This window comes from Vibrio sp. Isolate33, assembly GCF_022397895.1.
GTDB classification, from domain to species: domain Bacteria; phylum Pseudomonadota; class Gammaproteobacteria; order Enterobacterales; family Vibrionaceae; genus Vibrio; species Vibrio pomeroyi.
The window spans coordinates 1-750,696 of record NZ_JAKEUP010000002.1 but is presented as its reverse complement, the minus strand read 5'-3'; the positions used below and the strand labels follow the sequence as shown (position 1 = coordinate 750,696).

At 44.9% G+C, this 750,696-nt stretch carries 645 protein-coding genes, 24 tRNA genes, 2 other RNA genes, 5 pseudogenes, 2 riboswitches and 2 other annotated features; of the genes and pseudogenes, 382 read left to right on the top strand and 294 right to left on the bottom strand.

Translation table 11 applies throughout. The features are described 5' to 3' along the window. The first annotated feature begins 40 nt into the window (after positions 1 to 40). From L1D37_RS06695 to L1D37_RS06680, 4 genes are all read left to right on the top strand, one after another. A protein-coding gene (locus L1D37_RS06695; RefSeq protein ID WP_239847317.1) for an IS3 family transposase occupies positions 41 to 1,278 on the top strand; the annotation gives its coding sequence in 2 pieces (ribosomal slippage) (positions 41 to 413 and positions 413 to 1,278; 1,239 coding nt in all). Between the two features lie 437 nt (positions 1,279 to 1,715). After that, on the top strand, positions 1,716 to 3,413 hold the full coding sequence (locus tag L1D37_RS06690; protein ID WP_239847316.1) for a chitinase: 1,698 nt from the start codon (positions 1,716 to 1,718) through the stop codon (positions 3,411 to 3,413). 273 nt (positions 3,414 to 3,686) lie between these two features. Then, entirely contained in the window at positions 3,687 to 5,237 is a 1,551-nt protein-coding gene (locus L1D37_RS06685) for a Na+/H+ antiporter NhaC family protein (protein WP_239847315.1), read from the top strand. A gap of 1,018 nt (positions 5,238 to 6,255) precedes the next feature. Next, positions 6,256 to 6,849 (top strand): GPR1/FUN34/YaaH family transporter, encoded by a 594-nt coding sequence (locus L1D37_RS06680; protein ID WP_017106470.1) that lies wholly within the window; start codon positions 6,256 to 6,258, stop codon positions 6,847 to 6,849. Positions 6,850 to 6,974: 125 nt separating this feature from the next. On the opposite strand, the gene L1D37_RS06675 is transcribed toward L1D37_RS06680, so the two are convergent. From L1D37_RS06675 to L1D37_RS06660, 4 genes are all read right to left on the bottom strand, one after another. Then, positions 6,975 to 8,522 carry an alanine/glycine:cation symporter family protein gene (locus L1D37_RS06675; protein WP_239847314.1) on the bottom strand — a complete coding sequence of 516 codons (1,548 nt, stop codon included), beginning with the start codon at positions 8,520 to 8,522 and terminating at the stop codon, positions 6,975 to 6,977. Between the two features lie 458 nt (positions 8,523 to 8,980). After that, the gene (locus L1D37_RS06670) at positions 8,981 to 10,321 is read right to left on the bottom strand and encodes an MBL fold metallo-hydrolase (RefSeq protein ID WP_239847313.1); all 1,341 of its coding nucleotides are present in this window, start codon (positions 10,319 to 10,321) and stop codon (positions 8,981 to 8,983) included. Positions 10,322 to 10,463: 142 nt separating this feature from the next. Then, positions 10,464 to 11,231: a 1-acylglycerol-3-phosphate O-acyltransferase gene (locus L1D37_RS06665; protein WP_176681907.1), complete on the bottom strand. Its 768-nt coding sequence runs from the start codon at positions 11,229 to 11,231 to the stop codon at positions 10,464 to 10,466. A gap of 190 nt (positions 11,232 to 11,421) precedes the next feature. Further along, positions 11,422 to 12,366, bottom strand: a complete 945-nt coding sequence (locus tag L1D37_RS06660) for a hypothetical protein (protein WP_239847312.1) — start codon at positions 12,364 to 12,366, stop codon at positions 11,422 to 11,424. 244 nt (positions 12,367 to 12,610) lie between these two features. On the opposite strand from L1D37_RS06660, the gene L1D37_RS06655 reads away from it, so the two are divergent. The 4 genes from L1D37_RS06655 (at position 12,611) to L1D37_RS06640 (ending at position 18,177) form a co-directional block, all read left to right on the top strand. After that, a complete protein-coding gene (locus L1D37_RS06655) occupies positions 12,611 to 14,323 on the top strand; it encodes a class I SAM-dependent methyltransferase (RefSeq protein ID WP_239847311.1) in 1,713 nt (570 codons plus the stop codon). A gap of 51 nt (positions 14,324 to 14,374) precedes the next feature. Next, positions 14,375 to 15,103: a DUF429 domain-containing protein gene (locus L1D37_RS06650; protein ID WP_239847310.1), complete on the top strand. Its 729-nt coding sequence runs from the start codon at positions 14,375 to 14,377 to the stop codon at positions 15,101 to 15,103. A gap of 78 nt (positions 15,104 to 15,181) precedes the next feature. Further along, the gene (locus L1D37_RS06645; RefSeq protein WP_239847309.1) at positions 15,182 to 15,991 is read left to right on the top strand and encodes a M15 family metallopeptidase; all 810 of its coding nucleotides are present in this window, start codon (positions 15,182 to 15,184) and stop codon (positions 15,989 to 15,991) included. Positions 15,992 to 16,296: 305 nt separating this feature from the next. After that, positions 16,297 to 18,177 carry a RimK/LysX family protein gene (locus tag L1D37_RS06640; RefSeq protein ID WP_239847308.1) on the top strand — a complete coding sequence of 627 codons (1,881 nt, stop codon included), beginning with the start codon at positions 16,297 to 16,299 and terminating at the stop codon, positions 18,175 to 18,177. Between the two features lie 210 nt (positions 18,178 to 18,387). Here L1D37_RS06640 and ssrA read toward each other — a convergent pair. Together ssrA and smpB are read right to left on the bottom strand one after the other, a co-directional pair. Next, positions 18,388 to 18,754: a transfer-messenger RNA gene (gene ssrA, locus L1D37_RS06635) on the bottom strand. A gap of 66 nt (positions 18,755 to 18,820) precedes the next feature. Further along, the gene (gene smpB / locus L1D37_RS06630; RefSeq protein ID WP_004735156.1) at positions 18,821 to 19,306 is read right to left on the bottom strand and encodes an SsrA-binding protein SmpB; all 486 of its coding nucleotides are present in this window, start codon (positions 19,304 to 19,306) and stop codon (positions 18,821 to 18,823) included. 119 nt (positions 19,307 to 19,425) lie between these two features. On the opposite strand from smpB, the gene L1D37_RS06625 reads away from it, so the two are divergent. Next, on the top strand, positions 19,426 to 19,854 hold the full coding sequence (locus L1D37_RS06625) for an SRPBCC family protein (RefSeq protein ID WP_016767156.1): 429 nt from the start codon (positions 19,426 to 19,428) through the stop codon (positions 19,852 to 19,854). Between the two features lie 3 nt (positions 19,855 to 19,857). Beyond that, complete coding sequence (locus tag L1D37_RS06620) at positions 19,858 to 20,166, top strand: RnfH family protein (RefSeq protein WP_004737569.1); 309 nt, start codon at positions 19,858 to 19,860, stop codon at positions 20,164 to 20,166. 183 nt (positions 20,167 to 20,349) lie between these two features. On the opposite strand, the gene bamE is transcribed toward L1D37_RS06620, so the two are convergent. The 3 genes from bamE to nadK form a co-directional block, all read right to left on the bottom strand. After that, entirely contained in the window at positions 20,350 to 20,709 is a 360-nt protein-coding gene (bamE, locus tag L1D37_RS06615; RefSeq protein WP_009848326.1) for an outer membrane protein assembly factor BamE, read from the bottom strand. A gap of 167 nt (positions 20,710 to 20,876) precedes the next feature. Next, positions 20,877 to 22,541: a DNA repair protein RecN gene (recN, locus tag L1D37_RS06610; protein ID WP_239847307.1), complete on the bottom strand. Its 1,665-nt coding sequence runs from the start codon at positions 22,539 to 22,541 to the stop codon at positions 20,877 to 20,879. Positions 22,542 to 22,833: 292 nt separating this feature from the next. After that, positions 22,834 to 23,718 carry an NAD(+) kinase gene (nadK, locus tag L1D37_RS06605; protein WP_017066747.1) on the bottom strand — a complete coding sequence of 295 codons (885 nt, stop codon included), beginning with the start codon at positions 23,716 to 23,718 and terminating at the stop codon, positions 22,834 to 22,836. A gap of 143 nt (positions 23,719 to 23,861) precedes the next feature. Between nadK and grpE the strand changes: the two genes are divergently transcribed. The 5 genes from grpE (at position 23,862) to dnaJ (ending at position 31,130) form a co-directional block, all read left to right on the top strand. Beyond that, complete coding sequence (gene grpE / locus L1D37_RS06600; protein ID WP_017629405.1) at positions 23,862 to 24,443, top strand: nucleotide exchange factor GrpE; 582 nt, start codon at positions 23,862 to 23,864, stop codon at positions 24,441 to 24,443. Between the two features lie 381 nt (positions 24,444 to 24,824). Next, positions 24,825 to 26,099, top strand: a complete 1,275-nt coding sequence (locus L1D37_RS06595; RefSeq protein ID WP_239847306.1) for a dicarboxylate/amino acid:cation symporter — start codon at positions 24,825 to 24,827, stop codon at positions 26,097 to 26,099. 261 nt (positions 26,100 to 26,360) lie between these two features. Beyond that, positions 26,361 to 27,398, top strand: a complete 1,038-nt coding sequence (locus L1D37_RS06590) for a polysaccharide lyase family 7 protein (RefSeq protein ID WP_239847305.1) — start codon at positions 26,361 to 26,363, stop codon at positions 27,396 to 27,398. A 385-nt stretch (positions 27,399 to 27,783) separates the two neighbouring features. Then, positions 27,784 to 29,697, top strand: coding sequence for a molecular chaperone DnaK (gene dnaK / locus L1D37_RS06585; RefSeq protein WP_017631959.1), 1,914 nt, complete (start codon positions 27,784 to 27,786; stop codon positions 29,695 to 29,697). A gap of 284 nt (positions 29,698 to 29,981) precedes the next feature. Then, positions 29,982 to 31,130, top strand: coding sequence for a molecular chaperone DnaJ (gene dnaJ, locus L1D37_RS06580; protein WP_176681898.1), 1,149 nt, complete (start codon positions 29,982 to 29,984; stop codon positions 31,128 to 31,130). 197 nt (positions 31,131 to 31,327) lie between these two features. On the opposite strand, the gene L1D37_RS06575 is transcribed toward dnaJ, so the two are convergent. Continuing rightward, positions 31,328 to 31,810 (bottom strand): type IV pilin protein, encoded by a 483-nt coding sequence (locus L1D37_RS06575; RefSeq protein WP_239847304.1) that lies wholly within the window; start codon positions 31,808 to 31,810, stop codon positions 31,328 to 31,330. 51 nt (positions 31,811 to 31,861) lie between these two features. Between L1D37_RS06575 and L1D37_RS06570 the strand changes: the two genes are divergently transcribed. The 7 genes from L1D37_RS06570 (at position 31,862) to tadA (ending at position 38,849) form a co-directional block, all read left to right on the top strand. Beyond that, complete coding sequence (locus tag L1D37_RS06570; protein WP_239847303.1) at positions 31,862 to 32,407, top strand: GspH/FimT family pseudopilin; 546 nt, start codon at positions 31,862 to 31,864, stop codon at positions 32,405 to 32,407. Next, a complete protein-coding gene (locus tag L1D37_RS06565) occupies positions 32,394 to 33,029 on the top strand; it encodes a pilus assembly protein PilW (RefSeq protein ID WP_239847302.1) in 636 nt (211 codons plus the stop codon). The genes L1D37_RS06570 and L1D37_RS06565 overlap by 14 nt, the downstream gene beginning before the upstream one ends. After that, entirely contained in the window at positions 33,026 to 34,363 is a 1,338-nt protein-coding gene (locus L1D37_RS06560) for a hypothetical protein (RefSeq protein ID WP_239847301.1), read from the top strand. Before L1D37_RS06565 ends, L1D37_RS06560 begins: the two co-directional genes overlap by 4 nt. Beyond that, entirely contained in the window at positions 34,353 to 34,802 is a 450-nt protein-coding gene (locus L1D37_RS06555; protein WP_239847300.1) for a prepilin-type N-terminal cleavage/methylation domain-containing protein, read from the top strand. The genes L1D37_RS06560 and L1D37_RS06555 overlap by 11 nt, the downstream gene beginning before the upstream one ends. Before the next feature lie 298 nt (positions 34,803 to 35,100). Then, positions 35,101 to 36,663, top strand: a complete 1,563-nt coding sequence (locus L1D37_RS06550) for an AbgT family transporter (protein ID WP_048663708.1) — start codon at positions 35,101 to 35,103, stop codon at positions 36,661 to 36,663. A gap of 201 nt (positions 36,664 to 36,864) precedes the next feature. Beyond that, positions 36,865 to 38,154 (top strand): hemolysin family protein, encoded by a 1,290-nt coding sequence (locus L1D37_RS06545; RefSeq protein ID WP_239847299.1) that lies wholly within the window; start codon positions 36,865 to 36,867, stop codon positions 38,152 to 38,154. A gap of 128 nt (positions 38,155 to 38,282) precedes the next feature. Then, a complete protein-coding gene (gene tadA, locus L1D37_RS06540) occupies positions 38,283 to 38,849 on the top strand; it encodes a tRNA adenosine(34) deaminase TadA (protein WP_239847298.1) in 567 nt (188 codons plus the stop codon). A 56-nt stretch (positions 38,850 to 38,905) separates the two neighbouring features. On the opposite strand, the gene L1D37_RS24005 is transcribed toward tadA, so the two are convergent. Together L1D37_RS24005 and mltF are read right to left on the bottom strand one after the other, a co-directional pair. After that, the gene (locus tag L1D37_RS24005; protein ID WP_017059878.1) at positions 38,906 to 39,037 is read right to left on the bottom strand and encodes a hypothetical protein; all 132 of its coding nucleotides are present in this window, start codon (positions 39,035 to 39,037) and stop codon (positions 38,906 to 38,908) included. A gap of 301 nt (positions 39,038 to 39,338) precedes the next feature. Beyond that, positions 39,339 to 40,907, bottom strand: coding sequence for a membrane-bound lytic murein transglycosylase MltF (mltF, locus tag L1D37_RS06535; RefSeq protein WP_239847297.1), 1,569 nt, complete (start codon positions 40,905 to 40,907; stop codon positions 39,339 to 39,341). Positions 40,908 to 41,236: 329 nt separating this feature from the next. Between mltF and purL the strand changes: the two genes are divergently transcribed. After that, entirely contained in the window at positions 41,237 to 45,133 is a 3,897-nt protein-coding gene (gene purL / locus L1D37_RS06530) for a phosphoribosylformylglycinamidine synthase (RefSeq protein ID WP_239847296.1), read from the top strand. A gap of 264 nt (positions 45,134 to 45,397) precedes the next feature. After that, a complete protein-coding gene (locus tag L1D37_RS06525) occupies positions 45,398 to 45,931 on the top strand; it encodes a DUF3332 domain-containing protein (RefSeq protein ID WP_008223831.1) in 534 nt (177 codons plus the stop codon). A gap of 97 nt (positions 45,932 to 46,028) precedes the next feature. Here L1D37_RS06525 and dapD read toward each other — a convergent pair whose 3' ends face one another. The 6 genes from dapD to L1D37_RS06495 form a co-directional block, all read right to left on the bottom strand. Continuing rightward, complete coding sequence (gene dapD / locus L1D37_RS06520; protein WP_239847295.1) at positions 46,029 to 47,060, bottom strand: 2,3,4,5-tetrahydropyridine-2,6-dicarboxylate N-succinyltransferase; 1,032 nt, start codon at positions 47,058 to 47,060, stop codon at positions 46,029 to 46,031. 258 nt (positions 47,061 to 47,318) lie between these two features. Next, positions 47,319 to 47,960, bottom strand: a complete 642-nt coding sequence (locus L1D37_RS06515; protein ID WP_239847294.1) for a MarC family protein — start codon at positions 47,958 to 47,960, stop codon at positions 47,319 to 47,321. Positions 47,961 to 48,199: 239 nt separating this feature from the next. Further along, positions 48,200 to 49,189, bottom strand: a complete 990-nt coding sequence (locus L1D37_RS06510) for a GGGtGRT protein (protein WP_239847293.1) — start codon at positions 49,187 to 49,189, stop codon at positions 48,200 to 48,202. A gap of 23 nt (positions 49,190 to 49,212) precedes the next feature. Continuing rightward, on the bottom strand, positions 49,213 to 49,905 hold the full coding sequence (locus L1D37_RS06505) for an iron-sulfur cluster assembly scaffold protein (RefSeq protein WP_017068533.1): 693 nt from the start codon (positions 49,903 to 49,905) through the stop codon (positions 49,213 to 49,215). Between the two features lie 194 nt (positions 49,906 to 50,099). Then, positions 50,100 to 50,184: riboswitch (Fluoride riboswitch) on the bottom strand. Positions 50,185 to 50,339: 155 nt separating this feature from the next. Continuing rightward, positions 50,340 to 50,633 carry a YebG family protein gene (locus L1D37_RS06500; protein WP_008223840.1) on the bottom strand — a complete coding sequence of 98 codons (294 nt, stop codon included), beginning with the start codon at positions 50,631 to 50,633 and terminating at the stop codon, positions 50,340 to 50,342. A gap of 88 nt (positions 50,634 to 50,721) precedes the next feature. Further along, a complete protein-coding gene (locus L1D37_RS06495; RefSeq protein ID WP_239847292.1) occupies positions 50,722 to 51,618 on the bottom strand; it encodes a LysR family transcriptional regulator in 897 nt (298 codons plus the stop codon). A gap of 205 nt (positions 51,619 to 51,823) precedes the next feature. Here L1D37_RS06495 and L1D37_RS06490 point away from each other — a divergent pair, with 205 nt between their 5' ends. From L1D37_RS06490 to recD, 5 genes are all read left to right on the top strand, one after another. Then, on the top strand, positions 51,824 to 52,774 hold the full coding sequence (locus tag L1D37_RS06490) for a TDT family transporter (RefSeq protein WP_210445493.1): 951 nt from the start codon (positions 51,824 to 51,826) through the stop codon (positions 52,772 to 52,774). Between the two features lie 127 nt (positions 52,775 to 52,901). Continuing rightward, positions 52,902 to 56,378 carry an exodeoxyribonuclease V subunit gamma gene (recC, locus tag L1D37_RS06485; protein ID WP_239847291.1) on the top strand — a complete coding sequence of 1,159 codons (3,477 nt, stop codon included), beginning with the start codon at positions 52,902 to 52,904 and terminating at the stop codon, positions 56,376 to 56,378. A 6-nt stretch (positions 56,379 to 56,384) separates the two neighbouring features. Continuing rightward, the gene (locus L1D37_RS06480) at positions 56,385 to 56,546 is read left to right on the top strand and encodes a hypothetical protein (protein ID WP_239847325.1); all 162 of its coding nucleotides are present in this window, start codon (positions 56,385 to 56,387) and stop codon (positions 56,544 to 56,546) included. Between the two features lie 240 nt (positions 56,547 to 56,786). After that, positions 56,787 to 60,461 carry an exodeoxyribonuclease V subunit beta gene (recB, locus tag L1D37_RS06475; RefSeq protein WP_239847290.1) on the top strand — a complete coding sequence of 1,225 codons (3,675 nt, stop codon included), beginning with the start codon at positions 56,787 to 56,789 and terminating at the stop codon, positions 60,459 to 60,461. After that, the gene (gene recD / locus L1D37_RS06470; protein WP_239847289.1) at positions 60,461 to 62,653 is read left to right on the top strand and encodes an exodeoxyribonuclease V subunit alpha; all 2,193 of its coding nucleotides are present in this window, start codon (positions 60,461 to 60,463) and stop codon (positions 62,651 to 62,653) included. The genes recB and recD overlap by 1 nt, the downstream gene beginning before the upstream one ends. Before the next feature lie 52 nt (positions 62,654 to 62,705). Here recD and L1D37_RS06465 read toward each other — a convergent pair whose 3' ends face one another. After that, a complete protein-coding gene (locus tag L1D37_RS06465; RefSeq protein ID WP_008223046.1) occupies positions 62,706 to 62,897 on the bottom strand; it encodes a hypothetical protein in 192 nt (63 codons plus the stop codon). A 282-nt stretch (positions 62,898 to 63,179) separates the two neighbouring features. Continuing rightward, entirely contained in the window at positions 63,180 to 64,517 is a 1,338-nt protein-coding gene (argA, locus tag L1D37_RS06460) for an amino-acid N-acetyltransferase (RefSeq protein WP_017631938.1), read from the bottom strand. Between the two features lie 161 nt (positions 64,518 to 64,678). Between argA and L1D37_RS06455 the strand changes: the two genes are divergently transcribed. The 4 genes from L1D37_RS06455 to csdE all read left to right on the top strand — a co-directional run bounded on the left by L1D37_RS06455 (position 64,679) and on the right by csdE (position 67,739). Beyond that, on the top strand, positions 64,679 to 65,152 hold the full coding sequence (locus L1D37_RS06455) for a DUF2850 domain-containing protein (protein ID WP_239847324.1): 474 nt from the start codon (positions 64,679 to 64,681) through the stop codon (positions 65,150 to 65,152). A gap of 81 nt (positions 65,153 to 65,233) precedes the next feature. Then, positions 65,234 to 66,346, top strand: coding sequence for a murein transglycosylase A (gene mltA, locus L1D37_RS06450; protein WP_239847288.1), 1,113 nt, complete (start codon positions 65,234 to 65,236; stop codon positions 66,344 to 66,346). Positions 66,347 to 66,459: 113 nt separating this feature from the next. Continuing rightward, positions 66,460 to 67,269 carry a tRNA cyclic N6-threonylcarbamoyladenosine(37) synthase TcdA gene (gene tcdA / locus L1D37_RS06445; RefSeq protein ID WP_008223054.1) on the top strand — a complete coding sequence of 270 codons (810 nt, stop codon included), beginning with the start codon at positions 66,460 to 66,462 and terminating at the stop codon, positions 67,267 to 67,269. Positions 67,270 to 67,310: 41 nt separating this feature from the next. Continuing rightward, a complete protein-coding gene (gene csdE, locus L1D37_RS06440) occupies positions 67,311 to 67,739 on the top strand; it encodes a cysteine desulfurase sulfur acceptor subunit CsdE (protein WP_239847287.1) in 429 nt (142 codons plus the stop codon). A gap of 151 nt (positions 67,740 to 67,890) precedes the next feature. Here csdE and L1D37_RS06435 read toward each other — a convergent pair whose 3' ends face one another. The 4 genes from L1D37_RS06435 to L1D37_RS06420 form a co-directional block, all read right to left on the bottom strand. Beyond that, entirely contained in the window at positions 67,891 to 68,370 is a 480-nt protein-coding gene (locus L1D37_RS06435; RefSeq protein ID WP_017631933.1) for a porin, read from the bottom strand. Positions 68,371 to 68,729: 359 nt separating this feature from the next. Next, the gene (gene csdA / locus L1D37_RS06430) at positions 68,730 to 69,941 is read right to left on the bottom strand and encodes a cysteine desulfurase CsdA (RefSeq protein WP_239847286.1); all 1,212 of its coding nucleotides are present in this window, start codon (positions 69,939 to 69,941) and stop codon (positions 68,730 to 68,732) included. Between the two features lie 86 nt (positions 69,942 to 70,027). Next, complete coding sequence (panE, locus tag L1D37_RS06425) at positions 70,028 to 70,921, bottom strand: 2-dehydropantoate 2-reductase (RefSeq protein WP_239847285.1); 894 nt, start codon at positions 70,919 to 70,921, stop codon at positions 70,028 to 70,030. Between the two features lie 111 nt (positions 70,922 to 71,032). Then, on the bottom strand, positions 71,033 to 71,854 hold the full coding sequence (locus L1D37_RS06420; RefSeq protein ID WP_239847284.1) for an outer membrane protein OmpK: 822 nt from the start codon (positions 71,852 to 71,854) through the stop codon (positions 71,033 to 71,035). 588 nt (positions 71,855 to 72,442) lie between these two features. Here L1D37_RS06420 and L1D37_RS06415 point away from each other — a divergent pair. Next, positions 72,443 to 73,789 carry a DUF4397 domain-containing protein gene (locus L1D37_RS06415; RefSeq protein ID WP_239847283.1) on the top strand — a complete coding sequence of 449 codons (1,347 nt, stop codon included), beginning with the start codon at positions 72,443 to 72,445 and terminating at the stop codon, positions 73,787 to 73,789. Positions 73,790 to 73,867: 78 nt separating this feature from the next. On the opposite strand, the gene L1D37_RS06410 is transcribed toward L1D37_RS06415, so the two are convergent. The 4 genes from L1D37_RS06410 to L1D37_RS06395 form a co-directional block, all read right to left on the bottom strand. Continuing rightward, positions 73,868 to 75,226: an MFS transporter gene (locus tag L1D37_RS06410; protein ID WP_048657901.1), complete on the bottom strand. Its 1,359-nt coding sequence runs from the start codon at positions 75,224 to 75,226 to the stop codon at positions 73,868 to 73,870. A 53-nt stretch (positions 75,227 to 75,279) separates the two neighbouring features. Then, positions 75,280 to 75,828: a peptidylprolyl isomerase gene (locus tag L1D37_RS06405; RefSeq protein ID WP_017068517.1), complete on the bottom strand. Its 549-nt coding sequence runs from the start codon at positions 75,826 to 75,828 to the stop codon at positions 75,280 to 75,282. Further along, positions 75,828 to 76,397: a YajG family lipoprotein gene (locus tag L1D37_RS06400; RefSeq protein ID WP_239847282.1), complete on the bottom strand. Its 570-nt coding sequence runs from the start codon at positions 76,395 to 76,397 to the stop codon at positions 75,828 to 75,830. Before L1D37_RS06400 ends, L1D37_RS06405 begins: the two co-directional genes overlap by 1 nt. 66 nt (positions 76,398 to 76,463) lie before the next feature. Next, positions 76,464 to 77,615: a methyltransferase gene (locus L1D37_RS06395; protein ID WP_239847281.1), complete on the bottom strand. Its 1,152-nt coding sequence runs from the start codon at positions 77,613 to 77,615 to the stop codon at positions 76,464 to 76,466. A 174-nt stretch (positions 77,616 to 77,789) separates the two neighbouring features. Here L1D37_RS06395 and bolA point away from each other — a divergent pair, with 174 nt between their 5' ends. From bolA to nqrM, 9 genes are all read left to right on the top strand, one after another. Next, on the top strand, positions 77,790 to 78,098 hold the full coding sequence (gene bolA / locus L1D37_RS06390; protein WP_017064186.1) for a transcriptional regulator BolA: 309 nt from the start codon (positions 77,790 to 77,792) through the stop codon (positions 78,096 to 78,098). Positions 78,099 to 78,619: 521 nt separating this feature from the next. Beyond that, the gene (locus L1D37_RS06385) at positions 78,620 to 79,960 is read left to right on the top strand and encodes a Na(+)-translocating NADH-quinone reductase subunit A (RefSeq protein WP_128644399.1); all 1,341 of its coding nucleotides are present in this window, start codon (positions 78,620 to 78,622) and stop codon (positions 79,958 to 79,960) included. 5 nt (positions 79,961 to 79,965) lie between these two features. Further along, a complete protein-coding gene (locus tag L1D37_RS06380; protein WP_048669180.1) occupies positions 79,966 to 81,210 on the top strand; it encodes an NADH:ubiquinone reductase (Na(+)-transporting) subunit B in 1,245 nt (414 codons plus the stop codon). Then, positions 81,200 to 81,967, top strand: a complete 768-nt coding sequence (locus L1D37_RS06375; protein ID WP_176681879.1) for a Na(+)-translocating NADH-quinone reductase subunit C — start codon at positions 81,200 to 81,202, stop codon at positions 81,965 to 81,967. Before L1D37_RS06380 ends, L1D37_RS06375 begins: the two co-directional genes overlap by 11 nt. Then, the gene (locus L1D37_RS06370) at positions 81,967 to 82,599 is read left to right on the top strand and encodes an NADH:ubiquinone reductase (Na(+)-transporting) subunit D (protein ID WP_008223083.1); all 633 of its coding nucleotides are present in this window, start codon (positions 81,967 to 81,969) and stop codon (positions 82,597 to 82,599) included. The genes L1D37_RS06375 and L1D37_RS06370 overlap by 1 nt, the downstream gene beginning before the upstream one ends. A gap of 7 nt (positions 82,600 to 82,606) precedes the next feature. Next, positions 82,607 to 83,203 (top strand): NADH:ubiquinone reductase (Na(+)-transporting) subunit E, encoded by a 597-nt coding sequence (gene nqrE / locus L1D37_RS06365; RefSeq protein WP_009848375.1) that lies wholly within the window; start codon positions 82,607 to 82,609, stop codon positions 83,201 to 83,203. Positions 83,204 to 83,232: 29 nt separating this feature from the next. Beyond that, positions 83,233 to 84,459 (top strand): NADH:ubiquinone reductase (Na(+)-transporting) subunit F, encoded by a 1,227-nt coding sequence (nqrF, locus tag L1D37_RS06360; protein WP_017631923.1) that lies wholly within the window; start codon positions 83,233 to 83,235, stop codon positions 84,457 to 84,459. A 174-nt stretch (positions 84,460 to 84,633) separates the two neighbouring features. Continuing rightward, a complete protein-coding gene (locus L1D37_RS06355) occupies positions 84,634 to 85,638 on the top strand; it encodes an FAD:protein FMN transferase (protein WP_239847280.1) in 1,005 nt (334 codons plus the stop codon). A gap of 16 nt (positions 85,639 to 85,654) precedes the next feature. Beyond that, positions 85,655 to 85,909: a (Na+)-NQR maturation NqrM gene (gene nqrM, locus L1D37_RS06350; RefSeq protein WP_004737624.1), complete on the top strand. Its 255-nt coding sequence runs from the start codon at positions 85,655 to 85,657 to the stop codon at positions 85,907 to 85,909. A gap of 135 nt (positions 85,910 to 86,044) precedes the next feature. On the opposite strand, the gene L1D37_RS06345 is transcribed toward nqrM, so the two are convergent. After that, positions 86,045 to 87,286 (bottom strand): diguanylate cyclase, encoded by a 1,242-nt coding sequence (locus L1D37_RS06345; protein WP_239847279.1) that lies wholly within the window; start codon positions 87,284 to 87,286, stop codon positions 86,045 to 86,047. Between the two features lie 162 nt (positions 87,287 to 87,448). On the opposite strand from L1D37_RS06345, the gene dinB reads away from it, so the two are divergent. Continuing rightward, positions 87,449 to 88,525 carry a DNA polymerase IV gene (gene dinB, locus L1D37_RS06340; RefSeq protein WP_239847278.1) on the top strand — a complete coding sequence of 359 codons (1,077 nt, stop codon included), beginning with the start codon at positions 87,449 to 87,451 and terminating at the stop codon, positions 88,523 to 88,525. A gap of 64 nt (positions 88,526 to 88,589) precedes the next feature. Here the strand turns inward: dinB and L1D37_RS06335 are convergent, their stop codons facing one another. After that, the gene (locus L1D37_RS06335; RefSeq protein WP_239847277.1) at positions 88,590 to 90,524 is read right to left on the bottom strand and encodes a RecQ family ATP-dependent DNA helicase; all 1,935 of its coding nucleotides are present in this window, start codon (positions 90,522 to 90,524) and stop codon (positions 88,590 to 88,592) included. Between the two features lie 145 nt (positions 90,525 to 90,669). Here L1D37_RS06335 and L1D37_RS06330 point away from each other — a divergent pair, with 145 nt between their 5' ends. The 3 genes from L1D37_RS06330 to L1D37_RS06320 all read left to right on the top strand — a co-directional run bounded on the left by L1D37_RS06330 (position 90,670) and on the right by L1D37_RS06320 (position 93,647). After that, entirely contained in the window at positions 90,670 to 91,143 is a 474-nt protein-coding gene (locus L1D37_RS06330; protein WP_239847276.1) for a GreA/GreB family elongation factor, read from the top strand. Between the two features lie 88 nt (positions 91,144 to 91,231). Then, on the top strand, positions 91,232 to 92,008 hold the full coding sequence (locus L1D37_RS06325) for a YggN family protein (protein WP_239847275.1): 777 nt from the start codon (positions 91,232 to 91,234) through the stop codon (positions 92,006 to 92,008). A gap of 277 nt (positions 92,009 to 92,285) precedes the next feature. Next, a complete protein-coding gene (locus L1D37_RS06320) occupies positions 92,286 to 93,647 on the top strand; it encodes a sodium-dependent transporter (RefSeq protein ID WP_176681872.1) in 1,362 nt (453 codons plus the stop codon). 148 nt (positions 93,648 to 93,795) lie between these two features. On the opposite strand, the gene lipA is transcribed toward L1D37_RS06320, so the two are convergent. From lipA to leuS, 12 genes are all read right to left on the bottom strand, one after another. Continuing rightward, positions 93,796 to 94,761, bottom strand: coding sequence for a lipoyl synthase (gene lipA, locus L1D37_RS06315; RefSeq protein ID WP_017059920.1), 966 nt, complete (start codon positions 94,759 to 94,761; stop codon positions 93,796 to 93,798). 4 nt (positions 94,762 to 94,765) lie between these two features. After that, a complete protein-coding gene (gene lipB / locus L1D37_RS06310) occupies positions 94,766 to 95,425 on the bottom strand; it encodes a lipoyl(octanoyl) transferase LipB (protein WP_004737632.1) in 660 nt (219 codons plus the stop codon). A gap of 195 nt (positions 95,426 to 95,620) precedes the next feature. Then, positions 95,621 to 95,899, bottom strand: coding sequence for a DUF493 family protein YbeD (gene ybeD, locus L1D37_RS06305; protein ID WP_026084358.1), 279 nt, complete (start codon positions 95,897 to 95,899; stop codon positions 95,621 to 95,623). Between the two features lie 231 nt (positions 95,900 to 96,130). Further along, the gene (locus tag L1D37_RS06300; RefSeq protein ID WP_017068508.1) at positions 96,131 to 97,312 is read right to left on the bottom strand and encodes a serine hydrolase; all 1,182 of its coding nucleotides are present in this window, start codon (positions 97,310 to 97,312) and stop codon (positions 96,131 to 96,133) included. Positions 97,313 to 97,405: 93 nt separating this feature from the next. Beyond that, positions 97,406 to 98,245, bottom strand: a complete 840-nt coding sequence (locus tag L1D37_RS06295) for a septal ring lytic transglycosylase RlpA family protein (protein ID WP_239847274.1) — start codon at positions 98,243 to 98,245, stop codon at positions 97,406 to 97,408. Positions 98,246 to 98,248: 3 nt separating this feature from the next. Continuing rightward, the gene (rodA, locus tag L1D37_RS06290; RefSeq protein ID WP_017631913.1) at positions 98,249 to 99,370 is read right to left on the bottom strand and encodes a rod shape-determining protein RodA; all 1,122 of its coding nucleotides are present in this window, start codon (positions 99,368 to 99,370) and stop codon (positions 98,249 to 98,251) included. After that, the gene (gene mrdA / locus L1D37_RS06285; protein WP_239847273.1) at positions 99,370 to 101,262 is read right to left on the bottom strand and encodes a penicillin-binding protein 2; all 1,893 of its coding nucleotides are present in this window, start codon (positions 101,260 to 101,262) and stop codon (positions 99,370 to 99,372) included. The genes rodA and mrdA overlap by 1 nt, the downstream gene beginning before the upstream one ends. A 6-nt stretch (positions 101,263 to 101,268) precedes the next feature. Then, positions 101,269 to 101,739 (bottom strand): 23S rRNA (pseudouridine(1915)-N(3))-methyltransferase RlmH, encoded by a 471-nt coding sequence (rlmH, locus tag L1D37_RS06280; protein ID WP_017068506.1) that lies wholly within the window; start codon positions 101,737 to 101,739, stop codon positions 101,269 to 101,271. Between the two features lie 3 nt (positions 101,740 to 101,742). Then, a complete protein-coding gene (rsfS, locus tag L1D37_RS06275) occupies positions 101,743 to 102,060 on the bottom strand; it encodes a ribosome silencing factor (protein WP_004735247.1) in 318 nt (105 codons plus the stop codon). Positions 102,061 to 102,126: 66 nt separating this feature from the next. Beyond that, positions 102,127 to 103,152, bottom strand: coding sequence for a DNA polymerase III subunit delta (holA, locus tag L1D37_RS06270; protein WP_239847272.1), 1,026 nt, complete (start codon positions 103,150 to 103,152; stop codon positions 102,127 to 102,129). A gap of 12 nt (positions 103,153 to 103,164) precedes the next feature. Then, entirely contained in the window at positions 103,165 to 103,818 is a 654-nt protein-coding gene (lptE, locus tag L1D37_RS06265) for an LPS assembly lipoprotein LptE (protein ID WP_239847270.1), read from the bottom strand. Between the two features lie 208 nt (positions 103,819 to 104,026). Further along, positions 104,027 to 106,603, bottom strand: a complete 2,577-nt coding sequence (leuS, locus tag L1D37_RS06260) for a leucine--tRNA ligase (RefSeq protein WP_239847269.1) — start codon at positions 106,601 to 106,603, stop codon at positions 104,027 to 104,029. 263 nt (positions 106,604 to 106,866) lie between these two features. Here leuS and L1D37_RS06255 point away from each other — a divergent pair, with 263 nt between their 5' ends. Further along, complete coding sequence (locus L1D37_RS06255) at positions 106,867 to 107,337, top strand: zinc ribbon-containing protein (protein WP_017631908.1); 471 nt, start codon at positions 106,867 to 106,869, stop codon at positions 107,335 to 107,337. A gap of 91 nt (positions 107,338 to 107,428) precedes the next feature. On the opposite strand, the gene lnt is transcribed toward L1D37_RS06255, so the two are convergent. The 5 genes from lnt to miaB all read right to left on the bottom strand — a co-directional run bounded on the left by lnt (position 107,429) and on the right by miaB (position 113,156). Beyond that, entirely contained in the window at positions 107,429 to 108,943 is a 1,515-nt protein-coding gene (gene lnt, locus L1D37_RS06250) for an apolipoprotein N-acyltransferase (RefSeq protein WP_239847267.1), read from the bottom strand. Positions 108,944 to 108,975: 32 nt separating this feature from the next. Continuing rightward, positions 108,976 to 109,866, bottom strand: coding sequence for a CNNM family magnesium/cobalt transport protein CorC (gene corC / locus L1D37_RS06245; protein ID WP_017631907.1), 891 nt, complete (start codon positions 109,864 to 109,866; stop codon positions 108,976 to 108,978). 118 nt (positions 109,867 to 109,984) lie between these two features. Continuing rightward, positions 109,985 to 110,446, bottom strand: a complete 462-nt coding sequence (ybeY, locus tag L1D37_RS06240) for an rRNA maturation RNase YbeY (RefSeq protein WP_239847265.1) — start codon at positions 110,444 to 110,446, stop codon at positions 109,985 to 109,987. Beyond that, complete coding sequence (locus L1D37_RS06235; protein WP_017631905.1) at positions 110,447 to 111,568, bottom strand: PhoH family protein; 1,122 nt, start codon at positions 111,566 to 111,568, stop codon at positions 110,447 to 110,449. Between the two features lie 163 nt (positions 111,569 to 111,731). Further along, positions 111,732 to 113,156: a tRNA (N6-isopentenyl adenosine(37)-C2)-methylthiotransferase MiaB gene (miaB, locus tag L1D37_RS06230; RefSeq protein WP_176681864.1), complete on the bottom strand. Its 1,425-nt coding sequence runs from the start codon at positions 113,154 to 113,156 to the stop codon at positions 111,732 to 111,734. Between the two features lie 307 nt (positions 113,157 to 113,463). Between miaB and L1D37_RS06225 the strand changes: the two genes are divergently transcribed. Then, complete coding sequence (locus L1D37_RS06225; RefSeq protein WP_239847263.1) at positions 113,464 to 114,639, top strand: 2-octaprenyl-3-methyl-6-methoxy-1,4-benzoquinol hydroxylase; 1,176 nt, start codon at positions 113,464 to 113,466, stop codon at positions 114,637 to 114,639. Between the two features lie 68 nt (positions 114,640 to 114,707). On the opposite strand, the gene L1D37_RS06220 is transcribed toward L1D37_RS06225, so the two are convergent. The 21 genes from L1D37_RS06220 to lolB all read right to left on the bottom strand — a co-directional run bounded on the left by L1D37_RS06220 (position 114,708) and on the right by lolB (position 122,584). Further along, on the bottom strand, positions 114,708 to 115,754 hold the full coding sequence (locus L1D37_RS06220; protein WP_239847261.1) for a lactonase family protein: 1,047 nt from the start codon (positions 115,752 to 115,754) through the stop codon (positions 114,708 to 114,710). Between the two features lie 157 nt (positions 115,755 to 115,911). Further along, positions 115,912 to 115,996 (bottom strand) — tRNA-Leu (locus L1D37_RS06215). Between the two features lie 55 nt (positions 115,997 to 116,051). Next, positions 116,052 to 116,126, bottom strand: a tRNA-Gln gene (locus L1D37_RS06210). A gap of 42 nt (positions 116,127 to 116,168) precedes the next feature. Further along, a tRNA-Leu gene (locus tag L1D37_RS06205) sits at positions 116,169 to 116,253 on the bottom strand. 58 nt (positions 116,254 to 116,311) lie between these two features. Then, a tRNA-Leu gene (locus L1D37_RS06200) sits at positions 116,312 to 116,396 on the bottom strand. A 69-nt stretch (positions 116,397 to 116,465) separates the two neighbouring features. Continuing rightward, positions 116,466 to 116,540: transfer RNA gene (locus L1D37_RS06195), tRNA-Gln, on the bottom strand. Between the two features lie 42 nt (positions 116,541 to 116,582). After that, positions 116,583 to 116,667: transfer RNA gene (locus tag L1D37_RS06190), tRNA-Leu, on the bottom strand. Positions 116,668 to 116,722: 55 nt separating this feature from the next. After that, a tRNA-Met gene (locus L1D37_RS06185) sits at positions 116,723 to 116,799 on the bottom strand. A gap of 51 nt (positions 116,800 to 116,850) precedes the next feature. After that, positions 116,851 to 116,935 (bottom strand) — tRNA-Leu (locus tag L1D37_RS06180). A gap of 65 nt (positions 116,936 to 117,000) precedes the next feature. Further along, positions 117,001 to 117,085, bottom strand: a tRNA-Leu gene (locus L1D37_RS06175). A gap of 69 nt (positions 117,086 to 117,154) precedes the next feature. Further along, positions 117,155 to 117,229: transfer RNA gene (locus L1D37_RS06170), tRNA-Gln, on the bottom strand. A gap of 42 nt (positions 117,230 to 117,271) precedes the next feature. After that, positions 117,272 to 117,356: transfer RNA gene (locus L1D37_RS06165), tRNA-Leu, on the bottom strand. Positions 117,357 to 117,427: 71 nt separating this feature from the next. After that, positions 117,428 to 117,504, bottom strand: a tRNA-Met gene (locus L1D37_RS06160). Between the two features lie 77 nt (positions 117,505 to 117,581). Next, positions 117,582 to 117,656, bottom strand: a tRNA-Gln gene (locus tag L1D37_RS06155). Positions 117,657 to 117,684: 28 nt separating this feature from the next. Continuing rightward, positions 117,685 to 117,769: transfer RNA gene (locus L1D37_RS06150), tRNA-Leu, on the bottom strand. 65 nt (positions 117,770 to 117,834) lie between these two features. After that, positions 117,835 to 117,911: transfer RNA gene (locus tag L1D37_RS06145), tRNA-Met, on the bottom strand. A 280-nt stretch (positions 117,912 to 118,191) separates the two neighbouring features. Further along, positions 118,192 to 119,283 (bottom strand): redox-regulated ATPase YchF, encoded by a 1,092-nt coding sequence (gene ychF / locus L1D37_RS06140; protein ID WP_017632894.1) that lies wholly within the window; start codon positions 119,281 to 119,283, stop codon positions 118,192 to 118,194. Between the two features lie 10 nt (positions 119,284 to 119,293). Next, the gene (gene pth, locus L1D37_RS06135) at positions 119,294 to 119,884 is read right to left on the bottom strand and encodes an aminoacyl-tRNA hydrolase (protein ID WP_004739815.1); all 591 of its coding nucleotides are present in this window, start codon (positions 119,882 to 119,884) and stop codon (positions 119,294 to 119,296) included. Between the two features lie 208 nt (positions 119,885 to 120,092). Next, positions 120,093 to 121,037, bottom strand: a complete 945-nt coding sequence (locus tag L1D37_RS06130) for a ribose-phosphate pyrophosphokinase (protein ID WP_004739814.1) — start codon at positions 121,035 to 121,037, stop codon at positions 120,093 to 120,095. Positions 121,038 to 121,064: 27 nt separating this feature from the next. Continuing rightward, positions 121,065 to 121,940: a 4-(cytidine 5'-diphospho)-2-C-methyl-D-erythritol kinase gene (ispE, locus tag L1D37_RS06125; protein WP_239847259.1), complete on the bottom strand. Its 876-nt coding sequence runs from the start codon at positions 121,938 to 121,940 to the stop codon at positions 121,065 to 121,067. Then, the gene (gene lolB / locus L1D37_RS06120) at positions 121,937 to 122,584 is read right to left on the bottom strand and encodes a lipoprotein insertase outer membrane protein LolB (RefSeq protein WP_239847257.1); all 648 of its coding nucleotides are present in this window, start codon (positions 122,582 to 122,584) and stop codon (positions 121,937 to 121,939) included. The genes ispE and lolB overlap by 4 nt, the downstream gene beginning before the upstream one ends. A gap of 160 nt (positions 122,585 to 122,744) precedes the next feature. Between lolB and hemA the strand changes: the two genes are divergently transcribed. The 8 genes from hemA to ybaK all read left to right on the top strand — a co-directional run bounded on the left by hemA (position 122,745) and on the right by ybaK (position 131,033). Then, entirely contained in the window at positions 122,745 to 124,004 is a 1,260-nt protein-coding gene (hemA, locus tag L1D37_RS06115) for a glutamyl-tRNA reductase (RefSeq protein WP_017062312.1), read from the top strand. Between the two features lie 28 nt (positions 124,005 to 124,032). Beyond that, positions 124,033 to 125,121 (top strand): peptide chain release factor 1, encoded by a 1,089-nt coding sequence (prfA, locus tag L1D37_RS06110; RefSeq protein ID WP_017632898.1) that lies wholly within the window; start codon positions 124,033 to 124,035, stop codon positions 125,119 to 125,121. 4 nt (positions 125,122 to 125,125) lie between these two features. Next, positions 125,126 to 125,998 carry a peptide chain release factor N(5)-glutamine methyltransferase gene (gene prmC / locus L1D37_RS06105; protein ID WP_239847255.1) on the top strand — a complete coding sequence of 291 codons (873 nt, stop codon included), beginning with the start codon at positions 125,126 to 125,128 and terminating at the stop codon, positions 125,996 to 125,998. A 225-nt stretch (positions 125,999 to 126,223) separates the two neighbouring features. Then, positions 126,224 to 126,607 (top strand): SirB2 family protein, encoded by a 384-nt coding sequence (locus L1D37_RS06100; protein ID WP_009848726.1) that lies wholly within the window; start codon positions 126,224 to 126,226, stop codon positions 126,605 to 126,607. 28 nt (positions 126,608 to 126,635) lie between these two features. After that, a complete protein-coding gene (locus L1D37_RS06095; protein WP_017632900.1) occupies positions 126,636 to 127,445 on the top strand; it encodes a SirB1 family protein in 810 nt (269 codons plus the stop codon). Positions 127,446 to 127,467: 22 nt separating this feature from the next. Beyond that, positions 127,468 to 128,322, top strand: coding sequence for a 3-deoxy-8-phosphooctulonate synthase (kdsA, locus tag L1D37_RS06090; RefSeq protein WP_174571129.1), 855 nt, complete (start codon positions 127,468 to 127,470; stop codon positions 128,320 to 128,322). Positions 128,323 to 128,779: 457 nt separating this feature from the next. Beyond that, complete coding sequence (gene ushA / locus L1D37_RS06085; protein ID WP_176681856.1) at positions 128,780 to 130,441, top strand: bifunctional UDP-sugar hydrolase/5'-nucleotidase UshA; 1,662 nt, start codon at positions 128,780 to 128,782, stop codon at positions 130,439 to 130,441. 118 nt (positions 130,442 to 130,559) lie between these two features. Beyond that, positions 130,560 to 131,033, top strand: a complete 474-nt coding sequence (ybaK, locus tag L1D37_RS06080) for a Cys-tRNA(Pro) deacylase (RefSeq protein ID WP_239847254.1) — start codon at positions 130,560 to 130,562, stop codon at positions 131,031 to 131,033. A 132-nt stretch (positions 131,034 to 131,165) separates the two neighbouring features. Here ybaK and rluF read toward each other — a convergent pair whose 3' ends face one another. From rluF to L1D37_RS06065, 3 genes are all read right to left on the bottom strand, one after another. Then, a complete protein-coding gene (gene rluF / locus L1D37_RS06075; protein WP_239847253.1) occupies positions 131,166 to 132,299 on the bottom strand; it encodes a 23S rRNA pseudouridine(2604) synthase RluF in 1,134 nt (377 codons plus the stop codon). A 192-nt stretch (positions 132,300 to 132,491) separates the two neighbouring features. Then, positions 132,492 to 133,073, bottom strand: a complete 582-nt coding sequence (gene smrA, locus L1D37_RS06070; RefSeq protein WP_026084095.1) for a DNA endonuclease SmrA — start codon at positions 133,071 to 133,073, stop codon at positions 132,492 to 132,494. Between the two features lie 171 nt (positions 133,074 to 133,244). Beyond that, positions 133,245 to 133,385: a DUF3149 domain-containing protein gene (locus L1D37_RS06065; RefSeq protein ID WP_004739790.1), complete on the bottom strand. Its 141-nt coding sequence runs from the start codon at positions 133,383 to 133,385 to the stop codon at positions 133,245 to 133,247. A 255-nt stretch (positions 133,386 to 133,640) separates the two neighbouring features. Here L1D37_RS06065 and L1D37_RS06060 point away from each other — a divergent pair. Further along, positions 133,641 to 133,717: transfer RNA gene (locus tag L1D37_RS06060), tRNA-Pro, on the top strand. 349 nt (positions 133,718 to 134,066) lie between these two features. On the opposite strand, the gene L1D37_RS06055 is transcribed toward L1D37_RS06060, so the two are convergent. The 3 genes from L1D37_RS06055 to L1D37_RS06045 all read right to left on the bottom strand — a co-directional run bounded on the left by L1D37_RS06055 (position 134,067) and on the right by L1D37_RS06045 (position 136,781). Further along, positions 134,067 to 134,735, bottom strand: a complete 669-nt coding sequence (locus L1D37_RS06055) for a LuxR C-terminal-related transcriptional regulator (RefSeq protein ID WP_239847252.1) — start codon at positions 134,733 to 134,735, stop codon at positions 134,067 to 134,069. A 493-nt stretch (positions 134,736 to 135,228) separates the two neighbouring features. Beyond that, positions 135,229 to 136,086: a curlin gene (locus L1D37_RS06050; protein ID WP_239847251.1), complete on the bottom strand. Its 858-nt coding sequence runs from the start codon at positions 136,084 to 136,086 to the stop codon at positions 135,229 to 135,231. A gap of 83 nt (positions 136,087 to 136,169) precedes the next feature. Beyond that, a complete protein-coding gene (locus L1D37_RS06045; protein WP_239847250.1) occupies positions 136,170 to 136,781 on the bottom strand; it encodes a curlin subunit CsgB in 612 nt (203 codons plus the stop codon). 314 nt (positions 136,782 to 137,095) lie between these two features. Between L1D37_RS06045 and L1D37_RS06040 the strand changes: the two genes are divergently transcribed. Genes L1D37_RS06040 through L1D37_RS06030 form a run of 3 tightly spaced genes read left to right on the top strand, consistent with a single transcriptional unit; the run spans position 137,096 to position 138,847 of the window. Then, on the top strand, positions 137,096 to 137,572 hold the full coding sequence (locus tag L1D37_RS06040) for a curli production assembly/transport protein CsgE (RefSeq protein WP_239847249.1): 477 nt from the start codon (positions 137,096 to 137,098) through the stop codon (positions 137,570 to 137,572). Positions 137,573 to 137,582: 10 nt separating this feature from the next. Beyond that, positions 137,583 to 137,993 (top strand): curli assembly protein CsgF, encoded by a 411-nt coding sequence (locus L1D37_RS06035; RefSeq protein ID WP_176681849.1) that lies wholly within the window; start codon positions 137,583 to 137,585, stop codon positions 137,991 to 137,993. 17 nt (positions 137,994 to 138,010) lie between these two features. Further along, positions 138,011 to 138,847 (top strand): CsgG/HfaB family protein, encoded by an 837-nt coding sequence (locus tag L1D37_RS06030; RefSeq protein ID WP_176681848.1) that lies wholly within the window; start codon positions 138,011 to 138,013, stop codon positions 138,845 to 138,847. Between the two features lie 76 nt (positions 138,848 to 138,923). On the opposite strand, the gene L1D37_RS06025 is transcribed toward L1D37_RS06030, so the two are convergent. Continuing rightward, complete coding sequence (locus tag L1D37_RS06025) at positions 138,924 to 139,346, bottom strand: hypothetical protein (RefSeq protein WP_239847248.1); 423 nt, start codon at positions 139,344 to 139,346, stop codon at positions 138,924 to 138,926. Positions 139,347 to 139,465: 119 nt separating this feature from the next. Then, the gene (locus tag L1D37_RS06020) at positions 139,466 to 140,353 is read right to left on the bottom strand and encodes a TraB/GumN family protein (RefSeq protein WP_239847247.1); all 888 of its coding nucleotides are present in this window, start codon (positions 140,351 to 140,353) and stop codon (positions 139,466 to 139,468) included. Positions 140,354 to 140,760: 407 nt separating this feature from the next. Between L1D37_RS06020 and L1D37_RS06015 the strand changes: the two genes are divergently transcribed. After that, positions 140,761 to 143,412, top strand: a complete 2,652-nt coding sequence (locus L1D37_RS06015) for a beta-N-acetylhexosaminidase (protein WP_239847245.1) — start codon at positions 140,761 to 140,763, stop codon at positions 143,410 to 143,412. A 536-nt stretch (positions 143,413 to 143,948) separates the two neighbouring features. Further along, positions 143,949 to 144,641 carry an oligogalacturonate-specific porin KdgM family protein gene (locus L1D37_RS06010; protein WP_239847243.1) on the top strand — a complete coding sequence of 231 codons (693 nt, stop codon included), beginning with the start codon at positions 143,949 to 143,951 and terminating at the stop codon, positions 144,639 to 144,641. Between the two features lie 239 nt (positions 144,642 to 144,880). Here the strand turns inward: L1D37_RS06010 and L1D37_RS06005 are convergent, their stop codons facing one another. Further along, positions 144,881 to 145,321 (bottom strand): DUF411 domain-containing protein, encoded by a 441-nt coding sequence (locus L1D37_RS06005; RefSeq protein ID WP_017631063.1) that lies wholly within the window; start codon positions 145,319 to 145,321, stop codon positions 144,881 to 144,883. After that, positions 145,311 to 148,124 carry a heavy metal translocating P-type ATPase gene (locus L1D37_RS06000; RefSeq protein ID WP_239847241.1) on the bottom strand — a complete coding sequence of 938 codons (2,814 nt, stop codon included), beginning with the start codon at positions 148,122 to 148,124 and terminating at the stop codon, positions 145,311 to 145,313. Before L1D37_RS06000 ends, L1D37_RS06005 begins: the two co-directional genes overlap by 11 nt. Positions 148,125 to 148,425: 301 nt before the next feature. On the opposite strand from L1D37_RS06000, the gene gltX reads away from it, so the two are divergent. Beyond that, a complete protein-coding gene (gltX, locus tag L1D37_RS05995; protein ID WP_017069020.1) occupies positions 148,426 to 149,853 on the top strand; it encodes a glutamate--tRNA ligase in 1,428 nt (475 codons plus the stop codon). 89 nt (positions 149,854 to 149,942) lie between these two features. Here the strand turns inward: gltX and L1D37_RS05990 are convergent, their stop codons facing one another. The 18 genes from L1D37_RS05990 to L1D37_RS05905 form a co-directional block, all read right to left on the bottom strand. After that, positions 149,943 to 150,407: an Sbal_3080 family lipoprotein gene (locus L1D37_RS05990; protein ID WP_239847240.1), complete on the bottom strand. Its 465-nt coding sequence runs from the start codon at positions 150,405 to 150,407 to the stop codon at positions 149,943 to 149,945. Between the two features lie 8 nt (positions 150,408 to 150,415). Then, a complete protein-coding gene (locus L1D37_RS05985) occupies positions 150,416 to 151,639 on the bottom strand; it encodes a beta-ketoacyl-ACP synthase (RefSeq protein WP_239847238.1) in 1,224 nt (407 codons plus the stop codon). Further along, on the bottom strand, positions 151,636 to 152,361 hold the full coding sequence (locus L1D37_RS05980; RefSeq protein ID WP_132743460.1) for a 3-ketoacyl-ACP reductase FabG2: 726 nt from the start codon (positions 152,359 to 152,361) through the stop codon (positions 151,636 to 151,638). The genes L1D37_RS05985 and L1D37_RS05980 overlap by 4 nt, the downstream gene beginning before the upstream one ends. Beyond that, positions 152,358 to 152,822, bottom strand: coding sequence for a hotdog family protein (locus L1D37_RS05975; protein ID WP_048611285.1), 465 nt, complete (start codon positions 152,820 to 152,822; stop codon positions 152,358 to 152,360). The genes L1D37_RS05980 and L1D37_RS05975 overlap by 4 nt, the downstream gene beginning before the upstream one ends. Further along, positions 152,815 to 154,014 carry a beta-ketoacyl-[acyl-carrier-protein] synthase family protein gene (locus L1D37_RS05970; protein ID WP_239847237.1) on the bottom strand — a complete coding sequence of 400 codons (1,200 nt, stop codon included), beginning with the start codon at positions 154,012 to 154,014 and terminating at the stop codon, positions 152,815 to 152,817. The genes L1D37_RS05975 and L1D37_RS05970 overlap by 8 nt, the downstream gene beginning before the upstream one ends. Before the next feature lie 5 nt (positions 154,015 to 154,019). Beyond that, the gene (locus tag L1D37_RS05965; protein ID WP_239847235.1) at positions 154,020 to 154,643 is read right to left on the bottom strand and encodes a DUF3261 domain-containing protein; all 624 of its coding nucleotides are present in this window, start codon (positions 154,641 to 154,643) and stop codon (positions 154,020 to 154,022) included. Further along, positions 154,640 to 157,012, bottom strand: coding sequence for an MMPL family transporter (locus L1D37_RS05960; protein WP_239847233.1), 2,373 nt, complete (start codon positions 157,010 to 157,012; stop codon positions 154,640 to 154,642). The genes L1D37_RS05965 and L1D37_RS05960 overlap by 4 nt, the downstream gene beginning before the upstream one ends. Further along, positions 156,984 to 157,670 carry an outer membrane lipoprotein carrier protein LolA gene (locus tag L1D37_RS05955; protein ID WP_239847231.1) on the bottom strand — a complete coding sequence of 229 codons (687 nt, stop codon included), beginning with the start codon at positions 157,668 to 157,670 and terminating at the stop codon, positions 156,984 to 156,986. Before L1D37_RS05955 ends, L1D37_RS05960 begins: the two co-directional genes overlap by 29 nt. After that, the gene (locus tag L1D37_RS05950) at positions 157,657 to 158,160 is read right to left on the bottom strand and encodes an acyl-CoA thioesterase (RefSeq protein WP_239847230.1); all 504 of its coding nucleotides are present in this window, start codon (positions 158,158 to 158,160) and stop codon (positions 157,657 to 157,659) included. The genes L1D37_RS05955 and L1D37_RS05950 overlap by 14 nt, the downstream gene beginning before the upstream one ends. A 72-nt stretch (positions 158,161 to 158,232) precedes the next feature. Then, a complete protein-coding gene (locus tag L1D37_RS05945; RefSeq protein ID WP_060467269.1) occupies positions 158,233 to 159,777 on the bottom strand; it encodes an aromatic amino acid ammonia-lyase in 1,545 nt (514 codons plus the stop codon). Next, entirely contained in the window at positions 159,755 to 161,554 is a 1,800-nt protein-coding gene (locus tag L1D37_RS05940; protein WP_239847229.1) for a glycosyltransferase family 2 protein, read from the bottom strand. Before L1D37_RS05940 ends, L1D37_RS05945 begins: the two co-directional genes overlap by 23 nt. Then, positions 161,547 to 161,909: a 3-hydroxyacyl-ACP dehydratase gene (locus L1D37_RS05935; protein ID WP_239847228.1), complete on the bottom strand. Its 363-nt coding sequence runs from the start codon at positions 161,907 to 161,909 to the stop codon at positions 161,547 to 161,549. Before L1D37_RS05935 ends, L1D37_RS05940 begins: the two co-directional genes overlap by 8 nt. Before the next feature lie 88 nt (positions 161,910 to 161,997). Beyond that, a complete protein-coding gene (locus L1D37_RS05930; protein WP_239847227.1) occupies positions 161,998 to 163,386 on the bottom strand; it encodes an AMP-binding protein in 1,389 nt (462 codons plus the stop codon). 6 nt (positions 163,387 to 163,392) lie between these two features. Continuing rightward, entirely contained in the window at positions 163,393 to 163,950 is a 558-nt protein-coding gene (locus tag L1D37_RS05925) for a septation protein IspZ (protein ID WP_239847226.1), read from the bottom strand. Next, on the bottom strand, positions 163,950 to 164,207 hold the full coding sequence (locus L1D37_RS05920) for an acyl carrier protein (protein WP_004739745.1): 258 nt from the start codon (positions 164,205 to 164,207) through the stop codon (positions 163,950 to 163,952). Before L1D37_RS05920 ends, L1D37_RS05925 begins: the two co-directional genes overlap by 1 nt. A gap of 10 nt (positions 164,208 to 164,217) precedes the next feature. Then, positions 164,218 to 164,478: a phosphopantetheine-binding protein gene (locus L1D37_RS05915; protein ID WP_004736154.1), complete on the bottom strand. Its 261-nt coding sequence runs from the start codon at positions 164,476 to 164,478 to the stop codon at positions 164,218 to 164,220. Between the two features lie 105 nt (positions 164,479 to 164,583). After that, positions 164,584 to 165,354: a lysophospholipid acyltransferase family protein gene (locus L1D37_RS05910; RefSeq protein WP_239847225.1), complete on the bottom strand. Its 771-nt coding sequence runs from the start codon at positions 165,352 to 165,354 to the stop codon at positions 164,584 to 164,586. Continuing rightward, positions 165,355 to 166,137 carry a beta-ketoacyl synthase chain length factor gene (locus L1D37_RS05905; RefSeq protein ID WP_239847224.1) on the bottom strand — a complete coding sequence of 261 codons (783 nt, stop codon included), beginning with the start codon at positions 166,135 to 166,137 and terminating at the stop codon, positions 165,355 to 165,357. 72 nt (positions 166,138 to 166,209) lie between these two features. Between L1D37_RS05905 and L1D37_RS05900 the strand changes: the two genes are divergently transcribed. The 3 genes from L1D37_RS05900 to L1D37_RS05890 are packed head-to-tail and all read left to right on the top strand — an operon-like array spanning position 166,210 to position 168,969. Then, positions 166,210 to 166,599, top strand: coding sequence for a hypothetical protein (locus tag L1D37_RS05900; protein ID WP_019824137.1), 390 nt, complete (start codon positions 166,210 to 166,212; stop codon positions 166,597 to 166,599). A 29-nt stretch (positions 166,600 to 166,628) separates the two neighbouring features. Then, the gene (locus tag L1D37_RS05895; protein ID WP_239847223.1) at positions 166,629 to 167,702 is read left to right on the top strand and encodes a methyltransferase; all 1,074 of its coding nucleotides are present in this window, start codon (positions 166,629 to 166,631) and stop codon (positions 167,700 to 167,702) included. A gap of 25 nt (positions 167,703 to 167,727) precedes the next feature. Next, positions 167,728 to 168,969 (top strand): NAD(P)/FAD-dependent oxidoreductase, encoded by a 1,242-nt coding sequence (locus L1D37_RS05890; RefSeq protein ID WP_239847221.1) that lies wholly within the window; start codon positions 167,728 to 167,730, stop codon positions 168,967 to 168,969. Positions 168,970 to 169,094: 125 nt separating this feature from the next. Here L1D37_RS05890 and L1D37_RS05885 read toward each other — a convergent pair whose 3' ends face one another. Continuing rightward, on the bottom strand, positions 169,095 to 169,601 hold the full coding sequence (locus L1D37_RS05885; RefSeq protein WP_016791308.1) for a hypothetical protein: 507 nt from the start codon (positions 169,599 to 169,601) through the stop codon (positions 169,095 to 169,097). A gap of 139 nt (positions 169,602 to 169,740) precedes the next feature. Further along, positions 169,741 to 170,874: a flagellar assembly protein FlgT gene (locus L1D37_RS05880; RefSeq protein WP_176681822.1), complete on the bottom strand. Its 1,134-nt coding sequence runs from the start codon at positions 170,872 to 170,874 to the stop codon at positions 169,741 to 169,743. A gap of 192 nt (positions 170,875 to 171,066) precedes the next feature. On the opposite strand from L1D37_RS05880, the gene L1D37_RS05875 reads away from it, so the two are divergent. Both L1D37_RS05875 and flgP read left to right on the top strand, forming a co-directional pair. After that, a complete protein-coding gene (locus L1D37_RS05875) occupies positions 171,067 to 171,702 on the top strand; it encodes a FlgO family outer membrane protein (protein ID WP_016791310.1) in 636 nt (211 codons plus the stop codon). Positions 171,703 to 171,711: 9 nt separating this feature from the next. Then, positions 171,712 to 172,143, top strand: coding sequence for a flagellar assembly lipoprotein FlgP (gene flgP / locus L1D37_RS05870; RefSeq protein ID WP_016791311.1), 432 nt, complete (start codon positions 171,712 to 171,714; stop codon positions 172,141 to 172,143). Between the two features lie 270 nt (positions 172,144 to 172,413). On the opposite strand, the gene flgN is transcribed toward flgP, so the two are convergent. From flgN to flgA, 3 genes are all read right to left on the bottom strand, one after another. Then, positions 172,414 to 172,839 carry a flagellar export chaperone FlgN gene (gene flgN / locus L1D37_RS05865; protein WP_239847220.1) on the bottom strand — a complete coding sequence of 142 codons (426 nt, stop codon included), beginning with the start codon at positions 172,837 to 172,839 and terminating at the stop codon, positions 172,414 to 172,416. 62 nt (positions 172,840 to 172,901) lie between these two features. Then, positions 172,902 to 173,219: a flagellar biosynthesis anti-sigma factor FlgM gene (flgM, locus tag L1D37_RS05860; RefSeq protein ID WP_017631743.1), complete on the bottom strand. Its 318-nt coding sequence runs from the start codon at positions 173,217 to 173,219 to the stop codon at positions 172,902 to 172,904. A gap of 178 nt (positions 173,220 to 173,397) precedes the next feature. Further along, on the bottom strand, positions 173,398 to 174,144 hold the full coding sequence (gene flgA, locus L1D37_RS05855; RefSeq protein ID WP_026084342.1) for a flagellar basal body P-ring formation chaperone FlgA: 747 nt from the start codon (positions 174,142 to 174,144) through the stop codon (positions 173,398 to 173,400). Positions 174,145 to 174,221: 77 nt separating this feature from the next. Here flgA and L1D37_RS05850 point away from each other — a divergent pair, with 77 nt between their 5' ends. From L1D37_RS05850 to L1D37_RS05555, 60 genes and pseudogenes are all read left to right on the top strand, one after another. Then, positions 174,222 to 175,148, top strand: a complete 927-nt coding sequence (locus L1D37_RS05850; RefSeq protein ID WP_017631741.1) for a chemotaxis protein CheV — start codon at positions 174,222 to 174,224, stop codon at positions 175,146 to 175,148. Between the two features lie 11 nt (positions 175,149 to 175,159). After that, a complete protein-coding gene (locus L1D37_RS05845) occupies positions 175,160 to 175,987 on the top strand; it encodes a protein-glutamate O-methyltransferase (protein WP_017631740.1) in 828 nt (275 codons plus the stop codon). 255 nt (positions 175,988 to 176,242) lie between these two features. Beyond that, on the top strand, positions 176,243 to 176,638 hold the full coding sequence (gene flgB / locus L1D37_RS05840) for a flagellar basal body rod protein FlgB (RefSeq protein WP_004736175.1): 396 nt from the start codon (positions 176,243 to 176,245) through the stop codon (positions 176,636 to 176,638). A 4-nt stretch (positions 176,639 to 176,642) separates the two neighbouring features. Then, positions 176,643 to 177,056, top strand: coding sequence for a flagellar basal body rod protein FlgC (gene flgC, locus L1D37_RS05835; RefSeq protein WP_017631739.1), 414 nt, complete (start codon positions 176,643 to 176,645; stop codon positions 177,054 to 177,056). Positions 177,057 to 177,073: 17 nt separating this feature from the next. Then, on the top strand, positions 177,074 to 177,787 hold the full coding sequence (flgD, locus tag L1D37_RS05830) for a flagellar hook assembly protein FlgD (RefSeq protein WP_010439286.1): 714 nt from the start codon (positions 177,074 to 177,076) through the stop codon (positions 177,785 to 177,787). A gap of 49 nt (positions 177,788 to 177,836) precedes the next feature. Then, entirely contained in the window at positions 177,837 to 179,141 is a 1,305-nt protein-coding gene (flgE, locus tag L1D37_RS05825; RefSeq protein WP_176681820.1) for a flagellar hook protein FlgE, read from the top strand. A 252-nt stretch (positions 179,142 to 179,393) separates the two neighbouring features. Further along, positions 179,394 to 180,143, top strand: coding sequence for a flagellar basal-body rod protein FlgF (gene flgF, locus L1D37_RS05820; RefSeq protein ID WP_017056855.1), 750 nt, complete (start codon positions 179,394 to 179,396; stop codon positions 180,141 to 180,143). Positions 180,144 to 180,164: 21 nt separating this feature from the next. Further along, positions 180,165 to 180,953 carry a flagellar basal-body rod protein FlgG gene (flgG, locus tag L1D37_RS05815; RefSeq protein ID WP_004739713.1) on the top strand — a complete coding sequence of 263 codons (789 nt, stop codon included), beginning with the start codon at positions 180,165 to 180,167 and terminating at the stop codon, positions 180,951 to 180,953. Between the two features lie 88 nt (positions 180,954 to 181,041). Then, positions 181,042 to 181,818, top strand: coding sequence for a flagellar basal body L-ring protein FlgH (gene flgH / locus L1D37_RS05810; protein WP_176681819.1), 777 nt, complete (start codon positions 181,042 to 181,044; stop codon positions 181,816 to 181,818). A gap of 93 nt (positions 181,819 to 181,911) precedes the next feature. Then, positions 181,912 to 183,003 carry a flagellar basal body P-ring protein FlgI gene (locus L1D37_RS05805; protein ID WP_008218243.1) on the top strand — a complete coding sequence of 364 codons (1,092 nt, stop codon included), beginning with the start codon at positions 181,912 to 181,914 and terminating at the stop codon, positions 183,001 to 183,003. Positions 183,004 to 183,013: 10 nt separating this feature from the next. After that, positions 183,014 to 183,931, top strand: a complete 918-nt coding sequence (flgJ, locus tag L1D37_RS05800; protein ID WP_239847218.1) for a flagellar assembly peptidoglycan hydrolase FlgJ — start codon at positions 183,014 to 183,016, stop codon at positions 183,929 to 183,931. Positions 183,932 to 184,142: 211 nt separating this feature from the next. Further along, positions 184,143 to 186,023: a flagellar hook-associated protein FlgK gene (gene flgK / locus L1D37_RS05795; protein WP_239847216.1), complete on the top strand. Its 1,881-nt coding sequence runs from the start codon at positions 184,143 to 184,145 to the stop codon at positions 186,021 to 186,023. Positions 186,024 to 186,032: 9 nt separating this feature from the next. Next, entirely contained in the window at positions 186,033 to 187,223 is a 1,191-nt protein-coding gene (gene flgL, locus L1D37_RS05790; protein ID WP_048661936.1) for a flagellar hook-associated protein FlgL, read from the top strand. A 410-nt stretch (positions 187,224 to 187,633) separates the two neighbouring features. Next, entirely contained in the window at positions 187,634 to 188,770 is a 1,137-nt protein-coding gene (locus L1D37_RS05785; RefSeq protein WP_076651682.1) for a flagellin, read from the top strand. Positions 188,771 to 189,430: 660 nt separating this feature from the next. Then, positions 189,431 to 190,564, top strand: a complete 1,134-nt coding sequence (locus tag L1D37_RS05780; protein WP_102300543.1) for a flagellin — start codon at positions 189,431 to 189,433, stop codon at positions 190,562 to 190,564. 597 nt (positions 190,565 to 191,161) lie between these two features. Then, on the top strand, positions 191,162 to 192,292 hold the full coding sequence (locus L1D37_RS05775) for a flagellin (protein WP_239847215.1): 1,131 nt from the start codon (positions 191,162 to 191,164) through the stop codon (positions 192,290 to 192,292). Between the two features lie 81 nt (positions 192,293 to 192,373). Next, complete coding sequence (flaG, locus tag L1D37_RS05770; protein ID WP_239847213.1) at positions 192,374 to 192,799, top strand: flagellar protein FlaG; 426 nt, start codon at positions 192,374 to 192,376, stop codon at positions 192,797 to 192,799. Positions 192,800 to 192,821: 22 nt separating this feature from the next. Then, complete coding sequence (gene fliD / locus L1D37_RS05765; RefSeq protein WP_239847212.1) at positions 192,822 to 194,849, top strand: flagellar filament capping protein FliD; 2,028 nt, start codon at positions 192,822 to 192,824, stop codon at positions 194,847 to 194,849. Between the two features lie 3 nt (positions 194,850 to 194,852). Next, positions 194,853 to 195,158, top strand: a complete 306-nt coding sequence (locus L1D37_RS05760; protein ID WP_132762574.1) for a flagellar protein FliT — start codon at positions 194,853 to 194,855, stop codon at positions 195,156 to 195,158. A 12-nt stretch (positions 195,159 to 195,170) separates the two neighbouring features. Further along, positions 195,171 to 195,581: a flagellar export chaperone FliS gene (gene fliS, locus L1D37_RS05755; RefSeq protein ID WP_004736194.1), complete on the top strand. Its 411-nt coding sequence runs from the start codon at positions 195,171 to 195,173 to the stop codon at positions 195,579 to 195,581. Between the two features lie 229 nt (positions 195,582 to 195,810). Continuing rightward, positions 195,811 to 197,277: a sigma-54 dependent transcriptional regulator gene (locus tag L1D37_RS05750; RefSeq protein WP_017631778.1), complete on the top strand. Its 1,467-nt coding sequence runs from the start codon at positions 195,811 to 195,813 to the stop codon at positions 197,275 to 197,277. A 183-nt stretch (positions 197,278 to 197,460) separates the two neighbouring features. Continuing rightward, positions 197,461 to 198,501 carry an ATP-binding protein gene (locus tag L1D37_RS05745; protein WP_239847211.1) on the top strand — a complete coding sequence of 347 codons (1,041 nt, stop codon included), beginning with the start codon at positions 197,461 to 197,463 and terminating at the stop codon, positions 198,499 to 198,501. Positions 198,502 to 198,534: 33 nt separating this feature from the next. Next, positions 198,535 to 199,944 (top strand): sigma-54 dependent transcriptional regulator, encoded by a 1,410-nt coding sequence (locus L1D37_RS05740; RefSeq protein ID WP_239847209.1) that lies wholly within the window; start codon positions 198,535 to 198,537, stop codon positions 199,942 to 199,944. A gap of 132 nt (positions 199,945 to 200,076) precedes the next feature. Then, the gene (fliE, locus tag L1D37_RS05735) at positions 200,077 to 200,388 is read left to right on the top strand and encodes a flagellar hook-basal body complex protein FliE (RefSeq protein ID WP_017060684.1); all 312 of its coding nucleotides are present in this window, start codon (positions 200,077 to 200,079) and stop codon (positions 200,386 to 200,388) included. 16 nt (positions 200,389 to 200,404) lie between these two features. Continuing rightward, complete coding sequence (gene fliF, locus L1D37_RS05730; RefSeq protein ID WP_239847207.1) at positions 200,405 to 202,147, top strand: flagellar basal-body MS-ring/collar protein FliF; 1,743 nt, start codon at positions 200,405 to 200,407, stop codon at positions 202,145 to 202,147. Continuing rightward, positions 202,140 to 203,201, top strand: coding sequence for a flagellar motor switch protein FliG (gene fliG, locus L1D37_RS05725; RefSeq protein ID WP_176681812.1), 1,062 nt, complete (start codon positions 202,140 to 202,142; stop codon positions 203,199 to 203,201). Before fliF ends, fliG begins: the two co-directional genes overlap by 8 nt. A 124-nt stretch (positions 203,202 to 203,325) precedes the next feature. Further along, positions 203,326 to 204,126, top strand: a complete 801-nt coding sequence (gene fliH, locus L1D37_RS05720; protein ID WP_239847205.1) for a flagellar assembly protein FliH — start codon at positions 203,326 to 203,328, stop codon at positions 204,124 to 204,126. Next, positions 204,126 to 205,445, top strand: coding sequence for a flagellar protein export ATPase FliI (gene fliI / locus L1D37_RS05715; RefSeq protein ID WP_176681810.1), 1,320 nt, complete (start codon positions 204,126 to 204,128; stop codon positions 205,443 to 205,445). Before fliH ends, fliI begins: the two co-directional genes overlap by 1 nt. An 18-nt stretch (positions 205,446 to 205,463) precedes the next feature. Further along, positions 205,464 to 205,901 carry a flagellar export protein FliJ gene (fliJ, locus tag L1D37_RS05710; RefSeq protein ID WP_239828448.1) on the top strand — a complete coding sequence of 146 codons (438 nt, stop codon included), beginning with the start codon at positions 205,464 to 205,466 and terminating at the stop codon, positions 205,899 to 205,901. 182 nt (positions 205,902 to 206,083) lie between these two features. Beyond that, positions 206,084 to 208,222, top strand: a complete 2,139-nt coding sequence (locus L1D37_RS05705; protein WP_239847203.1) for a flagellar hook-length control protein FliK — start codon at positions 206,084 to 206,086, stop codon at positions 208,220 to 208,222. Between the two features lie 53 nt (positions 208,223 to 208,275). After that, positions 208,276 to 208,764 carry a flagellar basal body-associated protein FliL gene (gene fliL, locus L1D37_RS05700; RefSeq protein ID WP_239847202.1) on the top strand — a complete coding sequence of 163 codons (489 nt, stop codon included), beginning with the start codon at positions 208,276 to 208,278 and terminating at the stop codon, positions 208,762 to 208,764. 7 nt (positions 208,765 to 208,771) lie between these two features. Continuing rightward, on the top strand, positions 208,772 to 209,815 hold the full coding sequence (gene fliM / locus L1D37_RS05695; protein ID WP_017631770.1) for a flagellar motor switch protein FliM: 1,044 nt from the start codon (positions 208,772 to 208,774) through the stop codon (positions 209,813 to 209,815). Positions 209,816 to 209,844: 29 nt separating this feature from the next. Beyond that, the gene (gene fliN / locus L1D37_RS05690; protein ID WP_004739851.1) at positions 209,845 to 210,255 is read left to right on the top strand and encodes a flagellar motor switch protein FliN; all 411 of its coding nucleotides are present in this window, start codon (positions 209,845 to 209,847) and stop codon (positions 210,253 to 210,255) included. After that, positions 210,255 to 210,695 (top strand): flagellar biosynthetic protein FliO, encoded by a 441-nt coding sequence (gene fliO / locus L1D37_RS05685; protein WP_176681806.1) that lies wholly within the window; start codon positions 210,255 to 210,257, stop codon positions 210,693 to 210,695. The genes fliN and fliO overlap by 1 nt, the downstream gene beginning before the upstream one ends. Then, complete coding sequence (fliP, locus tag L1D37_RS05680; protein ID WP_239828445.1) at positions 210,682 to 211,611, top strand: flagellar type III secretion system pore protein FliP; 930 nt, start codon at positions 210,682 to 210,684, stop codon at positions 211,609 to 211,611. The genes fliO and fliP overlap by 14 nt, the downstream gene beginning before the upstream one ends. A 12-nt stretch (positions 211,612 to 211,623) precedes the next feature. Continuing rightward, complete coding sequence (fliQ, locus tag L1D37_RS05675) at positions 211,624 to 211,893, top strand: flagellar biosynthesis protein FliQ (protein WP_004739854.1); 270 nt, start codon at positions 211,624 to 211,626, stop codon at positions 211,891 to 211,893. 6 nt (positions 211,894 to 211,899) lie between these two features. Then, complete coding sequence (gene fliR, locus L1D37_RS05670) at positions 211,900 to 212,682, top strand: flagellar biosynthetic protein FliR (RefSeq protein WP_176681804.1); 783 nt, start codon at positions 211,900 to 211,902, stop codon at positions 212,680 to 212,682. 9 nt (positions 212,683 to 212,691) lie between these two features. Beyond that, entirely contained in the window at positions 212,692 to 213,822 is a 1,131-nt protein-coding gene (flhB, locus tag L1D37_RS05665) for a flagellar biosynthesis protein FlhB (RefSeq protein WP_017631767.1), read from the top strand. 256 nt (positions 213,823 to 214,078) lie between these two features. Further along, complete coding sequence (gene flhA, locus L1D37_RS05660) at positions 214,079 to 216,178, top strand: flagellar biosynthesis protein FlhA (protein ID WP_176681803.1); 2,100 nt, start codon at positions 214,079 to 214,081, stop codon at positions 216,176 to 216,178. A 27-nt stretch (positions 216,179 to 216,205) separates the two neighbouring features. Then, positions 216,206 to 217,717 carry a flagellar biosynthesis protein FlhF gene (gene flhF, locus L1D37_RS05655; RefSeq protein WP_239847201.1) on the top strand — a complete coding sequence of 504 codons (1,512 nt, stop codon included), beginning with the start codon at positions 216,206 to 216,208 and terminating at the stop codon, positions 217,715 to 217,717. Between the two features lie 13 nt (positions 217,718 to 217,730). Continuing rightward, positions 217,731 to 218,618: a MinD/ParA family protein gene (locus L1D37_RS05650; RefSeq protein ID WP_017631764.1), complete on the top strand. Its 888-nt coding sequence runs from the start codon at positions 217,731 to 217,733 to the stop codon at positions 218,616 to 218,618. Next, positions 218,611 to 219,345, top strand: a complete 735-nt coding sequence (locus L1D37_RS05645) for an RNA polymerase sigma factor FliA (RefSeq protein WP_017631763.1) — start codon at positions 218,611 to 218,613, stop codon at positions 219,343 to 219,345. The genes L1D37_RS05650 and L1D37_RS05645 overlap by 8 nt, the downstream gene beginning before the upstream one ends. Positions 219,346 to 219,387: 42 nt before the next feature. Continuing rightward, entirely contained in the window at positions 219,388 to 219,756 is a 369-nt protein-coding gene (gene cheY, locus L1D37_RS05640; RefSeq protein ID WP_008218307.1) for a chemotaxis response regulator CheY, read from the top strand. Positions 219,757 to 219,869: 113 nt separating this feature from the next. Further along, complete coding sequence (locus L1D37_RS05635) at positions 219,870 to 220,601, top strand: protein phosphatase CheZ (protein WP_176681801.1); 732 nt, start codon at positions 219,870 to 219,872, stop codon at positions 220,599 to 220,601. Between the two features lie 9 nt (positions 220,602 to 220,610). After that, positions 220,611 to 222,791 (top strand): chemotaxis protein CheA, encoded by a 2,181-nt coding sequence (locus tag L1D37_RS05630; protein WP_239847200.1) that lies wholly within the window; start codon positions 220,611 to 220,613, stop codon positions 222,789 to 222,791. 13 nt (positions 222,792 to 222,804) lie between these two features. Further along, entirely contained in the window at positions 222,805 to 223,935 is a 1,131-nt protein-coding gene (locus L1D37_RS05625) for a chemotaxis response regulator protein-glutamate methylesterase (protein WP_239847199.1), read from the top strand. A gap of 10 nt (positions 223,936 to 223,945) precedes the next feature. Beyond that, positions 223,946 to 224,728 carry a ParA family protein gene (locus L1D37_RS05620; RefSeq protein WP_239847198.1) on the top strand — a complete coding sequence of 261 codons (783 nt, stop codon included), beginning with the start codon at positions 223,946 to 223,948 and terminating at the stop codon, positions 224,726 to 224,728. Further along, positions 224,715 to 225,879: pseudogene (locus L1D37_RS05615) on the top strand (chemotaxis protein CheW). Before L1D37_RS05620 ends, L1D37_RS05615 begins: the two are co-directional and overlap by 14 nt. Before the next feature lie 70 nt (positions 225,880 to 225,949). After that, positions 225,950 to 226,444 carry a chemotaxis protein CheW gene (locus L1D37_RS05610; protein WP_004739873.1) on the top strand — a complete coding sequence of 165 codons (495 nt, stop codon included), beginning with the start codon at positions 225,950 to 225,952 and terminating at the stop codon, positions 226,442 to 226,444. Next, complete coding sequence (locus tag L1D37_RS05605) at positions 226,444 to 226,956, top strand: DUF2802 domain-containing protein (RefSeq protein ID WP_239847197.1); 513 nt, start codon at positions 226,444 to 226,446, stop codon at positions 226,954 to 226,956. The genes L1D37_RS05610 and L1D37_RS05605 overlap by 1 nt, the downstream gene beginning before the upstream one ends. A gap of 278 nt (positions 226,957 to 227,234) precedes the next feature. Beyond that, positions 227,235 to 227,852 carry a cytochrome c biogenesis heme-transporting ATPase CcmA gene (ccmA, locus tag L1D37_RS05600; protein ID WP_176681795.1) on the top strand — a complete coding sequence of 206 codons (618 nt, stop codon included), beginning with the start codon at positions 227,235 to 227,237 and terminating at the stop codon, positions 227,850 to 227,852. Between the two features lies 1 nt (position 227,853). Next, positions 227,854 to 228,522, top strand: coding sequence for a heme exporter protein CcmB (ccmB, locus tag L1D37_RS05595; RefSeq protein WP_004736228.1), 669 nt, complete (start codon positions 227,854 to 227,856; stop codon positions 228,520 to 228,522). Positions 228,523 to 228,669: 147 nt separating this feature from the next. Continuing rightward, positions 228,670 to 229,410 (top strand): heme ABC transporter permease, encoded by a 741-nt coding sequence (locus tag L1D37_RS05590; protein ID WP_176681794.1) that lies wholly within the window; start codon positions 228,670 to 228,672, stop codon positions 229,408 to 229,410. A 14-nt stretch (positions 229,411 to 229,424) separates the two neighbouring features. Then, positions 229,425 to 229,631 carry a heme exporter protein CcmD gene (gene ccmD, locus L1D37_RS05585; protein ID WP_009848525.1) on the top strand — a complete coding sequence of 69 codons (207 nt, stop codon included), beginning with the start codon at positions 229,425 to 229,427 and terminating at the stop codon, positions 229,629 to 229,631. Next, positions 229,628 to 230,110 (top strand): cytochrome c maturation protein CcmE, encoded by a 483-nt coding sequence (ccmE, locus tag L1D37_RS05580; protein ID WP_017060655.1) that lies wholly within the window; start codon positions 229,628 to 229,630, stop codon positions 230,108 to 230,110. The genes ccmD and ccmE overlap by 4 nt, the downstream gene beginning before the upstream one ends. Beyond that, the gene (locus tag L1D37_RS05575) at positions 230,107 to 232,077 is read left to right on the top strand and encodes a heme lyase CcmF/NrfE family subunit (protein ID WP_017631755.1); all 1,971 of its coding nucleotides are present in this window, start codon (positions 230,107 to 230,109) and stop codon (positions 232,075 to 232,077) included. The genes ccmE and L1D37_RS05575 overlap by 4 nt, the downstream gene beginning before the upstream one ends. 5 nt (positions 232,078 to 232,082) lie before the next feature. Continuing rightward, positions 232,083 to 232,634, top strand: coding sequence for a DsbE family thiol:disulfide interchange protein (locus tag L1D37_RS05570; RefSeq protein WP_017631754.1), 552 nt, complete (start codon positions 232,083 to 232,085; stop codon positions 232,632 to 232,634). Then, entirely contained in the window at positions 232,631 to 233,122 is a 492-nt protein-coding gene (locus tag L1D37_RS05565) for a cytochrome c-type biogenesis protein (RefSeq protein ID WP_239847196.1), read from the top strand. The genes L1D37_RS05570 and L1D37_RS05565 overlap by 4 nt, the downstream gene beginning before the upstream one ends. Beyond that, positions 233,122 to 234,342: a c-type cytochrome biogenesis protein CcmI gene (ccmI, locus tag L1D37_RS05560; protein ID WP_176681793.1), complete on the top strand. Its 1,221-nt coding sequence runs from the start codon at positions 233,122 to 233,124 to the stop codon at positions 234,340 to 234,342. Before L1D37_RS05565 ends, ccmI begins: the two co-directional genes overlap by 1 nt. A 124-nt stretch (positions 234,343 to 234,466) precedes the next feature. Further along, the gene (locus L1D37_RS05555) at positions 234,467 to 235,252 is read left to right on the top strand and encodes a VacJ family lipoprotein (RefSeq protein ID WP_239847195.1); all 786 of its coding nucleotides are present in this window, start codon (positions 234,467 to 234,469) and stop codon (positions 235,250 to 235,252) included. 97 nt (positions 235,253 to 235,349) lie between these two features. Here L1D37_RS05555 and L1D37_RS05550 read toward each other — a convergent pair whose 3' ends face one another. The 4 genes from L1D37_RS05550 to L1D37_RS05535 form a co-directional block, all read right to left on the bottom strand. Continuing rightward, complete coding sequence (locus tag L1D37_RS05550) at positions 235,350 to 236,645, bottom strand: outer membrane protein transport protein (protein WP_239847193.1); 1,296 nt, start codon at positions 236,643 to 236,645, stop codon at positions 235,350 to 235,352. A gap of 297 nt (positions 236,646 to 236,942) precedes the next feature. Then, positions 236,943 to 238,205: an outer membrane protein transport protein gene (locus L1D37_RS05545; RefSeq protein ID WP_102320197.1), complete on the bottom strand. Its 1,263-nt coding sequence runs from the start codon at positions 238,203 to 238,205 to the stop codon at positions 236,943 to 236,945. A 297-nt stretch (positions 238,206 to 238,502) separates the two neighbouring features. Beyond that, positions 238,503 to 239,231: a DUF3379 domain-containing protein gene (locus L1D37_RS05540; protein WP_239847191.1), complete on the bottom strand. Its 729-nt coding sequence runs from the start codon at positions 239,229 to 239,231 to the stop codon at positions 238,503 to 238,505. Then, positions 239,224 to 239,772, bottom strand: a complete 549-nt coding sequence (locus L1D37_RS05535; RefSeq protein ID WP_186443280.1) for a sigma-70 family RNA polymerase sigma factor — start codon at positions 239,770 to 239,772, stop codon at positions 239,224 to 239,226. The genes L1D37_RS05540 and L1D37_RS05535 overlap by 8 nt, the downstream gene beginning before the upstream one ends. Positions 239,773 to 240,334: 562 nt before the next feature. Here L1D37_RS05535 and fadI point away from each other — a divergent pair. Together fadI and fadJ are read left to right on the top strand one after the other, a co-directional pair. After that, positions 240,335 to 241,642, top strand: coding sequence for an acetyl-CoA C-acyltransferase FadI (gene fadI, locus L1D37_RS05530; RefSeq protein WP_239847189.1), 1,308 nt, complete (start codon positions 240,335 to 240,337; stop codon positions 241,640 to 241,642). After that, positions 241,642 to 243,858 (top strand): fatty acid oxidation complex subunit alpha FadJ, encoded by a 2,217-nt coding sequence (fadJ, locus tag L1D37_RS05525; RefSeq protein ID WP_239847187.1) that lies wholly within the window; start codon positions 241,642 to 241,644, stop codon positions 243,856 to 243,858. Before fadI ends, fadJ begins: the two co-directional genes overlap by 1 nt. A gap of 466 nt (positions 243,859 to 244,324) precedes the next feature. Here fadJ and L1D37_RS05520 read toward each other — a convergent pair whose 3' ends face one another. Next, the gene (locus L1D37_RS05520) at positions 244,325 to 247,102 is read right to left on the bottom strand and encodes an insulinase family protein (protein ID WP_239847186.1); all 2,778 of its coding nucleotides are present in this window, start codon (positions 247,100 to 247,102) and stop codon (positions 244,325 to 244,327) included. Positions 247,103 to 247,407: 305 nt separating this feature from the next. Between L1D37_RS05520 and sixA the strand changes: the two genes are divergently transcribed. Next, a complete protein-coding gene (sixA, locus tag L1D37_RS05515; RefSeq protein ID WP_017633129.1) occupies positions 247,408 to 247,872 on the top strand; it encodes a phosphohistidine phosphatase SixA in 465 nt (154 codons plus the stop codon). Between the two features lie 107 nt (positions 247,873 to 247,979). Here sixA and smrB read toward each other — a convergent pair whose 3' ends face one another. Further along, complete coding sequence (gene smrB / locus L1D37_RS05510) at positions 247,980 to 248,510, bottom strand: endonuclease SmrB (protein ID WP_048664280.1); 531 nt, start codon at positions 248,508 to 248,510, stop codon at positions 247,980 to 247,982. A 62-nt stretch (positions 248,511 to 248,572) separates the two neighbouring features. Here smrB and prmB point away from each other — a divergent pair, with 62 nt between their 5' ends. From prmB to hflX, 10 genes are all read left to right on the top strand, one after another. Beyond that, positions 248,573 to 249,505: a 50S ribosomal protein L3 N(5)-glutamine methyltransferase gene (prmB, locus tag L1D37_RS05505; RefSeq protein ID WP_017633131.1), complete on the top strand. Its 933-nt coding sequence runs from the start codon at positions 248,573 to 248,575 to the stop codon at positions 249,503 to 249,505. A 226-nt stretch (positions 249,506 to 249,731) separates the two neighbouring features. Next, the gene (locus L1D37_RS05500; RefSeq protein WP_239847185.1) at positions 249,732 to 250,373 is read left to right on the top strand and encodes a LysE family translocator; all 642 of its coding nucleotides are present in this window, start codon (positions 249,732 to 249,734) and stop codon (positions 250,371 to 250,373) included. Positions 250,374 to 250,890: 517 nt separating this feature from the next. Then, entirely contained in the window at positions 250,891 to 252,348 is a 1,458-nt protein-coding gene (locus L1D37_RS05495; RefSeq protein WP_239847183.1) for a protein adenylyltransferase SelO, read from the top strand. A gap of 151 nt (positions 252,349 to 252,499) precedes the next feature. Next, on the top strand, positions 252,500 to 253,228 hold the full coding sequence (locus L1D37_RS05490; protein ID WP_060468185.1) for a response regulator transcription factor: 729 nt from the start codon (positions 252,500 to 252,502) through the stop codon (positions 253,226 to 253,228). A gap of 13 nt (positions 253,229 to 253,241) precedes the next feature. After that, positions 253,242 to 254,687 (top strand): ATP-binding protein, encoded by a 1,446-nt coding sequence (locus L1D37_RS05485; RefSeq protein ID WP_239847182.1) that lies wholly within the window; start codon positions 253,242 to 253,244, stop codon positions 254,685 to 254,687. 110 nt (positions 254,688 to 254,797) lie between these two features. Continuing rightward, entirely contained in the window at positions 254,798 to 256,045 is a 1,248-nt protein-coding gene (locus L1D37_RS05480; protein ID WP_239847180.1) for an ABC transporter substrate-binding protein, read from the top strand. A gap of 144 nt (positions 256,046 to 256,189) precedes the next feature. Next, positions 256,190 to 257,128, top strand: coding sequence for a sugar ABC transporter permease (locus L1D37_RS05475; protein ID WP_239847179.1), 939 nt, complete (start codon positions 256,190 to 256,192; stop codon positions 257,126 to 257,128). Continuing rightward, positions 257,125 to 257,982, top strand: coding sequence for a carbohydrate ABC transporter permease (locus L1D37_RS05470; RefSeq protein WP_048661487.1), 858 nt, complete (start codon positions 257,125 to 257,127; stop codon positions 257,980 to 257,982). Before L1D37_RS05475 ends, L1D37_RS05470 begins: the two co-directional genes overlap by 4 nt. 6 nt (positions 257,983 to 257,988) lie before the next feature. Beyond that, entirely contained in the window at positions 257,989 to 259,101 is a 1,113-nt protein-coding gene (ugpC, locus tag L1D37_RS05465; protein ID WP_239847178.1) for a sn-glycerol-3-phosphate ABC transporter ATP-binding protein UgpC, read from the top strand. Positions 259,102 to 259,370: 269 nt separating this feature from the next. Then, positions 259,371 to 260,738 (top strand): GTPase HflX, encoded by a 1,368-nt coding sequence (hflX, locus tag L1D37_RS05460; protein ID WP_239847177.1) that lies wholly within the window; start codon positions 259,371 to 259,373, stop codon positions 260,736 to 260,738. A 104-nt stretch (positions 260,739 to 260,842) separates the two neighbouring features. Here hflX and pfaD read toward each other — a convergent pair whose 3' ends face one another. The 4 genes from pfaD to L1D37_RS05440 are packed head-to-tail and all read right to left on the bottom strand — an operon-like array spanning position 260,843 to position 278,383. Beyond that, the gene (gene pfaD, locus L1D37_RS05455; protein WP_239847176.1) at positions 260,843 to 262,480 is read right to left on the bottom strand and encodes an eicosapentaenoate synthase subunit PfaD; all 1,638 of its coding nucleotides are present in this window, start codon (positions 262,478 to 262,480) and stop codon (positions 260,843 to 260,845) included. A gap of 38 nt (positions 262,481 to 262,518) precedes the next feature. Beyond that, positions 262,519 to 268,482 carry a beta-ketoacyl synthase N-terminal-like domain-containing protein gene (locus L1D37_RS05450; RefSeq protein WP_239847175.1) on the bottom strand — a complete coding sequence of 1,988 codons (5,964 nt, stop codon included), beginning with the start codon at positions 268,480 to 268,482 and terminating at the stop codon, positions 262,519 to 262,521. Then, a complete protein-coding gene (locus tag L1D37_RS05445) occupies positions 268,479 to 270,527 on the bottom strand; it encodes a PfaB family protein (RefSeq protein ID WP_176681778.1) in 2,049 nt (682 codons plus the stop codon). Before L1D37_RS05445 ends, L1D37_RS05450 begins: the two co-directional genes overlap by 4 nt. Further along, positions 270,527 to 278,383, bottom strand: coding sequence for a type I polyketide synthase (locus tag L1D37_RS05440; protein WP_239847174.1), 7,857 nt, complete (start codon positions 278,381 to 278,383; stop codon positions 270,527 to 270,529). Before L1D37_RS05440 ends, L1D37_RS05445 begins: the two co-directional genes overlap by 1 nt. Positions 278,384 to 279,104: 721 nt before the next feature. Between L1D37_RS05440 and L1D37_RS05435 the strand changes: the two genes are divergently transcribed. After that, positions 279,105 to 279,917, top strand: a complete 813-nt coding sequence (locus L1D37_RS05435) for a 4'-phosphopantetheinyl transferase superfamily protein (protein ID WP_239847173.1) — start codon at positions 279,105 to 279,107, stop codon at positions 279,915 to 279,917. An 89-nt stretch (positions 279,918 to 280,006) separates the two neighbouring features. On the opposite strand, the gene L1D37_RS05430 is transcribed toward L1D37_RS05435, so the two are convergent. Beyond that, on the bottom strand, positions 280,007 to 280,414 hold the full coding sequence (locus L1D37_RS05430) for a thioesterase family protein (protein WP_239847171.1): 408 nt from the start codon (positions 280,412 to 280,414) through the stop codon (positions 280,007 to 280,009). 345 nt (positions 280,415 to 280,759) lie between these two features. Between L1D37_RS05430 and L1D37_RS05425 the strand changes: the two genes are divergently transcribed. The 3 genes from L1D37_RS05425 (at position 280,760) to L1D37_RS05415 (ending at position 283,941) form a co-directional block, all read left to right on the top strand. After that, a complete protein-coding gene (locus tag L1D37_RS05425; RefSeq protein ID WP_010439482.1) occupies positions 280,760 to 281,755 on the top strand; it encodes a TRAP transporter substrate-binding protein in 996 nt (331 codons plus the stop codon). Between the two features lie 66 nt (positions 281,756 to 281,821). Beyond that, positions 281,822 to 282,577, top strand: coding sequence for a TRAP transporter small permease (locus tag L1D37_RS05420; protein WP_239847169.1), 756 nt, complete (start codon positions 281,822 to 281,824; stop codon positions 282,575 to 282,577). 2 nt (positions 282,578 to 282,579) lie between these two features. Further along, entirely contained in the window at positions 282,580 to 283,941 is a 1,362-nt protein-coding gene (locus L1D37_RS05415) for a TRAP transporter large permease (RefSeq protein ID WP_239847168.1), read from the top strand. A gap of 98 nt (positions 283,942 to 284,039) precedes the next feature. Here the strand turns inward: L1D37_RS05415 and L1D37_RS05410 are convergent, their stop codons facing one another. From L1D37_RS05410 to L1D37_RS05400, 3 genes are all read right to left on the bottom strand, one after another. After that, positions 284,040 to 284,213, bottom strand: a complete 174-nt coding sequence (locus L1D37_RS05410) for a hypothetical protein (RefSeq protein WP_017631412.1) — start codon at positions 284,211 to 284,213, stop codon at positions 284,040 to 284,042. Between the two features lie 78 nt (positions 284,214 to 284,291). Beyond that, the gene (locus L1D37_RS05405) at positions 284,292 to 285,641 is read right to left on the bottom strand and encodes a sigma-54 dependent transcriptional regulator (RefSeq protein ID WP_239847167.1); all 1,350 of its coding nucleotides are present in this window, start codon (positions 285,639 to 285,641) and stop codon (positions 284,292 to 284,294) included. Positions 285,642 to 285,791: 150 nt separating this feature from the next. Then, positions 285,792 to 287,585, bottom strand: coding sequence for an ATP-binding protein (locus tag L1D37_RS05400; protein WP_239847165.1), 1,794 nt, complete (start codon positions 287,583 to 287,585; stop codon positions 285,792 to 285,794). 162 nt (positions 287,586 to 287,747) lie between these two features. Between L1D37_RS05400 and L1D37_RS24055 the strand changes: the two are divergent. From L1D37_RS24055 to L1D37_RS05365, 8 genes and pseudogenes are all read left to right on the top strand, one after another. After that, positions 287,748 to 287,930, top strand: a pseudogene (locus L1D37_RS24055) (hypothetical protein); the annotation flags it as partial. 294 nt (positions 287,931 to 288,224) lie between these two features. After that, positions 288,225 to 289,523 (top strand): trigger factor, encoded by a 1,299-nt coding sequence (gene tig / locus L1D37_RS05395; protein WP_239847163.1) that lies wholly within the window; start codon positions 288,225 to 288,227, stop codon positions 289,521 to 289,523. Between the two features lie 105 nt (positions 289,524 to 289,628). Continuing rightward, positions 289,629 to 290,255, top strand: coding sequence for an ATP-dependent Clp endopeptidase proteolytic subunit ClpP (gene clpP, locus L1D37_RS05390; RefSeq protein WP_004736080.1), 627 nt, complete (start codon positions 289,629 to 289,631; stop codon positions 290,253 to 290,255). An 81-nt stretch (positions 290,256 to 290,336) separates the two neighbouring features. Beyond that, the gene (clpX, locus tag L1D37_RS05385; protein WP_009847283.1) at positions 290,337 to 291,617 is read left to right on the top strand and encodes an ATP-dependent protease ATP-binding subunit ClpX; all 1,281 of its coding nucleotides are present in this window, start codon (positions 290,337 to 290,339) and stop codon (positions 291,615 to 291,617) included. 132 nt (positions 291,618 to 291,749) lie between these two features. After that, on the top strand, positions 291,750 to 294,101 hold the full coding sequence (gene lon / locus L1D37_RS05380; RefSeq protein WP_017060619.1) for an endopeptidase La: 2,352 nt from the start codon (positions 291,750 to 291,752) through the stop codon (positions 294,099 to 294,101). A gap of 170 nt (positions 294,102 to 294,271) precedes the next feature. Beyond that, positions 294,272 to 294,565, top strand: coding sequence for an HU family DNA-binding protein (locus tag L1D37_RS05375; protein WP_012604504.1), 294 nt, complete (start codon positions 294,272 to 294,274; stop codon positions 294,563 to 294,565). A 219-nt stretch (positions 294,566 to 294,784) separates the two neighbouring features. Continuing rightward, on the top strand, positions 294,785 to 296,650 hold the full coding sequence (ppiD, locus tag L1D37_RS05370) for a peptidylprolyl isomerase (protein WP_239847161.1): 1,866 nt from the start codon (positions 294,785 to 294,787) through the stop codon (positions 296,648 to 296,650). A 225-nt stretch (positions 296,651 to 296,875) separates the two neighbouring features. Continuing rightward, positions 296,876 to 297,175, top strand: coding sequence for a ComEA family DNA-binding protein (locus L1D37_RS05365; protein WP_017110083.1), 300 nt, complete (start codon positions 296,876 to 296,878; stop codon positions 297,173 to 297,175). Here the strand turns inward: L1D37_RS05365 and rrtA are convergent. Beyond that, positions 297,166 to 297,714: a rhombosortase gene (gene rrtA, locus L1D37_RS05360; protein WP_239847160.1), complete on the bottom strand. Its 549-nt coding sequence runs from the start codon at positions 297,712 to 297,714 to the stop codon at positions 297,166 to 297,168. The two genes, L1D37_RS05365 and rrtA, sit on opposite strands and share 10 nt — an antisense overlap. Positions 297,715 to 297,723: 9 nt before the next feature. On the opposite strand from rrtA, the gene L1D37_RS05355 reads away from it, so the two are divergent. Next, positions 297,724 to 298,323, top strand: coding sequence for a DTW domain-containing protein (locus L1D37_RS05355; protein WP_239847159.1), 600 nt, complete (start codon positions 297,724 to 297,726; stop codon positions 298,321 to 298,323). A gap of 26 nt (positions 298,324 to 298,349) precedes the next feature. On the opposite strand, the gene L1D37_RS05350 is transcribed toward L1D37_RS05355, so the two are convergent. The 3 genes from L1D37_RS05350 to L1D37_RS05340 all read right to left on the bottom strand — a co-directional run bounded on the left by L1D37_RS05350 (position 298,350) and on the right by L1D37_RS05340 (position 301,737). Continuing rightward, complete coding sequence (locus L1D37_RS05350; protein WP_239847157.1) at positions 298,350 to 299,693, bottom strand: anti-phage deoxyguanosine triphosphatase; 1,344 nt, start codon at positions 299,691 to 299,693, stop codon at positions 298,350 to 298,352. Positions 299,694 to 299,748: 55 nt separating this feature from the next. After that, positions 299,749 to 300,333: a 5'-deoxynucleotidase gene (gene yfbR, locus L1D37_RS05345; RefSeq protein ID WP_239847156.1), complete on the bottom strand. Its 585-nt coding sequence runs from the start codon at positions 300,331 to 300,333 to the stop codon at positions 299,749 to 299,751. Between the two features lie 168 nt (positions 300,334 to 300,501). Next, on the bottom strand, positions 300,502 to 301,737 hold the full coding sequence (locus tag L1D37_RS05340; protein ID WP_107899290.1) for a pyridoxal phosphate-dependent aminotransferase: 1,236 nt from the start codon (positions 301,735 to 301,737) through the stop codon (positions 300,502 to 300,504). A gap of 296 nt (positions 301,738 to 302,033) precedes the next feature. On the opposite strand from L1D37_RS05340, the gene L1D37_RS05335 reads away from it, so the two are divergent. The 7 genes from L1D37_RS05335 to L1D37_RS05305 all read left to right on the top strand — a co-directional run bounded on the left by L1D37_RS05335 (position 302,034) and on the right by L1D37_RS05305 (position 309,724). After that, positions 302,034 to 303,341 carry an isochorismate synthase MenF gene (locus tag L1D37_RS05335; RefSeq protein WP_239847155.1) on the top strand — a complete coding sequence of 436 codons (1,308 nt, stop codon included), beginning with the start codon at positions 302,034 to 302,036 and terminating at the stop codon, positions 303,339 to 303,341. Next, positions 303,338 to 305,062: a 2-succinyl-5-enolpyruvyl-6-hydroxy-3-cyclohexene-1-carboxylic-acid synthase gene (menD, locus tag L1D37_RS05330; protein WP_239847154.1), complete on the top strand. Its 1,725-nt coding sequence runs from the start codon at positions 303,338 to 303,340 to the stop codon at positions 305,060 to 305,062. Before L1D37_RS05335 ends, menD begins: the two co-directional genes overlap by 4 nt. A gap of 9 nt (positions 305,063 to 305,071) precedes the next feature. Continuing rightward, the gene (gene menH / locus L1D37_RS05325) at positions 305,072 to 305,872 is read left to right on the top strand and encodes a 2-succinyl-6-hydroxy-2,4-cyclohexadiene-1-carboxylate synthase (protein ID WP_176681762.1); all 801 of its coding nucleotides are present in this window, start codon (positions 305,072 to 305,074) and stop codon (positions 305,870 to 305,872) included. 102 nt (positions 305,873 to 305,974) lie between these two features. Continuing rightward, entirely contained in the window at positions 305,975 to 306,841 is an 867-nt protein-coding gene (menB, locus tag L1D37_RS05320) for a 1,4-dihydroxy-2-naphthoyl-CoA synthase (RefSeq protein ID WP_010439547.1), read from the top strand. 74 nt (positions 306,842 to 306,915) lie between these two features. Beyond that, the gene (menC, locus tag L1D37_RS05315) at positions 306,916 to 307,923 is read left to right on the top strand and encodes an o-succinylbenzoate synthase (RefSeq protein ID WP_239847153.1); all 1,008 of its coding nucleotides are present in this window, start codon (positions 306,916 to 306,918) and stop codon (positions 307,921 to 307,923) included. 52 nt (positions 307,924 to 307,975) lie between these two features. Beyond that, positions 307,976 to 309,409 carry an o-succinylbenzoate--CoA ligase gene (gene menE, locus L1D37_RS05310; RefSeq protein WP_239847152.1) on the top strand — a complete coding sequence of 478 codons (1,434 nt, stop codon included), beginning with the start codon at positions 307,976 to 307,978 and terminating at the stop codon, positions 309,407 to 309,409. A 150-nt stretch (positions 309,410 to 309,559) separates the two neighbouring features. Then, entirely contained in the window at positions 309,560 to 309,724 is a 165-nt protein-coding gene (locus tag L1D37_RS05305) for a hypothetical protein (RefSeq protein WP_008220662.1), read from the top strand. Between the two features lie 106 nt (positions 309,725 to 309,830). On the opposite strand, the gene L1D37_RS05300 is transcribed toward L1D37_RS05305, so the two are convergent. The 3 genes from L1D37_RS05300 to L1D37_RS05290 all read right to left on the bottom strand — a co-directional run bounded on the left by L1D37_RS05300 (position 309,831) and on the right by L1D37_RS05290 (position 313,391). Continuing rightward, on the bottom strand, positions 309,831 to 310,751 hold the full coding sequence (locus tag L1D37_RS05300; protein WP_239847151.1) for a putative sulfate exporter family transporter: 921 nt from the start codon (positions 310,749 to 310,751) through the stop codon (positions 309,831 to 309,833). Between the two features lie 157 nt (positions 310,752 to 310,908). After that, positions 310,909 to 312,783, bottom strand: a complete 1,875-nt coding sequence (locus L1D37_RS05295; protein ID WP_239847149.1) for an MFS transporter — start codon at positions 312,781 to 312,783, stop codon at positions 310,909 to 310,911. Positions 312,784 to 312,800: 17 nt separating this feature from the next. Further along, complete coding sequence (locus L1D37_RS05290; RefSeq protein WP_210473111.1) at positions 312,801 to 313,391, bottom strand: TetR-like C-terminal domain-containing protein; 591 nt, start codon at positions 313,389 to 313,391, stop codon at positions 312,801 to 312,803. Between the two features lie 197 nt (positions 313,392 to 313,588). Between L1D37_RS05290 and L1D37_RS05285 the strand changes: the two genes are divergently transcribed. Then, on the top strand, positions 313,589 to 314,500 hold the full coding sequence (locus L1D37_RS05285) for a TIM44-like domain-containing protein (RefSeq protein ID WP_108020797.1): 912 nt from the start codon (positions 313,589 to 313,591) through the stop codon (positions 314,498 to 314,500). Between the two features lie 639 nt (positions 314,501 to 315,139). Here the strand turns inward: L1D37_RS05285 and L1D37_RS05280 are convergent. From L1D37_RS05280 to L1D37_RS05270, 3 genes are all read right to left on the bottom strand, one after another. Further along, positions 315,140 to 315,224: transfer RNA gene (locus L1D37_RS05280), tRNA-Tyr, on the bottom strand. Positions 315,225 to 315,326: 102 nt separating this feature from the next. Then, a tRNA-Tyr gene (locus tag L1D37_RS05275) sits at positions 315,327 to 315,411 on the bottom strand. Between the two features lie 103 nt (positions 315,412 to 315,514). Beyond that, positions 315,515 to 315,599, bottom strand: a tRNA-Tyr gene (locus L1D37_RS05270). Positions 315,600 to 315,988: 389 nt separating this feature from the next. Between L1D37_RS05270 and L1D37_RS05265 the strand changes: the two genes are divergently transcribed. Together L1D37_RS05265 and vexH are read left to right on the top strand one after the other, a co-directional pair. After that, positions 315,989 to 317,086, top strand: coding sequence for an efflux RND transporter periplasmic adaptor subunit (locus L1D37_RS05265; RefSeq protein ID WP_239847147.1), 1,098 nt, complete (start codon positions 315,989 to 315,991; stop codon positions 317,084 to 317,086). Next, positions 317,086 to 320,199 (top strand): vibriobactin export RND transporter permease subunit VexH, encoded by a 3,114-nt coding sequence (gene vexH / locus L1D37_RS05260; RefSeq protein WP_239847146.1) that lies wholly within the window; start codon positions 317,086 to 317,088, stop codon positions 320,197 to 320,199. Before L1D37_RS05265 ends, vexH begins: the two co-directional genes overlap by 1 nt. A 208-nt stretch (positions 320,200 to 320,407) precedes the next feature. Here vexH and L1D37_RS05255 read toward each other — a convergent pair whose 3' ends face one another. Continuing rightward, positions 320,408 to 320,731 (bottom strand): DUF1244 domain-containing protein, encoded by a 324-nt coding sequence (locus L1D37_RS05255; RefSeq protein ID WP_017094028.1) that lies wholly within the window; start codon positions 320,729 to 320,731, stop codon positions 320,408 to 320,410. 235 nt (positions 320,732 to 320,966) lie between these two features. Here L1D37_RS05255 and L1D37_RS05250 point away from each other — a divergent pair, with 235 nt between their 5' ends. The 8 genes from L1D37_RS05250 to L1D37_RS05215 all read left to right on the top strand — a co-directional run bounded on the left by L1D37_RS05250 (position 320,967) and on the right by L1D37_RS05215 (position 326,435). Then, positions 320,967 to 321,461 (top strand): hypothetical protein, encoded by a 495-nt coding sequence (locus L1D37_RS05250; protein WP_048614791.1) that lies wholly within the window; start codon positions 320,967 to 320,969, stop codon positions 321,459 to 321,461. A gap of 448 nt (positions 321,462 to 321,909) precedes the next feature. Then, positions 321,910 to 322,575, top strand: a complete 666-nt coding sequence (locus tag L1D37_RS05245; protein WP_050634818.1) for an NAD(P)H-binding protein — start codon at positions 321,910 to 321,912, stop codon at positions 322,573 to 322,575. Between the two features lie 61 nt (positions 322,576 to 322,636). After that, a complete protein-coding gene (locus tag L1D37_RS05240) occupies positions 322,637 to 323,143 on the top strand; it encodes a chalcone isomerase family protein (protein WP_239847144.1) in 507 nt (168 codons plus the stop codon). Between the two features lie 79 nt (positions 323,144 to 323,222). Further along, the gene (locus L1D37_RS05235; RefSeq protein ID WP_239847142.1) at positions 323,223 to 323,720 is read left to right on the top strand and encodes a hypothetical protein; all 498 of its coding nucleotides are present in this window, start codon (positions 323,223 to 323,225) and stop codon (positions 323,718 to 323,720) included. A gap of 53 nt (positions 323,721 to 323,773) precedes the next feature. Continuing rightward, complete coding sequence (locus tag L1D37_RS05230) at positions 323,774 to 324,640, top strand: DUF302 domain-containing protein (protein WP_239847141.1); 867 nt, start codon at positions 323,774 to 323,776, stop codon at positions 324,638 to 324,640. Between the two features lie 172 nt (positions 324,641 to 324,812). After that, the gene (locus L1D37_RS05225; RefSeq protein ID WP_176681747.1) at positions 324,813 to 325,514 is read left to right on the top strand and encodes a hypothetical protein; all 702 of its coding nucleotides are present in this window, start codon (positions 324,813 to 324,815) and stop codon (positions 325,512 to 325,514) included. A 16-nt stretch (positions 325,515 to 325,530) separates the two neighbouring features. Beyond that, positions 325,531 to 326,079 carry a DUF3332 family protein gene (locus tag L1D37_RS05220; protein WP_176681746.1) on the top strand — a complete coding sequence of 183 codons (549 nt, stop codon included), beginning with the start codon at positions 325,531 to 325,533 and terminating at the stop codon, positions 326,077 to 326,079. An 83-nt stretch (positions 326,080 to 326,162) separates the two neighbouring features. Beyond that, positions 326,163 to 326,435 (top strand): hypothetical protein, encoded by a 273-nt coding sequence (locus L1D37_RS05215; protein ID WP_048609268.1) that lies wholly within the window; start codon positions 326,163 to 326,165, stop codon positions 326,433 to 326,435. A gap of 98 nt (positions 326,436 to 326,533) precedes the next feature. On the opposite strand, the gene L1D37_RS05210 is transcribed toward L1D37_RS05215, so the two are convergent. Continuing rightward, positions 326,534 to 327,601, bottom strand: a complete 1,068-nt coding sequence (locus L1D37_RS05210) for a PLP-dependent cysteine synthase family protein (protein ID WP_017631053.1) — start codon at positions 327,599 to 327,601, stop codon at positions 326,534 to 326,536. A gap of 129 nt (positions 327,602 to 327,730) precedes the next feature. Between L1D37_RS05210 and L1D37_RS05205 the strand changes: the two genes are divergently transcribed. Together L1D37_RS05205 and L1D37_RS05200 are read left to right on the top strand one after the other, a co-directional pair. Next, complete coding sequence (locus L1D37_RS05205; protein WP_017631052.1) at positions 327,731 to 328,204, top strand: Lrp/AsnC family transcriptional regulator; 474 nt, start codon at positions 327,731 to 327,733, stop codon at positions 328,202 to 328,204. 71 nt (positions 328,205 to 328,275) lie between these two features. After that, entirely contained in the window at positions 328,276 to 328,941 is a 666-nt protein-coding gene (locus L1D37_RS05200; protein WP_048658196.1) for a hypothetical protein, read from the top strand. A gap of 103 nt (positions 328,942 to 329,044) precedes the next feature. On the opposite strand, the gene tesB is transcribed toward L1D37_RS05200, so the two are convergent. Next, positions 329,045 to 329,905 carry an acyl-CoA thioesterase II gene (gene tesB, locus L1D37_RS05195; RefSeq protein WP_026084268.1) on the bottom strand — a complete coding sequence of 287 codons (861 nt, stop codon included), beginning with the start codon at positions 329,903 to 329,905 and terminating at the stop codon, positions 329,045 to 329,047. Between the two features lie 168 nt (positions 329,906 to 330,073). On the opposite strand from tesB, the gene L1D37_RS05190 reads away from it, so the two are divergent. Beyond that, complete coding sequence (locus L1D37_RS05190; RefSeq protein ID WP_239847140.1) at positions 330,074 to 330,514, top strand: YbaY family lipoprotein; 441 nt, start codon at positions 330,074 to 330,076, stop codon at positions 330,512 to 330,514. A 59-nt stretch (positions 330,515 to 330,573) separates the two neighbouring features. Here L1D37_RS05190 and L1D37_RS05185 read toward each other — a convergent pair whose 3' ends face one another. After that, a complete protein-coding gene (locus tag L1D37_RS05185) occupies positions 330,574 to 330,876 on the bottom strand; it encodes an MGMT family protein (RefSeq protein ID WP_239847139.1) in 303 nt (100 codons plus the stop codon). 51 nt (positions 330,877 to 330,927) lie between these two features. Here L1D37_RS05185 and L1D37_RS05180 point away from each other — a divergent pair, with 51 nt between their 5' ends. After that, positions 330,928 to 331,671: a hypothetical protein gene (locus tag L1D37_RS05180; RefSeq protein WP_017631047.1), complete on the top strand. Its 744-nt coding sequence runs from the start codon at positions 330,928 to 330,930 to the stop codon at positions 331,669 to 331,671. Positions 331,672 to 331,917: 246 nt separating this feature from the next. Next, positions 331,918 to 332,014: signal recognition particle sRNA small type (gene ffs, locus L1D37_RS05175), an RNA gene on the top strand. A gap of 109 nt (positions 332,015 to 332,123) precedes the next feature. On the opposite strand, the gene L1D37_RS05170 is transcribed toward ffs, so the two are convergent. Beyond that, a complete protein-coding gene (locus tag L1D37_RS05170) occupies positions 332,124 to 333,164 on the bottom strand; it encodes a methylated-DNA--[protein]-cysteine S-methyltransferase (protein ID WP_239847138.1) in 1,041 nt (346 codons plus the stop codon). 241 nt (positions 333,165 to 333,405) lie between these two features. Between L1D37_RS05170 and L1D37_RS05165 the strand changes: the two genes are divergently transcribed. From L1D37_RS05165 to L1D37_RS05145, 5 genes are all read left to right on the top strand, one after another. Further along, on the top strand, positions 333,406 to 334,329 hold the full coding sequence (locus L1D37_RS05165; protein WP_239847137.1) for a DMT family transporter: 924 nt from the start codon (positions 333,406 to 333,408) through the stop codon (positions 334,327 to 334,329). A 240-nt stretch (positions 334,330 to 334,569) separates the two neighbouring features. Continuing rightward, on the top strand, positions 334,570 to 335,619 hold the full coding sequence (locus L1D37_RS05160; protein WP_239847136.1) for an HlyD family secretion protein: 1,050 nt from the start codon (positions 334,570 to 334,572) through the stop codon (positions 335,617 to 335,619). Between the two features lie 72 nt (positions 335,620 to 335,691). Further along, entirely contained in the window at positions 335,692 to 336,705 is a 1,014-nt protein-coding gene (locus tag L1D37_RS05155; protein ID WP_239847135.1) for a DUF2955 domain-containing protein, read from the top strand. Then, on the top strand, positions 336,668 to 337,135 hold the full coding sequence (locus L1D37_RS05150) for a MarR family winged helix-turn-helix transcriptional regulator (RefSeq protein ID WP_239847134.1): 468 nt from the start codon (positions 336,668 to 336,670) through the stop codon (positions 337,133 to 337,135). The genes L1D37_RS05155 and L1D37_RS05150 overlap by 38 nt, the downstream gene beginning before the upstream one ends. 51 nt (positions 337,136 to 337,186) lie before the next feature. After that, the gene (locus L1D37_RS05145) at positions 337,187 to 337,726 is read left to right on the top strand and encodes a lipocalin family protein (RefSeq protein WP_239847133.1); all 540 of its coding nucleotides are present in this window, start codon (positions 337,187 to 337,189) and stop codon (positions 337,724 to 337,726) included. 64 nt (positions 337,727 to 337,790) lie between these two features. Here the strand turns inward: L1D37_RS05145 and L1D37_RS05140 are convergent, their stop codons facing one another. Next, a complete protein-coding gene (locus tag L1D37_RS05140; RefSeq protein ID WP_017631023.1) occupies positions 337,791 to 338,129 on the bottom strand; it encodes a hypothetical protein in 339 nt (112 codons plus the stop codon). A 247-nt stretch (positions 338,130 to 338,376) separates the two neighbouring features. Between L1D37_RS05140 and L1D37_RS05135 the strand changes: the two genes are divergently transcribed. The 5 genes from L1D37_RS05135 (at position 338,377) to L1D37_RS05115 (ending at position 341,593) form a co-directional block, all read left to right on the top strand. Continuing rightward, the gene (locus tag L1D37_RS05135; protein WP_239847132.1) at positions 338,377 to 339,210 is read left to right on the top strand and encodes an AraC family transcriptional regulator; all 834 of its coding nucleotides are present in this window, start codon (positions 338,377 to 338,379) and stop codon (positions 339,208 to 339,210) included. Positions 339,211 to 339,314: 104 nt separating this feature from the next. Then, entirely contained in the window at positions 339,315 to 340,043 is a 729-nt protein-coding gene (locus L1D37_RS05130) for an AzlC family ABC transporter permease (RefSeq protein ID WP_239847131.1), read from the top strand. 2 nt (positions 340,044 to 340,045) lie between these two features. Continuing rightward, positions 340,046 to 340,375, top strand: a complete 330-nt coding sequence (locus L1D37_RS05125; protein ID WP_050644634.1) for an AzlD domain-containing protein — start codon at positions 340,046 to 340,048, stop codon at positions 340,373 to 340,375. A gap of 48 nt (positions 340,376 to 340,423) precedes the next feature. Next, positions 340,424 to 340,729: an NIPSNAP family protein gene (locus L1D37_RS05120; RefSeq protein ID WP_239847129.1), complete on the top strand. Its 306-nt coding sequence runs from the start codon at positions 340,424 to 340,426 to the stop codon at positions 340,727 to 340,729. Between the two features lie 81 nt (positions 340,730 to 340,810). Beyond that, positions 340,811 to 341,593, top strand: a complete 783-nt coding sequence (locus L1D37_RS05115) for a ribonuclease H family protein (protein WP_239847128.1) — start codon at positions 340,811 to 340,813, stop codon at positions 341,591 to 341,593. A 107-nt stretch (positions 341,594 to 341,700) separates the two neighbouring features. On the opposite strand, the gene L1D37_RS05110 is transcribed toward L1D37_RS05115, so the two are convergent. Next, entirely contained in the window at positions 341,701 to 342,846 is a 1,146-nt protein-coding gene (locus tag L1D37_RS05110; protein ID WP_239847126.1) for a glycosyltransferase, read from the bottom strand. A 326-nt stretch (positions 342,847 to 343,172) separates the two neighbouring features. On the opposite strand from L1D37_RS05110, the gene L1D37_RS05105 reads away from it, so the two are divergent. The 7 genes and pseudogenes from L1D37_RS05105 to L1D37_RS05075 all read left to right on the top strand — a co-directional run bounded on the left by L1D37_RS05105 (position 343,173) and on the right by L1D37_RS05075 (position 348,968). Further along, complete coding sequence (locus L1D37_RS05105) at positions 343,173 to 344,099, top strand: glycosyltransferase (protein ID WP_239847124.1); 927 nt, start codon at positions 343,173 to 343,175, stop codon at positions 344,097 to 344,099. Between the two features lie 16 nt (positions 344,100 to 344,115). After that, entirely contained in the window at positions 344,116 to 345,552 is a 1,437-nt protein-coding gene (locus L1D37_RS05100; protein ID WP_239847123.1) for an oligosaccharide flippase family protein, read from the top strand. A 75-nt stretch (positions 345,553 to 345,627) separates the two neighbouring features. Then, a complete protein-coding gene (locus L1D37_RS05095; protein ID WP_239847122.1) occupies positions 345,628 to 345,945 on the top strand; it encodes a hypothetical protein in 318 nt (105 codons plus the stop codon). A gap of 129 nt (positions 345,946 to 346,074) precedes the next feature. Next, positions 346,075 to 346,689, top strand: coding sequence for a LysE family translocator (locus L1D37_RS05090; RefSeq protein ID WP_239847121.1), 615 nt, complete (start codon positions 346,075 to 346,077; stop codon positions 346,687 to 346,689). 21 nt (positions 346,690 to 346,710) lie between these two features. Continuing rightward, positions 346,711 to 347,691: a phosphotransferase gene (locus L1D37_RS05085; protein WP_239847120.1), complete on the top strand. Its 981-nt coding sequence runs from the start codon at positions 346,711 to 346,713 to the stop codon at positions 347,689 to 347,691. 36 nt (positions 347,692 to 347,727) lie between these two features. Next, positions 347,728 to 348,494: pseudogene (locus L1D37_RS05080) on the top strand (phosphotransferase). A gap of 39 nt (positions 348,495 to 348,533) precedes the next feature. Next, a complete protein-coding gene (locus tag L1D37_RS05075; RefSeq protein WP_239847118.1) occupies positions 348,534 to 348,968 on the top strand; it encodes an N-acetyltransferase in 435 nt (144 codons plus the stop codon). 74 nt (positions 348,969 to 349,042) lie between these two features. On the opposite strand, the gene L1D37_RS05070 is transcribed toward L1D37_RS05075, so the two are convergent. From L1D37_RS05070 to L1D37_RS05055, 4 genes are all read right to left on the bottom strand, one after another. Beyond that, positions 349,043 to 349,510, bottom strand: a complete 468-nt coding sequence (locus L1D37_RS05070) for a DUF3429 domain-containing protein (RefSeq protein WP_239847116.1) — start codon at positions 349,508 to 349,510, stop codon at positions 349,043 to 349,045. Further along, complete coding sequence (locus L1D37_RS05065) at positions 349,507 to 350,052, bottom strand: glutathione peroxidase (RefSeq protein WP_239847115.1); 546 nt, start codon at positions 350,050 to 350,052, stop codon at positions 349,507 to 349,509. Before L1D37_RS05065 ends, L1D37_RS05070 begins: the two co-directional genes overlap by 4 nt. A gap of 69 nt (positions 350,053 to 350,121) precedes the next feature. Further along, complete coding sequence (locus tag L1D37_RS05060) at positions 350,122 to 351,480, bottom strand: AarF/ABC1/UbiB kinase family protein (RefSeq protein WP_239847114.1); 1,359 nt, start codon at positions 351,478 to 351,480, stop codon at positions 350,122 to 350,124. Positions 351,481 to 351,701: 221 nt separating this feature from the next. After that, positions 351,702 to 352,088: a DUF393 domain-containing protein gene (locus L1D37_RS05055; protein WP_239847113.1), complete on the bottom strand. Its 387-nt coding sequence runs from the start codon at positions 352,086 to 352,088 to the stop codon at positions 351,702 to 351,704. A gap of 162 nt (positions 352,089 to 352,250) precedes the next feature. Between L1D37_RS05055 and L1D37_RS05050 the strand changes: the two genes are divergently transcribed. The 4 genes from L1D37_RS05050 (at position 352,251) to L1D37_RS05035 (ending at position 356,206) form a co-directional block, all read left to right on the top strand. After that, positions 352,251 to 352,808, top strand: a complete 558-nt coding sequence (locus tag L1D37_RS05050) for a DUF1439 domain-containing protein (RefSeq protein ID WP_176681713.1) — start codon at positions 352,251 to 352,253, stop codon at positions 352,806 to 352,808. 224 nt (positions 352,809 to 353,032) lie between these two features. Further along, positions 353,033 to 354,595 (top strand): glutamate synthase-related protein, encoded by a 1,563-nt coding sequence (locus L1D37_RS05045; protein WP_239847112.1) that lies wholly within the window; start codon positions 353,033 to 353,035, stop codon positions 354,593 to 354,595. 275 nt (positions 354,596 to 354,870) lie between these two features. Next, on the top strand, positions 354,871 to 355,662 hold the full coding sequence (locus L1D37_RS05040) for an arylamine N-acetyltransferase (RefSeq protein ID WP_239847111.1): 792 nt from the start codon (positions 354,871 to 354,873) through the stop codon (positions 355,660 to 355,662). A gap of 19 nt (positions 355,663 to 355,681) precedes the next feature. Continuing rightward, positions 355,682 to 356,206, top strand: a complete 525-nt coding sequence (locus tag L1D37_RS05035) for an NAD(P)H-dependent oxidoreductase (protein WP_239847110.1) — start codon at positions 355,682 to 355,684, stop codon at positions 356,204 to 356,206. A gap of 99 nt (positions 356,207 to 356,305) precedes the next feature. Here L1D37_RS05035 and L1D37_RS05030 read toward each other — a convergent pair whose 3' ends face one another. Continuing rightward, positions 356,306 to 357,118 (bottom strand): enoyl-CoA hydratase/isomerase family protein, encoded by an 813-nt coding sequence (locus L1D37_RS05030; RefSeq protein WP_239847109.1) that lies wholly within the window; start codon positions 357,116 to 357,118, stop codon positions 356,306 to 356,308. A gap of 130 nt (positions 357,119 to 357,248) precedes the next feature. Here L1D37_RS05030 and L1D37_RS05025 point away from each other — a divergent pair, with 130 nt between their 5' ends. Both L1D37_RS05025 and soxR read left to right on the top strand, forming a co-directional pair. Then, positions 357,249 to 358,208, top strand: coding sequence for a LysR family transcriptional regulator (locus L1D37_RS05025; protein ID WP_239847108.1), 960 nt, complete (start codon positions 357,249 to 357,251; stop codon positions 358,206 to 358,208). A gap of 180 nt (positions 358,209 to 358,388) precedes the next feature. Continuing rightward, the gene (gene soxR / locus L1D37_RS05020; protein ID WP_008220909.1) at positions 358,389 to 358,829 is read left to right on the top strand and encodes a redox-sensitive transcriptional activator SoxR; all 441 of its coding nucleotides are present in this window, start codon (positions 358,389 to 358,391) and stop codon (positions 358,827 to 358,829) included. An 18-nt stretch (positions 358,830 to 358,847) separates the two neighbouring features. Here soxR and L1D37_RS05015 read toward each other — a convergent pair whose 3' ends face one another. Both L1D37_RS05015 and L1D37_RS05010 read right to left on the bottom strand, forming a co-directional pair. After that, a complete protein-coding gene (locus L1D37_RS05015) occupies positions 358,848 to 359,609 on the bottom strand; it encodes a carbohydrate deacetylase (protein ID WP_239847107.1) in 762 nt (253 codons plus the stop codon). Positions 359,610 to 359,684: 75 nt separating this feature from the next. Continuing rightward, the gene (locus tag L1D37_RS05010) at positions 359,685 to 361,025 is read right to left on the bottom strand and encodes a 6-phospho-beta-glucosidase (protein WP_239847106.1); all 1,341 of its coding nucleotides are present in this window, start codon (positions 361,023 to 361,025) and stop codon (positions 359,685 to 359,687) included. Positions 361,026 to 361,128: 103 nt separating this feature from the next. Between L1D37_RS05010 and L1D37_RS05005 the strand changes: the two genes are divergently transcribed. From L1D37_RS05005 to L1D37_RS04995, 3 genes are all read left to right on the top strand, one after another. Beyond that, positions 361,129 to 362,013 (top strand): LysR substrate-binding domain-containing protein, encoded by an 885-nt coding sequence (locus L1D37_RS05005; protein WP_239847105.1) that lies wholly within the window; start codon positions 361,129 to 361,131, stop codon positions 362,011 to 362,013. A 74-nt stretch (positions 362,014 to 362,087) separates the two neighbouring features. Beyond that, positions 362,088 to 362,468 carry a VOC family protein gene (locus L1D37_RS05000; protein WP_239847104.1) on the top strand — a complete coding sequence of 127 codons (381 nt, stop codon included), beginning with the start codon at positions 362,088 to 362,090 and terminating at the stop codon, positions 362,466 to 362,468. A gap of 131 nt (positions 362,469 to 362,599) precedes the next feature. Next, complete coding sequence (locus L1D37_RS04995; RefSeq protein WP_017631184.1) at positions 362,600 to 363,004, top strand: globin; 405 nt, start codon at positions 362,600 to 362,602, stop codon at positions 363,002 to 363,004. Between the two features lie 46 nt (positions 363,005 to 363,050). On the opposite strand, the gene L1D37_RS04990 is transcribed toward L1D37_RS04995, so the two are convergent. Both L1D37_RS04990 and L1D37_RS04985 read right to left on the bottom strand, forming a co-directional pair. After that, complete coding sequence (locus tag L1D37_RS04990) at positions 363,051 to 363,617, bottom strand: outer membrane beta-barrel protein (RefSeq protein ID WP_239847103.1); 567 nt, start codon at positions 363,615 to 363,617, stop codon at positions 363,051 to 363,053. Positions 363,618 to 363,981: 364 nt separating this feature from the next. Further along, the gene (locus tag L1D37_RS04985) at positions 363,982 to 364,749 is read right to left on the bottom strand and encodes a hypothetical protein (RefSeq protein WP_239847102.1); all 768 of its coding nucleotides are present in this window, start codon (positions 364,747 to 364,749) and stop codon (positions 363,982 to 363,984) included. A 139-nt stretch (positions 364,750 to 364,888) separates the two neighbouring features. Between L1D37_RS04985 and L1D37_RS04980 the strand changes: the two genes are divergently transcribed. Together L1D37_RS04980 and L1D37_RS04975 are read left to right on the top strand one after the other, a co-directional pair. Then, positions 364,889 to 365,278 carry a DUF4345 domain-containing protein gene (locus tag L1D37_RS04980; protein WP_017631181.1) on the top strand — a complete coding sequence of 130 codons (390 nt, stop codon included), beginning with the start codon at positions 364,889 to 364,891 and terminating at the stop codon, positions 365,276 to 365,278. 9 nt (positions 365,279 to 365,287) lie between these two features. After that, positions 365,288 to 366,790 (top strand): arylsulfatase, encoded by a 1,503-nt coding sequence (locus tag L1D37_RS04975; protein ID WP_239847101.1) that lies wholly within the window; start codon positions 365,288 to 365,290, stop codon positions 366,788 to 366,790. 68 nt (positions 366,791 to 366,858) lie between these two features. Here L1D37_RS04975 and L1D37_RS04970 read toward each other — a convergent pair whose 3' ends face one another. From L1D37_RS04970 to L1D37_RS04955, 4 genes are all read right to left on the bottom strand, one after another. Beyond that, entirely contained in the window at positions 366,859 to 367,884 is a 1,026-nt protein-coding gene (locus tag L1D37_RS04970; protein ID WP_239847099.1) for a LacI family DNA-binding transcriptional regulator, read from the bottom strand. 232 nt (positions 367,885 to 368,116) lie between these two features. Then, positions 368,117 to 369,193 carry a porin gene (locus L1D37_RS04965; RefSeq protein ID WP_239847097.1) on the bottom strand — a complete coding sequence of 359 codons (1,077 nt, stop codon included), beginning with the start codon at positions 369,191 to 369,193 and terminating at the stop codon, positions 368,117 to 368,119. A gap of 199 nt (positions 369,194 to 369,392) precedes the next feature. Continuing rightward, positions 369,393 to 370,409: a nuclear transport factor 2 family protein gene (locus tag L1D37_RS04960; RefSeq protein WP_017629761.1), complete on the bottom strand. Its 1,017-nt coding sequence runs from the start codon at positions 370,407 to 370,409 to the stop codon at positions 369,393 to 369,395. Positions 370,410 to 370,552: 143 nt separating this feature from the next. Next, positions 370,553 to 371,848: an MFS transporter gene (locus tag L1D37_RS04955; RefSeq protein ID WP_017629762.1), complete on the bottom strand. Its 1,296-nt coding sequence runs from the start codon at positions 371,846 to 371,848 to the stop codon at positions 370,553 to 370,555. Positions 371,849 to 372,196: 348 nt separating this feature from the next. Here L1D37_RS04955 and L1D37_RS04950 point away from each other — a divergent pair, with 348 nt between their 5' ends. Then, the gene (locus L1D37_RS04950) at positions 372,197 to 373,738 is read left to right on the top strand and encodes a sodium/solute symporter (protein WP_239847095.1); all 1,542 of its coding nucleotides are present in this window, start codon (positions 372,197 to 372,199) and stop codon (positions 373,736 to 373,738) included. Between the two features lie 26 nt (positions 373,739 to 373,764). After that, positions 373,765 to 375,135, top strand: coding sequence for an L-serine ammonia-lyase (locus L1D37_RS04945; RefSeq protein WP_239847093.1), 1,371 nt, complete (start codon positions 373,765 to 373,767; stop codon positions 375,133 to 375,135). Positions 375,136 to 375,247: 112 nt separating this feature from the next. Here L1D37_RS04945 and L1D37_RS04940 read toward each other — a convergent pair whose 3' ends face one another. After that, the gene (locus L1D37_RS04940; RefSeq protein ID WP_019825927.1) at positions 375,248 to 375,733 is read right to left on the bottom strand and encodes an Lrp/AsnC family transcriptional regulator; all 486 of its coding nucleotides are present in this window, start codon (positions 375,731 to 375,733) and stop codon (positions 375,248 to 375,250) included. Positions 375,734 to 375,855: 122 nt separating this feature from the next. Here L1D37_RS04940 and L1D37_RS04935 point away from each other — a divergent pair, with 122 nt between their 5' ends. Then, positions 375,856 to 376,455 (top strand): LysE family translocator, encoded by a 600-nt coding sequence (locus L1D37_RS04935; RefSeq protein ID WP_017629766.1) that lies wholly within the window; start codon positions 375,856 to 375,858, stop codon positions 376,453 to 376,455. Positions 376,456 to 376,597: 142 nt separating this feature from the next. On the opposite strand, the gene ahpF is transcribed toward L1D37_RS04935, so the two are convergent. Both ahpF and ahpC read right to left on the bottom strand, forming a co-directional pair. Beyond that, positions 376,598 to 378,190: an alkyl hydroperoxide reductase subunit F gene (gene ahpF / locus L1D37_RS04930; protein WP_048658237.1), complete on the bottom strand. Its 1,593-nt coding sequence runs from the start codon at positions 378,188 to 378,190 to the stop codon at positions 376,598 to 376,600. A 199-nt stretch (positions 378,191 to 378,389) separates the two neighbouring features. Then, the gene (gene ahpC, locus L1D37_RS04925) at positions 378,390 to 378,947 is read right to left on the bottom strand and encodes an alkyl hydroperoxide reductase subunit C (RefSeq protein ID WP_017629768.1); all 558 of its coding nucleotides are present in this window, start codon (positions 378,945 to 378,947) and stop codon (positions 378,390 to 378,392) included. A 489-nt stretch (positions 378,948 to 379,436) separates the two neighbouring features. On the opposite strand from ahpC, the gene L1D37_RS04920 reads away from it, so the two are divergent. The 4 genes from L1D37_RS04920 (at position 379,437) to L1D37_RS04905 (ending at position 384,472) form a co-directional block, all read left to right on the top strand. Then, positions 379,437 to 379,928 (top strand): VOC family protein, encoded by a 492-nt coding sequence (locus L1D37_RS04920; RefSeq protein ID WP_008220945.1) that lies wholly within the window; start codon positions 379,437 to 379,439, stop codon positions 379,926 to 379,928. 306 nt (positions 379,929 to 380,234) lie between these two features. Then, positions 380,235 to 381,611 (top strand): nucleobase:cation symporter-2 family protein, encoded by a 1,377-nt coding sequence (locus tag L1D37_RS04915; RefSeq protein ID WP_239847092.1) that lies wholly within the window; start codon positions 380,235 to 380,237, stop codon positions 381,609 to 381,611. Between the two features lie 216 nt (positions 381,612 to 381,827). Beyond that, positions 381,828 to 383,732, top strand: coding sequence for a 5'-nucleotidase C-terminal domain-containing protein (locus tag L1D37_RS04910; RefSeq protein WP_239847091.1), 1,905 nt, complete (start codon positions 381,828 to 381,830; stop codon positions 383,730 to 383,732). A gap of 248 nt (positions 383,733 to 383,980) precedes the next feature. Further along, a complete protein-coding gene (locus tag L1D37_RS04905) occupies positions 383,981 to 384,472 on the top strand; it encodes a VOC family protein (RefSeq protein WP_239847090.1) in 492 nt (163 codons plus the stop codon). Positions 384,473 to 384,678: 206 nt separating this feature from the next. On the opposite strand, the gene nagE is transcribed toward L1D37_RS04905, so the two are convergent. Next, on the bottom strand, positions 384,679 to 386,046 hold the full coding sequence (gene nagE, locus L1D37_RS04900; RefSeq protein WP_239847089.1) for an N-acetylglucosamine-specific PTS transporter subunit IIBC: 1,368 nt from the start codon (positions 386,044 to 386,046) through the stop codon (positions 384,679 to 384,681). A 98-nt stretch (positions 386,047 to 386,144) separates the two neighbouring features. Here nagE and L1D37_RS04895 point away from each other — a divergent pair, with 98 nt between their 5' ends. The 6 genes from L1D37_RS04895 to L1D37_RS04870 all read left to right on the top strand — a co-directional run bounded on the left by L1D37_RS04895 (position 386,145) and on the right by L1D37_RS04870 (position 393,069). After that, a complete protein-coding gene (locus L1D37_RS04895; protein WP_239847088.1) occupies positions 386,145 to 387,032 on the top strand; it encodes a LysR family transcriptional regulator in 888 nt (295 codons plus the stop codon). Positions 387,033 to 387,451: 419 nt separating this feature from the next. Further along, on the top strand, positions 387,452 to 387,904 hold the full coding sequence (locus L1D37_RS04890; RefSeq protein WP_239847087.1) for a septal ring lytic transglycosylase RlpA family protein: 453 nt from the start codon (positions 387,452 to 387,454) through the stop codon (positions 387,902 to 387,904). Positions 387,905 to 388,276: 372 nt separating this feature from the next. Then, the gene (locus tag L1D37_RS04885) at positions 388,277 to 389,716 is read left to right on the top strand and encodes a hypothetical protein (RefSeq protein WP_239847085.1); all 1,440 of its coding nucleotides are present in this window, start codon (positions 388,277 to 388,279) and stop codon (positions 389,714 to 389,716) included. Between the two features lie 391 nt (positions 389,717 to 390,107). Next, positions 390,108 to 391,121: a manganese-dependent inorganic pyrophosphatase gene (locus L1D37_RS04880; protein ID WP_239847083.1), complete on the top strand. Its 1,014-nt coding sequence runs from the start codon at positions 390,108 to 390,110 to the stop codon at positions 391,119 to 391,121. A gap of 223 nt (positions 391,122 to 391,344) precedes the next feature. Then, complete coding sequence (locus tag L1D37_RS04875; protein ID WP_239847081.1) at positions 391,345 to 391,647, top strand: hypothetical protein; 303 nt, start codon at positions 391,345 to 391,347, stop codon at positions 391,645 to 391,647. Continuing rightward, positions 391,648 to 393,069, top strand: a complete 1,422-nt coding sequence (locus tag L1D37_RS04870) for a DUF4041 domain-containing protein (protein WP_239847079.1) — start codon at positions 391,648 to 391,650, stop codon at positions 393,067 to 393,069. 115 nt (positions 393,070 to 393,184) lie between these two features. Here L1D37_RS04870 and L1D37_RS04865 read toward each other — a convergent pair whose 3' ends face one another. The 9 genes from L1D37_RS04865 to L1D37_RS04825 form a co-directional block, all read right to left on the bottom strand. Then, on the bottom strand, positions 393,185 to 393,691 hold the full coding sequence (locus tag L1D37_RS04865; protein ID WP_102344704.1) for a GNAT family N-acetyltransferase: 507 nt from the start codon (positions 393,689 to 393,691) through the stop codon (positions 393,185 to 393,187). A gap of 100 nt (positions 393,692 to 393,791) precedes the next feature. Next, the gene (locus L1D37_RS04860; protein ID WP_239847078.1) at positions 393,792 to 394,358 is read right to left on the bottom strand and encodes a TetR/AcrR family transcriptional regulator; all 567 of its coding nucleotides are present in this window, start codon (positions 394,356 to 394,358) and stop codon (positions 393,792 to 393,794) included. Between the two features lie 256 nt (positions 394,359 to 394,614). Beyond that, a complete protein-coding gene (locus tag L1D37_RS04855) occupies positions 394,615 to 395,073 on the bottom strand; it encodes a pentapeptide repeat-containing protein (protein ID WP_239847076.1) in 459 nt (152 codons plus the stop codon). Between the two features lie 106 nt (positions 395,074 to 395,179). Then, positions 395,180 to 395,572 (bottom strand): metalloregulator ArsR/SmtB family transcription factor, encoded by a 393-nt coding sequence (locus L1D37_RS04850; protein WP_008221742.1) that lies wholly within the window; start codon positions 395,570 to 395,572, stop codon positions 395,180 to 395,182. A gap of 76 nt (positions 395,573 to 395,648) precedes the next feature. Continuing rightward, positions 395,649 to 396,584, bottom strand: a complete 936-nt coding sequence (locus L1D37_RS04845; RefSeq protein WP_239847074.1) for a permease — start codon at positions 396,582 to 396,584, stop codon at positions 395,649 to 395,651. A 428-nt stretch (positions 396,585 to 397,012) separates the two neighbouring features. Continuing rightward, complete coding sequence (locus L1D37_RS04840; RefSeq protein WP_239847073.1) at positions 397,013 to 397,438, bottom strand: rhodanese-like domain-containing protein; 426 nt, start codon at positions 397,436 to 397,438, stop codon at positions 397,013 to 397,015. Positions 397,439 to 397,506: 68 nt separating this feature from the next. Then, positions 397,507 to 398,955 carry an FAD-dependent oxidoreductase gene (locus L1D37_RS04835; protein WP_239847072.1) on the bottom strand — a complete coding sequence of 483 codons (1,449 nt, stop codon included), beginning with the start codon at positions 398,953 to 398,955 and terminating at the stop codon, positions 397,507 to 397,509. 80 nt (positions 398,956 to 399,035) lie between these two features. Then, positions 399,036 to 400,445, bottom strand: a complete 1,410-nt coding sequence (locus tag L1D37_RS04830; protein ID WP_239847071.1) for a cation:dicarboxylase symporter family transporter — start codon at positions 400,443 to 400,445, stop codon at positions 399,036 to 399,038. Positions 400,446 to 400,906: 461 nt separating this feature from the next. Then, positions 400,907 to 402,169 (bottom strand): amidohydrolase family protein, encoded by a 1,263-nt coding sequence (locus L1D37_RS04825; RefSeq protein ID WP_239847070.1) that lies wholly within the window; start codon positions 402,167 to 402,169, stop codon positions 400,907 to 400,909. A gap of 302 nt (positions 402,170 to 402,471) precedes the next feature. On the opposite strand from L1D37_RS04825, the gene L1D37_RS04820 reads away from it, so the two are divergent. Beyond that, positions 402,472 to 402,951: a hypothetical protein gene (locus L1D37_RS04820; protein WP_239847068.1), complete on the top strand. Its 480-nt coding sequence runs from the start codon at positions 402,472 to 402,474 to the stop codon at positions 402,949 to 402,951. A gap of 116 nt (positions 402,952 to 403,067) precedes the next feature. On the opposite strand, the gene L1D37_RS04815 is transcribed toward L1D37_RS04820, so the two are convergent. Together L1D37_RS04815 and L1D37_RS04810 are read right to left on the bottom strand one after the other, a co-directional pair. Then, positions 403,068 to 404,798: an amidohydrolase gene (locus L1D37_RS04815; RefSeq protein ID WP_239847066.1), complete on the bottom strand. Its 1,731-nt coding sequence runs from the start codon at positions 404,796 to 404,798 to the stop codon at positions 403,068 to 403,070. 125 nt (positions 404,799 to 404,923) lie between these two features. Then, on the bottom strand, positions 404,924 to 405,100 hold the full coding sequence (locus L1D37_RS04810) for a hypothetical protein (protein ID WP_239847064.1): 177 nt from the start codon (positions 405,098 to 405,100) through the stop codon (positions 404,924 to 404,926). Positions 405,101 to 405,152: 52 nt separating this feature from the next. Between L1D37_RS04810 and L1D37_RS04805 the strand changes: the two genes are divergently transcribed. From L1D37_RS04805 to L1D37_RS04795, 3 genes are all read left to right on the top strand, one after another. Continuing rightward, a complete protein-coding gene (locus tag L1D37_RS04805; protein WP_239847063.1) occupies positions 405,153 to 406,115 on the top strand; it encodes an AraC family transcriptional regulator in 963 nt (320 codons plus the stop codon). Positions 406,116 to 406,264: 149 nt separating this feature from the next. Continuing rightward, positions 406,265 to 406,783, top strand: coding sequence for a lipocalin family protein (locus tag L1D37_RS04800; RefSeq protein ID WP_026084473.1), 519 nt, complete (start codon positions 406,265 to 406,267; stop codon positions 406,781 to 406,783). Between the two features lie 109 nt (positions 406,784 to 406,892). Further along, complete coding sequence (locus L1D37_RS04795) at positions 406,893 to 407,435, top strand: cytochrome b (protein WP_239847062.1); 543 nt, start codon at positions 406,893 to 406,895, stop codon at positions 407,433 to 407,435. Between the two features lie 128 nt (positions 407,436 to 407,563). On the opposite strand, the gene L1D37_RS04790 is transcribed toward L1D37_RS04795, so the two are convergent. Beyond that, positions 407,564 to 407,938 carry a hypothetical protein gene (locus L1D37_RS04790; protein WP_017633098.1) on the bottom strand — a complete coding sequence of 125 codons (375 nt, stop codon included), beginning with the start codon at positions 407,936 to 407,938 and terminating at the stop codon, positions 407,564 to 407,566. Between the two features lie 48 nt (positions 407,939 to 407,986). After that, complete coding sequence (locus L1D37_RS04785; RefSeq protein ID WP_176681680.1) at positions 407,987 to 408,292, bottom strand: monooxygenase; 306 nt, start codon at positions 408,290 to 408,292, stop codon at positions 407,987 to 407,989. A gap of 180 nt (positions 408,293 to 408,472) precedes the next feature. Between L1D37_RS04785 and L1D37_RS04780 the strand changes: the two genes are divergently transcribed. After that, positions 408,473 to 409,369 (top strand): LysR family transcriptional regulator, encoded by an 897-nt coding sequence (locus tag L1D37_RS04780; RefSeq protein WP_239847061.1) that lies wholly within the window; start codon positions 408,473 to 408,475, stop codon positions 409,367 to 409,369. A 42-nt stretch (positions 409,370 to 409,411) separates the two neighbouring features. Here L1D37_RS04780 and L1D37_RS04775 read toward each other — a convergent pair whose 3' ends face one another. Then, positions 409,412 to 410,026 carry a TetR/AcrR family transcriptional regulator gene (locus L1D37_RS04775; protein ID WP_102432624.1) on the bottom strand — a complete coding sequence of 205 codons (615 nt, stop codon included), beginning with the start codon at positions 410,024 to 410,026 and terminating at the stop codon, positions 409,412 to 409,414. A gap of 204 nt (positions 410,027 to 410,230) precedes the next feature. Between L1D37_RS04775 and L1D37_RS04770 the strand changes: the two genes are divergently transcribed. The 7 genes from L1D37_RS04770 (at position 410,231) to cyoE (ending at position 419,964) form a co-directional block, all read left to right on the top strand. Further along, on the top strand, positions 410,231 to 411,346 hold the full coding sequence (locus L1D37_RS04770; RefSeq protein ID WP_239847060.1) for an efflux RND transporter periplasmic adaptor subunit: 1,116 nt from the start codon (positions 410,231 to 410,233) through the stop codon (positions 411,344 to 411,346). Positions 411,347 to 411,354: 8 nt separating this feature from the next. Beyond that, a complete protein-coding gene (locus L1D37_RS04765) occupies positions 411,355 to 414,453 on the top strand; it encodes an efflux RND transporter permease subunit (RefSeq protein ID WP_239847059.1) in 3,099 nt (1,032 codons plus the stop codon). Positions 414,454 to 415,184: 731 nt separating this feature from the next. Beyond that, positions 415,185 to 416,081, top strand: coding sequence for a ubiquinol oxidase subunit II (gene cyoA, locus L1D37_RS04760; protein ID WP_080968015.1), 897 nt, complete (start codon positions 415,185 to 415,187; stop codon positions 416,079 to 416,081). Positions 416,082 to 416,086: 5 nt separating this feature from the next. Further along, entirely contained in the window at positions 416,087 to 418,168 is a 2,082-nt protein-coding gene (cyoB, locus tag L1D37_RS04755; RefSeq protein ID WP_239847058.1) for a cytochrome o ubiquinol oxidase subunit I, read from the top strand. Beyond that, positions 418,158 to 418,775 carry a cytochrome o ubiquinol oxidase subunit III gene (gene cyoC / locus L1D37_RS04750; protein WP_016786087.1) on the top strand — a complete coding sequence of 206 codons (618 nt, stop codon included), beginning with the start codon at positions 418,158 to 418,160 and terminating at the stop codon, positions 418,773 to 418,775. The genes cyoB and cyoC overlap by 11 nt, the downstream gene beginning before the upstream one ends. Next, positions 418,775 to 419,086: a cytochrome o ubiquinol oxidase subunit IV gene (cyoD, locus tag L1D37_RS04745; RefSeq protein WP_016786088.1), complete on the top strand. Its 312-nt coding sequence runs from the start codon at positions 418,775 to 418,777 to the stop codon at positions 419,084 to 419,086. The genes cyoC and cyoD overlap by 1 nt, the downstream gene beginning before the upstream one ends. An 8-nt stretch (positions 419,087 to 419,094) precedes the next feature. Next, positions 419,095 to 419,964: a heme o synthase gene (gene cyoE / locus L1D37_RS04740; protein ID WP_239847057.1), complete on the top strand. Its 870-nt coding sequence runs from the start codon at positions 419,095 to 419,097 to the stop codon at positions 419,962 to 419,964. A gap of 117 nt (positions 419,965 to 420,081) precedes the next feature. On the opposite strand, the gene lepB is transcribed toward cyoE, so the two are convergent. The 4 genes from lepB to L1D37_RS04720 all read right to left on the bottom strand — a co-directional run bounded on the left by lepB (position 420,082) and on the right by L1D37_RS04720 (position 424,488). Next, positions 420,082 to 420,729 carry a signal peptidase I gene (gene lepB, locus L1D37_RS04735; RefSeq protein WP_345779421.1) on the bottom strand — a complete coding sequence of 216 codons (648 nt, stop codon included), beginning with the start codon at positions 420,727 to 420,729 and terminating at the stop codon, positions 420,082 to 420,084. A gap of 624 nt (positions 420,730 to 421,353) precedes the next feature. Continuing rightward, complete coding sequence (locus L1D37_RS04730) at positions 421,354 to 422,427, bottom strand: WYL domain-containing protein (protein ID WP_239847055.1); 1,074 nt, start codon at positions 422,425 to 422,427, stop codon at positions 421,354 to 421,356. A gap of 466 nt (positions 422,428 to 422,893) precedes the next feature. Then, positions 422,894 to 423,883, bottom strand: coding sequence for a biotin/lipoyl-binding protein (locus L1D37_RS04725; protein WP_017633086.1), 990 nt, complete (start codon positions 423,881 to 423,883; stop codon positions 422,894 to 422,896). Further along, positions 423,883 to 424,488 (bottom strand): magnesium transporter, encoded by a 606-nt coding sequence (locus L1D37_RS04720; protein WP_239847053.1) that lies wholly within the window; start codon positions 424,486 to 424,488, stop codon positions 423,883 to 423,885. The genes L1D37_RS04725 and L1D37_RS04720 overlap by 1 nt, the downstream gene beginning before the upstream one ends. 774 nt (positions 424,489 to 425,262) lie before the next feature. On the opposite strand from L1D37_RS04720, the gene L1D37_RS04715 reads away from it, so the two are divergent. From L1D37_RS04715 to L1D37_RS04700, 4 genes are all read left to right on the top strand, one after another. Continuing rightward, entirely contained in the window at positions 425,263 to 426,198 is a 936-nt protein-coding gene (locus L1D37_RS04715) for a LysR family transcriptional regulator (RefSeq protein WP_123923869.1), read from the top strand. A gap of 204 nt (positions 426,199 to 426,402) precedes the next feature. After that, positions 426,403 to 426,780, top strand: a complete 378-nt coding sequence (gene gloA / locus L1D37_RS04710; RefSeq protein WP_239847051.1) for a lactoylglutathione lyase — start codon at positions 426,403 to 426,405, stop codon at positions 426,778 to 426,780. 14 nt (positions 426,781 to 426,794) lie between these two features. Then, complete coding sequence (locus L1D37_RS04705) at positions 426,795 to 427,892, top strand: alkene reductase (RefSeq protein ID WP_239847049.1); 1,098 nt, start codon at positions 426,795 to 426,797, stop codon at positions 427,890 to 427,892. Between the two features lie 110 nt (positions 427,893 to 428,002). Continuing rightward, on the top strand, positions 428,003 to 428,869 hold the full coding sequence (locus L1D37_RS04700) for a DMT family transporter (protein ID WP_239847047.1): 867 nt from the start codon (positions 428,003 to 428,005) through the stop codon (positions 428,867 to 428,869). A 112-nt stretch (positions 428,870 to 428,981) separates the two neighbouring features. Here the strand turns inward: L1D37_RS04700 and L1D37_RS04695 are convergent, their stop codons facing one another. Together L1D37_RS04695 and L1D37_RS04690 are read right to left on the bottom strand one after the other, a co-directional pair. Further along, positions 428,982 to 429,410: a MarR family transcriptional regulator gene (locus L1D37_RS04695; protein WP_017633082.1), complete on the bottom strand. Its 429-nt coding sequence runs from the start codon at positions 429,408 to 429,410 to the stop codon at positions 428,982 to 428,984. 17 nt (positions 429,411 to 429,427) lie between these two features. Then, a complete protein-coding gene (locus L1D37_RS04690; protein ID WP_239847045.1) occupies positions 429,428 to 430,069 on the bottom strand; it encodes a cytochrome b/b6 domain-containing protein in 642 nt (213 codons plus the stop codon). A 152-nt stretch (positions 430,070 to 430,221) separates the two neighbouring features. On the opposite strand from L1D37_RS04690, the gene L1D37_RS04685 reads away from it, so the two are divergent. Continuing rightward, positions 430,222 to 430,644 carry a cytochrome c gene (locus tag L1D37_RS04685; RefSeq protein WP_239847043.1) on the top strand — a complete coding sequence of 141 codons (423 nt, stop codon included), beginning with the start codon at positions 430,222 to 430,224 and terminating at the stop codon, positions 430,642 to 430,644. A 114-nt stretch (positions 430,645 to 430,758) separates the two neighbouring features. Here the strand turns inward: L1D37_RS04685 and L1D37_RS04680 are convergent, their stop codons facing one another. From L1D37_RS04680 to L1D37_RS04670, 3 genes are all read right to left on the bottom strand, one after another. Beyond that, positions 430,759 to 431,901: a BamA/TamA family outer membrane protein gene (locus tag L1D37_RS04680; protein WP_239847042.1), complete on the bottom strand. Its 1,143-nt coding sequence runs from the start codon at positions 431,899 to 431,901 to the stop codon at positions 430,759 to 430,761. A 237-nt stretch (positions 431,902 to 432,138) separates the two neighbouring features. Further along, on the bottom strand, positions 432,139 to 432,633 hold the full coding sequence (locus L1D37_RS04675; protein WP_239847040.1) for a peptidylprolyl isomerase: 495 nt from the start codon (positions 432,631 to 432,633) through the stop codon (positions 432,139 to 432,141). 123 nt (positions 432,634 to 432,756) lie between these two features. Continuing rightward, positions 432,757 to 433,365 carry a TetR/AcrR family transcriptional regulator gene (locus L1D37_RS04670; protein WP_239847038.1) on the bottom strand — a complete coding sequence of 203 codons (609 nt, stop codon included), beginning with the start codon at positions 433,363 to 433,365 and terminating at the stop codon, positions 432,757 to 432,759. Between the two features lie 238 nt (positions 433,366 to 433,603). Here L1D37_RS04670 and L1D37_RS04665 point away from each other — a divergent pair, with 238 nt between their 5' ends. Next, entirely contained in the window at positions 433,604 to 434,560 is a 957-nt protein-coding gene (locus L1D37_RS04665) for a glycosyl transferase family protein (RefSeq protein ID WP_239847037.1), read from the top strand. A gap of 163 nt (positions 434,561 to 434,723) precedes the next feature. On the opposite strand, the gene L1D37_RS04660 is transcribed toward L1D37_RS04665, so the two are convergent. Both L1D37_RS04660 and L1D37_RS04655 read right to left on the bottom strand, forming a co-directional pair. After that, on the bottom strand, positions 434,724 to 435,020 hold the full coding sequence (locus L1D37_RS04660; RefSeq protein WP_239847036.1) for a hypothetical protein: 297 nt from the start codon (positions 435,018 to 435,020) through the stop codon (positions 434,724 to 434,726). 194 nt (positions 435,021 to 435,214) lie between these two features. Beyond that, positions 435,215 to 435,448, bottom strand: a complete 234-nt coding sequence (locus L1D37_RS04655) for a hypothetical protein (RefSeq protein ID WP_239847035.1) — start codon at positions 435,446 to 435,448, stop codon at positions 435,215 to 435,217. Between the two features lie 304 nt (positions 435,449 to 435,752). On the opposite strand from L1D37_RS04655, the gene L1D37_RS04650 reads away from it, so the two are divergent. From L1D37_RS04650 to udp, 4 genes are all read left to right on the top strand, one after another. Continuing rightward, complete coding sequence (locus L1D37_RS04650; protein ID WP_017632179.1) at positions 435,753 to 436,169, top strand: CBS domain-containing protein; 417 nt, start codon at positions 435,753 to 435,755, stop codon at positions 436,167 to 436,169. Between the two features lie 151 nt (positions 436,170 to 436,320). After that, entirely contained in the window at positions 436,321 to 437,784 is a 1,464-nt protein-coding gene (locus tag L1D37_RS04645) for an MATE family efflux transporter (RefSeq protein ID WP_239847034.1), read from the top strand. A 165-nt stretch (positions 437,785 to 437,949) separates the two neighbouring features. Continuing rightward, complete coding sequence (locus tag L1D37_RS04640; RefSeq protein ID WP_239847032.1) at positions 437,950 to 440,304, top strand: zinc/cadmium/mercury/lead-transporting ATPase; 2,355 nt, start codon at positions 437,950 to 437,952, stop codon at positions 440,302 to 440,304. Positions 440,305 to 440,587: 283 nt separating this feature from the next. Beyond that, a complete protein-coding gene (udp, locus tag L1D37_RS04635) occupies positions 440,588 to 441,346 on the top strand; it encodes a uridine phosphorylase (RefSeq protein WP_017632176.1) in 759 nt (252 codons plus the stop codon). A 210-nt stretch (positions 441,347 to 441,556) separates the two neighbouring features. On the opposite strand, the gene L1D37_RS04630 is transcribed toward udp, so the two are convergent. Continuing rightward, complete coding sequence (locus L1D37_RS04630; RefSeq protein WP_017632175.1) at positions 441,557 to 442,723, bottom strand: DUF1887 family protein; 1,167 nt, start codon at positions 442,721 to 442,723, stop codon at positions 441,557 to 441,559. 197 nt (positions 442,724 to 442,920) lie between these two features. Next, positions 442,921 to 444,912, bottom strand: coding sequence for a methyl-accepting chemotaxis protein (locus tag L1D37_RS04625; RefSeq protein ID WP_239847030.1), 1,992 nt, complete (start codon positions 444,910 to 444,912; stop codon positions 442,921 to 442,923). A gap of 276 nt (positions 444,913 to 445,188) precedes the next feature. On the opposite strand from L1D37_RS04625, the gene hinT reads away from it, so the two are divergent. The 7 genes from hinT to L1D37_RS04590 all read left to right on the top strand — a co-directional run bounded on the left by hinT (position 445,189) and on the right by L1D37_RS04590 (position 451,802). Then, entirely contained in the window at positions 445,189 to 445,539 is a 351-nt protein-coding gene (gene hinT / locus L1D37_RS04620) for a purine nucleoside phosphoramidase (protein ID WP_004736268.1), read from the top strand. A 254-nt stretch (positions 445,540 to 445,793) separates the two neighbouring features. Continuing rightward, positions 445,794 to 447,185, top strand: coding sequence for a hypothetical protein (locus L1D37_RS04615; RefSeq protein WP_239847028.1), 1,392 nt, complete (start codon positions 445,794 to 445,796; stop codon positions 447,183 to 447,185). Continuing rightward, complete coding sequence (locus L1D37_RS04610) at positions 447,185 to 447,568, top strand: YcfL family protein (RefSeq protein WP_017632173.1); 384 nt, start codon at positions 447,185 to 447,187, stop codon at positions 447,566 to 447,568. Before L1D37_RS04615 ends, L1D37_RS04610 begins: the two co-directional genes overlap by 1 nt. A gap of 138 nt (positions 447,569 to 447,706) precedes the next feature. After that, a complete protein-coding gene (gene lpoB, locus L1D37_RS04605) occupies positions 447,707 to 448,297 on the top strand; it encodes a penicillin-binding protein activator LpoB (RefSeq protein WP_017107631.1) in 591 nt (196 codons plus the stop codon). Positions 448,298 to 448,500: 203 nt separating this feature from the next. Further along, positions 448,501 to 449,355: a phosphotransferase gene (locus L1D37_RS04600; RefSeq protein ID WP_239847026.1), complete on the top strand. Its 855-nt coding sequence runs from the start codon at positions 448,501 to 448,503 to the stop codon at positions 449,353 to 449,355. 108 nt (positions 449,356 to 449,463) lie between these two features. Then, positions 449,464 to 450,003 carry an alpha/beta hydrolase YcfP gene (gene ycfP / locus L1D37_RS04595; RefSeq protein ID WP_017632171.1) on the top strand — a complete coding sequence of 180 codons (540 nt, stop codon included), beginning with the start codon at positions 449,464 to 449,466 and terminating at the stop codon, positions 450,001 to 450,003. Between the two features lie 509 nt (positions 450,004 to 450,512). Then, positions 450,513 to 451,802 (top strand): NAD(P)/FAD-dependent oxidoreductase, encoded by a 1,290-nt coding sequence (locus L1D37_RS04590; protein WP_017632170.1) that lies wholly within the window; start codon positions 450,513 to 450,515, stop codon positions 451,800 to 451,802. Between the two features lie 131 nt (positions 451,803 to 451,933). Here L1D37_RS04590 and L1D37_RS04585 read toward each other — a convergent pair whose 3' ends face one another. The 4 genes from L1D37_RS04585 to L1D37_RS04570 form a co-directional block, all read right to left on the bottom strand. After that, positions 451,934 to 452,479 (bottom strand): GNAT family protein, encoded by a 546-nt coding sequence (locus L1D37_RS04585; protein WP_239847024.1) that lies wholly within the window; start codon positions 452,477 to 452,479, stop codon positions 451,934 to 451,936. Between the two features lie 147 nt (positions 452,480 to 452,626). Further along, positions 452,627 to 453,394, bottom strand: coding sequence for a peptidoglycan binding protein CsiV (locus tag L1D37_RS04580; protein ID WP_019822453.1), 768 nt, complete (start codon positions 453,392 to 453,394; stop codon positions 452,627 to 452,629). Between the two features lie 63 nt (positions 453,395 to 453,457). Next, a complete protein-coding gene (gene mfd / locus L1D37_RS04575; RefSeq protein ID WP_239847022.1) occupies positions 453,458 to 456,919 on the bottom strand; it encodes a transcription-repair coupling factor in 3,462 nt (1,153 codons plus the stop codon). A gap of 6 nt (positions 456,920 to 456,925) precedes the next feature. Next, entirely contained in the window at positions 456,926 to 457,495 is a 570-nt protein-coding gene (locus L1D37_RS04570) for a hypothetical protein (RefSeq protein ID WP_048669044.1), read from the bottom strand. Between the two features lie 227 nt (positions 457,496 to 457,722). Between L1D37_RS04570 and lolC the strand changes: the two genes are divergently transcribed. From lolC to lolE, 3 genes are read left to right on the top strand one after another with little or no spacing between them, the layout of a single operon-like run. Beyond that, complete coding sequence (gene lolC, locus L1D37_RS04565; protein WP_239847020.1) at positions 457,723 to 458,931, top strand: lipoprotein-releasing ABC transporter permease subunit LolC; 1,209 nt, start codon at positions 457,723 to 457,725, stop codon at positions 458,929 to 458,931. After that, positions 458,924 to 459,616 (top strand): lipoprotein-releasing ABC transporter ATP-binding protein LolD, encoded by a 693-nt coding sequence (gene lolD / locus L1D37_RS04560; RefSeq protein ID WP_215403239.1) that lies wholly within the window; start codon positions 458,924 to 458,926, stop codon positions 459,614 to 459,616. Before lolC ends, lolD begins: the two co-directional genes overlap by 8 nt. After that, positions 459,617 to 460,861 (top strand): lipoprotein-releasing ABC transporter permease subunit LolE, encoded by a 1,245-nt coding sequence (gene lolE / locus L1D37_RS04555; protein WP_239847018.1) that lies wholly within the window; start codon positions 459,617 to 459,619, stop codon positions 460,859 to 460,861. It abuts the gene before it with no gap. 225 nt (positions 460,862 to 461,086) lie between these two features. Here the strand turns inward: lolE and L1D37_RS04550 are convergent, their stop codons facing one another. Next, the gene (locus tag L1D37_RS04550) at positions 461,087 to 461,599 is read right to left on the bottom strand and encodes a DUF2062 domain-containing protein (RefSeq protein WP_017631697.1); all 513 of its coding nucleotides are present in this window, start codon (positions 461,597 to 461,599) and stop codon (positions 461,087 to 461,089) included. 215 nt (positions 461,600 to 461,814) lie between these two features. Between L1D37_RS04550 and L1D37_RS04545 the strand changes: the two genes are divergently transcribed. From L1D37_RS04545 to pyrF, 11 genes are all read left to right on the top strand, one after another. After that, positions 461,815 to 463,938, top strand: coding sequence for a DNA internalization-related competence protein ComEC/Rec2 (locus L1D37_RS04545; protein ID WP_239847322.1), 2,124 nt, complete (start codon positions 461,815 to 461,817; stop codon positions 463,936 to 463,938). Positions 463,939 to 463,969: 31 nt separating this feature from the next. Further along, positions 463,970 to 465,718, top strand: coding sequence for a lipid A ABC transporter ATP-binding protein/permease MsbA (gene msbA, locus L1D37_RS04540; RefSeq protein WP_239847016.1), 1,749 nt, complete (start codon positions 463,970 to 463,972; stop codon positions 465,716 to 465,718). Positions 465,719 to 465,733: 15 nt separating this feature from the next. Further along, entirely contained in the window at positions 465,734 to 466,741 is a 1,008-nt protein-coding gene (gene lpxK / locus L1D37_RS04535; RefSeq protein WP_239847015.1) for a tetraacyldisaccharide 4'-kinase, read from the top strand. After that, positions 466,722 to 466,901 carry a Trm112 family protein gene (locus L1D37_RS04530; RefSeq protein WP_176681649.1) on the top strand — a complete coding sequence of 60 codons (180 nt, stop codon included), beginning with the start codon at positions 466,722 to 466,724 and terminating at the stop codon, positions 466,899 to 466,901. The genes lpxK and L1D37_RS04530 overlap by 20 nt, the downstream gene beginning before the upstream one ends. Further along, entirely contained in the window at positions 466,901 to 467,647 is a 747-nt protein-coding gene (kdsB, locus tag L1D37_RS04525) for a 3-deoxy-manno-octulosonate cytidylyltransferase (RefSeq protein ID WP_017086094.1), read from the top strand. The genes L1D37_RS04530 and kdsB overlap by 1 nt, the downstream gene beginning before the upstream one ends. A 276-nt stretch (positions 467,648 to 467,923) precedes the next feature. Next, the gene (gene cmk / locus L1D37_RS04520) at positions 467,924 to 468,604 is read left to right on the top strand and encodes a (d)CMP kinase (protein WP_017060237.1); all 681 of its coding nucleotides are present in this window, start codon (positions 467,924 to 467,926) and stop codon (positions 468,602 to 468,604) included. A 106-nt stretch (positions 468,605 to 468,710) separates the two neighbouring features. Beyond that, complete coding sequence (gene rpsA / locus L1D37_RS04515) at positions 468,711 to 470,381, top strand: 30S ribosomal protein S1 (RefSeq protein ID WP_061031784.1); 1,671 nt, start codon at positions 468,711 to 468,713, stop codon at positions 470,379 to 470,381. Between the two features lie 121 nt (positions 470,382 to 470,502). Next, the gene (gene ihfB, locus L1D37_RS04510) at positions 470,503 to 470,787 is read left to right on the top strand and encodes an integration host factor subunit beta (RefSeq protein ID WP_017060238.1); all 285 of its coding nucleotides are present in this window, start codon (positions 470,503 to 470,505) and stop codon (positions 470,785 to 470,787) included. Positions 470,788 to 470,916: 129 nt separating this feature from the next. Continuing rightward, complete coding sequence (locus L1D37_RS04505) at positions 470,917 to 471,189, top strand: lipopolysaccharide assembly protein LapA domain-containing protein (RefSeq protein ID WP_010439925.1); 273 nt, start codon at positions 470,917 to 470,919, stop codon at positions 471,187 to 471,189. Between the two features lie 12 nt (positions 471,190 to 471,201). Then, positions 471,202 to 472,377 (top strand): lipopolysaccharide assembly protein LapB, encoded by a 1,176-nt coding sequence (lapB, locus tag L1D37_RS04500; protein ID WP_239847013.1) that lies wholly within the window; start codon positions 471,202 to 471,204, stop codon positions 472,375 to 472,377. 130 nt (positions 472,378 to 472,507) lie between these two features. Beyond that, positions 472,508 to 473,203 (top strand): orotidine-5'-phosphate decarboxylase, encoded by a 696-nt coding sequence (pyrF, locus tag L1D37_RS04495; RefSeq protein ID WP_239847011.1) that lies wholly within the window; start codon positions 472,508 to 472,510, stop codon positions 473,201 to 473,203. Between the two features lie 103 nt (positions 473,204 to 473,306). Here pyrF and miaE read toward each other — a convergent pair whose 3' ends face one another. Both miaE and L1D37_RS04485 read right to left on the bottom strand, forming a co-directional pair. Then, entirely contained in the window at positions 473,307 to 474,101 is a 795-nt protein-coding gene (gene miaE, locus L1D37_RS04490; RefSeq protein WP_345779420.1) for a tRNA isopentenyl-2-thiomethyl-A-37 hydroxylase MiaE, read from the bottom strand. Positions 474,102 to 474,204: 103 nt separating this feature from the next. Beyond that, positions 474,205 to 474,969 carry a hypothetical protein gene (locus L1D37_RS04485; RefSeq protein WP_017629879.1) on the bottom strand — a complete coding sequence of 255 codons (765 nt, stop codon included), beginning with the start codon at positions 474,967 to 474,969 and terminating at the stop codon, positions 474,205 to 474,207. Positions 474,970 to 475,291: 322 nt separating this feature from the next. Between L1D37_RS04485 and cysB the strand changes: the two genes are divergently transcribed. Then, on the top strand, positions 475,292 to 476,266 hold the full coding sequence (gene cysB / locus L1D37_RS04480; protein ID WP_004741986.1) for an HTH-type transcriptional regulator CysB: 975 nt from the start codon (positions 475,292 to 475,294) through the stop codon (positions 476,264 to 476,266). 149 nt (positions 476,267 to 476,415) lie between these two features. After that, positions 476,416 to 477,618, top strand: coding sequence for a methyltransferase (locus tag L1D37_RS04475; protein ID WP_239847009.1), 1,203 nt, complete (start codon positions 476,416 to 476,418; stop codon positions 477,616 to 477,618). Between the two features lie 161 nt (positions 477,619 to 477,779). Here L1D37_RS04475 and ald read toward each other — a convergent pair whose 3' ends face one another. Next, positions 477,780 to 478,904, bottom strand: coding sequence for an alanine dehydrogenase (gene ald, locus L1D37_RS04470; protein ID WP_017630266.1), 1,125 nt, complete (start codon positions 478,902 to 478,904; stop codon positions 477,780 to 477,782). Between the two features lie 156 nt (positions 478,905 to 479,060). Here ald and lrp point away from each other — a divergent pair, with 156 nt between their 5' ends. The 5 genes from lrp (at position 479,061) to serS (ending at position 486,409) form a co-directional block, all read left to right on the top strand. After that, positions 479,061 to 479,555: a leucine-responsive transcriptional regulator Lrp gene (gene lrp / locus L1D37_RS04465; RefSeq protein WP_004734558.1), complete on the top strand. Its 495-nt coding sequence runs from the start codon at positions 479,061 to 479,063 to the stop codon at positions 479,553 to 479,555. Between the two features lie 163 nt (positions 479,556 to 479,718). Then, on the top strand, positions 479,719 to 482,868 hold the full coding sequence (locus L1D37_RS04460; protein WP_239847008.1) for a DNA translocase FtsK 4TM domain-containing protein: 3,150 nt from the start codon (positions 479,719 to 479,721) through the stop codon (positions 482,866 to 482,868). A gap of 75 nt (positions 482,869 to 482,943) precedes the next feature. Then, positions 482,944 to 483,540, top strand: coding sequence for an outer membrane lipoprotein chaperone LolA (gene lolA / locus L1D37_RS04455; protein WP_017630264.1), 597 nt, complete (start codon positions 482,944 to 482,946; stop codon positions 483,538 to 483,540). A 63-nt stretch (positions 483,541 to 483,603) separates the two neighbouring features. Continuing rightward, positions 483,604 to 484,959 (top strand): replication-associated recombination protein A, encoded by a 1,356-nt coding sequence (locus L1D37_RS04450; protein ID WP_239847007.1) that lies wholly within the window; start codon positions 483,604 to 483,606, stop codon positions 484,957 to 484,959. A 142-nt stretch (positions 484,960 to 485,101) separates the two neighbouring features. Then, positions 485,102 to 486,409 (top strand): serine--tRNA ligase, encoded by a 1,308-nt coding sequence (gene serS, locus L1D37_RS04445; protein ID WP_019822476.1) that lies wholly within the window; start codon positions 485,102 to 485,104, stop codon positions 486,407 to 486,409. Between the two features lie 128 nt (positions 486,410 to 486,537). Here the strand turns inward: serS and L1D37_RS04440 are convergent, their stop codons facing one another. The 4 genes from L1D37_RS04440 to bioA form a co-directional block, all read right to left on the bottom strand. Further along, positions 486,538 to 488,184 (bottom strand): response regulator, encoded by a 1,647-nt coding sequence (locus L1D37_RS04440; RefSeq protein WP_239847006.1) that lies wholly within the window; start codon positions 488,182 to 488,184, stop codon positions 486,538 to 486,540. 2 nt (positions 488,185 to 488,186) lie between these two features. Beyond that, positions 488,187 to 489,338 carry an EAL domain-containing protein gene (locus L1D37_RS04435; protein WP_239847004.1) on the bottom strand — a complete coding sequence of 384 codons (1,152 nt, stop codon included), beginning with the start codon at positions 489,336 to 489,338 and terminating at the stop codon, positions 488,187 to 488,189. Beyond that, the gene (locus tag L1D37_RS04430) at positions 489,335 to 492,787 is read right to left on the bottom strand and encodes a transporter substrate-binding domain-containing protein (RefSeq protein WP_239847003.1); all 3,453 of its coding nucleotides are present in this window, start codon (positions 492,785 to 492,787) and stop codon (positions 489,335 to 489,337) included. Before L1D37_RS04430 ends, L1D37_RS04435 begins: the two co-directional genes overlap by 4 nt. Before the next feature lie 356 nt (positions 492,788 to 493,143). Continuing rightward, positions 493,144 to 494,427: an adenosylmethionine--8-amino-7-oxononanoate transaminase gene (gene bioA, locus L1D37_RS04425; protein ID WP_239847001.1), complete on the bottom strand. Its 1,284-nt coding sequence runs from the start codon at positions 494,425 to 494,427 to the stop codon at positions 493,144 to 493,146. 158 nt (positions 494,428 to 494,585) lie between these two features. Between bioA and bioB the strand changes: the two genes are divergently transcribed. The 4 genes from bioB to bioD are packed head-to-tail and all read left to right on the top strand — an operon-like array spanning position 494,586 to position 498,329. Next, positions 494,586 to 495,638 (top strand): biotin synthase BioB, encoded by a 1,053-nt coding sequence (gene bioB, locus L1D37_RS04420; protein ID WP_048609384.1) that lies wholly within the window; start codon positions 494,586 to 494,588, stop codon positions 495,636 to 495,638. Next, positions 495,625 to 496,845 (top strand): 8-amino-7-oxononanoate synthase, encoded by a 1,221-nt coding sequence (bioF, locus tag L1D37_RS04415; protein ID WP_239846999.1) that lies wholly within the window; start codon positions 495,625 to 495,627, stop codon positions 496,843 to 496,845. The genes bioB and bioF overlap by 14 nt, the downstream gene beginning before the upstream one ends. After that, positions 496,846 to 497,649, top strand: coding sequence for a malonyl-ACP O-methyltransferase BioC (gene bioC, locus L1D37_RS04410; protein WP_239846998.1), 804 nt, complete (start codon positions 496,846 to 496,848; stop codon positions 497,647 to 497,649). Beyond that, positions 497,646 to 498,329: a dethiobiotin synthase gene (gene bioD, locus L1D37_RS04405; RefSeq protein WP_239846996.1), complete on the top strand. Its 684-nt coding sequence runs from the start codon at positions 497,646 to 497,648 to the stop codon at positions 498,327 to 498,329. The genes bioC and bioD overlap by 4 nt, the downstream gene beginning before the upstream one ends. Before the next feature lie 84 nt (positions 498,330 to 498,413). On the opposite strand, the gene L1D37_RS04400 is transcribed toward bioD, so the two are convergent. Then, positions 498,414 to 498,581 (bottom strand): hypothetical protein, encoded by a 168-nt coding sequence (locus tag L1D37_RS04400; protein ID WP_017057057.1) that lies wholly within the window; start codon positions 498,579 to 498,581, stop codon positions 498,414 to 498,416. 275 nt (positions 498,582 to 498,856) lie between these two features. Between L1D37_RS04400 and htpX the strand changes: the two genes are divergently transcribed. After that, positions 498,857 to 499,720, top strand: a complete 864-nt coding sequence (gene htpX / locus L1D37_RS04395; RefSeq protein ID WP_102344686.1) for a protease HtpX — start codon at positions 498,857 to 498,859, stop codon at positions 499,718 to 499,720. A 293-nt stretch (positions 499,721 to 500,013) separates the two neighbouring features. Here the strand turns inward: htpX and purB are convergent, their stop codons facing one another. The 3 genes from purB to mnmA all read right to left on the bottom strand — a co-directional run bounded on the left by purB (position 500,014) and on the right by mnmA (position 503,325). Further along, complete coding sequence (gene purB / locus L1D37_RS04390) at positions 500,014 to 501,384, bottom strand: adenylosuccinate lyase (RefSeq protein WP_239846994.1); 1,371 nt, start codon at positions 501,382 to 501,384, stop codon at positions 500,014 to 500,016. 143 nt (positions 501,385 to 501,527) lie between these two features. Continuing rightward, positions 501,528 to 502,145 (bottom strand): high frequency lysogenization protein HflD, encoded by a 618-nt coding sequence (gene hflD / locus L1D37_RS04385; RefSeq protein WP_146491851.1) that lies wholly within the window; start codon positions 502,143 to 502,145, stop codon positions 501,528 to 501,530. 43 nt (positions 502,146 to 502,188) lie between these two features. After that, positions 502,189 to 503,325, bottom strand: a complete 1,137-nt coding sequence (gene mnmA / locus L1D37_RS04380; protein WP_017631376.1) for a tRNA 2-thiouridine(34) synthase MnmA — start codon at positions 503,323 to 503,325, stop codon at positions 502,189 to 502,191. Positions 503,326 to 503,529: 204 nt separating this feature from the next. Here mnmA and L1D37_RS04375 point away from each other — a divergent pair, with 204 nt between their 5' ends. Both L1D37_RS04375 and L1D37_RS04370 read left to right on the top strand, forming a co-directional pair. Then, positions 503,530 to 503,799: a hypothetical protein gene (locus L1D37_RS04375; protein WP_010439986.1), complete on the top strand. Its 270-nt coding sequence runs from the start codon at positions 503,530 to 503,532 to the stop codon at positions 503,797 to 503,799. A 102-nt stretch (positions 503,800 to 503,901) separates the two neighbouring features. Beyond that, positions 503,902 to 505,206, top strand: coding sequence for an inosine/guanosine kinase (locus L1D37_RS04370; RefSeq protein WP_017631378.1), 1,305 nt, complete (start codon positions 503,902 to 503,904; stop codon positions 505,204 to 505,206). Positions 505,207 to 505,421: 215 nt separating this feature from the next. On the opposite strand, the gene L1D37_RS04365 is transcribed toward L1D37_RS04370, so the two are convergent. Beyond that, positions 505,422 to 505,832 carry an H-NS family nucleoid-associated regulatory protein gene (locus L1D37_RS04365; RefSeq protein ID WP_017060262.1) on the bottom strand — a complete coding sequence of 137 codons (411 nt, stop codon included), beginning with the start codon at positions 505,830 to 505,832 and terminating at the stop codon, positions 505,422 to 505,424. 364 nt (positions 505,833 to 506,196) lie between these two features. Continuing rightward, positions 506,197 to 506,374, top strand: a riboswitch (Lysine riboswitch). A gap of 112 nt (positions 506,375 to 506,486) precedes the next feature. Between L1D37_RS04365 and L1D37_RS04360 the strand changes: the two genes are divergently transcribed. The 9 genes from L1D37_RS04360 to hisIE all read left to right on the top strand — a co-directional run bounded on the left by L1D37_RS04360 (position 506,487) and on the right by hisIE (position 515,749). Further along, complete coding sequence (locus L1D37_RS04360) at positions 506,487 to 508,079, top strand: Na+/H+ antiporter NhaC family protein (RefSeq protein WP_026084180.1); 1,593 nt, start codon at positions 506,487 to 506,489, stop codon at positions 508,077 to 508,079. A gap of 190 nt (positions 508,080 to 508,269) precedes the next feature. Continuing rightward, positions 508,270 to 508,405: a sequence feature (His leader region), on the top strand. A 53-nt stretch (positions 508,406 to 508,458) separates the two neighbouring features. Continuing rightward, positions 508,459 to 509,355: an ATP phosphoribosyltransferase gene (hisG, locus tag L1D37_RS04355; RefSeq protein WP_017060264.1), complete on the top strand. Its 897-nt coding sequence runs from the start codon at positions 508,459 to 508,461 to the stop codon at positions 509,353 to 509,355. Beyond that, the gene (gene hisD, locus L1D37_RS04350; RefSeq protein ID WP_048668719.1) at positions 509,355 to 510,656 is read left to right on the top strand and encodes a histidinol dehydrogenase; all 1,302 of its coding nucleotides are present in this window, start codon (positions 509,355 to 509,357) and stop codon (positions 510,654 to 510,656) included. The genes hisG and hisD overlap by 1 nt, the downstream gene beginning before the upstream one ends. Positions 510,657 to 510,665: 9 nt before the next feature. After that, positions 510,666 to 511,706, top strand: a complete 1,041-nt coding sequence (gene hisC / locus L1D37_RS04345; RefSeq protein ID WP_239846993.1) for a histidinol-phosphate transaminase — start codon at positions 510,666 to 510,668, stop codon at positions 511,704 to 511,706. A gap of 132 nt (positions 511,707 to 511,838) precedes the next feature. Beyond that, positions 511,839 to 512,927 (top strand): bifunctional histidinol-phosphatase/imidazoleglycerol-phosphate dehydratase HisB, encoded by a 1,089-nt coding sequence (gene hisB / locus L1D37_RS04340; protein WP_239846991.1) that lies wholly within the window; start codon positions 511,839 to 511,841, stop codon positions 512,925 to 512,927. A gap of 24 nt (positions 512,928 to 512,951) precedes the next feature. After that, the gene (gene hisH, locus L1D37_RS04335) at positions 512,952 to 513,566 is read left to right on the top strand and encodes an imidazole glycerol phosphate synthase subunit HisH (protein ID WP_017630681.1); all 615 of its coding nucleotides are present in this window, start codon (positions 512,952 to 512,954) and stop codon (positions 513,564 to 513,566) included. A gap of 43 nt (positions 513,567 to 513,609) precedes the next feature. Then, positions 513,610 to 514,347, top strand: a complete 738-nt coding sequence (gene hisA / locus L1D37_RS04330) for a 1-(5-phosphoribosyl)-5-[(5-phosphoribosylamino)methylideneamino]imidazole-4-carboxamide isomerase (protein ID WP_012604374.1) — start codon at positions 513,610 to 513,612, stop codon at positions 514,345 to 514,347. Further along, on the top strand, positions 514,329 to 515,102 hold the full coding sequence (gene hisF / locus L1D37_RS04325; protein ID WP_017630683.1) for an imidazole glycerol phosphate synthase subunit HisF: 774 nt from the start codon (positions 514,329 to 514,331) through the stop codon (positions 515,100 to 515,102). Before hisA ends, hisF begins: the two co-directional genes overlap by 19 nt. Further along, positions 515,099 to 515,749 carry a bifunctional phosphoribosyl-AMP cyclohydrolase/phosphoribosyl-ATP diphosphatase HisIE gene (hisIE, locus tag L1D37_RS04320; RefSeq protein ID WP_017630684.1) on the top strand — a complete coding sequence of 217 codons (651 nt, stop codon included), beginning with the start codon at positions 515,099 to 515,101 and terminating at the stop codon, positions 515,747 to 515,749. Before hisF ends, hisIE begins: the two co-directional genes overlap by 4 nt. Positions 515,750 to 515,932: 183 nt before the next feature. On the opposite strand, the gene L1D37_RS04315 is transcribed toward hisIE, so the two are convergent. The 4 genes from L1D37_RS04315 to L1D37_RS04300 all read right to left on the bottom strand — a co-directional run bounded on the left by L1D37_RS04315 (position 515,933) and on the right by L1D37_RS04300 (position 519,496). Beyond that, a complete protein-coding gene (locus L1D37_RS04315; protein WP_239846990.1) occupies positions 515,933 to 516,457 on the bottom strand; it encodes a YchJ family protein in 525 nt (174 codons plus the stop codon). 118 nt (positions 516,458 to 516,575) lie between these two features. Next, positions 516,576 to 517,793 carry an EAL domain-containing protein gene (locus L1D37_RS04310; protein WP_026084228.1) on the bottom strand — a complete coding sequence of 406 codons (1,218 nt, stop codon included), beginning with the start codon at positions 517,791 to 517,793 and terminating at the stop codon, positions 516,576 to 516,578. Positions 517,794 to 517,904: 111 nt separating this feature from the next. Continuing rightward, positions 517,905 to 518,651 (bottom strand): UDP-2,3-diacylglucosamine diphosphatase, encoded by a 747-nt coding sequence (gene lpxH, locus L1D37_RS04305; protein WP_122082428.1) that lies wholly within the window; start codon positions 518,649 to 518,651, stop codon positions 517,905 to 517,907. 350 nt (positions 518,652 to 519,001) lie between these two features. Further along, a complete protein-coding gene (locus L1D37_RS04300) occupies positions 519,002 to 519,496 on the bottom strand; it encodes a peptidylprolyl isomerase (RefSeq protein ID WP_017060275.1) in 495 nt (164 codons plus the stop codon). A gap of 190 nt (positions 519,497 to 519,686) precedes the next feature. Here L1D37_RS04300 and cysS point away from each other — a divergent pair, with 190 nt between their 5' ends. Then, positions 519,687 to 521,072, top strand: coding sequence for a cysteine--tRNA ligase (cysS, locus tag L1D37_RS04295; RefSeq protein WP_123283052.1), 1,386 nt, complete (start codon positions 519,687 to 519,689; stop codon positions 521,070 to 521,072). 96 nt (positions 521,073 to 521,168) lie between these two features. Beyond that, the gene (locus L1D37_RS04290) at positions 521,169 to 521,747 is read left to right on the top strand and encodes a thymidine kinase (protein ID WP_048658319.1); all 579 of its coding nucleotides are present in this window, start codon (positions 521,169 to 521,171) and stop codon (positions 521,745 to 521,747) included. Between the two features lie 102 nt (positions 521,748 to 521,849). Here the strand turns inward: L1D37_RS04290 and L1D37_RS04285 are convergent, their stop codons facing one another. The 3 genes from L1D37_RS04285 to L1D37_RS04275 all read right to left on the bottom strand — a co-directional run bounded on the left by L1D37_RS04285 (position 521,850) and on the right by L1D37_RS04275 (position 523,707). After that, positions 521,850 to 522,515, bottom strand: coding sequence for a YdcF family protein (locus L1D37_RS04285; RefSeq protein ID WP_239846988.1), 666 nt, complete (start codon positions 522,513 to 522,515; stop codon positions 521,850 to 521,852). Further along, positions 522,508 to 523,362 carry an NAD(P)H-binding protein gene (locus tag L1D37_RS04280; RefSeq protein WP_239846987.1) on the bottom strand — a complete coding sequence of 285 codons (855 nt, stop codon included), beginning with the start codon at positions 523,360 to 523,362 and terminating at the stop codon, positions 522,508 to 522,510. Before L1D37_RS04280 ends, L1D37_RS04285 begins: the two co-directional genes overlap by 8 nt. A gap of 114 nt (positions 523,363 to 523,476) precedes the next feature. Continuing rightward, positions 523,477 to 523,707: a TIGR02647 family protein gene (locus L1D37_RS04275; RefSeq protein ID WP_017630468.1), complete on the bottom strand. Its 231-nt coding sequence runs from the start codon at positions 523,705 to 523,707 to the stop codon at positions 523,477 to 523,479. A gap of 260 nt (positions 523,708 to 523,967) precedes the next feature. Here L1D37_RS04275 and L1D37_RS04270 point away from each other — a divergent pair, with 260 nt between their 5' ends. Together L1D37_RS04270 and focA are read left to right on the top strand one after the other, a co-directional pair. Further along, on the top strand, positions 523,968 to 525,272 hold the full coding sequence (locus L1D37_RS04270) for an ATPase (protein ID WP_239846986.1): 1,305 nt from the start codon (positions 523,968 to 523,970) through the stop codon (positions 525,270 to 525,272). 362 nt (positions 525,273 to 525,634) lie between these two features. Next, positions 525,635 to 526,477: a formate transporter FocA gene (focA, locus tag L1D37_RS04265; protein WP_048614492.1), complete on the top strand. Its 843-nt coding sequence runs from the start codon at positions 525,635 to 525,637 to the stop codon at positions 526,475 to 526,477. 354 nt (positions 526,478 to 526,831) lie between these two features. Here the strand turns inward: focA and L1D37_RS04260 are convergent, their stop codons facing one another. Further along, positions 526,832 to 527,626: an ABC transporter permease gene (locus tag L1D37_RS04260; RefSeq protein WP_239846985.1), complete on the bottom strand. Its 795-nt coding sequence runs from the start codon at positions 527,624 to 527,626 to the stop codon at positions 526,832 to 526,834. Between the two features lie 437 nt (positions 527,627 to 528,063). Between L1D37_RS04260 and torE the strand changes: the two genes are divergently transcribed. From torE to torA, 3 genes are read left to right on the top strand one after another with little or no spacing between them, the layout of a single operon-like run. Then, positions 528,064 to 528,246 (top strand): trimethylamine N-oxide reductase system protein TorE, encoded by a 183-nt coding sequence (gene torE, locus L1D37_RS04255; RefSeq protein WP_010440051.1) that lies wholly within the window; start codon positions 528,064 to 528,066, stop codon positions 528,244 to 528,246. Positions 528,247 to 528,295: 49 nt separating this feature from the next. Further along, positions 528,296 to 529,477, top strand: a complete 1,182-nt coding sequence (gene torC, locus L1D37_RS04250) for a pentaheme c-type cytochrome TorC (RefSeq protein WP_239846984.1) — start codon at positions 528,296 to 528,298, stop codon at positions 529,475 to 529,477. 24 nt (positions 529,478 to 529,501) lie between these two features. Continuing rightward, positions 529,502 to 531,964: a trimethylamine-N-oxide reductase TorA gene (gene torA / locus L1D37_RS04245; RefSeq protein WP_017630463.1), complete on the top strand. Its 2,463-nt coding sequence runs from the start codon at positions 529,502 to 529,504 to the stop codon at positions 531,962 to 531,964. 346 nt (positions 531,965 to 532,310) lie between these two features. Here torA and L1D37_RS04240 read toward each other — a convergent pair whose 3' ends face one another. Further along, positions 532,311 to 533,525, bottom strand: coding sequence for a putative manganese transporter (locus tag L1D37_RS04240; protein WP_239846983.1), 1,215 nt, complete (start codon positions 533,523 to 533,525; stop codon positions 532,311 to 532,313). A gap of 200 nt (positions 533,526 to 533,725) precedes the next feature. Between L1D37_RS04240 and L1D37_RS04235 the strand changes: the two genes are divergently transcribed. Both L1D37_RS04235 and L1D37_RS04230 read left to right on the top strand, forming a co-directional pair. Beyond that, positions 533,726 to 534,631: a manganese-dependent inorganic pyrophosphatase gene (locus L1D37_RS04235; RefSeq protein ID WP_017630461.1), complete on the top strand. Its 906-nt coding sequence runs from the start codon at positions 533,726 to 533,728 to the stop codon at positions 534,629 to 534,631. Positions 534,632 to 534,772: 141 nt separating this feature from the next. Further along, positions 534,773 to 535,162, top strand: coding sequence for a DUF2750 domain-containing protein (locus L1D37_RS04230; protein ID WP_004734596.1), 390 nt, complete (start codon positions 534,773 to 534,775; stop codon positions 535,160 to 535,162). Between the two features lie 127 nt (positions 535,163 to 535,289). Here L1D37_RS04230 and L1D37_RS04225 read toward each other — a convergent pair whose 3' ends face one another. The 7 genes from L1D37_RS04225 to pspF all read right to left on the bottom strand — a co-directional run bounded on the left by L1D37_RS04225 (position 535,290) and on the right by pspF (position 542,473). After that, on the bottom strand, positions 535,290 to 536,069 hold the full coding sequence (locus L1D37_RS04225; RefSeq protein ID WP_239846982.1) for a DUF2927 domain-containing protein: 780 nt from the start codon (positions 536,067 to 536,069) through the stop codon (positions 535,290 to 535,292). A 40-nt stretch (positions 536,070 to 536,109) separates the two neighbouring features. Beyond that, entirely contained in the window at positions 536,110 to 536,892 is a 783-nt protein-coding gene (locus L1D37_RS04220; RefSeq protein WP_017060304.1) for an ATP-binding cassette domain-containing protein, read from the bottom strand. Beyond that, positions 536,889 to 537,890 carry an oligopeptide/dipeptide ABC transporter ATP-binding protein gene (locus L1D37_RS04215; protein WP_017630458.1) on the bottom strand — a complete coding sequence of 334 codons (1,002 nt, stop codon included), beginning with the start codon at positions 537,888 to 537,890 and terminating at the stop codon, positions 536,889 to 536,891. The genes L1D37_RS04220 and L1D37_RS04215 overlap by 4 nt, the downstream gene beginning before the upstream one ends. After that, positions 537,890 to 538,777, bottom strand: a complete 888-nt coding sequence (locus L1D37_RS04210) for an ABC transporter permease subunit (RefSeq protein WP_176681617.1) — start codon at positions 538,775 to 538,777, stop codon at positions 537,890 to 537,892. The genes L1D37_RS04215 and L1D37_RS04210 overlap by 1 nt, the downstream gene beginning before the upstream one ends. Beyond that, complete coding sequence (locus tag L1D37_RS04205; protein WP_017630456.1) at positions 538,764 to 539,726, bottom strand: ABC transporter permease subunit; 963 nt, start codon at positions 539,724 to 539,726, stop codon at positions 538,764 to 538,766. The genes L1D37_RS04210 and L1D37_RS04205 overlap by 14 nt, the downstream gene beginning before the upstream one ends. Then, the gene (gene sapA, locus L1D37_RS04200; protein ID WP_176681615.1) at positions 539,726 to 541,348 is read right to left on the bottom strand and encodes an ABC transporter substrate-binding protein SapA; all 1,623 of its coding nucleotides are present in this window, start codon (positions 541,346 to 541,348) and stop codon (positions 539,726 to 539,728) included. Before sapA ends, L1D37_RS04205 begins: the two co-directional genes overlap by 1 nt. Positions 541,349 to 541,450: 102 nt before the next feature. After that, positions 541,451 to 542,473 (bottom strand): phage shock protein operon transcriptional activator, encoded by a 1,023-nt coding sequence (gene pspF / locus L1D37_RS04195; RefSeq protein ID WP_239846980.1) that lies wholly within the window; start codon positions 542,471 to 542,473, stop codon positions 541,451 to 541,453. A 272-nt stretch (positions 542,474 to 542,745) separates the two neighbouring features. On the opposite strand from pspF, the gene pspA reads away from it, so the two are divergent. From pspA to L1D37_RS04150, 9 genes are all read left to right on the top strand, one after another. Continuing rightward, a complete protein-coding gene (pspA, locus tag L1D37_RS04190; RefSeq protein WP_239846979.1) occupies positions 542,746 to 543,417 on the top strand; it encodes a phage shock protein PspA in 672 nt (223 codons plus the stop codon). A gap of 14 nt (positions 543,418 to 543,431) precedes the next feature. After that, complete coding sequence (gene pspB / locus L1D37_RS04185) at positions 543,432 to 543,665, top strand: envelope stress response membrane protein PspB (RefSeq protein ID WP_004734605.1); 234 nt, start codon at positions 543,432 to 543,434, stop codon at positions 543,663 to 543,665. Continuing rightward, a complete protein-coding gene (gene pspC, locus L1D37_RS04180; protein ID WP_026084203.1) occupies positions 543,658 to 544,044 on the top strand; it encodes an envelope stress response membrane protein PspC in 387 nt (128 codons plus the stop codon). The genes pspB and pspC overlap by 8 nt, the downstream gene beginning before the upstream one ends. A 157-nt stretch (positions 544,045 to 544,201) precedes the next feature. After that, on the top strand, positions 544,202 to 545,236 hold the full coding sequence (locus tag L1D37_RS04175) for an efflux RND transporter periplasmic adaptor subunit (protein ID WP_239846977.1): 1,035 nt from the start codon (positions 544,202 to 544,204) through the stop codon (positions 545,234 to 545,236). Position 545,237: 1 nt separating this feature from the next. Then, complete coding sequence (locus L1D37_RS04170; protein ID WP_239846976.1) at positions 545,238 to 546,323, top strand: efflux RND transporter periplasmic adaptor subunit; 1,086 nt, start codon at positions 545,238 to 545,240, stop codon at positions 546,321 to 546,323. Continuing rightward, positions 546,316 to 549,426 carry an efflux RND transporter permease subunit gene (locus L1D37_RS04165; protein ID WP_176681612.1) on the top strand — a complete coding sequence of 1,037 codons (3,111 nt, stop codon included), beginning with the start codon at positions 546,316 to 546,318 and terminating at the stop codon, positions 549,424 to 549,426. The genes L1D37_RS04170 and L1D37_RS04165 overlap by 8 nt, the downstream gene beginning before the upstream one ends. A gap of 77 nt (positions 549,427 to 549,503) precedes the next feature. Then, positions 549,504 to 550,070 carry a DNA-3-methyladenine glycosylase I gene (locus L1D37_RS04160; protein WP_239846975.1) on the top strand — a complete coding sequence of 189 codons (567 nt, stop codon included), beginning with the start codon at positions 549,504 to 549,506 and terminating at the stop codon, positions 550,068 to 550,070. Positions 550,071 to 550,179: 109 nt separating this feature from the next. After that, a complete protein-coding gene (locus L1D37_RS04155; RefSeq protein ID WP_239846974.1) occupies positions 550,180 to 551,118 on the top strand; it encodes a winged helix-turn-helix domain-containing protein in 939 nt (312 codons plus the stop codon). Further along, positions 551,109 to 551,579: a hypothetical protein gene (locus tag L1D37_RS04150; protein WP_239846973.1), complete on the top strand. Its 471-nt coding sequence runs from the start codon at positions 551,109 to 551,111 to the stop codon at positions 551,577 to 551,579. Before L1D37_RS04155 ends, L1D37_RS04150 begins: the two co-directional genes overlap by 10 nt. Positions 551,580 to 551,676: 97 nt before the next feature. Here L1D37_RS04150 and L1D37_RS04145 read toward each other — a convergent pair whose 3' ends face one another. Together L1D37_RS04145 and cls are read right to left on the bottom strand one after the other, a co-directional pair. Further along, the gene (locus tag L1D37_RS04145) at positions 551,677 to 552,861 is read right to left on the bottom strand and encodes a cystathionine beta-lyase (RefSeq protein WP_239846972.1); all 1,185 of its coding nucleotides are present in this window, start codon (positions 552,859 to 552,861) and stop codon (positions 551,677 to 551,679) included. Positions 552,862 to 553,042: 181 nt separating this feature from the next. Then, positions 553,043 to 554,497 carry a cardiolipin synthase gene (gene cls / locus L1D37_RS04140; RefSeq protein WP_123310100.1) on the bottom strand — a complete coding sequence of 485 codons (1,455 nt, stop codon included), beginning with the start codon at positions 554,495 to 554,497 and terminating at the stop codon, positions 553,043 to 553,045. Between the two features lie 366 nt (positions 554,498 to 554,863). Here cls and L1D37_RS04135 point away from each other — a divergent pair, with 366 nt between their 5' ends. The 4 genes from L1D37_RS04135 to L1D37_RS04120 all read left to right on the top strand — a co-directional run bounded on the left by L1D37_RS04135 (position 554,864) and on the right by L1D37_RS04120 (position 559,939). Next, entirely contained in the window at positions 554,864 to 556,297 is a 1,434-nt protein-coding gene (locus tag L1D37_RS04135) for a sodium-dependent transporter (RefSeq protein WP_081090249.1), read from the top strand. Between the two features lie 178 nt (positions 556,298 to 556,475). Further along, on the top strand, positions 556,476 to 558,092 hold the full coding sequence (locus tag L1D37_RS04130; protein WP_239846971.1) for a methyl-accepting chemotaxis protein: 1,617 nt from the start codon (positions 556,476 to 556,478) through the stop codon (positions 558,090 to 558,092). 186 nt (positions 558,093 to 558,278) lie between these two features. Further along, a complete protein-coding gene (locus tag L1D37_RS04125) occupies positions 558,279 to 558,977 on the top strand; it encodes a TIGR01621 family pseudouridine synthase (RefSeq protein WP_239846970.1) in 699 nt (232 codons plus the stop codon). An 8-nt stretch (positions 558,978 to 558,985) separates the two neighbouring features. Then, entirely contained in the window at positions 558,986 to 559,939 is a 954-nt protein-coding gene (locus L1D37_RS04120; RefSeq protein WP_239846969.1) for a class I SAM-dependent methyltransferase, read from the top strand. Positions 559,940 to 560,016: 77 nt separating this feature from the next. Here L1D37_RS04120 and L1D37_RS04115 read toward each other — a convergent pair whose 3' ends face one another. From L1D37_RS04115 to L1D37_RS04095, 5 genes are all read right to left on the bottom strand, one after another. Further along, a complete protein-coding gene (locus L1D37_RS04115; protein WP_239846967.1) occupies positions 560,017 to 560,637 on the bottom strand; it encodes a CDP-alcohol phosphatidyltransferase family protein in 621 nt (206 codons plus the stop codon). Further along, entirely contained in the window at positions 560,627 to 561,277 is a 651-nt protein-coding gene (locus L1D37_RS04110) for an ATP-binding cassette domain-containing protein (RefSeq protein ID WP_239846966.1), read from the bottom strand. Before L1D37_RS04110 ends, L1D37_RS04115 begins: the two co-directional genes overlap by 11 nt. Then, positions 561,243 to 562,943: a thiamine ABC transporter permease gene (locus tag L1D37_RS04105; protein ID WP_239846964.1), complete on the bottom strand. Its 1,701-nt coding sequence runs from the start codon at positions 562,941 to 562,943 to the stop codon at positions 561,243 to 561,245. Before L1D37_RS04105 ends, L1D37_RS04110 begins: the two co-directional genes overlap by 35 nt. A gap of 5 nt (positions 562,944 to 562,948) precedes the next feature. After that, entirely contained in the window at positions 562,949 to 564,115 is a 1,167-nt protein-coding gene (locus L1D37_RS04100; RefSeq protein ID WP_132935844.1) for an ABC transporter substrate-binding protein, read from the bottom strand. 357 nt (positions 564,116 to 564,472) lie between these two features. Beyond that, positions 564,473 to 564,919, bottom strand: coding sequence for an META domain-containing protein (locus tag L1D37_RS04095; RefSeq protein ID WP_017630066.1), 447 nt, complete (start codon positions 564,917 to 564,919; stop codon positions 564,473 to 564,475). A gap of 190 nt (positions 564,920 to 565,109) precedes the next feature. Here L1D37_RS04095 and L1D37_RS04090 point away from each other — a divergent pair, with 190 nt between their 5' ends. Further along, positions 565,110 to 565,370: a DUF1289 domain-containing protein gene (locus tag L1D37_RS04090; RefSeq protein WP_132935845.1), complete on the top strand. Its 261-nt coding sequence runs from the start codon at positions 565,110 to 565,112 to the stop codon at positions 565,368 to 565,370. 109 nt (positions 565,371 to 565,479) lie between these two features. After that, the gene (locus L1D37_RS04085) at positions 565,480 to 565,647 is read left to right on the top strand and encodes a hypothetical protein (RefSeq protein WP_017630068.1); all 168 of its coding nucleotides are present in this window, start codon (positions 565,480 to 565,482) and stop codon (positions 565,645 to 565,647) included. 41 nt (positions 565,648 to 565,688) lie between these two features. Here the strand turns inward: L1D37_RS04085 and L1D37_RS04080 are convergent, their stop codons facing one another. From L1D37_RS04080 to L1D37_RS04070, 3 genes are all read right to left on the bottom strand, one after another. Beyond that, positions 565,689 to 565,991, bottom strand: a complete 303-nt coding sequence (locus L1D37_RS04080; RefSeq protein ID WP_017065764.1) for a thiamine-binding protein — start codon at positions 565,989 to 565,991, stop codon at positions 565,689 to 565,691. A 144-nt stretch (positions 565,992 to 566,135) separates the two neighbouring features. Next, positions 566,136 to 566,357 (bottom strand): hypothetical protein, encoded by a 222-nt coding sequence (locus L1D37_RS04075; RefSeq protein WP_048658349.1) that lies wholly within the window; start codon positions 566,355 to 566,357, stop codon positions 566,136 to 566,138. A gap of 253 nt (positions 566,358 to 566,610) precedes the next feature. Beyond that, on the bottom strand, positions 566,611 to 567,849 hold the full coding sequence (locus L1D37_RS04070) for a DEAD/DEAH box helicase (RefSeq protein WP_239846963.1): 1,239 nt from the start codon (positions 567,847 to 567,849) through the stop codon (positions 566,611 to 566,613). A 211-nt stretch (positions 567,850 to 568,060) separates the two neighbouring features. On the opposite strand from L1D37_RS04070, the gene L1D37_RS04065 reads away from it, so the two are divergent. Together L1D37_RS04065 and L1D37_RS04060 are read left to right on the top strand one after the other, a co-directional pair. Next, entirely contained in the window at positions 568,061 to 568,687 is a 627-nt protein-coding gene (locus L1D37_RS04065) for a LysE family translocator (protein WP_239846962.1), read from the top strand. 249 nt (positions 568,688 to 568,936) lie between these two features. Further along, positions 568,937 to 569,293 carry a hypothetical protein gene (locus L1D37_RS04060; protein WP_017630073.1) on the top strand — a complete coding sequence of 119 codons (357 nt, stop codon included), beginning with the start codon at positions 568,937 to 568,939 and terminating at the stop codon, positions 569,291 to 569,293. A 153-nt stretch (positions 569,294 to 569,446) separates the two neighbouring features. Here L1D37_RS04060 and L1D37_RS04055 read toward each other — a convergent pair whose 3' ends face one another. Together L1D37_RS04055 and L1D37_RS04050 are read right to left on the bottom strand one after the other, a co-directional pair. Beyond that, on the bottom strand, positions 569,447 to 570,571 hold the full coding sequence (locus L1D37_RS04055) for a M14-type cytosolic carboxypeptidase (protein ID WP_239846961.1): 1,125 nt from the start codon (positions 570,569 to 570,571) through the stop codon (positions 569,447 to 569,449). 138 nt (positions 570,572 to 570,709) lie between these two features. After that, the gene (locus tag L1D37_RS04050) at positions 570,710 to 570,985 is read right to left on the bottom strand and encodes a nitrogenase-stabilizing/protective protein NifW (protein WP_060467990.1); all 276 of its coding nucleotides are present in this window, start codon (positions 570,983 to 570,985) and stop codon (positions 570,710 to 570,712) included. A 306-nt stretch (positions 570,986 to 571,291) separates the two neighbouring features. On the opposite strand from L1D37_RS04050, the gene L1D37_RS04045 reads away from it, so the two are divergent. From L1D37_RS04045 to L1D37_RS04035, 3 genes are all read left to right on the top strand, one after another. Continuing rightward, complete coding sequence (locus L1D37_RS04045; protein WP_176681597.1) at positions 571,292 to 572,386, top strand: NapC/NirT family cytochrome c; 1,095 nt, start codon at positions 571,292 to 571,294, stop codon at positions 572,384 to 572,386. A gap of 16 nt (positions 572,387 to 572,402) precedes the next feature. Further along, positions 572,403 to 574,856, top strand: coding sequence for a molybdopterin guanine dinucleotide-containing S/N-oxide reductase (locus L1D37_RS04040; protein WP_176681596.1), 2,454 nt, complete (start codon positions 572,403 to 572,405; stop codon positions 574,854 to 574,856). 143 nt (positions 574,857 to 574,999) lie between these two features. Beyond that, on the top strand, positions 575,000 to 575,212 hold the full coding sequence (locus L1D37_RS04035) for a TIGR02450 family Trp-rich protein (protein WP_026084164.1): 213 nt from the start codon (positions 575,000 to 575,002) through the stop codon (positions 575,210 to 575,212). 49 nt (positions 575,213 to 575,261) lie between these two features. Here the strand turns inward: L1D37_RS04035 and L1D37_RS04030 are convergent, their stop codons facing one another. Beyond that, entirely contained in the window at positions 575,262 to 575,999 is a 738-nt protein-coding gene (locus L1D37_RS04030) for an HAD-IIB family hydrolase (RefSeq protein WP_017630079.1), read from the bottom strand. A gap of 663 nt (positions 576,000 to 576,662) precedes the next feature. On the opposite strand from L1D37_RS04030, the gene proV reads away from it, so the two are divergent. From proV to proX, 3 genes are read left to right on the top strand one after another with little or no spacing between them, the layout of a single operon-like run. Further along, entirely contained in the window at positions 576,663 to 577,850 is a 1,188-nt protein-coding gene (proV, locus tag L1D37_RS04025; RefSeq protein WP_019824229.1) for a glycine betaine/L-proline ABC transporter ATP-binding protein ProV, read from the top strand. Between the two features lie 3 nt (positions 577,851 to 577,853). Next, a complete protein-coding gene (proW, locus tag L1D37_RS04020; RefSeq protein WP_019824227.1) occupies positions 577,854 to 578,948 on the top strand; it encodes a glycine betaine/L-proline ABC transporter permease ProW in 1,095 nt (364 codons plus the stop codon). Next, complete coding sequence (proX, locus tag L1D37_RS04015) at positions 578,941 to 579,948, top strand: glycine betaine/L-proline ABC transporter substrate-binding protein ProX (RefSeq protein WP_239846960.1); 1,008 nt, start codon at positions 578,941 to 578,943, stop codon at positions 579,946 to 579,948. Before proW ends, proX begins: the two co-directional genes overlap by 8 nt. A gap of 188 nt (positions 579,949 to 580,136) precedes the next feature. On the opposite strand, the gene L1D37_RS04010 is transcribed toward proX, so the two are convergent. Beyond that, on the bottom strand, positions 580,137 to 580,511 hold the full coding sequence (locus tag L1D37_RS04010; RefSeq protein WP_239846959.1) for a nuclear transport factor 2 family protein: 375 nt from the start codon (positions 580,509 to 580,511) through the stop codon (positions 580,137 to 580,139). Between the two features lie 142 nt (positions 580,512 to 580,653). Here L1D37_RS04010 and L1D37_RS04005 point away from each other — a divergent pair, with 142 nt between their 5' ends. The 6 genes from L1D37_RS04005 (at position 580,654) to L1D37_RS03980 (ending at position 587,121) form a co-directional block, all read left to right on the top strand. After that, positions 580,654 to 581,526 carry a LysR family transcriptional regulator gene (locus tag L1D37_RS04005; protein WP_239846958.1) on the top strand — a complete coding sequence of 291 codons (873 nt, stop codon included), beginning with the start codon at positions 580,654 to 580,656 and terminating at the stop codon, positions 581,524 to 581,526. Positions 581,527 to 581,801: 275 nt separating this feature from the next. Continuing rightward, a complete protein-coding gene (locus L1D37_RS04000; protein ID WP_239846956.1) occupies positions 581,802 to 583,166 on the top strand; it encodes a polysaccharide lyase family 7 protein in 1,365 nt (454 codons plus the stop codon). 197 nt (positions 583,167 to 583,363) lie between these two features. Then, complete coding sequence (locus L1D37_RS03995; RefSeq protein WP_176681591.1) at positions 583,364 to 584,611, top strand: paraquat-inducible protein A; 1,248 nt, start codon at positions 583,364 to 583,366, stop codon at positions 584,609 to 584,611. 24 nt (positions 584,612 to 584,635) lie between these two features. After that, positions 584,636 to 586,261 carry an intermembrane transport protein PqiB gene (gene pqiB, locus L1D37_RS03990; RefSeq protein ID WP_239846955.1) on the top strand — a complete coding sequence of 542 codons (1,626 nt, stop codon included), beginning with the start codon at positions 584,636 to 584,638 and terminating at the stop codon, positions 586,259 to 586,261. Beyond that, positions 586,261 to 586,764 carry an ABC-type transport auxiliary lipoprotein family protein gene (locus tag L1D37_RS03985; protein WP_239846953.1) on the top strand — a complete coding sequence of 168 codons (504 nt, stop codon included), beginning with the start codon at positions 586,261 to 586,263 and terminating at the stop codon, positions 586,762 to 586,764. Before pqiB ends, L1D37_RS03985 begins: the two co-directional genes overlap by 1 nt. A gap of 120 nt (positions 586,765 to 586,884) precedes the next feature. Then, positions 586,885 to 587,121, top strand: coding sequence for a hypothetical protein (locus L1D37_RS03980; protein ID WP_176681588.1), 237 nt, complete (start codon positions 586,885 to 586,887; stop codon positions 587,119 to 587,121). Between the two features lie 170 nt (positions 587,122 to 587,291). Here L1D37_RS03980 and L1D37_RS03975 read toward each other — a convergent pair whose 3' ends face one another. After that, positions 587,292 to 587,915, bottom strand: a complete 624-nt coding sequence (locus tag L1D37_RS03975) for an HD domain-containing phosphohydrolase (RefSeq protein ID WP_239846952.1) — start codon at positions 587,913 to 587,915, stop codon at positions 587,292 to 587,294. Between the two features lie 223 nt (positions 587,916 to 588,138). On the opposite strand from L1D37_RS03975, the gene L1D37_RS03970 reads away from it, so the two are divergent. Further along, positions 588,139 to 590,532, top strand: a complete 2,394-nt coding sequence (locus L1D37_RS03970; RefSeq protein WP_239846951.1) for a hypothetical protein — start codon at positions 588,139 to 588,141, stop codon at positions 590,530 to 590,532. A gap of 8 nt (positions 590,533 to 590,540) precedes the next feature. Further along, positions 590,541 to 592,862 (top strand): hypothetical protein, encoded by a 2,322-nt coding sequence (locus L1D37_RS03965; protein WP_239846950.1) that lies wholly within the window; start codon positions 590,541 to 590,543, stop codon positions 592,860 to 592,862. A gap of 96 nt (positions 592,863 to 592,958) precedes the next feature. Here the strand turns inward: L1D37_RS03965 and L1D37_RS03960 are convergent, their stop codons facing one another. Further along, on the bottom strand, positions 592,959 to 594,821 hold the full coding sequence (locus tag L1D37_RS03960) for a helix-turn-helix transcriptional regulator (RefSeq protein ID WP_239846949.1): 1,863 nt from the start codon (positions 594,819 to 594,821) through the stop codon (positions 592,959 to 592,961). Between the two features lie 309 nt (positions 594,822 to 595,130). Here L1D37_RS03960 and L1D37_RS03955 point away from each other — a divergent pair, with 309 nt between their 5' ends. The 3 genes from L1D37_RS03955 (at position 595,131) to L1D37_RS03945 (ending at position 610,134) form a co-directional block, all read left to right on the top strand. Then, the gene (locus L1D37_RS03955) at positions 595,131 to 605,522 is read left to right on the top strand and encodes a DUF11 domain-containing protein (RefSeq protein WP_239847320.1); all 10,392 of its coding nucleotides are present in this window, start codon (positions 595,131 to 595,133) and stop codon (positions 605,520 to 605,522) included. Between the two features lie 27 nt (positions 605,523 to 605,549). Further along, complete coding sequence (locus L1D37_RS03950) at positions 605,550 to 609,065, top strand: hypothetical protein (RefSeq protein ID WP_239846948.1); 3,516 nt, start codon at positions 605,550 to 605,552, stop codon at positions 609,063 to 609,065. Positions 609,066 to 609,138: 73 nt separating this feature from the next. Further along, positions 609,139 to 610,134, top strand: coding sequence for an OmpA family protein (locus L1D37_RS03945; protein ID WP_239846947.1), 996 nt, complete (start codon positions 609,139 to 609,141; stop codon positions 610,132 to 610,134). A gap of 270 nt (positions 610,135 to 610,404) precedes the next feature. Here L1D37_RS03945 and L1D37_RS03940 read toward each other — a convergent pair. The 4 genes and pseudogenes from L1D37_RS03940 to speA all read right to left on the bottom strand — a co-directional run. Continuing rightward, positions 610,405 to 610,692 (bottom strand): annotated as a pseudogene (locus L1D37_RS03940) (transposase); the annotation flags it as partial. A gap of 159 nt (positions 610,693 to 610,851) precedes the next feature. Further along, positions 610,852 to 611,097, bottom strand: a pseudogene (locus tag L1D37_RS03935) (IS110 family transposase); the annotation flags it as partial. A gap of 278 nt (positions 611,098 to 611,375) precedes the next feature. After that, complete coding sequence (speB, locus tag L1D37_RS03930; RefSeq protein WP_239846946.1) at positions 611,376 to 612,305, bottom strand: agmatinase; 930 nt, start codon at positions 612,303 to 612,305, stop codon at positions 611,376 to 611,378. Continuing rightward, positions 612,305 to 614,212, bottom strand: a complete 1,908-nt coding sequence (speA, locus tag L1D37_RS03925) for an arginine decarboxylase (protein WP_275665449.1) — start codon at positions 614,210 to 614,212, stop codon at positions 612,305 to 612,307. Before speA ends, speB begins: the two co-directional genes overlap by 1 nt. Before the next feature lie 424 nt (positions 614,213 to 614,636). On the opposite strand from speA, the gene L1D37_RS03920 reads away from it, so the two are divergent. The 5 genes from L1D37_RS03920 (at position 614,637) to L1D37_RS03900 (ending at position 621,004) form a co-directional block, all read left to right on the top strand. Continuing rightward, positions 614,637 to 615,341 (top strand): methyltransferase domain-containing protein, encoded by a 705-nt coding sequence (locus L1D37_RS03920; protein ID WP_239846944.1) that lies wholly within the window; start codon positions 614,637 to 614,639, stop codon positions 615,339 to 615,341. Between the two features lie 233 nt (positions 615,342 to 615,574). Further along, positions 615,575 to 617,011: a coniferyl aldehyde dehydrogenase gene (locus tag L1D37_RS03915; RefSeq protein ID WP_239846943.1), complete on the top strand. Its 1,437-nt coding sequence runs from the start codon at positions 615,575 to 615,577 to the stop codon at positions 617,009 to 617,011. Beyond that, positions 617,008 to 617,586: a TetR/AcrR family transcriptional regulator gene (locus L1D37_RS03910; RefSeq protein WP_239846941.1), complete on the top strand. Its 579-nt coding sequence runs from the start codon at positions 617,008 to 617,010 to the stop codon at positions 617,584 to 617,586. The genes L1D37_RS03915 and L1D37_RS03910 overlap by 4 nt, the downstream gene beginning before the upstream one ends. A 489-nt stretch (positions 617,587 to 618,075) precedes the next feature. Further along, entirely contained in the window at positions 618,076 to 619,650 is a 1,575-nt protein-coding gene (locus L1D37_RS03905) for an ATP-binding cassette domain-containing protein (protein WP_239846940.1), read from the top strand. 115 nt (positions 619,651 to 619,765) lie between these two features. Beyond that, positions 619,766 to 621,004, top strand: a complete 1,239-nt coding sequence (locus L1D37_RS03900) for a leucine-rich repeat-containing protein kinase family protein (protein ID WP_239846939.1) — start codon at positions 619,766 to 619,768, stop codon at positions 621,002 to 621,004. Positions 621,005 to 621,107: 103 nt separating this feature from the next. Here L1D37_RS03900 and L1D37_RS03895 read toward each other — a convergent pair whose 3' ends face one another. From L1D37_RS03895 to thrS, 6 genes are all read right to left on the bottom strand, one after another. Continuing rightward, the gene (locus L1D37_RS03895) at positions 621,108 to 621,545 is read right to left on the bottom strand and encodes a hypothetical protein (RefSeq protein ID WP_239846938.1); all 438 of its coding nucleotides are present in this window, start codon (positions 621,543 to 621,545) and stop codon (positions 621,108 to 621,110) included. 40 nt (positions 621,546 to 621,585) lie between these two features. Continuing rightward, positions 621,586 to 621,903 carry a N(4)-acetylcytidine aminohydrolase gene (yqfB, locus tag L1D37_RS03890; RefSeq protein ID WP_239846937.1) on the bottom strand — a complete coding sequence of 106 codons (318 nt, stop codon included), beginning with the start codon at positions 621,901 to 621,903 and terminating at the stop codon, positions 621,586 to 621,588. Between the two features lie 203 nt (positions 621,904 to 622,106). Next, on the bottom strand, positions 622,107 to 622,460 hold the full coding sequence (gene rplT / locus L1D37_RS03885) for a 50S ribosomal protein L20 (protein ID WP_004733517.1): 354 nt from the start codon (positions 622,458 to 622,460) through the stop codon (positions 622,107 to 622,109). A 42-nt stretch (positions 622,461 to 622,502) separates the two neighbouring features. Next, a complete protein-coding gene (gene rpmI / locus L1D37_RS03880; RefSeq protein ID WP_004738430.1) occupies positions 622,503 to 622,697 on the bottom strand; it encodes a 50S ribosomal protein L35 in 195 nt (64 codons plus the stop codon). Between the two features lie 104 nt (positions 622,698 to 622,801). Beyond that, positions 622,802 to 623,353, bottom strand: coding sequence for a translation initiation factor IF-3 (infC, locus tag L1D37_RS03875; protein WP_080566530.1), 552 nt, complete (start codon positions 623,351 to 623,353; stop codon positions 622,802 to 622,804). Positions 623,354 to 623,355: 2 nt separating this feature from the next. Continuing rightward, on the bottom strand, positions 623,356 to 625,284 hold the full coding sequence (thrS, locus tag L1D37_RS03870; protein ID WP_176681003.1) for a threonine--tRNA ligase: 1,929 nt from the start codon (positions 625,282 to 625,284) through the stop codon (positions 623,356 to 623,358). 362 nt (positions 625,285 to 625,646) lie between these two features. On the opposite strand from thrS, the gene L1D37_RS03865 reads away from it, so the two are divergent. Continuing rightward, positions 625,647 to 626,630, top strand: a complete 984-nt coding sequence (locus L1D37_RS03865) for a DUF3187 family protein (protein ID WP_239846936.1) — start codon at positions 625,647 to 625,649, stop codon at positions 626,628 to 626,630. 109 nt (positions 626,631 to 626,739) lie between these two features. Here L1D37_RS03865 and L1D37_RS03860 read toward each other — a convergent pair whose 3' ends face one another. Beyond that, on the bottom strand, positions 626,740 to 627,483 hold the full coding sequence (locus L1D37_RS03860; protein ID WP_239846935.1) for a sporulation protein: 744 nt from the start codon (positions 627,481 to 627,483) through the stop codon (positions 626,740 to 626,742). Positions 627,484 to 627,664: 181 nt separating this feature from the next. Between L1D37_RS03860 and hutC the strand changes: the two genes are divergently transcribed. The 6 genes from hutC to L1D37_RS03830 all read left to right on the top strand — a co-directional run bounded on the left by hutC (position 627,665) and on the right by L1D37_RS03830 (position 634,986). Continuing rightward, the gene (gene hutC, locus L1D37_RS03855; protein WP_176681000.1) at positions 627,665 to 628,378 is read left to right on the top strand and encodes a histidine utilization repressor; all 714 of its coding nucleotides are present in this window, start codon (positions 627,665 to 627,667) and stop codon (positions 628,376 to 628,378) included. Positions 628,379 to 628,491: 113 nt separating this feature from the next. Further along, complete coding sequence (gene hutI, locus L1D37_RS03850) at positions 628,492 to 629,742, top strand: imidazolonepropionase (RefSeq protein WP_239846934.1); 1,251 nt, start codon at positions 628,492 to 628,494, stop codon at positions 629,740 to 629,742. Then, entirely contained in the window at positions 629,729 to 630,757 is a 1,029-nt protein-coding gene (gene hutG, locus L1D37_RS03845) for a formimidoylglutamase (protein WP_239846933.1), read from the top strand. The genes hutI and hutG overlap by 14 nt, the downstream gene beginning before the upstream one ends. A 50-nt stretch (positions 630,758 to 630,807) precedes the next feature. Next, a complete protein-coding gene (gene hutU / locus L1D37_RS03840) occupies positions 630,808 to 632,502 on the top strand; it encodes a urocanate hydratase (RefSeq protein WP_048615115.1) in 1,695 nt (564 codons plus the stop codon). A gap of 14 nt (positions 632,503 to 632,516) precedes the next feature. Then, entirely contained in the window at positions 632,517 to 634,049 is a 1,533-nt protein-coding gene (gene hutH, locus L1D37_RS03835; RefSeq protein WP_239846932.1) for a histidine ammonia-lyase, read from the top strand. Between the two features lie 211 nt (positions 634,050 to 634,260). Next, the gene (locus L1D37_RS03830; protein ID WP_010438254.1) at positions 634,261 to 634,986 is read left to right on the top strand and encodes a DUF3581 domain-containing protein; all 726 of its coding nucleotides are present in this window, start codon (positions 634,261 to 634,263) and stop codon (positions 634,984 to 634,986) included. A 141-nt stretch (positions 634,987 to 635,127) separates the two neighbouring features. Here L1D37_RS03830 and L1D37_RS03825 read toward each other — a convergent pair whose 3' ends face one another. Further along, positions 635,128 to 635,589 (bottom strand): isoprenylcysteine carboxylmethyltransferase family protein, encoded by a 462-nt coding sequence (locus L1D37_RS03825; RefSeq protein ID WP_239846931.1) that lies wholly within the window; start codon positions 635,587 to 635,589, stop codon positions 635,128 to 635,130. 67 nt (positions 635,590 to 635,656) lie between these two features. Next, positions 635,657 to 638,692, bottom strand: coding sequence for an FAD-binding and (Fe-S)-binding domain-containing protein (locus tag L1D37_RS03820; RefSeq protein WP_239846930.1), 3,036 nt, complete (start codon positions 638,690 to 638,692; stop codon positions 635,657 to 635,659). A 222-nt stretch (positions 638,693 to 638,914) separates the two neighbouring features. Here L1D37_RS03820 and L1D37_RS03815 point away from each other — a divergent pair, with 222 nt between their 5' ends. The 7 genes from L1D37_RS03815 (at position 638,915) to L1D37_RS03785 (ending at position 645,063) form a co-directional block, all read left to right on the top strand. Beyond that, positions 638,915 to 639,598, top strand: a complete 684-nt coding sequence (locus L1D37_RS03815) for a DUF3334 family protein (protein ID WP_132763326.1) — start codon at positions 638,915 to 638,917, stop codon at positions 639,596 to 639,598. Positions 639,599 to 639,807: 209 nt separating this feature from the next. After that, positions 639,808 to 640,497 carry a DUF2786 domain-containing protein gene (locus L1D37_RS03810; protein ID WP_132763329.1) on the top strand — a complete coding sequence of 230 codons (690 nt, stop codon included), beginning with the start codon at positions 639,808 to 639,810 and terminating at the stop codon, positions 640,495 to 640,497. Between the two features lie 113 nt (positions 640,498 to 640,610). After that, positions 640,611 to 641,276 carry an OmpA family protein gene (locus tag L1D37_RS03805; protein ID WP_048607125.1) on the top strand — a complete coding sequence of 222 codons (666 nt, stop codon included), beginning with the start codon at positions 640,611 to 640,613 and terminating at the stop codon, positions 641,274 to 641,276. A gap of 157 nt (positions 641,277 to 641,433) precedes the next feature. Beyond that, a complete protein-coding gene (locus tag L1D37_RS03800) occupies positions 641,434 to 642,534 on the top strand; it encodes a J domain-containing protein (protein WP_239846929.1) in 1,101 nt (366 codons plus the stop codon). 165 nt (positions 642,535 to 642,699) lie between these two features. Then, positions 642,700 to 642,888: a hypothetical protein gene (locus L1D37_RS03795; protein ID WP_004733419.1), complete on the top strand. Its 189-nt coding sequence runs from the start codon at positions 642,700 to 642,702 to the stop codon at positions 642,886 to 642,888. A 369-nt stretch (positions 642,889 to 643,257) separates the two neighbouring features. Continuing rightward, positions 643,258 to 643,665 carry a SulA-like leucine-rich domain-containing protein gene (locus L1D37_RS03790; RefSeq protein ID WP_239846928.1) on the top strand — a complete coding sequence of 136 codons (408 nt, stop codon included), beginning with the start codon at positions 643,258 to 643,260 and terminating at the stop codon, positions 643,663 to 643,665. Positions 643,666 to 643,959: 294 nt separating this feature from the next. After that, positions 643,960 to 645,063, top strand: coding sequence for a phosphoribosylaminoimidazolesuccinocarboxamide synthase (locus tag L1D37_RS03785; protein ID WP_239846927.1), 1,104 nt, complete (start codon positions 643,960 to 643,962; stop codon positions 645,061 to 645,063). Between the two features lie 140 nt (positions 645,064 to 645,203). On the opposite strand, the gene L1D37_RS03780 is transcribed toward L1D37_RS03785, so the two are convergent. Further along, positions 645,204 to 645,581, bottom strand: coding sequence for a transporter (locus L1D37_RS03780; protein ID WP_176680991.1), 378 nt, complete (start codon positions 645,579 to 645,581; stop codon positions 645,204 to 645,206). 203 nt (positions 645,582 to 645,784) lie between these two features. Beyond that, positions 645,785 to 648,184 (bottom strand): helicase-related protein, encoded by a 2,400-nt coding sequence (locus L1D37_RS03775; RefSeq protein WP_239846926.1) that lies wholly within the window; start codon positions 648,182 to 648,184, stop codon positions 645,785 to 645,787. Positions 648,185 to 648,368: 184 nt separating this feature from the next. Here L1D37_RS03775 and L1D37_RS03770 point away from each other — a divergent pair, with 184 nt between their 5' ends. The 3 genes from L1D37_RS03770 to L1D37_RS03760 all read left to right on the top strand — a co-directional run bounded on the left by L1D37_RS03770 (position 648,369) and on the right by L1D37_RS03760 (position 652,585). Then, complete coding sequence (locus L1D37_RS03770; protein ID WP_009846476.1) at positions 648,369 to 650,057, top strand: NAD-dependent malic enzyme; 1,689 nt, start codon at positions 648,369 to 648,371, stop codon at positions 650,055 to 650,057. Between the two features lie 160 nt (positions 650,058 to 650,217). Further along, a complete protein-coding gene (locus L1D37_RS03765; protein WP_239846925.1) occupies positions 650,218 to 651,018 on the top strand; it encodes an ElyC/SanA/YdcF family protein in 801 nt (266 codons plus the stop codon). 196 nt (positions 651,019 to 651,214) lie between these two features. Then, positions 651,215 to 652,585, top strand: a complete 1,371-nt coding sequence (locus L1D37_RS03760) for a DASS family sodium-coupled anion symporter (protein WP_017631290.1) — start codon at positions 651,215 to 651,217, stop codon at positions 652,583 to 652,585. 259 nt (positions 652,586 to 652,844) lie between these two features. Here the strand turns inward: L1D37_RS03760 and L1D37_RS03755 are convergent, their stop codons facing one another. Then, complete coding sequence (locus tag L1D37_RS03755; protein ID WP_017631289.1) at positions 652,845 to 653,195, bottom strand: GlpM family protein; 351 nt, start codon at positions 653,193 to 653,195, stop codon at positions 652,845 to 652,847. 124 nt (positions 653,196 to 653,319) lie between these two features. Beyond that, positions 653,320 to 654,615 carry a GGDEF domain-containing protein gene (locus L1D37_RS03750; RefSeq protein ID WP_239846924.1) on the bottom strand — a complete coding sequence of 432 codons (1,296 nt, stop codon included), beginning with the start codon at positions 654,613 to 654,615 and terminating at the stop codon, positions 653,320 to 653,322. 303 nt (positions 654,616 to 654,918) lie between these two features. On the opposite strand from L1D37_RS03750, the gene L1D37_RS03745 reads away from it, so the two are divergent. Continuing rightward, positions 654,919 to 655,743 carry a DUF2797 domain-containing protein gene (locus L1D37_RS03745; RefSeq protein ID WP_029235797.1) on the top strand — a complete coding sequence of 275 codons (825 nt, stop codon included), beginning with the start codon at positions 654,919 to 654,921 and terminating at the stop codon, positions 655,741 to 655,743. A gap of 125 nt (positions 655,744 to 655,868) precedes the next feature. Here the strand turns inward: L1D37_RS03745 and L1D37_RS03740 are convergent, their stop codons facing one another. Beyond that, positions 655,869 to 657,161 (bottom strand): sensor domain-containing diguanylate cyclase, encoded by a 1,293-nt coding sequence (locus tag L1D37_RS03740; protein WP_239846923.1) that lies wholly within the window; start codon positions 657,159 to 657,161, stop codon positions 655,869 to 655,871. 325 nt (positions 657,162 to 657,486) lie between these two features. Beyond that, positions 657,487 to 658,371 carry a LysR family transcriptional regulator gene (locus L1D37_RS03735; protein ID WP_239846922.1) on the bottom strand — a complete coding sequence of 295 codons (885 nt, stop codon included), beginning with the start codon at positions 658,369 to 658,371 and terminating at the stop codon, positions 657,487 to 657,489. A gap of 227 nt (positions 658,372 to 658,598) precedes the next feature. Between L1D37_RS03735 and L1D37_RS03730 the strand changes: the two genes are divergently transcribed. Next, a complete protein-coding gene (locus L1D37_RS03730) occupies positions 658,599 to 659,270 on the top strand; it encodes a type 1 glutamine amidotransferase domain-containing protein (protein WP_239846921.1) in 672 nt (223 codons plus the stop codon). A gap of 155 nt (positions 659,271 to 659,425) precedes the next feature. On the opposite strand, the gene L1D37_RS03725 is transcribed toward L1D37_RS03730, so the two are convergent. Both L1D37_RS03725 and L1D37_RS03720 read right to left on the bottom strand, forming a co-directional pair. Next, positions 659,426 to 660,661, bottom strand: a complete 1,236-nt coding sequence (locus L1D37_RS03725) for a cysteine desulfurase-like protein (protein WP_239846920.1) — start codon at positions 660,659 to 660,661, stop codon at positions 659,426 to 659,428. Then, on the bottom strand, positions 660,645 to 661,301 hold the full coding sequence (locus L1D37_RS03720; protein WP_029405418.1) for a 2OG-Fe dioxygenase family protein: 657 nt from the start codon (positions 661,299 to 661,301) through the stop codon (positions 660,645 to 660,647). Before L1D37_RS03720 ends, L1D37_RS03725 begins: the two co-directional genes overlap by 17 nt. A gap of 748 nt (positions 661,302 to 662,049) precedes the next feature. On the opposite strand from L1D37_RS03720, the gene L1D37_RS03715 reads away from it, so the two are divergent. From L1D37_RS03715 to cydC, 5 genes are all read left to right on the top strand, one after another. Then, positions 662,050 to 662,949, top strand: coding sequence for a hypothetical protein (locus L1D37_RS03715; protein WP_239846919.1), 900 nt, complete (start codon positions 662,050 to 662,052; stop codon positions 662,947 to 662,949). Further along, positions 662,946 to 663,329, top strand: coding sequence for a hypothetical protein (locus tag L1D37_RS03710; RefSeq protein ID WP_019821826.1), 384 nt, complete (start codon positions 662,946 to 662,948; stop codon positions 663,327 to 663,329). Before L1D37_RS03715 ends, L1D37_RS03710 begins: the two co-directional genes overlap by 4 nt. A 508-nt stretch (positions 663,330 to 663,837) precedes the next feature. Further along, positions 663,838 to 664,797 carry a thioredoxin-disulfide reductase gene (gene trxB / locus L1D37_RS03705; protein ID WP_004733400.1) on the top strand — a complete coding sequence of 320 codons (960 nt, stop codon included), beginning with the start codon at positions 663,838 to 663,840 and terminating at the stop codon, positions 664,795 to 664,797. 161 nt (positions 664,798 to 664,958) lie between these two features. Continuing rightward, on the top strand, positions 664,959 to 666,743 hold the full coding sequence (gene cydD, locus L1D37_RS03700) for a cysteine/glutathione ABC transporter permease/ATP-binding protein CydD (protein WP_123961911.1): 1,785 nt from the start codon (positions 664,959 to 664,961) through the stop codon (positions 666,741 to 666,743). Next, complete coding sequence (gene cydC / locus L1D37_RS03695) at positions 666,736 to 668,457, top strand: cysteine/glutathione ABC transporter ATP-binding protein/permease CydC (protein ID WP_239846918.1); 1,722 nt, start codon at positions 666,736 to 666,738, stop codon at positions 668,455 to 668,457. The genes cydD and cydC overlap by 8 nt, the downstream gene beginning before the upstream one ends. Positions 668,458 to 669,231: 774 nt before the next feature. Here the strand turns inward: cydC and L1D37_RS03690 are convergent. Continuing rightward, positions 669,232 to 670,083: an EAL domain-containing protein gene (locus tag L1D37_RS03690; RefSeq protein ID WP_239846917.1), complete on the bottom strand. Its 852-nt coding sequence runs from the start codon at positions 670,081 to 670,083 to the stop codon at positions 669,232 to 669,234. Between the two features lie 547 nt (positions 670,084 to 670,630). Between L1D37_RS03690 and L1D37_RS03685 the strand changes: the two genes are divergently transcribed. Further along, entirely contained in the window at positions 670,631 to 671,278 is a 648-nt protein-coding gene (locus tag L1D37_RS03685; protein WP_239846916.1) for a winged helix-turn-helix domain-containing protein, read from the top strand. Between the two features lie 191 nt (positions 671,279 to 671,469). Here the strand turns inward: L1D37_RS03685 and L1D37_RS03680 are convergent, their stop codons facing one another. The 9 genes from L1D37_RS03680 to L1D37_RS03640 form a co-directional block, all read right to left on the bottom strand. Continuing rightward, a complete protein-coding gene (locus tag L1D37_RS03680) occupies positions 671,470 to 673,353 on the bottom strand; it encodes a methyl-accepting chemotaxis protein (RefSeq protein ID WP_239846915.1) in 1,884 nt (627 codons plus the stop codon). A 334-nt stretch (positions 673,354 to 673,687) separates the two neighbouring features. Next, positions 673,688 to 675,259, bottom strand: a complete 1,572-nt coding sequence (locus L1D37_RS03675; protein WP_176680969.1) for a BCCT family transporter — start codon at positions 675,257 to 675,259, stop codon at positions 673,688 to 673,690. A gap of 272 nt (positions 675,260 to 675,531) precedes the next feature. Beyond that, a complete protein-coding gene (locus tag L1D37_RS03670) occupies positions 675,532 to 677,130 on the bottom strand; it encodes a BCCT family transporter (RefSeq protein ID WP_239846914.1) in 1,599 nt (532 codons plus the stop codon). A gap of 169 nt (positions 677,131 to 677,299) precedes the next feature. Further along, a complete protein-coding gene (locus tag L1D37_RS03665; protein WP_176680967.1) occupies positions 677,300 to 677,938 on the bottom strand; it encodes a response regulator transcription factor in 639 nt (212 codons plus the stop codon). Then, positions 677,931 to 679,286, bottom strand: coding sequence for a cache domain-containing protein (locus tag L1D37_RS03660; RefSeq protein WP_048659562.1), 1,356 nt, complete (start codon positions 679,284 to 679,286; stop codon positions 677,931 to 677,933). The genes L1D37_RS03665 and L1D37_RS03660 overlap by 8 nt, the downstream gene beginning before the upstream one ends. Positions 679,287 to 679,390: 104 nt before the next feature. Beyond that, positions 679,391 to 680,674 (bottom strand): TRAP transporter large permease subunit, encoded by a 1,284-nt coding sequence (locus tag L1D37_RS03655; RefSeq protein WP_048669258.1) that lies wholly within the window; start codon positions 680,672 to 680,674, stop codon positions 679,391 to 679,393. A 9-nt stretch (positions 680,675 to 680,683) separates the two neighbouring features. Continuing rightward, positions 680,684 to 681,229, bottom strand: coding sequence for a TRAP transporter small permease subunit (locus tag L1D37_RS03650; protein WP_239846913.1), 546 nt, complete (start codon positions 681,227 to 681,229; stop codon positions 680,684 to 680,686). A gap of 197 nt (positions 681,230 to 681,426) precedes the next feature. Further along, on the bottom strand, positions 681,427 to 682,521 hold the full coding sequence (locus L1D37_RS03645) for a TRAP transporter substrate-binding protein (protein WP_017060957.1): 1,095 nt from the start codon (positions 682,519 to 682,521) through the stop codon (positions 681,427 to 681,429). Positions 682,522 to 683,059: 538 nt separating this feature from the next. Next, positions 683,060 to 683,452: a hypothetical protein gene (locus L1D37_RS03640; protein WP_048664741.1), complete on the bottom strand. Its 393-nt coding sequence runs from the start codon at positions 683,450 to 683,452 to the stop codon at positions 683,060 to 683,062. A gap of 220 nt (positions 683,453 to 683,672) precedes the next feature. Between L1D37_RS03640 and L1D37_RS03635 the strand changes: the two genes are divergently transcribed. Next, positions 683,673 to 684,473 carry a DUF2982 domain-containing protein gene (locus tag L1D37_RS03635; RefSeq protein WP_239846912.1) on the top strand — a complete coding sequence of 267 codons (801 nt, stop codon included), beginning with the start codon at positions 683,673 to 683,675 and terminating at the stop codon, positions 684,471 to 684,473. 103 nt (positions 684,474 to 684,576) lie between these two features. Here L1D37_RS03635 and L1D37_RS03630 read toward each other — a convergent pair whose 3' ends face one another. From L1D37_RS03630 to nrfB, 15 genes are all read right to left on the bottom strand, one after another. Next, positions 684,577 to 685,230 (bottom strand): MBL fold metallo-hydrolase, encoded by a 654-nt coding sequence (locus tag L1D37_RS03630; RefSeq protein WP_132935726.1) that lies wholly within the window; start codon positions 685,228 to 685,230, stop codon positions 684,577 to 684,579. Between the two features lie 100 nt (positions 685,231 to 685,330). Further along, entirely contained in the window at positions 685,331 to 685,879 is a 549-nt protein-coding gene (locus L1D37_RS03625; protein WP_048607178.1) for a YcbK family protein, read from the bottom strand. Positions 685,880 to 686,077: 198 nt separating this feature from the next. After that, entirely contained in the window at positions 686,078 to 687,616 is a 1,539-nt protein-coding gene (locus L1D37_RS03620; RefSeq protein ID WP_239846911.1) for a L,D-transpeptidase family protein, read from the bottom strand. Positions 687,617 to 687,697: 81 nt separating this feature from the next. After that, complete coding sequence (locus L1D37_RS03615) at positions 687,698 to 688,786, bottom strand: DUF1513 domain-containing protein (protein WP_239846910.1); 1,089 nt, start codon at positions 688,784 to 688,786, stop codon at positions 687,698 to 687,700. Then, a complete protein-coding gene (locus L1D37_RS03610) occupies positions 688,776 to 689,837 on the bottom strand; it encodes an imelysin family protein (protein ID WP_239846909.1) in 1,062 nt (353 codons plus the stop codon). Before L1D37_RS03610 ends, L1D37_RS03615 begins: the two co-directional genes overlap by 11 nt. Positions 689,838 to 689,996: 159 nt before the next feature. Continuing rightward, on the bottom strand, positions 689,997 to 691,385 hold the full coding sequence (locus L1D37_RS03605) for a di-heme oxidoredictase family protein (protein WP_239846908.1): 1,389 nt from the start codon (positions 691,383 to 691,385) through the stop codon (positions 689,997 to 689,999). 112 nt (positions 691,386 to 691,497) lie between these two features. Next, positions 691,498 to 692,757, bottom strand: a complete 1,260-nt coding sequence (locus L1D37_RS03600) for an imelysin family protein (RefSeq protein ID WP_176680959.1) — start codon at positions 692,755 to 692,757, stop codon at positions 691,498 to 691,500. 177 nt (positions 692,758 to 692,934) lie between these two features. Next, positions 692,935 to 693,531 (bottom strand): GTP cyclohydrolase II, encoded by a 597-nt coding sequence (gene ribA, locus L1D37_RS03595; protein WP_032500341.1) that lies wholly within the window; start codon positions 693,529 to 693,531, stop codon positions 692,935 to 692,937. Positions 693,532 to 693,779: 248 nt separating this feature from the next. Beyond that, positions 693,780 to 693,956 (bottom strand): hypothetical protein, encoded by a 177-nt coding sequence (locus L1D37_RS03590; RefSeq protein WP_176680958.1) that lies wholly within the window; start codon positions 693,954 to 693,956, stop codon positions 693,780 to 693,782. An 89-nt stretch (positions 693,957 to 694,045) separates the two neighbouring features. Beyond that, positions 694,046 to 694,486 (bottom strand): heme lyase NrfEFG subunit NrfF, encoded by a 441-nt coding sequence (gene nrfF / locus L1D37_RS03585; RefSeq protein WP_239846907.1) that lies wholly within the window; start codon positions 694,484 to 694,486, stop codon positions 694,046 to 694,048. Next, positions 694,483 to 695,037 (bottom strand): DsbE family thiol:disulfide interchange protein, encoded by a 555-nt coding sequence (locus L1D37_RS03580; protein WP_239846906.1) that lies wholly within the window; start codon positions 695,035 to 695,037, stop codon positions 694,483 to 694,485. Before L1D37_RS03580 ends, nrfF begins: the two co-directional genes overlap by 4 nt. Continuing rightward, complete coding sequence (locus tag L1D37_RS03575) at positions 695,018 to 696,934, bottom strand: heme lyase CcmF/NrfE family subunit (RefSeq protein ID WP_239846905.1); 1,917 nt, start codon at positions 696,932 to 696,934, stop codon at positions 695,018 to 695,020. The genes L1D37_RS03580 and L1D37_RS03575 overlap by 20 nt, the downstream gene beginning before the upstream one ends. Positions 696,935 to 697,057: 123 nt before the next feature. After that, on the bottom strand, positions 697,058 to 698,032 hold the full coding sequence (gene nrfD / locus L1D37_RS03570; protein ID WP_239846904.1) for a cytochrome c nitrite reductase subunit NrfD: 975 nt from the start codon (positions 698,030 to 698,032) through the stop codon (positions 697,058 to 697,060). 2 nt (positions 698,033 to 698,034) lie between these two features. Further along, on the bottom strand, positions 698,035 to 698,721 hold the full coding sequence (gene nrfC, locus L1D37_RS03565; RefSeq protein ID WP_017632059.1) for a cytochrome c nitrite reductase Fe-S protein: 687 nt from the start codon (positions 698,719 to 698,721) through the stop codon (positions 698,035 to 698,037). A gap of 3 nt (positions 698,722 to 698,724) precedes the next feature. Further along, on the bottom strand, positions 698,725 to 699,309 hold the full coding sequence (gene nrfB, locus L1D37_RS03560) for a cytochrome c nitrite reductase pentaheme subunit (protein ID WP_123301150.1): 585 nt from the start codon (positions 699,307 to 699,309) through the stop codon (positions 698,725 to 698,727). Between the two features lie 482 nt (positions 699,310 to 699,791). Here nrfB and nrfA point away from each other — a divergent pair, with 482 nt between their 5' ends. Both nrfA and L1D37_RS03550 read left to right on the top strand, forming a co-directional pair. Further along, entirely contained in the window at positions 699,792 to 701,222 is a 1,431-nt protein-coding gene (gene nrfA, locus L1D37_RS03555; protein WP_239830862.1) for an ammonia-forming nitrite reductase cytochrome c552 subunit, read from the top strand. Positions 701,223 to 701,405: 183 nt separating this feature from the next. Then, entirely contained in the window at positions 701,406 to 701,750 is a 345-nt protein-coding gene (locus L1D37_RS03550; protein ID WP_239846903.1) for a rhodanese-like domain-containing protein, read from the top strand. 39 nt (positions 701,751 to 701,789) lie between these two features. Here L1D37_RS03550 and L1D37_RS03545 read toward each other — a convergent pair whose 3' ends face one another. Then, complete coding sequence (locus tag L1D37_RS03545) at positions 701,790 to 702,419, bottom strand: tetratricopeptide repeat protein (RefSeq protein ID WP_239846902.1); 630 nt, start codon at positions 702,417 to 702,419, stop codon at positions 701,790 to 701,792. Positions 702,420 to 702,593: 174 nt separating this feature from the next. Continuing rightward, positions 702,594 to 705,263 carry a DNA topoisomerase (ATP-hydrolyzing) subunit A gene (gene gyrA, locus L1D37_RS03540; protein ID WP_239846901.1) on the bottom strand — a complete coding sequence of 890 codons (2,670 nt, stop codon included), beginning with the start codon at positions 705,261 to 705,263 and terminating at the stop codon, positions 702,594 to 702,596. A 258-nt stretch (positions 705,264 to 705,521) separates the two neighbouring features. On the opposite strand from gyrA, the gene ubiG reads away from it, so the two are divergent. The 4 genes from ubiG to yfaE all read left to right on the top strand — a co-directional run bounded on the left by ubiG (position 705,522) and on the right by yfaE (position 710,583). After that, entirely contained in the window at positions 705,522 to 706,268 is a 747-nt protein-coding gene (gene ubiG, locus L1D37_RS03535; RefSeq protein ID WP_239846900.1) for a bifunctional 2-polyprenyl-6-hydroxyphenol methylase/3-demethylubiquinol 3-O-methyltransferase UbiG, read from the top strand. 517 nt (positions 706,269 to 706,785) lie between these two features. Next, the gene (gene nrdA / locus L1D37_RS03530) at positions 706,786 to 709,068 is read left to right on the top strand and encodes a class 1a ribonucleoside-diphosphate reductase subunit alpha (RefSeq protein WP_017632066.1); all 2,283 of its coding nucleotides are present in this window, start codon (positions 706,786 to 706,788) and stop codon (positions 709,066 to 709,068) included. A gap of 103 nt (positions 709,069 to 709,171) precedes the next feature. Continuing rightward, on the top strand, positions 709,172 to 710,305 hold the full coding sequence (gene nrdB / locus L1D37_RS03525) for a class Ia ribonucleoside-diphosphate reductase subunit beta (protein ID WP_017632067.1): 1,134 nt from the start codon (positions 709,172 to 709,174) through the stop codon (positions 710,303 to 710,305). Continuing rightward, positions 710,305 to 710,583 (top strand): class I ribonucleotide reductase maintenance protein YfaE, encoded by a 279-nt coding sequence (gene yfaE, locus L1D37_RS03520; protein ID WP_017632068.1) that lies wholly within the window; start codon positions 710,305 to 710,307, stop codon positions 710,581 to 710,583. Before nrdB ends, yfaE begins: the two co-directional genes overlap by 1 nt. 177 nt (positions 710,584 to 710,760) lie before the next feature. Here the strand turns inward: yfaE and napF are convergent, their stop codons facing one another. Together napF and L1D37_RS03510 are read right to left on the bottom strand one after the other, a co-directional pair. After that, complete coding sequence (gene napF, locus L1D37_RS03515) at positions 710,761 to 711,276, bottom strand: ferredoxin-type protein NapF (protein ID WP_239846899.1); 516 nt, start codon at positions 711,274 to 711,276, stop codon at positions 710,761 to 710,763. Then, on the bottom strand, positions 711,276 to 711,842 hold the full coding sequence (locus L1D37_RS03510) for a molecular chaperone TorD family protein (RefSeq protein ID WP_239846898.1): 567 nt from the start codon (positions 711,840 to 711,842) through the stop codon (positions 711,276 to 711,278). The genes napF and L1D37_RS03510 overlap by 1 nt, the downstream gene beginning before the upstream one ends. A 198-nt stretch (positions 711,843 to 712,040) precedes the next feature. Here L1D37_RS03510 and L1D37_RS03505 point away from each other — a divergent pair, with 198 nt between their 5' ends. Genes L1D37_RS03505 through L1D37_RS03495 form a run of 3 tightly spaced genes read left to right on the top strand, consistent with a single transcriptional unit; the run spans position 712,041 to position 715,958 of the window. After that, positions 712,041 to 714,479: a DmsA/YnfE/YnfF family dimethyl sulfoxide reductase gene (locus L1D37_RS03505; protein WP_239846897.1), complete on the top strand. Its 2,439-nt coding sequence runs from the start codon at positions 712,041 to 712,043 to the stop codon at positions 714,477 to 714,479. 11 nt (positions 714,480 to 714,490) lie between these two features. Continuing rightward, a complete protein-coding gene (locus tag L1D37_RS03500; protein ID WP_239846896.1) occupies positions 714,491 to 715,111 on the top strand; it encodes a DMSO/selenate family reductase complex B subunit in 621 nt (206 codons plus the stop codon). 1 nt (position 715,112) lies between these two features. Then, on the top strand, positions 715,113 to 715,958 hold the full coding sequence (locus L1D37_RS03495) for a DmsC/YnfH family molybdoenzyme membrane anchor subunit (protein WP_239846895.1): 846 nt from the start codon (positions 715,113 to 715,115) through the stop codon (positions 715,956 to 715,958). Positions 715,959 to 716,137: 179 nt separating this feature from the next. Here L1D37_RS03495 and L1D37_RS03490 read toward each other — a convergent pair whose 3' ends face one another. Next, positions 716,138 to 717,376: a CinA family nicotinamide mononucleotide deamidase-related protein gene (locus L1D37_RS03490; protein ID WP_017632073.1), complete on the bottom strand. Its 1,239-nt coding sequence runs from the start codon at positions 717,374 to 717,376 to the stop codon at positions 716,138 to 716,140. Positions 717,377 to 717,585: 209 nt separating this feature from the next. On the opposite strand from L1D37_RS03490, the gene L1D37_RS03485 reads away from it, so the two are divergent. Together L1D37_RS03485 and L1D37_RS03480 are read left to right on the top strand one after the other, a co-directional pair. Beyond that, positions 717,586 to 718,494 (top strand): DUF3943 domain-containing protein, encoded by a 909-nt coding sequence (locus tag L1D37_RS03485; protein ID WP_017632074.1) that lies wholly within the window; start codon positions 717,586 to 717,588, stop codon positions 718,492 to 718,494. Between the two features lie 233 nt (positions 718,495 to 718,727). After that, positions 718,728 to 719,240 (top strand): ACT domain-containing protein, encoded by a 513-nt coding sequence (locus L1D37_RS03480; RefSeq protein ID WP_017632075.1) that lies wholly within the window; start codon positions 718,728 to 718,730, stop codon positions 719,238 to 719,240. Between the two features lie 95 nt (positions 719,241 to 719,335). On the opposite strand, the gene nspC is transcribed toward L1D37_RS03480, so the two are convergent. From nspC to uvrY, 11 genes are all read right to left on the bottom strand, one after another. Then, positions 719,336 to 720,469 (bottom strand): carboxynorspermidine decarboxylase, encoded by a 1,134-nt coding sequence (gene nspC, locus L1D37_RS03475; protein ID WP_239846894.1) that lies wholly within the window; start codon positions 720,467 to 720,469, stop codon positions 719,336 to 719,338. A gap of 462 nt (positions 720,470 to 720,931) precedes the next feature. Next, positions 720,932 to 722,182 carry a carboxynorspermidine synthase gene (locus L1D37_RS03470; protein ID WP_239846893.1) on the bottom strand — a complete coding sequence of 417 codons (1,251 nt, stop codon included), beginning with the start codon at positions 722,180 to 722,182 and terminating at the stop codon, positions 720,932 to 720,934. Between the two features lie 8 nt (positions 722,183 to 722,190). Continuing rightward, positions 722,191 to 725,130 carry a pyridoxal phosphate-dependent class III aminotransferase gene (locus tag L1D37_RS03465; RefSeq protein ID WP_239846892.1) on the bottom strand — a complete coding sequence of 980 codons (2,940 nt, stop codon included), beginning with the start codon at positions 725,128 to 725,130 and terminating at the stop codon, positions 722,191 to 722,193. Positions 725,131 to 726,294: 1,164 nt separating this feature from the next. Further along, positions 726,295 to 726,370: transfer RNA gene (locus L1D37_RS03460), tRNA-Gly, on the bottom strand. A gap of 32 nt (positions 726,371 to 726,402) precedes the next feature. Beyond that, positions 726,403 to 726,489, bottom strand: a tRNA-Leu gene (locus L1D37_RS03455). A gap of 80 nt (positions 726,490 to 726,569) precedes the next feature. Beyond that, a tRNA-Gly gene (locus tag L1D37_RS03450) sits at positions 726,570 to 726,645 on the bottom strand. A gap of 37 nt (positions 726,646 to 726,682) precedes the next feature. Then, positions 726,683 to 726,756 (bottom strand) — tRNA-Cys (locus L1D37_RS03445). Between the two features lie 76 nt (positions 726,757 to 726,832). Further along, positions 726,833 to 726,906: transfer RNA gene (locus L1D37_RS03440), tRNA-Cys, on the bottom strand. A gap of 266 nt (positions 726,907 to 727,172) precedes the next feature. Continuing rightward, complete coding sequence (gene pgsA / locus L1D37_RS03435) at positions 727,173 to 727,730, bottom strand: CDP-diacylglycerol--glycerol-3-phosphate 3-phosphatidyltransferase (RefSeq protein ID WP_017061490.1); 558 nt, start codon at positions 727,728 to 727,730, stop codon at positions 727,173 to 727,175. A gap of 46 nt (positions 727,731 to 727,776) precedes the next feature. After that, positions 727,777 to 729,609: an excinuclease ABC subunit UvrC gene (gene uvrC / locus L1D37_RS03430; RefSeq protein WP_102432892.1), complete on the bottom strand. Its 1,833-nt coding sequence runs from the start codon at positions 729,607 to 729,609 to the stop codon at positions 727,777 to 727,779. Between the two features lie 15 nt (positions 729,610 to 729,624). Continuing rightward, positions 729,625 to 730,269 carry a UvrY/SirA/GacA family response regulator transcription factor gene (gene uvrY / locus L1D37_RS03425; protein ID WP_026084475.1) on the bottom strand — a complete coding sequence of 215 codons (645 nt, stop codon included), beginning with the start codon at positions 730,267 to 730,269 and terminating at the stop codon, positions 729,625 to 729,627. Between the two features lie 426 nt (positions 730,270 to 730,695). Between uvrY and L1D37_RS03420 the strand changes: the two genes are divergently transcribed. Beyond that, complete coding sequence (locus L1D37_RS03420; protein ID WP_239846891.1) at positions 730,696 to 733,059, top strand: DNA polymerase II; 2,364 nt, start codon at positions 730,696 to 730,698, stop codon at positions 733,057 to 733,059. An 85-nt stretch (positions 733,060 to 733,144) separates the two neighbouring features. Here L1D37_RS03420 and L1D37_RS03415 read toward each other — a convergent pair whose 3' ends face one another. After that, entirely contained in the window at positions 733,145 to 733,912 is a 768-nt protein-coding gene (locus L1D37_RS03415; RefSeq protein WP_239846890.1) for a nucleotidyltransferase domain-containing protein, read from the bottom strand. Between the two features lie 137 nt (positions 733,913 to 734,049). Between L1D37_RS03415 and yeiP the strand changes: the two genes are divergently transcribed. The 3 genes from yeiP to L1D37_RS03400 all read left to right on the top strand — a co-directional run bounded on the left by yeiP (position 734,050) and on the right by L1D37_RS03400 (position 735,589). Next, entirely contained in the window at positions 734,050 to 734,619 is a 570-nt protein-coding gene (gene yeiP, locus L1D37_RS03410; RefSeq protein WP_017055115.1) for an elongation factor P-like protein YeiP, read from the top strand. Positions 734,620 to 734,629: 10 nt separating this feature from the next. Further along, positions 734,630 to 734,959 carry an HI1450 family dsDNA-mimic protein gene (locus tag L1D37_RS03405; RefSeq protein ID WP_017055114.1) on the top strand — a complete coding sequence of 110 codons (330 nt, stop codon included), beginning with the start codon at positions 734,630 to 734,632 and terminating at the stop codon, positions 734,957 to 734,959. Between the two features lie 147 nt (positions 734,960 to 735,106). After that, complete coding sequence (locus L1D37_RS03400; protein WP_239846889.1) at positions 735,107 to 735,589, top strand: RNA methyltransferase; 483 nt, start codon at positions 735,107 to 735,109, stop codon at positions 735,587 to 735,589. Positions 735,590 to 735,815: 226 nt separating this feature from the next. Here the strand turns inward: L1D37_RS03400 and rluB are convergent, their stop codons facing one another. The 3 genes from rluB to L1D37_RS03385 form a co-directional block, all read right to left on the bottom strand. Then, a complete protein-coding gene (rluB, locus tag L1D37_RS03395) occupies positions 735,816 to 736,847 on the bottom strand; it encodes a 23S rRNA pseudouridine(2605) synthase RluB (protein ID WP_017631784.1) in 1,032 nt (343 codons plus the stop codon). A gap of 160 nt (positions 736,848 to 737,007) precedes the next feature. Next, entirely contained in the window at positions 737,008 to 737,628 is a 621-nt protein-coding gene (locus tag L1D37_RS03390) for an L-threonylcarbamoyladenylate synthase (protein ID WP_060467459.1), read from the bottom strand. Positions 737,629 to 737,690: 62 nt separating this feature from the next. Then, the gene (locus tag L1D37_RS03385; RefSeq protein ID WP_017631786.1) at positions 737,691 to 738,545 is read right to left on the bottom strand and encodes a PHP domain-containing protein; all 855 of its coding nucleotides are present in this window, start codon (positions 738,543 to 738,545) and stop codon (positions 737,691 to 737,693) included. Positions 738,546 to 738,665: 120 nt separating this feature from the next. Between L1D37_RS03385 and L1D37_RS03380 the strand changes: the two genes are divergently transcribed. From L1D37_RS03380 to trpA, 7 genes are all read left to right on the top strand, one after another. Then, positions 738,666 to 738,791, top strand: coding sequence for a trp operon leader peptide (locus L1D37_RS03380; RefSeq protein ID WP_009848753.1), 126 nt, complete (start codon positions 738,666 to 738,668; stop codon positions 738,789 to 738,791). Continuing rightward, positions 738,738 to 738,852, top strand: a sequence feature (Trp leader region). Its footprint overlaps the gene before it by 54 nt. Before the next feature lie 125 nt (positions 738,853 to 738,977). Beyond that, complete coding sequence (locus L1D37_RS03375; RefSeq protein WP_239846888.1) at positions 738,978 to 740,567, top strand: anthranilate synthase component 1; 1,590 nt, start codon at positions 738,978 to 738,980, stop codon at positions 740,565 to 740,567. A 2-nt stretch (positions 740,568 to 740,569) separates the two neighbouring features. After that, positions 740,570 to 741,196, top strand: a complete 627-nt coding sequence (locus L1D37_RS03370; RefSeq protein WP_076654689.1) for an aminodeoxychorismate/anthranilate synthase component II — start codon at positions 740,570 to 740,572, stop codon at positions 741,194 to 741,196. 9 nt (positions 741,197 to 741,205) lie between these two features. Continuing rightward, positions 741,206 to 742,201, top strand: coding sequence for an anthranilate phosphoribosyltransferase (gene trpD, locus L1D37_RS03365; protein ID WP_239846887.1), 996 nt, complete (start codon positions 741,206 to 741,208; stop codon positions 742,199 to 742,201). Between the two features lie 25 nt (positions 742,202 to 742,226). Then, a complete protein-coding gene (trpCF, locus tag L1D37_RS03360; RefSeq protein WP_239846886.1) occupies positions 742,227 to 743,666 on the top strand; it encodes a bifunctional indole-3-glycerol-phosphate synthase TrpC/phosphoribosylanthranilate isomerase TrpF in 1,440 nt (479 codons plus the stop codon). 115 nt (positions 743,667 to 743,781) lie between these two features. Then, on the top strand, positions 743,782 to 744,972 hold the full coding sequence (trpB, locus tag L1D37_RS03355) for a tryptophan synthase subunit beta (RefSeq protein ID WP_017631791.1): 1,191 nt from the start codon (positions 743,782 to 743,784) through the stop codon (positions 744,970 to 744,972). After that, positions 744,972 to 745,778 (top strand): tryptophan synthase subunit alpha, encoded by an 807-nt coding sequence (gene trpA, locus L1D37_RS03350; RefSeq protein WP_239846885.1) that lies wholly within the window; start codon positions 744,972 to 744,974, stop codon positions 745,776 to 745,778. Before trpB ends, trpA begins: the two co-directional genes overlap by 1 nt. An 84-nt stretch (positions 745,779 to 745,862) precedes the next feature. On the opposite strand, the gene L1D37_RS03345 is transcribed toward trpA, so the two are convergent. Both L1D37_RS03345 and L1D37_RS03340 read right to left on the bottom strand, forming a co-directional pair. Next, entirely contained in the window at positions 745,863 to 746,660 is a 798-nt protein-coding gene (locus L1D37_RS03345; RefSeq protein WP_048659607.1) for a slipin family protein, read from the bottom strand. A 95-nt stretch (positions 746,661 to 746,755) separates the two neighbouring features. Continuing rightward, positions 746,756 to 748,162: a nodulation protein NfeD gene (locus tag L1D37_RS03340; RefSeq protein ID WP_239846884.1), complete on the bottom strand. Its 1,407-nt coding sequence runs from the start codon at positions 748,160 to 748,162 to the stop codon at positions 746,756 to 746,758. A 471-nt stretch (positions 748,163 to 748,633) separates the two neighbouring features. Between L1D37_RS03340 and L1D37_RS03335 the strand changes: the two genes are divergently transcribed. Next, positions 748,634 to 749,893 carry a dicarboxylate/amino acid:cation symporter gene (locus tag L1D37_RS03335; RefSeq protein ID WP_086713639.1) on the top strand — a complete coding sequence of 420 codons (1,260 nt, stop codon included), beginning with the start codon at positions 748,634 to 748,636 and terminating at the stop codon, positions 749,891 to 749,893. A gap of 242 nt (positions 749,894 to 750,135) precedes the next feature. Here L1D37_RS03335 and tnpA read toward each other — a convergent pair whose 3' ends face one another. Continuing rightward, positions 750,136 to 750,573, bottom strand: a complete 438-nt coding sequence (gene tnpA / locus L1D37_RS03330) for an IS200/IS605 family transposase (protein WP_239847318.1) — start codon at positions 750,571 to 750,573, stop codon at positions 750,136 to 750,138. Between the last annotated feature and the right edge of the window lie 123 nt (positions 750,574 to 750,696).

The following is a 750,696-nucleotide window of genomic DNA, read 5'->3' as shown; positions in this document are numbered from 1 at the left end:
TGTCCCGTCCTGAAATGTGTTTACACATTGAGGACGAATTATGACTACTTCAAATAATACCTACGTTAAGCGCACTCAGCGTGATTACACACTAGGCTTTAAATTACAGGTCGTCGCCGCTGTAGAAAGAGGCGATATGACATATAAACAAGCCCAAACCATTTATGGTATCCAAGGCCGCTCAACTGTTTTAACTTGGCTTCGAAAGCACGGTAAGATGAATTGGGCGCAAACTCCAAGGATGAACACCATGCACCAATCAACTAATCCTAAAGAGTCACCAGCACAAAAAATAAAACGCCTTGAAAAAGAGTTAGAAGACGAAAAAATAAAGAATCTCTTTTTAAATAGAGTGGTTGATATTCTTGATGCTGAACACGGAACTAGCCTCAGAAAAAAGTATCTCGCCAAGGAGCAAGAAGCCTTCAAAAACAGGAAGGTATAAGTTTAGTTCGAGTATGTAAGTTATGCGGGATAACGAGACAAAGCGTTTATCAACAAGAAAAACGAGCTGTTCATCGCCAGTTGGAACTTAGACCCATCAAAAAAATGGTGTTAGATCTTAGACGTTATATGCCTCGGGTTGGTACTAGAAAACTCTACTTTTTGCTTAAACCAAAGTTGCAAGCACAAGGTATCAAGCTAGGTCGAGATGCTCTTTTCAACTACTTACGTGATGAACAATTATTGATCAGACCTAAACGTAGTTTTACAAAAACGACAAACAGTAAGCATTGGATGAAAAAACATCCGAACTTATTAAAGAACTACAAACCATGCAATCCAGAAGGTGTGTTAGTCAGTGACATTACCTATATCCATTCAGATGAAGGGGTTCACTATCTCTCATTGGTAACGGATGCGTTTAGTCGGAAGATTATGGGCTACGAGCTGAGCAACGACATGAAGTCGACGGATGTTGTCAAAGCGCTAGATATGGCTATCAAGGGACGTCAATATCATCGTTCGTGTATCCATCACTCTGATCGTGGTCTCCAGTATTGCTCAGGTGTTTATCAAGATAAGTTGAAAAGTAGCAACATAATCCCCTCGATGACAGACGGTTATGACTGCTACCAAAATGCATTAGCAGAGAGAGTAAATGGAATACTGAAACAAGAGTTCTTGCTTGATAAATGTAAAAACCTCAGAGAGCTTAAACAACTAGTAAAAGAGTCTATAAGTACCTATAACAATATGAGGCCGCACCTTAGTCTCAGGATGAAAACTCCAAATGAGGTGCATGAAAAAAGCCAACAGCTGACGCTGTTGGCTTAGTAGAAATACTGTCAACGTATTTTAGGACGAGACANCTAGTAAAAGAGTCTATAAGTACCTATAACAATATGAGGCCGCACCTTAGTCTCAGGATGAAAACTCCAAATGAGGTGCATGAAAAAAGCCAACAGCTGACGCTGTTGGCTTAGTAGAAATACTGTCAACGTATTTTAGGACGAGACACGATTCATTATATTGATCCATTGCATTAAAGGCCTGTGAGCAATACCTAGAAAGTAAACGAACAATGCCTAGAAACCGAATCAGTTGGAAACTAGATATCAGCTCAAGAAAGTATGAGACGTGTTGTTACGTCTAACTATACATAAAACTATCACTCGCACTTTTTATAAATTCATACCACAACAGCTAGGCTATTTCCCACGTGCCACATACTCTTTGATGGACTTAATTAAGGACAGATAAGAGAATCCATCATGTTAAAAATCAAATATTTGGCGACAGTACTGGGCTGCACCTTGGCAGCACAAAGTCATGCGTCTTTGAACATTCAACCTGATCCGCAAAACCCGAATGGCTACCTTGTTGAAAAGTCGGCACTACAAGCCGCTGAACAAGCAAAAACCTCGGATCCTATGTACGCGATCTGGTCACAAGCATTACAAACTCGTTCGAACACCATTGTTGAAGCGATTGAGCCCGGTTCATCTACCAATCCTGAAAACGTAAAACGGGTTGAGCGTGTATTCCCTCAGTCTGAATGGGATTTCCTTACTCAGATGGCGGCACCAGAATACACTTACACTCGTTTCTTGCGTGCGATTGGTAAATTCCCTGCGTTCTGTGGAGAGTACACCGACGGCCGTGATTCTGATGCCATCTGTAAGAAATCCATCATCACCGCTTTTGCTCACTTCTCTCAAGAGACAGGCGGTCACATCGCGATAGACAACACCTCTGATAACCCATTAGCTCTCGAAGAGTGGCAGCAAGCGTTGGTGCATGTTCGTGAAATGGGGTGGTCTGAAGGTCAAGAAGGCTACACCACTGGTTGTGGCCAGAACGATTGGCAAAATGCACGCTGGCCATGTGCCGCGGGGCAGGGCTACTTCGGGCGTGGCGCTAAACAGCTTTCTTACCATTTTAACTACGGTGCCTTCTCTGAGGTGATGTTCGATGGTGATGCGACGGTACTACTGAATAATCCGGGCTTAGTGGCTGACTCATGGTTGAACTTAGCTTCAGCTATCTGGTTCTTCTTAACTCCACAAGCGCCTAAGCCTGCAATGTTGCATGTTATCGACCGTACATGGACGCCATCTCAACGTGAATTGGATGCGGGGATTAGTTATGGTTTTGGTACCACAATCAACGTGATCAACGGTGGTATTGAGTGTGGTGAACAGAATAAAGACAAAGGCCAGCCAGTTAACCGCATTCGTTACTGGGAAGGACTCGCGGCGCACTATGAAATTCCTGTAGAGGCAGATGAAGCGAATACCTGTTGGCAGCAAACGCCTTATGGAAGCTTGAACCTCAACGGTGCTACTGACGTGCTGTACACCAACTGGGATGGTAACTGGAAATACTACGCAGATCGCCCAGAAGGCTATTCATTTGAATGTGAGCTTGTTGGCTTCCAAACCGCTTATTCAGCGTTGGTCGCTGGAGATTACGAGAAGTGTGTGACCAACTTCTATGGCTCTCATGCGAGTTGGCCGGAAGTGAAGGTAGTCGACAAGCTTGATCCGGTAGACCCAGGAACCGATCCTGGTGGCAATGGTTGGAGTGTGACTAAGGTTTACAACGCTGGCGATCAAGTGACTTACAATGGCGCAACTTATGAAGCTAAATGGTGGACGCAAGGGGATGACCCTGCCAATGGCGGCCCTTGGAAATTAGTGGCAGGTGAGCCAACACCACCTGTCGTGACTGACCCAGCTCCTGTTGATCCTGCTCCGGTAGACCCAACACCAGTTGATCCGCCAGTAACTGAGCCACCTGTCGTTGTTGACCCATCGGTGTTTATTACATGGGAGGAGGGAGTTAGCCAAGTAAGTAACGGTGACAAAGTGACACATAACGGCAAGTGCTTCGTGGCTAAAAATGGTCCGGGTGTTTGGGAAAGCCCAGTTCAGTCGAATTGGTTCTGGGATGAAATCAGTTGTAATTGATAGTCTGAATATCGGAACCGTGGTTTAAACGACGAGTTCAGTATTACGCTGTAGCGATATAAATAATCAAAAGCCGAAAGTTTCTACTTTCGGCTTTTTTTCGTTTCGAACTTGGCTACCTAAGAAGGTCGATTGGTCTATTAGGCTATGTTAAAGCGTATTTAAAGACTAATTATCCGGTTAGAGAATAAAGTCCTGTACAAATTGTGGCTGTGAATTTATATTCAAATTTAATTTATATTTATTCTTTATTTTTAGGGTTAAGGTGTACCTATGGAACAGACAGATATCACGTCACTCATCCCCATTGTGATTACTTTGGTGTTGTCGTTGGCGACAAGGAATGTGGTGATAGGCCTTTTTGCTGGCGTGCTAAGTGGCGTTGCGATGCTAACTGGCATGTTTAGCGAACTCAATCCGCTTGATACGTTTGGTACCATGGTTAAAGGTTACCTAGTCCCTCAACTTACTGATAGCTACAACGCTGGCGTGATTATGCTGTTGGTGTTCATCGGAGGCTTTGTTGCCTTGATGGAGAAATCGGGCGGTGGCGTTGCGTTTGCCAAGCGTGTGACTGAGTGGGTAAGCAATAAGTGCCAAGCTCAATTGTCTGCATGGTTTGGAGGAATCGTGATATTTTTCTCTGACTTAGGTACTCCGTTAATTGTTGGTCCTGTCTTTCGTCCCCTTTTCGATAAACTGAAACTTTCTAGACAGAAGCTAGCATTCATCATCGACTCAACATCATCACCTGTCGCGATTCTTATCCCTTTTATCGGGTGGGGCGTTTACATCATGAGTCTGATTCAAAAAGAGTTTACCGCCTTGAATGTCAACATGTCTGACTGGGATGCCTTTATCGGTGCGATTCCTTTCCAGTTCTACGCATTCTTAGCGATTTTCATTGTTCCTTTAGTTTCAGTTAAAGGTTTAGACTTTGGGCCAATGGCAAAAGCCGAGCGTGATTGCCAAGTGGGAATCAACTCTGGCGTGAATAGCGAATCACTTAATCCTTTCTCGCATAAAAATGCAAAGGCATCTTTTGTTTGGGCACCACTGTTAGTGATGTTGGTGGTGTTGTGTGCCATGTTAGTCCCACAAGGCTTCCCATTCCAAAAGGTTGCAGGTTCTTCATTCAGAGCGGCTTTATCATCGGCTTATTTCTTTGCCGCGATTACCTTGATCTCGTTGATGGCTTACTACGGCGTGAGAAAACTGTCGGATGGCGTTTCTGTATACCTAAAAGGCATGGGTAACATGATGCCTGTTGCGATTATCTTGGTACTGGCGTGGGCGTTAAGCACCATTGGTAAAGAGTTAGGTGCGGCCGCATATATTGCAGAGCAAGCGCAGAGCGGTTTCCCTTACTGGTTAGTGCCTGCCGTTGCCTTCTTGTTGTCGGCTATCATCTCATTTGCAACGGGCTCTTCATGGGGAACCTTCGCGATAATGATGCCATTGGTTATCCCAACAGCGCTCGCGATTGATGCGCCGCTTCTGGTTGCGATTGGCGCTGTACTTTCTGGCGGCTTGTTTGGTGATCACTGCTCACCGATCTCTGAAACCACCATTCTTTCTTCAACAGGGGCTGGTTGTGATCAGTTTGAGCACTTTAAGACTCAACTGCCTTACGCATTGATGAACGGCTCAATTGCTCTAGTGAGCTTTATCGTGGCAGGCTTTACTGGCAGTTCGTTGGTTGTGTTAGGTGCGCTTGTCGCTCAGTTGGTTGTTGTGACACTACTAGCCAAGCGTGATGCGAGTAAAAACGCGTCTTCAGAAGTGCCATCTCAAGTGTCTGAATCTAAAGCTCAACAAGCGTAATTTAAGATGGAAAATGAGGGATGAGATTCCAGATATCTCGTCCCTCGATTCTGGAATGACGATTCGATGAATGGATACGGGATGCGAGTAATCGAGTAACGAAAAGCTCGCTCTCTTGTTCTTAATCTCACTTACTCGCACCTAAGCAAGCCTCCGTCATTCCCTACAGTGAGGGACGAACGTGATAGGGAATCTCTTTAGTGCCCTCGGTGTTTATATCGAAGAGGAGATTTCAGATACCTCGTCCCTCGATTCTGGAATGACGATTCAAATAAATAGATACGGGATGCGGGTAAACGAGTAACGAAAAGCTCGCTCTCTGTTGTTCTTCATCTCACTTACTCGCACCTAAGCAAGCCTCCGTCATTCCCAATAGTGAGGCACGAGCGTAGTAGGGAATCTCTCTAGTGTGTCCAAAGTGCTTATATCTAAGAGGAGATTCCAGATACCTCGTTCCTCGATTCTGGAATGACGACTGAGAGCTAGGTACGGGATGTGAGTAGTCGAGTAACGAAAAGATCGTCCTATTATTACTCGTGTTTGCTATTTAGTTTCTCGCTTACTCAATCTGAACGCGCTGTTCGCATCCCGCATCTCGTTACCCACATCTACATAAACCTCCGTCATTCCCTACAGTGAGGAACGAACGTGATAGGGAATCTCTTGTTTGCCATAAGTGCTTCTATCGAAGATGATATTCCAGATACCTCGTTCCTCGGTTCTGGAATGACGCTTCAATCGAGACCTGTTCCTCTTATCCCGCTTACTCGAATCTACAGACTCTTTTCGCATCCCATATCTCGTTACTCGAATCTTTTTATAGCGTGATAGGGAATCTGCTTATTGATAGTTTCTATGAATCAATACGGCTTGTTATGAAACTAATTTTCCATGTGATCATTTCAACAACCTTAGTTTTCGATAACTGGATTATCCCAAAAGCAATTTATCAATTAAAATTTTCTTACAAATTTTATCGATTTTTTTTAATCAACCACTTTAATAAGGTAAATTCGCAATGTCGACCAAACTAGCTAACCCAGCGCCACTAGGCTTAATGGGTTTCGGTATGACCACTATTCTTCTTAATATCCACAACGCAGGTTTCTTCCCAATGGATTCAATGATCCTTGCGATGGGTATTTTTTACGGTGGTTTGAGCCAAGTTATCGTGGGCACTATGTGTTTCAAACGTGGTGACACGTTCGGTACAACTGCGTTTACTTCTTACGGCCTATTCTGGTTGTCTTTGGTTGGTTTGATTGTAATGCCTTACATGGGCCTACCAGCAAGCCCTGCGGCATTCATGGGTTGGTACCTACTTCTATGGGGCATCTTCACAGGCTTCATGTTCATCGGCTCTCTATGCTACCCAGTAGCGAAGCAAGTAGTATTCGGTTCACTAACTATCTTGTTCTTCCTACTTGCAGCTCATAACTTCACAGGCAGCTCACTGATCGGCACTATCGCTGGTTTTGAAGGCATCTTCTGTGGCGCTTCTGCTATTTACTTTGCAATGGCACAAGTAATCAACAACGAATACGGCCGCACAGTACTGCCAGTGGGTGAGAAGAAAGCACCTCAAATGGCAACACAAGAAATCGCTGCTTAATTTAGCGCTTCTTAGAAATATAAAAAAAGGGTTAGCCATGGCTAACCCTTTTTTGCATCTTGCTTCAAAGAAAACAGAATCTAAAGTATCGTTATCGTTTAAAGCAATATCACTGTTTGAACGTTTTACGCTGAAGGCTGCTCTACAGGCTTGCTGTCTGTCGCTTCGGCTTCTGGCGATTTACCCGTTTTGCGCTTGTACTTCTCTTCCCAGTAAGTAGCACCTTTAATGCCTAGTTTTACAGGGTTGAACGTGTACTCAGTTACGCCTTGCTTCTGTTGCTCTTCGTAATCAGCCAGTGCTTTAAGTGCAGGCTTAGACATGAAGAAGATAATCAGAATACCTACGATGTTTAACCATGCCATCAAGCCAACACCAACATCACCCATTGCCCATGCAAGGTTCGCTGTTTTAACTGTGCCATAGAAAACTGCAGTGATAAGAACAAGCTTAAGTACGAACATCATGCCAGGGATCTTGATGGTACGACGTAGGTAAGCAATATTCGTTTCTGCGATGTAGTAGTAAGCAAGAATCGTTGTAAATGCGAAGAAGAACAGAGCAAATGCGATGAATGGCTTACCAATGCCTGGTAGTGCACTTTCAATAGCAAGCTGTGTAAATACAGGACCATTCGCACCAATGTTTGCTGCTAGGTTCTGAACAAGGAACACGCCTTCAGCGCCGCCGTGAACGTTGTAAGCACCAGTGATGATGATCATGAACGCTGTCGCAGAACATACTAGAAGTGTATCGATGTAGATAGAGAACGCTTGTACCAAACCTTGTTGAGCAGGGTGATCAACACTTGCAGCCGCTGCCGCGTGAGGACCAGTACCTTGACCCGCTTCGTTTGAGTAAACACCACGCTTAACACCCCAACCAATTGCAGCACCGAAGCCTGCCATAGGTGTGAATGCATCACCAACAATCATTGCGAAAACAGTTGGCACTTGGCTGATGTTTAGCAAAATGATAACGAACGCGATGATGATGTAAGCCAATGCCATGAAAGGTACAACGATCTGTGTGAAGTTCGCAATACGTTTAACACCACCAAAGATGATGAAAGCAAGGATGATAGCGACAACAGTACCAGTGAAAATTTTAGCAAAACTGAATGTACCAACAGCTGTTTCGATCATATCACCTGAACCAAATGCAGCTTCTACAGCGTTACCGATACTGTTTGACTGAACACCTGGAAGTAAAATACCACAAGCAAAAATAGTAGCGATTGCGAAGATCCATGCGTACCACTTCTGACCCATCGCTTTTTCGATGTAGTAAGCCGGACCACCACGGAACTGGCCTTCGTCTTCTTCTTTGTAGATTTGCGCTAGCGTTGATTCTGCATAAGCTGTCGCAGCACCAAAGAAGGCTACAACCCACATCCAGAATACTGCACCTGGGCCACCGAAACCGATAGCGGCAGCAACACCTGCAATGTTACCTGTACCTACACGGCCAGATAGCGAAACGGCTAGAGCTTGGAAAGACGAGATGCCTTTTGACGAGCTTTTACCCGAAAGTAACAAGCGCCACATTTCAAAGAAGTGACGGATTTGTACAAATCGAGTCATGACGGAGTAGAACAAACCTGCACCTAAACATAGGTAGATAAGCACTGGGCTCCAGATAATTCCATTCAAAAAATCAACGAATGACTGCATGAGTATTTTCCCTGTTAGTTTTACTTGTGATTGTTTTTCGAACAACACAATACTTCACTTGTAACCTGAGTGTTAAATTATTTAACTACGCATTGGGATTACTGTGACATAAAGCATGTTACAGGGGCTAATTGTTAACGCTTAGTGCTATTTCGGAAATCGTTCCATTTAAACGTAAGTGCAACTAGTTGCTTTATTTCTGGTTTTGCAAAGTGAATAAATAGTGATTAATACAAACAAGTAACTTTCGCGATCGATAACTAAGAAAGGGTGGCGATAAAATAGACGAATTGACCATTTAGCATGAACGGCTGTTAGAGTACGTTTGTTTCGGGAAAGTTAGAATATATCACTTGCTCAGAATAGGTAGGCAGTTTTAGAGCGCTATCATTTTTTGAGGGGATAAAATGATAGTTTTTATCTTTACGGTAGGAAAAGTGCCTAATTAGACACTTGTTTCAAACGACCTTGAATCCCTGTTTTCGCAACTCTTGAGCGAATTCAGACTGAGTATTTGGTTCGCCATGTATCAAATGCAGCTCTTTTGGTTTAACAGGAATGCCAGTAATAAATCGATTGAGATCCTCTTTATCGGCGTGAGCCGAGTAGCCAGACATGCCATGAATCTGAGCATTCACTTCCACTTGTTTGTTGTCGATTGAAACCTGCGTTTCACCTTGTTGAAGCTCTCTTCCAAGGGTTCCATGAGCTTGGTATCCTGCCAGAGTCACATCGGTTCGTTTATCTGGAAGTAAGGCGGATAAGTAGTTCATTATCCTGCCACCCTGACACATTCCAGATGCCGCGACCACAATCGCGGGTTCACCTGTCGACTTAAGGCGATTAACGATTTTCTTATGCATTCTATGTCCATCAACAGTAATACATTGCTCAAATACCAGTGGGTGACGTTTCAGTTCTAGGCGTTGCTTTGCTTCTTGTCCCCAGAGTTCTTTAAAGCGTCGATAGGAACGTGTCACTTTCTCTGCCATAGGAGAATCGAGGATGATAGGAATATCGGCGCTGAGTTGATGCTCAAAGATCAGGTGTTCGATATCAAATAACAGCTCTTGTGTTCGACCGATACTGAACGCCGGAATTAGGATGACACCGCCATCGAGTAGTGAACGATCAATGATTGCTTTAAGACGCTCTGCTCGTGTTGCAATATCATCATGTGTACTTGTGCCATAAGTGGATTCGATAAACAGATAGTCGGCTTGTTGTGGCGGCATAGGGTCAGGAAGCAAGGGTGTGTTGCTTGGCCCTAAGTCCCCAGAAAACACCACTACTTCTTGATTAGATAACTTTATCTCGATATAGGCAGAACCTAAGATATGTCCAGCAGGTTGAAAACGAGCATAAATAGTATTTGGCCTATAATGATCCTTTCCGTTGTTTTGCGGTTTAGAGATGATAGGAAACCAATCTCCATAAGGCTTGGGCGCAATTAACGAATGAATCTTTTTAAGGATGAGTTTGGATTGTTTATGACTGAGCCCTTGCAGCTTTAGTCCGTCTTCAATCATTAAAGGGGCAAGTTCAGCGGTCGCTTGAGTGCAATAAATCGGTTGATTAAAGCCACTGGCGAGCAACCAAGGCAGTCGCCCGATATGGTCAATGTGAGTATGAGTTAGCAGTAGAGCATTGAGGTGGGATGTTTCAAAATCGATATCAAGAGGGCGTGCGTCCGAACCTTGAAAGAGGCCACAATCGATGAGCACCGATTGGCCTGAATCTCTTAACTCGTGACAAGATCCTGTGACCGTATGTTTACCGCCATGGTGAATTACTTCCATCGTTTACTCCCATTGCTCTATGCCGTTTCCCGCGTTTTATTCTGCGGATAAGTGTCAGCAAGTAAAACAAGAACAATGAGAGTTGCGATCGTTGAGTATCTTTTTAAGTAACTGAGCGATGACTCAGTGTGTTCGTTGCGAGTTAGTTAGTAGAAGAACGGTCTGAATCGAGCTCTGGGTTTTGTTGTGATTCCAATCTAGCGACTTCAGCATCAAGCTCTGCAATCTTCTCAGCCATTAGCGCATGGCAGTGATTGGCCAGCTCTCTAGCGTCACTCAGTTTGTATCCAGACACATCAATAGGTTCAAGCATCTCGGTAATCACAATGCCGTTGTTTAATCGGTTAAAGTCGATTTTGTTGTGAGTGGTGCTCGTGCACATAGGGGTGATAGGCACACCCGCCTCAATCGCCATTCGGAAAGCGCCCGTTTTGAAAGGCAATAGCCCGCGGCCTTTACTACGAGTTCCTTCAGGGTAAACCCACACAGATAGATCTCGTTGATGAATCGCTTCTGCCACTTGTTTAATGGTATCGCGCGCTTTCGACTTGTCTTCACGGTTGATCAAAATGTTCCCCGTGATCCAATACAGAAGCCCAAAAAACGGCACCACCAACAAATCGCGCTTTCCTAAAGAAACGGTGCGTGGTCTTAGCATTCCAGGGTCGGTGACAAAATCCAATATGCTTTGGTGGTTAGAGATATACACGCTTTTTTCTGGTGTTGGCGCATTCTCTAGGCCGCGCTGAACCAGTTTTACACCAACTATCTTTTGTAGTTGATTGAACCAACGACAGAAAACGTACACATGCTTAGGGTTCTTGGGGCTAAACAAGCAGTAAACAAAAGCACATAAAGTGGTGAAAATAATAAACACCGTAGCTAAGATAATACGAAGAACAGCAAGCACAACTCACTCCTTATTCACTGCAAGGATGCAGCGATTAAATAGTTTTAGATAGTTGAAGTTTTCACTCTATTTAACCGAATTGCAACAATTAACTGTGCTAGAGGCCTTTTTTATATCTTTATATAAAACAATGACTAACAATCGGTATTAGACGTGCAGATCGAGCTTACACGTGTTCACCAGTAATGGTTCATGATAACCAATATTGTTTATTTGGGTCGGCTTTTGCTGCCCATTCAGGATCTTGGCGCGCCTCTAAATAGAGTTGAAGGCCGTTGTAAGACATGAAAGCCGCGGGGCCACCAAGGTGTTCAAAATAATCAAAATAATCATCTTCAAGCGCACATAGGTGAGCTAAATCTTCCACCTTGTTTGCGATTGCCCATTGAATCGCAAACACTGGAGCTGTTGAACCTGCAACCGAGACTTCTTCGATATTTGGGTTAAACATCGCATTAGCCTGTTCTAGCAAAATCTCTTGTTGTTCAGATTCTTGTAGCAGCACCTCGTCGATGATCGCCAAGCGCTTGGTATTCGAGACATTCTTATTCAGCTTCGCAATTCTCAGTGCGTAGCTAAATCTTTCTGATGAAACAATATTGACCAGCTCAGACAGCAGTTCTTTGTCTACGCCTGCAGCCTTGGTGAAATAGTCGATACAAGAATGAATTGAAGCATAACGAGTGCCTTCAAATTCAAAGCCACTAGTTTCGTCGTAGGCCTCAATCGCGGTGTTATCAACCGACAAAGGCCAGCCTTGATACTCGACTCGCTGCTTGGCGATTTGATACATCTTCCAAGCGCTGCGCCCAAAACCGCCAAGTGTCGAGCCTGTAAACTCGCTGTCTATCAGCTCTTGCTCAGTCCAGTTCTCACCAATGCCTAAGTGCTTGGCATACTTATCTATGAGTGCATGCTTTATCTGGTCGCGCACCGACCAAATCGAAGTCAGGTCTTTCGCGTACTTAACACTCGCGCACTCTTTACACGCTGGTAGCGCTATCGGCACATGACCAACCTTGGCAAAAAGCTGAGCAGTTTTAGGAAACTCAACGCTGTGATCAGAAGGCTCACCACAAAACCAACAGGTGTGGCGCAGGTTGAATGGGATGTCTATGTATGAGTATTGGGTCATTGAACTTCTATCGGCTAGGGATTGAGGTTAGGGGTATTGTTGTAAAAGTAATTATCTCTGTTCGAGTGTCACCTTGCACCTGGTTTATTTCACTTTTCTTTGGATTAGTTCGATAGGGATATGTTGATATAAAACAGCCACTAATGATGAATGTTGACGGATGTTGCTGAACCTACATGTGCCGCTAGTAATCCTATTAGGCCACCATTACTATGGGACTAGTCTCCTTACTCCAATAGTGTATATGTCCTCATCGATTCCTTTTTACGATAAAAATGCTCATGCACTTTGTCAGCAGTACAACTCCGTGGCTTTCGAAGTGGTACATAAAAGCTGGCAAGCTTACAGGCCTTTAGAGGGCGATAAGGTGTTAGATGTCGGTGCGGGCTGTGGCCGTGATGCGTTATGGATGCAAAAGGCTGGCGCTGAAGTCATCGCGATAGAACCTAGTGCGTCATTACGCGAGCAAGGCTCTGAACATACTGGGCCAAGTGTTACATGGGTAGATGATTCACTGCCATCATTGAGCCGCACTGAAAACCTCGGAATGCGTTTTGACTTGATACTAGTGAGTGCGGTTTGGATGCACCTTGCACCATCATATCGAGAGCGAGCATTCAGAAAGTTATCTAACTTACTCGCTCCAAATGGCAAGTTGGTGATTACGCTACGTCACGGAGAGTTTCATGACGACCGAGAGGGCTATGAGGTCTCTGTTGAAGAGCTTGAGCGTTTATCGAAGAACAGTGCTTTGTTGGTGCGTCATGTCGATAACAGCCAAGACACCTTGAAGCGCAGTGAGGTTTGGTGGCAAACCGTAGTTATGACGCTGCCAGATGATGGCTCGGGTGATTTAAACAAGGTGCGCCACATTATTGTGAATGACAATAAGTCGGCTACATACAAATTGGCATTGTTAAGAACCTTGCTGAGAATCGCAGATGCCCATTCAGGTGCCGTGCTTGATCGAACGGATGGCAAAATATCTCTACCGGTGGGTTTGGTTGCTCTGTATTGGGTTAGGCAGTTTAAGCGTCTAATTGATATCGATATAGAAGGCATTGGGATTCAGCAAAACAGCAACACGAGTAAAGGCCTAGGTTTTGTAAAAGACGATGGTTGGAACAAGCTCAAGCACCTCAGTGCCGATGATTTAGCGATTGGTACCATGTTTTTGGGCGAGGAAGCCAAAGCATTGCAGAAGTTGTTTGCACAGACGATCAGCACTATTAAATCGGGCCCAGTGACCTTTATTTATCAAGGTTCTAAAGAGAATAAGTTGTTTGAAATACTCCCTCCTCAGCAGCGACGTAAGAGTCGAGAATCTCTGGTTATCGACAGCGAGTTCTTAGCAAGCTTTGGTTACTTCACGCTGGATGAAAGCTTATGGGAATGTTTCAGAATCTATCATTCTTGGATTGAGCCGCTAGTAGTGAATCAATGGGTGATGGAGATGCAGCGTTTTGAGTTAAATCGACAGCGCAACATTTCACTACAGACCTATCACGACTGCTTAGTATGGATTGACCGAAACCACGATACTCGTGACGTACGCAAGAGAGTTGAACAGCTTAGATCGGATCACGTAGACATTGTCAGCGTCTGGAGTGGAAAGTCATTAAAAAACGAGTATCACGTTGATCACTGTCTGCCTTTTGCTTACTGGCCGAATAACGACAAGTGGAACCTCTTTCCAACCACAAGCAAAGAGAATCTAAGTAAAAGTGACAAAGTTCCTACCGCTGAAAAACTTCGAGCGTCTAAGCCTCGTATTCTTGAATGGTGGCAATTGGCGTGGAGTGATTCGACTCATTTTGAACAGCAATTCTTTTCTGAAGCGGCCCTTTCTTTACCCAATATTCCACCACAGTGTCGAGATTTTGAAGAGGTGTTTGACGCAATGGGTCTGCAGGTACGTGGTGTGAAAAGTCGATTGCTGATCAATGAGTGGCATTGATCGCCACGTTTACCCGCAAATTTAATCCTTTAAACAACGGTAGAGATAACAATGAAATACATCGGTATTGATGGCTGCAAGGCGGGTTGGATCGCTTGGATTGTCTCTGATAATCAGGCCCCTGTGTTCAAAGTGGTAAAGGCGCTCGATGAGCTGGCGAGTGATCTTATTGGTTCAACGGCGCTTATCGACATGCCGATTGGTTTTAGTGACGCACAAACTCCAGATCGCTTGTGCGATAAAGCTGCAAGGCGTTTTCTAACCAGCAAACGTGGTTCTTCAGTATTTCCTGTGCCGTGTCGTGAGGCGGTTTACCAAACCGATTATATTGCGGCGTGTAATGCCAATGTGCAGCAGCTTGGTAAGAAGTTCTCTAAGCAAACTTGGGGTATTGTTCCTAAAATCCGAGAGTTGGATAAACTCATCGACGATCACCCAAACTTATCGATCAGAGAGTCTCACCCTGAGGTGGTGTTCGCTGCTTTGAAAGGGGAACCGCTTACCTTTTCTAAGCGGACTCAAGAGGGCAAAGAGGAAAGGCTTTCGATTATTCAGCAACTCGCCCCACAATGGTGTGAGGGTGTGGCGTTAGCAATCTCAAACACCAAGCGTAAAGATGTCGCGATAGATGATATTTATGACGCATTCATATTGATGTTGATTGCGTATCACGCTCCAACATTGTCGTGCTTGCCTGAACTTTCTGATATTGGCGGAAAGGCGGATAAAGATCAGAATGGTCGAGTTCGCGAAATCGTTTATTGGAAGAAAACGCTCTAGCAAATTCTGCACTCTGTTAGGCTGAGTGTGTTATTTTCCACTTCCTGTCTTTTTACTCTTACTGTTTTGAGCCTTGATATGAAACGTTTAATTGTTGGTTTGCTGGCAACCTTGCTCAGTGCGGCGAGTTACGCCCAAGTTACGCCTGTCTCTCAATGGCAGTGTGACATGATGAAAAAGAACAAGGTATTGAATAGCGGAGCGCCTGTTGGTTGTGATCGTCTATCCAAAGTGGACTTTGATTTCGTCAACTTTAAGGGTGAAACGCAGCAGGGGAACATGATTGTGCTTGATGTTATCGCCCCTTCTGTTGAACAAATCTTTTTAGCGCTCAAACAGCGTAATTTCCCGCTGCATTCTGCGCGCCTAATGCGTGAGTTTAACGGTGATGATAACGCCTCGATGGAAGCGAACAACAGCAGTGCGTTTAATGCTCGGCCTATCACAGGCGGAGGAGGTTGGTCGAAGCATGCATACGGTGTGGCAATCGACATCAACCCAGTTCAAAACCCCTTCTTAGCGTTCGATAGCAACGGAACCATCACGGTAAAGCCATCGCAATCGGCAACCAGCTATGTAAACAGAACGCGCTTTCGTGCACGCAATGACATTGAACGCCGAGGCATGGCGGAAGATGTGGTCGAGCTGTTTGCACATCATGGTTTTATGATCTGGGGAGGGGACTGGAATACCCCAATCGATACTCAGCATTTCGAGGTCGGATCAAGAAAATTCGTCAATCAATTGCTCTCTAAACCACAACCTGAAGCTAAAGTGCTATTTGAGCGATACGTCGAATCTTACCGTCAATGTTTTAATAAAAATAAAGGCGAGGGCGCAGAAAAAGCTCGCGCTGTCTGTGCAAAGAAAACAGTCGGGACTTTTTAGTGCTATGTTTATCTAGAACCGTTTGTGTTTTAGCAAGTTAAGCTCGCTTCAAGGGTACTTTGAATCGCTAAGGTCAACGCGCGTCGTTGGCCTTTTTTGTATTCGTTTCTCCAATAGAATACCGAGCAATCAAAAGGTTATTGGGTATCTGTTAGTCAATAATTGATGAAGTAATACGGCGCAAAGTCATCGGTTTGTCATTGAAAAAGTCATAGCGTAAACGTTATGTGAGAACCATTGCTGGTGGGGGAACTTATTGCCTTTTCGCCAGTATTATTAGTGAACTGATCACAACGGACCAACTAATGAAAAAGATACCTTTGGCTCTAACTCTTTTAAGCACCTTACTTTTTTCACAATATTCTTTGGCTACAGACACTTCACACACTACACAAAACCCGACTTACGAACTCGATGGTAAGGCGGTATTAGGCCGTACTGAGAATGTGTATCTCTCTAGCGTTCAAGGGCTTAAAGATGTTCCTTTCATTGGCAAAATCGACACTGGTGCCGAAACCACCTCCATGCATGCAGAAGACATTCATGTAAAAAGTACACATGCCGATTATAAGAACCTCAAAGACAAAGAGTTGATGTCGGCATTAACTGAAGATGTGCTGAACAATAGTGACGTTGATTACGACGATTGGGATGGCAGCACCTTTGCGAAATATGAAGCTGTGGTCTCTTTCAAGGTTCAAAACCCACGTACTGGTGAGATGGTATTGGTTGAGGCGCCGCTAGAGCGTGTCAGCATGATTCGCAGCCGTACCAGCAGCACGCCTTTGCTTCGCCCGACCATTAAAATGTCTCTGACTATCGCAGACCAAGAGCTAAAAACCGATGTTAACTTGACTGACAGAAGCCACTTCTCTGCGCCAGTATTGATAGGTAAGACCTTCCTAGCGGATAACGCACTGGTGTTTGCAGGTTACGACTATTTACAAGAGCAAGAGAACGCAACCGTGGTTGGCCGCAAAGAGGTCGTGTCTATCTCGGGAATGGATATGAATGCGACTTTCTCATTAAAGAACCGCTACAGTATTTTGCATGCAAAAGACATCGATATAGACAAAGAGAACAAACAAGTGACGTTTGATATGTTCGACAAAGACGGTAAGCAAAAAGAGATGACATTGCCGTTGGTTCGTATGTTAAGCGTGAGCGGTAAGAAGAGACCTTTAGTCTATGTGCCAGTTCAACTTGATGAGAACACCACTAAAGATGTGCTTGTGTACCTACGCGAGCGTTCGAGTAGTGAGTCGCAGCTAAGATTTGGAACCAGTACCGCTAGCGAACTCTTCATGATAGACACCAGTGCTGAAAACATTTTATCAGAAGGTTCAGAGAGTTTTAGTGATGTAGCGGAGTCTGGTGAGCCTATGATTATCTCACCGGAAGAGGACATCACACTGGATGATTTCCCTCTCAAGGCAGTGGCTTCGTTTACTGTAAACACGCCTCTGTTGAAGGTGGACAGCTTTGAGATTGTCGGTAAGGGCAAAGATGAATCGGTTGAGTTTTACCTAACTGACGCGAATGGCGAACAGCAGAAGGTCACAAAGCCAATCATTAAAAAGCTCAAAGTCGGGGATGATAGTCGTCCAGTTGTAAGTGGTGAGTTCTCGGCTTCTGGCAAGGTTCGCACACAAGAGTTTGCTATCGATGTGCTAAACAGCAATGAAAAAGAAGCCTACTTCATTCTCGGTAAGAAGATGGCGAAAGAGGGCGTTTACGTAAACACGCGCTCAGACTACCTATTGAAAGCAGAGCCTCTGTTTAAAGTAGGGCACATTGAGGTAGTAGAAGTGAACGGCATGACATTCCCTGCCAAGCTAGACACAGGTGCTGATGTGAGCTCAATGAACGCAGTGAACATCAAGCGATTTAAGAAAGATGGCCAAGACATGGTGACCTTTACTTATCAGAACAACCAAGGCGATAAGCAAGAGTTCACCAAGCCAGTTATTGATGTGATGCGCATTAAGGCGAAGAAAGGCGAGAAGGTTAACATTCGCCCTGTCGTAGAAATGAAAGTGAAGCTAGGCGACCTAGAAAAAGAGGTGAGAGTGAACCTTCAAGACCGCTCTCGCTTCGAATACAGCATGATTCTAGGTAAGAACTTCCTGAAGTACGGCGCGGTAGTAAGTAGCGATGAAGATTACGTTCTAGGGAAAATGGAGTAACGCCTTAACTTACTAAAAGCGAAATAGAGCAGTTCTAAAAAGCCACACATTTCAGTAATGGAATGTGTGGCTTTTTTATTGAACGTCTGTTTTTGACATTTACGGTTAGAGTTATAAGTGTTTGTTCTTTTGAATATTTTACCTACTAGTACATAACCTTTAGACAAACAAAAAGGGCCAACTCTTTCGAGTTGGCCCTTTCCAAACGTTTGGTGGAGCTGGCGGGAGTTGAACCCGCGTCCAAAAATCATTCATCATTGGTACTACATGCTTAGTCGATCTTTAATTTCACCAGCAACCTGCGAACCGACACGCTAGTTAAAGGCTAACCTGAATTATAATTCGCGCTTTTCCTCTCAGGTGGGAGAAGCCACGCTAGCTAGTTTGGGTTTGATCTCTTATTGGTCCCCGTCTTACGAGCGGAAGCTAGGGTAAGAGAGCTCTGAGCAGGTTATTAAGCTGCTAGTGCGTAGTTTTCGTCGTTTGCGACTATTTTTTTGCGGCTTTTTACGTGGCCAACCGCCCCACGGCATGCACCTCAGACTTCAAAATTCCTGTCGAATCCTAAATCAGCCCCAAGTGTTATTTGCATAGTACCAGAAAAGCTTAACCTGTCTAGCACTGTGCGTTTAAGTGCTTAAAATTAACGCAAATTACTCTTCATAATTCGTGCTTTATCTCTCGCCCAATCTTTTTCTTTCATATCGGTACGTTTATCGTGCAGCTTTTTACCTTTCGCTACGCCAACTTTTATCTTCGCCCAAGAGCGAGACCAGTAAAGTGCGGTTGCGACAAGTGTCATGCCTTCACGGTTAATACGACCGATAAGGTTGTCGAGTTCTTTTCTCGACATAAGGAGTTTACGGATACGTGTTGGGTTCGCCACGATATGAGTACTCGCTTGAGTAAGCGGAGTGATCGTCATACCACTGATGAATGCTTCGCCATCTCGGATGTAAACGTAGCTTTCTGCGATATTGGTTTTGCCTTCACGTAGGGATTTTACTTCCCAGCCTTGTAGCTCAAGCCCCGCTTCTATCTCATCGTCGATGAAATATTCGTGGCGAGCTTTCTTATTAAGCGCAATGGTATTACTACCGGCTTTTGATTTTGATTTATTCTTTGCCATAATGGCCTCATTATACGGATTGCGCCCTAGTTGGGGAATCCTTTTTATTTGCGCTCTGGCCCAATACAATTAAAATTGCAGTTTGTGTTAATGTAACGCTGTCTTTAACAGGAGTCTATATGCCAAAGGTTACTCGTTCAGCATTAGTGTCGTTTAGTGCCGACCAGATGTTCAGCTTGGTCAATGATGTTGCTCGTTATCACGAGTTTTTGCCAGGGTGTTCTGGTTCACGTGTGATCGAATCTTCAGATTCAACTATGGTGGCTTCGGTTGATGTCTCTAAAGCCGGTATCAGCAAAACATTTACTACGTCTAACCGCTTAGCGGAAGGCGCTGAGATTTTGATGGAGCTGGTGGACGGCCCATTCAAGAAGCTGCAAGGCGGTTGGTATTTTACTCCATTGGATGATCAGGCCTGTAAGGTCGAGCTTAAGTTAGAGTTTGAATTCTCTAGCCGAATGATTGAAATGGCTTTTGGTAAGATTTTCAATGAGCTGACGAGCAATATGGTCAGTGCTTTTACTCAACGCGCGAAACAGGTTTACTAAGCCATGACTATTGAATCAGATATGATCCACGTAGAAGTTGTGTTTGCGCTTCCGCATGAGCAGCGTGTGTTTACCTTAGTCGTGAATAAGAACGCGACTGTTGAAGAGATTATTGCACAGTCTGGTGTATTGGAGCTGTATCCAGAGATCGACTTGGCGAAGAACAAGGTTGGTGTATTTAGCCGTAACGTTAAGTTAGATGCGACGGTTCGTGATAAAGACCGTATCGAAATCTATCGTGCATTATTGGCTGATCCAAAAGAGATTCGCCGTAAGCGTGCCGAACAAGCGAAAGCCGCTGCTGCCAAGTAGTGTTGTAAAACCGATTTGATTAAGAAGAGCTCGCTATATTGGCGAGCTTTTTTGTGCCCGCTGGTTGGACACGGTGAGTTAATTTGTTAGCGAATATTAAAAAGCCTGCTCATGAGCAGGCTTTTGCGATCTATTTTTGTCTACTAGTAGCTTTGTCAGCTGAGAGCTTTGTCGACTGGAAAGCTAGCGAAGGCTTTCGAAGAACTCATCACTGGCTTCAAAATCACCATTGATCGTTACTAGAGTGCCAGTAGCATCAAAGTTCACGACAAGGTTTTTCTGAATAGGGTCGTTGTGACCTTTCTGATGGTGGTAGATGTAGTACCACGTATCTGGGTAGCCATTTTCGATAAGCATAGGTGAGCCCATAACGTAACGAACTTGTGTTTTTGTCATGCCAAACTTGAGCTGGTCGACAGCTTCTTGTTCAACATAGTTACCCTGATTGATGTCAATTCGATAAACCAACTTCTCTAGTAGAGAGCAACCGGTCAACATTGTTAGTGCAAGTGGAACTGCAACTAACCACTTTTTAATTCGCATAGTTTGAGATCTTTCTTCGCTAAAATACTGCCTGATAATAAACAAGCTCCAGCAAGAAGTAAAAAGCTCCTTGCGCTTTGAGCTTGTTATGACTGGCAATTTTGAATTTAGTTGCAAAATTGCCAAGAATTTTCGGTAAATTATCAGAAAGTTGCTGAATATTTGACCTAAGCTGCGATTAATAACTCTTTTGCGTTGGCAAGGGTCGATTCTGTAATTTGGCTGCCACCAAGCAGGCGAGCCAGCTCTGAAACGCGTTGTTGCTCATCAAGCGTGTGCATTTGCGTTTCTGTTTTACCCGACTTGGTACTCTTCGCCACGAACAGTTGTTGGTGACCATAGCCTGCAACTTGAGGTAAATGAGTCACACACATAACTTGTGTTGATTCACCTAGCGTACGTAACATTTTTCCGACAACCGCAGCGGTTGGTCCACTGATACCCACATCGACTTCATCGAAAATCAGACTTGGTGTGTCGACTTTCTGTGCCGTGATGACCTGAATCGCGAGTGAGATTCGTGATAGTTCACCACCAGACGCTACTTTAGCAATTGGCTGCATCGGTTGACCTGGGTTCGTTGACACAATAAAGGTCACGTTATCCATACCTAGTGGCGATGGGTGTGTATTGGTGTTGTTCACTTCAATAGCAAACTGCGCCTTTTCCATGCTGAGTTCGTGCATGCTTTGCGTGATCAGTTTGTTCAGCTCTTTTGCGTAACGAGTGCGTGACTTATGAAGCTTCTCTGATTTAGCCACGAACGATTGGTATTGGTTCTCAACTTCGTTGGCTAATTCATCCAGCTTTTCATCAGAGCAATCCAGTGCTTCGACTTGTTGTAGCAAGTCTTGATGGTGCTTATAAAGTTCTTCTGGCAACACATGGTGCTTACGCGACATCGACATCACTTTAGAGAAACGTTCTTCCACGTAAGCCATGCGAGCAGGGTCGACATCAATGCTATCTAGGTAACTTCTTAGCTCGCTATTGGTCTCTTCAATCTGAATGATGGCTTCAGATAGCAGGTTTGGTAGCTCAGCTAGTCTTTCATCTAAATCAGCAAGTTGAATTAGGGAGTGATTGGCCGATTGCAAAATACCAAGCGCATTAACTTCTTCACCTTCGTAAATAAGTTCGATAGCTTGCTGGCAGGTTGAGGCCAATTCTCCGCTATTGGAGAGGCGCTTATGCTCTTGTTCGAGCTCTTCATATTCTTCCTCCCCAATAGATAACTCGTTTAGCTCTTTGATTTGATATTCAAGAAGCTGTTTTTGAGCTTGATTTTGTTGGCTGTTTTCACGTAACTCTTTTAGATGGTTATCCGCTTGTCGCCATGCTTGGTAAGCGTTACGTGTCGATTTCAATAGGTTCAAGTGGCCGGCGTATTGATCAAGCATGGCCATTTGGTAGTCGCTCTTCATTAACTGATGGTGCGCGTGTTGACCATGAATGTTGATCAACAGTTGTCCTAGTGATTTCAGTTGCGAAAGAGGAACCGGACTGCCGTTGATGAATGCGCGGGAACGACCTTCTTTAGAGATGGTTCTGCGTAGAATGCACTCACCGCCATCAAGCAGTTCGTTGTCTTCTAACCAGCGAGTTGCATGCAGATTGTTCTCAAGTAAAAAAGCGGCACTGACTTCGGTTTTCTCTTCACCTTGTCTAACCATTCCTGCATCTGATCTTCCTCCAAGACATAAGCCTAAAGCATCGATAGCGATAGATTTACCCGCACCCGTTTCCCCGGTGATTGTTGTCATGCCTTTAGAGAGTTCTAGCTGTAAAGACTTAACAATAGCGAAATTATTAACACTTAAATTAGCCAGCATTTTTATTTACCTGTATAACTGAACAATACTGTATATAAGCTCAGTATATACTGTTTCTTTATACAGTAAAGTCGACAGATGAAAATTTTTTGCGATAGCTCTCAGAATTGAACTTGTCTGTAGATCACTGAAAGCACTATAGATTCCCAACTCAGTCGTTCCTCCCTTTTGGGAATGACGGTATAAGAAAATTAACGAGAAGCCAGAGCCAGCGGGCTTTCTATGGGCAATAAAAAAGGCTGACGAGTGTCGTCAGCCTTTGAAATTTTCGGTTATTGCTAGAGCCGTTTAGCTAAAACAACTTACTCGACCAGCCCAATTTGTTACGTAGGACATGATAGTAGTTGTAGTCTTTCGGGTGGATCAGCTTGAGCACATTTGGGCTTTGGTAAATGTGGATCTCGTCACCAGGAGAAACGGGTAGTGAGATTTGACCATCGCAGCTGACTTCTTGAGTGCCGCGGTTATCAGGCGATACGATCAGCTTGATGCGGCGTTTGCCATCGACCACCAGTGGGCGGCTTGAAAGCGTATGCGGGAACATTGGTACCAATGAGATCGCATTCAAACTTGATGACAAAATAGGACCGCCACCAGAAAGCGAGTAGGCAGTAGAGCCTGTCGGAGTGGAAACGATCAAACCATCGGAACGTTGAGAGAAAGCAAAGCTGTCATCGATGTACACTTCAAACTCGATCATGTGGGCAACTTGACCGGGGTGAAGTACTGCTTCATTGAGTGCGGCGTTGTGGCTTTTTATTTGGCCGTGGCGATGAATTTCCGTTTCAAGTAAGAAGCGCTCTTCTTCCATGAACTCGCCTTTAAGCACATCCGTCAGCGCGCTCTGGAAGTTTTCAGGGTTAAGATCGGTTAGGAAACCAAGGTTGCCTCGGTTAACACCGATCACTGAAATATCGAAACGTGACAAGATTCGAGCGGCACCCAGCATATTTCCGTCACCACCGACCACAATTGCGAGATCGGCGCGTTTACCTAATTCAATCAGGCTAGAAAAATGTTCTTTTGGGATATCGTCTAAAATTGTGGCGAGTCTGTCATCAACAAACACTTGATAACCCTCAGCACTTAACCACTGATAGAGCTCTCTATGAGTCTGAATTGCTTGCTGATCTCGAGGTTTACCGATAATGGCAATGACTTCAAATGGCTTTTTCATAACGTTTCCAAACGAATTAGGCTTGAATCAAAATTCTTCATCCCCATAATAAAGGCAAGTTGAACGTCTATGCGAGTGTTTTATATCAATTTGGGGTGCAAACACGCCTGTCACTTGCATTGAAAACGAATTCTGGAGATATCATGAGCAACGAAGAAAACAAAGTAACCGAAGAAGAGCTAGATCAGATCATTGCCGAAGCAGAAAAAGTGGAAGCTGCTGAGCTGAGCGAAGACGCTGCTGATGAGCAGGAAGCAAAAATCGCTCAACTAGAAGCTGCACTGCTATCTAGCGAATCTAAAGTGAAAGAGCAGCAAGATTCTGTTCTTCGCGCGAAAGCTGAAGTTGAAAACATGCGTCGTCGTAGCGAGCAAGAAATTGATAAAGCGCGTAAATTCGCTTTGAACAAGTTTGCTGAAGGTCTACTTCCTGTAATCGACAACCTAGAGCGTGCAATGCAAGCGGCAGATGCTGAAAACGAAGTGGTTAAGCCTTTGTTTGAAGGTGTTGAGCTAACGCACAAAACGTTTGTAGACACAGTGGCTAAGTTTGGTCTTAAAGAGATCAACCCTGAAGGTGAAGTGTTCAACCCTGAATTCCACCAAGCAATGTCTATCCAAGAAAGCCCAGATCACGAATCAAACACGGTTATGTTCGTGATGCAAAAAGGCTACGAACTAAACGGTCGTGTAGTTCGTCCTGCAATGGTTATGGTTGCTAAGTAATTAAGTCGCCAAGTGATTGTCTGGCACACTTACTGAATAAGTAGGGGTTGCAACATAATTCACTGGCTACCGTAAAATGAAAAGAGAGGCATAGGTCTCTCTTTTTTTGTGCCTGTCACTTGAGAATCCACGTAAATAGTCATCAAAACCGCATTAAGAATGTCGTTCTTTTTATTTTATCCATATCAACGGTTTAGAGTTTTATATTATGAAACTGGTTGTTAATGAAGAAATGTTTTGATGTCACATTTGTAATGTTTTTGTAAATAAATACTTTTAATTGTTATCTTTGTATGTAAAATCCACTGCCATATAGCGATTTTAGTCGCATATATAACTATAAAAGTACAAATTTCAAACACAACAGACTGGAGAAGGACGATGGATAAATCGCTCTCAAGTAAGATTTTTGTAGGCTTGTTTGCCGGCCTACTTATTGGTACTGCTATTCAGTACCTATTCAACGGTATTGCTATTTTTGACACTTACCTACTTGGTGCTGCGGAAGGCGCTGGTGGTATGTTCGTATCACTTATCAAGTTGCTGGTAGTGCCTCTTGTATACGTATCTATTGTTTGCGGTATCGTTGAACTTAAAGATATCCGTTCATTTGGTCGCCTTGGTGGTAAAACCTTTGGTCTTTACATTATTAACACCATCATCGCGATTTCAGCAGCGCTAACGATTGGTCTTATTTTCCAACCTGGTGCTGGTGCAAACCTAGCTGGTACGGTTTCTGAGACAATTGCGCTTACAACAACTGAAACACCAGACATCTTCTCTCTTGTTGTTAACATCGTTCCTAGCAACCCTGTAGAAGCGTTCGCAAGCGGCGATATGCTACAAATCATCTTCATGGCTATTTTGACAGGTCTTGCTATTCAAGCGCTTGATTCTCGTGGTGGTCCAGCTATCAAGACATTCAAGATGGCTAACGAAATCATGATGAAGCTTATCGGTCTAGTAATGAGCTTGGCGCCTTACGGTGTATTTGCTCTGATGATTCAGCTGGGCGCAACACTAGATGCAGACACGCTAATGTCAGTTGCTGGCTATGTGGCGCTTGTGGTTGCAATGCTTGTGTTCTGGATTTTCTTCTTCTACCCGATGATGGTTGGTTCATTCACTGGCATTTCTCCAAAGCAGTTCCTACGTGCAACTCGTGAGCAAGTTCTATTCTCACTATCTACAGCAAGTTCGAATGCAACAATCCCAGTAACAATGCGTACTCTAACTGACAAACTAAACGTATCTAAGTCAGTAGCAGGTTTCGGTGTACCACTAGGTGCAACAATGAACATGTCTGGTGTATCTATCTACATCGCACTAGCGACAATGTTCGTTGCGAACGCATTCGGTCAACCAATCAATACAGCTGATATCTTCACTCTAGGTCTAACTATCCTGCTACTGTCTATCGGTGCTGGTGGTGTTCCAGGTGGCGGTGTTGTGATGGTAGGTGTTCTATTGCACCAACTAGGTTTGCCACCAGAAGGTCTAGCGATTGTTGCTGCTGTTGACCGTATCTGTGACATGTTCTGTACTTCATCTAACGTAGTGGGTGACACAGCGGTTAACACTATCGTTGCTAAGTCTGAAGGCGAAATCGGCGTTGAAAAAAACGAAGAAGCTGAACTACAGAAAGCAGAAGCTTAATTCTTAATTAAGACTCGATAACTGGAAGCCCCGCTCAATGAGAGCGGGGCTTTTTTGTTGCTGCTAATAAGTGCTCGGTGTTGCTTGGCTAGTTAGTAGGTTAAAGAGGATCTCTGGTTGGTGCTAAGTCTCATTTTTTATTTTTATAGACACCTTATCGGTCATCAGTTTTCAATATTTAATGTAGATCACATATAATAATACAATATTATTTTATTGTTCTGGCAACCTACATTCTGACGACATAAAGGAAACCAAATAATGAAGTTGTCCTACCTTAGCCTACTGACTGCTGGTCTTTTAGCGGCGCCTGCTCTTGCTTCTAATCACGATGTTGGTCAACAGTTTGACCTTGATCCGGCAAAAGCACCGGCACAGAACTTCGATTTATCTAAATGGAAAATTAACTTACCTGAGCTGACAACTGAGGGAGACCGTAAAGGCAAAACTCTGGAGATTGGTAAGAAGGAATTGTCGAATGTAGAAACGCCTTATGTTCACCCTAAATGGTTCTACACTGATGCGGAATCTGGCGCGATGGTGTTTGTGGCTCCAAATACCGCGCCAACCACACCAAACAGTAAAAATACACGTAGTGAACTAAGAGCAATGCTGGCAGACAGCTACTCGGCTCCAAATAATAACTTCGCGATTTCAAGCCATGACAATGCGCAAGAGTTTGGTTCTATCGGCGGTCAAATGACGGCAACGCTTTCTGTCGATCAAGTCAGTACCAGCGGCAACTACAAAAAGACAGGCGCATTCTCTGTGGTGATTGGTCAAATCCATGGCTCGGATAATGAGCCTCTGAAGATCGTTTATCGTAAATTGCCAGAGCATGAGCACGGTTCTTTAACGTGGAACTATGAACTGAATCCGCCGACAGAAATGAAAGATGCGAAGGACGAGAACGGCAAGAAACTTCGTAAAGACATTCGCCATGATGTGTTCGGCCAATACAACTTGAAGAAGGGCAGTGCTGATCCAGCCGATGGCATTAAGTTAGGTGAGGTGTTCTCATACGATGTGAATATCAAAGACAACATCATGCACTTAACCTTTACTAAGAATCCAAACTCATCTGACCCAGTCGTGAAGACATACGATGTTGATTTGGCAAAGGGTAAATATCAAGGGCACGATATCGACCTTGGTTACGGTCAAGATTGGATGTACTTCAAAGCGGGTGCTTACAACCAGTGCAACACGAAGAAGTCGAGTTCTGCTTGTGAATGGCGTGGTATGGAGGCGGGTGACTACACTCAAGCAAGCTTCTACCAGTTAGTGCTCAATCAATAATTATTCGAGTGATATCGATGTTGGCTAATACCCATATCGATTAATATCTATTTTAAAAGACCTTCCAAGTGAAGGTCTTTTTTTATGTGAAAAAGAATATGGCGAATATTTTCTTTGCATAGCAAACACGCGAATATCTCTACTTTCGAGCCATAAGGGGTAAGGGATAGGCCACTTTTTATATTTATGTAAAAAGATGCACGAAAAAATAGATTTTTTTCACTTATTCCCTTGAAAACCAGTTTGCAGCCCTTATCTATGGTGCATACGAAAGCAAATTACATTTGCACTTTAATTTTGTGTATTAGGGTTGATTCTCTAATTACCACCCCCACATATGTGGGTATAGCAAAAACTTAATAGAATATATTTCGGAGATGGCCTGATGGGTAAAATCATTGGTATTGATTTAGGTACTACTAACTCTTGTGTTGCTGTTCTTGACGGCGACAAACCACGCGTAATTGAAAATGCTGAAGGCGAACGCACAACAGCATCAGTAATCGCATACACAGAAGGCGAAACGCTAGTTGGTCAACCTGCAAAACGTCAAGCTGTTACTAACCCTCAAAACACACTGTTCGCTATCAAGCGTCTAATCGGTCGTCGTTTTGAAGATGAAGAAGTTCAACGCGATATCGAAATCATGCCTTTCAACATTGTTAAGGCTGACAACGGTGATGCATGGGTTGAAGCGCAAGGCCAAAAAATGGCTGCTCCTCAAGTATCTGCTGAAGTTCTTAAGAAAATGAAGAAAACAGCTGAAGACTTCCTAGGCGAAGAAGTAACTGGCGCAGTAGTAACTGTTCCTGCTTACTTTAACGATGCTCAACGTCAAGCAACTAAAGATGCTGGCCGTATCGCTGGTCTAGATGTTAAACGTATCATCAACGAACCAACTGCTGCTGCTCTAGCTTACGGTCTAGACAAGCAAGGTGGTGATCGCACTATCGCTGTATACGACCTTGGTGGTGGTACATTCGATATCTCTATCATCGAAATCGATGAAGTAGAAGGCGAGAAGACTTTCGAAGTTCTTTCAACTAACGGTGACACTCACCTTGGTGGTGAAGATTTCGATAACCGCATGATCAACTACCTAGTAGATGAGTTCAAGAAAGAGCAAGGTATCGACCTTAAAGCTGATCCACTAGCAATGCAGCGTGTTAAAGAAGCAGCAGAAAAAGCGAAAATTGAGCTTTCTTCTACTACTCAAACTGACGTAAACCTACCTTACGTTACTGCTGATGCGACTGGTCCTAAGCACATGAACATCAAAGTGACTCGTGCGAAGCTTGAGTCTCTAGTTGAAGACCTAGTTCAACGTTCTCTTGAGCCACTAAAAGTAGCTCTAGCAGATGCTGACCTATCTGTAGGCGAAATCACTGACGTTATCCTAGTTGGTGGTCAGACTCGTATGCCTATGGTTCAAGCTAAAGTAACTGAATTCTTCGGTAAAGAGCCACGTAAAGACGTGAACCCTGACGAAGCTGTTGCAATGGGTGCTGCTGTTCAAGGTGGTGTACTAGCTGGTGACGTTAAAGACGTTCTACTACTAGACGTTACTCCTCTATCTTTCGGTATCGAAACGATGGGCGGCGTGATGACTAAGCTTATCGAGAAAAACACAACTATCCCTACTAAAGCGGATCAAGTGTTCTCTACAGCTGAAGACAACCAAAACGCAGTAACTATCCACGTTCTTCAAGGTGAGCGTAAGCAAGCGACTTACAACAAGTCTCTTGGTCAGTTCAACCTAGAAGGTATCCAACCAGCACCACGTGGCATGCCACAAATCGAAGTAACATTCGACCTAGATGCTGATGGTATCCTGAACGTATCTGCTAAAGATAAAGCGACTGGTAAAGAGCAGAAGATCACTATCCAAGCATCAGGCGGTCTGTCTGAGGAAGAGATCGAAGCAATGGTACAAGAAGCAGAAGCTAACAAAGAAGCGGACAAAAAGTTCGAAGAGCTAGTAACTGCACGTAACCAAGCTGACCAAATGATTCACGGTACTCGTAAGCAAGTAGAAGAAGCTGGTGAAGCTCTACCTGCAGAAGAGAAAGAGAAGATCGAAGCAGCTATCACGGCACTAGAAGAAGTTAAGTCTGGTAACGACAAAGAAGCTATCGACGCTAAAGTTCAAGAACTTATGCAAGCAGCTCAGAAGCTAATGGAAATCGCTCAACAACAAGCTCAAGCACAGCAAGCTGGCGCAGAAGCGGGTGAGCAACCTAAGCAAGACGACGATGTGGTAGACGCAGAGTTTGAAGAAGTTAAAGACGACAAAAAATAATTTCGTCGCAGAGTAGCCTGATTTCGTTGTCGGAAGTGCTCACCTACTAGCGTAGGCTCCGCGCTTCCTCCTAGAACTCAAGCTATCTGCTTAGAAATTTGTCTCGAAGACTTATTAATACGGGCGTCAGAGGTAACTCTCACGCCCGTAAATTTGTATTTAGACTTGTCGATCTAGATAATAGCTTTATTCGGCGTTTCAGCCGGCAGAACTTTTATCTAGATTGATACACAGACTACTGAAGTGATCATTCGGTAGTAGCAATTATTTTGGTGACCTAGAACATGTCAAAACGTGATTTTTACGAAGTATTAGGCGTAAGCCGCGATGCATCAGAGCGCGATATTAAAAAAGCGTACAAACGCTTAGCGATGAAATTCCACCCGGACCGTAACCAGGGTGACGACACCGCAGCAGATAAGTTTAAAGAAGTAAAAGTAGCGTACGAGATCCTAACCGATCCTCAAAAGAAAGCAGCTTACGACCAATACGGCCACGCAGCTTTTGAACAAGGCGGCATGGGCGGCGGCGGCGGTTTCGGCGGCGGTGGCCAAGGTGACTTCGGCGATATCTTCGGTGACGTATTTGGCGACATCTTCGGCGGCGGTCGTCGTGGTGGCGGTCAAGCGCGTGCACAACGTGGTTCTGATTTACGTTACAACATGGAGCTTTCTCTAGAAGAAGCGGTTCGTGGTGTTTCTAAAGAAATTGAAGTTCCAACACTTGTTGAGTGTGATACCTGTGACGGAAGCGGCGCGAAGAAAGGTTCTTCGGCGCAAACTTGTGGCACTTGTCATGGCCACGGCCAAGTACAAATGCGTCAAGGTTTCTTCGCGGTTCAACAGACTTGTCCTACTTGTAATGGTAAAGGCAAGATCATCAAAGACCCATGTAACTCTTGTCACGGTCAAGGCCGTAAGCAGAAGACCAAAACACTTAATGTTAAGATCCCTGCAGGTGTTGATACTGGCGATCGTATTCGTCTATCTGGTGAAGGCGAAGCAGGAGAGCAAGGCGCTCCAGCTGGCGACCTGTACGTACAAGTACACGTAAAAGAGCACAACATCTTTGAGCGTGACGGCAACAACCTTTACTGCGAAGTGCCAGTAAGCTTCTCTATGGCTGCTCTAGGTGGTGAAGTTGAAGTTCCAACACTGGATGGTCGTGTGAACCTTAAAGTGCCAGAAGAAACACAAACGGGCCGTATGTTCCGTATGCGTGGCAAAGGCGTGAAAGGTGTTCGTGGCGGCGGTGTGGGTGACCTAATCGTTAAGCTAGTGGTAGAAACACCAGTTAAGCTAAGCTCTCGTCAGAAAGAACTACTACGTGAATTCGAAGAAACATGTTGTGGTGAAGCGGCAAGTAAGCACAAGCCAAAGTCTGAAGGTTTCTTCAGCGGCGTTAAAAACTTCTTCGATGACCTAACTAAGTAATCCTTTACTTAGCAACTTAGGTTGTTGATACCTTAAGTTATTGATGCTTTAAATTGTTGATAATTTGAGTTTTGATAACAGTAGAAAAGCCTGCTCATGTAGCAGGCTTTTTTGTGTCTCTAGGTTAGAGAGAAGATGCTCATAAGGGAAAGAACTGAGTTGTACGGGTAAGTTCTAGTTCTTGCTGTGTTATCTTGCTATTTCCAACACGCTTCTGGTTCTGAGATACCTGAGTGGTGCAATTCCAAAATATCGGTCGTTGAATCTAAGCAATCATCGTTCGTTTGTGTTGAAAGAGGTTCAGCCTGAATCGAATAGGTGGTGCTGCTAGCCGAAACTGCTAGCGTGTAGCGGTTGGTATCCGTATCGCAAAACAAACACGTCCCTCCAGAAATAATACTCTCTGCTGCTGACGCGTAGTTTCCCGTGTACAGCGTTTCTATCTCCAATTGTATCTTTGTCATGTCAGCCATCGCCGTGACTCGATGCGCCTTGATTACATGGTTTGTATAACTTGGATAGGCAATAGCGCCGAGTATCCCCACGATGGCGACAGCGAGCAATAATTCGATCAATGTCATTCCTTTAATGCTTAAGTTGTTGTTGTTGCATATATTTCTTCGAATCATCGCGAGTAGTTTCCTTTCATAACTCTGTCTATTTTTCTCCGGTGGTAGCATCGGCGCAAGATTAAATACGGTTACGCATCAGATTACATAGGAATTTGGGAAATGACTCGCGGGTTTACTTTATTAGAGCTGTTAATAACGGTATCGGTTTTGTCGATACTGATAGCGACGGCTGCCCCTAGTTTTAGTTCGGTGCTAGCTTCAACGAAAATCAAGAGGCTTGCACCCGAGGTCCATGGCTTCTTAATTGCAGCGAGGTCAGAAGCCATAACTCGGAACCAAGACGTGTATTTGTTCTTTTTAGTGCCCGGCAACTCTGGGGCTGTTAATAACTCTGAAGGTGATTGGGATTTGGTTTTAAGTAGTTCTGCATCTTATGATCCTACAAATGTTCTTATGCTGTTGGATGGTTCTCCTTATCAGGATATAGAGGTGTCCTTTAATTTTTTCAATCAAAATTCAATATCGATCGAGGGTGTCAGAGGCCGCTTTAGCAATGGCAATATTTCGATAGCATCTACAAGTAAATTAACGGAGGTGTTGTCAATAAAGGCATCGAATGTTTCGGGGAGGATTAGGATTTGTAGTAGCGATCCCAATGAAAATGGACGTAACAGTATAGGTCACCACGGTTATGAGATCTGTTAACTCGTATATTAAGGGCAGTACACTAGTCGAAATGATGGTGGCTTCAGTTATTGGAATCATCGCAATTGGGACTATAGGTTCGATATTCATTACTAATCAACGAATCTCTTCAGAAAATAGCTTAGAGCTTTTGTTATCACAAAACTTATTCTCCGCCGCTCAAATGATGAAGGAGGAAATTTGGCGCGCTGGTTATGATTCAGATTCGGGGAAATCGATTAAGTTATCGGGAGCTACAAATACAATTTATGTTAATCAGGTAAGCGTTGATGAGGCGTATATTGGTTTTGCTTATTTGCAGGATGGTGCATCGTCGGCGTATCAAAACATTGTCTATCAGTTCAAAGAAAACAAGCTCAAGTACTGCTTGGGAGAATCCGTTGGGCTCTTGGCAATTAATGAAAAACCACTTGGGACGGCTAGTGGCGCAGTTTCAATGAAGTGTGAAAGCATGTTCTTTGATCGTCAAATTCAAGTTGATGCTTTATTTGTTGAGGCTAAAGAGCTTTCTACAGGAGCTTCGGTTTCTCAAAAAGTAGACATCGAGTTAAAGGCCTCTTTAGTAAATGCCGATGTCAGTCATAAAGTGAGAACTTCCGTTGTTCAGAGGAACTGGCAATGAAACGATGTAAGCAGGGAGGTTTTATCACTCTGTTGTTGGTTAGTGTTCTTCTTGTCGGAGCACTAATCGCTTCTTTCGGGAATTTTAAGGTTCTTTTCTATCAAATCAAGCGAGCACAAAATGAAGTTCAGGCACGCAAAGCCCACTGGCGATCGGAAGGTGGCTTGGAGTGCACATACTCTTATCTACTCGAGTTAAATAAAACCATTCCTGACATCAAAGATTCGAGTACTCGCCCCGCTGATTTTGCCGATTGGTGCTCCCCTTATACAGACCAACCTCAAGTCGAGATCTCTGATAGTGTGAGTTCTAGTGCTTATATTGTGACGTCATCAATGGATACACATTCGCTCTATAAGACAATAAAGGAAAGCTCCTTGCTAGGCAGTGGGGCGATTCAATCAACAGGGCCGATTGAGCTCATCGGTACACTGAGTCTTAAACCGACAGCGAAAGAAGATCCTATTGATGGTAATGAATATGAGTGTGTCAGTGTTACCTTTGCTGATCTGTTCACCTATCAATATGATGCAACCCATAGTAATTCAGGGCAGGCATTGGGATTAGAGGTGCTTGATCCTAGTGCTGATGGCCCATTTTCTGGCTTCGATGGTATTTGCCATAGCGACTATAAAACAGCGATCCCTAAAGGTACCTCCGGCAGCTCTCATTTGATTTATGCTCCTGATTACTATGAAAAAGCGAACCCACCTCCGTTCCAGAAAGACTTTAACCCTGACCCAAATATGAATCCGTTTTACACCTTCTTTGGTGTTGCTAAAACCGACCAAAATATTGTCGACTTGTCACAAGATGCTGATTTGTTTAAGCATGTTCAGCTATTGAATGCGACTGACTGCGGTACTGAGATCATGGACCACTTTACCGCAGGGCAAAGCAAGGGGCTGTGGATTGAAGGCAACTGCCATATCAACGCTGCGGTGGCGGCCACAATCAATCCATCGCAGCTTCTGGTTGTGCAAGATGGTGTATTCGCATTGAATGGAGCCATGGCTTACAACGGAGTGATTTATCATTTGGTTGATTATCAAAAGAGCCATGTGAAAACTCGCGTCGATGACTTTTGGAAGGGGCTTGTGGCGAACAACGTATTTGCTCCTTTTATCAAAGACATCGATGACGTCAACGTCATTAAAAAAAGTGTCGGGATTCAGTTTGCGTCGGGTCTTCCTTCTGGTGGTCTTATCTTTGATTCCCCACTTGGTGTGACGACCATTGTGGGTGACATGGACTTAGATTTTCGTGCTGAATCTAACCCAAGTGATCCGCCTTCGATTTACCAATGGAAGCGAGGATCATGGAATGACTTCTAAACAACAAGGTTTCAGTCTTATCGAGGTGCTTATCTCTTTTATGCTCATTGGTGTTGCTTCGCTAGGCCTGGTTAAATTGCAGGTGTATGCGGAACAAAAATCAGAGTTTGCACTCCACAGTGTCGAAGCGCTGCATTTTGCAGAAAGGCAGATGGAATATTATCGAACTCGCGTGTCGGATGTGAGTGGGGCGGTTGGGCTCATTCCTTTCTCGGAACTAAGTGAGGCGAAGCATTGTCTCAACATAGCAAGTTCAGATCCCTTATCCGGTTTATCGGGTTCTGCGTATGCGATGACCTGTGATGTAGCCGATGCTAATGGTGCTTTGTCTGGCGCATTAAAAAACATTACTGTCACAATTGCATGGCAAGATCGTATGAACCGCGCACAAAGCATTTATCTAGAAACTATGCTCTCCAAATACAGTGAGTTTGATTGACCCTCAAGCAAACGTTTACTGCATGCCAAGGCTTACGCGACTCCTTTTACTGATAGTTTTCACTCCTCGGACATTGTTTGCGTACTAGTTAAATGACTGTATATGGAATGGTGTTTTTTGTGTTTTTATATTGTTGCTGTTGTATGGTATTTTTGCAAAATATGTCTCCATTTATGGAAAATGAGGTGGAATCTTGTGCTTTTTAATGGCGATTTAAATAGAATATGTGCTGTACCAATAGGCCGTGGTCAAAACTTATATTAGGCCTAAACAAAACAACATCACATATGGAGTTACAATGAGTAACCAAGCCGTAAAAAAAGCACCATCGACTGAGAAAATCAGTGGAATGGACCGCTTTCTAAACTTCATTGAACGCGCCGGCAACAAAATTCCAGACCCAGCAATCCTGTTCTTCTGGGCTCTAGTTATCGTATGGGTAGCATCTGCACTTTTGTCGAACCTTTCATTCGACCTAATCAACCCTCAAACGGGTGCTGCTCTAGAAGTTAACAACCTACTGACTGGTGAAGCACTTGCTAGCTTCCTAGCGAATATGGTTACCACGTTCACAGGCTTCGCACCGCTAGGCATCGTACTTGTTGCAATGCTAGGTGTTGGCGTTGCAGATTCTTCAGGCTTCATTACGACTGGCCTTAAGAAGATGCTTAACTTCACGCCAGCTAAGCTACTAACGCCAATGCTAATCCTTGTTGCTATCGTGTCTCACACAGCAGCAGATGCAGGTTACGTTCTAGTAATCCCTCTTGGTGGTATCATCTTCCACGCAGCGGGTCGTCACCCTCTAGCGGGTATTGCAGCAGCGTTTGCTGGTGTATCAGGTGGTTTCTCAGCGAACTTCATTCCTTCAGGTATTGACCCGCTACTCGCTGGTTTCACTCAAACAGCGGCAAACGTTCTTGACCCTGAATACGTGATTAACCCTCTAGCGAACATCTTCTTTACTGGACTATCTTCAGTTCTTATTGTTGCTATCGGTTGGTACGTAACTGAGAAGATCATCGAGCCTCGCCTTGCTAACACGCCAGTTGATGAAGATGCAGAAGCAGCACCAGACCTTGGTACATTCACTGCAATCGAATCTAAAGCATTCAAGTTTGCAGGTTGGGCTATGGTTGCAGGTATTGGTCTGCTTATCGCGGCTCTTATTCCTGAAAACTCAGCGCTTCGTTCGCCTGAAGGTGAGCTAACAGCATTCTCTGCACCAGTAATGAAGTCTATCGTTCCTCTGATCTTCATCCTGTTCATCATTCCAGGTATCGTCTACGGCCGTGTAGCGGGTACTTTCAAGAACAGTAATGACGTAATCAAAGCAATGTCTGAGACGATGGCAACGATGGGCGCATACATTGTAATGTCGTTCTTCTGTGCACAGTTCCTGTCTGCATTCGGTCAATCAAACATCGGTACTATGCTTGCGCTTTACGGTGCTGAAGGCCTGAAAGCGATGGACCTTCCTGGTGAAGCAACGGTTGTTGGTATGATTCTACTAACAGCTTCAGTTAACCTTCTTGTAGGTTCGGCTTCAGCTAAGTGGGCTCTTATCGGTCCAATCCTAGTTCCAATGCTAATGGTTGTGGGTATCTCTCCTGAGCTATCTCAAGCGGCTTACCGTGTAGGTGACTCAGTGTCTAACATCATCTCTCCACTAATGGTGTTCTTCCCACTGGTTGTTGTTTACTGTCAACGCTACGTTAAGTCGACAGGTATCGGCACTCTAGCTTCTCTAATGATGCCATTCTCGATCGCTATGCTAATCGGTTGGTCTATCTTCTTGCTAGCTTACTGGGCTCTTGGTATCCCACTAGGTATTCAAGCACCTTACACTTACACAATGTAAGATTGAACTAAGCAAAATTAAGCTTTATTCATTGCTAAGCCCGCACCGAAATGTGCGGGCTTTTTTTCGCTATTTTTTCTTATTTGTTCATCTCAAAGACTTTTTATATCCAAAACTTTTTATATTCAAAATAACGGCACTCAGCTTATACTCCGGATTACGGCTAATTGTTGGCCGGTAAATTTAGGAAATCCAAACCACATGAAGATTCTGCTTTTAGTAGGGTTAATTGTTTTAAATGGTCTGTTTGCCATGTCAGAGATTGCATTGGTAGCAGCAAAGAATAGTCGGCTGAAACGCTTAGCCGAAAAACACCGTTCCGCTCAGGTTGCACTTGAGCTTAAAGAAAACCCAACCCGCTTCCTTTCAACCATTCAAATCGGTATCACTGTAATCGGCCTACTCAGCGGTATTGTGGGTGAGGCGACGCTATCGGCTCCATTGGCCGTTCAACTTGAACTGTGGGGATTAGACTCAACACAAGCGAACATCTTGTCTACCGCGGTTGTGGTGGTGGGTATTACATACTTCGCGATAGTTGTCGGTGAACTAGTACCAAAACGTTTCGCTCAATCTCAAGCTGAAAACATCGCTGTGTTAGTGGCACTACCTATCTTCTGGTTATCTAAAATCGCTACGCCGTTTGTGTTTGCGCTATCGGCTTCAACCGAAGGCATTCTTAAGCTGATGGGACGTGGCGGCGAAGAAGACAGCGTGACTGAAGATGATATTCATGCGCTCGTGAAAGAAGGCTCTGAATCTGGTGTGATAGAGCGTGGTGAGCAAGAGATGATTCGCAATATCTTGCAGCTTGATGACCGCCTTGTAAGCTCATTGATGACTCCCCGTAGAGACATCGATTTTCTGGATATCGACCAACCTGTCGAGAACATCTTTAAGCAATTGCGTTCATCAAAGCACAGTGTGTTTCCATTGTGCCAAGATCACCTGAATAAAGTGGTCGGTACGGTGTCAGCCAAAGCCTTGTTAAATCAGGCGGGCAACTTAAGTATTCAAGTGATCATGGGTTTATCTAAATCTCCGATCTACGTGCCTGAATCGATGAAGGCATTGCGTCTACTTGGTTACTTTAAAGAGTCAGGCACTGAGATGGCATTCATTGTCGATGAGTATGGCGATGTGCAAGGCCTAGTGACTCACTACGATATTCTTGAGGCGATTGCCGGAGAGTTATCGAACAACCCGAAAGACCTTTGGACAGAGCAAGTCGAGGATGGATTGCTGGTGGATGGATTAATCCCTCTTAGTGAGCTGAAAAACCGCTTAGAGCTTTCGGATCTAGAAGGTGAAAACGAGGGCTTCCAAACACTGAATGGCCTAATTACATGGCTACTAGGCCGCTTACCGGAAACAGGTGAGTTCGTTGAGTGTCAGCAGTGGCAGTTTGAAATCATCTCGGTCGAGAACAACCGTATTGTGAGTGTTAAAGCGACGCAAATCGTTAATGATGTTGTTGAAGCTGCAAGCTGAATAGAGAGTTAATCATCTAGATGTTGGCTATTGTTCATTATCTCTTTGTTGTTCATAGCCACCAAGATTAGGTATGCTTCACCGCATACCTTTTTTTGTTTCTATCGTTTGTTTTTCTGGAGCTCCCTTTGTCAGACTATCAATTCACCCCTCAAGATGAAATCTTCATGCGACGCGCCATTGAGGTAGCCAAGCAAGCTGAGAGTGAGGGAGAGGTCCCCGTGGGTGCCGTATTGGTAAAAGATGGTGAGATTATCTCTGAAGGGTGGAACCGTTCGATTGGTAACCACGATGCCACGGCACACGCAGAAATCGAAACCTTGCGTAAAGCAGGGCAAGCTCTGGAAAATTACCGACTGCTCGATACCACTTTATACGTCACGCTAGAGCCGTGCCCTATGTGTGCCGGTGCTTTGTTACATAGCCGAGTCAAACGCATTGTCTTTGGTGCGCCTGATCTAAAAGCGGGTGCGGCGGGTACGGTTTTGAACCTGTTTGAAAGCCAAGCCTCGTACCACTATGCAGATGTTGAACACGGCCTATTAGAAGAAGAGTGTCGTGAGCAGTTGCAAGCGTTTTTCAAGCGCCGTAGAAAAGAGATAAAAGAGAAGCGAAAGCAAGAACGTCTGTTGGAAGAGCAGCGTCTAGAAGCTGATAAGGTAAGTAACGACAAAAAGGTCAGTAATAAGAAATAGCAGCGAGCTTTAGGCACTCTCAATCTCAAGAGTGCCAAATGACTTGGTTATCGTATTTACTCAGCAATCATCTGCATGAAAGCACGGTTGCGCCAAATGATCTTCTTCTTGTTATTTGAAAGCATACGCTTACGACGGTTTGCAGCAACGGTCTTATCAAGGCGCTTCGATTTCAGTTTCTTCATCATTTCAATGATTTCCTATTTGTCGTCTGACTTTGTAGTTTGGACTAACGATTTAATTATAGTGTTATTCGTTTATTTGGCCTGTCGCGCGCTTGGCTTACCCAGAAGAGCAGTTCTAGCGAAACTCAGCACTGAAGTGCAACAGAACGTAATTTTGATTATGGTGTGCCGTTATAAAGTTCGATTGTTACTGCAATATGACACATCGAGTTTCACGACCTTTTGTCGAGCTTATTCTTTTGCGCGTAGTTACAAAAAGCACAATAAAAAAGAGCAATGCTTAATGGCATTGCTCTTTTAGTATCTATTGCGAAGACTCTGAACTGATTACTGTCGATTCGGCAGCACTAATGCTTGATTCGGCACCAGAAGTCTCTAGAGGTGGGATGACGATCAACCCTTCAAGACTCTCTTCTTGTTCTTTATTACGCTTATTTACATGGCCGATGATGCTTTGGTAATAACGGCGAATGTTCTCAACGTAATTTCTAGCTTCATCACCACGGGCATAGCCGTAACGAGTTTGGCTGTAGTACTTCTTCTGTCTTAACAGCGGCAGTCTGTCTTTCACATCGCCCCAAGCATCAGGATCGCCACCTTGTGCCTTCGTGAGGCGACGCGCGTCCATCATATGCCCGTAACCGACATTGTATGAAGCAAGAGCAAACCAGATCTTTTCATGTTGTGTGATTGAATCTGGCACTCGGTTCACGATGCGACGTAGGTATTCAACACCGCCTTGTACCGACTGTTTTGGGTCGAGACGGTTGGTCACACCAACGCTCTTCGCAGTAGGCAATGTCAGCATCATCATGCCACGTACACCCGTTGGCGAGCGTGCGACAGGGTTCCAGTGTGACTCTTGGTATGCCAATGCAGCAATCAAGCGCCAATCAAATTCTTGCGAGTACTTCTGAAACAGCGGTGACCATTTTGGTAACTTGCTGTCCAGTGCGCGGATAAAGGCACGAGTATCAACGTAATCAAAGGTGCCGATGTGGCCAATGTATTTCTCTTCCAGTGAAGCCAGTTCACCTGATTGTTTTAGGTTACCGAAGAACTCAATCAGCAAAGCGTACAGGCTTTCATCTTCAGACCTATTTAGGTACCAAGAGATAGGTTGGTCTTCTGTCAGCTCAAAAGCCAAGGCAACGTCTGGATACAAACGCTGCGCCAGTGATAGCTCGATAGAGTCGGCCACTGTGAATAAACGTTCGCCTGTTGATACTTCTTTTAGCAGGTCATTGATGTCTGCATTGCCAACCGCATCGTAGATGAAGTCATCGTGTGTTTTCTGTAGCAGTTTGAGTGTTGGTTCAAAGTGTGAGTCTTTCACCACTACCAAAGAGGGCGATAGCGTGTCACTTGATGCCGCAGCTTCTGATTCAGCTTGTGCTTTTACAAACTCAGCCTGACGATCATTCTCAAAATTGATCAATTGCTCAAGGTTTCTTGGGCGCCATTGTCCCTTTTTGTACACGACCTGTTGGCTTACATAGTAATAAGCAGGCGCGGCGCGATAAGCGCGTGTCAGTTTGTTATTTTGCGTTAAGCCTGTCGCGATAAGGTCGATTTCGCCTTTCTTCAACGCAGGGAATAAGCCAGATAGACGGTAAGCGGGTTTAACCTCAAGCTTTACACCAAGCTCCTGCGCAAACTCACGAGCTAACTCGTAATCTAAGCCTGCTGGACCATCAGGACCAATGTAATAAGAGAGTTGGTTGTTAAGGGTGCCGACACGAAGAACGCCGCGATCTCGTATCTGCTCAAGGACACTTTTAGGTTCAGATTCAATCTGGCATCCCGCTAGCCCAATCAGAGCGATAACGAGCAGAATGAATTTAGACGAAAAGATGAGCGTAAATTTAGGCATCAAAATGAAATCTCGAAAAGTGGAAGCCCCTTTATACCAAACCCCGCAAGGCTGGCAAAGCAGGTTTAATTAAACAGATGTAAAAGTGGTGATAAATGCAGCAAAAATACCATTTACGCAGAAAGATAAAAAAAATAACGCAAACGGTTGCTTTTGGTGTTACGTCACAAAAAGAAATGCTTTATAATGCGCTCGCATTGAAGAGGTGGAATCGGCATAGGTTTGGCAACCTTCGGGAATAGCTTCGAAGAAAACAGTTAGGTTGTTCCTATAACCCACTGAATTTATTCCAATACTACCTTAATCAACTGCATAAGAGACCTAAGCACATGAGAATTTTGCGTGGCTCCCCAGCTCTATCTGAGTTTCGTGTTAACAAGCTTTTAGAGCTTTGTCGTGAATTAAGCTTACCTGTAACAGGTATTTACGCTGAGTTTGCCCACTTTGCTGATTTAACGGCAGACCTAGATGAGTCTGAAGTTGAGAAGCTAGAAAAGCTACTAACTTACGGTCCAACGATTGAAGAGCATGAACCTGAAGGTTTATTGCTGCTTGCAACGCCACGCCCAGGCACTATCTCGCCTTGGTCTTCAAAATCAACAGATATCGCACACAACTGCGGACTGGCTAAAGTGTCACGTCTAGAGCGCGGTACTGCTTTCTACATTGAAACTTCTTCTGAACTTTCTGAGCTTCAACTTGTTGAACTGAAAGCGATTCTGCACGATCGTATGATGGAAGTGGTTTTCACTGACTTCGAATCGGCAGCGGCACTATTCAAAGTTGCTGAGCCTGCTCCTTATGCGGAAGTTGACCTATTAACTGGCGGACGTAAAGCGCTTGAAGAAGCAAACGTTACCCTAGGTCTTGCACTTGCAGAAGATGAGATTGATTACCTTCTTGAAAGCTTCACTGAAAAGCTAGGTCGTAACCCGACTGACATCGAGCTAATGATGTTTGCACAAGCGAACTCAGAGCACTGTCGTCACAAGATCTTTAACGCTGATTGGACTATCGATGGCGTTAAGCAAGAAAAATCATTGTTCAAGATGATTAAGAACACCTTTGAAACGACACCAGAACACGTTCTGTCTGCTTATAAAGATAACGCAGCGGTAATGACTGGTTCTGAAGTCGGTCGTTTTTTCCCAGATCCAAAAACTCGTCAGTACAACTACCACCAAGAGAAAACACACATCTTGATGAAGGTTGAGACGCACAACCACCCTACGGCAATCTCTCCGTGGCCGGGCGCATCTACAGGTTCAGGCGGTGAAATCCGTGATGAAGGCGCGACTGGTATTGGTGGTAAGCCGAAAGCAGGTCTGGTTGCGTTCTCTGTATCTAACCTTAAGATCCCGAACTTCGTTCAACCTTGGGAAACTGATTTTGGTAAGCCAAGCCGTATCGTTACTGCTCTGGATATCATGCTTGAAGGTCCTCTTGGTGGCGCGGCATTCAACAACGAATTTGGTCGTCCAAACCTACTAGGTTACTTCCGTACTTACGAAGAGAAAGTAAACTCTCACGCAGGTGAAGAAGTACGTGGTTACCACAAACCAATCATGCTAGCTGGTGGTCTTGGTAACATCCGTGATGATCATGTTCAGAAGAAAGAGATCCCAGTAGGTGCAAGCCTAATCGTTCTTGGTGGTCCTGCAATGAATATCGGCCTTGGTGGCGGTGCAGCGTCTTCAATGGATTCTGGTTCTTCTTCTGAAGATCTAGATTTCGCTTCGGTACAACGTGAAAACCCAGAAATGGAACGTCGTTGTCAGGAAGTGATCGACCGTTGTTGGCAGCTTGGTGATGCGAACCCAATCGCTTTCATCCACGATGTGGGCGCGGGCGGTATCTCTAATGCTCTTCCTGAGCTAGTAGACGATGGCGAGCGTGGCGGTATCTTCAACCTACGTGACGTGCCAAACGATGAGCCGGGCATGAGCCCACTTGAGATCTGGTGTAACGAATCTCAAGAGCGTTACGTAATGGCGGTTGCTGATAAAGACATGGCAACATTCGACGCAATTTGTAAGCGTGAACGCGCACCATACGCAGTGGTTGGTAAAGCAACGGAAGAGCGTGAACTTAAACTTGAAGATTCACACTTCGACAACACGCCAATCGACATGCCAATGGACATCCTATTAGGTAAAACACCTAAGATGCACCGTGACGCGAAAACGCTAAAAGCAAATAACCCAGCGATTGACCGCTCTGGTATCGAAATGAACGAAGCGGTTGACCGTGTTCTTCGCCTACCAACAGTCGCAGAGAAAACATTCCTTATCACTATCGGTGACCGCTCGGTAACAGGCCTTGTGGCTCGTGACCAAATGGTTGGCCCATGGCAGGTTCCTGTTGCTAACTGTGCTGTAACGGCTGCAAGTTACGATTCTTACCACGGTGAGGCGATGTCTCTTGGTGAGCGTACGCCAGTAGCACTACTAGACTTCGGCGCATCGGCTCGTCTAGCGGTTGGTGAAGCAATCACTAACATCGCAGCGACGAACATCGGCGATATCAAACATATTAAACTGTCGGCTAACTGGATGTCTCCAGCGGGTCACCCAGGTGAAGATGCAGGTCTTTACGAAGCGGTGAAAGCAGTTGGTGAAGAACTATGTCCAGCACTGGGTCTAACTATCCCTGTGGGTAAAGACTCAATGTCTATGAAGACCAAGTGGGAAGAGAACGGCGAGCAGAAAGAAGTCACTTCTCCGCTATCTCTTGTTATCACTGCATTTGCTCGTGTTGAAGATGTTCGTAAGACAATTACGCCTCAGCTTCGCACTGACAAAGGTGACACATCACTAGTTCTTATCGACCTAGGTAACGGCAAAAACCGTCTAGGTGCAACGGCACTGGCACAGGTTTACAAGCAACTTGGTGACAAACCAGCTGACGTAGACAACGCAGCACAGCTAAAAGGTTTCTACGAAGGCGTTCAAGCTCTTGTGGCTAACGACCAAGTTGTGGCTTACCACGATAAAGGCGACGGTGGTCTATTCGTTACTCTAGCTGAAATGGCGTTCGCAGGTCACTGTGGTGTTAATGCAAACATTGAAGCGCTAGGTGAAGACACACTAGCAGCACTATTCAACGAAGAGTTAGGTGCGGTAATCCAAGTTCGCAACGATGACCTAGACGCGGTTCTTTCTACACTTGCAGCAAACGGCCTAGAAGCGTGTTCACACGTAATCGGCAGCGTTGAAGCATCTGATGAGCTAGTGATTAAGTCTGGCGAGTCTGTAGTCATCGAACGTAACCGTACTGAACTACGTACTATCTGGGCAGAGACGACGCATAAAATGCAAGGTCTACGTGATAACCCAGCATGTGCTGACCAAGAGCACGAAGCGAAGAAAGACAACTCAGATCCTGGTCTAAACGTAAAACTAAGCTTCGATGTAAACGAAGACATTGCAGCGCCTTACATTGCTAAAGGTGCTAAGCCTAAAATGGCAATTCTTCGTGAGCAGGGGGTTAACTCTCACGTTGAAATGGCAGCAGCATTCGACCGTGCGGGCTTCGAAGCAACTGATATTCACATGAGCGACATCCTAACGGGTCAAGCGGTACTAGAAGAGTACAACGGTCTTGTGGCTTGTGGTGGTTTCTCTTACGGTGACGTACTAGGCGCTGGTGAAGGTTGGGCTAAGTCGGTTCTGTTTAACGACTCTACTCGTGACCAGTTTGAAAACTTCTTCAAGCGTGAAGATACCTTCTCGCTAGGTGTGTGTAACGGTTGTCAGATGTTGTCTAACTTGCGTGACTTAATCCCAGGAGCAGAAAACTGGCCACGTTTCGTTCGCAATGAATCTGAGCGTTTCGAAGCACGTTTCAGCCTAGTTGAAGTTCAGAAGTCTGATTCTGTATTCTTCAATGGTATGGAAGGATCTCGTATGCCAATCGCTGTATCTCACGGTGAAGGGCGCGTAGAAGTACGTGATAACGACCACCTAAACGCGATTGAAAATTCTGGCACGGTTGCTCTACGTTACGTTGATAATAATGGTAACCAAACTCAACAATACCCGAACAACCCAAATGGTTCACCAAACGCTATTACAGGTCTAACAACGACGGATGGCCGAGTGACTATCATGATGCCTCACCCAGAGCGTGTATTCCGCACAGTTGCTAACTCTTGGTCTCCAGAAGGTTGGGGCGAGAATGGTGCTTGGATGCGTATGTTCCAAAACGCACGTAAGAATGTTGGCTAATCACTTTCTTACAGGTCGCATTAATCTAGGCTAGGTTAATCAAAAATGAAAAGCGCAGATCGAAAGGTCTGCGCTTTTTTATTTCCTAAGATTTAGGAACCAGTGCGAAACAATTGAGGTTTGCAGTTTGCTGTTCTAAAAATCTCCACTACGCTAAATGTTATGGAATCAATTTGTTAGGCTAATAATTCTTGCACTCGAGCAAGGGAAGTTTCGTTCGGCTATGCAAAAACTGAATCAATCATCGTGGCATAAGAGGGATCTATGAAAACAACAATTACAAAAGCCGTTGCAGTGGCAGCGATTGTCATGTCGTTAGCTGGGTGTGTAGGTAGTAACGCGGTTACTGGGAAATTAATGAAGTTCAACGTCGAGGTGGTGGATAACCGTTACGCTCGTGCGGGCGTCAACTTCTTGCTTGCTCCGGTTTACGCACTAACTACCGCAGCTGATTACATTGTCTTTAACTCAATCGAATTCTGGGCGGGTAAAAACCCACTCACAGGAGCACCTCACATCTTTGATAGCAAAGTCGATACCATGATTGATGTGAACGACAGCCTTGATGATTCACTAAAAGAAGCCCCACTTGGTTTCAATAATCGTCAGATCGAATGGGGTGAGATGCAGCAAATTGATGAGAACACGATTCGTATGGACATCACTTACAACGATGGTCAGAAAGCCGTTCTGACAGGTGTTCGTGATGGCGACAAGGTCAGCTACTACATGGATGGCACGCTAGTATCAGAAACTTCTATTCAAGCGCTTGAGCAGCTAGCCGCAGAGAAAGCGTAACCCTTTTAGTTTGATACCAATAAAAGAAAAGCCGCTGGATTTAACCCCAGCGGCTTCGTATTTCCTAGCATCTAGCATCTAGCATCTAGCGCTTAGATTAGTTGTTGCTGTGTAGCTCGCTGTTTAGTTCAACAGCAGACTTGTTCGCTAGACATTCAATTTGACCAGTGATCGAGTTGCGACGGAACAGAAGATCAGAAACGCCAGCTAGGTCGCGAGCTTTGATGATTTCTACTTCGTTGCCTTCTTTATCTAGCATGCGAACCTTAGTACCAGCGGTCACGTAAAGGCCAGACTCAACAGTACAACGGTCGCCCATTGGGAAGCCAAGACCCGCGTTTGCGCCTAGTAGGCAGTTTTCGCCGATAGAGATAACCATAGTACCGCCACCAGATAGTGTACCCATGATAGAAGCGCCGCCGCCGATGTCTGAACCGTTACCTACAACAACACCAGCAGAAATACGACCTTCAACCATGCTTACGCCAGTAGTACCTGCGTTGAAGTTGATGAAACCTTCGTGCATAACCGTTGTGCCTTCACCCACATGTGCGCCAAGACGAACACGAGAAGTGTCAGCAATACGAATACCTGTTGGTACCACGTAATCCACCATTTTAGGGAACTTGTCTACGCAATCTACAGATAGAGCGCGACCAGCTAGGCGAGCTTCGATTTGACGCTCAGCCAGTTCAGGAAGATCGATTGGGCCTTCGTTAGTCCATGCGATGTTGTGCAGTAGACCGAAGATACCGTCTAGTGCTGTACCGTGTGGTTGAACTAGGCGGTTAGAGATTAGTTGTAGCTTAAGGAAGCCTTCAGCAACTGATGCTGGCTTCTCGTCAGTCGCAAGAACAACAAGAACAAGTGGCTGCTCAGATGCTGCTGCTTTTTCTGCGAAAGATGCGTTTGCTGTATCGTCGTTTGCTGCGAATGCTTTCGCTAGTTCTGCGCTTTGTGCTGCAGAGATTTCGATAGCTTGGTTGCCTTCAGTGTAACCTGCAACTTCACCAACAGCCGCAACAAGAGCGTCGCTTGGGTTTAGAAGTGGGTTAGGGAAGAACGCTTCAATGATTTTATTGTCGCGGTTTTTGGTTGCCGTACCGAACGCTAGTGAAAAGTAAGCCATGTTGAATCTCCATGTGTTGAGTCTTGATTTTGCTATTTCATAACAGCGGTTCGAATAACAAGCGCTGCCGTTAGCAAAGTTAATTTAATTGCGTTCATCATAAAGAGAGCGCCCTCGTTATGAAAGGGCGCATCGGGATAAAGTCTGTAAAATGATATTGCTTGTCTTTTGAGAGATATTTTTCTGCAATGAGAAAACACTGCAGATCAACACAAATTGATTGGTGCGTTAGCCAACGTTCTTCTGTGAATCGCCTCTTTAGACAAACAGCGCCTTATAAGCCTGTTCAATCCCTTCAATCAACATCTGCATACCGATCACTGCGAGTATCAAACCCATCATTCGAGTAATCACGTTCAGTGCACTTGGCCCTACAGCTTTCACGAAGCGTTCGCCGAATACAAATAATACGTAGGTTAAGGTACACAGTAGACCAAACGCGACGATGGTGATTATAGTCTCGTAAATGCCTTCAGTGCTGGCGAAGTTCATTGCAGTGGCTATGGTGCCGGGGCCTGCCAGTATCGGCATAGCTAAAGGTGATACTGCGATGCTTAGCGCTGCATCTCGTTGAGCGTCTGAGTTTACTTTCTCTTTTGCTTTTGAATGTGTTGAATCACCTTGCAGCATGTGAAAGCCAATCAAAAAGACCAGAATGCCGCCCGTTATTCGCAGCGCGTATAGCGTGATACCAAAGAGGTCAAAGATCAGTTTACCAGAGAGTGCAAAAGTACTGACGATGACGAATGCGATAAACACTGAACGGAAGGCGATGGATTTGACCGTTTCCTTATCGTTATCACCGGTGAGTCCAAGAAAGATTGGCGTATTAGCGATTGGGTTCATGATGGCAAAAAAGCCCATGAACACGGTAATGGTATGAATGATGAGCTCTTTCATATTATTCCTTTGAAAAGATGCAGTTAAATACCAATGGTTGGTGTATTTAATCTTAGATACAAATAATTATTAGAAATAGATAGTAGAGCAAGTGTGAATAAAAAACAGCCAGCATAAGGCTGGCTGTTTGGTTTTAGTGATAGGTGTAGAGTTTTGGTCGTGCGTTATTGCGAGTTTCTCAATTAAAGAGCTCTACAAAAGGCTCTATATGACAGGCGACTATAGAGCTCGTTTTGTCGTTATGCGTTTTGAGATTCACTCACTGCAACAGCCAATGCAACCGTAGCACCTACCATAGGGTTGTTACCCATACCAATGAAGCCCATCATTGCTACGTGAGCAGGAACAGAAGAGCTACCAGCGAACTGAGCGTCAGCATGCATTCTGCCCATGGTATCTGTCATGCCGTAAGACGCAGGGCCAGCGGCTACGTTGTCTGGGTGTAATGTACGGCCTGTACCGCCGCCTGAAGCGACTGAGAAGTAAGGTAAGCTTTGGCGAGTACGCTCTGCTTTGTAGATACCCGCAACAGGGTGTTGGAAGCGTGTTGGGTTGGTTGAGTTACCCGTAATACTTACATCCACTTCTTCTCTGTGCATGATCGCTACGCCTTCACGTACATCATCAGCGCCGTAACACAAGATCTCTCCACGAGGACCTTGTGAGAAGCGGCGACGTTCTGTTTCAACTAGCTCACCCGTTTGGTAATCAAATTGAGTGCGAACATAGGTAAAGCCATTGATGCGAGAGATTAAGTAAGCGGCATCTTTACCTAAACCATTTAAGATAACTTTCAATGGTGTTTTGCGTGATTTGTTTACGTTCAGCGCAATCTTGATTGCTCCCTCTGCAGCAGCAAAAGACTCATGACCTGCAAGGAAAGCAAAGCAGTGACTCTCTTCATTTAATAGACGTGCAGCCAGTGCGCCATGGCCGATACCGACTTGACGTTGCTCCGCAACACTGCCGGGTTTTGTGAATGCTTGAAGGCCTTCGCCAATGATATTCGCCGCTTGTTCTGCGTTGTTCGCTTTACGGAACAGAGCCAATGCAGCACCAAGAGTGTAAGCGTCAGCTGCGCTTTCAAATGCGATAGGTTGAGTGTCCATCACTAATGCTTTTGGGTCGACATTGTGTGACAAACAGTATTGGTTAGCTTGCTCTAAAGAGTCGAAGTTCATTTCTGCCAATACGCGAGTTACTGATTCATTAAATTGAGTGTTCATCATATCTTTCCTCTTAATTGGCAAAATTATTGTTGGCGTGGGTTAATCGTGGTCACGGCTTCGTCGAAGCGACCATAAGTCCCTGTCGCAAGGTCAGCAGCTTCGTTCGCTGGTACACCTTGGTTAATCGCCTTCATCATTTTGCCTAGGTTAAGATATTCGTAGCCAATCACTTCGCTGTGGTCGTCAAGTGCAAGCTTGGTCACGTAACCTTCTGCAAGCTCTAGGTAACGAACGCCTTTCGCTGAGGTTGAATAGCTGGTGCCGACTTGGCTGCGTTGTGTTTGACCTAAGTCTTCCAATGCTGCACCGATTTCTAGGCCACCTTCAGAGAAAGCAGACTGAGTTCGACCGTACACAAACTGCAGGAAGATTTCGCGCATCGCTACGTTGATAGCGTCACATACTAAGTCAGTATTGAGCGCTTCTAGAATGGTTTTCCCGGTGAGGATTTCAGCAGCCATCGCGGCAGATTGCGTCATGCCTGAACAACCAATGGTTTCGATTAATGCTTCTTCGATGATGCCGTTTTTTACGTTAAGAGTCAGTTTTGCAGCACCTTGTTGTGGTGCACAAGTGCCTACGCCATGGCTTAAGCCAGAAATAGCGATGACATCTTTTGGGCTAACCATTGCGCCTTCAACTGGAATTGGAGCCGAGTTGTGAAGATCACCCCTTTGAATAGGGCACATTGATTGAATTTCTGAAGAGTAGTGCATAATGTTTTCTCACTTATAGAGCCATTTAAGACCTAGGGCGTTGAGAAAACAGGACGTGTTGGAAGAGGTGCGGCTAATTCACTACAGATCTTGAGTATCGATAATCCAAAGGTGTCATGAAGCTTGGTCTTAATAGACTAAGTCCATTTCAAAATGGAGGAATAGCGATACGTCCAACAGTATTACCTGTTTTCGATTCTGTAGGAGTCATTAGCACTGTTCGGAAAGAACGGGCGGTTGAAGCAAAAGCTTAGGTGGAACCCCATCACCTGATGGCTATAGATTAGATCTTTATCACACTTTCATGCAAGTGAATGTTTAGAGCAATTTCGACTATAAACAAGCTTCATTATATTTCGATAAGTATAAAAAAACGCCAATAACGAACTCTGATTAGAGGCGTCATTGACGTTTTTTAGAAAGCGATCAGCTAGTTATGCTGCATCTTCTTCTGCGTCTTCAACAGCTTCAAGCTTCTTAGCTTTTTTCGGAGCTGGCTTACGCTTAGCACCTAATGCGTAAAGAACTTCTTCTTTGTTCTTCGCTAGGTACATTGCAAGTTCTTCTTGCTTGCCTTCATCTTCAACTAAATCGCTTTTGCCTAACAGTTCAAAAAGCTCATCAGCCATATCCAGCATTTTGTCGTATGCGTCAGCTTCGGCTTTAGAGGTAAAAGTCATTTTCTCTTCTCCGTTGCGTTCCACCACGTACTTGACGATAACAGCCATGGTTAATCCTCTAAGTTTGATAAATTTTACTGGCTTTTTATACAGTTTCTGATGCGAAAAGTCCAGTTGGAGCCCGAACTATGCGGCCTCAATCTTGATGTGTAGCCCAGTCTTCACAATAACCCATGAAAGATTTCAGCAGTGGGCTTTGATATTTGTCTTTATGGACCAGCATCCAGAATCGGCGTTTCATGTCGAGTGGTACATCAAGCGCTTTCACTCGGCCTGAATCAATCGCGCGCTGTGCAGCTAAACGGGATAAACACGCAAAGCCTAGACCTGCAGAAACAGAGTTGATGATCGCTTCGGTGGTATTTAGCTCAAATGATTCGTACCAGTGCTCAATACGCGGTGCAACGGCACGCAAGAAAAACTCACGTGTACCTGAGCCTGACTCTCGTAGTATCCAATGGCTGTCTTCTAAATCATGCAGAGCAACTTTGTCTTGTGAAACGAGAGGGTGTTGATTACTAACGATAATACACATCTCATCACTACTGAACTGGCTTGATATCAACTCTGGGTGGAGTGTTTTTCCTTCAATTAGCGCGATATCCAGTTCATAATCCACCAACTTTTGGCAGATCAGCGCACTGTTCGAAATGAACAAGCTCTGGTCTTGATGCTGAGTTCGTTTGCGAAAGCCAGACAGAATAAAGGGTGCGACCTGATTACCAATCGTGTCACTCGCGCCAACCTTGAGATTGCCACTTAATGGTTGGTCATCGCGGAACAAAACATCGATACCCGCAGCTCGGTGAAGTATCTCATCAGCCAAAGGAAGTAACTTTTGTCCCTCCTGATTGAGAATTAATCGGTTGTTAACCCGGTCAAATAGAGAGTGACCTAACTGTTTCTCCATTTCGCCTAATGCCATGCTGACCGCGGCTTTAGACAAAAACAGCGCTTCTGATGCGGCGGTAAGCGTCGAATGCTGAGTAATGGTGACAAACACTTTGAGTTGTTTGATTGAGATATTAGCCATCAGGTTCCTAGTTTTACGCTGCTGGTGGAAAGAGTTGTTCAGTATTGGTGAACACTTGTTATATATAATTGGATATTGTTTAACGAAGCGCAAGCGTATTATGGCTTCAACAAGCTGATGAGTTCACAAGTTTAGTGAATTAAGTTTAAGAGAGGCTGACATGATTCAACGTATTAAATATAGATTAACAGGAGCTCCAACACCCATGGCAGGGTTAGCACTAGCAATCGCAAGCTTAGGCTGGTGCTGGGATGGCGTTTTAGTTGCACAAGGTATTCTACACACTCCTGGCTTAGTGCAGTGGATCAGTGCAGGTATTGCAGCGGTATTGCTTCTTGTTTTAGCTGTGAAATTTTTGATTCATGGCCACCTATTGCGTGAAGATCTTGCTCACCCTGTTGTCGGCAGTGTGGTACCTACATTTGCAATGGGGTGCATGGTGGTATCAGCGTCTTTGGCGCCAATTTCTCAATTTTTACAAGAAGCGATGTGGTTGGCTTCTGTGGCTTTACACGTTGTGTTTCTAGTGAGCTTTTTGTACCACAGAGCTAAAAACTTTGAGATTCACCACATGGTACCAAGCTGGTTTGTACCACCGATTGGTATTATTGTGGCTGACGTGTCTTTCTCTGGTAATCCAGTTTTAGAGCCAGTAGCGAACGCAACTTTGGTATTCGGTTTATTGGTTTACGCTGTGATGCTACCACTGATGGTTTACCGTTTGATCTTCTCTCACGAAGTGCCTGATGCTGCAAAACCAACAATTGCGATTATGGCTGCACCAGCAAGCCTATCTTTGGCGGGTTACTTAACCGTTACTGCTAGTCCTTCACCAGTGATCATTGGTTTACTATTTGGTATCGCAGTGCTGATGACGTTTATTATCTACATCGCGTTTTTCAAACTACTTCGTCTTCCATTCAGCCCAGGCTATGCAGCGTTTACTTTCCCAATCGTGATTGGTGCAACAGCGTTATTTAAATTGGCGGCTTGGATGCAAGTACAAGGTGTTGAAGCGCACTACATCAGCCAAGTGTTCAATCTAGCGTACCTAGAACTGATTGTGGCAACCTTCGTCGTCGGTTATGTCGCGATTCGTTACTACATGAACTACAAACCTCATCGTGTTTTAAGTGCGGTAGCGGGCAGATTGTAAAGAGCAATAGTTCAAAAGATAAACGGACCTTAAGCTTTCGGTATTTCATAAGCTTATATTCCTCATCCAAACTCAGCACTTATGCTAATCTGGCAGTATATTGTGGCAAGATTAGCGTGAGTGCACTTTGTTTACTGTTTACCATTCCAATAAAGTTGATACTTTAAAAATTCTTCTCGTTCACTTGATCAAAAGTGACCCTTTAGCCAATCCTTTCGAAAAAGAGCAAATTCTGGTTCAGAGCCCAGGTATGTCTCAATGGCTTAAGATGGAACTCGCCAAAGAGTTTGGTGTAGCAGCAAATATCGATTTTCCTCTTCCAGCAACCTTCATTTGGGATATGTTTACCCAAGTGCTTCCTGATGTACCTAAACGCAGTGCTTTTAACAAAGAAGCGATGACGTGGAAGCTGATGAGTTTGCTACCCGCGAAACTTGACCACCCTGATTTCTTACCCCTACAGCGCTATCTTGAAAACGACGAAGATGATTCAAAGCTGTATCAATTAGCCGAGAAAATTGCCGATATCTTCGATGGTTACTTAGTATATCGTCCAGAGTGGATGGCGATGTGGGAAGCGGGCGAGCCCGTTGCAGAATTGATTGATAGTGAAGGACAACAAGAGCACCCTTGGCAGCCAATTTTGTGGAAGGCGCTTTATGATCAGACCCTCTCTCAAGGTCAATCAAAGTATCACCGTGGTAACTTATATCACGACTTCATTGAAGCGCTAGCCAACCAACAAGGGCAGCTACAACACCTGCCGAAACGTCTGTTTGTATTTGGTATTTCGTCGCTGCCTCCTCGCTATATGGATGCCTTGAAAGCGCTGGGAGAGCAGATTGATGTTCACCTGATGTTTACTAATCCTTGTCAACATTATTGGGGCGATATCCGCGACCGTAAATACTTGGCAAGAGTGGAAGCGCAACGTCGTAAGCAGTTTGCTCTGGTTGATGGCTTACCTCAGCTAGAAGGCGAAGTATCGCCATTGAAAGGTGGTATTGAAGCCAATGTCGAAGATGAGTTGCATACTAGCCAAGCAGTCGGCAATAGCTTACTCGCGTCTATGGGTAAGCTAGGCAGAGACAATTTGTTCTTGCTATCTCAATCAGACAGTGAAGAGCATGAATTCTTTATTGATGTCGAGAGAGACAGCCTGCTGCATCAACTGCAAGCCGATATTCTTGAGTTAGAAGAACACCAAGACGATCACATCTTAGACTCCAGCAACCACAAACAAGTGGTTGAGCTGGGCGATCGTTCGTTGACGGTACATGCTTGTCACAGCCCAATGCGTGAGGTTGAAGTTCTTCATGATCAGCTGTTAGCAATGTTTGACGCTGACCCAACATTAAAGCCACGCGACATCATCGTGATGGTGGCAGACATCAATGCTTACAGCCCTGCGATTCAGGCGGTATTTGGTAATGCTCCGGGTGAGCGTTATATCCCTTACTCGATCTCAGATCGAACGGCAGACCAAGAGAGCCCGATTCTGACCGCGTTCATGCAGTTGGTCGCGCTACCGAATACGCGTTGTTTAGCGTCTGAGTTGTTAGAGCTACTAGAAATACCAGCGATGATGGCACGCTTTGGCATTGATGAATTTCAATTTGAGCAAGCTAAGCAGTGGGTTGAAGAAGCGGGTATCCGTTGGGGTGTCGATTCTTCTACCGCAACCGAGTTTGATTTGCCTGCCACGGAGCAAAATACCTGGCTGTTTGGTATCCAGCGCATGCTACTGGGCTACGCGATGTCGGATTCTGCAGGTTTGTTTGAAACTGAACACTCTCCAATTGCGGCTTATAACGAAGTTCAGGGTATTAACGCCGAACTTGCAGGTAAGTTAGCGCACTTTATTGACCGTATCGCTCACTACCGTCAACGCCTTGCTGAGACGCAATCCATCGATATGTGGCGTGAAACCTTGCTGCAAATGATTGATGACTTCTTTGCTGTTGAGCTAGAAGGCGAGGTAGTGCTTAAGTCGATTCGCGATGCACTTTCTCAATTGAATGAACAGCTTGATGATGCCTTGTACGAACAAGAGTTATCGCCAAGCATCATCTATCAGTACTTAAACAATAAACTGTCGGGCGCGCGTATTAGTCAGCGTTTCTTAGCAGGGCAAGTTAACTTCTGTACCTTGATGCCGATGCGTTCTATCCCGTTCAAAACTGTTTGTCTATTAGGCATGAATGACGGTGTTTACCCTCGCTCAATGCCGCCAGAAGGTTTTGATTTGATGAACGGGCGCACGCGACCCGGTGACCGTTCTCGTCGTGATGATGACCGCTACCTATTCTTAGAGGCGATGTTGTCGGCGCAAGAATGTTTGTATATAAGCTATGTCGGCCGTTCGATTCAAGATAATACTGAGCGAGTGCCGTCGGTATTGGTTTCAGAGTTGGTTGAGTACTGTCAGCAGAACTACTGTCTAAGTGAAGACCAAGCCTTACCAAGTGATGACTCAGGCATCAATCTGACTCAAGCGATCAGCTTTGAGCACACTATGACACCATTTAGCCCAGCAGCCTTTACACAGGGTGAAGCAAGCCATGTGCTGAGCTACGCCAAAGAATGGCTTCCTGCGGCTAACCGTTCTGGTGAACGCAGTGGTGAATTCAATCGTGCGTTGGATGACTATTTGCTTGGTGCGACTTATCCATTGGAGCTGGATCTGGTTGAGCTACAGCGTTTCTGGCGCTTGCCGGTGCAATACTTTTTTAATCGCCGTCTAAAAGTGGTGTTTGAGCCACCGCTTCCGGTTATGGAAGATGATGAGCCGTTCGTGCTTAATGGCTTAGAAAGCTTCCAACTTAAAGATGCTCTGCTGCAAGTATTACTCGATCACCCAGAAGGGGCAGATGAAGCGGTTCGCTTGTTTGTCTCTGAGCAAAAAGCCCAAGGTCGATTACCGGTTGGCGCTTTTGGTGACATCGAGTTTGAAACCAACCGTGTTCAAGCGGAAGACTTAGCCAAAGAGATTCGATTTGTAAGTGGGCAGCCACAGCAAGATCTAGAGGTAAATATTGAGTTTGACGTACTAGGCGAGGGGAAACCGGTTCGTTTGGTGGGTTGGCTTACTCAAAACTATCAATCGGGCTTAGTGCGCTTCCGTAGCGGTAAAATTCGTTCGCAAGATTACTTGGCCGCGTGGATCGATCACTTGTGTTGCGCAGTGATGGGGCATGGCAAAACGACTCATATTATTGGCTATGACAGAAAAGAGGGTGTGGTTCACCAAACACTACAACCTATCGGCGATGCACTGCAGGCGAAGGGTTTATTGGCTGAGTTAGTACGACTGTTTTATCAAGGTATGACTGCACCGCTTCCGTATTTCCCGAAAACCGCATTGGCTGGTGTTGAAGCGGGCTTTAGCCGTGGTAAATGGGTCGATGATGAAGAGAAGTCGCTCAAGAAAATGGCCGATACTTTTAATGACAGCTTCGCTTTCACGGGCGAGGGCCGCGATACCTACATCTCGCGTATTTGGCCTAAGTGGGACGAGGAGCTGGCGGCTGAGTCGCGTATGTATTCAACGCTTGTATTACAGGCGGCAAGGTTGGCGGCTGCCGATCTGGAAGATCAGGAGTAAGCGGCTGTGATCGACACGATCAATGGCGTGTGCGCTGAGTTAATGAAAGACGAAAGAGAGTCGCAGGTAAGCATTTGGGGTACTTGCTTTCAATATGAATGGAATCAAGCTGAAGAGAAGCAAGGTACAGGAAATAAAGTGGCCGCCAGTAAATCATTATTAGTGTAGGGCGTTCGCTGTACGGCCACAGGTCAGAGGGACCATTATTCTGTGGTTCTAAGTAGGCAATAAGTATAAAACTCGAATCGCGCTCCTGAACTCGTGGGCGCATAGTAGCGAGGCGATCCGAATTGATCCGTGAGAGAGATCGCACTAACTATTAACAAATCAGCGTAGGACGTAAATTGAATGACGTTTTCCACGCTAGGTCACATTTGTAACAACATATTTATCAGAAGGCAGTAAGGCATGACGACCACAAGCAGTGTTCAGGTAATTGCTCCACAGACACTCAATACCATGACGTTTCCACTTCATGGCGCGCGTTTAATTGAAGCATCGGCGGGTACGGGTAAAACATTTACCATCGCCGGCCTGTACTTACGCCTACTGCTCGGGCACGGCACGGCAGCACCACAAGGTGAGCTTACAGAAGCTACCCGACACCATGAGCCACTGACCGTAGATCAAATCCTGGTAGTGACCTTTACTGAAGCGGCAACCGCAGAGCTACGTGATCGTATTCGTGCTCGAATCCATGATGCACGCATCGCGTTTGCTCGCGGACAAAGTGACGACCCAGTGATTGCTCCTTTGTTACAAGCCATCGAAGATCATGCTGGTGCGGCGAAAACTCTACTCAATGCCGAAAGACAAATGGATGAAGCCGCGGTATACACCATTCACGGCTTCTGTCAGCGTATGTTGACTCAAAATGCCTTCGAGTCTGGCAGCCGATTTGATAATGAATTTGTGACCGATGAAAGCCACTTGAAAGCACAAGTGGTAGCTGACTATTGGCGTAAGCAGTTTTACCCGCTACCTATTCAACTGGCTGGTGAGGTTCGTAATATTTGGGGTTCACCTGCTGCATTATTAGCAGACGTCAATCGTTATCTGACAGGATCGTCGCTGAAATTGACGGTAGATGCGATGTCGGGTGACTTGCAAACTCTACACAATCAGAACCTAGATAAAGTAAAGCAGCTCAAAGCGCTGTGGTGTGAGTCTGAAGCGGACTTTTTGGCTTTGATCTCAGGTTCTGATGTGAACAAACGTAGCTACACCAAGAAGTCGCTGCCGGCATGGTTAGAGGCGGTTACAGCGTGGGCACAAAGTGATACGCACGATTATCAATATCCAGACAAGTTAGAGAAGTTCTCTCAAGCCACTCTAATCGAGAAAACACCGAAAGGCACTGCGCCTCAGCATGCCGTTTTTGAAGCGATTGAAGACTTCTTAAATAACCCAGCCGACTTGAAAGCCCCGTTATTGGCGCATGCGATTACTCATTGTCGAACTATGTTAGCCAAGGCTAAACAGCAAAAGCAGTGGCTATCATTCGATGACTTGTTGACTCAATTATCCGCCTCGATTGATGTCGATGAGCAATCCTTGCTGGTGGAAAGAATTCGCACACTCTACCCGGTAGCGATGATCGATGAATTCCAAGATACCGATCCGCTGCAATACAGTATTTTTAGCCGAATCTATCTCGATAACCCGCAGTGCGGCTTGTTTATGATCGGTGACCCGAAGCAGGCGATTTATGGCTTCCGTGGCGCAGATATCTTTACCTATATCAAGGCGAGAAACCAAGTTAGTGCTCACTACACCTTAGGCACCAACTGGCGTTCGAGTGCTGATATGGTCAGTGCAGTAAACCAAGTGTTTATGAATTCAGACAGTCCGTTTATCTATGACCAAGACATTCCATTTTTGCCTGTTGCAGCCAGTCCATCGGCCGACAAACGCCAATGGGTGATGAACGGAGAAACTCAGCACGCACTTACCTTTTGGCTGCAAGAGGCTGAAGACAAGCCGTTACCAAAGGGCGAATATCACAAGGCGATGGCAGAGGCGACGGCGAGTCAAATTCAAACCATTCTGACCGCTTCTCAAAACCAGCAAGCCTATTTTGATAACGGCAAGAAACAACATGCCGTGAATGCGGGCGATATTGCTGTCTTGGTTCGAACCGGCAGTGAAGGTCGTCTGATCAAGAACGCGCTGTCTGAACAAGGCATTGCGAGTGTGTATCTGTCGAACCGAGACAGTGTATTTACTAGCTTGGTTGCGCAAGATATTCAACGCTTGCTACAAGCGGTGCTGACGCCAGAAAATGATCGTGCATTACGTGCGAGCTTGGCCTCCGAGTTGTTTGCTCTGGATGCGGCTTCATTGGATGAGCTCAATAACGATGAAGTGGTGTGGGAAAACGTCGTTAACGAGTTTCGTGAGTATCGTAAGTTGTGGCTACAGCGTGGTGTGTTGCCAATGCTGCGTAGCGTGATCAGTAAACGACATCTCGCGGAACGCTTATTGGAAGAAGAAAATGGTGAGCGCTCACTTACCGATTTAATGCACATTGGCGAATTGCTGCAACAGGCAAGACAAGAGCTCGATAGTGATTATGGTTTGCTGCGCTGGCTAGCAGAAACGATATCAGATGCTCAAAATGGTTTAGGCGGCAGTGAAGATGACATTCAGCGTCTTGAATCTGAAATAAACTTGGTTCAAATCGTTACCATTCACAAATCGAAAGGTTTGGAATATGACTTAGTATTCCTGCCATTTGTGGCGAGTTATCGAGAAGCGAGTGAAGGCAAATTCTACGACCATGATTCAGACACCACTGTGCTGGATATTACCGGTAGTGACAGTGCCTTAGCCCAAGCCGATAAAGAGCGACTAGCGGAAGACTTGCGTTTGATTTATGTAGCGCTGACTCGTGCGGTTTATGGCTGTTTCATTGGCATGGCGCCACTGCGTAAAGGGCGTTCAACCAAAGAACCGACCGGCGTGCATTTGAGTGCGATGGGCTATTTGGTTCAAAACGGTCAAGAGCAAGGTATTGCCGAATTGCATCAAGCTCTAGCGGCAATTGAAGGCAAAAATTCAAGTGTGGCGTTAGCCGAAACACCAACCGCTCACGAGCAAGTGTTTGTACAAACAGAGCAAGTGAGTGAAGACTTACATGCTAATGAACTCAAGGCTTCAATCGACCGAGCTTGGCGAATCACCAGTTACTCGGGGCTTGTAAAGCAAGGCAGCCATGGTGCTAGTCATGACGCGACCATTGAGGTGTCTGGCTTCGATATTGATTCGGCGGATGAGCAGGATGAGTCTGAGTTGATTGAACCTGAACGCTCTATCTTTACGTTCCCACGTGGTGCTCGCCCGGGTACTTTCTTGCACACCTTGTTTGAGGAGGTTGAATTTACCGAGCCAGCAGCCAGCGAACATAACACGCAAGTAATCACTCACTTATTAGAGTCTGAACAATACGAATTAGAGTGGCTACCTGTGCTTCAGCAACTGGTCGATACCGTCCTTAACACAGCGTTGGATGGTAAAAGCTTAAAGCTAAGCGAGAAAGATTCGACGCAACGTTTAGTTGAGATGGAATTCTTACTACCGATCGAAGTATTGGCCGCATCGGAACTGAATCAAACCATTCAATATCATGATCCATTATCGGCCAAAGCGGGCGACCTAGGTTTTCAAACTGTGCAAGGTATGTTGAAAGGCTTCATCGATTTGGTGTTCGAACATCAAGGTAAATACTATGTACTCGACTGGAAATCGAATCATTTAGGTGATGATGTTGCCGTCTACCATGGTGAGGCATTGAAATCGGCGATGGCCGACCACCGCTATGATCTGCAATACCAAATCTATGCATTGGCGCTGCACCGCTTTTTACGTAGTCGTGTTGCTAATTACAGCTATGAACAACATTTTGGTGGAGTTTATTACTTGTTCTTGCGAGGCATGGACGGCCAATCTCAGCAAGGTATTTTCTCGGCGAAACCAACATTGGCGTTACTTGATGAAATGGATCAATTGATTGACGGTAAAGTGATAGACAGACGTTCAGCACAATTGAATGATGATGAAACTGGACAGATGGGGCTTTTATAATGACAACAACGACCACTAATACCAACATAGAAGCTGTGAGCACAGTAAAGCCAGTTTCACTTATTCCTGAGCAACTTATGGATGTACTCAAGTTTCTTGCGGATAAGGGGTCGATCCGTCAGTTGGATTATCAATTTGCCCGTTTTATTGCTCAGCAAGCCACGAGTCACTCTCAAGAAATCGGTTTTCTCGCTGGGGTCGTGAGCCATGAGTTGGGCAAAGGGCACATCTGTACTCAGCTTATACAAGCTCAAACAGCAGACCTTGCCCAGTTACTCGGTTTGTACGGTGAAACTGCCCTGCAATTGAACCAAAAACTGTTAGGCATTGACTGGGTGACGGTACTTAAATCGTCAAACCTAGTAGGTATAACCAATGACTGTGTTAAGCCGCTGATGTTTGATGGGCAGCGTGTCTACTTACAACGCTATTGGAACTATGAAGTTGTGTTAGCTGAAACGTTAAATAGTTTAAGCAAGCCTGTAGAATTCAACATTGAACAGAAAAAGGCACTGACGGAAACGCTCAATCAGCTCTTTGCTCGCAGTTATCATTTTCTGTTTAACGCTTTAGCGAAGGCTGAAGTAAATCAGCAGATGTCTCAGGTACTGCGCCAACAGCTGGTGTGTGATCATCTTGATATCGTCGATGAGCAATCTCTGAATTGGGGGGCGATCGACCAAGCGATTGTGCAAGCTAAGCAAGTAACAGACCTAGATGTTCTAGATGGCTTGGTACCGTTATCGGCATGTTTGAACTGGCAAAAAGTGGCAGCAGCAGTAGCTCTGAGTCGTCGCTTTGCGGTGATTTCTGGTGGACCGGGTACCGGTAAAACAACCACGGTAACTAAGTTGCTTTCGGCGATGGTCGAGCAATCACTCAGCCAAGGTAAAACACCGACGATCAAGCTGGTGGCACCGACAGGTAAAGCGGCAGCTCGTTTAACCGAGTCGATTGGTAAAGCGATTGAGCAACTGCCTTTAGCGCCTGAAGTAAAAGCCAACATACCCACGGAATCGAGTACTTTGCACCGATTGCTTGGCGCGATTCCTAACCGAGCGGAATTTAGACACAACCGACGTAATCCACTGCACCTTGATATCTTGGTGGTGGATGAAGCCTCGATGATCGACTTATCCATGATGTATAAGCTGGTGGATGCACTCCCTGAACACGCAAGGTTGATTCTGCTTGGCGATAAAGATCAGCTGGCTTCCGTTGAAGCTGGCGCAGTGTTAGGTGATATCTGTTCATTCAACTCTGCTGGTTATAGTAGTGCGCAAGGCAACTTGATTGCGGAGATGACAGGTTTTGATGCGATAGCCAATACACAGCAAGCAAAAGCAGGAGCCGTTAATCCTCCGGCGATTGCAGATAGTCTGTGTATGCTGCAGAAGAGTTATCGTTTCGACGCGCGTTCTGGTATCGGGCAGTTAGCAAAAGCAATCAATAACGGTTCTGCGAATCAAGTAGACCAAGTGTTTGCTAAAGGATTTGGCGATATTGAGAACCATCCTCTATCGAGTGACAGCTACAACTTGATGCTGCGTACCTTAGTTAATGAGTATGGTGCGTACCTCAACCGAATGAATGTGCCATTGGAAAAGTTAGAAACTCAAGAAGCGAGAGCCAAATCGGTACTCGATTTGTTCAGCCAATGCCGACTGTTGTGTTCTATTCGTGAAGGTGATTTTGGTGTTAAAGGCCTCAACCATCGTATTGAGAGGGCGCTTGCCGCAAGACGTTTAGTGAATCCACACAACGATGAACTTTGGTATCACGGGCGACCAGTAATGGTAACGCGTAACGATCATGGCTTGGGGTTATACAATGGTGATATTGGTATCTGTATGCTCGAGGCGGATTCAAACCAGTCAGACTCCACCCCTCGCTTGAAGGTTTATTTTGAGTTACCCGATGGCAGCGTGAAAGCGGTGCTACCAAGCCGAGTGCCTGATCATGAAACGGCTTATGCGATGACGATTCACAAATCTCAAGGCAGTGAATTTGATTTGACCTTAATGATCCTTCCGCCAGATTTCAGCCCCATCTTGACGCGAGAGCTTATCTACACAGGTATTACGCGTGCGAAGAAACGACTGATGATGTTCAGTGATACTAATGTATTAAAGCGTGGGATTAAGGTGAAAACAGAGCGAGTGAGTGGTTTAGGGAGTCGCTTAACCAACTAAAGATGATGTCGATGTACGTACAAAGCAACCATCCCTGGTTGCTTTGAGCGTGCTAGGAATCAGTGCCTAAAAACGCTCGAGTAAACGATATGTGGTTTATCTTGTATTTTGCTTGGCAATTCAAAATAAACTCTTTTAGATTCTCGCTCACAGGGAACACGCAGTGTACGTCTAGCCCTTCTAAGAATTGGTTATCAGCCATATCCCAAAAACTTTGCAGCGAGTTACAAACAATGGTTCTCATATCAATGTTGCTCTTTTTGCTGTTTATACTAACGGCAGAGCTACTGCTAGCGTGCTGACCGTTAACGGGTATAGCAATCCGTGCAGTTACCACCTCAATAAGTTCGATGTGACTATCGAGATGGTAATTCCTATAAAAACATTTGTTAATATTATTAAAGCGCTTAAATTCTATACAATAATTCGTGTGAGTGAAAGTGCATACTTAATAAATCTCATATAGAAAACGATTACATTTGCAATTATTTTTCTTTTGAACTGAGATTCTAGTCCAAAACTTTATTTACACGTTTAACGCTAAGATCTTTGAGTTGCGTTGATAGTTGTATAACCCTTGTTTTTCCATCGGCAACTCATCCACACCGATCTCGTAAAACCCTTGTTCACGGAACCAATGCAGGCTATGTGTCGTTAAGACAAAGATCTGGTCGATATCGCGAGATTTCGACTGGTGACGCATGTAATCCAGCAATAACTGCCCACGGTTACCATCACGATAATCAGGGTGGATAGCCACGCACGCCATCTCTGCCATGTGATCTTCTGGGTACGCGTAGAGCGCAGCACAGCCGATGATCAGCCCGTCCTTCTCGATAATGGTAAAGCGGTGGATCTCTTGTTCTAGTTGCTCTCTTGAGCGGCGCACGAGAATGCCTTGTTCTTCAAGTGGACGAATAAGGTCAAAGATGCCGCCAATATCATCAATCTGAGCTTGTCTTACTTGCTCGGCACTCGCCATAACCACTTGGGTTCCAATACCATCGAAAGAGAAAAGCTCTTGGATCAGTGCACCATCGACTTTGTAGCTGATTAAGTGACAGCGAGGTACGCCTGCACGACACGCTGAGATAGCACCTTTTAGGAATCGCAGTGTGCCAGTGCTCATGTCTTCGGCTGGGTTTTGAGATTGAGTTAAGCGCTCTAGGATGAGTTTGGCGTCTTTCGGAAAAAGCTCGGCGAGTACATTACCGTTTTGATCCGTGACCCCTTGCTCCGAGCAAAAGCCAATGAGTTTGTCAGCTTTTAAGCGAATGGCTACTTGAGTCGCGACCTCTTCAGAAAGTAGGTTAAAGCTTTCGCCTGTTACAGAACTGGCGATTGGACCAAGCAATACAATAGAACCTTGGTCGAGTGTGCGATTAATCCCTTCAATATCGATTCGACGAATACGCCCGCTATGGCAATAGTCGGTGCCATCATCGACACCCAAAGGTTGAGCTGTAATAAAGTTGCCACTCATCACGTTGAGTTGAGTGCCTGCCATAGGTGTGTTGTTTAAGCTCATAGAAAGACGAGCTGTGATGGCAAGTTGTAATTGCCCAGCAGCCTGCATAGCAACACCTAGAGAATATTCATCGGTGACTCTAATATTCTTGTGATAAGGCGTATGACAATCTTGTTTTGCTAACAGTTGGTTGATCTGCGGTCTTGCGCCATGAACAAGCACAATCTTGACTCCAAGGCTGTGGAGTAGGGCAATATCACTAATAATGTTGCCAAAGTTTCTATCGGCAACGGCTTCGCCTCCCAGCATAATTACCATGGTCTTGCCACGGTGAGCATTTACGTAAGGGGTTGATTGTCTGAAACCTTTTACTAGCGCTGTACTTCTTAATTTCACAGAACAAGTCCATTTTGTTTATTTATTCGATAATTTAGCATTTAAATTCAAATTTAAACAACACCTTTTTGGAATAAAGCGCAAACTATGCTCATCTAAGGTTCATTATATAAACGGTCTCAGTGTAGAATGCGCATAGCATCTTTATGAGTAGTTACCGAATGCAACAAGCTCCAGCAACAAAGAACAAAATCGACGAGATAACCACAGGTCTCTACAGTGAGGCAGAACAACGCAACCAATCTAAGTTTAAGCGTAAGATCATCGAGCGCTGTCTCATGGTTTTGGCTCTGGTCGGTTCGTTCGCAGTGGTGTCACTTTTTGGTGATGTGATCACTCGATTGCAAGATGCAGCAACGCCAAATCACTTGCTTTATGGTACTTGGATTGAACAAGATGTTGCGCATTACGCGACGGATGAGTTTGTGTTGAATGTAAATGGTGTATCAGTGGCGGGCTCTATTGTTGCGACTAACTTTGAGTTTGATGGTAACTACTTCGAGTATAAGACGGGCGATCAAACGTATCGTTTCCGCATGACCAATTCCGACAACACCGAAATGATGCTTGATTCGGACAGTCACTACAATCCAGTATTTCGTCTTAAAGGCCATATCGACCACTCAGTCCGATAGGTTATCTTATTGTAAACTCTTACAATCTAAGATTGTGTTATCTGACTGTTTTTGTCATCCTCGATGCATAGAATTTTTAGGATGACTCTTGTGATTAAAAAATGGCTTCCCCTTGTTGCCGCCTCTTTACTATTTGGCTGTGCTCAACCCACCGATCTTGCTCAACAACATCTTGATGATGAATTTCCTCGCACCTTAAATAAGGTCGAACAGGTTGAATCCAATAAACCAAGAGACTACACCGCATTCGCAGAACAAGCTGAGATGGTGGTATCCAAATCCCCTTCGATGGCGAAAATCTATGAGCCGCTTTATCAGCAACTCAATGAGTGGGCGCTGCAAAGCGGTGATCCAAGCCAACTAGCAAACTTTGGCGTTCAGACTGCTCAACTTGGTGGTGGCGATAAGCAAGGCAATGTTTTGTTCACGGGCTACTTCTCTCCTGTGATGGAATTGCGCCATGAAGCCAATGAAGAGTATCGATTCCCTGTTTATGGGCTTCCTGACTGCGATAAAAACTGCCCAACTCGCGAAGAGATCTACAACGGCGCTCTAGAAGGTCAAGGTCTTGAACTTGGCTACGCTGCTAACCGAATCGACCCATTTATGATGGAAGTGCAAGGCAGTGGCTTTGTGCATTTTGGAGATGATGACACGCTGCAGTATTTCGCTTACGCGGGTAAGAACAATAAGGCGTATGTGAGTATTGGCCGTGTGCTGATCGAACGAGGTTTAGTTCCGCGTGAGAAGATGTCGCTGAAAGCAATTAAAGAGTGGGTATTGGCGAACGAGCCTGAAGTGGTGAAAGAGCTGCTTGAGCAAAACCCTTCTTTCGTATTCTTTAGTGCGAGAGATGACTTATCGGTAATGGGTAGCGCTGGCATTCCACTGTTACCAATGGCCGCAGTTGCGGGCGATCGCTCTATCTTACCAATGGGAACGCCGATTCTGGCTGAAGTACCACTATTAAATGCCGATGGTACTTGGAGTGGCGCACACCAACTAAGACTGTTACTGGTTTTGGATACGGGCGGTGCGGTTAAGCAGAACCACTTAGACCTTTACCATGGCATGGGCCCACGAGCAGGTACTGAAGCGGGTCATTACAAGCATTTTGGTCGAGTGTGGAAACTTGGCTTAGATGGCAGTGCGACTGAAGCGCCTTGGGCTTTACCACCTGAAAAGGTCGAGTAAGCGGCAATAAAATAGGGCATTGAAAGCGAATCGCTAATCCCCTAGACTTTTTATTCAAGAGTGCGTATAAAACGCACTCTTTTCTTTTTCTCAGAAACAAATTGGCGGCAACAATGCGTGAATTGACCACTCCAGCTTCAGAAAACTATGACCAACGATTCGGTGGCACTCGTCGCCTATATGGTAATAGTGAAGTCGACATACTTAGAGCGGCACATGTGTGTGTGATCGGTATTGGTGGTGTCGGTTCATGGGCGGTTGAAGCGCTTGCTCGCACGGGTTTAGGTGAGCTAACGCTGATCGATATGGACGACGTGTGCGTGACTAACATCAACCGTCAGATCCACGCAATGTCGGGCACGGTCGGTAAGAGCAAAATCGAAGTGATGGCCGAGCGCGTTAAACTGATTAACCCTGAGTGTAAAGTTAACCTGATTGACGATTTTATCGGCCCTGACAATCAGGCGGAATACCTTTCAAAAGAGTTCGACTTTGTTCTCGATGCGATTGATAGCATGAAAGCTAAGGCTTCGCTGTTGGCGTATTGCCGCAGTAACAAAATCAAAGTGATCACCACTGGTGGCGCCGGTGGTCAAGTCGACCCGACTCAAATCAAAGTGGCTGATCTGACTAAGACGATTCAAGATCCGCTAGCGAAGAAACTGAAAGACACGTTGCGTCGTCACCACAACTTCCCTACTAATCCTGCGCGTAAGTTTGGTATCGACTGTGTGTTCTCGACAGAACAGCTGAAATACCCGCAAGCTGACGGCAGTGTATGTGCTGCGAAAGCGACAGCCGAAGGTCCAAAACGAATGGATTGTGCGACAGGTTTTGGCGCAGCAACGGTAGTAACCGCGACTTTTGGTTTTGTTGCTGTTTCACGTATCGTAGAAAAGATCATTCAAAAGCACAGTAAGTAACTCATTACTTTACGCTTACTAAGAATTTACTGGACATAAAAATGACGTCATTCCCAAGTTCTCCATTCGGCCAAGAAATTACTAGTGATGGTATTGTCGCAAAAATGCAAACTCTCAGCGGTTGGGAAGACCGTTATCGTCAAGTGATTCAATGGGGAAAGAAACTGCCAGCAATGCCTGAGGAACTGAAAAGTGAGCAGGTTGTGGTCTCTGGTTGTGAGAGCCAAGTGTGGCTATTTTCGCAGAAGATCGACGGTGTTTGGTACTTTTGCGCCGATTCAGACGCACGTATTGTGCGTGGCCTTATTGCGTTAGTGATGGCGGCATATGATGGTAAAACATCCGAGCAGATCCAAGCGTTCGACATCGATGGCTATTTCGAAGAGATTGGCTTAATTACGCATTTGAGCCCTTCTAGAGGAAACGGACTTAAAGCGATTGTTGAGCAGATCAAGACCCTCTCCGCTTAAGCGTCTATCTGTTTGAGAACTCTTTTCTGTTTGAGAGCCTCTTCGTTTAAGAATCTCTCCGTACAGATAAGCAAGTGAAAGTATTAAAAAGAAACGGTGCCCAGTGGCACCGTTTTTGTTTTAGCGGCTAACGGAATAAGTCGATAGAAAATTAGAAGTGGAATTCAGCGCTTACCGCGTAGCCATTCTCGATAACTTTTGCTTCGTACATTGTGTATTCAAGAGCAACACGAGCAGGGCCAATCATTACACCCGCCCCCACACCATAGTAAACATCGTTGCTATCACCAAGGTTGCTTTCAAAGTGCCCAATACCCGCACGGCCATAAATATCAAAGATAGTGATTGGCAAAGAAACTTTTGCGCTAGTTAGCCATGCATTCGAGTAAACGTGCTCAAAATCTTTGTGCGTATCGACAAAGTCAGCGTAGCCAGCTTCGATAGAAAGCAGGTCGTTGAATGCGTAACCCAAGTACAAGTTGTATCCGCTATTCTCATCTGTCATATCGATGTTTTCGTTCTCTACTTGGTACTCAGAATACAAGTAGCTTGCACCTATGTATGGGTCTGCTGAAGCTTGTTGAGCGGCAGTTAGCATTACTAGAGGAAGAACGATTGTTTTAAGTTTCATTGTGTTGTCTCTATCTAAAAAGTTTGTATTTAAAGTGCTATTCCGTCAGCTCTGGGTCACCCATGATAAATGGCGGTTCTTGTTATTAATGGCGATAGTCAGTTTGTTATCTGCGGTTAACGAGAACGGGGTGCATTGTGTCTTTTTTTAGAAATGACTCATCAATGAAGTCTTAGAAATCGATAAAAACGAATAATAGGGATATCAAGAAAATATAAAGTCACTTAATATCAGTGTTTTATGTTGAAAGTCTTGGGGCTGAAAAGAGAGCAGTATTTATTGGGGAAGTGGAACTATTCTAGAGGAGGGGATGTCTGGCTCGAATAATTGAACCAGACATTAATACCCTTGGTGGTTTTTTAGAGCATATCGACGGCTTTTTCAATGGCTGCAATGAGCTTTTCGACATCATCCATATTGTTGTAAATACCAAAAGAGATTCGCACGGTTCCTTTTACGTTGAACGCATCCATTAATGGGTGTGCACAGTGGTGACCAGCACGAATGGCAATACCTTGTTGATCCAATAACGTCGCAATGTCTTGATGGTGAACGCCATCTATTACAAACGTAATCACACTAGAATTTGGCTTGTAACCAAGGATCTGGATGTCATCTAACTGATTGAGTGCTTGATAGGTTTTCTGTTGTAGCTGGTGGATATGCTGTTCGACATCTTGTTGGTCAAACTGATGTAACCACTCTATTGCTGTACTCAAAGCAATAGCCCCTGCGACATTAGGTGTACCCGCTTCAAATTTGCCCGGTAGTTCAGAAAACGTCGTGCCAGAAAAAGAGACACGCTCAACCATTTTGCCACCACCATGCCAAGGTGGCATCGCCTCGAGCAATTCAAGTTTGCCGTAAAGCACACCAATACCTGTAGGAGCATAGAGTTTGTGCCCAGAGAATACGTAGAAATCCGCACCTAAAGTAGCGATATCCACTGACTCATGAACAACGCCTTGCGCGCCATCGACCACAACAATGGCATCCATCTTATGGGCTTTATCGATCACTTGCTCAATCGGTTGGCGAGTGCCCGTGACATTGGTTATCTGAGCCAGAGCAACAATTTTAGTTCGTTCAGTTAATAGAGCATCGAAGGCATCAAGGTCGAATTCGCAGTCTGGTGTCATTGGCACCTTGATGACTTTAGCACCGGTTTGTTCAGCCACAATTTGCCAAGGCACGATGTTGGCGTGGTGTTCCATTTCACTGACTAAGATCTCATCGCCAGGTTGAAGAGTACTTCTTGCGTACGTTTGAGCAATTAGGTTAAGTGCTTCGGTGGCACCGCGAGTCCAGATAATTTCCTTTGAAGACGTAGCGCCAATAAACTGAGCGACTTTGTCTCTTGCTGCTTCAAATTGACTGGTGGCTTGCGCGGTTAAGCTATGGCTACCACGGTGAACATTGGCATTTTGTTTAGAGTAATATTGGCTAATGGCATCAATAACCACCTGAGGTTTTTGTGTGGTTGCCGCGCTGTCTAAGTAAACCAACGGTTGTTGGTTGATGGTTTGTGATAGCGCAGGAAACTGCTCTCGGATGTGATTGATATCAAGCATCTATTCTTACCTAAATCGTGGAAATTGGTGCCAGCATTACGCTGAGCGGTATCGTTATTTTATCGTGACTTGTTAAGCGTTGCTGACTATTCTTGGTGATTCCAGCTATTTTCTCGTTCTTTAACCATTGCGAACAGCTTTTGGTTCGTGGGCACTTCTATTTGATGCTTGAGTGCAGTCTTTATAAGGTGTCCGGTAATGAAATCGATCTCAGTCTTTCTTTGATAGAACATATCTTGCTTCATTGAAGAGTTATTCTGTGCTGTGGCGTGAATAACCTTGTTGACGCTTGCTTCTAACTCATCAAATGAACAAGCAATACTTTCTGCCTGCATTACTTGCGTGAGTTCGTGAACGATGGAATTTAACGTTTCGCTGAAGCGTTGATCGGCCAGTTCCCCATTCTTGACCTGTTCCAATCCTGTCAGTGGGTTGATAGCACAATTGATGGCGAGCTTAGTCCAAAGCGCAGTTTTTATCTCAGGATTCCAATTCACGGTCGGTAGGGCGTGTTCCAACACGTCAATCAAAAAAGTGCATTGCTGACCTTTGAGGTTAAAAGCCCCCAGTTGAGTTTGGCCTAACCCTGTGTGAGAGACTCTGTTACGGTCAGGTTTAAAGGCTGCTTGGGTGGTAGTCGCTAATACTACCGGATGAGCATCAATCTGAGAGGCTATCTCGTCAACCGCGCCCATTCCGTTGTGCATGAACATTAGAATGGTATCAGGCTCGAGATATTGAAGTAACGGAGTGGTGGCTTCTTTTACTTGCCAGGCCTTGACCGTGACGATCACTAAGTCACTCGCAGATAGCTTGTCGATATTGTTGTTACTGAAGGAGAGTGAAGTTTGTTCATCAAGTGATAGGTCTATAGAGGTGTCAGAAGAGCGACTCCACAAAGAGACATTATGACCAGCTTGAAGTAGTTTTATGGCCCACAAAGAACCAATCGCTCCGGGTCCAACAATCGTGATGTTCACAGCAATACCGAGATGAGAAAGTGATGCAGCAAGGATAGCGAGGCATTAAATGAAAGCAATAAAAAATGGCACCCGAGGGTGCCATTTAGGAAACTTTTCTTAGAAGTTCGATTAGAACTTGTAAGTTACTGCTAGGTAGTGACCTACACCAGAAGAGTCAACAGTTTGAGTCCATGGTAGTGCTTCACCATCTTCAAAGCCGTAGATATCTTTGTATAGTTTCAAACCGTAACCAACAGCAAATTGGTCTGAGTGCCAGTAAATACCGTTAAACATAGCACCGCCGTTTGACGTGTTAGTGTTGAACTTGTTACCAGCTTTATCTTCCATACCAAATTGGTAATCGATGTAACCTTGGTAAGAGATGAATGAACCGTTCTCGAAGAAGTAGAAAGGTTTGAACCAGTTAGTCGAGATTTGGAAGCCATTCCAATCTTTGTCATTACCGTAGTAAGAACCGTATAGGTTTAGGCCAACTTTACCGAACCATGGCACCATGATGTCAGAACCAAGACCGATCTTCTGGTTGTTTACGCCAGAGTTACCACCCCATTCCATAAGAGATGCAACGTAAAGTTCTTGAACTGGACCGAAAGAAAGATCTTTACCAGTTAGTCCGTCAAGAGACATACGAGGTGCGAATTTCATGAAGATTTTTTCTGCACCAGCTTTGTCGCTGCCTGGATCTGAAGTTAGGTTGAATACGTCAACATAACCATAAAGATCGAAGATTCCAGAGCGGCCGCCAAATTCCATCTCCAAGTAATCGTGAGTTGATTCTGGACCAGCGCCTTTCTCATCGATTGCAGCCATAAGGTTGAACTGCATCCACTTGTAATCGTTTTTGTGGATGTCGCCGTCAGAATAATCTGCTGCCATTACTGGAGCAGAAGTTGCTGCAAGTAGGCCAAGAGTTAAAAGTGATTTACGCATAATGGAACTCTCTATGTTTGAAATAAGTAACCCGCTAATCCGTGCGTGTTTATATGTCCGAATGCCGAGCATCATAGCGATTTTGTTCTCAAATAAAAGTGAGACGGAGTGAAAATTGCAATTATTATAGTGAGGTTGATCACACTAACGATCTAAATGATGGAACTTTAAGGTGGCAATGCATCTTGATGCACCCTGAGTTCTATTGATTTTGTGAAATCTGATTATTTTGTAGATAAATTGGTGAATTGCTGCTCTAAGCAAACGATTATACTAAATAGAGTGATATGCATATCAAAATCAACAGTATTCTTTTCTATGTAGTTTATCCCCAGAAAACGACTAAATCTCTCCTCAGTTAGATCCTCTCTTTGATCTATTTTTAATCAACTCCGTAATGGTGGTGGAATCAATTGATGAACAACTCATGTGATGAGTAATTTGGAATGTGAGCCTTATTACTTTTCCCATCACAGATATTATTGAGACAGTTCACTGCACTAAATACTGAGAGAGAGTATTTGAAGATTTTTTACTGAGCTTATCTTTTGTGTGACGAACTGGTCTAACTTTTTGGAGAGAAGACCGATGAAATATTCACCATTACTAGCGGTAGCAATATCAGCGCTGTTCATTGTTGGGTGTGATGATGACGATGAACCTACTACACAACTTCAAGCTGTTCATGCATCACCCGATGCTCCTTTAGCTAATGTTATCGTCAACAGTCAGGCTCGTTGGACTGGCGTCGATTATGCTCAAGCGTCTGGGTACGCGTCAGTAACAGAAGGGCAGACTTCAGTGCAAGTTGATGTTCAGCTTCCCGGAGAGGCTGTCGCAACCGTCATACCTCAAAGCCAATTTAATCTGAGCCAAGACCTCGATTATACGGTGATGGTGGTGGGCGATGCAGATGGTTCCAATAACCCTGTAGAAGCTCTAGTTGTTACTCGCCCTGCTGCGGGCACGGCGACGAGTTCAAGTTTAGATGTGCAAGTAGTCCATGCGGCAACAGGTGTCGGCGATGTAAACTTGTATGTCACAGGTCCTAGTGACCCATTGGGTGCACCGTTGGGGACGTTGGCTTATAAAGATTTTACCGATGTGCTAAATATTCCTGCTGGTCAATATCGTGTGAGGCTTGAAACAGTAAGCGGCAGTGCTATTGCGTTTGATTCAGGAGAGATCACTCTCCCTGCAGGTAGCGAGTTGACCATTGCAGCCGTACCAAGAGCAGATTCTAATAGTGCTTCACCTGTTAAATTGATGGTAATGGACGGTTCTGGCTCATCTTTAATCTACGATATGGTAGAAACGGCAGAAGTCAGAGTTGGACATTTAGTTGATGGTGCCCCCGATGTAGACCCATTTGTAAATGGTTCGGCTTTTGCGCCTTTAGCTGATTTGATGTTCAAGGAAATCCGAGGATTTATCGATTTGGCTGTCGGAAGCTACGATATTGATATCTTTGCAGATGGTACTACAACTAATGCACTGATTGATGCAGATGGTGTCGCGGTATTTGCTGGTATGGATTACAGCATCTATGCGGTAGGGACAGTGAGTCCTCTGAATCTGGAAGCTTTGGTTGTTCCAGAAAACCGTCGCCCGGTTGCGACCAGTGCAGTATTGAATATTACGCACGCGGCGGCTAATCCAATTGCGGCTTCGGTTGATATTTACTTGACCGAGAATACGGGTATTGCTGGCAGCACTCCTGCGCTGAGTGATGTGAAATTTAAAGATTATGTGAATGGTATTTATGTTGCAGCGGGAACCTATTATGTAACGATTACCGTTGCAGGTGACCCATCAACAATAGCGGTTAATTCAGCACAGGCGATATTAGCTGATGGCGTGGTATATCAAGTTGTGGCGATCGACGATTCGGCGGGCACAGGCTTCAATCTTATTGTGAGTGATACAACAGACTAGCGTTTACTAAATCATTAGTGACAAAGTAAAAGAGGGTAGCGTGAAGCTACCCTCTTTCTATTCTGTCTTCTTTTTCTCTTATTCGTGGTTGGTTTTCGCTTTTTCTAGTAAATCTGTGAAAAAGTGGCGTAACGAATAGAGCATGATCAAACTTGGTATCACCATAAGCGCAGTAAGTATAAAGAAGGTTGACCAGTCATTGAGGTAATCAACCAACTCACCACTGAAGGAAGCCAGTGTGGTACGACCAAAGTTACCTAAGGATGCGAGTAAGGCGTATTGTGTTGCTGAAAACGCTTGGCCTGTTAATAACGTTAGGAAAGAGACAAACGCAACGGTAGAAAAGGCTGTTGTGAAGTTGTCGACAATGATGGTTGCCAAGAACAAGGTTTCACTCGGGCCAGTCTGAGCGATCCACGCAAACATTAGATTACTTGCCGCCATTGCCACACCGCCGATCATCAGCCCGCGTACAATACCGAATTTCACATTGAAGACACTGCCTACCAAAGTAAAGAATATGGTCGCTCCCCAGCCAATTAACTTGGAGTAGTGACCGATCTGTTCGTTACTGAAGCCTATCTCTTTATAGAAGGTGATCGACATGCGACCTAAGAAGGCTTCACCTATCTTAAATAGGAATACAAACAGCAATAGAGTAATGGCAACTTGAACGCCGTTTCTTTTGAAGAAATCATAAAACGGTTCAATTACCGTTACACTGAACCAAGCGACAAGCTTTGAGCCGACCACTTTATTGTGTCGTTGCTGTGCTTGCTCTTGTAGGGCTTCGCGTTGTGTATTTGGCTCTCCGACAAAAAGAGTAAACAGCATTAATACAACAACGACACCTGCCATCCCGTAATACACGCCATTCCAACCGATTGAATCTGCATTAATAAAGGCAAGGTAGCCTGGTAGAGAATACCCTGTCCACCAACCAATTACCGCCATTGCAGAAGCTTGCGGCAGTTTTGATGCTTCGGATTTTGGGAAGGTATCAATACGAAATGCATCAATCGCGATATCTTGCGTAGCTGAGGCAATGGCAATAGCGAGCGCCAACATTGAGGTAAACGCCAAATTCTCTGCGGGATTGACGCCTGCGATGAATAAGGTGCCGATTAAAACAATGGTTTGGCAGAAAAAGATCCAACTGCGGCGCTGGCCGAGTATTGCGTGAAGCACCGGTAGCTTTACACGGTCTACCAATGGTGCCCATAAAAAGTTAATCGCATAGACGGCAAACACACTACCAAAGTAGCCAATGGCTGCTCGTGTTAAACCTGCATCTTTTAGCCAACCAGACATGTTGGATCCAATAAGAACCCATGGGAAGCCGCTCGAACAACCGAGCATAAACACCCAAAGTAGGCGTTTATCAAGGTAGCTGCGGAAAGTCTGCATCCAAGAAAGAGAGGGAGTGCCTGATGACATGGGGCGTCCTTGTATAGAAAAACGCCCTTAAGAAATAAGGGCGTTACATTGGATTACTTAAGAAGGGTCACTTTAGTGATGACGATTGGGTCGACTGGGATGTCTGACATGCGGCCCATTCGCTTGGTTGGAATCGTTGCCATCTTTTGAACAACATCAAAACCTTCAGTTACTTTGCCGAATACTGCGTAACCTGGGTTACCGCCTTTTGCGTTCAAGAAATCATTATCAGAGAAGTTAATGAAGAACTGGCGAGTCGCAGAATCTGGCGCATTAGTACGAGCCATAGCGATTGTTGCTGTATCGTTCTTCAAGCCATTGCTGCCTTCATTCTTGATAGGAGCATAAGTCGCTTGTTGATTCATATCTTGATCGAAACCGCCACCTTGCGCCATGAAACCAGGAATAACACGGTGGAAGATAGTGCCTTCATAGCTGCCGTCAGCAACGTACTTTAGAAAGTTCTCAGCACTCACTGGTGCTTGCTCTTGGTTTAGCTCGATAGTGAAGTCGCCTAGTGTTGTCTCTACGTTCACTTTAGGACCAGCCCAAACGCTCACGCTCACCAGCATTAATGCAATAGAAGATAGAATGCGACCCATTAGAAACGTTCCTTCATGTAAGTTTGTAGCTCTTGGTCATTGGCAATCTCTTTCAATACCAAGTTGATTACATCATTAAGCACCATCGCGATATCATCGTTTGAAGCGCTTAGTGCGCCTTTGCGAGTTGCAGTACCGTTGAATGTTTTAACGAGCTTACCTTCCGGTGTCTCAGCCGTTACTTCAAGCGTTACTTTACCGTCCATTTGGTTTTCCATAATGGTGTGTTCTACGGTAACAAGCGCTTCTTGAATCTCTAAAACAATCGAGTTTTCGCTATTTACGCTTGCACGGTAACCTTGAGACTCTAACTGTTGTGCTACAGCGTTCTCTAGAGAAATACGCATGTTCTGCTTAGCGTGAATTGGCTGAATATTTGAACGGCCACTATCAACCAGTGCAACGTATTGAGCGGCACGAACATCTTTACTTGTTAGTGTGTATGTTTTGCCTTGTACTAGGTTGCTTGAGCTTAGTGAAGCTTCTGGCATTACATTGATCTGTTCTTGCTGAGGGGCTGAACATGCTGTCAAAGCCATAATAGAAGCAGCCAAAATCAGTTTTTTCATTCCTTTATCCTTTCTAAATTCACACCAGAAGCTCGGTATCTTAAATTCTTGTGAAGTCGTTTCTGCTTATTTATTAAAATTCGCAGGTTCTCTTGTTGCTTGTAATATCTCAAATTTTTGGTTTAGTTCAAGCGTTTCAACGTTAGCTTCACCAAATAGTCTTGCTAGTTTGACATCGTATCCGAGGTGTCGGTTGCCAATAACAATTAATTTGCCTCCATTGCTTAGAACATGCTTTGCATCACAGAACATTTGCCATGCAATGTGATCAGTAATCGCTTGTTGCTGATGGAACGGAGGATTACACATTACTAAGTAAGTGCTGTTTTTCTTGAAGCCATCTAAACAGTTGTTGGCGATGAATTGGAAATTGCCTTCTTCGCCAAGGTTATCCTTGACGTTTTGGCGTGCCGATTCCACCGCCATGAAGCTCTCATCAACACAAGTGATACGAGCCTGAGGGTTCAATTGTCCTGCTTTAACACTCAATACACCGTTACCACAGCCTAGGTCGATGATATGACGTAGCTCTGGATCTTGAGGGATGTGCTCTAGCATATAGCGAGCGCCTTGATCGAGTGCTTCGCCTGAGTAAACATTTGGTAAATTTTTCAAGCGGATATCTTCACCGTCTACATCCCATTCCACAAACGGCTCAACGGTTTGGATCGGCTGGCAATTTGGAGAAGAGAAAACCAAGCGGTGCTTTTTCTTCGCTAGTGAGGTTTTGGTCTCGCCTAGGTACTTCTCGAAAAGGTTAAGTGTAGAGGTGTGGATCTCTTTGACTTTGTTGACACCGATCACTTGGCAGCCTTCAGGCAGTGCTTGGCGTAACTGACTTAACTGCCATACAAGGTGGCGGTTGGTCTTTGGTAGTTGCATGATCACAAGGTCGATACCGTGCGGGATATCATCCATGGTGTTTAAAAAGTTGACTCGATTACATTGATTACGCTGTAAGTTTTTTAGCGCACCGCGATGAGAAATAAATGAGTCGCTCATCATGGTGACATCATGATCTTTTGAGAACCAAGCGGATAGGGCACCAAAGCTGTCGTTCATGATCAGGATGTGTTTGCCAGGTTCAAGATTCATCTCTTCAACATGACTGATCAGGTATTCGTCGCCCGCATCCCAAGCTTGAAGGGTTTCATTTGAACGTTTAGGGAAACGATGTAAGGTCAAAGTTCTATCGTGAAGGGTAAGTTCGGTTTTCATTGCTTGAGATACTTATGTAAGGAATAACAAGGATATTGTCTCAAATGCAGGCGGAACAAGATAGAAAAAACTCAAGCAAACCTACGCCATTCGCTATCAAATACTCAGACAGTCGACCGCTTAGGGTTTATACTCACCCCACGGATAATGCCAATACGTTATTAAGGAATCACAATGATCCAAGAAGTTATCGAAACAAAATTGCACAATGAGTTTTCACCAAGTCATTTAAACGTGGTCAATGAGAGCTATATGCACAATGTTCCGGCCGGTTCTGAGAGTCATTTTAAAGTGATTGTTGTCAGTGATGTGTTTGAAGGTTTACGTCTTATTGCTCGTCATCGAGCGGTAAATAAAGCACTTTCAGAAGAGTTAGCGAATAATATTCACGCACTGTCCATTCACACTTATACAAAAGATGAATGGATGAAGCAGCTCGATAACGTGCCAGACAGCCCTATGTGTATGGGTGGTGGCAAGTAACACAACGAGCATATTGAGAAAAGGCGGCGATGCCGCCTTTTTTGTCGCCAAACCTATGTGTTTTTCGTTGTTATATCATTCAAACTGATGGCAATTTGAACGACTAAAAATACCTACAATGAGTAATGTTTTTATTAACAGTGTTTCAACATAACTCGTAAAATATTAGTTTGTGACAGAGTATTAATCTCTTGTTTAAAACACGTTTCAAAAGCCATTTTATCTGTGCGGCTCGTCAAATTTATACATATTTGAGAGTCCATATGCTTCAAATCTCACCAAATAAAGGCGGTATTCAAGTTATTGGTCATGGCATCAAGTTGTCAAAAAATGCTAGAATACGGCACCTGATAAATCTCACATGTTTTGTGTGATGAGTTTATTAAGATAATGTTGCGATTTTGGTATCTCAAATTTACCAAAACCGGACACTGTAATGTCGTGTCTAAGGGCGATTTTAAAACGTCCTGAATTTACGCAATTAAAAGAATCTTTTTCCCGATAAAGTAGTGCAAGTGCGTATGATTACAATAAAGAAGGGTTTGGATCTTCCTATCGCAGGAACTCCATCCCAGGTGATTAATGATGGTAAGTCCATCACTAAAGTCGCCTTGCTTGGCGAAGAGTACGTTGGTATGCGTCCTACGATGCATGCTCGCGTTGGTGATGAAGTGAAGAAAGGCCAAGTTCTTTTTGCAGATAAAAAGAACCCAGGTGTTGTATTTACTTCTCCAGCAAGCGGTAAAGTTATTGAAGTGAACCGTGGTGCTAAGCGTGTTCTTCAATCAGTAGTGATTGAAGTAGCAGGCAATGAGCAAATCACGTTCAATAGCTATGAAGCTAACCAACTAGCAGGTCTTGACCGTGAAACGGTTAAAACTCAGTTAGTTGAGTCTGGCGCATGGACCGCTTTGCGAACTCGTCCGTTCAGCAAGGTTCCAGCAGTTGATTCTGAAACTCAGGCTATTTTCGTTACTGCTATGGATACTAATCCGCTAGCAGCTGAGCCAGAATTAATCATTAACGAGCAGTCTGATGCTTTCGTTGCTGGTTTAGATCTTCTTTCAACTCTGACTAACGGTAAAGTGTACGTTTGTAAAAAAGGTACTAGCTTACCTCGTTCAGCTCAGTCTAACGTTGAAGAACATGTTTTTGATGGCCCACACCCTGCAGGTCTTGCAGGCACGCATATGCATTACCTATACCCGGTAAATGCACAAAATGTAGCGTGGAGCATTAACTACCAAGATGTTATCGCATTCGGTAAGCTTTTCCTTACTGGTGAGATTTACTCTGAGCGTGTTGTTTCTCTGGCTGGTCCAGTGGTAAACAACCCACGTCTAGTTCGTACTCAAATTGGTGCTAGCCTTGAAGAGTTGACTGACAGCGAGTTAATGCCAGGCGAAGTTCGTGTGATTTCTGGTTCTGTACTTACGGGTACTGAAGCAACAGGTCCACATGCTTTCCTTGGTCGTTACCATCAGCAAGTTTCTGTTCTACGTGAAGGTCGTGATAAAGAGCTATTCGGCTGGGCTATGCCTGGTAAGAACAAGTTCTCTGTTACTCGTTCATTCCTTGGTCACCTGTTTAAAGGTCAGTTGTTCAACATGACAACGACGACAAACGGTAGTGACCGCTCAATGGTTCCAATCGGTAACTACGAGCGCGTAATGCCTCTAGATATGGAACCTACATTGCTGCTTCGTGATCTATGTGCAGGCGACGTTGATAGTGCTCAAGCACTAGGTGCGCTAGAGCTAGACGAAGAAGATGTAGCATTGTGTACCTTTGTATGTCCAGGTAAGTACGAGTACGGTCAACTACTTCGTGAATGCCTAGATACGATTGAGAAGGAAGGGTAATTTTCATGGGCCTTAAAAAGTTTCTTGAAGACATCGAGCATCATTTTGAGCCAGGTGGTAAACACGAGAAGTGGTTTGCGCTTTACGAAGCAGCAGCGACAGTGTTCTACACGCCAGGTCTTATTACAAAGAAAAGCTCGCACGTTCGTGATAGCGTTGATTTAAAACGTATCATGATCATGGTTTGGTTCGCGGTATTCCCAGCAATGTTCTGGGGTATGTACAACGCGGGTGGCCAAGCTATCGCAGCACTTAACCATATGTACGCAGGCGCTGAACTAGCATCTGTTATCGATGGTAACTGGCACTACTGGCTAACCGAAATGCTTGGCGCCTCCTTAGGAGCCGATGCAGGTGTTGGCAGTAAGATGCTACTTGGTGCGACATACTTCCTACCTATCTACGCAACGGTATTCATCGTTGGTGGCTTCTGGGAAGTTCTGTTCTGTATGGTGCGTAAGCACGAAGTAAACGAAGGTTTCTTTGTTACTTCTATCTTATTCGCGCTTATCGTTCCGCCAACACTTCCTCTATGGCAAGCAGCACTAGGTATTACCTTCGGTGTTGTTGTAGCGAAAGAGATCTTCGGTGGTACGGGTCGTAACTTCCTGAACCCTGCACTTGCTGGCCGTGCGTTCCTATTCTTTGCATACCCTGCACAGATTTCAGGTGACGTAGTTTGGACTGCTGCAGACGGTTTCTCTGGTGCAACTGCTCTTAGCCAATGGGCTCAAGGCGGCGGTAGTGCACTAATGAACGTGACATCTGGTGAAGCAATCACTTGGATGGACGCATTCATTGGTAACATCCCAGGTTCTATCGGTGAAGTATCGACTCTAGCACTTATGATTGGTGCAGCGATGATCGTTTACATGCGTATCGCTTCATGGCGTATCATTGCTGGTGTAATGATCGGTATGATTGCTGTGTCTACGCTGTTTAACGTGATCGGTTCTGATACTAACGCAATGTTCAGCATGCCTTGGCACTGGCACCTAGTTCTAGGTGGCTTCGCATTCGGTATGTTCTTCATGGCGACAGACCCAGTATCAGCTTCATTTACCAACAAAGGTAAGTGGTGGTACGGCATCCTAATCGGCGCAATGTGTGTAATGATCCGTGTAGTTAACCCTGCATATCCAGAAGGCATGATGCTTGCGATTCTATTCGCAAACCTATTTGCTCCTCTGTTTGACCACGTTGTAATCGAGAAGAACATTAAGCGGAGACTAGCGCGCTATGGCAAGTAATAACGATAGCATTAAAAAGACGCTGTTTGTTGTTATCGCATTGAGCCTAGTGTGCTCAATCATCGTTTCAACAGCTGCAGTTGTTCTTAAACCTAAGCAACAAGCTAACGCAGTTCTGGATCAGCAAACTAAGATCCTTGAAGTTGCGGGCATTGACCTTGCAGGTGATATTCCAGCGTTGTACGCAGAGAACATCGAACCTCGTCTAGTTGATTTCGCTACTGGCGATTTCGTTGACGGCGATGCTGCTGCATACGACCAACGTAAAGCGGCAAAAGATCCAGCTCAGTCAATCAAGCTTTCAGCTGAAGAAGACATTGCTAAGATCCTTCGTCGTGCTAACACAGGTACTGTATATCTTGTGAAAGATGGCGCTGAAACTTCTAAAGTTATCATCCCTGTTCACGGTAACGGCCTATGGTCAATGATGTACGCATTCGTTGCGGTAGAAACTGATGGCAACACAGTTTCTGGTATCACTTACTACGAGCAAGGTGAAACTCCTGGACTTGGTGGTGAGGTTGAGAACCCAACTTGGCGCGCTCAATTCGTTGGTAAGAAATTATTCGACGAAAACCACAAACCTGCTATCCAGGTTGTTAAAGGTGGCGCTCCTCAAGGTTCAGAGCACGGTGTAGATGGCCTTTCTGGTGCAACACTGACTAGCGTTGGTGTTCAACATACATTTGACTTCTGGTTAGGTGATATGGGCTTTGGTCCGTTCCTAGCAAAAGTTCGTGACGGAGGTCTGAACTAATGTCTAGTGCAAAAGAAATTAAAAAGAGCATCTTAGCGCCGGTGTTGGACAACAACCCAATCGCGCTACAGGTTCTTGGTGTGTGTTCTGCTCTTGCGGTAACCACTAAGCTAGAAACAGCATTTGTTATGACTATCGCGGTAATGTTCGTTACTGCTCTGTCTAACTTCTTCGTTTCTTTGATCCGTAACCACATTCCTAACAGTGTGCGTATCATCGTTCAGATGGCAATTATCGCATCACTAGTAATCGTGGTAGACCAAGTGCTAAAAGCATACCTATACGATATCTCTAAGCAGCTATCTGTATTCGTAGGCCTAATCATTACTAACTGTATTGTAATGGGTCGTGCTGAAGCATTCGCAATGAAGTCTGCGCCAATCCCATCTCTAATCGATGGTCTTGGTAACGGTCTTGGTTACGGTTTCGTTCTTATCACTGTTGGTTTCTTCCGTGAGCTTCTAGGCTCTGGCAAACTATTTGGTATGGAAGTACTACCTCTAGTGAGCAACGGTGGTTGGTATCAGCCAAACGGCTTGATGCTTCTAGCACCTTCTGCATTCTTCCTAATTGGTTTCTTGATTTGGGCGATTCGTGTGTTCAAACCAGAACAAGTAGAAGCGAAGGGGTAAGGTAGTCATGGAACATTATATTAGTCTGCTAGTTAAATCGATTTTCATCGAAAACATGGCGCTTTCTTTCTTCCTAGGTATGTGTACATTCCTAGCGGTATCTAAGAAAGTTAAAACTTCTTTTGGTCTTGGTGTTGCGGTAGTTGTAGTACTTACAATCGCTGTTCCTGTAAACAACCTTGTTTACACACACATCCTAAAAGAAAACGCGCTTGTTGAAGGTGTCGATTTAAGTTTCCTTAACTTCATCGCATTCATCGGTGTTATCGCGGCACTTGTACAAATCCTAGAGATGGTCCTAGACCGTTTCTTCCCACCTTTGTACAACGCACTAGGTATCTTCCTTCCACTGATCACAGTTAACTGTGCAATCTTTGGTGGTGTATCTTTCATGGTAACTCGTGACTACAACTTTGCTGAATCTGTTGTTTACGGCTTCGGTTCTGGTGTGGGTTGGATGTTAGCTATCGTTGCTCTTGCGGGTATCCGTGAGAAGATGAAGTACTCTGACGTTCCTCCGGGTCTTCGTGGCCTTGGTATCACGTTCATTACTGTTGGTCTGATGGCGTTAGGCTTTATGTCTTTCTCTGGTGTTCAACTGTAGGGTAAGCACCCAGTAATAAGGAATAACAAATGCAAAGCATTATTCTTGGCGTAGCGATGTTTACCATTATTGTATTGGCTCTAGTACTAGTGATTCTTTTCGCTAAATCTAAGCTGGTACCATCAGGTGACATCACTATTGCTGTAAACGGCGACCCTGAAAAGGCGATCGTTACTCAACCTGGTAGCAAGCTACTTGGTGCCCTAGCTGGCGCTGGTATCTTCGTATCTTCTGCTTGTGGTGGCGGTGGCTCTTGTGGTCAGTGTCGTGTAAAAGTTAAGTCTGGTGGTGGCGACATCCTTCCAACTGAACTTGATCACATCACAAAAGGCGAAGCTCGCGAAGGCGAACGTCTTGCATGTCAAGTTGCTATGAAAACTGACATGGAGATTGAACTAGACGAAGATATCTTTGGTGTTAAAAAGTGGGAATGTACTGTTATCTCGAATAACAACGAAGCTACTTTCATCAAAGAACTTGCACTAGCTATCCCTGAAGGCGAAGAAGTTCCGTTCCGCGCGGGTGGTTACATTCAGATTGAAGCTGAACCACATCACGTGAAATACGCAGATTACGATATTCCTGAGGAATACCGTGGTGACTGGGATAAGTTCAACTTGTTCCGTTACGAGTCTATCGTTAAAGAGCATTCGATCCGTGCTTACTCTATGGCTTCATACCCAGAAGAGAAAGGCATCATCAAGCTTAACGTGCGTATCGCAACTCCGCCGCCAAACAACCCTGACGTAGCTCCTGGTGTGATGTCTTCATACATCTGGTCTCTTAAAGAAGGCGACAAATGTACTATTTCTGGTCCATTTGGTGAGTTCTTTGCTAAAGACACAGACAATGAAATGGTATTCATTGGTGGTGGTGCAGGTATGGCGCCAATGCGTTCACATATCTTCGACCAACTTAAGCGTCTTAACTCTACTCGTAAGATGTCTTACTGGTACGGTGCGCGTTCTAAGCGTGAGATGTTCTACATTGAAGACTTCGACGGCCTAGCTGCTGCAAACGAGAACTTCGTGTGGCACTGTGCACTGTCTGATCCTCAACCAGAGGACAACTGGGACGGTTACACTGGTTTCATCCACAACGTATTGTACGAAAACTACCTGAAGGATCACGAAGCTCCTGAAGACTGTGAGTACTACATGTGTGGTCCACCAATGATGAACGCTGCTGTTATCGGCATGCTGAAAGATCTTGGTGTAGAAGATGAAAACATCCTACTAGATGACTTCGGTGGTTAATCCACTTAAGTGATTGATATTATGGCTGACTCCTGCGAGTCAGCCATTTGTTTTTCTAAGACTGATTTTGACAACATACTGACTTATATAAGAAAGAGTAAGGTATTCGAAAGACCTATTTTTTACTCTTATTTTTCCTTATATAAATCCTCAACATTAGACAGGAGTAAGCAAGTGAGAATTTGGCTTGTTGCATTAACTTCTTTGATTTTTCTTGCGGGCTGTGAACAGCCAAGAGAGCAAGTGCATTTTAGTGGCCCAACTATGGGTACCAGTTACAATATTAAATACATCAACGGTGATGAATTTCCTGAGTCTAATGAAGTTCATACCGAAATCGATCGTCTACTTGAAGAAGTGAACGACCAGATGTCGACCTACCGTGAAGACTCTGAACTAAGCCGCTTTAACCAACACAAAGGCGCGGATGCTTTCGAAGTATCGGAACAAACTGCAACAGTTGTGAAAGAAGCGATTCGTTTGAACGGTCTTACTGAAGGTGCATTGGATGTGACGGTTGGTCCATTAGTCAACCTTTGGGGTTTTGGTCCTGAAGCGCGTCCTGAAGTGGTGCCAACAGATGAAGAACTGGCAGCTCGTAAAGCAAAAGTAGGTATTCACCACCTAAGTGTTGAAGGCAATAAGCTGACTAAAGATTTGCCGAACCTGTATGTTGACCTTTCAACCATCGCAAAAGGTTGGGGTGTGGATGTGGTAGCTGACTACCTTGATTCAATCGGCATTCATAACTACATGGTTGAAGTCGGTGGTGAAATCCGTCTAAAAGGCCTAAACCGCGAAAGTGTGGGCTGGCGTATTGCTATCGAGAAGCCAAGTGTTGATGAACGCAACATTCAAGAGATCATCGAACCGGGTGATATGGCAATCGCAACGTCGGGTGATTACCGTAACTATTTTGAACGTGATGGTGTTCGTTACTCACACATCATCAACCCAGAAACAGGAAAGCCTCTTCATCATAAAGTGGTTTCTGTGACTGTTTTAAACCCGTCTTCAATGACTGCGGACGGCTTATCTACTGGCCTTATGGTCTTAGGTGAGGAGAAAGGAATGGAAGTCGCAAACCAACATAACATCCCTGTGTTCATGGTGGTAAAAACAGCAGATGGCTTTAAAGAGATTGCTTCTGAAGCATTTAAGCCATACTTAGGTAAATAAGGTAAGCGAGATAATTATGAATACATTTCTGATTACATTTGGTGTTTTTCTAGCAGTGATCACAGCAATGTCGATTGGCTACATTATCCAAAAGAAAGTTGTGAAAGGCAGCTGTGGTGGCTTGGGTGCAGTTGGCATTGATAAGGTATGTAACTGTCCAGAACCTTGTGATGCACGTAAAAAGCGTGAAGCACGTGAAGCATACCGTGAAGAGAAGCTTGCGGAGCGTCAGCAAAAAGAAGCGGCTTGGAACAAAGATCGTATCGCTTAACTGGCGATGCTGACTAGGGGCTAATTCAGCTCTCTAAAAAGCAAAGAGCCCAAGGTTAACGCCTTGGGCTCTTTTCGTTTCTACGCTTTCTTAGTGCTACACAATACTCTGTATTAAATTCCTCGAGTATTGGAGCTACTCGTTAGCGAGTTGAAGATTATTACGAGCACATACTAACTGGTTTCGGCCTTGCTCTTTTGCGGTATAAAGCAGCTCGTCAGCGGCTTTGATTTGTTCATCTAAGCTACCAACCAAGTCAGTGACGCCGATACTCATAGTGACTTTGATAAGCTGTGAATCATGCACGACGTCTTGGTTTTGTATCGCCACTCGCATCGACTCTAAGGTTTCGACAAAGTCCTCAAATGGACCGCATGATTGAATACAAAACTCTTCACCACCGAAACGAACCGTAACATCATCTTTAAAGTGGTCTTTGATAATCTTGCCGACTTCCACCAGTACTGCGTCACCACCATCGTGACCGTAGGTGTCGTTCACTTTCTTGAAGAAGTCGATATCCATCATGGCGATACTGCGCTGCTCACAACCTTTACAGGTTTGATTGAACAGGTAACGACGGTTCCATAATCCGGTGAGGGCGTCCTCGTTGGCATGACGAAACAGTTCATTGGTGGCTTCTTTCATATCCAATAGTTGGTGGATGCGGCAGAAAAACTCTTCTTGGTTGAAAGGCTTATATAGGAAGTCGTTAGCGCCAGCTTTGAGGAAGCGTGCTGTCATGGTGCGATCATCGCTACCAGACAGTCCAAGAATCGCGAGTTGATTACGGTCGTGATGGACTCGAATATCGCGGGTCATCGAAATGCCATCTTTATTCGGCATATCATGGTCGGTCACAACAAAAGTGATATCAGGATCGTTTTGGAGAAGCGTGAGTGCTTGCTCACCGTCTTCTGCTTGAACGGTTTGAATATATTGATGTTCGAGAAGCTGGACGACATATCGGCGAACCACAGCAGAATCATCTACGACCAGAGCTTTGTGGTGGCGATTATTGGAGATTCGATTAACCAGAGGAAGCAAGTAACTGACTGATGACATGCTGTCTTTGAGGATGTAATCAAGCACACCTTTGGCAAGCACTTGCTCTCGAAGTGTGTTGTTGAACATGCCAGTTAGCACGATGATCTTTTGCTGGTAGCCGAGTACCAGATCAATGATCTCGCCGTCTTGGCCGTCAGGTAAACAGTAGTCGAGGACTGCACACAAGAAATCCGTTTCTTGCTCTAAGATCGCTTTGGCTTCTTCTACAGATTCCGCCAGCGCAACTTCATAGCCATCGTTCTTAAATTGCTGGTAAAGATAGTTTCTGAATGCTCGACTATCCTCTACCACTAGTATTTTTTCACTCAAAAGCTATCCCTACTTATAGACTAAATACTCCTAACAATACTATCAGAATAGTGGGCGGCGAATGAAGTGAAACCTGTTGAGCTGGACTCCAGATCATTTTAAATCTGAGAATAATTGATTATACTGTTCATAGATACAGTTGTAAGGTTGAGTTATTTCTAAATGTGCAGTTCGGACCAAGAGAAAGTCAGAAAAATAATCCATGTCGATATGGATTGTTTTTACGCAGCTGTAGAAATGCGAGACAACCCATCTTACCGAAATCGACCGCTCGCAGTGGGTGGGCATGAAAAGCAGCGCGGTGTGCTGAGCACGTGCAACTACGAAGCGCGTAAGTTTGGTGTTCGTTCTGCTATGCCTACTGGTAAAGCGCTGCAACTTTGCCCTAATTTGTTGGTTGTGCCGGGAAGAATGTCAGTCTATGTAGAGATATCTAAGAAGATCCGCGAAATCTTTTCTCGATATACCTCAGTGATTGAGCCGCTTTCTTTGGATGAAGCGTTTCTTGATGTGACTGATTCAAAGCAATGTCATGGTTCGGCGACGCTCATTGCAGAATCGATTCGTCGTGATATCTGGAATGAACTCAATCTAACAGCGTCTGCTGGTATTGCTCCGATAAAGTTTTTGGCGAAAGTCGCCTCGGATATGAACAAGCCTAATGGGCAATTTGTGATCCCTCCTCAAGATGTCCAAGCGGTGATCGATGAATTACCACTCGAAAAAATTCCTGGTGTCGGCAAAGTGAGCATTGAAAAGCTGCATCAAGCGGGTTTATTTACTTGTAAGGATATCAAAGAGTCTGACTATCGCGACCTGCTGCTCAAGTTTGGCCGCCAAGGTGCGTCACTTTGGAAGCGTAGCCACGGCATTGATGACCGAGAAGTGATCATTGAGCGTGAAAGAAAGTCGGTAGGCGTAGAGCGAACTTTTACTCAAAACATATCGACCTACGCAGAATGCTGGCAGGTGATAGAAGATAAGCTGTTTCCTGAACTCGAAACTCGCTTAGAAAAGGCCAGCCCGAGTAAAGCGATCATAAAGCAGGGAATCAAACTCAAGTTTGCCGACTTTCAGCAAACCACTATCGAACACATACACGCTTCACTCGATCGTGAACATTTTAAAGAGCTCTTGAGTGAAATATTGAAAAGACAACAAGGACGAGAGATACGCTTACTAGGTCTAAGTGTGATGTTACAACCCAAAGATCAGATGCGTCAGCTGAGCTTCTTTTAAAGATAATGAGTTAGATGACAACCGACAAAGCTTGATAGCTTAGTCGGTTTTTTATAGGTGAGAGTTACCTAGGAAGGTGCTTCACTCGCGCTAAGGTATCACTGAATGGTTGTTGCTCTAATTTTCCGTAGCCGACCATTTTGCTGGCTTTAAGCTTGGTTGAAAGTGGGGTGGCGATTCCACAGAGAAAACGAGTAATTGCTTCATCGGTAATTAGCTGTTGGCTCGCTGAAATGAACTCATGGATCCATGTCATTACCGTTTCATCATCAACTGGCTCAACATCAACGGTTGGTAGGGTTGCTACTTGACCGCGGCATACAGAACAGTGACCACACTTGGTTGGTGCTTTGTCATCGGCAAAGTAACTTGCAAGGCGTGAGCTTAGACAGGTGTCGGCTTCAAAGAAGCTCAGCATCTGATTAAGACGATTGATTTCACTGTTCTCTTTTGCCTTAAACAACTCAGTTAATCGCTCAGATAATTGCATCATATCTTCAGAGGTATTGTGAATCGCGTAGACATCTGTGATTTGTTTGCTTTCTAGCTCAATCCAGCTCTGTTCATTAAAATAATCAATAGCGGCAATCACACGTTGGCGATCCGCTTGGAAGTGAGTCCAAAGCGCATCGAAATCAACTTGGCACCAGACTCTCGCTTGTGGTGAGCATTGAAAAATCGCTTCAACAAAGTTACGACGTTCGCCTTGGAACTGCTCGCAGATCTGCTGCTTAGGGCGAATGAACTTAAATTTGTAATCCGCGAAGTAGCTGTACTTCGGCTCAATTACTCCTTCAATTTCGAGGTAAACCAGCAGTGTTTTAAGCGGCAGCTGACGAATGTTGGACTCACGCGATAGCTGATTAAGCATGATCTCCCATTGATTCGAACCCGAAGCATTAGTGTTTTGGTTTTCGTAGATCTCTTTTAATACTGCCTGGATCGATATGTTGTCTGGCGTATCGCCAAATACAAAGTTCTCTAATGTGCTCAAGCCGTGTTTATTCGCGAGCAAGATACACTCAGAAGCTTGTCCATCACGGCCAGCTCTTCCTATCTCTTGTGAGTAGTTCTCTATTGATTTTGGTAAGTCAAAGTGAATCACTCGGCGAATATTCGACTTGTCGACACCCATACCAAATGCAATGGTTGCCACGATACAGTTGACGTCATCACTCATGAATTGATGTTGGATGGCGTCTCTGTTTTCTGGCTTAAGACCGGCATGATAAGCCACGGCATTTACGCCAGCATTACGAAGTTGCTGAGCGACCATCTCTGCTGTTTGTTGAAGAGTGACATACACAATAGTCGGAGCGAGAGAAGCTTGGTTAACAACATTACACAAGGTTTCTAGTTTGTTGGCTTGTTCGCAAGGTTGAATTGAAAGGTCTAGGTTCTGACGATAGAAGCCAGTAACCACAACACGTTCTTCATCGATATCAAACTTAGACTTCATATCTTGGATAACAGAGGTCGTTGCGGTTGCCGTGAGCAATAGCACTTGAGGAATATTCAGCTGCTTTTTGTATTGAGGAAGCTTTAGGTAATCAGGTCTGAAGTTGTGACCCCATTCCGAGATACAGTGCGCCTCATCGACTACAAGTAACGAGATAGGCACTTGGGAGATAAACTGACGAAAGCGTTCGTTCTTCAGGCGCTCAACCGAGATCATTAGGATTTTTGTGTCACCGTTACGTACGGACTGCATAACCTGTTGTGTGGTTTGTCTGTCTTGGCTTGATTCGATGGCAGCCGCGCTGATGCCTTTACTGTGTAAGAAGCTGAGTTGGTCTTTCATTAAGGCTAACAGTGGCGATATCACCAAGGTTAAATGAGGAAGCTCTAATGCGGGTAATTGGTAGCAAAGCGACTTGCCTGATCCCGTCGGGAATATCGCGGCTGTCGAGTGACCAGATAGAACATTATCAATGACTTGCTTTTGTCCGTTTCGTAGTGAATCGAATCCGAATACTTGTTTTAGCTTCTGCTCAATCATTTATGTTCTACCTGATTTAATAAGTGTCGTATTGATGCTAAAGCGGGCGTCTATTCATGATAGCGTCGCTTGTTGAATCAAATGTCTTGCACCTGATTGTACCTAATTCTATTCTGTAGCTCCTATAGAAAAGCACCCCAATAGTATGAATAAGTCTGAGCTTCGACAAATAATCATTGAGCAACTCGAAACCCGATTAAGTATCGCGCAGTCCGCTACCCAGCGTGCCATTGACGCCGCGACCGATGAAGAGACAGTGCCAGAGCACAAGTACGACACCTTAGCTCTAGAAGCCTCGTATCTTGCCCACGGACAAGCGGTGAGAGTGCAAGAGTGTGAAGATGATATTCAGTGTTACCGAAACCTGGTATTGCGTGACAGTGAAAAAATTACGGTGAATAGCTATGTGGTGGTGATTGACGAGCATGACCAATATAAACACTTTTTCATGGGGCCGAGGGTTGGCGGGCTTTCTGTTACGTGGAATGATAATGAAGTTGCCATCGTGACCGCGAATGCGCCGTTTGGTCAGGCTTTAATGGGTAAAGAAGTTGGCGATGAGATTGAGTTTAAGGTCGCTGATAAACAGTTTTGCTACGAAGTTATATCTATCGACTAACTAACTGGCTAATAGATATAAAACGTTTCTCTGACAAAGAAGCATAAACCCAAGGTATAGTAATTTGTCAGATTGATGAGAGGATGTTATGAAAAGCAATGTATTTATGAAAAATAGTGTATTAATTGCATCACTAACAGCGGTAATCTCTGTTGTGAGTCTGCCAACGTTTGCAGCGCAGTGTCGAGTTGATTTGAAGAATGAATTACGAATCGATGACCAAAAAGTCGAAATCCATCAGGTGAATGGCGATACTGCGGTCTTCGATGAAAACAATGACCTCTATATCCATGGTGAGAAAGTTGAGCTCGATACTGACCAACAAGCTGCGATAGAGAAGTATCGTGACAGCATGAGTGAGTATTTACCTCGTGCAAAGCAAATGGCTAACGAGAGCTTAGCATTAGCCAATGATGTTATTGATGATATTGCCGCTAGCCTAGATTCGCCTGAGTCGTTTGATAATGTAAAAGAGTCAATGAAGACGTATTTTGCTGAACTTGAGGCGCGTTACTACAAAGATGGTGAGCTAGTATTACCAGCAGACAGTTTCGACTCGATGGCCAATGGCTGGTCTGAAGATTTCGAGAAGGCTAAGGAGATCTTTAACCAAGAGTTTATCTCGAGTGCTTTCAATGCGATGTCTGAAAAGATGAAGCAAGAGGGTGGACTAAACCTGACTGAACTGGCTGACAGCATGGCGGATCTCAAGCTTAAAGTTGAAGAGCGAATGAAAGAACATGCTCAGCAAATGCAAGAAGAAGGCACCGAGTTCTGTGATTCACTTGATGAGATGGCAGAACAAGAGCAAGAGTTGCATGAAATCATTCCGAACTTAAAAGATTACCAAGTATTCACGATTTAATTTTAATCTAGTGATGAATAGTAAGAGCACCGGTTGGTGCTCTTTTTGTTTGTATTGTTCGCTTAGTGATAAGTATTAATCTAGTGAATGGGCTTTATTGATGATCTTTTTTTATCTGGCATTGAAAAACTATCAGACGGGATTGTTGTTAATTTTTTGGTTCTAAATAGCGTATTGATTGTAAAAATCAGAGAATTGTTCATTTATTGGTTGTGTCTATCATTGCTTTTGATTACCGTACTTCTCAACTAGTTCACTGATTTTTTTTGCGGGCAATATGGACCAACAATCTTCCTCTTCAAGAGAGCTATTTAGCTCTCGTTTGGGTTTTATTTTAGCAGCGGCTGGTGCAGCGGTTGGCTTGGGTAATATTTGGGGTTTCCCAACTCAAGTTGCGAGCAATGGCGGTGGTGCTTTTCTGCTTGTTTACCTAATCATGATCTTCGTGGTTGCTTTCCCTATGCTGGTGGTAGAAATGGCTATCGGCCGTCACGGCCAAGCGAACCCTGTCGATAGTATGCGCTCATTAACGGCTAATCCGCTAGGCAAGAAAGTCGGTGAATTTGTTGGTTGGATTGGTCTCAGTGTTCCAAGCGCAGTATTAGCATTTTATAGCATTGTCGGCGGTTGGTTGATCTGTTTCCTAATCGGCGCTGTTGCTGATCTCATTGGCCTAGAGGCGATTGCGGATTGGTTTAAAGGCTTCAGCGTTGAGCGTAATGTCTTTGGTACAGTTGCGTTCTACGTACTGACCATTTTGATTGTGCAGGGCGGTGTTAAGCAAGGTATCGAGAAGTGGTCGACGCGTTTAATGCCGGCATTGTTTGTATTGTTCGGCCTATTGTTTGTCTACATCATGACGCAATCTGGCGCGATGGAAGGCTTAAAACATTACCTAGTTCCAGACTTTGAGAAAGTGTGGGATAGAAAACTGATCCTAGCGGCGATGGGACAAGGCTTCTTCTCGCTAACCATTGGTGGCTGTTCAATGTTGGTTTATGGCTCCTACTTAAGTAAGAAAGAGAACCTGCCAAAAATGGCGATGAACGTAACCTTGGTTGATACTGCTGTTGCCTTTATTGCGGGCTTAGTCGTTATGCCTGCGATGTTTGTTGCGATGCAAAAAGGTGTTCAAATCTACGCGGAAGATGGCTCGCTGTTAAGCTCAGACACGCTAGTGTTCACGGTTCTACCTCTGATGTTTGATAGCTTAGGTGTGCTTGGCCAGATCTTCGCGATTGTTTTCTTCCTACTGCTAACGATTGCTGCCCTTACTTCTTCAATTTCGATGTTAGAAGGCCCGGTAGCGCTAGTGAGTGAGCGTTTCAATACCAGAAGAACGCCAACAAGTTGGGTGATTGGTGGTGCAATCGCACTGTTCAGTGTGGTAATTGTTTACAACTTTGCTGCGATGTTTGGCATGGTGGCGATGATAGCCACTCAATACCTTCAACCGATCGCCGCATTGATGTTCTGTCTGTTTGGTGGCTGGGTGTGGAGTCGAGCGTCAAAAGTGAAAGAGCTTGAGCAAGGTTGCCCTGATTTTCAGCTGGGTTGGTTTGGTAAGGTTTGGCCAATGTATGTCAAGTTCGTGTGCCCAATCTTAGTCGCAACGGTAATCTGGGCTTCTTTCGGATAGTGACCAGCTAACGGCTACACCATTATATTTGCTATTCAAGGCCACTCTTAATGAGTGGCTTTGTTGTTTTTAGCGGCACTAAGAAGATAGAAAAAAGGCGCTGAACATAATATTCAGCGCCTTTGTATTTTTAGTTAAGCAATCGTGATTACTTAATTTCCATACCTTGAGCTTGTAGATCTGCGTGGTAAGAAGAACGTACAAACGGACCACATGCAGCGTGTGTGAAACCAAGTTCAAGAGCGATCTCTTTCAGCTCGTCGAACTCTGAAGGCGGCACGTAGCGCTCTACTGGTAAGTGGTGACGGCTTGGTGCTAGGTATTGACCTAGTGTCAGCATAGTTACACCGTGTTCGCGAAGATCTTTCAGTACTTGAACGATCTCTTCTTTCGTCTCACCAAGGCCCATCATTACACCAGACTTTGTTGGGATGTCTGGGTGTTGTTCTTTGAACTTCTTCAGTAGATCAAGAGACCATTTGTAGTTCGCACCTGGACGCGCTTTGCGGTATAAGCGTGGCGCTGTCTCTAGGTTGTGGTTGAAAACATCTGGCGGGTTGTCTTTCATTAGGTCAAGCGCAACGTCCATACGACCACGGAAGTCTGGAACCAGTGTTTCGATACGAATATTTGGGTTTAGTTCGCGAATCTCACGGTTACAGTCAGCAAAGTGCTGAGCACCGCCATCACGCAAGTCATCGCGGTCAACTGAAGTGATTACAACGTACTTCAGTTTCATGTCTTTAATTGTTTTAGCTAGCTTCTTCGGCTCTTCCGCTTCAGGAGCAACTGGACGACCATGGGCAACATCACAGAACGGGCAGCGACGTGTACAGATAGCGCCAAGAATCATAAACGTTGCCGTACCGTGGTTGAAACACTCGGCTAGGTTAGGGCAAGACGCTTCTTCACAAACTGAGTGCAGGTTGTTTTTGCGCATTGCTGATTTGATTTCTTGGATACGATGGCTGTCTGAAGGAAGTTTAATCTTCATCCATTCTGGCTTACGTAGCACTTCTTTCTGTTCAGCAGGCATATTCTTTACGGGAATTAATGCCATTTTGTCAGCGTCACGATATTTAACGCCTTTTTCCATTTGGATTGGTTTGCTCATGATTTTATGCTTCTGCTGTAATGTTACTGGTGGCTTGAATGTCTACTTGGTCATAGCCGAGTAGCTCTACGAGCTCTTGTATTAACTGTTGCTCAACGTTTTCTAGTTCACTTGGTCCGCCAAGTTGGCTGACCTGTGCCATTTCCATACCTTGATAACCACATGGGTTAATACGTAGAAACGGAGACAGGTCCATATCGACGTTCAGTGCTAGCCCGTGGAACGAGCAGCCACGTCGAATACGTAATCCGAGTGAACAGATTTTCTTGCCATCGACATAAACACCAGGAGCGTCAGGTCGGGCAGCTGAATCTATATTGTAAGCTTTCAGAGTATTGATTACGAGGTTCTCGATATGAGTAACCAAATCGCGCACTCCGAATTTCTTGCGGCGGATGTTAATCAGAAAGTAAGCAACTAACTGACCTGGGCCGTGATAAGTCACTTGGCCACCGCGATCGCTTTGTATCACAGGGATATCACCGGCATTTAATACATGCTCAGCTTTGCCTGCTTGTCCTTGAGTGAAGACAGGGTTGTGTTCAACCAACCAAACTTGGTCTACGTCTTCTTCCGTGCGTTCGTCTGTGAACTTATGCATGGCTTTCCATACAGGTTCATAATCCTGACGGCCTAATTTTTTTACGATTAGCTTATTTTGCAAAGCGGCACTCCCTCAAGGATTAATAAAGTGAACGCATTATAAACGCGAAACATGATTCTAACTACAGACGGACTGCAAGGTTTTTCAACTTTCTTTGTATTTATTTAAAATTAAGTTGAATGAATTTGGTGTCGATACTGTGCTTTAAACAAAAACAGCGGCAATAAGCCGCTGTTTTTCATGCGTAATCAAAGATTACAGAACCATACGAACGATTTCGATCTCGCCCAGTTCTTTGTATAGGGTTTCTACCTGCTCAATTGACGTCGCTGTAATATTGATAGAAACAGAGTGGTAGTTACCTTTCGCACTCGGTTTTAGCGTTGGGCTGTAGTCACCAGGAGCATGACGCTGGATCACTTCTAGCACTAGCTCAGTCAGTTCTGGCTTAGCGTGGCCCATGACTTTGTAAGTGAATGAACAAGGGAACTCTAAGAGGTCTTTTAGTTTTGCATCAGAATTGATGTTCATGATTAGCTCCAAAAGGCTAGACTCTCGCAAATTGGCGATAGTCGATAAAAAGCGTGTTCGGTCTACAGACACGAGTAATAAGGCGGAATATTACGTGTAAATATCACCGAACTCAAGATCAACAAAAGCCGCACATGGCGGCTTTTGTTTCATTAATGAGTAAATAATGAACTTACTCATTAGGTTAGCTTTTCAATAAGCTTAGGTTTTGTTGAGCACAAACCTTTTACTTACTTAGAATAGGCCTTTGAACAGCAGTACTAGGTAGTCCCACAGACGGCTAAATAGGCTGCCTTGGTCTACGTCTTCAAGTGCTAGTAGTGGGTATTCAGCAACATCTTCACCATCAACTTGGTAGAATAGTTTACCAACCACATCGCCTTTGCTGATTGGCGCCTCTAGCTCTTTCTCAAGTACAAAGCTTGCTTTTAGGTTTTTAGCTTGGCCACGAGGTAGAGTCACGAAAGTATCTTCGTCGACACCTAGCGCAACGGTGTCCTTGCTACCCATCCAGATTTTCTCTTCCACGAAGGTCTCACCAGCTGTGTGCGGTGCTACTGTTTCGAAGAAACGGAAACCGTAGCTAAGAAGCTTTTTGCTTTCTGTTTTACGAGCGTTCGCATTCTTAGTACCCATTACAACCGCAACTAGGCGCATTTTACCTTCTGTTGCTGAGCTTACTAGGCTGTAACCTGCGTTGCTTGTATGGCCAGTTTTGATGCCGTCAACGTTCATGCTCTTATCCCATAACAGACCGTTACGGTTGTATTGGGTGATGCCGTTGTAAGTGAATTTTTTCTCTGAGTAGATACGGTACTCATCAGGAACATCGCGAATTAGCGCCTGACCAAGTAGCGCCATATCGTAAGGCGTTGAGTATAGGTTCGGGTTGTCTAGACCGTGCACGTTAGCAAAGTGCGTGTCTTTCATGCCGATAGAGCTTGCCCAAGCGTTCATTAGGTCAACGAATGCATCTTCAGAGCCAGCAATATGTTCAGCCATTGCAACACAAGCATCGTTACCTGATTGAATGATGATACCGCGGTTCAGCTCTTCAACTTTTACCGTTGTGCCAACTTCAACGAACATCTTAGATGAATCTGGGAAGTTTTTAGCCCAAGCATTTTCACTGATTACAACATCGTCGTTTAGGTTGATGTTGCCACGATCAAGCTCTTGGCCGATCACGTAGCTCGTCATCATCTTGGTTAAACTTGCTGGAGAAAGTTGAGTATTCATCTCTTTCTCTGCTAGTACTTTGCCTGAATGGTAATCCATCAGAACAAAACCTTTAGCGGCGATTTGAGGTGCATCAGGAACAACAATAGGAGCGGCGAATGACGATGTAGCTATCGTTGCAGAAAGCGCAACAGAAGTAGCAAAAATCGATTTAACAAGTTTATTAGATTTAATCATTTTGAATGCAATTATTTGGTGAACTATTCATATATTAACAGAATCACTCTGTCACACCAGAGCGCTGATTACCAGAAGTAACTGTTAGATTAATTAGCGAGTTAGGGTGTGTTTTTTTATATAAGCTGACGGGTAACCCATTAGCTTAACTTGTTCTAATTTCTCTTGAGTCAGAGCATAGTCATGAAATGGCCCAAGCATCAGACGGTAGTTGCCATCATTTGGCTGCAAGAACGTTGCTACTTCTAGCTTTTCGCTTAGATCTTTGGCCAACTTTTCTGTTCTATCTTCATGCGGAGATGTGGCAACTTGAATAATAAATTGCGGCAAAGCGGCCTTTTTCTTAGCGTCGGTTGGCATAGCTACAGTAATGACTTCTATCTCAACATTTGCAGTGCCGGTTCTTAATACATCGAGCTTGTAAGCGGCCGCATAACTAAGGTCAATGATTCGGCCTTCATGGAATGGGCCGCGGTCATTGATACGAACAATCGTGGTTTTGTCGTTGTCAGTATTAGTCACTTTTACATAGCTTGGAATTGGTAATGTTTTGTGCGCTGCAGACATCGAATACATGTCGTAAATCTCGCCATTTGAGGTTAAATGGCCATGAAATTTCTTACCGTACCAAGACGCTTTTCCTTTCTCGGTAAATCCTTCCGTCTCTTTGACGATTTTGTAGTCTTCACCGCGCAGTGTGTAGTTATTGTTACCACCTAAACTGTAGGGTTCATACTGAGGATGAGCATCCTCTAAATGCTCTACCGAGATAGGCGCGTCTGGCGCAATATCGGAATCAATATCGTAGCGACCTGTTGGTTTCTGTGAAGAACAGCCATTGATTAAAATTGCTAGCCCAACAATAGAGAGGATTTTTTTAATTGGCAGCTCATCAACCAAGGATGCTTTTTTTGAATACGTTGTAATAGACATCGATTAGGTCGCCTTTGAGAATGCTTTTCTGTGTGTGTGGATCGACATTAAAATACCAAAACCAGCCATAAGGGTAACCATTGAAGTGCCGCCATAACTGACCAGAGGAAGAGGTACACCTACAACCGGTAGGATGCCGCTTACCATGCCAATGTTTACAAAAATATAGACGAAGAAGCTCAGTACGATACTGCCGCCCATCATTCGACCAAAGGCCGTTTGAGCTTGGCTAGCCAGTACTAAACCACGTCCAATAATGAACAGGTAGATAGCAAGCAAAAACAAAATACCGATCATGCCCCATTCTTCGGCAATAACCGCAAAAATGAAGTCAGTGTGACGCTCTGGGATGAACTCCAGTTGAGATTGAGTACCTTGCAGCCAGCCTTTTCCTGATATACCACCAGAACCTATCGCAATCTTACTCTGAATGATGTGGTAGCCCGCACCTAATGGATCTGATTCAGGATCAAAAAGGGTTCTTACACGTACTTTTTGATATTCACGCATCAAGAAGAACCACAGAATTGGTATGAACGCCCCAAGTGCTATCGCAGCACTGGCGATTATCTTCCAGCTAATACCTGCTAGGAATATTACGAAGATACCGGACGCTGCGATAAGAATAGAAGTACCTAAATCGGGTTGCTTCGCGATTAAAATCGTCGGTACAAATACCATCACTAGCGAGATCGCGAGCGTTTGGAAAGTTGGTGGTAGTGAGCGCTTACCGATAAATCGTGCCAGCATCAAAGGTACCGCCAGCTTCAATAACTCAGAGGGCTGGAATCGAATAAAGCCGAAGTTTAACCAACGTTGAGCACCCTTAGAGGCCTCACCAAAGAACAATACGCCTAATAGCAAGATGACACCGCCAGCAAACAGCAGCGGAGCTAAGGTTTCGTAGGTACGTGGTGAGATTTGCGCTAAAAAGATCATTACACCCAAAGACAGAGCCATACGCATCGCTTGGCGGTCCATCATCGCAAGGCTTTGTCCGCTTGCGCTGTACATGATCAATAAGGCAAAGCCCATTAAAACCAGAATGCCGAGCAATAATGGCAGGTCGATATGTAGCCTTTCGAATAAGGCTCTATTTCGTCCAGTTGAGGGATCAAGTTTCATTATTTAATTGGCTCACTTTGATAATCTTCTGCAAGGATAATATGGTCTAAAATCCTTCTTACTACTGGGCCGCCGTTAGAAGAACCGCCACCGGCATTCTCTAGAACGATAGTCACGACGGCTTCTGGATCTTCAAAAGGCGCATAGCCAGTAAAGAGGGCGTGATCGCGCAAGTGCTCGGCGATTTCGTCCGCGTTGTACTCTTCATCTTCTTTAAGGCCGAATACTTGCGCAGTACCCGATTTACCAGCGGTTTGGTAAGACATCTTTTGGAATGAACGTCTTGCCGTACCTTTCTTACCGTGGTTAGCCAGCCTCATGCCTTCCTGAGCGATATCCCAATACTTCTTCTTAACCCCGGTTAGCGGTGGGTAAGTTTCAATGTCGGACATGATTTGTTCATCGAATGGACGGCCATTATCAATGGTTGAACGCAGTAGATGAGGTGCTGTCACTTCACCTTCATTGACTAATACAGAGGTCGCTTTCGCAATCTGCATTGGTGTTGCAGTCCAGTAGCCTTGGCCAATGCCAACAGGGATGGTGTCACCTTGATACCAAGGCACACGGTGTCTGGCCATCTTCCAATCACGAGTTGGCATATTGGCTTTGCTTTCTTCGTAGATATCGATGCCAGTATAATCACCAAAGCCGAACATCATCATCCATTTAGATATGCGATCAATCCCGAGGTCATAAGCAATTTGGTAAAAGAAGGTATCCACCGACTCTTCAATCGCTTTCTCTATATCCACGACACCGTGTCCCCAACGTAACCAGTCACGGAATGGTCTCGTTTTTGAATTTGGTATCTTCCAATAGCCTGGGTCATTGCGCGTAGTGTTTGGTGTAATAACCCCTTCTTGCAGAGCAGCAACAGCAATGAAGGGCTTGATCGTCGATGCTGGTGGATAAATACCTAGCGTGGCACGGTTAACCAAAGGGCGGTTTTTGTCTTGAAGTAGCGCGTTATAGCCTTTAGACGAGATACCATGCACGAATGCGTTTGGGTCGTAGCTTGGGCTCGATACCATGGCTAACACGCCATTGTCTTTCGGGTCGAGAACGATAGCTGAACCACGGCGGCCATCAAGTAACTTATGTACGTATAGCTGTAGCTTGATATCTAAGTTAAGTACGATATCTTTGCCCGGAACCGAAGGTACAAATTTGAGGGTACGGATCACTCGTCCGCGGCTGTTAACTTCGACTTCTTGGTAGCCTGCTGTACCGTGCAACATGTCTTCGTAATAACGCTCAATACCCAACTTACCGATATCACGAGTAGCTTGGTAATTGGCGTCCTTTTCTTCTCGCATCAGGCGCTGCATATCACGATCATTGATGCGCGATACATAGCCAATTACGTGAGTGAGCACATCGCCATACGGGTAGAAACGCTTCAACGTCCCCGTAACCTCAACGCCTGGGAATTTATGTTGGTTTACAGAGAAGACGGCAACTTGTTCTTCAGACAGTTGATTAAGAATCGGTACCGATTTAAAGCGTCGTGAATTACGACGATCACGATTAAAGCGCTCGATACGCTCTGGCGGGATCTCAATTAATGCTTGCAGACGAGCAAGCGTGTCATCCATATCTTTGATTTTTTCGGGTATGATTTCTAGATTGAAAACAGGACGGTTTTCGGCAAGAAGTACACCGTTGCGATCGTAAATCAAACCACGGTTAGGGGCGATCGGAACGACCTTGATACGGTTGTCGTTAGAACGAGTTTTATAATCTTGGTATTGATTGACCTGAATGTTGTACAGGTTAACAACCAACATCGACATCATGACTATGATCCCCGCAAACGCAACAAAAGCACGGCTAGTAAATAGTCGTGCTTCTGCTTTGTAATCACGGATTTGGCTACGTTTACGTAACATTAACGCTTATTCTCGATGATAAGGGTGGTTAGCAGTGATGCTCCAAGCTCGATACAAGCTTTCAGCCATGATAACGCGTACTAATGGGTGAGGGAGAGTAAGCGCAGACAGAGACCAACTTTGGTCCGCGGCCGCTTTACATGCAGGTGCTAGTCCTTCAGGCCCGCCAATCAGGATAGAAACATCACGTCCATCCAGCTTCCAACTTTCTAATTGCTCAGCAAGTTGAGGGGTATCCCACTTTCTACCTGGGATATCGAGCGTGACAATACGGTTGCCTTTTGGAACTGCAGCCAGCATCGCTTCGCCTTCTTTTTGAAGAATGCGTGCAATGTCAGCATTTTTACCGCGCTTTCCTGCAGTAATTTCAATGAGCTCTAATGGCATATCGTGAGGGAAGCGGCGTTTGTATTCTTGAAACCCTTCTTCAACCCACTTTGGCATTTTTGTGCCAACTGCGATTAACTGGATCTTCAAAGCTTAGCCCCAAAGTTTTTCTAGTTGGTACAGCTCACGATGCTCTTCTTGCATAACGTGAAGCATGCTTGTGCCCATATCTAGAACAACCCATTCACCTTCTTGCTGACCGTCCATACCTAGAGGTTGCATACCCGCTTTACGTACTTCATCAGCAACATGTTGTGCAATAGAAGCAACATGGCGTTTAGAGGTACCAGTACAAACAATCATGTAATCAGTCACACTTGATTTGCCTTCTACATCGATAGTTACAATCGATTCTGCTTTCATGTCGTCGGCTTTGTCTGCAAGAAAATCTTTTAGTTCTTCACGTAACACTGGGTGTTCCTTTAATCTGAATTTAGCTTTGTTTAGGGCTTGTTGGCCCTAGAATATAACACGCTTTTATGCGTGGAATGGTATTGAAGCTGAAGGGATACAAAACTCTACGCTTAATTGATGAATTAGTGGCCATGGCGACTGCTCATATTGAGTTTTTGTCATCAATTCAGCTTGAGTGAGCAACGCGAACAAAGAGTGTAATCGAGAAATCGAAACTCTTGTTAGCGCGGCGTTATAAAGCGGCTTTTTCGATTGCCAGATGCGGTGTTTATCGAAGACCTGGCCAATCGGCATCTGTTTCATTTGTTGCTGCATCTGCAATAGCAGGGCAAGCTCACGTTGTATGCTACGCAGCAGAATAACAGGTTCAACCCCTTCCGCTTCTAGCTGCCTTAGAATTCGTTGAGCTCGATTGCCTTTACCTGCCAGTAATGCATCACTCCAATGGAACGGTGTAAAATGGTTGTGGCGACTCAGCGATTCTTCTAAGCGTACTAAAGTGAGCTTTCCATCTGGGTATTGTAGCGCCAGTTTCTCTAGGCTCTGAGTCAATGCAAAAAGGTTGCCTTCGTGCCATTGCGCCAGCATTTGAATCGCTTCAGGATCTGGTGATAAACCGATTTGGCGACAGCGTGCTTGGACAAATTGAGGCAATCGGCTGACATCTGGAGTTAAACAGCTGACCCAATGCCCTTGGCTCGAAAGTGCCTTGAACCATTTAGCGTTTTCTTGAGCTTTGGTCAGTTTAGTGCCAACAAGAATTAGCAAGATATCGCTGTGGATGTGCTCAGATATGGCAAGCAATTCTTTTGCTATCGCCGCATTCACACCCGACTCCGGAAGCTCAAGTTCAATGACTTGACGGCTAGAGAATAGACTGAGTGCTTGAGTGCAATCGTAAACTTCATTCCAATCGAGACTGTTATCGATCGCAAAGCGGTGACGTTCTTCGAAACCTTGTTGCTTAGCCGCTTTCAGGAGCGCTTCTCGGCTTTCTTGTAACAGCAGGGGTTCGTTACCAAAAATCAGATAAACATTGTTCAGCTGTTTAGACAGTTGCTCCGATAGACGATCGGCAAAAATACGCATCAAATAAACCTATTATTCAGCAGATTCGCTGAGCTCTGGCTGTTCTTCTGAGCCTGGAGCAACTTCAACGTCTTCAACTTCAATATTTTTGATGTTGTACTGTTTCTCGAGCTCTTTTACTTGAACATTCTCTAAAGCTTCTAGGTCCATACTACCTGCCGCAATAGTCGCTTTAAGGCGAGCCATCTGACGAAGGATCTGACTTGTTGCTAGCTTACGCATCTCATCTTCGATCATGTCGCGCTCAACCGATTTCGCAAGTGCAGTCAACGGGTTATCTAGGTAGCTACGGGTAACGCTAGTCGAGAACGTTTTTGAACCAATTTCAGGAATAGTCACGCGATAAGAAGAGCGGAATGTTAGTTCTTTTTCTGCTGCACGAGTATTTTGATAAAGAGACAGAGTTCGCTCGCCTACGCTTTCGCTAATGATATGCAGGTTAGGAGTGTTCTGCGCAGGTGGCACAATCTCTACATCGTTCATGCGCAGCTGGCCTTTCATCATACGTGTAAACGTGCTGTATTGGTCGTAACTGGTCACAGAGATCTTGTTAAGTTCTTCTGGCACTGAGTAATCACCACGCAAGTGAAAACCACAGGCACTCAATAGGCTAACGGTTAGAACAACAATAGTAACTTTCAATGAAGATAGTGAAATCAGGCGCATTATTTGATGGCTCTCATGAAGGTAGAATACTTATTTAAATACTTTAGTTTGTTGGCGTGGGGTTAGTCACTGAAAGTAAAGCGTTTAAATAAGTAGACAGGGCAATTTAATTACCCTGTCTAGAGACTGCTAAAAACGAAATAAGTTCGTTACAACAGTTATATGTGCAGACTAAGACCAATTAGTCAGTTTTAGCCTGCAGCTAATGTTAGTTAGCTACGATGTTTAGAAGCTTGCCAGGTACGAAGATAACCTTACGGATCGTTAGGCCATCTAGGAACTTCTTAGCGTTCTCATCGTTTAGACCAAGTTCACGAACTTGCTCTTCGGTCGCATCAGCAGCAACAGTCAGTTTCGCACGTAGCTTACCGTTGATCATTACAACGATAGTCTTCTCGTCTTCAACTAGCGCTTTCTCATCGAAAGTTGGCCATGTTGCTGAGTCTACGTTTGATTCACCCAGTGCAATCCACATTTCGTAAGAGATGTGTGGAGTCATTGGGTAAAGCATGCGAACAACAGCTTTTAGTGCTTCATCAAGGATTGCACGATCTTGTACAGACTCTTGAGGTGCTTTCGCTAGTTTGTTCATCAGTTCCATGATTGCAGCGATTGCGGTGTTGAACGTTTGGCGACGGCCGATATCGTCCGTCACTTTCGCGATAGTCTTGTGGATATCACGACGAAGTGCTTTTTGGTCACCAGACAGAGCAGAAGCATCAACAGATTCAGCAGCACCCTTAGAAGAGTGAGCGTGAACCAGTTTCCAAACACGCTTAAGGAAGCGGTTTGCGCCTTCAACGCCAGATTCTTGCCACTCAAGTGTCATGTCTGCAGGAGAAGCAAACATCATGAATAGACGTACTGTGTCAGCACCGTACTTGTCTACCATCTCTTGTGGGTCGATACCGTTATTTTTCGACTTAGACATCTTGATCATGCCTGAGTGTTCAACTTCGCGGCCTTGGTTGTCGACAGCTTTTTCGATACGGCCTTTACCGTCACGATCGATAGTCACGTCAGTAGGAGCAATCCACTCTTTCGTGCCTTTTTCATTCGTGTGGAAGAACGCGTCAGCTAGAACCATACCTTGACATAGTAGTTGCTTGAATGGTTCGTCAGACGTTACGTAACCTGCATCACGTAGCAATTTATGGAAGAAACGAGAGTACAATAGGTGCATACAAGCGTGCTCGATACCACCGATGTACTGGTCTACTGGTAGCCAGTAGTTTGCTTTTTCTGGATCTAGGATATCGTCAGCTTGTGGTGAACAGTAACGAGCGTAGTACCAAGAAGATTCCATGAACGTATCGAATGTATCTGTCTCACGTAGAGCAGGTTCGCCGTTGAATGTTGTCTCAGCCCAAGACTTGTCTGCCTTGATTGGGCTAGTCACACCATCCATTACCACGTCTTCTGGAAGAATTACTGGTAGCTGGTCTGCTGGTACTGGGTGAACTTCACCGTCTTCAGTGGTTACCATTGGGATTGGTGCACCCCAGTAACGTTGACGAGAAACGCCCCAGTCACGTAGACGGAAGTTTACTGTTTTCTTACCTTTGCCTTCAGATTCAAGTTTCGCCGCGATTGCATCGAATGCTTCTTGGAAAGCAAGACCATCGAATTCACCAGAATCGAACAATACACCTTTCTCTGTGTAAGCCGCTTCAGAAACGTCTAGCTCAGAACCGTCTTCTGGCTTGATTACTGGGATAATGTCGATGCCGTACTTAGTTGCGAATTCGTAGTCACGTTGATCGTGAGCAGGAACCGCCATTACCGCACCTGTGCCGTAATCCATAAGAACGAAGTTTGCTACGTATACAGGAACAACACGACCGTTAAGAGGGTGGATAGCCGTTAGACCAGTATCCATACCTTTCTTTTCCATCGTCGCTAATTCAGCTTCAGCAACTTTAGTGTTACGACACTCTTCAACGAACGCAGCAAGCTCAGGATTGTTTTGAGATGCTTTCTCTGCAAGTGGGTGACCTGCAGCGATACCAACGTAAGAAACACCCATTAGCGTGTCTGGACGAGTTGTGTAAACTTCCAGTGGCGCTTCTTCACCGTTAACAGCGAAAGATAGCTCAACACCTTCAGAGCGGCCGATCCAGTTGCGCTGCATGGTCTTAACCATTTCAGGCCAGCCTTCAAGGTTGTCTAGATCGTCTAGTAGCTCTTGAGCGTACTCAGTGATCTTAATGAACCACTGTGGGATTTTCTTTTGTTCTACTGGAGTGTCACAACGCCAGCAGCAACCGTCTTCTACTTGCTCGTTTGCAAGTACAGTTTGGTCGTTCGGACACCAGTTAACAGAAGAAGTCTTCTTGTAAACTAGGCCTTTTTCGTAAAGCTTAGTGAAGAACTCTTGCTCCCAACGGTAGTACTCAGGCGTACACGTTGCGAATTCACGGTTCCAGTCGTAACCAAAGCCTAAAAGCTTAAGCTGGTTTTTCATGTACTCGATGTTTTCGTAAGTCCATGGTGCAGGCGCTGTGTTGTTCTTAACAGCTGCGTTTTCTGCAGGTAGGCCGAATGCATCCCAACCGATTGGCTGCATTACGTTTTTGCCTTGTAGACGTTGGAAACGAGATACCACATCACCGATGGTGTAGTTACGCACGTGACCCATGTGCAGTCGGCCACTTGGGTACGGGAACATAGAAAGACAGTAGAATTTTTCTTTGTTTGGGTCTTCACTTACAACGAAAGTCTCGCTGTCATCCCAGTGTTGTTGAACCTTTTGTTCAATCTCTTGCGGGTTATATTGTTCTTGCATCGATGGTATCCGGTTATCTTGGAATTTGTGAGTTCGGTTAGAACAGAATCTTACAGATCGTCATAGAATACCTAAAGGAGCCTAGTACAACAATAGTTATACCCTTCATACTTGCAGTTGCTGCCTAGTAGATGGCGTAATTTTCACTGAATTTCGCAGGGCAACTATACTTAAGAGTATGAATTGCATTTGTTTGTGAGCGGGAGTGTATTGTGGCACATTCGTTTGCACGCGTAAAAGTTGGTTATCTTAAGGAGGTTGTTATGCCGAAGAAAAAAGCACTCTATGAAGAAGTGGTTGAAGAGGTCATTGAAACGCTGAAGCATAGTCCTGAAGAGCTCAACAACAAAATCGAAACGTCAGGTAAGTTTGCGAAAGCTGCCAATGACATGACCAAAGACGAACTATCGCTGATTTCAGCTTATGTGAAATCGGACTTAAAAGAATTCTCTGAAAGTTATGAAGAGAGTAAAAGCGGCCCGTTCTACTTGATGATTGCTGATTCTATTTGGCAGGGGCTTTTGGATATTACTGATCGCACCAAAGTGGAGTGGGTTGAGCTGTTCCAAGATTTAGAGCATCAGGGGTTGTATCAAGCGGATGAGGTTATTGGGTTGGGTACCCTGGTCTGTGATGAGTGTGGCCATCAAACTGAGTACAACCACCCAACTACGATCATTCCGTGTATTAAATGTGGTTCGAAAGGATTTAGCCGCAAAGCGTTGAAGCCTTAGAATACCGACTTATAGCGTCACCAATTCAAAATCGTAGCAATAAAAAAGGGTTGACCGTAATTGGTCAACCCTCAAACACTTATTCTCGAATCTAGTCTTTTCTTCTTACCAGCCAACCAATCACTAAGCTCAACAAAGCCCAGATATACAGCGGCCAAGTACCGACCACGTGATAAGGGGTTTGACCATCTGTGGAAACAAGCTCAGCTTTCAATACCGCGGTTTCAAATTGCGGGATTTGCTTGATGATCTTGCCTTTATGATCCGTTACTGCCGTTACGCCATTGTTGGTCGAGCGAATAACTGGCTTACCGAGCTCCAGAGCACGCATTTGTGCGATTTCCATATGTTGCAATGGCCCAATTGAACGGCCGAACCATGCATCGTTAGAGAGCGTTAAGATAAAGTCCGTTTCATCGGTGACATTCTGTCTAACTTGATCATTAAAGATGATCTCATAGCAAAGCGCTGGTGCAAGGTGACGACCATTAGCAACGATGTTTGGTTGAACGTAATCGCCACGGCTAAACGATGACATTGGCAAGTTAAAGAACGGTGCTAACGGGCGCAGGATCTCTTCGAACGGTACAAACTCACCAAATGGCAATAGGTGGTGTTTGTGGTAGCGTTCGTTTGGATCGTAGCTGTACTCGCCGTATGGATTTACTCCAAGTGATAAAATGCTGTTGTAGTACTTCTTATCTTCAGACTGATTCAATACACCCGTGATGATCGAGCTGTTGTTCATCTTGGCTGCGCTGTCTAAGTTACGTAGAAAAGAAGGGATCTCTACCTCAAATGCAGGAATAGCCGCTTCAGGCCAGATGATGATATCCGCATCCCAGTTTTCTCTGCTCAGATCGGTGTATTTCATCATAGTCGGCCAGCGATGACTTGGTAGCCATTTACTGTCTTGGTCGACGTTGCCTTGAATTAATACCACTGACGTTGTTTTGTCAGGGTTCGGCGTCACCCAGTCGATATTGCGAAGGCCAAAACCGGTGCTAAATACAACAGCAGGGATGACAGCGACACTCCATGCTTTGTTGATGATCGTATAAGCGAGCGCAGAAGCTGAGACGATAATTGCAAGAGTCACTAGCTCTACACCACCAATCGGTGCGAAAGAGCCAAACGGAGAGTCGATTTGGCTGTAACCTAGCCATAACCACGGGAATCCCGTCATTACCCAGCCACGTAACCAATCACAGATGAGCCACAACGCGGGTGCTGCTAGGAAAAAACGACTTAGGTTGTTAGCAGGGAAGAACTTGTTCAAACTCCAAGTAAAAAGCCCTGAGTAAACGGCTAGATAGCCCACAAGTAGTGCCATCAAGAATAAGTTGGCTGCCAGTGGCATTCCACCAAAGCCATCAATACTGACGTATACCCAACTAATCCCCGTTGTGAATTGGCCTAAACCCCATGCGTAACCTATCCAAAGTGCACTTTTAGGAGAGCGATTATGGATCAGTAGCAGCAACAAAGCTGGGCTGAGAATAGCAAGAGGCCATATTGAGTATGGAGCGAATGAAAGGGTTGTTATAGCGCCAACAAAAACGGCCGCAAGCGGCCGTAATAGGCGATGAATAAAAGTCTTAGTCATCTAATTTCTGTCATCTCTTTAGAGAGAAGTTGTTATTCTTCGATAGTCGGAAGAGGCTGTTCATCAGGAATGGTTACCTGTAGCTGAATCACACGACGGTTATCTGCAGACGTAATTTTGAAATGGTAGTTTTCGATTTCTACAATTTCGCCACGAACTGGCAGGTGACCGAGTGCTGTCATCACCATACCGCCCACTGTATCTACTTCATCATCACTAAAGGCCGTGTTAAACGTGTCGTTGAACTCTTCAATAGTAGTTAAAGCTTTAACAGAGAAAGTATGCTTACTCAGCTTACGAATATCTAACTCTTCTTCATCGTCGAACTCGTCTTCAATTTCACCAACGATTTCTTCGAGGATATCTTCAATGGTTACTAGGCCAGAGACACCGCCAAACTCATCGACAACGATAGACATGTGGTAACGCTCTTCTTGGAATTCCTTGAGTAGGCGATCAACACGCTTACTTTCAGGAACAACAACTACAGGGCGAATCACTTGTTCGATGTCAAATGGAGCACTGTCTGAACCCAAGTACTTAAGTAGGTCCTTCGCTAATAGAATGCCTTCAACATGGTCTTTATCTTCACTGATCACTGGGTAGCGAGAGTGTTGAGCATCAGTAATAAGCGCAATCAATGTATCTAAGTCATCGGTGCGTTCAACTGTAACCATTTGAGAGCGAGGCAGCATGATATCGCGTACTCGCATCTCTGAAATTTCCATAACACCTTCGAGCATGTCGCGTGTGTCGTGGTCAATTAGGTCATTAATTTCTGAGTCGCGGATTACATCTACGAGCTCTTGGCGGTCTTTTACCTCGCCTTGAAATAGTTGGCCTAGGCGTTCAAAGAAGGACTTTCTACTCGGACCTTCAGATTTTTTACTTCCCTCAGAAGTGGGGGGGTTACCTTCGTTCATGATTTCTCAAAAAATAACGCTATCAGAAGTGTGATAGCACACATCACAACTCAGATTCCTGAAAATAGCAGGTTCGATGAGTCGTTGTTTCTCTGCAAACTACTTACCTAGAATCAATTTACTTTTCTAGAATATAAGGGTCTTCAAACCCCATAGCTTGCATGATTTCTGTCTCGAGTGACTCCATCTCTTCAGCTTCATCATCTTCGATATGATCATAACCTAGCAGATGCAGACTGCCATGTACAACCATATGAGCCCAGTGTGCTAGCAGAGGCTTATTTTGCTCTACTGCTTCTTTTTCGACAACTTGGCGGCAAATAATGAGGTCGCCCAGAAGATCTAATTCGATCCCTGGAGGAGCTTCGAATGGAAAAGACAGCACGTTAGTTGGCTTATCTTTACCACGGTATTCATGATTGAGCTGGTGGCTTTCTTCCGTATCAACGATACGAACCGTCAACTCGGCGTTCTCTTGAAACTGAGGAATTGTCTTGTCTAACCAAAGCTGAATATCTTGCTCGGTTGGAAGACCTTGCTCATTTTCGACCGCAATTTGCAGGTCTAGTTCAATAGACATCTATTTATCACCTTGTTCTGTAATCTCAGAACTATTTTGTGTTGCTAATTGTGTCGTAACTGTTTGCTGAGCCTCAAGAAGTTTGGCTTCGCGTTCTTCACGTTTACGCTTCTCAAACTCTTTACGCTCTTTCTGGTCTTTTGCTTCCCATTTCTCGTAGGCGTTAACGATACGAGCAACAACAGGGTGACGAACGACGTCTTCAGACATGAAGAAGTTAAAGCTGATGTCATCGACTTCACTCAGCACTTCAGTTGCATGACGTAGACCAGACTTCGCGCCACGAGGTAAATCGATTTGTGTAATGTCACCTGTGATAACTGCACGTGAGTTAAAACCGATACGGGTTAAGAACATTTTCATCTGTTCTACCGTGGTGTTTTGGCTCTCATCCAGAATGATAAATGCATCATTCAGAGTACGGCCACGCATGTAAGCCAGTGGAGCGACTTCAATCACGTTACGCTCAATCAGCTTTTCAACACGTTCAAAACCGAGCATCTCAAAAAGTGCATCGTAAAGTGGACGTAAATATGGGTCGACTTTCTGGCTCAAATCACCAGGAAGGAAACCTAACTTCTCACCCGCTTCAACAGCAGGACGAGTCAGTAGAATACGGCGAACCTCTTGGCGTTCGAGTGCATCGACAGCCGCCGCAACCGCTAGGTACGTTTTACCTGTACCTGCAGGGCCAATACCAAAAGTGATGTCATGGGTGACCATGTTCATTAGGTATTGTGCTTGGTTCGGAGTACGTGGCTTAATCACGCCTTTTTTAGTCTTAATTGTGACTTCTTTGCCGTAGTCAATTTCAGACTCGACGTGTTGCTCCAAAATACCAGACTCAGTGACCGCTAAGTGCACTTGCTCTGGTTCAATATCGATAATGTTGCCTTTAACTGGAGCCGTTTCAACATAGAGGTGTTTGATGATGTCTAAAGCAGCGGCTGTTGTGTGAGGCTTACCAACGATAGTGAAGAAGTTGCTTCGGTAATTTATCTCAACGCCAAGACGACGCTCAAGGTGCTTGATGTTGTCGTCGAATGGTCCGCATAAGCTCGCCAAGCGCTTATTGTCGGCTGGCTCTAGATTTATCTCTAAGGTAACGATTTTATTGCTCAAATTAGCCTCTCATTTTGTGCCACTCGCTCTTAAATAAAACAAAGAGCAAAAAGCCCGATTTAGACCGGGCTTCTGATGGTGATATCCCTATTTCTAAGATGGTCACTTAGTTAGGTAATTTCAAGCTTTGTGTTTGCGCTTTGTGCTCAAACAGTTGTATTGCCTATGGCGTAAATGTCGCTACACCTAGCTCGTCTTCGCGTTTTGTATTCGCCATCATTTGAGTCGGCGAGATCACGCTGCGAAGATCCATGTCTTTCTCAGTACGTACTACTTCACCACGGAGTGAGTTAGCAAATACTTCTGTGATTTTCACATCTACGAACTGGCCGATAAGGTCAGCAGAACCTTCAAAGTTCACTACGCGGCTGTTTTCAGTACGAGCACGAAGTTCCATTAGGTTCTTCTTCGATGGACCTTCAACCAATACGCGTTGCTCTGTACCAAGCATTAGGCGAGAGTAGCGCATTGCTTGTGTGTTCACGGTTTGCTGTAGTTCGTATAGACGATCTTTCTTCTCTTGCTCTGGCACGTCACATGGGTAATCCGCAGCAGGCGTACCCGGGCGAGGAGAGAAGATAAAGCTGAAGCTCATATCGAAATCAACGTCTTTGATCAGTTTCATCGTGTCTTGGAAATCTTGGTTCGATTCGCCAGGGAAACCAACGATAAAGTCAGAGCTGATTTGAATGTCTGGACGCGCTTTACGTAGCTTACGAATAATCGACTTGTACTCGATTGCTGTGTGAGGACGCTTCATCATAGTAAGAATACGGTCACTACCACTTTGTACTGGCAGGTGAAGGAAGCTCACTAGCTCTGGTGTGTCTTCGTAAACTGCGATGATGTCATCACCAAACTCAAGCGGGTGGCTTGTTGTGAAACGAATACGGTCGATACCATCGATAGAAGCCACAAGGCGAAGCAGTTCTGCGAATGAACAGATATCACCTTCGTGAGTTGGACCACGGTACGCGTTTACGTTTTGACCCAGCAGGTTAACTTCACGTACACCTTGCTCTGCAAGTTGAGCTACTTCGAACAGTACATCGTCCATTGGGCGGCTAACTTCTTCACCACGCGTGTAAGGTACAACGCAGTAAGTACAGTATTTAGAACAGCCTTCCATGATAGAAACGAATGCCGTTGCACCTTCAGCGCGTGGTTCAGGCAGGCTATCGAACTTTTCGATCTCAGGGAAAGAGATGTCCATCACTGGCGCGTCATTAGATAGAGAAGATTTAATCATCTCAGGAAGACGGTGCAGTGTTTGAGGGCCAAAGATAACGTCTACGTATGGTGCACGTTGACGAATGTGATCGCCTTCTTGAGTCGCTACACAGCCACCCACACCGATCACCACGCCTTCTTTCTTATCTTTTAGCGTTTTCCAACGACCAAGCTGGTGGAATACTTTCTCTTGCGCTTTTTCGCGGATAGAACAAGTATTCAGTAGTAGTACATCTGCTTCCTCAGGTACTTCAGTTAGCTCATAGCCATTAGCAGCGTTAAGCAGGTCGGCCATTTTTGATGAATCGTATTCGTTCATCTGACAGCCCCAAGTTTTAATTAGCAGTTTCTTACTCATTTTTTGTTCGCTCGATCGTTAGTTTAATTTAAGGGAGCAAATCGCCCAGTATTCATCTGCGAGAACCATTTGTCACAAATAGGTATTCATTTTATGACTGGCTCTAGCAGCAAGCGGCGTATTGTACTGGTTTCAAAACCGACTGACTAGTAGTCTGATAAAATCTCTTATGTAGTGGTTTTTATTATCGTTAACGCTAGACACAGCAAGGGATAACCCTTTTTTCAAATAAGGTTTTTGGTTACAAGTTAGTTATGAAAAAGTACAATCAAAATCAGTCAAAGAATCAAACTGATAAGTACAAAATATGAACAGTTACGATATTGTGGTCGTCGGCGGCGGCATGGTTGGTGCGGCAACAGCGATTGGTTTTGCAAAGCAAGGTCTGAGTGTTGCCGTGATCGAAGGGTTTGCGCCTCAAGCTTTTGATGAGTCGCAAACGATGGATATTCGTGTTTCCGCTATTTCTCAAACATCGGTCGATTTACTTGAAGATCTTGGCGCATGGCAACACATAGAAGCGATGCGAGTATGCTCTTATAAGCGCTTAGAGACGTGGGAACACCCAGAATGTCGTACTCGGTTTGATGCCGCGTCACTAGATTTGCCTCGTTTAGGCTACATTGTTGAAAACCGACTCATTCAATTGGGTTTATGGTCTCAGTTTGATGCTTATGACAATTTAGAACTGTTGTGCCCTGAAAAATTGGATTCTATTGAGTTTGGCGAAACTAATATCGTTAAGCTTCAATCTGGTGCTGAGTTATCGGCTAAATGGGTGATTGGTGCTGATGGCGCTAACTCCGCGGTTAGACAGCAAGCTGGCATTGGTATTACGGCTTGGGATTACCGACAGCACTGCATGCTTATCAATGTGGAAACTGAGCTCCCTCAACAAGATATTACTTGGCAACAATTTCTACCAAGTGGCCCGCGTTCGTTTCTTCCTCTGTGTTCTGTCGTTTCAGAAGGGAAAGAAGTCGGGCAGGGTTCATTGGTTTGGTATGACTCGCCATCTCGCATCAAGCAACTGTCGGCAATGAGCCCAGACAAGCTACGCAATGAAGTACTTGCTAACTTTCCTGCGGAACTGGGAGGCATCAAAGTCCTCAACTCTGGTTCGTTCCCCCTTACTCGACGTCATGCGCAATCTTACGCTAAGAACAACTGCATTCTGGTTGGCGACTCGGCCCACACGATCAACCCATTAGCAGGGCAGGGCGTAAACTTGGGTTTTAAAGATGTTGCCGCTTTATTGGATGTGACCAAAGAGAAAGGTGAGCTGAATCAATCTGTCGCAAGGCGTTATGAGGTGATGAGAAGAGGTGACAACCTAGTGATGCAAAGCGGTATGGATTTCTTCTATAAAACATTCAGTAATGATATTGGCCCACTGAAATTTGTGCGTAATGCTGCGCTTAAGCTTGCAGAGAACTCAGGGCCGATTAAAACTCAAGTATTGAAATACGCCTTGGGTCTTTAATTGAGCGTTTCAGGCTGCTTATAAAGAGAAGGAGAGCGAATGCTCTCCTTTTTTGTACCCGATGATCACTATCGCTGTTGCGTCACACAAACAGGCGCATCTAGCTCCAACGAGTAGCCTGTGTAGACCAGAGAACCATCCTCAATATTTCGTTTGAATGACGTGATGTTATTGGAGTGCTGGTTTGCGGCGATAAGCCATTGCCCGCAGTCGGTAATATGAAAATCACGAGGAAAATTACCTTCAGTACTATAGCTATCAATAAAAATAGGCATTTTGGTGGTCGGTTCGATTTTGAAGCTACTGATCCTTGATTGGTGTCTACAAGACACATAAAGGAATTGTTCATCCGGTGATAGTTTGATTGCTGCCGTTGCTTCGCCTTTCTCAGTATTGGGAAGAGTATCCATTTCCTCCACAATGCTCCAGACACCTAAAACCTTTTCTAACATAAGTATCGTTTCAGATAACTCACAGATCACATAGGCCTTATCTTCTGCCTTATTGAAGATTAAATGACGAGGTCCATTACCAACTGGAGCTTTTATGGATTGCATTGGTTCGTCTAGAAACTCTTCCTGTTCTTCATCAAAGCAGTAAAAGTTGATTCTATCGGCGCCAAGATCGACGGTGACAAATTGTGGTGAGTTTTGTAAGAACAGACACTGATGAGCATGTGGCCCTGTTTGTCGTTCTTTGTTTGGACCAGAACCGACCATTTTGATTGTTTTGAGTCGTTTATCGATATTGCCGTTGATACTTAAACTAAAGATATCGAATGTGCCTGATGAGTATTGCGACGTAATAGCAAACTTATGGCTAGGATCTATGGTGATATGACAAGGATGATCGCCAGAGATAGCCCCTGAGTTACTAGCGGTCTTTGAGCTAGCATTCGCGATATGAATCAACTGTGGCTGTTTGGGTTGGTCAACTTCAGAAGCCGTGTAGATGCCGAGTTGTGTCGCTACGACAAAAGATGGATTGGTACATTCAGCAACGAGTTCTAACGGTGATAGCTTTCCGTTATCTAAATCTAATTGAGTCTGATACACGCCTTGGCTTTTACTGGGAGTATCTGTGTAGCAACCAATCGTTAAAGGCAGGGTTTTCATAGGGCAGTCATACTCAATTAGAAAATGGAGCAGATATTGTCTTATAAAAAAGTTATGAAGTGATTAGGTAAGAGAAAATACTTGGTGACCTAGATAGCAGATTTACATATTCCAGATAAAACAAAACCCAGCTAAAAAGCTGGGTTTCATTCAATGATGGTGCGGTCGGAGAGACTTGAACTCTCACACCTCTCGGCGCCAGAACCTAAATCTGGTGCGTCTACCAATTCCGCCACGACCGCAGCAAATCTTTATAGTCATACTGAATATTGGTGATTCAATATAACGTTGTAATAGTGGCTGGGCTACCTGGATTCGAACCAGGGAATGCCGGCATCAAAAGCCGGTGCCTTACCGCTTGGCGATAGCCCAACAATGAATGGTCATCTACTAAAAGAAACGCATTCTAAATAATGGTGCGGTCGGAGAGACTTGAACTCTCACACCTCTCGGCGCCAGAACCTAAATCTGGTGCGTCTACCAATTCCGCCACGACCGCAGCAAATCTTTATAGTCATATCGAATATNCTATTTGTTCTCTAATGAAAGAGAAATAATGGTGCGGTCGGAGAGACTTGAACTCTCACACCTCTCGGCGCCAGAACCTAAATCTGGTGCGTCTACCAATTCCGCCACGACCGCAGCAAAGCTTTTACTCTAGCGAAGAGTATAGTTAAGAAGACTTATGGTTTGTCTAAGTAACGTTGTATGTGGCTGGGCTACCTGGATTCGAACCAGGGAATGCCGGCATCAAAAGCCGGTGCCTTACCGCTTGGCGATAGCCCAACAATGAATGGTCATCTAMTRAAAGAAACGCATTCTAAATAATGGTGCGGTCGGAGAGACTTGAACTCTCACACCTCTCGGCGCCAGAACCTAAATCTGGTGCGTCTACCAATTCCGCCACGACCGCAGCAAATCTTTATAGTCATATCGAATATTGGTGATTCAATAAGACGYTGTATAARTGGTGGCTACTGCGGGATTTGAACCTGCGACCCCATCATTATGAGTGATGTGCTCTAACCAACTGAGCTAAGTAGCCRATAATAAATCTAATAGATTCACTATTTGTTCTCTAATGAAAGAGAAATAATGGTGCGGTCGGAGAGACTTGAACTCTCACACCTCTCGGCGCCAGAACCTAAATCTGGTGCGTCTACCAATTCCGCCACGACCGCAGCAAAGCTTTTACTCTAGCGAAGAGTATAGTTAANCTATTTGTTCTCTAATGAAAGAGAAATAATGGTGCGGTCGGAGAGACTTGAACTCTCACACCTCTCGGCGCCAGAACCTAAATCTGGTGCGTCTACCAATTCCGCCACGACCGCAGCAAAGCTTTTACTCTAGCGAAGAGTATAGTTAARAAGACTTATGGTTTGTCTAAGTAACGTTGTATGTGGCTGGGCTACCTGGATTCGAACCAGGGAATGCCGGCATCAAAAGCCGGTGCCTTACCGCTTGGCGATAGCCCAACAATGAATGGTCATCTACTAAAAGAAACACATTCTAAATAATGGTGCGGTCGGAGAGACTTGAACTCTCACACCTCTCGGCGCCAGAACCTAAATCTGGTGCGTCTACCAATTCCGCCACGACCGCAGCAAATCTTTTGGTCATACTGAATATTGGTGATTCAATACAACGTTGTCTTTTCTTTCTCGAAGAAAGAATGGTGGCTACTGCGGGATTTGAACCTGCGACCCCATCATTATGAGTGATGTGCTCTAACCAACTGAGCTAAGTAGCCATCTGAGAGCGAGACAATATAATATAATCTTGCTTTCAATGCCATTATCTTTTTAAAGATAATTACACTTTAAATTGTGGCTGGGCTACCTGGATTCGAACCAGGGAATGCCGGCATCAAAAGCCGGTGCCTTACCGCTTGGCGATAGCCCAACAATGATGTCTTAAAGACATCTCAATATGGTGCGGTCGGAGAGACTTGAACTCTCACACCTCTCGGCGCCAGAACCTAAATCTGGTGCGTCTACCAATTCCGCCACGACCGCGTTATTTCCTAAAAACTCTTTGTTACTAAAGACAAACTTTAATATCAAATAGAGTGCTTAGGAAATGGTGGCTACTGCGGGATTTGAACCTGCGACCCCATCATTATGAGTGATGTGCTCTAACCAACTGAGCTAAGTAGCCATTTCCATATTGTCGCTCATTTTGAAACGTTGCCGCTTCGCTGTGAACGGGGCGCATTATGCGGAGTTGAGTGAAACCCGTCAACTTTTTTTTTGAATAAATCGCGAATAAACATCTGTTCGGTTTCTTTTTAGGCAAAGAGGCGTATTTGTCGGCAAAAAACAGGTCAAAAAGGCGATATATATAGGAAGTTAACTTTCTGATGCAGGACTATTTCGAAAGGGTAAAAACAAAAAGGCCAGTGAATTCACTGGCCTTTTATTTGATGTTAAATCAACAATTATACGTTGAAACGGAAGTGAACAACGTCGCCATCTTTTACGATGTATTCTTTGCCTTCAAGACGCCATTTACCTGCATCTTTTGCGCCACTCTCACCGTTAAATTCGATGAAGTGATCAAAACCAACAACTTCAGCTCGGATGAAGCCTTTTTCGAAGTCAGTATGGATCTTACCAGCAGCTTGTGGCGCTGTTGCACCTACAGGAATTGTCCATGCGCGAACTTCTTTAACGCCAGCTGTGAAGTAAGTTTGAAGAGTCAGTAGTTCGTATCCAGAGCGGATCACTCGGTTAAGACCTGGTTCTTCGATACCCATGTCTGCTAGGAACTCTTCGCGATCTTCGTCATCAAGCTCAGAAAGCTCAGATTCGATAGCCGCACAAACAGCAACAACAACGTTGTTTTCTTTTTCTGCGTATTCACGAACAGCGTCTAGGTAAGGGTTGTTTTCAAAACCATCTTCAGCAACGTTTGCGATGTACATCGTTGGTTTCAGCGTTAGGAAGTTTAGGTAGCCGATTGCTGCCGCTTCTTCTTTGCCTAGTTCAACAGTACGCGCCATACCGCCTTCAGTAAGAACTGGTAGTAGCTTTTCTAGTACTGTGATTTCGAACTTAGCGTCTTTGTCGCCGCCTTTTGCTTTCTTAGCGTTACGTTGAATTGCACGTTCACAGCTGTCTAAGTCAGCCAGCGCAAGTTCAAGGTTGATCACTTCGATATCTTCGATTGGAGATACTTTGCCAGAAACGTGAACGATGTTTTCATTTTCAAAGCAGCGTACAACGTGACCGATAGCGTCAGTTTCACGGATGTTAGCTAGGAATTTGTTACCAAGACCTTCACCTTTAGATGCGCCAGCAACTAGGCCTGCGATATCTACGAATTCCATTGTTGTTGGAAGGATCTTCTGTGGATTAACAATTTTTGCTAATGCATCTAAGCGTAGATCTGGAACCGGAACGATACCTGTGTTTGGTTCGATCGTACAAAATGGAAAGTTTGCTGCTTCGATGCCTGCTTTAGTCAGTGCGTTAAACAGAGTTGACTTACCAACGTTTGGTAGACCAACGATGCCACATTTAAAACCCATGATATAAACCTTATTCTGCTTTGAACGTATGTAAGCGATTTTGTGCTTTTGGTAGGCCATCTTTTAATAAGATGTCTAGGCTGCGAACCGATTCGTCAACGACGGCCTCGATACACTCTTGCTCTTTTTGTGGAGCTTTGCCTAATACATAACCTGCAACTTTATCTTTGTGTCCTGGATGGCCAATGCCTAATCTAAGACGATAGAATTCTTTATTGTTACCCTGTTTGCTGATGATGTCTTTCAGACCGTTGTGTCCGCCGTGACCACCACCTTTTTTAAACTTTCCAATACCAGGAGGTAGGTCTAACTCATCGTGAGCGACCATGATCTCTTCTGGTTTAATTTGGTAGAACTTTGCCAGGGCTGCAACTGCTTTGCCTGATAAGTTCATAAAAGTCGTTGGGATCAGCAAACGAAGATCTTCACCATGAACCATGATACGACCCGTAAGGCCAAAGAACTTTGGTTCGTTCTTTAGTGTCACGTTGTGTACACGTGCTAATTCTTCAACTACCCAAGCACCCGCATTGTGGCGAGTTTTGGCGTATTCTGGACCTGGATTAGCCAGTCCAACGAGAAGTTTTATTTGTTGGCTCAAGGTATGGATCTCTCTTGGGATTTCAAAAAGCGCCGTATGATATCACAGTTTATGAAAAAGGTGCGAGCTAGCTGATAGCAACACGATTATTCCTGATTGCGATAAATAGCAGTGCGATATCACTCAGACATAAAAAAAGCACTTCATTGAATGAAGTGCTTAATGTCTTTCCCTAACGTGTTTCTAAAACAAAGCTATGAAGCGTTGATTAGTTGAACATCGCTGAGATTGATTCTTCGTTGCTGATACGACGAATCGCTTCAGCAAGCATGCGAGAAAGGCTAAGTGTTGTTACTTTACCTGTCGCAGCCATCTCTGGAGATAGAGAGATAGAATCCGTTACGATAACTTGGTCAAGAACTGAGTTCTTGATGTTGTTCGCAGCAGTACCAGAGAAAACAGCGTGAGTTGCGTAAGCGAATACACGCTTAGCACCGCGCTCTTTAAGCGCTTCAGCTGCTTTACATAGTGTGCCACCCGTATCGATCATGTCATCAACGATAACACAGTCACGGCCTTCAACATCACCGATTAGGTTCATTACTTCAGAAACGTTAGCACGTGGACGACGCTTATCAACGATAGCGATGTCTACATCACCTAGCGCTTTAGCAGTAGCACGAGCACGTACAACACCGCCAAGGTCTGGAGAAACCACAACTGGGTTTTCTAGACCACGGTTCGCCATGTCTTCTAGAAGAACTGGAGTGCCGAAGATGTTATCAACAGGTACATCGAAGAAGCCTTGGATTTGCTCTGCGTGTAGGTCGATAGTAAGAACGCGGTCAACGCCAACGTTAGAAAGGAAATCTGCAACAACTTTTGCAGTAATTGGCACACGAGCAGAACGTACACGACGATCTTGACGGGCATAACCGAAGTAAGGGATTACAGCAGTAATACGGCCAGCAGAAGCACGGCGCATTGCGTCAATCATTACCACCAATTCCATTAGGTTGTCATTGGTTGGTGCACAAGTTGATTGAATCAGGAATACATCGCTACCACGAACGTTTTCATTGATTTGAACAGCGACTTCGCCATCAGAAAAACGGTCTACAGTAGCATCGCCAAGAGAGATGTATAGACGATCAGCAATACGTTGGGCTAGTTCAGGTGTTGCGTTACCAGCAAATAGCTTCATATCAGGCACGGTGGAAACCTCGGGTTGCGTCCAGTTTTAAATAGATTGTGGGTGGGCTGAGTGGTATTCAGCCAAAGTTTCTTTTAAAGGAGAAATGTTTCGTCCTTTCGCTACAAAAGCGGAAACTGTGTCAGGCAGTTGTTCCAACACCAATTCGGCTTCTTTTTTGCTGCTAAATTCAGCAAAAACGCATGAACCAGTGCCAGTCAATCTCGACGGCGCGTATTGTAGCAGCCATGAAAGTTGCTTATCAACCTCTGGGTACAGCATTCGCACAATTTTTTCGCAATCGTTTACGTATTCTTGCTCTAGAAGCGTTGATAGCGCTCGCTTCGGCGTATTTCGAGTTAATTCTGAATGTGTGAATATGTCTACAGTTGCTATGCTCACTTGAGGCTTAACAACGAGATACCATTTTTCATCCGGATTAGCGGGTTGAAGCTGTTCTCCAACGCCTTCTGCAAAGGCGGCATGGCCTCGAACGAACACAGGAACGTCAGCGCCAAGTTTCAATCCGATCTCTGCGAGCTGATCATCCGATAGCTTGAGTTGCCATAGATAGTTCAGTGCGACCAACACGGTTGCGGCATTTGAAGAACCTCCACCAATACCACCTCCCATTGGAAGGACTTTCTTAAGCTTAATATCGGCACCGAAAGAGGTCGATGTATATTGTTGAAGGGCGGTCGCGGCTTTCCAAATCAGGTTGTCTTCGGTCGCAACGCCTGGGATTTCCGGTGTGATGGTTATTGAGTTCGTTTCTGAGTTTGCGGTAACCGTTAGTTCATCGCCAAAATCAACAAACTGAAACAAAGTTTGAAGCTCGTGATAGCCGTTGTCACGTCGACCTGTGATGTAAAGAAATAGATTCAGTTTAGCCGGAGAAGGCCAATGCGTTGGCGTTGTTATCATTTTTTCAGTGTCCACTTCGAAACTACAATGTTGATTTTGTTATCGTCTTGCTTGAATGACAATCGAGTAGGGAGGGGGATGCTTTCTACATTTGTGTTGTCTTCATCTGATAGCTGCTTACTAGGCATCTCTGTATTTCGATAATTAGCGAAGTTCAGTGTCCATAGCTGGCTGCTGACTTGTTTGGTTAGAGACTCAAGCGTGTTGGATGTATTTAGTTGGTAGCTGTCAGCTTGGTCTGGAATGCCAAGGAACCATTGGGGCAGGTGATCAATAGGGATCTGCAAACCTGTCAGTTGCTCAACCAATACAGAGGCACTTGCGTGAGTAAATACTTGGTCGTCATAGGTCACCACTTTGGCACCCGACGGATCTATAGTCAGGTTTAATGCGGTTTGACCGAGAAACGTAGTGAGCCTCAATTGACTTTGATTTGGTGAATGCTTCCAAATGAAATTTAGGCTTTGGCGCTGCTCTGGAGAAATGTAGGCGAGCTTGCCCGAGGCTTGGTAGTTTTCTATCTGTAGAAGTCGGTTTTGGTGACTTTGCCACTCAACACTGGTCGGTTGTTCAGGCATAGACGAGCAACCCACCATAATTATGGTCATAAAAATAAGAGACGTGATTCTACGAAGTTTGCTCATATTTGCTCACAACTTGTTCAAATTTATCTAAAAAACGCTTCAACTATAGCATTGAATTCACGAACTCAGGAAAACAAATCCCGCTTGCTCTTTAAATAGAGCCATGCATCAAGTAAAATTCGCCCCTTGTTTCCATTCCCTGATCGAGAACTTCTGATACATGTCTTTGCTTGCCGTAGGTATCAATCACAATACAGCGTCGGTTGAATTGCGAGAAAAAGTCGCTTTTGGTCCAGATAAATTATCTGAGGCACTCAAGCAACTTAACGCGAATGCACACGTGAATGGAAGTGTCATACTTTCTACCTGTAATCGAACTGAAGTGTATTGCGACGTTAAAGGCGTGGCTAAAAACAAACTCATTGATTGGTTGTCGGTTTTCCATCAAGTTAGCCCAGAAGAACTAAAGCCAAGCCTTTATATCCATGAAGAGCAAGCCGCGATTAAACACTTAATGCGCGTTGCTTGTGGTTTGGACTCCTTAGTCTTGGGTGAACCGCAGATCTTAGGTCAGGTGAAGCAAGCGTATACGGACTCGCGAGAGAACAAATCCGTTGACGCTTCAATGGAAAAGCTATTCCAGAAATCATTTTCTGTTGCGAAGCGTGTTCGAACTGAAACTGAAATTGGCGGAAGCGCGGTTTCTGTTGCTTACGCAGCCTGTACCTTAGCCAAGCATATTTTTGAATCCATAGCAGATTCAACCGTGTTACTGGTGGGCGCGGGTGAAACCATTGAACTGGTGGCCAAGCACCTTTCGGCGAATGGCTGTACAAAAATGATTGTGGCGAACCGAACTCGAGAGCGTGCTTTAGGGCTGGCTGAAGAGTTTGGTGCTGAAGTGATCAGTTTGAATGAGATCCCTGATCATCTTCATCGAGCGGATATCGTGATCAGCTCAACCGCAAGCCCGTTGCCTATTATCGGTAAGGGTATGGTTGAGACTGCACTGAAAACAAGAAAGCATCAGCCTATGCTATTGGTTGATATTGCCGTTCCTCGTGATGTTGAATCACAGGTTGGCGATCTGAACGATGCCTACCTTTATTCGGTTGATGACTTGCAGTCGATTGTTGATGGCAATATCGAACAACGCAAAGTAGAAGCGATTCAAGCTGAAGCGATCGTCAGTGAAGAAAGTGCCGCGTTCATGAGTTGGATGCGCTCACTGCAAGCGGTAGACAGTATTCGAGATTACCGTAAATCGGCTAACGAAATCCGCGAAGAATTATTAAGTAAAAGTTTACAATCACTTGCCGCTGGCGGTGACCCTGAAAAAGTTTTACTCGAGCTCAGCAATAAGCTCACAAACAAATTGATCCATGCTCCAACGCGCGCACTTCAAAGTGCAGCTGAGCAAGGAGAACCTGCAAAATTAATGGTCATTAGACAGAGTTTGGGCTTAGAAAACCCTCAATAATATTAGACCTCCAACAAGATAAGACATTATGAAAGCCTCGATTCTAGTAAAGCTTGAAACACTTGTTGAACGCTATGAAGAAGTTCAACATCTACTTGGTGATCCAGATGTAATCGGGAATCAAGACAAATTCCGTGCACTTTCAAAAGAGTACTCTCAACTTGAAGAAGTGACAGCTTGCTTCCAGTCATACCAGCAAGCGAAAGAAGATCTAGAAGCTGCTGAAGAGATGGCAAACGAAGACGACGCAGAAATGCGTGAAATGGCTCAAGATGAAATCAAAGATGCGAAAGCAGCGATTGAGCGTCTGACTGATGAGTTACAGATTCTTCTTATTCCAAAAGATCCAAACGATGAGCGTAACTGTTTCCTAGAAATCCGCGCAGGCGCGGGTGGTGATGAAGCAGGTATCTTTGCTGGTAACCTTTTCCGTATGTACTCTAAGTTTGCAGAGAAGAAAGGCTGGCGCGTTGAAGTAATGAGCAGCAATGACTCAGAACAAGGCGGCTACAAAGAGATGATCGCTAAGATCAGTGGCGACAGTGTTTATGGCACAATGAAGTTTGAATCAGGTGGTCACCGTGTTCAACGTGTACCTGAGACAGAATCTCAAGGCCGTGTTCACACATCTGCATGTACTGTTGCTGTTATGCCTGAGATCCCAGAAGCCGATCTTCCAGAAATCAAAGCAGGCGATCTTAAGATTGATACCTTCCGTGCATCAGGCGCGGGTGGTCAGCACGTTAACACCACGGATTCAGCAATCCGTATTACTCACTTACCAACAGGTACAGTAGTAGAGTGTCAAGACGAGCGTTCTCAGCATAAAAACAAAGCGAAAGCGATGGCAGTTCTTGCGGCTCGTATCGTTCAAGCTGAAGAAGAGCGTCGTGCGGCAGCAATCTCTGACACACGTCGCAACCTACTAGGTTCTGGTGACCGTAGTGACCGTATCCGTACCTACAACTACCCACAAGGCCGTGTTTCTGACCACCGCATCAACTTAACTATTTACCGTCTGAACGAAGTTCTGGAAGGTGATATGCAAAGTCTGCTTGATCCCGTTCTACAAGAACACCAAGCTGACCAACTTGCAGCATTGGCAGAAAATAACTAACGATATGCAGTCTGCTTATACGGTTGAAAGTGCATTAAAAGCAGCAATCGTGCAGCTCCAAGAGGGCGATAACACATCGCCCTCGATTGATGCTGCGGTACTGCTATGTCACGCCTTAGACAAACCAAGATCTTACCTACTTACTTGGCCTGAGAAGCATCTCACCTCAGAACAAGAATCTGAATTCAATATCCTACTAAAACGTCGTTTAACCGGTGAGCCAGTGGCTTACATTGTTGGTGAGCGTGAGTTTTGGTCATTGCCGCTAAAAGTTTCGCCTTCTACTTTAATCCCTCGTCCAGACACTGAACGTTTGGTTGAAGTGGCTTTGGATAAAACCTATGGCAAACAAGGTGCGATTCTAGATTTAGGTACTGGCACTGGTGCGATCGCATTAGCGTTTGCGTCTGAAATGCCAAACCGCCCTGTGACGGGTATTGATCTGCGTCCTGAAGCTCAAGAGCTTGCGACAGAAAATGCGAAGCGCTTAAACATCACCAACGCTACGTTTTTACATGGCAGTTGGTTTGATCCTTTAAGCGAGCTAGCTTCTGATGGCAACGATACCAAGTTCTCTTTAATTGTCTCTAACCCACCTTATATTGAGAAAGATGACCCTCACTTATCTCAAGGGGATGTGCGTTTTGAGCCAATTACTGCATTGGTTGCGGAAGAGAAAGGACTGGCTGACATTCGTTACATTTCTGAAAATGCACGTGCCTTTTTGGAAAATGAAGGCTGGTTGGCATTTGAACACGGCTACGACCAAGGTTTGGCGGTACGTGAGATCATGCAGGCGCTCGGTTATCTCGATGTTGTCACAGAGAAAGATTACGGTGGTAATGACCGAGTGACATTGGGTCGTTACTGTTCATAGGTAGTAACTGTTCATAGATACTAGCTGTCCATCGGCTGCGGTTAATCATCTTGTGAGCAATAGATGATGAACTTGCTAAATTTATACCTTTAACTCGACAATACATTTCACTCGATAATGCAATTAACGTAGAAATACAGAGAATTAACGCAGAAATACAGAGCATTAACGGGTATTGTGTGGCTCGTGTTAACGAAAGCACATATAAAAATATAAAGGAATACCATGTACGAAGGTTTAAAACATTTTCACTTACTAACGATTGCGATAAGCGCACTGCTGCTTTCGATTCGTTTCGCTCTTATGATGGCTAACTCTCCGAAGCTTAAGCATCCTTTCTTGCAGCGTTTTCCTCATATCAATGACTCGTTGCTACTGCTATCGGGTATTGGTTTGATTTTTATCACTGGCTTTATTCCATTTACACCTGCAGCACCATGGTTAACCGAAAAACTAACCTGTGTTATGGCTTACATCGCATTGGGTTTCTTTGCGCTTAAGTTAGGTAAGAACAAGCTATTGAGAGTTTTCTCTTTCTTCGGTGCGCTTGGCTGGTTAGCAATGGCAGGCAAAATCGCAATGACGAAGACACCAACATTTTTCGGTTAATTATCTCCTTATTTTCGGTTAACTATCTATGTACGAATTTTTTGATGAAGACTTTGACCAGCTAGAATTAGCTGAAGGTGCATTGATCTTAAATAAAGCGATTAACCCAGAAACTCAAGACAGTTGGGCTGAGCAAGAGCTGGCAAGATTGTTTAAAGAAGCTGAATTTGCTTTGGTTCATGAAACCGACGAACAGCAGAAGTTTGAGTCCTTTATTCGACTATTCTTCTATGAGTGGGGCTTCGCTGGCGATAAAGATGCGTACTTCTCTTCAGAAAACGCATTCATTGATAAAGTGCTTGAGAGAAAGAAAGGCATTCCAGTAAGCCTTGGCGCGATCTTTCTTTTTCTCGGTCGCAAGCTAGGCTTTCCTGTAGAAGGTGTCTCTTTCCCGACTCAGTTCTTGCTTAAAGTGAGTTGGTACGGTCAAGCTGCTGTCTATATCAACCCTTACAACGGCGAGTATGTTGGCGAGCAAACCTTGCGTGCATGGCTGATTGGACATGATGGTCCATTAGCTAAGCTTAAAGCGGAGCATTTAGAAGTGGCCGACCACCCAACCATTATTGGTAAGTGGCTAGCATTGCTTAAGAGCGCACTGCTAAGAGAAGAGCGTTATACGCTTGCGTTGAAATGTACTGACCTTGCATTAACGTTTGTACCGGATGACCCGTATGAAATCCGCGATCGTGGCTTTATCTATCAACAGCTAGATTGCCACCAAGTAGCAGCAACGGATTATCAATACTTTATCGACCAATGCCCAGATGACCCTGCATCTGAGTTACTGAAATCTCAAGTGAACGTCATGAACGAAAAGACAGTGGTCGTTCACTAATTAATAATTATTTAGAGAGAATATGATGGAACAGAAAACAGTTCATATTGGCGACATGCCAATTGCTAACGACAAGCCATTTACGCTATTTGCAGGCATGAACGTTCTTGAATCTCGCGATCTAGCAATGCAGATCTGTGAGCACTACGTAAAAGTAACAGAAAAGCTGGGTATCCCTTATGTATTTAAGGCGTCTTTCGATAAAGCGAACCGCAGCTCTGTTCACTCGTACCGTGGTCCAGGTATGGAAGAAGGTCTTAAAATCTTCCAAGAGCTAAAAGACACATTCGGCGTGAAGATCATCACTGATGTTCACACTGAAGCACAAGCTCAGCCAGTTGCAGATGTCGTTGATGTTATCCAGCTTCCAGCATTTCTAGCTCGTCAAACTGACCTAGTTGAAGCGATGGCGAAGACTGGCGCTGTAATCAACGTGAAGAAGCCTCAGTTCATGAGCCCGAACCAAGTTGGCAACATCGTTGATAAGTTTGCTGAGTGTGGCAACGACAAGATCATCCTATGTGAGCGTGGCGCTTGTATGGGATACGACAACCTTGTTGTGGACATGCTTGGCTTTGGCGTGATGAAGAAATCTTCAAACGGTAGCCCAATCATTTTCGACGTGACGCACTCTCTACAAATGCGCGACCCTTCAGGTGCTGCATCTGGCGGTCGTCGTGAGCAAACGGTTGAACTTGCGAAAGCGGGTCTTGCAACTGGTATTGCGGGTCTGTTTATCGAAGCTCACCCGAACCCTGACCAAGCTCGTTGTGACGGTCCATCTGCACTGCCTCTAGATAAACTAGAGCCGTTCTTGAAGCAGATGAAAGCACTTGATGACCTTATCAAAGGCTTCGAGCACATCGATATCAAATAATCGAATTACACAGAATGAAAAGCCGGCATAAGTGCCGGCTTTTTTGTACCTATTACGAAGTAAGTTACCGTTGTTTCGACATGTTCAAACCAAGCTAATGCATATTTTGAAATGTTATAACGTATCATTTAAGGCTTTGAATAATAAAATAAATTTAACGAGGATCACTTAATTACGGCGTTGGATTGAGTAAATCACAAATAATCTAAAAAATTATGAAAACGTTTGCCTGTGATCACTTATTTGCTCAAATGCAACTTTGCCGCTTTGTTACACACTCGATAGCGGATTAAGGTGATCTATCCTACATAAATATGAAATCACTCTGTTAGGTTTACTGTCTTAATTTAAACTACTTCAAGTTTTACCATTCTCTAACGATGTTTCTTAAGTAGACATTGGCTAAATGAGAGAGGTTGAAGCAGTGGATTCCCCTAAAAAGTTCAAAGGTATGACAATGAAGCAACGCCTTATTCTAAAGACAGCACTAAGTGCTGCAATCCTAGCTACTTTAGCTGGTTGTGCGTCTCAATCGACCCATGATTGGAACCAAGACGAAACTTACAAGCTAACTATTCTTCACACTAACGACAACCATGGTCGTTTCTGGCAGAACAAATACGGCGAATACGGCATGTCTGCGCGTAAAACGCTCATTGATCAACTTCGTGCGGAAGTTGAAGCAGAAGGCGGTAGCGTGTTGCTTCTATCTGGCGGTGACATCAACACAGGTGTGCCAGAGTCAGATCTTCAGGATGCTGAACCTGATTTCAAAGGTATGAATAAGATTGGTTACGATGCCATGGCATTGGGTAACCATGAGTTTGATAACTCACTAGACGTATTACAAAAGCAGATCGACTGGGCTAACTTCCCAATGCTGTCTGCGAACATCTACGATAAAGCGACAGGCGAACGCAAGTTCCAAGCTTACGAGATGTTCGAAAAGCAAGGCATCAAGATTGCGGTTATTGGTTTAACAACTGAAGATACTCAAAAGATTGGTAACCCTGAGTTCATCGCTGGTATCGACTTCCGTGACCCTAAAGAAGAAGCGAAGCAACTGATCGCTGAACTTCAAGAAACAGAAAAACCAGATCTTATCTTCGCAGTGACTCACATGGGCCACTACGAAAATGGTCAGCGTGGCGTTAACGCACCGGGTGATGTGGCATTAGCACGTTACCTAGATGAAGGTGACCTAGACATGATCGTTGGTGGTCACTCGCAAGAGCCTGTATGTATGGAAGGCCCTAACGTTGCGAAGAAAAACTTCAAGCCGGGTGATGAGTGTAAGCCTGATCTTCAAAACGGTACTTACATCGTTCAAGCTCACGAGTGGGGCAAATATGTAGGCCGTGCTGACTACGAATTCCGTAATGGCGAGCTAGAGATGGTGAGCTACAATCTTGTTCCAGTTAACCTTAAGAAAAAAGTTAAGATTGACGGCAAGAAACAGCGTGTCTTTATTCAAGATGAAATCGCACAAGACCCAGAACTACTTGAGTTCCTACGTCCTTTCCAAGAGCAAGGCCAAGCACAGCTAGAAGTTCAAATTGCTGAAACTAATGGCAAGCTTGAAGGTGACCGTAACGTTGTTCGTTTCCAACAGACTAACCTAGGTCGTTTAATTGCGACTTCTCACATGGAGCGCGCAAAAGCAGACTTCGCTGTGATGAACTCGGGTGGTGTACGTGATTCAATTGAAGCCGGTGATGTAACCTACAAAGACGTACTAACAGTACAACCTTTTGCAAACATCCTGACTTACACCGACATGACGGGTAAAGAAGTTCTAGATTACCTAAATGTAGTTGCAACTAAACCAATCGATTCTGGTGCTTACGCACAATTCGCTGGTATCTCAATGACAGTAGCGAACGGTGAAGTATCTAACGTATTCATCGGTGGCAAGCAACTTCGTTTAGACGAAACATACCGCTTCACAGTACCAAGCTTCAACGCTGCTGGTGGTGACGGTTACCCTAAACTGTCTGACCACCCTGGTTACGTAAACACTGGCTTTGTTGATGCAGAAGTACTGAAAGAGTACCTAGAAGCAAACAGCCCAGTAGACGTGAACAAGTACGCACCTTCTGGTCAAATGGTGTACAAGTAATTGAACCCAATAAATTTAATCACTAGGTGCTGAATTAGATTGACTCTAGCACCATGATAAATTTAACTAAAGCGACGCCTCGGCGTCGCTTTTTGTTTATCTATCGTTTGGATTTGTTATGACCCCAGCAATCAATCTCGCCAAGAAAAAGAAAATCGCTCATAGCGTTCATCAGTATCATCACGATGCCAACAATACGAATTATGGTTTGGAAGCAGTTGAAGCGCTTGGTCAGGATCCTAAACGTGTGTTCAAAACGCTTTTGTTCTGTTTGAACGGTGTAGCTAAAGACTTGGCTGTGGCGGTTATCCCTGTGGACCAAAAGCTAAACCTAAAGCTTGCAGCAAAAGCGGCGAAAGGCAAAAAAGCGGAGATGGCTAACCCTGATATCGCACAGAAAACCACGGGTTATGTTGTTGGTGGAATCAGTCCGCTTGGTCAAAAGAAAGCATTGCCTACCTTTGTACATTCCACTGCGAAGGATTTTGAAACGATATGTGTGAGTGCAGGAAAGAGGGGCTTGGAAATCGAGCTAGCTCCAAAGGACTTAGCCTTGCTTACCCGAGCTCAATTTACTGATTTGTGTTTGTAACAGACGGGCGATAATAAAAGCCATTAATCTGTCGAGCTAAATACCGTCTTCGTACCTAGTTTTGACTTAGCCAACAACAAAAAACGCCCACTAAGATAACCTAGCGGGCGTTTCTGTATTAGAGAGTAAATATTACTTCTTAAGACCTAAGGTACCACCAACGCGCTTAGGTGCTGGTTTGTTTGGTCTGTTTGAGTCTTGGCTACGGTTTGCTGGTTTACCGCTTCTACGATCGTTATTGTCGCGATTTGTACGATTACGATCCGAGCTGTTTCTATCTGAATTAGAACGCTCTGAGCGAGAGTTCGATTTCCAGTTCTCGGTATTGCCGCCGCTTTCATTATTCGATGAGTTACGACCACGCTTTGAATTAGGCGCATGACGGAATTCATCGGCATTGTTACCGCGGTAGGTGCGAGTACGGTTCTCTTTTTGGTTACGGCGAGCTGTTGAAGTTTGGTTCTCTTCACGGCTATCAAAAAGTTTAGCGTCCGTCGCTTTGCGAATACGTTGGCCTTTCGCGTTCATTTTTGACGCATCTTCAGTACTTACTGAACCTTCACACATCGCTAAGATTTCAGTGATCTCTTCGTCGCTCAGGTAGCGCCATTTACCATTTGGAATACCATCTAAAGATATGTTCATGATACGTACACGGCGAAGTTTGAATACTTCATAACCAAGTGCTTCACACATACGACGGATTTGGCGGTTAAGGCCTTGCGTTAGTGTGATTCGGAAAGAGAACTTGGTCTCTTTCTCTACTTTACATGGCAAAGTCACCGTATCCAGAATAGGAACACCCGCTGCCATTTTCTGTAAGAACTCACCCGTAATCGGCTTGTCGACACGAACCACGTACTCTTTTTCGTGGTTGTTACCCGCACGAAGAATCTTGTTTACGATGTCGCCATCATTGGTCAGGAAGATAAGACCGTCAGACGGTTTATCAAGGCGGCCAATTGGGAAAATACGCTTGTGGTGACCAATAAAGTCAACGATGTTGCCAGGAATATCTCGCTCAGTGGTACAAGTAATACCGGTCGGCTTATTCAGGGCGATGTAGATAGGCTTTTCTTTCGAACGAACGGGCTTGTTGTCGATCTCAACGTCATCACCTGGCATTACTTTCGTACCCATCTCTGGGATTTTACCATTGATAGTAACTCGGCCAGCATCAATGAGTTTGTCGGCTTCGCGGCGTGAGCAAAAACCAGTTTCACTGATGTACTTATTAAGGCGTTTAGCTTGGGATTCTTGTGACATGATATTCTCTTAGCGTTTCACAACGGAAATTTAGATAAACAAAAAGCAACTACAGGGCAGTTGCTTTTACGTTTGAATTCGTTAACTGACGACAATTTTAGCACCTAGTGTCTACTTCGGCACTAAATATCTATTGTCCAGTAAATTGAAGTGACAATGAGCGTGTCGTCGAGGCTATCAATACAACTTGTACTAACTTGATCGCTTCTGGTGTCGCTCTCTGTTTTCGAGTTTTTTGTCATTACTCTTTCTCAACATGACGTAGACTGCGCCGGTTCCACCATGAAATTGCTGCGCCGAATGCACACACTGGACATCGTTAATTTGAGTCAACCAGTTGGCGACATAGCTTTTCATCATCGCTGGTGGATTCGAACGTTCACCTTTGCCATGAACAATGATGACGGTACGAACATCCATCCTTAGACATTGACGCAAAAATGAAAGCACTTCATTACGTGCGTCTTTGAGTGTTTTTCTATGCAGATCCAGCTTGGCTTGAATAGGGTACTTACCTAGACGTAGCTTTTTGTATACGCCTTCCTGAACGCCATCTTTCTTATAGGCGATAACATCATCTGGCTTCACCATCGGAGAGTAGTCGAGCGAGAGGTAATCTTTCTCGTCATCAGACAGCCACATTGCGGCTTCACGTTTGGCTAGGTGAGATTCCGTTACGCGGTGTACTTTCTGGTGTTCAGCGGTGTCATGGTCGATACGTTTCACATCGCCCATCATTTCTTGGAATAGGTCTAAATCGTCATCATGAGACATAGTGTGCATCTCAAGTTAGAGAAGGATAGGTCAAGTATACCTAAGTTGGGGCTGGGTTTAAAAATGAAAAAACCGGAGGAGACAAGAGAAGTCAGCTCCGGTGCAAAGCGTTTTAACGTTTACTGATCAAGTAAATGATACTTAACAGTAAATGATTTAGGCTGAGCGACTCTAGTGAGGAGATTTGTCAGTCATAACTTTGTAGATGAAGAAGCCTCCATAAAACATCATGAGACCCAGAGCCCCGAAGATTACTATCATTGAAGATAGTCCCACCGCATTACCAAATAGGAGATCTAGCCAAAAGTCCATGTGTATACCTCAAAGTTATATGACAGGGGTTAGTGTATTAACAAGCGTTATCAATTCACTGATCTGGATCAATCCTGTTTCATAAGTTAAATACTTGTTGGTAACTGTGTGTTTTTCGTCACATCATGCTCGTTGTTGTATGTCTTTTGTTCGAACGATTCAAAATCGCAATAAATATGAGAAAAAGCCCTTGCGGATAAATTCAGAACCCGTATTATACGCTCCATCGACAGGCAATGAGCCAGTTAGATATCTCGGTGAATAGCGCAGCTTGGTAGCGCATCTGGTTTGGGACCAGAGGGTCGGGGGTTCGAATCCCTCTTCACCGACCACATTAAAGAAAGCCTGCTCAATGAGCAGGCTTTCGTCGTTTTGAGCTATTGTAAATGGGATTCGAACTAGACTAGGGTTCGCTTGATGTTCGAAATAAGCTCTTCACCAACCACATTAAAGAAAGCTGTAGCACTCTTTGTAATAGAAGGGGCTACGGCTTTTTTGCATTTGAACCTTTTGTTTCGTTTTGGTTTGGAACTCAATTGGGGTTCGCCTGATGTTCTAAATAACCTCTTTACCGACCGCATTAAAGAAAGCCGTAGCACTCTTTGCAATAGAAGGGGCTACGGCTTTTTATATTCTGGGGTTACATCGGCCTATTTATCGTCAGTGAGTCTAAGCTTACTCTTATTGAACAAACTCACTCGTTGCAATGTTGTTCTTCACCCAAATCAGAGCCTGTAAGCGATTCTTCACCTTGATTTTTTTAAACGTGTTGTGAAGGTGTGCTTTGACCGTATTCTCACTGACATAGAGGGTATCTGCTATCTGAGTGTTAGATGCTCCATCACCGAGTAACTTAATGATCTGCTGCTCGCGTTTGGTCAGCTTGAGGTAATGAGGGCTGGTTTTGGCGCATTGTCTGTCTCTATAAAAACGAATGTATTTATAGATCAGTTTTCTGCTCATCCACATCTCACCTTGCAAAATGCAGTTAAAACCGGTCACTAGCTTATCAAGCGTGTCAGACGAATAAAAAATACCAACGAGATACTGCCATTTGAGCATTTCTGAATGTGGAAAGTCGTCTGGTGTATTGAGTAACACTTCATGAACGTTACTTGCGACGTCATCCCTGATCTCTTGATATTTTTCAATGTACTGTTTACTCATTATCGGAAAATCAATAATAACTAGATCTAAGCCTTGATTCTGTAGGGACTTAATACTTAACCGTTCTGGTGATATGAGCCTTATGTTCAGGTTAACTTTTTGTTCTATAGACTCTTTAAGTAATATTGATTGTAAATTGTTCTCCGCAAGTAAAATGGCGTTATGAGCTTCCAGCTTAGCCATGTGGAACTCCTTGTCTTAACTCATTACTTGAACTTTAGGTGTTTTAGTTTAAAGCACGTATTGTTATTTTGCTAACTTTTAAGGTTAATTATTCATCAAATTTATGAAATAAATTTAATAGTATTGTCGAAGGTAAAATAATACTTAAGTAGAAAGAGGGAATTACCGAGATTTATGGTTTATTTTATTGATTGTACAGTCTTCATGAATTTTCCAGATCCCCTTGTTTGGGTGAAGTTTTATAGTGACTGGAAACTGATTTATATTAAGAATCAACGTCGTAACACCACTTTCTGTATTCTGATTGAAAATAGAATAGGTGTTCGTACTTAATGTTAATGAAGATGCCACACTGTTATTTACGGTCAGAATAAGATTTTTATTTTTTATCAGGCACTGTACTGAATTTAAATCATAAGCAAATCCATTTAAATGGTAAGAAATAAATAAAACGGCGACCAGCGCCGTTTTAATATATGCATTAGAGGTCATATTAATTTTGGTTTATTAGACCAACATTGCCGTATGCACCGTTACCTGAAACATACGCAGCATCATACGAAGTTTGATGAATTAGGAATTCATTAGCGCTACTGCTCTGTAGGTTAACCATGGCAGTTGATTCTCGTCCAATTTGTTCCGTGAAAACTCGGTTGCCATCACCTGAAATTTCGATGTCGACCAAATTGTCTCTAGCGGGACCAATGTTACGAGTATCAACGATACTTTGGACGTAGTTGCTATCACCAGTAACATTAATATCAACATCATTATAATCAGCATCTCGGTCGCTGAACTCAGTATATGTTACATTTGAATGACCATTGACTTGCACATCTGCTTCATTGAAGTCAGCACCGCCAAGAGCTTTAACTACAGAGATATTATCGTCGCCCATTTGGGTGACACGCAGATCATTGTTTTGCCCCCAACGTTCAACTTTTATTTTAGCTTGGTTTCGCAATCCATCTTGTTTAACCCAAGCATCGTTATGTTTGTAACGTAGCTCAACCTCTGCCTCATTTAGATTACCACTCTGTTGAACAACTACGTCTGAATTATAACTGGCATGTGTATCGACAAGCGCGACATGACCATTAGTAACACCTGATGTGTTTTGAATAATGGTTACATTAGCCATATCGCCACTCCCCATTTGCCACACCGCTGTATTGTCCATAGCTAAAGGCTGAATTGCATCAACTTTACTCTTGATACCAAGGTCTGCTACTCCCTCAATGACTCCCGTTGCTGGCTCAGATGCAGGAAATGGAGCTGGCAAATCATCTGCGTGAGCTACGTTTAAGCCAATAACGGCACCGACTATAATTCCAAGTTTTGTAAGTTTCATAAGTTGTATCCTTATACATTTCCATGTCGACGTTGTTGCTGCTTCATATAGAAGCAACTCGAATCAAGCGTCCATACTGCGCGCTAATTTGCTTGATTGATGTATATTCTCATTGAGCTCGACGCGTTTACGATTGCAAAATCATGCCCATTTTGAGAAATTCCCGAATTGTCCCCTCCAGCACCAGCCATAAATGCAGTATTGTTATTTCCTTGTTGATCGATACTCAGTTTGCTGCTGCTTCCAGAGAAATTAGCTTGTCCAATAACTGCTAAATTGTTGTTTCCGTCTTGGGAAATTAGCGCTTCAGAATTGACTCCGATCTGACCAATCGCTGCATAGTTATTTGAACCATTTTGATCAACCAAGGCAGTATTGTTTCGCCCTACTTGACCTATAAAGGCGGAATTAGAACTTCCGCGTTGCGTTATCTTTGCTCTGTTGTTCGCGGTAATACCAGGACTGCGTTGTTTAATTATTGCTGTTGAATCAGAAGCATTAGATATATTAATTTCTGAATAATTATCTAAATCTCCAGAAGGATAGTTTTCCAAGTCGTTATAATCATTAATGATATCCTGACTAACATTATGTAAAAAATCGCCCTCTATATCTGATGCGATAGCATTATTAAAACCTCCTGATAAAAAATATAAACAAGTTAAGCTGATAAGTGATGCTTGCCCAATTACCATCATCTTTGCCTTAAAGTGTTCGTGATTATGATCCCTACTAAAATAAATTTCGTAGGGAGGTGAGTGAACCTATTTCTTATCGAAATCCTAGGCTTTGAATTTACGAACAGCTATAAACTTAAAGTTGAAAATATTTTGGTTTAGATATGAAATTTAATTAGTATTCAGCTGCCGCCTGCCAACCTAAGTTAACCAATTCCCTTCAGCAATTAATCCCAAAGTTTATATATGCCACTGTAAGCATGAATTACGCTTTATTCAGATTCGACGAATCACATTCTCATTTTGTAAATGGACTTTGAATGGGAGCACTCATGAAAATCAAGCTGCTTACAATAACTCTGCTTTCTTTTGCTATTCACGCAGAAGAAAAGAGTCATGGTCTTGAAAATGCTGCTCCTTTAGAAAACGGACAAAAATTTGAGGATTCGACAAACAAACTTAAGGAAAAATTCAACGACTTTAGTGAAGTTGATGGAATCATAGTGGACAGAACCATCACGCGGCTCGGAGAGGATTTCTATTTTTTCTTCTCGCAATCGCTCAATGATAGTTATCCCGACCTTAAGGAAAATTTGACGGTAAAAGAAAGGCCAACGGCGTTATCTGGAAGCATCATAGAGGTTCAACACTCTAGGAAACCGATCTTTCGTACGGCGTTGTCCCCTGGTCGTAGACAAGCAAAAGAACGTGCTGCCGATGCAACAAGAGTGGTTGGAAATTACATCATCAGATGGCAAGCAGAACGGATCTTTCAGGACACTTACGATCTAGACCATGATGAATTCTAAGGAGCCAAGGATGTCGATATTTTTCAGAAAGGCTGCGCTCATTGCGCTGCTCGTTTCGCCTTCAGTTTATGCAAGCGAGTTAGTTTATACGCCCGTAAACCCAAGTTTTGGCGGAAACGCTTTAAACAGTTCTCACCTTTTTAATCACGCCAATGCCATCAATGATTTCGAAGACCCTAGCGCTCGAGACATTTTTGATGAACAAGAATCTGCGTTAGATCGATTAGCATCGAGTTTAGAGTCTCGTTTGATTAGCCAATTGCTTGCGGATGTCGGTAATGGCAACACAGGACAACTAGAAACCGATGATTTTTTCCTGAACATTGTGGATGACTCAGGGACTTTGTTGGTTCAAATCGTCGATAAAGCGACAGGAGAATCAACCGAAATCAGCGTATCAGGACTCAACCCAGACCTCTAATTCACAAGGATTGTGCTATGAAATCGATCATCATCGTCTTCCTGGCTTTTGTGTTGGGAGGATGCACTTACTCTATGCAAATTCCGGAGACTTCTGAAACGCCCAAGCTGATGCCTAGAGGATCAACCTATACAGACCTGATCTCATTGCCTCAGCCTCGCGGTAAAATTCTAGTGTCCGTGTATGACTTTAGAGATCAGACAGGACAGTATAAACCCCAACCCAACAGTAACTTTTCAACAGCAGTACCACAGGGAGGTACATCTTTGCTGACCACAGCACTGATAGATTCACAATGGTTTGTTCCTCTAGAGCGTGAAGGCCTCCAGAATTTGTTGACCGAACGTAAGATCATTCGTGCTGCTCAAAAGAAGGATAAAGTCGTCAATAACCATGGGGCTGATTTGTCATCCTTGAGCTCGGCAAACATTGTCATTGAAGGTGGTATTGTGGCTTACGACTCCAATATTGTAACGGGCGGGGCAGGTGCTAAGTACTTGGGTATAGGAGGTTCAGGGCAATATCGAACTGATCAAGTGACCGTGAACTTAAGAGCTGTGGATGTAAGAACGGGGCAAGTTTTATTGAGTGTTACCACATCCAAAACCATTTCTTCACATGAGATTGGCTTCGGTGCTTTTCGATTTGTCGATTACAAAGAACTACTCGAAGTTGAAATGGGCTATAGCCACAATGAACCGGTTAATATAGCGGTAATGTCGGCCATAGATGCGGCGGTGATCCATCTAATCGTTAAAGGAATGAAGCGTGGAATGTGGTCGCCAGGTGACCCGAACGCAATCAGACATCCAATTATCGCACGCTACTTAGCGGCAGACACGGACATCCTTTAACAAACCGAGTAAGCAGCAAAATAGGGCTATGCGGAAAACGGATTTTTCCCTTAGCCCTGTTTTTTTCGTTCACTGATCAGTTCACATCGCAAGTGATGTCTTTGATTGGCGTCTCTGAGGTAACAAAACAAACATAAGCTTCAACAGGGTTATTTGGACCAATTCGAATGTAACCTGCCTGTACTTCATCTTCGTTAAAAGTCACCGAGTGAGAATTACCCGTCTGACCATCGTAGAAGCTTGCTTCAAAATTACTATTCATTTGGCTTGCGATACGGTTACGTGTCGTTGATGTCGTGAACGTAATATTCGCGCATCGCATTGGTGGCTTTTCAGTAATCAGAAACTGTCCGCTTTCTTTATCTAATACACCGCCTTTGGTGTCTGGCTGGATGTCTATCGGCTGGAATTGTTCGATCGTACAAGTTTCTTTGGCAGACGTTAATGTGGGCATCAGGATCGCTAGAACTAAAGGGAAAGCAAAAAATACTGGTTTCATGAGAACAACACCGTATGTAAAAAGAGCGAAAGATAATAGCACCGCTATGGTGCTATTAAATGTAAAGATTCTGTTATTAAGGACATGCTTTTATAATGAAAAGGTCATGCCTTCACTAACTAGCTGTCTTTGTTAGCTTCGAACTGACACTGAGCTTGTTGGCTTTGCGATTGTTGAATGACATTGAAACCTTTATCTTCTAACAACTGTAAAAGGTTACCATCTCCAATCAGGTGTAAAGTACCGACGACCAGCACGTAGTGTCCATTTGAGTCGAGTTTCCAATCTTTGGCAGATAGCTTGTTTGCCCAATCAACGTTGCGATCCGTTAGGAATGCTTTCTCAAGCTCTATTGGCATTTCAGACAGCTTTGCAAAGTCTTCAAGTTTGGTGATATCACCCGTTTTCCAGCTTTCAATTAGGCAATGAACCACACGGTCTGTTTGGTCAAATTCTTCAATGCTTGTTACTAGCCATTCTTTTCCGGAATCTTTTTGCCCTGCGATGAGGTCTATTTGAAATTGTAGTGGCTCTAAGCTGATCAATGGAACGTCTTGTATCGTCGCTTTATAGGCGAGTGTTGCGTCTACACCGCCCGCTGAGCCGTAACCAAGGTTCTTTAACTGCTGCATTTGTATCGACAGAGATGTCGCCCAAGGCGGGGAGCTCAGTAGTTGTTGTGTCGACATACCCAAAGATTTGGAAATGCTTGTTAATAACTGTTGTTGATCTTCGCTTAATACATCGGCTGTAGTGACCGTGGTGGTAGGGTATACCACGCCTTCTGTCTTTCTTACATCCGTCTCGACAATTAATCCGTCGCTCTCTTTTAACGTGTCAGTGATTTGCGTGGGAAGCGGGTACATGCTCTCGTCTCCAACATGCACAGAACCTAAGATGGTGAGGGTCAGATCATCCTTTTTGGCCTGAAAATAAAGTGGTTCGGCGACAGCTTGCTTTGCTGAAAAGGCAAATGTGAGTAGCGTAAGGTACAAGAATGTGCGCAAAGAAAGCTCCTTTAGAAAGACATAAGCTCGTTAAAAAAGATTTTGACGGAGTTTTTTAACGGTTTTTTTTGAGAACGATGTCACGTTGTTTATACGAAAAGTATAACAATACGAGCAAACTCTAAAACTTTTCTCTCCAAGAACGACACGATTTTATGAAATCCTATGAAAAGATTGTGATTTAATTCTCAGTTATTACGTCAAAATAAAAGTGACGGAAGTGTCGTTAAGTATAACCTTATGATTTTATTAAAATTAAATTTATCAGTATTTTTGAGATTTGAAGCCGATCACTGAATTGGCCTGATTTAATTCACGCCAAAAAATAAGGCCATATAGTTTATCTAACTTTCAGAAGCGCTCCACTTTGCTTCTTACTCAATTTTTTAAATTTATGGGTGAATACGATGTTGAAGAGAAACTTACTATCTGTAGCGGTATTGGCTGGCCTGACGGGTTGTGCAGTAACACAAGCACCAGAACAACAGGTTGTTAATGCACTGGCTGATAACCTTGATGTGCAATATGAAATTCTAACCAATCACGGTGCGAATGAAGGTATGGCTTGTCAGGACCTCGGCGCTGAATGGGCATCATGTAACAAAGTGAACATGACCTTGACCAATGACGGTGAAGCGATTGATTCGAAAGATTGGACCATCTACTTCCACAGTATTCGCCTTATCTTAGATGTTGATAATGAACAATTTAAAATCACTCGTGTCACGGGTGACCTACACAAACTAGAACCTACAGATAAGTTCGATGGCTTTGCGGCGGGTGAAGAAGTGATTCTTCCGCTGACGAGTGAATACTGGCAACTGTTTGAAACCGACTTCATGCCGGGTGCATTCGTAACGGCGCCAAACGCAGAACCAAAGATGATTGCTTCATTGAATACAGAAGACGTCGCGTCATTCGTAACCGGTCTAGAGGGTAACAACCTAAAACGTACACCTGATGACAATAACGTAATGGCTACAGCAGTGACGCGTTTCGAAAAGAATGCTGATCTGACAACTCAAGATGTATCAACAACGCTACTACCAACGCCAATGTCGGTAGAAGCGGGCGAAGGATCTGTGAGCATTGCTGGTGGTATTGCCCTACCAAAAGACGCATTCGATGCTGATCAGTTCGCTGCAATTGAAGAACGTGCAGATGTGGTAAACGTAGATGTGAGTGGTGACCTTCCAGTAAGTGTTACCGTTGTTCCTACTCAGTTTACGGGTGATTTAGCAAAATCTGGCGCTTATGAACTAAGCATCTCGGAAGAGGGGATTGCGATTAAAGCGTTTGATAAAACAGGTGCTTTCTACGCAGTTCAGTCTATTTTTGGCCTAATAGACAGTCAGAACGCTGAATCATTACCACAACTGTCGATCAAAGATGCGCCACGTTTCGATTACCGTGGTGTGATGGTGGATGTTGCTCGAAACTTCCACTCAAAAGATGCCATCCTAGCCACGCTAGATCAAATGGCGGCATACAAGATGAATAAACTGCACCTTCACTTAACAGATGATGAAGGTTGGCGTTTAGAAATCCCAGGTTTACCAGAGCTAACGGATGTAGGGTCTAATCGTTGTTTTGATTTGGAAGAGCAAAGCTGTTTACTGCCTCAGCTAGGTTCAGGTCCAACAACAGACAACTTTGGCTCTGGTTTCTTTAGTAAAGCGGATTACGTCGAGATCTTAAGCTACGCAAAAGCGCGCAGCATCGAAGTAATCCCTGAAATTGATATGCCAGCACACGCTCGTTCTGCTGTGGTATCAATGGAAGCGCGTTACACTCGCCTAATGGCGGAAGGTAAAGAAGCGGAAGCAAATGAATACCGCTTGATGGATCCACAAGATACGTCGAACGTAACCACGGTTCAGTTCTACGATAAACAAAGCTTCATTAACCCATGTATGGAGTCTTCAACTCACTTTGTTGATAAAGTGATCTCTGAAGTGGCGGCAATGCACCAAGAAGCGGGTGTTCCACTAACGACTTGGCACTTCGGCGGCGATGAAGCGAAAAACATCAAGTTAGGCGCTGGCTTACAAGATATTAATGCAGAAGATAAAGTAGCTTGGAAAGGCAACATCGATTTGTCTAAGCAAGATAAGCCATTCCAACAGTCTCCACAGTGTCAGTCTTTGATCGCAGATGGCACAGTAAGCGACTTCGGTCATTTGCCAAGTCACTTTGCGGAGCAAGTATCTAAGATTGTTGCTGACAAAGGCATTCCTCACTTCCAAGCATGGCAAGATGGCCTGAAATACAGCGGAGGCGAGAAAGCATTTGCAACCGAAAGCACTCGCGTGAACTTCTGGGACGTTCTTTACTGGGGCGGCACTTCATCAGTGTACGATTGGTCTGCGAAAGGGTATGACGTGATTGTCTCTAACCCAGACTACGTATACATGGATATGCCATACGAAGTTGATGCAGCAGAGCGCGGTTACTACTGGGCAACGCGTGCAACCGATACTCGCAAGATGTTTGGCTTCGCACCAGAAAACATGCCACAAAACGCAGAAACATCATTAGACCGTGACGGTAATGGCTTCTCTGGTAAAGGTGAAATTGAAGCGGAACCTTTCTATGGTTTGTCTGCACAACTTTGGTCTGAAACAGTTCGTACGGACGAGCAATATGAATACATGGTGTTCCCTCGCGTATTGGCAGCAGCAGAGCGCGCATGGCACAGAGCTGAGTGGGAAAACGACTACAAAGTGGGCGTTGAGTACTCTCAAGAAACTAACCTAGTGAACAAGCAGGCTCTAAACAGCGACTTTAATCGCTTCGCGAATATTGTTGGTCAACGTGAACTGGCTAAGCTTGAAAAAGCGGGTATTGATTACCGTCTACCAGTTCCAGGCGCTCAAGTTGTTGATGGTAAGCTGGCGATGAACGTTCAATTCCCTGGCGTAGAGCTGCAATACTCTGCTGATGGTGAAAACTGGCTAACGTATGATGAGCAGCAACGTCCATCGGTTTCTGGTGAAACGTACATCCGTTCTATCTCTGAAAGTGGCGAGAAAGTAAGTCGAGTAACGTCAGTTAAATAATCGATAAGCAACATTAATAGAAGAGCTCCCTAGCTATTACCTTACTTAAGGTTAAAAGTGGGAGCTCTTTTTGTTTGTTGCGAATTAGGCTCTCATCCAAAACGGGAACATATAGAAACCGTCTTTGTTTATAACGTCAACAATGCACATAAGGTGAGGTTCATCGCAAAAGTGACGCGCTTCTCATTATTCTCTTCAAAAAATAAGTCCCTCATAAAAAACTCTAAATCAGGTGTGATTCAATTAACTGAATCTAATTTCGCACCGTAAAATAATGTGATCCCGATCTGTACATTTTTCCATCTTTAGTTTTTTATCAATTTTTATATTTTTAAGTGTTTGATTTTAAGTCATTAAATAACTTGTTCTTTTTTGATAGTGAGAGAGATCACTCTGTCTGCTCTTTTATTTTGAAACGCAAATTAATTCGAGCAACATAGATTTCATGCCAGGGAGGCGACCAACTACTCAAGCGGTGAAGGTGAATGATGTACCGAAGATATGCCGCTGAAAAAATCAAACTAAGGCAGTTTACTATGAAAAAAATTATCGCTATAAGTGCTCTTTCTCTTGCTTTCGCTTCTAGTGCTTTTGCTGGTTCTTCTTACGTAACAGGTAACATCCAAATTCACGATGACGGCCGTATCCACGGTTCTGACATGACTTCTACGCTAGAAGCGGGTCACACGTTTGACAACTCTCTAGGCGGCTTCACGGTTTACTCTGAGTTTGATGGTATCCAACTGGGTAAACTTGAATCTGAAAATGGCGGTGCAGGTAATACTACTCCTGGTATCACTGTAGGTGGTGAGCAATCTTTCAATATCACTGACAACCTATGGGTTGCTGCTGGTTACCAACACCTATTCTCTGCGGGTGAAAGCATTCAGTTCCGTCCATTAGTTAAGATCGGTTACAACTTCGATAACGGTATCTCTATTAGTAACCGTACTCGTGCACACATCGATGATACTTCTGCTGATGCTGACACAGACTACCGCATGGATAACCGCATTGCTTACACAGTGAATGCTGACCTAGCACTTAGCTACAACAACGTATACATGATTGATGCAGAAGCGATGGACCACGAGTTACGTGCAACATGGACTCGTCAAGGCGTTCAACCTTACTTTGAGTTCCGAAGCCAAGCTAACGGCGTAGACTTCGCAAACGGCGATTCTAAGCAGAACAACGCATTCGTATTCGGTGCTTCTTACGGCTTCTAAGCGGATTTATTTGGCGGTTTAGTCAATGAGACTATTTCGCGAAATAGCTTTTTTGCCAAAGCACTTCCTTCGTGAATGAGCGAGGGGATTAAGCGGCACTAACAGCCCGGTTAGTGTCGCGACAAGATTTGCTTTACTGTCCAAAAGCAAAGAGCCTAGTAAGTAAACCACAGTCTTGGGTTTGCTTGATACTAGGCTCTATTTTTATGCTTTCATTTCTAGCTTAGTGTTCGTGTACTTTAGTTACCTTTGTAGTGACGGTACTCAAACACCTGACCTTTATCATTAAACGCGTACACAGAGTACTCGTCTTTCTTATCGCCATACTCCATGCCCGGTGAGCCCATTGGCATACCCGGAACCGCCAAACCAATCGCATTACGTGGTGGGTTTTCTAAAAAGGCTTTTACGTCTTCCGCTGGAATGTGACCTTCAAACACATAACCGTCGATCTCTGCGGTGTGGCAAGAAGCCAGCTCTTGCGTTACGCCTAACTTTTGTTTGATAGGGTTCATATCATCGTGGAGCTTCTCTGTTACATCGAACCCGGCATCACGCATATGCTCTGTCCATTCTGTGCAGCAGCCGCAGTATGGAGATTTGTGGTTTAGAACATCAGTAGCCAAAGCCTGTCCTGAAATTGCAGCGAGTGCAGTAAGAGTCATAACTTTACGAATCATGGTTAACCTCATGAATATGGTTTTTATTAATATTAGAATGAGTTGGTTTGAACAATCTCAGCCTGTTGGCATTGCTTACTACAGTAATTGACGACATCGCCATAGCTGCTCCTGCAACTACTGGGCTAAGCAGAAATCCAAAAAACGGGTAGAGCACGCCGGCCGCAATAGGAATGCCAAGCGAGTTGTAGATAAAGGCACCAAATAGGTTTTGCTTCATGTTTCTCACTGTCGCTTGGGACAGTTCTATCGCGTTACTTACAGAAAGTGGTGACGAGTTGAGAAGTGTCATTTGTGCACTTTCAATCGCGACATCACTACCACTGCCCATCGCGATACCGATATCAGCCTGAGCAAGCGCTGGTGCATCGTTAATGCCATCTCCAACCATAGCCACACTCTTATATTGTTGTTGAAGCTGAACAATATGCTGAGCTTTCTGCTCTGGTAGTACTTCCGAGATAACCTCATCGATACCGACACTTTGACCAATCGCTTGAGCGACAGAGTCGTTGTCGCCTGTTAATAGCACAGTGTGAATTCCGGCGGATTTTAGTTGAGCAATGGCTTGTTTGCTATCTATTTTTAATGCATCTGAAATGCCTAATATGCCTTCCAGTTTTTGATCGATGACTACGAAGATTGGCGTCCATGCTTGTGTGCGGCAAAGTTCGATAAAGTCACTGCCCATTTTAGTATCAATACCAAGTTGGGTTAGGTATTTAAGAGAGCCGACTTGAACGTGTTTGCCGTTAATGTTGGCTTGTATTCCAAGGCCTCGGCGGTTTTCAAAGTCGCTGTGTGGGAGTGCTGAAACTTCTAAGTTTTCGGCATACTGGCAAACGGCTTTCGCAAGTGGGTGTTCTGAACCGACTTCAACGGAATAGGCGTAAGCCAGCAGTTCTTGTTCTGATAGGTTGTGATAAAACGCTTGCTGAACGCTTGGCTTACCTTGGGTTAGGGTGCCTGTTTTATCAAATACGACCGCGTCAATCTTGCTGGCTGACTGCAACACATCAGCGTCTTTGATTAGAACACCAAACTCAGCGGCTTTACCTACGCCGACAGTAATAGAGAGTGGAGTCGCTAGGCCTAAGGCACACGGACAAGCGATGATCAGCACGGTAGTCGATACCACAAGCATGTAACTGGCACTTGGTTGTGGGCCAACAAAAAACCAAACTAGGGCGGCAACAGCTGCGATTGCGACCACAACGGGTACGAACACGGCAGAAATAGAGTCGGCAAGCTTCGCTATCGCAGGTTTGCTGCTTTGTGCTTGGCGAACCATCTGAATGATTCGAGCTAACATGGTGCTTGAGCCTATCCCTGTCGCTTCAATAACTAAGCTGCCATCGCCATTAATCGTACCTGCAGAAACACCATCACTCACCGATTTAACGTTGGGAAGTGGTTCACCGGTAAGCATGGATTCATCGATATAAGATTCGCCAGATACCACAACACCATCAACTGGCACTTTTTCACCGGGTTTTACTCGTACTTGCATACCGACTTGGATAGCTTCTACAGCAATGGTTTGTTCTTTGCCATCGACGATAACTACCGCTTTTTGAGGTTGTAAGTTAATCAATGCTTGTAGTGATTTTGTGGTGCGAGCTTTGGCTTTGGCTTCAATGTAGTGGCCCAAGGAAATAAGACCAACGATCATCGCGCTCGCCTCAAAGTAGACATGGCGAGAGGCTTCAGGGAACCATGATGGAATCAGTACGACCAGCATTGAGTAGAACCATGCTGCACCTGTACCCAAAGCAACTAACGTATCCATGGTCGCGCGCTTGTGCATCAGTGATTGCCAAGCGTTAGTGAAAAAGCTACGACCTGAAGTGGCCAGCAGTACCAAACAGACCACACCGATTAATCCCCAAGCCAGTTGGTCATTAAATGTAGTAATGGTCATGCTGCCGCCGAACACACCCCAAGCCATCAGCGGAGCCCCAAGCAGTAGCGCGCTTACTGAGTTTTTCAGGAAGGCTTGTTGAGTGCGAAGTTGTTGTTCTTGCTGCTTTTGTTGTTGTGTTGCTGCATCATCAACAAACTCGGCGCCATAACCTGCGGCTTTCACCGATTGGATGAGTTCGTTTTCGATCAGGTCACGTGTTTTAGAGGTGAAAACCAAGGCCGTTTGCTCGGCAAGGTTGATCTGAGCTTGGTCGACGAACTCGTTCTTTTTCAGTGCTTTTTCGACTGAAGAAACACAGCTTGCACACGTCATTCCCTCAAGAACAAGGTGATAAGTATATTGACTCGCAACGGGTTCAATTGACGTTGTTTTTGTAAGTGCCGATTTTTTATCTTCTTCTAAATCGGAACTTGGTGAGAGGTCATTAGATTCAGCATACGGGGCTGCGTGATAACCCACGCTTTCGACCAACTCAATCACCTCGGATTCAGAAAGCAGAGTATTCAGTGATAATTCCTGTTTGCTGACTTCTAGGTTTGATGCTTGCTCGGTTTGTTCAAGCGCTTGAGTCAGTTTGTTCACGCACTTACCGCAGTTAAGGCCGGATAGCGAAAGGTGCAGCTTGTTACCCATGCTGTAGCCAAGTGTCGCTAACTGTTCGTTGAGTTGAACATAACTAAATGGAGTCGAAATATCGATGTAGGTCGGCGATATATCATTGATCGTCGTGTTGTCGAGATCAGCAAACAGTGTGCGGACTTTCTTCGCACAACCCATGCAATTTAGGCCGTTGAGCGCGGTTGTGTAGTGGTTCATATCGATACTCCAATTCTCATCTACGCCTAACATAAACCTTCCCGTAAGGGTAAGGTCAAACATAAATTCAAGAATTTGATCTTAGTGGTGCATTGGCTGGTGGATTCAATTTTGGAATGGGAGAGGGTAATAAAGGATCTGTGGCTATAATCTACTGGTTAAGACAATAGTTTTGCTACTTTGAAGGCGGAATTCGGCTTTCTATAATCGCTTTCGTACAACAACAGCACATTAATCATTCACTACTGATTGTAGATTTAAGCGGTGGTGATAAAATAGCGCCCAAAATTTAGTGATATTTGGTCATTACAGGCTTTGTAATCGGCTCCACTAAAAGAATCACCTACATAATCAAGGTATTTAAATGACGGTTAAAACTCGTTTTGCTCCTAGCCCAACTGGCTATCTTCACGTTGGTGGTGCACGTACTGCACTTTACTCTTGGCTATTCGCTAAAAACCAAGGCGGTGAATTCGTTCTACGTATCGAAGACACAGACCTTGAGCGTAACTCTCAAGAAGCGGTTGATGCAATTCTAGAAGGCATGCAATGGATGGGTATGGAATGGGACGAAGGTCCTTACTACCAATCTAAGCGTTTTGACCGTTACAACGAAATGGTTGATAAGCTACTTGCTGAAGACAAAGCATTCAAATGCTACGCGTCTAAAGAACTGCTTGATGAAATTCGTGCAGAGCAAGAAGAAAATAAAGAAATGGCTCGCTACGATGCTAACCACCCTAAAATTGTTGCAGCAAACGAAGCAGCAAAAGAAGGCGATGCATGCGTTATCCGTTTCCGTAACCCTAAAGAAGGCAGCGTAGTATTTGATGACCAAATCCGTGGTCGCATCGAAATCGCTAACAGCCAACTTGATGACCTAATCATTCGTCGTACAGACGGCGCTCCTACTTACAACTTCGTAGTGGTAGTGGATGACTGGGATATGGGTATTACACACGTTGTTCGTGGTGAAGACCACATCAACAACACACCTCGTCAAATCAACATCTATGAAGCACTAGGCGCGCCAGTTCCTACGTTCGCTCACTGTGCAATGATTCTTGGTGATGACGGTGCGAAACTTTCTAAGCGTCACGGTGCTGTTTCTGTAATGCAATACCGCGATGAAGGTTACCTACCAAATGCACTAAACAACTACCTAGTTCGTTTAGGTTGGTCTCACGGTGACCAAGAGATCTTCTCTCAAGAAGAGATGATTGAGTTCTTCAGCCTAAACGCAATCAGCAAGTCTGCATCTGCATTCAACACTGACAAGCTACTTTGGTTGAACAACCACTACATCAAGACTTCTGAGCCTGAGTACGTTGCAAAATACCTGCAATGGCACCTAGACGCACAGAAGATTGATACAACAAACGGTCCAGCTATCACTGAAGTGATCAAGCTAGTTGGCGAGCGTTGTAACACGCTTATCGAACTTGCTGAGCAATCTCGTTACTTCTACGAAGATTTCTCTGAGTTTGAAGCTGGCGCAGCGAAGAAACACCTACGCGGCGTTGCTAAAGGCCCACTAGAGCTTGCTCTTGCTAAGGTTGAAGCACTTGAAGATTTCACTACTGCAAACATCAAAGATGGTGTGATTGCAGCAGTATGTGAAGAGCTAGAGATCGGCATGGGTAAAATCGGTATGCCACTTCGCGTAGCAGTAACAGGCGGCGGTCAGTCTCCTTCTGTTGATGCTGTGATGGAGCTTGTTGGTAAAGAGCGCGTAATCGCTCGCATCAAGATGGCTCTTGAGTTCATTGCTGAGCGTGAAGCTAACGCTTAATTGAGTGATTGCTAGAATCAAAAAAGGGTCAGTAACGTGGTTACTGACCCTTTTTATTTGTCTCGAGCTTTATTATCTAAACAACTTCGTTATAGCTGGTCTTCGGCAATCATTTGAGTCGCTTGCGCGGCTGTTTTCTTATCGAATAAGATGTCCATCATCGCTTTGATGCGCTCCATATCGTCACCAAATTTCGAAAAGTTGCCGCTATTCGGCGCTTTAAAATCAACGTTGCCTACGCGCTGCTGATCTTGATAAGCCGAGATCTTTGCGTCTGCCACAAAGGTTCTGAAATCCCAACTCCAACGAGACACGTAATCTAGCGTAATCTCTTCTGGATTGTGTTCTGAACCGTCTGCAACAACTTTACATTTGACTTGATTATTCAGACACCAGTCGAGCATCGAATCTAGGAAAACCGCGCGAGTTTTCTCGTCCTCAACGATCGTAACTTGTTCGATTTTATTTGCCTCAGGCAGTGCGTTCCCTGAATACTTAGGGGCACTACAACCTGCGAGTAAAACGACAACAGCAGCAACTAACCAATTTTTCATTATCTATCCTAGATTTTTTTGAAGATGATTGAGGTGTTGATTCCGCCAAAAGCAAAGTTGTTGCTCATCAGATATTCAACCTCCAATTCGCGACCAGAGCCTGTGATGTAATCGAGCTTGCCGCACTGTTCATCGACATTCTCAAGGTTTAGGGTTGGGCTGAACCAACCGCTGTGCATCATCTCAAGGCTGAGCCAAGCTTCAATTGCACCACACGCGCCAAGCGTATGACCAAAGTAACTCTTAAGAGAGCTAATAGGCACTTCACCAAAGATATTCGCTGTTGCGTTACTCTCTGCAATATCGCCTTTTTCAGTTGCAGTGCCGTGTGCAGAAACATAGCCAATCTTCTCGGCTGGAAGCTGTGCATCCCTCAATGCTTTCTCCATACAAACTTGCATGGTTTCCATCTGAGGTTGGGTCACATGAGCCGCATCGCAGTTGCTGGCAAAGCCAATGATCTCAGCATAGATCTTCGCGCCGCGAGCAACAGCATGTTCATACTCTTCAAGAACAAGCGTACCGGCACCTTCACCGATAACCAAGCCATCACGCTCGCTGTCGTATGGGCTAGGTGATTTCTTGGGTGTGTCGTTTTTTAAACTGGTAGCAAAAAGGGTATCGAAAACGGCAGACTCAGTTGGGCATAGCTCTTCACCACCACCGGCAACCATCACGGTTTGGTAACCATGCTTGATGGCTTCATAGGCGTAACCAATCGCTTGGCTTCCAGAAGTACAGGCGCTGCTGGTAGGAATCACACGGCCTCGTAGACCAAAGAACAGACCTACGTTTACCGCGGCTGTGTGCGGCATCATTTGAACGTAAGTGGTTGCTGTGATGGCTCGTGTTGATTTCTCGTTCAGCATCACACCGAACGCGCCAACGGCATCAGTACTGCCAGTAGAAGAACCGTAAGCGATACCAGTCTCACCATTGGTCAAAATGTCGTGGCCAATCAGCCCTGCTTGCTCCAATGCATTTTCTGTCGCAACGGTGGCTAGACGCGATACACGGCCCATGCCACGCACTTGCTTACGCTTGTAGTGTTTAGGCAGTTGGAAATCGTCAATAGGCGCGGCAAGTTTGGTGTTGAGACCATCATATTGCTCAAAGCTTGGCATATATTGGGTCGCATTTTCACAAGCCTTGAGCTTTGGCTCGATGTGCTGCCAGTCGTTACCAAAAGCAGTAACGCCAGACATACCAGTTACAACAACGCGGCGGGTCATACTAAGCCTCCATTCACTGAAATTACTTGGCGAGTTACGTAGCCTGCAATATCAGACATTAGGTAGCTGACTAGGCCTGCTACTTCTTCTGGTTCACCCATGCGGCGCAGTGGCACCTGAGGAAGCGCATGATCTTTCACGTGTTCGTCAACCATACCCGTGTCAATTAGGCCAGGAGCCACACAGTTTACGGTGATCTTTCGTTTTGCGAGTTCTAGAGCAAGAGACTTAGTCGCGCCAATGACACCAGCTTTTGCCGCTGCATAGTTGGTTTGACCGCGGTTACCCATGATGCCTGATACAGACGCCAGAGTGACGATGCGGCCGCCTTTACGCTTTTGAACCATAGGCATCACGCAAGGATGAAGTACGTTGTAGAAGCTGTCTAGGTTGGTATGGATCACGCCATCCCACTCTTCTTCCGTCATCGCTGGGAATGCGGTGTCACGAGTAATACCCGCGTTGTTTACCACACCGTAGTAAGCGCCATGTTCTGCAATATCAGACTCAAGCTTTTCGCGACACTCGCTGCGGTTGCTGATATCAAATTGAATAAGACGCCCAGCACCACCTTGTTTGGTGATCGATTGTAGAGTCTCTTCAGCGCCTTGCTTGTCACCCATGTAATGAACGGCGATTTCAAATCCGTCTTTCGCGAGTTGAATAGCGATCGCTTTACCAATGCCTTTACTGGCACCAGTGACTAAAACCTGACGGGTCATGATGGGCTCCTAGTTTTCATTTCTTGTAATTTTTGTTCGGTCGGCACGTAGACGTTGAGTTGGCATTGAGCCACCAACTCGCCTTGGTCTTCGACTCTTGCGGTAAACACGGCCATACCGCTGTCTTCCATAAGCTGTTCGGCGTAGATATCAAGGGTCTGACCTTGAGTAAACTCGTCACACAGTGATTTATAACGACGAGAGCCGAGTAAGAATCCGATTGGAGGAGTTGTGCCGTTTTTCAGTGCATGGTATCCAGACCATGCTGCAACAGACTGCGCCATAAACTCGATACCAACATAAGCTGGGACCGTTTGAGATTCGGCGTCAAAGAACAGATTGTGGTCACCAATATCAACCTGACAGTGGATCGACAACGCCTCTACGCTGATAGCACGATCGATTAATATCATCGGATCATCGTGAGGGAGGAGTTGGTCTACAGAAGGGATATCAGTCATTTACTATACCAAAAATCAGGCTAATGTTGTTGCCACCAAAAGCGAATGAGTTGCTTAAGATGTTCTTTACTTTAAGTTTCTGCGCACAGTTTACCAAATCAATCTCAATATCTTCAGCTTTATCCTGACATTTTTGTAAGGGAAGCGGTAAGTCATATTTCAAAATATGCCACGCAATTGCAGCCTCAATCGCACTTGCTGCTCCTAGAGTATGCCCGGTGAGCGGCTTGGTTGAGCTAACGGGAACCTTGTTTGCAAAAATACGGTGAATAGCTTTGCTTTCCATTGAATCATTGAGTGGTGTCGCAGTGCCGTGAGCATTAATGTAACCGATGTCTTCGGCTTGTAAGTTGGCAGAATTTAAAGCTTTTCTCATGGCTTGCTCAGCGCCATTCCCTTCAGGATGAGGCGCTGAAATGTGGTGTGCATCAGAGCTATCACCACAGCCTAATAAGGCAATGTTTGGCGTTTTTTGGGCTGAATCACTGAGCGTTAGCTTTGTTTTACTGAGCAACATAAACGCTGCTGCTTCACCAATGTTGATGCCATCTCGAGATTGGCTAAATGGCTTACAATGTGTGGTCGAGAGGGCTTCAAGACCATGAAAACCATTGAGCGTCAGCTTACACAGCGTATCAACACCGCCAACCAACACAGCATCAGCCATTCCTGAATCTAATAAACGTTGGGCAGTGAGAAATACACGGCCACTCGATGAGCAGGCGGTCGAGATCGCGTAGCTTGGTCCGGCTAATGATAAATGCTGGCTAACGAATTCAGAGGTATTGCCTAACTCTTGTTTCGAATAGTGGTAATGCTCAGGAAATTCACCGTGTGCCAGTTTATGTTTGAATGCTGCCTCACCGTCCGAAATTCCCGAAGTACTGGTGCCAATTACCACAGCAATTCTATCTGCGCCAAATTGTGACTTTGCTTTCTCAATAGAGTCTTTGATTTGATTGAGAGCCGACAGTGCTAGCTGATTGTTGCGAGTAGCGTATTCCGCTTGAGCTGGTGGTGTCTCTGGTAGCGCACTTGCGATTTTGCCAACGACAGTGTGTTTGCCATCGTTAAGCATATCGTTCACTTCAACCATGTTTGATTCACGTTCGTCTTTAAGACATCCATGAATGTCAGCAATACTTGAGCCTAACGCTGAGTGGAAACCACAGTCTTGGATATAAATAGGCATAGTGTTTAGCTCTTACTTGGGTTATCGACAATCGTTGAGTTCAACGTTTGTATGGTGATGGTGTAGCCTTGGGTCAAATGTTTGAAGACAATATTACCTTTGGTTTTGTGTGTACCAGGAGCTGCTTGGTAATCAATTCGAATGATTGCCTGCTGGTTGTCATCAAACACGGTGCGGCTGTTGTCTGTGTCGACCAAGTGCCAGCCGATACTTTGCAGAGGCTGAGCCCATGCTTCTGCAGGCCACAAGGTAAGCATTAAATTAAACAGTACCTGTTCGGGTTGAGGCAGTGTAGCCCCAAGACCAGATAGCACTTGTGTTTCAATAGCTTGGTTTTGGTATTGCAGCGATAAGATACGCGTACCCCAAGAAGAGAAGCCCGCTAAAACGACCTTTTCGGGAGTGACTTCAACTTGAACAGGTAACTGCTGGGTGTCGTCTTGCCAAGTTGCGCTGATCAGCTGGCTTGCCGTCAATGAATATCCCAGCTCCGTAGGCTGCGGCAAGGCTAGCTCGGTGTCTTTGTCGATTGCGACACTTGCACCTGTCGGTTGTTGAGAAACCATTGAACAGGCGTTGAGAAGTAACCCTAGCACGACGGCGAGTGCTATCTTGATTGTGTTGTTCATCTAAAGGCCTCGCGAGGTTTACTTTTTTCTGTGGTTTGTTCGCTGTTGATTGCGAGTGGTGAAAGTAACCATGCTACGAAAATACCTGTTAGCACGGTAATACCGAAGCTATGAATGGCATGAGTCTGACTCAGTGACAGAAGGCCAAATGAAAGCAGCGTTGTGAGACCAGACAAGGTGATCGCCAGTAAGGTACTCAGTGACTTTTTCTGCTCAGCAAAGAACAGGGTGTAGTCGATACCAATCCCTAAAATCAGAATCAGCCCAAGCAGGTTAAATAGGTTTAGTGTCGAGCCTAAAATGCCTGTGACCGCTAAACCGGCCACACCGGCAATCAATGACGGCAGCAGCATCAATAGACTTTGTCTCACGCCGTAGCGCCAAGCTAACACCATGCCAATAGCCGCTAATGCTATCAGTAACAGCTCGGTAATCTTAACGCGGTACTCAGCGAACAGAGATGAGATCTCATCTGCTTTATTGAGGTATTTCACGCCTTGTTGTTGAGCAAAGTTTGAATCTAACCAATTTGAGAATAACTCAGAATCAGTAACCTCTTTGATCATGATGACCGATGCCGCTTGGTTATCGATTGGTTGCAACCAAAGTGGGCGAATCGGCTCAGATACCGGAGACGCCAAAAACTCATCCAGTGTGATCGGTTGGTATTTTGGTAGCTCTGGGAAGCTCGACCAACCGAGTGTGGTTTGTAAGGTCGCGCTTTGGTTAGCGTAGAGTTTTTTAACCAACTGATAGTTGTCGTGTTGCTCTTGCTCACTTGGCAGATGCTGATTGACGCTGCGATAGCCTGAGATAACTTGCTGATCGACCAACGAATCTAATTCCGAGCTGATCAACGCTAATTTGTTCAGTAACGCCTGATTGCTGTTCGCCGTCACTAACAGCATGTTTTGAGCGCTACCTAGGCCAGAGATTTCTGAGATGGCTTGCTCTTGTTGTTTGAGTTGTTCAGGCATCGCTTGAAGTTGGCGGATATCGTCGTCGTAACGAACCTGAGTGATTGAAGCCAAGCTCACCAAGGTTACTGCCAATGGTAAGCCGATCCTAAATTTGGGATTGCTCCACAAGTTTAGCCATGTGCACCAAAGGTTAGTTAACGGAAGCGCTCGTTCTTGACTTGGTTTGAATGCCAATACTGGGTACCAACACACCACACTGGCATACGCGGCAATAAGCCCGATGGATGAGAACAGAGCGAGTTGCTGTAAGCCTGGGAAGGGTGCAACCAGCAGCCCTAGGTATCCTATTAAGCTGGTGATTAAGCCGAGAGTGATTGCGATGAAGATATGCTTTAGGCCTTTGTCACTCTGCCACTGGCTTCCTGCTGCCAAACGGTCAGTGAGGTAGTGAAAAGAGTAATCGATGGATACGCCAATTAAGCTTGCGCCAAACACCAAGCTGAATAGGTGGACTTTACCGAAGATGGCGACGGTGCTCGCCAGTGCGACCAATAATCCCGTGCTGATTGAGAGCAAAGACAAGGCAAGCGGCAGTGCGCTACGAAACGTCAACCACACTAATAGAATCACGCCCGCCAATGAGCCTAAGCCAATGGTACTGATTTCAGATTTTGCACTTTGGGTGCCGTAATTTGCGTAGAAAACCACACCAGTGTGCTGAACTTTGACGTCAAACTGCTTCTCGATTTTTCGTTCTAAAGCGTCTAATGCAGGAAGTTGTTCTTGAATCGCTAGGCTATAAGGAGAGCCAGCTAACGTCGCGGTAACAAGAATGTGTGATTGATCTTGTGATTGTGCGGTTAGATAACCTTCTTTAATCCCAAAGTTACTCGAACGGGTGCCAACCTCGCTTATATAGTCACGAAATAACAGGAACGGGTCTAAGGTTAACTCAGTCGCTGTCACACCTGAAAAAGGGTTGTACAAGGATTGAACCACATATTGAGCACGCGATTCTGGTGCATGAGTTAATGTTCCTTTCTGTAGTTCGGTCAGCAGTTGAGCGCGATGACGAAAATAGAAGTCACTCCATTGGCTTTGTGTGCTGGCATTGATCTTGCCTTGAACATGTTTGAAGAGAACTGAACTGTCAGAAAATGCGTCTTGATTGAGCGATTTCTCAAAGGCTTGGGTTGCTGCCATGGTGCTCTTGATATCAGAGCCACTCAAGATGAACACTACTTGCTCACTCATCGAGTTGGAAATCTGCTGAAAAGCTTGTTCAACCATAGGATCTTGCTGATTCTCAGGTAGCAATTTCATGATGTTGCTTTCGATGGGCATTGAAGAAGAAAAAGCGAACTGTTTGATCAACAGTCCGCTAAAAAGCACCACGATAACTAGCCAAACAAGGGCAAGCTTAGAGTTGAAATTGTTGCGCTTCGGCATCTGACAATACTTCCGGTTGATGGCTTAACTGGCTGAACTCGATCACCGTGCTGTCCCCACGAATCTCTTTTAGCTCGATTCGCTCAATATCACTGTTGCCTTGTAGCGTGATGGCTTCAAATACTGCATTCATTGGCGCATTTTTGGGCGTTAGGATAAGTGTCCATGAATTGTTGCCTGTATTCTCGTCTGGGCTTTGTATCGCTGCAGGCTCGAACGACAGAGAGAATTGTTCTTGAAGCTTTTGCGTATCACCGTGGAACACCGATAGGAAAATATGACTGAAGTAAAACGCCATTGGGTTTTCTTTGTCAGTGATGATCTTAGCGGGTTGATCAGCAAATCTTTGGCTCAGTTTGTTATCGGTAAGCACTAAGTTCACCGGAAACGGTGTGGTTTGCGTCCAGAGTAAACCACTTGATTTGTCTAATAGGAATGTACCTTGCGACGTCAAAGGTTGGGCAAACATTTCCATATTGCGTGTTTGAGTAAACTCGCCACGAACAATACTATTTTCACTCAACACCATTTGAAGTTCTGAAATAGAACCGACGGCAGCTGTGTTCTGATTAGCAGTAGCAAGGCTACTTGCCATCATCGCAGCGAGTCCTAACAGCAAGACGCTAATGTGTTTACGACTGCGTTTAAACAGACTCATGATTCACCTGTTGTGGGTTAGAGGCTTGAGATTGATGTTCAGCAGCTAGAGGTAAGCAACCGAACTGGTGCCAGTGCTCGACTTTATCGGTAAACACTTTCGGAGAAGCGAAACACATCTCTTGTTCTTCAATGGTCACGGCAACCTGCATGGTGTGTGCTCGTGTCATTCGAGCGCCGGTTAGAGCATCATGAATTTCATAATCGACACGAAGGCGGTTTTCCCACTCGGTGAGTTTCGCTGTGACCTTAATCTTGTGATTAAACGGTATCGCCTTAATGTATTTCACGCGGGTATCGATGATAGGCCACATGTAGCCAGAATCCTTCATCTCATGATAGTTGTACTCAATCTTATCCATCATGATACGTCTTACTTCCTCAAAAAAACGGAAGTAGTTGCCGTGATAAATCACGCCCATTGGGTCGGCATCTTGGAATGAGGTGATAAGCGCCACCTCAGATTGTAATGGATGAAGGATTTCAGACATAAATCGCTCTCAACAATATTGTGTAAAGGGTAGCTACTTTATGAGGTTAACTACTCTATGAGTAAAGTTCTTTTAATAAAGTGACCAGTGCTGACTTTGAATACGAGAAATAAAGTGGCGTAGATCGCCTTCCAGCGGGCGGTCCTCGACTATAAACTCAAACTCTTTCAGTACTTCGTCGCGAATGTGCTTGAGGTTCTCACTCATGTGGTGCTCATCAAGCTCATTGTGGCGTTTACGAAGCTCAAGCGCTTGCGTACCAGCCAGAAGAGAAGCTGCCGCTACTTGTTCGGTTAGCTCTAGAACGCGTAAACAGTCACGGGCTGCAATAGTACCCATGCTCACTTTGTCTTGGTTGTGACACTCAGTTGAGCGAGAGAATACGCTTGCAGGCATCGTATGTTTTAATGCTTCTGCTGTCCAAGCTGACACGCCGATTTGTACCGCTTTGAAGCCGTGGTTGATTGGCTTGCGCTCGCCTTCAGCACCCGTTAGGTTAAATGGCAGACCGTTGTTGAACTTGTAATCCATCAGCTGCGCCATTTGGCGATCAAGCAGGTCTGCAAGGTTCGCTACTGCGGTTTTTAGCGTATCCATCGCCATTGCGATATGACCACCGTAGAAGTGTCCGCCGTGCAGTACGCGCTCGTTATCACCATCGATAATCGGGTTGTCGTTGGCACTGTTTAGTTCGTTCTCAATCATCTGGCGAAGCCAAGGTAGAGAGTCTTGAACCACACCGATAACATGTGGAGCACAACGCAGAGAGTATCGATCTTGTAGGCGATCACTGTTACGTGGCGGGCGATCCGCTTGCAAATCATCACGTAACCACGCCGCAACTTGTTGTTGACCTGGATGAGGTTTCACTGCGAACAGCGCTTCATCGAAGTGGAAGTCATTGCCATGCATACCGACAGATACCATAGCGGTGATCTTGGTCGATAGCTGAGCTAGATATTCCGCGCGCTTGTAAGCGATACAAGCTAGTGCCGTCATCACAGACGTACCATTCATCAACGCCAAGCCTTCTTTTGGCTTAAGCTTGATAGGGCTGATGCCTAGCTCTTTGTAGACGTCACTGGTTGGGCGCACTTCACCTTTGTAGATGACATCACGCTCACCAATCAGTGCGGCTGCTAAGTAAGACAGAGGTGTTAAATCGCCACTGGCACCCACTGATCCTTCTTGAGGAATACGCGGTGAGATGTCTTGGTTGATTAGGGTAACGATCTGGTTAAGCAGATCGTGAGTCACACCAGAGACGCCTTGTGATAGCGAACAAAGACGAGTTGCAAGAACTGCTCGAGCTTGCTCGTGAGACAGTATTTCACCCAAGCCACAGCCGTGGAAGCGTGTTAGGTGAAGAGGCAGTTCATCGACAAGGCTTGGCGGAATCGCAACCGTACAAGAGTCACCGTAACCCGTTGTTACGCCGTAAATCACGCCTTCTTCTTTAAGTAGGCGTTCTAAGAAAGCGACACCACGGTCGATCTTAGATGTGAATGCTTCACTTGAGTTCATCGAGGCTTTAGCGCCTTGTGAGATAGCGACAACGTCCTCAATCGTGAGGCGTTCGGCACCAAAGGTGATGCTATTTGGATTCTTTTTCGTCATGGTGCTTGCTCAATGTCCAAAAATTAAAAAAGTTGTACCACTGAAGCGGTGCTTTCAGTGTGTAGTGCTGAAGTCGGTCTGCGTATTGTTGAACGACTTGCTTTAAAGATTGTTCGCGTGTCTTTCTAGGTAGCTCGATTTTGTCGCTAAAATGCTCAAAATAGACATTAAAGTGCGGTTTTTCTTGCGAATCGTCACGTAACCCAAACAGCAAAAATACGGGTGCTTTGAGTACAGAGGCTAACATAAATGGCCCTTGAGGGAACGGGGCTTCCTTACCTAAGAACTCAGCCCATACCGAGCGGCTCTCTTTGCTGGTGGAAGTTCTATCACCGACAATCACGATCCATTCGCCTTGCTCTAACTTCTGTTGTAAAAGGATAGCGGTATCAGGCCCCATAGAAGTCACTTGAATCAAGTTTAAGTCAGACTGCGGGTTCACGGCTTTCATCACAGAGTTAAAACGCTCAGCGTGCTCTGTAAAAACCAAAGCATTGATTTTGATGTTCGAGTGTCTGCGACCCAAAGCTCGACACAATTCTATGTTGCCTAGGTGTGAGCCTAAAATCAGCACACCTTGCTGGTTTGCTACCATGTTTTCGAATTGGTCTTGGCCATGAATAGTGAGATTCTCCGCTGAGAAATCGCCTTTCCATGCCGCAAGCTTGTCGAGCATCGTATGCCCAAACGAAAGCAGGTGGTTATAGCTAGTTAGCTCTGCAGGTAATTCTATGTTCTGTTGCTCTGCGTACGCCTTTAGTTGAAACAAGTATTGCTCAGAAGCGTTTCGCGCTCGCTTGCCCGTTAAGTGGTAGTAACGCATCACACCACGCAGAATGAGGTTGAACACACCGCGACCTAACAAGGTATAGATGGTCAATAACAGCTTGATGCCTAATACTGTGCCGCGTTCTTGAGTGCGAGACCAGTGGGGTTGTTCAGAAGCTTGTGGTTCTGAATCCGTCGATAAACTTTGGTTATTATCAGCTGAATCGGATTTGAAATGGCGAGCAATCAGTTTTGGTGCTCTTGGCAGCATGCCGAGGAAAAGACGCGTATGCATCCAACTGATTTTGACGTTATCCCACAATGCATCGAAATGGGAAATGCCGTTTTCAGGATAGATGACTCGAGTTTCAACGAAGTCTATGTCGCAACCTTCCCAATACAGGCGAACTAGAATTTCGATATCGAAGTCCATTCTCGAACCAACATCGTACTTGCTCAGTACCGTTTGTGTTTGGTTGATTGGGTACGCTCTAAAGCCACACATGCTGTCTTTAATTGATAAAGAAAGGGTTTCTATCCATACCCAAATGTGTGTCGCATAACGCCCGTAGAGCCTTGCTTTAGGCACACTCTCGTCGTAGACAGGCTGGCCTGATATTAGACGTTGTGGCTTAGCTTGTGATGCCTCAATCAATACTGGTAAGGATTCAAGGTCGTGTTGTCCGTCAGCATCAATCTGAATGGCATGGCTAAAGCCGAGTTGTTGTGCTTTTTTGATTCCGGCTTTTACTGCGCCGCCTTTGCCTTGGTTCTGTTCAAGCGTGACCAAGGTTACGTTTGAATTCTCTGCTAGGGGAGCCAGAAACTGTTTTGTGGTGAGTTCACTGCCATCGTCGACGATGATGATCGGCAACTCAAAGTGATGGAGCGACGAGACCACAGCAGGCATGGTTGCGCCATGGTTAAAGCATGGGATAAGGAAGCAAGCCTTGTAGCTGCTTTCTTTTGTTTGGTCTTGAGAAGTAGCCTCGACGGGAGCGCTATTCACTTTTCTCTCCCAGCTTCATTTTGCCTGAAGAGTGGGTCTGTTCACCGTTGTTTGAGGTGTAACTGAAGCTCAGCTTGTCTTTGTCAGCATCCCATTTGAGTGATAACTGGATTGTAGCATCAGGCAGGATAGGCTCTTGGAACTTGATGACTTCCATACCTTTAAAGAAACCAGGGACGTTTAGCTCTTGGACAGCGTAGTGAAGTGCCCAATCGATTTGTGTGACGCCCGGTAGAATAGGGAAGCTCTTGAAGTGCCCCTTAAAATCGGTGATATCTGCGCTAACATGGAGTGTCAGGGTCGATTCATTATCTAGCGTGTCTACAGCAATGATGTTTGGTTTTCTTTTATCCATAGGGCGTGCTTAGAATCCTTGGGCAAATATTGGTTCTTTGACAAAAATATAAAAAGATAGTCTCAGTGTAAAATACGATCAGCGGTTTCTATGATTTTATTAGCTGTTCTATGTGAGATGTTAATCGCTTGCCTTGGCTGTTGAGAGGAATCTCATCAACAATACGGTACTTTCTTGGGATAGCGATTGGCTCTAACCACTTTCTGAGTTCTGTACGTAGCATCAACCAGAATTTACCTTTACTCATGGTCGATAATCTCGCTTGGCCTTCATCTGATAATACCAAAACAGAGGCCAAGATTAATCGCTCAGGTTCCTCAAATGGAATCACTACACACTCGCTTATCCAAGGCAGTTGCTCCAGTCGTTTCTCCACTTCAACCAGTGATACTCGTTTCTCTTCGATCTTGATCACTCGGTCGGTTCGACCCTTCAATATGAATTGACTATCTGAGACCATTTCGCACTCGTCGGCGGTTTGATACCAGTTGTTTTTATCGATATATGGCGACAATAACTTAATGCAATTCTCACTGTTGAGACTAGCCTCAATACAATCAAAAAGCTGCCAAGGAGTTTGAGCGCTCTCTTGCTGACGAAATGCGATGCCACCGGTCTCTGTGCTGCCAAACACCTCGATAGGTAAATGACCAAGTAGATCTCGTGACTGGTGAGCCGACTCGTTAGGCAATGGACCGCCCGAAGAGAAGATTCCTGCAAGTTGTACCTTGTTGGTCTCGTGCTTTAGTCGCTTGAGTAGCGCAGGGCTGCTGATGAGCACACAGTTTTTATTGGCATGAGACAGAATTTGTTCAGGGTATTCTAGGTTGTTTCGAGCAAATGGAACACCAGAGCAGAGTGGCCATAAGATTCTAAATAGTAAACCATAGATATGTTGATGAGAAACGGTGCTTTGGATTCGGTTTCCCTTGAGTAATTTGCCCCAGTTTTTATTTAACTGAGCGGTTTCAATATCTAGGTGTTCTAACGTTTTATCTATCGCTTTTGGCGTGCCACTTGAACCTGAAGTAAAAAGAGTTAATGGGACAGTTGCCAAATCAATGGTCGTAAGATCATCGGTTAGAGGCTTTTGTACTTCGGTGCTTGAGTCCAATAAGGTTTGGATATTGCGAACGTCACTCACCTCAACTTCGCCAATCGAGTCATCAACTAGCAGGCAATCAAACTGTTCATTTAACTCTGCAAGCGCACAAGGCTGGTAGTTGCCCGGTAAGATGATGTGTTTACTGGCTGCTGCACACGCCAGAAATGCCACCGAAAATAGGTAGCTATCTTGGGTACAAATCGCAACTCGTTGAAAAGGGGATGAAGGTAAAAGGTGCACGAGTTGAGATAAGTCGTCGTTAAATGTTTGCCACGTAATCTCACTATTGTCGTCAAAGCAGACAATAGATTCAGGGGCTCTATTCTGGCTGAGAAGTTCAGACAACGAGGTGTAAAATACGGTTTGGGTCATAACAATTTAACTCTGACGAATGCGCTGTCTTACTACCCACTCACCTGCAAAGAGTAACCCAGCAAACAGATAGCTGAGTAAGCCATTGTATAGGGTCCATATTTCAAGAGGTTGGAAGCAGGTGTAAAGGGCGATAGAGCCATTGATAACAAAGAACAAGCACCAAACTTTGGTGACTTTTCGCGTGTAATCAACGCCACTTTGCGGAAGTTCAGGCTCTTGAAGACGAGCAAGGCGCTCGATAATCGTTTGTGGTTGCCATAGGCTTGAAGCGAATACGACCAGCATACAAACATTAACGATAACGGGATAATAGGTTAGCCAGCCATGTTGCTTAAAGGCTAAGCCTAAGGCCAGCAGAACAATACCGGCAGTTCCACTGATCCAAGCTAGGTGTTTTAGCTCTTTGATTTTAGCCTGACCGCCAGTAAAAATGCGGACAGCAAAGATAGCGGCCAAGGCGATACCCACGGTTTGTAGGCCAAACTTGTTGAGTCCAAAGTAAACCGCTATTGGATAAGTGAAAAGTATGATTGCCGACAGTAAAGTCAGCAGAGGACGCATTATGCGTCCTTCAATAGTTCAACCACAGACTCTACAACGTCATTAACGGTGCGTACTGCTTTGAACTCTTCAGGCTTGATCTTCTTACCTGTTACGTTCTGTAGATGAACGACCAAATCAACCGCATCAATGCTGTCTAGGTCTAGATCAAGATAAAGATGAGCTTCAGGCGTGATATCTTCAGCGTCAAGCTCGAACAGCTCGATAAGCGCATCTTTAACCTGGTTGTATACTTCTTGTTGGTTCGCTTGTGTCATAAAGATCTGTCTAGTTGTTCGTTTGAGATGAGATGTAGTTCGCTAGGTTTTCAACCGATGCAAAATGCTGGCGAGTGTTTGAGTCGTCGGCATCGATAACAATGTTGTACTTTTTCTTGATAGCAAGACCAAGCTCTAGCGCATCGATAGAATCTAACCCAAGTCCATCACCAAATAGTGGAGCTTCCGTTTCAATCTCATCGATGCTCATATCTTCAAGGTTCAATGCGTCGATGATCAGTTGTTTCAGTTCGTTGTGTAATGTTTCCACTTTGGCCTACTTAATGCTTTATCTAAATGCTGCTTTAAGGGGGCGATTCTACATTATGCGAGGTATTTTCGAAATGCCGATATCGCCTGCTGTTATATTGAGGAACTAAATGTTTTCTTCGGAAGGGAAAATAGTGTGTGCAAGATGATGATTAAGGCGTCTTGCTGCCGAAGTTAAATTATTCGAATTCTCAATAAATGGTGCGACTTCTATTTTACCTTTCACCGCGACATGAAAAAAGGGTTTCGTAGCAGGAACTTGATACCATTTTTTTTCTTTCGTTAAGAATGTCGGAGAAACTGTAATATGAATCACGCGTAAATCGGTTTGTGTTCGAGTCGCGATTTGTGCCGCCCCACGTTGTAAGGATGGTTCAATTCCGGGTGTTGTGCGAGTTCCTTCGGGAAAAACAAGCAGTACGTTTCCACGAGAAAAGCGTTCTTCACAGCGTTCTAAAAGATCGTCAGGTGTTTGGTTGGGAATATATCCAGCGGCTTTGACGATCCTCTTCATAAATGGGTTTTTCCAAATGGCTGCTTTAACGAGGCAATCACATTGAGGAAGTTGAGAGGCGATCAGTACATAGTCAATCAAGCTTGGGTGATTGGCGACGATGATGCAGTTGCGATCTTCTCGCAGTAGTTCCGCGCCATCAATTCGGTAATCAATCGCGCCGGTGAATTTCATGATCTGGCAGAACGCATTGAATGAAAAACGAATCAATCGTTGAGCCTTAAGCTCTCGTTGAATGGTGTCTGAAGTAATGAGAGCGATCGATGGCAAGATCAAGAAGCTAAGCACTAAGCCTCCTAATCCGAAGATGGTAAAGCAGAGGCCTGTCGCGAATACTCGCCAATATTGGTCGACCTTGCTCATTTATACTGCTCCGGCTTTTGCGTTATTTACCCAAGTCCAATCTTGGTGTTTGCCTGCTACTGTCCAGCTCTGTGAGTTCTGAAGGATATTCTGTAGCGCTTGCAGGCCTTGAGGCAATTCAGCTACTGAGTTTTCGCTAGCTACGGCTTTTGATAATGATACGTTTCTTGATATCGATGTGGCTCTTGATACCGAGTAGTCATCGCCAGAGGTGAGCACTAACCCCAGCGCATAGTCGGCATAGCTTTGAGTTTCGAACTCTTGGTAGAGCTCAGGCAGAGGCTGGTCGAAATCGATAACTAACACACGATGCGATGGGTATTGGTGAAGGTAAAGATAGGCTTCAATCAGAGCGTTATGGAAAGTATCTTGCCCAGCTGCAATAGAGGTCAATGGAATCGGCGCTTTTGCGGCAATGGTGGTTAGCCCGGCTGCGGTATTGTGTACCGACTGTGAGAACGCCATTGGTGAGGCATCGTCACCTTCCAATATCGACTGAATCAATGTGGCGGTTCGGTGCAGTTCACCGTGTCGGCTGGCAAAAACCAGATAATCAATCGAGGTGTCTTTTAATAGCGTTAATGCGGTTTGGACGGCAAGCTTACTTTGTAGGCTCATTCGGCGGCGCATCATAGGAGGGATCGCTTTGAATTCCGTTGAGCCGTCTTGTGGCCAATCTAAATGAGTGCTCCACGCTTGCCATTCGGCATCGGAATTGAGACCGGCAGAATTTGCAGACCATTTCTCAATATTGAACGACATTAATTGGGACTGATTTGACATAGAGTATTGATTTGCTTTGGGTCTAACTAAATACTATGCGTGCTTATAAATAAACACAGATAAGGAATTTAAATGAAATTACTAAAAATAGCCGTTTCAATGTTATTCATATTCGTTCTTGCAGGGTGTGGACGTGTCCAACCTGTAATGAATGTTGAGGATACTCCAGTTGCACTTAATCTTCAAAGTAAACAGGTGAAATCAGCTATTTATGAATCGGCTGAGAATCGAGGCTGGTTGGTTTCAGAAATAAAACCTGGCTTGATCCGTGCAGAACTGTATGTTCGCTCACACCATGCTGTGGTTGAAATTCCTTATAGCGACAAGTTTTACTCTATTCTTTACGTTGAATCAGAGAATTTGAAGTATGACGATGGTGAAATACACCGTAATTACAACCGCTGGGTTAATAACTTAAACGTTGATATTAAACGTAAGCTTGCACAAATGGCTGCAGAGTAACCCTCTATTATTTTAAAGTTAGGTTTTTCGTGTCGGAATATAAATTAGATCCATTCAATGCATTAGAAGCAAAAACAGAAGCTCAAAAATTGTCTTTCGCTCCTATTGTTTTTCACACTGCTCGTACACTTCGTGATTTAGGTATTTTAAAAGCCTTAGATGATGCGGGTAGTGATGGTTTACCAGCAGAGACGCTTTCTGAATTAACCGGAGTATCCGAGTACGGCGTGAAAGTTCTACTTGATATGGCGTTGAGTGCTCATATTGTGACTTGGGAAAAGCCTAACTATAAAATGGCTAACCTTGGCTTCTACCTTCTGCACGATGGCATGACGAACGCAAACATGGATTTCACTGCTGATGTTTGTTACGCCGCGATGATGCATTTAACGGAAGCGATTGAAGAAGGTACACCTGCAGGCTTAAAAGAGCTGGGTGATTGGGAAACTATTTACCAAGGCTTGTCTCAATTGCCAGAAAAAGCAAAAGAGAGCTGGTTCAAGTTTGATCACTTCTATTCCGATCGTTCATTCCCTGTACTGCTCGAGAAGGTCTTTAGCAAGGAACCTAAAACGCTGGTGGATATTGGCGGTAACACGGGTAAATGGGCAATGCAGTGCTGCAATCACGATGCAGACGTTGAAGTCACCATTGTCGATCTTCCGCAGCAGCTAGAAATGGCAATGGCAAACGCTAAGCAACATGGTCACCAAGATAGAGTAACGCCATTCCCTGCCAACATGCTCGACAAACAGCAAGCGTTGCCGACAGGCGCGGATGTGTGGTGGATGAGCCAATTTCTTGATTGCTTCTCGCCAATGGAGATTCTGAGCATATTAAAGCGTGTTCGCTCTCATATGTCAGAAGAGGCGACGGTCTATATCCTTGAACTGTTCTGGGATGCACAGAAATACGATGCGGCTTCTTATAGTTTAAATGCGACTTCGCTGTACTTTACGTGCTTGGCCAATGGCAACAGCCGTTTTTACCGCAGTGAAGATTTCTTAGAGATCGTTGAAGAAGCTGGCTTTGAAGTGGTGACCCGTACCGACTATATCGGTCTTGGTCATACACTGCTTGAATTGAAAGCTGGCGCGCAATAAAAAATAACAAACATGGCTTAAATTAATGAAAAAACTGTCAACTCAAGTAGTGATCATCGGAGCTGGGCCATCAGGGTCTATTGCTGCGTCTTTGCTTCATCAAAAAGGCATCGATGTTCGAGTGATTGAAAAAAGCGTATTTCCGCGCTTTTCTATTGGCGAAAGCTTGTTACCCGCTTGCATGGAAGTGATTGAACAGGCTGGGATGACTGACGCAGTAATCAACGCCAACTTCCAATACAAAGATGGCGCAGCCTTTCGCAAAAATGGCGTTTATACCGCGTTTAATTTTGAAGATAAGTTCTCTGCTGGGCCGGGAACTACCTTTCAGGTTCAGCGCGGCGCCTTTGATAAGGTGTTAGCAGACACTGCCGAGGAGCAGGGGGTCGCTATTGATTACCAACATGAGTTGATGGGCATTAATTTCACCGACAACAGTACCATTTTAGAGGTTCAAGTTCTTGATGGAGAGCGCTATCAGCTAGAAGCGCAGTACGTGCTGGATGGCAGTGGCTTTGGTCGAGTACTACCGAAAATGCTTGATTTGGAAGAGCCGTCATCGCTTCCTCCTCGCAAAGCTATTTTCACGCACATCAACGATCATATTGCAGAAGTGGATACCGACCTTGAATATGACCGAAATAAAATTCTGATCTCGGTGCACCCAACCAACCCTGATGTTTGGTATTGGTTGATACCGTTTAGCAACGGAGTGTCTTCATTTGGTGTGGTAGGGGAGCCTAAGTTCTTTGAATCCTACCCACAAGATAAGATTGCCGCGATTAAGCAATTGGCAATGGAAGAACCGGGTTTGGCTGAGATACTGGCAAGCGCTGAGTACCCAAATCCTGCAGGTGAAATCGGTGGCTATTCAGCTAACGTGAAGCATCTTGCGACAGACAAATACGCATTGCTCGGTAATGCGGGTGAGTTCCTTGATCCTGTGTTTTCATCGGGAGTAACGATTGCGATGAAGTCGGCTCAGTTTGCGGTTGAGTGTGTGGAAAAGCAGCTTAACGGTGAGAAGGTTGATTGGGAACGCGATTATGCCGATCCATTGATGGTTGGTGTAAACACCTTTAGAACCTATGTCGAAGGGTGGTACTCAGGTACCTTGCAGGATGTGATTTTCTATCAAGATCCAAACCCGAAGATTAAACAAATGGTGTGCTCTATTTTGGCGGGCTACGCGTGGGATCAAACCAATCCTTATGTGAAAGACTCACAGCGTCGATTGACGACATTAGCAGAGATCTGCCGAAGCTAGGTGGTCGATTCAGTGTGATTGAATATCTTCAATCACTAGGGTGACTAACCTAAAAATAAAAACAGCCGCAAATGCGGCTGTTTTTGTATCTGAAAATATGGGAAGTCAATTCAATTGAGCGAAGGTTACTTCAAGTCGATGCTGTTCAATCGACCCATAAAAACGAGCAGATCAATCACATCTTTGTGAGCATCAAGCAGTGCGCGTTTGGTTTGGCTATACGCGGCAAGTCGACCGTGCTTTCTGATTGAGCACACCTTAGTTTTGTATTTGTAATCACCATTCTCAGAGAACACGCGCCATTTGGCTATATAGCACTCATCACGATGCTCGGGGTCACTCTGTGTTGGGTTGGGTTTGAATACAATCTTAGGCTCTAAACTATGAGGTAGGCGCGTCATCAAGTAGGGCTCTTTGAGGACTTTAGGCCAAAACTTACCCCAAAGCTCTCTGCCCAGTTCATCTCTTAACTTAATGGTTTTCTTCAGTGCCTTGTCTTCACCCATACGAACAAAGCCGACAGATCTGTGTAGCACAGTGTCTTCGGGTGTATGAATGTGGATCTTAAAAGCGGTTTTACCTTTCGAGATAAAGCGGTAACCGGTAGCACCAATTAGATTATTCTGGCTCATAGTTTGCTAAATGATGATTATGTTATTAATAAGGTTACGACAAATACGTTAAAACCGAAACTAATCATCATGAAAAAAATAAAGCCTTAACAAAACTGCTAAGGCTTTATTAGAAACTCTGAGACGAGCGTGTCGCTAACTACATGATTTTCTGCATCACATCACCAATTTGTATGCTTCCCGCAAGGCTTGGCTGATCAATCGTCAGTTCCGCTTCGTTTTCGTAAACGCGAGAAACTGTTAGCGTGATGTCACTTTGAGAAACCTTGTTGCGTGGCAAACCGCGTTGGTCGATAAACGAACCTGTGTGCCATAACTGAAGCTTGTCACCTTGCTGAACACCATGCATTCGGCCTAAATCGATGGTCACTGTATTGCCGTAGACCGCCGCAACCTCTGGAAGAGTGATCTTACACGATACTTCTGATTCCAAGTCCAACATGATATTACGGCTGACGCGAAGCATCATGCTGCCATAAGTGGATGCCCAGAAGCGTGCGCTGCGTGTATCGACCTCACTGGTCTTAGCAAATGGCCATTTAGCCACTTCACGATAGCTACGATTGTAAACTTGGTGACCTGTTTTACCGTCGAACACTTGCATCTCGAGTGCGAACTGACGGTTGATAACATCGTCTTTCAAAAGCTTAGATTCGATGGTCGCCGTTAAGTCGGTAATGTCGCCGCCAATGATGTACTGCGCGCCTGTATCTTGAGCGATCATTTTGATCACTTCAGGTCGACGCTTGTCGATGTCATAGTTGGTTGTGCCGACAGATACAAAACTGCGAGATTCTTGCGCTAGCTGTCTGTCAACCACATGGCTGAAATCATCGCCGATGTTATAGATTCTTCCCATCACGGCTTGTTGAGGCGATGCCACATCAATATTGCCGACTAAAAATGTTTTCTTATATTGGCTCTCATGGCAAGCATTTGCCGAAGGATAGATGTCGATCCTTGCGGTGATCATTAAATTGCCACCGCGTGTTCTCTCTTTATCAACCAAGATGTAGCGTACTTCGTGGTTGGTAAACTGGAACTCTTTCTTGCTCGAATCTAGATAGGGCGTGAGGTTGGAGATACTGCCAATATCAGCGCCTGAGAACTGAACAGCCTTGTAAACCGCGTCTTCCAGCGCGTGGACTCTTGCACTTTCTTCTGTCGATACGATCGCTGCTGTACCGGTAACTTCATACCAAGAGGCATGAGCACTGAAGCTTATGGTTATCAGTGAACTTATTGAAAATAAGTAAGAAATTATTTTTTTCATCTATTCGTTACCAGTTGGGTATAAATATTGCTTAACAAATAACTATAAGCTTGAAGCTGACTTAAGTGCGTTTTTCTTAATCTGAACCATTAATGAAAAGCAAAGACTGTTCCAACATTGTAATCCATTGAAAAGAATAATGGTGAGAACATATTGGAACAGGTAGCACTAAAACTATCTGGAGATAAGAGAATGAAAAAATGGCTCGTAGTAGTGAGTGTCATGTTATTGACCTCATGCGCTTATTCGCCAATCTACAACGGCAAGTCTGAGTATTCAGGCAGTCAGTTTATGTTGATGGACAGCCCTCGTCATACCATGGATTTTTTCGTTGAAAGCATGACCGAAGATTTGATCGTGTCGAACACGAGTATTTCAGCAAGAACACCGATTGCGATTACCTCGTTTGTTGACCTACAACACATGGACACAACAAACTGGCTCGGTAACTCAGTATCAGAAGGTTTCATTCATCAGTTTCAGCGTCGCGGCTTCAAGGTTGTTGATTTTAAAACCACGGGTTCTATCCAAGTGACTCACCAAGGTGACTTTGCGTTAAGCCGTGATTGGAAAGACTTGGCTCAAGAGCAAGACGTTCAATACGTGCTGACAGGCACTATGCTTCGCCAAGAAGGCGGTGTTCTAGTGAATGCTCGTGTGGTTGGCATGCAAACACGTATTGTGGTGGCTTCTGCACAAGGCTTCTTGCCTGCTGACCGTATTGGTCGTGACCTCGATACTCTGAACAGTATTCGAACTCAAGATGGCGTGATCATTCGTTCTGACCCAACGATCAGCCAACCTTATACTGTTATTCTTCGCCCTTAGGAGTTCGAGATGAAGAAGTTAATGTTTGTTGTTGCCGCTTTATTGCTTGTCGGTTGTCAGCCATTGCAAAGCATGAGACCTGATGATTTCTTAGTAGCTGTTGGCTACGCGAGTATCAGTGAGCAGAAAGGTCGTAACGACGAAGAGAGACGTATCCGTGCGATGAGAGCCTCTAAGATCGATGCTTATCGTGAGCTGGCTGAACAGGTTTACGGCATGCGAGTAAGCGGTCGTGCTGAACTTGAAGATCAACGCCTTGGCACTGAACGTACGTCCGGTGCGGTTGATGGTGTTATCCGTGGTGCTGAGGTCGTGCGCAGTTACCCTGTGGGTGATAGCTACGTGACCGAGCTTCAGTTAGACATCCGTAAGATGGATCAGCTCCGTAACTACGGTGAAGTTCAGGCAGTACCTGAGAAGAGACAACAAACGCTGTTCTAGTTTCGGTGTTTGAATCGAATATTCTATTCAAAGATATTGGCTGTCACTCGCTTTCCAGATGGCGTGTCGGCAACCAATAACTAATATGAATGTAAAAGCGGCAAGTATGAAAATACTTGCCGCTTTTTTGTTTATCGATTTTTTGAGAGCGTTCAAAGGCTGATTCGGAATTTTGATAAAGGATAACGACAGGAATAGTCTGAGATACAGATACAGATACAGATACAGGCAGAAGGTTAATAAGGGGTATTACTGAAAAGGGCGACTTAACTAGGCTTTTACGTTGGTTCCCAGCGTAGAGATAGTATGCGTTTGTCCACCGGCATTGTAGGTCATGCCAATTTTACCGTGGCTTTGCTGCATCATATTGCTGAGTTTTTTGAAGCTAAGGTGTGCTCGATTCAAGGCTTCGCCATTAACCAGGTTCGCTTGATGGCAATCGTGCACTATGGACTTGATGGTTGAGACTAACTGAGCCAGTTCAGGATTCTCGGTCAGTTCTGAGATATTGGTATGGGCTTCGATGCGTTGATCGGTTGATCTTAGCTGTTCGACAAGAACCACTTTTTCTTTGGCGATTCGCTCAATATCATTGGATTGTCGGCTCGTGATCGCGGTTTTCTCTGAACTTAATAATTCAGATAAGGCTTTGGCATTTTGAAGTTGAAAATTAACTAAATCTGCTAGTGCCGCCATAACGTAAACCTATCAATAACCTCGTGTGCTTTAAGTTAACCACTTAATCTAAGGGTTAGTGCTTAAAGACCTTTTAATTCGTTTTCGAACTTGATCATATTGTCAGCCAGTTTTTCTGGATCAACCGTGTATGAACCGTTCGCAATTGCTTCTTTGATCGCTGCTACTTTTACGGAATCAAAGCTTGGCTGTGCTGCCATGTCTTGATGGAGTTGACCAATCGCTTTGCCTTGTTGGCTTAGAGAAACCGCATCTTTGCTTGCTGGTGATTTAGTTGACACATCAGAACGTGATGCCTCAGAACTAGAATCAGAGCGTACTGCTGATCGGTTGGTGGTCGTTAGGGTTTGCCCTGAACGAATATTATCAATGCCTGCCATAGTTAAGCCTTTTTCTTCAAAAATGGGAACCTGTACAGTCAATATCGACCAAGGGTTCGAATACTTTAGCAATTTTTAGCTTAATAGTCGAAAAGGGACCAAACACACCCGCTGTGATTTTCAGCGTTAGAGTTGAGAGCGAAATTACTAACGATACCGTCAATTTAGAAGTAAAGAGTTAAAAGTAAACCGTGACTTCAGACATGCTGGTAACAATTCCTTCAATTATACGCTGTGATTTATCATTTTTCACTCTTACTTGATCGCCCATCGAACCATCGGTAAGTGCTGTGCCCTTGGTAGTAATGGTCATGCCACCTTTTACAGCCTGTATGATAACCTTCTCGTTTCGACATACGACACAAATATCACCTCTTTCGACAACGTCACCCGGTCTTAGGTTCTTTTTAACCTTGGCACCGACGACTTGCTCTGGAGCGGTGAAACCTTGGCGACGAAACTTGTTAAGAGAAATCATCGCGGTGGTCACATCGTATTGACCAACAATTTCGCCTCTCGCGAGTGCTCTGGTTGTCGTCACAAGCGGAACTGACATCGAAAGACGCACCGGCACATAAACTCGCCACTCATCAGGAACACATTGCACTAAAACCGTAATACTGCTGCGGGTATTAGTGGTGGTTGAGGCACTTGTCTCGAGAGGGATTGGGCAGTCTGTTGCTTTGATTCTTGAGTCAACATTTGCTGAATTAACAAAGAGTTCGCCGCCTCGTGGCTGTTCTACCGTATCAAGGATGTGTTGCTCCGCCGCAGACTGAATCATCTCAATTTGTTCTGGGGTCGCAGCTTGCACAAAAAAACTAAACAATATTGATAAAATGCCGATAAACTTAGCGACAGTTTTAAAAGTAGCTCTACACATTGCTATGGAAAGAGGTGGCAAATTTGTTTTATAATACGTCATTCCGTTTCTCTGGTGGTTCGTAGCCTGCAGTAGACTAACACTTTTTATACAAAAAAGTTTGATATGGAGATGAGCTCATGACGGGTATTCTTGATTCGGTGAATCAGCGTACGCAACTCGTCGGTCAAAACCGATTAGAATTACTAACCTTTCGCCTAATGGGGCGTCAGCGTTACGGCATTAATGTTTTTAAAGTAAAAGAAGTGCTTCAGTGCCCTAAGCTGACGAAGATGCCAAACTTGAACCCACTGGTTAAAGGTGTCGCACACATTCGTGGCCAAACGATCTCTGTGATCGACTTGAGCTTAGCGATTGGTGGCCGTCCTACAACGGATGTTGAAAAGTGTTTTGTGGTTATCTCTGAGTTTAACCGAACTATTCAAGGTTTCTTGGTAAGTTCAGTTGAGCGCATTATTAACATGCACTGGGAATCGATTCTTCCGCCGCCAGATGGCGCAGGTAAAGCCAACTACCTGACAGCGGTAACCAACATCGATAATGAATTAGTCGAAATTCTAGATGTTGAAAAGATTCTTGCTGAGATTTCACCTGTTGATGAAACAATGGACAGCAAAATTGCTGAAGAAATCGCAGAAGTAGAACAAGAAAAAGAATTGGTTCGCCGTATCTTGATTGCTGATGATTCGACGGTTGCTCGTAAGCAGGTTCAACGCGCTATCGAGTCAATTGGTTTTGAAGTTATCTCAGTGAAAGATGGTAAAGAAGCCTACGAGAAGTTGATGCAGATGTCAGCCGAGGGCAGCATTTACGACCAGATTTCATTGGTGATTTCAGATATCGAAATGCCAGAAATGGATGGATACACGCTGACTGCTGAGATTCGTCGTCACGCAGAATTGAAAGATTTATACGTAATTTTACACTCATCATTGAGTGGTGTATTTAACCAAGCCATGGTTGAGCGCGTAGGGGCTAACTCCTTCATCGCGAAATTCAACCCTGATGAGCTTGGTGCAGCGGTTAAAGCTGCGTTAACTAACTAAAAGAGACATTAATGACTGCTATAACAATAAGTGATCAAGAGTATCGCGATTTCAGCCGTTTCTTAGAATCTCAATGTGGCATTGTATTAGGTGACAGCAAACAGTACTTAGTGCGCAGCCGTCTAAGCCCATTAGTAACGAAGTTCAATGTAGCGTCGTTATCTGATTTGCTGAGAGATGTAGTGACAGGTCGAAACCGTGAGTTGAGAGTGGCAGCAGTGGATGCTATGACGACGAACGAGACACTTTGGTTCCGAGATACTTACCCGTTTGCTGTGCTTGCGGATAAACTTCTACCGGAAATAGCGGCAAATAAACGTCCTATTAAGATTTGGTCTGCGGCAAGTTCTTCAGGCCAAGAACCATACTCAATGGCAATGACGGTGCTTGAGACTCAAGCGCGTAAGCCGGGTATGCTGCCAAATGTATCGATTACCGCAACTGACATCTCAGCAAGTATGTTGGATATGTGCCGCACGGGCGCGTACGACAACCTAGCTTTGGGACGCGGACTTTCTCCAGAGCGTCGTCGTACCTTCTTTGAAGATGCGGGCGATGGTCGTATGAAAGTGAAAGACAACGTGAAGCGCATGGTGAACTTCCGTCCTCAAAACTTGATGGACAGCTATGCACTGTTAGGCAAGTTCGACATCATTTTCTGTCGTAACGTGCTGATTTACTTCTCACCTGATATGAAGTCAAAGGTACTTAACCAGATGGCGAATAGCCTCAACCCTGGTGGTTACCTGCTATTAGGTGCGTCGGAATCACTAACAGGCTTAACGGATCGTTTTGAAATGGTTCGCTGTAATCCAGGCATCATCTACAAATTAAAGTAATGGTTGGCACCAGAATCAGGTGCGGCGTTACTGTCTAATTTTAAAACCCAGCCAAGTGCTGGGTTTTCTTTTTCCTGCTTAACCTATATCTTTAAGTCAGAGTGACATTCCAATTTACTCTATTTTTTGGCTTGTATATTGCAAGTTTACCCACGAGTAACCTGTAAAAGTATTGATAGACCGCTTTGTTTTAAAAGTTGGTATATATATTGCTTTGGTTATTTCATAACAGTCAGTTCTTGAGTTGAGGTTTACATGGCTATTTCTTTTGACAATGCTTTAGGCATTCACCAACACACAGTTGGTGTACGTGAGCGTAACGCTGAGGTGCTTTCCACCAATATCGCGCAAGCGAACACGCCTGGGTATAAGGCAAAGGGATTAGACTTTAAGAAATCGCTGCAAGCGGCAAGTTCTGGGGCAAGCATTGGTCTTAGCCGCACAGATGGTCGGCACATTTCTGCCTCAACAACGGTGAACGGGGAAACGAAGTATCGAATTCCTACACAACCTGATACAGGAGATGGCAACACGGTTGATTTGGATTTGGAAAGAAACCTTTTCATGCAAAACCAAATTAGGCATCAAGCCTCTCTCGACTTCCTAGGAAGTAAGTTCAAGAATTTAACTAAAGCGATTAAAGGGGAATAATTAGATGAGCTTATTTAATGTATTCAATGTGACTGGTTCTGCGATGAGTGCTGAATCTGTTCGTCTAAATACGACCTCGAGCAACCTTGCGAACGCGGACAGTGTAAGTAGTTCTGCTGAAGAAACTTACAAGGCTCGCCACGCAGTGTTCGGCGCTGAGTTAAATCGAGCACGCAACAGTGACCACACTGTACCTGTGAAAGTATTAGGTATTGTTGAAAGCGATAAGCCGCTAAGCGCGGAGTACAACCCTGATCACCCATTAGCGAATAACGAAGGCTACATCTACAAGCCGAACGTGAACGTTATGGAAGAGATGGCAAACATGATTTCGGCATCACGTGCGTACCAAACGAACGTACAGGTTGCTGACTCGAGTAAACAAATGCTGCTGCGTACGCTGCAGATGGGTCAATAAGGATAAGGAGGTAGCACATGGCTGGAATCAACAACAATGTTGGTCAAAGCGGCTTGTCCTATGTTGACCAGCTGAAGAGTCTTCAAGATGGCGCTAAGAAGCCCGACGAAACAACAGGTAAGCAGGATCTTAAGCAAGAAGATTTCTTATCTTTGTTGACTAAGCAATTAGCACAGCAAGACCCTTTCAAGCCGGTTAGCAATGACCAGATGATTGCGCAAATGGCTTCATTTGCGACCGTAGATGGCATTGGCAAAATGAATACACAGTTTGAAAGCTTGAATTCATCAATGACCTCTAACCAAGCACTGCAGGCATCCTCTTTGGTTGGCCGTGATGTATTGGTTCCTGGTGCGGCAGGTGTGAAACCCGGTGATGGCGGTATGGCGGCAATGGTTAAGCTTCCTCAGGCAATGGACAATGTAATGGTCCGTGTTGAGAACGAAGTTGGCCAATTGGTTCGCACATTTGATATCGGTTCTAAACCTTCTGGTGACACACGTGTTGAATGGGACGGAAAAGACGAAGACGGTAACCCATTGCCGGCCGGTAAATACAACGTGAAAGCGTCGGGTTTGCTGGATGGCGAGAACACAGAGTTCCAAGTTTCCAGTTATGCGAACGTGAACAGTGTGCTTCTTGGTAAGGGTGATGGCAACGTACTACTCAATCTGGCTGGTTTCACATCGCCAGTACGACTTGCTGAAGTACTAGAAGTTGGTAAAGCGTAGCTCTTTATTGAGTGACTATGCTAGCTAGATAGATTAGGAGAATATTGGAATGTCATATGTAGCTTTAAGCGGCCTATCCGCTGCACAATTAGACCTGAATACAACCAGTAACAACATTGCGAACGCAAACACATTTGGCTTTAAAGAGTCTCGTGCCGAGTTTGGTGATGTTTACTCAAGCTCGTTGTTCACTAACGCAAAAACGACTGCTGGTGGCGGTGCGCAAGCTAGCCAAGTAGCGCAGCAGTTCCACGAAGGTTCGAGTATTTATACGAACAACCCAATGGACTTACGTGTCAGTGGTACAGGTTTCTTTGCTGTATCGAAAGATCGCATGGTGCCAGAGATTAATGAACTAACGCGTAATGGTGCATTTCACCTAAACAAAGATAACTACATGGTTACAGCTAACGATGAGTTTCTTTTAGGTTACGATGTTGATCCAAATTCGGGTGAAGTTCTTTCTTACGCGCCAAAGCCTCTCGACATTCCTGCTGAGTTTGGTAAGCCAAAACAGACAGAAAACATTGAAGTAGGGGTTAACCTGCCTGCAAACGGTGATCTTAAAGACCCAGCTGCATTTAACTACCAAGATGCTGATACTTATAACCGTGCAACGTCTTCGACGGTATACGATTCTATGGGTCAATCTTACAAGTTAACGACTTACTACCTCAAAGATCAGACTCAACCAAACACTTGGCAAACGTACTACACCATGTCAGATGAGAATGGCGAAAAGCCAATCAACATCACTGGTGGTGATGCGACGAATGCACAAGGCCATGTTGGTCACACAATGAAGTTCAACAATGACGGTACGTTAGCGAGCCTGAACAATGGTCAGCCGATTAACTCGGAACCACTAGGTGCTGGCGCGAACCCAATTGATTTGAATGGTGCGGATCCAACACAAGTGCTTAAGTTTGGTCTAGATTCTTCAACTCAGTTTGCTGCTCCGTTTGAATTGACTAAGTTTGATGAAGATGGCGCGACAACAGGTTTCTTAACCAAAATTGATTTCGATGAGTACGGCAGTGTTCTAGGTACATACTCAAACGGTGAAAACGTGATGCTTGGCCGTGTAGGCTTGGTTCGTGTACCAAATGAGCAAGGTCTAGACAAGAAAGGCGGCACTCAATGGGATTCTACTAACGACTCAGGTGACAAAATCTGGGGTGAATCGAACAAAGGTTCATTTGGTAGCATCAACAACGGCTCTCTAGAGCAATCGAATATCGATATGACTCAAGAACTGGTTGATTTGATTTCTGCTCAACGTAACTTCCAAGCGAACTCGCGTTCTCTAGAAGTACACAACCAGCTACAACAGAATATTCTTCAGATTCGTTAATCGTTTTAAAGCGTTTGAATCATCTGCGAATACCCAATTCAATGTTATTGAATTGGGTATTGTTGTTTGTCTTTTTATTTGCCGCCCCTATTGCCGCACGGTAATGCCACTGGCAACAATTCTTCCTGAATGATCCTTTGATGATCACCTTTCTTGTTCGTTTTCTATTTAAATTATTGATAAATAACAGTTAAAAATATTGGCACAGTGTTTGCTTTATTAGCCCCAGAAGATGATTTTTGGAGCAAAATTATGGATCGCGCACTGTTTCTTGCCATGAGTGGCGCTAAGCAAAATATGCAAGCTTTGCAGCTACGTGCAAACAACCTTGCCAACGTAAGTACAACGGGTTTCCGTGCTGATTTAGCACAGGCACGTTCAATGCAAGCGTATGGTGAAGGCATGCCTACTCGTGTTTTCAGCATGACAGAGCGTCCGGGTCATAATTTCGCTCAGGGTAGTGTGGTTACTACTGGCCGAGATCTAGACGTCACCATTCAAGGTGATGGTTGGATTTCAGTGATGGACAACACTGGTCGTGAAGGTTTAACACGTAACGGTAACCTAAGGGTTGACCAAAACGGTTTACTAACCAACGCAAGTGGCCACTTAGTGCTTGGTGAAAACGACGCACCAATCACGCTCCCAATCCCAATAAGTAAAGTAGAAATTGGTACAGACGGTACGATCTCAGTCATTCCTCAAGGCGCTCCAGCTGAAGAATTGGCCGTAGTTGATCGTATTAAGCTTGTACGTCCAGACAACCAAAGTTTGTTTAAAGATACGAATGGTCTATTCCGTTCGAAAAACCCAGATCAGGCATACGAAGCAGATGCAGCGGTAACGTTGCTAAAAGGTGCTATCGAAGGCAGTAACGTAAATGCCGTAGGTGAAATGACCAGCTTAATTGACTTACAACGTCAGTTTGAAATGCAGGTCAAGATGATGAGCACAGCAGAGGAAATGGACAAGTCGTCTGATTCACTGCTTCGTATGAGCTAATAGAATTTAAAGGAAATTGCTATGCATCCAGCATTATGGGTAAGTAAAACAGGTTTAGACGCCCAACAAACCAATATCTCAACGATTTCGAACAACCTTGCCAACGCCTCGACCATTGGTTTTAAAAAGAGCCGCGCGGTATTTGAAGACTTGTTCTACCAAAACATCAACCAACCGGGTGGCCAATCGTCTCAGAACACTGAACTGCCAAGTGGTTTGATGTTGGGTGCTGGTTCTAAAGTAGTGGCTACTCAAAAGGTTCACACGCACGGTAACGCACAAACAACATCGAACAGCCTAGATATGATGATTGAAGGCGACGGCTTCTTCCAAGTTGAGATGCCAGATGGTGAAACAGGTTACAGCCGTAATGGTCAGTTTACTCTGAACGGTGACGGCGCAATCGTAACATCGGGTCAAGGTTACCCTCTGCAACCTGAAATCGTTATCCCTGAAGATGCGATCTCGGTAACGGTTGGCAACGACGGTGAAGTGTCGGTTCGTCTTCGTGGTGAGCAAAACAACGTCGTAGTTGGCCAAATCACGATTACAGACTTCGTAAACCCAGGCGGTTTAGAACCAGTTGGTCAAAACCTTTACTTGCCGACAGGTGCGAGTGGTGACCCACAAGAAGGTGTTCCGGGCTTTGATGGCCTAGGTAACATCCGCCAGTCGATGCTAGAAACATCGAACGTAAACGTAACCGAAGAGCTAGTGAATATGATCGAAGCTCAACGTGTTTACGAAATGAACTCGAAAGTTATCTCGTCGGTAGACAAGATGATGAGCTTTGTTAACCAACAGCTGTAATTGGTTTATCGCCGCTTACTTGTTTCGCATTAATCGACGTGTTTGCCACTGTCTACTATTTACAACGACTTGTTGAGAGTATATCGCCATGAAACGTATTTTTTGTTTAGCCCTGTTTTTGTCTATGACTGGCTGTTCTGTATTGGAGCCAATTGAAACGCCAGCGCAAGAGAACGCGACTACAGTGGTTGATGCGGTAGAAGGCGATAAGTCGGCAGAAGAAAGCTCAGGCATTATCGACACGCTTCGTGGCAGAACCGATCCTATCGCTGGTGATCCAGCTTGGGCGCCAATCAATCCAAAAGAAAAACCAGAACATTACGCAGCGGCAACAGGCTCACTGTTTAATATTAATCATATTGGTAGCATGTATGATGACTCAAAACCGCGTGGTATTGGTGACATCATTACTGTGGCGCTGGATGAGAACACCCGAGCGACCAAAAAAGCCAATGCTGACATGTCTAAGTCGAACGATGCATCGATGGAACCTCTGGCTGTGGGCGGCCAAGAGCTGACGATCGACAAGTACAACTTCTCTTATGACCTGAGCAACACCAATACCTTTGCAGGTGATGCGTCAGCCAACCAAAGTAACAGCATCAGCGGTTACATTACCGTTGAAGTCATCGAAGTATTAGCTAATGGCAACCTAGTGGTTCGTGGCGAAAAGTGGATGACACTGAATACGGGTGATGAGTATATCCGCCTAAGCGGCACCATCCGTCCTGATGACATTGATTTCGAAAACACCATCGCTTCAAACCGTGTGTCTAACGCACGAATTCAATACTCTGGCACTGGCGTGCAAAAAGATATGCAAGAGCCTGGATTCTTGGCACGATTCTTTAATGTATCTCTGTAGAGCTTGAGAGAGTGTCGGCTTACTGACTCTCTCGTAATTATCTAATTTCAAGCTAACTCATTATAAATTAAAGCAATACAGACAGGTTACTCAATGAAAAAACTGACACTCGTACTATTCGGCATGCTATTTCTTGCCACCAGTGCTCATGCTGCGCGTATTAAAGACGTGGCAAAAGTGGCGGGTGTTCGTAGTAACCAACTTGTCGGTTATGGTTTGGTCACGGGCTTGCCGGGTACTGGTGAGACAACTCCCTTTACCGATCAAACATTTAACGCAATGCTGCAAAATTTTGGCATCCAATTGCCGCCCGGCACTAAGCCAAAAACCAAAAACGTCGCGGCTGTTATTGTGACTGCTGAACTGCCAGCCTTCTCTAAGCAAGGTCAGGAAGTTGACGTAACCGTATCTTCTATCGGTTCGGCAAAAAGCCTACGTGGCGGCACGCTACTACAAACCTTCCTAAAAGGTCTTGATGGCCAAGTGTATGCGGTAGCGCAAGGTAACTTGGTAGTAAGTGGCTTTAGCGCGCAGGGTAACGATGGTTCTAAGATTGTCGGTAACAACCCTAACGTTGGCATCATCTCTAGCGGTGCAACGGTTGAACAAGAGATCCCAACGCCATTCGGTCGTGGTGACTACATCACCTTCAACCTAATCCAATCAGATTTCACAACGGCTCAGCGTATGGCTGATGCGGTTAATAATTTCCTAGGCCCACAAATGGCTTCAGCGGTAGACGCAACTTCAGTAAAAGTTCGTGCTCCGCGTGAAATCAGCCAGCGTGTGGCGTTCCTATCGGCTATCGAAAACATCGAGTTCGACCCTGCTGAAGGCTCTGCAAAAATCATCGTCAACTCTCGAACAGGTACGATTGTGGTTGGTAAGCACGTTCGCCTAAAAGCGGCAGCGGTAACGCACGGTGGTATGACGGTTGCTATCAAAGAAAACCTAAACGTAAGCCAACCGAATGCATTTTCTGGTGGTCAAACGGTAGTTGTTCCTGATTCAGATATCGAAGTAACTGAAGCTGATGGCAAGATGTTCAAGTTTGAACCGGGCTTAACGCTGGATGATTTGGTTCGCGCAGTCAACGAAGTAGGCGCAGCGCCTTCTGATTTAATGGCAATCCTTCAAGCACTGAAACAAGCGGGTGCGATTGAAGGCCAATTGATCATTATCTAAGGAATAAAGCATGATTAAGAATAACAATGACATCGGCTTTATTCACGATATCGGCAGTCTCGACCGTCTTCGTCAACAAGCGGTAAATGGCGAAGAGGGCAGCGAAAAAGAAGCACTGACGGCTGCAGCAAAACAGTTTGAATCGATTTTTACTTCGATGTTGTTTAAGTCGATGCGCGATGCGAACTCTAGCTTCAAGTCGGACATGTTGAACAGCCAGAACGAACAGTTCTATCGTCAGATGCAAGATGACCAAATGGCGAGTGAGCTGAGTGCTTCAGGTTCGTTAGGTCTTGCGGATATGATTGTGGCGCAGTTAAGTGCGGGACAAGCAAGCGACGCGACAGAAGATAAGGTTCGTAATGAAGGCTTTGATACTTCACTGCAAATACCTCAGTACTCAGGCCGCTCAGAAGATAGAGCATCTGAAGTGCAATCTGCGTCAGCGGTAAAACAACCCGTTTCTTTCGATTCCCCAGAGTCATTTGTTACTTCAATGAAGCCTTACGCAGAAAAAGCAGCAAGCGCGCTTGGTGTAGATTCATCTCTACTATTGGCACAAGCGGCACTTGAGACAGGTTGGGGTTCTAAAATGGTTAAGAACTCACTAGGTAACAGTAATAACCTATTTAACATCAAGGCGGACAGAAGCTGGAAGGGCGATAAGGTTGCGACTCAAACTCTTGAGTTCCACGGTAAAACAGCCGTTAAAGAGTCGGCATCTTTCCGTTCTTACTCAAACTTTGAAGATAGCTTTAATGACTATGTGAAGTTCTTGAACGAAAACCCAAGATACGAAACGGCACTTCAGCATCAAGGTAATTCAGAGAACTTCATCAAAGGTATCCACCAAGCTGGCTACGCAACTGACCCTAACTATGCTGATAAGGTATTGCGCGTTAAAGCCAAGATTGATGAGATGAACTAATCAACCTTTAATGAACATTGAGAGCTTGCCCTTGGCAGGCTCTTTTCTTATCCGCTACCTCAAGTTTTGCTGCGTTATCCAAAGCTATCTCCTTACACTTCAATAAATTATTGTCCTTTAATTCTTATCTATCTCTATTGGCACATATATTGCTTTTTAAACTGGTAGTTAATCAGTTCATCCTGATTTTGTTAAGTTTTTTGGGGGCATTATGGCGTCGGATCTTCTGAATGTAGGGGCACAAAGTGTTCTTACCGCTCAGAGACAGCTAAACACCACAGGTCATAACATTTCTAACGCCAACACAGAGGGCTATAGCCGCCAATCTGTGATTCAAGGTGTGAATGACCCGCGCCAGTACGGTGGTCAAACCTACGGTATGGGTGTGCATGTGGAAAATGTTCGCCGCTCTTGGGACCAATTTGCCGTCAATGAACTTAACCTATCGACAACCAATGCCGCTAACAAAGGTGATACCGAAGCGAACCTAGATATGCTGTCGAGCATGTTGTCATCGGTGGCTTCGAAGAAGATCCCTGAAAACCTCAACGAGTGGTTTGACTCGGTGAAAACATTAGCCGATACACCGAATGATGTTGGTGCGCGAAAGGTTGTATTAGAAAAGGCTGGGCTATTAAGTAAAACGTTGAATGAGTTTCATGAAACGGTTCGCCAACAGTCTGATTCTACGAACAAAAAATTAGACATGGGTATCGAGCGAGTTAACCAACTGGCTTACGAGATCCGTGACGTACAACGCTTAATGATGCGAACTCCTGGGCCACATAACGACCTGCGAGATCAGCACGAAAAGTTGATTAATGAGCTTTCTGGCTACACCAAAGTAACGGTAACGCCGCGCTCAAACGCTGAAGGGTTTAACGTCCATATCGGTAATGGTCACACCTTGGTTTCAGGTAGTGAAGCAAGCCAACTGAAAATGGTTGATGGTTTGCCCGATGCGCATCAGCGTCGCTTGGCGATTGTTGAAGGAAAGTCTTTAAAACCGATCACCAGCAGTGATATCGATGGGAAAATCGGTGCCATGTTAGACATGCGAGACGAGCATATTCCAGCAATTATGGATGAGCTTGGTCGTTTGGCGACGGCGTTTTCGTACAAGGTAAATAGTCTTCAAGAACAAGGTTTGGATCTCGACGGCAACGTGGGTAAGGACCTGTTTACCGATGTGAACTCAGAGCTAGTGGCAAAATCTCGTGTCACGGCTAGTGGGCAGTCAAAAGCCGATGTTGCGGTATATATCGATGATACCTCTGCCTTAAAAGGTGGTGAATACGGTCTTAAGTATGACGGCAGTGATTATGTCGTGACTAAGCCGAATGGCGAAACCGTTAAGATGACGACTGACTCGAGTGGCAACGCTTTTTATCTTGATGGTATGCGAGTGGAAGTGCGTAATCCTCCTGAACTTGGCGAGAAGCTATTACTGCGCCCAACGCGTAACTTTGCCGCTCAAATTCAGATGGAAACCAAAGATCCAAAAGACATCGCTGCACAAAGTTATGAAGCTTCGACCACTTTTGCGAAAGGTACGGCTGGATTCAAAATTCTAGAGGCAGGGCAGCTACGTGAGTTTGAAGTGATTGTGTCACCAAAGGGTGAGCAGTTTGCGGTGACGGATCCCAAGGGCAACATTTTAATGCAGCCGCAACCGTATCCGCCACAAGGGCCTGTGACCATTAATGGCACGACCTTTGAGCTAACAGCCGGTGCGGTGGCAAACGACAAATTTACGGCAAACCTTGTCCCATCAGAAGGTGACAACGGAAACCTACGTAAACTACAAGATCTTCAAACAGGTAAGATCTTGAATGATGGCGAGTCTACGATCTTAGACCTTTACCACAACTTGAATACCAATACGGGCTTGAAGTCTTCAACGGCAAATCGTTTGAGTGATATCGCGACGCTAGAAAAGCAGTCAGCTCAAGAACGTATTGCTTCGATCTCGGGGGTTAACCTCGACGAAGAAGCGGCAAATATGATGAAATTTCAGCAAGCGTACATGGCTTCTTCACGCATCATGCAAGCAGCCAATGACACGTTTAATACTATTTTGGCTCTGAGGTAGGAAGCATAAATGTTGAATCGTATTTCTAGCTTCCACAACTATCAGTCAGTACAAAATGACTTGCGCCGCCAAGAGAACAAGGTGCATCACAACCAAGCGCAACTCGCTTCTGGTAAGAAGCTGCAGTCGCCGAGTGATGACCCGTTAGCGACGCACTATTTGCAAAACATCGGTCAACAATCAGAGCAGCTAAAACAATATGTTGATGCGATTACTTTGGTCAGAAACCGCCTTGAGCATCATGAGGTATTGGTTTCTAACACTGAAGGTTTTGCTGATGAAGCAAAACGAACCGTAATGGAAATGATCAACGGTGCACTTTCCCCTGAAGACCGTTTAGCGAAAAAGCGTGAGATCCAAGAGTTAGCGAATAACTTCCTGCACTTGGCCAACTCTCAAGATGAGTCGGGTAACTACACATTTGCAGGCACTAAGCCGAAAAATCAGCCTTTCTTTCGAGATAACGAAGGGAATGTGACTTATCAAGGTGATGACTACCAACGCAAGATGCGTGTGGCAAGTAGCTTTGAAATGGCGATGAATGATCCTGGCAGCAAAATGTTTATGGAAATAGACAACCCGTTCGGTGATTACGAGCCTCAATATGAGCTTGAACCTGCGTCTGAGTTATTGCTCGGGCGCGCGACCAACAGCGATGAAGATGGGTCTACTTATAAAGTGACTTTTGTTGACATGCAGACGGGTAATTTCGCTTATCAGCTTGAAAAAGACGGTGCAGTGGTTGCAGCAGAAGATTTTGATCCTTCGACAGGCATTGTTTACGAAGGGCTGAATATTCAAGTCAAAGGCCAGATCACTAAGGGTGATTCCATCACCTTAGAGCCGAGAGAGACATTCTCTATCTTTGATACGTTCAAAGAGGCGGCAGAACAGGCAGAAAACCCAGTGTCGGATGCATCGGCAACGGCGAAATTGCACCAAGTAACAGAAGAGTTCCATGCTGCGTTTATCCATTTAACTAAGGCGAGAACCGATGTCGGTGCACGCTTGAGTACTTTGGATATTCAAGAACAACAACATGAAGATTTTAAGTTGTCTTTGGCGAAAGCGAAAAGCAACTTTGAAGACTTGGATTATTCGAAAGCCATCATTGAGTTCAATGAAAACTCTCGAGCGCTCCAAGCTTCACAACAAGCGTTTGGCAAAACTAAAGACTTGACCTTGTTTAACTATATTTAACGATCTAATGGTGAACTGATGTTCATCACGGAGTCGATTCTTTGCCTTATGTGCTATGCCATACGTGCGAATGACTCCAATGCTTGCCGCTTTTTTGTACGAAACATTTTGTTTTTTAAGATAGCGGCAAAAAACGGCAATCAGGAGGGTATACGTTGTTTCCCCCTCAAAGAACAAACAATTATAATCGCGTTTAATTTTGTGTAAGTTTTTGATTTTTATTTAATTAAAAAATTATTTATACAAAATTAAACTTGGCATACAACTTGTATCTGTGTTGGTTATAAATGATTAATACAGATCTTAAATCCTGTACAGGGTTTATCGAGTAATACACGGTCAGTGCTTATCCATATGAGAGTAAAGCTGGCCGCTTCGCAGAAAGTTTGCGAACTCATAAGGAGAGCAAAATGGCTATCAATGTAAGCACTAACGTATCAGCTATGACAGCACAACGTTACCTGAATAAAGCGTCTAATGACTTAGCGACTTCTATGGAGCGTTTGTCATCTGGTCACAAGATCAACAGCGCGAAAGACGATGCAGCGGGTCTGCAAATCTCGAACCGCTTAACAGCGCAATCGCGTGGTCTTGATGTAGCAATGCGTAATGCTAACGACGGTATTTCGATTGCTCAAACCGCTGAAGGCGCGATGAACGAATCGACCAACGTACTACAACGTATGCGTGATCTAGCGATTCAATCGTCAAACGGTACTAACTCTCCAGCAGAGCGTACAGCACTGAACGAAGAGTCAATGGCACTTCAAGATGAGCTTAACCGTATCGCGGAAACAACCTCTTTTGGTGGCCGTCGTCTACTGAATGGTTCATTTGGTGAAGCCTCGTTCCAGATTGGTTCTAACTCTGGTGAAGCGATGATCATGGCGTTGACTAGCATTCGTGCCGATGATTTCCGCATGGGTGGTACTACGTTTGATTCAGAAAATGCGAAAGATAAAGATTGGCAAGTGCCGCCAACCGCAAGCGATCTTAAATTCGAATTTAAGACTAAAGCGGGCGAAGACATCATTCTAGATATCAACACCAAAGCGGGTGACGATATTGAAGAACTGGCGACTTACATTAATGGTCAATCTGATCTAGTGAATGCATCGGTTACCGATGAAGGCCGTTTACAGTTATTCGTTGCTGAACCTGATCTTGAGGGCTCAATGTCGATCTCTGGTGGACTAGCATCTGAGTTAGGTATTAAGAGTGAAGGCCGTGCTACATCAGTTCAAGATATCAGCCTAACAAGCGTTGCAGGCTCACAGAACGCAATCAGTGTGATTGATTCTGCAATGAAGTACGTAGATTCACAGCGTGCTGATTTGGGTGCGAAACAGAACCGTCTAAGCCACAGTATTAATAACTTGGCAAACGTACAAGAGAACGTAGACGCTTCTAACAGCCGAATCAAAGATACGGACTTTGCGAAAGAGACGACGCAAATGACCAAATCACAAATTCTGCAACAAGCAGGTACTTCGATACTTGCTCAAGCAAAACAGTTGCCTAACTCTGCAATGACATTATTGCAATAGTTATTGGTTGAACTTGCTGCTCGTGTTCAGACGTGAGCCATGCAGCAAGGGAAACTGGCAAGCATACTTACTATTGAGTGTTTAGCTCTCTCATCTCTCACCTGCTATCCATTTTTACGGTAAGAATGCAACGGCAAGTCGGAAATGTGTTCATTTCTCGATGATCTCCACACAGGCTCTGACGCGCCAACTAGCCCCGGTTCTCTCAAAGGAAAAGGGGCTTTTTCCTTTCTGACGTCTACCTTTCTGTTTCTTCGCTATCTACTTAGTTTGCCTAACCGCTTGTCACTCCAGTTCTCAACCTTGAATTAACTTCACCTGCTACCGCGGAAAATATCCCACCTCAATGTATTAAATCTGTTCGCATAGAGGATCTTTGATGATCGCTAATTTCTATACGTTGACCAATTTCTACGGCGATCAGTCTGTTTTTTAAACAGTTCGAGATCTTGTACCAATTGAAGTCTTCAGTTGTTATAGAAGAATGTAATCTTTAAGTATCTGAAAAATATCAATTTAATAATTTTTTTGTGGTTTTTTAAAAGTTTTTCTAAAGCTTCTGCTTTTCGCGCCGTTATTAAAAGTAACTTTGAGAGAACTACTTTGGTTTTCCGAGACGTCGGAAACCGCTATACCGGAAAATCAATTGGAGAAATCACCATGGCAGTGAATGTAAATACAAACGTTTCAGCGATGACAGCGCAACGTTACCTAAACAACGCAAACAGCGCACAACAAACATCAATGGAGCGTCTAGCTTCAGGTTCTAAAATCAACAGCGCAAAAGATGACGCTGCAGGCCTACAAATCTCGAACCGTTTGAACGTTCAGAGTCGTGGTCTTGATGTTGCTGTACGTAACGCGAACGACGGTATCTCTATTGCACAAACGGCTGAAGGTGCAATGAACGAGACAACGAACATCCTGCAACGTATGCGTGATTTGTCTCTACAATCTTCAAACGGCTCAAACTCAAAATCTGAGCGTGTAGCGATTCAAGAAGAAGTAACAGCGCTGAACGACGAGCTAAACCGTATCGCGGAAACGACGTCTTTTGGTGGTAACAAACTGCTTAACGGTACTCACGGTACTAAATCATTCCAAATCGGTGCAGACAACGGTGAGGCAGTAATGCTTCAACTGAAAGATATGCGCTCTGATAACGCTCAGATGGGTGGTAAGAGCTACCAAACTGAGAACGCGAAAGACAAAGATTGGAACGTTCAAGCGGGCTCTAACGACCTAAAACTGTCGTTCACTGACAACTTTGGTCAAGCACAAGAAATCGACATCAGCGCAAAAGCGGGTGACGACATCGAAGAGCTAGCGACTTACATCAACGGTCAACAAGATTCTGTTAAAGCGTCTGTTACTGAAGACGGCAAGCTACAAATGTTCACAGGCAACAACAAAGTGAGCGGCGATGTGTCTTTCTCTGGCGGCCTTGCGGGTGAGCTAGGTATTCAAGCAGCTAAAGACGTAACGGTTGATACTATCGACGTAACATCTGTTGGCGGCGCACAAGAGTCTGTAGCAGTAATCGATGCGGCGCTTAAGTACGTAGACAGCCACCGTGCTGAACTGGGTGCTTTCCAAAACCGTTTCGACCACGCTATCAGCAACTTAGACAACATTAACGAGAACGTTAACGCATCTAAGAGCCGTATTAAAGATACCGACTTCGCGAAAGAAACGACTCAGATGACTAAGTCTCAGATTCTTTCTCAAGCTTCAAGCTCGATTCTTGCTCAAGCGAAGCAGGCACCGAACTCGGCACTTAGCCTACTAGGTTAATCGATTAAAAGGCCACGTTGACCAAAAGTGTCAACGTAAGGCTTCCACAAATTAGCTCGTGGTGAGAGATGAGCGCTAAACAGACCCAGCTTCGGCTGGGTTTTTTATTGCCTGAAATTTGGTGACGGTGTATTTGGAAAAGTGCAATGTTGGTTAAGAGAAGAAAAAGCGAGATTCCCTACCACGTTCGTTCCTCACTGTAGGGAATGACGGGAATTGGCAAATGATGATTTCCTCGCTCACTACATCGAAGCAGTCTTTCGTCATCCCAGAATCGAGTAGAACGAGATATCAGGGATCTGTTTTGGTTTTTATGTGCAAGGCGACACTTATAAATGAGCAAAGGTAGGATACTTTAGCGAATGTCGCCCTATTAATTGAAGCCCGATCACACTTTCCTTTGTTGTTGAAAAGAATATGAAAAAAAGCGCATTTTTTATTAAAGCTTCTAATTAAGGGGCCGTTAAAGGGATTGAGAGAAATGATATGTACCAATGTAAGGTGAGAGAGACACTGGTGCATAAACAAAATTGACATGTATTTGTGTGAGGTGAGAGTCACATAAGTACATTAAAAAATGCCTAAAGGAGATCAACTATGGCGATTAATGTAAGCACAAATGTGTCTGCAATGACGGCTCAGCGCTACCTAAATAGCGCGGCTGAAGGTACTCAAAAATCAATGGAGCGTTTGTCTTCTGGCTATAAAATCAATAGCGCAAAAGATGATGCTGCAGGCCTACAAATCTCTAACCGCTTAACGTCGCAAAGCCGTGGCCTAGATATGGCTGTGAAAAACGCGAATGACGGTATCTCTATTGCACAGACAGCTGAAGGTGCAATGAATGAGTCAACCAACATTCTGCAACGTATGCGTGACCTTTCTCTTCAATCTTCAAACGGTTCGAACAGCAAATCTGAACGTGTTGCGATCCAAGAAGAAGTCTCTGCTCTAAACACAGAACTTAACCGTATCGCTGAAACGACCTCTTTTGGTGGTAACAAGCTTCTTAACGGTACTTACGGTAGCCAATCTTTCCAAATCGGTGCAGATTCTGGTGAAGCAGTAATGCTATCTATGAGCAACATGCGTACTGACACTCAAGACATGGGTGGTAAGAGCTACGGTGTTACTGAAGGTAAAGATGCATCTTGGCGTGTAGGTGCTGGCGCTGACTTAACGATCAAATACAACGATAAGTTCGGTGAAGCGCAAGAGCTATCTATCTCTGCTAAAGAAGGCAACGATATCGAAGAGCTAGCAACTTACATCAACGGTCAAAGCCAAGACGTTAAGGCGTCTGTAGGCGAAGGCGGCAAACTGCAACTTTTTGCTTCAAGCCAAAAAGTTGAAGGTGAAGTTGAGTTCGGTGGCAGCCTTGCTGGTGAACTCGGTATCGGTGCTGGTAAAGACGTTACTGTTAACGACATCGACGTAACATCGGTTGCGGGTGCAAACGAAGCAGTATCTATCATTGATGGCGCTCTAAAATCAGTAGATAGCCAACGTGCTTCTCTTGGTGCTTTCCAAAACCGTTTTGATCATGCAATCAGCAACTTAGACAACATCAACGAAAACGTTAATGCATCTAAGAGCCGTATCAAAGATACCGATTACGCGAAAGAAACAACGGCAATGACGAAGTCTCAAATCCTACAACAGGCGAGTACTTCTATCCTAGCTCAAGCAAAACAGTCACCATCAGCAGCTCTAAGCTTATTGGGCTAAACTTACTTCGGTAAGTAGCGGTAAACTCTACTCTGGGTAGAGTTTTACTGTATGGCTCATAAAGGAGGGAGGGAGAGTGTTATGGAAATATCATCCAACGCATCGAACATCCAGCCTTATGGCTCACCTAATGGCATTAAATTTGCAAGCGATGAAGGTAGTAGTGCGTCGAGCACTTCACGACTGAAAGAAGCAACACCTTATGACAAGGTAGAGAAATCGAAAGAGGAAGCTACCGAAGCGGCGATTCAATTAGCTCAACATAGACAAGAGCTGAATGATGAAGAGCGAGTCAAGATGGTGGAGAAGGTAAACGAGTTTATCTCCTCTCTCAATAAGGGTGTTGCCTTTAAGGTTGATGAAGAGTCAGGTAGGGATGTGGTGACCATTTATGAGACCACAACCGGTGATATTATTCGCCAAATACCTGATGAAGAAATGCTTGAAATTCTAAGACGCCTAGCAGCCCAAAACTCGAATAGTCGAATATTTGAGGTGAAGGTTTAAGTCGTATTATTGAGGTGGTTTAATGAGTTTTGGCCCAATGGGGATTTCGTCTGGCATGGATATTAATTCCATGGTCAGCAAAATTGTTGATTCGGAGCGTGTACCTAAACAGCAACGAATCGACAATGAACGAACGCGAATCGATACCAGCATTAGTGCCTATGGAAGACTCAGAGAATCCCTTGATTCGATGAAAAACCTGATGACAAACTTTCGTCAGGAAAAAGCTTTTGCTGTGCGAACAGTGGAAAGTACCGATGAAGCGCTTGTCTCTGCAACGGCGACTACCGAAGCGATCGCTGGCAAATATGCCATCGATGTGTTGCAGCTTGCCCAAAGCCATAAAGTGGCTTCTGATGTGCTATCAGAAGACATGAAATTTGGTCCAGGTAAGCTGCAGGTTTCGCTTGGTGATGACAGATTTGATGTACAAGTTGGCGATAGATCGAAACTGATCGATATCGTTCGAAGCATAAACGGTGCAGATAGCAACCCAGGCGTTCGCGCATCTGTTATTAATGATGTTGAAGGTCCGCGACTTATTGTTGCCTCGAACCAGTCCGGTTCCGATCAGCAGATCAGTATCAACGTCGAATCTGATGCTGCCAATCCTCTCAAAAAACTCGAATACAAAACCCTAGAAGAGCGTGTTAAAGCGCTAGAGAAAGCGCGCCTTGCCGCTCAAGACGTTCTTGCTCTGACACCCGCAGGAAAAGCCGCACAACTTGTTGATGACGCGACTTCGAACGATGATCCTAATGCGAGTGAAACACTCGATGAAGGCGGCAATGTTATCCCTGCATCCCAAACCGATTCTACCTCCGTTGCTGACGAAGATTCTCAAAGTCTTAGCTACGGCGAACAAGCCGCTGCCGACGGTCAAGCTGCCCTTGATGCAGCTAAAGCGGCAAAATCTGTCATGCCTGAAGACAATATTCCAGGTTGGACCGAAACTGCTTCTGGTACGCTTCTTGATTCTTACTACACGCCAGAATTAGAGCTTGATGAAAAAGCGATAGAGAAAGCACCCGATGTTCCGGGGTGGTCAAATGCTGCCTCAGGTACGTTGACAGATTCCTACGTGACGCCAAAAGAAGCCCAGCAAAAGCTTGAGGCTGAACAAGCGCGTATCGAAGAAAAGATCTCACAAGAAAAAGCAGAGCTGGCAGAGAAAGTTCAAAAAGGCGAGTTGACTGCTGAACAAGCCAAAAAGATTGAACGTGCCAAACTCGATCCGGAAGAGCGTGAGCAATTAGAGAAGGTCGATAAAGCACAAGCTGACCTTGCTCAGGCTCAAGAGTCTTTCGATACCTACAGTGGTATGACGGAAGTTCAAGCCGGACAAGATTCAATGGTTGTCTTGGATGGCGTAGCTCAGCTCTCAAGTAACAACAATGTGATTGAAGATGCGGTGGAAGGCATCGATATTACAGTAAAAGGAAAAACACCCAAAGATAAGCCGCCGGCAGAGATTGGTGTGGAGTACGACCGTAATAGTGTTCGCCAAGACATTGAAGCTTTCGTTAATTCTTACAATCAGTTTTACCAGGTGTCTAAAAACTTGGCGGGCGTTGACCCAACGACCGGCCAAAAAGGGCCGTTGTCTGGCGACAGTACCGTGCGTAACGCTGACTCACGATTAAAAGGTGTGTTCTCATCAAGCATTGAAGGCGCGCCTGATAACCTAAAATCTTTGACCGAGTTTGGTATCACGACCACAAGACAAGGTTCGTTAGAGATCAACTACGACATGCTTGACCGCCAACTGAACAACAATTTCGATAAGTTGGGAGAGTTCTTCGGTGGCAACAACGGTTTTGCTAAAAAAGTCGAAGACGCGATTCAAGGTATCACAGGTATCACGGGCTCGATTCGTACACGAGAAAAGAGCTTAGTCGAGCAAAACTACCGCTTAGCGGATGACCAAAGCGCACTTGATCGCCGCATGGATAGCTTGGAGAGCCGTACTCACTCTAAGTTTACAGCGATGCAAGACGCGACCAGTAAGATGCAATCTCAGCTGGGCAGTATGATGAATGCGTTGGGCTAATCGATGAATAGCCAGCTTCAAGAGCTTTGTGAACTAGATCAACTAATTATCTCTAAGCTCGAATTTAGTGAAATTAATGCTGAAGAAATAACGCAGCTTGTCGATAACAGAGAACAGTTATTGCAAAACGTGCTTCAATTAATCGACTCACACCCCGACGTTAAGCAAAGTTCTGAATGGTTTGAAGCCATTACCAGAACCAGAAAATTGGTCGAATTGATGCAGTCTGAGACGAGTCGAGTAGGTAAAACCCTACACAAATACCGTCACGGCGCTAAATCAGTTCAACAATACAAAAAGTTTTTATAGAAGAGGTTTACTATGCGCGGTTCTTTACAGGCATATAAAAAGGTATCAGTGGATAGTCAGCTAACAGCTGCCTCACCGCATAAAATTGTACAAATGCTAATGGCAGGTGCTATCGAGCGTCTGATTCAAGGCAAAGCGGCAATGCAAGCTGGCAACATCCCAGTGAAAGGTGAGCGACTTGGTAAGGCTCTAGATATCATTATTAGCCTACGTAGTTGCCTGTCTATGGACGATGGCGGCGACATTGCGAAAAACCTAGATCAACTTTATGAGTTCATGATCACGCAAATTTCTGCGGCAAATCACAAAAATGACCCACAGCCTATTGATGATGTTATCGATATTATCCGCGAAATTAAGAGCGCTTGGGACCAAATTCCGAATGAATATCACAACTTGACGTCTGCTGACGTAGGTATTTAAAGAAAAATTGCAGTTTTAACCAATCTCATATCCCTTAATTGGTTGGTTGCCTTATTTTTTTAATCAAATAAAATAGAAGCCATTAGATAGCCTAATGGCTTTTTTTCGTTGCTGATTTCCTAAATTTGTCCACGTAAAACATAATCATTGATACATGTCTCTGTTTTATAGATTACGTCGCTCACCGTTTTTCCGCATCGCACCAAAATAAAGGCAATAATTCCTACTTATGCAAGGTTTGGCAAAACTGCTTGTCGTCGACGATAACGCTCAAGATCGTCACAATTTAAGCACAATATTAGAGTTTGTAGGAGAGAGCTGCGAAGTAATCAGCTCTGAACAAGCGCGCAAGGTTGACTGGTCACAACAGTGGGCCGGCTGCATCATTGGCTCAATTAAAGGTAAAGGCTTCAACGCATTACTGAATGAAAAGCTTGTTCACGCTAATCACATCCCACTATTAGTGATTGGCAAAAATAATCACCCGGTTGACGAGCTCACTAACTTTGTTGGTGAACTCGAACTTCCTCTTAACTACCCGCAATTAAGTGATGCATTAAGACACTGTAAAGACTTCTTAGGCCGTAAGGGTGTTCAAGTTGTCTCTTCGGCACGTAAGAACACACTGTTTCGTAGCTTAGTCGGTCAAAGTGCTGGCATTCAAGAAGTACGTCACTTAATTGAACAAGTCTCTTCGACAGAAGCGAATGTACTGATTCTTGGTGAATCAGGTACAGGCAAAGAAGTCGTAGCACGTAATATTCATTATCATTCTAAGCGTCGTTCTGGGCCTTTCGTGCCAGTGAACTGTGGTGCAATTCCGCCAGACTTATTGGAAAGCGAACTGTTCGGCCATGAGAAGGGCGCATTTACTGGTGCTATTACTGCACGTAAGGGCCGCTTTGAATTGGCTGAAGGTGGCACACTGTTTCTTGATGAGATTGGCGATATGCCAATGGCGATGCAGGTTAAGCTGCTACGCGTCTTACAAGAACGATGCTTTGAGCGCGTAGGCGGTAACAGTACAATTCAAGCTGATGTTCGCGTGATTGCGGCAACACACCGCAACCTTGAAGACATGATCGATGATGACTCGTTCCGTGAAGATCTTTACTACCGCTTGAATGTATTCCCGATTGAAATGCCGGCGCTGCAAGATCGCAAAGAAGACATTCCACTGTTACTTCAAGAGCTAATGACACGAATGGAAGCGGAAGGCAGCATGCCAATCTGTTTTACACCTCGCGCGATTAACTCTTTGATGGAGCACTACTGGCCGGGTAACGTTCGTGAATTAGCGAACCTAGTTGAGCGCATGGTTATCCTCTATCCAAATAGCTTGGTTGATGTAAACCATCTACCAACTAAGTATCGATACAGCGATATTCCTGAGTTCCAGCCTGAGTTTAATAGCTTCGTGTCCGAAGAAGAACAAGAGCGTGATGCACTGGCTGACTTGTTCTCAGAAGATTTCAGCTTTGATCAGCAAGATGATATCGCTGACAACGCAAATGCACCTCAAGAGTTACCACCAGAAGGGGTAAATCTGAAAGAGCTGCTTGCGGATATGGAAGTGAATATGATCAACCAAGCTTTAGAAGCGCAGGGCGGTATTGTTGCTCGTGCGGCTGACATGCTTGGAATGCGCAGAACCACTTTGGTTGAAAAAATGCGTAAATATAACTTGCAGCGTTAGTGTCCAGTTTTATACGAAAGTGAAAACTAGCACGCACATTTTAGCTATTTCGTAACGCTAGCTAAGTGAACAGATAAACCATAGTCGAGTTGTTGCTTGCTTAACTATGTGATAAATATAGCAAATAGCCTGATTCGTGTTTTACGTGTCAGGCTGTTTTAGTATTTGAGGCAAATTTTTGACATGCACGCATCTAACGAACCAGAAAATCAATCGCACCTAGATTCTGTTGAGCAGCAGGTAGAGCGCTATAAGCAAGTGCTTGATGTGATGCCAGCAGGGGTCATCTTGTTAGATACACATGGCGAAGTGAGAGAAGCCAACCCAGAAGCGCACCGCATTCTTGGGGTTGAGCTCGTTGGTGAGAAGTGGTTTTCGGTCATTCAAAGTGCCTTCGACCCTAAAGACGATGATGGTCATGAGATCTCATTGAAAAACGGACGAAAAGTACGTTTGGCGATTTCAGCTTCTACCACGGGTCAACTTATCTTGATTACCGATCTGACAGAAACTCGTCTTCTACAGTCTCGTGTGAGTGATCTTCAACGCTTGTCGTCATTAGGCAGAATGGTAGCTTCGCTTGCCCATCAGGTTCGTACGCCGCTTTCTAGTGCGATGTTGTATGCATCCAACCTTGCCGCGCCAAACCTGCCACCGGCAACAAAGACACGTTTTCAATCTAAGCTTATGGATAGATTGCATGACTTAGAGAAACAAGTGAACGACATGCTGTTGTTTGCCAAAGGCGGCGACAACAAGGTGGTTAAGCCATTTACTGTCGCTGAATTGATAACAGAATTTCACCCTATGGTGGAAGCGGCACTGAAATCCAACCAGATTGACTATTGTCAGGAAGTTGAAGGCGAAGAGACTCAAATGTTTGGTAACGCCAACGCCATCGCATCAGCATTAAGTAATCTGGTTTTGAATGCGGTTCAAATTGCTGGCAAGGAATCGCAGATTGATGTGTTTTTTAGACCAGTAAACGGCGAGCTTAAGATATCAGTACAAGACAGTGGCCCCGGCGTACCGAAAGAGCTTCAAGGTAAAATTATGGAACCATTCTTTACCACTCGTTCTCAAGGTACAGGTTTAGGCTTAGCGGTTGTACAAATGGTATGTCGAGCGCATGAAGGCCGACTGGAATTGATCTCAGAAGAAGGTGATGGCGCATGCTTTACTATGTGCTTGCCGCTAGAAAGAAGCGCTTCTACTGAAGACTAATAAGTTTTAACTGAATTTACACTGGAGAATCCTATGGCTCAAAGCAAAGTGTTAATCGTCGAAGATGATGAAGGTCTACGCGAAGCCCTTGTCGACACTCTCGCGCTGGCTGGCTATGAATGGCTGGAAGCGGATAGTGCGGAAGATGCTCTGGTCAAATTAAAATCCAACTCCGTTGATATTGTTGTGTCTGACGTTCAAATGGCAGGCATGGGCGGTTTGGCGCTACTGAGAAACATCAAGCAGCACTGGCCAAACTTACCAGTGTTGCTGATGACAGCTTACGCCAACATCGAAGATGCCGTTGCAGCAATGAAAGAGGGCGCGATCGATTACATGGCGAAGCCATTTGCGCCTGAAGTATTGTTAAACATGGTGAGCCGTTATGCTCCCGTAAAATCGGACGACAATGGTGATGCCATCGTTGCCGATGAAAAAAGCATCAAGCTAATGATGCTGGCTGATAAAGTTGCGAAAACAGACGCCAATGTCATGGTGCTTGGACCTAGTGGTTCAGGTAAAGAGGTGATGTCTCGTTACATTCACAACGCATCTAGTCGTAAAGATGGTCCGTTTGTCGCGATCAACTGTGCAGCCATCCCTGACAATATGTTAGAAGCAACCCTGTTTGGTTACGAAAAAGGCGCATTTACTGGCGCTATTCAAGCTTGCCCGGGGAAGTTCGAACAAGCGCAAGGCGGCACGATTTTGTTGGATGAGATCAGTGAAATGGATCTTAGCCTTCAAGCCAAACTACTTCGTGTATTGCAAGAGCGCGAGGTTGAGCGTTTAGGTAGCCGTAAGAGCATTAAGTTAGATGTTCGTGTGTTAGCGACCAGTAACCGAGATCTTAAACAGTATGTTTCTGAGGGGAATTTCCGTGAAGATTTATACTACCGACTGAATGTGTTCCCAATTTCTTGGCCACCACTGTGTGAGCGTAAAGGCGATATTGAGCCTTTAGCCAAACACTTAGTTGAGCGTCACTGCACCAAACTTGGTATGCCAGTGCCAGTGATGTCAGCGCAAGCGATCAGTAAACTCGTCAATTATCCGTGGCCGGGTAATGTGCGTGAATTAGACAATGTGGTACAGCGTGCGTTAATCTTAAGCGAACAAGAGAATATCTCTGGTGAGCACATTCTGCTTGAAGGTGTCGATTGGCAAGATGCAAGCAGCCTACAACAAATCGTTGAAGGTAATGACGTTGCGGCGCCAGACATTAAGCCGATTGCTGAAGCTAATCCAATCAGTAAAGTGACGGCTAGTAGCGAAGGGCTCGGTAATGAGCTTAGAGATCAAGAGTATGCGATCATTCTTGAAACCTTGATCGCGTGCAATGGCCGACGCAAAGATATGGCGGAAAAGCTCGGTATTAGCCCTCGTACATTGCGTTATAAGTTGGCGAAAATGCGCGATGCTGGAATAGATATCCCAAACTGAGGATAGATTAGTAGTGTCAGCTTTCTGACTAGTGTAATACGATATCTAGTCAATTTAATGTGTGGCACGCTAATTGCTCTGTCAATAATACAGCTAAATAGATAGTCATAATTTTGACTCCTGAGGTAGTAGATGAGAATAGATGGTTTACAAGGCGAAATGCAGGCAATGATGGTCGAAGCTGCCAGCGCGCGTCCCGCAGCAACGGGGCAAGCGGTCGGTGCAGATTTTGGCAACATGCTGACTAATGCCATCAATAATGTGAACTCATTACAGAAGACCTCAGGTGATCTTCAAGCTCGTTTTGATAGTGGTGACCAAAGCGTGTCTCTATCAGACGTGATGATTGCTCGTAATAAATCTAGTGTGGCTTTTGAGGCGACGATCCAAATTAGAAATAAATTGGTCGAATCGTACAAAGAGCTGATGAACATGCCGGTATAAGTTAGGTAGTTAAATAGTGGCAGATAATAGTCAAACAACAGATTTAACCGTGAGCGATAGCAACGACCACGCACTTATTGCAGGCTCAGAGCTAGACGGCGAAGGGCAGAATCCCGATCTAGGTGAACGCAGTTCATCGAAGTTCGATATGGCCGTAGGTGACCTCGATTTACTTCGTCAGGTCGTCTTAGTGCTTTCTATCTCTATCTGTGTAGCGCTGATTGTGATGCTATTTTTCTGGGTTAAAGAGCCAGAAATGCGTCCATTAGGGGCCTACGAAACAGAAGAATTAATCCCAGTTCTTGATTACTTAGATCTACAAAAGATCGAGTACTCTCTTGAAGGTAATACCATCTCTGTTCCTGCTAGCGAGTACAACTCGTTGAAGCTGAATATGGTACGAGCTGGTTTGAATCAAGAACGAAACGCGGGTGATGACATCCTCATGCAAGACATGGGCTTCGGTGTATCACAGCGTTTAGAGCAAGAGCGTCTTAAGTTAAGCCGAGAAAGACAGCTTGCGAAAGCCATTGAGCAGATGAAACAAGTGCGTAAAGCGCAGGTTTTGTTAGCCTTGCCGAAGCAAAGCGTTTTCGTGCGTCATAACCAAGAAGCCTCTGCTTCTGTATTCCTAACTCTAAAAACAGGTACTAACCTCAAGCAGCAAGAAGTTGATTCTGTTGTGGATATGGTGGCGAGTGCCGTTCCAGGAATGAAAACTTCCCGCATTACTGTAACCGATCAACACGGCCGACTGCTAAGTTCAGGTTCTCAAGACCCGATGTCAGCGGCGCGTCGTAAAGAACATGAGTTAGAGCGTAACCAAGAGCAAGCGCTGCGTGAGAAAATTGACTCTATCCTGATTCCGATTCTTGGGTTTGGTAACTATACCGCTCAGGTTGATATTCAGCTCGATTTCAGTGCTGTGGAGCAAACGAGAAAACGTTTTGATCCGAACACACCAGCAACACGCAGCGAATATACGTTAGAAGATTATAACAACGGCAATACTGTGGCAGGCATTCCGGGTGCCTTAAGTAATCAGCCTCCTGCTGATGCTTCAATCCCGCAAGACGTTGCTCAGATGAAAGACGGCGCGTTGACCGGCCAAGGTTCGGTTCATAAAGAAGCGACCCGAAACTTCGAGCTAGACACAACCATCAGTCACGAGCGTAAACAGACCGGTACAGTGAACCGTCAGACAGTTTCTGTCGCGATTAAAGATCGCCAATCATTGAACCCAGATACCGGTGAAGTGGTTCATACGCCGATTCCAGCGAGCGAAATCAACGCGATTCGCCAAGTGCTGATTGGTACGGTGGGCTTTGACGAAACTCGTGGTGATTTGCTCAACGTATTAAGCATGCAGTTTGCACCTCAAGTCACTGACGTTGTCGCTGATGTGCCTATTTGGGAGCATCCAAACTTCAATGATTGGGTTCGTTGGTTTGCGAGTGCGCTGGTTATTATTGTGGTGGTATTAGTCCTTGTTCGCCCTGCAATGAAGAAACTGCTTAACCCAGCAGCTGATAACGACGATCAAATGTACGGCCCTGATGGTATGCCAATTGGTGCCGACGGCGAAACCAGCCTAATTGGCGGTGATATTGAAGGTGGTGAGCTGTTTGAATTTGGTTCAAGCATCGACTTACCTAACCTGCACAAAGACGAGGACGTGCTCAAAGCAGTACGTGCACTTGTAGCGAATGAACCAGAGCTAGCAGCTCAAGTAGTTAAGAATTGGATGACAGATGGCTAACGAAATTGTTCCACAACAAGCTGAAGGCGGTGATGTGCTTGATGTCGCGAGTGTGGATATCGCCTCAATCTCAGGTGATGAGCGCGCTGCGATCTTGTTATTGAGTCTCAATGAAGAAGACGCGGCCGGTATTATTCGTCACTTAGAGCCTAAGCAGGTACAACGTGTGGGTAGTGCGATGGCGCGTGCAACAGACTTGTCACAAGAGAAAGTAGGCGCAGTGCATCGTGCTTTCTTGGATGATATTCAGAAGTACACCAACATTGGTATGGGCAGCGAAGACTTCATGCGTAATGCGCTGGTGGCTGCTCTGGGTGAAGACAAGGCGAATAACCTTGTTGATCAAATCCTTCTGGGAACCGGCTCTAAAGGTTTGGATTCTCTTAAGTGGATGGATCCTCGTCAGGTGGCGAGCATCATCATCAACGAGCACCCGCAGATTCAAACGATTGTATTGTCGTATCTCGATGCTGATCAGTCGGCAGAGATACTGTCTCAGTTCCCAGAGCGTGTTCGTCTGGATCTGATGATGCGTATTGCTAACCTTGAAGAAGTTCAACCTTCAGCACTTGCTGAACTGAACGAAATCATGGAGAAACAGTTCGCGGGTCAAGCGGGTGCTCAAGCAGCCAAAATTGGTGGCCTGAAAGCGGCGGCTGAGATCATGAACTACATGGACAACAACGTCGAAGGTGTCTTGATGGATCAAATCCGCGATCAAGACGAAGACATGGCAACTCAGATTCAAGATCTTATGTTTGTCTTTGAAAACCTTATTGAAGTTGACGACCAAGGCGTTCAACGACTGCTGCGTGATGTTCCACAAGACATCCTACAGAAAGCACTTAAAGGTGCTGATGAAGGTCTGCGTGAGAAGATCTTCAAGAACATGTCTAAACGTGCTGCCGATATGATGAGAGACGATATTGAGGCGATGCCGCCAGTGAAAGTCTCTGATGTAGAAGCGGCTCAGAAAGAGATTTTGGGTATTGCGAGGAAGATGGCCGACAGTGGCGAGATTATGCTGTCTGGTGGCGCCGACGAGTTCCTTTAATACAGAAACCTCAAAAGCCCCACACCGTTGGGGCTTTTTTTATCTAATCTCGAACCACAGATTAACTAAGTTTAACTGCTTGAATTTACAATGCAGTTTGACTCACTCATAGATAGGTACTGATATGTCAGGTGATAGAAAACGCGGCTTCCTTCGCCCTGAAGAAGATAATACGGTTGCCCAACCTCAGAAATGGGGGTTGCCTGACTACACCTCTGATGTGAGTAAACAAGCCAAAGAAACGGCGTTTAACTACGATCCGGGTTGGATGCCTACGGTAGAAGAAGCCATTGAAGATGAAGAGCTTGTTCTGACCGAAGAGCAAATCGAACTGATTAAGCAAGGTGCTTATCAAGAAGGTCTTCATCAAGGCCAAGAAGCAGGCTTCAAGCAGGGCTACGAAAAGGGCAAAGAAGAAGGTTTTGTCGCAGGCCATGCTGAAGGTAATGAAGCCGGCAAGCTTGAGGGCGTGACTGCTGGTCAAGAATATATCCAACAGCAAGTCGCCATCTTTATGGGGCTCGCGAACCAGTTTGCTCAACCTTTGGAGCTAATGAATGCTCAGGTTGAGAAGCAACTTGTCGACATGGTGTTAACCATGGTTAAAGAAGTGGTTCATGTTGAAGTGCAAACCAACCCACAAATCATACTAGATACCGTTAAAGAATCGGTAGAGTCACTGCCAATCTCTGGTCACGCGATCACCTTGAAGCTTAACCCTGAAGACGTTGCAATTATTCGCTCTGCGTATGGTGAAACCGAATTGGACTACCGTAATTGGACGTTAGTTGCCGAGCCTGCACTCAACCGTGGTGATGTCCAAATCGAAGCGGGTGAATCGAGCGTGAATTATCGAATGGAAGAGCGCGTGAAGAACGTGATTCAAAGCTTCTGCGGCGCTAATCGTCATCAAGGCCATGTGTAATGCTTGAGTTAGCTAATCGTCTCAGCCAATACAAAATCGAAGGGCTAAAGTCTCGACCCGTTGCCTCCGGTAAATTGGTACGTGTTGTCGGCTTAACCCTTGAAGCAACAGGCTGTAAAGCGCCTATTGGTAGCTTGTGCTTAGTTGAAACCATGTCTGGTCAGATGGAAGCCGAAGTGGTTGGCTTCTCTGGCGATAATCTATTTTTGATGCCGAGTGAACAAATCACAGGGATCTTACCCGGTGCTCGCGTTACACCAATGACCTCTGAAAGTGGCATTCCTGTCGGGATGGAACTACTTGGTCGTGTCATTGACGGTGTCGGTAATCCTCTGGATGGACTTGGCCCAATCTATACCGAGCAACGCGCTTCGTTTAATGCAGAGCCTATTAACCCGTTAGCACGTAAACCAATCTCCGAGCCACTCGATGTTGGTTTGAAAGCGATTAACGGTTTGCTGACGGTAGGTAAAGGGCAACGTATTGGTCTATTTGCCGGTTCTGGTGTCGGTAAATCCGTAACACTAGGCATGATGACCAGAGGTACAACCGCGCAAGTGGTTGTAGTTGGTCTAATCGGTGAACGTGGACGTGAAGTAAAAGAATTTATCGAAGAGATTCTCGGTGAAGACGGCCGTAAACGGTCGGTGGTCGTTGCGGCGCCTGCAGATTCATCGCCATTGATGCGATTGAAAGGCTGTCAAACGGCACTGACGGTGGCGGAATATTTCCGTGATCAAGGTTTAGATGTTCTGTTATTGATGGATTCACTGACGCGTTTTGCACAGGCTCAGCGTGAAATTGCCCTGTCTGTTGGCGAGCCGCCTGCAACCAAAGGTTATCCGCCTTCTGTATTTGCTAAGCTTCCAGCGCTGGTGGAGCGTGCAGGTAACGGCAACGATGAACAAGGTTCAATCACTGCTTTCTTTACCGTGTTAACCGAAGGTGATGACTTACAAGATCCGATTGCCGATGCATCGCGAGCTATTCTTGATGGTCACGTTGTGTTGTCACGTGAGATGGCAGATGCGGGTCATTACCCTGCGATTGACGTTGAGAAATCTGTCAGCCGTGTAATGCCTCAAATCACCACCGAAGAACATGTGTTGATGTCGAAAGCGGTAAGGCAAGTACTGTCTATTTGCCGTAAAAACCAAGATTTGGTATCGATTGGAGCTTACAAGCCGGGTACTGACCCTGCGATTGATAGCGCCTTCACCTTGAAGCCGAAACTGGACGAGTACCTACAGCAGAAGATGAAAGAAACGGTTCCTTACGACATGTGCGTCAACATGTTGAAGCATGTGTTGGGTGGCTAACGATGAATAAGGTTAGTCATGGATAACGCATTAGAGTTTCTTCTCGATCAAGCCAAAGACCAAGAAAACCAAGCCGTATTAGCGCTGAATAAAGCCAATGCGGAGCTGCAAGGTTACTACGAACAGGTCGCGCAGATCGAAAAGTATCGACTGGATTACTGTCAGCAGTTGGTTGACCGTGGCAAGGCTGGGTTAACCGCCAGTCAATATGGTCACTTGAATCGCTTCTTAACCCAATTGGATGAAACGCTTTCTAAACAGAGGGAAGCAGAGCATCACTTTAAAAATCAGGTCGATAACTGCCAGAATTACTGGATGGAATTGCGTAAAAAACGCAAATCTTACGAGTGGTTGATGGAGAAAAAGCAGAAAGAGAAAGCCAGATTGCAAGATCAAAGAGAACAAAAACAGATGGATGAGTTCTCAACGTTATTGTACAGCCGAAAGAAGATGTGATCCTAAGCCACGAATGACATCGGTGATATTCGCTAGATTGTAGTATCGAAACTTATAGGCATGTTTCTTGCTCCGTTTTATATAAATTTGCGCCTTTTGCCTGCCAAAGGTATGAAAAGCGCCCGACTTTCTTTTTGTTGCCGATTTTTTGGCAGCAAAGCTAGTAGATAGAGCTTGTATATATGAATGTTAGTCCTTCCTCAAATTCAGCGACCAACAAAACGTCATCGTTGTTGGAAACCGGTTCTGCCGCTTCAAAGGTAGAAGAAACCGGCGATTCAAAAGGTTTTTTTGAGTCGTTTAAAGAAGCGCTCGGCTTTGAAGAAAGTGACAGCAAGGGCGCAGTAAAAGACGCAGAAAGTGCCTCAAAATCTGAAGATAAACAAACCTCGGCTGAAGGTGATGTGTCTTCTGAAAAGGCTAACAACGAGTCGACGGGGAAAACGCAAGGCGATGTAGCTGAATCAAAGAGCACAGATGCGACTAGCGAGGCTCAAGCCAAACAAGCTGGTACAACGGTAGGCGCTGAAAAGGCGTCTGTTGAAGATGCAACGACCAATAAGTCAGGTGTTGAACAAACGGCTGAGTTAGATTCGCAGTCGAAAGACAAAACCTCATCGAACATGGAGGGTGATGACACCTCTACTGAGAAAACTCAATCTCAAGGTGAACAACTTCAAGTTGCTTCTGCTGGTCAACATTCAAAAGATCAAACTGCAGAGTTACAAGCCAAAGATGCTTCTCAAGCCAATGCAGCGATGAGCGAAGGCAATAAATTACTTGGTCAGTTGGATGAGGCGAACAAAACGCTCAATAATACACCGAACGGCAAAGGCTTGCCTCAACAAGCTCAAACAGGCCAAGTTCAAGGCAATAGCGCGGGTGCTCCTATTGCAGGTGCCTCCGTTACGGGTCAGGCGACACAACAAAATAATACGGCAAACACAGAAAGCGCTCTTGAAGTGGACTCTGAAATTGCGGTGCTTACTGGCGGTAAGGGTGTTTCTCAGCTGACTGATGATGAAATCCGACAGCTAATGGACAAGGGTGTGACCCCTGAGCAGATCGAAGCAAGTATGAGCCGAGAGCTGAACCAGAAAAATTCGGCTAGCGCAGTTGTTACCGATCAAAGCCAAGCACTTTCACCAGCTGAACTCGAGCTAGCGAAACAGGTTGATGCTCATACCAAAGCGTTGAACCAATTGAATGCTCAGATTGAATCAGAGCAGTCTGTAGTGGATGGTTTGCTACAAAAGCAACAAAGCGGTGCTAAGTTGACGGTCGACGAGCAAGCTGCCTTAGCTAAAGCTACCTCTAATATAGAAGTGTTGAATCAACAAGTCGCCAACGTTCAACAGCAAGCTACTGCTTTATTAAGCCAAGCCCCGAACGCGAGTGACACCTCAGGTAACCCAACCGCGATTGATTGGGATAATGCAGATTCGAATGAAGCTAAGGCCTTAGCGGCAGTAGCATCGACAGCAGCTGTCGCGACCGCTGCTCAGCAAGCGACATCACAGGCCTCGTCTCAAGCTGCAGCCAATGCTGTTTCAGACAAGGCGACAATGTTACACGCCAATAATGCGCACGCGGCTCAACAAGCTAACCTTGCTTCACCTCAACAACAAGCTGCGTTAGACCCTGCTTTAACTGCGCAAGGGGTGGCGATGAATGCAGCACCTACCGCGACCAAAGCTGGCTCAACGGACATGTTACTTAAAGCTGGATCAGGTGCAGCGGCACTGTCTGGTCTTGGAAAAGCGGGTGCTAAAGAAGATTCTAAAGATTCGACACTTGCTCAACAGATTGCTTCTGCAGCGGGTGTTCAAGGCGCTGCAACTGCGGGTTCTGCGCCAACCCGAGCTGAGATTCAAGCTGCTCAACAAGCACCTTTGCAGCTGACTAAAGAACTCGCGAATGAGCAGGTGGCGGAAAAAGTGCAAATGATGATGTCTAAGAATCTTAAGAACTTAGATATCCGCCTCGACCCACCAGAGTTGGGGCAAATGAAGATTCGAATGACCATGAATAATGATGTGGCAAGCGTTCATTTCACCGTGAACAGCCAACAGGCGAGGGATGTGATAGAGCAAACCTTACCTCGTTTAAGAGAGATGCTTGCCCAACAAGGTATGCAGCTCGCTGATTCGTCTGTTCAACAACAGAATTCAGGCCAAGGGCAAGATAGATACAACAATGGTGAGCAACAATCCGGCTCTAACCGCACAAATGATGCTCAAGGTGATGAAAACCTTGATAGTGGCAGCAATCTTGAATTGAATGTCGCATCAAAGCGTGATGGAATTAGTTATTATGCCTAATATCAGGCCTATAGCAGCTCGTTAGTGGAAGTAACAGGAAGTTAAAGAACAGTATGAACGCAGAACTAGATCCAGCTAAAAAGAAAAGTAAGCTCCTCATCATTATAATCGCGGTAGTCGTTTTACTGCTTGGCGTTGGTGGTGCACTGTTCTTTTTCCTAGGCTCAGATGATGGTGCTTCTGAATCTCAGTCTCAACCCGCAACTGCTGTGGTCGCTGCTGAGCCTGTTATGTATGTTAATATTCCTCAGCCTTTCTTGTTCAATGTGACCGGTGATAAAAAAGATCGCCTAGTCCAGATAAAAGCACAGCTGATGGTACGCGGCAGTAAGAATGAAGATCTCGCGCGTTACCACTCTCCACTTGTCGAAAGTACTCTGCTAGCAACGTTCGCTTCGGCAACGGTTGACCAACTGCGTTCCCCAACAGGGCGAGTTGAACTGCGTGACAAGGCGACTGAAGATATTAAAGCCAGTCTGTCTCAAGCTGTTGGCCAGCCTGTGATTGAAAAAGTGCTATTCACTGACTTCGTAATTCAATAGGTAATTTGTGACCGATTTATTAAGCCAAGACGAAATTGATGCGCTGTTACACGGCGTTGATGATGTTGAAGAAGTTGAAGATGTCTTAGAAACCGAAAATGACAACGCGGTCAATTTCGACTTCTCATCTCAAGATCGAATCGTCCGTGGTCGAATGCCGACCCTTGAACTTATTAACGAGCGCTTCGCACGTCATATGCGTATCAGCTTGTTTAATATGTTACGTAAAACGGCTGAAGTGTCGATCAACGGCGTACAGATGATGAAGTTTGGTGAGTACCAAAACACATTGTATGTACCCACCAGTTTAAACATGGTGCGCTTCCGTCCGTTAAAAGGTACGGCGCTGATCACCATGGAAGCACGTCTTGTTTTCATTCTCGTAGAGAACTTTTTTGGTGGTGATGGTCGCTTCCACGCCAAGATTGAAGGTCGTGAATTTACGCCGACTGAAAGACGTATTATCCAGCTGCTGCTGAAAATTGTTTTTGAAGATTACAAAGAAGCTTGGTCTCCAGTGATGGGGGTTGAGTTTGAATACCTGGATTCTGAAGTGAACCCAAGTATGGCGAACATTGTGAGCCCAACCGAAGTGATCGTCGTGAGTTCGTTCCACATCGAGGTAGATGGCGGTGGTGGTGACTTCCACGTTGTGATGCCTTATTCAATGGTAGAACCGATCCGTGAGTTGCTGGATGCGGGTGTTCAATCAGACAAAATGGAAACCGACGTTCGTTGGAGCACAGCACTGCGTGATGAAATCATGGACGTGCCTGTTAACTTCCGAGTCAACCTTCTAGAGCAAGACATCTCGCTGCGCGATTTAATGGAGTTGCGCCCTGGTGATGTGATTCCAATGAATATGCCTGAACACGCGACCATGTTTGTTGAAGAGCTGCCGACGTACCGTGTGAAAATGGGTCGTTCGGGTGAAAAGCTCGCGGTGCAGATTTCTGAAAAAATTCAAAGACCACATGTGGTCAAAACTGATCTCGCCTTTCTAGGTAAAGACTTAATGTCCGAGCTAGAAAATAGCGATGATGACGAATAGCAAAATAGATAAAAGTATAGGAATTGGTAATGGAACCTAGTGAAGATCAAAAGCTAGCAGACGAATGGGCTGCAGCACTTGGTGAAGACCCTTCAGCGCCGTCAATTGATGTTGATGATGTGCTCGCGGCACCACTTGATGAGCTAACCGATTCATCGTCTCCGATTTCTGAAGATGAGCGTCGTAAGCTGGATACCATTATGGATATCCCAGTGACCATTTCGATGGAAGTGGGTCGCTCTCAGATCAGTATTCGTAACCTACTTCAATTGAACCAAGGTTCGGTTGTTGAGCTTGATCGAATTGCCGGTGAGTCACTGGATGTGATGGTAAACGGTACCTTGATTGCTCACGGTGAAGTGGTTGTAGTAAATGACAAGTTTGGTATCCGTTTGACTGACGTAATTAGCCAAACAGAACGAATTAAGAAGCTGCGTTAATGAGCCTTTTGTCTCAAAGACTAGCGGGCTCTTCTCTCGGAATGACAGGGTTGTTACGAGGAACCTTGGGAGTAGGGCTATTAACTGCTCCTTCCATCGCTTTTGCTGCAACGCCGCCTTCTCTTGATTTAGCGACCACCTTTGGGTCGCTAATTTTCGTTATAGCCTTCATCTTATTTATTGCTTGGCTACTGAAACGAATGCAAGTGCCAGCGATGTCCAATCAGCAAGGTTTGGCTATTGTTAGGCAAATCCCAGTGGGCACAAAAGAGCGCATCGCTATCGTGCAAGCGGGTGATGAGCAGTTCTTAGTGGGCATTACCACACAATCTATTCAGCTGATCTCTAAGCTTGATAAACCTCTTACTCAGGAGATGCTGGAAAAAAGTACATTCTCAAGTCAGCTTTCCCAGCTCATGAAAAAAGATGCAAACAAATAACGGACTTTTGAACTCATCTTACTTTTGCCAAGCCGGATTTTTCCGCGCGGTGAAAGTGCTGCTGGTTCAGCTTACTCTTCTCTGTACCCTGGTATTCAGTGTGTCGGTATTCGCACAGGCTGAAGACGGCACTGTAATCCCTGCCAACACCGCGGGTTCAGAGTCGGTCACCATCAGCACGATGGAACAAGACCAAGCCAAATCGACCACCATGACCACTGGCAGCTTGACGGGTAATGGGGGCGGCATTCCTGCTTTCACCATGACAACCAACGCCAATGGCGGCGAAGACTACTCGATCAACCTGCAAATTCTGGCGTTAATGACCATGCTCGGCTTCTTGCCTGCAATGGTGATATTGATGACCTCGTTCACCCGTATTGTGGTGGTGATGTCTATCTTGCGTCAGGCGATGGGTTTGCAACAAACGCCTTCCAACCAAGTGATTATTGGTATCGCGATATTCTTGACCTTTTTCATCATGTCACCCGTGATCAATCAGGTTAACGAGCAAGCGGTTCAACCCTATTTGAATGAACAGATATCGGCGCGACAGGCATTTGATGTTGCCCAAGGCCCGATTAAGTCCTTCATGCTGAAACAGACCCGAATTAAAGATCTAGAGACCTTTGTTGAGATCTCTGGTGCGGAAGTGACCAACCCTGAAGATGTTTCGATGGCCGTTCTGATCCCAGCGTTTATCACATCGGAATTGAAAACGGCTTTCCAGATAGGCTTTATGCTGTTCTTGCCGTTTCTGATCATCGACTTGGTGGTAGCGTCGGTATTGATGGCGATGGGTATGATGATGTTGTCACCGATGATTGTATCATTGCCGTTTAAGTTGATGCTGTTCGTTCTTGTTGATGGTTGGAACTTGATACTCTCCACACTCGCCGGCAGTTTTGCCTTGTAGCTGGGGGAAATCATGAATCCTGAAATATTCGTAGAGTTGTTCCGAGACGCACTTTGGATGGTATTAATCATGGTCTGCGCCATTATTATTCCTAGCCTGCTGATCGGTTTGGTCGTGGCTATCTTCCAAGCGGCGACCTCTATCAACGAACAAACATTGAGTTTCCTGCCGCGTTTAATCGTGACCTTATTGGCCTTGATGCTGTTTGCACACTGGATGACTCAGATGATGATGGAGTTCTTTTTTGAACTCATCGAACGCTTGCCTCAAGTTCTGTATTAAATCGATATGGAATACCCAACGAGCCTTGTACTAGAGTGGTTAGCCAATTATTTTTGGCCCTACACTCGCATCTCAGCCATGCTGATGGTGATGACGGTCACCGGCGCACGCTTTGTGTCGCCGCGTATTCGTCTGTATTTAGGTTTGGCGATTACCTTCGCAGTGATGCCTGCGATTCCCGCTGTTCCGAAAGAGATTGAGCTGCTCTCTTTCCGAGGTTTCCTAACCGTCTTTGAGCAAATCGTGATTGGCGTGGCGATGGGCTTTGTGACTCAGTTCATGATTCAAACCTTCGTTATGCTCGGCCAGATACTCGGTATGCAATCGAGCTTGGGCTTCGCCTCTATGGTCGACCCTGCAAACGGTCAGAACACGCCAGTACTTGGACAGCTCTTTATGCTACTTGCGACCATGTTCTTCTTGGCGACCGATGGTCACTTGAAGATGTTGCAGCTAGTGGTATTCAGTTTTAAAACTTTACCGATTGGCAGTGGTTCTCTGACCTCTGTTGATTTTAGAGAACTCGCATTGTGGCTCGGCATCATGTTCAAAACGGCATTGGCTATGTCACTGTCGGGAATTATTGCGCTGCTGACGATTAACTTGTCGTTTGGTGTAATGACGCGTGCAGCACCTCAGCTAAACATCTTTTCTTTGGGTTTTGCATTTGCGCTACTCGTGGGTCTGTTACTTTGTTGGTACATCCTTGGCGGCTTGTATAGTCACTATGAGCTGTTCTGGATGCAAGGCGAGCAACAGATATGTCGTCTAATCCGGTTAGATTGCTAGGAGACTGAAATGGCAGAGTCAGACGGTCAAGAACGCACAGAAGACGCCACGCCCAGACGCTTGCAACAGGCCAAAGAGAAAGGGCAGGTTGCAAGGTCAAAAGAGCTAGCGTCAGCGTCGGTACTTATTGTCGGTGCGATTGCATTGATGTGGTTTGGCGAATCAATGGCGAAGGCTTTGTTCGAGGCCATGCAGCGTCTGTTCTCTTTAAGTCGCGACGAAATCTTTGACACCAATAAGCTGCTGGAAATCGCTGGTGGCGCACTGGTGAACTTGTTGTTTCCGCTGTTCTTAATTCTCATCACCTTGTTTGTTGCGGCTGTTATTGGCGCTGCAGGTGTAGGCGGGATTAACTTTTCGATGCAAGCTGCGATGCCCAAGGCGTCTAAGCTCAATCCTCTGAGTGGTATCAAGCGTATGTTTGGCCTACAAAGCTGGGTTGAACTGCTCAAATCTATTTTGAAAGTAGCCCTTGTGTCGGGCATGGCGATTTATCTAATTCAAGCTTCTCAACATGACTTAATGCAGCTGAGTATGGATGTGTATCCGCAGAACATTTTCCATGCCTTGGATATCTTGCTTAACTTCATTCTGTTGATCAGTTGTTCTCTGCTGATTGTGGTGGCTATCGATATCCCATTCCAGATCTGGCAACACGCCGATCAGTTGAAGATGACAAAGCAAGAAGTGAAAGACGAATTTAAAGACACTGAAGGTAAACCTGAGGTGAAAGGTCGAATTCGTATGTTGCAAAGGGAAGCGGCTCAGCGTCGAATGATGGCTGATGTACCTCAAGCGGACGTGATCGTCACTAACCCGGAGCACTTCTCGGTGGCTTTACGCTATAAGCAGAACCAAGATAAGGCGCCAATTGTGGTCGCCAAAGGTGTGGACCACATGGCGATGAAGATTCGTGAAATTGCCCGTGAAAATGACATCTATATTGTTCCAGCACCGCCATTGGCGAGGGCGCTTTATCACACCACAGAGCTCGAACAACAAATTCCTGACGGTCTGTTTACTGCAGTAGCCCAAGTACTCGCTTATGTTTTTCAACTGAAACAGTATCGAAAACGCGGGGGAGAGAGACCAAAACTGCAAGATTCTAATATGCCGATCCCACCTGATTTACGTCATTAGATCAATTGCTTGAGCTCAGCGTGATGAACCCTGATAATAGAGGAATAGTTATTGCTCTTTTCTAAGAGGCGATGGCGATAATTTGACGTAAGATGTTGGTACAGTGTTTGCTATATCAATTCCGAACATAATAACTGGTTCATAATAATCCCGTGTATTATCAACCTGTGTATTATTAAACATAGCAACATAGCTTAGACCTGAGCTTCAATACGCTTGGTGAGATAGCTACAACATAGCGAACCTGTCTAGATTTATGAAATTCACCCTGCCTTTTGCGGACAAGCTACCGAAAATCCCTAACCGTGCCATGCCTGCGATTGGTGCACCTGTTATGGTACTTGCAACGCTTGCTATGGTGGTGTTGCCCATTCCTGCGTTCTTGCTGGATATGTTCTTCACCTTCAACATTGCACTGTCTATGGTTGTGTTACTGGTTTCGGTTTATACCCGCAGACCTTTGGATTTCGCCGCTTTCCCGACAGTCCTTCTGATTGCGACACTACTTCGATTAGCGTTGAACGTTGCTTCGACACGTGTGGTTCTACTGCATGGTCACGAAGGTGGCGATGCGGCTGGTAACGTAATTGAAGCCTTCGGTAACGTGGTTATCGGTGGTAACTACGCGGTCGGTTTAGTGGTGTTCTTGATTCTGATGATCATTAACTTCATGGTTGTAACCAAAGGTGCAGGCCGTATCTCGGAAGTAAGTGCGCGTTTCACCTTGGATGCGTTACCGGGTAAACAGATGGCAATCGATGCCGATTTGAACGCGGGGTTGATCGACCAAGATCAAGCACGTCTGCGACGTTTTGAAGTAACCAAAGAAGCTGATTTCTACGGTTCAATGGACGGTGCTTCTAAGTTTGTAAAAGGTGATGCGATCGCTGGTATCCTTATCTTATTCATCAACATCATTGGTGGCTTGAGCATTGGTATGGCTCAGTTTGACCTTGGTTTTGGCGAAGCAATCGAAATCTATACGCTACTGACTATCGGTGATGGTCTGGTTGCACAAATTCCATCGCTATTACTTTCTATCGCTGCCGCGATGATGGTAACGCGTCAAAATACCGATGAAGACATGGGGCAGCAGCTTGTCTTCCAAATGTTCGACAACCCAAAAGCCCTGATGATCACTGCCGCTATCCTTGGCATCATGGGTATTGTTCCTGGCATGCCGCACTTCTCATTCTTGAGCCTGGCTATTGTCGCGGGCGCGGGTGCGTATTACATCGATAAGAAACATAAGAAGAAGGCTCTGGAGCCAAATCTTCCCGCGGCAGTTGAAGCCAGCGGAGAAACTGGCTCGCAGAAAGAGCTTTCTTGGGATGATGTTCAGCCTGTTGATATCATTGGCCTAGAAGTAGGTTACCGCTTGATTCCACTGGTAGACAGAGACCAAGGCGGTGAACTACTAGAACGCGTTAAAGGCGTACGTAAGAAGCTGTCTCAAGACTTTGGCTTCTTGATTCCTGCGGTACATATCCGAGATAACCTAGAGCTGACGCCAAATAGCTATCGAATCACCTTGATGGGGGTTGCGGTAGGTGAGGCTGAGATTAAGCCAGATATGGAGCTCGCGATTAACCCGGGCCAAGTATATGGAATGATCGATGGCGAGCCGACGATCGACCCAGCATTTGGGTTAGAAGCGGTATGGATTCGTGAAGAGCAACGTGAACACGCACAAGCCCTCGGCTACACAGTTGTAGATTCATCGACCGTGTTAGCAACACACTTAAGTCAATTGCTCACCAACAACGCATCGCAGTTGATTGGTCACGAAGAAGTTCAGAACCTGCTTGAGATGCTTAGCCGTTCAACACCTAAATTGGTGGAAGGCTTTGTACCGGATCAGTTACCACTGGGTGTGGTTGTGAAAGTTCTGCAGAACCTACTCAATGAAGCCATTCCAATTCGTGATATTCGAACGATAGTCCAAACTTTGTCGGAGTATTCAGGTAAGAGTCAAGAACCTGACATACTAACCGCGGCTGTTCGTATCTCATTGAAACGACTAATTGTTCAGGAAATCAATGGTATAGAGCCAGAATTGCCGGTTATAACCTTGATTCCTGAGCTGGAACAAATCTTGCATCAAACCATGCAGGCATCCGGCGGAGAATCTGCTGGTATTGAACCTGGTTTAGCCGAACGTTTACAGACCTCCCTCAGCCATGCCACACAAGAGCAAGAGCTGAAAGGTGAGCCAGCGGTGTTACTGACCTCTGGGGTATTGCGTTCTACTCTGGCTAAGTTCGTGAAAAACACGATCCCAAGCTTGAGAGTGTTATCTTACCAAGAGATACCGGACGAAAAGCAGATACGCATAGTACAAGCTGTTGGTAATTAAGCCGCCTAATTAGAACGGACGATCGAATTGAAAATTAAACGATTTTTTGCAAAAGATATGCGAACTGCGCTGCTCCAAGTGAAAGAAGAACTTGGTTCGGAAGCGGTGATCATGTCTAACAAAAAGGTCGCAGGTGGCGTGGAAATTGTTGCCGCTATTGATGGCGAATCCAGCCCATCAACAGCGCCTCAGAGACTCAATAAACCTCAGCAGCCTGCACCAAACCAATATACGCAGATGGCCGCTCCTGCAGCATCATCAGGGCGTCGTCAGCTAGACGACGACAAGGTTAGCCTTCAGTCGAATGCTGAAGGTGGTCGCTCAATGACTAAACGCTTTGCCAACATGCTTAAGCAGTACAGTCATGGTGCAGACGACGAGCCACAACATCGCGCTGAAAACGAAGATTCGTTGTCAGCCCTACTGAATCGCCAATCAGGCAACAGTCACTTGTCGCAAAATAATCAGCAATCGAGCGGTAACCTCGATTCTGCATTTGCTCGCGAAACGGGTTTATCCAAGCTGATTGCAGAAGACCGTCGAGTTGAGCGCCCAGCTCCTCGTCTGGATCCTACTCGCTATGATCGTGGTCGTGATAATACTCAGTCCAAAGGTTCAGATACTGAAATGGAAACGATGCGCGAAGAGATGACCTCGATTCGCCGTCTTTTGGAACATCAAGTGTCTGGATTAATGTGGCAAGAAGTTGAGCGTCGTGAACCCCTCAGAGCCATGCTTATCAAACGCCTCGAACGTATGGGTGTGTCGGCTGAACTTGCGGATCAAATGGCTTGCTACATTCCGGAAGATACCAAACCAGCCCGAGCTTGGAAGGCGTTGTTAGCTCTGGTTGCTGACCAAATCTCTGTGACACAAAAAGATATTTTAAAACGCGGCGGTATTGTGGCTCTGCTTGGCCCTACCGGCGTAGGTAAAACAACGACGGTTGCAAAGCTTGCTGCACGCGCTGCCATGGAATATGGCGCCGACAATGTGGCACTAGTGACAACGGACACATATCGCATAGGTGCACATGAGCAGTTATCGATTTATGGTCGAATTATGGGTTGTCCTGTAAGAGTTGCTAAAGATTCTAGTGAATTGGCCGATGTAATATATCAGTTACGTAATCGTCGCCTAATTCTGGTCGATACTGCAGGCATGGGACAACGAGATGTTCGCCTATCTGAGCAGTTAGACACACTGATGCAAGAGAGTGGTTCCGTTATTAATAGTTACCTTGTGCTGCCAGCAACTGCGCAACGCAAAGTGCTACAAGAAACAATTGAACACTTTAGAAGAATCCCGTTGTCGGGGTGCATCATGACTAAGCTGGATGAATCCCTAAGTCTAGGTGAATTCATCAGTGTCGTAATACAAAATGCATTACCAGTTGCTTACATAGCAAATGGTCAACGAGTTCCTGAAGATATCGTTATAGCTCAGCCAAAGTACATGATTGCTAAGGCCAATGAGTTGTTAGAAAAATCTACAGAGAATGAACCTCATTACTGGAACAGCGATTCTGAAGGGCTCTAGGCGGCGGATAAATATGAACGAAAATATGATACATGATCAAGCTAGCGGCCTCCGTCGCTTAACCAAGCCTTCACTCACAAAAGTTATTGCTGTAACGGGTGGTAAAGGCGGCGTTGGTAAATCTAACGTGACCTTAGGCATGGCTATTTGTATGGCTCGCCAAGGTAAAAAAGTCATGGTACTGGATGCCGATTTAGGCCTTGCGAACGTCGACATCATGCTGGGAATTCGTTCTAAACGAAACCTTGGACATGTGTTGGCAGGTGAATGTGAACTTAAGGATGCGATTGTCGAAGGTCCGCACGGAATTAAAATTATTCCAGCGACTTCTGGCACACAGAGCATGACTGAGCTATCACATGCACAACACGCGGGTTTGATTCGAGCATTTGGTTCGCTTGAAGACGAGATGGACATCTTGTTAGTTGATACCGCTGCGGGTATCTCGGACATGGTGATTAGCTTCTCAAGAGCAGCGCAAGATGTAGTGGTTGTGGTTTGTGATGAACCAACCTCAATCACTGATGCATATGCACTAATTAAGCTTTTGAGCAGAGAACATCAGGTTCAGCGATTCAAAGTTGTTGCAAATATGGTCAGAAGCTACCGCGAAGGCCGAGAATTATTTGCAAAGTTGACTTTGGTCACAGAGCGCTTCTTGAATGTGAGCCTCGAACTCGTAGCATGTATTCCTTTAGATGATAAAGTACGTCAATCAGTCAAGAGACAGAAGATCGTAGTCGATGCGTTCCCTCGCTCTCCAGCTGCATTGGCAATCAGCTCTTTGGCTAACAAAGCATTGACCTGGCCAATACCAAAAACACCAAGCGGACACTTGGAGTTCTTTGTTGAAAGGCTGCTGAATCGTACTGAATTTGTAGAGGAACCATTTGGTGAATAAAGCGCTTACTTACGACCAACACGCTAATCACAATAGCCAACAGGCTTTTTTTGAGAAGTATTCTGTGTTGGTTAAACGTATCGCTCATCACTTGTTGGGGCGATTACCGCCTAATGTATTGGTTGATGACTTGATTCAAGCTGGCATGATCGGCTTGATTGAAGCGCAACAAAACTATGATGGTACCAAAGGCGCAAGCTTTGAGACGTATGCTGGTATTCGAATTCGCGGAGCAATGTTAGATGACATTCGCCGAGGGGATTGGGTACCGAGATCGGTTCATAAAAACAATCGAGAAATCAGTAGTGCAATCGCGGAATTAGAGGGAACACTCAACCGCGACCCAAGCGATGCCGAAGTGGCAAAGCACATGGGGCTCAGTTTAGAGCAGTACCACAGTGCTTTAACTGACATTAATTGCTCAAGACTGGTTGGGATCGAAGATTTAGGCGTTTCAGATGATGTAATATCTCCGAACGAAGACTCTCAAGATAATGCGCCTTTTCAAGGGGTTGCTGATGAGTCATTCCGCCAAGCTTTGATCGATTCGATAAAACAGCTTCCGGAAAGGGAAGGCCTTGTGCTTTCGCTTTACTACGACGAAGAACTCAATTTAAAAGAGATTGGGGAAGTACTAGGTGTCAGCGAATCTCGTGTCAGCCAAATACTGAGCCAATCTATGCAGCGTTTACGCACTAAGTTAAGTGCTTGGACACAGAACGACTAACAACACTGATTTTATTCAGTGGAGGCTAATTTGAACAAAAACATGAAAATTCTCATTGTTGATGATTTTTCAACGATGCGCCGAATTGTTAAAAACCTACTTCGCGACTTAGGTTTCAACAACACTCAAGAAGCAGATGATGGCTTGACCGCGTTACCTATGCTGAAAAAAGGCGAATTTGATTTCGTGGTAACTGACTGGAACATGCCGGGCATGCAAGGTATTGACCTGCTTAAACACATTCGCGCAGACGCAGAACTTAAGCACCTTCCAGTGCTTATGATCACAGCTGAAGCGAAGCGTGAGCAGATCATCGAAGCAGCGCAAGCGGGTGTTAATGGTTACATTGTGAAGCCTTTCACTGCCGCAACTCTGAAAGAGAAACTAGATAAGATTTTTGAGCGCTTATAAGCACTCATAATAACCTGTTTTAGGCGCTTCTAGAGGGACATTAACTTTTCAGTTTCCCGTTTATCTCTATAGCTGAAGCGTGACAAAATATGCGGAGTAAGGCCGAACTCAGGATGATTTCATTAGAACAAGCAAAAAAATTAGTAGAGCTGCTTGAGAACGATGAGCAGCAAGGTGCTGATTCTCTTGTTAGAAGCATTTATGAAGATACTTTTAGTCTTCAAGACAATCCAATGCTTCAAGAAATAGGTAGTCTGACTCGCGACCTCCATGACTCTTTGACACAATTCAACTTTGACGAGCGCATCAGCGTTATCGCAAATGATGAAATCCCTGACGCTAGGGATCGCCTTCAGTATGTCATTGATAAAACGGAAGTTGCGGCGAACAAAACGATGGACGCTGTCGATCGCTGTATGCCAATTGCAGACAACCTACACGAGTGTTTACTTCAAGTAAGGCCTCAATGGAATGAACTGATGCATGGCCGCATTGAGCTGGCACAATTTAAAGCTTTATGTCACCGCATTGATGGATTACTTGTCCAAGTAGAAGGCGATAGTACTGAACTACGTGGACAACTGACTGAAATCTTGATGGCTCAGGATTTCCAAGATTTAACTGGGCAGATAATTAGCAAAGTTATTACCTTGGTAAATGAGGTTGAAGGACGTTTGGTAGAGATTCTCACCGTATTCGGAGCGAATCAAATAGAACCAACGCCTGAAAAAGAGAAGAAAGCATCTATTGCTCCTGAGGGTCCAATCATGAACCCAGAAGCGCGCGAAGACGCTGTTGCATCTCAAGATGAAGTCGACGATTTGTTATCCAGTCTTGGATTTTAAAGGTAACGTATGAGCTACGATTTAGACGAAGATATTCTTCAGGACTTTTTAGTCGAAGCAGGAGAGATCCTTGAACTCCTATCAGAGCAACTGGTAGAGCTTGAGAATAACCCTGACGACAAAGACCTATTAAATGCTATTTTCCGTGGTTTCCATACAGTTAAAGGTGGTGCTGGTTTCCTAGCATTGACTGAGCTGGTGGATACTTGTCATGGTGCTGAGAATGTGTTCGACATTCTAAGAAACGGCCAACGCAGCGTAACATCAGGCTTGATGGATACCATGCTGCAGGCGCTAGATACAGTTAATGTACAGTTTCGAGCCGTGCAAGATCAGGAACCTCTAGTACCAGCTGACCAATCTCTATTGGATGAGCTTCATCGTCTCTGCAAACCAGAGTCTGCTGATGAAGTTGCACCAGTAGAAGCACCAGCACCTGTAATCCCTGGACCTATTGTTGCAGAGCCTGAGCCTGTTGTTGAAAGCGCAAGCATCAGCGCGTCTTCTGTTGATGATATCTCTGAAGACGAGTTTGAACGCCTACTTGATGAACTTCATGGTAAAGGTGGTTCACCAACATCGGCTTCTGCACCAACACCGCCGCCGGCTCCAGCTGCACCTCAGCCTGTCGCAGACAGCGGTGATATTACTGACGACGAATTTGAAAAGTTATTAGATGAATTGCACGGTGCGGGTAAGAGCCCGACAGCGGCAAGTTCAACGCCTCCACCACCGCCAGCGCCTCCTGCAGCACTTGTTTCGGCGATGTCTGAAGGCGATGATCTGATGACGGACGAAGAGTTCGAGAAGTTACTAGACCAACTGCATGGTTCAGGTAACGGGCCTTCAATTGAAGAGCTTGATGCAGCGACTAAGCCTGCAGAAGTGAAGCCTGCGCCAGTTGCACCACAAGCTGCGCCTAAGCCTGCTGCTCCAGTTGCGGTTAAAGCAGAGCCGAAACCTAGCGCACCAGCAAAAGCTGAAGTGAAAGCGCCAGCGAAGAAGCAACAAGCTGAAGCAACCGTTCGTGTCGATACATCAACACTCGATACCATTATGAACATGGTGGGTGAATTGGTATTGGTTCGTAACCGACTTGTCAGCCTTGGTTTAAACAGCAACGACGAAGAAATGTCGAAAGCTGTGTCTAACTTAGATGTTGTTACTGCAGACCTACAAGGTGCGGTAATGAAGACTCGTATGCAGCCGATCAAGAAAGTATTTGGTCGCTTCCCACGAGTTGTCCGTGACCTTGCTCGTAGCTTGAAGAAAGACATTGTTCTTGAGATGCGCGGTGAAGAGACGGACCTTGATAAAAACCTAGTTGAAGCACTTGCTGATCCCCTGATTCACTTGGTGAGAAACTCTGTCGACCACGGTATTGAAATGCCGGAAGATCGTGTTGCCGCAGGTAAATCGAGAACGGGTAAAGTGATTCTGTCTGCCTCTCAAGAAGGCGATCACATTGAACTTGCTATCGTTGATGACGGTGGCGGTATGGACCCAGATAAGCTTCGCGCTATTGCGGTTAAACGTGGTCTGATGGACGAAGACGCTGCGTCTCGCTTATCAAACAAAGAATGTTTCAACCTAATCTTTGCTCCTGGCTTCTCAAGCAAAGAGCAGATCTCAGATATCTCTGGTCGTGGTGTAGGTATGGACGTTGTGAAAACAGCGATCAACACACTGAATGGCTCAATTGATATCGATTCAGAGATGGGACAGGGCACTAAGATCACGATCAAGGTTCCACTGACACTAGCGATTCTACCTACCTTGATGGTTGGTGTTGCGGGTCACCCATTCGCATTGCCATTGGCATCTGTAAACGAGATCTTCCACCTAGATTTAAGCCGCACTAACGTGGTTGATGGTCAACTGACTATCATCGTTCGTGATAAGTCTATTCCGTTGTTCTACTTGCAAAACTGGCTTGCGCCTAAAGCGGGTATTGTTGAACTACGCAAAGGACACGGCCATGTTGTTATCGTACAACTGGGCAGCCAACGTGTTGGTTTTGTTGTCGATACACTGATCGGTCAAGAAGAAGTAGTCATCAAGCCACTTGATAAACTACTGCAAGGCACGCCAGGAATGGCAGGCGCGACAATCACAAGTGACGGGCACATTGCATTGATTCTAGATGTGCCGGACTTGTTGAAGCAGTACGCAGCTGCGTCAAGAATTTAATTTAAGGATAAATATGGCGATTAAAGTATTAGTCGTTGATGATTCGAGCTTTTTCCGTCGTCGCGTTAGCGAGATCATCAACTCAGAGGCTCGCCTAGAAGTCATCGATGTAGCAGTAAACGGCAAAGAAGCGGTCGAGAAAACAAAGAAGCTAAGACCAGACGTGATTACAATGGACATCGAAATGCCTGTTATGGACGGCATCACAGCCGTTCGTGAAATTATGGCTGCGTCTCCAACGCCTATTTTGATGTTTTCATCGTTAACGCATGACGGTGCGAAAGCAACGTTAGATGCGTTAGACGCCGGTGCTCTGGATTTCTTACCTAAGAAGTTTGAAGACATCGCTCGTAACCGTGATGACGCAGTCGCATTGCTTCAACAGCGTGTGATTCAGATTGCCGCTAAGCGTGCATTCATGCGTCGTACACCTGTTGCCCCGCGAGCTACTGCAACGACTTCAACATCAGCGCCTTTACGCCAACCGATGTCATCAACGACTTCGGCTGCTACTTCATCTGCGAAGCCTGCAGTTGCATCAGCAGCTAAATTTAGAGCTTCGGGTAAGAAGTATCAGCTAACCGCGATTGGCACGTCGACTGGAGGTCCAGTTGCACTACAGAAGATTTTGACCCGAATCCCTGCCAACTACCCACATCCGATTGTGTTAGTGCAGCATATGCCTGCAACCTTCACTGCTGCTTTTGCTAGCCGATTGAATACCTTGTGTAAGATTGAAGTGCGTGAAGCTCAAGATGGTGACGTGTTGAAGCCTGGTGTGGCTTATCTTGCGCCGGGTGGTAAACAGATGATGGTTGATGGACGCCCTGGTTCTGCTCGCTTAAGAATTATCGATGGCGGCGACCGCATGAACTACAAACCATGTGTGGATGTTACTTTTGGCTCTGCTGCGAAGATCTACGGCGACAAAGTATTGTCTATGATCCTGACTGGTATGGGCGCAGATGGTCGAGAAGGTTCGCGTATGTTGAAGGCTGCGGGCTCGACAATTTGGGCACAAGACGAAGATAGCTGTGTTGTATATGGTATGCCTCAAGCTGTAGCAAAAGCTGGCATTTCTACTGAAGACCTACCTCTAGACCGCATCGCGGAAAGGATCTTGGTTGAAGTTGGGTTAGCTTAGGTAAATCGAGATGATTGTTTGGAGTGTTGCAAACCAAAAAGGTGGTGTTGGTAAAACAACCACGACAGTGACTTTAGCAGGCTTGCTTGCCTTAAAAGGGCATCGTGTTCTGTTGGTTGATACTGACCCACATGCATCACTGACCACCTATCTGGGTTACGACTCAGATACGGTGGAGTCGAGCTTGTTCGATCTGTTTCAGCTTCGTGAGTTTTCTGCGCAAACGGTAAGACCGCTGACGTTGCAAACCGACGTTGAAGGCATCGATATCATTCCTGCACACATGTCATTGGCAACACTTGACCGTGTGATGGGGAATCGAAGCGGGATGGGGTTAATCTTGAAGCGTGCATTAGCGGCGTTGAAAGATGATTACGACTACGTGCTGATCGACTGTCCACCAATTCTTGGTGTGATGATGGTGAATGCATTGGCGGCGAGTGACCGTATTTTGATTCCGGTACAGACGGAGTTTCTGGCAATGAAAGGTTTGGAGCGCATGATTCGCACTCTAACCATTATGCAGAAGTCTCGCAAGACACCGTTTAAGGTGACGATTGTCCCGACGATGTACGACAAGCGAACCAAGGCTTCACTGCAAACATTAACGCAGCTCAAAGAGGATTATCCGAACCAAGTTTGGACGTCTGCTGTGCCGATTGATACCAAGTTTAGAGACGCGAGCCTGAAGCGCTTGCCAGCCTCTCATTTTGCATCGGGTAGTCGTGGTGTATTTGCTTACAAACAACTGCTTATTTATCTCGAAAGGTTGGCGATAAATGAGCGCGAATAAAGAATCAACAATGGCGCGACCAAGTCTATCGAGTGAACAAGCACTTGATGACTATTTTACCGCGCTGTTAGGCGATGAAAGCTTTGAATCAGATGATTTTTTTGTTGACGAGTCTAACGACGAATCACAATCTGAAGAGCCAGAGCCAGAGCCAGAGCCAGAGAGAGCCAGAGCCAGAGCCAGAGCCAGAGCCAGAGCCAGAGCCAGAGCCAGAGCCAGAGCCAGAGCGTCAATTAGCGAGTCATCATTCAAGCTACGCGGAAATTCGCGCAGCTGAGTTTGAAGTGCCTAATCTTGAGGATGTTCAAAAGCTACTGAGTCGCTTAGAAGCAACCAATGTGGTTGATGAACTGAATCTTGATGAGTTGATGGATCAGAACACTCAGAAAATCGCTCAGCAAACAGACATGCAAATGTTTGATGCTGCGGTCGAATCTGTTCAAGTGTTTGAAGAACCAGAAATTCAAGATTGGAATCTTCCAGAAACCGATTTATCAATTGCTGTGGAGCCTTTGGCTGAATCACCGTCAATTGAAGAGCAACAAATTGAAGTTGAGTTCGCCGCTCAATCTGAGTTAGTAAAAACTGAACAAGCTGAAGTGATAGAACCTGAGCTTGAAGCTCCTTCTATCGAGCCAGTTGTTGAGCTTGAAACTCAAGCTGGAGGCGCTGACCAATTTACTTCTTGGGAAAGCCAAACTCGAACAGAAGATTTTCAAGTACTGTATTTTGATGTGAATGGTGTGACCTTTGCGGTGCCGCTTGATGAACTCGGTGGTATCCATCGCCTAGAAGAGGTCAATCACATTATTGGTAAACCGACTTGGTATTTGGGGTTGCAAACCAATCGTGATAGTCAGCTAGATGTGGTCGATACCGCAAAATGGGTGATGTCTGAGAAACTATCAGGTGACGAATACAAAGAAAACTATCAATATATAGTGATGCTTGGAGAAAGCTTGTGGGGCCTTGCGGGCACTGAGCTCAAAGGCACCGAGTTGCTGAATACAGATAAAGTACGCTGGCGAGAAACGGCGGGAAAACGCCCTTGGCTCGCTGGTATGGTAAAAGAAAAAATGTGTGCTTTGATCCATGTCGAAGCATTAATCGCCATGCTAAATGCAGGGCTAGATGTAAAAGCATTGAGCTAGTACTACGATTGGTACAACAAAAGCATCAAGTTAATAATAGTGGTCGGTAACGACGGCAAGAGGATTATCTATGTCTCAAATGAGTGAAGTTGAAGTAAGAAAAGATCAAACTAATGACGAAGTACTTCAATGGGTAACATTCCAGCTAGAAGAAGAAACTTACGGCATCAATGTAATGCAAGTACGTGAAGTACTGCGTTACAGCGAAATTGCTCCGGTACCGGGTGCTCCAGACTACGTGCTAGGTATTATTAACCTGCGTGGTAATGTTGTTACTGTTATCGACACTCGTTCTCGCTTTGGCTTGATGCAAGGTGAGATTACAGACAACACTCGTATCATCGTTATTGAATCTGAGCGTCAAGTGATTGGTATCCTAGTAGATAGCGTTGCTGAAGTGGTTTACCTACGTTCTTCTGAAATCGACACAACACCAAGTGTTGGTACTGATGAAAGCGCGAAGTTCATCCAAGGTGTAAGCAACCGTGATGGCAAGCTGCTTATCTTAGTAGATCTAAACAAACTACTAAGCGAAGACGAATGGGATGAGATGGCTCACCTGTAATGTTTGAAGCGCTTCCTTTAACCCCTGTTGCTCTGATTGCCGGAGTCGGGGTTTTTACGTTATTCATCCTGATTTTGATTAGCAAAGTAAAACGTGCGATTCAAAAGCAGCTTGATCAGTCACGCCTTCAAGTTCGTAACTTGGACAAAGAGCTTCAGAAATCGAGTAAGCAATTACTTGAAGTTCGCTCTGTTGTGGTTGGCCTTGGTCAGAAAGTGACTGAGCAGCAAGATCTGATCAAGCACTTGAACGAACGTATTGTTGAGTTGGAACATGCGGATACCGATGGACGTTTGTACACGCGTGCAACGAAAATGGTTCAGCTTGGAGCTGGGATTAACGAACTGATCGAAGAATGCGAATTGCCAAAAGCGGAAGCTGAACTAATGATGTCTCTGCAAAATAAGCTTGCTGGCAAAGAGAAAATTCCTTCGCTAAGAAGCAATCCTTCATCATTTGATGAACAACCTGCGTCTTCGCGTGATCGCAGAGACCCACCTCGACGTCGATAAATTGAGCGCTTATTGCGTATCGAGCACTTGATGTTTATCACGTATTCCTCTTAAAAGAAGCTTCGGCTTCTTTTTTTATGCCTGTCTGTTGTATATAGAACGATGTTTATAAGTGCTTGTATCTACGACAATATCTTGTTTGTTGATTAAAATGTGTAAATTGTGATGCGGTGGTAACAGTTTCTTACGGAGTTTGTTCTATCGAAAACGCCTAGTCCTGTTTTGTCACCATGTTGGTGTGCTACTATAGCCCTCTCATTACTCGACTAAATTTTCCTATGCTAGAAGTCTCAAATCTAACTGCTATTCGTGACGACAGGGTTCTGTTTGAATCGTTGTCTTTTCAATTAAAACCAGGTGAGCTGGTTCAGGTTGAAGGTCGTAACGGTACTGGGAAAACGACACTCCTTAGGATTATCACTGGTCTGGGTGATCGCGATGACGGCACTATCTCTTGGGATGGTGAGCCCATCGAATCGAGTCGAGATGTTTATCATCAAAATTTGCTTTTTCTTGGTCACCAAACGGGCGTGAAGCGCGAGCTTAGTGCCTATGAGAACCTGAGTTTCTACCAGTCGATTCACAGTGGTGGTTCGAGCAAAGAAGACCTTTACCATGCTCTGGCTCAAGTAGGTCTTGCAGGTAGAGAAGATGTCCCTGCTGGGCAGCTTTCTGCAGGTCAGCAGCGCCGAGTGGCGTTGGCTCGTCTTTGGTTGAGCAAACAAATGTTGTGGATTCTCGATGAACCGCTGACTGCGATTGATAAGCAGGGCGTGAAAGTTCTCGAATCTCTTTTTTCTCAGCATGCAGACAACGGTGGCATCGTGTTATTAACCACACACCAAGATATGTTTGCTGATAGCCCGAAACTAAGAAAAATAAAGTTGGGTGAGTAATATGATCTCTTCTATGACCACGATTATCCGACGTGAGTTGCTTATCGCATTCCGACGCCAAGCGGATATCTTTAACCCTCTGTGGTTTTTCATCATTGTTATTACGCTTTTCCCTTTAAGTATCGGCCCTGAGCCCAACCTACTTGCGCGCATTGCTGCGGGTATTGTTTGGGTGGCTGCTTTACTTTCTGCATTGCTCTCTTTAGAGCGCCTTTTCCGCGATGATTTTCAAGATGGCGCCCTCGAACAGATGATGCTCATGCCCATCCCGTTGCAGTTGGTAGTATTGTCCAAGGTCATAGCACACTGGTTGTTGACCGGGTTACCATTGATTCTAATCAGCCCATTGTTGGCTGTTTTGTTGTCATTAGATTTTGATACATGGCTCTCAGTTGTGTTGACCTTGCTGGTAGGTACACCCGCATTGAGCTTTATTGGTGCGATTGGTGTTGCGTTGACCGTTGGGTTACAGAAGGGCGGAGTCCTGTTAAGCCTGCTAATTCTGCCGCTTTACATCCCCATTTTGATTTTCGCGACGTCAGCGATTGACGCTGCGGCATTGGGCGTTGCGTACAATGGGCAGTTGGCTGTGCTTGGGGCGATGTTAATGGGTGCGATGACTCTGACACCTTTTGCGATCAGTGCCGCACTTAGAGTGAGTGTGAACTGATAAGGGTTCCGTTATCGTATAGCTAATGTGAACCAAATGTGTCGATTGGACTCATAGAGTCAGCAAAACTGAAAGCAAGACAAATAAATTATTATAATTATAGCTTTAATAGCTGTAAGCAATATGAAGTAAGAGTGAGATTACAACATGTGGAAATGGCTCCATCCCTATGCCAAAGCAGAAACCTCATATCAGCTTGCTGGTAAACTTCTGCCATGGTTTTCGATCCTAGCGCTATTGTGCCTATCCGTCGGTACCGTGTGGGGGCTTGCATTTGCGCCTTCAGATTACCAACAAGGTAATAGTTTCCGAATCATCTACATCCATGTTCCGTCTGCAATCTGGTCTATGGGCGTTTACATGTCTATGGCGATTGCTGCATTTATCGGTTTGGTATGGCAGGTAAGACTATCTGATATGGCTGCACTGGCTATGGCACCGATTGGTGCTGTATTTACCTTCATTGCACTATTAACGGGTGCGGTTTGGGGTAAACCAATGTGGGGTGCTTGGTGGGTTTGGGATGCACGTTTAACCTCAGAGCTGATTCTTCTATTCCTATACTTGGGTGTGATTGCACTTCATCACGCGTTTGATGACCAAAAAACAGCCGCTAAAGCAGCGGGCATTTTGGCAATTGTTGGTGTTATCAACCTACCTATCATTCACTTTTCAGTAGAGTGGTGGAATACACTTCACCAAGGCGCGACGATCACTAAATTCGACAAGCCTTCTATTTCAAGTGACATGCTATGGCCGCTTCTTCTTAACATCTTCGGCTTCGCCTTTTTCTTTGGTGCTGTGACTATGGTTCGTTTCCGTAACGAAATCATCAGTAAAGAGAGTCACCGTCCATGGGTCCGCAAGCTTGCGGCCGAAAAAGCGTAGTAGGGTAGGTAATTATGTATTTTGAATCTTTGAGTGATTTCTTTGCCATGGGGGGCTACGCCTCATATGTATGGAGTGCATTTGGAATCACATTCCTCGCGATGATCATCTTACTGGTGGTAAGCGTTCGTCGTGGTAAGCAATTACTAAATGAAGTACAAGCTAAGATTGATCGTCAAGCTCGTATCGATGCAGCAAAAAATATGGAGAACACTCTATGAACCCAAGACGCAAAAAGAGGCTGGGCATTGTCTTAGCGATCTTTTTTGGTATCAGTGCGACTGTTGGATTGATGGTTTACGCACTTAACCAGAACATGGATCTGTTCTACACGCCAACTGAGCTGGTAAACGGCAAAGACGGTAAAAAACCTGAAGTTGGTCAACGCCTACGTATTGGTGGCATGGTCGTAGTCGGCTCTGTAAGCCGTGATAATGAATCACTACGTGTAAGCTTCGATTTAGCGGATGTAGGCCCTAAAGTAACAATTCTATACGATGGTATCCTTCCTGATCTTTTCCGCGAAGGCCAAGGTATTGTTGCTCAGGGTGTCCTTAAAAATGCAACGACAATCGAAGCGTTTGAGGTGTTGGCAAAGCACGATGAAGAGTACATGCCTTCTGAAGTTGCGGAAGCAATGAAGAAAACCCATGAGCCTTTGCAATACACGACTGAACAAAAAGAAGGAAATGCTCAATGATAGCCGAGATCGGCCATTTTGCGATGATCCTATCCTTGGGATTAGCATTGCTGCTCAGCGTGCTCCCACTGTATGGAGCCGCTCGAAATAACACATTATTGATGAACAGCGCACGACCGTTGTCGTGGGGTATGTTCGGATTCTTAGCGATTTCGTTCTTTATCTTGTGTTACGCGTTTTACACAAATGATTTTACGATTCAATACGTAGCAAGTAACTCGAATAGCCAATTGCCTTGGTACTACCGAATTACTGCGGTTTGGGGCGCTCACGAAGGTTCATTGCTGCTTTGGGTTCTAATCCAAGCGGGTTGGACGGTTGCTGTTGCTACATTTAGCCGTGGTATGCCTCAAGAGTCTGTGGCTCGCGTATTGGCTATCATGGGTTTGATTACTGTCGGCTTCTTGCTGTTCATTATCGTAACGTCTAACCCGTTCCTACGTACACTGCCTTTCTTCCCTGTTGATGGCCGTGACTTGAACCCTCTATTGCAAGATCCGGGCTTGATCATTCACCCGCCAATGCTTTACATGGGTTATGTAGGTTTCTCGGTAGCGTTCTCTTTTGCGATCGCTTCTCTAATGAGCGGTCGTTTAGATACGGCATGGGCTCGTTGGTCTCGTCCATGGACAATCGCTGCTTGGTTATTCCTAACTGTAGGTATCGCACTAGGCTCTTGGTGGGCTTACTACGAACTTGGCTGGGGTGGCTGGTGGTTCTGGGATCCAGTAGAAAACGCTTCATTCATGCCTTGGTTGGCAGGTACTGCATTAATGCACTCACTTGCGGTAACCGAAAAGCGTGGCACATTTAAAGCTTGGACAGTATTGCTGGCTATCTCTGCATTCTCGCTAAGTTTACTAGGTACATTCTTAGTTCGTTCGGGCATCTTGGTATCGGTTCACGCGTTTGCGTCGGATCCTGCTCGCGGTATGTTTATCCTTGGCTTCCTAGTCTTCGTTATCGGTGGCTCACTGCTGTTGTTTGCTGTGAAAGGCGCTTCGGTTCGTGTCCGTGGTAATTTCGATCTGGTTTCTCGTGAAAACGCGCTGCTTGGTAACAACATCTTATTGATCGCAGCCCTAGTGGTTGTGTTAGTAGGTACGTTACTGCCTCTAGTTCACAAACAGTTAGGCTTGGGCTCTGTATCTATCGGTGCTCCATTCTTTGACATGTTGTTCTTCTGGTTGATGATTCCGTTCTCGTTCCTGCTTGGTATCGGTCCTCTGATCCGCTGGAAACGCGACAACCTGTCTAAGCTGGTTAAACCAATGCTGATTTCAGGTGCATTCTCACTTGGCTTGAGTGCGCTGATGGTTGCTCTATTGGCTGACCGCTTCAGTGGTACTGCATTTGCGGGTTGGGTAATGGCATTCTGGATCATTTTCATGCACGGCTTTGAACTGCATGAGCGTGCGACTCACCGTCATACGTTTATGAAAGGTCTAACTAAGTTGCCTCGTAGCCACTGGGCGATGGTATGTGGTCACATCGGTTTAGCTGTAACAGTGATTGGTATCGCAATGGTGCAAAACTACAGCATCGAACGTGATGTTCGTCTGGCACCTGGCGAAAGCTACCAGCTTGAAGAGTACAGCTTCCTGTTCACAGGCGTTCGTGACAAAGATGGTCCAAACTATGATGGCTACATTGCTGACTTTGAAATTACTAAAGAAGGTAAGTACATCAACACGCTTCACGCGGAAAAACGTTTCTACACTACTGCTAAGTCTATGATGACAGAAGCGGCGATTGACCGTGGCGTGACACGTGACCTGTACATCGCAATGGGTGAGCGTTTAGACGACAACAAATCTTGGGCTGTGCGTATCTACTACAAACCGTTTGTACGTTGGATCTGGGCTGGTTCTTTGATCATGTCGATTGGTGGCGCTATTGCTATCAGTGACCGCCGTTACCGTTTCCGTAAGCCAACCAAAAAGTCGGCTCAAGAGCAGGAGGCTTAATTAGAATGAACAAGAAGATTTTATTCATTCCTTTGATTGCGTTCATGGTTCTAGCTGGAATCTTTGCAACGCAATTGATGCGCAACCAGTCGGGTGATGACCCGACTAAGCTTGAATCCGTATTGATTGGTAAGCCTGTTCCTGAGTTTGACCTAGAAGATCTAGAGCAACCAGGTAAGCTACATGACCAAGCAATCTTTAAAGGTGAGCCGCTGCTTCTTAATGTGTGGGCGACTTGGTGTCCTACTTGTTATGCAGAGCACTCTTACCTGAACAAGCTCGCTGATCAAGGCGTTAAGATTATTGGTCTTAACTACAAAGATGATCGCAACAAAGCGGTTGGTTGGTTAAACGAGCTAGGTAATCCATATCTAATCAGTCTTTTTGATGGTAACGGTATGCTAGGTCTAGACCTTGGTGTGTATGGCGCCCCAGAGACTTTCCTAATTGATGCTAACGGCGTAGTTCGTTACCGTCATGTGGGTGACGTGAATCCAACCAACTGGGCATCGACGCTTGAGCCGATGTATCAAGACTTGTTGGAGGAAGCGAAATGATTAAGAAGGCACTGATTACTCTATTTGCTATGTTTGCGATTTCAGCGACAGTTTCTGCTGCACCTATCGAGTTCCATGAATTTGATAACGTTGATCAGGAGCAGCAGTTCAAAGAGTTGAGCAACACGCTTCGTTGTCCTAAATGTCAGAACAACACCATTGGTGATTCGAACGCTGAACTGGCGGTCGATCTACGCCAAAAAGTGTACGAGATGACAAAGGACGGTAAGTCGAAGCAAGACATCATTGATTACATGATTGCTCGCTACGGTAACTTCGTGACTTACAATCCACCGCTGACATTAGCAACTTCAATCCTTTGGGTTGGTCCATTTGCTGTGGTTGTGTTTGGATTTGGTTTGATCATCCTACGCAGCAGAAAGTCAAAATCGAAAGCGGCAGTAGAGTCAGATAAAGACTGGGATGCAGACAAAGAAGCACGTTTAAAAGCGTTACTCGATGAAGAGAACGACGGAGACAAACAGTAATGACTCTATTTTGGATTTCTACAATTATCCTTTCGCTAGCGGCAATTTTCTTAATTGTTCTGCCCTTCATTAATAAGAAGGCGAACAACGATGAAATGCTTCGCGACGAGTTGAACAAAGCATTCTATAAAGATCGTCTAGTTGAGCTAGAAGTAGAAGCAGAAGAAGGCCTTGTTGATAACCAGCAAGAGCTGATCGCTGATTTGAAACAATCTCTGCTTGATGATGTTCCTACGCAAGAAGAGATGAAGAAGACTCACATCTCAACAGTTGGTGTAGTTGTACCGTCGATCATTCTTGTCGTTGTTGTGACTTATGGTATGTATTTTAAGTTCGGTGCATTGGACAAAGTTCAACACTGGCAAGAAGTGAGCTCGAACCTGCCTGAATTGTCTAAAAAGCTAATGTCATCAGAAGGTGGCGCGCTAACGGATGATGAACTTGAAGATTTGACGCTAGCACTTCGAACTCGTCTGCATTATCAACCGGAAGATTCGACGGGTTGGTTACTATTAGGCCGTATTGCTCTGGCTAACCGCGACGCTGAAACAGCAAAAGATTCCATGGAACGAGCGTACAAGCTTGAGCCTAAGAATGAAGATGTTCAGTTAGGTTTCGCACAGGCACTGATGCTTTCTCCTGACGAAGCAGACCAAAACCAAGCTCGTCTGCTTCTGAGCCGTTTGATTCAAAACGATTACGTTGACCTTCGTGTGTTCTCATTACTAGCGTTCGACGCATTTGAGCGTCAAGATTACCCAGGTGCTGTGAAGTACTGGAGCATCATGCAACAGATGATTGGTCCACAAGACAGTCGTTACGAAATGCTTTCACGCAGTATTGAAAGTGCTCAGCAAAAAATGGGCAATGCCATGGGTGTTGACCAAGGCAAGACTGTTGCAGTAACGCTTGAGTTATCTGGTGATGTGAACGCGGATCCAAACTCAGTGTTGGTTGTTTCAGTACACAGAGCTGATGGCTCTCCAATGCCTGTTGCCGCTGCTCGTTACCCATTAGGTACTTTCCCTCGTACCGTTGTGCTTGATGATGGCAACAGCATGATGGAAGGTCAGAAGCTGTCTAGCCTTGAAACTCTGATGGTTAGAGCTAGGCTTGATACAGATGGTAACGTTTCAACTCGCGACGGTGATTGGTACGGTGAAAGTGAAGTGGTGGAATTGGGTGCCCCAGTGACCATTGATATCAATAAGCAATATTAATCATCACTTTGCATAGGTGTTAGCTATTCCGATTTGTTGATAAACGGTATAGACTTAGCCAAACAATTGAGGCCAGCGATTGCTGGCCTTTTTTATTATTTGAATTCCTTATGGAAAAGGTGATATGTCTATCAGTGTTTTAAGACTCTCGAGTTTACTCTTTATCGCAAGCTTGACGGTGGGCTGCTCTAGCGCACCAGATGAGAGCGTTAATGATGAAAATCTCGAAACCTCTGAATACGTCGAAGAGTCCCACCCAAATGATCCTTTTGAAGGTTTCAACCGAGCGATGTGGGATATCAACTACGAATATCTAGACCCTTACTTGGTTCGCCCTGTTTCTCTCGCTTATGTTGACTACACCCCAGTACCGGTTCGTTCTGGTATCTCCAATTTTCTAGCCAACTTAGACGAGCCATCAAGCATGGTGAATAATCTCATTATGGGCAATGGTGAGAAAGCACTCGACCACTTTAACCGCTTTTGGATTAACTCGACTTTTGGTCTGTTAGGCTTGATCGATATTGCCAGCGAAGCAGGGATCACCAAATACGATGACAAGTCATTCTCTGATGCGATTGGTCATTATGGAGTAGGGAACGGACCGTACTTCATGGTGCCGGGTTATGGCCCACTAACCACGCGTGAAGTAACTGAAACCGTCGATGGTTTGTATGTACCTTTGTCCTTCTTGAACTTCTGGGCGAGCCTAGGCAAGTGGGCATTTGAGGGAATGGAAACTCGAGCTCAGCTAGTATCGCAAGAAGCCTTGTTAGATGATTCTCCGGATCCATACGCTTTAACGCGTGATGTTTATATTCAACGTCGTGACTTTAAAGCGGAGATTGAGCCTGAAGAGGTTGATCTTGATGAAGAAGACTTCATTGATGGCTATTTAGAAGATTACTAAATAGAAGTCCCCTGAATAACAGGTAAAAGAAAGGCTCGATGTTGGAAATAACATCGAGCCTTTTTAATGCTTATGACTTTAAATTAAGTCAAACAGATTAGAAGCGGTAGTTAGCTTGGATACCTACTAGCCAGATGCTACCTGTCACTTCACCTTCGAAGCTGCCACCAAAGTAGTCAGCACCTGGCTCAAATGGCTGTAGTGTACCAAGGTCTGACTCTTGCATTCTCGCGTCTTTTGCTAGAATGTAGGTGAAGCCTGCATCTAGTGTAAGTTGCTCAGACCACTGGTAACCAGCACCGATACTTAACCAAGTGCGGTCAGTCTCAGGAATAGTTGCCGTGCGGTGCTTTTCGCTTACTGCTGAGGTGTCGTAAGCAATACCAGAACGTAGAGCCAGTTTAGGTGTCATTTGGTAAGTGGTACCAAGTGCAAAACGGTAGTTATCTTCCCAGTTTTCTTCCTTAATACCTACGCTTTTTTCCCCCGGAAAGTCTGCAACAAGTTCTTTGAAGCTGCTCCAGTTTGTCCAGTTAATGCTCGCATGCACTGCAACTTTATCAGTAAGTTGGTGGAAACTAGCAAGTTCTGCTGTTGCTGGAAGAGCAAGATCCATTGATCCGCCCTTGTGAGCCGCAGGATTTGTCGAGTTAAAACCGATGCCTTTAGCATAGCCTTCTAAAGTCAGGTCTACTTCCGATTTGTAGGTAAAGCCTAGGCGGTTATTTTCATTGATCTGCCAAGCTGTACCGACTTGCCATCCCCATGCAGTATCGTCACCTTCCATGTACTTTAGAGTGGTACCAGCTAATGGAGATTGAGGGCTAGCAACAGCACCAAAGCTACCTTCAGCCATGATATAGCGAACACCACCACCAATAGATACGCTTTCAAGTACTTGGTAAGCTGCGTTTAGGTTCAGCTCCATCGTAGTAACACTTGCTTCGTTACCGTGGTTAGAGCCACCAAAGTCTTTGCTTAGATCTGTTTCCATGCCGTAGTTAGTACCTGCAGCAAAACCTAGAGCAAATTTGTCGTTGTACTTATGAGAAATATAGAAGTTTGGGATCACTGCGCTGTGAGCGAAATCACTTGAATTTGATGGCGTCGTTGAAGCACCACCAACTGAAGTAGATGTGCCGTCGATATCAATGTTTGGGTCAACATAGATAGCACCAACAGAAACTTGAGTGCCTTCTAGGTAAGTTAGCATTGCAGGGTTACGCCATTGTGCGTCAGCACCGTCAGCCATTGCTGCTTCACCTGCGTATGCACGGCCAAGACCTGTTGCTGAGTATTCTGCTAGCTGAAAACCTGCCGCTTGAGTTACGGTAGAAGTCGAAAGTAGTCCAACTGCCACTGCAGCAGATAGAAGAGTCTTATTCATTTTCATTATTATGTTCGCTGAATCATAAGTATTTAGTGGCGTGATTCTACTTTTAGAGTCATTACTTTAAAAACGAAATTCGAATAAAACAGTGTTTTAGGGATTTAATGAGCAATTGTGACCAATTATTAGGTAAATAGTCTGAATGTTTCGTCTGTGTTGCGAAATTTGAGCGTACACTTGTAGCTATATATTGACCTTGCAGGCTACAGCTGTAAGCTTAAATTGATGTGGGTCAGTGGTTTAGCCAATAAAAAAGGGTCGCATAAAGCGACCCTTTGGATATTTATAACCTAGCTAATATTAGAAGCTACGGCTGTACTGTAGACCCATTAAGATAGCATCTGCACGAGTTGTTGCTGAAATTGACGAAACAACAGAAGTTGATTCATTAACTTTAACATCGTCGCCCATTAGGTAAGTGAAACCGAAGTCTACGTTTGACGCTTCGTTGATGTGGTATGTGAAACCAGCTGAGAACCATTGGCGATCTGAATCTGGAACTGAAACTGAAGTGACTTCATCTTGTGCACTTGTGTCATACATGTAGCCGGCACGAAGTGTCCAATCGCGATTCATGTAATATGTACCACCTAGAGAGTAGTGCATACCATTTTGCCATTCGTAATTGTTTAGAACACCCGCTTTGTCTGCTTCTAGCTTGTCAAATGAGCTCCAACCAATCCATTGCACTGAGTAATGAACTGCGAATTTAGTATCTTCAATCTTGTGGAAACCAGAGAACTCAACCATATCAGGTAGAGGCATATGAAGGGTATCATCTTTATATTCAGTGCCTTGGTAGCTGATATCGCCTTCAGCTTCAAGCTTCGGAGAGTAGTGGTAAGCCAAACCAAAACGGTTATTTTCATTTAACTCGAAAACAGTACCAAGGTTAAAGCCAACAGCCCAACCATCCGCTTCAGCATCAAGAACTGTTTGACCTGCTTGTGGCAAGCCTGGGATTGGCGGAGTATTAACTTCCGAGCTCATTGTTCGTTTCAGTTCACCTTTACCGTAAATAAGGTCAAGGCCTGCACCAAAGCTCCACTGTTTGTTTAGACGGTATGAACCAGCTAAACCAAAGTTAACACTTTTTACATCTGTTAGGCCGCCGTATTCACCACCCACATAGCTATCGCTGAATTCAGTTTTTGTACCGAAGTTAGAATAAGCATTTACACCCCATGCAAATTTATCATTTACTGGAACGATTAGATGAATGTTTGGTGCAATCGAAGTATCACCGGCATCGTCATAGTCAGCATTGCTAGAATTACCGCCCATGAAGCCTGTGTAAGTAGCATCCTTAACTTCAATCATAGAAGTGATGCTTTCAAAACCAAGAGATAGCTCAGTTTTGTCAAATAGTGCCATTGCTGCAGGGTTACGTGCCATTACTGACGCGTTATCTGCGATTACTGCATCACCAGCGAAAGCACGGCCGATGCCGGTTGCTGATTGTGCGTTAAGTTGGAAACCTGCTGCCATCGCTTGCGAAGACGCCAGTGTAATTGTTACTGCTAAAAGAGACTTTTTAAACAGACGCGTGTTGTTGGTAGTCATTCATTTATTCCTTTATATATCCGCCTCTACAGGGCGATTAATTTGAGCAATTGCTCAATGGTGGCTGATCCTATTCGGAAGTATACGATATACAAATCCGACCATTGATAAATTTGAGTGGAAAATTATGGAAATGACGCCTATCTGGCACGAAAATGGTGGGAAATGCTGCTTTTTAGAGTTTTAACTCTAGAGTTATTGGTTTTGTGAATGGATTTGCTGTTTATTTATAAATAAAGCCCAGCAATATCAAGAATATAATTGCTGGGCCTTTTATGACGGGGCTTTGAGAGCGAATTAGCCCATTGGTTTGATCATTTTGGTGAGCTTTTCGGCGATCTTAGAAACGTCCTCGCCATCTTCACCGACAAGGATCAGACTGCTGTCATCGATCGGAGTTACCGAACCTGACATGCCTTTTTCGTCAAAGTCGACTGGTTTGTCAGTTGGAATCCCAGTTAAGAACAGCGTGACTTTGCCTTTTTCACCTTGGAAGACCATGTGCATGGCATTCGACTTGCCAAAACCACAATGGTTCAGATAATAAACGTGATAAGGGAAAGCTTCATCAAACTGAAAAGCAAACGGGTTCATCTTGGCATTGATCTGTTGTGATGTGACTTGTTCATCAAGCCCACTAATAAAGCTCTTTTCCTCAACAACGTGCTTCATTGCCGTATCAGCTAAGCTTGCTTGTGCTGGAGAGACGAATGCATTTCCCCAATTCACTTGGCCAACTAATAAGCCTGCAACGAATGCTACTGAGGCTGCCATCGCCATTGCTCGTCGAGCAAAAGCCGGCCTTACCACTTTGCTTTCTTCGCTTGAGGTCTGATTGAACAGAATGCGATCAGCAAGATCGTCTGGCACATCCACGTTCATCGCAGAGTGGATCTGTTTATCAAGCGATAGTACATCGTCTAAGAAGTTACTATTGGCTTCGCTGTTTGCTGCCGCATCAATAATATCTTGTGTACGCTGCTTAGGTTCCGACAATACACGACGACGAAATTCCAAATCATCCATTATGTTGCCCCCTCTCTGCCTCTTCTGTATCCAGCATCTCTTTCAACTGATTTCGAGCTCTGAATAAACGTGTCATCACCGTGTTTTTGTTGAGTTCGAGAATGTCTGCGATCTCATCACCACTAAAACCACCAATCACTTGCAAGAAGAGAGGCTCACGGTAATCAATTTCAAGTTTCATGATCTGAGCTTGCAACCATAGGTGCTGATGGTGTGGGTCATCACTGACACTAGCATCGTTACCATGATCGTCGATATCAACCAGATCAAACTGTTTGCGTTCAAAACGTCGAGCATTCTCGCGGCGCAAGATGGTAATCAGCCAAGATTTCGCGGCTTTTTCATCTTGTAGACTATCGAGTGACTTCCATGCACGAAGGCAAGTCTCTTGCACTAAATCTTCGGCAATGCTTTTGTCTTTACATAACCAATAGGCGTAGCGAAAGAGGTCACGATGATAGGCACGCACGAGTGCTTCGTATTTTCTTTGTTTGTCCATATCAGAGTTGACCGGACGCTTGGCTGTTTTCTTTCCAAACATTTTTATTATTGACACACGAGCCTCCATAATTGCTCTGCGTATAGCTGTCCTCTATACGTTGTGCTTCGTTTTTATATTCTGTTTCGTTTTTAGAGCTAACGATCGGCAGGAAATCGTAAAATCACATTAAAATTGATCTACTTCAAAATCTAAGGCCTCGAACCCGTTATAGTACACCTTGTCGTCTAGTTAGTCATTCGTGGCTAGCATGTTGAGCAAGACGACACTTCCTTTTGAAGGCTGACTTTACTTTCTCCTAATCAGGAAACTGATTATTTCAATTGGCGTCAAGTTAATTGCTTTATACACATTCCGACCACACAGCTTTGTGTGGTTTTTTTTTGCCTCAAGAAAACCAATCCCTACAAAGCGATAACAGTATTTGCTTACAATAGTTTAGTCTCTTACGACAACCTTACCCCCAAAAAGGTTCGCCTGAATGTGCAGTTATATTTTCAAACAGTGAGATACTCGTATCACGTTTATTTAAACGCTCGTTTGATTTAATTAACAACTTCTTTACAATGCTTCAGGTCAGACCTCTTAACTTTAAGGAGAAACCATGGGCAAACAGGAAGTCAAAACGCGTTCTGGAGAACGTGTTGCCGTTGTCGCTGGATTACGAACCCCATTCGCTCGTCAGAGCACAGAATTTAGTCAAGTGCCTGCGGTCGACTTAGGCAAAATGGTTGTGAGCGAAATGCTTGCAAGAACTGATGTCGATCCTGCGCTTATTGAACAAGTCGTCTTCGGCCAAGTTGTTCAGATGCCAGAAGCACCAAACATCGCGCGTGAAATCGTGTTGGGCACAGGTATGGATATCAATACCGATGCCTACAGTGTGACACGAGCGTGTGCGACCAGTTTCCAAGCGGCAGTCAACGTGACCGAGAGCATTATGGCGGGCACGATTGATGTCGGCATTGCGGGTGGTGCGGATTCGTCTTCTGTATTGCCAATCGGTGTTTCGAAAAAGTTAGCGGCAAATTTATTAGCGCTGAGCAAAACCAAGACCATGGGGCAAAAGCTGAAGATTCTTAAAACCCTTTCAGTGAAAGACCTTATGCCAGTACCGCCAGCCGTTGCTGAATACTCGACTGGTCTATCCATGGGTCAAACCGCTGAGCAGATGGCGAAGACTCACGGGATTACTCGCGAAGCTCAAGATGCACTTGCTCACCGTTCTCACTCTTTGGCTTCTCAAGCATGGAAAGAAGGCAAGATTAAAGACGAAGTGATGACGGCATTCCCGGCGCCTTACAAAAAGTACCTAGCGGAAGACAACAACATTCGTCATGACTCAACAGTTGAAGGCTACGCCAAGCTGCGTCCTGCATTTGATAGAAAATACGGTAGCGTAACGGCAGCCAATGCTACGCCTCTTACTGACGGCGGCGCTGCGGTTATGTTGATGCGCGAAGGTAAAGCGAAAGAGCTAGGCTTAGAAGTGCTTGGTTATATTCGTGGCTATGCGTTCTCAGCCATTGGTGTTGAAACAGATATGCTGATGGGCCCGACTTACGCGACTTCTCAAGTATTGAAGAACACAGGTCTAGAGCTGTCAGATTTGACGCTGATCGAGATGCACGAAGCATTCGCTGCACAAGTGCTGGCGAATGTGAAAATGTTTGCAAGTGACGAGTTTGCTCAGAAACATCTTGGCCGCGACAAAGCGATCGGTGAGATTGATATGGAGAAGTTCAACGTATTGGGCAGCTCAATTGCTTACGGACACCCGTTTGCTGCGACTGGTGCGCGTATGATGACTCAAACATTACGAGAACTGAAACGTCGCGGTGGCGGCTTGGCACTGAACACAGCTTGTGCAGCTGGTGGTTTAGGTGCAGCAATGATCTTGGAGGTAGAATAATGTCTACGACTCTTGATGCAACAACAGAAAAAGAAACAGTCGCTCAACCAGATTCAACGTCTGCGACTGAATCAACCCAAAAGAAAGCAACCGCATTCTCTCTTAACATCGATGACCAAGATATTGCTTGGCTAGCGATTGATGTACCTGGCGAGAAAATGAATACGCTACAAGCCGCTTTTGCTGAAGAGATGAAAGCGATCTTTGAGCAGTTAAAAGAGAAGCAAAGCCGCGTTAAAGGCCTGATCGTCCATTCTCTTAAGCCAGATAACTTTATTGCTGGTGCTGATGTGCGAATGCTGGATGCGTGTAAAACCGCTGATGAAGCGCAGTCTCTTGCTCGTCAAGGTCAGGAAATGTTCCAAGCGCTGTCTGATCTTCCTTACCCAGTCGTTGCGGCAATTCATGGCCCATGTCTTGGTGGCGGCTTAGAGCTCGCATTAGCATGTGACTACCGTGTGTGTACCGATTCAGATAAGACACGTCTTGGTCTACCAGAAGTGCAACTAGGCTTACTACCAGGCTCTGGTGGTACGCAGCGTCTGCCTCGTTTGATTGGCTTGCTACCATCGCTCGACCTAATTCTCACCGGTAAACAGCTGCGCGCTAAGAAAGCGAAATCGCTTGGTGTTGTGGATGCTTGTGTGCCAGACACTATCTTACTTGAAGTAGCGAAAAGCTTTGTTGAAAAGAATACGGGCAGCAAGAAAGGTAAGCGTCTGGCGTCTAAAAGCCAAGCTTCGACCAAAGAGAAGCTGATTTCGCGCAATGGTCTTGGCCGTAAAGTGATTTTTGAACAAGCGTCGAAGAAGACCAACCAGAAAACACGTGGCAATTACCCTGCAGCGGATGCGATTCTTGATGTGATTCGTTATGGTCTAGAGAACGGCTTTGAAAAAGGCCTTCAGTATGAAGCGAAGCGTTTCTCTGAGCTAGTAATGACCTCTGAATCAAAAGCACTTCGTTCTATCTTCTTTGCTACTACTGAAATGAAGAAAGAACACGGTGCCGATGCAGAACCAAAAGCGGTTAAGCGTGTTGGCGTTTTAGGCGGCGGTCTTATGGGCGCAGGTATCAGCCATGTGAGCGTGGCAAAAGCGAAAGTACCAGTACGTATTAAAGACGTATCAAATGAAGGTGTGCTGAACGCACTTAACTACAACTACAAGTTGTTCGATAAGCAGCGTAAGCGTCGTATTCTGAGCCGCGCTGGCCTTGAAAGTAAGATGCTTCAGCTTTCTGGTGGTATCGACTTTACGAGCTTTAACCACACTGACGTAGTGATTGAAGCGGTGTTTGAAGACCTTGATCTTAAGCAGTCCATGGTTGCAGACATTGAAGAAAATGCTAAGCCAGACACTATCTTCGCGACGAATACTTCTTCATTACCAATTCATAAGATTGCAGAGAAGGCGCAGCGACCAGAAAACGTGGTCGGTCTTCACTACTTCAGCCCTGCAGAGAAAATGCCGCTGGTAGAGGTTATCCCTCATGAGACAACCTCAGAAGAGACTATCTCGACTGTAGTGGCATTAGCGAAGAAGCAAGGTAAAACGCCGATTGTTGTTAAAGACACGGCAGGTTTTTATGTGAACCGTATTCTTGCTCCGTACATGAATGAAGCGGCACATCTGCTATTGGCAAATGAGCCGATTGAAAAGCTCGACAGCACGTTATTGGACTTCGGTTTCCCGGTTGGCCCAATTACCTTATTAGATGAGGTAGGTGTTGATATCGGCGCTAAGATCATCCCGATTCTGGTTAATGAATTAGGCGATCGTTTCCAAGGTCCTGATGTGTTCGACATTCTTCTGAACGACAACCGTAAAGGCCGTAAGAGTGGCAAGGGCTTCTATACCTACAAAGGTAAGAAGAAGGAAGTTGATAAGTCAGTTTACAAGCTGCTTAAGCTGCAACCTGAACCTAAGCTAAGTGATAACGACATCGCAATGCGCTGTGTGTTACCAATGCTTAATGAAGCGGTTCGTTGTCTAGACGATGGCATTATCCGTAGCCCTCGTGATGGCGATATTGGTGCTATTTTCGGTATCGGTTTCCCTCCATTCTTAGGTGGCCCGTTCCGTTATATGGATCAAATCGGTATTAAGTCACTGGTTGAGATGATGAACGACTTCGCTAAGAAGTACGGCGATCGTTTTGCGCCATGTGATGGCCTACTGACACGTGCTGGATTGGATGAGTCTTTCTACAAGTAACTTTCTAGTTCGATAATTATTGAGCCCGTATCAAGCAGTTGATGCGGGCTTTATTTTTTATCGGAGTATCCAAAAGGGATGAGATTCCCGACTCAGTCATTCTTCCTTCTCGGGAATGACGGGGAGAGGTGTGTTCTGTCTGGTAGAGCTGAACGGTATGGGAGATTCCCGACTCGGTCGTTCCTCCCTCTCGGGAATGACGGGGAGAGTAATGTGCTCTGTCAGGTAGTGTTGGTCGGTGTGGGAGATTCTCGATTCAGTTGTTCCTCTTTCTCGAGAATTACGATAGAGAGATCGAAAGTAAGCTATTGTGCTGTTCAGAATGGTGGTTAAACGCATCTCAATCAAAACTACCGTCATCTCCTAAAGCGACGAAGGAGCGTAATAGGAGATCTGCTTTTGTGCTTCACCCAATAAAAAAGGTTGATGCTTTCACATCAACCTTTTGATTTATATAACACTCTTATCAACCAAGCTCAGTATCTTTCGGGCGCAGTTGAAACTCGTCAATAGAGCCTATTTCCACGCCTGCCGACAGCTTATCTTCGTCCTGGTGCGCATTACCGTGAGCGTGCATAATCAGACGATTTGCAGTGCGTGGTTTCAGTTGGCTAACCACAAATCGCATCATGTCAGAGCGAGTGAGCCCCTTGAGCTCTTCAAGCACACGTTCTCTCTGATTGAACTCTATATCTTTATTGCCAATCGCAACCCACAGGCGTTGAGCACGACCTCGCAATGTCGTATCGGGAGTTGAAATCTGATTCCAGAGACCACGCTTACTGCTGTGCCATTGGTAGTCATTAAGCTCCAATAACACCATATAAAAGGCATTAAGGAACTCATCGATTGAAGCTAACAAATCAGCCGGAGCCGCATTGGGAGACTGCACGTACAACACAATGCCTGGGTGTCGGTTTAGCGGCATATTGCCAGTGCCAACCATGTAGCCCAGTTGTTGTTTAGTTCGAATCTCATGGAAGAAAGTGGCCGACATTAAATGGTTAGCCAAGGAGTATAACGCGATATTTTGAGGTGAAATATCAGGACATTGGTAATAAACCACGATAGCGGAATCATCTTGATTACAGACCACTTCACGTTGGAAGCTGCCGTTTTCACCCAGCATGATTAATGGTCGCAGTGACTCTTCGTAAGCCTGATCTTGAACGCGTAGGGCATCTTTTAGCGTTTCAGCCATCTTATGTGCATCGGCTTTTTTCCAGTCGCCATACACAAACATCTCAACATGAAGTTCAGCCAAAATAGATTGAACGAATGAAGATAACTCATCGACTTCAATTGTCTCTAGTGCCTCAATCAGCACCGCATAAGGAGGGTTGTTTGGTTGTAAGATACCTGTCATTGCATTAAACAGCTGCGAAATAGGACGGTCTTGTGACGCGTTATTCCAGTTTCTGAGTAATTGATGCTTAATTGTTTCGAAGCGTGTTGGACTAAAGTCGCGTGCTTGGAAGCGTTCAAGGATCATATTGAGGAGTTGTGGCTGCTTTTCGCTAAATCCAGACAGAGTCAGTGTGACACCACCTTGATGGGTATACATGTTGTAACCCATACCAGCAATTTCAGCCTGATAGGTATCTTTTTCCAGTGAGTCTAAGAACATCTCTACACATAAGCGTGTTTTGACGATGTTCCTAGGGCTAGCGACCGAGTGCGGGCTATCAATAGCGATATACACCACACCTTTCGGAACTCGAAATTGATGGTCTTGCAGGTGCCACAGCTTAAAGCCGTCCAACTCTTCTAACAGTTGTGGATGTTTAGCGTCGCCTTCGAGTTCTGCCGGATCTAAGTCATAGCAAATAAACGGGTTTTTGCTTGGAAGCTCAAACTGCCAACCGGGATTGATGCACATAAAGCATTGGGTTTGCTCTGAGCTAAAAGGTGTCACAGAGTAGGGCGTAAAGTACCATTTCGCTTCTCTGTCATACTCGAAACCTTGGGCAACAATGGTCGCGCGCATATTGTCGACGGTTAAGTAGGGAAGCAAAGAGCGTTGTAATTCGTCATCGAAATGCGACATCTTATAATCGCCATACACTACGTCTTGTTCTTGGTAGTGCTGCATGTTGATCACCAGATGACTCACGACATCAAGTGGTCTTGCTGGTTCTTGAAAGCGGAAAGCTGACTCTAAAACGGCGCGCTTTTCTAGATAGCGCCACTCCTCAATACCTTGTTGTTCAATCAACTTGATGTACTGAAATACTGCCTGGATGATGTTATCGGTTTTGGTTAAACCTTCGATGGTCAATGAGCAACTGACTGTGAAATCACGATAGTTGCTGCCGCTTGCGCCGCCACCTGCTGAGAGAGAAGTAATCCAACCTTTCTCTTTCAACTGCATCATCAAACTGCCTTCGCCTTCATAACCTAAAAGGTGTGCGAAGAAAGACAGTGGCTTAACGCCGTAGTGCTCGTCCATGCTTGGCATAGGGAAGGTTAAGATGAGTTTACGTACTTCTTTTATAGGCTCAACGTGCACTTGAACGCCAGTGCTTAATTCGCCAACAATCGGTACTTCCACCTTCTTGCCTTGCAGGTTGTGATTGATAATCGAGCTAAAACGATCCTCAACCCAGCCTTGCATCTCATCTAAGGATTGATTGCCAGATAGTGTCAGCGTCATCAGGTCTGCAGAATATTGTTGCTGGTGGAACGATAAGATCTCTTGTCGAATCGTCTCGCCATTCCTGTCGCCCAACGTATCGATATTACCGACAGAAAACTTCGAGAATGGGTGATTGTGGTTCACCAATTCTTTGGTAACTTGGTACAAGCGTCGCGAATCGTCGTTGAGTTTCATCTTATATTCTGAATCAACGGCTTGGCGTTCTTTATCTAATGCTTCTTCGTTGAACAGGGGAGCAGTAAAAAATTGGCTGAAGCGATCGAGTGCGGTTTCAAACGCATTCAATTCAACATCAAAAAAGAAACAGGTGTGCTCTGTTCCCGTCCAAGCATTGTTACTACCACCGTGTTGGCTGATAAAACTTTGGAACTCTCCGACCTTTGGATACTTTTCAGTTCCCAAAAATAGCATATGCTCTAAGTAGTGAGCTAAACCCTCTCGGTCTGTAGGGTCATCAAAGTGCCCCACATTTACGGCTAATGCGGCTGCTGCTTTTTGAGCATTTTGGTCCTGAACTAACAGTACGCGTAACCCGTTATTTAAGGTTATGTAACGGTATTGATGTTCATCATTTGGGCTTAAGTGCACAGGAGCATCTCCAGAGAAGGTGGTTTTTAAATTATGTACCCGATGATTCGGCGTGCAAACCTTGTAATCATATTTTGGGATATGAAGTGCTTTTTGGCGATTTCTAAATCACTTTTATCGATTTTTATCAGTAATTTATTTTCTTTTAACAAGATTGTTAAGAAAGTCGAACTCTTTGGCAAGTGACTTGATATAATTATTTATATTGACTGCGGTTTCTCTGGATTGAGAGCCAAACCTAAGTAGCGTTTCGCTGATATATGGGATATATCGACTTTCGACATGTTACGAAGACAGGATTGAACATGAAAATATTCATTATGCGCCACGGTGAAGCAGAACATTTTGCGGATTCGGATGCAGAACGAGCGTTGACCAAGCGCGGGAAAATGGCTTCTCTTGCAGTGGCACAAGCTGCAAATGAGCAGGGGATTAGTCAATTCGATAAAGTGCTGGTGAGCCCATATTTAAGGGCACAAGAAACGTGGTTAGAGATATCTCAGGCGTTTTCTGGCACGAAAGTAGAAACCTGTGATGATATTACGCCTTATGGAATGTCCGACGATGTGTTTGATTTGACCTTGGCAATGGCTGAAGTAGAAAAACTAGAGACCATTTTATTTGTTTCTCATTTACCTCTAGTGGGCTACTTAACAGCAGAATTTGCCACTGGTATGGCTCCGCCGATGTTCCCAACGTCTGGCCTAGCCTGCATCGACTTTAACCTCGAAACACAGAAAGGTGAGTTACTTTGGAACATCAATCCATAGTGAAGGTGAAGACAACCTTTTAATTGGAAGACTAAAGTGAAAAGGGCATCTCAATGATTTGAGATGCCCTTTTTGTTTTTGATGATGAAGCGATTTGCAAACCAGCATTACTTCTCAGGAATGGAGAGCAGTACCAACAACGCACCGTTACCGCCAAACTCTAATGGCGCTTGGTGAAAAGCCATCACATCGGGGTGCTGTGCTAACCACAAAGGCACCTTCTGTTTAAGGATGTGTTTGCCGATACCGTGTTGAACGCAGGCACACGCCACGCCTTCTTTAATGCAGTGCGCAATCATAGCGCCAAGCTCACGTTTGGCTTCTTGCTGAGTCATACCATGCATATCAAGATACACGTCTGGTACGTAGACACCACGACGCAGGCGCTTCACCTCATATTTAGATACATCATCACGCGCATAACGTGTTGGGCCGTCTTCGCTAAGGTGCGGAATGAACTCATCCGAGAAATAAAACTCGCTATCACTCGCTTGTCTTGCCGTTCGAGTAATTTCTTTTTGCTTGGCATTTCTTTTTGGCTGCTGGACTATGGTATCCTGTTGCAACTTTTTAACGCCCTTTACTGCATCGTTGAATAGGGCGAAATCGTCATCGAAGTCGGTGTCTTTTTTGCTCATCAGGTTATGAATTCTAATTAGAAACGTAATTAGCAGTATTGTAGCGCTTTTCGGAGACAATTTTGGATAAGATTTTTGTAGAAGAAGCGGTATCAGAACTACACACGCTTCAAGATGTGATTCGTTGGACTGTTAGCCGCTTTAACGCAGCTGGCCTATTTTATGGTCACGGCACTGATAACGCGTGGGATGAGGCAGTACAACTTATCTTACCTACTCTTTATCTGCCGATTGATGTTCCTTCGCATGTAATGAACTCTCGTCTAACGAGCAGCGAACGTCTGCGTATCGTTGAGCGTGTGATCAAGCGTATTAATGATCGTACACCAACGGCTTACCTGACCAACAAAGCTTGGTTCTGTGGCCTTGAGTTCTTCGTAGATGAGCGCGTTCTTGTGCCTCGTTCTCCAATTGGTGAGCTGATCGAAGCTCAATTCCAACCTTGGTTGACTGAAGAGCCAGTTCGCATCATGGATATGTGTACGGGCAGTGGTTGTATTGCTATCGCTTGTGCGCATGCATTCCCAGATGCTGAAGTAGACGCAATTGATATCTCTACTGACGCACTTCAAGTTGCTGAGCAGAATGTTCAAGATCACGGCATGGAGCAACAAGTGTTCCCAATCCGTTCAGATCTTTTCCGTGATCTGCCGAAAGAGAAATACAACCTGATCGTATCTAACCCGCCTTACGTGGACGAAGAAGATATGAACAGCCTGCCAGACGAGTTTACTCATGAGCCAGAACTTGGCCTAGCAGCGGGTACTGACGGTCTGAAACTGGTTCGCCGTATCCTAGCTAACGCACCAGACTACCTAACAGATGACGGTATTCTGATCTGTGAAGTAGGTAACTCAATGGTTCATATGATGGATCAGTACCCTGAGATTCCATTCACTTGGATTGAGTTCTCGAACGGTGGTCACGGTGTATTCATGATCACTCGCGAACAGCTAGTGGCTTGCGCTGACGAGTTCTCTATCTACAAAGACTAGTTAATAACGGCTAATCTTTAGCTTAGTATCTGGTAAGACGTTCTATTTAAAACGTTTTAATTTAAACGCCATGCAGCAATGCATGGCGTTTTTTATTGCCTTAGTTTTAGGGTTAAGTCATCAACGCAGGATAAATAATGTTCAATATTTAGTTGCCTAATATGAATGGCTATTACATATTGGTGGCTAATGTTTAGCCGTTTTAGTGAGTTAAGGAGAATTCGCGATGAGCTTTGATACATGGATTTATTATTTGTTGGCAGTACTGATTTTAACGGCATCGCCGGGCCCAAGTTCTTTATTGTGCATGACCAAAGGTGTGCAATCGGGTTTTAAATTATCAATATTTACTGCGCTGGGCAGCTTAACGGCGATCACCGGAATCTTAACGTTATCGTTCACCGGTTTAGGGGTGATCATAGCTTCATCGGAAGTGGTGTTTAATGTCATAAAATGGACTGGCGCTGCGTATCTTATCTATCTTGGCTGGAAGTCTTTACGTTCTAACCAGCAAGATTACGACAATCTATCTAGTCAAAAAACCGATTCTCAGCTTGTTAAAGAAAGCGCGGTGCAACACTACTTAAGTGGTTTTATTGTTGGCGCGAGTAACCCTAAAGCGATCCTGTTTTTTACGGCACTTTTCCCTCAGTTTATCGACCCGTCACTCGCTCTGCTTCCCCAGTTTGCAGTGTTTGCTTTAACCTTTGCTGTGATGGAGTTGTCTTGGTTATTGGTGTACGCGTACTTAGGTGCGAAGTCGTCAAACTGGTTGTTCGCGAAAGGCAGAGCTAAGGTTTTTAATCGTGTTACAGGAGGCGTGTTTATTGGTGCTGGCGCGCTACTTTCGACGACAAGCCGAGCATAACTTTTTGATTTATCAGAGGGCTGAATAGTTACAGAAAATTCTTAATGCTGTCATAAAAGGTTAATATTAATGTGCTTGCCGCTTTTAGTGAAAAGCCGATATATTGTAGTTACACCATCACGTTCTCAAGGAGAGACATATGCAGCATCAAGAAATGATTCAACATAGTAACTTTGGCGTTATCAGCCGCACTTGGATTTTCTCTACCCTTTCTCTAGTGGGTATTCTTGCTCTAATGTAGTCAGCTTAATGGCTCTATATTTTCAGTTTTTATTATGAAATCACTTGTTAAAAAGTCTTCAAAGTCAGAACTCTTTATCTCATAAACGTGGCTTTTCTCATCAGGCTAGCCACTTAACCTTTTCTTCGCTGTGCTTTTCTCTGAACATATTCTTTCCCATAATAGTCTCTTTGTCTGATTCCCCATTTGTTTAATAAACTCATTGTTTAACCTGATCTGAAGTTGTTATCAAACTGTGATAATCTTAAGTTATCTATTACCTACAGTGTATCTCTCATGTCTGTCTGGGATTCAATTTCATTTAACAATCGATTTACGACGTTACCTCGACTGTTCTATACCCCAATTCAACCTACACCTTTAAATAATGTCCAATGGCTTGCATGGAACCATAACCTTGCCAGTGAACTCGGTTTCCCGTCATTTGAGGACGTCTCTGAGGAGTTGCTTGAAACTTTATCGGGCAACGTTGAACCAGAGCAATTTTTACCTGTAGCAATGAAATACGCAGGCCATCAGTTTGGTTCTTATAATCCTGATTTAGGTGATGGCAGAGGTTTGCTATTAGCACAAGTTGTCGCTAAAAGTGGTGAAACGTTCGATTTACACCTAAAAGGTGCAGGTAAAACACCGTATTCACGTATGGGGGATGGGCGCGCCGTGATTCGCTCAACCGTTCGTGAGTATTTATGTAGCGAAGCGATGGCTGGGCTTAATATCCCAACCACACGTGCGTTGGCTATGATGACCAGTGACACGCCAGTTTATCGAGAGAAGCAAGAGTGGGGCGCATTGTTGGTGCGTGCTGCTGAATCACACATTCGTTTCGGTCACTTTGAACATCTGTTTTATACCAATCAGTTGGCCGAGCATAAATTGTTGGCTGATAAAGTCATCGAGTGGCACTTCCCTGAATGCCTTGATGAAGACAAGCCCTACGCTGCTATGTTTAATCAGATTGTTGACCGTACCGCAGAGATGATTGCGTTATGGCAAGCGAATGGCTTTGCCCACGGGGTGATGAATACCGATAACATGTCGATTATTGGACAGACGTTTGACTACGGTCCGTTCGCTTTCCTAGATGAGTATGACCCGAGGTTGATCTGTAATCACTCCGACTACCAAGGTCGTTATGCCTTTAATCAACAACCTAGAATTGGATTGTGGAACCTGTCTGCTCTGGCTCACTCTCTGTCTCCGCTGGTGGAGAAAGCTGATTTAGAAGCTGCTTTAGAACAATACGAGCCACAAATGAACGGTTATTTCAGCCAGCTGATGCGTAGGAAGCTTGGGCTGCCTGCAAAACATGAAGGCGACAGCCGCTTGTTTGAATCTATGTTCGAGTTGATGTCGCAAAACAAAGTCGATTATCCAAGGTTTTTTAGAACGCTGTCGAACCTAGATACCTTGCCTGCGCAGGAAGTGATTGATCTGGTTATCGATCGCGAGGCCGCAAAGCTATGGCTGGATAACTATTTGCAACGTTGTGAACTTGAAGAGAGCTCAGCTGTCGAGCGCTGTGAAAAGATGAGGCAGGTAAATCCTAAGTATATCCTCAGAAATTACCTCGCACAGCTGGCGATAGATAAAGCCGAGCGTGGTGATAGCAGTGATATTGACGCATTAATGGTGGTGTTGGCCGATCCTTATGCGGAACATCCTGAATACGAACACCTTGCCGCGTTACCACCAGAGTGGGGTAAAGCGATGGAGATCAGCTGCTCGTCGTAAATCGATTCGCCTAATCAAACGAGTAGATAGAGGTCACTTAGTTGTGATCTCTGTCTGTTTGTTCTTCTAATTTTACAAACATATCAATAATCAAATGCTCAACCTGTCTATACACTATGTGAATAAGTTGTAAATTTAATAGGTTTGGGCGATGCCAACAAATACTCGAATTCTCGTGGTGGATGATGATCAAGAAATCCGCGAGCTGCTGGAAGAGTACCTCACTAAATCAGGCTTCGATGTCTCCTCTGTTGGAGATGGTGTTGAACTCGAGACTCACCTGCAAAGCCAAGGTTACCCTGATCTAATTCTTCTTGATGTGATGTTACCCGGTGACGACGGTTTTACCTTGTGTCAGCGCGTCCGCAAACAATCGAATGTACCAATCATTATGCTGACTGCAGTATCGGATGAAACCGACCAGATAATTGGCTTAGAAATTGGTGCAGATGACTACATCGCCAAGCCGTTTAGCCCTCGTCAGTTAATGGCGCGTATCAAAGCTCTGCTACGCCGCGTTCAAGTCGTCGATGACAAACCCAATGATGCGTTGCCAAAGCAAATCATCTTTGGTGATTGGACGCTCGATACGCTCGCACATCGAATTTCCCACAATGAAAGCTCAGAAGAGATGGATTTGTCGGGCAGTGATTTCTCATTGTTAATGTTGTTCCTTACTCGCCCTAATGAAGTGTTAGACCGAGATACCATCTCATTCGCCACCAGAGGCCGTGAAGCGTTGCCTTTTGAACGTGGCATAGATGTACAGCTTAGTCGCCTGAGAAGCCGATTGGGCGACAGTGGTAAATATCCTCACTACATCAAAACCATGCGCGGCAACGGCTACATTCTGGCTGTGCCTGTGCATTATGAGCACTGAGTAAGAAGTCCGTATGAAGTGGTTGAGAAGTTTAAAGCCAAATTCCTTGGTTGCTCGAACCTTGTTATTAACCTTGTTGGCGGTGGTCATTGCTCAAGGTATAGCAACCTCTATTTGGTATAGCGAATCTAAACATAAGGAATTGGAAGGCATTCGTTCGGCCTCATCGAGCATGGCTAACATGTTTGCTTCAACGGTGACATTCTTCCAGTCTCTGCCCGTCAAATATCGCCATATCGTGTTAGATCAAATTCGAAATATGGGTGGGACGCGTTTCTTCGTCTCTTTCAATAAAGAGGCTTTGATTGTTGAACCGATCCCCGATACCCGCTTAAAAACCGCCTCGATAGAAGCGATAGAGAGTGTCTTGAGTAGCAAGCTCAACAAGGTGGAGTCGGTACGCGTTGATTTCTCTCGGCCAGAGCATCTTCGCTTACTTAAAAATGACATCTACTTGAGCGATCTCCCGCGATCGTGGGCGCATCATACCTTAACCTTAGAGCCTCTTAATCCGCCGATTCTGGTTGTTCAGATTGAGTTAGCCAGTCATGAATGGGTATATATTGCCGCACTGTTACCTGCACCCTATGTAAAACTTGATGACACCATTCTTGGTCGTGAACAGGTGATCTTCTTGCTCTCTTCAACGCTGATTCTATTGGTGTTGACCTACTTAATGATTCGCCGCCAAGTGCGCCCGCTTAAAAAGCTAGCAAGGGCAGCCAACGAAATGAGTATGGATATTCAGCAGCCGCCACTTAACGAAGAGGGGGCGACTGAACTGGTCACGGCTACTCGGGCGTTTAATCGCATGCAGCAGCGGATTCGTCGCTATGTGGCCGACAGAGAACACCTTTTCTCTGCTATTTCTCATGACTTAAAGACACCAATCACCCGCTTAAGGCTTCGAGCCGAGCTATTGGAAAGTGAGGTTAAGAAAGACAAGTTCAATAAGGATTTGGATGAGCTAGAAATGATGGTCAAAGGTGCTTTACAAGCGGTAAGAGATACTGACCTTCACGAAAACAACGCCATTATCGATCTCAACGAGATGATGCTCTCCGTGATTGAACTGCACAACCAACATCAAACCTTGGTTGAGTTTGAGCCCATTGTGGTTGACCCGTTAGTCGCCAAACCATTAGCCATTAAACGTGTGTTAACCAACCTTATCGACAACGCTGTGAAATATGGAACATCAGCTGAGGTCGATATCAGCAGTGATTCGGTGTGGGTTATCGTGACGATTCAGGACCACGGCAAGGGTATTCCTGAAGACAAACTTGAACTGGTGTTTGAACCTTACTTCAGGCTTGCGACCGACGACCAAGGACACGGTTTAGGGCTCGGGATCTGCCGAAATATCCTGCACGGACACGGCGGAGATCTCATTATTCGTAACTCCCCTCAAGGCGGCCTAGAAGCCAAAGTCTATATACCAAGAGGCCTAGAAGTGTAATGTAACAATTGTGTTACATTGGGCTTACCTTTTGTTTCAATCCTAAAAATCAAAATAAGTAGACTCTTTATTGAACCGGACGTCGAGTCCGCTAAACATGGAAGATAATAATGAAAATCAATAAAACCCTACTTACTCTATCTCTTCTTGCTGCCTCAACATTTTCTCAAGCTGGTGAAGTGGAAGTACTCCACTGGTGGACTGCCGGTGGCGAAGCAAAATCCGCTGCGGTACTGAAAGAGATGATTGAAGAACAAGGCCATACATGGAAAGACTTTGCAGTGGCTGGTGGCGGCGGTGAAAGTGCGATGACCGTTTTGAAAACGCGAGCAGTATCAGGCAACCCACCGTCTGCAGCGCAGATCAAAGGTCATGATATTCAAGAGTGGGGTGGTTTAGGTTTTCTAACGTCTCTCGATGCAACAGCAAAACAAGAACAGTGGGATGAACTACTGCCAGAAGTTGTCACTAAAGTGATGAAGTGGGACGGCGAATATGTAGCGGTTCCTGTTAACGTTCACCGTGTTAACTGGCTTTGGGCTAACCCTGTTGTTTTAGAAAAATCAGGCGTAACAGTTCCAACCACATTAGACGAGTTCTTTGTTGCGGCAGACAAGATCAAAGCGGCTGGCTTTATTCCTCTGGCTCACGGTGGCCAACCTTGGCAAGACGCGACAGTCTTCGAAGCGGTAGCACTTGATGTACTAGGCAGTGAAGACTACAACAAAGCGTTCGTTGATCTTGATATGGACGTGTTGTCTGGCGACAAAATGGTGGAAGTGTTCACCAAGTTTAAAAAGATGCGTGACTACATCGACAGCAACTCTCCAGGTCGTGACTGGAACGTCGCAACTTCAATGGTTATCAATGGCGAAGCCGCGATGCAAATCATGGGTGACTGGGCGAAAGGTGAGTTTACTGCAGCAGGCAAAGTGCCGGGTAAAGACTACATCTGTGCACCAGCTCCGGGTACTGACGGCCAATTTACCTTCAACATCGATAGCTTTGCGTTCTTTGAGTTGAGTGACAAAGAGAACCAAAAAGCGCAGCAAGATCTAGCGAGAACCATTCTTACCAAAGATTTCCAAGAAGTCTTCAACCTGAACAAAGGCTCAATCCCAGTACGTCTCGATATGGACATGTCTAAGTTCGACCAATGTGCGTTGGATTCAATGGCAACCTTCAAAGCGAGTGCGGAATCTGGCGATCTAGTTCCGAGTATGGCTCACGGCCTAGCGACGACAAGTTACGCTCAAGGCGCTATCTATGATGTAGTGACCAACTTCTTCAATGAGAAAGATGCCGATCCAAAAGAAGCGGCAGCTAAGTTAGCGAAAGCAGTGAAAGCGGCTATCTAATCTCACTTGGTTTAACACCAAACCCCCAGGGTGGGTAGGCTCGTAGGGAGCCTATCTGCTCTTCATTCCCAATTCTAATATGCGTGATGCTGATGTGGTGCCGAGAGGTAAGCCATCGGCTCGATTGTGCAACAAGGATAAGTTATGGAGCATGTTTTGACTGAGTCGACTCCAAAACCCACAAGGAGCCAGCCTGCGCCCAAGCCTAGCTTTGCTGACAGGTTGCAACATTGGTTACCCAAGGTTGTATTGGCGCCTACCGCGTTAGTGACCGTGGTGTGTATCTACGGCTATATATTCTGGACGGCGGCGCTGTCGTTTACGAATTCTCGATTTTTACCGAGCTTCAACTTTGTTGGTTTGGCTCAATATGAAAAGCTGATGGACAACGATCGCTGGATAACCTCAATCACCAACCTCGGTGTGTTTGGTTTTCTATTTATGGCGATTGCTATCTTGTTAGGTGTGGGTTTGGCGGTATTGCTTGACCAGAACATCCGCCAAGAAGGCGCGATTCGTACCATCTATTTATACCCAATGGCCTTGTCATTCATCGTGACGGGTACGGCTTGGAAATGGATTCTCAATCCAGGCCTTGGTATTGAAAAACTGATGCAAGATTGGGGCTTTACTGACTTTAAATTCGATTGGTTAGTCGACTCTGAAATGTCGGTCTACACCTTAGTGATTGCGGCGCTTTGGCAGTCTTCAGGCTTTGTAATGGCGATGTTCTTAGCCGGCCTTCGTGGCATTGATTCTTCAATCATCAAAGCCGCTCAAATTGATGGGGCAAGCTTACCCACCATTTATCTCAAAATCATTCTGCCTTGCTTGCGCCCTGTGGTTTTCAGCGCGGTGATCATCACCTCACACATTGCGATTAAGAGTTTCGACCTTGTGACCGCGATGACAGCGGGTGGCCCAGGTTATTCATCGGATCTTCCTGCGCTATTCATGTACGCACACTCATTTACACGTGGACAAATCGGCCTCGGGGCTGCTAGTGCCATGATGATGCTAGCTGGTATTTTAGCGATTCTCGTGCCTTATCTTTACTCTGAACTTAGGGAGAAAAAGTCATGATGAACAACATTAACTTTGCTCGAATGTTTATCTATTCAGCACTGCTTTTCTTCTGCTTGGTTTACCTAATGCCACTGTTCGTCATGGTACTGACCTCATTCAAAACCCTGCCAGACATTAAGGCAGGTAACTTGATGAGCTTGCCGAAAGAGTGGGTGTTTGATGCTTGGTATAAAGCGTGGGACACCGCGTGTACGGGCGTTAAATGTGAAGGCATCAAAGGCTACTTTTGGAATTCGTTCCAAATGGTGATTCCTGCGGTTGCGATTTCGACATTGCTCGGTGCATTCAACGGTTATGTAGTAACAAAATGGCAGTTCCGAGGCTCAAACCTGTTCTTTAGCTTGCTGTTGTTTGGTTGCTTCATCCCATTCCAAGTGGTGCTTCTGCCAATGGCGACCATGCTTGGCAAGATGGGTTTAGCAAACACAACCATCGGATTGGTGATTGTGCACGTTATCTACGGCATGGCGTTTACGACTCTGTTTTTCCGCAACTTCTACATCTCGATTCCGGATGAATTGATTAAAGCGGCAAAACTGGATGGTGCAGGCTTCTTTACCATTTTCTTCAAGATCTTATTACCGATCTCTACACCTATCATCATGGTGACGGTGATCTGGCAGTTCACTGCAATCTGGAACGATTTCTTATTCGGGGTGGTGTACTCAGGCTCAGAGACTCAACCAATCACCGTGGCATTAAACAACTTAGTCAACACCAGCACGGGCGTTAAAGAATACAACGTCGATATGGCTGCCGCGATCATCGCCGCACTGCCAACACTGTTGGTGTATGTCTTCGCAGGAAAATATTTTGTTCGTGGCCTAACGGCAGGATCAGTAAAAGGATAATTACCCATGGCAACATTAGATTTAAAACAGATCCGTAAAACCTATCGCAACGCGGACAACGAAACGTTAAAGGGCATCGACATCAGTATCGATTCGGGGGAATTTTTGATACTTGTCGGCCCTTCGGGGTGTGGAAAATCCACCCTAATGAACACCATTGCTGGGCTAGAGAATATTAGCTCGGGTGAAATCGTGATTGATGGTGTTGACGTGGCTCAGGTTGAACCTAAAGACCGCGACATCGCGATGGTATTCCAATCATACGCGCTATACCCAAATATGACGGTACGCGGCAATATCGCCTTCGGTTTGAAGATTCGTAAGATGCCACAAGACGAAATCGATGCAGAAGTGAATCGAGTCGCTGAAATGCTGCAAATTGAGCAACTGCTTGATCGTAAACCATCACAACTTTCTGGTGGTCAGCGCCAACGTGTCGCGATGGGCCGTGCTTTGGCGCGCCGTCCTAAGCTGTATCTGTTCGATGAGCCGCTTTCTAACTTGGATGCCAAGCTGCGTGTGGAAATGCGTCATCAGATTAAACGCCTGCACCAAAAGCTGAACACTACCATTGTTTACGTCACCCATGACCAAATAGAGGCGATGACCTTGGCGGACCGTATTGCGGTGATGAAAGATGGTGAATTGCAGCAACTCGGTACGCCTCAAGAAATCTACACCAAGCCAAACAATATGTTTGTCGCGGGCTTTATGGGGTCGCCATCAATGAACTTCATTAAGACCATGGTGGATTTGGATGATGATCAGAATCCGATCATCAAAGTAACGGGTACGGCTGAACAAGAGCACCATATTCGCTTGCCACAAAGCATGCGTGAGCAAGATGGCAAAGAAGTGGTGATTGGCCTGCGCCCTGAACATATTACCGAGCAGGAAAGTGAAGATGTGTCGGCAACGACCAAGCTAGACTTGCAGTTAGAAGTGCTAGAACCAACAGGGCCAGATACGATTGCGATGGTGAAAGTGAACGACCAAGAAGTAGCGTGTCGCTTGTCGCCAGAATTTGAAGTGTCAGTTGGGCAAATGGCGCCGCTGCATTTTGACTTATCAAAGGCGGTATTCTTTGATGCACAGACCGAAGCGAGAATTGATTTCTAGTTTTTGAGACAGTAGCTCAATGAGAGTCTAAGCTTAAACAAAGGCAGTATCACTCACTTATAATAAGTAAGGTGATGCTGTTTTTTTGTTGTTTTAGCCTGTTTTATTTCCTCACGAAAACAGAGGGATAAACGAGATAAATGGATTAACTGCAATATTATCGCTAATTAGCCTCCGTTAGCTCTATAAAGCTGACCGAGAACAGCGTAGGATCGCGCTACTTTAGACCAAATACTAGGTTGCACATTAGTGCATAAACAGAAGAATACATGAAACTAACAGCAAAACCCTCAGCTAGTAACGCTTTACTTATTTCTATTACGACACCGGACTTCAAAGGTGACGAAGCAAAAGAGTCTCTTGCCGAACTTGCTCGCTTAGTAACAACCCTAGGGTTTAAAGTGGTCGGTACACAATCACAGCACCACAGTTCAACACAACGACAAAACGTGTTGGGTGCTGGTAAGCTTGCAGAAATTGCACACCTAACTGGTTACCAAGGTTCGATTGAAGAAGCCGAAGACGAAGATTTTATCGATGAGTCTTTTGATTTTCGTGCTGGTATCGATGAGTTAGATTTTGATGATCTTCCATCTGAAGACGTGGAATTTGGTACTGCTGATGTAGTGGTATTCGACTGTGATTTGAGCCCATCTCAACTGCGTAATGTAGAAGCTCACTTAGGTGTCGAGGTGTTTGACCGTACTGGTATCATCATCGAGATCTTCAGCCGTCATGCTCGTACTCGTACCGCACGTCTGCAAGTAGAAATTGCTCGTCTAAACTACCTAGTGCCTCGACTGCGTGAAACGGCCGACGGTGATAAAGAACGTCAAATGGGTCAGGGTGCTGGTGAAACTTCACTAGAGCTAGACCGCCGTAAAGTTCGTGATCAAATTGCTACGCTTAAGCGTGAGCTGGTTAGCGTACAAGACGAAATGAAAAACCGACGCACTCAGCGTTCGGAACTTTTCACTGTCGCTCTAGTCGGCTACACCAACGCGGGTAAATCTTCGATGATGCGCGCGATGACCGCAACCGAAGTGAGCGGTGAAGATAAGCTTTTCGCCACTCTAGATACCACGGTTCGTGCTCTTCAGCCGATCACTCAGCCGCGTATCCTAGTGTCAGATACGGTGGGTTTCATCAAGAAACTGCCACACGATCTGGTTGCTTCATTCCACTCAACGCTCGCAGAAGCGCACGATGCTTCATTACTGCTTTATGTGGTTGATGCTTCTGACGTTTCATTCCGCGCACAGCTTGAGGTGGTACATGAAGTATTAGCACAAGTGGGTGTTGAAGGCAGCGAAAAACTATTGGTACTGAACAAGTGCGATAGACTGAGCGAAGAAGAGCAGTTAGAGCTGATTGAAGAGTTCCCAGATGCGATGCTGACGTCAACGCGTGACCCGCTCGATATCACCAAACTGCACAAGTACATTGTGGGTGTGGCTGAACAAGGCATGATCGAAGAAGAGATCACTATTCCTTATTCTGGACAAGGCATCATCGGCGAGATTCGCTCAAACATGAGTGTGGTGAAGGAAGAGTACGACTACGAGTGTATTAAGCTGACTGTACGTTCAAGTGCAATTGATTTAGCACGCTTGAAAAAGCGTATGCAGAAGTCTTAATCTTTTAGCTAGCTCGAAAAGAACAACCAAAAGAAAAGCGACCCGATAAGGTCGCTTTTTTGTTTCCTGTCGCTGAGTAATTAGTTACTCGTCAAACAGCCCATTTACGCCATTCTTTGAGTTGGCTTCCAGCGTGTTAACTCTGGGTCAAGCTTGATGCCTTGCGAAGTTAGCAGGTTAACACGTGCTAAGTAAGCCGCACCGTGCATCAAATGCTTAGCTAGATCGACCGCATTACGCTGTTGGTAATCATCTAGGTAGCTGTCTTTTGCCCATGCGTTGAATGCGCCAAGTGCAGGGCCTGCCCATACTTGGTAATCCATTTCACGACCTTGTTCACCTGTGTTTGACCAGCGGCTAGAAAGCCCCAAGTACCAACGGAAGATCAGTGCCATTTTACGCTTCGGATTGCCTTCAGCGCGTTCGATCTGTTTAGGGTCACGCTCGTTGAAGTGCGCCACAGTACCCGCCCAGATGTCATCTAATGTTGAACGGAATACCTGCTTCTCTAGCTTTTGGCGTTCTTCAGCTGGAATCGCTTCAATTGAGTCGTAACGTGTGTAGATCTCGTAAAGCTTGTTTGCACGCATTGGGAACAAGGTACCGCGCTTGACTACTTGCAGCTTCACACCCATTTCGAACATGTCTGCTGCCGGAGCCATAGTCACGTCAGCCATTTCAGTTGTCGAGAGCAGCTTACGTGTGTGTTCGCTCGCGCCAGCCTCAACACACGCTTGGTTGATTGAACCAGTAACAATGTACGCCGCGCCCATGTTAAACGTCGCTAGAGCTGCGTCAGGTGTGCCGACGCCACCCCCACAACCAACACGCAGCGGTGTTTTGAATTGGTACTGAGCTTGAATCTGTTCTTTCAACGCAAGAATCGTTGGCAATAGGGTAACCAGAGGACGGTTATCGGTGTGACCACCAGAATCGGCTTCTGCAGTAATGTCATCTGCCATTGGAACCAACTGTGCTAGCTCCATCTGTTCTGCTGTGATTCGACCTTCATCAACCAAGGCTTGCAGCATTTTCACCGGAGCAGGCTGCATGAACTTACTTGCGACTTCAGTACGGCTTACCTTTGCGATGACTTTGTTGCCAATCTGGATTTCACCTTTAGCGTCACGGCTAAGGCCAGCAGCACGATAGTGAACGATTTGCGGTGTTAAACCTAAGAAGGCTGAAGCCTCAACCGTTTTCACTTTGTGCTTCAAAAATAGCTCTACGCTGCCGCGCTCTAGTGCTGGTTCACTTGGGCTGTGAATCAGGTTGAACGCGTAAGGACCGTTTGGTAGCGCTGCTTGAATACGGTTGATCGCTTGCTCAACGCGAGACGGGATTAAGCCTGCCGCGCCAAATGAACAAAGAATACCAGCCTGACCCAGTGCAATCACAAGCTCTTCAGATGAGATGCCGTTGGCCATTGCGCCTGCGTAGTACGCGTATTTTACGCCATGGCAGCGACGAAACTCTTCGTCGCCTAAGCTTTGTGTGCCTAGTGCCGGAGCAAATGCGCTAACAGGTTGGCTGTTTGCGGCACTTGCTGAATCACCCGATGCAATCTCAGCTTGTTGACTTACGCCTAAGCCTTTTTCTGGGTGGTTCACTACGTAACAAGCAAGGCTCAAGTCTTTTAAGATGGTCGACATTGCCGCGCTATCAAAGTGAGTGGTGTTTTCTTCAATCTGCCAAGGCCACGGAGATAGCTTTTCGTTATTAATTGTAGTTTGAGTTGTCATACTAAATTCTTTCCTAATTCTTTGTCTCTAATGGCGGCTTATGCTTTCTTGATACCAGAAGCTTTATCGCTAGCAGGGGCTTCTTCGATACAAATCGCGATGTCTTTCACTTCGTAAATACGCAGGCCATCTTTGCTCAGGTTTGCGTCGCCAACGATGATGCGCTTACCGTCTTCGTCTTTAACCGCAGTGATATGTACATCCAGAGACATCTGTTTGTTCAGAGGGTTAATCTGACCACGGTATTTCCATTTCACCTCAGATTGGATTTGACCGAATTTCGGATTACGGAAGCCTGCGCCAAGATCTTTGTTTAGTGCGTAGGTTTGCATCAGTTCGATGATCGCTTCGACACCTAGAGAACCTGGCATTACTGGATCTTGATGGAAGTGGAACTGGAAGAACCAATCGCTTGGGTCAATCGTACGCTCTGCATATAGGTAACCAAGGCCGTCTTTACCACCGTCGCTAGTGATCTGCACGGTATCGATAAAGTTCAAACGACCACCAGCTAGTTTGTAGTGCTCTTGTACCTCACCAGTAGACGAGACAGGAGCATTGAAGTAACGCGTCGTTTTGTCTAGCAGGTTGATGTTTACATCCGGCGTGCGGTTGTTATCAACGTGCCAAGGGTGAGTCACCTTACCGTTGTCCAAACCTAGTTGGTCTTTCAGTGCAGCGCCTTTGAAGTAACCAAATACCGCTGTACCTTCATAGAACGGCACGCCGTCAGTGCTCAGTTCAAAGCTGAAGCTCTGTACGATGTTGGTGCCCATCATTACGGTTGAAAGCAGGCGAGAATCGTTGGTGATGGTTTTGCCACGTAAATCGACGTTACGCAGCATTTTGCCGCTGCCGTCTAGGTTACGGAAAAACAGTTCTTCACCTGGAAAGCCCAATGTGGTGCCCATGTAGCCAGAGATGAAGCCGTTTGGCTGCAGCGAAATCTCCATCAATACCGAATAAGGCATCAAGGTATGGTGACTGTTTTCATCAAAGTACCATGCGTTTTCTGGCACTTCGTATTCTGCAATACACGATGAAGGTTTCTTGAAGTCGCCACGCTTACCGTCGATTTCAACGACACGAGTGGTTAACTGTAAGTCGCCACACGGAGTACGTGGTGGAATCATTCCACGGTAGATAGAGAAATCAGGGCCGAAACATTTTTCGATATCGCCAGTCGCGAACTCGAACATGTGGTATGGCGTAAATGGAACCGTATCGGGTGTGCGGTTCGGGTAATCTGGAGTCACCGGAGCTTCAACGTGTTGAAGAGGAATCACGCCTTTGTTTGGCGCAGTTTTTAGGTCTTCAATTTGCGCCATCAGTGGTGCATTCGCTGAAGCTTGTTGATTCACTGCTGGTGTATGGCCCAAGTTTTCGATAACAGGGGTCGCAACAGCCGTTTCTAAAGAAGGCAGGTAACGAGTACATTCGTCGTCTTCTTTGATCATCACACCCAAGTTTTGGAAATCAACAATCACTTTGCCGTTGAGCAAAATATCGATGTTAGCTTTCGCGTATGGGCGAGGGCTTAGACCAATCTCGGTCACTTCCATGCGGTAAGTCAGTTCTGCCGATTGTGGTAGAACTTGACCACGACAGCGTACTTGTTGAGGCGCGTTTTCAAGCGGTTGGAAACGACCATTTTGAACAAGCGTGTGCATGCCAAGGTGCATCATGAAGAATTGCAGCAGTTGACCACAACCTTCAGCCATCAAAGAGCCAGCCATTACTGAGTCATCTTTAAAGTGACAAGGGAAGTACCAGTGCTCAGGCTCTAGTTGTTTATGACCTTCAATCAGACCAAGTCCCCATGTGCCGCCTTGCGGTTCAACACGGCTGACCTTTTCGATCATCATGAACTTCTCTGAGCTGAAGCATAGAGAAGGCTGGTGGCGATCAGATTGGTGAGTCGGGCCGAAACACTCTGCAATGTTTGCAGTTAGTAGGTGGCGCAGTTCTTGGTGGTTAAACTGGGTTTTAGGGCAGTGTAGCATAGGGTCGAAGCGTTGCTTAATCGCAAGCTTACGAGCCTTGATTTCATCTTCAGTGTGAATCACACCTTTGCCGTCTGCTAGCTCTTCATCAGTGAAGAAGCCCGCACAACCGTTGTCCATTTTCAGGATCATCTTGTTGCCAACGAAACATTCGTACGAGAAGAAGAACAGCAACGTGTCGCCATTGCGAGCAAAGCTGTTGATTGAGATATCGTAACGCAGCGTATCTCCACCACGAGGCAAGTCGCCAAGGAAGGTCAGCGTACAATCAAGTAGGCGATAAACACGCTCGCCTTTGTTTTCGAAATCAATGCCTAAGTAGCTGATCAACATTAGGTCACACTGACCAGATTCAACTGCAACAGCCCAAGGGATCTGACCATCGACAAGATACGGCGCATCAACAGGGATGTCGTATTCTGTGGTCATGGTGCTTGGCTTGTATTCGTTCACTGTCGCGTTGAGCTTAGTAACGCGAGATACCAATAGGTAATCAGTGGTTGGCAAGCGAACACGGCGCGAGTAGCTATCGATGATCGCGTAGTCAGGGCCAAACACGTTCGCAATATCACCTTCCGCGTACTCAACCAGATCATCGTAATCCCAGATACACGGCTTACGGACAGGTTTTACAGGTGCTGGCGTCGCAAGTACGTTGACTGGCGTTGACTGAACCTGAGCCGGTTGAGCTTGTACAGGCTGACCAGTCGTTTGCTGACTAGTCGTTTGTTGGCCATTCGTTTGTTGAGAAGCGGCTGAGCTATCTAAACCAGACGTAACGGCGTTTAGTTGTGCTTTTAATAGAGCATCGGCAATCTGCAGACCTTGTGCACGTGTTTGTAAAAAGGCTTTGTGAACTTGCTGCGCCGCCTGCTGGTTTTGAGCAAAGGCTTGGTTGTGTGGTGTTACAGATGGCTGTGATACTGCATCCGTATTAGCGTTGATGTTTGATACGCCATTTTTAGCGGATAGGACATGAGTCATATTGCTGTGGTTACCTGTTAGCTGACTGTGGCGAGCTGGCGCCAGAGTAGGGGATACTGATGTAGGAGTTTCGATGACTGGCTCTAGCGCGTTTTGCGCTAATGCTTTCTTCTCTAACTCTTTTGGCGCAATGGTTGCTTGAATATGTGCAGTCGTCGGGACAGAAACGATTCGTGTCGCTTGTTTACCAGAAGCTTTTTGTTGAATGTGCGTTAGGTCAGCGATTGGTGTCTCTGCGATGTGTTGATAAATATCGCGACCACCGAGAGTCACTTGCTTAACCAATTGACGCTTAGCATCACTCGCCAGTTCACTGCTTAAACGTACGGAAAGTGATTGAGATTCAACAGTCGACTGGCTTAGTAGCAGCTGTGAACATTGTCCTTCGCTGATGTTGGCAACAATCGCGTTCTTAGAGCTGATGCTTGGATTCAGAGGTGCAAGGTTCAGGTTGAGCAGACCATGTAACAGGCTCGCCATGCCAGAAGCTGCAGAGCAGTGACCAACACGTTGGCTTGCTTGAGTCGTCTTTGTGTTCCCTAAACTTAGAGACGAAGACTGATGAGATGAAGACTCAGGTGCGTGGTTAAGTTCAAGCAGAGAAACATCGTTCGAGCTCATACCGACTTGAGTCAGCAATTCATCGGTAACGGCGTTGTTACGCTCGCTTGCACCAAAGGCCAATGCATTGATGCTACCGTAAGCTGTATCTTGGTTGCTTGTTACTTGATTCTCTTCAACAAGAACGATTGCACCCGCGCCTTCGCCCACATTCCAACTGCCGTCTTGCGGCTGTCCGAATTTTGGAGCAAGCGACACTGGGCTCACACTGTTCTTCAGAATCACATGTTCTGCACTGCCACTAAGGTCAACGGCTGCAATTACCACGGCATCCATTGATTCTTGCGACATGAGGTTTTGCGCGACATCGATACAACGAGCAACCGACTGTTCAGCGGCTGAAATCGTAAAGGCAGGGCCGTTAAAGTCCCACAATGAAGAGATACGTGAAGCCATGATATTGCCGATGAAACTGGTATATTGGTTCAGCTTGGCTGCGTCCATCACACTGTCCATCGCAATGGTTTCTAGCGATTGGTATTCGTCTTGTGTCAGCTCAATCCCCATGTTGGCAAAGCTGTCAGCCAATTGGCTATGCAGGTTTACGCGCCCACGGAATTGGTGCATCTCAAGCTCTGTTTCCATCGCAACTAATACTGCAACCTTTTGGCCTGCCACAAGCTTGGCATCTTTGATCGCTTCGTCTGCCACTTTCATCAATAACAACTGCTGAGAGATCAAACGGTCATCTTCATTAGGCGGCACTTTAAAACGTAGGAAGTCGAGATCGAATTGATCGATGTAAGCTCCGTTCGGAATGCCGTGTAAACCAAACTGATTCAGTAGTTCTGGATGTTGGTCTAAGCCTTTCCAGCGTTTTTTAGGCAAAGCAATGAAAGCATCGTTGTTGGTTTCAATCGCAGTGCTTAGCGCATTGATGCTTTGCAGAGAACCGAAGTGCGATGCGAGGCCGGTAATGCTTAAATTAGGCGATTGTAGACTTGGAGAAGCTGACTCTAGAGTCTGATTTGCATGACTGGTGTCAGAATACGCTTCAAGTAGTAAGTGAGCGTTACAACCACCGAAACCAAATACAGAAACACCCGCGCAGCGCTCTGAGTTACCTGCTTTACTTGGCCAAGGTTGCACTTGTGTTGGTAGGGTCTGTGAGCCAAATAAACCTTCTGGCGACGATAGTGGCTTGTCCAAGTTAATACTTGGCGGCAGCACGCCTTCTTTCATCGCAAAGATCATCTTCATGATCCCTGGCATACCTGCTGCCGTCAGTAAGTGACCGAGGTTTGACTTCGCAGAGCCAATCAATGGCGGGTTAGAACCATTCAATTTCTCAGTAAAGAATCGCTCCATTGAGGTTAACTCAACCTTGTCACCTAGTGGCGTGCCGGTTGCGTGACACTCAATCACTTCAATGCTGTCTGGTGTTAGGTTTGAAGCTTCATAAGCGCGCTCAAAGGCTTGTACTTGTCCTTTGCTGTTTGGGCTTAATACGAACTGGCCACGACCATCGTTCGATAAGCCAATGCCGCTCACTACCGCATAAATGTTGTCGCCATCACGCTCTGCATCAGCTAAGCGTTTTAGCACTAAAACACCAGCACCTTCGCCAGCAAACAGACCTTTACTGTTGCTATCAAACGGAACCGAAACTCCGTGGTCTGGGTAAGCGTGGAAGATTGAGAAACCCATGTTGATGAAGAATGGGTCAGCACCGGATACTGCGCCTGCCAACATCATGTCGGCTTTGCCCGTGTTCAGGTAATCACATGCTAACTTCAATGAATACACTGAACTTGCACATGCCGCATCTAGGCTAAGTTGCACGTTGCCTAAACCTAGCGCATCAGCCACTAATTTAGAGGCGTTATGTGCTGCAGCACCGTTGATCGGGTTGAGGTCATGAGCAGTTTCATTGGTTGGTAGCAGTGAAAACTGGTCATTAGCCAATTTAGCTTGTAGTGCCTTTTCGACCACCGAGTGATACATCGGCAGAAACAGATCGTTCGAACGTGTTGTTGGGAACGAAAGGGCACCCATGATCACGCCTGTACGCTCTAAAACATCGGCATTCAGATCAATGCCTGCGTCGACTAACGCCTTACGACTGGTATCTAACGCCCAAAGGAAACTCTGGTCAACACCGTTGAACGACTCTGCTGTTAAGCGGTAGCCATTGCTATCGAAATTGAAATTTTCGATGTAGCCGCCTTTATCACAGTAAAAGCGGTCTGATTCACCTTGCATACCCTGATAGCTTTCAGGCTTAGCACCTAACTTTTCAGCGCTTAATGTGGTTCGAGAATCTTTTTTGTTCAGCAAGTTTTGCCAAAAATCTTTTGGCGTATCAGCTTCCGGGTATTGGTTGGCAATACCGACAATCGCGATCTTATTGCACTTCACTTGCTGCTTATTCTGAGCCTGATATTGAGAACTCATACTAGCTCTCCTTGATGATTCACTGCGCTGCCATGAGACACACCACTTAATTGCTTAGCGGTGGTGATATGTTGTTCTAGCCCTTGAAGAAGTGGCTCGACAGACAGTGGGATTTGATGAGTAATGAGCTGACCAATGCACTTGATGAGCGTGACAACATCGTCACCGCCTTTGGCATTGGAAGCGATTGTGCAGTACTGGTCTACTACGTTGTCGCTGCGGTTGATCTTGTCGATCAATGTGCTGGTTTGACGATCGGCACCCACTTCAATAAACAAGCGAGCACCTTGCTGACGCGCACTTTGGATCAACGCGGTGAAATCTAACGTTGAACAGAAGGTGTCGGCAATCGAAAGGGCGATGCTGTCGCTGTCGATATTGATTGGTGCACCAGTCGGTAGACCTGCTGCGCTGATAAAGCGGATATGCTTTGGCAACTCGTCGAACAGTGGTTGCGTGTAAAACTCTCGCACTTGGTTATGCTGGCTTAACGCTGGTGTGGTGTGCATTGCAGTAACACGGTTCGCGGCAATGCCACGCTTACCCAGTTTTTTGAGCAGAGCACGACATGTGCTTTCACAGCCAGCCAGTACGCAGGTGTCACCTTGGATGATAGCGAGATAAGCACGTGGAAACTCAGGTAACAGAGCCTCAATTGCTTGTGTATCACTGCGAACCACAAAGCTATTCCATTGGATGCTTTCGTCGATGTTCAGCTGCCAATCTTGACGCACTGCGGTGAGTTCGCCAGAAATAGCCGTGGTGAAGATCGGACTGGTTTGAGTCATCTCAATCAGCGCATGTGGGTTTTTCCAAACATTCAAGCTCGCCCACATGGAGGCTTCACCCTTGGAGTAACCCAAGGCGAAATCTGGCTGCACTTTGAATTCATCACATAACAGTTGTGTTAACAGATAACTACTGCCGACACCGGCAATTGCCAACTCACTAAGAGACATTTCTTGCGAGTCTTCAGCGTAGGTTTTATCAGCCTGCAGCATCTCTTTCAAGTTACCTTCGCGCTCTAAACGAGCAAATAACTGTGGGAAATATTGATGAAACTCGCGCAACATGCCGGGATAAACCGTGCCAACACCAGGGTAAACAAATGCAACGCCACCTTTGCTTTGAGGCATCGGTGAGAAACAACTGCCTGCTGGCGTTTTGTAGTGGCTATTGTCAGCCATTACTTTTGGCAACGCATTTTCTAGCGCTGTGATCTCTTGTATTGCAGCCTCAATTGAAGCCGCCTGAATCACGATGTTCGCGTTAAGGCCAGCATTGTGCTGAACGTTTTGGAAGTGACTTAGGTTTGAATGCATTAAGGTTGCGATAGCAATTTCGCTGTCCGCTGAATCGCTAATGCATTTAAGCTCTTCTCTCAAGTAGGTTAGCTGAGAAAACAATTCAGCTTGGCCATTGCCAGAAACCACGAACATCAAACGATCGCTCGATAGCAGTGGCTTTGGTTCTTGCAAACCGGTTGCTTGAGTCAATATCAGGCTGGTGGCTTTTTGGCTATCGTCATTAAAGGTCAATGAAGCAACACGTGCTTTGTTCGGCTCAGTGAACCAGTAATTATTAGCTAATGAATGGCTCGGCAATGAACGGCTCGATATCGCATTCACCATATTCAACAATTCATCAAACTGCTGCGAAGCAGAAAGTGCAGAATATTGTTGTTGATGGCTTAAGTCTGAAGCTGGGCGGCGTGCAATTTCCAGAGCAAGCTGAACGCTATCTTCGGTAACTGTATCTACAAAGCCCGCTAGATAAGCGTGTGGATGAATCTTGCTTTGAGCCGCGGTCAGCGCGCTCAACATCACCAATGATGGAGAGTGAGAATCCAAACAAAGCTTAACAGCACTATCTTGACTGACAGCCTCAATCGCTTGAGTAAGTGCTTGATTAAAATTGCCACCAACCACAACTGTCATCATCTCAGGAAGCGAAGATGATAAGTCGGCAGAAAGCTCAGCCGCGTTTGCTGGCTGAGCTAAAAGAGCGATGCGTAATGGCATCGCTTTATTAGTAGGAACAGTCACTATGACAATTGCTCCTTTTCTGCGTTCTTATTAGACTCTTTCTTCGAACCTGTTGAGCTAGACTTCGGCAAAAATGCGTCGTTTAAGCTCTTGCTGATGGTGACTTTTGCACCTTTCATTACCGCACTTAAACGACCATCTTGGTGGTAAAGCGAGATATCAGCTTGCAGCGAACGAGCCGTGCTTTTTATCACGCTCAGCTCTAGCCAACCTTGGTCACCATTGTGCATCGGTGCGTAACAAACAAACTCACCGATTGCAGACGGTAGGCTTGCCGCGCCGTATTTCAATCGAGCCCATACCAGCATTGCTTGCAACAGATAATCTTCAGCAAATGGCTGACTATCGCCAAAACCTTGCTTAGGAATAAATGATCCGCAGTCGCTGTTTTCAATCTGAGGCAATTGGCACTGAGCCAGTAAGCCTAAGTCGTCAAAGCGTTCAACTGAGGTAATACCTTGCAGTCTTGGTCCGTGAAACAGAGTGCCGTCACTGTATAGAGCTTGTGCCGTTGTTACAGGTGCTGAAGTGTTGGCTTCAAAGCGCTTTTCTGACGCTTGTTGAACATCTTCAGACTCTTGCACAGAGGCAACTTGCAACTGAGCTTGATACTGTGGTCGCCCTTGGCAACCGATCACTGCTTTTAGCTGCTCTTTTGATTTAGCGTCAGAAGAAAGAACCAGTTTTAGCTCTTGCACTTCATCAGTATCAAAAATCACACCCTTAAGCAGTTTGTAGTTGTGAACGCTAACGTTCACCCCTAACAGTTGCTCTGCCACTTCACGCATCCATTGGATGGCACACACTGTCGGTAACACTGGATTACCGGCAATGCAGTGATCTTGAATGAAAGGCAATGCCTTAGGATCAAGATGACGTGTCACAGTGATGCTTGTATTCAGCGGACTCTTTGCAAGATGCACAGACTCCGCATTAAGCTTTTTTACAGCAGCTTCCTTGTTGTCAGAACCTTGCATGCTCGTACCAACCAGCAGTTGAATGCCAGTTTCGTTCAGTAGTTGAGAACTAAACAGCTCTGCACCTGCCTGAAGAGGAATTACGTACACGCCGCGCTCTGTGAACATACGTTTCAGTGCTGCGTTGACCATGCCACCGTCCCAAGGTCCCCAGTTGAAGCTCATCACTTTCGCTTGAGGGTTACGAGCAGATAGTTGCAGAGCCGCTTTGTTTAGGATCTCGTTAGACATCGAGTAATCACTTTGGCCTGTGTTTCCGTAGAAACCCGCCGCCGAAGAGAACATCGCAATCAGTTTTAGCTTGCTGCTATCAAGACCACCAAGAACCGCTTCTAGTCCGCCCACTTTGGTGCCGTAAACCATGTTCAGTTCATCAAGTGTTTTGTCTTGAATGTGTTTGTCAGCCAGTACGCCTGCGCCGTGGATAAGCCCCGTGATACCGTCGAAATTCGCCAGCGTTTTCGCTACTGACTCATGGTTCGACACATCTAGGCTTAGGTACTCAGCGCTTGCGCCAATCTCGTTGAAAGCGGCAAGTGCTGCGTTGATTTCAAAGCTGCTCAATACAGGTTTTAGCAAGGCATCAACTTTCTTCGGCGTTGGTTTGTCACCTGTTGCTTGTAGGTGAGCAATAGCCGCTGGTTTAAGCTCTTTCTCTTGCTTGCCTTGTGCCCACTGAGGTAGCTCAGCTGAAGTAATATGCTTACTACGACCTGCAAGAATGAAGTGAGACTTACATTGCTTAGCAAGCGTCAGTGCACATTCAAACGTCACGCCTTTAGCGCCGCCTGTTACCAGAACTTTGTCGCTCTTGGTGAGTTGAGCGCCTGTGTTCTTCGTTTGTGCAGCACCTGGTGTTGCAGCAATCAATGTTGCACGACCAGATTCACCGTTTTCTGCATGGCTAAGGCCGATTTCAACCGTGTTGGTATCGATATCGAACAGTTCGCTTGTGATAGCTTCAGCTAGGTGACGAGCATCAATAGAAGCGTCAGCATCCAATGCACGGCAGAACACGTTTGACCATTCATGGCTCAGTGTCTTAGTGAGACCAGACAGTGCTGCTTGGTTAAGTTCCGCGTTCGCTAATTGCTTAGTATCTAGGTAACCAAAGCCACCATCGATACGGCTTAGTGTGAAGAACACGCTGCGACCAGAAACGGTATTCAGCTGACCATTTAGGTGCTTCGCGAATAAGAACGCTGTGGTTAGTGAAGCTCTTGAGTCTGCATTCAAGTTAACCGCTTGCTCGTTGCTTTGTTTCGCATCAACGATAGCTTGTAAATGAATGAAGCCAGCAATCACTTTGTTCGACGTTTTAAGGTCTGCTTCGATGTCGTTAATAACCGCAGTCACACCAGCATCATCGACGCTGTTGAGTGTGTAGCTTGCGATTTCACTGTTTAAGGGTGACGCGGCAGAAAGAGCACTACGCACTACAGCAACTTGAATGCCGTTAGCGGTCAACTTTTCTGCTAGAACACCGGCGTTGTGACCATCATCTGTGATCACGACACAAGCGTCTTTTGAGAAACAATCGACGAGTTTATCTGCCGCTGGTAGCTTTTTTAGCGCCACCTCATTGTGTGGAGGAAGTTCCGCTGTCGCTGTTTCTGCGATAGGCGTTACTGATTCAGCTTTAGCAGTCGCTACGGGTGCAGCCGCGGATAGCTTGCTTTGCATGTAGGTAACGATTTCACCAAGCGTACGACACTCAGCTAAGTCTTCAGGATTTAGCTCTGGCAGCGTTGGTAGTTGGTCTTGAACCGTACCAAGGATCTCAACACGTTTGATTGAGTCGATACCAAGGTCTGCTTCCATGTCCATTGCTAGATCGAGCATTTCTGCTGGGTAGCCTGTTTTGTCGGCAACCACTTCCATCATTGTTGATTGAACATGATCAGGGTTTAGGTCGTTGCTCGCGCTTTCTACAGTTGCTGCAGCGACTTCTGTACTCGTAGTAGCAGTAGCGCCTAGCTTACTATTCATGTAGTCAACGATTTCACCCAGAGTACGACACTCAGCCAGGTCTTCAGGATTCAGCTCTGGCAATGTTGGTAGCTGGTCTTGAACCGTACCAAGGATCTCAACACGTTTGATTGAATCGATGCCAAGGTCTGCTTCCATGTCCATTGCTAGGTCGAGCATCTCTGTTGGGTAGCCTGTTTTATCGGCTACTACGCTCAGCATTGTGCTTTGAACTTGCTCTGCGTTTAAACCGTTTGATACTGCTTGTACTGGTGCAGATACTTGAGCCGCTACTGGAGCAGAAACCGGAAGCTTGCTGTTCATGTAGGCAACAATTTCGCCTAGAGTACGACACTCAGCGAGGTCTTCAGGGTTTAGCTCTGGAAGAGTCGGTAGCTCATCTTGAACCGTACCTAGGATTTCAACACGCTTGATTGAGTCGATACCAAGATCAGCTTCCATGTCCATTGCTAGGTCTAGCATTTCAGTCGGGTAGCCCGTCTTCTCTGCGACCACTTCTAACATGGTTTTCTGGACTGTTTCTGAATCCAAACCGCTAGCAGCATCTAGTCCGTTGTTAGATGCTGTCGGAGCAACTACTGCTGGTGCTTGTGAAGACACGGAAGCAGAAGCTGGAAGTTTGCTGTTCATGTAGCCAACGATTTCGCCAAGAGTACGACACTCAGCTAAGTCTTCAGGGTTTAGCTCTGGGAGAGTAGGCAGTTCATCTTGAACTGTACCAAGAATCTCAACACGTTTGATTGAGTCGATACCAAGGTCTGCTTCCATGTCCATTTCTAGATCAAGCATTTCCGTTGGGTAACCTGTCTTCTCAGCAACCACTTCTAGCATGGTTTGTTGAACGACTTTCGCATCGAGACCGTTAGCGGCTTGAACTGGAGCGGTTGCGCTTGGCTGTGCTGCCACAGGCGCTGATGCTGGCATCTTGCTGTTCATGTAAGTAACGATTTCACCAAGAGTACGACACTCAGCTAAATCTTCAGGGTTCAGCTCAGGTAGGTTTGGCATTTCGTCTTGAACGGTACCAAGAATCTCTACGCGCTTGATTGAGTCGATACCAAGGTCTGCTTCCATGTCCATTTCTAGATCAAGCATTTCTGTTGGGTAACCGGTTTTCTCAGCGACCACTTCCAGCATCACTTTTTCAGCATCTGCTGATTGTACTGCTACTGGTGCAGCCACAGGAGCCGGTTGCGCTTTAACTGGCACAGGTTGAGCTGCAACAGGCGCTGCCGCTTGAGCCGCTACTTGTGGTGCAGGAACGGCTTTTTGTACCGGAGCTTGTTGAGTTACTGCTGCTGGAGTTTGTGCAGCTTGTACAGGAGTCGCTTGTACTTGAGCTACAGGCTGTTGGACGATAGCTGCTGGAGCAGTTTGAGTAGCTGGAGCTTGAATCGCTGGCTGAGCATTTACTGGCGCAACGAAGGTTGGTTGTGCGGTTTGTACTGAACCTTGCGTCAGCATATTAAGTGCTGAGCTGTTGCTGTGCGCTTGCATCTCTAGGTAATGAGCGTGAGCTTTTAGCGTCTCAGCTTGGTGCTGATGGAACATCTCCATAGAACGTTGTAGGTTCTCAGGAATTGCTACGCCTGCTGTTGCCATTTTCGCTTGCTCAGACATTAGGGTGTTGAACGTGTCACCGTATTGCTGAGGAATCGCCAAGAATTGCTGATGTACTTCTGCTGCTTGTTGTTGAGCATTGAAGAACGACTGCAATGAAGACTCATCTACCGTTACTGGAGCTGTTGGCTGACTAGTCGCTAGGGCAGTTTGAACCACTTGTGATTGCGGAGCTGCTGTTGCCACTTGTGCACTTGGTGCTGGAGCAACTGACTGTTGTACATTTGAAGCTTGAGGAGCAGCCACAGGTACTTCAACAATTTCTGTTTTAATCACTTCTTTTTCCACGATTTTCTCGACTTCAACTTTCACTTCAACAATCTCAGTCTTTTCGGTGACGTTGCCCGAAGCCAATGATTGATCCATTTTCTTACGAGTAGCTGGGCTGATGTAGTTGGTTGCATTCAGCTTGATGTTCATTGGTGATGCCTTTGCAGGTTCAGCAATGTCAGCTTGGTAAGGGTCAATGTTGTCTAATGAAACACCCGCCACACACAGTTGAACCGCAGCTAAACGAAGCTGTTGGTCACTGTCGCCTTTAGGGCTTGGATTGATGCTGATTGCGTACAGTTCTTCGTTCTTATCAGCCAATGTTTTCTCAACCAGCTTTTGAAGAATGTTTTTAGGACCGAACTCAACAAATACGCGCGCGCCTGCTTCATACATCGCTTCAATTTGCTCACTGAAACGAACCGATTGCAGCATGTGCTGTTTGAATGCTTTCTTGATCGCTTTCGCGTCTTTGCTGTGCAGTTTGCCTGTTGCGTTTGAGTAAAGCGGCAGCGTTGGAGCGCTGAATGAAGCTTTATCAATTGCAGCAGCAAATGGTTTTTGAGCGTGAGCAACAAGCGGTGTGTGGAAAGCACCAGAAACAGGCAGAGCAATCGCTTTAAAGCCTTGTTCTGTTAGCGCTTGCGCTGCTTGTTGAACCGTCGCTGTTGGGCCTGCAATAACCAGTTGAGTTGGAGCGTTGTAGTTGGCAATGCTCACACCTTCGAATTGGCTGATGCAGCTTTCAACGGCTGGAAGTTTGTCTGCGTCTAGGATGACCGCAAACATAGTACCGCTGTCGCCTTGTTCAGGTGTCGCTGCCATCGCATCGCCACGAGCGAAAGCTAGCTGGTAGTAATCGTCTTGGGAGATAACACCCGATGCACATAGTGCACTTAACTCACCAAAGCTGTGACCTGCAACCATGTCTGCTTTGAAGCCAGCTTGAGTCATGATGTCGAACTGACCCATAGACACAGTACCAATCGCACTTTGCGCATTGGCCGTGTTGGTTAATACAGCTTCTTGAGCTTTGGTTGCTTCTGGTGTGAAAGTTGGAATTGGGAACAGAATTTGCGACAGAGCCGTTTTCTTGTGCTGACCAAATACTTGATCCGCTTGAGCAAGCTGTTGGCGCATTTCAGGGTAATGACAAGCAAGCTCGCGACCCATGTTTAGATACTGCGAACCTTGACCTGCAAATAGCGCTGCTACTTTACCTGCACCGTTTTCAACAATCAGTGCTGACTCACGGTAGCTAGTACCGTTTGGCATCTGCCAATGTGTTTTGGTTTGGCTCTCAAGCATAGAAACCGCTTGAGTCAGTTGCGCTTGAAGGTCTGCTTGGTCAGTTACGACTAAACCAAGACGAGCATGTTTAGCGTTAACTTCACGTAGAGCGTGTTGCTTAGCAAGTGCTTCCAGTTTGAACGCAACATCTGCCGTTTGAATAGAAACCTGCTTTAGCTCGTTGATCAATGCTTGGCGAGATTCTGCGCTGAATAATAGAGTTTGCGGCACTTGGCGCTGACGGTATTTGTCACCGCGAGCGTGCTCTGGCGTGTACTCTTCCAAAACAACGTGGAAGTTCGTACCACCAAAACCAAATGAGCTGATACCTGCACGGCGTGGTGTGCCGTCGACACGTTGCATCCAAGGACGCGTTTGTGTGTTGAGGTAGAATGGTGAGTTCTCGATGTCCAGTTTAGGATTCGGGCTCGACACGTTGATCGTTGGCGGCAGTACTTTGTGGTGCAGTGCTAATGCAGCTTTGATTAAACCTGCAGTACCCGCGGTTGATTTGGTGTGACCAATTTGAGATTTCACAGAGCCTAACGCAATGTGTTGCTTCTCTTCATTGTTCTCACTGAATACCGAGTTTAAGCCACCAAATTCGGCAACATCGCCTGCTGCTGTTCCAGTGCCGTGTGCTTCTAGTAAGCCAAGCGTGTGCGGTGCGAAACCAGCATCATCGTAAGCGCGTTTTAGTGCTTTTGCTTGTCCTTCAGGGCGAGGCGCGTAGATACTCTTGAACTTACCGTCCGAAGAAGAACCGACACCTTTAATCACTGAGTAGATTCTATCGCCATCGCGCTCAGCATCTTCAAGACGCTTAAGAGCAACCATGCCGATGCCTTCACCAATCATCATGCCTTTTGAGTCGATGTCGAAAGGTTGAATGGTTTCATTGGTGGTAAACGCAGGTGTTTTAGAGAAGCTCATGTACATGGTTGGCGAGTTATCAGTACACACACCACCTGTGATCATCATTTCACTGCGGCCTTCAACTAGCTCACTAAGAGCCATGCGCATTGCAGCTAGAGAACCTGCACAAGCAGCGTCTACTACACAGTTGATGCCACCAAGGTCAAAGCGGTTAGCAATACGACCTGAAATTACGTTACCCAATGAACCCGGGAATGAGTTCTCTTCCCAGTGGATGTATTGGTCTTGGAATTTTTTGATCAGCATTTCGCTGTCTTCGTCGTTGATGCCACTGCTCTTGAAGACTTTTTTCAAAACAGGGTATTGCAGACGAGCATTCAGGCTTTGAGCGATCTTCTGACCACCACCAACACCGAGCGTAATACCGATCTTATCGCGATCGTAGCCTTCAGGCAGCTTGGCATCTTCAAGTACTTCCTTTGCCACAATCAGAGAAAGCAGTTGTGACGTATCTGTCAGTTCTAGGATATTTGGCGGAAGGCCGAACTCCATTGGGTTGAAGTCAACTTCTGGGATGAAACCACCGCGCTTACAGTAAGACTTGTCTGGCGTTGTACGATCTGAATCGTAGTAATCTTCTGGACGCCAGTGCGTATCAGGCACTTCGGTAATTGCATCGATCTTTTCGCTGATCAAATCCCAGAACTTGTTTAAGTAGCGAGAGTTCGCAAACATGCTTGCCATACCAACGATAGCAATAGGCATGTCTTTAAGACGTTTATTAAGTCGAGTGTCGTCGACTGATTCCGGTGTATTTTTTTCGGGTTGGCTCATTATGAGTCTCCACTTGAAATCACTGAGGGCGATGTCGTGTTTTGAGGCTGCGCTTTTAATTGAATCGAAAATAAATCTGAAACAGATTTGGGCAAACGCAGCTGAAGAGTAAGGCTGCCGAAAGTTGGCCACCTGACTGAAATAGGGAGTGCGAAGTTCATTGACTTGCAGACGTTGAGAACGTGTTTCATGCGTGAAGGGGGTATTCGAATGTGAGGGTAATGTCCATTTAAATCCTGTCCAAAGTACTGCTTAACGGAAAGCAGTTATCCGCAATGAAAACGTGTGAATTTGTTTAATGGTTGAGCAGGCTACCCGAGGTGAGTTGCCGATACAATGCTCCCAGAGGCCACTATGATCTGTTCAGACCAGATGAAATTTGTGTGTTTTTGAATTTTGTATTTTTAATGTAATTAACTTATTGATAATTAATGGGTATGACTTGTTTTTTAGTGTTTATACTCTATATTTTGACTTGGTGAGATCTATGTCAGGTTTTTGTAAGTAACATTTAATAGATGCCTGTTCCGTAAGGCTAAGTGTGATCTGTGTTTTAATTTGTTATTATTTGAAAAATTAGTTTTAAGTCCGCATATGAAGGGTGTTTCCTGCCCAAATTCTCTATGTTTATCTCAAAACATAGGTGAGTTAAATTTGTTCGTTTTGATGTTTTATTGATGGCTTTATGAAGAGTGATTTTTAATAAGTGAGTGCTAGAAAGATGGAAACACCAGTCGTTGATTTGTGGCTTTGTTCTCTAAGCGATTTGGATGAAGATACTGATCATGTGTCGCGCCTTAAACAGAAACTGACCGACGATGAAGTCGCCAAGGTGGAGCGTTATCGAATGCCTTCATCTCAGATCCAAGCGATCTATGTTCGTAACTACTTACGAGAGGTTCTGTCGATCTACTCTGATTTGACGGCTGAAGAGTGGCGGTTTGAGTATGGTGAAAAAGGAAAACCAAGCTTGGTTGCAGAGCAGCAACACAAAACCGGACTGGATTTCAATATTAGCCACAGCCAAGCTCATTTACTGATTGCTGTCTGCCAAACGAAAGGGCAAGCACTACTGCTTGGGGTGGATATTGAACATGCAAGAAGTTCGACCAACATCACTGCGATAATGAAGCATTACTTTTCGGAATTTGAGATTAACGATTTACTCGGGCTGGATGAGGTATCTCAAAGAGAGCGTTTCTTTGATTTGTGGGCACTGAAAGAGTCGTATATCAAAGCGACAGGAAAGGGGTTAGCCACATCATTGAAAAGTTTTTCGTTCGACTTTTCCAATCTAACTCAACAAACACTGCCACTTCATTCGTCGGGTTTACAACCAGAGTTACATGGCGAAATCATTGTACATAACGGAGTTGGGTTGGATGCTGCTGAACAAGGTGATACTTCAACAGATTGGCAATGCAGTTTAGGAAGGCTGGATAACCAGTTTCGATTTGCCGTGACGCTTGGTGGTGCAACGCTTCCTATGCAATTAGAGATGAAGTGCTTCCCCAAATCGAAGCAACTTGGCTGAGTTACGCTCGTTACACTAGAACCTTGAGCTTCTAATCTGGAACAAGGCGCACTTTCAGCCACTCGCCTCTCAGCCACTAACAATCTTAGTTAACTCGTTTCGCCAAGCATCGCTTTTAATACTTCAGCGGGTACAGGCTGAAGTTGTTTGTCTTTATCTAGGCAAACCATCTCGATATCACCAATCACGGCAGGTTTAATCGCATCTTTACGCCACACTTCTTGTCGCCATAAGGTTTTGTATTTGCCATCGAGTTCAAAAGAGGTTCGGATGTCGCAGATCTCTGCGAACTCAACGCCATCCTGAAAGGTCATATTGGCTTTATACACCGCAAAACCCAGTCCATGTTCATTCCATAATGTCGCCAGTTTATCGCTGCCCAATACATGCTCGCGTGCACGCTCAAAGTATTTAAGAAAGTTAGGGTGATAAACCACACCTGAGTGATCGGTATCTTCGTAGTAAATCTGTACTGGGTGATGGTAGATCTTGCTCATGGGTCGCAACTCTTGGTAAGTAGTGGATCAGTAAATCTGACTAAGTTGTGCAGCACTCTACAGGATAGGTTGAAATTACTTCAAGGCATCATCGTGAAAGGGGCTTTGGTCAGACCTCATTTATCACTGATGCTTTGGTCAACTCCCACCCATTTATAAATATTCTATGTGTCATTTTCCACCCATTAAATTTTGCAAAGAGTGAACGACTCATGTTGGCAACTATGATGAAGCCTTGTGGTTAAAGGCTTGTTAATGTTTTGTATCAATATGGCGCGCTAATTGCCTTAGTGAAAGCACGCAGTTCCCATTGAAGGGCTGCTTTGTTTACTAAGGAGAATAATAATGTTTAAGCCTCTTACCCTGCTATCTGTATCTGCTCTGGCACTCACAAGTTTTAATGCTGCTGCAAACTGTGACCCTGGTGAAATCGTGATTAAATTCAGTCACGTAACTAATACCGATAAGCACCCGAAAGGCATTGCCGCTTCTCTACTAGAAGAGCGAGTAAACACTGAAATGAATGGTAAAGCTTGTATGCAAGTTTTCCCTAACTCGACGCTTTACGATGATAATAAGGTACTGGAAGCCCTGTTAAATGGTGATGTTCAAATGGCGGCACCTTCGCTGTCTAAATTTGAGAAGTTCACTAAGAAATACCGCATTTTTGACCTTCCGTTCCTATTTGAAGATGTAGACGCCGTTGACCGTTTCCAAAACTCAGAATCTGGTGAAAAACTGAAGAATGCAATGAAACGTCGTGGCCTACAGGGTCTAGCGTTTTGGCACAATGGCATGAAACAGATGTCGGCGAACAAACCTCTTATCAATCCTGAAGATGCGGAAGGTTTGAAATTCCGTGTTCAAGCATCAGATGTATTGGTAGCTCAGTTTGAACAACTAGGCGCTAATCCACAGAAGATGTCTTTCAAAGAAGTGTACGGTGGCCTGCAAACTAAGGTTATCGATGGCCAAGAAAACACATGGTCAAACATCTACGGTAAGAAGTTCTTTGAAGTACAAGACGGCGTGACTGAAACCAATCACGGCATCTTGGATTACCTAGTTGTAACCTCAAACGATTTCTGGAAAGACCTACCTGAAGATGTACGCACGCAGCTTGGCACTATCGTTCAAGAAGTGTCTGAGACGCGTAACGCGGAATCTTCAAAAGTTAACCTAGCGAACAAAAACAACATCATCGAAGCTGGTGGTGAGGTTCGTACGTTGACGCCTGAGCAGCGTCAAGCATGGGTAACGGCACTTCAACCAGTATGGAAGAAGTTTGAAAAAGACATCGGTTCAGATCTTATCGATGCAGCATTAGCTTCAAACCAATAACACCGCTATGGGGTGGCGGCTCCCTACCGCTGCCCTTTATTAAAACAATTATAAGCGGAGTCAATTATGGAAAAGCCTCAAATGGAACAACCAAATTCTAGCGAATCAGCACTGGAACCCTCTCTTTTTTCCAAAGTCGGAAGAGTTACGGATGCGATTGAAGAGTCATTAATCGCATTTTTCCTTGGCGCAATGACGCTACTTACTTTTGCCAATGTGGTATTTCGATACGCATTCAATGACAACATTTTATGGGCATTGGAACTGACGGTATTCATGTTTGCATGGATGGTATTGGTCGGCGCATCTTATGGTGTTAAAAAACACTTCCACATTGGTGTTGATGTCATCATCAACCTTGCCCCTGAAAAGCTACGCAAAGTGTATGCGTTAATCGCGGTGACCAGCTGTCTAGCATTTTCAATCTTACTTCTTATCGGCTCTTGGAACTATTGGTACCCATTCGCGACCGATCGCGCATGGTATGAGACCGACGATATTCCAATGCCAGAGATGCTTCAGTTTCTTGCTGATTGGCTGAATGAAGGCGAACGATACGAGAAACTGCCACGCTTTATCCCTTACATGGCGCTGCCGATTGGTATGGCAATGCTGACGTTCCGTTTTGCTCAAGTTGCTTACCAAGTAGTAACCGGCAAACTCGACCGCATGATTGCTGGGCACGAAGCCGAAGAAGAGCTGGATGCATTGAAAGCGGACGTGCTAGCGGGTTCTGATGAAGACGCGACAGCGGTATTGGATTCGACGAAGCCAAACAAGGCGAGTGAGTCGGATACAAAATCTAACGGTAAGGAAGACTAATCATGGCAATGTTATTTCTATTTTTAATGGTAATTGCTTTCATGTTGGTCGGTGTACCAATTGCGATTTCCCTAGGTTTATCGAGCGTAATATTCTTATTGATGCACTCAGATGCGTCATTAGCATCAGTCGCACAAACGCTGTTTAATGCTTTTGCAGGCCACTACACACTCTTAGCGATTCCTTTCTTTATCTTGGCCTCTAGCTTCATGTCTACAGGTGGCGTTGCGAAACGTATTATCCGTTTTGCAATCGCGATGGTGGGTTGGTTCCGTGGCGGTTTAGCGATGGCATCGGTTGTGGCATGTATGATGTTCGCAGCGCTGTCTGGTTCGTCTCCGGCAACGGTAGTGGCAATCGGTAGTATTGTTATCGCGGGTATGATCAAGAACGGCTACTCAAAAGAGTTCGCGGCAGGGGTTATCTGTAACGCGGGTACTCTGGGTATCTTGATTCCGCCTTCAATCGTGATGGTGGTATACGCAGCGGCGACGGATGTATCGGTAGGTCGTATGTTTTTAGGTGGCGTTATTCCTGGCCTGTTGGCGGGTGTGATGTTGATGATTGCTATCTACATTGCGGCGCGTATTAAGAAGATTCCTGCACAGCCATTTGTGGGTTGGGGCGAGATGTTCTCAGCCGCAAAAGACGCGAGCTGGGGCTTGTTACTGATTGTCATTATTTTGGGTGGTATCTACGGCGGTATCTTTACTCCGACCGAAGCGGCGGCAGTCGCAGCGGTTTACGCGTTCTTTATTGCCAACTTTATCTACAAAGATATGGGGCCTTTTGCGGATAAGAACAACACTAAGCCAGCTCTGGTTAAGGTGTTCCAAACCTTCTTCCATAAAGACACCAAAGATACACTTTATGATGCGGGTAAGCTGACGATCATGTTGTTGTTTATCATTGCCAACGCATTGATTCTTAAGCATGTACTGACGGAAGAACGTATTCCTCAAATGATCACAGAATCTATGCTTTCTGCAGGCTTAGGGCCGATCACCTTCTTGATTGTGGTGAACGTACTGCTGTTGATTGGTGGACAGTTCATGGAGCCATCAGGCTTGTTGATCATCGTAGCGCCGTTGGTATTTCCAATCGCAATTGCTTTGGGTATCGACCCAATTCACCTTGGTATCATGATGGTGGTGAACATGGAGATAGGGATGATAACCCCGCCAGTTGGGCTTAATTTGTTTGTGACCGCAGGGGTCGCGAAGATGTCGATGATGAACGTGGTGAAAGCGGCACTGCCTTGGGTGGGCGTGATGTTCTTGTTCTTGATTATCGTAACCTACGTGCCTTGGGTTTCTACATGGTTACCAACCTCCTTGATGGGGCCGGAAATCATAACCAAGTAGCTATTCCACGTAAATATTCCAAGTAGCTATTTGCTCCAAGTAGTTATTTGAGTCATTCACTGACATGGAATTTAATCCATAAAAAATGGAGGAGGTCGCTAGACCTCCTCATCTATATTTCTGCCACGATTTGACTGAGGGTTTATCTGCTCATACAAAGCGCGTTTTGCTTCTAATTCTGGCGTATTTAAATCGACGTGATGATCGGTATAGTAAATGCCATCTATCTCAAAAGTATCAGTAATCGATGGTACTCTCGTTTTCTCACCCATAACCACTTCCTTATTATATTTATTGCATAACATCCTGTTATTGAAATAAGTATAGGTGATCTTGCTCGCAAATCTAATTTAGTTTGGTTCTACCTTATAAGACTCTTTCGTTAGCTGGTGTTTTTGCATCTTGTCGTAGAGGGTTTTCCTAGGTAATTGCAGCCTCTCCATGGTCTCTTTTATGCTGCCATTACACTCAATAAGTGCTTGCTTCAGCGTGTTTTTTTCGAAGTCAGATACCAGTTCAGCTAAGGACAGCTCTTGAGCCGTTTCAACGGTGCTGTCTGATAAGTGAGAAAGCTTCCCTAAAAGCACAAAACGCTCTGCCGTATTACGTAATTCTCGAACATTTCCCGGCCAATCATGAGCGAGAAGCGCGTGCAGTTCTTTTTGAGGAAGGGCTGGGGCTGTCTTGCCATAGCGAGCCGCCGCCACCAATAGGAAGTGGTGGAAAAGGGCAGGGATGTCTTCTTGTCTGCTTCTCAATGGAGGTAAATCTAGGGTGACGACATTGAGTCGGTAATAAAGATCTTGGCGGAAGGTGCCTTCTTCAGCAGCTTTCTTTAAGTCGACTTTGGTTGCCGCAATTACGCGGATATCCAGAGGCACTAGTCCGTTTGAGCCTACTCTTTCGATGACGCGCTCTTGTAGTACACGCAGCAAACGAATTTGCGCCTGCATCGGCATGGATTCGATTTCATCTAAGAACAGGGTTCCGCCCTGAGCAAACTCAAATTTACCAACCCGCTTACTTTCTGCGCCAGTAAACGCGCCTTTCTCGTGGCCATAGAGTTCACTTTCAATCAGGTTTTCAGGCACTGCTCCACAGTTAACTGCGACAAAGTTTTGCTCTCGACGGCTGCTTTGTTCATGCAGAGAGCGTGCTACTAACTCTTTACCTGTGCCTGTTTCACCAAATAGCAAGATGTCGGCATTGGTGTCGGCAACATGGGTGATGATAGAACGCAGCTCGGTCATGGATTGCGTGTCACCAATGATTCTCGGGCCGAGTGCTTTGCTGGCTTTGAGCGAACGCTTAAGCTCAAGGTTTTCCAAGGTCAATTGGCGCTTTTCAATGGCGCGTTTGGTGGTTTCGATAAGGCGTTCATTGGCGAACGGTTTTTCAATGAAATCATAGGCGCCATCTTGAATCGCTTGCACCGCCATCGAGATGTCACCGTGGCCAGTGATCATGATGACGGGAATCTCTTTGTCTTTATGCATTACAGTGTTGAGCAGGTCGTGCCCCGAGATACCCGGTAAGCAGATATCAGTGATGATCACGTGAGGCAATCCGTTCTCTTGAATCGCGATCAGGGCCGATTCTGCATCGGGAAAGAATTCGGCATCAATATCCGCGAGCTCAAAGCTCTGCTCAATCGCCATTCTTAGGTCAGATTCATCATCAATGAAGTAGACGTGACACATAGTTATTCCTTTACTCTTTTATACTAATTATCGCTGAGTTTGTTCGTTAGGCCGTATTTGAACGGACTCATCTCAGTCTGTTATTTTTGCTTCGCGTGCTGGGTTTTATTCTTTTTGTCTTGGCTGTTCTTGTTGCTCTTGCTCTTGTTCTTACTGTTGTTCAACAAGGGGCAACTCAATGCTAAATCGAGCACCGCCTTGTGGACTCGTTCCTGTCGTGAGTTTGCCGTTAATCCCGCTGATTATCTGTTGAGAAATTGATAGCCCTAATCCAAGACCGTTCTTCTTAGTCGTATGAAAGGGTTCGAAAAAGTTTCCGCTCGAAGAGGAAGTAAAACCGGGGCCATTATCGTCGACATGGATCAGTAGCGTGTTGGCTTCATCCGTTTCTCTAACTTCTAATAGGATAGCCAACTGCTTGTCGTCTTGGCTTTCCATTGCCTGAATCGCGTTGGTGAGTAGGTTAATAATGACCTGTTCGAGCTGGATGGCATTGGCGAGCACGCTTGCGTCAAAGGTTTCAGGCAGTTCATTAGTCTTAACTCGTTCACTCTTGAGTTGTGGCTTCATCAACTCACGAGATGAATGCAATATGGGGAGGATCTGTAATATGTGCAGCTCTTCCGCGGTCGACTTTTTAGCAAAGGAGCGAAGCTGGTGGCTAATTTTCGCCATGCGATCGGTGAGCGCTGAAATACGCGATAAGTTGTCATCGACACGATCGGTTTTCTCTTTGGCTAGAAACAGTCGTCCATTGTCGGCGTAGCTACGAATCGCAGCGAGCGGGTTATTCAGTTCGTGGCTGATGCTCGCTGACATCTGACCTAATACCGCCAATTTTGCCGCTTGGATGAGCTCGTCTTGGGTGTGTCTGAGTACCCGCTCGGTTTCGATGCGTTGCTTGATCTCAACGTGTAGCTCAGAGGTTCTTTCGAGAACTTGAAACTCTAGTTTCTGGTTAGCCTCTGACTGTAGCCTATCGATCTGAGCGCGTCGGTGTTGACGGTGCAGATTAAGTTGGATGACCAGATAAATAATTGCAAAGACCAAACTCAGCACCACCATATAGGCGACCAAGTCCCACCAGACCAAGTGGGTGGGAGAGAAGACCCTGACCGTTAATCCAGGATCAGGTAGAAAGCGTGAAGAGGTGAAAAACTTCTCTTTAACTAACGGGTGCGAGGAGCGAATACTGCTGGTGGCACTTTCTAGGTCGCCAGAGAAATGCAGGCTCTCAATTTGAGTATCGAGGTATTGTTGATTTTCTCGAATACGAGTTTGCTGTGCAGCATCCAGAGGTTGAAGACTCTTGAATAGCCACTCTGGGTTGCTCGACATGAAAATAATCTGGTCTTTATCATCAGCGACAAAAAAGCTTTGTTTGCCTTGCCAGCTTGCTTCAATCAAAGACAAATCCATTTTTACCACAATTACACCAATGATTTCAGCGGCATAGGAAACAGGGTAAGAATAATAGTAACCACGCTTGCCCGAGGTTGAGCCCAAGGCAAAGTATTGTTTTTCGTGCCCTTGAATGGCTTGTTGGTAATAAGGGCGAAAGGCGAAATTACGCCCGACAAATGAGTGCTTTAGGTTCCAGTTACTAGCCGCGATAGTGGTGCCGATGCTGTCCAACAAATAGGTGTCGGATGCCTGAATCACTGTGTTGACGTGTTCAAGATAGCGATTGGTTAGCTCTATCTGGGCAGAATTGCTTGGCGAGTGTAGGGCATCGATCAGCTCTTTATCTTTTGAAAGTAGTTCTGGGATGTGGGCGAACTTGTCCAATTGGCTGGCAACGTGGACGGAAAAGCGGTCTAAGTTAGATTGATGATCATTTAACAAACTTTGATGGCTTGTGTTCCATACCCAGTGGCCGCCAACGATCATCAGCAAGCTGTAGGTGACCAACAATAGGATACGAATTCTCAAAGCTTGAAACATGGTGGTTCTCCGCTAAATCGGGCTAACAATACAAAGCCTGCTTTCTCTCATTCATCACAGTAATTAGCGGTAGTTTTTACTGAAAATAGAGAGCCAGTAGATAGGTTTAGGTTAAGGCTTTGTAACGGAGATTGTTGAAAAAGTTATCGACTCTGAGGGGTAAAACAAGAGCAAGATCTCTTTTTAAGGTTTTTAGGAAAAAAAGCCCTCGATTCCCTTGAAAAAGTCGCTATTGTCCCCATTTCTGTTGTGCTAAGTGATGTTTTGATCGTTTTTGTATCATTTAGTTGGACGAATTTAGAGCATTCATCATCAAGCAGAGGTGAACGGCTCGACAGAGATTAAACAGATCGCTAGAATGTCGCGTCTAAAATTTCTGTCCTGAGGCTAATCGGAGATACCTTTCTTGTTTCTGAAAACAAGCTTTGTTGCGTTTTAATTGGCGCGTGAAGAACGAAGATATCGCTGATTAGTCTGGTGTTTGGTTGAATAATCAATTCAGACATCAATGCTCGATTTTAAATTAGGTGTTCGGATAGAGCACTACACAAGGATGCAGCCAACAACGCCGGCTTTTGAATTAAAGCTAAGTTACGGCTCATATGCTCAGATTACTGAGCCAGTTTTGAGGTTTATATAATGCAAGTTACTGTTGAAACGCTAGAAGGCCTAGAGCGCCGTCTTAATATTACTGTTCCTGCTGCTAACATCGAAGATGCAGTTACAGCTGAACTACGCAACATCGCGAAAAACCGTCGTTTCGATGGTTTCCGTAAAGGCAAAGTGCCAATGAAGATGGTTGCTAAAATGTACGGCAAAGCAGTACGTCAAGACGTGATGGGCGAAGTAATGCAACGTCACTTCATCGAAGCGATCGTTAAAGAGAAAATCAACCCAGCTGGCGCACCAACTTTCGCACCAGTTGAAAACAACGAAGGCGCTGACCTAGTATTCAACGCAACTTTTGAAGTTTACCCAGAAGTTGAGCTGAAAGGTCTAGAAAACATCACTGTTGAGAAACCAGCAGTAGAAGTTAAAGACGCAGACGTTGAAGAGATGATCGAAACTCTACGTAAGCAACAAGCAACTTGGACTGAAGTTGAAGCTGCAGCTGACTCTGGTTCTCGTGCAACTATCGACTTCGTTGGTTCTATCGACGGTGAAGAGTTCGAAGGCGGTAAAGCTGAGAACTTCCCACTAGAGATGGGTGCTGGTCGCATGATCCCTGGCTTCGAAGACGGTATCGTTGGTAAAACAGCAGGTATGGAATTCGAAATCGACGTAAACTTCCCAGAAGATTACCACGCTGAAAACCTAAAAGGTAAAGCGGCTAAGTTCTCTATCAAGCTGAACAAAGTTGAAGCTCGTGAACTTCCAGAACTAAACGAAGAATTCGTTTCTAAGTTCGGCGCTGCGGACGGTGTTGAAGGTCTTAAAGCTGAAGTTCGTAAGAACATGGAGCGTGAGCTTAAGCAAGCTGTTAAGAACCGCATCAAAGAGCAAGCTATCGACGGTCTAGTTAACGAAAACAACATCGACGTACCTTCTGCTCTTATCGATCAAGAAATCGGTGTTCTACGTCAACAAGCTGCTCAACGTTTCGGTGGCAACACTGAAGCTGCTGACCAACTTCCACGTGAGTTGTTCGAAGAGCAAGCTAAACGTCGCGTAGTTGTAGGTCTTCTTCTTGGTGAAGTAATCAAGACTGAAGAGCTAAAAGCTGACGACGAGAAAGTTAAAGCTATCATCGAAGAGATGGCTACAGCATACGAAGATCCAACAGAAGTTATTGCTTACTACGAGCAAAACGAGCAAATGATGAACAACATGCGCAACGTTGCTCTAGAAGAGCAAGCTATTGATGCAATCATCGCTAAAGCTCAAGTTTCTGATAAAGAAGTTAGCTTCAACGAGCTAATGAATCAGCAACCTGCTTAATATAGTAATATCTGACGTAGAAGGTTGACGTACGGTCAACAATTCTGCTAACAATGGTCCGTATGATTTAATCATTCGGGCCATTTATTTTAGGGACATAAGAATATGAGCTACCAAGAAAAAAATACAATGCCATCGATTATGGACGCACTAGTTCCTATGGTGGTTGAACAGACTTCCCGTGGTGAACGTTCTTACGATATTTATTCTCGTCTATTAAAAGAACGTATCATTTTCTTAACAGGTCAAGTGGAAGACCACATGGCAAATCTTGTCGTGGCTCAACTGCTTTTCTTGGAATCAGAAAACCCAGACAAAGATATCTATCTTTACATCAACTCACCTGGCGGTAGCGTAACAGCAGGCATGTCTATCTACGACACAATGCAGTTCATCAAGCCAAACGTGAGCACAGTATGTATGGGTCAAGCTTGCTCTATGGGTGCATTCTTACTAGCGGGTGGTACTCCAGGTAAGCGTCACGTGCTTCCAAACTCACGTGTAATGATTCACCAGCCACTTGGCGGCTTCCAAGGCCAAGCGTCTGATATTCAAATTCACGCGCAAGAGATCCTAACGATCAAACAAAAGCTAAACAAACTATTGGCAGAGCACACTGGTCAGCCTCTAGAAGTTGTTGAGCGTGATACTGATCGTGACAATTTCATGTCTGCTGATCAAGCAGTAGAATACGGCTTAGTGGATTCAGTTCTTAATCACCGCGGCCAATAATTGCAGGGCAATTGTTTAACGCAAAGTGATTCAAATTGATATACACTCAAGCATAGAGAGTAAAGGCTAAGAGGTTAGCGAATGACAGATAAAAGCAAAGAGGGTGGTAGCGGTAAACTGCTTTACTGCTCTTTCTGTGGCAAAAGCCAACACGAAGTTCGCAAGTTAATCGCAGGTCCTTCTGTTTACATTTGTGATGAATGTGTCGATCTATGTAACGACATTATTCGTGAAGAAATTAAAGATGTTCTTCCTAAGAAAGAATCTGAATCGCTGCCAACGCCGCGTGAGATTCGTGAGCATCTTGACGACTATGTAATCGGTCAAGAATACGCGAAAAAAGTGCTAGCAGTTGCGGTATATAACCACTACAAGCGTTTACGCAATGGTGATACAACGGCTGAAGGCGTAGAGCTAGGTAAGAGTAACATTCTTCTTATCGGTCCTACTGGTAGTGGTAAAACACTACTTGCTGAAACACTGGCTCGTTTCCTAGACGTTCCTTTCACAATGGCAGATGCAACAACACTAACCGAAGCCGGTTATGTGGGCGAAGATGTTGAAAACATCATCCAGAAGTTGCTTCAGAAATGTGATTACGACGTAGCGAAAGCGGAACGCGGCATTGTTTACATCGATGAAATCGACAAGATTTCTCGTAAAGCTGAGAACCCATCAATCACGCGTGACGTGTCTGGTGAAGGTGTACAGCAAGCTCTACTAAAACTTGTTGAAGGTACAGTTGCTTCAGTTCCACCTCAAGGTGGTCGTAAGCATCCACAGCAAGAGTTCTTGCAAGTGGACACGTCTAAGATCCTATTTATCTGTGGTGGTGCATTTGCAGGCCTAGATAAAGTGATTGAACAACGTGTAGAAACAGGTTCAGGTATCGGCTTCGGCGCAGAAGTGCGTTCAAAAGACGAAACCAAAACTATCGGTGAATTGTTCACTCAAGTAGAACCTGAAGATCTAGTGAAGTATGGTCTAATTCCAGAATTCATTGGTCGTCTACCTGTTACAACAACACTGACAGAGCTTGATGAAGAAGCGCTAATCCAAATCCTTTGTGAGCCAAAGAATGCACTGACAAAACAGTACGCTGCATTATTTGAGCTTGAGGATACAGAGCTAGAATTCCGTGAAGACGCTTTACGTGCCATTGCTAAGAAAGCAATGAACCGTAAAACGGGCGCTCGTGGTCTACGTTCTATCTTGGAGGGTGTTCTACTAGAAACTATGTACGAACTGCCATCTTCAACTGATGTAAGCAAGGTTGTGATTGATGAGTCGGTAATTAATGGTGAGTCAGAACCACTATTAATTTACAGCAACTCAGATAACCAAGCAGCTGTTGCAGAGTAGGTCTTTTTTAGACAAGTCACTCAAATTGAAAAAGGAGGTAAGCAATTACCTCCTTTTTTTTATTCTTCCATTGAATCCAGTCGTTTAAGCCCCATATACTGCTTTATAAGTTAAAGCGGAAGAGAGAAATATATGAACTTGGAACGTTCCGAGCGTATCGAAATCCCCGTGCTACCTCTACGTGATGTAGTGGTTTACCCACACATGGTTATTCCATTGTTTGTTGGTCGTGAAAAATCGATTACTTGCCTTGAATCGGCAATGGAAGCTAACAAACAAGTACTACTTGTAGCGCAGAAAGAAGCGGACACTGATGAGCCTTCAATTGACGACCTATTTAAAGTAGGTACTGTCGCTACCATTCTTCAGTTACTAAAGCTCCCTGATGGTACTGTTAAAGTGCTTGTCGAAGGTCAACAGCGTGCAAAAATTCACCAATTCAAAGAAAGTGAGTTTTTCTTAGCGGACGCAGAATACGTTGTAACCTCAGAACTTGACGAAAAAGAACAAGAAGTGGTTGTTCGCAGCGCGATCAATCAATTCGAAGGCTTTATTAAGCTGAACAAAAAGATCCCACCAGAGGTTCTAACATCTCTGAACGGTATTGATGAGGCAGCTCGCCTTGCTGATACGATTGCTGCGCACATGCCACTTAAACTGGTCGACAAGCAGCACGTTCTAGAAATCTTAGATGTGACAGAACGTCTGGAATTCTTGATGGGCCAAATGGAGTCAGAAATTGACATCCTGCAAGTTGAAAAACGCATCCGTGGCCGCGTTAAGAAGCAGATGGAAAAATCTCAGCGCGAGTACTACCTGAATGAGCAAATGAAAGCGATTCAGAAAGAACTTGGCGAGATGGACGACGCACCTGATGAATTCGAGACTCTGAAGAAGAAGATCGAAGACTCTAAGATGCCTCAAGAAGCTCGTGAAAAAACTGAGCAAGAATTGCAAAAACTGAAGATGATGTCGCCAATGTCTGCTGAAGCAACAGTAGTACGTAGCTACATTGATTGGATGGTGGGCGTTCCTTGGGCTAAGCGTTCAAAAGTTAAAAAGAATCTAGCGAAAGCGGAAGAGATCTTAAACGAAGATCACTACGGCTTAGAGCGTGTTAAAGAACGTATTCTTGAATACTTGGCAGTACAAAACCGAATCAATAAGCTAAAAGGTCCAATCCTTTGTCTTGTTGGTCCTCCTGGTGTAGGTAAAACCTCGCTAGGTCGTTCGATTGCTGCAGCAACGGGTCGTAAATACACACGTATGGCACTTGGTGGTGTTCGTGATGAAGCTGAGATTCGTGGTCACCGTCGTACGTACATCGGTTCACTTCCGGGTAAGCTAATCCAGAAGATGTCCAAAGTTGGTGTTAAGAATCCCCTGTTCCTATTAGATGAGATCGATAAGATGTCTTCTGATATGCGTGGCGACCCGTCTTCAGCGCTTCTAGAAGTACTAGATCCAGAACAAAACAACGCATTTAACGATCACTACCTAGAAGTAGATTACGATCTGTCAGATGTTATGTTCGTGGCAACATCGAACTCGATGGACATTCCTGGGCCTCTACTGGACCGTATGGAAGTGATTCGTCTATCTGGTTACACAGAAGATGAGAAGCTGAACATTGCTAAGAGCCACTTACTGGACAAGCAAGTTCAACGCAACGGTCTTAAGCCTCATGAAATTGAGATTGAAGACTCTGCAATCATCGGCATCATTCGTTACTACACGCGTGAAGCGGGTGTACGTAGCTTAGAGCGTGAAATCTCTAAGATCTGTCGTAAAGCAGTGAAGAACATCTTGCTAGACAGCGACCTTAAGTCTGTAACGGTTAACATTGATAACCTGAAAGAGTACTTAGGTGTTCAACGTCACGACTTTGGTAAAGCGGATGAAAGCAACCGTATTGGTCAAGTAACTGGCTTAGCGTGGACTCAAGTGGGTGGTGATCTACTGACTATCGAGACCGAAGCAATGCCGGGCAAAGGTAAGCTAACGCAAACTGGCTCACTTGGCGACGTGATGAAAGAGTCGATTCAAGCGGCAATGACTGTGGTTCGTTCTCGTGCTGAAAAACTGGGTATCAACTCAGATTTCTACGAAAAACGCGACATTCACGTTCACGTACCGGAAGGTGCTACACCGAAAGATGGCCCGAGTGCGGGTATCGCAATGTGTACTGCACTTGTCTCTAGCTTGACGGGTAACCCGGTTAAAGCAGAGGTCGGTATGACAGGTGAAATTACCCTTCGTGGTGAAGTTTTACCTATCGGTGGCTTGAAAGAAAAACTGCTTGCTGCGCACCGTGGTGGCATCAAAACTGTACTGATTCCTAAGGACAATGAACGTGATTTGGAAGAGATTCCAGACAACGTAATCGCTGACCTGAAGGTGATCCCGGTCCAATGGATTGATGAAGTACTGAAAGTCGCGCTAGAACGAGATCCGTCAGGGGTCGAGTTTGACGTGAAAAAATAGTGATGCATAGCAAAAATAAGTAAAGAATTACGCTGATAGGCTCGAAAAGGCTTGTCAGCGTTTTTTTTGGACGCTAAGTTATTTGACTAAAGCGGCAGCCCTTTTGCAATAAGGCTTGCGGCTAAATTAAAACCAAAATGGAACGTACAGTCATCGAGAAGTAGTCACAGATGACACATAGGGGAAAAACAGTGAATAAAACACAACTAGTAGAATCAATCGCAGAAAACGCAGACATCTCTAAAGCTTCAGCTGGTCGCGCTCTAGACGCTTTCATCGAAGCAGTTGGCACAACGCTACAATCAGGCGACCAAGTTGCACTTGTTGGCTTTGGTACTTTCAGTGTTCGTACTCGTGCTGCTCGTACAGGTCGTAACCCAAAAACTGGTGAAGAGATCCAAATCGCAGAAGCTAAAGTACCTGGCTTCAAAGCGGGTAAAGCACTTAAAGACGCATGTAACTAATTTCTACGGCTGAAACCTCGGTTTTGCGAGGGGAAGGCTGTAAAATGCGTTTACTGTTTGAAAAATGATGTTTCATTCTTAAACAGTAAGTGTGCAAAGCACATTGAACTTATTTAAATTATGCGCATCCTACTGATGCGCATTTCTTTTTCTGATAATATCGCGTGAATAGATTTTTATTTTGAAGCCAATGCTTCATATCCGGAGAGCACTTAAATTATGATGGATCGATTACGCGAAGGCGTGAATAGCATCGCGGTAAAAATTATCCTTGGGTTGATTATCCTGTCATTCGTATTCGCAGGTGTAGGCAGCTACATCACCGGTGGCGGTAACAACGCAGCAGCTAAAGTTGGCAACACAGAAATTGCTCGTGGTGAGTTCGAACAAGCTTACCAAAACGAACGTAATCGCATGCAATCTCAACTTGGTGATTACTTCGCTCAAATGCTTGCAGACCCTGCATACGTAGAGTCTTTCCGTAAATCAGTTCTTGATCGCATGATCAACGACGTTTTACTTGAGCAGCAAGCAGAGTCTCTAGGCCTACGAATCAGTGATTCTCAAATCCGTACCATGATTCTAGAAATGCCTCAGTTCCAAACGGCTGGTCAATTCGACCAAGAAGTTTACCAATCAGCACTACGTCGTGCAGGTTTCAGCGCAGAAAGCTTCGCTGAATACATGCGTCGTGACCTAATGCGCAACCAGCTTGTGACTGCACTTCAAGGCAGTGAATTTGTTCTTCAAGGCGAAATCGATACGCAAAGTAAACTGATTGCTCAAACTCGTGACATCCGTACAGTGACACTGTCTGTTGCTGACCTTGCGAAAGGCATCGAGCTAACTGACGAACAGATCGAACAGTACTACCAAGAGAATCCAGCAGCTTACACTCGTCCAGAGCAAGCTAAGGTATCTTACATTGAGCTTTCTGCTGAAGCACTTAAGTCTCAGCTTGAAGTAAGCGATGAAGAAGCTCAGAAATACTACCAAGAGCACCTAGACAAGTACTCAACTGAAGAGCAACGTAAAGTTAGCCACATCCTAGTTCAAGGCGATGACGAAGCGAAAGCTCAGTCTATCCTAGACGAACTAAATGCCGGCGCTGATTTTGCTACGCTAGCGGAAGAGAAATCTGATGACTTCGGCAGTGCAGACGTTGGCGGTGACCTAGGTTGGATCGAACGTGATGTTATGGACCCAGCATTCGAAGACGCGGCTTTCGCTCTTGAGAATATCGGTGACACGACTGGCCTAGTTAAATCTGATTTCGGCTACCACATCATCAAGCTAGACGAACTAAAAGCGTCTCAAGCTCAGCCTTACGCAGAAGTAGCGGCAGAGATTAAGACAGAGCTTCTAGACCAACATGCCGTTGATCAGTTCTACGAGCAACAAACTGAACTTGAAAAAGTAGCGTTTGAGTTCCCAGATTCTCTAGACGATTCTGCTGAAGCGATTAATGCGAAAATTACGACGACTGATTTCATCTCTCAAGCTGATGCGCCAGAAGTTCTGATGACGCCTGCAGTAATGCAAGCAATCTTGAGCCCTGAAGTGAAAGAAGACGGTCTAAACTCTGAAGTTATCGAAGTGGCTCCTGAGCACGTGATTGTTGTTCGTGTAGAAGAGACTCGTGACGAGACTGTTCTTCCTCTAGCTGAAGTGAAAGATCAAGTTGTGGCTGCGCTGTCTGCTGTACAAGCAGAGCAACAAGCGGTTGAGCTAGGTGTTTCTCTAGTGAACGAACTTAAAGCTGGCAATGAAGCTGTGCTTGCGGACAACAACCTTGAGTTCACTGAACTTGAAACTATTGACCGTAACTCTCCACTAGCAGCTTCTGTATTCGCTCTAGCGAAACCAGAAGAAGGCCAAGCGGTATTTGGTCAATCTAAAGACCAAGACGGTAACATCGTCGTTGTTGAGCTTTCTAAAGTGACGGCTGAAATCAACCCAGCTTACAGCACTCAAATCGGTGCTCAGTTAGAGCGAGTTGGTAACCAACAAGATCTAACTAACGTATTAAACGTACTGCGCAAAAATGCAGACGTTGAATACTACGTAGTGGGTCAAGGTCAGTAAGCGTTTGATTACCTCAGTAGCAAGCTCAAGTTAGAGTTTACTACTGAGAATCAATATATGGTTGTTAAGCTCCAATTCAGATTTGTGAGCCAACAAACAAGCTGATGCAAACAAGATGTATAACAAAGCGGGTCACTTCGGTGACCCGCTTTATTTTTATCTGGCGTTTGTGTTATCTGCAGCGGCAAATACATAAGTTACCTTTTTTGTACAAAGGAACAGTTTATGCACGCGATATATTCAACACTACTTCTTTCATTTCTTATTACCCTCAGCTCTGCAGTGTTTGCTGATAGCCCAACTAAAGCTGAGCTATACGATGGCATTGAAATCACGGTAAACATCAACACAGCGACAGCAGAAGAGCTATCAGCCTTATTAGTAGGTGTGGGCGATAAGAAAGCAAAAGAGATTGTTGATTACAGAGAGAAGAACGGTGAGTTTGCCACTGCTGACAGTCTGGTTAACGTGAAAGGGATAGGTGAAGCCACGGTCGAAAAGAACCGTGAAAGAATTCAGCTTTGATTCGTTTTTCTATTCGTTATAAATAAAACGACAGCCATGAAGCCTCCGGTCAGTGCTCCTGCTAGGTGGGCTTCAATCGCGACGCGAGCATTAATCAGCTCGCCAGTCGTACTAGAAGGGCCGACGAACTGCTCCCACGCTATCTTAGCTATTAATCCTGATACCAACAGCCAACTCGATTTTCTGCCGTTTAACGCTTCTTTGAGTGCGAATAAACCAAACAGCCCATGCAAAGTCCCCGACAATCCCACATAAATTTGAATGCTCGACAGCAATAACGCTAATCCCGTGACTAAACTAATCACAAGCAAAGCAACAACAAGCTGTTTTTTGCTCGGTTGAAACAAATAGCTGATGATCCACAAGCCTGCTAGATTCATCACAAGGTGCGAGTAGTTGGTATGTGAAAAGTTTCCTGTTAGGATCCGCCACCATTGCCCATCGGCAATCGCATTGTTATCCCAAACTACCCAGGCTTGGACTGGCTCTAGTTGGAATAAGACGCATAAAAGTGAAGTGAAAATTAAAACAGGGTACACATTAAATCCATGTCTCGTTATTGCCGCCAATGCAGCAAGGCTTTGAAAGCTTGTATTTGTCAGTGGGTTACGCCACTAGAATCGAACGTTGAGCTTATCATTCTTCAGCACCCATCAGAAGAGCATCGCCCGATGGGAACCGCGCGTATTCTCTCGTTATCTCTAAAAAACAGCGTGACGCTTGTTGGGGAGGACTTCTCTGATAATACAAAATTGAACGAATTGCTGGCCGATGAAGATTACCAACACGTGATTTTGTACCCAAGTGAGCACTCTGTGTCTGTTGAGTCTGCAACACGCCCAAGCAAAAAAATGCGTGTGATTTTATTGGATGGCACGTGGAAGAAGGCATTTAAGATGTGGCAGGTGTCGAGTAACTTGCACGCGTTGGAAACCGTTCACTTACCCAAAAACCTGAAAGGTAACTATCGCATTCGTAAGGCGCCGAGTGAAAACAGCTTGTCGACGGTAGAAGCCGGATACCACTTGTTGAGCTTGCTAGAGGGCGACCGAGATTTTAGCCCGCTGCTAACGGCATTTGACCAAATGATTCAATTTCAAATCAATCAAATGCCGCCCGGTGTATTTGAGAAAAACTACCTAGATTAAGCTGCTTTAGTCGAATTAATCAGCAACTAAAACTCGGTATGTGCTGAGAACAGTTGCTGATGCATTTTCTGCGCAAGATCATCGGTCATCGATGAGATGTAATCGGCGATCACGCGCATCTTTCTTGATTCATCGTCATGTAGTAGCCACTGCTTCTTGATTGGTAGTGGCAACAGACGTTCAGGATCGGCGCTGAATGCCTCAAACATATCCATAATGATCTGCTGACCTTTGTATTCGATCACCTGAACCTGTGGCACTTGAATCACGAACTCGCTGACAAAGTGTTTCAGCTTATCAAGCGTGGCGTCCATGCTTGGTTCAAGCACGGCATTGTAGGCAAGCAGTGCGTTCTCAAAACTTTCATTAACGGGCTTAATCGAGATACTCGTCAGCAGCGCGTTAACAATCCCGCCAATGGCATCTTTTCTGCGGTACTGCTCGCCAGAAAACAACATCTCTGTGATGGAGTCTAGGTGTTCACAGATCCACGGATCAGCCATATCTTTTAACTGCGGATAAGCCGATTCAACCCACTGCGCTTTAGTCACTGAACCAAGCACGATCGCATCTTCCAAATCATGTACACCGTAGGCGATGTCGTCCGCAAGCTCCATGATGGAACAGTCGAGTGACTTGTACTTGGTTTTATTGTGCTCAAGAGGTTCGGTGTGCGATTTTCTTTTCTGTTTGAGAAGCTGTTGGTCGTTAGCTGAGAGTGGCTCAAGCACCCAATTGAACAGCTCTTCGTCATGATCGTAGATGCCTTTTGCTGGCATCCAATCTTTTGCTCTTAACTGACGTTGATGCTTTACAGGTTCAGACTGCACTCTAGCTTGGACTTGGCTGAGCAGTGAAGGGTACTTAATTAATCCCAGTAGCGTGCGTCGAGATAGGTTCATCCCATGATGTTCAGTGTAAGGCTCTAGCTGAGTGACAATACGAAATGTTTGGGCGTTGCCTTCAAAGCCGCCGTGATCGCGCATCATGTAGTTGAGTGCAACTTCACCGCCATGCCCATAGGGAGGGTGACCAATATCGTGCGCCAAACATAAAGAATCAATTAGGCTGTCTGAAGGTAATAGGTCTCTGAATTCGGGCTGTTTCTTCTTAAGTTGAGCGACAATACCCGTGCCAAGCTGAGCGGCTTCTAGCGAGTGGGTGAGGCGTGTACGGTGAAAGTCGTTCACTGTGGTGCCATGAATCTGGGTTTTAGCTTGTAGGCGACGGAAAGCAGCAGAGTGAAGCACACGCGCGCGGTCACGCTGATATGGGCTGCGGTGATCGTCACGTCTTATTTTATGTTCATCGTCATTTCGATGTTGCCATTCTTGTTCGAGTACAAAGGGTGGTTCGAGTTGAGAATTCAAAATAGCACCTATCAAATTGATTTTATTTAGCTAATTAAAAACAACTTATACCCAGCTAGCTTATCTCGTCTAGTGATAATTCAAAACTCGGCGCAAATGTGGTGAGAAAGTAGTCCATTTCTGCGCTTTTACGCTGTTCGAGTGTCTCTTCCAGTCGGCGCTTGGCTTGCTCGTACTCATGGTTGCCCGCACTGAGCTCCTCCAAACACTTGAGGTAAGCACAGATGGTATCAGCTTGTTTTACGATGCTTTGTTCTTCTTTGCTTGCTGTTCCTGAAATTAAGAAAGGTGCGAAGTCGTCTTGAAACTCTTCTGGCAGCATCGAAAGTAATCTTTGCTCTGCTGCGGCCTCTATCTTTTTATACTCTTGGGCTATGTCTGGGTTGTAATATTTAACGGGGGTTGGCAAGTCGCCAGTCAGTACCTCACTGGTGTCATGGTACATACCGAGTAGGGCTATGTGTTCTGGGTTGAGTTTGCCATCAAACTTCTTGTTTTTGATAAGTGCCAAGGCGTGGGCAACGAAAGCGACCTGTAGGCTATGTTCTGAAATGTTCTCGCTTGAGACTGAGCGCATCAAAGGCCAGCGTTGGATAAGCTTCATGCGTGCGAGATGGGCGAAGAAATGGCTCTGTTTCATAAATGTCCTATCTAGAGAGTGCTCCACTCGTACCTTGTGTTTGCCACAAACAGTACGAGACAGCGGATACAAAAAAGGCTCCTAAACAGGAGCCTTTTAAGCATAGAAGTGAATGAATACAAGTTAAAGTCTTTTAAAACAGCAAATTGTAGCCACCTCTTGTAGTGTTTACTTAGCGTCGATAAGATCGTCTTGGCTGTAAGTTTGCAAGAAGCGCTCTAGTCGACCAATCGCCACTTCAAGATCTTCAATGTGTGGCAAAGTCACGATACGGAAGTGGTCCGGCTTAGGCCAGTTGAAGCCAGTGCCTTGAACCAATAACACTTTCTCTTGTTTCAGGAAGTCGAGTACGAATTTCTGATCGTCTTTAATGTTGTACATCTTGGTATCGATCTTAGGGAACAGGTACATCGCGCCTTTTGGTTTCACACAAGAAACGCCAGGGATCTTGTTAATCAACTCCCACGCACGGTCGCGTTGCTCAAGCAGTCGACCACCAGGAAGAATCAACTCATTGATACTCTGATAGCCGCCTAATGCCGTTTGGATAGCGTGCTGCATTGGTACGTTGGCACACAAACGCATCGAGGCAAGCATCTCTAGCCCTTCGACATAGCCTTTTGCTAGGTGTTTAGGACCCGTTAAGAACATCCAACCACCACGGAAACCACATACGCGGTAAGCCTTAGACAGACCGTTGAACGTGACCATTAATACGTCTTCAGCTAGCGTTGCTACTGACGTGTGTACAGCACCGTCATAAAGTACTTTGTCGTAGATTTCGTCAGCGAAGATGATTAGGCCATGTTCACGGGCGATTTCGACAACTTGCAGTAGGAAATCACGGCTGTAAACCGCACCCGTTGGGTTGTTCGGGTTGATAAGAACGATGCCACGAGTCTTTGGAGAGATCTTCGCGCGCATGTCATCAAGGTCTGGGTACCAGTCGGCATCTTCATCACACATGTAGTGAACTGGAGTACCGCCAGAAAGTGCCACTGAAGCTGTCCATAGTGGGTAGTCTGGAGCGGGAACTAAGATTTCATCACCATTATCCAGTAGCGCCTGCATAGACATAACGATAAGCTCAGACGCACCGTTACCGATGTAAACGTCTTCTACGTCAAGGTTACGTAGGCCTTTTTTCTGGTAGTGTTGAACAACCGCTTTACGGGCTGAGTAGATGCCTTTTGAGTCGCAGTAACCTTGAGATGTCGGTAGGTTACGGATTACGTCAACAAGGATTTCATCAGGGGCGTCAAAACCAAATGGGGCGGGGTTACCAATATTAAGCTTTAGTATTTTATGCCCTTCTTCTTCCATGCGCTTAGCATGTTTGAGTACAGGCCCCCTGATTTCGTAGCATACGCTGTTGAGTTTTGACGACATCCCGATATTTTGCATTGCCGATTTCCTGAAATTAATTTAAATACTTTATTAAAGTACCGCAAAATGGCGTTTGATAGAATAAAAATCTGATGAATGTCGCATTTCAGTGTCACGTTTGGTCTTTTTGTTGTCACTGTTTTCTAAATTTTAATTAATCGCTTTCTTGGTTATTGGCTAAGATGAATAAAGGGGTAGGATCGCTTAAAATCACAGGAATGTTGAAAAGATACAGTACATTCTTGATCTAAGTGGGTGCTCTCCTTAAAGTATCAAACTAATATAATAATAATTTAGATGTGAACGAGGTCGATTTGTCACATTTCCAGCAAACTATCTCCGCTTTGATTGAGCGAGTACAAAATGCCCAAGCAAGCGAAGTTCGTTGTGTTGAAGTTCTAACGCAAAAACCATCGTTTGCATTTATTGAATGGCTTCATGCTCAACCGCTCTTTCCTAAGTTCTACTGGCAGTCACGCGACACTCGTGAAGAGGTTGTTGCGCTCGGGCAGTTACATACATTTTCAGACCCAGCACCCGCGTATGCGATTTTAGGTGAAGACCAACGCATCTGGGGTGGTCGTTCATTTGACGGGCACACCGCAAAGAATCGCCGCTGCATGGAATCGTTTTTCTTCCTTCCTCAGGTTGAATTGATCCGCTTTGACAACACTTGGTCGCTGGCCGTCAACTTGTCTCCTGATCGCGTTGCTTCTATCAATGCCTTAAATAAGCTATCTGTTGAAGCGGCGATATTGACGCCGTTATCTGCTCATATTGAAGAGATTAACCACGTTCCAGAAAGGGAGCAGTGGGGCGGATTGGTTGAGAAAGTTCTAAAAGGTATTAGTGATGAAGAGTACAAGAAGGTCGTTTTAGCGCGTAAAACCACGCTCCAGCTTGATGCGCCTATTTGTGCAGCTCAACTCCTTAAAGCCAGCTATCTGCAAAATCACCACAGCTTTCACTTTATGTTGGTGTTGGATTCTAAACACAGCTTTATCGGTTCGACGCCAGAGCGCTTATATAGTCGACATGGCACTGAGCTCGACACCGAAGCGCTCGCTGGAACCATTGGTCGCGGAGAAAACGCTACCGAAGATATGGAGCTAGCAAACTGGCTTTCACAAGACACCAAGAACCTCAATGAGAACCAGTATGTAGTTGACGACATCATTGAGCGTCTGACTCCCCATTCTCAATCGGTACACGTAGAGAAAGAGGCGCGTCTGGTGCGTCTGCGTAAGGTTCAGCATCTCAAGCGTAATATTCACGCACAGCTTAATAACGGTGTTAACGGCGTCCAGTTGCTTGCTGCATTACAACCAACTGCGGCTGTCGCTGGCTTACCACGTAAAGAAGCAATGGACTTCATTCTGGAACACGAACCGTTTGCGAGAGGGTGGTATGCAGGTTCAGTAGGCTATATTAGCCATCAACGTGCGGAGTTCTGTGTGGCAATTCGAAGTGCATTGGTTGTAAACGATCAAGTACAACTGTTTGCGGGCGCGGGGATCGTGCCAGGATCGGTTGCCGAACATGAGTGGCAAGAATTGAACAAGAAAATGTCGACTCTATTGAGCCTAATTTCAGATCACCCACCACTGGGTGTGGCATCATGAATCACGACCAAGCCGTATTAAACAGAGTTTGGTGTAACACATTACTCGAAGAGCTCGTACGCAGCGGTGTTGAACATGTTTGCATCGCGCCGGGCTCTCGCTCAACACCATTAACACTTGAAGCCGAAGCTAACCCTAAGCTCACCTTACACACGCACTTTGATGAGCGTGGGCTCGGCTTTCTTGCTCTCGGCTTAGCAAAAGCCAGCAACAAACCAGTTGCGGTGATTGTGACTTCGGGGACTGCCGTAGCTAACCTTCTGCCTGCGACCGCTGAATCTGGATTAACACGAGAGAAGCTGATTTTACTGACCTCTGATCGACCTATCGATTTAGTCGATTGTGGTGCTAACCAAGCGATTCAGCAGCAGGGTATCTTTTCCTCCCATGTCGAAACGTCGCTCAACCTTCCAAGTCCAACTACGCAAGTGTCTTTGAACTGGCTACTGACATCAGTTGATAACGCACTGGCGAAACAACGCAATGTTGGCGGTGCTATTCACATCAACTGTCCATTCCCAGAGCCGCTCTATTCGAACAACAACGCTGATATGTATGCGGACTACACCAAGAGTGTGGCAGGGTGGAGAGCCTCAACAAGCCTTTATTCCAATACATATCTAGCCAATCATTTGAATGTGCAGCCTATTGCGCCGAGTGATTATGTTGCACAAAAAGGTGCGGTAATTATTGGCTCTATCGATAACGAAGCCGCAACCAAAGCCAAGCAGTTTGCTTCTGCTCTGGGCTGGCCTATCTTCTGTGACCCTCAATCGGGTGTAAACAGTGATTGCCAACACTATGATTTATGGATGCAAAGTGACGTAGCCAAAGCGCAGCTTAGCCAGTGTGATTTTATTCTTCAGTTTGGCGAGCGTATCGTTTCTAAGCGTCTTAACCAATGGATAAAGGCGCAAGCCGCTCTGTTTCACTCATTGCAATACGTTGTGGTTTCACCAGATTCTCACCGTATTAATCAAGACCATTTGCCTCAAACTCATATCGTTGCAAACATCGAACAATGGCTATCAGAGCAGCATTTACCAAGCTTGTTGGGTGAACATGCTGGTTGGGCGACGCCTTTAGTGGAAGTAGCAAATACGGTTCATCAGTTAGCGTTGGCACAAATCTCTAATAACGACCAACTGACAGAGTTGAGCGTTGCCGTTGACTTGTCGTCTAGACTTAAGGGCAGAGAGCTGTTTGTGGGAAATAGCTTGATGGTAAGGCTGGTGGATATGTTGTCATCAATATCTGCGACTCAAGTGTACAGCAACCGCGGTGCATCGGGCATTGATGGCTTGGTGGCAACCGCTGCGGGCGTGATGAAAGCTAACCAGAATCCTTTGATGATGCTGATTGGCGACACCTCTTTGTTGTATGACCTAAATTCGCTAGCGCTATTCACTCACAACACAACGCCAATGGTTATTGTGGTCACCAATAACGATGGTGGGGCAATCTTTGATTTGTTGCCGGTTCCTGAGCAACAAAAACAATCGCTATATCAAATGCCTCATGGTTTCAATTTTGAACATGCTGCTGCGCTATTCCAGCTTGGTTATGCAGCGCCAGAAACCTTGAATTGCTATCAAACGCTCATCGAACAACATTTCGAACAAGGTCAGGGTACCTTGCTCGTAGAAGTTAAGACGCCTCCCGAACAAGCGTCTACTTTGCTGAAGCAATTCAGCTCAATGCTCACTGAGGCATTAGCCTAAGGACTTTACATGCTTTACTCCAATTATTACCCAGCAGTACAAGAATCTTCTGACAAACCTTTGCTTGTTTTTTTACATGGTTTACTCGGAAGCGGGGATGATTGGAGTGCATGCCACCCCTTCCTCGAGGATTTTCCTCGTCTTTGCATAGATTTGCCCGGACACGGACAAAGTCGCTTTATCGACCCTGTAGGCTTTGATCATTGCTGTACCAAGATAGTTCAGTGCATTACTTATCAATTGGCAGCAAATGATCTTCCTGCCGATTATCCTATCGTGGTGATTGGATATTCTATGGGTGGAAGGCTTGCCATGTATGGGGTAACAAGCCCTTGCTTCGAAACTCTTAACCTAGAGAAAGTCATCATCGAAGGTGGCAACTTTGGCTTGGAGTGTGATGAAGAAAGAGCACAAAGGTTAGTACATGATACGCAATGGGCCGTTCGCTTCGCGCAGCAGTCGATTGAAGATGTTTTAGACGATTGGTATCAACAAAGCGTCTTTTCTTCACTAAATCATGAGCAAAGACAAACTTTGGTCATAAAGCGTAGTGGTAACCTTGGAGTATCCGTAGCAAATATGTTGTTATCTACTTCGTTAGCTAAGCAACCGGATTTACGTGCCACATTGAAATCTCATGAGCATCAATTGCATTATGTGTGTGGTGAAAAAGATCGTAAATTCATGGAGCTAGCTGAGAATAGTGGCTTTGAATATAGTCAGGTTGATTACGCTGGTCATAATGTTCATTTCGAGCAACCAGAGTTGTTTTCAAATCTGATTATTCAATGTATCGCCAGTCGTCGCTAAACTGACTGAGCGGTTCTCTCGTATCAAGCACTATCAAAAGCAGAGCAACACCGTCACGACTATTCGTTAGTCGTGGTCTCTAATAGAACAATGGGAATCACCATGGCTAAAACAGTAGGCATCACAGAAGAAGAACTTTACGCAGCCGTTAACTGGCGCGATGAAAGCAGTCAATTTGAAGATATTCAGTACCATAAGTCTGATGACGGTATTGCGAAAATCACGATTGCTCGTCCTCAAGTACACAATGCGTTCCGTCCACAAACCGTAAAAGAGATGATCAATGCACTGGCTGATGCTCGTTATGACGAGAAGGTTGGCGTAATCATTTTAACGGGTCTTGGTGAGAAGGCGTTCTGCTCTGGTGGTGACCAAAGTATCCGTGGTGACTACGGCGGCTACCAAGATGATTCAGGTACACACCACTTGAACGTACTTGATTTCCAACGTCAAATTCGTACTTGTCCAAAACCAGTTATCGCAGCGGTATCTGGCTGGGCTGTAGGTGGCGGTCATGTTCTTCATATGATGGCAGACCTTACTATTGCTGCTGAAAACGCGCAATTCGGTCAGACTGGTCCTAAAGTGGGTTCATTCGATGGCGGTTGGGGGGCTTCTTACATGGCTCGTATCGTTGGCCAAAAGAAAGCGCGTGAAATCTGGTTCTTATGTCGTTTCTACGATGCTCAAGAAGCATTGGATATGGGTTTGGTGAACACGGTTGTTCCTGTTGCTGACCTAGAGAAAGAAACCGTTCGTTGGTGTCGTGAAGTGCTTCAACACAGCCCAATGGCTCTACGTTGCTTGAAAGCCGCTCTTAATGCTGACTGTGATGGTCAAGCGGGTCTGCAAGAGCTAGCAGGTAACGCAACTATGATGTTCTACATGACAGAGGAAGGCCAAGAAGGCCGCAATGCGTTTAACGAGAAGCGTCGACCTGATTTCGACAAATTCCCGCGTAATCCATAGCTTTATCCTCTTCAAAATGAGTCGCTAAATAGCGGCTCGTTTTGTTTTGATGTTCCCGTTTTTTAGGAAATCTTATGAATTCAATGAATTCCCAGCGTCACGCTAAACTCTACCGTTATCAATTACCTATGGATAGCGGTGTGGTGCTGCGTGACAATAAGCTGAACGAGCGCGTTGGTTACATCATCCAACTTGAGTGTGATGGTAAGACTGGTTTTGGTGAAGTTGCGCCTCTGCCGGGCTTTAGCCAAGAAGATGCTGAGCAGGCCGGTATTCAGCTGCAAAACGAATTAGAGCTTTGGAGCCACAATAAGCCTCACACCTCATTCGAGGAGTTATATCCGTCAGTTGCGTTTGGCTTTTCAATGGCATTGATGGAGCTCCGAGGTGAACTTAACGCAGAAGGTAACTACCGAGCTGCCCCTTTATGTACCGGTGACCCTGATGAACTTATTCCTGTGCTTAATGAGATGGAAGGCGAGAAGGTCGCTAAAGTAAAAGTCGGCCTTTATGAAGCTATCCGTGATGGCATGCTGGTGAGCTTATTCCTTGAATCGATTCCTGATTTAACGCTAAGACTTGATGCTAACCGCGCGTGGAAGCCTGAAAAAGCGAAGCAGTTCATCAAGTACATCTCGCCTTCATTGCGTCAGCGTATTAGCTTTATTGAAGAGCCTTGCCAAAAGCCTGAAGACAGCTTGGCATTTGCCATCGACCACGGCGTTGCAATTGCGTGGGATGAAACCCTGCAAGAAGCGGTAAGAAGCCCAGAGTTTGATCTCAGTGATCTGACTGGTGTTAAAGCGGTTGTGATTAAACCAACCTTGATTGGCTCGGTAGAGCGCTGTGTGGCAATCATTAAACGCGCACAGCAACTTGGTATTAAGCCCGTTCTAAGTTCAAGCATTGAGTCGAGTCTTGGCTTAACTCAGATTGCGCGATTAGCACAGCAATACTTACCTAATGAAGTGCCGGGGCTTGATACAATTGGCTTGTATCAACAACAGCTAGAAGTGTCATGGCCGGGTTGCCAACTTCCTGTTGCTACTCTTGAACAACAGCAACTGATTTGGTCTTCTTAGGCCGACTGTTCGGTTGGCTTAGTCAGTTTTCAATCTATAACTTGGTTATCTTATGATGCGCCCACAATCTAATCATCACCCACTTTGGGTACAGTGGGCGCAGCAGAACCCACATCAAACTGCGTTAGTGATTCCTAATCGCGCATACACTTGGCTGCAAGTCGTGGTGTTAGTGAGTGAGTACCAACAACATCTATCTGAACAAGGCCTTTCTCAAGGCGATGTGCTGACCATTGTTGGTAAGAATCAAGCTGAAGTGATCCCCGTTTATCTTGCGGCGCTAAATTTGGGTGTGCTTTGTGCGTTCACTATGCCTCAGCCTGTAGCTCGTTTAATGCAAAAGCTTGAATCGCTGTATAGTCCATCGGATAGACGTTATCTATGGTTGTTAGAGAGCGGTAGTTTAAATCAATCAGACGTTGCTGAGCCAAACACTCAGTTACTTACCTTACCTTGTTTGAATGATCTAGATGGTAATGACAAGCTAATAGCAACGTCAGAACCTTCTAGTTTCAATCCTCAAAATCTCGCAAGCATCGTATTTACCTCGGGCTCTACTGGAAACCCGAAAGCGGTGGCACACACACTTGAACAACACCTATGTTCTGCTGTCGGTTTACTGGATGTATTTCAATTTAAAGCTACGGATACTTGGCTGCTTAGCTTACCTATGTACCATGTGTCAGGGCTGGCAATTGTTCATCGTTGGCTGGCTGCTGGTGGTTGTATCAAAATAGGGTCTGGTAAGCTTGAATCAGACATCGAAGGTTGTAGCCATGCTTCGTTGGTCGCTACGCAACTGCATAGGTTATTAAAGGGTAAGCAAGCACTTACTTTAACTCATGTGCTGTTAGGAGGAAGTCATATTCCAGAAGTGCTTGGTCTTGAAGCTCAGCAAATGGGGATCGAGACTTGGCTTGGTTATGGCATGACAGAAGCAGCCTCAACGGTGACGGCAAAGCCTGTTGATGCAAGCAGCACTGCTGGTTTTGTGCTTAATCATCGTCAACTGAAAATTGAAAACCAACGCATCTATATCGGAGGTGATACCCTCGCTTCCGGTTATTACCATCAAGGTCAATTAACACCATTGGTGGACGAGCACGGTTGGTTTGACAGTAAAGATCTTGGCCTGTGGGATGGCGAGCAAGTGTCGATTATTGGCAGAGCCGACAATCAATTTATTTCTGGCGGTGAGAATATTCACTGTGAAGAAATTGAGCGCGCCCTCAATCAGCTGCCCGAGGTTAAGCAAGCCTTTATCGTACCCGTTGAAGACAGCGAATTTGGTTTTAGACCACTAGCTATTGTGGACTGTGATGAAGTGCCAACCAAAGAGTGGTTTGCAGAGCAGCTACAAGGAAGTCTAGAGCGATTTAAGTTCCCAATCGAATACTACCGCATGCCAGAGCAAGACCAACAGGGTATTAAGGTATCTAGAGCAGGATTGGTATCTTGGTTGTCTCAACATAGGAATTCGAAGTAAGCGTTTCTTGAAAGAAAATAGTCGATTTACTAAGTTGGAAGGCAGTTAGTTAATTTAGCAATTAGATAGTTCAAAACAGAATTTATTATCTTTATAACCATCCATCATAATAAGCCACATAAATAACGGATTATAGAATAAGGTCTTATTATGAAAATTGCGCTCATCATTGCGGTATTACTGCAGATAGGCCAAGCGATAACATCGTCAGGGCTGACACGCTCGTTAGCTGAACTCACCGCGTTCGTGTTAGTTGTGGTATTGGTTTTGATGAAAAGAGAGAGCAAGAAGAGTGATAAGCCCCTGTTTGAATAGTAGTTTGGTCAATATAGATGACAAACGATAAAGGCAAAGCCCATACGAGCTTTGCCTTTTTGTTTTGTTGTGCGCTATTTTTGTGAGAGATTCAGTTTTCGCGAGATTAAGCGAGGGTTAACCAAGCTAACGAACCTGTAGAAATCATCACCCACATCGAAATACCAAACATCAATGGCTTTGGTCCGGCCGCTTTCAGTTTCTCTACTGAGATGCCGCAGCCAATCAAGAACAGACACACAACCAACGCACGCTTAGACACGTCAAATATCCCTTGATATACCATTTCAAACTGTGGCAATAAGTCACTAACCGCGATAGCCGCACAATAGAAGAAAATGAAGTAGGGAACAGTAATCTTCTTTTGATCGCTCTTGAAGATCATTGCGCTGACTAAAGCAATTGGGATGATCCAAAGTGCACGCGCTAGCTTAAGTGTTGTCGCGGTAGTCAGTGCTTCCTCACCATAAGCTGATGCTGCACCCACAACCGAAGAGGTATCGTGAATCGCGATTGCCGCCCAGGTACCGAAAGTCTGTTGGCTTAATTCAAGCGCATGGCCAATCATTGGAAATAGAAACAGCGCCACTGAGTTCAGTACGAAGACGGTAGCTAACGCCAAACCAATCTGCTCATCTTCTGCTTTGATGGCTGGCGCTACAGCTGCAATCGCGCTACCACCACAAATAGCTGTACCAGAAGAGATAAGATAGCCTGTGGTTCGATCTAGCCCCATACGTTTCGCTAAGAACCAGCCAATCACTAGCGTGCCGATGATGGTAGTGATGATCAAGCCAATACCGTCGCCTGTTACTGCTAGCGCTTTCTCGAATTGAATACCAAAACCTAAGCCGACAATAGAGTAGGCCAGAAGCTTTTTAGTCAATTTGCCAACCTCTACGTTCTCAGGCACCAAGCCTAAGCTCGCAAGCAGAAAGCCGATAACCAGCGCAGTAGGGGAGCTTACCCATGGGGTTAAGCAAAATAGAGCAGCAAGATAAAACGGAATGGACTTATTCATTTTCATTATATTGTTTTTGTCGTTTCTGGTTATGGCAGCATAGCGAAGACTATACGCTTAACTTAATGATAAGTAAGTCTAAATGAATTGAACAAACGTTAAGAAAAACTAAACGTTTGTTCATAGCTATGAATTTGGCTTAAAAAAGCGTGAGTTCAACGAGTTATCGTAGCGATCCACGGAGCTTAGCAACCGATTGACGAAGTGTCTCGCACGTCGCTTCTTTCGGTGGAATGGGCTCACCAGCTTCAATCTCTAACTTAGTCCAGAAACGGCTTGGTAGCCCTTTGCATGCACGTCCTTTGAAGCGGCTAAAGTAGCTGCCCCAAAGGCCTTTAAGTGCCATTGGAATCACTGGGACAGGAGAGCGTCTAATAATCAGCTCCATGCCACGCATGAACTCTGCCACTTCACCATCAGAGGTGAGTTTACCTTCAGGGAAGATACACACGATGTGACCTTCATGAAGCGCTTGTTCCACTTCTTTGAAAGCGTTACGAATAGAGCCGCGATTGGTCGCGGAGATTGGAATAACCCCAGCTCTTTTCAAGAAGCGTCGAATCGGCGGTAACTTGGTGTAATCTTCTTCCATCACAAAGCGAATCAAACGTGGGCAAACCGCACTCAGCAGCAATGCATCCATATAACTCACATGATTACAGACGATTAGCGCCCCGCCTTTTTCTGGCAGGTGATGCAGGTTCTTATGCTTTACACGATACATGGTGTGAGTCACCACCCAAGTGAAAAAGCGGAACGCATAGATAGGTACCTGATAAAACAGGTACAGCATCACCAAGGTGTTACCCGCTGCGAGCAATACAAACAGCTGTGGAATGGAAAGCTCAAGCACACTCAGGCAAACGATGCCTAGTACAGCACTTCCCACCATGAACAGTGAGTTGTAGATGTTGAGTCCGGCAATGACTTGCGCTCGTTCATCTGGCTTTGCTCGTAACTGCATCAAGGAGTACAGAGGAACAATAAAGATACCGCCAGATATCCCGAGCAGTAACAAGTAAGCAAACAGTGGCCAAAGTTCTGAGTGGGTGACGAATTGGTGGAATGATCCGAAATCAGGCAGCGATTCAGGAATCGATATCGCCATCAATAGACCAAATACTGAAATCCCCAAGCTGCCCATTGGCACGATGCCTATTTCAATTCGATGATTGGATAACTTGTCACACGCTAAAGAACCGATGGCAATACCCACCGAGAACAGTGCCAATAAAAAGGCGACCGAACTTTCTGTGCCATTTAAGTGCAGCTTAGTGAAGTTTGGGAATTGAGTGAGGTAAGCCGCACCAAGGAACCAAAACCAGCTGATAGACATCAGCGCTTGGAAAGTAGGGCGGTCTTTTTTGGCAATCGCAAGTGTTGCTCGGGTCAGCTTTACTGGCTGCCACTTCACTTTCAAATCAGGGGCGTTACTTGGCGCTTCAGGGATAAAGCAGCTTGATACGTAACCAAGAACCGCGAATGACACGATGCACACCGCAGCAATAAGCTTAGCGCCTTCTTCTGAAGCAATAATGCCAGCACCAAGAGTACCAATCAGAATCGCTAGGAATGTACCTGTCTCAACCAGAGCATTGCCAGAAACGAGCTCTTTTGTTTCTAGTTGTTGTGGAAGTAGGGCGTATTTTACAGGGCCAAAGAAGGCACTTTGTGTTCCCATTAGAAACAGCAGTAGTAGTAGTATTCCATAGCTTTCGTAGATAAACCCGATCGCACCCAGTGACATGATCACTACTTCAAGGAGCTTAACTTTTCGGATAAACCAAGATTTTTCGTATTTATCAGCCAGCACACCGGCCAAAGCAGAAAACAGGAAGAAGGGCAGAATAAACAGGCCTGCAGCCAAATTTATGAATAAATTACTTGAGATAGGCAGCGTGTCTACGCTTGCGAAAGCAACAAACAGTAACAGAACATTTTTGAATATGTTGTCATTAAAGGCTCCCAGAAATTGGGTAATAAAGTAGGGTAGGAACCTTTTTTGCGTTAACAGCGAAGATTGGCTGCTGTTGTTCATTCTCTTTCCTTGGATGCTTACCAGTTGGTTAGGTAGTTTGAGACTAGGTTATTGATCAGTTCTTTACCATCGATAGGCTCAGAAGCGAAAAACTTATCATCAACGCTAAGTAGAGTAATTCCATGTACTCCAGACCATAATACACGGCTGGCTTTAACCACTTCACTTTCTGTATGTTCGGGAGCGATAGCCACTAGAAGCTGCTCAAGCATACCTGTCATTTTATCGATACGATTCGATTGCCATTCAGGAAGGTTTTCACCATTCATGTTGTGCTCAAAAATAAGCTGCCAACGGTGAGGGTGTTTTTGTGCAAAGTCGTGGTAGCAGTAAGCAAGGTTGAATAGAGCTTGCTGAGGGTTGCTCGATTGTTCAACTGCGGCTGCTGATTCAGACGCCAGTTCATCTAATGTTTGAGCAACAACGTGCAAAAGCAGTAGGTTGTAGTTGCCGAATACATTCACCAATGTACTAGGAACGTAACCAATCATATTGGCAATTTTACGTAGACTTAACTCGTGATAAGAGTGCTGGTCTAAAAAGTCTGTCACTGTCTTTAAAGTCAGCTGAACTAATTGTTCTCGAGTGTGATCGTTTCTGCGTGCCATGATTAGTTTCTAGTAAATGAACATCGTTCAATATTTTAATGCCCTCCCCGATAGCCGTCAATCCTTCCGCTAATTAAGTAACCAATTAATAGCCGCAATATTATGATACATGTGTAAACACCGTGAATATTTCATTGTTCTTTGTTAACGAGTATGATTAAGGTGTCGAAAGATAAAGAAACCTATAAAGGATAATAATGAAACGATTTTTCTCACTAGTCGCGATCCTGTTGGTAACAGTCGCGGTGACGCCAATCGCGGAAGCGAAAAAGTTTGGTGGTGGTAAGTCATTTGGCAAAAGCTTTAAAACGGCTCCAGCACCAAAACAACAAAATACGAATTCGATCCGTCAAGATCAAACGGGTAAGAACACAGCTGCTAACTCTAGCAAGAAAGGCCTTATGGGCGGTCTGCTAGGTGGTCTACTTGCTGGTGGTCTATTAGCGGCGTTCTTTGGTGGCGCATTTGAAGGTATCCAGTTCATGGATATTCTGATTATGGGTCTGATCGCTTTCCTAGCGTTTAAATTCCTACGCGGAATGTTGGGTGCTAAGCAGGGCTCTATGAATCAGCAGAATGCACGTGGTCAACAGCCAGCATTCGGCGGCATGGGTCAGAACAAGTTTGAACAACCAAAGCAGCAACAGCCAAATGTTCATAACTTCGAGCAAGCACAACCTCAATCACAAGGTACTGCTGGTGGTTTCGGTTTTGGTGCACAAAGCGATGTTCCACATAACTACCCACCGGGCTTTGATCAAGCGGCTTTCATCAATGGCTCTCGTGAGCACTACCGTACACTGCAAGGTGCATGGAACCACAATGAGCTAAACACGATTGAAGAGTACGTGTCTCCAAGCCTATTTGAAGACCTAAAAGCTGAGCGTAACAAGCTAGACGGTGATCAGCACACAGACGTAATGTACGTTGATGCTGAAATCGTTCGTGCTGACCACGATGGTAGCAAAGCACAACTAAGCCTACAGTTTAGTGGTCGTTACCGTGATACAGCAGATGGCATCGAAGAAGATATCACTGACATCTGGCACTTAGAGCGCGATCTAACTACTGACAATGCGCCTTGGCTAATTGTTGGTATTCAAGGTTAATCTCGATAGTTAACTAAAAATGAGTTAACGAGACATTACTTTGATTATTGAAAGCCCCTACGGAGAAATCTGTAGGGGCTTTTTTGTGTCCGGTTGTTTGGAACTGTAAATTTTAAGAAGGGCGTTTGTCTTCGGGGTATAGAAAATATAGTTCTTTAGATATTTGCGTTGGTAGAAAACGGTATCATCACGACAATTATTTAGAGTGATACTTTGTGCTAACGGTGAGTTAGGCTGAACGCTATTTAGATATTCAATTTGGGTATCTAGCCAAGATAGAGGTGTTAATCGTGACGACTGAGTTTTTCGAGCCGATACTAGAACCTGAAATACCACTACAGCAGAAACAACAAATAGCGGATGAGTGTGAGGAGCATGTATCTACAAACTGCTTAGGTTGCGCTGCTTACTTGGTATGTGAACGCCACATGGAAGTCTGGAGAGACTGAACGCTCAGTGACCTTCAAGAGATTTAATCTTGTTGTGAGATCTGCGGATAGAAGTTTGAAGTGTTGAACTTAGACAGAAGTGGCTTCAAGTCTAATCTTGATAAGGCAGAGAGCTTACCAATAAAGCATTCAGAAACGAAAAAAGCCAACTCAATGAGTTGGCTTTTCGATTTTCCAATTAAGGATAATATGGTGGAGGGAGACGGATTCGAACCATCGAAGGCAGTGCCGGCAGATTTACAGTCTGCTCCCTTTGGCCACTCGGGAACCCCTCCAGGGTRTGTCTTACTYTTCACAAAGTAAGCCTAAATTGATGTTTTCCCATAAGCCCATCAACTAGGTTGTTCTCTTAACTCTYRAAAGAGGTAAGAAGAATATGGTGGAGGGAGACGGATTCGAACCATCGAAGGCAGTGCCGGCAGATTTACAGTCTGCTCCCTTTGGCCACTCGGGAACCCCTCCAGGGTGTGTCTTACTCTTCACAAAGTAAGCCTAAATTGATGTTTTCCCATAAGCCCATCAATCAGGTTGTTCTCTTAACTCTYRAAAGAGGTAAGAAGAAATATGGTGGAGGGAGACGGATTCGAACCATCGAAGGCGGAGCCGGCAGATTTACAGTCTGCTCCCTTTGGCCACTCGGGAACCCCTCCAGGGTGTTTTTTCCTAACTCATAATGGATAGGCTAAAGAGATGTTTTTCCCAACGCATCTCTCAAGTGCGGAGCGCATCATAGCAAACACGTTAAACGTGTAAAGGGTTTTTCTTATGGTTTTGTGTTAAATGCTGCCTTTTTGGGCAAAGATGGCGAAAAGTACGCATATTGCTCGTGAAGTGAACATCTGTACTAAGGTTTACGTACTGAGGGGTAACACCTTGAGGTGATTGGTTTTCTGTATTGTCTTCAATGTGTCTAAAACGTGATGAAACGTAAATGGAATTTAATCTAGATTTACACTTCTTGACGTTACAGTATTCATTAGTTGATAGAATACGGTTAATTTCATTTATAGATAATAAATCTTACTTGCAGACCATTATTATGAAGCATAAATCTGTTTTAACCCTGCTTAGCTTGTCTATCCTTATGGCGTCTCCAGCCGCACTTGCTAAACGTATGGGCCCTAGCACTGTCACTGTTGTTACTGAGCAGGTTGATATTCACCAAGTTAGCCAATCTCTTTCTTTGGTCGGTAAGTTAGAAGCCGAACAATCTGTAATGATCACTTCTGAAGTGGCTGGCCGAGTTGATTCTATCAAGATTAAAGCGAACCAAGATGTCACTAAAGGACAGATGTTGGTTCAGCTAGACGACGACAAAGCGAAAGCAGCCGTCGCAGAAGCTCAAGCATATCTAAAAGACGAACAACGTAAGCTGGCGGAATTTCAACGCCTAGTGAAACGTAACGCGATCACTCAAACGGAAATCGATGCACAGAAAACCAATGTTGAGATTGCGAATGCTCGTTTAGCAGCAGCAAATGCCAACCTAAAAGATCTTCACATTAGCGCGCCTTTCTCTGGCACGGTCGGTTTTATCGACTTTAGCCGAGGCAAAATGGTGACATCAGGCACTGAACTGGTGACTCTAGATGATCTGTCTGTGATGCAGTTAGACCTGCAGATCCCAGAACGCTACCTTTCTAAACTATCTAAAGGTATGAAAGTAACAGCTCGCACCAGCGCATGGGGTGATACTCAATTTACCGGTACAGTGGTTGGCATTGATTCTCGCATCAACGCTGAAACTCTGAACCTGCGAGTTCGAATTCACTTCGACAACAATAACGATTACCTAAAGCCTGGCATGTTAGTGTCGGCTGATATGGACTTCCCGCCGGTTGAAGCTCCAATCATCCCTGTACAAGCGTTGGAATACTCAGGTACTAAACGCTTTGTTTACGTGATTGGTGAAGACAATAAAGCGACTCGTACCGAAGTTTTCCTTGGCGCACGTATCGATAACGAAGTTGTGATCGAAAAGGGCATCGAGATTGGCCAGAAAATCGTTGTTCAAGGCATTGTGAATATGCGTGACGGTGTGTTGGTTCAAGAGCTCGCTGTTAATCGCCCTGCTAAACTTGACGGTGATACAGCTAATCTTGATGAAAATACAGCAGCACAAGAAGGCGCTAACTAATGTTGTTATCTGATGTTTCTGTAAAGAGACCAGTAGCGGCTGTCGTATTGAGCCTGCTATTGGTTGTGTTTGGTATTGTCTCTTTCAATAAGCTCGCCGTGCGTGAGATGCCAGATATTGAAAGCCCAGTGGTTTCGATCAGTACTCGTTACGAGGGTGCATCGGCCACCATCATTGAAAGCCAAATAACCTCCAATCTTGAAGACCAGTTATCCGGTATCAGTGGTATCGATGAGATCGAGTCCACGACGCGTAACGGTATGTCGCGTATCACGATTACTTTCGAACTGGGTTACGACCTTAATACGGGTGTCAGTGATGTTCGTGATGCGGTAGCTCGTGCGCAGCGTTCCCTGCCAGATGAAGCCGACGATCCGATTGTTTATAAGAACAACGGTAGTGGTGAGGCATCGGTTTATATCAACCTAAGCTCAACCGAGATGGACAGAACACAGTTAACTGACTACACAGAGCGTGTGTTGATTGACCGTTTCAGTTTAATCTCTGGCGTGAGCTCGGTGGATATCTCGGGTGGCTTGTACAAAGTAATGTACGTGAAGCTGAAACCTGCTCAGATGGCTGGTCGTGGTGTTACTACCTCGGACATCACTTCTGCGTTAAACAGCGAGAACATTGAAAGCCCGGGTGGTGAAGTTCGTAATGATGCGATCGTGATGTCGGTTCGTACTGCGCGTTCTTACACTGAAGCGAAAGACTTCGAATACCTCGTTGTAAAACGTGCTTCTGATAACACGCCTATTTACTTGAAAGACGTAGCAGATGTTTACATCGGAGCAGAGAACGAAAACTCGACCTTTAAGAGTGACGGCGTTGTTAACGTAAGTATGGGTATTGTGCCTCAATCAGATGCAAACCCACTTGAGGTGGCTGACTTAGTCCACAAAGAAGTTGAAGCGATTCAAAAATTCCTGCCTGACGGTACGCGTCTGGCTGTCGATTATGACTCAACGGTCTTTATCGATCGTTCTATCTCAGAGGTATACAGCACACTCTTTATTACGGGTGGTTTGGTTATCCTTGTGCTTTACGTCTTTATTGGCCAAGCACGTGCAACGTTGATCCCAGCGGTAACGGTTCCAGTATCTCTGATCTCGTCGTTTATCGCGGCATACTACTTTGGCTTCTCTATCAACCTGATTACCTTGATGGCACTTATCCTGTCTATCGGTCTGGTTGTAGATGACGCCATCGTGGTAGTAGAGAATATTTTCCACCACATTGAACGTGGCGAATCACCACTACTTGCCGCTTATAAAGGTACTCGTGAAGTAGGCTTTGCGGTAATCGCAACGACGCTTGTATTGGTTATGGTATTCCTACCAATCTCGTTCATGGATGGCATGGTAGGCCTTCTGTTTACTGAGTTCTCTGTATTACTGGCTATGTCGGTGATCTTCTCGTCTGTCGTGGCATTAACGTTAACGCCAGTTCTGGGCAGTAAGATCCTAAAAGCGAATGTGAAACCTAACCGCTTCAACTTATTCATTGAGCGCGTGTTCGGCAAGCTTGAAAAGGGTTATAGAGCCGTATTGCGCCGTGCTCTAAACTGGCGTTGGGCGGCTCCAATCATCATTATTGCGTGTATGGGCGGTAGCTATGGTTTGATGCAACAAGTGCCTTCGCAACTGACTCCGCAAGAAGACCGTGGTGTTATCTTTGCGTTCGTTCGTGGTGCTGATGCAACCAGTTATAACCGTATGTCTGCCAACATGGACATCGTTGAAGAGCGCCTAATGCCGTTACTTGGTCAAGGTTTCTTGAAGTCATTCAGCATTCAATCACCAGCGTTTGGTGGTAATGCGGGTGACCAAACAGGCTTCGTTATCATGATCCTAGAAGATTGGGACGAGCGTGATGTGACGGCGCAAGAAGCCTTGAACGAAGTTCGTAAATCGTTGAATGGCATTCCTGATGTGCGTGTATTCCCGTTCATGCCAGGCTTCAAAGGTGGTTCAAGTGAGCCAGTTCAATTCGTACTTGGCGGTTCTGATTACACTGAACTTCAGAAGTGGGGCGAACTGTTAAAGCAAGCGGCTGAAGACTCGCCAATGATGGAAGGTGCGGATATCGATTACTCTGAGAAAACACCAGAGCTATTGGTTACCGTGGACAAGCAGCGTGCTGCAGAACTTGGTGTGAGTGTTTCTGATATTTCAGACACGTTAGAAATCATGCTTGGCGGCCGCAGTGAAACCACCTTCGTTGACCGTGGTGAAGAGTACGATGTTTACTTACGTGGTGATGAAAACAGCTTCAATAACGCCAACGATTTAAGCCAAATCTACATGCGAACTCAGTCTGGTGAGCTAGTCACGCTTGATACGCTGACACACATTGAAGAAGTGGCATCATCGATTCGTTTGTCGCACTACAACAAGCAAAAATCTGTCACCATTAAAGCAAACCTAATGGAAGGTTACACGCTGGGTGATGCTCTGGATTTCCTTGATGAACAAGCGATCGAGCAACTGCCGGGTGATATTTCAGTGAGCTACTCTGGCGAGTCTAAAGACTTCAAAGAGAACCAATCGAGCATCTTAGTAGTGTTTGCGTTAGCGATGTTGGTGGCGTACTTGGTACTTGCGGCGCAGTTTGAGAGCTTCATTAACCCGCTGGTGGTGATGTTCACCGTACCTATGGGTATCTTTGGTGGCTTCTTAGGCTTGGTGCTGATGAGCCAAGGTCTCAACGTGTACAGCCAGATCGGTATGATCATGTTGATCGGTATGGTAACCAAAAACGGTATCTTGATCGTAGAGTTTGCTAACCAACTTCGTGACCGTGGTATCGAGTTTGAAAAGGCGATCATTGATGCTTCAGCTCGACGTTTACGTCCAATCATGATGACGGCATTTACTACACTAGCAGGCGCAATTCCATTGATTACCTCAACGGGTGCAGGCTATGAAAGCCGAGTTGCAGTGGGTACGGTTATCTTCTTCGGTATGGGTTTTGCGACTTTGGTTACTCTGTTCGTAATCCCTGCGATGTATCGATTGATTTCGGGCACAACACGTTCTCCGGGTCACGTAGAAGCGCTTCTAAACAAAGAGCTAAGCCATGACAACGTGGGCAGAACCTCTCACGGTTAGTTGGCAAAACCAAGGGCTAGACTATAGAAAATTGTTATAGCCCTTAAGTTTAAAGCTTGATAAAGAAAGCCCAGCAACTGGTGTCCAACTATTGGAGGCAGTTACTGGGCTTTTTGTTTGCTAAATATTGATGATTGAAAGTAGGAATGCGTTCAATCGAAAATAAAACTTCGCTCAGGATACGAATTCTTATTTGGTGTTCAATTTCTTAACTCTTTTTCGCTTGGCGAGCTTCAAACGCGGCCAATTGTTCAGGCGTCGCTTTCGGTTGATGGTTAGCTTTCCATTCATCGTAAGTCATGCCATAAACACGTTCACGTGCATCGTCTAAATCTAAATCGACTCCCATCAATTCAGCTTCTGCTGCATACCATTTGCTAAAGCAATTTCGGCAAAAGCCAGCCAAGATCATTAGGTCGATGTTTTGCACGTCTTTATTGTTGTCTAGATGAGATAATAGGCGACGAAATGAAGCGGCATCTAGCTTGTCTTGTTCTTCTTGAGTTAGTTGCTTGTATTTGAATTCAGCCAAAACTCTTTCCTTTTCAAGTTAATGATTATCCTTAATTAGAGTCTACACGGCTGCGAGATTGACGCCAATACTCATTCACTCTGGTTTGAGTATGTACCCCTCATATTTCTAGGTCCTCGTAGGATAATAAAATTACAACTAGACCGGTCGGTCTGTATTGTGTATTATTCATTCAACACTTCAAATTAGACAATCAGATCATTGAAGCAGTAAACCGGAGAGAGGAGATCAAAGCATGACATTAGCATTTGAAACATACTTGGCTATTGGTTTATCGATGGCGTTGTTAAGCCTTTGGAAAACCTATTCAGGGCCTGCTATTGCCGCGTTTCTATCTTACTCCTACCCAGAAATGCTGTTGTTTAATTTAATCCCAGCGATGATTGCTGCGTATGCAGGTTGGAAAATTGCTCCCGTCTATTCAACTTTATTTAAGAAACAAAAAGGCGCTGTCTTTAAACCTAAGCTCAGGAAATTCATGAAAAAATGGAATCAATATGGTCAACTTTCAATGGCTATTTTGGCTCCTGTTTTAGTCGGAATTCCGAGTTATACCTTTGTTTCGAAAAGATTGAATCAAAGTGGCGTGAAAACATTTGGCATGCTGACATTGTCTATTTTAGGCTGGAGTAGCTTGGCTTATAGCTGTTTTGCATTCCTAGATGTTGGTCAGTATGTGGCGATAGAGAACATTATTCCCGAGTCTGTTCTTGAGAATATTCAGCAATAAATAGATCAATTTACACAACTTGCAGTGAGCAAAACGCAGTCTAACTCCTAACACGTAAAGTGTTCATGTTGTTTCGTTGCCATTGGCGATTTGAAAGCTATTATCCCCCTAGATATCCTCATTGAGCTCTCGCTCGGTTTTAAGTACCAAACATTTCAACGGCTCATTTAATGACCAAGTCATCTATATCTATACTGATACTTAAATCGGCTCTTACCGGTTCTTGTAGTATCAGTAATGATCTCCCCAAAACTTGTCGAGCGTTCGCATTTTAACCCCTCACTAATCAGATCTATATTCCATATCCCAATGCGTTTCAGCTTCGAATATGTAAACCGATCAGTCTAATTCTGACAAAGTTGACAATATTCTGACTAGACCGGTCGGTTTGTCGCGTTTATTATATATACAACGTCGAGACGACATAACTTTAAACGGTGAATTCCATATGAATAGATCAATCATTATTGCTGGTTCGAGTGGCTTAGTTGGACGAGAAACGCTGAGTACTTTATTAGGCAGTCAGAATATCAGTACTGTTTACGCACTGTCTCGACGTGAACTCAATACGCAACATCAGAAATTGAAGCAGATAATTGACAGTAATCTAAGTGTTCCTGCAATCCATTTAGATTCAGATCTTCCGGACGTTGGGATTATCGCTTTAGGTAGCACGATTAAAAAATCGGGTACCAAAGATAAACTTCGCGCAATTGATGTTGACCTAGTCGTGTCGACTGCAGCAAACATGAAAGATCTTGGAGTGAAACACCTGATCGTCGTGTCATGTCTTGGAGCTGATAGTAAAGCTCGCTCACATTACCTTCGCTGCAAAGGGGAGATGGAAAATGACGTTGAATTACTAGATTTTGAGAAAACGACTTTCCTACATCCGGGCCCGTTGGCGGGGGATCGACAGGAGAAGAGAACTGATGAAAAGTTACTTCAAGGTGCTCTTAAGGTACTTAAGCCGATGATGATCGGCAGAATGAAAAAATATCGACCAATTCAAGCATCGAATATTGCAAACAGCATTTTGGTTCATTTGACATTTCCGAGCTCAAGAAAGGTGGAGAGATTAGATTCTCTCGACATGATGAAGCTAGCGTCTTAGCCCCATCTCGGCATGAGCGAGTACCTGCGATGTTTAAACCTGAATGTAGGAAGAGATACCAATGAGATACAAAGTAACATTTTTGTTGATGACTCTTGTGATGGCCGGGGAAGCGTTCAGTCATGAGCTAAAAGCCGAGTCTTCTCATGCGCAATTTGATTCGTGGGTATACGATGATTATCGAATGGTCGCAGAAAATACTCGCACATTATGGTTTGTCGACTATTACGATATTAGACACTTGAAAAGCAAAGAAGGTGATAGCGCACTTCTATTGACGTTTACGCCTGAGAAGTTAACACAAGGAAAAGTCACAACAGCCACGATTGAGGCGCTGGAAGAGTCAAACCCAGGCATCAATATGAAAGACTCAAATATTCAAAAACTAATGGATAGCCTATCCATGCCGCTGATTAAAGGCGATGTGATTGCCATTATCTACAGAGGGGAAACGATGCAGATTCAATATAACAATGACGTTGTGTATCAGGCTAAAGCATCTTCAAAACAGAGTGTTGCTTTAAGGAATATCTGGCTAGGCGAGACCCCTGTTGATGATTTGCTATAACAGCCAACTAAAGTGGGGCAAGTTCCTCATGATAATGGTGTTAACTTTGCCATCGTTCGTTGCTATGAGTGGAGAAAATATGATGACGAGAATTGAGAAAGCTGAGTACAGAGAGTTTGCGAAGGGACTTAAGTATGAGTTGGTATTTCGAAACTTAGGTAAACAGGTATTTTCTGAACTCAAACATAACCCGCCAGGCAGTATGACAGCAAACAGCTTGGACTTGCTCAGTAAAATGGAGCAACACAATACCATTGTGATGAACCCTGTCCGCAAACAACATGGCGTTGATAGCACTATTCATTGTAAAGATAAGTTTTTTGCTAAAACAGTGACGTTGTCTTTGAAAGTGATGCCATATTTAGGGGCGAGATATTTAGAGGGCAGCGCAGAGCGATTTGTTCATCAGCTCAAGGATATTCAAGCATCCAGCCCAGTCGGTTATGAAAAAGAAATGACTTATATGGTTGAGCATGAAAAAGCGCTGTATGGGTACTTAGTCCATTTGAATGATGGTGACCTAAAGCGCGCCCACTCGGTCCTTGAAGACTTTGTTTCCGAACATAATATTCAATAGATTTGATTGTTTCGTTTGCCTTCAATCATTTTCAAACTCTAGAGAGGTTATCTATGAAAAAACTGTCTTTAATTGCTTTGTTTGTTCTGCCCATTCTAGGTTGCGAAACGACCGTTGATCAGAACGCTCATCAATCTCAACTAAATGCCGTTGATGATAGTGTGCTCATTGTTGATCGAAACGCTGAAGATAACGGGTTAGATAAAGTGTTAACTATCGACCATTCTCGATTAGCAGAACAGGCAAGTGAATATTTAGCACCAAGTCGAGTGGACTTTTATACCGACGACCAGCTGAATATTCAGTTGCTCAAAGACAGTTTACAAGTAGGGCTCGATTTACCATTTCGTGTTTTGAATTATGTTGAAAATGGCGAGCAAAAAGTAATTTATACCGATGCTCAGTTTATTCAAAAGCGACACGGAATAATGGATAACGAAGCCCTTGAGCAGTACGCAGAAAAAACGGCATCGCTAACTAATGGGCTAGATAACATTGCACCAGTTCAGAGCGAAGGCTTAACAAAGAACTACGGCATTGAAACATTAGTATCAGAGTATGATTTTGAAACGACACTGAACAATATTAAACGAGATGTTCTTGCTCAAGGTGACACGGTTTGGTTTATGAACTGGGATTTTAAGGCTAGAGCAGAAGCGATTGGTGAGTCACTACCTAATGCGACCCTGCTCGTTTTTGGTGGGCCAGCGCCAGGTGCAAAAGCAATGACCGATTTCCCAAGTATTGGATTGGATGCTTTTGGCCAAAAAGTATTAGTGACTGAAGAAAACGGTCAAGTGACGGTTGCTTACAATAATATTGTCGACATGTCTGAACTCCATTATCAGGACAATGCAATTTCTCATAAGGTCATCAACTTTCGATTGGGTAAAACTCTCGGCGGTGCGGTAGAAAAATAATCTATCGCCTTACGATTTATATCGATAATTAACATCTAATTAATTCACATTAATAAAAATCCATGTTTTTAAAATTATGGCGTGGCTTTTTATTACCTAAAAACAACGGCTAATTTAATAGCCTAATTTTAACGCTGCCATTTTGGCATTGAAAATTAACCATTGGAATATCATGAAAACACAATTTTTAACATTATCTTCTTTATTTGTTATTTCTTTTTCTAGTGTAGTATCTGCAAACGATACAACGAATGCAGAAAATGTAGAACAAGAGGTACAAGCTGAAAATAATTATCACAATCAAGATATCAGAAATGTTCAGAGTAGTATTAAAGCTGGATACGATACACAAGAGTTTGATCGATATGACGTGAATATAATAGGCGTTGAAGCTACCTACGGTATTAATGATAAAGCTAGCATCGGTTTAAGCTACGATACTCTTGATATTGACTTTGGTAATGATAAATTAAATGACCATTATGATAGAGAAGATGTCATTACACTATCTGGCCAATACAATATTTCAAATAACATTGTTATTGATGGTGAGTGGAATATCTCTGGAGACTACGACAATCTTACCGTCGGTGGTAACTACGTCGCTGATGCTGGCTTTGGTGCATGGAACGTGGGCGCCAACTATTCAACGGGTGATGTGAGCGACGGTTTTGACCTAGAAGCGGGCGTTTTGGTGCCATTTGGTAACATGTATTACCGCGGTGATTTTACTTACTTCTTGGATTCTGATGTCGACACTGTGTTTGAAAATGCTCTGGGTTGGACTAACGGCAATGTTGATGTGAATGCATCCGTAACTATGTATGAATTTGACGATACCTCTGTTGGTATCGAATTCGGTTACTATTTCTAAGTTGTAGGTAGATGAAATGAAAATCTTCAGTAAAAAGAGCTCAATCAAGCTTGCGGGTATCCTGTTACTTGTCCCAATTCTTAGCGGTTGTGTCGGTAGCAATTTCACGACTAAAAAGTTAATGGAATTCAACATAAAGGTTGTTGATAACCGCTATGCACGTGGCGGTGTTAACTTCTTATTGGTACCCGTTTATGGCTTTACAACATTGGCAGATTACTTCGTTGTTAACTCAATCGAGTTCTGGACGGGGTCAAACCCTTTCGACGGCACTCCGCATATCTTTGATAGTAAAGTCGAGACAATGATTGATATTAATGGAGATCTTGATCCTTCACTGCGTGATGCACCGATTGATCCTCTGACGTACCACAACATTGAAGACAGCCACATAAGAACCATTGACGAAAATACTATTGAGATGGAAGTGACTTATGTTGACGGCACTTCTTCAACGGTAACCGGCGTGAAGGAAGGTGCAAACGTTAAGTACTTTGTTGATGGTGAGTTTGTCTCTGAAACCTCTGTAGAGGCGTTATCAGAAGCATTTGAAGTGAGCTCATAATCATCCATTGTTAAAGTGAACTTTATTGTTCACCTATTATTTCTAATATTTACGATTAATAATCAAACTTTCAGGATATTAATATGAATCAATTTGGCGTGACGGGTTTTATTGTGAAAAGTAGCCTGACTAAAAAGAACATTCAACCTGTCGATGATATTTCTTATCCGGGGTGTAGCTTTTTAGTGCAAACAGATAACTTTCTAGTGTCATGTTGTTCATTAGATAAATATATTGATAATGCGTTTGAAACTCTGTTTAACACAAAAGGTAAAGTTAAACTGGAAGGGTTTTTGTTTGTAGATACTTATAGTGATAATGCATCTTTGTCTGTAGTGACAAAAATAACACAGTAACAGCGATTAATAAGTTTCTTAATAGGGGCTTGTTATAAAGAAAAAGGACGAAGTTAACTTCGTCCTTTTTGTTATTGTAAACTTGTTAGTTAATGAACTTAAGCCAGTTCACCCGTTTGAGAGAAAGCTTCCAACTTCGCTGCGTAAGGTTGTAGGTCACCAATGTTGTTGTTCACCCACTCGTCATTGAAGTAAGTGTCTAGGTAACGCTCGCCGCTATCGCAAAGCAAAGTCACGATAGAGCCTTTCTCACCGCGCGCTTTCATCTCGCTTGCCAGTTGAAGCACACCGTACATATTCGTACCCGTAGATGCGCCAACCTTGCGACCAAGAATGTCTGACAACCAATGTGTCGTAGCGATGCTTGCTGCGTCTGGAATCTTACGCATTTCGTCAACCACACCAGGAATGAAGCTTGGTTCTGCTCGTGGGCGACCGATGCCTTCAATCTTGCTGAATGTGTTGCCTTTCACATTCGTATTGCCCGTTTTGAAGTACTCATGGAATACTGAATTCTCAGGGTCGACAACACAAAGCTTAGTCTCATGCTGTTGGTAACGAATGAAGCGGCCGATCGTTGCTGAAGTACCGCCTGTACCCGGGCTCATTACTACCCAAGTTGGAACCGGGTGATCTTCCATCTGCATTTGATTGAAAATCGAGTTCGCGATGTTGTTGTTACCACGCCAGTCAGTTGCGCGTTCAGCGTAAGTAAATTGGTCCATATAGTGGCCATTAAGTTCCGTCGCTAAGCGGCGAGACTCGTCGTAAATCTCATCTGAACGGTCAACAAGGTGTGCTTGGCCGCCGTAGAATTCAATCTGTTCAATTTTCTTCTTCGCTGTGCATTTTGGCATTACCGCAATAAACGGAAGACCAAGTAGGCGAGCAAAGTACGCTTCAGACACCGCTGTGCTACCAGATGAAGATTCAATGATCGTGGTTTCTGGGCCAACCCAACCGTTACATATAGCGTATAAGAACAGAGAACGCGCCAAACGGTGCTTCAAAGAGCCTGTTGGGTGTGTGCTTTCATCTTTAAGGTAGATATCAATGCCTTCGATGCTTGGAAGGTCTAGCTTGATAAGGTGCGTATCCGCTGAGCGTTGGTAGTCGGCTTCAATTTTACGAATCGCGTTGTTAATCCATTGATGGTCAGTGCACATAAGCGTTCTCCTGATCTTGTGTAGGAATTCTTTGTAATTGGTATGGTTATAATTTAGCTAGAACTGGAGAGAAAAACTTTGCCATATTTGCTTTGTTTTGACTAAAATGTAGAAAATTATTCTATTTAAATGCGATTTGGTGAAAGTGTGATAGATGCCGTAGATAAAAAAATATTAGGGTTGTTACAGGAAGACAGCACGCTGTCACTGAACGATATTTCTGAAGCCGTTAACCTCACGACAACGCCTTGCTGGAAGCGTCTCAAGCGTCTTGAAGAGAACGGCATCATCGAAAAGAGAGTGGCGTTGCTCAATCCTGAGAAGTTAGATCTTTCTTTTACCGCGTTCGTATTGGTTAAGACCAGTGATCATTCTCATGAGTGGTATGGGCGCTTTGTGAATACCGTGTCGGACTTTCCAGAAGTTATGGAGTTCTATCGCATGGCTGGTGAGTATGATTATATGATGAAGGTGCAGGTTAAAGACATGAAGTGCTTTGATGACTTCTACAAGCGCTTGGTTAACAGCATTGATGGGATTTCTAATGTGACTTCAACGTTTGCTATGGAGCCATTGAAGTACACAACGGCATTACCACTATAGTTAGTTTTAGCACCACGCTACATATTGTCTCAGTTTAGACATCGCCTCTGCGATAAAGAAAAGGATTATTCATGTTTGCAAAAGTCTCTACCGCTATCCAATTGGTGTTAGCTGTCTCCATTTTTTATTTGGGCTACACCATCTACTCGTTCACCAATAAAGTCGGTGAAATCGTCGATACTTACCCGCAGGTTATCGAGGATTTATCGGGCCTCACCAAAGGGTTAAAAGTAGAAGAGATGTTAGCGTTTGCTGAGCATGTCAGTGAATTGGCTCCTCAGGTGTTAGACACGGTTGATGAAGTGAGAAAGACCATCGACCAAGTTAATCAAACCGTTTCGTCTGTTGATGGCAAAATTCCCGCGATTTTGGATGAAGTGAAAAACGTTCGCACCGAAGTTGAGCAGGTAAGAACCGAAGTTATCCCACCAACGCTGACTGAATTGAAACGCTACCGTGTCGATGTGATGCCACCAATGCTTGCGGAAAGTAAATCTTACCGCGAACAGACTATCCCTGTTGTTGTGGCTGAATCTGAAATGCTGAGAGCCGAAGTGCCGGGTATCTTGGATCAAGCAAACTTACTAGCAGATAAGAGTAAAGCACTCGCTCAGGGCGCTGCCGAAGGTGCTGTGAAAGGGGTGGTGCTGTCACCATTTAACCTGCTTAGAGATGCGGGAGACGGCATTAAAACGCGAGTTCAAAGTGAGTTCGAGCCAACGCTAGAAACTGAATAGAGTTTATTGATTCTTGAACAATGATTGTTCGTTGATGTCATGAATAGAAAGGGGCTAGGTATGATACCTAGCCCCTTGTTATTTGGTGTGCGAGTTGATTGTCTTATTTAGTAAAGCGCATCACACCTTCTTGAACGGCGGTCGCTACTAGCTCACCTTTCTGGTTATAGATCTCGCCGCGCACTAAACCGCGAGTGTTAGCCGCGGTCGGGCTTTCAATCGCGTAAAGTAACCATTCGTCCATCTTGAACGGGCGGTGGAACCAGATTGAGTGGTCAATCGTCGCAACTTGGAAGTTTGGCGTCATGATAGACACTTCATGAGGATGAAGTGCCGTCACCAAGAATCCCCAATCCGATGCGTAAGCAAGCAGGTATTGGTGAATAAGTTGGTTATCTGGCAGCGCACCATTCGCTCTCACCCAAAGGTACTGCTTTGCTTCGGTCTTTTTAGGCTTCAGCGGGTTAACAACCGTTACTGGGCGCATCTCAATCGGCTTTTCGCCACAGAAAGTCTTACGTAGTTTCTCTGGCAAGAACTCAGCAATGTGGCTCGCTAGCTCCGTTTCAGAGGCAAAGTTCTCTGGTCCTGGGATGTTTGGCATTTCATTTTGGTGTTCAAAACCTGGAGCATCACCATGGTAAGAAGCCGTGAGATAGAAAATAGGGCGGCCATTTTGAATCGCTTTAACACGGCGTGTGCTGAAGCTGCGTCCATCTCTTAGGTTCTCAACATCGTAAATAATTGGCTTTTCAGGATCGCCGGGAAACAGAAAATAACTGTGGAACGAGTGAACACTGCGGTCATCTTGAACAGTGTAACGAGCAGCCGAAAGCGCTTGTCCCAATACCTGACCGCCGTAAACTTGTGGCAGACCAAGGTTCTCACTTTGCCCACGGAATAAACCTTCTTCCAGTTTCTCTAGCTGAAGTAAACTTAGTAATTCTTGTAAAGGTTGACTCATCGCCAGCATTCCTCTTCGTAAAATGGATGTCAGATTATGGTGTTAATCATTAAGATTAGTCAGATATCTGTCAATAAATCATAGGGTTTCAAGACAGAATATGAAAGCTCTCTTATAATTGGTGGGTAGATTTGCCGAGTCCGGCAAACATGTTGAGAGAAATTGAATATGAAAAAGGCTCTAATTCTTATTACGTCTTTAGTATCGTTTGGCCTACTTGTTGGCTGCCAAGCAACATCAGAAACGAACGCTTCTCAGGAAGTTGTTGCAGAGAACACTCAAGTGATTTCAGGCACAGTAAGCTATCGCGAAAGAATTGCATTGCCAGAGAATGCAGTGGTTACCGTTACGCTAGAAGATATTTCACTGGCTGACGCACCATCGACTGTTATCGCAACTCAAGAATTCACCACTGACGGTAAGCAAGTACCGTTTGCATTCGAGCTGAGCTACGACAACAACAAAATTCAACCTAACCACCGTTACAACATGCGCGCATCGATTCATGTTGACGGCAAACTGCGTTTCACAACTGACACGATTAAGTCAGTAATTACTGATGTAGAAAATACACAACAAGCAGACCTACGCTTGGTTGGTGTTCGTTAATTAGAAATGGATGCCACAGTTAAGGCATCTTAATTAACGTCTTTCGATCGATGGCAGCTCTAGGGCTGCCATTTGTATATTCTGAGTTTGACCTTTCCTGCATCACTCACTTCTATCCCTTCTTCAACCAGATGTTTCTTCTGGCGATCAAACGAATCCCCCTTCAAAGAGATCTCGCCTTTGCTGTTGATCACACGATACCAAGGCAGTTTGCTTCCTTCTGGTAAATTACCCAGCACTTTTCCTACATGCCGTGCATAGCCCGGAAATCCTGAAAAACGTGCTATGTCTCCATAAGTTGTTACTTTCCCATATGGAATTTGGTGAATCACAGCAAAGATTTGGCTCAAAAATTGGTCCATACTAAATGTTCCTAGTTCATTAATACCACGGATCGGTAGAAGGAGAGAGCTATGGTTTTTTCGACATTTCAATTTCTAATTACAACATTATTAGCCGTTGTTTGCGCTAGAGCAATCAGTTTAAGTGAAGGGGACATCCCAGTGCTTGCTATGGTCATTCCTGCATTATGGATTCTGCCGCAGGGTGGTATCGCAGGTTTAGCTTTGCTTGCAGCCATGACGACTTACGGTTTAACCCTTCCTTTACAGCCAATCACGCTTTCAGTCAGTGCATGGGTGTTGTTCCCACTGCTTATGGTTGTTTTCTCAAGACGCAGCAGTTTGTCCGTCGTGATTATTTCAGGTTTGATTGTCACCACCTTACAGGTTGGGATTATGGTCACGCAATCGGCAGGAAAGCTTGATGGCGCGCCTTGGATCACCACACTGCAAACCTTGTCTATCATCGTGATTTGGTGGGCAGCGAATCATCTGAAACCCGCGAGTCGACACAGCTGGTGGTCATTGGGCTTGATATTGCCATTATGGATAGCCGACTTACCTTATGCAGCTTTGGTGGCCTTGTGTGTCACGGGCATCATGGCATCGATGGAAACGCTCAATCGATTGAAAACTTTCCGTTGGAACAAGCTCCTGTGTTGGACTCTGCCCACGGTTGGCTTTGCTGCTCTAGTGATAACGCCAAGCATTGAAGTACCAAGCCCTGTATTCGTAGTCTGGCTATGTTTGTTAGGAACGGCGTGGATGACGGACTACATTATTCGAACGGAAGAGAATGAAGACGCCGACCTCTAGTTGTGAGTCAGTAATGGTTCGTTTTTCCTGAACATAGCTAAGCACACGCAGTTTGAATGAATGTGTTGTGAAACAAAGATAAAGGTGATGCTTTATCCGACAGTTTTACTGTGTGTTGGGTAAAGGGTAATCACTTAAACCACATTTGTTTAAAAAGAGTCGCTTTGTGCTTGCAATGGTTGCTGCGATGCTTAATAATCCAATCACTCTTTGAGGCAAGCCTCTTAGAAAAAGAATCTATGGAGGCTCTGGTCCTCCCGCAACACTAACTTGTGAACTCGGTCAGGCCTGGAAGGGAGCAGCCGCAGCAGGCGACGTGTGTGCCGGGATGTGGCTGGGGCTTCCACCCATTAAAAAAGCCGCTCTTAATGAGCGGCTTTTTGCTATCTGAAGCTTTTTAACTGTAGTTTTTAAATAACGTCTTCAAGTCTATTCATCTGCGATTCTAGCCCTTATTTGGTTCGCACCAATCGTTCTTTATCTAATAACGCGCGTTTACGTTCTAATCCCCAGCGATAGCCACCTAGTTCACCGTTACTTCTTAGTACACGGTGGCAAGGAATTAGCACACCAATTCGATTCTTACCACAAGCAGATGCTACGGCACGAATAGCTTTTGGTTTGTCGATCTCATCGGCCACTTCACTGTAGCTAACAATATCGCCTTCTTTAATACTCAGTAAAAATTGCCAGACCTTAATTTGAAATGCGGTGCCTCGAATATCGAGTGGCAAATCAGGTCTTGGGGCACCTTGGCTGATGTGTTGGTCGAGTGCTTCTATCCAGTAATCCAATGCGGGTGTATCTTGTGAAGCTGAAACCGTTAACTCAGCCTTCGGGAATTCACTACTTAATTGCTCTAATAGTCTTTGTTCATTATCCCCAAATTGCACGAAGCAGACGCCTTTATCGGTCGCGGCCATCATCATGAAACCGAGTGAAGTTTGGCGACATGCGTAATTGATCGCTTCGCCTGCACCTCCAGAACGATACGCTTTTGGCGCCATACCGATGTTGCGCGTGGCTTCTCCATAAACACGACTGATTGAGCCAAAACCAGAAGCGTAGATGGCATCAGTTACGCCGTCCCCCTGTTTTAGAGAACTCTTAAAGTGACGCATTCGAACGGCATCTTGATACGCTTTGGGTGACACCCCAAATGCCTCTTTGAACAGCCTTTGTAATCGAGAAGGAGACAGCTCTGTAATTTCACTTAAGCTAGAAAGTGTGAGTTTTTCATCAGCATGAGCTTCAATGTGTCGTGCAACCTCAACCAATTTTTCTACTCGAGAGTTTCCTAGAGAAGGGTCGCAGCGTTTGCATGGCCTGAAGCTTGCTAACATCGCCATTTCTATGCTTTCAAAGAACCTCAAGTTCTCAGGTTTGGCAGGCCTAGCCGAACACGATGGCAAACAATAAACACCTGTTGTGATAACGCCATAGAAGAATTGCCCGTCGAAAGACTGGTCTCGGGTGGCGATCGCTTTTCTCATTTCGAGCTCTGTTGGCATTGGCATCGTTTAATCTCTACTTAATTACTGGTCTACCATTATCTAACCGTATGTTCGGTGCAGGTTCCATCCGTTTCTTGCTGACTAATTTTTATTATAAGCACTTGAGGTTTAATCGATCTTGGATTGAACAAAATAGATATAACGCAAAATTCGGATGTTTTGTATTTCTGTGGGTCGCTAAGATTTATCACATACCAATTATTAGAGAGTGAACTGAACCATGACATCGACTATCAATATCTCAATGAATGCCCGAGTGTGGGCAATGCTGATTCTTCTTTCCATGTTGTGGGGAGGATCATTCTTCTTCGTTGGTATTGTGGTTACTGATCTTCCTCCGTTAACCATAGTTGCACTCAGAGTGGGAATTGCTGCCATCACTTTGTGGATTATTGCTTTGATGATAGGGCTTCGCCCACCTAAGGAGCTCCGTGTTTGGGGAGCTTTTTTAGGAATGGGCTTACTCAACAATGTTGTTCCGTTCGCGCTTATCGTGTGGGGGCAAACTCAAATTGCATCCGGGCTAGCATCGATCCTCAACGCCGCGACACCGATCTTCGCGGTTGTGGTGGCAGGAATGCTCTTGCCTGATGAGCGTGTCACACCGTTAAAGCTTACGGGTGTTGGTATTGGTTTTGTTGGAGTGGTTGTGATGATAGGCCTACCTGCTTTGAGCGGCGGTGGTAGTTTAATCGCTCAGTTGGCGATCATCGCGGCTGCTTTGTCATACGCTTTTGCAGGAGTGTATGGACGTCGATTCAAAGTCATGGGCATCAATCCAATTATTACGGCGGCAGGGCAAGTGACTGCATCAACGATTGTATTAATCCCTGTCGCATTAATGGTGGATGGTCCACTTGATGTTGTGGCAATGAGCGTAGACACTTGGGCGGCTATCGTTGGACTTGCCGTTTTATCGACAGCGGTCGCTTATGTTCTTTATTTTAAAATTCTCGAGACGGCAGGGGCAACCAATGTGTTACTTGTGACCTTGTTAGTGCCTGTTTCCGCCATCTTGCTTGGTTCGCTGTTCCTCAATGAGTCGTTAGAAGTGATTCACTTTGTTGGAATGTTGTTGATCGCCATTGGCTTGTCAGCCATCGATGGAAGGTTATGGCGTCGTATTAAATTGGCAAAAGCTTAAGTTTTGGCTATCGCATTGAGGCAAAAGAACAAAGCTTTGTAATCTCAAATACTATCAAGAGTCGTGTATTCCTAAAGGGTACACGACTTTTTTCTTATCTAAATTTCTTTTTATATCTTTCATAAACAGTAGCTTGCTGTACTTCTCACAAGATCTTTAAGACCCTTTTCTTTGATTTATGTTGCATCTGAAACAAAATTAAATATACTGAGCGCATTACTTTGTTGTAGGTGAAACATTATGGCTAATAAAGCGTATCAATGGATGCTCTATCTAACACTTGGCACCAGTGCCTTGTTTGCTCTTTTCTTGGTGGCAAGTGACAACCTTGCGCCGTTCACAACTCAAGCTCAATTGCACATTCCAACCAGCCGTATTGCTGCAGAAGTGTCGGCGCCAGTAGTGGAGTTGGCTGTTAAGAATGGTCAGGATGTCAAGAAAGGGGACTTGCTAGTTCGCTTAGATCCAACTCGCTTTGAATTGGCGTTAACTCAGGCTCAAGCGGCTTTGGTTGAAGCAGAACAAAGCTATGAAGCAAACAAGCAACACTTGCATGGTGCAGAAGCGACGTTACGTCAGCGTCAACACGAGGCTGTAAATGCCGAGAGAAAGTTGAAGCGGAATCAGCAATTGATTTCGAGAAAGCTTGTTAGCCAAGAAACGCTAGACGACAGCCGAGCGGATACGATTGTAAGACAACAAGCCGTCGAAGCTGCGCAAGCCGATATTGAGCAGATAAAAGCTGAGCTCGCGAAAAGCAGCGACAACGGTGCTTTGGCTGTTGCTCGAACTCGCGTTGAACTGGCGCAATTGGATTTGGACAAAACGACAATCGTCGCGCCTGTTGATGGCGTAATCAGCAACCTCAACCTTAACTCTGGAACCTATGTTGGCGCTGGCAGCCCCGTTTTGTTTTTGGTTGATCGCCAGCATGCTTGGATTAACGCAGACTTCAACGAAAAAGGCAGTGCAAATCTTACCGCGGGAACAACCGTTCGTTTGGTGTTTGATGCGATGCCTGGTGAGGTGTTTGAGGGGAATATTCAAGGTCGTGAACTGGCTATCTACGATGCAAGCAGCGACAACAGCGGCCTAGCGAAAGTCGTGAATGATGACCGCTGGATTCGAGACCAACAAAAAGTGCGTACACAAGTAACGCTACCTTCACTTGATCACTCATTGTTCTCAGGTTCTAAAGTGAGCGTGATGGTGGTACCTGAAGCGACGTTTTGGGATGTTATCGGAAGTGCGTGGATGGAAGTATTGGCTCGCATTCGTTACTTAGTTTAACTGTGCTTTTCAATCATAGACTAACTTACCATCCACTGACGAAATAACGATTCACGACCTAAGAGGCAGATTATGAATAACGAAGTTCGAGGCTCGATTAACTGGTCTGAAGTAGCTTGGATCAGCGCTATCGTGTCATTGGGTATGTTGGCTCAACTTTGGTTACAACTTGGTGTTGCGGCGTATCTCGCTCTTTATCCTGTGATGGCAGCGACCAAGGTTAATGACTACTCAGTGCGAGGTATGCTCAAAGCGTTTCTCCCTATCTTGGGTGTCGCTTGTGTTGCTCTGCTTGTCGATCAGTTATTTGCCTCACATCCGGCAGTGGTTTGGGTGATCAGTTTATGGGTATTTGATTTAGCAAGAAGGTGGGCCGACACGCCGGCCAAGCTTGGGAAAATCTACATCCCATTGCTCAACTGGTTTTTGGTGATTGTGTTTGCACAACATGGCCCAATGCCGATGACTGACTGGGTTCGCGATATCGCAGTCAGCATGGTGACTACCATGGTTGTGGTGAGATTTGTGATGCTGTTCTTGAAGCCGCCCAAAGCGATGTCGCCGCCGCCAATGCAAAGTGTACCAGTGACGTACCAACAGCGAGTGATATATGTGGTCATGCTCGGTGTTGGCTTAGCATTTTTGATGATAGTCGACTTGATCGCCGCGACATTCTGTATGATGCCTGTGATCATTGCGGCTGCACAAAGTGAACGCATGAACTATCAAATGGTGGTGAAAAACTGTTTGCAAGCCCACGTTGGTGGTTGTGCTTTAGCGCTGGTCTTCGTCACCTTGTTAGCTGGGCAACACTCCTATAATTGGGTGTATATCATTGGACTCACAAGCTTGGTGACCATGATAGCAATTTGGATTAGCGGCAGTCGTGGCGGTGTGCGAGGTATGCATACTGAAGCGATGTTAGGAACTATGCTACCATTGCAACTCTATGTTTCAGCAACCGATCTTGGTTTGCAAGATATCTACTTTCGTGCAGAGTTAATGTCCATCGTGTTGGCATTATTAGTGGTCTACCAAGGAATTATATATGGAAAATCAACCAGCATTATCCATCACCGGAATTGATGCACTCGACAGCAATCCTATGTTCTTAATGGGCTTTGCTTACAAACAATTTCGAGCTCAAATCGCCGCTGAAATGGGCACCACTTCAGGTATTTCTCTAGAGATGTTTGGTGCCCTTCGAGTGTTAGACAAGCATGGCAAAATCACTCAGCAAGAGTTAACCAATTACTTGCTTCGAAATCGCTCTGTGACTAAGCGTTTGGTTGATAACGCGATTAAGCTGAACCTTATTGAGGCGAGCAAGAGTGAAACGAACAAAAAGGTAAAACTGCTCTCTTTAACAGAAGAGGGCAAGAAAATGGCTGCCTATTGTGAGCCTATGGTCGATAGCATCAGCGAGCAGTTTCAGAGCGCGTTGAGTGAAGACGAATCTAAGCAGTTACAGACCTTGTTGGCTAAGCTTGTAAAGACAGACCAATTCATCGACTAATTATGCGGTCGAGGTGTGGGCCCAATAACCATCGAATAAAGAGTAAGTGACATGACATACAAAATATTAGCGATGCTAATGATTAAGCTGTTGTTTACGTTTCGTGGCAGTAAACCCACGTCTAAAATCCCCGCCTCCGATTTTGATGCCGAACGGTTCGCAGGTACATGGTATTCAGCTTGTTATATACCGCATCCATTGCAATCAAAGCTCGGCTCTTTGTCGTTTAGCTTTCTATTTGAATCTGACGGTAACCTTAAGCTAACAACTCGCGGTTATAACGCAAAAAAGAAAGAGTGGAAGACCAAAGAACAAGCCGCAACATTCAAGGGGCCTCAAACCGAAGCGTGGTTTTCAGTCGAAGCGAATAGCCCTTATGAGCAGCAGAGGAAGGTGATTTTCTTGAATGAAGATTACACTCAGGCTTTGTTGGTAGGCCCTACCAAAAACACCTTACAGATCTTGTATCGCACTGCAGAGTTTACCAAACAAGACCTAGATTCGCTGATCGAACGAGCGCAGAGCATGGGTTTTAAAACCAGTAAGCTGGTTCGTGTGTCACAACATATCAATGATGTGGCTGAACATTAGAATAAGTTTGGTTAGCCACAACTAGGCAACTCAGCCAATCATCAAACAGCATTGTGCACCTGTCTTAATTCGCAGGCAATACAACCGCAGATGCTTCTTCCTCTGAATCTTCTTTGTCTTCGACTTGTTCAGCAACCCAATCAATTGTCTTTGTTAGATAAAGCTTGTTGGTTTCGGTATCACACCAACTTTTTGATAACCCTCTTCGATTAAACTCACTGCCAATCGCTGCCAGTGTTTGGTTGCTCGAACGCCCGTAATACAAGGTGTCGCATAGTTGCAGGTTCGACATCGATTGTGGGTATGTATTAACCGACGAGGAGTTCATGCTTAGTGCTTTGGATTGATTGTGCGTGCAGCCTGTAAGGCTCAAGAAAAAGATCAATGCTAAGGCTTTCTTCATCATATCTCTGAACAGTTACCAATAGTTGGCGGGAATTATGAGCATGATTAAGTCACTGATTTGTCAATTCTTCGCCAACTGCTTAAAGAGCACGATCTTGCTCGCAATTAGAACGCGTTATTGAGCCGTTTAATTCCTCGGTCAAAAAATGCATTAACGACCAAATGCGCAATTTTGTACAAAAGCTGAAAGAGCCTATAGAGTAGACTGATAAGTCGCTCGATAATTAACAGGCTTGGGAATTGTTATGGAGAACAAGAAACGTTCTAAAGAAAAGGCCGAGTATAAGATCACAGAAGAACTCGGTGGTCTTGAAATCTTGAATGCTGAATACGAAAAGCAGAACTTCTCACGCCATAGCCACGAGGGCTACACACTTGGTGTTATCGAGCAGGGCGCTCAACGTTTCTATCGAACAGGTGGGCATCATGTCGCGCCTCAAGATGCCATCATTCTGGTAAACGCTGACGAAGTGCATAGCGGACACTCTGCCACTGAAGGTGGTTGGGCGTATCGCGCAATGTATCCACTTCCAGAGCAACTCGCCAAAATCACTCAAGAGCTTAATTTACCCAATTACGGCGCGCCTTATTTCCCAAGAGCGGTGGTTGAAGATCCTGAGCTCGCTAATCAGTTAAGGTTGGTTTTCAACGCGATTGATGAATCAGACAATCGCCTGTTACGAGAAACCTTGATGTACGGAATGTTGGTTAAGCTGATTAGCCGACATGGGAAATCGAGCCTTAAACCCCAATTAGATGGCAAAACTCAGCGTCAGCTTGTTCTGGTGAAAAAGTTTTTAGATGATTTTCCGCAAGCCGATGTCTCCCTAGAAGAACTTTCTAAACTGGCCGCTTTAAGCCCGTTTCATTTAGTGCGCTCATTTCAGAAAGAGTTTGGTCTTCCTCCTCATGCTTATCAGATCCAGTCTCGATTGAGGCTTTCTCGCAAGTTATTGAAGCAAGGGCATACGATTTCAGATACTGCTCAAGAATGTGGCTTTCACGACCAAAGCCATTTTCATCGACACTTTAAAAAAGCCAATGGCTACACGCCGGGGCAATACATCAAAATGCTCTAAATCGGACACGTTAATTCGATCGCGAAATCGAGCAAGTTTGTACAATCGAACCCACTCAGGTGTTTTTACATTGAATAGCCAATGTGAAGAGAGAAAAGAATAATATGGATAATCAAAAGATGGATAGGCGCACTCAGTTATGGAAGGGCGTTTTAGCTGGAATGCCGCTGAGTATCGCCGTGATCCCGTGGGGGATTCTTGCGGGCTCATACGCGATAGACGCCGGATTGAATCAACTGCAAGCACAAGCGATGTCAGCGATTCTATTTGCTGGCTCGGCGCAACTGGTCTCAGCGGGTATGTTCAAAGCGGGCATTGGCCTTGGTACTATGTTGCTGACCACGCTGTTCATCACCTCAAGGCACTTTTTATACAGTGTATCGATGCGCGACAAAATCAGTCATCTCCCGGCTCGCTGGCGTCTATTACTCGGTTTTTGGCTCACCGACGAACTGTTTGCGATATGCAGTGGGCAATCTCAACAAGAGTTTAATCGTTGGTACGCGGCGGGTGTAGGAGGCGGTTTTTATCTGGTTTGGAATATCGCGAGCTTCGTTGGCATTGTCGCAGGAAGCCAAATCCCGTCACTCAATGAAATCGGTCTCGACTTTGCGGTAGCTGCGACCTTTATCGCGTTGGTTTTTCCATTAATCAGAACTTTACCTGTTGTCGTGTGTGTGGTGGTTTCACTGGTTACATCGGTTGCTATGTCGGTCAACAACGTTGAAGGTGGACTCATGATTGCAGCGATTGCTGGCATGTTAGCCGGCTTTTTCAGTGAGTCGTTTCAAGAGCGAAACAATGGCAATAAGCCAGCAGTGGAAGGGAAATAAAGATGATTTGGTTAACGATATTACTCATGACTGCAATTGTGTTCTTTAGCCGATATCTTTTCCTTGAGCCTGCAATCCCACTTCGATTGAACCAAACAGCGCGACGCTTGCTACGTTATTCAAGCCCTGCAGTGCTGACTGCGATTTGGGGGCCGATTGTGTTTGCACCAGAACAGACATTTTGGCCAAGCCTAGAGAACCCATACTTGATTGGCGCGGTGGTGACAGGCCTGCTGATATGGAAAACGGGTAATGTGCTATTAACGATCGGTGTCAGCATGGCGGTGTTCTTGTTCTACAATCTTGTCGCGGTTGATTATCTTTTTTCTTAATTGCCATATAGGTTTATTTCTTCCTCATAATTTAAGGGCTGTATTAATATGATTACTTGTTATGTTCGATATGTGATTGATCCTAAAAAGATAAACGAGTTCGAGACCTACGCAAAAATGTGGATTCCGTTGGTGGCTAAGTTTGGCGGTCAACACAATGGCTACTTCTTGCCATCAGAGGGCGCGAACAATATCGCGTTGGCATTGTTCTCTTTTGATAGCTTGGCGGCTTATGAAGAGTATAGAACTCAGTCGTTGAGTGATGCTGAGTGTATTAAGGCCTTTGAATATGCCGATGAAGTCGATTGTATTGTTAGCTACGAGCGTAGCTTCTTTAGACCTGTTTTTGACTGATTGACCTTGCAACGCATGGCGCGGTGACTTCTAATGTATTGATTCACCATCTGTGTATTTGGGTTTTGGTAAGGAGTTAATTTGGCTAAGAAATATTATGTGGTTTGGAAAGGCCGCACACCGGGTATTTTTACCACTTGGAACGAGTGTAAAGCGCAAGTCGATGGTTTTGCAGGCGCGAGATATAAATCGTTTCCAACACTAGGCGAAGCAGAGTCTGCTTTCGGTGGTAAAGCGTCTTCTGTATCTCAGTCGAGTTCAGGTGCCAAGCCTGCATTTGCGAAGTCACGTACAGCCAGTAAAGCGAAGGTTCCGCCTCTTTCTCAGCAGCAAATTACGGATATGCCTTTTGACATCAAGATCTTTACCGATGGCGCTTGTGAGCCAAACCCTGGTGAAGCAGGAACGGGGTTAGCTGTCTACTTGAAGAATGAGCTAACCGAGTTGTGGTATGGCTTATATCAGCCGGTGGGCACGAACAATACCGCAGAGCTGCAAGGCTTAAAGCAAGCCTTCATCCTCGCGCAAGAAAAGCTGCAATCCGGTTTATCTGTGGCGATTTATTGCGACTCGAAATACTCGATAGACTGCATCACTAAGTGGGCATCAGGTTGGGAGAAAAAAGGTTGGACGAAGCCGGGCGGCGAGATCAAAAACCTCGATATCATCAAGCCTGCTTATGCGCTTTATCAAGAACTTGCTTCTCAAATTACTATCCACCACGTTAATGGACACGTAGGTATTGAAGGTAACGAGCTGGCCGACCGCATGTCTATAGTGGCGATTTCTTCTAAAGAGCAAAATCTGAGTCGATATTCAGACACTGACGATCTCACTGAAATCTTAGCTTTACGCGCCGGATAAGAAGGCTTGATAGTTAAAGCATCACAGCCATAGCGTTACAGTGTGCATCAATGTAACGCTTTGTTCCTGCCTCATTTTATAACGCTTATTGCTTATTGCTCATTGCGTTAAGCTGGGTTTTCTATCCAGTGAGACAGCTGCTGTGCCTGTTTAAATGAATTGAAGTTCTGCTCGACTCTTGTTCTTGCCTTCATCCCCATTTCTGTTTTGTCGTTGCTGCTTAGCTGTGCAAAACGCTCAATGGTTTCTCTTAGTTCCTCGACACTTTTCTCATTGACCAAAAATCCGGTCTCTGGCGTGACAATCTCTTTACACCCCATAATGTTGGTGGTGATTACGGGCGTACCAACAGCCATCGCTTCTTTTAACACGAGTGGCCCTGTGTCGACACAACCTGTTTCTGAAAAGCAGAATGGGGCGATTAGGCTATCGTAATTGGGTAGGTTCTCTTTTACCCATTCGTGAGGTTGTGCGCCAAGAAAGGTGACATTTTGAGTGAGTCCGTGTTGATCTACTTGGGTTTTTAATTGCTGCTCCATATCCCCAGTCCCAACGATGTCCAAGTGGATATTCAGAGGTTGAGCAATCGGTGCCAACGCATCTATCAAGTAATGAATGCCTTTTTGCTCGACGAGGCGACCAAGGAACACAAGACGTAGAAGCTTGGTATCCGTTTTGGGTTGCAGCTTAAATTGGTTGGTATTCACACCACAATGCAGCAACTTGATGTTGCCTTTTGCCATGTTATTGAAATCGGTGAGCATGTCTTTGCAGACCGCTACCACGAAATCGCTCGATGAAATCTTATGTTCAATATCATAAGCAAACTCGTATACATCGTGGCCGTGGGCGACAAACGAGCAAGTGATGTTGAGAAGTTTCGCGGCAACAATGGCATGCGCGGTTGTGTGTTGGCAGAAGTGTGCATGAACATGATCGATGTCTTTTTCTGCTAGTTGCAGAGCCAGTTTAAAGCCATAAACGAAAAGCGATCTTTTGGGCATGCTGTTTTGCTTGGAGACAAATGAAACAGCCTTGATGAACCCTAGCCAGTTAATGCTGGGGATTTTGCCCATCCGAACATTCTTACCTATTTCGACAATGTCGTAGTCGAACTGCTTTTCGCTGTTTTCAATTTTGAACGTCATTACACAAACATCATGCCCACAAGCTTTCACAGACTCGACTTCTGTTTGAATGAATGTCTCACTGAGTACTGGGTAGGTTGGCGCCACAAATGCTACTTTCTTCATTCCTTATTCCTCAAATCCATGTGATTAAAGTTATTAAGCCAAGGTAATAACTAATAAAGCAAAATACGAACCAAGATTGAATGGGGTTTTAAAGGGCGTTTTAGAGGGGACAGGGATGATTTTCCTGCGGTTATCGCTCAAATAGAGCTGGTTTTCTCAAAATGGAAATCAAATTGGAATTTTGAGTTTCTCCGTTGTTTACGTCTCGTCGTCATTTTGCGAATAGGCTTGTAGGTCGCTGATATAAAAGCAATCCAGTAGAGATAAGCGATCGGCACAGAACATGCAATGTTGGTCATATAACGTATAACTGCGAGAGCGTCATTATGGCTAAAGTAAGTATCATTATTCCTACCTACAACTGTTTAGACTATCTACCGAAAGCGATCGGTAGTGTGCTTAAACAGACTCATCAAGATGTCGAACTGATTATTATTGACGACAACAGCAACGATGGGACATCGACCTATCTTGCGACGATACATGACGAACGCATTATTAAGTTGTCTACCTTAGGTGTTGGCGCGCCTCAAGCTAGAAACCTTGGTATTGAGAAAGCGACCGGAGAGTACATCGCATTTTTAGATGCGGATGACTTTTGGTTCCCGGAAAAAATTGAACGCCAACTTGAGTTTCATGAGCGATACCCTGATCTGGCGATGAGCTTTACCAATTACGAACACCTAACTGAAGATTACGAAGTCATTGTTGATTGCTTCAGTTATTGGTCACAATTTCAAGACCAAGACGAGTTGTTCATCAATATAGAAAACCCTTTAGAGTTCATCATCGAAAACAATGTGATAGGGACCTCGACCGTTATGGTCAAGGCTGAGGTGTTCTCTAAAACAGACAGTTTTAATGCAGACATCAAGTACGGTGAGGATTGGGAGTTATGGCTCAGAATGAGTGAAAATCATCAGATAGGTGTGTTGAACTCAGTGCAGGTTGGTTACCTGATGAGAGCCACCTCAGTGACCCAAACTGAAAATCTCAAACTTAGGAACTTGCAGTCCATAGAATCCATTCTTCAACGCTATCAAGATGATAGCGAAAGTTGGAACCTACCACGCTCTAGCTTCAATATTGCCAAGGCGAGAATACTTGAAGGTTACGCTGACTATTATCGAGGTTTACAACAGAACAGACAGGCTATTGCCTACAGTTTCCGTTCTTTGGTCATGTCACCTCAAAAACGCACATTGCGACACCTAATTGGAGACTGTAAAAGTTTCCTAAAGCCAGCTTGGTAAGGAATAGGTGACGACTATGGGTTCATTAAAGCAGTCGGCTTATTACGCCATCGGTATATTAATGATGAAAGGGATCTCGTTGGTGATGATCCCGTACATTACGCACAACATGACGCTGGCTGAGTATGGTTCCTTAGAAGCCATCGTCTTGCTGGCAGACATTGGGACGATATTGTTCAGCTTCGGTATTGTCGACGCCATGTATCGTTATGTGGGTGTCGCGGAAGGTGATGAAAAGCAAAAGCTTGTCTCGAACTGCTTCACATTGAGTGTGTTGGTGTGCGTGCTTGGGGGCGCCTTGATTGCCCTTAGTATGCCGTTGTTAATCTTAATGTTGCCTGTTGAATTCCAGCCTTACCAGATACTGCTTCTGCTTATTCCTACCATGCTTGATGGGGCGATTTCTATCCCGCTAACGCTGATGCGAATGAACGCGATGGCGAAACGTTTTTGCATGCTCAATGTTTTGAAAGCCGGTGTTCAAGCCATCATGACTTTTGTTCTACTTGAGGCTGGATATGGTATAGATGGTGTGTTGATTTCAGCTGCGGTATCCAGTGTGTTGCTAATGGTTTGCTTGGTGCGTTATCAATGGCAAGAGATGGGATCTTTTGGTTGCTTCAAATACTCAGCGAAGATCTTAAAATTCGGACTGCCCGTTTTGGTTGGCGGGGCATCAATGTATATGATCATGGGGCTCGACCGATGGGTGATGGCAAGCTTCGTCGGTGTTGAAGAACTCGCGATTTATGCGGTTAGCGGTAAATTTGCGTTGATTCTTGGTTTGTTGCTACAGCCTTACGCGCTTTGGTGGTTTCCAAACCGTGTCGCTATGCTTCAACAGTCGGGTGGCAGCAAGATGTGCGCCGATAGAGCGTTAGTCGGAGTGAACCTCGCCATTGTTTTAGGCTCGTTGATGATTCTAACGGTACCCGGATTTATATCTCTCATTTTACCGAGCAGTTATCAATACGCGGGGACCATTGTTGTTGCGCTGCTTGCGATTAGCGTTATCAAAAATGCAGGTGATTATTTGAATCTAGGTTGTTTTAGCGGTGACTCAAGCCAATCTCAAATGTGGATTCAAGGTGGATGTGCGGTCTTAGCCGCCATTGGTTATTTCACAGTGACGCCTATTTATGGCGTGTGGGGTGTTGTCGCGGTTCTTTGTGCAACTTATGTTGTGCGACTCATGCTTCTGTATGTTGTAAGCCAAGCGATGGAACAATTACCTTATGAACATAGCAAGTGGGTAACCGCAGTCAGCATCGCATTAGTGGCGATAGCGAGTGATCAACTTCTGGGATTGGTGTTGGTTGATGTCCATGACTTTATTCTTGGATCGGCTGTTGGTGTAATCACGCTGGTGGCCTTTGTTAAATACTCGGTGATCGTTGTCCCGCAAGCCCTGCTCGACAAGTTGATGCTGGGAAAGCAGTCTCACGCAAATTGAAATAAAACACTGTTCATAATGTGTAAGGTTCGATAGTATTTATAAATTCAATGAATACCATCAACGGAAAGATACATGAACAAGTGGATTGTGCTCTCAGCTATATTCTCAACCTTATCGTACGCTTCTTCTGAATTGTCTAACCACGATATACAGGAGCACCTGTTCGAAGTGCCCGAAGCTATCTCCTTAGAAAATCAAAACAGGGTATGTAACAGCCTTGTTTGCAGTTCGGTGTCTGCGCCAAAATCTGTTCCCGTCGTTGGCGATTTTCCAGAGCGAGAATCGAATCCAACGATAGACACAATTGCGAGTGCTATCTATTTCGTCGGTGAAATTGGCGTTGCTGAAAATTTATCGACGCCAGAGTACGAGCAGTTTTTTGAGAACTAATTGAAAAGTGACTGCATAAGTTGGTGCTTCTTTTTTATGCAGTTACAAAAGATATGAAATGCTGTTATAAACGATAAGACCTTGTTTAAGGATTTTATAATCGCGGCATTTGGCAATTAGGAAGCATCAATGGAAATCTGGAAGTTACTGCTGTTTATCCCGGCTTGTTTTGCGCTCAATATGACACCGGGCCCCAACAATTTGTTATCAATGAACAACGCCCGTTGTTATGGATTTCAAGCGGCCTTGGTTGCGGGGTTAGGGCGAATCACGGCATTTTCTGGCATGATTGCATTGGCGGCTTCTGGCTTGGCTGTTGTTCTTTATACTTCTGAAACTTTGTTCTTCATTATCAAACTTTTTGGCGCCATGTACTTGTTGTGGATTGCGTTTAATCTATGGCGTTCTAAAGCCAGCCCAGTCGCGGACATTGAGTTAAATAAGAATTGGTTTGGCCTTGTTAAACAAGAGTTCGCACTGGCGGCTGGCAACCCAAAAGCGATACTTATCTTCACTGCATTCCTACCTCAATTCGTAGATGTCACCGCGAGTGTAAACACGCAATTCTTCATCCTAGGAAGCACATTTTTAGTGTTAGAAATGCTCGCGATTTCTCTCTACGCGGCCTTTGGTTTATACCTAAGAAACTGGTTCTCCAAGCCGAAAATGGCTAAGCGTTTCAACAAAGCGTGCTCGGTTTTTCTCGCATTATCTGGCGCTAATCTGTTGGTTAGTCGACAGTAACGAATTAAGGTATAAAGCGATATGATGAACGCGGATATACTTTCTCATTGGATAGAAACCAAATGTCATGCTTCGTTAACTGAGGTTACTCATGGAGCAACTAATTCGGTGTATGAGGTGGGTTCAAAGCCAGCTTTCTTTTTGAGGAAGTACCGGACTCTTGATGCTAGTCGTATCAAGAACGAGCACGAACTGTTGTTCTTTCTATCTCAAAAAGTCCCAACTGTGGTTTTGCCGTGTCTTACTTCAAATGGTCAAAGCTTTGTTAAGGCCAAAGGTGAATACTACGCGTTATTTCCTGAGGCTCAGGGCTCGTTGATTGAGAAGCACGCTTTGACAGACACGCATGCATTCGAAGCCGGTGCTACTCTCGCAAAGCTTCATCGCCAGTTGAGCCTCTACCCTAGAAATGGATTGCCAAATGAGATGTTCCCAGTTATCCAGTTGTCATGGAACAGAGAGCTATGGCTGCAGCGTCTTGATAAGGTCATTGCTGCTATCGAATCAAAAGGGGAACAAAACGTCGAGGATGAATGGGCGCTACAGAGGTCTATACAGCAACGTAGTTTTCTAGCGAGTAGCCAAAGTGTCCACTCTTATGAGACCAAAACCGAGCGAATACTGATTCACGGTGACTTCCATCATTACAATCTCTTCTTTGATAAGCGTTCTAAAGTGAGCGGTATTATCGATTGGGATTTGGTTCAATACATGCCTCCTGCCTATGAAATAGCCCGGGCTTGCATGTATATGTTTGATATGGATGTTAAGAAGTCAGTCGAATTTGTTGGCGGTTACTTGTCCATTAATGAACTTTCAAAAGCGAGTATTACTGATGGAGTTTGTGCTTGGGGCATTTTTGCTGACCACCATATCTGGGCGTTGGAAGAGGTTTTTTTAAAACAGAACCTAGCCGCTCGGAAATTCATACCTCACAAGAACTTTTTACCTTTTGAGCAGCAATGGTCATTGATAGAGTCGCATTTGGTAAACAAGCGATAAAGGTCAGGCGTTGCATTGTAATCTGAGGGAGAGCTAATGAGTAACAAAGACCTATCCAACATGGGCTCTGCTCGAGTATCTATAGAACAACTTAACGGTGAACCTTGTATTCGAAAGCAAGGGGCGGGTGAGGTTGAGATTTCTTTTTATCAATATGCTGCGCAACAGTTGTCTGGTGTACATAGCCCTAAATTATTGGCTGTAAAAGGGAACGATCTCTTTATCGAGCAAATTCCGCACTCTTTAACATTAAGTGAGCTTCAAGCCTCCTCTGAGGTGTATCAGCAACTATCTCGTATTCATAAGTCTCAATACTCGCCGAATTTTGCAGTGAAAGAGCACAGCTGGAAGCGCTCTGATACTGAAGCTGCATTAGCGTATCTCAAATTACTCAAGACAGCTTACTGCGCATTCAGCGATTGAGTGGTGCTTTGTTCGACCATAAAACCTTGCTCTCGGGGGATGCGAACGAGGGAAATTGGGGAAGAAGAGATAACGGCCAGCTGGTGTTATTTGATTGGGAGCGTTTTGGCTATGGCAGCCCAGCTATCGATTTAGCGCCGCTCGTTTCTCGCATGGGAACCTTGTCTGATTATGAGTTTATTGTTGACCATTACCTACATCATAACAATTTGATTTCCCGAGAAGATTTAATAAGGCAATTGATCATCGCGAAAAGCTGGATCGTAATCGAAGTCACGAATATATTAGTCGCGCGTAACTACCCCCAAGCTTCGAAATATATCCAATGGTATAGAGATCAAATACCTACTTGGTTGTCTTTAGTTGAATGCAGACTGTAGTGGTAGGGTGGTTGTAGTCATCTCTATAAAGGTCTATCTATGAATATTGTCTGTGCGGAAAAACAAGAACTGGCTGATATCTACCAGCTTGAACATGCTTTGTTTGGCGACCATGCCTATCCGCAGTTTTTCTTTCGTCAGGCGTTTGATTGCTGGGGTAAAGGCTTATTGGTTGCTAAACAAGAATCGAAGGTTGCGGGCTATGCTTTGATGACAACCACAGATAAGCAGCATGAGTTTTGGATCTTATCATTGGCGGTGGATCCGAATTATCGTGGGATGGGTATTGGTCGAAAATTGATGCAGCATGCAATAGCGCAGCTTCCTCAAGAATCTAAGCTATTGCTCACCGTGGATCCAAATAACGCATCGGCTTGTGCGCTTTATGCATCGATGGGTTTCGCTACTATCAAGCAAGAAGAAAACTACTTTGGTGATGATGAGCCAAGATTGGTGATGCAGCTCATCATCTAGATTTTTGCTAACGGTTTTAATCAAAGGCTCTCAACTAAATTAAAGGCTTACGCTTCAATCGAACCCTCACAGGGCTAGGTCAGCATCACTATACCGTGCATCAATACCACACTAGAGGTGAGCCGAGTTCTCATATCAAAGTAGCCGTCAGGGCCTTCACTCTGGTTCTCTTCTCTCATAGCTCTTTCTGCTCGCCAAACCGCAATGTAGCCAAGGATCAGAATCAGGGTAGTGAGAAACTCTTTTTGCTCTCCAAGCAACACCGCCAACCATGCGATTAATACAATCACGTTGCTGAGAATTAGCGCCTTGTTACTGGTTTGGCTTTCGAAATTTTCGATGCCATTTCCCCATAAGATTCCTGAAAGAAAACTCAAGATAACCACGCTGTAGGTGATGAAGAGCGTTTCCCCACTTATTCCGATGAATTGGCTGTCGGTCAGAGAAAGGAGTAAGCCAAATAGAAAAGGGATTAACCCCATGTACCCCAACTTGGCCATGGTGTTACGGGTTTGAGTTGTCGCCATGTAATCTGCCCTCATAACTGTTGCTCAATCGCGTTTTTGAGTGTGGCACTCACTGGTGATGTTGAGCTAGGGAAGGTGGCGACTACTTTGCCTTCTTTACTGATCAAGAATTTGTAGAAGTTCCACTTGGGCGTTACGCCTGCTTGCTGCTGTATCTCGGCAAAGACTGGGTTGGCGCTACTGCCAGACAGAGAAGCTCGCGCCATCATAGGGAAGGTAACACCGTAGTCGAGGTAACAGACTTTAGCTGATTTCTCTTCGCTCCCTTTATCTTGGCGAAAATCATTACTTGGAAAGCCGATAACCGTGAAGCCTTGGTCTTTGTAGGTTTGATGAAGTTGCTCGAGTTGCTCAAATTGCGGAGTAAAGCCACATTGGCTTGCAGTATTAACCACTAATAGAGTCTTACCTTGAAATTCATCACACAAGGCGATTTCTTCGGTTGAGTTTAACAAGCGCTGTTTGCCATTAAGTATCTCGGGGCAACTCGCTGCGAAAGCGATAGAGCTTGTTAGGCTGGTCATCAATACAGTTGAGCAAAGTAGTGAACATTTCATAGGTTTGGCTCATTTTAGTTGGCGTAATGGTTATTACTCTTGAGCACGATGAAATGATCACTTTACTCATTATTTACTGTCGTTTTCCCTATCGTTTTTAGTTGTGCTTTTGCTCTCTGCGATGAGGTATGGAGCGACCAAGCGACTGATATTCACTTTCGCACCAAGGCGTGCCGCTAATAGATACATGCCACCAATTTTTCGGTGCAGAAACAGCGCATCGGCGGGTGGGGTATGCCAATACTCTTGTTCCATGCTCAAAATGGTTCCAGCTTCACGAAGACGTTGCGCTAAACCACTTGCTTTGAAGTCGTATTCTTCGTCAACCAACATCGGCTCACAGGCCATCTTTACGAGGTTTAGAATCGCTTGGCGTTGATCGGGAAGAATCGTCTCGCTAAAAAATCCTATTTGCTCTAAAGCTTGGTTGAGCCCTTGCTCATTGTTGTTAATGACAGAGTAAAAGGCTAAGCGATAACCCTCGCTGAAGCGGTCGCTGTATTCACGGGTTGCTCCGAAATCTAGTAAGCCAATTTGTCGGGTGTTTTCAACGTATAAGTAGTTGGCGAAATTGGGGTCGGTTTGCACCATCTTGAAATCGAACAATTCTCTGAACAAAAGTTCGAGCAAGCTGTGCATTACAAAGTCACGTGTGCTTTGGTCGTAACTTTCGATTTGCTCTATCGAAACGCCCTCGATGAAGTCCATTGCGAGCACCGATTCAGAGGATACTTGCGGATGAATTTTAGGTACGACGAATTGAGGGTGCGCTTTTAATGCATCATGATAACGAGTCGCGTAGTCAGCCTCGCGAGCATAGTCCGCTTCATCGTGGAGCTGTTTCTTTGCCTCTTCTAACAAGCCTTTGTAGTCGACCGACTTTGGTATCAAGCCAACAATGTTGAGCAGTGTGCCGACGTTATCCACATCACTGTCGATGCTTTTTCGAATACCTGGGTATTGGACTTTGACGGCGAGTTTGTCTCCCGCATCGCTATAGGCTTGGTGAACTTGGCCAATGGAGGCACTGGCAATAGGTTTAAAGTTGAAGGAAAGGAATTCAGTTTTCCAATTGCTCCCGAGCGAGCTTTCTAACACTTGATTGAGTTGTTTGGTTGGCAGCGGATCGGCATCAGAGCGCAGGCGAGAAAGAATGTCGGTTAATTCAGGTTCTAGGACATCGCCCGCATCCATTGAAAGCATCTGCCCCAGTTTCATAGCAGCGCCACGTAGGTGCGCGAGCTGATCGGTCAGGCGAGCCATGTTCTGTGGCGTTAACAGCAAATCCTTTGCTTTGGGCCTGTTGCCTTGTGCAATTTGCTTGGTGCCTTCTGTTAGCACGTTACCTGCGACTCTTGTCGCCAGCGAAGCGAACTTACTAAATCTAGAAAGTCTATGAGTGGGAAGGTTTCTCTCTTTTGCTGGCATAAAGGTTCTCTCTGGGAATCAGGGTTCACTACAAAGTTCTATCAATCATTACACAACCGTATGTTTTGTTGTGATAACTTGTCGCGTGGAACAGTAAACAGAATTAAAAGGACAAAGCATGAAATTCATTTGGTTGAAAGTGGCCGTTACGATATTGGTGTTCGCAGCTCTGTTTGGCATCGTGTACTACAAAGTCGCCAGCGGCATGTCTTAACTCAATACTATTTAGTGCAGCTGTTACCGTTGCAACGTGACTTTCCGGTTAGCCAGAACGAAATTTTATATCGATTCTTGGCAAACCGTAGATAGCACCAGTCTGCCATTGGCTTAAAGATCGCCCAACGTAATGGGGCATACAGCCAACCTTTTCCTACTAGCTTCCACGCTTGGTAAGTCACATCTAAACCAAGCAACAGCTTTTCGTTTTCGTCCAATGCATGCAAGATTGTATTGGCTGCCTCGGCATCTATTTGCGGGTAGTTTGAAAACGCTTCACTGTAGATATCGACGGTCTGGATCTGATTTTTGTTATCAGACTTAGTCAGCGCTGCCATCTCTTTTGCACAAAGTGGGCAGGTTCCATCGTAAAATATCGTTAATGCAGTCATTGTTTTCCTTACTATTTTCGTCAATTCTCATTGATACGACATCACCTTTTAGGTGGATCATTCTGCCCAGTTATCCGACACTGTTATTGTGACAACTAATTTACAGTATCATCTCGAGGTAACATCCGTTCCATGCATTTAAAAAATAAGAGCCTATCTCCAATGACAACAAAGTTAATGAACCGTTTGATTATAGCTGTGACTGCCCTGATGCTCAGTGGTTGTGTTAGCTACAGCATTACCGAACAAGAAATGACGAAGTACCTTGAAGATTCCGTGATGCTCGAACAAGAGGTTGGTGTACAAAGTGTGATGTACGCACAAGTGGCTGTGGATGATCTAGAAGTACAAATTGGCCGAGCAGATGAACAACGCGTGTCCGTGTTGGCAAATACCAATGCAAAAGTTCAAGTGTTCAATATGCCTAATATGGGGTTGGACTTAGACCTAGAGTTCAGCGCGATTCCTGAATACGACAAGGAAAGTGGCGAGGTATATCTAAAGTCGCTGCGACTAGAGCGCTTTGAAGAAAAGGGCAAACAGCTTTCGCCAGAAATAGAGACACTACTCAAACCAGCCGTATCGATGATAGGTTTTGCTTTGTCTCAGTCTCCGGTTTACAAACTCGACAGCAACAAGGTTCAAGAGTCGTTGATTAAATCATCGGAACCGAATCTAGTGATCAGAGATAATAAGCTGGTTATCGAACTGTTCGATTGACCCTCCATGCATTAGCTTTGATTAAGCTCTCACACATAATGGCTGCCTACTGGGTGGCCATTTTTGTTTGTGTTGAGTCGGTCATGACTGTTTTTAGTCGGTTTACTCACCTTGTCTATCTGTCTCATTTATTGAATTAGCCGCGTATCTCACCTTTACTTTACTCTTGTGAGCAAGTCATCGCTTCAGTCATCAAATCATAAAAAAGAAAAGGTGAACGAACTATGAAGAGTCCAGTAATCGCGGATAACAAACCCGTCAAAGTCGAGCTGACAGAGGGAGAAGAGTATTACTTTTGTACCTGCGGCCGATCTAAAAGTCAGCCCTTTTGTGACGGTTCCCATGCCGGTACGGGTTTCAAACCGAAAAGCTTTGTCCCCGAAGAAAGCGGAGACGCCTACCTTTGCCGCTGTAAGTATTCCAACAACCTTCCTTTCTGCGATGGCACTCATAAACAGTTTACTGGTGAACAAGTTGGGCAAGAAGGCCCAGAGGTTCACATTCAAGCGGCTGCTCCAGATTTGTCTCCTGCTGCGAGCGCAACCAAAGAAGAACCGACCGTCGAGTTTATTCATCAGTTAGCGCGTGATGGTTTATCCAAGGTCGGGCATCATGGGCCTATGACCTCTATGGGCGTGCCAAGACATCTATTGCCTCACTGGGATGATATTCAAGTGATGGTCGCGCAAATGGCCACCAAGCCTTTGCTAGAAAATGTGCCCGTTGGTACTGAACTGATTATTGGCCCCAAAGCGAAGAAGCCGCTTAAATTGGACATCTCTTTATTTGTGTCTGATATGAGTTTTGGCTCGCTGTCTGAAGAAGCAAAAGTCTCATTGGCGAAAGGTGCTGAACTCGCAGGGACGGGTATCTGCTCTGGTGAAGGCGGTATGTTGCCCGAAGAGCAAGCGGCGAACTCTCGCTACTTTTATGAATTAGCCAGTGCTCAGTTTGGTTACGATGAAGCTAAGCTCAAAAACGTTCAAGCCTTCCACTTTAAAGGCGGTCAGGGTGCCAAAACCGGAACGGGCGGACACTTACCGGGTGTGAAGAATATAGGAAAAATCGCGGAAGTGCGTGGCATTGAAGCGGGCACGGCTGCGATTTCCCCACCCACCTTTGTCGACCTTAAAACAGTCGAGGATTTCAAAAAATTCTCCGATCGTGTTCGAGAGGTGACAGGCGGTATCCCGATTGGCTTTAAGTTAAGTGCCAATCACATCGAAGAAGACATTCAGTTCGCGCTTGATGCCAGTGCCGATTACATCATCTTGGATGGGCGTGGCGGCGGTACTGGGGCGGCGCCAGAGATGTTCCGTGACCATATCAGCGTTCCCACTATTCCAGCACTCGCTCGTGCTAGAGCGTATCTCGATAAACAAGGGGTCAGTGACAGAGTCACATTGATCATCACGGGCGGTTTGCGCGTGCCGATGGACTTCGTAAAAGCGATGGCACTTGGTGCTGATGGTGTCGCTATCTCAAACAGTGCCATGCAGTCGATAGGTTGTGTGGCGGCGAGAATGTGTAACACCAACAATTGCCCTGCGGGTATTGCAACTCAAAAAGCCGATTTACGCCAGCGTTTAAATGTTGAGAAGGCATCTAATCAGCTTAAGAACTTCTTCGAAGCCTCGACAGAATTAATGCAAGTGATGGCGAGGGCATGTGGGCATGATCATTTGAATCAATTTAACCCTCATGATTTAGCTACATGGAATCGTGAAATGGCGGAGCTATCGGGCGTTGCTTATTCGGGTTTCAGCTCATTAAATAAACTTAAGTAAATAACCTTTCAATAAAGCACACCTACTGCATTTGTGGGTGTGCTTATTTTTGCCTGTGCCATACAACGCCATACTCCATCCATCGTAATTAGCTGCTTTATAATCGCTTTTAAATTATTTTCTATTTTTTGAAAATATCGCTTTACCTCAAGTTAACTTTAGGTTTTATCATCCCCCCCAATCGAAAAACATAAACAATCACCTTGTCATTTTTGAGCATTGTAAGCTTGGAAGACGTCAGTCATTAGGTGATGAAAACGAATCAGGGGTTAGGTATGGAACAGCGTCAGATCACCGAGTATTTTTCAAGAATCGGCTTATCTCAGCCAAGCAACACCACAATCGAAAGCCTAAAGGCGATTCATCAACATCAACACAGAAGTATTCCGTTTGAAAACTTTGATGTGATTCAGGGTTTACCTATTCAGCTTTCAACAGAGGCTCTGCATCAAAAGCTGGTTGTAAATCAGCGAGGCGGTTACTGCCAAGAGTTAAATGGATTGTTGCTGAACGTATTAAGCCACTTGGGCTTTGAAGCCAGAAGCCTGCTTGGCCGTGTCCACCTAGCTGGCGAGCCGACAGGGCGCAGTCATCGAGTGACCATGGTGACTATTGATGACAAGCAGTGGTTGGTGGATGCGGGTTTTGGCACTTTTACACCTCGAGCTCCATTGCTGCTAGAAACTGGTCTTGAACAATCTAATGACTTACAAACCTTCCGCTTGATAGAAGACGATCTGTACGGCTTGCTGCTGCAAATCAAGCAAGGCGAAGAGTGGATGAAGGTATACAGCCTAGACATGACTCACGTGTGCGCGAACGACTTAGAGTCGAGCAACTTCTTTACATCTAACAGCCCGAAATCGATTTTCACATCGAACTGTATTGCAGCACTGCCTATTGAAGGTGGGATTGTCACGCTACTCAACCAAACCATCAAAGTGACCAAAAACGGGATTACCGAAGAGTGGTCATTAGAAGATGAGGCGTCTTACTTTGCAGCCCTACAAACTTACTTTGGGCTAACCCTCAACGTACCTTTTTCACTTTTAAAGAAATGTTTCTAACCAAATTTGAGGATAAATAATGAAAGTATTAGCGATTGGCGCGACCAACAGTACAACATCAATTAACCAACAACTTGCAGCGTACACAGCAGGTTTAGTCGAAGGTGCGCAAGTCGAGGTGCTCGACCTTAATGATTTCGAGATGCCAATTTACAGCGAGAAAAGAGAGCAAGATTCAGGGGTTCATCAACACGCTCAACGCTTCTTTGAGAAGATTGGAGAGTCAGATGCGGTAGTCATCTCCTTTGCGGAATACAATGGCTCATACACCGCGGCTTTTAAAAACGTATTTGATTGGGCATCGCGCATCGATATGAAAGTGTACCAAGGTAAACCTGTGGTGATGCTTGCTACCTCTCCGGGCCCGGGTGGTGCGACTTCGGTGTTGTCTTCTGCGGTTAACTCTGCACCTTACTTCGATGCCGATGTAAAAGGGTCGATGTCAGTGCCGAGCTTCTACGATAACTTCGATGTGGAGACGGGTGAGATGACCAACCTAGAGATGATCGACAATCTTAAGATGATCATGAAAAAGATCGGTTAAGTGGCTTTAGTGCACTCAGTTCATTCGCTTCATGCCGTGGGCGGGTAGGTCTTAAATACAGAAGGCAGCCATAACGTCATGGCTGCCTTAGGTGCTGTATTAGTTTGATAACTCAGCGGCGGTATCAACGAAGATGCCTTGAATGTCTTTTGCTTCGCGTTCAGTTTGACCGCCGTGCTTTAGAAATGCAGCAATGATGACCGCTGTTTTTTGCTCTTTTGCACGCTCTAAGAAGTAACGCAATTCTAGCTCTGCGCCCGCTTGCTCATCTTTGATTGAGGTCGCGATGATCTCTTTGTACATCACGATGTCACGCACTTCTAATTGGCTGATCACACCTAGCGTTGCCGCTAAGAAATCTTCAAGTTCTGCCTTCGGCACGAACTGAGTAATGATGTTGCGGCTTTCAGCTTGTTGCGCCGTAAAATCGTTACCTAGCAACAGGGCTTGTAGTGCTTTGTTTTTGCCCATGCGTCTTGCGAACTGCACCGCACCTTGGCCACCTGTCGGGATGTTTACATGAATTTCTGGTTGTGCGAACGCTGAGTTTTCAGTGCCATAAGCTAGGTCACACGCCATCACAAACTCATTACCGCCCCCACGAGCAACACCATCAACAACAGCGACAGACACTTGTTTCATTGCTTTGATGTTTTCAATCATGTGGTTGAATTCGATTGAGCCAGCCTGTCCACCTTGAGTGCCATTGATCACATTAAGATCTAAATGAGCTAGGAAGAACTCAGCATGCAGTGATTTGAATACCACTACTTTAGTATCACGGTCATCTTTTAGCGATAAAACAAACTCATTGATTTCATTAATCAAATCGAAAGTTAATACGTTCACTGGTGGATTGTTGATTGATACCGTAGCAATGCCATTTTGATTAGTAATAGATAGTAGTGTCATCTTTGTTTCCTCTAATTATTTGGGACTGAATGTTGTCTCCGTTATGTGCAGCTACTATAGATTTGTAATAAGATGAGAAAAATAGTCATATTGGCACTTAATTGGTGCTTTAAATGCAACAAAGGTCATTATGGATACATCAAGTCGTTTATTATTGCTGCTAGAAGTGGTTGAGCTAGGCTCGTTCGTCAAAGTCGCGGAGCAGAGGAACGTTGACCGTTCTGTTATCTCTAAACAGATCAGTCGTCTTGAAGAAGAACTCGATGTTCGACTGTTGAACAGAACCACTCGCTCTTTGTCGCTCACGGCAGCAGGCAACGAGATGGTCAACCAAGCCCATCAATTGCGAGCCTTACTCAATGACACACAACGCTTGGCACAGAACTACCATTCTGAACCCAGAGGTTTGTTAAGAATTACCAGCTCTACCATGTTTGGCAGGCAGTATGTTCAGCAAGCAATATCAGTGTTTCAGCAACAGTATCCGGATGTGGATTTCGAACTGAGACTCGAAGATCGCATTGTTGATATGGTCAAAGAAGGGTTTGATATTGGTTTTCGTATTGGTAAGCCTAAAAACTCTAGCTTAATCAGTCGCAAGATAGCGAGAAGCCGACTCTTGATTGTCGCGTCCCCTGAATTCATTGAAAAGCACGGGGCAATTGACACTATCGAAAAGCTCGAGTCATTACCTGCCACCATCTATGCTGCACCGGGCTTGGTGATAGACAAATTCTCTTACCGCGATGAAGAGGGCAATATACAGCACTTTCAGCTCAACGCGACCTATAAGGTGAATGATGTGGAGATGATTCCCAAGAGTGCGCTAACAGGCAATACCTTAGCGGTGGTCACGGCACAGATGATCACTGATGAAATATCAAAGGGCGAGTTAGTGCCTATCATGACGCATTTGGCACTGGATGATTTTGGTACCTTCTATGCGGTTTATCCTCATCGAGACGCGCCGATAAAAACCAAGTTGTTCATTGATACTTTAAAATCGATAGTCGGGGAAGAACAGCCAATTTGGGAGCAGGGTATTGCGGGCTTTGATGAGATGTATGGTCATCGTATAGCGAAGCCATAATCGATCATTGTAGATATCAGTTATAAACTCTCGGTGAGAGATTTACCTAAATTCAAATCTACACCTAAAGTTAAAGTGAACTCTACTGTTTTATATGCTGAGCTTTGTATAGTGCTCTTAAGTGTATTGGATTGCAGAAATTAGAGCACGCATTGGATATTCGAAAAGGGAAGTAACAACATGAAAAACATCGTGTATTTAACGATTGGCCAACTCTCAGAGCGCAGTGGCGTGGCACCTTCAGCGCTGCGTTTTTACGAAACCAAAGGGTTAATTGCTTCTATTCGAACTAATGGTAATCAGCGCCGTTATCAATCTGCGATGCTGCGTCGAATCGCTTTGATTCAAGTCGCCCAATCGATAGGGTTTACGCTTGAAGAGATCACTGAAGAGCTGTCTAGCTTGCCAATGAACCACACCGCAACCAAGCGTGATTGGGAGCGAGTGGCAAAGAAATGGCAAGGGCAACTCGACAGCAAGATGGCACAGATACGCTCGCTACAAGAGAACCTCACAGGCTGTATCGGCTGCGGCTGTTTGAGCATGCAGAAGTGCCATCTATTAAATCCTGAAGACATCCTGCATGACCAAGGGCAGGGCGCTCAGCGTATTGTTGATTAGATTGGTTTTAGGATTTAGTTAAAGCTGATCGAATCCAATACATTCAATACTATTGTCAGAGAGCCATTGTCGTAAGGCTGGGTTCGTCAATAAGGCGTGTTCTTCCACTCGCTTAGTGAGATAGCTCGAGAGTGATCTCAGTTCGTCACTGGCAAAAAGCGCGGGATGGCACATTAATTCGACTGTGCCGTTAGGCATCATGGCTTGGTGGCTCAACAGCAAATCTTGTAAACCGGTTAGTGAAACCCCGTCATCAAAAAATCGCATATCAAACGCATCTGGTGTTGGCACTAATAGTGAATCTTGCCCGCTCACAATATTGTCGATTCGTCTCACGGGCAAGCCGATGTTATTGGCAGTTCGAGTAAATGCAGCTTTAAGAGGTTGAAAGACGCCACCGAAGTGATGGCTATCGATATGGTTGATTTTTAAACCGGCATCAAGTGCAGCTTGGTATTGTGCATTAAGCTCGAGTGCCACCTCCTCTTCGACAACATCTGATTTGTTGAGTAGGGTTGTTTTATCTAAAAAGTACCCTTGATGATCGACGAGGCTGGGTATGAGTTCTGGTGAGCTTATGGGTTTACCCGCTGTGACTGTAAAATGCAGCCCTACTTCAGGAACCATACCTTGGTGATACAGTTCGATGGCATGTTGTGTGCCTGGTTGGTTCATCATAATGGTGGTGGACTTGACCATACCCGCTTTAAAGCAGTCGATGATGCCAAGGTTCACGCTTTCTGTGAGGCCGAAATCATCGGCATTGAGTATCAGTTTCATGGTTAGACTCTTTTGGCTATGTTGGGCTAAGCGACTTAGATTAGCCCAGCGTAAACTGAGCTAATATGGGCTGGGTTATTGCTCACTTTGAGCGAGTCGGTGAGCAAATGCAGGCATGAAGTCTAAGTTCTCACGAATCGTTTCTAGTAAAGCCTCATCGATGTGCGAGCCTGAATCGACAATAGGGTTTAGAATCAGAGCGCGCTTGGCTAACGCAATATCTCCGGTCATGGCGGCTTTCACTGTTAAGGTTTCGAACTCTTTCATTTGTTGGATCAAGCGCAGCGTATCACTGTCAAAAGGCTCGACGTTCAGTGGCAAGATAGCGCTACTGGTGATCACGGAACTCACTTCGACCGCACAATCATTCGGCAAGCCTTGAATCGCTCCGTTATTGCGGGTGTTTACATGCATGATAGAACGTTTGTTGTTGTAGATACTGCTCATCAACTCACAAGCTGCTTCAGAGTAGTATGCACCACCACGCTCTTCTAACAATTGAGGTTTGGTGTCTAGCATCGGATCTTGATAGATCTCAAGCAGCTGTTTTTCAACTTCAGCGACTAAGTCGGCACGGTTAGTTTTGTTCTCTGAAGCTGCAAACTCTTTGTCTAGAATATCTCGTGACTGGTAGTAGTAACGTAGGTAAGCACACGGAACGATGTTGAGTGAGCGAATCAACTCACCGTCCCACTCGAAAGGTGGGATGTTTTTCGGCATCATTTGGTCATTTCCCGCAATAAGCTCTTCGATCAGCTCGCCAAGTTTATCTTGGCCTTCGTGAAGCACTTTACGAGCCCATACTAAGTGGTTTAAGCCCGCAATTTGCATCGTCATATCTTCACGTTTCGCACCAAGCATTTTGGCTGCGCCGCGCTCCATGTTCACTGGGACATTACACAAGCCGACAGTTTTGATGGTTGAGTGCTTAACCAACGCTTCAGTGACCATGCCTGATGGGTTGGTAAAGTTAAGTAGCCATGCATTAGGGCACAGTGTTTCCATCTCTTTTGCGATTTCTAATGCAATGGGGATAGTGCGGCAGGCGTTCGAAAAACCACCTAAACCGTTGGTCTCTTGTCCTATCATGCGATACTTCAGAGCAATCCTCTCGTCACGTAATCTTGCTTCCATTCGACCCGCCCTAAATTGCGAACAGACGAAATCCGCGTCTTTCAAAGCTAACTTTCGGTCGGTGGTGAGATGTACTTTGATTTGACAGTTGGCTTTATTGATCATGCGCTCAGTTAGATCCGCAATCACCTGTGCTTTTTCTAATCCAGCTTCGATATCAACTAACCAAAGATCCGAGATAGGCAGTTCGTGATGACGTTTTAACAAGCCTTCAACTAGCTCTGGGGTGTAACTTGAACCACCACCAATCACGACGACTTTCAATTTCTGTTCTTGTTTCATGTTTTTCACCATTAGATTTGTAGATTACTTGGTTTAATCTATATGATGAGTAACTAAGCCGACAAACCAGTATTGGCTACATATGAATTATCAGGAGTAATCCATGGGGTTGTTTGAGAACAGACAGCAAACGCTGTCATTGCTGCACACATTCAGTGTCGCTGCCAAACATTTGAGTTTTACTGTAGCTGCTGATGAGCTGTTTTTAACTCAGGGTGGCGTCAGTCATCGTATTAAAAAGTTGGAGCAGCAGCTGAAATTCAGCTTATTCGTGCGCAAAACTCGCAAGCTGGAACTCACACCCGAAGGGCAAAGAGTTCTATCTATGCTTAATGTCTCTTTTGAATCGATATTCTCAGAGCTGATGGATATTCAAACGGGTGAGCTGAGTGGTGAGCTTTATATCGCAACTTCTCCTTATTTTGCATCTTCTTGGTTGATGCCACGACTGCCTGAGTTTAGAAAACTCTACCCAAGCTTAAGCCTGAAACTGCAAACCAAACAGAACCAATCTGATTTCCAATTTGAACCTTATGACGTGGCGATTTTTTACAGCGAGGGTCACTACCCCAATCATTACAGCGAGCGGCTTTTTTCCGGGGTTAGAACGCCTGTGTGTAGTCCTGAATATGCCAAGAGGTTTAACCTTGATAAGGGCTCCCAACAATTAGCGGGTGTGCAATTTATTCATAGTGGAGATGTCACCTCTTGGCAACGCTGGCTAGCTGAAGAGCAAAGTGATGTCGATTGCACGCTAATGTGCGACTACTACAGTGATAACCGCCTAGCAATGGATGCTGCAATATTGTCGATGGGCGTCGCATTAGGGCGTTTAGAGTTCATGAAACCGCAAATAGAGCAGGGGCTGTTAGTGGCTCCATTGATGAGTATTGAATCTGGTAAGGGCTATGATTTGGTGTGCCCGAAAGGGATGGAACAACGCACCAAGTTCCAGGTTTTTGCTCAATGGATGAAGCGGCAGTTGTAGTAGAGGCGCCTCTAGACAAACCGGAACTAAGGGTCTAGTTTAGGATGTTCTTTCACTATAAGAAGAGGTTAGTTATGTTCAGCCATGTTTTTCTTGGAACCGAAGATATTGAACGCGCGAAGTCTTTCTATGACCCAATCATGAAGGTGCTTGGCTACAGCGAAGGTTCTGTTGACCCTAAAGGTCGCTGCATTTACGTGAGTCAAACTGGTGTATTAGGTTTAACCAAACCGATCGATGGCCAGCCTGCAACGCATGGCAATGGTATGACGATCGGCTTCCTAGCATCTTCTCCTGAGCTGGTGGACGAATGGCATCGTGTTGGCGTAGAAAATGGTGGCACGAGCATTGAAAATGGCCCGGGTGCGAGAGGTTCTGACGAGCGCCGACTTTACATGGCTTATTTGCGAGATCCTGATGGAAACAAGATCTGTGCAACTCACTTTATGCCTTAGCTATCCTTAATCCTCAGTTCACGTTATGCCTCAGTTCGGTTTAAGGCATAGTTCATTTTATGCCACAGTGGCGTATAATTAAGTCATCTCGGTTGTTCAGTGCGAACGAACCATTGCAAAGGATTGTCTAGATGACACCAAACGAACTGTTTTATGAGAGCTTTGAGCGTTGCAGAATCGACCAAGAATTCCTAGAAACATTCTTGGCTGATTTCTGTGAGCATAACCCTAGGTTTTCAGAGCGTTTTGAAAATATAGGGCTGGAGCAACAAACTAAGATGCTCAAAGCCTCAATCATCCTGATTTATAACTCTTCTGGTTTACCCAGTGTGCGGAGCTCCGTAAAAAGGCTTGGTAAGCAACACAAAGATCTCGGGATGGACATTTCAGAACAAGAGCTCAACGAGTGGTTTCACTCATTACTGAATACCGTCAAGAAGTACGACCCGCACTATAATGATCAAGTTGAACAAGCGTGGGCGCAGACTCTCGATGCTGGTTTAACGATCATGAAGAAAGAGTGTGTCGTTAAATAAGCCCTGTTTAGCACAAGGCTTACTTATCTTAATGGTATTATAACGCTTAAAAGGTTAAGCCAGCTTGGATACCGAAGGTTGAATCTCTGTTATGCCAAGCGTCACCACTACGGAACTCATACCAATCATATCCAACACGAGCTAGGAATAGAGAGTGACCGAATATTGGCGTTTGAGACTTGTACTCTGCGCCAATCCCGTAAGTTGCGCCGAAGTTAACTGTAGAGCTCTTACTGCTTCTTCCGTCTCCATATGTTGATTTTATTTCTGACTTTATATGGTAAGCCCCTAGCTTGCCGTAAATAGCAAAATTATTGTTGATGTTGTGTTTGTACATAGGTGCTACTGAAACAAGTAAGGAATCTAAATCTTGCTCGACTGTGATTGCTGGGTTGTTGGTATACCCGTATTTGTCATTGGCGTTGATTAAGAGCAATGATGATTCAATATACCAGTTACTTTGTACAATCTGACTACCGAATGTGAATTCGCCACCAATGTCATTGTTGTCTATCGCGACACCACCTAATACATACATCTCATTTGACGCGAATGCCGAAGTGGCTGCCATCGCCACCAAAGAAGTCAGTGCTGCTAAGCGTAGTTTTTTCATATTATTCTCCGAAGTTTGTATATTTCGGGAGAGGATTCTAGCGACATTTTGAAAATAAAAAACACTGTTCAAATGCTGTGTGAGATATTCAATAAAGATTAAATTAATCAAAATCTGAAGATTGGTTTTTTAGTTTAAAAAAGATATTTTTTTAGATCTGAGACTGGTGTTTTGGTGAGTGTTTGTGTTTGATTTATAGGTGTTTTTCTCTGTTGAATGGAATAGTTCACATTGGTTGAAATGAGTCCCAGCGATTGAGCTATCGCTGGAACTTAGATCATGTGGAGGCAACATTTTAATAAGTATTAAACGCCCCATGCGAAACCTAGCGTGAGAGGTTCATCAATCAGCCGCTAAAGTTGGATTAAAAGTGAGCAGCCCAGCCCACTAAGAAACCTTGTGTCGCTGTATCGTATTCATAAGTGCCTTTGTTTTCGTAATCAACCCAAGTGGATTTGTACGCGATGTTTAAATCTGACCAATCGTTGATTTGATAGCGAACCCCAGTTAATAAAGAGCTGGTAAAGTCAGTATCGCTGCCAAGTCCTATGTCTAGGCTAGTGTGTACCATCCAATTTTTGTGGAGCGCTTTGGTCCAACGAACCCCGATAAGGTAATCAATCCAATCTTCCTCCAAAGACCTTGAATTCAAAGTTGTTCCGTTGCTTGTATAGAGCTTCGAATCAATATCGTTGTCCCACCATCGTAATCCGACCATGTAATCAATATTACCAATATCGTATTGGTAACGTTTGAAACCTTTTGCCTCTAACACGCCTTGCCTAATCTCAAGTTTACCATTGAGGATCCCCGCATTGCCTATGACTGAGTTGGACTTAGCACTTAGATCCATAAAGCTGTAATCAAGGTAGTAACCCCATTGATTGTCATAAATGCCTTCAAGGCGAAGCATCGCGCCTATATCTAAATTATCCATGATGAATGCTGGGTCTACATCCACATCGCTAGATAGATTTCCAATGGTGGTATCACCACGAATATTCAGAGCTTGAGCATAGATCTCAATGCTGTGTTGCCATTTTTTCATGCTCGTTTCTGAGCTTGCTTCTTGAGCAATAACGGTTGAACTGACAACTAACATTGGTGCGATTAGGTAATGCCACTTGGCCATATTGATATCCCTATATTCGATGTGAAAATGCGCCTTAACGAATGATTAGATCTTTGAGTTACTTTGATTATATGCAACTTGTATATCCCTGATTGTAGACTATGTTTTTTTTAAAGAGCCAAATTTTGAGAGTAAGGGTATGAAGCCACAAAGTATTTTCCTGTTAGTTGCAGTTGTGGGACTAACACCCATTGCGTTGTCTTACGGCTATGCGCCAGTTGTCTCTCTTGATTACCTTTTTGGGATCGACGCGAGCCCTATCAATGTGACTCATATCTTTCGTGCAGTAATGGGGCTTTATTTGGCTCTGGCGTTGTTTTGGGTGTTTGGCGCACTGTTCAAAAAGTATCGGCTGCCAGCGCTCTATAGTTTGGTGGTTTTCATGTTGGGTTTAGCTGCCGGACGAGTCATCAGTTTGGTGGTGGATGGCATGCCGCATTGGCTACTTTTCGTCTATCTGATCTTGGAACTGGGCTTTGGCTTAGTCGGTTTAAAAATGATTCATAACGAACAATCTGAAACAGTATAAGGACATTCTATGAAAAGGATTTTCCATCTTCTTATCCTGAGTGTGTTGAGTAGCTTTTCGCTATCAGCATGGTCAGCTCAAGAGCAGCCAAATATCTTTGTTATCTTCACTGATGATGTGGGGATCTCAAACTTAAGTGCCTATCACAATGGCGTGATGAGCAGCGAAACACCAAATATCGACAGCATTGCCGAGAAGGGCATGTTACTCACCGATTACTACGCTCAACCTTCGTGTACCGCGGGTCGTTCCGCCTTCTTAACTGGGCAATTACCAGTACGAACGGGCATGCACTCGGTTGGGTTACCGGGTGGCCCTGTGGGTTTGAGTGCAGATACCCCAACGCTTCCAGAAATGCTTAAGAGCATGGGGTATGTGACGGGGCAGTTTGGTAAAAACCATTTAGGTGACCGAGATGAATTCCTACCGACAATGCACGGTTTTGATGAATATTGGGGCTGGTTGTATCACTTGAATGCGATGGAATACACCGAAGACCCGGATTGGCCAAAAGATGGATCGCTCGATGCCTTTGCACCTCGTAACGTGATCTATTCAAGATCGGATGGTAAGGGCGGACAAACCATTGAGGATGATGGTGCGCTGTCGATTGAGCGTATGCGTACACTGGATGATGAAGTCAATAAACACGCTATCAACTTCATCGAAAGGGCGGTTGAAGCGGAGAAGCCATTCTTTACTTGGTATTGCCCATCACGAGGTCATGTTTGGACGCACCTTTCGGAAGAGTATGAAGCCATGCTCGGCCAGAACGGGTGGGGACTGCAAGAAGTGGTGATGAAAGATCTCGATGATCACGTTGGTGAGATGCTTGCCAAAATGGAAGAACTCGGCATTGCAGATAACACCATCATCATTTTCACGGCCGATAATGGTCCTGAAATCATGACATGGCCAGATGGCGGTATGACACCGTTCCATGGCGAAAAAGGCACAACATGGGAAGGTGGTGTTCGTGCGCCTGCATTGGTGAGCTGGCCGGGTAAAATCCCAGCTGGCAGTGTCGGCAATGGCATCTTTGACGGCATGGATTGGTTACCAACACTGATTGCAGCGGCGGGTGGCCCAACAGATCTGAAAGAGAAAATGTTGAAAGGTCACGATGGTTTTAAAGCACACCTCGATGGTTACAACCAAGTCGATATGTTGACGGAAAAAGGTGAGTCGAATCGTAAAGAGATTTACTACTACGAGCGAGACAAGCTACAAGCCGTTCGAGTTGGGGATTGGAAAGCGCACTTCGTGGTTCAGAATCATGGTTGGAGCGGTCCTAAAGAAGAGCTTAATGCACCACTACTGTTCAACCTGCGCCGCGACCCTTACGAGCGAGCTGCGGAAGAATCAGGCATGTACCTGAAATGGATGGGGCAGAAGATGTGGGCATTTGGTCCTGCTCAAGCTGCTATTCAGCAACACTTAGCAACCTTCGAAGAGTGGCCGCCGGTCACACCTGAATCTCCGGCTGAGAAAACCGGAGGTGTGGGGAATTAGTTAAATATCATAAAAAGTCCCGCTCTGTGTGAGTGGGATTTTTATTGGAATACGTCTTAACTTTTGCTCTATTTTAGCGTTGTTTTTCGCTCTATAAACTTCACTGGCACCATCAATTTAACCAAGCTGGTGTCTTGCTCTTGAATTTGGCTAACGACAATTTTCACTGACTCGCGGGCAAGGCGTCTGAAATCCTGCTTGAAGGTGGTGAGTTGGTAGTTCAACCACTGAGTCTGTGGAATGTCATCAAAACCAATCACTTGCAGATCTTCAGGAATACGCAGATTGAACTCTAAACGCGCTACATCCATAACAGCCATTGCGAGGTTATCTGTCGCACAGAATATCGCTTGCGGCTGTGTCGGCTCGGAAAACAGAGCGCGAATCGTATCCAGTGAATCAAGGTAGTCATAATCCGCTTCAACAACACGAGCTTGCTTGCCTGTTAGGTCTTCGAACTCTGAACAAAAGCCCGCTTCACGTTCGCCATTGGTGTAAGTCGGTACGTTACCTGTCAGGTAAACCGCGGACTTTGTTCCAACGCTATGTAAATGCTGAGCAGCAACTTGCCCTGCTGCATAGTTATCGCTCACCACATGGCTGCTCTTAGTGCCTTCAACTACACGAGCATACTGAACAATAGGGATATCGAACTCTTCACACTCTTCATAAAGCGACTTATTGAACGTCGCAGAAGCGGCAATCACACCATCAACTCGATACTGAAAGATGTTAGGAATCGAGTGGTTGTCATTACCATCGACTTGCCAGGGGATAAGCACCGCAGAATAGCCCTGTTTTTGTAACTCAGTAGAGATGAGCTGCAGGGTTTTCATGTGAATTGGGTAGTCAGCATCAGGGAAGACTAATCCAATCAATTTAGACTCGTTGGTGGTTAGGCTTCGAGCAAAGGCATTCGGGCGATAGTTGAGTGCTTTCGCGGCTTCAAATACTTTCTGCTTGGTCTTTTCAGATACCGAACTGCCCGGAACAAATACACGAGAAACGGTAGATTGAGAAACGCCAGCAAGCTTAGCGACATCTTTTGAAGTAACGGTTGGCTTTGACGCCGTGGAGTGTTTTGGTGAGTTCATAGACCATGCTTTTAAGCCAATTTAACGGCCTACAGAGTATCATAGATAGGTACGTATTCAAAAAAGCAATGCATGAGAATGTTATGAAAGATAAGGGCTAACTGAGGTTGTTGGGTGTTATCTTGGGTATGACCCAAAAGAAAGCTCTACGTACATACATCAGCAGATTGTAGAGCTTTAGTTGGACAGTGTTGTTCAATACTTCTTACTTATCTAACGCCTTATTCAGCCATTAGAAGTAGTAACGAATACCTGCAGCGAATTGGTCGTCGCTGTTTTCGTAACGGTTACCCACTGACTTGTCGTTGCCGTTGTCGAATTGGTATTCCGTCCACACTAAGAACTTGTTTTTCTTAAAGTGGTACTCAAGGCCAGGGATAATCAGCTGACGTTCGTAACCGTTAGCGTTGTTGTCTGTGTCCGTTAAGTAGTTAACGTTAAAGGTTGGACGCAGACCGTTTTCAAAGTGGTAGTACGTGAAGAATTCAGCACCACGGTGGTCGTAGAATTCAGCTTGGCTGGTGGTTTCCCAGTTTGAGCCTTGGCTGTAAGTGAAACCAACAAATAGGCCATCATTGGTGTAGTTCACACCCAACAAACCGATGCGCTGTGTATCGCCATCTTTGATGTTTTGCACGCCTGCATCAACATCATCAAACTCATTCTGGTGGTAAGCCAAACCAATGGTTAAGCCATCCATCACAGTGTAAAGCGTTGATGCACCCATACCGTTTTTCAGCGTTGCGGTTAAACCGTCAGCTAGGCCAACATCTTCACGAGTGGTTTGGTAAGTGAAGCCGTATTTCCAGTTGTCGTTGATGTTGTTGCGGTAAGTAATTGAGTTCTCGGCACGGCCTGTACCAGAAGCAATACCCCAGTCAGATAGGTTGTAGTAGCCAGAACCACGTGAACCGAATACACGGCCCATATCGGTGAACCAAGCCACATCGTAGAAGGTAGACCACTGTTTAGTACCCGCCGCAATCTTGCCGTATTTTTCGTGCTCTACGCCAGCGTATAGAAGTCGGTCGTAAATATTGTCGCCGTTAGCACCTGAGTTGTAACCCCACTCGGCATGGCCAAAGCCAGTCCAGTCGTTGTCTAGTGCCATTTGACCTTTAAGGCCGAAACGAGAACTACCGCTGTTCCATTCGCCATTGTGATCGCCACCTTTGTCTTGGTAACGAACGTCAAAACGGCCATCTAGAGTCAGGCTGTCGCCCGCGTCATTGGTAAAAGTGTGTGCAGCAAAAGCAGAACCCGAAGTAAGTGCTGTCAGGATCACTGCTGAAAGAATCGACTTTTTCATTGTTATTCTCTTTATTCAGGCCGTAGAAAGCCGCCGTGCTTTCAAGCCCGTTATATAGGTAATGGTTTGGCAGGGTGTGCCCATCCGTTAGGCACAAGTTGGTTATCTTGGGTGGAGCAAGTTGCCGAGGACGAGAAGGAGCCCTCGGCAGTCATGTTTATCTAGTGTAGGTATGGACTAGATAGACAATAGGACACAGTTACAGCGTTGGGTTCATGATGGTTGAAGTACGTTCGAAAACGTCTAGACCTTGCTGTTGTAGCCAGTAAGGAAGGTCGATAAGAACCCAGTTTTCAGACAGTTTGTCACCGTCACGGTAGTAAACGTCAACCACTTGCATGTTTGCGCGTACTTCGCCGCCAGTCATACCTAGGAAGCCACCTGTTGGTGTGTTTGATAGGTTTGGCCAACCGAAGAAACAAGAGAAGTTACCTTCAGCGAAACGACAAACGTGGCCGTTGAACTTCTTGTCTTTCAGGTTGTTACGGAAAGGAAGTTGGTGCTGCTGTTGGTAGCGAGGAATTGTGTAAGACGCACCGATACCACATGGGCCGTACCAAATCATGTCTTTTGACCAGCTCTTCGCTAGTACTTCTGGTGGGCAACCCATCGCGCCGCTGTCGTTTAGAGCTGAAAGGTCATCAACCATTTTGTTTACTAGCGCTAGTGTTGCAACGCCTTCTTCTGGATCTGCATCTTCAAACAACAGGCCATCGTGGTTACGTGGACCAGGGTATACGAAGTGCTTACCTGTTGATGGTGGAAGTGGGTAGCAACCCGCTTGGTCCATCATGCCTAGTAGATCTAGGAACAGGCCAGTCTTAGTGATTTTGCCATCAACCACACAGTTAAATTCTGCGTAGCGAACGTTCATGATCTTGCCAGTTGGGCGCATGCCTAGGTATTCAGCGTCGAATAGACCCATGAAGTGACCCATGCTCATTACCCAAATCTCATCTGGGTTAACTTCGTTGTTACCACCGATGAAGATGTCTTGACGACGCTGCATGCGAGTCATTGATTTCATCATTGGAGCCCAGAAAACGTCAGCTGCTGCTTGTGCGCCTTCTTGCTCACGGAATGGGTAAACACCGCGCCACAAGTAATCTTCAGAAGTGTGTGCTTTTAGAACTTCAGCAACGTTCTCGTGAGTTGCGTTTTCCATTGCATCAAAGTATTCGCGAACAATGCGTTTAGCTTCTTGATATTTAGACATAATTCATTCTCTTTTTGTTGTCGAGTCAACATTCGGAACAGGACTCGATTTGGATTTTTTTACCGGCTGACTATTCAGCCGGCTTGATGTTTGTTTCGTGTCTTTAGAGGCGTTCAACTTTTTGAGGTTTCAACTAAAGGAGATTAAGCTTTTGCTGTTTCCGCTTTTTTGCTCTTGTCGAAGATGCCGCCTTTCAATGTTTCTGGTAGTGATAGCCACAGTAGACCAGCCACAATCCATACGATTGGTGAGCCCCACATTGCTGTCGCAAGGTCGCTGCGCTCTTGAATGAATACCAACACCATTGGTGCCCACATGCCGATGATACGACCGCCGTGGAATAGAGCTGCACCGAAGCTACGTAGGTGAGCTGGGAACAATTCTGAGAAGTAACCACCCCATACTGCAGAAGCAGACAGACCGAAGTTGTAGATAAGACCTAGGATAGCCAGCATGTTTAGGCTGCCGATCATCACGTCGCTTGGTGCGACAAAGAATACTGAAGCCATTACACCCGCAAGGATGAAACCAAACGCGTTCACTTTACGGCCGTATTTATCGGCGATTGCACCCCATACCCAAGCACCGAATAGAGAACCGAATGCCGAGATAGAGAAGATGATGCCGATGGTCGCACCGTCAAATTGGCGAACATCTTTTAGGTACGTTGTCACGAAGCCAGAGAAAAATTGGTAGCCGTAGAAGTTAAGGCCAGCCAGTAATAGACAAGTGATCGTTAGCTTACGGTATGGTGCGCTTAGCATTTCACCCCAAGAACCTTTCTTCGCTGGTGCGTTAGATGCTTCAGCCGCGGCTTGATCTTCTTCACCGTAGGCGATCACTTTCTTGTCGCTAGGCAGGATGAAGATCATCAGTGCAGCAGCAACTAGAGGAGGAATACCACCCACCCACATTAGGCTCTGCCAAGGTGCGTCGATGCTAGAAATGAACGCTGCGTACGCACCCATTGCCATTAACGCAACTGAGAACATAGAAGAAGCGAATGCCGTCAACTTACCGCGAACGGTTGGTGTGAATAGGCCGATCATCAGGCTTACTGCTACTGTGAAGTAACCACCCAAAGAAATACCGATGATGAAACGCATCGCTGCCCACATCGCGTAGTCGGTAAACATCATGTTGATGATGGTTGCGCCACCGTTTAGTGCAGTGATGACAATAAGAGTCGATTTCTTACCAAAGTTTGATGCCACCCATGCACAGCTTAGGGCACCAATCAGTGCGCCAACCGACTGCCATGTATAGAACTGAGCGGTATCCGCCAAGTTAATACCATCATACGCATCAACGATGTATGGGCGTACGTAGTCAATAATTACAAAGTTATAACAATAGAAAAAGTAGCCCACTAGAATTGCAAGATAAGCAGCTACCCTTTGAATCATAGGAACTTCGCTCATGTGTTTTTTAGTAGTCATGACCGATAAACCTTTATTTTATATAGGGTGGTTTTAGTTTTGATTATTGTGCAGTGGTTATTGATATTCACCACACCGTCTTCGTTTCGGGAGAGATAATAGAGTTTTTGTGGTTATTAGATCCGTGATCAAAGTCAATTTTAAAATGAGTGCGTACCCATTTTGTGTATTTTAGTGATCTGGATCCCGTTAGATCGTGTGTTTGGGCTTTTTGGGGCGTTTTGAGCGTTTATTCGTCTATATTAGTGACAATACTCACACTTACTGTGGGTTTTTGAGGGAAAATATCCAATTTTGAGTAATATTGGCGGCGAATGATTAGAAGAATACAATAAACGGAATCTAAAAATGGTTACGTACTCAAGTTTTGTGGTTATTGCTCTTTATGTATTAACTACTTTATTTATCAGCTACTTAGTAAACAAGCGATATAGCGTTGGTGGCGATTTTTCGACTGGTGGAAAACAATTTGGTTGGTTTACGGCGGGTGTGTCGATTCTTGCAACCTACATCAGTGCGATGACGTTCGTGGGTATGCCGGGCTGGGTTTATAGCTCAGGCATGGAAGCAATGAGCGTACATCTGAATTACCCAATAGTGATCTTTTTCGCTGTGGTTTTCTTTGTTCCAGTGTTTTACAAACTTGGCCTGACCTCGATTTATGAATACTTAGAGCACCGCTTTGGCGTTGTTGCTCGCACGATCAATTCCATCGTGTTCATTGTGGTTCAGTGTATTTCGGCAGGGGTGATTTTGTATGCGGTGGCATTGATTTTGGTGCAAGTGCTGCCAGTGAGTATCTCCGAGGCGATCATCTACATCAGTTTATTTACCGCCTTGTATACCTATGCGGGGGGCATCTCAACCGTCATATGGACAGACATGCTGCAGTCGGCAGTATTGATTATTGGCAGCATTGCGATCTTTGTTTTATTGCTGATGAAAATCGATGCGGGCGAGATGTTGTCTCCTGAGCATCTGAATATCATTAACCTAGATTTTGATCTTGGCGTCGACACCACGTTGTGGGCGGGTGTAGTGGCAGTGAGCTTTTTGCACCTGAGCGTATATGGCACTAACCAACTGATTATCCAAAGAACACTGGCGACAAAAAACGTTCAGACAGCGCAAAAATCCATGCTGCTTTGTGGTTACGGCGCGTTCTTCATCTATCTGTTTTTTGCTGTGATGGGCGTTCTGTTGAGTGTCTTTTATCAAGACACCAGTTTTGAGAACAGTAATGAAGTGATTCTCGATTTCGTGTTTAACCACACTAACCCAATCATTGTTGGGCTTGTGATTTCTGCATTGTCGGCAGCGGCGATGTCGACACTGGATTCTACTTATAACTCTATGGCAACTGTGGCGACATTCGATTTCTATAAGCGCTTTTTCCGTAAAACAGCCTCCGATGCGCATTATGAATCGGTGGCAAGAAAGATGAGCCTCGTTGCTGCCGCTTCGGTTGTTGTGCCTGCTTTACTGGCGGTCTCTAATGAATCAGTGCTTAAAACTATTGCCAGCCTAACTTCAATTTTTGTTGGTATTCGCCTTGGCTCTTTCATCCTTGGGTTGTTCTTCAAGCAAGCGAATGAAAAAGGCGTGATTGCGGGCAGTATCGGCAGTGTCGTAGTGGTATTTATTGCCAAATACAGTGGCATCTCTTGGCCTTGGTTTGCCTTAATTGGCACGGTGGTTTTCTTAGTTCTAGGTGTTGTTGTGAGCCGTCTCTGGGGAGAGGTGACACAGCAACAACACGAATTTATCGCCAAGCAAAAGCACTTGTTCGCTAAGCCTACCGCGAGTCATTACGGCTTGTTGGTCTTTGCGGTTGTGACGATCGCTGCTTGTACTGTTATCCCTGATTGGCTTTATGCCGCTCTTTCTTAATTGACCGATTCTTTACTGGTATATCTATGTTATCGATCTTTGATATCTACAAAATTGGTGTGGGGCCATCGAGCTCACACACTAACGGCCCAATGATTGCGGGTTTCCATTTCACTCAATTAGTCGCAGACAGAATCACAGAGGTGGTGCGTGTTCAGGTCGATCTTTATGGTTCGTTATCGTTAACCGGAATAGGGCACCACACCGATAGAGCAACCATCTTGGGTTTGCTTGGCAATAAGCCAGACACGATTAAGATCACCAGCGCTAATGAAGCGATGCGACGCGCTATCGACAGTGGTGAAATGCAATTGAGTGGCAGCCACGCGATTGGCTTTAACTACCAAACCGACATGCTTTTTCACGAAGACAATCTGCCCCTGCATGAAAACGGCATGATGATTACCGCATTTGATCAAGCTGGAAATGCGATTATCGATGAAACCTACTACTCGATTGGTGGTGGTTTTATTGCAACCGCGGATGAGCTGCAAAATGGTACCAAAACTGAATCGGTAGAAGTGACTTACCCTTTCAAGAATGCCGATGAAATGCTGAAACAAGCAGAAGACAACGGCATGAGCCTAGGTGGAATGATTCTGAAAAATGAGTCGGCCTTCCAAGATTCTGATGCGATTGCAGAAAAGGCAGACCAGATCTGGCGCGTGATGTCGCGTTGTATGGAACGTGGCTTTGAGACGGAAGGTATTCTTGATGGCGGTTTGAACGTCACTCGCCGTGCGCCAAACCTATTGAAAAAGCTAGAAGCGAATGCAGCCGTTGAAAACGATCCAATGGAAATCATGGATTGGATTAATTTGTTTGCCTTTGCGGTGAGTGAAGAAAACGCGGCGGGTGGTCAAGTGGTGACGTCACCAACCAATGGTGCAGCGGGCGTGATTCCTGCGGTACTGATGTATTACCATCGCTTCATTAAAGAGTTGGATACCAAGCAACTCAAAGACTTCTTAGCGGTGTCGGGTGCGATTGGTATTTTGTACAAAACCAACGCTTCGATTTCAGGTGCCGAAGTTGGGTGCCAAGGTGAAGTCGGTGTGTCATCTTCTATGGCGGCAGCGGGTTTAACGGCGCTGCGCGGTGGCAGTAATGAGCAGATCTGCATTGCTGCAGAGATTGCGATGGAACACTCACTCGGTATGACGTGTGATCCGATTGGTGGCTTAGTACAAGTACCGTGTATTGAACGAAATGCGATGGGTGCGATGAAGGCGATTAATGCGTCTCGCATGGCATTGAAGCGCAATAGTAAATCTTTGATCTCGTTGGATAAGGTCATCGCGACCATGTACCAAACGGGTAAAGACATGAATAAGAAGTATCGTGAAACGTCTCTCGGAGGTTTAGCGCTGATTCATTTAGCTCACCCTTGTGAATAGAAAGCGTAAATAACGATATTCGTTTCAAACAAAGCCCAGCCCCTAAGTTTTAGAAACCTAGGGTGTTGGGCTTTTGTTTTGCTGAAAGAACAGGGCAGTCAGAAGAAGTGAACTAGTCCTCAAGAGGAAGTTGATAGCTGTTTTTCAGTTCTTTCACTGAGATGTTGGATTGAATCGCACTCACACCTTTTACTCGTCTTATTGAGCTAATACGCTCAAAGTACTCTTCCAAATCTTTTGCTAATACTTGCACCATGTAGTCTGCACCGCCTGCAATGCAGTGACACATCGGAATCCAATCGGTAACGGCAACAAACTCTTCGAATGGTTCTGTGTTTTCAACTTCGTGGTTGCCTAGCGTGACTAAGGTAAAACCTGCCACATGAAAGCCTAATTTCTTGCGATTGAGCTTGGCGGCATAACCGTCGATATAGCCTGTTTCTTCCATGCGTTTCCAACGGCGCCAACATGGGGTTTCGCTGAGGTTTACCTTCTCGGCGAGCTTACTGTTGCTCATGCGACCGTCTTGTTGGATATGTCCTAAGATGGCGATATCTGTGTCATCTAATACTTCTTTGGTGGATTCTTTCTGTTTCATGGTAATTTTAGAAAAATCTTGCTCAAATTTGCATTAATATTAGCCTATATAGCAATTTAATTCCTAGTCGAATCTGTAAACTCTCTCCCTATCAATACTTTACTTACTAGGAGTGAGAGGAAATGAGCTCTCAATTAATGCTGGCGTTCTTGCTATTTTCAACATCGATTGCAATTACACCTGGGGCAGGGAATATCGCATTACTTGGGATTTCAAGTCGTTATGGGTTTGCTGCAACTTTGCCTTTTATCTCTGGAAACGCTTTTGGCATCATCATCGTACTGGCAGGGTCCAGTGTCGGTTTGGTGAGCCTATTCACTCTTTACCCAGAGCTATACAACATTTTGAAGTACGCGGGCGCAGCTTATTTGCTGTTCATGGCATGGTCGATTGCCAATATGCAAATCGAAGAGAGTACCACCGATAACCGTTCGGGCTTTGTGTCGGGTGTGTTGGTTCAGGTTTTGAACCCTAAAGGTTGGATTGCTTCGTTAACTGTGTTTTCGCAGTTCATCACTCCGAATGCAGACTATCTGATTCAAGTGGTGACCATTATTGCAGGCATGGTGATCACGGGCGTACCGTGCATGTTGGTGTGGGCGTATTGCGGCACTATGCTTAAAAAGCTGCTTCAATCACCAAAACAGATGATGGTGGTAAACCGTTGTTTGGGCGGAAGTCTCGCACTAGTGGTTGCCTTTATGCTTTATCAACCAGCATAAAGCGTCGCTACAAATAAAAAAACCACTCCTAAATCCATAGGAGTGGTGTCTAAAAATCGACTAAGTGGTTAACAATAATTAGTAAATTACTAATAACTCGTAAGTTAACAAGAACGTTTTAAGGAATGTTTGCTTAAAAGATTTAAGCGGTTTCAGCCTCTTTAACCGGAGCTGAGTTACGGATTAGGTGGTCAAACGCACCTAAACTTGCTTTCGCACCTTCACCCATCGCAATGATGATCTGTTTGTAAGGTACGGTTGTTACGTCACCCGCTGCGAATACACCTTTCATTGATGTTGCGCCATGAGCGTTAATCTCGATCTCACCGCGTGGTGATAGTTCTACCTTCGTTCCCTTCAACCATTCGCTGTTTGGCATTAGGCCGATTTGAACGAAGATACCCGCGAGTTCGATTTGTTTCAGTTCGTCTGTGTTACGGTCTTTGTATTCCAGACCGGTTACACGATTTCCATCACCCAATACTTGTGTCGTTTGAGCCATCTTAATGATTTCGATGTTTGGTGTTGCGTTCGCTTTGTCGATAAGCACTTGGTCAGCGCGCAGTGTATCTGCAAATTCAAGCACGGTTACGTGTTCAACAATGCCTGCTAGGTCGATAGCGGCTTCAATACCTGAGTTACCACCGCCGATAACCGCTGTTTTCTTGCCTTTGAACAATGGACCGTCACAGTGTGGGCAGTAAGCAACGCCTTTGTTGCGGTACTCTTGCTCACCCGGAACGTTCATTTCACGCCAGCGTGCACCCGTACTTGTGATTACCGTGCGAGCTCGCAGTGTTGCGCCGCTCTCTAGCTCAACGTGGATGTAGCCATCTTCTGTGTCTTCTGCAGCAATGATGTTTGCAGCGCGCTGCTCAGTCATTACTTCAACACCGTACTCTTTTACGTGCTCTTCTAGGCTAGCCACTAGCTTAGGACCCGTTGTCGCTTTCACTGAGATAAAGTTCTCAATTGCCATGGTATCCATAACTTGACCACCGAATCGGTCAGCCACCACACCCGTACGAATGCCTTTACGTGCTGCATAAATTGCTGCTGAAGAACCAGCTGGGCCACCACCGACAACTAACACATCAAACGGTGCTTGTTGATTTAGGTTCGCTGCTTTCTTTTCAGCTGCGCCAGAATCAACTTTGTTAAGGATCTCAGCCAATGACATACGTCCTTGACCAAATAGCTCACCGTTAATGAACACGCTTGGTACAGCCATTATATCGCGAGACTTCACTTCCTCTTGGAATGCAGCGCCGTCAATCATAGTTGTCTTAACCAGAGGGTTAATCGCCGACATCATGTTGAATGCCTGAACCACTTCTGGACAGTTTTGGCACGATAGTGAGATGAAAATCTCTACATTAAGTTCTTGATCTAATTCTTTAATTTGCTCGATTACGTCAGCTTCAAGCTTGATTGGGTGACCACCACTGTGAAGCAGTGCGAGTACCAATGATGTGAACTCGTGGCCCATTGGTAAACCCGCGAAACCGATCGCAGTGCCTTTCTCTTGGTTCACGACCTGCATGATAGGGCTTCGAGTGCTTGCGCTGTCGTCTCGAGTCACTTCAATTTTGTCTGTGAGAGAGGCGATATCATTCGCTAGGTCTTGAAGTTTGTTTGCGGTATCGCTGTCATCAAGGCTCAGCACTAACTGAACATTGGTTTTTAGGTTTTCTAGGTATGCTTTTAGCTGCTGCTTCATTGCTTGATCTAACATAATCGTGCCTGCTCTTAAATTCTGTGTCTTGGTATTGACCAATACCTTCTTGCTGAAAAAGGAAAATAAAAAGGGGGCGCAAGTCGGCAAATATTGTGATGTTGATGGTTTGAAAGGGTGGCGCGCAACTGCCCTTTAGGAGGGGGGCCGAAGCGCGCCTGTAGAACCGTTTTATTTGTTCTTTTTAGATAGGCTTAGATTAAATCTTACCTACTAGGTCTAGAGATGGAGCTAGAGTCTCTTCGCCTTCTTTCCATTTAGCTGGGCAAACTTCGCCTGGGTTAGCGGCTACATATTGTGCTGCTTTAACCTTGCGTAGTAGGTCTTCAGCGTCACGGCCGATACCTTCAGCAGTAATTTCCATTGCTTGGATAACGCCTTCTGGGTCGATTAGGAACGTAGCACGGTCTGCTAGGCCTTGACCTTCACGCATAACGTTGAAGTTGTTTGTGATGTTGCCTGTTTGGTCACCTACCATGAAGTATTCGATAGTGCCGATTTTGTCAGAAGTATCGTGCCATGCTTTGTGAGAGAAGTGCGTGTCAGTTGATACTGAGTAAACTTCTACGCCGCGAGATTGAAGCTCTGCGTATTTTTCTTGTAGGTCAACTAGCTCAGTTGGACATACAAACGTGAAGTCTGCTGGGTAGAAGAAGAATACAGCCCACTTGCCTTTAACGTCTTGCTCAGTGATTTCTACGAATTCGCCGTTTTTGAATGCTGTTGCGTTGAATGGTTTGATTTCTGTGTTGATCATGTTGGACTCTCTTTCTAATTTGTAGTGTTTAACGCTATCCCGCGTCGATGGAGATATATTGCATCTGCACCGTAAATTAGTGAAATCGGACATTTCTATAGATTCAATAGGCAAATCCTATCTTTGATAGAAGAAAGCTATCGGTAAAAGCTATCAACAAAAACGATTAGCAAAAGTCATCAAACATCAGCCTCACCCATTTGAGGAGCTATGCTCTTTATGCTGTCCTCTACATTTGGCTTATCTCTATTAGCGTGAGCGTCTATTTATAGTGTGAGTACCTATGTAGAGCGTGAACATCTATGTAGACAGTGTTTCTTTAAGTGAGCTGAGATCTCCTATTAATCCATAAATAACAAAAAATTATTATTAATATAATTTATGATAATTTCAGTTAATCACGGTCTCTCCCTATACTCTCTTCATCGAAACGAAATAACGAAGCTAGACTTCGAAAAGCACAGAATAAAAAACGAATTGGAGAAAGTTATGAAAATGAATCACGTAGGCATCATGGTAGGCGACATGGACCAAGCAGTAGAGTTCTACACGAAAGCGCTAGGTCTAAGAATCGTAATGAACAACACTAAGGTGATGGAAGAGCGCGAATCAGCAATCGGCCGCATGTGTATTGCAGTATTTGGCGAAGGCTTCAAAGGCTTCAACATTGCTCACCTAGTAACTTCAGACGGTATCGGTGTTGAGCTGTTCGAAATGGTTGACCGTGAAGAGCGTCATAACGTTGATTTCTCTCGCCTAGGTATTTTCCACTTCTGTCTACAGCTTCCAAAAGAGCAGTTTCATTCAGCTATCAAGCGCGTTGAAGAGTTTGGTGGTAAAGTACGCATGGACATTCACCGTTACCACCCAGAAGACGAACTAAAACAAGCACAAATGGTTTACCTAGAAGACCCGTTTGGCAACTTGTTCGAATTCTACTCTCACTCATACGAAGATACGTACGCGACTGATTACGAGTAATAGACGCTATCTATCTGTTATAAGTTAAAAAAACCTAAACACCCCCTAAAAAGGATTGGTAGAGATACCAATCCTTTTTTTGTGTCTGCGATATTGGGGTAGAGGTTACGGATAAACCAGGTCAAAGGAGTGCTTTGTGTTCTCCGTTTGCACTAAAACAAGCCGATAGTGTTGCTCTATAGTGCAGCAATGGCTAGAGATGAAACTTAACTGATTGATAAGTATGATGTTAAACCGTTGGCATATATGTTGCTCTATTGCCTTTATATAAATTGTATACAATAAAAAATACATAAAGGAAGTCACATGGAACAGAACAGTGAATTGATCTACGGATTAGACGATCGACCATCAGTCAGAGCAGCCAGTTACGCGGCGCTGCAGCATGTATTAGCCAGCTTCGTTGGTATTATCACACCCACACTCATTATTGGTGGTGTGCTTGGGTTGGGTGAGCACATTCCTTATCTGATCAGCATGGCATTGATGGTGTCTGGGGTCGGTACCTTTATCCAAGCCAGAAAAATAGGGCCCGTTGGCGCAGGGATGATCTGTGTCCAAGGAACCAGCTTTGCGTTCTTAGGCTCAGTGTTAGGGGCTGGATTTCTGGTTAAAGCGAATGGAGGCGGGCCGGATGAAATGCTCGCCACGATTTTCGGTGTCTGTTTCTTTGGTGCATTTGTTGAAATCGTCCTATCGCGCTTTATCGAAAAACTTAAAGTCGTTATCACGCCTGTTGTGACCGGCATCGTTATCACGACGATTGGTGTCTCTTTGATTAAAGTTGGCGTCACTGATATTGCGGGTGGTGTTGGTGCAGAAGATTTTGGATCAGGAAGTAACCTGATGCTGGGTACGATTGTGCTCGGAACCATCGTGGCACTTAATCTAAGCAACAACACGATGGTAAGGCTGTCGTCTATTTTGGTCGGTCTGGTTGTAGGGTGGGGCGTTGCTATTTTGATGGGCAAAGCACCCATGGTTTCTTTTGCATCTCAACCGTTATTGAGTATCCCAGTCCCGTTTAAATATGGTTTCGCTTTTGATTGGCAAGCCTTCCTACCTATTGCGTTTATTTACTTGATTACTGTTATTGAAACAACGGGTGACCTTACCGCTAACAGCATGTTTTCAGGCCAGCCAGTTAAGGGGCCAAAATACATCAATCGACTCAAGGCGGGCGTGCTAGGTGACGGCGTAAACTCGCTTATTGCCGCTGTTTTCAACACTTTTCCGAATACGACTTTCAGCCAGAACAATGGTGTGATTCATTTCACCGGAATCGCGAGCCGCTACATTGGCTACTTCATCGCGGCCATTCTTTTTCTGTTAGGGCTATTTCCCATCTTAGGCGCGGTATTAATGACGATTCCAAAGCCAGTATTGGGCGGGGCTACATTGGTGATGTTCGGTACGGTTGCCGCAGCGGGCATCAAGATTATTGCTAACGAAAAGCTGGATCGCCGAAGAATCATGACAATCGCAATCTCATTAGGTTTAGGGCTTGGAGTCATGCTAGTGCCTGACTTATTGAAAGAAGCACCCAAACTAGCGCAAAGCATATTTGGCTCACCAGTAACGATGTCGGGCATCGCTGCGCTTGTGATTACCGGGTTGATGTCTTTGGTACCTGAAAACAAAACCAAACCGATGACGAATTCAGTACAAACCAGTAAAGCGTAGTGGTTTGACTAGAGTTTAAATTAGGACGTTTAAGCAGAGCCACATAACTTGATATGTGGTTCGCATAGTTACATAAGCTGTTTTAAGGTTGTTAGCAATCACGTTTATTTGAAATATCAAAAGCTTGTATTACTAAAAGTATGACACTAGTCACCCATGAGCTAGGCTCGATTCTATATGGTGGCGTCATACTTTATCCACTATGTGAACATGCAGATGAAAAGACAACTATTATCCAGTGCAATCCTACTTTCTCTTACTTTTCCTACCTTTGCCGCTGACGGTGACATACACGACGTCACGATACTTGGCACTTCAGATATCCATGGTCATTTTATGGCGTGGGACTACGCGTCAGATAAACTCAACACTCGCGGCAGCTTAAGCCAAATAGCAACGAAAGTGGGTGATATCCGCGAAGAGCAGTCGAACATTATCCTCGTAGATGCTGGTGATACCATTCAAGGTAACTTCGTAGAAACATTCAAAGATGATCCCGTTGACCCAATGATGCTTGGCTTCAACCACATGAAATATGATGTGTGGGTTTTAGGTAATCATGAATTCGACTTCGGCCTTAAAACGCTCAACAGAGCCGTTACTCAATTTAAGGGTCAGTCTTTAGGTGGCAACATTAAGAACAAAAATGGAAACCCATTCCTACCGGGTTACACCATTCTAGAACGCGGCGGAGTTAAGATTGGTGTGATAGGAATGGACACCCCAATGACAGAAGTCTTTGCACAAGGTACCAACCGTTTAGAAGGCGTCACTTTCACTAATCCGACACTGGAAGTGAAGAAAATAATCAAAGAGATTGATGACCAAGTAGATGCCATCGTATTGGTTGCACACATGGGTATTGAAAACGAAAATGACATCGCGAATACAGGTGTTACCGACATTGCGAATGCTAACCCAGAGCTTGATGCCATTGTTGCGGGTCACATGCATACTCGTATTGATAAGGCGGTTGTGAACGGGGTGATTATTACCGAGCCTGACAAGTATGGCCGAGCTCTATCTCGTATCGACCTTCAATTTGAAGAGCGCGATGGCAAATTCACTCTAGTGAATAAAGACAGCTTCACCTACAAGATTAATGGCGTTGATTCCGATGAGGATATGGATGCGCTGTACCAGCCGTATCACAAACAACTTCGAGAAATGGCTAATCGACCTGTGGCTCAGCTAACTGGCGTTGACTTGGTCCCTGAAAATGAAATCCGCGGTATCCCTCAAGTCCATATTCAAGACACCGGTATTAGTGCGTTATACCAAGAAGCGAGCTTCTTCTATGCGCCAAAAGCTAATGTTATCGCACTCCAAATTGATAATGACAATGCAGAGCTAGATGTTGGTCCGATTAAAGCCAAAGACATCGCTTACAACTACCAATATGCTGGTGGCGAAATCACTGTTTATCAAATGACAGGCGCAGAACTCAAAACCTACATGGAGTGGTCTGCTGGTTACTTCAACTCGGTACAACCTGGAGATGTCACCTACAGCTTTAATCCAGATCGTAGAGCATCCAAATACTCGACCAATGATTTCTTTGCAGGAGTCACTTATACCATTGACCTAACTCAGCCCGCAGGTAAACGTATTACTAACCTTGAGTTTGCAGATGGCACGCCTGTTAAAGATGAAACCGAAATCCGTATTGGTATGAATAGCTATCGAATGGGTCACCTCACTAAAAAAGGTGGTGTTCTAGAAGGCGAATCATTCCCTGTATTGTTTGATACAGAGGAAGAGTACGGTGAGGAAGCGGGCACAATTCGTAACATGACCATCAAGTATCTAACAGAAGAAAAGAATGGCCAGTATGAAGGCAGGCCTCAACAGCGCTGGACACTTTCTGGTTTAGATAGTCACTACGGCGCACAACGTGAGATCGTAAAATCATTGATCAATGATGAAGTTATATCAATCCCAACAAGTGACGATGGTCGCTACACGAATATCGCTTCAATCAATGTAAAAGGTCTGATGTTCGACACCGACGAAGCTAAACAAGCAGCTATAACGGCACGTAAAAACAAACTGACGCAAGCGACTGAGCAAGAGAGTGAGCAGATCAAACGTGAGATCACGCTCATCGAAGCGCTGAATTAATGTCTAATAATTACCACTAACAATCGTCAATATGATCTATGTGTTCTAAGAGCAAGAGCTCTTAGGGCACATGCTCGTTAACCAACGCCATTCAAAATTCAAAGAACTCTTAATAACATAAAATTATCATTAATATAATTTATGATAATTTCATTTAATCAAAATGTCTCCCTATACTCTCTCCATCGAAACGAAATACCGAAGCTAGACTTCGAAAAGCACAGAATAAAAACGAATTGGAGAAAGTTATGAAAATGAATCACGTAGGCATCATGGTAGGCGACATGGACCAAGCTGTAGAGTTTTACACTAAGGCTCTAGGTCTAAGAGTTGTAATGAACAACACTAAGGTGATGGAAGAACGCGAATCAGCAATCGGCCGCATGTGTATCGCAGTATTTGGCGAAGGCTTCAAAGGCTTCAACATTGCACACCTAGTTACATCTGATGGTATCGGTGTTGAGCTGTTCGAAATGAAAGATCGCCAAGAGCGTCACGAAGTTGATTTCTCTCGCCTAGGCATCTTCCACTTCTGTCTACAGCTTCCAAAAGAGCAGTTTCATTCAGCTATTAAGCGCGTTGAAGAGTTTGGCGGTAAAGTACGCATGGATATTCACCGTTACCACCCAGAAGACGAACTAAAACAAGCACAAATGGTTTACCTAGAAGACCCGTTTGGCAACCTATTCGAATTCTACTCGCACACATACGAAGATACGTACGCGACTGATTACGAGTAATCGCGTTACTGCCTTCTATAAGGTAGAAAAACCGAAACACCCCCTAAAGAGGATTGGTAGAGATACCAGTCCTTTTTTTGTGTCCCGTTTTGAAGATATTAGAGTGAAGAAGGTGGCCATAAAATGACCACCTGAATCGGAGGGCTGATTAGCCCTCCCGCACTTGACTAGAGTGCAACAAAGGGGAGGGAATTCCCTTTGATTCGTTAAGCTGACGTATTTTTCATTTTACCAGCCATAATTTCTGCAAGGGGTCCCAGAACTACTTGTAAATTCTTTTCACCCACTTTGACGACTCCCTTTGCCCCTAGTTGTTTCAACGTATCTTCGTCAACTAAACTTGGGTTAATAAGCGTTAAACGTAAGCGAGTAATACATGCATCAATTGACTCTAAGTTAGATTTACCACCTAAGGCCAATAAGTATTGTTGTGCTAACTCATCTTCATTTTTTGATGCAACAACCGTTGCTTCTACTTCATCTTCTCGGCCTGGTGTCTTGATATCAAAACGTTTGATTGCAAATACAAATAGTGTGTAATAAATAAGTGCAAACACTAGGCTCAGTGGAAGTAGCATCCATGCATTATTGGCGGCAGGTGCATTAAAGAAAATGAAGTAATCAATTAGGCCAGAAGAAAAGCCAAATGACATATGAATATTAAGTGCAGCAGCTATAACTAATGCTAGACCAGTTAATATTGCATGGAAGAAGTACAAAACTGGTGCTAAGAACATGAATGTATATTCTATCGGTTCTGTTATTCCTGTTAAAAATGCGGTAAACGCGATACTGGCTAACATTCCACCAACTGCAGCTTTTTTATCTTTGTGCGCGCATTGGTAAATAGCTAAACAGGCAGCAGGTAGAGCAAATAAAGTCACGACATAATAACCAGATAGCATTAGGCCTGCTGATGGGTCACCTGCAGCAAAACGTAGCATTTCACCTGTAACACCCTCATATTCGCCCATACCAAACCAAACAATTGAGTTTAGAATATGGTGTAAACCAATGGGCAACAGCATCCTATTAACGAAGCCATAACCAAACTTACCTCCAATATCACTCTCAAGCATCCAATTACTCATGATGTCTATACCGGTACTGACTGTCGGCCATACAACACTCATGATGAGAGCTATCACTAATGCGCTCACTCCGGTGATTATTGGAACAAACCGTTTGCCAGCAAAGAACCCTAAAAACTCAGGAAGGCGAATAGTATGGAAGCGACGATATAACTCGCCCGCAGTTATACCCATAATGACGCCACCAAAGACACCTAGATTTAGGCTCGGGTCCAAAACAGCAAGAGCTTCGGTCAATACAAAGTAGCCAACAATACCAGCAATCGCTCCTGCTGCATCATTATCTTTATTCAGGCCTGCAGCTAAGGCTGCGGCAAATAAGAGCGGCAACTGGCTAAAAATGGCATTGCCCGCCTCTGCAATGAAAGGGATATCAAATACATCGGGTTGCCCCAAGCGTAACAAAATCCCGGCAATTGGGAGGGTGGCGATAGGCAACATTAGGGCTTTGCCGAGCCGTTGTAGATAACCTAGTACATTCATTTAATTCTCCAAAAATTAGTAAGTCTGATAAAGCTATTGCAAGAATTATCACTGACCTTTAATCTTTATGAAAATTACAATCCATCGGTTGGGACGATATGTTGAACTTGGAGCAACTGCTTTCTTTTACGACTACAGTGAAAGTTGGCTCATTTTCTAAAGCAGCGCGAGAGCTAGGCAAAGCACAATCTACAATTAGTCAAAATATTATTAATATGGAAATTGATTGTAATCAGATCTTGTTTAATCGAACTGGTCGCTATCCTCAGTTGACCGAAGCAGGAATGAACTTGCTTCCATATGCCTTAGCTGTTGTCGAGCAACACAATCGGCTTGAGATGCAATTGGAAGCACTCGGTGTAAATGAGTCGAAAAAGGTTACCATTGCCTTAGATGAAGGAGCTCCATATACGCAACTAGCCGCTCTACTCCCCCAGTTAGTTAACAATTATCCTCAGTTACAACTCGAAGTACTTATTGCTAATAGTCATGATGTTTTAGAACTGGTGTCTAACGATCGAGCACAGGTGGGTGTTGTATTCAGTCAGCATTTACAACCGAATAAAATGAACTCTGAGAATATAGGGTCAATTAAATTCGAGGCTTATGTGAGCTCACAGCACCCCTTAGCTGGAAGTGTTCAATTTACTAAAGACTCATTAAAGCTACATAGACAGCTGAAAATAGAATCTAAGAATAATGAGAACAAATTTCGACAGTTACCTATTTCTCCTGATATCTGGTATGCCGATAACTACTATGTTCTCTTAGAGATGGCTAAAGCTTCTTTAGGTTGGACAATTTTGCCTGCACCTATTGCTAAGTCGGCAGTTGAAGAAGGGAAATTAGTTCCTTTAGTCTTAGAACATGAACATCTAGGATGGGTTGAAAATGTTGATATTATTCAGAATGTTGGTGTTATTGACAATGTATTCACTTCTATTAGAGAGATATTGAAGTCGATGATTATGCAGGACTGTAGTTAGTGTATTTTAATTAGGCACTCTATTGATCAGAATAGTGAGCCGAATTAATGCTTATGAGGTGTAGCATTCAAACCTTGCTCGCATACATACGAAGATACATACGCGACTGATTACGAGTAATCGCGTTACTGCCTTCTAAAAGGTAGACCCCCCCCTAAAGAGGATTGGTAGAGATACCAGTCCCTTTTTTGTATTTGGATGTTTGGTTGGGTGACTTATCTACATAAAGTGATTAAGAAAGATACAGATTTAAGGCGTTGTTAAAGTTGACGTTTTGACGATAAAACCTTTCATGAATATGACGGAATAAAGTGTTGTTCATGAAAACATTGCGCCATCATACCGAATGGTAGCCTTAGCTGAGCAGTGACTATACTCAGCACTATATTGCTAACCAATAACAACGAAAATAGAGAAACATGCAGAGATTAGCGCCCCCAAATTACATGAAAAAATTACATATTATCTTTACCGCTCTTATTCTTATGATATTAGCCGGATGCACTTCAACGTCGGCTGTCGGCAGTTCTAAAACAAAGGAATATGCCAAGTCACATGCTCTTGCTGGTAAAGCATCTTGGTATGGCGATAAATTCCATGGAAGGCTCACAGCAAGTGGTGAAACGTATAATATGAATGCGAATACTGCGGCTCATAAAACCTTACCTTTCGGCACTATCGTGAGAGTGACCAATACCGCTAATAATAAGTCTGTTGATGTGAAGATTAATGACCGAGGCCCCTACGTAAAAGGGCGAGTGATTGACCTCTCGCACAAGGCATTTGCAAAAATAGGCAACGTTAAACAAGGCACCGTGCCTGTCAATATCGAGATTGTTGATGACAGCAATACCTTTAGGTACAAGCATTAGAATCCCCTCCTAGCCTCCCCTTGGTTTACATCTCCGATCCCTTACCAGCAATGGAAAGGGGAGGAACTGAATACATAACTCTATAAGTACTAAGCATATTCAGCTTTGAGAAGGTCTTCACTTGAGTGAATCTAAAAGGATTGGCAAAGATGCCAATCCTTTTTTGTTTAGGACCATTCTTAACTTTGTTTCAAGTAGTAAGAAATAGATGATTAATAACAGATAATTGCACTAGATAAAGTTACATTCATTTTTATCGCGATGTGATCAATACATCATACGGTCCCATTGAAAATCTATATATTGCTTCACGAGTAAGTGTCAGCCTACTTTGAAAACAATAACAATATTAACCGTTAGGTATCGATCGAAATGAAAATGAAAAAGCTTGTGCTTTGTGGGCTTGCCGTTGGCTTAGTTGGTTGCGGTGGGAGTAGTGGTAGCAGCAGTGACAACAGTGGGGGAGATTCCAATATTTCCTCTATTTCAGGAAAGGTTATTGATGGCTATATTATTGGGGCTACGGTTTATCTCGACCTGAATTTCAATAATGAGTTGGATGCCAATGAACCTAATGTTGTCACTAAAGAACAGGGCGATTTTAGTTTAGATATACCATCAACTTATCGTGAGTGCGCGCAATATGTTCCTATTGTGGTAGATGTTCCGGAAGGTGCTATCGATACTGATTTTCCTGATACTCCAATTGAAGACGCTTATACGATGGTGATACCTCCTCAATATGCGTTGAGTACAGATGAAGAGCTATACAACTTAACACCATTAACCTCTGTGGTTTGGAATGAAGTAGAAAAAGAGTTACGCGAAAGCACTTCTCAGGAGCTTTCTTGTGAGTCTTTGCTAGAAGAACAAGAGCTGAGAGACGACATAGCTGAACGTCTAATTGAGCAAGAACTTCACGTTGCTCGTCGTTACAACATCACAGTAGATGAATTGTATGGTGATTATATTGAGTCTGGCAATGATGAAGTGCATCAAATCGCTCAAGATATTGTTCCCGGATTACAAAAGTCATATGCAGATACACGGGAACTAATCAATCAATACCCAGAAGCAGACTTTGCTTGGGTCGAATACTTCATGGGCAAATGGGATAGTTCTAATAACAACTATAAGGATGCCTGGTATCGCTACCAATTCGTGCAAATGTCTAACGGTAACTTTGAGTCAGAAACTCATGAGATGTCGGGTGACCTCAATAATAAAGTTCAGCTGCATGATAAGAATACTATGGAAACTACAGTTCGAGATGGCGTAAATATTGAGAAAACGATATCTATGGAAATTGCGGGTAATGCCTATGGTTGTTCAGTAAGTGAGTGGCTTGAAACGATCTCTCAGGATTCGTCAGGTGTTCGTAACACTGTCTATGGTCAAGCTGGAGACTGGAGCGATTGTAGTAGCCTTATTTTAACTAATACTTTCACGGTTCAGGCTTTAGTAACTAAAGATTATGATGGCTCTGACCTTATTAGTTATTCAGATCATAGTTATGACGATGGTAACGATAGTGGGTTCAGTCACTTAATTGGTGTGACCGACACCATTACGGCATCTGACTTAACTCCAGTTCGTAATGTGATTGATACCGACTTCTATAGTGAGGAAGGACACGGTGCAGATTTCTGGTCTCGTACAAAAAATGAGTTTGGTACAAATCCAACTCAAGTAATGACAAGCCATAGTAGCAGTGGTGACTGGGAGCGTTTCACAAGTTATAAAGACGGCACTCATAAAACGGAATGTGGTACGTCTGAATCTGGTTTGTCAGAGGCTAACTGTTCAAGTTAAACCTATTTAGCATTCGGTTTTCCGTTTGAAGTGCAAGAGCATAACATTCATACACATTCTATAAAGGCTGCTTTTGCAGCCTTTTTTGATCCTTCCTAGCGTTAATTTTTAATTAGATTATTTAATTCTTAGAATTTGAATTGGATCTTTTGTATCTAGTTAGTTCAGTGGCTTAAATGTCGGTTCACCAAGCTTCATTAAAATTCATTGTGAAATAATGAAAAGCTGACCTAATCCAAAATGATGTGTAACTTTGCTAACAATGGGAAAAGAAAGGCGAATTACATTTCGTTACTCATTGAAGTAAACCTGAAACATCGCTGAAACGGTTCTGAAATTTTTGATGGCTAGCTTATGGGGTTCTAAAACGAATCCAAATAAGGAAATACCCGTGAAGCTAACACCTGTCGTTGCCGCCGTAATCATGTCTTTCAGCTCAGCAAGTTTTGCTTTTAGCTTGCAACAATCTGCCAATGAAAACAGTGAAGATCTCGTATGGACGGGGCACCTTAGCCCAGATAGCGACACGGTAATGTCTGCAATGCTCGCGGCTCATATTTATGGTGGTACGGCGACAGTACCAGAGCCAATCAACCCTGAATCGACGTTTATCTTGAACTACTGTAATGCAGAATCGCCACGAGTAGAGACAGATTACTCTTCATACCGAGTAGGGCTGGTGGACTTCAACCAAGTGACTCAATTAGCGCCAACCATTGACCAAGCATCTATTGTGGCAGTGGTCGACCATCACGCGATTGGTGGCTCACCGATTAACACACCGCAGATTGTCGAGATGGATATTCGAGGTTGGGGTTCAGCTGCGACTATTCTGGCGGATAACGCTGAAAAGCTCGATGTGACCTTACCTAAACACCTCGCTTGTGTTGGATTGGGTGCGATTCTTTCTGATACCGTGGTATTCCAATCTGCAACTATAACAGATCATGATCGTGAATACGCAGAGAAGCTGGCGAAGGTTGCAGGCATTTCAGATATCGAAGACTTCGGCCAACAAATGTTGATTGCTAAATCAGACCTTAGCCATCTTTCTTCTGAAACCATTCTGACGCTGGACTACAAGAACTTTAAGTACGGTGGTAAACAGGTGGGCATCGGCGTTGCTGAAACATTAACGGCTCAACAACTGATTGACCGTAAAGACGAGCTTTTGGCAGCGATGAAGTCTTATAAGGAAGAGAACGGCTTAGACCATCTGTTCTTCTCAATCACAGACACTAAGAACAAAAAGGCGAACCTACTGTGGGTGGACGAAAGCGACTATCAAGTCATCAAGTCGGCTTTCAATGCTGAACCAACCAGCGACATGCTGACGTTGGAAGGCGTCACTTCACGTAAGCGCCAGATTGGCCCTGCAGTTCAAAAGGCAATTGAGAGCTTGTAAGTATTAAGAGAGCTTGGTAGAGGGATTGGTAGAGATACCAATCCCTTTTTGTTTTGGGGAGAGTTAAAACCACATCTTTTTATAATGTGAGCAATCACGTTAATTTGATAATGAGTCCATATTGTTTAGTTCGCCTAAATATCAAACTTGATGTGTATTAAAGATTAAATGTCCACTTGTGTTAATGTCGGTCATCAACATCTATATGGTATACGGTGAAGTTTTGGCTAGACGTGGTAGTGGTTTAAGAACAGCGATTAGAGTTGTTAAAGCTATAGATAAAGCAAACAAGCGTTCTATACGGGAATCTGAAAAGCGCCGTAAAGCAGCTGAACGTGAAGAATCACGAGTTGAGCGTGAAAGGATACGCCGGTTAAAAGACGTTGAACGAACTGAGAAAAAGAGAGCCTCAGAAGTAAAAAGAGCGTTTAAAGAATCCTTGGTTGAAGCGAAAGATGAATACAACGAGCGCTGTCTTGAACGCTCTTCATTAAGAAAACAATTTATCAAAGAGGTTTTAAAGTAAATGGATAATAATTTACTAATAGTTGTCGTTTCAGCCGCGGTATTAATTATCTTGACCTATATCCTAACTAAAAATAGTGCCAACAAAAAAGTAGCGGAATATAAGTCAATCGATGAGGCACTTAAGCTCATAAAAAACGAACTACATGTGGTGAAGACTGAATCCGAACAAGCCGCGAGAGAACTAGATTCTATATTTAATGAGACTGAATCGTTGAGGGCTCTTCAGAAAAATGAGAATACAATTGCTGAGAGTTTAGCTCAAAAAACAAAAGAACTTGAAGCTGTGGAGCTAGGTATCGTAGATAGTAACTCTTCATTTGAGATGAATACTAAGGCTCTTGATGAACTCATGGGTAAGCTTGACTTATATTCTCGAATTGATGAGTACACTTCATGTGGTCATTTTGAAACGCCACAATATTTGTACGAGACGTCAGTTCGCTTTGCTGAAGAAATTAAGGAAGTTAGGCTATCTCAAAAAGAGATGATCAAAGATAAAACTGCGATTATTTATCCAAGCTACACGGTTATCTCTAATGATGCTGCTTACAATAGAAAAATCCTAGATGCACAAGTTAAGTTAATGCTGACTGCGTTTAATACAGAATGTGACTTCTTAATAGGAAAAGTGTCGCCAAGTAGCTTTGCTCGAACATTAGAACGCATAGAGAAGCTAGCTAATAATATTGAAAAGCTTTGTGCTACTTTTGAATGCGGCTTTAATTTGGACTATATCGAATTAAAATTTGAGGAGTGTAAACTCCAATATCAATACATGCTCAAGAAAGAAGAAGAGCAAATTGAACAGAAATTAATTAAAGAGCAGATTCGTGAAGAACAGCGAGCTATAAAGGAGTTCCAAAAAGCAATTGCTGATGCTGAAAAAGAAGAGAAGATGTATCGCAAGATGCTTGAAAAAGCACGTGAAGAATTAAATGATGCTTCAGATGAAGAGAAAGAGCTCATGGAGCGTCGAATAGCAGAGCTGCAAACTCGACTCGAAGAAGCTGAATCTAAAGAACAACGAGCTAAGAGCATGGCAGAACAAACTAGAAAAGGGCATGTTTACGTGATTAGTAACATCGGCTCATTTGGTGAAGATGTCTATAAAATTGGTTTAACGAGAAGACTTGAGCCAATGGATCGCGTTAAAGAACTAGGGGATGCAAGCGTACCATTCTCTTTTGATGTCCACGCTATGATTTATGCCGATGATGCTCCTGCTTTAGAGGCTGCTTTACATAGAGAGTTTCATACTCAACGTGTAAACGCGGTTAATACCCGCAAAGAGTTTTTCCAAGTTGATTTGGAATCTATACAAGAAGCTGTAGAAAAAATCGCTGGCTTTGAAGCTGAGTTTAAAATGACGGCTCTCGCAGAAGACTATTATGAAAGCTTAAGACTCCAAGATGCAGCGTAAACATATTCGATCTAAGATAGCTTAGCTCGATTTTTTCATCAGAACTTAGAGTATTACGCTCCACCCAAACAAAAATGGAACGCCTGAGCGTTCCATTTTTCTTATCTGATTTATCTTAAACCTGCTCGCTTGGGTGTCCCCACATTAGCTCGCTTGCGTAAGGGCCTGTGACGCTTGAGGTTGATTCACCCACGCCGTCTAGTGCGCCAGGGGTCAGTGCTTTAGCGAACCAGCACTCAAGTGGTGCAAGTGTTCTTACTGGCGGAAGCACGTTGTGTGGCGTGTTGTAGCGGTTGCCGTAGTGGAACGGTTCGCCCATCACGAAGATAACGTCAGCGTCGAGTTGTTTCTCGGCTTCTTCCATTAATCGAGTCGCGTAGCCTTTGCCTTGGTATTCTGGCAATACAGCTAAAGGTGCTAACACATAACACTTCAGGTGTGGTGCTGCGTCTATTGTGATTGGGGTGTAGCATGCGTGTGCTACGCCTTCATGCACGATAGAAAAGCTGCCGTCGGCAATAAGATCGTCGGCAAATTCTGCGTACAGTTTTGCATGGCGTTCGTCATAAAGCCCGCCAGCAGCGGCGAAAGCTTCGTATTGAATTTCATAAGGGGTTTTCATTTGAAAAATTCCTAACTTAAATTATTTGTCGTTGGCATTTTCAGGTATCTGATTGCTTTAGATAGCCAACAACGTTTTATTGAGCTTTTAAGCAAGGTACTTATAAATCCAGCAGCAGTAAGTACTTAGCTATGAAGCGTTCTTTAATTTGTTCTAACGGGTAATCACCATCCGCGAACAAGTAATTGAGTGCGATACCATCGATATCGGCGATTAACATGTGGCCATCAACCATGCTGTTGGTGTTTGGAATATCACGAACAATCACTTCGAAAGATTCCATCATCAGTTGATAGCGTTCATCTAATAGGTCTTTCAATATCAGCCTTGTTGAGGGCTGGCATTTCAATTGGTAATCAAGTTGATAAAACCGCTTTTGTTGTGGGTCGGCCATCGACAAGAAGATGTGCTCGATAAGGTTAACAAACCTCTCTTTTGCCGACATTCCTTCACTCGATTGGTCAACACTTTCGCCAACTTCGCTAATGATTTCAGCCATGCGAACAAACACTTGTCTTAGTAGATCATCTTTGTTTTTGAAATGATGAAAAACTAAACCCTTCGATACTTTCGCCGTTTCACATACTTGTGCGATAGACGTTTTTTCAAAGCCTTGTGTTGCGAATAATTCAATCGCGGCTTGGATTGCTTGCTGCTTCTTGTCCATGGGAATCACTCAATTAATTTACAAACCGACTATCCGGTCTGTAATTCATGGTGCGGATAATATACAACAACAATGAGGGGCGCAAGATCTTTAAAGATCGTTGTTTAGGATCGATGTTTGGCGGGTTTTTCTTGAGTGAGAGTGACGTCGAACTGCACTTTGTTTGGATTCGAGGTTTGTCTGGAGCGGAAGTTTACGAGGAGTAGCAAGCTAAAGAACAGGGAGGCTCTTTAGCTATAGAACGGAGTTAGTTGGTTTATTGTTTGCCTAACGAGGCCGCGAAACATTCTTGGTTTGGGTTACGCAGTTTGATGATGGTGTTGCTTGGGTCGACACGGTTGAGGGCGTTATCATCGAGATTGGCGTGACTGAAATCGGTACGGAATAGATCCGCACGATACAGATCAACGTTGAGCATTTGTGAGTGGCTCATGTCTGCGTTTCGCAAATCAGCATCACGGAATGTCGCGTTGTTCAGGTTCGCGTGGCTGAAATTGGCGTAAGTGATGTCAGCCTCATTCATGTTTGTGCCTGATAAATCGGCGCCACTAAAGTTGGCTCGGATTAGGCTGGCACAACGCAGGTCTAGGTTTTGAAGTGCTAAGTGGCTTAGGTCGGCATTACGTAATTGTGCTCTTTCGCCGCCTTGGTTTTCTAGCCACAGTTTGTGTTGTTCAAAAATAGAGTCAAGCTCTTGCTGAGTGTAGGTATTCATAGTTCACACCACCATTTTCAACAGGGACACTTATTGGGCATCCCTTTGTTGTGTGTCTCGCTGTCTCTCTTTTGTTATCGAGCTTCTATCTATTGAGCATCGAGAGCTAGCTAATTTTGCTGTGCCAAATCTCGCTGTCTGGGCCGACAACACATTCACCATCAACTCGCATTGATAAACGAATCAGGCAGCGTTTAACCACTTCTTTGAAATCATCTTCAGGTAAGTGTCTTACTGAATCGACCAAGGCTTTGCAGTGCGGAGCAGTTTGCTCTTTTAAGGTGTAGAACACCCACTTGCCTTTCTTCTCATGGTTGAGCAGGCCAGCTTTGTAGAGCATTTTTAGATTACGAGACACGTTGTATTGAGTTTCACCAATGATATCCATTGCTTCAGCCACTGCCATGCATTCATCCACATGCAGGAACAACCAGAACAATCGCAGTCGATTGGGTTCTGATAAGGCTTTTAGCGAATCAATGTATTTTTCATCCATCATGGTTTTACCCTTCCAACTGAGTAGCGCCACTCTCTATGAGCGGCGCGAAGTTTTATTTTGTTCTGAGTAACCGATTTTACACAACGTATTGGAAGATAGCGCCACCAATGATGGCTGTCGTTAAGACGATTCCTACAAACGCGATTACGGCTTTTCTTTTTAGAACTGCAGATACTAGCGCGATTTCAGGCAAACTGGCACCTGTACCGCCAATAATAAGTGCCAATGCCGCGCCTAAGCCCATTCCTTTGGCAATTAACACGTTAAGCAGTGGAATCGCCATCTCGATACGTAGGTAAAGCGGGATACCAATCAATGAAGCGACCACGATAGATTGGAAGCTATCACCACCCACGTATTTCTCTACCAAGTCTGCAGGCAAGTAAGCTGCCGAGAACCCACTGATCGCTGCACCCAATAGTACATATGGGATGATTCGTTTGAACAAAGCCCAAGCTCCACCCATTGCATTACGCATTCTTGATGCTGAAGAAGAAGCCGCGCCACAAGTCTTGTCTGTGTTTTTGGTATTGCTTGAACCTGAGCAGCCTTTGCCTTTGGTGTCTTCAAGCTCAGCACCACGTTTGATCTCGTTTCTCCAAGGTGATTTAGAAATCAAGTAACCACCAAGAACCGCTGCGGTAAAGGTCACCAAGAAGTACACCACGGTGATCTTCAATCCGAACGCGGCATACACCATCGCCAATACGATGAAGTTACACAGTGGCGCCGAGATGATGAAGCTCATCACAGTACCTAATGATGCACCCATCGACGCCATTGCCATGGTCACCGGAACCACGGCTGCGCTACAAAACGGAGTCAACATCCCGAACAATGCGCCCAACAAGGTTCCCCATTTATCGTGTTTGGTCAGCGTCGCTTGGAGTTTATCTTGAGGGATATATTCTCGCATGATGCCAGTCAGAACCGACACAATGGCGATGATAACGACCAGACCTTTGGCCACATAAAAGAACTCATTTAACGCAATAACTAATTTAGCATCCACAATTGGAATCTCTAGCAAGTGAAAAGAGGCTGAATCATATACACGCATGCACAATTGTGCAAGTGTGTATATTTAAGTTAATTGAAAATAAACTAGGTTAAGTGTGCTTGTGGTTTATGGTTTTCTTTCGGGGTAGTTGTGTCTTTATTTTTTTAACTTATAAAAATCAATAGCTTAAATTATTCATGTAAGGCGAGGGATAGAGGGTGAAAGTAAGACAAGTTATTTGAAAAATAATAATGAGACAGCGGGAATGTGTGGGTTATTCGGGAATTACATTCTGTGAATGCGAGGCAAGCACAGAATATAACGTCTAGTATCACCGGGCAGGATCGATACTCGAATACATACTGAGTAGCAGGAATTAGCTTAGGACAGTTGAGCGCTACGCTCGATTTAACTCAGTACGATTTTATTGAGTTGGATGTTTATTGAGTTGGCATTTCAATGTCACCTGATTGCTCTGCCCAAGCAGCAAAGCCACCTGCGAGGTTTTTAACAGGCTTTAAGCCCATCTCCGCGGCCATCTTGGCAGCGTAAAGAGAACGCAAACCGTGGGCACAATAGAACACGTAGGTTTTGTCTTGGTTGAATACTTTATTGTGAACGGGGCATTCTGGATCAATCAAGAATTCCAGCATGCCTCTTGGGCAAGTAAAAGCGCCGGGAATAATGCCAAGCTTGTTTCTTTCTTCGGCTTCTCTCACATCGACAAACACGTAGTCATCAAGTGTGTTTTGCTTGTCGTCGCTGCTGTTGAATAGCGCTATTGCTTCTTCTACCGACATATCTTCAACGACTTGGTAGGCTTCTTCTTTGAGGGCTTTAATGCCTTTGGTAATGGTTTGTGCCATGGTTTTCTCTCTCATTAAATTGGGTGATGGTGATTAAATTAAGTGCATTTTATTAAGTTAGATGACAGTTATTTCGCAACATTGCCCGCCACATTCAGCGCGTCCCATGTTCGTGCAAAAGGAGGAGCGTAGTTGAAATCAAGGTAACCCAATTGTTGAGTCGTCATGCCTGCAGTAATCGCAACGCCTAATGCATTTAGCCGACCCACAGCGCCTTTCTTACCGACAATTTCTCCACCTAAAAGGCGTTTAGATTCAGGGTCGTAAGCAAGTTTTATCTTGATGTCTTCTTGGCCGGGATAATAATCCGTTTGGTTCTTGTCATTAATGACAGAGGTACTGGTTGGCACTGCATATTGGTTTGCCATCCAATGAGAAATGCCCGTGCTAGCAAGCTCGTAATCAAGCACTTTCAAAGACGATGAACCTAAGAAACCATCGAGGAAGGTCTCTTTGCCTGCTAATTTGTCGGCCATCATTCGAGCCTGTTTATTGGCTGTGGTGGCAAGTGGCAAATACACGGGCTGATCGAGCGCTAAGTGATGAACCGTCGCGCAGTCACCTACGGCGTAAATATTGGCTACGGGTGTCGCCCCAAACTTATCGACTAACAAAGCGCCGTTGGGGAGCTTTGGTACATCAAACAATTCGGTATTGGGTTTGAAGCCAAGCGCCAGAATTACGATGTCGGCTTGAATCGTGGTGTATTCAGGTTCTGCCGTATAGCTAATGGCTTCGTTGGTGGTATTGGTCGTGGATTGAGTTTTGCTCACCGTAAGCAGATAACTCGTTTTCTTATTATTTCCTTCGCCGCTGTCTTTTGAAGCAAAACGCTCGATGTGTTCGACTTGGGTATTGGTCAGCAGACTGGTTCCTGAGTCACGAATGGCATCTTCGACGTCGGAGATCATCTCTGGGCTGAATTGGCGGCTCATGATGTGCGCTTCGCGCTCAATAATGGTGACGTCTTTTCCTAAGTCATGTGCCGCATCGAACATCTCTAATCCAATAAAACCTGCACCAATGATTGCAACGCGAGGTTTATCTACTGCGAGCATGGCTTGTTTCACGGCAACGCCATCTTCCATGCTAGTGAGTGTGTAAACGTGTTCGGTGCTATTCGAATCAGCACGCTCATGATTACCCACACGAAAAGAGGTCGCGAAATCTGGAATTAAAGGGCGCGCACCTGTCGCAATGATTAACTTATCAAATGGAATATCTTGTGACTCGCCTTGCGTGCTGACTGTGATGATTTGCTCGGCCGCATTCACCGCGATCACTTCTGTATTGATGTGAACATCGAGCCCTGAATCGATGGCTTGCTGTGGTGTGCGAGAGATCATGCGCTCTGTAGTTTGAAACTTGTCACCAACAAAGTAGGGTAGGCCGCACGCACCAAATGAAAGGTAGCTGCGTTTTTCAATCACGATAACATCATCTGTCGGTTGGTTTCTTTTGTACTTGGCAGCAAAGCTCATACCTGCGGCACTGCCACCTAAAATTACGATTTTCATAGTGGTACTTCTCTTATAAGGGCGCGGCATTCGCACCCAGTGTTCATTTGGATGAATTTGAATAACTTGAGTGATTTGCGTTAAGCAGGAATCTCGTTATTGGCTGTGTTCGACGGGGATTGTGCTTTGTACTGTTCTGTATTTAATGAACCGTTAGTTTTGGCAGTCAGCACGCCAGACAACATCGAACCTGAGATGTTGAGAGCGGTACGCGCCATATCAATCAAGGCTTCAATCGAGACCAGTATCGCGACAATTGTGATGTCTAGTCCCATGATGGTTAGCACGGCAACCGCTGCGAAAGTTGCGCCGCCACCGACCCCTGCAATACCGAATGAAGCAATGGCAATCACGGCGATAAGTTGCAGAACAAAGCTCAGGTCAATTGGGATACCCATTACTTGCGCTGCCATGATGGCGAGCATTGCTGGGTAAATACCTGCACAACCGTTTTGGCCAATACTAGTACCGAATGTTGCCGACATATTGGCTGTTTCTTCATCCACACCAAGGCGTTGAGTTTGTGTTTCTACGTTTAGTGGAATGGCGGCCATGCTTGAGCGAGAACCGAAGCCGAAGACCAATACAGGCCAAGATTTTTTCGCGAATATCTTTGGAGACAAACCAAATAAGCTTACAAGCACAAGGTGAACCACAAACATCACTGCGATTGCTGCGTAGCTTGCGATAACGAATCGCCCCATTTCTGAGAGTGCGAACAAATCGTTGTTCATCATGAATTTGGTCATCAAAGCGAACACGCCATAAGGGGTAAGCTTTAATATTTCTCGCACCATCGATAGTACGACTTCTTTCGCTGCATTGATGAAATCAACAAAACTTTGTACTTTCTCTGGCTTACGCTTTTTCACTTGTAGGATGCTAAAGCCAAGGAACATACCAAATAGAACCGTCGACAGTGTTGAGGTTCTTTCTGCACCCGTCAGCATCTCAAAAATATTGGCTGGGATGATAGACAACACCAAGCTAGTAAAGGTGTTGTTCGACATCAGTTCTTGAGTCGAAAGCAAGCTATCACTGCGCGCTTCAATGGCGGTGTTAGTCCCCATTGCAGAAACTAAGCTGTTCGCGTCTATATTGAATAAGTAGATACTCGCAATACCGATGATCGCCGAGATAGCCACTGTGAAAATCAACACACCGATGACTTTCGGTGCGATTTTCGAGAGGGCGCTGGTGCCTTCTACGTTCATAACAGAAGCTGTCATCGCAACAAACACCAGTGGAATCACTATCATCTGCAGCAGCTTGACGTAGCCATTCCCGAACAGAGAAATTAGCTCAGAGAACTGCAGGCCAACCGCACTGTCTGTTCCTAGTGCTATTTGGATAATGCCGCCAAAAAGAAGGCCGCCAGCCAGTGCGCTAAGCACACGGAAGTTGAAGCTTTTCTTCTGTTTTTTAAAGCGAGATAGCACGACGTAAAAGCCGAGGAAAATGGCACTCAGTGCCAGTAAGGTTAAGCTCATTTTCAGCTCCTATTATTTACAGCTAATTAAAATCACCAGATCGAGGCGCAGAATGTGTGTGAGGTGTTTTTACCAAAGGCGCACAAGGTTTGAAGCGTTGTCCAGTGAAGGAATACCTGTAAGACGGAGCTTGATAAAAAAAGACGGTAAAAAATCTCAATTAATTTTCAAATAAAGAAACGGGCGCTTTTCCGGGTGTGTTTTTCAGCCATTTTTCAGAATGACGGGCAATTTCTTCGTCTTTTTAGGCGCTGTATCGTCTTGGTCAAATGAGCTAAATTTGGTGGCTATGTTTGGTGAATCTTGGCGGTTTATGATGGGATCTATTCGGGTGAGTGTGCCGCGGGATAATCAGGGGGGAAATCAAGAATTGAACGGCTTTGAGCGATGAGTTTTAAATAAAACGGTGCCATGACGAATTCGCCATAGCACCGCTGTTATTTTAATCTTTAGACTTTCGATTAAAGGCTGTTTTTATACACTTTGCCGTCTTTCATGATCAGCTTTTGTGTCTCTGTATTTGCTACACATGCCACACCTTCCAGTGGGTTACCGTCGATAATCAATAGATCGGCATACGCACCTTCAACAATCTGACCTAGCTTGCCTTCTTGGTAAGGGTGTTGGTAAGTCGACATCTCGAACAAGCGTCCGCAGTTTGATGTCGCCATGCGAAGTGCCGTGATGGTATCGAATACTTGTTCAATTGCACCAAGCTCATTCAATTGTGTTGCATGCACATTGGTTTCACCGACACAGTCGGTACCAAACGCGATGTTTTGGATATCGTATTTCTTGATAAGCTCTGCCGACTTGAACATGGCTTTACCTACACGCTCTGTTTTGCGGTATGTCTCTTCGTTTGGTAGCGGGATCTTACGCGCTGCAATCAGTGAAGAGGTAAAGTAAGACGGAATCACCCAAATACCTTTCTCTTTGATGATCTCGGCTATGTCGTCATCCATGATGGTTGCGTGTTCGAAAGACATCACGCCCGCTTCCGCTGCACGGCGCATCGCATCGGAAGTGTGGATGTGCGCAGCAACATAAGTGCCATAGTCTGAAGCGGCTTGTACTGCGGCTTCCATTTCGTCAGAAGTAAACTGCAACGTGTCTAGCGGGTCGAAGGTTGATGATGCACCGCCACCTGCCATGATCTTGATTTGTGACGCGCCCATAAACAGTTGTTCACGTACCGCTTTCAATACTTCTGAACGGCCATCAGCCACTCGCATTGCACCAAGCTTCATCATTGGTGAGTCTTCATGCCCGTTAGCCAAACGTTCTTGCGCTTGGTTCTGGCGGTAATCTGAGTGGCCACTGGTTTGTGAAATCGCTGCCATTGAAGGCAGAATACGTGGACCAGTTGCGTAGCCGTTATCGATACTTTTCTTAAGGCCAAGCGTGTTACCCGCTACGTCACGAATGGTGGTAAAGCCGCGCATCAGCATCTCTTCTGAAATCTTTGCTGAGCGAATCGCCACTTCTTCACGTGTCATGGTATCAATCACATTGAAAGGTGCAGATAGCGTGATATGAACGTGCGCATCAATCAAACCTGGCATTACCGTGCCACCTTGAGCATCGATAATTTCATCGGCTAACGTTGCATCAACCTCGCCAATTTGTGTAATCAAGTTGTCTTCAATAAGAAGTGATACGTTCTCGATTAGGTTGTTATCAACACCGTTAAATACGTTCGCGTTAGTGATTAGCTTTTTCATAGTCTGCACCTTTTGGAAATGAGTGTGTGTCGCTGATGGAGTTATCTTATGGCGGGCAGCATTTGAAAAATGGCCATTTGGTGACAAGCAATGATGAGATTTATCTTTTGGTGCTTTTCTATATTTTTGAAAATTGCTTTATAGCGGGAAGCGAATTATCGGTGTGGTAAATGATCAATCGATGAAAACTAATAATTTAGAATGGAATGGTTGTGGTGTCATCAAATGGTAAGTTTTGCTCCGATTCGAACGCTAAGATGTATTTCAAATCGAGACTACTTATCCAATTAGAGAGAAACAGAATGACTAAATCAGACAAAGTTTACGGATTCAACACACCACAACGTCTATTCGTAGGTTACACGTTAGCTGTGCTGGTGGACTTAGTGGTCCTTAACTTCTTCGATGAGTATTGGGACTTCGTGAACATTGAGTCTTTCACTATTTCTTTGATAGCGGCGTTGCTGCTACAGCTATTGTTGAAGCTCTCTATTGGTTTGGAACATAAGATTGCCGAGCACTTCAAAAGTAAGCCGGGTACAGCACCTAAGATTTACCGAGCAATCACTACTTACATCATTTTGGTGGGTTCAAAATTCGTAATGCTTGAAGCGATTAACTTATTGTTCGGCGAGAAGGTGAGCTTTACTGGCCCTTGGAATGGTGTAGTAGCGTTCTTCGCAGTGGTATTTACGATTCTGATTGCTGAAGTGGTTGTATCGAAGATCTACTTTGCACTTGATGATAAAGCCGCTGAAGACAAACCAGTAGCGCAATCATAATTGAAGGCGAGTCCATCGCCCAATCGAGACTGACATAAATAACGAGCCAGCTAATTGCTGGCTCGTTTTCGTTTGTGTGGCGTATAACCTTGATCTATTCGATACACTTGTTGGCTTTACTTCTCGTAAATCACATCCCCTCGCAGCACCGTCATCAGTACCTGAGTCTTGGCGATGCCTCTTGCTGACAAGGTGGTGATGTCTCGGTCGAGAATAGCGAAGTCAGCCGATTTTCCAACTTCAATAGAACCTGTTACGTCTTCAATTCCAAGGCTCTTGGCTGCATTGAGGGTGTAAGCGTCGATGGCTGTGTAGATATCGGTTAGGCCTGTTTTACCCATGATTAAGCTGTTCGCGATGCCGACCAACGGGTTGATGTCGTGTACATTCCAGTCACTGCTTAGGGTGATATTGGCGCCGGTTTTGAGTATTGCGTCCAGGTTCATCATGGCTTTGGCGCGGCGAGCACCAAGGAAGGTTTCGGCCCATTGGTGTTGATGCCTTGCAATGTAATCAGACCCGACTTGGAAATCCGCCGAGACATTGAGCTGCTTGAAGCGGGGAACGTCCTCATCATTGATCAATTCAACGTGGGTTAAGGTGTAAGGTTTTTGCGAGCCTTGTTTACGCACGCTTTCTATTGCATCAAGGGATTCACGAACTGCACCGTCACCAATCGCATGAATGTGCGCACTAAAACCGATTTTATCGAGTGCGCTGAGCCACTCTTTCATCTGTGCTGGTGGAATGTAGTTCAAGCCGTTCGGCGACTGTGGTCGATAAGTATCTAAGTAGGGGGCGAGTGTTTTTGCTGTGCCATTAATGAAGATACCATCGCTGTACATTTTTACCTGATCGACCAGCAGCAGACGGTTTTTGTCATCGGAATACATCTTCTCGAATACTTCGAGCTGAGAAGGTATCGCCATCGATGGATACACCCAAGGGCGCAATGACACTCGCGCAGTTAAATCTTGGTTTTGTTCTGCCTCTAGCCAAACGTCATACCAACCTCGTTTCCAATACATCCGACCGTCACCTATGGTGGTGATGCCGTGCGCGGCCGCTTCTTCAAGACCGTACATTAAGCCTTGGTAGCTCTGTTCAAAGAGCTCGCTTTGACTGTTCCACGCCATCTCCATGATTTGGTCACCAGCATTATCCAATAATATGCCGTTAAGCTTTCCGCTATCAGGAGCTTTTAGATATGCACCGCCTTGTGGGTCTGGAGATTGTTGGCTGATTCGTGCGATTTTCAGTGCTTTAGAGTTGACCCACATCGAGTGTGAGGTTTGCTCCATGATGACTACGGGGCGGTTTGGGAAGACACTGTCGATGATCTCTAGTGGTGTGTATTCAGAATCGCTGTCGAGTGTCGGCCCCAAAGAAAAACCATAACCCATTAGCCAACCTCTGCCATCGGTATCAGCATTGATCTTACACGCTTCTAGGTAGGGGATTTGTTCTTCTAGTGTGGCTTCAGAATCCAGTTCGCAATTACCACCCAGCTCGGAGGCGGCCTCGAAAACATGGTTATGATTATCAATGAAGCCCGGAAGAACAAAGGCATTTTCTAAGTCGATGACATCGGTATTTTGCCCTTGAAAAGCTTTTGCTTGCGAGTGGTCACCGATGAAAATGATCTTACCTTTGTGAGTAACGATCGAGTCAGATTCACGATGCCCGTAGATGTCGGCATTAGTAAAGATTTGATCAGCAGTTTGGCTTTGGACAGCTGTTTTTTGTTGCACAACGGTGTTGTCTTGTCCAAATACGGGCGAAACAGCGCCTAAATTGGCGAGTAAAGCGATCCATGCAGTGCGTGGCAAAGTGAGCTTGTTGTTCATTCTTATGTATTCCATGTTCCACTGTTTAATAAGTATAGAAAGCGAGTGGCCAGTGTGAAACTCTACATGAATGACAAATAAAAACAGCGTTTAATCAACAAGCTGTCGTTTTAATGAGTTTTTAATTACGACTCTTGCCTTAGGCTTTTACGCAGATCTTTTTTGTATTCCTCATAAGAGTTATAGCCATAGAGTTTCCAAGTCTGATCACCCTTAATGTTGTGGTTGTAGGTGATCTCTCCGATCCACTGCTGACGTGTGGCAAGAATCATAGCGCGGATTTTTAATAATAAAGTGTCCATAGTTGCTCTCCTGATTAAGTTCACCTGCAGTATATTTAGCGGTGACCACCAGATGAGTATCGTTAGCGCAATGTTCAATACTTTTCAGTCAATGTGCTCATTTGAATGGTTTGATGCGTATACTTTCAATATTAAAAGGTCACTGAGCACCGCAATGAAGGGTTACTTAGAAAAGGTGCCACAACGAATTGGCACATCATGGCGCTATAAGAAAATTGTCGAGAACAGTAAAAGCTACGGTTGGCATAGACATGAAGAGTATGAGATAGCGATACATCGTCACTTTACTGGGCATAGTTTTATCGGGCATCACCAAAGCGATGTGTTTCACAATCACATGATTTTGGTGGGGCCAGATTTGCCTCATGCTATTTATTCAGAAGAGAGCGCAGACAACTCACGAATATGTGAAACGCATGTGGTTTGGTTTCGCAAAGATTGGATAGAGCAATTAATCGCGTGCTGTCGCGAGCTCGAACCGCTGCGTGCTTTGCTAGAGGATTCAAAGAAAGGTCTGCAGTTTTCGCCTGTTACTGCAGAGAAAGCGACGGAACTGTTAAACAAGGTGATGGATCAGTCGCCACATCAACAACTGCTTACCTTGTTCTCTCTGTTTGCGCTATTGCTTGAGGATCAAGAAGTGGTGCAGTTGATAAACCCTGTATTTAATTCGGATGATGAAGATGAGGCTAGCGATAAGTTGGACAAGGTAGAAGCCTTCTTGGTGAATAACTTTATTCGAGATATCTCAGTTAACGATTTAGCCAAGCATCTCTATATCAGTGAGAGCAGTGTTAGGCGGCTTTTTCAAAAGCATTACAATGAGAGTTTTAGCCAGCGGTTAAAGAAAATTAGGCTCAACGTGGCGTGTGATTTGTTGCTCAACACATCACTGCCTATTAGTTTGATTCTGGAGAAGGTGGGTTACGACAACCAAGCTAATTTCAATCGCCAGTTTAAATCCTATAAGCAGGTAACACCGACTCAATATCGCGCGGCAATGAAGCATCATTGATTCATTCACCAACGAAACAATTCCCATAAGCTTCTGAATAATTTACTGTTATATGAACTATAAAAATGGATTTAACGTATTACCAAGGATGTAAGTTAAGGCTCTCACATGACTTACTCGAAATACTAAGAAAACAAGTCGAGGTTAGGATGAAGAAAATATTATTGCTGCTGAGTGTCATTCTGTTGGGTGGATGCGTAGGCATGCCCGAAACAGTAAAGCCCGTTCAACAGTTTGAATTGGATAGATACTTAGGCAAATGGTACGAGGTGGCTCGTTTGGACCACTCGTTTGAGCGTGGCCTCAATAGTATCAGCGCTGAATACAGCCTGCGTGATGATGGTGGCGTGAAGGTGATTAACCGCGGCTATTCGGATGAAGATGGCGAATGGAACGAGGCGGAAGGTAAGGCGTACTTTGTCGAAGGCAGCGATCAGGGTTATCTGAAAGTGTCGTTCTTTGGTCCATTCTACGGCGCTTATGTGGTGTTCGAGCTGGATAAAGAGAACTACCAATACGCGTTTGTTTCTGGCCCAGATACCGATTATTTATGGCTGCTTTCTCGAACTCCGGAAGTCTCATCTGAGGTCATGGAGAAGTTCAAAGCGATGTCTAAAGAGCGTGGCTTCAATACCGATGAATTGATTTACGTCGAGCACTCAAAATAACGGTATGTAGAGGTTTCTTGGTCTTTACGTAACTTTACGTAAAGACCATGTTAAGTGTAATGATAATGAGTCAAAATAACACCTAGGTCAGAGACATAGAGTGGTCATTATGAATAAATCATTATCGAAACAGACGGTTATTTTCCATTGGCTTACCGGCATTTTGTTTATCGCTGTGTTTGTTATTGGACTTCAATTCGAAGGCATGCCTCGAGGTCCCGAAAAAGGCGAGTTAATGGGGCTGCACAAATCGTTGGGTTTGATTGTTTTAGTTGTCGCACTTTCACGCTTTGTATGGCGTTTGAAAGAAGGGGCAATTGAGAGTGTGGCTGTATTAACGAGAGCACAAGAGCTTGCTGCGAAAGGCGTTCATCATTTCTTGTTACTAGTGACGTTAGCGATGCCAATTTCAGGTGCCGTAATGAGTGTTGCTGGTGGGCGATCGTTAGAGCTATTCGGCATTGAGTTGATTGCTGCTGGTGAGAAAACGGAATGGTTGCAGTCTGCGGCTTCTTTCGTTCACGTTAATGCGGTGAACTTGATTATAGTGGTGTTTGCCCTGCATGTTTTGGGTGCATTGAAACACCAATTAGTCGACAAAGATGGCACACTGAGCCGCATGCTTGGTCGTTCATCGTCTGCGAGCAAATAGCAAAATCAGACATCAAGATTATCTCTTATTTAGCGAACCTAACTTTGGTCTTGGTTGAAAGATGAATATAAAAACACTCTGCATATACCGAGTGTTTTTTTGTTTGTGCTACCTGCAAATCATACGCACTAAGCTTGCTTGCGAACCTGCAATACGCTCAGTACTGATAGCGAAAGGAAGAACGCAGGGTCGCTCCAACCAAAGCCAACAAAGATACCGGTGAAAGCGGCATACAGTGTGATGATCGCACCCAGCATATTGGTGACAACCAAGCCTTGGATGAGCTTTTTTGCACTGATTCCCGCTTCGATATCTCGCAGTAGCCATGTTATCGCAGCAATACCACCAAGGAAGATACTGGTGTGTTGAGAGAGAAAGTAAGCGTACTTGTCATTAATTTCCACGCCGTACATAGGCCACATGACCGTTGGTAGGAAAAACAACGCGAAGGCAAACCCTGCGTAAATGATGCCGTGTAGGCTTAAAAACGTTTTATTGTTCATCTGTTATCTCTCTATCTCGTGCCTTTCGCTAACTCTTGATTCATTCTATTAGCCGTTGATTGGGCCTTTGTTAATGTTAGTTAATGGCTGGTTTACGTCAAAAATCACGCCGCGAACTTCTTCTACGCCCATTTCTTTCAAGCGAGCGGCATGCATAGCTAAGTAAGCTTCAGCACTGAGCTGATCTTCAAAAAGGTAGACACCACCGCCTAGTTTTTCGGCTTGGTTTTCTGTCCAGATTTTCCAGATCATGCCCGGCTCGTTGTTGATGGACTTGGCTAGGTCTACGAGTGCGTTCGACATTTCTTCACCGAAAGGGCCGTTAAATTCAAAATCAACTTGTAGTAGTTTCATGGTGTTTCTCCGTTTTACAAATTTCGTGTAACAAAATCCGCTGAAAAATAGGTGTTTAAGACAAACAAGCCATTCTCGTTTGTTGTTGAGATTTATATTGCCTGTTGAAATAGATATTACCTGTAAAAAACAGACAGAAAAGTTCATAATATTGCCATTAACTGTCAGGATTTTAGACCGATGAGATTAAAGACCACCCTCGACCAATGGCAAACACTCTATGAAATAGACCGTGCTGGCAGCATTCAGGCGGCGGCACTGCAATTGAATAAGAGCCACACCACGTTGATTTATGCGTTGAGAAAACTGGAAGATCAATTGGGCGTGCCTTTGGTGCAGGTTGAAGGTCGAAGGGCTGTGTTATCGGAAGATGGCAAAGCCTTATTGCGTAGGGCGAGCAGCATGCTGGAACAAGCGCGAGAGCTTGAGCTGATCAGTGAACAGTTAGCAAAGGGTGTGGAATCTGAAATTGTGGTCGCGGTTGATCACCTATGCTGCCTTGAGCGTCTTTATAAGCCGATGGCTGCGTTTATGGCAGAGAACAACACCACTTCAATCCAAGTGGTAGAAACATCATTGTCGAAGACCACTGAAATGGTCACTCAAGAACGAGCCGATGTTGCCATCATTAACCTGCCAATTACCAATTACTCGGCAGAAGCCTTTGGATTTACCAAGATGGAGCCCGTTGTAGCAAGTTCGCATCCGTTGGCTACCATGTCATCGATATCGCTCAATCAGCTGTCGTCGCTTCCACAAATTGTGGTGAGAGATTTAGGCTCGGTTGAAAAGTTGGGGGAGAAGAAGGATGTGGGGTGGTTGAAGTCGAGCCAGCGTATTACGGTCGATAATTTCGACCATGCCTTTGGAGCGGTAGAGCAGGGGGTAGGATATTGCAGGCTGCCTAAACATATTGTCGATAGCCGAGGAAGTGACAAGATCACTGTGTTAAATGTGGAAAATGGCAGTGGCTACCAAGTGCCGCTGCATCTGACTCTGCCGAAAGGTGCGAAGACAGGCCCAGCCGCAAAGCGTTTCTATGAACTGCTTCTTGAATCAGCCCAGAATGCGGACTAAGTGCTATGAGAAACTGAGCTATGATCTATTAACTATGAGCTATTAACGAGGCTGATTGCCATTCAAGAATAGCGCGACACATTCACGAGTGTAGTGAAGCCTTTCTTCTTCTGACTCGCCGCTATCGTGGCCGAAGAATGACCAATACGCCGACTTGCCATGAAACATCAGCAGCAGTTGGCGCGCCGCTATGATTGGCGAGCTTGTAGAAGAGAGCGTTAAATCGCCAGATTCTATCTTTGTCTGCAAATAATCGGCGAGTAATTTAGTGGTCTTCTGTGGTCCCGTTTCTAAATAAATAGAGGCAATTTCTGGATGCGTGTTGGATTGACTCACCGCGTTCTGAAAGGTTTGTCGAGACTGCTCATCAAGTAACAAATCCTGAAACTTCACACCAAATTTCACCAACTCATCACCCACCGCCGCATTCATATCAAAGGCAGCAGGGCTAAGTTCGCGCTCTGCACACTTGGTTTGCATGCAGGTTTCGAAAAGTTCGTCTTTGTTTTTAAAGTGAGAGTAGACCGTTTGCTTAGAAACGTTCGCCGCTTTGGCTATCTGATCCATATTGATCTTGAAGCCATGCTCAGAGAAAAGCTGGCTTGCTGCGGTTAAGATCTGCGATCTCTTCTGTTCACTCTTGATGATTTTAGTCACGTGCTGCTTCTCGTTACTTGCTTGGTACTTGGTGTTGCTCAGCTGAATGCATTTGGTTTTGCGCTAAGCATTATGCTTTTTGTGATGGTTTTATCAATCATTAACGATGAAACTTATTTTTAACATAATCAAACTAGACAGTCTAGTTTGGTTTGGTTAGTCTAAAAAAAGAACATGATTGAGTACTGCATAGGAACAGTGAGTATGTATAAATTGATGAAGGGAAGTGCGGTGGCGTTGTCTCTATCGGCTTTTCTTGTTGGATGTGGCGAAAAGGAACAAGCCCAAGATTCGGTTGATTCAACCAATCAAACGGCTTCGAGCGTCCAAACTATTTTAACTGTAGAAACGATGGCCTTAGCGCTGTCTTCCTCTTATGCCGTGCAGCGTGAATATGTTGGTGTGGTTAAAGCGGGTCAGCAAGCCAATTTAGGCTTCGAACTGGCGGGTAAAGTGAATGAGATTCTGGTTGATGTCGGTGACACAGTAACCGAAGGTCAGCCCCTGATTCGATTAGACACTCAACTGTTACAGACTGAATCTAGCCAACTAAAAGCACAAGCCGAAGAAGTGAAAGCTCAACTGAGTCTTGTTGCGGCGAACTTAAAACGTCAGCGTTCACTGAAAGCAAAAGGCTTCAGTGCCGAAGCAGAAATTGATTCGTTAACCAGTGAACAGCGCGTGTTGCAAGCTAACTTACTGCGCATTGATGCCTCGGTAAAAGGCAATGATCTCAAACTGGTGAAATCGACAATCCTTGCGCCTTATTCGGGCACTATCGCAACGCGCTTTGTGTCGCTCGGCGATGTGGTCAATGTTGGCAATCCAACTCTTACATTGCTCGCATCGGAAGGCAAAGAAGCCTTTATCGGTATTCCAGCCCATCAAATGATAAAGGTAACCTCACTCTCTTCGCCAAGCATTCGTGTTGGGCGAGATGATTATGCAGTGACGCTGCTGAATCCGGGTGCCATGGTCGACACGCAATCCCGCAGTGTCGCTTTACGTTATCTTTTCCCTGAGCAAGCGACTGTTTTAGAAGGTCAACTTGCTTACCTTAAGTTTGACGAGCAAATCGACGACCAAGGTTATTGGGTGCCATTAACGGGTTTGATTGATGGCCTGCGCGGTGTGTGGAATATCTTTGTGGTGGGTGAAGACAATAAGGTTGAACGCCGTAGTGTTCAGGTACTTTTCGCTAATAATCAGCAAGCGTATGTGAGTGGTGCAATCGAGGATGGCGAACAGGTGATCGCGAGTGGTCTACATCGTTTGGTTCCCGGGCAAACCGTGAAGCCAGCCAGCGTTGCTGCTGAATAGGAAATAGTATGAAAATCATAGAGACTATTTCCAATACTCGACTGCTGATCTTGATGACGGCGCTGCTGATGGTGAGTGGTATTTCTGCCTTCATGACGCTGCCTCGCGCAGAAGATCCAGTGATCATCAACCGTTATGCAAACATCACAACCAGCTTTCCCGGTGCAAGTGCCGAACGTGTAGAAACCTTGGTCACAGAGGTGATCGAGAACAAGCTGCGTGAGCTGAGTGAAGTTAAACTGGTGAGCTCAACTTCAAGGCCGAGCGTATCAATTGTCACGCTAGAACTTAACGACACCATCACCGAGCCCGAACCTGTTTGGTCACAAGCACGTGACAAACTGTCTGATATCGAATCCATTTTACCTGCGGGTGCGCATTCTCCCGATCTCGACAGTGACCATACCTACGCTTTTACAACCATCGCATCCCTAACTTGGTCTGGTGCAGGCGAGGCGAACCGACTAACGCTCGGGCGATATGCCAAAGAACTGGCTAAGCGTTTGAGAACTCTTTCAGGTACTGAGTTCGTTGATGAATATGGGATGCCTCAAGAAGAAATCCAGATAAGTCTACGAACTGCAGATGCGGCAGCGCTCGGGCGTTCGAGTGCTAATATCGCCGAATCGTTAGAAGGGGCAGACGCTAAGAACTCGGCGGGTGAATTGGTCAGTGCTTATTCTCGTTTTGGTTTAGAGATTGAATCGGAACTGGATTCCATTGAACGCATTAAACAAGTCCCAATCGCGACTGACAGCAATGGTCATATCATCCGCATGGAAGACATTGCATCGGTGAAACGTGGTGAGAAAACGCCTCAAGATCAGATTGCCATTATTGATGGTGAGCCGGGTGTGATTGTCGCTGCAAGAATGCACCCTGATCTTCGTGTCGATAATTGGACATCACGAGCGAATGCTCTGATTGAGAAGTTTCAACAAGAGCTACCAAGCAATATCGATGTCACCGTGTTGTTCAATCAACAAGGCTATACCGAAACTCGTTTAGACGATTTAGGCAAAAGCTTGATGATCGGTTTTGGCTTGATCTTGATTGTGCTGTTTGTGACTTTAGGTGTGCGCGCCGCAATATTGGTGGCGATTTCTCTACCACTGACTTCATTACTTACGTTGTCGATCATGAAAATGACGGGCGTGCCAATCAACCAGATGTCGGTGACCGGCTTAATCGTAGCGCTCGGGATCATGGTGGATAACGCGGTGGTGATGGTTGATACCATTCAGGCATATCGCTTGAAAGGGCAACAGCGAGCGGAAGCGACCATGAATGCGTTGAAGCACTTGTGGGTGCCTTTGCTAGGGTCAACATTGACCACGGTATTGGCGTTTGCGCCGATCATTTTGATGCCGGGTGCATCGGGTGAGTTTGTCGGTGGTATTGCGATTACTGTGTCGTTCTCATTGATCGGTTCTTATGTGATTTCGCATACCTTAATCGCAGGCTTAGCGACCAAGCTACTGCCGAAACAACTCAGTGATGTGGATAAGAAAGGTCAACATCACTGGTACATGACAGGCTTGAGAATTCCCGCATTAACACGTTGGTTCTCATCTTCTGTTCGTTTTGGTGTCACGCACCCAATCATCACTATTGCTTTGGTGTTGTTGGTTCCGTTTACTGGCTACTGGAGTATGTCCCAGCTGACTGAGCAGTTCTTCCCGCCATCAGATAGAGACATGTTTGAGATTCAGGTATACATGCCGCCTCAAGCTAGCATTTATGCGACGAAAAATACCTCTGAAAAAATAGACGACATCATTCATCGCTATCCAGAAGTGGAGCGTATTGATTGGCTAGTGGGCGCTAACTTCCCATCTTTCTATTACAACTTGCAGGCAAGGCAAAACAACGCGCCTTACTTCTCACAAGCGATGGTTAAAACAGAGAACTTTGACCAAGCGAATGCGCTGATTCCTGAGTTGCAAAAGGTGTTAGATAACGAGGTACCGGAAGCACAAATCTTGGTACGGAAGCTTAATCAAGGGCCTCCATTTACTGCGCCAGTTGAGCTGCGTGTGTATGGTGAAAACCTCGATACATTAAAAGCGATTGGTGAAGATGTTCGACTGATTCTGGCAGGTGTTCCTCATGTGACTCACACACGAGAAACATTGCAACCGGGTACGCCTAAGGTGTGGTTGAAGGTCGATGAAGACACCGCGAAACTTAACGGTATTTCACTCAATCAGTTTGCTGGCATGTTGCAAACCACACTAACTGGTCGTGAAAGTGGGTCTGTGATAGAGGGCAGTGAATCGGTGCCAATCCGTGTTCGTGTTGCGGATGATGCGCGTGAAAACTTGGCGCACTTAAGCAATATTCGTTTGCCGATCAGTTCTGATGTTTACTCAACGGGGATTAACGTTTCAACTCTGGCAGAGCTTGAATTGACGACCAGTCGTGGTGCGATTACTCGTCGTAACGGACAACGAGTGAATACCATTGAAGGCTACATTGAAGCGGGTGTTTTACCTCAAACCGTGCTTAATGAGTTCCAGAAACGCTTAGAAAGCTATGAGATGCCATCGGGTTATACGATTGGTTTTGGTGGTGAATCCGCTGAGCGTGACAATTCAGTCAACAGCCTGATCTCGAATGTCGCTGTCGTGGTGGTATTGATGGTATTGGTGGTGGTGATGTCGTTCAACTCGTTCCGAATGAGTAGCATCATCTTCATGGTGGCAGGATTGGCTGGTGGGCTAGGGTTGCTATCGGTGTGGATTTTCGGGTATCCATTTGGTTTTACGGTGATCATCGCGATGCTCGGGATTGCGGGCTTAGCGATTAATGCTGCCATCGTGATTCTGACGGAATTGAAACTGGATGAACAAGCTTCATCAGGCAATGTGGATGCAGTCGTTGAGGCCGTGATGTCATGTACTCGACATATCAGCTCAACCACGATCACAACCGTTGGCGGCTTTATGCCACTGATCATTGCTGGTGGTGGCTTTTGGCCTCCGTTCGCGGTTGCGATTGTGGGCGGAACGGTATTAACCACGCTTATTTCTTTCTACTTTGTGCCTGTGGTTTATCACTTAATGACTAAAAACCAGCGCAAGAAAGTCGTCACAGCAACAGCATAATCCCTCTCTTAATGACGATTACTCCTCTCTTTTGAGGGGAGTAATTCCCACTTAAAACAGGTCAAAATACTTATCAAATCGGCTTTTTAGGTCGATCTTTGTCATTAATTCTCGACACCTAACTGGCATTATTATCAATGAAAAGCAGTGTGTTATTCGAGTGGTTAATGAGTTGTTGGTCAGAGTAATATCTTTTCTAAATACCATTAAAATCCCATGTGAATTCATAAATTTGACGATTGTCACACTTTGTTTAATTCGCTCTTTCTAATGTACCCAAATATCACTTCGCTTCGTCATTGTTGGTCACTAGTTTCTCAGATTCTTACTCACCCCTTATCAGCCTTGGTTTTACATGTGTAGCACGCCTATGTCGTGCGGCTGATTTTCTCTCTGTTTTCCATGTTTCACTTTCATAACTGGAAGGTTAGTTTCCAAGTTTGTTTGGTGAGCTTTCAATTTCGACTCCTCATAATGCGCCAAATGTAACAATGTATTTCAAAGTGTAACAATTAAGTCATATTTTTTGTGTGGTTTTAACCGCGCGGCAATGTTTCGGCTGCGCTGTGCTGTCGTTTTAATTTGGCAGTTTTAACTATGCAGAGATGGGTTTAATTCAGTTTCGCTTTGAGATGCGTCGTTTCACATGCTCAACACATAAATATTCTAATGACCATGACAACCAGTACTCGGGCGTTCGTTCTGAGGCTGGATAACCATCGAGAAAGTTAATGGAAGCTTCAAGATATAAACGCATTTTATCGAGAGCAAATCTGTCGAGGATTGGTTTGGTGGGAACCGTCCTGATGCTCGAAGGATGTAACTCCGCATTGCTCGACCCAAAAGGTAGCGTTGGCGTTCAGGAAAAGGAGCTGATAATCACGGCTCTGTTGCTGATGCTGATTGTCGTCATCCCCGTGATTCTGATGACCATCTACTTTGCCTATAGATACCGCGAAAGTAATACCACAGAAGAGTATGCACCTGACTGGGCGCACTCAACCAAGATCGAAGTGGTGGTATGGACGATTCCAATCATCATCATCGCGATTCTTGCCACCATCACTTGGCGAACAACACATGAACTAGAGCCTTCCAAGCCTCTGGAAAGTGATGTGCAACCTATGGTGATCGAAGTGGTCTCTCTGGACTGGAAGTGGCTGTTCATCTATCCGGAGCAAAACATTGCGACGGTTAACTATGTTGCGTTCCCGAAAGATGTACCGGTGACGTTTAAGCTAACTTCAGACAACATCATGAACGCGTTCTTTATCCCGCGTCTTGGTTCGCAGATCTACGCGATGCCGGGAATGGTGACCAAGCTGAACTTGATTGCTAACCATGAAGGTGACTTCAAAGGTTTTGCATCGAACTACAGTGGTAAAGGGTTCTCGCAGATGAAATTCACTGCATCAGCCATGCCTGATCAAGTGGCATTTCTAAACTGGGTGGAAAAAGTGAAAGCAAGCCCAGACCGCATTGAAGATTGGGAGCAATTCCGTTCATTGGCTGCGCCAAGTGTGGCTGAACCCGTCACTCTGTTCTCCAGTATCCCACCATTTTTATTCACCGATGTCGTGACCCAGCACCCTGGTTCAATGAACTGTTTGCCGGAAACCCAAGGATAATCGTCATGTTTGGAAGATTAACTCTAGACTCAATTCCCTACCACGAACCCATTATTTTGGTCACGTTGACCATGATCGCTCTAGTGGGCAGTTTAGTGGTGTACGCGGTAACCAAAGCCGGTAAGTGGCAATACCTTTGGAATGAATGGTTTACGTCTGTAGACCACAAAAAATTGGGCTTCATGTACATTGCTGTGGCGATGGTGATGTTAGTTCGTGGCTTTGCCGATGCGGTCATGATGCGTAGCCAGCAATTGCTTTCTGCAGCTGGTGAAACGGGCTATTTACCGCCACATCACTACGACCAGATCTTCACGGCTCACGGCGTGATCATGATTTTCTTCGTCGCGATGCCTTTGGTTATTGGTTTGATGAACATCATCGTGCCGCTGCAAATCGGTGCTCGTGATGTGGCATTCCCTTATCTGAATAACCTGAGCTTCTGGCTGTTTGTCGTGGGTATCATCCTAACCAACATGTCATTGGGCTTAGGTGAATTTGGCCGTACGGGTTGGTTGGCGTATCCGCCGCTTTCTGGCATTGAGGCAAGCCCGGGAGTGGGTGTCGATTATTGGATATGGGCGCTGCAAATATCCGGTGTTGGTACCACATTAACGGGTGTGAACTTCTTCGCGACCATTTTGCGCATGCGTACGCCGTCTATGCCTATGATGAAGATGCCAGTATTCACGTGGGCGTCTCTGTGTGCCAACATCCTGATCATCATCTCTTTCCCAATCCTAACGGTAACCATCGCGCTACTGACGTTGGATAGATACATCGGTACGCACTTCTTCACCAATGACCTTGGTGGCAACGTGATGATGTATGTGAACCTGATTTGGGCATGGGGACACCCTGAGGTGTACATCCTAATCTTGCCTATCTTCGGTGTGTTCTCTGAAGTGACTGCAACCTTCTCTCGCAAAAAGCTGTTTGGTTATACCTCACTAGTTTGGGCGACGGTGGCTATCACTATTTTAGCGTTTGTGGTTTGGCTGCATCACTTCTTCACCATGGGCTCTGGCGCCAATGTGAACGCCTTCTTCGGCATCGCAACCATGATTATCTCTATCCCAACCGGGGTTAAGATCTTCAACTGGCTGTTCACCATGTACAAAGGCCGCATCCGTTTCACAACACCTATGCTGTGGACAGTTGGCTTCCTTATCACCTTCACCGTTGGTGGTATGACGGGCGTATTAATGGCAGTACCGGGTGCAGACTTCATTCTGCATAACTCAGTATTCCTAATTGCGCACTTCCACAACGTAATCATCGGTGGTGTAGTATTCGGTTGTTTCGCTGCGATTGGTTACTGGTTCCCGAAAGCGACCGGTTTCACTCTGAACGAGCTTTGGGGTAAACGCGCATTCTACTGCTGGATCATCGGTTTCTTGATGGCGTTCTTGCCGCTTTACGCTCTGGGCTTTATGGGCATGACGCGTCGTTTGAGCCAAGACATCAACCCTGAATTCTTCCCTCTACTGGCGGTTGCGGCTGCAGGTACGGGTGTGATTGCGATGGGTGTGGTGTGTCAGTTCGTGCAGATTTACGTGAGTGTTCGTGACCGCGACCAAAACCGAGATCTAACCGGTGACCCGTGGGGCGGACGTACCTTTGAATGGGCAACGTCTTCACCACCGCCGTTCTACAACTTTGCAAAACTGCCTAAGGGCGATGAGATCGATTCGTTCTGGTATCAAAAGCAAAGTGGTGAGTTTGACCCAACTCAGGAAGAAGAATACGAACGTATTCATATGCCAAAGAACACACCAACAGGTATTTATGTTTCGGCATGGGCGTTGGCATTTGGCTTCGCAATGATTTGGTACATCTGGTGGCTAGCCGCTGCAAGCTTAGTGGGCATCGTGGTGACGTGTATTCAACACAGCTACAACGACGATGTGGACTACTACGTGGAAGTTGAAGAGATCAAAGCGATTGAAGCAGCTCGACGTGCACAGCTTGAAGAAGCGAAGAAACAGTCAGTGAAAGGCGACAACTCTGGTCGTGGTAACAGCGCTGACGGTGACAGTGATAACAACGAAAATAAAGATGATTTGGAGACGACGTATGCAAGCTAATACTCCGTCACACACTTATGATCTTGCACACTCGCATGATCATCACCACGAAGCTGCGGGCAACAAGTTGTTTGGCTTCTGGGTTTACTTGATGAGTGACTGTGTCCTGTTTGCCACGCTTTTCGCGACTTATGCCGTGCTTGAGAGTGGCTCTATCGCTGGGCCGACAGGTAAAGACATCTTTGAACTGCCGTTCGTGTTTGTCGAAACCATGATGCTGTTGTTCAGTAGTATCACCTTTGGTTTTGGCATGATTGCAATGAAGCGCAAAGATGTTTTAGGACTGAAGCGATGGATAAAAGTGACTTTTGTATTGGGTTTAGCCTTTATCTGTATGGAAGTGTATGAATTCCATCACCTGATTGCAGAAGGCTATGGTCCTCAAGAGAGTGCGTTCCTTTCTGCGTTCTTTACCTTGGTTGGAACACACGGTTTGCACGTAACGTTCGGTCTTATCTGGATGGCAGTGGCGTATCACCAGCTTTCAACCAAAGGCTTGAACGACAACATGTCGATGCGTTTCCAGTGCTTGAGCTTGTTCTGGCACTTCCTTGATATCGTTTGGATTTGTGTATTTACCATCGTGTACTTAATGGGGGTGATGTAATGGAACAGCATCTAGATAGCGGTGCAACGGATTACGTGAAAGGCTTTATTGCGTCACTGATTCTAACCATTATTCCGTTCTACATCGTGTGGGCACATGCGCTGCCAAGCACTGAAACTTACGTGATCTTGTTCGGTTGTGCGTTGGTACAAATCTTTGTGCACTTTAAGTACTTCTTGCACATGGAGGCGAAATCGTCCGATGGGCGTTGGAACTTGGTGTCACTGATGTTTACCGCCATTGTTGTATTGATTCTTATCGCTGGCTCGGTATGGATCATCTACAACATGAACGTCAATATGAAGTTGTAGGCTAGGGTATGCTGAAAAGTTATTTGTCTATTACCAAACCGGGCATCATTTTCGGCAACCTGATTTCTGTTGCGGCGGGGTTCTTCCTCGCTGCAAAAACAGAACCAGCCAGTGCGATGTTGTTACTGACGACATTAGCGGGTGTAGGGCTTGTGATTGCATCAGGTTGCGTGGTGAATAACATCTTTGACCGAGATATCGATCAGAAAATGAAACGTACCCAGAACCGTGAATTGGTTCAGGGCAACATCAACACAGACGTGGCGTTTATATATGCGTTAGTCATGTTGTTGGCAGGCACGGCGCTGCTGTTTCAATTCGTTAATCCGATGTCTGCGGTGGTGGTGTTGCTTGGCTATGTGTTTTACGTCTTTTTCTACACCATGTGGTACAAGCGTAATTCGGTTTACGGCACCTTCGTGGGAAGCATCTCTGGCGCGGTTCCTCCATTGGTTGGCTACCTTGGCGTGACTAACTACCTGAGCTTAGAAGCCGTTCTATTGTTCATCATGTTCTGTTTATGGCAGATGCCACACTCGTATGCGATTGCGATGTTCCGCATTCAAGACTACCGCGATGCAGGCATTCCTGTGTTACCGGTAAAAGAGGGTGTCGACAAAGCACATCAGCACATGAAAGCGTATGTAGTCGCGTTTGGCGCGGTTGCTCTGGGTCTATTTTTGCTCGGAGAGGCAGGTTATGAATATCTAGCGGTGTCGGCGGCCGTTTGCTTTATGTGGACTAAAGTGACATTCCGTAAAGTCGATTGCCTCAATTACATTCAGTGGTCAAAGACCGTCTTCAAGGTCTCTCTGCTGGTGGTGATGAGCATCAGCGGCGTACTCGGGCTAGAACTGATTCCGCTGCCTTTTTCGTAAGGCAAATCGCGAGTATGACAAAAGCCGAGCTATATTGAATAGCTCGGTTTTTCTTTTTCAGCTTATTGCTTATTGATCAGCGCTAAGCGCTTGGTGTGTACTTAATATCTGCGCTTTCTAACATGTTCTTTGGAAAGGCGAGTAACTCTCGACCATGGTTAAGGAGCAATTGAACTTGCGATTTCCATTGGCAACATTGAGTAGAACTTTGTTATAGACACCATTAACGCTATTTATATCGACATAACCAAAGCTCTCATAGGTTGAGTCGTATGAGTAGTCTCTATTGTCGCCAAGAACAAATAGCTTTCCTTCTGGTACATGCCAAGTAATGTTGTTTTCAAGTATGTTTGAATCTTCTTTGAGATACCTAACATTATATTGGCTATTACCTATTTGTTCTTTTATATAAACAAACCCATTTTCTTTTTTTGTGACACCATGGGATAATTTATTATCATTGATATAAAGATCACCATTGTCTAATGTGACAGTATCTCCAGGTATTCCAATCACTCTCTTTCTAAAGGTTATATTTTCACTTCGATGTTTAGGTGGATGTCGAAACCTAATGACATCGCCATACTCTGGTGTATATCGCCCCGGTCGAACGCCACTTACCGTTGTCCAGTATTTACCCTCAAAGGTTGGCGCCATACTTAATCCCGTATTGGTATTGATCGAGCTAGAAAAAAAGTAAAATAGCGCGAATATCCATAACGCAAGCGAAGTCGACATTGATAGAAGTAACTTAAAGCTCTTCATGACGGTTTCTCCTGCTGCAGTACTTCTCGGCAAGTATGGTGATACTGTAGTTCGCGGCAACAAACGAGCAGTAAAATAGTCCTAAAACGACAATGATTTCAATGATGTCATTGAAGCCACCATTGAATAGATTTTTACAGAGTGAGTAGTAGAGGAATAAGCTTAAGCTTAGAAAAATCGCAGCTATTGCCAGCAGAATCCATTCTACCTTTGATAAATTACGGTTCATTACTTTTACACCATGAAGAATAAAATAACAGGTAACGCAAGCAGTCGGCTAAATATTTTTAAAGGTCGATACCAATAAAAAGGAAGACGATGTACTAAGCTGTTTGATTTATAATTAAGGTGATAAAGCTCATCAATAAATGATCTTTTTATATTGTCTATCACGGTTAAGCCTAATTGTATTTTTATTTGGGATAGTATTGTGGCAACAAAATCTGACATTTTCTGTCTAAAACAACAAAAGTTATTGAATTTAATATTATCGAGTAGTATTTAGAGCGCTATTGTTCGTTGTTATGTATTTGTGTTTCTTATAACTGGATGATGTTTTATTTATAATGGTTTTTAATATTGGGTGGAGCCAATATTGAACTTCATATGTGGTGGTGTTTGAACTTAATTTGCATAGACGTTCATTGCGTGTTTAATATCTTGTATTACATCAGTACGTAGTTGCTTTGGCTTTAGAATTTCAACGCAATCGGCATTGTTAATAAGCCATCTTTTGAAATCGACGCTATCTTGAGCTTGGGCTTTTACGATGTAGTGGCTGTGAGCTGTCTCTTCTATATTTTGACATTCACTGAGTTTGTACTCGTCGACAAATCGGTTTTTGCCATCAGTATCTCTTGTCATTTTTAAAAGCACTTCACAGGTTTCACCACCGTTGACCGTTTTACCATTGCTTGTTGAGAGGTAAGTTGTGAGGCAAAAAACCTCTTGATTACCCATAGAGAAGTTCTGACCTGAGTGAAGCTCAACATGGCTAATGTTATGCACCGTGTAGGTGCGATATTTACCAGGCATTGAACTGCTCTCAGCATTTTTTTTATAACGCTCTAATCCAACGAGGTAAAAGGCTTTTTGGTAAACGAAAGAGGCATAAGGGTCGACTTCGCAACGGCTTCCTTCATATTCAAATGAGACCACTTTGCGATTTTCTAGCGCACTCTCGAGCTTGCTTAGCACTGTGTAATCGGCCTTGGGAGCAACAACATCGTAACTGCTGACCTGTATTTTAAAAGGTGCCGAGTTTGATACGTTCTTTGCTCTGGAAAGCAGTGTTAACGCTTCACTTAGTTTCGTTCCTGCGGACGGCAGTATACGCTCAAGTACTTGGCTACCTATGATACCTAGGATCGAGATCGATTCATTTAGCCCTGGGTTCACATTGAACTCCGCGCCTTCTTTTACCTTATAGCGAGCTTTTGATGCGATTCCTTCTCGAACCAGAAGATCATTGTGTCCGTTTGGTCCGTCTCCCTGATCTCCATGATACTTGTAGATCGAATCTAAGATGCGTTCAGCCCACTTTTGCTGGGCTTCTTTAGAGGTATCTCCACGGTAGTAAAAAGGCTGTTTTCGCACATCATCTAGGTACTCTTTTGGCGTTATTCCTTGCTCTTTGATTGAAAGCAAATTGAGGCAATGTAAGTAACAATAAAAATCACCGAACGCTTTTGCTGACACGTTATTCCTCCATCTCTAATTGATATTTATCGTATTTAATCACAAATTTATTTCAAAGAATGGCAGGAAATCACACTTTTCATGTGGGATTAGATGAAACAGTTCGTTTTTACATCAGTTTTATCGCGTATTTTGTAACTGTTTGTAATGAGGTTGTTTTTTGAACGGAAATTGCAAGGTTATCGGTAAAATTAAAACATTGCTCCCATAAATAGGCGGTTGGTTTTATTGCCACTTTTTGGTAATTGTGATTTGTTTTTTATGGCTATTGAGTTTGGGTGTGAGAAGCACTTGATTAAGAGCGCATTTTTAGGGGAAGGAGTCGATTAACTGTGTATTTTTAAAGGAGAGGTGTGCTGTTTCTTAGTTTGTTTAATCTTGAGAGTTATGCGCTGCTGCAATAAAAATACCCCGACGAGCGGGGTATTTTTGTTTGTCTTCCATTTAACTCTTACGCGTAGCTTGTTTACCAAGCGCCTAGGTAAGACTTGTACGATTGTAGACGAACGGTGGCTGCGCCAATCACGTCAATGAAGCCCCAGAATGGATGCGGCTTTTCTGCTGAAATCCAAGCCGAACCGGCTGCGCCAATCGGGATGTTGTAACCTTCTGGTTCAAAGATTTCGAGGACGATAGTACGGCCTAAGCCATTGCCATTTTGCACGACGTGTTGGCCAACGCTTTGTGGTCCTTGAAGTGGTGAAATGCTTGCCTCACCCGTACCCGCGGTAAAACTGTGTACCTTTGCTCGGAACACGTGACCCGGATAAGCGTCTACGAAGAACTCTGCAAAATCGCCAACTTGAACATAGCCGTATGTTTGGTCTGAGATACGCATCTCTAAGAACTTTTTACTGGTGTTGTAAAGGTGCATGTTGCCCATGACAGAGCCTTCTGCAATGTTCACTATAGAGACTTGGCCATCAAATTCAGCTCGAATGGTTTTCTTCTCTTGTGCCCAGTTAACTTTCTGCAAGTCGGCTTTTAATGACGTTAGTTCAGCGTGCATGACACGAAGGTCTGAATTGTATTTCTCTACGTCGCGCATGTTGAAGATCTCTGGCGATGTTTCTGCGCGGTCTAAATCGCGAGTCATCTGTTTGATCTCTTCTTCTTTCTGCACGATTGAAGATTCGATCTTCGCTTTGTCTGCAGCAGAATCGATATCAACGAGTGTGTAGATGATGTCGCCTTCTTTCACCATTTGGTTGTGGTCGACAAACACTTTATCGATTTGTTGGCCAAAGATTGGAGACATCACTGCATGCGGTGCTTTCACTGTCGATGAGTTGGTCATATCAACCGGTGCCCACAGGCGAGACACGATAGCCAATAATCCAAGAATCACAGCTCCGCCAATGGCAGCCCAAGTGTAGTTCTTAATCGTCTTCTTTAATGCGCCAGTCGCAAATAGGGACCATACAATCAGAATGTATGGAATCATCATCTCTTTCATTATGCGGCCTCGTGTTTGGTTGGTGCCTGCTCAGACGTTGCTTTTTCTGTCGCTTGCTCGTCGATTGCTGCTTGCTCGTTATTTACCTTGTGTTCATCACTTGCCTTGGACGAATTTTCACTCTGAAAAGACTCATTTTCGGAAGACTTAGGTTGAATACCACGACGAATCACGTCACTGATCGATTGACCAATGTGTTTCCAGTTGGCAAGGGCGATAACCAGAGCGATAACCCAGAAGGTTTTACTAATGAATAGGCCACAAAGAGAGAGTGCGAAGACGATTTGAACGTGTGCACTTTTGTGTTCTTTTGCTTTATGAACACCCAACTCATGGACTTGCCACATGCCATATATCGCAGCAAGAACAACAGCGAGCGTTACAGAGAAAAGGTAGCCAGAGAAGAACTCGGTTTGGAAGAAGTTCATCATCATTTCGTTCGGATGGTTATTGAACTGAGAAAGATCGATATCTTTGGAGTGGATTTTACCCATCGGAGCCAGTGCCCACGCACCCGCTAGCATGAGTGCCATAAATAGACAGAATTTGATGAGAACCATCGCGACGGCCCCAACTTTCTGCAGAACAATTTTAAGAAATTTCATATCTCAACCTAAATAAGGAGAGAGAAAGTGCAGCCTTGGTACAAGACTTTTAGATGACATCTGAAAGAGGTGTTGAACTCACGTAACCGTATAGACCTACTGAGTCAAAAGTACTAGATGACAATTAAAAATCGCTTTGACCACGTAGACAACGCATTCTCGCGAATAGAGTGTTAAAAACACCTGGCGAAATCATTCTTAAGTAACGTCAACCATTGATAGGTTCGTTTGCTGCATTGGGTTTTAAGGCCGTCGTCCGTGATGTGTGCAACACCATCATCTACACATTTTTAGGTTTTCTGTTTAGGTTAAGAATTGATTTGTTGGCGAAATAATAGGAAGTGTAACTGGTACTATCTACGCATTATTGCGATATTGAATTATCGTAATTACGATGAATTGAGTGGTTGTTTAAAGGTGAGGTGGGTTTATTTGAACAGGCTCAAACTCGGCTTATAAAATATGTCTATTTAATTAGCCTGGATCATAGAAGTGGCTATAAAAGTATCAATAAGGCAGGCAAGAAATATTGAATACTCCGACCAGTCTAAGGTGGGATTTGGATGGATTAAGCGTTACTGGCACAGCGAAGAGTGTTAGATTCCAACCTGACGAATGTGGCAACTATTTGGAAGAGTGGGTGGTTCTTACATTTCTGATCTTTACCGCATGATGCTTCCTTCTCAGTTTTGTTTTCTCAATGAGCATCTGTCGTTTCATTCTATCGGTTTTACGATAAGATAATTATATCTATCGCCTAATGAGCACTGAATCATGAGCAATGACATTCCTAATTTTAACTTATTGGCTGTATTTTCAGCGGTGATGGAGCAGGGCAGTTTGAGTAAGGCTGCCGATCATTTAAATACCAATCAATCGACGATCAGTACTGCGCTCGGTCGACTGAAAAATGAAATTGGCCAAGAGTTGTTTGTACGTAGTGGGCGAGGGGTTGTGCCTACCGCGTATTCGCAAAGCCTTTATGAGCAAATCAAAGCGCCAATACACGAGCTCAACGGCGTGTTTCAAGGTATGGCAGGGTTTGATGAAGCGAGCACGGAGCGCAGGTTTGTGGCTTCGGTTCCCGAGCATTTAAAGTGGATGTTGCTTGATCGATTTTCTCAGTTACCTAACCAAGGCTTATCTCTTGAGGTGTATGACCAACCAGATAGTGATGATCAAGTCCATGAGGATCTATTAACTCAGAAGTTTGATTTGATGATCGACATTGTGTTGCCTGAGCATCCAAGCATGATGAGCGAAAAGCTCTACGACAGTGAGTTTGTGATCGTTTGCCGAAATGGACATCCTAGGATCAAAGGTGAGATCACCGAGGCGCAATATCTGAGTGAGCAACATGCGGTTTTGGCCAGAACACGTCGTCAAGTAAGAAGTTTGACTCACTATACTTCGTTAGACTTATCCTCGCGTAAGATTGTAATCCATGGCAGCTCTATGGCCAGCAATCTCATGCTGTGTAGCCAGACTGATTACATCACAGTTGCGCCGCTTTCTATGGCGATCCAGTTTCAGGAACGTCTTGGTTTACAGTTGTTCAAACCGCCTTTCGATTACCAACCTATCTCTCATTATCTTATCTGGTTGAAAAAGCAGAACACCGACCCGGCACATAAGTGGTTCAGAGAGCAGATCATTAATACGACGAATGACATGTCTAAATCGCTAAACAGTTGGCGCTCCGCTTTCTGATTTCAGCCCTATCTTTTGTTTGCCAAATATCTCCATAACAAACCATCTATATCAGGCGCGTCATAACAAAAAATTATCACAATGAGAATTTATGATAATTTCATTTATTTGCTGCCGAATCGTATATTAACCCTAACAAAGAAGTGGATAACCTCCGCTCACGATTATATCGGCTCAGGTTGCTGGGCTTAAAAAGGGTGAAATATGAAATTCCTACACACAATGATTCGAGTTGCTGATCTGGACAAGTCTATTGAGTTCTACACCAAGGTATTGGGTATGAAAGAGCTTGAGCGTCATGACAATAACGATTACCGTTACACATTGGTTTTTGTTGGTTATGAGCAAGGTGGCACAACCATCGAGCTGACTTACAACTGGGATACCAGCGAGTACGAAATGGGCAATGCATTTGGCCATTTGGCATTGGGTGTGGAAGATATTTACGCGGCATGTGACAAGATTAAATTGCTGGGTGGTAATGTGACTCGTGAAGCGGGCCCTGTAAAAGGTGGTTCAACACACATCGCTTTTATCACTGACCCAGACGGCTACCAAATCGAACTGATTCAACTAGGTTAATCGAGGAAATGACAATGACAAACGCACTATTTCAACCAATTCAACTTGGTAATATCGAACTAAAAAACCGTATTGTTATGCCTCCGATGACTCGCTCTCGTGCAACGCAACCTGGTAACTCAGCAAACGAAATGATGGCGGCTTACTACGCTCAACGCGCTTCTGCGGGTTTGATTGTGGCAGAAGGCACACAGATTTCTCCATTGGGTCAGGGTTATGCTTGGACACCGGGTATCTACTCTGACGAGCAAATTGCTGGTTGGAAAAAAGTAACCGATGCAGTACATGAAAAAGGCGGCGTTATTTTCGCTCAACTTTGGCATGTAGGTCGTGTAACACACCCAGATAACATCGGTGGTGAACAGCCAATTTCGTCTTCTGCTATCAAAGCGGAAAACGTAAAAGTCTTCATCGATAACGGCACTGATGAGCCGGGTTTTGTTGACGTGGTTGAACCTCGTGAAATGACCAAAGAAGACATCAAAGAAGTGGTTGAGCAATATCGCCAAGCAGCACTTAACGCAATCGAAGCAGGCTTTGATGGCATTGAACTTCATGCTGCAAATGGCTACCTGATTAACCAATTCATTGATTCTGAAGCAAACAACCGTACCGACGAATACGGTGGCTCAACTGAAAACCGCCTACGTTTCTTAGGTGAAGTGGTTGAAGCTATGGTTGAAGCGATTGGTGCTGACCGTGTTGGTGTTCGTCTTGCTCCGTTTACTTCGCTAAATGGTACGGTTGACGCGACGCCAGTTGAAACTTACACAGCGGCAGCTGCGTACTTAAACCTATACAAAATCGTTTACCTGCACATTGCAGAAGTAGACTGGGACGATGCGCCTGAAACGCCAAAAGCGTTCAAAGCTGCGGTTCGTGAAGCATTCAAAGGTGTACTGATTTACGCAGGTAAATACGACAGTGAACGTGGCGCGCAAGCAGTTGCAGAAGGCGTGACAGATATGGTTGGCTTTGGTCGTCCATTCGTAGCAAACCCAGACTTACCTGCTCGTATTCAACATGGTTTCCCTCTAGCTCCGCACGATCCAAACACGCTGTTTGGCGGCGCTGAAAAAGGCTTAACGGATTACCCAGAATACGCAGGCTAAAAACTGCTGCCTGAAACAGAGTATTAAGATAGTATCTCGATCCTGTTAAGAGTTTATAAAAAGCAACCTTGCAGAGTCGGGTTGCTTTTTTGTTATTGGAACGAATAAAAATGCTGAACGTAAAAGCGATGCGTGGCGAGCTTTACCTCTTGTGTGCCACTTTACTGGCTGGGGTAGGATGGATTGCATCTAAGCTGGTGGTCATGGAAATGCCGGGCCCTGTGTTCATTGGTGTGCGTTTTGTTGTCGCGAGCCTGATTCTACTGCCATTCTGTATTCATCATATTCGCAAGCTGTCATTTAAGCAGATCCTGTCATTGTGTGGTGTCGGTTTACTCTTGTCTGCTTCACTTCAGGTGTGGGTGTTTGCTGTTTCGGTCACGGAGAGTTTATCGGAAGGGGCTTTCATCATGAGCTTGGCGATGATCATTGCGCCGTTTGTCTCTTGGATTCTATTTCGAGTGAAGCCAAATCGTGCATTCTGGATGTCATTTCCTATCGCAATCCTTGGTATGTTGCTGCTTACTCTCACCAACGGTTGGCATGTTGAGCAAAGCCAGATCTACTTCTTGTTAGCGTCGATGTTGCTCTCGATTCATTTTGTGATGAACAAGCGTGTGATCACGAACATCAAACCAATTGCTTCGATCTGTATTCAGCTTTTCGTAGTCGGCGTCAGTGGTTTGGCGTTTGCGTCTATGACGACACAGCCGGAATTTGAAATCACCAAAACGTTGGTGTTCTGGTTCATCGTGTCGGCGGTTGTTGCGACGTCTATTCGCTACCTATTACAAACGGTAGGCCAGCACTCAGTGAACATGGAAGTGGCGGCACTGATCATGATTCTAGAACCAGTATGGACACTGCTACTCAGTGTGAGCATGCTAGGTGAAACGGTCGAGATGCAAAAACTGATCGGTGGAGCGGTGATCATTGCTTCGCTGTTTTGCTACATCAAATGGTCGCGAAAAAAATAAACCCTCGTTTAGAGCGAGGGTCTTATTCAGTTTCTAAGTGGTTACTTTAGCGTGAGCTATTGAGCTATTGAGCTATTGAGCTATTGAGCTATTGAGCTATTGAGCTATTGAGCTAGACAGCGGCGACCATTTTTTTAAGTAAACCAATCATCTGTTGCTGCTCTTTTGCATCAAGTGCTGCCATTAGCTCTTCATTCAACTTAACTGGGATGGGTATTAACACTTCTTCAAGTGCTTTGCCTTTCTCTGTTAGGTAGATTCTAAAAGAGCGGCGACTGTGTGGGTCAGCTCTGCGTTCTACCAGTTCAAGCTTTTCCAACTTATCTAATGTTCGTGTTGTCGTTGAGTTTTCTACTTTCGACTTAGCGGCAATATCACGCTGGGTAACGCCTTCTTCTTCCCATAAACACATCAGGGTTGGCCACAATGCGATGCTTAAGCCGTGTTTCTTTAGCTCAAGATCGAAATCTTTGGTCGCTTTGTTGGCGATCACATTGATCATCCATCCAAAACTATTCTGTCTATCAAACTCTTCTGGCATTCGTTAGTACCTAATTCTTATGACATAACAACTATTGCCATCGTAACTAATACCGACGCAATTAGCACCAACAATGCTTTTCTATTTGATGAAAAAGCCAATTGAGTGCCATTTCCGAAATGAGCGGTAGATAACGATTGATTTTGTTTGCCTGTGATCATAGCGAGCACTAAAGGCTTTGAGCGCAGTTTGTAGACCAAGATAGCCAATAAATGCAGTGCTACAAAAGCGATTAACATACGTGCGGCAATAGCATGAGCGGTGACGAGAAGGTCAAAAACAGCGTCTGTGATGATGACTTCTGAATACGGTAATGTATCGAAGAACCCCGCTATCGCTAGGCCAGTGATGCACTGGACGAATAAGGTTGTAATCATCCCCACAACCATCCAAGCACCTAGAGGATTATGCCCCGGCTTAGGTTGAACTTGGCCTCGTAGGTATTGCCAAGCAGATCGAGGAGAACTCATAAACTGCGAAAACCGGCTGGTATCACTACCAATCATTCCCCAGACCAAGCGCCACAGAATCAAACTAAACAGTGCGAGTCCTAGATAAATGTGCGGGCCATTGCCACTAAAGCCTGATCCAGCAAGGCCAATAAACAGAGCGGCTTGCAGCCAGTGATAGAGTCGAGTTGGTAGATCCCAGATTTTCATTATTCAGTTTCCTGCTTGTCATTTTTCAAAGTGAGATTAATTTACACAACAATAGTTGCTCATGCAACTATTGTTGTGTAAATTAAGTGCATCTCATCGATTCCCGATTGAAAGCTCAACAAATCAACTGACTAATGAATAGGAATAACACTATGAAAAAACTGATTATCGCTTTGCTTATCGCCGTGCCTGTAATGGCGTTTGCTGCAACTGAAGTTGTGAATAATCGTCAACAGGCTTTCAGCTACATTGAAAAACTCAATAAACAAGTGTCTTCAGAATTAGGAAACCGAAATACAGATTGGAAAAAGGTTGGGGAGTTAAGTGAGAGTTTGGTTGAGCATGGAATTGTACTGAACAGCAGTTTTGCTGAGAGTGACACGGGTGGTAAGGCAAAAGAAACGGTGTGGAGTAAGCCAGAGAAATTCAATCAGCTGATGCTACAGATGAATCAAGGTTTTACGGAGTTACAACAAGCGAGTATTGAGCAGGACCTTAGCAAGGCTAAACGTGGTTTAGATGCGGCCAACAACACATGCCGAGCATGCCATCGTACTTATCGTTCGCGTTGGTAAGTCATTTTGAGAGGCTTAAAAACATCAAGCCTGTACGAATCGAATCGCGACAGGCTTGGTACGGTATGCAAATCAGTAAGCAAGTACGCTAGAGCTTAGGTTAGCTAGGCTGGGTTAAATGTTCTCACCCAAACTAAAATACGCTAACACTTCATCTTCGTTGTTGTAGGTGAAGTCCATACGTACATTGATGCGTTCTTGGCGCATTAATCGATAGCGTAACCCGAGGCCAACCATGGTCAGAAGGTCGCCATCATCAAAGCTATGATAAGGGTCTTTCGGGTTAAGCCTTTCACCAAACACCTTTCCTACACCCGTTAAACCAACGACGGCTACGTTGTTCAAGAAGTTAATAGACGAGCCAGAAATCGAGTAGCGATATTCCATTTCAAGATTGGTCATGTGCGAGGCGATATGGTCACCAGCAACAAAACCGCGTTGAACGTTTCGTCCTTGTCGGCCATAGGTACTGTAGGCACTGCTTGGGGCATTTTCGGCATCAAGCAGGTAACGCGTTACCCATCGGCTAGCGATAATGTGGTTGTCATTGTGGGTCAAGCTGTAGAAAAAACGATAGTCAGTGAATAGCGAAGAGTAGGTCGCATCTTCATCGTTTCCAAGCCACGCGCCGTGGTTTTCGTACGTCAGCTCAAATAAGAAGCCATGATACGGGTAGTAGTAATGCTCTCGCTCATCCCATAAGAATGAAAGCTTGGCACCCGTGTCCGCTTCATACTCTTCACTGAACCCTGTGAGCTTAAGCAGCAGCTTGTCGCGTGGCGTATCTGCTAAATAGCGAGCCGTTGAGTAGTCTAGACCCATACCAAGGTAGATATTGTCGTAAACCTTAAAGTAGAAGTCACCATCGAAACTGTACTCTTGGTGGTTAGTATCGACCAAATCGACCAAGGTAATGTTGGTGCTAGAAAAGCCCATCTCACCAGTAAAGCGCAGGGAATCACCGTTCAATAAAAGGTCTGCGTTGGCTTTGATGTAGTAGCTGTCGTTCTGGGTATAAGTCAGTGTTGCTGATAACGTTGATGCATTTTTGGTTTCACCATCTGCATAGAAGTTATAGATGGGAATAACAGAAAGCCCAGTATCGACACTTGGATCGTAAAAGGGGATCGCAATGACACGAAATTGGTCATCCAGTTCAGGTTCTTGTGATTCTCGGGTATCAACTTCAAAGGCTGATACAGAGAAACTGGCAACAGAGCAAGAGAAGGCTGCTGTCAGAAAAGAGTGTCGAGTCATGGTTGGTGTTACGTCCAATGTATAGTGAATCGCATTCAACTTTCATAGTCGGCGAGCGGCGATAATAACACGTCATTAATACTGATTAATAGCAGGGGAATGGTAGGTATTGGAAATATACCGTATAGAAATAAGAGCAATTGATAACATGGACAGTAAAAATGGTGAGAAGGGCTCCCACCATTTGAGGGTTGTTTCTTGGTTGCTACTTATAGCTCGTAGCTTATTGAATCTGATTTAGTCGTTAATAGTGACTTTCGAGATCACAATGTCTTCACATGGCACATCTTCATGTCCCCAGCGAGTGGTCGTTGGAGCTACAGCAATCTTGTTAACCACATCCATACCTGCCGATACTTTACCAAACACAGCGTAACCCCAACCAGCGTTGGTGGTCGATGTATGGTCTAGGAAATCGTTGTCATCAAGGTTGATAAAGAACTGCGCCGTTGCCGAATGTGGTGCGTCGGTACGAGCCATAGCTACAGAACCAATCACGTTCTTTAGGCCACGGTTCGCTTCGTTCACGATAGGGGCACGCGTTGGCTTTTCTGTCATGTCGATAGTGTGGCCGCCACCTTGAATCATAAAACCTTCGATCACACGGTGAAACGTGGTGCCTTCATAAAAGTCATCTTGGCAGTATTTCAGGAAGTTTTTCGAGGTTACAGGTGCTTTCTCAAGGTTGAGTTCAATCTCGATATCGCCAAAGTTGGTGGTGAAAGTAATCATAGGGCTACCTAAAGTTTGAATTTGTTGAATCGTGAGTCACGAAATTGGGTTGCAGTATAGGGAAAATAACCACGGATACCAGTGATGGTTTCATTGTGGTTGAATTCCCATTAACCGCCAGTATTACGCTTGATACTGTTTAAGGAACATCTCGACACTTGAGTTAATGATCACTTGCTTGTGCTGTGCGTCCGGTGACGGAGCATGACCAATGATCTGTGGCCAAAAGGCGAACGACTTGAGCAAAGCGATGAATTGAGTCGAGGCAAACAGTGGGTCGAGTTCGACTAAACGATCATCAGCCAAGGCGGCTTTGATCCAAATCGTCAGGCCACTCTCAGCTTGGGAGTATTTCTCCATCGCTTGATGAGCAAGTTCAGCGTTATGGAAATACTCAGAGAACAGCACACGAGATAAGTCGATGAAGCCTTCGGATTCCAAAAGTTCAAGCTCTTGGTTGGCAATAGACGCAAGCTGTTCGGCCAGTGGTTGTTCGGCTTGGTATGGGAAATGGGTCGCTGCGAGCGTTGTGCTCCAAATGCTGTCTAATATCTCATCCAGTAGCAACTCTTTACTGGCGAAGTGGTTATACACCGTGCGCTTCGATACTTCGGCTCGGCTAGAGATTTTATCCATGCTGGTGGCCTTATAACCACGCTCGGTAAACTCTGCGATAGCGGCAGCAACGATAGATTCACGTTTCTTCTGGCTCAGTGTTTTTTTGACAGTCATTTGGGTACTACTCAATCTGGCGGTTAGTATTGCATACGCCAATTTTACACCACTAAGTTTACTTTTAGAACCGCAGTCCGTTTCCTTTTCTCCTCCGAATTCAGTTGCCTTTAGATTGAGGAAGTGGAGTGGGATAGCGATGAGAAGTACTTGAATCGCTATGCAACGCGCTATTGGTGTCATAGAATCGAAGAGGTATTAAATTTTATTGATGTCTACGGAAGAGAATTAATAGTCAATGAGTAGTATTTTAGAGTGTATTCGTACTGTTGGACGAGGGGAAAGGGGGCGCAAGCCTTTATCGTTCGAACAAGCCTATCGCATCATGGATGAGTATTTAAGCGGTGAGGTCGGTGACGACCAAATGGCAATGCTACTTATGTTGATTCGTGTGCAGAATGAAACCAATGAAGAAATTGCAGGCTTTGTAAAAGCATTTCAATCTCGTGTGCCTGACTTAGGTGCCGACATTGACTGGCCTTGCTACGCGGGTAAGCGTAATGATAACGCGAGTGGTAAGCCTTGGAATTTGCTAGCAGCGAAGATACTGGCTGACGATGGTTACAAGGTATTGATGCATGGCTACATGGATAAGCCAAGTGGACGCACACACGTAGAGACTCACCTCGATCTTGTCGGTGTTCGTAGTGCTGCTGATCCGCAAGAGGCCAAACAGATTCTAGAAGAGGATGGTATCGCTTACTTGCCGCTCGCTAACTTTGCGCCAGAAGCTCAAACTATGATTGGTTGGAAACACCGTTACGGTTTGCGTACGCCAATCAACACTGTGGTTCGTGCATTAAACCCTGGCGGCGGTCGTTTAGGTTTGCGCGGCAGTTTCCACCCAGGTTTCCCACAACTTCATGCCGAAGTTGAGAATGTGATTGGCAATAAATCCCACTCGGTGATTTCATTTAAAGGCATGAACGGCGAATCGGAATACAACCCTAAGGTTAGCCAAACGGTGTGGATGAGTTCTCCTGACAAGGTTGAATCTTTTTATTGGGAAGAGATGATGAACTCTGATATTTCATTGCCGAATGAATGTGTACTGGGTACGCCGGAAGATGAGATGGAATTGATGGCAAACACTGTTGTCGACAGCATGACGGCGATTCTTTTCGCTGAAACGCACGATAAAACCGAAGCCTACACAAAAGCTATCCGTCTTTGGGATGCGTACTGTGCTCGCTAGCACTTGACCACAAGTGTAAAGCGGTTCGAAAAATCATTAGAGAAGGTCAGCGAATGCTGGCCTTTTTTGTATCTGATTCATTTGTGACTGCTTCATTTGTTTCTGATGAGTCGTGAGCACCTTTCTGATATAGGCATTACCTACAATGAACCGAGACTAGAGGTTATTTAACTCGCATCAGTCGGTGCATCTTATCTTCAAATTGAATCTCAATCACTTGTGAGATTTTCATCTTATCAACACGATCAAGCATCTTGGCTTGGTAATCACGTTTTTTCATCCACTCTAACGGCTCTTTAAAACCATCTTCGTTTATCACAAATGATTGGTCAGTGATGGAATCTTCAAAGATATGCACCACCCAAATACGCGATTGGAAATCCAATAACTCGTTGAAGTAGGCCTTTAACTTTGAGCGATACTTAGCGACATAGGTTTGATTTGAGCTTGGAGAGGGCATAGTGAACCGTGTTGAGACAATGGAAAGCGGCAAAGGTACCGTTGTCTTTATTATAACGCTTCACAGTTAAGATTGTCAGATCGAATTAGGCAGCCATTGTTATCGCACCATTGTTATCGCTATTACGGCTAATGCTTGAACGCGACTAGAGCGACTGCCTATGATCATTCCACCAAATTTGTGCTTTTGACGGACTACTTTACGAAGAGACTGAAGTCGATCTCTTGTTCTCTCTGATATTTGATGAGCTTCACTTTCAGGTTGTGTTGCGCAGCCAAATCAATCGCCAAGCTCGACATGCGTTTTATCTCGTGAACACAGCTTGAGATAAGTGGCTGCTCTTGGTTATCGACAGTGGCGATGAGTGTGTTTTCTGTACCGTCGTTACCTGAATAAACGTACGCGTACATGTTGTTGTCGTGTTGCATAAACTACCTAAATCGGGACTTTCTAATTATTAGTGTGGTGAAGGTTACAGGGTTTATCTATTCAGGCTAGTTCGGCTAAGTAAGGCTAAGCAAGAGAAAGTAAGGCTTTGTAAGGGCTCTTTTTTTTCTTTTTTCTGTGCCACAAAAACTCTCCCGAGCCTTTTACTGTCTCGTTTTTAAGGCTTGTTAGGTTTTGCCTATCAATAAAATTGTTGAAATCCATTTAGTAAAATCAAGATTTTAGACAACAATTAAGTTAACGAGATAGATAAAGACATCACGAAAAGTATTTAGGGAGAACGCAATGCATTCAATTAAAGTGAAAGATTACATGACGCAGCAGGTTGTGACATTCACTCCTGATATGCCGTTAAGTCTAGCGCTAGACAAAGTGATGCGCAGCCATCACATGGGCGGCCCAGTTATTGATGATAATGAACAAGTAATTGGTTTCCTTTCAGAGCAAGATTTATTAGAAAAATTGGTTAAGGTAAGTTACTTCTGTCAAGACACACACATTGTTGGCGATTGCATGTACCAAGAGGTGCTATCGGTATCGCCAGATCTATCCATTATTGAATTGGCAGACATGATGCAAGTGGGTAAACCGAAAGCTTACCCTGTGATCGACAATAGAAAGTTGGTCGGAATTATCACCAGAACAGATGTTTTAAGAGCAATTGGCAAGAACTTAGATGAATGCTTCAAACATCCTGTATAGTGGCGTGTTAAGAACGATTATTTTTCTCAACACCCATAAATGACAAAAGGCGCACTAGCGCCTTTTTCTTCGTAGAGTTTTTGTAGATCTGTTGTCATAGAGCTCAAACGGCGAAGCTTTGACTTGTGGTGTTCCAGTTTTTGGAGGTTTCATGTCAAACCAAACTGCAAAGTTTGTAGAAGGTTCAACGATGCGCCACATCTTGGTGATGTCGGGGGCTGGCTCTGTTGGCTTGATGGCACTGTTTGTGGTCGATTTACTCGACATGCTGTTTATCAGTATGTTGGGACAAGTTGAATTGGCCGCCGCAGTCGGTTTTGCAGGTACTCTCACTTTCTTCTCTACCTCCGTTTCGATCGGTACCTCTATTGCAATGGGCGCGTTGGTTTCAAAGGCGATAGGCTCTAAAGACAGAGACCACGCAAGAAACCTCAGCACCAGTATCATGTTAACCGCGTTTGTGATCAGTTCGACGGTTACCGCAATTATGTACGCTTATATCCCTGAACTGCTCGCGGCGATTGGTGCGAAAGGTTTGGCGGCAGAACGTGCACAAGCTTACTTACAGATTTTGCTCCCTAGTGGACCATTCCTAGCCTTGGCAATGGCGGCGGGTGCCGGATTAAGAGCGGCCGGAGATGCAAAGCGTTCGATGTGGGCGACCTTGTCTGGCGGTATTGTGAATGCAATCTTGGATCCTCTATTCATCTTTGGCTTTGGTTGGAACATCGAAGGGGCGGCTATTGCTTCTGTCGTTGCGCGTTTTTCGGTTCTCTTCTTCTCGCTTTATCCTTTGATTCGCAGCCATGAGCTGGTGGCTCCGCCCTCAATGGTGCAGTGGCGCATCAATATTCGTCCAATTCTGGCCATAGCTATTCCCGCAATTATCACCAATACTGCAACTCCGATTGGTAATGCGATTGTGACGACCGGTATTGCGCAATACGGTGAAGACTTCGTGGCAGGCTTTGCCGTGATTGGCCGTTTAACGCCAGTGTGTTTTGCTGTGATTTTTGCTTTGTCTGGCGCAGTCGGGCCAATCATTGGTCAGAATTTCGGTGCTGAGCGAATGGACAGAGTTAAAGAGACGCTCAATAACTCGCTGTTAGTGACCACGGTGTACACCATCGCTGTGTGTATTGTTTTGTACTTCATGCAAGGTTATGTGATTCAAGGTTTCAGCCTGCAAGGTGATGCGGCCGTTATTGTTGCTGCATTCTGTACCTATGTAGCGCTGACCTTCACCTTTAACGGCGCACTGTTTGTCGCGAACACTTCATTCAATAATCTAGGTAAGCCTCTTTATTCAACGGCGTTGAACTTAGGTAAGGCGACACTGGGCACTCTGCCATTCGTTTACTTGGGTTCACAATGGTATGGCGCGTTAGGCGTGCTGTACGGACAAGCGCTGGGTAATATCTTGTTCGGTTTGTTGGGTATCTTGGTGCTTCGTTACCATATATCAGAGTTGATGGAAGGATCTCAGGTCGACCCTGTTGAAGATGATGTGTCTATTGTGAGTTTGAATACACAGCCTTTCTGTTCACACGATGCCGTTCTGATTGATGATGTATCCGCGAATAGAGAAGAGTGTGCCGAGCTTAAGCCTCAGTAAGAGCGACCTACTTGGTTGAGACTCTTAAATAAATTGCATTAAACGATAACTTCTCCTTGACCTTGGAGCTACCTCCAAGGTTTATACTTTCGATGAACTTAAGGTTCCGTTGTTGTGCTTAAACGACAACGGCCTCAAGGCTTTTGAGTATTAAGGAGATACATTATGTGCGCAAAACACGCAGCGTGCCGCTCAGCAAAAGTGGACGTTCAACCTCAAGCGGTGGGAGCCGGTTGCTCTAGCCCTAAAATTTCAAGCATCACTGCAGCTGGCACCTCGTCAGGATGTTGCAGCTCTTCTGCAGCGGCGTCATCGTCGTCTGGAGATGATTGCTGTGGATCGGACAGTGGAGAAGAAGACAGTCAGTCCTCAACGTTATCTCTCGATGCCCAATTTTCCAAAAGTTGGTTGGTTGCAGGAATGGACTGCCCAGCTTGTGCAAGAAAAATAGAAAACGCGATCAGTAACATTGACGGTGTGATTCAAGCGAAGGTCCTCTTTGCTACCGAAAAACTGGTTGTGAAATTCGATAATGAAAGTCTTGCTGACATCATTGAACAAGTCTCTATCAAAACTGGCTTCCCATTAACGGAAGTGGGTTCTAAGAAAGAAAAACAACAACCAGAGACCTTTTGGCAAGCTCATATTCAACCCAATTTACAGATCATAGCGATTGCAGCCGCAATGCTGTTCGCTGCGCTTCTGAAAAGCACTTCTCCTCAATTAAGTGAAGGCTTATTCACTGTCACCTGTTTACTCGGTTTATACCCAGTAGCTAAGAAAGCCGTGCAATTGGCTCGCTCGGGTACGCCTTTTGCCATCGAAACCTTAATGAGTGTCGCTGCGCTCGGTGCTTTGTATCTTGGTGAAACCGCGGAAGCGGCGATGGTGTTGCTGTTGTTCTTGATTGGTGAGCGCCTAGAAGCGTTTGCGTCATCAAGAGCAAGAAGTGGCGTCCAAGCTTTAATGGCATTGGTGCCAGAGAACGCGACCAAAATTATCAACGGTGAACGTGTTGAAGTGGCGGTAAGCGAACTTGTTCCTGGTGATGTCATTGAAGTGGCGGCGGGTTCTCGTTTGCCTGCTGACGGTCAACTGATGACTGATGCAGCGAGCTTTGATGAAAGCGCGTTAACGGGCGAGTCTGTTCCTGTTGAACACATCGAAGGTAACAGCATCATGGCGGGCGCTGTGGTGGTCGATAAAGTTGTGCGTATTACTATCACCTCTAAGCAAGGTGAGAATGCGATTGACCGTATTCTTCACCTGATTGAAGAGGCGGAATCTCGTAAAGCACCACTGGAACGCTTCCTTGATAAGTTCAGCCGTTGGTACACACCGTTAATGATGTTGGTTGCTTTGTTGGTGATCATCACGCCGCCACTGTTGTTTGCTCAACCTTGGGAAACATGGGTATACCGTGGTCTAGCGCTACTATTGATCGCTTGTCCGTGTGCCTTGGTTATCTCGACACCTGCTGCGATTACTTCTGGTCTAGCGGCAGCAGCGAAACGTGGCGCACTAATTAAAGGTGGCGCAGCACTAGAGCAGCTTGGCAAGATTCAAACCATCGCTTTTGATAAGACGGGTACACTGACTGAGGGTAAGCCTCAGGTAACCGATATTCAGACACTATCGGGTTGGCAACAAGACGCGATGCTTCGTGTGGTTGGTGCTATCGAAGTCGGCTCTACTCATCCATTGGCGCAGTCGCTAGTGGCGAAAGTAAACGAGCTGAATATTGAGATCCCAGAATCGCACAACAAGAAAGCGCTGATTGGTAGCGGTGTGGAAGGCGATGTCGATGGTGTTAAATACCAAGTTCTAGCACCTTCTAAAGTGACTTTTGATCTTGATACTGATGTTGTGTCTCAGGTAGAAGCTCTAGAAGGCGAGGGTAAAACGGTTGTTATTGCTTTAGAGCTTAAGCATCAAGAAGAATCAGTAGATCAAGTTACACCGATTGGTTTGATTGCGTGGCAAGATACGTTACGCAGTGACGCTAAGGTTGCGATTGAACGACTTAACGATTTGGGTATTCAATCTATCATGCTGACGGGTGACAACCCACGCAGTGCGGCTGCTATAAGTAGCAAGATTGGTATGCAGTACAAGGCGAGCCTACTTCCAAGCGACAAAGTATCTTATGTTGAAGAGCTTTCTCAACAATCGCACGTTGCGATGGTCGGTGATGGCATCAATGATGCGCCAGCGATGAAAACTGCCAACGTGGGTATCGCGATGGGCGGAGGGACTGATGTCGCCTTGGAAACGGCGGATTCAGCACTGACTCATAACCGCTTAACGGAACTGCCAGCGATGATTGAGCTATCGCAAGCAACCATGAACAATATTCGTCAAAACGTGGCTCTCGCGCTTGGTTTGAAAGGTGTGTTCTTGGTGACGAGTTTGCTAGGTATCACCGGCCTGTGGGTTGCGGTGTTAGCCGATAGTGGTGCAACTGCATTGGTCACATTGAACGCATTGCGCCTGCTGCGATTCAAATCTAAAGCGGATTAAATCGAGCTCACCGACATAGAGTATTCTTAATATACAAAGCGCCTTTAGCGGTAATACGTTAAAGGCGCTTTTTGTCTCATTAGTATGCAACACAGGCGTATGGATTGCGTATTTTTGTGATGCCAATCGGTTTTTCGTGAAACTTGAAATCTTGTTGCGATCATTCATGTGACGGGTGTCACTTCATTTTGTGGTGAGCTTGGTTAGAGTGTGTTCGTACCCCACGAATTTACTATGAGCTTAAATAAGGGTAAAAAGCCCAATAAGCCAAAAGGAGCGAACTATGTCTCAAGCTGTTTTCCATTTAGGTGTTACTGAAGCAGATCTTAACGGTGCTACTCTTGCGATCATCCCTGGTGATCCTGCTCGTGTACAAAAAATTGCAGAAGAGATGGAGAATCCAGTATTTCTTGCTAGCCATCGTGAATACACACTTTACCGCGCAGAACTAGACGGCAAGCCAGTTGTTGTATGTTCTACAGGTATCGGTGGTCCATCTACTTCTATCGCTGTAGAAGAGCTAGCTCAACTGGGTGTTCGCACTTTCCTTCGTGTTGGTACTACTGGTGCTATCCAGCCTCACGTAAACGTGGGTGACATGATTGTTTCAACTGGTTCTGTTCGTCTAGACGGCGCTAGCCTGCACTTTGCTCCAATGGAGTTCCCAGCAGTTGCTGACTTCGAAGTGGCAACAGCAATGAAAGCAGCCGTTGAAGAGTCTGGTGCTGCAGTTCACATGGGCGTAACGGCTTCAAGTGACACTTTCTACCCGGGTCAAGAGCGTTACGATACGTTCTCTGGTCGCGTTGTTAAGCGTTTCCAAGGTTCTATGCAAGAATGGCAAGACATGGGCGTTCTAAACTTCGAGATGGAATCTGCAACACTGCTAACTATGTGTGCAAGTTCTGGTCTGAAAGCAGGTTGTGTTGCGGGTGTAATCATCAACCGTACTCAAAAAGAGACGCCTGATCACGACACGCTAAAAGTAACTGAAGCACGTTCAATCAAAGTGGTTGTAGAAGCTGCTCGTAAAATGCTTTAAGTATTAAAGTGCTCTGAGTTTTAGAGAGCATTAAGTCTTCAAGTGACATTAAATTTTGAAAATGGCCGCATCGAATGATGCGGCCATTTTTTGTGCCGTCTGAAAGTAATCAATAGAGAAAACAGACAACAAAAAAGGCGAGTGACTTAATGGTCATTCGCCTTATTTAGATTTGCTTAAGAGAGTCTGGCTCTTAGAGTCTATTGGTTGTTAGTACTCTAAATCTTCATTACCGCCCGCAGCCGTAAACCATGCTGTTAGGTGTGTTTTAAGATCTTTCAGTTCGTCAGGGCCAATCAGTGCAAGGCCAAGATCTTCTGCTCGTGTGATGTCGTTATGGCGAAGCGGGCGGAAGCTGACCAACATTGCACGTGCTTGTAGGCCACCTAGTAGGTCTCTCAGCGATTCCAGTTTGTACAAGGTGTCATCACCATCATCACGCATGCCTTTGGTCTTACATTCGATGATGTGCAGCTTATTGTTCACCACTGATGCAACATCAAGCTCGTTTCGAACCTCACGCTCACCAAGTTGACGGTATACCTGAACATTCAACGAACGGTCTTGGATAGTCGGCATGTCATCTTGGATTTGTTTCACTGTGCTGTGAACCAGAGTTTCTAACCATTCACCGTTTGAGAAGCGTCGCGCGTCTTCGTTGGCAAAGGTCAAAATACCGTTGTCGTAAGTCGCAATCTTCGCTTCAACCAAATCACTTAAAAGCATGTTCAGTTCACGGTAGCCTTGTTGCTTCTCAGATAGTCCAACATCAAGTTTCTGTTCTTTACGGCAAGTCGTTGCTAGGTAGTTCAATGTCGCAAGGCCAGGGCCTAATTCGAGTGCGTTACTTGCCCAACGTTCACCCAGTTCATACAGTTTCTGATCAAGTTGAGGAGATAGTTGTACATCGCTGAATTCACCACGAGCACCAAATACCGTTAGGTAGTCGTCGATAGTAATGCGGTCTTGAACTTGCGCGTCTTCTTTGCCATTCGGGTACAACCAGCAAAGCTTGTCACTGTTTGGTTCAACCACGAAGATTGGCCAGTGGTAAGTGCGGAATACTTCGTAAACAGAAAGTAGGCGGTGACGTAGGCCACAACTTGCGTTGAGCTTCACTTCTTGGCCGCGAGCTTTGAGGTCTTCGGCAAGAGTTTGGATAGATTCTTTAATAACGGACGTGTTTACGATGGTCGGAATTTCGAAAAACTCACTGGTAATGTCGCGCTTCTGCAAAACGCTGTCTAAACGTTTGTACATACTGACTTGATTTTTGTCGCCGATAAACACGATGTGAGTGCTGACCGTTCGGTTATCAAGTAAAGGGGTGAGCAAGCGAATGGGGTCTTGATCGATAATGCCAACATGAACAGCCATATAAATTCCTTAATAGCGGCTCGCTCATAAAGGTGAAAGAAAAAACGGGAAGCAGCAAGCCTTAATAATCATATAATGACAAAGCTCATAAAAAACAAGGGCAACCCTTGATAAAAGTTGCCCTAGCTCAATTAGTTACCACTATTGGGTAAGAAGTCTCAAGAATCTCACTAAATATCTATCGATTCTTCATTTATCTATAGTTTGAATTGATGTACTAAATCACCTTGCTGATTTGCCAGAATCGTTAGGTTTTGGCTCGCTTCTGCAATTGATGACATCGCTTGGTAACTCTTATCTGCGATGTGGTTGATGTCTTCGATGTTGCGTGCAATATCGCCAGACGTTTCACTCTGCTCAGCGGCTGCTTGAGAGATATGTGTACTCATGTGACTGATCTCTAGAATCAATGCTTGGATTTCTTCCATCGCACTGTTTGCACTGGATGCTTGTTGAACCGACATGTCCATATCGCTCATACAGCTTTCAATCACATTGCTTGCTGTCTTCGAACTTGATTGTAAGTTGCTAATCATGGTTTCGATTTCAGACGTCGATTGCGTTGTCTTCTGTGCCAGTACTCGAACTTCATCGGCAACGACCGCAAACCCACGACCTTGCTCACCAGCACGCGCTGCTTCGATGGCTGCGTTCAGCGCGAGTAGGTTGGTTTGCTCCGCGATGCCACGAATCACATCTAGGATTGAACCAATCTGGCTACTCATCTGTTGCAGTTCACCCACAGCACCTACAGATTCGTTCAAGCGAACCTCTAGTTGGTTGATGGTGCTGATGTTGGTGTTCATGATCTGACGACCAGATTCAGACGCTGATTCCACTTGTTGAACCATGGTTAATGAGCTTTGCGCGCTGTTCGCCACTTCTTGCACAGAATGAGACATCTCTGTCATTGCTGTTGCAACGGTAGCGGTTTGTTCACGTTGGCTGTTCAGTTGAGCCTGCGTTTCAGAAGAGGTCTTCTGGTTTACGCTTGCGGTCTTAGTCAAGTCATCTGAAGCGTCATTCAACTTCACAAGGATATTGTGTAGGTTGTCGGCCAAGGTGTTGATGTGACGGCTCACGCGGCTGAATTCGTTGTCGTAACGAATGTCGATACGCTGAGTCATGTCACCTTCGGTTAAGCCTTCTAATGTCCCTAGAATACGAGTTAGTGGCTCTCTTACACTGTGTGCAATGTGGTAGCCGATTGCAGCAGCGAATACCGTTACAACAATACCAATCGCAATTGCGTTGAATAGGCCTTTGTCGTAAATGCTGCTTGCGTCTGCCAGTGAAGCGTTAAGTTGCTCTTCTGCCGTTACGTTGAATGAATCTAATACCGCCATCGCTTGGTCTACTTCAACCGCTAGGTTTGCGATGTTGACGTACAGCGCTTGTTTCGCTTGTAGGTAGTTGTTGTGTTTGTCTAACACGCCGCCTTTTTGGCCAACGTCTTTAGTGAATTTCTGAACCGATTCGTCGAAGACATTTTTAAGTGCAGGAAGCTGTGTTGCCAAGCCGCGGTATGCGTAGTTTAGGTGAGTCACTGCTTTCTTGTTTTGGTTAACGGCTTTCTGTACGAAGGCAACATCAGAGCTTGCTAGTGCATCTGAAGTGATTACCTCAGCGTCTTGCAGTTTGATGAAGTAGCTCTTCGCCATCACTTTTACAGAGATACTTTTCTGGTCAGCAACGTACTCTTTCATGCCAACCGTTAATTCTGAATGCAGGCGTTGGAAGTCACGTGATGCTTTTTGTACTTGTTCTTGTGCTTCAAACATCGCGACGTAGTTGTTCATCGCTTCGTCTGCTTCAGTAAAGTAGCGCTCTTCCATCGCTCGCAATTGTGCGATGCGTTCTATGAGTGTGGCGTCGTTCTGGCTTGCCGCTTCTAGATTGCTTAGAACTTCAGAAAAAGAGTTTTGTGATGCAGCAAACTCTGTGCGCATTGCAGACATGCGTTCAGCGTTTTGTGTGGTTAAGAAGTCTTTGAATGACTTGTCAGCAGAGAGCAATTGAACACTTGTTTGATTTGAAAGCGCAACAAGCGGTAATGAGGTTTCTGAGACACTCTCAAAATTGCTGTGTATCTGATTCATGCTGTTCATCATGATGGTTATCGTGACTGCGAACATGATGATGATCAGTGCGAAACCAGCGTACATACGCTTGATCACAGATCCCTTCATGGCTTTCTCCCTAATAAAAATGCAGACCTAATGTCAGGTCAAAGTAAAACTAACAAAATTGTCAGCATTCTATTGAGCTCCGCTTACGCATTTTATGACGCATACGGCAAAAATAACCCTCAGTTATAATCAACATGCCATTCTTGAGAGCTAACACTGGTTTTCTTTGATTTGAACGGTGTTTTTTATTATGCTTTAAAGCGGATTTATTGTGGTTTGTTGCGGCATAGCGCATACTCAAAACATTAAAAAGTAAATGTTTTATCGGAGAAAAACATGGCTGAAGAAACCATCTTTAGTAAGATCATCAATAAAGAAATTCCTGCAGATCTGCTATACCAAGACGACTTAGTAACGGCGTTTCGCGATATTAACCCTCGCGCTCCTAGTCATATCCTAATCATCCCGAACAAGCTGATTCCAACGACCAATGATGTTGAAGTAGAAGATGAAGCGATGATGGGACGTATGTTTACCGTTGCGCGTAAGTTAGCTAAAGAAGAAGGCATCGCAGAAGATGGTTACCGTCTTATCGTGAACTGTAATTCTCACGGCGGCCAAGAGGTTTACCACATTCATATGCACTTAGTGGGTGGTCGTCCGCTTGGTCCTCTGCTAATGAGCTAGTGCGTTAGTTAATGAGCTAGCCCGAAAAGGTAACGAGTTAAGTAACATAAAGAGCTAGTTGGAAAATTTGTAGTTTGTATGCCAACTTTAAGTTTTATCTGTTGTCTGAATATCGGCATCGATTAGGTAGAGCCTAAAAAGCAAGGTATCCACTTGCTTAAGATCCTTTTAACAACACGTTTCGTTTTGATAACGAGACTATGGTCAACAGACCCTAACAAAGTTGGCATTTTAAACATGCACGGAGACGATAAGTGAAGCAACAGTTTAGATTCGCTTCCATTGCCCTGTTATCGGCGTTGACCGCGGGTTGTGCGAGTATGTCTGCAGGCAGCCTGTTCAGTCATTACAGCGCGCAAAACAAAGCTATCTATCAAGCAGTGAAATCTGGAGATTATTCAGAGGCTCAACAAGAGTTACCAGATTACGCAGCAGGCGACATCCTTGATAACTTTGAAAGAGGCAGAATTAACCTGCTGGATCAAAAGTACCCTGAGAGTAAGTCTTCGTTTGAACTGGCTGATCAGGCCGTAAAAGATCAACAAAACAAAGCCGTGATCTCTATTTCAGACAGTGCAACCAGCGTAGGTGCGTTGGCTGTTAACGACAACATTACCGAATATGTGCCGCCCGATTACGAGTTAGGCTTTCTTCATCTCTATCTCGGTTTGAACTACCTCAAGAAAAATGATTTAGAAGGTGCGGTGATTGAAATGCGTCGCGCCAATCAAGTTCAAGAACAAGCAAAGAAGCAACGTGAAGCTGAGCTAGAAAGAGCCGCTAATGATGCGAAGAAGCAGGGCTTGTCTGCCAATGTCGGTAGTATCCTTGCCAATTATCCGGATGCGGGTAAGAAGTTACAGTCAGTTCAGAATGCGTATTTGATGTTTTTGTCGGGATTGCTATATGAAGCGTCGAACGATTTAAACAGCGCATATGTCGACTATCGACGTGCTCTGGCGGTTATGCCGGAAAACCAAGAGATCATCGATAGAACGATGGCGACAGCCGCTCGTTTAGGAATGAGACAAGATTTAGAGACACTTGAAAAGCGTTACAAGCAATCGTCTAAGCTTAGCGGCGGTCAAGGCCGTGTGATTGTTCTTCAAGAGCAAAGCGCTGTTCAAGCTATGGACAGTTGGCGATTGGATTTACCTGTTTATGACAGTCGCGATCAAGGGGCAATATATTCTCTTGCGCTGCCATATTATCCGAGCCAAAACGTAGAGCGTTTTTCTGCGTTACGAATCAGCGGACAACCGTTACAAGAACACTTGATTACGGATGTAAACGCGATGGCTCAGAACGATTTATCTGAGCGCATGACGACAATTGTTATTCGCCAAGCGCTGCGTGTGGTCGCGAAAGATCGCATTCGTAAAGAAGCAACCAAGGGCGATGATGTCGGTAATATCTTGTTTAATGTGTGGAACACACTGACAGAGCAGCCAGACACGCGCAGTTGGCAATCTTTGCCTGCAGAGATTAAGAGCAGCACGTTTGTAGCAAATAGCGGTCAATATACGTTAGAAGCGGGCGCTAAAACGTATGACTTTGATATTCGAGAAGGGCAGACCACCTTGGTTTGGATTTCTCGACAAGGGAATAACGCAACAATGTGGCATAAACAGCTAGGGAGGCTGTAATGAAAAAGTGGTTAGTGAGCTTAGCAGCGGTTATGGCTCTGGCTGGTTGTGCTGATAATACAGCTGGCGTAAGGGTTGATAGTTTGACTCAGAACGTTTTCTTTGGTGACAAAGTATTGGGTAGCCGCTTACAGGTTGAAGATATCCGCACCGATCTGGTCGACGGTCATACGCGAGGAATCGTACGTTTAAACAGTAACTATAAGGGCGACCAACATATCCTTTATCGTTTTTACTGGTACGACGATGCCGGGCTTGAGGTCAACCTAAAACAAGGCCCTTGGAAACAAGCGATTGTTCGTGGCTTTGAAAGTCTTTCGTTGTCGGAAGTGTCGGTAAACCCGAAGGCAACTCAGTTCCGAGTTCAGTTCCGAGAGCAGTAAGCCCGATTAGAATAGATTTAGTGACAACTGGCTTTAGTTAACATCGACTAGAGTTTCAGAAAGCGGATTCATTGATTCGCACAGACAAGAATTTAAGAGTGTGGGTAACCCCACTCAGTGATAAGTTGAGGAAACAAAATGAAAAAGAGTGTCATTGCGCTACTAGGTTTAGCGGTTATTTTAGGCGGTTGTTCGAACAAGGTAAGCTACGGTGATGCACAAGCAGTAGAAACCACGACAATCGATTTCGGTTCAACTGACCTTCAAACGATTGCGGGTGAAATGGTCGATAGCATGATGGCTTCTGGTTCAGTGTCTTACATTACTCGTGAACAGCGTCCAATCGTGTTCGTTGAGCGTATCAAGAACAAAACAAGCGAGCACATCGATACTGAGTCAATCACTGACACAATCAGTACTAAGATGCTGAACTCTGGTAAGTTCCGTTTCGTTGATATGGATCGTGTAGAGTCTGTTCGTGACCAACTGAACTTCCAAAACAATGATGAGCTAGTAAACCAAAGCTCAGCAATCCAGTTCGGTAAAATGGTTGGTGCTCAGTACATGTTGTACGGCAACCTATCTAGCATCGTGAAGAAAGACGGTAGCGATGAAGACGTATACTACAAAATGACTATGCGTCTAATGGATCTTGAGTCTGGCTTGATCGAGTGGGCTGATGAGACTGAAATCCGTAAGCAACAATCTAAGAGCCTACTGGGTCTTTAATTTCGCTTACTTGCCAACTATGCGCCGCCAGTTTTGACAGCGCTTACTCTTGAAAGTACTTGATCTTGACGGTGCTTAATCTTGAGAGTGCATAGCTTGGTCACACGCCAATGCAGTACATGATGTGCTGTGAATTAAGAGGCACTGGCTTTTGGTCAGTGTCTTTTTTGTAGGGAAACAAAGACGTTTATAGGGAATGAGCAATGGCAATTTTTTCTTGGTCTGAGGCTAAGCTTCTTGATACCAGTTTGAGTTCGCTTGATGGTTACTTTGCTGAATCACCGGTTAGGGCGCAGACTCTGACAGGCGGTTTGACTAATCGATGTTGGAAGCTGGTTTCAGCCGATGGCACAGCGTATGTGTGGCGCCCAATCACACCGATCACCAAAGCCTTCTTTATCTCTCGTCATGAAGAGTATCAAGTGCTATCGACGATTGAACGTCTTGGTATTGGCCCAAGCCCGATGGTAGTGAATGAGCAAGGGCTACTGGTTGAATGGATTGATGGTGAGACTCTTTATGAAGGGTTAGACATTGAAGACCTGTTGAAAACGTTGATCTCTGTGCATCTGGTTAACACTGCGCGATTGCCGCTCCAACCTTTCAGTTTTACAGCGAGAGTCGACCATTACTGGCTGCAGCTTGATGCGATTCATAAAACAGAAATGTGTACCAAAATTTATCAAGAGTGGCGAACCGCTCCAAGTATTCCGAGCGTTGACCTATCTTTGTGCCATTTTGATCTAGGTGGCTACAACCTAGTGAGAAGCAGCGACGAGATTAAGATTATTGATTGGGAATACGCAGCGTTAGCAGACCCTAGGCTTGATCTAACCTTAACCATTGCGGTTGCAAGTGCGCCAGTTTCGCAAGCGGTTAACAAGTATTGTCAGCTGCGAGGCATTCATGATGTTCAGCCTTGGCTCGATGGGGTTGAAGCATGGTTACCAAGAAGCCAAATGATGGCGATGCTGTGGTATTTGCTCGCTCACCAGCTATGGGGTGATGAAAGTTACCTGCGCGAAGCAGAGGCTCTAAGTCACACTTTATGTAGCTAGGATCACGTTTAGGAAGTGAAAAATATAATTTCGGTGGTCTTCCCTTTAAAACCTTGTTTTTCGTGTTAGATTGATCAAAACGTACCAATATTCAACGGGGGAGGTACAATGATTATCTATCTACATGGCTTCGACTCAACAAGCCCGGGCAATCACGAAAAAATACTGCAGTTGCAATTCATTGATGATGACGTTCGTTTCATCAACTACAGTACTTTGCATCCAAAACACGATATGCAGCATTTGCTAAAAGAAGTGCATAAAGTGATAGAACAATCCGATGATCCGCATCCAATTATTTGTGGTGTTGGTTTAGGTGGTTTTTGGTCTGAGCGTATTGGTTTCTTATGTGGCATTAAGCAGGTGGTCTTCAACCCGAATCTGCACCCTGAGAACAACATGGTGGGTCGCATTGACCGCCCAGAAGAGTACGAAGACATCGCTACTAAGTGTGTCGCTCAATATCGTATGAAGAACAAAGGTCGTTGTTTAGTGGTGCTTTCTCGTGAAGATGAGATTCATGACAATAGTAAAACAGCCGCTGCGCTCGAAGATTACTACGACGTAATCTGGGACGAGAAAGAGAGTCATAAATTCAAAAAGATCTCTCAGCACCTTCAGGCAATGAAAGCGTTTAAGAACGCCTAATCACTCCTGTTATTTTATAAAAGCAGTGCTCATTTGGGTGCTGCTTTTTCACATCTGAATCTTAGAGATTGGTATTGATAAAGCAGTTGTATATGTTTTATCGGTCGGTTTGCGCATTTATAGATAAGTTTGCGCAAACGTTAACTAATTAGCCGCGAATCCTCATTGCGGGTAAGGATTTTTGTTGCGGTCATCTTTTTGCTATATATAATGTTCCCAAGCAAAATATTTTGACAAATATCAAAAAAAATTGAGAGCGAGTGAAAAACTTGCCCATAATTTGCGTTCTATCTCTCAGGTAGACGCCTTTTTTATCCATGTGAGCAGAGCGACAAACGAATGTTTGTTGTTTGTAATCCCTCTAACTACTCGGTGAGCTGTCGTTATTCTTTTTCGCGGTTATCCAATATGTCACAGCCTTATCAACAAGGCCGAGTAGATACATAGAATTTATCGGTTGGAGCAATCGGACCGAACCCCATTTATTCATTTTGTAGAGGATTGTCATTGTGACAAAAATTATCGTAGTAGGCGGCGGTGCTGGTGGTTTAGAACTAGCAACTAAGCTAGGCCGAACTTTAGGTCGTAAGAAACGTGCCCAGATCACTCTGGTAGACCGTAAAGCAAGCCACCTATGGAAACCATTACTTCATGAAGTAGCAACTGGCTCACTGGATGAAGGTGTTGATGCATTAAGCTACCGCGCACATGCAAAAAACCATTACTTCGACTTCCAAATGGGCAGCCTGAACGACATCGATCGTGAACGTAAAGTGATTGCACTGAGCGAACTGAAAGATGAGCACGGTGAACTGCTGATGCCAAGCCGTGAACTTGAATACGACATTCTTGTTATGGCACTAGGTTCAACGTCGAACGACTTCAACACTCCAGGTGTTCGTGACAACTGTATTTTCCTTGATAGCCCAGAACAAGCACACCGTTTCCGTACTGAAATGAACAACCAGTTCTTAAAGCTTCACGCTAAGAACGGTCAAGGTACGGTAGATATCGCTATTGTTGGTGCGGGTGCAACGGGTGTTGAGCTTTCTGCTGAGCTTCACAACGCAGTCAAAGAGCTTCGTACTTACGGTTTCGGTGATCTAGATTCAAGCAAGCTGAACGTAAACCTAGTTGAAGCGGGTGAGCGTATTCTTCCTGCTCTTCCTCCTCGTATTTCAAGCGCAGCACACTCTGAGCTAACAAAGCTTGGTGTTAACGTTCGTACGAATACTATGGTGACGCAAGCTGATGCTGATGGTCTAACAACCAAAGACGGCGACAAGATCCCTGCGCAAATCATGGTATGGGCAGCAGGTATTAAAGCGCCAGACTTCATGAAAGATATTGGTGGTCTTGAGACTAACCGTATCAACCAACTGGTTGTGAAAAACACGCTGCAAACGACACTGGATGACAACATCTTTGCTATCGGTGACTTGGCACAATGTACACAAGCGGATGGTTCATTTGTTCCTCCACGCGCACAAGCGGCTCACCAAATGGCAAGCTGCGCATTCAGCAACATCATTGCTAAGCTGAACGGTCGTGACCTGAAAGACTACATCTACAAAGATAAAGGCTCACTGGTTTCACTAAGCCGTTTCTCTACTGTAGGTAGCTTGATGGGGAACCTGACTAAAGGTTCGATGATGGTTGAAGGTCGTATTGCTCGTGTGGTTTACATCTCTTTGTACCGCATGCACCAGATGGCGCTTCACGGCTTGATCAAAACATCACTGATGATGTTGGTTGGTCGTATTAACCGTGTACTTCGTCCAAACCTAAAGCTTCACTAATCAGCTAAGCCTGATAAATGGCTTCACGCTGATAATAAAAAAGAGCTCTTCGGAGCTCTTTTTTGATCGTGCCAGTTAAGTGATATTTACCCAGTTTAGTGATATTTGCGCTTATCACTGAGTTGTAGCGGTTAAGCCGTTGGCGGTAATACCGAGTAAACGACGCCATCTTTCGGTTTTCCGTTAAAGAGAAATCGATTCTTAGCGATGGTTTCTCGCTCTGCACCACACTTTTCTATCAGCTTTTGGCTTGGTAGATTTTCGGTATCACAAACGATCTCTAGGCGCGTTAGCTTAAGCTGAGCAAAGCAGAACTCAAACAAAGTCAGCATCGCTTCTTTGGCAATGCCTCTCCTTTGAAACTCGTCACCGACCCAATAACCTAAACTCGCCATATTGAAGGTGTGGTAAAGCTCATTGATCGCCACCATTCCGACCAGCTTATCGGTTTTTCGCTCAAAGATTCCAAAACCAAATGCATCGGCTTTGACCCAGTTCAGGCGAGTTGCCAGAATGAACTTTTCGGCTTCGACGATAGAAAACTCATCATGACACCAGTCTACCCAAGGTAATAAGCTCGGTGAAGATTTGATCAGCTGAGCAAACTCTTGAGCATCTGAGGCTTCAATGATTTTAAGGCTTAGATTCTGTGTATTGATCTGAAAGTCTGGGCTCATAGGACGCACCAAATAACATGTGATGACTAATAAAACGCCCTCACAATGGAGGGCGTATTCAATGCTTAATACAACTTCAATTCTTTATATCAAGTTCCACTTTCTATAAGGATAGTTGAGCTGCTAGCTGAAGACTGATTACGTGGCTTATTGAGCGACGCGACGTACTTGAATCACCATGCCAAGAAGCGGGTGGTCTAGGTAGTGAGTCTCTGTACTGCGCATGCGACGTTTTTGCTCCATACGGTAGCTCTTAAGGAACTCTTGTACTTCAACGGTCGGAGAGATCTCTGTAAGGTTACCCACCTGAACATTGCTCTCTGCACCACTTACTGGCGAGTCTAGTTCGATTTGCTGTTCTTGAAGCGTCACTTCACGAACGCTTGGCGCTTTCAAATCCAGCGTCGTTTCAGCATATAGATAGTGCTGTACGTAGATTTGCAGCTTGCCATCTAATTCGTAAAGCGGCTTATCAATGGTCTCTTCTTGGAAGCCATCTGGATTTGAAGCAGTCACAGCGCCCTTCTCAGAGCCGTCGGCATTGAACTGTTTTGAGAAATCTTTACCTGCTTGAATGTGGAAAACAGGTGCTGAGCTCTTACCTTGGTCACCTTGACGCCAAGCAGTGTGCATCAGAACTTCAAAGCCAGCGTGTTTACGTAGCTTGTCTTTCTGAGGTGTTAACTTGTATTCCGAGTAAGGAAGCATCTGCACGCCTTTCTTCGCTCGGTATTGGGTATCTTGAAATGAACCAACGCGCTCAAGTGAAATCTTAGGCTGTGTGTTTGGCCAAGATTCATTTACTTTTTCTGCATCAACAGCGCGCTTAAAAATGATCACTTCTATATCAAATTGTCTCTGCGCCAAACTTGGCAGTGAGACGAACAATAGTAGCAGTGGGATCAGTCTTTTCATTTTTACTCCGTCTTCCAGCCGAACTACCGGCTGGATAATTTATATGTGCAAGTGTATTGGGTCTTATGCTGAAGGCAGCAAGTTCTGTCTGAATTCGCCCAATAAATCACTAACAAATTGAATTCGTTTCCGTCTGTCGACCAATGGTATCGTAAACTTGAACTTAGTTGGTCCTTCCATTGAAAACTTTTGCGGTTGAGATTGCAACAGTTTAACAAGGTAGGCCGGGTTTATGTCAGCATCCGGGTAGAATTCTAAGAATCCGCCCTTATCGTGAGCCTCAATTTTCTTCGCTTTAATAGACGCAGCCGCTAACTTAAGCTCAGAAACTGACAATAAGTTCTTGGTGGCATCAGGAAGAATACCGAAGCGATCAATCAACTCAACTTTAAGCTCTGCCAATTCATCGGTGTCACTCACGCTCGCAATACGTTTGTAGGTTGATAAACGTGTGTTGATGTCTGGGATATAGTCATCTGGCAATAGAGCCGGCAAGCGCATCTCTATCTCAGTTTGCTCACGTAATAGGTCATCAAGTGAAGGCTCGCGACCTTCTTTCAATGCTTCAACCGCTTGTTCAAGCATCTCCATGTACAAGGTAAAGCCGACTGATTGGATCTGACCACTCTGCTCATCACCCAATAGCTCACCTGCACCACGAATCTCTAAATCGTGAGTTGCTAGTGTGAAGCCCGCGCCTAAGTCTTCCAGAGAGGCAATCGCGTCTAATCGCTTAATCGCATCTTTGGTCATTGCTTTAGGGTGTGGTGTTAACAAGTAAGCATAAGCTTGGTGGTGAGAACGACCCACACGGCCACGCAATTGGTGTAGCTGTGCTAAACCAAGGTTATCGGCTCTGTCCATTAAGATGGTATTCGCCGTTGGAACATCGATACCAGTCTCAATGATGGTTGTACACACCAGAAGGTTAAAGCGCTGGTGGTAGAAGTCATTCATGATGCGTTCTAGTTCGCGCTCTCGCATTTGACCATGAGCCACCGTCACGCGCGCTTCTGGAATCAGCTTTTGCAGTGATTCAGCGGTTTTCTCAATCGTATCAACTTGGTTGTGTAGGAAGTAAACCTGACCACCACGCATGATTTCACGAAGTACCGCTTCTCTCACCACGGCATCATCACTTTGACGTACAAAGGTTTTGATTGCTAGGCGTCGAGCTGGCGGCGTTGCGATGATAGACAAGTCTCGCATGCCACTCATCGCCATATTTAGTGTTCGTGGAATAGGCGTCGCAGTTAACGTTAATATGTCGACATCCGCACGCATCGCTTTTACTTTTTCTTTCTGACGAACACCAAAGCGGTGCTCTTCATCGACAACCAACAAGCCAAGGTCTTTAAACTTAATATCACTAGAAAGCAGCTTGTGAGTACCGACCAAGATATCGACCTTACCGTCGGCGACATCTTGCATGATTAATTTCTGTTCTTTGGCTGATTTGAATCGAGACAGAACTTCGACACGAATTGGCAAATTGGCGAAACGGTCGCGGAAGTTTTCGAAGTGTTGCTGAGCAAGTAGGGTGGTTGGAACTAACACTGCTACTTGTTTGCTGTTATCGGTACATACAAACGCTGCGCGCATCGCCACTTCTGTCTTACCAAAACCAACATCACCACACACTAGGCGGTCCATGGCTTTTGCTTGGCACATGTCAGACATAACCGCATTGATTGCCATTGCTTGGTCATCGGTTTCTTCAAACGGGAAGCCAGATTTGAAGGTCGCGTATTGACCGCGATCCAATACAAATTTGTAGCCCGGTTTCAGCTCACGCTTGGCGTAAACATCCAGTAATTCTGCGGCCACGTCACGGACTTTCTCCGCGGCACGTTTACGCGCTTTCTGCCATGCTTCGCCACCGAGCTTATGCAGTGGTGCAGAGTCTTCAGCGCCGCCAGAGTAGCGTCCGATGAGATTCAAAGAAGCAACAGGCACGTACAACTTGGCATCATTTTGATACTCAAGTGTTACGTATTCGGTTTTCATGCCACCGGCTTCGAGTGTTTGCAAGCCAATGTAGCGACCAATACCGTGGTCAATGTGAACAACCGGCTGACCCGGTTTAAGTTCCGCAAGGTGACGGATTACGGTGTCGCTGTTGACGCTTTTCTTATCTTTCTTACGACGCTGAACAACACGATCGCCAAGTAAGTCGCTTTCACAAATAAGCGCGATGTTTTGTTCTTCATGGATAAAGCCGTGTTCAGCTGAGCCAAGAATGAGGCTGAACTTGTCTTTCGCTTTAATTGCGCCATCGAGGTTTTCAACTTCGCTTGGTCGTACTTTAATACCGCGAAGCAACTCACTCAGCGCTTCACGACGACCTTCTGATTCAACCGAAAATACCACTTTGCCATCGAAGGCCTCTGTGAACTTTCTTAGGTTGGCTAAAGGTTCTTTATTTTGATGCTGAACGCTGAGGTCAGGTAATGACACGACAGGTAAGTTAGTGCGGCCTGCTTTCTCTTCAATCGAATCTAGGCTTAGGTTGACCTGTGGCTTCTGTTTGAAGTGTGCGAATAGTTCGTCTTTCTTCAACCAAAGTTGCTCAGGCGTCAGCAGTGGTCTTAATGGATCAACCCCACGTTGCTCGTATCGGTGAGCGACATCAGCAAGGAATGAATCAACCGCGGTTTCTACGTCACCAAGAACCAAGAGTTGCGCTTCATCGGCAACATAGTCAAAAAGCGTTTCTGTGTGATCGAAGAACAGCGGTTGCCAATACTCGATACCAGCAGGCCATGTGCCTTTAGATACCTGCATATAAACCGATTCTGGTTCGCGGCGGGCATCAAACTGTTGGCGCCAACGAATACGGAAATCTTCAATTGCCGTTTCCGAGGTTGGGAATTCGTGAGCAGGTAACAGGCGGATCTCAGAGATGTCTTCGATAGAACGTTGGTTTTCAGGATCGAAGGTGCGAATGGTATCGATCTCATCATCGAAGAAGTCGATACGATACGGGTCTTTGCTGCCCATCGGGAACAGATCGAGAATCGAACCACGGCTTGCGTATTCACCTGGGCCAAACACTTGATCTACGTAACGATAGCCAGACTTTTCAAGTTGCAGGCGCAGTTTCTCTAAAGAGTAAAGATCGCCTGTTTTCACCATTAGGGTGTGTTGCAGCAAAAAGTCACGCGGTGATTGACGCTGAAGTAGCGTGCTGATCGGTACGATCGTGATGCCGTCTTTTAATGTCGGTAAGGCATAAAGGCGTGCAATACGATCTGAAATGATCTCTTGGTGTGGAGAAAAGCTGTCGTAAGGCAGTGTTTCCCAGTCTGGGAATAGTGCGACTTCATGTGCCGTAAACTGTTCAATTTCAGATTGTAGCTTAAGTGCGACTTGTGGGTCTGGCACTGCAAGTACGGTATGGCTGTTATGCTGCTCTGCGAGTTTAGCAATGGCCAGAGCGAGAGACGAACCAACTAGGTTACCGATGTGTTTCTTGTCACCGGCTCCTTTGAGTGTAGGTAGTGTAAAAATAGATTGTTTGGTCATGTTAATTTACTTGTTATCTCGTTCTAGAGAGCGTTGACGCAAAAGTTTCTGTTGTTGATGAAGTGCCGCTTTGATTAGCAGGTCTTGGTCGGTATCGCGAAGATGAGCGTATTTGAAGTTGATTTCGAAACCTGAATCTTTAGGTTGGCTTGCAAACACTTCTGCGTAGCAATAAATGGCCGCGGCAGGGTGTTCTAGGAACAGTTTAGCTTTTACCAAACGTCCCGCTTCGATATCTGTTTTTGAAAAACAGGAAAATTGACTCGCACCGAAAGAGTAGGTGTGAGTACGAAACTTCTCTTCATCTTGCTGCGATAACATAAAGCTCAACAACAGGTTTAATTTAGAGTTTTGTGCATCCAATAAACTGGTGACATTCTTCAAGTCGCTGTTTTTCAGTTCAGCGCGAGCACTGTCGGCTAACAGGTCCAATTGGCTAAATTCACTCGCCACAACGAAAGGGGCAGGGATCTCGGATTCGAACTGAATTTGAGAAGGTAAAGTGAAGTTACTTTCCATTGGTTCTATATTAGCGGTAAGGCTGTGGTGAACGGTGAAAAACTCTTGTTCTGTCATGCGTTAGTTCCTTGAAGTGATCTATTGATTATCGCTATGTGGCCGCAGTAATCAAGGTCAGTTAATTGAAAGTCTCAAATAGTTGTTTGAAATATCGCTATTTGACAAGGTTCTGTTTTTGAAGCCTAACTAATTGAGTTAATTCACTCTATATTTTCAATTAACCCCTACACAGTAACAGCAATACCCGTTACATTAACCCGCATCCCTTTTTGATGGTTCAAAGTATGTTTCATCCTATTTCAATGTTTGTTGGCCTGCGTTATTTGAAAGGCCGTTCAGGTGATCGCTTTAGCCGTTTTGTTTCTTACATGTCGACGGCAGGTATCACCATTGGTGTGCTGTCTTTGATTACTGTTTTATCGGTAATGAATGGATTCGAAGCGCAGTTAAAAGACCGAATCCTCGGCGTTCTTCCTCAGGCTGTGGTTTACGAGCAAGGAGGCACGACCTCGCTTTCTGAAAAAGCCCCAAGTTTCGCAGAACAAATTTCGCTTAATGGCCACGTTGAACCGATTGTACGCAGTGAGGCGGTGATTCAGAGCCCGGCTCAATTGTCAGCTGGTCTTTTAATCGGTATCGAGCCAAATTCCGATGACCCTCTTCAAGACCACTTAATTGCAGGTCGCTTGTCTTCACTCAAAGCTGGGCAATATCAACTGTTCCTTGGTCATACTTTGGCGAGAAACTTGAAAGTATCCATGGGCGACAAGGTTCGCTTAATGGTGACCAGCGCGAGTCAATACACACCATTGGGGCGTATTCCTAGCCAACGAAATTTTACCGTAGCCGGTATCTTTAATACGGGTTCGGATATTGATGCTCAGCTCATGGTGAGCAACATTCAAGATGCAGGACGTTTGATGCGTTACAAGTCAGACACGATTTCAGGCTGGCGACTGTTTTTTGATGACCCGTTTGAGGTCGCGGAACTATCAAATCAACCGTTGCCAGATGGCTGGCTTTGGAGTGATTGGCGTGACCAACGCGGTGAGCTGTTTCAAGCCGTGCGCATGGAGAAAAACATGATGGGTTTGATGCTTGGGCTGATCATCGGTGTTGCTGCATTCAATATTATCTCTGCGCTAATAATGGTGGTGATGGAGAAGCAATCTGAAGTCGCGATTCTTAAAACCCAAGGCATGAGCGATGGTCAAGTGATGGGTATCTTTATGGTTCAAGGTGCGAGTAGCGGCGTGATTGGTGCGCTATCGGGCGGCGTGTTAGGCGTTGTCTTGGCTATGAACTTGAATACTATTTTAGAGGCGATGGGTGTTGCTCTGTTCTCGTTTGGTGGGCAATTGCCAATCATGATTAACCCAATTCAAATCGCAGTTGTTGTGGTTCTGGCTATTGCACTTAGCTTGATTGCCACTGTTTTCCCTTCTTATCGTGCATCATCTGTGAAACCTGCTGAGGCCCTTCGTTATGAGTAATTTTCTTCAATGTAATGATATCCGTAAAACGTACCGTGAAGGCTCGTTGGATACCGAAGTCCTTAAAGGTGTCAGCTTTGAGATCGAGAAAGGGGAACTGGTCTCGATCATTGGTACCTCTGGTTCAGGTAAAAGTACGCTACTGCATATATTAGGCGCTTTAGATGATGCCTCTGCGGGCAGTGTGAGTTTTCTTGGTCAAGACTTAGCGTCTTTAAGTTCGAACAAGCAAGCCAAGCTGCGCAACCAACATCTAGGTTTCGTTTATCAATTCCACCATCTGCTTTCTGATTTTTCTGCGCTAGAAAACGTAGCTATGCCGTTACTTATCGGCGGCGAGAAACCTGCGAAAGCAAAACAAGAAGCACAACTGTTACTTGATAAAGTCGGACTGAGTCATCGTGTTGATCACCGACCTTCAGAGCTTTCTGGTGGTGAAAGACAGCGTGTGGCAATTGCTCGCGCATTAGTAAACAAGCCGGCTCTAGTTCTGGCTGATGAACCGACGGGTAACCTTGACCACAACACAGCGCTTTCTATTTACGACTTAATGCGTGAGTTGAACCGTGAATACGATACTGCTTTCTTGGTGGTAACCCACGATGGTGAACTTGCAGGCAAGATGGATCGTCAACTTCATATGCAAGATGGCTTGTTGGTTAACGTAGAAAAAGAGGAGAGCTAAGTGTTTTCTTCTTTATCTTTATTGATAGGCGGCCGGTTTAGTCGTGCTAAACAACGAGACAAGATGGTGTCTTTCATCTCCTTGTCTTCGACGATCGGTATTGCGGTTGGTGTGGCGGTGATCATTATTGGTTTGTCGGCCATGAATGGTTTTGAGCGTGAGCTCGAATCACGCGTGCTTTCGGTTATTCCGCACGGTGAGTTTGAGGGCGTGAATGAACCAGTCACTCGCTGGGAACATGTGATTGAACAGTCTGAGAAACACGACAAGGTTGTGGCAGCAGCGCCTTATGTGAAAATTACAGCGCTCGCTGAAAAGGGCAAAGAGCTGAAAGCGATCGAAGTGCGCGGCGTTGACCCTAAGCGTGAGCAAGAAGTATCAAGCTTGTCTAACTTCATCGACAAACAAGCTTGGAGTGAATTTAAGGCAGGGCAACAGCAGATCATCTTGGGCTCAGGTGTCGCGAATGTGCTTGGCGCAAAAGTCGGCGATTACTTAACCCTGATGATTCCAACTGTGAATGGAACGGTGAAGGTTCAAGCGCCAAAACGAGTTCGAGTCAAAGTGGTTGGTCTGCTGACTCTTAATGGCCAGATTGATCACAGCTTGGCTTTGATCCCTCTTGGTGATGCTCAGGTTTACGCAAACCTAGGTGAAGCGGTGACAGGGGTTTCTTTGAAAGTAACCGATGTACTGAATGCCAACTCGATTGTGCGTGAAGTCGGAAATCAGCTTGATGTGTATGTGTACCTGCGCAGTTGGCAACAGAAGTTTGGTTTCTTATACCGAGATATTCAGCTAGTTCGCACCATCATGTACCTAGTAATGGTGTTGGTAATTGGTGTGGCTTGTTTCAACATTGTCTCGACTTTGATGATGGCAGTAAAAGACAGGGCATCAGAGATTGCGATACTAAGAACTATGGGCGCATCCGATGGGTTGGTAAAACGCATTTTTGTTTGGCAGGGTGTGTTCTCCGGTGTGTTAGGTAGTCTAGTCGGTAGTGCGATAGGTGTTTTGGTTGCGCTTAATCTAACCACGATCATTAAGGGGCTTGAGAAGCTGATTGATCATCAGTTCCTATCGGGCGATATCTATTTTGTCGACTTCCTGCCATCACAGCTGAATATGACAGATGTTATTGTCGTGTCTGGTACTGCGATTGTTTTAAGCTTATTGGCGACATGGTACCCAGCATCACGAGCGGCGAAGCTGAACCCTGCCTCGGTGTTAAGCTCTAAATAATGGGAGCTCTAAATCACATTGGTCTTTAATAACCAACAAGACCTATTTCTCTAGATGTAAAAAAAGGATCCCTGGTGGGATCCTTTTTTATTGAATTCAAACTGCGTTTCTTACGACTTTTCTTACATGCAAATGTTTTAAAGGTAAGCAGTTCATCTGATTTCTGCTCGTTTACGTTTCAATTGAATCGTATTCAAGGGTAGATCTAAAAACAGAGTAGGTCGCTTAGTACCTTGCTTTTCGTTTCTTCCAGCTTCTCACTACTGAGTAACGCCATAAGCCGCGAATACCAAAGTAGCCAATCATCGCTGAAACCACGCCACAAATCAGACAACCTAATAGGAATGGAGGTCCTATCGTGCTCATTTGCGCCAAGATAAAGTCCCAAGACAGCTCAAAATGAAAGGCTTGAGGTGGGACATGCATAACAAACGCCCCGACTTTATACGCAAAGTAGAAGAGTACAGGCATGGTGACCGGGTTGCTGATCCAAACAAGAGCGACAGACAACGGTAGATTAACGCCACATGCGACAGCGAGGCCTGCAGACATAATCATTTGACTTGGTAGAGGGACAAACGCCATGAATAACCCAACAGCAAACGCGCCAGCCGCAGAGCGACGATTAAGGCACCATAAGTTGGGGTTGTACAAAACATTGCCAAAAACTTTCAATGCTTTCTGACGCTTGATGAGCTCATGGTCAGGCATAAATCGTTTGATAAACTTTCTTGGCATAGGAGGAAGCTACTCTCTTGTTTAACACTTGGTTCTTGATTTCATTCGCTGCGACAGTTGTGTCTGCCAGCTTTTGGCCTGTGATGCCACATTGGGTTTGGGCACCATTGATGCTGTTGTTACTGATAGCATCAATAAAGTATAGCGTTTTCCGGAGTGCAAGAGGTCCAGTAACTGCATTGATACTAGTTATCTGCCTAGGGAATGCAATTGAAATACAAACGAATCGATTATTCCAATCAGGGCAGAATACTACCATAAATGCGTCGGTTGTTAGCCTTTTTAGTGAAAATAGCCACGGTTTTGAAAGCGTAATAGTAGTCAGATCAATTGGCGGCGAAAAATTAATCTTTCCTCAATTGATAAAATTGCGGTTGTTTACGCCTTTCAAGTTGACGCTCGGAGATGAAGTTTGTTTGTCGGCTTCAATAAAGCCCGTTTGGGGCAAGCTCAACGAGGCGGGCTTTGATCTGGAAAAGTATCTGTTCAGTGAGGGGGTTGTGGCTAATGTCACTTACCGAGCAGGTACTGGATATCGGATTCACTCTAGCACCAACTTGCGCTCTCAGTGGTTTGAGAGCAGCCTACAAAGGCTAAATAGGCTGGCCAACACCGATCTTATTGTGGCACTGAGCTTTGGTTATCGAGAGCTCATTCATCCTCAGAGGTGGGATTTGCTTAAAAGTAGCGGGCTAATCCACTTGATGGCTATTTCAGGGCTCCATATTGGAATTGCTTTTGGCATCGGTTATCAATTGGGGAAGGTAGTTCGATTAGTGTCACCTTCATTGATTTGGTTACCCACTCTGTTTGGTCTTGGTTTGGCCTATTTCTACAGTTGGTTTGCAGGATTTACTTTGCCGACACTCAGAGCTTTGGTGATGTGTGTTCTCGCGAGTTACTTTTTGTGGCGTGGGCAAAGTATCAGCTTGATTCGCTACGTGGCATTGAGCTTATGTGTGGTTTTGTTGATTTGGCCATTTTCAGCATTATCGAGTAGCTTTTGGTTATCCTTTGGTGCGTTGGGCGCGGTGCTCCATATTGCTTTGAACAACAACCCATCTTCTTCAAGCTCCACCCTTATTGGCCGAGTGTTTAAGCTCATAAAGATACAGTTCATGTTGACGTTATTAATTGCTCCTTTTTCGATGTTGTTTTTCCAAGGGGTGAGTCTGGTCTCTGTTTTCTACAACTTACTTCTGTTGCCTTGGGTATCTATGGTGACAATTCCATTGCTGTTTCTGGCGATGATTTTGAGCTTGTTCACCGAGTTTTTGTTTGGAGCGAGCACTTTAACTTATGGCATCGCCTCTAAGTTGTGGAAGCTGGTTGATTTGTCGCTTGAACCCCTGGTTTTTAGTCTCCCTTTCTCTGAACAGTTTTGGATTCAGGTGGATAACCACACGAGTGAGCTAATTGTATTCCTGATCGTGTTTTTCGGTTTTGTCAGCCGATATATCCAATCGAAATTATCCATATTAACCGTCTCGGTATTTGTATTGTGGTGGGAACTTGGCGAATCTAAACAAGATAGTTTCACCATCGATGTCTTGGATGTTGGACACGGACTGTCTTTGGTTTTAGAAAAGAACAATCAAGTTGTGGTTTATGACCTTGGTAATGCATGGCCGGGAGGGTCGATTGTCGAATCTTTGCTGATCCCTACATTGAACAGTAGAGGCATAAGAGGTATCGAAGGTGTGATAATCAGCCACTTTGATTCTGACCATGCCGGTGGCTTTCCGGCATTACTTGAGAGTTACGATCCTAAGTGGGTAAGAACCAGTCAGAACATTAACCTACAAACCCAATCTACCACTCAAGCTCAGTCTAATATTCAAGCATGTACTATTGGAGAGGCTTGGGACTGGCAGGGTATTGAGTTTGAGGTGCTGTGGCCTCCTCAACGAGTGAAGAGGGCATATAACCCACATTCGTGTGTTGTCAGACTATATGAACCAGACTCAGAGTTTTCGATGCTGTTAACGGGTGATATTGAACTGGTAAGTGAGTGGTTACTTGCTCGTCAAGGTGAACGACTCAGGAGTGATGTTATGTTGGTTCCGCATCATGGTAGTGGTTCGTCATCTATCAAGCCGTTTATTGAGGCTGTGTCACCTCAGTTGGCGATAGCTTCTCTAGCTAAAGGGAATCAATGGGGAATGCCGAGCGAATCTGTGATTGCACGCTATCAAGAAGTGGGGAGCACATGGCTTGATACAGGAGAAAGCGGACAAATAACCATCACTCTCACTCAAGAAGGTTGGCAATATCATACGATTAGAGAGGAACAAGGCAGGCAGTGGTATAGGCAGATGCTCCGTAAGGGAGTAGAATAGATAGATTATTGTGAGAAAATTAAGCGATTCTATGTCAACACAAACAGATGAAACTACCTGGGTCACGTTTAAAAGACTTTGGACTTATATTCGATTATATAAGGCTGGCCTTGGTGTTGCGGTTATTGCGCTTATTATAAATGCCGTCTCTGATACCTATATGATTTCCTTACTAAAGCCGTTACTTGATGAAGGCTTTGGTAATGCTGAATCTGACTTTTTACGCACGCTTCCAATCATTATCTTTGCCATGATGTTCATTCGTGGTGTCAGTGGTTTTGTCTCAACCTATTGCTTGAGCTGGGTTTCTGGCAATGTGGTTATGGAGATTCGTCGCAAAATTTTCAGTCATTTCATGCATATGCCTGTGTCTTTCTTCGATAAAGAACAGACAGGTGCGTTGCTATCTCGAATTACTTACGATTCAGAGCAAGTGTCTGCCGCGACGAGTAAAGCGCTAGTCAGCATTGTACGTGAGGGTGCAAGCATCATTGGTTTATTGACCTTGATGTTCTGGAACAGTTGGCAGTTGTCTTTGGTTCTATTCGCGGTTGCTCCTCTTGTTGCGTGGGCGATCAGCATCGTATCGAAGCGATTCAGAAAGATTTCTAAAAACATGCAAACCAGCATGGGTCACGTTGCTTCTTCTGCTGAACAAATGTTGAAAGGCCACAAGGTTGTTCTTACTTACGGTGGTCAGGATCTAGAAAAACACCGCTTTGACAAAGTAAGTAACCAGATGCGCCAACAAAGCATGAAGTTAATCACCGCTCAAGCCGCTGCGAACCCGATCATTCAAATGATCGCATCAGTTGCGATTGTGGTGGTTCTTTTCTTGGCGAGTGTCGACTCTATTAAAGCAGAACTAACGCCGGGTACATTCACTGTTGTGTTCTCTGCAATGTTTGGTTTGTTACGTCCACTAAAAGCGCTAACTAACGTAACGTCTGAATTCCAACGCGGTATGGCAGCAAGTACCACGCTATTTGGCTTGATGGATCTAGATACTGAGCAAAACACAGGTACGTTGAAGCCTAAAACGGTGACTGGTGAGGTTGCTGTCAAAGATGTGACGTTTACTTATGATGGCGCAGAGAAACCAGCACTTGATAAGGTGAGCTTCAATATTCCGAAAGGTAAGACAGTTGCACTTGTCGGCCGTTCAGGTTCGGGTAAGAGTACCATTGCTAACCTGTTTACTCGTTTTTATGACGTCGATTCGGGCTCTATCGAATTGGATGGACACGACATTCGCGATTACGAATTGAGAAATCTACGTGAACACTTTGCTCTTGTTTCTCAAAATGTTCACCTTTTTAACGATACGGTCGCGAACAACATCGCGTATGCTGCAGAAGAGCAATATACTCGCGAACAGATTGAACACGCAGCCAAGCTTGCTCATGCGAGTGAGTTTATCGAAGGCATGGAAAATGGCATCGATACCGTTGTTGGTGAAAATGGCGCAAGCCTTTCTGGTGGTCAAAGACAGCGTATTGCAATTGCACGTGCTCTATTAAGAGATGCGCCTGTGCTGATTCTTGATGAGGCGACGTCTGCATTGGATACTGAATCAGAGAGAGCGATTCAGTCTGCATTGGAAGAACTGCAAAAAGATAAGACTGTGTTGGTAATTGCTCACCGTTTATCGACTATCGAGCAAGCCGATGAGATCTTAGTGGTTGATGATGGCCAAATTGTAGAAAGAGGCGCACACGCAGAACTTATTGAACATGATGGTGCTTACGCGCAGCTGCATCGAATTCAGTTCAGCGGATAAGATTAGGTCTTTGTTGTGATCGAAAAGATTTGGTTTAACAATCATCCGTTGAAATATCTACTTTGGCCACTTCTGTGGCCACTGAGTCAGCTGTTCAAAATGATCAGTGGGCAACGTCGAGATGCGTACCTTTCTGGTAAAAAAGACACCTATAGACCACCTCTGCCAGTGATTGTTGTTGGAAACATAACCGCTGGTGGGAATGGTAAAACCCCTGTTGTGATTTGGCTGGTTGAGATGCTTCAAGCCAACGGTTTTAAACCTGGTGTGGTTTCTCGTGGTTACGGTGCGAAAGCGCCGAGTTACCCTCTAGTTTTGGACGAGAACACGCCCGCTGAACATTCGGGTGATGAACCCCGCTTGATTCGAAAGCGAACTGGTGCGCCAGTAGCGGTTGACCCGGTAAGAGCGAATGCAGTAAAGGCTTTATTGAATCAAGGCGTGGATGTCATTATTACTGATGACGGTCTGCAGCATTATGCACTTGAACGCGACATTGAGTTTTCAGTTATCGATGGTGCAAGACGTTTCGGTAATGAGAGCCTAATTCCACTTGGTCCATTACGAGAGCCAGTATCACGTTTAGATGATGTTGATTTCTTGATTAACAATGGCGGAAAGGCGCAAGGTCGAGAGTTCTCAATGTCTTTGCAACCAAGCCAAGCTGTGAACCTAAAAACGGGTCAGAAAGTATCGGTCGCTGAATTACCAAAGCTGGTGGCTTTTGCAGGAATCGGTCACCCGCCACGCTTTTTTAAAACATTAGATGATCTTGATGGTGATGTGGTTTTCACACAAAGCTTCGCTGATCATCAGGATTTTGATAAAGATGAACTTCATACCTTAGCAAAGAAAGGTATGAATATGATTATGACAGAAAAAGACGCTGTTAAATGCGGGGAATATGCTCAAGATAACTGGTGGTATCTTCCAGTTTCTGCGCAGTTCGACGAAGATTCGCAACAGCAAATTTTAAAAAGAATAAATGAGGTTATGGAATACTATGGATCACCGTCTGCTTGAGATCGTTGCTTGCCCTGTATGTAAAGGTAAACTAACTTATGACAAGGATAAGCAAGAGCTTGTTTGTAAAATCGATCGCCTAGCTTACCCAATCAAAGAGGGTATTCCTGTTCTTCTTGAACCTGAAGCTCGCACTCTTTCAATGGACGAGGGTAAGTAATGTCTTACACGGTTGTTATACCGGCAAGATACCAATCGAGCCGTTTGCCAGGTAAGCCTCTGGCTGACATTGGTGGCAAGCCGATGATTCAATGGGTATACGAACAGTCAATGAAGGCAGGTGCTGATAACGTTATTATCGCTACCGACGACGCTCGAGTTGAAAAAGCGGCGAAAGCATTCGGCGCGACTGTGTGTATGACATCACCGAACCATGAATCTGGTACTGAACGCTTAGCTGAAGTAATTGAGGTAATGAAGATTCCCGATGACCACATCATCGTGAATGTTCAAGGTGATGAACCGCTTATCCCACCTGCTATTATTAATCAGGTGGCGAATAACCTCGCAAATAGCACGGCACCAATGGCAACGTTAGGTGTAGAAATTACTCACGCTGATGAAGTGTTTAATCCTAACGCTGTAAAAGTTGTGACGGATAAAGACGGTTACGCATTGTATTTTAGCCGTGCGACGATTCCATGGGATCGCGATGCTTACGCGAACAACGGTACAGCTGCGGAATCTCCTTTGCTTCGTCATATTGGTATCTACGCTTACCGAGCGGGTTTCATCAATACGTATATCAATTGGGAACCGAGTACTTTGGAGCGCATTGAGTGCCTAGAGCAACTTCGCGTACTTTGGTACGGAGAGAAGATCCACGTAGACGTTGCGGTTGAAGCGCCTGCAGCGGGTGTCGATACGCCGGAAGACCTAGAAGCGGTTCGCGCCATCATTGGTTAAGCCTCTTTGAGCTAACACTTCTTTACGCTACGAATTGCAAAATCATGAGCCTTGCTTATCGCGAGGCTTTTTTATGCCTGTAGAAAATGTGTACGTGTCTTATTGACCTAAGCTGGTGGATATTGAGTCGGTCGCATTCGCCAATGCATCATCAACTCTGAATTATCTGAGATTTACCTCGCTCGACTTCCAATTTTTCTCTATAATATGCCGCCTATAAAGTAGTGGCGAATCGCTAGTACAGAATAAAACTTACGACAAAACGTGGAGTAAAAGATGCCTTCTCAAAGCCCAGTGATTACGGTTGATGGACCAAGTGGTGCAGGTAAAGGTACCCTGTGTATGTTGCTAGCAGATAAGCTAGGCTTTCATCTTCTAGACTCAGGTGCGATCTATCGCGTACTGGCGTTAGCGGCAATTCATCACGGTGTAGATACTGAATCAGAAGATGCTTTAGTACCTCTTGCAACTCACTTAGACGTACAGTTTATTGCTGAAGGCGACCTAGTTAAGGTTATCTTAGAAGGCGAAGACGTGTCTGGTGAGCTTCGTAAAGAAGAGACTGGCATGGCGGCTTCAAAAGTTGCTGCTTTACCTCGCGTTCGTGAAGCTCTGCTTCGTCGTCAACGTGCATTCAGTGCAGCGCCTGGCCTAGTGGCTGATGGCCGTGACATGGGAACGGTTGTGTTCCCTGAAGCTGAAGCGAAAATATTTTTAGATGCAAGTGCTGAAGAGCGTGCGAGTCGCCGCCTTAAACAGTTGCAACAGAAGGGGTTAGATGTTAAATTTGACGACCTTTTGAGCGAGATCCAAGAGCGGGACGACCGAGATCGTAATCGCCCTGTGGCGCCACTTCGCCCTGCAGAGGATGCTCTAGTGCTTGATTCCACCTCAATGAATATTGAGCAGGTAGTAGAAAAAGCACTACACTATATTGAATCGAAACTAGCTGGGTAATTCTACCCGGCTGGCAAGAACGTTGGTCGCAAGGATGATGACCGGCGAATTTATCAACCCCATGCGGTAGGATACCCATGGACGTTTAATTATTGAAGATTAAATAATGACTGAATCTTTTGCTCAACTCTTTGAAGAGTTTCTAAACGAAACAGAATTCCAACAAGGCAGCATCGTTAAAGGTACTGTAGTAGCTATCGAGAACGGTTTCGTTCTTGTAGACGCTGGTCTTAAGTCTGAATCTGCTATCCCTGCTGAACAATTCAAGAACGCTGCTGGCGAACTTGAAGTTGAAGTTGGTGCTGAAGTAGACGTAGCTCTAGACGCTGTTGAAGATGGTTTTGGTGAGACTCAACTTTCTCGTGAGAAAGCTAAGCGCCACGAAGCTTGGATCGTACTTGAGAAAGCTTGCGAAGAAGCTGAAACTGTTGTTGGTATCATCAACGGTAAAGTTAAAGGCGGTTTCACTGTTGAACTTAACGGTATCCGTGCTTTCCTTCCAGGTTCTCTAGTAGACGTACGTCCTATCCGTGACACTGCTCACCTAGAAAACAAAGAGCTAGAGTTCAAAGTAATCAAGCTAGACCAGAAGCGTAACAACGTTGTTGTTTCTCGTCGTGCTGTTATCGAATCTGAAAACAGTGTTGAGCGTGACGAACTTCTTGAAACTCTACAAGAAGGTACTGAAGTTAAAGGTATCGTTAAGAACCTTACTGACTACGGTGCATTCGTTGACCTTGGCGGTGTTGACGGTCTTCTACATATCACAGATATGGCTTGGAAGCGCGTTAAGCACCCATCAGAGATCGTTAACGTTGGTGACGAAATCCTAGTTAAAGTTCTTAAGTTCGATCGTGAGCGCACTCGTGTTTCACTAGGCCTTAAGCAACTAGGCGAAGATCCATGGGTAGCAATCGCTAAGCGTTACCCAGAAGGTCACAAGCTTTCTGGTCGTGTTACTAACCTAACTGACTACGGCTGCTTCGTTGAAATCGAAGAAGGCGTTGAAGGTCTAGTACACGTTTCTGAAATGGATTGGACTAACAAGAACATCCACCCTTCTAAAGTTGTTAATGTTGGCGACGAAGTTGAGGTTATGGTTCTTGATATCGACGAAGAACGTCGTCGTATCTCTCTAGGTCTGAAACAGTGTAAAGCTAACCCATGGCAGTCATTTGCAGAAATGCAAGCTAAGGGCGACAAAGTTACTGGTAAGATCAAGTCTATCACTGACTTTGGTATCTTCATCGGTCTAGAAGGCGGTATCGACGGTCTTGTACACCTATCTGACATTTCTTGGAATGTTGCTGGCGAAGACGCTGTACGTGAGTACAAGAAAGGCGACGAAATCTCAGCAGTTGTTCTAGCAGTAGATGCAGAGCGTGAGCGTATTTCTCTTGGCGTTAAGCAAATGGAAAACGACCCGTTCAACGCATACGTTGCTGACAACAAGAAAGGTGTTCTTGTAAACGGTACTGTTACTGCAGTTGACGCGAAAGGCGCTACTATCGAGCTAATCGAAGGCGTTGAAGGTTACATCCGCGCTTCTGAAGTTTCTCGCGACCGTATCGAAGATGCATCTCTAATCCTAAGCGTTGGCGACAGCGTTGAAGCGAAGTTCACTGGTGTAGACCGTAAGAACCGCGTAATCAACCTATCTATCAAAGCTAAAGATGAAGCTGATGAGCAAGAAGCAATGGCTTCACTGAACAAGTCTGAAGAAGGCGCGTTCGGTAACGCAATGGCAGACGCATTCAAAGCTGCTAAAGGCGAATAATAGCTTCTCATTAAGAGAATTATAGCTATCTAGCCAAGAAAGGAGCCGTAAGGCTCCTTTTTTTTTGCTTATTTTTCCGATAGGTCTATAATTTCTAAAAAGAAAACCAACGAGGGTAACTATGACTAAGTCTGAATTGATTGAAAGACTGTGCGCTGAGCAAACGCATCTTTCTGCAAAAGAAATTGAAGACGCTGTAAAAGACATTTTAGAGCATATGGCTTCAACACTAGAAAGTGGTGATCGAATCGAAATTCGCGGTTTTGGCAGCTTTTCTCTGCATTATCGTGAGCCTCGTGTTGGACGTAACCCAAAGACTGGTGACAAAGTAGAGTTAGAAGGTAAATACGTTCCTCACTTCAAACCAGGTAAAGAGCTGCGTGAACGAGTAAACTCAGGAATGTAGCCTACTTATCGGAATTAAGAAAAGCGGCATACTATAATGTATGCCGCTTTTTTATGACCATAATATGGTGGTCTGATTAGTAATTTTCCTGCATAATCGTACAGCTAACCAACCAATGAGTGATGAACTATGAAAATTATAAAAATAGTCGCCGTTATCGCACTTTTCCTAATTGCACTGGCTTTAGGCTCTCAAAACCAAACAACTGTGAATTTCAACTATCTGCTTGCACAAGGTGACTTCCACTTATCAAGTTTATTAGGTGTTGTATTCGTTTCTGGCTTTGGCCTTGCTTGGTTGGTCTTTGGTAACATGCACATGCGGTCTCAGCTAAAAATTCATCGCTTGAAGAAGCAACTCAATAAGCAATCAAAGCAGGTCGCTGCTGATACTAAAGCTTAAAGGCTATATTTGATGTTAGAGTTACTGTTCTTACTTTTGCCTATCGCAGCCGCTTATGGTTGGTATATGGGTAATCGTAACGCTCAGCAAGAAAAACAAAAACAATCACACCAGATCTCCCGTCAATATGTGACGGGTTTGAACCTATTACTGTCAGACCAATCTGACAAAGCGGTTGATCACTTCATAGAGCTACTTCAAGTAGACAATGAAACCATCGATACTCACTTGGCTTTGGGCAACTTGTTCCGTTCAAGAGGCGAAGTCGACCGCGCTATTCGCATTCACCAAAACCTTATCTCTCGTTCGGGATTAACGCTCGATCAGAAAAACCTCGCACTGCAACAATTAGCTAAAGACTATATGGTCTCTGGCTTTCTTGATCGCGCCGAAAAAATCTTTGAACAGCTTGTAGAAGAACCCGACCATAAAGAGGGTGCTCTGCAACAGTTGGTTGCTATTTATCAGCAAACACGTGAGTGGAACAAAGCGATTCATTACGGAAATATCTTAGTTAAACTCGGTAAGAAGAAAATGAAGATGCGTGCCATAGTCGCGCATTTCTGGTGTGAGCTTGCGATGCAAGAACAAGCCGACGGTAACCGCTCTAAGGCGCTTCAACACTTTAAGAAGGCTCTGTCTGAGGACCCTAAATGTGTTCGTGCTAGCATTGCTTTAGGTAAGTTCCATTTAGCAAACGAAGATTACCAAAAGACCATCGATTGTCTTGAATCGGTACTCGAGCAAGATATCGACTTCATTAGTGAAGTGTTGCCAACACTTGCAGAGTGTTACCACAAGCTTGGACAAGAAGCTCAACTGGTCGAATTCCTTAAAGCGTGTATTCAGAAGAAAGCCGGCGTATCTGCGGAACTGATGCTTGCTCAATTGGTTGCTCACCATGAAGATGTTGGCTCTGCTCAAGAACTACTGACCAAGCAACTTGTTAAAAACCCAACCATGAAAGGCTTCTATCGATTAATCGATTATCACCTCGCAGAAGCAGAAGAAGGTCGAGCTAAAGATAGCTTAACCACGCTTCAATCCATGGTTGGTGAGCAGCTTAAAGTTAAGCCTCATTACCGTTGCCGCCAGTGTGGTTTCTCAACGCACTCAATGTATTGGCACTGCCCTTCATGTAAAGGGTGGGGGACGATCAAGCCTATTCGTGGGCTTGATGGTGAATAGATTTGTGGTCATTTTAAGACCAAATTTTTAATTGCAGCTTTCGGGCTGCATTTTTATGACTGTTGTTTATCACCCGCTATGTGTAGGTGAGTAAATATTTTGTAGAAAGTTAACTGCGTTAGGAGATGAAATGAACGACCAAAAAATCATTGTAGCCTTGGATTATGACAACCAAGCGGATGCGTTAGCCTTTGTTGATCGTATTGACCCAGCATCTTGCCGCTTAAAAGTCGGCAAAGAGATGTTTACCTTGTTTGGCCCTGAGTTTGTTCGTGAATTACATAAGCGTGGTTTCTCAGTATTCTTAGACCTTAAATTCCACGACATTCCTAACACATGTTCAAAAGCAGTGCGTGCTGCCGCGGAACTTGGCGTATGGATGGTGAACGTACACGCAAGTGGCGGTGAGCGCATGATGACGGCTTCTCGCGAAATCTTAGAACCGTATGGTAAAGATCGTCCGCTGCTTATTGGTGTGACAGTACTAACCAGTATGGAACAGTCTGATCTAGCGGGTATCGGTTTAGACCTAGAGCCACAACAGCAAGTAATGCGCTTGGCTTCTCTTACTAAAAACTCTGGTCTAGACGGTGTGGTATGTTCAGCACAAGAGGCTTCATTGTTGAAAGGTGCACTTGGTCAGGAGTTCAAACTAGTGACTCCAGGTATTCGCCCTGTAGGTGCAGCTGTTGGTGACCAGAAGCGTATCATGACGCCTTCTAAAGCGATTGAATCAGGTTCTGACTACCTAGTTATCGGTCGTCCAATTACTCAAGCTATAGACCCTGCAGCGGTTCTTGCTGAGATTAACGGTACTCTAGCTTAAGTTTCTCTTATAGCTAGCGATACAAATAAAGAAGGCCAGCAAATTGCTGGCCTTCTTGTTTGTTTGCGATAAACAGAGTTTGTTCGGGCTAGATTGACTTAACTTAAACCGGCGCACCACTATGGAATTTAAAGTCACTGTCTTCTGAAGTAATAAGGTCAGCTTCTACTTGAGCAAAGTGTGCGATACGTTCAGAGATATCTTTCCCTGCGATCTGCTCTGCTAGCTCAAGGTAATCTTGATAATGACGCGCTTCTGAGCGAAGTAGAGACACGTAAAACTTCTCCATGTCTTCTTCTAAGAAAGGAGCCAATTTAGCGAAGCGTTCACAAGAACGAGCCTCAATAAACGCACCGATGATCAGCTTATCAACCAGAGCATCTGGTTCGTAAGTTTTCACTTGCTTGATCAATCCTTTCGCGTAACGACCCGCTTCAATCGGTTGGTAAGTCACGCCTTTCTTTTCCATCAATTCCATCACTTGATAGAAATGGTGCAATTCTTCTTTAATCAGTAGAACCATTTTGTCGATAAGGTCAGTACCGTAATTACAGCCTTCTTTCGCTGTGATTTGCTTTGATACGTTGCTCTTACCACGAAGTGACTCTAGATCTCCGATACGGCGGTAAGCAAACTGTTCGTATGGCAAGATCCACTCATTCAGTTGCTTGGCACTGTCTTTATCAACCGCGTACTTACGGATAAGGAACAGAGCGCTTTGAGCCGCTTTTAGCTCACAAAGCATGTGATCACGAAGAATGATGTGAAGGTTTTCTGGCTTTTTGGCTTCATCGATCCATGAATCTGGCGTTTCGGCTTTAAGAAAGGAGTGAATTGGAGCTAATAGTTCTTGATACATGGTCGGGGCAAGTTTGTTGATAATGCGGGATTTTATCACAGCTCACTAGATCTCCCTATACGGAGAAAGGAAATTAACTAGGTACAAAAAAGGCCGCCTATTTAAGTAAATAAGGCGGCCTTTTCTTGTTTGGGTTAGACGATTACCATTTCTTTTTCTGACCGAATAGGGCATCCATATCGTCGTCACGCTCTTTAGATTCCATCTGTTGCAAATCTTGCGCGTTTTTATCTTGGCGCTTCTGATCAAGATCGTTAAGCATCTGCTGAAGCTTCTCTTTTGCTTGATTAGAGTATGAGTCGTTTTTGGTTGCTAACGCATCAATGCCTTTACGCAGTAACTGAATTGCTGTACCTGGTTGGCCGCGTGAAATTGAGTCATTTGCACGTTTGATAACGTTCTCGATGTTAATACGAATTTGAATTGTCTCGAGACGAGCGTTCTCAACCACATAAGCTTGGGTTTCAAAACGACCTTTGTTGTGTTCATTACGAACCGTATCGCGAAGACGTTTGACAAGCTTAAGCATCATGATCGCTTGCTTATCACTGCTTGGCACGCGGAAAGCTGTACTTTCGCCACCTTGGTAGTTCTCTTTAAGCTGAGTGATTTGCTGCTTTACGCTTTCGATACGTTGAGCGAGTTGCTTATTTTTAGGGTCGAGTTGATACATGTTTTCTAATGCATCAAGAATTCGATTATTTAAGCATACAAGAAGATCTTGGCTAAACGGCATGTGGTGAGCATTACCAATCAGCTCTTCAGTTCCGTCAATAATGGTTAGATAACGAGAAGCTTCCTGTTTCTTCGCTGTTTCTACCTTAACTTTGTATTGAAGCATGATGTTGTAGCCTAAAACCAACACCAAAAGAACGGCTACTAAGGCGATTATTAAACCAATATTCATATATTTGTGTCTGCTTGTTGTTTTCTATAGCTAACTGGAGAGGATACACGATTCCATTATGTATCGGCACTCGTAAATTGCAATTTCTGATTATCTCTTGTTGAGCGCAATCGGCAATCAAAATTTACCAACTAATGTATGAGAATGAGGAGTGGGTTGCAAAGCGTTAGTGATGTTTTTGTTTGTTAAGCTATAAAAGCTCAATTTTTCTGTCATTTTTGTGCTTGAAGCGTTATAACTATTAATTATATTACACGAGACTATAACGCTCTCTTTGCAAATAAGTTAGCACAGAAATGAGTAAAGGATTACGAGGTTAGATATGAAGTTACAGCAACTGAAGTACATTGTTGAGGTTGTAAACCATAACCTAAATGTTTCTGCGACCGCAGAGAGTTTATACACATCTCAGCCTGGCATCAGTAAACAGGTTAGATTGCTTGAGGATGAGCTAGGTATTCAGATCTTTGAACGAAGCGGCAAGCACTTAACGCAGGTGACTCAAGCTGGTGAGGATATCATTCGTATCTCTCAAGAGATTTTAGCTCGTGTTGAAAGTATTAAAGCGGTAGCAGGTGAGCATACTCATCCAGAGATGGGTACATTGAACATTTCAACGACTCATACCCAAGCACGTTACGCACTTCCTGATGTGATTAAAGGTTTCACAGCACGTTACCCTAAAGTTTCGCTTCATATGCACCAAGGTACACCGAGCCAAATGTCTGAGGCCGTTGCGAAAGGGACTGCAAACTTTGCGATTGCGACTGAAGCACTTCACCTTTATCAAGACGCGATCATGCTTCCTTGTTACCACTGGAATCGCTCAATCGTAGTAACCAAAGATCACCCTCTTGCTCAAAAGCAAAACATTACCATTGAAGATCTAGCCGCTTATTCTCTAGTGACCTATGTATTTGGTTTTACTGGCCGTTCTGAGCTTGATACCGCGTTCAACAAAGTTGGTTTAACACCGCGCGTTGTGTTTACCGCGACAGATGCGGACGTAATCAAAACTTATGTTCGTATGGGCATTGGTGTTGGTGTTATCGCGAGTATGGCGATTGACCATGAACAAGATACTGATTTGGTTGCCATTGATGCAAGCCACCTATTTGGTGCGAGCACGACAAGCATCGGCTTTAGAAAGGGCACCTTCCTACGTTCTTACATGTTTGATTTCATGGAGCGTTTTGCACCGCACTTAACTCGTCCTGTTGTTGAGCAGGCTATTTCTTTGAAATCGAATGAAGAGATTGAAGAGATGTTTAAAGATATCGAGCTACCTGTTCGTTAATCTCATCGTGCAAATCTAGATTCTTATTCGGCCTGTATCAACAGGCCGTTTTTCTTTCTGATTTCGAACCCTCTTTACTGCTCTCTTTTATATCGTTCCTTTCCATTTCCGTTTGTTACCCCTACAATCCTCGCACCATAGGGGGAAGCATGCACTCACGATTTAAAATACTCGACTCATTCTTGTTAGAGCACCAAGTTTATTGGCGTTCAGAGCCTTTCCACCTATGCCAAACTCAGCAGCAACCTTGGGCTGACGAGAATCGCCCGCTTGTCGATTGGTTGGATAGATTGAGTATTGAGAATATTCAGATTCTAAAAGAGCAGCCTCAAGTGTTGGTAGAAGAGCTTATTCGTTTTCTTCCCGAGTTAGAGGAGGCGAATCAAAGCATTCAGTTCACTACCACCGCTCTTAAAGGGTTAACACTTCCACGAGGTACCGAAGAGGGTATTCCGGGAAGAAAGCTACAACAGATTGTTTCGATGGGCGAGGCTTCGCTTGAACATCATCATGGCAAAGAGTGGTTGGAGTGGTGTTCTGGAAAGGGTTTTCTCGGCCGAATTTTATCTCAACAATCGAAGCAAAAAGTGACCAGCTTCGAATGGCAACAGTCGCTGTGCGAAAGCGGCCAAAAGATTGCAGATGCACAGCGTCTAGAAATGACGTTTGTTCAAGGTGATGCGTTTTCCGAAGGTGCAGATGAGGTATTTAATTCAAACCAACACGCTGTGGCACTGCACGCCTGTGGCGATCTTCATGTTGAGTTAGTTAAAAAATCTGTGTCACATGGGTTGCCAGCAGTCACCATCTCTCCTTGTTGTTATCACCTTATTCGTGAAGAAAACTATCAACCGATGTCTTCGGCTGCGAAAAGTTCGGCTTTAACATTGAGCAAGAGTGATTTACGAATCCCACTTCAAGAAACGGTTACTGGTGGTGAAAGAGTAAAGCGACATCGTCAGTTAGAGATGAGCTATCGTTTGGGTTTTAGCCAACTACTTAAGTCTGAACTAAACATCGATGAATACATCCCAGTACCGAGCATCAAAAAATCAGAATTATCTGAAGGGTTTGAATCGTTTTGTCAGTGGGCATCTGAAGTGAAAGAGTTACCACTTGGTTCGGATATCGATTTTGAATTCTATTTTGCTCAAGGCGAGAAACTTTTCTGGGAAATGGAGAAGCTGAGCTTAGTTCAGCAAGTTTTCAGACGGCCATTAGAGATATGGCTAGCTTTGGATCGTGCTCTTTACTTGCAAGAACAAGGCTATGAGGCAAGTATTGAAGAGTTTTGTGAGCGCAGTGTCACGCCTCGAAATCTGTTGATTCATGGTGTAAAGAGCGACCGATAAATCTCACGAGTTCAAGAAAGAGCGTCGATCATCGCTGTTGAAAAATAGTGCTATAGATACAAAAAAAGCCAGTTCAACAAATGTCGGACTGGCTTTTTTAATGTGTGTTGTAACTAAACGCTTCAACGAGAAAATTTTACGCTCAGTTAGTCACTACATCATTAGTTAAACATTGCGATAGCTTCTGCTGGGTCTACGTATTCTAGGTCAAAGCTCTCTGCAACTTCTTTACAAGTCACTTTACCGTGGATTACGTTTAGACCTTCTAGGAAGCCTTTATCAGATAGAAGTGCTTCGCGGTAGCCTTTGTTCGCTAGCTTAACAATGTAAGGAAGTGTTGCATTGTTTAGTGCGTAAGTTGAAGTACGAGCAACGGCACCTGGCATGTTAGCAACACAGTAGTGAACTACATCGTCAACGATGTAAGTTGGGTCTGCGTGCGTTGTAGCGTGTGAAGTTTCGAAACAACCACCTTGGTCAATTGCAACGTCAACAACCGCTGAACCTGGTTTCATCTTAGCGATGTGATCTTTTGTAACAAGTTTAGGAGCAGCTGCGCCTGGGATTAGTACTGCACCAATCACTAGGTCTGCTTCTAGAACATGCTTCTCGATAGCGTCTTCAGTAGAATAAACCACTTTTGCGCGACCTTGGAATTCTTCATCAAGGCGACGAAGTGTATCTACGTTACGGTCAAGAATTGTAACATCTGCGCGAAGGCCAACAGCCATACGTGCTGCGTTAGCACCTACAACACCGCCGCCAACAACAACAACTTTTGCTGGTTCAACGCCAGGAACGCCACCAAGAAGAAGACCACAACCACCGTTAGATTTCTCTAATGTTTGTGCACCTGCTTGAATAGACATGCGACCAGCGACTTCAGACATTGGTGCTAATAGTGGCAAGCGACCCATATTATCTGTTACAGTCTCATAGGCTACGCAGACAGCTTTGCTCTTGATCAGCTCTTCAGTTTGTGGAAAATCTGGTGCAAGGTGTAAATAGGTAAATAATATTTGCCCTTCGCGAAGCATAGCTCGCTCGACAGCTTGAGGTTCTTTAACCTTTACAATCATCTCTGCTTTCGCGAAAACGTCAGCAGCAGTAGGAAGAATGGATGCGCCTACAGCGATGTAATCATCGTCTGAAAAACCGATACCAGTACCGGCATTGGTTTCTACAAAAACTTGGTGGCCGTGTGAGATTAGTTCTCTCACGCTAGCTGGGGTCATACCAACGCGGTATTCGTGGTTTTTGATTTCCTTAGGTACGCCAATGATCATCCTGACTCCTCATTTTATTTTGGTTGTTTTATCTATGTGTAGGGTAATTCTGTCGAATTAATATCTAGTATAGATATGTTCAGATAAAATTTGATACTGAATATTAAAAAGTTGTAGTATATTTTTTTGCAAGGAAGTAATAAGGTGGAATAAAAAATGGCAGACAATTATAAGAAGCCGTCCAAGGAACTAGATCGTATTGACCGCAACATTCTTAATGAGTTGCAAAAAGACGGTCGTATCTCAAACGTTGAACTCTCAAAACGAGTAGGACTTTCTCCAACTCCATGTCTTGAGCGTGTTCGTCGTTTAGAACGTCAAGGTTACATTACTGGGTACACAGCGTTGCTGAACCCACAGTACCTTGATGCTTCACTTTTAGTGTTTGTTGAAATTACTTTGAACCGTGGTGCGCCAGATGTGTTCGAACAATTCAACACCGCTGTTCAGAAACTTGATGACATCCAAGAGTGTCATTTAGTGTCGGGTGATTTTGACTATCTTCTAAAAACGCGTGTATCGGATATGGGTGCTTACCGTAAGTTACTGGGTGATACGTTACTGCGTCTACCAGGCGTAAACGACACTCGTACCTACGTTGTAATGGAAGAAGTGAAACAAACTAATCAACTTGTGATTAAAACTCGTTAATCACAATTGGTGAAATGAAAGAAAGCGGACTTTTGTTCCGCTTTCTTGCTTTCTGGAATTGGGTTTTTCGGTTTGATATGGTTAAATCAACAGTAGTTTCATTGAAACGAGCGGCGTGTGCCGCTCGCTATGTTTTTATCCCGTTTAATTATTAAGTTGGTTTATGTTCAAGCAGAGCAGTAATAAAGTAGAAACAATCATTAAAACGAGTGAAGAGCCTCAGTCTCCTCGTTTGAATGGTTCTCAACGTCTCAAAGAGTGCAGCCTGATTTTGGGTGTTCTCTTCTCTATTCTACTTGCCGTTGCGTTATTAACCTTTAGCCCTGCAGACCCTTCATGGTCGCAAACGGCGTGGGGTGGTGACATTCAGAATGCCGGTGGTTACCTAGGTGCATGGTTAGCGGATACGCTGTTCTTTGTCTTTGGTTCTCTTGCTTACCCTCTGCCTATCTTAGTCACGGTTGCCGCGTGGGTATTGTTTCGCAAGCGTAATGAAGATGAACAGATCGACTTTATGCTTTGGGGCACTCGCTTACTTGGCCTTACTGTCCTGATTCTGACTAGCTGTGGTTTAGCGGATATCAACTTTGATGACATCTGGTACTTCTCATCAGGTGGTGTTGTAGGTGATGTATTAACTAGCCTTGCACTTCCAACTCTGAATGTTCTAGGCAGTACGTTAGTTCTTCTTTTCTTATGGGGCGCTGGTTTTACTCTGCTAACGGGTATTTCTTGGTTAAGCATTGTTGAATGGTTGGGTGAACGTGCGATCAAGCTGTTCACGTCTGTTGTAAACAAGGCGCGCGGCCAAGACCAAGAGTTTCTTGAACCTCAACTAAGAGAGTCAGCAGATCGTGATTTAATCGAAGAGCGTCACCAAGAGCCTACTTACCGCGACGTTCCTGCTATAGAAGACAACAAATACTCAACAGAGCAAGACCCGCTTGATCCTACACTGAGCTTCTCTGCGACCAATGATTCTTCTGATGTAGTTCCAAATGCGCTAGAGAGTGCTGCGACACCGAAGCGTCATTACAACATTCACATGCCCGTTGAGGCACCTGCGAAGCAAGAAGCTTCAGCTCAAGAAGAACCTCAGATTCAGCGTCAACCTCAAGTTGAACCTGAGTCGATCCCTGTAGCGCCGGTTTACCAAGCGCCAGAAGAGCCTTTAGAAGAAGGTGTTGAGCGTTCTAAGCAGCTCAATGCCACTATCGAGCAGCTAGAAAACGCCGCTATGTATGAAGATGACCTTGCAGAGCAAGAGCAGGTTGATGCGCATGAATCTCAGGTCGCGTATCAGCAATACATGCAGAATGACCAACAGGACGCGGCTCCTGCAGATACCGCTCTTGAAAGTGCAGAACCAGAAATCAATAGCTCGCCAGAAGTAACGAGTGAATTCGATGCTGAAGATGTTCAGCCTGAACCTCTATACGCTTCACCAATGGGTGAGCCAGAAGATACGCTACAAGAAGATTTCTCTGCACAAGCTTCACCGTTTGATGCAGTTGAAGAGCAGAGTGACGAACAGGTTTTCGCTCCTGCAGTTCAACAGACTGAAACTGAGCAAGCTGAAACAGAATTAGCTGATGAGCAATTTGAACCTTTTTCTTACCAAGAAGAAGATTCACAGCCAACAGAACAAAGCCTAGAGCCAGCGATTGATCTTCCTTGGGAAGAGGTAACAGAAGATGAGCCTCTGAACCAAGATAAAGACGTAGAAGCATTCCAAAGCATTGTCTCTGAAGCGCAAGCGAATATGGCGGCGGCACAGAACCCGTTCTTGGTTCAGCAAGATGTTAACTTGCCGAAGCCTGCAGAGCCTCTACCAACACTTGAGCTGTTGTTCCACCCTGAAAAGCGTGAAACCTTCATTGACCGTGACGCACTAGAAGCGATTGCTCGTCTGGTTGAGTCGAAACTTGCGGATTACAAGATTAAAGCAGACGTAGTCGACATTTTCCCAGGCCCTGTGATCACTCGATTTGAGTTAGATTTGGCTCCAGGTGTGAAAGTAAGCCGTATCTCAGGTCTTTCTATGGACCTGGCGCGTTCACTGTCTGCATTAGCGGTACGTGTGGTTGAAGTTATTCCAGGTAAACCTTATGTGGGCTTAGAACTGCCTAACATGAGTCGTCAAACGGTATTCTTCTCTGATGTGGTCGGTAGCACTCAGTTCCAAGAGGCGAAATCACCAACGACAGTGGTTCTAGGACAAGACATCGCAGGTGAAGCTGTGATTGCTGACCTATCGAAAATGCCTCACGTTCTTGTTGCCGGTACGACTGGTTCAGGTAAGTCGGTGGGCGTGAACGTGATGATCTTGAGTATGCTATATAAAGCATCTCCAGAAGATGTTCGCTTCATCATGATTGACCCGAAAATGCTTGAGCTATCAGTTTATGAGGGTATCCCTCATCTGCTATCTGAAGTCGTTACTGACATGAAAGATGCGTCGAATGCGCTTCGCTGGTGTGTAGGCGAAATGGAACGTCGTTATAAGCTAATGTCGGCGTTAGGTGTTCGTAACATTAAAGGCTACAACGATAAACTTAAGATGGCCGCTGATGCGGGTCACCCAATTCATGATCCATTATGGAAACCGGGCGATAGCATGGACCCAGAAGCCCCATTGCTCGAGAAGCTGCCTTACATCGTAGTTATCGTCGATGAATTTGCCGACCTAATCATGGTGGTAGGTAAGAAGGTTGAAGAACTGATTGCGCGTTTGGCACAAAAAGCTCGTGCAGCGGGTGTTCACTTGATTCTTGCGACTCAACGCCCATCGGTAGATGTTATCACTGGTTTGATTAAAGCCAACATCCCAACGCGTGTTGCCTTTACCGTATCAACTAAAACCGACTCACGAACCATTCTTGACCAAGGTGGTGCTGAATCGCTACTTGGTATGGGTGATATGCTTTATCTACCACCGGGTTCTAGCCATACTATTCGTGTTCACGGTGCCTTTGCGTCAGATGATGACGTACACGCGGTAGTGAACAACTGGAAGGCGCGCGGTAAGCCTAACTATATTGATGAAATCACCAACGGTGAACAAACTCCTGAAACCTTGCTTCCGGGCGAGAAGATGGAAGGCGATGAAGAGGTCGATCCTCTGTTTGATCAAGTAGTCGAACACGTTGTTCATTCACGTCGTGGTTCGGTTTCTGGCGTACAGCGTCGATTCAAGATCGGTTACAACCGTGCAGCACGTATTGTCGAGCAACTTGAAGCGCAAGGTATCGTAAGTGCGCCGGGTCATAACGGTAACCGAGAAGTCTTAGCACCAGCGCCACCAAAAGATTAGTTCTACTAGGAACTCATGCCCATTAAGTCGGTCAAATCGAGAATATGACCGACTTATGTTTTAACAGGATTATTGATGAAAAAAGTATTCGCACTTTTATTTATGAGCTTCTCAGTGTTTGCTTCTCCGAAAGAAGAGCTGAGTAGCCGTTTGGCATTGAACGCAGGTTTTAGTGCTGACTTTAAACAAGTCGTGACCAGCCCTGATGGTGATGTGGTGATGGAAGGCGAGGGTACTGTAGAGATTGCGCGCCCTAGCTTATTCCGCTGGGAAACCACGTTCCCTGATGAAAACCTATTGGTATCTGATGGTCAAAGCTTGTGGTACTACAGCCCGTTCATTGAGCAAGTGAGCATTTACTGGCAAGAACAAGCGACATCGCAAACGCCTTTCGTACTGCTGACTCGCAACCAAGAAAGCGATTGGGATAACTACAACGTCGCGCAAACGGGTAACCAATTTACGCTAACGCCAACGGCAGTGGATTCTAACCAAGGTGATTTCCAGATTAACATCACTGAAAAGGGTATTGTTCAGGGCTTTAACGTGATTGAACAAGATGGCCAGAAAGGTGAGTTTACTTTCAGTAATGTTGATTTAGGTAAGCCATCAGCAGACCGCTTTACTTTTGTGGCGCCAGAAGGTGTCGAGGTCGACGACCAAAGAAACTGATCTAAACAAGCAGATCGTTTGGTCGTAAGTCGATAGGCATTATGCCATCAACGAATCAAGAGATTGCAATTGAGTAATTACAGCTTAGATTTTGCAGGGGACGAAGATTTTCGTCCCCTTGCTGCTCGTATGAGACCTGAAACTGTTGAACAGTACATCGGTCAGCAGCATATATTGGGTCCTGGTAAACCACTTCGCAGAGCGTTGGAAGCGGGCCATATTCACTCCATGATTTTATGGGGGCCTCCGGGTACCGGTAAAACCACGTTGGCGGAAGTGGCTGCAAACTACGCCAATGCAGAAGTGGAGCGTGTATCAGCGGTAACATCGGGTGTGAAAGACATTCGTATCGCCATTGAGAAAGCCCGAGAAAACAAACAAGCAGGACGTAGAACGATTCTGTTTGTGGACGAAGTCCATCGCTTCAATAAGAGCCAGCAAGATGCTTTTCTTCCTCATATTGAAGATGGCACGGTTACCTTTATCGGCGCGACTACAGAAAACCCTTCTTTTGAATTGAACAACGCTTTGTTGTCACGTGCGCGTGTCTACAAACTGACTTCTCTCAATACTGACGACATCTCCCTTGTTATTCGCCAAGCGATTGAAGATAAACAGCGTGGGTTGGGTGATGTGTCTGCCGACTTCGCTGATAACGTCTTAGACCGTCTCGCTGAACTGGTGAACGGTGATGCGCGCATGTCGCTCAACTATCTTGAGCTGCTGTACGACATGGCAGAAGACAACGATAAAGGCGAGAAAGCGATAACTTTGCAGTTGCTTGCTGAAGTGGCAGGTGAGAAGGTCGCTCGTTTCGACAATAAGGGCGATATTTGGTACGACCTAATCTCTGCAGTCCATAAATCGATTCGTGGTTCAAATCCGGATGCGGCGCTGTATTGGTCGGCGCGAATGATTGCCGCGGGTTGTGACCCTCTGTATATCGTAAGGCGTTTACTGGCGATTGCCTCTGAAGATATTGGTAACGCCGACCCAAGGGCAATGCAGGTCGCTATGTCGGCTTGGGATTGCTTCACACGTATTGGCCCTGCTGAAGGAGAGCGTGCGATTGCTCAAGCGGTTGTTTATTTAGCTTGTGCACCAAAGAGTAATGCCGTTTACACCGCTTGGAAGCAAGCATTAACCGATGCGCATAACCTTCCAGAGTACGAAGTGCCTCATCATTTACGAAATGCACCGACAACTTTGATGAAGGACATGGGCTACGGGCAAGAATACCGTTATGCTCATGACGAACCGGGTGCCTATGCGGCTGGCGAAAAGTATCTGCCTCCTGAAATGGGAGAGAAACAATACTATTTCCCAACAAAACGAGGCTTAGAGACCAAAATTGGCGAGAAGCTAGATTATCTGGCGGATTTGGACGCAAAAAGCCCACAAAAACGCTATGAAAAGTAGTCTTTTTTGGATATCGTTACCTAGTCATAAAATTTATATTAAATCGTTAAAAGTTGGTCGAAATAGCACCAATTTTAGGGGTTTAGCAGTGATTCAGTAGCAAACTACTGAATATTCAAATAACTAAAGCATAGGATTAGCAATGCTGGATTCTAAATTACTTCGAGCTGAGCTGGATGAAACAGCGGCAAAATTAGCACGTCGAGGCTTCGCCCTTGATGTAGAGACAATTCGTGAACTTGAAGAAAAACGTAAGTCCCTTCAGATGAAAACTGAAGAGCTGCAAGCGTTACGTAACTCTCGATCGAAGTCCATTGGTCAAGCGAAAGCAAAAGGCGACCATGAAGAAGCTGAGCGTATCCTTGCAGAAGTAGGCAACTTAGGCGCAGAACTAGACCAAGCTAAAGTAGCATTGGCTGACCTTCAATCTGAGCTAGAAACGATCACAATGTCTATTCCTAACCTTCCTGACGCAGAAGTGCCAGATGGTAAAGATGAAGACGATAACGTAGAAGTTTCTCGTTGGGGCCAACCTAAGACTTACGACTTCGAAGTAAAAGATCACGTTGACCTAGGCGAAATGTCTGGCGGCCTTGATTTTGCTAGCGCAGTTAAAATCTCTGGCTCTCGTTTCATCGTGATGAAAGGTAAATTTGCACGTCTACACCGTGCTATTGCTCAGTTCATGTTGGATCTTCACACTGATGAGCACGGCTACACAGAAATGTACGTACCGTACCTAGTGAACCACGATAGCCTTTACGGTACTGGTCAACTTCCTAAGTTCGGCGAAGACTTGTTCCACACAAGCCCGCTAACTGAGCAAGTAAGTGACGTACCTCTTAAGACTCTATCGCTTATCCCAACTGCAGAAGTACCGGTAACGAACATGGTTCGTGACACGATTACTGATGAAGCTGAACTGCCACTTAAGATGACAGCTCACACACCATGTTTCCGTTCTGAAGCAGGTTCTTACGGTCGTGACACTCGTGGTCTTATCCGTATGCACCAATTCGACAAAGTTGAACTAGTACAAATCACTAAGCCAGAAGACTCTATGGCAGCACTTGAAGAGCTAACAGGTCACGCTGAGAAAGTACTTCAACTTCTAGAGCTTCCTTACCGTAAAGTGATTCTATGTACGGGCGATATGGGCTTCGGTTCTGCGAAAACTTACGACTTAGAAGTATGGGTTCCAGCACAAGAGACTTACCGTGAAATCTCTTCTTGTTCAAACATGTGGGATTTCCAAGCGCGTCGTATGCAAGCTCGTTTCCGTCGTAAAGGCGAGAAGAAACCTGAACTTGTGCACACACTAAACGGTTCTGGTCTTGCTGTAGGTCGTACTATGGTTGCTATTCTTGAGAACAACCAAGAAGCTGACGGCCGTATTGCTATCCCAGCAGTACTTCAGCCATACATGGGCGGCGTAACGCACATCGGTTAATCTAATTATTTAGCGCCTCGCGCGAAATAGATTATTTAAAAGGCTTTGCTGTAATGGCAAAGCCTTTTTTATATGTGGCGTTATTTTTTTATGCGACAGTTATATAGAGAAGCAAATTCAAAGAACCGTTACATAAACGAGAAGCTGGCGTTAGCAGCAGCGTCTGCTTGCTTACACGCTAGAAGCGCCTTTCGGTAGTAGTTTTGATAGTTGTTTTTTGTCAGCTCATCAATGGTATAAAGCTGGGTGATCACTTCATCACATTGCTTGATGATAGTGAGCACTTGCTTAGCACCCATAGAATCTGGCCAAATCACAGAAAGCAGTTTCACGATGTTCATACAGACGTTTTTGATCATCGGGCAACGCTTATGAATATCTAAGTAAGCCACGAGCACCAGTTTATAATCTGATTGGCCTTGCTTAATGCTGATGTTTTTCTCTTTAAGCCATGTCATTTTTTCTGTGTTGCGATTTTTCATCTCAGCACACATGGTCATCTGACTCGACACAACGGTTTCGTTTGCTGTCTTGATGATCAAAATGCCGCAGCGATTCTCAGCGACTTTGAATTCGTTCTCACAACTCATTCTATCCAACAACCATGCATGGTGATAAATCACAGGAAATGCGTTGAAGTCATTCTTGTCGTGCAGTGCGGTCAAAATTGTCACCGCCTTTTGATACTGCTTGGATTCCATCGCGATGTGAGCCGCGATAAGTGCCAAGTCTGTTTGAAGCCCTGATCTTGCCTCGGTCGGGATCTTAGAAATCAGGTAATTGACCTGATCCAAATTCGCTTGCTTATCAATGCCATCAGACGTGCAGTAGAGCAAGAATCGAATATGACTCAACTTCATGTACAAGTTGTCACGGAAGGTGTCTCTGTTGATCTGCACATAGTTTTGATAATGAATCAGTGCTGTTCTCGAGTCATTTACCGACAAGCATAGATTCGCGATTGCCAACTCTCGCTCTGAGTTTCCAGGGGTGAGTTCGCTCGCCAACTTAAAGTGTGCAATCGCCGCAGGAACCTTGTTGCTGATTAGATTGACCTGAGCGGCTTGGTCTCGATACAAAGTGCTAGTGGGCGCTGAATCAATCAAGCTTTCGATCATACGTTGTGCTTCATTAAGCTGACCTAAGTTCGCAAGGCTGTTCGCTAGTCCAGCTTGAGCCCAATCGAAACTGCCTTCATCAAGCGCTTTTTCATAAACACGCTTAGCTTCGTCGTAGAGCTCAAGTTTCGATAGAAAGCTTCCACGGAACTGTTGAATCGTCGCGAAATATTCTGGATGGAATGCGACTAACTCTTCGCAAAATTCTAAACCCGCTTGGTAGTTGTTCTCTCTTTCAGCCTTGTAGATATTCTGCAACACCAACTTCTTTTTCAGAGAGATGGTAATACGTTGCTTCAACGTTTCTCGGTTGAATGGCTTTAATAGGTAGTTATCTGGTCGAAGCTCTAAGATAGGGCGGATCGACAAAGCCGAATTCTCGCCTGTTACTAGGATAAATATCCCGTCGTCTTTTAATCTTTTGGATTGCTTCAACTCTTCAAATAGCTGTTTACCGTTGATGGTGTTGCCAAAATTATAATCGCAAATGATCACATCAAAGGTTGTGTCGTTTGTGAGAGCCATTGCTATACGAGGTGACTTAGCAATTGAAATCAAACGCTCTGAAAAGCCAATATGAACCAGCATATTGCGAATAGTGGATAACACTATCGCTGAGTCATCAACGATAAGTGCATTTAATTGAGTTAATTTCATGTTTATTTTAAATTATTTACTGACGTGAATTCCGAAAAGCTTGCAGGCTTTGAAGTAATAAAACCTTGATATTTGGTCATGCCAATTGTTTTTAAGTATTCAAGGTCTTGCTGCTGTTCTACACCTTCGACAATACAAGAAAGGCCAAGGTTTTCTGCCAAATTGATGCAAGCTTTCGTTAGAATCTGATTCTTTTTATTTTCGCTAATGTTGTTTACAAAACTGCGGTCTACTTTTAGCTCAGTAAACGGCAAACTCGACAACTGAGACAAAGACGCATAACCCGTCCCGAAATCATCAACCGACAACCCAACCCCCAACATGCTGAGTTTTGCGATGTTCTTATAGCAATGCGCATCTAGTAGGATCGTTTCATGCTCTGTAATTTCTAGTGTCAGCAGTGACGGATCAATTTTGTACTTGTCACATAAGCTTGCGACTTGGTCGGCAATCTCAAGCTTTAATGTTGACTGCTCAATATTGATCGCAAAATGGATCGGCTTACGCATCGACGAGATATCTTTCAGAGCCAGCTCAAGCACGGTGAAGAAAAGTCGATCCATCAACCCAAGCTGACGCAATGTGTCCATGAAATGGAAAGGTGTGAGCAACCCTAATTCTGGGTGCATGATGCGAGCAAGTACCTCAACACCCACCAATGTCGATTGTTCAACGTCATGTTGCGTCTGATAAGCATTGGTGAACCATCCATTTTCAAAGGCTTCAATGGTCTGTTGTTCATCTAACTTAACTTCGGTCGGCAGAATAGACTTAGCGGTTTGGATTCGTTTATACGACGACAACAAACGCTGGATATGCGTTTCATCGACCGGTTTCGGTATCGCTTCGACTTCGTTATAGCCAATGAGTTTGCACATGCTTTTGGTTGAATCCAACGCAGCATCAGCCATCGCACTCAAGATGACGACAGTTTGTATTGAACCTTGAGCTTCCGAAGATGCCAGTAACGACACACCATCAATCTGTGGCAATTGAAGGTCACAGAACGCAATATCAAAGCGATGTTTTTTGCATAGTTCTATCGCATCTTCACCGTTATAAGCGGTATAAACCTCGTCCACGCTGTAGCGTTTAAGTAGGATCTGAATTTGTGTTGCTTGTAACAATGAATCCTCAACGATGAGAATTTTCATAGTGAATCTAACCTGTTTATAACCGTTTGAGCTGAGGCAATCGCTAAATCCAGCTCTTCGATTAACTTGTGACAATACATAGGGTCATCTGCATTTTTCTCGCAATCCTTTGCTGCATGATTGAGAGAATCTAAGCCGAGTAGGCTTGCCGATCCTTTGATTCTGTGTGCTATCGCTTTAATGTTTGGATTAGGCTCTAGCAACATCGCTTTGTCTGAGCTGAATGAATCCAAAATAACAGTCGCCATTTGAAGCTGCTCTTTTGGGCTATAATTCTGTGCCCAAGATTGGTCTGCTTGGGTTGTTTCTACCGCTTGTTGGGGCAGTAATTCTTCAATCGCGAATGCGAGCTCTTCAAACGAGTAAGGCTTGTAGATCACTTGATCCATACCCACACGTTCAGCCTTCTCAATAACCAGCTTCGAGTCTTCGGCTGTACAGCCAATAATTGGCAAGTGTTTCAGCTTGTCGAGTGAACGAATCTTCTCCGTCAATTGATAGCCATCCATGTTCGGCATATGGCAATCGGTGATGATGATGTCGACGAGTGTTTCGCTGTTTTCTAATTCTTCCATCGCTTCTTGACCGTCTTTTACGATGACCGTCTTTAAACCAAAGCGCTTAAGCTGTTTTGCAAACAACAAGCGGTTGATTGGGTCGTCATCGGCGATAAGCACGGTTCCGGTAAAGTGGTACTCTGACGCCGGAGCATGAGTCACGCTTTTGCCTTGAGCCGTGATATCGCTCAGCAATAGGTCTGGATACAGGTTCTGCCACTGTGTGGAGCGCTCAATAGCCTGACTGTAATCATTCATTTGATTATCGACTTTCCAAGCTTTAAACCACGCTAAGATCTCTCTGTCTTCAGAGTGCATCGGCGTAACCACTTTAACTGGGCTCGCTGTTCCTTTAATTGGTAAGTTCACTGTTACTTTGGTACCTAGACCTAACTTACTTTCAATTTTTAGGTCACCGTCCATCATGTTGACTAGGCGTTGAACCACCGTAATCCCCAGTCCTGTGCCGCCGTAACGTCGACTAATACTGCGGTCGCCTTGTGCGAAAGGTTGAAACGCACGCGCGATCTGTTGGTCAGACATACCGCAACCTGTATCCGTAATAGAAAGCTGCAGTTGTTCGTTCGATGTTTTTACCGTAACTAACACAAAGCCGTTCTCGGTGAACTTAATCGCATTGTTCAATAGGTTATTAAGGATCTGCGTGACTCTCAGCCAATCCAAGCTTGCTCTGGATATCGAGTCGACTTTCCAATCTAATTTAAAGTTAAGATTGTTGAGTCGAGCATTGCTCTCAAATGTCCTAAATATCGGGCATAGCTCGTCATAGATATTGCTTATCTTCGACTCTAAATGAAGCTGATTAGCCTCCATTTTTGAGATGTCGAGAATGTCACTGACCAGCAGTTTCAAACGTTCTGCTGACAATTGAGCATTACTAAGAAGCTCCATGTCATCTTTGTTTTCTATCTTTGTACTGAGCAGCTCCATCAGGCCAATCATGGCCGCGATAGGTGTACGTAATTCATGACTGACGATGGCTAAGAATAGATCTCGAGCTTTGATCGCTTCTTGCGCTTTCTTGTTAGATATCTCAAGTTCACGTTGTTGTTTTTCCCACCGTGTGAGGTCATCAAGCACCGTGATTACGTAAGGTTCTTTCTCTGATGCGTTGGCCAAACACTGACGAATCACACGAAAGTGCTGTTCGCCGCCACTGCAGTCACACTTGATGGTGCTCCAAACGCCTAATTTGTTCCCTGATTTTTCATCGTTATCTCTAAGCCAACAAAATTCTGGGTTTTCATCATGTTGCTGTGTAAAACAGTGGGCCATTTGCTTATCAAAAGCACTGTTAGAAAGCACCAACTGACCGCTTTTATCGTGAATCGCAATCAGGCTAGGTAAGTTATCTAGCAAGGTCGTTAGCCATTGGATCTGATCATAACTGCGCTGTTCAGACTGCTGAGCTCGTGACAGCGATAGAGACAGTCGACGAGTCTTCATTAAGCCAAACGTGATCAAAGCGAATATCACCCCAGATATCGCTAAGGTATACGCCACAATTCGCTCTTCACTGAATCCGTATTGAGCAACGATGTTGTGATGCTTCAGCGTTAGAAGATCAATTTCATTTTGTGTTGTGACTGAAATAGCTGAGTCGATCACGCTTTGTAAGAACGACGAACTCGGATTTAAAATGACGCCCATTTTACGTTGCAGTGAAAATTCGGATGTTTGCGGAACGATGTTAAACAGCGCATCGTAACCATTAAAAATGTATAGGTTAGCGATACTCTTTGGGATATAGGCATGCGTAATCTGACCGTTGCTCATCGCGGTAATGATTGAGTCCATGTCTTTGTAAATCACAGCATCAGCTAAATGATCTTCTAAACTCGACTTTGGAATGAAGTAGCCTGTTCGATCCAAAATCGCGGTCTTTTTATTTTCAGACTCGCGGTTAGTTTCAATCAGCGCCCATTCGAATGTCATGAAGGGTTTGCTGGCGATAAACTGAGTCGAATCTACGTTCTCCACATCGAAGCCTGGTAAAAACTCAACCTCACCATTCTTGAGCATATCGATGATGCTTTTGCCTTCTGGTGGCACATATTCAAATTTCAATCCGAGTTTTCTCGAAATCAGCTTTATTGCATCATGAATAAACCCCACAGCCTCTTGAGTAGTAGGATCAAAATATGAATATGGGTAGATTCCTTCCGTCACAGTAAAGCGAATAGGGCGTTTGCCATATTGGCTTTGGATTATCTGGTTCACGAGATCATCGTAAAAATGATAGAACTGTTCTGAAGACAAATTGGCAATGTCGTTTTCTTTGTCGTGAATGAATCTTTCGATGATGCTGTGCATTACGCTGTCATTCTGGTTCATCATGATCTGAACGGGAAATTTGGGCAGATCTTGGCTGAACGAGAGTGCACCTTGCCATTCGCCCGGGGTCATGACTGAGTAGTAACTTTGTACTGATGTCAGATCTAAAATCGTCGCATCGGCAAAGCCATTCGCTATCGCAGGTAAAAGTTCAGAAGTGCTATTCACAACCATAGGATCAGACACCCCCTGCTGATTGAGCAGTTGGCAGAACAGTGAGCTTTTAATGCATACCCATTTTAATTGGTCGTGCGGCGTATTCTTGGCGACGTCATCTCTGTACCAATAAACATTTTGAATGTCATATAAGCTGTCTGAAAACTCAAATTGTTCAGCTCTTCTGCGTGTTTCCGCAAAGCCAATGGTTAAGTCAGCTTCACCGCTAGCAATCGCAGATAATAAGGCTCTGGAAGAGAAGTACTCTTTTACTTCCACTTCTACATTCAAGTAATCCCTAAGCATATCTTGGACGCTATCGCACGTGTCTTGATTGCGATTGACGACAAAGTCTTCCCAAACTTGATTAAACAGGTACATAGGTTTCGCAATGACTAGCTTCTGTTTATTTTGGATATAGTTATGCTGGGCTGCACTTAATGTGGTTTCTTCAGCTGTGCTGGAAAAAGAGAGTGAAGTTAGAGCGATTAATAAGAGAAACAGGGTCTTCATAAAGTTAGCGAGCGATGAAAAGTCCCGCATTCTATGACGACATTTTATTCAGCCGCTAATACAATTTTTGAATTTATTTTTGTCGAAAGGGTAAATAAGAATTGTGATTATATTTTTAATAAACCCCTTCTTAAACAGAGGCTTAATTTTAATAATTCAGCCTGTTTTTCACAGGCTGAATCGGTAATTTTTATATTGAACACATTAAGGCTTATTTAAAATAATTAGGTCTCTTGGAAACAATCAGGACGATTAAGTGCCTTATCAATGGCTGAAACGAGCTTCTCAATATGTTCAGATTTGCTAATGAAAGGAGGCATCATATAGATCAGCTTGCCGAATGGGCGTATCCAAACGCCTTGTTCAACAAAGTGAGCTTGAATGGTTTCCATATCCACAGGTGAATGGGTTTCAACTACACCAATAGCGCCCAACCAGCGAACGTCTTTAACCAGTGCATGCTCTCGTAAAGGTGGCAGCAATTCAGAGAAAAGTTGTTCAATCTGCTGAGTCTGATTTTGCCAATTGCCTTGCTCTATGATGGATAAACTTGCCGCGCCGACCGCGCAAGCTAATGGGTTACCCATAAAGGTTGGCCCGTGCATAAAGCAGCCCGCTTCACCGCCACATACCGTGTCTGCGACTTCTTTGCTCGCCAGCGTTGCAGAAAGGGTCATGTAGCCACCAGTCAGCGCTTTACCCAAGCATAGAATGTCCGGTTGAATGTCGGCATGTTCACACGCGAACAGTTTCCCTGTGCGGCCAAATCCGGTCGCAATCTCATCCAAAATCAGCAATACGTTGAATTCATCGCACAGCAAGCGCACTTGTTTCAGAAATTCAGGGTGATAGATACGCATGCCGCCAGCGCCTTGAACGATCGGCTCTAAGATCACGGCAGCGACTTCTTGATGATGTGTTGCGAGCTTTTCACGGAAGCTGTTTATGTCGTTAGCGTCCCATTGTTCCCAAAAACCTGTTTTCGGTGAATCGGCAAAAATGTGTTCAGGCAAAAAGCCTTTGTAGAGGCTGTGCATCGAGTTGTCAGGGTCGGTCACTGACATCGCTGCAAAGGTATCACCGTGATAGCCATCTCTGAGTGTGAGGAACTTCGAACGAGGTTGTCCTTTGGCATGCCAGTATTGAAGCGCCATTTTAAGACTCACTTCTACGGCTACTGAGCCTGAATCGGCCAAGAACACATGTTCAAGATTACTTGGTGCGAGCTTCAGCAGCTTCTTACATAAATCGATGGCAGGCTGGTGGGTGATACCACCAAACATAACGTGTGAAACCTTATCTATTTGGCTATGAGCAGCGGCATTCAGAACTGGATGATTGTAGCCGTGAATGGTTGACCACCAAGACGACATGCCATCAATAATTCGTTTTCCGCCTTCTAATTCTAAGTAAACACCGTCAGCATTGGTAATTGGGTAGCAGGTCAGAGGTGTTAACGTTGATGTGTAGGGATGCCAGATATGCTGGCGATCAAAGGCGAGATCCATAGTAACTTCCATTCTTGGTGTGATTAAAAAATAACTAGATGTAAACTTTGATATTATCAATGTATTGACAGTCTAAAGCTTGTCGGTAGACTAGCCAAGCATAAATGCAAACTCTAGACACAGAGTTGTAACATCAAAAAAATAAAAAGGATCGACACGTGGAAGTTCGTCATGACTGGACAGTTGCTGAAGTAACAGCGCTGCTTGAAAAACCGTTTATGGATTTAATGTTTGAAGCTCAAGTTGTTCATAGACAGTACCAAGAGCACAACCACGTGCAAGTGAGTACGCTTTTATCGATAAAGACAGGTGCTTGTCCTGAAGATTGTAAGTACTGTCCTCAAAGTGCTCACTACCGAACGGATGTCGACAAAGAACGCTTAATGGAAGTTGAGCGTGTTTTGGATGCGGCGCAAAAAGCTAAGAATGCAGGCTCAACTCGCTTCTGTATGGGCGCGGCATGGAAAAACCCGAAAGAACGCGATATGCCTCACCTGACTGACATGATCAAAGGTGTGAAAGGCATGGGGCTAGAAACCTGTATGACACTGGGCATGTTAACGCCGGATCAAGCAGGCGAGCTAGCCGACGCAGGTTTGGACTACTACAACCATAACCTTGATACGTCTCCAGAATTCTACGGCAGCATTATTACTACTCGTACTTACCAAGATCGTTTAGACACGTTGTCTCACGTGCGTGATGCCGGAATGAAGATCTGTTCTGGTGGCATCATCGGTATGGGCGAAAGCACCAATGACCGAGCAGGTCTTCTTGTAGAGCTGGCGAACCTTCCAGTGCACCCTGAAAGTGTACCAATCAACATGCTAGTAAAAGTGAAAGGCACACCGATGGAAAACGTCGATGATGTTGAGTCTTTCGACTTCATCAAGCTGATTGCGATTGCTCGTATCATGATGCCTATGTCTGCGGTTCGCTTATCTGCAGGCCGTGAGAACATGAACGAACAGATGCAAGCGATGTGTTTCATGGCGGGTGCGAACTCTATCTTCTACGGTTGTAAGCTACTGACTACGCCAAACCCAGATGAAGACACGGATATGCAGTTGTTTAAGAAGCTGGGTATCAACAGCCAAGAAGTGGCTCAAAAACCAGATGAAATTCAAGAAAACGAACTGTTAGATCAAGTGGTGGAGCGCGTTGCGGCTCGTCCAACTAAAGATGACATGTTCTACGATGCCACGGTTTAAAGCTCGCATTAAAGAAGCCCTTGTTCATCGCCATGAGCAAGGGCTGACTCGCCAACTCAAGGTGCTCGAAAACAGCAATGGACCTTTGCTGAATAGTGAAGGTTCTAGTTTCATCAATTTTTCGAGTAATGATTATTTAGGTCTGGCGAACGATCCTGAACTGGTCGATGCATGGCAAACGGGTCTTTCCCAATATGGTGCTGGAAGTGCGGCATCGCCATTGGTTACTGGCTTTAGTCCTGCTCATCAAAACCTAGAGGCTCAGCTGTGTGAATGGCTCGGCTTTGAACGTGCCATTCTGTTTAGCTCTGGTTTCAGTGCTAATCAAGCCTTGCTGTTTTCTCTGCTCGAAAAAGACGACTCATTACTGCAAGATAAACTTAACCACGCCTCTTTGATGGAAGCGGGGATGCTTTCTCCTGCAACAATGAAACGCTTTAAGCATAACGACACGCAACACCTAGAATCGTTATTAAGCCGATCTCCACAATCCTTGGTTGTGACGGAAGGCGTGTTCAGCATGGATGGCGACCAGGCTCCCCTCAATCAAATATATAACCTGACCAATCAATACGACAGTTGGCTAGCAGTTGATGATGCCCACGGTATTGGTGTATTGGGTGATAAAGGGGCAGGGAGCTGCAACGCTTCGCAAATAACGCCTGATATCTTGGTGGTGACCTTTGGTAAAGCATTTGGTCTATCTGGTGCTGCGATTTTGTGTTCGTCAGAGGTGGGTGATTACTTAACTCAATTTGCTCGTCATCATGTGTATTCGACGGCAATGCCTCCTTCGCAAGCGGTAGCTTTGTCTCATGCCTGTCAGATGATTCAAACGCAAGAGTGGCGTCGCGAGAAGCTAACCGAGTTAGGGGCTATCTATGCAGAGCAAATGAATGGCGTACAAGGTTTTGTTGATACTCAGACTCCGATTAAGCCGTTTGTGATCGGTGAAGCTCAGGCTGCGCTCTCCGTTGCTGAAGAATTAAAGCGTAACCAAGTTTGGGTTACCGCAATTAGGCCACCCACGGTTCCGACTGGGACAGCGCGTCTGCGTATTACGTTAACCGCCAGTCACACTCAAAAGCAGATCCTTCAGTTAACCCGTTCGTTACGTCAAGCAGTGGAAACAAATCTTGAATCAAGTGAATCAAGCTTTGAATCGAATAGTGAAACTAACACCAAAATAAATAATGAGGCTCAGTAAATGTCACAAGAAGCAGTCGTGCATAATTACGTAGGCCAAGATAAGAGTGCGATTGCCGAAGCTTTCGGTAAAGCAGCAACAACCTATGACAAACATGCTGAGTTTCAGCGTGATGTTGGTCATCGACTACTGGATAATTTACCTAACGACCTCTCCGGTTTAAAGGTACTCGATTTAGGTTGTGGTACAGGTTATTTCTCCGAACAGATAGCGAAGCGTGGTGCTGAGGTAGTGTGTGCTGACCTGTCTGTTGGTATGTTAAAAGCGGCAGAACAACGTTGCGGTACATCGGTGGCTTTATATCAACAAGCTGACGCTGAACAGTTGCCGTTTGAAGATGGGTGTTTTGACATTGTTTTTTCAAGCTTAGCGTTGCAATGGTGTGATGATTTATCGTCGCCTTTGAAAGAGATGAAGCGTGTTACAGCGGCTGGTGGACGTGTGATTTTCTCAACTTTGCTTGATGGGTCACTGTTTGAACTGGAAAAGTCATGGTCCAAAATTGATGCACATCAACACGTTAACCATTTTATTACAATCAATCAGGTAAAAATTGCGTTAGCGCAATCTAGCTGTACTACTCATCAACTAGACTTGCCCACCATCACCGTTTGGTACGACACTGCGTTTGAACTGATGCGCGACCTTAAAGGCATCGGCGCTAATCACGTAAGTGGTCGCTCACAAGGTTTAACAAGTCGCCGTATGTTGCAGCTTGTTGAACGGGAATATCGAGAGTTCAAAAACCATCAAGGTTTCTTACCAGCAACATATCAAGTTTGTTTAGGGGTTATTCAATTATGATTGATGCATTATTCATTGCAGGTACGGATACCGAAGTGGGAAAAACTGTGGTTTCAAAAGCGATTCTTCAAGCTTTGGCCGCACAAGATTTATCAACAATTGGCTACAAGCCAGTTGCTGCAGGGTGTGAAGAATACCCTGAAGGGTTACGTAACAGTGATGCGCTGCATCTTCAAGAAGCGGCGACGCAAGATATTGCTTACGAAGACGTTAACCCGTACGCGTTGCTACTGCCATCATCACCTCACATCGCAGCCAAGCATGACGGTGTCGTGATTGATGAAGCGGTGTTATCAGCGAAACTAGACGAGCATAAGCAAAACTCTGACATCGTTCTGGTTGAAGGTGCGGGTGGCTGGCGTGTACCGGTTTCAGATGACGAATACTTGTCTAGCTGGGTCAAGAAAGAGCAGCTTCCAGTTGTATTGACCGTTGGTATTAAGCTGGGTTGTTTGAGCCATGCTCTGTTAACCGCAGAAGCGATTCGTGCTGACGGACTAAACTTAGTTGGTTGGGTAGCAAACCGTATTAATCCAGGCACTGAACATTACGCTGATATTATTGCGATGCTTGAAGATAAGCTAGGTGCGCCAAAGTTAGGTGAGATCCCTTACGTACCAAAAGCGAAGTCTAAGAATATTGGCAAGTACATTAATGTACAGCCATTGCTTGAGCTTTAATTCTCAAGTTATACGAGAAATAAGAAAAGGGCTGCGATTGCAGCCCTTTTGCTATTTTAAGCCTGGGTAGAGTTAAGCTTGGGATCAATGTTCTTTTGTAAGTCCCATTAGTGCTTGTTGTGTCTCTGTTATATTGGTTTGCGCTGCTTGTGGCGTAAGAATACCGATCTGTTTCTTTGCTTCTTCTTCAGTAATCCCTAGGTGACAGCACAGTAAGTCGATAGCCATTTGAGTGTTAGTACCTTCAACCATGATCCTTTCCTTTTGTTCCATGAACTAGCCAATACAGTAATTGACTGACACTCTAAACGGATCACTGGTGGTTAACCATACTACTTAGGTCTAATGGACGATTGAGAAATGAACCACTCCCGTAATCAAATGTTGCAATTTAATGCTTAACCTTGTTTTCTTAATCTAAGACTATATGTATAAGTAAGTATAAGTCTCAAGGTTGGAATAAATTGCTGTCTGCCTTGTCTATAACAATAAGTTTTATAAAAACAGCTTTCATGCGGAGATAAGTAATGAAGCGAGTAATGTTGTTCCTTGCAACCAACCTTGCGGTTGTATTGGTACTAAGTGTTGTTCTTAATATTGTATACGCAGTTACAGGTATGCAACCAGGAAGCCTCTCAGGCTTGCTGTTAATGGCTGCGGTATTTGGTTTTGGCGGCTCATTCATTTCATTAATGATGTCAAAGAAAATGGCGCTACGCTCAGTTGGCGGCATGGTCATTGAAAGCCCGCGTAATGAAACAGAACATTGGTTGATGGAGACGGTAAGCCGTCAAGCTCAACAAGTTGGTATTGGTATGCCAACAGTGGCGATCTACGATTCGCCAGACATCAACGCATTTGCAACCGGCGCTAAGCGTGACGATTCATTGGTAGCGGTCTCAACAGGCCTGCTACACAACATGACACGTGACGAAGCTGAAGCGGTATTAGCGCATGAAGTTAGCCACATCGCAAACGGCGACATGGTGACAATGACGCTAATGCAAGGCGTTGTGAACACGTTCGTTATCTTCCTTTCTCGTTTCATCGCGAACATTGTTGCGTCGAATGACAACGAAGAGGAGGGTGGTAGCAACATGATGGTGTACTTCGGTGTGTCTATGGTGTTGGAATTGGTATTTGGTTTCTTGGCAAGCTTCATTACGATGTGGTACAGCCGTCATCGTGAATTCCATGCCGATGCAGGTGCTGCGCACTTGGTCGGTAAAGAGAAGATGATTGCAGCGCTAGAGCGTCTAAAAGTGAGCCACGAGCCACAGTTAGAAGGTTCTATGATGGCGTTTGGCATCAATGGTAAGAAATCTCTTACTGAGCTACTAATGAGCCACCCACCGCTAGATAAGCGTATTGCGTCTCTACGTAACATGTAATTTCTAATGCGATTAGTCATCGCTAGTCGATAAGAATAATCTAAAGGCTTCCTTCGGGAGGCCTTTTTTGCTCTTGGCGTTTAAGATAACAAGTGTTAAGACATGAAGTATGAGATACGAGGTGTAGTTGTCGCTAGGTGATTAAATTGAATGAGTAGGGGACGAGTCGATCAATTAGAGAAGACTTGGTGTTCTTGTGTTGACGATTCTTTTGGCTATAGATTTAGTTCCACGCAATAAAAAGGCTTCCACATGGGAAGCCTTAGTCTATTATGCGATTCGAAATTCGAATATTACAGCTTGTCAGTTAGCTCGATTGCTTGACCGATGTAGTTTGCTGGAGTCATCTCTTTCAGACGAACTTTCTCGTCTGCAGGGATTTCTAGACCATCGATGAATGCACGCATGCCTTCGCCATCTACACGCTTACCACGAGTTAGCTCTTTAAGCTTCTCGTATGGCTTCTCGATACCGTAACGACGCATTACTGTTTGTACTGGTTCTGCTAGTACTTCCCAGTTCTTGTCCAGTTCAGCAAGTAGCGCTTCACGGTTAACTTCTAGTTTGCTAATACCTTTCAGAGTTGAAGTGTATGCAATGATTGTGTAGCCAACACCAACACCTAGGTTACGAAGAACCGTAGAGTCAGTTAGGTCACGTTGCCAGCGAGAAACTGGAAGTTTCTGTGCTAGGTGGCCAAATACAGCGTTAGCTAGACCAAGGTTGCCTTCAGAGTTTTCGAAGTCAATTGGGTTAACTTTATGCGGCATTGTAGAAGAACCGATTTCGCCAGCGATAGTCTTCTGCTTGAAGTGACCAAGAGCGATGTAGCCCCAAACGTCACGGTCGAAGTCTAGAAGAATCGTGTTGAAACGAGCAACCGCGTCGAATAGCTCAGCGATGTAATCGTGAGGTTCGATTTGAGTTGTGTACGGGTTCCAAGTTACGCCAAGAGATTCAGTGATGAACTCTTCAGAGAACTGGTGCCATTCAACTTCTGGGTATGCAGAAAGATGTGCGTTGTAGTTACCTACCGCGCCGTTGATTTTCGCTAGAATCTCAACGCTTTCGATTTGCTTGTATTGACGTTCCATACGGTACGCAACGTTAGCCATCTCTTTACCCATAGTAGAAGGAGAAGCTGGCTGACCGTGTGTACGAGACAGTAGAGGAATGTCACGGTACTCGTTCGCAAGTGCTTTGATAGCATCGATTACGTTACGAATTTCTGGAAGAATCACTGTGTCACGAGCTTCTTTAAGCATAAGCGCGTGAGATGTGTTGTTGATGTCTTCAGAAGTACATGCAAAGTGAATGAATTCGTTAACTGCGTGAAGCTCAGGAACGCCCGCAACTTTCTCTTTCAAGAAGTACTCAACCGCTTTTACGTCGTGGTTTGTTGTGCGCTCGATCTCTTTGATACGCAGAGCGTCTTCTTCGCTGAAGTTAGCGGCTAGTTCATCAAGAAACTGGTTAGCTTCTGCACTGAACGCTGGTACTTCTTTGATTGCATCAGTAGCTGCAAGCTTTTGTAACCAACGAATTTCAACGATAGAGCGGTACTTTAGTAGTCCAAACTCACTAAAGATGCTGCGTAATGCAATAGTCTTACTTCCGTAACGGCCGTCTACTGGTGAAACAGCAGTCAATGCTGACAGTTCCATGGTGTTCTCCTGAATTGAGTTTTCTAAATTTTGAGAGGTTTATACCAGTAACAATCTCAATTGTCACGCATATTGCGCAATCGTTTGCGTGAGAGTTGTGTTGATACAAAAAACAAGCTCGCGACGAGGCGCGAGCTAATAAATTACATTCGAGCTAGTAGGATTTGAGCCTGCTCGATCATCTTCTTGCGACCGAAGATAAGGTGGCGACGTTTACCGCCAACTTGACGCCATAGCACAGCGCTTCGAATCCCTGATAGAAGCAGTGCGCGAACCTTATGTTGGCTCGATGTCTGTTGAAGTACAGACGGTGTACCAGAAACCTGAATACGTGGGCCAATAGGGCTGACAACATCAAGGTAGATACTCGCAAGGTTGCTGATCATTTGCTCGTCAAACAGATCAAAGTGTTCAGTTTGGCGCTCTGCAGTTTGAATGCGATCGCCAAGCTGAGACATAGAGTCGTTGCGAGAAGATAGCTTACGCTCAAGCGCCATCAGGCTGATGATGTAACGCGTGATATCGCTACCTGCTGGAGTACTATCGATACCTTTTACTAAGCACTCAAGGCCAAGCTTTAGGTTCGCTTCACGTCCAAATACGCCCACGGTATTCGCTGGGTTGGTATTTAAAATGGCACTGAGTGAAGCTTCGAAGGCATCTTTATCACAATGGCCGTCTTTCGCTACTTGTTGAACCAAAGCCACAGCTTGGCAAATTCCGGCGAAAGCAATAGTACGGTCATAAAGTGTATTAGCCACGTAGTAACTCCTAGTTGTCTTCTATCGTTTGTCGTTTGATTGATTAGATGCGCTTTTCGATGATACCACCACCAAGACATACTTCGCCTTGGTAGAACACTGCAGATTGACCTGGGGTCACAGCGATTTGTGGGTCATCAAAAATAACCTTAATGTTCTCATCATCAATTGGGATGATTGTACAAGGAATATCTGTTTGACGGTAACGTGTTTTTACCGTGCATGTCATAACTTCAGTAATTGGTGTGCGATTTACCCAATGAAGTTGAGATGCGATCAAGCCTTCTGATTTTAGAAGAGGGTGGTCTTTACCTTGTACTGCGATAAGTACATTACGCTTAAGGTCTTTTTCACCAACAAACCATGGTTCTTCATTACCGCCGCCGCCTTTAGTGCCGCCGATATGTAGGCCTTTACGTTGACCTAGTGTGTGGTACATCAAGCCTTGGTGTTGACCAATAACTTGGCCTTCTGGCGTCTCGATGTTACCCGGTTGTGCTGGTAGGTATTTGCCTAGGAACTCAGTGAACTTACGCTCACCAATAAAGCAGATACCTGTAGAGTCTTTTTTCTTCGCTGTGATCAAGTCTTGCTCTTCAGCAATACGTCGCACTTCAGGCTTCTCTAGTTCACCAACAGGGAATAGGCTGCGTGCTACTTGATCTGAGCTTAGCGTGTATAGGAAATAGCTCTGGTCTTTGTTGCTATCTAGGCCACGTAGCATTTCTGGTTTAACGCCAGCATCAAGCTCTTCTTGAGTTGGGAAAGTACGACGAACGTAGTGACCCATCGCGATGTAGTCTGCGTCTAGTACTTCATCAGCAAACTCTAAGAACGCTTTGAATTTTATTTCTTTGTTACAAAGGATATCTGGGTTAGGCGTACGGCCTGCTTTGTATTCTTCAAGGAAGTATTCGAATACGTTGTCCCAGTACTCTGCAGCAAAGTTAATGGTGTGAAGGTGGATACCTAGTTTGTCACATACCGCTTGAGCATCAGCAAGATCTTCAGCTGCCGTGCAGTATTCTTCGTTATCGTCTTCTTCCCAGTTTTTCATGAAAAGGCCTTCTACCTGATAGCCTTGTTGCTGAAGAAGATACGCCGATACTGACGAATCTACACCGCCGGACATACCGACAATTACTTTCTTTTCGCTGTTTCCAGAGCTGATATCTGACATGTCTAAACACCGTTACTATTACTTGGTCGCAGATTCTAACAGAAAGAGAAACGCCGTGACAGATCCGAGACCGGAATCACAGTTTCATTTGCACAAATAGTGCGCTGACTTTGTTAGAGAATCGCATGAGAGCGAGGTGAGTCGCTAGGATGTCAGAAGTATATGTGGCATAGTCGCTCGAAATCCAAGACCTGAGATAAAAAAATGTCTGAACAAAATGAATTTATGCAAGAAGAAGAGCTGATCGAGATTATTGAAAATCAGCTTGAAGATGGCGAACCTGTAAAAGTAAAAGAGACGCTAATGCGTTTAATGATGACAGGCACTCCTCGTGAAGAGGCGATTGCTGCAATGGCATGTGCATTGGCTATCGAAGTATTTGACGTTATGAAAAATGGCGCTGAGTTTAATCAAAAGCGTTACGCCGAGCATTTGGGCATGCTACCTGATTTAAGCTTTATGGAAGGCGAATAAAAAAATACCCTAGCAAACGTTTGCTATAGTTTGAAAGATTGCCGCGTTAAATATAGCGCGGTAGAATCCGCCACCTATTTCCCCTTGACTTAGACTAGCCCTATGAAATTCCCTGGACAACGTAAATCAAAGCACTATTTTCCGGTTCACGCACGTGATCCTCTAGTGAGCCAAGCTCAAAGCAGTAAAAGAATGTCACGCACTCATATTATCGGTATTGACCAAACTTTGGTGGATATTGAAGCAAAAGTGAGTTCTGAACTTATTGAGAAGTACGGTTTAAGTAAGGGACATTCACTGGTTATTGGTGACGAGGCCGCTGAATCTTTATATCAAGAATTAAAAGAACAGTGCCTGATTACCAATGAATACGCTGGTGGCACAATTGGTAATACACTACACAACTATTCAGTATTGGCGGACGATCGTTCAACACTATTGGGTGTAATGAGCCAAGATATTAAGATTGGTAGCTATGGTTACCGTTATTTATGTAATACATCAAGCAGAATGGATCTGAACCATTTACAAGGGGTAGATGGCGCAATTGGTCGCTGCTTTGCATTAATTACAGAAGACGGTGAACGTACTTTCGCAATTAGCGAAGGACAAATGAACCAACTAAAACCAGAAAGCATTCCTGAAAAGATCTTCAAAAGTGCTTCTGCTTTAGTATTAACTGCTTATTTAGTTCGTTGTAAGCCAGGTGACCCTATGCCTGAAGCAACAATGAAAGCGATTGAATACGCGAAGAAATACGATGTGCCTGTTGTTTTAACACTAGGTACTAAGTTCGTTATTCAAGATGATCCAGAATTTTGGAAAGACTTCTTAGAGCAGCACGTAACGGTTGTTGCAATGAATGAAGACGAAGCAGAAGCCCTAACCGGTGAAAGCGATCCGCTTGCTGCTTCAGACAAAGCGCTAGAGTGGGTGGACTTAGTTCTATGTACTGCCGGCCCTGTTGGCCTATTCATGGCGGGTTACACGGAAGACGCAGCGAAGCGTGAAACATCACTGCCTCTACTTCCTGGTTCAATTGCTGAATTTAACCGTTTCGAATTTAGCCGTCCTGCACATAAAGAGTTATGTGAAAACCCAACTAAAGTGTATTCGCATATTGCGCCATACATGGGTGGCCCAGAAAAAATCAAAAATACGAATGGTGCAGGTGATGCTGCTTTATCGGCTTTATTGCATGATATGGCTGCGAATAAGTACCACAAAGAAAACGTGCCAAACTCAAGTAAGCACCAACATTCATTTTTGACGTATTCTTCTTTCTCACAAGTTTGTAAATATTCAAACCGTGCTAGCTATGAAGTGTTAGTTCAACACTCTCCACGTTTATCTCGTGGTCTTCCTGAAAGAGAAGATAGCCTAGAAGAAGCGTACTGGGAAAGATAAGACACTTTGTTTATCCGATGCGTACGAGTTTATCAAATGCGCATCTATGTTTATAAAGAACATTAAAGGGTAACAAAATATAAAAAAGGCTCCGAAAGGAGCCTTTTTTGTTTCTGAATATATTGAAGCCGTAAATAATACTTTGGTCGACTTAAATATTAATTCTATTGCTAAGTGTGTAATTGATTACCCACTCAGTAAACTGAACGCTTAACTTAGATAGCAAACTCTTCTAGAGATTTACCAGCATCTAGCTGTTCTTGGATAGCTGAAGGCGTACGGCCTTGACCTGTCCAAGTTTTCTCGTCGCCGTTTGCGTCTACATATTTGTATTTCGCTGGGCGAGGAGCGCGTTTAGCTTTAGTTGTTTTAGATTTTGCTTCGCCAGAAAGAGCTGCAATAAGATCTGCAACATCAATTCCGTCTTTTGCAATTTGTTCAGCGATAGCAGAAAGCTTAGCTTCTTGTTCTGCTTTAGCTGCACGTTCTTCAGCTTCAGACTCTTGACGCTCTTGTACAACAATAGTTAGCTTGTCTAGCGCTTCTTCTAGTTGCTCAAGAGTTAATTCACGTGAGAATGCGCGAAGGCTACGGATATTTAATAGAGTTTTTGTTAATTCAGACATGATATTTTCCATCAAGGTAAACTAAATAATCATCCTAATAATAAACAGAGCTTAGGAATAAAACAAATAGTATTTCTTCTATTACATATTTAAATATAAAAGTGAGATGAATAGTTGAAATTTCAAAGGCACATTTCTATTGAATTTATAATAATTATTAAGATTATCTGAAAAACTGATATGTGACAGGTGGAGTAATTAACTTGTGTAGACTATTCTTCTATTGATTAGTTCATTAACAAAAAGCTATTTTTCTCGGAATGATATGTTGCATTGTTGCTCTTGATGAGTACAATTGCGGCTACCTGATGCGATGCGTTGGTTAATTTGTTGTTAAACTCTGGTTTACACGGTTAATAATGTTATCGCACGTAGAGGTGCAATTATAAAAAGTAACTTCCGTTGGGGTGATGCCAATGAGCGGGAATGAAAGGTGTAATTGCCGAAGTAAATTGTATATCTAAGCAATTTGCTGGGGTTGTGCTCAATAGGTACAACACTGCCATAGTCTTAATTTTAAACTATGGAGCGCTACTGTAGGGTTGGGTGAAGTGTTCACTTCCCTTTCGCTTAGTTCAACATGAACTTGAACAGCCGTATCAAGTTTGTCTGCAGTAGATCTCTAGCCAAATAAAAAACTGGTTTTTGAAGATCATGAATTTAATAGATTTTGCAACATCGCCTTTATCTTTGCTTCCGCCCCTTGTGGCTTTAAGTCTTGCTATTGTTACCCGCCGTGTATTGGTTTCTTTGGGTGTCGGTATCATCATGGGTGCTATCTTACTTGCTGACTATTCAGTAGGTAATGCAGCGAGCTACGTGTTTACTAAAGCATCTGGTGTTTTCATCGAAGATGGTGGCATCAACACTTGGAACATGAGCATCATCGCATTCCTAATTATTCTTGGAATGACAACTGCACTATTAACACTGTCTGGCGGTACTCGTGCATTCGCTGAGTGGGCTCAGTCTCGCGTTAAAAGCAAACGTGGTTCAAAGCTACTTGCTGCTTTCCTAGGTGTATTCATCTTCGTTGATGACTACTTCAACAGCTTAGCGGTAGGTGCTATCTCTCGCCCTGTAACAGACCGTTTCTACGTATCTCGCGCTAAGCTTGCTTATATTCTCGACTCTACTGCTGCTCCAATGTGTGTGATCATGCCGGCTTCTAGCTGGGGTGCTTACATCATTACTATTATTGGTGGCATCTTAGTAACACACGGTGTAACTGAATATTCAGCACTGGGTGCTTACGTTCGTCTTATTCCAATGAACTTCTACGCTGTGTTTGCACTACTAATGGTGTTCGCAGTGGCATGGTTCGGTCTAGATGTTGGTAAGATGCGTGAGCATGAAATCGAAGCATCTCAAGGCCGTGGCTTTGAAGGCGACAACGATCAAAAGCAAGCTCACGATCTAAACGAAGAGCTAGATATCGAAGAGAGCGAAAACGGTTCAGTTTCTGATCTTGTTATGCCAATCGTATCGCTAATTGTAGCGACAGTGGCAGCAATGCTTTACACAGGTGGCCAAGCGCTGGCTGCTGATGGCCAAGCATTCAACCTTCTAGGTGCATTCGAAAACACGGATGTAGGTAAGTCTCTTGTTTACGGTGGTGTTATCGGCTTACTAGTAGCACTAGCGACAGTATTCAAGCAAAAGCTATCTATGGCTGATATCGCAAGAACAATGTGGATCGGTGCTAGCTCTATGTTTGGCGCGATTCTGATTCTTGTGTTTGCATGGACTATCGGTTCTGTAATCGGCGACATGAAAACGGGTTCTTACCTATCGTCTCTAGTAACAGGCAGCATTGATTACCACTGGCTACCGGTTATGTTGTTCCTTCTAGCGGGCGTTATGGCGTTCTCTACAGGTACATCTTGGGGTACATTCGGCATCATGCTACCAATAGCTGGTGATATGGCAGCAGCATCGGATATCGCACTGATTCTTCCTATGCTAAGTGCGGTTCTAGCGGGTGCAGTATTTGGTGACCACTGTTCTCCAATCTCAGATACGACGATTCTGTCTTCTACTGGTGCTCGTTGTAACCATATCGACCACGTATCGACTCAGCTTCCATACGCGTTGTCTGTAGCGTTCGTATCGTGCATCGGTTTCATCACTCTAGGTATGACATCTTCAATTGGCATCGCATTTGGCGCAGCGTCTCTAACGTTTGTTGCTGTATGTTTTGCATTGGCGTACTTCTCTCGCTGCAAAATGGCGACGTGCAAAAGCTAAAACTGAAAGTTAATCAGTAAACTATCAGGGAGGCGTTTGCCTCCCTTTTTTGTGCCTGTTAATTTAATTTTAAGTTTCGTGAAAAAAGTTCGAATAAATGGTTGAAAAAGGATGTCAGCTTAGTTAGTGTGGAGACAAGACAGCAAACAACCTAAGAGCTGATAAGTATGCGTAAATTAGTAATGAACATTCATCACCATCATCACCCTATCTAGTCTTTCGGGGAGATTTACGTATACCCGGGAGCAAGATTACTCCCGGAGGTTAAGTCAAAAGAATTTAGATTTAAACCCTCGGGATGACAAAGTCTCCGAGGGTTTTTTAGTTTTAGTACTTTTAAATAATCAATAAATTCAAATATTTGCACAGGGATACAGCAATGCAGACACAACGCCTAAGAATCGCAATTCAAAAGAAAGGTCGCTTAAGTAAAGAGTGCCAAGACCTACTTAAAAAATGTGGTGTTAAATTTAACATTATGGGTGAGCGCCTAGTGGTTCACTCACTAAATATGCCAATCGACTTGTTACTCGTTCGTGATGACGACATCCCCGGTCTTATCATGGATGGTGTAGTTGACCTTGGTTTCATCGGTGAAAATGAGCTAGAAGAAGTTCGTCTAGACCGTGTTGCTCTTAAAGAGCCTTCAGAGTTCCGCACACTACGTCGTTTAGACTTCGGTGGTTGCCGCCTTTCTATCGCTATCAACAAAGACGAAGAATACAACGGCCCACAAGACTTAGCGGGCAAGCGAATTGCGACAACCTACCCACAGCTACTTAAAGCCTACATGGACGAGCAGGGTGTTGAATTCAGCACTTGTATGCTAACAGGCTCGGTTGAAGTCGCGCCTCGCGCTGGTTTAGCAGACGCTATCGCTGATTTAGTTTCTACAGGTGCAACGCTTGAAGCGAACGGCCTAAAAGAGGCAGAAGCTATCTTCCAATCGAAAGCAACACTGATTCAACGTGTTGGTGATTTCGACGCAGACAAAACCGCACTGATTGAAAAACTACTGACTCGTATGCAGGGTGTTCAACAAGCGAAAGAGTCGAAGTACATCATGCTTCACGCGCCAACTTCTCAACTAGAGCAAATCAAAGCACTACTGCCTGGTGCTGAAGATCCAACGGTTCTTCCACTATCTACAGACAAAGACAAAGTTGCCGTGCACCTAGTAAGTACAGAGAACTTGTTCTGGGAAACAATGGAACAGCTTAAAGAGTTGGGTGCAAGCTCGATTCTAGTATTACCAATCGAAAAAATGATGGGGTAGTGACGATGAGAACCGTTGTTTGGCAATCTTTAAGTGAATCACAGCAAGACTCGGTATTAGAGCGTCCAGCTATTACTGAAGGTGCAAACATCACAGCGACTGTTTCTGATGTTATTGCAAAAGTACGAAATGAAGGCGATGCCGCGCTTAAAGAGCTGACTGCAAAGTTTGATGGTGTAACTCCTGAATCTATTCGAGTCAGTTCAAATGAAATCGAAGAGGCGTGTGCTCGTCTAACACCAGAAATGAAGCAAGCGCTAGAGCAAGCTTATAGCAACATTGCTAAGTTCCACGAAGCTCAAAAGCCTCAACCGATTAAGGTTGAGACACAACCGGGCGTTGTGTGTGAGCAAGTGACTCGCGCTATTAATACTGTTGGCCTTTATATTCCAGGTGGCAGCGCGCCACTTCCGTCAACGGTTCTTATGTTAGGTGTACCTGCACAAATTGCAGGTTGTCGTAAGGTGGTGCTTTGTTCACCTCCGCCAATCGCTGATGAAATCTTGTATGTCGCTAAGCTTTGTAAAATCGATGAAGTTTACAACGTTGGTGGTGGTCAAGCGGTTGCTGCAATGGCTTACGGTACCGAGAGTGTTGCTAAAGTCGATAAGATCTTCGGCCCAGGTAACGCCTACGTAACGGAAGCGAAACGCCAAGTAAGCAATGACTTCCGCGGTGCGGCGATCGATATGCCTGCTGGCCCATCTGAAGTGTTGGTGATTGCTGATGAAACAGCTGATGCCGATTTCATCGCAGCGGATTTGTTGAGCCAAGCGGAACACGGTCCTGACTCTCAAGTGGTCTTGGTCACGCCATCTCCAGTGATTGCTGACCAAGTAACAGAAGCGGTTCAGAAACAACTGAAAGAGTTGTCTCGTGCGAACATCGCTCAGCAAGCATTGGCTTCAAGCTTAATTATCATTGCTGAATCGATCACTCAAGCGATTGCGATTTCGAACTTCTACGGTCCTGAGCACTTGATTGTTCAAACCAAGAATCCACGTGAACTGCTGCCATTGTTAGACAATGCAGGCTCAATCTTCCTTGGTGACTGGTCTCCAGAATCTGCAGGTGATTATGCGTCTGGTACAAACCACGTATTACCGACTTACGGTTACACGAAGACGTATTCAAGCCTAGGTTTGGCTGACTTCTCTAAGCGCATGACGGTACAAGAGCTAACAGCCGATGGTTTGAAAGGCCTAGCGCCAACTGTAGTAACAATGGCGGAAGCCGAAGGCTTGGATGCACACAAACGCGCTGTGACTATCCGAGTTGAAAAGTTAAATAAAGCGAAATAAGGGTAGGGCATGGAAAAGTTAGCAAGAAAACAAGTTCAGGCTCTAACACCTTACTTGTCTGCAAGACGCATTGGCGGGACGGGTGATGTATGGCTAAACGCCAACGAATCTCCGTTTGATAACGAGTACAGCCTAAACCTGTCTCGTCTTAATCGCTACAGCGAATGTCAGCCTAAAGAGTTGATTGACGCTTACGCACAATATGCAGGTGTGAAACCAGAGCAAACACTGACGACTCGTGGTGCTGATGAAGGCATCGAGTTATTGATTCGTGCTTTCTGTGAGCCGAACGAAGACGCTACTCTTTACTGCCCACCTACTTACGGTATGTACGCTATCAGTGCAGAGACGATCGGTGTTGAGCGTAAAGTTGTGCCTCTAACCGCTGAGTGGCAACTGGATCTTCCTGCGATTGAAGCGCAACTAGACAACGTGAAAGTGGTGTTTGTTTGTAGCCCAAATAACCCAACCGGTAATTTGGTTAATCGTAAAGACATCATTAAGCTGCTTGAAATGACTCAAGACAAAGCGATCGTGGTGATGGACGAAGCGTACATCGACTTCTGCCCTGAAGCATCAACCGTTGATTTGCTTGCACAGTACCCGAATCTAGCGATTCTTCGTACCTTGTCTAAAGCTTTTGCATTAGCTGGTTTACGCTGTGGCTTTACGCTAGCGAACCAAGAGCTTATCGATGTATTGTTGAAGGTGATTGCACCATACCCAGTACCAATCCCAGTGGCTGACATCGCTGTTCAAGCACTTTCAGAGCAAGGTCTTGCAAGAGCGAAATTTCAGGTTCTGGATTTAAGTGCGAATCGCGCTTATCTACAAGCCGGTTTATTGGGCTTACCTCAAGTGACAGTATTTGATGGTTGGGGTAACTACCTATTGGTTAAATTCCCTAACGGCGACGAATTATTTAAAGCGGCATGGGACAGTGGCATTATTTTACGTAACTCGCCAATCGAAGACTGTGTTCGCATTAGTATTGGTAACCGCGAAGAGTGCGAAAAGACACTTGGATTCATTCGTAACTTTTTTCAGTAACGAAAGGCTTACCAGTAATAACATTTGTCAGTCTTGAGTTGATTAATCATAGGCTGACAAATGAAACCAATATTTTGGGTTAGCGTTTGATTTTAGCTAGACCACCAGATTTAAAATTAAAAGGAAGTTCAAGTGAGTAAACAACAGAAAATACTTTTTATAGACCGTGACGGCACCTTAATTGTTGAGCCGCCAGTCGACTTTCAAGTAGACCGTTTAGACAAGCTAAAATTTGAACCGCTAGTGATTCCAAGCCTGCTTGCACTGCAAGATGCTGGTTACCGTCTAGTGATGGTGACTAACCAAGATGGTCTAGGTACCGATAGCTATCCTCAAGAAGATTTCGATGCGCCACATAACATGATGATGGAGTTCTTCGAATCTCAAGGCGTTAAGTTTGATGACGTGCTTATTTGTCCTCACTTTGACGAAGACAACTGCTCTTGCCGTAAGCCTAAGCTAGGTATGGTTAAAGAATATCTACAGGGCGGTAAAGTTGACTTCCAACACTCTGTTGTAATTGGCGATCGAGTGACTGACCTGCAACTAGCTGAGAACATGGCAATTCGCGGTATTCAATATGGCCCGGATGCAAAAACAGAAGGCACGCTTAACTGGCCACAGATCGTTAAAGATCTGACGGTTAACGCTCGGGTTGCTGAAGTGGTTCGTACCACCAAAGAAACCGACATTAAGGTAGCCGTAAACCTTGATGAAACCGGCGGTAATAAGATTGACACAGGTATGGGTTTCTTCGACCACATGCTTGATCAAATTGCGACACACGGTGGTTTCCAAATGAACCTAACTGTGAAAGGCGACCTGCACATTGATGATCACCACACAGTAGAAGATACAGCACTTGCGTTAGGCCAAGCTCTGAAAGATGCGCTAGGCGACAAACGTGGTATTGGCCGTTTTGGTTTTAGCCTGCCAATGGATGAGTGTTTAGCTCAGTGTGCGTTAGATCTTTCTGGTCGCCCATACCTGAAGTTCGATGCGAAATTCAGCCGTGAGCAAGTAGGTGATCTGTCAACCGAGATGGTGGTTCATTTCTTCCGCTCTCTAACCGACACACTGGCTTGTACGCTACACCTTTCTTCTGATGGCAATAATGATCACCACATCATTGAGAGCCTGTTTAAAGCGTTTGGTCGTACTCTTCGCCAAGCAATCAAAGTTGAAGGTAATGAGTTACCAAGCAGCAAAGGCGTCTTGTAAGGCTAACGTTAGCAAGGAAAAACAATGAAAGATCAAAAAGTCGTCATTATTGATACTGGGTGTGCCAACGTTTCTTCGGTCAAATTTGCTATTGAACGTTTGGGTTACGCAGTTGAGATTTCAAAAGAACCAGAAGTGGTCCTTGCCGCCGACAAGCTTTTCCTACCGGGTGTAGGTACAGCAAGTGAGGCAATGAAGAACCTACAAGAGCGTGACCTTGTTTCTCTTGTGAAGAAAGTAGAGAAGCCTCTGCTGGGTATTTGTTTAGGTATGCAACTGTTAGGCAAATTATCTCAAGAGAAAGGCCAAAAGGCGGACGAGCTAGTTGAATGTCTAGGGTTGTGTGATGGTGAGGTGCGTTTACTTGAAACGGGCGATTTACCACTACCACACATGGGTTGGAACACAGTAACTTCGACACCTAACCACCCTTTGTTTAAAGACATTGAAGAAGGCGAGTACTTCTACTTCGTTCACAGCTTCGCAATGCCAGTGGGTGACTACACAATCGCACAATGTGATTACGGTAATCCGTTCACAGCGGCGGTGCAAAGTGGTAACTATTATGGTGTTCAGTTCCACCCAGAGCGTTCTTCAAAAGCTGGCTCTAAGCTGATTCAGAACTTCTTGGAATTGTAATAAGGATTAGGCAACGGCCAACGTTGCCATATAAGGAATGTAAATGATTATTCCCGCATTAGATTTAATTGAAGGCCAAGTAGTTCGCTTATTCCAAGGTGATTACGGGCAAGTAACAGAATACAAAGTAGATCCTGCAGAGCAGTTTAACCTGTATCATCAAGCTGGCGCAGGCTGGCTTCACCTTGTTGACTTAACGGGTGCAAAAGACACAACCGCTCGTCAACTTGACCTAATCGCAAAGCTACTTGCTAGCACGCCTGCCAATATCCAAATTGGTGGTGGTGTTCGTAACGAGCAAGACGTGGTCGACCTACTTGAAGCTGGTGCGCAGCGCGTAGTTGTAGGCTCAACGGCAGTTAAGCAGCCTGAGCTTGTGAAAGGTTGGATGGAAAAATACGGCGCTGAGAAAATTGTACTGGCGCTGGATATCAACATCGACGAAAGCGGCACACGTAAAGTGGCGATTTCAGGTTGGCAAGAAGATTCAGGCGTGACGATTGAAGCGCTGATTGAAGATTATCTAACAGTGGGTCTTAAACACGTTCTGTGTACCGACATTTCACGTGATGGCACGCTAGAAGGATCAAACGTAGAGCTTTACGTTGACCTTTGTAAACAGTACCCACAGGTTCAATTCCAATCATCGGGCGGCATCGGCAGCCTAGCGGATATCGAAGCTCTAAAAGGCAGCGGTGTTGCTGGTGTGATTGTTGGTCGTGCGTTACTGGATGGTAAGTTTACCGCAGAGGAGGCTTTTGCATGTTGGCAAAGCGAATAATCCCTTGTTTGGATGTCCGTGACGGGCAAGTGGTAAAGGGCGTTCAGTTCCGTAACCACGAAATCATTGGCGACATCGTTCCGTTAGCGCAGCGCTACGCGGAAGAGGGCGCTGATGAATTAGTATTTTACGATATCACAGCATCAAGCGATGGTCGTGTCGTCGACAAGAGCTGGGTGAAACGTGTCGCAGAAGTGATTGATATTCCTTTCTGTGTAGCTGGTGGTATTAAATCAGCAGAAGATGCAGCGCGCATTCTTGAGTTTGGTGCTGATAAAGTATCGATCAACTCGCCTGCACTGGCTAACCCTCAACTGATCACTGACCTTGCTGATAAATTCGGCGTGCAGTGTATCGTTGTTGGTATCGACTCATACTTCGACAAAGAAACAGGCAAGTATCAGGTTTACCAATTTACTGGTGATGAAGCGCGTACCAAAGCGACCAAATGGGAAACCAAAGATTGGGTGCAGGAAGTACAGAAGCGTGGTGCTGGTGAGATCGTGTTGAACATGATGAACCAAGATGGCGTTCGTAACGGTTACGACATCGAGCAGCTCAACATGGTACGCGAAGTGTGTAACGTGCCACTGATTGCTTCTGGTGGTGCTGGCGCGATGGAGCACTTTGCTGAAGCCTACAAAAAGACCAACGTGGACGGAGCACTTGCGGCGTCGGTATTTCACAAACAAGTCATCAATATTGGTGAACTTAAACAGTATTTAAAACAACAAGATGTAGAGGTGCGACTATGAGTTTTGAAACCGCAAGCTTATCAAAAGCAGCAGTAGGCGCATTATCAGAGCGTATTAACTGGGAAAAAGTAGATGGTTTAGTGCCAGCTATTGTTCAAGATTACCAATCGAGCCAAGTGTTGATGATGGGATACATGAACCCTGCAGCACTTGAGAAAACGGGTGAAACGGGTCAAGTAACTTTTTTCTCGCGCACTAAAGAGCGTTTGTGGACGAAAGGTGAGACCTCAGGCAATGTTCTGCAACTGGTGAACATGTCACTTGATTGCGACAATGACACCTTGTTGGTAAAAGTGAATCCAATTGGTCCAACGTGCCATTTGGGTAACACCACATGTTGGGATGTCGATCCGCAAGAAGAGACCCAGATGGTGTGGCTTCATCAACTTGAGCAGCTACTGGCTGCCCGCAAGGACGCAGATCCTGAGTCTTCTTATACTGCCAGTCTATATGCCCGTGGCACCAAGCGTATTTCGCAAAAAGTGGGCGAAGAAGGCGTTGAAGTCGCGCTTGCGGCGACGTCGGGCGATAAGGCGGAGTTAGTGTGTGAATCAGCAGATTTGATTTACCACCTAATGGTTCTTCTTCAAGACCAAGGCCTATCGATGAACGACGTAGTGAATAAACTTAAAGAGCGCCATAAGTAAGTTCTCTTTAGATTAATAGAACCACACAAAAGACAAACAAAAGCCCCGTAAACAACCATGTTTACGGGGCTTTTAAATTATCTAAGATATTAATCTACTTAAAAAGCACTGAACCTCGTCATTCCGAGGAGCCTAAGCGGCATCAGGGATCTATTTCAGCGCTTAGCTACCTAAATCTCAGTATTACCCGCAACATTTTTTATACTTCTTACCACTACCACAAATACACGGGTCATTGCGGCCTATCTTGAAGCTCTCTACGGTTTGGTTTAGGCGAGGGTCAATCTCTGGCTCTGTTAGCTCTTCATGTTTGTTTTCTTGCTCTGGGAACTCACCATCGATATAGAACCAAAGGCCATCTTCACGAACGAAACGCGAGCGCTCTTGCATGCAGTATTGTGCGCCGTCTTCATTGAAGTAGGCTTTAAACTCGACAAAGCCTTCGTTTTCGTGTGAGCCAGCTGCGGTATCAATGACTTCTAAGCCAGCCCAATCACTATCGATAGACTCTGCAATACCTTCTCTTTGAGCTTCTGCATTACAGCTAGGGTGGTAAGTCGCAATAACATAATCAACTAACCCCAATACGTGCGCTGAATAACGTGAGCGCATCAATTGCTCAGGTGTTTCAACTGAACTGTGATTAAGGTGCGCTGACTCGCAGCATTGTTGGTAAGAGTTTTTGTTACCGCACGGGCATAAAGACATAGTCAAATCCTGTAAAAATGGCCTCTATTAAGAGGCCATAAATGAATGCGTTGGAGTTTACCAAGAAACGATTGCTCACCAAAGCTTAGTTTCTATTGAAGCGATTATAAGAAGTGAATTATCTCAATGCTGGTGACAGTAGCTCTTGTGCCCAAGTCGTCGCTTCATCGTAAGCTTGGCCTAGTTGAGCCTCGCTGAGCTTGAGAAGTTTACGAATGCGCGTTGCTTCATCCCATCGAGCTTGCTCATAAGCAATAACCATAGCCAAAATTGCACCTAACACGCCCTTGCGTTGGATAAGGGCCTGTTTAATCTCGTCGTCGATTGGCACTGAGTCCAATACTTGCTTCAACGGTTGGTCAAACAGTGAATCCAGTAATGAGAACATGCCAGTTAGAAAGGCTTGTCCGGGCTCAACCTTCACATTCATCTTCTCGACTAATAGCTCACATTGACGTGCGCGCAATACCGCTAAACCGTAGAGTGAATCTGGCTTATCTTCTTTCGCCGATGCGATCGCTACAAGTGAAACGAACTTACGTAGTTTCTGTTCGCCAAGGTAAATCAGAGCTTGGCGGAATGAACGAATGGTCGTGGCTGATCCGCCTGCTGAGTTCACGTAAGCGAGTAACTTATAAGACAAGGTCACATCAAGAGTGATCAGACGCTCTACTTCACTAAAGTCGATGGGATCGTTAGCTATCTCTTTCAACAGTTGAACAATGGTCAAAAACGCAGGGTTGAGCGCACGAGTTTGAATCATTTCCGGCTTACTAAAGAAGTAGCCTTGGAAGTAGGAGAACCCAGCTTGGTTCGCTTCTTGGTACTCGTCGTAAGTCTCGACCTTTTCAGCAAGGAACTTGATATTTAGCCCTTTGAGAGAGTTCATGAACATCGAAGCTTTCGCAATAGAGATCAAACGGATATCAAACTTGATAATAGAGACGTAAGGTAAGAAACGTTTCCACGCTTTGCTTGGCACAAAGTCATCCAATGCGATGGTATAACCCGCATCGTAGATAGCTTTGATGGCTTCAAGTAGCTCGTCTGTTGGTTCGCAGTCTTCAAGAACCTCGACTACGAGGCTTTCTTTTGGAAATAGGGTAGGGACCAAGTTAATCAGGCTTGCATAAGGAAAGTTCACGAACCCCAGCTTATCACCCAGCGTATTATAGTGGGTTGATAAAAAGTGGTCGGAAAGCAAACGGCTAGTAGCGAGCTCCGGTTCTACTTCAGGGAAAGTGTTCTTAGGACCATCCCTGAATAGCAACTCGTAACCTATGGTTTTCTTATCTGTATCGAGTATTGGTTGACGCGCTACGTATGAATATTTCAACTTGGTACTGTGTTCGGTTTATTTCTGATAGAGAGATAATAGCTAATTCAGTGGAAATTACCATACACAATCTAAGAAAGTCTGACCGACAATAATAATCAAAGTGAAAGTTTAAGACTGATGTTGAAAGCTATTGCTAAACTCTCGATTCTGTAGTTCAAAACTTTGCGGAGTGAACACCAGCACTGAGCCTTGCGTATACCAATCGCCAAGTACGATACGGGTTTTAGTGCAATTATTAGCATTGAAAGTGTGGATGTCAGGGCGATGAGTGTGGCCGTGAATCATTAGATCAACGTTGTTTCGTTCCATCACATCTTCGACTTCTTGTTGTGTCACATCCATGATATCGAGAGACTTAGTTTGTTTGTCATCTTTGATATCAGATTGAACCTTCGAGACGATCTTCTTCTTGATGAAAAATGGAATTCTGTTGAAGACCCATTGTAGCCACGGTTGATGCACTTTTTCGCGGAAAGCGAGGTATTTTACATCTTCGGTGCATAGGGTATCACCATGTAACACAACCGCTTTTTGGCCGTAGATATCGATTGTCGATACTTCGTCTAGTAGTTTCACGCCGGTTTGCTTAGCAAATTTTTTGCCGACAAGGAAATCACGGTTACCTTGAGTGAAGTAGCAAGGTACGCCTGTTTTCACCAAATCAATAAACGCTTGGCGAATAGAGGTCGCGAACTCACTCTTATCGTCGTCACCAATCCAGAATTCGAAAAGGTCGCCTAACACATAAAGTGCATCCGCCTCTACCGCTTCATTCTTCATAAAGGTTAGGAAGCAGTCAGTGATGTCTTGTCGTGACGGAGCAAGGTGCAGGTCTGATATAAAATATGTTTTCATAGGTCTAAAAAAAGGGAGCGATTCGCTCCCTATATCCTGATTTTATCGGCTCATCAATTATTAATACTAGGGCGTGTTGACCTTTGGCGGTTAAATTTTGTTCGAGATAAAAGCGTTTTAATCGAGGCGAGGGATAGGAAGCCTAGTTATTCTAAGCAAATCTCCCTCAACAAAGAGTAAAACGCTTTTAGCCGAACCCTTTGGGCAGCGTTTGCTGGTTATTTCTACTGCGTTATCGGCTTTTTATGTAGGCTAGCTACACATCAAAGCCTCTGCCTTGTATAAATCCCCAGCAACTCGCTGCAAAAATCAGCTCAAAAGGTCAATACGCCCTAATCGAAAGCAAGTAATTAAGCTTCGATTGTAGTACCAGTGATGATCACTTCTTCTAGAGGTACATCTTGGTGCATACCCATAGAACCAGTGCTAACACCTTTGATCTTGTTTACGATGTCCATGCCTTCAACAACTTCTGCGAATACACAGTAGCCCCAACCGTCTAGGCTTTCGCTACGGAAGTTTAGGAAAGAGTTGTCGTTAACGTTGATGAAGAACTGAGAGCTCGCTGAATGCGGTTCCATAGTACGAGCCATTGCTAGCGTACCAACTTTGTTCGCTAGACCGTTGTTTGCTTCGTTCTTGATAGTAGCACGAGTTGCCTTTTCTTTAAGGCCAGAAGTCATGCCGCCGCCTTGAATCATGAAACCATCGATAACACGGTGGAATAGTGTGTTGTCGTAGAAACCGTCACGGCAATACTGTAGGAAGTTTGCGCTTGTTTCTGGTGCTTTTTCTTCGTTTAGTTGAACTTTGATGTCACCAAAATTTGTGTGAAGGATGATCATGATTGTTACCTTACTGTCTTTTTAATATGAAGTTCGAATTCTAGCGCATGTTGGCGGACTTTCAAATCATCAAATCATTCACTTAACTCAGATGTTTAAAGTAATTCCTGCTTTTGGGGATTACCTATTAAGGTATGACTTGTTATACTGCGATCTTATTTTTGATTAATCCATAAAATAGATAGAGATCATGCTGAAGATATATAACACGCTCACAAGACAGAAAGAGGAATTCAAACCAATTACAGCTGGCAAAGTCGGCATGTATGTCTGTGGGGTAACCATATACGATCTCTGTCACATTGGTCATGGTCGTACGTTCGTTTCTTTCGACGTAGTAACTCGTTACCTTCGTTACCTTGGTTACGATTTGAACTTCGTTCGTAACATCACAGATATCGATGACAAAATCATCAAGCGTGCTAACGAAAACGGCGAGTCTTGTGACTCTCTGACTGAGCGTCTAATCGGCGAAATGCACGCTGATTTCGATGCATTGAACATGAAGCGTCCAGACGTTGAACCTCGTGCAACGGAATTCATCACTGAAATCATCGAACTTGTTGAAAAGCTGATTGAACGCGGCTACGCATATGTTGCAAGTAACGGCGACGTAATGTTCGAAGTTAAGAAGTTCGAAGAATACGGTAAGCTTTCTAAGCAAGACCTAGATCAGCTTCAAGCTGGCGCTCGTGTTGACGTAGACTCAGCAAAACGTAGCCCGCTAGATTTCGTTGTTTGGAAGATGTCTAAGCCAGGTGAACCAACATGGGAATCACCATGGGGCCCAGGTCGTCCAGGCTGGCACATTGAATGTTCAGCAATGAACTCGTCTATTCTAGGTAACCACTTCGATATCCACGGTGGCGGCTCAGATCTACAATTCCCACACCATGAGAACGAAATCGCGCAATCTTGCTGTGCACATGGCACTGACTATGTAAACACATGGATGCACAGTGGCATGGTGATGGTAGACAGAGAAAAAATGTCTAAGTCACTAGGTAACTTCTTCACTATCCGTGATGTGCTAGCACACTACGATGCTGAAACAGTGCGCTACTTCCTAATGTCTGGTCACTACCGTAGTCAACTGAACTACAGTGAAGACAACTTAAACCAAGCTCGCGCATCGCTAGAGCGTCTATACACGTCACTTCGTGGCCTAGACCTTACAGCGGCTCCTGCTGGTGGCGAAGAGTACGTAACTCGCTTCTCTACTGCGATGAATGACGACTTCAATACGCCTGAAGCTTACTCCGTGCTGTTTGAAATGGCGCGTGAAATCAACCGTATCAAGCCTGAGAGCATTGAAAAAGCAAGCGGACTTGGTGCATTGATGCGTGAGCTAGCAGACATCATCGGTATTCTTCACCAAGAGCCAGAAGCCTTCCTACAAGGCGATGCGGCAGGTAACGATGACGAAGTGGCTGAAATCGAAGCGTTGATCAAATTGCGTAACGATTCTCGAGCTTCTAAGGATTGGGCAAATGCCGACCTTGCACGTGACAAGCTCAACGAGTTGGGCATCGTTCTAGAAGATGGCCCAGAAGGCACGACTTGGCGTCGTAAGTAAATCTTATAAAAAGGGCTGATTTTCAGCCCTTTTTTCTAGCAAAAATTCTCTAATTTCACCTTTTCATATTCAATTTTATTTAACAGGAATATTTCTGTGGCTCAGATGTATTTTTACTACTCGGCAATGAATGCGGGTAAATCAACAACGCTTCTTCAATCGTCATTCAACTACCAAGAACGCGGTATGACGCCAGTGATCTTCACGGCTGCATTGGATGATCGCTATGGTATCGGTAAAGTAAGCTCTCGAATTGGTCTGCAATCTGAAGCGCAACTATTTAAAAATGACACCAACATGTTTGATGCGATCAAAAAGCTAAACGACGAAGAGAAGCGTCATTGTGTTTTGATTGATGAGTGTCAGTTCTTATCGAAAGAGCAAGTTTACCAACTAACAGAAGTAGTGGATAAGCTGCATATCCCTGTACTGTGTTACGGTTTACGTACTGACTTCTTGGGTGAACTGTTTGAAGGCAGCCGTTACTTGTTGTCTTGGGCCGATAAACTAGTTGAGCTCAAAACGATTTGTCACTGCGGTCGCAAAGCGAACATGGTGATTCGTACTGATGAGCACGGTGTTGCGATTGCTGAAGGTGACCAAGTTGCTATTGGTGGTAACGACAAATATGTGTCTGTTTGTCGTCTTCACTATAAAGAAGCGTTAGGTAAATAAACGTTTCTTAATTGCCTTGGCAATAGATGACAAAGCGAAGCAGTAAAATAAAAAACGGTGGCCAAGTGCCACCGTTTTTGTTTTCTGATAGGTCATCGCTATTTATTCAAAGCCGAGCTTCTTAATCGTTAAATAGGCGTGATCAACTTCCTCGGAAATCGGCATTTCGATCTGGAAGCCTTGAGCAGGGTAGGACTTGATACGCTCAAAATCGGCAACCAACGCGCCTAGAACCTTATCCAATGGCAACTCTTCATTAAAGTAATCGACCCAATCTTGCCACTTTGATGTCACGGTGATTTCTGTCGCCGCTTCAGGCCACTGTTTACTGAAGGTCGCGTAAGTACGTTTCTCCATAAAAGGCTTCTGCACTAGGGTTAGCCTTTTGGGAGATAACCCTCGCTCCGTCAGCAACTCGTGTGTGAAGCGGACATTCTCCCCAGTATTAGTCGCGTGTTTCTCTATGATAATGTCTGAATCTGGCACGCCACAGTCGCGGGCAATAGCAGCGAAGGTTTCTGCTTCTGAGCGTTCAAAGTTGCCTTCGGTAAAGCGTCCGACACCACCAGAAAAAACGATGTATGGCGCAATCTTTTGATGGTAGAGCTCGGCAGCGTATTCAGCAACACGAGTATCGTTGCTACACAACACAAAAATACAGTCTGAGGGGGCAACCTTGTGACCCATAGACATGAAGTTCCAAAGGGTGTCGATCGCGCGGTGTAGCTTAATGTTGGGCTCTTTGTTAGCTATAGATTGTTCAGTCATGCAGTGCGTCCAATGTGGATTCGAATTTAAACGAATAACCTAAGTCGAGAATCTTTTTCGACGAGATCAGCTTGTCTGGTGTATCAACAACTGGTGGCAGAGGCTCGCTGCTATTAGCACTTTTCAGTGCAGCGGCATAAAACTCCGCCTTACTTACGGTGTTTGGGGTGGTCACATTAACCACTTCATTGTGTAGTTGGTTGATAGCGAAGTCGACTGCGCCAATGGCATCATCAAGATGAAGCATGTTAGCCGGAGCTTGAGTGCTCACTTGCTTCAGTTTACTTGCAAACCTTGATGGGTGGCGACTTGGGCCAATCAAGCCACTAAAACGAAGAATGGTGTAATCGATACCTGAATCTATCACCAACTGCTCAGCTTGCAGCATGACACGCGCGTTATCGGAAAATGAAGATGCGTGCTCTTTATCTGAGGTGGAGAGGAGAAGAGAGGCATTTTGCTCATTTAATACACCGGGTTTAGTTGGATAAACCGTGGTTGAGCTAACCATAATGAGCTTCTTAACGTTCGCCTTCTGACAAGCACTGGTTAGCTGCTGCCAGTAAGCTGCATACTCTTGGCCTGCACCTTTTCTAAAACCAGGAGGGAAGCTGCCTATTACAATCTCGGCATTGTTTTCGAGTAACAGCGAATAGAGTTGCCCGATAGTTTGGTCAGCCTGTGATGCGTTAAAGCTGAATACTTCACAGGGAATACGCTCATTACTGATGGTGTCTGCACCCGCTTGGGTCGTCTTGGTGACGACCACTCGGTTACCATGTCTCTCTAGATGCTCAGATAAAGGGGCACCTACCCATCCTGCACCGATAATAAATATAGAAGCCATCTGTACCTCACAACGACAAGCTATGGATTTAGAATAAGCCTAACAAACCTTTGCCCAAAAATGAAAAAACTCCACGGCCGAAGCGAGTGGAGTTTTTACTAGAACAATGAAGCTTTATTTAAGTACGCGAAGTAGTTTGTCTGCGCGCTCTGCCATCTCGATACCTTCATCTGTTAGGTAACCACCGTCTGGCTGAGTACAAAGGTTCTTTTCGAATAGGCGCTTAACAGCGTCTTGAGTTTCTTGAGCAGCCTCTTGATGAACTTTAATGCCCGTAGCAGCGCTACTTACATCAAATTGAAGAAGGAGGTTTAAATCAGCAATATGTTCAGCGTTGTACTTCATAATTAACCTATATATTCATAACGTTCTCTACCTTCACCTTAGTGCGCATTCACAACTCAGGCAATAGCAAATAAATAGAATTGATAAGTGATACCAAATTGAATGATTAATCGACGTATGATGGGTTTATTTTGGTTAGATTGGGTGATTTGCACCCACTTAAATTGCGAATGATGTTTATTGCTAAGTGGTTGTAATATATTGTGGGACTAGAAATATATTGCATTCAGCTAATATTGAATAAAAAAGGAAATGCATCAGTGAGAGCGAACAAAGTAGCATTAGTTATTAGTATGCTATTTGCTATCTCAGGTTGTCAAAGCACACCCTCAGAGCAGACAGACGCGAACCAAACCACGAACAACAATGAATCAACCTTAGAGGTCCGTTCTTTCCAGTCTGTCCAAAGCGTTTACTCCGAATGGGAAGCTAAGCTTGAAGACCATGCTCAATTGTCTCTCTATGCACCAGAGAATTACAATGAACTGTTAGATGCATGGGATGATGCTGAAAGTATTTATGCGGACTTACTGAAAGACGAATCTCGCCTGACGAAGAGCTACTCGATTTTTTCAAGCCTAACTTACGCTGAAGCTTTTGATGAAAAAATCGCGTTGATCAAATCGAACTATGATTCGATCTTAGCGCTTAAGAAAAAGGCTGATCGAGTATTAGCCGATTCGATTGTACAAATGGATTACCTTAAGTTTCTTGGTGCAGACACCATGTTTACATCGAGCTATAAAAGGTTGTATTCAGAATACAGCGAGCTATTCGAGTACGTGTTAGTCGACGAACTGGAAGACGCACAAGAAGCTCAAGTTGAATTCCTCAATAATGCTCGCTTGCTAGAAGTGAAAGTGGCACACAAGAAATACATCGAGCCTTTGAAGGATGAGTTAGAGTTCTTAGAAGATGAAGACTTTGATGATGTTGTTCCTTTAACGTTTGCTAAGGCCGCTGCTCAAATCACGTTGGCAGAAAACCAAGTGAAAGCGAGCCCGCGTGAAAAGTCGATCATTCAAGACGCGGTTCAAGCGGCTGAGTTTGAATTGAACCACGTGCGCAGTGTCGCTCATGAAGTGAAAGTGTTGGCGAGCGTGAAAGGGGACAAGTTCGAGCAGTCGGTATTGAACGCTGAGAACCAGTTGCTGAGTATTTCACAAATGGTGAATGATGAAGACTACCGTGACGTTGTGCTGCGTCTTCAGTCTCAAAAAATTGTAGAGAGTGTCAAAGCGTTAAAAAGCTCAGACATGACCTCTTTATTAAAGTCAGAGATCGAAAAGTTGACTGAGCAATTAGCTAAGCTTGAAAGTGAAAACCAGCAACAAGCACAGCAATTGTCTGAAGCGACCAAACACAATCAGCTATTGGATGAGCAGGTGACTAAGAGTGATGCTCATATAAAAAGCTTGGAAGAGTTGGTGGATAGCTTGAAAAGCTTAGGTGGTAAGGTAGCGAATGAAAGCGATTCCGACCTTACGCCAACTAACGTTGAATCTAACCTCGAAGATGCGGCTTTAGATCAATCATCAGAAGAAGTGATTGAACCTTCGGTTTAGCATAACCAATGTCTTTATTTGTGACTGACTTAAAAGCGCCTTAGGGCGCTTTTTTACGTTCTGTTGATCTATGTCAAAATCTGAAAATAAAAGCCCTCAAAACACGTCTATAGTGTACGTCATTCTTTTGATTTTAACGTAACTTGTTGATATTTATAGATGTGTTGTTTTTATCGTTAGTTGGCTTTCATTCATCAGACTTTTCTTTTTACTACTAAAGTCGTAAGAAATTCCAATATCATTGAAGGTTTAGCGTTTTCTAGGTTGTTGAAGGAAATTCGAGCATAAAATAGCTCTTGAATTAAGAAATGAAAGAGAGGATTATCGCGCTCCCGACGACATGTTTCAAAATGTAAATCATCATGAATCTAAACCAATTTGACTCATTATTACCGCCACAAATGGCTGAGCGCGCTGCAGATATTGGCGTAGGTAAAGCAACTAAAGATCCAATCAAATCTTTTCTCCTAGCGATTTCAGCTGGTATCCATATCGGTATTGCGTTTGTGTTCTACACCATCGTTACCACCGGTGCTGGTGATTTGCCATGGGGCATTACACGTTTATTAGGTGGCTTGGCATTTAGCTTAGGCTTAATCCTCGTTGTTGTGACTGGCGGTGAGCTGTTTACAAGTTCGGTGTTAACTTTGGTGGCACGCGCAAGTGGCAAGATCACTTGGCGTACACTGGTTAAGAACTGGGCGACAGTTTATGTAGGCAACTTGATCGGCGCTTTGTTGCTGGTGGCTTGTATGTTGCTGACCAAACAATACATGTTTGACCACGGCCAAGTGGGCTTAAACGCGATGGCGATTTCCCAACATAAGATGCACCATGATTTTATCCAAGCGATCGCACTAGGTATCATGTGTAATGTATTGGTTTGTATCGCAGTATGGATGACATTCAGTGGACGCACATTGACCGACAAAATCGCGGTAATGATTCTGCCTGTTGCGATGTTTGTATCAGCGGGTTTTGAGCACTGTATTGCCAACATGTTCCAAGTTCCATTAGCAATCGGCATCAAGACGTTTGCTCCTGCTGAGTTCTGGACAATGACGGGCGCTAACCCTGCGGATTACGTTGACCTGAACATGATGGACTTTCTGATGAACAACTTGCTGCCCGTTACTATAGGTAACATCATTGGTGGCGGTATCTTTGTTGGCATGTGGTACTGGTTAATCTACCTGCGTGATTAATATAGATGACGCGATCAACAAAGATTGCGTGACAAGTTCTGTCGACGAGAGTCGTTAAAGCTCAGCGAAACAATCGAATTGACATATGACACTTACAAGACGGTCTGCATTGCAGGCCGTTTTTTATTTGTGGAAAACCACTCCTTTTGTCGCTCTGTTTGTCATCTGAAGAGACAACAACGTTGATCATCATGTGTGCATATGTCTTTGAAATTACCCAAGGATCAATAGCAATGATCTTTCGAATGCTCGAAATGGACAAAAAAGGATCTATATTGATTTGGTTATCCACAGTTTCTGTGGATAACCTGTCTCAAATTCAGTGAGTAACCAGATCTAAGGGGAGTGGAGAGGCTATTTTTCCGGTTTCATTTGAGCGAGAACTCGACCTTCTTTTGTCAGAGAAGTCTTCAATGAGAGGTGCAGAGCCAGCGCCAAAGAGCAGCTCATCATCACGAAAATAGCCAACATGATCATCAGTTGATATTTAATGGCGATCATCGGTGAAGCGCCTCCTAAAATCTGACCAGTCATCATTCCTGGCAGTGTGACTAAGCCTGTGGTCGCCATAGAGGCCATAATTGGAGACATCGCTTTCTGTATCGCGTTACGCACAAAAGGTGTAGCAGCGTAGGTTGGAGAAGCACCTAGCGCGATTGCCGCTTCATATTCTGATTTCTGCGTTTCAAAAGCACCAAACAGGTTCTGCAATGCCACTATATTACTGCTTAAGCTATTACCCAATAACATACCTGCAATGGGGATAAGATACTGAGCATTGAAAACCGGTGTAGGTTTAATGATGAAAAAGCAGATAAACAAGACGATGGGTACACAGGTTACGGCAAGGCTAACGGCAACAGGTGCTAATAATAGCTGCCTTGGTAACCTAGACTTCTCAACAATCGAGCTCGCACCGACAATTATCATGGCAAACAGCCACAACAAATTGACCCACAAACTATTCAAAGTAAACAAATACTCTAGGTAAAGACCGACAAGAAACAGCTGAATAACCATGCGAATGATGCTGATAGAGGCTTCTTTTCCAAGGCCGAGTTTCAGCTTGTGGTTGATGGCAATGGGCAGCAAGAGAAGTGAACTGAAGAACAACAACTGCCACCAAGATATATCAATAACGTCTTGCATAGTGCTTCCTTTTAAGTAGGCCTCCATCATATCTGAAAGTGCCAAATGATGCATTTCAGCTTCAAACCCGTCGATTCAAAAAGTGCTCAATTATTTAACAAGCAAAGTACAAAATATTGGTTGTTTGAGGCTTTTTTGGCTACTACTTAGTAGGTAAAACGTTAAAATTAGTTATAATACGGTTGCATAAATGTTAGCTTTTAACATTTGTGAAATATACTTAATTCTTCACATTTGTTAATACTTTTTAATAACTTTGTTTAACTAAAAACAAGTTTGGATGAGCTCAAAAAAGTATTGATTAGCAAGGGTTATAAGGGGAGATTTGATTGAACCCTACTTTGAGTATGGTCTAAAATTTGTTGTTAGATACTCAAGAACTTTAGCCCCATAGAATGGGTTACTCGAAATTACTAAATACAAAATAGGCAAAATGTATGAGTGATGTTAAAAAAATTGAAACTGGCGAAAAACGCTCGTTGGAGTGGAAGTCATTCCTCTTCATTGCGGTGGTTCTCTTTCCAATATTAAGTGTGGCTTTTGTAGGCGGTTACGGCTTCATAGTTTGGGCACTACAAGTATTCGTATTCGGACCTCCAGGTGCTCACGGCGGCATGTAATGCCCTCTAGTAACAACTTTTTTTAAACCAATATTTAAGAGAGCTAAACATGAAATCATTTTTAGTGAAATTATGGCGCACAATGACTCGCCCAGCAGTACACATCAGTCTTGGTGTACTAACAATGGGTGGCTTCATCGCCGGTGTTATTTTCTGGGGTGGTTTCAACACCGCTCTAGAGCACACAAATACAGAAGAGTTCTGTGTAAGCTGTCACACCATGCGTGACAATGTATACGTAGAACTGCAAGAAACGATTCACTGGAAAAACACTTCTGGTGTACGTGCTACTTGTCCTGACTGTCACGTTCCACATGAATGGACAGCAAAAATTGCTCGTAAGATGCAAGCATCTAAAGAAGTATTCGCACAAGTATTTGGTGACCTAGACACACCAGAGAAATTCGAAGCACGTCGTATCGAATTGGCTAAGCATGAATGGGATCGTTTCTCTTCGAACAAATCTCTAGAATGTAAAAACTGCCACAACTACGATTCAATGGATTTCGAAAACATGCGCCCAACAGCGCGTATCCAGATGAAAAACGCGGCAGAGCGTGATCAAAGCTGTGTTGACTGCCACAAAGGTATTGCTCACAACCTTCCATTAGATATGGCATCAGCAAGCGGTATTGTTGGCGAGCTAGAAAATGTAGCAAGCAGCACATCTTACGCAAATGGTTCAGACGTAATCTCTATTCGTCACCTACCAATGTATACGGATGAGACAGCAACAGTTGAAGCGGGTCTATTAAGCCCTGCAAGTAAAGTTGCAGTGATCGACGAAAAAGGCGACATGATTAAGATTCAAATCGACGGTTGGCGTAAAGCGAAAGGCTTCGGACGTGTAATCCAAGAAGACTTCGGTATGAACATCTCGACTGCAATCTTGACGAAAGAAGTATCTCAAAGTGACGTAATCACTGTTGGTGAGAAGAAAGAAGATGAGCTAACTGGTCTTCCTTGGGAAGAAGTTAACCTAGCACTTTGGATGAAGAAAGAGTCTATGGTTGATAACTTCGATCCAATCTGGAACGCAGCTGGTCAAGCGTACCAATCTAACTGTTCAACGTGTCACTCACAGCCAGATGAAGCTCACTTCAGCGCTAACGGTTGGGTAGGCATGCTAGATGGTATGATTGCGTTCGTTAACTTCGATACAGATACAGAAGCACTTGTTCTTAAGTATCTACAGAAGCACTCATCAGATTTTTCTGAAGGCCATCACTAATAAGACGTCAATTGGAGTAACACAATGGCAATTACAAGAAGAAGTTTTCTGAAAGGTGTCGCTACTACAAGTGCGGCATCGGTTATCGGTCCAAGCTTATTGGCGTCGGCATCAGCGTCTGCTGCAGAAACAGACGGCGCGTGGAAAGTCTCTGGTTCTCACTGGGGTGCATTCCGAGCTCGTGTTTATGCGGGTAAAGTACAAGAAATTAAACCTCTAGAAATCGATCAACACCCAACTGAGATGTTGAAAGGTATTAAAGGTATTATCTACAGCCCATCACGTGTGCGTTACCCAATGGTTCGCCTAGATTGGTTGAAGAAGCATAAATACAGCGCAGATACGCGTGGTAACAACCGCTTTATTCGTGTGACTTGGGATGAGGCACTAGACCTTGTTTACCGTGAACTAGAGCGCGTACAGAAAGATTACGGTCCATGGGCGCTTCACACCGGTCAAACTGGTTGGAGACAAACTGGTCAGTTCCACAGCTGTACTAACCACATGCAACGTGCAATGGCACTTCACGGTTACTCTGTGAAGAAAATCGGTGACTACTCAACAGGTGCTGGTCAAACGATCATGCCTTACGTACTAGGTTCTACTGAAGTTTACGCGCAAGGTACATCTTGGGAACTTATCCTAGAAAACAGTGACAACATTGTTCTTTGGGGTAACGATCCAGTGAAAAACCTGCAAGTAGGTTGGACATGTGAGACGCACGAGTCGTTCGCATACCTAGAACAGCTGAAAGAAAAAGTTGCTAAGAAAGAGATCAACGTTGTTTCTGTTGACCCTGTTAAGAACAAAACAGGTCGTTACCTAGAAAACGAGCAAATGTACATCAACCCACAAACTGATGTGGCGTTCATGCTGGGTGTTGCTCACGTTCTTTACAACGAAGACCTATACGACAAGAAGTTCATCGAAACTTACTGTCTAGGTTTTGAAGACTTCATCAAGTACGTTCAAGGTGAAACGAAAGATAAAGTTGAGAAGACACCAGAATGGGCTGCAGAAATCTGTGGTGCAAGCGCTGACTCAATCCGTGAATTTGCTAAGATGCTGGTTAACGGTCGTACACAGATTCTTGTTGGTTGGAGTATCCAACGTCAGGAGCACGGTGAACAGCCTTACTGGATGTGTGCAGTTATCGCAGCAATGGTTGGCCAAATTGGTCTTCCAGGCGGTGGTATCTCTTACGGTCACCACTACTCTGGTATCGGTGTATCTTCAACTGGCTTCGCTGCTCCGGGTTCATTCCCGCTGAACATCGACCAAGGTCAATCGCCTAAGCACACCAACACTGATTACAACGGTTACAGCCGCGTAATCCCAGTTGCTCGTTGGGTAGATAGCTTGCTAGAGCCTGGTAAGAAGATCAAAGCAAACGGCGCAACAGTGACACTGCCTGACATCAAGATGATGGTATTCAGTGGTAACAACCCGTGGCACCACCACCAAGATCGCAACAAGATGCGTAAAGCATTCAAGAGCCTACAAACTGTAGTAGCTGTTGATTTCGCTTGGACTGCAACTTGTCGTCACTCTGACATCGTGCTTCCAGCATGTACTCAGTGGGAACGTAACGATATTGACGGTTACGGTGCATACTCTGGTCGTGGTTTGATCGCAATGCACAAGCTAGTGGATCCTCTGTTCCAGTCTAAGACTGATTTCGAGATCATGTCTAGCCTGACTAAGCGTTGGGGTCGTTACGACGATTACACGCGTGGTATGGACGAAATGCAGTGGGTTAAATCTCTGTACGACGAATGTCGCGCTTCAAACGAAGGCAGCTTTGAAATGCCTGAGTTCGCTGAGTTCTGGGAAAAAGGTTTCCTAGACTTCGGTAAAGGTAAGCCATGGACTCGTCACGCTTCATTCCGTGAAGATCCAGAGATCAACGCACTAGGTACACCTTCTGGTTTCATCGAAATCACAAGCCGTACAGTTGGCAACATGGGCTACGAGCACTGTCAAGAACACCCAATGTGGTTCGAGAAATCTGAACGTTCACACGGTGGTCCAGGTTCTGACAAACACCCGTACTGGCTACAATCTTGTCACCCAGACAAGCGTCTTCACTCACAGATGTGTGAATCTGAAGAGTGGCGTGCGACTTACGCGGTACAAGGCCGTGAGCCAATCTACATCAACCCAACAGATGCTAAGAAGAAAGGCATCAAAGATGGCGATGTAGTACGCGTGTTCAACGACCGTGGCCAACTACTAGCAGGTGCTGTTCTGATGGATAGCTACGCTCCTGGTGTTGTTCGTATCGAAGAAGGTGCTTGGTACGGCCCGATCAACGAGAAAGTGGGCGCGCTAGATACATACGGCGATCCAAACACACTAACTCAAGATATCGGTACGTCTGAACTTGCTCAAGCAACGTCAGCAAACACATGTTTGGTTAACTTCGAGAAGTTCCAAGGTAAACTGCCTCCAGTAACTTCATTCGGTGGTCCAATCGAAGTAGCTTAAGCCTCTCGCTCAAGAGCTGAGATTAAAGCTTAAATTAAAGCCCCTGTAAGCGTTCTTACAGGGGCTTTTTGTATTTCTGATATCTGTACAGAGACTTCTAATTAAGTCTTGTAGTCGCGTTTATAAAGGCTTTCTACGGGGGAGCTATAACGTATGGATTGAGATAAATTGCACAAGTAACGTGGTAACAGCTATGGAGCAAAGGAAGAGGGTGTTTTGAAGGGGCTCTCTTAAGAGCGAAGTCGTCGAAAGCAAAAAGGCCGATACAAAGTACCGGCCGATTAGAAACCTATGGGGTGAGGCCAAATCTTGAATAAAAACTTAAGCTTTGAATAGAAACTTAAGCCTAAAGCTCGAACATAAACCAATAACCGTATGCACAGAGCAAAGCGGGCACACTCGAATACAATGTGGCGACAAGCGCTGCTTTAGGTGCCATGGCAATTGCAGGGAATAGCGCATCACCATCATTTGAAATCGCATTACCAACCTGAGCTGAAAGTGGCAGCGCACCTGACAGGTACAAGCTAGTGACCAATAATTGTGGACCACAGCCAGGTAGCAAACCCATCAACACGCCCGCCAGGGGGAGCATGATCCCCCAACTTGAGAAAAGCGTCGCAAAATCCACATTTGCTAGCACAGAACCAAATTCGAAGAAAAGAAAGGCAACCACAACCCACGCTGTCACAAAGTTGGTGTCTTGAGCGGTTTTTTGTAGTGGATGAGAGCCTAAACATTTCTCATCTTCACTTACGGCTGATTTGTAATCTTCAATCTCTCGAGTGAGGCCCCATAGAAACATCGAGCTAATCAATAAAATTGTTCCCGCCCATTCCATCGACATTTCAGGCAACGCGAGTAACTCGTTTACATCTACTTGAAAAGAACCAAGTAGGGCTACTGCAGCACCGGGAATAATCAGTACAGACCACAAGTAACCTTGCAGGTTGATCGCCTTTTTAGATACGGACTCTTTGTCTTGGGATTGAGATGAGCAACTGCGAACTGCTTCATTTTGCTCAGCCTGTTTTGGACGTAAGAAGTCATCCGCATGAAATAGGTTAATGATTCGACCTGACGCCGTACCCACAATCACACCCATCGCCATCATAGCTAAACCGGTTTTGGGTTCACTTGCTATCAACAAGAAGGCAGCATCGCCCATGGTGGAGACCAGCACGGCCACAACCGCACCAAACCCGAGTTTGCCGGATATAAATTGTGTGGTCACCACAATCGCACCGCCACAGCCGGGTAAAGCGCCCATGAGTGCAGCAAACACCACTTGGTTTGAACGAGACTGATGCACAAGCTTGTTGAATACGTTGTCTTTGTTGATGTAAAGGCTTAACCAGTGGTAAATCGCCAAGGTTAAAGCAACATAGCAAGACACTGCCCAGAACGCGTCTGACAGAGTGGTCACCGTCAATTCACGTGTAGCGGGAGCTGCCACAAGAGCGGCAAGTGAGATAGGTAATAGCAGTCGCTTAAATGACAGTGAAAACTGAGTTGTTTTCGAAGCACGACTGCTTGGCAAAAAAGAGATTAGACGATCCATAGGTGTTACTCAAAATTAGTGGCTTAAGATAAATATATACGAATGATAATAATTATCAATTGCATTTGTTGTTTTTTATCTATTGTTACTATTGGCTAAACCTAGGAAACATGACCAATCTAAAAAAATGAGGTAAAGTATGGCTAATAAAGAGAGGCTCTAAAGGTAGAGTCATAATTGTTAGTGTAATAGGAAGAAACATGATTTTAGTTGTTGGTCACAAAAACCCTGATAGTGACAGTATTTGTAGTGCGTTAGTTGCAACAGAGCTTCTTAAAGCTCGTGGCGAGGAAGCGACACCAATTCGCCAAGGCGAGATCAACCGCGAAACTCAACACATTCTAGAAGTCGCTGGTGCTGAAAAGCCAGAGCTTCGTACTTCTGTTGCTGGTGAGAAAATCTGGCTAGTTGACTACTCAGATCTAGCACAAGCACCAGACGATGTTGCTGATGCAGAGATCGTAGGTATTGTCGATCACCACCGTCTAGGCGACGTGATGACAGTAAACCCAATGGAAGCTTGGATCTGGCCTGTTGGTTGTACAAACACTGTACTTTTCAACATGTTCAAGATTGAAGGTCACGCTATCTCTCAACAAATCGCTAAGCTAATGATGTCTGCAATTCTTTCAGACACAGTTGGTTTCGCATCTCCAACATGTACTCAAAAAGACAAAGACGCGGTTGCTGAACTTGCTGAAATCGCAGGTGTAGAAGACGTTGATGCGTTCATCAAAGCACTTCTAATCGCTAAAACAAACATCGAAGGCCTATCTGCTGCACAGCTAGTAGAAAAAGACCTTAAAGGCTACCCATTCAACGGTCGCGATGTTGTTGTTGGTCAAGTTGAGCTTGCAACTCTTGAGCAAGTAGACGGCATGATCGAAGCTCTAGAAGCTGATCTTGAAGAGCGTTGTGAGAAAGACGGTCTAGCATTTGCTGCGGTAATGCTAACTGACATCACTACTGCGCAAACTCGCCTTCTTTACAAAGGTGAGTGGGCTGAGAAATTGGTTAAGCACGAGAAAGACGGCGTATTGATGATGGAAAATACACTAAGCCGTAAGAAGCAAGGCTGGCCTTGGCTACAAGGTGAGCTTGTTTAATCAAGTCACTTAAATAATAAACGCCTGCTTATTTAGCAGGCGTTTTTCTTTGAAGTAGCCTTTCTTCTCAATAGAAATATTTGAAGTTAATACTACTCAGCATAAAATGAACAAAGTTACTGACTAACGTAGGAAATTAAGATGACTACACAGCTAGACGATAAAAAAATCGCTGAAATTAATAAGTATACGGGTGAGCAACGCCTTAAATACTGTGTGAAAGAAATCGTAGCAAACCGTGAAGTATGGATCTTAACCGATGAACACGGTTGTGTAATGCTGAATACGGAAGACGAAGACTGTGTTCCAGTATGGCCAAACCAAGAGTTCGCGGAGTCGTGGGCAACGGGCGATTGGTCTGAGTGTAAAGCTGAGTCTATCTCATTAAACAAATGGCACAGTCGCTGGACTAACGGCCTAGAAGACGATGAACTTGCTGTCGTTGTATTCCCGAACGAGCAAGAAGAAGGCGTTATTCTGTTTCCTGATGAGTTCGACTTCGAACTGAAGAAGCAAGCTGCTAAGCGCTAATCTTCTCGTTACATTATATATCAGCGTTGCCTTCTGCTAGGCAGCGCTTTAGTCCTGTTTACTGCTTTAGTTCTGTTTTGTCTTTTCAGCTCTCCCCAAACAACAAAATCACTATCTCACGTTCTAATTAGTATCCAATCAACTGATACAAAGGTGCTTGTTGTGCATCTTTTGTTGCTCGTTGAAGTACGCCTGTCTCGCTGTATCTCTTTAGAATCTTTCTTACCACAGGCTTAGCTTGTGCTTTGGTCATTCCCGCTTTCAATTCTGGTTCATACAACATCTTGAGTAGTACCACATCTAATGGCGACAACAAGTCCTCTGGTGTGTGATCATTGAAGATAGAAGGGTAGGCTTTATCGGAATCGTTCGGCAGCCCTAGCACCTGCGTTATCTCCTCTACGATACAGGCGACAAGCTTGCCTCGCGACCTTGCTTGATCAACGGGGATAACTATCCCGGCATAAATAATCTCACCTTTGGAGTTAGTTCGATAACCGGCGGTACAGATAGCGCTGTTTAGGTGCTGTGTTGATTTAAGTCTAAGTATGGTTTTAGATTCCGCTATCCAGTTGCTCTGCCTTGTGTATATCCATTTAACGTTGGCTTCGGACTCTGTGTTGACGATTTTGATAGGGTGTTGCGTCACTTCGGATAAGTGCTGGATATGAAGTTCTGTGAGCTCTTGATGGAGTTCTTTGTCGTCGACTCGGTGATCAACCCATATCTTGATCGGTTGCTTCCATTTAGCGAGTGGTTTATTGCCTTGAGAGTATTCGTGTTGCAGCGCCACGTTGTAGAAGGCCGTTTCTACGAACGACTTATCTAACCAAGTGAGTGGTGTACTTGCGGCATGAAAAGAGACAACCGCAAGCAAGAGGGGAAGCATTGAAGCTTTTGTTAGCATGCGTTACCCCTCTAGTGGCGAGTGAAAAAGCGAAACCAGTCTAGTGGTTTGGTGCTTTGGAGAAATGGCTCTCAACCAATCTTTGGGTGATTTGGTGAGTTGGGTTGGTCAGCACTTGATCCGTTTCACCACTCTCAACCACATTACCTTCGTGCATCACGATGATTTTGTCGGTGATATGCTTAACAATACCAAGGTGTTGAGATACGTAAACGAACGATACGCCCATCTCTTCTTGTAGCTCTAGGAACAAGTTGATGATTTGCGAGCGCATTGCCATGTCCAAACCATTCAACGCTTCGTCAGCAACGATGATCGATGGTTGAAGTATTAAGGCACGAGCCAAACAAACCCTCTGTTTCTGGCCCGCAGCAAGCATCTGAGGGTAGAAGTAAGCATGTTCCGGTAGAAGACCCACGCGTAACAACGTGTCTTTCACACGACGCATACGGGCTTCTGGTGGCATGTTGGTGTTTCGCTTCAATGGGCCTTCAAGAATGCGACCAATCTGAATGCGTGGGTTAAGCGATGTGTTCGGATCTTGGAAGATCATGCGAATTAGCTTACAGCGAGTCGAGTAGTCTTTGTGTTCTAGCTTTTCACCATTCACACGAATTTCGCCCGCAGTTGGCTCGACCATGCCTGCTAGCATTCTCGCTAATGTCGATTTCCCTGAGCCATTTTGGCCGATAAAACCAATCGTCTGTCCGGCTTCAAGACTAAAGCTCACAGGCTTTACGGCTTGATGAATCTTTTTACGGAAAAGACCAGAGCGAGTCGTAAAGTCTTTAGATAGATCACTGACTTCTAATAATGCACTCATGATTTCTTTTTCTTCTCCATATTCAGAGGGAAGTGACAGTTAAACTTGTGGTTTTTGATGCGTTTGGTGTGTGGGATCTCGACACACTGTCTCTGCGCGTATGGGCAACGTGGTCCCAATCGGCAACCAATGGGAAGGTGCTGTAGCGGAGGAATCGACCCCGGCAGCGACTGCAGTTTCTCTTTGTGAGGGATCCAGTCGTTAAAATCTGGCATCGCTTTCAATAGGGCGACCGTGTAAGGGTGTTTCGGCGCATCCAAGAGTTTTTGCGTGTCAGCCGATTCAACAGACTGACCACAGTACATCACGGTAATACGAGTCGCCCATTGGGTAATGGTGGTTAAGTCATGACCGATCAGAACAATGGTCGTGTTATTGAGCTGGTTCATTCGACTCAATAAACGCAGTATTTGAGACTGTGTAATTGGGTCTAAATCGTTGGTTGGTTCATCGGCAATCAAGACTTTTGGCTTGGCAGCGATCGCCATGGCAATCATCACTTTTTGACACTCACCATCGGTCAGCTCATATGAGTAGCTGTCCATTAGACGAGAGTGATCTTTGATACCGACTTTGTGCAGTAGTGCTATCGCTTGCTTCTTACGCCACTTAAATCGTTGCCACCAACGACCTTCAAATGCATGCGAAGGAATCGCTTCAATCAGCTGGTGTCCCACTTTTTCGGAAGGATCAAGACACGTCGACGGCTCTTGGAAGATCATTGCGATATCACGAGCAATAACGCGTCGGCGCTCTTTAGGCGTCAGTTGAAGTAAGTCAACGTTCCCCAGTCGCATTCGGTCAGCTGAAACCTTCCAGTTTTCCTTACAAACACCAACGATCGCTTTCGCAACCAAACTCTTACCAGAGCCTGATTCGCCTACTAGGCCACGAATTTCCCCTTCATTGAGGGTAATACTCATTCGATCTACCGCTTTAACCATCCCTTGAGGAGTCTCAATCTCAATGGTTAGATGTCGAATATCAAGTAACGGCATTATTCGATTCCTGCATTTAGCGCTTGGCGAACACCTTCACCGACAAGGTTAATCACGATCACTGTAAACATAATAGCTAAGCCGGGTAAGGTTACTGTCCATGGTGCTAGGTAAATCAATTCTACGGAATCACCCAAGATTGAGCCCCATTCTGTACTTGGTGCCTGAGCGCCAAGACCAAGGAAGCCCAAGGCTGTGATATCCAGAATCGCTACTGATAATGCCAGTGTCACTTCTAGTGCAACTACGGTAAGAATATTGGGAACAATCGAATTCCATAACAGGTAAAAGTCGTTTGCACCATCAAGGCGAGAAGCGAGAATATAGTCTTTTTCTACTTCAGCATGTACGGCTATGTATACCGAACGAATAAAGCGCGGTATCAGAGCCAAACAGATGGCAAGCAGGATATTAAATTCACCAAAGCCAAGAAAGGCGACGAAGATAATCGCTAGTAGCAACGATGGAATCGACATAACCGTATCAAGCAGGTGGTTGAGCGTGCTTGATAGCAATCCGCGAGTCATACCGGCAAGTACGCCAATTAGGCAACCAATCACGGCCGCGATAAAGGTGATAACAACTGCAGCGCCAAAGGTAAGCTGAGAGCCAATAATCAGACGAGAAAGAATGTCTCGACCTAAATCATCGGTACCTAGGAAGTACTCAACCGTTCCTGCCGGATCCCAAGAAGGCGGTGTTAGTAGATGCCCCGTTTGCTCTTGAGAGTCGTGCGGAGCAAGCCATGGTGAAGTAACCGTAACTAGAATGATAAGCACCAAACACCACAGGCCAAACATCGCGAGGTTGTTGGCACGGAAGCTTCGCCAGAAACGCTCGAACTGGGTTGGAATCTGTTCTTCTTGGTAGACGTTATTTGTTAGCATACCATTCCTTCCTTACCAGTGGATTGACCATCGCGCCCAAGAGATCGGACAGAATGTTCGCAGTCAAAACCAGAGTTGCCACCACAATTACGCCTGCTTGAATTGACACATAATCTTGATTAGACAGAGCATCTAATAACCAGCGACCAATGCCCGGCCAGTTAAAAATCGATTCGGTAATGATCGCGAGCGTTAACATACTCGATAGCTGAACACCGACCTTAGGGATAATTGGTGGAATCGCATTTCTTAACACGTGCTGAGTGATGATCTCTCTTGTTGAAAGACCTTTTATTCGTGCCGCGCGGATGTAGTTTTGAGTCATCACCTCTGCTACCGACGCGCGCATGAGTCGGATAACTTGAGTCGTTGGAGCGAGAGCTAAAACAAGACAAGGCAGTGCCATATGTTCGATAACGCTTTGCAGTGCATGTGCTCGGTAGCGTCCTTCTGCAAAAAAAGCATCAATCATCGCAAAGCCAGTCACGTGCTCAATCTCATAAAGTAGGTCGTATCGACCGCCAACAGGGAACATTTCAAAGTGCAGTGAAAACACCATGATCATCAACAGCGCGACCCAAAATATAGGTGCCGAGTAGCCCGCCATTGAGGTGAACGAGATAGTCGTATCGACAAATTTACCTTGCCTCATGCCCGCGATAGTTCCAAAAGGAATACCAATAAAGAGAGCTAACACAAAAGCGAAGAAGCACAGTTCTAGAGTCGCAGGGAACACAACGACCAGCTCATCAATGATAGGCACACCGTGTTTACTCAAACCGAAGTTCAACGTTGATAACTCAGTGATATAGCTAATCCAACCGGGCCAGAAATCTTGAATTGCCCAAGGAGAGGTTTGGTCGAGTCGAAGCAATGAAAAACCAACCAGAGTCAGAATCGCTAGGGTAATCACGAATAAGTTTATACGTCTTAATGTATACCAAAACATCAGCGCACCTCTCTTCTGACTTGATCAAAAGGTTGGGCATTGAATGGGCTCTGTTTAAAGCCGGTTAGCGAACGGTCGTGAACACGGAATTGCACGCCATGCGCCAAAGGAATTACGGGAACTTCTTCGTTGAGAATGTTTTGCGCTTGTCGATACAAGTTCACTCGGTGCCTTTGTTGATTGATCTCTAAAGCTAAATCCAGAAGGAAGTCAAAGTCTGAATTACACCACATAGAGACGTTTAACCCTGCGCGTTCAGAACTGCAAGAGAGCAGGGGACGTAAGAAGTTGTCAGGATCGCCCGTGTTGCCAATCCAACCTGTAAGAAGTAAGTCTGTTGAGGCAATGGATGACAGCTGCGTACGATCGAATCGGTCGTCGGTATAGAGTTTCAGTTCGATACCAATGTCAGCCAGGTTTGCTTGAATCAATTCTGCTGTTTTTCGTGGGCTTGGGTTGTAGGCGCGAGGCTCTAAAGGAACCCACATTGAAAGTTCCAACCCCGGTTCAACGCCTGCTTCTTTCAGCAGTGCCACCGCATAGTTTCGGTCGTAACGAACTTGAACGCTGTCTTTTTGGTGAGCCCAAGAGGTTGGAGGCAACAATGTATAAGCTTTGGTGCCAGTACCGTAGTAAACAGAATCGAGAATGTTCTGGCGGTTGATCGCCAAGTTCAGCGCTTTACGGACACGCGAGTCACGCAAGGCTGGGTGTTCAGTGTTAAGCGCGATAAAAGAGACATTAACCGCAGGCGTTGCGGAAATCTGTAACTCTTCATGAGCTTGAATAATCGGGATCTGACTTGAAATCGGCGAGTTCAGTACGTCACATTCGTTACGAAGAAGCTTGGCAAGCGTACCTGTTCCACGTTGTGAGGTGTCGAACACAACTTGATCCATCTGAACATCACCTTTCCAGTAATGTTTGTTCTTTTTCAAGCGCACTAGATCGTTGATCTGGTATTCATCTAAGTAGAAAGGACCAGTGCCTACTGGCTTAGAATCAATTTGGTTTTTTTCATCCGCAGCAACGAGCTTATTGGCGTATTCTTTGGAATGAATGACCGCGTAGCTGGTGGCAATGTTGTTGAGGAATGAATTATCAGGGCGACTTAGTTGGAACTTAACCGTCAGGTCATCGACTGCTGTGATGTCGACAATCAGGTTTTTGAAATCGATACCTGCAAACCATGGGTATAGACCGCCACCCACATAGTGAAATGGGTTCGAGCTATCAATGATGCGTTCGAAACTAAAGACCACATCTTGCGCATTCATGCTACGAGTTGGAGTAAACCAATCTGTGGTTTGAAACTCAACATTAGGGCGCAGTGTGAAAGTGTACTCAGTACCTGATTTATCGACAGACCAGCTTGTCGCCAAGTTCTGTTGTGGTCGATAAGTCATAGGATCAAGCGTTAGCAAGGTATCGAAGATTTGAGGGCTCAGCGATTCTGCGGTAATGCCACTATCAACCAATTGTGGGTTGAAGGTACTAGGGTTACCTTGGCCGCAATAAATGAAGCCTTTTTCACGGATCTGTTCGTGATCCACACTCTCACCACATCCGGCTAAAAAGCTCAGCGTGCAGATGCTCAGTGATAGTCTTATTAGTGCTTTCATAAAAAGAAATACTTTTCGAAACGAGGCGTTAGAGAAGCCTCAAGATCCGGACAATTTAACATTTTATTTATTCGGCTCCAAATAATAATCTAGTGTGGGCAGCTATTTATCGTTAGCTTGTCCTACAATCGCGTATTTCCTCACCATTCCTCGTAATTGGTTGTAGGTTAACCCGAGTAATTCAGCGGCTTGCTTCTGGTTGTACTTGCTCTGTTTTAAGGCGTGATTGAGTAGCTTAATGTCTTGCTGCTCCTGCCATGCTTTGTAATCCAACGGCAAAGAAAAAGTGCTATCAGATGAAGTATGGCTGTTGGAGTGAGCATTGCCAGTTTCTGGCGCCGAATCTTGTTCTGTTTTCCATGCTGGTTTGAATGGGTTAAACACTAAAGATTCAATAGGATATGGATTCTTACCATGTTGGTAGATGGCGCGCTCAATGACGTTTTTCAGCTCTCGCACATTCCCTGGCCAAGAGTACTCCAATAGCGATTCAACGGCTGATGGAGCAAAGCCGACAAACAACTCCAATTCCAATTCACGACACATCTTGATGGCGTAGTATTCTGCCAATAACGTGATGTCTTCTTTGCGCTCACGAAGCGGCGGAATAGTAATCACATCAAACGCCAATCTATCGAGTAAATCGGCTCTGAATTCACCTTTTAATGCCATCTCAGGTAAATCGGCATTGGTCGCACACACCAACCTTACATTGGCACTCAAAGCCTTTTGACCGCCAACACGTTCATATTGTCCGTATTCGATAACGCGTAATAGCTTCTCTTGAACGGCAAGGGGAGTGGTAGCAAGTTCATCGAGAAACAGTGTTCCGCCCTCAGCTCTTTCAAAGCGACCTTGATGACGACCTTTCGAACCAGTGAAAGAGCCAGACTCGTGACCAAATAACTCAGAATCAATCAAGCCTTCACTGAGTGTTGAACAGTTCAGCGAGATTAAAGGCTGATCCCAGCGTCTTGAAAGGTAATGCAGTCTTTGCGCGATCAACTCTTTACCTGTACCACGCTCACCAATGATCAGAATGGGTCTTTCGATTGGTGCGAGTTGAGACACTTTATCTAAAACAGAGAGAAAGCTAGGTGATTCACCAATGAGATTCTGCTGCATAGCGGGTCCTTGTGTGAGCTGAGCGATGATGGAGGTCATTTAAGGGCTGTAGTGGTGAAAAATACCAATACTTGGCTAAATTCATCATAGCATGTCTCGAGTCAATCACCATTTTATTGTAAGTGTCTGATAATAAATGGCTTAAAAGTTGGCACGCTACTTGGATTAGTTATGGTAGGTTTAACAACAAACGTAAATTTGTGAGCAAGTGGATTGAGAGTCTAATGACGATTTAAAACGCATTTGCCATCATTGTAATTAAGGAGTTCCTCATGGGTATTTTTTCTCGCTTTGCAGACATTGTAAATTCAAACATCAGTGCACTATTAGATAAGGCTGAAGATCCTGAAAAGATGATTCGCCTGATTATCCAAGAAATGGAAGACACACTGGTTGAGGTTCGCACTAACTCAGCAAAAGCCATCGCAGACAAGAAAGAGCTAGCACGCAAAGTTGAAGCTATCGAAACTCAGATTCTAGATTGGCAAAATAAAGCGACACTAGCGCTAACTAAACAACGCGAAGATCTGGCGAGAGCAGCTTTGATTGAAAAGCAAAAACTTGAAGACATCATCAAGAGCCTGCACACAGAGCAAACTTTGGTTCATGAAACCATCGAGAAGCTAACCAGTGAGATTGGCAAGCTAGAAACTAAAATTGCCGAAACTCGTGCCAAGCAGCAAGCATTGATGATTCGTAATAATGCTGCGAGCAATCGTCGTGATGTTCAAAAACATCTGCATTCAAGCAAAACCAACGAAGCAATGACGAAGTTTGAGCAATTCTCGCGTAAAGTGGATGAATTAGAAGCTGAAGCTGACGTTTACGCAAAAACAGGCAACGCAAAATCTTTAGACCAAGAGTTTGCCGAGCTACAAGCTCAAGACGAAATTGAAAAAGAGCTAGCGAAACTGAAGCAACAAGTTGAAAACCGCGATAAATAATTTAGGAGTTTTCTATGTCAACATTTCTAATTGCAGGTCCACTGATTGTCTTCTTGATCTTCGTGGCACCGCTATGGTTATTCTTACATTACCGCAGCAAGAAGAAATCCAGTAACGGTCTTTCAGAAACGGATCTTCAGCGCCTGCACAAGCTTTCAGCGCAAGCAGAATCGATGCAAGATCGTGTGAAAACACTAGAAAAGATACTGGATGCGGAGTCGCCTAATTGGAGACGAAACTATGAGTAGAGAACTGTATCGCGACCCAATCAACGGCAAATTGTCTGGAGTGTGTGCGGGCTTAGCGAACTACTTTGGGCTTGAAGTTTGGCTGGTTCGAATCTTAGTTATCTCTGCAGCACTGCTCGGTGGTAGTTTTCTGGTCTTGTTAGCGTATTTAGCTTTGACATTTATGCTTGAAAAACAACCACCTCAGTACGTGGATGAGATGAAAGCCAAACAAGAGCATACGCTGAAGCAGAAGCCTTGGGAAAAGGGGCAAACTGCGGAGTCTTTACTGGGCACTTTAGAGGGTGATTTCCAGAAGTTAGAGACCAGTGTCCGCAACATGGAAGCTTATGTCACCTCAGACACGTTTAAAGTGAATCGTGAATTTAAGAACATGTAGCGCTAAAACCTAAAAAGATTAGATAACGGTTTAGGAAAATTTATTCCAAGCCGTTATTTTTTTTAATAATTTTCTCTAAATAAATCTTACGCTGACTGGTAAGTTACATGCGATTAATCTATGTTATAAAAATATTTATAGATATGGATGATCACCAATGTATAGAGCCTCCCTTGTCCTATTGACAGCCATAGCTGGGTTGTCTGGGTGTGGTAAGGAGCTTCCTCCCGTACCTGAACCTGAATCTAGACCCGCCAAACTCTTCACCGTTTCCGTCGGTAATAATGCCTTTGAACGTAGTTTCCCCGCCACCACAGAAGCTGGCGACAAAGCCGTTCTTGCGTTCCGTGTTCCTGGGTTACTTCAGACTATCGATGTCACATCGGGTCAACAGGTTACCAAAGGTGACAAACTTGCAACGCTTAACCCTGATGAATATCAGCTGTTAGAAAAGCAAGCGAGAGCCAACTTTAAGCTTGCCGATGTTCAATACCAACGTTCGATCAAGCTGCGTAAAGATCGAGTTGTCTCAGAGCAAGATTTCGACCAAGCGAAAGCCAACCACAATTCGGCTAAAGCTGTCCTAAACCAAGCTAAGGCAAATCTACGTTACACCACTTTGGTTGCGCCTTACGATGGAACGATTTCCATCATTCCTGCTGAAAACCATGAATACATCGCCGCGAAACAAGGTGTGATGAATATTCAAACTAATCAGATTCTTAAAGTCGTTTTCTTATTACCCGACCAACTTATCACGCGCTTTTCTTCAGGGTTTGAAACCGATGCAACCATGGTATTTGATGCGTTTCCTGAGAACCCTTACGTTTTGACTTTCCAAGAAGTTGATACCGAAGCGGATCCAAAAACGGGTTCATACAAGGTAACCATGGTAATGGAAAGACCAACCGATATCGGTATTTTACCGGGAATGTCTGGCACGGTAAGACTTGTTTCTGCGCAAGCTGCTGCGACTAAAATTCCTACGTCGGCAATGATAACTGATGGCGATGATGTGTCTGTATGGCGCGTAAACAACGACGGAATTGTTGAGAACGTAGCAATCGTTATTGATGAAAAACGCCACATCGTCTCTGGATTGAATGATGGAGATCGTATTGTCACTTCTGGCGTTAATGGTCTTGAGCCGGGAGTAAAAGTCCGAGAGTGGATCAAGGAAAGGGGGCTATAACATGAAAACACTTAAAGTGGCCGCAGGGCTGTCGTGTTTAGCCCTACTTACAGCTTGTGAAGATAAACAAGTGGTAGAAGTGGATAACACACCCTTGGTTAAAGCTGTCGAGATTTCAGTTATCGATTTTAGCGACAAACTCTATTTTCCAGCGGTCGCAAATGCGGCTGAGAAAGCTCATCTTAGTTTTCGAGTAGCAGGTGAAATCTACAAGCTTGATGTTAAAGAAGGTGAACGAGTTTCAGCCGGTGACATCATTGCAGAGCTTGACCCGACTGATTATCAATTGGATGTGGACAACGCTCAGGCGCGTTATACGGTAATCAACAGCCAATACAGACGTTCAAGTCCGTTGGTGAAGAAAGGGCTATTGGCGAAATCGCAGTTTGATGAAATCGCCGCGCAACGTCAGATCGCTTATGCCGAGTTAGAGCTTGCGAAACTGCGTTTGTCTTTCACTAATCTTCGTGCCCCAGTTGATGGGATTATCTCTCGTGTGAGTGTCGACCAATATGAAAATATTCAGGTAGGCCAACAGATTGTGAACATTCACAGTGTCGAGGATGTCGAAGTTGTGATTCAGCTTCCTGACCAAATCTATGTGAATCAACCAAGTGAAAAACTACTAGCGAATGTTGAGGCAGTCGTTCGAGTACCGAGTGGCAATGAGTACACCGCCGGTATTAAGGAATTCACGACTGAGCCGGATCCAAGCACGGGTACGTTCACGGTGACACTAGCTTTGCCTATGCCTGAAGAAGATTTGATTCTTGATGGCATGGCTGTCGAGGTGACTTCAAACGGCCGAGATATCGGTTTGGATCTGAAGGCTGGCGTTTTGATCCCAATCGAAGCGGTATTCAATGCAGACGGTGATGAACTGGATCGTCAAAACTCTTATGTGTGGGTTCTTAACGACGACAAGACAGTCTCGAAACAACAAGTCGTGTTAGGAAAAGCAAACCAGAAAACATTGCAGATAATGAAAGGATTAGAAATGGGGCAGCATGTCGTTGTTGCAGGCGTATCGCGATTGCGAGATGGGATGACAGTGGAAGTATTGTCTCAGGAGACGAACAATGAGTGAAGTGAATAACAAGCCTCAAAATGACGATCAACAGGGTGATGATCAGATCACAGGTGTTGCTTCTTACTTTATACGTAACAAAGTCATTAGCTGGATGCTATCTCTGATCTTTCTTATTGGTGGTGTTTCTGCATTCTTTGGTTTGGGTCGTCTAGAAGATCCTGCCTTCACTATCAAAGATGCGATGGTTGTAACCTCTTACCCAGGAGCGACCCCTCAGCAAGTGGAAGAGGAAGTGACCTATCCACTAGAGAAAGCGATTCAGCAGCTTACTTATGTGGATGAAGTTAACTCTATCTCAAGCCGTGGCCTGTCTCAGGTAACGGTAACGATGAAGAATAACTACGGGCCTGATGATCTTCCGCAAATATGGGATGAACTTCGTCGAAAAGTGAATGATTTGAAGGTCGAACTGCCGCCAGGCGTGAATGACCCTCAAGTTATCGATGACTTCGGTGACGTTTACGGTATTTTGCTCGCGGTAACGGGCGATGGCTACAGTTACAAAGAGCTTCTAGATTACATCGATTATCTAAGGCGAGAGCTGGAGTTGGTTGATGGGGTCAGTAAGGTCTCTGTTTCTGGTCAACAACAAGAGCAAGTTTTCATTGAAATATCGATGAAGCGGATTAGCTCATTAGGTCTGTCTCCAAGCACGGTATTTAATCTTTTATCGACTCAAAACATTGTATCAAGTGCTGGTGCGGTCAGAATTGGCGACGAATACATTCGAATCCATCCAACGGGTGAGTTCCAGAATGTTGAACAGCTTGGCGATTTGATTCTGACTGAAGGCGGCGCTCAAGGTCTCATCTATTTGAAAGATGTAGCTGACGTCACTCGTGGCTACGTTGAAGTACCAAGTAACATCATCGGCTACAACGGTAAACTCGCACTCAACCTCGGTGTCTCTTTTGCACAAGGTGTCAACGTGGTTGCGGTGGGTGAAGCCTTTGACCGAAGACTTGCTGAGCTTAAGTACCAACAACCTGTCGGCATCGATATCTCTGAGGTTTATAACCAACCGAAAGAGGTAGATAAGTCGGTAAGTGGATTTGTCGTGAGCTTAGGTCAGGCGGTTGCGATCGTAATCGTGGTTCTGCTGTTCTTCATGGGGCTACGCTCCGGTCTGTTGATCGGTTTGATACTGCTGTTGACCGTTTTCGGTACCTTCATTTTCATGCAGTACTTCAAGATTGATCTCCAACGTATTTCATTAGGCGCATTGGTTATCGCCTTGGGGATGCTGGTGGATAATGCCATTGTGGTGGTGGAAGGGATATTGATCGGCACGCAGAAGGGGCGAACCCGGATGCAGGCCGCCACCGATATCGTAACCCAAACTAAATGGCCGCTGTTGGGTGCAACCGTAATTGCGGTGACCGCTTTTGCGCCTATCGGTTTGTCTGAAGACTCAACCGGCGAATACTGTGGCACCTTGTTTACGGTTCTACTGATCTCACTCATGCTGAGTTGGTTTACGGCAATCTCGATTACACCATTCTTTGCTGACATGTTCTTCAAAGGCCAAAAGGTTGATCCTGATAACGAAGGCAAAGACCCATACAACGGGATGGTTTTTGTTATCTATAAAAACTTCCTTGAGTTCTGTATGAAGCGTGCGTGGCTAACCATGTTCGTTCTGATTATTGGTTTGGGTGCGAGTGTTTACGGCTTTGGTTTTGTAAAACAAGCCTTCTTCCCATCTTCGACAACACCGATGTTCCAAGTGGATGTTTGGATGCCGGAAGGTACCGACATTCGCGCGACCAACACCAAGCTTAAAGTGCTTGAGGGTTGGTTAGCAGAGCAAGACGAAGTTGAGCACATCACGACGACGGCAGGTAAAGGTTTACAACGTTTCATGCTGACTTACTCACCAGAAAAAAGTTATAGCGCATATGGCGAGATAACGGTTCGTGTGAAGAGCTACGAAGTACTTGAAGGGTTGATGCTGCGTTTCCGTGAACACGTAAACGGTCAGTTCCCTGAGATCGACTACAAGCTGAAACAAATCGAATTAGGTCCTGGTGGCGGTGCGAAAATTGAAGCGCGAATTGTAGGTTCTGATCCAACGGTATTACGTTCAATTGCAGCTCAAGTGATGGACATCATGCGTGCTGATGACGGTGCATTTAACGTTCGTCACGACTGGCGTGAAAGAACTAAGGTGTTAGAGCCTCAGTTCAACGAAAGCCAAGCTCGTCGCTACGGTATTACTAAGTCTGACGTTGATGATTTCCTGGCGATGTCTTTCTCTGGTAAATCGATTGGTGTGTACCGTGACGGTACTACGCTGATGCCTATCGTGGCTCGTTTGCCTGAAGATGAGCGTGTTGATATCCGTAACATCGAAGGCATGAAGATTTGGAGCCCAGCACTAAGTGAGTACATCCCACTGCAACAAGTAACGCTAGGTTACGAACTGGAATGGGAAGACCCACTGATCATCCGTAAGAACCGTAAGCGTATGCTGACGGTAATGGCGGATCCAGATCTATTGGGTGAAGAAACGGCTTCGACTTTACAGAAACGCTTACAACCACAAATTGAAGCGATTGAGATGCCACCGGGCTACTCATTGGAGTGGGGTGGTGAATATGAGTCGTCGGCAGATGCACAGGCGTCACTGTTTACAACTATGCCTCTGGGTTACTTGTTCATGTTCTTAATCACTGTGTTCTTGTTTAACTCGGTGAAAGAGCCTCTGATTGTTTGGTTAACGGTGCCACTCGCCTTGATAGGGGTGACGACAGGCTTGTTAGCCTTGAATACACCATTTGGCTTTATGGCGCTGTTGGGCTTCTTGAGTCTATCAGGGATGCTTCTGAAGAACGGTATCGTACTGCTTGATCAAATTGAGATTGAGATGAAGTCAGGTAAAGATCCATATGTAGCGGTTGTTGATGCGGCACTGAGTCGTGTTCGTCCGGTATGTATGGCGGCGATCACCACCATTCTTGGTATGATCCCTCTACTACCAGATATCTTCTTCAAACCAATGGCAGTAACCATTATGTTTGGTTTAGGCTTTGCGACTGTACTCACGCTAATCGTAGTACCTGTGCTGTATCGTCTATTCCATAAAATTGAAGTTGCTTAACGCCAACTAACCTTTGAAATAATGCCCCTTATTGGGGCATTATTTTTATGTACGAGTACTAAAAAGAGACCATCGAGATGGAAGAAAATACAGTGGATAGAACCTGTGCGTGGGCACTGAAACATGAGCTTGAAAGGGAATATCACGATGCAGAATGGGGTGTACCTGTTTACGATGACCAAGTGTTGTTTGAGTTCATTACGTTGGAAGGTGCCCAAGCCGGCCTAAGTTGGATTACGATACTCAAAAAACGCGAAGGCTATCGTGCTGCATTTGAAAACTACGACCTCAATAAGCTAGCTGCACTTAATGAAGACAATGTGCCAAGCATCATTGAAAACTTCGATGTGGTTAAACATAAGGGTAAGATTGCCTCGGTTTACAACAATGCGCGTGCAACGCTTGAACTTCAGAAAGAGTTTGGGTCTCTATCGAATGCTTTATGGCAGTTTGTTGATAATGAGGTGATCGTCAATCAATGGACAGAGATGTCTCAAGTCCCGGCTTCTACTGAGCAATCCAAAGCGATGAGCAAGTTTTTGAAGAAAAGAGGATTCAAGTTTGTAGGGGAAACAATCTGTTACGCGTTTATGCAAGCAACAGGTATGGTGAATGACCATCTAGTTGGTTGTCCTTACAAATAAAAATGTTATTTATTGTCGCGAAATAATTGCGTGAAAATGGGAAAATTCACTGGTCATTTATAAACTATTCAATATCATATGCGACCGAATTAAAACCTAGAAGACGATAGTGAAACAACAAAGCTACCAAATTTGTGATGCTAGTTATGATCCCTTGCTTAGGCAGTTTGTGCGTGAAGATGGCCACGTAGAAACTATCGCGCCGTTGGAAGGTAAGGTGTTCCTGTTCTTGCTAGAGAATGCTGGTGAATGCATTGAACGAGGCCTGATATTTGATAGGTGCTGGGGCAATGTGATTGTCTCAGAGCAAGCACTCACCAATGTGATCTCTAAGATTCGCAAAACCCTGTCTCGAGTCACTTGTGGTTGTGCGACGATTCGTACCGTGAGTAAAACGGGCTATTCGCTTGAAATCAATGAGTCGATCAAACCTAGCGAAGCTGAAGTTGTATCTTGTCCAGTGACGACAGAGGGGGTCGAATCAAACCCTTCGTCTGTCGCTCAAGAGGCGTTGTTAGCGACTGAAACCTCTACCGATGCGAACAAGACAACGACATCAGATTCAGAACTCAACATTTCATCGAATCAAGAACAGAGCTCAGTTGAGCTAGAGCCTTCAAATTCGAAAAGCAAAGCGCACCTCATTAAAGCTGGTTACTTAGTGGCGTTGATTTGTGTACTCGTAACGGCGTTCAACCTTTTCCAAACCTATTATGCGCCAATGCCTTATTTTGTTGATAAGACGGAATATAGAGACAGTTACACAGACAATACCAATCAATACTTTTTCCACATTGTTCACGATGAAGGCTATTCATTGCCAGCGATTACCCAAAAGCTTACGGATGTGTTGCCGAGTCACTGCAACGTTGATGTCTTTGTTCGTATTTACCCATCTGTTGATCAGCCCGAAAATGATGCTTTGTATATGTTGGTGCAAAGGAAGGATGGAGAGGCCCTCAACTATGGGGCGACGATTTTCAATGTCGATACGTCTTTTGACTCATTTGCAGCTCATATGGAAAAGAGGAGCTACTTTTGCGATTAATTGGCTTACTCATTCTATTGGCAGTTGCTGCAGCAAGCTTTTTGCTGGAACAGAACGCATTAGCGGGCACTCGCTGGCACTGTAAAACGCTAAAAACGGATTTCTTATCTCAGGCATTCCAACCGTATCAATCGCTTTATGAGCGAATGAGCATTACTTTTCAGTCTGACCAAACTTTTAGTATGAGAGAGTTTGTGACGATCACAGAGAAAGATGGTAACGAAGGCACAATGGAAAATCTTTATTCCGGTTACTACGGTCTTGATGGGAATCATTTGTCGATGAGTATTATTGATGTGAGAACCGCCACTCCGTTTCATGATCCGATCATTAATCAGGAATACAGTGAGTACAAAGGGGTGACCATTGATTACTCGATCTTGGAGAAAGAGCAGTCCCTGTATCTGTTTAATGAACACCGCTCAGAAATCTTCAACTGGACGTGCTTTAAGGTTCAATAATGAGCGCGTCAGTAATGGGACTGTAGACAACTGATAGGCAGAACTGAAAAAGGCAGGAATATCCTGCCTTTTTGCTTATTGGAATCTAACGTTCAGATTAAACCAGAGCGTTGTAACGTTCTAATCCAGCCTCAAGATCTGCAATCAAATCATCGACATCTTCTAAGCCGATATGAACACGAATCAAAGTACCTTCGAAGTTTGGATTCGCTACCGTTCTTAGGCTATCAAAACTGCTTGGTTCATTCGCTAGAATTAAGCTTTCGAAACCACCCCATGAGTAACCCATGCTGAAGTGTGTCATGCCATCAAGCAGTGCTGTCGTTGCTTTTGTGTTGGAGCTCTTTAGAACAAACGAGAACAAGCCATTGCCGCCAGTAAAATCTCGTTTGAAGAATTCATGACCAGGGCAAGACTCAAGAGCAGGGTGGCGAACGTGGTCAACCTCAGGGCGAGTTTCTAGCCATTTAGCGACTTTCAAGCTGCTCTCAGCGTGTTGGCGCAGACGAACATCAAGAGTACGGATACCACGAAGACCAAGGTAAGCATCATCTGGTGAAACGCATTGTCCCATCAAGTAGCTCTGCTCTCTCAGTTGATCCCAGCATTTCTCGTTGGCAACCGCAGTGCCCAGCATCACATCTGAGTGACCCACTATGTACTTGGTCGCCGCTTGAATCGAGATATCGACACCAAAATCAAACGGTGAGAAGTTAACGCCAGCTGCCCAAGTGTTATCTAGCATCACGATGATGTCGTGTTCGTGGGCAATACGCGCGAGCGTTGGAATGTCTTGGACTTCCATGGTGACTGAACCCGGAGACTCGGTAAATAGCACCTTAGTGTTTGGCTTGATGAGGTCTTGGATGCCTTCACCAATCGTTGGTTCGTAGTAAGTTGTCTCTACACCCATCTTCTTCATGATGGTGTCACAGAAATCACGCGTCGGTTCGTAGCAGGTGTCGACCATCAGAATATGGTCGCCTGTTTCTACAAAAGAGAGAATGGCGTTAGAGATAGCTGCTGTACCACAAGGGTAGAGTGCACAGCCTGCGCCGCCTTCAACTTCCACCATGGCATCTTGGAAGGCGAAATGAGTGTTGGTTCCACGACGTCCGTAAAAAAGTGTTTTGTTAGCGCGGTTAATCGTAGCTTTACGCTTCTCTTCTACTGAGTTGAATACGACAGTTGAAGCGCGCTGTACTGGTGGGTTAACGACACCATTGGTCCACTTCTTATCACGACCTGCAGTGATCAGCTTAGTGGTTTTGTTCTCGGACATGCTGTGAATTCCTTATCAATCGGTTATGTCCTATTTAAAACATGCCAATAGCCTTCAAAGCAAGAGGGGAGCGGGAGTTTTTACGCTTTTCTTTCGCTTTTTAACCTTTCACTTAATTAATGGTGAAAGGTTAAAAACTTAAGGGAGGAAGTGATGAGCCGCAATCGACTCATCATATACATTACAGCAAAGGGTTGAACAAATAGAACAATCTTTCAAAGAAGCGATTTCGTAAGTTTCTCTGTTCCCACTGTTCCAGTACAACTGGGTGAGATGACTCAATGTACGATTGTTGTAGTTCAGAAAGCTGCTGAGTGAAGTGCACATCATCTACAGCTAGTGTCACTTCAAAGTTGAGCCATAGGCTGCGCATGTCGATGTTGACCGTTCCGATCAAACAAAACTCTTCATCGATAACAACCGACTTGGTATGAAGAAGGCCACCGTAAAACTCGTAGATCTTCACGCCAGCTTCAAGTAACTCAGTATAAAAAGCGCGAGATGCCCACTTAACCATTAGTGAATCGTTGTTATGTGGAATGATCAGTTCTACGTTGACGCCTCGTTGCGCTGTCATCTTCAGTGTCTCTAACAAGTCGGCGCTTGGGACGAAGTAGGGCGTAGTGATACGTACAGAATGATTCGCCTGATTGATCGCAATGGTTAGCACTTGCAAGATCAAGTATTCCGGCATGCCAGGTCCTGATGGCACGACTTGAACAGGATGATGGGTCATGACCTCTTCAACTGGACATTCTGGTAAATCAGGAAGGATTCGTTCACCTGTTTCCACTTCCCAATCCCAACCGTGAATGGCGGATAACACGTTAACGGTCGGGCCTGTCACTCGAACCATCACATCTATCCACTGACCTACGCCTGAACTCTGTTTGAAGTGAGCAGGGTCGACCATGTTCATTGAACCGGTATAGGCAATGGTTTCATCAATGACGATGATCTTGCGATGCTGCCTTAAATCTAAGCGTCGTAGGAAAATACGCCAAGGGCTCACTTCCAATGCTTGCACAACGTGAACGCCTGCGTCTTTCATCATGGACAGCCAATGGCTTTTGAAAAAGCGCGGACTGCCCGCAGAATCGAGCAAAACTTTAACATCGACGCCACGTTTCGCGGCTCGAATAAGAGCCGAGGCAACCGAATCCGTGAGGCCGCCAGGATGCCAAATATAGAAAACCATCTTAATGCTGGTCTGAGCGTTTTCTATATCTTCAATGATTGCGTGTAGGATCTCATTTGGCGAAGATTGCAGCGATAGGGTGTTTCCACTGAGTGCAGGAATGCCCATTCGATTATTACAAAGCTCATCGATCTTGTGGATAGGGGAACCGACTTTGCCGGGAAGGTGAAGTTGGCAATCATCTAACTTTCGGAACCAATCACCAAAGGGAGTAAACATGCGATGTGCGCGCTCAGCCCTTTTTCGGCCGAGGTTTAGCTCACCGAAAAGGAAGTAACAAGCGACACCGACAATTGGGATAATGTAGATAACCATCAACCACGCGAGAGAAACACTCACAGAGCGTCGTTTTAGTACAACACGCAGTGTTACACCGGCTACGAGAACCCAGTACAACGCGACAGATGCCAAAGTTAAAAAATGGTAGAGCTTTTCCACATTGAATACTCGAAAAAAGAGACACTTAGATAGTAATGCTATTTTACGGATATGGGAATTTAAGGAATCAACTATTTACAAATTAGAGCTAAAGCTGTAAACAGGTTATAGTTGTTAAGTTTTGGTTAACTTAAGACGAAAACGATTGTTTTGTATGAAAACGCGGCATTTAACCATAAAAATTTACATTGGTAACGAAATATGTACGGTTCGGACTTCCAATTTTATTCTTAAACTGGTTTACTTGCTATATACGAGCGTCAATCAAATCTTTTAGATGTGTAAATTTTTTTATACATCTTATCTTTTAAAGACGCCACCCAAAGCAAAACACAACATCACATAACACAAAAGTTTGGAGTACACGTGGCTACTAGTAATACAACCACAACACCCCGCGATACCTGGGGTTCGAAGTTAGGATTCGTAATGGCTGCAGCAGGTTCTGCTGTTGGCTTAGGTAACATTTGGAAATTCCCATACACAGCAGGCGAGAGTGGCGGTGGTGCATTCGTTGCAATTTACCTGTTTTTCGTAATCTTCATTGGTTTCAGTGTCATGCTGACTGAATTTGCTATTGGCCGTCATACGCAAAAATCAGCAGTAGGTGCATTTAAAACAACTGACCGTCGTTGGACGTTCGCTGGTGTTATCGGCGTAGTGAGTGGTCTACTTATCATGGGTTTCTACCCTGTAGTAGGTGGCTGGTCTATCGCATACATCGGTAAAATTGCTGGTGGTCTACTAGACGCACCTGAAGCAATTGGTGACAGCTTCGGTGGTTTTATCTCAAACCCAGTTCAACCACTTATGTGGATGGGCCTATACCTACTACTTAACATTGTAATTGTTATGAAAGGTATTTCTGGCGGTATTGAGAAAGCGGGTAAGATTCTGATGCCACTTCTTTTCATCATCCTTATCGTGGTATCAATCAAAGGCATCATGCTTCCGGGCGCGATGGCTGGTCTTGAATTCCTATTCAGCCCTGACTTCTCTAAAGTAGACAGCGGTGTCATCCTAGCTGCACTAGGTCAAGCATTCTTCTCACTATCTCTTGGTATGGGTTGTATGTTGACATACGGTTCTTACCTTAAGAAGAAAGAGAACCTAGTTCAAACTACAGCTATGGTTACTGCAATGGATACTGGTGTTGCTATCCTAGCTGGTGTTGCAATGTTCCCTGCAATGTTCGCATTCGGTATGGAGCCTGCAGCTGGTCCTGGTCTAGTATTCGTTGTTGTTCCTCAGCTATTCGCTGAAATGGGCGGCGTAGTTGGTCTTCTATTTGCTCTTATGTTCTTCGTTGGTCTAAGTGTTGCGGCACTGACTTCTTCAGTATCTCTACTTGAAGTTGTGGTTTCTTACCTAATCGATGAGAAAGGCATGAAGCGTGTAACAGCTGTGCTGTCTGCAAGTGTAGTAATGGCGATTCTATGTATCTTCGCTTCTCTATCACTTGGTGGCTTCGGTCCAACACTGTTCGGTACTGGTGCGTTCGATATCTTCGACCTACTAACTGATAAGATCTTCCTAGCTGTTGGCGGTATGTTGGTATGTATCTTCGCTGGTTGGAGACTAAACCGTGCTGACCTAGAGAAAGAAATCACCAACGACGGTGAAGTATCTTTCCCACTATTCGGTCTATGGTACACACTCGTTAAGTACATCATCCCAGTAGCTATCGCTATCGTAGCGTTCATGGGTATCTCTTCTGGCTTCGACAGCGGTAAAGGTGCAATCATGCTACTAGGTATTGGTATTATTGCTGGCTCTGCGCTTATCTCTAAGAAGCTATAATCGCAAGCTAAGTAAATAACGAAAAAACGGGAGCCAATGGCTCCCGTTTTTTTTGCTTTAAATACTTAATTATTATCGAAAAATAAAAACCTTACATTCACTAAAGTTATCCGTCTGATAGCCGATATATTTATTGGTTAGGGCTGCTTAGCCCGTATTTTAATTAGGTAGGTGTTGTGTGAAATTGTCAGTGAGAAAGAAACTGTATGCCGGTTTTGGGTCTATATTGGCGGTGCTTGTCACGTTAGTCGGTATTGTATGGATAGAAGTCATTGGAGCTCACAAGAGCGCTGATGAAATCAGAATGGATGATGTACCGGGTACCGTTACCTACCTTGTTCTGATCGATGAAGCTGGGGACGTTTACCGAGATGCATTAGGTGCGATCATTCAGGTTGATAATGCACTTGATGACTACCGCTCGAATAAGAACGAATTTGCTCAAGCCATCGCGCAAGCAAAGCGTTTAGAAAGCAGAGGTTCAGAAGATCATCGCCGTATTGAGCGAATTGAAGATCTCATGGGACGTTTCACTCAAGAGTTTGAAGCGACACTCGTGCCTAAGATCAATGATGAATCTGAGCTACTTGCCAACATTCAACAGCTGCGTTCACTGTACGAGAGTAACTTGATCCCAATTGAAAACTTGCTTGATCAAGCGTCAGCAAGTGAGCGTGCAGATACAGAGCAATCACTGCTTACGCTAACCGATACGTTTACTACCATTGAGCGCACCATCATGGTGTTGTCTGCGATTGCGATCGTATTTGGTTGTGTGATTGCGTATGTGTTGTCTAGCTCTATTACCAACCGTTTGACTCGTGTTGAACAAGTCGCACGACGTGTAGCAAATGGTGACCTAACGGCAGGCGACATTATTGATGATTCTGGTGACGAACTGGCTGAACTGGCTAAGTCGATTAACCAGATGCAGAAATCCTTGGTCGACCTACTGGGTTCTATCTCTTCAGTGACTCACCAAGTTCAATCGGTGACTGGCGAGTTATCGTCAATCAGCCAAGATATCGTGACAGGTGCATCGGCTCAAGCTGATAAAGCAAACCTAATTGCGACGGCTGCTGAAGAGCTAAGCTTGACCATTTCTGAAGTGGCTCAGCAAGGTACTTCTACTTATGAAGAAGCGCGCCGCTCTGAGACCTCTGCAGAAGATGGCCGTAACGTGATTGTTGAGATGGTGGCGAGTATTCAACAAGTGTCGACTCAAATGAGCGATATGTCGCTGCAAATGAACACTCTCGGTTCTCACGGTGAGCAGATTGGTAGCGTTATCAAGGTAATCGAAGACATTGCTGAGCAAACTAACCTATTAGCTCTTAACGCTGCAATTGAAGCGGCTCGTGCGGGTGAATTCGGCCGTGGTTTTGCTGTGGTTGCCGATGAAGTACGCGCGTTAGCGGAGAGAACGACCAAAGCGACGCAAGAAGTGTCTGGTATCATTCAATCTATTCAGTCGGGTACGCAAGAAGCGGTCACTTACACTCAAGATAACTGCCGTTTGGTGGAGATTGGCGTAGAGCAAAGCTCAGGTGCTGTTTCAGCGCTTGAAGCGATTGTAAGCGGTGCGGGCAATGTACAGAGCATGGTTAACTCTATCGCGACAGCGGCAGAAGAACAGACGGCTGTGACTAAAGAGATTGCGGCGGATATTACGGCGATCAGTGATATTTCTGAGCAGTCTTTGCAACTGGCGACGCGTAGCTCTGAAAACACTTCAGGTTTGAATGCTAAGGTTGCTGAGCTAGAAGCTCTGGTTGGTAAGTTCAAACTTGCTTAGTGCTTAGTGCTTAGTGCTTAGTGCTTAGTTCGCATTCAATCGGAACTAAAAACCGATTACCGAAAGCGGACAAATAAAGAGAAGCCCAATGATTCAATGTTAATTGAGTTCGTTGGGCTTTTTCGTAGCTGGAATCTGGGTTCAGACACGGTATACTCCACGTTCTACAATGGAGCTAGCCTTTACATGTTCGATATTCTTCTGAACCACTCTGATTTTTTACTTATCAATAAGCACCCCGGTGTCAGCGTCCACAAAGACGATGGCGATACTATGTTGCTTCAAGAAGTGGCTAAGGTAATCAATGAACCTAAGCTGTATCTCGTTCATCGCCTTGATAAAATGACCTCAGGCATTCTGCTGCTAGCAAAGAATTCTTCAGCGGCGAGTGAGCTTTCACAGCTTTTCGCAAAGCGTGAAGTGGAAAAGTACTACCTTGCGATTGGCTCTAAGAAGCCGAAGAAAAAGCAGGGTTTGATTTCTGGAGATATGGAGCGTTCACGACGCTCTAGCTGGAAACTACTGACCAGTAAAGAAAACCCAGCGATTACCCAGTTTTTATCAGCAACGGCTGAACCCGGTGAGCGCCTGCTTTTATGCAAACCCTATACGGGGCGAACTCACCAGATCCGTGTCGCGATGAAGTCGATCGGTTCCGCTATTGTTGGTGACCCTATTTACAATCCATCGAGTGAGGCGGACAGAGGCTATCTGCATGCCTTCGCGATTCGATTTACCTATCAATCACAAGCCTACGAATATGTCTGCGACCCAAGGAGCTTAGACTCTTTAGGAGAGAAGTGGCATCAAGAAACCGTCTCTAACGGTTTGGACAGTTGGCTTGAACCTTGGTCATTAACTTGGCCAAAGCTAAACACTAAGTGAGTGAAATAATGGAAGCATCAGCTTTACCTCTGTTTTTTAGTCATATTGAACAGCAACTTAATGAAGTACCGAATGAACTGCGTCGTATCTTTCACGGTCGTGGTAAGTTTTGGCCAGGTCTAGAGCAACTGACATGTGATTGGGTTGATGGGCAGCTACTGGTTAACGTATTCAAAGAAGTAGACGATGAGTTCTTGTCATCTCTTAAAGCTGGATTGGTTGAGCAGACCAATAAAGACATCTGGCAAGCAAAGAAGGGCACAAGTATTGTTCTGCAACACCGTTATGCCGATGGTGCGCCTTCAGAAGTGCTGTGGGGCGAGCTAAACGACTCTCCAATCGTGGTTGAGCACGGTCTTAAATATCAGCTCGACATTGGCCGTAATCAGAACTTCGGTTTGTTCCTAGACATGCGTAACGGTCGTCAGTGGGTACAAGATAATGCCAAGGGTAAGAATGTTCTTAACTTGTTCGCATACACTTGTGGCTTCTCTGTCGCAGCTATCGCTGGTGGCGCTCGCCAGTGCATGAACGTGGACATGTCACGTGGCTCGCTAAACAAAGGCCGTGATAATCACCGTTTAAATGACCACGACATGCGCTCAGTGAATTTCCTTGGTTACGACATCTTTAAGTCATGGGGAAAAATTAAGAAAGGCGGCCCTTACGAGTTGGTTATCATCGATCCGCCTTCATTCCAAAAAGGCAGCTTTGCGTTAACTAAAGACTACAAAAAGATCTTACGTCGATTACCTGAGCTTCTAACAGAAGGTGGTGAAGTGATTGCGTGTGTTAACTCACCAGCGGTTTCTCCTAACTTCCTTATCGAGACGATGGCAGAAGAAGCGCCAAACGTTGAGTTTATCGAGCGTCTAGACAACCCGCCTGAGTTTGTGGATGTCGACCTTGATTCAAGTCTTAAGGTACTGAGGTTTAAGATTAGCGCTTCTGCTGACGCCTAATTGATTTTATACATCAGTTAAAAAAACGCCGCTCATATTGAGCGGCGTTTTTGTATCTTGGTTTTGTCGTTAGAATGCTAGCTCTCTTGCTGAGTCTTGAGGGTTTGGAACCCAAAATAAATTCTCATAAATGTAGTCAGCCAACATGCCGCACCAAAGGTGTAAGCAATAACTGCAAAGTGTTGAGGCCAAATACAAAAGGCAATGAAACAGGCGATGGTCTCTGTGCCTTCAGTTAAACCAGACATGTAGTAGAGCGATTTGTGTTTATAAACGGGGTTCTCGATGCCTCGTTTGCCTGCCATCACCGCAAACGCCAAAAAGCTGCTGCCTGTGCCGATAAAAGAGAAGATCAAAAATGCACCAGCAATAGCGTTGTGCTCAGGGCTCGCTATCACAAAACCAAAAGGAATCAGCGAATAGAAAAGGAAATCTAGGCTGATATCAAGGAAGCCGCCCGCATCGCTAATGCCTTGGATTCGAGCCAAAGCGCCATCAAGTCCATCACACACTCGGTTGAATACAATGAAGCCTAACGCCCACTCATATTGTTGAAATGCTAACGCAGGAAACGCTAAACAACCGATTAAAAATCCGAACAGAGTGGTTTGGTTCGCTGTGATACCGATTTGATTCAGTACCTTTGCTGATTGGTTTAACGGCCACTTAATGACCTTGATTGAGTACTTATCCAGCATTGTGACTTCTCCATGGCCAAGACAGTACTTGAGCCCCTTGAGGCACATCTGCGTCGTCGTGCGTCACCATCAGCGTAGGGATGTTGGCTTTTGTCAGCTGTTCAAACACCCAATCACGAAACTGTGCTCTGAGCTCTTGGTCTAATTTACTGAATGGTTCATCAAGCAAAGCCAATTTAGGTTTAGCCAAAAGCATACGAGTTAAGCTTATTCTCGCCCGTTGGCCGCCGGAGATTTGATCGGGGAAGGACTCAGCTAAATGAGTTAATTCAATGTCTTTTAACGCCGCCATTGCTTGTTGCTGGCGAGCTGAGCCTTTAACAGAGTTAGGTAATGAGAATGCCAAGTTTTCCCACACTTTTAGATGAGGGAATAGCAAGTCATCTTGAAACAAAATACCGACCTGACGTTGATGTGATGGGAGTTCATCGAGCTGAATATCGTTCAAAACAACAGTGCCAGAGTATGAAAACTCTTCATTCAGGTGCCCAGCAACGGCATCTAATAAAGTCGATTTTCCGCAGCCGCTCGGCCCCATCAAAGCCAGTACTTGGCCAGATTCTAATGTTACGTTTAGCGCTGAAAACAGCGATTCACCATCGTTCTTATGGATGGCGAGGTCGTTGAGGTACAGACTCATTACTTAGGAAACCCTTAAAAGTAAGACGGCGATATCTGAGTTGAAGTCGGCTGACTAATATCGCTAAAGAGAAAAAGAATAGAGGCAATAAGGCCTGCCAAATGGCGTAAATAGCGGTCACTCTGCGGTCGAAACCACTCGTTAGCGCAACAGCTTCAGTGGTGATTGTGCTAATGCGACCCGCGCCAAGCATTAATGTTGGTAAGTATTGAGCCAAACTCACACTGATCCCGACCGCCCAAGCGAAAGCAATGGCAGGTAACAAGATCGGCAGCTTGATGGAGTACCAACTTTGAAATGGCGACTTGCCCAAGCTGAGTGACGCTTTAATGAGTCCATCATTGAAGCTCTTCCAAGGCCCGTCTAAAGATAGGTACACAAATGGAAAGGCGAAGAATACGTGTGCCCAAATCACCCAGAATTCATAAGCGCTGCTGCCGATATAAAGCGTGGTGACTTGCATACCGAACAACACGGAGAGCTGAGGGATCAACATTGGGATCGCGATAATAAAGCCCGGAACTTGCCACTTGTATTTGATTCGATATTCGTGAGCAACCAGCGCAAGTATTAGAGCTACAGAAGCGGCAATAAGCCCAATCCATAAGCTTTGTCCGACGGTACTCATGATGCCATCCCACTCGAACTCCCAGAAACGCATGCTATATCGGCTAGGGAGTAGGTCAGGGAAACGCCAACGTTGGGCAACACTCCAAATTACCATCAATGGAATGATCAGCAGTGACAACGCAGCGAGAACAGTAAAGACGGTTTTCCCCGGAAGGTTTGCCCCTGTTCTGCCTGAATATTGCCAAGTTCGAAAGTACTTCAAAACTGCCCATTCGATTAAACGCGCTAAGGCGATGATCAACGACGCTAAACCAAATAGAACAATGGCTCCGGCTGCTGCTCGTGGCAGTAGGTTAAGGTCTGGATCGTTAAACCATTGCCATACTAGTACTGCAAAGGTCGGAGGGTTCGTTGGGCCAATGATCAAAGCAATATCAACAACCGATACGCTGTAAGCGAGTACCGCAAGCATTGGGAAACGAAGCTTAGTAAACCATTGTGGGAAAATACACTTCCACCAAATCTGAGAGCGACTGTAGCCTAGTGAAGCACTCACCTTAGTGATACGTTCCACATCGATTTGTTGAAGTATCGATATGCTCATCAGCAACAAGAAAGGGACTTCTTTGAGTGCGAGCATAATGATGAGGCCAAAAGCGTATGGGTCTTTAACCAACAAAGCCAATTCAGAACTCGTCGCCGATTCACCGAGTAGGTGATGTACGGCTCTCGCTCCAAGGCCTGTTGGGCTGAATAGGAAAGCAAAGCCAATAGCGAAAGCCACATGTGGAATAGCCAACATTGGCGACAACGTCAGCTCAATCTTTCTCCAAAACTTGTTTCCCCAAGAGGCTTGAAGAATACAAAAGGTAAGAAAGCAGGCGATGTAGCTACTCGCGATCGCAGAGCTTAGGCTTAAACCGATGGAGTGCCAAGCACCTTCCCATTGGAAGACTTGGCTAAAACCGTTGAGAGAGGGCTCATCTAAACCTAGGGGCGGGATAAAACTCAGTGACGAGGCCACCACTCCCGCTACCCCAGGAACCGTAGGGATAATGCATACCACTATAACAACAAAATATAGAGCGCGTAGCATCAAGCTTAGTTACCGTATCGCTTAAGCCACTCTTTCTCGAGCGCGTTTTGCCAGCTTGGGTGTGGTTCATCAACTGACTTAAATTGCTGAGTATTTTTAGCACTTCCGGTTAGGTATTTACTGCTCAAGACTGAAGGATCGCCCCAAACATTAAGGTCACCCTTACGAGATTGCGCTTCTGGGCTCAATAGGAAGTTAATGGTCACTTGAGCGCCTGCCGTTGCATTGGCATTCCAAGGGATCGCAAGGAAGTGAATGTTAGATAAAGCGCCGCTTTCTAACGCATAAGCCTTGGTGGTTTCCGCTAAACGGCCACTTGCTTGCGCTGAATACACAGAGTTTGGATTGAATGTAATCGCGAGGTCGAGTTGCCCGTCATCCAGAAGTTGGATGCTTTCAGATGTGCCTGCAGGGAATTGTTTGCCACCGCGCCACGCCACTTTATGGAATTTGTCTAGGTAAGCCCAAAGTGGTGCTGTTACCGCTTGGAAGTTGTCTTCCGAAACAGGCTGAGCCAGCGCTGGGTTGTTATTTGTTAGCTCAATCAATAGAGACTTGATAAAGCTAGTGCCATGAAATTCAGGTGGGCGAGGGTAGCTCAAACGGTTTGGGAAAGCTTGAGCGTAGCTCAACATCTCTGAAAATGATTGTGGCGGGTTGTGTAGTGTCTCTTGGTCGTGAATGAACACAAGTTGTCCAACGCCCCAAGGTGCCTCAAGGCCTTCTGTTGGTTCAGAGAAGTCGACATCAATCGGTAAAGACTTATCGACGTACTGCCAGTTTGGAAGTGACTCTGTGAACGGGCCAAACAACAAAGCGTTGTCTTTCATCGAACGGAAGTTTTCGCCATTGATCCAAACGATATCAACACTGCCTTCGCTGTTCTTGCCTGCTGCTTTTTCTGCAAGTAAGCGAGTCGTGGTTTCTGCAATATCGGTTACTTTTACATGCTTTAAGGTAACACCGTAGTCACTCTGTAACTTCTTGCCTGCCCATTGTAGGTAACGATTGATCTCTTGGCTTCCGCCCCAAGCGTGAAAGTAGACAGTTTCTCCCTCTGCCTGCTGTTCTATTTGGTTCCAGCTATCGGTTGATGTTGCTTCATCAGCATAAATGGTTGCGCTGTATGCAACGGTTGCCATGATTCCTAACGTACTTACTATCTTGTTCATAAACTTTTCCATTTGGTAGTGAACGGGCAAGAGCATTGTATTTTCGAACTCCCTTGGCTGTGTTGGCCTTTCGTGGCTAACGAAATATCAACACGGCATAATAGTTATTCTATCTGTTTCTGAAATAATTTCTAATTCAATAGTAAATTCAATCAATTACTAGGGGCCTCTGCCATCCTACCAACAGACCGTTAAAGCGGTGAATTAATTGCACCTAAATGAGGTTTTTTTGATATTTATTGGAGGTTGGTACGAAAAGAAGGCGAGAAGTAGCGTTTTTAATGATTAGGTTTTGAGCAGGCAATAAAAAAGGAGCCGTGAAGGCTCCTTAAATCAATACCTGATGTCGATGACGGATTAGTTTACCCAGTCACGAATTGTGTACGTTAGTGTGTGTACATCGTTTTTCAGTACTAGCGTATCGTTAGTTAGCGTTACGTCGCTCCACTCGCTTAGAGTCGCTGAAACCGATTGTTCGATTTCCATCGCTGAGCCCTGACACATTTTCATTGTCATGCCCATTTGTTTGATACGGAATTGACCGTCTTTTAGTTCGCCCTGACCAAAGAAGTTGTTACAACCAGCCATGCCGTTTGCAGTCATCTTTTCGCCGATCTCTAGACGAGGTGTTGCTTGATGTTCGCTTTTCTCAATGTCCTTGCCATCAATTTGCGCAAGTTCCCAATTATGGTGCTGTAGATCGGTTGGTGTTACTTGCATAGCGTTATCACCTGTTGTTGTGCATGCTGCTAGCATCATAGGTAAAGCGGCTACTGCTAGTAATTTTTTTGAACTAAACTTCATATTATAAGGCTCCAAAGGAAAGAACGAAGTTACCGAATAAGTGTAACTTGATGGGTTCAAAGTATAGTTTACAAAACACTATATGTGTCAGTATAAGGTCATAGTTTAGTATGGATTTCATGAGCTAGGCGACAAATTAATCGCTTATTTTTGAATTAGTAAGCTTGATTTGGATGTGTAAGGAGATGTGGTGGAGCAGTTAGAGTTTTTCCAAGTTCCAAGCCCTTGCGTTGGGGTGTGCTCAAGCGATGAAAAAGGCTATTGCAATGGCTGTATGCGCAAAAGAGAAGAGCGTTTTAATTGGATGTCGATGACACCCGCTGAACAATTGCACGTGATAAAACTGTGTCGTCAGCGCTATAGAAGAAAAATAATGAAGCAAAACAACTTGGTTGGTCAGCCGGTAGACGAAGAGGGAAACACAAGTCCCCAGAGAGATCTTTTCGGTTAAAGAGGAAGTATTAAGATTTTATTTAACTCCGAAGTAACTATTACTTTACATAATGGTTGGGGTGTAATATTAAGATAGGTACCTTTGTACCAGAAGGAGTGGTGTCGGTATGAATAAAAAGGACGTAAGAATCAAAAAAAAACCAGTCAAAGCACTGGATAGAAAACCGATTGGGGCGAAAGATGACCCTGAAGAGAGCGCGCGTGATTGGCATTCAATGTCAGAAGAAGAACGAATGGAAATCCTTTCTCACCTTTCAGACATGCCTTTTCAATAACATCACTGGTTCATCAGAGTCTTTTCAACAGCAGCACTTTTTTAAACAAACATATGATTCGCTTTCGTTACACCTCGATGGTACGTACAAAATGTATCATCGGCTTCGGTGGTCTTACTATGAATCTTAATGTTTGTGATGACTTCAACAGCCCCTGCATCGTAACAAGCTTGTTCGGCCTTTTTGACGATATCGAGTAATTGGTTGAGTTCACCTTTCATGGTGGTTTCCATTGCGCCGACTTGGAATGGAACATCGGCCGCTTTTACCACTTCAATGGCTTTATCAACGACTTCGAAATTGTTGCCTTCTTTAACGCGAGGGATCACTTGGAAGGCAACCATCACTTCTTTTTCTCTTTTTAACTCAGACACTTTCTGCTTACTCAATGAAAGGAAATTGTTGCAGATGATAGGTTAATGCGGAGATAAATTCTACAGCGGTTAAGCTGGCGGCTTATTAGCTTATTAGCTTATTAGCGTATTTGCCTACTTGCTACCCCAGTGGTCGCTAACCCAACCACCTATGTGCTCATCAAAATGGCTGCCACTGAATCTCTGGTTACGTTCAACCGAAGTATCGCAGTCATCTTTGTTATCTATTAGGGTTTGTATGTAGTTTGCCATCGGGTCATTGCAACGTTGACGATCTCGGCGGGTTGCCACTTCCTTAATCAGTTGTAATCGATATGTAGAGCTAGCACGTTTCATTTCAATGACCTCCTGTTTTAGACACTAATAGAAAAATCTAGTTGCCAGATATAGGGGCGTCAACGTGATTTAAGAGTATTTTTTTTGAGCAACCAAGAATCAATACGTTGGCATCATAATTCACAAAAGTGTCATTTAAGTTGGCGTCTTTAGAACAGTTTTTGGGTGTGATTTTATGTTTGATTGCATATAAAAAAGCCCAGTAAAAACTGAGCTAATTATTCTATTTCTGGTTGCTTAGAGCTATTTCTGGTTACTTTGAGCTGTTTGGTTTGCTCTTAAATTGTTTGATGCTCTTCTTCTTTGCTGTTCGTCGGTTGGCCATTTTGTCTTTTGGCGGACGCTTACGAGCTGTTGATTCTGATGCAGGTTTATCAGTTACAGGGAAACCTTCCAACGATTGTAACGGAAGTGGCTTATTGGTCAGAGTTCGAATCGCATTGAGGTGCTCGTTTTCACTGTGGCTAACCAGTGAGATAGCACAGCCTGCGCTTCCTGCTCTCGCCGTTCTTCCTACGCGATGTACATAAGTTGCTGAATGAGAGGGCAACTCAAAGTTGATCACAACAGGCAGCTGATCAATATGGATGCCACGAGCCATCACATCGGTTGCGATCAGCACGCGAGTTTCGCCATTTTTGAAACTCTCTAATGCCTGCGCGCGCTCTTCTTGGCTCTTGTTGCCATGTAACGCACTCACGCTGATCTTAGCTTTGTTTAATCGCTTGGTTAATGCGTCAGCATTGTCTTTCGCGCCAATAAAAACCAACACCTGTGGCCATTGGTTTTGATTAAGTAGGGCAATCAGAGCTTGAGCCTTGCTGCCTTTGTTCACGAGATACAGTGTTTCTTCAATGGTTTCGACAACGCTGTTTTCTTGGTGAGTCGTGATCTTCTCTGGGGTTGATAAAAGCGTTTCAGCCTGATTAACCAACTCTGGAGGAAGTGTTGCTGAGAATAGCAATGACTGGCGCTTCGCTGGCAGAGCTTCGGTGATTGCTTGAATATCTGGCCAAAAGCCCATGTCGATTAATCGGTCGGCTTCATCAAGAACCAATGACATACATTGAGTTAACTCCAATTCGCCACTCTTGATAACAGCCAGCAAGCGCCCCGGTGTTGCGATAGCAAGCTGAGGTTTGGTTAACAATTGCTGCTGTTGGTCATCCGTGTTCACACCCCCCGTCAACGTAATCGTATTGATATTAAGAGCCGTTGCGATCGGCTCTAAAGACTCAGCGACTTGAGACGCAAGTTCACGTGTTGGAACGATAACCAGCGCTTGCAGTTCATTTACATCATGGTTGATGTTATTCAGCAAAGGTAAGCCAAACGCCAATGTTTTCCCGCTACCCGTTTGAGCCAAGGCCAGCACGTCTTTCCCTGCAATAATCGTAGGAATTACCGCTTGTTGTATCTCTGTCGGTTTATCGAATTGAGATGGTATCGCCGCGACGGTTTTTGCGTTAAGGGTTAGGTTATCAAATGACATAAATGAACCAAGTATCAAAAGGGAGGTGGAGTCTAACAGGGCTACAAATGTTAGAAAATCAGTTTTGTAACGTTAGACCATAAACGCTCTTATTATATTCGCTAATTTCGTTTGTTAGCCATACGCGTTAATTAAACGTTGAGCATATTGTAATGGCATTGAATGGACGTACAATGACCGCCTCAAAAATGATACGTAAAAAGAGATAGAAATGAGTTGGGATAGTATCTGGCTGTTCATTGTCATAGTGTTTTTTATTGCCATTATTCCTGGCCCTAACGCATTGTTAGTATTAAGCACAGCGTTGACGCAAAGGAAGCTGTTCGCGTTTGTGAATGTGTTAGGTGTGTCTTGCGGTTTCTTTTTCCACGCTTTTATCTCAGCCAATGGCATAAGCTTGTTGTTGTCAAAAACACCAATGGCGTTTGAAGGGCTGAAGTTGGCCGGGGTTTTGTATCTCATCTGGCTTGGTTACAACCATTTTCGGGCGGCATTGCGTGCTCAAGAGGGTGTGCTTTCTGTGGTGAGTGCATCGGGGAGTAAGCTTTATCATCAGTTCTTGAAGGGGCTATTGACCAATCTACTTAACCCTAAAATTGTGTTGTTTTATCTCTCGATATTCCCTCAGTTCGTTACCACAGATACGATTGTGTCAGACAGCCTAATGCTTGGTGGGATTCAAGCGATAGTGGTGTCGACGTGGTTCTTGGCCGTGATCTTAATGGCGGATACGTTTAAGCGCTTGTTGGTTCAAAAGCGTACCTCTCAAATGATGAACATGGTTTGTGGTGTGCTATTTGTGGGTTTCAGCATTCAGCTGGCTTTGTTTCAGCTCTAGGTTTAAAGCTTGATAGAAGCGTTAACAGATACGACTCATATCTCACTTTTCACTGAATCTTAGGGAATCCTTGTCTCTCTGCATAAATGCCTAAAGCATTAGGTTATAAAGTCGATATAATAATCAGATATTAATTTGGTGAATGTATTAATTTGAAGCCAAATTGAAGATTAAGAATGGCCATTGCTGATGATAACTGAAGCAAACGGTCAGCTCGCTTTAAAGAATAACAGAGACAGGGAGTCACTAATGCGTGAAGAGTCATTCACCCAGAAACGCAAATATTACCGTTTAAAGTACCCTCAAAAGGCACGTCCGGTGATGCGAATTAAGGATGAGCTTTTTCATGTCAGTGAAGTGTCTGAAAAGGGCGTCCGCCTGATGATGCGTAATATCATTCCTGTTTATCGCGGTTTTTCAATGGCAGGCACCCTAAGGTTGCATGACAACAACAGTATTGATATTAGCGGTGCCGTATTGCGACAAGAAGGTGACGAAGTGATCGTTCAGTTATCACAAGGTCCAAGCTTCAAAGATATGGTCTCAGAACAACGCCACATCAGACAGCGATACCCAGTATTTTTTGCAAGCCTCAGAGTGGCATAGAAAGCTTTTAAAGTTAGATACCTTAAAGCTCGACTCTCTCATCAAAGCCGATATTAAAAAGCCCAGCACTTTCTCAAGTGCTGGGCTTTACTATATGTAAGCAAACTAACTATATGGACAAACTAAGGAGCTAAGTTTGTCTTATGGTTCGTTTTATAGCTCGTCTACTGTTGCCCAAACTGCGGCTAGCATGTCGTGACCAAATGCAACGCTGCGCTCTGGAGACCAACCGTACAGTTCGTCAGCGTGGCTGATGTGATCTTTAAATGGCATCTCGACTGTGTAAGCTAAACACTTGAACTGCTCACCAATCCAGTTTGTGCCAACCGTCATATTCGCTTTGCCCGGTTCGTCTTTATCGTAACCAAACTCATCTTGGAACTCTGGTGTGATCGTCAGCAGTGCTTGCTTGAAGTGATTTTCTAGTTTAGCAATGCGCTCGTTGTATGAAGGCGTGCCTTCGCTACCTGCTACAAAGTTATATGGGATCGCTTCGTCGCCGTGAATGTCTAGACACATGTCAACGCCCGTTTCTAGCATGCGCTCACGAACAAGGAATACTTCTGGGCTACGTTCCATAGAAGGCGATTGCCATTCACGGTTCAGGTTAACGCCAATCGCATTAGTACGAAGGTGACCGCGGATGCTGCCATCTGGGTTCATGTTAGGAACAACGCGGAAAACAACGCTGTCTAGCAGAGAGCGACCTACTGTGTCAGTTTCATCAAGCAGACGTTGAAGTAGACCTTCGATCAACCATTCAGCCATAGTCTCGCCAGGGTGTTGGCGACCTATAACCCAAATGTTTTTCTTTTCTTCACTTGGCTCACCAATGGTTAGCAAAGTGATGTCATTGTTGTCTAGCGTGTGGCCCAGAGTTTCAAGCTTACAAGCTGGGTGCGTTTGCGCGCTGTGCAGAAGATCTTGGTGACGATCGTATGAGTATGGGGCGAAGTACGCGAAGTACATTGAATCGTGCTCCGGAATGATGTCGAAGCTTAGTGTGTCACCATCGAACTGAGATGGAATACGGAACCACTCTTCGCGGTCGTACGATGCAACCACATCGTAATCTTTCCAGCCTTCAGGGTATGCAGACGTTGCCAATTGACCGATTTCGAAGTGGTGTGCTTGTTGAGCATCGCTTTCTAAACGGAAGTGGAACCACTGAGAGATTTCAGTCTGGTTGTCTGCTGGGATAGTCAGTTGAATGTTTTGTGGTGAATCTGCTGAAACGACGTGAATATTGCCGCTTTCGAAATTGCTGAAAATTTTCATTGTAGTTTTTATCTCGTAGTTGAGTTGCCGTAAGACTAGCACACTTTTTTTCGAGCAAACCACTAACTAAATCGTAATGAGATGTTATTTCAACTATCTACTTTTTCGTCGTCTATTTTTCAACAACCCACTTTCCAACTATCGACGTTGGCAAGTGGTACACCCACGACAGGCAGAACGTGTGTGGCGATCTAACTTGCTACGTTGCACCTTGCAATAAGCGTTTTTTAGCGCTCTTCGTCCAGAAAACCAATCATCAGGTTTCGCAAGAATCAGATAACCATTAAATCGTTTCACAAGCTCGATTCTGTTCTGATCGATGAACTTGCTATCAAACCCAATTTCAAAGTAATCAAGCGCTTGTTCGATGGAGGTGAAACTCGCTATTTTTTGCTGGAATTCTGTCTGGTTCATGGAGTGAAGCGTTTATGAAAAGAATTAGCCGACATTGTATTAGATTTACAATTTACTTCTTTGATTTGGGAGCGAGTTTAGCGTCTTTATTGTTGGATTAATTAGTTAGCAGAATTCAATGTGCGCCTTGTATTTGTTGGGTGATTGGGTTGTTAGGGCGCTAATTTTTCAAAGTGACATTAAGCTCTCAGAAAGGTTCATTTTTTGTTCCTCAGATTGCGATTAATGATCCAAATCAAACAGGCCTACCCCTAAAGTACTATTCTGATCGCAATTGTAACCAATTGTTGAAGATGATTAAAAATTATGACAATAAAAAAACGTTATATCGCACTAATAGCGGCGGTTGGTATAGGCATTGGCTGGTTAACTTTAGGGGGAACTGCAGCCGTTATGCACTATACATCGAGCACTGAGTTTTGTGTTTCTTGCCACACGATGGAAACACCCCATAAAGAATACCAAGGTTCGGTTCACTTCAGTAACGCAAAAGGCATTAGAGCTGAGTGTGCCGATTGCCATATCCCAACAGATCCGATTGACTACGTGATCACCAAAGTAAGAGCGTCTAAAGACATCTATCACGAATTCATCTCAGGTAAGATCGACACGCCTGAAAAATACGAAGCACACCGTGAAGAGATGGCCGAAACAGTATGGGCTCAATTCCGTGAAAATGATTCAGCGACATGTCGCTCTTGTCACGATTTCGATGCTATGGAAGAGTTTGAGCAATCTCGTGATGCGGCGAAAATGCACGCTTACGGGAAAGAGAACAACCAAACGTGTATCGACTGTCATAAAGGCGTAGCGCACTTTGCCCCAGAAGCTCAGCTAGACAGCAAAGCCTTCGATACCCTGATTGCCTTTACCAAAAATACGCCAGCAGATGCGAAAGTGGTTTACCCCGTCACTGATATCGCAATGGGCGAATTTGGTAACCTAAATCCAACAGCAAAACTAGAAGTGGTTAAAGCTGAAGGCGACAACCGTACTGTGACTCTGAATGCGTTCCAAATGAAAGGCGCAGAGCAAGTGCTTTACTTCGGTGAAGGTCAACGTGCGATCGTTGCGACATTAACAGACAAAGGTCAAGAAGCACTGACTACTGGTGAATACGAAGCCGATGCTTATGGTAACGAATGGCGTTCTGTTGCGTTGACGGGTGATATTACTTCGCCAGTTGTCGATAGCCTAGACCCAATCTGGTCTTACGCAGAAGAGTTAGACAACGTCTACTGTTCGACTTGTCACGCAAAAATTCCTGGTGAGCACTTCACTGTTAACGCTTGGGGACCAGTAGCTAAAGGTATGGGAGCTCGAACAGATATCTCAGAACAAAACCTTGAACTTCTGACTAAGTACTTCCAAAACCACGCGAAAGACGTTGTTGGCCACTAATAGTAAGGAATAAAAAATGACAGATATTACACGTCGCGGATTCTTAAAAGGCACAGGTATCACTGCTGGTGCGATGGCGTTTACATCGTTCTCTCCAATGTCAGTAGCTTCGTCAAACACGCGTGGTAAAGGGGTTCTAACGGCAGGTCGTATGGGACCAATGCTGTGTGAAGTGAAAGATGGCAAGTTAGTGTCGACCACGAATGCGGTACCTCAAACCGTTTTTAACAGCCTTCAAACCACAGGCCCAGATCAAGTACACACCAAAGCGCGTATTAAATACCCTATGGTACGCAAGAGCTACTTAGATAACCCGTTAGCGCCTAAAGCAGAGCGCGGTAGCGATGAGTTTGTTCGCGTATCTTGGGAGGAAGCTTACAAACTAATACACGAACAACATATGCGTATTCGTGCAAATAACACCCCAGATGCAATTTTCGCAGGTTCATACGGTTGGCGTTCAAGTGGTGTGCTTCATAAGGCACAGACTTTACTTCAGCGTTACATGGGCATGGCTGGTGGTTACTCTGGTCACATGGGCGATTACTCAACAGGTGCTGCGCAAGTTATCATGCCGCACGTTGTGGGCTCGATTGAAGTATATGAGCAACAAACAACGCACCCGATGGTGCTAGAACACAGTGATGTTGTTGTGCTATGGGGCCTAAACCCAATGAACACTTTGAAGATCGCTTGGAGTTCTACAGATTGCTCAGGCTTAGAGTTCTTCCATCAGTTGAAGAAGTCGGGCAAAACGGTTATCGCTATCGACCCAATGCGTTCTGAAACTATCGAGTTCTTTGGCGACAACGCTGAGTGGATTGCTCCACACCCAATGACCGATGTTGCGATGTTGATGGGTATTGCTCATACGTTAGTTATAAAAGGTAAACACGACCGAACATTCATCGAAAAATACACGACTGGCTATGATGTTTTCGAAGATTACCTAATGGGTAAAGAAGACGGCGTAGTGAAAGACGCACAGTGGGCGTCAAGCGTGTGTGGTGTGCCAGCTAAACAGCTTGAATTGCTGGCTGATATTTTCAGCAGCAACCGCACAATGTTGATGGCAGGTTGGGGTATTCAACGTCAACAGTTTGGTGAACAACGCCACTGGATGTTAGTAACTCTTGCTGCAATGCTTGGTCAGATTGGTTTGCCAGGTGGTGGCTTCGGCTTCTCTTACCACTACTCTAATGGCGGCAACCCATCTCGCGATGCTGGCGTATTGCCTGCAATGTCCGCGTCTTTAGGTGCTGTAGCAGGTAGTGATGAGCGAGGTTGGTCAGCGACGGGTAAGGTGATTAACTCATTCCCTGTTGCTCGTATTGTAGAAGCCCTAGAAAATCCGGGCAAAGCGTACAAACATAATGGCCATGATCGTGTGTTCCCAGATATCAAAATGATTTGGTGGGCGGGCGGTGGTAATTTCACTCACCACCAAGACACCAACCGCTTGATTAAAGCGTGGCAGAAACCGGAATTGGTTGTTATTTCTGAAATCTACTGGACCGCAGCTGCGAAGCATGCAGATATTGTTTTGCCTATTACAACATCGTTTGAACGTAATGACCTGACGATGACTGGCGACTACAGTAACCAGCACCTAGTACCAATGAAGAAAGCGGTTGAGCCACAAGGTGAAGCGCGTAATGACTTCGATGTATTTGCAGACATGGCAGAGCTATTGGCTCCAGGTGGTCATGAAGTATATACCGAAGGCAAAACTGAAATGGAATGGTTGTACCAATTCTACAAAGCTGCTCAACAAGGTGGCCGCGCTGCACGCGTTGCTATGCCGAACTTCAGCAAGTTTTGGGAAGACAATCAACTGATCGAAATGAAGTGGAACGAGAAGAACGCACAGTTTGTTCGTTACGCTGACTTCCGAGAGAATCCAATCATGAACCCACTAGGTACACCAAGTGGTAAGATTGAAATATTCTCGAAAACGATTGAAGGTTACAAGCTTGATGATTGTCCTCCACATCCAACTTGGATGGAGCCAACAGAGTACACCGGCAATGCTAAAGATGGCGAACTGCAATTGATGACAGCGCATGCGGCGCACCGTCTACATAGTCAGTTCAACTACGCGAAGATTCGTGAAGAGTATGCGATCGCAGACCGCGAGCCGATTTCAATCCACCCTGAAGACGCAAAAGCGCGTGGCATTAAAACGGGTGATTTGGTTCGTGCACACAATGGTCGTGGCCAAGTATTGGTTGGCGCACTAGTGACTGATGGCATCAAACAAGGCTCTGTATGTATCCATGAAGGTGGTTGGCCAGATTTAGATAAAGATACAGGCCTATGTAAAAACGGCGGCTGTAACGTACTTACGTTGGATATTCCGACCTCTCGTTTGGCAAATGGTTGTGCAGCGAACTCTGCGCTTGTGAAAATTGAAAAATACACAGGCCCAGTATTAGAACTGACAGCATTTGATCCACCTAAAAATGGCTAATCTTTAACGAGAAATAGCTAATTGAACGAAGCCAGCCTAACCGCTGGCTTTTTTTATGATCTTTTTTGCGATGGAAAGACTATTACTGTGTGTCGAGTAGACACCTGATAATAATCAACGACATCAAAGCAAGAGAGAATCCCATGAATCGAATCAACCCAAAGAAGTTATTTCGTAGCAAATGGACAGCCGTTAGCCCTGTGAAGAAAGAAAAGCACTTTATGGTCACAGAAGTCGAATTTGATGAAGGGGAGGTCGTGCGCTGCATGATAGAGGCGGTCATGACCAAACGAGAAGAAGACATCAATTGGCGAGAGCTTACTGATAATCAAAATTGGCTCCCAGGCTGGAAATAGAGCTGGAAGCCTGTTTGATAGGAATCTGCTATTAACGGCGGACTGGCGTTTATCGGATATTCGACGCGCGCCTTTGCCAGTATTTGAGCCCCTCTAACACACCCTCAGCGTGTGTTGCGGTGCTGGTATACACGTTGTCTCTGTCGGACAAGTGAGCCACTTCTGGATAATGGTTAGCGACCAATATCGAATTTACACCCTCTATCGTTAGCATGGATGTGTCATTTGCAGAGTCGCCAGCCACACACACCTCTTCTACGCTCAAATCATGCTGCTTGAGCAGGTGATGAATCGCGGTAGCCTTATTGACGCCCTTTGGTGTGATGTCTAAATACCAGTCATGGGAGTAGGTGAGATGTACATCCAATCCGTGCGACTCCAAACTTGATTCGATCAACTCATGTTGAGGTTCAGACAGCTTCCCTTCAAAAGTAATCTTGTAATCACCTTGATGATTTTCAAAGCGTTCGCCCATAAAGTCGAGTGGTGCGAGTGCTGTCTCGACCTTGGATTTGTTCCAAGACGCTTCTAATTGGTTGTGCCAAACATGATCGGGTTTTTGGGAGTGATCGTGATGAATTCTAGTGCCTACATCGCTGATAATACTGTGTGGTTTAGGGTAGTTATCAGACGCCAACCCAACTCGAATTGACGGCAGAGTTCTTCCTGTCGCAATGATAAAACGGATATCAGGTTGCTCGGTTAGGTAGTCAAATAACTGATTAACGCCATGAGAAGAGCCTCCATCCAGCGTCCCGTCAAAGTCACACACCAGCATTTTTATCATTCGAATTCCTTGTCTTTTTCTCTCATTCATCGCGGGGAAATGTCTATTTCTTTTATAAAGAATGGCTCAGCAGTGAGCACTCTACAAGTTGTCTTGTGGCTTAGATAATCGATATTGAACAGTTTGCAGCAAGTATCACAGTTGGTGTGATGTTTTGAAATTCTGGGTTGAAAAACTCGATTTTGTCTCGCTGGTTTTAGCCGATTCCCCTTTGGTTTTTAGGCTAAGTACGAGTGGTGTATTTGATCTTTACAACAGGTTGGATGCTTGCATCTAAAACGTCACTAAATCTTAATAAATGGTTTGTATTCAAATTATTTGTACACGAACTATTTGGTGCTATTCTTGGTCTGTTTAGCGTATTAATTGATCAAATGTAAAATAAATATTCAATAATCTATCAGTAAGTAATATATAATATTGCAAGCGTCCTGGTTGTTTTAATGTCTTTGTTTTTCAGTGCTTTGGGTGTTCGTTGTTTTATTTTTAATCATTGTTTTTTCTAGGGGATTGGTGGTTTTGTGGGTGATTTACAGTACGAGACCCCTTGATTTACACTGGTTAATTACTTAGAGTGCTAATTGTTTTTTGAGTTTAAATAAGTCATTTTTAAGTTTAAATAACCGTTTTTAAGTTTAAATAACTAAGAAAGGATTAGATTACATGGATCCCATACTGGAAGTTAAGGGACTGTACAAGGTGTTTGGTGAAGACACCGACCGTGCTTTTACGATGATTAATCAAGGTGCGGACAAAGACAAAGTTTTCGAAGAAACAGGTCTAACGATCGGCGTTAACGATGTTTCTCTTAGTATTCAAGAAGGCGAGATTTTCGTAATAATGGGACTGTCAGGATCTGGCAAATCAACCCTAGTACGCCTTCTTAACCGCTTGATTGAACCTACCAAAGGTAATGTGCTTCTACGAGGCAAAGACATTGCCCACATCTCAGAAGATGAACTCCGCGAAGTTCGCCGCAATAACATCTCCATGGTTTTCCAAAATTTCGCATTGATGCCTCACATGACTGTGATCGAAAACGCAGCGTTTGGCCTTGAGCTTGCGGGTGTTGATGTAGATAAACGAAAAGAGTCAGCACTGGCCGCGTTAGAACGAGTTGGCCTTGGCGCGTATTCGGAGTCTTACCCAGATGAACTGTCTGGTGGTATGAAGCAGCGTGTTGGTTTGGCTCGCGCCTTAGCATGTGACCCAGACATTCTGTTAATGGACGAAGCGTTCTCTGCACTCGATCCATTGATTCGTACCGAAATGCAAGACGAGTTAATCCGACTTCAAAATGACGATAAACGAACGATTGTTTTCATCTCGCATGATTTGGATGAAGCGATGCGTATCGGTGACCGAATCGCGATTATGCAAAATGGCGAAGTGGTTCAAGTGGGTACTCCTGACGAGATCTTAAACAGCCCAGCGAACGACTACGTTGAAGCCTTCTTCCGTGGTGTGAATGTCGCAAGTGTTCTTACCGTGAAAGACATCGCACGAAAGAAACCTGCAGCGGTATTTAAGAAATCTGAACACGATGGTCCAGCCTCGGCTCTGCAAATCTTGATGGATAACGACCGTGAATACGGCATCGTTGTTGAGAAGAGCAGTCACTACTCAGGCATTGTTTCTATCGATTCTCTTCGCAAAGCCCACAAAGAGAACAAATCATTGGTTAGCGCTCAGCTAAGTGATGGCTTAACTCTGAATCCAGATTTACCAATCAATGATGTGCTTGGCCTTGTTGGCGGTGTGCCTTATTCCGTTCCTGTTGTGGACGAGCAAGGTAATTACTTTGGCGTTGTGACTAAGTCACGATTGCTACAAACATTAGATAAGGGATAGATCATGTCCTCGGAACAAACAAATAATGACCCATGGTCGCAAGCAGCTCCCTCTACTCAGCCAGCAAGTGATCCTTGGGGCCAAACAACGGAAACTGCACCATCTGCTGATTGGTTAAGCAGCGAAACCGTCGAGGTGACGCCTTTTGACCCACTGAACCCTTTCGCTGAAGCGGTACTACCAGTCGATACTTGGGTTGAGTCTGGTCTGAATTGGTTGGTTGAACACGGACGCCCACTGTTTCAAGCGATACGTGTGCCTATCGATTTCATCCTAAGTTCATTTGAAACAGCACTGGTTTCGACGCCAGCACCATTCATGTTGATCATCTTGTTTTTAGTCGCATGGCAGTTTTCAAACCTGAAGCTTGGTGTTGCTACCGCAGTATCCTTGACGTTCATTGGTTTGATTGGCGCTTGGTCTGAAGCCATGACCACGCTTTCATTGGTGATGACATCGGTCTTCTTCTGTCTGTTGATTGGTTTACCCATGGGGATATGGCTCGCCCGCAGTAACACTGCGGCTAAATTCGTACGTCCTATTCTGGATGCCATGCAAACCACGCCAGCCTTCGTTTATCTCGTACCCATCGTAATGTTGTTTGGTATCGGTAACGTACCGGGTGTTGTTGTGACCATCATATTCGCACTGCCGCCAGTAGTACGTTTAACCATCTTAGGTATTCAGCAAGTGCCGGAAGAGTTGATCGAAGCCGGTCACTCATTTGGCGCAAGCAAAAAACAGATGCTTTATCGAATTCAATTGCCACTAGCATTGCCAACCATCATGGCAGGCGTAAACCAAACACTGATGCTGTCGCTATCTATGGTGGTTATCGCATCAATGATTGCGGTAGGTGGCTTAGGTCAAATGGTACTGAGAGGTATCGGCCGTTTAGATATGGGGCTGGCCGCAGTCGGTGGTCTTGGCATCGTTATTCTCGCCATCTTATTGGATCGCATTACCCAAGTGTTGGGTGTGAATGCAGGCAATACAAAATTACGCTGGTACCGCATGGGGCCTGTTTCCCTTGTACTTAATGCTTTAAATCGCGGTAACAAATCAGAACTTCAATTAAGGAAAAACACCAATGAATAATTCATGGAAGAGCAAACTTGCAGTGAGCATCGTTTCTACACTGGCAGTATCAACGAACGTGTGGGCAGCAAGCCTACCGGGTGAAGGTGTATCAGTTCAGCCTGTTCAGTCGTCTGTAGCAGAAGAAACATTCCAAACGTTGATTGTTAACCGTGCTCTAGAAGAGCTTGGCTACGATGTGAAATCAACGCAAGAAGTGGACTACAACGTAGGCTACACCTCAATTGCAAAAGGTGACGCAACGTTCCTAACGGTAGGTTGGTTCCCACTTCATGCAGACAAATACACAATGGCGGGCGGCGATGAAAAATTCTACCGCGAAGGCCAATATGTAAGTGGTGCAGCGCAAGGTTACCTGATTGATAAGAAAACGGCAGAAAAGTACAACATCACTAACATTGGTCAATTAACTGATCCAAAAATCGCGAAACTGTTTGATGCAGATGGTGACGGTAAAGCAGACCTAACAGGCTGTAACCCAGGTTGGGGTTGTGAGATGGTGATTGAACATCAGTTGTCAGCATTCAAACTGGACGATACAGTAACTCATAACCAAGGTAACTATGCGGCTATCATCGCAGACACGATTTCACGTTACCAAAAGGGTGAATCAATCCTTTACTACACGTGGACACCGTACTGGGTAAGTGGTGTATTGGTTCCTAACGAAGACGTAGTATGGCTAGAAGTGCCATTCTCTTCACTTCCTGGTGAGCGTTCTGATGTCGATACTACTTTGTCTAATGGCAAAAACTACGGTTTCCAAATGAACTCAATGCGTATCATCGCGAACAAAGAGTTTGCTAAGAACAACCCATCTGCGGCTAAGCTTTTCGAAATCATCAAACTTAACATCAACGATGTAAGTGCTCAGAACATGATGATGAGTAAAGGTAAGAACAGCTCGGCTGATATCGAAGCGCACGTAAACGGTTGGATTAAAGCGAACCAAAATACGTTTGATGCTTGGATTGCAGAAGCGAAGAAAGCTGCATTATAGATTAGTACTTGTTCAGGCTTGATTATCACCTCAACTGGAAATCATGAGCGTGTTTAGTGATTGTGTAGAGTCATTGAATCACTTTCAAATGAAGTGAAAAGACGGCAAGAATGATGATTAAATAAGCCAGCAGTCCTATTTGGATTGCTGGCTTTTTGTTTTGTGTTTCTATGCTTTATGTTGCATTTCTAGCGTTCGCCTTGAACTTCGAAGTCATCGCTTACTAGGCGAGCACAGCCATCCGCTTCTAATGCCCAGTGTTCACGGTGCACAACACCGAACGCTTTGTTCATTGTCCAGCTAGCGGTAAGAGTGTAGCCACCCTCTGGATGCTCTTCCCACTTAACATCTGTGTAATCAACGTCTTTGAAGCCTTGGTCAATGATGTTTTGCCAAAATGCTTGAATCGCTTCACGGCCTTCAAAAGTGCCGAATGGGCGAGCTTCCATCACACAAGCCTCAGTGTATTGGTCTGCACAACCTTTTGCATCTTGGCTATTAAATGCTTTTTGCCATGCGTTAATGCCTTGCTTACATGCTTCTAATACTTGGTTGTTTAACATTGTTTTCTCTCCATAGCAGTCTTCTTTCAAACACTGTTTCTTTGATTAGGAATCTCGATAAGTTGGATTCAGTTTAGTCTTGGAAATTGAATTGAAAAACAGAGATAATAGAAAATACTGTATGTAAAAAGAGAACAATAAGATGAGTAAGCTAAAGCAGATGTCGATTTTCGCTCATATCGTAGAGCAGGGCTCAGTATCGGCTGCGGCTGAAAAACTAGAGTTGTCTAAATCTGTCGTCAGTCAGCACCTCAAAATTTTGGAACAAGAGCTAGGCGCTTCACTCCTCAAACGCACAACACGTAGACAATCCCTGACCAGTATGGGTGAGCGCTTCTACTTAAGTTGCAAGGACATCAATGTGATCGCCGAATCTGCGTGGGATACGGCGAAAGCCGAACTGGAAGAGCCACAAGGTCGGATTCGAATCACAGCTCCCAATGCATTGATGGACTTGTTGGTTGCGCCTGTTATTGCAGACCTAATGAAGCAGTACCCGAAACTAAAGCCGGAACTGATCAGTGATGATCAACATTTGGACTTCATGGAACACGATATTGATCTTGCGGTAAGAGTGGGCAGCTCGCGTGATAGTAACCTTAAGCAGAAACGGTTAGGCGAGTTTAAAGACGTGTTGTGTGGCGTAGAAAGCATGCGAGAGCTAGAACTTGAATCGCTTCCTTACATCGCCAACTCTTGGCAAGGAAAACAGGTGACTCATCACTTTAGTTCTCGAGGTGAACAAGACTTTGTCTACCAACAACAAGCCAGTTGTACCACTAACTCATTTCATAGTTGCCTTGCCTTAATCAAATCGGGCGTTGGCATTGGTGTGATCCCAGACTTCTACCTTTACCAGCTATCTGGTGAGGTGGTCGACATCATGCCTAGCTTTCAATTGCCGACCAACACCGTTTATGCACTGAACCCATTCGCTTCCAACACGCCTATTGCCATCCAACTTTGCGTTCAAGCATTAGAAGAGAAGCTTAAAAAGGATTTCGTCAAAAGCTGATCGTCGGACGTTGTCGTGCTGTGTGAGAGTAACAAAAAGGGGCTAACAACAAAGCGTAAAAACTTCGAGTTATATAGACACCTTATTAGATGATGTGTTTGGTATAAGAATGGTACATGTCACATAGTTATTTATTTGTAATATAATAATTCATGATCGTGATGTTTGTTCAGCTTGTCGTACAAATATTGTCCTATAGTGGTTTCCGTTACTGCGGTAACACCCTACAAACTATGGAATAAACAATATACGTGAAATATATCATGGAGACTTGTATGATTTTTAACCCTTGCAACTTTAAGTTTTGCAAACCACTGTCGTGCTCAATTATTTTGGCGATGGCTTCTTGTGGAGCATCGGCTGAAACATTGAATATTCAATCAGCATCAGACTGGGGTGGAGCTCATAACTCTTATCCAGCATCAAATGCGATTGATGGCAGCACAGACTGGTCATCACGTTGGGCAGCTCAAAATGCCCCTGTCAATTTAGTGCTAGACCTAGGTTCTGTGCAAAATGTTCAAGACGTCGCGATAGCTTGGGGTAAAGGAGAGGAACAAACTTATAAGTTCGAGATCAGAGCATTAGCAAATGAAAGCTCAAGTAACTGGGACAAGGTTTACTATGGATACAGCAGTGGCAGCACATCCGGTTTTGAAAGCTATGACGTAACAGATGTTCAAGCTCGCTGGATTCGTATCAAAGTATTTGAAAACAGTGCTCAAAGTGTTTGGACAAACATTACTGAAGTCGAAATCAGTGGCAATGACAGCCCTGACTACGGTCTTGATCCAAACCTACCGCCATCAGGCAACTTTGACTTACTCGATTGGTATGTCAGCATCCCTGTTGATGAAGGAGATGGTTACGCAACTTCTATTAAAGAGAACGCGCTTGGTGCTGGCTACGAAGATCAGTTCTTCTATACAGGCAGTGATGGTGGCTTGGTGTTCTATACACCTGTTGAAGGCGTGACCACATCGAGTGGAACTAAGTATGTGCGTACTGAACTGCGAGAAATGCTGCGTCGTGGTGACACTTCTTACTCTACCTCAGGTAAAGACAACAACTGGGCATTTTCGTCTATTCCATCGAGTGAACAGGCTGATTTTGGTGGCATTGACGGCACGTTGAATGCGACGTTGGCCATCAACCATGTGACGACTACGACCTCAAACACAGAGCAAGTTGGTCGAATCGTGATTGGTCAGATCCACGCTGAGAAAAACGAACCGATTCGCCTGTACTATCATAAATTGCCAGGTAACGACAAAGGTGCGATCTACTTTGCTCATGAAACCTCTAAATCGACTGGAGGTGATGAAACTTGGCATAACTTGTTAGGTAACATGGTCACTTCTGACGGTGACTTGAACAACACCAGCAACCCAAGTGATGGCATTGCGTTAGATGAAACCTTCTCGTATTCCATTGTTGTCGAAGGCGACAAGTTGATCACGACGATTAGCCAGAATGGTTCAGAGCTCGCAGCAAAAGAAGTGAATATGAGTAACAGCGGTTATGACGATGCTGATAACTACATGTACTTTAAAGCAGGTATCTACTTACAAGATAACTCAAGTGCCGACAGTGATTATGCGCAAGTGACTTTCTACCAGTTAGATAACAATCACAACTAGGCTTTGTTTAGCCAATAACGAAACTTGTGAATACTTAACGTGGAGGTGGCCATTCGGTCATCTCCTTTTTTATCTTTCCACCCCTCATTTCTAATATATCGCGTTCCTGTCGTTGTGTGCATATTGGCAAAAAATCCAACCCTTACTTATATTTACCTAGAGTGTCTAGTTGCTTATTAACATCAAAGGGGACGTCTTTGCCTGAACGTTTTACCAAGTCATGTCACGAATGCGGGCTGGTTAGTCAGTTTGAAGAGTTGTCTGCGGGCAGCGAAGCGTCATGTCCAAGATGTTCTCATACCTTGTCGAGTGTCGGGCAACACAAAGAGCAGGGTGTGATGGCTTATGCGGTCGCGAGTCTTATTACGTTGATAATGAGCCTCACTTTTCCTTATATGTCGTTCAGTGTTCAAGGAATTAGCCAACAGATTACCTTGTATCAAGCTGTCGATATGATGAATCGAATGGACAACAGCCTGATCGCCATCTTACTTTTTTTAGCCGTCATTCTTTTACCTGCGTACTTTTTAGTTTTGTCTCTTTGGTTTTATCTGCTTGTTGACCGAAATAAACACGTTGATTACGCATCCAATCGCTTTACGTTTTTGGCTTTGAAGTCATTAAGTTGGGCTAAGCCATGGTTGATGGTCGATGTGTTTTTAATTGGTGTGTTGGTGAGCTTGATTAAGATCGCGTCTTTGGCTGATGTCTCCATGGGCCTGTCGTTCTGGGCGTTTTGTATTTACGCCATGTTGGTGGTGAAGACGATTTCTTTGGTGGACTTTGATTGGTTATGGGATCGCTTAGTACCAACGAAAACCTCGCAAGATAAGATGGTAGGAAGCATTTTTCAGAATAAGCAGCATCTAGCCTGCCACATTTGCGGACAAGTACACAGCTACAGTGAGAGTACTCATCACTGCTCACGCTGCCACACGCACTTACATCGCTTTGAACCAATCAAAAACCTGCAGATAGCGTGGGCGCTGTTGTTTACTTCGGTGGTGTTTTATATCCCCGCCAACTTGTACCCGATGATGTATACCTCAGCTTTTGGAAGTAGCGAGGGCTCAACCATCATGGAAGGGGTTATCTTACTTTGGAATATGGGTTCATACCCTGTGGCACTTATTATTCTTATTGCGAGTGTTTTTATCCCAATGGCGAAGATGGTCGCTCTGGCTTATTTGTACTGGAATGCCAAAAGGGTTCATGGGCTCACAGAACAAAGGGCGAATCGTTACTTAAAGCTCTACCGCGTGACTGAATTTATTGGCCGTTGGTCGATGATCGATATTTTCGTTGTCGCCATCTTAGTGGCATTGGTTCAATTAGATGGCGTGATGGCTATTTATCCGGGCCCAGCGGCTCTGTCGTTTGCGTCGGTGGTCATCTTTACGATGTTGTCAGCGATGATTTTCGACTCCCGAATTATATGGAAGTAATCTCCCCAAAGAGGTGTGGGACATATGGAAAAGCAAAATACTTCAGATGCAAAAGTATCAAAAAAAAGTGAGTTGTCGCCGGTCTGGATAGTACCGATTATTGCAGTATTAGTGGGGTGTTGGATGCTATTTCAATACTTCAACAATCGTGGGCCAGAGATAACGCTTATCTTGCCAGATGCCTCGGGTATAGAGGCCGGGAAAACGGCGATTAAGTCTAAGAATGTCCATGTGGGAACCATTACTGATGTCGCTTTGAGCGAAGATTATGAATACATCATAGCGAAAGCACAGATAGACAAGAAAGCATCTCGTATGATTAACGCCGATACTCAATTCTGGGTCGTTGAGCCACATGTTGGCACCGATGGCATCAGTGGCCTAGAGACTATTCTTTCGGGCTCTTATATTGAATTAAAGCCGGGTAAGTCGAGCGAGTCTCAATTGAAGTTTGATGTGCTCGACACGCCACCAGTTGCGGGGCCAGATACGAAAGGCATTCGTGTTGTGGTGTCACATCATAAGGCGAATCAACTTAATGTCGGTGAGCCCGTGTTGCACCATGGTTTCGTTGTAGGACGTGTGGAAAAAACGAGCTTCGATTACCAAAAGAAAGAGGGCAAATACCAACTGTTTATCTTCGCGCCTTATGACGGGCTGATTTTTGAAAAGACTCAGTTCTGGCTATCTTCTGGCATCGATGTGAGATTTGGTGCCAATGGTTTAGACGTCAATTTCGCATCGATTGAAAGCATATTGACAGGTGGTGTGAGCTTTGATGTTGCAGAGAGCATTAAGCCGGGTGCACAAATCAAAGAGAACCTGCATGAGTATACGCTTTATGATAACTACGATGCGGTATTACAGGGCAAATACACCACTTCGATTGATTACGTATTGTTGTTTGAAGAATCTGTTCGCGGTTTAAGGAAAGGCGCACCTGTAGAGTATCGCGGTGTACGCATTGGTACGGTTGATACGGTGCCACTGCAGATTCGTATGGACAAAGATGGCAAGGTATCGAATCGTATTCCAATCCTAATCAAGCTTGAAATTGAGCGAGTATCTGAAGTCTTTAGAGCCGTGAATGCCAAAACCTTTGCAGAGCGGGTCAAACTGCAGATGGGAGAAGGGTTAAGAGCGACATTGAAAACAGGTAACTTGCTTACGGGCGCGTTGTTTGTCGATATTAATTTCTATGAAGACGAAGAGCCTTACGAACCAAGAGAATTTGATGGTTATCCAGTGTTCCCAGTGGTGGCTGGTGGATTAACGGAGATACAAAAGCAGATCACTGATTTTCTAACCAAGATTAATGAACTGCCTTTAGATGCAACCGTTTCTAATTTAAATAGCTCGCTCTCTTCTTTAGACACTACTTTGAAGAGCATGGATGAATTACTGGATAGTGAAGGTGCAAAAGCGTTACCTCAAGATCTGAGTGAAACCATGAAGCAACTTGAAACGACATTAGAAAGCTACGACGATGATTCTGACGCCTACAAGCAATTGATCAGTGCATCTGAAGAGTTAGAGCATGTGCTTAAAGAGCTTCGCCCATTGATCAAAGTATTAAACGACAAACCAAATGCGTTGGTGTTTGGCAGCTATGTGGAAGAAGACCCGATTCCAGTTAAGGGAGTGGAATAATGAGAAAGCTATTTATATCACTGGTTATGTTGGTCGGGCTCTTGGGGTGTGCGACTCCCACAGATGGCACTAACGCTTATCTCTTGCCGAAAAGTACACTGGATAAACCCATCTTTAACGTAAAAACTCGAGTAGAGCTACCGGATTACTTGGACACGATTGGCATCGCTTATCGCAAGTCTGAAAATGAATTAGTCTCTGCGCGCAAGCATGTATGGGCGGAAAATCTAGAGGGGTTACTTGAAGAAAGGGTCAATGGTTCTAATTCTACGGGCGCTGCAGATCAAGAGCTGACGATTACCTTTGAGCAGTTCAATGGCTCTTATACTGGCAATGCAGAAGTGAAAGGAACTTGGGTCCTAAGCGAACAAGATGAAGAGCTTGTTCGTGCTGATTTCGATTCTAAGGTGCCGTTGAAAGAAGCAGGTTATGAAGCACTTGTTGAGGCGTTAGGTGAAGGGCTGGATGAAGTCTTGTCTGATATCCAGTCGCAATTACCTTAAGGTCATTTTTAGGGCTGTTTTCTATTTGGTAAATCTCGGTTTTCCTCGTTTGTTTGGTTGTTGATGGCTAAAGTAACGCCATCGAAAGAAAAAACGAATGATGAAATACAGAGGTGATGTATGAAAAAATTAATCGCACTAGGCCTAATGGCTCTTTCAATGAATACAGCGTTTGCAGCAGATGGTAATTACACAGGTACAATCGATATGAACCTGACAGCCCCGAATCAAACTAATGTAGAGCGTGTTGAATCAGAACCTGTATTACAAGGCCGCAATGAAGCATCTTCTGGTGGTTTAAAATTCCAAACTGACACACAAGATCACGCGATCGAGCTAACAGGTCGTCGAGATTAACCCAAAGCGTTAAACATATTTGTCGAAGAGTCCGCGTTGTTGAACATTCTGAAAATGTTGTACGCGGACTTTTTTGTTTCTGTCTTATCCTAATATCCCACATAAATGTCCCAGTTCTTGGCAATCGACTCTTTACCTCTTAACACTTAGCCCTCAGCTTTTTTTATCCGTTATGCCGCTTCCGCGAGTGAAGTGATGGCAATAAAGGCGATAAATTTGTCGACCAGAAGTGGGTTAAATTGTCCTTTCAATCTTTCATCAAACAGAATACGTAACGCTTTATCAGCGGGCATACCTGTGCGGTAAGCTCTGGTTGAGGTCATGGCGTCCCATGTGTCGACCAGTGCAATAACTTGTCCAATCAAAGGATTCTCAGAACCTCTTAGGCGCAACGGGTATCCGTTTCCATCCCATCGTTCATGATGTAATGAACCTAAAATAGACGCCAATTCCAGTTCAGGGACCTCTAACGTCATTGAGTAAGACTCTTCAACGTGTTTATTCATTACTTGGCGTTCTACAGGCGTTAACTTACCTGCTTTATGAAGCACAGCATCGGGTGTCCCGAGCTTTCCTAGATCGTGAACAAGAGCAGAATCGAAAATTAATTCTAACTGTTCTTCATTAAATTCTAAGTACTCGCCAAATGAATAAGAGAGTAAACACACCCTTAATGTGTGCTCGTAGGTTTCCATAGAATGTTGACGCATGGGTTGTAACAACCTGAGTGCATCGAGTGAATGTTTGTGTTGTAGAGCGAGTGTGTACACGCGGTCAATCTTGGTTTGGTTCATAGCAGTTTGCCGTGTCAATGTGAATGAGTCGGGCAGTATGGAGAGGATGAGTAGAGGAGTTAACTTAATGTGATTGAATGTTTATTAAACGGTCTTTCTCGAAATTCATAGCGAGGTTTAGAAAAATTTAGAAGTTTGAAAGGTAATGAATTTTGAATTAATAGCGTTAATTTTCAATGGTTTAATTTTTAATAATGAATCATAGCTATTTAATGGAGTAGAAGTGAGACAAAGTTCACAATACAGCTCTACTTCATTAATCAGAGTGCTTTTAATGTATCTATTCAACAGTGGTTTGTTGAAACGGAATTCAACACTAAATGTGTTTACCTCAATCAGTTTAGCGGTATTGCTAGCAGGCTGTGGTGGTGAATCTAACTCCGACGGAGAGCAAGGTGTTATTGCATCTCCAACAGAATCAGCCTCGATTAGTGCGCAAGATATTCAAGATAACTCGCTGGTAGAACAAAGCTTCACTATTGATCTGACTGAGCATGTTCATACATCGAATAACCAAGATTTTGTGGTAACTAATGCTCGCTCTCTATCTGGTGATTCTTGCCAAGTACAAGGTGTTAATGAAGACAGTTTCAATGTCTATTCATCAGATGTGAACGACTGCTTGTATGAGTATGAAGTAACGACAGCAACCGGCACTTCAATGGCAACATCATACGCTCGTGTTGCGATGGGACAGAGTTATGCGTCTACCACACTTCCTCGAATTACAGCATCTACCATCGAATCACAGGTGGTGGTTGTAGATCTAGAGAGCGAGCTAGATTCATCGTTACCAAGTGATGACTTTGTACTGCAAGACAGTGTTATCAGCCTTGGTTCTGGTACAGCTCGTGTCTCTGGTGCACATCAGATTGAATTTACGCCAACGGCCAAAGGTCAAACTGAGGTGTATTACAGCTACCAGAACGGTGAGTCGATTCAACAAGGCTCACTGTCGATTGCGACTTCAGAAGATACTTACAATACCGCACCCACAGCGGAAGATTTCGTTTTTAGTGAGTTAGCGTTATTGGGTGAAAACATTGTGGTGGATGTAGCTGATTATATCTCAGATGTGGATCTCGATGATGTACAGCTTGTCGGCGTGCAGGACTTCAACTCAACAACATCACTTTACGATCCAGCCAATGTCTCCAATACCCAGTTTGAGTTTTCTTCTACACAGCCTGGCCCGCACGATGTGGCGTACACAGTGAGCGATCACATGGGTGGCTACACTACCGGATTGGCACGCATAGAAGTCGAACCAGATTTCTCTTTGATTCAAGATTGGGAAGATATTGTCACTCATGATCCTGTGGTCAGCTCAGACATCCGCTTTTTCGCGCCAATGACAAAAGTGTATGCCGACTACGTCAATGCCCCTTATACAGGTACGCATGTTGAGAATGGCACGCAAGGAATCAAAGACGCTGAAATCGTGACTCAAACACTTAGCCAAGCACGCCAGTACTGCAAAGTACGCGGCGGCCGCCTGCCTTTACAGCGAGAGCTTGAAACGCTCATTACTAACGAAACCAGTGCATTCACCAACCACAATTGGCCTACAAGTCAGAAGTATTGGACCGCGGAAAACGTCAGTGAAACAAACGCTGCAACTGTTCACTTAAATGATGGATCAATCGGCAACCAGTCAAAGACTGTTGGTATGTATACGACTTGTGTTGATTTGAGTAACTCGAGTGTGAGTGATTTTTCTGTCGATGTTTCAGTGAAAGAGCGAGTATCAAACCGCTATGAGTATGAAGTTCAAGTTCGTGACCCTGACGGTAATGCCGCACCTTTTGCGGACGTTGAATTAGAGTCCATCAATGAACGCGGTGTGTTTTTGAACCGTGAGCCAATGACTTCAGAAAGCACGAATGAGTTTGGTTTGTTGGAAGAATCGTATTTTGATATTTCATTCAGTGAAGAAGTACTTGCAGTGCGAATCAGCTCGCATGATGAACTCTATCCATTTATCCCTGTTGATGATGCGTTCGCGATAGACGTATCAGACCCTTCCCTTTGGAGTAGTGAAGAATATTGGAGTCAAAAAGTATATGCCCCTGATGAAGAGGGGTTGATGTTGATGCCAAATGTTGGGTATAGCAAGTTATTCCATATATATAAAATGCCATTTCTTGGTGACAACTTCGTTATTAGGTTCCGTGTTCAGAGTGACAGTAATTCGTCAAAAGGAGAATTTGCGGTCCTAATACAACAACTAGGTACTGATCAAACGACATGGCAGCAAGATGGGGTTATTAACACAGGAAATACTAGGCCTTACCCCGAAAATGAGCCAACCGCATTCGGGTTGAACGTTAATTTATACGGCTCAATGCCAGTCTCGCTATTTGAGGGGGGCCAAGTATCAAGTTCACAAAGTTTGAACTTACGTGACTCAGACCGTTTCTACTGGTTCGATAAACGAGGTCAAAGAGTTTACGTTTACACGTCGACCACAGATCAGAGGCCAGCACAAGAATCAGGTTACTTTGATATATCTGGCAATGTCGATCTATCACAACCTTATTGGCTCTCTATCGGAGGCAAAAATGCCGATCCGTCCAAGAATTATCGAATAACTGAATTAGATATGGCTGCGTATTAGGAATGACTATGAAAGTATTAAAATCATGTGTGATAGCTCTAGGCATTTCGGCGCTGGCAGCTTGTGGGGGAAGCTCTGGAGATTCTGGTTCAACCTCTCAACCTCAACAACCATCTTCTCCATTAGAAGTACCTATTGAAGCTTCAGTAATTCAATCAAAAGCGTTGGTCAATATTGAGTCTCAAACTATTGTCAAAGTAGATTCAGACATTGATTTTCGTTTAACGTCAGTGACGCAAGTAAGCAATGGTAACTATTGTGATGTCATCTCAATTGAAGGTATGACGTTTACAACCTTATCTACTGAGGTTGGCGAATGCCAATTTGAATATAAAGTAGAACCCGTTGAGCAAGATGTTTACGCCGGGCAAGCATCATCACTCGCAAGGGTATCTGTCTCTGAAACTGCTGATAACAATACACTTCCGAATTTGTCAGAAACGACCGATATTGATTCGGCAGTGACTATTGATTTGTCTGAAGAGCTAAATAGTGAACTAGATACGTCTATATATATTGTGTCGGAAGAGGTGACTTTATTAGGAGCAGGTTCAGTTGAAGTCGATTCGCTAAATAATACGATCACATATACTCCGAACGATATTGGTGTGACACGTATTATGTACTCTATGAGTGATGGCTCTTCAACTAAACTCGGAAACATCGACGTAGCTGTCTCTGATACTGGCAATACACCACCAATCGCTAATGACTTTATTCGAGAAGGTAAGCTTGCCAAAGATATGTCGGTTGAAATTGACCTAACAGACTATGTCTCGGACGCTGAAGACAGTGTGATCTTAGATACTGTACGCGCCTATAACGCTGAAGCGGAAATTACCTCAACAACCGAGCACACTTTTACGTTTCAGTCGTCTGAACCTGGTCCACATGAGGTCGCATATACAGTGACAGACGGGCGTGGAGGCTATTCTGTTGGGCAAGTTTATATCGAAGTCGAACCTGACTTTAGTCTTGTGCAAGATTGGGAAGATATTACGATTTATGATTCAACGATAGGTGCTGATCTTACCTTTACGGCACCTGCAAGTAAGGTATTAGCGGACTACACGAATACCGCTTATACAAGTTACCAAACTCAAGATGGGATTTCTGGCCCTAAGTCTTCGGAAGTTGTCACAATGAAATTAGAACAAGCGCAAGCTTATTGTGCAACACGAAATGGACGTCTACCGATAAGGCGTGAATGGGAATTACTTTTGGCGAATCAAGGTAACTTATTCGAGTCTCAAAACTGGCCAGCAGGGACTCTATTTTGGAGTGCGGACATGGCTTCTGAAGTATCAGGTACTAGCTTTGGTGCTACTAATGGAATTACGTCTGAATTTTCTAAGGTTGAAGGTGTAGGTTTCGCCACTTGTGTGATGTTAGACAGCGAAGCCGTTCAAGATTTTACGACAACATTAGAATATAGCTTTATCAATGGTATTAAGTTTAATCTAGATGGTGTTATTACGGATCCAGATGGCAACCTAGCACCTTTTCAAAACGTAAAATTAGTCTCTGAACGAAATAAGGGTGTATTTTCAAACTACCAATCGGAATTGGAAATAGTGACTGATGCTGCTGGATCGTTAAGCGACTCTTATACCGATACTTCATTCAATAATGCGGTACTTTCAGGTCATTCGAGTGCTTCGAAAGTTGATTCTATAGTTTTTGTTTCAGCATCAGAAGAAGCTCGTTTAGAAGTAACTGACGCTTCAATGTGGATTAGAGTAGCTCCTGAAGATATGAGTTTAAAAGCCATAGACTCGAATGGACTTCCAATCATGGACTATCGTGAAGGTGGAGAGATGTTGAGAAGCATCAATGTCTACCAAGAGGATTATTCGGGGGAGAACTTTGTTGTCTATATGAAGATCGTTGATCTCAACGGTAAACTTCCTATTTCAGGACGGTTTTCGTTTGCGATTCAACAAGAGTCTTCTGTGCCAAGCACTACATGGGGTAATACGTATTGGCCCTCATCAACACGAACCGAAAAATCTTTTGAGATAATTAATGACTATTATGGTAGTGAAGCCAATATTGTCTCTGGTTGGGAGTTGTATGATTCAACACCGATGGATCTATCTACAATTGAGAGGCATTTGTGGATCCAAGTCAACGATGGGCAATTACTTATTTATAATTCGAGTACCGATGATAAGCCAGAAACCCCTGTTTATAAGGGAGCAATGGATTGGTCTGGTATTTTACCAAATGAGACGTATTGGGTTCAAATAGGTAGTCGAGTGGATACCGGAAATCCAAAATCAGAAACACTAAATACCTATGTTACCGATGCATATTTTACTAACTACTAAATAAAAATATCCTAGTAATTTGAATGTTTCTATTCGTAGATTGTAGAAGCCACCATTTATATGGTGGCTTTTTTATAATTATCGCATATCTAAAAATCAACCATATGTATTGATGAACGATATAACATGCTTATTGCTAAGCAATTCTATTTTATCGATGGTTAATATGCAGTATCGGTAAGATTTATTTTTAAAGGTGATATTGGACATCTCTTCTGTTGGCTCTGAAAACTTATAGATATCAAACCCAAGGTTCTTCATTAGCTCTAATGCGTTCGGGTTTTTTATGATCATCGAGTACTTTTTGATCTTATGATTTCTTGCTAAAAGCTTCATGTCAGCAACTAAGTTGGCGATTGAATGTTCACGCTTTTCAGAATGTCCGCTGACTACAATGTAGTTTAAGTCTTGATGAGAATCTAAAGAGCAAGCCTGCTTAATATGCAGGTTTTGATTTTGGTATTCATCAAATAACTCTTGATTGAAAAAGAAGCCCAAACTATGGCTGACAATATCTCCATCTTGGTTGACAATCTTTCTGCCATAAGCCTTTCTCTCACTGCAATACAAAAACAAATCGATAGTATCCAGCGCTGAAGGATCCACCTTTGTGTAATGTGAAATTAGCTTGATTCTATCGATTATGTCTTTGTCATTTTGGTCAGCCATTAATGGCATGATCTCAAATTCGCCATCATCCTTATCGATTTCACCTTTAGTGATCGATGATATACGGCTCTGAAATGAGAAAAAACGCTCACTAAGAAACTCATCAAGCAGTGTGTTTCCTTGTTCATCTTCTAAATCATATGACTTCAAGGTGCTATATAAATCGACACCAAGACAATCTAAAATTTTCAATGCTTTATAACTACTTGGTTTTACTTTACTGTTTTCCCAGCGATTCACAGTAACGACATCTACAGAGTTGAATTCATTATCTAAGTGATTGATGTATGCCGCGAAATCCTTTTGCGTTAATTTCAGCTTCTTGCGTGCTTCACGCAGTAAAAGTGGAAATGCTCTCATAGTAGAATATTCATCTTTGATTAGTGACATTACATGTCGATTAGTAAGAAAGTCTATTTTATCAATGGTTAATATACAGTAACAGTACGATTTGTTCTTGAATGTAATATTGTTTTTTTCTGATGATGGTTCAGAGAATTTAAATACTTCGAACCCAATACTCTTCATAACCTTAATAGCATTTGGATCTTTTACCAAGACGGAGTATGTCTTGATGTTACTATTTTTTGACAACAGTTTTATATCTGAAATTATATTCTCAATGGCATGATGCTTACTTTCTGCATGTGAGCTTGCATTGAAATAATTGAGATTTCTGTTTGAGTTGAGTGAACAAGACAATTTGAGATCTATTTTCTTGCTCTTGTAGCTGGCGAATTGATCATCATCGAAAAAGAAACCAAGATTGTGGCTAACAATATCGCCATGCTTGTCGACTATTTTTTGACCATAAGCTCTTTTCTCGAAGTAATAGAGAAACAGATCGATCGACTCTAATGGCGAAAAGTCCATTTTAGTGAAGACCGAAAGCAGCCTCATTCTATCGATTACCGCGGTATCATTAACGTCAACCATGAGTGGTAAACTTTTATAGTCTGCCGTGTTGATTTTTTGATCAAGATTTGCCAAAGAAGCGATACGACTCTGAAACGAGCAGAAAGCCTCAGTCAGGAAGCCATCGATAATCGTCTCTTTTTGTTTTGGTTTAAAGCACTTTAAAGCGTCGTAGAGATCAACATCAAGGTAGTTGAGTAGCTTCAATGCTTTGTATGTACTTGGCTTTACCTTATTGTTTTCCCAACGATTTATCGTGACAACATCAACCGCATTAAACTCATCATCTAGGTGGTTTAAGTAGGTTGCAAATTCCGTTTGTGTAAATTTAAGTTCCTTTCTTAAGTTACGTAGCAACTGTGAAAAATCACTCATCTTAAAACACTAACCTTTTGATAATTAACTTAATACAGTTGATTCTAATTTAGACATCCGACTCGCTATTTAACATCGCCATCAATTTGTTTTTTGCGGATGTTAATTGTTCGGATTGTTTGAACTGTATGTTGCGCATGTCCCTAAAAGGCAAAGTGCCAAATTAGTGACGTCAAATCTATGGCATTCCGCCTAGAGACTTGTCAATCTACTGTGAAGTGCGCGTTAATGTTCAGATACAACCTTGCCTTTTTCTTATCCATTTTATTGTTTCCATTCGCCTCCTATGCGGACACGACAGGCCTAGTCATGGATCTGTCTGTTGATAGTGCGTCTTACGACAATGACCAGCAGGTGGTGTACACGCTTGTTCTTACGAATGAATCGGATAGAAGCATCCATGATTTTGACGTTAAAGATGAGCTATTAGATATCTTAACGACAGATGATGAAGGGAATGAGGTTAACGCCTTTACTCAAGCCTCAATCCAAGCAGAGGCAACGCTTCTTTCATCGCCAGGCACTTACGATCGTTTGGGAAATTTAGAGGCGACTGACGTACGTATTACGGCGGGTGGCTCGGTGACCTATACGATGACCGCTACAGTCTCTAGTGATGCTGCGGGTACGATTGATAACGTCGCGAGTGCGAGCTCTGGGCTATTGGATTCGGTGGACTCAAATACAGAATCCATTCAACGAGGTTTGTATGAACACGATGTTGTGGTGTCAGTAGATAAGACAAACTACCAATTGAATAAACAACTGACGTACTCGATCAAGGTATCGAATACTGGCGATACGGTGATTCGAACGCTTGATGTTCAAGATGCTATTTCAGATATCAAGACACTCGACATTGATGGTGTTCTTCAACAGGCCTTCACTAACAATGTGAATTCAGCCGAGGTACATGGCGGGGAAAGTGATGCCGGTAACTTCAGTTCTTCAGGGGATTTGTCTGTCACTGATGCGTCGATAGATATTGGCGGATCTATCACCTACACAATTCGAACGACCATTGCCGACAAACTCGTCGGCGATATTGTTAATGACAACATAACGGCAGAAACACGAGATGCGCAAGTCACTGGGAATGCAATCACTACGCCGCCCTCAGCCCCCAATCTCACTCTCAAACATACCTTGAACCAAACAGAGAACTATCTTGTTGACGATGAGTTCTCTTACACGGTTACTGTAACCAACCAAGCAAATTCCGGTATCGCTTATCGCTATTCTGTTCAACAGTTACTTGCTGACTTAGAGACCGACTTAGGTAACGACATCAGCAATGATAAAAATGCTACCGATACTACGGGGAATCCTTACGAATCTTGGACCAATCAAGTTATTACTATTGGGCCAAACAGCACCTCTGAACTGGCCGCTAGCGGCGTTGAATCCAACCATTCACTGGATGATGTAGTCTCTATTTACCCGGGTGAAGAGATACTTTACTCAGTTGAAGTCGATGTCAGCCCTGTTTCAATTGGCGAAATACCTAAAGTTATCGCCCGAGTAGTAGATGCTGAAGGCATAGCAGATTCTGCTGATGTAGTGACTAACCCTCTAGATACGCAGGAAGTTCTGAATTCCTCATCAAGCCAAATTACCCGCAACAAGAACACAACGGATACCACTTATGTGCCTGGAATATCGGGTGAAAATGAAGTGGTCTACGACATTGTTATCTCCAATAAAGACACTGAATTTTTCGCTAACGATGTTGAAGTGATCGACAAGTTCGCTTGTATCGTGACAGAGCAAGCCGATGGTACTACCGATTCCGCGTTTTCCGAGTGGAAGCTGGAAGTGGATGAAAGCAGCGGTGAGGGTTCTAACTATGGCTCATTTAATTATGGGGCTTGGACTACGAACGACATCAACCTAAAAGTCGATCTAGCACCAGAGGGCTTTGTTCACTACAAGCTAACAGCAAGAGTAGCAGATACCAGTGTGGGTCAAATTGTTGATGATGGTACCGATGCAGGTTTGTGTTTGGGAGATAACCTGGGTGAGGCGGGTTCTGGCGTGCAAATGCCAAACTCCAAGCTAAAAGTACAGAAGGAAGTGGACTCTCGTTACTACTCTGCAGGTGGCACTCTTAACTATGAAATCACAGTAGAAAACAACGGTGACGGCTACGCGATCGATGTGCCAGTATACGATGACATTGCATCAATCATGACCAAATCAATCACGGATGAGCCTACCAAAGCGTACTTGAGTTGGGTTGTGACGGCGAAATCTTATGGCTCTGATGACTTAGTCTCAATAAACAGTGATCCCGGTTTTAGCGGTGAAATTTCAGGGAATCAGAGTAATAAGAACATCTTAGATGTGAAGGCGAAGCTAGCCCCACACGACAAAATCATCTATAGCATTGCAGCGGTGGTAAACCCGATTGCCGATGACGAGATTCGAAATGAAGTGACGGTAGATAGCGTGCTTTATTCCGACAGAGGTTCATACCCGAGGGACTACTACCTCGTATTGGATAAGCGTGTCGACGGCAACAATGAGCAAAGCGCGTACACCGATACGACAACGAAAGTCACTTATACAATCAGTGTTACCAACCCAGAAGGGAATGGTTTCGCGTCTAACATCAATATTAAAGATGAAATCAGTACTATAGAGGCAGAGTTACTGCATGAGCCAGGTGAAACCAAGCCTGTGTTCAAATCTTGGACGATCACGGCTGACAGAGATGCGGCTTCTCCTTGGGTAAAAGCGGTCACCGATCCTGGAGAGTTTTCAGATAACACCGACCTTAATGTCACGGCACAAATCCCACCGGGTGCAACCATCACTTATACCATTGTTGGCAAACTCGATCGTGACGTAGACAGTGAAATTCTGTGGGGCACGTTCACCAACACAGCAACAGTGACAGGCCCAGAAACCAACCTATCAGATACCGTTCGCACCTATCCTAGCGAACCAAACCTCGTGGTTGCTAAGACAGCTCAAAATACCGATTTTGTGGTCGGTGAGCGTTCTACTTTCGATATTTATATTTATAACCGAGGTGTTGGTTACGCGAATGACGCAACGGTAAAAGACAGCATTTCAGCGCTTAACTTCTTTGATAGTTGGACTGTTACTGGTTCAACCAACACTGATGAGCCGGGATCTCGCTATGGTGATATCGCTGACAATACAGACATTGATACTGACGTGGATATCACCCCAGGAGGCTGGGTACATTACGAGGTGACAGGTGTTGTTAAGTCTGACTATGAAGAAGATCAAGTCTCTAACCGCGTTGATGTTTATGACCCAATCACAGACCGTGACCACAGCTCTTCTGCGCAGATCGATAACTCGAACAGTGCTTACGATATCAATGTGTCTTTGTCTAAAACAACCGATGTGGTTCGTTATACGCCGGGTGAAGATCTTACTTACACCATCGTCATTGGTAACAATGGTGATACCGCTGAAACTGACCTTATCTTCATGGACCGATTGAGTGAGATCACCACCACGCTTGCCAATGATAAAGATGGTCAAGTGGAAGATCTTCTTGACCAAAATCCATTTGAATACTGGTCGGTTGATACTGGTTCGGGTTTCGGTCCGAATACCACTGATGATGTAGAGATCCCAATCTCAATTGACGCTAAAGATTTCGTGACCGTACGTATTAAAGCGCGTGTTAAAGACAATGCAGTATCGAATGGTGTCGCAGATCGAGACGGCGGTATTATTCGTAACGAAGCGGTGTTGATTCATGATGACGATGCGGGCTGTGCCGAAGATTGTGAGTTCGCAAAACGTGCCGTGGCTGAAAACCATCAAGTTCACAATAACGGTACCGTGGTTCGTACAACCAACATCAACCGCTACTCTCCCGGTGATGAACTGACTTACACCATCAAATACAACTCTCAAGATGGTCACGGCTATCGCAACAACGTTGGCGTTAATGAACTGATCAATGATATCTCTGTTGAGTTACAAGACGGCACATCAGGCAATCCATTCTTCGACGATGCGGTGGGTACCAACAAGTTTACGGTTGCGGTGGCTAAGAGTGACCCAGCAAACGCAGGCACAACCGATGGTACAAAAGACGGTAAGGTTGTGGATGACACCAATATCGTGACCTCTATTGATATCGATGCCGGTGAAGACGTGACTTACACGGTAACCGGTACTGTTAGGCCTGACGCCGTCGGTGATATTCACTATCGAGATACAGTAGTGATCCCTGATGATTACCACTTAGATTTTGATAAAACCACCGATGAAGTGGTGTATGAGCCTGCTCAGACGGTGACTTATCACTTGGTGATTGAGAATGACGGTAAAGGTAATGCTCACGACATTCCAATTGTTGATAACCTCAAAGATATTACCGTCGATCTCGTAGACGGTACGACTGGACCTGCGTATTCAACGTGGACTATTACCTCTATCGCAACGGGCACTGATTCTGAGTATGTCGATGCAGGCGCTGGCGCGGGCAAGGTTTATACATCAACAGACAGCAACCTTAACGAAGAAGCCGATATTCCTATGGGCGCCAAGCTTGAATACCAAGTGGTTGCAACCATTAACGATAAAGCCAATGGCGATATTATCAATGTGCTGACTGTCGATGGCGATACGATCTCTCATGATATTTCGCAAACCGTTCGTCAAATTGATTACGAAAAAAACATTCTTGATTATTACGATACCGATGGGAACAAGATTCCAGGAGCAACGAGCTACATGCCCGGTGGTTACATCGAGTATGAAATCTATATCGAAAATATCGCAACAGCGCACGTTGATGATATCAGCCTTCGTGATGACATCGACCAGATAACGACTCAATACTACGACGGAACTCGCGGTCCGGCGTTTGATAGTTGGACCATTGAAACGTCTGCAGACAGTTCAGGGATCTCTGATCCTGATGTCGATAACTCGATCAAAGACAATCAACCGATTGATACGCACTTTGATATATCGGCAGACAACTTTGGCCGTGCAGTATCGTCATCGTTTGTGCGTTATGTCATCAAAGCCAAAATCAGTCCAAAAGCAGTGGGTTCATTCACTAACCGAGCGTATATCGATGAAGATGATGGCAACCAGTTCATTGCTGTTTCCCCACCAACGTCGATGTCAGAACCAGAGATAACATTCTCGAAAAAGGCGTTCTATGATGCAGGCTTCTCCTCGGCAAAGACTGAGTATTCTCAAGCTGCTGGTGAGAGTGAGGTTTACTACCGAGTTCAAATTAAGAATACGGGTAACGGCATTGAGTATGGTTCTCGCCTTGAAGATGCCATTTCTGCAATTCAGACTCGCATTGCAGAAGATGCCTCGACGTCTGGCACTGACCCTGTCGGCCAGCCATTTTTATCTGGTTGGGAAGTGCAGTTAGAAAAAACGGCAGCGGCAGGTTCAATTACAGACGCGGTTGACTTTGTTTCTGGTAACAATGTTGATATTGATAACGACATTGTTATCGCGCCTCAAGAGAGCCTAACGTTCACCATCCATGCTGATATTCGTGAGGATGCGTTGGGCGATATTCAGAACAAAGCGAATTATGACGGTATGGTTCGTACTGCGACTCTAATGCCACTAGGAAATAATATCAGTGTTGAAAAACACGTAGTGTCGATTAACGACAACCCGTTCAATGATGGGGATACCTATCTACCGGGTGACGAAGTCGAGTATGAATTCGTGGTCACTAACCCTGAAAACGGTTGGGCGAATGATATTCAGATCAAAGACGCGGTAAAGGATATTCAAGTTGAGGTTATTGGTGGAACAATGGAATCAGCCTTTGTTTCGGGCGATATCACTCATGAAGTTAGCAATGGTATTGATGCCAACGTCGATACTTATGTTCCGAGCTATAACTCAAACAACAACCTGAATATTGAAACCGATATTGCCGCAGGTGAAGTGCTGACGTTCAACTTAAAAGGTGTTATCCGTGATGACGCTTTGGGAACTATCGAAGCCAACCGAGTGACGGCAGAAAATGAATCTGCGACATCAGAAACGATTCCGCCACAAGCGGCTGAACTCGACTACTTCAAAACCTTGGTTTACACCGATGGTGAATCGGCGGGCTGTTCAGTTCCTTCAAATGATGGCAGCAGCTGTACTTATGCACCACGTGGTGATGTTGAATATCAAGTTACGTTAGATAACACGGGCGATAGCATTGCCAATGATGTGCGTGTTATCGATGCCATTCACACCATCAAAACCGAAGACGGCGATGATGCGTTCTCTGACTGGGCAACAGCGATTGCGGTTGAGCCGGTTGGAACTTATGACGTGCAGGGTAACTACAATGGCAGTGTGCCGCTGAATGCGACTGTCGATCTTCGCCCTGGCGAACGCATCGTGTTCGATGTCAAAGGCACGGTTTCAACATCGGCAACAGGCACCATTACCAATACGGCACAAGTGAACGGCGATGACACCAACGACATCGTACTTGACCCTGGTCGCTCAAATATCCTAATCGATAAGTGGACAGATACACCTACGTACGTACCCGGTGGAACGGTGAATTACTACATCGACATTACCAATGACGATGTGGATTCTGGCCTGTTCTCAATCCGCGACATCATTAGTGGCTTCGAAGTTGAAACTGTCGATGGTTCAATGCAAACCGCACTCACGGAGTGGAGCGTCGATTACGATGTCTTATACAACTCTGCACCATCGGATCCTGACGCGAATGATTTCTCAGAGTTAGACAAGCTCGTTGGGCAAAGCAGCCCAGACATCGATTTACCTGCTGAGTCAGTCAAGATGGCAGGGCGTGATGATGCGGGCACTGGTGGCGGTGACAAATACACGGTTGTTCGAATCCATGTTGAAGGCAAGGTCCGTGATGACGCAATTGGTCGCTTTACCAATACTGCATATCTACGACATGGCTTGGACGATTCGAAAATCGCTCGCTTAAGAGAGGGCAACATCACGCCTCAGCCGGGACAGTTGGTGTTAACCAAAGAAACCACCCCGATTGCTGAGCCTGATGCTAAGTACCAACCGGGTCAACCTATCTCCTATAAGATTACCGTGGCTAACACAGGTGAAGGTTACCTTGTGGATCAAGTCCTGACGGATCGTATCGATACCATCATGACAGAAGTGGCGAACAGCCCGGATCAAGAGCAAGCCCTTACTGGCAACTGGATCATCAGCGATGAACAGATTGATGGTAGTGGTGACCCAGCATTGAATGCTCGCAAGGATGTGTCTAGTACTACTCAAGGTTATAGCGCCACTTACAGCATTCACCCCGGCGATAGCTATTCGTTTGTTGTCACTAATACCGTGAACGACAAAGCCAAAGGCGAGATCACTAACGTTGTTAAAGTGGCTAGCGATGATGGTGAATACACCGCAGACGCGACCTACATTCCAGAAGACGCACAAGTAGAGATCACTAAAGACGTTGATAAAGCGGAGTACCTTCCGGGAGAAACACTTCAATACACCGTGACCGTTAAAAATAACGGTTTAGGTTGGGCTGAAGGCGTTGTGATTGAAGATGCGTTGAAATCGGTAGAAACCACGATTGCTGGTGGTGAGACGAAGCAAGCCTTTGATCCTGCTTCAATCCAAATATCAGCTATTTCGACAACAGGTGAAACGCCCGTACCAGGCGCAACCAGTGGTGAAGATCTCAACGAGACGCTCGATATCGCACCGGAAGACAGCATTGTGTTTACGATTCAAGTAACGACGAATGCACTTGCGACCGGCGATATCACCAATATGGCATCAGCGACCTTTGATGGCACAACCTTAGATGACTCGGCAACCAGTACACCTGTGTTGGCAACGGTTTCAATCGATAAGACTGTCGACACGTCATCTTATGAAGTGACCAAGTTGGTTAACTACGAGATCATGGTGACCAACAGCTCTGATGCCTTCGCCTCTGATGTTCAGCTGAAAGACATCATCAGTGATATTGAAGTGGATACGACCGCAGACAAAAAAGAGTCAGCATTCCTGATGTGGGAAGTAAGTTTTGAAGCTTCAGATGATCGCACAGTGGTGACGCCGAAGACGTTTGAGTTGAGTGAAGACATCGACGTTAACATGGATGTGGCGCCACAAAGTACCGTGACATTCCATGTTAAGGCGTTGATTCGTACGACGGCGATTGGCGATATTAGTAACACGGCAACCATCACTTACAACGGCACACCACAAGACTCAACGGTAGTCATGACGCCGAAGGACTCTGAGTTTATTGCGACGAAAACTAACGTACAAACCGAGTATGAGCCGGGTGGTGAGCTGGAGTTCTTGATCACTATTGAAAACACCTCAAACAACTACATCAGTGACCTAAGTGTTGTTGATGATATGAGCACGATAGAGGTGGGCTATTACGATGGCACCACAGGCCCTGCCTTTGTTGCCGGAACCACTTCTTTGGTTGTTGAGTCAACTACGGTAGGCACGACGACTGAGCAAATCAGCCCTGTTGAGTACAGTGTGGATATTGCACCGCACGGTACGGTTGTATTTCGCTCAAAAGGTACGGTAGTCGATACCGCGACTGGACGTATTATCAATACAGCGCAAGTCGATGGCGGCGATGTAGTTAGCCCTCCAGTTAACACTGTCGCGGCGGTTGTTCAAGCTGAGCTCTATACAGATGCGCCTTATTACGTACCGGGTGACCAAGTTGAGTATCACTTGGTGGTACAAAACATTGGCCGCGGTATTGCTAAAGATGTGGCGCTTTACACCCAGTTCTCTGAGTCAATGGGTGACTACATCGATGGCTCTCGCAGCAACGCTTTTGATGATTGGACACTAACAGCGTCATCGGAAGGGGCTGAAACGCAACCGGGTACGTTTGATAACGATAAAGACCTCTTCACTTTGGTCGACATCGCACCGGGCGGCAAGATTGATTACACCTTCACATTGACCGTCAACGAAGACATGTTGACCAACATCGATGTACTTGGTTACTACCTTGATTTAACCGGTAGCCCAACGATGCGTGCTCGATCTAAAGGCATGTTGTCATCAGAAACCTCGATGCAGGCAGCAGCAGACCAAGTATCAGCTCTGGATCTACCGCCAGTGGGCGCAGATCTGATTGTCGAAAAGCGTTCAGACAAGCCTGAATACACCGAAGACGACGACAGTGTCACTTATTACCTAGCTGTGACCAACAATGGTTTAGGTAACGCAGCGAACGTGCGACTCACTGATGAGATCAGCGAGCTGCAAAATAGCGTTGGCAACAAAGTGTTTACTGATTGGACGATTGAAGGTGTTGAAGTCGATGACACGGGCGCAGAGATCCAGCGTGATACCTACCCGTCGAGTAAAGATTTAGACACCACCGTTAACCTAAAGTCCCAAAAGCGAAATGCTTATGCGTTTGAAGTGGTGGGTACATTAGGTAAAGGTTTGGATGACGACATCACCAATACCTTTACGGCGACTGAATCGGACGGTACTGAAACTAGCGATAGCGTAACCACTCACATCAAGAAGATTCCTGACAACTCTGGGGAATTGGAGCTGACCAAGTCGGCGCTGCAAGATACCGCGCAAGTCGGCGATGCGGTTGAGTACGAGATCATCGTTGAGAACAACAATGAATCTTACTTTAAGAACGTGACGGTAGAAGACCGTTACCCAGGTGGCTTGAAATACATCATGGACACGTCAGAAATCGTGTTGAGCGGTATTGATGGTGAGTTTGGTACGGAAGACGATCAGGTTGTTTCTCAAGAGCCATCAGACACCGGCAAGCTTATGTTCACTTCGTTGAACTTTGATCCGGGCGAGAAGCTGCGTATTCGTTACTTATTGCGAGTATCGGTAGGAGCAACCTTTGGTGACTACATCAACACCGCAGTCGCGAAAGTGGATGGCTCGGCAGTTTCTAATGAAGACACCGCCAAAGTGACCGTAGAACCGGACAAGGTGTTCGATACCTCATCGATCATCGGTAAAGTCTTTGAAGATCACAACAAAGATGGATTCCAAGCGGATGCCACTGCGTTTGATGTTGAGTTAACTGCGAACCTAGCAACGCAAGGCTACATCGCTGATTCGACACACATCATTCGTGATGGACAAGACGTTGCTGTCGAAGATGGCGCAATAACCAATGCTCTTGAGCAAGGTTTGGATCTTGGCGACCTTTGGGGTCATTCAGTGAACCGAACACTGCCAGAAACCAGCAAAGTGGTTATTCAATTCAAGACTCGCACACAGCAGAGCTTTGATTTCTATGTCACGACCGATGCGGGCTCCCGTATCGAGTTTGATGCACAAGGTCAGATTCAGTTTAAGCATGAATCCGATAAGAAGAAGGGACTGAGCGCGGAAAACCTCAACGTAACCAGAAACCTGTATCGCGATGGCGAGGATTACCTGTGGGAAATCGTTATCGAGAACAAAGGTATTTACGAAGATGGTATTCCGGGCGTTAAGTTAATGACGGTTGAGGGAATCGTTATTTACACAGACCAGTACGGTCGTTACCACGTGCCCGACCAATGGGTACTCAATAAGAAAGGTAAGAACTTCCTCGTGAAGTTGGACACTGATTCGCTATCCACCTCAATGGAAGTGGTGAGCGAAAACCCGAAAGTGTTGCGAATTACCCCGAACAAGCTCACCAAGTTCAACTTTAGCGTTCATCGCAAAGAGCAAGAAAGTGAACAGAAGTAAGCCATTGGAACCGTATCTGGAAATTGTATGAAAGTATTTAGTAAGTCTCGTTTAGCAACGTGTGTGTTAGCTGCCATCCCTGTGATGGCGGTAGCGAAAGACACAGGTAAGCTTGAAAAACTCGGTTCTGAGACGACTGGTATTGAAATCACCAAACCGAACCAAGACCAAGACAGCTCGCGTATTTACCTAGAGCAAGGTGCTATTTGGGCAAGCCGTGACATCACTCGCTTTGACCCAGTGTTAGATGTCAGTGTCAGCGATGAGTTGGAAGTTGAGCAGGGCACACTGCGTGACAGTGTCGGATTCACCATTACCACCAACTATGGTTACTACATCAAAAAGTACCAGTTAGAGGTGTACCGTGTCGGTGACTTTGGTTTGTCTGAGCCCATCGCTGTGCTTGATGGCGATAAACTGGCAAACGACTCTGATATCAATTGGGATGGTCAAACCGATGTTGACTACCAGTTTAAGGTCGGTGAGCAGTTGATGTTCCGCCTAAAAGCGTGGGACAAAGATGGCAACATGGACGTGACCACGGTCGGTGTGACGGATTTGGTTAAGCCAGACTCTGAAGTCGATATCGATCGCAACGATAACGACGATGAAGAGAGTAAAGACAAAAGCTACGGCCAAGCCAAGTTGATGCGTCATAACATTCCAACCAATGCGGGCTTAGCTAAGTTCATTGGTACCGGTTTAAAAGGCGTTGATAAAGTCATCATCGGTGAAGATGAATTTGACGTTGAAGACGGCAACTTATACGCAGAGCAGTACTTACCAACAGACTCCTACATTTTTCCAACCAAAGTTGTGTTTGATAACGGTGATGAGCGCCGCTACAAGCTTTACGTTCGTATCCCAGATACCTACTACGCACAAACGGGTTTGGCTGATCTTTATGTTGGTAAAAACAACGTTTCTGGTAACAGTGATGCATTGAGTGTCGATGACCAGTATCAAGACGACATCTATAACCAAGGGCGTTTAGCGTACTTTGGTCAAGGTAAATTCGGTGACAAGCTTCGCGTGACCACTCACTTTGATACTCGAGAAAGTGAGATAAAAGACATGTTCAAACATCCGTTCGCATCAGACGATTCGGATGTGTTTGATATTCTCGAAGATGACGATGAGCTGTATTACGGCAACTATGGTGACAGCTCAAACATCGAAAAAGTAGTCAATACTAAGGGTAAGGTTTACCTCAACGTAGAATACGATAAATCGCAGTATTTATGGGGTAACTACAACACAGGGTTGACCGGTACTGAGAACAACGATTACAACCGTAGCCTCTATGGTTTCAAGGCCGATTACCGTACTCGCGATACCACACAATATGGTGAAGATCGCTTGAACGTGGTTGGTTTTACGGCAGAAGCTGACTCCTTGTATGCGCACGATGAGTTCTTAGGTACGGGCGGTTCTCTTTACTTCCTTCGCCACGGTGAAGCGGTACCGGGAAGTGACAAGGTCTACGTAAAAGTAAAAGATGAATCTGGCCTAGTACAAAACGAAATCCCGCTTGAGCCGGGTGTCGACTATGACTTCGACCCGTACCAGGGTCGAATCATTCTGACCAAGCCACTCGACAATATTTTGTCTGACAGTTTCGGCAGCGTGATTGAAAACGGTGACGATTACGAAAACTTTCTGGTTGTCGATTATGAGTATGTTCCACAAGGTTCAGACTCGCTGGATGCGATGTCTTACGGTGGTCGTGCCAAGGGTTGGATTAACGATTACGTTGGTGTGGGTGTGACGTATGCGACTCAAGAAAAAGACAATCAAGACTACGAGTCTTACGGCACTGATTTAACGTTGCGTGCGACGGAGGGCACCTACATCAAGGCCGAGTTTGCCCACAGTGAAGGTACTCAAACCGAGTCGAATTTTGTCTCTATCGATGGTGGTTTAACCTTTACGCCGATTGGCGACATGCTAGAAGACCGCGAAGGTGACAGCATTCAAATCACCGCAGTAACAAGCCTTTATGACCTTGCTCCAACGATCTTTGGTGCAGTAGGTAATGACCTGAAGCTTTGGTATCGAGACAAAGACGCAGGGTACAGCTACGCGAGCAGCAGCGACGACTTAGAGCAAGAAGCTTATGGTGCAGAACTTCGCTTGCAAGCGACCGACCGTTTGGCGGTGCTGTCTCGTTTTTCGACCAACGAAGAGCGCGATGTCGATGGCAATCTAGAAGCGGATACTGAAACGATTGAGGTCGAGACTCAAGTCAAAATCACCGAGCACATCAAGGTGTCTGCGGCGGGGCAACAAACCGAAGAGCTGAACCAAAACGATGAACAAAGTGATGCGACCTTAGCCGGTGTGCGTTTGGAATACATGTGGGACAGCGACAACAGCGTCTACATCAAAGGACAAACCACAGTCTCTCAATCGGATGACTACGACGAGAACGATAGCGCATCGATTGGTGCTGAATTCCAAGTATTAGAAGACTTGTCGTTGGGCGGTGAATATACCGATGGCGACCGCGGCCAGGTTGCTGAAGCAACAGTGACTTACGATGTGTCCGATGACCACTCTACATACGTGACTTACGTTGATGACAACTACGAAGGTGAAAACAACGTGATTGTCGGTCAGCGTGCAGACCTGACCAGCAGTGTCGATTTCTACCAAGAGAACCAGTTCGTTGATGAAAACGATGGTCACGGCCGTATCGATTCGTATGGCTTTGGTTACGATGTGACGGAAGATGTTGAGATGGGTATCGGTTATCAGCTTGGTGAAATTGAAGATGACGAGAACATCACCACAGAGCGTGAGTCCATCAGCTTCAATGCATCGATTGACTTGGACGACATCACCCTAAGCCATAAATTTGAATTCCGAGTGGACAAGAGTGAAGACGACCCAGAGATAGCACAACGTGAGCTGCAACAAATCGTGACGACCAACCGTTATACGCATCACTTAACGGAAGAATACACGCTGTTTGGTAAGTATAACTACTCAATTACAGAGAGTGAAACCACTGGCGAAACCATGGCGCAATTTACCGAGGCGACGGGTGGACTTGCGTATCGTCCGATCTACAACGATCGACTCAACTTACTGAGCCGCTACACCTACATTGCGGACTTCGATCAACTGGATCGCGATGTGGATTATCAAGACGAAACCAGCCAGATCATTGAAGTTGAAGCGATCTACTCGATCGACCAACACTGGGACGTCGGCACTAAATATGCGCATAAAGACAAAGAGCAAGCCTTCGAGCGAGCATCTGGTGCGAATGAGATGGTTAAAAGCGACATCGACTTATACGGGCTTAGCGCCTCTTATCGCGTGATGAAAGAGTGGGACGTGACGGGTGAATATCACTGGAAAACAGACACACTCAATGATGAGTTAGAACACGGTGCGTTAGTTTCGGTGAACAAGCACATTGGCGAGAACCTAAAAATGGGCATTGGTTATAACTTCTCTGCGTTTGATAGTGATTTAACCAACGATGATGATTATGACGCTTCAGGCGTATTCATTAACTTAGTCGGTAAGATTTAAGCCAGCCCAAAGAGGGTGAAAGTAGAGACTTGAAAAATTGAAAACGAAAAGTAAGTTGAAAGCGAAAAGTAAGATGAAAACAACAATGAGCCTAGTCAGCGGCGTAATGAGCGCTTTGCTTCTTGCTGGCTGTGCAACCGACACCTATGTGAGTCAAGAAAACCGAGACAAGTTTGCCGGCTTAGATGTGTCTAAGTTTTTGATTAGCGAATGTTTAGCGCCGGAACGTGAAGTGCATATTGCGATTGCAGAGCACTTTGCTTTTGATAAATACAAACTGCGTGACCTCGATAAGATCAACCTAGATACCTTTGTCGAAGAGATCAGAGGCCTAAAAGGGCGTATCACGATCGTTGGACACACCGATTACAAAGGTTCGCTAGATTACAATCAGCGCCTTTCACAACGCCGTGCTAAGTCGGTCGCAGACTACTTGAAAGCGCACCTCGACCCAACGAATTACGACTGGGAAGTGAAGCACCTTGGTGAGACTCAACCTCTTCTATTAGGTAAAACCGATAAAGACCGAGCAGAGAACCGCCGTGCGTTTATCGTGTTTGAAGAAGCTCAGAAGTACGAAGAGATGCCTTTCTGTGAACCACCAAAGCCTGAGCGTAAGGTGTACATGGCGATGACACCGCACTTTGATTTTGATAAATCAGTACTTAAGTCAGAAGACTTAACTCAGTTGGATGATTTCACAGCGCAGTTAAGTGGTTTGCAAGGCAGCATCATGGTCGCAGGGCACACCGACCAAGCGGGTTCGGTTTCTTACAATGAGAAGTTGGCGGAGCGCCGCGCAGAAACCGTAGTTGAATACCTTAAAACCAAGCTTGACCCTAAGCAGTTCATTTGGGAAGTGAAGTCGTTTGGTAAATTGCAGCCAGCAATCAATGAACGTTCAGATAAAGCCGATGCACTCAACCGTCGAGCGTTTATCGTGTTTAAAGAGTCGGATATTACTGCCGAGCAACAAATGCTTTCCGGCAGTCAGCAGCAGGCGCTTTCTGACAGTGAAGAGCACGCTTTGAGTATAGAGAACAAGCAGGAAGCTCCAGCTGACAACTAATAAGCTGTTGTTAGATCTAGACTTAGCTGCAAAAATGTATGGTCCGCCCCGTTATTGCAACTACAATTAAGTAATAACGGAGTTGGTTTGCGCTAATGTATTCGGAGTCCTTGTTGGGAGCACTAGCTTCCCAGCTCCACGATGATATCCGCGCCAGATTATCCTTAAAAAGCCCAAAGCATTGATTGCTATTTTTTGTGTCAGGTTCTTAATCTGGCCGATTGACCGTTTTTGTCATCACGTTCATTGGCGTTGCAAACTTGGTTATAGCTAAACAGCCTTAAAAGCTTGGCGGTGGTATAACACCGCCCAAGCTATCCTTACTAGCTTGTTGGCTAATGCGACTACCACTACATTAAATGGTTTGGTGGCTCGTAGATTCACAAGCCACTCTCCGAACACTTTCCCAGTCGTCTCTAGTCTAGAGAGAACAGCCCTTGCCCCATGGACAAACAGAGTTCTGAGGTGTTTATTCCCTCGTTTACTCATACCAAGTAGCTTGGTCTTTCCTCCCRTTGAGAATTGCCTTGGCACAAGCCCCAACCAAGCCGCCATCTCNGTCGTCTCTAGTCTAGAGAGAACAGCCCTTGCCCCATGGACAAACAGAGTTCTGAGGTGTTTATTCCCTCGTTTACTCATACCAAGTAGCTTGGTCTTTCCTCCCGTTGAGAATTGCCTTGGCACAAGCCCCAACCAAGCCGCCATCTCACGGCCATTGGTAAAGTTACTCGGAGAGCTTACATCGGCAATACACAATGTGGAGGTAAGATCACCAATTCCAGGGATAGTTTTTAATAATTGAGCACTTTCGTTGTTATTAACAATAGTTTGAAGCTTGTTATCTTGAGTTTTGATTTGTTCATTAAGGTACTTGTAATGTTCGTGGATAGATATCAATTCACATAGCAAGCTTTTTGGTAATGAGACGGTTTGTTCTGCTAACCATTGAAACAGAGACTTCATCTTTGCATGCCCTTTGGGAAAGCTAAGGCCGAACTCAAGTAAGATCGCTCCGATCCGCGACATAGTGGCACAACGGTTATGTGCGATAGCATGGAAGCAATGTTTACCTAGGTCGATACCTAAAATATGAATAGAAGACATATGGTTCACCTCATTCTGAGAGCCTACTCTAAGCTTAAGGGCTTGAGAGTGAGGCGGACCATATAATTAAGCCCACCAAGTTAAACCTGGTGGGCTTTTGAATCAGTATGCAGCGTTATGCATTTAGTTGTAAAAGATTATGATTTAGCGATGCGATTCGCCGTCCAAACATAAAGTAATTCAAGCGCAATCGACGCGCCAGCCAAAGCGGTAATCTCACTTTGGTCATACGCTGGAGAAACTTCTACAACGTCCATACCAACCATATTGATGCCTTGCAGGCCACGGATGATTTTCAGAACTTTATCTGAGTTCAAACCACCACACACTGGCGTACCAGTACCCGGCGCAAAAGCAGGATCCAGACAATCGATATCAAAGGTTAGATAAACAGGCTTATCACCAACAATACCTTTCACTTGAGCAATGATCTCGTCCACACTCATGTCATTCGCTTCCATCGCGTTAATGACGTTGAAGCCGTGACCTTCTTGCTTATACTCGGTACGAATGCCAATCTGCACCGAGTGTTCTGGCGAGATAAGACCTTCGTTTGGTGCATGGTAGAACATGGTACCGTGATCGTAGCGGCTACCTTGGTTGTAAGTGTCGGTATGTGCATCGAAGTGAATCAACGCCATCTCACCGTACTTCTTACCATACGCTCTTAGCAAAGGCAGTGTAATGAAGTGATCGCCACCTAAACCTAACAGAGTTTTACCGCTATTTAGAATCGCATCAGCTGCTGCTTCCAAACGCTGAGTTAGGTCTTCTGCATCACCGCAGTCAAACACAAGGTCGCCAGCATCAATTACAGAGGTATGTTCAAATACATTGAAGTCCCACGGGAATTTTTTGCCTTCCCACGCCAGGTTCACAGAAGCGCGACGAATCGCATCAGGGCCCATGCGAGCACCCGGACGACCAGATGTCGCCATATCTAGTGGCGCACCCAACACAACCACATCAGCATCGTTGTCGATTGGGTTTTGAACTAATGGGCGACGCATAAACGTCATCGCATTTGAGTACAGCGAGTAATCTGGTTTCGTAAATAGATCGTTCATTAAAAATCCTCAAGATAGGTGTAACCCATCAAGCCTTGCTCTAACTCTTCAAGTACGCTCTGCTGTTCTTGCGCTGGTACTTTAGCCGTTACCAATTCTTTGTAGTTCTGACGAATTAGGTCCATATCGATATGAACATAACGCATCATGTCTTCAACCGTGTCGCCTTCGTTGATGTAGTCGATGTTTGCTTCGCCGCTCTCATCAACATTCACCACAACACTGTGCGTATCACCAAATAGGTTATGCATATCACCCAAGATCTCTTGGTATGCGCCTACTAGGAAGAAGCCCATTAGGTATGGTTCATCTGGGTTCCATGCCGGTACTGGCAACGTAGTTTCAATGCCTTGACCATCAACATACTGGTCAATCGTACCATCGGAGTCACAAGTGATGTCCAATACAACAGCACGACGCTCATCCGCATTGTCTAAACCGCTCAGTGGCAATACAGGGAACACCTGATCAATACCCCAAGCATCTGGCAATGACTGGAACAGTGAAAAGTTCACGAAGAACTTATCGGCCAAACGTTCACTCAACTCATCCAAAATAGGACGGTGGTAACGGTTCTTAGTACTCATGCGAGTGCTAAGCTCGTAGTTAATACGCAAAGACATCTGCTCAGCCCAAGCGCGATGCTGAAGATTGAGCATGCCTGTCGCAAATTGGTTGTGCGCTTCTGCAATATCGCTCTGAGTGTCGTTGTAGATCTCAATCAACGCACGGTCATCATTACCAGCATCGAGCTCTAAGAAGTTCTTCCACATGTTGTTTAGCAACATTGGAGCGTCTGCTTCTGGTGCTGTCATATCTTCCGGCGAGTAGCTTTCAGTACCAATCACATTGGTGATCAACACAGCATGGTGAGCAGTCAACGAGCGACCAGATTCTGAAATAATCACAGGTTGTGGCTGATTGTAGAGCTTACAAATATCCCCTACTGTCATCACGATGTTACGAGCGTACTCAAGCAAGCCGTAGTTCATTGAGTTTGAAGATTGGCTACGTGTGCCGTCGTAATCGACTGCCAAACCGCCACCAACATCCAAGAACTTCAGTTGAGCGCCAATATCACGCAGTTCACAGTAGAAACGAGCCGCTTCACTCACACCATTGCGCACATCACGAATGTTGGCCATTTGTGAACCAAGGTGGAAGTGCACGAGCTCTAGAACATCCAACTGGTCTTCAGCTTTCAAACGCTCAATAACGGTAAGCACTTGTGATGCAGACAAGCCAAACTTCGACTTCTCACCACCGCTTGCTTGCCATTTACCCGCGCCTTGAGAAGCAAGACGGATGCGTAAACCCAAACGAGGTTTCACGCCCAATGCTTTCGCTTCAGAAAGAACAAGATCAAGCTCGGACAGTTTCTCTAGAACGATAAAGACTTTGTGTCCTAGCTTTTCGCCAATCAGCGCAAGACGGATGTATTCTCTGTCTTTGTAACCGTTACACACGATCACAGAGCTCGCTTTTTGAGCCAGCGCCAATACTGCCAATAGCTCAGGCTTGCTGCCCGCCTCTAGGCCTAGCTGCTTTTGCTCTAGTTGAGCTTGGCTCGCTAAGATCTCATCAACCACTTCTTTTTGTTGGTTAACTTTAATCGGATAAACAAGTAGGTAACGGTTGTCGTACTGATATTCTTCGATCGCTTGGTTGAATGCGTTACAGATATTGTGCACACGTTGATGCACTATTTGAGGAAAACGCACAAGAGCAGGTAAACCAATATTTCTTTGCTCTAACTGTTTTACGATCTTACTGAGGGGAACTTGATGATCCGTTTCGCTCGGTGAAACATACACCTCACCGTTATCATCAATTCCATAAAAACCTTGGCTCCAGTGCTTTACATTATACTCAGCACGGATGCGTTCCAAATTAACCGAATTTTCCAATTCTAGAGACCTCACACTATAGGGCCATCGACAGAAGATACCTCTTTGGAATAGCGAGGTATAACCCAACAAAAAACGCTCGAAAACGATTTGTTGGCTGCATTAACCGATATTATTAAGAGCGAGTCCAACCATTGATATTTGTGGTTACGATTACGTTTTTTTATCGACAGATCGACTTAAAGTGACAGGTAAGGAATTACAAGGTTTTAGGCCAAAAATCAGGCGGGAGCGCATTAAATTTAAAGCACTTTCTAACAAAAAATCAGGTGAATAAAATAGCAATCACACCTAAAATTCCAAGTTAATTTGGTGATGTTAAGTCAGGGTTGTAACAAATATTCGCACTTCCCTCTCACAACTCTCGCTATCACCAAGATAGTCAGTATCCTGTTCTTCCATGCCTATTGATGAGTGTTAAATCATGTCCGAAATGTACACCACCTACGCAAAGCAATACGACTCTGCTGCTCGCGATAATATTTATAATGCCCTATTGGAACGCCCATCAACCATAGCCTTACTCGATGATGTTAAAGGGCTCGATATTGTCGACCTTGGTTGCGGCTCAGGTATTTACGCACAGTGGTTTATCGACCAAGGTGCCAACAAAGTCACGTGCACCGATCTGTCTCAAGATATGGTCGACTTAGTGAACGGAAAACAAATCCCCAATGTGACCGCATACGCGCAAGATGCTGCTCTTGGTTTACCCAAGGAAGCTGATAACAGCGCTGATGTCATCGTGTGCCCATTGGTGCTGCATTACATAGAAGATCTAAAGCCTGTCTTTGATGACGTGTATCGCGTTTTGAAACCGGGCGGCTACATCGTGTTTTCCACTCACCACCCTTTTGCGGATTTTGAGTGCACCCTTTCAGGTAACTACTTTGAGCGCGAATTCATTCAAGAAGAGTGGAACACGGTCGGCACACCCGTTCAGGTAAGCTTCTACCGCCGTTCATTAACCGAGCTTTGCCAAGCTGTCTGCCAATCTGGCTTGCTGATTTCACAAATCACTGAAGGCACAATCGACGAGAAAGCCAAAGCCATCTCTGAAGAAACTTACGAGCGCCTATCAAAAAACGTTAACTTCATCTTTATGCGTTGTGAGAAAGTGTCTGCCTAACCCGCAAGCATATCGCGTGTGCCTTTAACTACCCCAAAGGCACACGATCACTTCTCACAAACCTATCACTTCTTCCTTAATACCCGCTTTTCCGTTGTTGTACCCATTTAACTAAATCACCAGTTCATTGCACAAAAAATAAACTTTTCTTGTCCATATCTTGTATTCAACCATAACTTCTTGTAGCTTTAACTGACCAACCAATCGGTCAGCCTTCGAATTTAGGGGATACTATGAGCCATAATCTAGACCTTGAACCAAACACGTCGAGCACCAACGACATGGATCAAATATTCAACCGACAACAAAATCACTACCGTAACAACGTTAATCCAACACTTGAGCAGAGACGAAATGATCTCTCAGTCTTGAAAAAACTATTAATGCGCTACCAAGAGCAGTTAATTGAAGCGGTATCTGAAGATTATGGCCACCGAGCGAAGCACGACAGCTTAATTGCTGATATCACCCCTTCTCTGCACCAAATCAATTATAGTGATAAGAACCTTAAGAAGTGGTTGAAGCCTTCACGCCGTAAAGCTGGTTTGATGCTAACCCCAGCGAAGATAACCGTTCACTATCAGCCAGTGGGTTTGGTTGGTATCATCGTGCCTTGGAACTTCCCAGTGATGCTCGCTTTGGGTCCTCTCATCACAGCATTAGCAGCAGGTAATACCGCGATGCTCAAAATGTCTGAGTTTACTCCAGCGACCAACCGTGTTTTAAAAGCAATGTTGGCCGAAGGCTTCAGTGAAGATCAAGTGGCGATCATCGAAGGTGAAGCCGATGTTTCAGCTAAGTTTAGTCAACTGCCGTTTGACCATATCCTGTTCACAGGCTCAACCGCTGTTGGTAAGCACGTAATGAAAGCCGCAGCCGCGAACTTAACGCCTGTGACACTTGAACTTGGCGGAAAGTCTCCAACCATTATTGCCCCAGATTTCGATGTCGCTGACGCGGTTGAACGTATCCTATTCGCCAAGAGCTTAAATGCAGGTCAAATCTGTGTCGCACCAGATTACATCTTACTACCCCGAGAAAAAGTCGATGCATTTATCACGGCTTACAAGCGCTACTTCAAGAAGCTCTATAAAGCGGGAATTGAGAGCAAAGACTTAACCTCAGTGGTTAACATGCGTCAGTACAATCGCTTGCAAGGTGTAGTTGAAGATGCGAAGTCTAAAGGTGCTGTGGTACATACCGTCACCGAGCAGGCACAAGACGATGTGAACCACAGAATGACGCCGCACCTTCTTACCGAAGTGAATGACGACATGGTCGCGATGCAAGAAGAGTTGTTTGGTCCTGTTCTGCCTATCGTGCCTTATGATTCTATTGAAGAAGCGATAACCTACATCACAACAAGAGAACGTCCACTTGCGTTGTACCTAATGAGTCACGACAAACAGACTCAAGAGCTGTTCTTATCGGAGACACACTCAGGCGGCGTTTGTATCAACGACTCTCTGGTGCATGTGGCAGCAGAAGACGCACCGTTTGGTGGCATTGGCCCTTCAGGCATGGGACACTACCACGGCATTGAAGGCTTCAAGACCTTTAGCCATGCGAAAACCGTGTTGACTCGAGGCAAGATCAACTTCACTAAGTTGATGCACCCTCCATATAACAACCCAATCAAGAAAATGATGTTCAAAGTACTGAATCGATGATTACAAAAAGGCAAAAAATCCTAGATGCTGCGCTCCTACTCTTCTCTCAACAAGGGTTAGAGGGCACATCTACTGGGCAGATAGCGAAGACCGCAGGTGTAGCAAAAGCGACGCTGTTTCATCACTTTGAGAACAAATCTCTACTGATTGATGAACTGTTTCGTGAACTGAAAATAGAGCTATTTTCTACCCTTGACCAGCACACAGAAATCGCTGAACAAAACCGCTATCAAGCCTTTAAATTCATGTGGATGACAGGGATTGGGTGGGCATTAGAAAACCCAGTCGCCATGAAGTTCTTCACCAATGTCCATTTTGACCCAACGACTCAAACTCGTGAAGTCATTGTGTCGCAGATGTTCGCATCACTCGATGACATCGTACTGAAAGGACAAGAAGCTGGTGAGTTAATGGTGTTAGACATTAATTTTGTTAGGCACTTCATCCACAGCCATTTTTTGATTTGTGCAAACTGGCTAATCGAGCAGGACGAGTTATCGCCAGAGCAATCAACCAAGTACATCAATGATAGCTTTGATATGTGTTGGCGAGCTGTCGGCGGACAAAACCTATAATCTCCACACTCTTCGAAGCTCCTGCTTTCAAAGAACACCCTAAAGCGCCTCATGGTTATCTCATGGTTATATAGGCGCTTTAATTATTTGGATACATTTTAATCAGGCCACCATATTGACTTTAAGCACCCTCTTTCAGTAACATCCCACCATCATTTCAAAAGAGAATAACGCCATAATGAAGTACTAACATCCTGACATCCGATTTATTTTTATAAAAATCATTTGGACACTCGGGGTTAGTGGGCGTTACTTCGTCATCTATTTTCGCGACAAATCAAGTTCTTAAAGATCCGTCTTTTGACAACATGAATCTTGCAGAACTGTACCTCAAAGACAGAAATCATCTCAGCACAGCTTTTCTATCTTTGATTGGTCATCTACCTAAGTAACGTCTTTGGCGATCTATTGTTAGAGTCCTACGTTGGAGTCTATGTAGAAAAGCGCCTCACCCCTTTTACTCGTTTACACGTAAAGGGAGGTATTCTTATGCCTACTATATTAGCCAATAATCTCTCATTTCAGCTCGATACTGGTGAGTGGTTATTCAAAGACATCACCTTTAATCTGAACATGCGCCTTACAGGCCTAGTTGGAAGAAATGGAGCTGGAAAGTCACTACTACTTTCACTACTCACCGGGCAAACGCAACCGACTTCAGGCAGTGTTTCCAGACAAGGTTCGCTCGGCTTTTACTCACAATTACCTTCAGAGCTGTTGGATAGCGAAATCAACATTACTGACTTCTTAGGTATCACTGACAAGCTCAATGCCTTGCAAGCCATCAAACAAGGTAGCTGCGAAATTCAGCACTTCAATATCGTTGGTGACGATTGGGATTTACAAGAAACCACTCATCAGCTTTTAGCTACATTGAAAATAACCAGTGAGTTAACTACACCATGCAACACATTAAGCGGTGGCCAACTTGCCCTCTTGCAACTTCATCGCTTATTTACATCGAATCACGACATATTAATTCTCGATGAACCTTCCAACCATTTGGATAACGACGGACGTAATTGGCTATTAGAGCAGTGCCAGTTGTTTGAGGGAAAAGTACTTGTCGTCAGTCACGATCGAAGTCTGTTGAGGCACATGGAGGGGATCTACCACCTCAACAGTTTGGGGTTACGTTTCTACAAAGGAAACTATGATGATTACTTCAAACAAATGTCGAGCCAAAGTGAAGCATTGGACAAGCAGATTGCGCATCACCAATCCGAAAAGAAACGACTGGAACGCCAAGCTCAAGCCAATAAAGAAAAAGCACAGCAACGTGAGTCTCAAGGTAACCGACTCAGAAAGTCAGGCAGCCAACCCAAAATATTATTGGATGCGATGAAAGACAAAGCAGGACGAACTCAAGGGGCATCAGCCACTAGCCAAAAGAACTTAAAGGACCAAAACCAACATAAGCTTCAATCTCTAAAAGAACAAAAGGAGCAACTGAAACCACAGGCTTTGTATCTGCAACAGGGCAATAACAGTAAAAAGAACTCATTACTAACCGTTGAAGATTGCCACCTGAGTTTTGGTTCTGGCGCTCACATCAACTTCTCTCTATCGCAAGGTGAACGGTGTTATCTAACGGGTGCAAACGGTTGTGGAAAGTCGACGCTGTTAAAGGCCATTCATGGGCAACACTCGAACTACACCGGTACCATTAAACACTTGGGGTCCACAGTATATTTGGATCAACACTTTGGACTGTTGGACACCAACTACACCATGTTCGATAGCCTGATGACACATAGCTGTGGCATGACAGAAAGTGACGCACGAACCTTGTTAGCTGGTATTGGATTTAGGCGAGACTCCGTCTACCGCAAAGTAGCTCACCTAAGCGGTGGAGAGAAAATGAAACTGGCGATGTTGATCGTCAGCCATCAACAGGATTCGCCATTACTGCTGCTTGATGAGCCAGACAATCATTTAGATATCGACTCTAAGCAGATATTAGCGTCAGCTTTGCGTGAATACCGAGGCGCTTTTATCTTAGTCAGTCATGACGTGGATTTTGTTGAGGAGGTCGGCGTTAGCCAAAATCGTATTCAGCTTTAACCTTGATACCAACGATCACTGAGCTTAGATAGGCGAGTATTGTTGCGGATACTCGCCTTTCTCACTTGAGACAAGTACACTACGCGCCTCGAACATCTATTCATAAGGCTAAGGTTTGCATACTCTAGAACAACTAAAATCAGGGCAACTAAAAGGTATTAAGCGCTTAAAGCTGTCAGAAGGTCTCACCGAATTTCCACTAGAGATCTTAGAGCTCGTCGATTCATTAGAGATTCTGGATCTTTCAGGGAATCAGTTATCGGAGCTTCCACACGAGTTAACACAGCTAACTAATCTACGTATTATCTTTGCGTCGAATAACCTATTTACGCACCTTCCTGATGTTCTTGGTTCGCTTCCTAAGCTTGAAATGGTTGGCTTCAAGACCAACCAAATCAAAACAGTGAGTGAAGAGTCTCTGCCCGCTCAATTGCGCTGGTTAATTCTGACTGACAATGCCATCGAAGTTCTGCCTAACTCACTAGGCGAAAGACCACGACTGCAAAAGCTGGCACTCGCAGGCAACCAGCTTCGTGCTTTACCTGAGAGTATGGAAAACCTATCCAGCCTCGAACTGGTTCGATTGTCTGCAAACCAACTGACTGAATTCCCAGAGTTCCTTATTATGCTTCCGAAACTGGCGTGGTTAGCGTTTGCGGGTAATCCGTTTTGCAAACACCCTAGTACCTTAGATAGCGTGCCTGCGGTGAGCTCTCAAAGCTACTCACTGAACCAAGTGCTTGGCCAAGGCGCATCAGGCGTGATTTCTCATGCTAATTGGTTAAACAGTGACTTTGATTTCCCTCAGGAAGTGGCCGTTAAAGTATTCAAAGGCGAAGTAACAAGCGACGGCTACCCACATGATGAACTGGAAGCGTGTCTTCAAGCTGGTCACCATAGCAACCTAGTGAAGTCTATCGCTCAAGTGGACGAGCAAGATTACCTCGCGTTGGTAATGGAGCTTATCCCAAGCAGCTATTACAACCTAGGCTTGCCACCGACACTCGAGACTTGCACCCGTGATACTTTCCCAGAAGGTTTCGAACTTCCAATCACGCAAATCGACAACATCGTTACTCAAATGATTGATGTATTTAATCACCTTCACGACAACAAGGTTTGTCACGGTGACTTGTATGCGCACAACACCCTAGTCAATGAGCAAGGCCAAATGATCTTTGGCGACTTTGGCGCTGCGACTATTTACGGTTACCTAACAGAAGAGCAGCAACAAGGCATTCGACGCATCGAAGCTCGCGCTCTCAAGTACTTTATTGATGACCTATTGACGGTTTGCTCTACTGGCGATATAGATTCAGAACTTTACAAGAAGCTTGAAAACTATCACGCATAAGCGCTACCAAGCCTAAGTATTCAATCAAGGTTCAATAGAAATGAAAAAGCTAACGTTTGACGTTAGCTTTTTTGATTTTAGAGCTTAATGAATCAAATCCGAGTTAGCTAGCTTCTACCTGAACAAGCTTAAGGTAAGAGTGAAGCTCTTGGCTTTTATATTCCACCGCTGAGTGGATATTCAAATCCTTACACGCAACCACATCAAACTGGTAACGATTGTCACCTTTACTAATTTCAACGTGCAGCAACCCGCCTTTCAGCAACCAATGACCTTGAGTTTCAAACCGGTCAAACAAGCGGTATTCCGTTAGGCTGCCATTCGAATGAAAGTGAACCTCAGTAATGTACCCTGCAGGGCAACTTTTTACCCAAGTACGTCCTAAGACATCCTCTGCAACAAAGTTTCTTTTGCTCTCACACCACTTTAAATAATCGGCGCTCTCGCTCAGGTCACTGTCTAAGTCGTGTTTATCCAATAGCTTTTGCGCTTGCTGTTCGCGGCAGTAAAGTTGAAGCAGTGTTTGTTGGTTGTCACTCATTAATCGCCATCCCTAGCTAGTTAATCCAATCCAATAAGACTTAATCTACCAACTCATAAGAGACGACATAAAGCTCAGAGATTCCAGGGTAGATGTCTTGAATCACCCCCTTCAGAACGTCTAACGTCATGTTCTCTTGCTGAGCATGAAACTCACCCAGTTCATCAAACAAGATTGGCTCTACGCTGATGATTTTAAGATTACAGAACACACGTCCTTGCTCTAGCGTTGATACTTCCACAACGCTACCTGGCTGGTAATCGCGCTCAGATTCATCACGAATAGTAATCGTCTTTTTGCCTGAAAGGATATCGGTTTCAAAACGTTCGAAGAACGTCATAGTGGTAGGTGCGGTCATTTATCTCTATCGCTTAACATTTACAGGTTAGGTAGATGTTTATATACCAGAATGCCTGTTCAAGCGAATAAAAATTAGATGCGAGATGCGAGATGCGAGATGCGAGATGCGAGATGCGAGAGAATACGGAACAACCAAATTGCAGGCAATAAAAAAGGAGAACCGAAGTTCTCCTTTTCTTAAACCTTTAAGCTAACTCTAAATTATAGAGATGCTTTCGCTTTTTCAACTAGAACAGCAAATGCTGCTTTGTCAAATACTGCGATGTCAGCAAGAATCTTACGATCGATCTCGATAGATGCTTTCTTAAGACCGTTGATGAAACGGCTGTAAGATAGACCATTTTGACGAGATGCCGCGTTGATACGTGCAATCCAAAGTTGACGGAATTGACGTTTCTTGTTGCGACGGTCACGGTAAGCGTATTGACCAGCTTTGGTAACTGCTTGGAAAGCTACGCGGTAAACACGTGAACGTGCTCCGTAGTAACCTTTAGCTTGTTTTAGAACTTTCTTATGACGTGCACGAGCTTGTACACCACGTTTTACGCGAGGCATTATGCTTCTCCTAAACTAAACGAATTTATAAACTAAAAAGAATTAAGCGTATGGCATCATACGTAGAACTTGAGCAACTTCACATTTAGGAAGGATCGAGTTCGGACGTAGCTGACGCTTGTTCTTAGTAGTACGCTTAGTCAGGATGTGACGTTTACCAGCGTGCTTAAACTTAATACCACCAGCAGTTTTCTGGAAACGCTTAGCAGCACCTTTGTTGGTTTTCATCTTAGGCATGATGAATAACTCCGCATTGTTGAGTTGTTAATAACATAGTAATTAGGGCGAATAAAACCCCGCAACCTGAGGCTGCAGGGTTCAATTACTTGCAAAGCCGTTAATTACTTCTTTTTAGGGGCCAATACCATGATCATCTGGCGACCTTCAATTCTCGTTGGGAAAGATTCGACTACTGCAAATTCTTCAGTATCCGCTTTCAAACGATTAAGAACGTCAACACCGATGTCTTGGTGAGCCATTTCGCGGCCACGGAAGCGAATTGTTACCTTCACTTTGTTGCCGTCTTCTAGGAAACCAGTCAGGTTGCGTAGTTTTACCTGATAGTCTCCAATATCAGTTCCAGGACGGAATTTAACTTCCTTAATCTGAACCTGTTTTTGCTTCTTCTTCTGCTCTTTCGCAGCTTTGCTCTTCTCGAAGAGGAACTTACCGTAGTCCATCACTCGACAAACTGGCGGCTCGGCGTTAGGGCTGATCTCTACAAGATCCATACCAGCTTCATTTGCAGCTTCCATCGCTTCAGCGATTGAAACTACACCAACAGCTTCGCCGTCAGCGCCAGTTAGACGCACTTCACGAACGCCACGAATGTCACCGTTTAAACGGTGCTGGTTTTGTTTGGCCGGTTGTTGGCCACGTCTTCCGCCTTTAATAGCTATTCCTCCAGATTGAGCTTACGGCTTGAAACCTCAGCTTGGATGTATGAAATAAAGTCATCCACTTTAAACTTGCCAAGGTCTTTACCTTTACGTGTACGTACTGCAATTTCGCCGGCTTCCATTTCTTGGTCACCACACACAAGCATGAACGGTACACGTTTCAAAGTATGTTCGCGGATTTTAAAGCCAATCTTCTCATTTCTCAAGTCTGCTTTGACTCTAAATCCACTTTTTTGCAGTTTTTTCGTAATTTCTTGTACATATTCAGACTGTTTGTCTGTAATGCCCATTACAACTGCTTGTTCTGGCGCCAACCACGTTGGGAAGAAACCAGCGTATTCTTCAATAAGAATACCGATGAAGCGTTCTAGTGAACCTAAAATCGCGCGGTGGATCATAACTGGCGTGTGACGCTCGTTATCTTCACCTACGTAAGTAGCACCTAAACGTTCTGGTAATGCAAAATCGAGCTGCACTGTACCACATTGCCATGCGCGGTCCAAACAATCATGCAAAGTAAATTCAATCTTAGGTCCGTAGAACGCACCCTCGCCTTCTTGAATCTCGTATGCAATCTCTAATGCTTCTAGCGCTTGCTTAAGGTCAGCCTCTGCACGGTCCCACATTTCGTCTGAACCTACACGCTGTTCTGGACGAGTAGATAGCTTAACAACAATGTTTTCGAAACCGAAAGTTGTGTAAGTATCGTAAACCATATCAATACAAGCTTTAACTTCTTGTTGAACTTGGTCTTCAGTACAGAATACGTGAGCATCATCTTGAGTGAAGCCACGAACACGCATGATACCGTGAAGTGCGCCTGACGGCTCGTTACGGTGACATGAGCCAAACTCAGCCATACGTAGCGGTAGATCACGGTAAGATTTCAAACCTTGGTTGAAGATTTGAACGTGACCAGGACAGTTCATTGGCTTGATAGCGTATTCACGGTTCTCTGAAGAAGTAGTGAACATTGCTTCTGCGTACTTATCCCAGTGACCAGAGCGTTCCCAAAGAACACGGTCCATCATTAATGGGCCTTTAACTTCTTGGTATTCGTACTCTGTCAGTTTCTGACGAATAAATACTTCTAGCTCACGGAAGATAGTCCAACCGTTGTGGTGCCAGAACACCATGCCTGGTGCTTCTTGCTGCATGTGGAATAGGTCAAGCGCTTTACCGATTTTACGGTGGTCACGTTTAGCCGCTTCTTCTAGGCGCACAAGGTGAGCTTTAAGCGCCTTCTTGTCGTGGAATGCAGTGCCGTAGATACGTTGAAGCATCTTGTTGTCACTGTTACCACGCCAGTAAGCACCCGCTACGTTAAGTAGAGTGAAGTGCTGGCAGAAGCTCATGTTAGGCACGTGTGGGCCACGACACATATCGATGTATTCTTCGTGGTGGTACAGGCCTGGACGATCGTCTTTAGAAACGTTCTCGTCCAAGATTTCAATCTTGTAAGTCTCGCCGCGAGCTTCGAATGCGTCGCGCGCTTCCTGCCAGCTAACTTTCTTCTTAACAACCTGGTACTTGGTCTTCGCTAGCTCTTTCATGCGCTTTTCGATCTTTTCTAGATCTTCTTGCGTTAGAGAGTGCTCAAGGTCGATATCGTAGTAGAAACCGTTATCGATGGTAGGACCGATCGCCATTTTCGCTTCTGGAAAAAGCTGCTTAACCGCGTGGCCTAAAAGGTGAGCACAAGAGTGACGAACGATCTCAAGGCCATCAACTTCATCTTTAGCTGTGATGATTTCTAGGCTTGCATCGTTTTCGATAAGATCACAAGCATCAACACGCTCGCCGTCTACACGACCAGCAATGGTTGCTTTCGCAAGACCAGGACCGATTGATAGGGCAACATCTAGAGTTGATACAGGGTTGTCAAATTGACGCTGACTACCGTCAGGAAGAGTAATAATTGGCATTATTTGTCCTTTACAGTGGTGTTGCACACCAAGCAACACATGAAAATGTTTAATATATGTTTGTCAGTCAACGAGTATGTTGACCGGAGATATATGCATAATAAAGATACCCACATAGAAGCAAATACAGATGCACCATTTGTAGGTATCCGAGCATTGTAACGAAATAATATAAAATGACAATGACAGAGGGTCTCTCGCGGCTTTCTTATAACTCCGATAGATAAGAATTTGTCATGCTAACCAACACCTTCCCTCTCCGACAAACCCACTCTTGAGCTGCTCTAATCCAACATAGCAGTTTCGATTTAGTCATTTAGAACTAAGCTATAGATAAGTGACGGAATACGGATGAGATGCATATGGAGAAACAGGCTACTTTTATATCGTTTATACCCTCTTTACCGTTAATCATAACTGCTGTTATTTACACACCAGCGACATCGGCCAATAAAGATTACGGCTCCTTAATCAGTTATACCCAAGCACCATTGCAGTCCGTTCGCCTCACTCCGACACTTCGCTCTGGCTTCCCACTCGAAGAGAATAAAATTGAAGTATTCTCCGCGTTAACGGCCGCGAGTATCTGGGCCAATTCCCACGACTACCATTTAGACTATTATCAGAATCAACTTCAAACGGGTTTACGATGGCAATTAACTAAAGCATGGCAAGTAGAATTCAATTACCGTTACCTTTACGCCGCCAATAATCACCTCGACAAAATCACCATCAACTTTCATGACCTATTCGACATCGACCAAGCAGGACGCGATCGAAAAGAACGACATCAATTTGATATTTACGCACCAGACCACGACATCAATGTTCGGGACTTCTCCGGCGACACGCTAACTAGCGCTTTCACCCTCTACACTCAATACCAAATCATAGACATTGAAAACCACGGCTTATCTTTTGGCATATCTCTCTACCATAACAATGTCAGCCATGGTGCATTTGAAGGAAGCAGCACCGAGCAAAGCGCTCAATTCAACTATGCTTACCAACTTTATATTAATACCTTCTACACAAGCCTAGGGGTGGCGAATCAGTCCAATCGAGAGGTAGAGAGCGGTTTCTCACACAAGAAAACGACATGGTCATGGATGGGCGGCTATCAACTCACGTTATTCGAAAACCATGAATTGCACCTAGAATATCGTTGGTATGAAGGCGCAGAAGATGGCGAAACTGAGTTTTCAGAATCAGCTAATGAGATGATGTTTGGCTATCGTTACGTGATGCAACGCTCGGCAATTGAGGTATCCATCATCGAGAACATCTTCAACATGGATAACTCCACCGATGTCGCCTTTCAATTGGCTTATCGGCATCAGTGGTAGATTTGATTCACTTCGAGGTAATTGAATTAAAAAGCCGAACAATTAAGTTCGGCTTTGGAAACGGTGTTGTAATTACTAGTAGATAGAGCGACTACGAGCAGAGAGACAACTACGCACTCATGATTCTTGATACGGCATTGCGAATGTCTGAGTCAGCTGCATTAGCAGGTAAACTGAATGAGATGTATTGGTCGCCACGGAAGCTCATTGAGCGGTCAATTTCGGCTAGGCAGTGAACCATAGAGCCTTCAACGATGAATGATAGCTCGATCTCTTTGTTATTCATGAAGCCGCCGCTACGAAATTCAATCTCTTGGTAACAGCCAGAGCGTGAAGCAAAGCTATTACCTTTTAAGAAGCCCTTCTCTACGTCTGCTTTCACCATTTTCATGCCCGATGCTTCAACACCTTGGATGATTTTCGCGACTGTTGGCAGTGGATGAACGGAGATAAAATCACGGTCTTTAGGATCAATCGCAAAACCAATATCTAGGTTGGTTTCTACCCACACATGACACTGGTTCATTTGTGCGTTCAACGCGGTGACTGGCGTTTCATCATTCAACTTAAGACGGAATGGCACCAATTTGGTTTCACCCGGTTGAATTACGAAAGGCTCGACTGCTTGAATACGACCAAGTGAAAAGGTTTCGTAACTGGTGCTGTCTTCTGTTTCGACTTTAACTTCTGTATTGAGAACTAAGTTGATCAGGTCGATTTGTTGCTCAACGTCGCCACCAATGATGTGAACATTGCCAGACAACTCGCCACCTTGGAAAACGTCAATATTATCTAAGACGGTATCGACCTTTGCCGCACCGATGCCCAACGAGGCCTTTAATTTCTTAAACATATTATTTCCCTTTCTAATTATCTGATTTACGAATAGTTATTGCGTGACAATTTGCGACACTTGCCCCACAGAATCAAGACATTTGCGCTATCAATGTTGAACAAGCTCACATCCTCTGAGGAAATGTTGAAATCGTGAAAAAATCCGTTACTCTATTTGTATAGTCAAATAAGGTTTCATTATGTCGAAAGCGCCGCTCTACCTTCAGATAAAACAGTTCATAGACGACAAAATTACCAATGGTCACTGGCCGGTGGGTTATCAAATTACCACCGAACTCGAACTCACAGAGCAGTTCAATGTGAGTCGAATGACGGTGAATAAAGCAATTCGAGATCTTGTGTCTGAAGGCAAGCTCATCAGGAAGCCAAGACTGGGCACTTTTGTGTGTGAGCCAGAGGAAAAAGCGCAATCTCCCCTACTTGATATCAACAACATCGCCCAAGAGATCAAAGACCGTGGCCAAACCTACACAAGTCAAGTGATCAAGCATGAAAGTATAAAGGCCGATGAAAGCACCGCCACACGGTTAGGCGTGATGATCAACGCAGAGGTATTCTATAGTGAAATCATCCACTTTGCCGACAATATGCCGATACAGCTAGAAGCTCGTTGGGTAAACTCACAAGCGGCTCCCCAATACTTAGAACAAGATTTTTCAGCCTCTACACCCAATGAATATCTTTCAAAAAACTGCCCGTTAAGTGCTATAGAGCACACGGTTGAAGCTATCATTCCAGACTCGAAAATCAGAACGTCACTAAAGCTATCTGAATCAGAGCCTTGCCTTCTTCTTAATAGAAGAACATGGAGTAAAGAACGCCTTATCAGCTTTGCATTACTCTACCATCCCGGCTCTAAGTACAAATTAAGCTCTAAGATCGTTTTGGATTAAAGAATATCATCCTGATCGCCGATCACATTTTTGCAACATCAACTTGATTCGGGTCAGTATTTAGCCTATTTATTTGTATATACATTTATTGTTTAGCAAAGATCTAGGTGATTATGAATTTGATCCTCAAAAATGCACGAGTGGTCTCGATGAGCTCGGGAGGCGACGGTTACCAACCTTCTTCCCCGCAAGATATCGTTATCGAAAACGGTAAGATCGCGTCCATCTCTTGTTCAAATCAAAACGCACTGGCTTCTAAATCGGAACAAACAAGTGTTGATGGTTCTTTGGATTACACCACCTACGACTGCAAAAACAAGCTCGTTACCCCTGGGCTGATTGATTGCCACACTCACCTTGTATTTGCAGGCAATCGCGCCAATGAATTTGAACAACGTTTGAATGGCGTCTCCTACACCGACATCGCCAAGCAAGGCGGCGGTATTCTAGCTACAGTCACTGCGACACGCTCAGCACAAGAAGCCGAACTGATTGAGATGGCGCTGCCTAGATTAGATGGGCTTCTAAAAAGTGGCGTCACCAGCGTCGAAGTAAAGTCTGGCTACGGTTTAACGCTTGATGACGAACTCAAGATGTTACGCGCTGCCAAAGCCTTAGAAAACCACCGTCGTATTAAAATCACCACCACACTCCTTGCAGCACATGCTGTACCACCAAAATATAAAGAACAGCCAGATCGTTACATTGATCTGGTCTGCCAAGAGATCATCCCTAAAGCCGCAGAGCAAGGACTAGCTGACGCAGTCGACGTATTCTGTGAATCGATCGGCTTCAACCTAGAGCAAACCGAGCGTGTATTTGCGGCAGCCAAACAACATGGACTAGCGATAAAAGGTCACACAGAACAGCTTTCTAATATGGGCGGCAGTGCGCTAGCAGCTAAATACGGTGCTCTCTCTGTTGATCATGTTGAGTACCTAGATGAAACCGGAATAAAAGCGCTAGCGGAATCGGGTACAGTCGCCACCTTATTACCGGGCGCTTTTTACTTCTTGAAAGAGACTCAACAGCCACCTATTGCCCTACTTCGCGAGCACAATATCCCAATGGCAATAGCGACCGACTTAAATCCCGGCACTTCTCCTTTTGCTGACTTAACACTGATGATGAACATGAGCTGTACCCTGTTTGGCACAACTCCAGAAGAAGCATTACGTGGGGTTACTTGTCATGCAGCTGCCGCTATTGGCGAGTCGCAAAACAGAGGAAAAATTGAAGTAGGTTACGCTGCTGATTTGGCTATCTGGAATATCGAGCACCCTGCCGACTTAAGCTATCAAGTCGGTGTTCCTCACCTGCATAAACGCATTGTTAATGGCGAGGTATGTCATGACGCAATCTAAACCCAACAGCACTAACGCAACTACAGTCACCACCCACAACTTTGTGTGGACGGGACGCAATGATCTTGAAGATGGCGAACATGGCACCCGAGTTCATCACATCACCAACCAAGTCAAAAATGGCGATTTGGATGACCAACTGATGAAGAATGCTATCGCCTTGGTTGGCTTTGCTTGCGATGCCGGTGTTGCAAGAAATAAAGGACGCGTGGGCGCGAAGCAAGCCCCTAATTTGATTCGCCAAGCGCTGGCGAATATGGCTTGGCACAGTGATACACATATTGCTGATCTTGGTGATGTTGAATGTAACGACGGTCAATTAGAAGTCAGCCAAAAACAGTGCGCTACTGTGATTGCCAATGCTCTATCAACCAACAAAGTGATTACCCTTGGCGGTGGTCACGAAGTGGCTTGGGCCTCTTTCCAAGGCCTCGCAGAGCACCTTCACCGAACTCAACCAGAGCACAAACCTAAGATAGGCATCGTTAACTTTGATGCTCACTTCGACCTTCGTGAATTTGAAAGCGACATCGCTGACGTCAAACCAAGCTCAGGCACACCATTTAATCAGATTAGCGAATACTGCCACACACATCAGTGGCCGTTTCATTACGCTTGTCTTGGTGTAAGTGCAGCCAGCAATACCAAAGCGCTGTTTAACAAAGCTGACCAACTGGGCGTTTGGTATGAACACGACCGCAACATGACCCAAGTTAACCAAGTTGCTCAACTGGTTAAGTTACAAAAATTCATCGCTGAGTGTGACTACCTCTATCTCACTATCGACCTTGACGTATTCCCAGCAGCGACAGCACCGGGCGTCAGTGCCCCAGCAGCAAGAGGCGTTAGCTATGAAGCGCTCGCACCTTTTCTAGAACAGATTTTTAAACACAGTGAAAAACTCATTATCGCGGACATTGCAGAATACAACCCAGACTACGACGTCGATGGCCAAACGGCTCGATTAGCGGCGCGTTTGTGTTGGGATATAGCCTCTGCAATGGCCAGTGAATAAGCAAGATAGATAACTACAACGATATAACGTGAAACAGAAGGAATTTCAAAATGACGGAACACCACAACAGTGACCCTCGTCTCGACACGACTCGCGAAATTCGCGCACCCCATGGCACCACTTTGCGCGCAAAATCTTGGTTAACAGAAGCACCACTACGTATGCTGATGAACAACCTAGATCCTGATGTGGCAGAACACCCACATGCACTGGTTGTGTATGGTGGTATTGGACGCGCTGCGCGTGATTGGAAATGTTATGACAAGATTGTTGAAGTATTAGAGCGTTTAGAAGACGACCAAACGTTACTTGTTCAATCAGGTAAACCTGTAGGCGTGTTCCCTACTCATAAAAACGCACCTCGCGTATTAATCGCTAACTCGAACCTTGTTCCACACTGGGCAAACTGGGAACACTTCAACGAGCTCGATAAAGAAGGCTTAATGATGTACGGCCAAATGACCGCAGGCAGCTGGATCTACATCGGTTCACAAGGCATCGTTCAAGGTACCTACGAAACCTTTGTCGCTATCGCGAAGAAACACTTCCAAGGCGAAGCAAACGGCAAGTGGGTTCTAACGGGCGGTCTTGGCGGCATGGGTGGTGCTCAGCCTCTTGCGGCTACTATGGCTGGCTTCTCAATGATTGCGGTTGAGTGCGATGAATCACGAATCGATTACCGCCTACGTACTGGCTATGTCGACAAAAAAGCCACCAGCTTAGATGAAGCGATGGCTATGATTAAGGAGTCAGACACGCCTATTTCTGTTGGCCTGCTAGGTAATGCTGCTGATGTATTCCCTGAGTTAGTAGAGCGTAACATCACGCCAGATGTTGTGACTGACCAAACCTCTGCCCACGATCCTCTGAACGGCTACTTGCCTCAAGGGTGGACGATGGAAAAAGCCGCTCAAGAGCGCACCATTGATGAAGCGAAAGTCGTGAAAGCGGCTAAGCAATCGATGGCAATTCAAGTTCAAGCGATGCTAGACCTGCAATACCGCGGTGCTGCGACCGTGGATTACGGTAACAACATTCGCCAAATGGCATTGGAAGAAGGCGTAGAAAACGCGTTTGATTTCCCAGGTTTCGTTCCTGCTTATATTCGCCCACTGTTCTGTGAAGGTATCGGTCCATTCCGTTGGGCTGCACTATCTGGTGACCCAGAAGACATCTACAAAACAGACCAGAAAGTAAAAGAACTGATTCCAGACAACCCACATCTACACAACTGGCTAGACATGGCGCGTGAACGTATCCAGTTCCAAGGCTTACCAGCTCGTATCTGTTGGGTTGGCCTGAAAGATCGTGAACGTTTGGGCCAAGCATTCAATGAAATGGTGAAAAATGGTGAACTGAAAGCACCAGTTGTTATTGGTCGTGATCACCTAGATTCAGGTTCTGTTGCAAGCCCTAACCGTGAGACCGAAGGCATGATGGATGGATCTGATGCGGTATCAGACTGGCCTCTATTGAACGCACTGTTGAACACAGCTGGCGGCGCAACTTGGGTTTCTCTACACCACGGTGGCGGTGTTGGCATGGGCTTCTCACAACACTCAGGCATGGTGATTTGTTGTGATGGTAGTGAAGATGCTTCACAGCGTATAGCTCGTGTGCTTCACAATGACCCTGCAACCGGTGTTATGCGTCATGCTGATGCGGGTTACGATATTGCCAAGCAGTGTGCTAAAGAGCAGAAACTTGACTTACCTATGCTAAACGAAGAACTTCGTCGCCTTTAATGTCTGGAGATAACATGTTGAATTTATTACTTAAACCAGGACTTCTAGGCCTATCTGAACTTCGCAAGATTAGCCGTAGCCCTGTGAACTTATCACTCGACCCTGCTGCTATTCCAGATATTGAAGCGAGCATGCAGGTTGTAGAGCAAGTGATTGCTGAAGATCGCACGGTTTATGGCATCAACACGGGCTTTGGCTTACTGGCGAACACCAAGATCGCCCCAGAAGATCTCGAAGTTCTGCAGAAAAGTATCGTACTTTCTCACGCCGCAGGCATTGGCAAGTTTATGTCTGACGAAACCGTGCGCTTGATGATGGTGCTGAAAATTAACAGCTTATCTCGTGGCTACTCAGGTATCCGACTCAAGGTGATCAATGCCCTAATCGATCTAGTGAACGCGCAGGTTTACCCATGTGTACCACAGAAAGGATCAGTTGGCGCATCTGGCGACCTTGCTCCCCTCGCCCACATGAGTACCGTTCTACTTGGTGAAGGCCAAGCACGACATAACGGCAAAATCATTACTGGTTTAGAAGCGATGAAGATCGCAGGGCTAGAGCCAATCACACTCGCACCGAAAGAAGGTTTAGCGCTACTAAACGGCACACAAGCATCAACCGCATTTGCGTTAGAAGGTCTATTCGCAGCAGAAGATTTATTCGCGTCTGCAACTGTCTGTGGCGCTATGTCTGTTGAAGCAGCACTCGGTAGTCGCCGCCCATTTGATCCTCGTATTCACCGCGTTCGTGGTCACCGTGGACAAATGGACGCTGCATTAGCTTACCGACATATGCTTGATCAAAAGAGTGAAATTGGTGAGTCACACACGTGTTGTGAAAAGGTTCAAGACCCTTACTCGCTGCGTTGCCAGCCTCAAGTGATGGGTGCCTGCTTACAGCAAATTCGTAATTCAGCAGAAACGTTAAACGTTGAAGCAAACTCGGTATCCGATAACCCGCTGGTGTTCGCTGACGATGGCGACATCATTTCAGGCGGTAACTTCCACGCAGAGCCTGTTGCAATGGCTGCCGATAACCTAGCCTTAGCTATCGCCGAGATCGGTAGCTTGTCAGAGCGTCGAATGGCACTGCTGATAGATAGTGCGCTAAGTAAGCTTCCACCTTTCTTGGTCGATAATGGCGGTGTTAACTCAGGCTTTATGATTGCTCAGGTCACCTCAGCAGCTTTAGCAAGCGAGAACAAAACACTGGCTCACCCAGCTTCTGTAGACAGCTTGCCAACATCAGCTAACCAAGAGGATCACGTGTCGATGGCCACCTTTGCAGGTCGTCGTCTTCGTGACATGGCAGAAAATACTCGTGGAATCTTGGCCGTTGAGTACCTAGCAGCCGCACAAGGGCTAGACTTCCGAGCTCCAAATCTGTCTTCTCCTCGAGTAGAAGAAGCAAAACAGATCCTGCGCGAGAAAGTCAGCTTCTACGACAAAGACCGTTACTTCTCACCTGATATCGAGCAAGCAAATCTACTGCTCAAGTTATCAGTGCATAACCACCTAATGCCAGAAGGCCTACTATGTAGCTTATAAGGTTTGGCGAAATAGCACGTCATATAAACAGGGGCTATTGATTAGCCCTTGTTGCATTGAACTCAAGCCCCTACTCCCCTCAAAATCGTCACATACCATCCAACGTATTTATCTAATCGACTGATATATAAGCAAAGTTAACTGGATAGACCATTAGAACGAAGTTAGTTAGCTATAATCCACCCCAGATTTGATGACTAATAGCGATACTATGTTTCTGACACCTTACTTTTCTACTGAAGACAATCAATTTCAATTCACTCGTGAACAAGCTAGCCACTTTGCTAAAAAAGTAGCTGCTGACTTCAACCCAATTCACGATGAAGACAACAAGCGCTTCTGCGTGCCTGGCGATCTTTTGTTTGCAGTTCTTCTGCAAAAAGAAGGCATCAGCCAAAAAATGCGCTTTGATTTTTCAGGTATGGTTGGTAACGGTATTGCGCTAAGCGTTGATAACAAGTGTGAAAAAGAAAGCTCACTGGTTGACGAGAAAGGCAAAGAGTACCTACACATGTCTTGTGAAGGTGAGAAAAGCCACGATCAAGCATTCATCGAGCACGTAGTAACAAACTACGTTAAGTTCTCTGGCATGAACTTCCCTCACATCATGGTTCCTCTTATGGAAGAGCAACAAATGATGATCAACTGCCAACGTCCTCTTGTGATTTACGAGAGCATGGAAGTTGAGTTTACTCGCCTAGACCTATCTCACCCTGAAGTTGAATTCTCTGGTGCGACTTTTGACGTTGAAGGCAAGCGCGGCATCGTGACTCTGAACTTCGATTTCAAAGAAGATGGCGAAGTAGTCGGTAAAGGCGTGAAGCGCATGGTTGCAAGTGGCCTTAAGCCATACGACCAAGCTTCTGTAGACGACCTAGTAAACCGCTTCAACGAACGCAAAGAGATGTTTCTAGCTCAGTTCGCAGCAGCCGCTTAATCGGCACTCTTATTTACACCACTGATGTAAATAACCCTAGAACAAGATAAAAAAAGCCCAGCTTGATACCCTCAAGCTGGGCTTTTTTTATTCGATTCCTGATTACGCTAAATCACTCAAGCCTGCACTCAAAGCGGCACATCAGATCCAACGCCTAACCTTTTGTTTGTAATCAACATATTCAGCGCCGAACAATTGTTCTAGAGCACGCTCTTCTGGCTTGATTTGGAATTGATTCATGTAAATCACGAACGCGAAGCTGAGTAAGATACTGAAGATGTTTTGAAAGTAGTAGCCGAAGCAAAACAATAAAATGAATAGCCCTAGATACATTGGGTTTCGGGTGTAGCCGAAAATGCCGCTGTCTACGACTGCCGAAGCGGTTTCGACTTTGATCGGGTTAACTGTGGTTTTCTGCTTTCGAAATTCCCAGATACCCGACAATCCGACCACGCCACTCAATGCGATACCAGTACCTAAAACGACTAGCTTATAAGGCAATGCCATTGCCGCCGTACTTAGTTGTTGAGCACAGAAATAAGAGGCGACTAAGACCAATATAAAGAGAGCAACCGGTGGTACTTTTAACTCAAGAAATCTCATAGCTTTCCTTATTAACAATTCCATTGTTAGTTTAGAAAAAAGCCCAGCAATTGCTGGGCTAAATAGTTTATAGAATTTTTGCGAGCGCCTGTAATGGATGGGCAAGCTTCTCACCCTCAAAACGCTTCACTTGGCTTCGGCAGGAATAACCCGTCACTAAGCAACGCTCTTTCGGTAAGTCTTGCATCCTTGGCTTCCAACTTAAACCGTATATGTCTTTCGACATTTGTAGCTTATCGACTTCGTGCCCGAAGGTACCCGCCATACCACAACAGCCGACAGGAACGCTGGTAAGTGCAGCACCAAAGTGTTTGAAGATAGCGCCCCACTCTTTTTCAGCGTTTGGCATTTTGGTCTTCTCAGTACAGTGAGCGAACAAGTACCACATTTCCTCACTTGCAGAACGCGCTTCAAAGTCACCGAGCGATGGCATTAACCATTCATGTACGGTGAGCACATCAAAGTCGCCACGCTTATCCGCTAAGATCTCGACGTACTCATCTCGGTAACAAAGCACCAGTGCAGGGTCGACACCCACTAAAGGAATACCGATATCAGCGACCATCGACAAGAAATCAGACGTCGACTTAGCCTCACGTGCAAAGCGACCTAAGAAGCCTTTGATGTGCAGTGCTTTACCATTTGGCTTAAATGGCAGTAAGACCGGAGTTTTGCCAAGCTTTTGAGCCAGAGTGACAAAATCTTCAACCACCTCTGCATCATAGAAGCTAGTAAACGGGTCTTGGACGATCAATACATGCTGCTTCTTCTCTTCAGAAGAAAGCCCTTCTAGATATTGAATATCGAACAATTGTAGCTCTTTACTCGCCAGACGATTTTTCAGCGTAGGTACCGACATCAATGGTGCATCAACATAGCCGACTGTTTTCGCGGTTGCAGATTGAACCCACTTTTGACCCAATGCAGCATTAACGACTTTTGGCGCTTTCGCCATGAGTGGCAGCATGGTTTCAATGTTCGCCACCAAGTAGTCTTTCGCAGGACGTTGGTAACGTGAGTAATAGATATTCAAGAATCGAGAACGGAAACTCGGCACGTCAACTTTGATCGGACACTGGCTTGCACACGCTTTACATGCAAGGCAACCGTTCATCGCTTCGTGTACTTCGTGTGAGAAGTCGTACTCATGGCGTTTATTCATCGTGTTACGGACACGCTCCACCATGGTTTTAACCGGAGTGTTATCTTTTAGCGCTTCTTGCTCTAAATCGAGAATATCGACGCCTTGTTCCGTTAACTGGCGTAGCCATTCTCTCACTAAACCAGCACGGCCTTTTGGAGAATGACGACGGTCAGCCGTCACTTTCATTGAAGGACACATTGGCGAGCTCGTATCGTAGTTAAAGCACAAACCGTTGCCGTTACATTCCATCGCTTGCTTAAAGCTGTCACGGACTTGAACGTCGATCTGACGGTCGTAGAAACCACGCTTGGTGTCAGTCACTTTCACCAATTCAGCGTCGCTTTCTAAAGGCGTACAGATTTTGCCCGGGTTCATCTTATTGTGCGGGTCAAAGGCGGCTTTAACGCGTCTTAATTCGATAAACAGCTCTTCACCAAAGAAGTCAGGACCATACTCTGAGCGGAAACCTTTACCGTGTTCGCCCCACATTAAGCCGCCGTATTTCGCCACCAGCTTAACCACTTCATCAGAGACTTCATGCATCAAGGCTTCTTGCATCGGATCACACAAGTCTAGAGCTGGACGAACGTGCAGTACGCCTGCATCAACGTGACCAAACATGCCGTAGTTCAACTCTTTTGAATCAAGCAGGACTCTGAACTCAGAGATGAAATCCGCCAAGTTTTCCGGTGGTACACAGGTATCTTCAGCAAAAGCGACTGGCTTAGCTCGGCCTTTCGCCGCACCCAATAGACCCACCGCTTTCTTACGCATGTTGTAGATTCGGCCAATACTCGCCAAATCACTGCACACTTGGAAGCCAATCACGCCCGCTTCTTCGCTTTCAACCATGGTTTCAAGTCGTGCCGTCAGCGCTTGAACTTGTTGTTCAACTTCCGCTTCATCTTGGCCTGCAAACTCAACCATGTTGATGCCAAGCATCTCTTTGTTTGGAACATCAGTCAGCAAATCGCTCACGGTGTGCCAAACAATGTCTTGCTTCGCTAGGTTCAATACTCGTGAATCCACCGTTTCAACAGACAGTGCTTTCGCTTCCACCATGAACGGTGCATTACGTAGTGCAGAATCAAACGTGTTGTATTTCACGTTAACTAACGTACGTGCTTTTGGAATCGGCGTTAGGTTGAGCTTTGCTTCTGTAATGAATGCTAAAGAACCTTCTGCGCCACATAGAACGCGAGTCAGGTCAAAACTGTCATCTTGTTCGTTGATTGCATTCTTTAGATCGTAACCTGTTAAGAAGCGGTTCAACGGAGGGAATTTATCTAAGATTTGAGCACGCTTGTTACGACAAACAGCCTCAGTCACCGCATGTGCATGGTGAGCAAATTCACCTTCATCAGGCAAGCCATGTGATAAATCAGATTCTAGACATGAACCGTCTGCGAAGACCGCTTGCAGCGACAACACGTGATCAGACGTTTTGCCGTACTTCAATGACCCCTGGCCAGAAGCATCAGTGTTGATCATGCCACCTAACGTCGCTCGGTTACTGGTTGATAGGTCAGGAGAGAAAAAGTAACCATAAGGACGAACTGCATCGTTCAATTGGTCTTTAACGACACCAGACTGAACTCTTACCCAGCCTTCTTTCTCGTTAATCTCAAGAACCTTGTTCATGTAGCGTGATAGGTCAACCACAACACCTTTTGTTAAGGATTGTCCGTTGGTTCCGGTACCACCGCCACGAGGGGAAAAAGTCACGCGTTCGTAAGCAGATTTAGAACCCACTTTGCCGAGCAGCACAACGTCTTGAGTTGTTTTAGGAAGGATGACCGCCTGCGGCAATTGCTGATAGACACTGTTATCAGTCGCCACAGCCAAACGGCTAGAATATTGAGATTCAATGTCGCCAGTAAAGCCCGCTGTTTTTAGTTCATCTAAAAAGCGTACGACAACTGGATCGACATCAGCATTGAGTTGAAGTCTTGGTAACATTTGCTTCCTGCCCCTACTTCGCTGATCCTATCAGCATTGGGTTATCTGAGATTTTTAATAATTTTCTTTGAATTTCGTCACTTTACTACTATTAAGATCATATAAAAAGGTGATCAAATCAGAATCTCAGTGCAAGAATGGAGAAATAGTCACTTTCGTCTTAATTCGGTAGCAATATACTGAATAACATTTTGTTTAAGACATCTCCATGAGCACATCACAATGAAAAAAAACAAAACAGTCACAACTGAAGATATTCTTCTTAAGCTATGCCAATCAGTCTCAAGCGTACTCACTTCAGCGACGGCTTCTCAGGTGTCCTATTCAGCCATGGTTCAAAAGATCAACAAGACAAGTCTGAAGCCAGATTTCGGTTGTTTCGTTCTTTTTGACGGCGGTTTTTCTGGTCTTGTTGTTATCAATTTTACGTCGAAAGCCGCACTAGAGATCTATACCAACTACATGCGTAACATGGGCATGCCTGAAAATGAGCTAGCCGTGCTGCATACGTCAGACGAAGTGGGCGATGTATTGGGCGAATTAATGAACCAACTGGTGGGTGATTTCACTAATAAAATCCGCAAAGAGCTACAAACCAACATCACTCAGAACCAACCGAAGATGCTAGCACTGAACAAGCAAGTAAACCTTTCTGTTGATACCAACCTGGATCGTCCACAAGCTCGTCGTGTTACCTTCTCGACTCAAAACAACAACATCTTCTACCTCGAGCTTGCTATGGATAAGACAGAATTCATCCAATTGGAAGAATTTGAAATTGCGGAAGACGAATGTCCAGATAGCATCCTAGAAGCGACTCAGAAAAAAATGCAGGAAGAGAACAAGCCAGCACAAAGCTCAGGCAACGACTCTGCAGCAGATCTGCTCGATGAACTTGGAATTTAGTTTGCGAATGCTCTAGTCATTCTAAAAAACTGTGTCACTAACGCCATCTATCTTCTTGATGGCGTTTTTGTTTATGTAACCAAGCTGCCATTTTCTTTCCTATGTTCATCGCCTCACTTACGCCTCAAACGAGTTTTGCCTTTCTGTTACCCGCTAAAACATGTAAAATGTCGGACTTTTAAAAATTTGCGGTGATGATTAAGTAGTCGATGGATAAGAAAAAAGCCCTAAAGAAAATTGCCAAGTGTCTTGAGCTTGGAAATTCTGCGAACGTCAATGAAGCTGCCAATGCGATAAAAATGGCGCATAACTTGATGCTGAAATATGGTCTCGAAAAAGACGATATTGAATTTATCAAGATGGGGAAAACTCAATCCACTCACCTGTTACCTGCAAATATCAGTTCTACACTGCTGCGTGTTATTCGCGGTATCAACACCAAGTTTGGCGTAGAAGCCGTATTGCTAAACCACAAAGGCCTCAAACGTGTTGAGTTCATTGGTGAAGCCGATCGCGCAATCTTCGCTGCCTTTGCTTTCGATATCATCTATCGCGAACTGAATGAGCACACAGGCCAATTCAGAAATAGCTTTGCTGGTTCAGGCACAGGTTCTTTAGAAGTGACACGTCGTGTGAACTCGTTTGTTTCAGGCTGGGTTGAAGGTGCACTTGAAAAGCTACCAACCATTACTCCAGATGACGAGTCGAACAACAAAATCAACAACTACATCGATAAAGAATTCAAAAATATCGACCGCGAAACCTTCAAGCAACAACTCAGAGAAGCGATGAAAAATCTCACTGCAGATTATGAAGTTGGTCTGAAGAAAGGTCGTAAATTGTCTGTTAATCGACCAGTTGCCGGCGCACAGGCAGCTAAAAAGATAACTAAATCATAGAGCCGCTTTACATTGCTTCAACGTATTGATAAAAACCATCAATAAGATTTACAGGACTATGTTTGTCATCCGAATTCATTTGTTTGACAGAAGTACATGATGGAGAAAATACGTTGAAAAAAATCACACTAGCCCTAGCGCTTACTATCGCTTTAACGGGTTGTCAGGCAACTCAACGTCAAAACGCAACAACTGGCGAATCTGAGACGAACTCTGCAACTCAAGGCGCTCTAATTGGTGCACTCGCTGGTGCCGTTGCTGGTGCTGCTACCGGTGACTCTAAAGACCGTGGTAAACGTGCACTTATTGGTGCTGCAGGTGGTGCGGCTGTTGGTGGTGGTATTGGTTACTACTTTGACCGACAAGAAGCAGCACTTCGTGAAGAGCTAATGAACTCTGGCGTTCAAGTAGAGCGTGTTGGTGAGAATCAGCTTCTACTTCGTCTAGAAAACGGCATCGGTTTTGATTCTGGTTCTTACGCTTTGGAATCAAGCATCCACAACACACTTCGTGGTGTTGCGCGTATCCTAGTTGAATACCCAGACACAAGCCTAGTGATCGAAGGTCACACTGACAGCACTGGCAGTGAGTCGACTAACCAAATCCTTTCTGAGCGTCGTGCTGAATCTGTTCGTGCATTCTTGATCTCTCAAGATGTAGCAGCGGGCCGTGCCATTGCTCGTGGTAACGGTGAGCGTTACCCTCTATGTGATAACAACACGTCTCAAGGTCGTGCTTGTAACCGTCGCGTAGAAATTCAAATCTTGCCGCTTAAGTAGCACGATTAAAGCCCAGTCGCCTTTATCTATTGAATTAACCATTATATAGTTGTTTGTCAGTTGTAGCGCTTGTCTCAAACGTTACAACCTAATTAACAGCCACATAGCGTATGCATATTGATATATCGGCACTGGGCTTTTTTACGAGACTTATCTTTTGCTTATCCTATCCAACTTTCTGTCATCATCGCCTCTAAGAACTCTGCTTCTTGTCTTCATCTTTGCCACGATACAGTTGTTCTCGATACATTTGGTTCATGCAGAAAGTAGCCCTCAGCTGTCAGTAAATTCACAACCTCAAGACCCAGCATCTCAATACCAATTGGCGCAAGCGTATGAATTGGGAACGGACTTGCCTAAAAATATCGACGACGCATTCTATTGGTACTCGCAATCTGCAGACAATGGCAATGCAGCTGCGCAATTTACACTCGGCGAGTGGTACTTGGCAGGTACAAGTGTCGAGCAAGACAACAAACAAGCCTTAAAGTGGTTCATCAAAGCGGCACTGCAAGGCAACAAGCAAGCGCCTCTTGAAGTAGCAAAGATCTACGAGTCCTCATTCGATAAGGAGCTCCTTCAACCACTAGATGCAGCGCAGTTATGGTATGAAGCTGCTTTAAAAGACAACCCGAATGCAGAAGATGGCTACAACCGCGTTCTAGAAGCACAATTCAACCAGCAGCGTGCAAAGCAGATATCTTCAATAGAACAGCTCGATGACAGTATCGACTCCGAAATCGACACCAGTCAGGGGTTATCTCAGCAAGTACAATCTAGCCAAATGCTATCTGACCAAGCCTCACGCTCTAACCTCTCCAGTTCTAACCTAACTAGCTCTGACTATATGATTGGTGCTGCGTTGGCCCTACTGATTGCGGTCGTGAGTATCAGCGCAACTCTGGTGATCTCGAGAAAGAGACAGGTTTTAAAATCTGGTGAATTGAATCAACAACAACAGACGCTTGAAGCGCAACTTAGCTCGAAGGATTTCACCATTAAGCAGCAAAAGCGTCAGCTTCAAACCATTTATCACGAACTGAAGAAGCAGAAAAACAGCAAAAGCCGAAGTCAGTTACAAGTGGCTTGTGCTCTGTTTGGTTACACACCGAGTTCAATCCCTGACCAGAAAAGCATCAAACTTCGATACAAACAACTGTCGAAAATCTATCATCCTGATGGCCATGGATGTGACGAAGAAATGAAACGTTTGAACAATGCGCTAAAAACCATTTTACAAAGTGTTACAAAACCGTAAACAACCACACACCTTTGGCTTTCCAATTCACGGAGATATCGATTTTATTGGTGTTGCAATCGATCACCTTCTCAAAAATGGGTAACAAACTATTAACTAATGGGTCTTACTTGTGTCATAATTTGCGCCGAAAATACACCTGACATATACAGGTGAGGAGAGAATATGTTCACAATAGAAGGCGTTTGTGATTGGTGCAAAAAGCCAAGCCTAGTAAAAAAACACGACTACCTAGATGGTAAGTGTCATCATGCATGTAAAGAGTGCAATGATATTGCAACCATTGATGTTCGCCAGTTCAATATTGGTGAAATGGAAATGAGAGCAAAACTCTCCCAAGCAACACTGAGATAAGTTACACCGTTGAAATATAAGAAAGCGCCTAAGGCGCTTTTTTTGTATCTGGGATTTATCTTCTTATCTTCTTATCTTCTTATCTTCTTATCTTCTTATCTTCTTATCTTCTTATCTTCTATACAGGTGTATACAGTACTTTTCTGTAAAAACCACTGTATACACCTGTATAAAGCTCACATTTCTTCAACTTATGAGACAAAACAACAAATTCATTCGAATTTAATTTAGACTTAAATTTCAACAACTTAAGATTAAGTCACCCACTTACCTGTGCAAAATCGTCCAATAATCCCACAAAAAACGCTTGATCTTATAAGCAACAAAAACTACTGTATACACATACAGCATGTATATAAGGACAGCAAAATGATTCAAGCACACGTTAAAGCCCAACACTCTAGCCCGCTAGTTCACTGCGCATTTACATCAGTTTCTCGTAAAAGCAAAAATTCAAACGAGGAAGCGTTGTTCGCAAGAATGGCGTTGCTGTCCAATCAACATCAGTGGTTGCTGTTTACAGCGCAAACACCAAGGCCATCAGCTAAGCAGCTTAAGCAATACAACGTGTGCTGCGACCGCGTTATTCACATGAAAGCCTCTCATCAGATGACGGAAGTTGAAACGGTCGAGAAAGCCATCCGCTCGAAAAATGCGAGTGCGATTGTTGCAAGTGCATCGATTGATCAATTCAGCCAACAATACCTAAGAACATTAGGAATGCGCTTTCAATGTGAAGTCTTCTTTATGGATGCAAATTCAGAGCGTATTCACTGATCTACCTTGCTTAACAATTTAGCTCACAAACATAGCTTAATCTTTTAGCTAACAAACTTAAGTTAACTTGACAGCATAGCTCCAAAACACAGTCCAAACATACTGCCTTCCCCTGCCCTACAATTCGCCAATTTTTAAGCGGATAGTTAGGCAGGGGTTTTTATTTGATTAATAGATTTAGCAATCGTTTGCTTTTTCTCTGGAAGCAAACAGTAGATTGGGTATAATGCCCGTCTAATCATGTGCACACCGCACTTCTCTGTATGACGTTTGATAAAAGATAGGAATGTCTAAATGAGCCTTGCTGATCAAGTTCTTGCCGTAAATGATGACCTACCAATCCGTACTGATAAACCTGTCCACAGTGGCAAGGTTCGCTCAGTCTACTGGTTAACTGAAGAAGATAGCCAACGACTAATTAAAGAGAAAGGCTACGACGTAGCACCCGATGCGCCTTTAGCTATCATGGTGATCAGTGACCGTATCTCTGCGTTTGATTGTATCTGGCGCGGTGAAGGTAATCTAAAAGGTGTTCCAGGTAAGGGAGCGGCTCTGAATGCTATCTCTAACCACTGGTTCAAATTGTTTAAAGACAACGGCCTCGCTGACAGTCATATCCTTGATATCCCTCACCCATTCGTATGGATTGTACAAAAAGCTCGCCCAGTAATGATTGAAGCGATTTGTCGTCAATACATCACAGGTTCTATGTGGCGTGCGTACGCGAACGGCGAACGTGAATTCTGTGGTATCGAGATGCCTGAAGGCCTAGAGAAAGACAAGAAGCTGCCTGAGCTACTTATCACGCCTTCTACTAAAGGGATTCTGAAAGGTATTCCTGGTGTACCAGAAGCTGACGATGTGAACATCACACGAAATAACATCGAAGATAACTTTGCAGCGTTCAACTTTACTCAAGCAAGTGACATCGCGCATTACGAGAAGCTGCTAAAAGAAGGCTTCAACGTGATCAGCCAAGCACTGGCGAAAGTAGACCAAACCTTTGTCGACACTAAGTTCGAGTTCGGTTACGTGAACGATGCTCAAGGTAAAGAGAAGCTTATCTACATGGACGAAGTCGGTACTCCAGATTCATCTCGTATTTGGGATACTCAGGAATACAACAAGGGCAACATCGTTGAAAACTCGAAAGAAGGTTTCCGTCAGTTCTTGCTGAACTACTTCCCTGATGCGGACATTCTGTTGAACAAAGAACGTATGCCAGAACGCGAAGCATTAGCGCGTGATAATGAACTGCCTTTGGACGCATTAATGTCGCTTTCTCGCACTTACCTTGATATCGCAGCGAAAATCACAGGTGCTGAGATTGTATTGAGCGACAATCCGAAGCAAGAGATCATAGACGTATTACGTGCAGACTACGGGCTGATCGATTAAGACCAAATCTGTAGCAACACTCAAATACAAAAAGGGCCTCAATATTGAGGCCCTTTCTACATGTACGTTTTTGATAAGCTTTTGGCCGTATTTTAAAAACTCTAAGCTCTAAGCTCTAAGCTCTAAGCAATACTGAGAAATTACAGCTTGATAGTAAACTCTTCTCCAGTATTACCTGCAATCACTAAATGACTGCGCGATTCGATGTACTCGATCTGCTCTTCTTCAAGAGAATATGGCATAACCACCTTGAGTTCATTGATGCCTTCTAGCTTGGCAAGCTTCAGCAAAGTCACAATGTTTGATTCATCGCTTTTACGTGTCGACATTGATTTCAATGCCATCTGCCATAAGCGATCCTCTGGGGTGCCCAGCTCTTTAATGCTATCTCGCCAAACGGTACTGAACACTGGCGCAATTGTGGTGAGTGCTTCCAGAAAAGTCCATTTTTTACTGCATGAGGCGCCAAGAAATGTTGTGTAATCAAACTCTACACGCGTCTCTTTCTGTTTATCCATGATGTCCCCCGACACTTTGGCAACACAATATACTCAATATCTATCAACTTTTTCTTTATAGCAATAGGATATAGAAGAATAGTCTTTTATGACCTTTTGATTGGTTAAAAAGGCATATAAAAATCAAATCCGTAACATAATAAGCACTGAAAAATAATATATGCGCCTATTTGATTAATATTTTAGAGATAAAACTTATCCATCTATTTTATATCAATTATTCGACTCGCTTTTTTGTACTGAATACGCCATCCAGACCAGGTAGGTAGCTCCCAACGTTTTGGTGATAACTTCCGACTACCCGATTGATAATGAACGTAAATCAACTTCCTTCCAGTCAGGTATTCCACCTCAAGTTGCAAGTCGGCAAGGCACAATGAAAACGGGTATTTTTCCGAGAACTCGTTATACAGCCAAGTAGGTATACCATCAAAGGGAATATCGTCATGTTCGAACATTTCCAGCTCACTGACATCCGTCACGCCTAACACTTCCAGTTGCTCTATAAACCATAGTTCAAAGCTCAGTTGCTCGATCTCTGGTGTAAATTGAGTTTCCTCATCTAGCCCTAGTTTCACGTAAAGCTGCCAATGCTTAATCTCTTGAGTACGAGCCTCTGCAAAACCAGGAAGTTGAGCACCACTTACCACCAGATCAACGATAGGCTTCAATGACAACTTACCTTCTGCCGCGACTAGCTTAGTCGTAATCGTGCGGCCAGAGTACATCAATGCCATTTCGGTAAACACGCCCTCATCATTGACCACGGTGTCACCTTGCTGCCATTCACCCAATTCTGCTTCAACAAGAAGTTCTATCGGAACAGGCACAGTGGTCGTCGCTAATGTGAGTGTTTGCTTCACGCCACGCCCCGGTAAGCTGTGAGTGTCCAATACCAACATCGCTTGCGCATTGTCAGGGAAACGATTCTGACGGCCGAGTACGACTTCTAACACCCCGTTGGCAAACGCTTCTTTTCGTTTCAATCGGCGCACAAACACCAGTTCAGGGTGCAGCTGAATAATGGTTTCAAGTAGAGAGGTACGTTGGTAGCGAGAGGCAACCTCTAACTGAGGAAGCTCAAATACCTCTCGCATTTGCTTCGCCAAACCTTGGGCTTCATTCAATGCCTGCTGGTCGATTTCTAAGTGCGGATAATCACGACCGCGGACAATCTGAATTAACAGGGATAAATCACACCCTTCTTTCTCTTGTTGAGCGAGCGCTTCCAAGTGTTCCGCATTGCTAGATAACTGATACAGGCGAGCAGGAACAGACAGCGCCGCCGTGAGATCGACCATCGCTTCTTTGAGTGCTTTGGTTTTGATGCGAGTTACAATATCGGCATACAAAGCATCAATCGGCAGCGGATACAGCTTCTTGCCGTGATCCGTAATCTGATGGTCGACGTTAATCGCTTCCATCATCAGCAAGGTTTGAGTCGCGCTGTTTAGCGACTTCTCAGGCATAGGATCGAGGAAAGACAAATTCTCAAGAGTTGTACCACAACATGCCGCCGCCAACATAGGTTCGGTTAGTTCTTCACGCTGTAGTTCAGGAGGCGTAACCAACTCCAACGCCGCATGTTCGCCATACAAACGAACACAGACACCATCCATTACCCTACCTGCACGACCTGCGCGTTGTTTGGCGCTAGCGCGTGATATAGATTTCAACATCAAGGTGGTTCTGCCGTTGCGTTGAACGGTGCGTCTTTCCAGTCCTGAGTCGATCACCACACCAATATCAGGAATGGTTAATGAGGTTTCTGCCACGTTGGTCGCGAGAATGACCTTTCGTAAACCGCTACCATCATTGCTATTGCCATCATCGCTATTGCCAGTATTGCGACCAGACAATGCGAGATCTCGCTCTTTATCACTGACCGACGCATGCAATTTAACGACTTGGATATCTGGGTTCTTTGTTAAGGCTTGTTCACATTGCACGATCTCTTTCTTACCCGGTAGAAAAACCAAGATATCGCCATGTGAGGTAATCAGTTGATGCTTCATTTCTTCAGCGATGCGCTGCTCTAGATGTCGATTATCCGGCAGAGTTCTGGACTCGTTTGCTCGATGTTCGATCTCAACCTGATAAGTTCGCCCTTCACAATTGATTCGATTCGCATCCAAATAATCAGCAAGGCGCTCACCTTCAATGGTTGCCGATGTGATGACTAAACGATGGCTCGCTTTTTTCTTTAGGATCGCCACCAGCAAGTCGATGTCCCAGCGTCTCTCGTGGAATTCATCCACCACAATCACATCGAAGCCAGCGAGCCCATCTTCAGATAGCCAACGCAGCGCAATACCGGGCGTCACAAACACAACGTCTGTTTGCTCGTTGTATTCCGACTCGAGCTTGATCGCATAACCAACCTTTGAACCTAGCTTTTCACCTGATTGTTGCGCTAGATATTTCGCAAGTGACGTACACGCAATTCTTCTCGGCTCCACCACCAAAACGCGTCCATGTTGAGATGCCCAAATTGGTAAGCGCGTTGATTTACCCGATCCGGTTTCTGCTTCGACAACAAGATGAGAATGGGCGATCTGTTCATGGAAAACATTTTGATAAGAATCGATTGGAAGTAGAGACATAAAAAGGAAGCGTCGCGAAAAAGTGTGAGCAAAGTATAACGAATTATGGCGTTCAAATTCGATAAGTGTGGGACATGGGTAAGAATATCATTTTGTTTGCTAAGATCGGAGGGAAACTATTTACAATTGAATAACTAAACCGTTATCATTTTTCAGTTACCCTTTCTCCCATATTAGGCATCCAATGAACAACGATAAACGCCCTCTATATATCCCTTATGCTGGTCCTGCTCTACTTAGTACCCCTCTTTTAAACAAAGGCAGCGCATTCTCTGCTGAAGAGCGCAGTTCTTTCAACCTTGAAGGTTTGTTACCGGAAACAACCGAAACAATCCAAGAGCAAGTAGGACGTGCATACAAACAATATTGTAACTTCGAAAGTGATATGGATAAGCATATCTACCTTCGTAACATCCAAGACACTAATGAAACGCTTTTTTATCGTTTAGTTCAAAACCACATTTCTGAAATGATGCCTATCATTTACACGCCAACGGTTGGCGCAGCATGTGAGAACTTCTCAAATATTTACCGTCGTGGTCGTGGTCTGTTTATCTCTTACCCGAACCGCGATCGTATCGATGATCTACTGAATAATGCGACAAACCACAATGTTAAAGTTATCGTGGTTACGGATGGTGAGCGCATTCTTGGTTTGGGAGACCAAGGTATCGGTGGCATGGGTATTCCAATCGGTAAACTAGCACTTTACACAGCGTGTGGCGGCATCAGCCCAGCTTACATGCTACCAATCGTACTTGATGTAGGTACGAACAACCCTCAACGTCTTGCTGACCCAATGTACATGGGCTGGCGTCACCCTCGTATCACAGGTGCTGACTACGATGCTTTCGTTGAAGAGTTCATCCAAGCGGTTCAACGCCGTTGGCCTGATGCATTAGTTCAGTTCGAAGATTTCGCACAAAAGAACGCAATGCCACTGCTTGAGCGCTACAAAGATCGCATCTGTTGTTTCAACGATGATATCCAAGGTACAGCAGCAGTAACGGTAGGTTCTCTACTTGCAGCATGTAAAGCAGCAAACAGCAAACTTTCAGACCAACGTATCACCTTCTTAGGTGCGGGTTCTGCGGGTTGTGGTATTGCTGAAGCTATCATTGCTCAAATGGTGTCTGAAGGTATCAGCGATGCACAAGCACGCTCTCAAGTTTACATGGTTGACCGTTGGGGTCTACTACAGGAAGGCATGCAGAACCTGCTTGATTTCCAACAGCGCCTAGTTCAAACCAACGCAAATACTAAAGACTGGGAAAGCGATGGTACTGGCTTCTCACTACTAGACGTTGTTCGTCACGCTAAACCAACAGTATTGGTTGGTGTATCTGGTGCGCCGGGTCTGTTCAGCAAAGAAGTCATCAAAGAGATGAACCTTCACTGTGAACGCCCTATCGTGTTCCCACTGTCGAACCCAACTAGCCGTGTTGAAGCAACGCCAAACGACATCATTCGTTGGACTGATGGCCAAGCACTTGTTGCAACAGGTAGCCCATTTGAGCCAGTGGTTCACAACGGCACGACTTACCCAATCGCTCAGTGTAACAACAGCTACATCTTCCCAGGTATTGGCCTTGGTGTATTGGCTGTGAACGCTTCACGCATCACTGACGAAATGCTAATGGAATCAAGCCGTGCGCTTGCAACGTGTTCTCCGCTAGCAATCAACGGTTCAGGCGCTCTACTCCCACCATTGGAAGAGATCCACACAGTATCTAAGAAGATCGCTTTTGCTGTTGGTAAGAAAGCGATTGAACAAGGTGTTGCACTAGAGATCACTGAAGAAGCACTACAACAAGCGATTGACCAGCACTTCTGGCAGCCGGTTTACCGTCGCTATAAGCGTACTGCATTCTAATAGAGCGTACTTGTTCTCAAATACCACTCTTACAAGAGCCTCTGCAATCGCAGGGGCTTTTTTCTTTACACTGTCTTGTCTTTTTAACTGATTTTTCTCATTTTTATTTGGTATTATCGAGCACTCAAAAATTAATGCTCAGTCAAGGACCATGCCGAGAGTGAAATTCGATTCTCACATTTACCGTAGCTACCTATCAAAAGCTTACAAAAAACTGCAAGGTTTTCTGTTTGGCGCTTTCCTCGTGTTCTTAGTAGGCAGCGCTTCGGTTATTGCGATCGATTATTGGGTTTCATGGCAAGCAGAAGACCGCATCATTTATGATGTTGATGAAGTGCCTGAGCTTGAAGTTGCAGTGGTACTTGGTACCAGCAAATATTTAGGTAGAACACTCAACGACTATTATAAGTATCGAATTGAAGCCGCGATTGAGCTCTTCGACCGTGAAAAAGTCGACCAGTTTCTGTTAAGTGGTGATAACGCTCACCGCTCTTACAATGAGCCGTGGACGATGAAACGCGACTTGCTGAAAGCCGGTGTTCCTGACGAACGCATTAATCTCGATTATGCAGGATTTAGAACCTTAGATTCGATTGTTCGCGCTAAAAAGATCTTCGACACTGACAACTTCCTGATCATCACTCAGAAATTCCACTGTGAAAGAGCACTGTTTATCGCTAATTCTTACGATATTCATGCACAATGTTTAGCGGTTTCAGGCCCTACTCACCATTCGGGTACGTCTATCCGTTTACGTGAAGTTTTTGCGCGTACGAAGGCGTTCTTAGACTTGTATATTATGGGGACAACGCCAAAGTTCCTTGGACCTAAAGAGCCGATTCAACCGAGTCCAAAACCGGAATCATTTCCGATTCCAAACCCTATGACTGACCCCTCTGTAAACCCTGTTGTAGATCCTACAACAAGCCCTATTTCAGACCCAGCAGAGACGGATGTGTAGAAAACTACACATTTTGAATTTGTCGCCTCACATTTCCCCACTGTTACACAAAAACACACCAACACGCCTTTATTAACTTAAGTAACATTCTCCCAACAAAGTCTGACCCTACATCAAGCTATATACCTCGAAAATAATAAGCACAGCTCAATGAAGCCGTGCACCAATAAAACGAGGATAACAAAAGGAGCGTCTTATGACGGCACTTGTTACTACACTGAAACACTGGTTGTTCACCCGCAACAGCATGATATTAATTGGTAATTTCATGTTATTTGCTCTGTTAATCAATACCCTCCCTTTCGAAACACAAGTCAATACTGGTCTGAGTATTCTCGTGTTTGTCGCCGTTTTATGGTTAACCGAAGCAATTCACGTCAGCATCACTGCTCTACTCGTTCCACTCTTAGCCGTGTTGTTTGGTGTGTTCAACACATCGGCTGCATTGGCGAACTTCTCGAACCCAATCATCTTCCTATTTATGGGTGGTTTTGCCCTTGCAGCTGCGCTCAACAAGCAAGAGCTCGATAAGGCGATTGCCGACAAAGTACTGCTGATTGCAAAAGGCAGAATGTCAGTGGCGGTGTTCATGCTATTCGGTGTGAGTGCTGGTTTGTCGATGTGGATTTCGAACACAGCAACCACAGCAATGATGCTTCCCCTTGTTCTTGGCATCATGAACAAAGTTGACCAAAGTGAAGACCGCAACACTTACGTGTTCGTGCTGCTGGGTATCGCTTACTGTGCTTCGATTGGTGGGATCGCGACCTTGGTGGGTAGCCCACCGAACGCAATCGCAGCCGCTGAAGTGGGTTTGAGCTTTACTGAGTGGATGGCGCTAGGTCTTCCAATCTCACTAATCTTGATGCCAATTGCGATGTTCATCCTTTATGTGATGACAAAGCCTAAGCTTGACCACAAATTCGAGCTAGACCACGCACCTGTTGAGTGGACGAACAGCAAAAAAATCACGCTATCTATCTTCTTGTTAACGGTTACGCTTTGGATATTTGGTAAGCCAATTAATGCAATGATCGGCGGCTTCTCTAAATTCGACAGCTTGGTAGCGATTGGTGCAATTGTACTGCTAGGCGCTTCTAGAGCAGTTGAGTGGAAAGATGTTGAGAAGACGACGGACTGGGGTGTATTAATCCTGTTCGGTGGCGGTATCTGTCTAAGTAACATTCTTAAAGCAACAGGCACCAGCGTTTTCCTAGCACACTCACTGAGTGGCTTCTTAGAAACAGCAGGCGTTCTACTAACGATTCTAGCGGTAGTTGCATTCGTAGTGTTCCTAACTGAATTCGCAAGTAACACAGCCAGTGCAGCGCTTCTGGTGCCGGTATTCGCAACCATCGCTGAAGCACTTGGTATGTCGCCAGTTATCTTGTCTGCACTGATCGCTGTTGCTGCGTCTTGTGCCTTCATGCTTCCTGTTGCAACACCACCAAACGCAATTGTGTTTGCCTCTGGTCATATCAAGCAGAAAGAGATGATGCGAATCGGTATGGTACTTAACCTAGTTTGTATCCTAGTACTGACACTGTTCGCTTGGATTTTCTGGTAAGGATAACGCCTTATAGGTCGTGCTCCCCTGAACTGGTTGCAGTTCCCCCGGCTCAACCAGTACAAAAATGCCCGCTCAGTGTGAAGCTATCATTTACTTGAAGTTATCACTGAGCGGGCATCCAAAAAAACAATAAAACGCTTTTCCCTTTTGGTGGCTCTTCGCCACCTTTTTTGTTTCTAATCTCTAGCCTTCCAATATTCTAACTAACCAGCTCACCAATGACTAAGTCGCACTGGGTACTAGATTGCACTCGGAATTAAATCGCGCTTGGGACTAGGCGCGTCCAACCCAACAGCAACATAGAGGCACACAGAACCCACACTACTGTTGCCAATGACAGCGTCGACACCAAGTTGTAGCGATAACTAAATACATACACCGCCCCAAGATAAGCCGCGTAAGGCACAAGCGAAAACAAGCCAAACAGTGCTGTGGTACGCAATTCCACCATGGTTTGTTCCGTGCCGACAATGTAGTGGGCAATCAAAGCAAAAGTAGGAAACAGAGGCACAAGGCCAGAGATATAAAAGCTCTTACTTTTTGACAACAGCGCAATCAATAAAACAGCCGCGGCACCAAGCAAACATTTAAAGAACAAGGAAATCATTTCAATACGTTATCCAAACAAACCAACAAAAGGCTCTAGAGGGTAAACTCATATAGCGCCCATAAAAACGCCACACGTCACATATGCACGTGTGGCTTATTAAGTAATCAAAACAATTTGCAGATTAGTGACTCAAGATCACCTGATTACGCCCTGAGTGTTTGGCTTGATAGAGTGCTTCATCGGCGCGAGCTATCGTCTCTGTTACCCTCTCTTGTTTCATCTCGGCGATCCCAATACTGCAAGTGAGTGGGTCGCCATGAACCCAAAGGTGCTGGCTAACCAGTAGTCGAATGCGTTCGGCTTTGATCTGCGCCTCTCCGGCTTCGGTCTCTGGGCAAAAAACGATAAATTCTTCACCGCCCCAACGCACCAGTTTGTCGGTCGCACCGATAGAGCTGCCCACGACCATGCTGAATTCACGCAGAATATGGTCACCCATTTGGTGTCCGTATTTGTCGTTCACACTCTTGAAGTAGTCAATATCGAGATAAAGCATACTGAGCTTACCGTGGCCTTGCTTTACGTGCTGCGACTGCATCTTCAACCAATCACGAACTGCGTGTCGATTGAGGATCCCCGTTAACTCATCACGATGCGCTTTCTCAGAGAACTCAAAGTTCTGTTCTCTCAATGCTCGGTTCACGTTCTTTAAGTGGTTGTGTCTCTTCTCTGCAATCACCATGCGCTTTCTTGAGCGATGTAATTCTGAAAGTAAGAACACAGTGCCCGTGCCGACCCAGATAAATAGCAAGATCAAGAACAAGCTTTCCGCAGAGATATACGAGCCTTCAAACTCAATGCTGCGAATAACAATTCGATGATGGCCTAGCTTCGCTCCAGATGCGGTAGCAAATTCGACCATATTCACGTTCGAATATTCAGGCGCTGAGTGCTCTAACGCCACATCATTATCGGCTAACCACCATGTCATCACTTGCAGGTTTTTGATCGGAATCTCAATCACACCACCATCGATTCCTGGAGAAAACTCCATCCCGTTGTACTTGTGTGTGTACTCGTCATCAGGAACAGAATAAGCAGGATTGTAGTTGCGTAAGTAAGTTCTCAAACGGCCACTAGAGTCCGCTTCCGCATGGTAATCAATATTTACTCTAAAGGTGTGATATTGAGAGAGATCGAGGCCTTTGGTAATGTCTGGGTTGATACGAATCGACAGGCCGCAATAAGGCCAAGGATATTCCGACTCTTTAAGTTCACAGTCGAGAATATACTGCCCATTTTCGTAGGATAATTGGGATGTACTGACGCCCCTATCAACTCGATCGCTGGTCGCGATAAATTCATATTTATCAGGGGTTATTGCTGTTATCACACGATTTCCGCTCACACGGTAATACTGCACAATGGCAAGCGTTGCGATAACGAGAAAGATAACAATCTTATGGATCCACTTCACGTCTAAGCTTCCGGCTTAAGGTCCCTATAGTTGGGATTTCACGATAAAAAACAAGTCAGATAAATTAGTGATCTTAATACCAATAAATCACTAAAAAACGTTATATCACGCCCGAACAAAATGTCATACTATATTTTTATGCATGTATTTGCTGTTGATTATTCACGGCCAGAATCAAGTAATATTGCGTATAAAAACAGGTTCTATTTGTTATACTCATCGCATAATCATCGTTAACCGTACTGCCTGCTCACAGCGCAATCGAGTCGACGAAATAATAATCAAAATACAACGAGTAATGTCATGTCTTTATTAGCAAAAGGAACACTCAAAAAGATGAGTGCTTCCCTTGATGGCGCGGTTACCTACCGTTTGCCTGTAGGCGAAGAGTTTGTAGAGCTAAACCCTCTGATTGGTAAAACCATCAACCTCACTCACACTGGCAACATTTTTTGCTGCTCATGCGGTAAGAAAACCAAAAAGAGCTACTCTCAAGGCCACTGTTTTGTGTGCATGAAAAAGCTAGCAAGCTGCGACATGTGCATCATGAAGCCAGAGACTTGTCACTACGATGAGGGAACGTGTCGCGAGCCTCAATGGGGTGAAGAGAACTGCATGGTTGATCACTTCGTTTACCTATCGAACACGTCTAGCCTTAAGGTTGGTATCACGCGTCACACTCAAATCCCAACACGTTGGATTGATCAAGGTGCGACTCAAGGCCTACCTATCTTGAAGGTAAAAACTCGTCAGATTTCTGGCCTGATTGAAGTTGAATTGGCAAAACACATCGCCGACAAAACCAACTGGCGCACGCTGTTAAAAGGCGATGGCGACGATATGGAGTTGGTCGAAAAAGCAAAAGAACTGTTGCCATTGGTTGAGGATAAAATCCAAGAGATCAGAGCAAAGTTTGGTGACGATGCTATCGAAATTCTGAGTGAGAACATCACTTCATTGAGCTACCCAGTTGAACAGCACCCAGTGAAGATTGTGTCGCACAACTTCGATAAGAACCCTGAGGTATCTGGTGTGCTGCAAGGCATTAAAGGCCAATACCTAATCTTAGATACGGGCGTAATTAACATCCGTAAATTTGGCTCTTACGAAGTTGAGGTTTCTGCATAATTTGTAGAACTTGAGCGCTTCTAATTGTTAGCGATCTGTCGCTGATAGCCAAAACGAAAAATGCCCTGAAGCTCATTACTTCAGGGCATTTTTAATTAAAAACCTGTGTTACTTATTATCAAGATCTAAAGCGCGACCACATCGCCACACACGCGATTCTTGCCAGCCGCTTTCGCACGATAAAGGGATTGGTCAGTCACATTCACAAGTGCATCGATAGAAACCGTTCCTTCACAAGCTCGGCTATCACTCACACCGATACTCACACTCACATTAAAGCGAACGTGCTCATCAATCTTAAATTCGGTTTGATTAAACTGCTCTCGGATCTGGTCAGACACTTGACGCGAAACCTGAGGAGAGGCATTTGGGATAAACACGATGAACTCTTCACCGCCCCATCGACCCGCGACACCGCCCACAGCCTCAACATTACGCTTGGTAATATCAGCCAATGCGCAAATTACCTCATCCCCGACCATGTGCCCGTAGGTATCATTGATCGATTTGAAATCATCGATATCAAGCAGCATGCACACGAGATGAGTCTCAGAAATAAGGTGTCCTCTCAGCCACTCATAAATCGCCCTACGGTTAAGCAAATCAGTCATTTCATCGTAATTCGCTTGGTGAACCAGTTGCCTTTCTAGCATCACCTTCTGAGTCACGTCTTCGAGCACAACCTGAACCGCAGGCTGGCCTTTCCAAGTGATCGCATTATCGTAGATATTGAAGAAGCGATGAACACCATCTAAACCAATATTCTCGACCACATTGCTCATGCCTGAAGGCTTACCCGAAATCACCGATTGATAGCGTTGATAGATGCTTTCGACATTTTGCTTCGGCACCAAGTCGAGGATAGAGTCTAGCTTCAAGGCTTGCTCAATCGACTCTCCGCCCTGAAGTTTCACCCAAGATTGATTGACCATTAACGGCTTAAAATCTCGATGAACTAAAATGCCTTGACCGGATTGCATGATCATATCGTGGTACATTTTATCTTGCTCGCGCACCACGTTTTGTAACTGAATCGCAGGAGAAAGATCGATAACCGTCACTTGCAGTGCTGGCCTACCTTGCCATTCAGTCACATGGTCGATAGAGAACACAGTGAACTCTCTACCATTGCAATCAACATTGGTATAGGTATGCCCTTTCGGGTCGCGTTGACCGCTGACGGTTTCAAGGTAGTTTTGGTAAGCAAGAACATGAAACTCTGCTGGAATGAGGTCCAGAAAGCTATCTATATTGGAAAGTAGTTCTTCGGGTGATTGGTATCCATAGATGCGAGCATAATTAGCGTCAACACTAACCACATTCATATCTTGAATAGTTATTACACCGTACGTGGATTCGAAATTTATTGAAGACATTGCCAACTCCGCATTATAGCTATACTTCACGAACTGGAGCATAACAACACATCCTGCCAACGCTTCCACACAATCTATCACGCGCTAGGGACATTAATATACCATCTAGTATATCGTACTGTTGCGGCCTTCTCTACAACTCAATCGCTAACACGAGTTAGTAAAAGTAGACAAGCATCTCAATCCCATTATTCGCGTCAAAAAACAGAAATAGATAAGCTATACCAATGTAACTATTATCTTTTTCTATTTTTGGGTTAAATCTGATCTAAGAACCCGCTCACTACCACTTCAAATCCTGTTCGCTATTCTTTTAAACCTGCGCACTATTCTTTTAAATCTACGAGCTATTCTTTAAACCTACGAGCTATTCATTCCAATCAGAGAAATAGGAAACTAAGAAGTCGATAGCTAACCGTGCTCTCTGCGGAAGAAAACGACGGTTCTGATAAACAATCCAGCTGCTTGTGCCCGCTCCCCAATACTCTTCTAACACAGGGACGAGTTTTCCATTGCTAAGGCCACCATTGAAGCTGCTTTTAGGAAGATAAACGATGCCAAGCCCCTCTTCGCAAGCTTTCAGTACCGCGCTTGAATTGTTGCTTCTCCAACGGCCATGAACTCTGACTGCAGTTAGCGGTTTTCCATCTTTCTCGAATAACCATTGGTCACTGTTGGCGATAATACAGCTGTGCAGTTTGAGTTGGTCTGGGTTCGTTGGCGCACCAAACTCAGCAATGTAATCTTTGCTTGCTGCCGCTGCCATCGGGCGATCAACCAGTTTTCTTGCCACCAGCCCTGAATCGTCTAATCGACCGTAGCGAATGGCGAAGTCGATACCATCCTCGATGAAGTTCACCATCTTGGTGTTGAAGTTCATTTCAATAGTCAGATCAGGATGATCTTTCGCAAATTCCATCAGCGCCGCGGCAACATGATTCTCAGCAAATGCGCCCGCCGCACTGACACGTAAAGTACCGCTAAGCTGAGTTTGTTGAGATGTGACTTGTTCATTCGCTTGTTGCAGCCCAATCACCAAGTCTTTGCACTGTTGGTAGTAAGTGTGGCCAGACTCAGTCAGGCTTACCATACGTGTTGAACGGGCAAGCAGAGCCACTCCCACTCTCTCTTCCAACCTTGAAACCTGCCGACTCACATGGCTGGTACTGCAACCTAGCTGTTTAGCGGCTGCTGAAAAGCCGTGGCATTCGGCGACCGCAACAAATTCATTAATCCCTTCAAAGCTATCCATACTTAATCTACTCGTATTTTATCTTTGCCATATAGCAACAATGTTTTGCCTGTTTAGCATATTATCACCTAATTGGTTTGGAACTAGTATTAGATACAACAAGACGACGATAGCTAAGTAACAACACGATACCTAGCGCTAAGCGTTAGCACCTAACGAACAACATCAGTGCTTAACGAAAAACGTCAGCACCTAAATAAAAAAACAGCAGCTCAAAGGGACGAATCATGAAAAAAATACTAATTCCAGTAACGAACCACGCAACACTTGGCGATACAGATCAAGCTAACGGTACTTACGCTCCAGAACTTACCCACGCTCTGAAAGAGATCATGGCTGCTGGGTTCGAATACGACATCGCTTCTATCAATGGTGGCAAAGCGCCACTCTACGGAACGGATATTGAGGGAGACGTGGTTAACGCTGATATCTTGGCGGATGATGATTTCCAAAACCGCATTAACAACACGATTCCAGTAAGCCAAATTAATGCAGAAAGCTACGACGCTATCTTCTACCCAGGTGGTTTTGGTCTGCTTTCAGACTTAGCAACCAACGAACAGTTCGCTAGCATCGCAGCAAAGCATTATGAAGATGGTGGTATTGTCTCGGCGGTATGTCACGGTCCTGCAGCTCTACTTCCTATCGTACTGAGCAACGGTGAGAAGCTACTAAGCTCTAAATCAGTGACTGGCTTTACACGTGAAGAAGAGATCGACTTTGGTACCATCAACGACATTCCATTCCTACTGGAAGAGTCGCTTGCTCGTAGCGCAGCGCGTTTCAACAAGGTTCAACCTTGGCAAGAGCTTGTGATTGTTGATGAGCGAGTCATTACAGGCCAAAACCCGACTAGCGCACACGCAGTGGGTGTCGCCATTGTTGAGCAGCTTTCTTAGTCGAATCGCTGTCTTAATTAGGTCACTGGCGCTAACTAAATAAGCGCGGTGAAACGAAAAAGAGCATACTTCCTACTCACTATTCATGAGAGAAGTATGCTCTTTTCTAATTCTGTCTCGATTAAGTGCTAGTGCCTTCTTGCTAATTACCTCTGCTAATGGCTTCGCAAGATCCCTTCAAGCACATTGAACAGCAAGTCGATCTCTTCAATCGAGTTGTAATGCATACAACCAATACGCACCACGCCCTGCTCTTCGATACCCAACTGCTTCACCAAACCTAGCGCGTAGAAATGTCCGTTCCACACACAGATATTGTGCTCACCTAACTTCTTAGCGATGAACTCTGGCGAGTGGTTATCAAAGGTGATGGCGAACGTTGGCGTTCTCAGGTTCGAATCAAACTCCGTCTTACCATAGAGTTTTACCCCTTCCAGATCGCCCAAGCGTTTTAGGAAGTACTCGCTCAACTGGCTTTCATGCTTGTTATAAAGCGCGTAGCTTTGCTCTAAACGAGAACGCAGTGAATCTGTTGGCTCACCAAACTGCGCTAAGTAATCCACCGCCGCAATCACACCTGCAAGGCCTTCGAAACTTTGTGTTCCAGTTTCAAAACGGCCTGGTCCAATGTTAGTGGCAGGCTCTACCTTGTATGGCTTTAACGTATGCAACCATTGAGGTGCAATGTAAGCAATACCCACATGCGGGCCAAAGAACTTATAAGCTGAACACGCTAAGAAATCACAATTCAGTTGTTGAACATCGATCAAGTGATGAGGAGCATAATGCACAGCATCAACATAAACCTGCGCACCGTGCTGATGTGCAAGCTCGATAACTTTCGCCATGTCGACAATCGAGCCAGTCGTATTCGAAGCAAACGTCACAGCAACAAGCTTAGTCTTCTCATTTAACAGAGACTCAAAGTGCGCCATGTCTAGGCTGCAGTCCGACTCGTCGACACGAACTTGGCGAACAATCGCGCCTTTGTCGTCTGCGGCTTGCTGCCAGCTCGATACATTTGAGTAATGGTCTAACGCAGTGACGATAACTTCATCGCCCTCTTTCCAATCGCGGCTGATTGCACGGCTAAGTTGGAAGGTCAGCGAGGTCATGTTCGCACCGAACACAACGTTGCCAGAAGACTCCGCATTGAGTAGCGCTTGCGCCGCTTCTCTCGCTTGCTGCATTAAACTTGTGGTCTTCTGGCTAGAAAAGTAATGACCGCCTAGGTTTGAATTAAAGTGCCCTAGGTATTCCGTCATGGATGCTAAAACATTTTCAGGAACCTGAGAGCCACCCGGCCCATCAAAAAAGGTCACCGGCTTACCGTTATGGTATTGGCCTAGCGCGCTAAACTGCTGGCGCACATCATTAAGAGTGAAGGACATTGCGCGCATCCTTAGCCGTTAGAACAAACACATCCATATAGCCCATCTCATCGTGGTCTATGGTACGAATCGGCTGTGCATTGTGCCAAAGTTTGCTGTCGGCCAGCATTGCTACTTCACCGTCTTCAAGCACTTTTCTAAAGAATGGCGCTTCATGTGAATCTTGGTACAGCATGATTTCGCCGCCCACAATGTTGTGTCGGTTAACGCCGATTAAAGCGATGTGGTCGAACCCATCTTGGTGAACACCTTCTGGTGCAACCTGCGTTTCTTCAAAAATGGCAGCGATACGGATTTGGTGGATTTCGATTTCTTGCCCGTCTTCAAGCCCATTGGTTTCAATAAACAGCTCACACATCTCTTGCATGCCTTCGCTGCTTAAGATCGGTGCTTCAATTGGTTCGAATTGGCGAACAACGTCACCTTGAAAGTGATTAATGTCTTCAGACTGAACAAAGTTATGTTTGTCTAGCTCTACGACTTGTCCATTACTGAATTGAACCACCGAGTACCTTCTCAATCGAAACTGACCATCCGCATGCTCTGTGCTTGGAAGCTTAGAGAATGACGGTGACAACTCCTCAACTGCGTGGTTACTGAGGTGGGTAATATGTAGGGTATTTTCGTGAGCATGTAACATCATCGACTCCTTAATGATTGTTAATTAACTTTCGATATTTAACGTTTTGTTTACATAAAGGATACTTGAAGATCTTGCCAAATCAACATTAAACAATCATTTATCCCGTCAGATTTAATAATTCAGACACTAAATCTAACCTGAAATCCAAAATCAGTGTATAACACCAGAATAAAAGATGACCAACTCTTAAAACTAGCACACTCCACTAGCTAGTTATAAATCCCTACAAATTTAGATTTAACGATATTATTAACTAGCAAGTGATGTTTCATATTGTGTCAGCCCTTTCGCTTCAATACGCCAGCCTCCTTGCATGAGTTCAGGCATCATACTCGTCATCATTCATTTCTATGCTTTTGCACAGCGAAATACGACCTACCTATCAATTGCCAAGCTATTGATTATTTACACAACAAACTGAAATTGGTTAATTTATGAGTACGCCAGAATCCACACGCCTTTGCTTGCGCGTCTGGAACAGGTCGAGTTCGGGGGGAACTCGGCCGCCCCAAATGGCTCATTTCTTTTAGAAGAGCAACTTGATAGAAACGACATCTAACCTTAATGTTTCTAACGACGATTATGAAATTCAGCGATTTACCGAGGCTCACAAAAGTCATTTTTGAACCTTTTTCTTTCCATTTATGTCAAAAGTGGCCAATTTAGTCGGATTACTGCTGGATAGGTAACGTATAAGAGACGTATTATTGCTGCGTCTATTCAATTACTAAAAATAAAGCAACACATGCACACCACTACGCCAATAAAGAAATGCTCTGAAACCAATAACCTAACATTACGTTTAGAGCACAGAGACCTGCGAGCTAACCCTGAAGATATGCTGCTAGCTCTACACTGCTATACCAAAGGTTACCGCCACTTCATTGAATTAATTGGGCAGCAAATTGAACCCGATTCCGAATCAGTTTTTTTATTCGATCATGTTGAACGTGGTTCCATCAAGCTAATTAATAAGGTTGGTTATAAAGGCGGTGTTTTAGATTTTATTGCTTTACAACTAACCAAACTGCTACTTAATGATGCAACTGAGGATAACTTAGAGCAAAAGGCTCAAGAAATTGAACAAGAAACATCAGCCTTTTTAAAAAGTCATAACACATTTGCGGCTAATATAGTCGACCCTTATATTGACCGTATTTCTTTAGCCGAAGTGATGAATGATATATCTACCGGTGGAGAAATGCTTATGGATCAAGAGCATTTTGAAGTATCTGCAAACGAGTCATCTTCGAGCAATAAAGTATACAAGTTTGACCCTGGATTTAGATCTCATATCTCGATGGCAGACTTAAAGAAATCCCAACCAGAGCCCTTTAATGGCAAAGACACTATTATCGCAATCAAGCCCTGTAATATTGGGACTGGCTCTTGGTACGTAAAAAGTATCATTTCTCAAAGACAATTTTTCGTGAAGATAGTTGATCATGAATGGCTTAATAAGTACCAATCTGGAAAAATGGCAGTAGTAAGAGCAAACGATCTAATTCGTGTAAACTTGATTTGTGATGTGGTTGTTAGCTCATCTGGAAACACTCGAAACGCTAATGCAATTATTAACCACGTTCATAGCGTCGAACGTGACAAGTTTATTAGTTCGGACAGTCAAGCAAATCTATTTGAATGAAAAAGTTTCTAGCAAGCTACATTTTTATACTTGTGCCTTTCGTTATTTTATTGGTAACGAAGTTAGCTACATCAAAACCAATGGAGATTCTGACATCTACAGATTGGTCTGTAGCTAGTTTCATGATGATTGCTCAATCACTAGGAATCATCATATGTGACTCTAATGGAAGCAAAAACATAAACTCACAAGGGTTGCTTATTTTTATCGGTTTAACAATTATTCTTTTGATTCTTTGTGGGGGGGTTTATGCGTATTCTCTTATAAACCCAGAGAGTGTGTTTAGTTACATCCAACCAGTTATTTTTGCTTTGTCATCTTTTTGGTTAGTTATCGCTTACAAAACGAGCGATTTTTTGAAAAAAGCAGCTAGAGATTAAACAAAGCATCAAGTACTAAAAGCCGAATCTACTCACAACAGGTTCGGCTCTTTGTTTATCGATATGACCAAAACGGAAAACGAATTTAATAAAACAAGTAATCTTTCTATTTTAATTGAATCAAGTTATCAACTCTCCCATAAACAAAAGGCAATAAGTTAAGTAACTTTTCGATACTAGAATTGTTCAAATGATTTCTAAAGAGCTTACTTAGCGATCAACATTGAAGTTGCATCAAGGTCGATTTCACAATAGGCAAGTGTAAGATTTAGCTAACTAAAAAAGCCCACCTCATACATAAATCATAGTCATAGCCCTCTCACCAACACCCCCAAAGCCTTTTGGTGATTTCACTGATCTTCCAGCCACGAAAACGTTTGTCTCGATTAAGTTCTAAACTATAACGATTAATTACACTTCAGCCCTTGTTTACACTTTTATTGCCTCCATATTTTCCATACAATCCTAAGCGATTATAAATAAAAACAATTTCAATTTCGGAGTCCTCATGAGCGACGTAAAGCACTGTAATTTATTGATTCTTGGTTCTGGCCCTGCTGGCTATACAGCTGCAGTTTACGCTGCTCGTGCAAACCTAAACCCAGTACTTGTTACGGGTATGCAGCAAGGTGGTCAGCTTACAACCACAACAGAAGTGGAAAACTGGCCGGGTGATGCTGAAGGTTTAACGGGTCCAGCTCTAATGGATCGCATGAAAGAGCACGCAGAGCGCTTTGAAACAGAGATCCTGTTTGACCACATTAACGAAGTAGACCTTTCAAACCGCCCTTTCCGTCTTAAAGGCGATTCTGGCGAGTACACATGTGATGCGTTGATCATCTCAACAGGCGCATCAGCTAAGTACCTAGGTTTAGATTCTGAAGAAGCATTCAAAGGCCGCGGCGTTTCTGCTTGTGCTACATGTGATGGTTTCTTCTACCGCAACCAGAAAGTAGCGGTTGTGGGTGGTGGTAACACGGCTGTTGAAGAAGCTCTTTACTTATCTAACATCGCGTCTGAAGTTCACCTAGTTCACCGTCGTGACACGTTCCGCGCTGAAAAGATTCTTGTTAAGCGTTTAATGGACAAAGTAGAGAACGGCAACATTGTTCTTCACACTGACCGCACGCTAGACGAAGTTCTAGGCGACGACATGGGCGTAACTGGCGTTCGTATTAAAGATACTCAGTCTGATAAGACAGAAGATATCGAAGTAATGGGCGCGTTTATCGCTATCGGTCACCAGCCGAACACTGAAATCTTCAAGGGCCAAGTTGATATGAAAGATGACTACATCATCGTTCAGTCGGGTCTTGAAGGTAACGCGACACAAACAAGCATCCCTGGCGTATTCGCTGCGGGTGATGTAATGGACCACAACTACCGTCAAGCAATCACTTCTGCTGGTACAGGTTGTATGGCTGCACTGGATGCTGAACGCTTCCTAGATGGCCTTAACGATAAGTAAATCTGAGATTGCAGATTTGATTATCGGTGCTCTCGCCTCAGTAGATGCAGGGCGTCATCACATTTTGTTGTAAATCCCTAAAGCCCAGTGGTATATCCACTGGGCTTTCTTTTGTATACTAGCCGCCCTCAACAAATAATAATTATCATTAAGCCTTCATAATGGATAAGAAAAAACAGCGCAGCTTGAACAAGTGGCTTAAGCAACAGAGTAAGTTAGCGAAACGCTGGCTTATGATTGCGATTAGCCTTGGCGTACTTTCAAGCGTGTTTTTAATTGCTCAAGCAGCTCTTCTCGCCTCTATTCTTCACCAGCTGATCATCGAGAATGTCGATAAGTCTGAACTGGTTGGTCATTTTGCTGGCTTGGCACTTTCGGTCGTTGGCCGTGCGGGCTGTACATGGGGTCGTGAAATCGCAGGTTATCGCTGTGGTGAACAGATCCGTGTTTACATTAGGCAGCTCATTCTCGATAAGTTACGCGAACTTGGTCCTGCTTACATTAAAGGTAAGCCTGCAGGTACGTGGGCAACCTTGTTGCTAGAACAAGTTGAAGACATGCAAGACTTCTTCTCTCGTTACTTACCTCAGATGTCTTTGTCGGTAATGATTCCGTTCATTATTTTGGTCGTGGTATTCCCAGTAAACTGGGCGGCTGGCCTTATCTTCTTGCTGACTGCGCCACTGGTGCCGATGTTCATGGCATTAGTTGGCATGAAAGCAGCCGATGCAAACCGTAAAAACTTCAAAGCGCTTCAGCGTCTTTCAGGTCACTTTTACGACCGTTTGCAATCCATGACAACGATTCGTCTTTTCGACCGTACTAGCGCTGAAACAGAAGTATTGAAAGGTGCATCAGAGGTGTTCAGAACGCGCACTATGGATGTATTGAAGATCGCTTTCTTGTCTTCTGCTGTGCTTGAGTTCTTCACGTCTATCTCGATTGCGATGACAGCGGTTTACTTTGGTTTCACTTACATCGGCGAGCTTAACTTCGGCCACTACGGCGTTGGCATTACGCTATTCGCTGGTTTGTTTATCCTTATCTTGGCTCCTGAGTTTTACCAGCCTCTGCGCGACTTAGGTACGTTCTACCACGCGAAGCAACAAGCGGTGGGCGCGGCCGAGAGTATTGTCGAGTTCCTAGAAACCGACATCACTAAGGTTAAATCAGGTGACACTCAACTAGACCCAGCTCAAGGCATCAATATTGAGGCTCAAGACCTTAAAGTATTGAGCCCCGAAGGTGTTCAACTGGTTGGCCCTATCTCGTTTGCACTGAATACTCGTCAGTCGACTGCATTAGTTGGCCCAAGCGGTGCAGGTAAAACAAGTTTGATCAATGCAATTCTTGGTTTCATGCCTTATGAAGGAAGCTTGAAAATCAATGGTGTTGAACTGCGTGACTTAGACTTGGCATCTTGGCGCAAAACGATCAGCTGGGTTGGTCAAAACCCATTGTTGCTTCATGGCAGCATTCGTGACAACGTCACTCTAGGTAAGCAAGATATCACTGACCAAACAGTTCAAAACGCACTAGAGCAATCTTTTGCTAACGAGTTTGTAAACGAGCATGGCTTGGATTATATGATTTCTGACCGTTCGGGTGGCCTATCTGTTGGTCAATCTCAGCGTTTAGCTTTGGCTCGTGCAATGATTCAAGACGGTCAATTCTGGTTGCTTGATGAACCGACTGCCAGCCTAGACACTCGCAGTGAGCAGCTCGTGATGAAAGGCATTAACAGCAACATCGAAAGTCGCACTGCCCTGCTTGTGACGCACCAACTTGCTCCTCTTCAATCGGTCGATAACATTCTGGTTATGCGCGATGGTGGTCTTGTGGAACAAGGTCATTACTCTCAGCTTTCGACTGCGGGTGGTTTATTCGAAGAGATGCTAAACGCGAACTTAGCTCAACAAGATAATAAGGGTAATTTAGATGCGTGATTTACTGCCTTACCTGAAACTCTATAAAAAGCATTGGTTTGGCCTATCGCTAGGTATGCTATTGGCTTTTGCTACTCTGTCGGCTTCTATCGGCTTATTAACACTATCGGGTTGGTTCATTTCAGCTTCTGCGGTTGCTGGCCTGACAATTGCGCGTGAAACCTTCAACTACATGCTGCCAGGTGGCGGTGTACGTGGCTTGGCAATGAGCCGAACTGCAGGCCGTTGGGGTGAACGTGTTGTGAGCCACAATGCGACATTCAAGCTACTGACTGATCTGCGTATCTTCTTCTTCAAGAAGCTGGCTCCGCTGATCCCAGGTCGTATTTCAAACCTTCGTGACGCCGACCTACTTAACCGCTTGGTTGCGGATGTCGACGCAATGGACCACGTTTACTTACGCTTAGTAAGCCCAGTGACGGTTGGTGTGTTAGGCATCTTCTTCCTGACTCTGTTCTTGATGTGGTTCGATAGTTCGCTTGGTTTGATCTTGGGTTCTATCCTTCTGATCATGCTGTTGGTTTGGCCTGTCTTGTTCTACAAGCTAGGTAAGCGTAACGGTGGTGAGCTGACACAAAACAAAGCAGACCTTCGTGTTACCACTCTGGATTGGATTGAAGGCTACAGCGAACTGACTCTGTTCGGTGCGGAAGAGCGTTACCGTAATGCGATTCTAGAAACACAACACAAGCTAATGGCAAACCAGTTTGTAAACGCTAACCTAACCGGTATGGCTTCAGCAGCGCTCATGCTGTTCAACGGTTTGACGCTTGTTCTTATGCTTTGGCTAGCGGCTGATGGTGTTGGCGGCAATGCACCAGATCCGTTCATCGCGCTAATGGCGTTCGCGACTATGGCAAGTTTTGAACTATTGATGCCTATTGCAGGCGCGTTCCAGCATTTAGGTCAAACACTGTCTTCAGCACGTCGTTTGAATGAGGTGATTCTGTCAGAACCTGAAGTTCAGTTCGCTGAAGAAAAGCTCGACATCAACAAGCCGCTTGATATTACGTTCTCAAACGTAACGTTCAACTACCCTGACTCTGAGCGCAGTGTTTTGAACGCTGTTGACCTAACGATTCCGGCTACGAATAAAGTTGCGATTGTGGGTCAAACGGGTTCTGGTAAATCGACACTGATTCAGCTTCTAACTCGCTACTGGGATCCGAAAAAGGGTTACATTTCTATTGCGGGCATTGAGCTGACACAATGGAACGAGTCACAATTGCGTGAATCGATCAGTGTGGTAAGCCAACGTGTCGACATCTTAAACGGCACGTTGCGCGACAACTTGCTGATTGCAAAACCAGACGCTAATGATGATCACTTAGCTAACATTCTTAAAGACGTTGGCCTAGAAAAGCTGCTTGAAAATACTGCACTTGATAGCTGGTTAGGTGACGGTGGTCGTCAACTGTCTGGTGGTGAGAAGCGCCGTATTGGTATTGCTCGTGCAATCCTTCATGATGCCCCTATCCTGCTTCTTGATGAACCGACAGAAGGCTTAGATAAGCAAACTGAGCAGAGCATCATGGCGCTGTTTGAGAAGCACTTTGAAGGCAAGACGGTTATCTTCATCACGCACCGTTTGATTGGTCTGGAATCGATGGATTCTATCGTTCTGATTGAACAAGGCGAGATTGTAGAAAACGGTTCTCACGAGACACTGTTGAACGAAGAAGGACGTTATTTCCAACTTCGTCAGGCAATCTAGTGCCTTCATAGGTTCTACTTAAGCTGTAAAGAAAACCATTCAAAGCCCGAGCTCATGCTCGGGCTTTTTTATGTCTCTAACCCTTATCACCCTAAACTCGTGACTTACAACCTGCAAGCACATCAGTTATTGATACCGGGCTTAATGCCAAAACTAATTTACAGAAAAAGAACATTATTAATAGAGAACATGAAGGGCGCTAATACCTATTCATAACAATATGCTATATTCTTAGTTATTAACTTTATTTATAATTTAGAATAAAACTAATCATTAAAAATCAATCCTTCTTTGGATAAGGATTAACTACCAAATAAATAGACGTCAAATACCATATTTTTATATCGCATTTAATCGCTATGTACAACTATATATAGTCTACTTTAGAGATTGTAAATACGAGTATGGGTAAAATAGTTGTACTAATGTACATATTCGAGTCCAAATATTCGACTGTGACGACGGTAAAGATATGCTACAAACTTCAAATACACGTGTACTGTCTTTCTTCATAGAAAAAATGATTGGTCTTATTTTTTTCGTTTCACTTTTAATTAAGAACTTATCTCCCAAAGCTACGTCATCAACATAAAGTTGAAAATACTGATCAAATGAAGAGGCATTCCCTATGGTTATGTCAACTGACGTATCATCGCTATATACCACCGTTCTTATATCAACAGGACCTTGAAAGTGAGCGAAAGCAATCAATGGATATATACAAGCGATACTGATTAAGCATCTAACTATTTTCGACATTCTCTCGTGCCTCGCTTAACTATTATTTGATTTTAATGACATACCAATTAGATATGACTTGATTTCAATATCACTAACAAGTGGACGATCTTTCGTAACAACAGTAACTGGGTAGGCTTTGGGTATATCTAAATAATATCCTTGAAAGAAATCTGCACCATATTTAGATGCCACATTATAATTTTCGACATTTTCAATCCCTTCAAAAATAACTTTTATATTTTTCAAGCTAGTAATTATGTTTAATTCCTCAAGCAAATTATCATCTTGTTGCTGAGTCATCCCAAATTCAACCAACATTTCTCGACTTACTTTTATATATTCAGGTTGAACAACAGCCATCCGACTATAACCTGACCAGCCAGTACCAAAGTCATCTAGAGCAAAAGATACACCTAATCCTTTTAAATATTTAGTACCACTGTAAAGGTGTATAATGTCAGAAGCTGGGCAATATTCCTCAACAATTTCCATTACTATCTGATTTAAACCCACATCTTCTTTGTTAATCATAGGGAGATATAACCCCTTTAAGCCATCATTATTCGAAAGATATTTAAAAAAACTCAAAGTAAGATTAAGAAATATCTTTACATTTCGATTATAAATAGTAGATTTACGAAAGTTCCTCAGATGCATTATATTCATATAAAATTTCAACCTGAACTCTGTATTTTCATCAAAACCTTCTAGTATTTTGAGAAACCTTTTTACATTTACTCTTTCACCCTGCATATATATACGACACAAGGCTTCATAACCTAAGACACCTTGATCTCTACAGCTAATAGATTGGAATACACTATGTATTTTGAATCCAAGAACTGTCATCTCATACCTGTTGTCATGTGTATTCCATTCAATCATTAGATACCCTCCAAACAGACTGTTCTTCGCCTAAAAAGACATACTTATAAACAAGGTTAGATTCATAAACCACCTCCCAGTAAATAATTAATCTATATGCATTCAACAAAATAATAACTCATTCATATAACAAACTATCATTAATCACCTTCTTCTGTTATCGTTCACTTTATCGAGAAAAAAACAATAGCAATAATAACTAGGAAATATTTACCCCAATATTTCCTACGTAAGCCAAATATTTTATCTCTCTTATATCATTCATCTTTTCACTGAGAAGAATTTTATAAATAGATTAGTTTGGGCCTACTAAAAACCAAGCTACCTAGGTAAACCTTGCCCCCCCCCTCTGATACCTGCATCAATCATACCCTTAAATGCAATCAAACCACCTCACCAAAAAAAAACTAAAAGCAAACCAAATATAAATTTCAAATATTTTTCAAACAATTTGGCTTTTTTTTAGCTATAACCAAAAAAAAAAATATAATCGAGAGTCAACAGAATGCAGTACAAAGAATACGATAACTAATGTTAAAGAAATAGAATGAATGTTAATAATGCACTAGTAATTAATGATGAGTTACATATAAACTTAAGTGATCGTTCGATCATGAATATAGAAAGCAAAACCTTAGTAAAACTAAGGCCTAAGCCTTTTCTAGTTTTACTTTATTTATATACTCATTATGGTCGCTGTATTAGTAAGGATGAGCTTTTTGCAGAATGTTGGAATGGTGCTATTGTATCCGACCAATCCCTAACCAATACAATAAGTACATTAAGAAAAGCTCTTAATATCGTCGGAACAGTCAACATCAAACTAACAACGGTTAGCAGAGCTGGTTACTTACTTGAAGACTCGCAAACTGGCTTACAATTCGATGAATTAAGTACTCTAGAAAAAGTACGTGATGATTGGATGGATAGGAAAATAAAAGAGTTACAGCTTCATAAAAAAAAGGGGCGGAATGAAAAGGATTCGACCAAAATCTATGAGGAATTTTCGCCCATAAAGAAATTATTGATTCTAATACTTAGCTTTATATCTCTACTATTAATGATAGGTTGTAAAAATACTGACTTGAATTTAGATCAGGGTTCAGTCTCGATGGAAGACTCCGCACCTATCTATAACAATTATTCAGAGATATTGGATCATAACTATATCGACATTAGAACAACGAAAAGCTAAACAACACCTATGATATATTGCAAAATAAATGCCACATGGAGCATGTTGAAGCACCATAGATATGACAGAGAACAGAGCTAAGTTCCCAGGTTACCCTAACAACTAGTTCTAGCTGAGTAAGCCTCCAACGAGCAGGCACAAAAAAGCCGAATGTGACAATCACATTCGGCTTTTAAATGACGAGTTAGCGCTTACAGCTTGAAGCGGCTGATTTCGCTCTCTAGCTCGTGAGACAGTTCAGACAACTGTGCGGCTTGTTCTGCTGCTTGGTGTGCTTCGTCAGCTAGCTCGTTAGACACATCACGGATTCCTTCAGTGTTACGAGTAATCTCAGACGTTACAGATGCCTGCTCTTCTGCAGCAGAAGCGATCTGTGTTGCCATATCGCTGATGCGTTCAACTGCTGCATGAATTTGCGTTAGGCTCGCTGCTGCTGAGTTAGCGTCATCAACACTGGTTTCAGCAAGTGTACGGCTATCATTCATGATGTTAACCGCTTTACCTGTTGTGCCTTGCAGCAGTTCAATCGTCTGTTGAATTTCTTGCGTTGAACCGTGTGTACGTTGGCTCAGAACACGAACTTCATCAGCAACAACCGCGAAACCACGACCTTGCTCACCTGCACGTGCTGCTTCAATCGCCGCGTTAAGTGCAAGTAGGTTAGTCTGTTCAGCGATACCTTGAATGTTCGACAAGATAGCGTTGATGCTGTTGCCGTGCTCTTCAAGTTCAAGAATCACGTTCGTTGCGATTTGAACTTCTTGAGCAAGGTTTTGGATTGAGCTTTGAGTCTGTGTCACTTGACCAGTGCCGTGCTCACACGCACCAACCGCTTCAGATGAGTTCTGAGCTGTGTGGTCAGCGTTACCTGCGATTTCTTGTGTTGCCGCAGCCATTTCGTTAACAGCTGTCGCTACCATGTTGATTTCGTCTTGTTGCATCTGGATGCGAGCACTACGTTCTTCCGCTTGAGAAGCCGTTTGGCGCGCTTGGTTGCCCAATGCAGCAGACACTTCGCTTAGCTTGATAACCATAGTGTGCATGTTGCCCACGAAACGGTTGAAGTTTGTAGCAAGCTGACCAATCTCGTCATCGCTCTTAGGCTCAAGGCGTTGAGTAAGATCACCTTCACCTGATGCAATCTCTTCAAGTGCAGCAGAAACACGGTTTAGGTCGCGGAATAGGAAGCTCACTAACCAAGACACTAGTACGATTACGATTAGAGTAATCACGATAGCAGTGATGATCAGCTGCGTAAGTAGCGTTGAGTGGTTCGCTTCTTCTGTTGCTTTATCCATCTGAACCGCGAAGATCCAGTTAGTGTTAGGAACTTTAGTGAAGTAAAGCAGCTTCTCAGCGCCACGTTCTTTAATGATCTCGATGCTACCAGTACGCACTGCGTTCTCGATGATTGGCATAGAGATGTCGTTTGAAAGGTCGCTTACCGGTTTCAAGCTTAGAGCTGAATCTGGGTGCGCTAGGAACGTGCCGTCAGAGGCATCGATTAGCATTGCGTGAGCGTTGTCACCCACATCTAGGCTGATTACGTCGTTAACGAGTTGGTCGATAAGTACGTCTGCACCCACAACACCAACCAATTGACCATTGTGGCGAACAGGTTCTGCAATCGTTACTAGAAGTGCTTTAGTGATCGCATCTTGGTAAGCGGTAGTAATGATTTGCTTACCTGCAGCGTTTGCTTCTTGGTACCAAGGACGTTGACGAGGATCGTAACCTGCACGGTTACGTTCAGGATGTGAACGGTACATTCCGCCTTCTGGAGTACCTAAAAAGATATCGTCAAAGCCACCCGCTACACGAGCTTGCTTAAGGAAAGGAACAACATCATCCTCTCGTGAAAAGTCATTGAATGCTGAAGCGATATCCGTACGAATATCAATCCAGTTCTTAATACCTTCAGATGCTGCTTCTGATACGCTTTCAGCTCGTAGGTATACGCCATTACGAGTCTGCTCAAATAACTGGTTTGCTGATAACCAAGTCAACGCTGTAGCCATAACGACAACAGCAGATAGGCTAGCACCTATTAACTTCTGTTTTAGTGTTAGTTTCATGTCAAAGTTCACGAGTGGTGGGAAATCCCGCGCATACTACCCAATATCAGTATTAAATTCGAGCGATTTCACAATTTAATAATGGAATATATTTTTATGTAAACCATAACCTTAGCATATGCCAATTAGTTGTCATGTCGCCAAATTCAAGGCGCTATTAAGTGTATGGTTATTAGTAAATATGTCAGATCTAATACGGTAAAATAAGTGCGGAAATAGGTATAAAAGCTAGATAGAAAATAGATGTAAAAAAGGCAGGTGAGTCTCCTCACCTGCCTTCTTATTATCTGTCGTTCGACCGCATATTAAACACGGTCGAATCGAGCTTTATGAGCTAGCGTTTCTCTGTACGCATACCCATTAGCAAGCTTACACACATCAACAATAGAATGATGGTGAACGGCAATGCTGTTGAAATAGCACCCGCTTGTAGAGCTTGTACTGCTTCTGTACCGCCAACCCACAATAGAGCGACAGCGATCGCACCTTCAAGGAACGCCCAGAACACACGTTGAGGCACTGGCGTATCTACCTTACCACCAGCAGTGATGCTGTCGATAACAAGAGAGCCTGAGTCAGACGATGTAATGAAGAATACTAGAACCAATACAACCGCAATGATTGATAGCAGAGTACCAAACGGTAGAGCATCAAACATTTGGAACATCGCTAGTGATACATCAGTCAAACCTTCTTGACCAAGAATACCAACGTTATTCACGATTTGGTCAATCGCCATGCCACCAAATACTGACATCCAAATGATAGTAACAGTAGTTGGAACAATCAGAACTGCTGTGATGAACTCACGAACCGTACGACCTTTAGATACACGAGCGATGAACATACCTACGAATGGTGACCATGAAATCCACCAAGCCCAGTAGAATACCGTCCAACCGTGCAACCAAGCTTGGTCTTCACGACCATGAGGGTTACTCAGTGGAATGATGTTCTCGATGTATGCCATCAATGTTGTTGGGATTGAACCTAGAGTTACTGCATAACCGATCAGTGCAACTAAGATAAGCAGTAGGAAAGCCACCAACATGTTGATGTTACTGATAACCTTAACGCCGCCGTCAATGCCACGAAGTACCGAAACGACCGCCAGCAATGTCACCACAGTAATAACGATAACTTGTAGCCCTAAACCAGCTTCAAGACCGAATACGTGTTGAATACCACTCGCGGCTTGCTGCGCACCTAAGCCTAGCGATGTCGCCAAACCAAACAGAGTTGCAAGAACGGCAAGAATATCAACGATGTGACCTGCCCAGCCCCACGCTCTATCACCTAAAATTGGGTAGAAGATAGAACGAATCGAAAGCGGTAATCCCTTGTTGTAAGAGAAGAAAGCCAGTGAAAGCGCTACAACACCATAAATAGCCCAAGGGTGAAGCCCCCAGTGATACATGGTTGCACCGAGTGCCAGTTTTGCTGCTTCTGGTGTATTTGGCTCTACGCCAAGTGGCGTTTCAAACCAACCTGTGTAGTAAGCCGCTGGCTCTGCCACACTCCAGAACATTAGGCCGATACCCATACCTGCTGCAAACAGCATCGATAGCCAAGACATGAAAGAGTAATCTGCCGTTGCATCAACACCACCAAGGCGGATTTTACCGAACGGAGAAACAATCAAGCCTAAGCAGAAGAGTACGAAAATGTTGCCTGACCAGATGAACAGCCAATCAAATGAATTGATGATTTGACCTTTAACGCCATCCAGTGCCGCCTTTGCGGATGCAGTATCAGTAACCAGAACACCAATCAAAAACAGAGTAATTAAACCTGCACTTATGCCAAATACTGGGTTATGAACATCAAAACCCCATTTTTGAACATTGTCCTGACCAACAGTGTAATCGGTACTGTCGATACTGTATTTATCTATACCTTTAGTCATTATCCCTCTCTACGGAATACTAATAGGGTCTGATGACCGAGTATCCCTTACTTACCTGTGACCTAATCACAAACTTGAACCTACGATCCAAGCAGAACAAGCGTGCTGTCACAATAATTCAAATACTTGGATGTCTGAAGTTTAGCAGGTTAACTTATTGTTTTCAGTAAACCTGAATCGGTTCGATGGGTTTTCATCCAATATTCACGTAATTACTCAAATTACTGGCGAAAAAAAGGCCGAACGAGTCGGCCATTGTTTCAATAATACTTTTAGCTCAAAGCACTTTGCTGATTAACCAATTGATTTTCGGTTCGTAAACCAAGCAATAAGCTTAGGCACATAAGCAATAATATGAATGCAAATGGCAGCGCCATAGAGACAGTTCCAGCTTGCAGTGCTTGGATCGATTCCGTACCACCAACCCACAATAGAACCGCAGCAATTGCACCGCCCATCAACGCCCAAAATACACGTTGTGGCACTGGCGCATCGACTTTACCGCCCGAGGTGATGCTATCGATAACAAGTGAGCCAGAATCTGATGAGGTAATAAAGAACACCATGATCAAACCTATCGATACCACAGAAAGCACAGAGCTCATCGGCAGCGCATCGTAAGTATGGAACAGAGAAAGGGTAATATCTTGCAGACCATTCATGCCAATCTCACCCACCTTGTTCGCCACTTGATCAATTGCGATGCCACCGAAAATAGCCATCCAGATGATGATCACTGTTGTTGGGATAAACAGTACAGCCACGATGAATTCACGGATCGTACGACCTTTAGAGATACGAGCGATGAACATACCTACGAACGGAGACCAAGACATCCACCATGCCCAATAGAATACCGTCCAGCCTTGCATCCAAGTTTCATCGTCACGACCATGTGGATTACTTAGAGGAATAAAGTTTTCAATGTAGCCCATCAGAGCCGTTGGGATAGCCTTAATACCCGCCATGCCACCCGCGATCGTTACGAAGATCAGCAGCCCCAAAGCCACCAACATGTTGACGTTACTTAGAACCTTTACACCGCCGTTGATACCACGAACCACTGACATTGTTGCTAAGAAAGTGACCACTGCGATAACAATCAACTGCATGCCAATACCACCATCGGTACCAAACACATGGTTAATACCACTGGTTGCTTGTTGTGCACCTAAACCTAACGATGTCGCAAGGCCGAACAAGGTTGCCAGTACCGCCACGATATCAACGATATGACCAAACCAACCCCAAGTTCTGTCACCCAAAATAGGATAGAAAATCGAGCGGATTGAAAGAGGCAGACCTTTATTGAAAGTGAAGAAGGCAAGTGCTAGAGCAACAACAGCGTAGATAGACCAGCCATGTAAACCCCAGTTGTAGATGGTTGCACCAAGTGCCAACTTAGCTGCTTCTGGCGAGTAAGCTTCGACACCTAATGGCGTTTCATACCAACCCGTGAAGTAAGCCACAGGCTCAGCCACACCCCAGAACATCAAACCAATACCCATTCCCGCGGCGAATAACATCGACATCCAAGATAGGTTGGAGTGCTCTGCTTTGGCATCATTGCCACCAATACGTATCTTGCCATACGGGGAGACAATGAGGGCAAAACAGAAAATAACAAAGATGTTGGCTGCCCACATGAAGAAACCATCGAAGTTACCGATGACTTTCCATTTAATTCCATCAAGAGCCGCTTTTGCGGTTTCCGGATCTGCGACTAGAAGTGCAATCAGGAAGATAATGATCGCCCCTGCACTGATTCCAAATACTGGGTTATGAACATCAAAACCCCATTTCTGAACGTTATCTTGTCCTACTGTATAATCGGTATTTTCAATACTATACCTATCTTTTACAGGCTCCATGCTTCCTCTCTAATTTGCAGCGCACAGTTTGCAACATTGCATTCGGCGCTTAAATTTCGAAAAGAAGAATATCAACCTGTCGCAAAAATACTAAAAAAACCTCCATAAAGGAGGCCTAAATTACACATTTAGTAATTAAATTACACATTTAATGTAATTTAGCGTAAGATCAGTCCACAAGCCCGGAGCTGACCGCGTACTTAGCAAGCTCAGCTGTAGAGTGAATATCGAGCTTATGCTTAATATTTTGCCTGTGGGTTTCTACCGTTCGATAGCTGATATTCAGTGCCTTCGCGACCTCTTTGCTGCTCTCCCCTTTCGCGACTAATTTCAACACCGCTTCTTCACGTCTGCTCAATGGATTCTTCACAGATTGCGTCGGAGTAATTGGCTGAGTAAACAAATTCTGCGTCACTTTTTCACAGAAATAGGTCGAGCCTTGATTGACCGTTTTGATTGCCTGCACCATTTTTTCAGCCGAAATCTCTTTCAACATATAGCCGACCGCACCCGACTGCATCACCTTCATGATGTATTCACGGTTGTTATGCATAGTCAGCATCAGCACTTTTGCTTCTGGGTCTTCTTCTTTGATCAGGTGGGTTGCGTCAATGCCATTCATGATTGGCATGCTGATGTCCATCAACACCACATCAGGGCGCAGCGTTTTCACTATCTCGACGGCTTCTAGCCCATTACTGGCTGTGCCGATCACGCTAATATCTGGCTCAAGTTCCAATCTCGCCATAAAGCCATCCATTACTACTTGGTGATCGTCAGCGATCACAACTCGAATAACTTCACTCATTCACTAATCCTTCTAGTGTTAGTAACACTGTAATTTCTGTTCCGAAGCCAATTTCACTCATCAGTTCAAAGTCACCACCAATGAACTCTACTCGCTCTCTCATATTGCGCAGACCGATCCCTCGTTTTTCCATCGCTTTATAGGTATTGAAACCGACACCGTTATCTTGAATCAGTAACTGCAGTACGTTACCAATTTGCTGGGCAATAACCGTTACTTTGGTCGCTTGTGCATGTTTCTCTATGTTGTTCAGTGACTCTTGCACCACTCGATAGAGGGTCGTTGCCGCCTCTGATTTCAACTTGCCCGGCTGCGTGGCAAACATGGTCTCGACTTCTATGCCCGAGTGCGCCTGAAAATCTAACAACAATGAAGACAACGCCGCTTCTAAACCAATATCATCCAATGAACTTGGGCGAAGTTGGTGCGAGATGTGCCTCACCTCTTCAATGGCTCGCATCAGTGAATGCTGTGATTTATTCAGATGCGCTTTTAAGTCTTCACTCTGTAACTTATTACCAAGTAGCTCCAAGTGGCAACGACTCGACACTAATAATTGATTAATACCATCATGCAGCTCTCGCGCTAGGTGTTTCTTCTCGTCTTCTTGGAACATCACCGTCTTATGTGCCAGTTCTTTGAGATTGTTATCGGCAATACGATGTTCATGCATGTTGATGGCTAAGGTAAGCACGATAATAACCGCCACTGTCACACTCAGAATCACCACAATCGAAAAGAACGTGGTTTCAATGTTCTTGTTTATCTCGGCCTGCATCGAAGCCACTTCCTGATGCACATCTTCGATATACAAACCAGTGCCAATCATCCAGTCCCAGCGTTCTAGCCAAGCGGCATAACTCAACTTAGACACCACCTCACCCGTCGATGGCTTTTGCCATAAATACTGGTGAAAACCTCCACCGGTTTGCGCCTCTCTTAACAGCGCCTCTATCAGAAAGTCGCCATCTTCGTCTTGCAGTTCGAGTAGGTTTTGGCCAATCAATTCAGGCTGAATCGGATGAACTAAATTGGTGCCGTGGCGATCGTAGGCAAAGAAATACCCGTCAGATCCATATCTAAGTTTAGACAATATGGCTCGAACTTCCGTTTTGGCTTGGGCTTCTTGGATGTCAGGGTCGTTATAGATGTGCTCAATGGCATCGAATGCGAGGTCTACTGTGTCCTTTAAGGCGTTTTCACGCGACTTGATTAAGCTGTCTCTGAAGATCTCGACCTCTTTCGCACCTAACGTTTTGGTTTGGTGTAACGAGATCCAACTAATGCTCGCCGTTACCAGTAGCAACGGGAGTAGCGTCAGCAAAATCAGCTTGGCTTTTAGAGGCATTCCTTTTCCTCACTAAAAACGGCCTATTGAACATCAATAAGCCGTTTTATTTTAGCAATTTATAGATAGCCGTTGAAACATATCATTCACATTCTTGGCGTCACTCACATTCCATAGAACGCAGGAAATGCGAGAAGTGATCCAAGTACGAGGATCTGAATCAGAATGAATGGCATCACACCGCGGTAGATGTCTTTCGTAGTTACGCCTTTTGGTGCCACGCCTTTTAGATAGAACAGGCTGAAGCCAAATGGCGGCGTTAAGAATGAGGTTTGTAGATTCATCGCAATCAGGATAGCGAACCATGTCATGTTGATGCCCATTAGCTCAGCAACTGGCGCAATGATTGGTACGATGATGAAACAGATCTCTACAAAGTCGATAAAGAAACCCAGAATCAAAATCACTAACATGGTGATGATCAGGAATCCCCATTTCTCACCCGGAAGCTGTAGCATCCACTCTTCAACCAGATAGTCACCACCGGTATAAGTGAACGCCATCGAGAATGCGGTTGCACCCAGCAAGATAGCAAACACCATCGCCGTTACTTTCACCGTCTCTTTCGACGCTTCATACACCATCGACCAACTAAACTGACCGTAAAGCAGTGCCAATACCATCGCACCCGCGCCACCTAATGCCGCAGACTCTGTTGGCGTTGCCACACCCGCAAAGATTGAACCCAACACGACTATGATTAACGCGAGAGGCGGAAGAATCGCTTTAAGTGCATCCAATACTTCTTGCTTACGGCTGATTGAGTCGTCTCGCTCAATCGGTTGAGCCGCTTCAGGATGTAGCTTGGCATATATTAAGATGTAGAGAATGTACGCGCCGACTAACATTACGCCCGGCCAAATTGCCGCTTGGAACAAGTCCCCTACTGGCACACCTAATACATCACCTAACAAGATCAATACGATGGATGGCGGAATGATTTGCCCTAACGTACCAGACGCACAAATGGTGCCGCACGCTAGGCCTTTGTCGTAGTTGTACTTAAGCATTACTGGTAATGAGATAAGCCCCATTGCAACAACTGACGCACCAACTACACCAGTAGAAGCCGCAAGCAGTGAACCTACTAGCACGGTTGAAATCGCGATACCACCACGAACGCCACCAAACAGTCGTCCCATAGACTCAAGCAACTGCTCAGCAAGCTTGGTCTTTTGTAGAACAAGTCCCATGAAAACAAACAATGGAACGGCCATCAGCACCGTGTTTTCCATAATTGATTGAATTCGATATGGCATGAAGGCAAACATCTCAATGCCCTCAGCCCAAACACCAAAGATTAACGCGATACCACCAAAGGTGAACGCCACTGGGAAGCCAAGTAAAAGCGCAAACAAGGCTACGAAAAACATTACTATTCCAATCATGTTCAGCCTCTACTTGTTCTTTGTATGAATATTGTTTGCATGGATAAGATGCGGATTAAAAATCTTGTTCAGTGAATGCAGGATCAAACCTACGCCACTCAGTGCCATTAAGAAGAATGACAGCGGGATCATAGCTTTGATGATCCAGCGATACGGCAAGCCACCGGGATCGCCTGAGGTTTCACCCAGTTCATAGCTCTCTTTGGCAACATCGATACCAAACCAAGCCACCAGCAAACAAAACGGCAGTAGAAAGATTAGCGTGCCAAGCAGATCAATAATGGCTTGCGCCTTGAAGCTCAGTTGCTCGTAGAACACGTCAACTCGAACATGACCACTTGCTTTGATTGCATAAGGAACACCGAGTAGGAAAACGGCTGAGAAAAGGTGCCATTCCATCTCTTGGAAAGCGATAGAGACATCGTTGAAGGCATATCTCATGACAACGTCATACACGACGTTGGCGATAAGTAAAATAAACAACATACTGGAAAGCCATCCCAGTGCGTCACCGATACGATTAAACAGGCGTTCAATATAAATTAGACTTCGCATTCCCGACTCCATGGAATTTGAAAAGACATCGCGCAGCTGAGGTAACGAGCTGTAGGACGTAGAAAAGGTTCTTGAGCGTAATACAGGATTTATCCTGCTTAGTTATTATGTTTTAAATGAACCCGCCACTGACTCACTCTTAGTTGCCTAATGTGGAAAGCTTTGGGTTCATTTAGATTCAGTTCAACAACTGTCGATTATTTCGCTTGGCTATTTAGGTAAGCTCTATGAGAAATATCCGTCCATGAACGTACTTGCTCTAGGTAGCTTGCTTGTGAAGCTTGAATCTCTTTTGCTAACTCATCTTTCTCAGCATGTGCCGCAAGTAGGCGATCGTTCGCTTCTTTCAGTGCAGACATAACCTCTGGCGGGAAATCTTTCACTTGTACATCTGGGTATTCTGTCTTCATTGAAACCCAGTTCTTACCACTTTCGTGCGTTGCTTGTGTGTACATGTCGTAAGCTGCTGTACGCATTGCAACACGCAAGATTTCTTGTAGGTCTTCAGGCAGCTTGTTCCATGTGCGCTTGTTCACTAGGAATTGAAGCTCTGAACCCGGCTCGTGCCAACCTGTGTAGTAGTAAGGTGCGATTTTATGGAAGCCCATTCGTAAATCCAGTGATGGACCTACCCACTCGAGTGCATCAATCGTGCGACGCTCTAGAGACGTGTAAAGTTCACCTGGGGCAATGTTCGTCGGTTTAGCTCCTAACTCAGCAAGAATCTCGCCCGCAAAGCCTGGAATTCGCATTTTCAGACCTTGTAGATCTTCAACGCTGTTAATCTCTTTTTGAAACCAACCACCCATCTGGATATCGGTGTTACCACCTGGGAATGACATCAAGTTATGTGGAGAGTAAACCTGCTCCATCAACTCCATACCACCACCGTGATAGAACCACGCGTATTGTTCTGCTGGCGTCATACCGAAAGGCATAGAAGTGAAGTAAAGAGTGTTTGGAACTTTACCTTTCCAGTAGTAAGAGCCTGAGTGACCCATGTCGTATTGACCAGACTTAACCATATCAAAAACGCCAAGAGGGGCTTTATGTTTGTTTGCTGAATCGATTCTGATTTGAAGTCGACCATTCGACATCTTCTCAGCCATCGCTGCCATGTTCTTAGTTGCATCACCGAAAACTGGGAAGTTTGGTCCCCACGTTTCTGCAAGCTTTAAACGGTAAACCTTATCAGCGGCTGTAGCACCAGTAGCGACCAAAGCTAAACAAGCCGCAGCGGTTACTGCAACGTTTTTAAAAACTCGTGTGAGGGAGTTAGAAATGAGACTCATATTCACGTCCTTTGTTGGGTTAACACTCTTTCTATGAGCATTTTTTATGATTCAACATAAGAGTGCACCGTGATGAGGCAACAAGATATCAGGGAGAGCACGCACGCATGGTGTGAGCAAAGTTACGTATTAGACCAAAGGATTAAGTAGAACTACGTAGGAGATATTTGAATAGTGTCGATTTCAAAGGAGTTTGGATATTCACCAAGACAATGCGTATTGATAAATACCTAAGTAGTTATAATGAACCGCTATTAACAATTGATTCCCATTTCGTGATGAAGCTCTATCCATTGCTGCATTTTAGGGAAAGTCACCCGCGCTTTTTAGTTAGGCGCCCTACTTTAGGGCTCGCTGATGAGAAGCAAAGCTAGGAATTAGAGATAGCAAGTTAGGCGGTCACTTGGAATGTGAATAACCGGTAGATGAGAATAAGCGGTAGATGAGAATAAGCGGTAAATGAAGTTTATGGCAGATACAAAAAAGCCTCGATAATCGAGGCTTAAAAACTTAACGAAGCGAATGTAATCCCACGGGATTAGATAGCTTTGTAGATAACCTTGTTACCTGCTAGCTGCTCTTTCGCTACTAGGTTTTCTTCAAGAAGTTTTTTCAATGCGCCTGTTGCCCATGAAGCTGCTTTCGCGTCTTCTTGACCAGCTTCTAGGCCGATACCTTTAGGGTTAATGCCTTCAGCATTGCTAACAACGATGTCTAGAACTTGTTGTTGCTTAGGAGTCAGTGCTACTGCAACTTCTTTAGTTGCTGCTACTGTTTTCTCTACCGCTGGTTTTGCTGCTACAGTTTTTTCTGCTACAACTTTCTCTGCGACAGGCTTCGCTTTTTTCGGCGTTGCCACTGCTTTAACTACAGCCGCTTTAGTGCGTTTCTGCAGTTTAGCCTGCACCTTACGCTTATGAGCAAGTCTCATTGAATATTTCTCCAGTTCACTGCTCTTTTCGCAGTGGTGAAAATTTGAAGCGCGATTTATACCAAAAAACAGGAGCTATTTGTAGAGTGAAGCGTCGAAAGTCGACGAAAAATACCGATATTGTCTACTAGCGTCTATTATTTAAACATCGACTTATCAATTCAGGGTCATATACACTGGTTATCCATCCAGACAAAAATATGAAAACTTGGTGTTGCCTATGGACACTCGTCATCTTACTAATTTCTCTTTGCCTTCATTCACTCGCTCGTACCGTATCCTAGCCGTTATTTTGGGCTTCATTTGCCTAATCGTTGCACTCTACAGCGACAACCCAAAGTTACTGATCGTTGGTGCTTTTTGCAGTATTACCCTTCTGGGAACTGGCTATTATTTGATGCTGCGCAGCCGAGTGATGTTCACGCTGACTCCGACTCACTTTCAGCAGCATTTCTATAAAGGCGGTTGGGTTTTGAAATGGAGCAACATCCAAAAAATAGGTCTGTGCACTTACGAACAAGATGGTTGGCATCAACCTTTGCCTTGGGTCGGAGTTAAGGTCAAAGACTACTCGCCCTACCTCGATTCAATCTGCCCTAAGATCACCTGTGAATTATTGCTCAGCCAACGTGCACTTTTGTACTTGGGAGCGAAGCAAGCGGGTAAAGAGTCGAACTTTGAAGACATGGTTTTAGACTCATCTCACTACCACACGCGTTGTACCGAAAACGGCTGTGTTGAATTAAGCCAATATAAAGAATCAAAGAATACCGATGAAGTGAGTTTCAACACTCAACAAACGCAATTGGATGCGGATTCTTCCGATGAAGTAAATAATCAAGATGCGATAATCAAAGACTATTCAGGGTTACAGGCGATGCTTGCCAACAGAATGAAGTATCAAAGAGGCTTTCACGGTTATGACATTTTCATATCAACCCATGATTTGAATATTAGTGGAGAAGAGTTTGTTGGTCTGGCTCGACGTTACTTGGCGGCTGCCGAGCGCCTCTCTGATTAAAATCAAACCGGTTCATAATTAAACTCGCACCCAATAAAAAAGCTTAGCTTTCAGAAGAAAAGCTAAGCTTCATTTTCAATCGTTCTTTTATTAAATCAGAGATTTAGTAGAGTGGCATTTCATCTGCTACGAACGGATTTGAAGCGCGTTCACGGCCAAATGTCGACTCAGGGCCATGACCCGGCACGAATGTTACGTCACTGCCTAGCGGCCAAAGCTTAGTCTTGATTGAAGCGATAAGTGTATTGAAGTCACCTTGTGGGAAATCAGTACGGCCAATTGCACCGTTAAACAGCACATCACCAACAAACGCTAAACGAGCTTGCTCACTGAACAGTACAACGTGACCTGGCGTATGGCCCGGCGTGTGAATCACATCGATAACTTGGTTACCAAAAGTCACTTTGTCGCCCTCTTCTAACCAAGTGTTTGGTTCAAAGGCTTTACACAGTGGGAAGCCGAACATCTGGCTTTGATTCTCTAGGCCTTGCAACCAGAAGTTATCAGCCTTATGTGGACCAACAATATTCACCTTCAAGATCTCAGCAAGAGGCACCGTGCCACCTACATGGTCTAAGTGACCGTGCGTCAGTACCAAGTTCACCACTTTAACACCCAGCTCTTCGATGATAGCGGCTAGTTGTTGAACATCACCACCCGGATCGACAACGATGCCTTCCATGGTTTCATCACACCACACAATCGAGCAGTTTTGAGCGAAAGAGGTAACAGGTACAACTTGATACTTAAGAGACATATACAAACCTTAGAGGGCAAACTGAAATTTGGGCAAACTATGACATTGGATGTCTACTTTGACAAGTGCCTACCGTATCGCCCTTCCACTCAGATTGGCTCTACCAGCTGCGAACTGGGCCAGTATCAATATGGATAAAGTTGCTACGCGCATAATAACCGACACCACCTGCGTTCAGGCTTTTAGCGACGTCTCTCAGCTCTTTCAGGTCAACACCATCGATACGGAAATCGATCGCTTTACCTAGCATGTGGTAACTCTTTTTAGCCACACCGCTCGACTTAGAGCGAAGTGCTTCATTGGTCGCTGGAGAACGGTAACCAGAGATCACCTGAACTTCTTTTTGAATACCTAAGATATTCTGAATCTGAGTAATCTGATCGAACAGGTTCTTGTCCATAGGGTGAATTTCATTGCGGCGGAAATCACGACATAGTTTGCTAAGACGTGCCATCTCGTCACCAACATAGTTAGTGCCATCGAAATAACAAGTCTCTAATCGTTCACCAGTGTGAAGATTGTTCATGCTAATCGTTCTTGGTTGATCAGGGTATGAAGCAAAAGCGATAGAAGGAGTAAGAGAGGCGACAACAGCAGTACCACCAGCGTAAGTCAGAAACTGACGGCGTGAAAATAAACTTTGAGACATACAGCAAAAAAACCAATTAGATCGAACGAAAAATGCACGATACATAATGGTATTTGCTGCGTCAACGTACAAAAACCACGCAAAACGTTAGTATTTGTAACCTTTGTACGGTTAGTTATTGATACTCATTATAATTTTATCAATAGAAGCTTCGTTGTCATTTTTTGGTCAAGATCACCTTTATTGGTCGTATTTTAATCAGCCACCCTCTTTATCATATTGGTAGATGTCGCCGCGGTACTGTATGCCGCCCTCTTCAAACAGCACGGTTTGATAGATGATATGCACGGGAATGCGCTTCTTGAGGCGAACCTTAGTATTAGGGGCAAGGTCGTCATTCTGATTCGGGACCTTCCTTACCTTGGTCGCAAACAACAGCTCTGCTAGTTCTTCTGCGTGTTCAACACGTATGCAACCTGAGCTATAGGCACGGAAGTCATCATTAAACAGACCTTTACTTGGTGTATCGTGCAGATAGATCGCTCGCTTATTGGGTGTGTTGAACTTATACAAACCTAATGCGTTGCGTGAACCAGCCTGCTGACGCATCCGATATGGGAACGAGTTGAAGTTGATGGTCTGCCAATCGATCTCTGTGGTGTCGACCGTTTCCATTGAGCGCCAACCGTCAATCACTTGGAAGTTATTCGTTTCAAGGTAACTTTCGTCGGCTTTTACTTTGGGCAGGATGTCTTTGACCATGATTTTCCATGGCACATTCCAAGTCGGGTTTAAGATGACTGAATCTAGATTTATCTCTAGAAGCGGCGTTTTTCTCGATTTTCTACCGACCACAACTTTGGACTCAAAAACCTCTTCGCCACCTTCCCAATACTTCATGTCAAAACTCGGCACGTTAACAACAATGAGAGAATCTCTGTCTCTTGGCCACAAACGAACACGTTCAGCATTCAGAGCTAGTGAGGTTAACCGATCATCAAAGCCCATGTTGATCCACTTGATCGTGTCAGGGCCGACGATCCCATCATCTGTAAGACCGTGCATACGCTGGAAGGACTTAATCGCCGTTTGCAGATCTCGATCGAACTTAGGGAAATCGACCGCGATCATCGAAGTATCAACGCCAACCAAGGCAATACGTTCAACAAGAATGGCTTTGTCTGAAAGCTGGTCGCCCAAGCGTTTCAAGCCTTTCTGTCTGTATCGCTCAATCTTGAGTTCAGACGCCGTTTCTAACACAGAATAGGTTGCTTTGAATTGATCGAAATCCCCTACCGGTGGCGCGTAAGACAACACCATCTCCAATAAGTAATCATTGGCGACACTGCTTTTCAGTCTCATCAGAATATGCGGAGAAGGCGCAGGCAATTTGGAATGCAGCTTACCCGAGAAGTACCACTCCTTACCGGCAAGTGGCGCATTTTCAACGTAGCTTAAGTAATAGATAAAGGTGTCGGTGAGTAAAATGTCTAACTCTTGCCATTGACCACGAGATTGGTACTGACGGATTTGTTTTAATTGTCGATCAAAAAGCGGCGCCATTTGCGCTTGTTCTAACAGCGACAGTTGGAATTCAAACGCTTTAACAAGTTCCGGTGAATCCCAAAGGATAGGAAGAGAAGAGTCTTGATAAATACTCTGGGTGAGCTCTGGATAAATCAGCATAAATGAGAGTTCTGAATCAGCCGGAATGAAACGGCTCTCGTCAGAACTCGTATAGCTCCATGCGTGCACAGAAACTAACACCAATAATCCACAGAAGTATTTCGCTAACATGCTTAACTCCGCCACCAGTAATCCCATAAGTATGGCAAAGAATTGGGAGTAAGCATGTTATTTTTTAAGGGATTTTATGAATCAGATTGCACTCCAATGATTATCCCACTGGACCGATGATTGCTGGCTTGATTTCTCATAAGGCTTGCGTTGGCTGACCACACTGCCCGCTCCAGAACTGAGTCTAAACTCACCATCAAGCAGCACAGCACCAGAAGCATCGGATAGCGCAGACAACTCCACTAACTCTTTCGTCTCTTTAGACCAAATACCGTAGCAGTTACCTCGTGGTGAGGTAGCAATAATCCAATCATCTGACGCCGCAATACTTGCAATATAGTGATTAAACCTTGCCCACTGTTCAGGCTCTGCGTTCAGAGGTTCAAACTGTCCGCCTTTAGTGTGCATCGCCAACAGCGAAGGATACTCGTCCGGTTCACCGCGATATTGCTGACCACAAAGCACGGTTTCAGCGCCATCGTGCGCTAAGTGTCGAATGCTTAGCTTCTTGTCCAACAGCTCCACTTGATCAAGTAGTACACCTTCAGGAGATACATAACTTAAGCTTGGTTGCATTGAATCCAAGTTTTTCGGTGTTCTTCCGTCGGTATGAACACCACCAACGCCGATCGCGAGATTGCCATCGGGCATGATGATCACTTCATGAGGGCCGATACCAAAATCGGAGAACTCTTCAACCTTACGATAGCCTTGTTCGACATCGTAAACGCCGATCACACCTTGGCTGCTGTCCGTTTTACCTTCAGTGGCATACAGTAACTTGCCATCTAACGAATAAACACCATGACCATAGAAGTGGCGGTTGTTCCCTTTCACCACCATTTTAATCTGCTCACCCTTTTTATAGTCGAACACCATAAAATAGTCACCAGGACGACGAGCAAACACCACCGCATGCGATGAGGTTGGGCAAATAGCGACGCCATGACCACGATCAGGAATCGGCAACTGGCTCAATGGCATGCCATATTCATCAGCCACAACCGCTGAATATTGACCACGGCCATTTAGCGCACAGCCAATCAGCTGAGGATCATTAGATGTACTCACGCCATCCTTTCGGCTCGCACAGCCAAATGGAAGCACAGGAACAGCTGCACAACCCAGTGCAGCCTTGAGTAGCGTTCTTCTCGTATTATCAGTCACCATCGGTAGCATTAAATCCTATTACCACGCCAAGCTCGATCGCCACTTCTTCATGAATCAGGTACTTCAAACGTTCAAGTTTATTGTATTGAGTCAGCACCTCGCGGTAGCCCTCTTTACTCTGCAGTAACTCGAACAAGCTTGAATCAGTCGGCCAAGTCTCTAGCGTCAATATGAACTGGTCTGCAACACGATCAGCAAGGTCATTTAAGCCCTTCTCTCTCAATAATCCGTCTAGGCCATTGCCATCAGCAAGGTACAAGTTCTGAAGTGCTGCTACGTTTGCTTTTAGTTGAGTCATCGAGGTTTGTGCACGCCATGATTCTGAGAAATAAGGACGCGGATGACCAATTTTCGCCATCGGACGACTCAGCTTTTTCATGCTGTAATCAAGCTGGTTAGTCAATAAAGCGATGTACTCCGATTCCCAACGCATCTCGTCCAGTGCTAACCATGGGTTAATCTGCCAAGCTTCAGCAATAGAGGCTGATTTCATCGCCAAGTTTTGGGCGATAGCTTGTGAAGATAAGCAACCTGAAGCTTTGTCTTGAAGCAGTGGAGATTGCTCGTCGTACAGAGACCATTCCAATGCGCCAAGTCCTTGAACAGTAACACTCTGCTGTGCGATTTCGTCTTGTGACCAAGCTTTATCTTGCTGAGTCAGCTGACGCATTTTAAGGCCTGTGGTGTTCTTTTTGTCTGGCCAAAACTGAACATTCCAACTCTCTTCCAGTGCCGCGGTTGGGCCTCTTTCTTGACCTTGCAGTGCCATCCAACTATTCATCGTGAGTTGCCACTGATTTTTCAAAGCATCCAGCTCAACATTGTTGGTTTCACAGTAACCCTGCATCAAGGTTTCCAGTTCACTGGCTTGTTTAGCGAATAGCACGGCTGAATCAAACTCTTGTTGATATACGCTGCGACTGATATGAGCAGTCGTGTCTGCTTGATAAGAAACACCATTAACCTCAGATGAAGCCGTTTGCTCACCCGATGATTGGCAGCCTGCCATGATTAATACCGACAAAGGCATTAACAAAAATTTATGTGTCATGCTGTTACCTTACTTCCTAGTTTTTCTTTTAATTATATGAGTTCAATAAATATGAAACGACCGCTGAGCTCGTATTCCTACAAGTTCAGCGGTTGTGTACTTTAAGTTAACTTTTTATCCGTGCTAACTCAGTCGTTGGGGCGCTGAGCTTCAGACTGCCTATAGCGAGTTCAAAAATGCCAGCAGTGCTTCACGCTCGGTCGCATTCAAAGACAGAACTTTCTGTTTCGCCACCTCAGCTTCACCACCGTGCCAAAGCACCGCTTCCATAACGTTTCTTGCACGACCGTCATGAAGCAAGAAGGTGTGACCATTTACTTCTTTGGTATAGCCTAATCCCCACAATGGTGTGGTGCGCCACTCTTGACCATTAGCAAGATACTCAGGGCGATTGTCCGCTAAGCCTTCACCCATGTCGTGTAGCAGCATGTCCGTGTATGGGCTAATTAACTGATTAGATAATGCAGGCAGACCTTCTCGCTCTGCCGTACGGAACTCAGCTTGGTGACAACTTTGACAGCCAACGTCTTTGAACAGTTTTTTACCTTGCACGACAGCTGGGTTATCTACGTTACGGCGAATTGGAACCGCTAAGTGTTGTGAATAGAACTCAACAAAATCTAGGATGTTGTCGCTCACTTCTGGCTCACCACCATTTGGGAAATCATCACAAGTCGATTGCGCAGCTGTGCAGTTTTCGTTCGGGAACAAGCTGCTCGTTAAGCCTAAGTCACCATTAAATGCCGCTGCGTTTTGCTGCATTAGATTTGGCTGTCCGGCTTTCCAACCGAAGCGACCGAGCGCCATCTCGTTGGTTTGAACATCAAGAACATAGTTGGCTTTACCCGACACGCCCTGTTTGTCTGCCAATTGTTGCTCAGCAAATCCTAGAATCGTTTCTTTCGGAATGCTCTCAAGCAAGCCAAGGCCGATCATTGGCGGAGCAACACGAGCTGAAAATTCAGTTTTAGGATGCATCTCACCGAACGCAAGTTCAGTAATTTTTAAAGTGGGTTTACGCAGAGTAACGACAGTGCCGTCTTTGAATTCAACAGGAACATCGGTGTAACTGATGTTCACTTTACCCTCTGGCTTAACACCTTGAAGTGCGAAATCTTGTAGCTGACCGCCGTAGGTCGGTTCTGGAATACCTCCATCGCGAATAAAGGCTTGTCTCTGCTCTGGCGTTTCAGCCGGAATGCTTAAACGAACCAACATGGATACTGCGTTCTCATCGCCTTTTTCTGGCGCGTGACCACGACCATCTTTGATGTGACAGTTTTGACAACCGTTGGTATTAAATAGTGGTCCTAATCCATCACGAGCATCAGTTGATGACGGCGCAGGAACCCAAGGGTTTCTAAAGAAGCTGTTACCTACGCTGAAATCCAAGCGTTTGCTCATAGGTAGGTTGGCTGCGGGAAGAGAAAAAGCGTTCGCTCCCTCTTTCTTCACGGTCGTTTTGCCACCAGAGTAGGTTTCATGAGCGTGTAATGGAGATACGAAAAACAGTGCGGTTAATAGTGAGGCTGAGAGATACGACTTCATACATTGCCTTGCTGTGTTTTTGATTTTAGTTTTTATTTGGGAGTGACTTTCTTGAGTAGCAAACAATTAAGGGCTCAATGAGAGCCCTTACATTGGTTTTGGTCTCGGGTTCTTAGAACTCGTGATCAGCCGTGTCCGGGTTTAGGCTATCAATACCAATCACACCAGCAGCACGCTCAATTGCAGCAGTTTGAGACACTAGAGCAACAATTGTTTTGTTTACTAGTGCGTTACCTGCAGCGTTGTCAGCAGCGATTAGCTGATCGAAGTGCTGATTGTTTTTCTCTGCAGACGTTACTAGCTCGCCTACTTGTGCACGTGCTAGATCAAACTGCTTTTGGATCTCTTTCGCAGCTTGCTCATCTTTTTGCTCTACTAAGTCAAACAGGCTTGGACCTGAAAGTAGAGTACCGTCTTCACGCTTGTATAGACCCGTGTAAACGTTGTAGATGCCTTGCTCGTTGTAGTAGTGAGAGTTATGCGTGTTATCAGAGAAACAATCGTGCTCGTCTTCCGTTGAGTTAGCTTCTAGTGCTACCTTCATACGCTCGCCCGCTAGCTCACCTAGAGACAGTGAACCCATGCCGAATAGCATTTTACGTAGGCCATTCTCGCTAGATTCAGAAAGAAGCTCTTGACGGTAGTTGCCTTTCTCGCCTTCAGCCCACTGCTTTTCCATCCACTCTAGGTCTTGGATAAGTAGCTCAGCTGATGCTTTTAGGTATGCGCCACGACGGTCACAGTTACCATTAGTACACTCAGCACCAACAACGAAGTCAGTGTAAGCACGCTCACCTGCACCACTGTTAGTGCCGTTTAAATCTTGGCCCCAAAGTAGGAATTCAATCGCGTGGTAGCCAGATGCTACGTTCGCTTCAGAACCGCCGATCTCGTTAAGGTCTGCGATTAGCTCAGGGGTGATGTTTGTTGCGTCAACAGTTGTCTGACCAATTTGGAAAGTCTTGTTCGCAACGATGTTTGCGCTAGCGCCTTCGTTACCAAGCTCATATTGGTAATCAGAAGAAACGTAGTCGATAAGGCCTTCATCTAGTGGCCATGCGTTTAGTTGGCCTTCCCAATCATCAACAACAACGTTACCAAAGCGGAACACTTCAGATTGTTGGTAAGGAACACGAGACTCAAGCCAAGCTTGTTTTACTTGTTCGAAGTTGCCAGCAGAAGGAGAAGCTAAGAAGGTATCAATAGAAGAGTTCAACGCTTTTGCTGTGATTACTGAATCGGCAAACACTGCATGAGCAATATCTGCGTAATGTTCTACAACTTGATCTTGAGTTACTGCTGCGAAAGAAGAAGCAGAGGCAAAAATGAGTGACGAAGTTACGGCTTTTGTCACTAAAGATTTAATGGTCATGAAGCATCCTTGTTGAGCTTTAAATTATTATTCGTAGTAATAGTGCAAACCATTATCATTTACACTACGGATTTGAATAATACAAACTTACAATTTTATTGCAAGATAAATACAAAAAAACCTCACGTTTGTGAGGTCTTTGAACATTTTTGTGTTATACGCAACAAAGATGGCTAATCAGATATCCAGATTATGCTTACCGTGTGAGACTTTGGCCTTCAAGTAGCTTTCGTTACCCGACTTAATGTGAGCAGAGGTGTTCACTACTTCTGCAATCTCAATACCAAACTCTTTAAGTTCATTGATTTTCTTAGGATTGTTGGTCACTAAGCGAATTTTTGTGGTACCCAAAGCACGCAGCATTTCTGCCGCTTCAGTGAAATCACGTAAGTCATCGCCAAAACCTAAGTGGTTATTCGCTTCGTAAGTGTTCATCCCTTCGCTTTGGAGACGGTACGCATCAATCTTGTTGTATAGACCAATACCACGACCTTCTTGGCGTAGATAAAGAATCACACCGCCCGTTTCGCCCATAATTCTAATGGTTTCGTCTAATTGCTCACCGCAATCACAACGAGAAGAATGGAAAACATCACCAGTAAGACACTCAGAGTGCATACGAACAAGAGGTATGTCTTGTGTCTTGTCTGCTGATTTAAATATCACAGCCACATGCTCTTTATCTGTTTTCAACCCATGAAAAGACAGAAGTTCAGCATCGATACTGCTTGTTACCCCTACTTTGAAATCTATTCTGGCACGCACTTCCGCCATAGCTATACTCACTTGAAAATTCAATGTATTTAACAACACTACAGGATATGTCTAGGCAATATTTTGTAGTGGACTATCTAATGATAGACACTATGAGGCTGTTAACAATTTTTTTCAAGGTCGACCACGAACAAATTGTTATAATATAACAATTTATTTTTCAGATAAGAAAAAACCCCACATTGAGGTGGTCAATGTGGGGTTGTAAATTAATCACTTGCGACTAAGACTGTGTTTTTACAGAACGCTCAACTTACTTGAGTTTGCTTCCAGATGACAAGCTGAACCCAAGCATTTTCTAATTCAGTGAGCTCTTCTTGCGTAAGTGTAGAAATGCTCGACTTCGCACTGTATTTTTCTGCCCACTTGTCTGACTGGACATGAGTATGGAACTCTTTCTTTAAATTTGAGATTACGTTATCCACAGATACATCCTTATATAACAGTGCTTAGCCTTTATAATCCTTTAATGTTACAAAATACAGCTCAATTGGTAAACAGTAATACATATTTTTTATGAGCCCTTTCTGACACTTTTTACTGATAAATATATAAATAAGAGAAATAATAGGCTTGGTAGAAGCCAAAGTAATAGGTTTGAGGCGCTCATTGCTGGCTTATAAAGCACAAACTCGCCAAATCGCTCTGTCATATATTGAGTGATTTCATTATTACTCTTCCCTTTTTTCACCATATTAAACACAACAAGACGTAAATCTTTTGCTATCGGCGAGTTCGATTCAATCAGGTTTTGATTCTGACATTGAGGGCAGCGCAGCGTTTTTGCCAAGCTAATAGCACGCTGTTGTTGATCCGGGCTTTCAAACTCAAACAGTTCAACCTGAATGCTTGTCTCTTTATTACTGGCTGTAAACAACTCTTCTGCCATGCTCGGAAAGCTAATAGTAATAATTGCAGACAAGATTACGACTATCTGTATAAAAGACTTCATCATCCAATCTCACCATCAAAGTACATAGCAAGTTCGTTTTGCCAGACAGATTCATTAATCACACCCAGTAGTTTCTTAATGATTTGGCCGTCAGCATCAACCAAGTACGTCTCCGGCGTTCCTATGACTCCTAACTCCAAGGCCAACTTCCCCTGAGGATCGCTAATAACTTTTGAATATGGGTTTCCATCGTTCGACAACACATTAATCGCGGCAGCTGAATTATCTCGGTAATTGAGCCCAACAATAGGAATGCCTTTATCGTGGAGCTTGAGCAAAAAGGCGTGTTCGGTTTTGCAGATACCACACCATGACGCCCAGACATTCACCAACTGATAAGGGTGCTCAGTAATATCCGTTCGCGTCAGTTCTTGTTGCCCTCTGACTCCTTCGCTATTGTCTAACGCTATCGATGTAAATTCAGGGAACGATCTCTGTTGCGTCGATACTGTGGTGGTTTGCTGCTTATTATCAAGCGCGAACAAAAACGCCAACACCACTATCAGTGCTAATACAATGAGCGTGATGAGTTTGTTACGAACGCTGGTATTCATACTTTGACGCCTTAACGGTTTTCTTTTTACGATAAATCAATGAGAGCAACGCACCTAAAATAGAGAACAACCCACCGAACCAAATCCAACGAGCATAAGCCTTATATTGAACGCGGAATGCGTAAGCGGTTGAATCCACTTTTTCACCCATGGTGATATACACGTCGCCATGCCAGAACCACTTCATTGCAGGCTCACTCATGTTCATGACTCGAACTTGGTAATGTCTTCTTTCAGGTGTGATGAAAAAGCTTCGGTCATTAGCCTCTAGGTCAAGCACTGCCCTTTCGGCAGTATAGTTCGATGCAACATAAAGCTCAGTATCACGATGAGACAGCGTCCAGTCCATAAACTCAACTTGTTCCCCAGGGCTCAATTTATAGCTGCGTTCAAACGAATGGTAGCTGTTCATGGTGGCACCTACGGCTAATACTGCGACACCCACATGTGCGAATGTCATTACCCATACTTTACGTTGGAATTTAGAACTCCGTGTGACCACTAAGCCGTAAACATGAGTCAGTACAACCCAAAACGCGAGTGACCATGTCATCAGTGCCATCACATGAATCTTCTCTACTTGCACAACATAGCAGGTAAACCCGAGAGCAATAGATAGCAGAGCGATTAACGCCATAACGCCTTTCGAAGCTTGGGGTTTGATACTGAGTAATGGAGCAAGGCCAACAACGCCCATTGCAAGCAAAGCTAACGGTGCTATCAGCAGGTTAAAGTAAGGTGCGCCTACCGATATGTTTCCAAGACCTAACAGCTCAAACACCATTGGATAGAAAGTACCGAACACCACAACCGCCGTTCCCAAAACGAATATGAGCACGGCAACTAAACTCAAAAAGCTTTTGCTGGCAAAGCGCGTGATTGGGCTCGACTCAAAAGACTCACCACGCACAATGAGCAGAGAAAACGAACTCACCAACACCACGACTAAGATCAGTAACAGTGCGATGCCTTTACTTGGGTCAACCGCGAATGCGTGTACTGAAGTAAGTACGCCAGAGCGAACAATAAAGGTGCCGAGAATACTTAGACAAAACGTAATAAAGGCAAGGCTCAGAGACCATTTCAACAGTTGTTGCTTGCCCTTGGCAACACCCAAAGTATGTAGCAAAGCGGTAGAAGTGAGCCACGGTAACAAGCTCGCGTTTTCAACAGGATCCCAGAACCACCAGCCGCCCCAACCCAATTCGTAATATGCCCACCAAGAACCAAGAATGATCCCCGCGGTTAAAAAGATCCACGCAACTAAACACCAGCTTCGACAATGAGCGACCCAATCAAACTCGATCGGATCAACCAATAGCGCTGCGACTGCAAAGGCCAGTACAACCGAAAACCCTACGTAGCCTAGATAAAGTAATGGCGGATGGAATATCAAACCGACATCTTGCAGCATTGGATTAAGGTCTCGCCCTTCAAGCGGCAAGGTTGAATTCAATTCAAATGGGTTTGATGCGAACAGCGTGAACCAAGCGAATATCGCAAGTAATACATTCATCACCCACAGCACACGGCTTTGATATTCACTTGAGTAGCGCTTTTGCAAAGCGATAACACCGGACCAACAGCTGATAGTCAACACCCAAAACAGCAATGAGCCTTCATGCCCTGCCCACACGGCGGCCATTTTAAAAAAGGGAGGTAACTGTGTATTGGAATGTTCTGCGACATACAGAATCGAGAAGTCGTCACTGATAAAGGCATAGCCGAGCAGAACAATAGCACCAATGGAAAATAGTGCGCTTGAAAGAGAGAAACTGCGAATTAAACCAAGATTCGGTGATTGCTTGGCGAGCATTGGGTAAATCGAATGCACAGCGATAATGCTGCTAAGCACAGCGACCAAAACTAAACTAAACAGCCCCAAAGAACCGACCATATCACCTCAATAAGGCTCCACCAAAGCAGAGCCAAGTAAAACCATTGTTAGCTTCTTTACGCAAAGAAACAGAGAATGAGTAAGCAGATGCTCGGTATCCAGCATCTGCTTACTAGTGCGAAATTAAGCTATCGTTAACTGCCCTGCGTAAAGGACAAAAGTTCGTAGCATTAACACGCCCATTAAGCTCAAAGACGTCACGGAAAAGATATACACCGAACTATGACGAATAGAGTCTGGCGTGACAGCATTGAGTAACAAGGGTAAAACCATGCCTACCCCAATAACACCGTACCAAAACCAACTTGCCCAGAAGCCGCTGCCAATTGCGTTCCACACTGCTTGTTCGCTTTGTCCACCAGCAAATACCAGCCCAGTAAAGAAAGTCACCAGAACAAACAACTCGAACATCACAACCGGACGCTCAAATCCGTGAATCCAAGAAACACTGATGCTGTGTGGCGATTCTTTGAAGACCAAAACACCAAACAAAATACACGCAGCAGCACCCGAAGATAAACTCGAGAATAAGAATAGAATCGGCAGCACTGGGTTATTCAGCATTGGGAAGGTATTTAACGCCGAAAGCAGGAAGCCAGTGTAAGCGGCAAGCATCAGAGCAAGAATAGCTAAGAATATTTCCAAAGCATTTTCAAACACTTCTATTTTGCCAATCCAATTTCCGACAAAATCGAGTCGTCCTTTTAACCAAGCTTGGTCATTCAAGAACACAACGATTTGATCTCGGAATATAATGCCGATCCAAAGGAATAGGATCACCATATACACTTGGAATAAGATCACACCCATCGACATCACAGACGTTGGGTTATAGAAGATCATGATCTTCCAAAAAGATAACGGTTTTGTTAGATGGAAGACCAAGATCAGCAGACCTGAAATGATCCCAAATGGCGCAAGAAAAGCGGTCGCCTTTAACACACCATTATGAGCAGGATCGCCTTCAATGACCTTTCGTTTAAGGTAAATGGAAATCATGACGGCACCCGCCGACATCCCCGCCAGAAATAGATAGATAGCTATAATCCAGTCCCATACCACGGTACCAGACTGAAAAGCTGTGTCCCATGCACTCATAATCAAATCTCCCCTTTTTGGTGTGGCACTTTATAGAGTTTTGGCTGAGTCCCTAGGTAGGCTTTATCTCTGTAAACCACTTCCGATTGAAGCACTTGGTTTATCTCACTCTTAGGGTCGTTCAGGTCGCCAAATATCAGCGCGTTAGTTGGGCAAGATTCAACACAAGCAGGTAACTTCCCTTGAGCCAAGTTAGTATCACGGCAGAAGTTACATTTATCAGCGGATTTATTCTCTGGGTGGAAAAAGCGCACTTGATATGGACAAGCTAATAAGCAGTAACCACAACCCACACACTTCTCTTTGTGCACATCAACAATGCCGGTTTTCTCATCTTTATAGGCTGCACCCGTTGGGCAAACCATCACACACGGAGCATTATCACAATGTTGGCAAGAGTTACGGGTAAAACGGTAATCAACATTTGGATATTCGCCTTGAGGTTCACTCTTAATGATCTCTAAGCGTGATACACCCTCTGGCACTTTATTTACTTCACGACACGCTTCAGTACAGGCTGTACAACCGATACATGCGGTTTCATCATGAACCATCCCGTAACGCTTAGTGCCATCTTCCTGAACATTGGCCAACGTTTTACGGCTTGTTACCGCCGCCGTTCCTGCAACCCCAGTCGTAAAGATCACAGCGCCTGCGCCAGCTAAAAAGTTTCTTCTTGAGCAGCTCATAGATTACTCCCCTTCTTTCTTCTGGTTGAAGTCTGAATGGCAATCCACGCACAGCTTAATGGTTTGCTTTTTATCTAAGCTCAACACCTTAGCTTCAGTCGCATGAACATCATGGCAGTTTGAACACGTTAAGTTCTGTGCGTGAACATCGTGAGTCCAGCTCGCTTCACGCAGATCATCCGGTTTATGACAATCTATACATTGGCTATTGGCGTCTAAAATTAAACTAGGATCGAGGAAGACCTTTTCAGTTCCTTGCTGTGATTGGGCCGCGCGATACTTCACCACTTCAGGTGCACCTTCACGGTGATCGGGGCCAATAGAGGTATGACAATCGGTACAATTCACTTCACGACCAAGTAAAGCGTGTGCGCTCTTACCATGTGAACCCAATATCGTTTCTTTGGAGTCTTTATGGCATTGAACACACTTGTAGTCTTTGTCGCGGATTAATTCGACTTCATGTCTTGTTGATTCTCCTACTGGCGTAACAGCAGGCTCAGCAACAGCATGAATGGAATAACCATAGAGGCAGAATGCTAGAAGGGATTTAAGCATTATGACTATGGCCAATTTAATATTGCCCATTTTATCCTTTCCTTATACCGGCATTATTTAACTCTCAACTAAATAATATTCCGGTTAAACAAAAGTACCCTTAAACGATATTATTAACGTTTAAATGATATCAATTCTTATTTTGGATAAGCCACAACGCTTTCTATATTTAGAATATACCTCTAACTAGGTAATGCGAAATTTACAAAGGTTAATATGTGAACACAATCACCCTATTTATCACAAGGGCATAGTATGTAATTGCTTGTTATATTTGATAATAATTATCACTTAAATCTCTCTCCTCACGCCAGTGCATACCCCTTTAGGGTTATATAAACTTCAACGTGATTAAAGTCACTGCCATTAATTGATCTAAAACAAGCAAACTTCCGACACGTAACAAAATGTGTTTATTTATGAATTAATATAAACAGGAATTCTCCAGTTCTTAATTTGAATAGCAAACTCACAACGCTTGGTATAAAAATCAGTATATTGGAGATATCACTGTGAAAAAGCACTGGATACGTAATTCCGTCACAGCACTATTAATGGTTAGCGCGTCACTAGCAAGCGCGACCAGTTTTGCTGCGTCTGAACAAAAAGAAATTGGTGATCCTCGTAACGACCAGTTCGAGCAAAACCACCCTGATCAATATCACTCATGGAGACAAACGTCAGAAAGTGAAACTATTGAAGATGCGCTAAAAGAAGATCCAAACATGGTGATCATGTGGGCTGGCTACGGGTTCGCAAAAGACTACAACAAAGCGCGCGGCCACTTTTATGCGATTGACGATGTAAGACAGACCTTGCGTACTGGCGGTCCGACTGACGAAAGCTCAGGTCCAATGCCAATGGCATGTTGGAGTTGTAAGAGCCCAGACGTTGCACGTGTTATTGAAGAACGCGGTGAAGATGGCTACTTCGAAGGTAAGTGGGCACGTCTTGGTAACGAGATCGTCAACCCTATTGGTTGTGCTGACTGTCATGACACCCAAAGCGATGAGTTCAAAAACGGCGAGCCAGCACTGAAAGTGACGCGTCCTTATGTTGAACGTGCTTTCGAAGCGATTGGTAAAAAGTTTGATGAGCAGAGCCGTTTAGATCAACAAGCTTCAGTTTGTGCACAATGCCACGTGGAATATTACTTCACAGGCCCAACCAAAGGCGTGAAATTCCCTTGGGATAAAGGGACACGTGTTGAGCAAATGGAAGAGTACTACGATGACATCAACTTTAAGGATTGGACGCACAAGGTATCTAAAGCACCAATGCTAAAAGCGCAACACCCTGGCTATGAAACATGGCGTGAAGGTATTCACGGCAAAAACAAAGTCGTTTGTGCTGACTGTCATATGCCTAAAGTCACCAAAGAAGACGGCACAGTTTACACCGACCATAAAGTAGGTAATCCGTTTGACCGCTTCGAAGATACGTGTGCTAACTGCCATACTCAATCTAAAGAGACCATGCGTAACATCGTTTCAAGCCGTAAAGCTCAAGTGCTGAACATGAAGCTGACCGCTGAGAAACAAATCGTTGCTGCTCACTTTGAAGCAGGCGCGGCATGGGAAGCGGGTGCAACAGAGCAAGAGATGGAACCAATCCTACTGGATATTCGTCACGCTCAATGGCGTTGGGACTACGCAATCGCGTCTCATGGTGTTCACATGCATGCACCAGAAGTGGCACTTGAGGTTCTAGGTACAGCTGTTGACCGTGCAGCCGATGCTCGTACTAAGATCATTCGTCTATTAGCGAAGAAAGGCATCACCGACCCTATCGAAATTCCTGATATATCAACCAAAGAAGCGGCTCAAAAAGCGCTAGGAATGGACATGGATAAGATGAACGCTGAGAAACAACACTTCTTAGACACGGTTGTTCCTAAGTGGGAAGAGCAAGCTGAAAAACGTGAAGCGAACTACGAATACTAGTTTCTTCAAATAGACCATAATAATAAAACCAGTCACACTATTGAGGTGTGGCTGGTTTTTCTATTTTGAATATTAAGCGTTAGGCTTTGGAGCATTCAAATCGATGCCGACCTTTAAATGCCCAGTTACGTTTAAATACCTATTTACCTTTCAAGATCTATTGGCTAATTCAAGGAATCAAGAATGAGAACCCTACTTTCACTTTCAGCATTGTGCGTTGCACTATTAAGTTCTGGCGTTCATGCGTCTGAGCGCGCCGACATAGGTTGGGATTTAATTGAGAAAGGTGCAATGGTGGTTGATGTCAGAACACCTGAGGAGTTCAAGCAAGGGCATCTCGACAACGCCATTAACTATCCACTGGCTGAGGTCGCAACACACTTTGCTAACATAGATAAAGACCAACCTATTGTCTTGTATTGCCGCAGTGGTAATCGCTCAGGGCAAGCTTATCAATTCTTGCGAGCTCAAGGGTTTACTCAAATCCACAACGCAGGTGGCTTGATTGAAATGCAGGAAAGTAAATAACGAAAGACAAACGATTAACGACTAGCGATTGTACCAAGCTTAACGGAGCATCTGTTTGGCTTGGTTGATCGAGTGGATAATAGAAACACGATCAATCCCCTTCTGATTAGAGTCGAGAATTTGAGTCCACGCATCGATCGCATGTTGATAGCGCATACTGATGAAGTGATCGGTGGCGATTAACATTAAGGCCGTTCGATCGTTAGGATCAAGATCCATAGATTGCTCTAGCAGTTTGTTTACGTCATCACTCATCGCTTGTGAACTGAGATAATAAAGTGCGGTAGCTTTAGCGGCATACAAGCCTGAAGGCGCTTGAGGATCTAAACGAATCGCGTAATCGTAACAGGTAAAAGCCGCATCAAACTCCCCTTTCTGCATATAAACACCACCAAGCTTAAACCATAAATCAGATTGATTCGGGTCTTGCTTAAGGCTTTGTTGCAGCTCATCTTGGAAATCTGTTGTGGTGTAATTTTCGTTGTCATTGGAAGGAGGCTGAGGCAGCTCTTGCTTCATTTGAAACCAGATGGTGACACTCAGTAGTACTGCGGCGAGTGAGATAAGAAGGTTACCCTTGTGGCTACCACTGTTTTTGTTTGATGCAACGACGATCACCACGAAAAATAGGCTCATCAATAACAAAGCAACCAGTAACCAGATATCCATTTTACTCTCCCTTTTTATCCGCCCATTCACTCTACCTCTTTCGCCACGAAGCAAACTTGATCAAGGTATAGCTATTGGTATTTAACGTTTCTCCACAAACAACAGACAATAAAAAACCGAGCACTTAGGCCCGGTTTTTTCAATGGTAAGCTTAATTACTTAGCGTAATTGAGATTACTCAGTGTCTTGCTCGCTATCACTTTCAGAGTCAGAAGCATCTGATGCTTGCTCTTCACTTGATTCAGAAGCCACTGTTCCTTCTGCGTTAACTGCTTCAGCGTTTGCTTCTTCAGCTTCGCCTTCTACAATCTCAGCTTCTTCTACTTCGTCGATACGTTGTAGACCTACAACGTTCTCATCTTCAGCAGTACGAATCAGTGTTACACCTTGAGTGTTACGACCAACTTGGCTTACTTCCGCTACGCGAGTACGTACTAGTGTACCTGCGTCGGTGATCATCATCATTTCATCGCCTTCTTCAACTTGAACAGCGCCAACTACTGGGCCATTACGTTCAGAGACTTTGATAGATACTACACCTTGCGTTGCACGGCCTTTTGTTGGGTATTCAGCTAGCTCAGTACGCTTACCGTAACCGTTTTGAGTCACAGTTAAGATATCGCCTTCGTTAGAAGGAACAATCAGTGAAACCACTTGATCGTCTTCTGGAAGCTTCATACCACGAACACCAGAGGCAGTACGGCCCATTGCACGTACTTTGTCCTCGTTAAAGCGAACAACTTTGCCCGATTTAGAGAACAGCATGATGTCGCTATCACCGTTAGTGATGTCAACGCCGATCAGTGAATCATCGTCACGTAGATTAACAGCGATTAGACCGTTAGCACGTACGTTTGCGAATTGATCCAGAGATGTCTTCTTAACAGTACCGTCGCCTGTTGCCATGAAGATGAATTTCTCGTTAGAGAACTCAGAAACAGGCAGGATAGCCGTAATACGCTCACCTTCTTCTAGAGGAAGAATGTTCACGATAGGCTTACCACGAGCAGTACGACTTGCTAATGGCAGTTGGTAAACTTTCAGACGGTATGTCTTACCACGAGTAGAGAAACATAGGATGTTATCGTGAGTATTAGCAACAAGCAGACGCTCAATGTAATCCTCATCTTTCATCTTAGTTGCACTCTTACCTTTACCACCACGACGCTGAGCCTCGTAGTCGCTTAGGATTTGGTACTTAACGTAACCTGCGTTAGAAAGCGTTACTACAACGTCTTCTTGAGCAATCAGCTCTTCCATGTCGATGTCATGAACTGCAGCTGTGATTTCTGTACGACGCTCGTCGCCATAGATTTCACGTACCGCTTCAAGTTCTTCACGGATAACTTCCATCAAACGCTCAGTGCTTGCAAGAATGTGCATTAGCTCAGCGATTTCTTCTAGAAGTGCTTTGTACTCGTCTAGAATCTTCTCGTGCTCTAGGCCAGTTAGGCGGTGAAGACGAAGTTCTAGAATAGCTTGTGCTTGTGTTTCCGTTAGGAAGTATTGGCCATCGCGGATGCCGTATTGGTCTTCCAACCAATCAGGACGAGCCGCATCAGTACCTGCACGCTCAAGCATTGAAGCAACGTTACCAAGATCCCAACCACGAGACACTAAACCAACTTTAGCTTCTGCTGGAGTTGGCGCGCTCTTGATCAGTTCAATGATTTCGTCAATGTTAGCAAGTGCTAGAGACAATGCTTCAAGGATGTGTGCACGGTCGCGTGCTTTCTTCAATTCGAAGATAGTACGACGAGTCACAACTTCGCGACGGTGGTCTACGAAGCACTTAAGCATGTCTTTGATGTTGAACAACTGTGGTTGACCGTTGTTCAACGCAACCATGTTGATACCGAAAGTCGTTTGCAGTTGAGTTTGAGCGTATAGGTTATTAAGAACCACTTCGCCTACTGCATCACGCTTACATTCAATAACAATACGCATACCGTCTTTATCAGACTCGTCACGTAGTGCACTGATGCCTTCTACTTTCTTATCTTTAACCAGTTCAGCAATCTTCTCGATCAAACGAGCTTTGTTTACTTGGTAAGGGATCTCAGTAACGATAATGGTTTCTTTACCATTCTTCTCTACTTCGATATCCGCTTTTGAACGCATGTAAACCTTACCGCGGCCAGTCTTGTATGCATCTACGATGCCTTTACGACCACTGATAAGTGCTGCTGTTGGGAAGTCAGGACCAGGGATATAGTCCATTAGCTCATCAATAGTGATATCTTCATTATTGATGAATGCTAAACAGCCATCAACAACTTCACCAAGGTTATGTGGTGGGATGTTGGTAGCCATACCTACTGCGATACCAGAAGCACCGTTTACCAATAGGTTAGGAATTTTTGTAGGAAGTACTGCTGGAATTTGTTCTGTACCATCGTAGTTCGGTACGTAATCCACAGTTTCCTTATCAAGGTCAGCCAGGAGCTCGTGAGCAATTTTTGCCATACGAACTTCGGTATAACGCATTGCAGCCGCGGAGTCGCCATCGATAGAACCAAAGTTACCTTGGCCATCAACTAGCATGTAACGCAGTGAGAACGGTTGCGCCATACGAACAATAGTATCGTATACAGCACTATCACCATGTGGGTGGTATTTACCGATTACATCACCTACTACACGAGCAGACTTTTTATATGGTTTGTTCCAATCATTACCTAGTACATTCATCGCGAACAAAACGCGGCGGTGTACAGGTTTTAGGCCATCACGCACATCTGGAAGGGCACGACCAACGATGACGGACATCGCGTAGTCTAGGTATGAACCTCTAAGCTCATCTTCAATATTTACGGGCGTGATCTCTTTCGCTAGATCGCTCATAGAGCCATTTTCCCTCTATAGTCAGATCGTATTTTTGAATACGTATAAGACCGAAAAATATAACACAAATTTACCTACGGAGGCATCACTTTCCCTCTCCTTTTACCATCTTGTGACCCTTGTAGCCAATCAATTGATGAGAAATTGCACCTCCGCATCATATCTTGCTGAAACATGGTCACTTTACATCCAATAAACTAGCAAAATTGTAGATCTTCTGGTCAGGGCGAAAAGGCAAGTTATAATGCCTGCAATTTCATGGATGCATTATTTAACTTGGAAATGCCGATTATGACTAAATCACAGAACGTAGACCCAGCAGAAATCAAAAAATTCGAAGACATGGCGTCGCGCTGGTGGGATCTGGAAGGCGAGTTTAAGCCTCTACATCAAATCAACCCACTGCGCCTAAATTACGTGCTAGAAAAGACCGAAGGTTTATTTGGTAAGAAAGTACTCGATGTTGGCTGCGGTGGCGGCATTTTGGCTGAAAGCATGGCTGTTGAGGGCGCAGTAGTCACTGGCCTAGATATGGGTAAAGAACCACTAGAAGTGGCACGTCTTCACGCATTAGAAACCGGCACCAAGCTAGATTACATCCAGAGCACCATCGAAGACCATGCAGAACAAAACCCACAAACTTACGATGTGGTAACGTGCATGGAAATGCTAGAGCACGTTCCTGATCCACAATCTGTGATTAGTGCATGTTCAAAATTAGTGAAACCGGGTGGTCACGTGTTCTTCTCTACCTTGAACCGTAACTTCAAATCTTACCTGTTCGCTATTGTTGGTGCAGAGAAGCTGCTTAAGATTGTTCCAGAGGGCACTCACGAGCACGAGAAGTTCATTCGCCCTGCAGAGCTCATCAAGATGATTGATAACACCCCACTGCAAGAGTTAGGCATCACAGGCCTTCACTATAACCCAGTGACTGACAGCTACCGTTTGGGCCACAATGTCGATGTAAACTACATCGTTCACACTCAAAATTTCGCCCAATAACTGTACGTATAATTACCAGTATCCCTACCGTAAAACCTTTTGTAAAAAAGACTAATGAAAAGAGTTGCAATTAACATAAGTTTGCGACTTTTTTCAGTCTAAATTTCGTGCGCTAGCTTCCATTTTGACCACCTAGATTTAAATTTAATCACCCAAAATCCATCGCTCATTTTGTCCAAAGATCAAGGGATTTTTTTTTATGGGCGTGCAAAAATAAAGCATCCTTAAAAGCCGACTTTTATACAATCAAGTCACATCTAACCTCATCAGTTAGTGGTCACTTACAGTTTTTTTTCAATCCACCACTTATCCACAAGCAACCCAATTTCTTTACCTTGAAAAATATCAGTTGTAGCACTATCTTGTAACCCAACAAACAAATGACCCCTATATGTTGTGTTTGAACTACAATGTATGGGTAGACCAAGATCACAAAGCCGAAACGTAATTTACAAAAATTACACAGAAATACACAAAAACACGGCCTTGTTCAGTTTTGTTAGGGAAATTAAGCAGAATGAACCAACAACTTACTGTTACCAAGCGTAACGGGCGCAAAGAAACGATCGATCTAGAGAAGATCCATCGCGTGATTACATGGGCAGCTGAAGGCTTGCACAATGTTTCTGTATCACAAGTAGAATTGAAAGCTCACATTCAGTTTTACGATGGCATCACCACTACTGACATTCATGAGACTATCATCAAGTCGGCAGCGGATTTAATCTCTGAAGAGACTCCTGATTACCAATATCTAGCAGCACGTCTGTCTGTATTCCACCTACGTAAAAAAGCGTACGGTGAATACGAGCCGCCTGCATTATACGACCACGTTGCAAAACTGGTTGATATGGGTAAATACGATAGCCACCTAATGGAAGACTACACGAAAGCTGAGTTCGACGAGCTTGACGAGTACATCGACCACAAACGTGACTTAGACTTCTCTTACGCAGCGGTTAAGCAGCTTGAAGGTAAATACTTCGTGCAAAACCGTGTAACGAAAGAAATCTACGAGAGTGCTCAGTTCCTTTACATTTTAGTTGCTGCGTGTCTATTCGCTAAGTACCCGAAATCGACTCGTCTTGACTACATCAAACGTTTTTACGACGCATCGTCTACGTTTAAGATTTCTCTACCTACACCTATCATGTCTGGTGTACGTACGCCTACTCGTCAATTCAGTTCTTGTGTACTGATCGAGTGTGGTGACAGCCTTGATTCTATCAACGCAACAGCAAGCTCAATTGTTCGTTACGTATCTCAACGTGCCGGTATTGGTATCAACGCAGGTCGTATCCGTGCTCTTGGTTCTGAAATCCGTAATGGTGAAGCGTTCCACACTGGCTGTATTCCTTTCTACAAATACTTCCAAACAGCAGTAAAATGTTGTTCTCAAGGCGGTGTTCGTGGTGGCGCAGCAACAGTGTTCTACCCACTATGGCACGGTGAAGTTCAGTCTCTACTCGTACTGAAAAACAACCGCGGCGTTGAAGAGAACCGTGTTCGTCACATGGACTACGGCGTACAGCTGAACAAGCTTATGTACTCTCGTCTTGTTCAAGGTGGCAACATCAGCCTGTTCTCACCTTCAGACGTACCTGGTCTTTACGATGCGTTCTTCGAAAACCAAGACCGTTTTGAAGAGCTATACGTTAAGTACGAAAACGATCCATCAGTGAAGCGTGAAACAGTAAAAGCTGTTGAGCTATTCTCTCTGCTAATGCAAGAGCGTGCTTCTACTGGTCGTATCTACATTCAGAACGTTGACCACTGTAATACACACAGCCCGTTTGATTCTGAAGTTGCCCCTGTTCGTCAATCAAACCTATGTCTAGAAATCGCGCTTCCTACTAAGCCACTTTCTAATGTAGAAGATGACGAAGGCGAAATTGCACTATGTACGCTTTCAGCATTTAACCTTGGCGCAATCAATGAACTTGACGACCTAGCAGAGCTTTCTGAGCTGGTTGTTCGAGCACTAGATGCTCTTCTTGATTACCAAGACTACCCGCTTCCAGCAGCATACAAGTCGACAATGAACCGTCGTACTCTAGGTGTAGGTGTTATCAACTACGCATACTACCTAGCGAAAAATGGTGTGAAGTACTCTGATGGCAGCGCAAATGGCCTGACTCACCGTACTTTTGAAGCGATTCAATACCACTTGCTAAAAGCATCTGTTGAACTAGCGAAAGAGCAAGGTCGTTGCCCATCTTTCCACGAGACCAACTACGCGAAAGGCCTACTGCCAATCGATACTTACAAGAAAGATATCGACTTAGTATGTGAAGAGCCACTGCACTACGATTGGGATTCTCTACGTGAAGAAATCATGGAGCACGGTCTGCGTAACTCTACGCTAACAGCGCTTATGCCTTCTGAGACATCGTCTCAAATCTCGAACGCGACCAACGGTATCGAGCCACCACGTGGTTACGTATCAGTGAAAGCATCGAAAGACGGCATCCTGAAGCAAGTTGTTCCAGATTTCCTAAATCTAAAAGAGAACTACGAGCTGCTTTGGAACATTGGTTCTAACGACGGTTACCTACACCTAGTGGGTATCATGCAAAAATTCGTTGACCAAGCTATCTCTGCAAACACTAACTATGATCCAAGTGTTTACGATAGCGGTAAAGTACCAATGAAGAAGCTGCTTCAAGACCTACTGACAGCGTACAAGTACGGTGTTAAGACGCTTTACTACCATAACACTCGTGATGGTGCTAAAGACGACCAAGGCGACGCAGTAACAGTGCCGGAAGAAGATTGTGAAGGCGGCGGTTGTAAGATCTAAACCGCAATAAACATTAAGACCCCAGAGAAGAGTTATCTTCTCTGGGTTTAAAGCATTAACAGGGTCCGTTTTATGACGGGTCTTTAAAGGATTTGAGGCATTTATGGCTTACAGTACTTTTTCTCAGCAAAAAAATGACCAACTAAAAGAACCAATGTTCTTGGGTCAGTCGGTAAACGTTGCTCGTTACGACCAACAGAAATTCGAAATCTTCGAAAAGCTTATCGAGAAGCAGCTTTCTTTCTTCTGGCGTCCAGAAGAAGTTGACGTGTCTAGCGACCGTATCGACTACAACAAGCTTCCTGAGCATGAAAAGCACATCTTCATCTCTAACTTGAAGTACCAAACACTTCTAGATTCTATCCAAGGCCGCAGCCCGAACGTTGCCCTACTTCCATTGGTATCACTACCAGAAGTAGAAACTTGGATTGAGACTTGGTCTTTCTCTGAAACGATTCACTCTCGTTCTTACACGCACATCATCCGTAACATCGTGAATGATCCAGGCGTAGTATTTGACGACATCGTTGAAAACGAAGAGATCCTTAAGCGTGCTAAAGACATCGCTTTCTACTACGACGACCTAATCAAGCTAACGGCTGACTACCACCGCTACGGTGAAGGCAACCACAGCATCAACGGCGAAGACGTTAAGATTTCACTTCACGACCTGAAGAAGAAACTTTACCTATGTCTAATGTCGGTAAACGCACTAGAAGCAATCCGTTTCTACGTAAGTTTCGCATGTTCATTTGCATTCGCTGAGCGTGAGCTAATGGAAGGTAACGCTAAAATCATCAAGCTAATCGCTCGTGATGAAGCGCTTCACCTGACTGGTACTCAGCACATGATCAACTTGCTACGTAACGGTCAAGACGACTTCGCATTCATGCAAATCGCTGAAGAGTGCAAGCAAGAATGTTTCGACCTATTTAAAGAAGCAGCAGAGCAAGAGAAAGAGTGGGCAGAATACCTATTCAAAGACGGCTCTATGATTGGTCTGAACAAAGACATTCTTTGCCAATACGTTGAGTACATTACCAACATTCGTATGCAAGCGGTTGGTCTAGGTACTGCTTACCCAGCAGCAACATCGAACCCAATCCCATGGATCAACGCTTGGTTATCTTCAGATAACGTACAAGTTGCTCCACAAGAAGCTGAAATCAGTTCTTACCTAGTTGGTCAAATCGACAACGAAGTAAAAGCTGACGACTTTGAAGGATTTGAGCTGTAATGCCAACAATCAAAATCAACAAGCTGACTTCGATTGAATCTAACCCTTCAAACACTCTGTTGGAAACAATGGAACAAGCTGGGTTAGAACCAGAATACAACTGCCGAGATGGCCACTGTGGCGCATGCCGCTGTACGTTGGATTCTGGTGAAGTTGAGTACGTTGGTTTTGCTATGGCTTACACACAAGGCGATGAAATCTTGCCATGCATCTGCAAAGCAAAGACCGATTTATCGCTGAGTAACGTGATTCACAGAAGCAAACAGAAGCGCGCCTAAGCTGTTCGATTTAAGTTCGCTTGCTTAGTTTCATTTGCTTTCGCTTTAGAAGAATCACGTGAGTTCAAACGCTTCATCAAAGATGATAAGTATTAAAAAGGGTCCGCCTCCTCTTGGAATGCGGACCCTTTTTCTATTCGTGTCTTTAGCTCTCAACCACCGAGCCAAACTAGATGTCTACTGTTGAGTCAGATTCAAAGTCACAGAGCCAATGTAACAAGCGCTTCGGCACTCTCCACAGCCATTGCACTTATCTTGAACGACCGTAGGCAACTCCCCGGCTTCAATGTGTATAGCACCGACAGAACACGCGGTTTGGCACGCATTACAATCCATTTGCATGTAGTTATTGCAGCTATCAGCAAAGCTGGGCTTCAAGTCGATATAAGACGTCACGGTTTGATGCAGCGCGCCAGTCGGACACACTTCACTGCACTTATTACACATCGAACAACTGTTGTAATCCAAATTCAGCAGCGCACTGCCCTCTAGCATCTCAATAACGCTATTCGGACACGCTTGCTCACACAACCCACAACCGTCGCAAAGACGCTCAAACAGCACCTCATCGACAGCCCTAGGTGGCCTAGCATGTAAGCGCTGTGATTTCTCTTCATAACTTGTAGCCGCTTTAACCGGCTTAGAGAGTCGAGTTAAGAAACCACGCCTATTTGAATTTATTTGCTCAGACATTAGTCGATATATAACTTTTTAGTGGCAACGTTTAAATTATATTCAGATGTTAATTGAACAAGCCAATTTATTACATCGCTTGATAGCTTCTTATAAAATGATAAATCTGATGCTGTATTTAATTTATCTAAATAAGAAGAAGACCAAGGCAATAAGTGACACTCAAGTAATTCACGAGCTGAATTAATGTTATTATTTTCTAACAAATACGCATGGGCGAATAACATTAAACCAAATTGATCTTCTGGCTCTCTTAAACCTGTATCCAATTCAATATGATTCAATTCTAGAAACTGTCGATATTCCACAGTCGATGCACCAAACACCACACGGTCTTTATCTAAGTACACAGAGCCCCAAGGCGGAGCTGGCATGTCTCCAACGCCTTCAAACAAGCGGCTAAACTCTGCAGCTAGAGCGTCTTCCTGTTCGTTTTGAAGTGCCAGTAAACAACCTTCTGATAAGACTTGGCTCTCTACTAGTGCCTGAACAATATCTAATAACTGTTCTTTATTTGTTGCTTGATAAAATAATGAACCGAGCAATTTATGCGTATCAATAATCATTCTTATTTATACCGTAATTGGTTTAACGACAATTATATAAATACGACGACTAGATTCTTTGATCTATTTTATACATTCGATTCATAACATTTAAATTTCTCTCTTATTTGATGCCAATCAATCAATATTTAGAAATAAAAACATAGAAGCCAAACTACCTATAAAGTGCTAGCTATCAATAACAATAGGCATCTTAGAATGACGAATAAGAAAGAATCTGGGGTAATGAATCTTACTCGAAGAGGCTTCATGAAAGCTTCTTCGGCGGTAGGTAGTGCAGCCGCACTCGCGGGCGGTATCGCCTTACCTTTCAAATCCAAACCAGTAGCGGCTGCGGTTGCTGAGAATGTGGATGAGAAAATCGTATGGAGTGCATGTACAGTAAACTGTGGCTCTCGCTGCCCACTGCGTATGCATGTGCAAAACGGTGAAATCAAATACGTAGAAACAGACAACACGGGTACTGACGAATACGGTCATCACCAAGTGCGTGCGTGTCTACGTGGTCGCTCTATGCGTCGCCGTGTTTACAACCCAGATCGCCTGAAATACCCAATGAAACGTGTGGGCAAACGTGGTGAAGGTAAGTTTAAGCGTATTAGCTGGGAAGAGGCTTATGATGAAGTCGCTGGCACTATGCAACGCCTTATCAAAGACTACGGTAACGACACTATCTACCTAAACTACGGTACAGGTACGCTTGGTGGTACGGTAACTAAGTCTTGGCCACCAGCACAAACGCTGATTGCGCGTCTAATGAACCTAAGTGGTGGTTACCTAAACCATTACGGTGACTACTCAACAGCGCAAATTGCGAAAGGCTTGAGCTACACCTACGGTGGTTGGGCAAACAACAACTCTTTCTCTGACTTAGAGAACACTAAGCTTAACATCCAATTTGGTAACAACCCTGCCGAGACTCGTATGTCTGGCGGCGGTCTGATCCACCACTACGTAGAGAGCAAAAACAAATCAAACGCAAGAACGATCATCATCGATCCTCGTTACACCGATACTGCCGGTGGCCGTGAAGATCAGTGGATTCCAATTCGCCCTTCTACGGATGCTGCATTGGTAGCGGGTCTTGCACACGTAATGATCACCGAAGACCTTGTCGACCAACCGTTCCTAGACAAATACTGTGTCGGTTACGATGAGAAGACCCTTCCTGCTTCAGCACCTAAAAACAGTGACTACAAATCTTACATCCTAGGTTTAGGTGAAGATGGCGTAGAGAAGACACCTGAGTGGGCTTCTAAGATCACAGGTATTCCGGTTGACACTATCGTTAAGCTTGGCCGTGAAATGGGCACAGCGAAACCGTGTGCTATCCACCAAGGTTGGGGTCTACAACGTACTGCGAACGGTGAGCTAGCTTGTCGTGCAATCGCAATGCTGTCGCTACTCACCGGTTCTGTCGGTGTATCTGGCGGTTCAACAGGCGCTCGTGAAAGTGACATCAACATTCCGTTTGTTCGCTTCCCGACTGTACCAAACCCAGTTGAAACCTCCATTTCAATGTTCATGTGGACAGACGCAATTCACCGTCACCACGAGATGACAGACATCACTGATGGTGTTCGCGGTGCAGAGCGCCTTAAGAACCCAATCAAGATGATCTGGAACTACGCAGGTAACTGCATCATCAACCAACACTCAGACATCAACAAGACACACGCGATTCTTCAAGATGAAAGCGCATGCGAAATGATTGTTGTGGTTGATAACCATATGACTTCTTCTGCGAAATACGCCGACATAATCCTGCCTGACTTAACCACATCTGAGCAAGACGATTGGTGTATGGATGGTAAAGCATCGAACATGCCTTACTTCATCTACGCACAGAAGGCGATTGAACCTCAGTTCGAAGCGAAATCTATCTACGAGATGTGTACTCAGCTTGCTAAGCGCATGGGCGTAGAAAAAGAGTTCACAGAAGGTCGTACTCAAGAGCAATGGATTGAGCACCTTTACGCGGAAACTCGTAAGAACGATCCAACACTGCCAACCTTCGAGGAGATGAAAGAGTTAGGTATCTACAAGCGTAGCTACGACCACCACTACATCGCTTACGAAGATTTCCGTAAAGACCCTGAAGTGAATCCACTGACTACACCAAGTGGCAAGATCGAGATCTACTCAGAGCAACTGGCTGATATCGCGAAAACGTGGAAACTGAAAGAAGACGAAGTGATTCACCCACTTCCAATTTATGCAGATTCTTTTGAAGGTCATAACGATCCATTAGCAGAAAAGTACCCACTTCAGCTAACGGGCTTCCACTACAAGGCTCGTACCCACTCAACTTACGGCAACGTTGCAGAGATCAAAGCTGCGGCACCGCAAGAGTTGTGGATCAACCCAATCGATGCGAAAGAACGTGGTATTGAAAGTGGCGACATGGTGAGTATTTTCAACGACCGTGGCGAAGTACATATTCCAGCGAAAGTGACACCAAGGATTCTTCCTCGAGTTGTCGCACTAGGCGAAGGTGCATGGTACGCACCCGATGGTCAGAAGATCGACCATGCAGGCTCTATCAACGTGCTGACTACTCAGCGCCCGAGCCCACTTGCTAAGGGTAACCCTCAGCATACAAACCTAGTTCAAATCAAAGCGCTAAAGAAAGCATAAGGTAGGTTGGAATGAAACAATACGGCTTTTACATTGATTCGAGTAAATGCACGGGTTGTAAAACCTGTCAGCTTGCTTGTAAAGATTATAACGATCTAGACATCAAAACGAACTACCGTCGCGTATACGAATACGCAGGTGGCGGCTTCACTCAAGATGGCGATACCTGGGTTCAGAAAGATGTCTTTTCTTACTACCTGTCTATCGCTTGTAACCACTGTACTAACCCTGCGTGTGTGAAAGTGTGTCCTTCAGGCGCAATGCATAAACGCGCTGAAGACGGCTTGGTTGTGGTTGACGAAAGTGTGTGTATTGGTTGTCAGCACTGTAGCAATGCGTGCCCTTACGGCGCACCACAATACAATGCGAAGAAAGGTCACATGACCAAATGTGATGGTTGCTACCAACGTGTTTCTGAAGGCAAACAGCCTATCTGTGTTGAATCTTGCCCACTTCGCGCATTGGAGTTTGGTGAAATCAACACACTTCGCGAGAAGTACGGTTCTGGTGCAGATGTGGCACCACTGCCATCTTCAACTGAAACACTGCCAAACATCGTGATTAAGCTGAACAAAAACGCGAAGCCGACTGGCGATACCAGTGGTCACCTAGCAAACCCGAAGGAGGTGTAAGATGATTTTTCATGAGTGGTCTTTGATCTTCTTTACGGTACTGGCTCAAACAGCCGTGGGTGGTTACTTACTTATTGGCGCACGTGCACTGGTACTTGGTCATGACGAAGAGAAACTAAACAGCTACAAAGTTCCAATGTTCATTCTGTGGGCATTAATGGGTCTTGGTTTTATGTTCTCGACAACGCACCTAGGTTCTCCACTGCGCGCGTTTAATGCTTTTAACCAACTAGGCTCAGCTTGGCTGTCTAACGAAGTGTTCTTCGGAGCGGCATTCTTCGCAGTAGGCGGCCTACAGTGGCTACTGTCTGTAGTTAAGAAAGGTGGCCTTGCTATCCAGAAAGCACTGATGGTCGGCGCTATGGTGCTGGGTGTTATCTTCATGTACGCGATGATCAACGTATACATGATCAACACAGTACCTACATGGGACAACATCTACACACCACTGAGCTTCATCATGACGATGGTTGTGGGTGGTTTACTACTATCTCAGTTCGTAATTGTATTTGCTAACGACAGCCGTTTTACGGTTGACCGTAACATCACCATGCTGGCTGTTATTGCGGTTGCGATCAGCTTACTTGTGACAGTAGGCAAACTGAACCTAATCGGTGACATCCAAACTTCAGCAGCAAAAGCATCTGAGTTGGTTGACGGTTTAGGCAGCTATGTGATTCTTCAAGTTGCATTACTGATGGCAAGCTTACTGATTTGGATTCTACCTATGCTGAACAAAGCAAAAGTGAACCCAGTAAACCTAGGCCTAGCATTGGTACTGTTCTTAGCTTCAGAGTTAATCGGCCGTGGTTTGTTCTACAGCTTACACATGACAAGCGGTTTGTAATCACTTAGTCAGTTTAAGTGCTAGCTACAAAGCTATTCGCCACTTGTTGGCTTATCTAGAAGGCTAGATAAACAAAAGGCCCCACAACCATATGGATGTGGGGCCTTTTTATTTGTTCTGTTTTAACCTTAGCTCAAGAGGTCTTGGCTCAAGAATACTTGGTTAACGACAAGAGCTGCTTACTTGATGATAGCTGAAGGGATAAACATATCCTTCACGCGTTTTAGTGAAGAATAGTCACCAAACATAGGTTTGCTATCTAAGTGTCTTCTCAGCATATCCGCCGCAACAGTTTTGATAATGGTACGTGCATCTTCACGATTGTATTGGCGATAGAACTCTAGCACTTGTCCCCACTCACCCGCTTCGCTCGATAGCGCAATGCTGAATGTATTACCTTCTAACTTGCCCGTCACCAAGGCCAATTCCGTGCCGCACTTTTCTCTGGTTGCACCCGCTAAGGCAAAAGTCGCCGCTAGTGGGTCGCTCTTTTCGAGTTCACTCTCTTTTGGCTCAGCCATTACCCATGAGTGACCGAAGCAATCTTCCACCTGTTCATTCGATTGTAGCCAAGCCGAAAGCGCACCTTTGGTCGACACTTCAGATACAGACAAGGTCTTCTTTCTCTCTGCCATGATGTGGCCAATATGATCAATCATCGGCTCATCAACGCTGACTACGTTGCTCTCTAACAGCTTGTACACCATTTGTAGCAGTTTAACGCGCGTTTCTAAGCCAGACTTAGGCCCAAACAGTTTCACCTCAATGAACGGCAGATAAGAGCGATAGCCTAACTCATAACCTTCAGGCAGCTTTAATTGGTCTAATACATCCGAGATACCCGACTCAGATAAACCAAACGTAAACAAGCGACTGCATTCTGAGGCAACCACTTGAGGATACGTGCGTGACAAATCGGGGAGGATTTCAAAGGTCACCATGCGTTTGAATTCGCTCGGCACACCCGGCGTGAAGTAGAAAGTTGCATCGTTGATCTTCAGCTTGAAGCCACAGGCAGTACCGACAGGGTTATCGACAATCTCAGAACTTGCTGGCAGCAAGGCTTGCTTAAGGTTGCTGTCAGGCATCGGCATACCACGTCCTGAGAACATCTCTTCCATACGAGCGAGCCATTCAGGGAACATGACTAACTTTTGCTCGGAAGCAGCGGCAGCGGCGGCTGCACTCATATCATCGGTTGTCGGCCCTAAACCACCATTGACGATAACCACATCATAGTTAAAGCTCAGCATCAGCAGTTCTTCAACCAGAGCACTCATTTGGTCACCCACAGTGGAACGTTTCGCAAGAGCAAAACCGTGCTGATAAAACTCACCAGACATCCAAGCTGCGTTTGTGTCTACAATGTCTCCGTGAAGAACTTCTTCACCTGTGCTTAACATTGCGATTTTCGTCATATTTCTATCCCTTGTGGTCATAAAAAGACACTGCATTATTCATAAACTGGTCTATGGTTGAATTTGAGACATTTCAGCTTTTCACAAATATTAATAATGTTAAATCTAAGGTTTTCTTAGGAAAAGCGACAAATTATTAGTTCCCTAAATCAGGCGTTTAATAGATAATTGTGACTCTGATCAATTCTTAACTTCCCATGGAGACCCTTGTGGCCAAATCACCGTTACTAGCAAAGGTTACTGCTGCATTTTCAATGCTAATGTCAGTTAACTCGGTTGCAAGCCAATACGACTTCGACCAGCCAATCAACCTTTCTTATTCGGATGAATGTGCTCAAGATTACTGTGTTAATGATAGCTTGTACACCTACAAGCCTAATACCAATTACGCACTGAGCGAATCAAGTGACGAGTACGACTTCTCAATCCAACAACCAAAACACATGTTGGTGAGCCAAGAGAAGGATTGGGACTACCTAATGGGCCAAACCTACACCATTTTGGGCTTAAGTGTCGCTACAGTAGGTTTAATGACTCTACTGCCTGAAAGTATCACTAAGTGGGATGATGACCAACGTGACATCAGTTCATTAGGTAAAAAGTGGAAAGATAACGTGTCTGATGGCCCTGTATGGGACCGCGATGAGCACTTCCTAAACTACGTGATGCACCCATATTTTGGTGGTGTTTACTACACCGCAGCTCGACACGCAGGTTACGATGAGTTTGAGTCTTTCTTATACTCTTGGACTATGTCGACGTTCTTCTGGGAATACGGCGTAGAAGCGTTTGCTGAAGTACCATCATGGCAAGATCTGTTCATCACTCCATTCTTCGGTGCGGTTGTTGGTGAAATGATGCTAGAAGCAGAGCAAGACATCATTGCTTCAGGCGGCGAAGTGATGGGCTCTCAAACCATGGGTGATGTGTCTCTCTTTTTCCTAAACCCTGTTGGACACATCCACTACTGGGTAAGTGATGCCTGGGGCGGTGACGCAGAAGTTAATCTGAATACTAACCCTTGGTGGGATAACCAAGACGCAGCTCGATTCGCATACGATGCTGGCGCACCATACGATTCTCAGTTTGTTGGTATGAACTTTAAAGTAACCTTCTAATACAGCGACCTGATTACTTTCGTAAAAACAAAACTCTTCTAAAAAGCGGCTCTCTAGCCGCTTTTTTTTGTGCCCTACTCTTCATTCTCTTTTTTTGCATCACAGCTTAGTTTCAAAAATTGACACAGGTCAAACATTGTTCGATGTAACCTTCTACACTGAAATTAAAGAACTTTATCGCGTGATATCAAACATTTAATTAGCAACGATTTATTGAGACTTTGGGGGCTGATATGAACAGTACATTTATCGTAAACTTTATCGGAAAAGCATCACCAGCAACAATCAAACAACTTGCTGCGGTTACTCACGAAAACGACGGAAAATGGCTCATCAGTAAAGTGAATTTTATTGAAGACCAAGTCGCAGGCGTACTCAAGGTTCAACTTCCAGCCATCAACGAATCGATTGTTAAAGAAGCCTTCAGCGCTAATCCTGATCTCATCGTGCAGTTTGTTGATTCAGACCATTCACACAATGTGCAAGACACAATCCACCACCTAAGACTCGACTCAAACGACCGAGCAGGTATCGTTAATGAAGTAACGCATGTACTGGATAGACAAGGTATCAGTATTCTCGATATGGACTGTCACCGAGTATTTATCGCAGGTGGCGGTGGTGTAAGCTCAAGCCTATTTACTTCAAAGATCGCCGTTAAGCTGCCAATCGAAGTTCAAATCGATGACGTGGTCAACGAGCTAGAAACCCTCAGTGAAGATACTCGTGTGATGATTGAGGGTTAGTTGTTAGCACTTAACAACACAAACTAAGCGTTATCTAAAAACAAAAAAGAGCAGCTCATCGGCTGCTCTTTTTATTGTTCTAATACAATATTCAGTTACTTAACCGACCATTGTGACAATGAACGTTTAAAGTCTTCATAGCCAAATTCATTCAGCTTTTGAACGTCGCCATTGCTGCGCTCGCAGTAGATTGATGGCATCTTCAAACCATTGAACCAGTTCAGTTTCACCATGGTGTAACCCGCACTGTCCAACAGGTGAAGTTTTTGACCAATCTTCAACGGCTCATCAAAGCTTGTTTCACAGAACTGATCGCCCGCCAAACATGAACACGAACCAATCACGTAGTCATGACTGCCGTTTTCAGAGGCTTCTAATACCGATGCTGGTTCATTGTAGATAAGCGTATCAAGACGGTGTGCTTCAGTTGCTGAATCGACAATCGCCGTTTTCTTCACGTTCTCAACAATATCCACCACTGTCACAACCAAATCAGTTGTTTTAGTGATAATGGCTTCGCCCGGCTCAAGGTACATCTGCACGCCATGCTTTTCAGAGAAGGCTTTTAGCGCAAGGCCAAGTTTCTCTATGTCATAGCCAGGCCATGTGAAGAACACACCGCCGCCCATGCTCACCCAATCCAACTTATCTAGGTGCTCGCCAAACTGTTCTGAGATTGAATCAAGCAAACCAATAAAGGCATCGACGTCCTTGTTCTCACAGTTCATGTGGAACATCACGCCATTAATTTCATCAAAGATTTCAGGTTTGATGTGGTCAGCTTGAACACCTAAGCGAGAAAATTGACGCGCAGGGTTTGCTAAGTCTTGTCCTGCGTAGCTTACGCCCGGATTTAGACGTAAACCCAGCGACGCTTTACCTTCAACAATATGACGGTACGCTTCGAATTGGCTTTGCGAGTTGAAGATCATCTTGTCACAAATATCCGCGACTTCTTTCACGTCATCTTCGCTGTAACCCACACTGTAAGCGTGCGTTTCGCCACCAAAGGTTTCGTGACCAAGTTTCACTTCGTATGGGCCAGAGCTTGTCGTGCCATCGAGGTAAGGCTTGATGATGTCAAACACACCCCATGTCGAGAAACACTTCAGTGCCAATACCAGCTTCACACCTGAAATCTCTTTCAGTTGCTTGGCTTTCTCTAAGTTCGCAACCAACTTGTCTTCGTTGATCATGAAATACGGCGTTTTTAGTTCGTTGTTTTGCATGTTAATACCTTGCGGCCCTCGAGTTCACGAAGGCACATGATAATCGAACAAAGCCGACGCTAATGCATCGGCTCGATATAAGTAAGTACATTAGAAGTCTTTAAGTGTATTAGAGATTCCCTATTACACTCGTCCCTCGCTTTAGGGAATGACGATTTCTGCATTACCGATTAGATGAAGTAATTATCGCCTTCATCAAATACCTGAGAAAATAATCACCTTTCGTCATCCTCTAACGGAGTAAATACACTCTCCGTCATCCCCAAGAGGGAAGAATGAGCGAGTTGGGGATCTCCCAAAGCCGCCTATCGTTCAATAGAATCGACAGCAACTGGGATTCCCTATTACGCTCGTCCCTCTCTGTAGGCAATGACGATGCTCTTAGTCATCTCATGGAAGAAGTAACCATCACATTCGTCATTTCCCCAGTAATTCAAAGCGAGGTAAGAACCTAACTATGTATTACTTCAATTTGTGGATCAAAGGTAAACCAGCTGTCGGCTCTAGCTCTTGAACGTGCCAATCTAGACCGATTTCTGGCATCGTTGCTAGGAACGGGTCTGGGTTTAGCTGTTCCATGTTGAACACACCTTTATCAGCCCATTCGCCACGGAAGAACTGAAGTGCCGCCGTGATTGCTGGAACACCTGTTGTGTAAGAGATCGCTTGGTGCTCTACGTCTTCGTAAGCCACTTCGTGGTCTGCGTTATTGTAGATGAACACGCTGCGCTCTTTACCATCTTTCTTACCTTGGACCCAAGTACCGATACACGTTAAACCTGTGTAACCCGGAGCCAAAGATGTTGGGTCTGGCAGCAGTGCTTTAAGAACGTGTAGAGGTTGAACAACAGTGCCGTCATGCAGTGTTAGCGGATCTGGGCTAAGAAGACCGATATCACGCATGCAGTTGAAGTAGTTCAGGTAAGCATCACCAAAGCCCATCCAGAATTCGATACGCTTCGCTGGGATGAACTCCTTCATTGAACGAACTTCATCGTGCGCCATTGAGTAAACTTTGTGAGAACCACAGTTAGGGAAATCAAACTCAAGCATACGAGAGTGACAAGGTACTTGTTTCCACTCTTCATTTTCCCAGTAGAAAGAATCACCTTGGATCTCAAGCATGTTCGTTTCTGGGTCGAAGTTAGTCGCAAACTTCTTACCGTGGTCGCCTGCGTTTACGTCCATTACGTCGATCGTATCGATCTCATCGAATAAGTGCTTAACCGCGTGCGCTGCAAATACTGAAACCACACCTGGATCGAAACCCGCACCAAGAATACCTGTGATGCCCGCTTCAGCAAACTTCTCACGGTAGCCCCACTGCCAATCGTAAGCTTGTGGTACTTGTTGGCCTTCAGAACATAGGTCAACCGCTACCGATGTATCTAAGTAAGATACTTTTGCTTGGTAACACGCTTCCATGATCGCCATGTTTACCCAAGGAGGACCAGCATTGATGACTAGGTCTGGTTTCACTTCGTTAATCAGAGCAACAAGTGCATCAACATCGTCAGCGTTTACTGCGCGAGCTTCTAGTTTTTTAGTTGAATCTTTAAGGTTGTTTTTACCTTTGATTGATTCGATGATTTTTTCACACTTCGCGATTGTGCGAGAAGCGATTGTGATATCACCCAGTACTTCGTTATTTTGTGCTGCTTTATGTGCAACAACCCAACCAACGCCGCCTGCACCAATTTGTAGAATAGCCATAGTATTAATTACCCTTGTTGTTCTGCTAGCTCAATGGCTAGAGTTTGAATTTTGTTAATTAGAGATTTGAAATCTGAAGTCTTTAGGCACGGATTCAAGATAGTGAATTTAAGCGCGCTCTTACCATCCACGACCGTTTCACCCAATACCGCAACACCACGAGTCAGCGCTTCTAGTCTTAGCGCTTGATTCAGTTTGTCTAAATCTAGCTGACCGTTTGCTGACGGCTTAGATCGGAACAGCACTGTTGATAGTGAAGGCTCCGCGAGTAGCTCTAAGTCCGCTTGGTTTTGAATCAGGTCTGCTACTTCTAGCGTTTGCTCAAGAAGATGGTCGTACATATCGCCCAACTGTTTTGGACCGACACTTTGCATCGTCATGAAGACTTTCAATGCATCAAAACGCTTGGTGGTCGCGATAGACTTATCGACTAAGTTTGGCAGTTCATCGTGTTCGCGATTTAGGTAGTCTGCGTGATGCAGTAAGTACTTAAAGTTCGCTTTGTCTTTCAACAACACCGCGCCGCAGCTGATTGTTTGGTAGAAAAGCTTATGGAAATCGACACTCACAGAGTCCGCTTTTTCGATACCTTGTAAGCGAGCCTTGTGGCTACTCAAGATAAGCGCGCCACCGTAAGCACTGTCGACATGGAACCAAAGGCCTTGTTGGTTTGCGATGTCTGCAATTGCATCAAGGTCGTCGATAGCACCGTGATCCGTCGTACCTGCCGTACCCACTACAGCAAAAGGAATCAGGCCTTGAGCTTTAAGTGCTTTGACTTCTGCATCTAATAAATCAGGCTTGATGGTGCCGTTTGCGTTTGTTTCAACACAACACACCGCGCTCTCGCCTAAGCCAAGTAGTGACGCAGATTTTTGAACAGTGAAGTGAGATTTGTTTGAACACAAGATGCGCAGCTTGCTCGCGTAATCTGGCAAACCCAACTTTTGGATTGAGTGACCATCGTGCTTATCCGCCACCCAGTCTCTTGCGAGCAATAAGCCCATTAGATTACTTTGCGTACCACCACTAGTGAAAACACCATCCGCTTGCTCACCAAGTTGGTACTTGTCACACATCCAATCGACCACGCGCTGTTCAACGTAAGTTGCAGCCGATGCTTGGTCCCATGAATCCATTGATTGATTCAGAGCCGCGATAATCGATTCCGCAGCGACCGATGCCATAAGAGGAGGAGTATGAAGATGTGCAATACAGTCAGGGTGTTGCACGAAGATGGAGTTAGCAGCGACAAGGTCTGCAGTGCTGTCCACAACGTCAACCAAAGCGTTTTGGTTGTTGTCTAGGTCGACAGCCTTGATTGCAGCCTCTAGCACTTTTGGTTCTAGACCTGAGTATGGAGTTTCAACCTGCTCAAAAACAGCTTTCATTGCTTGAGTGGTTTGGTTCATGACGTTTGCGAATTCGTCGCTTCCGCCTAGACCAGTGTGAATGAAGTGTTTGTTCCACTCTTGGTTTGCTTGCTCACTTGAAGCTTGATCTTCTTGAGCACCTCCGCCCGCAGCAATGATGGCTTCTTCCATCACGCGCAGTGCAAAGTCTATCTGCCCGAAAGAGATGATCATCGGTGGCAGGAATCGAATCACAGAGCCATCACGACCGCCCTTCTCGACCATCAAGCCGCGCTCTAATGCTGCGCGTTGAATCGCTAGGGTGAGTTCGCCGTCTGATTTTGGCTCACCAAATTTGTTAAGCTCGCCATTTGGTTGCTTGATCTCAGCGCCAAGCATTAGACCTTTACCACGAACTTCAGCAATACAGTTCACGCGAGATTGAATCTTCTCTAATCCATGACGCAGATATTGACCTGCAATGCTCGCGTGTTCAACTAAACCGTCTCGCTCGATGATTTCTAACGCTTTCGCTCCAGACACCATCGCTAGTTGGTTACCACGGAAAGTACCCGTGTGCTCACCCGCTTTCCATGTATCGATGCTCTTATCGAATACCAGCAGCGACATAGGCAGTCCGCCACCAATCGCTTTAGACAGACATAAGATATCAGGGTTAACGCCTGACTCTTCAAACGCAAATCGATGACCTGTTTTGCCAACACCACACTGGATTTCATCAAAAATCAGTAGGATACCGTGTTCATCACAGATGCGACGTAGACCTTGTAGCCAAGACGCAGGAGCTGGAATCACACCGCCCTCACCTTGCACAGGCTCAACGATCATCGCAGCCGGTTTCATGATGCCAGATTCGTCGTCATTCAACATACGTTCGATGTAACGAATGCTTGCGTTAGCACCCGCTTCACCACCAATGCCAAACGGGCAGCGCAGGTTGTATGGGAAAGGCATAAAGTGCACATCAGACATCAAGCCGCTACGACGCTCTTTAGTGCCAAGGTTACCCATCATGCCCATGGTGCCGTTAGTCATGCCGTGGTAAGCACCACGGAAAGCAAACATGGTGTTACGACCTGTGGTTTGCTTAGCAAGCTTGATTGCCGCTTCAACGGCATCAGCGCCTGATGGGCCACAGAATTGAAGAACCGAGTTATCTGAAAAGTCTTGAGGAAGAAAAGCTTTAACTCGCTTGATAAACGTCTCTTTTGCTTGAGTCGTAATATCCAAAGTTTGGTATGGCAGACCGGAATCAAGTTGGTCTTTAAGTGCTTGGTTAATCTCTGGGTGGTTATAACCCAAAGAAAGTGTGCCCGCACCGGCTAAGCAATCTAAAAATAGTTGTCCACGAGTATCTTCAACCAAGGCACCGCATGCTCGCTTAATAGCAATAGGGAGGCGTCTTGGGTAAGAACGTACATCCGACTCATGCTGTTCTTGCTCAAGCAAAATAGCGTCAGGTGTAAGGTCGTAAGTTCCCTCTACGATAGGAACCATAGTTGAAAATGAATTTGCGATAGTATTGATATCGACTTCAAAGGCGGTAGTCATAAAAGTCCCCTTGAATGTGTTCATACTCACCTCCATCAGACGCAATTACACACCGACCCTCTGTTGATTTATAGAGAGTTCATGGTGAAGCACGCGTATTGTCTAGAAATGAGATATAGCTGTACGCTCGCATAAGTCAAATGACGAATACGAAATTAGGCCGTCTTAAGACAGCGAAAAATTGTTAGCGAAAGCTCAAGGTTCAGTAATGCTACTGTTTTGAAGAATTGGACATTTTTGCAGGATCGGGCAGCTATGAGGAGCTGGTCCCTTTGGAAATGCAGAGCTGATTAGCAATGTTGTAGTTAGTGTGTTCAATGTTGGGTTTCCCATTAACATGGCGAACTGCGCCATAAGTATCCCGTCTATCAGCTAAAGGACTAGCCAATACCTACCCTACGTAATGTCCCAATCAGCAAGAATGGTCATCACGCGTATCCCCCAGAAGCAATCACGGCTCTTTTTGAGCATCGGTCATTCCGAGATTGCGCGGGAAAGTAACATAAAGTGAAACGAACTATCAATAGTTTTTAATGATGGCTTAATAAATAACGGAAGTGACGGAAAGATCGTTGAAAATATCATCAATGCTGACTTTCATGACAGAGATCCCCGGTTCGCTCGTCCCTCGCGCCCGAGGATGACGGTGTGGGTATAAACGTTATTAGAAAGGCTTTAAAGCTAGGTGCTTTCGCCATTCATTAGAGTCGAAGGCGACCTCATAGAGAATCTCACACTGAAACCAACACAGTTCACCACACGGAAAGGGAATAAAAAGTTAATCACCTACATGCATTTACATCATTCCCTAGTACGAAGAAACAAGTACATAGGAAACCTCTTTGAGCCGGTTTTTGTACAGTTACACTCAAACAACGACTTGATTATCAGCCTCCGATAAATAGACCCCGGTTCGCTTGTTCCTCGCGCCCGAGAATGACGACGTGGCGTTATAAACGTTGTTAGAGAGGCTTTGAGGCTTTGTACCTTTCGTCATTCCCTAGAACGAGGGACGAGTTCATTGGGAATCTCGCTTTTAAAAGCTGAGTGATATAAACGAATTTGATAGCGTAGGATTTGAGATAGAAATGAAGTTTAAGTGCGGGTTCGAAAAAATGAATACAGATATGGAAACGCCAAACGCCAGAAACCAAAAAGCCCGAACATTTCTGTTCGGGCTTTTTAATTTGGAGCGATACATCGGGTTCGAACCGATGACCTCAACCTTGGCAAGGTTGCGCTCTACCAACTGAGCTAGTATCGCATTTGCTTTATCGAGATAAAGACTTTAATAGATGGTGCCCCGGGCCGGACTTGAACCGGCACAACGCGAACGTCGAGGGATTTTAAATCCCTTGTGTCTACCAATTCCACCACCAGGGCACGCAATTCTTTATTGCGATGCCGATTACTGAAAAGTAAAACACCATCTTAATGCTGACGCCAATCAACATTACAAAATTTGGAGCGATACATCGGGTTCGAACCGATGACCTCAACCTTGGCAAGGTTGCGCTCTACCAACTGAGCTAGTATCGCATTTTCATTCATCAGCTTTCTAAAATGAAAGAGAGAATGGAGGCGCCTCCCGGAGTCGAACCGAGGTCCACGGATTTGCAATCCGCTGCATAGCCACTCTGCCAAGGCGCCTTNGGCAAGGTTGCGCTCTACCAACTGAGCTAGTATCGCATTTTCATTCATCAGCTTTCTAAAATGAAAGAGAGAATGGAGGCGCCTCCCGGAGTCGAACCGAGGTCCACGGATTTGCAATCCGCTGCATAGCCACTCTGCCAAGGCGCCTTAGTAACTCCAATCGAATCGCTCATTGCCATCCTCTTGGGTACGGGATGCATTCTACGGATTCAGACGATTGAGTCAATATTATTTTTGTATTTTTAATTCGTTTGAATAGATTTCATACGAAACAGGCCAAATAGCTGACTTTATGTGCAAAAGACACTGTGAGCAGGTTATTCAAAGGAGATCTATATCACATTAGATATCGAGTATTGATAACTTAGCCTTAGATTAAAGATCAAAAAAGCGAGCCTCAGCTCGCTTCTTCATCAATGGTGTTTTTCGTCTAACAAATCGTCTTTGGCGGCCATCAAGTATTGCGCCATTGACCAGTAAGTAAGAACGGTTGCGACATACAGTGCAATGTAACCTACCCACACCATCCAGTCGTCGTATCTCCAGATAAGTACCCAAAGAGCGAACATCTGAGAAACCGTTTTGACTTTACCGACCCAAGATACCGCAACGCTTGCGCGTTTACCGATTTCGGCCATCCATTCACGAAGCGCTGAAATAATAATTTCACGAGCTATCATGGTCACCGCTGGGATAGTTATCCAAATCGAGTGATAGTGTTCAGTAATCAGAATAAGAGCCGTAGCCACCAACACTTTATCGGCCACTGGGTCAATAAATGCGCCGAAGCGAGATGTTTGCCCTAGCTTACGAGCAAGCATGCCATCTAGCCAGTCAGTAAAACCTGCTACCCAAAACACCATCGCAGCAGCAAAAGGAGCCCATTGATAAGGTAGGTAAAAAACAACAACGAATACTGGGATCAAAAATAGTCTCAGTAAGGACAAAATGTTAGGTATATTCAAACGCATATTATTGGGCTCTTATTAATTGCGCTTTAATGGTGCGGGATTTTTACTATTGTTTCAATGCTTGATAAATGTTTTCTGCCAAAGAATGACTAATGCCCGGCACTTTGGCTATTTCTTCGACAGTTGCACGCTTAAGTTCTTGTAAGCCACCCATATATTTCAGCAAAGCTTGACGACGCTTAGGCCCCACCCCTTCAATTCCTTCCAAAGCACTGGTTCTGCGCGTTTTACCGCGTTTCGCTCGGTGTCCTGCAATCGCATGATTATGGCTTTCATCTCGAATGTGTTGAATAAGGTGCAGCGCTGGTGCATCACTGGGCAAATTAAACTCTTCACCTTCAAGGGTCACTAGAGTCTCTAAACCAGGTTTACGGGTTACACCTTTTGCAATACCCATCATTCTCGGTCTAAACGGCCAGTCTCCCCAATATTGAGAAATAATCTCATGAGCACGGTTAAGCTGACCTTTGCCACCATCGATGAAGATGATGTCTGGGATCTTGTCTACATCAAGCTGCTTCGAATAACGTCTCTCAAGCGCCTGAGCCATTGCCGCGTAATCATCACCACCGGTAATGCCCGTGATGTTGTAACGGCGGTATTCCGGCTTAACAGGACCTTCTTGATTGAACACCACACAAGACGCAATCGTGCTTTCACCCATGGTATGACTGATATCGAAACATTCCATGCGTTTAATCGCATCCATCGACAACACTTCTTGTAGCTCTTTGAAGCGCTGATTAATCGTCATCTTGTGGTTAATCTTGGTCGTAATCGCCGTTAACGCATTGGTGTTCGACAATTTAAGGTAACGACCACGAGTACCAGAAGGATTAGTGTTGAAATGGATCTTACGACCTGCAACTTCACACAAAGCTTCTTGAATCGGTGTGACGTCTTCCATTAAATCGGCGTTCAAAATCAAACGGGTTGGAATGGTTCTCGCTTCATTATGCGCTAAGTAATACTGGCTTAAAAAGCTCGAAAAGACCTCTTCGCGTACCGTATTGTTTGGAATCTTAGGAAAGTGGCTTCGGCTACCTAAGACTTTGCCTTGGCGAATCATCAAGATATGAATGCACGCCACGCCATTCTCTTGAGCAAAGCCCAACACGTCCATATCTTCCATCGAGTCGTCAGATACATACTGTTGTTCTTGCACACGTCGAATCGCTTGGATTTGATCGCGGAAAGCAGCGGCTTGTTCAAAGCGAAGCTCTCGGCTGGCCGTGTCCATCTTCTCGATGAGCGTCTCTAGTACCAGTTTATCTTTCCCTTGCAGGAATAGACGAACATAGTCGATAAGCTCACTGTACTCTTCATCAGAGATAATCGAGCTGACACATGGCGCAGCACAACGACCAATTTGATACATCAAGCATGGGCGGGTTCGGTTGGCATAAACCGTGTCTTCACACTGACGAGCAGGAAAGATTTTTTGGATTAGGTGTAGCGTCTCACGCACAGCGCCGGAGTCAGGATAAGGACCAAAGTATTCACCCTTTTTCTTTTTAGCACCACGGTGCATCGACAAACGAGGATGCTTGTGACCGCTAATGAAAATATAAGGGTACGACTTATCATCACGCAGAAGTACGTTGTATTTAGGTAGATACTGCTTGATGTAGTTGTGCTCAAGAATAAGAGCTTCGGTTTCCGTGTGCGTTACAGTCACATCAATCTTGTCAATATTGCTGACGAGAGCGCGTGTTTTTTCACTGTCGACTTTTTTACGGAAATAACTGGAAAGGCGTTTTTTGAGGTTCTTAGCTTTACCGACGTAAATAACGACAGCCTCGGCGTTATACATTCGATAAACGCCGGGCTGTTCTGTTACTGTCTTGAGGAATGAGACTGAGTCAAACAAGTTGGTCACTATACGATCTCAGTGTTAAAGGGTCTCAGTGTCTAACATTCCATGTCTAATCGCTAAGTGCGTCAGCTCTACATCGCCACTGATATCCAGCTTGCTGAACAAACGGTAGCGGTAACTGTTGACTGTCTTAGGACTTAGATTGAGTTGTTCTGAAATATCCGTCACTTTCTGACCTTTGGTAATCATCATCATGATTTGAAGTTCACGTTCAGATAAGTCTGCGAATGGATTTTCAGACGCAGGCGAGAATTGGCTCAATGCCATCTGCTGCGCAATTTCTGGTGAAATGTATCGTTGGCCACTGTTAACCACTCGAATTGCATTTACCATTTCATCCGGACCTGCACCTTTAGTAAGGTAACCTGCAGCTCCAGCTTGCATCACTTTAGTTGGAAACGGATTTTCCGTATGAACAGTTAAAACGATGATTTTAATATCAGGGTTGAAACGCAAGATTTTCTTGGTTGCTTCTAAGCCACCAATACCAGGCATATTCATATCCATCAAAATAACGTCAGTATTGTTAGTACGACACCATTTTGCAGCATCTTCACCGCTTTCAGCTTCCCCTGCTACGTTCATTCCACGGACGTCTTCAATAATACGTCGTATCCCTGTGCGAACCAGCTCGTGATCATCTACAAGGAAAACATTTATCAAACTTGTATCTCCACACTATTAATTGGCTCTGCAACCACTGTGTCGTTTCATCTGTTTGAAACAATTGAACAAAGGAACAGTGGATCGCAGCATTGAGTACATCTTAACTTAATTAGTAAAAAAAAGCTCTGTTGAATATGTGCTGAAACACGAACTTTAGCAAGTACTTATTTATAAATAAGCCAGCTAAAACAACAAGCTTTTGGTAAAAATCAACTAGTTAAAACAACACCCAATAAAATTACACAAGATAAAGATATTTTCAATACCATTGAATAACCATTCGTGACAATTTCACTTTTTTGCTTATATCGTCCCGTTATTCAACGCTATTAACGATAAATTAATGACTATTTGTCTAGCCTATTGTGCGGAATCCGGCGCTAGATGATAGTATTCGATTCCCAGTTTCAATAGGTTACTACATTGGATATTCAGCAAGGCTTTGTACTCACTAGACAAGCAAGAGATTTTTCAGGGCGCACACAAATCGATTTGTGGCTAAGTACTCCTCAAGGCCCTACTCTGCTGACCATTCAAAATGAAAAGCCTGTATTTTTTGTCGCTCAATCTGATGTACCTGCGTGTCAGGCTATTGCGGCAAAAGAATCAATAGACTGCCAATTTAAGCCTTTAGAACTCGCGACCTTCGAACAAACGCCTCTCGCGGCTTGTTACACCTCGCTTTCAAGAAGCAGCTTCGGCTTAGCGCAAGCCTTCCATAACGAAGAAATTCAAACCTTTGAAAGCGACATTCGACTCGCTGACCGATTCTTGATGGAACGCTTTATCAAAGGAAGCATTGAGTTCACAGGTACAGCAGTACAAAAGAATCAGCATCGCAGAGTCTCAAACGCAAAATGCCGTTCAGGAAGCTACTTACCTAGCTTGTCGATGGTCTCACTGGACATCGAGTGTTCCGAGAAAGGCGTGCTTTACTCCATCGGCTTAGATAGTCCAATGGATAGCCGAGTGATCATGGTCGGCGAACCGCAACAAGCAGACACCAATATCCAATGGGTTGCCAACGAAAAAGCTCTTCTAGAGGCCATGATTGCTTGGTTCTCCGAGTTTGATCCTGACATCATCATTGGTTGGAATGTCATTGATTTCGACTTTAGGCTGCTGCACAAACGTTCAGAATGGAACGAAGTGAAACTCAGTATTGGTCGAGACAATCAACCCAGCTTCTTTCGTAGCTCTGCACAAAACCAGCAAGGCTTTATCACTATTCCGGGACGTGTTGTCTTGGATGGTATCGACATGCTTAAAACGGCGACCTACCACTTCCGGTCTTGGTCGCTGGAGTCGGTATCGCAAGAGTTACTTGGTGAAGGTAAAGACATCCACAACGTTCATGACCGCATGGATGAGATCAACCGGATGTTTAAGTTCGATAAGCCTTCACTCGCCAAGTACAACCTTCAAGACTGTGTGTTGGTAAACCGAATCTTCGAACACACTCACCTACTCGACTTCGCTATTGAGCGTTCACGACTGACTGGTGTAGAGCTTGATCGTGTTGGCGGTTCTGTTGCTGCTTTTACTAATTTATACCTACCACAGATACACAGGGCGGGTTATGTCGCGCCTAACTTAGAGCCGGAGAATTGGATCGCCAGCCCCGGTGGCTACGTGATGGATTCAATTCCTAACCTTTACGACTCGGTTTTGGTACTCGACTTCAAGAGCCTGTACCCATCAATCATTCGCTCATTTCTCATCGACCCTATGGGGCTTATAGAAGGATTGAAGTTGGAGCTTGGCCCAGCTGAAAACCAAGCGGTTGATGGTTTTCGAGGCGGTCAATTCCATCGCTCTAAGCACTTTTTGCCTGAGATGATCGAGAACTTGTGGGCTGCTCGTGATGTAGCAAAGAAGAACAACGAGAAAGCATTCTCTCAGGCCATTAAGATCATCATGAACTCGTTTTATGGTGTGTTAGGTTCGTCTGGTTGTCGTTTCTTCGATACTCGCCTAGCCTCATCGATCACCATGCGTGGTCATGAAATCATGAAGCAAACCAAGGTGCTTATCGAAGACAAAGGCTATCAAGTTATCTACGGCGATACTGATTCAACCTTCGTGTCTCTGAATGGCAGTTATGATCAACAACAAGCCGACGAGATCGGGAATGAACTTGTCGCTTACATTAATGATTGGTGGACGAATCACCTCAAAGAGACCTACAACCTAACCTCGATACTTGAATTGGAATATGAGACTCACTATCGCAAGTTCCTGATGCCAACCATTCGAGGTTCAGAAACTGGTTCGAAGAAGCGCTATGCAGGTTTAATCAATCAAGGCGACCAAGAGAAAATTATTTTCAAAGGGCTTGAGAGCGCACGAACAGACTGGACACCGTTGGCACAACAGTTCCAGCAAACGCTGTATGAGATGGTGTTTCACGACCAAGACCCAACTGACTACGTGAGACAGTTTGTTGATGAGACTTCAGCAGGTAAACACGATGATTTATTGGTTTATCAGAAGCGTCTGCGTCGTAAACTGCATGAATACCAGAAGAACATTCCGCCACAAGTTCGCGCCGCAAGATTGGCCGACGAGATCAACGCTCAGCTTGGTCGTCCGCTTCAATACCAGAACAAAGGGCGTATTGAATATCTGATTACTCTGAGTGGCCCTGAGCCGAAAGAGTATTTAAAGAGTGGTATCGATTATCAGCATTACATCGACAAACAAATTAAACCGGTCGCAGAGGCTATTTTGCCCTTCATCGGTTTAGATTTTGAGAGAGTCAGCGGGCAGCAGTTAGGTTTATTCTAAAACTACTTTTGAGCTGTAATAGAAACAAAAAAGCAGAGGAATGTTCAATTCGCTCTGCTTTTTTAAATCGATAGATTACGAAGCTCTATCCGATTCGAAACTCTGTTTTCTGGTACTGCTTAACCAACCACTCTCCAAAGCCATCCAAAATGCCGATAACCGAACGTTTAGGAATCGCTCTTCCAGAAAGTAAGATCCCCAATCGTTGGATTTCGACTTCTCTGTCTGGGTGATACTTCAAGAACTGTTGGCCACATTTGACAGGATCATCAAACCAATACTTATCTCGGTACATCACCAAAGAGTAGCTCGCTCTTAGCAGCTTCTTGGCAATGATCACTTGCGCAGCCACTTGTTGTTCTGGCGTCGTTGCTCGGGCAATCTTATTGCGATACACCGCTAACCAGTTTTCCGCATCCATATTCCAATGCTTGGCAATTTCCCAACTCGTTTCAAAATCACCATAGCAATCCGATAAATCTTCACCGTGCACACAGACCGCCAAATGCTTAAGCATAAAGCCCCAAGTGAAGATGTTGTCGAAATCGACTATCTCGCTTACTAAGGTGGTTTTAATCGCGACTTGAGTGACCTGTGGGAAGCTTTTTTGGAATCGCCATTTAATCGTGTTTAACAGCGTGGTTCGCTGATCAGGAAACGGACGGTGTGTCACCACAACCACATCAAGATTTGAGCGACCGACAACGGCCTGCTTGCGAGCGACACTGCCATAAATATAGACACTGTGTAGATTAGAACCTAACCCACCTTTTAAGAAGGTAATCAGATCGTTAACCACAAGTTGGAATTCAGGTTGAAATGGCTGTGTTGGGTCAATAACAGGTAGCTGCATAGGTCGTTTCGGCAAATAAAATCATGATTTAACTGTGACTCTATGATCGCTTAGGTGACTTTATGATTCAAGCTATTCCTATTTATAGCATCTCCGAGATATAATCAGCGGATAGACCCAATAAGGACAAACACAAAATGCCTAGAGCAAGTGAAATTAAAAAAGGTTTTGCTATCACAGTAGAAAGCAAAACAGTGATCGTTAAAGATATCGAAGTAACAACACCAGGCGGCCGCGGCGGCCAAAAAATTTACCGCTTCCGTGGTAACGATGTAGCAACTGGCGTTAAAACTGAAGTTCGCCACAAGGCTGACGAAATCGTTGAAACTATCGACGTAACTAAGCGTGCAGTAATGTTCTCTTACGTTGATGGCAACGAGTACATCTTCATGGATAACGAAGATTACACACAATTCATCTTCAACGGTGAAACAATCGAAGACGAACTACTGTTCATCAACGAAGAAACTCAAGGCATGTACGCGATCCTTATCGATGGCAACGCTGCAACGCTTGAGCTTCCAACATCTGTTGAGCTAGTTATCGAAGAAACTGACCCTTCAATCAAAGGTGCATCAGCGTCTGCTCGTACTAAGCCTGCTCGTCTTTCTACAGGTCTTACAATCCAAGTACCTGAGTACATCGCGACTGGCGACAAAGTAGTAGTAAACACTGCTGAACGTAAATACATGAACCGCGCAAGCTAAGATACTTATTATGACCGAAGCTAACGACCTAATGTCTTATGACGACGCAATTGACACTGCATACGACATCTTCCTAGAGATGGCACCTGACAACCTAGAACCTGCAGACGTGATTCTTTTCACGGCTCAGTTTGAAGATCGTGGCGCAGCAGAGCTTGTTGAAACTGGCGATGATTGGGTTGAACATGTTGGCTTTGAAGTCGACAAAGAAATCTACGCTGAAGTGCGCATTGGTCTTGTGAATGAAGCTGATGACGTTCTAGACGACGTATTTGCTCGTATGCTAATCAGCCGTGATCCAGACCATAAGTTCTGTCACATGCTGTGGAAGCGCGACTAATACCGCTGTTGACGCTCATTTGCATGAGTAAACAAGTATTCATGTACGCGAGTTAAAAGTTAGCCGAGCCCATTGCTCGGCTATTTTTATCACGCTATTTCTCATCGTGACTACCCACTTTCATCATCAACGTTAGATTCACTGATTATGACCAAAGCAAAAACAGACACACAATCAAAAGGCTATGCCTGCATTGGCCTAGTTAACCCAAAGACGCCTGAAAACGTAGGCTCAGTAATGCGAGCGGCTGGCTGCTACGGCGCCAACTCTGTGTTTTACACGGGCACACGCTACGACCACGCGCGAAAATTCCATACCGATACCAAAGAGAAGCACCTAGCGCTGCCTTTAATTGGTGTTGAAGACCTGAAAGACATTATTCCAGTAGGCTGCGTACCTGTTGCTGTCGATCTGATTGAGGGCGCAAAGCCTTTACCGGATTACAAGCATCCACCACGCGCGTTTTACATCTTTGGCCCTGAAGACGGCACACTGAAGAAAGAGATCACCGACTTCTGTCGTGAGGCGATTTACGTCCCAACGAATGGCTGTATGAACCTAGCCGCATCAGTGAACGTTGTGCTTTACGATCGATTGGCGAAAGGCGATAACTTTTCGAATCATAAGTAGAAGAGATACGAGATACGAGATACGAGATACGAGATACGAACAGATTATAGATGCGCCTACACGAGATAAGAGATGCGAAAAGCTCACTGACTGTCGTTTATGACTGCATGTTTTCGATACTCGGTTACTCGCATCCCGCATCTTCTATTTCTTCAGATATAAAAAAACCTGCTCAGTGAGCAGGTTTTTTAGTATTCAGTGCTTTCAGCTAATAAAGCTTAAGAACTTACTGACGTGTTCTTGGCTTAGCTGGTTTAGCCGGACGACCATTGTTCATCTTAGGCTTGCTTTTGTTAGCCTGAGGCTTGCCTTTAGCTGCTGGAGCGCTACGACCTGAATCAGGTGTTGTAGTGCCGCGAGTCGCTGGCTTCTTACGCTTAGGTTGGTTGCTACGGCCTTTAGGTGCGTTTGCACGCTCTTCGTGACGCTTAACAGCACGACGAATTTTTTGGCTACGAGAACGCTCACGCTTACGAGAAGTGTTTGAAGGATCAAGATCCAACAAGGTTTCTTTCTCTGGGTTCAGTTCAACTAGCTGACGTAGGTAGTTAACTTCTTCAAGATCTAGCTCTTTCCAACCGCCACGAGGCAATTTCTTATCAAGGTAGATATCACCGTAACGTACACGTTTCAGGCGGCTTACTGTTGTTTCTTGTGATTCCCAAAGACGACGAACCTCACGGTTACGACCTTCGTTAATCGCTACGTAGAAAGTATGGTTCATACCTTCACCACCAGCGTAAACCACGTCTTCGAAACGAGCCATACCATCTTCTAGTTCAACGCCACGCACAAGGTTCTTAACCTTCTGCTCAGTCACTTCACCGAATACACGTACTAGGTACTCACGTTCAACCTGACGGCTTGGGTGCATTAGGCGGTTTGCAAGTTCACCATCAGTAGTGAAAAGCAAAAGACCCGATGTGTTTGCATCAAGACGACCAACTGAAATCCAACGAGAACCACGGATCTTAGGTAGACGATCGAAAACAGTACGGCGGCCTTCAGGGTCGTGACGAGTACAAAGCTCACCTTCAGGTTTGTAGTAAGCAAGTACACGACAAACAACTTCTTCTGAAGCTTTGCCTGAAACAGTATGGCCATCGATACGGATCACTGAGTTCTCGTCTTCAAGACGCTCGCCCAGTTTCGCAACTTGCCCGTTAACACTTACACGGCCAGATTTAATTAAACCTTCTAGTTCACGACGAGAACCGTGACCAGCTCGCGCTAAAACCTTCTGTAATTTTTCGCTCATTTACTCTTTTCTACCTAATTGTCGTCTTCACAGACGTCGAATGAATTTTTTCGCGACCAAATCGCGGTCGCGTATTATCGCAAAGAACCCGCTAAAAAGCACTTGTTATTTGCTATAGCAGGTTCGTTGTATCGTTACAGACTGTTAATCAGTAAAGCGATTATTCAAACGGCGCAGGATCACCAGCACCACGACGTAGAATCACGGCATCATCGTCACTGAAGTCAATAACAGTCGTTGGTTGCTCGCCCAAGTAGCCGCCATTCAAAATGACATCAACGGCGTGCTCAAGGCTGTCACGAATTTCTTCAGGATCCGATTCCGTTGTCTCGTTACCCGGCAGAATCAGTGACGTCGACATCAACGGCTCGCCCATCGCTTCCAACAGGTCTAGCGCGATCTTGTTGTCTGGTACACGAATACCAATGGTTTTACGTTTCGCGTTCATTAAACGCTTTGGCACTTCTTTGGTTGCTTTGAAAATAAACGTGTAAGCACCCGGCGTATGTGCCTTAAGCAGGCGGAATGCAACGTTATCCACGCGTGCATACAGTGACAGTTCAGACAGGTCACGGCATAACAGGGTGAAGTTATGTTTATCGTCGATACGGCGAATTTTACAAATACGTTCAAGTGCTTGTTTGTTCTCAAGCTGACAACCCAGTGCATAACCGGAATCAGTTGGATAAACCACAACACCGCCATTGCGGATAATCGCAACCGCTTGGCTGATTAAACGTGCTTGTGGGTTATCTGGGTGTACATAAAAAAACTGGCTCATTGTTGATCCTCGTTATCGAATCTCTCGACTCTATCATCAGAAGGAGCTGGCTCACCTAAAGACTATTCAGATGGTGAAACCGTTTGAAACTCCCAATCTTTCCATACTTCTTCTACCCCAGAAGGTAGCCAGAGATTACGTCCAAGTTCCATCCACGGAGATGGGTAATGGAAATCGCTGCCTTGGGAGGCTAATAGTTTGTATTGTATAGCATAATCCGCAAGTGTGCGTCTTTCTTGTTGCGCTTGCTGAGGTTGAGCGACTTCCATCGCGTCACCTTTTGCTTCAACAAATGCCGCTAACAGGCGCTTAACCCACTTCGCTGTGAAGCCATATCGCCCCGGGTGAGCCAATACTGCTTGTCCACCAGCGGCATGAATCGCCGTGACAGCATCACTCATTGAACACCACGTTGGTGGAACGTAACCTGGGTTATTGCGAGTCAGAAACTTTTTAAACACCTGCTGCATGGTTTTCGCGTAGCCATTGTCGACTAACCACTTAGCAAAGTGAGCACGAGTGATAGGCGCATCACCCGCAATCAGCTTCACTTCGTCCAACACTCCTTCTCGAGTCGCTTTCTCGAGACGCTGAGCAATAAGCTCGGCACGCCCAATACGGTGTTGCTTCTGTTGTTCAATCAGTGCTTTCAATTCTGGCGACTCAGGATCAACGTTTAACCCAACAATATGGATATCTTTGTTTTGCCAAACGGTTGAGATCTCGATGCCATTAATCAACTGAATAGGAAGATTGTTATCCGCAATGTAGCTACGTGCTTCAGCAAGCCCATCAGTCGTATCATGATCTGTAATCGCTAACGCTTCGATGTTAAAGCTTAGCGCTCGGTCAATTAGCTCAGGTGGAGTAAGTCGGCCATCTGAGGCTGTTGTATGACTATGTAGATCAATTCTCATATATTCTTTTTCATTGTTTTCAATTTTTATCGTTATATTTGTGTCAACACACTTGACCCGCAAGCAGAAAACTAGTTAACTAGTACGCAAATACGAAGTATCACATTTGATAGGTTCACCATGTTACAAGAATTTAACCAAAACCATAAAGATAAAGTTTTAGAACTTTCTTCAGTAGAAGCAAGTTCAGAGCTTAATTGGTGGCGCACTTGGACAAGTTCTTGGTGGGCTAACGTGTACTTCTAATTAAACAGTTTGTTTATAAAAAAGTTATCACTAAGCCCGCTTCCATAGCGGGCTTTTTAATTTGTCGAACATCTCACATTCAACTGACTAACAAATCATCGAATTGACCATATTCTAGATTGGGTGAAAGGTATCTTTATGCGACTATGTACGGCAGGAAATTTAAAGAATCATAAAGGAGGTCTTGTGAACAAGGCCATTGAAATCAAAAAGCTGGGAACCATTGAGGTCATCAATTCTTCAGTTCCTTACTCGCAAGATCCAACCAGTGTTTTTCATACCTTGTGTGAAAACAAAACAGACAGTTTACTGTTAGAATCTGCTGAGATTGAATCTAAACAGAACCTGACAAGCCTACTCCTTATCGACTCTGCTGTTCGTATCGTATGTCGCGGACATGAAGTAACCTTTCAAGCGTTGACTCAAAACGGTCAAGCGCTTATCGAACATCTGACTCAAAACGTTAAAGCAGAGATTAAATCTGATCTGACGGATAATTTACTGACGCTGACGTTTGTCGAGCCAAGCAACGAGTTAGACGAAGACTCACGCTTAAGAGAAGCTTCTTCTTTCGATGCACTGCGTTTGGTTCAGCACAGCTTTGAACAAGACGCTGATAATAAGCACGCATTGTTCATGGCTGGCCTATTTGCTTACGACATCGTGGCGAACTTCGAACCACTAGGCGATGCTGAAGCAACCAACAATTGTCCTGACTTTGTTTTCTACGTGGCTGAAACCCTGCTTCGTTTCGATCACCAAGAAAACGAAGGCCTGCTACACGCAAGCTTGTTCGCTCAAGACGAAAATATCAAAGCACAGCTAACTGAGCGCTTAGCCGACATTCAAACACAATGTCAGTCGCTGAAAGCCATCACAGAAGTTACGCCACTAGACAACGTTGACGCTGTACCAAGTGTTTCAGATGAAGACTTCTGCCAAACGGTTCGCGACCTAAAAGAGTACGTAGTAAAAGGCGATGTGTTCCAAGTCGTACCTTCACGCCGCTTCACACTTCCTTGCCCTGCTCCACTGGCAGCCTACAAAGAACTTAAGCAAAGCAACCCAAGCCCTTACATGTTCTACATGCAAGATGAGCTGTTTACTCTGTTCGGCGCTTCTCCAGAAAGCGCGCTGAAATACGAAACCGAAACCAATCAAATTGAGATCTACCCAATTGCGGGTACTCGTCGTCGTGGTAAACGCCCAGACGGTCAAATCGATTTCGACTTAGATAGCCGTATTGAGCTTGAACTGCGTACCGACAAGAAAGAAAACGCAGAACACATGATGCTTGTCGACCTAGCACGTAACGATGTGGCACGTATCGCGGAAGCTGGCACTCGCCACGTAGCAGACCTACTGAAAGTTGACCGCTACAGCCATGTGATGCACTTGGTTTCTCGTGTTGTTGGTCAATTGCGTGAAGACTTAGATGCCCTGCACGCTTACCAAGCTTGTATGAATATGGGTACGCTAACAGGCGCTCCTAAAATCCGTGCAATGCAGCTTATTCGTGACGTAGAAAAAACGCGTCGTGGCAGCTACGGCGGTGCGGTTGGTTACCTAACGGGTGAAGGCACGTTAGATACTTGTATCGTGATTCGCTCTGCTTACGTTGAAGATGGTGTGGCACAAGTGCAAGCTGGCGCTGGTGTGGTATTCGATTCAGACCCACAAGCAGAAGCTGATGAAACTCGCGGCAAAGCACAAGCGGTTATTTCAGCGATTCAAGCAGCACACACTAAAAACATCTCTAACAAGAAGGAGTCGTAATCATGGCTGATATTGTATTCATCGATAACTTCGACTCGTTCACTTACAACCTTGTAGACCAGTTCCGCTCATTGGGTCACAACGTAAAGATTTACCGTAACAACATCTCTGCAAAGGTCGTTGAAGCGGCGATTAACGAACTAGACAACCCAGTTGCCCTACTTTCACCTGGCCCTGGCGCTCCGGCGGATGCAGGCTGCATGCCTGAGTTGATTCAGTTATTAAAAGGCAAGGTGCCAATGATTGGTATTTGTTTAGGCCACCAAGCGATCGTTGAAGCTTATGGCGGCACCGTTGCAGGCGCAGGCGAAATCATTCATGGTAAGGTGTCGATGATGGAACACCAAAATCATGCGACTTACCAAGGCTTACCTTCTCCACTGGCTATTGCTCGCTACCACTCTTTAGTAGCAACGCATGTATCAGATAGCCTAACGGTGACAGCTGAAGTCGATGATTTAGTAATGTCTGTGGTTCAAGAACAAGACAAGGTGTGTGGATTCCAATTCCACCCTGAATCAATTATGACGACCTACGGTGCAACGCTTCTAGCGAACGCTATCGAATGGGCTCTTGAGAAACCTCTCTGCCTTGAGAAGAACGCCACTCTTGATAAAAAGACTAACTAGGACGAAATCATGGAACAGATTAATAAACTTTACGAACAGCAGTCTCTTACTCAAGAAGAAAGCCAACAGCTATTCGATGTCATCATCAAGGGCGAGCTAGACCCAATCCTGATGGCTTCTGCACTGACTGCACTTAAGATCAAAGGCGAGACGCCAGACGAAATCGCTGGCGCGGCGAAAGCACTGCTTGCCAATGCAAATCCGTTCCCACGCCCTGATTACGATTTTGCAGACATCGTGGGTACAGGTGGCGACGGTCATAACACCATTAATATTTCGACGACTTCAGCATTCGTTGCAGCCGCTTGTGGCTTAAAAGTCGCGAAACACGGTAACCGCAGTGTATCGAGCAAATCAGGCTCTTCTGACCTACTGGATTCGTTTGGCATCAACCTAGCGATGACCGCGGAAGACACTCGTACGGCTGTCGATGAGCTTGGCGTAGCATTCCTATTTGCTCCGCAATACCACGGTGGCGTGCGTCACGCGATGCCTGTTCGTCAAACCATGAAAACACGTACTATCTTCAACATCCTTGGCCCACTGATTAACCCTGCTCGCCCTAACATCGAGCTAATGGGTGTTTACAGCAAAGAACTAGTACGCCCTATCGCGGAAACCATGCTGCAAATGGGCATGAAGCGCGCGGCGGTTGTTCACGGTAGCGGCCTTGATGAAGTAGCGATTCACGGCGAAACCATGGTTGCTGAAATCAAAGATGGCGCAATTCACGAATACACAGTGACACCGGCAGACTTTGGTTTGAACACTCACCCGCTTGAAGCAATCAAAGGCGGCGAGCCAGAAGAAAACAAAGCCATCACAACAGATATCCTGACGGGTAAAGGCACTGAAGCCCAAGTTGGCGCAGTAGCCGTGAACGTTGCTCTATTGATGCGCCTATTTGGTCACGAAGACCTAAAAGCCAACGCACAACAAGCCATTGATGCGATGAACTCTGGCAAAGCCTACGAGCTTGTACAAAAGCTTGCTGAACACGCCTAACGAACGACGAATTGAGACAAAGAACATGACACAGACTACCGATAAACTGTCGACCCACGTTTCAGTCAAAGAAGCTGAAATGGCAGAAGTACTAGCAAAAATCGTTCGTGATAAATACCAATGGGTTGAAGCGCGTAAGCAAACTCAACCGTTGGAAGAGTTTAAAGCAGCGCTAACCGCAACAGACCGCAGCTTTTATGATGCACTGAGCGGAGAACAAACGGTTTTCATTACTGAATGTAAGAAAGCCTCTCCGTCAAAAGGTTTGATCCGTGACGAGTTCGACTTGGACTACATTGCATCGGTTTACAACAACCATGCTAACGCGATTTCAGTTCTGACCGACGAGAAATACTTCCAAGGTGACTTTGAGTTTTTACCTAAGGTTCGCAGCATTGCTAAGCAGCCAATCCTGTGTAAAGACTTCATGGTAGATACCTACCAAGTTTACCTAGCTCGCCACTATTCAGCTGATGCGATCTTGTTGATGCTATCGGTATTGGATGATGAAGAGTACAAAGCACTTGCTGAGGTTGCTCACTCACTCAACATGGGTGTGCTTACTGAAGTCAGTAACGAAGAAGAACTTCACCGTGCTGTGGCTCTAAACGCTAAGGTTATCGGCATCAATAACCGTAACCTACGTGACCTTTCGACTGATTTGAATCGTACCAAAGAGTTGGCTCCACTGATTCGCGAGCTGGCTCCAAACGCCATCGTGATCTCAGAGTCTGGTATCTACACCCACCAACAAGTGCGTGACCTTTCAACATTTGCAAATGGTTTCCTAATCGGCAGCTCTCTTATGGCTGAAAAGAACCTTGAACTGGCCGTTCGTAAAGTAACGCTGGGCGAAAACAAGGTGTGTGGTTTAACTCACTCTGACGATGCTGCCAAAGCGTATCAAGCAGGCGCGGTATTCGGTGGTCTGATTTTCGTTGAAGCGTCTAAGCGTCATGTGGATATCGAAGCGGCTCGTTTGACGATGAGCGGTGCACCGCTGAACTACGTCGGTGTGTTCCAAAACCACAGCGTGGCAGATGTTGCTAACACGGTTTCTGAGCTCGGTTTGTTTGCTGTTCAACTGCACGGTGATGAGTCTCAAGCGTATGTCGATGAGCTAAAACAATCACTGCCTGAAAACGTTGAGATTTGGAAAGCTTATGGTGTGGCTTGCGGCGCTGAGAGCGCGTTACCAGAATTACTGGAAAGCAACGTGACTCGTCACCTACTAGATACTAAAGTGGGTTCTCAAACAGGTGGTACAGGTCAAGCGTTCGATTGGAGCCTGATCAACAACCAAAGCGCAATCATGTTGGCGGGTGGTCTAAACCCAGAAAATGCTAACCAAGCCGCTAAGTTGGGCTGCTTAGGATTAGACCTAAACTCTGGTGTTGAATCTGCTCCAGGTAAAAAAGACGCAGACAAGCTACAACGTGCTTTTGCAGCGATTCGTAATTACTAGTCTGGCTTTAAACGCAGAAACTAAAACATATTTGTGAGCTTTGCCTTAGCGAGGCTCAAACAAGACTAAACGACTTGGTGTGAAAACACGCCAATAGAATTGAAGGAATAAGATAATGGCTAAACTCGATGCCTACTTCGGTGAATACGGTGGTCAATACGTACCGCAGATCCTAGTGCCAGCACTAGACCAACTTGAACAAGCATTTATCGATGCACAAGCCGATCCTGAGTTCCGTAGTGAATTCATGACGCTTCTTCAAGAGTACGCTGGGCGTCCGACGGCACTAACGCTGACTCGCAACCTAACTAAAGGTACAAAGACCAAACTGTACCTTAAACGTGAAGACCTACTTCACGGTGGCGCGCACAAAACCAACCAAGTACTGGGTCAAGCGCTACTTGCTAAACGTATGGGTAAGCAAGAAATCATCGCTGAAACAGGCGCAGGTCAACACGGTGTTGCAACGGCTCTAGCGTGTGCTCTATTGGGTCTTAAGTGTCGCGTTTACATGGGGGCTAAAGACGTAGAACGTCAAAGCCCGAACGTGTTCCGTATGAAGCTAATGGGCGCAGAGGTTATCCCTGTTCATTCTGGTTCCTCTACGCTAAAAGATGCGTGTAACGAAGCTCTACGTGACTGGTCTGCAACTTATGAAGATGCGCACTACCTACTAGGTACGGCTGCGGGTCCTCACCCATTCCCAACTATCGTTCGTGACTTCCAACGCATGATTGGTGAAGAAACCAAGAACCAAATTCTAGCTCGTGAAGGTCGCCTTCCTGATGCCGTTATCGCTTGTGTTGGCGGTGGTTCAAACGCTATCGGCATGTTCGCTGATTTCATCGAAGAAGAAACGGTTCGCCTAATCGGTGTTGAGCCAGCTGGTAAAGGTATTGATACCGACCAACACGGCGCGCCGCTTAAGCACGGTAAAACGGGTATCTTCTTTGGTATGAAAGCACCACTAATGCAAGATGAGAACGGACAAGTAGAAGAGTCTTACTCTGTATCTGCGGGTCTAGACTTCCCATCAGTGGGTCCTCAACACGCTCACCTGAATGCTATTGGCCGTGCTGAATACGAAAACGTAACCGATGACGAAGCGCTAGAAGCGTTCCAATCTATCGCACGTAACGAAGGTATCCTCGCAGCGCTAGAGTCATCTCATGCTTTAGCTCATGCAATCAAAATGGCTCACGACGAACCAGAAAAAGAACAGCTATTAGTTGTTAACTTGTCTGGCCGTGGTGACAAAGACATTTTCTCTGTACACGACATCCTTAAAGAGAAAGGAGCATTATAATGGATCGCTATCAATCACTATTCACTCGCTTAGCTGAAAAGAATCAGGGTGCATTTGTACCATTCGTAACGGTTGGCGATCCTAACCCTGAACAGTCTCTTAAGATCATGGAAACTTTGGTTGAAGCCGGTGCTGATGCACTTGAGCTTGGCATTCCATTCTCTGATCCACTGGCTGATGGCCCAACAATCCAAGGTGCGAACATTCGTGCTTTAGATTCTAAAGTAACACCTGATGTGTGTTTTGATCTTATTGGTCAAATCCGTGCGAAATACCCAGAGCTACCAATCGGCCTACTGATGTACGCAAACTTGGTGTACGCACGTGGTATTGAGAACTTCTACGAGCGTTGTGCGAATGCGGGTATCGACTCGGTACTGATTGCAGACGTACCAACCAACGAAAGTGGTGAGTTTGTTGCTGCAGCGAAGAAGTTTGGCGTTCATCCAATCTTTATTGCTCCACCAACAGCGAGCGATGAAACGCTTCAGTCAGTATCTGAACTTGGTGGTGGTTACACTTACCTACTTTCTCGTGCTGGCGTAACGGGTGCAGAAACAAAAGCAAACATGCCAGTAACAGCATTGCTTGATCGTTTGAACAAGTTCGATGCGCCACCAGCACTGCTTGGTTTCGGCATCTCGGCTCCTGAGCAAGTAAAAGAAGCGATTCAAGCTGGCGCTGCCGGTGCTATCTCTGGCTCAGCAGTTGTAAAAATCATTGAGAACAACGTTGAACAACCAGAAGCAATGCTCAAAGCATTAGCTGAGTTTGTAACGCCAATGAAAGTCGCAACACAGAAGTAATCTTTAGCATTCGCTAAACACGACTTTAGATCCTAAAAGGCGCCACAGATGTGGTGCCTTTTTTATTTCTGTCGGAAAAACTTGTTAATCTTCCGACTTCATCGCTTTCTTAATCGCGGCCTCATTGAGTGTCGCTTTGATTGGGTCAGTGATTTTATCCACCAAGTCGACAGGCATCGGGAATACGATGGTTGTGGTGCGTTCATTCGCGACCTCGGTTAATGTCTGCATATAGCGTAACTGAATGGCATTAGGTGCTTTGTTCAGCACTTCTGCGGCTTCTCTTAGCTTAGTGGATGCCTCTAGCTCACCTGTTGCATGTATCACCTTAGCTCGACGAGAACGTTCTGCCTCTGCTTGTTTCGCAAGCGCTCGCACCATACTGTCATCAAGGTCAACATGCTTAATCTCGACATTGGCAATCTTAATCCCCCAGTTATCGGTGTGTTGATCCAGTATCGATTGTAAGTCTCTGTTGAGCTCTTCACGCTCAGACAACAACTCATCCAACTCATGCTGACCGAGAACAGACCGCAAGGTGGTTTGGGATAGCTGGCTAGTGGCTTCAAGATAGTTCTCCACGTTGTTGATTGCCATCTTAGGATCAAGTACTCGGAAATAAACCACAGCGTTAACCTTAACCGACACATTATCTCTAGTGATCAAATCTTGTGTTGGCACATCTAACACGATGGTTCGTAAGTCGACTCGCACGATTTGTTGAATGAAAGGAATGATGATGATTAACCCCGGCCCTTTCACACCGTAAAAGCGCCCAAGAAAGAACACCACTGCACGCTCGTACTCGCGCAGAACTCGGAACATGCTGGCTATCAACAAGATAACGAGCACGATGACAATACCTATAGTGTGTATAAACATAACCGCCCCCTAATGGTAACGATGGCTAAGCAATTAATAATTCGATCAAATTTGTCCTAGCATTTCACGCTAACAGTGCGTGCTAGCAGTTCGCGCTAACCAGATTTCGATGATGTCTCATCGGGCAGCGCTTCAACATCCAAAGAAAGCCCAGTGAGCTTGGTAACTCTGATACTCTGCCCTGCTTTCAGTTCATTGGCGCATTTGGCTTGCCAGATCTCACCTTCTACCAGCACGCGACCCGCACCGGGGAAACCACTGACGACTTTACCAATCTCACCGACAACCGCTTCCATCCCCGTAGTTACTGGCTTATTTCTCACTCGGACTAGCATTGATATTGTTACGACAATAAACGCTACAGAGAGCAAACTGATTCCGATAATTAACGGTAATGCGATTTGGTAACCCGGAACTTCGGTGTCCATCAGCATGATTGAGCCCAATGTAAACGCAGCAACGCCACCCAAACCGAAAATACCAAAGCTCGGGCTAAACGCTTCTGCGACCATTAAGGCTATTCCCAATAGGATTAAGGCAAGGCCGGCGTAACTCACAGGCAGCATTTGTAAAGGGTACATCGCCAATAACAGACAGATGCCGCCCAATACACCCGGTAAGCCAACACCAGGGTTATAGAACTCAAGCAACAAGCCGTAGATGCCAATGAGCATGAGAATGTAAGCGACATTTGGATTGGTGATCACCGAAAGCAAACTGAAACGCCAATCTTGTTCTCGCTCGACAAACGCCACATCACTAAGTTGAACTTGCTGACTGACGCCATTAATGGTGATAGTACGTCCGTTGCTCATTTCCACTAGTTGCTGTAAATCACTCGCGATGAAATCAATGACGTTAAGTTCGAGGGCATTCTCTGAATCTAAACTCGCCGCTTCTCTTACCGCCTTTTCTGCCCACTCTTCATTACGATTGTGCAATTTAGCCAAGCTAATAATGTAAGCGGACGCATCGTTGATCACCTTCTTCTCCATCGCCGTGGTGGCTTTTACTTGCTCAGAGTTCTCTTCTTTAGGTGAACTTTGCTCATTGGCTGTGGTGTTGTCGTCTTTATTAGGCTCTTCTTGTGGGGACAACGGATTAGAAGGGCCTTTACCTCCGCCAAGAGACACTGGAGTAGCTGCACCCAAATTGGTTCCGGGAGCCATAGAAGCGATGTGGCTAGCAAGTAGAATATAAGTCCCTGCACTTGCTGCGCGTGAACCTGCAGGTCCAACCCAAGTAGCTATCGGAATCGGTGACGTGGTGATGGATCGAATTATGTCGCGCATCGACGTATCTAACCCGCCGGGCGTGTTCATTTTCAATATGATGAGCTTAGCTTGCTCGTCGTGAGCTTGTTCTATTTCTCTCGTGAGGTAGTCACTGGTCGCCGGACCTATACCTCCATTCACCTCTATCACCCAGACATCATCGGCCTGAACATTCGCAGAGGTGAACAACAGAAGAAACGCGAACAAGCACTTTAATATAAAAGTCATAGCCCCTCTCCTTACAACTGAGATGCTAGATAGACGTTTTATTTAAAGCGTAGAGGTAACATCTTGGTAATAAATAGATACCTTAAGCATAGTTCAGGCTGAATTTCACACAACACACAGCTCAAAACCTCACCTCGATCGCAACGAGCAAAAAAAGCGCAAAAATGAAACGCAAATGTTAACAAAACCCATTAAATACCGAAGTGTAGAAATCATTCACAAAACACCAGATAGATTTACATTTATAAACTCGACAAATAACCAACCAATAAAAAACAAAAGCAAACGTTTGCATCGGTACAAAAAAACGACAAATAACATTAGACCTCATATTTTTAGACGTCTTTCACCTCTGCTCATATTGATAAATGTAAAGGATACGTGTAAAACTCTTCGCGAAATATTTATCCAATGGTACATCGTACATTGGTAGGCAGTTCTGGGATTTTTATATTTAGTAGCACAGAGGTTATGGAAGTGTTAAAAGAAAAGAGTTTACTAAGCAACATCGGCGTTCAAGTCGTTATTGCAATGATCATCGGTACCGTAGTCGGCGCGATGATGGGTGACAGCGCAACTATGTTCGCTCCACTGGGTGCTATCTTCATCAACTTGATCAAGATGCTGGTTATCCCTCTAGTCGCGGTTGCCCTAATTTCAGGTGCTGCTGGTCTAGGTAATAGCTCATCGGCTGGTAAAGTCGGTGTAACAACACTGGGTTACTTCGCACTAACGTCTGCACTTGCTGTAGCACTAGCGCTTGTAATGGGTGAAGTATTCGAACCGGGTCGTGGTATCGATGTTTCTGGCGTAGAAGGCATGTTCTCTTCTGAATACGCTGCGAAAGGCGAACTTCCAACGTTCTGGGCAACCATCACTGGCATGATCCCTACCAACGTTTTCCAATCATTGAATGAAGCAAACATTCTGCAAATCCTAGTTTTCTGCTTATTCTTTGGCATCGCGCTTTCTAAGCAAGCGAAAGAAAAACGTGACCCTATCATCAATGGCGTAAACGCGATTGTTGACGCTATGGTTTGGATGATCAACAAGGTTATGATCATTGCACCACTTGGCGTGTTCGGCCTGATGGCAGAAGCAGTAGGTACGTTCGGCTTTGGCGCACTAATGGTTGTGTTCAAACTGTTCATCGTTTACATCGCTGCGATCCTGATCTTCGGCTTTGTTGCTTACCCACTGATGATTCAAATCTTCACTAAGACTTCAGCTAAGAAGTTCCTAGTAGCAATGAAAAAGCCTCAAGCGGTTGCTCTTTCAACAGCATCATCAATGGCAACACTACCAGTAACAATGGAAACTGTAGAGAAAGAACTTGGCGTTCGTAACTCTACGGCTTCATTCGTTCTGCCTCTTGGCGCGACGATCAACATGTCTGGTAACGCGATCTACTACGGCCTAGTGGCTATCTTCTTCGCACAGCTATTCAACATCGACCTATCTATGGGTGCTTACGTTGCTATCATCGTAACGTCTACGCTAGGTGCAGTTGGCCAAGCAGGTGTTCCAGGTCCTTCTTTCCTAGTGGTTGCAGTTCTTCTAGCAGCTGGCATCCCTATCGAAGGTCTACCTCTGTTGTTCGCTCTAGACCGTATCTTCGACATGATCCGTACTGCTCTGAACATCACTGGTGATGCAGCATGTGCAGTTATCGTTGATTCTCTAATCGAAGACGAAGCGAAAGAAGCTGAGCTACAAAAGCAGCAAGCTTAATCTTGTCGTTCACTTTGAATGAATAAAAAAAATATCCGCCTTCTTAGAAGGCGGTTTTGCTTTATAACCCCCTAGAAGGGGGCGTCCGCGCTATCAGTTCTTCAATAACTGCAGTTGTTGTTCATACTCTATGTCCTGCTTGTCTTGGTGCCGTACATATCGTCGAATGACTTCNAAAAAATATCCGCCTTCTTAGAAGGCGGTTTTGCTTTATAACCCCCTAGAAGGGGGCGTCCGCGCTATCAGTTCTTCAATAACTGCAGTTGTTGTTCATACTCTATGTCCTGCTTGTCTTGGTGCCGTACATATCGTCGAATGACTTCTTCATTCACACCGACCGTATCTACAAAATACCCTCTGGCCCAAAAGTGATTTCCCCATAGTTTCTTACGTATATGTGGGAATCTATTGAAAAGTCGAATTGCTGTTCGGCCTTTTAAAACTCCTAACAAACTCGATACTGATAACTTGGGAGGAACAATGACAACAAGATGAACATGATCTGGTTGAACATTTAATTCTAAAACTTCGCAGTCTTTCATATTGCACAAAATATAGATTGAACGATAAAGCTCCTTTCCTACTTTATCTTTCAAAATCTTATATCTGTACTTTGGAGTCCAAACTATATGGTATTTGCAACGCCAATAGACATGTGATGAACTTCTGTAATCGCCCATGTGGTTGTTTCCTCTTACTTGTGGTGAATAAGAGGTTACTTCTAACATGGGCACTTCTTCAGGCTATAGCCTCAAGGAGCAATCACCACCGCCCTAGGCGGTGGTTTTGAGGAGCCAATAAAA

What these genes read in the sequence shown, in the direction of transcription:
- L1D37_RS06690 (WP_239847316.1), top strand. Translation starts at nt 1,716, where the DNA reads ATGTTAAAAATCAAATATTTGGCGACAGTACTGGGCTGCACCTTGGCA.
- L1D37_RS06685 (WP_239847315.1), top strand. Translation starts at nt 3,687, where the DNA reads ATGGAACAGACAGATATCACGTCACTCATCCCCATTGTGATTACTTTG.
- L1D37_RS06680 (WP_017106470.1), top strand. Translation starts at nt 6,256, where the DNA reads ATGTCGACCAAACTAGCTAACCCAGCGCCACTAGGCTTAATGGGTTTC.
- L1D37_RS06675 (WP_239847314.1), bottom strand. Translation starts at nt 8,522, where the DNA reads ATGCAGTCATTCGTTGATTTTTTGAATGGAATTATCTGGAGCCCAGTG.
- L1D37_RS06670 (WP_239847313.1), bottom strand. Translation starts at nt 10,321, where the DNA reads ATGGAAGTAATTCACCATGGCGGTAAACATACGGTCACAGGATCTTGT.
- L1D37_RS06660 (WP_239847312.1), bottom strand. Translation starts at nt 12,366, where the DNA reads ATGACCCAATACTCATACATAGACATCCCATTCAACCTGCGCCACACC.
- L1D37_RS06655 (WP_239847311.1), top strand. Translation starts at nt 12,611, where the DNA reads ATGTCCTCATCGATTCCTTTTTACGATAAAAATGCTCATGCACTTTGT.
- L1D37_RS06650 (WP_239847310.1), top strand. Translation starts at nt 14,375, where the DNA reads ATGAAATACATCGGTATTGATGGCTGCAAGGCGGGTTGGATCGCTTGG.
- L1D37_RS06645 (WP_239847309.1), top strand. Translation starts at nt 15,182, where the DNA reads ATGAAACGTTTAATTGTTGGTTTGCTGGCAACCTTGCTCAGTGCGGCG.
- L1D37_RS06640 (WP_239847308.1), top strand. Translation starts at nt 16,297, where the DNA reads ATGAAAAAGATACCTTTGGCTCTAACTCTTTTAAGCACCTTACTTTTT.
- smpB (WP_004735156.1), bottom strand. Translation starts at nt 19,306, where the DNA reads ATGGCAAAGAATAAATCAAAATCAAAAGCCGGTAGTAATACCATTGCG.
- L1D37_RS06625 (WP_016767156.1), top strand. Translation starts at nt 19,426, where the DNA reads ATGCCAAAGGTTACTCGTTCAGCATTAGTGTCGTTTAGTGCCGACCAG.
- L1D37_RS06620 (WP_004737569.1), top strand. Translation starts at nt 19,858, where the DNA reads ATGACTATTGAATCAGATATGATCCACGTAGAAGTTGTGTTTGCGCTT.
- bamE (WP_009848326.1), bottom strand. Translation starts at nt 20,709, where the DNA reads ATGCGAATTAAAAAGTGGTTAGTTGCAGTTCCACTTGCACTAACAATG.
- recN (WP_239847307.1), bottom strand. Translation starts at nt 22,541, where the DNA reads ATGCTGGCTAATTTAAGTGTTAATAATTTCGCTATTGTTAAGTCTTTA.
- nadK (WP_017066747.1), bottom strand. Translation starts at nt 23,718, where the DNA reads ATGAAAAAGCCATTTGAAGTCATTGCCATTATCGGTAAACCTCGAGAT.
- grpE (WP_017629405.1), top strand. Translation starts at nt 23,862, where the DNA reads ATGAGCAACGAAGAAAACAAAGTAACCGAAGAAGAGCTAGATCAGATC.
- L1D37_RS06595 (WP_239847306.1), top strand. Translation starts at nt 24,825, where the DNA reads ATGGATAAATCGCTCTCAAGTAAGATTTTTGTAGGCTTGTTTGCCGGC.
- L1D37_RS06590 (WP_239847305.1), top strand. Translation starts at nt 26,361, where the DNA reads ATGAAGTTGTCCTACCTTAGCCTACTGACTGCTGGTCTTTTAGCGGCG.
- dnaK (WP_017631959.1), top strand. Translation starts at nt 27,784, where the DNA reads ATGGGTAAAATCATTGGTATTGATTTAGGTACTACTAACTCTTGTGTT.
- dnaJ (WP_176681898.1), top strand. Translation starts at nt 29,982, where the DNA reads ATGTCAAAACGTGATTTTTACGAAGTATTAGGCGTAAGCCGCGATGCA.
- L1D37_RS06575 (WP_239847304.1), bottom strand. Translation starts at nt 31,810, where the DNA reads ATGCTACCACCGGAGAAAAATAGACAGAGTTATGAAAGGAAACTACTC.
- L1D37_RS06570 (WP_239847303.1), top strand. Translation starts at nt 31,862, where the DNA reads ATGACTCGCGGGTTTACTTTATTAGAGCTGTTAATAACGGTATCGGTT.
- L1D37_RS06565 (WP_239847302.1), top strand. Translation starts at nt 32,394, where the DNA reads ATGAGATCTGTTAACTCGTATATTAAGGGCAGTACACTAGTCGAAATG.
- L1D37_RS06560 (WP_239847301.1), top strand. Translation starts at nt 33,026, where the DNA reads ATGAAACGATGTAAGCAGGGAGGTTTTATCACTCTGTTGTTGGTTAGT.
- L1D37_RS06555 (WP_239847300.1), top strand. Translation starts at nt 34,353, where the DNA reads ATGACTTCTAAACAACAAGGTTTCAGTCTTATCGAGGTGCTTATCTCT.
- L1D37_RS06550 (WP_048663708.1), top strand. Translation starts at nt 35,101, where the DNA reads ATGAGTAACCAAGCCGTAAAAAAAGCACCATCGACTGAGAAAATCAGT.
- L1D37_RS06545 (WP_239847299.1), top strand. Translation starts at nt 36,865, where the DNA reads ATGAAGATTCTGCTTTTAGTAGGGTTAATTGTTTTAAATGGTCTGTTT.
- L1D37_RS24005 (WP_017059878.1), bottom strand. Translation starts at nt 39,037, where the DNA reads ATGATGAAGAAACTGAAATCGAAGCGCCTTGATAAGACCGTTGCTGCA.
- mltF (WP_239847297.1), bottom strand. Translation starts at nt 40,907, where the DNA reads ATGCCTAAATTTACGCTCATCTTTTCGTCTAAATTCATTCTGCTCGTT.
- purL (WP_239847296.1), top strand. Translation starts at nt 41,237, where the DNA reads ATGAGAATTTTGCGTGGCTCCCCAGCTCTATCTGAGTTTCGTGTTAAC.
- L1D37_RS06525 (WP_008223831.1), top strand. Translation starts at nt 45,398, where the DNA reads ATGAAAACAACAATTACAAAAGCCGTTGCAGTGGCAGCGATTGTCATG.
- dapD (WP_239847295.1), bottom strand. Translation starts at nt 47,060, where the DNA reads ATGGCTTACTTTTCACTAGCGTTCGGTACGGCAACCAAAAACCGCGAC.
- L1D37_RS06515 (WP_239847294.1), bottom strand. Translation starts at nt 47,960, where the DNA reads ATGAAAGAGCTCATCATTCATACCATTACCGTGTTCATGGGCTTTTTT.
- L1D37_RS06510 (WP_239847293.1), bottom strand. Translation starts at nt 49,189, where the DNA reads ATGATGAACACTCAATTTAATGAATCAGTAACTCGCGTATTGGCAGAA.
- L1D37_RS06505 (WP_017068533.1), bottom strand. Translation starts at nt 49,905, where the DNA reads ATGCACTACTCTTCAGAAATTCAATCAATGTGCCCTATTCAAAGGGGT.
- L1D37_RS06500 (WP_008223840.1), bottom strand. Translation starts at nt 50,633, where the DNA reads ATGGCTGTTATCGTCAAGTACGTGGTGGAACGCAACGGAGAAGAGAAA.
- L1D37_RS06495 (WP_239847292.1), bottom strand. Translation starts at nt 51,618, where the DNA reads ATGGCTAATATCTCAATCAAACAACTCAAAGTGTTTGTCACCATTACT.
- L1D37_RS06490 (WP_210445493.1), top strand. Translation starts at nt 51,824, where the DNA reads ATGGCAGGGTTAGCACTAGCAATCGCAAGCTTAGGCTGGTGCTGGGAT.
- recB (WP_239847290.1), top strand. Translation starts at nt 56,787, where the DNA reads ATGACGACCACAAGCAGTGTTCAGGTAATTGCTCCACAGACACTCAAT.
- recD (WP_239847289.1), top strand. Translation starts at nt 60,461, where the DNA reads ATGACAACAACGACCACTAATACCAACATAGAAGCTGTGAGCACAGTA.
- L1D37_RS06465 (WP_008223046.1), bottom strand. Translation starts at nt 62,897, where the DNA reads ATGAGAACCATTGTTTGTAACTCGCTGCAAAGTTTTTGGGATATGGCT.
- L1D37_RS06455 (WP_239847324.1), top strand. Translation starts at nt 64,679, where the DNA reads ATGCAACAAGCTCCAGCAACAAAGAACAAAATCGACGAGATAACCACA.
- mltA (WP_239847288.1), top strand. Translation starts at nt 65,234, where the DNA reads ATGACTCTTGTGATTAAAAAATGGCTTCCCCTTGTTGCCGCCTCTTTA.
- tcdA (WP_008223054.1), top strand. Translation starts at nt 66,460, where the DNA reads ATGCGTGAATTGACCACTCCAGCTTCAGAAAACTATGACCAACGATTC.
- csdE (WP_239847287.1), top strand. Translation starts at nt 67,311, where the DNA reads ATGACGTCATTCCCAAGTTCTCCATTCGGCCAAGAAATTACTAGTGAT.
- L1D37_RS06435 (WP_017631933.1), bottom strand. Translation starts at nt 68,370, where the DNA reads ATGAAACTTAAAACAATCGTTCTTCCTCTAGTAATGCTAACTGCCGCT.
- csdA (WP_239847286.1), bottom strand. Translation starts at nt 69,941, where the DNA reads ATGCTTGATATCAATCACATCCGAGAGCAGTTTCCTGCGCTATCACAA.
- L1D37_RS06420 (WP_239847284.1), bottom strand. Translation starts at nt 71,854, where the DNA reads ATGCGTAAATCACTTTTAACTCTTGGCCTACTTGCAGCAACTTCTGCT.
- L1D37_RS06415 (WP_239847283.1), top strand. Translation starts at nt 72,443, where the DNA reads ATGAAATATTCACCATTACTAGCGGTAGCAATATCAGCGCTGTTCATT.
- L1D37_RS06410 (WP_048657901.1), bottom strand. Translation starts at nt 75,226, where the DNA reads ATGTCATCAGGCACTCCCTCTCTTTCTTGGATGCAGACTTTCCGCAGC.
- L1D37_RS06405 (WP_017068517.1), bottom strand. Translation starts at nt 75,828, where the DNA reads ATGGGTCGCATTCTATCTTCTATTGCATTAATGCTGGTGAGCGTGAGC.
- L1D37_RS06400 (WP_239847282.1), bottom strand. Translation starts at nt 76,397, where the DNA reads ATGAAAAAACTGATTTTGGCTGCTTCTATTATGGCTTTGACAGCATGT.
- L1D37_RS06395 (WP_239847281.1), bottom strand. Translation starts at nt 77,615, where the DNA reads ATGAAAACCGAACTTACCCTTCACGATAGAACTTTGACCTTACATCGT.
- bolA (WP_017064186.1), top strand. Translation starts at nt 77,790, where the DNA reads ATGATCCAAGAAGTTATCGAAACAAAATTGCACAATGAGTTTTCACCA.
- L1D37_RS06385 (WP_128644399.1), top strand. Translation starts at nt 78,620, where the DNA reads ATGATTACAATAAAGAAGGGTTTGGATCTTCCTATCGCAGGAACTCCA.
- L1D37_RS06380 (WP_048669180.1), top strand. Translation starts at nt 79,966, where the DNA reads ATGGGCCTTAAAAAGTTTCTTGAAGACATCGAGCATCATTTTGAGCCA.
- L1D37_RS06375 (WP_176681879.1), top strand. Translation starts at nt 81,200, where the DNA reads ATGGCAAGTAATAACGATAGCATTAAAAAGACGCTGTTTGTTGTTATC.
- L1D37_RS06370 (WP_008223083.1), top strand. Translation starts at nt 81,967, where the DNA reads ATGTCTAGTGCAAAAGAAATTAAAAAGAGCATCTTAGCGCCGGTGTTG.
- nqrE (WP_009848375.1), top strand. Translation starts at nt 82,607, where the DNA reads ATGGAACATTATATTAGTCTGCTAGTTAAATCGATTTTCATCGAAAAC.
- nqrF (WP_017631923.1), top strand. Translation starts at nt 83,233, where the DNA reads ATGCAAAGCATTATTCTTGGCGTAGCGATGTTTACCATTATTGTATTG.
- nqrM (WP_004737624.1), top strand. Translation starts at nt 85,655, where the DNA reads ATGAATACATTTCTGATTACATTTGGTGTTTTTCTAGCAGTGATCACA.
- dinB (WP_239847278.1), top strand. Translation starts at nt 87,449, where the DNA reads ATGTGCAGTTCGGACCAAGAGAAAGTCAGAAAAATAATCCATGTCGAT.
- L1D37_RS06335 (WP_239847277.1), bottom strand. Translation starts at nt 90,524, where the DNA reads ATGATTGAGCAGAAGCTAAAACAAGTATTCGGATTCGATTCACTACGA.
- L1D37_RS06330 (WP_239847276.1), top strand. Translation starts at nt 90,670, where the DNA reads ATGAATAAGTCTGAGCTTCGACAAATAATCATTGAGCAACTCGAAACC.
- L1D37_RS06325 (WP_239847275.1), top strand. Translation starts at nt 91,232, where the DNA reads ATGAAAAGCAATGTATTTATGAAAAATAGTGTATTAATTGCATCACTA.
- L1D37_RS06320 (WP_176681872.1), top strand. Translation starts at nt 92,286, where the DNA reads ATGGACCAACAATCTTCCTCTTCAAGAGAGCTATTTAGCTCTCGTTTG.
- lipA (WP_017059920.1), bottom strand. Translation starts at nt 94,761, where the DNA reads ATGAGCAAACCAATCCAAATGGAAAAAGGCGTTAAATATCGTGACGCT.
- L1D37_RS06300 (WP_017068508.1), bottom strand. Translation starts at nt 97,312, where the DNA reads ATGATTAAATCTAATAAACTTGTTAAATCGATTTTTGCTACTTCTGTT.
- L1D37_RS06295 (WP_239847274.1), bottom strand. Translation starts at nt 98,245, where the DNA reads ATGTCTATTACAACGTATTCAAAAAAAGCATCCTTGGTTGATGAGCTG.
- rodA (WP_017631913.1), bottom strand. Translation starts at nt 99,370, where the DNA reads ATGAAACTTGATCCCTCAACTGGACGAAATAGAGCCTTATTCGAAAGG.
- mrdA (WP_239847273.1), bottom strand. Translation starts at nt 101,262, where the DNA reads ATGTTACGTAAACGTAGCCAAATCCGTGATTACAAAGCAGAAGCACGA.
- holA (WP_239847272.1), bottom strand. Translation starts at nt 103,152, where the DNA reads ATGCGTATTTTTGCCGATCGTCTATCGGAGCAACTGTCTAAACAGCTG.
- lptE (WP_239847270.1), bottom strand. Translation starts at nt 103,818, where the DNA reads ATGCGCCTGATTTCACTATCTTCATTGAAAGTTACTATTGTTGTTCTA.
- leuS (WP_239847269.1), bottom strand. Translation starts at nt 106,603, where the DNA reads ATGCAAGAACAATATAACCCGCAAGAGATTGAACAAAAGGTTCAACAA.
- L1D37_RS06255 (WP_017631908.1), top strand. Translation starts at nt 106,867, where the DNA reads ATGCCGAAGAAAAAAGCACTCTATGAAGAAGTGGTTGAAGAGGTCATT.
- lnt (WP_239847267.1), bottom strand. Translation starts at nt 108,943, where the DNA reads ATGACTAAGACTTTTATTCATCGCCTATTACGGCCGCTTGCGGCCGTT.
- corC (WP_017631907.1), bottom strand. Translation starts at nt 109,866, where the DNA reads ATGAACGAAGGTAACCCCCCCACTTCTGAGGGAAGTAAAAAATCTGAA.
- ybeY (WP_239847265.1), bottom strand. Translation starts at nt 110,446, where the DNA reads ATGTCTATTGAACTAGACCTGCAAATTGCGGTCGAAAATGAGCAAGGT.
- miaB (WP_176681864.1), bottom strand. Translation starts at nt 113,156, where the DNA reads ATGAGTAAGAAACTGCTAATTAAAACTTGGGGCTGTCAGATGAACGAA.
- L1D37_RS06225 (WP_239847263.1), top strand. Translation starts at nt 113,464, where the DNA reads ATGAACAGTTACGATATTGTGGTCGTCGGCGGCGGCATGGTTGGTGCG.
- L1D37_RS06220 (WP_239847261.1), bottom strand. Translation starts at nt 115,754, where the DNA reads ATGAAAACCCTGCCTTTAACGATTGGTTGCTACACAGATACTCCCAGT.
- ychF (WP_017632894.1), bottom strand. Translation starts at nt 119,283, where the DNA reads ATGGGTTTTAAATGTGGCATCGTTGGTCTACCAAACGTTGGTAAGTCA.
- ispE (WP_239847259.1), bottom strand. Translation starts at nt 121,940, where the DNA reads ATGATAACAACGCCAACGCATTGGCCTTCTCCGGCTAAACTGAATCTA.
- lolB (WP_239847257.1), bottom strand. Translation starts at nt 122,584, where the DNA reads ATGAGCAAACTTCGTAGAATCACGTCTCTTATTTTTATGACCATAATT.
- hemA (WP_017062312.1), top strand. Translation starts at nt 122,745, where the DNA reads ATGTCTTTGCTTGCCGTAGGTATCAATCACAATACAGCGTCGGTTGAA.
- prfA (WP_017632898.1), top strand. Translation starts at nt 124,033, where the DNA reads ATGAAAGCCTCGATTCTAGTAAAGCTTGAAACACTTGTTGAACGCTAT.
- prmC (WP_239847255.1), top strand. Translation starts at nt 125,126, where the DNA reads ATGCAGTCTGCTTATACGGTTGAAAGTGCATTAAAAGCAGCAATCGTG.
- L1D37_RS06100 (WP_009848726.1), top strand. Translation starts at nt 126,224, where the DNA reads ATGTACGAAGGTTTAAAACATTTTCACTTACTAACGATTGCGATAAGC.
- L1D37_RS06095 (WP_017632900.1), top strand. Translation starts at nt 126,636, where the DNA reads ATGTACGAATTTTTTGATGAAGACTTTGACCAGCTAGAATTAGCTGAA.
- kdsA (WP_174571129.1), top strand. Translation starts at nt 127,468, where the DNA reads ATGATGGAACAGAAAACAGTTCATATTGGCGACATGCCAATTGCTAAC.
- ushA (WP_176681856.1), top strand. Translation starts at nt 128,780, where the DNA reads ATGAAGCAACGCCTTATTCTAAAGACAGCACTAAGTGCTGCAATCCTA.
- ybaK (WP_239847254.1), top strand. Translation starts at nt 130,560, where the DNA reads ATGACCCCAGCAATCAATCTCGCCAAGAAAAAGAAAATCGCTCATAGC.
- rluF (WP_239847253.1), bottom strand. Translation starts at nt 132,299, where the DNA reads ATGTCACAAGAATCCCAAGCTAAACGCCTTAATAAGTACATCAGTGAA.
- smrA (WP_026084095.1), bottom strand. Translation starts at nt 133,073, where the DNA reads ATGTCTCATGATGACGATTTAGACCTATTCCAAGAAATGATGGGCGAT.
- L1D37_RS06065 (WP_004739790.1), bottom strand. Translation starts at nt 133,385, where the DNA reads ATGGACTTTTGGCTAGATCTCCTATTTGGTAATGCGGTGGGACTATCT.
- L1D37_RS06055 (WP_239847252.1), bottom strand. Translation starts at nt 134,735, where the DNA reads ATGGCTAAGCTGGAAGCTCATAACGCCATTTTACTTGCGGAGAACAAT.
- L1D37_RS06050 (WP_239847251.1), bottom strand. Translation starts at nt 136,086, where the DNA reads ATGAAACTTACAAAACTTGGAATTATAGTCGGTGCCGTTATTGGCTTA.
- L1D37_RS06045 (WP_239847250.1), bottom strand. Translation starts at nt 136,781, where the DNA reads ATGGTAATTGGGCAAGCATCACTTATCAGCTTAACTTGTTTATATTTT.
- L1D37_RS06040 (WP_239847249.1), top strand. Translation starts at nt 137,096, where the DNA reads ATGAAAATCAAGCTGCTTACAATAACTCTGCTTTCTTTTGCTATTCAC.
- L1D37_RS06035 (WP_176681849.1), top strand. Translation starts at nt 137,583, where the DNA reads ATGTCGATATTTTTCAGAAAGGCTGCGCTCATTGCGCTGCTCGTTTCG.
- L1D37_RS06030 (WP_176681848.1), top strand. Translation starts at nt 138,011, where the DNA reads ATGAAATCGATCATCATCGTCTTCCTGGCTTTTGTGTTGGGAGGATGC.
- L1D37_RS06025 (WP_239847248.1), bottom strand. Translation starts at nt 139,346, where the DNA reads ATGAAACCAGTATTTTTTGCTTTCCCTTTAGTTCTAGCGATCCTGATG.
- L1D37_RS06015 (WP_239847245.1), top strand. Translation starts at nt 140,761, where the DNA reads ATGTTGAAGAGAAACTTACTATCTGTAGCGGTATTGGCTGGCCTGACG.
- L1D37_RS06010 (WP_239847243.1), top strand. Translation starts at nt 143,949, where the DNA reads ATGAAAAAAATTATCGCTATAAGTGCTCTTTCTCTTGCTTTCGCTTCT.
- L1D37_RS06005 (WP_017631063.1), bottom strand. Translation starts at nt 145,321, where the DNA reads ATGATTCGTAAAGTTATGACTCTTACTGCACTCGCTGCAATTTCAGGA.
- L1D37_RS06000 (WP_239847241.1), bottom strand. Translation starts at nt 148,124, where the DNA reads ATGTTTGACCTTACCCTTACGGGAAGGTTTATGTTAGGCGTAGATGAG.
- gltX (WP_017069020.1), top strand. Translation starts at nt 148,426, where the DNA reads ATGACGGTTAAAACTCGTTTTGCTCCTAGCCCAACTGGCTATCTTCAC.
- L1D37_RS05990 (WP_239847240.1), bottom strand. Translation starts at nt 150,407, where the DNA reads ATGAAAAATTGGTTAGTTGCTGCTGTTGTCGTTTTACTCGCAGGTTGT.
- L1D37_RS05985 (WP_239847238.1), bottom strand. Translation starts at nt 151,639, where the DNA reads ATGACCCGCCGCGTTGTTGTAACTGGTATGTCTGGCGTTACTGCTTTT.
- L1D37_RS05980 (WP_132743460.1), bottom strand. Translation starts at nt 152,361, where the DNA reads ATGACCCGTCAGGTTTTAGTCACTGGTGCCAGTAAAGGCATTGGTAAA.
- L1D37_RS05975 (WP_048611285.1), bottom strand. Translation starts at nt 152,822, where the DNA reads ATGACTGATATCCCTTCTGTAGACCAACTCCTCCCTCACGATGATCCG.
- L1D37_RS05970 (WP_239847237.1), bottom strand. Translation starts at nt 154,014, where the DNA reads ATGCCTATTTATATCCAAGACTGTGGTTTCCACTCAGCGTTAGGCTCA.
- L1D37_RS05965 (WP_239847235.1), bottom strand. Translation starts at nt 154,643, where the DNA reads ATGAACAACACAATCAAGATAGCACTCGCCGTCGTGCTAGGGTTACTT.
- L1D37_RS05960 (WP_239847233.1), bottom strand. Translation starts at nt 157,012, where the DNA reads ATGCCGAAGCGCAACAATTTCAACTCTAAGCTTGCCCTTGTTTGGCTA.
- L1D37_RS05955 (WP_239847231.1), bottom strand. Translation starts at nt 157,670, where the DNA reads ATGAGTCTGTTTAAACGCAGTCGTAAACACATTAGCGTCTTGCTGTTA.
- L1D37_RS05950 (WP_239847230.1), bottom strand. Translation starts at nt 158,160, where the DNA reads ATGTCTGAAATCCTTCATCCATTACAATCTGAGGTGGCGCTTATCACC.
- L1D37_RS05945 (WP_060467269.1), bottom strand. Translation starts at nt 159,777, where the DNA reads ATGACGAAAAAGAATCCAAATAGCATCACCTTTGGTGCCGAACGCCTC.
- L1D37_RS05935 (WP_239847228.1), bottom strand. Translation starts at nt 161,909, where the DNA reads ATGGATAAAAGAAAACCAAACATCATTGCTGTAGACACGCTAGATAAT.
- L1D37_RS05930 (WP_239847227.1), bottom strand. Translation starts at nt 163,386, where the DNA reads ATGACCCAAACCGTATTTTACACCTCGTTGTCTGAACTTCTCAGCCAG.
- L1D37_RS05925 (WP_239847226.1), bottom strand. Translation starts at nt 163,950, where the DNA reads ATGCGTCCTCTGCTGACTTTACTGTCGGCAATCATACTTTTCACTTAT.
- L1D37_RS05920 (WP_004739745.1), bottom strand. Translation starts at nt 164,207, where the DNA reads ATGACACAAGCGAACCAACAAGAAGTATACAACCAGGTTAAAGATGCG.
- L1D37_RS05910 (WP_239847225.1), bottom strand. Translation starts at nt 165,354, where the DNA reads ATGAGCAAGGTCGACCAATATTGGCGAGTATTCGCGACAGGCCTCTGC.
- L1D37_RS05905 (WP_239847224.1), bottom strand. Translation starts at nt 166,137, where the DNA reads ATGTCAAATCAGTCCCAATTAATGTCGTTCAATATTGAGAAATGGTCT.
- L1D37_RS05900 (WP_019824137.1), top strand. Translation starts at nt 166,210, where the DNA reads ATGAAATTACTAAAAATAGCCGTTTCAATGTTATTCATATTCGTTCTT.
- L1D37_RS05890 (WP_239847221.1), top strand. Translation starts at nt 167,728, where the DNA reads ATGAAAAAACTGTCAACTCAAGTAGTGATCATCGGAGCTGGGCCATCA.
- L1D37_RS05885 (WP_016791308.1), bottom strand. Translation starts at nt 169,601, where the DNA reads ATGAGCCAGAATAATCTAATTGGTGCTACCGGTTACCGCTTTATCTCG.
- L1D37_RS05880 (WP_176681822.1), bottom strand. Translation starts at nt 170,874, where the DNA reads ATGAAAAAAATAATTTCTTACTTATTTTCAATAAGTTCACTGATAACC.
- L1D37_RS05875 (WP_016791310.1), top strand. Translation starts at nt 171,067, where the DNA reads ATGAAAAAATGGCTCGTAGTAGTGAGTGTCATGTTATTGACCTCATGC.
- flgP (WP_016791311.1), top strand. Translation starts at nt 171,712, where the DNA reads ATGAAGAAGTTAATGTTTGTTGTTGCCGCTTTATTGCTTGTCGGTTGT.
- flgN (WP_239847220.1), bottom strand. Translation starts at nt 172,839, where the DNA reads ATGGCGGCACTAGCAGATTTAGTTAATTTTCAACTTCAAAATGCCAAA.
- flgM (WP_017631743.1), bottom strand. Translation starts at nt 173,219, where the DNA reads ATGGCAGGCATTGATAATATTCGTTCAGGGCAAACCCTAACGACCACC.
- flgA (WP_026084342.1), bottom strand. Translation starts at nt 174,144, where the DNA reads ATGACGTATTATAAAACAAATTTGCCACCTCTTTCCATAGCAATGTGT.
- L1D37_RS05850 (WP_017631741.1), top strand. Translation starts at nt 174,222, where the DNA reads ATGACGGGTATTCTTGATTCGGTGAATCAGCGTACGCAACTCGTCGGT.
- L1D37_RS05845 (WP_017631740.1), top strand. Translation starts at nt 175,160, where the DNA reads ATGACTGCTATAACAATAAGTGATCAAGAGTATCGCGATTTCAGCCGT.
- flgB (WP_004736175.1), top strand. Translation starts at nt 176,243, where the DNA reads ATGGCTATTTCTTTTGACAATGCTTTAGGCATTCACCAACACACAGTT.
- flgC (WP_017631739.1), top strand. Translation starts at nt 176,643, where the DNA reads ATGAGCTTATTTAATGTATTCAATGTGACTGGTTCTGCGATGAGTGCT.
- flgD (WP_010439286.1), top strand. Translation starts at nt 177,074, where the DNA reads ATGGCTGGAATCAACAACAATGTTGGTCAAAGCGGCTTGTCCTATGTT.
- flgE (WP_176681820.1), top strand. Translation starts at nt 177,837, where the DNA reads ATGTCATATGTAGCTTTAAGCGGCCTATCCGCTGCACAATTAGACCTG.
- flgF (WP_017056855.1), top strand. Translation starts at nt 179,394, where the DNA reads ATGGATCGCGCACTGTTTCTTGCCATGAGTGGCGCTAAGCAAAATATG.
- flgG (WP_004739713.1), top strand. Translation starts at nt 180,165, where the DNA reads ATGCATCCAGCATTATGGGTAAGTAAAACAGGTTTAGACGCCCAACAA.
- flgH (WP_176681819.1), top strand. Translation starts at nt 181,042, where the DNA reads ATGAAACGTATTTTTTGTTTAGCCCTGTTTTTGTCTATGACTGGCTGT.
- L1D37_RS05805 (WP_008218243.1), top strand. Translation starts at nt 181,912, where the DNA reads ATGAAAAAACTGACACTCGTACTATTCGGCATGCTATTTCTTGCCACC.
- flgJ (WP_239847218.1), top strand. Translation starts at nt 183,014, where the DNA reads ATGATTAAGAATAACAATGACATCGGCTTTATTCACGATATCGGCAGT.
- flgK (WP_239847216.1), top strand. Translation starts at nt 184,143, where the DNA reads ATGGCGTCGGATCTTCTGAATGTAGGGGCACAAAGTGTTCTTACCGCT.
- flgL (WP_048661936.1), top strand. Translation starts at nt 186,033, where the DNA reads ATGTTGAATCGTATTTCTAGCTTCCACAACTATCAGTCAGTACAAAAT.
- L1D37_RS05785 (WP_076651682.1), top strand. Translation starts at nt 187,634, where the DNA reads ATGGCTATCAATGTAAGCACTAACGTATCAGCTATGACAGCACAACGT.
- L1D37_RS05780 (WP_102300543.1), top strand. Translation starts at nt 189,431, where the DNA reads ATGGCAGTGAATGTAAATACAAACGTTTCAGCGATGACAGCGCAACGT.
- L1D37_RS05775 (WP_239847215.1), top strand. Translation starts at nt 191,162, where the DNA reads ATGGCGATTAATGTAAGCACAAATGTGTCTGCAATGACGGCTCAGCGC.
- flaG (WP_239847213.1), top strand. Translation starts at nt 192,374, where the DNA reads ATGGAAATATCATCCAACGCATCGAACATCCAGCCTTATGGCTCACCT.
- fliD (WP_239847212.1), top strand. Translation starts at nt 192,822, where the DNA reads ATGAGTTTTGGCCCAATGGGGATTTCGTCTGGCATGGATATTAATTCC.
- L1D37_RS05760 (WP_132762574.1), top strand. Translation starts at nt 194,853, where the DNA reads ATGAATAGCCAGCTTCAAGAGCTTTGTGAACTAGATCAACTAATTATC.
- fliS (WP_004736194.1), top strand. Translation starts at nt 195,171, where the DNA reads ATGCGCGGTTCTTTACAGGCATATAAAAAGGTATCAGTGGATAGTCAG.
- L1D37_RS05750 (WP_017631778.1), top strand. Translation starts at nt 195,811, where the DNA reads ATGCAAGGTTTGGCAAAACTGCTTGTCGTCGACGATAACGCTCAAGAT.
- L1D37_RS05745 (WP_239847211.1), top strand. Translation starts at nt 197,461, where the DNA reads ATGCACGCATCTAACGAACCAGAAAATCAATCGCACCTAGATTCTGTT.
- L1D37_RS05740 (WP_239847209.1), top strand. Translation starts at nt 198,535, where the DNA reads ATGGCTCAAAGCAAAGTGTTAATCGTCGAAGATGATGAAGGTCTACGC.
- fliE (WP_017060684.1), top strand. Translation starts at nt 200,077, where the DNA reads ATGAGAATAGATGGTTTACAAGGCGAAATGCAGGCAATGATGGTCGAA.
- fliG (WP_176681812.1), top strand. Translation starts at nt 202,140, where the DNA reads ATGGCTAACGAAATTGTTCCACAACAAGCTGAAGGCGGTGATGTGCTT.
- fliH (WP_239847205.1), top strand. Translation starts at nt 203,326, where the DNA reads ATGTCAGGTGATAGAAAACGCGGCTTCCTTCGCCCTGAAGAAGATAAT.
- fliI (WP_176681810.1), top strand. Translation starts at nt 204,126, where the DNA reads ATGCTTGAGTTAGCTAATCGTCTCAGCCAATACAAAATCGAAGGGCTA.
- fliJ (WP_239828448.1), top strand. Translation starts at nt 205,464, where the DNA reads ATGGATAACGCATTAGAGTTTCTTCTCGATCAAGCCAAAGACCAAGAA.
- L1D37_RS05705 (WP_239847203.1), top strand. Translation starts at nt 206,084, where the DNA reads ATGAATGTTAGTCCTTCCTCAAATTCAGCGACCAACAAAACGTCATCG.
- fliL (WP_239847202.1), top strand. Translation starts at nt 208,276, where the DNA reads ATGAACGCAGAACTAGATCCAGCTAAAAAGAAAAGTAAGCTCCTCATC.
- fliN (WP_004739851.1), top strand. Translation starts at nt 209,845, where the DNA reads ATGGAACCTAGTGAAGATCAAAAGCTAGCAGACGAATGGGCTGCAGCA.
- fliO (WP_176681806.1), top strand. Translation starts at nt 210,255, where the DNA reads ATGAGCCTTTTGTCTCAAAGACTAGCGGGCTCTTCTCTCGGAATGACA.
- fliP (WP_239828445.1), top strand. Translation starts at nt 210,682, where the DNA reads ATGCAAACAAATAACGGACTTTTGAACTCATCTTACTTTTGCCAAGCC.
- fliQ (WP_004739854.1), top strand. Translation starts at nt 211,624, where the DNA reads ATGAATCCTGAAATATTCGTAGAGTTGTTCCGAGACGCACTTTGGATG.
- fliR (WP_176681804.1), top strand. Translation starts at nt 211,900, where the DNA reads ATGGAATACCCAACGAGCCTTGTACTAGAGTGGTTAGCCAATTATTTT.
- flhB (WP_017631767.1), top strand. Translation starts at nt 212,692, where the DNA reads ATGGCAGAGTCAGACGGTCAAGAACGCACAGAAGACGCCACGCCCAGA.
- flhA (WP_176681803.1), top strand. Translation starts at nt 214,079, where the DNA reads ATGAAATTCACCCTGCCTTTTGCGGACAAGCTACCGAAAATCCCTAAC.
- L1D37_RS05650 (WP_017631764.1), top strand. Translation starts at nt 217,731, where the DNA reads ATGAACGAAAATATGATACATGATCAAGCTAGCGGCCTCCGTCGCTTA.
- cheY (WP_008218307.1), top strand. Translation starts at nt 219,388, where the DNA reads ATGAAAATTCTCATTGTTGATGATTTTTCAACGATGCGCCGAATTGTT.
- L1D37_RS05635 (WP_176681801.1), top strand. Translation starts at nt 219,870, where the DNA reads ATGATTTCATTAGAACAAGCAAAAAAATTAGTAGAGCTGCTTGAGAAC.
- L1D37_RS05630 (WP_239847200.1), top strand. Translation starts at nt 220,611, where the DNA reads ATGAGCTACGATTTAGACGAAGATATTCTTCAGGACTTTTTAGTCGAA.
- L1D37_RS05625 (WP_239847199.1), top strand. Translation starts at nt 222,805, where the DNA reads ATGGCGATTAAAGTATTAGTCGTTGATGATTCGAGCTTTTTCCGTCGT.
- L1D37_RS05620 (WP_239847198.1), top strand. Translation starts at nt 223,946, where the DNA reads ATGATTGTTTGGAGTGTTGCAAACCAAAAAGGTGGTGTTGGTAAAACA.
- L1D37_RS05610 (WP_004739873.1), top strand. Translation starts at nt 225,950, where the DNA reads ATGTCTCAAATGAGTGAAGTTGAAGTAAGAAAAGATCAAACTAATGAC.
- L1D37_RS05605 (WP_239847197.1), top strand. Translation starts at nt 226,444, where the DNA reads ATGTTTGAAGCGCTTCCTTTAACCCCTGTTGCTCTGATTGCCGGAGTC.
- ccmA (WP_176681795.1), top strand. Translation starts at nt 227,235, where the DNA reads ATGCTAGAAGTCTCAAATCTAACTGCTATTCGTGACGACAGGGTTCTG.
- ccmB (WP_004736228.1), top strand. Translation starts at nt 227,854, where the DNA reads ATGATCTCTTCTATGACCACGATTATCCGACGTGAGTTGCTTATCGCA.
- L1D37_RS05590 (WP_176681794.1), top strand. Translation starts at nt 228,670, where the DNA reads ATGTGGAAATGGCTCCATCCCTATGCCAAAGCAGAAACCTCATATCAG.
- ccmD (WP_009848525.1), top strand. Translation starts at nt 229,425, where the DNA reads ATGTATTTTGAATCTTTGAGTGATTTCTTTGCCATGGGGGGCTACGCC.
- ccmE (WP_017060655.1), top strand. Translation starts at nt 229,628, where the DNA reads ATGAACCCAAGACGCAAAAAGAGGCTGGGCATTGTCTTAGCGATCTTT.
- L1D37_RS05575 (WP_017631755.1), top strand. Translation starts at nt 230,107, where the DNA reads ATGATAGCCGAGATCGGCCATTTTGCGATGATCCTATCCTTGGGATTA.
- L1D37_RS05570 (WP_017631754.1), top strand. Translation starts at nt 232,083, where the DNA reads ATGAACAAGAAGATTTTATTCATTCCTTTGATTGCGTTCATGGTTCTA.
- L1D37_RS05565 (WP_239847196.1), top strand. Translation starts at nt 232,631, where the DNA reads ATGATTAAGAAGGCACTGATTACTCTATTTGCTATGTTTGCGATTTCA.
- ccmI (WP_176681793.1), top strand. Translation starts at nt 233,122, where the DNA reads ATGACTCTATTTTGGATTTCTACAATTATCCTTTCGCTAGCGGCAATT.
- L1D37_RS05555 (WP_239847195.1), top strand. Translation starts at nt 234,467, where the DNA reads ATGTCTATCAGTGTTTTAAGACTCTCGAGTTTACTCTTTATCGCAAGC.
- L1D37_RS05550 (WP_239847193.1), bottom strand. Translation starts at nt 236,645, where the DNA reads ATGAAAATGAATAAGACTCTTCTATCTGCTGCAGTGGCAGTTGGACTA.
- L1D37_RS05545 (WP_102320197.1), bottom strand. Translation starts at nt 238,205, where the DNA reads ATGACTACCAACAACACGCGTCTGTTTAAAAAGTCTCTTTTAGCAGTA.
- L1D37_RS05540 (WP_239847191.1), bottom strand. Translation starts at nt 239,231, where the DNA reads ATGGATGATTTGGAATTTCGTCGTCGTGTATTGTCGGAACCTAAGCAG.
- L1D37_RS05535 (WP_186443280.1), bottom strand. Translation starts at nt 239,772, where the DNA reads ATGTTTGGAAAGAAAACAGCCAAGCGTCCGGTCAACTCTGATATGGAC.
- fadI (WP_239847189.1), top strand. Translation starts at nt 240,335, where the DNA reads ATGGGCAAACAGGAAGTCAAAACGCGTTCTGGAGAACGTGTTGCCGTT.
- fadJ (WP_239847187.1), top strand. Translation starts at nt 241,642, where the DNA reads ATGTCTACGACTCTTGATGCAACAACAGAAAAAGAAACAGTCGCTCAA.
- sixA (WP_017633129.1), top strand. Translation starts at nt 247,408, where the DNA reads ATGAAAATATTCATTATGCGCCACGGTGAAGCAGAACATTTTGCGGAT.
- smrB (WP_048664280.1), bottom strand. Translation starts at nt 248,510, where the DNA reads ATGAGCAAAAAAGACACCGACTTCGATGACGATTTCGCCCTATTCAAC.
- L1D37_RS05500 (WP_239847185.1), top strand. Translation starts at nt 249,732, where the DNA reads ATGAGCTTTGATACATGGATTTATTATTTGTTGGCAGTACTGATTTTA.
- L1D37_RS05495 (WP_239847183.1), top strand. Translation starts at nt 250,891, where the DNA reads ATGTCTGTCTGGGATTCAATTTCATTTAACAATCGATTTACGACGTTA.
- L1D37_RS05490 (WP_060468185.1), top strand. Translation starts at nt 252,500, where the DNA reads ATGCCAACAAATACTCGAATTCTCGTGGTGGATGATGATCAAGAAATC.
- L1D37_RS05485 (WP_239847182.1), top strand. Translation starts at nt 253,242, where the DNA reads ATGAAGTGGTTGAGAAGTTTAAAGCCAAATTCCTTGGTTGCTCGAACC.
- L1D37_RS05480 (WP_239847180.1), top strand. Translation starts at nt 254,798, where the DNA reads ATGAAAATCAATAAAACCCTACTTACTCTATCTCTTCTTGCTGCCTCA.
- L1D37_RS05475 (WP_239847179.1), top strand. Translation starts at nt 256,190, where the DNA reads ATGGAGCATGTTTTGACTGAGTCGACTCCAAAACCCACAAGGAGCCAG.
- L1D37_RS05470 (WP_048661487.1), top strand. Translation starts at nt 257,125, where the DNA reads ATGATGAACAACATTAACTTTGCTCGAATGTTTATCTATTCAGCACTG.
- ugpC (WP_239847178.1), top strand. Translation starts at nt 257,989, where the DNA reads ATGGCAACATTAGATTTAAAACAGATCCGTAAAACCTATCGCAACGCG.
- hflX (WP_239847177.1), top strand. Translation starts at nt 259,371, where the DNA reads ATGAAACTAACAGCAAAACCCTCAGCTAGTAACGCTTTACTTATTTCT.
- pfaD (WP_239847176.1), bottom strand. Translation starts at nt 262,480, where the DNA reads ATGACAACTCAAACTACAATTAATAACGAAAAGCTATCTCCGTGGCCT.
- L1D37_RS05450 (WP_239847175.1), bottom strand. Translation starts at nt 268,482, where the DNA reads ATGAGTTCTCAATATCAGGCTCAGAATAAGCAGCAAGTGAAGTGCAAT.
- L1D37_RS05440 (WP_239847174.1), bottom strand. Translation starts at nt 278,383, where the DNA reads ATGAGCCAACCCGAAAAAAATACACCGGAATCAGTCGACGACACTCGA.
- L1D37_RS05435 (WP_239847173.1), top strand. Translation starts at nt 279,105, where the DNA reads ATGGAAACACCAGTCGTTGATTTGTGGCTTTGTTCTCTAAGCGATTTG.
- L1D37_RS05430 (WP_239847171.1), bottom strand. Translation starts at nt 280,414, where the DNA reads ATGAGCAAGATCTACCATCACCCAGTACAGATTTACTACGAAGATACC.
- L1D37_RS05425 (WP_010439482.1), top strand. Translation starts at nt 280,760, where the DNA reads ATGTTTAAGCCTCTTACCCTGCTATCTGTATCTGCTCTGGCACTCACA.
- L1D37_RS05420 (WP_239847169.1), top strand. Translation starts at nt 281,822, where the DNA reads ATGGAAAAGCCTCAAATGGAACAACCAAATTCTAGCGAATCAGCACTG.
- L1D37_RS05415 (WP_239847168.1), top strand. Translation starts at nt 282,580, where the DNA reads ATGGCAATGTTATTTCTATTTTTAATGGTAATTGCTTTCATGTTGGTC.
- L1D37_RS05410 (WP_017631412.1), bottom strand. Translation starts at nt 284,213, where the DNA reads ATGGGTGAGAAAACGAGAGTACCATCGATTACTGATACTTTTGAGATA.
- L1D37_RS05405 (WP_239847167.1), bottom strand. Translation starts at nt 285,641, where the DNA reads ATGTGTCACGTCTACTTCATTGATGATGAATCTGACCTAAGAATGGCG.
- L1D37_RS05400 (WP_239847165.1), bottom strand. Translation starts at nt 287,585, where the DNA reads ATGTTTCAAGCTTTGAGAATTCGTATCCTATTGTTGGTCACCTACAGC.
- tig (WP_239847163.1), top strand. Translation starts at nt 288,225, where the DNA reads ATGCAAGTTACTGTTGAAACGCTAGAAGGCCTAGAGCGCCGTCTTAAT.
- clpP (WP_004736080.1), top strand. Translation starts at nt 289,629, where the DNA reads ATGAGCTACCAAGAAAAAAATACAATGCCATCGATTATGGACGCACTA.
- clpX (WP_009847283.1), top strand. Translation starts at nt 290,337, where the DNA reads ATGACAGATAAAAGCAAAGAGGGTGGTAGCGGTAAACTGCTTTACTGC.
- lon (WP_017060619.1), top strand. Translation starts at nt 291,750, where the DNA reads ATGAACTTGGAACGTTCCGAGCGTATCGAAATCCCCGTGCTACCTCTA.
- L1D37_RS05375 (WP_012604504.1), top strand. Translation starts at nt 294,272, where the DNA reads ATGACACATAGGGGAAAAACAGTGAATAAAACACAACTAGTAGAATCA.
- ppiD (WP_239847161.1), top strand. Translation starts at nt 294,785, where the DNA reads ATGATGGATCGATTACGCGAAGGCGTGAATAGCATCGCGGTAAAAATT.
- L1D37_RS05365 (WP_017110083.1), top strand. Translation starts at nt 296,876, where the DNA reads ATGCACGCGATATATTCAACACTACTTCTTTCATTTCTTATTACCCTC.
- L1D37_RS05355 (WP_239847159.1), top strand. Translation starts at nt 297,724, where the DNA reads ATGTCTCGTTATTGCCGCCAATGCAGCAAGGCTTTGAAAGCTTGTATT.
- yfbR (WP_239847156.1), bottom strand. Translation starts at nt 300,333, where the DNA reads ATGAAACAGAGCCATTTCTTCGCCCATCTCGCACGCATGAAGCTTATC.
- L1D37_RS05340 (WP_107899290.1), bottom strand. Translation starts at nt 301,737, where the DNA reads ATGCAAAATATCGGGATGTCGTCAAAACTCAACAGCGTATGCTACGAA.
- menD (WP_239847154.1), top strand. Translation starts at nt 303,338, where the DNA reads ATGAATCACGACCAAGCCGTATTAAACAGAGTTTGGTGTAACACATTA.
- menH (WP_176681762.1), top strand. Translation starts at nt 305,072, where the DNA reads ATGCTTTACTCCAATTATTACCCAGCAGTACAAGAATCTTCTGACAAA.
- menB (WP_010439547.1), top strand. Translation starts at nt 305,975, where the DNA reads ATGGCTAAAACAGTAGGCATCACAGAAGAAGAACTTTACGCAGCCGTT.
- menC (WP_239847153.1), top strand. Translation starts at nt 306,916, where the DNA reads ATGAATTCAATGAATTCCCAGCGTCACGCTAAACTCTACCGTTATCAA.
- menE (WP_239847152.1), top strand. Translation starts at nt 307,976, where the DNA reads ATGATGCGCCCACAATCTAATCATCACCCACTTTGGGTACAGTGGGCG.
- L1D37_RS05305 (WP_008220662.1), top strand. Translation starts at nt 309,560, where the DNA reads ATGAAAATTGCGCTCATCATTGCGGTATTACTGCAGATAGGCCAAGCG.
- L1D37_RS05300 (WP_239847151.1), bottom strand. Translation starts at nt 310,751, where the DNA reads ATGAAAATGAATAAGTCCATTCCGTTTTATCTTGCTGCTCTATTTTGC.
- L1D37_RS05295 (WP_239847149.1), bottom strand. Translation starts at nt 312,783, where the DNA reads ATGAACAACAGCAGCCAATCTTCGCTGTTAACGCAAAAAAGGTTCCTA.
- L1D37_RS05290 (WP_210473111.1), bottom strand. Translation starts at nt 313,391, where the DNA reads ATGGCACGCAGAAACGATCACACTCGAGAACAATTAGTTCAGCTGACT.
- L1D37_RS05285 (WP_108020797.1), top strand. Translation starts at nt 313,589, where the DNA reads ATGAAACGATTTTTCTCACTAGTCGCGATCCTGTTGGTAACAGTCGCG.
- L1D37_RS05265 (WP_239847147.1), top strand. Translation starts at nt 315,989, where the DNA reads ATGAAGCATAAATCTGTTTTAACCCTGCTTAGCTTGTCTATCCTTATG.
- vexH (WP_239847146.1), top strand. Translation starts at nt 317,086, where the DNA reads ATGTTGTTATCTGATGTTTCTGTAAAGAGACCAGTAGCGGCTGTCGTA.
- L1D37_RS05250 (WP_048614791.1), top strand. Translation starts at nt 320,967, where the DNA reads ATGACATTAGCATTTGAAACATACTTGGCTATTGGTTTATCGATGGCG.
- L1D37_RS05245 (WP_050634818.1), top strand. Translation starts at nt 321,910, where the DNA reads ATGAATAGATCAATCATTATTGCTGGTTCGAGTGGCTTAGTTGGACGA.
- L1D37_RS05240 (WP_239847144.1), top strand. Translation starts at nt 322,637, where the DNA reads ATGAGATACAAAGTAACATTTTTGTTGATGACTCTTGTGATGGCCGGG.
- L1D37_RS05235 (WP_239847142.1), top strand. Translation starts at nt 323,223, where the DNA reads ATGATGACGAGAATTGAGAAAGCTGAGTACAGAGAGTTTGCGAAGGGA.
- L1D37_RS05230 (WP_239847141.1), top strand. Translation starts at nt 323,774, where the DNA reads ATGAAAAAACTGTCTTTAATTGCTTTGTTTGTTCTGCCCATTCTAGGT.
- L1D37_RS05225 (WP_176681747.1), top strand. Translation starts at nt 324,813, where the DNA reads ATGAAAACACAATTTTTAACATTATCTTCTTTATTTGTTATTTCTTTT.
- L1D37_RS05220 (WP_176681746.1), top strand. Translation starts at nt 325,531, where the DNA reads ATGAAAATCTTCAGTAAAAAGAGCTCAATCAAGCTTGCGGGTATCCTG.
- L1D37_RS05215 (WP_048609268.1), top strand. Translation starts at nt 326,163, where the DNA reads ATGAATCAATTTGGCGTGACGGGTTTTATTGTGAAAAGTAGCCTGACT.
- L1D37_RS05210 (WP_017631053.1), bottom strand. Translation starts at nt 327,601, where the DNA reads ATGTGCACTGACCATCAATGGATTAACAACGCGATTCGTAAAATTGAA.
- L1D37_RS05205 (WP_017631052.1), top strand. Translation starts at nt 327,731, where the DNA reads ATGCGATTTGGTGAAAGTGTGATAGATGCCGTAGATAAAAAAATATTA.
- L1D37_RS05200 (WP_048658196.1), top strand. Translation starts at nt 328,276, where the DNA reads ATGTTTGCAAAAGTCTCTACCGCTATCCAATTGGTGTTAGCTGTCTCC.
- tesB (WP_026084268.1), bottom strand. Translation starts at nt 329,905, where the DNA reads ATGAGTCAACCTTTACAAGAATTACTAAGTTTACTTCAGCTAGAGAAA.
- L1D37_RS05190 (WP_239847140.1), top strand. Translation starts at nt 330,074, where the DNA reads ATGAAAAAGGCTCTAATTCTTATTACGTCTTTAGTATCGTTTGGCCTA.
- L1D37_RS05185 (WP_239847139.1), bottom strand. Translation starts at nt 330,876, where the DNA reads ATGGACCAATTTTTGAGCCAAATCTTTGCTGTGATTCACCAAATTCCA.
- L1D37_RS05180 (WP_017631047.1), top strand. Translation starts at nt 330,928, where the DNA reads ATGGTTTTTTCGACATTTCAATTTCTAATTACAACATTATTAGCCGTT.
- L1D37_RS05170 (WP_239847138.1), bottom strand. Translation starts at nt 333,164, where the DNA reads ATGAGAAAAGCGATCGCCACCCGAGACCAGTCTTTCGACGGGCAATTC.
- L1D37_RS05165 (WP_239847137.1), top strand. Translation starts at nt 333,406, where the DNA reads ATGACATCGACTATCAATATCTCAATGAATGCCCGAGTGTGGGCAATG.
- L1D37_RS05160 (WP_239847136.1), top strand. Translation starts at nt 334,570, where the DNA reads ATGGCTAATAAAGCGTATCAATGGATGCTCTATCTAACACTTGGCACC.
- L1D37_RS05155 (WP_239847135.1), top strand. Translation starts at nt 335,692, where the DNA reads ATGAATAACGAAGTTCGAGGCTCGATTAACTGGTCTGAAGTAGCTTGG.
- L1D37_RS05150 (WP_239847134.1), top strand. Translation starts at nt 336,668, where the DNA reads ATGGAAAATCAACCAGCATTATCCATCACCGGAATTGATGCACTCGAC.
- L1D37_RS05145 (WP_239847133.1), top strand. Translation starts at nt 337,187, where the DNA reads ATGACATACAAAATATTAGCGATGCTAATGATTAAGCTGTTGTTTACG.
- L1D37_RS05140 (WP_017631023.1), bottom strand. Translation starts at nt 338,129, where the DNA reads ATGAAGAAAGCCTTAGCATTGATCTTTTTCTTGAGCCTTACAGGCTGC.
- L1D37_RS05135 (WP_239847132.1), top strand. Translation starts at nt 338,377, where the DNA reads ATGGAGAACAAGAAACGTTCTAAAGAAAAGGCCGAGTATAAGATCACA.
- L1D37_RS05130 (WP_239847131.1), top strand. Translation starts at nt 339,315, where the DNA reads ATGGATAATCAAAAGATGGATAGGCGCACTCAGTTATGGAAGGGCGTT.
- L1D37_RS05125 (WP_050644634.1), top strand. Translation starts at nt 340,046, where the DNA reads ATGATTTGGTTAACGATATTACTCATGACTGCAATTGTGTTCTTTAGC.
- L1D37_RS05120 (WP_239847129.1), top strand. Translation starts at nt 340,424, where the DNA reads ATGATTACTTGTTATGTTCGATATGTGATTGATCCTAAAAAGATAAAC.
- L1D37_RS05110 (WP_239847126.1), bottom strand. Translation starts at nt 342,846, where the DNA reads ATGAAGAAAGTAGCATTTGTGGCGCCAACCTACCCAGTACTCAGTGAG.
- L1D37_RS05105 (WP_239847124.1), top strand. Translation starts at nt 343,173, where the DNA reads ATGGCTAAAGTAAGTATCATTATTCCTACCTACAACTGTTTAGACTAT.
- L1D37_RS05100 (WP_239847123.1), top strand. Translation starts at nt 344,116, where the DNA reads ATGGGTTCATTAAAGCAGTCGGCTTATTACGCCATCGGTATATTAATG.
- L1D37_RS05095 (WP_239847122.1), top strand. Translation starts at nt 345,628, where the DNA reads ATGAACAAGTGGATTGTGCTCTCAGCTATATTCTCAACCTTATCGTAC.
- L1D37_RS05090 (WP_239847121.1), top strand. Translation starts at nt 346,075, where the DNA reads ATGGAAATCTGGAAGTTACTGCTGTTTATCCCGGCTTGTTTTGCGCTC.
- L1D37_RS05085 (WP_239847120.1), top strand. Translation starts at nt 346,711, where the DNA reads ATGATGAACGCGGATATACTTTCTCATTGGATAGAAACCAAATGTCAT.
- L1D37_RS05075 (WP_239847118.1), top strand. Translation starts at nt 348,534, where the DNA reads ATGAATATTGTCTGTGCGGAAAAACAAGAACTGGCTGATATCTACCAG.
- L1D37_RS05070 (WP_239847116.1), bottom strand. Translation starts at nt 349,510, where the DNA reads ATGAGGGCAGATTACATGGCGACAACTCAAACCCGTAACACCATGGCC.
- L1D37_RS05065 (WP_239847115.1), bottom strand. Translation starts at nt 350,052, where the DNA reads ATGAAATGTTCACTACTTTGCTCAACTGTATTGATGACCAGCCTAACA.
- L1D37_RS05060 (WP_239847114.1), bottom strand. Translation starts at nt 351,480, where the DNA reads ATGCCAGCAAAAGAGAGAAACCTTCCCACTCATAGACTTTCTAGATTT.
- L1D37_RS05055 (WP_239847113.1), bottom strand. Translation starts at nt 352,088, where the DNA reads ATGACTGCATTAACGATATTTTACGATGGAACCTGCCCACTTTGTGCA.
- L1D37_RS05050 (WP_176681713.1), top strand. Translation starts at nt 352,251, where the DNA reads ATGACAACAAAGTTAATGAACCGTTTGATTATAGCTGTGACTGCCCTG.
- L1D37_RS05045 (WP_239847112.1), top strand. Translation starts at nt 353,033, where the DNA reads ATGAAGAGTCCAGTAATCGCGGATAACAAACCCGTCAAAGTCGAGCTG.
- L1D37_RS05040 (WP_239847111.1), top strand. Translation starts at nt 354,871, where the DNA reads ATGGAACAGCGTCAGATCACCGAGTATTTTTCAAGAATCGGCTTATCT.
- L1D37_RS05035 (WP_239847110.1), top strand. Translation starts at nt 355,682, where the DNA reads ATGAAAGTATTAGCGATTGGCGCGACCAACAGTACAACATCAATTAAC.
- L1D37_RS05030 (WP_239847109.1), bottom strand. Translation starts at nt 357,118, where the DNA reads ATGACACTACTATCTATTACTAATCAAAATGGCATTGCTACGGTATCA.
- L1D37_RS05025 (WP_239847108.1), top strand. Translation starts at nt 357,249, where the DNA reads ATGGATACATCAAGTCGTTTATTATTGCTGCTAGAAGTGGTTGAGCTA.
- soxR (WP_008220909.1), top strand. Translation starts at nt 358,389, where the DNA reads ATGAAAAACATCGTGTATTTAACGATTGGCCAACTCTCAGAGCGCAGT.
- L1D37_RS05015 (WP_239847107.1), bottom strand. Translation starts at nt 359,609, where the DNA reads ATGAAACTGATACTCAATGCCGATGATTTCGGCCTCACAGAAAGCGTG.
- L1D37_RS05010 (WP_239847106.1), bottom strand. Translation starts at nt 361,025, where the DNA reads ATGAAACAAGAACAGAAATTGAAAGTCGTCGTGATTGGTGGTGGTTCA.
- L1D37_RS05005 (WP_239847105.1), top strand. Translation starts at nt 361,129, where the DNA reads ATGGGGTTGTTTGAGAACAGACAGCAAACGCTGTCATTGCTGCACACA.
- L1D37_RS05000 (WP_239847104.1), top strand. Translation starts at nt 362,088, where the DNA reads ATGTTCAGCCATGTTTTTCTTGGAACCGAAGATATTGAACGCGCGAAG.
- L1D37_RS04995 (WP_017631184.1), top strand. Translation starts at nt 362,600, where the DNA reads ATGACACCAAACGAACTGTTTTATGAGAGCTTTGAGCGTTGCAGAATC.
- L1D37_RS04990 (WP_239847103.1), bottom strand. Translation starts at nt 363,617, where the DNA reads ATGAAAAAACTACGCTTAGCAGCACTGACTTCTTTGGTGGCGATGGCA.
- L1D37_RS04985 (WP_239847102.1), bottom strand. Translation starts at nt 364,749, where the DNA reads ATGGCCAAGTGGCATTACCTAATCGCACCAATGTTAGTTGTCAGTTCA.
- L1D37_RS04980 (WP_017631181.1), top strand. Translation starts at nt 364,889, where the DNA reads ATGAAGCCACAAAGTATTTTCCTGTTAGTTGCAGTTGTGGGACTAACA.
- L1D37_RS04975 (WP_239847101.1), top strand. Translation starts at nt 365,288, where the DNA reads ATGAAAAGGATTTTCCATCTTCTTATCCTGAGTGTGTTGAGTAGCTTT.
- L1D37_RS04970 (WP_239847099.1), bottom strand. Translation starts at nt 367,884, where the DNA reads ATGAACTCACCAAAACACTCCACGGCGTCAAAGCCAACCGTTACTTCA.
- L1D37_RS04965 (WP_239847097.1), bottom strand. Translation starts at nt 369,193, where the DNA reads ATGAAAAAGTCGATTCTTTCAGCAGTGATCCTGACAGCACTTACTTCG.
- L1D37_RS04960 (WP_017629761.1), bottom strand. Translation starts at nt 370,409, where the DNA reads ATGTCTAAATATCAAGAAGCTAAACGCATTGTTCGCGAATACTTTGAT.
- L1D37_RS04955 (WP_017629762.1), bottom strand. Translation starts at nt 371,848, where the DNA reads ATGACTACTAAAAAACACATGAGCGAAGTTCCTATGATTCAAAGGGTA.
- L1D37_RS04950 (WP_239847095.1), top strand. Translation starts at nt 372,197, where the DNA reads ATGGTTACGTACTCAAGTTTTGTGGTTATTGCTCTTTATGTATTAACT.
- L1D37_RS04945 (WP_239847093.1), top strand. Translation starts at nt 373,765, where the DNA reads ATGTTATCGATCTTTGATATCTACAAAATTGGTGTGGGGCCATCGAGC.
- L1D37_RS04940 (WP_019825927.1), bottom strand. Translation starts at nt 375,733, where the DNA reads ATGAAACAGAAAGAATCCACCAAAGAAGTATTAGATGACACAGATATC.
- L1D37_RS04935 (WP_017629766.1), top strand. Translation starts at nt 375,856, where the DNA reads ATGAGCTCTCAATTAATGCTGGCGTTCTTGCTATTTTCAACATCGATT.
- ahpF (WP_048658237.1), bottom strand. Translation starts at nt 378,190, where the DNA reads ATGTTAGATCAAGCAATGAAGCAGCAGCTAAAAGCATACCTAGAAAAC.
- ahpC (WP_017629768.1), bottom strand. Translation starts at nt 378,947, where the DNA reads ATGATCAACACAGAAATCAAACCATTCAACGCAACAGCATTCAAAAAC.
- L1D37_RS04920 (WP_008220945.1), top strand. Translation starts at nt 379,437, where the DNA reads ATGAAAATGAATCACGTAGGCATCATGGTAGGCGACATGGACCAAGCA.
- L1D37_RS04915 (WP_239847092.1), top strand. Translation starts at nt 380,235, where the DNA reads ATGGAACAGAACAGTGAATTGATCTACGGATTAGACGATCGACCATCA.
- L1D37_RS04910 (WP_239847091.1), top strand. Translation starts at nt 381,828, where the DNA reads ATGAAAAGACAACTATTATCCAGTGCAATCCTACTTTCTCTTACTTTT.
- L1D37_RS04905 (WP_239847090.1), top strand. Translation starts at nt 383,981, where the DNA reads ATGAAAATGAATCACGTAGGCATCATGGTAGGCGACATGGACCAAGCT.
- nagE (WP_239847089.1), bottom strand. Translation starts at nt 386,046, where the DNA reads ATGAATGTACTAGGTTATCTACAACGGCTCGGCAAAGCCCTAATGTTG.
- L1D37_RS04895 (WP_239847088.1), top strand. Translation starts at nt 386,145, where the DNA reads ATGTTGAACTTGGAGCAACTGCTTTCTTTTACGACTACAGTGAAAGTT.
- L1D37_RS04890 (WP_239847087.1), top strand. Translation starts at nt 387,452, where the DNA reads ATGCAGAGATTAGCGCCCCCAAATTACATGAAAAAATTACATATTATC.
- L1D37_RS04885 (WP_239847085.1), top strand. Translation starts at nt 388,277, where the DNA reads ATGAAAATGAAAAAGCTTGTGCTTTGTGGGCTTGCCGTTGGCTTAGTT.
- L1D37_RS04870 (WP_239847079.1), top strand. Translation starts at nt 391,648, where the DNA reads ATGGATAATAATTTACTAATAGTTGTCGTTTCAGCCGCGGTATTAATT.
- L1D37_RS04865 (WP_102344704.1), bottom strand. Translation starts at nt 393,691, where the DNA reads ATGAAAACCCCTTATGAAATTCAATACGAAGCTTTCGCCGCTGCTGGC.
- L1D37_RS04860 (WP_239847078.1), bottom strand. Translation starts at nt 394,358, where the DNA reads ATGGACAAGAAGCAGCAAGCAATCCAAGCCGCGATTGAATTATTCGCA.
- L1D37_RS04855 (WP_239847076.1), bottom strand. Translation starts at nt 395,073, where the DNA reads ATGAATACCTACACTCAGCAAGAGCTTGACTCTATTTTTGAACAACAC.
- L1D37_RS04850 (WP_008221742.1), bottom strand. Translation starts at nt 395,572, where the DNA reads ATGATGGATGAAAAATACATTGATTCGCTAAAAGCCTTATCAGAACCC.
- L1D37_RS04840 (WP_239847073.1), bottom strand. Translation starts at nt 397,438, where the DNA reads ATGGCACAAACCATTACCAAAGGCATTAAAGCCCTCAAAGAAGAAGCC.
- L1D37_RS04835 (WP_239847072.1), bottom strand. Translation starts at nt 398,955, where the DNA reads ATGAAAATCGTAATTTTAGGTGGCAGTGCCGCAGGTATGAGCTTTGCT.
- L1D37_RS04830 (WP_239847071.1), bottom strand. Translation starts at nt 400,445, where the DNA reads ATGAGCTTAACCTTACTGGCACTGAGTGCCATTTTCCTCGGCTTTTAC.
- L1D37_RS04825 (WP_239847070.1), bottom strand. Translation starts at nt 402,169, where the DNA reads ATGAAAAAGCTAATCACTAACGCGAACGTATTTAACGGTGTTGATAAC.
- L1D37_RS04820 (WP_239847068.1), top strand. Translation starts at nt 402,472, where the DNA reads ATGACTAAATCAGACAAAGTTTACGGATTCAACACACCACAACGTCTA.
- L1D37_RS04815 (WP_239847066.1), bottom strand. Translation starts at nt 404,798, where the DNA reads ATGAACAACAAGCTCACTTTGCCACGCACTGCATGGATCGCTTTACTC.
- L1D37_RS04810 (WP_239847064.1), bottom strand. Translation starts at nt 405,100, where the DNA reads ATGGACACTTTATTATTAAAAATCCGCGCTATGATTCTTGCCACACGT.
- L1D37_RS04805 (WP_239847063.1), top strand. Translation starts at nt 405,153, where the DNA reads ATGAGTATCGTTAGCGCAATGTTCAATACTTTTCAGTCAATGTGCTCA.
- L1D37_RS04800 (WP_026084473.1), top strand. Translation starts at nt 406,265, where the DNA reads ATGAAGAAAATATTATTGCTGCTGAGTGTCATTCTGTTGGGTGGATGC.
- L1D37_RS04795 (WP_239847062.1), top strand. Translation starts at nt 406,893, where the DNA reads ATGAATAAATCATTATCGAAACAGACGGTTATTTTCCATTGGCTTACC.
- L1D37_RS04790 (WP_017633098.1), bottom strand. Translation starts at nt 407,938, where the DNA reads ATGAACAATAAAACGTTTTTAAGCCTACACGGCATCATTTACGCAGGG.
- L1D37_RS04785 (WP_176681680.1), bottom strand. Translation starts at nt 408,292, where the DNA reads ATGAAACTACTACAAGTTGATTTTGAATTTAACGGCCCTTTCGGTGAA.
- L1D37_RS04780 (WP_239847061.1), top strand. Translation starts at nt 408,473, where the DNA reads ATGAGATTAAAGACCACCCTCGACCAATGGCAAACACTCTATGAAATA.
- L1D37_RS04770 (WP_239847060.1), top strand. Translation starts at nt 410,231, where the DNA reads ATGTATAAATTGATGAAGGGAAGTGCGGTGGCGTTGTCTCTATCGGCT.
- L1D37_RS04765 (WP_239847059.1), top strand. Translation starts at nt 411,355, where the DNA reads ATGAAAATCATAGAGACTATTTCCAATACTCGACTGCTGATCTTGATG.
- cyoA (WP_080968015.1), top strand. Translation starts at nt 415,185, where the DNA reads ATGGAAGCTTCAAGATATAAACGCATTTTATCGAGAGCAAATCTGTCG.
- cyoB (WP_239847058.1), top strand. Translation starts at nt 416,087, where the DNA reads ATGTTTGGAAGATTAACTCTAGACTCAATTCCCTACCACGAACCCATT.
- cyoC (WP_016786087.1), top strand. Translation starts at nt 418,158, where the DNA reads ATGCAAGCTAATACTCCGTCACACACTTATGATCTTGCACACTCGCAT.
- cyoD (WP_016786088.1), top strand. Translation starts at nt 418,775, where the DNA reads ATGGAACAGCATCTAGATAGCGGTGCAACGGATTACGTGAAAGGCTTT.
- cyoE (WP_239847057.1), top strand. Translation starts at nt 419,095, where the DNA reads ATGCTGAAAAGTTATTTGTCTATTACCAAACCGGGCATCATTTTCGGC.
- lepB (WP_345779421.1), bottom strand. Translation starts at nt 420,729, where the DNA reads ATGAAGAGCTTTAAGTTACTTCTATCAATGTCGACTTCGCTTGCGTTA.
- L1D37_RS04725 (WP_017633086.1), bottom strand. Translation starts at nt 423,883, where the DNA reads ATGAAAGAGATGATGATTCCATACATTCTGATTGTATGGTCCCTATTT.
- L1D37_RS04720 (WP_239847053.1), bottom strand. Translation starts at nt 424,488, where the DNA reads ATGAAATTTCTTAAAATTGTTCTGCAGAAAGTTGGGGCCGTCGCGATG.
- L1D37_RS04715 (WP_123923869.1), top strand. Translation starts at nt 425,263, where the DNA reads ATGAGCAATGACATTCCTAATTTTAACTTATTGGCTGTATTTTCAGCG.
- gloA (WP_239847051.1), top strand. Translation starts at nt 426,403, where the DNA reads ATGAAATTCCTACACACAATGATTCGAGTTGCTGATCTGGACAAGTCT.
- L1D37_RS04705 (WP_239847049.1), top strand. Translation starts at nt 426,795, where the DNA reads ATGACAAACGCACTATTTCAACCAATTCAACTTGGTAATATCGAACTA.
- L1D37_RS04700 (WP_239847047.1), top strand. Translation starts at nt 428,003, where the DNA reads ATGCTGAACGTAAAAGCGATGCGTGGCGAGCTTTACCTCTTGTGTGCC.
- L1D37_RS04695 (WP_017633082.1), bottom strand. Translation starts at nt 429,410, where the DNA reads ATGCCAGAAGAGTTTGATAGACAGAATAGTTTTGGATGGATGATCAAT.
- L1D37_RS04690 (WP_239847045.1), bottom strand. Translation starts at nt 430,069, where the DNA reads ATGAAAATCTGGGATCTACCAACTCGACTCTATCACTGGCTGCAAGCC.
- L1D37_RS04685 (WP_239847043.1), top strand. Translation starts at nt 430,222, where the DNA reads ATGAAAAAACTGATTATCGCTTTGCTTATCGCCGTGCCTGTAATGGCG.
- L1D37_RS04680 (WP_239847042.1), bottom strand. Translation starts at nt 431,901, where the DNA reads ATGACTCGACACTCTTTTCTGACAGCAGCCTTCTCTTGCTCTGTTGCC.
- L1D37_RS04675 (WP_239847040.1), bottom strand. Translation starts at nt 432,633, where the DNA reads ATGATTACTTTCACCACCAACTTTGGCGATATCGAGATTGAACTCAAC.
- L1D37_RS04670 (WP_239847038.1), bottom strand. Translation starts at nt 433,365, where the DNA reads ATGACTGTCAAAAAAACACTGAGCCAGAAGAAACGTGAATCTATCGTT.
- L1D37_RS04665 (WP_239847037.1), top strand. Translation starts at nt 433,604, where the DNA reads ATGAGTAGTATTTTAGAGTGTATTCGTACTGTTGGACGAGGGGAAAGG.
- L1D37_RS04660 (WP_239847036.1), bottom strand. Translation starts at nt 435,020, where the DNA reads ATGCCCTCTCCAAGCTCAAATCAAACCTATGTCGCTAAGTATCGCTCA.
- L1D37_RS04655 (WP_239847035.1), bottom strand. Translation starts at nt 435,448, where the DNA reads ATGCAACACGACAACAACATGTACGCGTACGTTTATTCAGGTAACGAC.
- L1D37_RS04650 (WP_017632179.1), top strand. Translation starts at nt 435,753, where the DNA reads ATGCATTCAATTAAAGTGAAAGATTACATGACGCAGCAGGTTGTGACA.
- L1D37_RS04645 (WP_239847034.1), top strand. Translation starts at nt 436,321, where the DNA reads ATGTCAAACCAAACTGCAAAGTTTGTAGAAGGTTCAACGATGCGCCAC.
- L1D37_RS04640 (WP_239847032.1), top strand. Translation starts at nt 437,950, where the DNA reads ATGTGCGCAAAACACGCAGCGTGCCGCTCAGCAAAAGTGGACGTTCAA.
- udp (WP_017632176.1), top strand. Translation starts at nt 440,588, where the DNA reads ATGTCTCAAGCTGTTTTCCATTTAGGTGTTACTGAAGCAGATCTTAAC.
- L1D37_RS04630 (WP_017632175.1), bottom strand. Translation starts at nt 442,723, where the DNA reads ATGGCTGTTCATGTTGGCATTATCGATCAAGACCCCATTCGCTTGCTC.
- L1D37_RS04625 (WP_239847030.1), bottom strand. Translation starts at nt 444,912, where the DNA reads ATGAAGGGATCTGTGATCAAGCGTATGTACGCTGGTTTCGCACTGATC.
- hinT (WP_004736268.1), top strand. Translation starts at nt 445,189, where the DNA reads ATGGCTGAAGAAACCATCTTTAGTAAGATCATCAATAAAGAAATTCCT.
- L1D37_RS04610 (WP_017632173.1), top strand. Translation starts at nt 447,185, where the DNA reads ATGAAAAAGTGGTTAGTGAGCTTAGCAGCGGTTATGGCTCTGGCTGGT.
- lpoB (WP_017107631.1), top strand. Translation starts at nt 447,707, where the DNA reads ATGAAAAAGAGTGTCATTGCGCTACTAGGTTTAGCGGTTATTTTAGGC.
- L1D37_RS04600 (WP_239847026.1), top strand. Translation starts at nt 448,501, where the DNA reads ATGGCAATTTTTTCTTGGTCTGAGGCTAAGCTTCTTGATACCAGTTTG.
- ycfP (WP_017632171.1), top strand. Translation starts at nt 449,464, where the DNA reads ATGATTATCTATCTACATGGCTTCGACTCAACAAGCCCGGGCAATCAC.
- L1D37_RS04585 (WP_239847024.1), bottom strand. Translation starts at nt 452,479, where the DNA reads ATGAGCCCAGACTTTCAGATCAATACACAGAATCTAAGCCTTAAAATC.
- L1D37_RS04580 (WP_019822453.1), bottom strand. Translation starts at nt 453,394, where the DNA reads ATGAAAAGACTGATCCCACTGCTACTATTGTTCGTCTCACTGCCAAGT.
- mfd (WP_239847022.1), bottom strand. Translation starts at nt 456,919, where the DNA reads ATGACCAAACAATCTATTTTTACACTACCTACACTCAAAGGAGCCGGT.
- L1D37_RS04570 (WP_048669044.1), bottom strand. Translation starts at nt 457,495, where the DNA reads ATGACAGAACAAGAGTTTTTCACCGTTCACCACAGCCTTACCGCTAAT.
- lolC (WP_239847020.1), top strand. Translation starts at nt 457,723, where the DNA reads ATGTTTCATCCTATTTCAATGTTTGTTGGCCTGCGTTATTTGAAAGGC.
- lolD (WP_215403239.1), top strand. Translation starts at nt 458,924, where the DNA reads ATGAGTAATTTTCTTCAATGTAATGATATCCGTAAAACGTACCGTGAA.
- L1D37_RS04550 (WP_017631697.1), bottom strand. Translation starts at nt 461,599, where the DNA reads ATGCCAAGAAAGTTTATCAAACGATTTATGCCTGACCATGAGCTCATC.
- msbA (WP_239847016.1), top strand. Translation starts at nt 463,970, where the DNA reads ATGTCAACACAAACAGATGAAACTACCTGGGTCACGTTTAAAAGACTT.
- L1D37_RS04530 (WP_176681649.1), top strand. Translation starts at nt 466,722, where the DNA reads ATGGATCACCGTCTGCTTGAGATCGTTGCTTGCCCTGTATGTAAAGGT.
- kdsB (WP_017086094.1), top strand. Translation starts at nt 466,901, where the DNA reads ATGTCTTACACGGTTGTTATACCGGCAAGATACCAATCGAGCCGTTTG.
- cmk (WP_017060237.1), top strand. Translation starts at nt 467,924, where the DNA reads ATGCCTTCTCAAAGCCCAGTGATTACGGTTGATGGACCAAGTGGTGCA.
- rpsA (WP_061031784.1), top strand. Translation starts at nt 468,711, where the DNA reads ATGACTGAATCTTTTGCTCAACTCTTTGAAGAGTTTCTAAACGAAACA.
- ihfB (WP_017060238.1), top strand. Translation starts at nt 470,503, where the DNA reads ATGACTAAGTCTGAATTGATTGAAAGACTGTGCGCTGAGCAAACGCAT.
- L1D37_RS04505 (WP_010439925.1), top strand. Translation starts at nt 470,917, where the DNA reads ATGAAAATTATAAAAATAGTCGCCGTTATCGCACTTTTCCTAATTGCA.
- lapB (WP_239847013.1), top strand. Translation starts at nt 471,202, where the DNA reads ATGTTAGAGTTACTGTTCTTACTTTTGCCTATCGCAGCCGCTTATGGT.
- pyrF (WP_239847011.1), top strand. Translation starts at nt 472,508, where the DNA reads ATGAACGACCAAAAAATCATTGTAGCCTTGGATTATGACAACCAAGCG.
- L1D37_RS04485 (WP_017629879.1), bottom strand. Translation starts at nt 474,969, where the DNA reads ATGAATATTGGTTTAATAATCGCCTTAGTAGCCGTTCTTTTGGTGTTG.
- cysB (WP_004741986.1), top strand. Translation starts at nt 475,292, where the DNA reads ATGAAGTTACAGCAACTGAAGTACATTGTTGAGGTTGTAAACCATAAC.
- L1D37_RS04475 (WP_239847009.1), top strand. Translation starts at nt 476,416, where the DNA reads ATGCACTCACGATTTAAAATACTCGACTCATTCTTGTTAGAGCACCAA.
- ald (WP_017630266.1), bottom strand. Translation starts at nt 478,904, where the DNA reads ATGATCATTGGCGTACCTAAGGAAATCAAAAACCACGAATACCGCGTT.
- lrp (WP_004734558.1), top strand. Translation starts at nt 479,061, where the DNA reads ATGGCAGACAATTATAAGAAGCCGTCCAAGGAACTAGATCGTATTGAC.
- L1D37_RS04460 (WP_239847008.1), top strand. Translation starts at nt 479,719, where the DNA reads ATGTTCAAGCAGAGCAGTAATAAAGTAGAAACAATCATTAAAACGAGT.
- lolA (WP_017630264.1), top strand. Translation starts at nt 482,944, where the DNA reads ATGAAAAAAGTATTCGCACTTTTATTTATGAGCTTCTCAGTGTTTGCT.
- serS (WP_019822476.1), top strand. Translation starts at nt 485,102, where the DNA reads ATGCTGGATTCTAAATTACTTCGAGCTGAGCTGGATGAAACAGCGGCA.
- L1D37_RS04440 (WP_239847006.1), bottom strand. Translation starts at nt 488,184, where the DNA reads ATGAAATTAACTCAATTAAATGCACTTATCGTTGATGACTCAGCGATA.
- L1D37_RS04435 (WP_239847004.1), bottom strand. Translation starts at nt 489,338, where the DNA reads ATGAAAATTCTCATCGTTGAGGATTCATTGTTACAAGCAACACAAATT.
- L1D37_RS04430 (WP_239847003.1), bottom strand. Translation starts at nt 492,787, where the DNA reads ATGTACCTGTTTAATCAAGTTTGGGAAGACTTTGTCGTCAATCGCAAT.
- bioA (WP_239847001.1), bottom strand. Translation starts at nt 494,427, where the DNA reads ATGGATCTCGCCTTTGATCGCCAGCATATCTGGCATCCCTACACATCA.
- bioF (WP_239846999.1), top strand. Translation starts at nt 495,625, where the DNA reads ATGCCACGGTTTAAAGCTCGCATTAAAGAAGCCCTTGTTCATCGCCAT.
- bioC (WP_239846998.1), top strand. Translation starts at nt 496,846, where the DNA reads ATGTCACAAGAAGCAGTCGTGCATAATTACGTAGGCCAAGATAAGAGT.
- bioD (WP_239846996.1), top strand. Translation starts at nt 497,646, where the DNA reads ATGATTGATGCATTATTCATTGCAGGTACGGATACCGAAGTGGGAAAA.
- L1D37_RS04400 (WP_017057057.1), bottom strand. Translation starts at nt 498,581, where the DNA reads ATGGTTGAAGGTACTAACACTCAAATGGCTATCGACTTACTGTGCTGT.
- htpX (WP_102344686.1), top strand. Translation starts at nt 498,857, where the DNA reads ATGAAGCGAGTAATGTTGTTCCTTGCAACCAACCTTGCGGTTGTATTG.
- purB (WP_239846994.1), bottom strand. Translation starts at nt 501,384, where the DNA reads ATGGAACTGTCAGCATTGACTGCTGTTTCACCAGTAGACGGCCGTTAC.
- mnmA (WP_017631376.1), bottom strand. Translation starts at nt 503,325, where the DNA reads ATGTCAGATATCAGCTCTGGAAACAGCGAAAAGAAAGTAATTGTCGGT.
- L1D37_RS04375 (WP_010439986.1), top strand. Translation starts at nt 503,530, where the DNA reads ATGTCTGAACAAAATGAATTTATGCAAGAAGAAGAGCTGATCGAGATT.
- L1D37_RS04370 (WP_017631378.1), top strand. Translation starts at nt 503,902, where the DNA reads ATGAAATTCCCTGGACAACGTAAATCAAAGCACTATTTTCCGGTTCAC.
- L1D37_RS04365 (WP_017060262.1), bottom strand. Translation starts at nt 505,832, where the DNA reads ATGTCTGAATTAACAAAAACTCTATTAAATATCCGTAGCCTTCGCGCA.
- L1D37_RS04360 (WP_026084180.1), top strand. Translation starts at nt 506,487, where the DNA reads ATGAATTTAATAGATTTTGCAACATCGCCTTTATCTTTGCTTCCGCCC.
- hisG (WP_017060264.1), top strand. Translation starts at nt 508,459, where the DNA reads ATGCAGACACAACGCCTAAGAATCGCAATTCAAAAGAAAGGTCGCTTA.
- hisC (WP_239846993.1), top strand. Translation starts at nt 510,666, where the DNA reads ATGGAAAAGTTAGCAAGAAAACAAGTTCAGGCTCTAACACCTTACTTG.
- hisH (WP_017630681.1), top strand. Translation starts at nt 512,952, where the DNA reads ATGAAAGATCAAAAAGTCGTCATTATTGATACTGGGTGTGCCAACGTT.
- hisA (WP_012604374.1), top strand. Translation starts at nt 513,610, where the DNA reads ATGATTATTCCCGCATTAGATTTAATTGAAGGCCAAGTAGTTCGCTTA.
- hisF (WP_017630683.1), top strand. Translation starts at nt 514,329, where the DNA reads ATGTTGGCAAAGCGAATAATCCCTTGTTTGGATGTCCGTGACGGGCAA.
- hisIE (WP_017630684.1), top strand. Translation starts at nt 515,099, where the DNA reads ATGAGTTTTGAAACCGCAAGCTTATCAAAAGCAGCAGTAGGCGCATTA.
- L1D37_RS04315 (WP_239846990.1), bottom strand. Translation starts at nt 516,457, where the DNA reads ATGTCTTTATGCCCGTGCGGTAACAAAAACTCTTACCAACAATGCTGC.
- lpxH (WP_122082428.1), bottom strand. Translation starts at nt 518,651, where the DNA reads ATGAAAACATATTTTATATCAGACCTGCACCTTGCTCCGTCACGACAA.
- L1D37_RS04300 (WP_017060275.1), bottom strand. Translation starts at nt 519,496, where the DNA reads ATGATCATCCTTCACACAAATTTTGGTGACATCAAAGTTCAACTAAAC.
- cysS (WP_123283052.1), top strand. Translation starts at nt 519,687, where the DNA reads ATGCTGAAGATATATAACACGCTCACAAGACAGAAAGAGGAATTCAAA.
- L1D37_RS04285 (WP_239846988.1), bottom strand. Translation starts at nt 522,515, where the DNA reads ATGACTGAACAATCTATAGCTAACAAAGAGCCCAACATTAAGCTACAC.
- L1D37_RS04280 (WP_239846987.1), bottom strand. Translation starts at nt 523,362, where the DNA reads ATGGCTTCTATATTTATTATCGGTGCAGGATGGGTAGGTGCCCCTTTA.
- L1D37_RS04275 (WP_017630468.1), bottom strand. Translation starts at nt 523,707, where the DNA reads ATGAAGTACAACGCTGAACATATTGCTGATTTAAACCTCCTTCTTCAA.
- focA (WP_048614492.1), top strand. Translation starts at nt 525,635, where the DNA reads ATGAATCTAAACCAATTTGACTCATTATTACCGCCACAAATGGCTGAG.
- L1D37_RS04260 (WP_239846985.1), bottom strand. Translation starts at nt 527,626, where the DNA reads ATGCAAGACGTTATTGATATATCTTGGTGGCAGTTGTTGTTCTTCAGT.
- torE (WP_010440051.1), top strand. Translation starts at nt 528,064, where the DNA reads ATGAGTGATGTTAAAAAAATTGAAACTGGCGAAAAACGCTCGTTGGAG.
- torC (WP_239846984.1), top strand. Translation starts at nt 528,296, where the DNA reads ATGAAATCATTTTTAGTGAAATTATGGCGCACAATGACTCGCCCAGCA.
- torA (WP_017630463.1), top strand. Translation starts at nt 529,502, where the DNA reads ATGGCAATTACAAGAAGAAGTTTTCTGAAAGGTGTCGCTACTACAAGT.
- L1D37_RS04240 (WP_239846983.1), bottom strand. Translation starts at nt 533,525, where the DNA reads ATGGATCGTCTAATCTCTTTTTTGCCAAGCAGTCGTGCTTCGAAAACA.
- L1D37_RS04235 (WP_017630461.1), top strand. Translation starts at nt 533,726, where the DNA reads ATGATTTTAGTTGTTGGTCACAAAAACCCTGATAGTGACAGTATTTGT.
- L1D37_RS04230 (WP_004734596.1), top strand. Translation starts at nt 534,773, where the DNA reads ATGACTACACAGCTAGACGATAAAAAAATCGCTGAAATTAATAAGTAT.
- L1D37_RS04225 (WP_239846982.1), bottom strand. Translation starts at nt 536,069, where the DNA reads ATGCTAACAAAAGCTTCAATGCTTCCCCTCTTGCTTGCGGTTGTCTCT.
- L1D37_RS04220 (WP_017060304.1), bottom strand. Translation starts at nt 536,892, where the DNA reads ATGAGTGCATTATTAGAAGTCAGTGATCTATCTAAAGACTTTACGACT.
- L1D37_RS04215 (WP_017630458.1), bottom strand. Translation starts at nt 537,890, where the DNA reads ATGCCGTTACTTGATATTCGACATCTAACCATTGAGATTGAGACTCCT.
- L1D37_RS04210 (WP_176681617.1), bottom strand. Translation starts at nt 538,777, where the DNA reads ATGCTAACAAATAACGTCTACCAAGAAGAACAGATTCCAACCCAGTTC.
- L1D37_RS04205 (WP_017630456.1), bottom strand. Translation starts at nt 539,726, where the DNA reads ATGTTTTGGTATACATTAAGACGTATAAACTTATTCGTGATTACCCTA.
- sapA (WP_176681615.1), bottom strand. Translation starts at nt 541,348, where the DNA reads ATGAAAGCACTAATAAGACTATCACTGAGCATCTGCACGCTGAGCTTT.
- pspF (WP_239846980.1), bottom strand. Translation starts at nt 542,473, where the DNA reads ATGCAGCAGAATCTCATTGGTGAATCACCTAGCTTTCTCTCTGTTTTA.
- pspA (WP_239846979.1), top strand. Translation starts at nt 542,746, where the DNA reads ATGGGTATTTTTTCTCGCTTTGCAGACATTGTAAATTCAAACATCAGT.
- pspB (WP_004734605.1), top strand. Translation starts at nt 543,432, where the DNA reads ATGTCAACATTTCTAATTGCAGGTCCACTGATTGTCTTCTTGATCTTC.
- pspC (WP_026084203.1), top strand. Translation starts at nt 543,658, where the DNA reads ATGAGTAGAGAACTGTATCGCGACCCAATCAACGGCAAATTGTCTGGA.
- L1D37_RS04175 (WP_239846977.1), top strand. Translation starts at nt 544,202, where the DNA reads ATGTATAGAGCCTCCCTTGTCCTATTGACAGCCATAGCTGGGTTGTCT.
- L1D37_RS04170 (WP_239846976.1), top strand. Translation starts at nt 545,238, where the DNA reads ATGAAAACACTTAAAGTGGCCGCAGGGCTGTCGTGTTTAGCCCTACTT.
- L1D37_RS04165 (WP_176681612.1), top strand. Translation starts at nt 546,316, where the DNA reads ATGAGTGAAGTGAATAACAAGCCTCAAAATGACGATCAACAGGGTGAT.
- L1D37_RS04160 (WP_239846975.1), top strand. Translation starts at nt 549,504, where the DNA reads ATGGAAGAAAATACAGTGGATAGAACCTGTGCGTGGGCACTGAAACAT.
- L1D37_RS04145 (WP_239846972.1), bottom strand. Translation starts at nt 552,861, where the DNA reads ATGTCCGAGAACAAAACCACTAAGCTGATCACTGCAGGTCGTGATAAG.
- L1D37_RS04125 (WP_239846970.1), top strand. Translation starts at nt 558,279, where the DNA reads ATGTTCGATATTCTTCTGAACCACTCTGATTTTTTACTTATCAATAAG.
- L1D37_RS04120 (WP_239846969.1), top strand. Translation starts at nt 558,986, where the DNA reads ATGGAAGCATCAGCTTTACCTCTGTTTTTTAGTCATATTGAACAGCAA.
- L1D37_RS04115 (WP_239846967.1), bottom strand. Translation starts at nt 560,637, where the DNA reads ATGCTGGATAAGTACTCAATCAAGGTCATTAAGTGGCCGTTAAACCAA.
- L1D37_RS04110 (WP_239846966.1), bottom strand. Translation starts at nt 561,277, where the DNA reads ATGAGTCTGTACCTCAACGACCTCGCCATCCATAAGAACGATGGTGAA.
- L1D37_RS04105 (WP_239846964.1), bottom strand. Translation starts at nt 562,943, where the DNA reads ATGCTACGCGCTCTATATTTTGTTGTTATAGTGGTATGCATTATCCCT.
- L1D37_RS04100 (WP_132935844.1), bottom strand. Translation starts at nt 564,115, where the DNA reads ATGAACAAGATAGTAAGTACGTTAGGAATCATGGCAACCGTTGCATAC.
- L1D37_RS04095 (WP_017630066.1), bottom strand. Translation starts at nt 564,919, where the DNA reads ATGAAGTTTAGTTCAAAAAAATTACTAGCAGTAGCCGCTTTACCTATG.
- L1D37_RS04085 (WP_017630068.1), top strand. Translation starts at nt 565,480, where the DNA reads ATGAATAAAAAGGACGTAAGAATCAAAAAAAAACCAGTCAAAGCACTG.
- L1D37_RS04080 (WP_017065764.1), bottom strand. Translation starts at nt 565,991, where the DNA reads ATGGTTGCCTTCCAAGTGATCCCTCGCGTTAAAGAAGGCAACAATTTC.
- L1D37_RS04075 (WP_048658349.1), bottom strand. Translation starts at nt 566,357, where the DNA reads ATGAAACGTGCTAGCTCTACATATCGATTACAACTGATTAAGGAAGTG.
- L1D37_RS04070 (WP_239846963.1), bottom strand. Translation starts at nt 567,849, where the DNA reads ATGTCATTTGATAACCTAACCCTTAACGCAAAAACCGTCGCGGCGATA.
- L1D37_RS04065 (WP_239846962.1), top strand. Translation starts at nt 568,061, where the DNA reads ATGAGTTGGGATAGTATCTGGCTGTTCATTGTCATAGTGTTTTTTATT.
- L1D37_RS04060 (WP_017630073.1), top strand. Translation starts at nt 568,937, where the DNA reads ATGCGTGAAGAGTCATTCACCCAGAAACGCAAATATTACCGTTTAAAG.
- L1D37_RS04055 (WP_239846961.1), bottom strand. Translation starts at nt 570,571, where the DNA reads ATGAAAATTTTCAGCAATTTCGAAAGCGGCAATATTCACGTCGTTTCA.
- L1D37_RS04050 (WP_060467990.1), bottom strand. Translation starts at nt 570,985, where the DNA reads ATGAACCAGACAGAATTCCAGCAAAAAATAGCGAGTTTCACCTCCATC.
- L1D37_RS04045 (WP_176681597.1), top strand. Translation starts at nt 571,292, where the DNA reads ATGACAATAAAAAAACGTTATATCGCACTAATAGCGGCGGTTGGTATA.
- L1D37_RS04040 (WP_176681596.1), top strand. Translation starts at nt 572,403, where the DNA reads ATGACAGATATTACACGTCGCGGATTCTTAAAAGGCACAGGTATCACT.
- L1D37_RS04035 (WP_026084164.1), top strand. Translation starts at nt 575,000, where the DNA reads ATGAATCGAATCAACCCAAAGAAGTTATTTCGTAGCAAATGGACAGCC.
- L1D37_RS04030 (WP_017630079.1), bottom strand. Translation starts at nt 575,999, where the DNA reads ATGATAAAAATGCTGGTGTGTGACTTTGACGGGACGCTGGATGGAGGC.
- proV (WP_019824229.1), top strand. Translation starts at nt 576,663, where the DNA reads ATGGATCCCATACTGGAAGTTAAGGGACTGTACAAGGTGTTTGGTGAA.
- proW (WP_019824227.1), top strand. Translation starts at nt 577,854, where the DNA reads ATGTCCTCGGAACAAACAAATAATGACCCATGGTCGCAAGCAGCTCCC.
- proX (WP_239846960.1), top strand. Translation starts at nt 578,941, where the DNA reads ATGAATAATTCATGGAAGAGCAAACTTGCAGTGAGCATCGTTTCTACA.
- L1D37_RS04010 (WP_239846959.1), bottom strand. Translation starts at nt 580,511, where the DNA reads ATGTTAAACAACCAAGTATTAGAAGCATGTAAGCAAGGCATTAACGCA.
- L1D37_RS04005 (WP_239846958.1), top strand. Translation starts at nt 580,654, where the DNA reads ATGAGTAAGCTAAAGCAGATGTCGATTTTCGCTCATATCGTAGAGCAG.
- L1D37_RS04000 (WP_239846956.1), top strand. Translation starts at nt 581,802, where the DNA reads ATGATTTTTAACCCTTGCAACTTTAAGTTTTGCAAACCACTGTCGTGC.
- pqiB (WP_239846955.1), top strand. Translation starts at nt 584,636, where the DNA reads ATGGAAAAGCAAAATACTTCAGATGCAAAAGTATCAAAAAAAAGTGAG.
- L1D37_RS03985 (WP_239846953.1), top strand. Translation starts at nt 586,261, where the DNA reads ATGAGAAAGCTATTTATATCACTGGTTATGTTGGTCGGGCTCTTGGGG.
- L1D37_RS03980 (WP_176681588.1), top strand. Translation starts at nt 586,885, where the DNA reads ATGAAAAAATTAATCGCACTAGGCCTAATGGCTCTTTCAATGAATACA.
- L1D37_RS03975 (WP_239846952.1), bottom strand. Translation starts at nt 587,915, where the DNA reads ATGAACCAAACCAAGATTGACCGCGTGTACACACTCGCTCTACAACAC.
- L1D37_RS03965 (WP_239846950.1), top strand. Translation starts at nt 590,541, where the DNA reads ATGAAAGTATTAAAATCATGTGTGATAGCTCTAGGCATTTCGGCGCTG.
- L1D37_RS03960 (WP_239846949.1), bottom strand. Translation starts at nt 594,821, where the DNA reads ATGAGTGATTTTTCACAGTTGCTACGTAACTTAAGAAAGGAACTTAAA.
- L1D37_RS03955 (WP_239847320.1), top strand. Translation starts at nt 595,131, where the DNA reads ATGGATCTGTCTGTTGATAGTGCGTCTTACGACAATGACCAGCAGGTG.
- L1D37_RS03950 (WP_239846948.1), top strand. Translation starts at nt 605,550, where the DNA reads ATGAAAGTATTTAGTAAGTCTCGTTTAGCAACGTGTGTGTTAGCTGCC.
- L1D37_RS03945 (WP_239846947.1), top strand. Translation starts at nt 609,139, where the DNA reads ATGAAAACAACAATGAGCCTAGTCAGCGGCGTAATGAGCGCTTTGCTT.
- speB (WP_239846946.1), bottom strand. Translation starts at nt 612,305, where the DNA reads ATGAACGATCTATTTACGAAACCAGATTACTCGCTGTACTCAAATGCG.
- L1D37_RS03920 (WP_239846944.1), top strand. Translation starts at nt 614,637, where the DNA reads ATGTCCGAAATGTACACCACCTACGCAAAGCAATACGACTCTGCTGCT.
- L1D37_RS03915 (WP_239846943.1), top strand. Translation starts at nt 615,575, where the DNA reads ATGAGCCATAATCTAGACCTTGAACCAAACACGTCGAGCACCAACGAC.
- L1D37_RS03910 (WP_239846941.1), top strand. Translation starts at nt 617,008, where the DNA reads ATGATTACAAAAAGGCAAAAAATCCTAGATGCTGCGCTCCTACTCTTC.
- L1D37_RS03905 (WP_239846940.1), top strand. Translation starts at nt 618,076, where the DNA reads ATGCCTACTATATTAGCCAATAATCTCTCATTTCAGCTCGATACTGGT.
- L1D37_RS03895 (WP_239846938.1), bottom strand. Translation starts at nt 621,545, where the DNA reads ATGAGTGACAACCAACAAACACTGCTTCAACTTTACTGCCGCGAACAG.
- yqfB (WP_239846937.1), bottom strand. Translation starts at nt 621,903, where the DNA reads ATGACCGCACCTACCACTATGACGTTCTTCGAACGTTTTGAAACCGAT.
- rplT (WP_004733517.1), bottom strand. Translation starts at nt 622,460, where the DNA reads ATGCCTCGCGTAAAACGTGGTGTACAAGCTCGTGCACGTCATAAGAAA.
- rpmI (WP_004738430.1), bottom strand. Translation starts at nt 622,697, where the DNA reads ATGCCTAAGATGAAAACCAACAAAGGTGCTGCTAAGCGTTTCCAGAAA.
- thrS (WP_176681003.1), bottom strand. Translation starts at nt 625,284, where the DNA reads ATGCCAATTATTACTCTTCCTGACGGTAGTCAGCGTCAATTTGACAAC.
- L1D37_RS03865 (WP_239846936.1), top strand. Translation starts at nt 625,647, where the DNA reads ATGGAGAAACAGGCTACTTTTATATCGTTTATACCCTCTTTACCGTTA.
- L1D37_RS03860 (WP_239846935.1), bottom strand. Translation starts at nt 627,483, where the DNA reads ATGTTTAAGAAATTAAAGGCCTCGTTGGGCATCGGTGCGGCAAAGGTC.
- hutC (WP_176681000.1), top strand. Translation starts at nt 627,665, where the DNA reads ATGTCGAAAGCGCCGCTCTACCTTCAGATAAAACAGTTCATAGACGAC.
- hutI (WP_239846934.1), top strand. Translation starts at nt 628,492, where the DNA reads ATGAATTTGATCCTCAAAAATGCACGAGTGGTCTCGATGAGCTCGGGA.
- hutG (WP_239846933.1), top strand. Translation starts at nt 629,729, where the DNA reads ATGACGCAATCTAAACCCAACAGCACTAACGCAACTACAGTCACCACC.
- hutU (WP_048615115.1), top strand. Translation starts at nt 630,808, where the DNA reads ATGACGGAACACCACAACAGTGACCCTCGTCTCGACACGACTCGCGAA.
- hutH (WP_239846932.1), top strand. Translation starts at nt 632,517, where the DNA reads ATGTTGAATTTATTACTTAAACCAGGACTTCTAGGCCTATCTGAACTT.
- L1D37_RS03830 (WP_010438254.1), top strand. Translation starts at nt 634,261, where the DNA reads ATGTTTCTGACACCTTACTTTTCTACTGAAGACAATCAATTTCAATTC.
- L1D37_RS03825 (WP_239846931.1), bottom strand. Translation starts at nt 635,589, where the DNA reads ATGAGATTTCTTGAGTTAAAAGTACCACCGGTTGCTCTCTTTATATTG.
- L1D37_RS03820 (WP_239846930.1), bottom strand. Translation starts at nt 638,692, where the DNA reads ATGTTACCAAGACTTCAACTCAATGCTGATGTCGATCCAGTTGTCGTA.
- L1D37_RS03815 (WP_132763326.1), top strand. Translation starts at nt 638,915, where the DNA reads ATGAAAAAAAACAAAACAGTCACAACTGAAGATATTCTTCTTAAGCTA.
- L1D37_RS03810 (WP_132763329.1), top strand. Translation starts at nt 639,808, where the DNA reads ATGGATAAGAAAAAAGCCCTAAAGAAAATTGCCAAGTGTCTTGAGCTT.
- L1D37_RS03795 (WP_004733419.1), top strand. Translation starts at nt 642,700, where the DNA reads ATGTTCACAATAGAAGGCGTTTGTGATTGGTGCAAAAAGCCAAGCCTA.
- L1D37_RS03790 (WP_239846928.1), top strand. Translation starts at nt 643,258, where the DNA reads ATGATTCAAGCACACGTTAAAGCCCAACACTCTAGCCCGCTAGTTCAC.
- L1D37_RS03785 (WP_239846927.1), top strand. Translation starts at nt 643,960, where the DNA reads ATGAGCCTTGCTGATCAAGTTCTTGCCGTAAATGATGACCTACCAATC.
- L1D37_RS03780 (WP_176680991.1), bottom strand. Translation starts at nt 645,581, where the DNA reads ATGGATAAACAGAAAGAGACGCGTGTAGAGTTTGATTACACAACATTT.
- L1D37_RS03775 (WP_239846926.1), bottom strand. Translation starts at nt 648,184, where the DNA reads ATGTCTCTACTTCCAATCGATTCTTATCAAAATGTTTTCCATGAACAG.
- L1D37_RS03770 (WP_009846476.1), top strand. Translation starts at nt 648,369, where the DNA reads ATGAACAACGATAAACGCCCTCTATATATCCCTTATGCTGGTCCTGCT.
- L1D37_RS03760 (WP_017631290.1), top strand. Translation starts at nt 651,215, where the DNA reads ATGACGGCACTTGTTACTACACTGAAACACTGGTTGTTCACCCGCAAC.
- L1D37_RS03755 (WP_017631289.1), bottom strand. Translation starts at nt 653,195, where the DNA reads ATGATTTCCTTGTTCTTTAAATGTTTGCTTGGTGCCGCGGCTGTTTTA.
- L1D37_RS03745 (WP_029235797.1), top strand. Translation starts at nt 654,919, where the DNA reads ATGTCTTTATTAGCAAAAGGAACACTCAAAAAGATGAGTGCTTCCCTT.
- L1D37_RS03740 (WP_239846923.1), bottom strand. Translation starts at nt 657,161, where the DNA reads ATGCTCCAGTTCGTGAAGTATAGCTATAATGCGGAGTTGGCAATGTCT.
- L1D37_RS03735 (WP_239846922.1), bottom strand. Translation starts at nt 658,371, where the DNA reads ATGGATAGCTTTGAAGGGATTAATGAATTTGTTGCGGTCGCCGAATGC.
- L1D37_RS03730 (WP_239846921.1), top strand. Translation starts at nt 658,599, where the DNA reads ATGAAAAAAATACTAATTCCAGTAACGAACCACGCAACACTTGGCGAT.
- L1D37_RS03725 (WP_239846920.1), bottom strand. Translation starts at nt 660,661, where the DNA reads ATGTCCTTCACTCTTAATGATGTGCGCCAGCAGTTTAGCGCGCTAGGC.
- L1D37_RS03720 (WP_029405418.1), bottom strand. Translation starts at nt 661,301, where the DNA reads ATGTTACATGCTCACGAAAATACCCTACATATTACCCACCTCAGTAAC.
- L1D37_RS03715 (WP_239846919.1), top strand. Translation starts at nt 662,050, where the DNA reads ATGCACACCACTACGCCAATAAAGAAATGCTCTGAAACCAATAACCTA.
- L1D37_RS03710 (WP_019821826.1), top strand. Translation starts at nt 662,946, where the DNA reads ATGAAAAAGTTTCTAGCAAGCTACATTTTTATACTTGTGCCTTTCGTT.
- trxB (WP_004733400.1), top strand. Translation starts at nt 663,838, where the DNA reads ATGAGCGACGTAAAGCACTGTAATTTATTGATTCTTGGTTCTGGCCCT.
- cydD (WP_123961911.1), top strand. Translation starts at nt 664,959, where the DNA reads ATGGATAAGAAAAAACAGCGCAGCTTGAACAAGTGGCTTAAGCAACAG.
- cydC (WP_239846918.1), top strand. Translation starts at nt 666,736, where the DNA reads ATGCGTGATTTACTGCCTTACCTGAAACTCTATAAAAAGCATTGGTTT.
- L1D37_RS03690 (WP_239846917.1), bottom strand. Translation starts at nt 670,083, where the DNA reads ATGATTGAATGGAATACACATGACAACAGGTATGAGATGACAGTTCTT.
- L1D37_RS03685 (WP_239846916.1), top strand. Translation starts at nt 670,631, where the DNA reads ATGAATGTTAATAATGCACTAGTAATTAATGATGAGTTACATATAAAC.
- L1D37_RS03680 (WP_239846915.1), bottom strand. Translation starts at nt 673,353, where the DNA reads ATGAAACTAACACTAAAACAGAAGTTAATAGGTGCTAGCCTATCTGCT.
- L1D37_RS03675 (WP_176680969.1), bottom strand. Translation starts at nt 675,259, where the DNA reads ATGACTAAAGGTATAGATAAATACAGTATCGACAGTACCGATTACACT.
- L1D37_RS03670 (WP_239846914.1), bottom strand. Translation starts at nt 677,130, where the DNA reads ATGGAGCCTGTAAAAGATAGGTATAGTATTGAAAATACCGATTATACA.
- L1D37_RS03665 (WP_176680967.1), bottom strand. Translation starts at nt 677,938, where the DNA reads ATGAGTGAAGTTATTCGAGTTGTGATCGCTGACGATCACCAAGTAGTA.
- L1D37_RS03660 (WP_048659562.1), bottom strand. Translation starts at nt 679,286, where the DNA reads ATGCCTCTAAAAGCCAAGCTGATTTTGCTGACGCTACTCCCGTTGCTA.
- L1D37_RS03655 (WP_048669258.1), bottom strand. Translation starts at nt 680,674, where the DNA reads ATGATTGGAATAGTAATGTTTTTCGTAGCCTTGTTTGCGCTTTTACTT.
- L1D37_RS03650 (WP_239846913.1), bottom strand. Translation starts at nt 681,229, where the DNA reads ATGCGAAGTCTAATTTATATTGAACGCCTGTTTAATCGTATCGGTGAC.
- L1D37_RS03645 (WP_017060957.1), bottom strand. Translation starts at nt 682,521, where the DNA reads ATGAGTCTCATTTCTAACTCCCTCACACGAGTTTTTAAAAACGTTGCA.
- L1D37_RS03640 (WP_048664741.1), bottom strand. Translation starts at nt 683,452, where the DNA reads ATGAGACTTGCTCATAAGCGTAAGGTGCAGGCTAAACTGCAGAAACGC.
- L1D37_RS03635 (WP_239846912.1), top strand. Translation starts at nt 683,673, where the DNA reads ATGGACACTCGTCATCTTACTAATTTCTCTTTGCCTTCATTCACTCGC.
- L1D37_RS03630 (WP_132935726.1), bottom strand. Translation starts at nt 685,230, where the DNA reads ATGTCTCTTAAGTATCAAGTTGTACCTGTTACCTCTTTCGCTCAAAAC.
- L1D37_RS03625 (WP_048607178.1), bottom strand. Translation starts at nt 685,879, where the DNA reads ATGTCTCAAAGTTTATTTTCACGCCGTCAGTTTCTGACTTACGCTGGT.
- L1D37_RS03620 (WP_239846911.1), bottom strand. Translation starts at nt 687,616, where the DNA reads ATGTTAGCGAAATACTTCTGTGGATTATTGGTGTTAGTTTCTGTGCAC.
- L1D37_RS03615 (WP_239846910.1), bottom strand. Translation starts at nt 688,786, where the DNA reads ATGGTGACTGATAATACGAGAAGAACGCTACTCAAGGCTGCACTGGGT.
- L1D37_RS03610 (WP_239846909.1), bottom strand. Translation starts at nt 689,837, where the DNA reads ATGACACATAAATTTTTGTTAATGCCTTTGTCGGTATTAATCATGGCA.
- L1D37_RS03605 (WP_239846908.1), bottom strand. Translation starts at nt 691,385, where the DNA reads ATGAAGTCGTATCTCTCAGCCTCACTATTAACCGCACTGTTTTTCGTA.
- L1D37_RS03600 (WP_176680959.1), bottom strand. Translation starts at nt 692,757, where the DNA reads ATGACCATTAAATCTTTAGTGACAAAAGCCGTAACTTCGTCACTCATT.
- ribA (WP_032500341.1), bottom strand. Translation starts at nt 693,531, where the DNA reads ATGGCGGAAGTGCGTGCCAGAATAGATTTCAAAGTAGGGGTAACAAGC.
- nrfF (WP_239846907.1), bottom strand. Translation starts at nt 694,486, where the DNA reads ATGATGAAGTCTTTTATACAGATAGTCGTAATCTTGTCTGCAATTATT.
- L1D37_RS03580 (WP_239846906.1), bottom strand. Translation starts at nt 695,037, where the DNA reads ATGAATACCAGCGTTCGTAACAAACTCATCACGCTCATTGTATTAGCA.
- L1D37_RS03575 (WP_239846905.1), bottom strand. Translation starts at nt 696,934, where the DNA reads ATGGTCGGTTCTTTGGGGCTGTTTAGTTTAGTTTTGGTCGCTGTGCTT.
- nrfD (WP_239846904.1), bottom strand. Translation starts at nt 698,032, where the DNA reads ATGAGTGCATGGGACACAGCTTTTCAGTCTGGTACCGTGGTATGGGAC.
- nrfC (WP_017632059.1), bottom strand. Translation starts at nt 698,721, where the DNA reads ATGAGCTGCTCAAGAAGAAACTTTTTAGCTGGCGCAGGCGCTGTGATC.
- nrfB (WP_123301150.1), bottom strand. Translation starts at nt 699,309, where the DNA reads ATGGGCAATATTAAATTGGCCATAGTCATAATGCTTAAATCCCTTCTA.
- L1D37_RS03550 (WP_239846903.1), top strand. Translation starts at nt 701,406, where the DNA reads ATGAGAACCCTACTTTCACTTTCAGCATTGTGCGTTGCACTATTAAGT.
- L1D37_RS03545 (WP_239846902.1), bottom strand. Translation starts at nt 702,419, where the DNA reads ATGGATATCTGGTTACTGGTTGCTTTGTTATTGATGAGCCTATTTTTC.
- gyrA (WP_239846901.1), bottom strand. Translation starts at nt 705,263, where the DNA reads ATGAGCGATCTAGCGAAAGAGATCACGCCCGTAAATATTGAAGATGAG.
- ubiG (WP_239846900.1), top strand. Translation starts at nt 705,522, where the DNA reads ATGGATGCATTATTTAACTTGGAAATGCCGATTATGACTAAATCACAG.
- nrdA (WP_017632066.1), top strand. Translation starts at nt 706,786, where the DNA reads ATGAACCAACAACTTACTGTTACCAAGCGTAACGGGCGCAAAGAAACG.
- nrdB (WP_017632067.1), top strand. Translation starts at nt 709,172, where the DNA reads ATGGCTTACAGTACTTTTTCTCAGCAAAAAAATGACCAACTAAAAGAA.
- yfaE (WP_017632068.1), top strand. Translation starts at nt 710,305, where the DNA reads ATGCCAACAATCAAAATCAACAAGCTGACTTCGATTGAATCTAACCCT.
- napF (WP_239846899.1), bottom strand. Translation starts at nt 711,276, where the DNA reads ATGTCTGAGCAAATAAATTCAAATAGGCGTGGTTTCTTAACTCGACTC.
- L1D37_RS03510 (WP_239846898.1), bottom strand. Translation starts at nt 711,842, where the DNA reads ATGATTATTGATACGCATAAATTGCTCGGTTCATTATTTTATCAAGCA.
- L1D37_RS03505 (WP_239846897.1), top strand. Translation starts at nt 712,041, where the DNA reads ATGACGAATAAGAAAGAATCTGGGGTAATGAATCTTACTCGAAGAGGC.
- L1D37_RS03500 (WP_239846896.1), top strand. Translation starts at nt 714,491, where the DNA reads ATGAAACAATACGGCTTTTACATTGATTCGAGTAAATGCACGGGTTGT.
- L1D37_RS03495 (WP_239846895.1), top strand. Translation starts at nt 715,113, where the DNA reads ATGATTTTTCATGAGTGGTCTTTGATCTTCTTTACGGTACTGGCTCAA.
- L1D37_RS03490 (WP_017632073.1), bottom strand. Translation starts at nt 717,376, where the DNA reads ATGACGAAAATCGCAATGTTAAGCACAGGTGAAGAAGTTCTTCACGGA.
- L1D37_RS03480 (WP_017632075.1), top strand. Translation starts at nt 718,728, where the DNA reads ATGAACAGTACATTTATCGTAAACTTTATCGGAAAAGCATCACCAGCA.
- nspC (WP_239846894.1), bottom strand. Translation starts at nt 720,469, where the DNA reads ATGCAAAACAACGAACTAAAAACGCCGTATTTCATGATCAACGAAGAC.
- L1D37_RS03470 (WP_239846893.1), bottom strand. Translation starts at nt 722,182, where the DNA reads ATGGCTATTCTACAAATTGGTGCAGGCGGCGTTGGTTGGGTTGTTGCA.
- L1D37_RS03465 (WP_239846892.1), bottom strand. Translation starts at nt 725,130, where the DNA reads ATGAACACATTCAAGGGGACTTTTATGACTACCGCCTTTGAAGTCGAT.
- pgsA (WP_017061490.1), bottom strand. Translation starts at nt 727,730, where the DNA reads ATGCGTTTGAATATACCTAACATTTTGTCCTTACTGAGACTATTTTTG.
- L1D37_RS03415 (WP_239846890.1), bottom strand. Translation starts at nt 733,912, where the DNA reads ATGCAGCTACCTGTTATTGACCCAACACAGCCATTTCAACCTGAATTC.
- yeiP (WP_017055115.1), top strand. Translation starts at nt 734,050, where the DNA reads ATGCCTAGAGCAAGTGAAATTAAAAAAGGTTTTGCTATCACAGTAGAA.
- L1D37_RS03405 (WP_017055114.1), top strand. Translation starts at nt 734,630, where the DNA reads ATGACCGAAGCTAACGACCTAATGTCTTATGACGACGCAATTGACACT.
- L1D37_RS03400 (WP_239846889.1), top strand. Translation starts at nt 735,107, where the DNA reads ATGACCAAAGCAAAAACAGACACACAATCAAAAGGCTATGCCTGCATT.
- rluB (WP_017631784.1), bottom strand. Translation starts at nt 736,847, where the DNA reads ATGAGCGAAAAATTACAGAAGGTTTTAGCGCGAGCTGGTCACGGTTCT.
- L1D37_RS03390 (WP_060467459.1), bottom strand. Translation starts at nt 737,628, where the DNA reads ATGAGCCAGTTTTTTTATGTACACCCAGATAACCCACAAGCACGTTTA.
- L1D37_RS03385 (WP_017631786.1), bottom strand. Translation starts at nt 738,545, where the DNA reads ATGAGAATTGATCTACATAGTCATACAACAGCCTCAGATGGCCGACTT.
- L1D37_RS03380 (WP_009848753.1), top strand. Translation starts at nt 738,666, where the DNA reads ATGTTACAAGAATTTAACCAAAACCATAAAGATAAAGTTTTAGAACTT.
- L1D37_RS03370 (WP_076654689.1), top strand. Translation starts at nt 740,570, where the DNA reads ATGGCTGATATTGTATTCATCGATAACTTCGACTCGTTCACTTACAAC.
- trpD (WP_239846887.1), top strand. Translation starts at nt 741,206, where the DNA reads ATGGAACAGATTAATAAACTTTACGAACAGCAGTCTCTTACTCAAGAA.
- trpCF (WP_239846886.1), top strand. Translation starts at nt 742,227, where the DNA reads ATGACACAGACTACCGATAAACTGTCGACCCACGTTTCAGTCAAAGAA.
- trpB (WP_017631791.1), top strand. Translation starts at nt 743,782, where the DNA reads ATGGCTAAACTCGATGCCTACTTCGGTGAATACGGTGGTCAATACGTA.
- trpA (WP_239846885.1), top strand. Translation starts at nt 744,972, where the DNA reads ATGGATCGCTATCAATCACTATTCACTCGCTTAGCTGAAAAGAATCAG.
- L1D37_RS03345 (WP_048659607.1), bottom strand. Translation starts at nt 746,660, where the DNA reads ATGTTTATACACACTATAGGTATTGTCATCGTGCTCGTTATCTTGTTG.
- L1D37_RS03340 (WP_239846884.1), bottom strand. Translation starts at nt 748,162, where the DNA reads ATGACTTTTATATTAAAGTGCTTGTTCGCGTTTCTTCTGTTGTTCACC.
- L1D37_RS03335 (WP_086713639.1), top strand. Translation starts at nt 748,634, where the DNA reads ATGGAAGTGTTAAAAGAAAAGAGTTTACTAAGCAACATCGGCGTTCAA.
- tnpA (WP_239847318.1), bottom strand. Translation starts at nt 750,573, where the DNA reads ATGGGCGATTACAGAAGTTCATCACATGTCTATTGGCGTTGCAAATAC.